Source organism: Psychrobacter fjordensis, assembly GCF_904845995.1.
GTDB lineage: Bacteria > Pseudomonadota > Gammaproteobacteria > Pseudomonadales > Moraxellaceae > Psychrobacter > Psychrobacter fjordensis.
On the sequence record NZ_CAJGYP010000001.1, the window covers coordinates 288,357 to 1,211,102 of the forward strand.

Consider the following 922,746-nt stretch of genomic DNA (forward strand, 5'->3'; position numbering starts at 1 on the left):
AAAACACACCGTACTTTGAGCCAATGTCTTATGACAAAGACAGCGATATAGAACTTGATGATCATAACAATGAAATCCTTATTCCTCAAGATATGATCGATGACAAGGAACAAACTCAGGCCAATAGTAAGGGCGATATCATTACTGAAGCGGATAACCCCAAAATAAATTAACCAAAATAGAAAATCCTAAGGTGGCACTGCTAACATGATAGTTCTAAGACAACAGTCAAAGCCCTACCGTAAATGTATGAATAAACCACAACGCTGTAAGTTTAGTATGATGATTTTCGGATACCTCAAAGCTGATGCCAGTGAATAAAGATGATAAAAACAGCTTATGGATACGTACACTTGATATAAGCCAAAATAAGCTAAAACAGTTTGCCCAGTTATGGTCGTTGCAGACACTCACAGACCTGCCCGATCGTCTGCAGAACTTGTGGCAACAGTTGATTGGCTCTTATTGGTTTATCCCAACGGCTTGCGTCATTGTAGGTATATTACTTGCGCCTTTATTAGTGACGATTGATCAGCACTTTGATCGTGAAACGGTCAGAGATATTACCTTTGCCTTTACGGGTGACGATGATGCGGCGCGCGCTATTATGACTGCGATAGCGGGTGCTGTTTTAGGTGTCGCGGGCACGACCTTTTCAATTACGATTGCCGTACTGTCGATGGCCTCATCACAATTTGGGCCACGATTGTTACGCAATTTTTTGACAGACACACCCAATCAATTGGTATTAGGTGCATTCATTGGTACCTTTAGCTATAGCCTGCTGGTATTAAAATCTATCCATAAATACGATGTCGCTTTTGGTGTACCCCAGCTGGCTGTGACCTTTGCTATTATCATGGCCATTATCTGTGCGCTGCTGCTCGTGTACTTCGTACAGCATATGGTACATGCCATCCAAGCCTCACATGTCATTCAGAATGCGAGTAACGATGCCATTCATAATATTCACTATTGGTATAGCAGTCATTGTGACATTCAACATCAGCGTGATATTGAGCATCATGATGTCGAACAGTTTCACAAATGGTCATCAATGCCTATCTATCCGCCACGCTCAGGTTATATCCAACAGATTTACCTTGAGTCGCTGATTACTCTGACACAAGATTATGGTGGCGTGATACAGGTGCATGTCAATCTGGGCGAATATGTGACTGATAGAAACGTCATTGGTTATTTTTACCAGCGTCCAACAGAGCACCCAAACAACCGACAGAAAACATCAACACCGCAGTTGGCCGTTGTACCACGCACACCTGATGGTGTTTTTTGGCAACGCTTTGCAAACTGTATCCGTATCGAACAGCGACTGGTGCATTCTAATGATATTGCTTATAGCTTAGGACAAATGACTGAAATCGCTGTGCGTGCATTGTCTCCTGGTATCAATGACCCAAAGACAGCGGTCAACTGTGTACAGTCACTGACGAGCTGCTTGAGTATTATGATGCGCTGTCAACCGCCCAGCCCCTATCATTTTTATACACCAGCACCAAATGATGATGCATCAAACACCAAAGTTAAGCAGCAACGACTGGCTATATTAGCCGTGGTCACTCATACGCCAAAAATTTCTGACTTTATCAATACATCGCTTGGCGAAATACGTCGTTATGCAGCCGCTGATTTGATGGTTTTAAAAGCACTGTGTCAGGCAATGGTCAATCTCAATTATGCGCGAGTCAATAGCGCACAGCAGCAGACACTATTACATGAACTGACATTAATTGAACGCGCAGGCGAAGAAAACCTAAACTATCAAGAATTGACCGATGATTTAATTGCCATGTCCAAGCAAGCTAAGCAATTTATTCTTAGTAATGATGCTCAGCATCGATATTTTGACTACGTGAGTGAGTTTGACGCTCATATCCGTAAAGCCCTGCAAACACAATCGAGATAATTATATCAAGACCCATCAATTGATATTCATTACTGGTGCCCAAGCGAGAATATAACTACAATCCAAACCATTTAATTCTTATCAGCACTATGCTTAAGAATACTTTTCATCATTATTTGAGACTTCTTTCATGGCCCCCACAAGCAGCCTAACCATACTTGAAATCAGCGCGATATTTTTATCCATCACGGCCTTACTAACCTACATTAATCATCGCTTTATTGGTCTGCCGACGACGATTGGCGTGATGGTCATCTCCATCTTATTGTCTATTGCCGCCATATTTTTAGGATTTTTGGGCTTTGATCAGCTCATTGATTACGAAGTAAGCTTATTAGCACAGCTTGATTTTACCGAAGTATTATTAGATGGCATGCTCTCTATGCTTTTATTCGCAGGGGCTTTACATGTCAATATTAGCGACTTAAAACGCTATAAACTGCCCATTGGTATCCTTGCCTGCATCGGTACTATTGTATCAGCGATGCTTATTGCCACTGCCCTGTACTTTATGTTGCCGCTGCTCGGTTTTGGTTTGCCATTTCTTTGGTGTCTGTTATTTGGTGCATTAATATCACCGACCGACCCCATTGCGGTGATGGGTATTCTCTCATCGGCGGGCGCCCCAAAGAGCATCGAAACTGTCATTGCAGGCGAATCATTATTTAATGATGGTATCGGCGTGGTTATCTTTGTGCTGCTACTTGGCATTCTATCGAGCGGTGATATTCCAACGGCCAATTATGTGGCGCATACCTTAGCCGTGGAAGCAGGTGGCGGCATTGTTTTTGGTTTAGTACTCGGGGCAATTTTGTATTACATGCTCAAAAGCATCGACAGTTACCAAGAGGAAGTGTTGTTAACGCTTGCAGGGGTAATCGGCGGTTATGCATTAGCTAGCCATTGGCACCTATCAGGACCACTCGCGATGGTAATGATGGGCTTAATGGTTGGTAATCGCGGGCGAGCATTAGCAATGAGCGATAAGACTCGTCATTACATTGACTTGTTTTGGGAATTAATCGATGAGATCTTAAACGCTATTTTGTTCGTGCTGATTGGTCTAGAAGTGGTCATGATTGCTTACTCAGGTAACCTGTTTATCGCCGCTGGCTTGACGATTATAATCGCCCTGCTTGCTCGATTTATTGTCGTGGGTATGACCACTAAGACCTTTAGCCGTCAGCTTGATTTACCAACTGGCGCATGGAAGGTGCTGACATGGGGCGGATTGCGTGGTGGTATCTCCGTTGCCCTAGTGTTGCAACTACCTATGGGCACTGAGCGTGATATATTATTGGCACTCACTTATGCTGTCGTCATATTCTCTATATTGGTACAAGGCTTGAGCGTTGGTAAAGTGGCGAAAAGCATTCGTACGGATGCCACAGAGAGATAAACGGTAGATGTATTCAGTGACATAAAGGCCAGCATAAGAAGATGTCTTATGCTGGCCTTTTTTTATACCTATATATTTTGTCGTACGCTTTTATATCAGACCTTTTCGTTTCATATTGCGATAAACCACAATGACGATAAAAATATTTAAGACCAATATGCCCAATTTAAACCAGTCAAATGGGCGGGCAATTAAATAGTAAATCTCAATAGGGATGAATATCCCATAGCCAAGCACACCAAACCAATAAGCCCATGTTCTGTCTTGCCATAGGCCATATGCCTCAAGAAAGCGCAGACTGGCATAGGCAAAAATCAATAATAAAAACAATGGCCAGTTCTTGCTGGCTTGCTGAGCAATCCGTATCACACTATCAAATTGCGGTGCAAACAGATGACCAAAGCTATGTTGCCAAGAGGCTGTTGCCGTCGTCAGCCAACGTGCAAGATTGGTATGCCATGACCATAACGCAACAGCACCGAGCAATGCGCCCAACCCTTTTACCATCTCATAGATTGCCACTGCTTTGATAGATTCACTAGCAGTGCTTCGTGGCTTTTGTTTCCGGCCAATTAAGTCCATAGCATTATCTTTTGTAGATGGTGGTGGACTGTCATTCTGTCGGGGCAAATTAGCCAAAGAATGTCTCCACAACACGACCTTGCAACTGCTGATTAAAAAACGGTGTATTCTTACCGTTTGATAGCATAGATTGCGCTGTCACCTGCCACTCTAGATTAGGATCAACCAACACTGCACCGCCGATACTTTCATACTGCTCACCGATACCAGCAATTTTTGCAGGATTAAGGCAGATTTTATCGACGAGTTGCTCCAAAGTTAACACCTCATCATGTACTAGCTGACATGCCAGCGCCATAAAGGTATCGAAGTTTGAGATGCCTGGGGTACTCTCAGCAAACGGCGCTTTTTTGGCCGTACTGTTTAGCGGTTCATGATGACTACAGATTGCATCAATCGTGCCGTCTTTCAATCCACGACGAATGGCCTGCTGATCAGTGTTACTACGTAGTGGTGGTAACACATAGGCTTGGGCGTTGAAGCCTTCTAAGTTATCATCGGTTAGGTACAATTGATGCATCGCTACATCGCAAGTCACTGGTAGACCTTTGTCTTTTGCCCAGCGCATCAACTCAACTGATGATTTGCAAGATAATTGGCTAAAGTGAGCCGCGATACCTGTTTCTTCGACCATCAGTAGCTGAGTAGATAAAGCTACCGTTTCCGCAATCCATGGAATGCCTTGCAACCCATGATAAGAAGCGATATAGCCTTCATGTGCTACCCCATCTCCAGACAGACTCGGCTCATCAGGATAAAAAAATACTTTCATACCAAAAGTTGCTGCGTACTCTAACGTACGCAATAAGACTAAATCATTGCGAAAAGGTCTACGTGCATTCGAAACAGCGATGCAACCACCTTTTTTCAATCCCGCAATATTTGAAGGACGCTCTCCTTCTAACCCAGCTGTCAACGCACCCAATACGTGTAAGTAGATACCACCATCATCAAGCGCGCGCTCACGCAACCCTTTGAGCAGTGAGCCATTTTCTAGAATAGGATTGGTATCAGGTGGAATCACCACATGCAAAAAACCATTGCCACGAGCGGCAAGCCCTTCTGATTCCAACGTACCATGCTGCTGCTGGCCTGGTTCACGTAGGCGTGCGCATAAGTCAACCAGCGGTGGTAGCAGCCACATTTCATGTCCAGCTTCAAGTGATGCCAGTTTATCTGTTACTGCGGTTGGCAATGTATTTTTGATGGCTTTAGGAAGATGATCAAATATCGGTGCATCAGTGTTTATCGTATTAGACATGAGCGTTATTACCGTATCAATAAAATGAAATAATGAAGAATAAAACAGCGTGGCAACAGGTTAATTACCAGCAGCTTGATGAGCGCGTTGCCCTTCCATCGCAAGAGACAGTACAGCCATGCGAATGGCAATACCGTTATTTACCTGCTTTAAAATGACAGATTGCGCGCCATCAGCCACGCTCGAAGCAATCTCAACACCGCGGTTCATCGGTCCTGGGTGCATAACCAATGCGTCAGGCTTTGCAAGTGCCACGCGCTCTGGCGTAATACCATAGTGCTTGTAGTATTCACTCGATGACGCTAGCAATGGCGATCCGATACGCTCGTTTTGAATTCTTAGTCCCATGATGACATCACAGTCCGTGACACACTCATTCATATTTTCATAAACTCGCACACCATAACGCTCAATGCCTTTAGGTAATAGAGTGCGCGGCGCACAGACACGGATGTCTTTGACACCTAGTGTTTGTAGCGCATTGATATCAGAGCGTGCCACTCGTGAGTGCTTAATGTCACCGACTATAGCCACTGATAACTCTTCAAAAGGACGCGGCGCTTCCCGATGAATGGTCAACATGTCGAGCATGCCTTGCGTCGGATGTGCATGCCAGCCATCACCGCCGTTGATAATGGCAATATTAGGCGTCACTTCTGTCGCCATAAAATGAGCAGCGCCTGATGCTGAATGACGCACCACAAAGATATCTGCTGTCATGGCTTGCAGATTCCACAGTGTATCGCGTAGACTTTCGCCCTTTTTAGCGCTAGAGCGCTCGATATCAATATTCAGTACATTGGCACCCAGGCGTTTTTCGGCCACTTCAAATGTCGTACGTGTACGCGTTGACGGCTCAAAAAACAAGTTCATCACCGTATAGCCTTCAAGCTCAGGCCGATTGATTAATTGTCCATTGTTATCAAAGAACGTTTCTGCTTTTGCGATAACCGCCTGTAATTGCTGTTTATTGAGGCCTTCTACACCCAAAAAGTGACGGATACTACCATCGGTATTGAGCTGTGGACGACTCAATGATGTATTGAGCCTTTGATGAATGGTACTGGGGTCGAATTTTGCGTAGTCAGTCGGCGAGATCGTATGTAGTGAGCTGCTATCGAGAGAATTTGACATAATGGCAAGTCTTCATTGTGGGTTGGTATGTGTCTATATTAATCATTTATTCATCTTTGTTCGAGCATTTATCGTAGATATACATAGATACAAGGACATTTTGGCGCTTATTTGATACAATTTACCCCAATGACACCAGTCCTATAAATACACTCAGCCACCTGCTAGGCAATGTTCGCGTAGCGACTGTGCAATATCAGTATAGCGATCATAAGCGAAAACAAGCTTACCAAAGATATTAACGAATAATAATACATATAGTGTAGCTGATTTTACGGTCAGGACAAAGACACGGTATCGCTATTTAAAAATTTGCCCGCCTAGAGTGCGCTTATCACTGCTTATTCTTTTACTCTCAATACGACTTATCAATACCATTATTAGGAAGCTTTATGACGACTCTAACCAGTTATCTAGACCAACATTCAACCAACACTGAACTGAACGACGTGATTACGACCGTCACTAACGTTGGTAAAACCATTTCACAGCTACTTAGAAAAGGAGCCTTAGCCGATATCCTAGGCGAAGCTGGTAATCAAAATGTGCAAGGCGAAGATCAGAAGAAATTGGATGTACTGGCTAATGACTTATTGTTAGATGCGTTAGCAAAAAACACGCATTGCGCAGGTGTTGCGTCAGAAGAATTAGACAATGCTACCCCTGCCAACGCTGATGGCAGTCTACTGGTATTGTTTGATCCACTGGATGGGTCATCAAACATCGATATCAATATGGCCGTTGGTACTATTTTTTCTATCTTGCCGTACCAACGCCAAGGTCAAACAAGCGAAAACAGTGATTTCTTGCAAGCAGGCAATCAACAGTTGGCAGCAGGCTATTTGTTATATGGTACCTCAACCGTACTTGCATTAACGATAACTGAAAATGTTGTAATGTTCAGCCTAGATCCAGATACGGGTGATTATGTACTCATAGAAGACAATGTGCAAATTGATGCTGATACCAGTGAATATGCTATCAATAGCTCAAACTATCGCTACTGGCGCGCACCGATGCAGCAATACATCGATGAGCTGATCGCTGGCGAAGCCGGTGTACGTGGTCGCGATTTTAATACACGCTGGGTCGCTGCTATGGTTGGTGATGTGCATCGCATCCTATGCCGCGGTGGTCTATTTACCTATCCGTTTGATACCAAATACGCTCACAAAGCGGGCAAGTTACGCTTGATGTATGAAGCCAATCCGATGAGCTTATTGATTGAGCGTGCTGGCGGCGGTGCTACGGATGCTGTCAACCGCATCTTAGATATTGAGCCGACTGACATTCATCAACGTGTCCCTGTCGTGCTAGGTAGCAAAAATGAAGTCAATTACGTTAAAGACTTGCACGTAAATTATTCTGAAAAATAATTGATTTGAGCACATGTTAAAGACAGCTAGCAGAATGCTAATCAATAAGAAGTATTCTGCTAATTGTCCAAACGATTCCTTCAGTCTACTCTAAGCGATCCACTATGGTAACAAATCCCACCGAGCTGATTACTTCAGATAAGAACACAACGGTTAAACTGGTAAAGGCACTGTTGACACAGTCTCGCCAGCGTAACAAACATGGGCAAACTGTCATCGAAGGCATACATCTCATCGATGCTGCCCTACGTAGTGACTATCCGTTCGCCCAAATGCTACTGGCAGAATCAGCGCACAACCATACTGAAGTTCAGCAAGTATTGTCTCGCCTGCCGACCTATACGCCTATTATGACGCTATCAGATTCGCTCTATGAGAGTATCCGAAGCTTAGGCACGGGCATCGACATCATGGCGGTTATTAAAGTGCCGATGCCGAGACTATCGATGATCAATGAGGACTGCCTGATTCTCAATGACGTACAAGATAGCGGCAATGTTGGTACGCTACTACGTACGGCAGCAGCTGTCGGTATCAATAACATTCTATGCACCAGCGCGACTGCGCAAGCTTGGTCTCCAAAGACGCTACGAGCAGGTATGGGTGCACAGTTTGCACTCACTATTTATGAAGGTCTAAGCATACAAGACATCTTAGATTATGTACAAGTGCCACTTTTAGCCACTAGCTCACATACCGACACTTTAATTTACGATCATAACCTAACCACTCCAACGGCGTGGATTATGGGTCATGAAGGTCAAGGTGTCAGCGATGAATTGATGCAATGTGCCACGCCCATAGCCTTACCACAGCCGAACGGTCAAGAAAGCCTAAACGTAGCAATTGCAGGCTCTTTATGTCTATATGAAACTTTGCGTCAAAGGAATTATGCTTAGCTTTGGTTTATAGCTACAAACAAAAACTTTCCTGTAAAGCATGAAAAAACCCACTATCATTTAATAGTGGGTTTTTTATTATCTGTCTATTACTGATATAGTCCAAGAAATCTAAAACGGATACAAGGCCGCCGACCGCAGATTGTACAAGTCGTACATCTAAGGAGGGTAACGCCGTAGCAATTTAGTAGTTCTGTGACTATATATTAAACCTTGCTGGTTAACTCAGGTAGCGCTTCAAACAAATCCGCTTCTAGGAAGTAATCAGCAACGCTAGCGATAGGTGCTTCTGGGTCATTGTTGATAGCAACGATAACTTTAGAATCTTTCATACCCGCTAAATGCTGAATAGCGCCTGAGATACCTGCGGCGATATATAAGTCTGGTGCAACAATTTTACCTGTTTGACCAACCTGCATATCGTTCGGTACATAGCCTGCATCTACTGCAGCACGCGATGCACCAACAGCAGCGCCCAATTTATCAGCCAATGGTTCGATATATTTAGTGAAGTTTTCACCGTTTGCTAACGCACGACCACCAGATACCACGATACTTGCTGAGGTTAACTCTGGACGGTCAGATTTGGCCATCTCTTCATTAACGAAGCTTGCTTTACCAGTCTCTTGTACATTGTCGATAGTCTCAACAGCTGCTGATCCACCTTCACTCGCCACTGGATCAAATGCAGTAGTACGTACAGTCAACACTACTTTGTCTTCTGAAGTTTTAACTGTTGCCGTCGCGTTACCTGCATAGATAGGACGCTCAAACGTTTGAGCATCTACTACAGCAGAAACTTCTGACAACATGCTAACATCAAGTAATGCTGCAACACGTGGCATAAAGTTCTTACCAGTCGTTGTTGCTGGTGCGATGATATGGCTGTAGTCTTTAGCGACATCAGCAACGAGTAACGCAACGTTACCCGCCAATTGATGCTCATAAGCTGCGTTGTCTGCTAGCAATACTTTAGAAACGCCTTCAGCTTTAGCGGCTTCATCAGCAACTGCTTGTGCACCACTACCAGCGACCAATACATGAATATCATCGCCCATTTGCTTAGCAGCAGCGATAGTATTCAAAGTTGCCTTTTTTAGACTGGCATTGTCATGTTCTGCATATACCAAAATTGCCATGGTTCTAATCCTTTATTTATTCGTATCGTCTATTCATGTCATGAGGTTGTCTGTGTACAAAATTACTGATGTGGCGAATACTGAATCAGCCGAATTAAACATGTAACTTTGTACATGATATGCCGTAGCGAAGTCTTAGATTACTTTAGCTTCGTTCTTTAGCTTATCAACCAACTCATCCACTGAACCTACTGTAATACCAGCTTTGCGTTCAGCAGGTGGCACAACTTTAATAATCTCTTGCTTAGATGCCATATCAACACCGAAATCAGCTGGTATCTTTTCATCAAGCGGTTTTTTCTTCGCTTTCATGATATTAGGCAATTTGGCATAACGTGGCTCATTCAAACGCAAATCAGTCGTGATGACTGCTGGCAAATCAAGTGCAACCGTTTGTAAGCCGCCATCGATTTCACGAGTTACGTTTACTTTGTCGCCTTCAACTTTTACTTCTGATGCAAACGTACCCTGACCGATACCCATCAATGCGGCTAGCATCTGACCAGTTTGGTTGTTGTCATCATCAATCGCTTGCTTACCCAATAGGATAATGTCTATAGCTTCAGACTCAGCGATACTTTTCAGTATCTTAGCGATTTGTAGTGGATACGGCTTTTCATCAGTCAAAACTAAAACACCACGATCAGCACCCAATGCTAGAGCGGCGCGAATCTGCTCTTGCGATTCTTTTGGGCCAATTGATGCAACAATAATTTCATCAATCACACCAGCTTCTTTTAGACGAACCGCTTCTTCTACTGCGATTTCATCAAAAGGGTTAATTGACATTTTGGTGTTTGATAGATCAACGCCAGAGTTATCGGCTTTTACACGAACTTTTACGTTATAATCAATGACACGCTTGACCGCTACTAATGCTTTCATACGTTCCTCGTTTATTAATGTTATGAATTAAAAATTATCAATTAAGAACCAAAGGTTCATTGTTGTTCAAAATAGCATTGAAGGTTGTTAGTGCGTCAACAGACAGTCAATAATTAAAAGAATGAAACAATATTAAAAAATATATCTGTCTCATATTCCCTATCAACAAAATCCGTTAAAGCTAAGCCAACCGTTATTATCAGACCTATGTATCTTGCGTGAGCACGAGCATAAGGTCAAGACAACGCCGTGAATAATGCGTCATAAATTTATCACTATTCTATTACAAATAGTTTATAAGCGAACAAGTTTACGACTTGCTTTCACCTATATTCTAAATATCTTAAACCTTTATAGCATTGTAGGTACTTTAGTTACTTAACATTTTGTTATTACTTATTTCTTCAAAATAATATCTCATAATGAATGTAAATATTTTCACTATTTCTTTACAAGATGAATGAGCCCCACTAACAGTGATTAGCTAAAGATACTTCCCTCATACTATATGATGACAAGAAAAATTTATATAAAAAAAGCAACCTGATGAGAGGTTGCTTTTTTTTAAAGTTGAAACAGTATTTTTATTGTTTTAACAAACAAAGGAATCAATGCGTATTGATAATTTCATTGTAATCAAGCTCACTGACAAGCAGTATACTCAATCACTAATAGAAATTAGATAGCTTCGATTTGCTCAGCTTGTGGGCCTTTTTTGCCATCACCTAAGATGAAAGACACTTTTTGGCCTTCAGCTAGGGTTTTGAAACCGCCACCTTGGATAGCGCTGTAGTGAGCGAATACGTCTTGTCCGCCATTGTCTTGAGCGATAAAACCAAAACCTTTAGCTTCATTAAACCACTTTACAGTGCCTTCAACTTTATCTGACATAAATTTTCCTAACTCTTTAACTGTTGGCGAGACGTGTGTCATCACCGATTAATTGATATATACCCAAATATTTTTTTGCAGAATGCGACAGTAAAATCTACTAAATCATCCTCGGATGACTTGAATTTTTTACCTGAAATATTGTAAGTACAGCTTGATTATAGCAGCTTTTCATAATGACAACAGGTTAAATTGATGATTTTTGTAAATAATTAAAACCAATTTTTTGAAGTCAGTTCAAGCACTCATTAATCACATAACATATTGATATAAAGAATATTTTTTATTCAATACTATCTACAATAAAAGTCAATAATTCAAGTAAGTTGATAAATCACAAGGTCAAAAAGTGTTAGCAAGCTATAGTTTAGACTGGCCTTTACTGAGCTATTGGTAACCACTGTGAGCTTAATACTAGCAAGCATAATGCAAAGAAGACCAATGAAAATGACTGGCTATAAGCGATATATTTAGCTGGTATTACTAAGTCTTTCGGAGAGTCAGGAATACCCTTACGTTTCAGTAGACGCGTTCCGTATACCCAACCAAAAGTAGTATAGAGACCATAGGCTGCAGGTACCGCAACTGCCAATGGTGTCAGATCAATAACATATAGCATGACCACGGAAATAAAGAACCATGAGGTATCCAAAAGTGAACTGATTTTAAAAAACTTAGATTGAGGCAGTTTGCCATCTGTTGTTTTGAGCATCTCCCCTTCTATCCAAATTAAAACAGCGATCACAGCACTAAGAAGAACATATATGAATTGCGGCGTTAGCCAGTCAGAATAAGATATTTGCACAACATACAACCTGTAATCTATAGGAAAAGAAGAACGGAAATTATTTGATTTGTTTGATAGCTCAAAGACGAACAGAAATAACAATAATTGTCTAACCGAACAAACCATTAGTTAATGTAATAATGCCTGTCTATATTGGGGGCTACCATGGGTTTTCAACCCGTAGATAGCCTACCATAAAAGCATTAAACAAATAGAATGCATTAAAAAACCCATGCTATCAGTCGATAACATGGGCTTCTTTAAAACTAAACAGTCTTTCTATAACTTAGTACTGTTTTAGTTCTTTTCTTTATCGATGATTTTATTACCACCAATCCATGGCATCATACCACGCAGCTTAGCACCAGTAATTTCGATCTCGTGCTCAGCATTGTTGCGACGACGCGCGGTCATTGATGGATAGTTGGTTGCGCCTTCAGAGATAAACATCTTCGCGTATTCACCAGACTGGATGCGTTTTAGTGCATTACGCATGGCTTCACGTGATTGCTCGTTGATGACTTCAGGGCCTGTAACGTATTCGCCGTACTCAGCGTTGTTACTGATTGAGTAGTTCATGTCAGCGATGCCGCCTTCATACATCAAGTCAACGATAAGCTTAAGCTCATGCAAACACTCAAAGTAAGCCATTTCTGGTGCATAGCCCGCTTCTGTTAGCGTTTCAAAGCCCATTTTAACCAGCTCTACTGCGCCGCCACAAAGTACTGCTTGCTCACCAAATAGATCGGTTTCAGTTTCATCTTTAAACGTTGTTTCGATGATACCTGAACGACCACCACCAACACCAGCAGCATATGATAATGCTAAGTTTTTGGCTTGACCTGAAGCATCTTGGTAGATAGCGATAAGATCAGGAATACCGCCGCCTTTAGCAAACTCTGAACGTACAGTATGACCTGGTGCTTTTGGTGCCACCATGATGACATCAAGATCGCCACGTGGCACGACTTGGTTGTAATGAATCGCAAAACCATGAGCAAAAGCCAATGTAGCGCCTTCTTTAATGTTTGGCTCGATTACATCGTTATAAAGCTCTTTTTGAAACTCATCAGGCGTCAAAATCATAATAACGTCAGCAGCTTTTACCGCTTCTTCTACTTCAGCAACTTTTAGACCCGCATTTTCAGCTTTTTTCCATGAACCTGAATTGGCACGTAGGCCAACAGTCACATCGACGTCTGAATCTTGTAGGTTAAGCGCATGGGCATGGCCTTGTGAACCGTAACCAATAATGGCAACTTTCTTACCTTGGATAATTGATAAATCACAATCTTTGTCATAATAAACATTCATAAATACAGTCCTTTTTCTCAATCATGGTTTGCCATGGATAGTAAACGCTTATGTAATAGCCACTATCGTAAAATGGTCACTAAGATAAGCGTTTTGTTGATTTTAAATCAATATGATTTAACTAAAATATTCTGTTATTAGAGACTCAGCCGATTAGAGGCTAAGCGTCTTTTCGCCGCGAGAAATACCGATGACGCCCGAGCGTACCACTTCCATGATACGTTCGCGACCAATTACATCAATAAAGCCATCAAGCTTGGCTTTGTCACCGACGATTTGAATCGTATATAAGTTAGAGTTGACGTCAACGATTTGTGCGCGGAAAATGTCTGCACTGCGTTTAATCTCTTCACGTACACTACCAGACGCTCGAACTTTTACTAGCATTAATTCGCGTTCAACGTGTACGTTTTCTGATAGGTTCAGCACTTTAACCACTTCAATCAATTTATGCAATTGCTTGGTGATCTGCTCAATTCTTTCAGGTGAAGTAATAGTTGTCACAGTCAGACGTGAAATACTTGGGTCATCAGTTGGCGCGACGTTTAGCGTTTCGATATTATAACCACGTTGTGAGAACAAACCGACTAAACGCGACAACGAACCCGCTTCGTTTTCCATTAATACCGAAATCAGATGTTGTTGTTGCATTAGGTACGCTCCCCTTTTGTTAACCACATATCACGCATTGTCTGTCCAGCAATTTGCATCGGATATACATGCTCATTACGATCGACATAAACGTCAATAAATACTAGCTTGTCTTTCATTGCCATCGCTTCTGCTATCTGTGCTTCCATAGTTGCAGGGTCAGTAATTTTGATACCGACGTGACCATAGCTTTCGGCCAATTTAACGAAGTCTGGCAGTGAATTCATATATGACTGTGCGTGACGACCTTCATATAGCATGTCTTGCCACTGCTTAACCATACCCAATTGAGCATTGTTAATGTTCAGAATTTTAACTGGCAAGTTATATTGCAAACAAGTCGATAGCTCTTGGATATTCATCTGAATAGAGCCTTCGCCAGTAATACAAACCACATCGCGCTCAGGGTTGGCAAGTTTGGCAGCCATTGCATACGGCAGACCAACACCCATGGTACCAAGACCACCTGAGTTCAGCCATTGACGTGGCTCATTATAGGTATAGTAAAGCGCGGCAAACATCTGATGTTGACCAACGTCACTGGTAATAATAGCGTTACTGTTAGTCACTTTATCTAGAGCTTGTACGACACTTTGTGGCTTAATGCCATTATCTGTGCTGGTGTCATAACGTAAACCATGACGCTTACGCCATTCGTTAATCTGCGACCACCAGTCAAGCAATGCATGTTGCTCAAGTTGTTTGTCTTCACCGATAATATCTAACATATCAGTCAATACTGACTTCACATCACCAACGATAGGAATATGAGCAAGAATCGTTTTTGAAATTGACGCAGGATCGATATCAATATGGATAATAGTCGCGTTAGGGCAGAATTTTTTGACATTGTTGGTCACACGATCATCGAAACGCGCGCCCACTGCCAAAATCACATCAGCATGATGCATACTCATGTTGGCTTCGTAGGTACCATGCATGCCAAGCATTCCCAAGAACTGATTATCAGAACCAGGGAACGTACCAAGACCCATCAATGTGTTGGTCACTGGTAGGTTTAGACGATGAGCAATATCTCTCAGCTCTTCGTGAGCCTTACTCCAAATCACACCACCACCAGCGTAGATAATAGGACGCTGTGCGGCTAGTAGCGTCTCTACTGCTTTCTTAATTTGACCACTATGGCCTTTTAGAGATGGCTGATATGAGCGAATAAATACTTCTTTCGGATATTCATAAGCAAACTTTTCGCTAGGTGCCGTCATGTCTTTTGGCACATCAATTACCACAGGGCCTGGACGTCCAGACTGTGCAATGTGAAAGGCTTTTTTAACAATCATTGGAATTTCGCTAGCATGGCGTACTTGAAAGCTATGCTTAACGATAGGACGTGATACACCGACCATATCTGTTTCTTGGAAAGCATCTTCACCGATGAGGCTGCTTGGCACCTGACCTGCGATTACAACCATTGGCACAGAGTCCATAAAGGCAGTAGCAATAGCGGTCACAGTATTGGTCGCACCAGGCCCTGATGTTGCCAGCACGACGCCAGTATTACCAGTCACTCGCGAATAAGCATCGGCCATGTGGCCCGCTGCTTGCTCGTGCCGTACTAAGATGTGCTCAATATTTTCTTGTTGAAACAAGGCATCATAGATATGAAGAACCGCACCGCCTGGATAGCCAAAGATATATTTGACACCTTCATCCGTCAGCGATTGCACCAGCATCTCAGCACCAGACAGCATTACAGGCTGTGCACTACCTTCAGCAAGGCGTTGTTGCTTTTCTTCAAAATTTTTGGCGGCATTACCCGTTTGGGTATGTCCAGTCATGTTTGGACTTTGCGTGGTTTGCGTCACTGTCATCACCTTTTTTTTTGGCAAGCAGTAGCAGTACTTTATAAAAGAAAACAACGACGTTTGCACATGATTGTTCAATTTGTAAAAATGAGTGCTAATACTTATCCATATCAAGAATGTGTGCCCGCTATATTTCAGTCATGCTGTTTTATAAGACAACATAGTACTTAAACACAGCAATATATGTAGGGTCAGCTCTGTGATAGGAGTTTATCGATATACAGTGACAAGATGTGAGTGCATCTATAAAAGAGGCTTATTATTGATGATTAACACGAACCAGTATCTATATTCGATTGATATATACGTAGGCATTAGAATAGGTGGAAAAATAACTTTGATAACCAGTAACACATCGCAATATCATTAGATATTACAATAGGCTGATTGAAGATATCTCTTCCCTAAATCTTGAGCCGTGTTTAATACAATCGCTAAAATGATACTTAGCGCATTTCAAATAACAAGTTTATCTTAGTCATTGTAGACAGATAAGTCCGGAGACAATGTATACAGTTATCAATAGCTGTCATTCATAACGACTGCTACCGTTGCTATATCATTATCACAAAGAAAAAAGAACTGTATAAGTCACTGATAAGTAACCCGTAGTTCTCGTTTTCAAGTGCCACGGCAATATCATAAAAGCCGCTCACTGACCAATCAACTCCTATTATATTCGGCGGTTTACGAGCCATTGTCAAGAAAAACTTCTAAAGCCCATCCCTAACTATTAGTTATTAAATAATATACATTCATAAGAATTATTTGCTAAAATCAAACGTTGGTACATTTTTAGTACTATTCAAACACTAAAATGTTATATTGACACATATATAAACATCTGTTTTTTACCAATTAAGAGGATTGCTACAATGGCATATGCATCTAAGATAAATACTGCTGCCAAACTGCTTGTGAGTATGAGTACGGCGTGTATGCTAATGCTGTCCATGAATGCCAGTCATGCTATTCAAGTTTATAAGTCTGTTGGTGCACATGGCGAAGTAAAATATAGCCAACATTCTCCACAGAATGGCAAAAATATCGAACTGATTGAGTTCCGTAGTGACGGTAGACAGAATAACGCAGGAAATTTAGCTGGCAAAACAGATGCCAATCAGAGTAATGCCCCTAGTGCAGAAGAACAAAGAGTGGCAGCACTTGAGACACGTATTAAAGAGCAAGAGGCACAAGCCAATGCACAGCGTTGCCAGTCATTACGCAGCAACTTGACCAATCTAAACGTTGGCGGGCGTATCTATGAAATGGATGCCAGTGGCAAACGTCAGTATCTAGATGGCCGCGAGATTGAGCTAAAGCGCGAGCGCGTACAACAAGCGATTGACCAGTACTGTGGCAACCCTACTACCTAGTCTCAACGCTAGTTATAGGCATCAACCAGCAACTGCATAACATGACGAATGGCTACTGGCATATCTTGAGCTTGTAGCCCTCGTTGTCCTATCAAGAGATGACCGCGATCACTCTTGCCACTATTATATTGATTCGTCTGACTAACCAATATATCCCCTGCTAACCCATGTATGATAACCGCTTGATGCAAACTGCGCATCTCCGGCTCCAAATCCTGTTGTGCTAACAAGCCAGCAATGACACCAGACAACACATCGCCCATACCAGCCGTTGCCATACCAGCATTACCAACACCACAAACATAGATCTGCTGTTGATCTAAGCCACTCTCTAAAACCAAAGACCCTGCACCTTTGAGCACCCAATTGCCACCATATGTCTTCGCACATAGTTTGATGGCTGATAATCTATCTGACTCTATCTCATGTATTTTTTTATTCAGCAACTTAGCAGCTTCACCACTGTGCGGTGTTAAAAAAACCTCATTATCAGTACTATACTCTCTCAGCTGAGAGATTAACTTATCATTTTTCAGCTGTAACGATGCCAAGTGATAAAGCCCGTCAGCATCTATAACTATTGGCTTTTTCGCTGTCATAGCAGCTTGTATATAATTTACGAATAATGCCTGTGCTTTATCGTCACGGCCCAACCCCATACCAATAGCTACCACACTGGCTGCCTTGATTAAGTGCTGCACACCTTGAGTATCATGCAAATTGATAGTCATAGCATCTGGTAGTGACGTCAATAGTGCATTATGAAAGGCTTTGTGGCAGGCAACAGTGATTTTGCCCGCTCCTGCCGCCATCGAACTTGAAGCAGACAATATCGCTGCCCCGCCCATACCTTGTGAGCCATCAACACGATTACCACCGATGACCAGTACGTGGCCGTAGCTCCCTTTATAGCTATTTTGGCGCCGTGGACTGAGAGCTTGTCCAGTAGTGATCAATTTGGCTACTGGCTCAAACGCTACGTTACCTACCTGATAAGGTATCAGCGGTATATCGATTACCTGCCCGCTATAATCTACCCCGTCTTTGGTATGCAATCCAAATTTCCGCGCAATCAAACATAAAGTTGCATCCGCCTGTATCGCTATACGGTCGAACACTTCACCAGTAGAAGCAACCACACCACTTGGAATATCAACCGCAATGGCCAGCCCATTATTTTGCTCCGTTAATTCATTAAAAGCTCCAATTGCCTGCTTATAGATACCTTCAGGTGTACGATCCAGCCCTATACCAAATAGTGCATCGATATAGACATCAGCCTGCAGTGCTGTTGATCTCAAATCATTTTGGCTATCTTCAAAGCGCTCATACTTACAATTAGCAGATCGTGCTACCTGTAAAGCCTTTTGGGCATCCGGTATTGAGCTTTTGCTATTAGAAATTGTTGTTGTATCACTTTTATCAAAACTAACTTGATCAAAAATCACTTCATCAAAGCCACTATTATCAAGGTCACTACCATCAAAACCTACTGTGACTATCTGTACATGCCATCCAGCTTGCTTGAGATAGTAGGCAATCAGCCAACCATCACCGCCATTATTACCTTTTCCTACCCATATACTCACTCGATACTGGTGGTTGTGACGATGAGAGAAATTAACCGACGTTAATGACTGACGGTTTAAGTACTTTTTCTCATAAAGCTGCTCGATATGCTTCGTCATTTGCCAAGCTGCTTGTTGCATTAGCCCGAAACTATCATGACCTTTATCAAACCATGCTTGCTCCATTGCATAGAGCTGTTTACTGCTATATAGCGATATAGGATGTTTTTTATCTATGAATGAATGACCGTGTATTTGCATGATTTGCCCTCAACTGTTTGTATTAAATTATTCTGAAGCCTGATAATTCCTCGTCTATATAAGGATACGTCCTAGCTTAGCAAAAGCTAACTTTGACTTGTGTATCAATATGAATGCGAGTTTATTGTCTTTTATGCTTGCGCTATTGGCTCACTCGCTTATCATAACGGTACTCACATCAACGCTTACTATTACACATGAATAACTCATCTACACCAAGCCTACCAATATCTTCTATCAAACAAGTAGCTGGCCAACAGCGAGCCGCTGCAATTGATGATGCAACCGCAAACAAGATTGCGCTCAATAACACATCAACATTTTCTACCACAACAGACGTCAAACAATGGATCAAGACTCAAGCACAGGCGCTAGGGTTTGCTGACTGCGGCTTTCTATCCGTGCACCATCCTTTGTTTGCTAAACAAATTGTACAACTGCAGCAATGGCTAGAGAAAGGTTACGAGGGACAGCTACAGTTCATGCACAGCAATCATGAACTACGGGCGAACCCTGAGCAATTGGTCGATGGTGCAAGGACCATCATCAGCGTTCGTATGGATTACCTGACTCAAGCACCGAAACCTCGTTCTGTCACTGACAATGACCTCCCCAACCAAGGTATCATTGCACGTTATGCCAGAGGGCGTGATTATCACAAGACAATGCGTAGTCGTTTAAAGCAATTGGCATTAAAAATAGAAACAATGCTTCCTGAATGGCAACATCTCAATATTGGGTCAGAGCGAGATTTTATCTTTCGACCATTTAGCGACTCTGCACCTATCTTTGAACGCCCTATCGCTGATGCTGCTGGCCTTGGATGGACAGGTAAGCACACACTACTTATTAATAAACAAGCAGGCTCATTTTTTGTGTTGGGCGAGCTATTTATTAGCCTTGAGCTGCCAGATGACCAACCTATCAAAGAGTATTGTGGCAGCTGTAGCGCCTGTATTGATATTTGCCCTACCCAAGCGATTGTTGCACCCTATGAGCTCAACGCTTCAGCCTGCATCTCCTACCTCACTATCGAGCATAAAGGTACCATTGATACTAAGTACCGCCGAGCGATTGGTAATCGCGTCTTTGGTTGTGATGACTGTCAGCTTATCTGTCCTTGGAATCGCTACGCCAATATCACACCTGTAGAAGACTTCGCACCACGGCACAACCTTGATAGTAGTAGCCTACTTGAACTATGGCAGTGGCAAGAAGCTGACTTTATGAAAAAGACTGAAGGCAGCCCACTTAGACGCACAGGTTATGTTAGCTTTTTACGCAATATCGCTATTGGACTTGGAAATGCCAACGCCAGTACAGATACTGTTGCTCAATTACAGTCAAAACTGGGTGTACACAATGAGATACTGGATGAGCATATCCTTTGGGCAATAACTGAGCAGCAAGATAAATTAAAGGCTATTGAATCTTAGGCTTGTATTTGTCTAAACAAAAAAATGCCTCTTATTTACAAGAGGCATTTTCGTTAGCGCATATTTTTGTGCTATTAGTTACAAATATTATGGCTTAGGAATACGTAATACTTGGCCTGGATAAATTTTATCAGGATCAGAAAGCATTGGCTTATTCGCTTCAAAAATCTTCATGTAGTCACTTGCTGAACCATAAACATCTTTGGCAATCTTAGATAAGTTGTCACCGGATTTTACTGTGTACATCGTCGACTCAGGGGCATCTTCTTCAATATCGATATTATCAATAACTTTCGCAACGTTCTGTACGTTACCAATTGCGATGATTGCTTTTTCGCGATCTGCTTGTGTCTTAGCCTTACCACTAATCTCAGCAGTATCCGTTGAGCCATTGTATTTAATTTTTAGATCGCTGATATTTAAATTTTGCTGCTGAACACGACGAAGCAAGATATTAGCGACTGACTGCGCTGAAGGCTCACTACTCTGTACTGGCGTATTAGCATCTGCTTTGGTTTCTGATTTAGCATCATGCTCGGCTTCATCACGATTAAAAATTTTATCACCGATGTCTTTTGCAAAACTGAACATACCCATATAACTGCTCCTTAAAATATTATTATTAATCATTATTTTCGATGACGTATAAAATCAGATAATGAGGTAAACACCTGAATTTCGTCATACTTTATTACTGCTTACCAAAATGAGTATAGACAAAGGTAGTTGAACTGGCTAGTAATAGTATGTTGAATAATGTTGAATTGACGTAGCTTATGTTAATAAATACGATTCACTCGTATGGAAAGCTCATTTTACAAGACATAAAAAAACCGCTTATCAATTAAGATAAGCGGCAATACAAAACTTGCTAAGCTAATGTAGAATTATAGCTGTGCTTGTACGTAATCAATTGCTTTTTGAACAGTCGTTAGTTCTGCTGAATCTTCATCAGGAATAGTGATGCCAAAATCGCTTTCGAATGACATAACTAATTCAACTAGATCCAATGAATCTGCACCTAAGTCTTCCATAAATGAAGCATCGTTGCTGATTTCTTCAACGTTCATACCCAATTGCTCAGCTACTGCAGCTTTAACTCTTAGCTCGGTATCATTACTCATGTAGATTTCTCCTTTTTGATCTATTATTTTGACAAATTACTATAGTTCTATTATTAGATTCTATAGCATTGTATATAAGTGAGACTTTCAGATTAGTATCGCTATCTGAATGCTTTATAACGGATTATACGTTTTGACTAATGTCTGGTAAAGCTCTGCTATCATACAGTGCTTTGGCCTAAAAGTGTCCGTCATTATAGCACCCTTTATTATAGTTTACACTCGTTCACACAGTTTTTTATTATCACTATGTAACACTTGTGCGTCACTTACATATACATGCCGCCATTGACAGGAATAACAGCGCCTGTGATATAGCTGGCCTCATCGCTGGCCAAGAAATGCACTGCTGCTGCAATGTCTTCTGGCTGCCCTAAACGGCTAATGGGGACAGCATCTAACATCGAGTTTAGCAGACGCTCATCAAGCTCATCCGTCATATCTGTTTCAATCAAACCCGGAGCGACACAGTTGATAGTCACTTGGCGTGAACCAATTTCACGCGCTAAGGTACGGCTAAACCCTTCTACACCTGCTTTGGTTGCAGCATAGTTAGACTGACCTGCATTGCCCATCTGCGCGACTACAGAGGTAATATTAATGATGCGGCCACGGCGTGCTTTCATCATACCGCGTACAGCACGTTTGCTCATGCGATATACTGACGTTAGATTGGTGTCAATGACATTGCCCCAATCGTCATCTTTCATGCGCATTAGCAATCCATCTTGCGTGATACCAGCATTATTGACCAATACCTGTACCGCACCATAGACACTTTCAATTTCTTCAAATAATTTATCAATTTGCGCCGTATCACGTACATCTAAGACTCGGCCAATACCACCACTGTCATGAAGATAGTCATCGATAAGCTCAGCGCCTTTTTCAGTCGTCGCTGTACCAATGACAAAATGACCTTCTTTAGCAAAACGCTTGGCAACAGCTTTGCCAATGCCACGGCTCGCGCCTGTTACTAATGTAATCGTACGGCTCATGATAATAACTCCATTAATTTCTCAAGGCGGGCAGGTTTGTCAGTAGGATAGCTGGTAATTGGCTGGGCTTGACGCTTCGCCAAATTACTCAATACATTACCACTGCCACACTCGATTAAAATATTAATTTGCTTGTCAGCCAGCTCTTGCATGGTTTTTGACCATAATACAGGTTGGCTTAACTGTTCAGTCAATGCTTGCTTGATACCCAACGCACTGGTTTCGACACGTGCATGACGATTTTGAATAACAGGAATCATAGCTTGCTCAAATTTGATGTCTGCCAAAATTTCAGCCAAAGCACTACTCGCTGGCTCCATTAGTGCGCAATGCGATGGTACACTAACCTTTAGCGGAACAGATTTCTTACCGGTATTTTTTACTTTATCAATAACAGCATTAACGCCATCAGCATTGCCTGATATCACGACTTGCCCTGGGCTATTAAAGTTGGCTGCACCAACAATCGCGCCATCAACATGTTCAGTCGCTTGCTCACATAAATTTTCGACCCGATTGTCTTCAAGACCTAATACTGCTGCCATCGCTGTATCAATACCTACAACAGCCTCTTGCATTAACTGACCACGTTTATGAACCAGTCTTACTGCATCAGCAAGCGATATCACATCAGCTGCACAGAGCGCGCTATACTCACCTAGAGAGTGCCCTGCTAAATAACAAGGCTCTGTGACTACTTTCTGTTTCAAGATTCGCCAGATAGCTATGCTAGCAGTCAGTAATGCTGGCTGAGTATAGTGGGTTTGATTGAGTTTTTCTTCATCCTGACAGATTGCCCATAAGTCTTCACCAAGTGCGTCACTTGCTTCAGCGAAAGTATCACGAATCTCTGGATAGGTTTCAGCAAGCTCACTCGTCATACCAACGACTTGTGATCCTTGACCAGGGAAAATTACCGCGATCCGCGAAGGCTGTTTTTTTGCCATATCGGGTACAGAGGCCATAACCAATATTCCTTATTCAATTGGAAACATCCCTAAAAATAATGGGAGTTGTTATATTATTAGGTACGACACAGAGCCGTTGCGTTCGTTATTTTTCGAAAAATTAGCTATTAGTGAACTATACACTGACAGACTCTATTATCATAGTGAGTGCCACCTAAACTGGTGTAGCAGAGAATATCACTAAAATTGTAATAATAGATTGTATCAGTTCACTTTCATATTTGCTAAAGGCTAAAAATAAAATATTTATTTTAAAAAACCATAGCAAAAAGCCAAGTTATCTAGCCACATAATATATGATAGCGAAATAACTTGGCTTTCTTTAGCTCAAAACTCATTGCTTGATACGGCTATGCAAAAGCAATAATAGTCACCAGTACCATGACTACTTTTGCATTAGCTAACAAGCAACTTAGGCGTCTTGACTTACCTTGAACAACTGACGACCACGGTAAAAACCATCTTTAGTCATGTGATGACGACGATGTTTTTCACCAGTAGTAGCATCAATGCTCAGCTCAGCCACTTCCATACGATGGTGTGAACGGCGCATGTCACGACGAGAACGGCTTTTACGACTTTTTTGAACAGCCATGATATAGCTCCTATACTTAAAAGGGATAAGCTTGAAATTCAGCTTTAATCGATACTGACAGAGGCCATATAATCACAACAACCTAAGTCTTACGCATCATTAGTTAAATAGATTGCCACTCACATAAAATGCTAACTATGTCTAAAATCTATAGTAAATTTGCATAGTCAGCTTCTATCAGCAAGCAACTTGTTGCTAGAATGCAATAAACCGGACATTATACGCATGTTTAATGGATTAATAAAGCCCTGCATCTCACTCTTCTGTAGAAAGCTGATGAAAGGTATCACAAATTCATTAAGTAGTACATTTATATGTGAATTGCTTTTAATGAAACTACAGCTTGCCTTTTAGCGAGGCTAAAGCGGCAAAAGGATTTTCTGTTTCTTCTTCTTCTGGAATCTCACCAAACTGCTCTACCGTCATCTCACAGTCATCATGCTTTGGTGACATTGGCGTCTTGAGTAGTATCTCGTCTTCAACCAATTTCTTGAATGGCAATAGCTTCTCTGGTGATTGCTCTGTAATGATTTCATCAAGTAATAAATAATCTTGCTCTTCATTCACTAAGCGTACTTGGCCCTCTTTTTCGAGCAAAGCAATATTAAAATCGTCAGACAAATCGATAGACACTGGCTGCAGACAGCGCTGACAAGTTAGCCAAACCTGACCAGTCAATGTAAATGCCAAATGTAAGACATTATTACGGCGATATAAGCTAGCACTAAGCTGTATTTTTTCTTGCTCGTGTTCGGTAGCTAGAATAAGCGCCAGACGTTTGAACGCACTTGGCTCTACTTCTCCTGACCATTCATAACCAGTATCTGCCCACTTATCTAAAGAAATAGAATCGGGCATGCTGGTAGGTAACGGCACTTTTTTGTTATCAGTATGCATTGCTGACGGTTTACTTTCTGGAGTGCTTGACATGCGCGGCCTCATTCATCAAAACGGTGTATAATATTGCCTGCCATACTAACGGAAAGCATTGAATGACGCTAGCGCTAGTATGTTAATATTTTTGATATTGGCACGATTTAACATGACCTGTTCTTCGCCTTTATACTAAGGTGATAGTTTTCATTTTTACCACTTATCTGACCAGTATTTCACTTATGAATTCGTTTAACAATAAAATTGACTTTGCTAACTTACTCTCATCTTCTAAAGCAAAAATACTACTGAAATGTCTTACCGAGTTGGTCAGTGATATGAACTCTATCTCTGCCGATTCATCAAATTTTGAGAAGAATAAAGCGTTAGAGCGCCTGAGAAATGAATGGCAAGGCCTAGCTACTACCGAAACTGACGATAACGACCAACAATTAGCTGATAATAATGAGCGGGTAGCTACCGACTGGCTCATTCAATTATTCAATACTTTATTTGCTGATCAAAAGGTAATATTGGTTCGTAGTGAAGGTGAACCCGAATACTTTCCTGCCCAAAACAATGAACCCGCAAGAATTGAATTTGCTCATGGTTTTTTTGCCAGTGCGTTGCACGAGCTGAGCCATTGGTGTGTAGCCGGAGAAGCTCGTAGAAGGTTGCCAGACTTTGGCTACTGGTATGCACCAGATGGACGATCAGCAGCGCAGCAGCAGTCTTTTGAGCGCGTCGAAATTAAGCCGCAAGCATTGGAATGTCTATTTACTTTAGCTTGCGGGCGACCTTTCCAAGTATCGCAGGACAATTTATTTGCAGCGTTTGATACGAGTGATAGCACCTTCGAACATGACGTTTATCAACAAGCAGAACAGTATATTACTGAGCCTCAGACACTACCACGTGATGCTAAAATCTTATTACTTACTTTACTGAAGGTTTCCACATCCAATTCAACTAAATCAATGGCAATATAACTTTCAATGGTATGATTTTTATAACGTGAATGGTTAAGGATCTTATACGAACAATAACGCCTTGCCACTAAAGTTACATGTGCTATGCGCTATACTAATGATCAAATCCATATTTTAAACCAATAAACTTTATTAACGTTTAAAATATACTTTATGAATTATCCTCTGTATTAAACAGACTTAACACAGCCACCGAAACACTTATTTAAATGAAGAAAAACCTCATAATTATAAGATAAGGAAGCATTATGCAAGTATTCTATATTCACCCAGACAATCCACAGCCTCGATTGATTGAGCAAGTGGCTGACCTGCTACGTAAAGACCAACTGATCATCTACCCTACCGATACCAGCTATGCCTTTGGTTGTCGTCTGGGTGCCAAAGATGCGTTAGAAAAACTTAAACAAATTCGTGAGCTTGATGATAAACACCAATTTACCTTATTATGCCGTGACCTAAGTGAGATTGCTAATTACGCCACAGTAGATAATGTGCAGTTTAAACAGCTAAAAGCACATACCCCAGCACCTATTACATTCATCCTAAATGCCACAAAAGATGTACCAAAGAAACTGTCTCATGCCAAGAAAAAAACAATCGGTATCCGAGTACCGAGTAACGCTATTGCTCAAGCACTTCTAGAAGCTATGGATGAACCCATTTTAACTAGCTCACTAATCTTACCTAACCGTGATGACATACTTGACGATCCATTCGAGATTGAAGATATCTTGGGTAATCAAATTGATGGTCTAATCAATGCAGGTATAAAAACAACTAAGCTAACGACCATCGTAGATATGACTAGCAGCCAACCTGAGATTATCAGGCAAGGTGCTGCTGATGTTGATTCACTACTGCGCTAATAAAATTAATAATGTGATTAACCAAATTCAAGACATAAAAAAAAGCTCCAATTAATTGGAGCTTTTTTATGAATCATATATTCAGTATAAAACTAGTCACGATCAACTAATTCTACATATGCCATTGGCGCATTGTCACCATCACGATGACCGCATTTTACGATACGCAAATAACCACCTGGACGAGTCTGGTAACGAGGACCTAACGTGCCAAATAATTTGCCTACCATAGCTTTGCTACGCATACGGCTGAATGCTAAACGACGGTTAGCAACGCTGTCTTCTTTAGCCATAGTGATTAATGGCTCGGCAACGCGACGTAGTTCTTTAGCTTTTGGTAAAGTTGTTTTGATCAGTTCATGCTCAAATAATGAGTTAGTCATGTTCTGAAACATTGCCTTACGATGACTGCCGGTACGACCCAGCTTGACTCCACTCTTACGATGGCGCATAGTCAAAAATCCTTAAAGTTTAACGGCTACGATAAGAAAAGCGATCATCAACACGTAAATCAGCTGGTGGCCAGTTATCTAGGCGCATACCGAGCTCTAAATCTTTAGACGCTAAAACGTCTTTGATTTCAGTTAATGATTTCTTACCAAGATTTGGGGTTTTTAGAAGTTCAGTCTCTGAACGTTGTACCAAATCACCGATATAGTAAATGTTTTCAGCTTTCAAGCAGTTGGCTGAGCGAACCGTTAGTTCAAGATCGTCCACAGGGCGTAATAGCACCGGATCAACCTCTTCTTTCTCTTTCACAGGCTCAGGCGCTTCTTCAGCTTCTAGGTCAACAAAGATAGAAATCTGTTGTTGTAAAATAGTGGCTGCTTTACGAATTGCTTCTTCTGGATCTATAGTGCCATTAGTTTCAAGCTCAATGATAAGACGATCAAGATCAGTACGCTGCTCTACACGAGCGTTCTCAACCTGATAAGCAACACGAAGCACAGGACTAAAACTTGCATCAAGCTTTAAGCGTCCAATTGCTTTAGTATCACCATCTTCACGGCGCTGGTTTGCTGGCTCATATCCACGACCCATTACTACGCGCAAACGCATCTTAAGATGACCACGATCACTCAATGTACCCAATACCAATTCTGGATTGATGATGTCAACATTGTGCGGTAACGTGATATCTGCAGCAGTAATAGTGCCTGGACCTTGTTTATCCAAGGTCAAAAATACTTCATTTTGGTCATGAAGCGTAATTGCCAAGCCTTTTAAGTTCAAAAGCAAGTCAAGTACATCTTCTTGTAGCCCTTCAAGCGTAGAGTATTCATGGTCAACACCATCAATCTCGGCTTCAATGACTGCAGCACCAGGTAATGAAGATAACAAGATACGACGTAAGGCATTACCTAGGGTATGCCCAAAGCCGCGTTCTAACGGTTCGAGCGTGACTTTCGCAATCGTTTCGTTAACCGTGTCCACGTTAATGGCATTCGGCGTTAGAAACTCAGTTGCATTTAGCATCATGATGTCACCTCGATTTATTAAACTGGTTTAATTAACGTTAATTGCTCAATGCCATTTTCATGACATCGAGCAGTACGTCATTTACTTAGAGTATAGCTCAACGATCAAGCTTTCGTTGATTTCAGCAGGTAGATCAATACGATCAGGCGCATGTTTAAACGTGCCTTGTAGTTTGCTGTGATCAACATCTAGCCATTCTGGAATACCACGTTGTGTCGCTAGTTCAATAGCGTTTTTAATACGTAGTTGTTCGCGAGACTTCTCTTGGATAGCGATGACATCACCATCTTGAAGCTGAATTGATGGAATGTTCACACGAACAAACTCATCACGGCCAGCTTTCTTTACCATAACAGTACGATGACTAACTAGCTGACGTGCTTCTGCGCGAGTTGAGCCAAAGCCCATGCGATATACAACGTTATCTAGACGGCTCTCAAGCATGGCTAGTAGGTTTTCACCTGTAGCACCGCGCTTACGAGCAGATTCTTTATAGTAATTAGCGAATTGACGCTCTAGTACACCATAAATACGCTTAACTTTCTGCTTTTCACGCAGCTGTAGAGCATATTCAGAGGTCTTGTTACGGCTTACGCCATGTTGACCTGGTGGACGACCAGCTTTTTTCGTTTTTACGTCGTATGGTTTAACGCCAGACTTAAGGCCTAAATCCGTACCTTCACGACGTGATAATTTGAGTTTTGGTCCAATATAGCGGGCCATTGTTATGTCTCCTATAAGCTTTCAATATAAAAAGCTTCGTCTTTAATATTAGACGCGGCGCTTTTTCGGCGCACGGCAACCATTGTGTGGGATTGGGGTTACATCAGAGATGCTGTTGACTTTATAACCCAATGCACCTAGTGCTCTTACCGCAGACTCACGACCCGGTCCTGGTCCTTTGACCAAAACGTCGATATTCTTAACACCATATTCTTGGGCCGCTTTACCAGCGACTTCAGCTGCAACCTGAGCTGCAAATGGTGTAGATTTACGTGAACCACGGAAGCCTTGTCCACCTGAAGTGGCCCAAGCCAATGCATTACCCTGACGATCGGTAATCGTAACAATGGTGTTATTAAAAGACGCATGGATATGGGCTACGCCCTCCGATACTGAACGGCGAGTCACCTTTTTGCGACTGCGAGTGTCTTTTGCCATCTTTTAGCTTCCTAAGTTAATTATCTTTTGAGAGGGCGTGTCGGACCCTTACGAGTACGAGCGTTGTTCTTGGTGTTCTGACCTCTAACTGGTAGGTTACGACGATGGCGGATGCCACGGTAACAACCAAGATCAACTAAACGCTTAATATTCATTGAAACTTCACGACGAAGGTCACCTTCAGTCATGTAATTTGCAATTTGTGCACGGATAGCATCTAACTGTGTATCATCTAACTGACTGACTTTAGTAGTAGGGGCAATGCCAACTGCTTCTAAGATTTTCTGAGCAGTGGTACGACCTACACCAAAGATGTAAGTTAGTGAAATAACAGCATGCTTATTATCCGGAATGTTTACGCCGGCAATACGAGCCATTGATTTCTCTCCATTAAAGAAAAATAAGCGTTATCTAACGATAAGGCATTACTTTTCAGATTTGTTGCTGTCAATACTAAAGCCTTTGTAATCTCAATCTCTGCTTTGGTCTGATAACAGACTTATTCTTCGATAGTATTATAAAAGTTTTTGCATAAACTACGGCAAGTGGCGGATGATATCGCATCCGCCGTTATTTTTCAAGTATTAATTTAAATAGTAACAAAAACCTAAGGCTTTGTGATACTAAGTATTAACCCTGACGTTGCTTGTGGCGAGGTTCTGCTGTACAAATGATATGTACACGGCCTTTACGGCGCACAACTTTACAGCTACCACAAATCTTTTTAACTGATGCTTGAACTTTCATAGCATGCTCCTTGAAATATCGTACCGCTCATTTAAGATTGAGTGGGCGATTGAATTAACGTCTGATCATGATATTGATGGGTCATCAAATGCGCCTGAATCTGCGAGATGAAGTCCATTACCACAACCACCATAATCAGTAAAGACGTACCACCGAGTTGAAACGGCACACCAAACGATGACTGGACGACCATTGGCATTAAACAAATAACCGTCATATACATCGCGCCAATAAAGGTCAATCGGTTTAATACATGATCGAGGTAACGCTGAGTTTGTTGTCCTGGGCGAATACCTGGGATATACGCACCACTACGTTTAAGGTTTTCAGCTACTTCACGTGGGCTAAATACTAGTGCCGTATAAAAATAGCAGAAGAAAATAATCATTGCACCAAACAATACTAAATATAGCGGCTGCCCTGGAGACAATACTAACGCCATATTCTGCAATATTTTTTGTGTAAAGGTAGGATCGGTTGATTGACCAACCCACTGCCCTAAACTTGCTGGAAACAACAACAGAGAACTCGCAAAGATAGCAGGAATAACCCCTGCCATGTTTAGCTTCAACGGCAGATGAGACTGCTGCTGAGCATAAATTTTACGACCCTGTTGCTGCTTTTGTGCGTAGTTTACGGGAACACGGCGTTGAGCACGTTCAATATAAACAATGCCAGCAGTAACCGCTATACCTAGTAACACAAAAATAAATAGTACAATCAAGTTCATCTGACCTTGATTGACCTGTTCGATAGATTGCGAAATCATACCTGGCGTACCAGCCACAATGCTTGCAAAAATGAGCATTGAGATACCGTTACCTACACCACGCTCTGTAATCTGCTCACCAAGCCACATTAAGAACATAGCGCCTGCTACTAAAGAAGTAACAGCTGGAATATAGAAAGTAAGACCAGAAGATAAGGTAAGGTTTTGACTGATTAAGCCAGCACACATCCCTAATGACTGTACTAGGGCTAAAGCAAGCGTTCCCTGACGGGTATACTTGTTTAGCTTGCGTCGTCCCGCTTCACCCTCTTTTTTGAGGGCTTCAAGCGATGGCAATACCGCAGACATCATCTGTACAATAATCGATGCTGAGATATATGGCATAATACCAAGTGCCATAATAGACATACGCTCTAGTGCACCACCTGAGAACATATTAAACATGCTCAGAATAGTGTTTTCGTTGCGCGAAAACAGATCAGCCAAGTTAACCGGATTGATACCCGGTACTGGAATATGTGACCCTAAACGATAAACAATCAATGCGCCGATTAAGAATAATAAACGCGTCCATAATTCGTCATACTTGCGTATAAATGCAAATGGATTAAGCGGTATACCAGTCGATGACATTGATTGTTTTGACACGTTATTACTCCTCGATGCTACCACCAGCAGCTTCGATTGCTAGCTTAGCGCCTTTAGTCACTTTGATACCTTTAAAGGTATAAGCTTTAGTGACTTCGCCTGATAACATAACACGGGCACGCTTCATATCATGACGGATAAGGTTAGCAGCTTTAAGTGTTTCAATGCTAACAACATCGCCTTCAATTTGGTTTAGTTCAGACAGACGTACTTCAGCTGTCTTCATTGCCATTTTACTGGTAAAACCAAATTTAGGTAGACGACGATATAAAGGCATTTGACCACCTTCAAATCCTGAGCGTACGCTAGAACCTGAACGAGATTTCTGACCTTTTACACCACGACCACCAGTCTTACCAAGACCTGAACCGATACCACGACCACGACGTTGTGCAGTTTTCTTTGCACCAACACCTGGTGATAATTCATTTAATCTAAGACCCATTACGCTTCCTCCACTTTTACCATGTAGTTAACGCGATTTACCATACCACGAGTTGAAGGAGTATCTTCTACTTCAACAGTATGGTTAATACGGCGTAAACCCAATCCTTTCAAGCTCGCTTTGTGGCTCTTTAGGCGATGGGCACCCGATTTAAATTGAGTGACTTTCATTTTTTTCATCGTAACTCACCTAGTCTAAGTTAACCCAAGATTTCGTCTACAGATTTACCACGTTTAGCTGCCATCTTCTCTGGAGTTGACATATCACGTAAACCGTTAAACGTTGCGCGAACAACGTTAGCAGTATTGGTAGAACCATAACATTTAGTCAAAACATCTTTGACACCAGCAACTTCTAACACAGCACGCATTGCGCCACCAGCGATTACGCCGGTACCTTCAGATGCAGGCTGCATATAAACTTTACTAGCACCATGACGTGCTTTGATCGGATGATACAAAGTTGCATCATTTAGCTCAACAGTAATCATATTACGTTTGGCAGCTTCTAGTGCTTTTTGGATAGCAGCTGGCACTTCACGTGCTTTACCGCGACCAAAACCTACACGACCGTTGCCATCACCCACTACAGTTAGTGCAGTGAAAGAGAAAATACGACCACCTTTAACAACTTTTGCAACACGATCAACGGTAACTAAGCGTTCTACTAGACCGTCAGTCTGTTCATTTTTATCATTTTTATCATTTCTAGCCATGATTAAAACTCCAATCCGTTCTCGCGAGCTGCTTCTGCTAAAGCTTTAACTCGACCATGATATTTGAAACCACTACGGTCAAAGGCAACTTTAGTGATACCAGCTGCTTTTGCGCGTTCTGCGATCAATTGGCCTACAGACGTTGCTGCATCAGCATTACCAGTAGCGCCTGAGCGCAAGCTGACGTCTAAGGTAGATGCCTGAGCAATCACTTCACCACCGTTCGGAGAGATAATCTGGGCATACATATGTTTTGGCGTGCGGTTAACCGTTAAGCGATTAACGCCTAAAAAACGGATATGCGCGCGGGTTTTCTTAGCTCGACGCAGACGAGCTGCTTTTTTATCAAACATTTCAACTCACCTTATTTTTTCTTGGCTTCTTTGCGAATCACATGCTCGTCACTATAACGAATACCTTTGCCTTTATAAGGCTCAGGTGGGCGGAAACCACGGATATTAGCCGCTGCTTGACCAAGCTGCTGCTTATTGTTTGATTTCAAAACAATTTCAGTTTGCGTTGGGGTTTCAGCTGACACACCTTCAGGTAACGTATACTCTACTGGATGAGAGTAACCGACGTTCAAAGTTACTTTGTTGCCAGTAACTTGTGCGCGGTAACCAACACCAATTAATTGAAGACGTTTTACAAAGCCTTCATTCACGCCTGTAACATAGTTGTTAAGCAGAGCGCGCATGGTGCCAGTGTGCATCATAGCTTCTTTTGAATCGACTGTAGGTGAGAAAATGATAGCATCATCTTCCTGTTTCAGCTCGACCAATGCATGCAGGCGTAAAGACAAATTGCCGTTCTTGCCTTTAACTTCGACCTGCCGATCGTTCAAAGTAACGCTTACGCCATTTGGCAGCGTCACTGGGGCTTTAGCCACACGAGACATAGGAATATTCCTTAAAAAATTAACTTCTTTATATTAGCGAAAAAACTAACAGGCTAAAAAGCGTGTTAGTTTAGCATAGTTGACCGCGTTAGACACCTACCAATGTTAAATAATTCATCATTACCACATTGATAGAAGCCCAACAGCGTCAAATAGACTTTATCGTCGTGTAACTTACGCTACAAATGCGACGATTTCACCACCGATACCAGCAGCGCGTGCAGCACGATCGCTCATGATACCTTGGCTAGTTGATACGATAGCAACACCCATACCTTGCTTAACAGTAGGGATAGCGTCTTTACCGCGGAACTGGCGTAAACCAGGACGGCTAAAACGTTGAATAGTTTCGATGACAGCACGGCCTTCGAAGTATTTTAGTTCAATAGTAAGGCTTGCTTTGTTGTTTGCTTCTTCAGTAACAACGGCACTAGCCACATAACCTTCGCTAACTAGCAAATCAGCAATTGATTTACGTAATTTAGAGCTCGGCATTGCTACCGATACTTTGTTAGCCATTTGTGCGTTACGAATACGGGTTAGCATATCCCCAACGGTATCTTGCATACTCATATAGTTACCCCTTACCAGCTTGCTTTACGAACACCAGGCACATCGCCTTGCATGACACGCTCACGCAGCATATTGCGTGATAAGCCAAACTTGCGGAAGTAACCGTGAGGACGACCGGTGATAGCACAACGATTGCGCAGACGTACTGGTGATGAGTTACGTGGAAGAGCTTGTAGCTCTAACATCGCTTCCATACGAGTTTCGTCACTTGCAGTCATATCACTGATAGTTTCTTTTAGCTTGATACGCTTATCAGCGTACTTAGCAACCATTTTTTCGCGCTTCAATTCGCGGTTAATCATGCTCTTCTTTGCCATAACGTCTTTACCTTATTTAAATGGGAAGCCGAATGCTTTAAGCAACGCACGACCTTCTTCATCAGATTGAGCTGACGTGGTGATTGTCACATCCATACCGCGGATACGATCAATCTTGTCAAAATCTACTTCTGGGAATACAATTTGTTCTTTGATACCCAATGAGTAGTTACCACGTCCGTCAAAGGCTTTAGGTGAAAAACCGCGGAAATCACGAATACGAGGAATTGCAATGGCAACGAGACGATCTAAAAATTCGTACATTTGCTCACCGCGTAGCGTTACTTTACAGCCAATTGGCCATTCTTCACGAATCTTAAAGCCAGCAACTGATTTACGCGCTTTGGTGACAACAGGTTTTTGACCAGCAATTGCAGTCATATCAGCTACAGCACCTTCAAGCAATTTCTTGTCTTGAGACGCGCCGCCTACACCCATGTTAAGTGTGATTTTAGTGATTTTAGGCACTTGCATCACATTCGCCAAACCAAGCTCTTCTTGGATTTGCTGCTTTAATTTATCGTTATATAAAGATTTTAATCTTGCCATTACCATTACACCCTTAGTGTCTTACGCAGTCGCCACTACTTCACCGTTCGAACGATAGACGCGTTGTTTCTGGCCGTCTTCGCTGAACTGATAAGTAATACGATCAGCTTTTTGGGTTTGCGCATTTAATATTGCGACATTTGAAATATGTAGGAAAGCTTCTTGCTTAAGAATGCCGCCTTCAACGCCAGCTGCCTGATTTGGCTTCTGATGCTTAGTGACAATGTTAATGCCTTCTACTTTAATACGATCATTTTTTACAGCTTGTACAGTACCTTGCTTGCCTTTATCTTTACCAGCAATCACGATAACTGTATCGCCTTTACGTAATTTTGACATGGATTACCTCACAATACTTCTGGTGCTAGTGATACAATTTTCATAAACTGATCACCACGTAGTTCACGAGTTACCGGTCCAAAAATACGAGTTGCAATCGGTGCTTTGTTTTGGTTCAACAATACCGCAGCATTGTCGTCAAAACGTAACACAGAACCATCAGGACGACGAACGCCTTTTTTGGTGCGTACAACTACAGCATTCATCACGTCGCCTTTTTTAACACGACCACGCGGAATGGCTTCTTTAACCGTTACTTTAATAATGTCGCCAACTGATGCATAACGACGATGAGAACCACCCAGTACTTTAATGCACTGAACTCGTCTTGCACCGCTATTGTCTGCAACTTCCAGCATTGACTCAACCTGAATCATAGCGTTACTCCACACGTATGAGCAATAAAAACCAGTTGCTGCCGCTAGCACAGTATGAGTAGACGGCATTGTAATATAAATAACCGCGACTTACTCTTAATGTGAGTGATATACGCTCGGCGCAATCAGCATCCTTAAAAAGGCGGATATTTTAACAGCTTCTGGCTTTTAATGCAATTTACTTAGATTTTTTCTACTTTTTCAACCACATCAACCAAAGTCCAAGACTTGGTTTTTGAGATTGGACGCGTTTCTTTGATACGGACAAGGTCGCCTTGTTGGCAAACGTTGTTCTCATCGTGTGCTTTGATTTTCGTAGAACGACGAAGCTGTTTGCCATATAGAGGATGACGAACCAGACGCTCAATCAAAACTGTGATGGACTTGTCCATCTTGTCGCTGACAACTCGTCCTGTCAATACGCTAGCATTGGTAGCTGTTTGATTGTTATCGCTCATGAGTCGCCTCGTTGTTTCTCGTTAATCAAAGTCTGAAGCTGTGCAATCGTACGACGATTGCCACGTACTTCATGGGTATTACCCAACTGACCAGTTGCTTTAGCCATACGAATACGGAAAGCATCAAGTTGCTTTTCATCAAGTAACTGGGTCAGTTCTTCTAATGATTTATCACGTAATTCACTGATCTTCATTACATTATCGTCCGCTTAACAATGGTAGTTTTAAAGGGCAATTTTGCTGCAGCAAGTATAAATGCTTCGCGAGCAAGCTCTTCTGAGACCCCTTCGATTTCATATAACACTTTACCAGGTTTGATTTCGCATACCCAATATTCGACTGGACCTTTACCTTTACCCATACGTACTTCTAATGGCTTGTTGGTAATCGGTTTGTCAGGGAATACACGAATCCAAATCTTACCGCCACGCTTAATTTTACGAGTGATGGTACGACGTGCTGCTTCAATTTGACGGGCAGTCATACGACCACGAGTCAAAGATTTTAGACCAATTTGTCCGAATGCAACGGTGCTTCCACGATGAGCTAGCCCAGTGTTACGACCTTTGTGCATTTTACGAAACTTGGTACGTTTTGGCTGTAACATAGTTTAACCTCTGTCTGAGTTTCGACGATTTCCGTTTCCACGACCACGGCGTTTTGGCGCACGGGCCTGCTCTTCTTTAACGGGATTATATACACTGTTCATACCGTCAAGGATTTCGCCACGGAAAATCCAAACTTTAACACCGATAGTGCCGTAAGTTGTCTCTGCACGTACTGACGAATAGTCAATATCAGCGCGGAGTGTATGCAGTGGCACACGACCTTCACGGTACCATTCAGTACGAGCAATCTCAGCACCGCCAAGACGGCCAGACAACTCAACTTTAATACCTTTAGCACCAGAGCGCATGCTGTTCTGTACAGCGCGTTTCATCGCACGACGGAACATAACACGACGCTCAAGCTGGCTACTGATACCGTCTGCTACCAAACGTGCATCAAGATCAGGTGACGTGATTTCTTCAATGTTGACCTGAGCAGGTACGCCCATGATTTTGGTCAATTCTTTTTGAAGTCTTTCGATATCTTCGCCTTTTTTACCGATAACAATACCAGGGCGCGCAGTGGCGATGGTAATCTTAGCAGCGCCAGTAGGACGCTCGATCATAATGTTGCTGATCATAGCGTTGTCTAGCTTTTTGCGTAGATATTCACGAACTCTAATGTCGTTGATTAGGTATTCTGAGTATTGTTTAGGGCTAGCATACCAGTTTGCGTTATGCTTTTTTACAACACCAAGACGAATTCCGATTGGATGTACTTTTTGACCCATAACTTATTCCCCTACCTTAATAGTGATGTGACAGGTACGCTTACTGATACGATCAGCGCGGCCTTTGGCACGTGGTAGGATACGTTTTAGCGTAATGCCTTCATCAACGTAGATAGTTGATACTTTAAGAGTATCGATATCTAGACCGTTGTTGTTTTCGGCATTGGCGATGGCTGAGTTAAGACATTTCTTAACAAACACAGCGCCTTTTTTATTACTATACGTTAGGATATCCAAAGCACGCTCGATAGATTTGCCACGAACTTCATCAGCAACGAGTCTAACTTTTTGTGCCGATATGGCGGCACCGCGTAATTTTGCAGTTACTTCCATGATAAGCACCTTATTTCTTAGCTTTTCTGTCAATGCCATGACCACGATACGTACGAGTCGGGGCAAATTCACCTAGTTTATGACCAACCATCTGTTCGCTCACGATAACCGGTACATGAGTACGGCCGTTGTGAACAGATAAAGTTAGGCCAACCATTTGTGGCAAAATCATCGAGCGGCGCGACCAAGTCTTAATTGGCTTGCGTGAGTTGGTGTCTAATGCATTCTCAACTTTAGCAAACAAATGCGCGTCTATGAATGGACCTTTTTTCAATGAACGAGGCATGAAATTCTTCCTTTATTTCTTCTTGGCGCGACGGCGGATGATCATGTTGTCAGTACGCTTATTGCTACGCGTTTTAAGTCCTTTAGACTTCTGACCCCAAGGGCTAGTTGGATGGCGACCTTTGTTACGACCTTCACCACCACCATGTGGGTGATCAACCGGGTTCATAGCGACACCACGAACTGAAGGACGAACACCACGCCAACGTGAAGCACCGGCTTTACCAAGTGATTTCAAGTTGTTTTCAGTGTTAGAAACTTCACCGATAACAGCACGGCAATTCACGTGTACGCGACGAGTTTCGCCAGAACGCAAACGTAGAATAGCATAAATACCGTCACGACCTAATAACTGAACACTAGCACCCGCTGCGCGAGCCATCTGTGCACCTTTACCGATTTTGAGTTCGATATTGTGAATAACAGTACCCAATGGGATGTTTTTCAGTGGTAAACAGTTACCTGGACGGATTGGTGAAGTTTCACCTGACATTACTGTATCACCAACTGCTTGTTTTTTAGCAGCGATGATGTAACGGCGTTCGCCATCAGCGTACTTAAGTAGTGCAATATGTGCAGTACGGTTAGGATCGTATTCAATACGCTCTACCGTGGCTGGGATATTGTCTTTAGTACGTTTGAAATCGATAATACGATAATGTTGCTTATGACCACCGCCAATGTGACGAGTAGTAATGCGGCCATTATTGTTACGACCACCGGTCTTGCTTTTTGATTCTAGAAGCGCTGCAAACGGACGACCTTTATAAAGGTGTGGATGCACTACTTTTTCAACAAAACGACGGCCTGGTGATGTTGGCTTTGCTCTTACGATAGGCATGAGTGTAATCCTTATTCGTTATTCGCTGTTTCACTAGTAGAAGCAGTCGTGTTCGCGACCTCTTCACCAGCATCAGCCATTTGTACATCTTGACCAGCTTTTAAGGTAACATAGGCTTTTTTGTAGTCATTACGACGGCCGATGCTTTTACCAAAACGCTTTGTCTTACCTTTAACATTCAAAGTGTTTACTTTTAATACTTCAACACCTTCAAACATCATCTCAACTGCTTTTTTAACTTCAAGCTTAGTAGCCTTAGAGTCAATTTTAAATACCTGCACACCAAGTGAGTCGCCAAGCATTTGAGATTTCTCTGAGAATACAGGTCCTCTTAGGATCTGATAAAGTCTTGCGTTATTCATGCTAGTGCTTCCTCAAATTGTTTCGCAGCTTCAACTGACATGATTACTTTGTCAAAAGCAATCAAGCTCACTGGGTCAACTTCACTTGTATCAAGTACGTTGACATGTGGAATGTTGCGAGCGGCTAAGTATAAGTTTTCGTCAACTTCTTTAGTGACGATTAATGCACGAGGTGCACCAAGCTCATTTAACTTTGCGATCAGCTCTTTGGTCTTAGGACCAGAAACGCTCAACTCTTCTACCAAAATCAGACGCTCTTGGCGAATCAATTCGGCTAGGATGCACTGCATCGCACCGCGATACATCTTACGGTTTACTTTCTGTGACCAATCTTGTGGTTTGGCCGCAAATGCACGTCCGCCCCCACGCCAGATTGGGCTACGAATAGAACCCGCACGAGCGCGACCAGTACCTTTTTGGCGCCATGGCTTAATACCACCGCCAGAAACTTCGGCACGGGTTTTTTGTGCGCGTGTACCTTGGCGAGCACCAGCTAAATAAGCGGTGACGACTTGATGCACTAGTGCTTCGTTGAATTCACGACCAAATGCCGTATCAGAAAGCTCAACCGCCGCACCTGTAACTGTTTTTAAATCCACGTTAATCCCCTTGCTTAGGCTTTGACTGACGGACGTACGATAACATCGCCACCGGTGGCACCTGGGATAGCACCCTTGATGACAAGTAACCCTTTTTCGGCATCAACCGAAATCACTTCTAGGCCTTGAACGGTAACGCGTTTGTTACCCATCTGACCCGCCATCTTTTTGCCTTTGAATACTTTACCTGGTGACTGGTTCTGACCAGTTGAACCATGTGCACGATGAGATACTGAGTTACCATGAGTCGCATCTTGCATACTAAAGTTGTGACGCTTTACAGGACCCTGGAAACCTTTACCTTTACTGTTTCCTGTAACATCAACCATCTGACCTTGTTCGAATAAGTCAGCAAGAATCTCGCCACCAATCTCACGACCTTCAAGATCGCTTTCGTTGGCACGAAATTCCCAAACACCACGACCAGCGGCAACGCCAGCTTTAGCGAAGTGACCTTTCTGTGCAGCTGTTACGCGGCTGTCACGACGGGTACCTGTGGTAATTTGGATGGCTTGATAACCATCTACATCAGTATTTTTTACTTGAGTAATGCGGTTTGCATCGACCTCAACCACTGTTACAGGGATAGATACACCTGCTTCAGTGAAGACACGGGTCATGCCGCATTTTTTACCGACTAAACCGATCGCCATTTTAGACCTCTTTATATCTTATATTAATGGGTTGGGTGTGTAATGTGCATTAACCCAAAGCAATTTGAACGTCAACACCCGCCGCTAAATCTAATTTCATCAGCGCATCCACAGTTTTATCAGTAGGCTGAACGATATCAACCATGCGCTTGTGAGTACGGATTTCGTACTGGTCACGCGCGTCTTTGTTAACGTGTGGTGAGGTTAGAACGTTGAAGCGCTCAATGCGAGTCGGCAACGGTACAGGACCACAAACTTGCGCACCGGTGCGCTTTGCAGTATCAACGATCTCTTGTGCAGATTGATCGATCAGACGATGATCAAAAGACTTAAGACGGATACGGATTCTCTGGTTAGCCATGCCAGCAAGCTCCTAATATGTGCTTTTGTCATTCTTGCTTTGCAAAGATATGATCAAAAGCCGTTTGGTTAAATATTCACTTAAAGCGGCATTCTGTTCTTAACCAGAATATGTTCTTTATCAGAACCAATAGCGTGCTAAAAGCGAAATAGTTTAAAGCCCCACCAACCCTTCCATTATCGGATGTTAGTAGAGGCATAATGAAATAGTGCTAGAAACGATGCTCTAGCTGTCATAGCGCCAGCTGTTTGATTGGCTGCGCATATATAATTCAGTGGTGTATATTATACATAGTATTTCGTTCATTGCAAGGGCTATATCTATAGCAAATCCAGATATTACGCTTTATAAACAATGCTATCTATTTCTAATAATTACCTTTATCTCTATTAGTAGTGGCAAGTGTATCAATCTAAAACGATGTCGTATTGCTCTTGAGTGTAAAGATTTTCTACATCAAAAGTGATGACTCTACCTAACAAATACTCTAAATCTGCGACTGTGTCCGACTCTGAAGTTAGTAACAAGTCAATAACGGCTGCATGTGCCACTACGGTGAACTTTTTGGGAGAGTTATAAGTACGAGCACAACGCATAATTTCACGGAATATCTCAAAACAGACCGTCTCGGCAGTTTTTACAAACCCACGACCTTGACAGGTCGAACATGGCTCACAGAGCTGCTGCCCCAATGACTCCCGTGTACGTTTACGGGTCATCTCTACCAAGCCAAGCTCACTGACTTGCGTAATCTTAGTTTTGGCATAATCTTGCGTGAGCTGTGATTGTAGGCTCTCAAGCACATCATCTTTATGCTGCTGTTCAAGCATATCGATAAAGTCCAAGATGATAATGCCGCCTAGATTCCGTAGGCGCAACTGACGGGCAATGGCATGAGTGGCCTCTAGATTGGTTTTATAAACCGTGTCTTCTAAAGAGCGACCACCAACGAAAGACCCTGTATTAACATCTATCGTCGTCATTGCTTCGGTCTGGTCAATAATGAGATAGCCACCCGACTTTAGGTCGACACGGCGCTTCAAAGCATCTTTTAAGTCATCTTCGACACGGTGTACATCAAAGAGTGATTGCTCAGCGGTATAGTGTACGATTCGGTCATACACAAAAGGAACAAACTCTTTAGCAAAGTATCTGACTTGCTCATAGATTTGCTCATTATCGATGATAACTTTTTCGGTGTCAGCATGTACCAAGTCGCGGATTGAGCGTAATGGTAATGCTAACTCTTGATAAATCAGCTCTGAGCTTTGATGATGATTGATTTCTTGGCGACGGGCACAGATAGTACGCCAAAGCTGCAATAGGTAATAAATGTCTTCTTCGAGCTTATCAACAGAGACACGTTCAGCAGCAGTACGAGCGATGAGACCACCCTTTAGATTGACCGTCTGCATCAAGCTAGTCAGCTCAGTCTTTAGACGAGTACGTTCCTCTTCACCATCGATGCGCTGAGATATACCGATATGTTCACTTGATGGCAGATACACCAAGTAGCGTGACGGTAGTGATACATTGGTGGTTAAACGAGCGCCTTTGCTGCCCAATTGATCTTTTGTCACCTGTACTAAGATACGTTGGCTTTCGTGCAAACGATGTTGAATGAGTGTTTTAGAAGCTTGTATAACTTCCGTACTCTGAGTGTTGACTATCGGTAGTGTGACGTCCAAATCATCTGTAGCACTTTCTATCGCGCCATTGGTTTGATTTTTGGCAGTGTCAGTCGCTTTCTTTACTGCACGAGGCTCACGCTGCATATCATTGACATGTAAGAATGCTGTGCGCGACTGCCCGATATCAACGAATGCCGCCTGCATTCCAGGTAGGACACGTACGACTGTACCTAGGTAAATATTACCCACCAACCCCAGTTTATGATGACGTTCAATATAAATCTCGCCCAAGATGCCGTTGTCTAGTACTGCGACACGGGACTCCATTGGACTAATATTAATCAGCAGCTCTTCGGACATAATGTTTTCTCTTATCTCTCAGCTTTCTTGTTAGACGTTCATCGCCTATTATCTTTATAGTGTAACAAATGCGGCTTGCTCTCGCCCATTACTCTCACGTGTCATTATGTGCAGAGAAGTGGCGACTGATTTCTCGCTAATAAACCCTCTCTACACAGATTTATCTTATCTATTTAATCGAGATTCGCATCGGTAAGCGTTTTAATTAATGCCAGCGTTTGCGAAAGCGGTAAACCAACAACATTGGTATAGCTGCCATTGATACTGCTGACCCATGCCGCACCTAGGCCTTGTATGCCATAACCACCAGCTTTATCAGCAGGCTCACCACTATCCCAATAGTTACTCATCATCTGTGGTGTCAGCGGGATAAAGCTCACTTCTGTACGTTCAGTGATTTGCTGCTGCTTGATAATCTGGAAAGCTGGGTGGTTCGTTGATGCATTATGTTTTGACACATCGTGCTCTGATGTTGTGGGCAACAGCTGTATGTGAGTTGCTTGAACCGCGGTCCATACTTCATGAACACTATCAGACATTTGCTGCCACATACTATAAGCATGCTCGCGATCGATTGGTTTGACCAAAACCGTTTTACCGTCTGGCAGTACACCAATGGTGTCAGACGTTAAGATGAGAATCTGCTCAGCAAGGTCGCCTTTATTCTTGTTTATCGTCTCATTTAGCTTTTGTATCGCAGCCTCGGCTTTGGTGACGACCATGCGCTCGATATAGTCTTTTGGCGATTCGTTATCATAGTGCGTTTCATCAATATCCACGCTCAAGATACTAAAATCCAGTTGCGCTCTTTCTAATAACTCACGACGACGTGGCGAACCAGATGCTAAAACGATATCCATCGCAACTCTCTTTATAGTAAGTTCATGTGTGTTTAATATTGAAAAATCTTATTGGTTATCATGTCAGAATCGGCCTAAACAAACCTTATTGCTATCGCTCCATGAGTTATGAACGAGCATTATTATTCATAGGTATTATTGTTCATAAGCACTGCTGTTCATAAAGGTAGTGATTAACGCGCAAACTTACGTAGAGCGAATAGAACCAGCGGCCAGCTCAGGATACTCATTAATAATGATAGGGTGGCTTGAGCGACAAAAACATTTTGGATGAACATCTGTAGTATCCACAAGTTCAATTGGAAAATGATCAATCCAAAACTGGCTACTAGCCATGCGCTAGCGGTGTTCATTTGTCTGATATATACACTGGTAATTTTGATAAAGAGAGCGACTACTACTGCGGCAAAGGCCTGCTCTCCCAAGTGGGTGTCCATCAGTAGATCAGCAATAATACCGATGGTAAATGCCGTAAAGATGCCAACATAGCGCGGTTGAAACAACAACCAAAAAATCAGCACCATAATCATGACCATAGGACGCAGCGTGGCCATACTAGGGCTCAATGGATATACATTAAGTGAGGAAGCAACGACAAAGCTTAGAATAATCGTAATAATGAGTACTACCGTTGCATTCTCAGAATCAGGATACGACATGAGTACTTACCTTAGCGGGTGTTAGCGGCGGCTATTAGAGCATAGCTAGGCATTAATGGGATGAACACTGTGATTGAGAATATACCGATACATAGGCTATTCGGTGACTATCAACGCATTGTTCGCTAAATGATGCTTATCTAGCGCTCATCGAGAACAATATCATTGCTGTTGGCTCGCTTGTCTTGCAGAATGAGAACATACGCATTGTCAATAAAGTTAGCTGCTGGCGTGACTTCTATGCTTCTAAAGTTGTCCGCCTGTCCATCTTTGACATGAGCAACACGGCCGACACGGTAACCCGCTGGAATACGACCACCGAGCCCTGACGAAACCAACTCGTCTCCCACACGCACGTCTGAGGTTTTGAATACGTAATCGAGGCTCAATGACGTTGGTATCCCTTTTCCCGTAACGATAGCACGTTGGCCTGTACGCTTAACAGTAACGGCAACAGATTGCTGTTCGTCAGTAATCAATAGCAAACGACTGGTATTAGGATAAACATTAATGATTTGTCCTAAGATACCTTTTTCATCAATGACCGTTTGTCCAACTTGCACACCATCTTGTGCGCCTTTATTGAGCATCACAATTTGTCTGAGCAAATTGGTATCTGTGCCGATAACTTGTGCGAGAGTGAGATCAAACTGTTCAGGCTCGGTGGTCGACAGAATACCTTGCAGGCGCGCGTTTTGTGCCAGAATATAATCTTGCTGCTGGAGCTTGGCTTGCGCATGTATCAATTGAGACTTTAGCTGTATGTTTTCGCGGCGTAGTGATTCTTTAGATTGCAAGCTTCCACTCGCCCAATGCTTGGCGTAGCTCGGTAATAACGACAACTCATAAATAGGCTGCATAGCAGCATGGCTAGTATTACGTATTGGCTCAAACCAGTCTGAGTTTTTGCTATCGAACCACATCAACACTAAGGCTACTATCAATACGATGGCAGTCTTGCGAAGTGCTAATGGCTGGCGCGCAAAAATACTTGGAATCATAAGTCGTCTAACTCAGAGGTTATAAAATAAGCGGTAGCCAGTACGGAATTCTAGCATTGAATAATGTGATTAAAGGTAGCGCAGCGGGCTACCTTTAATTTTATATCTTTATACCTGTTACTTCATTTTAACGATAACTAAGCATTGTGTACTATCAAAAACGACAGGACTTAGTTAATGCAGCTTAAACAAAAATCATGTTTAAGCTTTTGTTGTTGATAAAGTCAAGAGCGATACCACCGCCGCGGCTGACACAAGTCAGTGGATCTTCGGCAACTGTTACAGGCAAACCTGTCTCTCTTGAAATTAATTTGTCTAAATCACGTAATAAAGCACCGCCACCCGTCAATACAATGCCACGCTCAGCGATATCAGATGACAGCTCAGGTGGTGTTTGCTCAAGCGCTGCTTTTACTGCGCTAACGATACCACTCAATGGGTCACTCAGTGCTTTTTGTACTTCTTCTGAATTGACTGTGAACGTTTTTGGCACGCCTTCTGCCATGCTACGACCACGCACTTCTACTTCTAACTGGCCTTCTTCGTTCAATGCAGAGCCAACTTCTTTTTTGATACGCTCAGCGGTCGTCTCACCAATGACACAACCGTGCGTACGGCGTACATGGGTAATGATTGCTTCATCAAAAATATCGCCACCGATACGGATAGACTCAGCATAGACGCAACCAGATAGAGCAATAACAGCAATCTCAGTCGTACCGCCACCGATATCAACGACCATAGAACCACTGGCTTCGTGAACTGGCATACCCGCACCAATCGCTGCCGCCATTGGCTCCTCTAGCAACAATACTTTGCTAGCGCCTGCTGATGATACTGCCTCACGAATCGCTTTACGCTCAACTAGGGTAGACTTACAAGGCACACAAACGACCACATTAGGCTGTGCCATAAAACGCTTGGCTTTTACCTTCATGATAAAATGCTTGAGCATCTTTTGGGTCACTTCAAAGTCAGCAATCACGCCGTCTTTTAGTGGGCGAATCGCCGTGATATTGGAAGGTGTACGACCAAGCATCTGCTTGGCATCGATACCAACAGCAGCAACAGTGGGGTTTTGCGTACGATTACTTCGTAGCGCCACTACCGTAGGCTCGTCAAGTACGACACCTTTATTAGGAATAAAAATGAGGGTGTTCGCAGTACCGAGGTCGATAGCGATATTATTTGATAAAAATCCAAACAGGTTCATGACTAATATATCCAGCGTCTTACGAATGAGGCGAATGAGATTGACTGAGGTGTTACTCGTCAGTGTTGAGCAGGTCGTCATTAGACATTACCTGAAGCGAAAGCTGAACATCGCAACAAGCCAAACCTAAGCAATAATGATGAAATGAAAAAATCGAGCTAAATTATACCTATTTAGCTCAAAAAAAACACAGGTATTTGCATCAATAAGTAAGGAATTTAGTCTTAAACGCTAAAAGTTGTTTCAAAGTTTGAAATAGCAGTCTCTATCGCTCAATCTAATGAAACACCATTTAATTCAATAACTAACAAGGGTTCTACAGGCAGATGAGGTTTTGCTTAATAGCACAAGTGCATACTGTAACGTATTTCAGAACATAATGGGGAAGCAATTGAAAATCTACCGTGAATTATTCAGTCAATTTTGCAAATCACTTGCTCTTGGTTGATATTGTGCATCAATCAAGCGTCATGCTCTGTAAACTTAGGTCAGATGCTTTATAATAACGTAACTCTATATCAGATTTTATCTTAGTACCTGTTCAGTATCTAATCTATTATCTAAATCTAACTAGTACCCAAATCTAACAAAAACTGTCCTTCACTGGAGAAACTATGTCACAGCAACCAACAACGTCTGACAGCAACGTCAGTCGTGAAGAAATCCTAGAAGTTGCCAGCCTTGCGCGTTTAGGTGTCGATGAGACTACGGCCGATAACTATGCCGACGACATCAGTAAAGTACTAAAGCTTATGCATACGCTTGCTAACGTAGATACCACTGATATCAAACCATTATCGAACATCCATGAAGCCTGCCAAGAGCTGCGTGTCGATGTTGCCAAACATGATATCAACCGCGAACGCAATCAATCGGTCGCGCCAGCCGTTGAAGACGGTTTGTATCTGGTACCACAAGTGATTGAATAAGCGGTCGGTTATCTCTCTTCCTTTATTTCATTCGATTTTATGTTATTAACATTTTGACGGACGACACCTTATGTCTGAACTTCATTTATTAAGTACTCAGCAGCTTATTACGGGCTTACAAGACAAACAATTTAGTAGCCTTGAGCTGACAGAACACTATATCAAGCGTATCGATGCGCTAGACAGCAAGATTAACAGCTTTATCACTCACACCTCTGAGACAGCACGCGCGCAAGCAAAAGCGGCAGATGAGATGCGTGCACAGGGCGACCAACGCCCATTACTCGGCGTCCCTATGGCACACAAAGACATCTTTTGTACCCAAGGCGTACTGACGACTTGTGGCTCAAAGATGCTCCATAACTTTATCTCACCTTATAGTGCTACTATCGTCTCTAACATCGACAAAGCAGGCATGATTAGCTTAGGCAAGCTCAATATGGATGAGTTTGCGATGGGCTCAGACAATAGCAGCTCATACTACGGCACAGTACAGAATCCTTGGAACCTAGAGCGCGTCCCTGGTGGTTCATCAGGTGGTAGTGCTGCCGCCGTTGCCGCTGGTTTTGTTCCAGTCGCAACTGGTAGTGATACGGGTGGCTCTATTCGTCAGCCTGCCTCATTCTGTGGCCTAACGGGTATCAAGCCTACTTATGGCCGTGTATCACGCTTCGGCATGATTGCCTACGCTTCAAGTCTGGATCAAGCTGGTAGCATGGGACGCAGCGCTAAAGATTGCGCTTACCTGCTACAGCCAATGATTGGTCACGATCCACGCGATGCAACTTCTATCAAATATGACATGCCTGACTACGTACAAGACATCAATGATGCAGAAGCCGCTGCTGGTGACAAACCATTTGCTGGTTTGCGTATCGGTGTGGCTAAAGAATACTTCGGTACAGGACTTGATAGCGAAGTTGAACAAGCATCTCGTGCCGCTCTGAAGAAGTACGAAGAGCTGGGCGCAACGATTGTAGAAGTGAACATCACTGACCCTGAAATCACGCTTGCCACTTACTATATGCTAGCCCCTGCCGAAGCATCATCAAACCTATCACGCTTCGATGGCGTACGCTTTGGCTATCGCTGTGAAAACCCAACGGATCTGATCGATCTATACACGCGCTCACGTTCTGAAGGCTTTGGTCCTGAAGTACAGCGTCGTATCTTGACTGGAACTTATGCGCTCTCGGCAGGCTACTTTGATGCTTACTATACGAAAGCACAAAAAATTCGCCGCTTAATCGTCAAAGATTTCGATGAAGCGTTTGCGAGCTGTGATGTGATTGCCAGTCCAACCGCACCAACTGCTGCTTATAAGCTCAGTGATAATCTTGACCCTGCAACGATGTACTTAGGTGACATTTATACCATCGCGGTCAACTTAGCGGGTCTGCCTGCGCTCAGCCAACCAGTTGGTCTGACCTCAGACGGTCTACCAATTGGATTGCAATTAATCGGTAAGCATTGGCAAGAGAGTCAACTGCTCACGACAGCGCATCTGTTCCAGCAGCATACGGATCATCATCTACAGCACTCTGCCATCGCAAAGGAGACGGTATAATGAATACAGCAACTACTACTGATAACAATGCCGTCCGCGAGCACGCTGTGCGTAAAGAGCTGTTCGTTGATGGTTATGAAGTCGTCATCGGCATTGAGATTCATTGCCAGTTAAACACGGAAAGTAAAATATTCTCAAGTGCGCCGACTGACTTCGGTCACGAGCCAAACAGCCAAGCCAGCATCGTCGATTTGGGCTTGCCTGGTGTGTTGCCAGTGCTAAATGCTGGCGTGGTCGATCGCGCGCTAAAATTCGGTATCGGCGTCAATGCTGAACTGGGCTTGTTCAATACGTTTGATCGTAAAAACTACTTTTACCCTGACTTGCCGAAAGGCTATCAAATCACTCAGATGGCCAACCCGATCGTTGGTGAAGGTTACATCGATGTCGTGGTCAATGAAGGGGATAAGAACGAATATCCGAAACGTATGGGTATCACCCGCGCGCATTTAGAAGAAGATGCTGGTAAATCTGTCCATGATGCCGTCGATGGTATGACTGGCGTCGATCTCAACCGTGCTGGTACGCCACTGATCGAAATCGTCTCTGAACCTGATATGCGCTCTGCTCATGAAGCGCTTGCCTACATCAAATCGATTCATCAGTTGGTGACTTGGCTGGGTATCTCAGATGCCATCATGGCAGAAGGGTCGTTCCGCTGTGATTGTAACGTCTCTATACGCAAACCTGGTGATGATCTCGGTACGCGTACTGAGCTTAAAAACTTAAACTCGTTCCGCTTCATCGAACGCGCTATCAATCGTGAAATCGAGCGTCAAATAGATATCTTAGAGGACGGTGGCAAAGTCGTTCAAGCGACGATGCTATATGATCCAGAGCGCGATGAAACTCGTGTGATGCGTTCTAAAGAAGATGCCAACGACTATCGCTATTTCCCTGATCCTGACCTGCTACCTGTCCGTATCGAGCAGCATACGGTTGATGCAATTAAAGCAGCCATGCCTGAGCTACCTGTAGCCCGTCGTGCACGTTTTGAAGAAGCGCTTGGTCTGTCAGAATATGATGCTCGTATCTTGACTGGCAACCGTCAAATTGCTGATTACTTCGAAGACGTGGTCGCTGAAGTGGGTCAGTCAGACGCCAAAATGGCTGGCAACTGGGTCATGGGCGATTTGCTCGGCGCGCTGAATAAAGATGACACAGACATCGTCGACTCCCCTATCAGCGCCAAGCAATTGGCAGGTATGCTAAAACGTATCAAAGACGACACGCTATCTGGCAAATTGGCTAAGAAAGTCTTTAGTGCTCTATATGAGCGTGAAGGCGGCGATGCTGATGAGGCAGCCGATAAGATCATCGAAGAAAAAGGCCTCAAGCAAGAAACCGACACTGGCGCTATCAAAGCCATCGTTGAAGACGTCATTGGGAAAAACCAAGCGATGGTTGATGAGTATCGCGGCGGTAAAGAAAAAGCCTTTAACGGTCTGGTCGGACAAGTCATGAAAGCCAGTCGCGGTAGTGCCAATCCACAACAAGTGAACCAAATCCTAAAAGAGCTTTTGGGTTAAGGTAAACGACTAAATGGCTATGCTGATGGCTATACGCAAAATTGCGCGATAGAGTTTGGGCAAAATAAATAGCTCTTGCAATATGTGCAATTTTGCGTAAAATAGTCAGTCATTCGGGGCGTAGCGCAGTCTGGTAGCGCACTACACTGGGGGTGTAGTGGTCGCAGGTTCAAATCCTGCCGTTCCGACCAAGAAATACTAAATAACTCAACGGCTTAAGTCGTTGAGTTATTTTTTTGGCACAAATTTGGCACAGATCAGCAACTCACACCCCAATTCATTACTAGCTGCTGAAGAAAGCTGTTATTACACGCTGTCTCTAAGAAGTTCAGCGCAATAAACCCCATCATAATTAGAAATGCTGTCACTATTACTATCATCAATGGCCAATTGGTCAAATTCTGATTATCACAATCTCCGCAATACCAGTAGTAATGCTTCAACCTTGCCCCGCAGTTTGGGCACCGCTTATGATTAATTAACATCTCACCTACTCCCCGTATTTAATTTAGCAATCTCACTACATGCTTTCGACACGTCTATCCAACGTGCATATCTAGTCCCAAGCATTCTCACGCTATGGCCAGTTTGTTTGGCTACAAAGTATATATTCAATCCATCAGTTAAACAGTTAGTTATAAAGGTATGTCGCGTCGTGTAAGTAGCGCGATGTCGTATACCAGTCTTTTTCATCGCTTCAGTCAATGCGCGTCTTGGCGTCTTATCTGTTTGCCAGGCACTATTTATAAAACGTGGCGACATAAATAGTCGATCACTCCCAGCTGATTTAATACGTTTTAATCGCTTCAGCGCGTCTTGACTTCTCGCATTAAAAAACACATCACGATATTCAGCGGTCTTGGTACGATTAACCATCTCCCCATCACTCATGACTTTACTACCTTTAGTCAGTCCCGCGTCCCAATCTATATCATCCCAAGTCAGTGCGATTATTTCACCAGTCGTTTGGTAGCCGTTAAATAACTGTACGTTATTAGCGAGTATACTGCTTCGTCTTTCCCGTGTTTATCATGCAACCAAGTAAGCAGATACGCTATCTAAGTCTACGTAACGATAGTTTTCATCTACGATCTCAAACTCTGCAAAATACTTATCCATAGGGTTAAAACCATTTGCATTGGTAGCAGATGTAAAACCCATCAAAACAACCGTGTATAACCATTTTCTCATAATATATAACCTTTAATAATTACTTTTCACTCTAGAAAATAATTAAATAAAAAAACGTAAAGCAGGCATGAAAACTCAAAATTAATTTACATTATGGTATCACTCTCTCTACTCAAAGCGACAGTTACTATCCTATTGCCTTACTTGCTATCACCGCCTGATATCAGCATTCATATCCATCACATTAATATCATATTTTAAAGCCAAAAGACTGAGCATTACCCTAGCCGATACTCGTATCCTATAGACTTTTATAAAGCGAGCCGTTAGGGTAAATGCTACACCTTTACACTGGTTTATCCTATGTCCGAGCCTGTCAATCAGCCTACATTTAATCACCTCATAGATGATGCACCTTGGGAGCGTTACCACCGACCCTATGTGCGTGATTTGGCTTATGCATTGGCTTGTCCTAATGTCTTAACGCAGTGGATAGATTTTGCACCGCATGAGAATACACATGCTATTGCAGTGCATAGTGCTAGCTTTTGGCAGGCGCAGTTTGAGGCGTATGAGCAGCGGTTAACAGAGCTGGATACCACTACTGATTATCAAACGCTGACTCGCTATCTACTCAAGCGCCCAAGTCCCAATCGACTGGGTTTTCATTTTGAAGGGTTATTATCATTTTGGCTAGAGGATGGTTTTGCGCACATGCTACATCCGTACGAGACACTCGCTAATAACGTACAGTTATTTAACGGCAAGCAAACGACTGGTGAAATAGATTTAATTTTATATAACCATCAAGACAAGCTCGTTGAGCATTGGGAATTGGCCATCAAGTTTTTTATGGGATCAGCTCCTTTTGAACCTGTGAACTGGGTTGGGATTAATGCTAATGACAATTTACAGCGCAAGATGACACACATGCAGACCAAGCAGTTTCGGGCGGTGTGGGTAGATACGGACAATCATGGGCAAGTTAAAATTGATAAACGTTATGGCATTATAAAAGGACGATTCTTTTTGCCAATAAGCATCAATAACTTTAGCTACCCTGCTTGGCTAGCACCAAGCTTTCCGATGCATGAATGGTGCGATAAGAATGATATGGCTAATCTCGCTACCACCGACATGACACCATTACGAGCCGCACACTATATAGAGTGGTTTACCAAGCGCGGCTTTTATGATGCGTGTCAAACGCAAACGGTTTGGTCAGATAGGGGGCCGCCTGCGACAGGGTTATATTTTGTGGAAGATAGACCAATCGTTATTTGTCCCAAACAACCAAACCAAATAGATGAAGCGTCTTAGCTAACCTAGATACTTAAAACGGAAAAGCTTAATAATTTTCAATCACCTGCATCAGCTCATATCTGAGCATATCGGCACTGGGCATACGCTCCGCATGAAAGCGCACCATCGCAATACCTGCACTGGCAAGGGCTTTATCTTTCTTGTCATCAGCCTTTTGCCGCGCTTTGCTACTATGCGTCCAATCATCAAGCTCGATGGCAACCAGCGTGGTCTGAGCATCAACATCCACGATCACATAGTCAACGCTTTGGCGACAGATACGATTGAACCAAAAGCTACGCTCAGAGGTTTCACTACTGTTGGCTTCAATGATTCGTGATAGCTGAACTTGGACAAATATGTAATATTCAGGTAAAGCATCTTTTAACTTATTAAAAAATATTACCTCAGTATCCGTCATGATCGGCATCGGTGCAAACGGCCAAATAGCCAACTCATCGCCGCGTACAGGCTTTGGATCAGGCTCAACGACTGGGCGTTTTTCTAACAGCTTTGGTACGGTAATTAGCCCTAAAAACCCAACGGCTAAGATTAAAAATATAACACCAAATGACATGTTTTTACCTTATACATGATTAAAGCGATCAGATAGCTATGGTGACTTCGTGGAAGTTGCGATAGCTATCTGACCACGGCAAGGCAGCCCTTATAGGCTGACAGGTTATAAAAAGAGAGATAGGGAAAAACGGTGCTTATCGTAACTAAGCTTTTGCCAATCAGCAAACGATAAAACAAAAAAAACGACAGTAGATGTCGTGTTTTCGTGATAACGATAGAGTCAATTTAATATACTAGGATACAGACTTAGCAAATAAGCTATCACCAATATAAGACCCAAGCACCCGTTGTATTCACTTTAGGGTCACTATTAATCTTATCCTTTAGTGCCAAGGCTGCAATTTTACCACGCTCAGGGCCGACGACAACTCGGACACCGCGACTGGTACGGCTGGTTTTAACCTGATAGCCTGCTGCTTGGAATTTTTTTACTAAATCATCAGCTCTGTTCTGATCATTCGCCAAAGCCACTTGTACCCCAAAGCTACCTTTCGCATCGGTTTCTTTGACTTCTTTACGAGCTTCGCTGAGTTTCTGCTGCGCTTCCCGCTTGGCTTCTGCTGTTTTCTTAGCTAAGGCTTCTTCTTTTTGACGCTTGGCCTCAGCAGCGGCGGCTTCACGTTCTAATCGTTGCACTTGAGCCCGAGACGGAATCGTTATATTTTGCCCCAACTGTAACGAGGCCAGTGGCGAGACATTATTGGCTTGAGCCAATACTTCTACCGGCATATTGTATTGTCTTGCTAGCTTAATGAGCCCATCACCTCTTTTGACTTCATAATCAGAAGGTGATTTCGGTGGCTCTTTCTTAGCCTTAGCCGCTTCGGCATCTACTCGCTTTTGTGCTGACAGTGCTTGTGCTTCAGCCTGTTTCTTTGCTTCAACCGCTTTTTTACTATCCGCTAATCTCTTAGCATTAGCAGCGGCTTCTTCTTTAATTGCAGCTTGATGCTGGGCCTCTTGTTGCGCTTGAGCAGCTTTTTGCTTTTCAGCATCACTAATCTTCTTGGCATCAGCAGCCAATTCACTATCCGTACGGGGTTGAACAGTTAGGTCTTTAGCAACATCTTTTGCAGCTTCTGGATTCTCAGTATCTTCAACAACTGGTGCACTGTTGGCTACATATTGCTGGCTTTCAGCACGTGCTTTCGCCAATGCTTCGGCTTCGGCTGCTTCTTGTTCTGTCAAAAATTGCTGTGCACGCTTTTCTTGTTCTGCGACACGGGCAGCACGCTCTTTTTGTTTCTGCGCCAAGATACGTTTTTCTGTCTCGATATCAGTCGTCAATGGCTGCGTTGTTTCTTGTTCATTACTTGGCTTATCTATCATCGCTGAGGTTGGCGTAGGCTCACTGCTGCTGTCGCCAATCTGTTGCACCATAGCGTATAGCATTACGCTACCGCCTATAATCATCCCAATGCCCAATAAGGCTTGTCTCGAAAAGTTCATCCGTTTACGTCTCTTAGTTGGTAATAAGGTTGATTGAGCGGCGCAGCTGTCGTCTCAAAACTATGTCGTAGAGAGCTTTGATGACTAGCGATTGCCGCGGGTTATATGTATCAGTTTTCAGATGTTATGTCGATCTTTTAGTATCAGCGTTCTGAAGCATTTTGATTATAAAGCATATTTTCTATACTGTCTGCCATCATGCTACCGTTAAGATTAACATTAAACAGCGACCAGTTTAACTTAAATTATCAGCATTCAGTGCAGATAGAGCCTCTCCTATCGTATGGAAAGATCCGCATACTACGATTAAGTCTTTCGGTTGACTGGCCTCTCTCACTGCATAGGTCGCTGCTTGTAAACGCTGAAATTCATGTACTTGAGCACCATCGACATGATTTGCCAGTATACCCTGCAAATGCTCAGTACTGGCTGCTCGGGGATAGTCAATTTCAGCGATAAACCAATCACTAATTGGCAAACCTGCCTCGGTCAAACGCTGTACAACTTTTTCAATATCTTTATCAGCCAACATCGAAAACAGCATTTTAATGGTTGCAGGTACGCGATCAGAAAGCTCGGCGGTATTTTGGTCTGCGACATGCTGCTGCCAAAGCGGTAATAATTGCGCTAATAGGAACTCAACACCTTGTTCGTTGTGCGCCACGTCAAATAGCCAATGACGATCATCTAGCTCACGATAATCAAATCGACCTACCAACTTGACCGTTTGCAAGGCTGCCTCGATAGCATGGGTATCGACATTCAATGGACTTGCGAGTACTGCGGATAATGCGTTGGCAGTATTGGTCAACGACAATGCTGGGCGTGGCAACTGCATGGTGATTGCGGCATTGCTATATTGCCAAGTCGTTGAGTTAATGTCGCGGTGGCTAAAGTTTTGCCCTACTTGATAACAGTTTGCCTGATGCTTATCAATCGCTTGCTGAACGCTATTCGGCATCTCGGTAGCACCATAGATTAGACTGATATTATCACGCAATATACCTGCTTTTTCTGCGCCGATATCTTCCACATTGTCACCTAACCAGTCGACATGATCGATTGCAATATTGGTAATCACGGCCATATCAGGATCGATAATATTGACAACGTCTAGACGACCACCTAGCCCCACCTCTAACACCCACACATCACAATCTGCTTCAGCAAATATAAGTAAGGCTGCCAGTGTCGTCATCTCAAAAAATGATAGCGTCAAGTCACACTGTAGACGTGCAGCTTCAACTTTGCTAAAGGCATTGATCAATGTCTGGTCACTGACCATTTCGCCATTGATGCGCACGCGCTCATTAAAGACACTCAAATGCGGTGATTGATATAGGGCGGTTTTATAACCTGCTGCTTGACACATTTGTGCGATGACAGCGGTCGTCGAGCCTTTACCATTGGTACCTGCCACTGTAAAGACATAAGCATCGTCTTTAGCTGACTGCACTACGCCTAAGGCTTCAGCAACTGGCAACACGCGCGACAACCCCATGTCTATCGCCGACACGTGTATCTGCTGCATGTAATCAAGCCACTCCGTTAGGCTGGCATTGTTATTAGGGCTATTCGGGTTAGAAAGTGAAGTGTCAGACATAGATGGAGCCTATATTGAAATATTCGAATAGAAAATTGGTGATTAGAAAGCTATCGGTTAGAAAGTCATCGATTAGAAGATATGCCCTAGTATATAACTACCTGACCAAAACCAAAAATAGCATTTACCGTTATATGACGATAAATGCTATTAGAGAGTTCTGCATATTTTAGAGATAGTAGCATGCTACTAGGCAGTTATACCAACCGCCTGCTTATTTGGAAGGAAGCCTCTACAATGTATTAAGCATCAACATTAGGCATGCGGCTTAACTTTGCCAACAAGCGATAGATCGTTTCAATCATCTGATGGCGATGTACCACTTCATCTACCACGCCGTGCTCTAATAAGAACTCTGCACGCTGGAATGGTTCTTCCAATGTCTCACGTACCGTCTGCTCAATCACGCGCTTGCCCGCAAAGCCAATCATCGCCTTTGGTTCAGCTAAATGAATGTCACCAAGCATAGCAAGTGATGCAGTTACACCACCATAGACAGGATTGGTCAAGACAACAATATACGGAATACCAGCTATTCTTAAACGCTCAATCGCAGCAGCCGTTCGTGCCATTTGCATCAATGACAACAGGCCTTCTTGCATACGTGCGCCACCAGAAGCAGCGAAACATACTAAAGGTACTTTATCTTCAAGGGCTTTTTCGGCAGCTTGCACAAAACGATCACCAACGACTGACCCCATAGAGCCACCCATAAAGCGGAAGTCAAACGCACAAGTCACCACATCAAGATTACGCAGCTTGCCATACAGCACAATTAGTGCTTCGCTCTCACCTGTTTTGTCTTGTGCTTCAGCCATACGTGCAGGATAAGGCTTACTATCCACAAAACGCAGCGGATCTTTGGCAACGAATTCTTGTCCAAGTTCACCATTTACTTGATCGAGTAGCCAGTTTAAGCGCTCGCGAGCACTCATCGGTAAATGATGGTCACAATGCGGGCACACATAACTGTTAAAAATCAGAGATGTATTAGTAATCATCGAATGACAATTACTGCATTTCGTTGATGGTTCGGTCTCTACCGCGCTCAATGGTGCGGTCAAATGCTGCTTGACACTTGGTATCGGGCGATTAAACCAAGATTGCCCAGCGACGTTACTGTTAGGCTCAGCATTATTAGAAGTAGTCATATCAGGTTTTGTTATCGTATCAGTCATATTATTCGCCATTATCAAAGGCTTATCGACAAGTTGGCTCATTCACTTGTCCCTAAGAGTAAATTTAAAAGTCACATACAGTCATAACATGAGCAGTTATAAGGCACGCCTACGCGAAACTGTAACAATTTATGTGTGATGTTAGTTTACACACGTAAACTAACTTTAGCAAAGTCATTTGACAGTGTCTTTATAAACATTGTTATTTCTAAACGCTGCTGTTTATCAATATCGATATTAGTAATATAACGAAAACTTAAATGACGATAATTTAACGTTACTTAGCTCAGGTATTCAAACTGTCAAGTGCACTGCGTAACTCGTCCATTTTCACCATGATTCGTTGCTGAGCAGCTGCAACAGCATCGGCATCATTGGCATCTATATCAGCAAAGTTCTGTACCAGCGCACTGCCAACAATGACACCATCTGCATGAGTACCAATCGCTTTGGCAGATGCACCATCACGGATACCGAAACCAACGCATACCGGCAAATCCGTCTCTGCTTTGATGGCTTTGACTTGAGTCGCGACAGCATCAGTATCGAGCGTGGCCGAACCTGTCACACCTTTTAATGACACATAATAGATATAACCGCCACAATGCGTCAATACTTGCTCACGGCGCTCAGGCAAAGTCGTTGGCGATAATAAGAAAATCTCATTCATCGAATGATCGGTCAAGTGCTGCGTGAAGCTACCTGCCTCTGCTGGTGGCAAATCAACCATCAAGATACCGTCAACGCCCGACTGCTCACATAGCGCGACGAAGTTATCATAACCAATGATTTCAACTGGATTGAGATAACCCATGAGGATAATTGGCGTCTGCGTGTCTGTTTTACGAAACTCTTCGACCATTTTTAGTGCATCACGAGTACTCGTACCTGCAGCTAATGCACGCTCACCTGCCAACGCAACGGTTGGACCGTCTGCCATTGGATCAGAGAACGGTAGGCCGACTTCAATCATGTCCGCACCATGCTTCACTAAGTCATGTAACAAGCCGACTGTCGTCGCTGGATTGGGGTCGCCTGCCATTACGTAAGGAATGAGGGCTTTTTTATTTTGTGATTTTAAAGTTGCAAAAGTACTTTCAATTCTAGTCATAGTGGTCTCTTAATTGTTATAAACCGGCTCATTTGACCCCTCATTAAATAATCTCTATTGAGTAAATTAAGTAATAAGGGGAACTGAGCCATTTTTCTTATAAGATGTAGATTAATAGCATATAAAAGCTACTATAACTCAATCCCTTCTGCTTTCATCACTGAATGCAAATCTTTATCACCGCGACCTGACATATTGACAATAATGGTTTGATCCGGTGTCATTGTCTTAGCCAGCTTTAGTGCATAAGCAACGGCATGAGCAGATTCAAGCGCAGGAATAATACCTTCTTTACGCGTGACTTCATGGAAGCCTTCTAACGACTCTTTGTCAGTACAGCCCACATACTCAACACGCTTCATGTCTTTTAGGAAGCTGTGCTCAGGGCCAACACCAGGATAATCCAGTCCAGCTGAGATAGAATGCGTCTCTTGGATTTGACCTTCGTCATCTGCCATCAGGTAAGTACGGTTACCATGTAGCACGCCGATACGACCAGCCGCTAGTGGCGCTGAATGGCGACCGGTTTCGATGCCATCACCGGTTGCTTCGACGCCATACATTTTGACATCAGTATCATTTAGGAAGTCAAAGAACAACCCAATCGCATTTGAGCCACCACCGACACAAGCAACCAATGCATCTGGTAATTTGCCTGTTTTTTCCACATGTTGAATGCGTGCTTCTTTGCCAATAATCGCTTGGAAATCACGAACCAATAGCGGATAAGGATGCGGGCCTGCAACCGTACCAATGATGTAATACGTGCTATCGACGTTGGTGACCCAGTCGCGCATGGCTTCGTTCATCGCGTCCTTAAGAGTACGTGAGCCAGAAGTAACCGGCACAACTGTCGCCCCGAGCAAGCGCATACGATAGACGTTCATTTTTTGGCGCTCGACATCGTCCGCGCCCATATAAACGATACACTCAAGACCTAAACGGGCTGCAATCGTCGCCGTCGCTACGCCATGCTGCCCTGCGCCAGTCTCGGCGATGATACGTTTCTTGCCACACATCTTGGCAAGCAGTGCTTGTCCGATGGTGTTATTGACCTTGTGTGCACCAGTATGATTTAGATCTTCACGTTTGAAATAAATCTGCGCACCACCAATCTCATCACTCAAGCGTTTGGCATGATAAAGCGGCGTTGGGCGACCGACATAATTGACCAAATCATTGTGATACTCTTCCCAGAATGCAGGATCGGCTTTTACTTTGGTGTATAGCGCCTCTAACTCTTCTAGGGCTGCCATTAGCGTTTCAGAGACAAAACGACCGCCGTGTACGCCAAAATGTCCACGGGCATCAGGATACTGATTAAAATCCTGTACGTCCGTTGGGTTGGTAAAGGTATTGATGGCTTGTGCGGTAGCAGATAAATTATTGTTATCGACATGACTCATGGTAATTCCTACTATATTAAGTGGTATTTTTTAGAATAAATAAGGAAGAAATAGTTTAAGTAGCGAGCTATTGAACTGATATAAAACTAGCTACTTGTGTTCGAAGGTTCGCTAGGCGTCGCGTTTTGCCATCGGTCGCGTTTTACCGCTTTCATAAAGGCGCGCATTTTTGCAGGATCTTTTTTACCTTTATCTATCTCAATACCGCCGCTGACATCGACTGCATAAATGGGTAGCTCTAAAGTAGCCGCGATATTTTCGGCATCCAGTCCACCCGCTAAAATAATTGGTAGCAAGCTGTCTTGTGGGATGAGGCTCCAATCAAAGCGCGCTCCAGTACCCCCATATTTATGCTGATGGTAAGCATCTAATAAGATACTGCTCGCCCCTGCTTTGGCAAACTCATCAATCTGAGCGCGCACGCTAACAGCACTATCCGTATCAGCATTGACACGCAACGCTTTAATCCAGCGTTTATTGACTTTACTTGCCAGCTGTTGACATTGCTCAGGGCTCTCATCGCCATGGAATTGTATGATATCAAAAGGCACATTGTTTGCCAGCTCGACCAACTCATCCTGTGTCATATTGACCACCAACGCCACCACGCTCACAAAAGCAGGTACAGCAGTACTTAATATCTGGGCTTGCGCTAGCGTCACGGCACGCGGACTGGGCGGATAAAACACCAAGCCGACCGCATCAACACCTAACTGTGTCGCAGTCTGTATATCACTAAGCTGAGTAAAACCGCAGAACTTGACGTGCATTTTGTGACCTTGCATTTCATGATACTAAATATGACACCGATTATAACGGCATCAGATAGGTTCAAGCTAAAGGTAAATCGTTATATGTGATGAGGTTTTGTTAATCAAACAGCAAAGCCATTGCATCCAAAAACTTATCCTAGCATACTTTTATTCCCAGTTTTGTTTATGATTGCGATTGATTAATACAGGAATACTTGAATGTCTAAGACTGCATCGGCAACGGCCAATCCAACTGACTGCAACGACAGTGATAGTGGTAAGGCAACTAGTGCAAATCCGCCACATTACTTGATGTGGTTTCGTCGTGACCTACGAGTTCATGATAATACCGCCTTGGCAGCTATTTGTGAACGGGCAAACGAAGATAATGCACGAGTCAGTGCCATATTCTTTCTCACACCTAAGCAATGGCAAGCGCATGATACGTCGCTTGTGCAAGTCGATCACATCGCCCGTACCTTGCCTATCCTCGCAAAAGCCTTACAAGAACAATTAAATATAAAATTAACAGTCCAAGTTTGCCCAAGTTTCTCTGACTCTATTGATGCGCTATTAACTATCTGCAATGCCAATCATATCAGCGCTATCATGGCCAATCATGAGTACGAAGGTACTGAGATCGATCGTGATGAACAATTAACTGAGCATCTGGGGAAAAGCGATATTGAGTTTGTACGCTGGCATGATCAATGTATCTTACCACCGCAAACCATCACAACTAATGATGGTGACAGCATGTACCAAGTATTTACGCCATTTTATAAAAAATGGCGGCATACATTGGAGGTGAGCGAGATACAGATACATCATGCTCCCGCTATTATTAACAATAACAGCGTGACTTTAGAGCTGACAGAAAACGTGGCAAACACGGTAAAAGAAATAAAAAGTCTCAGCACAAAAACGGTCAACGACTATCAAAAACAGTTAAACAGCAATGAAACTGATAACAATACAGATGCAAGCACCCAACTCGAACATGCTCGTGACGCCTATCCTGCTGGTGAAACAGCGGCTTGCCAGCGTTTAGAAGACTTTATCACTGAGGATATCAATAACTATGATGTGAGTCGTGATGTGCCTAGCTTGCATGCGACCAGTCAGCTATCCGCTTACCTCACTATTGGCGCAATCAGCCCCAGACTGTGCTACCTACAGGCAAATAAAGCTCAAGAAAAATTGCATGGTAACGACAGCGACAACAACGATATCAATCGCTGGATAAGTGAGCTGGCATGGCGCGATTTTTATCGTCATGTCTTGGACTATAAGCCAGAGCTGATTCGCCATCAAGCGTACAAGCATGAGACCGATACTAAGATTAATTGGTCATACAACACTGATGACTTTGATGCATGGTGCAAAGGCATGACAGGTGTACCGTTGGTTGATGCCGCGATGCGCTGTCTAAATGCAACGGGGTTTATGCACAATCGCCTGCGGATGGTTACAGCGATGTTTTTGACCAAAGACTTACTGATTGATTGGCGCTGGGGCGAGCGATACTTTATGCAGCAGCTTATAGATGGTGACTTTGCGTCTAACAATGGCGGCTGGCAATGGAGCGCTTCTACGGGCACTGACTCAGCGCCCTACTTCCGTATTATGAATCCCTTTAGCCAAGCCAAAACCCATGACACAAAGGGCGAGTTTATTAAGACTTGGCTACCTGAGCTAAAAGACATACCTGCTACTATCCTGCACTCAGAAGAGAAAATGCGTAAAGCACTCAGTAAAAAAGGAGACTTCGCCGATACAGATTACCCTGTGCCAATGGTTGAGCATAAAGCGGTACGGCAACTGGCGATTGCTGAATTTAAAAAATAATGAAGCACGGCATCATAAGGAGACGAATATTCATAGAATAAGGTCTATTAGGTAAAAGAAACATAACTATTAACCGCTTCGCTACTTAACTTCCGTCATAGTGCTTTCGGGAACATCAACATTGTGAGTGTTATTGGGCGTCTCTAATGTTTTTATTAGAATGCTATATAAAGCAAATGCTAATAAGGTGAAGCTGATAATTAACAATATCCATGTCGCAAACGAAAGTCTTTCTGTCAGCTTGAGGTTTTTATTCAATTTATTGCGCTTATCATTAGTAGCAGGTTGATCGTTGGAAATTGTCATATACATCACCTCTTATACTTTATGGGCTCTTTTGTCGTTAACACCTATAAGACTGATGTGAATTTTTCTTGTTTGCCATGTGCAATTTAGACATAGGCTTTGAAAAATCGGTTTCAGCAGTACTTTATTCTTCTTTTAGAAGAAATTTATTATATACCACTATCGTAGCGTGGTTATCGATAATTTTAAACTAGAAATATTAAGTAGTGATACTGCTATTTATATTTCATTATCCAAAGCCTCTATTCTCATTACTATCTCTATGGCGTGTCCTCAATCTGAATTGAAGCAACTAAGCGGGCTAAAAATGAAGATACACCTTGATTAGAGCCCTCAATAAGCATTTAGGTCTCAAAATCTACGACGTACTTGCTGGCAATTGACATGCGCCTGCTCCTTGAGTAGTGACGGTCACAACAGCACCAGTTAACGCAAATAATTGCTGTACTTGCGTCTGTGCGTTCTGTAGCGCCATGTTCATCACATCTCCACGGCACGCACGTTCAAGGACTTCTTTTTTGGCCATGCTTTGCGCTTGTTGCAAGATTTTTGGATCCACTTGCATCATGCCAAAAGCACCCGTTTGCCAATCATAAATCTCGATATCATCTAAATATACTGAGAATATCTCTGATGGTGGCAAAGTAATATTGATTTGCGGCATCGTTGAGGCCGAAGCGTTAGCCTCAACATTCTGAGTCCCATCTGCATTAGGTTCCGCAAGTGGTACCACTTGCACCATCTCAGGCGTCAATGCACTCAAATCAATTCCTGCCTTTACGCGTCCACGTGCGATAAACAGTCCTTTTTGCTCGTCTTGCCATAGTTTTTGCCAACTGCCGCCACGCTGACTAGTAACCACCGTATCAACACTAAAGGCAACCGTCTCGAGACGATTCAGCTTTTGAATTTGAGTGACCACGCCTTCGCGAGTAATGGTGTCTATCGGCGCTTCTTCTGTACTATTTTGAAGACTATAAATCGCAAAAACGATAGCTATTAGACCGATAAGCAACACAATCCAAGACATCATTGCGATGGGTCTTTTCGCTTGTGGATTAGACTTATTAGCATTAACAGGAGATCGATTATCAGGACTATTCATATAAACATCCTCAAAGTTTTATCATATGAAACACATGGCAGATTGCGGTGTAAAATATAAATGCTATTTGCGTGAAGTAACTTCAAGTAATAACTACCAATACCCTACATAATGACTGATGATGCTCTCGTCAAAAAATTCGTAAGTATTTACTAAAAAATAGGCTTGAAACTGGTAAATAATCGAGTTATAACAACCTCATTGCTCCCTTTATGCAATGTTCGGTCTGAAAAAACAAAAAGTCATTGCGTCTTAGGCAAACTTTACCTAACATAGGCAGATTGTATTGATAAAATATCGACATAAATATATTTATCAGGCTTTACAGCCTGAAAATTATCTATTTCGTACCCCGATATATTGATACATCAATTAAGATTTCCCCCTCTTTTATATTATTAGAGCGGTTTTGCTAAAAGGCTTTGTATCAGCATTTTAGTCGCTAGATACGTGTTAGTTGCTAAATGTTAGTCACTAGGAAATACCCTAGATTATTGCTAAGTAATAAAGGTAAGCTTGCGGCGGCCATGAAACGATTAGCCATACGCTCAACATCCTACTATTTCTTCTTATTTTTTATCGTTGATAAGGTTACGCTTTATTTATGAAAGCCAGTCAATTTTTATTTGCCACACTAAAAGAAACCCCAAGTGATGCCGACATCGCCTCAAGCCAATTGATGGTGCGTGCTGGTCTTATCCGAAAGATTGCTTCTGGGTTATATATTTGGCTGCCCATGGGGCTACGCATCTTGCAAAAAGTCGAGCGCATTGTTCGTGAAGAGATGCAGAATGTCGGTGCACAAGAAGTGCTCATGCCGATGACTCAGCCTGCTGAACTTTGGCAAACGACCGGACGTTTTGACGATTATGGTCCTGAGCTATTACGCTTCAAAGACCGTCATGATCGTGATTTTGTGCTTGGTCCAACGCATGAAGAAGTCATTACCAATCTTGCCCAAGGTGAGCTACGTAGTTATAAACAACTACCGATTACTTTCTTCCAAATTCAAAACAAATTCCGTGACGAGATTCGTCCACGCTTTGGTGTGATGCGCGCGCGCGAATTTACGATGAAAGATGCGTATTCATTCCACGTTGACCAAGCCTCATTGGCCAAAACGTATCATGATATGTATGACGCTTATACACGCATCTTTACCCGTTTGGGTTTAGATTTCCGTGCAGTACAAGCGGATACAGGTTCTATCGGTGGTTTTGCTTCTCATGAGTTCCATGTATTGGCAGACAGTGGTGAGGACGATATCGCGTTCTCAGACTCTTCTGATTATGCGGCTAACGTTGAGCTGGCTGAATCGGTAAGCACTGCTGAGCGTCAACCGCCAAAAATGGAGCGCGAAGACGTCTTAACAGAAGATATGACTAGCTGTAAAATGGTAGCTGAACATCTAGATGTGCCGTTAGAGAATACGGTCAAGACGTTAATCGTCCACGGTCATACCGAAGATGATGAGCCACAACTGATTGCTGTCGTGTTGCGCGGTGATCATCAGCTCAATACTATCAAAGCTGAAAAAATTGAAGAGGCCAATGTGCCACTGACATTAGCTTCTGATGAAGAGCTAAAAGCAGCTGGTTTGCACAAAGGCTATATCGGTGTTGACCTAGACATGCCTGTCTTTGTCGATCGTTCTGCGGCTACGTTGTCAGACTTTGTCTGCGGTGCCAATGAAGTCAATAAACACACGATTGGTATGAACTGGGCTCGTGATACACGTATCACACGCATCGTTGATGTTCGCAATGTGCAAGAAGGCGATCCATCTCCTGATGGTAAAGGTACGCTAAAAATCAAACGTGGTATCGAAGTCGGTCACATTTTCCAATTGGGTGATAAATACTCACAAGCCATGAATTGCCGCGTTTCTGGTGAAGATGGCAAACCCGTCACGCTAATGATGGGTTGCTATGGTATTGGTGTGAGCCGTATCATCGCTGCTGCTATCGAGCAGAACAACGATGAAAACGGTATCATGTGGCCAACCACGCCAACAGTTAATGATTCAATCGCTCCTTTTGAAGTCGCTATCATACCGATGAAGTCAAAAGAAGAGACCGTCATGCAGACCGCTACAGCGTTGTATGAAGAACTCAAAGCGCAAGGCATTAACGTGTTGCTAGATGATCGTAACGAGCGTCCAGGCGTTAAGTTTGCTGATCTAGAATTGATTGGTATTCCACATCGTATCGTGGTTTCAGATCGTAACTTGGCTGAAGGCAAGTACGAATACGTCAATCGCCGTGAAACAGAAAAGCAAATGCTAAGCCGTGAAGAAGTCATGGCAAAAGTAAGCGGTAAATAATTTTAATCTTAAAAACTGTGCCATAAAAAGCGCCTATTTCATTCAATGAGATAGGCGCTTTTTTCGCGTGTGATTTAGCTAAAAAAACTACTTAATATTATATCTTTTAGCAATCACCTTGCTACGTTTCTGTGTCTCGTTAGCGGTGCAAACATCAGAATTAATCATGGCATATACCACGGTATTATTCATGGGGCCATCATGCTCAAAGTCACACTGCTCGCTGCGAGCTTTTAGCCATACTATCTGTTCTTTATCAAGCTGCTGCTTTTGGGTAGGTGATAAGGTACGATACGCAGTCATGTATATTTTGTTAAGCCTATTTTTTTCAACTTGGACCGCATCTTTACCACAGTCATAAGCCACTTCCATATAGGCATCTTCACAAGTGTACTCACTTTCGGCGGATGCCGCTTGTGCTGATAACATCGTAGACAGAGATAGCACAGCTACACCCACTACCGTTATAGCATAAGTTGTAAATTTCATACTGGTATCCTTACCTTAGATGAATAAAGTTGATTTATTATAGGGTGTAACCGTGACTCATAACATCGATATTTATTTACTGTCGAATTAAACGGCTTGGCTGTGGTAGTAGATTTATATCACTGACACGGCAAGGATTGATATCGATACCACCTCGGCGGGTGTACCATGCGCGAACCATCAAGGCACTTGGCTCATAGTATCGACTCAAATCAGCAAATATCTGCTCGACACATTGCTCATGAAAGCCATTGTGCTGACGGAAACTCAAGATATAGCGCAATATATTAGCTGTATTAATAGGCTTATCCGTCGTAATCGATACTGCCAACGTTCCCCAGTCTGGCTGATTGGTCACCGGACAGTTACTACGCAGCAAATTAGAATAAAAAGTATAAGGCTGAGTGCTGTCACTTATCACACTCTCGCCACTCGTCTCTGCTTCATTATCACGCAGCAGTGATGCATCAGGATGCTCACACAGCGCTACTTTTTCACTGCTGTTTGCCAAGGCATCATCAATACAAACGCCTTCAGGCTGTGCAATTAATAATCCCGACTGCTCATTGCCTTGCTCGTCATCTAAGCCAAATAACTCAACAATGACATCTGCTTGCACACAAGCTGATAAATCTTTAGCAATCAGCGTCTGCACCTCTGCCCAACTGGCAAATTCGGTAAAATTGATACTGTTTAAATACAGCTTAAGTGATTTTGACTCAACGATAAACGGTGAGCTAGCAGGAATCGCAAAACGGGCGATAGCCACTTGCGAAATACCTTGCGTATTCAACCACGACATCTCAAATGCCTGCCACCAATCAACGCCAACCGTTAATTTATCATCTTGCCAGCCAATTGCATCACGCCCCATACTGCGGGCGATAGGATATAGCGTCTCTGGGCTATACTCAGTTGGATAGTCCGTGGTTTGCTCACCTAAAATACCGTGGATACTCATAAATTACCTTCTAAGCTATAGAATATGTTCAAATCATAAAGAGGTTATTTTACAGTAATAACTGGTCAGCTGATGACCAATTTAGCTAATAATCTGCTCACTAAAAAACTAACCTCTGACTATAGCAATATGCCAATGCCCAAATTACTATCTAAGCATTATTACCCAAACATATCGCTAAACTTTTGCCATAAAAAAGCCCAACAATGTCAGGCTTTGATAGTAAAACGGTTTGTTTATTTATAACAATTTTGACTATAAACGTACACGTGAGCCATTACTGAGTAAGCGATAGGCGATAGTATAGAATATTGCACAGAATACAAAAATAGCAGCCATCGAGTACCAGACATTCACATCAGAATAACCAAGGATACCGTAACGGAATGAGTTGACCATATAAACAATAGGGTTCAATAATGAGATATTTTGCCAAAATGGTGACAAGTTTTCCATCGAATAAAACACACCACCAAGATAGGTAAGCGGCGTCAATACAAAGCTTGGAATGATAGAGATATCATCAAATGAGCGAGCAAACACGGCATTGATAAAGCCACCAAGCGAAAACAAGATAGAGGTGCCAAGCACCGTAAATATGGTCACGAATACATGCTCAATACCGAGGTCAGTAAAGAATAGCGCAACGATTGAGACAATAACCCCAATGGCCAGTCCACGGAAGATACCACCGCTGATATACCCCATCAGAATCGCATGTTTAGATACAGGGGAGACCAACAGCTCTTCAATACTAGAGGTGAATTTGGCACTAAAGAAGCTCGAGACGACGTTTGAATAACTGTTGGTAATGATCGACATCATAATCAGGCCAGGTACGATAAACTGCATGTACGGCACACCGCCCATCTCACCCACACGCGAGCCAATCATTTTTCCAAAGATGACAAAGTAAAGACTCATGGTAATGACTGGTGGTAGCAATGTCTGTGGCCAAATACGCAAAATCCGGCGAACTTCTTTCAATAATATAGTGCGAAAAGCAATCCATTTTTTGCTCAATGACATGGTTTTATTAGGATCTATCATTTCTTGACTCACAATCCCGCCTCCTTCATGCTGTCTGCACTTTGAATATTTTTTTCTACCAAGCGCATAAATAGCTCTTCTAATCGATTGGCTTTGTTACGCATGCTTCCCACAGTGATGCCTTGCTCTGACAACTGGGCAAAGACATTATTCATCGACTCACCTTCCGTCAAGGTCACTTCAAGTGTCTGATCATCCGGCTGGGTTATTCCTGTCACACCTGTCAACACCAATTGACTAGTAACCGGCACTTCCAAATCAAAGACGAATGTTTCCACCGAGAGCTGCGCCAACAAATCTTTCATTTCTGTATTGATACGAATTTCACCATGATCTAAGATAGCAATGCGCTTGCACAGTTGCTCGGCTTCTTCGAGATAGTGAGTCGTCAGAATAATAGTGGTCTTTTCTTCGATATTAATCTGCTGCATGAACTCCCACATAGAGCGACGTAGCTCAATATCGACCCCAGCCGTTGGCTCATCCAAAATCAATAGTTTTGGCTTATGAATCAATGCGCGTGCAATCATCAAACGGCGTTTCATACCACCTGATAGCTCACGCGATTTACTATCACGCTTATCCCATAGACCAAGCGCTGTTAGTAGTCGTTTCGCTCGTGGCTTAGCTTCTTTGGCAGGAATACCGAAGTAACCTGCTTGGGTAATCAAAATATCTTCGACTTTTTCGAACATATTAAAATTAAACTCTTGTGGTACGATACCAAGATACTGCTTTGCGACAGAAGGGTTTTCCAACAAGTCAGTACCGAAAATATGCACGCTGCCTGTGGTCGGCTTAAACAGCGAACTAATGATACCAATCATGGTTGATTTACCTGCACCATTGGGACCCAATAATGCAAAGAATCCACCCTGTGGCACAGTTAAATCGACTCCTTTTAGAGCCGAAAACCCATTATCATAAGTTTTGGACAAGTTTTTTATCGTAAGTGCTGGTACTTCTGACATGAAGACCTCTTTGTTTGTTATAAATGTATGTAAAAATATTTTGAGACGACAAATAGCTAGAAGATATGCTGTAAAGTCATAAAATGAGGCTGCTGCTGACGAATTTCAACTACAATGCAGCTGAAGTCTTATATTGATAATATTGATGATGAAAAAAGCGCCTATCCCATTGAATGAGATAGGCGCTTTATAGATATCTATCGTAAAAGCTTGGCAAAACACTTGGGACAGATTAGCTTGCTGCTTCAACCATATAATCTACGGCATTTTGAACTTCTTCATCAGGGATATCCGCGCCACCTTTGGCAGGCATTGCGTTGAAACCATTGATAGCATGGGTATATAGCGTATCTGTACCTTTTGCTATGCGTGGTCCCCAAGCGCCGGCATCAGCAAAGACAGGAGAGCCTAGCAAGCCCGCTGCATGACAAGTATGACATACGGCATTGTATACCGCTTTACCATCGCGAGGTCCATCACCAGGTGCTGGGCCAGCAACACGTGCCGTCACATCACACACTTCATCATCTTCGAAGCAGACGGTAGCAACAGGGTGAATACGAGCAATCAGGTTAGGATATAGCGCAATCAGTTTTTGCACTTGTGGCGTATCTTGTGGAATCGGCTCTTCAACAGCAGCAGGTGCTGCAGCGGCTGTTTCTTCAGCAGCTTCACCATCTACAGGTGCGGCTTCATCAGCAGGAGCTGCGCCATCTGTTGTATCTGTAGCGGCTTGGGCATCATCGCCTGACTGCTCAGGCGCGTTTTCTACGACTTCCTGTGTGTCTGCTACAGCAGAGACAGTTGCAGGAGTTTCTACAACACTTTCAGCTTGGCTCACCGCGATACTAGCGATTCCTAGAATGGCAGCTGCCGATAACATAACTACTTTTCTCATTCGTCACGTTCTCTTATTACGTATACAAAGGCCTGCACAGCTCAGACATTCTGTCTATCCTCCTTTGATAACCTTTGGTCATCAATAGCAAACAGCCATCCCGCGTGCCAGCACACTTGTAATCGGTGATTATAAATATGAATTCTCCATGACATTATAAGGGAAAAGACAGGTAAATTGCCATGCCTGTTTAATGACTATCTTGTTTTTTCTTAAAAAACATCAATCGCTACCGTCATTTATTGGCTTTATGGTTTTTATTTGTTAGACTAAGCGGTCTTTATTTTTCGACACTTATTCGATACTTAGTAATACGACTGATTATTCATACTATTGATTGATATGTTGTGTTGGTTAGCGCAGTATTTATCCATTGAGTGTCCGTGAATAGAGTCGTTGGTTCAGCATATTATGCGCTCGTAGCTCAGTTGGATAGAGTATCGGTCTCCGAAGCCGAGGGTCGTGGGTTCGATTCCCGCCGAGCGCACCAATCATTATGTTCTAGCCTTACTCCACCCTTCCTTAATACTACCCTAAAATGCCCATACCTATCAAAAACACACATCAATATGGTTGCTGCTTTTCTGTGCTTATATACTTCTGAATATCTCACCTATAGCAAAAATCACTCTGCATCTTGCAAATCAGCAGTCAGCTGAGCCCGACTAGGCACACGGTGGTAATTAATCACAGGGACATCTCCCAAACGACGTTGACCAACGTCTATTTTTTTATCAATGGTAATCATCGCGATTTTTTTGTCTTGCTTACTGAGCAATAAATGATTCGCTTTACGGTTTACTCGATAATCAGGGAAATACTGCTTCAATAATGCTGAGGTTTTTTGTAGGCTATCATTAATAGGTTTATTCGCCTTTGCACTCATTTTGTGGCTGTGTTTGTGGCTATGTTTTTCGCCCGGTTTAGCACCACGCGCCTTTGCCAACATCCATAAGACTACGATAACGGCAAACAGTATGACAAGCCACCAAATTCCATCTATCATAAGAAAAAACATCCATCATTAGCAAGGGTTGGCTCATGTTAGCAGAATTATCACCAGCGTTAATAGCAGAAGTAGCACTTGCCACCAAGTTATTAAAATCAAAACAGCATATTTGCATTTTGACAGGGGCAGGCATTTCTGCAGAAAGCGGCATCCCAACGTTTCGAGACAAACAAACAGGTCTATGGGAAAACTATGGCGTAGAAGATTTGGCCACGCCAGATGCGTTCATCCGCGATCCAAAGCTGGTATGGTCATGGTATCAATGGCGTCGGCAAGTGGTCGCCGATAAAAGACCTAACCCTGCACACGATGCCTTAGCACAGTGGCAGTATCATGCCCAGTCTTCCAATCAGCAGGTGACACTCATCACCCAAAACGTCGATGACTTGCACGAGCAAGCTGGGAGTACCGTGACCCATTTACATGGCAATCTGTGGTGCAATCGTTGTAGTCAATGCGAGACGCCCTACCCAAATCAAGCAAGAAACTCATATAGCGGCGAAAATGTGCTTAGCTTTGATGAAACGCTGATGACCTGTGAGCATTGCGATGGATATATCAGACCAGACATCGTGTGGTTTGGTGAAGCGTTGCCTGTAGATGAGTGGCAAACAGCTGAAAATGCTGCGGCTAACTGCGAGGTATTTATTAGTATTGGCACCTCAAGCCTCGTCTATCCTGCTGCTGGATTGGCGCAGTTAGCCAAACAAAATGGCGCCAAAATTATCGAGATAAACCCAGACCCGACACCGAATACACTCGTTGATATAACGTTAGCAGAAAAAGCTGGCATCATTCTGCCACTATTAATACAAGAGATTACTGCGCTATAGCCGTAACAATATGACTGATACTGACATCCAATATAAAGTGCCACTCAGTATTATCTCTCTTGATTGTTTCGTTGATGGCGCTCTAATATCACAATAAAAAAGGCTTAACGATTTATATAAACCGTTAAGCCTTGGATACCAAAACCTAGTCATATTGAATTTACTGTAGTGCCAAATCCACTTTCGCTAGATATGCGGCTTTTAATTCATCATCTATAAACGACGATCTAAACGAATTCTTTACTAGAGTAACGATATCGTCTTCTGTTAACGGTAAGTTTTCACAGATATTTATAAAGTTCTGATTGATATAGCCTTTGAAATACGCTGGATCATCAGAATTGACACTGATGTTCAGACCATAATCTAGCAGCTCTTTTATATTGTGCTCTGTGTAGTTCCCGAAGACTTTGAGTTCGATATTAGAGTTTGGGCAAACGGTCAGTGGCATTTGCTCATCTTTAAGCCTTTGCATGAGCTCTGGGCTTTTTATAGACTGCACACCATGATCTATTCTATTAATGTTCAATAAATCCAATGCTTCGTAGATATAAGAAAAATCAGCCTCTTCGCCAGCGTGTGCGACCAATTTAAAGCCTGCTTCTTCTGCCGTTTTAAAGACATCTTTGAACTTTGAAGGAGGGTTGCCCAATTCTGAAGAATCAAGACCGACACCGATAATGTCATCTTTAAATGCCATTGCTTCTTCTAGCGTTTTAAAAGCTTCTTCTTGTGATAAATGTCTTAAAAAGCACATGATAATGCAAGAAGTGATGCCGTATTTTTCCTTGGCATCCGCGAGTGCTTCTTTGATACCCGTAATTACCGCTTCAAAAGGCACGCCTCTTTCGGTATGAGTTTGTGGATCAAAAAATATTTCTGTGTGAATGACATTGTCTTCAACACACTTCAGAATGTATTCCCATGTTAAATCATAGAAGTCATCTTTGGTAATTAGTACGTTTGCGCCTGCATAGTAGATATCTAAAAACGTTTGCAGATTGGTGAAGTTATAGGCGTTACGCACGTCTTCTATATCTTTATACGGAATCTCTATCTGGTTTTTTTTTGCCAATCTAAACATCAGCTCAGGCTCTAATGAGCCCTCGATATGTAAGTGTAATTCAGCTTTTGGTAGTTTCTGTATTAAATCAATCATAGTGTTCCAGTAGTGACTTTTCATATTAGGGTGTTATCGAGAAAGGCTTTTATAAATGCGGTGTTTGTATATATGCTTAAGTTATATCTCAATCGCTCTCTTTCTAGAAACGCTATTATATTTCAATTGAGGCTGAAACCATAGAGAAGCGCTAAAATCTAAAACAACGGCTATCAGATACGAGGACAAACATCATTTTAAAAACACCACAGTATCAGACAACTCATTACCCGCTGGATCATGCTCAAGATGATAGTACTGGCGCATTACTTGTCCCACTTCATCCAATAATTCAGCCAGACTTTCTTCTGTTTTTTGATTGGCAATGCCTGATACGGCTTTGTCGCACATCGCGCGCCAGACAGTTGGGCTGACATGAGCACTGATACCACGATCCGCCACGATCTCTAGCTGATGCTCGCAAATATTGACATAGATTAAGACACCTGTATTTTCTTCAGTATCCCAAACGCGATATTCACTAAACAAATCAATCGCACGTGCGCGGCAGCCAACATGATAAGCATCTTGGATAGGCAGATGGTTTTCTACAATCAAAAACACCTCACCGCGATGCCCACGCTCTGCCTGTGTTACCTTTTCTGTGAGACGAGCTTTGGCCTCTTCTGTCAGCCACTTACTATGCAAGAGAGGGACAAACAAAACTTGACGCCACCAGCGAGCAAAACTGGGATTTGAAGTGTTGTTTTCTGCCATTATATTATTTCCTCAAGTACGTCATTGCTAATGGGGAGTTAGTATCTGTTCTTATCAAGAGTTCTAGCCAGCGTCTACCATGATCCGCCAGCACCACCGCCGCCAAATCCACCACCGCCACCGCCAAAGCCGCCGCCACCGAAACCACCGCCACTAAAGCCGCCGCTACTACCACCGCCCATGCCAGGTAGGAATATCATGCCACCGCGTTTACGACCACCACCAGAGCCACCTTTACCGCCACCGCCGCCACGTGAAATCAAAAACAGCCACAAAAATATCGCCATAATCACGGTCATGAAAAAGCCACCACCCAATGCGAGTGAGCCAGTAAAGAAGCCACCTGTCGTCAGGATAGAGCCAAACACACGACCAAAAATATTGGTAATAAAGCTACCAAATATCATCGCCATGATAAATAAGAAAATAGGCGACGGCACTTCGTCAGATCCCTGTTGGGTACTACGTTCAGCTGCTTGAGCATCAGCACGAGCCAAGACCTCAGGATCAGCAGTCAAGCGCGCCTTTAATGCCCCGACACCTGCCAGTATCCCAGCACCATAATCGTTTTGCTTAAACAACGGTGTAATATCTTCACGAATAATTCGGCTGACCGCAGCGTCTGGCAACACACCTTCTAATCCGTAACCTGTCAAAATATACATATCACGGTCATTAACAGCGACCACCATTAGTAAGCCATCATCGATATCTTCATTACCTAGCTGCCACTTTTCAGCTACTTCTAATGCATAGTCAAATATGGGCACACCATTCGTTGTAGGAACGATCACCACTGCGGCTTGGGCAAAACCTTGCTGATAAATACTTCTAAGCTGTGCTTCTAACCGCTGTTTTTCTTGCGGGTTTAAGATATTGGCTTGGTCAACCACGGGCGAGTTCAGTATCAGCTTATCAGCATCGACACTCTCTGCATTTGACTGTATTGGTGTTTGAGCAGTTGGCTGCGAGTTTGATATCGCTTCACCGTTAGCCGCATTAGGATTAATCGCCTCGTTTCCAAGGACCGCATCATTGATAGCGTCATTACCCAACACGGCATCGTTGATGGCTTCATTGGACTCACCTGCTTTAGCAAGTGCCACCAAATCTTCGACACTACGGTTTTGCAAGCTCGACGTGCTATTGGTCGCGGCAACTGTATCGTTAGGCGCAGCGTGTAGCATAGGCGCACCACTGACGCTGAGTGTGAGCAGTAATACTGATAAGATTGCTTTTGAATGATTCATCTAATCTATACCACCTCAAATGACATCTGTACTATAGTCAATTCCATATAAATTGGATATGGCATCAGGCGCACTCAGTCTACCATCTGTAGTACTGTTACTCGCCTGCTCTATATCCAAACTACCTTTAGCTAACTATAAATTGATAGGTATTCATACTTATCAATACCTTTAAAATAAATCTGGCCGACTACTCTAAACGAATAGAGACGCTAACACGACTCCTATCGATAGCTTCATTCAGTGCGCTTTATTGAGCACTCGCTGCATCGTCATCACCAAAATCAACAGTCGGCGCCGTTGAGATAGCTTCTTCATTCGCTACGCTAAAGTTTGGCTTGGTATCCATACCAAATACTTTGGCAGTAATATTGGTTGGGAACTGGCGCACCGTCGTATTATACGATTGTACTTCTTGAATATAACGGTTACGCGCGACCGTAATACGGTTTTCAGTGCCTTCTAGCTGAGCTTGCAAATCTTGGAACAGCGCATCTGATTTTAGCTCAGGATATCGCTCAGACACGGCCATTAGACGTGATAGCGCACCAGTCATCTGTTCTTGCGCAGCAGCATAACGCTCCATCGCTTCTGGGTCATTGAGCACTTCTGCCGTTACCGTGATACCACCAGCACGTGAGCGAGCTTCTGCCACCTGAGTGAATACTTCTTGCTCTTGCTCAGCATACTGCTGTACTACTTTGACTAAGTTTGGCACCAAATCAGCACGGCGCTGGTATTGGTTGACCACTTCTGACCACGATGCTGTCACTTGCTCATCTTGTGCCTGCAGGTTGTTATAGCCACAGCCGCTTAGACCAACGGTAGAAGTCGCTAATACGGCTGCCAACATAATGGGTTTTACAATTGATTGACGCTTCATCGTTGTTTCTCCTAATAATGGTAAATAACAAAATACTTAGTAACACGTTTTTTAATAATTTTTGAGTACTTATTCATAATTTTTAGATACTGACTTTGAATGCTTACACAGCTCTATATTACTTATATAACCTTACAAAGACTGATAAAGGCATTGCTAGCGGAGTCCTCATCATACCCCTACTTATGTACCTCTATTTATAAAGTGTCATATCGTCATTTGCAAAGTATGCTAACAATGATGATGCCATCACGGTACTTTTACAATTCATGATTACCAAAACACAACCGCCATATGTTTTCGCTCGTTTGCTTCTCTTACTGATTATCGAACGATATCATCCCTCAAGCACCCCGCAAGCCCCACCGAAAACCTAACATTTCTACGAGTTTATGCTTTGCTTTCCTGTGGGTTTTATAGCCAATCACAGAGGCTATTTATTTACAGTTCGTCAGTATGTCGGTGTACCAAAATTTGAGATTTACAGAATGACGAAACATATGATGTTTTATGCTTATTTGTGACTGTACTCAACTCGTCAAATATACATATATATAGTTATATAAAAAGAAAATTCTAGTAATTGGTACAAAAATATGGCAAATTGCAGTTACGTAGCCGTACGGTTTGAATACATTTGGTAGTGGACTTATAGTATGATTAGTATTAGCGAATTTCTGGTTTCTATTTAAATATCAGTTAACTACTAGCTAGATAATTATAGTAAGTAGTGATAGATAGTTACTCGCTAAACTTAATCAGCCATGCCAATAGTGTAGTCAATCGGAACGGCTCATAGCAAATTGAATACTGTCACTACGATAAGTATTTAATTATATAACTGCCTGTCTTATCCGCTGATATTAATATTGTCAATAGCAAGCACTATATAAACGGTCAATATTGCTATTAATATACGCGGATAAACACAGAAAACTACAGTCCATTCTTAGTGGCCAAGCACGTATGAGACTCAAGTAATATGCATGAGTCGATGTAGCTAATTTAACTGCTTAACTTAAATAAGTAAGTTAACCAGTTAGCTTACTCCTAGCATACAGAGCCACTTTGAGACAGTACTAGGAATATAAATATGGAAGGTTTAGTTAACTTAGTAAACGGAATTATCTGGAGCCCTGCGCTGATCTATCTGTGCTTAGGTGCGGGTCTATTTTATTCCATCTTAACGCGTTTTGTACAAGTACGCCTATTCGGTGAAATGATTAGATTGCTGTTTAAGGGCAAACCTGATAATGATGGTATCTCATCATTTCAGGCATTAGCCGTTTCTCTAGCCGGTCGTGTAGGTATGGGTAACATCGCTGGTGTTGCTGCTGCCATTGGTTTTGGTGGTCCAGGTGCTGTATTCTGGATGTGGGTTGTTGCCTTCTTAGGTGCTTCAACCGCTTATGTTGAATCTACCTTGGGTCAGATTTATAAAGAGCGCGATGTTGTCACGGGTGAATACCGTGGTGGCCCTGCTTACTACTTCGAGCGTGCGCTTGGTCAAAAGTGGTATGGTATTTTATTCGCCATTGCTTCTATCGTTTCTTGTGGTATCTTCTTACCTGGTGTACAGGCGAACGGCGTTATCAACGCTGTGGCTCAGGTCGCCGGTGAAGGTTCAGTTATGAACTTCATGGGTATCGAAACTGGCACAACTCGTATTATCGCCCTTGGTATTATCTTAGTGGTATTAGGATTCATCATCTTTGGTGGTATCAAACGTATTGCGACCTTTACTGAGTACGCTGTACCATTTATGGCAGTTGGTTATATTATTTTAGCCCTGCTTATCATGTTCTCTAACTTCAGCATGATCCCTCACGTATTTGGTTCAATCGTTGGTGATGCATTTACTGCTCAAGCAGGCTTTGGTGCTGCTATCGGTTGGGGTGTGAAGCGCGGTATTTACTCAAACGAAGCTGGTCAGGGCACAGGTCCTCACGCTGCCGCAGCTGCTGCAGTTGACCATCCCGCACAGCAGGGTTTGGTACAAGCATTCTCAGTTTATGTTGATACCTTACTTGTTTGTTCTGCGACTGCCTTCATGATTTTGTCTACAGGCATGTACAACATTCAAGGCACATTGCCTGATGGCCAGTTCTTGGTCCAAAACGTAGCAGCGACTACTGAAATCAACGCACCTGCATTTACCCAAATGGCGATGGAATCAGTTTACGGTACTTTTGGTAATACGTTCATTGCCATCGCTGTATTCTTCTTTGCCTTTACAACTATCTTGGCGTACTACTACATCGCCGAAGTCAACATCTCGTACCTTACCCGCTCTATGGGCAAAGGCGCTAGTAAAGCGGGTCAGTTCGTTGTTAAGCTTATCATCATGTTTATGGTTGCTTATGGCGCACTAAACAGCTCTGGATATATCTGGGGACTTGGCGACGTTGGTGTTGGCCTGATGGCTTGGTTGAACATCGTTGGTATCATCGTGATCTTCTTTGTCGCACGCCCTGCTATCGATATCTTAAGAGATTACGAAGCACAGCTCAAAGCTGGTGGCGGTACTACTGCCAAACGATTCGTGTTTGATCCTAAGAAATTTGGTATCAAAAATGCGACTTATTGGGAAGAGCGTCATGCAGAAGAGCAACAAAGATTGGCTGCAAATCCACTTAACAAAGAAGCTAAGTAATACGTTTACTGAAGTTCCTTAAAGTAGTGGTTCTTTAAGCCTCTAAAAAAAAGCCCAAGACAAGTGTCTTGGGCTTTTTTATTTGTGCAGTCTCAATGAATAAATATAAAACAAGCACTGCTAAAATATAGTTAGATGCAATGTAGCTATACACAATAGAGCTAGTCATAGGATACGTACCTACTCTCTTATGTACTTATACAGATGTGGTGTGCCTCTATCTTTACCTCTGCGCACTCATAAGACATCCACTCCACTACGCTAACCGCAATTCCTGATGCGTAAAGACTATGGTCAAAATAGTGATATCAAAAAGTGCTAACGTTGATCTCACTGAAAAGTTCGATAACTATGCCCTTGTAGTCAACTATCTAGACTCACAGTTGCACTGAATCAGCTGTCAATTTCATGCGGTAGACTTATAGCAGTGCTACGATGAATTAACGACAGATAACTTTTAGGCACAAAAAAGCCCAGCTAAAAGCTAGGCCTTTTCGATATCATTGATAAAGTATAAACAAATAGATTAAAAACTTACTCAGGCATTAATACTGCATCGATAGTGTGTACTACACCATTCGTTGCCATGATATCTGTACCAGTGATATTAGCAGTGTTACCAGTAGCATCAGTGATTACATTGTCTTCGCTGATAGAAATAGTTGCACCGTTTGCTGTTTTGATATCAGTACCATAAGGGATATCAGCAGCCAATACTTCTGACGCTAGCACATGGTAAGGAAGTACTTTTTTGAGCAAATCAGTATTGGCCAATAGCTCTTCTTTGGTCACGCCTAGCTTTTCTAGTACAGGAGCAAACGCATCATCAGTTGGTGCAAATACTGTATGCTTGGTTTCTTCCATTAGCATAGTATCAAGACCAGCCGCTTGTAGTGCAGCGGTTAGAATCGTTAGGTTTTCGTTGCCAGCTGCAATTTCAGCGATGGTTTGTGTAGCCATCGTATCTTCCATGCCATCAGTTTCAGCCATAGGATCGGTTTCGCCCATTGCATCAGTTTCAGCCATTGGCTCTGCTACAACTTCTTCAGTAGTCGCTTCTGGTTCTACTGGATCAGTAGTGGCTTCTTTGTCAGCACAAGCAGCGAGTGACATGGCAGCGGTAACAACAGCGATAGATAGTAGGTTCTTCTTCAACATAGGTATTTCCTTATCAATGAATGTTCAATTAAGTTATTTGATGAACAAATAAGTTCTCTCAGTTAATGAATATAACAGTTAACAACTTATTTATTGCAAGCGATACCAATTGGTTGGAGTCGATCACATCAAATCTGCTATACCAATAACTACGATTCTAACTGATTAATTTTGAATTAATGCTTACTTAGGTAGCAACACTGTATCAATCACGTGTACGACACCATTATTAACTTGTATATCGCCCACTATGATATTAAAGATACGGATGACTTTAATAAAACGAATGCTTTTAATAAAATGGACGCTTGTAATAAAACAGCCATCTTATGACAGATAAAAGCTGGTATTCATACCAGCTTCATCATATATAGGTATACGGTTATCACATCTTAACTAAAGCTATTTTATAGTCGTACTTTATTTAGGTAATAACACTTTATCGATTACGTGTACAACACCATTGGTAGCAGCAATATCAGTTTTTAGGATGTTAGCTGTACGGCCGTTTTCGTCTTGCAACTGACCTTTGGCTGTCACCATTAGCGTATCTTTGCTAAGCATAGCGATATTGCCTGGCTTCACATCTGCTGCATATACTGGCGCAGCACCGTTAATCACATGGTAACCCAAGATTTTGGTTAGCAATGGCTTGTTGGCAAACAGTTGCGCTTTGGTCATGCCTGTTTCTTGCAATACTTGTGCAAATGCTTCATTGGTTGGTGCAAATATCGTAAAGTTGGCGTTAGGATTAGATAGTGGCTCTGCAATACCAGCCGCTTGTACGGCTTCAACTAGCAATGAGAAGTCAGCATTGCTCTGTGCGACTTGTACCACGTTCATGTCTGACATTGCTTGGCTGCTAGTAGGCGTTTGCGTTGCTGCATCTGTGCTATCACTTGGCGTCATGTTATTACATGCGCTCAAGCCCGCAACTGAAAGGGCTAGTGTACCGATTGCAGCAATTTTAGTAAGTTTCATAATTCTATCCTTGACGATTAAGTAGTAGTAATTGAATATTTTTAGACGATAATAGTCTTATCTCATTAACTAACCTGTATTTTATAGGCGATCATTACATCGATATAAATATTCATATCTGATAAAAGCGATGAACACTCATTGGTAAGTATTGCTTACGAAATACCAGTTCTTCTGAAATCAAATTAACATCTCAAAAAAGTTTATCAAGATACCTTTGCGCTGTTTTTGTAGCGGCGCTGTAAACTCTGTCTGACTTTTAAGAGTAATGTCTGACTTTTGAGAGTAATGTCTAACTTTAATTTACAAAAGCAAAGCTTTATGTAATCAATAAGCGAATAGATATTCATTTGTGCCTACCTGTTTTATGCAATAGACTCTAATATTCGTATCGAACAAACAGACAAAATAGTCCATCCTCTATAAAAGATTTACAGCGTTAACCTCTCTTGAAGTATCACCTATACCTCTACACTCGGTTGCCTCGTATCTCTTTTAAACTGAATCAACTATATGTGGATGATATTGCCAAAGAGGAATAAGCACTATCCCTCGTGCTGTGTAATTTTCATGCTAAAATAATGCGACTTTTTCGACGCCTTTTATATACATTTACACCCTATTTGTTATCCCCTCCTTTTATAATATTGACGATATAAGCAGCGCTCCTATGACCCAAACAATGACTTCAAACACTGATGCCACCTCGCACTCATCACAATCTGCTGATGACTTTATACTGACGCCGCCTGCCGTGTTTCCGTACAAAGAGCAGCAGCTAACAGCACGTGCCCGTATCACTGAGCAAATGGCCTCAAGAATTTTGATGTTAGACGGGGCGATGGGTACGCAGATTCAAACCTATAAATTAGAAGAAGCAGATTATCGCGGTGAGCGTTTTGCGGATATAGGCCAAGACGTGCGCGGCAATAATGACTTGCTCGTACTCTCGCAACCACAAATGATTATAGATATCCATAACGATCATTTGACTGCTGGTGCAGATATCATCGAGACCAATAGCTTCAACGGTACGCGTCTATCTATGGCCGACTACGACATGGAGTATTTGGTACCTGAACTAAATAAGACAGCCGCTCAACTTGCCCGCAGTGCAGCAGATGCGTTCACTGCCAAAACACCTGACAAGCCTCGTTTCGTCGCTGGTGTCGTGGGCCCTACCTCACGGACGTGCTCGCTATCACCTGATGTCAATGATCCAGCCTTTCGTAATATTACCTTTGACGAATTGGTACTCAACTATCGTGAAGCAACCTTGTGCTTGATAGAAGGCGGTGTCGACCTTATCCTAATCGAAACTATTTTTGATACGCTCAATGCCAAAGCAGCGATATTTGCCATTACTGGCGTGTTTGATGATATTGGTTTTGAATTACCGATTATGATTTCGGGTACGATTACTGATGCGTCAGGTCGTACGTTATCAGGACAAACCGCTGAAGCATTTTATAACTCAATTCGCCACGCCAAACCATTATCGGTTGGCTTCAACTGTGCACTTGGTGCCGATGCGCTGCGTCCACACATTCAAACGCTATCTAATATCGCCAATACTTATGTGTCAGCGCATCCAAACGCAGGCCTGCCCAATGAGTTTGGTGAATATGACGAAACGGCTGATGAGACGACAGCATTGCTTGAAGGCTTTGCCAAAGCGGGCATCTTAAACATCGTGGGCGGCTGTTGTGGTACGACACCAGAACATATACGCCAAATCGCGAATATGGTAAAAAACTATGCGCCGCGCGTGATTCCTGAAATCGCCCCTGCCTGCCGCTTATCGGGGCTTGAGCCATTTACCATCACAGCAGACAGCTTGTTCGTCAACGTGGGTGAACGTACCAACGTGACTGGCTCTAAAAAGTTCTTACGCTTGATCAAAACTGAAGCCTATACCGAAGCACTCGATGTCGCCCGCGATCAGGTTGAGGGCGGTGCGCAAATCGTCGATATCAATATGGATGAAGGCATGCTCGACTCCAAGCAGGCGATGATTCACTTCATCAACTTGGTATCGGGCGAGCCAGACATCAGCCGTGTACCACTCATGATTGACTCCTCTAAATGGGACATCATCGAAGAAGGCCTAAAACGCACGCAAGGTAAATCTGTCGTCAACTCTATCTCGCTAAAAGAAGGTCATGCTGAATTCGTCGAGCGCGCCAAACTGTGTATGCGCTATGGTGCCGCCGTTATCGTCATGGCATTTGATGAAGATGGTCAAGCTGATACTTATGAGCGTAAAATCCAGATTTGTCAGCGTAGTTATGATGTGCTGGTTAACGAAGTTGGTTTCCCTTCTGAAGATATTATTTTTGATCCAAACATTTTCGCGGTTGCCACTGGTATCACTGAGCACAACAACTACGGTGCTGATTTCATCAATGCCACTAAGTGGATTACGGATAACTTGCCAAACGCCATGGTATCGGGCGGTGTGTCTAACGTGTCGTTTAGTTTCCGTGGTAACCCTATCCGTGAAGCCATCAACTCTGTCTTCCTATTTCACGCGATCACAAACGGCCTAACCATGGGTATCGTCAACCCAGCCATGCTTGAGTTATACGATGATATTCCAAAAGAAGCTCGTGACGCTATCGAAGATGTCATGCTCAACCGCAATCAAGGCGAAACAGGTCAAGACGCGACCGAACGCTTGATGACAGCTGCCGAAAACTATCAAGACGGTGGCAAGAAAAAAGAAAGCACGGTCGACATGAGCTGGCGTGAAGGCACCGTCGAAGCGCGTATTGCTCACGCACTGGTAAAAGGTATTACCACCTTTATCGAAGCCGATACCAAAGAAGCGTGGGAGAAATATCCCAAACCGCTAGAAGTCATCGAAGGCCCACTCATGGACGGTATGAATATCGTCGGTGATTTATTCGGTGCCGGTAAAATGTTCTTACCGCAAGTCGTGAAATCTGCCCGCGTGATGAAGCAGTCTGTTGCGTGGCTAAACCCGTATATCGAAGCCGAAAAAGTCGAAGGCGAAGTCAAAGGTAAAATCCTGATGGCGACCGTCAAAGGCGACGTACATGATATCGGCAAAAACATCGTGGGCGTGGTACTTGGCTGTAATGGTTATGACATTGTCGATTTGGGCGTGATGGTACCTTGTGAAAAAATCCTTGATACTGCTATTGCAGAAAAAGTCGACATCATCGGCCTGTCTGGTTTGATTACCCCAAGCCTCGATGAAATGGTCTATGTCGCCAAGCAAATGCAAGAGCGCGGCATGACGCTACCATTGATGATTGGCGGTGCCACTACCTCTAAAGCACACACTGCGGTCAAGGTTGAGCCACAATATCAAAACGATGGTGTCATCTACGTCACTGATGCTTCACGCTCGGTCGGTGTGGTCACTAAGCTGCTATCAAAAGAGCATCGTCAAGCGCTGATCGATGAGACACGTGAAGAGTACGTCAAAGTACGTGAACGTCTAGCCAAGCGTCAGCCGAAAGCGGCTAAGATCTCTTATGCGAACTCGGTCAAGATTGGCTTTCAGTACGATTGGGAAAACTATGTGCCACCAGTGCCTAATAAGTTAGGCCAAGTGATATTGGATGATTACCCTATCACCAACCTACTGCCATATATCGATTGGACGCCGTTCTTTATCTCTTGGGGACTGGTCGGTAAGTATCCGAAAATATTGCAAGACGATGTGGTGGGTGAAGCGGCACGTGATTTATTTGAAAATGCCAATGAGCTGATGCAAAAGATGATCGATGAGAAATCACTCGTGGCCAAAGGCGTGTTCAAAATCATGCCTGCTCGCCGTACTGGCGCAGATACCGTGACTGTATATGACAATGCGCCTGCTGATGGTGGCAGCCCAACGTATCAGTTTGAGCACTTACGTCAGCAAAGCGACAAGGCAAGCGGCAAGCCAAACTTTAGCTTGGCAGACTTTGTCTCCCCATCAGAGACGCATACCGATCACTTGGGCGGCTTTACCGTCTCAATCGTCGGTACAGAAGCACTCGCTGAGCAATATAAAGCGGCAGGCGACGACTATAATGCCATCATGGTACAGGCACTGTCTGACCGTTTAGCAGAAGCGTTTGCTGAACATCTACATGAGCTCATTCGTAAAGAATATTGGGGCTATCAACCGACTGAGTCACTCACCAATGATGAGATGATTAAAGAGAAATACGTCGGCATCCGCCCTGCACCTGGCTACCCTGCCTGTCCTGAGCATACGGAAAAAGGCAAATTGTTTGATTGGCTCGGTACGGTAGAGGCGATTGGTACAACATTGACTGAAAGCTATGCAATGTGGCCTGCGTCATCAGTAAGCGGATTCTATTACTCGCATCCGGATAGTGAGTACTTCAACGTCGGTAAAATCAGCCGTGACCAGTTAGAGAGTTATGCTGAGCGTAAAGGCTGGGATATAAAGACTGCTGAGAAGTGGTTAAATCCGAACTTATAGTCGATTGGCTAATTAAATTATAGCAATCTAATAGTGACTCTTTGGCTTACTCATTTAATATGGGTAAGCCATTTTTTATAGAGTTATAGTTTACTTTATATAATTGATTTATGGTTACGATGTAATTTTGGAGTAAATTTAAATTATGAGTATAAATATTATGATAAATCAATTTAATAATACTAAGAACTATTTATCTTTATTGACATAGACAATGTTTGTGTTTAATATTTTTTCAGATTTTAGTACAAAAAGCATTAAACGGGGCGTAGTCACAATAGGTAATAATACAAATGCCATACCAACCTCTATCTTAGAACAGATTACAAGAGCTATAAGAAATAACACCGTGAGTACAGTTAATATATTTGCATAATGGGTTGTCTTTTTAGTATGTAACCATGCACCTCTATTAAGTTTTGCGAAACTGTCTGGTAAAGCAGCGACAATCACATGACCCATATCAAATAAAGGAGCTACATCTGCATCAAGATTGGTAGATTGATAAAGATAAAATTCAGAATTGTCTTTCATTTTTATAATAATTTTAACAGCCTTAGCAAAAGGCCTATTACCAACGCATTGGTGAAAATGATATCTTTTTACATCCGCTAAAGATATGCTATACAACTTATTACCTAGCGTAAAATCTAATTGACCCTCTTGTATTTGGACATTACCTTGCTTTATCCAATTGATATTTTTCAAAATAGTCTGAGGCTTCTCAATTAGCTGTGCTAAAAATATAACAGTGATTATTAATATAATTAATATAGGTATAAGGGTTTCAAAAGTAAACATTAAGTAGAGCGCAGACGGAAAACTAATAACTGTTAAAACAGAGGCAGCTATAGTGACAATACGTTTTAAACTCGAGCGAGCGTACGAAAAATTTATTTCATAAACCCAGCCCTTTTGAACAATTTCCTGATGATTATCAAACTGTATAGTCTGATACTCTCTTTTTTTAGGATGATTTTTTGACTTTGCTTTGGAATTATTTGCGACCTGTCTTCGATTCTTCTTATTATGCTTCCGATGTTTTCTTTGTTTATACCTTTTCATTATTCTCGGTCTTTTCTAGTAGGTAGATTTAGTCAGCCGTCTCTTCTATTTCAACTGTTACGCTTGAACTACCCCATAACTCATTGATGATGTTACCTTGTTTATCGACGTGCATCGTATGACTGTTAACCTCATCAGACTGACATGAAATAGGATTTTCATTATCGTCAAAACAGTTATCAACTTGAATAGTACCTTCTTTAAAAGGCGGAAATATTTGGTCAAACTGATAAGGGAATACCAGCTCCCCTTGTTGATTGGCGAAACCCCATTTATTGTTATTCTTAATACCTATCATACCTTCAGAGACTCTAGTCACGTTTTCATAATCTGTAGCTAGTACGATACCACCCTGCCTATTGATTAGGCCAAATTTCATTTTAGAGACATCTCTATCTGATAGGTTATTGATATAAAATTCGTCATTGTCCCAATCACTTGATATTGAATACTCTGTCCCTTCATATATCTTTTTATCAAGTTTGGTACTGCTCTCGACTATTTTTGGATGCGCTCTAGCTACTATTGCATAACCATCTTCAAAGCTACTAATAGCGTCATACTCAAAAGGCACAATTTGGTTTTCTTGAAAGTCAATAACTCCCCATTTGCCGTTCAACCTAACAGGAGCAAGCCCTTCTTCGAAAGGTCTAGCGTCTTCATAATGCAAAGATATAACTTCCTCTCCTATAGTATTAATATAGCCCCATGATTTTGATTCATCTTTTTGAGAGAACTGCTGCTTTTGATTATTACCAACCATCCCCAGCCCTTCCGAAAAATCATAAGCCTCATCGTAATCAACCATCATCAATGAATCAGACCTATCTAAATAGCCCCATTTACCATCAAGTTTTACACGGGTAGGTCCTTCCAAAGAGTTTGCGATATAATCAAATTTTAGCGGCGTTATTAGGTTATTTATGCCATGTATGCCATATTTACCATTTTTAGAAACTTTAAAAGTATTTTCACTGATAATTTCTACATCATCGAACTCAGTAGGGACTATAATATTACCTCTTTTATCTATTGCGCCTACTTTTCCATTTTTGGTAATGGATAGCCAGTTCTCGTTAGTCCAGCGATTATCTGAATAAAAGCCATTAACCATTGTAAATTCGAACTCAACGGGTTGTATCATATTGCCCTGATAGTCATAAATACCTACTTTGTCGTTATTAGACACGAATAAAATATCATTTGCTCGACGAATATCATCAAATTGCGCTGGTATGATAATCTTACCTGCCTGATTTATAGCACCTTGTTTACCATCTAACTCAAAGATGGCGATAACATTTTCATTGAGTAGTGGATAACCAAAGCCATGCACTATGCTATCGAACTGAGGTTGGATAACGACCTCACCACTGGTGTTTATATATCCCCATTTATCATCTTGCTGAAATTGTGCTAACCCTACTGGGGTAAAATTCCATGCTTCTTGAAAATCAAATTCGGCTATTTTATGATTTGCCGTATTGATTAGCACCCACTTATCCGCTTTTTTTACCAGCGCTCTACTTTGGATGAACTCTACTGGTGAATCATATTCAAACGGAATTGCCGCAACGCCCTGTCGGTTGACAGCGCCGTATTTCTCTGTTGAGATCTGCTGCGCAGGGGCAAGCTCATTACTAAACGAGCATAGCCAGTTAAAGCCAATATCTGCAGGTAGCTCATATCCCTGGTTTAACTCACAATCAAATTTTGCATGAGCTTGGGACAGGCTTATTAATAGCGTGATAGCAAGACAGCTTTTGATAACTTGATTAAAAAAAGAAAAGTGCGTAAAAGAGAGCGACATAGTTTTTATGTTCCGTTACGATTTTTAGTAGCGTTCATTCATTGGTTAAAATTGAAATAATCGAGGTTATACAATGTATTAACAATACACTGTTGACTCAATCTGATTTATCTTTCCCCCGCCGACAACGCTCAGAATAATAAATCACCTGCTCCCAATCCTTTTCCCACTTCTTACGCCACGTAAACGGGCGCTGGCAGACGGGGCAGGTTTTTTGCGGTAGGTTTACCTTTTTATGTGCCATGACTTACTTTTACATTCTTCACTTACAAACCTTTAACCCTTGCTCAAAGCACTTGCTATATTTTTCTGCCATTTTAATCCGCAACTGGGTATTAGGATGGCTCGACAAGAAATCGGACAACTTCTCGTCTTCAACCTCTCCAACTTTTTCATTATCGATTTCATCTTCATCTTCATGCTGATGCGTAGTGTCATCGACGTCTTTTGTATCAGTTACTGTCGTCGAATAATCTTCCATGCGGCTCAGGATATCTACAAAAGCTTGCGGATTAACATCAATCTCAAGCATCTTGTTAAAAGCAAACTCATCTGCTTCAGTTTCGTACTGACGTGAATAATGGCTTGATACCAATGCAGTTCCTAGCCCTGTAGCAACTTCACTGATGCCATCTGGGTTGCCTAATACCAGTATGACAATCATAGTCGTTAATGAGTTTTGAGTGAGCATCTCTAAGCCATGACGCTCTACAACATGGCCCATCTCGTGCAATAGCACAGCATCTATCTCATCATCATTTTTACTTAACTCTATAAATTTATCTGTCAGAACAATATCACCTGATGGCAATGCAAAAGCATTTGGCAAACTCAATCCATTGATCTTCATATCCCTAAAATGGATCTGATAATGAATTCTATCGTCACCACCAAAGCGTTTAAGGCGTGTTTCAAATCGTGATTGAATATCCTGCTGTTCAGTGTCACTTATTTTAGTGGGCTGTAAAAAATAACCATCTGCAAACTTTAATGACTGTTTACCAATAAAGTCGCCTGTTGCTTGTGGCAAGGCATGTGCGACCGTTTGACTCGTCCAAGGAATGCCCCATTTAATAAAACTAAATACAAAAACAATCGTTAAGACCAACATCGTTAATACGCTAGTCATTTTTGTTTCATGGCGATGTAAGCGTAAACTCCATTTTGAACCTGTACTACTACCTTGACTGCTATTTATGAAGTTATCAATAGCATCATTATCGTGAGTCGTAAATAGTGATCCATCAGCGAGTGTAAGTTTACGCTCAGTACTTCCTAGTCGATCACTGATCGCAACTTGCGACCACTGACCATCAATATTCTGGCTACTATCCAAGCTATCACTGGTCTCATCAGATACAATATTTACCTCATATCTCGTCTCAGCGAGCATGAGTTGCGCGGTATATTGAACCGAGCTGTCTTTGGGATACCATTTGCCTGATATTAAATTTACCATTAAGTTTCTCACTGTATCCACTAGAGTCTGGCTTAGATTGCAATATCTATATCGATATCTAAAACATCGCCAATCTCTTCACCGATAGCAGACTGCTCTTTCTCTTTTTGGGTCAAATAACTATTGATATCTATATCTGAGGCTTCTATCCAAGAGTTATCAGCGATATAACGAGCCACACGGACTTTTGCCCAAGGTAATGCTAAGCCAGCAGTAAATAGAACCAAGAGCATATTTGTCACTAAGATATAAAAATAGCGTTTAGCACCAACGGTTGACCTAAAAGTAATGGCTTTATCTAACGTGGTATTTTCGAATATATACTGGCGTTGACGGCTAAATGAATAGGCAGTAGCGAACAAGAACGTAGCAATAAAGCCAAAATATACGACCAAAAAACCAACAACAAATAATGGACTTGCCTCTGCGCTTTCAATGTCATTGGAAATACTGCCAAGATTAAATCCACCTGACATAGTAGCTGCGAATACTAAGCCTGAGAGTATTGAGAGGATAATCAAACAGCCAATAATGATGAGTATTTTCTTAAGTTGAATTTTTATAAATTTTGAAGTATTGATGTTGATGAAAAAATCACCTTGACCAAATTTTGTCTGACCAATCTGATATTCAGCTGCTTTTTTAGTAAAGAGTCCTATGACAAAAATACCTATCGCTATCGCTGCGATTAGACCTACTAAAAATAGCATGAAGGCAAAGATTACGTTAAAACCTTCATCTAGTTTTGACATTGGAAATAGGCTAACAAAGACAGGCAATGCAATTGCTAAATAACCCAATATGGGTATAAGCATATAAATAATATAGGCGGGTTTTAGATTACCCTTGAAACTGAAACGCACGTTGCTAAAGCTGGTCATGCGCATGTTAAACTTTAGGCTGCGCATGATAATCCAAGGGATAAAAGCAAATAAAACAACGGGTAAAATGAGGCCAATAGTAGGCAGGATAGAGCCTACAACCTGTAAAGCAAATAATATAAACACACCGATTAAATAGCCCAGAAATAATTGCTTTCCTGTTGCATGGTAATCGAAGTATCGATTTGCATATTCAGTGTTCGCATAAAAATATCGACGCGTACGTACTTTTGCCCATGGGTAATAAATCCCTATGGTGACAATGCACAATAAAACGTTAACAATCCATATTTTGAAATACTCTGTTCCGTCACCTTTAAATTGTATTTGTTTCATCCTATCCTTAGAGCCTTATAAAATTTCGGTTAATGTTTATTTTAAATGAGTTAAATTAAATGCATTTTTGCAATTTTAATAAAAAACGGAAAATTTAAAAAAATCATTATAGATTATAAGCTTGGTGACTTCGAGGATTTTATAAAACTTTGTTGATTAAAACATTCAGTGTGAGGTTGCTTTTAAAGGAAGGATAATGAAATAAATTTAATTCACTATGTCAAATTTATAAAATAAGATTGATTATGCTAGGCTGTGTCTTCAACTCACTCGATAATCATCTGAATAGACTAAGACGTTTTGATCAAAAACTGGCAGTTATTTCTTGTCTTTTGTCTGGCTTTAGGACGTTGAGTCAATTGACTTTGTCTTTATCTTTCCCTCGCCGACACCGCTCAGAACAATAAATCACCTGCTCCCAATCTTTCTCCCACTTCTTGCGCCACGTAAATGGGCGTTGGCAGACGGGGCAGGTTTTTTGCGGTAAATTTACTTTTTTATGTGCCATCGTCTGCTCCTTTGTTCCTATATAGCCCTATTTCATTATTAACGACTACTTATCTTCTTTTTGATGATCCAACCCTTCATACTTTTTAACGCGTCGACATTGGTCAGAGCAATAGACCATGCTCTCCCAGTTTTTATCCAACTTTTTAGTCCAGCTAAACTCGCGCTCGCAGACAGGGCAAAGTTTTTTGCGGACGTTCTTCTTTTTGTGCGCCATAATTTTCTCATTGGTTTGATATAGTCGATTCACTACCTTCGGATACGGTGTCAGTCTTGCTTAACTTGCTGTTTATAGCAACTTTACTCGCTGTCATTGTATCCAAAGTAGCTGTTGCCGACTATATTACCACTGTCTCTTAATCATAAGCCCTATTTATAGGTGCTATTCATAAGTGCTGTTCATAAGTGCAAGTCATCAGCATTGCTCATAAGCGTTAATAATCAATCATTAGTTGTTAATCGTCAGCTATTAATCCGTAGTGATTAATCATAATCGTCAAATATTTTATTTAGGCGATTGAGACTATTAACGATTAGCTTGCCAGATTGATCGGTACTGCTATCAATCGCTAGCTTCTCATCCATCCGCATTGTCAGTGGCTCTAGCGCTTGCTTGAGGGCAGTTGCCATCAGTGCCGTTTGCTGATGAATATCAGGGATATCGCTATCGGCTGTTTGATTATCATTATTGCTAACCAAGCTATCCGCCATTTTTTGCGCCAGTTGTTCAACGGCATCGACCAGCTGCACCATCAGTGCTTTTTGCACGTCTTGGTTTTGCTTGAGATACTCGCCTTCTGCCTTTCCAGCATTGTGATCGTGCTTATATATTTGCAGCAATTGGCTCACGCTTTTTTCAAAGCCATTATCGATACTGTCGCTGACGACTTTGGCATTGTTAATGACGCTATCGGCGAGGATTTTCTGTGCTTCTAATTGGGCGTTTAACTGGGCATCGAGTTGCGCTTGTTGTCCTGCTTCTCGTAAGCGTGCGATTTGCTCTGGGTCGTTTTTCGTTAAGTATGTCTCAAACTGGCTACTGATGGCATTGAAACCACTGGCCAAGTCGACCAACTGGGCGACGATACGCGCGCCCGTATCGCCATCTTCACCGCCCATGGCTTTGTTACGTAGGAAGTCGGCTTTGATTTGCGCCCAACGCTCTGTTTCTGCTTCGGTCAAGACACCACGCATCTCACCAAGCTTGAGCAAGTTGCTCTCTGCGCCTTGGGTCAATAGCTGCGACTCGCCCAGATAATGATCGTCTATCAGCTGGTTCAGCTCGCTTTCATTCATGACCGCCGATAGCTTTTCGGTCATCTTATTCATATTACGATAACTGCCTTGCAGCTTAAATATCGGCTCAACACGATACTTATCATCTTGCGAAGCGGAGGCAATATAGGCTTGGTTGACATCTAGAATGACTTCTTGCACCCTAAACATATGACGCAAGATGGCGATAATCTCATTAACTTCTGAAGTGCTATACGGATACGTCAGATCGCTGCTTTCTGCTTGAGCAAGATTCGCATTGTCCGTTTTCGCCATTTTAATCAAACGATGGACATCGCTTAAGTCACGGTTGGCCATTGGTGCGAGGACGGTATTAGAGGTCAGCGAGTTTTCGATATAACTGAGTGCAAACACCTCTTCCATGCCGCTCATGATATCGCCTAAGTTATAGATATCGGCACGGTTGGCGAGCATGTCAGGGACTTTAAAAGCTTCACCACTTTCGGTATATGGGTTACCTGCCATGACCACGCAGAACTTTTTGCCACGCATGTCATAGGTCTTAGTCTTGCCTTGCCAGACACCATCGATACGGCGTGTGCCATCGCCCAATGAGATAAACTTCTGTAAAAATTCCGCATGCGTATGCTGAATATCATCAAGATACAGCATGACGTTGTTGCCCATCTCAAAGGCCAAATTGATTTTATTCAACTCTTCTCGCGCAGTGGCATTGGGCGCTTTTTCGGGATCTAATGAGGTGACGTCATGACCGAGTGACGGACAGTTAATCTTCATAAAGATAAGGCCAAGACGATTTGCCACGTATTCCATCAAGGTGGTTTTACCATAACCTGGTGGCGATATCATCATGAGGATACCCATCAAATCGGTACGCTTATCCTCGCCGACCGTGCCCATCTGTTTGGCAAGATTGTCACCGATAAGTGGCAGATAGCTCTCGTTAATCAGACGGTTACGCACAAATGAAGACAATGGACGCGGCATAAACTCGTCCAGTCGCAACGTCTCTTTTGAGTCATGCAATATCTCTGAGCGCATGGCCAAATAACGTCTATAGGCAGGGATAACTTGAGTATCATGATGATGCAAACGATTTAAGAAATCATCGACGGCAAAGGTTAACGTCTGCTGATGAATACGTATATGCTCACCTAGCAAATTATTGACTTGTATCTCAAGCGATACCTTACCCGTGCTACGGTCAAAGCTTTGCACTTGATTGAGCGGATTATTAATACTGGTCAATGATGTAGTCGATGAAACTGGCGACGAGATGATTGAAGAAAATGACAAGGCCGATGGTGTGCCACTTGCGCCTGTACTGTTTAAACCTTGATTGCCCAATCCTTTAGCACTTAGCCCTTTATTAAAAGCCCCTTTATTAAAAGTAGCACCTGAATCAATCAGTCGTTGCACCAAAGCTTCACGCTGAGCATCATTTAATTGAGTAAGTAAGACAGCAATGGCTTCGGGTACATAATGACGGCCACTTTCTAAGTGCTGCTTGCGTAGCGCATTTTGTGTTTCAGTCTCGGCAAGCTGCTCTTCACTGAGTGCCTCGCCTGCCTCATCCGTGCCATCAGTCGCTACGTTAACCGATTCTGTCCCACCATAAGTCTTATCAAGTAGTGCATGGAACCATGTGGCTAGTAGCTCATAGGCTGATTTGGGTTGGAAGCCAAGCTTACTGATAGAAGACTGTAGTTGGTCAAAACTGGCCGTATTTTGCGTGCTGCCTGAGGTACTATTTAGCGTTTGGCTTAGCTGCTCACACAACTGCTGTGCTTGTTGGCTGGTTTGCCAGTTTATTGTGTTATGTGCGCCTGCATTCGATTCAGCCGACTGCCCCATGACGCTCACCAAATATTCACAAGCAAGCTGAACGTAGCTTGATTTGAAGATGTTAGCGCCTTTATCAACGCTACCATCTTTATCAGCGCTAAGACTGTCATCATTATGAGCCATAACAAAATGACGCATCACTTGGCTCATGTCCTCGACCAATAGAGACTTCGCAGTGTCGCTGCCCAATGCACGGCGCAATTGCTCAGCGGTAGCGGCTCTATCCGTCCAGTTATTTGCACGTGTCAGCACTGATTCATTTAGCCAAGCGTCATAACCAAATTGACGTAAACTGTCTAAACCAAGCGCTTGTACGATATTCAGCTGCCAATAAAACAACTGTGCCAAGGCACGTACTTGCGGGGTATAAATCAGTAGCCCTGCTTCACGCAATGTTGGCAGGATTTGCATCAGTAATAGCGTGGCATCATGGTCATGAATGCCTTTGTCATAGCCAAGCTGATAGCGAGGGGTGGCATAAGCTTTGACCAACTTGGACAATGGACTGTCGTTATCAATGTCGCCATTAATGTCTAGAGTAATAACAGTTGCATCGTATGCTTGATATAGACGTTCTTCGGTTAGGCCATCTTGACTGCTCTTGGCACTTTCGATAATGCTATAGGCCAAGTACTCGGCGCGGTATACCTTGTCAGACTCGGAGGCAATATTCATATCCCAATACGGGCGCAAGGCGTTCAGCTCAGCATTATTAAGCACTTCATAATAATCTGTACCTGTTAGATGCAAATTCAGCACACGCTTGCCATCTGACTGCTGACGACTCAACAAGGTCAAATCAAGCGGCTGAGTATTGACTGAAAAACGATGCTTACCCAGTTTGATGATTTGACCACCATCTTCAAACAAGTCCGACTTGTCTTTTAGACTCTTGTAGCTCTCGATTTGAATGGCTTTTAGACGGGCGTCGATGTCATCTGCTTTGACGCTAAAGCCCATCGCTTGCAGCTCTTTTGCGATGTTACGGACTTTTTGCACCAGACCATCAGCAGCAAAGTAGGTATTGAGCGATTCCTCTTCTGTAAATCCCGTGACACCTGTGCTTTGCGTGCGTTTTTTAATACTCTCAAGCATCCGCAGCGCACCATCACCTAAGTTTTGTGCTTTACGGTTGCGAGCATCGAGCAATTGCTGCTTATGGTTTTCAAAGGTCTCGTAAATTTCTTCACGCTTACTGATGATATCGGCTAAAAACTGATCGCCACTATTGGTCTCTGGATCAGCGAATTGGCTCTCTAACTCTTCTAGCTGTACCAATAACTTTGCCATTTGCTCATCTGATTTCTCAGGGGTATTGGCAATGGATAAGGCATTGGCAATGGATTGACCAAACAGCTTAAACTGCGCACCAAATTGCGCGACGGCCTCCGCTGAGCCTAGATTTTTGCGTTTATGATTGAGCTTGGCTTTGCTCTGGTTCAGGCTGGCATAAATGGTCGATATGTCATCGATGATTTGCGTACGCACGGTGGCATCGGCCACATCTAATGTTCCTAGCAACTCGGTTAATAAATCTAACCCTTGCGCGGTCTCATCAATTTTTTCCAGTACAGGTTTTAGCTCAGCATTGGTTTCTGCGGTGTTTAAGCGCTCACTGACATCGACCAATATGCCTTCGTAGCTTGATAGTGCCTCTTCACCACTTAAAAACAGCACCGTTTTTTCGGCAAGCTCGCTTTCTGTCTCTTCTAGCTGCGTCTGTAATGCTTGTAGCTTATCGGCATCTAGATAACGCAAATCTTCCAAGCTGACCAAGCGGCCTTTTTGGCGTCTTAATGCTGACAACTGATCGACATAATCACTGGCCGACTCAAAACTAGTGACCCGTATCTGCCGCAAAATCTCACTTTGCTGCGTATCGGCATCGGCTAACGCAGTTTGGGTTTGCTTTTGGATACTTTGTACTTTGGCGAACTCATCAATCACCAGCTCAGCCGTTGCCGTCACTTCTTTAATGCTACTGGCGACTTCGCTTAGCTCAGGCTCAGACAACCAGTAATAGCTGTCAAAGAGTCGGCTGGTATTATTGGTAAGCTCTTCATAGAGCTTCTGTGACACGCTTTGATTATCAATCAGGCGAGTAATGCTATACAGGTCTGAGATACCACGCACCAGCTCTTTATTACCGATTTTGCCATAGAAGCTCGTGCTCTCTGGCAGTTCACTCACATACTCGTGTGAAGCATAAGGCGTGTGCCATATTTGCATGGGGTGAATACGAGATGGCTCGCTTTGGTCACTAAACAGCACCAAACGGCCATTCTCAGCCAAAGCCATACCGTTACAATAGATAGGATTTGCCAATTGCTTTTTAATCAAATTATACGGAAACAGCCCCGTGACGCCCAAGTCTCGGTCGTAAAATAAGAATAAAACATCTTCCCCATTCGGCGATACAATTTTACGCTTAAACCGTAAGTCAGTAGCGCCAACGTTATTGGCCTCGAACAGCTTATATTCACCTGTCTGTAGATAATAACCACCCGGAAACATGATGCCGTGGTCTTCTGGTAGCTGAACACACGACTGTCCAATCGCATCCAAACGCAGCACCGCTTCGGTCAAGGTGTTATAAACGAAATAACGGTAGTCTTCTTCACGATAGGGCAATATTTTGAGCAGTATTAGACTGCCGACTTTGGCATAAGCAATCTCAGCATCCGTCAGCGACTGGGTACGGTCATTGACCGGTTCACTATAAATACCTTGCCCTGACTGCGTATTGTCCTCAATTTTTATGGTCAAATCACCACCGACCGTTTCTACAAATATCGTGTCTAAGATATTCATATGGGGATATTTGCCATTCACCATTTGATCGCGTGTGGTCTCAATCCAGTCAAAATCATAAGCAGGCGGCAGTTCAATATCACGCTCGCCTCGATTGTCCACATAAGCAACTTGTGCAGACTCTGGCGTACCTTGGCTAAAATCTAACGCGAAACGGAATACTCGAATATCAGTGATGCGTTCGCCAATCTGAAACGCTAACAGCAACTTGCTGTCTTTCACCGTTATTTGAATCAGCCGCGTTTGCTTGTAATATCGATACAGCTCATTGAAGTCTTGGACAAAAGCGTCTTGAGCCAAAAACGTCCCTTTTAAGTCAACCTCTTCGAGCTGATACTCTTCTTCATTACCAGCTGGCTCGTTCAGGCGATATAACGACAATACGTCCTTGATATTGCTCGCGCGTTTGAGCCCCATAAAAACGTTGTAGCCAAACAGCAAATAATCGCCGACCTGCACCATATCTTGTGCCACACAGTTGTATTCAGTACGAATACGGGTACGGGCGATGACTTGCATTTGAGTGCTGCCAAACTCTTCGAGACGCGCATTATTTAGCGTCTGCGTCTGCGTCTCTAAACGACCGCCTTGTTCCGTCAGACGTTTTTTGATGAGCTCATAAGCATTGCCTGAAGCAACTGCCTGATCGGTTTGGTTGGCTTGATTAGCGTTATCGTTGCTGTCTGAATTTGTTGAGTTTTGCGTGTCCGCCATCGTTGCTCGTCCGTTTCTGTTTTTACGTAATATAGTCAATCCTTTATAAAAGAGCTACAGCGTTAACCTCGCTTGAAGTATCACAGTTACATCTGCACTCGGTTGCCTTGTATCTCTTTTAAACTGAATCCACTATAAGAGAATTTTGGGCAATAAAGAATCATTGAAAGTAAAGAAGCACTTGGCTAATCTAAAAAAACGAGTGGTCACTGCTATTTTTTTAGATTAGCCAACTCATCATGATTCGTCATTCTGAATCACCATGAGTTAGCCAAAAAAATCTGCCGCCTACACGACAGATTTTGTATTTCAGAGAATATTACTTATTCATACTGTTAGATAAAAACTTGCTTACTAGGGCGTGTCCTCATTTTAAAAATGGTGATAAAAATGAGATAAATTGCCGTCAAACAAGGAAAATAGTGCAGATAATATCGAGATATTGACCAACTATTTGACGATGTTTGGCAAAATTTAGATGTTTTTAGCCCATTTAGAGGACACTCGTTTGAATAGAGGACACGCCCTAATATTTGCTCATTAAGGCTAGGCATTTAGACCCTATTAATAAGTCGTTTTATCATCATTTTGCTGGTTTGATTTCATGGCTTGACTGGCCATCACACCGTTGATGATACCGCTCAATGTGTCTGACTTACCCGCTAGGCCATCGATGGCTTTACCGATCGACAGTGACTTGGCAAAGTTATCAAAGAAATGCGCTTCGCCGCCAACAATATCGATTTTGGCTTTCTGTAACGCAACTGCCAATACTTCAGCATTTTCTTTCGCAATCTCTTTACCAGCGTCAATCGATGCCAATGCTTCTTGCAAGGCTGTCTCAAGGCTCATGCGGAACTCTTCGTGCTCACGTGCTTCTTTGCTCATGCTACCCATGGCATTGAATTTCTCGACCAGACCATCTGCTTCGGCTTGGAAATGTGCGCGAGTAACTTCGGCTTTTGCCAATCCAACTTCGCGTTCTGCTTTGGCATTTGACTCACCGCGAGCCGCGATGACTTGAGCCTCTGCCATACCTTTTTCACGCTCAGCTCTGGCGGTAGATTCACCGCGAGCGGCGATAATTTCTGCATCGACCATACCGATATCACGTTCAGCTTTTGCCTTGGATTCGCCACGAGCGGCGATAACCTCAGCATCTGCCATGCCTTTTTCACGATCTGATTGCGCTTCAGCTTGTCCAGTTGCTTTAATAACATTGGCTTTCGCAATGCCTTCTTTTTCCAAAGAAGCCGCTTTGACTTCTTGAATAGCCGCTTCAGCGAAGCCATGTGCTGACTCTTCGGCTTTGGTACCTTCGGCCATTTTAATTTTGGCTTCTGAATCTTTGGCAGATGCTTCAAGATTAGCGGCAGCCAATGTGGTGATTTCGACGGCTTTATGCTTGGCAGATAGCTCTTCGGCTTCGGCTTTTTTCACCTGACGTACTTTGATTTCTTCCGCATCGGCTTCTGCTGCTAGGACGCGTGTTTGCTTAGAACGCTCCGCTTCGCTAATTTCGCGGACTTCTTTGATACGCTCTTCTTCTTGCGCGACCGTTTTATCTACCGCGATACGTTCACGAATGACATTGGCGATTTCTTTTTTCTCAAGCTCAATCGCGCGTTCAGCTTCGATACGTTGTAAGTCAACTTCACGCTCACGAGAGACAATTTCTAAATCACGGGCACGCGTCACTTTTTCTTCTTCGATGACGACTGCACGCAGACGATTTTGACCTGCCACTTCGATTTCACGCTGCTGATTCTCACGCTGAATGGCCAAATCCTGCTCAACTGAGATAACAGCCGTTTCAGACTTTTTACGCTCTTCTTCTTCAATCTTGCGAGTTTCAGCGGTTTCGCGTGCAATTACAGAAGATATTTCACGTTGCTGTTTGGCTTCGGCATCGGCTTGCTGACGCTCTAGCTCTAGCATCGCCTCTCTGGTTTCGACATTCTTTTTCTTAACAGCCAGCTCTTCATCACGCTCAAGCTCATTGGTGATGACGTTCTGAAAGGCCGTTAATTGAGTAATCTTTTTGATACCTTCAGCATCTAAGATATTACTTGAATCTAATGACGCTTTTGGCGTTTGCTCTAAATAATCAATCGCCACATCTTCCAAGACATAGCCATTCAGATCGTTACCAATTTCTTGGACGATACTGTCGCGAAATTCGCTGCGGTTTTCAAACAGTTTGACGAAATCAATCTGCTTACCAACTGTTTTTAAGGCTTCTGAGAACTTAGCATTAAACAGCTCGTTGACAGCGACTTTATCTGACGCACGCTCTACCCCAACCGATTTGGCAACTTTTAGCACATCCTCTTCGGTTTCATTGACGCGTAAATAAAATGCCACGGTGATATCAGCACGCATGTTGTCTGCGCAAATCAAACCTTCTTTACCGCGTCTGTCCACTTCTAATGTGATAAGCGAGATTCTCATCAACTCTTTTTTGTTGATGACTGGCCAAACAAAACCACCATCAAAACGTACGGCAATTTTACTCACACCGTTAATAATGAGTGCTTTGCCCTGCTCGACCTTAAAATAAAAAGCCTTGAGCATCAGTAGTGCGACCATCATAAAAACAAACGCCAGCACTACAACCACGCCGACGATAATGAGTGTGTCCATATCCATTCCTTTAATTAAAACATTCCATAATCAATTCTATATAAATCAGATAAGCTATCAGGCCTGTTAAATTTACTGTTTATAGCACCTTTTATAGCACGTGCGCTTTATAGCCCTATCACGCACCATTCTTATATCTGCATTATTCTGAATCGACTATAACCAAATTTAAAACCGTTTAAATCATTGCTAAAAAATATTATGCCTAAACCAGAGATTCTTTTGGTATCCCTAACTAAAACCCTGTTTATTCTGTGAGTTTGTTATGTGCTAAAAGCGATAATGATGTGCTGAAAATAATGATAAAGAGCCATAATGGTCAAATCATTGATGAGAGTTACTTGTCTTTTACAGGGGCGACGCGGTAGGTATTGGCTGCCTCTAAATACTCCACCAACATCACTCGATCGCCTTGTTTCAGCGAGCCATCATTGATGTCTGAGCGAATTTTGAGTATCAATCCTGCACCGCCATCATTCAATTCTACTTCGCCGTGTTTGTCCGTGACACCAAGGGTACGCACAACCGCGATTTTGCCGATATTGCTAGCAGCATTGCGTCTAGGTATTTTGGCTATTTTGTTGCGGATGGGAGAAATAATGATACCTGTCAGCCACATGGAGATGACCAATACAAAGATTAGCGCTCCGGTGCCGAATAGGTAATATAAAAGACCAGAGTCAAAATTTTGATGTAAAAAACTGGTATAGAAGTAACTTAACAACCAACCAATTAAACTGATTAAGCTAAGGATAACGATAAGCGGCACGCCATACAGACCGAACTTGAGCAGCAGACCCGACACAAATCCTGATGAGGTCAAATTGCTACCCTCGCCACTTGCATCGCCAATATCTACCGTATCCATATCTGCCATACCAAGTAGAGAAACCATCCAATACAAGGTCACAAACATCACCAATCCTGTAAAGACTATCGTCGGGTACAAGCTGATTTTGGTGATAAATATCAAAAACGACTCTTGCATTACGTACTTTCTCCTTTTGCTCACCTAATCCAGTATCTCTATATACAGTATGTATATATATAGTATTTTGATACGCAGAATCCGAATGATCCGTTTATAAAATTTATGTGACGTTCATGAAAACTTAAGTCATAGAATCAACTTATGTTTCTTTATTAATTATATAGACATCTCACCCTATAATACATAGATTTCGCCATTAGCGTCCCCAAATCGGTGAACGCACCATCCCGCCAGCGTCACTACTAATACTGTAGCTTGTGTTGCCAGATAACGAGCGGATGACGAGGCTGCCCATATCTCTAGTGCCTTGGCTGCTCACTTGCGAGCTACGCATTGGATAAACTGCATACTGTCCAGACGGTGATAACCGTGCAGGCTCATCGAGTCCTGTTTCTGCGAGATCGATGGTTTGGCGGGTAGCCAATGTCATAACCGCAGCCTTGCGACCGTTGAGATACGCTAACTGCTGACCATCTGCACTGAGTTGAGGACTCGCGACATAACCACTAGTTGGCATAGGTATCGCATTGCCAGTGGCAAAGTCATAGCGATAGATACTTGGGCGTCCAGCACGGACTTTATCACTGGTATAGACAAAGCTTTTGCCATCAGACGCATAGCTTGGCTGTACCTCAGTGCTTGATAATGTAGTCAACTGTTTGGTATTACCATCGTTTAGACGCATTTCATAAATATCTGCGTTGCCGCCAACGGTTGAGCTATAGAGGAGTTCTTGACCATCAGGTGAGAACGACGCTGACATGTTACTGCCTTCAGCATTTACGATCAGACTTTGGGTGTTACTTTTTCGGTCATAGATATAAATTTTGGGGTTTTGACGTGGTGCTTGTTTACTATAAGCAAGCCGTTGACCATCTGCAGACCATGCAGGCGAATAGATATAACCATTTATCTGATCAATCAACTGACGATCGCTACCATCAGGAAGGATGCTATACAGTGTCGATATTTTTGCGGCACCTGTACCCTGCTCATCCACATAGGCTATGCGCCCTTGACGGTCCATCACAGGCATACGTGCAGTTAGTGGATTATTCTCGACGGTACTGGTAGACGTATTGGCTGGTTTGCTAGGTAGCGTCTGACAGCCAGCTAAAGCGCTGAGAGCTGCTATAGCGACCGTGCTACTTATCATACGTACGCTGATCGTTGGTTTTAACAAAGAGGTTTTTAGCATGAGGTAAAGTCCAATAGGTACGCTATGAAAAGTACGTCGCAAAGTGTTGGTTAGACGCAGTGTGGGCTAGATGCAGTGTTGGTCAAATACAACTTGTTACACTAGTGTAACGTAAATTGGACTTTAGTTTTGAACAAAAAAAGCCCCACTATAAAGTGAGGCTTGATCAAAGTACTACTTTGCTTTGATATCTTACACTGCAACACAGCTGGCAGAGAGACTCAATTACTTAAAGATTGGATTAAGTAGAATAAGCTTTATTTAGCAATAGCTTTGAAATGTGCGACTTGACTGTCATTCTTGATAGTCAAAATAGGGACATTATTGACATTTTTATTGAGGCTATACTTACCTTCTACCGTTGCCAAAGTCGCTTTATCGAAGCTTGCTTGTGGTTCTGGACAGGCCATCATGGTACTAATGCCATTTTTAATTTGTACATCACCATTAATAACGCTATAGCCCGCACTCATACTGTTGCAGGTGTTCATAAATGCCACGTAATCGCTGCCATTGTTATTCATAAAGTTTAGCGTTAACGGTTTGGCAGGATCAAAGAACAGTTCGCTAACTTTATCACCGTTAGTGAGCTTAGCATCGACCAACTGCCAGTTATAGGCTTGTAAAGCAGCAGAAGTTACTGGTTGAGTGACAGGTGCCGTAATATTTGTGGTTTGGCAACCAGCAGCAAGCGTACCTATAGCCAGCGTTGCGGCCATCATTATTTTAGTAGTGTTCTTCATATAAACTCCTATATCGATTAAATTCAAAATTTTAATTGCGAGTAAACGTGATGTCTCGCATTTTCCATCAATGATTTTTATTATTAATAATTATCAAACTTGTCAATCTGCATAGCGCATTCTATTGTGCATAATTAATGCCTGACTGTCATCATAGCTTCAGTATAGTCGTTCCACTATAGAAATATTACTGCGTTAACCTCGTTTGAAGTATTTAATATACATCTACACTCGCTTATGAATCATGCTGATAGCACCTGATATGTAGGTAGCTATTAGATAATCCGAACACAATACTCATCAGTACAAAAATCTTGAAATTTTTGAGAACAGGACTATTAATAGCAGTGTACGGATAATATAGCGCCAGACTTGCTCACCACTCTCTCAAAACAGTCGCGCCTGCATTTATGCTATAATCCCCCCTATTAATTCCATAACTATAAGTACGATTATGATGACTAAAAAATCCTTGATCCAATCTCCAGAAGCCATAGAAAAAATGCGTGTCGCCGGTAAACTAGCTAGCGATTTGTTGGTTATGTTAGACGAACACGTCAAAGTCGGTGTCAGCACCGAAGCATTGAACCGTCTTGCTCATGACTATATCGTTAATGTACAAGACGCTATCCCTGCACCACTCAACTATAATGGCTTTCCAAAATCAATCTGCACCTCGGTCAACCATGTGGTTTGTCACGGTATTCCGAGCGAAAACAAATTACTAAAAGATGGCGATATCATCAACATTGATGTGACCGTCATCAAAGATGGCTATTACGGCGATACGTCAAAAATGTGGATTGTCGGCAATGGCTCTATTATGGCCAAGCGTATCTGTAAAGTGGCACAAGATGCACTTTATGCAGGCATGAGTGTTGTCAAAAATGGCGCACGTCTAGGCGATGTAGGTGCTGCGATTCAAGAAGTGGTCGAGCCTGAGCGTTTCAGTATCGTACGTGAGTTCTGTGGACACGGTATTAGTAACGAATTCCATCATGAGCCACAAGTCATGCACTATGGCAAAAAAGGCACAGGCTTTGAGCTAAAAACAGGTATGACGTTCACCATCGAGCCAATGATTAATGAAGGCAAGTGGCAGACCAAAATCTTGCCGGATGAATGGACGGCGATTACCAAAGACCGTAAGCTGTCTGCTCAATGGGAGCACACGATGGTCGTGACAGATAATGGTTGTGAGGTGTTTACCACCCGCCCTGAAGAAGATTTAAGCTTTTTGACTCAGTAATATAATAAAAGATCGCCTAGGCGGTCTTTTTTTTGGACTATAATCAAGGTGAATTGAGTATTGCGCTTATTGGTCTTTTATCTTTATACTTTTCGTACCGATATCATTTTAGTACATCTTGATCTTTGTAATACGCTATATATAGTCGGTTCAATATAATTTGAAGGGAAGCCGAGTGAAAGTACTACAGCTAGTAAACTAAGCAAGACTGACACCGTATCGAATTTATAGTGGATTGACTATAGCACCATAGTTGTCATAGGCTTTCATCTTAACGAGCTATCTCTAAACTCTTAATTGGATAACACTCATGTTTAATTGTGATATCACCTCTATTGACCTAATGCCATTACCGTTGCTGTCAGCTGACATAGCGACCAACACATCACTATCAGATAGCGATAACGCCGAAAAACCACTGCTGGGTATTCCTAAGTGGTTGACTCAAATCAATGAAGACATCAGTCGCGCACTTGAACGTGGTGTTAATATTCGTCAGTTGGTGACCGTTCGTGCCTGTGCGATAGATGAGTTACTGATTGCTTTGTTTAAGTGGTTTGAGCTGGATAAGACCGACTTGGCATTCTTTGCCACGGGTGGTTACGGTCGCGGCGAGCTGTCGCTCTATTCAGATATCGATATTTTACTACTGTCCCCTGATGAGATTGACGCTGAGACCAGTGGAAAAATTGATCGCTTGGTTGCATTGTTGTGGGATATCGGACTGGAGCCGGCGCTTTCAGTACGTACCGTCAATGATGCGCTCGAAGCTGCTCTTGATCACACGATAGCTAGCGCACAGCTCGAAGCTCGGCTATTGATTGGCAATGAAGCACTGCAAGAGATGCCCGTTAAAATTGTCAATGAACAGTGGTCACCGCGTAGTTTCTTTGAGGTAAAAATCGAAGAAGCTAGAGCGCGCCATCTACAGCACAATGCTACCGAATATAACCTTGAGCCAAATATCAAGACTGCTCCTGGCGGCTTGCGCGATATTCATATTATCGGTTGGGTGACCAAGCGTTACTTCCGAGTGGGCAAGCTATATGACTTGGTACAGCAGAACTTTTTGACTGAAAAAGAATTTGATGAGCTGAGTTTTGCAGAAGGTTATTTGTGGCAAATACGTCATTACCTGCATGTATTGACAGGTCGAAACGAAAATAAGCTACTGTTTGATTATCAGCGTGAGATTGCCCAGCTAATGGGCTATGAGACTCAGCCAGACGACGAGCCTAATGCCGCTGTTGAACGCTTTATGCGGGATTATTATCGCTGTGCCATGCAGATATCGACTCTGTCTGAAATGCTCACCAATCATTATTACGAAACGATTATAGAGCCAAAACTATCAGATGACGAGCGCCCTAAAAAACATCCGATCAATGCGCGCTTTAATCAAGTTGGCGATCAAATCTCTATGGCGCATCATCGGGTATTTGCCCAGCATCCAGAAGCCATTCTGGAGATGTTTTTATTGATGGGTCAACACAATATTAAAAACGTCCGTACACATACCCTGCGCGCATTAAAAATCGCCGCACGTGGTATCGATCAGGTTTATCGTGATAATCCTGTTCACCAAGCCTTATTCTTAGCCAATTTAAAAGAACAGAATTATCTGTTTCACCGTCTACGTACCATGAACCGCTATGGCGTATTAGGGAATTATATCCCTGCTTTTGCCCAAGTGACTGGTCTTATGCAATACGATTTATTCCATCGTTATACGGTTGATGCGCATACGTTGTTTTTGATTCGGATTTTGCACCGTTTCACTGATTCGCGTTTTTATGAAGACTTCCCACTGGTCAGCTCTATCTTTCAGCGTATCGAACGCAAAGAGATATTAGTACTGGCAGCGATGTTCCATGATATCGCCAAAGGTCGCGGCGGAAATCACAGTGAGCTTGGTCAAACCGAATCGATTGAGTTTTGCTTAGCGCATGGCATGAGTTTGGCAGATGCCAACTTGGTCGGCTGGCTGACCCGTTATCATCTATTGATGTCGATGACCGCTCAGAAAAAAGATATCTCAGATCCTGAGGTTGTCACGTTATTCTCAGATCTCGTTGGTAATGTCACCCATCTCAACCATCTATATGTGCTCACCGTGGCAGATATGAACGCCACCAATCCACAGTTGTGGAATAGCTGGCGCGCCACACTCATGAAACAGCTATACTCACAAACTCGTCGTATTTTGCGCGCTGATATTGATGCTCCAACCAATCGCCAAGATATGATTAGTGCGACACGCACGCAGGCCTTAGATATGCTGGCCAATGTGAATAATCAGCACATGAATCGCGAAGAAGTACTGAGACTATGGGATGACTTAGGCGACGAGTACTTCTTACGAGAGATCGCTGAGGATATTTTGTGGCATACCGAAGCTATCTTGAATCACCCACCGATTGGTCTTGCCTCCAACGCTGATAGTCCGCCATTGGTCGTACTGCGTGAGCATAGAGAGCTGGCTCTAGATGCCGTGCAAGTCTTTGTTTATACCCAAGATCAGATGAATCTATTTGCCGTCACTATGGCAGTGTTCGATCAAATGAATCTAGATGTTTTAGATGCACGGATTATTACTGCCACGCGTGATTTTGCTTTGGATTCTTATGTACTGCTTGATCCTACTGGCACTTTGTTAATCGATGAAGAGAGTCAGCAAGAGCTTAAGCAGCGGTTGATTAGCGCCTTCAAAGATCCAACAGTGCTAAAGATTACAAACAAGCGTATTCCGCGTCAGCTCAGAAACTTTGAAGTGACCACGGTTATCAAATTTGAGTTTAATGAGGCCTCAGACCAGCACATAATGAGCTTAGAAACGCTCGATCAGCCAGGGTTGCTCGCTCGAGTTGGACAAGTATTCTTGCAAGAGAAGATTGAGGTTCATGCAGCTCGTATTACCACTTTGGGTGAGCGTGCAGAAGATATGTTTTATATCAGTGATCAGAACGATGAGCCACTCTCTGCTGACAGACTTGAAACTTTGAAGTCTGCGTTGATTGCGAGCCTCAGCGTACAGAAAGACTGCCCGCTTTATTAAATCAAATGCAATGAGGTAAGCACGTCAAAAAAGCCCTGTTTAAGAAGTGCAAAACATGCCATCGATAGCGTTATCAATGGCATGCTTTTTTATATCTAATAGCGAAGCGGTTTCTTATAAAGTGCTTTTGTATATCATCTCGCTAGCGTGCTCATTGAGCTCGTCATCAGCAAGATCTGGCGGCAGAATATCTGCCTCGAGGTTCTTTTGCGTCAATATTAAACGCCCAGCATCGACCTCTATTTTTAGCAAACAATGCAAGCTTGCTAAATGAAAGCTTTTGTCAAAATATTCATACATCTCTCTTAGGGAAAGAGGGGCATGGGCGTGCACATCTGGATAGAGACTGTCCTCTGCCAGAATAATCATCTCATTCATAGCTTCTTCACGTAGCAACTCATCTTTGTCAATTTTGCGTTGTAAAGTATTCGCCATTTGACCTTTGGCTGCCAACATTACCAAAAATATGATTGTCTGTAAGGTAAACAGAGCAACATATTGCCATAAAGGCAGCATGATACCCAGCAATTTGCTAAGTAACATCAGCAGCATTGCCACGATGACATAGCTGACCAATTGCCATAAGAACCACATCATCAGGCTGTTTTCACCGTACCAAAACATTTTCCTTTCTTTACGGTTAATCAGTTGCTGACGCGATTGCCACCAGCTGTGCTCGCGTTGCTTGAGTCGCTCGTACAATTTGGTACGCGGCAGTCTACTATTAGAGTTTTCATCATTGATATCTTTAGCGTCAAGACTATCGGGTTTTGCAACACTAGGCATATCAAATTATCCTTACCATGATCTATCATGAAGACTGATAGAGATTTTTGTATTGTTATAAGTTATCAATTGATAAGATTTTCTGAGCATTTTTTAGCACATTACTTCTGTGTCTGTTTCATCATTTACGGTCAAATAGCTTGGCAGTCTAAGCATGAAAAGAAGAAAAAGACAAAAAACAAGAGTAGTGCTACACTGCTTAAATGTAAATTTGCTTTATAACTTTATTATTAATTGTCTATTATAGTTACCCTACCTATGAATCACAACTTAACGTATCTGCATCCTTACCCTTTCGCAAAAATGGCTACCCTACTGGCCGATAGCACCCCAGCCCATAACTACAGTGAAATCAAACTGGGTATTGGTGAACCAAAGCATGAGCCACCCGCTTTTGTACTGGACGTACTACGCGAAAATTTGGACAAAATAAGCCGTTATCCAACGACCAATGGCCTGTTTGAACTACGCCAAACCATTGCACACTGGTTAGAGAAGCGGTTTTTCTTAAATCATGTCGATGCTAATACACAAGTATTGCCAGTGATGGGAACACGCGAGGCTATTTTTAGTTTGGTACAAGCGGTCGTCGATCACAAAGTCATCGATACTGGCAATCATTCGCTGTCTGTGTCTGGTCAACCTCCTACCGTGGTCATGCCCAACCCGTTTTATCAAATATATGAGGGTGCGGCCATATTGGCACAGGCAACGCCTTACTTTGTACCTTGCACACTAGATAATGACTTTAAAGGGGATTATCGCGCAGTACCAAAAGAAGTTTGGGCACGCACGCAGCTTTTATTTGTCTGTAGTCCGAACAATCCGACAGGTTCCGTCATGACGATGGATGATTGGGAGTATCTCATTCGCCTATCTGATCAGTACGATTTTATCATTGCTAGTGACGAATGCTATAGCGAGCTGTATTTTGATACAGCGCCGATTGGACTGTTGCAAGCCTGCGCGACACTCGGTCGTCATAAATTTAAGAACTGTATCGTCTTTCACTCTTTATCCAAACGCTCAAACCTGCCTGGTTTACGCTCAGGATTTGTGGCGGGTGATGCCAATATTTTGCAGGCGTATCTGCAATATCGCACCTATCAAGGCTGTGCCATGCCGATACCGCACCAGCTCGCCTCTATCGCTGCTTGGCAAGATGAAAAGCATGTGACGCACAATCGCGCTCTCTATCAGGAAAAATTCGCTTTATGGATGTCGGAGCTTGGTGACCTATTAGAGTTACGGATGCCTGAGGCTGGATTTTACTTTTGGATAAAAGCGCCTAAGCAGTTCAATGGTGATGACGAACTGTTTGTCAAAGCACTGTATGAGCAAGCCAATATTCACGCCTTAGCAGGTCGCTATCTATCACGTGAGGTGGATGGTAAAAACCCTGGGCAAGGTTATGTACGTATTGCTCTGGTCGCTAGTGTCGATGAGAGCCGTGAAGCAATAAGCCGTATCCGAAAATTACTTGGCGCATAGGGTGCATAACTCATAGAGTGCATAAGCAGTCGCTTTACACGCATTAATCTTCAAGAATAACACCAACCTCTAATAGCCACAATATAAATGTGGTTATTAGAGGTTTTTTGCTGCAATAGTGCTATAGTAAAGTATCTCTTACCTAGGGCGTGTCCTCACTCTGAACAATAAACTTTAAATGGACTAAAAATGGCTAAATCTTTGCCAAACTGCGTCAAGTAGCTTACTAATATCTCGACATTATCTGCACTACTTTCCTCGTTTAGCTGCCATTTATCTCATTTTTATCACCATTTTCAAAATGAATATACGCCCAATATGCCATCAAGGATGATGCCATGGCCCATCTTGATTTTACCCAGCCGCCCTTTGATGTATTAAGTATGGCTGAACGTCAAAGCATTAGAAAAAACACCCAAATCCGCTATCTTGCCAAAAGCGAAAGCCTGCTAGCAGAAGAGCTGCAATGTTTGTATGTGGTCATCAAAGGACAAATTGAACATTCACTCGACGGTGAGTTTGTCGGCTCCTATCTAGGTAGCAATCATTCTGACCATCTCAATAATAACGACTGGTTCGATAGTCGTCGTCTGCCCGAGTCATCGGCAAACGGCAATCCTAATACCGAAGCCTTACAGACCTATCAATTTACAGCTGCCGAAGACACTTTGCTATTACAGGTCGCTGGTAGCGCAGTCGATAAAATCAGCGCACAAAATCATCTAGTACGCCAAATGCTATCTGACAAACTTCCTGAACGATTAAAAGCCTTACAGCAGCGACGCAATCACAAAGTAACCAATCCTAACGCCTATAACGATCAGCAAGAAGTTCAGCAAATCATGCTGCAACCAGTGATAGATGTCAGTTTATTGCCCGTACATATTGTGGATGCCAGTAACAGCTTGTATGACGCCGCTTGCATCATGACCCAAGTAGGGCTAAAGCACGTACTGGTGCGACCATCAAATTCTTTAGACAATACTGAAAATGAACATCATGGCACAGGGCATCTATTGGGGATTTTAACCGATACCGATATTTGCCGCGCGGTAAGTGAGCAGCAGAATCCTGCCACGACTACCTGCCAGCGTTATGCTAACTTTAACCTGCGTACCATCAACGCTACTGATGAAATTGGTGATGCTCTATTGACCATGACTCGCTATCGTATCCATAGATTGCCAGTGATTGATCAGAATGGTGATGTGGCAGGCGTACTCGGACAGAGCGATATGCTCGCTCATATTGGTCATCATTCACAACTCATTAGTATTCAAATCGAGCAGGCAAAGGATCTATCAAGCCTAAATACGGCTGTCGAGCTTATCGGTCGTTACATTCGTGTGCAACATCAAAATGGCGTCAAAATCGGCAACATCAGTCGCATGGTACAGACGCTCAACGCACAAGTATTTACCAAACTGTGGCAACTCATCGTGCCTGATGAAGTCATGGCAAACACTTGCCTCATCGTCATGGGGTCAGAGGGTCGCGGTGAGCAAATCATGCGTACTGACCAAGATAATGCACTCATCATACGTGATGGTTACACCCATGATGATTTGGCACAGTTTGCTGATACTTTTAATAGCCATTTGGCTACCCTAGGTTATCCTTTGTGCGACGGCAATATCATGATGACCAACCCCATGTGGCGACAGCCGCTAAAAGCTTTTAATGCGCAAATCAGTTTATGGTTTAAAAACACCGATCCGATGCATGGTATTTATTTGTCCGCTATCCTCGATGGTGAATATGTTTGCGGTGATGAGTCATTATTGACTCAGGTACGTCAACATTTAAAAGTGGCGCACCGACAGTCAGACCCTATGTTTGTACGCCAGTTCGCACGCGCCGCGCTACAGTTTGGTGATGTGAATCAGTGGTGGCAAAAATTTGTTCCACTACTAGGAGGCAAATCAGACTCGCACGATATCGACCTAAAAAAAGCCGGTATTTTTCCACTGGTTCATGGTATTCGCACTTTAGCATTAGAGAATGACATCTTAGAAGTCCCCAGTACCAAGAATCGCCTAAAGGCTTTGGTAAAGAACCAAGCATTAACCCAAGAGCGTGCAGACAACTTGTTAGAGGCTTTGGAATTCTTTATGGCACAACGTCTATCAGTTGCTCTGTCTACCGATGACAGACACGCGCGCCAAGTGAATCCAACGACGCTGACGGCGCTTGAGCGTGACTTGCTAAAAGAGTGTCTGTCCGTGGTCAAAAGCTTTAAGACACAGCTACGTCAGCACTATCAATTAGAAATAGCATAAACAAATGAGCACGCATATGAGTTGGCTAAAACAGTTGTCTTGCACTTGGCAAAAGACGCAATTACAGCGTCCAGAGTTGGCCTCGATGTTTACCCAACCGATGGCTGAGCAGTGGGTAGCGATTGACTGTGAGATGACAGGACTCAATCCCAAAAAGCATCATGTACTGTCTGTCGCAGCGATTCATATCAATGGCAATACCATCGATACGGGCAATGGCATGCACTTGGTCTGTAGACCACCGGTGATGCCTGACCGCGATACCATTGTCATTCACGGCTTGCGTACCGCTGATGTCGAGCATGGTATGAGCTATGATGAAATGCTAGCGTTGCTGCTGCCATTTATAGATAACAGGCCTATTATTGGGTTTTGTACTCAACTAGATACGGGATTTTTGAATCCTTTGGTCAAGCGCTATATGGGCACCACGCTACCCAATGAAATCATCGATGTGCGCCATTTATACAGTCGTCGTATGAGTGGTCACACCCAAGGCCTCTCTGGCCAATCGCAGCATTTGACCAATATATTAGCGCATTATAATATTCCTGATCTGGGCGCTCACGATGCTTATAACGATGCCATTATGACAGCGATGGCCTTTTTGCACGTGCGTTAATATCATTTATAGATAACAAAATCGAGCTTTTAACAAGCCTCTCAACCTACGCGAAAACAGCAACTCATGTTAGTATAGTCGGCTTTTACCACCGACTAAAAGATGCTCATGCGACCTACTTCCAAACGCTCTCGTTCTCCTGCCCTTGTTGCCAAACTTTCACCGATTTTTCACCATCTACGACCGTTTAGTCAGGTGAGTAAACGCTTAGTCGTACTGGCATTAGTCGCAACGCCACTATATGCACAGGCAGCATTGCCAGCAGCCATTCAAGCGGCATTATCACGAGCTGATTTAACGGAAGCTGATATTAGCATTATCATCACGCCAGTCGGTGATAAAAATGCCAGTCACTTGCCTGCTCCCATCCAAGTCATTGACAGCCAATTAGATAACTCTTCTAACAGCAATTCGCAACCAACACTACCGACTAATGCGACGTCTGATACTAATAATAGCAGCCAGAAAACAACGCCGAGTGATACTCGCGATGAAAAAAACCATTTAGTGCAACCAAGCACATTGATTACGATTGAAAAGCGCACGATTAAAAAGCGTGAGCAAGCACTGCATGCTTATACGGATGACCCTTACACTTACCAAAGTCTAGAGAGTATCCCAACATTACTGGGTGATTCATCAAAACCAACAGTCATTGACGATCATAATAGCCATGGAAATGGTAATGCTGATAGCAACACAGGCACACCTTCTATAAAGATGTCATTCTCACCACTACTGAGTCATCAACCCGATATCGCTCGTACGCCTGCCAGTACCATGAAACTCGTTCCTAGCTTTATTGCTTTAGATACCTTGGGGGCGGGCTTTGTCTGGCATACACGTGTCTACCATACTGGCCTCATCATCGGTGATCGTCTACACGGCGATTTGGTTATCCAAGGCAGTGGCGACCCAAAAATGACTCACGAGCGTCTGGCACAACTGCTTTATAAAGTACAGTCAGCCGGTATTCATTACATCGATGGAGATATAATCATCGATAGCGCTGTCTTTAAAAATATCACTAAAGACCCTGCCGCCTTTGATAACTCGCCGCTACGTCCTTATAACGCCAGTCCCGATGGTTTTTTGGTTAACTTCAGTACTATCGGTATCAAAAGCTACCCATTAGATAACGGTCAAGCCAGTCTGACTTATACGCCGCAGTTAGCAAACTATCAATTACCCACTACCATAAACACCCGCTCAGCGAGCTGTGGACAGGCAAGCTACAGTCTCTCGCCGCAGTGGCAAACAAAACAACTGGTATTAAATGCCGATTTGCCAAGCAGCTGTGGTGAGCATGTTTTTTATGTTGCGTATCCTGATGCTAAAGATTTTGCTGCACGTATCATCGCCGAAAAATGGCAGGCGCTAGGCAACACACTCAGTGGTGATGTCATCACACAAGAAGTGCCTTATGCTGCGACAAAGTCTCTAAAGTCGACACGAGGTCTCACAGCATTGTCTATGTCGCCTCTGCCTATTGTCAGCTATCCATCCTTGAATCTCACTCAGCAAATTTATGATATTAACCACTTTTCCAATAATGTGATGGCTGAACAAGTGGCTCTATCGATAGGAGCATATAGCAATGCCAATACCGTTAAACCTCATGACGAAACCCATGTAAATAATCACAATAACGCAAGCAGCTTATACCAATTTGGTAAACCCACTACTACCGATTATCCAGCGGCACTACAGAGCATCAATCAATGGTGGCAAACCAATCTACGTACACCACCACCTCATCTGACCAACGGCTCAGGACTCTGCCGCGAATGCACCATTACCGCGGCCAATCTAAGCGAACTATTAACATACGCTTACGATAGTCCAAGCTTCAATCCTTACGTCAATTCATTAGGTGTGGCGGGTGTCAGTGGCACCATCACCGCTCATGGCGAACGTTTGCCTGAGTCAGCAGCCATTGGCCGTGCATGGATAAAAACGGGTACTCTAAATAATGTGACCTCAATGGCAGGTTATGTCAAAGGGTTGTCAGGACAGGATTATGTCGTCGTAGGGCTAATCAATAGTAAGCAATCTCTAAATGCTTATACTGCTAGACCAGTATTGGATGCGATGCTCGATTGGACAGCTGAGCATTGATTACTTTTATCAAAAATACTTTTTAATGAATAATTGATAACATATTAACCTCAACATTACATTTTTACCTTTATAAAGGTCAGATTATGCCACGCAAGATAACCAATCTCAGAAAACCTAGCACTCAGTCGGGTCGTGATGGGCTAACGAAAAATAATGGATTGGCTCAACCCAAACTGGCGCAGTATATTGGTTTTTTTGCGATTGGTTATACGCTTGCCAGCGCAGTCTTTATGATGATTCAAACCCAGCTTACCTTGAACTCACAACTGGTTACGGTGCTATCTATCATTATTGGTGCTTACACCGCAGTCAGTAAATTCGTCAAGCATCAACAGCGAGCATTGGATAGAAGTGAAATTAATCGCATCATGTTGAGCGGAGTCGCTGTTGTTTGGCTAGTAACTGCACTTTACTTCGTCGCCATATGGTTTTGGTTATTTGATACAGTGAGCCGTGAAGTCTTAGGCGATATGGCGATGCAAAAACCTTTGCCACTGCTCTCAGCACTCGTCATGATATTGGTACTGACGTTGGTCAGTGCTCGAATCAGTCTTTGGGTGCTCAACAGCCTACTTGACCCCAAGCGCAAGACTAGATAGGCAACTACGATCGTAGAAAAACTATAAGCAACGAAAAACTGGCTCAGTTATTGAGCTGTATCGCCTACAAACTCTATTGCGTTAACCTTAATGGGTAAAATTTTGGACAATGACCTACTTTGGAAAATAACCTACTTTGAATAGGAGCGAGCATCATGGAAATGTTCTTTTTTGACAATATAGATAAACTTGGACGTATCGTCTTAACGACCGTTATGATTTACGTATTCATCGTATTGATTACCAAAATCTCTGGCAAGCGCTCGACGTCCCAGCTCAACAACTTCGACTGGGTCGTCACCGTGATGATTGGCTCATTAGGTGCCAGTACTATTTTGCTAAAAGACATTCCTTTTGTCGAAGGGGCTTCGTCGATTTTAGTGCTTTATGTATTGCAGTTTTTGGTCACCAAATATGCGTCAATCTCAGCACCCTTTAGCAGTTTTATTTTGTCTGAGCCGCGTATCGTCTTTTATCAAGGACAGTTTTTGCCAGATGCAATGCGAGATGAACGGCTGACCCGTCAAGAAATCGAATGTGCGATGCGCTCTGAAGGCATGAACAGCTTCGATGATATTGAAGCCATTGTCTTTGAGTCTGATGCCCAACTCACTATTATTCCAAAGCCAAGCACGACTGATGCGAGCAAGGATAACCCAAACACCGAGGCAACTGTCTCAGATACTATTGCACCTCTAATGTAAAATATAGGGCATCGCATTTTTCGTTTTATCAATTATTGAAATGGTAGCTACTATGAAGGTAAGAATTTTAACCGTCGGTAATAAAATGCCTAAATGGGTACAGACGGGTTTTGATGAATATTTTAAACGTATTCAACCCATGCTCAGCACAGAAATTGTTGATCTGGCTGCTGCAAAACGCGCAAAAAACCCTTCAGATGCCAATTTGGCACAGTACCGTGAGCAAGAAGGTCAGGCGATATTGTCCGCTCATAATGCATCAGGTCGTGAGCAATTATGGGTACTGGATGTCAAAGGTAAGATGATTTCGACAGAAGGACTGGCTGAAAAATTGGCTGATGGTATGCAGCAAGGCGATGATATTGCTCTAGTCATCGGCGGTGCAGATGGTGTCTCGCCAGAAGTATTAGCCAAAGCCGATGTAAAACTGTCACTATCAGCGCTGACATTACCGCACCCGTTGGTACGTGTTGTGCTAATGGAACAGCTATATCGAGCGATGAGTATTAATAATAATCATCCTTATCATCGTGGAAACTAAGGCGTGTTGAACCTTTAAAAAATGACCACGACTTTTCAATCAAGCCACTTAAGAACATCAATCATAGAACGGATTGAAAAACTGGTGTACGCCCTAATACATAGAACATGAAATATCCAAAAACTGCGACATCTGACGCCTCTCGTCCAAGCCATCAACACGATGATTCCTATCCTAATTCGCCAACGCCTATCACTGCGGCTGGCGTTTGGGCAGATGCACCTGCGGTAGTGTCCAATGCTACTAAATTTGCGAAGCTACCAGCTGTGTTTATCTCGCATGGTGCTCCGACGCTTGCTATCGAGCAGTCGTCCACGACTAGCGCGCTAGCACGTATCGGGCAAAACTTACCAAAGCCACGTGCCATCCTTATTATGTCCGCGCATTGGCAGTCATCCAAGCTTGAAATCAGCAGTAATCCACAACCGAAGACTTGGCATGACTTTTCAGGGTTTTCGCCTGAGTTGTATGAGCTACAATATCCAGCAGCTGGTCATCCTGTGCTTGCAGAATCACTCGCACAGCAGCTCACTGCACGCGGTATTACCTGTAGCGTCAATCCTGTACGTGCGTCTGACCATGGCGTGTGGGCACCTCTCAGACATCTGTACCCAGAGGCAGACATACCTATCGTACAAATATCCTTACCGCGGCATTATGACAGTGTCGCCTGCTATCAATTGGGCGCGCAGCTAGCACGACTACGCAATGAGCAAATACTTGTTATTGGCTCAGGCAACATCACACATAACCTGAACGCCATGCGCTGGCAATCTGACAGTATCGATCAGGCCGCCAAAGACTTTAAGCTATGGCTACTACAGCAGCTTAAGATAGACATACCCACTGCTCTCGATTGGCAACAATACCCTAATTATAAAAACATTCATCCGAGTGATGAGCACTTGCTACCGCTGTTCTTTGCACTAGGTACTGGCCAGCGCGTCTCAGTCGTCCATCAAAGCATGGCACATCATAGTTTGGGTATGGATATTTATCGCTTTGATTAACATATATTAGGGCATGTCCTCAATTTGAACAGTAAATGGTAAATGGGCTAAAAATAGCTAAATCTTTGCCAAACTGTGTCAAGTAGCTTGCTAATATCTCGATATTATCTGTACTACTTTCCTTGTTTAGCTGCTATTTATCTCATTTTTATCACCATTTTCAAAATGAAGACACGCCCTAATCATAGCGCTAGTGTTCAAAAGCAGCTTTCGTAAATAATCCAGCACGCTCAAACTCACCTGCCACACTAAATAGCGTGGCTTCATCGTTCATACGCCCAATCAATTGCATACCAATCGGCAAGCCTTTTTTGCTCATGCCGAGTGGCAACGACATTGCTGGTAGGCCTGTGACATTGCCTAATAATGTAAAGGCCATTTTGCCTAGTATCGGTTGGCTCAGTTTTTCAATCATGCCAGAGCGAAAAGCATACTTACCCATATCAAAGCCTTTATTGAGAAACTCTGCACTACGCATCAGCATTTCATCCGTGCGGCTGGGTGGTAATATCCCATGCTTGACCGCAGGTGTGGGTACTGTTGGACACAAAATCATATCGTAGGTTTCAAGTAATACGCCAGTCTGATATTGGCTATGATGCCAGCCATGCTTGGCATGAGCCAAATCAACCGCTGATAGCGAGCAACCGAGCAGTGCCATATTATAAGTTTGCGGCTCTAGATTCTTGATATGCTCTACCCCAAAGTCACGCTCGAGATTATCAATGGTAAAAGCAGTATGTGCGCAAACCACTACCATAAAATCATGCCAAAATTGTTCAATATTAATATTAGGTTCGGCAGGTACTACTCGATGACCCATGGCTTCTAGCTGCTTTGCGGTCTGCTCAAGAACAGCCAGTACTTCTTTGTCCACCACAGTATTGGCAATCAACGGCTGCTGATGCAGGGCAATGGTTAATTGTCTTGGCGCGCGCATGGCTGCTTGTAAGAAAGTACCCTCTGGTGGCGCGATTACATACGGAGCACCAATTTCTACACCGCTTGTCGCATCGAGCATAGCAGCACTATCACGCACGCTACGTGTAATCACATGGTCAGCGACTGCTCCCTCCCAACCTTCTCCAAATGATGGACCCATTGGGTTACGACCACGGCTAGGTTTGAGTCCAAACACGCCGCACCAAGCAGCGGGAAAACGTATCGATCCACCACCATCACCTGCCCCTGCCATCGGTACGATGCCACTCGCCACGGCTGCTGCACTGCCACCAGATGATCCACCAGAGCTATAGCCTTTCTTAAATGGATTATGAGTCGCGCCATGAGCTTTGGGTTCAGTCGTGATAATCAAACCAAACTCAGGAGTATTCGTTTTACCAAAGGTATTGACGCCAGTGGCTTTCATCCGTTTGACGATTTCGCTGTCTTTTTCTGAGATGATATTGACACTACGACTGCCCATCGTGATGGGTTCATCAGCGAAACTAAACGATAAATCTTTTAATAGATAAGGCACACCATTAAATACACCAGAGGGCAATCCTGCCTGCGCCGCACGATACGCACGTTCATCAAAACGGTGGATAATGGCATTCAATTTAGGATTTAATTTGTTTGCCTGACTGACTGCTGCATCTAACAACTCCTTGGCGCTGACCTCACCTGCATTGACTAATGCCGCTAATGCGAGACCATCGTACTGAGTGTACTCTTTAAACATAACCGACCTTCCTTGGAGAGTAATTGAATGGAGAACTTTTAAAATTAACAAATATTTATCGATAAATAACTGTCAGTTTAGTATAAAAAGTCACTACTTATGATTGATAAATGGACTCATTAGTCATTTGGATACTGAATTGGCTATTATTCATAAATAAATTTAATCTTAGATAATTACAGTGTATTTAATGACAATATTTCAGTATTATATTCCTAAATACTTAAGTCCTCACTAAAAAACATACTTGTGCTTATCCAATAAAAAAGGCGAGCCACTTTCATGACTCGCCTTCTTATATCATCAAATCTAAACGCTACATTAATAGCTCACGCTTGCCGCTTTTACCCATTGAGCTGACCAATCCAGCTTCTTCCATCGAATCGACAATACGTGCTGCACGGTTATAGCCAATACTAAATTTACGTTGGATGCTAGAAGCCGAGACTTTGCGTGTTTCCATAATAAAGGCAACCGCATCATTATATAAGTCATCATCTTCGCCAGAGGCGTTGCTTGAACCACCACCACCTGGGCTAGATAATTCAAAGTTTCCTGCCATGTTATCAATATAGTCGGGCGCACCACGCTCACGCCAAGCGTCACAGACACGGTTGACTTCTTCATCGCTGACATACGCACCATGCACACGATCAGGCTCAATTTGCCCAGGCCCTAAGAACAACATATCACCATTGCCTAGCATATCCTCAGCACCACCACTATCCAAAATAGTCCGCGAATCGACTTTTGAGTTAACACGCAATGCCGCACGTACTGGGATGTTGGCTTTAATCAGACCTGTAATGACATCCACCGATGGACGCTGAGTGGCTAACATTAAGTGAATACCGGCTGCCCGCGATTTTTGCGCCAAACGTGTGATTAGCTCCTCTGCTTGCTTACCAACTTGCATAATCATATCGGCAAACTCATCCGCCACAATCACAATCATTGGTAAAGTTTTTAGCTTGGGCGCTTGGCTGATACTCACGCTATCATTTGGTCGCCATAATGGATCAAGCATAGGATTGCCTGACGCCTCGGCAGCTCGCACTTTTTTATTAAATTCATCAAGCTTACGAACTTTGAGTAAGCTCATCAGTTGATAACGGCGTTCCATCTCGGCCACACACCATGATAATGCACTAGCCGCTTCCGTCATATCTGTCACAACAGGCGTTAACAGATGTGGAATATCATTGTAGTTGGCAAGCTCAAGCTGCTTGGGATCAATAAGAATCAGACGTAGCTCATTGGGCGTATATTTGAGTAGCATCGACAATAACATTGAGTTAACCAGAACCGATTTACCAGAACCTGTCGTACCAGCGACCAGCATATGCGGGGCACGCGCAAGGTCAGTAATGATAGGCTTACCGCCAATATCTTTACCCATTGCCATGCTGATTTGCGCTTTTGGGTCTTTAAATTTTTCAGTATTTAGCAGCTCTATCAAACGTACCATTTCACGCTTTGGATTTGGTACTTCAATACCAATATAAGGCTTACCCGGTATTACCTCAACCACACGCAGAGATGCCATAGATAGCGAGCGCGCCAAATCACGCGAAATGCCCGTTACCTTGCTAGCTTTTACCCCTGCCGCCAGCTCGACCTCAAAACGTGTTACTACTGGCCCCGGAATAGCATTGACGACCGATGCTTTTACGTTGAATTCTTGTAGCTTGATTTCTAACAATTCTGATAGCTCAACCAGCTTTTCTTCGGTATAACTCGGTTGGCGATTTGGGTCTGGATTGTCTAAAATCGACATCTCAGGAATAGGCGACAAACTACTACGATAAGCCGCCGTTTGCATTGAGCGTGACTTAGTACTAAACGCTGCATCATCGCTAATATGAGGCATAACAGGAGCAGCGGCATCAGCGCCCGTATCATCTGGAACCATATCGGCAATATGGTTACTAGAGTCTCCTTCAGGTATATCAAAACTAATATTGGATTTAGGGGGCTCAGCGACAACAGTTGGTGGTAATGTTGGATTGGCAGGCGGTGTATTGGTCGGCGTCATGTTAGCCATTTCTGATATTGGCTCAATAGCTTTTGCTGCAAGTGACGTAGCTGATTTTGCAATCGCAGCTGACGACGCAGCACTATTCAATATTTCAGTTTGATTACTAGTTGGTCTATCGACAGATGGACTCGTATCACTAGCAGCTGAATCAACAGCTATATTCGAAGGCTCATTATCAGAAAGCTTGCTATTAGAAGACTGTCGATTAATAGCATCGCTACTGGCTAAATCTGGGGCAGGCTCTACTATTGCATCTCGTACTGGCTGCTCAGCGACACTGCCCGACTTAGGCGTCTCTATAGACTCTTCAGTAGTAGGTACTGAAATATCTGCATGCTCTGCTAGCCAAGCATCTGCTAATGTATCGATGCTCTCCGCTGGTACATCAAACTCAGAATCTACCGTATTTTGATGATCTGTCTCACCATATACCAACTCATCAGTTGGCGACTGAGTAACGAATTCAGTATTATTAGGTACTGGCGCAGTAGAACCTGAGTCATGGCCGTTCATAGTATTAGTATTATAAGCCATCTGCTCACTGGCCAATAAATCATCAACGGTATTTGCATCATTCCAAGCAAAGCTCGGTTCTACTTTGCGGATAGGTGTCATTACAGAGCTTGACGTCGGCGATGTATTAGCATGATTGACTGTATTATCAATTGTACCGCTAGGTGCCGCTGTTGCCGCTGTTGCCGTCTGTAGCTGTTGGCTATTTTCATTATTAGACATGGTACTTGAATTAGACATAGCCGCTTGCGTTGCTGCTGCCATCGACGCTTTTACGCTATCAGCAAGCCCTGATGTCGACAAAAATTCTGACAAAACATTGCTAAAACGACCAGTGTTATCTACTGCTTTCACCCTATCTTCAGATGGTAGTTCAAGCGGTAACTGCTCATGTTCTGAGGTTTCTTTAGCTGTCTTATTCGTTGCTATACTTTCATCATTTTGCTCTGAGATAATACCTTCTTGAGTAGAAATACTATCATGTGCCATGTCTTTATGTTTTACCCCTGACCCAAGCCATGACAATGCTGTAACTTTCTGATAAATCGCAAGCCAATGAATATTAAAGGCAAAAGTCGCAGTAATAATAACGAAAGCCGTTAGGAAGAGCACACTCCCCCACTGCGATAAAAGCTGAGCCAATCGAGACTGTAGCTCCAACCCTATAATACCGCCAGCAACTCCTTCAAGCCTTGTCGCTGTTGGATCAGTTACTTGTTGAACCAACGCAACCAATTGTGCAAATAAAGCACTGGCACTTAATAATAAAAAAACATAAGCAATCAAACGCATCAGCCAAAATGTTGGCTTGTTGTCCCACCAGATAAGGATAGACTCATAAACCAAAAATGCTAACAGCCACCATGCACCAAAACCAAAGAAGCTATAAAGCAAGTCCGATAACCAAGCACCCGATGCGCCACCCACATTATTAATCGTGGTCATATCACTACTGATATGCGACCAGCTAGGGTCGTTACCTGTATACGTCATCAAGATGACAAAGAGATAAACGGCCAGTATTAACCCAAGGAGGGTAAATATTCCCTTTTTTAAATACTCAATAAGCGGTGCTGATATCACGTAAGATCTGCCTTGTTATTAATACTAAATGGTCGTCAACGCATGACTAAGTTTAATCATGCTGACATAAAGTGCTGACATAGAGATACTGATATAGAGGTGCGGATATAAATATCTCTGGCAAAGCATTTAGAACGCATTGTCTGTCATAAAGACGAGTCATGACAGCCTTCTTTCTGCGCTCCAACACACTTGGCATAACTTCTTATAATAACAAATACATAGGTACAGTGGCGACAGTCTTCTAAAGAAAGAGTGCAAGAAAGTTAGCTAATATGCGATTTAGATAAAAAACCCTACTTTTAGCAATATAGCTCACAGAATAAGGCTAACAATCTTATATAGACCTTATAAAATAACTGTCATTTATGGCAACAATACTTCAAGGTAAATATGCTTTAATTCTAATGATATCCATGTTGATTTTAGCAAACTTGCACTTTGCACGCCTTACCCTTATGTTATTATCACACAGCAATGAGAAAAACCATATTAGTCATCATTTTGAAAAACTTTACTATATTAATCACTCCTATTTTTAACTTTTATATTTAGCAAGGAATTACCCATGGCAACTGAAAATACAGCGCCACGTCACGAAAAACTCATCATCCTAGGCTCAGGTCCTGCTGGTTATTCTGCTGCCGTTTATGCGGCACGCGCCAACCTCAAACCTGTCATGGTCACTGGCATGGAAGTGGGCGGACAGTTAACCACCACTACCGAAGTCGATAACTGGCCAGGCGATGCTCATGACTTAACAGGCCCTGCATTGATGGAACGCATGAAAGCCCACGCAGAACGCTTCGGTACCGAACTGGTCTATGACCATATCAATGAAGTAAACTTGAATGTACGCCCTTTTCAATTAACGGGTAATAACGGTAGCTACACTTGCGATGCCCTAATTATCTCAACAGGTGCATCTGCTCAGTATCTAGGGCTAGAGTCAGAAACCAAATTCAGAGGCCTTGGCGTTTCAGCTTGTGCTACTTGTGACGGTTTCTTCTATAAAAACCAAAAAGTCGCCGTCATCGGTGGTGGTAATACTGCTGTCGAAGAAGCTCTATATCTATCAAACATTGCTTCTGAAGTAACCTTAGTCCATCGCCGTGATAGCTTACGCTCTGAAAAAATACTACAAGACAAACTGTTTGAAAAAGCCAAAAATGGTAATGTCAAAATCGAGTGGAATCACAGTGTTGAAGAAGTAGTCGGTGATGACATGGGCGTCAATGGCGTTGTTATCAAATCAACCATTGATGGCAGCACTAAGCAACTAGATGTCTTTGGCATGTTTGTGGCAATCGGTCATAAGCCTAATACGGACTTGTTCAAAGGTCAGTTAGATATGAAAGATGGCTATCTTGTTGTCCAAAGCGGCTTAGTAGGTAATGCCACGCAAACCAGTATCGAAGGGGTGTTTGCAGCAGGCGATGTCGCCGATCATGTCTATCGTCAAGCAATCACATCTGCTGGTACTGGCTGTATGGCGGCACTTGATGCTGAAAAATACTTGGATGCATTGGGAGAAACCGTTGCTCGTGATCATACTTACGATTCAACACTAACTGCAGATAAAGAAGCCTAAATGGGCAACTTTACTCAACAGAACGATCAACACATCATGCCTGAGACTTTAAAAAGTCTTGGGCGTTATGACTTTCCTGATCCTATTTCTATTGACCCTGATGGGATGGGCATCGTTGCTATGGGCGGCGATTTGGCATCAGAAACCCTCATTTCTGCTTATGCACAAGGACTGTTCCCTTGGTTTAATGAAGATGAGCCGATCGCTTGGTGGTGTCCTGAACCACGATGTGTAATGGTGCCAACAGACTATCAGCCTAGTAAATCACTACGCAAACAAGCGAATCGCGCCCGTTGGCAACTGACACTCAATCAAGCATTTGATGACGTCATACATGCCTGTAGTTTGCCACGCAGCGACAGCCTTAATGACAATCAGCCTGAAGGAGAACATACTTGGATTCATGATGAAATGATTGAGGCCTACACCAAGCTTCATGCTCAAGGATTTGCACATAGTGTAGAAGTTTGGGATGATAAAGGGCAATTGGTTGGCGGACTTTATGGATTAAAAATAGGCAATATCTATTTTGGCGAGTCGATGTTTCACTGCGCCTCCAATGCATCCAAGTTAGCTTTTTGGGGTCTGATGCGCTTATGTGAACAAAGCCATGTAGCGTTGGTCGACTGTCAATTACCGAACGATCATCTTATGAGCTTAGGCGCAACCACCTTGCCACGCGCGGATTTCCTCACTCAGTTAGATACATTGATAGCTGGCGATGCCATCACATGGCAAAATGACTCCCACAAACCGTTGCCAGTATCGCAACTCGATAACGAAGAACCTTGGCAGCTCAATTTATAACGAGCATTGTGATGGCTATTAATAAGCATCTACTTACAGACCTATGAGACCACTATGGCATTTGATGAATCGTTTTTGTTAATTGGGGCGCTAGCAAAAAAAGCCAATACCACTAAGGATACCGTGCGCCATTATGACCAATTGGGTTTGCTAAAATCACGTAAGCGTCAAGCAGGATCACGATTGTATACTGAGTTTCATCCAGAATGTGTCGAACGCATCGAGCTAATCAAGAGTGCACAAACGGTAGGCTTCACTCTCAACGAAATGAAAGATAGCTTCAATGATTTTTATGCTGGGAAAATCAGCCTCGATGAACAATTAAGTTTTAATCAAAAAAAGCTGGATCAAGTTCAAAAACAGCAAGCCAATACCAGTATCATGATTGAGCTCTTGAGCGAACGAATTAAAGAGCTTAAATCTATGCAGGCAAACAGCGACTAAATTTATCGTATAAAAGCTGATGAACAAACATCTTAAAACAATAAAGCCAATTCAACTCATATGTCACTACCGATAAACATGCTGCATAATTAAAGCATCGACTGCTGGCTGATGTGGCTGATGTGGCTGTTGATAATAGCCTTTGCGTTTATGAATAACGGCAAACGCTTGCTTTTCATATAGTGCTATCGCAGGAGCGTTATCTGCACGCACTTCTAATAATAAATTTTCCACCTGAATCTCTTTCAGATGTGTATTTAATTCTTCAAAAAGTAACGACGCAATACCTTGGCGTTGATAATCAGGGCGTGTGCCAATACGCAGGATTTCTGCTTGCTCAAACACCACTTGGTATAAGCAGTAACCAACCACTTCATCAGCCTCAGTACTCATAGCAACCATTAAATCTATACTGTCTTGTTCAAGTAAATCGCTCAGAGTCTGTCCAGTCCATGGTTCTTGTAACTGGACAATAGCCTCAATAGTCGCCACGGCTTGGACAATCGCTGCACCTTCTTCTGCTTCAGAATTTAGTATCTTTATATTAAACATCTGCACTCTTCTGTCTTTTTTCTTGAAATACACGTTATATTATCGCCGATTATAGCTACATCCCCATAGCTTTTCTTTAGCTATAAACATCCATAAAAAAAGCCGTTCTTAATAAAGAGAACGGCTTTTGACTAACGCGTTAAATACTAGGATCAGTATTAAACGTTAACGTTAGCAACAACACCAGCGCCTACAGTACGGCCGCCTTCACGAATAGCGAAGCGAAGACCTTTGTCCATAGCGATTGGGTGGATAAGCTCTACGCCCATCTCAACGTTATCACCAGGCATTACCATTTCAGTACCGTCTTGTAATTGGATTGCGCCAGTTACGTCAGTAGTACGGAAGTAGAACTGTGGACGATAGCCGTTTAGGAATGGTGTGTGACGACCACCCTCTTCTTTGCTCAACACATATACTTCAGCGTCAAACTTGGTGTGAGGAGTGATTGAACCTGGCTTAGCAAGTACTTGGCCACGTTGTACGTCTTCACGCTTAGTACCACGTAGTAGTACGCCACAGTTTTCGCCTGCACGACCTTCGTCAAGCAGTTTACGGAACATCTCTACACCAGTACAGGTGGTTTTTTGAGTGTCACGGATACCAACGATTTCGATTTCGTCGCCAACGCGTACGATACCAGACTCAACACGGCCAGTTACAACGGTACCACGACCTGAGATTGAGAATACGTCTTCGATTGGCATTAGGAATGCTTTGTCAACGTCACGCTCTGGCTCTGGGATGTAGGTGTCTAGAACTTTCAATAGTTCTACGACAGCTGGTTGGCCATATTTTTCTTGTGAGCCTTTTAGGGCTTCAGTCGCTGAACCATGGATGATTGGAGTGTCATCACCTGGGAAGTCGTAGTCAGAAAGTAATTCACGTACTTCCATTTCTACTAGTTCTAGCAATTCTTCGTCATCAACAACATCACATTTGTTCATGAATACGATGATGTACGGTACGCCAACCTGACGTGAAAGCAAGATGTGCTCACGTGTTTGTGGCATAGGGCCGTCAGTTGCAGATACTACTAGGATTGCGCCGTCCATCTGGGCAGCACCAGTGATCATGTTTTTAACATAATCGGCGTGACCTGGGCAATCTACGTGAGCATAGTGACGTGCATCTGTGTCATATTCTACGTGTGAGGTGTTGATGGTGATACCACGTGCTTTTTCTTCTGGGGCTGAGTCAATAGACGCGTAGTCTTTGGCTTCGCCACCTGAAGTGATTGCAGCTACAGTTGCGATAGCAGCTGTTAGGGTTGTTTTACCGTGGTCAACGTGTCCGATGGTACCAACGTTGACATGCGGTTTTAGACGTTCAAACTTGGCCTTTGCCATGGGTATTTCCTCTTTTTTTTGGTGAATCTTTATCAATCAAAGATCAGTGAATAGCTGTTTGACGGCTCATGATGCAGGTAAGACCATCAAACCGTTGACGCTATGGTTTATCTACTAAAACTGTTCTGTAATCTTGCTAAAATCTATGCATTCAAACCATGCATTTCAACTTCATACAGATAAATATTATACTTACTTTTCAATCTATTGAACATTGCCAACTATTATATAACATCGCTGTTGCACTAATTTATCTTACTGTAGCTTATCTACAAATAAACTTAGTATTTATTAATAAATTGACAGCACTAAAGGGCAACACCTCAGTGTCACCCTTAAATCATCAATTGCTGTACTGTATTTATAATGTTCAATATCCTATGCTTTCGATATCGATGCAACGCTGTTTAAAATAGCAAAGCAAACACAAAAAGCTTAAACAATAAATGGAGCTCATATCGAGAATTGAACTCGAGACCTCTCCCTTACCAAGGGAGTGCTCTACCGCTGAGCTATATGAGCATGTTTTTAATAACTACAGTACAAATAATATTGTAGATTTACTAAAAAAATATCACGATACAGTTATCATAAACTGATTATCGTGATGTATTATTGATAATTTTTGCGATGGTGTATATATGGAGCGGGTGGCGGGAATCGAACCCGCGTCATTAGCTTGGAAGGCTAAGGTGTTACCATTATACCACACCCGCATTTACTCTTATTCTAAAGGACTCTAATCGAGAGTCTCTAAATATATAGAGTATGCTTGGCGCTATGACAAACTTAGAAAATATGGTGGTGGGAGAAGGATTCGAACCTTCGAAGCTTTCGCGACAGATTTACAGTCTGTTGGGTTTGACCGCTCCCCAATCCCACCTTAGGTTGCTTTAAACAAAAATGACTTTAGTTTAAGACATATTCATAAAAAGCTACTTTAAGAGAGATGGTGCCGACTGCCGGGATCGAACTGGCGACCTACTGATTACAAGTCAGTTGCTCTACCAACTGAGCTAAGTCGGCTTGTTCTCTTAAAGTGGTGGCTATTCTATCAAATATTTTGAGATGCGCAAGCTCTTTTTCATCTTTTTTTTAATTATTTTAATAAAAATATTTAAGCTATTGATTAAATTAGCATTTTTACAAATAAAGATATGGCATTAAATTAGCTTTTTGCTCAAAGCATTTGTTTTTGCCACCCAGATGGCTATTTAACTAGCGAATGTGCAAACCATTACACGCCATTTTTACTGCTTTTAACAATGCAAGTGCTTTTTTATTGGTCTCATCCCATTCAGCTTCTGGAATAGAGTCAGCGACGACACCCGCACCTGCTTGGATATGGATTTTTCCGCGGCGCATGACAGCCGTACGGATAGCAATAGCGGTATCCATGTTGCCATGCCAGCCCAAATACCCTACTGCACCACCAAAGACCGTTCGACGTACTGGCTCTATCTCATCAATGATTTGCATGGCGCGGATTTTGGGTGCCCCTGTTAAGGTGCCCGCTGGGAACGTCGCACAAAAGACATCCAGTGCGTCTTTATCAGGCAATATCGTACCCTCAACGTTAGAAGCAATATGCATCACTTGTGAGTAGCGCTCAACAAACATCTTTTCGGTCACCTTAACACTACCGTACTCGCAAACGCGGCCAATGTCATTGCGACCCAAATCAATAAGCATCAGATGCTCAGCGATTTCTTTTTTGTCATTGAGCAGTTCTTGCTCAAGCGCTTCGTCTTCTGCTTGGTTCTGTCCACGTTTACGAGTGCCCGCCAATGGTCGCACTGTTACTTTGCCATTTTCGATACGTGATAATATCTCAGGCGAGGCACCAATGATGTCAAAGCGTTTGTGATCGTCGAGCGTATAACCATGCACCAAGAACAGATAAGGTGATGGATTTAAAAACCGTAGAGCACGATAGACAGCCAGTGAGTCGCCAGTATAATCAGCTGTCAAACGCTGCGCAGGAACGACCTGCATGACATCACCTGCTAAGATATAGTCTTTAATCTTATTGACGTCACTACAGTACTTCTCTGCACCTGTTTGTGAGGTAAACGTCGGCGTCGGCATCACTGGTGCGCTTAAGTTTGGCATCTCTGCTAACTTTTCTTCAATTTTTTCTAATTCACGGATAGCGTTACTGTAGCCATCTTCACTATTGCAATCGGCATAGACGATGATAGATAACGTGTTTTCTAAACTATCAAAAACTATCACGCTCATCGAAAGCATCAGCCACATGTCTGGCATCGACATTGGATTGGGTGCGTCAGACAAGCCCACGCTTGGCTCAATGACGCGTACCATGTCATAGCCAAAGTAACCTACTAACCCACCGCTAAAGCTCGGTAGCATAGCGATATCGGCTGCTGTGGGCATATTGTATTGAGCCATCAGCTGACGAATATAATCAAATGGATCATCTATTGCATTTACATCAGTCTGATCATTTCTTTTGACCGTCATATTGCCATCTATATATTGCAAAATCAGATCGCTACCCAAGCCAATCATCGAATATCGTGCCCAGCGCTCGCCGCCTACGACTGACTCAAATAAATACGCCGAACCATTCAGATCACGTACTTTAGAAAACACAGATACTGGTGTTTGCGAATCCATTAGGCGTTTTTTTACCAGTGGTGCATGACTAAAGCCACGGTCTTTAAAAGACTGATATTCTTCAAAGGTCATCATAGTAAGGCTCTCTTAGCAACATATTGGCAAAAGATAAAAAGAATAGAAACAATAAAAAGGTATAGTCGGTTTAATGACATTTGGATACAAGGAAGCCGAGTGAAAGTGCTACAAATAGCAGATTAAGCGAGAATGACACCGTATCCAATTTATAGAGGATTGACTATAGATAAAATATAGCGTCAACACTCTACTGAATGCTGACGCTATAGAAACTCGCTTTTACAGCTTAACCGCGAAAGATATGAGCTATCTGGCTAGTGTTGTATAAGCGACTATTGGCTATACAACGCCTTTATTAAACAACCATAAAGCTAACCCAACGATGAGAATGGCAACAAATACCCATATAAACCAACCACCGCTCGGTTTTTTCTCTATATGTCCTGCATTGGCTAGGTTGTTAACGGCCTGATTTGCCGCATTATTACCTTCGGTGCCAAGATCACGAGACTGGCCTAGATTGGCTGTACCTGAAAACTGTGCCGTGGCTGCTTGCTTAGCACGTAAGACATCAGGGTCAGCTTCTTCTTGCAGCTCAGTCGTCGTCGTTTTGTCATGCTCTGCTTCGACTACTGGCTCTTCATGCACTGGCGCTTCAGATACGGCCTCTTCCTGTACCACTTCTTCATGTACAGCCGACTGCTCTACCAATGGCTCACTCTCGTCCACTACTGGCGATTCAGGCTCTGTCGCTACTATTTTTTGCTGCTCAGCTACTTCTTCTGCCATCACGGGTTCTTCTGCGACCACTGGCTCTTCTAGTGTTTCTTCTTCTACTACAAGCTCTGGGGTATCTTCAATTGGTGCAGACTCTACACTTTCTGCGGCAGACAAGACTTCCTCGATACCTGTTTCTTTGACAATTGGCTCTTGTGGGGCTGGTTCAACTGTTTCGGTGGCATTCTCTATAGGCAGGCTAATATCAGGTGTTTCATTTGTTGATTCTACTACTGCCTCTGACGCTGTATCGACAGCTACTGTCTCAACACTTTCGTCTGTAGCAGGCAGCATAGCTTCAATACCTGTTTCTTTCACCACAGGTTCATCGATAGTTGGGTGTTCGATGATGTACTCTTCGAACTCATCTGCTTTGGTAGTAGTCTCAACGATATCAGCTTCGGTACTATTGTCATCAGCAGTATTCATGCTACCCGCTGCATTTTCTGCTGCTACAGGTGCTACGGGTATTAACGACTCCTCTTCCGCAGCAACAGGCGCATTTACCAAAAAGCTAAAGCTGGCAAAGCCAATCGTGTCATCTACTTGCAATAGGCTTGACTGGTTGCCTTCGATACGCTGCTCATTGATAAACGTACCGTTCGATGAGTCCAAGTCTTTTACATATAACTGACCATCTAATACGCTGAGCACGGCATGATTGCGCGATACTTGCTTGCTGCCGAGTACCACATCATTATCGCTGCCACGTCCGATAGATAGGCTATCATCAACCGTCAGGGTCAGTTCTCCAAGGGCTTCTGTTAATGCATTAAGCTGCCAAGTGCTCGCTGATGGTGTCGGGTTTCCGCTGTCTATATTGTTTGTCATGATGCTACTCCTTATTTTTCTATTAAATTTCAAATGATTTTAGCTAAATTATTGCCAATTTTTAAAGCGATTCTAGGGTCTGTTGAACATTCAAATGTGGTGCTGGCAGTCACTATTTTTTAGGCAATATGCAGTGAAATTTTTGACGCCTAGTCATTCTAAGTGAAACAATTTCGCCATATATTGGCAAAAAACAGTACTGCCCTGAAAGGCTGATGCTAAAATCACCCCAAACGTTGTTGCAATCCTAGTTAAGGTCTCGACATTATCGTCAGCTTGCGCCTAGTTTGGTGCAATTTTAGCAATCAGCAGCCCTAATATTTGAATGTTCAACAGACCCTAATGTTAACCGTTATAAATAATACAGTGTCTATTTGCGCTATTTAATAATAAAACGAGGCTTGATAATACCGTCAAGCTTGCTATATGGAATGCTTAATACAGGCATGCCATAAGCATATGGACCGATAGAATAATGCTGATAGCGAATGTCGATACCTTCATCCGTCAGCGTTATATTATCACTCAATGTAAACGGCCAGTTTTTTTCATAACTACTGACATCGTCGTCCATCGTTTTAACCCACGTTTTATAAGCGTCGTGTGCAAGTGCTTCGAACTTTGATTTTTTACCTGATTGAAGCATATCATCAAGTTTAATTTGTTTTTTGGTGCTTAGATCAAACACTAAATACTCACTATAAGGCATGCCATGAGCACCACCAGTGAAGACATAGGAGTCAATTTCGAACAATTCAAAATCACTCACATGCCCCAGATACTCAGGTGTGACCATCAAGCTATAAGCCCATGAACTGCCTTCAGGAATATCTATAAATTGTGAACCAGCAAAGTCATCAATCGCTGTGTTTACCGCTGCCTGATTGCCTTTCGTTTTGATAGGCGCTGACTCAGTCGGTTTACTATTGACGACTAACGCATTGATACGCTCATTCGTCATATCATTTATCCAACGATGATTGGTATTCAAATATTTAATATCAATCTCTGGACAGTTATCACGCTCTACACATTGTGCTTGTATGTTTTCTGGCAACTCATAATTCAAATAATCGGTACTGCTAATGAGATTACCTGCATTTGCAGGCATAGCGACGACCCCTAGCAAAAAACCACTAGCCAATAGACCCATCAGACGTGCGTGACTCGCTTTCATCGATGAGCGCAGACATAATGATGAATGATTAATATTAAACGGATTCGTAGCGTTCATATAGCCTCTTTCATAAACATACAACATTGCTTAACATTCTACTGTAACAATAATGATGTATTGTAGGAACACTGTTTGTGTTTTAAGAAATTACCAGTTTTCAAGCGTTTATTACATAAATTATAGGTAATAAAAAAGACACGGCTAGCGTGTCTTTAGAGATAAATCATATCGTGGAATAATGGATTTTAATGCTCACGAGTATTACTAAAAGTGATTTCTGGATAGCGATCTTGCATCAACTGCAAGTTGACCCGTGACGGTGCGAGATACGTCAGATAGCCACCACCATCGAGTGATAACTGGTCATGGGCTTTCTTCTTAAACTTAGCCAGTGCCACTTCATCATCACAGTGAATCCAGCGAACTGTCGCGATTGAGACCGGTTCAAAGATACATTGGACCTTATACTCTTCTTTGAGACGATGCGCGACCACTTCAAACTGTAGTACACCAACTGCACCCAAGACTAAATCGTTGTTAATCTGCGGCATAAAGACCTGTGTTGCGCCCTCTTCACTTAACTGCTGAAGACCTTTTTGTAGCGCTTTAGATTTTAGCGGGTCTTTGAGTATCACACGGCGGAACAATTCAGGCGCAAAATGTGGAATACCGGTAAAGTTTAGCTCTTCACCTTCTGTGAAACTGTCACCGATTGAGATGGTTCCGTGGTTATGCAAGCCGATAATATCCCCTGGATAGGCTTCTTCTAACGCTTCACGGTCTCCTGCCAAAAAGGTCAAAGCATCAGCAATACGTACATCTTTACCCAAACGTACATGCTTTAGCTTCATACCTTTTTCATACTTGCCCGAGCAGACTCGTAAGAATGCAATACGGTCACGGTGACGCGGATCCATATTGGCCTGAATCTTAAAGACAAAACCACTAAAGTCGGTTTCAGTCGCGGCGACTTCACGCTCATTGGTTGGATGCGCTTTGGGTGGTGGTGCATATTTAACCAAAGTATCAAGTACCATATTGACACCAAAGTTACCCAGCGCTGTACCAAATAATACTGGCGTCATCTCGCCTGCCAAGAATGCTTCAACACTAAACTCTTCTAGCGCCATTTGTACCAGCTCAAGCGACTCTTCAAAGGCATCAAACATCAACGTCCCTAGACGCTCACGTATATCAGGATAATCATAACCTTCTCGGGTCTCAGAGACCGTCATCTTGCCGCCATTACCTTTTTGGTAAAAGTAGGTCTTGTTTTCAGTCAAGTGATACACACCCACGAAATCCTGTCCCATACCGATAGGCCAAGTCACTGGAATACATTTAATCTTTAGAACTGACTCGATTTCACTAAGCAGCTCAAGCGGCTCACGAATTTGACGATCGAGCTTGTTAACGAATGAGATAATCGGTGTGTCACGCATCCGGCACACATCCATCAGCTTGATGGTTCGCTCTTCGACACCTTTAGCTCCATCAACCATCATCAACGCACTATCTACAGCGGTCAAGGTTCGATAAGTATCTTCACTAAAGTCAGCGTGACCCGGTGTATCTAGTAGATTGACCATATGATCTTGATACGGAAACTGCATGACTGAGGTGGTAATAGAAATACCACGCTCTTGCTCCATACTCATCCAATCTGAGGTAGCATGGCGATCCGTCTTACGGCCTTTTACTTCGCCTACTACCTGAATCGCCTGCCCCCACAATAGCAGTTTTTCAGTCATGGTAGTTTTACCAGCATCGGGATGCGAGATAATGGCAAAGGTACGACGTTTGGCGACTTCTTTGTTTAGTTTCTTTGGATCTACGCTCATAATTTTTGGCTTCAACCTTAACTTCAAAAAGGCTGTCTTTAGACAGTAATCTGAATAAATAGAATAAATAATGGGCGTATTGTAGCGGATTTAGCGTCAAGGTGCAGAATTAGCATACAAAAAAACGTTCCCTAACAGTCAAATAGAGCCTGTTGGCGCAATTTTTGAATTAATAGTGACGTTCAATTTGCTCCATTAATAGATCTTCTGTCATTCACCAAACGAATAGCTGCTGCATCTATATTTTCAGCGAATACTAGGGCGTGTCCTCAATTCAATCGATAGTTATCTAAATGGGTTAAAAATGGCTAAATCTTGCCAAATGGCGTCAAATAGCTGACTAATATCTCGATATTATCTGCGCTATTTTCCTTGTTTGACTGCGATTTATCTCATTTTTATCACCATTTTTAAAATAAGGACACACCCTAGATCCAAAAATCTTCACTGAATCCTTTAATTACAAATACACAGTATATATTTACGACGGGGCTATACAGTTGACTTAATGGTTTGTTATGCTGAAGCTCGTATCAAAACGTACCCGTTAAATATAAAGTAACTATAAAAACTGACAACAAAAAAGGATGTGTTATGAAAACTCTATACTCTACCAAAGCAACTGTTACTGGCGGCCGCGCAGGTTCAGCCAGCTTGAGCGACAGCGATCTCACTATCAATATGGTAGCGCCAGGCTCAGGCAAAGATGGCAATAACCCAGAGCAGATGTTTGCGATAGGTTACAGCGCTTGCTTTGACGGTGCACTTGGTGCTGTCAAGCAAATGGAAAAAGCAAAGTTTGATTCAAAAACGTCAATTGAAGTAGACCTACTACAAGGCGAAGGTCCTGATTATAAGCTAGCAGCTAGAATCCATGTCATTGGTGAAAACACTGAATTGTCTGCTGATGAGTTCCAAAAGCTAGTAGAAAAAGCACATCAAGTATGCCCATACTCAAAAGCAACACGTGGCAACATCGATGTAGAATTAACTTCAGAAGTAAAATAATACAAGCTCGACGGTTAAGCAGCTTGATTGTTAAAGCTGTTTGACGGTTAGATAAGCTATGAAATAAGGAACTCAGTTCACGCTGGGTTCTTTTTTTATGGCCGAACCAATTGTCGTACCACGCGCATTATTTATATCAATAGGCAATTCAATAGGTGATATTGAACATCTCGTAACGGTTAAGCAGTTCGGCACACACTGATTTTATCGTTATAATAAGCACATATTTCTATCTAATAGCTGATAAGTGACCTTTATGACTGATCCTATGACCGACTCCATCACCGACAGTGACCACAACTCCCATCAAGCGATTGATCCTGCCGCATTACCAAACTTTGAAACCATGCCCAATGTAGCGACGATGGACACCAGTCACGTTGATAAAAACCAGCCACCTTTTATCTTGGTTGATGGCTCTTACTATCTGTTTCGCACTTATCATGCCTTACCAAAAACCATGCAAAACTCGCAAGGCCTGATAACCAATGCCATTCGTGGCACGCTCAATGCGCTGCTCAAGCTGATGCGCCGTTATCACCCTACGCATATGGCCGTCTGTTTCGATACTAAGTCACCGACTTTTCGTCACCATATGTCTGCTGATTATAAAGCGGCGCGTCCACCCATCGACGTAGAGCTAGTAGAGCAGATTCCTTATATCCATCGTTTGGTCACCGCGTTAGGTCTTCCCCTGTTGCGTATCGAAGGCGCAGAAGCCGATGATATCATCGGTACACTTGCCCATCGTGCTGTCGCTGAAGGTCATCATGTCGTCATCTCAACGGGTGACAAAGACATGATGCAACTGGTCAATGACTGCGTTATCTTAGAAGACAGCTTCACTGGTAAAGTTACGGACACCGAAGCCGTTATTGAAAAATTCGGTATTAACCCAAATCAGATGATTGATTTCTTGACGTTAATGGGTGATGCGTCAGATGGTATCAAAGGCGTGCCTGGTATCGGTAAAAAAACGGCAAAAGACCTACTCGTTGAGTATGGCGATATCGGCAATATGTTAAAGCATATTGGTTTCATCAAAGGTCGCGGTGCCAAAGGTTTGATTGAACACGCTGATGATATTCCGTTTAATAGAAAGCTAGCTACCATCGTGACAGACTTAGGTATCGGTCAAGATTGGAACGATCTAAAAATCAATACTGACCCTAGTGCCCACATAGACGAATTACGTGAATTGTATAATGAGCTTGAGTTTAGAAACGAGCTAGCGTCTCTCGATCATCCAAACCATCCAGCCAATGCTAATGGAAACGGCTCGCAGAGTGTTGCTCACAGTCAAGCGAATGCTGAATCACAAGCGCAAGTGGCCAAGTCGCTACAATCAAGCAGTATTGAAAATATCCAAGATAGCAAATCGCATGATAGAGCATGGCATACTGTGCTCGACGAGCCAGCTTTTGAGAGTCTGGTTAAGCTATTAGAGTCTGTACCGCATTTTGTCATTGATACTGAGACCACTAGCATCTATTGGCGTCAAGCTGAAATCGTCGGTCTCTCCTTTGCTGTGCAATCCCACGAAGCCTATTATATTCCGCTGACGCATCGTCTAGAAGGTGATGAACTAACCGCTAAACAGCTCGACCGTGACACCGTTTTGACACGCCTAAAGCCAATTTTGGAAAATTCAAACATCGGTAAAATCGGTCAACATCTAAAATACGATGCTCACATTCTCAGTCATTATGATATCGATTTGGTCGGTGCCATTCATGAACAACCCAACAACTGGGCCATGGATACCATGCTTGCCAGCTATGTGATTAATGCTGCCGCCACTCGTCACGGTATGGATGACTTGGCACGTCATTATCTACAGACGCAAACCATCAGCTATGAAGATGTCGCTGGCAAAGGCGCTAAGCAAGTCACCTTTGATCAAGTCGCTATTGATATCGCCAGTGACTACGCCTGTGAAGATGCCGATATTACTTACCAGTTATTTGAGGTATTTAGCGTCGAGATGGCAAACGATTCCAATAATGCCCAATTACTACATGAGTTAGAGATTCCGACGGCAGAGATACTGTGTCAAATGGAAGCGAACGGCATTCTTATCAAGCGTCCATTCTTAAACGAACTATCAAAACGCTTTGATGAAGAAATTATCGCGCTGGAAAAACAGGCCTATGAAATCGCTGGCGAAGAGTTCAATCTTGGCTCACCAAAGCAATTAGGTGAAATGCTGTTTGAAAAGCTTGGCGTCGCTGGTGGCAAGAAAACCAAATCAGGCCAGTACTCTACTGGCGAAGCGGTACTGTCAAAAATAGACCATCCATTGGTCGATATCACGTTGGAATATCGCAGCCTATCTAAGCTAAAGAGCACCTATACCGATGCGCTTGATAATGTGGCAGATAGCGAAACTGATCGTGTACACACTAGCTATCATCAAGCACTAACCAGCACTGGACGCTTGTCTTCGACTGATCCTAACTTGCAAAACATTCCCATTCGTACCGCGACTGGTCGATTAATTCGCCAAGCCTTTATCGCACCAGCAGGTCGCGTGATTCTCGCAGCGGATTATTCACAAATCGAGTTGCGTCTCATGGCGCATTTTTCAGGCGATAATAACTTAACGCATGCGTTTAACGAAGGTTTGGATATTCACGCTGCCACCGCTGCTGAAGTACTGGGTAAGGATGTCGCAGACGTTACCTCGACCGAGCGCCGTAATGCCAAAGCCATTAACTTTGGACTACTGTATGGCATGAGCGCCTTTGGACTTGCCAAGCAATTGCAAATGAGCCGCAATGAGGCGCAAGACTATATCAATATGTACTTTGATCGCTATCCGGGTGTGAAAAACTATATGATCAATACGCGTGCCAGCGCTCATGAGCAAGGCTATGTCGAGACGATATTAGGTCGTAAACTATATACGCCTGATATCACCCATAGCAACCGTATGGTCAAGCAAGGCGCTGAACGCGCGGCGATTAATGCGCCGCTTCAAGGCTCAGCAGCAGACTTAATCAAGCTTGCTATGATTGCCGTGGATAAGGTATTGCCAAAAGATCAAGCCAAGATGCTGCTACAAGTCCACGATGAATTGGTGTTCGAAGTCGATGCAGATAAAGTTGATGAGATTAGCCAGTTGATTACTGATGCGATGCAAGATGTATTGACAGTTACTGCGGTCGAAAAAGGCTGGAATGTAGACTTTGCAGTACCACTATTGGTTGAGACTGATAGTGGTCGGAATTGGGATGAGGCGCATTAATAGCTACAGCATAGAATTTATTCTACGTACGGTTGAACAGAAAAAGGCTAGGCATTTTGCTTAGCCTTTTTTACATTCGAAGACCTATTGAGTAATGCATTTATATTAGCAGTAGTCCTTTTCTTCATCATGAAAGATAAGCTCCCTTGCTATGCAACTATAAGTAAAAGTCATCGCTCGCCCCTCAGAAGTAGAACATTCCTAGCCACAATTTCCCTATAATTAACGACCTATGGCATAATACTTTTGTTGACCCCTTTTAGAGACCAAAACAATTGAAACCCTTCATGACGAAACCAGCAAACTTTAACACCTGTACCGTTTATATAATTGCCAGTTTAGGTTTATGCACGCCAGTATGGGCGGATGCTACGCCCACTACAGATTCAGAATCACTAGAATCTGTAAAGACGGAAACGGCTTCGCCATATCACGATAACAATCCTAATCGCGATGAAACCCTTAATCAACTTGGCTATCAACATACTGAAAAGTCTGCCGAGCAGCCTATTCAATTGGTACAAGAAGAGCAAGGCTGGACAGATGAACGCCGTGAAGACGTTCAAGACCAATTGCATGAATGGGCACATAAAATGGATGGCTGGTTTGGAGAACCCGATCCCAAAAAGCCTGCCAAAGCCAGCTTACGAGTCGTGCTAGATACACGCTGGGCTAATGACCCTAAAACAGGTAGCGATGTCACCGTTGAACCGAGGATTCGTGGTCGCTTACGCTTGCCTGTGCTAGAGAGACAACTAAGTCTGATTATTGGTGATGAAGAGCTGGATGAAGATACTTTTTTAAAACAAAGCACGACAGGCAATACTTATCAAGCAACCTCCAACAACCAAGATAGACTTATTAATACTAAAAAAACGCGAGAAGACAACGCCTCTATTGCCCTACGTTGGACACGTTTTAATGACGAGCTCGAAGATCAATTAGGTGTGAACACAGATGTCGATATCGGGATTCGTTCACTGGACGATCCTTATCTAAAAGTAAGTATCGATAAAGACTGGTATAAAAGTAAAAAACTAGAAGTCACTAGCGACAGTTTTTATCGCTATGGGCTTGATAGTGAGCACTATGTCAAAGGTGGATTAAATCTACAATATGGCGCAGATACCAATCGATTTATTAATAATAACACCACTATTCGCTATCGCAATCAAGACGAAGAAGAACGCAAAGACTGGGACAACGACCTTAGACAAGTGCATTATTTAGGCAATGAGAAACAGCTAGCCTACGGACTCTCTGCCAGTGGTTATTTTGAAAGTGACAAGTCAACCTTAAACAGTTATGGTCCTGCTATTAGTTATCGCCAACCCATTTGGCGCGAATGGCTATATATGCAGACAGAGCTAAATTACTATAACGATAAAACAGAAGATAAAGACCATTACCCTTCTGCCTTGCTGCGCATGGAAGCTTTGTTCTAACCCTACTACCAGTCAAGTTTTCTGAACCAAAATCAATAGCAACCATTGATAGCTATATTTACATTAAAGAGTATTAGGCTGCCTACATTAACAATGAATTATGACCGATTAGTTATATTAATTAACAACATGAGGTTGGATTTGGCGTTATAGTAGCGGCCTATTGAGTTATATATAGCCAAATAATTTTCATTCTGAAGTGAGCCCTTGGGCTCACTTTTTGTATTTTATGAATCAGGAGACCACCATTATCACTGAAAATAGTATTATCGAAATTGGTGAAGCCATTATCTTAACTTTATGTTTGCTACGCTGCTTACAATATTCAGTGCAAAGCCGCGTCCTACAGGGTCGCCATTTTTGGCTTGCCTCCGTTTTAGTTTTCTTCAGTGTTATTCGCAGAGAGCTGAGTTATTTGTCTGATTTATTAGTGCCAGAAGATTTTATGCTGCTCGGCTATTCTTACGACTGGTGGGAAGACAGGGTATTACTGGTCATCATTGTGGCGACGCTTATATTGCTAGTTCGTGCGCGCCATTATTTTTGGAGTGTTCTGAAAAATGTCCCAAAATCGTTATATCTGGGTGTTGCTGTATTAGCGGTGCTGCAGTACATGGGTGAAAACGCGATTATGTTCCCACATGAGTTTGGCGAGGTCGTCGAAGAGCTGTCAGAGAACGTTATCTATATGATTGCGCTGATTTACTTGTGGCGATTCAAATTATCGACGTTTGACAACCTACCAAGCAATCAGCAAAAATTCACTGTGCTAAATCGACAATAACGGTAGATGATGATTCTCAATTTGTGATGCAATTAAACTCTATTAGAAGTCATCACGATATAGTTCTCATCATGTAAGTATTATCATGTAAGTATTATCATGTAAGTATTATCATGTAAGTATTATCATGTAAGTATTATCATGTAAGTATTATCATGTAAGTATTATCATGTAAGTATTGTCATGTAAGTATTGCCATATGTCCATCGCAAAGTGTCAAATCAGTACTGCTGTAGTGTTTGAGCCATAGTTTGCTATACTGAAATGCAAACACCAAAAACAATGACAATTGTGGCCATCATGTTAGTGTTGTCGCTCAGTATTGACGTCTGGCATTAACCTTTAATTTACAGCATCTGAATAACTATTGAGTGAATGACTATGAACATATTGATTACAGGCGCATCACGAGGCATTGGTCTGGCAACAGCAAAAAAGCTGGCGGCAAAAGGCCATAATGTTGGGCTATTTGCTACTAACACCACTACGCTTGAACAGGCGATTACCGATAAAGCATTTAAAAAATCGCTCAAACAAAAGCGTGTGATAACGGGTCAGCTTGATGTTACTCAGCCTGACTCATGGGACAATACTATTACTCAGATGATTGATAGTTTTGGCAGTATCGATGCGTTGGTTAATAATGCTGGCGTACTGGTCACTGGCGCATTACCGACGACTAACCTAGATGACCAACTGGCTCTCATTGACGTCAACTGTAAAGGCGTACTCATTGGCTGTCATAAGCTGGCACCTTATTTAGCCGATAATAAAAACGGCAAAATCATTAATGTATCGTCTGCGTCTGCTATTTATGGTCAGCCTGAAGTTGCGAATTACTCTGCCAGCAAGTTCTTTGTACGAGGTCTCACCGAAGGACTTAATATTGAATATGAAAAGTTGGGCATCAAGGTTATCGACGTTATGCCGCTATGGGTCAAATCTGACATGACCGCGGACATCGAAGTGACCAGTATTGATCGCCTGGGCATCAATCTAGACGTCAATGATGTCGCAAAAACCCTATGCAAACTCACCACGAGTCCTAATCGCAAGCTTAGAAGCACGCACTACTCTGTCGGCCTGCCAGCTAAGTTATTTCAGACACTAGCACAAGTGGCCCCTGACTCATTGATACGTTGGGTAAATACTAAAGTGGGTGCATAGTAGCTTATTAAGCTAGCAACACTACGCTCATTAAAGTATAAAAAATGGCTACCGAATTTCGGTGGCCTTTTTGCTTTTCTCTCGAATTATAATCGCCTGCTGAATAGTTTTGTTATCAAAATAATTATCTTTTATCACCGTATCCTTCACTGCTCCGGCTGTACTCTCTTCGCGAACTTCTGAACCAATGCTAATAGGCATATTCACCGTAGCAGCAAACTTATTGTCACTAATTAGCGTACCGTCGTCTTCAACAATAATGCCTTGATCAACATTCTCAAAACGGTTATTTATGACTTTGTTGTTTTTAGCACTGTCTAAATGGTAACTGGCAAATGGTGTCTGCTTAATCAAATAAGCACCACACTGAAAACCTTTGAGATTGCGTGACTGCCTTGATGCCACCCAAACTCCAACAGGCTCGTCTGTAAAAGTGTTACTACGGATGATATTGTCTCGGCTAGACTCAGTCCGCTTAAAGTGATTACTACGTACCGGATCATTGGCATGCTCAAAGCAATTGCGATACAGCAATATGCTGCCTGCGCCATTATGAACAAACTGATTGTGCTCAATACGGTTGTTGGCAGAAGAATCAAGTGCAATAGCCTCACGATTGGGCTTGAACGTGCGAAAACCATTACCAATAAAGACTGAGTTAATAATTACGTTATCACGGCTGCCAAACTCCAGATATAAGCCAACTGTGCCAGCATTCTGAACTCGAATGCGATCAAAAGTAACAGCATGAACGTGATCACCTACAAACATGCCACTGTTACGACTATTGATACTACTCACATTAGTGATATGAATATCACGTGGCGCTAGAACACGATTGGCAGATGGGTCTGTAAAATTGCGCGCATAACGTTGATTAGGGTTGCTGTATTGGCGAATGTGCAGCGCATGTCCATAACCATCAACATGGCAGTTAGCGACGGAAATATCTTCGATAGCAGCATCTGTTTTAGGCTTGATTGTGATAGCGCTAGCATTCGATTCATCATCAACCATTGTGCTTAGTCTTGCGCCCTGACAGTCTAACGAGCTATGTGAGCTATCGAGTACAAAACGTACAGACTTACTGTCCAAGTCGCAATTTTGACTCAGCACACTATGACCACTAACTTCTATAGTCTGACCCTTTGTAAGCGACTGGCATTCTATTATGTTTGTGGGTGCATAGTAGCTTATTAAGCTAGCAACACTACGCTCATTAAAGTATAAAAAATAGCTACCGAATTTCGGTGGCCATTTTGCTTACTAGGGCGTGTCCTCATTTTATAAATTGCGCCTTACATTTTTTGAACATCCTGTGACACCTTAATACTATCAGTGATACCCATAACGCGTCACACTGATCATGATAAATAAGACAAATCACAATGATCAATAATAATAAGGAAAGCATTATGGATAACGTTAAAAGCCCATTATCAGAAGCAATGGATCATATAGAAGGCGATACCAGTATCAATGATAACAGCCAAGAAATTGATTTAGACAATCCGATGTTGCATACCACCGACAACGATGATGTGATTGATAACAGTGTAGGGTTTAATAACTCCGAAGCAGGAAGTGGTGCGACCCAAGGACTGACACCTGTACATCGTCAAAATATTGATGAGTCGCGTGTCGATGAGATTTTGGTTCAGGACAACCTTGATGACAGCGATTATCCAGATGCGATGGATATCGCTGATAGAGAAGCGGCTGAACGTAGCAACGATGATGATTTTTAGCAATTAATACGGCTGTTGATACAACACTTTGGTCAAAAAAAAGCACGCTTAATATAATTAAGCGTGCTTTTTTGTCGATCATGAAATAGATTAGATTTTGCTAAAAACCATTTTTACTAAACATAACTTACGCCGCTGATAATGGCTGATCGGTCCACACATCGCGGTAGCTGACATAACTGGCAATCATCAACCACGGTATTGCAACAACAATCCCGAATCCTAGCGTTAATCTTAAAAATATAGGTAAGGCAATCAAGATAATGAGGGAATATAGTATGGCTGGTAACATATTTGCCAAACACCCCTTTAAGCTATGCTTCATGGCGCTTTTTGGGCCTAAGTCGTGCATAACAATGAGTGCGGGCGCAAAAAACATCGCCATAAACAACAGTACAAGCAATACCAATGACACTAGCGCACTAAACACTAGCGCTTGCACAGGAAAATTTTGATATTGAATGGTTTCAATGTCAATTAAAGACACCAAAGACACGCCACCAAAAAAAATAATGAGGGGTATTAAGACGATAACTACACCGACTACGAACAAAACATTCAAAATAATAAGCGGCAATAAATGAATTTTGAACTTTGACCAAAGCGCAGAGAAGTCTAAATCTTCGTTTTGGAACTGGGCGGCACAAATGAGCGTAATCACCGCACTCGCGATGACGCTTGTGATACCAAAAATATGCTCAATAACGGGAATATAAATACTTATAAAAGTGACAATAAGAAACACAATGCCAATCACTAGCCAAAACCCAAAATAATCTTTAAAAATGCGCAAAGGCATTATAAGCCAACGGGCACCCCAAGATATTTTGCAAAACCGAGGGGCTTCCAATAACTGTGGAGATACTGTGTTGTATTCATCCATTGGCGGTAAGTTCGGTGGTTGGCCGTTAGGTTTTTGCAATGATATAGGGTTCAGTGAATCGTTAAAGCTAGACATGCTTATCCTCAAAAATAAAGTGGTACAAATATAAAATTAAGCAAATATATAAAAATAGCAAAGAGCACAAAACAAAAATCTGCTTGGCACATTGTTACATACCAGTAACAAAAAATCTCAACTTTATTCTATTGATATGATACATACAAAAAAATACCGAACATTATGTCCGGTATTTTTTTATTATTTATAACAATTATTAGATATAGACGTCACACTCAGCGATTAAGCCCAACCATCCAACGTGCCTGCCCAACCTTTAACCAATGGCGCGCTAAGTGCTTCAAGCAAATCAATATGCGCATCGTCAAGATTCAAGGCTGGAATATAATGATATTCTTGCCCGCCCGCATGGAGAAAGTTTTCACGATTTTCAATCGCCAGCTCTTCTAGTGTCTCTAAGCAATCCGCTGAAAATGCCGGACTAATCACTTGTACCGAGCGCACGCCAGACTTGCCCCAATCTTCTAATACGACATCAGTATACGGCTTGACCCATTCTTGCTTACCGAAGCGCGATTGGAAACTGATAATCCATTCATCTTCTGTTAGACCAAGCGCATGAGCGACTTGTGCTGCAGTACATTTACAACGCTTAGGATAGGGATCACCCTTGTCAGCATAGGGCTGTGGAATACCATGAAAGCTAAACATTAACTTTTCAGGCTTGCCATGTACCGCTTGAAAGCGACGAATCGAATCTGCCAATGCTTGGATATAAAGTGGATGCGCGAAGTAATCTTTGACAATCGTGTAGTTCGGCAAGTTACGTTGCTTCAGTGTCCACTTCGTCAATGCATCATAGACTGCGCCGCCTGAAGAAGCTGAATACTGCGGAAACAATGGCAAGATAACAAAATGATCAACCCCTTCACCACGTAGCGCGTCCATGACATCAGGCAAACCAGGATTGCCATAACTCATCGCAGGATGCACAGACACGCGAAATGGCGCAGCAGTATCTGCTAGCCGTGGCTCTAACATCTCAACTTGGCTTTTTAATATCTTACGAATTGGCGAGTCGCCTTCCCAGATGCTTGCGTATGCCTTTGCCACACGTTTAGGGCGGCTAGGTAATACAAACAAGTTGAGAATAATCGCCCATAAAAATTTAGGAATCTCAATCACACGCGGGTCTGACAAAAACTGTTTTAGGTAACGACGTACAGCAGGTGCTGTTGGCTCATCTGGAGTACCTAGGTTCACTAATAGGACGGCAATACGTGGTGGCAGTTTAGGTTTCATAGCAGCACTATTTTATTAGGTTAATTAAAAAGAAATCAGGTAAAAGATTATTAAGTCATTATTAAATAAATGCCTCATCAGTGTAGCATTTTATCCATTAATAACGCAGGGTAAAAGCGCACTTATACAATTTGATACTCAGTTGCTATTTGTTTATTATCCACTTATTACGCACCTATAGTTGATTCAGCTTAAAAGAGAGATAAGGCAACCGAGTGCGAAAGACCTAGATCGAAGGTTGTACTCATATGCGCATCGCCATACAATAGGCAGGCGCGTTATAAACACAGTGTAGGTAAGACGGTATCGGCACAATAGTCTGTCGATGTGTTGCCATTTTTATTTTATTGATGATTGTTGTCTTGCGAGGTAGCTTTGAACGCACGCCCTGATAATACCAGTGACCAGTTCCCCATAGATACATCCGATTCAATTGACTCAACCAGTGCAGCTGGCACGGTGGGCTCAGTCGGAATCGTCACGCCCCAGATTTTTCATTTCGCTGAGCCATTGACCTTAGAGTGTAATCGCACCTTGCCCTCATTCGACTTAATAATCGAGACTTACGGCACGCTCAATAGCGATAAATCAAACGCCATACTTATCTGCCATGCCTTATCTGGTAGCCATCATGCGGCAGGATTGCATAGTGCCGATGATAAAAAGGCGGGCTGGTGGGATAATATGATTGGCCCTAATAAAGCCATCGATACCAATCGATTTTATGTGGTCTGCGTGAACAACATCGGCAGCTGTTTTGGCTCGACAGGTCCAACGACGCTTAATCCTGATAGCATCAGAGCAGATGACGAAAGCACTGGCAATGAACCGCCGGTTTATGGCCCTGACTTTCCACTCGTCACGATTAAAGACTGGGTAAAAACGCAAGCCATGCTCTCAGATCGTCTCGGCATTGACGTATGGCACGCCATCGTTGGCGGATCCATGGGCGGCATGCAAGCACTACAGTGGTCGGTTGATTATCCAGAGAGACTCAAACGCTGTGTCGTCATTGCTAGTACGCCAAAGCTCTCTGCACAGAATATCGCCTTTAATGAAGTAGCACGTCAGTCTATATTGTCTGACCCTGACTTCAAAGATGGTCGCTACTTACAAGCAGGCACCTACCCTCGTCGCGGGCTGATATTGGCGCGCATGGTTGGCCATATTACCTATTTGACCGATGATGCAATGAAGGCGAAATTTGGTCGTGATCTAAAATCCGGCAAGTTTATGTATGGCTACGATGTTGAATTCCAAGTCGAAAGCTATTTACGCTATCAAGGCGAACGTTTTAGCGAAAACTTTGATGCCAATACTTATTTGCTCATGACTAAAGCCTTAGATTATTTTGATCCGACGCGTGACTATCCAATACAAGGTCACCCAACACGTGACTGCCCATCAGTTGCAGCAACAGATACGATAGAGTCCACAGAATCAGCAGTACAACTTGAAGACTCAATCGCGGCTTCCGTCGAATCTAGTAAGAACAGTACGCAAGTTGAGCTAGAAGATGCAGTAGCGACGATTGAAGATATTGAATCTGATCGTCAGCAAGAGCTGTCTGCACTCAAAGCGGCCTTTGCTCATACTCAATGCCAATACCTAGTGGTCTCATTTACTACTGATTGGCGCTTTGCACCGGAGCGCTCACAAGAGATTGTCGATGCACTGATGGCGACTGGCAAACCCGTCAACTATATCAATGTTGATGCGCCGCATGGCCATGATTCTTTCTTATTCGATATTCCACGTTATATGGGTGCGGTTAGAGGGTTTTTAACTGCACCGTTTATTTCTGGCAAAAGTACTGCCACAGGAGACCGCTCATGAGAATGGATCATCAATTGGCTGAGCGTTGGATTGCCCCGCATTCGCATGTATTAGATTTAGGCTGTGGTAATGGCGAATTACTCGCTCATCTCCAACAAAATCGCGGCGTGACTGGCTACGGACTTGAGATTGACGAAGAAAAAATCAACGATGGCATCGCAAAAGGCTTGTCTATTATCGAGCAAGACCTCAATGATGGTCTGGCTCGCTTCGCTGATAACAGTTTTGACACCGTCGTCATGGCCCGTGCGCTGCAAGCAGTGAAATCACCTGATGTGCTATTGCTTGATATGCTACGTGTTGCCCGCGAAGCCGTCATCACCTTCCCTAACTTTGCCCATTGGCAAAACCGCTTGCATCTAGGGCTGAAAGGCATGATGCCTGTATCAGAAGCGCTACCTTACGAGTGGTACAACACGCCAAACATTCATCTGTGTACGTTTAAAGATTTTGAGCAGCTCTGTGCCAAGCATGACATTCATATCGTCAATCGCTTTGCCGTCAGTGATTCTGAAAAAGGCCATACGCCACTGATGAAAGCATTGATTCGACAAGCTCCTAACCTGTTAGCAGACGTCGCAATTTACAGAGTGACTAAACGTACATCAGATTAATATTATCGATGCAGATGTTTGATTCTTAGCCTAAAAATATTGATATCTGAGTAACTGTATGATTTTGTTACAAAGAATATTGGGTAAATTACCGTTAACTTAGGTAATTAGTATTTGAGTTTCGTAAACTTGGGTGTTAAGCTAGCAAAATAATGTTGGCCACGCCCTAATTCCGACCGTTTATCGTGTCAATTAAGGTTAACCAACCCTCAAACATTAAATATATTGCTAATAATTAGGTCAGTTAGTCGCGCTGGATGCCCCCTAATTGTTATCACCGTCTAAACCTCTTTAGCGGTGCAACTCTTTTGCTTATTAACTGCCTAATTTTGGAGCTGCTATGAAATTATTAAAAGCTGCGTTGTTTACTGCATTGTTCTCTTGTGCAGGTCTTGCCAACGCTGAGTTAATATCAAACGTACCACTTGATACGTCACGTTTTGAGCTAATGCCAATCAGCGAGCTATCCAGTCGTGCTGCACAAGGCAATGATCACGCTCAGTTCTATTTAGCCAAGCGCTTACAGAAAGGTGAAGGTGTTGCACAAAACACTCAACAGGCCATTCAGTGGTATACCAAAGCAGCTCAGCAAGGTGTTGCTCCTGCTCAGTTGAATTTGGCTATCATGTATTTGCGTGGTGAAGGCGTACAGCCTAATCTACAACAAGCCCGTGGTTGGTTAGAAAAAGCCGCCATGCGTGGTGATAACCGTGCCAGCTATACGCTTGCTTTGTTAGATGAAAAGCAAAAGAATTTGGTCGATGCTTATAAATGGTATGACTTGGCTGCCCGTGATGGCATGCTAGATGAAAAAGTACGTAACAAAGCTCGCGGTAAAATTGGTCAGTTGGCATTGAACTTATCAAGCTCAGACATTGCTAGTGCCCGTAGCCAAGCAGATACGTGGTTCCAGAGTAAGTAACTCTATAGCTATTTATTTTAGCGAATAAAAAATCCAGCCTTTGAGCTGGATTTTTTGTGTTTGGATGATGATAAATATCTAAACTAACTGGCTTCTATAATGGCAATCTCATCATCGGTTAAGTCATATAATTGATAAACCATTTGATCTATCTCACGGTCGGTACGTTCAATTTCTGCTATGAATTGCTGTGCTTTGGTCTTCTCGGCTAAGAAATACTCTTCCCATTCGGCTTCATCACCCAAGCTCATTTTAATTTTCTTTTTACCCAGCTCTTTGATAAATTCTGCATAAGTCAGCTCATGCCAGCTTTCTAGCTTTTTACTTAATTTATCTATCTCAAATTTGCGCTGCAAGGTGCGGATAAACTTGCTTGTTAATTCCTGCAACTGCTCGTTTAGCGATAACATTAGATCGGCTTTCTCTGATAACAATAGCTGATTTTCCATGCTAGCTACTTTAGGCAGCGGAAAAGGTTCTAAAAATTTAGTTTTAAAAGTAAAATATCCACCTCTTAAAACATATCCTGTAGTCTTTAAAAAGAACCACATTATCGAAGAATTAAGTATAGTTAAATAATATTTATAACTTTCTAAATTATCTTCGTTCTTTACTAAGTAATAAACTTTAGTGTTATGAAACAATCCTTTTTCATCGAAAATCATATTCGTACCATATGATATTTCAGGAGTCATAATTTTTTCATTTTGAAAAGTCAATATATCTCTAGATCTATGCAAACTATACCAGTACTTCGGATTAGTCTTTTTTCTAATTTTTCTAGAAATCATCTCCTCTTTGAATTTAATCATGTAGTCAAAAACTAATGGAAAATTATTCTTAATGAAATCTTCTTCAAATGGAACTGTTTTCTTACCATTATGATAATGAAGATAGAGCATAAAATTATTGGAACTTGGACTACTATACTTTTTTATATCTTCACCCTTTGATACTGGCTTCATAACAATAGCTTCTAGCTTTACATTCTCTTGCAACTGTTCAGAATAGCCTTCAAAGTAATCACCTTTTATCTCACCAGATAAAATAAAAATGTCATCAACTCCAGAATCAATACCCGCTCCTATCGAGCTGAACACATCTTTCAGAAAGTAGTTCTCTTTAGACAGCTTGCTAATTAAGGTAGTTTTACTACGATCAATTAAATTCCAATTATTGCCATCTAAATCAGAATAATCAACGTCTTTGTATACTTTCTCATCGAATAGCTCTGTAGGACTAATATTTTTGAAACAGAGAGTGTTTTTTTGATCTAACGTTAAGTTGATTATACAAGTATAGGTAGATGCATCAGAAAACACTGATTCCTCTCCAAAATGTATTATGGAATGCACTAAACGTTTTTTAGCAAGAAAAGATCTTACACCATGACCTGCTTCTACAACTAAAAACTTATGAGGTAGAATGAAAGAAATAATCCCCTCATTGTTGATTATCTTTGAAGATTTTTCTATAAAAAGTGAATATATATCATATCGTCTAGTTGCACTTTCAAAATTCTTTTCATAATAAACTGTTTCATTTTGAAAATGTGATTTTAGACCTTGAACCCTCAAATAAGGTGGATTACCAATCACCACATCGAAGCCACCTTTTGCAAAGACTTGTGGGAACGCTGCTTGCCAATTAAAGGCTTTATCACCTGCGACTGCGGGATCATCGATTAGTGAGTTACCGCATTGGATATTATCATTCAGATTATTCAGCTTACGTCGTGGCTGCGCTGTCCGTAACCACAGTGACAGCTTAGCAATCTCGACGCTTTCTTCGTTGATATCGACACCGAACAAGTTGTTTTCTAAAATACTGTTTTCGATATCAGGATAAGCTAGACCACTACCGAATAACTTGGTCTCAAGCTCAACGATGTATTCATGTTCAGCGATTAAGAAGTTTAATGCTTCATTTAAAAACGCCCCACTACCACAAGCGGGATCACAAATCGTGATTTGTAATAACCAATCACGATAAGCATGTAGTCGATCTAACGCCTCCTTTTCCTCTGCAATTCTCTTATCCGTTTTCTTACGTTTCTTGCCACTCTTATTAAGAGTAACGTCTAGTTGGTAGTCCTCTTCATTTAAAGCAAGCACTACCTTTCTATCTTCACATAACTTGCCGACCGTATTTTCAACAATATATTTGGTAATGTACTTCGGGGTATAAAATACCCCGTCTTTTTTACGTTTGGTCTGAGATTTATCTACCACCTCACCTGTCAGCTGCGCCTTTACCTCATCAAGCTCTGATAATGAGTTTTCAAAGATATGACCTAAGATATTGACGTCTACCTCACTATCGAAGTCATATTCTGACAATGTGAGAATATGGCTGCGTAGTATTTCATCACTGATAATAACGCTATCGAGCAAGCTATCTGTGCGGAACAGTCCACCGTTGTAGGCGAATATCTCGCTATACTCATCTTTATGGCCTTTATCCAAATAACCAAAGTAAGCTTTGACCCTATCGTACAAAGGCACAGTCATTTTTAGCGATTTCCACTGCTCCCATTCGCTGATGATTCCCTTTGCAAAGTTGGCAGGCAGCAGATGACTGTCCTCAGCGAAGAAAATAAATAGTAGCCGATCGAGTAATTTTTGTGACTTTTGAAATAATATTAATGCATCGATATCAGGATTGTTAGCAGTCAAGTCAGCGAATAGCTCACGCTTAAATACTGAGTAATCTTTATAGAGCTGCTTAGTTATCGCCTCTTCTTGCGATAGAGATGCCGACTTTAGCTTGGCAGGCAAATCATCCATGATGCCATCACGATGCAGTAGCAAATATAGTAATGCGAAATCGTCTTGGGTCAAGGTGAACAGATTGAACTCAATGAACTCGACCGCATTATCGATATATAAGCGCAGCTTTTGAAAGTTAGACGTAATGACATAGCGGCACTTTGGCTGATTATTTTTATAACCAAAGGCTTGCTGCTCAATTTTGCTAAGGTCTGTGGTATTCATACCTTTTAGCTCAATCACGCCAATAGCATGACCGTCTTTGAGTATCGCACCATCTGCTTTTTTACTGCCCGTTTGGTTTTTGAATTCTGTCGTTATGTCATAGCTAGGATTAGGATTTAGCGTGTAACCAAAGACATCGACAAATAAGTCACGCAAAAAGCCCTCTTGATACTGCTCTTCTTTACTTAGACGGATGTTGTCTTGTTTAGATAAGTTTAAAAAACAACGGCTGTAAGTCTGCCATGCTGCCTCTAATTGAGTGTTATCAAGTTCACGGACATATTTTTCGATAATGATAGATTGGAATAGAGACATACGAGCGCCTTTACAATAAAATAATGAGCAAACGTCTACTATAGCAAGCTACACTCATTAGATAAATGTCTAAAAACTATTACTGCTTAAAGCAGATCACTTAATGAGTTATGTATACGCTTAACGATGCTATTAACTTTTAAAATATTCAAAACCCATCTAAAATTTGCTACACTACGCGCGCATTATTTAATTCCACAATTAGACTAGTGTTATTACCCATTTTAACTGACAAAGTCTATTTCAAATGAATGCGATATAAGGAATCCGAGCGCAGATTGTACCCAAAGTACATCAAGCGAGGATGACACAACAGCGTGTTTGTTTGAACCAGACTGTTAACCCAACGCACTAGGTTTACGACCTAGCCAGCAGGAGAAAAACATGAGTACCACTCACAGCCCTACTACAACTGACAACAAATCAGCGCCTGCTTACGATAGCGTGACCAATAATATTGTCGTTGCCGCACTTTATAAGTTCACTCGCTTTAGTGATTTTGAGCAATACCGTGAGCCAATCTTAAATACCATGCTCGATAACGACGTCAAAGGCACTTTGTTAATTGCCGCTGAAGGTATTAACGGTACGATTTCTGGCACGCGTCAAAGTATTGATACTGTCCTTGACTATCTGCGTAGTATTGAAGCGATTGGCACGTTTACCTTTAAAGAATCGTATACCAATGAGCAGCCATTCTATCGCACCAAAGTGAAGCTCAAAAAAGAAATCGTCACTATGGGCGTCGAAAACATTGATCCTTTGCAATCGGTCGGCCGCTATGTAAAACCAAGCGATTGGAATGCACTAATCTCTGATCCTGATGTCATTCTGATCGATACTCGTAACGATTACGAAGTACAAATCGGTACCTTTAAAAATGCTGTCAATCCAAATACTGAGACCTTCCGTGAGTTCCCAGAATACGTGGCAAAAGAGATGGATCCGGCTAAGCATAAAAAAGTAGCCATGTTTTGCACAGGTGGTATCCGCTGTGAAAAATCTACCGCCTATATGCGTGAACAAGGGTTTGAAGAGGTTTATCATCTAGAAGGCGGTATCTTAAAATATCTAGAAGAAGTGCCTGCTAGCGACTCTATGTGGGAAGGTGATTGCTTTGTCTTTGACAACCGTGTATCGGTCAATCACAACTTAGAAAAAGGCAGCTACGAGCAATGTTTCGCATGCCGCATGCCTATTACTCAGGAAGAGATGCAAAGCAGTGCTTACATTAAAGGCGAGTCATGCCCGCATTGTATCGATAAAGCGACTGACGAACAAAAGGCGCGCTTTCGTGAACGTGAACACCAAATGCAATTGGCCAAAAAACGTGGTGAAACGCATATCGGCAGCGACGTAATAGATGTGATAGAGAAACGCAAAGCCGCTAAGGTTGAAGCACAACGATTAGCTGATGCAGCAAATCAAGCCAAAAAGAGATAACCAGTTTTACTTTAGGCTAGACAAAAAAGAGAGTGCTCAATTAAATGAGCACTCTCTTTTTTTATGACAATTATCAGTGCTTATCGCAACAATCAACGCTGATATAATTGATCCAATTTAAAAGTGGTACAAGGCAACCGAGTGCAGATGTATATGCAATACTTCAAGCGAGGTTAACGCTGTAACGCTTTTATAGTGGATTGACTATACTAGAATAAGATACGTACGCGGATCGTTTCTTCTACGTCTTTTAGCTGATCTAAAGCGGCACTTGAATCGTTATAATCCACATCCATCACCAGATAACCAACATCACCTTCGGTCATTAAGCTTTGCGCTAGAATGTTGATATGCGCTTCAGCGAACAGACGGTTGATTTGTGATAATACGCCCGGTACGTTTTTGTGAATGTGCAGCAGACGATGCGAATTTTCTTTGAACGGAACAGATACTTCTGGGAAGTTAACAGCTGTCGCCGTATCACCTTGATCAGAATATCGAACAAATTTATCCGCTACTTCTAACCCAATATTAGCCTGTGCTTCTTGCGTTGAGCCACCGATGTGCGGCGTCAGGATAACATTGTCAAACTTACGTAGTGGTGATTCGAACTCTTCGTCAGCAGATTTTGGCTCTTTCGGGAACACGTCAATCGCGGCGCCCAATACTTTACCAGACTCTAGCACAGCGGCTAAGTCATCAATCTCTACGCAAGTACCGCGTGCGGCATTGATGAAGTAGCTGCCTTCTTTCATTTGTGCGAACTGCTCAGCTTTCATCATATAGCGCGTGCTTGGTACATCAGGCACATGCAATGTCACGATGTCGGCAGTTGATAATAACTCTTCTAAGTTACTTACTTGCACGGCATTACCTAGTGGCAATTTGGTCACTGCATCATGATAAATGACTTTCATGCCGAAGCTTTCTGCCAATACTGACAGTTGTGAGCCGATAGAGCCGTAACCAACGATACCGATGGTTTTGCCACGTACTTCATGTGAGTTGGTCGCAGACTTGCCCCAGCCGCCACGATGTACGGTGGCGTTCTTTTCAGGGATACCACGATACAGCATAATAGCTTCAGCCAATACCAGTTCAGCCACCGAGCGGGTGTTTGAGTATGGCGCGTTAAAGACAGGGATACCTAGGTCGCGAGCTGCTTCCAAATCTACTTGGTTGGTACCGATACAGAAGCACCCAATACCAATCAGTTTGTGTGCATGCTCAAGCACTTCACGTGTCAGCTGAGTACGCGAGCGGATACCAATGAAGTGGGCATCTTTAATTTTTTCAATGAGCTCATCTTGATCTAAAGCTTGGCTGATATTTTCGATGTTATGATAGCCAGCGCCTTCCAATACTTTTAGAGCATTGGCATGTAGACCTTCAAGCAATAAAAACCGGATTTTGTCTTTTTGTAGTGATAACGCCATGTGGGAACTGTCCTATAATTGTCTTATAAAATTATCTGCGCGATAATCTATGATGGATGAAACGAAAACAGTCTAGATATCTTACACAAAATTCGACGCCGATGTTAGCAGATTAGATGAATTATTGATTATCTATCCTGAATTTTTTTTATGCTATAGTGAATTATATCCTTCAATGTTTATTAAATAGTTTCTTTACTATACTATTTACGCTTGTGCATGCACATGCCATCATATCGCTCTATAATTACCATAATCACCAACGCCTACTGAGTTGAACACACTTATCTAAAAGTGCGGCTGTCACAACAATGCGTAAGTCACTACAGTTATGATAAGTATGTTTCTATCAATTTAGCGATATAATAATCCCCTTTATACATAGCGCTTGTTTATACCGAGATCTGACCATGACTTCTTTATCTAGCCAAAGCACATCTGAAACCCAAACCGCAGCTGTCCAAACTATTTTAAGTACTCTGATTGAGACTCATCAGTTTGACGCTAGCCAAATCAAAACTGATGCTGAGAGCTTAGAGCATTGGGGCAAAGACTGGACCAAGCATTTTGCGCCCGCTGCTGCTGCCATTGTTTTTCCGAAAACTACTGAGCAAGTGCAATCTATCGTCCTACTTGCCAATGAGCACAATGTCGTCCTAACACCAAGTGGTGGTCGTACTGGTCTATCAGCTGGCGCAGTCGCCGCTAATGGTGAGATTGTCGTCAGTATGGATAAGATGAACCGTATCGGACAGTTCTATCCAGCCGATCGAATAGTTGAAGTCGAAGCCGGTGTCATCACTCAGCAGTTGCAAGCATTCGCAGAGTCTAAAGACTTGTACTATCCTGTTGATTTTGCCTCAGCAGGCTCTAGTCAAATCGGTGGCAATATCGGTACTAACGCAGGCGGTATCAAAGTCATTCGTTATGGCATGACCCGTCAATGGATTATGGGCCTGACCGTTGTCACGGGTAAAGGTGATATCTTGCACCTCAACCGCGGTATGGTGAAAAATGCCACCGGTTATGATCTGCGCCAATTGTTCATCGGTAGCGAAGGTACCCTTGGCCTCGTCACTCATGCGCAAATCAAGCTGGAACGTCAGCCACAAGACTTAAACGTCATGGTGCTAGGCATGGACAGTTTTGATGATGTGATGAATGTGCTCTCTGCCTTTCAAGCTAAGATTGATTTAACTGCTTTTGAGTTCTTTGATGATGTCGCGATTGACAAGCTGATGGCACATGGTCAAGTACAAGAGCCATTTGAATCACGCACCAAGTTCTATACATTACTAGAGTTCGAAGCGCCTTATGAGCCAATTATGGACAAGGCTATGGCCATATTTGAGCACTGCATGGAGCAAGGTTGGGTCATCGATGGTGTCATGAGTCAGAGCCTTGCACAGGCTGAAGAGCTGTGGAAATTGCGTGAGTATATCTCTGAGACCATTTCAGTATTTACCCCTTATAAAAACGATGTATCTGTCCTAATTAGTCATGTACCTGAGTTTATCACTGAGATTGATCATATCGTCAGTAGCAACTACCCTGACTTTGAAGTGTGCTGGTTCGGTCATATCGGTGATGGTAATTTGCATCTCAACATCTTAAAGCCTGAAAACATGAACAAAGATGATTTCTTTGCAGAGTGTCAGGTTGTCAATAAGTATGTATTTGAGACGGTACAAAAATATGGCGGTTCGGTATCTGCTGAGCACGGCGTGGGCATGACGAAAAAACCGTATCTGAGTTATAGTCGCAGCGAGACAGAGATTGATTATTTACGAGAGGTCAAAAAAGTCTTTGACCCAAACAATATCATGAACCGCGGTAAGATTTTTGATATGTAATACGTAATGGGCTGATTACTCACGAGATTGAGGGTATCTTAAACGTTTAACCTACCCTCAATAAAAAAGACGCTAAACCATGAAGGTTAGCGTCTTTTTTTTGGCTTATAAAAGCGATAATTTATAAATATAGTAGTATCAGCGCCACCACAAGCAATACGCTTAAAAACCCTTGAATAATCAAAAAGGCTTGATGCGGGGCCACGATATGGCGAAACATATTACCCAGTGCATTATAAGTAATACCTGCGGCTTTCACATGTGGCGGACTGTCGAAGGTTTTTATGATATGCAGAAATTGCTCAGTACGATCAGGAGACCAGCCATGCGGTGCGAATGGCAAATACGGTGACAATTGCGTGGCCTGATTTTTGGTCGCTGGTGACCATAACCAACGTTCCAAAAACAGCAAACGCATACGCCAATCGGCAAAACTGCGATGTTCTATGGTCTGCAAGAGTAGCACCTCAACATCTTTATGGCGACTATCTGCAAAAATGCGTTGCTTTAATGCATATACGTGAGCCTTCTCACCTTCGATGCATTGCAAAAAGTGACCACTACCATAACATAGCGTACCTGTGATGCCGTGCTGCTGATTATAGTCACGTGCATGGCTTTCTACTTCGTCAAATATAGAGGCGCTTAAGCGTGAGGCAATCGTCAGGCTACTGACATAAACCAATTGGACCAGAGTTGAGTCTTCTATCTCGTCCCACGTACTGATTCTATCGGTGTGACTTAAGGGCATAATAAAACAATCCTAAAAAGCCGTTTAAATAAGGCTAAACGAAATAAGCAAAAGAAAATGATGCCCGAATAAAAAAGATACTGACTCACAAAAACGTAGCAAATAGTTACCACGTTAGACTGTCATTGCTTGTGTAGCTTGCTATGATAACGAACGACTTCAAGCTACTAAGAAATGCTATAGTCGAATCCATATAAATCCGCTACATTGTCATCCTCGCTAACCATACTAATGTATAGCTTGCACTCGGTTTCCTTGTATCGAAATTATTTCAATTCAACTATATATAAAAGTGATATCGAATCAATATGAGGTTTTCTTCATACGCACTACCTGAAAATAGTAATAAACGATAGTGAAGATAGTCACACAAAAATTTTGTGACTTCCTATATTCACTTTTAAGCGATATCAACTTTAAAAACCACTTTGGCGACGCTGAATTTAACAGGCAGAATAAGATAAAATACACGCATAACTTATTGTAAATACAATGATAAATTATTGTAACGGTAATGTTTTGCGATTGGAATGTTTTTATCACTTTTTTATATAAAAACTTGCCAACGTGACTGCTAAACTCGATTCAGATAATCCATATACAAGGAAGGCGAGTTAAAATACTACAAATAGTAAACTCGGCCAGACTGACCACGTATCAGGTCAATACAGAATTTACGATATCATGCTGCCCTATTAGCTATGACTAACATCCATAAATATTTAAAACAGGAACATTATGAGCAAGATAGAAAAACTAGATGATCTTCACCTAACGATTGCTGAGATCAAGAAAAAAGATTACCCTCAATTAAAAGAATTGATGGACCGTGTTTATGTCAATTTAGGCGGCGCATGGTCAAAAACCACTATCCATACTTTGATTGATGCCTTTCCTGAAGGGCAGATTGCAATGTTTGATCATGATCAGCTGATTGGTATCGTTCTCTCTATGCGCGTGGATTATGCCAAATTTTCTAACCCACATACTTATGACGATTTGATTGGTCAAAAAGAGATTATTAGAGACAACCCAGAAGGGGACGCTATCTATGGTCTAGATGCCTTGATTGATCCAGAATATCGTGGCTATCGCTTAGGACGTAGATTATATGATGCGCGCAAAGAACTGTGTCGTCAGCTGAACTTCCGCGCTATTTTGGCCGGTGGTCGTATTCCTAACTATCATAATCATCAAGACCTCACCCCTGGCGACTATATCGATGCCGTCGCAGCTCGTGAAATCCATGATTCTGCGCTGTCTTTCCAATTATCGAACGGCTTTATCGTCAAGCGTATCCTAACTGCTTATTTGCCAGATGATGCTCAGTCTAAAGGTTTCGCCACCCTGCTTGAGTGGGCCAATATTTATTACGAGCCAAAAGACTACAAGCCAAATACGCGTAAGTCTGAGGTACGTATCGGTGGTATTCAGTGGCAGATGCGTGAAGTAGAGTCGCCTGAAGAGCTGTTACAACAAGTCGAGTTCTTTGTCGATATCATGGCTGATTACAACTCAGATTTTGCCTGCTTGCCAGAGTTTTTCAACGCGCCATTAATGGGTCTATGTGAGTCAACGGATCAAAACATTGCCATTCGATTTTTGGCAGAATATACTGAGTGGTTCAAAAACGAGATATCGCATCTAGCGGTCAGCTACAACGTAAACGTCATCTGTGGCTCTATGCCGTTACTAGATGAAGATGACACCTTATATAACGTCAGCTACCTGTGCCGCCGTGATGGTACGGTTGAAGAGCAGCGCAAAATCCATATCACGCCACATGAGCGTAGCGCTTGGGTTATCGAAGGCGGTGATGAAGTTAAGGTGTTCGATACAGACGCTGGTCGCATTGGTATCTTAGTTTGCTATGATGTTGAATTCCCAGAACTTGCTCGTCTCTTAGCGCTAGATGACATGGATATCTTGTTCGTACCTTTTTGGACAGACACGAAGAACGGTTACTTACGTGTACGTCATTGTGCCCAAGCACGCGCGATTGAAAACGAGTGCTACGTCATGATTTGTGGCTCAGTTGGAAACTTACCGCAGGTAGAAAGCCTAGATATTCAGTACGCTCAGTCATCTATTTTTTCACCATCAGATTTTGCATTCCCACATGATGCAATTATGGCCGAAACCACGGCCAACACTGAAATGGTGTTTTTCTCTGATTTGAACCTAGACAAACTTACCCATGTGCGTAACGAAGGCTCAGTTCATAACCTGATTGATCGCCGTGACGACTTATTCAGTCTAAAATGGAAAAAGAAAGCCAAAATTCCAGCCAGTAAACTGACTGATGAAGAACGCCGCGAAAACTCAGGCAGCGTACTCATAGGCAATCCATTACAGGACCGCGCCCAAAAGCCTTAATCAAGTAGGTGAGAGAAGCCACCTGTTAACAACCATGTACTCAAATTTGTGAATAATACGGCTGATATTTCAGCCGTTTATTTTTATCTACCAAAAATACATAGGACAAAAAAGCCGCCACTATGACGACTGATACCTTAAAAAAAGACATTGCTAAACAAACACCAAAGAAAAAAATACTGTCCATCGTTAAGACAGTGCTGTTATATGGTCTAATGTTTGTCGTGATTTATACAGCGGTCAACTGGTGGCGACAACCCGTCATGCCAGCCAATCCTCAGTTGCAATTGATGGACTATCAAGGGCAAGCGGTTGATTTAACCGCGCTGAGTCACGAGCAGCCGACACTGGTATATTTTTGGGGTACGTGGTGTTCAGTCTGTAGCTTCACCTCTCCAACGATAAACAAGCTGGCAGCCGCAAATAACTATCCTGTCGTTACTATTGCCGTCCAATCAGGGTCTAACCAAGAGTTGCAGAATTATCTGACCGAAAAAGACTTTAAGTTTACGACGGTAAATGACCAAGAGGGTTATATCTTTGATGATTGGCAAGGACAAGTCACACCCTCCTATGTCATTCTAAAAGATGGTGAGATGACGCAAGGACTGACGGGGATTCAGCCACTTTGGTCATTAAAATTACGGCTGTGGTTATCGTCTATTTTTTAATGCTTAATTAGTACGTAAACAGTTCATGTGATCGTAACAAATAGATAATCAATATTCTAATACGTATGATTTAATAGAAGATATATGGCTGATAGGCATGATTGATTTTTGCTAAAGTTAGGGGGAAATGGACCAGCTCTTTTTACCCTATCCTTTTTGTCATATAATAGCTGCCGATCTAAATATTTTTTCTCATTATTTTTACCAGCACATTTTATGTTGCAATCGTCTCATTACCATTTATTATTGACGTCACTATTTATCGAAATGGTTATTTGTTGACATGACGGTTGATAAACCAACTATCATGAGCAATATACCTATTATTATATTAGCAATTAAGCAGTAATAACTCAGCATAAATCCTAGTATTATATTGAACGTTGAGCCTTGTATCCGGTTTTGAACCGACACACAAACCTACCCTTTAAAAAGATACCTTCTATGACTGATAAAAGTACCGACACACCAAGCCAAGACTACAAAGACACACTAAACCTCGCAGACACGCCATTTGCGATGCGCGCAAACCTTGCCAAACGTGAGCCAGATTGGCTAGCAGCTTGGGAAGCAGACGATGTGTATGGCAAAATTCGTCAAGCGCGTATCGGTGCTCCTAAATATATTTTGCACGATGGTCCTCCATACGCTAACGGTCAGATTCACTTAGGTCATGCGGTTAACAAAGTACTAAAAGACATTATCGTAAAGTCAAAAACGTTATCAGGCTTTGATGCGCCTTATGTACCTGGTTGGGACTGTCATGGTCTACCAATTGAACAAAAGGTCGAAGCCAAAGTCGGTAAAGTCGGCAAAAAAGTCTCAGCAACAGAGTTCCGTGGTCTGTGCCGTGAGTACGCGAGCACCCAAATTGAGCTCCAAAAAACTGACTTCAAACGTTTGGGTATCTTTGGTGATTGGGACAATCCTTATTTGACCATGAACTTTCATCAAGAAGCCAATATCGTACGTGCGCTTGCCAAAATCTATGACAATGGTCACGTCACTCGCGGTATGAAACCCGTCAACTGGTGCTTGGACTGTAGCTCTGCACTTGCAGAAGCAGAAGTCGAATACCAAGACAAAGTATCAGACGCTATTTACGTAAGCTTTGATGTACTCGATACTGATAAAGTGGCTGCATTGGCCAACTTAGGCAATATTGCCGCCATCATTTGGACAACGACTCCTTGGACGTTGCCTGCTAACCAAGCCATCGCCGTCAGCCCTGACAGCGACTATAGTGTCGTCGCGACTGAAAAAGGCAACTTTTTATTGGCGACCGATCTGGTCGAAACGGCAATAGCAGAACTTAAGTTAGAAAATAAAGGCATCCTAGCGACGGTATCAGGCAGTGATCTTGAAGGCCTACGTGCCCAGCATCCATTGATTGAAGGCCGCCAAGTACCGCTTATCTTAGGTGATCACGTGACCACTGATAGTGGTACTGGCTTAGTCCATACAGCTCCTGGTCATGGTCTAGACGATTATATCGTTGGTCTTAAATATAATTTGCCAGTTGAAAATCCAGTGAGTGGTACTGGTGTTTATTTAGAAAGCGCAGCTGTATTCGCTGGCGAGCATATCTATAAAGCCAATCCACAAATCATCGCCGCCTTACAAGACAATGGCCACCTAATCAGCCATACCAAAATTGAACACAGCTATCCGCATTGCTGGCGTCATAAGTCACCGATTATCTTCCGTGCAACACCGCAATGGTTTATCAGCATGGAAGCCAAAGGCCTACGTGATCGTGCGCTTGCTGACATTCCTTCAGTCAACTGGACGCCAGCATGGGGTCAGAACCGCATCGAATCTATGATGAATGGTCGTCCAGATTGGTGTATTTCACGTCAGCGTACATGGGGCGTGCCAATTACCTTCTTTACTCACAAAGAAACAGGCGAGTTGCATCCAAACACGCTTGAGCTGATGGAAGTCGCGGCACAAAAAATCAATGAAGGCGGCGTTGAAGCTTGGTTTGATGCCAGCTGTGAAGATTTCTTAGGCGCAGAAGCAGCTGACTATGATAAAGCGACTGATACCTTGGACGTTTGGTTTGACTCAGGCACGACGCATTTTGCGGTACTCGATCAGCGTGATGAATTGACCAATCCTGCTGACATGTACTTAGAAGGCTCTGATCAACATCGTGGTTGGTTCCAGACGTCATTACTAACCTCAGAAGCCATGTACGAGCGCCCACCGTTTAAGCAAGTATTAACCCATGGTTTTGTGGTCGATGAAAACGGTCGCAAGATGAGTAAGTCACTTGGTAACATCATCACCCCGCAAGAAGAAATCAATAAAACAGGCGCGGATATGTTGCGTTTGTGGATTGCTTCTAGTGATTATCGTTATGAGATGAGCGCAGGTAAAACAGTCTTTAAAGGTGCGATCGATATGTATCGCCGTATCCGTAATACCCTACGTTTCTTGCTTGCCAACACCGATGACTTTGATCCAGCGACCAACAGTGTGGATATCAATGAGCTAGTAAGTCTTGATAAATTCATCATTGAGCGCGCACAGACAGTACAAGCACAAATCATCAGCGCTTATGATGCAATGGATTTTCACCAAGTCACTCAACATATCACCGCGTTTTGCTCACAAGATTTGGGTAGCTTCTACTTAGACATCATCAAAGACCGTCAATACACGACACAGACTAATGGTCAGCCGCGCCGCTCTGCGCAAACGGCTATCTATCATATCGTTCAAGCGCTTATTCGCTGGATTACGCCAATCTTGTCATTTACTGCTCAAGAAGCATGGGAAGTATTGGAAGGTAAAAATGGAAATGAAGCTGGCTATGTCTTCACCGAAGGCTGGTATGAGTTCCCAGCTCTTGAGCTAAGTGCTATTAGTAATGACGACTGGCAACGTATCATGCGCGCTAAAGATATGGTGAATAAAAACATCGAAACCGCACGTGGTGAGAAAATCATCAATGCCAATCTATCTGCTGATGTGAACTTATATGCTGATGGTGCGATGCATGAGAGCTTAGCCAAGCTTGGTGAAGAGCTGCGCTTTGTACTCATTACCAGTAGTGCTACCTTAAAACCAATGAGCGATGCACCTACTGGAAAAGTAAATGCAGAAAGTCAAACCGAAGGCAATGCAGAAGAATCTACAGACTTGGTGGTAGATATTAGTGCCGCTGCTGGTACCAAATGCGTACGCTGTTGGCATATCCGTGATGACATCGGCACAGATAGCGCACACCCTGAGTTATGCGCACGCTGTGTGACTAACGTCAGCGGTGATGGCGAGGTGCGTCACTATGCCTAACTCAACAGACCCATTAGAGCAAAAGCAGGTGCATACTCAGAGCGATGGCTCACCTGAGCCTGCTCATGCGACGATAGGGAATTCATCAACGCCGAAAGGTCGCCTGATGAAAACACCAAAAGTTCTCGCTAATGGCAGTCGCGCCTTTACGTGGTATTTACTGTCATTGGTCGTGGTTATCATCGATCAGTGGACGAAATGGTTAGCGGAAACCAAGCTGACTTTTCATGAGCCAGTGCCTGTAATTGAGCCGTTCCTTAATTGGACATTGGCATATAACTATGGCGCTGCCTTTAGCTTTTTGGCGGATGCTGGTGGTTGGCAGAAGTGGTTTTTTTCGGGCTTAGCACTGGTAATGTCACTATTTTTAATCGTGTATCTGATTAAGGCTCCGCGCAAAGCCACGCTATTATCATTAGGGCTGGCATTGGTGCTTGGCGGTGCCGTTGGCAACCTCATTGACCGACTGCTACATGGCCACGTCATCGACTTTATTCATGTGCATAATGCTGATGTCTGGCATTACCCTATCTTTAATATTGCAGATATGGGCATCAGTATCGGTGTGGCAATGATTGTCATTGATATGCTGTTCTTGGAAAAGAAGCGTGAAATGCCACGAGCATAGTTGAAAGCAGTTAAATAAAACGGTTTAACTTATAAATAAAAAAGGTGGTTTACGCATTCGTAAGCCACCTTTTTTTGGCTTACTCTTTCTTAGCAAGCTGCTGTCCCTTTATATTAAAGAATCTAGCAAACCTTTTAAGAATGACATGTCACCACCAGCGATCAAAAATAACAACCCTGCCATATTAATGACGACAGTTAAATAATACACGGCACGGAATTCAGCCTTTTGCGACTTATGACGAAGATAAGTCTGTGCAACCATTGCCCCTACCCAACCGCCAAGCGCACTGAGTAGATGCAGCGTCGACTCAGGTGTACGCCAGTTGCCACTTTGGGCTGCTGCTTTATCTTTGGCATACATCGCATAGGTGATAATGCCTAATGCGGCATACCAGCCAACCACCAACCAATTCAGTTTATCCATTATGGTCAATAAGATTAAGACACCATAAAATCCAGCACCTAAAAACAATCGTTTCTTTTGCCCTGCTTCAAAATCAGCTTGGGCACTACGCTTATGATTACGCTTACGGATTTGCTTATTCTTTTTTGCCATTGTCTGCTGTACAAAATCAAGCTCTTGCACATCCTTTGCTTGCATGCGCCCTTGATTGTCTTGACCGAGTGTAAAAACCACTTGCTCACCGACATCCGGACGACGACGCGCTTTAAACTCATTGATATGAAAGAATACAGAGTCACCATTCTCCGTTTCGATAAAACCAAAGCCTTTATCGTCTTGCCACTTTTTAACTTGCCCCTGCTGTTTACTAGCCATCGATATGCCCGCTCTCTTAAATTCACTAAATACGTAGTCAATCCCATATAAATCAGATACGCTTTCATACTTGCTCAGCCGACGAGTTGTAGTAATTTCGCTCGCCCTCCTCGTATCTAAGCTGTCTTAAACCAACTATAGTACACTATTTGCGTTACACTTTTTACGCTTACATACACTGTCAGATGACTTATCATTTCTCATATTATTTTTTGATTTAATATCCCAATTTCGCAACGAATGGCCTTTGACTATGACCGACTCACAATTTATCAATCCCAATGAAGACACCCGTATCACTCACGGCAGTCTTGTAAAGCTGCATTTTGAAGTATCACTAGAAAATGGCACGGTGATTGATTCTACTTTTAGCCGCGACGCCCCTGTGACCTTGACCATTGGTGATGAGAGCTTGTTACCAGGCTTTGAACAAGTACTGATGAATCTACGCGCTGGCGATACACGCTCCGCTCATCTTGAGCCAGAGCAAGCGTTTAGCGATTGGAATCCTGACAACATTCAGCATTTCAGCCGTACTCAATTTGCACTGATCGCTGACAACCCAGAGATTGGCATGATGGTGGAGTTTGAAGACAAAGGCAAAAACACCTTGCCTGGTACGATTAGCGCCATCGATGACGACCAAGTCGAAGTGGACTTCAATCACCCACTTGCCGGGCAATCACTACTATTTAAAGTAAAAATATTTAAAGTGACACCACCTGGTGTGACTGGCATAAAGCTCATCTAATACAATAATAAGGACACAACATGCAATATCAAAAACTGCCACAAATCGATGAAGACGTTTCTAAAATTTGTCTGGGTACGATGACATGGGGACAGCAAAACACTGAGTCCGAAGCGCATGAGCAAATGGACATGGCATTGAGTGAAGGTGTGAACTTTTGGGATACTGCTGAGATGTATCCATCGCCACCGGATAAAGACAAGCAAGGTGACACAGAACGCTTCATGGGTACTTGGTTTAATAAAACCAAACAACGTGACAAAGTCGTTCTTGCCAGCAAAATATCACCAATGGGATTTTTGCGTGATGGACAAACACGTTTTAACGCTGAGCAGATCAGTGGCGCTATTGATGACAATCTTAAACGTCTGCAAACAGACTATATCGATATTTATCAGCTGCATTGGCCTGAACGCCAAACGAACTTTTTTAGTCAGCTTGGTTATACCGAAGAGATGGCAGCGCAACCGCTGGACGATTTGACGCCTTTTTTAGAGACCATTCAAGCATTAAACGATGAGATTAAAAAAGGTCGCATTCGTGCTTATGGTCTATCGAACGATACTGCATGGGGACTCATGCGCTATCTTTGGGAAGCGGATAAAAATGGTTTAATACCACCTCTTACCGTGCAAAACCCTTATAGTCTATTAAACCGCTTGTATGAAATAAACATGGCGGAGATTGCTCATCGTGAGAATGTTGGCTTGCTCGCCTACTCCCCCCTCGGCTTCGGTGTCCTATCTGGTAAATATCTGGACGGCAAACGCCCAACAGGTGCTCGTTTGACCATGTATGATCGCTTTGCCCGCTATACCAATGAAGAAGCAATATCAGCCACCGTTCAATACGCCAAAATAGCTGCTGATGCTGGTTTAGATATGGCACAAATGGCCTTGGCTTTCGTTAACTCACGTTCGTTTGTCACGAGTAACATCATTGGGGCAACCTCGCTCGAGCAGCTTAAATCTAATATCGATAGTGTTAATTTGACCCTAAGCGCAGATGTGTTAGAGGCGATCGAAGCGGTACATACGCAACATCCTAATCCGTCACCTTAACTCAGGCTGGCTCATAGCTATTTAAAAGAAAAGGCGCAAATCGCAAGAACTATCACTGCGATTTGCGCCTTTTTTATACCTGCTCACTTATCAATTCAAGCAAGCCTGATACTTAAGAAAACTTATGCTTTAGGTGTTTTTTCTTGAGCCAGTTTTTCTTGAGATGCTTTTGTCAGTACTCGCGAATGCAATTCAGCCAACCCTTCTTGCATACGTGCTTGCAATATATTGGTAATATCACTCTTATTTAAGCCTTTAGGATCTATTGGCTCAAGTGGTAATACATAAGCCGTCACATCCTTACTGTCCAGTACCTTTTTCAGGCTATCTTTCATCGTCAGCTTGCCATAATAAGGCAGCTCTTCACTCAACGTCCCATCTTTATTGACATAAGCAATCACGAGAGGACGCACAGGAACATCAGCATCTATAGCAGCTTGCAGTAGTGTGCCGTGGATACGCTTGATTTTTTTGCCATCGGTAGTGGTTGCCTCTGGAAAAAATATAACCGAAAATCCCTTACTCAGGAAATTGGCAATCTGCATCGCGACCGTACCTGCGTCACCGGATCCACGCTCGATAAACACCGTACCTGCTGCATGAGCCAATTTACCAAATACTGGCCAATCACCGATTTCCGCTTTAGATAAGAAAAAGGCTGGGCTTAAAGTACCCACCACAGGAATATCCATCCATGACACATGGTTAGATACCCACAGACCATGGTGCTGCTCGACTCGCTCGACTGCAATGACTTTTACACCGAAAGAGCCTGCCATCTTGCGGCAAAAGGCCTGAATATAGCGTGGTAGCGTTTCGCGTGGTGGCTGTTTGAAAGCACCAATACGTTGGGCGGCACGCAGTCCACCAGCGATAGTGGTGGTCATGCCAGCGATTTGTTTACCGCGACCGAACTGCTGTCTGAGTGAAAAGCCTGACTTAGATTGGCTCATCTGTATCCCTCGTGGTTAAAAACGTATGATTGTATATCTTAAATAAACGCAGTGAGTATAACAAAATTTATGAACTCAGTGATGATTTGTTCACTGAGCTATCAAGCGCTTCTGTTGGTATTTTATTCAGCTAACTGCTCTGTAACATAAAAATATCGATATTTAGGCTAATACGCTTTAACATCAAGTGATAAGACCACATATAGAAGGTCATACAAAAGCTATTTCGACGTTTGTTAAAACGTTTATTAAATTGATAATAGCGATATATCTACTTTATTAAATAGGTGACACTCTTTGGATTATTTTGAAAGACATGAAGGTGGCGAACGCGCCATTATAGTACATTTAGACATCCGCCAAATTCAGGATCCTGACGATCTGGGTGAATTTGAGCTATTAGCAGACTCAGCCGGTGCAGATCGTTTGGCACTGGTCACAGGCTCACGTGCACGTCCCGATGCCAGATATTTCGTTGGTAGCGGCAAAGCAGAAGAGATAGCAGAAATGGTACGCGAGCATGATGCAGATATCGTGCTTTTTAACCACAGTTTATCGCCCTCACAAGAGCGTAATATCGAAGCGTTGGTCAAATGCCGCGTGTTAGATCGTACTGGTCTGATTTTGGATATTTTTGCTCAGCGTGCCCGTACCTATGAAGGTAAGCTCCAAGTTGAGTTGGCACAGCTGAATCATTTATCAACGCGTTTGGTCCGTGGTTGGACGCATTTGGAACGTCAAAAAGGTGGTATTGGTCTGCGCGGACCAGGTGAGACTCAGCTTGAGACGGATCGTCGCTTGCTACAAGTGCGCGTCATGCAGCTTAAAAGTAGAATTGAGAAAGTCAGACAGACTCGTGCGCAAGGTCGAGCCCGCCGCCAAAAATCAGACGTGCCGACTATTTCGCTTGTCGGTTATACCAATGCTGGCAAGTCCACTTTGTTCAATCGTTTGGTCGATGAAAACATCTATGCTGCTGATAAATTGTTTGCGACGCTCGATCCAACGCTACGCCGCTTAGATTGGCAAGGTGTGGGACGTGTGGTATTGGTCGATACAGTAGGTTTTGTCCGTCATTTGCCACATGAATTGGTTGAGTCGTTCCATGCGACACTAGAAGAAACGCTAGAGGCAGACTTATTATTACATGTCATCGACTCCTCTAGCGAAGACATGCACGAGCAAATTCAAGCGGTCAAAGACGTACTGGCTGAAATTGATAACGATGTGCCTGTGCTCAATGTCTACAATAAGATCGATTTAACCGATGAGCCTGCACGTATCGGCTATGCCAGTGAAGGTGAACCTAACCGCGTCTATGTGTCTTCTAGAGAGAACTTGGGCATGGAAGAACTATCATTAGCCGTGCAGCAGTTACTCACAGGTACACTGACCACTTTTGATTTGACGCTCCCTTATCATGCAGGGCAGTTAAAGAATGCCTTGTACGAGCTCGGTGTTATCCAAGAAGAAAGCTATAATGACAGTGGTCATGAGTGCTTAACGATTCGCCTCCCAAGTGATAGATTGAGACAACTACTTGGTCAAGCGGATCTAGATCCAGTAGATGTCCTGCCGCTTGCCCAAGCAACGCTACTGATGCCTGTACTTGAAGAGTTTGAGCAGCCTGATGAGGTTGAAGAGCAGACGATGACTGAAGCAGAAGAAAAAGCGTTTGACGAGTTTGATGCGCTGAATACTGAAGTAGAAAATCCATCGAAATAGCTAAATTCTAAAACAATATTTTAAGCATTTAAGTTATAAATAATAAGAGGATGATATCAATCGATATCATCCTTTTTTATGGACTATGTATCGTGATAATTAATATAGTTGATTCAGTTTAAAAGAGATACAAGTACCGAGTGCAGATGTATATGTGATACTTCAAGCGAGGTTAACGCTGTCACTCTTTTATAGAGGATTGACTATATCTAGTCCAAACAACAAAGCACGGTATTACCTTATAGACTTTATTAGTTTGCTTACTCTGTATATAATCGCCTGTTATACATTCAACAAACATTGAGACATAGGACACGCTTAATAAGGCATTATTACCTATACTGACTTTGCGCTCATTCTATTTATCTCTGACTTGGCCAGCATTTCTTATGAAATCTACTCACTTATCTAGTATGCCTCTATGGCTCGCCGTAATCTTGACTTTGGCGCTAGTTATTCTTGTCCGTGAATCAGCCGTTATCCTCTGCCAATGGGCAGGCATCGAAAAAGCCGCCAATATTGTCGGGCTGGTCGCTATGTTTTGTATTTTGATGTCCTGGCGATTGCTCAAAGGTTTACCAAGCTGGCTAACGCAAGCCAGTAATACCCTATTGGTCGATAGTGGCTTTGCTTTTTTGCCAGTCTCTGCTGGTGCAGGATTGCTACTCTTTGCCTTAGGTGACGAGCTATGGGGCGTGATGGCAACGATGATTATCAGTGTGCTGATTCCACTGTGGGGCTTGGCGATTCTTTCCAATCGCTGGCTAAACGACAATGTTAGTACGAACACTACCTCTGTTGAAGAGCGCAAATAATAGCTGTGAGTAATATGAACAAGGAAAAGGTATGAGTTTTGACAGTTTATTTGTGACGACCTTAGCAGCCATCGTACTAACCTTGGCGGCACATGTCATTGCTCGATTGCTGGCACGTAAGATTTCATGGTTGCCAATGGTAATTACAGCGTTAGCACTTGTTCTTTTATTCTTGTTCCTTTTGCAATGGGATTACAATGATTACTATAGTGCGGCAAAGCCGATATTTGATCGTCTGTTAGGGTATGTCACCGTATTATTGGCCGTGCCTTTGGCAGCGATGAGCTTTAAAGGATTGCCTGTCAAAAAACTCATGTTAATCGTCACCATTGCTAGTCTCGTGGGTGCATTATTACCCATGTCATTGGCATATCTGTTTTCGTTAAGTCACGACACCATACTCGCTTTTGCGACACGTTCAGTGACCACACCGATTGGTCTGAGTGTCGCCGATTTGATTAAAGCACCACTTGCCATGGCAAACTTAATTATCATTGTCTCAGGGCTTATCGGTGGGGCTTTAGCGCGCTTTTTGTTTCGTGGTATCGATGATGACCGTGCTAAAGGCCTAGCACTTGGCTTAGCCGCTCATGCTTTTGGTACCGTGGAAGCTTGGCAAATCAGTCATACTGCCGGACGTTACGCTGCATTTGGGTTGGCAGTAAACGGTCTGGTAACAGCCATCTGGGTACCTATTTTCATCAGCGCACTCATCAGTTAAATCCTCAATAATATTATAAGGGCTGAACTAGTTATCTAGAACAACCCTTACTGTTTTATAGTATTTAAATATAGTTGATTCAATTTAAAAGTAGTACAAGGCAACTGACTGTAGATCTATATTTAGTATTTCAAGCGAGGTTAACGCAGTAACACCTTTATAGTGGAATGACTATAGCCCCTTGCTTAGAAGTCCCTTTCTCAACAGTCTCTTGCTCAGAGGGCCCTTTCTCAAAAGTCCCTTGCTCAAATTATCTAAGCGGTCTTTTATGGCCAATTTTCCATACGTATAAAGCTATATAAATACTGACCTACTGGTTTAAAACACAGACTAAAAAACCATAGCATGTTGATTTTTCTAAAGTTATCCCAAGATACAATCTCTATTTTTACATCTTATTTTGACAATCATATGCGTTGAAAAGTTATTGTATGCTATAGTAAACAACTATTATTTTTTGTATCTATTACGAGTGGTTTCTAGTTAAACGTGGTTTTTCTAGGTTGCTATATTCATTATAGCTATAAAATCCGACAAGCCCAATAACCGCTTAAATGCGAAAAACGAAGCGCCTATAGGCAAAGTAATTTGCTATTACTCGATAAAAAGTGATAACCCTATGATAAACGTTGCAACCTTAGTGACTCGCTGCTTGTCTCCTGTTCTACTTACTACCGTCGTCCTCTCTAGCCTACCTATCGTTGCTCAAGCAGGAAATATAACGATTTATAAGGATGAAAGTGGGAAGGTATTACTAACTAACGTCAATCCCAGTGGTAATTTTGATCAATTTACCAAAAAAGTGCAGGTGAATTACTACAAAAGCTCTAAGTTATATGATGGCAGTAATAACGGTTATAGCAGCAATAATGATTACGGTAGCAGCGCTGCTAGTAACAGTGGCACCCGCAATGCTTATGATAGCTATATTCGTGACTCTGCCCAACGTCATGGCGTAGACCCTGCCCTCATGAAAGCAATGATGCATACAGAATCAGCTTTTAATCCAAACGCGCGTTCACCAGTCGGTGCCCAAGGTCTGATGCAGCTTATGCCAGCGACAGCTCGCCGTTTCAAAGTGAACAACCCTTGGAACCCTGCTGATAACATTGAAGGCTCAGCCAAATATATCGCTTGGCTCATGCGCCGTTTTGACAATAGAATTGAGTATGCAGTCGCAGGCTATAATGCGGGTGAAGGAAACGTCGATAAATACGGTGGCATCCCTCCTTTTAAAGAAACACAGAACTATGTTAAAAAAGTGATGAGCCGCTACCATAGCTTATATAAAAATGACTCAGGGCTGTCTGGTGCGAGCATGAGCGCCAGTAACCAAACTAGTAATACGAACGGTGGTCTAAAAAATGTCAGTTATGGCACCAGTAGTAATAATGCCAGTTATACCAATTCTGCTTATGCGGCCTTACGTTAAACCATAAAAACCATGTACAAACAATCAGACATAAAAAAGCCCGTTAATAAATTAACGGGCTTTTTTATATTTGGAGACCCTATCTTACCTCTTATAATGCAGGTGATAGAGTCAGACTATGAATGCTGAATAAAATTTCACTCCACACGCATAGCCATTTCCAATGTAAAAACTTACTTGTTAGCTGCTTGAGTAGCCGCAACTTCAGCAGCAAAATCTTCTTGCTTCTTCTCGATGCCTTCGCCAACTTCTAGACGTTTGAAACCTAGTACTTTTACGCCTTCAGCTTTTAGTACGTCACCAACTTTTTTGTCGTTGTCCATAACGTACGGCTGACGCAATAAAGTAACTTCTTCTAGGTACTTACGCAGGCCACCTTCGATCATTTTTTCAACGATGTTGTCAGGCTTGCCAGACTCACGAGCTTTTGCTTCAATAATGTCTTTTTCGCGCGCTAACAAATCAGCAGCAACGTCTTCGTCATCAATCGCAACAGGGTTGAATGCAGCGATATGCATGGCAAGGTTCTTACCAGTATCTGCAGCGCCGCCTTCATAAGATACAACTACACCGATACGTAGACCATGACGGTATGCAGCGATGTTTGCACCTTCAAGTACTTCAACACGGCGGATCTGAATGTTCTCACCGATTTTTTGTACTAGTGATACACGTGCTTCTTCAACGCTTTGGCCATTACCATATGGTAATTCAGCGATAGCAGCAACATTAGTCTCGTTGTTTTCTAGAGCGATGCTAGCTACTTGCTCTGCAAATGCATTGAAGTTTTCGTCTTTTGCAACGAAGTCAGTCTGACAGTTAACTTCTAACAAGAATGCTTTGTTTTCGCCTTGAGCGATGATGATTGCGCCGTCAGCTGCGATGTTACCCGCTTTTTTAGCTGCTTTGGCTTGACCAGATTTACGCAAGTTATCAATGGCAGTTTCAACATCGCCGTTTGATTCTTCTAACGCTTTTTTACATTCCATCATGCCAAGACCAGTACGGTCACGCAATTCTTTTACCATTTTGGCAGATACTTTTACTTCTGACATAAGAGTCACCTTAGTATTGTTATGTGAGGTACAGTCAAGTCCATATAAGTCTGCTACATCGTTGTATCAGACTTATTTGAATTCAACTATCGTGCTTAATTTTTGCTGATGTTGCTTTACTGTCTAGCTATACAATCAAGTTGTACGATGTCGAACTTGTCGTGAGGAAAGCGTTCGTTATGTCGTTATCACCGGAACTGTATATAGCGACAGAAAGTATAGGCGATAATACTCGCCTATTAACGAGCTATCCATCAACAACAAGGCATGACGAGTAAAACTACATCATGCCTATTGTAAGCTTGTACGCTGTTAATAACGTTATATGGATACTGATAGAGGTACTATCAAGTTATCATTACAACGTTAAACCTTTCAGGTCAGCTATTTATTCTGCTGGAGTAGCAGCTTCTTCTGCAGCTGGAGCTTCTTCAGTAGCAGCAGGTGCTTCTTGCTCAGCTTTGCCGCCAGCTTGAGTTTGTGCGTATTCTTTACCGGCAATGATAGAATCAGCCATAGAAGTAACATACAAAGTCACAGCACGGATAGCATCATCGTTAGCTGGAATGATGTAATCAACGTTATCTGGGCTAGAGTTAGTATCAACGATACCGATAACTGGGATACCTAGATTTTTAGCTTCTTTGATAGCGATCGCTTCGTGATCTACGTCTACTACGAAGATAGCGTCAGGTAGGCCGCCCATGTCTTTGATACCGCCTAATGAACGCTCAAGTTTTTCCATATCGCGAGTACGCTCTAACGCTTCACGCTTAGTTAGCTTAGCGAAAGTACCGTCTTCTGCTTGCTTCTCAAGCTCTTTTAGACGATTGATTGACTGGCGTAGTGTTTTCCAGTTAGTCAACATACCACCTAACCAGCGATGGTCAACGTATGGCATGCCAGCGCGAGCAGCTTGCTCACGGATGATGCCGCTTGCAGCGCGTTTAGTACCAACAAACAATACTTTGTTTTTCTTAGCAGCTAAGCCGTTTACGTAAGTCAATGCTTCGTTAAACGCTTTTACTGTGTGCTCTAAGTTGATGATGTGAATCTTGTTACGTGCACCAAAGATGTATGGTCCCATTTTTGGGTTCCAAAAACGTGTTTGGTGACCAAAGTGAGCGCCGGCTTGTAGTAAGTCGCGCATTTCGATTTTGGTTGGATTCTTTGTAGCCATGTGAAATATTCCTATTGGTTGGGTTATGCCTCCACATCACAAAAACTGCCTATCTAGCGACACGCATCTGCTAATGGTTAATGTTTATTGAGAAAGCACTAACTTTTTTGCAAATTAATCAAGTCGCCAAACACCCAGCAATTCTTTGCCATGATGTGTGTGTCATTGGTTGGTTTAAAAAAGAAGCTATGCTCAGATTTCAGAAATACTCTCAAACCTAAACTATAAAGCAAATTATAAAATAGCTGCGCCGTATTTTATCATATAACTTACTGTAATCGCCAGTAATTTATCAGTATAACGCAGCAAAGTAAAAGTGAGATATCACCATATTATCAGACAAAAAAAGCGACACAGATGCGTCGCTTTTTTGGGAATTACTCTGGCTGCATATCATTTGCGCTACATTAGATTATGCAATGCAAATACCTATCACAGCTTTATGACCATGCCAAGTAAATGGCGTGACATAGCTTTGACGGTCTTTAGGCAAATAAGACACGCTAGGCGCACTTTCTACAATATGCGGTGGAGAGATAATGAACTCCGAACCAAACTCTGTACGAGCATTACCAGAGATAGTATTGGCCATTTCACCCAGCAAATCTTTCATCATTATAATTGATGAGTCAGGCTCTCCCATGACTTTTAACACCTCTCGCAACATCACGCTTGGTGCACTCACGTACACGCAGCCTTCGAGAGGGCCAGATATTTCAATCACACCGCTATAATCATAACCAATAGCACTTCTGTTATGATTCAAATAAGGGGTATCAATAGATACTTCTGAGCCATCAATCTGTGCAAAAAACGCATTGATTGAGCTAAGAAACACACCTAATTTTTCTATTTTGACCATAATATATTAATATCCGTCTTTATTACGCGGCAGTGTCGTTAATCTTGTAAACAAACCACGATCTCGCCAACTTGTGAATGCCAAGTGATGGGAATAATAAAAGAACGCTCATTGTTCGGCAACACAATACTTTGCGGAGAGCCTTTAAACACAAGTGGCACAGAAATATGAAACTCTGGACCAAACTCTTTGCGCGCATTGCCTGCGATAGTATTAGCCACTTCACCAGCCAAATCTATATAATTTTCATCACTTTTGTCCGTTTCACCCATACTGTCTAATATAGAAGACAATAACTGCTGCGTTGCCGAAAAATACACCACGCCTTTTTGCCCACCTGATATACCGATGACACCCGTATAGTCATGAACTTTTGGCTGTTTGTTTTCTAACAAATAAGGAGTATCTGCGACGAGCTCCTCTCCACCAAACTGATTAAAATAGTTACTGATAATGTTTAAAAAAATATGTAGCTTTTGTTCTTTCATAATAACATCTACTTAAGTCGTTGAAGGGTTTAGTCTTGCATCAATTCATACAAAGACTCGACAAGCTCTTCTTCAGAAAAAGGCTTGCATAAAAATCCGCTGGCACCCAACGACAACGCTTCAATGCCAGTGGCTTTGTCAGATAACGCTGACACTACTAAAATACGTACATCAGGATCAATCTCAATGATTTTTTCAATGCATTCGAGACCATCCATTTGTGGCATGGTCAAGTCCATCGTGATCACATCAGGACGATGAATATTAAACTTTTCGATAGCTTGAACACCACTGGTGGCCGTAGCAACCAACATAAATTGCCCTGAATCGTACGCGCGCTGAATACGATTTCTAATAATATTTGAATCATCAACAATCATTAGCTTATACATAACTGACTTATTACCTTTAATGAAGTGCTTGTCGTCCCTGACAATATAACCTGCTATTTTTAATTAAGCTTTAGGCAATGTAATAACAAACCGTGTCATCTGACCCAGCTCACTATTCACATTAAGCTTACCATCGTAATCTTTTACTTTCGCTTTGATGATATCAAGACCGACACCGCGGCCGCCGTCTTCATCTGCATCATCTTTGGTAGAAAATCCTGAAGAAAACAGCTGCTTAAGTAACTGACCTTTAGTCAACTTATTGGCTTCTTCAATACTAAAACGGCCTTCTGTGCTTAATTTAGTACGAATGCTATCATAATCGATACCTTGACCATCATCTTGTACAATCAGCATGAAGTTCGAATCATTATTTTGCACTTCTAGATCAATGGTTCCTACCTCAGCCTTACCAGTCAAATGACGAACACTTGGCGCTTCGATACCATGCACCACAGCATTACGTAGTAGCTGAATACTCATTTCTTTAAATGGCTTTGCTACATGTTCTGGTATATGCACTTGCGTTAGTGTACTACTCTTTACCTGCACTTGCTTACCTTGTCTTTCAGCAATATCTTTTACAAATCCTTCATAAAAAGACAAAAGACTATCATCGTCGTCACTATCTAAATCAATATCCTGACCGCCATCGATATCAACACTATCGACTGAGTCAGTTAATACTGGTGTCTCGACCATGACTGTTTTTGATGTGCTATTTTTAGCAATATCATCACTTAATATAAGTGATTCTTCTGCAGGTTTTGATGTCGTTGGTGCTGAGCGGTTGATACGCTCACCTAACGTCGCGATGGTATTTGACAGGCTTAATAAGTCATCCAAATGTACTGCCAATGGTAAGAAGTCATTACCAGAAAGCTGGCCTTGGTTCTGTAATGCGTGCAGTTTATCTTCCGCATCAGACGCAATCTTCGTAAAGCTGTGTAGTTTTAACGCAGACGCCTCACCTTTTAAACTATGCATTTCGCGATAGATGGCTTTTAATTTTCCTTCAAGCTCGTATTGTGAGCTACCAGGGTTTTTCAAGATATTATTCATTTTGTCGATATGCATTTGAGTATTAACAATGAACTCATTAATAATCTTCGGATTCACATTCAAGATAGTGGTTAACATCTCAATTTGCATATCATTTTGTGAGCGCTCTTTCTCTAAACGCTGCTCTAGGTAAACGGCATCTGATACATCATTGACGTTGACCAAAATACGGGCAATGTCTTTATCGTCATATACACGTGAAAACTTAAAATCTAAGAAACGATTATTCTGTGCTTTACTTCCAGATGCATTGTGCAACATCACCTTATGCAAGGGATTGAGAGAGTTCACCAGCTTTTCTTTGACTCGTGGATTATAGAGCTGCTCAATGAATTGCTGTGTGGTCTTCAAATCCTTATCAGAAATACGGCCACGTAAAACATTGGCAAAGTTTTCTCCTGATAACTTATCAGAACCGATAATATCGTTTAGTGCGCGAGAATGCTGTTGACCAATATTTAAGTCTTTATCAAGCAAGAATAGACCTGTATTTACCGTTTGCATAATCTCTTGCGTTTCTTGGCGAGCGGCAAAAGCTTCCGCATCCGTCTCACGCAGACGACGTACAAAGAAGAAAACGAAAACTAGGAAGTAGGCAAAAATAGCCGCAACACCCAATAGCTGAACCAAACGAATTCTGTTTGCTTGGCGTTCTGCACTATTAAACACGTCCTTAGTCAAGTTATCTAAAGAATCATTGATAAACAAACTTGATGTCTTCGCCTGTTCAACAGCTTGAGCTAGATCATCTTCGGAGGACACCATGATATTATCAGCATCTTTTAGGTATGTCTGAATCTTAGGCTCTAGTGCTTTCCATTGTTCATCAGCTGCTGCAATATTTACTTGTGCATTGCTATCAATATTTGGCAAATCATAGCTCTTACCATCGGCATCAGTAATCGTTCCACCTTGCTCGATAGCAGACAAAGAGCCAGTAATCAACGTAGTATTTTGCTCCAAACGGCTTAGCGCTCGCTGGATGTGTGGAGAGTTGGTATCCTCACCATAACTATGATCTAAATCAAAAAGATCTTTGATTACCGCCTGTGCACTATTTGCGACTTGGTTGGTTTGATCAATTAAGGCGGTGTTTCTTTCTAATAAACTTGAGGTATAAAAAGTAAAGGCTAGCAAAGCACCGATTAGAGATAAAAACAGTGCAATTGAAATAATTAGACCTTGATAGCGCTTGTTGTCAACATTCGAGATAGTTGCCATCTTTAGAGTTCCTTAGTTCAATTGCTTAGTGTTAGTGTCAGAGTCGCTCTTTTCAGCAGGTTCAGCTTCACCCAACCAACGATTCTCAATCTCTTTAAATGTTCCTTTTTCTTTAAGCTTGGCAATACCTTCGTTCACGGTCTTAATGAGCTTAGTATTTTCCTTTGCCATTAATATAACTTGCTGTGCTGAAGGCGCATTTGCAGCTTCATAAGGTACAATCGTAACTTTGTGCTCTGGATAACCTTTTGCAATATATTGTAAAACTGGCATATCGTATAAGAAAACATCAGTATTGCCCTGTATCAAGTCTTGATAAGCCAAAAATACAGTAGATCTTGAGGCTAGCTCAACTGAACTACCCATCTCTTTTAGCGTATCTTCTTCTTTAGAGCCTTCTAACGTACCTGTTTTTAAACCTTTGATATCGTCTAAACCTTTGATATCGAACTTACCCTCTAAGTACATAATAGTCGCTGGATTGAAGAAATAAGGCGTTGATAATCCATATCTGATTGCGCGATCATCTTTATAAGAGATACCTGATATCGCTAGATCACGCTGTCCTGATTCAACACTATCGAACATATCTTGCCAAGTTTCTTTATAGAACTCGACCTTAAAGCCCTGCTCTTCTCCAATCGCTCTAATAGAATCAACATCAGTGCCTTGCATATTTCCATAATCATCTTGAAATGAGAAAGGTGGTAAATCACCAGTCATCGCCACCTTTAATGTTGGCGCTGTATCAGGCAGATTACTAACAAAGTTATCCTTACTTTCCGTTACTGGCGCACCAGTAGAATTAGTATTTTCTTGAGTGGAAGAGTTACCACAGCCAAATAGGCCGACACTCAATACAACTGGTAACACTCGATATAACTGCATCATAATCTACCCTTTACGCTTAACGTTGTTATACATTTCAGTGAAAAATAATTTAGCAAGGTTATACAATATATTCGTAATATTTCCTTACAGAAACTTACGTACTGATAATACTTATCTAAATTTACGATTGCAATAACTATGTTTAGCAATTGTTAATAATTTGTTATATATAACAAAATATAAATATATTACAAATAAACTAATTAAACTTTCTCCTTGTCTAATTATAAATATTAAACATTTTTTGCTTAAGCAGTAAAATAAACAAAAAAAGCACTGATATAGGATATCTATATCAGTGCTTTTTGAGATATAACGCAAAAAATTTAAACTTTAGCTTACTCAGCATCATCCAAGTTTAAGTTGCGATCGATTTGCCAAATCAAGAAACAACCAAGACCCATTAATGCAAACATGGCAATACCGATTTTGAGGACTGGATTGACCGGGAATAGGTTTAATAATAATCCGCCAAAAATACCAACTGAGAACATTAGTGAGCCTTGTAGTGCACTTGCCATACCAGCACGGCGCTTTTGGAAAGCAAGTGCAATAGCAGAGGCATTTGGCTGCGTCAAACCTAACCCTGAAATACAGAAGAAAATACAGGCCAGCACTAATGGCAACCAAGCATCTGTCCCTAAGAATAGTCCTATGACGAAAAGCACACCTGCAGAGATAACCTGCATCATCGCACCAAAGCGTAAAATACTTAGAATACGAAAGCGATTGGTCAACCATTGGTTCAGCTGGGTAAGACCCACAAAGCCCGCCGCATTCATACCAAACAACCAACCAAAATGCGTCGCTGATACGCCATAGGTATCCATAATCAACTCAGACGCTGAGCTGATGTAGACAAACATGGCTCCCATCAGCAAACCACCACCAATCGCTGGATAATTAAATGTTTTGTCTTTTAATAAGTCCCAGTACTGACTAAGCACTTCTTTTGCAGGGCGTACATTTCGATTTTCTTCAGTCAGTGTTTCAAAAAAGAAAAACTTAGTGAGTAGTAAATTCAGCGTGCCAAAAGCTGCCAAAAACCAAAAAATAGAGTGCCAGCTAAAAAACTGTAAAAATAATGCCCCTAGCGACGGTGCTAATATTGGCGCCAACCCCATCACCAAAATCATAATAGAAAATGCTTTTGCTGTTTGTTTGGCCGTCAGACGGTCACGAATCGCTGCACGAGTAACCACCGCTCCAACGCAAGCACCAAGTGCCTGCATCGTACGCCCAACAAATAATACATACTCATTATCAGTGGTCGCACAGACGATTGAGGCGATGACATATAACGTCATGCCTATATATAACGGCTTTACTCGACCAACACGATCACTAAATGGTCCATAAAACAGCTGACCAAACACCAAACCCAAAAAATAGGCTGGGACAGAGTTGGCCATAAAGGCAGTGGAAACACCAAAGTCATCTGCCATTGACGGTAGTGCTGGCAGATACATATCAATAGACAGTGGCCCTACCGCGACGATAAGTCCGAGCATCATAATCCATGCCACGGGCAAATCAGCAGAGCGCACGCGCTCAGAAGCGATAGGTTTGTTAGGCAGGGAAGATTTTTGAGCAGACATATTTAGGCCATTTTATATAGTGATTTTTATTTTATTATTCATGCTTCCACTGTTTTAGCCCTTACTTAATACCGACAGCAAAGGCCATTAATAACAATAGTGTATAGTTACATACAACTGTACAAACAGACAGTGCTATATCGCACCATCTGCTTGTATTTCAATAGTAGTATAACGCTAATAAAACAATCGCTAATCACTATAGTCATTTCACTATAAAAGTGTTACTGCATTAACCTCGCTTGAAGTATTTAACATACATCTACACTTGGTTGCCTTATATGACTTTTAAATTGAATCGACTATATAATGAATACCTAAAATATAAACGATGACTTATTTAATAAAAAATCTTTTAGCGGAACTGACGTTTGCCAAATGCAGTACTGGCTTGCTTAGCTTTTCTGAGCGCAAGTTTGCGGTTTTGACCAAGCATCATTTTGAGCTGCCATACCTTTTCTTTATATAAGGTTGTCGCTGGCTGCTGATGCATGGCATTGATGATGCGCTTACTGGCTAATACGGCATCAGGAGAGCGCTCTGCAAATTCAGCGGCAAGCTGCTGAGCCTGCTCAAGTGGTGTCTCGCTACAATGACTCACAAGCCCTAATGTTTTGCCTTCATTAGCATCGATGATACGTGCACTCATGGCCAACTCTTTAAGTACATCCTCTCTTACCACGCCAAATGCTGATTGAGTCAAGCCCATATCGGGTACTAGGCCCCACTTGGCTTCCATAATAGACAGCTGACAATCAGGATGGCTGATGCGCACATCACAAGCCAGTGCCAATTGCAGCCCTGCACCAATACAGTAGCCTTCTAATACAGCAATCACTGGTACAGGCACATCGCGCCAAGCAAGACAAACGCGTTGGAAGGAGCTTTGCCATGGTTTTATGAGTTCCCAAAATGCAAATGCTTTGTTTTTCGGATGGTTTAAATCACCCAAATCGATACCTGCACAGAACGTGCCTTCTGCACCATTTAAAATAACCGCCCGTATTATTTTATCTTTGCTAATACGGTCTGCCAATGCTATCAATTCACTGACAACTTTGAAGCTCATGGCATTTTTTTTGTGTGGGCGATTCAGAGTCACCGTGACTATATTATCAGTGATATCAACTTTTAAGGTCTCATATTGATCAGTTGCAATTGGGCTCATAACAATCCTTATTAATGAATAAAATATAGCGCTAATATTTTAATGTTCAACAGACCTCAATATTAACAGGCTTGTCTCTACCCTACCGCAGCAATAACTGACTGCGACGGTACTATATTCAGTCCTCTATAAATTAGATATGGTAACAGTCTCGTTTAGTCTACTACTTGTAGCACTTTCACTCGCCTTCCTTGTATCCAAACAATCTATATTGAACCGACTATGTCTAAAAGACACTTATCAAAAAGCCATCGACTTTATAATTAATGACCTATCTTATTATTTGATTAGATCATTTTCCATGTCATATCATTTTCACTTAAACGATGATAATTAAGCTGAGGATAGCCAGATAAATCTAACATCTGCAAATTATTTAACGCTGTTAGTAACGCCTCATAATATGGCTCAAGCATAGCAAACTGGGCTGGAGTCGTATGCTGTACATTTAATAAGCACTTATCTTCTAAGTCTTGACTGGCCTGACGTAACTGCGGTACACCTGTATAACGGCTACCACCTAGTATGCGATGGGAAATTTGCGCCAGCATGTTACGATCCCCAGTTTCCCATGCCTGAGTTAATGCCTGCCTTTCATCATTTATGGTGTCAAGCATCATAATAATGAGCTTGGCAGCCAAATCAGGTTTATTCGCTGAGCGATTGAGCGCGTCTTGCCAATCTAAAATATTTGAAGCGTCAATATCGTTAGCCCCTACATGACCATCATGTAGGTTATGTTTACTAGGATAATTACTGCCGTCTAGACCCTTTCTACTTTGTTCATATGCTACCGAATCTGTACGATCGATTACTCTGTTGTCAGAGCTACCTACCGGTTTGTTTGGTGCTGATAATAGTGGCACTTGTCCATGTTTATTTAAGTGCAATCCTTCATAACGAGGCTGAGTTTCACGCTGTGGCTCTCGTCTATAGTCCTCACGAGGCTGACTATCACGCAGGTAGTCATCCCGAATTTTCTTCAATGATAAAGGACGCGTAATCTTTTGCGGATTTATGCTATCAGATACGCCATCTCTAGTAATCTCATGACTTTTTGACATGGGACCAGTCATAACGGTCGAATCAGCAGGCCAAGTTGACTGGTTTTCAATCTCCCTATTTTGCCAATCGCTAGATTGAGCATTATTGCTTATCGAGTGACCGATTACCGGATCGATAGCGCCTAAGCCCTGTTCTGAAAAATCGCTTTCATTCAAACCAATACCTTGTAAATCAGTGTCAGGCAGCAGCATCGATTCTGATGTTGTTGTACGTCCAAGCCACTTCTGTAGCACTTGCAGTAACTGCGGTTGGCTAATAGGCTTACCAACATAATCATTGATGCCGCTGGCGATGAGCTTGTCACGCTCATCAGCTAGTCCATGTGCCGTCAGAGCAATGATAGGAATACGGTTATCATCACTCTCAATATTACGAATTTGGCGGGCCGCCTCATGCCCTGACATGCGCGGCATTTGAATATCCATAAAGATTAAATCAATACTGTCTTTATCTTGAGTAGCCCCTTTATCTTCAGTATTTGCTTCTTCATAAAGCGCACTGTTTGATTTTTTGTTCACCTCATCGCGAGCTTCTGCTTTAGATATCTGCGTTTTATTTGACAAGCTTTGCTTATCATTTTTCGATGATTTGGTATGTTTGGTTTCTTGCTTACTGATAATTTCTATGGCATCAAAACCACTACTCGCTGTCACCACCTGAATACCAAGCTCGCTCAACAAAGCATCTAGCACCAGTAAGTTAGGTAGATGATCGTCGACTGCCAGTACCGTCACCCCTTTCCAACGTGGCTCTTGCAGGTTTTTTGGAACACTGCGTTTCTGCGTATCTAGCATGGCATAGAGCTGTCTTTTATCTAACGGCTCATAAAGTATATTGGCATGATAGCGATTTAATAATGCTTGGTCAGCCGCCACTTGATAACCAAACACGGCAAGCTTGCCCTGATAATGTAGGCGAATTTGTTTTAGCAGCGCCATCATATCGTCTTGTGTATCATCATCTACGATGACCCAATCCCAATAATTGCCGCGTTCTTTTAATGATTCAAGCACGCCCGGTAACGAGTTGGCTTGAGTAAGCGTAATCGGTAAATACTGTAAGCTGGCTTTGAGCACTTGGATAGACGCCGTATGATTGATCCACACCAACACATTAAACTCATCGGTCTCACTTGCCAGCGGTGCCAACACTGGTAGCTCAATCGTCTGACCAGTAGCGGCCTCTAGCACGTCAACATGTGCTGGCATACGAAACCAAAACGTTGCGCCTTGATTGGCAATATTTTCTTGTGCATTGTCATGAAAACCAATATCACCGCCCATCAATCGTGTCAGCTGCTTAGATATGACCAGACCCAACCCTGTACCGCCGTATTGACGGGTAATTGATGGGTCGCCTTGGCTAAAGCTCTGGAACAGCATTTTCTGATCTTCTAAAGAAATGCCTTTGCCACTGTCTTGTACGCTAATCATTAAGTAGTTGTCACGGTGATCGTCCAAGCTGACACGCACCACCACATCGCCACTATCGGTGAATTTAATCGCATTGCCCACGATATTGGTCAATACTTGCTTAAGACGCAGGGCATCACCGTTGATACGCATCGGCACATCATTATAAAAGAGCACAGCCATGCGCAAACCTTTCTCTGCTGAGACTGGAGACAGCATATCAACCACATCATAGATGGTGTCATAGAGATCAAACTCATGGCGATCGAGTACCAGTTTCCCCGCTTCAATTTTGGAGAAATCCAACACATCATTGACCAATGCAAGCAAATGCGCAGAAGACTTACGTATGGTTTGCACATACAAATCTTGCTCAGGATTCAATTCACCATGACGTGCCAGCAGATTGATGAAACCATCGATACTATTAAGAGGTGTACGCAACTCATGGCTGATATTGGCCAAAAATGCTGACTTGGCTTGGCTGGTTGAGATAGCCGCATCACGCGCATTACGAATAGAGATGTTTTGCATCTCCATCTCATCAAATGCCAAACGCAAATCGTCTTCGGTTTGCTCAGCATGATCCTTAAGCTCCTGAAAGCTCATATGCAAGCGGCGTAATGTCCTGACCAAATCTTGCTGTAGCAAGTTCAGCTCTCCATCCGACTCAACTGGAATTGGATAATATAGGTTATCGACATGGGTACGCTGTAGCTGTAATCGCAGCTCATAAATAGGTGCTATCCAGCGCTTTGAATAAATATTTAAGCTAAGTAATAGAATTAGAATAGTGAATAAGCCTGTAATCACTAGCGCCATGGCAATACGATAACGCGCAATATACAGCGGCTCATTGTCCATATCGACGAGCAACCACAGTCTTTGCCCTTCAAACTCCCCCAACACACTCCCATAAGCCGTACCAATAGGTGTTAGCTCTTGCGATAAAAACTTTGCTTTGGTATCTATTGCAGGCCACGCTTCATTTAATCCGTAACCGACTGCTGCGAGTACTTGATTGTTTTCATCAATAATAGCGATACGCTGTACGTGCTGCTCAGACTGCATACGACCCAATTTATCTTGGATACCTTCCAGCTTTGTAATCACAGTTTGCGGCGTTTCACCTACATGAATTTCGCTGATGTCTTGATTGCGCTCTTGCTCTAATAGTTCAGGAATGAGGTCTGCAATCACTGGTGTATAGCGAATCAGCACGGCCTCAGCCAAGACGCCTTGCTCTGAATTACTGGCGCGCATGGTTTCATAAAACACCAAAATACCACCGACGGCTGCCAACACACAAATTGGTAAAAACACCAATATGATCAATTGGTCATACGCACTGCTAGTATCAAAACGTTTTTTGTATGCCATGCTATCGTCACTCTCTATTAGGGGTTTTGCTATGTATATGTATATGTATATGTATATGTATATGTATATGTATATGTATATGTATATGTATATGTATATGTATATGTATATGTATATGTATATGTATATGTATATGTATATGTATATGTATATGTATATGGATATGTATATGGATACGGTATCGGTCTTGCTTAGTCTACTACTTATAGTACTTTCACTCGGCTTTCTGGCATCTAAATTATATTGAACCGATTATATCAATAGCAGTGGCAAGCTATTTTGCTTAAGAATAAATTTTATAAATATCTCAGCTATTTTAACAGTATTTATAGATTCTAATCGATGAAGGTGATATGGCTAATGATTGATGCCGCAACCGTCTTTTAGCTGTCTAGCTATTTCTAGACACCACTCATTTACCAAAATCTGTTGATGCCATCAGCGTAGCCAAAAACAAAATGATATAATGACGCAACTTTCTACCGGTTGCTATTTTTTTGTGATTGTCACAATACAATCAACTACGAAATCATTAGCTTACCTTGATAGTAACCGTATTAACATCTTGACTCAAAAACTAAAATTATATTTAAGAAATACACTATTATTCAAAAATCAATTTTAAAATTAATAAGGATACTTTATGTCCGCTCCGGCTATGTTAAAGGCTAACTATATTACTCAAGTGACGACGCTTGCTGATTGCGTCGGTCAAACGCCGTTGGTTAAATTGCAACGTCTACCTGAGACAGAGCAGTTAACCAATGGCGCTACGTTATTGGCCAAGCTTGAGGGTAATAACCCTGCTGGCTCCGTCAAAGATCGTCCTGCTTTTAACATGATTTATCAAGCAGAACAGCGTGGTGATATCAAGCCTGGTGATATGTTGATTGAAGCGACTAGCGGCAATACGGGTATTGCCTTAGCCATGGTCGCGGCGATGCGAGGCTATTCAATAACACTACTGATGCCAACCAACTCAACCCAAGAACGTAAAGATGCGATGATTGCTTATGGCGCAACGTTAATCGAGGTTGATGAAGGGATAGAAGCGGCGCGTGATTTGGCATTGCAAATGCAGACAGCAGGTGAAGGCATTGTATTAGATCAGTTCAACAACCCTGATAATAGTCAGGCACATTACTTGACCACAGGGCCTGAACTGTGGGCGCAAACTGAAGGTAAAATCACGCATTTTATTAGCTCAATGGGCACCACTGGTACTATCACAGGTGTCTCACGATATCTGAAAGAACAAAATCCCGATATCAGAATCATCGGCTTGCAACCTGATGAAGAAGCTGCGATTGCAGGTATCCGTCGTTGGCCTGCCGCTTACATGCCTGGTATATTCGATGCGGACTTAGTCGACGAAGTCATGGATATTAATCAGCGTGTCGCAGAAATCTATATGCGCAAGCTCGCCAAAACCGAAGGCATCTTCGCAGGCGTTTCTTCAGGGGCAGCAGCATGGGCCGCCGTACAGGTTGCTAAAGAAAATCCTAATGCCGTTATTGCCTTTATCGTATGCGATCGTGGCGATCGTTACTTATCAACGGGTTTGTATAACGTTGATGACAGCGATGTCGATGATAGCAATGCCAGTAACAGCCTAAAAGTTAAGTAACGAACAGACAACGCTGCTCAATATCGTTGATTCAATTTAAGAGAGATTAATGCTGTCACTCTTATATGCTGGATTGATGATAAGTTGATAAATAGTCAGGATTAACTATGTCACAAGCCCGACCTTCCGACCCTATATTGGTCTTTAATATCGAGACTGTCGCCGATACGGATGCGGCGCGCCGTATCTATCCGCAATTGGCTGAACTCAATGACGCGGATACGCTAAGTGCTTTGACAGCTATCCGTATGCAAGAAGCTGGGCACGATTTTATGCGCCTGCCACTACAGCGTATTGTCTGTATCTCTGCTTTATATATTAAAGACGGCAATTTTTCATTGTTTTCGTTGACTGCAGATAAATTTAGCGAAAAAGACATTCTCACTAAATTCGTTCGAGCATTCAGCGATCTTGAAAAGCTACCGCAACTGATCAGTTGGAACGGCTCAGGTTTTGATATCCCTGTGTTGATATATCGCGCCATGCAGTACGATTTGTCAGCGCCATGGTTATTTGAAGAAGGCGATCGCATCAAAAACATGCGCTTTGATAACTATATTAACCGCTTCCACACTCGTCATCTTGATTTGATGGATAGGTTCAGTCAGTACGGTGCCAGCCACCGCGAAGCCATGGATATTGTCGCAAGCCTTTATGGCCTACCCGGCAAAACTAATATTGATGGCAGCATGGTTGGTGACCTCGTTACTAATGAGGATTGGCAAGCGCTATCCATCTATTGCGAGTCTGACGTCATGAATACGTGGCTCATATATCTGCGCTGGTTGCGTTTAACGGGGCAATTATCCTCACAAGACTTTGATAGTTGGCAGCAGCAGAGCTATGACTATTTAGTAAAACATACCCAAGCAGATGACAGCATACGTCATCAAGCCTTCATAGCTGACTGGTCATCTGCACCCAACTCATAAAAACACCTCATTTTAAGCAGTCGCTTTTACTTTTATTTCTTTGTTATTTATCATTTATTATTAAGGCAGGTTTATGCAACCCACCGATACAAAAACGTCTATAACATCTGACGCAGCGCCACAAACTAACGATAGACAATCCATCGTCGTTCCACCAAATAAGAAAAAATCTAAGCCATCATCAAAAACACGTCGTCGCCTAAAAGATGCAGAACCGATTCCTTTTACCATCGATAGATTGTCGCATGATGGTCGCGGTGTTGCTATCTATGGCAATGGTTTTGGGGTTGACGATGGTCATGCTGAAGACAAGCATGGCAAAACAACCTTTGTCAGTTTTGCGCTGCCAGGTGAAAGCGCATTGGTCAAAATAACCAATAGCCGTGCCAGTTTTGAGGAAGGCGATGCAATCAGCATCACTGCCAACCCAAATCCTGAACGTACTGTACCGCCCTGCCCTCATTTTGGTGTTTGCGGTGGCTGTAACTTGCAGCATTGGCAGCCAGAAAGTCAAATTAGCTTTAAGCAATCTGTACTGGCCGAGATGCTTATACACCAAGCCAATGTAGAGCCTGATAACTGGCTTGCCCCTGTGGTTGGTGATCGCCTTGGCTATCGTACCAAAGCACGTCTGGGTGTGCGTTATGTCACCAAAAAAGAAACGGCTTTGGTTGGTTTCCGTGAGCGCTCAAGTAACTTTTTAGCGGAGTTAAATGAGTGTCATATCTTAGACCCACGCATTGGTTTTGAGATTGAAAACTTAAAAGCGTTGATCAGCACGTTAGAGAGTCGTAATAAGATTGCCCAGCTTGAATTGGCAATGGGTGAGCAAGTACCTGAGCTACCAGATGGCAATCAACCTGTTGCCCTTATTGTGCGTAACTTAGAGCCATTATCAGACGGTGATGTAGAAAAGCTAAAAGTATTTTTTGCGGCACGTAATTGGCAGCTATACCTACAGTCTAAAGGTGCTGATAGCATCCAACGTATTGCATTGACGGATGCGGATGACATGAGCCAACAGTTCGGACGTCTGTATTACCAATTGCCAGAGTACGATCTGACCTTTGAATTTATCCCGACTGACTTCACTCAAGTTAACCTATCTGTGAATCGTCAAATGACCAAGCTCGCTTGCGATTTATTAGACCTAAAAGCAGGTGAACGCGTACTGGATCTATTTAGTGGCCTAGGTAACTTTAGCTTACCACTTGCGCGACTCGTCGGTGAGACAGGTTCAGTGGTCGGCGTGGAAGGAAGCGAAGCCATGACCGCACGCGCAGCAGATAATGCACGTCGCAATGGTATCAATAATACTGAGTTTTATAGCCAAGATTTGACACATGATTGCACTGATAAACCTTGGGCCAACCAAGGGTTTGATGCGCTACTAATCGATCCACCGCGCTCTGGTGCGTGGGAGATTATGCAGTATCTACCTAAGTTTAATGCTGAGCGAATCGTTTACGTTTCTTGTAATCCTGCGACACTTGCACGTGATACAAAAGCGCTGTTAGAACAAGGCTATCGTCTGACACATGCTGGCGTGATGGATATGTTCTGCCATACTGGCCATGTTGAATCTATCGCGCGCTTCGAAAAAGTAGCCGTTTAATCTCTTGCTTCTTAAGTGAACTACTGAACGTGCAAAATAGCTGTGTTTATATATAGTAAGTCCTAAATAAAACAGATATAAATGTAACCATGCGATACTGGCATACATTTTCCTTGCTTGCTGTGCCTGCGCAGACAGAGGCTACGCAAAATGCACCCAGTATCGCTGTATTTATTTTATAGTGGATCGACTATAGTCGTTTCAATTTAAGAGTATTACAAGGCAATCGAGTGTAGGTGTATATTAAATACGTCAAGCGAGGTCAACGCAGCAATACTTTTATGGTGGAATGACTATAACAATTTATGCTCATCCAAAACTTGGATGCAGCAGCGTTAATAAATAACAGCTATTTGCCCTGATTAACAGCAGACATTACATAGCCTTGCTTGATTTGTCATCTCAAAATGGGATAATAGTAAACAACTTTTCTATGTTTAGAAAATCAGAACTTAGTAAACGTTCATACTCATAGCTTTATATATTTTACACGCATTTTATAGCTGCTAAAAATCGCTTTTTAGCAGTCGTATTGGTTTATATCTAATACTTTATGAAAATACAAATTTGAAATGTGTGTACAGTAGACGGGGTTATACTCAATTCAAAATAGCTAAGAGGAGTCGGCTATGGTAAAAATTCGTGAAGGATTACCGCTAGTGGATGGACAGACCACACAAGCCGATAGTGCAACGCTTGCAGCCCAGCTGGTTGCGAGCCAACGCTCTCATCAGTCTGCCAATAGCTATGCCCAAATCCCGCTCGATATCAAATACCAGCTAGCAACTCATAAGCTACACACCACTTTTGATCGCTCAGCCTTACATGCTTTTCATAGCCATGATCCAAAGCTTGAGAACGAGTATTCTGATAATCCGCTGTTGGATGATAACAATACGCTCTCTGAAGTAGAAATTGAAGCTATTGACTTAGATCAGGTTAATATCGACGTCCCCACTTGGCTAGACAATGTGGCCAAACGTATTGGTCAAGACTCTGTCCCTAACCTGCATGCTGCTTGTGAATTTATTCGCAATCATATGAATACTAGCGAGTCTGAACGCTCAGGCGCTTATGTCACTGGTATTGGTATGACCGACATATTGACCTATCTTTATCAAGATGAAGATGCACTTGTTGCTGCCATGCTCTATCGCAGTGCGCGTAAATCTATTATTAGCCTCGCTGAGATAGAAAAAAACTTTGGGTCTGATATATCCACCTTAGTCAAAGATGCCTTGGCAATGGGTAAGCTGTCTGAGATTATCGAGAGTAATAAGCGCTTAGAAGATCACTTCGTGAACAATCAGCGTGACCAGCTATCCAATATTTATAGCATGCTTATCTCTGTCACTAACGATGTACGCGTCGTACTGATTAAGCTGTCTGAGCGTACCTTTGCCATGCGTGAGCTGACGTTCTCTAGTGTAGCCAGACAAAATCGTGTCGCACGTGAAGTCATGACTATCTACGCCCCTTTAGCGCATCGACTAGGTATCGCACAACTAAAATGGGAACTTGAGGATTTAGCTTTTCGTTATCTTGCGCCTGATCGCTACAAAGAGATTGCCAAGCTACTATCTGAAAAACGCAGTGAGCGTGAGTCCTATATTCAGCGCGTGCAAAACAAACTCAATGAAGCGTTAGCAGAAGCCAACATCGAAGGTGAGGTTTCTGGGCGTGTCAAACATATCTATTCGATTTACCGAAAAATGAAGCTCAAAGGCTTATCATTCGATCAGCTTTATGATATTCGTGCATTGCGAGTACTGGTTACCAACCCTTCAGACTGCTACCACGTCTTAGGTTTGGTCCATGGATTATGGCGTTATATCCCTGAACAGTTTGATGACTATATCACCAATCCAAAATCTAACGGGTATCGCTCGCTACATACTGCCGTGATTGCGAAAAATAAATCTCTCGAAGTACAGATTCGTACACATGAGATGCATTTTGAAGCAGAGCTTGGCATGTGTGCGCATGTCAACTACAAAGAAGGTCTGAAGAATAAAAAGGATAATTACCTTAATCAAAGAATCAGCTCTCTGCGTCAGCTTTTATCTATTAATAATGAAACACGCAATCAGCTACGGTCATCGTCATTAACAGGTGAGGATCTCGATGAGATAGAGCTCGACGAAGAAGAGCAACTCGTTGATTTTGATGAGCTAGAACGTATTTATATCTTTAGCCGTGATGGTGATATTACCGAACTGCCAAAAGGTGCGACTGTTCTTGATTTTGCTTACTACGTGCATACTCAAGTTGGCAATCGTGCGCAAGCTGCTCGAGTCAATCAACGCTATGTGCCGCTCACCTATCAGCTCAAAACGGGTGAACAAGTTGAAATCATCACTAAGGCATCACGTGAACCCAACCGCGATTGGCTGGTTGCCTCGCTCGGTTATATTCACACCAACCGTGCACGCTCAAAACTAAGACAATGGTTTAACAAACAAGACCGTGATAAGAATATTGAGATTGGTCGTCAAATGCTCAGCAAAGAGCTGGAACGACTATCGGTACATCCAAACAGTATCGATTTGAACGATTATCTTCAGCATTTCAATGCCAATACTACCGACGATATTATCGTTGGCTTGGTCACCGGTGATATCGGTCTAAACCAGTTAACAAGTCATATCTCGCGACAGCTACATCTAGAGCCTGAAAGGCCTCCTGAAGACTTTATACCTAGTGTAGATAATAGAGACACTGGTAAACTTGATGCCTATAAGATTCACATTGATGGTCTAGATAATATCGAAGTGAACCTAGCAGGTTGCTGTCATCCTGTACACGGTGAGCCAATTGCTGGTTACATTACTTTGTCACGAGGGGTCAGTGTCCATAATCGTGGCTGCCCTGAGTATTCGCGTCTCATCGAGCGAGACCCTGAGCGTGCGATAGAAGCCGCTTGGCGAGTACAATCTGGTCGTTATCAACCGGTTGACATCCATGTAGAGGCTTATGATAGACGAGGGCTATTGCGTGACTTGACACAAATTATTGATAAAGAAAACGTCAATATCCGTCAGGTTCAGACACTTAGCAACGACGATAATATTGCCTTTTTGAAATTTCATATTGAAGTTTCGGGACTGGCTCATTTATCTAAGCTCTTGGCTAAGTTAGAGCAACAGCATGGCATCTTACATGCTCGCCGCGCCGTCGTTTAAATATAAGCCTAGCTATACATATTCACTTAATCCTAAAGTTGCCATAGAAATATCATGCCTGAATTGCCTGAAGTAGAAACGACCAAAACTAGCCTAGCGCCATTACTAGGGCAACAGGTTATCGATGTAAAAATATTCCAGCCGAAGCTACGCTGGGCGATGCCAGATGACTTAGATATCTTGGTTGATTTCACATTAGATAGTGTCGAGCGCCGAGCAAAATATTTAATACTGAACTTTTTACTTGCGTCATCTAATGATAGTAGCGCAGCGGTGCAATCTGATAAGCTAGCACCTCGACAGATTTTAATTCATTTAGGCATGTCAGGTAGCTTACAGCAGCATAGTTATGGCACGGATAAACGCAAGCACGACCATTTAGTAATAGTGTTCAATAATGCTGATAATACCAAATCTCAGCTACACTATTACGACCCAAGACGATTTGGCTCGGTATTGTGGTATCAAGATTATAGCGCTAAGCTGTTGGACCACCTAGGTCCTGAGCCACTTTCAGATGAATTTACTGCGGACTATCTATACCACTTGATTCAACGTACAAGCGTATCTGGTGAAAGCGCCGAGTCCACAGTCACAAATAAAGCTAAATCAAAAAAGCAACCTATCTCCCGCCCTATCAAGTCAGTTATCATGGAACAGCAAGTGGTAGTAGGTGTAGGGAATATCTATGCCACAGAAAGCTTATATTTATCAGGCATCCACCCGGCCACACCTTCTCATCAACTATCGTATGATCAGATTGTCATTTTAGTTGATCACATTAAAGTTATCCTAAAAAAAGCGATAGCACTTGGCGGTTCGACATTACGAGATTTTACCGTTGCTAGCGGTCAAACAGGTTACTTTCAGCAGACATTAAACGTTTACGGTAGACAAGGTGAAGCGTGTCCACATTGTCAGACAACACTTGAGAATATCAAGCTTAATGGCCGAGCCAGTGTCTTTTGCCCTAGTTGTCAACCAATGGGTTAACCATAATTTTCAGTAATTTTACCTACCCGTTTCGATCTACAATCAACAGCGTAGTAATTTCATTTGAATGTCTTATATTTTTTCATTCAAACCTGTATATCATGCGCATTTTTGTTGCTTATTAACGCACATCTTGCTTTAATAGTAATAACACTTACATAAATAGTGCATACGGTTTATTTATCTGTAATATTTAGCTTACCTATCGCTGCCAAGATGTTTTCTTATCAAAATATCAGCAGCCACTAATCATACCAATTGTGAATTTTAGGATATCGTTATGACTGTTAAAGCCAAGAAACAACGCACAGTTAAGCAAAAAGCTTTTACTGTTGCTACCAGCTTAAGTCTGTTGGTCGCTAGCATGCAGCCAGCCTTGGCCGCAATAGAGATTGATGAAACTGACTTTGGGCCTTCCTACGGAACCATGGTAGCGGATGCTACCGTAGGCAAGCCTCTTCAACTGGTCGGTGCCGTTGCTGGTACTGCACTCTACCTTGTTAGCCTACCTTTCTCCCTAATCGGTGGCAACGCAGATCAAGCGCAGCAGAAGCTATTTGTCGAGCCTTGGGATGCGATGGGCCGTTGCTTAGGCTGCTCTGTTGCTGAAGACAACTATTATAAGTCACAAGCAAATGATAACAACCTTGTGCGTATCGTCGTCGACCAACCATCAGAAATTTTAATCAACACAAACGACTATGTAATCGTTAATCCATAAGCAGTTATTTGCAAACATCTCGCGTCATAATATATAGATGCTAAATATAATGTGTTTGTAAATTGACAATAAAAAAGGCTAACGCGACGTTAGCCTTTTTTATTTGCCCTATTAAATGACTTTATTTTGAGATATCAGTATTACTTAACTTGGCACTAATTTCACGAAGTAATAGCACTTCTTCTGAAGGCTCCACAATGGCCTCTACCACTTCTTCTACTTCTTGAGCACGGCGCATTTTATTTACCGTTCTAACCATCATAAAGATAATGAAAGCTAAAATCAGGAAGTTAATAAGCACCGTAATAAAGTTACCGTATGCTAATACTGGAACACCCGATTCTTTAAGTGCATCATAGGTCATAGCAATACCTTCAGGTGTATCCCCTAATACTAAGAACATATTTTTGAAGTCAATTTCGCCACCGAATATAAAGGCGACGATAGGCATGATAATGTCTGCCACGAGAGAAGTTGTGATGGTTGCAAAAGCACCACCAATGATGACACCAACTGCTAGGTCCATCACATTACCTTTTAACGCAAACTCTTTAAACTCAGATACCATACTCATTATTTTTCCCCAAAGTTTATCTATAACCAGATAGATATCTATCTAATTGTCGCCACAATCGGCTTTAATAGTAATTATTGAATATATTAATACGACTATTCATTCTGTCTCTATTTTTGCAAAATTACAACACAAAAAAAAGCAGTATAAAGTGAAGCACTATTCGCTTACCTTATACTGCTAGTTTTTTAATTGCTTCAATGTCAGAAAATTTTTACTGACATTGAACTTCAGCGTCAAACATCAATGATATGAATTACTAAGTAACTCATTTATTGATATTAAGCACCTTTTTTACCACGACCGTGACGCTTACGCTCACTTTCAGTCAAGTAACGCTTACGTAGACGAATCGCTTTAGGGGTTACTTCAACCAATTCATCATCTTGAATAAATTCAAGTGCTTGCTCAAGCGTAAACTTGACTGCTGGCGTCAACGTCAATGCTTCATCAGTACCACTAGCACGTACGTTGGTTAGCTGCTTAGCAGTCGTTGGGTTAACCGTCATGTCATCGTTACGAGAGTTCAGACCGACAATCATACCTTCGTAAACTTCAAGCTGTGGCTCAGCAAATAACTTACCACGTTTTTGAAGGTTAAACAGTGCAAAGCCTAGGCAAACACCTTTAGCCATAGAAACCAATACACCATTAGAGCGACCACCAACATCACCGATCTTTTGCGGACCGTAATGTGAGAAGCTAGAAGTCATGATACCACTGCCTGAAGTCAGAGTTAAGAACTCAGAACGGAAACCAATCAGACCACGAGCAGGAATAGTCGCTTCAATACGCATACGACCTTTACCATCAAGTTCCATGTTAGTCATCTCGCCTTTGCGTAGACCAACTTGCTCCATGATAGAACCTTGATGCCCGTCTTCAATATCGAACACAACGTTTTCATACGGCTCTTGTAGCTTACCGTCAACTTCTTTAACGATAACTTCTGGGCCTGAAACACCCATCTCAAAACCTTCACGACGCATGTTTTCGATAAGTACAGATAAATGAAGCTCACCGCGACCTGATACTTTAAATTTATCAGGAGATTCTGTGTCTTCTACACGTAGTGCTACGTTATGAATCAATTCACGCTCAAGACGCTCACGAATATTACGTGACGTCACAAACTTACCATCACGACCAGCGAACGGTGAGTTGTTTACTTGAAAATTCATTGATACAGTAGGTTCATCTACCGTTAGTGCTGGTAATGCTTCAACATTAGCTGGATCACAAATCGTATCTGAGATATTAAGTGCGTCAATACCAGTGATACAAACGATATCACCAGCTTGTGCATCTTCAACATCAATACGATCAAGACCATGATAGCCCATGATTTTTAGAATACGGCCATTACGCGTGTTGCCATGCTTGTCAATGACAGTTACTTGCGTGTTCAATTTAACTTTACCACGCTGGATACGACCAATACCGATAACACCAACAAAGCTGTTGTAGTCAAGGCTTGAGATTTGCATGCGGAATGGTGCATCTGCATCAACCTGTGGAGCCTGTACAACATCAACGATAGTTTTGAATAGTGGCGTCATATCATCAGCTAAATTATCAGCTTCTAAACCTGCAACACCGTTCAATGCTGATGCATAAACAACTGGGAAATCAAGCTGCTCATCAGTCGCACCTAGGTTATCAAACAAATCAAAGATTTGATCCATTACCCAATCAGGACGCGAACCAGGACGGTCAATTTTGTTGATAACAACAATAGGCTTTAGACCTTGCTCAAATGCTTTTTGCGTTACAAAACGAGTCTGAGGCATTGGACCATCAACAGCGTCAACAACTAGTAATACGCAGTCAACCATTGACATAACACGCTCAACTTCACCACCGAAATCGGCGTGACCTGGGGTGTCAACGATGTTGATACGGTATTCTGTATCTACAGTTTGATCTGTCCAGCGGATAGCTGTGTTTTTAGCCAAAATAGTAATACCACGTTCTTGCTCAATATCGCCTGAATCCATTGCACGTTCAGCAACGTTTGCACGGTCGCCAAAAGTACCAGACTGATGTAATAACTTATCAACCAAAGTTGTTTTACCGTGGTCAACGTGGGCAATAATTGCAATGTTACGCAGGTGTTTGATATCGTTCGCCATATAAAATGCTCGTTTCGTCTTAAAAAATGCAGTAGCAGTAAGCGCCGCCGGATAAACCTTTATCATCAACCAGATAGATATTGAATACTTACTTTTAGACGACTGCACCATAAGTGCTGTTAATCAAATAATTTCAATATAATCAAGAATCTACACTGATAAATTCATCATACAGATAGCTATGCTAATGTACATTCTGTCAATTTACAGAATGTTTGGGCAGCTAGTATAACATTATTGATTCATAAATTTATGTAATAACTCACTTTTCTCAATACATAAACAAAAAAAAGCCACCCAGTGGGTAGCTTTTTTTGTAACTATATATTTAATCACATAACCAATTGGCTATTACTTATTGAACAACCATATCTTTAGTTTGTTCAACAGTCATTGTTTTGTCACCAGTGATGATGGCATAAACACGACGGTTCATAGCACGACCTTCTTCAGTGTCGTTTGGAGCGATTGGGTTGTCATAACCATAACCAACAGTTGATAGACGGTTTGGAGCGATACCGAATTCGTTAGTTAGCATAGATTTAACTGCAACGGCACGAGCTTCAGACAGACGTTGGTTGTAACGTGCTGAAGGACCAGTTTTAGAAGCATGACCTTCTACGCGTGCTACAGAGTTAGGATACTCACGCATCTTCTCTGCTACTTTAGCGATTTCTGGCTGGTACTGAGTTTTGATAGCTGATTTATCGTTATCAAAGAATACACGTAGTTCCATTTTCAGTTCATCAGTAATATCTACTGGTACTGGGCAACCGCGCTCATCTACTACGACGTTCATTGGAGTGCCTGGGCATGCATCGATGCTATCAGGTACGCCATCACCATCAGAATCAAGATCAGATTCAACTACTACTACTGGAGTAGTATCAACCATTGGCTCTTGCATTGGCGGTACTGCTACTGTAGGTGCTAGATGGCCACCAAGTACAACTTCTAGACCGGCCAAAGCCATGCCTTCCCACCAGTTGTTATCAAAGTTATGAATCGCACGAGCTTCACCACGTAGGCTTAAAGCGTCGTTGATACGATACATAGCACCTAGACCTAGGTTACCGATAGTATCTTTAGAGCTTGATACTTCAGTACCAGCAGTAACTGTTTCGCCAGTTACATCAGAAACATAAGTTTCTTGGTTTTCTACTTTGATCTTAGATTGACCAGCACCAACCAATACATATGGCTTAAATGCGCTATCAGTATAACCAGTAAACTCTTCAGTACCGATTAAGAAGTTACCAGAAAGCATGGTTTGTTCAACATCAAAACGGTTAGCACCAGATTTAGCTGAATCTTCAGAAGCTTCGCCATTAGCGTTTGATACACCATACTCAACCTGGAACTGAGTAGAAGGAGTAAGCTCGATACCTAGAGCAGCACCAGTATATAGGCTACTTTCTTTAGCTACGCCGCCGTTAGAGTTGCCATCACGATCCGTGTTTTCTTGCAAGTTTTTGCCAGTACGAAGGATATCACGCTGCTTGTCAGCTGTATCACTGATATCATCAGTAACATGGTAACCTAGTAGTAATGGGCTAATCGTTACACCAGCGTTAGCAGCTAAAGGTGCTGCTGCTACTGCAACCAATGCTAGAGCTATTTTATTCAATTTCATGGACTTCCTCCAAAGGATAATTTTAGTGATGCATTAAGCAAAACCGTTTCTCAAGATGCTTCAAATAGACATCTTTTACGAATTTCAAGTGACAAAGCAAAACCAATTAAGGAGTAGCTTAGCGATTATCGATTCAGTTTACAACTTTTTTCGTTAAGGAGCTACACATTATTACACGATAATGTTGTAACTAAAACACAATAGCTTGTTGGAGTTACCTAGAACTAACACGCCTTACGCATTCTATCTTTTGTATGTCAGTTTCCCATAGATAGTAAACCTAATAGCACCTATTGCCTGAGCATATTTTAATACGGTAAGTAATTTTTCTCTATTATTAAAACTCTTCATTCACTAATTGAAACAAATTTTGACAGTAGACATATATTCTGTATATATTAAGATAGCCAACATTATTCTGTATATATGAAATGCTAACCTGTTTTTAAGTTTTTATGAGATCAAGACACTGAAGCTATAAGGTCTTTATAAAATACTTGAACAGCCAATGACAAAAAGCGAGATTGTTTTATTGAAATAAGTTACTCACTATAGGTAATAAGACCTTATGACACTGCTATATAGAATATTATCAAGTTATAGAAAGCTATTTGCATTTTTGTCACTTTTATTGATATTGATTCAGTATAAGCACGTCCATAAGAGATTTACCTTTTTCGTAATGCAACTTTACATGTCGTTTTCTGACAAATCTACGTTTGATAAAGTCACAATAAAGACAAACAGATTTAAAGATAGACAAGGTTTTACGCTTGTCGAGCTTATTTTTACTATCGTTATTTTAGGAATTCTGGTGGCGATTGCCGTGCCATTCATACAAACACAATTAGCACATATGGAAGCCAAGCGTATTAGAAGTCAGTTAGAAAGCTCGCTGACCCTAGCGAAGGCTGAGAGTTACGTTAGAAGACAGAATGTGATCGTTTGTCTGTCTGATAATGGAGGTCGCTGCCATAGAAATAGCGACAAGACACTTTTGCTATTTGTAGACAAAAATGACAACAAGCACTTCGATACTCAAGTCGATTTCTTAATCGCTCAGCATGCATTGAATCTTAAATATAGCACGCTAAGCTTACGAGTTGGCGCCAGACGTCATTACACCAAATTTTGGGGTGATAGTGGTATGCCTCGAGGGCACTTTGGGCATATCAAATACTGTCCAACCGTTGACTATAATGACGCGATGTACTTGATATCATTTAGCCAGACAGGCCGTATTACCCAAAAATTCAATGAAGACCATCCTACCGAATGTAATAATTAGGGCGATATACGATATTTTTTAGTGATTACTGATAACGTCGATGCTGCTGCCATAACAAACGACTCTGCAACGGTTGATAATCGAGCAAGTGATCGATGAGGTGTCGATATAGTTTTGACCAATGACTCAGAGTCGCTTTAGTAATACCCAACTCTGCCATTTTTATCAATTCAGCACCCATAAATACAGTTTTCATAGTGGTGCTTTCTAAGGTACTTTCTAAATGTTCAGACTGTGACTCATTCTGTAAGACAGGCATAAACCCCACATCAGGTAAAAAGCAATAAGAACAATCGGGTTCGATAATATCTTGGACACTATCGTGGGTTAAAGTTAAGCTAAAACCCAACTCATTAAATAAGTGAGACTCAAATTGGCGCAGACACAATCGCAATTCATCGGTATTTAAAGGCTGTCTAAGCTGATGTAGACTGTCTTGATAATGCTGCCACAATATAGGCATAGGATCTTCAGTAGGTAACAACCGCCACAATATTTCATTTAGGTACAGTGCAGAGTATTGCTGCTGGCCAGTGATATTTCCATAAGGGACTGACTCTAGGGTAGCAGCGATATTACCCTTATCTTCTATACTTCTTGAAGTGGTAATTTGTGATGTGATATTGATTTGACTGAACGTCTTTAAGTCACGCTTGCCGGTAGCAAAGAGTTGTAACGGCATAAATAATGGCGCGCCTTTTTTCCCAATACCATGTATCACACCATGCTGCTGAGAAAACAAATAGTATAAAGCGCGCTTTTCCTGATAGGGACGCTGATGTAATAAGTAACCAACTAGTGCTTCGTTACGCATTTTTTATTACCTCAGCATCTAACACATACAGAAACCTTTATAGTGCTAATGTCTAATTAATATCCCAAACTGGTTAATGCACGTTCATCATCAGACCAACCACGCTTCACTTTCACCCATAATGTGAGCATGATTTTTTTATCGAAAAGCTGTTCCATATCTTTACGAGCATCCATACCGACTTGCTTGATACGTTGTCCTTTGTCACCAATGACAATCGCTTTTTGACCACTACGCTCGACATAAATAGTCGCATCGATAAAAGTACAAGCTTTACGTGGACGACCTGTTTTTGGATCAGTATGTGCAGGCTCATCTTTAAATGCATCAATCTGTACCGTTAAATCATATGGTACTTCGTCGCCCGAACTACGCATGATTTTTTCGCGGATAATCTCACTGGCTAAAAAACGCTCTGATCGATCGGTAATTTGTTCAGTATCATAAATAGGTGCCGCGACTGGTAGATGTGACGCAATCACTTCTTCTAAGCGGTCTAGATTCTGATTTTTTAGAGCAGATACAGGCACAATGTCAGCAAAATCAAAACTGGCATTAAAAGTCTCGATAAGTGGCAATACACTGCCTTTATCTTTTAAGGTATCTGATTTATTAATGACCAATACTACAGTTAAATCAGTCTCACCGAGCTTCTGCAAGGTCAACAAGTCATCGTCACGCCACTGGTCTGAATCAACAACGAATAGTACCAAATCAACATCTACTAATGCAGATACGGCGGCTTTGTTCATACGCTCATTGATAGCACGCACTTCATTACGATGAATACCTGGTGTATCTACAAATACGGCCTGCATCTCATGATTTGACAGAATGCCGTGAATACGATGACGAGTCGTTTGCGGTTTACGTGATGTGATAGACAGCTTTTGACCTAACAAGTGATTCATTAGTGTCGATTTACCGACATTTGGACGTCCCACAATAGCAACATAGCCAGTTTTAAAGTTATCAGCCATACCTTTATGGCTGCTAGGCGAAAAGAACTCTTCAATCGCCATATCGTTTTCTGACGTAATATCTTCTGAGTGATCGATACCGTCGTTCGTTATATCAGTATTATCTTGGCTTAAGTTGATATCTTTTTTTTCAGTCATATTTTCGGCGTTATCTTCATTATTTGAGGGCAAATCAGTATGATTGCTCATAGGGTAATCCTGTAGGTTTTATAACCAGTCAAACGGTACTTAATGATGAATTGGTTTTATCAACACTAAAAAAGTGAAACCGTTGTCGGTTGGGAAGTATTTGAGGTTTGAAAGTATGTGACGTTTGAAAGAAAGCAAATCAGCAGTTTTTCAAACGTCACTTAATATGGGTCGTCAGTTTAAAATTGCGTTGGTAGTAAATCGCTAAATGTTAGTTAGTTATTTAGTTATGTACGCTTTTTAACTGAGCCTGGAAGTTTATGCAACTGGTTGATCATAAGCTCTGCTGCTTTTTGCTCAGCGATACGGCGGCTCTCACCAGATTCAGTAATATCAGGGCAATTATTGATATTAACGTGGCAACGTACAACAAATATTTGATACGGTGCATTACCACGTGTTTCCATTAGCTCGTAATGTGGCAAGTCAAACTGCTTAGATTGAAGCCACTCTTGTAGACGACTTTTTGCATCTTTTAATGCTTTGCGATCATTGACGTTATCAATCAAATCTCCGTACCAAGAGAGCACACAATCTCGCGTAATATCCATATCTTGACTGTCTAAATATATAGCCCCTATCAAAGACTCTACTGCATCTGCCAATATAGAAGCACGATTTCGACCACCGCCTTTCCTCTCGCCCACTCCTAGTATAAGGTGATTAGAGAGCTCTAAGTTTTGCGCAATGATGACCAGTGACTCTTGGCGTACTAACGTTGCACGCATACGAGTTAATCGACCTTCATTTTGGCTAGGATAGCGATGATATAAAGCCTCACCGACAATCATACCTAGTAAGGCATCACCTAAAAACTCTAAACGCTCATAGTTTTTCTTGCTATCAAACGAGCGATGCGTCAATGCAAGTTTCGGAAGGCTCAAGTCGTTGAACACATAGCCCAACTTACGCGTTAATACCGCTAGCCGCTGAATGAATTCTGAGCTAACAACAAGCGTGTCGACAGACGTGCTATTTTGTTGAGGAGTAGGAACCGCTTGGGAATGCTGCGAAGTTGGTTTCATGCGTGGCTTGTGGTTATCCCTTCTGTTTTACGAATTTAGTCATAATATCTATCGACTAAGGTTATAAGGAAAATTTAAGAGGATATTAACACCTCTTTCAATTACTCTGCTGCTGCCATATCAATATCACCTTCAAAACGATTGACGATATCAATATTGCTAAAGAAATTATTGGTTATTGCATATTGCTTGTAGATGGCTAACTGACCGGTTTTTTTATCAGTAAAAGTAAAAACCTCTTCTGCGGTAGTGTTATAGTCAGCATTAATAGATAACTGTCTATTAACGCGTTCAACAAACTGTTTAGCAGTTTCATTGTTATTATTTGACTCTAGGAGCTGTGCACTTAAGGTTTTGGTCAATTGATAATCACCAATCTGAGCTGGCACGATAGCAACGGTCAATTTAGCAGCAATGCCTAACACCATAATGATGAACACGATGCTTGTCACACTAGCGCCTCGCTGCGTGGCCAATCCAGATAATTGCTGCATTATTGTATTCCTCTATCTATCGATAACTTGCTATTGTAGTAAATACCTAAATATTAGGTATCCGTTAATTAGATAGCAACAATATTAGCACAAAACTATTATCGAAAAATCAACCAATAGAGTTTCTTACCATCTTAATTAATAGCACCATTGCGTTGGAAAGTTGGTAAGTTAAGTCCTGGTGGCTTATGCATCCAAATATAAACTGCTTTGCCCGCTAAGTTCTCATCAGGTACAAATCCCCAAAACCGACCATCCGCACTACGGTCACGGTTATCACCCATGACAAAATAATGACCTTCTGGCACATTGATACGCCATTCCGTCCCTTCTGAGCTAACCACTTCTGGTGACTGCTGCTGTAGAAAGGGTGCGTACTGAGCACTGTTCATACCAGTCAAGTAGCGAACAAGATGCTTGTTCTCACCTGGCGTCTCTTCAAAGTACTGCGCCTCACCTTCTTCTTGCTGACCCATCGCAACTGCACTTTCCTCGGTCAGCTCTTGTCCTGGAGCAATTTGTCCCGGCAGATAAAGTTGTGACGTCAATTCAGCACTTGCCGAAAAATCTACTGGCTGAGTATCAATCGGAACATCGTTAATCGCAAGTACACCTTGATCGTAGCTGACAGTATCACCAGGCAACCCAATCACACGCTTAATATAATAAATACTAGGATTTTCAGGGTAACGAAATACAGCAACATCACCATGCTCAGGCGAGCCGGTATCCAATATTTTATTATAAGTTAGCGGTAGTCTTACGCCATAAGAATACTTGTTTACAGCAATAAAATCGCCCGTATAAAGCGTCGGCACCATAGAAGATGATGGAATATTGAAGGGCTCAATCAAGAATGAGCGCACAATCAATACCACTGCCAATACAGGGAAAAAATCATAAGCCCAGCGTACTAGTAAGCCTTCTTGACCACGCCCACGAGTTTTACGTTGTTTGAGTGCCAATTTGTCTAATAGCCAAACTATACCCAAAACGACGGTTAATGGCACTAAAATTAAATTAAAATCAAAATCCATACTAGTTTGCCTATTAACGAGCTGCTGCTTTAACGGTTGCTATTTATCAATTAATTGTACTAATCACTGTCAGTTTTATACTAACAATGAATATTCAATACTTACTCTACTTGCAATACAGCCAAGAAGGCTTCCTGTGGAATTTCCACATTACCTACTTGCTTCATGCGTTTTTTACCAGCTTTCTGTTTAGACAATAGCTTTTTCTTACGCGAAACATCGCCACCATAACATTTTGCTAGTACATCTTTACGCATGGCTTTAACCGTACTACGGCCGATTATTTGACTACCAATAGCGGCTTGAATGGCCACATCAAACATCTGACGTGGAATCAACTCTTTCATCTTAGTGACTAGTGCATTACCACGATAACGTGATTGGGTTTCGTGCACAATCATCGCTAAGGCATCGACTTTATCGCCATTGATTAGCACATCGACTCTCACCAGTTTATCGGCTTGATAACGCTCAAAGTTATAATCGAGCGATGCAAAACCACGAGAGACCGACTTCAGGCGATCAAAGAAATCCATGACGACCTCGCCCATTGGAATGTCAAATATTAGCTGTACTTGTCGACCCATAAAGCGCATATCAACCTGAACGCCACGACGTTCAATACACAGAGTCATCACGTTACCTAAGTACTCTTGCGGTACTAGAATCTGACAACGAGCAATTGGCTCACGAAACTCTTCGATGTTGTTTGGCTCAGGTAGATGTGATGGGTTATCTACATAAATAACATCGCCATTCTTTTTCTCAATTTCATAGATAACTGAGGGAGCTGTAGTAATCAAATCCAAATCGTATTCACGCTCTAGACGCTCTTGGATAATCTCCATGTGCAGCATACCCAAGAAGCCACAGCGGAAACCGAAACCAAGCGCATCTGAAGTATCTGGCTCAAAAAATAGTGACGCATCATTGATCTGCAGTTTTTGTAAGGCTTCACGGAATTTTTCGAAGTCAGTAGACTCTACAGGGAACATACCTGCATAGACTTGCGGAGTTACTTGCTTAAAACCCGGAATACGGTCGACATCAGGCGTTTTGGCGTGGGTAATCGTATCACCAACAGGCGCGCCGGCAATGTCTTTAATACCAGCAATAATGAAACCAACTTCACCCGCTTCGAGAATACCCGTATCTACAGGCTTTGGCGTAAACACACCAATAGAGCCCACTAAATGCGCCTCTTGAGTTGATTTAATATAAAGCTTATCACCTTTGCGTATAGTTCCTTCGCGCACACGGACCAATGACACTACACCCAAATAATTATCAAACCACGAATCAATGATTAAGGCTTGTAGCGGTGCTTCACGGTCACCAGTCGGTGCTGGAATAAACGCAACCAATGCTTCTAGTAGTTTATCAACGCCTAAACCTGACTTGGCTGATACTCGAGGTGCATCAACCGCATCAATACCAATGATATCTTCAATTTCTTGAATAACGCGTTCAGGCTCAACTTGTGGCAAATCAATTTTATTCAGTACAGCCATGACTTCTAGGCCTTGATCAACTGCCGTATAGCAGTTAGCTACTGATTGCGCTTCGACGCCTTGCGCGGCATCAACAACCAAAAGCGCACCTTCGCAAGCCGCCAATGAACGCGACACTTCATAAGAAAAGTCGACGTGTCCTGGTGTATCGATAAAGTTGAGCTGATAACGCTCACCATTAGGATGATCGTAAAATAAAGTTACCGACTGCGCCTTAATAGTGATACCGCGCTCACGCTCAATATCCATGGAGTCAAGTACTTGCGCCTGCATCTCGCGATCTTGCAAGGCACCGCACATCTGAATAAAACGATCAGCAAGTGTCGACTTGCCATGATCAATGTGGGCAATGATTGAAAAGTTACGAATATTGGCTAATGCAGTCACAAAGCGCCTACTAAATTAAGGGTGATAGAATAATGAAACTAAAAGAATAAATGCTGTCAGACGCAAGCGATACAATAACTGTGTATTGCTGAAAATAGCTTATACACTAAAACTGCTATCTCAAATCAATAGCCAAATAGGCTATTACTTACGTGCAGATGTAAAAGAGTATTCTAGCAGTTTTCCACTACAAAGTAAGGCGATTTTGTGAGCAGAGAGATGATTTACAAGTGAAGTTACGAGCTGATAACCATACAGAGAGAAAGTATGATGCTTATTAGGACTTTATTGTCTTCTGTGGTGCTAATAATTCATCAAAACGACTTAAGATAAATCGAAAGTAAAGGCTACTGAGATCTATTGGATTTAGGGTAATTCTTCTCTACAGACTTACTTCCTGCTTGACCCAAATATTTATACATCCACAATGACTTACCATAAAAAGCACCATTCAACTGAGTTTGCTCTATTAAATATTCACGAAATCTTAGATAAAACTCATTGTCTGGACTTTTAGGCTGTTGCCAAAAATCGTTAAGTGGTTTTTGATCGGTTAGCTTAGGCGTGTTATAAATCGCACGACCCATGATCTTGGTTGGTTTTTTATGATATACCGATTGCAAACCCGTAGTGCTATTGATAGTCAACATACCAATACTATGTTTCATTAAAGTTGGCAAGTGCATATCGCAACCATAAAAAATACGGTCAGCCACCTCATAGCGCACTGCCAAGCTAGATACTAACTCACGATAGTCTCGATGACCACGATCTAACGGATGATGTTTAAGTACCAGCAACTGTTTCTTATCGGCATAAGTGGCAAAACTTGCAATAGACTCATCAATGAACTGTACAACATCTCGATAATCACTATGATGCGTAATCTGTGAGTCATTATGCACTTGCAAACTAATCAAGAAGTAATTATTACTTTCGTTCTTAGTCAATCTATTCTGCAGCTGTTTATCAGGTACATAATCTCGCAATTTGCGCCATGGAGCTCTCAGCCAAGCAATCGCTTCTTGCCATGCTGTCATACCACGGTAATGCGAATAGTGTGGATAACGTCCTTTGTACATCCAGGCAATAATATAATAAACAATAGCAGCGATACTCAACCGATAAAAACGATTGTGTGTATATAGCGGCTGATCATTGGCCTTTTTAAGTGCTTTGATGTCTTCTATATTTAAACGCGAATAGCCATTAATCCCGTGTTCTTGCAAGGTGATATAGTCAGGACGTAAATACCCTTCTTCAAATACGAAGAATGAGGTTTCTAATTGCTCACTGATACAGGCAGCTTGCGTATGATGTGGGCGACAATCACCGAAACAAACAATCGCATCAATGGCATTTTCTTTAATGAATGCCTGCAACCAAGAAGAGAAATGCGCTAATGTTCCCGTATATTCATAGGTATTATCATGATGATAGAAAAAAGCATCACCTGCATTAAAGTTGATTTTGCTAACTTTGATATTTTGGGTTTGTAAAAATGTCGAAAAGCGATTAAAAAATCCGCCCATCTTCCCTTGTAACAGCAAGACGTGTCGATGAGTAAGCAAGTGAGACATCGAAGCTGCCATAGTATTGGGCTACCATTAAGTGAAAGGGTCATAAATAAAAACGAGAGTGGTCGTTAAACCGTGTGAAGACACGTAGAATAAAAAATATTATACCGAAAAAAAATCTGCTTGTCGCAGTGGAATTATGCGACGATGCTGAAGCCTATCAACGGGATACTTTACGCACGAGCTGCTGAAATCGATGACGCTGCTGCATAAAACGTGTGGCGGCATGACGCTTAATTTGTGTAGTCAAAGTAGATACTGCTGAATTAGAGGTCTGCATCGAACGATGTGTATTGTTAAACATTTTAGTTTGAGATTCTTTGTTACCATTACCTTCAAGCATATATTCGTTTATAGGTGGATACAGATAATCAATAACTTGCTCTACTTGCGCAAGCCCATAGCCATTTGGTAAACGATAGAGTGGATATCGAATGAGCACGCCATACAGTAATTGCTCAAGCGTCAACACTGTGTCTCTTTTGCGTCTATCCAAGTATTCAGATTTGGGTGACAACTGTGCGTCAATATCGGCCGTTAACCCCCATCCTGCATAAAATGGCAAACCATAACAGATAACCTGTAAACCACGTAACAATGCCTCAAAACCCGTCAACGAGCTGATAGTGTGCACTTCATCGACACATTCTAAGCAGTCAGGCATGGCCGTATCATAGGCGACCGCATTTACTTGACGTAAACCTGCTGCCACTACTTTGCCTGCTCGTAACCCTGCTTCAACGTCAGGGTGCGGCTTATAGATTAGGTAAGCATCAGGATTGTCTTGGCATACGCGATCAATCAAGCCACGATTAGTCTTGATGGTCGAACCACAATACTGAACCGACAGATCATCTTCTACTTGACCGATAATGAGAATTCGGCGCTTGTTAGACAATCTTGCTTTCTGCATCCATGAACTATGCTGGCTATCAGAACTATTAACATCAGCACCCACATTGTATTTACTCACGCGCTGAGTACGTAGCTTTTCTTGCAGCAGTTTTACTCGTGTACTTTGGTGTGGATTTAGCGCCTCACAGTTGCATAACAATGTTTCTAAATCCGAAGGTTGAGTCGCATCATAATAGATGCCCTGCTTATCGATTACCACCGACAATGGTGCTAGTAGCGTGGCACCTAAACCATTTGAGCGGATAAATCCATCTTCCATACAGTAAATAGAAGGCATTTCAGAAGACTGCATTACTAGTTTTTTCTGGCGCTTCTGTTGTACTTGCTGTCGTTTGGCTAAACCCCATACGAGTAAAGGCCGCTGATAGTTGACTCGAAAATGATCTGGATGCAGTAAATTCTTTAAGCGTGGCTTAGGTTTAACGAATAATGTTGTACGTGGCAGATTAATAAAATCTCTCACAAAAGGCAACTTCCAGCGGCTAAACTCATATACTGTCAAATCGCCTTCCAAACGTGATTGCCAATGACGATTGGTCACCAACCACTCAATCGCCGTATCTATGTCGCAAGCCTTTTTGGTTGCGGGATCTACGTAATGGCTATAGTCAATATAAGCGCTATAAAACAGTGTTTCTAGCGTTGTATTTACTGTCTTACTAGACGCTGTAGAAAATAGTGACAAGCCTGATGTTTTCTTAGTACTCACTGATGCTCTGGCAGACAATTCACGACGATTCTGAACTTCTTTAAGCAAACGTTTTGGTGCGCCACTATCGTCGGTGAGCCCCCAACCGCTATACCAGTTGACACCAAAACAATGCACCTTTTTCCCCAACATCAATGCCTCAAAACCCATATGTGAGCTGACTGTATAGACATGCTCCACTTGAAAAAGCAGTGCAATTGGGTTAAGCGCTTGCGTTAATAGTCGAACGTTTTTAGGTAGTCTAAGACTGGTCAGGTATCCTGATTTTGATGCGGGATGAGCCTTTATCCAAATATGAGATTCTGGATGATTGCGGCAAGCGACTTTTAGCATTCGCTTAAATTGACGTTTGTTAGCGCCAGCACCTCTAACAGAAGCGTCACCAGCTACTTGATCAATTAATAAAACATGAGATTTTAGAGGTATTTTGAGCGTGCTTGTATTTTCTTGACTAACCAAGTAGTTCAATGAGGGGCAGTCAATGACTGCGTTATACTTGCTGATTTTTTCATCACAAATACGTGCCATTAATTGCTGAGCACGCGCTTCCTGTGTTCCACTGTTATCGATAGTAGCGTTTTTAGTACGCTCAATAATCAGCTGCTCAAGTCGTGAACGCTGTGTCAGGTCAAAGTAGATACCAATATCATCAACGACCACACTCAAACCATGACGGCTACTAGTACCCGAATCTAATGAGCGTAAAAAACCATCTTCAATACTGAGGGTTGAAAGCTGCTGCCGTGTAGCCGCCTTGTTGGCTCGTTGATAGCTTTTCTTGTGACCCCATCCAATAAATGCATCAGGTTGCTGTTTTGATGAGTGCATAATTTTATGTTTTATAATGTTCGGTAGCGGTAAAAAGGATGAACTATCATCAACCAAGCGACAGTCCAATCCTGACCACGGGTACCATCGCTGAATATCGGCTTGTAGCACGTGCGGCAACAACACATTGTTATGACGTATACCTTTTCCCACAACAGCTAATTGAGTAAATAGTAATGACGGTTGTGCTGCAATGACAGACTCAGACATCAAAGACATAGGTTTGTCGTTATCAGTATTTGCCTGTCTTACTGCCATATTCCATACCTTACTAATTGAGCGTTATTTATCAAACATCAACAATGCATTGAGCTTTCAAATCAAAGATCAAAATATGACGTTTGCAGCGATGGCCAATTGATAGAGGATTTGTGATATACCACGGGCAATTTCTACGTTTTTAGTTTTGACTTTTGGCAATACCATAATTTCATCGCCTTGCTGAATACGGTACGCAGTATTAACCACTTCATTTGTACCATTTTGATGAATCACAAGAATCTCTTTAGTATCAGCATTATCACCAAAACCACCGGAGCTAGCGATATAGTCGCCCACTGTATAATCGGCATTAAATGTCAGTGCACCTTGCGCACGCACTTGGCCATTTACCGTAATGATAGAAGTTTGCGCAGGAATCTCAATGATATCACCTTGCTGTAGAATGATATCCTGCCATGAGTTCGGTACGACAACAATTCGACCATCCGTCTGTACTTTACGAGCTTTAGCCACAAACTCTTTCACCAAAGCAGCATCGTCTTGACGCAGAGCTGCTTCTTCACGGGTCGTCGACTGCGTCGCAAGTGTTAATTCTTCTAAGCGATCAAGCGACTCATTAATCATACGTTTTTGTTGCTCAGCCACAGATTCGCGATAAATGGTCAAGTTGGTTAGCTTTGCAAGTGGACTGGGTTGCAATTGCGGAATAATATCTTTCAGGCGAGCCCCGTAAGGTACTACCATCGCACCGTTCCCCGTATGCGCGCCCTTAACTTGAACAGCGATGGTACCCGCATAGCGATCTGACGTGACTACCATCTGATCCCCATTATAAACAGGCACGTTTTGAGCATCAGCTAATGAATAATATTCTGCTGTCTGCGCACGGCCTGCACTTCGAGTAATACTAACATTGGTCGCATTCGCTGCTGGACTGGCCACTTGTAATACATCACCTACGGTCAAATCGTTTACATCAAACTCAAAAGTGTATTCGTTCTGAACTTGGCCACTAACTTCAAAGGTTTTCTTTTGCGGAGAGACCGTTATCACATCACCATCTCGAAATGAGAATGACTGTAGTTTACCCGCCAATAGGAAATCATATAAATTGACTTGCTGTAACATCTGACCATTACGCTTTATTTGAATATCAATATAGCTGCCACGAGTCGGATCAACACCGCCTGCTCTATCTAAGTAAGACAATACTGAATCTGCTGCCAAACCGCCATAATAACCAGGTTGTTTGACAAAACCAGTAACAAATACTTTCACTGGCTGTGCCTGCTCTAGTGATGCATAGACACCGACGTTAGAGCGGTAAATACGACTGACAGCGCTTTTGACCACGTTTTGCAAATTACCATTTTGTACACCAGAGATGCGTACTGGACCAACATTGGGCAAGAATATATTACCTTGTGGATCAACCGTGGTAGTAGCTGCATATTGATAGGCGCCCCACATTCTTACTTGAACGTTGTCACCGGGGTTTATCACATAGCTGTCATTAAAAGTAGAGCCAGAAGTGGTCGAGAATGCACCGCGAAACAGCTGCTCACCAAACATCATATCTTGAGTGTTGATATCTTGATACGGACGCGTGGTATTGATAACCGACTGACTGGGCAAACTCGCTGCATTCACTGCTTCTTGCATCGTTGCCTGAGCTGGGACGCTACCAGAGAATGCTTGCGTTGAGGCGTTGCTAGTATTGTTACTTGTACCAAAGCTAGATCCAGCTATCTGATTAGCAGCGCTATCTGCTGCCATGGCTGGCAAGCTCGTCGCGGCCATCGCCAAACTAATCATCATCACGATAGAACGTGGTTTTGTATTCATGCGTTGTATTCCTTTGCTGATCTATCGATCATTATTGATATCTGGTTTGTCAAAGTTTCCTTGAACAAATCTAGCTACGATGGTCACGGACAACTGCCATTACCAAGCGCACGAAACCATAGAATATCAATAGCAATGCTAGTGATGTCCAAATAATGTAGCCACGGCGTGGATACAATGCTTCTTCAGCTTCATATGGCGTTGAAATCACAATCAGATTTTTCATCTTTTTGAAGGCTTCTAAACGCGCTTTTTCAAGTGATGATAACGATAACTTATAGAGCTCAGTCGCAAATTCAACATCAGCTTTGATAGTTTCAAACTGTATGGCTTGACGGTTCAACTTGGTGGTATTTGGTGACGTTAATTTGGTTTGCTCTTGAGTAATCTGCTCTGTCACAGCTTTTATCTGACTTCTTAATGACACAACCTGCGGTGCATCTGGGTTCAAATAACTAAGCAATTGACGCTCTTCTGTACGTAATGAACTCAACTGCCCTTGTAGACTACCAATCAGCTGGTTAACGATTTGTGCATTGGCTTGTGGATCATAAATTTCATTGTCATTTTGATAGTTTAATAACTGCTCTTTCGTTTCATTTAAACGATCTTGCGACTCATCTAATTGTGTTTCTGCAAACACCAATTGATCACGAGCAACTTCTTGTGAAATGCGGTTTACAAACTGCTCAGACTCACTCAGGATTGTCTTATTGAGCTCAAAAGCATACTTTGCATCGAACGCTTCTGTCGATACTGAGAGAATGTAGCTTTGTTCATCTAAATCGATATGAACCCGTTGTTTGAAATACTCAAGCAACTCTTCTTGCGTGGCATCAGGTTTTATTTCATTAATAGGATCTGAACCATCAACGTGATAAGCCTCGCGGAACTTGAACTTTTTATCAAGGCGTTTCACCATATCGTTAGATAGAATGTACTCTGTTAAATAAGTCGCGTCTTCTTTACTAGTGCTGTTCACACCTAACAAGGCTGAGATCCCTCCAGCAGAAGATACGCTCGTATCGCTGACTTGTTTAACCACCACATTAGCGGTCGAGATAAATCGGGGATGAGCAAACGTCATGACATAAAAGATCACCAACGCCCAAGGGAGAATCACCAAGCCAATAAACAGCGAGAAGCTAATGACCTTACTTTTTTGCTTTGTGGATATGCTTTTCATAAACTTCAATCGCTTCTGTTGTATCATCAAAGACGTGTGCTGTTTGATCCATTAACACAATACCAATATCGCAGTTTCGCTTAATATCACCAATATTATGCGACACTATTAAAAATCCTGCTTGTTCACGGCGCGCAGCTAGTATCTCTTCACTACGCTTTCGAAAAGCGGCATCACCAACGGCACCTGCCTCATCAAGCATGTAATAATCAAAATCAAAAGCCAAACTTAAACCAAACGTTAAACGTGCTTTCATTCCTGACGAATAGCTTTTAACTGGCATGTCAAAATAATTACCGATGTCTGCAAACTCTTCAACAAAACGAATTTTTTCGTCAATATAAGGGCCACTTGAATATAGACGACAAACAAATCGTACATTTTGACGACCAGTCAAACTGCCTTGGAAACCACCGGCTACCCCTACTGGCCAAGAAATCGTTGAATCAGTGACAATTTCTCCATGATCCGGCTTATCTAGTCCGCAAATGATACGCAACAATGTTGATTTTCCCGCACCATTACGCCCTAGCAAGCCAACACTTTGTTTATCACCAATAGTCAGATTTAAATCTTTAAATAGATAATGCCGACCTTGTTTGGTCATAAATGACTTAGAGACGTTTCTAATTTCAATCATTCATTTACCTGTTATTACTTTGATCGGATAAGGTCTTTCTCAACCGCTTTATACATCAATAAACCTAAAAAATTAACGCCTACCATCCACTTTAAAAAATACCCTATATCAATATGATATGCAGGATAAGTAGGAGACAGGGCGTTTCTCATTAGCTCAATATTATGAACAAATGGAACATATAATAAATAACTAAAATATGGCTCGGGAATAATATGAATAGAATACATAATCCCAGATACGAAATATAAAATAGTAAAAAGTAAGCCAATAACCTTACTGATTTCACCACCATAATAACCAATAACCATCATTATGAGAGCCAAACCAAAGCCAAAGAAAAACAAAGTTATCCAGCAAAACAACACAACATTTAAATGCGCAAGGCTAATAGGAATACCAATGAAAGCAAGTATGACTAATAATATTACAAAGGTAAAAAAATAAATCATCAACTCTAAGAACGAACGCGCAATGATGACATCAATGTGACGTACTGAGCGATACATTAACAGACCTTGATTAGCCTCAACTGCTCCTAACGACCGCGTTGCCATTGTACTCATCATACGGAAAGGTACTAGACCTGCAACCAAAAAAAGCATGTAATCCATTCCTGGCAGTACACGCGTCATAATAGCGCCAAATATTACTAAATAAATAGCAACTTGGAACATTATCTCTAGCGGTGCCCATAGATAGCCCAAGCGATAGCCACCAAAGCGCGTTTGTAGCTCACGCATCAGCAAAGCATGGAACGCAGCACCCATGACTTTGAGGCCACTACGGTGCTTAATAGGACGATAAGGGGGCAATTGTACAGACATAGCGTTACAGGACTTTACCGAAAACAGCCCCTATGATAAGTAAGCGCGACATAAGTTACAACAATTAATCTGTGTATAAACAGATAAGCCTATGATTTAGTAAGAAATCAGTAAGTAATGATAGACAAACATTCGATTTACTTAACCATCAATACGTACTTCTGCCGTTTATTTTAGGCAAAAAAAAACCAATCTCAATAGATTGGTTTTTTAGTTGATACTAATAAAGTATCTATAAATGGTGGCGATGAAGAGACTTGAACTCTTGACCTCACGATTATGAGTCATGCGCTCTAACCAGCTGAGCTACATCGCCATTTTAGGTTGGCTATTATGCCTAAGCAGATGACTATCGTCAACCCCTAATAAGCACTTTTTCCAAAAAACTTGACCTAATATTAAAAATATCGTCATTAATAATTAACAGCGAGATTTTTTAATACTATGTTAGGCCATTAAAAAAGGTTTGGTAAACCGATAAGCCGGGTTCTGTCGTGGACAATCATTCCTCTAGGCGTACAATCGCTCGTACGCTCAAGCAACCTACCCGCATCGAACGCGGGCCGCGCCATGCCGATGCCTATTTGGTCTTGCTACGCGTGGAGTTTACCATGCCGTGAACTGTTGCCAGCCACGCGGTGCGCTCTTACCGCACCCTTTCACCCTTACCGATGACATGAATATCTTGCGATACTCATATAAGTCAAAGGCGGTCTACTCTCTGCTGCACTGGTCGTCAAGTTACCCTGCCCAGCCGTTAGCTGGCACGCTGCCCTATGTAGCCCGGACTTTCCTCCCCTGCATGTCTGTTACCAGTGTGCAGCGGCGATTGCCTAGTCTACCAAGCGCGCTAGTATAACAAACTTATGGCAGAGTGCGAACGTCTTTTGGATTTATTTTTAGCATCAGCATAAATAGCTCAAATAAAACCTTCGGGCAAAGATAAACAGTAATTTTCTGACAGCGTTTTGGTATTAAGCATTTCTGTATTAAGCATCTCTGTATTAACAGACATTTGGTTTTTTAGAGCTGGTATCTGTACCCAATGAGCCTTGGGGTAATTCGCAGCTAAATAATTTTGCAAAAAATCCACAGTGCTATTCGCAATCTCGGTATCCGTATTGTCAGCATCGTCATGGATATGATTATAGATAACACTATGTACAGATAACCCACGGGCTTTTATCGCTTCCAAACTCAGTAATGTGTGATTGATACTGCCCAAACGACCTGAAGTGACCAAAATAATTGGATAACCTTGAGTAGCAATATAATCTAAAATTAATAAATGCTCTGTAATTGGTACCAGTAATCCACCCGCGCCTTCTAGTAATACCAAGTCGTACTCAGCTTGCAATCGTTTGGTGGCATTAGTAATCAGTTCAGGATCTAGCACTTCCCCTGATAATCGAGTGGCTAAGTGCGGTGATGCAGGCTTTTCATAGCGATGAGCGCAAGTGGTAAAATCAAGGTCACATGGCTGTAGAGGAATATCCATTAGTTGACGATGGGTAATGATATCGTCAGCAATGCCCATCTCGCCAGTATTGGCATTCATTGTCACGCCAGTTTGCACCAGCTTCTGAGTGATGACGTTGACGTTCTGCTGCATTAATGATTTGGCAATGATGCCAGTGGCATAAGTTTTACCGATATCAGTATCGATACCTGAGACAAATAAAACACTCATAGCACACCTTATAAAAGAAATTGACTGGCCTATAATGCAGGGAGTTTTTGCTAAACTTCAATATTTGAAGCTGAACTCGAAACTTGTGCCAGATAAATTGTCACTACATGTAGTAACGATTGGCATAAAGTCACAAGCTCAGTATTAGTAATGACATAAGGCGGCATGATGTACACCAATTTGCCAAATGGTCTGACCCAGATACCATTATCAATCAATAAAGCCTGAAAAATAGGCATATCAACAGCGTCATGTAACTCAATGACGGCGACTGCACCCAAACAACGTACTTCAGCAATACCTTCTAACAACGAAGCGGGGGCTAGCTGCTGCTCCATCGTGCGTTGCATATTGGCAGTACGCGCTTCAATATCATAAGACATAATCAAATCAATCGAAGCACACGCAACCGTACAAGCAAGTGGATTTCCCATAAAGGTTGGGCCATGCATCAGTGCTGGATAGTCACTATTATGAATAGTATCGGCAATTTTTCGGGTACATAACGTTGCGGCAAAAGTCATATAGCCACCCGTCAACGCCTTTCCAATCGTCATGATATCAGGGCTAATATCAGCATGCTCACACGCAAATAACTTACCACTACGACCAAAACCAGTGGCAATTTCGTCAGCAATCAATAGTACATCGTGCTCATCGCACAGTTGACGCAGCAGTTGCAGATACTCAGGACTATAAAAACGCATGCCGCCTGCGCCCTGAATAATCGGCTCGATAATAAAGCCTGCCAGCTTATCACTATGCTCATCAAAAAATGCTGTGAGGGCAACGCGATCAGATTCTGTTAAAGCCCGCTCAAAACCCAATGGTGGTGCTGCGACAAAATGCTGCGTTGGTAATTGCTTGCCATACAGACTGTGCATGCCGTTAATAGGATCACAAATACTCATGGCATGCCACGTATCACCATAATAACCAGAATGTGTAGAGGCAAATTGCTGCTTGGCTGGGCGCTTGGCAGCCACTTGATATTGCAGCGCCATTTTCAACGCCACTTCTACTGCGATACTGCCACTGTCCGCATAGAAAATCGCATCAAGTCCAGCAGGCACAATGTCGAGCAATTTCTGACCCAAATCTATCGCTGGCTGATGGGTCAAGCCACCAAACATCACATGCGCCATTTTACCCAATTGCTCAATAATAGCGTCGTTCAGTTTGGGATGATTATAGCCATGAACGCTTGCCCACCATGATGACATACCATCGATAAGGCGCGTGCCATCTTCGGTGATGATATAAATACCTTCAGCACGATCAATAACGATATTTGAATAAGTAGGTGGCAGGCTAGCATATGGATGCCAAAGGTGCTGTTGATCAAAGTCGCTCGTTATCTGGTTTGCATTTATCGTCATTACATTGTTCCTAAAGCGCTTCGAACCCAAATATCATTAATAATGTATCGTTGATTCAGTTTAAAAGAGAGTCAAGGCAACCGAGCGCAGATGTATATGTGATACTTCAAGTGAGGTTAACGCTGTCACTCTTTTATAGAGGATCAACTATGTAAGCTACTTATTGACCCGTAATGCGTTTGTATTTAGACAACAAATCGCTTCCTGTCTCGACATGATTAGGATCATGGGGAATGCAGTCAACCGGACAAATAACCACACATTGCGGTTCATCAAAATGCCCGATGCATTCGGTGCATAAGTCAGGGTCGATAACATAAATATCGTCCCCTTCCGATATTGCCTCATTGGGACACGCAGGCTCGCACACATCACAATTGATGCACTCATCAGTAATCAGTAGTGCCATGAACGGCTCCTTACGGTTGATTTTTAGCCTATATGCTGCAGCTGTCGGCCTATTAAAAGGCTATCTGTCTTGAATCACCAGTTTTTTTGTAAAAGCATCAGACACACAAGTGGGTACGAATTTAGTGACGTCGCCACCAAGTTTGGCAATTTCACGAATCATGGTCGATGAGATAAAGGAATAATTCGGTGCTGGCGTCAAAAATACCGCTTCAAAATTTTCATCAAGCTCACGATTCATATTGGCTAACTGGAATTCGTATTCAAAATCTGACATGGCTCGCAAACCACGCAAGACAGCAGCAGCTCCTTGAACACGCATAAAGTCGACGAGCAAACCCTCAAAGCCAACCACGGATACTTGTGGCAAGTCAGCAAATACGGTCTCAACTAAAGCGACACGTTCTTCAAAGTTGAACAATGGCTTTTTATGATGTCCTGAGGCAACGGCAATAACGACCTCATCAAACAGCTTAGTAGCACGTGTGACTAAGTCCACATGACCATTAGTAATAGGATCAAAAGTACCTGGATATAAGATTTTGGTATGTAACTTTGAGGAATTAGGGGAATCAGAAAGGCTCATAACATGGCTAACATAGTCGGTAATATTGGACTATATGCTAGCAAATTTTGCTCAAACTTAATACTTATCTGCTACATTTGTCCTAACAGCTGACTTACATTTTTATCAGAGGCTTTGCTACAATGGTTAGTTCGACTCATCCTGCTTATTTTTTACATAAAAAACACACCAAACAAGCGGATTAGGATGAGGAATTATAGGTGAGGACAACGATGTTGTTCTTAGAAATCCTTACGAGGAAACCATGTCAAAGAAATCAAAAAAACCTGAGAATCAGATTTGTGCCAATAAAAAGGCACGCCATGAATACTTTATTGAAGAATCGTTTGAAGCGGGTCTTGCCCTACAAGGATGGGAAGTCAAAGCCATCCGTGCTGGTAAAATGACCATTACCGAGGCGTATGTGATATTTCGCAATAACGAAGCTTTCTTATTTGGAGCGCACATTCAGCCGCTGCTATCTAGCTCGACGCACGTTAGCCCAGACAGCATTCGTACTCGTAAGCTGCTACTCAATCGCCGTGAAATCGAAAAACTAGCTGGGGCAATCAATCAAAAAGGTTATGCTTGCGTACCGTTGTCTTGCTACTGGAAAAACTCACTGGTGAAATGCCAGATTGGTCTTGCCATCGGTAAGAAGCAACATGACAAACGTAAAACATTGAAAGATCGTGACTGGGAACGTGATAAGCAGCGTGGTTTTAAACAACATTTAGATTAATACAATCAAGTCCACTATAGAGGTGTTACTGCGTTAACATCGTTTGAAGTATTTAACATACATCTGCGCTCAGTTGCCTTGTAGCACCTCTACATTGAATTAACGATAGCTTCCTTAAACAAAGCCAGTTTAATCTAATACAAAAATGGACGATTCAGCATTATGTTGAATCGTCCATTTTTATTTATCTTTTATTTGTCCTTAATTTAGTTAGTAAATGACTCGCTTTCTTACGAGATCGCCTCTTTTGCCAAAGATTGCATATTTCTACGAGCTTGGCGTAATTGACGAATACCATGAGCAATCAAGCAGGCAATGCCGACCCAAATCAAACCATAGCTGTAAATCATCGCTGACTCAAATGGGTTGCCCAATACGGTGATCGCTAAGACAAACAACAGCGCAGGCTCCAGATAACTCATCATGCCATAAACATTTACAGGTAGCATTTGACTGGCGTCAACGTTGGTTTTCATCGCCCACACGCTCAACACACCTAGCCCAGCAATCATCATGATAAAGAACGCAGAACCACTCACCAACCCCAAACTGCTCGGTGCAAAAAGCAATAAGTAAGCCAACGCAAATGGCGCACAAATGCTTAAATCTACCAACAATCCAGTCACCGCACCGATACCCTGCAAACGACGCAAAATATAATAAACAGGATACGTGCCACAGACCCAAAGCGTCGCCCACGATATGCTCTGCGTACGTACAATCTCGCTACCGACTCCTAATGCCGCAAAGCCAACTGCTAACCACTGTAGACGACTTAACTTTTCACCAAATAACAGGCAACCAAACAGTACCATCGTCAGTGGAAATAAGAAGTAACCCATGGCCGTTTGCACACCTTGACCATTAACTGGTGCCCACATAAATAGCCAAAATTGACTGAGAAATATAGGCGTCGGTAATAACAGCCAAGCCCACTGCTTTGCCGTACGTAATGCTCTTAACTTATCAATGTGCAACCCTAAACGACCACTGATAACTAAGTAACCAACCAGTGCTGCCCACATCGCGAGCATCCGCCAGATGAAAACTTGGGTCCCTGACAATGGCGCTAAAAAGCTACTATAGGCGTAAAGAATACCGAATAACACATTGGACAATACAGCTAACACCACACCCAATATTAACGTACGTTGCTGAGTGCTACCCGCTGTCCAAATCGCAGGTAAAGGTATGCGCGACACTGTGGTTGCCAATGTATTGGCGAACGCATTAGATAATATAGAAATAGACATGAGCAGCACCGTAAAATAGTAGTCGTTAAACAAATCAATGGTTAGCACGGTGATGGTCCGTGGCTAACTACTGGTTGATAAGTTCTATTTTACTTATACCTTACGAGATATTATCTCTATATACATCTTTATATGAATAGAATTATCTAACAACCTACTAATAATTCAATTATTTATCAATTTTTTAATTATAGTGATAATAGGTTTAATAACAGATTTTTTAGCAGCGTTCTTAGTAACATTTTTGGAGAAAAATACCGTGAGCCACGTTTTGGATGATATTGATAAAGCCATTTTGAATTTGCTACAAGAGGATGCCACGCTACCTTTGAAAACTATCTCAGAGCGTGTCCATGTGTCTATCGCTACGGCACAGCGCCGTATCCAAGCGTTAACCAACAATGGCGTGATTACCAAGCAGGTCGCTATTGTCGATCCTAATAAGGTCGGCTATGGACTGACAGCAGTAGTAATGATAGAAATGGCGCGCTCAAACACGTCGATGCAGCATCGATTTGAGCGCTTAATGCATTCGCAGCCACAGGTCATGAGCTGCTATGAAGTATCAGGTGATGCGGATTTTATGTTGATGGTCAATGCCAAAAACATGAGCGAATATCATCGTTTCACCACAGGCTTGCTAACTTATGAAAATAACGTGCGCCACTTTAAAAGTCAGTTTGTGATGAATTTCACCAAGAGTGGCACAAAGATTACGTTAGATTAATCTCAAGGCGTGTCATGGCTGATTGCTCATGACTTATTAATTATGGTTAATCAGTCATAATTCATAAATAGATGTCATTATTTTAGATCACATCCAGTGACTAAAGACACGCCCCAATCTCATATTGAAAAAACATTAAATTCATATTGAAAAAAACATTAAAACAGCTTTTCAACCACTGCCCTCGGATGATTTTGCTTGGCAGTCTCTGCAACCCGAAAAAATATTTCATCTGCTTCTACAGGGCCAGCAATATCACACAAGCAAATATAAGCAAGCTGAATCAAATTATTCAAGAGATGCTCATTGTCAGGTACGATTGGCCGAGCACCTTCCAAGAACTGATTAATGTCGATAGAATGCCCTTTAAAGGTGCGTTCTTTCGACACAGTTTGGTGCATGATATGAAAAAAACTGCGTTTGTCTGATTCTGTTAGCTGACTGCCAATGGCTTCCATCACCGTATAAAAAGCTTGTAGCATCTCAGAAACAGATTTTTGTTCATCAATTTCTACACTACTGCCGCTCTCTTCGGCCACCTGCTGATGGTCAGTCTGCATCGTATTCCAAAAACCTTTACGAATATCAGACTTGTGTTCTTGTAGCTCAGGATAGCGTCGCGTCGCATCTAAAACGCACTGCTGCATCATTTTCACAGAGACCGTCGAGTGCCGCTGCCAATGCGTGGTGAGTAGTCGCACCTCTTCAGGATTTAAATATTTTGCCAGTACAACTGCCATCGCGGACACGGTTTGATTTACTGATTGAGTGTCGATATTCATCAGTTTTCTCCTATAAATGTCGCTCTGTTAAGTTTTTGGCATCGAATATTTGCTTTTGAAACTCTGGATAGCCAATCTCTGCGTGCTCGGTATAATCTAGGCCGCGCTGCTCATGCAAGCGACTGGCTTTTAACCCAAAGCTGATATCAATCAACTTATACATGACGAGTCCCAATCCCAATCCCCAGACTAACGCCACACCCACACCAAGCGCTTGTACACCCACACGTGATAAATTGAATAAGTCGTCTGAATAAAACAATCCAGCCGCAAGCGTGCCCCATGCACCACCAAAGCCATGCACTGCAACGGCTGATACCACATCATCAATTTTTAATTTCAATAACGCTTGTGTCGATAAGATATATATCACGGAAGCAGCTGCACCGATGATAACGGCGAAGATAGGCGTCGTTGTCGCACAGCCTGCAGTAATAGACACCAAACCAATTAAGCTGGCATTGACACTATCACTGAGCAAAATGGCTTTGTTCAATGCTTTTGAGATGAGCATATAACTCACTACCGCACTAATCGCTGCTACGAATGTATTGACAGCGATTAGGCCGATATTGCCAGTGATAGATAGTGTAGAGCCAGCATTGAACCCAAACCAACCAAACCACAAGATAAAACCACCAAGTGCAACCAACGTCATATTGTGACCCGCTATCAATCTTGGCGTACCATCAGGTGCGAAACGACCCAACCGTGGGCCAATGACCAATATACCTGCGAGCGCTAGCCACCCACCGATAGAGTGCACAACCGTAGAGCCAGCAAAATCAATGAACCCAAGCTCAGCCAACCAGCCCGTACCACCGAAATAACCGCCCCATACCCAACTGGCAAATACAGGATAAATGAACAAACAAATGAGACATGCCGCCACCGCGTAGCCCACAAAGGATACCCGCTCCGCCATTGCCCCACTCGCTACCGTAACGGCTGTGGCAGCAAACATCATTTGGAAAAACATCAATGCCCAGTCCATATTGGACAAATTCACTGGCATAAAGTGATCTGTACCGAAGAATCCTGAGTCATTGGTGCCCATCATCAACCCAAAACCAACGAGATAAAAGGCCAAACCACCGATACACATATCGGTATAGTTTTTCATCATGACATTGACCGTGTTCTTCGCACGTACTGATCCGCTCTCTAACAATGCAAATCCTGCCTGCATAAAGAACACTAGCACCCCACCCCAAATAATCCATGCAATATTTTGATACTCAAGTAGCTGTGCCACTGTCAGAGCCGCTTCTTCAGCAGCCATTGCGCTAGACATAATCCCAAACAGTACCGCGCCCATCAACAGTACTTTAGAGCAGAAGGAGGTACATAAAACAGATACCTTGCCCAAGCTAAAATAGGATGCTTTCACTTTATTTCTCCAAACAATTATCGATTTTATGGTATTTATATATGTATTGTTTTTATGAGCCTATCTAAATCAATAGACTCTACGAAAGAGAAAGCAAAGCGCATGCCAAAACGTACTTTGGGCATTGGGAAAATAAAATAGATACTCTAAAAAAATAGCACCCTATAATCGAAACAAACCTTCAACTATCCATCTGTTATCAGATAAACGCTGTGATAATGACTAATAAAAGTAAGATGCTAAGCCTTCTATTCATGCTTAGATTCTGTTCTCCTTAATTCGTAGTAGCCGAAATATGCCAAAGTATTTTCTTCAATAGAATATAAATAATGAGTAGATAAGGCATGTCCAAACCATGTACCATATCAACGAAAGTTTGATAATAACCATCAAACAGAGAATCAATACCAATAGTCGATAGTCAATCATCATAGACAAGGAAATAGAGCATGACTCAGCATAAAGGCACACCTGCAGACAAACTAGAAAGCACCAGTAAAAGCGATAAGCATCACACTGCATTACCAGCCAAATTCAACTCAAAAGCAGTGATTATGGGTGCCTCATTGGTGGCATTGCTAGCGACCTCAGGCTGTGCTACCAGCTCATTACTAGACAGTGACAGTCATACCAGCACCAGTACTACCAAGAATGTGTTGTCTGAAGATCAAATCATTGCTTTTGGTCGTCCCGCTCAAGCATTACCAAAAATGCCAAACGCGTCCATGGTTATCGTTGGTGAAAAAAACAGCTATGTACTGACCCAAGGTGGGACAGAGATGATCAGCTTGCTGGGTAGCTTGACGCCAAAAAATATCCAAGTCGATAACGACATGGATTTTTATGTGCCAAATAATGATGGGTATTTTCAGGGAGAGATGAAGCTTTCTTATGCCAAGTTAAAAGACGAATTTAAGCGCTCTGACTATCAGTTCTTTTTGCAAAACAGTGGTAAAGAATGTACCTCAGCCAGTGATCAGCGCATCAATGCCCAGCGCTTTTGCTTTAGCGTCCCTGTCAAAGGCGCTATCTATCCGCAAGTCAGTAATCTAAGCATGATCCAGTCGAATTACCGTCCTTTATCTAAGCCTTATATGGTGAGTTTTTATTCAAAAACCACGCAGAGCCACGTATCTAGTAGTGGTGCAAATACGGCGCAGAAGCTTGTATTGCTACCCTTTGCCCTAGCATTCGACGTGGTTACCTTTCCGTTTCAACTATTAGAGTAATCAGTTTTCTGTACTTATGACAGGGTAAATCAAGAATAACGGGTTAAATCAAAAAGGTTTCTAACAGTTTAGGAACCTTTTTACTTATAGATTATCTCATGCTATCAATAACTTATCATTAATCGCCCATCGTAGAATAGGTCGCATAGTGAGTTGGATTCATGTTAAAATGAGCGCTTTTAAATGAGCCGTTAATATTTTTAATAAATAACGGCTTTTTTTAGTGCCATTTTTCTATTCAACAGGTCCGCCCATGTCTGCCGATACCATCGCCCGCACCGCCTTTAAACAAGGCACAAAACCTCTTTTCGATTACGACAAACACTGGGCGAGCTGCTACGAGCCTGCGCCCTATCTGCCTATGAGTCGCAAAGAGATGGATGATTTGGGCTGGGATGCCTGTGATGTCATTATCATTTCAGGTGACGCTTATGTCGATCACCCAAGCTTTGGTATGGCGATCATCGGTCGTCTATTAGAGTCGCAAGGGTTTCGCGTGGGTATCATTGCTCAGCCAGATTGGAAGAGCAAAGACGCCTTTATGGAACTGGGCAAACCTGTTTATGCTTATGGCGTGACCGCAGGCAACATGGATAGCATGATCAACCGCTATACCGCTGATCGTAAAATCCGTAGTGATGACGCTTACTCACCAGGCAACGTGGCCAATAAGCGCCCTGACCGTGCCGCTATCGTTTATAGTCAGCGCTGCCGCGAAGCGTATCCTGACGTGCCAATTATCCTAGGCGGTATCGAAGGTAGTCTACGCCGTATCGCTCATTATGATTACTGGTCGGATAAAGTCCGTCGTAGTATCTTGATGGATGCCCGTGCCGATGTTTTATTATACGGTAATGCTGAGCGCGCCATCGTCGATGTGGTACATGGTTTGTCTAAAGGCTATAGCTTTGAGCAAATGAGCAAGCTGCGTGGTACGTCATATCTATTGACGCCAACGCGCCGCCATTGGCAAGACGATATGACCGAAGTTGCTAGTAATGATGTCGATACCGTCGGTCGTGTTGATCCGATTATCAACCCTTACGTCATGACTGAAGACGTCGATCAATGCTCTATCGAGCAAGAAAAACCGAGCGACTCGCCTGTTGGCCAAGCTATGTCTTCAATGTCATCGCAGTATCAGGGTTTTGTCGCTGAACCGGTCACCAATAAAATCATCAATGCTGACCAAGTAGATGAAGAGACGCAAGTGGTACAAATGCGTGGTTTTGATACTGCTGAGGGAAGAAACAATAAGCCGATGACGGCGCGCAAGCATAAGCTAAAAATGCCGCCACGTGAAAAAACCGTCATTCGTCTCCCTGATTATGAGCACGTCAAATCTGACCCAGTGCTTTATGCGCATGCTAGCCGTATCTTGCATCTTGAGACCAATCCAGGTAATGCCCGTGCGCTAGTACAGCGTCACAGCAGCGGTGCAGGCAACTCACACACCTCAATTGACGTGTGGTTGAATCCGCCACCAGTGCCACTCTCAACCGAAGAGATGGATTACGTCTTTGACTTGCCATATGCCCGCTTGCCACACCCAAGCTATGGCGATGCGCGTATTCCTGCTTATGACATGATTAAGTTTTCGGTCAATATCATGCGTGGTTGTTTCGGTGGTTGTACGTTCTGCTCGATCACTGAGCACGAAGGTCGCATTATTCAAAGCCGCTCAGAAGACTCTATATTGCGCGAAGTAGAAGCCATTCGTGATACTGCACCTAACTTTACGGGTGTGATATCGGATCTTGGTGGCCCAACGGCAAACATGTATCGCCTTAGCTGTAAAGATGAGACGATCGAGAAGAACTGCCGTAAGCCTTCTTGTGTATACCCTGACGTCTGCGAAAACCTAATCACCGATCATAGTAATCTGACCAAACTATACCGCAAAGCGCGTGACATTAAAGGCGTGAAAAAAATCCTGATCGCTTCAGGCCTGCGTTATGACTTGGCTGTTAAAGACCCTGAATACGTCAAAGAATTGGTCAGTCATCACGTCGGTGGCTATCTGAAAATTGCGCCAGAGCATTCTGAAGAAGGCGTGCTATCAAAAATGATGAAACCGGGCATGGGCAGCTACGATAAGTTTAAAGCCATGTTTGAACAGTACAGCCAAGAAGCAGGCAAAGAGCAATATCTGATTCCTTATTTCATCGCGGCGCATCCAGGCACCAAAGATGAAGACATGATGAATCTTGCTATTTGGCTCAAAAGTCATGGCTACCGTGCTGACCAAGTACAGGCATTTTATCCTAGCCCGATGGCGACGGCGACCACCATGTATCACACGCACAAAGATCCGCTACATAAGATCAGTCGTGACGAAGGTGACATGGATATCGTCAAATCTGGCAAGCAGCGTAAATTGCATAAAGCGTTCTTGCGCTATCATGATCCAAAAAACTGGGTAATGTTGCGTAAAGCATTACAAGATATGGGACGTAGTGACTTGATTGGTAAAAACCGTGGTTGCTTGATTCCACCATTTAACGCCAGTTTAGAAGGCCGCGATGCCGCACAAGACAGCTATCAATCAGCGCGTAAAAAGAACAGTCGTGTTGGCAATGACTCGGTGAAGCGTAGCAACACCTCTACTCAAGGCGCTGCGGGTAAAAAAACAGCCAGCAAAAATACCAAAAAGCGTGTCAGCAAGGGCAACTTCCAAACCCAGCATACGGGTCTGCCACCGCGCAAAACCAAGTAGCGTTCATGATATAGAAATGCATGCTCAATTCAGAGCATGTTAAGTAAAACAAAAAAGCGTCTATCGATTCATATATCGATAGGCGCTTTTTTATGTGTGTGAGATAATTTTTAACCAGTATCATCTACGGCTTTAGATACCTTCTAAAGCACTCACAATGAGACATTACATTAGTCAGCAATTGTGTGACAAAGCAAACATGTAACAAACAATTTCTAACATTTACCTATGTTTGTTTTGGGTACTATATGGCTATAAGCTTAATGCATACTTAAATATAATTACATGATACCGTCTATATCTTTGGAGAAGACCATGAATACCCTTACTAAAATTATCGCAGCTCTACCTGCCCTCGCCCTATTAAGCGCTTGTGCAACTACTGCTCCGACTACTCCAAATACATCAGACGTGCCTGAGTCAGACACAACTGCATCAGAGACCATGCCTAGTGCCGCTTACGATCGTATGGCACCCGCACCTTACACTTGTACAGATGACAGCATCATCACGGCAAAACAATCTATCAATAAAAAACAAGTCATGCTAAACGTGACATTACCTAAAGTAAAATGGGCATCACAGCCAGTTATCTTAAATGGTGATGCGCAAGATCATGTCGCAAGCTATGTCAATGATTCAAGTCCAGATGCGGTCTATGCATGGCACATGAAAGAAGACAAAGGCATCTTCGCTATCAAATGGGCAGATGGTACAGAATATAATGTCAGCTGCCAAATCTAGTAAAATAATCATAAATAGAAAGTGATAATACACATTAGACAGTCATCATAAGGTGGCTGTTTTTTTGTGCGCATTTTTATACAACCTGCCTATTTATATAACCTGGCTATTTATATAACCTGCCTGTCTTATGGATGTTGGTATAACAATCGTTTGTTTACTGCATTTCTCTAGAGAACCATAACGAAAGCTGTCAAAATAGCGCATATATACAATACGATGATGATCAATCAAGAGGATACGTCGATGGTTAAGCGCTTAATGAGTACATTAATAATTACGATGGCCAGTGTGTGGGTGCTAACAGGTTGTGGCAACAATACTGAGACGACTAGCCAAACCTCTGAAGCTGCTGTCACGACCGCAGAAAGTTCAGAAGTAGCGGAGAATACTGTCGACTGGTCTCTAGTCGCGAGCGGTGAAGCACCTGCTGATATCAGCAATTATCAGTATCCGTTTGCGCTCGATAGTCAAAATGTGCAGGACTATGCGGATTACTTCAAAGTGGATAATACTACGGCGCAGCATAATCTGACGGTGAGCATGGCAAGTAATGAGGCGCTATCAAAAGCCTTGGATCAGTTGAGTGAGACCTATGTCTCGCATGAGCTAACTGATAGCAAAGACATGACCCTTATCATTCATACCACGCCCGACATCGCTGCCAGTAGCTACGATTATGTGTTTTCTGATGATTTTGCAAAAGGGCTGGTGCTACCTATCGTGATTGTGCCAGATGGTAAGAAAGGTGATGTGAAGGCGCATAGCGAGATGGTGGAGTAGAGTATTTGCTCTACGGCCTTTTCGGTGCAAGAGGTAGCAAACTTTATACTATTTATTAGAATTAGTCGGCTACTAACTATAATTCACGTTAGATATCTATGACTTGTACATACTTAGTAGATTTAATGCTAAAATTCATTTTTCTTAAATAGAGGCTATACTATTCTATGCAAACAGTTGACGATCTAGCCCAAAACGCATGCAATTACTGGCCATCAGAGTTAGTTAAAGAAGCGGCTGATAAAAGCACTTTAATCCCTCTTCTTGAGACACAAGATACCTTCTTAAATTTATTAAAAGTAGCTGATGCCAGTCCTTATGCATGGAAAGAGGCACTTATCCAAAATAAAGCATTATCAGCTAATCTTTTCTTAAAGCACCTTATGGTACTTACGGATATTGGTGGAGAACGCCTACAACGCTACTCAAAAGATTTTTTTCAACTATTCCCTGAACAAAAACTAGAATACAAATTTGATAATGTTATTCATACTCATGAATTTAGTAAAACTGATAAACGCGTTTGGAACAATAAAAAGTTAAGGATTGAAAAATCTCTACTGCTTGAGAACCGTCAGAACTTTAATGATGATATGCTTGATGTCTGTATGCTATTGATTTGGGGAGCAAACACTACAGACCCTTCTAAGTTACCAGATGAGATATTAGAAAAAGCTATCATCGGCAGCATGATAGGAAGCCCTGATAAATTAGAAAAATACGTCAAAGAACGCTACCTATTTGTTAGCCGCCAGATTGGTGGTTCTACAGCTAATGACTTGGGGTATATTTGCGAAGCCTATATTAAAAATAAACTACAAAAGATGCTACCTGGTTACTATAATTTCGATGGGCATACATTAGTAAATGTTACCTTGAATGATGCGGAGCTAACTAAATTCGATCTAGTTGTTTCTAATTCAAACACTAATCGTTCTATAGGTATAGAGGTGAGCTTCCAAGTTACTACTAACTCTGTAATTGAGAGAAAAGCACAGAATGCTAATAACAGACAGCAACTCGCACACCAACATGACCATAAAGTTGGTTATATTATAGATGGTTCAGGTAACTTTCAAAGAAAAAGTGCTGTACAAAATATATTAAACTATAGTGATTGTACTGTGAATTTTTCTGATACTGGGTTACTGCAAATGGTTAATTATATAAAAGACAATATTTAATGATTAGATTTATTGATTTATTCGCTGGAACAGGTGGCATTAGACTTGGTTTCGAACAAGCCTTGCATGAGCTGAATATAAACTCTGAATGCGTTCTCAGTGCAGAAATAGACAAAGAAGCATGTAAAACTTATGAAGAAAACTTTGGCGAAAACCCATATTGTGATATTACACAATTATCTAATGTGAAAGATTTCGATGTATTATTGGCAGGATTTCCTTGCCAAGCTTTTTCTTCGGCTGGTAAAAGATTAGGCTTTGAAGATACCAGAGGTACACTGTTTTTCGATGTAGCACGTTTAATAGAAAGCAATCAGCCGTCTTTATGCATCCTTGAAAACGTGCGAGGCTTAGTAAACCATAATAAAGGTAAAACATTTGCTACTATTAAAAATGTCTTGATTGATTTAGGTTATAAATTTGAATATAGATTACTTAATTCAAGCAACTACAGCGTAGCTCAAAATCGCGTAAGGATTTACATAGTAGCAGTCAAAGGTATTATTCCTAAAATAACATTACCAAGCGATGTTGGGGCTGTAGATTCACACGCGTTCAAAGAGAACTTAATAAATAATGATTTATTTCATGACAACAAATCAATATTAGTCAGAGATATTTTAGAACCTAATCCTAGTTCACATTATAACTGTTCTGAAGAGTTCACAGATCAATTAAAAAAAGTATTAAAAGGAGACTTAAGTAAGTTACATGGTATACGTCTAATTGATAGTCGAGGTGGAAATTCTATACATTCTTGGGATTTAGGATTAAGGGGTGAGTGTAATAATCATGAAATTGAATTTATGGATTTGTTAATTGCCAATCGTCGGAAAAATATTTTTGGTACACATCAAGATGGGAAAGCCTTAAGTAAAGAACAAATTAGCACTTTCTATCTACATGATGATATTGATTCGATTATTAACTCGTTACTACTAAAGCGCTATATTAAAGAGAAAGATGGTCTATACAACTTAGTAGCAGGAAACATGTCATTTGAAGTATTTAAATTTCTTGACCCTGATAGTATCTCAATAACTTTAACTGCCTCTGATTCTAATAGGTTAGGAATATATCATAATGAACGTGTACGTCGTTTAACCCCTAGAGAATGTGCAAGATTACAGGGTTTTCCCGACTCATATAAATTACATCCTAAAGATAACTTTGCTTATAAACAATTGGGTAACGCAGTCAGCGTACCAGTAATCAAAGCACTCGTTAAAGATGTTTTAATTAATAACCCTAATCTTTTGAAATAAATTTTAGGGTTATTTAAGAACTCAATTCATACTTTATAAAATCCTACTTTGACCTCACCCTACACCCCAACCAACACCAAAAACTCTTCTTCACCCACAATTTTGACGCCCAGCTTTTCTGCTTTGGTGAGCTTAGAGCCAGCCTTATCTCCTGCTAGTAGCGCAGTCGTTTTGGCTGAGATGCTTCCTGATACTTTTGCGCCAAGTGCTTGCAGTCTAGCCTTGGCTTCATCACGTGCCATTTTCTCCAGCGCACCCGTAATGACCCACGTCTGCCCATCAAGTGGCAAGTCTCCAGCAGATTTTTGCTCGACCTTATCCCAATAGACACCCGCTTCAAGCAATGAATTAATCACTTCGATATTATGCGGTGCACGGAAAAACTCGTAAGCCAACTCAGCAGTGATAGTACCAACGTCAGGGGTTTTAATCAGAGTCTCAATACTGGCTGCCATCAGGCTGTCGAGGTCACCAAATTGCTGAGCAAAGTTTTGTGCCGTACCCTCGCCCACACCGCGTATGCCAAGCGCATAAATAAAACGTGCGAGCGTAGTATGCTTACTGGCTTCAATGGCATTGATGATGTTTTGTACTGACTTTTCGCCCAGTTTTTCTAGCGTGACCATCTCATCTGCATGATTGTGCAGTTGATAGATATCAGCGACGGTCTTAACCAGACCATGCTCAAAAAAGCTAAGGAGCCACCTCGCGCCAAGTCCATCGATATCCATGGCACGACGTGAGACAAAGTGAATCAATGCTTCTTGCTGCTGCGCAGGGCAAAATAGGCCACCAGTACAGCGTGCCAATGCTTCATCTTCTGGTAGCACCACAGGCGAGTCGCATACCGGACAAGTAGCAGGTAGCGTGACTGGCATGCTATCGGCTGGGCGTTGGTCGTGCCAAACGCGGCTGACTTTCGGTATCACATCACCAGCACGGTGTACGCTGATCAGATCGCCTGCACGCACGTCCAAACGCTGAATCTCACCAAAGTTATGCAAGGTGACATTACTGACGGTGACGCCGCCGACTTTGACAGGTTCGAGCTTACCAACTGGGGTGATTTGACCGGTACGCCCGACTTGCCACTCAATATCATTTAGACGCGTCATCACCGTTTCGGCAGGGAATTTATAGGCAGTCGCCCAGCGTGGCTCACGTGACAGAAACCCAAGCTGCTGCTGCAATGACATGTTATTTACCTTAATCACCACGCCGTCTATTTCAAACGGTAAACTGGCACGGCTCTCAATTACTGATTCATAATAGGTTTGTGCCGCACGTGGGTTTGCGACCACTTCTACCGCACTGACAGTAAAGCCAATGGTTTTTAGCCAAGCCAAGCCTGCTGATTGGGTTTCGATGGTTTCAGGCAATCCTTGATTGATAGAATAAGCATAGAACGCTAGTGGGCGACTGGCTGCCACACTGGGATCAAGCTGACGTAAGCTCCCAGCGGCGGCATTACGTGGATTAGCAAAGGTTTTATTTTCGCTCTCTTCTGCTAGGCGGTTGAGACGATCAAAACCTGCCTTGGGCATCAGCACTTCACCGCGGACTTCTAACAACTCGATGTCAGCAGCATCCGCGAGCCAAAGTGGCAAGTTGCGAATGGTCTTGGTATTTTGAGTAATATCCTCGCCCGTTTGCCCATCACCGCGCGTGACGGCTTGCACAAATTTTCCATGCTCATATTTTAGCGACACGGCCAATCCATCAAGCTTTAGCTCCATCTCATACTCAGGATTTTTTTGCGCATCATTTAGACGGTCGTTGACGCGGCGCATAAAGGTATGTAATTCGTCATAGTCAAAAACGTTGCCCAGTGACAGCATGGGGATGTCATGAGTCACTTGGGTAAAGGCAGATAGCGGCATATCACCGACTTGATTGATGGGGCTATCAGGCTGTACCAAATCTGGGTATGCTTCTTCAAGCTCAAGTAACGAACGGCGCAATTGATCGTATTCACTGTCTTCTAAGATCGGATTGTCGAGTACATAATAGGCATAGTTGTGTGTTTTAATGGCGTCGATAAGTGTGCGCATTTGGGCAACGATTTGCGCAGTTGTTTTTTGATTGGTTGCTGATTGAGCAGCGGTCGATAAGATAGGATCAGTCATAGTCGGTGTCTTTTTTTTGTCATTCAAGATGCCGATATGATAACAAGTTTGCAGGATACTCGGTATAGTCAATCCCATATAAATCCGCTACATCGTCATCCTCACTAACCATACTAATGTATAGCTTGCACTCGGCTTCCTTGTATCGAAAATATTTGGAATCAACTATATCTTGAACCGACTCTAGGGCGTGTCTTCATTTCAAAAATGGCGATACAAATGAGATAAATTGCCGTCAAACAAGAAAAATAGCGCAGATAATATCGGGATATTAGCCAGCTATTTGACGATGTTTGGCAAGATTTAGCCATTTTTAGCCCATTTAGATGACTATCGAGTGAATTGAAGACACGCCCTAGAATTTTGCAGAAATGAACGCGCATTAAAAAAGGCAAATAACGTCAATCGCTATTTGCCTTTTATATGACTTCTAATATTAACCAGCTCTTACTTTCCGTAACCTTTAGCCTTCAAGCTTCTAACCTTCAAGCTTCTAACCTTCAAGCTTCTAACCTTCAAGCTTCTAACCTTCAAGCTTCTAACCTTCATAGTCGCGGACTTGATTTCGTAGCTGCTGCTTATACTCAGAGGTGATTGGTTCGTTCTCTTCATCCAGCATAATCGCATCCAAATCACTGGCCATCATATAAGCAATACTCATCATACTATCGAAGCTACGCAGCGCTTGCGGATGCGGTAAAGATAAGAATACCACCACGCCATGATAGGTATTGGTCGCCACACTATGCGGATCAAAAGGCGCGATACCGCTATCGGTGATGCCCATCATGCTAAACCACAGCATACCTGTGCCGTCTTTTTTCTCATAACGATGGAACATATTCATCGCGCCATAGCGCAAACCGTATTTATCAATCAATTTCAATAAATCACGACCACGGATAATCGCGGTTGGACGATCACGATATTGGTGCGGCAAGATGGTGATGTTGATGTTGTCTTTAGCATTAATCAATGGACCGTTTTGCGCTTCGTCAACAGGCTCTGACAGATGCTGATCGAGAATCGGACTATTATTATCAAAACTCGGCTCTTCTACCGTATCAATCGATGGCATCAGACTGTCTGTCGCCGACATCAAGCTAGAAAACGCATCAGGCTCTTGCTCGGCATTTATCTGCTCAGATGCTGCTGCAAATTCAGTGTTTTCGCTGCGCTGCTGCTCATCCTGCCAGCGTGCATAACTATCATCTTCAACCATGTCTCTGTGATCGTCATTTAACTCACTGATGATATCGTTATGTCCAGCCGTCTGCTGTGCATGCGGTTGAGTCAACGTCTCTTCTTCGACGACTGCATTGAGATAGCTGCGATCAGGTGCAATACTGGTCTCGCCTGCGACGGTGTCATCAAAATCTGGCTGATCCACGAGGTTTCGCTCATGTCGCGGTATGATGGGAATACCGTTTTTATCATAGTTGACCGCCATCGCTTCAGCGCTGTTGCGGCGCTTAAAACTACGAATGACCATAAACAGCCCTGCAAGCATGATAAATGCGGCAATGGCGATCAATATAAACTGAATAGCGGTCATGAGAAATACATCCTAATATATGACAAAAGGGAATACACAAGAGGCGACAAATGGCAATAGTCTAGCATGGCTAATTAAGCTCGTCACCATATAGTCATCGTTTACCGTCAGCCCGACATACTTGCGTAACGTTACCACCTCAACTTCAACTATACCACTAGCAGAGGCATGCCAGTTATAGTTGAATTTAAATAATTTGAGCTACTCGGTAATATAACGCTCAGCTTCATCTAACGAGACACTGACTAATGTAGAGACCCCTGCACTTGGCATCGTAATGCCCTTTAACTCATCGGCAATCTGCATCGTCAGTTTATTATGACTGATAAAGATAAACTGTAAGTCATCCGCGAGCTCATGAATCAAACTGGTAAAACGTTCGACGTTGGCATCATCAAGCGGTGCATCCACTTCATCGAGCACACAGAACGGTGCGGGATGCTGCTTAAATATCGCAAAAATCAAGCTCAGCGCGGTGAGCGTTTTTTCACCACCTGACAGTACAGCTAGGCGACTATTACGCTTGCCCTTTGGCTGTGCCATTAAGGTAAGCCCTGCTCGCCACTGCTCTGATTTTGGCGCATTAACGGGCATATCGTCAGTATTGAGCGTTAAACTGGCTTGACCACCGCCGAATACTTTGGCAAATAAATTGGCAAGCTCAGTATTAACGGCATCTAGCGTCTGCATAAACAGGGTCTTGGTGGTCTCATCAATAGACTCAATCGCTGCCGTCAATGTCTGCATACTCGCCGCAATATCTGCTGTCTGCTTCGCCAATGGCTCTAGACGTTCATTGACCTCAGCCAACTCTGCCACTGCGGCGAGATTAACTGGACCGATTTTGCTAAGCTGCTGCTCAAGCGTGGCGCGTTCAGACTCTAATTCAGCGATTTTATCTGGACGCACACGGCGATCATGAGCGATAAAATCCGCGAGCAAGTTTGAGACGCTCATCACTTGTTGCTGATGCTGCGGGTGCTGTGTTGAATGCGACTCCGATTTATATTTATGGCTCACCTTATAGTACGCTTCTAAAGCGTCATGAGTATGAGTGCTCGCATCGTCCAAACGCGCCATACTTAGTGCCAACTCAGTAGCATGATTCGCAAGCTTGCCCTGCTGAGCTTGTAGCGTATTCTGCACGCTATCCAACGCCGTCTGCTGCTGAGCATAGTCTTGCTTAAGCATCGACAATGCCGTATCACGCTCGGTCAATAACACCTGCTGCTTATCTCGTGCTGTCTGCGCCATTTGTAATGCTGCTTGCAAGTCTGGTAGCTTATTCTGCTGCTTCTGATGACTCGCTTTTAGCTGCTGCTCGCTCTGTAGCGATTGGTCGTATTGTGCCGTCGCTCGTGCAAGGCTACTGACACTATGCTCCAAACGCATCTCGCTCTGCTGGATACGCAGCTGCAATGCTTGCCATGCATCATCATCGGCCTGACGCGCGCGATTTAGCTCACTGCGCTCAGCCTGTAGTTGCTGACTGGTCGCGCGGGCATCGGATATTTGTGGCGTTAGCGCTACTATCTGACTTTGAATATCTTGCTGCTCATCACTGAGCGTTTTTAACTCTTGTTCTAACTCTAACTGCTCTTGCTCAAGGGCAGATTTATCCGCCATGAGACGCCGGCTATCTGCTTGCAGACGCTCAGCATTGGCACGCTGAGTCGTTAGCTGCTGCTGATATTTATGTTTATCACGGGTGAGCTGATCTGCTTGTGCACGCGTTTCTTCTAGATTGACCGTTAACGCATCATAGTCGCGTTGATTCTTTGCAATGGTCTTTTGCGTTTCTTGTATTTTGGTTTCAAACTCATCTAGCAAGTCTTCTAGGGCTTGCAAACGGCTGCGCTGCTGCAAACGCTGTGTTAAAAACTGGCTATTGCTCTCACCTTGACCATCTTGCTCACCTGTAAACTTACTCAGATTAATCGTACCCTGACGACTGATTAGCCAACCGTCTGTAGTTAACAAAATAGCTGACGTTGGCAACGCTTTTAAGATATTGGCAAAGTCTTCAAGCGTCTGATTATTCGTCGCTTCTGATTGCGCAATATACAAGTAGCACTGCTGCCAAAGCGCCAATGCAGGCTGCTTGATCAGCTGTGACAATGGCAAGACTTTATCAGTTAAGCTATCTGGTAAATAGTTGATAAATGGCTTAGTAGCTACCTCATTCTTAGCAGGTAACCACAAGCTATGACCACTCTCTATTGAAGGTTTTCCTTCTGTATTAGTTTGTTCATTCTGCGCTGTCTGATAAGTAACGATATCCGCTAGGTCACTCTCAAACATGTGCCATAAGCTGTTCGCCTCCTGAGAAGCATCGCTCGTATTATCAACGTTTAATTGATTGGATTGGTTAGAGATTAGTACATGACTATCTAGCCATAATGCTAAGACACTATCGAGTAATGCCGCGTGCTGCTGTCCTTTTTCACTCAGCTCAATCTGCTCGCGCAAGGTGGTAATAGCCAATTCGTTATAGCGATTGACGACATTGCTTTCCGAGCTATCGGCTAGATTACCCACTGTAGAGACAGAGGCTTGTTGTTGATTTTGCAGCGTAGGTTTTGGATGCAATATCTGATGCAGGGTATCGTATTCACTGGCCAATACCGCGTGACGCTTCTCATGCTCACTCAACTCACGTTGCTGCGTATTTAATCGCTGCTGTAAATCATGCGCTTGCGGTTGTAGTTCCGACAGACGCTCATCGACGCTGTCTTGTTGGCGCTCTATCTGCTGCAACTGTTTGTTTAGCTCTGCAACTTGCGTCTCTAACGTATGCTGTAAGTTTTTTGCATCCGTTGGCGCTTGTTCATCAGAGCGCTTATCAGATTCCTCATCAAAACCCTTATTATTGCTAGATATTGATAGCGATTGTTGTAGTTGCTGCCATAGATTTTGCCAGTTTTGCTGGCGGCGCTGCCATTTGTCATGGTTCTGCTGATGGCGTTTTTGCGCTTGGCTATTAATGGCTTGCTGTTGCTCAAGCATGCGTGCATTATCTTGCAAGCGTGATAGTTGGTTTTGCGCGTCATGCCATGCGCGTTGTAGCGGTTGCTCATTGCGTTTATGCGCGTCACGTTTACCCGTCAACTCACTGAGCTGTGGGCGCAAATCTGCCAAGATAGCCTGCTGTTCGGCTTGCTCGGCTTTCAATCGATCAATCTCACCCACTGCTTGCGCGCGCTGCTGATCCAAGCTCGCGAGTTGCTTCGCAATCACGGTCAATTGTGACTTGGCATCGCTCAGCGCGTGCTCAGCTTGTTGATAGCCTAGCTGCTGCTGATAATGAGCGCTTTGAGCATCATCCTTGAGCCATTGCTCTTGGTTAATATGCGTGGCGAGCTTATCTTGTTGGGCTTTTAGCGTCTCATAGTCGGCTTGCAATGTAGCAACTTCGGCAGTGCTGCGCTCATGGGCGATTTTTTGCTGTTGCTGAGTATGCTTGGCTTGATACAACTGCTGAATAGCCAGTTGCTGCTTGATATCAGCAAGGGTCAAGGCCAGCTCTTCATAACGCTGCGCACTGGCAGCTTGCTTAGACAAGCGTTTTTGTTGGCTGACTAGCTCACTTTGCATGTCATGTAGACGTGCTAGATTCTCTTGTGTTTTCTCTAGCTTTTTTTGCGTTTCTTCGCGGCGCGCTTGATAACGAGACACCCCTGCGGCCTCTTCAATAAACTCACGCAGCTGCATGGGACTAGATTCGACAATACGTCCAATCATGCCTTGCTCAATCACCGCATAGCTGCGCGCACCAAGTCCCGTACCCAAAAACACATCGACCACATCACGGCGACGACAACGTGTACCGTTGATGAAGTAATCTGAGCGTCCCTCCAAATTCACCTGACGACGAACGGACAGCTCTTGATATAGATTAAACTCGTGGCGAATACCAGTATACTCGTCTTGCGTATGCTCAAACGTCAGCTCGACACTGGCGACACTTTTGGCAGCCTTGTCTTGCGTACCAGCAAAAATGACATCGCTCATCGCGCCGCCACGCAACTGCTTGGCAGAGGTCTCACCCAGTACCCAGCGAATGGCATCAATCACATTGGATTTGCCGCAGCCGTTCGGCCCGACGATGGCAGTGATACCATGGCGAAAGGTAAAAGTCGTTGGATTGGCAAAGGATTTGAAGCCTGCCAGCTTTAGAGATTTTAAACGCATGAAGAGTCAGTAAACTTAGCAAAAACAGGCGGCTATTCTACCTGAAATTGTGGTGGGTTTTTAGGGTTAAACAGCTAACTGCATAAACGATTTTGATTCAAGGCTCTGGTGGAACCCTCGTAGCAGTTTTTGTTCCACTTGGCAGGTGTCATTTTCTGCTAAATAGCGATTGTTAAACTCAATAAGAGCGGACCAAGAGATACTGGCCACTTCTAAATGCTCGACTATTTCTAACAGCTCTGTTCTTAGTAGATGCTGATACTTCCTCGGTCTTTTATGACACAACGCCAGCTCTCGGTCTACGAGCGTTTGCTTGTTTTGCTTTAGCGCGTCACCACCGATAAATAACAGTAGAAACTTTGTACCCTGCTCAATAAAGCCTTTTTCTAATAAATGCTCATACATTAGGCAGTACTTTAAGATTTGGTCTGGGTTTTTCCGACCAGCGAGCTTTAACTCATTTGCTACCAGCACATTCGCTTGATGGTTATAGGCTAAGTTATCCATATACATCGCTTTTAGCTCTGTACTGTTTTCAAACATGCCGCTGTTACCATGTGTCGACCATGATCTATTAGGCTCAAAGCTAATAAACTGCTGATAAAATAAATCGAGATAAACATCACTGCACAAGCTCAAAAATATATCGAACTCTTTATTCAGATAATCTTCAGAAAAGAACGTGACGCGGCGAACGGCCTCTCTCGCATCACAGAGGCCTGACGTTTGCGTTGAATAGGTCTCTAGCTGCTCAGACTCAGTCATTTTTTGATTGAGTTTTTTGATGATTGATTGCTCAATCTCTTCTATGTTTTTATCCTTTAGCTCCGGATGGGTTGCCCATTCAATGATTTGGCGCACATATTGCTTTTTACTAACCCCAAGAATGCGCTGTGGCTCCCACGCCAAAAACTCTACCATATTAGAGAGGCTATTCGTCCATGATATCTGGTCTTTTAGATGACTCATTGAGCCGAAAACACGGCGGTATTTTTCTGCAGCTTTCATACTAATGATGTCTCATGGTTTACATACTAGCTTTATAAAGGTTTGTCATTGCTACCACACGTCAAATTTATCTAAAGCTCGCCAGCTTTAGGGGTTTTAGGCGCATAAAGGGTCAATAAACGTAGCAAAAATAGGCGGCTATTCTACCTGAAGTTGTGGTGAGTTTTTAGGGTTTGTGAACATCAAGCAGTAGCCAAAAGTAGCGCTTATAAATTTCATTACTAACTTTCATTCAATTGTCATTGATCAGCTCTCAGATAATAAGATTTCATCTATGATTTGTTGATTGGGGTTTTCGACCTGACCACCTTGTTTATCGAGCCAAACTCCTTCACCTTTCTGAATGACAGAAACTATCCCATCTCTAAAATCACCTACGAAATCATAAATCAAAAGAATGGCAACATTACCCAACTTAACTATAAAGCCACGCTTATCTTTTTGCGACACCTGCGCTAAACCATCATTGAACTCATTAGCATAATCGTAAATAAAAGGAATGACGACATTACCTAATATGTCAATATAACCATATTTACCATTGCTTTCTACAGCAGCCAAACCTTCTCTAAAAATATTGGTCCAATTAAACTCATTGGAGACGATAAATTTCTCATCTCTATCAATATAACCCCATTGATCATTCTGCTTCACTGCTGCCAATCCTAAGTTAAAACTATTAGCTTCTTGATATTTGGGTTTAATTATCATCTGACCTTGCTTATCAATAAAACCCCATTTACCTTCTAATTGCACAGCGGCTAAGTCTTCTTCAAAGCTCATAGCATCTTCATACTCAAAATCAATAATTGTCTGCCCCGATGAATTTATAAATCCCCATTCACCATTTTTTTTGACAACTGCTAAGCCACCACAGAAGTCATCGCCTCCGGTATAAATCATAGGTATGACTAGATTACCTTTTTCATCAATAAAACCAAAATATTCATAATCATCGTCGTCGGAGTTATACAACTTATCAAGATCAGTATTGAATACTAAGGCCAAACCTTCTTGAGGCAACATGATATCGTCGTAAGGCAAGTTTACAATAATATCTTTTTTGTTATCAATAAGGCTATTCTGTCCCTTATGTCTAATCAACCTAAACTCATCATTAAATTTATAAATGACAGGCTGTTGAATAGTTGATTCGGTTGTCTTTGTATAAGATCGACCTGAAAACAACTTTAAAAATAGTGAAAATCTTGAATAAAGAGATTCGATAAATCGTTTTTTAATTGGCATGACAGCACTCTAAATTAAATAGATAAAATGTGATGGTACAGTTAAACAACCCCAATCCCACTCAATAACAACTGCCCACCAGCAAACACTAACAACACGCCAAACGCACGCTTAAGCATCAGCGCAGGCAATACATGGGCGAGCTTGGCACCGACTTTTGCCATTGCAAAGCTAGCCACTGAGATGCATAAAAATCCCGTGATATGGACAAACCCTATCGTACCCTCAGGCAGATTGACCACGTCTTGACCGAACCATGCAAACCCCGCTGCGCCCGCCAGCGCAATCGGTAGACCGCAAGCTGCTGAGGTGCCAACTGACTGTTTCATCGGTAGTCCCGCCCAGTTCAAAAACGGTACGGTCAAACTACCACCGCCAATTCCAAAGATAGACGACGCCATACCAATACCTGTACCCGCACCGAACTGGATACCAGCAGATGGCAACGGCTTGCCCAACTGCTCTTTATTAGAGAAAAACAGCATTTTTATCGCTACTAAGAGCGCGCCGACACCGATAATGGCTTGTAGTACCTTGCCGTCAATCATGTCCGCAACACCCGCGCCCACCAGACTACCAACGACCAAACCCAGTGCCATTTTTCGCCATACTTCCCAGCGTACACCGCCACGCTTATTATGAGCAGTGAGTGAGCTAATCGAGGTCACAACGATGGTCGCCAGTGACGTACCAATGGCCAAATGTGTCACGACTTCTGGAGAAAAATCATAAGCGGTAAAAATCCAGACCAGTGCGGGTACGATAATCATGCCGCCGCCAACACCAAACAATCCAGCACTCACGCCAGCAAACGCCCCTGCAATCACAAACCACACATATAGCATCATCGAATTAGCCTTTTATCTTGCTTGTATTTTGAACGGTATTTTTATCTTACTGATTTGCCTGTTTATGCACTTAGTGGCATCTTCTTAATTGCATTTGCCAAATCACACCCCAATCTTTATGCTGTCTGTTCGCGAAAACCGTCCAGTATATCAAAGATTATCCCAGCGACATTACTCAAGTAGAATAAACTTATGCCGATACTTAATCAATCATCTCACTCTGTGTCTGAGTCATTAACACTTGAGCATTTACCTGAGCTGAATCATCGCCATCTTACCAGTAGCGCGTCTACGAATAGCGAGCTAATAGCAGATGTACAGAATGGCACATTGAATGCGACCGAGATGCACCTGCTAACTGCTGAAATCCAAAGCGCTGGTCGCGGACAACACGGGCGCTCATGGCAATCACCGCGTGGCAATGCCTACCTATCACTCTATCATCCTGTTCACATACCCGTTAGTGGCTTACTGTCACTAATCATCGGTGTAGAGCTGGCAAAAATGCCCGTTATCCAAATGCTAAATGAGCAATTACAAACGCAAGGACTAATACCAATCGGCGTGAAGTGGGCAAATGATTTGGGCTTTTACCAAAGTCAGAATCAGCCTCAAAGCCAATCTGCCTTAGATAGCGCTGATGTGCATAATACGGAATTAAATCATCAGACACTGCCGTTTAATAAGCTTGCTGGGATTTTGATTGAACCCATATCGCAAGCAGGCAAACTGGTTGGTTTGGTGATAGGTGTGGGTCTCAATGTCCAAGCCACACCAAAGCTAACTGCGCAAACCTCTGAAGGCATGAGTTATCAAGCCATCAGCTTACAAGATATTGCTGAGACACTACAGCCAAAAGCGCAGGCTGCCAGTCTACCGAGCTTGCGTGTGCTTTATCAGCAAATGAGTAAAGCATTGATGGCGGCGATGACGCGATTTGAGCACCTAAGTATAGAGAAACCAACAGGACATAGTTATTATCTGGACAGCTTTTTAAAGCAGTTTGACTCGATGGATGCACTGAGCGAACTGCGATTACGTGTGACCCAAGAGCATAACGGTCAAACCAATATACTCACGGGTTACGCTTGTGGTATCGATACACATGGATGTTTGCAATTGCGCCAAGATAACGGTAAGATTTCTGCACTTTTCACCGGACGCATTGACGTTATTCAAACGACTTAATCGTTTAATCAACGAGCACTAAAGTGTAGTAGCTATCAGGATAGGATGTTGATAATTGCTTCACTGTATATAAAGGGAATTTTATGCTCTGGCTTGATCTTGGAAATACCCGCCTGAAATACTGGCTCACCGATGATATCGGTCAGATAGTCACACATGATGCCAAACAACATTTGCAGGCACCAGCCGAATTGCTGATGGGTCTGACGGATCGCTTTGAGCGTTTTGCTCCTGACTTTATTGGTATCTCATCTGTACTAGGTGACGAGCTGAATGCCAAGGTATCAGAGACCTTAAGCCGTCTAAATATTCCGTTTGAATTCGTCCATGTCGACGCCGCTCACCCGCTAATGAAGAGTCAATATAACGATGAGCAGCTCGGCTGTGATCGTTGGTTACAAATGCTAGGCGCAGTCGATAAGAAAAAGCGTCAATGTGTGATTGGTTGCGGTACAGCAGTGACCATTGATTTGATCGATCACGCTGAGCATTTGGGTGGTTATATCTTTCCTAGTATCTACCTGCAACGTGAGTCATTGTTTTCTGGTACCAAGCAAATCACCATCTCTAACGGGACTTTCGACAGTGTCAGCCAAGGAGTCACCACACAAGATGCGGTACATCGCGGCATACTACTATCAATCGTCGGTGCCATCAATGAGATTAGCCATCGTCACCCCAACTTTGAAGTCATCATGACGGGTGGTGATGCAGCCATTATTTCGCAGCACGTCAATCGCCCTGTACGTCTGCGTGATGATCTATTATTAAATGGTCTGGCACGATATTTTGATCATAGTAAATAACTGACATGCATTGTCGTATTTTATAAAGTTAGAATAGAAAAAGCAGTACGTCTGAGGCGTACTGCTTTTTTTGGTTTAAAAAAATCTGAATTCTCTATTACTGCCTATGGTGCTGTATATTCAATAGGCAATCTAAACCTTGCTCTTACTGCTTTCCCCTTAATCATAAATGGCTTCATTCGGCCCCTTTTTGCCTGTTGGATAGCACTTCTATCCAAGCATCGATTACCACTGCTTTTTATGATTTTTATACTAGTAATTTTGCCTTGCTTATCAACCGATACATCTAACAAAAGGTTGAGTTTGGTGCCCGGATTCATCTTTCTTAGACAATGATAGTCAATTCTAAACGTGGGCATTTTCACCCAATATGCATTACTAATAGAGACTTGAGTAACTGGCTCTGATTCAGTCAAATCAATCAACTCTGCTTGTGCAGGCGTTATACTCGCTGTCATCGTAAACAATGCAAACATAGTGACTAACAGGCTATAAGCACTAATAGATTTTATATTGGTGAAAAAATGAGAATCTTTATTAAAGGCTAGCTTGGTATGTAATTTACGGGTCATTGTAAAATTCTTTTATTTCAGTCATTAAAAAGTGCCACGCTATGAAAGACATAACGTAGCACATTTTTCGATCTTAACATAAAATTATTCGATAAAAGTTAACTTTTAAATAATTATTACGCTTTATTTAGTCTCGCTTTATTTGGTCTCGTTAAACAATTCACGACCGACTAGCATACGGCGAATTTCACTGGTACCTGCACCGATCTCATATAGCTTGGCATCGCGCCAGTAGCGACCAAGTGGATACTCATTGGTATAGCCGTTACCACCAAATATTTGGATACCCTCGCCTGCCATCCACGTGGCTTTTTCGGCACACCATAAGATCACACTGGCACAGTCTTTACGGACTTCTCGACTATGACCAGCACCACGCGCGTCCAACATATCGAGGTTTTTCCCGACGGTATATAAGAAGCTACGACCTGCTTGCAGTATCGTATACATGTCCGCCACTTTACCTTGGATAAGCTGGAACTCACCGATCGCTTGACCAAACTGTTTACGGTCATGGATATAAGGCACCACATTGTCCATCACTGCTTGCATGATACCGATAGGACCTGCGGCCAATACAGCGCGCTCATAATCTAGGCCACTCATCAACACCTTAACGCCTTCATTAAGACCGCCCAAAATATTTTCACTCGGTACGGTGACATTGTTAAAGGTCATCTCACCCGTATGGCTACCACGCATACCGAGCTTATCTAGCTTTTGCGCTGTGCCAAAACCTTCCATGCCTTTTTCAACGATAAAGGCTGTCATGCCTTTACCGCCTAGCTCAGGATTGGTCTTGGCATAGACCACCATCACATCTGCATCGGGACCATTAGTGATCCACATTTTGCTACCATTCAGCACATAGCTGCCGTCTTTCTCTTCAGCTCTGAGCTTCATACTGACGACGTCCGAACCAGCACCCGTCTCACTCATTGCCAATGCACCGATGAACTCACCGCTGACCAGCTTTGGTAAGTACTTTTGTTTTTGTGCTTCACTGCCATTACGTTTAATTTGGTTGATACATAGGTTTGAGTGTGCACCATAGCTCAATGCTACCGATGCCGAAGCGCGGCTAATCTCTTCCATCGCGACCATATGTGCGACGTAGCCCATGTTAGAGCCGCCATACTCTTCAGGAACGGTAATGCCATGTAGGCCGATGTCACCCATTTTTTGCCACAAATCCATAGGGAACTCATCACTACTGTCAATCTCGGCAGCACGTGGGGCGATTTCATTGGTTGCAAACTGCTGTACCATATCACGTAGGGCATCAATATCTTCGCCAAGCTGAAAATTCAATCCAGGTAAACTCATAACTATTCCTTGTGTTTTGATGTTTTTAAATTTCGGATTTTAATCTGTTTTTTAAAACCACTGTATTTTTGATACCGTTTTTAATGTGATAGTCAATTCAATATGAAGGTCTGACAAGGCAACCGAGTGTCGATGTATATTGAATACTTCAAGCGAGGTTAACGCTGTCACACTTTTATAGTGGATTGACTATACTAATTAAGACTGACGTTTATTAATGGCGTTTATTGATTAAAGCACGTGCCACGTTTGAGCCGTTTGGACGCTTTAAGAACGCACTGATACGCTCGCCTGCCACGACCAATTTATCCAAATCAATACCAGTACTGATACCCATACCATGCAGCATATACACCACATCTTCGGTTGCCACGTTACCCGTTGCGCCTTTGGCATAAGGACAGCCACCAAGACCAGCCACCGAGGTATCAAACTCACTGACACCCATTTGTAGTGCGGCTAGCGTATTGCTCAATGCTTGACCATAAGTATCGTGAAAGTGCCCTGATAGCATAGAGATATCAGCATATTCTAATGCGGCTTGTAATGCTCGTTGCACTTTGAGCGGTGTACCAACACCAATGGTATCGGCAATACCAATCTGCTCTGAACCAATCTCTATCAGACGCTTGGTCACATAGGCTACTTGGCTTGGGTCAATCTCACCTTCATAAGGGCAACCGACCGTACAAGAAATAACACCTCGGACTTTGATGCCTTGTGCTTTGGCAGCGGCAGCCACTGGTGCAAAACGCTCAATACTCTCATCAATACTACAGTTGATGTTTTTTTGGCTAAAGGTTTCGCTGGCTGAGCCGAAAATAACGATTTCATCAGGACGATGCAAAATAGCATTTTCAAAACCGCGCATATTGGGCACTAGCACTGAATAGCAAATCTCCATCTGCCGTGTCGGTGCTAGCGCGTCAAGCAGCGCGCTATTATCGCCCATCTGGGGCACCCACTTTGGCGAGACAAAGCTTGTTGCTTCTAGCTTTTTGATACCTGCCGCAATCAGATCATTGATAAGCGTTTGCTTAACCTCAGTCGGTACCGTCGTTGACTCGTTTTGCAAGCCATCGCGTGGACTGACATCAACGATGGTGACGTGTTTTGGGTATGCATTTTTCATACTTATCATCCTTTCTATTGCTTACCTGTTATTAAGCTATTCGCTTTCACTATCGATGCGTAATAGCTCGTCACCATCAGCAACCAAGTCACCCGCGCCAAATAACAATTCTGCCACCACACCATCCGTTGGTGCAGTAATGGTATGCTCAATTTTCATAGCTTCGATAACGGCAAGTGGCTCTCCTTTTTTCACAGTATCACCAACCGCCACTTTAAAGGCAACAACCTGTCCTGGCATCGGTGATTTTAAACTACCGACCGCTGCGGACTCTTCGCCTACGTGCGCCATGATATCAACAAGCGTAATTTCGTCACGGCCACTGTCTGTGAACACATAAACGGTCTCATTAAGTACCCAACTTTGCGCGCTAGTACGTGCACCATCCAACCATAACGTATGATTGTGCTCATCACTACTGGCATAGCTCACTTGACCTTCATAAACCGTTTCTGTCTGAGCAGCGACATTAATATTACTATTATCCTGCGTGTTCGCGACTTCTTTTTCAATAACGAGCGTAAAGCTGCTCGAATTATCAATGCCTTTTTTGCTATCAGAACAATTCGCATTATGCCAGTTACTTATGCGGGCAGTATAAGCACTCTCATCATAAACCAAGCTGAATGAGCGAGTGTAATCATTATAAGCACGGAAACCCGTTGGCTTGCTAAATGGATCTGATCCCTGCGTGGTCGCTTCACTCGCAAGCTGCTGTGTAATGGCGGTCACAACCAGCGTCGATAATACTAAAGGCTGCTGATTGAAAATCGCATCACGCTCGTGCTCAATCAATGCAGTATCGAGATTGGCTTTGCTAAAAGACACCGTATTTAAAATATAGCGCAAAAATGCCGCGTTATTCGGTAAACCGACGATACGCGTTTGGGCAAGTGCTCGATCGAGCTTAGCTAATGCTTGCTCTCGCGTTGGCGCATGAACGATGAGCTTGGCAATCATAGAATCATAGAACGGGCTAATCACATCACCTTCGCGCACTCCATCATCGATACGCACGCCATTACCGTCTTTATCAATCATAAAGGTGCTGTGTTCAGGTTTTTGATACGTAAATAACGTACCTGTCGCTGGCAAGAAGCTATTGTCAGGATTTTCGGCACAGATGCGTGCCTCAATTGCATGACCGTTTATAGTCAGATCATCTTGGGTTTTTGGCAATGGCTGACCCGCAGCAACCAACAGCTGCCATTCAACCAAATCGACACCAGTAATTGCTTCACTGACTGGATGCTCAACCTGTAACCGCGTATTCATTTCCATGAAATAAAAATTCATAGAATCTTCGCGCTGCTCAACGATGAACTCTACCGTGCCTGCACCAACATAATCCACTGCACGGGCCGCTTCGATGGCAGCTGTTCCCATCGCTTCACGCATCGCAATATCAACACCCGGTGCAGGCGCTTCTTCTAATACTTTTTGATGGCGGCGCTGTACGGAGCAATCACGCTCAAATAAATGCACATAGTTGCCATGTGTGTCACCAAATACTTGGATTTCGATATGGCGCGGTTTTAATGCGTATTTCTCAACCAACACTTTATCGTCACCAAAGCTGGTGATCGCTTCACGGCGACATGAGTCTAATAAATCTACAAAATCGCTACTTTGCTCCACGATACGCATGCCTTTACCACCGCCACCTGCACTTGCTTTGATTAAGACTGGATAGCCAATAGCGTCTGCCTGCTGCTGCAAAAATTCTGCATCTTGATTGTCACCGTGATAGCCCGGTATCAATGGCACGCCAGCTGTTTCCATCAACCGCTTGGATTCAGACTTGCCGCCCATGGCACGAATAGCATCCGCCGATGGACCGATAAAGACTAAGCCAGCATCTTGACAGGCTTGCGCGAAGTCAGCATTTTCGCTTAAAAACCCATAACCCGGATGAATCGCTTGTGCACCAGTTTCAAGCGCTATCGCAATAATCGCATCACCTTTTAGGTAGCTGTCTTTAGGAGCTGAGCCACCCAAATAGATCGCCTCATTACAGACAGCCATATGCTTGGCCTCACGATCCGCATCAGAATAAACAGCGACGGTGCTGACACCCAGACGCTTGGCAGTCGCGGCTACTCGGCAGGCAATTTCACCACGGTTGGCAATTAGAATTTTAGAAAACATAACTATCCCTGTGTGTTATCGTTTTTATTTGATGTCTGGTCTATTTACTCATTTATCTCTCATGCATTATTAATCTGCCGTCAACCAGTTGGGCTTACGTTTTTGCAAAAAGGCTTGCACGCCCTCTTTACCTTGCTTTGATGAACGAATATCAGCGATGCCTTTTACCGTATCGGCAATCAGCTCATCAGTGATGGGTGCACCAGCGACATCGTGTAATAGCTGCTTGCAGGTTTTGACTGCATCAGGGCTGTTTTTGACGATTTTGCTACAAAATATAGCGACCTCATCAGCCAGCCATTCTTCGCTAACACGCTCATGGATAAAACCAAGCTGACGTGCTTTTTTGGCATCAAATACTTCAGCACTTAAGAAGTAACGCTGTGACGCTCTAGCACCCAATGCTCGGATGACATAAGGGCTGATAGTCGCAGGAGCTAACCCTAAACGCACTTCACTTAGGCAGAAGTTTGCAATTTTGACAGCGATGGCCACATCACAGACAGCGACTAGACCCATACCGCCTGCGTATACATCGCCTTGGATGGCCGCAACTGTTGGTTTCGGACACTCGTAAATAGTCTTAAGCATTTGCGCTAATTTATCCGCGTCTGCTAGGTTTTCTTCATAGCTATAATCCGCCATGGCACGCATCCAATTCAAATCAGCACCTGCACAAAAGGCCTTGCCAGCAGCCGCTAGTACAATGACACGTACCTCATCATCAGCGCCAAGCGTATTGAATGCATCGGTTAGCTCAGCAATCATTTCATCGTTAAAGGCATTACGTATCTCAGGACGATTTAATGTCACTGTTGCCACATGCTGTTCGACTTTAACCAGTAGGCTTTTATAGTTTTTATCACTGTTTTTTTGCATTATTTTCTCTATATTTTCTATGTAAATACTTAAACAAACGCTTGGTCAATCCATAATAATGTTAATACAAGGAAACCGAATGTAGATGTACAAATCGTACTTCAAATGAGGTTGACGCAGTAGTAGCTTATTATAGGAATGCCTTAAAACTATTACATTCTAAAAACACCAAAAGTCGTCTCTTCGATCGGTGCGTTATAGGCGGCGCTTAACCCTAATGCTAATACATGTCGCGTATCAGCAGGGTCAATCACGCCATCATCCCATAGACGTGCGGTGGCATAATATGGATGACCTTGCTTTTCATACATATCGAGAATCGGCGCTTTAAATGCAGCTTCATCCTCATCACTCCACGCCTCGCCTTTACGATCAAAGTTGTCACGCTTGACCGTTGCCAATACTGATGCTGCTTGCTCTCCGCCCATCACCGAGATACGCGCATTTGGCCACATCCATAAGAAGCGTGGGCTATAAGCACGACCACACATGCCGTAGTTACCAGCACCGAATGAACCACCGACAATGACCGTGAATTTCGGTACTTTTGCATTGGCGACTGCCATGACCATTTTGGCACCATGACGCGCAATGCCTTCGTTTTCATATTTGCGACCGACCATAAAGCCAGTGATGTTTTGCAAAAACACCAATGGGATTTTGCGTTTGCAGCACAGCTCAATGAAGTGCGTGCCTTTCTGCGCTGACTCACTGAACAAGATGCCGTTGTTGGCGATGATACCAACTGGCATCCCTTCGATATGAGCGAATCCACAGACTAGCGTCGTGCCAAATCGTGCTTTGAATTCATCAAAAGCACTGTCATCGACGATACGAGCAATGATTTCTTTGATATCAAATGGCTTGCGCTTATCCGTTGGAATGACGCCGTACAACTCTTTGGCGTCATAGCGTGGTGGACGCGGTTTGATTTGATTGGCCACTTGCTTCGCAGGACGATTTAGATGGCTAACGATGTTGCGCGCAATTGACAACGCATGAGTATCGCTCTGTGCTAAGTGATCGACGACCCCTGACAGACGGGTATGCACATCGCCGCCGCCCAAATCTTCTGCGGTGACCTCTTCACCCGTTGCTGCTTTGACCAGTGGTGGACCACCCAAAAAGATGGTGCCTTGGTCTTTGACAATAATAGACTCGTCACTCATCGCTGGTACATAAGCTCCGCCAGCCGTACAGCTGCCCATGACCACAGCAATCTGAGGAATACCTGCCGCACTCATATTGGCCTGATTAAAGAAGATGCGACCAAAATGTTCTTTATCGGGAAATACGTCATCTTGATTGGGTAAATTAGCACCGCCTGAATCCACCAAATAGACACAAGGCAAGTTGTTTTCTTGCGCGATTTCTTGCGCACGCAGATGTTTTTTGACTGTCATTGGATAATAAGTGCCGCCCTTTACCGTGGCATCATTACAAACGATCATACACTCGGTACCATTGATACGACCGATACCCGCAATCACGCCCGCTGCAGGAATCTCTTCGCCATACATATCATGCGCTGCCATCGGTGCCACTTCTAAAAATGGCGTACCCACATCGAGCAAACGCTCAACACGCTCACGAGGCAAGAGTTTGCCACGGGCTAAATGCTTGGCACGGGCACGCTCTGAACCACCTTGCACAACTTTACGTAAGTGGCCATATAGGTCATCAACCACCGCTTGCATTGCGGCACTATTTTGCTGAAATTCCGCGGCGTTTGGACTCAGTTTACTGGTTATGATAGCGCTCATGATATCCCTTTTCTTTAATGCGTAAATGCGAGTGGCTTTTTTATTTTATGCTTTATTTTAGCTTTTACTCATATATCTTATTCATAAAATAACAGATAAGAGTGGTTAAATTTCTATAAACCCAACTCTTCTTTCATTTGTTCAATGATTTTATATTTCTGAATCTTTCCAGTGATGGTCATCGGATATTCAGTCACGAAACGATAATAAGTCGGCACCTTATAATGGGCAATATGCTCGCTACAGAACTCGCGAACTTCCTCTTCCGTCAAGCTGTCTGCTTCTTTAGGAATAATCCAAGCCGCGAGTACCTCGCCATACTTTTTATCAGGAATACCGACGATTTGCACATCACGAATCTTTGGATGACGGTAGAGATAATTCTCGATTTCGACAGGATAGATATTCTCTCCGCCACGAATGACCATGTCCTTACTACGACCAACGATTTTGACATAGCCGTCTTCGTCCATCGTAGCCAAATCGCCTGTATGCATCCAACTATCTCGGATGGCAGCACGGGTTTTAAAGCGACTGCCCCAATAGCCTTTCATCACTGAATAACCGCGTGTCAATAACTCACCCGTTTCGCCTAGTGCGACAGTCTCACTCGTTTCCGTATTGACAACTTTAACCTCAAGCGCAGGCTGTACTAAACCAACGGTCGATACTTGCTTATCAAGCGGCGTATGTTCATTGGTCTGACAAGATACTGGACTGGTCTCTGTCATGCCATATGCAATGGTGACTTCGCTCATGTGCATCTCATCAATGACACGGCGCATGACTTCGATCGGACAACTAGAGCCTGCCATGATGCCAGTGCGCAAAGTCGATAAATCAAAGTTTTTAAACTCCGGATGGTCAAGCTCAGCGATAAACATCGTTGGCACGCCATGTAGACCTGTACACTTTTCTTCTTCGACTGCTTGCAATACGGTCAATGGCTCAAAGCCGTCATTCGGATAAACGATACAGCCGCCATGCGTGAGAATCGCTAGGTTGCCAAGCACCATACCAAAACAATGATACAAAGGCACTGGAATGCACAGCTTATCTTCTTCAGTAAGGTTCATAGCCTCACCGATGAAGTAACCGTTGTTGAGAATATTGCGATGGCTTAAGGTTGCCCCTTTTGGCGTACCAGTCGTGCCACTAGTGAACTGGACATTGATGGCATCCGTGTTTTTGAGCTGGGCTTGACGCTCTGCAACCCGTGGATCATTGGCATCGCCTTCCGCCATCCATGCAGAGAATTTCTGCATAAAGCCAAAGGTTTCTTCACTGTCAGGCTCATCAATCCAGATGATACGTTCAATCGTTGGAATCTCGACCAAATCAAGCTGAGTGTAGTCTTTATGATAAATTTCAGGACACAGTTCACTGATGAGACTGGCATAATCACTGGTTTTGAAATGGCGCATCAATACCAATGCTGAGCAGCCCAGTTTATTCAAGGCATATTGCAGCTCGAAGGTACGATAGGCAGGGTTAATATTGACGAGGATAACACCGACTTTTGCCGTGGCCAATTGCATGAGCAGCCATTCAGCATTGTTGTGTGACCAGATACCGATGCGATCACCGATTTCTAGCCCCATCTCAATCATACTACTGGCCAGTTGATTGACTTGCTGTTGTAGCTCGCGGTAGGTCCAGCGGATGTTTTGATGGCGAGAAACCAAAGCTTCGCGCTCTGGATACTTAGACACGATAGCATCAAAAAAGTCACCGATAGTCGCTTCAATAAGCGGCACATCAGGACCTTTATCATAGCTTTGGGTAAGCGGTGCATTTGCTGAGCGTGCGCCCATATTAATACTAGGAATGCTATTTAGAATAGTATCAAAATCAATTTGAGTCGCATCAAAATCAGGAGTTTGCGTCATAACGAGTCCTTTCGTTTTACTTTTTATCGTATTGGTCATTTATAGATAGTACGTACTGATAGCCTGTAGACCCGTTACTCTTCCTTGAATAGGTCTTATATAGATTGTCACTACTATACCGTTGTAAACAAACGGCTGTCAATCATAGTAATACAATGCGTATCATTTAATTAAGTACCTATCTTATAAAAGATAGGTACTTAATTAAAACTATCACAAAAATATGGCAAATTGTTGACACAAAAAAGCCAATCATACTATGGCTAGTACCATTGGCTTAATGATTCAAATGAAGAGTCAGCGCAACATTAAAAGACTTAGGTGTTAAGGTTGACTCAACATGACCGTATTGAATATTTGAACGGCAGGGGTTTAATCTTCTAAGCTCTAACGCTCGGCGGTAACTTGATGGTCAACGTAGCGCTAACGTCATCACTATCATTTAGCAAGTCCATGACCAACTCTTCATCACTTTCTGTCTTGACCTGCCAGTTGCCAGTCGCTTGCGGCACACCTGTTACCATGACAGAGATTGCTTTGTTTTTCAGGCGAATCATTGGTGGCTTATGCTCATAACCGTCATGCTCTAGTCCCAATACATCATCGGCAATGGTAGCAGCCTGAGCGCGTAATGGAGCGACGTAACGGCACGGCACGCCATCGATAGACATACAGTCACCAATGGCATAGATATTGGCTGTACTGGTACGCAAGGTTGGCGCATCCACCACGATACCAGTGCGACGATTGAACTCGACGCCAGCAGCAGCAGGTAGCTTATCATCGACCGTCAGACCTGTACTGGCAATCACATGATCTACGATGAGCGGTTCAATTGGCTCAACAGTCGTACTGTCTGTCGCTGATGGCAGTGCCTCGTAACTAACTTCTAGTTTTTCATCACTGAGACGAGTAATACCCGATACTTGATACCCTCCTAAAAAGTTAATCCCTTGCGACTTGACCGCTTGGGCGATACGAGCCGTCGCTTGTGGTGGTAGCATTTGCGATAACGGCGCATCGTTTAAATCAATGAGTGTCACCTGATGACCAGCTTTAAGTAAGTCCTCTGCAATCTCTGTCCCAACCATTCCTGCACCGACGATAGCAACGTGCTGGCTACCTGTTGCTAGCTTTTCTTGCAACTGTCCAAAGCGCTCAATATGATTGACGTGCCAGACTAACTCCTCTGGCAAGCTTTTTGGGAAGATAGGATGCGCACCCATGGCGAGCACCAGCTTGTCATAGCCGATCGTGGCGTAATTGGTATAAACGGGATCTGAGCGCAGTGCAGAGACCAGTTGTAATTCTTGAGTGCTAGCGTCAACATCCGTTACTTCCGTGTTGGCAAGTAGCTTAACGTTTGCAGCTTCTGCGGCATCAACACCAGTGGCTCTGACCAAATCTGCCGCACTTTTCTTTTGGCTAATCGCCATGGTCAGCATTGGCTTGTGATAACGGTCGCCACTATCAGCTGTCACCAACGTAATCGGAATATCTTTATCTTTCGCACGAATCGCATCGATGACATGCCAGCCTGCCAAACCTGCACCAATAATAACGATACCGTTGTTTGATACTTCTGAGTTTTCAGCGCTCATATTAGCTCCAATATAAATAAGAGATTATTTTAGTTGTTAGAATATTGACCGCTATTGTATCAGTAAACAGCCATTCACTCATCTACTCACTTATGTAACCAATCATATCGATATCACGATTAGATGCATCAAGCTATCACGCACAAAAGCGCCTATAAATAGACGCTTCACATGGTAATACAGTCGAATACAAAATTAATGATTGAGAATCTTCGATAAGAACTGCTGTGCACGCTCACTTTTTGCGCCTTCAAAAAACTCATCCTTACTACAGTTCTCAACGATATGGCCTTCATCCATAAAGATGATACGATTGGCTACTTGACTGGCAAAACCCATTTCATGCGTCACGCACATCATGGTCATACCATCACGAGTCAGTTCCACCATCACATCGAGCACTTCTTGAATCATCTCAGGATCAAGTGCTGACGTTGGCTCATCGAACAACATCGCTATGGGATCCATCGCGAGCGCACGCGCAATGGCGACTCGCTGCTGTTGACCACCTGATAGTTCAGCAGGATATTTATTGGCTTGAACGGTCAACCCTACTCGATCTAAATAAGCCATTGCCTTTTGCTTGGCTTCCGCTTCTTTACGACCCAATACTTTAATTTGCGCAACCATTAAATTATCGATGATGGTCAAGTGAGGGAATAGCTCAAAATGCTGAAACACCATGCCGACACGGCTACGTAGCTTAGGTAAGTTGGTTTTTGGATCACCGACAGAGATGCCGTTGACCATGATATTGCCTTTTTGGAAAGGCTCTAGCCCGTTCACTGTCTTAATCAAGGTGGACTTACCGCTACCCGATGGACCACAGACCACGACGACATCGCCTTTGTGGACATGAGCGGTACAGTCAGTCAGCACCTGAAAGTCGCCATACCACTTGCTAACGCTATCTATCTCAACGACCATCTCACTGCTAGCATGACCACTGTCTGTGACCAGTCCACCAAAGTCATTTATAAACGTTTTAGCATCATTCATCATTGGCTCCTAGCCTTATTCTTACTCTTGCCAAATTGCATTTATTCAAAATATAGTTAATCCTCTGTAAAAGAGTGACAGCGTTAACCTCGCTTGAAGTATTACATATACATCTGCACTCGGTTGCCTTGTCTCTCTTTTAAACTGAATCAACGATACATTAATCACAAATGCAGTTAAATTTTGAAAGCATTAGAGCCAATCAAATGAGATCAGATAACCATGTTCAGACAATCATGCATTGATCGACTCTAACGCTTAACAGTCCTTTATTAAAACCTTAACCTTTTCTGTACGCGCTGTACGCCGACTGAAGCTGCCAAGCTTAAGACAAAATACACGGCTCCAGCGCCTAAGATGTAAGGCGTCAATAATCCCATTAGCTCACCACGTACGTATGCTGCTCGGAAGAAGTCGGTCAAACCAATAGCGAATACTAAGGTCGTATCTTGGAATAAGATAATACATTGCTGCAATATGAGCGGCAGCATCTTGCGAAAGGCCTGTGGCAAAATGACCAGACGCATCGTCTGCCCATAAGTCATGCCCAATGCTTTTGCCGCATTAACCTGACCACTACCGATAGACTGAATACCCGCACGGACAACTTCTGAGAAGTAGGCCGCTTCGAACATCATAAAGGCGACCACACAAGAGGCAAAGGCTGCATCTAGTTGTAAATACTTACCTGCCACCCAAAAATAAATCATCGGGACGGCAAAGTAGAACCACAGTAGCACCAACAGTAACGGTACGGATCTAAAATAATTAACATACAGCTTGGCGGGAATCTCTAATGCTTTGATACCTGATAAGCGCATGAGCGCCAATACCGTACCTAAGCTGATACCACCGACAATAGCCAAAAACAGAACTTTTAGCGTGGTAATCATCCCACCCATTAATCCTGGATATGCGGTCGCAAGTTCGGTCATCATATTCATTTCTGACTCCCTGCGATAAGCCCTGGTACTCTTAATTTACGCTCGATCAAACCCATAATAGCGATGAGTGAGAGATTAAAGACGAGGTAGATAATCGTCGCATAAGTATAAATCTCAAGGCTATTCTGTGTATATTCGCTGATGGTTTTGGTTTGACTGATGAGCTCCATGACACCAACTAGTGAGGCGACAGAGGCATTTTTAAAACAGTTGGTCAGCTCAGAACTAAGCGGCGGTAAGATAATACGGAATGCTTGTGGTAGCAGGACTTGCTTGTAAGCTTGCGGAATAGTAAAGCCTAGTGCATACGCCGCATTTACTTGTCCTTTTGGTAGCGACTCGATACCCGTACGCACTTGCTCGACTATACGAGCTGCTGTAAACAATCCTAAACCAATACTGGCTGAGAGCATCGCGGATGTATTCGGCGATAAATCTCTAAACCACCACTCTTGTAGCGCTGGCGTCAACCAACCAGGTGCCACATAAAACCAAAAAAATAGCTGCACAAGCAGCGGAATATTACGAAAAAAGGTCACATAAGCAGTGCCAATGCGACGAGCTGTTTTGTTAGGTAAGGTACGCATAATACCGAAGACAGTACCGACGACCATCGCGATGGTCCAAGCAATACTACCAATCAGTAATAACCAACCAAGACCAGTAATCATCCAGTGGATATACAGCTCATTGCCAATACCCGTATGCTCAAAGAGCACACCCCAGTTCCAGCTATAATTCATGATTGTCTCTCCGAACAGCGATTGAAAAACTTACGTGTCAGATGAGCGATAAGTTCGATCTGAACACGTAAGCAAGCTAGATTGAAGGACAAATACTACTGTGCTGCTGCTACTTTTGGCTGATCGCTATCATGTGGATTGGCGATAAGTGCTTTTAGGTTGTCTGACATCTCAAAGTTCAAGTTGACGTTCTTTGGTGGAATTGGGTTTAGGAACCACTTGTCATAGATGCTATTGATTTCGCCTGAGCTAAAGGTTTTGTTCAGCGCGTCATTTACGACTGTTTTGAATTCCGGATCGTCTTTACGCATCATACAACCATAAATTTCAAACGATTGCGGCGTACCAACGATAACCCATTCATCAGGATTTTTAGCTTTGGCTTTTTCGCCTGCTAGCAATACATCATCCATCATAAACGCATCAGCGCGGCCGCTCTCTAACATCAAGAAGCCTTCGCCATGATCTTTAGCAGAGATGATATCGGTATCCATCTTTTTCTCGTCATTGTACTGACGAATATAACGCTCTGAAGTCGTACCAGCGGTAGTTACTAGGCGCTTACCTTTTAGGTCTTCAAAGTCATTGATGCCAGAATCTACCTTGGTCAATAGACGTGTGCCAATCTCAAAGAAACCATTAGAGAAAGCCACTTGCTCTTGACGCTCGACATTATTGGTTGTTGAACCACACTCAAAGTCAACCGTGCCGTTTTGAACCAAAGGAATACGAGTTTGTGAGGTGATGAGGTTATAACGAACTTCTAGATCTGGCATGTTGAGTTTTTCTTTAATACCCTCAACCACTTTCATCTCTAGATCATGTGCATAGCCCATAGGCTGATTAGGATCATCAGCAACATATGAAAAAGGAATAGAAGAATCACGATAGCCGACAACGATAGTGCCAGAGTCTTTAATTTTTTGTAGCGTACCATTCATGGTTTCTGTCGCTGCTGCATCATCTGCTGGCGCGTCAGTGCTAGTGTCGCTGCTGTTATTACAGCCTGTTAGGCCTAATGCCACTAGAGCAGCTAAAGTCAACGGTTTAGAAAAGAAGTAAGTCATGAAAAACATCCTTTATCACATTATTACGAGATTTAATGAGTGTTGGACAACATAGTGCTTATTGCCTAACCTAGTTACCATGTATCCATACGGTTGTTGCTGTTGTTTATCACAATGCAACTGAATGTTACTGTACAACAAATTTAATGCTGGTAGTAAACTTTTTTAGTAAAGGATTCATTTTTCCACATATGTACGTTTCAGCAGGTGCAGCCACCTCATCGCTGTCATATATCTATAGCTATGTCGGTCTAGACAATTAATTTTTCACAGATTCATCCTAGCGTTATGCCATACAGATACGACCTACGAGTGGCTTTCTTATACCAAAACTAGGTAGATTTGGTGATATTTAGACTGACGATAAACCATAAATATGTGCAAACAGTACGAGAGAGATGATTGATAAATCACGATGAATCCCCATAAAGCAAACAACTTCTTAATACTACACATGACCTATGACACAAGACACTCAAGCCCCAAATACGGACAGCCAAGCCGCTAGCAACCACCATGACAACGACGTGCGCCAACGCTTCTTTATCGAAGACTCTCCCGTACGTGGTGACGTGGTGCGCCTATCACGCAGCTACGCGAGCACGATTGCACAAAAGCCTTATCCCGAAGCCATCAAACGCTTACTGGGTGAGATGCTGACGGCAGCGAGTTTGCTCATCAGCACGGTCAAAATAAACGGTCGCCTATCTATTCAGTTGCAGTCATCAGACAGCGACAGCTTGCTAAACTGGGCGATGGCAGAATGCGATCAAAACGGTGTTATCCGTGCGCTTGCCAGCTGGAAAGCTGAAACGGATGAGCAAGTACAAGCGTGGGACAATATGATCCATGCCAAAGAAGCCTTTGCTGAACTAGGCGAACCTGGACAAGGCGTATTGTTTATCAATATTCAGCCTGAAGGTGGCGAGCCATATCAAGGTATCGTTGAGCGTAGCCATGACAATTTGGCTGACTGCTTGGCGCATTATCAAAAGCAATCTGCACAGATTCCGACGTTGATTAATTTGGCGTCTGACGGCCTGCAAGCGGGTGGTATATTGGTACAGATGCTGCCTCGTACTGCCGCAGAGACTTATGAAGTTGAGCAAAACGAAGATGCTGGTATCGATGATGATTTGTGGATACGTCTGTCTGTATTGACGCGTACGGTCAAGGCAGAAGAGCTGACCACACTGGATGCCAACGAGATTTTGTATCGCTTGTATCATGAAGAAAACATCGTCGCACCTGAGCCTGCGCCGTTATCATTTGGTTGTACCTGCTCACGCGAAAAATGTGAGATGGCCATTGAGCAAGTTGGCGAAGCAGAGGCATTAGATATCGTGGAAGAGCAAGGCGGCACGTTTGAGATGGATTGCGGATTCTGCGGTGAAGTCTATAAATTTAATAAAAATGATGTAGCAGCAATATTTGCTGAGTAGTTTCTAATCATCAGTATCAAACAGTATTTATAAAAAAGCCCTCAAGCATGATGCTTGGGGGTTTTTTTCTTATACTGAGTCTTTAAAATATTGGGATTCATGGTGCTAATAACAGCCAGAAAATTCAAAATCGTTTACACCGCCACATCCCAACTTCTAGGATAAGAATATATCCGATCTTCACCAGTATAGTCACGCTGACCATTATCCAATAACCATGCAACTACTTGCTCACGCACTCTTCTACTATTGATTAGATTCATATGGCTCACACCATAAAACACTGCTTTGTGACCATCTGGCACAAACAGCGCATGCTCAGTATCATCTTCACCTAGCGCAGAGGCTACTGATACGAGACCATCACCTAACAAGTCCGTCATCTTAGAGTCATAATGCGTCTCGACTAGGGCACTGGCGACAAAGTAGGTTTTGATACCACTGGGCAAACCGGTAGGATGACGAAAGTCTTGTGGCAGCACACTACGTCCTTCTAAAGATTTCCAATCAACATCACGGATACTGCCATGACGCAGATCAATGATACCCGCACTACGCATATCACCCAGCTTTGCAAGCGAGCCTGCAAACGGCAGCTTGGCAATAATTTCTTGCACGTAATTACCAATACGTTCCAGCACGGCACCGTGATGTGGCGAGCCTAACGTGACGAGATTACCGACTCGCTTCACCCAATCTAAGTGATCTTGCTCACCATAAAACAGCGCGCTGCGAGAGACCAAGCCGCCCATACTATGACCAACCAAATCTATCTGACTGATATTAGGGTTGTCATCGACCAACTCTTGCAATATTCGGCAAAACTTACGACCGCTGCGTGAGATACGTCGACCCGTATTATAATCAAGATATAGCACCGTGGTATCAGGCTGACTAAGACTAATCGCACTGCCAAGACCATTACCCTCTTGTGATTGCCAACTCAAATGGCTCATGCATAGACCGTGACATAGGATGACCACGCGCCCTGATAGTTTTTCACGTTCTGGCAGTTTTTCATGTTCTGACAGTACTTCACATTGTGGGTTGCCGTCTTTATCGTACAGCACCATCGGAATGGCGAGCGGGTTTTGGCTGTTGACCAAATGATCGCCCATGACGCCATTTAATATATTGACCAGTTTTTTTAAGGACTCAGGCAATGGCTGAGATGTCTTTTGCATAATGATGTTTTTATATACTCTGAGCACCGATGCCAGATTATTACCCACCATCAGCATGACATGACGTATCGTGCCATAAATGCGGCCAGTGATACCGCGCTGCCACTTGTTTAGATGATTTTCGTTAAAACGACCTAGAGGGCGCAAAATCACTTCACGATGAATGGCTTCTACAATGTCAGTCACTTCTACTACACCCGTGGTAGCAAGCTGTGCCAATCCTTCAAAAAATTCAGCCAAAGCAACTGGCTTTATCGTCGTTTCATGTCCCTCATCTGCCAATAACTTAACCAACTCATCCACATCAATGGCTTCGAGTTGATCTATCTGCTCATACACATCGCTGTGTACTGGCATATCACTCTCTGAGGCAAAATGCGCTTCAAGCTCATGACGTACACAAGCGTTATTACCAGTATAGCCATGGCTCATACGGTCATTATAAAAACCATATGGACTATTCATAATGTTGTTCATAGCACTCATTGTATTGACACATTCAGCAGAAAGGTAAGTGTCTATACTAGTCTTTAAACAGCGTAAATAGAAGAAATCATTGGGTTTTGAAGCGTATTTATTGTTAGGAAATATTGTGGGAAAGTATTGATAGGCAGTTGATGTTGCTTGTCTTTTTTTAATATGGCCCGCGAACTGCTAAACCGCTACAGCGTTACCCTCCCTAGATGTACTACTTGTACAATCTGAAGTCGGCTGCCTTGTACCCATTTTAGAGTTCTTTGACCATGCTATGCCCAAACAAAAAAATCTCAAGCCATCGCTTGAGATTTTTTTGGTAAAATGCTTAGGGTCTGTCACCAGCTCGATATGGCGCGAATGATTTACGAGAACGATTCTGCCAGTATCACATCACCATCATTTTTAGTAATCATAACCGTAGCAGATCTCGGCGTGCTACCACCTTTGACAGCACCCCAAGCATTACCCGGATGCTGAATATTGATAAATAAGGTTTTAAAATCTGGTGTCATGGTAATACCAGTCACTTCACAGCCTTCAGGACCGACAAAGAAACGCTTAAGATTGTCATCAGTCGCTGCCAAGCCTATACGAGTCTCTTGCCCTGTCGAGGCTGTTTTAACTGACCCATCATTCACTTTACCGGGCAATGCTGCCAATAGCATACAGTTGGTCGTGTCTGTATATGCACCATCATCTGTTTGAATCCACAATACGCCGCGCGGGTCAAAAAATAAACCGTCTGGAGAAGACAAATCGTTATTGGCATTCAATCCTGATAGATTTTCTGCAGATTTGTCACTAGGGGATGCAAACAGGTAGATATCCCACTCAAAACTGGTGGCTGCATGATCGCCATTTGTTTCGGCCCAGCGGATGATATGACCATTATCATTACCAGCGGCTTTACCGTTCACATTGTAACTGCGAGGATTACTGGCTGAAACAGGCTGATCGTCATCGACGCCGCGGTTTTTATTATTGGTCAGGGTTACATACACTTCACCAGTAACAGGGCTGACAGATACCCATTCAGGGCGATCCATCTTCGTAGCACCCAACACATCGGCAGCTGCACGTGCAAAGACTAATACGTCATCTTGACCATTAAACGGCAGTACACTGTTGGTGCTATCTAACCCGTTTTGACCATAAACCAACGGCTGCCATGTGCCACTGCCATCTTCATTAAAGATTGCCGTGTACAGCGTCCCTTCGTTCATGTATTTGTCACCCGCTTTTAGGCCACCACCAATATCGCTTTTCGACCACTTAGTTTTTGACACGAATTTATAAATATACTCACCGCGTGAGTCATCACCCATATAAAACACAACAGGGCGACCTTGCTTAACAGGTGCAAACGCACAATTTTCATGAGCGAAACGACCCAAAGCTGTACGTTTTCGCGGCATAGCGTTTTTGTCAAACGGGTCAATTTCGGTGATATAGCCAAAGGTATTAAATGCATTACGATAATCATCAATGGCCGTTTTACCTGCGACGGTCATGTTCCAGCGCGCAAACTCATCAGTCATGGTAGCGTCTGCTGCTTTTGGTGTATGCCACAAGTAACCCCAAGTAGCATGATCTTCTTTTGCACCATAACGCTCGCGGCCATAATTTTGGGCAGCACTTAATTGGCTAGCGTCTTTACCGCGAGCAAATACCCCTAAGAAATTCTCTTCAGTGGTCAAATAAGTTCCCCAAGGCGACAACCCTGCCCCGCAGTTATTATTAATACCACGCGTCTTCAGGCCAGTAGGGTCAAATTTAGTCTTGACCAAGTCAGATCCTGCAACAGGGCCAGTGAGCTGTGATGGAGTACTACTGGTGATGCGGCGGTTATATTTAGAGTCGCGAACCATCTCGTACCCTTTGCCACTAGCACGGCGCTTCATCTCAACTACCGCCACCCCATGACAATTCACCTCACGGCGCACATCAGTGGCACGACGAACTTCTTGAAAAATAGGCTCAGCACTGCTGTCTTTTTTTACATCATAGCCAAACGGGCTTAATTCGGCGCTGTTCACGTATTCATGATTCATGACTAGCAAGCCGCTTTCAGAGGCTTTGACATCATAATTGTTACCTGTTTTGCCAAAAAACCACATACCATCGTGGTTGTCACCCATGCGCCAATCAAATGATTCGGCAGATTGTTCACGATTGTCTTTCCAATCCTCGATTCCTGACATCAGCGGCGTACCCAGTGGCAGTATCATTTCCGCCTTGTAGCCATCAGCCACGCTCATTTCTGCTGCAGTCGAATGTGCCACTGCGGTGAACTTTAATGTTTCTGGGCGGCTTCGATTACCATGTGCTGGTACAGCGGCATCATCGCCACTACGAACTGTTATGGTGCTATTGACGCCTTTGGTATGACCAACCAATGGTAATGCACCAAAAAAGGCGGCAGCTGTCAATCCCGTGCCACCTTTTAATAAACTACGGCGGTTCAAGCGACGACTGATAATGGTTTGAAAATCCATATTATTAGTAGGGTTAGAATCTTCAACGACTTCATGAGCGAGATTTTGCTTATCATTTATTTGATTGTTGTTTGCTTGCTGATCGTTATTTACTGGCTTATTGCTTAATAGGGTCATTATCAGTCACCTTGTTATTCGGCTGGATTGTCATAAAAAATGTCATGGCACTGCTATTAACAGCACCAAAAAAATATGAAGTAGCCGCTATCCTACTCAGCATTCATGACAGTATGTTGAACGTTAGATGACAATCTGATGACAAGAAGTTTTGGTAATCCTATAAAACAAAAAAATCCCAAGCGCTAACTTGGGATTTTTTGACATGAGTTTGAGGTTAAATACGACAGTAGCAAGCTTATTGTACTTGTGATACCCACTCATGTGCGCCTAACTTAAGTTTTACTTGATCACCGGCTTGCAATATACCAACACCACTTGGGGTGCCAGTCATAATCACATCGCCTGCTTGTAAGCTAAACGCGTGGCTAATTTCTGCAAGTAACTCGTAAACTGAAAACAGCATTAAGGCGCTATCACCATCTTGCTTGAGCTCATCATTGATGGTGAGTTGATAGTTTACTTGGCTAAAATCCCCAAAGGCTTGTGGATCAACCCAATCAGCTAGGACACAAGAGCCATCAAAGCACTTGGCACGCTCCCATGGATGACCTTTTTCTTTTAGCTTACTTTGCAAGTCACGTAACGTTAAGTCCAATCCCAACGTCACACCACCAATCGCTTGCTTGGCTTGCTCAGCAGTTGCCGCAGATAGATCCGCTGACAGCTGAATACAAAGCTCGGCTTCGTAATGCGTATCGCCATATACTGCTGAATCAGGACGAACAATGGCATTGCGTGTGCTGACCACTGATGATGCCGGCTTCATAAATAAGATGGGTGATTTCGGTATCTCATTTCCCAGCTCGCGGGCATGTTCGGCATAATTACGACCAACACAGACCACCTTGCCGATGGGGGCACGCAATCTGTTGTTAACATTGGCGACACTGGTATCATCATGGACGCTAGTAGAAATCGCATCGGCTAAAGACATATGTGGTGACTGGCTCATAATAGGCGCTCACAGCAAATTATTGTTATTTTCGTAAATGTACATACCGCACTATTTAGTCTAGGGCGTGTCGTATCGTGTCCTAGCATTATGCTTATGATAAATAATTTTTGCCACAACTTCTTAAGGAATCGTACTAGTAATCACATCTGGTGGTACATAACTTGTGTGGCGATTCATTCTCTTTTCAAACAATCTAAAGCTAAACAAAATCACCCATGATAATAGTAGATACACGATACCAGCAGCGAAGAACAACTCCATCAAGGTATAAGTACGCGCACTAATCGTACGAGCAACCCCTGTGATATCCATCAACGCAATGGTAGATGCCAATGCACTGCCCTTGAGCATAAAGATGACTTCGTTACTGTAGGCTGGAATCACAATACCAAAGGCACGAGGCAACGTAATACGTGTCAGCTTCTGCCACTTTGACATGCCAATAGCATCAGCCGCTTCCAACTCACCAACAGGAATGGTCTGAATCGCACCGCGAATGATTTCTGCTAGATAAGCACTGGTATTCAGCGTGAAAGCAATAATGGCACACCAATACGCTTGGCTAAGTACAGGTTCCCATAAAAACGATTCACGTACTGCCTCGAATTGACCCAGACCATAATAAATCAAAAATATCTGTACCAATAGCGGCGTACCACGGAAAAAGAAGATATAAGAGAATGGCAATATTTGCACCAGCCAGCTCTTTGACAAGCGTAGCTGTGCTAAAACCAAACCAAAAAATAGGCCGATAATACCGGAGACAACGACCAGCTGTGCGGTCAACACAGCGCCCTCTAATAACTCAGGAATATTATCAAAAATGACCTGCCAATTCCAATCCATAGTATCTCTCCCCTTATCCTATGGTCGATTGACGATGAGTGGACTGACGGCTCAGCTTTTTAGCATAGCGTGCTGCTGGATTGGCGCGCCATTCAAGCCACATCATAAAGCCAGTAATCAACATGGTCAGACCCAAATAAATAATCGCTGCGGCCATATAAAAAGTAAAGGGCTGCTGCGTTGATTGAGCGGCACGTGATGATTGGTACATAATGTCTTTGAGACCCACAACCGATACCAATGCGGTATCTTTGAGTAAGACCAAAAACAAATTACCCAATCCTGGCAACGCAATTTGCCAAACTTGTGGCAAAGTGATGCGATAAAACGTCTGAAAAGGACGCATACCAATCGCTTGCGCCGCTTCACGTTGTCCGATGGGAATCTCTTGAATTGACATGCGAAAGATTTCAGTCGCATAAGCGCCAAAAGCAATCGATAGCGCCATGACGCCACCCCAAAAGGCACTAATCTCAACATATTCGTTATAGCCGAATTTTTTGAGAATCGTCATCAGCAGTATCGAGCCGCCATAATAGATGAACAGCACCAATAGCAACTCAGGGATACCACGCATGGTTGCCGTATATACCGTCGCAAGCTTACGTAGCAGCCAGACATTAGACAGCTTAGCGGTCGCACCAAGCAAGCCCAAAGCCATACCAATAATTAAACTGGTAACGGCAAGCTTGATGGTGACGGTAGCGCCGCTCAGTAGTAGCGCGCCAAATCCTTGTAAATCAAACACAATTATCCACTCTGTCTCTTTATATTAGCAATTTGCAAAATATGAGTTAAAAGAATCAGCATCAATAGCTGAGCGCTGCTAATGATCGTATTTTATACCAAATTAGGTATGGGTATTTTGTGTCATATATTGACGTCAAAATGATACGAAAATTACTGCGAAAATTGACGCGGTAGAAATGAGGGCTGATTTTATCATATTCACTGCAAGCTATGTTAATACTCACATGTAAAAGCAGTGCCTAAATAGGCACTTATCTTCTTAAAAACGAGTCAAATCAGGACTGTTTTTATAAACCAAGCAGTCAATATAGCGAATATCCAACTATTTTTTAGAAAAAAAGAAGGGCACTACCATTAAGGCAATACCCTTCTTACTGATTAAATCAAAAACCAGCTGATGAGACATAACCATTTAAACGGTTGTTAATTCAGATTATGGCTACGTGCTCAACAAAGTATTTAGCGAGTCACTGAACAAATTACTTAACAAGTTACTGAGCTTACTCAGCAGGCTCTACTACCGTATCAGTCTCAGTTGCTGTTGTAGCACTAGTCTCTGGTACCGCAAAATATTTGTTATTAATATCATCATACGTGCCATTTGCTTTAATATTGGCCAACGCCTGATTGATCTTTGCTTGTAGCTCGTCACCTGGACGAACCGCGATTGCAAAGTTATCATTGATATCAATCTCTTCACCTTTGAGCCCATACTGACTGCCTGATGTTGAACCAAGCCACTCTAGTGCTGGCAATTTATCAGATACCATTGCATCAACACGGTTTGAACCCAAATCCAAAAACGCATTACTGAGCGTATCATACAGCTTCATATCAGCGTCTGGATACGCCTTCTCAAACCACTGCGAAGAGATGGTCGAGCGCTGAGCAGCGATAGAGTTTGCATTGATATCACTACTATTGCTGGGATCAAAACTGCTGTCTTTTTTGGCCAAAAAAACCAACGTATTGCTAAAGTATGGCTCAGTAAAGCTGACTTGTTGCTCACGCTCAGGGGTGACTGACATAGCCGCCACAATCGCATCATATTTACCTGCCTTTAGACCGGGAATAATACCGTCCCAATCTTGCGCCGTAATTTCACAAGTCATCTTCATATCGGCACAGAGAGCATTGGCAATATCTACATCAAAACCGCCAAGAGTGCCATCCGCATTGGTATAGTTAAAAGGCGCATAAGCACCCTCAGTCCCAATACGTAGCACTTCACCCGTCGTTTCTGCCTCAGCAGTCACTTGAGTGGCATCATCACTCGCATCATCTTGACCATTACTACAGCCTGCCAAAGTTAAAAGCGCAGCCATCGTCACTAAAGGCACTGAAAATCGTCGTGCCTTTATACCATTGATAACTGATGCGTTCGTGACTGCATTGTGTTGGTCAAAATGGTTTTTCATGATCATCCTTGGAGTTCGTTAATAGAAATATTGCTCATCGCTATCTGTTCACGGTACTGTTACCTCACCCTTATATCAACTAAAGATAGTGATAAACGGCGAGATACATCAGTAGTCGCTTGCGACTGTTTTTCTTCAGTAATTACTTTTCTTCAGCAGCCATCGCATCAGCTGGCGCTTCTTCAACACTATCAGTTGTTGCTACTGCTTTTTGTGCGGCAGCCGTTGAGCTAGTACCAAAATAGCTACCGGTGATCTGATCATAGGTACCGTTGTCTTTTAGCTCAGCCAAAGCAGTATTGAATTTAGCCACTAATGGATCACCTTTACGGAACGCGATACCCATAGCATCTTCTTCAGTGCTGATTTCTTGACCTTTTACTTCATAGTCTTTGCCAGCTTCGGTTTTTAGCCAATCGTTACCAGTGACTTTGTCAGACATCATCGCGCGCACACGACCTGAAGTCAGATCCAAATACGCATTGTCTTGAGTGTCATACAACTTGATGTCAGCTTCGGTATGTTCGTCTTGTAAATACTGTGAAGAGACTGTTGAACGCTGCGCAGCAATAGGCTGATTGTTTAGATCAGCAACGCTGATATCATCGCCTTTTTTACCAATCAAGATAATACCGGTATGAAAGTACGGCTCACTGAAATCCACGACTTCTTTACGCTCAGAGGTGATCGACATACCAGCGATGATTGCATCAAATTTCTGTGCATTTAGGCCAGGGATTAGACCATCCCAATCTTGAGAAATAACTTCACACTCAGCTTTCATTTGCGCACATAACGCATCGACCAGCTCAATCTCATAGCCAATCAGTTTGCCATCAGCATCGGTATAGCTAAATGGCTTATAGCTCGACTCTGTCGCAATTTTAATGTTTAAAGGCGCATCGCTAGCTGTATCAGCTTCAGCGCTTTCTGCTGGTGCTGAACTATTATTACAACCTGCCAACAGAAGCATTGCAGCGCTTAGCGGGGCAAGCCATAATGCTTTTTTACCCATTGATGATGTCATTGAATTTGTCATTCTCGTTGTTCCTTAATATAGTTACTAGCCGGTAGTCACTCATGACTGATGTATGAAAGCTCATTTATTACAGCTTATTGACCAAAGTTCGCCTGCTCAAGACGAGCCAGCTCACCGTTGCTACGGATTTCACTTAAGGCTTTGTCAAAATCAGCTTTGAGTGCATCACCTTTACGGACAGCAATAGCAATATTGTCATTGTTATCAATTTCATCGCCAACGATACCGAAGCCTTCAGTATTATCCGCTAACCATGATTTAGCAGAAACTTTTTCAGCCAATACGGCATCACTACGACCAGATTTCAGATCCAAGTAAGCATTGTCATAGTTGTCATACAACTGCACGGTATTACCGTCTTTACCTTCATAGTTATCTTGTAGATAAGCGCCAGGCGTGGTCGAACGTTGACCACCAAGGGTCAAGTCTTTGATCGACATAGGGTCAAAACCACCAGTGCTATCCGTCAACCATACCATCGTGTTGGCAAAGTAAGGCTCGCTGAAGTCTACTTTCTCTTGACGTTCAGGGGTAATCGACATACCTGCGATTACGGCATCGTATTTCTGTGCCAATAGACCTGGAATAATACCGTCCCAATCTTGAGCCACGATTTCACATTTAACTTGCATCTGATCACATAAGGCATTGGCGACGTCAATATCGTAACCTGCCAAAGTACCGTCAGCATTGGTATAGTTAAAAGGAGGATAAGCACCTTCGGTAGCGATACGAATGGTCTTGCCAGCCGTTTCTGCTGCAGGGGCATCAGCATTGCTATCGGCGGCTTCATTAGAAGATTGACCACAAGCGCTCAACATCAATGCTGCAGTAACGGTCATCGACGACCACAATAGGCGAGAATTCGACATCATACATTCCTTAAATTCTGATGGGTTTTTAATGTAGGGTTCTGATATTTTGTTCTCTGACGTCCCTGTCAGACAAGCAATATAGACAGCAAAATAAACAAGTAGCCGTCATAGATGACCACCCGTAAGCCTTTTGATAATACCTGAGTAAAATATCAAAAACAAACGTTTTGCATACCGACTGTCATTAACGAGTAATAAACAGTCAACGATACTTACTAATCCGTAATTTTCTATTTAAAACGACAATAGGATGGTAAGAGCCTTACCATCCTATTATTTTGAGTAGAGAATCAGAGCTTGCGAGAGCTGTTTGAGACAATGACTATTAGATACTTAGCTTTGATAAATATTTAGCTTTGATAAATACTTAGTTCTGACGATGTGACGCCATAAAGTCTTTAACACGCTCAGAGGTTGGGTTGTCAAAGACCTGCTCAGGGGTGCCAATCTCTTCAATCACACCTTGATGTAAGAATACTACTTTGCTTGATACTTCACGGGCAAAGCGCATCTCATGCGTGACGATAAGCATCGTGCGGCCTTCTTCTGCTAGCTCACGCATCACAGCGAGTACTTCATTGACCAGTTCAGGATCTAGAGCAGAGGTTGGCTCATCGAACAGGAGCACTTGCGGCTGCATAGCCAATGCACGTGCGATAGCCACACGCTGACGCTGACCACCAGACAAGTTCGCTGGATAAGCATCTTTCTTATCAAGTAGACCTACTTTATCTAGCAGTTTTTCAGCATCGCTAATGGCTTGGTCTTTTTTGATTTTCAAGACCTGCGTTGGCCCTTCGATGATGTTTTGCAAAATCGTTTTGTGTGGCCACAAGTTAAAGTTCTGAAAAACAAAGCCAACACGCGCGCGCAAGCGTTCTAATTGCTTGATTTCTGCCGCCTGCAACTCACCTGATTTGGCAGGCTTTAGCATGAGTTCATCGTTACCAATGATGATACGACCTTGATTGGGCTTTTCGAGCAAGTTAATGCAGCGCAATAAGGTGGATTTACCTGAGCCAGATGAGCCCAAAATTGAGATAACATCACCATCATATGCGGTAAGGGATACCCCTTTTAGCACTGCCAATGAGCCATAGCTTTTATGGATGTCTTGTAAATCTAAGGCGATAGGCCGAGTCGGATTTTTTTCAATATCAAGCATGGTTCAGCAGACTTCCAATAAATATGAATGAAAATACATAAAAAATCGTGGTATGGAGTATAAGTATCAACCCTAATAAGGTCGTGATACGCTTATAACTCGTCATACAAAGAGAAAAAGTGACACATTGTCTCTTATTACACAGTAAAAAGGCAAATCCTGCGTTTAAGCAATCTGCCACTCAGCATTTATAAACCACTGAATAGCTGACATAAAAAAGCTCAGACTGCATTTGCAGTGCTGAGCCTTATTTTATCACTTTCACGTACTAGGCGTTGTTTTATCTGTTTACCCACTTTCAATATCTAATGTGGATAAGTGATAGCTGCTTAATATGTCAAAAATCAATATGTCAAAACTTAACACGTCAAAACCTAGCATACCAAAACTTAGCACGTTAAAAATTAGTACGTCGAAACATGCTCTTCACTTTCAGTACCGTCTAACATCTCTGTATCATCGGCAGTTGCTACCGCTACATCGTCATTATCGCCCACTGCCATGCCATCATCGGCGCTAGCAACTGCAATATCATCGCCGTTACCTGCACTAGCCGCATCTTCCTCTACTGCCGTCTGTGCATCAGCCGCCGGCTCAGTTTCCATAGGGGCCTCATCTTTTTTACCACAGGCACTCAACGTCAGTGCAGCTGCCACTAACCCTATTGTTAACCAGTTTTTAGCCATTCCATTTTTTTCGATAGTATCATTTGTAGTAGCCATAATAATGCTCCGCTCGTTATAGTTAATGCTTAGCTATCAATAAAAATCATCTGATTAATAGCGTTGTATTGATATTCTTAAAAATACCAGTCTTAGCACTTACTATACTGACGATCGATCGTCGCTACCTTAGTACTTACAACGCAGTTCTGTTAAAACCATGTAACGATGTATTTGATTTTTAACCAACCTTTAACAGTAGCCATGTTAAAAATGTATGTGAATAAAATAAGAAGAGCATCAAGACAGTGCTCATAAACGCTTTATAAAACGGGCGCTGTTCACAAAATCAACTTTACTATCGACCTCATCTGCTCTATGTTAAATAGCATAATGCTGGATAAGCATTCAAATGTCACTTTTTGCCAAACTTTCGCCTTTTTGGGCGCTTTCATCTGTTTAAAACATTTATAGTTATAAGGAAAATAATTTATGAGTCAATCGAATACCACAGACATTACCGCATACATGCAATCTGTTGGCAAGCACGCACGCGCAGCCTCACGCGCCCTCGCTGCTGCCAATACTGGTGATAAGAACGCTGCCCTCATGGCCATTCATGATGTATTAAAAGCCGCCAAGCCAGATATTTTAGCGGCCAATAAGATCGATATGGACAATGGTCGAAACAACGATTTGGATGCCGCATTGCTTGATCGTCTGGAGCTAAATGATGCGCGCTTTGATGGCATGCTACAAGGTCTAAAAGACGTGGCATCGTTGCCAGACCCTATCGGTGAAGTCACTGATATGACCTATCAGCCATCAGGGATTCATTTGGGTAAAATGCGTGTACCACTTGGTGTGGTCGGTATGATTTATGAGTCTCGTCCTAACGTAACATTAGAAGCGGCTTCACTGGCATTAAAGTCAGGCAATGCCATTATTCTACGTGGTGGCTCTGAAGCTTTTGAATCCAACCAAGCGATTGCCAAATGTATCTTAGAAGGTCTAGAGAAGGTCAATCTATCTGGACATAGCGTGCAAGTACTACAAACCACTGACCGCGCCGCTGTCGGTGAGCTCATCACTATGACTGACTATGTCGACGTTATCGTACCACGTGGCGGCAAAGGTCTGATTGAACGTATCAGCCGTGATGCCCGTGTGCCTGTGATTAAGCATTTAGATGGCAACTGCCACACCTTTATTGACAGTGATGCAGATGCCGACATCGCTGTCAAAGTCAGTGTCAATGCAAAAACGCATCGCTACGGTACATGTAATACCATGGAGACACTACTGGTCGATGAATCAGTCGCCGATGAGCTATTACCAAAAATTGCTGAAGCTATCATCGCTGCTGACGATGCCATGCAACTGCGCCTTGATGACAAGTCACAAGCCATCTTAAACGACAATGCTACGCTCAAAGGCCATCTATCAGCTGCCACTGCTGAAGATTGGGATACCGAATACCTAGCCCCTATCCTAGCGGTAAAGGTCGTGTCTGGCATTGATGAAGCGATTGAGCATATCAATACCCATGGCAGTCATCATACTGATGTCATCATTACGGATAACTATACCAAGTCGCAACGTTTTATTCGTGAAGTAGATTCTGCCAGCGTCATGATTAATGCCTCCAGCCGTTTTGCTGATGGTTTTGAATATGGATTGGGTGCCGAGATTGGTATCTCAACGGACAAGATTCATGCTCGTGGTCCTGTAGGTTTAGAAGGTCTGACCTCACAAAAATGGATCGTGTATGGTCACGGTGAGACGCGCGCTTAACGGATAGCGTCTCAACCTAGCACTTATCTGCTTACTTAAAGTATAATTCACAAAAAACGTCAGCTCCATTGCTGGCGTTTTTTTATTAGGGATGAATAGGTTATACAGGCGGCGCAATCGTAATTTTGCACCATAACACAAACATGCGATAGGAAAGCAGGCTCATGCAAAGTGGTGAAATCAAACACTGGAATTCAGATAAAGGCTATGGCTTTATTGATGTCGACGATCAAAGTGAAGACGTATTTTTTCATATTAGCAAAGCGCGAATACCACAGCCGATAACGGTCGGACAGAGAGTCTACTTCAATAGTGCACGTAATGATAAAAATCAGTTGAGAGCAACCGAAGTATCCCCTGCTTCGCTCAGTCTTCAAGAAAATGGAAATACAGATACCGCTAAAAGTACGTCATACAATGCTAATCAGAACGATTCTAGGCAGAACAACTCTAATAATAACAATGCTAGCCGAAAAAGTACTGGTCGCAATACTAGAAACCAGTATCAAAATAAAAAAAGCCCGCTGTCTACGCTATTCAGTCTCATCGCCATTATCGCGGTCGCCTTTTACTTCTTTGATGATTTACAATCTACTTTCTTTGCTGGTAGCGCAGAATCTACAACGATACCTCAAACGTACTCTGACAACTCAAATCCAGTATCTGACTCTGTGGTAACGGGTGATGCGCAAATAGATCAGACCATCATGCTAATCAAGCAAGACGGGCCATTTCCCTACCCTAATAAAGATGGTACGACGTTTTATAATCGTGAGGGACAGCTACCAACACAATCAAAAGGCTACTATCGTGAATATACCGTGCCGACTCCTGGCATATCACATCGCGGTGCAAGACGTATCGTCACGGGTGGCAATCCGCCAACTGTCTATTATTTAACCGTTGACCACTATGATAGCTTTCGCAGACTGGACGTAAAATAATATGAGCCAAGCCATACATTATATAGACAAGAATAGTAACCAAAACGCTACAGCACTAAGTGCTAGCATCCCGACACAGGCTGTTACCATAGCAGCGGACGAAGTACTAAATAAAAACACGTTATTAACAAATCTAGCCAATGCCTGTGATTTTCCCAGTTATTTTTCACACAACTGGGATAGTGCGTGGGATTGCTTAACAGATAGCGACGTGACACACCTGCTGTTAGATCTAACATCGGTGAAAAAAATAGACACGGAAGATTTTAATGTCTTCAAAAGCATCATAGAAGATGCCTACACAGATTTTGGCAAGCCGCAATTGTGGGTGATCATGCCGTCTACGGATGACGCCTAGCCGATAAATCATCAAACAAGCCTGAATTCGAGATAAAGCCATATTTATCCCAAATTCAGGTTAATTTAGTTTTATAGAAAGGATTAACCTATGGAAATTACTTTAAATGGCTATTACACCCTAATCTTTGCCACCTTGGTACTATTGCTTGGACGATTTTTGGTCAAAAAAGTCAAGTTTTTAGAAGATTTTAATATTCCAGAACCAGTAGCAGGTGGTTTGATTGCTGCGGTCATTGTGTATGCTCTTAACTTTATTTGGGGCTACAGTTTTAATTTTCATCAAGGGTTACAAACGGCCACCATGCTGATGTTCTTTGCCTCTATCGGTCTGAGTGCTGATTTTGGTCGATTGAAAGCAGGTGGTACACCGTTACTGATTTTCACCATTGTAGTGTCGGTATTTATTATATTGCAAGACGTGGTTGGCGTGACAATGGCAAGCGCTTTAGGGCTGGATCCATTGCTCGGACTCGTCACAGGCTCTATCGCACTTACGGGTGGTCACGGTACGGCAGGCGCATGGGGCGCTGTATTAGAGCAAGAGTATGGTGTGGTTGGCGCAACTACCCTCGGCATTGCTGTTGCCACGTATGGCTTGGTAGCAGGTGGTATCGTTGGTGGTCCTGTTGCGCGTCGATTGATCAATAAACTTGGTCTAAAACCCGCACCCGCTAATGCTAACCCAAGTGATGTTGAAAAAGTGGCAGGTGCACAGTCGTTATACAGTACCAAGCACAGTGAAAAAGAAGCTGGCGATAATCAGGAGATGTTTGAAAAACCCGATAACATTCGCCTGATTACCGCATCATCGACCATCGAAACTTTAGCACTATTTGCTGGTGCTCTAGCATTTGCTGATTTGATGACCATCGTTGCCGAAGGTACTTCATTTGAGCTACCTACCTTTGTATGGGCACTAGCAGGCGGTGTGATTCTTCGTAATTCATTAACGATGATTTTTAACTTTGATATGTTTGACCGCGCGATTGATGTGATTGGTAATGCGTCATTGAGCCTATTCTTAGCCATGGCGTTGCTGTCATTGAAGCTATGGGAATTAACAGATTTGGCAGGCCCTGTACTGATTATATTGCTGGTACAGACGTTTGTGATGATTCTATACGTTTACTTTGTCACCTTTAAAGTGATGGGCAAAAACTATGATGCTGCGGTGCTATCGGCAGGTCATTGCGGTTTTGGTATGGGTGCAACGCCAACGGCAATTGCCAACATGCAGGCAGTTACGGATCGTTATCTACCGTCGCCTAAGGCATTTTTGATTGTACCAATGGTTGGTGCTTTCTTTGTCGATATCGTTAATGCGACGGTATTGCAGATATTTACTAAATTGCCGTTTATGTGATTTTAGATTTAAAATTAAAATGAACTGATTTAAAAAAGGCTAGGCTGGGCTGCGTTATCGTAACCCAGCCTTTTTGTTGTCTATTAAGACTTCCTATAATGGTTTGCTTGGCTTAAATTAGACTGTTACGTGGTGTTGTGAGAGTCATAAAATTCCAAATAAACTTATCAAATTATTGGAAGAAGATTAAGAAGTATTATTAGATGACTTAAGAGATTATATGAGCGGAGAGTTTGATTCATATATCAATAATTTGCCTGCCAAGTTCTTATTCGATTTCGTGATGGACTTGATAGGCTCTAAAATATATAACCAAGCCATCGATGATGCTGAAACTTGGCTATACGATATGTTTTTGGATATATTGGATGGCAGCCATGTGTTAGAGAGTAATTATTTTGATGATGTTCCAATAGACTTACTGCTTATACTTTCCAAAGGGAGCGTATGGAGCTAGAGTTCAAGTAAGCTGTGGCTTTAATCCAGATTTTATATATTATAAAGTTAAAGTTCTGGGTTAAAAACCCAGTCTACACATACTGTAATTTATGCAAAATTAATTGGGAGAAAATATGATAGATGTCTCTCCAGAACATATAGGGGACCTACTTGATTCAAGGTTTTTACAAGATGTAATCGAACACTACCGTGAAGAAGAAGAATTTAAGAGGTTAGATTTTAGTTGTGAGTCAGATGCCCGCTATGCTATAAGGCGATGGATAGGCAATAAACCAAAATTCTTACCTGAAGAGTTAAAGTACAGCTTTAATATTAATCTTAATAGCAACATGTGGAGTTCAAAGCAACACAAGAAGCTATTTAAGGAAAGTTTAAGATATGTCCTAACGAAAAAATTAATAGTTTCGGGTGCTCAATTACCGGGTATTGATTTCAATATCAAGGGTGCTCCGAAAGAATTTAACGCTTGGACTGAACCACACGATAAAAACTGGGTTTGGACTGAACGACATTGTAAAAATGCGGAAAATGCTCACCATAGATTTCTAATGTTACTTTGGGATGAATGGTTTGATGAGCCTTTTACTCCAGCAGATTTAGACTTATATCGTGAAAGAGTAGACCGTAATTTCATCTCATTTCCATTTAATCCAGATTGCTGGGGTGACGCTGAGTATAAGGAAAATTAAGGTAATCTTTAGGCATAGAGATGCATCAATTCGTGTCACCGTCTCGCCCAGACTGGCAGATACAAGCGTATGGTAGGGATATCTAAAGAGACAACCAAAAAAAACCACCTAGCACAAGCTAAGCGATTTTTCTTTTGACCAACTCTTAATCAGCGCCGTCTAAATCAGTACAGAGTTAAGCTTACTGATTTTTTTCGTAAACGGGTAACTCTCTATAGATCGCTTCTATCTAGAGTTTAATAACTATCTAGAAAATAACGAATGCCAGACATCAAAAAGCCCGCCAAGACTAATCTTGGCAGGCTTTTTTAATTATCGAGTAATAATAGAGTGTTCAATCGAACCCATTATTTATACTTTTTAATTTCACCACTTTTCACACGAGCTATGAAAGAATTAACCTCTCTTTTCACAATTGGCATCAAGAAGTATAGACCGATGATGTTAAAGATCGCCATAGCGAACAGAGCCGCATCTGAGAAGTCGATAACAAAGCTAAACTGTACGATGGTACCGATAACAACGAAAACTAAGAAGATAAGTTTGTATATCATCTCGCCGCCTTTACCTTCACCAAAGAGATAAGTCCAAGCTTTTAGACCATAGTATGACCATGAGATCATCGTTGAAAAAGCAAACAATAATACCGCGACAGCTAGGAAATACTGGAAGATAGGCGCCGTTTCCATAAAGGCAGCACGGGTTAGATCCACACCAGTAAGCGCTTGGGTTTGCAAGTTTGCGACAGTGTTCACCCCAGAGATAGTAATAACGAGCGCCGTCATAGTACAGATAACAACCGTATCAATGAAAGGCTCTAACAGCGCGACTAAACCTTCAGTAGCAGGCTCTTTGGTTTTTACCGCTGAGTGAGCAATAGCAGCTGAACCAACACCCGCCTCGTTAGAGAAAGTCGCACGTTTTAAACCTTGAATTAACGCACCAATAAAGCCACCAGCCACGCCAGCACCAGTGAAGGCACCCGTGAAAATCTCGCCAAATGCAGCGCCGATATGATTAAAGTTTGCAACCAGTACGATGACACTCATCGTGATATACAATAAAGCCATAAAGGGTACGACTTTTTCGGTAACGGTTGCAATGCGCGGCATACCGCCAATGATAACCATACCGACTAAAAACGCTAAGCCAATACCAAAGAATATACTGTAATCCGTTGGAATGCTAAAAGTAGAGCTCATGACTGCAAAGGCTTGGTTACCCTGAAACATGTTACCAGCACCAAAGGTCGCCAATATACACATAAGGGCAAAACCAACGGCTAACACCTTACCAAATCCACCCATACCACGTTCAGCCATACCGCGGCTCAAGTAATACATAGGTCCACCTGATACGGCACCAGAAGGCAGGATCGTACGGTATTTAACACCTAACGTACACTCTACAAACTTGGTCGCCATACCGAACAGACCAACCATAATCATCCAAAAGGTAGCACCAGGTCCACCAATAGCGAGTGCTGCACCGACACCAGCAATATTACCAAGACCAACCGTACCTGACAAAGCAGTGGCTAGTGCTTGAAAATGGCTAACCTCGCCTTCTTCTTTGACAGCAGGGTTTGGATCAGTATATTTGCCTCTGACAATATCTAAAGACAGGCCTATATGACGAAATTGAATAAAACCAAAATAAAAGGTAAAGACTAATGCGGCAACTAATAACCAACCTACAATTAGTGGAAAGCTTACTTCACCAAGAGGTACTGAAAAGAAAATAAGATCGACGAACCAGCCAAATATATTGGCCATAAAGCCATCGAGGCCAGCACCAAATGCTGCTAAACCTGATTGTTCTTCTGCTTGCGCAATAGTAGTACTAAGTAATAGGATCGTTGCGACTAAATATTGTTTTTTCATATAAATTCCTTTAGTGAAAATAATATTTATATAATCATTTACAGCGATACTGATACAAAGTGTAATTATTTATTATACTTTGTATCAGTATTATTACTAAATGTTCAATGTCGACTATATACTAATAATTTTATATAAACAAAAACATTTGCATATTTTTCTCAATTAAACATCAACTTAGCTCTTTAAAGCTGACAACCAGAGTCAATCAAACTCACTATATTATCGATAAATGTCGGTAGATATCCTTAGTATAAACAACAGACCTAAATATCATTAAAAGGGCGAAATGACAATATCAACACAGGTTTGCGTTACATGCTCTACTTTTCTAAAATTTTAGTCCTTTCATTTATACCGGACTTTTATCGTCTACAAACCCTTAACCATATTTCACTAGGTTATCCAGCATTGTAGAAAGCCATGCATTGTTATCTGCAATATACGTGTCCCCTAGCTCTAGGATTTCATCACCCGCTTGAACTGTGTGAGGATAGTCAGTCATGGCGTCTTGTATATAATCCTGCCCATGCATCACCATATCCACCATACTATTTTTAGTCACTTCAAAATGACATTGCCAACCAAGCACCCACGTACCTAACTCTTTATGTTTTGGCGTTTGATAGATAAAACCTTGATTGTCCCAAGCCTTTGATTTTGCAATTGCAGTCGCACCTTGAGGACACTCAAAACCATCGCCATGCCAATGAAACACTGTAAATTCGTGCTTTGGCAAATCTTTTAGTAGCTGATGCTCTAAGCCTTTTTTGGTTAATTGAATGGGCATCCAACCAACCTCTTTTATACCTGATGGAGCAACTTTTGCCCCCAAACTATCGGCTATTAACTGCGCCCCTAAGCAAACACCAACTACTGTTTTTCCTTCTTTGATACTTTGCTGAATGAAGGCCTTCTCATCCGCTAGCCATTGAAAGTCAGTTTCATCATGAATGCTCATTGGCCCGCCCATAATAACCAACCAATCAAAACTGTCTTGAGAAGGCAATGAATCATTCTCGTAGAAACGAGTGACAGCAATGCTATGACCTTGATTATCTGCCCACTGTTGAATATAGCTGAGTTCTTCAAAATTAACATGGTATAGATCATGAATACGTAGCGTCATTGAATTATCCTTTTATTAAAAAAGAAAAACCGCCTAGCAAAAGCTAAGCGGTTTTTTATTGTACAACTCTGAATCAGAGCTGGCTAAATCAGTATAGATTTGAGCTTACTGGTTTTTTTCGTAAACTGGTAATTCTGCACAGATCGCTTCTACTTTACCGCGTACTTCAGTAGCAACCGCTTCGTCACCACGGCTGTCTAGTACGTCACAAATCCAACCTGCCAACTCGCCCGCTTGTGCTTCGTTGAAGCCGCGAGTAGTAATGGCTGGTGTACCGATACGGATACCAGACGTTACGAATGGAGATTTTGGATCGTTTGGTACAGCGTTTTTGTTCACAGTGATGTGAGCTTCACCAAGCCATTTGTCCGCTTCTTTACCCGTCATTTCTTGCTTAACGAGGCTGATCAGCATTAGATGGTTTTCAGTACCGCCAGAGATGACTTCGTAGCCGCGATCTTGAACGACTTTTGCCATCGCTTTAGCATTTTTAACCACTTGCTGCTGATAAGTAGAGAAGTTGGCTTCTAATGCTTCTTTAAAGCAAACCGCTTTAGCAGCGATAACATGCATCAATGGGCCACCTTGGTTGCCCGGGAATACAGCAGAGTTTAGTTTCTTAGCAAGTACTTCATCACGAGACAAAATCATACCTGAGCGTGGGCCACGTAGGGTTTTGTGCGTGGTAGTCGTAACCACATCAGCGAAAGGTACTGGGTTTGGATAAACACCGCCAGCAACTAGGCCTGCAACATGAGCCATATCAACTAACAGATAAGCACCTACTTCGTCCGCGATGTCACGGAAACGCTGCCAATCGACTACTTGCGAGTAAGCTGAAAAACCAGCAATAATCATTTTAGGCTTGTGCTCACGTGCTAGAGCATCTACTTGGTCATAATCAATAAGACCAGTGCCATCTACTAATCCGTACTGTACGGCATTGTAGTTCAGACCTGAAAAGTTGATGTGTGCGCCATGAGTCAAGTGACCACCAGCATCTAGGCTCATGCCCAATACTGTGTCATTGGCTTCTAGCAATGCTAAAAATACCGCTGAGTTTGCTTGGCTACCAGAATGTGGCTGAACGTTCACATACTCTGCACCGAACAACTCTTTAGCACGGTCAATAGCCAATTGCTCTACAACGTCCACATGCTCACAACCACCGTAATAACGCTTACCAGGATAGCCTTCAGCGTATTTGTTGGTTAGGTCAGTACCTTGCGCTTCCATCACTGCTTGTGAGCAGTAGTTTTCAGAAGCAATAAGCTCGATGTGGTTTTCTTGACGAACGCTTTCTGCGGCCATCGCTTCAGCAAGTACTGGATCAAAACTTTGAAGAGAGATATTTTTAAACATATTTAATGTCCTAAGTAGTGACTGTCATTGAAAAAATGTCATTTAAAAGAAGCTTATAGCCTGCCCACAATAAAACAACTACTGCGTCAACGTCGCTAGAAGTACGCGTGATACCTCTGCACTTTTTTTCAGCAATCTATTGTTTTTCGGCAATCTGTTTTATGGTATGACCATTATTGTGAATGGGGTCTATTAGCAGAGATTAAAATAAGAATAAATGCAGGCGAGTGGCCCGCCATGAAGTTGTCCAATTCGGCAATAAATTTGATACACGTATGCACCGATATCATCGCTAAAGATTAAGTGTAACATGAAAATTTGTGCTGCGAACGCAAAAAAACCTCACCTTAAGATGAGGGAATTAAATGACCATATAACACAGATAAATAGCCAATAAAATAAAGGATTTACCTGCTTTGAATTCCTGGCAACAGGCCGTTTTACACGTATATAAGCATAAAATATTTTTAACCATGGCTAGATATAGTTGATTCAATTTAAAAGTAGTACAAGGCAGCCGAGTGTAGATGTATATTAAATACCTCAAGCGAGGCTAACGCAGTAATACTTTTATAGTGGAGTGACTATTATAGTGAAGTGATTATAAGAACGTCGGCAGGAACGTTTCACTGATCATTAACGTACGACCATACCAATCGTAACGGGTTTGCCGTTGCCAACCTGTGGCCGTTTGCTCAATAAATCGCTGATTAGGTAGTGTTCGGCTGCGCTTGAATAGCACATAACCGATGGGTGTGCCTTTGAGCTGTTGTAGACGGCGTGCGCGGCCTTTTAGACTGGATAGCGGAAAGATACTTTGTGCTTGTACCCATGGTAATTCATCATCACCATAAAGCTGCACCTCACGCACCCAAGCCAACATCGGACGATTAAGCGCTGACCCTTGCAGACCCAATTGCTGCTTTTGTATCAGAGACAGCTGCCGATAACCCTCAAAACTGCGCTCTACACGCAAAGGCTGCTCTGCTTTTACTTCCAACATGGCAGTGAGAGAGCCTTTAGCATTGAGCCACGGTAGTAGCTCACTAGGAGGTGACAGGTTGCTAAAATAAGACGTTTGAGTACTGGACATAATTAACGGCTAATTGTGAAGTAGTGAATAAGAAGGGCTGATGCTAATTATTTATATCAAAATCTGGCATATTGTCCGCATTAAACGGCAAAGCCTCAAATGCCTGCTGACGATAATGCGCCATATGCTCACGGTCTTTGTGGCAAAAATCTGCAATCGCGGGTACAAAACGTGGATCATAGATGCGGTGCAGCGAGTGCGTCGTGGTTGGGATAAAACCACGAATAAGTTTATGCTCCCCTTGCGTACCTGGATCAAAATACGTCAGACCTTGCTCAATGGCAAACTCGATACCCTGATAGTAACACAGCTCAAAGTGCAAACTGTCGTACTCGCCCAGCGCCCCCCAATAGCGCCCATATAAGGTCGCATTCTCATCAACATCACCATTGTCGCTATCAGCATTATCGTACAAGAACAGACTGCTAGCAATGATTTCGCCATTATCATTTAATGCTTGGGCGAGCATCAAATGCTCAGACATGCTCTGTGCTAATGCCATAAAAAAATCTATCGTCAAATAAGGCTGTTGACCACGCACTGCATACGTCATCACATAACAATGATAAAACGCTTTCCAATCGACATCGGTAATATCCGCCCCACACTTACGCTGACAGCTTATATTTTGCTCAGCAACTTTGCGACGCTCAGCACGGATCGTTTTACGTTTTTTGGCTTTTAGCGTCATTAGAAATGCATCAAAATCTGCGAATGGCTGATTGTCTTGCAGCAAGTCTTTATTTTGCCACAAGAACTGACAGCCTTGACGCTCCAATATGGGCATCTCAATTTCGGTTGGCTCTAAGCCATTATCTTGGGCTGCTAACGCCTGTTCTATATCGATATCTGTCGGCAGCGCTGCGGTCGCGACAGAGGCAAGCTCAGGCGTGACAAACAGTCCATGCCAGCTAGATGCACCTACTTGTTGAGCAATATCATCAACACCTGCGATAGCTGTTTTTATAATATCTTCGTTTAAGGTTTCACCTGTGGCCAACCACAAGCGCTGACCTGTAATCGGTGTATAAGGAACGCTGCTGACCAATCGCGGATAATAATCAATGCCATAGCGTGCATAGGCTTCTGCCCATGCATGATCAAACACAAACTCACCGCGATGATGACCCTTTATGAATACGGGTAATACCGCAACAGGATGTAATGCATGTCCTTCTATACCGTCTATTGCATTGCCATTGCTGTCGCCGCTATCAGCATAATTGGCGACACGGTGCACCAAAATAAATATTGGCAACCAACCTGCCTGCTCACCTATCGCACCCGTGTCTGCTAGCGCTTGCCAAAAGGCAAACGACATAAAAGGCGTATCTGGTGTCTGCCAGTCTGCTTGGCTCTGCCAACTGGTATCATTAATCAGCGCGTATTCTAAACTCATACTGTTTGTCATTATTATAGTCGCTATATATTTATCGATAACCGATTGATTAGTGACCTAGCCTAGCAAATTTTTGATAGTTTGCTGTCACAATTTGCAAAATTTCATCTATATGCAATAAAAAACCACCTACTATAATAGAGGTGGCTATGTTTTATAATGATGCTTATATCCTATTCTCCATCTCAATATAAAAGCCAATGAAAAGACAGTAGTTGCATGGAAAAGATGATATCGAAGCTGATGACTGGTAGAATAAGGTTGTTATTAGCTTAATATAATTCAGATACATAGGATATGAGCGAAAACAGTATACTTAGTTCATTATACAAGATTGACATCATAGCCGATTTATAGTGGATTAACTATAATATGAAGTCAGCAGTTCACCCTTCAGGCCGTTTCAGACAGACAATCAAAGCACCGTACTGTTTTAATAAGCCTGTTTGATGAACGCTAATAGCCGTGCGTAAAAGAAAAATTTAAATGGTCTCCAACATTTCTGAGACTACAGATGATGTACTTGATCTAACCACATAATTCGTTATTGCATAGTATGATCCAACGATATTCGAATTTATGTGTACGTATTATTTTTAACGACAACTAAAGGGATACCCGATTACAATGTCAAAAATTATTTATACAAAAACTGATGAGGCGCCTGCTCTAGCAACCCTTTCATTCTTACCTATTGTCGAAGCGTTTACTAAAACGGCAGGGATTGCTGTTGAGACAACTGATATCTCTGTTGCAGCGCGAGTATTGGCTGAATTCCCAGAATATTTGACAGAAGAGCAACGCGTACCAAACAATTTGGCTGAGCTTGGTCGTCTGACACAAGATCCAAACACCAATATCATTAAACTGCCAAACATCAGTGCTTCTGTACAGCAGCTTAAAGCCTGTATCAAAGAGTTGCAAAGCAAAGGCTTTGCGCTACCTAATTTCCCAGAAGACCCACAGACTGACGAAGAAATAGAACTGCGTCGCCGTTATGGTAAAAGCTTAGGTAGCTCGGTCAACCCTGTATTACGTGAAGGTAACTCAGATCGCCGCGCCCCTAAAGCCGTCAAGAACTATGCTCGCAAGCATCCGCATTCTATGGGTGAGTGGAAACAGTGGTCAAGCACGCACGTGTCACACATGCATGGCGGTGACTTCTATGATGGCGAGCAATCTATCACTTTAGATAAAGCTCGTACCGTACGTATGGAGTTGTTACTTGATGACGGCACCAATAAAATCTTGAAACCTAAGATTGCTTTGCTTGATAAAGAAGTAATTGATTTAATGGTCATGAGCAAACAGTCATTGCTAGACTTTTATGAGCGTGAAATGGAAGATTGCCGCGAAGCCGGTATTCTGTTCTCATTACACGTAAAAGCCACTATGATGAAGGTGTCACACCCTATCGTATTTGGTCACGCGGTTCGTATCTACTACAAAGAAGCCTTTGCAAAACATGGCGCTACGTTTGACGAGCTAGGCATTAACGTCAACAACGGCATGGCTGATTTGTTCGACAAAATTGCAACTTTGCCAGCCTCAAAGCGTGAAGAGATTGAACAAGACTTGCATGCTTGCCAAGAGCATCGCCCACGTCTGGCCATGGTTGATTCTTCAAAAGGTATCACCAACTTCCATTCACCAAGCGACATTATCGTAGATGCATCAATGCCTGCCATGATTCGTAATGGCGGTAAAATGTGGGGCGCCGATGGCAAACTATATGATTGCAAAGCCGTTATGCCTGAATCTACCTTTGCCCGTATTTATCAAGAAATGATCAATTTCTGCAAATGGCATGGTAACTTTGATCCAACGACGATGGGTACTGTCCCTAACGTTGGCTTGATGGCACAAAAAGCAGAAGAGTACGGCTCACACGACAAGACTTTTGAATCGAGCAATGCTGGTATCGCACGTATTGTTGACGTAGATACTGATGAAGTACTGCTCGAAAAACGTGTTGAAAAAGGCGATATCTGGCGCATGTGTCAGGTTAAAGACGACCCTATCCAAGATTGGGTGAAACTGGCTGTTCGCCGTGCGCGCGAATCAGACACGCCTGTTATCTTCTGGTTAGACCCATATCGTCCACATGAGAATGAGCTGATCAAAAAAGTTCAGACATACTTGAAAGATCATGACACTACAGGTCTACACATTGAGATCATGTCACAAGTTCGTGCCATGCGTTATACCCTAGAGCGCGTTGCTCGTGGTCTAGATACGATCTCTGCCACTGGTAACATCTTGCGTGATTATCTAACTGACCTGTTCCCAATTCTAGAGCTAGGCACCAGTGCCAAGATGCTATCAGTCGTACCACTAATGAAAGGTGGTGGTCTGTTCGAAACAGGTGCAGGTGGTTCAGCTCCGAAACACGTTGAGCAGCTCGTAGAAGAAAACCATTTACGTTGGGATTCATTGGGTGAGTTCTTAGCCTTGACCGTATCTTTGGAGCATTTAGCCGAGAACGATAACAATGCTAAAGCCAAAATATTGGCTGACACACTAGATACAGCGACAGAAAAACTGCTGTTGAATGACAAATCACCATCACGTAAAACAGGTGAGTTAGACAACCGCGGTAGTCACTTCTATCTGGCCATGTACTGGGCTGAAGAGCTGGCAGCACAAGATCAAGATAGCGAGCTAAAAGCACAATTCATACCATTTGCGCAAAAGCTTAAAGACAGCGAAGATGCTATCGTTAAAGAGCTTAACCAAGCTCAAGGTAAGCCTGTAGACATCAAAGGCTACTACTATGCCGATGAAGAATTGGCTAAGAAAGCCATGCGTCCAAGTGCTTTGTTTAACGAAACACTTGCATCGCTGTAATTTTAAGCGATTGCACTTAGACAGTTAAGCTTAGTCGCTGTTGGGGTTTATATCCAAGAGCGATTAAGCAAGTTTAAGTCTTAGTAAATAAAACACCTCAACCGTCTTAGGACGTTGAGGTGTTTTTTATGATCTTTAACATTATATCCAAGTTATATTGGAACGATTGTATTGTAGAGCCCTTTTCTGGGTGCCGTCATACAGCCTACGCTCTGTATTCATCTCAGCAAAAAATATGAGTGGCTCTGTGAACAATAGAAAAACACTTTATAATAGACGCTTATCTTAATTAGAAAAACATATAGTATTCAAAAACACATGACAAACCTATCAAAATATAGATGAAATGGAAGCCCTTAGCTCGTACCGTCTTATTTTTGTAGCAGGACGCAGTATATCCAGAATGTGTGCTCATTTTTATTTTGAATGTTAAGGTGTATCATCATTTAGATAGTAAGTAATACTGACTCATTTATATTTAGGAAATAGCTGTTTATGTCGACCTCTAGTCTCGTACTATTCAATAAGCCTTATGGCGTGCAAAGTCAGTTCAGAGATGACAGTAATAACAACCACACCACGCTATCGGAATACTTTACGGACAAATCATTGCGGGTGGCTGGCAGACTTGATGCGACCTCAGAAGGCTTACTGATTCTGACTGATGATGGTCGAGTTAACAAAGCAATTACCCATCCACCCAAAGCCAATGTTGGTCGCAAACAAGGCAAGACGTACTTAGTACAAGTTGAAGGCATCCCTACACCTGAGCAGCTTAGTAAGCTCCAAAAAGGCGTGATTCTCAAAGATGGCAAAACCCTGCCTGCTGAGATTAAACATGTCAGTGAAGATGAGTTACCAATGCCGCTCTGGCAACGTGACCCACCGATACGTGAGCGTAAAAGTGTGCCAGATTCATGGCTGATGCTTACTATTTATGAAGGTAAAAATCGCCAAGTAAGACGCATGACTGCGCATGTGGGGCTGCCTTGCTTACGTTTGATACGCTGGTCAGTTGCAGGTTTTGAATTAAGTGATTTGGCAGTTGGTGAGTCTATACGAGTTCATTTGGATAGTGAGCTCTGTAAGCAGTTAGGGATATTCGGTTAATCTATAGTTAATTCTCTATAAAAGAGTGACAGCGTCAACCTCTGCTTGAAGTACCACATAGACATCTGCACTCGGTTGCCTTGACTCACTTTTAAACTGAATCAACTATATAGCATTTTTTGTCTATAAATTAGTTAGCTTACGACCCATTAAACATAGCGTCTCGAACGGGTAAGGTTTATCTGCTAAGCTTCGAAACATGAGTGGTTGTCTGTAATAGGTTTCATTCATTTATTATTAAATTTTTATTCTAGGAATACATTATGATTGCTTCTCATCGTTTTTTATTGTTGGCCACCAGTGTTTCTGCTGCGCTCATACTGAGTGCCTGTCAGCCGACAACAGAAAACAATGAAGCGACCACTGACGAAGAAGTCACCACGCCAGTGACTGATATAGCAGAGACTCAAGATGAAGCCGAAGCTAATGATTTGGCGGAAAATGAAGACATCATTGACGAAAGCCAAATGACTGATGTACTCAAAGACTATACAAAATCAATGACTAGAATGCATGATGAAATGATGATTGGTATGAGTTACAACGACCCTGACACTGCATTCGCTAAAAGCATGCTAGGCCACCACCGTGGCGCGATAGATATGGCAAAAATTCAGCTGAAATACGGTACTGATGAAAAAGTACGTCAGCTTGCCCAAGAGATTATTGACGCTCAACAAGTTGAAATCGATATTTTGAATAAATGGCTTGCCAGCCACCCTGATACGGCAAAACCGAAACCCAATACTGAGGCTATGCAACAGGCCTATGCTAGAAGTATGGATGTCTTGAATGGTGAGATGGTATTAGGTATTGCCGATCCCGTCCCTGACATGGCATTCACGCGCGGCATGCTACCGCATCATCTGGGAGCAGTAGAAATGGCCACTATTCAGCTGAAATATGGTACTGACGAAGAGATGCGTCAACTGGCACAAGATATCATCGACACTCAGCAACCCGAAATCAAACGGATGCAAAATTGGATTGCAGACTCTCAAACAGATGAAAGTACAGAAGATAAGCTTGATGAAGGTGAAGTAGACGCAAAAACTGAAACACCTGACTCTTAGAGACTGAGTTACTTCTGATATTTTAAGCAATCTTTGAAAAAGACCAATAGCATATAACGCAAAACCTCTGCTAAATACCATCATTTAGCAGAGGTTTTATTTTCTATGAATGCTCAAACTGAATACTTAGGCAGAGTGGCTAAAATCGATAACCTTAAATTAGTGTACTTAAACTAACGCACTAACTCTGATAACGTTCTATCGCATTAAGCCATGGTTGCCAGCCCGCATTATTTAGAGAGTGCTCGTCACTAATGCCTGACGATATATCATTTTTTGCTAAGTGCAAACTCACTTTATGCGGAAATGCTTTTTCATTCATATCATTCGTACTATTATCAACACTGGCTGACTGTTGTAATTCCATAGCCGCTTTCGGCAGTACATTGACACACATCAACTCATCACGGCGGAACAAATAACATTCAACATTATGTGCTGCATTGCTAAGCGAAGCCAACTGTTTACTATCCGCTTTAATACCGTCAATCGCCACAATGACATCATGCGCTGAAATCCCAGCTCTGGCAGCCGCACTATCACGCTGTACGCGATTAACCTTTAGTCCGGCGGGCGTTTCAGTACAACGCATACCCCACGGCACATGCTTATCAGCGGTCTCTTTTGTATTGGTACGCATGTTAGTACCATTGGCAGCCAACAGCGCTTCAATTGGTAGTTCTTCAACACCATTGACATAACGATGCTCAAAATTTTCCCAATCCTCTACTGGCATAAACTGCCCAATGACCGCACCCATATCAGCACTACTGATGCCAACACGCTTGTTATCATTTTGCTTGGCTTGAGTATAAAAGGCCTTGACCACATCAAACAGACGATAGCGACCAGCACTCTTTTGTAGCAGCGTCAAATCCAAACATAACGCAACCAGCGCCCCTTTATTATAATAGCTGATACCCGCATTACCCGTGTTTTCGTCATTGCGGTATAACTTAATCCAAGCATCAAAGCTCGACTCTGCGACACTCTGATACGCACGCCCAGCGGTTTGATAGTAGCGATTGATTTGCTCAGCCAATAGTTTTAGATAGCTTGATTTGTCAATCACACCTGACGCTTGCAACATAAAGTCATCGATATAAGACGTAAAACCCTCAAACACCCAAAGTAACGGCGTGAAAGCCTCACGGCGCAAATCAACCTCTAGCATGACATCAGGGCGTACTGTTTTGACCCACCATGAATGAAAATACTCATGGCTGCATAAACCTAAAAACCGCTGATAATCTGTGCTTGGTATCTTTGGCTCATCAATACTTGGCAAGTCACGGCGCGGGGTAATCAAGCTGGTAGAATTGATATGCTCAAGGCCACCGTAATCTTGACCACTGGCAAACGTCATAAACGTGTAATCATGGAAAGGTGCACCACCTAACCAGCCTAAATACGTCTGGCAAATCTGAGTGATATCTTGCTGCAATCTGCCCATATTGGCATTGTGCTTACCAGCAAGGTAAAAACTATGATGTAGCGTCTGATGTTCGCTATCTTGAATAATAAAATCAAACTTATCTTGTTCTGCGATTTCAAAAGGATAATCGATCAGCTCGTGATAGCTATCTGCTTGTAGCCCGTAAGCATGCTGACCATCGAGTTTCAAATGGGTAGATTTCAAACCAGATGCCAGAACGACACGCGCTTCTTCTTTATCTGCAAAAAACGTAGCCGGAATGATTAAGCTCACATTGACAGGTGCATGCTCTTGCCCCTCAACTGCTAAGGCAAGCGAGGTGAAATTACCGTATAAGCGCTGCTGATCAACATAGGCAGTACGTACCGACAGATCATAACAGTACACTTCATAGTGAACTTCTATTGTCTGCCCTGCCTCTACTTGAGGTAGCTGCCAAGTATGTTTGTCTATTTTCTGCGCACGATAAGTCTTAAGTGGTATGCCACTATCTGTTGTTTGGCTAGTTGTTTTGCTATCCGTTGCTTGACCATCTAACACCTGATAGTGCACGGCGGTGATGTTGCGGGCAAACTCACGCATCAGATAACTACCCGGTATCCATGCTGGCAACCAAAGCTGAGGAGAATTGGCCGTTGCCGTAAAGCTCAGCGATACATCGATCAAATGCTCAAAGAAACGATCAAAATCGAAACGATAACTGATATCAGCGATTACGTTGGTATTGTTCACATCATTATTGGTATTGCTATCTATGAATTGATTATTTGCAGTATTAGTAACGGAAGTCATTGTCTTTTTCATCCTTGTTTTTATCATTATGTTAGAAGCCCTTACTCAAAAACGCAACCGCCAAACCACGAATACCCAATAGCTCACTCTAAACTGCTTAAAACACCGTTTATTTTAATAAAATGTGACATTTATTGAGATTAAATGGCATTTTTTCTTGTTTTTACCTTGAAAGTTATATGTGCCATCTCAATTAAAGATGCTAACTGCTAAAGTTACTTTAATAAACTGATGATAATTGACTCATGACGTGGCTATTTGGCCTGCTAATTGGATTTTTTAGGTTTATTGCAACCGTATTTAATTTTTTACACAGATATATTTAGGATAATTTATGACTACTATCGCAAAAGATACCGCCGTCAAATTCAATTACACACTAAAAGACGACGAAGGCAACATTCTTGACCAATCACCAGAAGGTCAACCACTTGCTTATTTGCATGGCCATAGCAACATCATCCCAGGCCTAGAGCAACAGCTAGAAGGTAAATCTGCTGGCGAACAAGTCAATGCAGTTGTTGAACCTGCTGATGGCTACGGCGAGTATCAAGAGCAAGCAGTACAACACGTACCACGTGACAACTTCCAAGGCGTTGAAGACATCCAACCTGGTATGCAGTTTCAGTCAGAAGCTGGTGGCCAAGTAATGCTAGTTACCGTTACTGCTGTAAACGATGAAGAAGTAACCGTTGATGCAAACCATCCATTGGCTGGTAAGCGTTTGACGTTTGATGTTGAAATTCAAGAAGTACGTGCAGCAACTGAAGACGAACTAAACCATGGCCATGTACATGGTGCTGGTGGCGTTGAGCACTAATCTCTTTTAGAGAAGAGTAAGAAAGGATGAGGCGGTAAGTCACTAATGTGATTGTCGTTCAATCTAAAAAGGGTCAGTAGCTATCGCTACTGACCCTTTTTTTTGCTTATTTTTGTACCCACAATTTATAGGAAATACTGCTGAGACTATATTGCGTCATATAAGTTTGCAGCCAAAATCTATCAATTACTATCCTGCAGACGTAACAAAGCCGCATAACGACAAGCGTTGTGCGGCTTTTATCACTAACCATCCATGTCATCGTTATAAGATACCTAATCCCGGGGCATCTTGTAACTATTCGGGCATCCAGCCCTATCATCCCTAACCAGCAAACCACCTATCCTTGATGCGACTTGTAAGATACCAATCCCTAGTACCAATGAACCTTTTCGTTCAGCCGTGCCGTACAGTTATAATCGCAGATTGCCCCATGGTTAGTAAGAGGTATAAACGTCAATCCATGTAAGCATATGCTTACATGGATTTGAATAATACATTTTTGCCATTCACAGCACTGTTGCTTATAGCTTCTCTTGAGGACTAAGCAACGCTTTCGGTTCAGCGCTCAGCATGACATAAGCGGCTTCATTGATGAAGGTTTCGTCTTCAGGTAACTCTGGACGTTCACTAGCCTTCATGCGACTGCGTTCTTCAAATTTTGCATCCATTGCCGCTTGATAAGTATTCCAATTGGCATAAGGACGCTCACCAGTTGCGATAAGACGTTTGTTCTCAGCTTCCAACGAACGTTTTTCAATCAGTTGCATTTTGGCTCGGCGACTATTGATATCGAGCTGGATAGGTTTTTTCTCATCTTCCATATCACGAATATCATTTAGCGCTGATAAATAAACAAACTGTGGATTTTGCTCTTGGCGGATTTTAGATTGTTGATTAAGTGTTGCTAATGTATCGTTAGTAAACTTGCCTTCAGGCTTATAAGGGGCTGTTTTGATGGTATCCCACGGCAAAGCTTTTTTCTGTGCACGCTCGCCAAAGGTGGCATCGTCGTAAATATTAACCAGTTCAACATCAGGTACTACGCCTTTATTCTGCGTACTACCACCAGTAATACGGTAGAATTTACGCTGCGTTAAAGTGGCTGACCCTAGTGCCAAACTATCCAGTTGAATCTGAGCAGAGCCTTTACCTGTCGTTGTACTACCGACGACCAGACCACGACCATAATCTTGAATAGCAGCAGCAAATATCTCACTGGCTGACGCAGATGCTAAGTTGGTAATGACCGTCATGTTGCCACTATAAAGTTGCTCACCACCATCATCGTCACGGTAGACTTGAATATTGCCGCGATTGTCACGAATTTGCACCATCGGCCCGCTCTTAATAAAGAAGCCAAGCATTCTAGCGACTTCATCTAATGAGCCACCTGGGTTGTTACGTAGATCAACAACCAAACCATCAATGTTTTCTTTATTGAGCTCTTTTAATGCTTTTTCAGTATCAATACTAACGCTACGATAATCTTCACCGTTACGGCGGGCTTGATAATTCAGATAAAAGCTTGGAATCTCAAGGACACCTATACGTTTTGGTGTTTTATCGATATTAGGACGCTGCACTTCTACGACACGATGAGTAACACCTGACTCTTCTTGTTTAATAATATCACGGACGACCGTGACGTTACGGGCGCTAGCATCAGGAGTATTAGGCTGACGTACTTTGATGGTCACTGAGGTTCCGCGCTTACCACGAATCAAACTCACAATCTCACGCGTTGACCAGCCAACCACATCGGTCATGGTTTCACCGTCTTTTGCGATACCAACGATCAAATCATTTGGCTTGATTTGTCCAGATTTAGCCGCTGGACCACCATCTACTAAAGTGACAATTCGAGTATAATCTGGGTTTTTACGATCTGGACGGATAGAAACGCCGATCCCTTCTAGTTGCAAACTAGATTGAATTTGCAGCTCAGTTGCCTGAATCGGTGCATAGTAATTACTGTGTGGATCGTAAGTCAGCATTGCTGTATTTAGGACCGTTTCCATGATTTCATCGTTGGTAAGGCGTTTTGACTGCTCTTGCTGACGCGATAAACGATTTTGTAAAATCTCGCTTGGGGTACGCTGATCATTGCGAACCAGATCTTGTCCACGCGTAATATCTGGATTGCTTAAAAACACTTCTTCTTTAGCTTTTTCGTCTTCTTGACCCAGTGTGATACTCATTAAACTAAACTTTAACTGACGCGCCCAATAATCACGCTGCTCTTTCTTGGTTTTAAAATGATTGAGTTTTTCACGATCGAGCACGATGGTATCTTTGCCAGTCAAATCGATCTTTGTTTTTAGCATTTTACTTGCCATCGCAAAATACTCATTTGAACGTTTACGATAGCGCTCGAAAACATATACGCCTGCAGATAAATCACCTTGTTTGAGACGAGCACCGAAGTCATCGGCATATTTTTTCTTAAACTCGTCGACATCGGACTGCAAAAATAAAGTATGGTTTGGATCAAGGCTATCAATATACATAGATAGAATCTCGCTACCCGTTTTACTGTCGAGCGGCTGATTCAGATAATGACTGCGGTCCAGCAATGCCGCTACTTGGCGAGTGGTGACTTTTTGTTCGGGAGTTTGTACGAAGCTTTCAGTGTTGGTATCGGCGACTGCCGTTCCATAGCTCTGGGTAAGAATAATACCGGCGATGCCCACTGACGCTGCACTGAGTAACCACTGTGCTGGTTGTTTTTTCATCATATATCCCTAGTTATTTTGCGTTAATAATATTATTTGTTTTATAAAGATCAAAAGTGCTTAAATATCTCGCTACCTATAAATTTCATTTCTTTTGTACGTTTAAATATTTGTTACTGATAATGCTTGGTAGACATCTTACGATTACAGCGTCCTAATAATAGCCTCTAAATTTCGTCAAAAACTGCCAATACAATGTTCAAATAGTGTTCAAAATCAATCAATATTATCATGAGCATTATGGTTCGACTGTCTCAAACTGTATAAGCAATATTACACGCTACACCTGCACATACCAAACTTTCTATGATATTTGTTGTGCATCATTATTTGGACATGTTGGTACCGCTCTAATGGCTATCCAAAAATTGATTTGAGTCGATACCTGTGCCACATTATGCTCAATTAATAATAGCTGTCATAATAAGACCGTTCTGATTCATCACTTGCTACTTTTAACGCTAGTCATCATATAACAATATATAACACCATAAGGATTACGCAATGTACGGCGTCTTAATGATTGATATCGATAGTACCGCACTGACTGCTGAAGATGTTAGTTTACTCAAACAGGCACAAGTTGGCGGAGTAATTTTATTTGCTCGAAACGTGGCAGATGCTGCGCAAGTGCGAGCCTTGTGCGATGACATACGCTATCACAACCCTGATATATTAATCGGTGTCGACCAAGAAGGCGGTCGGGTCGCGCGTCTGCGCAATGGCTTCACCCCTTTGCCAGCGATGGGCAAGCTCGGTGAATTATTCAACCACGACCCTAGCCTTGCGCTGAGCCTTGCTTATGATTGTGGCTATCTAATGGCGACAGAAGTATTGGCCGTGGGTATTGACCTCAGTTTTGCACCAGTGCTTGATAGAGACGGCATCAGTCAAGTCATTGGCGATCGCAGTTTTCATAATGAGCCACAAGCGATCACTGCCCTAGCGACACAGTTTATGCGCGGCATGAAAACGGCAGGCATGGCAACCACAGGCAAACACTTCCCAGGACACGGTGCAGTTGCGCCTGATTCACATGTGGCCGAGGCCATCGATACACGTAGTTTTGATGAGATTATGAATAGCGATATGCAGCCTTTTGCGCAAACGCTCACATCGCTTGATGCGTTAATGCCTGCTCATGTTATCTTTTCGCAAGTCGATGATAAACCAGCAGGGTTTTCTAAAATTTGGCTAAAAGACATCATTCGTAATCAGCTTGATTTTGATGGTGTTTTGTTCTCTGATGACCTATGCATGGCAGGTGCCAAAGCAGCGGGCGATGTCAGCGCACGTGTAAAAGCGGCGATTGAGGCAGGTTGTGACATTGCACTGGTTTGTAATGATCGAGTCGCTGCACATGAAGCGGCTCAAGCAGCACAAGACCTCCCTTATCCCAACCAAAACCGCATAAAAACCATGTGTGGTGACATACCAGTATGGCAAGGGGACCTTGAATCTACTTGCCAGCAGTTTGAGTATTGGCAACAGGCCAAGCAAAATGTGACTCAGGCCTTTTTTAGTCCTCAAGCTGATGGGCAAACACCTAATAGTACCAATGAGTCAAAAGACCCTACTGACTATAAATAGCCCTTTATCATTTATAAATAACAAATTTAATAAAGTAAAAAACCGCATCTTAATCAAGGTGCGGTTTTTTATTATTAATAGTACTTCAATCGAAATGATATCGATTAATTAGCTGGATCTACTGCCGCACCCTGAGTTGCATCATCACCATCAGGCAATACATCATCGTTATCACTGTCCAGTGGGTTCAAGTCTGGGTCAAGCGCATCACTACCAATAATCATTCCATCGTTTGCACCAGTAGGTTGATCGTCAACGACAAACTCAATACGGCGGTTATGGAAACGACCTTGTTCGGTTGAGTTATCAGCGATAGGTTCTGATTCGCCCATGCCTTTTACTGTGAGCTTATTGGCATCAACACCTTTAGAAACCAAGTACTGTTTGACAGATTCAGCACGCTCAAGAGACAACTTGTTATTATATTCGTCCGATGCTTGACCATCTGTGTGACCGACAATCATCAATTTGATATCCGGTGCTTCGCTAATAATTTTTGCAGCACGGTCAAGCAACTCTTTATTGACCTCAGGAAGTGTCGCATCATCTACAGTAAAATTGATAACCTGAATACTTAGCGCGCGAGCCACATCACTTGGATCAGGATTGTCACCAAGATTTTTCATAGCATTGTTTGCAGCGAATAGACTACTCTCTATCTCATTTTTTAAGTCTAACGGTCTTTCTGCTTGTACCTTCATGGCTGGAGCAGCGGCTTTTAAGTCAGCGATTAGCTGGTCCAGTGCTAGTACATCAGACGTATTAACGGTGATAGTATCGCCTTCGATCAGCATACTCGCATTTGGTACATTTTTGAGAATAGGCAAAATGGTCGTCAGCTGAGCTGTGGCTGGCATATCAATCGCAAATTTATCATCGACATCAGCACGGCATTTATTGGCTTCATCACCAAATGCAGCCGTGAGTGCATTCATCATGTTGGTCTGCAACGTCTCATCACCCACGCTCATACGGCAAGCGTACAGTTCGCTGTTTTCATCGGTGGCAATACGTAATGAAGCAAGCTCTACATTATTGACACCCGCTACTTGCTGCGCCATCGCTGGTGTAGCAACAGGCTCAGGATTTTCTTGGCAACCACGTAGTAACGCCCAAGCCAATGCACCCAAAATAATCAAGCCAATAATTGGTAGTAGCGCTTTCAAAAAGCTGTCTTTTGGCTCGTCTTCACGTGGCAATGGTTCCGTAGTCGCTGTCTGAGCAATAGGCACTTCTTCAGTTGCAGGCTCGGCTGCCAAGCTGCTAACCGGTAAGACAGCGCTTGCCCATGTAGGGATATGGTGCTGATAGCTGTCTAGATTATCATGTAAAAATTGTGGTACAGGCGTGGTACCTGCCAAGCTTTTTATTTCATGAAAAGCAAGTGGCGCGGCCATAGCAATGAGTCCGCGAGAGGCTGTCGCATCGACATTGTGTTTGCCTGCCAGCTCACGAGCGATTTGATCACGTTGCGAGCTGTCTGTCCATACACGATCATAGAACTCTTGATCATCACGAGTAATACTCTCATTGGCAAAACGGTCATAGGTAGCATTATCCGCTAGGCGGGCAGCAAAAATAGCGTAGAACTGCTCAAGTAGATTTTTTTTAGCTGGGCTACGGTCATCTTCCAATACTGCTGGACTTACTGTTCGGGTCAAATGACTGGTAATATCCATAATATAACTCCCTATTTATTAATACCTGATTATAGGCTTAAAATACTTAAAAATATTGTTAGATAAGATTTTGATGACAGATAAAAGCTATAACGGTCGGTGTCATTATTGCTGTATTCAGTTTTTTATTATTATAAAAGTATTAAATCAGCTTTAACAATCAACACGTTGTTGTGCGAATGATACGTTAGGTAATGTCGCCACTGTCACATATAAACCTATCACACACAATATCCTATATCACACAGTACCTTAGATAAAAAAATGGTGGTACGAGAAACTCATACCACCACCCCATACTGCTTATCTATCTGAATTGTTAATCCTAAAGTAAAAACAATCAAACAACTCTTATCAAACCCGTTAGTTTCTGACTTGGGCAGGCTCAGCTATAAAAGAGGTACCCGCCAAATCATCTAATTCTGATTCTGAAATAGGGCCTGATGGGCGGTTATTCGTCGGTGCATTGTTGGGAATATTGCGAGTATTATTAACAGGCTCATTCATAGTATTATTGTTCATGCCATTATTAGGGGCTGGCTCCATACGATCGCCTGTGTTGTCATCTGCTGCTTGGAACTCTCCAGACCCGCCGTTGCTATCACCGTTACCATACTGATTATTTAAAGCAGCCTCATCGTTTGCAAACTGACCGCCCATCTCATTCATTCCTGACATACCGTTCACGTTATCATTGTTGCCATTATTGCTATTGTCAGGTAATGGCAGTGGCTCCTTGCTTTCTATTATCATCGCTGGCACCAACATACGGATATCCGTGACCAGTCGTTGCAATAAATTACTATCTGGCGCTGCTAACGTGAGGCGATCGTTCTGCAATTCCAGACGTGCAAATGGCACCGCTCTAAGCATGTTTAAAATATTAGGCAGCATCTCTGTCGGTAGATTCGCCATACTATTGGCGACGCCTGCCCGCACTGTCAACTCACAAGTGCTTGATTGCTGACCAAAACTGGTATTGAACGCTTGTTGCAATGCACTCTGTAGCGCTTCATCACCCACGACAGCGCTACAGCTAGTGAGTCCTCCGCTGTTATCCATTCCCACGATGAGCTCGACTGGCGTCAATACCTCTACAGGTGGCGTAGGCTCAGCGACGGCAGGTACTGTCGCAATTGGCTCCACAGGTGGTACATTGTTTGGCTTGATTAGTAGAGCCCAAGCAGCCAGTGCCATAGCAGCAATCGCGAGGACTAATAAAAACACCTTTACCAATAAATCATTGCGTTGATTACGGGTGCGTACTTTTGCTCGCTTGATACTACTATTTTCTGCCAGATGATGTGCTGATGGGTTGACATGAATGGCATCCAAGTTAGGACTCAGGTCATCGCTTTCTTTTTCTGTCTCAGCGCTATCCATATCAGCTGCTGCCATTGCACTGATTGCGCTTGTCTCTACATTGGGCTTATCAAGTTTACCTAAAACGTTATCAGTCTCTAATACAGGACTTACTTCCGCTATGGTTTTTGAACCTAACTCATTGTGCAAACCTGAATTGGCAGCAATAATAGGCGCTGACCATATCGGTAAGTACTGACGCAGCGCCGCCTGCTCACCCTGCAAAAATGCTGGCAAAAACTGTCCATTGGCCAATATTTTCAGCTCACGATAAGCGAGTGGTGATGAATTGATAAGTAACTCTGTTGTCATTGATTCATCAATATGATGCGTAGCGGCAAGCTCTTGGATGATAGTCTGCTGCATATCATGGTCTTGCCATAGCTGCTTAAACAATGTCGTTTCTGTGCCATTGTTGGTCGCCAGCAATTGATCGGTGCGAAGTAGTTGCGAGTAAACCTGAGGCAATGCTAGACGCGCGGCTAAAATGGCATAAAACTGCTCAAGTAGACTGACATGCGCCACGCTATCTTTGCTATCACTCTGACCTAATACAGCTGGGGTAACGGTTTTTTCTAACTGGTCGATAATACTCATAGATTATTGCCTCTTTCGGCCTTCGCTTTATACGTGTAAAAGAATTGAGTGTTGGTGTCGATCTCGGTTTTGGTTTTGTCTACTAATAACGTATTCTTAGCATATTTCTATCATTGATGAGACTGTTACCATCAGCTCTACTTACTATCAATCATCATTACTATTAGTACTAGTACTAGTTACTGTCATTATACGAAGCATTACTTATTCTGCCTGATACATTGTTATATTATTCACTATAACAGCCTGAAAATGCATTGTTTTGTCACACAATAAGTTTTCGTATCATCATAACTACTGTTAGTATGACTTCATTATTAATATTCGACATTTAATCATTAATTATTGGTCATATGTAGGTTTTTACTCAGCCGTAACGCTTAGGCTTTGAACACTGCCAGCATTTATAATACTGCCATTTATAACATTGTCATACATCAGGCGCGGCCTAAGGATTTTCCTTTGTTCAATCATACGACCCTTATCATTATAATCACCGTTATTATTAGCTTATTAGCGTGGCAAAATAAAGCGTTATTCAATCGACTTATTTTTTATCCACCAGCGGTAAATAATGGTCAATGGGATCGTTTTGTGACGCATGGTTTTATTCATGCCGATAGCATGCACCTGCTCTTCAACATGTTTACCTTGTACTTTTTTGGTCGCGCGATTGAAGGATTATATCAGTCATTCTTATTCGGTTATGGTTTTGTGGTGTTCTACGTACTGGCCATTATCATTGCGATGATTCCAAGCTACCTTAAGAATAAGAAGAATGCTAGCTACTTAAGCCTTGGTGCTTCGGGCGGTGTATCAGCAGTATTGTTCGCCTTTATTTTGCTAGCACCGTGGGAAAAAATCTATCTATTTGCAGTCATTCCTATCCCTGCAATCTTATTTGCAGTCGCTTATGTCGCTTATAGTATATATGCGGACAAACGTGGTGGCTCCAATATCAATCACATGGCACACATGTGGGGTGGTGCCTTCGGGGTCATAGCGACGATTGTGCTAGAGCCACGGGTGTTATCACACTTTATCAATGCGTTATTATCTCCTAGCTTCTAAATAGACAGCTCTTGGATTAGAGATAATAAAACAGCAATGGTACAGGGCTACTCTCAACGACCATAACTTATAACGATAGTAGCTTCTAACGATAGTAGCCTTCTGAAATCATTGTAGATAGTCGTTATCCTAGCCTTGTCAGTTGCGTATTCTTCGACTTTATATATATTAAGATTTGATAGTTAATTATGATTATAGATATTATCGGTGATATTCACGGCTATGCAGACAAATTAGTCGGCCTGCTGCTACAGTTAGGGTATGTTCATAATGGTGAGTGCTTTATACCGCCAGCAGGTCATCGATCGCTATTTATCGGTGATTTAATCGACCGTGGCTCACAGCAAGTGGCGACATTAGAGATTGTTTTTGCGATGCTAGATGCTGATGTGGCTGATGCAGTGATGGGCAACCATGAATACAATGCGCTGGCTTTTGCCACCCCTAATCCTGATAGTCCTACCCAATATCTGCGTTCGCACAATGATGTGCACACACGTCAACATGAAGCATTTTTAGCCGAATTACCATTTGGTTCAGAGAGCCATCAATATTGGCTACAGCGATTATATGAAATTCCATTATGGATTGAAACGGACTATGCTTGCTTTGTGCATGCCTGTTGGGATGTAGATAGTATGGCGGTATTAATGCCATTATTGACAGATAACAACTGCCTAACCCCATACGGCTTAATCGCCACTGCCAAAGAAGATACCACACAGTTCGAAGCCTTAGAGCGAGTATTAAAAGGCGTGGAAACACCACTGCCTGACGGGCTGGTCATGGTCGATAAAGAAGGTACTGAACGCTCACGTGTACGAGTTCGCTGGTGGCTTGATGAATTAGAGTCGCGCACACTGCATGAGATCTCGCGTGCGCCTTCATCAGCAATGGCTCAAATACCGAAAGATGCCATGGCCGAAAACATCGATTTTGCATTAAAGACGCATAAACCTGTATTTGTCGGACATTATTGGTTAACTGGTATGCCCGAACCACTGAGCCAACAAGTTGCCTGTACCGACTATTCGGCAGCAGTAGACAGTGGCTATCTTACCTGCTATCAGCTCGATACCGAGCAGCCGCTACCATTACAAGCCAGCAACTTCATACAATATCGCCATGATGAAAATATTCATATAAACCCATAATATTGGCGATATTGACGCATCTATCGTATTAAACCGTAAACTTGGCTTTACGAAGGCGGCTAAATTTTTGTATGATGGTCTTTTTGAGGATATCAACGCATGAGCACCACATCGGCAACTGTTAACACTGTTGAGCAAAACGGACCTATCACCTCTCCTGCTGGTCAACCGAAAGTTGGCATCATCATGGGCTCACAGTCTGATTGGGCGACCATGAGCGCCGCTGCACAATTACTAGCAGATTTCGATATCGCTTTTGAATGCGAAGTGGTCTCAGCACATCGTACGCCTGATAGATTATTTGATTATGCCAAAAATGCGAAAGGTAACGGCTTACAAGTTATCATTGCTGGTGCAGGCGGCGCCGCTCACTTACCCGGTATGTGTGCTAGCCAAACACCACTCCCTGTCTTTGGTGTTCCTGTAAAGTCATCTATGCTTAGCGGTTGGGATAGCCTACTGTCTATCGTGCAAATGCCTAAAGGTGTCGCTGTTGGCACACTGGCCATTGGCTCAGCAGGTGCTTACAATGCTGCTCTACTTGCGATTCAAGTCTTAGCCTTGCATGATGACACGATTGCTACTAAGCTAGATCAGATGCGACAGTCTCAGACAGAGACCATTCTTGCCAGCCCAACGCCAGGTATTATCAACGCCTAGGTACACATAGACTGGCCGGCTTTTATAGCAGAGTTTTTAATGCTGATTGAACATACCTGAATATTGGTAGCCAAAAGATAAAAGCTTTCACACTGTGTTCTTTAAGCAAGTCCGATTAGATATAAGGTGCATACAGTGCACCTTTTCCTATTTTCACCCATTGATTTTTAGATTTTAATGTACAAAAACCTTATTCACTTTTATTCAAAGAGCCTGCCATGACTACAGCAAACGCTTATCCTGTTACCCAAACCATTCGTACCATCGGTATTTTAGGCGGTGGTCAGCTTGGTATGATGCTTGCCGAAGCAGCCATGCCCCTAGGCTACCAATGTGTGTTTTTAGAAGACAGTGCCAACTGCCCTGCCAGCCTATACGGTCGCGTCTTTCATAGCGAGCAATTAGAAGCATTTATCGAAGCCGCTGATGTTTTTACTCTTGAGTTTGAAAACACGCCGACGGCGACTGTTGAACAACTTACTGCATTATCGAAATCTGGTAGCAAGCAAGGCATGTTTCCACCATTGATTGCGCTAGACATTGCTCAAGATCGCTTAAAAGAAAAGCAGATGTTTAACTCGCTTGATATTGCCACCGTACCCTTTATGGCTGTCAATTCTGAAGCTGAACTAAAGCAAGCTTGTAATGAGTTAGGATTGCCTATCGTGCTAAAAACCAGCCGCGGCGGTTATGATGGCAAAGGTCAATTCGTCATCAAACAAGACAGCGATATTAAAGCCGCTTGGCAAGAACTCAAAGACGCAGTCACTGGAAAAGGCTCACTCACACCGACGCCAGCACCATTAATTGCCGAAGGCTTTATTAACTTTAGCCGTGAAGTGTCTATGATTGCGGCACGTGCACAAAACGGTCAGGTTCGTTGCTATGACTTGGTCGAAAACCATCATCACAATGGCATTTTAGCCAAAACCCAAGCCCCTGCCGTTGGAACTAGCCATTTGCTTAAGCAAGCAACCGATGCTATTACCACAGTCATGAACCATTTAGACTATGTTGGTGTCATGGCGCTGGAGTTATTTGTGACCAAAGACGAACGCGGTAATGATGCATTACTTGCTAACGAAATTGCGCCGCGTGTACATAACTCTGGGCACTGGAGTATTGAAGGTGCTATTACCAGTCAGTTTGAAAACCATATTCGCGCAGTCGTTAACCTACCACTAGGTGATACGGACAATGTACACCCAGCGATTATGCTCAATATCTTGGGTCAATACCCTGATATCAGCGCCGTGCTAAATATAGATGGTGCGCACTATCATAGCTACCACAAAGAAGAACGTGACGATCGTAAAATTGCGCATATTACTTTGATGCCGAACGATGTCGCCGATTTAGAGCCTGCTTTAGCCAAGCTCGTCGCGACTCTACCCAATAAAATGGGACTTGAGAAAAAACCTTCTCCAATTGATAGCAAGCCAAAAGTGGAAGATAGTCTAACCACGGCTGACCCTACTGTAGAAAGTGCAGAGTTGGCTATTGAAGATGGCCAGTCAGATAAAGCTATCAACGCTAAGTCGAAAACAGAAAAGGCTAAGAAATAATGCAGATTTGGGTGGATGCGGATTCAGTACCATTGATAGCCAAAGATTTGATTATCAAAACAGCTGAACGCACACAAACCATGGCGATATTCGTCGCTAATCAGTCGATTAAACTGCGCAAGTCACCACTGCTCACTATGACAGTGGTGCCGTCAGGGTTTGATAAGGCGGACGATTATATCGTTGAGCAAATACAGCCAGGCGATCTGGCAATTACAAGCGACATACCTTTAGCCAATGATATTTTGGACAAAGGCGGCATGGTTTTGACCACTCGCGGTGTGATCTACGATAAAAATAATATCAAGCAAAAGCTCAATATGCGTGATTTTATGGATACCATGCGTGGCACTGGCGTCTTGGAGCTACAAGAGATGAGCGGACAGAAGCCTTACGGTGACCGCGATAAAAAAGCGTTTGCGGATGGATTGAATAAATTGGTGCGCTAACTTCTAACATTAACCAGACATTTTTCATTTGGTTTTTTACCATGCTAACGTCCATTATTAGCAATACCTATTTTATTTCTCCCCTTGCAAACCCTATACACTATATAACCAAACACTATGCAAACGGCACGCTTCATAACGAAGCGTGCTGCCTATTCTTGTTACGCTGTGTTCAGTTTTTAAATAAAGATAACGTAAATAAAAATAGGAATGACGATGAAAATTTTAGTAATTGGCGCAAGTGGTCGAGTAGGTACTGATTTGGTTAAGCAGTTATTGGCTGATGACCATCAAGTGATTGGTACTACCCGTCAAGAAGAAAAGCTATTTAAGGATGACAATTATAGCCAGTTGGACTTAGATATTACGGCTGAAAAAGACTCCATTCAAAAGCAAATAGATCAAGATATTGATGCTGTTTATTTTGTTGCAGGCTCAGGTGGTAAAGACGTTTTAGAAGTAGACTTACATGGTGCAGTTAAGACCATTCAAGCGACGCAAGACAAAGGCATCAAACGCTATATTATGCTCAGCACAGTATTCTCGTTAGATACTAGTAAATGGGATAAAATTGCCGACTTAAAAGAATACTATATCTGTAAACACTATGCTGACCAATGGTTAATCAACAACAGCACTTTGGACTACACCATCATACAGGCAGGCGCACTAAAAGAGCGTGAAGCCACTGGCAAAATTACCATCAATAATGACAGCTCAGGCGAAAATTCAATTGAAGATGTCGCTGCTACTTTGGCTGCTGTATTAAAGGCAGACAATACTATCAAGACCGTCTTTAGCATGCAAAATGGTGAGACAGCCATTGATGAAGCTATCGCAAAGTTATAATCATTGAAGCAAAAAAGCGAGTAAGCCGAAAGGTTTACTCGCTTTTTTATGGCTGTCGTTTGAGAGTAGGTTGTTAAGTGAGCAATAATAGCTACTTTCTGTAGAAAAACTATGCCATGCCGCTTGGAAACGGAATCACTTCCTCTAGGCTACTAGCTCCTGTGATAACCATTAGTAGCCTATCTACGCCGACAGCAATACCACTACAAGGTATCAAATCATCAGACGCCGCTAGTAAATGCTCATCGATTGGCATTTGTGGCAGGTTATGACGCTGACGCAATTGGTTATCTTGCTCAAAACGCTCTTTTAACGCTTGCCCATCTGCCAACTCATCATAAGCATTGGCAATCTCGATACCATTAATATATAGCTCAAAACGTTTGGCAATTTTATTACCGTCTTTGTCCAAAGCCGTTTTTGCCAATGCGGCGGTCGCTGGCGGATACTCTATAATTAACGTTGGTAGATCATGGCCTAAATTTGGCTCAACCGCATGGCTGAATAACAAATCTAACCAGCTCTGGCGACGGTCTTCTTCCGTATTTACTTCACTGCTCAACTCACTGTTAAAGTCAAAACCTGTTAAGCCTTTATCTTCTGCTACTGCCTGTAGTGTGGCGAGGCTAGCAGTTAACGGATGAATACCAACAAAATCCATAAAGGCATCAACATAACGGTAATGGCTCATTACGACTGCATTGCCGTAAAGCGCTTCTAATAGCTCACCCAGTTCAGTCGCTATATCATCTAAGCTATAATTTGGCTGATACCATTCGAGCATCGTAAATTCGATATTGTGCCGCACACCTATTTCATTGTCTCGAAAAACAGGACAAATCTGATAAATAGGCACTTGCCAGCTGGCCAATAAACGCTTCATAGCGAATTCAGGTGACGTATGCAAATAATAGGTCTGTGGTTTGTCTCGATAAGTAACCTGCGCGGCGACTGACTGCAAAAAAGTATCGGTATTACCTGCTTGTGACAGTAGCGGTGTCTGCACCTCTAACACTTGTCGCTTAGCAAAAAACTGACGGATATTACTCATAAACTGCGCACGCTGCTGCGCCATCGCCAATGTCATGGTCGGTGCGTAGATAAGCTTAGAACTAATAGACTTAGAAGTAATCGGCTGCGAAGAAATGTTATTTGATTGAGTCATTTGTTATCTACTGCGATTGATAAATAATCGATTTAAGAATTGGGTGTTTGAATTTTTTAAAACTGCCACTCACGACGTAGATGATAATCGCGTCTCAAACCATCAAAGTCAGCGCCATTTATCTGCCCATCAATTTCTTTGCTTCTCAATGAGGCATCATCTTGCTGAATATCATAGAACTTTATCAGTCTGTCCGGATGTGCTTTTAATTCAGACCATAGAAATAAGTTAAGCGGTAATAGCGCATGCATCGTTTGGATAGGTATAACGGCCAGTTTCTCACATAGCGCATCATAAATGATTTGCGTACCACGCAGCTTACCTTCTACCGTATAGCCAGCGATATGCGGAGTGGCGAAGGCAAGCTTAGATAATAATTGCTCAGCAATCTGAGGCTCGTGCTCAAACACATCAAGCACCACTTGTCGCCCAGTACGCTCAATATCTGCTACCAGCGCATCTGCCTCAATCACAGGCCCACGCGCGCTATTAATCAGTATTGTATCCGCAGGCATCATAGCCAACGCCTCTGCATCAATGAGATGCCGTGTTGGATAATTGCTGCCTCTAGAATGTGCATCACTCTTCTGGTCTGTCAAAGGTACATGCAGACTGACCACATCGCTTTGGCTAAGCACCTGCTCTAAACTGGCATTATTTATCTTGGATTTTGGTAATAATGGATCATAGCCTAATACTTGCCAGCCCAAATCATTGGCATACTGCACAAGCGTACTACCAATATTACCAAGACCGATAATACCGAGAGTAACTGATTGCTGCCAATACTGCGGACGCAACGTCAATGCGGCTGTCAATACATACTGTGCAACCGAATGCTTGCTACAGCCAGCAGCATTGGCAAAAGTGATGTGGCGCTGCATTAAATAATCTTGATCGACATGATCTGTACCGATGGTTGCAGAACCCACAAACTGGACACTGGCGTTATTCGCCAGCAATGCCTCATTCACTTGCGTCACAGAACGTATCAACAGAATATCAGGTTGCAGTTCTGCAAGTAATGACGCGTTGATATCTCGTCCAGCAACGGTGATGATATCTACAGCCTGCTCCGATGCTTGGCCAAGTGTAGATGCGTTAAAAAACTTGTCCAAACTGGCGATATTGCTATCAGCCAAAATAGTAATATGCTTAATAGTATTCACCCTACCCTTCATCGTTTTTATAACATAGTCAAATAATAGTGGTTCTAGTAGTAGAATCGCTGTTATTTATTGCGACTCATTCACTGGTGGCAATGCGTCGTCATCAGACAGTTCTATCTCTTGTGGCGAAAATATCTCATTTTTATGCTGTGATATCCATTCACGCCAAACGGCAAGTCCTATGGCCAATACCACAGGCCCAATAAACAGACCAACGAAACCGAAAGCCGTCAAACCACCTAGCACACCAATGAAAATAATAATAAAAGGAATTTTGGTCGCACCACTAATCACAATAGGACGGATTAAGTTATCAACCCAGCTGATAACCAATACACCCCATAGTGCCAAGCCAATACCTTCTGTCGTATGACCTTGACTCATTAACCAAATAGAGACAGCGCCCCAAGCGAATGGTGTGCCAAACGGAATCAATGCAATAATAAAGGTTATAATAGTCAATAAAATCGGACTTGGCGCACTAGCGAAGTAATAACCGACACCTGCAAGCAGTGCCTGTGCCAATGCTGTTAAACCAATACCATAAACCACCGCACGCGTGGTCGTACCCACAGAGTCAATATAACCATCAATACGATTGCCGATGATATTACGCAGTGCTTGACGGATCTGGCGGACCAAGCTAGTACCATCACGATAAAAGAAAAACAACGTCATCAGCGCCATGCCTAACTTGGCAAGACCACTAAACACCACATCAAAGGCGACTTTGCCATAATATAAATGTGACTGCACCCAAAGACGAAACGTCTCTAACGTCCCTTCAGGGTTTTTATTGATTCTCCACAGTACATCTTTGACTTGCTGACCGACGATAGGTAAATCTTTAACAGAGTCCGGCACATCTAGATAGCCAACCTTTATACGATAGATCAAATTACTGATTAAACTGAGCGCCTCTTGCTGTAGGATAAACACACCAATGACAAGTGGCACACCTATCATTAGCGAGATACTCATCGTCATGATGGCAGCGCTGACATTAGGGCTTAGCTTTACTTTTTCATAAAAAAAGTTATAAACAGGAAAAGTCACATACGCTAAAATCGCTGCCCACAGTGCTGGCACGATAAAAAACTGTATCACCTGAAAACACAGTACAAACAGCACGACCAATAAGGTAATGGCCAGTAAACGCTGAATAATAAACTCTTTTGTCCAATTTTCAATCATAGCGTATAAACCAAGTACACACAGCAAAGACCTATTATGACTCTGCTGACGAGTTTATAAATGTGAGATGAACCGCAATTTACAGACCGCGTCCATAAACTGCATCCATTAGCGAGGGTTGTCAATCACCAACATAAACATATGGGTAAAATCTAATTTAAGAGCGTTAGATCATAGAATACCGTAACATAGATATTGGCTATAATTTTGACTAAAGTGAGATAAAAACAAAGCGATTATCACCGCTTATTATGCAACAAAATACGATGACTATTATAACGCTATGTTGTAATCTTTACTTACAACTTTCTATGCGTAAGCTTACTAGATGATGACACGAATAGATAGAAGCCAATACATGGGTTTAGTATGTAAAAACAATACATTAATAACTGATTCTACATTCACACTTTAAAGCAATACCTTGAAAGGTAATTCACTGGCGCGTTCTATTTGTCGCGACAATTGATGTTATACTAAAGTCATTATTTTAAGCTTTTCAATATAGTTAAGTTTGTTTGGCCTTATTTATTTTGACCGTTATACAAACACAGTATTTTTCAAACTATATGCCACAACCCTCTTTTATCGCCCTTCTATAGACTATCATAAGATCTAACCTTTAGAGCGGCGTCATAATTTTGGATATTATGCGTAAGCGTTCGTCAGCACTGTAGTTTGCCAACGTCATATAAAAGCCTACGCGTAATTTAAGCTCATCATATAGGTTCAATATTAGAACTCGATATGAAAAAGTGCTATTTTTAGTTAATTTCGGACTTACTTTGATTTTATTTTAAATCAATACTGACCCATCAAATTTTAAATAATATATCGATAGGAACAATAAAAATGTCAAAAGACACTGATAATCCCAATATAACCCCCTCAACCGAGGCCAACAAGACTAAGAAACCACAAGACACCGTTACTTTTGCTTTGGCCCAATCACATTTTTTGGTTGGTGATATCACTGCCAATGCCGAAAAAATGCGTACATTAGCATTAGAAGCACGCAAGCAAGGTGCAGATGTCATTATCTTCCCAGAGCTAGCACTACTTGGCTATCCTCCACAAGATTTATTACTGCGTCCAAGCTTATCGGGTCGTGTCAAAAGCGCTTTATCTAGCTTAAGTGATATCAACGATATCGTGATGATTGTTGGCTACCCACATGTCGATCATCATGGCACGTTTAACTCTGCTGCTATCCTACATAATGGCCATCAAAAAGGCTTTTATCATAAGCAAATCTTACCAAATTATGGCGTTTTTGATGAGCGTCGTTACTTTGATAAAGGTCGCAATCAAGTCTTGTTTGATTATAAAGGCATCACCATTGGCCTACTCATTTGTGAAGACTTATGGGAAAAAGGCCCGATTGCTGAGCTTAAAAAGCAAGGAGCCGATCTGGTTGTTAGCTTAAATGCGTCACCTTTCGAGATCGAAAAACAAGAAAACCGTAAGACCATGCTTGCCAAACGCAGCCGTGAAAACAACTTACCTATCGTTTATGTCAATGCCGTTGGTGGTCAAGATGATTTAGTATTTGACGGTGGCTCCATGGCCGTACAAGCTGATGGTAGCGTCGCACACGAAGCACCGCGCTTTATGAATCAGTTACTGCTAGCTACTTTAGATGTCAAGACTGCTAAGTTTGATAGCCAAGTCAAAGCACCTTTGACCTTGAGCCGTGAATCAGAGATGTACCAAGCATTGGTCGTCGGCTTACGTGACTATGTGAACCACTCAGGATTCTCTGGCATTATCGTTGGTCTATCAGGTGGTATTGATTCAGCATTGACGCTATGTATCGCCGTTGACGCGTTGGGCGCTGACAAGGTATACGCGGTAATGATGCCTTACGAATATACATCGCAAATCAGTTTAGAAGATGCACAAGCACAAGCACGTCGTTTGAATGTGTCTTATACCGTTTGTCCTATCTTTGATGCTGTCGAAGGTATCCGTCATACCCTAGCGCCTCTATTTAACAAGTCACCGGCAGATACTACCGAAGAAAACATTCAAGCACGTGCGCGTGGTGTGGTTCTGATGGCATTGTCTAATAAATTTGGTCACTTGGTCATCACTACTGGTAATAAGTCTGAGTTGGCAGTTGGCTACTCGACGTTATACGGTGATATGGCAGGCGGCTTTGACGTACTAAAAGATGTTTATAAGTCACAGGTCTATAAGCTAGCCAGCTATCGCAATCGCTTAGAAGATACCCCAGTCATTCCCGAGCGTGTCATTACTCGTCCACCATCTGCTGAATTGCGTCCAGATCAAAAAGATCAAGACAGCTTACCTGACTACGATATCTTAGATGGCATTCTTATGTCATATATCGATGAAGACATGGGCTATCAAGATATTATTGATAAAGGCTTTGATGCTGAGATGGTCGCAAAAGTCATTCAAATGGTAGACAATAGCGAGTACAAGCGTCTGCAATCACCGATTGGCACTAAAATCAGCCACAAAGCTTTCGGGCGCGAACGCCGTTATCCTCTAGTAAATAAATGGTCAATCAAAGGCTAAGTAACATAAGGTTAAATAACATTCAGCGTCTCTATTTGCCTGACTTCTATTACCTAGGGGTTTAGGCGGCGCTTATAGCCTCATGTTTTGCCAAAAACTAAAATACTTTATGACTAGCTGGGTGCTTGCCCAGCTTTTTTAGGTTCTATAAACCGAATTTCTATCAATAATACCTACCTTTTAACCCTAGCCGCTTATTTTTTACATTCAACCAATTACCTTTCTTGTTAATCCTTATCCTTTTTACCGAGTATCTCATGAGTTTGCTAACTGCTAGTGTCTTTCTTATTTTACTACTGGCTCTCAGTGCCTTTGTCTCTGCAGCTGAGATTGCTATCGCAGCGGGTCGCAAAATTAAGCTGCAAATCATGGCAAAAGAAGGGGATGTTCGCGCATTTGACGTCCTTAAAATGCAGGAGAACCCTGGCAGCTTTATTACTGTTGTACAAGTCGTTTTAAACGCTGTCGCGATTTCAGCTGGTGCAGTAGGTGAGTCAGCCATCAGCCCTTACTTGCGGGTTTTGGTGAACAATGAAGCGGTGTCATCCGTTATATCCTTTGTACTGATTACCAGTTTATTTTCTCTGCTCGCCGACTTAATGCCCAGACGATTGGCAATGTCAAACACAGAGAATATAGCCGTGCGACTCGTACGACCAATGATGCTTTTGATTTTTGTTTTGAAACCAGTAATTTGGATATTTGATGGTGCGGCAAACGTTCTCTTTGAAGTACTAGGTATCTCCACCACACGCCAAGACGATATGACGCCAGAAGATATTTATGCCGTGATGGATGCTGGTGCTGAAGCTGGGGTACTCAAAAAGCAGGAACACCATCTGATAGAAAACATCTTTGATATGCAAGAACGTACGGTGACTTCAGTAATGAATCCGCGCGAAAACATCGTTTATTTTGATACCAAGACAAGTACTGAAAAAGTGGTCGAAGTGATGATCGATCAACCGCACAACAAATTCTTGGTTTGTCATGACGATGATTTAGAGCACATTGTGGGCTATGTGGAATCACGTAGCTTTCTCGCGTTAGTGCTCAACCAGCAAGAAGTCAGCTTAACGAGCAAAGAACTATTAATGCCTGCCCTTTTCGTCCCTGATACTTTGTCTTTATTTGAAGTGTTGGAGATGTTCAAATCTACGGGCGCTGACTTTGCCGTAATCGTCAATGAGTATGGATTAGTAGTAGGAGTCATCACGCTCAAAGATGTGATGAGCATCGTCATGGGTGAGCTTGTGACGCTAGAGGAGCAGCCTATTGTGCAACGGACGGATAACTCGTGGTTAATCGATGGAATGACGCCTATTGAAGATGTGGTTCGTGCGTTAGATATTGTTAATCTGCCCCGCAGTCAAAACTACGAGACACTCAGTGGTTTTATGATGTATATGTTACGAAAAATCCCAAAGAAAACAGACACGGTCGAGTATGCCAATTATCGATTTGAGATTATCGCGACCGACAATCTCAAAATAACTCAAATGCTGGTGACCAAAATCGATGAGATTGTTTAATAAATAGCACCTGATAAATAGCACCTAATGAATCTAGGATAATGTCATCAATCAAAACATTCTTATTTTCGTCCTGATGATCTCATTGATGACATACCCTACCGATTACCTAGCATTAGCAAATTAAGATTAAGCTCGTGCACCAAATATGCCAGTGCCGACACGCACCATCGTCGAGCCATTGGCTATGGCTTCCGTCATATCGCCACTCATACCCATACTCAGTGTATCCCAACCATTCAGCTCTGGATGCTTTTCTTTAACCTCCTCAAATAGTTGCTTAGTACGAGCAAATGCACCAGTATCTGACTTGGCAGGAATAATCATCAAACCACGTAACTGTAGTCTCTCATATGCTTTGATAGTGGTTACCAATTCCAGTAGCTGATCTGGCAGACAACCTGATTTACTTTCTTCATTGTCGATATTTAATTGAATTAGTACGTTCAATGGTGGCAGTTCAGCTGGACGTTGATCATTTAAACGTTTGGCAATAATGTCGCGCTCAACCGTTTGCACCCAATCAAAACTCTCAGCAATATCGCGGGTCTTGTTACGTTGGATACTGCCAATATAGTGCCAAACTATTCCTTGACCTTCGGGTTGAGACTTTAAAGTATTAATTTTTTCGAGAGCTTCTTGTAGATAATTTTCACCAAAATGACGCTGCCCCTTCTGAGCCAAAGCAGAAATCATATCGGCTGGCTTGGTTTTGGAAACAGCTAACAATATAACGCTACCAGATTGTCTTCTAGCATTATCACATGCTTGTTTTACCTGTTGACTGACTTGTTGCCAGTTTTCAATAAGGTTTGAATTATCCATATTATTCTCAGTTTTATTCATGTATCACTCGCAAGGGTAATTTAATCCGTTTTTAAATCCGTGATTTTTAATTTTTGTACCGATATCTACTATTAGTCATGGTGGCATTTTTTACAGTCATAACTCCATGTATAGTCAAATACATATAAATTCGCTACATTTTCATCCTCGCTGACTATACTAATGTATAACCTGCACTCGGTTTCCTTGTATCGAAATTATTTGAATTTAACTATTAATGAACTCGACATCTATAAATTACAGGGTTCAATGGCTAATTTACATTTTCTTAGCGTAGTAGATGGTTAAATGTCAGCAGTCTTGTTATTATATTGTTACATGGTTTAACATATGCTACTGAATGTAATAGTAATGGTAAAAGCACTAAATTATGTTTTATTCGTATAGTGAACCTAAGATAGGTCTTTTGTTGATTATCAACCACGCCCTTTTATGCTCGTTTGTTCTACCCTTATTGATTGATAGGAATACCTGATTATGGCTGAAAAAAACAACTTAAGCATCGAAGATTTGCTGCGCTTTACCGTCAAGCATAAAGCATCGGATTTACATATTTCAGCCGGCATGCCTGCCATGATTCGTGTCGATGGTGAAATGACGCGTATTAATATGCCAGACATGACTCACCAAGTCGTACATCAGCTTATCTATGACATTATGAACGATAAGCAACGTGCAGACTTTGAGGAATTCTTTGAGACGGATTTCTCTTTTGAGATTCCTAATCTAGCACGCTTTCGGGTAAATGCCTTTAATCAAAATCGCGGTGCTGGTGCTGTCTTTCGTACCATTCCTTCCAAGGTATTGACCATGGAAGATCTAGGTATGGGCGAAGTATTCAAGCGCATATCAGACTTAAAGCGTGGTGTGGTACTGGTCACTGGTCCAACAGGTTCTGGTAAATCAACAACACTAGCGGCCATGATTGATTATATCAATGAAAGCCGTAAAGAGCATATCTTAACCATCGAAGACCCTATCGAATTTGTCCACGAATCTAAAAAAAGTCTGATCAACCAGCGTGAAGTTCACCGTGACACTCTAGGCTTCGAGCCTGCTCTACGCTCTGCATTACGTGAAGATCCGGATATTATTCTGGTTGGTGAGCTACGTGACCTTGAGACCATTCGTTTGGCATTGACTGCGGCAGAAACCGGTCACTTAGTATTTGGTACTCTGCACACCAGCTCGGCGGCAAAAACAATTGACCGTGTCATCGATGTATTTCCTGCAGCAGAAAAGGATATGATTCGTGCCATGTTATCAGAATCACTCCAAGCCGTGATATCGCAAACGCTGCTACGCCGTCAGGCAGGTGGACGTGTTGCAGCACACGAGATTATGCTAGGTACTCCTGCTATTCGTAACTTAATACGTGAAAATAAAATCGCTCAGATGTATTCTGCTATCCAAACAGGTGCAGGTGATGGAATGATCACACTCGATCAGACACTTAAAAATCTAGTGTCAAAAGGTACAATCAGTAAAGACGTTGCCCGTCCTTATGCTAAACAGCCTGATGCATTTTTGTAGCATTATTTTTATTATTCACCATTAGCGATCTTTCAATCATGATTTCAGACATTTTCTTAATCGAGTTACATCGAATGCAGGTACGATATGGATATTGATAAACTATTACAGTTAATGATCAATAAAAATGGCTCTGACCTTTTTATTACCGCTGATGTAGCACCTTCCATGAAAGTAAATGGGAAGATTCTACCTGTTGGTAAAACGCCCTTAAGTTCAGAACAAACCATGCGATTGGTCAAAGGTGTCATGACACCAGGCCAGATAAAAGAGTTCGATGAAACCAACGAGTGTCAGTTTGCTATTGCAGATGAAGCACAACAAGCCCGTTTTCGTGTCAGTGCTTTTATACAGCGTGACATGGCAGGAATGGTTTTACGAAAAATCGAAAATAAAATTCCAACGGTTGAAGAGCTACGTTTACCACCAGCACTAAAAGAGTTGGCGATGAAAAAACGCGGTATCATTCTACTTGTGGGTGCAACGGGTACTGGTAAATCTACCACGCTTGCCTCCATGATAGGACATCGTAACCAAAACTCTCACGGCCATATTATCACCATCGAAGACCCTATTGAGTTTGTCCATAAACATCGCGGATGTATCATCACCCAGCGCGAAGTCGGTATAGATACCCACTCATTTGAAGCAGGTCTAAAAAACACCTTGCGCCAAGCGCCTGATGTTATCTTGATTGGTGAAATTCGTAACCGTGAAGTCATGAGCTACGCCATTCAATATGCAGAAACGGGTCATTTGGTTTTTGCAACCTTGCACGCTAACAATGCCAACCAGGCTATTGACCGTATTATTCACTTCTTTGAAGCAAACCGCCACAACCAGCTATTCATGGATTTGTCACTTAACTTGCAAGCAATCATCGCGCAGCAACTCATACCAACACCTGATGGTAAGGGACGCCGTGCTGCTATTGAGATTCTACTGAACTCACAGCTCATCAGTGATTATATCCGTAAAGGCGAAGTTCATGAGATTAAAGATGTCATGAAACGCTCACGTGATAGCGGTATGCAGACCTTTGATCAGGCGCTTTTTGACTTATATGAGCAAGGAGAAATCACGTATAAAGAAGCCATTCTCCATGCTGACTCGCCTAACGACTTACGCCTTCAAATTAAGCTGAATAGCAAAAATGGTACAGGTAATCTAGATGAAGGTGCGGACAGTTTGTCTTTGAATATCACCTAAATGCTATTAGTTAGTTACTTGATTTAGTTACTTGAGGTGGCAACGTTGTCTTTGCTAGATCATATGCACTATTTACCACAAAAAAGCCCTCATTACTAATAATGAGGGCTTTTTGCTATTTCAAAGATCTTTATAAGCTCTGAGAAACGATTGGTTTTTGGGAGTGATGAAAAATCAAAGATGGTTATTTGATACTATCCTGACATTCCTGTTCATCGCAGATACCATATAGCACCAATGAATGACCTGACAGCTTGAAGCCATGTTTTTCTGCAACCTTTAGCTGCTCTTCCTCGATTACCTCATTGTGGAACTCTACAATCTTTCCACAAACATCACAAACCAAATGATCGTGATGGCCTTCTTGGGTAATTTCGAACACTGACAAATTGTTTTCAAAGTTGTGACGTTCAACGATGCCTGCTTGCTCGAATTGCGTGAGCACTCGATAAACAGTCGCTAGGCCAACATCTTCGCCTTGCTCAATCAACGCTTTATAAACCTCTTCTGCACTCATATGATGCAGTGCTGCACTTTCCAGCAGCTCTAAAATCTTGATACGAGGTAACGTCACCTTTAATCCGGCTTTACGTAAATCTTGATTGGTAAAAGAAGCCATAATATCCCTTCTGACTGTGACAGTCTTAGCAAATAAAGAACCAAAAATATGAGATAAATAATCATTATCGATTATTTTTTATAATATATGAAGCATTTTAAGAACAGTAAACTTACTTATTCTGAGTGAATTATTAGTCTATTATTTTTCAATAAATGTTTATGCAAGTATATGAATTTAAAATATAAATGATAACACTACTCAGGTAGTGTTTGGTAAATAATGTCGTAAGTGGTAGGAAATTGCAAGTAAATGACGTATCATTTGTCCAAGATTGTCGGTCAGACTAACACCAACCAGCTTTGGCCGCGCCTAATTCATTTCTTGTGAGTCATCTTACCATGATAAAGACATTAACTTTTCGTCCGTTGAGCCGTACAAGCACATTACGCAAGATTGTCATCACCAGTATGCTTAGCGCTACTGTCGCTATGTCTGGCTGCTCATTATTGAGTGTTTATAAGATTGATTTGCCACAAGGCACTGCTATTACTCAGGCGCAAGCGCAAAATCTACAAGTAGGCATGAATCAAAACCAAGTACTTTATATTCTCGGTAGCCCAGCCATTAGAGACACTCTAGAACCTAAGCGTTGGGATTATATTTATGACTATAAAGCAGGGACAGAAGGCAGCCGCAAAGGTATTGCTGATGTCAAAAATGCTAGCCAACACTTAGTTATTTATTTTGATGATAATGGTTTGGTCAGTCGTATCGAAGGTATAGAAAGCCTTCCAGCTTCGTAATAGTGACAGGCTTAAATGCTTAACCACGAGATTTACTTTTGCGCTGAGACATAGGATCAGCGCTTAAGCTTCGATAGACTTCAATACGGTCAAAAGGCTGTAAGCGATAGCTAAGCGGTTGCTTTTGTGCATAGATACCTACATGCCAACGTTTAGCAGCCGGCGTAACAATATCAGCAACCTCATCACACCACCTTGCTAAATCTGGAAACTGTACCAACCAGCCTGCTTGCTGTAGCGCAGCATACAAACTGGTATCACAGTTGACTTGTAACGCTAAGTAATGCTGACGCTTTTCATCTTCAGCATATGCCAAATATACAGTCATTAACTTGGTCTGTTCTGACGGCAGCACGTCGCTATTATCAATACCGTTATCTTGATCAGCTGTTAGCTTATCCACTGCATCACCCAACCTATCAATGCTAATAGCAGTGCGAGTGGCACAACCAAACGTATCGCTATCCGCCATAAGTTATACAGTGCTTCATTACCAAAGTTCAATGACTTACGCAAATGGCTGATTTTCATCTGCCACCCTGCAAAGATCGATAACAGCAATACTGCCACGCTACTAATGATGACCAAAATACCGACCAACCACGTGGTTGGAATGGAAATGACTAACACCAGTGCTAGCACCAACGTCAGTCCCAAACTGACCAACAGCCCGAACTTGTGTGCCAACTGTTGCGTACTATAATGTAGCAGATAACTCGCGACAAACAACACCCCTACCCAATATAACAGCTGTCCAATTGGTGGTAATGACACACCGCTAATTAATAGTGCAACTACACCAACGATTAACTGCAATATCCAAATAGGTAGTACCAATTTGGTTGCACGATACTCAGCTGTCACTCGACTGTGAGCAGGCGTTTGCGCATTATAATTGTCTGTGTCTACTGCTGTTGCCGTCTGTTTGGTTATTAAATTTTGACCGAACCAGTACAAGCCTGTTCCTGCACCAACACTCACTAGCGCTAACGCTACTGCACGTGCCCATTCATTTAAGCTAATGTCAGTCATCGCAAAGTCGATACTAGGTAGACCATTCGCCACACCTAGTACCAAACCGACAACCATCAACCCGAGTCCAATCGCTAAAGGAGCAACGCCCACCAAACTCAATAATAGAGCGATGACCATCAAGCCCGCAGCGACTGCAAAGCTTGGCACATCAGGTGCGCTATTCAGTTCAGTCAATGCACCTAATATGCCAGAGCTTGCACCAGATACAACCAATGCTGCGATGATGATAGACACCAATGCTGCCAACCAACCAAAACTACGCCAGATTGGACTGGCATCTGCTTCACGAGTCAGCTTTTGCATCCCTGCTAATGGTGCCTCAACACTACGATAGGCCAACGCTATTTCAGCATAAATGACCGGCAATGATACCAGTACCATTGCTAGTAACCAAAGTAGCCAGAAATCAATCTCGCCAATAGATGCAGGTGCAAACCAACGAAACAAGAGTAACGGTAGCAGGGCTGCGATAAAGTAAGAGGCATAACGGATCATCATAATCTAAATCCAAACGAGCTAATATCATTCACAAAAATTAGAGTAGCAAGAAAAATAAGTGCAAGCGCTATACAATGTAGGCTAAATGACTTTGACACGGCTAATCATACTTTTTGAGTTTGATGTAAAGTGAATAACGATAATTTATAATTATACGGTACAAGGAAGAGCACCTGTATATATACTGCCCCTATAATATAAGGGATGAATAGTTATAAAAAAACCCCGAAATCGGGGTTTAATAATAAAACAATGACGGCTATACGGTCTAGAGATCAGTAGCGGCACTTACGAAGCATCTACTACGTACTCGTAAACAGTATTAATAAATTAGTGAACAGCACTTACGTAGTCTGACAAGATACGAATATCATGATCTGACAGTTTCGACGCAACTGTCTGCATCATACCCATATCGCCTTCTTTCGCTGCATCGTTGACTCGCTTTTGGTCATCACTGTCGATATCATCGACACGGCCAGCGGCACGGAAGAGTTTTAGCTGAGTAGATATGTATTCTGCGTGCTGACCGCCTAGCTTTGGAAATGCCGCCCAAGTGTTACCAGCAGCATCTGGCCCATGACAACCCGCACAGCCGATAACGCCGCGTGATTTGTCACCACCTAAGAATAACTTAGAGGCTGCTTGATTGGTCGCAGGGTTACCAAAGCCAACACCCCAAGGCGCTTGACTAGCATAGTAACCAGCCACGTTGGCCAAGTCTTGCTGCGATAAGTTCGCAACTTGCGATTGCATGATGCCATTCTTGCGGTAACCCGCTTTAAAATTGACCAGCTGTTTATAAAGATATTTGACGTTTTGGCCACCTAAGTTAGGCTGCGCAGGGACAACACTAACACCAGTAGCACCATGACAGGCAGCACATACGGTTTCTGCGATTTGCTTACCAGCATTGACGTCGTGTTCAGGAACAATAATAGCAGCTTGTACGCTGAAACTTGCAACGCATAAGCTGGCAGCAGCGATTAACTTTTTCATTGATACAAATCCTACTAACTCGGTGTAAGTATTATTGAGAATGAGTGTACTAATAAGACACCTGATACAAACTGCCTTATAATTAGCGAGGCAAGTATATGATTTAAGGTCTTGGCCACAAACAATCTGAAAGTACTTACTAACATCAGGGTTTATTTTCGATTATTATAGCAAGACTTTGTAGCATTTGCCTACTTAATCGTCACATCAGTCAGTTTTTCTAACAAAGCACGCTAGGATACTCACAAAAAATAAAAAGCGCATAAGGGTCGTAAAACCCAGCGCTTTGTTTGGTATGACTTTGTCTTATTCCCGCATCTATTACTTGCTCATATACTCAATAAGTTTACGATAGTCATCATCGCTACAGGCATCACAAAGACCACCAGCAGGCATTTGAATCATACCGCTTTTGACTGAATTGATCAGCGTTGGCATACTTTTTTGCTTTATGAGCTGCTGCCATTTCGCACTATCACCTTTTTTAATCGCATTTAGCGCCCCACTATCGTGACAGGCTGCACATGAGTTATTATAGGTCGTGGCGGTATCAGCAGAGTTTGCGTTGGTCATAACGACGGTGCTTAGTACTAATGTCGCAACACTAGCTACTAAAACACGGCGAGCTTGGCTAAAAAGCGTGGTGATTGAAATCATATAACACCCCTTTTGCTGTCTTATTCGTTTAATCACTCTTTCTATTAAACGTCTTCCATTTATTGTATCTTATTGAATATTGTAACAATATATGTCATCTAAATATAGATAAATCGAGTTTCACTTTGGTAATGCGTTTGGTATAGCGATAACTTGTACCCATGACTTTAATGTTATGTTGCTATTTATATGATGCTAATCGCAGTTATTTCAATAAGTAAGACCACTAATAGTATAGAATGGTCGGTAATTTGAAACGACTGCTTTTACGACCCATGAACACTGAAAATTGCAACGCACAACGTTGCTCAGTCTTTTGTCGAATGCACCGCTTTCACAACCCGCTAAATCAAATTTTATAACCGTATCCAATTTTTTAAGATTAATGAGCCATTTATGAATACCCCGTTTACAGATGTCGCCGCCGAACATGCGGTGTTCAACACCAAATCCCGTCAGAAGATTCAGCAAACTGAATTTATGATGTCAGCACCTACTTTTCGTCTTTGCCCACCTGACATGGGGTTAGAAGTTGCTTTTGCCGGACGTTCAAACGCGGGCAAATCGTCGGCTATTAATGCCTTGACCAATCAGCGCCAACTAGCACGTTCGTCTAAGACACCTGGACGTACGCAGATGATTAACTTTTTTAGTATCGGTGATGCTGATAGACGCTTAGTTGATTTACCTGGTTATGGCTATGCAGCGGTGCCACTTGAGATGAAAAAAGAGTGGCAAGTTGAGCTAGAAGAGTACTTGGTATCACGCTCAAGCCTTGCCGGTTTGGTACTGATGACTGACATTCGTCATCCATTGAAATTCTTTGATGAGCAAATGCTACGTTGGGCAAATGATGGCGAACTGCCAGTACATATCTTGCTAACCAAAGCAGACAAACTGAAATATGGCGCATCCAAGAATGCTCTACTGAATACTCGTAAAAGGCTAAAAGAGCTGGGGTTGAATTGCACCATTCAGCTATTTTCAGCTTTGAGAAAGGAAGGCTTAGATGAGTTGGCTGGGATAATGGGCAACTGGTATGAGTACCAGCTTGATGCAGACAAAATTATTGAGTCCTCTTTTGCATTGCTAGAAGGCGAAGAGCTAGAAGACGCCATTGAAAAAGATAGCGCTGAAAAAGAAGGCGCTCAAAACGAGAGCAAATAGCTATTATGGTTTGCTATAAAAAAAGGGTTTATCGTTATTATCGATAAACCCTTTTTTATTGTCACAAAAATCATATTGTAGCGACACTATTAAATAGCTAAGCCACTCAAATTGAACTTATCCACATAAGATTTTAGCCAGTGCTTCTGGTGTATCGACCTGATAAGTAGGCTGCTGCGCGGCAAGCTCAGCATTAGATGCTGTACCATAATCCACCGCTATGCTAGTCATGCCTAGCTGAGTTGCCATTTGAATATCGTAGATACTATCACCGATAAATACGGCATCGGCGATTTGCTGCTGTGTATACTCTAAAATATCGATAAGCATCTGTGGATCAGGTTTTGAGCCTGCTTCATCGGCACAGCGCGTCATCACAAAGTAATGATGACTCTCTGAAGCATCTAGCACACGCTCCAAGCCTTTTCGCTTTTTACCCGTTGCGACCGCTAGTTTTTTACCCTGCTGCTGTAAAGTCTGCAACATACCTTCTATAGGCGTAAAAAGCGGCGTACTGTGGCTGTTGGCAATATAGTACTCTGCATAGCTTTGTTGAATAGCCAGCTTCTGCGACTCATCTGCTTGCGGATACAAAATCTCAATGCCGTTCATCAAGCTAAGGCCAATGATGTCCTGCACGGCTTTATCAGTCGTCTGAAACCCATGTGCCTGTCCTGCCACATGCATCGACTCAACGATTAAACCAATTGAGTCCATCAATGTACCATCCCAATCAAAAATAATCAGCGTCTTATCTGCTAACTGATGATTGACTAGTAACGAAGCGCTTTCGGTAGAAGTTGTAGTACTGGCTACAGTTTGTTCACTCATGAATAGGCCTTAGCGAATAGCGATAATAAAGTGTAGATACGAAAACGTCACGGCGACTTATTAAGAGAAATAAGAGTTCGTGACGTTTAGGATGGATACTTAATAGGTAAAGCGTTGACTATGCTACTTATTCAGGCAATGTAATTTGCTCTGGTAGCCAATCTGCCATGTCATCTGGTAGCGGTGCGGTAATGGTTTCATAACCTGGAATATCTAAGCGCCATGCATGTAAGCACAGGCGATGAACACCTGACTTGTCATGTACGTTATATTTATCATCACCCAAGATAGCATGACCAATATGAGCCAAATGCACACGAATTTGATGCGTGCGCCCAGTCAATGGTTTGGCTTCGATCAAGCTCACTGGCTGATCAGCAATCATAAAACGACCATGAACGACAATATCTGTCTGGCTTTCTTTAGATTGTGGGTCTTGCTTATCTACTTTGACGCGGCGTTCACCACTAGCGACTGTATAGCGTAGTAATGACGCATCGATACGTTGCTCGTTTAGCGCTGGTTGGCCTTTTGCGATACACAAGTAGTGCTTCTGGATGGTTTTGTCTACTAGATGCTGTTGCAATGCTTTTAGTGCTGAGCGTTTTTTAGAAATCATCAACAGACCTGACGTATCTTTATCAATACGATGTATCAGCTCGAGGTATTTTTTACCCGTGACTTCACGCATGGCTTCGATAACGCCAAAGTCTAAACCACTACCACCATGAACAGCGATGCCAGAAGGCTTATTCAGCACTAGCATCCCTTCATCTTCATAAACCACGCGTGCTAATAGACTCTTAGCAAACTCAGTGCTAATGATTGGTTTTTCACGAGTAGCGAGTACCACAGGCGCAATACGTACCACGTCTTCACGCTGTACTCTATCGTGCGCTTTGCAGCGTTTGTTATTGACACGTATTTCATCAGAGCGAATCATTTTATAGATATGCGGTTTTGGTAAACCTTTTAAGCGGTTCAACAAAAAATTATCCAAGCGTTGATCGTGCTGATGGCGTGTTACTTCAAGATAATTAACCTTACCAAAGTTGCTGATTTCATCGTCAGCGCTTTGCGGGCGTGTTTTGCTATTAAAGATAGCAGGAGCTTCGTGGGTAGGTGCGTCTTCAGTCATTTTTGAGTTCGTCATTTTTAGTTAGGTATTTACACAAAGATTTGCTATAGTTTAGCATGTTGAGCGACAATTAAGCAGAGGCTGCGGCAATAATCATTGTTGTTTCAGATAGCTGGCCACCATTTTTGCTACTTGCTAGCAACAAGGTATAAGCTGTATACCCTGCCAATATTGTACGTTTCATCTAATTTTAAGGTGTACTATCTGTTTAAAAAAATATCCATTACCGATATTTGTAGATATTAGCCCATAAATTGAAAGAACAGCACTGACTTTTATGCAGTGCCATAACATTAAATAGTGACACTAAATACCTTTGTGTTAATAAATTCAGCATTAATAAATTTGGCAAAATGCCTATTTATCAATCGCTAATAACACTACATTGACTCACAACCTGCATAACAATGACATTTTTTGATAGTCCTTTATGCGAGCGTAGCTGAGCAAGTATGGGTGATTTAGCATTAGGATCGAAAAGTATATCGATAGCTGCCTAAGTATTGGTGGTCAAACAGATGACGATAACAATGTAAATACAGCACCACGCCGATAGCCTGGTCATTTATTCTGTTTGCCAAGTACGCCCCGCTAATAACCAAAGCCGCGATGCCTAACCTTAAAACACCCAAGATATTATTGACGTTATACTAGAAAGAACGATAAATAAAGAATGACCAATTGCTTTACCTAGAGAGATAATTGCTGAATAACTATTTTATATAATAGTACTCATAACAGCGATATTATTGCTAGACTTTGATGGATTGACTGCAGCAGCGATATATCTTTTCAATATTTTTAAGCCAGTAACTGACCGTCGATTGCTCTTACAAAGCGTGCTGACATCACTACCAACAGAACTTACTGATAATGAAAATTTAATAGTATGCTGATGCATGAACATTTAAACCAAGCCTATCAATAATAAGATATGAATAGATAGCCTTACACCCTATACGATTTATATTTACGTTAGCACTGCTCACCTGCTTTAGGTAAAAATAAGCCATTAAAAAAGCCCAAGCGCTTTATTAAATACATCATTTACGTTCTACCGTTGACTAACGTCTACCAATGCTAATAACACATTAGCCATACTTGCCATCACGCCCTAAAGCCCGTCTCGTCGTTGTTATGCGTACTCATAGGATACAAATATGAAACGCATTTTGATCAACGCTACTCAAAACGAAGAAATTCGTGTCGCCTTATGTAAAGGCAATCATCTGTACGATTTCGACTTAGAAAACCGTACCCGTGAACAAAAAAAATCTAACATCTATAAAGGTCATGTGACCCGTGTCGAGCCGTCTCTAGAAGCCGTGTTCGTTGAATATGGTTCACAGCGTCAAGGGTTTTTACCGATTCGTGAAATCTCTGCTGAATATCTAAGCGGTAACCCACGTGACGAAAATATCAAAAAACTGATCAAAGAAGGCGATGAATTAATCGTCCAAGTTGAAAAAGAAGAGCGCGGTAATAAAGGCGCTGCCCTGTCGACTTACGTCTCATTAGCAGGTCGCTATTTGGTATTGATGCCGAACAACCCTCGCGGCGGTGGTATCTCACGTCAAATCTCAGGCAAACTTCGTGAAGACATGAAGCGTATGCTTAGCAATCTTGATTTGCCAAAAGGTATGAGTGTCATCATCCGTACTGCTGGTATTGGTAAAACTCAAGAAGACTTGCAACACGATTTGAACCACCTTCTTAATATCTGGCAGGCCATCCAAGAACAAAACCAAAAATATCCTTCGCCGCGCTTGGTTCACCAAGAAGCGGGCGTTGTCACACGTGCCGTTCGTGATTATTTACGTGATGACATCGCTGAAATTTGGATCGATAACGAAAACGCTTACATTGAAGCGGCAGGATTTATCGATGCAGTGATGCCAAAACAAGCTGAAAAATTGCGTAAATATACCGATTATGAGCCGATGTTTTCGCGCTTTAATATCGAAAAACAAATCGAAACCGCTTATCAGCGTGAAGTGCGTTTGCCTTCAGGTGGCTCAATCGTTATTGACCAAACGGAAGCACTGGTCTCTATCGATATCAACTCAGCAAAATCTACCAAAGGTTCAGATGTCGCTGAGACTGCCTACCACACTAACTTAGAAGCCGCTGATGAGATTGCTCGTCAGCTACGTTTGCGTGATATGGGTGGTTTGATTGTCATTGATTTCATTGACATGAATGACAATAAGCATCAAAAAGAAGTGGAAAAACGTCTGATTGATGCCACCAAATATGACCGTGCGCGCGTACAATTCGGTGATATTTCTAAATTTGGTCTCATGGAAATGAGCCGTCAGCGTCTACGTCCCTCACTAGAAGAATCAACTGGCTATATCTGCCCACGTTGCCACGGTAACGGCATGATTCGTGACTTGCGTTCATTGTCTCTATCTATCATGCGTCAAATTGAGCAAATTGCTCTTAAAGAGCGTCAAGGTGAAGTACAAGCAGAAGTCCCAACAGACATCGCAGCATTCTTGTTAAATGAAAAACGTGACAGCTTAGTCTATCTTGAGCAAGACAGTGGTACGCGTATTACCATTTTGCCGCATGCGCATTTAGAGTCACCAAACTTCAAACTGCACTTCAATCGTGATGGTTTTGCTCCATCAAGCTATGAGCGTATTACGGATACCGCCCAAGAACATAGCGATTTGGGCTATGAAGTTGACTGGCAAACCGCTGAAAAAGAGCGTCCAGAACAACAGCCTACTCGTCAGCCACGTCAAGCAGTAGACAATAAGTCTACTAGTAATAAGCCAAACAGTACCGTTGAGCATAGCAACGATCATCGCAACAATAAAAGTGCCACGAACGTTTCATCTGCGCGTGCACCGCAAGCTAGCAAAAGCCAAAGTGTTGCAGCACCTGTCGCTCCAGTAGCGGCTCAAGCACCAGCTCCTGCACATGTTGAGACGGCTGCACAGCCACAAGCCGTAGCATGGTTGTCAAATCTATTTGCTCAAGCGCCACAAGCATCGACAACCCCTAGCGTGAGCAGTCGTGATGCAGCGGAAGCTATTGAAGCGCTCGTAAATACTGGTGCACAAAGCTTAGGCTCATTTGGACAGACTGATAACAGTGCGTTGACTACTGCAGCTAACCCTGTGCAAGCAACTCAGCAGCACAGTAATCAGAAGAACGAGGCACAACAGTCAAACAACGACACCAATCGTCAGCAGGATCGTCGTACCTCTGACAGCGACACCGATGATAGTAATAACGAAGATAGAAGAAGACGTAAACCGCGTAAATCTAGATCTTCTAAGCCACGTCAAAGAAAAGATCAAACGGATGAGACTAGCAATAATGTAAGTAGCGATGCTGATAGCAACACGTCAGAGAATGCCGCAAATAATGCTGATGACAAACAGTCGAGCAATCAGGACAAACGTCAGCATGACAATAGACGTACGAATGATCGCAATCGCAACAATCGTCAAGACAGCAATAATCAAAACAGTAACCGCAATGCAAACGCGCGCAACGCTACTGATGACAAAGAAAGTGAAGCATCAGAGGAGCAAGTTCGCACTAAACGTAAATCGCACACTCAACGCGGCTCACGTGGCAAGCTAGAGCGCGGTGAAACGCTAACAGCTGAAAATGTCAAACAACACAATCAGCAAGCGACGGCAAGCAATAACGGCGGTAGAAACCAAGCCAATACGCGCCGTAATCAGAACCCTAACGAAGTCGTGCTACAAGTCAACGAAGCACCTGCTGCGCTTAAGCCATCAGAAGTTGTGCATCTGTCGTTAGATGACAGTAAGTCAACACAGACCAAACCTCAACCTACTGAAAAGCAAAGCTCAGCAAATGACGTTGCGAAAGATGAAGTAGCCAAAGCGCCTAATACTCAACCGCAGACTAATAGCAGAAGCGCTGATAAAAAAAATGCTGATGTTAAGGTAACGGCTGAAAAAACGACGCACAATAATGCTGTAGAAGTTAGCGAAGCTAAAGTTGATAGCAGTGCTAAGGACAATAGCCATGATGTCCAAAATCACGTTGCGAAAGCTGCTGCTAACACCGATGTCAAAAAACCTGTCGTAGATGAGCAGTCAGTATCCAAAAGTGATAAAGACAGCGTATCTGACACTGTGAAGCCAGTAGTTACTGAAGCAGATAGCACGCCAGTAGTAGATAAGTTTCAGCAAGCGAATACGACTGATGAAGCTACTACTAATAAAGCTGCTATTGATGAAACTACTAAGAGCAGTAGTGAGGGTGACAATGCTAAGAGTGCTGCGAGCGCTCAGACTACTAGCCCTAGCGTAGAGGCTAGTAATAGTAGTAGCAATGATAATGACAGTGTCAAGAGCAACTCAGCACTTGAGCTGACACATGAAGCATTATTTGCGACACGCTACGTGACTGCTGAGAAGTTTGGTCAAGCCAGCAACGATCCACGTGTTGTGCTTAGTCAGCAGGCACAAGTGACGCCAAAGCCTCAAGTCAACGAGCAAGCAGCTGTAAGCGTGCCAGCGATTCGCGGTACGGTTGGTGAGTTTATTCGTGCGACGTTGCCAGAAGCGCAGACTCGCTTAGCAGCAGATGGCGTGATCAACTGCTTTATCGAGACAGTTGCGTTGCACATGGCGCAAGCACAAAACTATGATAACAGTACAACTGTAAGTGCTATCGATAGTAACGAGCTTGCAACTCAGAGCTTTAATTTTAGCAACTACGGCTATCAGCCATTAGCAGCGGACTATCTAGCACGCTTCGAAACGATGACCCAAGCGGTCAGTCAGTTTGCGGCCACGCAAGGTAAAACCGACGTTGAACCTCGTGCTATCGGCAAACGTGCTAGCAATGATCCACGCGGTCAGCATCCTGATTATCAGGAGCCAGCAGTGTTAAGTTTACCGACTGAACAAGCGGCTGATACTAGTACCGAGCAAATGGTCTCTGAAAAAGCGGAGAACGAAGTAGATGCTCATAATGTAGAGGCCAATGCGCTAGCCAGTCAGGCTCAAACGGACGACGTCAGTGCTGGTAGCGAACAGCTGCTAGAGGCAGATCAAGCCTTATCAGAATCTACCAACCAGCCAGCTGAAGAAAACACGGCTGTTGAAAACGTAGATTCTGAAGAGACTAGTGTCACAAGTGATGAAGCGACGGCTGACACTGCTATCGAACCAGCACCTGAGTCTAAAGTAGAAGAGCCTACTAAAGAAGAAATTCAGGCGGCAAAGTCAAAAACCACGATAGCCAGTTATAAAAACATGATCGAAAATGTGGCTGAGCAACTATTACCTCAGACAGGCATGTTCAACTTAACCACACCTAAAGTCCCAAAGGCTCGCACTCGTAAGCCTAAGACCGATCATAAGAAGCCAACGCAAGCAGAACAGCTGGATAGTGATAACTCAGACAGTTAATAGTCATTAGTTACTCTAGACGTAAAAAGCCCCGCATATTATATGCGGGGCTTTTTATTGCCTGCTAATTAGGACGTGTCCCCAATTTGAACAGTAAACGTGAAATGGGCTAAAAATGGCTAAATCTTTGCCAAACTGTGTCAAGTAGCTTGCTGATATCTCGATATTATCTGTACTATCTTCCTTGTTTGGCTGCCATTTATCTCATTTTTAGCACCATTTTCAAAATGAGGACACGCCCTAGTATCTATAAATTTTAATGAGCAGTAGACTCTTTACCACCGCGCACGTTATTGATGGCAGTGATGATAAATAAAACAATGGCACCAACCACGAATCCAAGAATGCCATGCAACAACATAGTGACCAAACCTTCTAGTACCCCTACCTGATGCACAATACCTTCTAAAAAGTGCTCTAAAGGTGCAATACCATGGGCGATAATACCACCACCCACTAAGAACATAGCTATCGTGCCAGCAATCGATAAAAACTTCATCAGCTTTGGCGCAGCAGACAGCATAAACTGACCAAGCTTGCGAGTACCATCGCTAGCATCTGGCTTTTCAATCAGATGTAGACCGGCATCATCAATTTTCACAATACCAGCAACCAGACCATAAATGCCGATGGTCACAACAATAGCAACGATAGAAAGCACAATCCCCTTTTCTAAGATACCTGCTCCTGCTGCAGTTATGGCGCCTAAAGATATAACTAAGATTTCGGCTGACAAAATAAAGTCGGTACGAATAGCTCCTTTAATTTTCTCTTTTTCAAACGCGACCATATCGACATTATCATCGGCATTTGCCGCACGTCGTGCTTCATGGACTTCATCATGTGGTAATAGCTTTGGCCAAAACTTATGAATGACTTTTTCAGCCCCTTCATAGCTCAGGTATAGACCACCTATCATGAGCAAAGGGGTGATTAACCAAGGAATGAAGTAGCTGATGAGTAGTGCAGCTGGTACTAAGATAAGCTTATTGACGAACGAGCCTTTGGCCACTGCCCAGATAACAGGCAGTTCACGGCTTGGTCTAACGCCAGTTACTTGCTCAGCGTTGAGTGCTAAATCATCCCCAACCAAACCGGCTGTTTTTTTAGCAGCTACCTTGGTCATGACAGCTACGTCATCCATCAATAGGCTCATGTCATCAAGTAAGAGTAATAAACTGGCGCCTGCCATGTGTGTTCCTTATTATGAATTTTTTGAAGTAAATAACTATAAGCATATTATTATATAGAGTCTGATAAAAATAATGTTAAATACTGCTATGGTTAATCTTATATAAGCCAGATATGGTTTTAGGGTCGCTCAGCCTAATATTTACGATGCTTTTACTCGCCTTCCTTGTATCTGAACTACCTTAAACCACCTATATTAATAGCCTAGCGATACAAGCATAGATATTAAATAGTACAAATGTATCTTAGTTTTTGAGTCTACCTTTATCAATAGCACTATAATCATAGTCGATATAGACCAATAGCCTGTGGCTGTTATTTACCATAAATATGTTAATATAGACGACATTACCACTTACCTTACATGACCGATACTTTCCTAAATCTCCTTAATATTCAAAATCTTAAGGGGATTTTCATGCACTATCATATATGTAATTTCATCTTCTTCTTTCTCAAAAAAAATTTATGACTAGGCTCGATGCCGACAGGACACCCATATGCCACTTCCCTTTGTAAAAAACACCTTGGCCCGTAAGCGCTTTCCTCAAAGTAACTTGTCACGTTTTATGATGAGCGCATTGCTTGTTGTTGTGGCCGCAGGTTGTTCAAACAATGCAGCGGATGCAACCAGCAATACCAGTGTGGTCAATAATACAAAGACCAACGTCAGCGCTACTGAAACATCAACGGGTAACGATGCTACCGTGGTAGATGCGTTGCAAGCGAATTTGAAAGCGTCTGGTATCGAAGAGAAAATTGTTTCAGCAGTACCAACCGATATGGACGGGATTTATTGGGTAACAGCAGAAGGACTACCTCCCTTCTTCACTGACAAGGTTGGCAAACACATCATCCAAGGGCAAATCATCGCAGTGGGTCAAGAAGCTCCTGTAGACATCAGTGCTGCCTTGGTTGCTACTACAGCGCAAGACGCATTAAAAGCAGTCGATAAAAAAGACATGGTTATCTATCCAGCAAAAGGCGCAACGAAGGCTATCATTTATGCCTTTACCGATGCCGACTGTGGTTATTGCCGTAAATTGCATTCAGAGATAGATGACATCAATGCGCGCGGTGTCGAAGTGCGTTATTTAGCATGGCCACGCAGCCAAGAGTCCATACCAAAGATGGAAGCGATTTGGTGTAGTGAAGATCGTCACGCCGCCATGAATCAGGCAAAAATAGGTGCCAATATTCAAGCGCCTAGCTGTGTCAATCCTGTGCAAGAGCATATGGCGCTTGGTACCAAACTTGGTGTACGTGGTACTCCAGCTATCTTTACTGAAGCAGGACAACAAATTGGCGGCTATTTACCTGCAGCACAATTGGCTGAAGCAGCTGGCGCTAACTAAAATTTATCAGATGATTTAATGATTTGTGACACTTATCGTTGGTTCGAGATAATTCAGATATAGGCAAGGCGAGTGAAAGTACTGCACATAGTAGATGGAACAAACCTAACCACATGTCTGACTTATCTAGAATAGACACTATGACGATGGCGACATTGTGTAGACGTCACAACTGCTTGTCGGTATGATACGATAAAGCGCTATGAAAAATCTGCAGCATACTTTTATTTGAGCATTTTTTATTCAACTATAATGGCGCCGTGATAATACGACTACTGTCAAAATTCGCTGAATACTATTCGCAAATTTGACTCGTAATGGCTTTATACTCGGTTCATTATATTTAACCTCTTGAGGATACTGTGAGCAATTCCATCAAACTAGCGATACTTGGTCTGGGCACCGTCGGAACGGGCGTGATCAATCTAATTAATGACAACTTAGATGAGCTAAAACGCCGTAGCGGACGCAATATTATTATTACCGAAGTCGGTACGCGCCGTCAGCGTGATGATATTGATCCCGATATTATTCAAAACAGTGACTTGATGGCAATTGCTGCGAGCGAAAACGTCGATATCGTGATCGAAGTTATCGGTGGTACGACCTTAGCTAAAGACGTCATCATGCACGCTATTAAAAACGGCAAGCATGTGGTCACTGCTAATAAAGCGCTGTTGGCTGAGCATGGTAATGAGATTTTTGCTTTTGCTGAAACAAATAATGTGCACGTTGCCTATGAAGCAGCCGTGGCAGGTGGTATTCCCATCATCAAAGTGATGCGTGAAGCGCTCGCTGCCAACAAAATCGATTGGCTTGCAGGTATCATCAACGGTACTGGCAACTTTATCATGACCGAAATGCGTGACAAAGGTCGCCCCTTTGCAGACGTACTGAACGAAGCGCAAGAGCTAGGTTATGCTGAAGCAGATCCAACTTTTGATGTGGAAGGGATTGATGCGGCACACAAGTTAGCACTACTCGCCTCTATTGCCTTCGGTATCCCATTACAGTTTGATAAAGTCTACTGTGAAGGCATCACTGGCATTACCTTACAAGATGTGAACTATGCGGAAGAGCTTGGTTACCGTATCAAGCATTTAGGATTTGCCGTACGTCGTGATGGCCAAGGCGACAATAATGCCGCTGGCATTGAGCTACGTGTACACCCAACGCTTATCCCGCAAGATGCGTTACTGGCCAACGTCAACGGCGTAAAAAATGCCGTATTGGTAAACTCTCACCCACTTGGGCAGACGCTCTATTGTGGTGATGGTGCTGGTGCTGGCGCGACGGCTTCTGCAGTCATGGCTGATGTCATGGATCTGGTTCGCGTATTGGGTAGTACAGATAACGACGACCAAAATAGCAATAATGAAAACAACCATGGTCATCATGTCCCGCATTTGGCCTTTATACCTGAGCAGCTATCAGATACAGCAATATTACGCGCCGAGCAGATGACCACAGGTTATTACTTGCGTGTACATGCTAATGATAATCCAGGTGTACTCGCGGATATCACACGCATTTTAAGTGATGCTGGTATCAATATTGATGCGATTTTACAAAAGCCTGCGCATAAAGTGGGTCAAGTACCCGTGATTATCTTGACGCTACCTGTGGTCGAGAGTCAAATGAATCTAGCAATTGAAAAAATTGAGAAGCTAGATACTATTACCGATAAAGTAGTACGCATTCGCTTAGATGAGCTAGCGTAAGCAAGTTCAAAACCTGCTAGATTATCAGCGTTTGATCATTAGCAAATGTTTGATTTTACTCAACGTAAGATACTCTCATTTAAAATACGTAAAAAGGAATAATAAAAATGTCAAATGATGCAATTGTAATTCTAAACGGCGCACGTACACCAATGGGCGGCTTCCAAGGCGCGTTGCAAAACATGAGCGCAACGGACCTTGGCGCTGCTGCTATCAAAGCTGCAGTTGAGCGCTCAGGTGTGAGTGTTGAGAATATTGATGAAGTTATCATGGGCTGTATCTTAACAGCAGGTTTGGGACAAGGCCCTGCACGTCAAGCCATGCGTAAAGCTGGTCTGTCTGATGCTACTGGTGCTGTCACTATTAATAAGCTATGCGGCTCAGGCCTAAAAGCAGTCATGCAAGCACATGACGGTATCAAAGCAGGTAGCTTTAATGTTGCCGTTGCTGGTGGTATGGAGTCTATGACCAATGCACCTTACCTCATGCCAGGGACGCGTGGCGGCTATCGTATGGGGCACAAAGAGGTCAAAGATCATATGTTCTTAGATGGTCTAGAAGATGCTGAGACTGGTAAGCTCATGGGCAACTTTGCTCAAGAAATGGCAAATGAAAAAGGCTATACACGCGAGCAAATGGATGAATTTGCTATTGAATCGCTGAATCGTGCGCTAACCGCTATCAAAGAGGGTCACTTCGTAGACGAGATCGAAGCCGTTACTTTTAAAACCCGTAAAGGTGAGCAAACCGTTGATACTGATGAGCAACCAGCACTTGCCAATGCTGATCGTATCCCAACCTTACGTCCTGCCTTTGCAAAAGACGGTACTATTACTGCCGCAAACGCCAGCTCAATATCTGATGGTGCTGCTGCCGTTGTCGTCATGAAAGAGTCTCAAGCGAAAGCTGAAGGTCTAGATTACCAAGCGCGTATCATTGCGACCGCTTCTAACTCTCGTCATCCTAGCGAATTCACAATTGCCCCAATCGGTGCGATTGAAAAAGTATTGGCTAGCGCTGGCTGGTCAGTGGCAGATGTCGATCTATGGGAAATCAACGAAGCCTTTGCAATGGTGACCATGGCTACTATGGACGAGCTAAAAATTGAACATGCTAAGGTCAACGTCGAAGGTGGTGCTTGTGCACTGGGTCATCCAGTAGGCTGCTCTGGCGCTCGTATCTTAGTCACGCTTATTAACTCTCTAAAGCGTACTGGTGGCAAAAAAGGCGTTGCTACTCTATGTATTGGTGGCGGTGAAGCCGTTGCTGTTGCAATAGAACTTGCCTAGTATTTAAAACTACCTGAAATTTGAGCATGTTAATGACTTAGCAGGTTCAAACTAGGTTGATAACTTTAAATATTTACTAATTTTCTTAATATTCAAAAACCGCAGCGCTTATTACTCTGCGGTTTTTTTGTGTCTATCAATTCTCAACACGCATAGAACATTGCTCTCTGTAAAGTCACGTTAACTTATACCCCTAGCTATGTTATGCCACTTACAGCCTATTACACGCAATTACTTCAAGTGCACACTTTGCTACCTTGCTCATATATCTCATCAAAAATCATGATGTTAGGATTGTTTCAAGTCAACGTAGAAGCATTTCCTAATGACTTAGTACACGTTTTATTATAAAAATAACTTTTCAAAAATATGATATTTCTAAAATAACTATCAGTAATTAACTCATAAAAAAGGAATACAACAATGAGCCAACTAATTCGTTTAAAAGACATCCAAGCAACTCACCATGACCTTATCGGTGACGACTATTATGATCCAACAGGCAAAACTGCCTATGGTGTCAATGAAGAAAAAATCGGTAAAATTGAAGGCGCACTAGTAGAAGACACGACTGGTCGCATCCGTTACTTAATCGTCGATGCAGGCGGTTGGTTCAGCTCAAAAGAAGTGCTAGTACCAGCAGGTTTGGCTCGTATTGTTGGAGATGACGTGTTCTTCGATAGCTTAACGCAAGCACAAGTTGAAGCGATGGAAGTATATGATCATGACTATCAATATAGCTATAAAGACCAGTATCAAAAAGATCGTCAGGCATTTGTCGCTGATACCGTCCCTGTTGCAGAACGTATGGAAATTGAAGACCATGCCTATGACGCACCAAATACGCTAGAGCTACTAGAAGAACGTTTAACCGTCAATAAAGACCGTATCGTTGCAGGCTTAGTGAAAGTTGGTAAGCATATCGTGACTGAGGAGCGTAACGTAGATGTAGAGCTAGAAGAAGAACATGCCAATATTCAACGTACCAATGTGGATCGTCCAACAGATCGCCGTATCGGTGAAGTAAATGGCAATGAGACCGTAGAAGTTGAGCTACAGGCTGAACGTGCTCGCGTTGGTAAAGAGACTTATGTCACTGAAGAAGTCAATGTTGGTAAGACAACTGAACGCCATACCGAAACTATCGTTGAGACCATTCAGCGCGAAGAGTTAGATGTTGACCAAGACGGTAACGTAGTCGACCGTGAAGGTAACATCATAGACCGTGATGGCATCACTGCAGAAGATGTACGCCGTGCTCGTGGTATGTAATATGCCAAGCCATCGTATCTTTGCTCGGCTCCCGCCAAAAGTGTCTTTAAAGCAAAATATGATAGTAATAAGCAACTAAAGATATTTACTTAATAAATTAAGATCAGAGCATGTCTCTGGTCTTTTTTTGCTAATGAGTCTGACAAAATTAATGATAACGTTAAATCAACCAAACTTCTTAATATTAACGCTCCATTAGCTGTATAACTATAAATACTGCCCACTTATAAGGAAATTATGATGACGATTAATAACAATAATAAATTTCACAAAGATAGTATCTATGAAGAGCAAGCCACACTATCTAATCAAGAACGTGATATCAAAAATATCGGCAATGGCAATACGGATGGCTACTTAGAACTATTAGAAGAACGTCCTGTCATCAACAAGGAACGCCTAGATGTAGGCAAAGTAATTGTCACCAAACATGCGCGCACTAAAACCATTGACGTACCTATTGAGCTCGTAGAAGAGTACATTACTATTCGCACTGAGTACCATGACGCGGCCAGTCAGGATCTGTTATCTGGTGATTATGATAGGCAGGATATACTGCGTCACGTTGAACCATCACTTGATAGTAAAGCCGTCGTCACTGTAAACGGTAAGCAAATTGAAATTGGTGATGAACCTATCGAAATAGTCTTATCTCGCCAAGTAGCCACTATTACCAAAGATACGTATGTTATCCAAGAAGTCGATATCAGCAAGACCACACATAAGCATACCGATACCATTCAAGTAGAGCTGAAGCATGAAGAGTTAGATGTGACGGAAGAAGGGTTTTTAGATCATGAGTCTGAATCTGGTACTACAAATAAATAATGTCTGACCAATTTCCCAAAAATTAGAGATAAAAAAAGCAACGATAACGTTGCTTTTTTTGACGGCTATCATTGATTCACTTTATACAAGATGATGTATTTCTGGGATACATTTATTAAAACCTTTAGCGAGCTTTATACACAGCAATTGAGGAAAACTTATACCAACAGCGTATCATGACACTCATGATTGTCTTATTTTGCACTACTATATCTAGTTAACGTCGCTATCGCTATCTTCATCTACCGAAATAACAGTACCCTCTTCGACTTCATCTATAGACGTATCTGATGTATCGATAATTATATTATTAGGTTCAGCAGGTTCGGCAGACATCGGCACTGTTTCTTCAGTATCAGCACCATGCGCCATGTCTACGTCTGTCTCTGACTTTTGCTGACAGGCACTGATAGATAGAACACCCGCAAGCAGTGCGGTAACCACTACTGATCCACGTAACCGTTTTAATAACTCCACACTCATAACACACTCCCAAATAAACATGTTAAACACTATAGCCTTTCAATAAATTCACGCCTATGCCGAATTTGTAAGCAATCAATACAGCATAACTGAGAATTTTAACAGAGTCAGCTTTACTATCGAAAAATTATAGAATGATACTAGGGCATATCCTCAATTCAAACGATGATCATCTAACTGGGCTAAATCTTGCCAAACAGCGTCAAATAGTTGGTCAATATCTCGATATTATCTACACTATTTTTCTCGTTTAACGGCGATTTATCACACTTTTATTTCCATTTCTGAAATGAGGACACACCCTAGCGACTACGAAAAAGCCCCTATCCGCTTCAGATAGGGGCCTTTCATAATACGCGACTAATACATCACTACTGATGCTCAAATACACAGTTTCAATATATATTTATGGATAATCGAAACTAGATTTTACCATGACATTGTTTGTACTTGAGGCCTGAACCACAAGGACAAAGTGCGTTACGACTGATATTCGAGCCAGCATATGGATTTGGTTCACCATCAACATTGCCCGCTATAGCACCACTTACACCAGCTGCTGCAACGCTGCCGCCTAGAGCAGTGCTTTGTGCTTGCGCCTGACCAGCGGCTCTATTTTCGTTACTATTTCCATTACTATCTAGGTTATCAACACCATCATGCTCGAACTGCATTTGCATGTGAGCGGCATTTTCACGTTGCTGAATCTCTAATGCTTCTAACTCTTCTTTGGTTGGAATATGGACACGTGATAAATCTTGTACGGTCTCAGACTTAATAGCACCAAGCATCATCTGAAATAACTCAAACGATTCACGCTTATATTCTTGCTCAGGGTTTTTCTGTGCATAACCACGTAGATGAATACCTTTACGGAGCTGATCCATCTGGGTTAAATGCTCTTTCCAGTGCTTATCTAAGCTCTGGAGCATAAAGTGGCGCTCAAGCTGAGCTGCATCTTGCTCACCCATTTGATCACGGCGACCATGATAACGCTCTAATGCTGTTTGGACGATTTTTTCACGCAGCCCTTCTTCATCTAGGCGGCGATCTTCATCAAGCCAATCATTAATCGGCATCGAGATTTTGAACTCGTCTTCAAGCTCATCTTCAAGACCGTCGACATTCCATTGGTCATCGATAGATCCCGGTGGAATAAACTGGTTTATCATCGCGTTATAGACTTCACGATGCATCACTTCAAGAGCGTCGAGCAAGTCCATCTCTGCCAATAAATCATCACGTTGACTATAGATAACTTTACGCTGCTCATTGGCAACATCATCATATTTCAGCAAGTTTTTACGGGCATCAAAATCGCGGCTTTCTACTTTGCCTTGCGCGTTCTCAATCGATTTAGAAACCATTTTATGTTCGATGGCTTCATCTTCTTTGAGGCCCATCGCACGCATCATATTGACCACGCGATCGCCTGCGAAGATACGCATGAGATCATCTTCTAACGATAAGAAAAAGCGCGACATACCAGGATCGCCTTGACGACCAGCACGGCCACGTAGCTGATTATCAATACGGCGTGATTCATGACGTTCAGAACCAATGATATGCAAACCACCCGCGGCTACCACTTGGTCATGCTTAATTTGCCACTGGGCTTTTAAGCGCTGCATTTCTTCAGGACTGACAGAATCAATATCTTCAATAAATGACTGCCAGTTACCACCAAGGATAATATCGGTACCACGACCTGCCATGTTGGTCGCGATAGTGACAGATTTTGGGCTACCTGCCTGTGCGATAATTTCGGCTTCACGCTCATGCTGCTTGGCATTCAAGACGTTATGCTTGACGTTTTCTTGATCCAATAAATAAGACAACTCTTCACTGGCTTCAATCGTCGCCGTACCAACCAATACTGGCGCGCCTTTGGCTTGAATTTCTTTAATTTCGCGAATAATGCCTTTGTATTTGCCTAACTTGGTTAAGAAAATCTGGTCATCCATATCAATACGAGCAATCGGCTCATGCGTTGGAATGACGATGACATCTAAGTCATACGTAGACTTAAATTCTGCGGCTTCAGTATCAGCAGTACCAGTCATACCGGATAGCTTTTCATAAAGACGGAAGTAGTTCTGGAATGTGGTGGTCGCAAGCGTTTGGTTTTCTGCTTGAATTTCAGCATTTTCTTTGGCTTCTACTGCTTGATGCAGACCTTCTGACCAACGACGACCAGGCATCGTTCGACCGGTATTTTCATCAACGATGACCACTTCGCCTTCATCAACGATGTAATGAACGTTTTTGACAAACACATGATGGGCACGAATAGCTGCTTGTACGTGAGCCAATAGTGGCAAACGACTTGGGCTATATAAGCTTTCATTTTCGCCAAGCTCACCGACTTCTATTAAGAAACGCTCGATTTTTTCATAGCCTTTTTCGCTAATTTCAATCTGACGGTTCTTTTCATCAATCCAGAAATCTTCTTCTTCGTTATTCTTATTGGCTTCTTCATCTTTTGAACGAATAAGTACCGGAATAATCGTATTAATCAGCGCATACATACGCGATGAATCTTCGGCTTGGCCTGAAATAATCAACGGCGTACGTGCTTCATCAATTAAGATAGAGTCAATTTCATCAATAATACAGAAGTTTAGCGCGCGCTGTTTTTTCTCTTCTAACTTAAAAACCATGTTATCGCGTAGATAATCAAAACCGTATTCGTTATTGGTACCATAAGTAATATCGGCTTGGTAAGCAGCGATTTTTTCTTGTGGCGGCTGCTGCGAATAAATAACGCCAACTGTCATACCCAAAAATCCGAACAACGGACGGTTCAATTCAGCATCACGCGCAGCCAAGTAATCATTGACCGTGACCAGATGCACGCCTTTACCACTGATAGCATTTAGATACATAGCCAAGGTACCCATCAAGGTTTTACCCTCACCGGTCTTCATCTCAGCGATTTTGCCTTCGTGCAAGGTGATACCACCGATCAGCTGCACATCGTAGTGGCGCATACCATTGACACGTAGGGATGCTTCGCGGCAGACGGCAAAAGCTTCTGGCAATAATGCATCTAAGCTTTCACCATTTTGATGACGTGCTTTAAACTCTGCGGTTTTTTGCTGTAACTGCTCATCAGACAGGGCTTGTATTTCGGCCTCTCGTGCGTTGATTTTGCTGACCACTTTACGCATGCGTTTCAATTCACGCTCGTTTTTAGTGCCAACGACACTGCCTATAATCTTTGATAACATAATTTTTTGACCTATGGAAATATTCGATAATTAGTGCGCATTAGCCAACGCTTAGCTCGCTGCCTTGTCATTATCCGGCTAACTATAGTTAAAAAAGTCTAAAACAGCTACAAGGCAGCCGACTGCAGATAGTACAAGTCGTACATCTAAGGAGGGTAACGCCGTAGCTATTTAGTAGTTCTCTGACTATACCACTCAATGAAGTATCGCCTAATGAAGTATTGCCCAATTAAGTGTGACGCCATTATATATGGTTATGGTGCTGATGGATACAAGGGCAACGAGTGGATATTTGCCAACATAAAAGTGCAGTAGGACGTGTTAAAATAATGCTTGTACACTCAAATCTGTTAGATTTTCCACGGTGTGATTCGCTCGTTATGAACCATTATTAATGAAGATTTTTAGTACGATTCAACCAAAATCATACGAACTCGTCATCTAATATTTTTCTGATTTATTCTTTGATCCAGTACCTAGATTTAATGTTCATCCCTGCTTGTCTAATGCCTATTTACTGAAAATCATCAATAAAAATTCATTTAATGTTTAAGCACCATTTGTATTTAAACCTATAAGAGACTCTGCATGACCGTTAAGCCATCCGCTCAAAACTCTCATAACTCAAAACCCAATTTATCAACAGATGCCGCGTCAAAACAAAATGGCTCTCAATATAGCTCTGAGCCATTAACTGCTGACCATTTAATGATAGGCGATAGCGCTTATAACTTGGCTGATCATACGCCGATGATGGTGCAATATCTAACCATGAAAGCTAACTATCCACAAGCACTGCTGCTGTACCGGATGGGTGATTTTTATGAGCTGTTTTTTGACGATGCCAAGCGTGCAGCACACATATTGGATATCACGCTCACTCGCCGCGGTACGGATAAAGCGGGCAACACAATTGCCATGGCAGGTGTGCCGTTCCATGCTGCCGATAGCTACATGGCACGATTAATCGCTGCTGGGCAGACAGTTGTCGTCTGTGAACAAATTGACGAATCAACCACTGGCAATGTTAGTAATAATACCCCTGCCATGGGCGATAAGCAGAAGAAAGACAAGAGCAAATCTGGTGCTGGTATCATGCGCCGTGAAGTGGTTAAGACTTTAACGGCAGGAACCATTACTGATGATGCATTAATTGCGCCAAATCATACACCTACTGTCGTTGCCATTGATATTGCCATACCTAAGGCAAATAGCAAACAGTCTCTACAAGCTGCTATTAGCCAAATGGACTTGGCTGCAGGAACTTTGACTACACAAACTCTCGGTGCAGATAACGACGATATTGAAGGTTTGCAAACTCAAATGCTGACGGTACTCGCACGCTTTGCTCCTAGTGAATGCATCGTTAGTGAAGCACTTAGCGATAGTATTGGCGACACTGATGCAGCGTGGATACTGTGGTTACGTCAAAATCTTGACTGCCCCATTATAGAAGTCGCTGCCAATGACTTTCATCCTGAGCATGCCAGCTCGACCTTATGCCAGCAATTTGAGGTACAACGTCTCGATGGATTGGGTATTAGTGATGCACCACTTAGCCAATCTAGCTGTGCAGCGCTCATTCATTATGCGCGGCAAACGCAGCAACGCCACGTGCCACAAGTCAATCAGCTAATCGTAGAATATAGCGACGACTATCTGATTATTGATGCCAATAGCCAACAGAATCTTGAGCTGTTTACGCCTGTTAGCAGCAATGGAACTTCATTGATATCCGTATTAAATCACTGTCAGACTCCGATGGGTAGACGATTGCTAGTACAACAAATGAAGCGCCCACTCCGTCAACATACGCGTATCAACTTACGCTTGGATGCAATAACCAATCTCTTAAATACAGAATATTCGCCAGACAGCTCTGAGCAAGCATTAGCAAATAACGAAACAGAGAATACACTGGTAACGAGCATACGCGAGACGCTACATGCCATCGGTGATGTTGAACGAATCAGTAGTCGCATCGGTCTGATGAGCGCTAAGCCCCGCGACTTGCGTAAACTTGCCGAGGGTATCGCCAGTAGCAATCAACTGACTACCTTACTCAATAAATCAGGGATTAGCCATGAACATGCTGGTCTATTACCTATGCTTATGCAGCAATTGCCAGCCCAGTTACCGGCCATACAATTCGTGGCCGAGCTGATTGAACGGGCCATTGTCATAGAGCCGCCTGCCCATATTCGGGATGGTGGCATGCTTGCTGCTGGCTATGATGATGAGTTTGATCGCCTGACCCATTTACATGACAATATCCAAGTGACTTTGGATGAAATGGTCGAGCGTGCCCGTCAAGATAGCCAACTACCAAGTCTAAAAGTTGGCTTTAATAAAGTCAGTGGATTTTATTTTGAATTGCCCAAAATGCAGGCGAAAAATGCACCACCGCACTTTATCCGTCGGCAAACGCTTAAAAGCAGCGAGCGCTTTATCACTGATGAGCTAAAAGAGGTCGAAACCGAATATCTGAGCGCACAGTCTTTGGCATTAACTCGGGAAAAACAATTGTATCAAGAGCTATTAACCGTCTTGAGCAGTCATTTAGCCGAACTGCAACAGCTTAGCGCCGCCATCGCACAGATAGATGTGCTGAGTAATTGGGCGCAGCTCGCTTTGGATTATAACTGGCAGCGTCCAGTAATGAGTAACGACTCAGAACACACTATAGCTACTCGCAATCAGACCAGTATCGATATCAAACAAGGTCGTCATGTCGTCGTTGAAGCAGCCTTACAGCCAACGAATAGCGTTACTCAAAGTAAGGCAAAATACGCTACCCAGTTCGTTGCCAATGATTGTATTCTTGGTCAAACAGTAGGCAGCAATGAAAACGCTGAGCGACTACTAATGATTACAGGTCCCAATATGGGTGGCAAGTCTACTTATATGCGCCAAACCGCACTAATAGTTCTACTTGCGCATTGCGGCAGCTTCGTCCCAGCAGCGAGTGCTCATATCGGTGATATCGATCGTATCTTTACCCGTATTGGTTCGGCGGATGATTTGGCAGGTGGCAAGTCGACCTTTATGGTGGAGATGATTGAAACCGCTAATATTCTCAATCAAGCGACAGATAAGTCGTTGGTATTAATGGATGAAGTGGGACGCGGTACTGCCACCACTGATGGGCTCGCCATCGCCCATGCTTGTGTCAATCGATTGGTAGAGATTGGCTGCCTAACATTATTTGCCACTCATTATTTTGAGCTAACGCAATTGGCGCAAAATAATGAAAATCTTCAAGCTAGCATTCGTAACGTCCACGTCGCGGCCAGTGAGATCGATGGTCAGTTGCTACTATTGCATCAAATCAAGGAGGGCGCAGCAAGCTCTAGCTTTGGACTACATGTAGCAAAGATGGCTGGTATCCCTACTCAAGTGCTAAATGACGCTAAACGCTACTTATTAGATAACTTAACGGCAGATAATGTAAAGTTAGATAATCTAAAAGCAGAAAATGAACAACCTATTGATGATAAAAATGACTTAACTAAGTCAGTAAAGGATAAACGTGAACAGGTTTATGATGTTGAAATAGACAAGGCAATCATAAACGTTGATAGCCAAAATCCAAGCATAGAAATTATTCCACAACAAAATCAGTTATTTAGCTTACAAGATAAACTGCACGCCATTGATCCTGACAGTCTGACACCCAAGCAAGCGCACGATTTACTGTATCATCTAAAGAAAATCATTAGTCATTAAAGGGAATTGTCAATTAGGCGTAAAGGCGTTAAAATACGCTTTATTTTTAATCTATTCTATTTAGCCCTAAGCCAATAACAGGTAGACATCACTATGACCTTTGTCGTTACAGATAACTGCATCCTTTGCAAATACACCGACTGTGTAGAAGTCTGTCCTGTGGACTGCTTTTATGAAGGACCAAACTTCCTCGTCATCGACCCTGATGAGTGCATCGACTGCGCGCTATGCGAGCCTGAATGTCCTGCCAATGCCATCTTTTCTGAAGATGAAGTGCCAAAAAGCCAAGAGATGTTTACCCAGCTCAATGAAGAGTTGGCGCAAAAGTGGCCGAATATCACTGAGATGAAAGATCAGTTGCCAGAAGCCGCCAAGTGGGATGGTGTGGAAGGTAAAATTCAGTATTTAGAGAAATAGAATAACTCTTTAAGACAGCTTCATCTGTCTTGAGACAATAAAAAAACCACCTAACGGCGATATGCTGTTAGGTGGTTTTTCATATAGAAACTGACAAACTTGCTAATACCTATTTTTCGGTAAGATGTGCAGCACACTTTAGAGCTCTCATAATTTCTTTTACGACTTTCCAGCTTCTTAGCCTGATACCATAGACCATCATCGAGCCTATCGCTAATAAATAAGGTTTGTTTCTAACAAAAATATTTTTACCAAACTTGAAGTGAATATAAAAAAGATTGCGAAACATATAGAATGCTTTCCACGAATTTATAGCACCCTGCTGATCAAAAGGGAGCTGTCTAGTTAGCTTAGCATCTCTAACTGCTTTAATAGAGTAGCCAGCTCTTCTTGCTCGTAAAGCATAATCCACATCATCATAAAATATAAAATACTTGGCTTCAGGATATCCTATGATATCAATGACCTCACGTTTAATCATAAAGCCCTCAAAGGCCACGTTTTCCACCTCTATAGTCGCTGGCATATCACTTCTATTTTTATACTTATCACATACTGCCTGTCTTTTAGGATTTAAATAAAAAGGGTTAGATAGGTTGTACTCTATGGCGGCTCTTTCGACCAACTGCCCATCTTTATAATCTCGTACTGCAATCATACAAGGATGAGCCACTGCCATCAGTTGCTCCACACAGCGAGAATCAGCAAATACATCATCATCCATGATAAATATCCACTCATAACCTAACTGGTGAGCCTGTTTTATACCCGTATAAAACCCACCTGCTCCCCCAGTATTTACCTTATTATGAATGACTGTAAGCGGTAAACTTCCTGTATAGCTATCCAAAAAACCTGCTGTTACTCCATCTGTCGAAGCATTATTGACGACAATCAAGTTATCAATCGGGTATGTCTGTTTTTCTAGCTTTTGCAAGCATTGCTCTAATAACTGCAAACGATTATATGTCACAACGACTATTGCTAGATTTTTATTATCTGTTGTAGCCATTTTAGCCCACCATAAAGCTATATCGAACTTATGACAAAATTGTCTAAAAAACTGGACTATATTACGTGTTGGTAAAATACCTTTGGTATCTGCTGTGACACAAAGGCTTCAGCTAAAGCATCTGCTGTTTCTAAAGCTTCTTTGATCGTCACATCCATATCTAAATAACGATAAGTGCCTAGTCGTCCAACAAAAGTTACACCGTTACTCTTATGTGCTAAATCAACATAACGCTCTAGCAATGCCTTATCATCAACCAAACGAATGGGATAATAAGGAATGTCTTCAGCATTACAGTTACGGCTATATTCAGTGTAGCAAATACTTTTCTTGTGGCTCTCCCAAGGAGAAAAATGCTTATGCTCGGTGACACGGGTAAATGCCTCACTGTTATCACAATAATTAATAACAGCATTGCCTTGCATATCACCTTTACCGTAAAAAGGCTTAAAATCTAAAGTACGATAACCTAGTCTACCCAAACTATGATCAAAATAAGCATCTAATGGACCTGACCAAATTACATGATCATAATCAGTTTGCATACTTTTTATAAACGAGCTATTTAAATGCAAAGTGATAAGTGGATGTTCGAGTATGTTTGCTATGATTTGCGAGTAGCCAAATTTTGGCATACCTTGGTATTTATGGTTGAAATAATTATCATCATAGCTAAAGCGTACAGGTAACCTTTTCAGAATACTAGCGGGTAAATTACTTGGCTCTGTACCCCACTGCTTAATAGTGTAATCCTTAAAAAAAGCTTGGTATAAGTCTTTGCCCACAAATCGTAACGCCTGCTCTTCAAAGGTTTTCGGCTGGTCTATACTGGTATCCGCCTGCTCTTCTATAAAAGACTGGGCTGCGCTAGGAGTAAAAGTTTTGCCAAAAAACTGATTAATGGTATGTAAATTAATAGGTAGAGAATAGACTTGCCCGCCTGAAACAGCTTTTACCCTGTTTATATAGGGCATCATCTCTCCAAATCGGGTTATATATTGCCAAACCCTCTCATTATCAGTATGAAATATATGTGGTCCATACTTATGCACCATGATGTCAGTCTTATCATCTCGGTAAGTATGACAGTTACCTGCTACATGGTCACGACTATCAATGACAGTAACAGTATGATCTGCATTGGCAAGCTCACGCGCGATAACGGCCCCTGAAAAACCTGCGCCTACAATAAGTATTTTTTTGAATGTCATACGCCACCTAAATTGACTACTTAATATTATTTTTACTTCATATGCTTTGGCACTCTTTGCTCTACTGGTGGCAGCTGCATATAATCACCATAAAGCTGTGATAAGTAGTGATCGTAACGTCGCGGAATAGGGAGCTCCAAACCTTCAAAGGTTGCAAATATTAAATCCATATAAATATCTTGATAAAAATACTCTTTTTCTCCCCAAGCACCAAAGATATTACCTATATGGTATTGTTGTTTTAAACGAGAATCTAATAGCTTTTTCTTAGAGAAAACTTGCAAATAATCTAATAAAAAATTAGGCGAACAAGCAAATAGGATTTTCAATAATAAGTGCTTTAGCCTACCTCGATTTTTGGGCGCACGACGCAAGACACAAGCATGATAAATATGAGCTATAAGGCGAAAACGCTGCCGCCCTGACCCTGTGCTTGGCACATAGTCAAGCGCAAATACATCAATAGTAGGAGATAATGCTAAGTTAGACAAATCTTTTGAAAAGCGCAGATGACCGACAGGCGCATCAGGAATGATATGTTTTTCCGCATACTCATAAGTATAACTTTTAAACGTGGCAAGCAATCTTTCAGCAGTATCATAGTCTTGACGCAGCACACCTATATCCATATCATCGTCCCACGGTATAAACCCTGTATGACGAATGGCACCTAGAACACTGCCGCCGAGTAGAGTGTAATGGATATTATTTGCCCTAAAAAGCGCGTCAACCTCTCTCATCATCTCAACGGTTTTTAATTGCAATGAACGAATGTTATTCATAACTGTTGGCTATTTAAATCTTTTTTAATTTGGCTCGAGCTTACCTCAGGAGTACGAGCCAAATAAACCACCTCACAGCCCTCAGTGCCTAGCCAATCAAACTCTCCTTGCCAGTCGTCACCCATCACAAAAGTATCTATATCATAGCGCTGTATATCAGTCTTTTTTTGCTCCCAACATGTTTCTGGAATAACCAAATCTACAAACCTGATTGCTTCTACCAATTGCTTGCGCTTATCATAATCAAAATAGCAGCTTTTATTTTTATTATTTAAATTAAATTCATCTGTAGATAGAGCAACTATTAAATAATCGCCAAGTGACTTTGCTCTACTTAACAGGCTAATATGACCATAATGCAGCAAGTCAAAAGTACCATAAGTGATGACTCGTTTCATTGAAGCCCCTAATATAATGATTAACTGACAATATTGAATACTGTAAAATGTAAAACTAGTTCTTAAAGACAGATTTTATATCTTGCAATAAATAAGCCGCTTTAAATTGACGCTTACTACATAACCAAGACAACACTTTATAATCAAACCGTAAAGGCACTTGCCAGATATAAGTATTAGATTCAGGATAAGTGTCACGCCATAGTGTATCATCACGCATATTTTTATTTAGAATCAGCAATAGCTTTGAGTATATTTTATAAAAGTGAATAAGATTTTGGTATTCTTTATCTGCGCCTTGCTGCTGTAAAAATAATATAATCTCATTATTTACTATTAATTTATCTTCAAACGACTTAAGCGTATGATTGCTCGTAATAGAATGAATATTGAGCTGATTATAATGATAAAGAGGCTGATTAACTTGTACTACTTTATTGGCTAAAAAAACAAGCTTAAAAGTGACATACAAGTCATCACATAATGATATGCCACTAGGAAAGCTAACATTGTTCTTTATATACAACTCTCGCCTTACTAGTTTATTCCAAAAATAATTCATATAATGTGGCATAACATTAAATACGTTCACCATCGCATTTTTATCTATTGGTAGAGTAAAAGAAACAGACCTATGATGATTCATAAATTCTAAATAATAATCACAACATACGATATCCGCCTGTTCATCCTTGGCTTTTTGATACAATAAGCGGATCATATTCGGCTCAACCCAATCATCCGCATCAATCTGAATGACATACTCACCTGTCGCGTATTTCATCCCTACGCCACGAGTAGCGCCTGAACCTAAGTTAGAAGCGTTACGGACTATTTTGATGTCTTCTTTTCTATTAGGGTAAGCCCCTATAACGTCTTCTAACCGCTGTACGCTGTTGTCTGGCGAGCCGTCATCGACAAAAATATATTCTATACTGGCAAAATCTTGCTCGAATAGTGACATGCTGCATTTTTTAATATACTTTTCGGCGTTGTATATCGGTACTATTATAGAAACTTTATAAACCATCACCTTTAGACCTTTATAATAGATTCAATTTTCTGATATTATTTATATTAAAATTAGCTACAATTAGTAATTACTTATATTTTTTTAAAAAACTCTTAAAAAATCAAGCGGTAATCGAAATACAACTCAAGCCAACAGTAATTAATTATTTTGGGTATCACCAATGACTCCTTATCTTAATCACTTATGCCAGACAGTATCAATAAATTTTTCAAAATTATTATTACACCAAATACTACTTTTATGCTCAATCAATGCTGGTACGTATATTTCATAACTTTTATCTTCAATCGCTAATAACAATTCTGAAAATGTGTTTACTCTATCTCCTATCATTATCTCATCATAAGCAAACACAAGCTCACGACTTTTGGACTCATAATCAGTAATATCGAAAGGAAATAAAATAATTGGTTTTTCAAGCAATAAATAGTCAAAATAAATTGAAGAATAGTCTGTAATAAGACAGTCACTATGTAATAAAAAAGGATAAACATCAGTAACATTAGCATTAATAATTTTAATATTACTAAATCCAGAGAATCTCTCTATAACATTTGAATTAGTATAAGAATGTAGTTTCACAAAAAACACTTCATTTTTTATGACAAGATTATCGTTAAGAATATTTAAATCAAACCCTCCAGATTCAAAAAAATCTATCCCTGTATCTCGCCATGTGGGCATATATATATAAGATTTGGCATAACTCTTAGCTTCAATAATTAGCTCGTTTATTTCAGAGTCAACAATGACTTTTTTCTGAAAATCAATATTGATAAGATACTCACATCTTGGATAAGAACACTCAATCAAGCTATCTTCATTAATCAGAAAGCTATCTAAGAAAATCTCATGAAATCTATCACTAGGTGATACTAAGTAATAGAAATAATTACTTTTGACCAGTTTTTGATTGTTATTAACTTGCCAATGTTGACGCTCTAGTTGAGAGTTGAATCTCAAACATTTCAAAGGCAGCCCGTGCCACATATTAAAGATTAGCGCCTTTCCTTTTAATAAAAAATGGACATCATGCAAGCTGTGTGAGTATAAATAAATTCCAGCTGTCAACCCATGCCATACTCCTAAAGTCTCCCACCTAAGATAGGACTTATAACCAAGTGACCTTATATAATCACGAGTATTCTTATTTTTAGTAACCCATATCGCATCTATTTCTTTATGATAAATATTAAGGTACAAAAAAGCGTACTTAGAGTTGTCATAAAAAGCTGACTCCATACCAAACAGCCACTTATTTTTATTTCTAGGAGCAACATGAGCAACACTTACTACTATTTTTTTTAAAAATAATTTAAGTTGTTTTTTCATTAGTCAATACTCTTATTATTTTTAGTATAAACCATCCATAAAAGTGTAGAACGTAGTAGTAAGATGATAATCTCTACACATATAATCCATAGAAGCATATTACTGATATTGAACCTATCTAGCCACACTAAGGATAAGACACCTGATATATGAATGACAGCGCCAAAATATACCGTGTAATTGACCAAGTATATCTTTTCAAAAACACTAAAGGCATTATACCCTATGCTTGCTGATACATAAGTAATGACTACCAGTATCATAAACATCCTAAGGATATCTGCCCCAACGATATAAGCGTCTCCAAATATCAACTGCATGACCAGTTCAGCATTATAGATAATAACAGCAACTCCCACTAATAATAGAGCCGTCATAATCGCAGTCGTATAAAGTAACAATCCTAAATTTTTGGTTCGTGAAATATAAGGGAAAAGTGCGCTATTTACTGGTGATAATAGACGTTGTACAAGCTTATAAATTTTTTCAGCAGAGCCAAATACAGCAGCCTGACTGCTGCCTGTAATTGAACCAATAAAAAGAACATTCATACTAGTATAACTGGCTACCGATAAACGAGAAACAAAATAGCCAGCACCATCTTTTAGTATATCTGAACTTTGTCTCCAATTAGGTTTTACTAATTTATAGTCATATTTATAAAAAGTTCTGATATATACCGTGACTGTAACAAGATGATTTATCAGTAATAAGAAAAGTAGCATCAGAATATTTGGTAATAGCGGTAAAAGCAACAGAACCAACACGACGTAAACAACTTGAGCGATAAGCCCTGTCTTAGTTATTTCTGACATTTCCTCAATGCCTTGATAAAACCAAGGGATAAATAACGCTTGAGTAAATATTAATAAGTTGAGTAATAAAAACAGTGAAAAATCAAGTATTCCATCTATAAATAGAATCAGATAGCTGTTGAAGATAAGACAACTTATAACACTCAAGATAATTTTTATAAAAAGTGAGTTTGAAATGAAAGAATTGATATAAGACTTATCATCTCTATTTTTGGCAATTGAATATGTTCCACTCATTTCAAGCCCATAGTTCGTAATAACGCCTGCTATCGCTTGACATGACAAGACAATAAGGTATAAACCATATTCTTCTTTATTCAAAAACCTAGTAATATAAGGCACAACTAGAAAGCTGGCTAGATAAGTAATTAGCCTTAAAGAGAATAAAGAAAGGATATTTCTAATAAGGATACTGTCTTTATACTTATAATATATTTTCAATATAATACTTATTAATTGATACGAAGCTGTTTTATACTAAAAATGAGCGAATAGTCTGTTAGTCTTAAGCTAACACCTGCTGCTAATATTACACCCTTCATACTATTTTACCTCGCCCCAAACCCAGTAACCATCGTCTGTATCGTCTTGATAACAATCAATAAATCCAGTGTCAATGAAAAGTTTTTAATATAGAAAAAGTCATGTTCGAGTTTTACTTTAGTTTCATCTTCATCACTCGCATAACCATGCATCACTTGCGCCCATCCTGATATACCGGGCTTGACGATATGACGATAACGATAGAAAGGAATAGTTTCATTAAAACGCTCAACGAAATCTAATTGCTCAGGCCTCGGACCGATTAAACTCATATCACCTTTTAATACATTGATAAATTGTGGTAGCTCATCCAAGCGTGTCTGCCTTATAAAGCTACCAAATTTTGTCACTCGCATATCAGCACCAGTTGCCATTTGCGCACCGTTGTCCTCAGCATTAGGTATCATGCTTCGAAACTTATACATAGTGAACAGTTTACCACCTTGTCCTATGCGGCGCTGCTTGAATAATACCGCACTATTACTATGACGGCCTTCCCATTTTATTAGTAATGCGACTAATAATGCGATAGGTATGACAATAGGTAAGCTCATAATGATAACCACCGTATCTGCCATACGTTTTACCAATAAATAGCTCTGTGATGGGAGAAGTGATCCTAGGTTATTCTCATATAAATGCTTGATAGGCAAACGACCAGTTAATGACTCAGAGACCTGCAAAATATTATAAACAGGTGTACCTTGCAAAGCAGTTTCGGCCAATAGTTGCTCCCATTCTCCAGATAAATCTTTATCTGCAAAATCAGCCACGACTGCATGGAATGGCAGACGCTTATGGCTATCTGGTTGAAAGCACTTAGTTAGCTTGACCCAACGTACGTCTTTTATACTGAGTAAAGTATGATAGCGCCCAATAGGTACATAACCTATAGTCACTTGTGTCACTGAACGCAAAAATACTTGTGACACAAAACAGAAAACCAATCCTAACACCGCACTTAGAGATAAGTAATAGACAGAATATGGTACACGAAAGACAAGTAGTATTAATCCTATTACCAACCCACTTGCTAGTAATGTTGGTAGCACGGTCACCATGGATTTCTGCCCCGGAAACTGAGTGAGGCGATCCAAACCTATTAAGCTTAATATCAGTGCGACACTACTTGCGATGATACTATTGATCTGAGTCAGTAATATATTATCTGTGAGGATATATTCCCAAAACAGTATCACTGCTGGTAACAAACAGACAAATAACCAACCTATTAGGATTCGTATACTTAAGTATTCCCACGGATGCTGCTGCATATCGTCTATTTATGCCTCTATTACATTTATAACTACCAGCTACAAACTAGCGTTATGGATACAAGAACTGGGTAAATAGATAGATTTAATACTACTGCTACAACTCCATGAACCTGCATCATCACGTTGCCATACAACTGTCTCACCTGTTAAGCTAGCATTCACCTGAGTCGATATCGTAGCAGTAATACTCGTCGCTAGTATCAATGGATTGCTTATTTGAGCGACACCAGTATTATTAGGTAAAACAACACCTACTTGCGAGCCACCCACTATCAGATTAGATGCTGTGGAGCGAGGATCACAGTCATCAGTTCCTAACCCTATTACAGTCTTACCTGTCTGCAAGCACTCTTCTACTGTCATGCGTAGCTGACCCAACTCATTAATAACTCTAGTTGCTTGTGTTTTAGCAATGTATATTTGATATTGAGGGATTGCTATGGTAGCTAAAATGCCAATGATGGCAACAACAATCATCAATTCAATAAGCGTAAAACCAGACTGGAAACGACAGGTAGTCATAGATTATGATGCTCTAAAAAGTAATACTCTTATTTAAGCACTATCTATGCCATGATATTTATAATGGCTCAAAATTTGCTTTAGTCATTCAAACAGCCTAACAAATAAAACATCATGGGTATTATTTTATAGTTATATCACAATAAATGATAACCATAACCCCAAAACCGTGGTGGAGTAGATGGCATATCTGTTAAAAATATACTGGTATTGATGACTAAATAACAGAACATCACCGCCAAAACCAACATAACAGCAGCAGATAAATATCTGTTTGAGGTAGAGGTGTTGTGTTCAGATTGGTTAAAATGTTCAGCATGCGCAAATTCTGGATTTTTGAGTAAAAATACCAACAACCAAAGTAAAGCGAGTTGGGTGATGGGATAAATATGCACCCCTGATAATGAGCTATCGACACCAATGGCAACTAATGCCGCTAACACAAAATAGCTATTTTGAGCGCGCCAGTCGATATGCCTTAGGATAGAAAATAAGATAAACGCCAAAAACCCGAAGCCAATTAAGCCAGTTTCAGACAAAACCTGTAACATCAAATTATGCGGATGGGCGGCAAACTGCTCATAATTGTCCAATTGATAAAACCCGCAGCCCACAAGCGGACTCTGTAACCAGCACTCAAGTGCATGCAGCCATAAGTCATAGCGTAAGCTTGTGGTAGTGCGGGCTATCTGTAGCGCTGACGATGCACTATCCACACTCAAACTGGCAGTGTAAGACATGCCCACATACGTACAAAATGCTAACGCATACACTACCAGTAGCGGCCGCCACACTTGCCGATTACAAATGCCCACCATCACCATAAATACCGTATAAGCCAATGCAGCCGAACGTCCTGCATCTAACAGTATTGCCAGCAATGCTAAAAATAAAAACACTAAATAAATATTTCTATATTTTACAGTGCTAATATAAAACCATGTGGCAAAGATGGATAAAATAAACAAATAACTGTTATAAATACGGATATTCCATGCTAATGGATACCAATCAGATCGATATAAACCACTATTAATATAATCAAATAACCCGACGGGCAACATCAGAAACAACACGAAACTGCCTAGCACCACAGCTTTGGTTATCAATGCATTATAGATTAAGGCTTGAAAACCTTTATACAGCAAGTACGCTAACAATAAGTCAGTAACAATAAACAGAGCATTGTCCCAAAACAAGCTACCTAGTGCAATAAAGGCAAAAAACAGCAACTCTACTTTGCTCACTATAAATTGCCGTTGATACAGCGCCCAAAACCCAAGCGTGAATAATAGGGCAACTTGCAAAATCCGATAACCATTATAAAACTTATAACCGCTACCATAAGCAATACCAAATATAAATATTAAAAAGTAAAGCGCTATCAATAGCGCTTTACTTTTTAATAGCGCATACACACTAGAGTTTTTCCATTGTTGGGTGGCTACATCAGTTCTCATAAAAGAGCCTTAAAATATATCAGTGAGATAACACTATGGTGTGATACGTTTTTTATTGCGCTGATAGATGACGATAGTATTTATTATCTTTTTGTCAGATGCTCATAAATCATTATCTTCACCTTGTTGCTATCCTCCATGACATTATCCGCTGTACCATTGCTCAATAATGCCACCACGCCACCTTGCTCGTCTATCGCAACCAATGACGATAAGCCAAATAAATTACCATCGCGATAATGCACCATGGGTACATTAGGCTGTGGCTGATAGGTCACCATTGCATAGCCGTAACACTCTGCTATCTGGGTGATATCACAAGCTGATTTAGGGTCTATCGACAATATATTGGGCGTAGGTTTGGCTGCCATGCTATGTGCTTGCTGTGCTAGATCTATCGCATTGCCCGACAACCCTGCTGCTGATGCCAGTGCCTCATAATTAAACTCGGTATAGATGTCTGAGACACCCGTCAACCCTGTTTCGACATAGTTATAGCTCACCTCATCCGTCATGGGCTTGTTGGTGATAAACTGCAAGGTGCTATCAGCAAAACCATACTGCTGGGCGATAAGGTCGGTATAAGATTGATTATTTAGGCGACTAATGACTTCACCCAACAGGCAATAACCCAAATTAGAATAGCTGGTTTTACTGTCAGGCTCAAAACCCAAGGTAATATTATTCAGCTCGTTGATATGATTGGGACAAATGTCCTTGCCAATATTGAACATATCTTGACCAAACACGCTATAGCGATCAAACCCTGCACGATGCGTTAATAACTGACGAATAGTGATATCCATCATTCGTGCATCTTTTGGCGCATCAATCTCGCTGATAATATCAGCTAATGGCGTATCTAGTGATAGTTTGTCGTCTTTAACCAGCTGTAGAATCGCATCTGCCGTCCACAGTTTAGTGACGCTAGCATAGCGAAAGCGCGTCTGCTCGGTCACGCTATCTGATAACAGCGGATACTCACCGATATAGCCGTTTTCACAATGGTGCAGCGTACCGCTTGGCTCGATATAAGCGATTTGATTGGCAGGGGCATTATTGTATTTGGTTTGATATCGCAGTACATCAGCAAGCCATGTGGGGCCATCCTCACTACAGCTGATATGGCGGGCGGAAAACTCGGCACGAATAGGATAAGTTTTTAGCCACAATAGGTTACGGGCTTGGTTGTTGGCATAATAATAACCAAAAAAAATCATGACCAGTACCAATACCATGACGACCAATACATCACGCTTACTTAATCGTTGAAACATAGCATATATTCTTTATAACCATAGGTAAGTAGAGGTGACTTAATATTATTAACTACCATACAAAAAAGCCAAACATTACGTTTGGCTTTTTTATCTAACAGGCTATCTTAGTTATTAAGATGCTGGGCAACCAGATGCTGCGTACTTAGCATCTACTGTAGTACTACAAGACCATGAACCTTCGGCTGTACGTGCCCAAGTTAGAGTATTGCTACCAGCAGTTGTCAACGTACTAGCAGCATTGTCGCCAAAAGTACCCATAATAGAGGCAGTGTTAGCAGCGCCATCAATAGTTACTGTTGGTAAACCATCAACACCAGCAAGCGTTACACCTTGAATGTTAGAAGCAGTTGCACCTAGTGAACATTCGGTAGAGTTAGCAGGAGAACCGTTATGTATAATGCTAGCTGTACGACCAGAGTTCATGCAATCTTCTACAGCAGTTTTCAAGTTACCAGTCTCGCCCATTACACGGCTAACTTGTGACTTAGCGATATAAGTCTGGTACTGAGGGATAGCGATTGCAGCTAGGATACCGATGATCGCAACAACGATCATTAGTTCGATTAAGGTAAAACCTTTCTGGATATTAGCGTTCATAGTATGTCCTTTAGAATAAGGTGATAACAAATCGATCGATATGCTACTTGGCACTATCATTTGTTATCTATTATAAATAATGGTTTGTTAGTGTGAGTAATTAACTCTCTCACCTAACTGTCTTATAGTTATTGTTGCAGGTAGCATGCCAACTTTTTAGTTGTAATTTATTTTTTATAATGCAAGTTTGACTTTTTAGCATCATAACCGATTTCTTCATAATGCTTATCCTTACCCACCTAGCCCACCCATACCTTATGAATTCTTGGTTAATAGTAAGTTAATGCCTGATAGTGAACGGTATTAGATAGCTTTTACGTTGTACTTGATAATGAAAAGTGATAGCAAAAAATTAACGATAATGTCATACATTGGCTAATGACAATTTTTGTCTACTTTCTATTGTTCCAGTTAAATTGCTGAAAATTGTCAGTTTAATTATTATTTAGATGTATAAGGTAAAGTAACATGACATTTTTTGTCAGATAATAATTTTCTTCTCATACATAGTCTAATAAAAAAGCCACTCTAGATAGAAGATATATCTAGAGTGGCTTTTGAACATATTTAATCTATATCAGATAAAAACATACAAGCTATCAATTTACTTATTCATTCCAATCGTTGCCTGTACCACATTTTTTATCTACACCACTGCCTCGACATTTAGTACCTTGAAAGTCCAAACTGAGTGTACCATCAGTAGCCATCTGTCCTTCTGGTGTAGCAATAATACTCCAATTAGAAGTCAGCGGATCGGGGGTGAAAGTCACTTGATAAAGAGCATTGCCTTGTGTAGGGTAGCTACCACCCAGTCCCGTTATTAAGTCATTGCTATAGCTGCCTTGTGCTAGTTTATTACTTTGAATTTGAGTAGCGATGTTTTGCATCTCGCTCATCATATCGGTACGCTTAGACTTAAGGACATAGCGCTGATACGTCGGATAGGCAATAGCAGCTAACACACCGATGATGGCGACGACAATCATCACTTCAATTAACGTAATGCCATGCTGAGATTCAGATGGGCTTATCGATCTGTTTAGGTTGATAGTCATTACCAGTCCTCCTGCCCTGTACCGCAACCACTGTCTGCGATGACTATACTATTATTTTTGCTCTGGCAACGTAAGCCAGCACTGGTAATCATAATCTCATTAGCATTAGCTGTAATGCCTGTAGGGTTTGGTAGCGCCAACATTTTCCATGTACGCCCAGTACTGCTGTCGACATTAGGGCTAGCAACAGGAACTAATGAGCTGGTCGTGTTATTACCATCGACAAGGGTAATCAAATAGCGATAGTTGACTGAATCACTACCATCTGGTACGTAGATAGTAGTGTTGTCCGCTTCATCATAGCTATAGGCGACGGCATTCGTCGTACTGTTAATAATCTTTGGCTGAAAGCCTTGGTAGCTTAATGCCTTAGATCGCCAACGCTCAAGCTCTACTTGTAGCTGTAGCATTTTTGCCTGTGCCTCATGCTCCGCATTCTTCACTGCATATTGCCGATAGCTAGGTATCGCTATAGCCGCAAGGATACTGATAATCACCACGACAACCATCAGTTCTATGAGCGTAAAACCATGTGCGCCGCTATGCGCTGTCATACTTGCTGTCTTATTGTGATACGACTTGGTCATATACCGCGCCCTATTATCAATACCATTAGGATCACCATTTATTACTATCTTTTGTCGTTAGTAATTAAGGTGTTGGTAGTGAATAGCATCTTGAGACGATCATCACTACCTATATTTTTTAGACTTTGCACTACTTATTGCGTTCGCTTGTACCATGCTCGTGGTTGCAAAGTGTAACGCTCGTTGAAGATGAATTCACCAGCACTACCATCACCATCTATTTGTGAGGGTAGACTACCCTCACCTGAATATAAATCTTTAATGTTACTAGTATCTTTAAGAGCATCGCTGCCATAGCCTGCACGATTGGCCAACTCGATACGCTCAGTTAGTGTGCTTGTACCGATGAGCAACTTTGTATCTGTGTTGTCTTCATTATAAGCACCAAGCGTTAGCTCCTGAATACCCTGTCCAGCAGGAAGATAACCTCCCGTACCTGATACTGAACTATCTTCCATACATATACCATAAGGTAAGCAATAAAGCTGACGCTCTGAGCCACCCGTTATCTGTGCTGAACAGCTAGCTGTTGTACCAGGGTATTGCTTATCAGGATTGTATACTGTGGTGTATAACAAATTATTAATAACAGCACTATCTCCTACACCCTTGTTGTATCTGACATTGCTATAACCATCAAATCGAGTCAATGGATAATACCAACCCTGTGTAGTGCCTCTAATCATATCCTCTTTAGCAGTCATTTTTATCGCAGTAGTAGGTTCTGAACCAAGCGCCGTCGCTAATGGAGTCAAATTACTTTCAGTTATATTTTGAACCGTTGGTACAAATGTGTTGCTATATATATTTGTATTCGTAATATCAGTATCGATAATGCCATAGATGCGGTTAGCATTGGCATTATCATTACGCAAGGTGGATAAAGGTGCACTACGGTTACCTGAGATAATATTTACCAATGCGAATAGCTGGCCGTTATTAGCAACACTCTCTCCAGTAATACCTTCATTGCGATAAAAACTTACGATTGGACGCTCATAAAATCGGTACGCGTATTTTTTATTCGCAGAACTGCTAGGGGCAACGTCAAGTATTCGAGTCACTCTTCTATTAGAAAAGTTATTTACTTCAGTGAAACCATTAGTAGCAGGGCGAGCATTTTCGAAGTCCGCACGGTATACTTGTCCGCCCAAATCTGCGACATACAGATGATCCATCAGTCCATCATTATCTCTATCAAGTATAGTGACACCACCAACTATACTATTAATCATACTATTGGTTTTAAGGTTTTTCGTGATACCAGCTTCACCGCTAGTTGACCATATCAACTCACCTGTCTCAGCATCAATCATATATATGGCATTACCCTGTGCTGGTGCACTAGTCGTTGGTACATAGCTATCTTCTTCATAACCCATATCATAGCCACCACCAAATATCAGTACATTGGTAGGATCAGCATCTCTGGTTAGACGGATTTTGGCAGCGGTTGGCTTACTCCAAATCTGACCTAAACGACTGAAGCCTGTTGTACTAGATTTAGCAGAAGTACTAGAGCGCAAACCATCTTGAGTAATTGTAAATAAAATCTCAGGCGTAGATACATCAGAAATATCCATACCGTAGAAAGCTGATCCACCCATACGTAGCCCACCATAGGCAAACATCCCTTTACCTGCCGAATTATCAACAGCAACTCTTGGATTTGCAGGATCCAAATCATAACTATAGTCTGTGGTTACTAGCCATGGTGCATCAACACCAAAGTAGGGCTCACCTACTTTATCTATTATCGAACCATCTACTACGGCTTTAGGCTGTACTTCCATCATGTATTTAGGAATGATGGCAACCTCTTCTTCGCCATTATCTGAATCGACTAAGTGCAAGGCACCATCCATCGAGCCGAATAATACATAGTCATCACGAGGATCAATAATACGGCCGTTTGTATCTAGAGCTGCACTGTATGAAATTGCCGTAGGCTTAGAATGGACAACACCACCTAAAACCTTAATTGGGGTAGTCGGTACAGACAGCGTTAAATCTTCAACATCTGTGGTATCTGTCGCTTGTCCATCATTAGTGAGTAAGTTATCGAAACCTAAGAAACTCAGTAATCGACGCTTATTAAGTTGGGTATAAGTAGCAGTATCTCTTAGTTGATCAAACCCTTGTGGCTTACCACTTCCATTAACGCTCAACCTACGTAGTATAGGGGTATTATTACTCGCAGAGGTATAATCCTCAACGTACAGCGTCCGCATACTGCCCAACCCTGAATTTGGTGCTTCCAATTGCGCATATACACCACCAGCCGTAATATCATTATTTGCATTGCTACCAGCTACTGTGAAATTAGATGTTTGCCATACATCTTGAGTATCTTCATCTAGATTGCCTGCGATATCTTTATACAGTGGAGTAGGAGTATTGCTATTAGCACTACTATGGCCAAATAGCGTACCTTGATCCAAATCATATTTTTTGAGATTGCCTCGCCAAGTACTTGCTGATGAGGCAACATCAGGATCTAACATCGGTAAATAGGCAAATGGTAGTTGGTTCGCAGCACGATAAGGATCATCAGGAATTGTAATAGTACCAGATGGAGCCGTACTAATCGTCTGTACAAGACCTGATGCAAAATCAACAATACTCGCAGCAATATCCGCAGATTCTTCCGTGTAATAAAAACCACCATCACCGAAGGTTTTGGTTTCATCGTCACCTTTACGTTCACCCAACTTACATAGATTACTGGTATTTCGATCTACGTTACTACCGCTATCACAATCTGTCACTTCTTTCGGTGCACCGTCAATCGTGATAGTACGCTTACCAGTAAGTCCAGCAAAGGCGCTACCAAAGCCTACTGTTGCAGTCTTAATCGGTACTCCAAGCGGATTGTTAGCAGTATTGCGTAATAGCGCTGCATACTCAGCCATGCAGCCCCACGCTCCATTACTACTACCACCAGTCAGACCATTACAACTGCTTACAGCTAAGGTCGAGGTAGAGCCTAATAATGAAGTATTCATTATTGTTTTGGCTCTAGTATCACTACTGGCATTAGGCTCACCATCTGTCAACAGATAGATACCACTGCCACTACATTCTTTAGAACTGAGCGGGGAAAGGTATTTATTATCGTATTCCACTCTAGATGATGCTACCGAATTAGCAAAACCAGAGTCTGCATTATAAGAGCCATTGTAGTAAGTACGCCCATTATTACTAAGGCTCTGATAGAAACTATAGCTTGGTAGTATAGATGAGTTCGTTGACCAACCAGTCCAACTACTACATGCGTTAACATATTGATTTATATCGTTATCAAACGTAAATGTACTTTCATTACTATTGCATTTACGCCAAGAGTACGTTCTAGATTCATATTTCCTTTCGGCAACAACCTGAATATTGTCCTGCGTAGATGTTCCCATCATATAAGCACCAGACTCTGCTAGCGCGTGGGCAGTTGGAGTATTACCTGTTGCATTTAAGCCTGTGGTTGCATCGATTAATGCTCCACGTTGCAGCGCAGTCAGTGCTTTAGTCGGGGCCAAAACAACAGCTGATCTACCATCTCCACTATAACTATAGTTACCTAAACCAACTTCATATTCATCTGATAGTGATCCCGTATCTTTCAAGGTACCATTTATCGTATAAACTTCATCAGCTAATAGCTCAATAAGCGCTATTTGTAGACGTGTTAATCTAGAGTAACGTATCGTATTTCCATTGCCAACTTCACACCCTACAGGAGTAAAGCTCACTTCCTTTTGAATGCTCGTAAGGTCTTTGACCGTATTACCATTTTCGTCTCTAAATAACCCATCAGCAGCTGACCCGTCATCCTGACGCTTATAAATAACTGCCCGAATCTTTTCTGAGTTCTGAGAAGTATAGCTGGTTTTGCATGAGCCGTAATCGTTGCTTATGCTACCGCTACCCATACTACCTGATGTATCTAACATCATAAAAATGGTTGCACTACCCGGCGTTGCCGCTTTATAAATCTCTAGATCGCCCACAGGTTTTCTACTAATAGTATCTGCTTGAGCTACGGTACCACTAAGCCCTAACATTACAGCGATCGCTAACGTCTTGACACGCCACGGCTGTCGATTGAGTCTCTTTTTACTTAGGTATGTCATGACTTATTTCCTTATGATAATTGGTGCGATGCGCTAACCATACTTTATAGCAGTGACGCTATCCAATATCGTAAACTGGGACAAAATTCTAGACTATCAGTTCGATGGCAATGTACAGAGCAATCCTGTACCTTGCCCAAATTCGACACAATTTGTACGCTGTGATAGGTTTTCCACATTCGCTTGCTCATAGATCACAGCACTCGGCACACCAGCCGCCGCCATACAGCCCCCAATAGTATCCTCACTATCGGTAACCGTATCTACACGGCTAGTTTGTTCAAAGCAATTTTTGCTGCCTATTGTTGTATCTGCATAAGCCGGTAATACAGCTGTGTTATTAATCTCAAACATATACGCTTGGCTAGAAACTGAGCCACTATCTTGACCAATAGTATAGCTACTAAACGCTTCAGTCTCAGCACTAGGTGGTGTTAACGATATATTCACCTGAGTCATACTAGCGTTACGACTACTAACGTAATCATCTGGTTCTTCAGGATCGCAGTAACCAGTACCACTACTAAGTATAGTGCCACCTGACGTTACAATCGAGGTACGGTTAATATTGAAAAACCGATCTCTTGGACGAAAACAAAAGACATATTCATGCTCAGAACTATTAGGATCCAAAATGAAGTGCCCGAAAGGCCCTGTTATTGATAACATGTCATCGTAGATTTCATCATCATTGCTGCCATTGACACTTTGCTCAATACTTTGGTTGGCATTATCTGCTGACTGTAATAGCAAAGTATTAATTTGATCGCTGGTTGCAAGTCGCAAATCAGTAGTACTTTGCTTCACAGCAATCGTACCCGCTAATATGATCAAAATCAAAAACAGTAATACCACGATGAGCACAGCGCCTTGTTGTGAGGATGGAGATACTTTGGGATATTGATACTGCTGAATATTTGACATATTACCTCTTCTTAATAGTGACACTCTACGATATTAAAGACCCGTCACTAACATCACGCGAGCGTTACGTAACAAGATAGTTGACTCATAACTACGGCGATAGAACTGAGCACGCGTCGCATCAGCTATTAGACTTTGCTCCTTTCCTAGTACCGTAAAGGTCAGCTTATCGTCTGTATTTATCAATGGCGTATTACTACGAACAATAACTCCAATCTTCACAGTTGTAATTGAAGGCTTATCGGTCAACTGTGTATAGATATTGGCGGGTAGATAAGTCAAATTATTTATGTCCGTCTGTGCCCCTAATAGAACTTTAAACTGGTCGATACCTGTTGCGACAACAGTACCATTACCATAAAAACCCTCTGAAACTACGCCTACATCAGTTACCCGCCCAGCATCACAAGCCAAAACCAGATCATTCGGCCCTGAGTCTTCACGTATAAAATAACGTTCGACTACCCAATCATCCGTACCAGATGTCACTTCTGTTCCTTCACAGTCAAACAAAGAACCTTCAGTGATATTGTTATATTGAATAGTCAATTGATCACTAGTAACACTGTCTATATTCGACAACCCAACCCAACCGGCAGAGCCATCACTATTCGTAAAATACTTACTGTCTGTAGCGTTACTCGCACCTAAATTCGTAGTTGTTAATACGATACCACCATGATTAGTGCCATCCGTGATATTAGTAATAGGGTTACCTAAATTGGCAATACGGATATGATCTTCAATGCTCTGTAAAGCAAAAATAGCGCTATCTTGTACTTCTGAAGCACTTTGCTGTACGGTCAGCGTACGCGTATTAATTAAGTAGACTTGCAGCACCGCGGCTGATATTAGCAAACCTAGTACTAAAGATATCATCAGCTCGATGAGCGTGAAACCCTGTGACCTACTAACAACGCTCATTTTAAGCTCGTTCTTATGATGAGTGATATTATGACTGCAGTTCATTAGTACGCCTCCGATATCAAGCATTGGCTACCAGTTTTATAGACGCCGTTACTATCTGCACATGCTTTGGCATTACTATCGTCTAATAAAGCTTCGGTATCATTCCATGCCGTAATCACACACATTTGCTGTTGAATCGCCTGAACTGAAGTACCTGGGCACATAGTGACAGCAATCTCTATTTCTTCATCTGCTGCCATTTTTTTGATCATTAACGTATCACGAGCAGCAAGCTGATTAATGCTACAAGGTTGCTTTGGGGCACTATTACCACTAGTAGTTACTACATCTGTCGATAAACAATTATTACCACTAGCAAGAATACTAATTACATCACCACCCACCGTAACCGTATCAGTCGATGAACTACTAACGATCGCCTGAACGGTTGGCTCAGCACCAGTATCTAACGGTGCTGCATCACTAAAAGAAGACCCGCTTCCTGTGACATAGGCCTCAGGATAGGCACGCATAACTTCAGCCAAATTGCGAACCACTGTTAATGACTTAGTCCGAACTAAACTCTCGTCTGTGGCTGTGATTGCCCTCATCTGAAGCGCACTAAAACCGAGCACAGCAACAGATAATAATAAAACGGCTACTAAGACCTCTACTAGACCCACGCCGCGCTGATAAGTTAAAACCTTCATGGGCAAGTGCCTCCTAACTGGCTACTAATATTTGCAACCGCAGTAATGATCACCTGTCTAGGTGATGCATAATCATTGCTATCACAAATAGTATAAACCATCGCATCCGCTGTCTTGCTTGACTTAAATTCAATCTGGCTAGCAGTAGATTTGATGGTGCTATTAGCATCATATTGATAAGTAGCGATCGTTTCACTGTCGCTTTCAATAACAATTGTGCCCGCATTAGCGCCATTGTTATTATAAGAAAATGTTATGTCTTGGCGACGAATCATGCTTTCAACTTTTGCTTCTTTCAGAGCATTGAGCAGCGTCGCCGTCGTCGACTTAGCTCTTTGATTAGCTAACTGATTACTTATACTAGGCGCGGCAATACTAACGATAATGGCAAGCACAGCAATGGTTACCATCAGCTCAATTAACGTAAATCCGGAGCTGTTCATTCGTAAACTGATTGGTAGACTATTTGTAGATGCGTTCACATCAAATCCCTATTTATAACGGCCATTGTCTGTCTGATAGCGATGCTAAACTCCGCTGAAAGCATTAATCATAGACTCATATTTTTATAGTATTTTCGCTAAAATTTTTATGACTATAGAACATAAAACCTGCAATTTTTATTCCATAATTTTTAGTTGCTATCTAATAACGAAGTAATAGCGGATGCGTCAATAGTACAAGCTATCTAGAACTCGTCATTTTTATCGTATTATTCAATTCAGCGGTGAGAGAAATGTTTTGTTGATAGCCAACAAATTACTATATACAGTTTTCACAATATAGCGCTAAGGTAACAAATTAGCAACATATTAGTATATTTCGAGTAGATGAAAGTAGCTATTAAGGTTGGCTTCCATGTGCTAGAGCATAGGCGGACAAGGAATGTTTATTATGATTTTGGTTATCTAATGTGGTTGCTTTTGGTACAGAAAGTACACGCCCTAATGCCTGTAAGCTGGCACCTGTGGTTGCAACATCGTCGAATAGTAATAAGCGTTTGACGGGTGGATTTTCTATCAATACAAAGGCATTGTCCAAATTACTTAAGCGCTCAGCACGCGTGAGTCCTTGCTGACTGATCGTATCGTCAACTCTCATGACGCCTTGCCACAATGGTATCCGCCAATGCTTGGACAGTTGTGCCGATAAAATACTCACTGGATCGAACCCACGTTTGACCAGTCGTTGATTGGTCGTTGGCATGGCGACAATCACGCTATTATCATGATGACAACCACGCGGCCGTGGTAACTGACGTATGGCATGCAGCAGTATTGGCAATTTGGTTATATCTTCGTGATGTTTAAAGGCTCTAATAGCTTGACGGATCGGATAGTCGTAATAGGTGGCGGCCTGAATAGACAATGAAGTACCAGCAGAAATATCAACCTCAAACGGCTTGGGCAACCACGCTATACTATGATGACAGTGAGCACACAGTAGCCCTCTATTTAAGAGGTGATAAGCCGGTTGGATCAACTTGGCAGAGAGGGGATTATTATTTGAAGGTCTAAAGACTGTATTGGTATTTAGGGCATCATTACTATTTAGTGTTGATTGGCTTTGTAATAGCTGAGACTGTGGTGAGCTACGATAAACACGGCATAACTGGCAGCGTATATCTAGATACTCTGCCAGCCATAGCCCAGTTTGGTAGGGCGCTAATCGCCGCATAAATTACTGTAAGTAGACAAGCTATTAAAAACCGCGCCAGTCATTCAGCACAATACCGAAACCGATAGAGGTATTTTCATGATTGTAGTCGATGATAGATTCACCATAACCTTGGAAAAGCTGCACATAACCATTGATGTTTTCTGACAATGGATAAATATAATCTAGTTGCGCCGCGCCTTTATTGGTGCCTGGATTATAGCGAAGGGTTCCGCTCAAGCTTTGTTGATCAGGCAAATCATATAAGAACTTGATATCGCCATAGCCCATATAGTCTTCAATATCTGGGTTATCATCTGTACTACTACTCTCGTTATTTACTCGAGCCCATAAGCGCGGTACGATCGATAGCTTGCCCCACTCTGCACCTGCCATCAGATAAGCACGGTTCCATGAACGCGATAAAGGATCGTCTTGTCCATTAGAATGGTGAATGGCACCAGCACCCAACATACGCAGACGCCCGCCAAATGGCAGATTGGCGGCGACAGGTTGAGTCAGGAATATTTCGGGCTGATAATCAGTCGCACGGAATGGACGTGAGTTATCTTCGTTATAGACCTGCCAATGCGACTCTTGTGTATAACCAAACCACAAGTCAGCATTACTATCGAATAAATCTTCTGCAACTTTAGATTTTAAAGATATCTGGAATTTTAACTCAGACTCTCTGACATCATTAGAAGTGAAAGACTCTGTTTCCCGCGTTGGTGTGCTTGGATTTAAATTAGGATCAAAAGTATAGAATAGTGGTAATAGATAAGTCGGTCGATATGGTCTTACTGTCCAAGTCCCGCGCTCACTGTTTTTATCCAAATCGTAAGATAAGCTCAGTGGTGTATATTTTTCGATATCAGTCTGAGTGACACCTATGTTAGATAAAATCTGTGCCTCACTATTAGTGTCATCTTCCGTTTCTACGCTGTCGTTTTTCTCCAAGTTGCTTTTTGCGAGTCGTTGATTGCTCACTAAAATAGTATCTGCATCTTCAACCGTCGTACCACTCATAGCCGTTTCAGCCTCAGCAAATACCACTTGTGGATTGCCTGAAATCGTACTTTGAAAGGTTTTTGCTAAATCCAATGGCTGTTTGGTCGTGGTGTAGCTCGGCGTTTTACCTTGACCAGCCACTTTATCAAAACAGGCCAAACGTGCAGCACTAGTATGTACTTGGGTACAATCAAAAAACAACTTCGCCTGCTCAGCAATAAACTCTTTGCTCACTACCTTGCGATTTTGTTCAGCCGTATCTGATTTTGTTGACTGCTCATTCATACCTTGTGGTATTTCAGAATCTTCATATTCAAATGCTGTCTCTGGTATTGGCAACTCATTATAAGTTTGCGTATTGTCGGCAGCATGCACTTGCACTGTAAAGCAAGTTAACGCTATTCCGATAGCAATGTTCAGATGATGTTTCTCTGTTTGAAGTAAGATATTTTTTCTCGCTTTGGTAAGAGGCATAGATGGGCGCTGTGCAGTGATATGGGGAAACATAAGTATCCTTTGTCTCACTGGCATCATCGCCAGCAAGTATATGAAGTAATGAATATGACCATTAGCGTCATCGCTAAAATAGAACAAGACCAATGATATTCAGGTATAAAAGTCCAAAACTGTCATTAGAAATGCGTCTTTAGCATTGTTGCTTTATTGTAATGAAAATATGGATATTATACTAGCGTTATCGCTTCATAATACAAATGTAGATATGAATAAAAGATGTTAAACCAAGTGCTTAGTCTCATTATGATAGACAATTCTTAAGCACATTAAAAAAGCCAATATACTATCATCATAGTATATTGGCTCTTTCGGATTATTAAGCCTCAGCAAAAGACTTACTCATATTGTTAAGTATGAGTCATTAAGCATGAACTATTAATGATCAGTTATTAAGCATCGCCAATGTCTGCTCAAATTCTGAACGACCAATTTCACCTACTTGTTGATTGACCAGTTGACCATCCTGATAATACAGTAAAGCAGGTGGCCCAAATAGTTTATAGCGTCCTAGGATAGCTTTAGAGTCGTCAGTAGTCTCCGTAATGTCAAGTTTGACCAATTGCCAGTCCTGCATCTGTACAGGACGATTATGGAACAAATTCTTGTCCATAATGCGGCATTCTATGCACCACTCAGCAGTAACATCTACAATAATTTTTGGATTGGCAGCGATAATAACATCTAACTCAGCCAATGTAGTGACCGTCTGATCTGTTGCCCTATTAGCAGTTGACTGACTCGTCGTTGACTGTATCATCGGCGCCGCACTCAATGAGGCAAGCGGATGCAGGCTATCATCATTACCTAACGCGGCACCTACCATCAAACAAGCTGCCCAAATACCTGCAAGCAAACCGAATGCCTGCGTAAGCATGCGACCTTTACCCAACCAGCTCCACGCCCATGTTGCTACTACCATGAACCATAATGCCCACACCATCAGCATTACTGGTGATATAAAGACTCGTTCAATTAATAATAATGCCACGGCAAAGAGTAGTAAGGCAAAACCTTGCTTGACCCAATTCATCCACTCGCCAGCTTTCGGCATGATTTTACCTTGAGTTGCACCGATTAAAATAAGCGGAGCAGACAAACCAAACCCAAGCATAAATAAAGCAGCAAAACCGAGCAACGGACTACCAATGGTAGACACCGCAAGCAGCGCACCAAATAATGGTGCAGAGACACAAGGCGATACTACTAAAGCGGACAAGAAACCAGCGACCAAACTACCACCTGTACTACCAAGCTTACTATCACCTGCTTGGCTCAACCCTTGCATTTTACTACTAATGCCTCGTGGCAATCGGATACTAAACACCCCTAGCATATAGAGTGCCAGTAAAACAAAGACGATCGCAAAACTGATTAGGATCATGGGATTTTGTAGCCAACCAATAATGCCCAATGACTCACCGAACACCGCAATGACAGCGCCCAAAATACCATACGCAGTCGCTACACCGATGGCATAACTGGTGGTTAAGATAACGCCACGTTTAACCGTTGGGTTCTCTTCACGAGCAACAATATTGGCGACGATAGGCAGCATGGGTAATACACATGGTGTCAAAGCCAAACCAAGACCTGCTAAAAACAGTAAAATCAGTGCCAAGCCAGGATGCGTTCCTAAGCCAAAAGGATCGCTATCGACGACAATATTGGTAGCCGCTACCGTATCACTTTGCGCAGCGTTAGCCGTGGTCTCTCCATCTGCTCCGGAAATCGTATTAGTCGCTGTCAGCTCACCATCTAGCGAGCCTTCATCTAGTAAAGCATAATCAATAACCTCATCATCTGCCTGTGCTTGCCCTGCTTCAGCATTGTCTGTATTAATATCATTTTCAGACACCTGTGAACCAGCTGCTAGACTAGCGTTAGCTGCTAAATCAGCATTAGAGGTATTGGTGCTACTTTCTACAGACTGCTGCGTTGTAGCAGCGATATTGATAGTCGTATTGATTTTTTCAGGTGGATAGCATAGTCCCGCTTTGGCACAACCTTGCCATCCAATCACAACCGTGGCATTGTCTACACTTTTTCCACTCTTATTCGTCAGAGTCGTGGTTGCGACCATATTGATTTGATCAAATACAGGTACTTTTCCAAAGGTAGGATCATCAATCAGCACAGGCTTCTGACTAAAGGTGAACGGTGCTGCTGTCACCCCATCAGGCAGCGTTAGCTTGATTTTATCTTTATAAACATAATGCTCAGGCGTGATATCAAAATTAATGGCTAAGCGTGTACCACTACCTGTAGCACTAGTGTCGGTAATGACCTGAAATGCTTGATCGACTGGTAGGAATTTTTGCTTTGCGTCACTCTTACTATTGCCAAACAAATCACCCAATCCGGCCGCTTGCGTGGTCATAGACGTCGCTGCCAACCCAGTAGCAACTACACCAGTAGGTAACAGTCCTGCAAATAATGAGCTACTACTTATCGCGAATGCCAGTAGATAAGACTTTTTAGCAGGACGGCTTAGCGTTAGCGATGAGGGTTTTTCTTTTGCCTTAATCGACATGAATGGCTACCTATTTATTACCAATATTCTATAGTTGAATTCAAATAATTTCGATACAAGGAAACCGAGTGCAAGTTATACATTAGTATGCTTAGCGAGGATGACGAGGTAGCGGATTTATATGGATTTGACTATATTTATGACTAAAATATAAATTAACTTACTACCTATCTAACAGCAATATCGACCGTGGTTTTTACCTTTTCTGGTGGATAGCACAAACCTGCAGTGGCACAGCCTTGCCAGCCAATCACAACTGGCACATTCTTAGCACCTTTACCATTATTCGTGGTTAACATAGTAGTGGCCACCATATTTCTTTGCGTAAATACAGGCACCTTACCAAAGGTTGGATCATCAATTGAGACAGGAGACTGACTAAAAGTAAACGGTGTAGCGCTCACGCCTTTAGGAAAATTTAAGGTTAATTTATTCTTATAGACATAATGGCCTGGTGTGATATTAAAATTAATCGATAAGCGCGTGCCTTTAGATGTCGCCTTAGTACTACTCACCACTTGAAAGGCTTCATTAACAGGCAAAAACTTTGATTTGGTATTACTGTTATTGAACAGATCACCCAAACCAGCTGCCTGCGCACTCATGGATGTCATTGACAATCCAGCCATTAACGAAGCACTCATCACAGTAAATGCAAGCACGTAAGATTTGTTAGCCGCACGCTTTTCTATTGCGGCTGATGTTGACGTTTGGATTGACATGAATCACTACCTTTGATTGCTACTTTTAAGGACTGATGGGAAAAACCTAAACCGGCTTTCTTGTATCCAAATTATCTAAAAATGACTGTCTCATACAAAACTCTATAATGTAAAAACGGTATAGAATGGCTTTTATTTTATCTCTTGATAAAAAATATCAACCAATAATTGCCTTATTGATTGATTTTGAGCGATGACTCATTTAAATAGTCAAGCATCTCACCTATACACGGCTCTTTTAGTAGACCTCTGTACTGATACTCTCAATAATAATGAATAGCATAATGGCTAATTTCTATAAGAATCGCTTCTGGATAATACTGACTTCTCAAATAAGGCTCACTATAGCTTGATGACTGGTTTTACCATAGTAAAAATGTGACTCAGTCAATAATATACAACAGTAAGCAAATATTAAGAAAGCTAAGGTAAGGTTTAGAAAGTAGCTATATTGGACATTCGATAATGAAAGGAGTAAGTCAAGTAATCAGTGATAACGCTCGCTCCAACCATTCGAATCTTTGGCGACATTAGGAAGGATAGAGCCCTAAAGAGCAATACAGCCATACTCAATAATAGTATCTAACAATCCATTTGAGAGAATCAAAAACTTAAAGAAGCGGCGTAGAGTCGCCACTATCTGGCATCAAACCTTGCAACAGCAAAACATCTAAATGCTGCTGTTGCAGTTTTTTGTCAAAGTCATTTACTTCTGCAATCAGCATTCTTTCGATACGCTTGTCACTAGCAAACACACTCAGTCGCGCACAAATAACCGCCAGTTGATAAACACGTTTTTTACAATAGCCATCTAACCCTTGCAACAGTCTCACCATATGCGGGGTCTCGAGACTGGCATAATCATAATCTGCAACGACCTGCTGACTAAGGGCCGTAACACCGTAGCTGATAGACAAATGAGCACAGAAATAACAGCTAAATAAGTAACCAACGACATGCCCAATATAATAGCCGCGGTCATAGGTAAAGCTACTCACACCAAAATGGCCAAGCACATAGCTATTGAGACTGCCTTGATCACGGATAGGTTTACCGTATTTTAGCTTGCCTACAGTTGCAAAACACAACGGGTTGCGACCATCTTGGGTAGTCAGCTGCCACCCTGCTGGTTGTTGAGCTGGCATATGACGGATAATATCGGCGATGATATCATCAACCACATGTAACTGCTGCCAAAGACGCTCTAGCCCATCCGTATCCATGAGACCGCGCTTATCAAGCTGCTGAGCGAGTAGATACTGCTGATGCTCTGCAAACTGTAATTTAAGCGTTTGTACCAAATAAGTGGGACGCGTACTGGCAGAGGCCATATATAGCAGCCGCGTACGCTCGTGCTGAGCACGATAAAGCGCCACTCGCTGTTCAGCAATATTATTCTGGTTATCAGCAGGTTTTTGCGTGGTCGAATGGCTATGAGAAAGCCCAGTAGATGAAGTTTTAGACGTTACGTCTGTCTCTGACCCTTCAGCCACTACCTCTTCTGAATTTGGTAACGTAAACAGCGCTAGCAATGTCGCCTTATCAAGTGGCTCGACTATGTTGTCTTGTTCCGTACTTTCTACCAGGCATAGGTTATCCTCAACCTTGTCCGTAGCGTTACTTGTACTTATATTGCTTTGTTTTTTGGCAGACGCAGCAGAGCCTTTTTGGCTATTGGCTTGTGCGCTTGGCTTTGCGGTCGGTTCAGTCATAACATACCATCAGCAGCAAAAATAAACATCATCTAGACTAGATGGTATTTCTACCATACAGTGCAATATATTATTCTAAAAATAAGCACGCACGCCTAGACAACTCATTATTCCATAGTACCTTAACACGAGCACATTGTCAGCCATACATCATCAAAATACCAGGCGTAGCAGTCAGATAAAAAGTCTCTATCGACATCTCATTCACCATGGTTAAAAATAAAAAAAAGCGCTAAAGGCTCAGTGGTGCCCTTAACGCTTTTAATGTAAATAAGTGCAATGACCGCAAGCTAAGCCATTATTCTTTTTTGATATTGCTGACGATACACTTTAGGGGACACCCCATAAACGCGCTTGAATGCCTGGCTAAAGGTCGAGTCTGACGCATAGCCAACCAGCGAACTGATACGGCTGATGCTGTTTTGCTGTAAGCGCAAATAGCGTGCCGCCAAGCGCAGGCGATAATCGATCAGATAGGTCAACGGCGGCATCCCAACTGTATCTTTGAAACGTTGTGCAAAGCTTGAGCGTGACATACCCGCTACTTCGGCGAGATTATGAATCGTCCAACTTTGGCTTGGGTCTTCATGCATCGCGGCCAATGCTTTGGTCAAAAATGGATCTTTCATTGCCTTGAGCCAGTTTTCTGTGGCCTCAGGCAAACTTTCAATATACACACGTAAGCACTCAATCATCATAATACTTGCCCAATGATTGATGACCGCTGTCTTACCCATGCGTTCACGTTCAGCTTCTAGTGTCAGTAGTTTAATTTCGACATCGATGACTTCAAACCTACCATCAGAGGCATCATTGATTTCAGGCAAAATGGGAGGCAGTACAGATAGTAAAGGACGTATCATCTCCTTATCATATTTGCACTCAATCAATATCAAAGATGAATTGGGATCACCGTTACCATTGATTTCAAGCGTATTACTTTTACAATTAGGTAGTAAATCATCCAATGACTCTGCACCATCACCATGATGGTTCAACGCGTAGCTGACATGCCTATGCGCATTAGGAATCATAATCATATCACCAGCATGTGCCTGCCGCAGACCATTACCAACGTCAATGCAAAAACTACCAGACATGACCAAATAAAATAAAATCGTATCTTGCCGAGTGATTGAGTAAGACCAATTACCAGTACCATTCAGGCGATAATATTTGGTTTCGAACAAATGCACATTTTGTAGCAGTACACTCAATGCATCCATCAGTTGCCCCTTCGATAATATAAGATTAGTCGCATCATATGGTCCAATATCTATGATATCGCCACGATAGTAGCGTCGCTTGATATACGATATGTACGTAGTATTCTAGACTAATATAGATTTAACCATACTATAAGCAAGCAAAATCTATGTACGGCAGCACTAAGCTTGCTATGGCTACAACTGTTTTGCGCAGCACTATTTTTATTTGATACAGTCGGTTCAGTATAATTTGGATATAAAGAAGGCTAGTGAAAGTACTACAAATAGTAGACTAAGCGAGCCTGACACCGTATCCAATTTATAGAAGATGGACTATAACTGATGTTGTATTGAATAAATCGTCTATACCAAACGTCTTTAAAACTTTATCATGATGCACAACTTAAAAGCTTATCTTTATTGGCTCATATAATAGCCATTAAGGAATAATGAAGAAGGTACAGAGACAGGTCGCTTATACAGAAGACTTGTCATCAAAACAAATCGTATAGACGCAAAAAATCGCCAAAAGTGGCAGAGTCTGATTATTAACAAAGGGGTTTTTAATGAGGTAACGCTAGAGATACTAAAAAGAGGTAATGCAGAAAAAATTGGGGCGACTGATGGGACTCGAACCCACGACAACCGAGATCACAACCCGGGGCTCTACCAACTGAGCTACAACCGCCATAACTATTGCCTGATAAGACAAAATTTGCAGGCTAAATGGTGCGCCTGGCAGGATTCGAACCTGCGGCCACCTCCTTAGAAGGGAGATGCTCTATCCAGCTGAGCTACAGGCGCTCTTAGAGGACTTTTATACATTAAAGTCAGTTCTAAATATACCAGAAACTAAACCATTATACATAAAAAAAAGCCTGTAAGGCTCTTAAAAAATAGATGGTCGGAGTGATAGGATTCGAACCTACGACCCTCTGGTCCCAAACCAGATGCGCTACCAAACTGCGCCACACTCCGAAAATTTCTATTATCACGATAGTTTGTTGCTTAACTTGTTATCAGAAATACTGCTAACTCGTTAATGTTCCTCGCTATCGAGGTGCACATATTAAGCGGAAACGGTGGTAGTGTCAACACTTATTTTTGATTAATTTAAAAAATTTCTAAATTATTTCAAAAACACCTACTTTTCATCAAAACAGCTTAAACAAAAAGTCTTTCCTACGACGGCGCTAACCATCGGTAGCGCCATTATACTCGATTCAAGGCCGAACACAAGCACTCGTTTATCGTTCCAGTAAAGACATTAAATGGTATGAGCCATAACTGAGCAGAATTCATATTATTATCAATATCTTGACCATTCAGAGACCGTTGACTAAGTGCTATCTGTTGTCTCTCATCACCTTGTACAGGATAGACCAACCAGACCTGATCTGCTTGGTAAGCCTGCGCATAACTGGTCAATTGATAAGCGTCACTGGCACTAATGCTCGCTGCGTGGGATAAATGCTTCCATTTAATATCGATGACATGACTATAACTTCCTGACGCGTTAATGTGAGAAGCTGCTTCTGTATTGTACTGATCTTGGTGGGTATGGGTATCGGCATGAGTATCATTATCAATCTCTGTCTTATATATAAGTAAATCAGGTCGTATGGACAAGCAGGCCTGCCCTTCTGTATCACTTAGCCAGACACTTTGTGCTTGATATAACGGTCTATAGTTCGGACTTATTTGATTAAACATCGCGGCAATACGCTGACTGACCCATTGCTCAAAGGCTTGATTCATGTCAATCAATAGGCATAATCGTGGTGATGCTTGTTTGTGTTTAGATGCTTTACTGGGTTCAATCATGTGACCCGTTTCGGTATTGGACTGTTGCAATAACCAATAAGCCAAGTCCACCAACTGCTGCATCGTCTGTAATTTTTGCACGTGAAGTGGCAGCACTGCTAGCTGTTGCTTTGCCTGATGATACATCGAGTCGAGCCGCTGCATCTCATGCTGGCTTAGCATAGATATTGATTGCCACGCTTGCAAAGATTTAGGTGTAGTGGATTGTCCTAATAAAGGGCTTAATAGCATCAAAGCACTTTTAATCAATCGATTGCCTAGCATGTCTTGGCTCAGCACACTGCTCTCACAGACAAACTTATGCGGCTGCATGCTGTTATGGCGCAGCTGCTCTTTGATGAGTAGTCGACCTTGTAGCGATGCTTGGTTGTGGGTTTGCGATTGATAATGCTTGGTCGGTTGATGCTGTGTCAATCGCTGCAAAAACTGCGTGACTAGCCAATCTGATAAAGGCAATGCGGCTATCGGTAATGACGTAAGCTGAGTACTAATCTGGCCTAAATTTTTTGTATGAGGCAGTTTATTGCGGGTTCGATCACTATGACCAATCAAATCAGACATCATGCCTTGCACCCATTGACGGGTTTGTGCGAGATTGCTATCTTGAATAGATGGATTAAGCTTTGGCAATATCTCTAGTACCATACCACTAGGCAGGAGAATGATACCAATATAGTGCCCGACTTTCAGCTGCCACTGCCCTTGCTGACGTTTGATGCTGAACACAGAGAATTCTTGTGCCATCAGCCAATGAAAATCAGCTATCTGTAAGAAACTATCAGCCGTTAGGCGTTGATGCTCAAATACAGTGATAACGTTCGTATCAGGCGCGCCAATATCCCTACGATTGATATTATTGCTTGTGATTCTCGGACTTTTCCTATCGCTATTTATCAATTTTCAATAACCCAATTAATATAAACGCTGGAAAACGGCAGGTTTTATAAACTCGCCTGCCTTGGCAATTAGGTCGCTATTAATTCTATAGCTACCTGTATTGACTGACTGATCGAGAAATAAGTGATGCCCTGAAAACATCTGATTTTGTGCAGCTAGATTATTTTCATGGTCTATCTGAGCATTTGACTCGTTTGTCATCAGTGCTTGGCTATCTTGAATAAACTGGGCACTCATTGGCTGCTGCTCATCTTTAAAAACATACTGCAGCATAGCAATTTGTCCGCCAGTCGCTTGCGCCAACTGCGGGATAATTTGTTCGACTAGTACGCCTTGTAGCTGTTCAAGAGTCGTCACTGAAAATAGGAATGCATGACCCAGTTGCGAATCCACACCTAACGTCTGAATGATGCGATGATTTAAACTTGCTAATAGTTTGGCCAAGTCTATGGTATCTGCTTCATTGTTTTCTGCTGTTCTATGCGTTTCTGAGCCTTTACTAAGACTGATAATTGGTAATAGCTCAGGCTGTGGTGGACAGTCAATAAAACGAAAGCGACGACGTAGCGCCATGTCTAGCGGGGCTAAAGAGTGGTCTTGGGTATTCATAGTCGCATAAATGTCGACATTGTTAGGGACACTAAAGGTACGTCCAGAATAAGCCAGATTCACCGTCATCGCATTTGTCATACCCGTGCGTTTATCGGGTTCGATCAGACTGAGTAGTTCGCCAAATACGCGTGACACGTTGGCACGGTTGATTTCATCAATCAGCATGGCATAGCGTTGTTTAGGATTGTTTGCCGCGCGCTGACATAACTTTAAAAATGCCCCATCTTGAATCGCATAACTCATTTGAGATGGGCCATTATTAGCATTATTCGACTGACCAGAAGCCACCATCACAGGACGAATGCCTTCAACGAACTCTTCATAACCATAAGCTTGATGGAAACTTACCATGCTAAAACGCTGCTGACTGAAAGCTTGATTTTGGCTAGTGTTATTGTCTCGCTTTGCCTTCTGAAACTCGTCTAGTTGCTGCGATAAATCCGTTAACAACGCCATGCTTTCTGGTAATAAATACCATGCACCACTGTTGTCTTTATCAAAGTAAGCTTGGCCAGCTCGATTTTTATAACTTACGGTGTCTGAGCTGGTAGGAGTATGCATTTGCAGCACAGACCATGCCGTATTACTTAAGTGTTTCTCTCGCTCATTCTGCGATGCCTTGGCGACAAAAAACTCATGATTGACAATTTCAGGCACCTTGACTAAGTCTTGATTTTTGGATTGTAAATCTAAAAACACTAGACAGACGACATCTCGCCAGCTGAGCGTTTGCAACAGCTGTACTAATAAATCATTAGAATTGGCTCGAGGTAAGTAGTCGGTATATTGCTTAGCAATTTGTAGTAACCGATAAGTCTTACCCGTACCAGCCACACCTGTATAAATAATATTAGTCGGCTTATGAGTTGATGTGTCGGGCATAGCGTTATCCAGCAGATAAGAGGTATGAGAAAATAAATAAAATATGCTAAAACGGTGTCATTATAGCGTGACGCTCTACTGGCATCTAACGGCATTATTTTGCACAACACGGCTACGAGCTACACTGTTTCTAGTGTCCAAGACATCACCATATCAGTGTTGTTTTATAAGCGCATCAGTTCATTCTAATAATAGTCGGACAGCAGCAGTTAATGTAACATAGTGAGTATAGCGGCTTGCATAATACTCCGTATTTTTCCGCTATGATGATACACGCTAATACTCAAAATCTCATTCAACGCATCTAAGTTAAGGAATTTTGTATGTCAGGATTATTAAAAAAACTCCCTACCAAGCTGACCAATAAGTTACCAGCCAAAGTATCTGACAACACAAGATTGCCAGTCGAAAAGCCAACCAGCACACTTAAGCCCATCAGCAACCAATTCACCAAACTGTTATCAGTGACTAAGTACTTGCCTGCCGGTGCACGATCGAGCATCTTGTCCAAAGCCTTTGGCAAAGTCGTGCCATATGTTGGTACAACAGGCGTCTATTATGAAACGGTCAATCCCAATCAAGTGGTTGTCAGTTTAAATAACACCCGATCTGTACAGAATCATATTGGTTCCATTCATGCAGTCGCCATTACCTTATTGGCTGAAACGGCCACAGGGTTTATTTTGGGTTTAAACCTACCCTCTGACCGAGTGTTATTAATTAAGTCTTATTCGGTTAACTTTTATCGCCCCATTAAAAAGGGTCAAATTGCAGCAGTGGCAAGTCTATCTGATGAGCAGCGCTTAGATATCTTAAATACGCCAAAAGGTGAAATGGTTATACCTTGCGTGATTCATGACCGTGAGTCTGACAGCGATCGCGATCCAATCGTGGTTGAGATGACATGGGCTTGGATACCCAAATCTGAGCTAGAGGCGCGTCGTCAAGGCAAAGCGAATGAAAAAGCTGCAGCAGTTGCTACAGAGTCTCCGGCAGAAACAGATACTGAGCAAAGCAGTCAACCAGAGGTAAATGATGAAGCCGCTAAATAGCCAATAGTTCATCCCGACTCAATTAAATATGATGCGCTGTACACTTTTTATATCTGTATAGCGCATCGTTTTAATAGTTGATTGAGATTAGCACTTATATAACCAGTAACAATACTCTCTGTTTAGATATCTAACGTCTTATCCGCTTCTAACGTTTATCTTCAACTATAATATTGTGTAGTCCATCAAAACCTATTGCTGAGTCCTATTGACGCGTACACCCTTCTAGCTCTCATTTAACAGTATTACGGCACATAGCCCGTCGCAACGTATGATTCATAAATACCGTTGCTATATGTATCACTGCTATAGATGCCACTACTATAGCTACCTCTGCATACCTTGTCGTATGCCTCGATAAAGTTGATGACAAAAGAGACGGGTTGCTTAAATCGTTAAACTGGGTAAAGATTGTCTGTAAGCGCGCATGAGTTTGTTATAATAACATTTTGTTTTTCGTGAGTAGCAAGGCTCCGATTTTAGATGCTGCCTATCTGGTCTTTACCATCATAATGAGAAGCTGCCGCCTGCCATAAAATTACTGCCTACGATGAATAACTTTTACTATTGAACCAAATCTTCGTTTGTCACCTTTGTTCGCCCGCTATTAGGATTATCCTTATGTCACAACAAGCCGCTATTTCTACTACCAGCCCTACGCCACTCTCACAAGATACGTTTACTGTGGGCAGTCGTACATTCTCTTCTCGATTGTTGGTTGGCACTGGTAAGTATAAAGACATGAACGAAACTGGTGCTGCTATTGCGGCTTCAGAAGCAGAGATTGTCACGGTTGCTATTCGCCGAGTCAATATCGGTCAGAACAGTAATGAGCCGAACTTGCTGGATGTAATTTCACCTGATAAGTACACCATATTACCCAACACTGCAGGCTGCTTTGATGCCGAGACTGCCGTTCGTACTTGCAAGCTGGCTCGTGAGCTATTGGGTGGACATAACTTGGTTAAGCTTGAAGTATTGGGCGATGAAAAAACGCTTTATCCAAACGTTATGGAAACGTTAAAGGCCGCCAAAGTATTGATTGATGATGGTTTTGAAGTAATGGTCTATACGTCAGATGATCCTATCGTCGCACAAGAATTAGAAAGCATGGGCTGTGTCGCTATTATGCCGCTAGGTAGCTTGATTGGTTCAGGTCTTGGTCTGCTCAATCGTCATACGCTTAGCTTGATTATTGAAAATGCCAAGGTGCCTGTACTGGTAGATGCTGGTGTTGGCACCGCCTCAGATGCTGCGCTTGCGATGGAGCTCGGCTGTGATGGTGTATTGATGAACTCTGCGATTGCCAACGCCCAGAACCCAGTTATGATGGCACATGCTATGAAGCATGCTATGTGGGCTGGTCGCGAAGCATTCTTAGCAGGGCGCATGCCGGTACGCAAAATGGCGACTGCTAGCTCGCCACAGACTGGATACTTTTTTCAGTAAAGCATCTGACAATACGCCTAAAAGTCTGTGATCAAACAATAAGAAACATGACGTCAGGCGTAAATAAGCATTTAGGATTTGTTGAACATTCTACTATTGGCAGCGACCCGTGGTAGATGTTCGACATAACCTAATCACTGTTTCATTGAATACCTTGCTTAAAGTATTATATATGCACTTATGCTTGATTGCCTTGTCCCACTTTTAGATTGAATCAACCACATCGTCATAAAAGGATTTATTATGCGACTTCTCACAGCAGTCGACCAATTATTTTTGCTTCTTGAGTCGCGTAAACAACCTATGCATGTCGGTGGTTTATTTTTATTTGAAGTGCCAGATACAGCTGACAGCGACTTTGTCTATCAGCTGGTCAAACAAATGCAAGACTCTGATGTACCGCCAAGCTTCCCTTTTAACCAAGTATTGGAGCATATGGCGTTTTGGCAAAAAGATAAAAACTTTGATGTCGAGCATCACTTGCATCATGTCGCACTACCAAAACCTGCACGGGTACGCGAACTGCTCATGTATGTTTCGAGAGAGCATGGACGTCTCTTAGATCGCGCAATGCCTTTATGGGAATGTCACGTGATTGAAGGCATTCAGCCAGAAAATGAAGGTGATCCTGAACGTTTTGCTTTGTATTTCAAAATTCACCATTCTTTGGTAGATGGCATTGCTGCCATGCGCCTCGTTCAAAAGTCTTTATCGCAGTCACCTACTGAACCCGTAACCCTGCCAATCTGGTCTTTAATGGCACGCCATCGTAACCATGTCAACGCCATACTTCCTTCGAAAAGATCTATCAGACGCATTATTAAAGAGCAGATATCTACCATCAAGCCTGTGTTTACAGAATTGCTAGACAATCTCAAAAATTCTGGCGATGATGGCTATGTCGGCACTTTTGATGCGCCCATGAGTATTTTGAACAAGCGTATCTCTGCATCACGGCGTATTGCAGCGCAGTCTTATGATATTCAGCGCTTTAATGATATTGCCGACAGATTAAAAATCAGTAGAAATGATGTTGTGCTAGCAGTTTGCGCTGGTGCCATCCGTCGCTATTTAATATCGATGGATGCGTTACCTAGTAAGCCACTAATTGCTTTTGTACCGATGTCACTGCGTACAGATAATAGCGTATCGGGTAATCAGCTGTCATTTGTATTGGCTAACCTAGGCACGCATTTGGATGACCCATTACGTCGGATACAGCTCATCCATCGTAGTATGAACAGTGGCAAACGCCGCTTCCGCCGTATGAATCAAGCACAAGTGATCAACTACAGCGTTATCGCTTATGCTTGGGAAGGTATCAATCTAGCAACCGGTTTATTCCCGAAAAAACAAGCCTTTAACCTCATTATCTCCCACGTCCCTGGTTCTGAGAAACCTCTATATTGGAATGGTGCGCGCTTGCAATCTTTATATCCCGCTTCTATCGTATTCAACGGACAAGCGATGAACATTACTTTAGCCAGTTATTTGGATAAGATTGAGTTCGGTATTGCAGCTTGCAGTAAGGCCCTGCCTCACGTACAAGACATGCTCGCGCTGATAGAAGAAGAATTGACGCTGCTAGAATTGACCAGTAAAACGCTCGAGTTTCAGGGTATAACCGTTGGCAGTGAAAGTGATAAAGCAACAAAAAAGCTGGCTCCTTAACGGAACCAGCTTTTTATTATCAATACTTTTAAGTATTGCTACTTATACAGCCTCGCCCCAACTCGGAACGACTACTTGCATCAACGGCTTCAACAGCTTGATGTTACAAGCAAAAATAGAACCTGAAGTCATCGAGTTGTGCGCGCCTGTATGATCGACAACCACACCACGTGCCTCAGTGACGATAAGCTCACCAGCAGCAATATCCCACGGCTTGATAGACATCTCGAAATAACCATCAAAACGACCAGCGGCTACATAGCATAAATCCAATGCTGCAGACCCTAAACGACGAATTTGACCACCCGCTTCAGAGACTTTCTGTAGGCTTTCAAAATGCTCTTTCGCATAAGAAATCACTTCACCATTGCGCTTACGCTCAAGCGGATGACCTGTAGTAAATAGGCCACCATCAAGCGTTTTTCGTTCGCTCACTTGCATACGGCGATTGTTCAAGCGCGCGCCTTTACCACGGCTAGCAGAGAACATCTCGTCACGGACTGGATCATAGACCACGCCATGTTGAGTCACGCCTTTATGCTGTACAGCAATCGATACGCAGAACTGCGGTACGCCATGAACGAAGTTTTTGGTGCCATCTAGCGGATCGATAATCCAGCACCAGTCAGCGTCTTCGCCGCGACCTTCTTGCATACCAAACTCTTCACCCAAAAATGAATGATTCGGATAGCTGGCTTTTAGCGTCTCAATCGTCAGCTCTTCACTGAAACGATCAATACGTGTGACCAATCCATCAAGTCCTTTCGACTCGATATCCAATTCGATTTTGTGGCGGTTTTGATGCGCATATAAAATCTCTTTACCAACTTTTTCAGCAGTACGCGCTGCGATGACGACCATGGGTTCCATAAATAACCTATTTGCTTGATGAATGAATATAAAAAATAAGACTAACTTTGTGCCCACAACATGCCGATTAGACTAGCCGCATCACACCACATCTATGCGATTTAAAAAACGTGTCTTTTATAGATGAAAACTTATAAACGACAACCGCATTATACTAAAATTGTTCGATAAAAACGAAAAAACCATTACGTTCGCCAAACCAACCCATATTTTGGTGGTCATCACAAACTGCGCAAGTTGTAAAAAAGTCAGCACCTACGGCTAAGCAGGCGTTAGCTCTATCTATCGAGCTTTTATCTGTTCAAACTAATATCGTTAACTTTAAATCAATTTCGACCATACTATTTATGACAACACGGCTTATAACAACATAGCTTATGACAATAACTGCTGAAGCTGCTTACTCACACCGTCGACACTCAAACCGCAATCAGCCAGTTGCTGAGCTTGGGAACCGTGCGCAATGAAGCGATCAGGGATGCCCATATTAGCAATAACTGGACGAGTACGCTTAAAGGCAGCTGACTCATTGAGCAAATACTCATTGACCGCACTACCCGCGCCGCCAGTAATTACATGCTCTTCTAGGGTCGCAATATGAGTGATGCCTTTTGCCAATAGCGCTTCTAATAGGTTAGTGTCTAAAGGTTTTACCCAGCGCATATTCACCACATGCACTTGATACTCTGATTCTGTATCACCATTGACGATAGCTTCTGCTGCATGCTGAGCCGTGGTCATCATCGTACCAAATACCAATAATGCGAGCTTTTTTGGTGCATCATTAGGGCCCAATACTGACTCCACCACAGCTTCGCCGATTTTATAAATTTGTGCTGGCTGTTCGATAGTCGCGCCCGTACCCACACCACGTGGATAACGTACAGCCGTACATCCTTGATAGTCATAACAAGTATTGAGCAAATGGTAACATTCGTTTTCATCTTTTGGCGCTGCAATTACCATGTTAGGGACGCAACGTAAAAATGCAAAATCAAATACGCCAGCATGCGTTGCGCCATCTTCACCGACTAAACCTGCTCGGTCAATAGCAAACGTTACGTCTAAATTCTGCAACGCAACGTCATGAATCAGCTGATCATAGCCACGCTGCAAGAACGTTGAGTAAATTGCGACAATCGGTTTGACACCTTGAGTTGCCATGCCCGCTGCTAACGTGACTGCATGCTGTTCCGCAATCGCCACATCAAAAAAACGTGCTGGGAAATGACGAGCAAAGTCGATCATTCCAGAGCCTTCTTCCATGGCAGGTGTAATAGCAAGTAGTTTATCGTCTTCAGCGGCTTTATCACACAAAAACTGGCCGAACACTTGCGAATACTTGAGCGCTGGCTTATCTACCGACGCCTTTGTTACTGAAATATCAGCTGCTTTGGTTTTTGCTTCGTCATCTTCGACAGGCAGTTTGCTAATCGCATGATAACCGACCGGATCTAGTTCAGCTGGCGCAAATCCTTTACCTTTAGTGGTATAAATATGAACCAATACTGGACCTGATACTTGCTTGGCAAGTGACAATACCCGCAACAGCTCAGGGATATTGTGGCCATCAAATGGACCAAAATAGGTAAAACCAATCGCTTTAAATAAGTTGTCTTCTAATTGCGGGACATCGCGCATTTCTTTGTGGCGCTTACGGCGATCAAATCCTTGCATATCAGGACGATGACAGAGAACAGGCTCGCCTGCCTCAGAGATATCGACCTGATATCCTGATTCCCATAGCATAGCTAAATGCCGTGGAAATCCACCAATAGAGCAAGATATCGACATATCATTGTCGTTCAAGATGACTAGCAAATCAGCGTCTTGCTGTACTGCATCATTCATGGCTTCAAATGCCATGCCGCCTGTCATCGCACCATCGCCGATGATACAAGCTACTGTTTGTGTACGACCTTGATAGCGCAGCGCTAAGCTCATGCCTAAACCCGCTGAGATTGAAGTCGATGAATGACCAACGCCAAAGGTATCGTACACAGACTCGGCACGTTCAGGAAAAGCCGTCAATCCATCTTTAGATCTGATAGTCCCTAACTGCTCACGACGACCAGTCAACACTTTATGAGCATAGGCTTGATGACCTACGTCCCAAACAATCTGATCTTGCGGTGTATCTAATAAATAATGTAGCGCAATGGTCAATTCAACCACGCCCAAATTGGCACCGAAATGCCCACCACTCTGACCAGCTGAATACAACAGAAACAGTCGTAGTTCGTCCGCCAAGGTAATAAGCTGAGTGGTGGTAAACGCATTTAGATCAGACGGCGCATCGATGCTATCAAGTAGTGGCGTATTTGGACGCACACGCGGAATGACAGCGTAAGTCTGCTGCAAATTTGACAGCTGGGCAGCGGATTCAATGGCTGACGCAGATACGGACTGAGACTGTGGGGAATGAGGTGACTGCTGCATAAACCGTACGATACCTACCAATCTGCTGACAAGACGTGCTTTAGAGTATAAAGATAACTATAGCTAAGCGACGTCAATAATATCTACATCATTATTGATGTAACTGACCATATAATTATTCATGCAATGCCTACGTATCTATACCTACGCGGCGCCTAACAACAAACACGCCGTCATAATAGACAGCGCTTCCATACTAGGGGTTGATATTATGCCTTATTATTTTGCATCAATATCGAATGTTCGTGACGACATAGTAATGTAAGGGTAAAGACTTGTCACTGTATCCGTCAAAATAGTATGGCATAATAGCATTTTTTTTTAATGGTCGCTTTAATCATCGTGCATCGTCTGTGAACTTTGTGTGTTTTTATAATAAAGACAATCAGCACGCATGTGTTACGAACAGATTATACTGCTATCATCCTAACTATCCTAATACAGCTAGGATGACATCGCTGCGTTATTACTGCTAATACAGACCTTACTGCCACAACTACCGGCTTATGCAGGACATTAATGTCATATCAATTTATTACTAGTGCCAAACTACCGACTCGTTATGGCGAGTTTGATATTCATATCTTTGAAAACGAAGACGGTCAAGAGCATGTGATGCTGACCGTCGGGCTGCCTGTGGTCGACCCAGATACAACGAGGCAATCAGAGCAACCAGCTCCCTTGATTCGTATTCATTCTGAGTGCTTAACTGGCGATGCTTTTAGCTCATTGAAGTGCGACTGTGGTCCGCAGCTTAATTCGGCGATGCAAGCCATACAAGAGGCTGGCTGTGGTGCTATTTTATATCTGCGCCAAGAAGGTCGCGGTATTGGGCTCACCAATAAGATTCGCGCTTATGCCCTTCAAGATCAAGGTCATGATACGTTAGACGCCAATCTGATGTTGGGCTTGCCTGCGGATGCACGTATTTATGACATGTGTGGGCCGATGCTCGCTCATATCGGTGTTGATGCAGTCAGACTCATTACTAATAACCCTAACAAAATTGCTTATCTCACTGAGCATGGCATCAATGTCGTGGAACGCGTGCCATTATTGGTAGGGGTCAATGATATGAATGCTGAATACCTCGCGACCAAGCGTGACCGTATGGGACATTTATTGGATAAAGATTTCAACACTGCAATACACCTGAATAAATAGATATTTTATGAGTATTCCAAATATAGATAATAAGTCAGACCTGTCAGAGTCAGTGGTAACACCGACCAATAATGACATCACACGAGTGCGTGAGTTTTTAGTCGATTTGCAGGCGCGTATCTGCCAAGCACTAGAAGCGCAAGAGCGCGATGGTGGTGGCAATGCAACCTTTGTCCCTGATGACTGGGAGCGCCCAGAAGGTGGCGGTGGTCGCTCGTGCGTACTAGCAGATGGCGAGGTGATTGAAAAAGCAGGCGTGATGTTTAGCCATATTCATGTACACAACCTGCCAGCTTCAGCAACAGCACGCCATCCCGATATCGCTGGCCGCAAAGCTCAAGCCATGGGCGTGTCACTGGTCGTGCATCCCAAAAACCCTAACGTCCCTACTAGCCATGCCAATGTTCGTTTGTTCGTTGCGGAAGCTGAGGGCGAAGCGCCGATTTGGTGGTTTGGTGGTGGGTTTGATTTGACACCGTTTTACCCTGTACTTGCTGACTGCGTCCACTGGCATCAAGTCTGCCACGATCTGTGCGCACCGTTTGGTGACAGCGTCTATCCTGACTTTAAGCAATGGTGTGATGAGTACTTCCACCTACGTCATCGCAACGAGCAGCGCGGTATCGGCGGCTTATTCTATGATGATGTCAATACTGAGAGTCGTGGTTGGGACTTTGAGACCTGCTTTAACTTTATGAAAGCAGTGGGTAACGGCTATCTTGACGGTATCACACCTATCTTTGAGCAGCGTAAAGACACGCCTTATACTGAACAGCAGCGTGAATTTCAGCTGTATCGTCGTGGCCGCTATGTTGAGTACAACTTGGTCTACGATCGCGGCACGCTATTTGGACTACAGAGCAATGGTCGTATCGAGTCTATCTTAGTAAGTATGCCGCCACTGGCGAGTTGGCATTATCGTTTTGAGCCTACTGAAGGCTCACCGGAGTTTGAGTTGACTGACGTTTATCTAAAGCCGCGTGAGTGGTTGACTCTATAGCTTATGTGAATATAATAAAGATGAGCAATGTCTACTAGATTATTGTCTAGTATATTTAAATAAAGGTCAGCTGCTATAGCTGACCTTTATCATATGGGGCTTATCACCTTCACAGAGATATAAACCGCCATTTATTTGAACTCAATATGGTTGATTAAGACCACGATGTATCGCATGTCAGTCAACTCAATGATATGATTTAGATAATTATCATCACTTTGAATATTACGATGATATAACAACTATTTTAACCATAGCTACGCAAATAATGGTTACAATACAGATTAAATTTCCAAAAAATCACTGATAAGCGGACATACTTTCAGGTAATTATGAGTTGATTTTGACAACAGTATCAAAGCCACCGTCTGCAATACGCATACTATTAGCCAAATTTAAAGGAGTAATCTATATGGCACAGGTTCATTCTAACAAATCATTGAAATCTATCTTCGGTATCACCTTAATGGCAGCCGCCTTAGGTCTAACCGCCTGTAGCACTTCAACTGAGTCTAGCTCTAGCCCTGATATACAAGCCCGTCAAGACAGCATGAAAAACTGGGGCGATGCAATGGGCGTCATGGGTGATATGGCCAAAGCACCAGATACCTTTGATGCGGATGTCGTTAAAGAACAAGCAGCATTCTTAGCAGAAGATTCTAGTATGCCGTGGAGCCATTTCGAAAACCAAGAAGACATGGGTAATGCAACCGAAGCAGTTTGGTCTAACGCTGATGGTTTCCGCGCAGAAGCTGATAACTTCCAAAAAGTTACTGCTGAACTAAGTGCTGCCGCTCAAACAGCTACTAGCATGGATGACATCAAGCCTGCATTCAGTCAAGTTGGTGCGAGCTGTAAGTCATGCCATACAGACTTTAGAGCAAAAGATGAATAAATCTTTATACTGATAGCCAGTAGATCAACATCAAAAAACCGCCACATCATTTGATATGGCGGTTTTTTATGGTTGAAATTAAGAGTCAATATGAAGAATAGCTTGATTACTCTGCCACTGTCTTTTCCACATTGATGGTTTTTTGCTCATTGAGCTTATCGACAATCGTCATCACTGATGCGTCACTCAAGTCTATCGTCCTAATCGGGAATGGAATATTTACGCCTGCTGCATCTAGCGCGAGTTTAATCTCTACAAATACTTGGTGAATCGAGGTAACTTTATTGGCTTGCGTGCCATCCTCAATAAACCAACGTACCATCAAATCTATCGTTGAATCTCCAAAACCTGTCGCAATCACGCTCGGCTCAGCTTTCTTTGACACGCTATCTGCCCTATCTAGCGCTTTTAAAATCTCAGCTTTTGCCGCTTCGATATCATCCTCATAGCCAATACCCACTGCCAGTTGTAACCGGCGCTGCTTATAGGCGGTATTGACCGTCAACGCTGAGGTATATAAGTCAGAGTTCGGAATAACGACTTGCCGACCATCGTAGGTTTTTATGGTGGTTGCACGAATTTTAATGTCTTCGACCGTACCTTCATATTCACCAGACACTATTTGATCACCGATGCGAAATGGCTCTGAGATGAGCAGCAAAATACCAGACAGCAAGTTTTGAAAAATATCTTTGAACGCAAAACCAATAGCGACGGAACCGATACCGAGTGCACCGATTAACTTGGCAGGGGTGAACTCCGGCACAGCTATCACCATGGCTATCATAAAGCCTACGAAGATAATTAAAGCACCACCTACTCGCTGAAAGACTTTGACCAAGTTCTGATGCCGTCTGCGACTACCTAAGATTTTATAGACGATTTTTTTGAAGAGTATCGACAGAAACCAAAAAATCAGGACAACGATAATCGAAGCGACAAAATACGGAATACGCTCGACAAAACCAATAAATATGCCATTCGCAGAATCAATAATACTTTGATACGTTAGTGCAGCGGTCGTTGGCTCTGTACCTGCTATCGTTTCTGCCTCAGAGGTTGGCATCTAGGTGTCACTCCTTTGGTTGGTCATATCGATCATTGTATTTATTGATAAGTATTAGCAACGAATACTTATCAAATATTCAAAGCTTTTAAACGCTTAAAACTTAGCCCATCAAGTCAGCTTGTACAATCTCAATCCAGTAGCCATCGACGTCTTTGATAAAGGCGATATTTTTCATGCTGCCATCTTCTGGACGTTTCTTGAATTCGACGTTATTTTTATCAAACCAAGCCACCGCTTCATCCAGACTCGGCACGCTAAAGCAAATATGACCAAAACCCTGTGGATCTTGATTACCATCATGATAGCTAAAATCAGCTTTGGTTTCGGTACCGTAGTTATGAGTCAACTCTAAGATACCGCGCTGACGAAATGCAAAGATTTCTAAATCATCACCAGCAGGCAGGTTGTCTCGCTCGCTCTCCGTTAGCTTGGCCAAAAAGTATAAATCAAAACCCATGTCAGGGAATTTTTTTACCGCCAGCAACGTCATTCCAAGGACGCCCGTATAGAACGCTAATGACTTGGCAGGATCTTTTACCCGTATCATCGTATGGTTAAACGTATAGCCAGTCGTCTGACCTGAAATAGGCTGAACACCAGCGGTATTTACGCTGCTAGTCGGTTGGGCTATAAGTGATTCGTTATTATTATCGGTGGCTGAGCCATTATTTGATATAGACATGATTATCCTAATATTGACAAAATATAGAGTTAAAAAAACAAGCGCGTAAAGGCTTTTTACGCGCTTGACTCTCTTATCATAATAAAAAATCACGAAAAGATTGAGAGGATTTTGTAATAGTGCTTATTTGATGTGGCTGATTTAGACGGTTTATTAGCTGTCTAAGAACCGTACTTTGCCTGTCTCTAAATCATACTCTGCACCAACGACTAGCAACTGACCGCTATTGGTCAAGTCTTCTAGTGCACGCGAGCCATGCTTAAGTTGGCTAACCGACATACGTACGTTAGCACGGATTGAGCGATCAACTAGCTCATCGGCATCGACGTCTTGACCATTGGCAGTTGCTAATTCATGCAGGTTATAAACACTTGGACGGATGCGATCTACGATGGACTGCAAATTGGGCGAGTAGTTTGTTTCAGGATTAATGAGGGTTTCTACGCAAGCCGTAACCGCACCGCAATGTGAATGTCCAAGTACGACAACCAACTTGGTACCGAATTTTTCGGCCGCAAATTCAATCGAGCCAATCTGTGATGGTGCTACTACGTTACCAGCGACTCGAATCACAAACAAATCGCCCAAGCCTTGATCAAACACAATCTCAACCGGTACACGTGCGTCCGAGCAACCCAAAATAATAGCCAAAGGATCTTGGTCTTTGACCAACTCCGGACGCCTCTGCATCATCGGATCAGTATTGCTCAAGCTATCAACGTAGCGTGCATTTCCTTCTTTCAAAAGCTCAAGAGCTTCTTGACCTGTTTTTGGGCGCGTATTGTTCGGCATAAGATATCCTTTATCATCAATAATATTAGAGTTATAAGCTTTTTAAATTGGATCTAGAATTAAGCTCACTCAGTCTACTATCTATAGTAATTTTGCTCACCTCTCTAGTATCCAAGTCATATTTAACTGGCTATATTCAAACACAAATCGACTAAATAACTGACTAGTCACTATTAGATACTGACAGGCCAATTATATTGGTCTACCACAGAGTAATTGTATAGGAATACCGCCTAAAAAATGATAAAAAACTTTGTATTAATGTCGCTATATGACGTAATTATTGCTAGCGGCCCCAAATCATAGAACTAAAACCCTTTACCAAATGTCCTAAATATGCTCGCTAGAAATTAGAACTGAAAAGCTAGAAGCTAAAACTCCTTCCTATCATATAGTTGATTCAATCTGAAAGAGAGTCAAGGCAATCGAGTGCAGAGGTATATGTAATACTTCAAGCGAGGTTAACGCTGTCACTTTTTTATAGTGGATTGACTATCCCTTTGTCTCTCAAGTATTGCCACTCACGTAACTTATGATGAACTTGCACTAATTTATATCAAGGGTTTGTTATAATACGTGGCAACCAGACTCAGTCTATCCCCATAGCTTATACCCACACCAAATGACTTTGACCACAGTATCCTAAATGAATGGCCATACTGCGATGTTAGATGCTTAGGAAAAATATTATGACCATCCCACCGTCCAACACGCACAGCACCTCTACATCACCTCATGATGACAAGGTGCTCCTGCAACTGACTGGTCTAAAAAAAACCTACGATCAAACTGAAGTATTAAAAGATATCAACCTCGATATCCAGCATGGTGAGTTTTTGACACTGCTTGGCCCTTCAGGTTGTGGCAAGACAACATTGCTACGCTTGATTGCAGGCTTTGAGCAGCCAAATGCTGGGGCCATTCATTTAGATGGTGTACAGATGGCAGGGTTGCCTGCGGATAAGCGCCCGGTCAATACGGTATTTCAACAGTATGCGTTGTTTCCTCATATGACCGTCGCCCAAAACGTGGCTTATGGTTTAAAGCTCAAAAAAATACCGAAAGATGAGATTAAGACACGTGTACGCGAGATGCTCGCGATGGTGCAGTTAGAACATTTAGCCAACCGTAAACCACAAGATTTATCGGGTGGTCAACAGCAGCGTGTTGCCATTGCGCGTGCCGTGATTAATCGTCCTAAACTGCTGTTACTCGATGAGCCATTATCTGCGCTCGATCACAAACTGCGCTTGCAAATGCAGTCTGAGCTTAAGCGCCTACAACGTGAGCTGGGCATCACTTTTGTATTTGTGACGCATGACCAAGAAGAAGCGCTATCGATGTCGGATCGTATCGCAGTGATGAAAGACGGCACCTTTCAGCAAATCGGCACGCCTATCGAGATTTATGAAACGCCTGCCAACTTGTTCACAGCCAAGTTCATCGGTGAGACCAATCTATTTAAAGCAGAAGTAAAAGGCGTCTATCCCAATCAGCCAGATCGTGATAGCAAAGTCACCAACGGACGTATCGAGGTAGAAGTTTGCGAGGCACAAGCTCAAGATGGCCCAACCAGCTTACGTAATTTACGCCGTCCTAATTTTGCCAATGATGTGCAAGTAGGCGACATCGTAAACTTACTACTGCGCCCAGAAGACTTAAGAGTTTACGATCCAAAAGATGATGAGCATGTTGGACTGTTTGGCCGAGTGATTGAAAGTAACTATAAAGGCAGCACGCTAGACTCAATCATTGAGCTCGAAAACGGCCATATTATTAAAGCCTCTGAATTCTTTGACGAAGATGACCCAAGCTTTGATTATAAGCTGAATGAAGCTGTCAAAGTCTCGTGGGTAGACGGCTGGGAATGGGTATTGCCAGAAGACTCTACTGAGCCAAATAAAGGTGGAGACCATACAAGCTTACAAAAGGATGTCAGTTAATGGCAGGTCACAGCTTAGGCAGCAAAAGTCCTTTTCGTACCGCAACGCTATGGCTCATTTGGGGTTGGTTACTGATATTCGCGCTACTGCCAAATATCTTGGTCATCGCGGTCAGTTTTTTGACCCGTGATAGCAGTGCTTTTATCAGCTTGCCCGTCAGCATCGACAGCTATGCACGCATGATTGATCCGCTCTATTTCGGCGTATTTATCCATTCATTATGGATGGCAGGCATCACGACCATTATCTGCTTGTTGCTTGGCTACCCTTTTGCATGGCTCATATCTAGAGCCAAACCCCGTTGGCAACCACTGCTGATGATGCTATTAATACTGCCGTTTTGGACCAACTCTCTGGTGCGTACTTATGCACTCAAGTTGCTGTTTGCGAATAATGGTTTGATTAATAAATCACTGCTTGCGATAGGTGTTATCGATACTCCTATCGATATCCTATATACGCAAGGTGCGGTGATAGCTGGTCTGACATATTTACTATTCCCATTTATGGTATTGCCGTTATATGCCGTGTTTACTGACTTGCGTCAGGACATGCTATTGGCATCACAAGATTTGGGTGCATCCAAGACACAGACTTTTTGGCATATCGTCCTGCCATTGACGACGCCGGGCATCATCTCAGGAGTACTCTTAGTCTTGTTGCCTGCGATGGGGATGTTTTACGTTGCTGATATCTTAGGTGGTTCACGCAACTTATTAGTTGGTAATATTATTAAAAACCAGTTCTTGGATGCGCGCGATTGGCCATTTGGTGCCGCAGCCAGCGTATTACTGACCCTCGCTATGGCTGTGCTGTTACTGGCCTATCGCGCCAGTAGTCGCCGCATTGGCAAGACTGATTTCAGTGAGGTGGCCTAATGTCTTATTCGCGTACAACAAAAATTGGCAGTATCGCAGCCAAAGGTTATCTCAGCCTAATTTATGCCCTGCTATACCTACCCATCATTGTTTTGGTGGTGATGTCATTTAACAAATCAAAAATTGGCTATAACTGGGGCGGCTTCAGCCTAAAGTGGTATGAATCACTATTTAATAACCAAGCGATGCTAGATGCATTTTGGCATTCTATCGTATTAGGGCTGGTTGCTGCGACTGTCTCAACATTAATAGGCACACTCACCGCTTTGGCACTACACCGTTATAATTTCCGTGGTAAAGGCTTGCTAAACGGGCTGCTGTTCGTGCTGATGATGTCGCCCGAAATTGTATTGGCCATCTCATTATTAGCGCTATTCTTATTAATTGGTCTGCAATTAGGATTTGTCTCGCTGTTATTAGCACACATTACCTTCTGTCTACCATTTGTCGTCATCACTGTCTTTGCACGATTAAGTAGTTTAGATGAGAAATTGATGGAGGCGGCACGCGACTTGGGTGCCAATGAGTCAACGATGGTACGCACAGTGCTCATTCCTGTAATTTTACCAGCGGTGATGGCAGGCTGGTTACTCGCCTTTACGTTGTCATTGGATGATGTGGTGGTTTCAACCTTTGTCACCGGTCCAAGCTATGAGATTTTGCCGTTACGGATTTATTCTATGGTACGGGTAGGACTCAAACCAGAAGTCAACGCTATCGGTACATTGCTACTGGCTGCTTCTTTAATCTTGGTTATCATCTCGCAGCTGCTGTTACGTAGGCGCTAGTTTACCGCTGCTAATCTGACATCGCTAGTTTGCTAGTTTGCTAGTTTGCTAGTTTGCTAGCGCTTATTATTGGCACTGTTTATTAATAGCAAGCTTTGAATGAAAGTCAGCGCTATATCTATTATAATGAATTTTTCTCACCTTCGCGGTTAGGTTACCTTATGCTAGAGCTCCGTCACCTCAACACCCTAACCGCGCTACGAGCGCATGGTTCACTCGCTGCTGCAGCCGACGAGCTGCATGTCACGGCTTCTGCGGTCTCACATCAGTTGAAAGAGCTAGAGAACTACTACGATATCAGCTTAGTCAATCGTCGTACGCGCCCGCTCACCTTTACCCCTGCTGGCAAGACAGTACTGGCGTTGGCAGATAGCATCATGCCGCAAGTTACCCGCACCAAGTCCAACCTGAAGCGTCTAGCACATGGTCAAGCGGGCAGATTACGCCTAGCATCCGAGTGTCATAGTTGCTTTGATTGGCTGATGCCGATACTCAATCATTATCGCCGTGAGTGGTCAGATGTCGAGCTAGATTTTGCCACAGGATTTGAGCCTGAGCCGCATCATCTACTCATGGAAGGTGATATTGATTTATTGATTACCACCAGTGATTTACCGATAGACGGTATCAGCTATCAACCGCTGTTTGAGTACGAGAGTCGCTTGGTACTATCGCCCACGCATGATTTGGCAGCACAAGAATTTATTGAACCCAGTGATTTGACTGAAGAAACCTTAATTGCTTATCCAGTAGAGGCCAAGCGTCTCGATATTATCGCCAACTTTATGACGCCTGCACAGGTGAGCTTCGAAAATGTGCGTACTACAGAGCTGACAGCGATGCTTATTCAGCTAGTTGCTAGTGAGCGCGGAGTTGCTGCATTGCCTGATTGGGTCGTGGCTGAATATGAGAAAAAAGGCTGGGTCGTCTCGCGGAAGTTGGGTGCAGGTGTGCATTGTCAGCTGTATGCAGCGACGCGTAACTCAAGCCAAGACACAGCGTACATGCAAGGGTTTGCGAATTTACTAGAAGGGATAGTGAAGCCGTTGTAGTTTCATTACTAATTACTTTCTTATAGTTATAAAATATTAGCCACTTTTTCATATCGTAACGAATGTTATGGTAAATAATGGTTCCCTAGTGAGGACTCGAAACTTGGGCTGTAGCCCAAGTGATTGCAATAGGTATAGGTTTATATATTGAATCAGTATACATCTGAGTGTACTTGATGAGCTTAGCTTGATGATTACTAAGATTCACCGCTAACTGCTTAGTGCCCTTTGCTGTCAAATTCGTAGAAACAAACTTGGAGAATTACCATCTTAAAATAGTCTGATTAATTAAAAGAAGAAGAATACTCCCGTTCTTTTTTCATAAGCAACTTGGAACAAATCATTGAGATTTCTAAGTAGTATATTTCTTGGATTTTTACCAAGATAATACTCCATAAAATCTTCTAAGTTTTTTAGCTTATCCTCTAATATTTCTTCGGATTCGTAGTCATCGATCATCAATCCTAATTTATCATTTAGTTCAGTGAAAAATCCTATATCATATAATTCATCAAATTCCTTCTCATTCAAATTATATTCAATTAAATCACTATCTGTACATTTATCATAATCTAGTCTTTGCTCCGCCTCTTTTGAGGTTGGTACGACTATTAATCTGTCCTTCATAGCATTCACTCTCTATTTGCTAACGTTTTACCGCGACATCTGTTATCGGAACAGTCGAGGAGTTTTGTATTCTCCATTTTAGACGGTAAAAAGGTAGTGATTTAACGTCATTATGGAAGCATGTTCGGTGCGCTATACACGCATCGAACTCTAAGCTGCTTTCTCATTACTGTAGTAGGTCACTTGGCATCTAATTTAAATAACATTTATGCAGAGTTTGGATGCTCTTTGGAGGTAATATTACTTAAAAGTCTAAACGTCATTTGTTCATAGATATCCTCTGAAAAGCTATCAGAAGATATGAACTCAATTTCTGTTATGTAAAACTCTAATTTATACTTATGTTTGATTCTAATCAACGCCCTTTCTACTTGACTGAGGATCATGTCTGAATTGACATTGCAATTAATAATCTTACTTTCTAAGTCTCTAAATATAGTTTTACTTTTTCTATCGCTAAGCTTTATTGATAGATAATTATTTTTATTCCCTGTCATATTAACTAAAACATATCTATCATTTTTTCGGAAAATCCTCATCAATGTACTCAATTTTGAAATTTATATACGTATTTGAAGGTGTTTAACTGTTTCAGTTAAGGTATACCCTAGCGGAACCACCAAAAAGGCTTTAAAAACCTATTAATAGACCACTTAAAATAGACTGCTATCATGAAACCACCTATAACAGACCATTGAACGATTAATATCTATCGACGGCTACAAAACCAACTTAAAGAAATAAAATCCCAGCGCGGTTGCTAGCAATGTGAGTCCCACATGTAAACCGATAAGCGCCAATCCTGCCAGCAAACGGCCGTCATTGACGAAGGTAAAGACCTCCGCGCTAAAAGTACTAAAGGTCGTCAATCCGCCTAAAAATCCAGTGATGACGAACAGTCTCACGTTGTCAGATAAGCCAGTACCCATTCGTCCGAACCATACTAGCGCTAGCCCTATCAGTAACCCACCCAAGACATTTGCGCCCAATGTACCGAGCGGTATCCAATGGTGCAACGGATTAAAGCGCGCAAGCCACCCTCGCAAACACGCGCCAAATGCGGCGCCCAAACCAATCGCAATCCACTGCATAGCTCATCCTTACTTTAGATAATTTTCATGAGCATCAACATGGACATGAGGCCCAATCAATGGCACCTTTATACCGCAGGCAATTCTGTCATTGGCCAACGTGGCACACAGCTAACGGCCAAATCATCCGACTGCCCTGCTTGCAAGCGCTCGTAACCAGCATAAGCAATCATTGCCCCGTTATCGGTACACAATGCAGGCGGTGCATAGTGCACCGTTGCATCTATTTTGGCCAGCTCCGCTTCTAACGTTTCACGCAAATGAGTGTTGGCACTGACGCCGCCAGCAATGACTAAGCGGCTCATATCTACTTGCTTAAGTGCTTTGACGCATTTTCTTACCAGTGTATCGACCACTGCATGTTGAAAGCTAGCTGCAATATCAGCGCGTACTTGTGGATTACTCTCGGCGCTATTTCCCGAACCCCCTGAGTGTGGGGTATCCTTGATAAGGTTATGCACAGCTGTTTTCATACCGCTAAAGGAGAAATCCAAACCACGGTGTAACATCGGTCTTGGCAAGCTATACGCGTTTTGATTGCCTGTTTCAGCCAGTTTGGCTATATTGGGACCACCAGGATATGGCAAGCCTAGCATCTTAGCTGCTTTATCAAAGCACTCACCCGCAGCATCGTCTATCGACTCACCCAATATCTCATACTGCCCAACCCCACGGGCAGCAATAAGCAAAGTATGTCCACCAGAGACGAGCAATGACACAAACGGAAACGCAGGAGGGTTTGCACCCATTAATGGTGCCAACAAATGGCCTTCCATATGGTGGATGCCAATCGCAGGGATATCCAAACCATAAGCCAAACTGCGCCCAAATAACGCACCCGTCATCAATGCACCAATGAGTCCCGGCCCTTTAGTATAGGCAATCGCATCGATCTCGCTTTTTTTCATATCACACTGATCTAACAGCTCATTAAGCAAAGGCACGAGCTTTCGAATATGGTCGCGACTAGCAAGCTCAGGCACAACGCCACCATAGAGAGCATGCAGCTCTATTTGTGAATACAGTACTTGACCAACCAAACCTTGATTGTCATTCGAAATCTGCTCACTATCAAAAATCGCTAGACCAGTCTCATCACAAGAGGTCTCTAAACCCAACACTTTCATATGCTTGCCTTTATACTTTTGTCTGCGTGTCATTTTTTACAGCGTTTTTCGCCTTAGCTTATGTGCGAAAAAACGTGCACAAAAAAACCGCCATTGTCAGTCACAATGACGGTCAGTTTAGCAAATTTCAATGGTCAATATCAGCTAACCGCTGCAATCATGTAATCTACAGCCGCATACACCTGAGCTTCACTTACTTTATCAGTGACTTGCGCTGGCATTTTATTAAAGCCTTTAGCAGAGTGCATGTGTAGCGTATCTTTGCCTTTGGTAAGGCGCGCTGCCCATGCGGCTTTATCACCATATTTTGGTGCATCGAGCAAACCTGCAGCATGACAAACCTGACAGTTTGATTCATATAGTTTAGCGCCTGCATCCGCGGCCAATACTTCAGGCTCAGCAGCAACTTCTGCTACTGGCTCTTCCGTAGTAACAGGCGCCTCAACAGGTTCTAATTCAACCTCTGGTTCAGGCGTAGCAATTTCAGACTCAGTCACTTCAGATTCAACAACTGGTGTGTCAGCGATCGCTACAGTGGTATCAGCAGGTTCATTGGCAGTAGATACCTCTTCTGTACTCGTATCATCACCACTACAAGCACTCAGTGCTAACAATGCGCTAATACCGATAACAGAGACCGTAAGCTTGTTTATGCGCTGTCGTTTATTCATCATGATCACACCTCTATATTATGTTTTATATTGGTGGCTGCTTATAAAGCTTATTTACCACTCTTGGCAGCCCAAATGACCATTAAATCCATGCTTATTCAGCAGCAGCTTCAGGTTCGGCACTGTCAGTAGCAGCTGCGTCAGCATCGGCGCTATCCGCTGCAGTCGCTGTTTCTGCCATAGCAGTATCAGCCGTTCCTTCTTCAGCAGTGGCTGTACCATCAGCTTCCGTGGCAGCTGCATCAGCCGCAGGCATCGGTGCTGTTTCTGGAAACTTCATGTCTTCAGCTTCCGGTGCATTTTCAATCGCAAGTGCAGCCGCTTCTTCAACGCGATCTACTGCCATTACTTCTTCATGCTCTTCGCCGCCGCTACAAGCGCTAACACCAAAGCTAAAAGCGACGATAAATGCGCTACTTAACGCTGTATTTAATACTGTCTTTTTCATTCAAACATCCTCAATAAAATACACACAAAACGGTTCATAAGCTTACTATAATATGGGAATTATCATAGCATAAACTCCACCTAAACCGTTATAGACAGTAGGGTTTTTTATTTATAATGATGCTCTCTAGCACACTTATATAGTCACTCTTATTTAACTAAAACCATTAATGCTGTCTCATAAACTAACTCTATATCTACAAAAAACTGTGCAACTTAATGATAAATATGGATTAATACAACAAATTCATTGACTTACTTGCTATTTTTTATTAAAATACCTGCCCTTGTGCTCATGTACAAGATTATCCTAGTTTGAGCTGATGTCTGTAATCTTGAGATATTACGACTAAATACTAATACACAGCCAAACTAATGCCTTTATATCTCATCCTAATCGAGGAGTCTTCATGCCTGCAGTTAAGGTTAAAGAAAACGAACCAGTAGATATCGCTATCCGTCGTTTCAAACGTTCATGTGAAAAAGCTGGTGTATTGTCAGACGTACGTAAGCGTGAGTTTTATGAAAAACCAACGCAAGTACGCAAGCGTAAAAAAGCTGCTGCCGTAAAGCGTTATAAAAAGAAGTTACAACGCGAAACTATTCGTACCACTCGTATGTACTAATCCATAATACGATTAGTTAAGTACAAGTGCTACATTAACGCCACTGTTATCCATTGATATCAGTGGCGTTTTTTATGCTACAATTTTTATTACTATTGCTCAAAATCTGAATAAATAACTCTTAACGAATAAGGATAATAACAATGAGTCAACTTAAACAGACTTTATTAGACAGCATCAAAGTGTCTATGAAAGCGCGTGAGCTTGAGCGCGTTAAAGTATTGCGTAACGTACAAGCAGTCATCAAGCAGATTGAGATTGACCGCCGGATAGAGCTAGATGACGCACAAGTATTAGAGGTATTACAAAAGCAATTGAAACAGCGTCAAGAATCACTCACTATTTTTACAGAAAACAACCGTGATGACTTAGCAACCAAAGAGCAGTTTGAGATTGATATCATCAATGGGTTTATGCCCAAACAAATGAACGATGATGAAGTGGCTGCTTTAGTCAACGCTGAAATCGCTGAGCAAGGTGCAACATCTATGCGTGATATGGGTAGCGTAATGGGTGTACTAAAGAACAAAACTGCAGGCCGTGCAGATCCAGCCCTCATCTCTAAGATGGTAAAAGACGCTCTACAAGGCTAGCACCTACTATTGATTAGAAAGTTCTGTCTGTAAAAACAACCGCCTAAGGCTTAAAGTCTTTGGCGGTTTTTACTGCTTTGAGTTCTGCATTAATATTGGCTAAAAGCGGCCGAGCACTATTGGCTTGCGGTGTATTCTGCAATTGTTCCGTCAGTTGCTTGGCTTGTGTCAGCGATATGAGTGCACTTTCGTAGCGATTACTCCATAGCTGATCTTGGCTGCGGTAACGTAATGCATTGATAGTGGCAATATTGGCCAGCTGCGGTGAAGTCGTGGTTTTTGCCAGCTTTTCATTAGCCAGTTGTAGACTCTGCCAAGCATAACGATCGCTTGGCTGCTGCTCGGTTAGTGGTTTGAGCAATGCTTGTGCTTGTGTCGGCTGGTTGCTATTGGTGAGTGCTTCCGCTAAGTAGAGTCGTAGATCACGACGCTCAGGATAGATGCGCTGCTGGCTTTCTAAAATTTGTGCAGATTCTGACCACTTACCTTGTTCCGTTAGCATATAGCTGTGGGTAATTGACAATAAAGGCTCTAATATTTGACGCTGTGTCGCTGATAATGCATCGATTTCAGCCAGTAGCTTGTTAGCATCTGTAAAACGTTGCTGTTCACTATACCAGTGCATCAAAGCCAACTTGGCACCGACGCTATTCTTTGCAGCAGTCGTCAATACGGTCTCAGAAGCATGCTTACCGGTAATCTGCACACGCCAATAGAGCAAATCAAACAATGCTTGATGACGTTGCTGCTGGTTTAATGATAATGAAGGATAACTCTGCGCGCGACTTTGTGAATCACTCAAACGCTCATTGCTCAACGGATGGGACATAATAAAACTTGGCAAAAACTGGTTTTCAACTTTATTGAGCTGGCTTCGTTGATTCATGGTAGCAAAAAACCGCGGCATGGCTCTTGGGTCATAACCCGCTTGGGTCATGATTTGCATCCCTATTCGATCAGCCTCTCGCTCATTACTGCGACTAAATGCCATGCTACTGTTCATCGTAGCGGTTTGACTACCCATCAAAACGGCTGTCGCCGCATCACCATCGATTGCTGATGCAGCAATTGCTGCTAGCATGCCACCTACTTGCATGAGCAATGCTTTTTTTCGATCATCCACACCACTTTCATAATGATGCTGGCTAATGTGTGCCACTTCATGCGCTACCACACTAGCAAGCTCGTCCATACTACTGGCGGCCAATATAGTGCCTGTATTTAGACCGATGACACCACCTGGTGCTGCAAAAGCATTGATACTCGGATTATCAATAATCACCAAGCCCATTAATGCTTGCTGCCGTGCTTGAGCATTCAGACGCCACGTCATGTCTTTGAGCGTTTCTTGAATCCAAGGATCATGCTCCATCTTAACGCCACCATTGATATTTCGTAGTGACCATTCGCCTAGTAGCTTATTTTGATATTGCTCAGCGAAGCTCAAGCCCTGACCTCTCAAGTTAGGCAAGTCTAAATCTTCGGAGTCCGTGGATTGCCATGGGTTGTAATTATATTGTGATGTTTGGGTGCTGCTATTACTACTCTCCCACTCACTACTATTGGCAACCGTTGTGGCCATCAATAATGCGGTTGAAACTCCTAATATAAACATGCTCGATATCGCTATAGACAGAGCACCCTTTTTTCGCTCGCACAACAGCGACACCCATCCAAACGAAGGTGTGGCGACCACATATTTATTTGAGTGATTCATGGCTGCGCTATCAAGAATCGACTGTCTATTGGCGTGATACAAATGTTTATCCTATGCAGGTGAGTAATGACAACATCCTCTCGACTATACGAGCTTGTGCATATAAGGTCAATTCTAGTATAGGTTCGACTACTAATAACTAAGCGGCGTGTCACTATTGCGCAACATGACTGTGTAATTCTAATGAACCGAATGTTGAGTTGATTATATTCAACTCAATTGCACCCTAGCTATTTGCTATAATGGCAGGTACAACAATAGGTTTACGTCGCTATTAAGCACAAGATATTCAATAAAAACTCTTAAAATTAACGATGCTTGAAAGCGAACTATTGATAATACAAATAGTAGTACAAACCACAGTATTGGTATTTATAAGGGTTGTTTTATGTCTGTTGATAGCCAGTCCACCATCATCCATGCTCCTGACTTCATAAACTTATCAGAAAAATTTTCTGGTACTGAGCAACAAAATATCAATAACCTATTGGCATTGCTGTCGGTGAACGATGTTGATTCAAATAACGAAGCAAATGCAAAGCAATCCCCTATCAATATTATACGTTTCGTCGATGGATGTGGGCTTGCTTGTCCAATGCCGCTTTTAAAAACCAAAGTGGCATTACGCGATGTCGCAACTGGTGAATCATTGTATGTGGTCGCCACTGATGCCAATTCACAAGCAGATATCGCTGCTTTCTGTCGACAAAATCAGCAAACAGACACGACCAATCGACTGCTATTGACCATCAATAGCGTTACCAGTCAACAGACAACTGATAGCACACCATCACAGCGTTTCGATACAATATATCACTTCATCATTACCAAAACTGATAGCAACTAAGCGTCGCTATCCTTTACAATTACAACTATAAATATTTTCATCTTACTATTTGCGTCACTATTTAATCAAGGTCAAGAATATGGCTAACACTTCTAATGATGCTGCAAAAACGAGTAAAAAAGACGATGCAGCACCTGTAAAAAACGAAGCACGTGATGCAGCATTGAAAGCTGCAGCACAGCGACCACCTTATGATGCGGATGCGCTAGGTGATACCAGTACTCGTGATTTGGTACCAGCAATGCCAACGCATCTATCAGCGCCTGGGGTCAATCTGGGTGCGTATATCAATACCGTCCATCAAATTCCAATCTTGACGCCAGTACAAGAGCAAGAGCTGGCGCATCGCTATTATGACGAAGGTGATGTTGAGGCGGCACGTCTGCTCGTTATGTCACATCTGCGTTTTGTGATTCACATTGCACGCAGCTACTCAGGCTACGGTCTGCCACAAGCCGATTTAATTCAAGAAGGTAATTTGGGGCTAATGAAAGCAGTAAAACGCTTCGATCCCAACAAAGGCGTGCGCTTGGTATCCTTTGCGGTGCATTGGATTAAAGCTGAGATTCACGAGTTTGTGATTCGCAACTGGCGTATCGTGAAGGTTGCAACTACCAAAGCACATCGTAAATTATTCTTTAATTTGCGTAGTCTTAAAAAGACCAACAATCAACTGACGCTAGAAGAAGCAGATGCGATTGCAAATGACTTGAATGTCACGCGCAAGCAAGTGTTAGAGATGGAGTCACGACTTACATCCTATGATGCCTCGTTTGAAGCGCAATCGAGTGATGACGACGATGGACGCTATGCACCGCAATTGTTCTTAGAAGATGGTATTGATCCTGCTGAACAGTTAGAAGAAGCCGATTGGGAAGAAAACAATTCTTCAGCATTAATAGCGGCAATGGGCACACTAGATGATCGCTCACGTGATATCGTTGAGCAACGCTGGCTCTCTGAGCAAAAATCAACCTTGCATGAGTTAGCAGCCGTCTACTCTATCTCAGCAGAACGTGTACGCCAGATCGAAAAGAATGCCATGGACAAAATCCGTGATGCAATGACTATCGATAGCGTTATTTTGCCGGATGATATTCAATAGCTGCTATTTTGTAGTAGCGACCGCTTTTAAATAATATGAGTGTGCCATGTTAAATTGGATAGGTATTGCGGCGATTAATATGGCTATCGCCGTTGCGCTAGGCGCATTCGGTGCCCATGGTTTGAAAAACATAGCCAGTCCTCAGCAACTCGAATGGTGGCATACGGCAACATTATATTTATTAATACATGCACTCGGCTTACTGCTAGTAGGACTATTGATACGCCTCAAATATATCACTCAAACGACCGCTTGGCTCTTACAGATTGGCATTATAATATTTGCCGGTAGTCTGTATGCGATGACACTTGGCGCACCACTTTGGTTTGGAGCGATTACACCCATCGGCGGTATCTTCATGATTGCAGGTTGGCTATGGTTGGCAGTATCGACATTTAAATCAAAAGACTCGATCAGCTAATCAAAGCGCCGTTAACCAATCTAGAGTATGTCATCTACTCAAGCATTAATATTTTTGAGTATAAGGAAATCTAAATTATTAAGGAGCGCAATTATGAGCAACATCAGTGTCAATGGCAAAAAACTACAGACCACTCATCAGACGGTACAACTGGTCATCAATGAGCTTGGACTTAGCCAAGGTCGCTATGCCGTAGAAGTCGAGGGTGAGCTTATTCCAAAGAGCGAGCTGAGTCAGCTACGTATCGTTGAGGGCATGAACATCGAAGTAGTACAAGCCGTTGGTGGCGGCTAGTCATTGCAGTTTACTTATCGTAGATTACATAGACTGAGTGTAATATGCTTAGTTTGTTGAATAAAATACTGGTTTCATTTGGCTTATAACCAAACTTTCAAAAAGATTATCAATAGTTTTGATTAATGAATAGACTTACTGATACTCTTATTTCCTGATATTAGTACTAGAAAAGGCCTCAACGCATGATACGTTTGAGGCCTTTTTCCTTTTTGTGTATTCTGATTTCAGTTCAGTAGAATCAAATATAAATCATATGGCTGTCTATACTATTGGCTATCTATACTATTTATTATTATTTGGTCAGCCAGTACTCATTAAATACGATATCTACCAAACCTCATCGAATTAAACGGCTGGTGCTACATCATCAACTGTGAAGTCTTCGTAACGTTCATCACGTCCAGCACCCTGAGTTTTCTTACGCTCTTGACGGGTTTTGTATTTACGCACTTGTCTATCAAGTTTGTCTGCCATTTCGTTGATGGCTTTGTACATATCATCTTCACACGCTTGAACAAACATTTCTTGACCTGAGACTCGCATAATCGCTTCAGCTTTATGGCTTTTTTTACCGCCATCACTAGCACCGCTGTTGTCTAACGATAATATCACTTTAATACTTTGTATCTGATCGAAGTGACGCTCTACTTTCTCAAGCTTTTCACGAACTGCCTTGTCCATAGCTTCAGTAACGCTGATATGGTGACCACTGATAGAAACATTCATATTATTGTCCTTTTGTTTGTACTTACAGTCAACAGATGAGGTAGCATTCCTGCTTTTATCACCCTGCTTTACCAACAATCGCTCTACTATCTTTTATAGCCAGTACATCCAGTAAAATGCCGATATATCCTTTCATCATCTCCTGATTGCTATTGTAAATATGCTAAATCGACACTTAGATTTCGTTGTTGGTATGACTCTAATTTGTCATGAAATTAGAATAGTAGCAAGCCATTAAATTGTAATTAAGTGTAACAATAACTGTTGTTTCTATCATGTTTCTATATAATCAAAAAATTTTATTTTTTATATTCTATCTGAATATATTGACCGATATGTAAGCATACCTATAACTTATTGAATTACATCATTTAATATTTTTGTTTGCGCTGGGTAGACGATCCGATATTCATTGCTTCTCGGTATTTGGCGACGGTTCTTCTGGCAATATCAATGCCTTCAACCAACAAACTGTCTTTTATGCGACTGTCTGATAATGGCTTTTTTGGATTTTCATCGGCGATGAGTTGCTTAATCATGGCACTGATAGCGGTTGACGAGACATCACCATCTGTACTACTAACATGTGATGAAAAGAAATGCTTTAGCGAAAACAGCCCTTGGGGTGTCAGGATTGTTTTGCTGGTGGTCAGACGTGACACGGTGGATTCATGCAAATCAACTTCTTCTGCAATGACCTTTAAGATAAGTGGTTGCATGGCAGTCGCACCATGTTGTAGGAACTCTTGCTGATAACGCACGATACTGGTCGCGACCTTTAATAGGTTTTGATTACGCTCTTCGATACTGCGAATAAACAAGCGCGCATCAGTGAGGTTTTCACGCAGATACTGATTGTCAGGGCTATCATCACCGCGTTTGACTAAGTTGGCATACTCTTGATTGACTCTTAGCTTCGGCAGCGTGTCAGGATTGAGCCGTACCTGCCAGCCATCCTCTTGCGCATCTGTCCCTGCAGTGGTATTACTACTATGCCGACGGACAGGCGTGACCAGCACATCAGGAATATCGTAACTGTCTGGCTCCCGTGCGTAATCCGGTTGACTACTATGAAATAATAATCCTGGTGAAGGATTTAAGCTGCGTAATAGATTTAATGCAGGTGTGATCTTCTCAGCTGCAAGTCCAGTCTGCTCGGTCAGTGCTTTAATATTATTACTGACTAAGTATTCGCTGGCAGATAGAAGTGCTTGCGCTTCTTTTAGAGACTCCGTATTACTATCAAGTTTGGACAGCTGAATCGCTAGGCATTCACTGAGATTCCGCGCCCCAACACCGAGTGGATCGCAAGATTGAATAATACGCAATACGGCCATTACTTCATCTTGCTCAACAGACTCATCCCATTGATAGAAGCTCGCCATGGTCTCAAAGCTCTGCAACAACTCATCGATATCAAGCCGAACAAAACCCATATCATCCATAGAGTCCATCAGGTAGGTGGCGATCAACATATCTGCTTCTGATAGATGTTTAAAGTTCAGCTGCCAACGCACATGATCTTGGATAGTGGCAGAGGTGCCGCCTTGATAGCTATCAAAGTCATCGTCACCTTTGCTCCCTGAACTGCTAGCCGCCGATGCATAGTTGCTGCTATCCGCACTATTATCAAAGCTACTATAGTCGTCACTATCCATCGCATGATTGTCTATGGCACCATCATCGATATTGGCTTGCTGCAATTTATCAAAGCTATCACTAAGTTCGTTATCATAGTCAGAGGTAGTCGTGTTGCTGTCAGATTTGGCAGTAAATGACTCAGTGCCCGTACTTTGATTCCAGCTATCCAATGTGAGTGAGTCGCTCAGCTCGTCTGTGATATCGTCATTGCTATGCTCGTATTCATCGTCATCATCTTCGATACGTTCAAGCAGTGGATTACTATCCAGCTTGATCTGAACCTCTTGCGCGAGCTCAAGACTAGAGAGCTGCAGCAATTTAATGGCTTGCTGCATCTGCGGTGTCAGTTTCTGTGAGGTGCTTAGCGTGGTCGCCAATCCGAACGACATACTCATGGGCGGCTTATTACACTCCGGTAGTGATAATATTCTACAAATATTTTTGGTCAAACCAGTGGTTTAACGTTATTAGGACATGACGATAGCATTTTTTGACGCAATTTTGCTATGATAATTTACACTCTAGCCAGATACAATTGTTACGCTTTTCTCATTAAAGCCTATAAATATTAGCATTTCAGCATTAACCACTAAATAATTAATATCAAAAATTTGCTTACCATCATATGATTCTTATAAGAAAAGTCATGAGATACACGACTACGAAATAGCCAAATTGAATTAACCTAAAAAATAACTGAGACCACAACTATGAATAGTACACAGAATAATCAATTGACCACTGCTGCCATTCAAATGAATAGCCAACAGAATATTGAGCAAAACTTAGCCGATATAAAAGCTGCCATTATTGATGCAAGTGCGCAAGGGGCTCAGCTTGTCGTATTACCAGAGAACTGCTGTAGCATGGGCGAGCAGTTTGCTACTGCAGAGCGCTTTGACGATCTATCAGCGATGATAGCGGACTATGCCAGCACTTATGGTGTCTACGTACTAGCAGGCTCGCTACCCTGCCCTTATCGACCTGATGGCATTGTAGTCCCTGATGGCAGACTACGCCAAGTCAGTCAGTTGTTTGCACCTGATGGCTCGCGAGTGGCACGTTATGACAAGATTCATCTGTTCACAGCCACCGTGGCGGATAAGCACGGCAGCTATAATGAAGCGGCAACCTTTGAGCCAGGAACGCAAACTGTAGTTGCACCACTCGAAGCAAATGATACAGTCTATCAATTGGGCATGATGGTTTGCTTTGATTTGCGCTTCCCTGCATTGGCACAGCGTCTACGTCAAGCAGGTGCAGACCTATTAAGTGCTCCGTCAGCATTTACCTATCTAACAGGGCAAGCGCATTGGTCGCTGTTGCTACAGGCACGTGCGTTGGACAGCCAGTGTATGGTCATTGGTGCGGCACAAGGTGGCGATCATACTTACAAGAATGGTGATATACGTCAGACGTGGGGACATACGGCGATTACCGCTTATGATGGTACAGTTATCAACCATTACGATGATAGTGTATTGAATGAAGCTACTGATCCAGAAGACAGCAAGCATTACGCTATGGTATTGGCATCATTAGATCAGCAAGCTCAACAGCAAGGACGACAAAAAATGCCTATCTTTGACTGTCATCGCTTAGCGTAAATTATGATTAAGGTGTGTTCAGTATTCGACACACCTTATTTTTGATTTGAGTCATCGTCGCGTTGAGCATGAGTTGCTCGCGGATGGGCACGATCATAAACTTGGGTCAATTTGGCAAAATCGACATGGGTATAAATTTGCGTGGTGCTAATATCACTATGACCCAGCATTTCTTGTACAGCGCGCAAGTCACCACTACCTGACAGCATGTGTGATGCAAAGCAATGGCGTAATAAATGTGGATACATATTTTGCGAGATACCAGCACGACTAGCAGCAACTTTTAGACGTTGCTGCACTGCCCGTGTTGATAAGCGTGTACCCAGTTTTTCACTGATAAACAATGCCGTGTCCATTTGCTCTACCCACAAATTACGATGCGGTAGATAGCGCGTAATCGCTTCTGCTGCTTTTATCCCTAACGGTACTAGACGCGTTTTATTGCCTTTACCTGTTACACGTACACGTAAGTCTGCTAGGTCTACATCCGCCATATCTAGTGCTACCAGTTCACCCACACGCAAGCCACTACTGTAGAGCAACTCAAACATGGCTTTGTCCCGTAACCATAAGCGCGCTTGCTCAGGCGTATCAGGAATCTCTTGGTCAAGCAATTGAGTGAGCAAATCTACGTCTGCGATAGACGGTAAGGGTCTAGGACTACGCTTAAGCTGGTAGCCAGTAGTAGGATTAATGCGTGCTAGCCCTTCCTCAATCAGCCATCCATAAAAATGACGAATCGCTGACAGCTCTTGCTGGACGCTAGCAAGTGCAAGCTTGTCTTCATCGATACGCTGACCGATATGCTGGGCTAATTGACGCTTGTCACAACGCGTCCATGTCAGCCGTTTGCCACGTAAAAATAGCGCCAGTTGGTTCAAGCCAGCAAAATAAGCCGTTAGGGTATGCGGCGAGTGGTTACGTACCGATAAAGTATTTAACCAACGATGCACTGGTGCTAACAGCTCACGTAATGCTGTGTCCGACTCTATAGTGGCTGCCAGCGTGTCTGACAGCCAAGCTGTTGATTGTACTTCTGAACCCGATGCTGGCTCTATTTGGTCTTTTTTATTGGACATAGCACTATTAGAGATGACCATAGCTTTTACCCATTCGCCATCCGAGTTTAGCCTTCTGAATTAGGCTTGATACCCGCTTGTGCCATTAGTCCATCTGGGCTAAACACGCCTTCATAAACAAAGGCCGTTGGACCTGTCATCATGACTGAATAACCTGGCTGCCATTTGATAATCATACTGCCGCCATACAGTTGCGCGCGCACTTCTTTGCCTTCATCCAACCAGCCTTCACGTATGCCAACCGCCACTGCAGCACATGCACCCGTACCACAGGCTTGAGTCTCACCGACACCGCGCTCAAACACCCGTAGACGAATATGACGTTGATTCATCACCTGCATAAAACCGACATTGACGCGATCTGGAAACGCAGGATGCGATTCGATGGCTTTACCCAAGGTTTCAACTTCAGCATCGAGCACATTATCGACTTTGATGACTGCATGTGGATTGCCCATATTGGCAACATAGAGCTGTACCGGTGTTCCATTAACATCCAAATGATAGGCGTTTTGGATTTTGGTAGTGGCTCTTGGGCTAAATGGAATCTCGTCCGGCTCAAACTTGGGTTTGCCCATATCAACTTCTACCCAGCCATAACGGTCTGTGGTCAGCGTGATAATTCCACTTGCCGTCTCAACACGTAGGCGCTGCTTAAATGACAGTTTGCGTGCCTGTACGAAACGGGCAAAGCAGCGTGCGCCGTTACCACACTGCTCGACTTCTGTGCCATCGGTATTAAAAATACGATAGCTAAAGTCAACATCCGGACGCATAGGTGGCTCAACCACGAGCAATTGGTCAAAACCAATACCCAAATGACGATCACCCAATAATTGTACCAAATCCTTGGTTAATTCTAAGCGCTGAGTCACCAAATCGATGACCATAAAATCATTGCCCAGACCATGCATCTTAGTAAATTCTATTAGCATACCCTTGATATCCTATCCTATTTTTATGTATGGCTTATCTTAGCACGCTGTCAGATACAATCATAATAATACCAATCCCAAAAAATACGATTAGCGGTGTCAAACTTGTTTAGTCTATGGTGAGTAGTACTTGCACTCGTTTTCCTTGCTACTCTAATTTTTGTGAATGGTATTGCTTTCAACTAAAGGCATGCCTTCCATTAAGAGACAGCTTTAATTAAAAAACACCTTCCTCAAAATCCAGTAATAAAAAAACCCATTGTCATTATCACAATGGGTTCTCTTCAATCATCAAATACTACAACAGTTTTGGCTCGTTTTTAGATAATACTACTGCGCCTGCCACAATGTTTCATTTTCATATAATGATTCAATCGTTTCACGCGGACGAATCAACTGATGATGGTTATCAGACACCATCACTTCGCTAGCACGTGGACGCGAATTATAATTGCTGCTCATGGTAAAGCCATAAGCGCCAGCACCAGTGATGGCCAATGTATCTCCTGCTTCCAATGCTAACAAGCGACCTTTTGCTAAGAAATCTCCGGTCTCACAAATCGCACCAACGATATCCCACGGTTGCGTACCATCCGTATCGATACCTTCGCTAGGTAACACGCTTGGAATCACTGCCATTTCTGCTTGATACAGTGCAGGGCGAATCAAGTCGTTCATTGCCGCATCGACGATAGCGAAATTCTTGTGCTCGGTAGGCTTTAATACGTCGACACGCGTTAATAGTACGCCCGCATTGGCAACGATACTGCGGCCCGGTTCAAAGAATACCGTTAAGCCAAGCTCGCTTAGTTTTGGTAATAATGCAGCAGAAAACTCGTCCATAGACACAGGCGTCTCATCGATATAACGCACCCCTAAGCCACCACCTAAATCGATATGACGCAGCTCAATACCTTTTTCACGAAGGGTGTGTATCAACTCAATTACTTTGTCTAATGCAGCAACGAATGGCTCTACTTCCGTCAACTGTGAGCCAATATGACAATCAATACCGACGATATCGATATGCGACAACGCGGCAGCTTGCTCATAGACAGCGACCGCTTCTTCGTGCGTGATACCGAACTTATTGTCTTTTAAACCGGTTGAGATGTAAGGATGAGTCTTGGCATCGACATTGGGATTGACTCGTAGAGATATCGGTGCTGATTTATCGAGTTGCTGTGCCACTTCATTGATTAAAGCCAGCTCGCTAATAGACTCGACGTTAAAGCAGCCGATACCTTGGGTGAGAGCATACTCGATATCGCCATAAGTTTTGCCAACGCCTGAGAATACAACGCGTGCAGCATCGCCACCTGCCGCCAATACTCGCATCAACTCACCACGTGAGACAATATCAAACCCTGCACCTGCCTGAGCCAAAACACCGAGCACCGCAAGATTAGAGTTGGCTTTAACGGCATAGCAAACCTGATGTTTTAGACTGGCAAAGCTATCGGTATAAGCCTGATAAACATCCAATATCGCCTGCTTTGAGTAGACATAACATGGCGTATCATAGCAATCGACCAACTCAGTTATACTGACCTGCTCCATATGTAAAGCATCGTTGCGATAATTCAGCGCAGGCAAATGAGCAGTTAAGGCTTCAGGGTTGATATATAGCCCTTGTTCTGTTTGGGTCGTTACTGTAGTCATTGTGGTTATGTCTCTCGTCAAATCAGGTAAATTTATTCGGGATTATTGATGCTCTTAAACGACTAATAATCGTTAGAATCTTCGTTCACGTCTGATAATACTTGCTCTAAATAGCGAGCGTTCTGTTCATCATTACTTACCGATGCTGCATTGTTTGACTCTCCAGCATTAGACAGCATCTCTGACCCTGCCGCCTTTGAGCTGTTGGAATCGGCTAGATAGAGGTCGCCCTTTTGCCCGCAGCCCGTTAACCCTAACATGACCGCACTACCGATAATCAATGCAGAAACAGCACGGCGACTGGCGTTAATAGATAAATGAGAATTGCACTCAGTGTTTGAAACACGGCGTATAGTAAGCATAGGGCAAATAACCTTGCAGCAGTGTGAATATGATTGAAAACAGGACGTTTACGACTGAAATATTCAAAATATTATAATCTATGTAAGCATAGCATTCTATCAGTAAAGCAGTAAGCCTCTTGAGGGTGATTGACCAATAATTTTGCTAACTTTATGATTTATAAATACGGCTTATGACGATAATAATTGATACGTATTATTTGGTAAACTGTGAAAAACCGACACAATTTATATGGCAATTGTTGTGTGTGAAACACGGTTTTATGGTGCAAAACACGGCTAAACACATTTTGAAAAACTTTCTTACAATTTTTATTGCGGGCAATCTTGCCTTTATAGCACTTACTATTTGATGGCTATATTCGGTGCACAGGTGTAACAATGCTTGACGATGTTCAATCTTAAACCTTATAGTTACTGTGGTATAAGATACTAATTGTGTTACATTATACTCCGAAAATATCGCTTTGATAGATTGCTAGAAGCAACCAAACAAAGTGACGAGTAGGGATTTATTGGTAGACCTGTAAGCGTGATATCGCTTATTTCATTTTTATGAAAGGTCTGCTGATTTTTGTTTGTTCGGCGGAAATTAATCCGCTATGATTCACCCCTTGTCAAAAAACATAATCTAAGGATAGAGCATGAGCGATAGCACCCCCATCTTTAATGATCGTAATACTGGCAGATCAAAACTTATCAACCCTACTTTGGTTCTCAACTGTGGTTCATCTTCTATCAAATATGCGCTAATCAGCGAAGACGAATCCACTCGTATTACCGGTCTTGCCGAAAACTTGGGGCTTGATACCGCTCGTATCAAACATACTACTTTAAACGGCGAAAAACTTGAGATTACCATTCCTGGTGGTCGTCATGAGTTAGCGCTTCAAAAAATCCTAGCACTACTTGAGCAATATCATTTTGTCGCTGTAGGACATCGTGTGGTTCACGGCGGTCGTGAGTACTCAAAAGCCGTCCGTGTTGACCAACATGTACTTGATGAAGTAAAACGCTTAAAAATCCTAGCACCTCTACACAACCCTGCCAATGCTTTGGGTATTGAAGCGGTTGAAGCCATTTATCCTGACATCCCACAAGTGGTCGTTTTTGATACTGCTTTCCATCAAACGATGCCACCAGTTGCTTACCGCTATCCAATTCCAAAAGCACTATACGAAGAAGAAAAAATCCGTCGTTATGGATTCCATGGTACCTCACATGCTTATGTCTCAGAGCGTGCCAGCGAAATTACAGATGCTAAAGGTCCACATGGTTGGCTGACCGCTCATCTAGGCAATGGTTGCTCAGCGACTGCCGTCTATAACGGTGAAAGCTTGGATACGAGCATGGGTCTGACCCCGCTTGAAGGCCTAATGATGGGTACGCGTAGTGGTGACGTCGATCCTAGCTTGCACATTCATCTCAAGCGTAAACTGGGTATGAGCCTAGAAGAAATCGATACTATGCTCAATAGTGAAAGTGGCTTATTGGGTATCTCAGGTCTGTCGAATGACTTACGTACGATCGAACAAGCAGCGAATGAAGGCCATAAAGATGCTCAACTCGCTATCGAGATGTTCTGCTATCGTGTCGGTAAATACCTAGCCAGCCTAAGCTGTGCGCTACCTGACTTTACTGGTATCGTCTTTACTGGTGGTATTGGTGAAAACTCAGCCACCACACGTGCTCGCATCTTAGACGTCATGCGTCATTTCGGTATCAAGTTTGATGCTGAAAAGAATGATGATTTGGTCGGCGGTGCAGAAGGCAGCTTCCAAGACGAAGGTAGTAGCATCGAGCTGTGGGTTGTCCCAACTGATGAAGAATGCCAAATCGCTAAAGAAACCTGCCAAGCATTGGGTCTAAAATAGAAAATAGCTCGGCTATGACAGTGATGCTTATTTAAGGGCTTATGTCGTATAAATATTTTTATATGACATAAGCTTTTAAGTAACGGCGCTACTGACCAATCACTGCAAGTGAAATCAGCAAAAGACATCATTTTAGCCAGTCAGCAACACCTCTCTCACGGATATAATAAAATAAATAGTAGGATATGCTATGCAAACCATTTTACTTGTGCCCATTAGTCGCGGTATCGGCCTGACATCAGCAGCGCTCGGTCTCATTCGTGCGCTCGATTATAACGGCGTAAAAGCCGGTTTTATGAAGCCGTTTCTGCAAGATGATACGCTCGATAAACAAAACAGCCTAGACAGCTCAAGCGCATTAACCATGCATGCATTCGGTCTAACACCGCCTAAATCTATCAACCGTCAGCGCGTTGAGCGTATGATTGGTGATGGCAATCTTGATGAATTGATGGAAGAAGTTATCGAAAACTTCCATAGCATCGGTGGTGATCAAGACGTCGTTATTTGTGAAGGTTTGGTGCCTACCACCGAAGCCTCTTATGCCTCACAAATCAACCGTGCTATTGCCCATGCTTTAGATGCCAAAATCATCTTTGTGAGTACAGTCGATACCAAAAACCCCGCCCATTTAGCCGATAAGCTGGATGTGCATGCTCGTGAATTTGGTGGTATCGCGCATGAGCGTACTTTAGGCTGCATCTTGATGCGTGTGCATGATGTGCCAAATACCTTTGACACTCAGCCAGTAGCACCGGGTGAAGCCATGGTCAGCTTGGACGCTGGCTTCATGCAAGAAGTGCAGCGTCTGTCACCGCATTTCGATACCGATCGATTCCGTCTAATCGGCGTGGTACCTTTTAGCGATTCATTGTCAGTGCCACGTACGTGGGATATCGCCGCAGAGCTGGATGCCACTTGGTTAAATGTCGGGGAAGCAAAGACACGCCGTATCAATCATATTAGTTTGACAGCTCGCTCAGTCGCACGCGTTGATGAAGTATTCAAACGTGGTACGCTCATTGTCGTACCTGGCGATCGTGATGATCTGTTACTTGCCGCTGCATTGGCCTGTATTAACGGTATCCCGCTAGCAGGTCTGGTACTGACTGGTGGTGTCTCACCAAATGCAACCGTCGCTGAACTATGGCAGTCTGCACTCAAAACAGGCATTCCTGTTATGAGTGTCGAAACAGATAGCTTTGAGACCGTACAAAGCTTAATGCACATGAGTGCTGAGATTCCAAACGACGATATTGAGCGCGCACAAGAAGTCACGCGCTATGTGGCCGCGCACTTAAATCTAAGCTGGATTAAAGAATACTTTAGTCATGACCATCAGCCGCGCCTATCGCCTGCCGCTTTCCGTCATCAAGTGGTCAAAAAAGCACAAGCCGCTAAAAAACGTATCGTATTGCCAGAAGGTGCTGAGCCACGTACGGTAGAAGCTGCCTGTATCTGTCAAAGCCGCGGCATCGCTGACTGTGTACTGCTCGCAAAACGCAGCGAAGTGGAACAAGTTGCCAAAAATCGCGACTTAATCTTGCCAGAAGGTATTGAAATTCTAGATCCTGACACGCTTGATATGAACAAATATATCGCTGCTGTCGTGGAACGTCGTAAAGGCAAAACGACCGAATTGGTCGCTGCTGAACAGCTTGAAGATACCGTGTTCTTAGGTACTATCATGCTACAGATGGGTGAAGTGGACGGATTGGTCTCTGGTGCCATACATACCACTGCCAACACCGTACGACCAGCATTCCAGTTGATTAAGACTGCACCGCAGTATTCATTGGTATCTTCTATCTTCTTTATGCTGCTACCTGAGCAAGTCGTGGTGTATGGTGATTGCGCCATCAACCCTGATCCAACAGCGGAAGAGCTGGCTGAAATCGCTATCCAATCTGCCCAGTCGGCGGCGGCGTTTGGTATCGAACCAAAAGTGGCGATGATTAGCTACTCTACTGGCTCATCAGGTACGGGCGCGGATGTTGAAAAAGTCATCCGAGCGACCCAAATCGTGCGCGAACGTGAGCCAACGCTTGCCGTTGATGGCCCACTACAATATGACGCCGCATCGGTCATGAGCGTAGGCAAACAAAAAGCACCTGATTCACCAGTTGCCGGACAAGCCAACGTCTTTATCTTCCCAGATCTCAATACGGGTAACACCACGTATAAAGCGGTACAACGTAGTGCCAACGTCATCAGTGTTGGGCCGATGCTACAGGGCTTGAATAAACCAGTAAACGACTTGTCACGTGGTGCATTGGTTGACGATATTGTCTACACCATCGCACTGACCGCTATTCAGGCACATAGTGACCTGATCTAATTTTTGAGCAAATCAGGTAAGACATATTTTATGAAGCCGACTATCCTCGTGATAGTCGGCTTTTTATTGAGCCTATTTTATGAATTTTTAGAACTTATAGTTTTCTGGTCTTTGACCGCTTGTAGTGACATATACCTGCTCGCCCACTACAATAGCGCTACTTTCTCTTTTAAACCCACGGTAAAGTTTTTTTCAGCCATTTGATCTCGTTATTTATACCTAATATGACCGACAATTTATGCTTAATATGACCGATAAACAACACATCTCATACTCTCAGCCTGCCATCCGCGCTTATCTTGGTGGCTCATTTGATCCTGTGCATAAAGGGCATTTGCAAATAGCGATGTACGTTTATCAGCATTTGTTACCGCTAGCGAAGCAGCAACAGCGCGAGCTGCAGGTGTCACTATTGCCCAATGCTCGCTCGCCTTTTAAACAAGAAAGTACCGATCCCAAGCATCGTTTGGCTATGTTAAAACTGGCGACAATTAATACCCCAATACAGATAGATGAGCTTGAGCTTTGGCAAGCACCTCCTGTCTATACGATCGATAGCGTGCGTACGTTACGACAGCGCTATCCGCATGACCGTTTAATATTCATCATTGGCATAGACAGTGCGCTGAGTTTGAGCAAATGGAAAGAAGGGCTTGGGCTGACGGACTACGTCAATCTATGGATTTTTAATCGTGACAGCCTGTCTGATGTTGATGTTAAAAATAACAGTTTTGCCGAAAATACGAAAAATTTAGTAGACGAAAATCACATAGCGCAGGATGTGGCTGAATTACAGTCACAACTACCCGCGAAGCTACAATGTTTGGTAATCGACTCACCGACTGAATTGATAATGCCCGACGCTCAAGCACGGATAAATAACAGCGCTCTAAAAAATAACTATCAAGGTCACATTTATATAGACCCGCGCCCTGTAACAGCCGTATCCAGCACGCAAGTACGTCAAAAACTTCAGCAAATCCCTCACGCATTAAATATAAAGCACACTGCCGAAACGCAAATCGCATCTTTGCAACCAATAAATGATATCATGTGCAATACTGAACTTAATCCATTAGCTAAATGGCTAAATCCTGCTGTTTATCAATATATTATCGCCCATCAGCTATATTCTGCTGCTCAATTCCGTTAAAATCGCCTTATCTTTGTCACTTTGCCTATCCTGTCTGTATATGTGACGGGCGACATCTAGTTCATTCGACAATGCCAACGCATGCAAATTGACGATTTACCTTTTTATTTTTAATATTTACGATTCAAGAGATCAAAATTTATGACCAACACCATGACCGAAGAACGCTTAAAAGAATGCTTAGCCGTTGTTGAAACTGCTCTAGACGACATGAAAGCAAAAAACATCACCGTGATGAATGTAGAAGATTTGACTGACGTAACAGAACGCATCATCATCGCTGATGGTACGTCTAAGCGCCACGTACGCGCGATGGCTGACAGTGTCGGCGCTGAAGCCAAGCAAGCTGGCTTTATGCCACTTGGCCGTGAAGGCGGTATCGACTCTGATTGGACGTTAATCGACTTGGGCGCTGTTGTCGTCCATATGATGACGCCACAAGCTCGTGAGTTCTATGACTTAGAAGGCCTATGGTCATCACCTGAGCAGTTGGCTGAGCTGGTCGCCGTACCACGTGAAAAGAAAACTGCCGGTCGTCGTAACAAAAACAAATAAGATTGTTGATTACGATACTCGTTCAAAATTGAAAAAAGTACCACCAAAAAGACCAGATGATTATTCTGGTCTTTTTTTATGTAAAAATAAGCGGTTCTGTGTCTAGTACACGCACTGATAAATATTCTGAAAATGGTTCAAGATTAGGCTAAGATATCAGCAACCAGTCAGCATTATTGCCTCAAAAAAACAACCAACCATCAGAGCGGCTTATGAGCACAGAACCGATGATATCTACGTTACCAGCAACGGCACAAAGCAAGCCAGACTTTAACCAAAACTTGCCACTACATATCGCCAACTTAACCTGCGTCCGCGCTGGTAAAGCTATGCCATTTGCCCGCGAAGAGATGAGCGCCATTGATAAAGCGCCAATCAAAGCGCCTGTTGCAGTCAATTTCATGGGATTGACCACTGATGAGCAAGCTGATCGCAAACATCATGGTGGCCCGCTAAAAGCCGTGCATCAACTGGCACCTGCGACTTATGAAAAAATCAATGCAGCGTTTAGTCTAAAGGTACGCGTCGGTACATTGGGTGAAAACCTCACGACCGAAGCCGTCAACGGTCTACCGGAAATGACTGAGTCTACGGTTTGCATTGGTGATGTTTTTCAATATGGTGGACATTTTGAGAACGGTCAAGACAATAGTAATGATGGCGATTGCGTTCAGCTACGCATCGTTCAACCGCGACGCCCCTGCTACAAAATCAATGACCAAATCGGACAATTTACCAAAGTACCAAATATCGCGGCATGGGTCAGCAAACAAGGCATTTCTGGCTGGTACTTCCAAGTCGTGACAGATGGTCTAATTAATGCGGATTTGCCAGTTTACTTGATAGAACGCCCCCATCCGTTTGCCACGCTTGAAAAATTATGGCAATTGGCCAATTCTAAAGAGAAATACGATGCTGAAGTAATTGAGCCGTGGCTCGCGATTGAGTGTTTGGAAGAGAGTTGGAAGAAAGTGTTGGCTAAGAAGCTTCTTTAAAGTGATTCAATAGTTTGAGTGAGTAAGAAGATGGATAAAAATGAAATAGACTGGTACGCAGATATCATCCCAGGCAAAAGCATTGCTGGTTTGGAAATTTCAAAATACAGCCATCAAGATATAAAAGCGCTTTTAAAAAAATCAGATAAGAATAATTTTCACATCAGAGATAATAGTGACAGCTTCGACATTTATAGTAGTGACAAAGTCGATGCTATTGATACGGATTTGTTGATGAGATTATCTTTCAATGAACAAATGATATTGAACTCTATCATGGTTTATATCACAAGAAAGCCAAGTCAATACCAAGGCAAGATATATGGAAAATATGGTCTTGGTGACAGGCTAATAAACGTCTCTGAATTTGGTTCATTAGAAAGAACAGCTACAGGTGAAGAGTTTCTATTAATCAATAGTGACAATAAATATGGTCTCGAAGTCGCAAACGGTTTAGACGTTTCTTTAGCAGAAGACCCAGACCAGAACATAGCTATCATTAGAGTTCATGAGTTTTTTAAGTAGACCTATATATTCATAGATTAGTGCATGTTCAATTAATATCTTAGCGCTCACAAACAGAGCATTTCATGGTAAAAAATATATTCTTAGCGTTTGGCATAACACTACCTCTGCATAATCGTACTCAAAACAGAGATTAGAATCATCATCAAAGGTATTAGTATTCCCTTTTCTTTTTTACAAGAACATAGCGTCATTTTATCTGCAAAAGAAAACAGATTTGCGATCAGGTATGAGCTAATCGATTTGCGAGAGTTAACTGACATTGTTGATACGTCATTAGTAAAACATCCAAACGATAAGAGCTTCTTATAAATGACAAAATATTATCGATATACAACTGCTAGTGGTTTCATTATTATTTATATATAACGTCAACATTATTATGGAGCCATCAGTGTTTAATAGAAAACTATTACTGACCATCCCCATCTTGGCATTAAGCGCTTGTAGCCAAATCACGATGTCTGACACTGCCAAGGTTAAGGCGAACTCAAATCTACAGGTCTCATCAGCTACCAATAGCTTTCAAGGTATATGGGAAGGTCAAGGTTACCAATACGACATTGAGGAAAGTTGGACTATCAAGCTTGCAATAGTCGGCGGTCAATATAAAATTGACTATCCATCATTGCAATGTGGCGGAGTATTGACGCTGTTGAATGCCACTGCCAATAAGATGGAGTTCAGGGAAAAGATAACCTATGGCCCATGTGTCGATAATGGTGATACGGTCATTACTAAGACTGGTGCTAATACGGCAAACTTTGCTTGGTATAGCAGAGATGGATCGCAAGGTGCAGATGGTACTCTCAGAAGAAGATATTCCGACGTGCATTGATTACTTTTTTCATTTAGCACATCCCTCAAACTACTTAAAATGATTTATTATGGTTTCCGCTCGGATTATAGTCCTAGCGGATTTTTTATAGCAGATATTATCGATTCAAAACTCTACTATGATTTAATGTCACACTCTCGCTATCATAATGGCTAATACTAAAATGTATGAAATCATTTATTCTAAGCAAAACATAATATGATAAAAAATACCGTCTTTCTTACTACTGTTCTTGGCATGATATTTTTATCAGGCTGCGTAACCACGACCTCTCCAGTAGCGACCACCAAAAGCTACATCGTAGATAGCACGACATATCAAGCCACTGGCAAGAGCGAACGCATCAAAACCATCGTGCTGCACTATACGGTCTCAGATAATGACCGATCTATCAACACACTGACCACGGGCAAGGTCAGCGCCCACTATCTGGTGTTAGATAATGACGATGATAAAATTTATAATTTAGTACCAGAAAACGAGCGCGCTTGGCATGCAGGTGATGGCGGCTTTGCAGGACGGACGATATTAAACGACACCTCTATCGGCATAGAAATCGTCAATATAGGGATTGCGCCTGAGTATCAAAATGCGCTAAAAGACGGCAAGCTGGCGTATCATCCTTATGAGCATTATGTGGCTTTTGACGAGTTGCAGATTAAAAAGGTCGCAGAGCTAGTACAAGATATCACCGCAAGATATGGCATTTCACCGAATAATATCATCGGTCATTCTGATATGGCACCCTCGCGAAAGATAGACCCCGGTGCCAAGTTCCCTTGGCAGCAACTGTATAAGCAATATGGCATCGGCGCTTGGTATGATGACGCTGATAAGCTTGCTTTTATGGATATAGACACATTTGCAGCGGCAACGATACCTGAGATCAAGCAGCAGTTTCGTGACTATGGCTATCAGATTAACAGTAGCGACAAATGGGACAAACCCAGTCGTGATGTCGTCTATGCGTTTCAGCTACACTTCAGACCACTTAATCCAACAGGCGAAGTAAATTTAGAGACTTATGCTATTTTAAAGGCATTGAATAAGAAGTATGCTGATACCAACGATTTTTATTAACCCTTTCATATCATCAATAATAAACGAGCTGTACAAGGAATTTTATGAGCACATTATTTAGCGTAAATTTGAATAAATTGGCTTTAATCCGTAACTCTCGCGGTACTGACTACCCTAACCTGTTGTACTTCGTGAAAAAGCTGATTGACCTAGGCGTCAAAGGCTTTACCGTACACCCGAGACCAGATGAGCGTCATATCAGATATCAAGACGTCTATGATATCAGTGCGTTCTTAAAGGACTATCCAGAGATTGAGTTCAATATCGAAGGCAATCCGAATGAGCAGTTCTTAAAGATTATCCGTGAAGTAAAGCCGCATCAATGCACGCTCGTACCAGACAGTGACGATCAGCTGACCTCTGATCATGGCTTTGATATCATCAAACATCATGAGTTTTTATCAACATTGAGCAAAGAACTGCAAGCGTTCGGTACACGCTGTGCGGTGTTCATCGACCCTGATATCGAACAAATCAAAGCGGTCATCGAGAGCGATGTACAGACGATCGAGATGTATACCGAAGAATGGGCACGCGCTTACAGTAATGGTAAGAGCGATGACAATATTGATTTCGATGAGGTCAAGCAACGCTTTAGCGACTGTATTAATCTAGCCAATCAAAATGATATCCGAGTCAATGCGGGTCATGATTTGAATATGGATAATTTGGCTGACTTGCTCGCGCTTAGTGATATCGCTGAAGTGTCGATTGGTCATGCCTTTACGATTGAGTCGCTAGAGCAAGGCATGGATAATGTCGTACGTCAGTATTTAGCAATTTGTGGGTAGTTCATATTAATGAGCAAATATTCCATTCACTTTACACTCGATGCGGTGGTGCTGGAATATATTTTATGCAGACTCTGTCAGCGTAGACACAGCAAGCAAGTAAAATTTATACCAGTAGCACGGCAATATTGGCGTATCAATTCTATTTTAAAATGACTACAGTTTGGTTCTATCAGCAGTCCTAATATCTGCATTATTAATAAAAACGCTAATAATATTAAAAAAAGGAATCTTTATGTATCAAGACTTTCAGAAACATCTACAACAAGAAATCAGTGATATACGCGCGGCAGGCCTGTATAAAAACGAGCGCGTTATCACTTCTCCGCAAGATGCACTCATCAAGATCGCCGATGGCCGTGAGATGCTTAACTTCTGTGCCAATAACTACCTTGGATTGTCTGATCACCCTGAGATTAAAAAAGCGGCGATCAAAGCCATCGAAAACTCAGGTTATGGCATGTCATCGGTGCGGTTTATTTGTGGTACGCAAGATTTGCATAAGCAATTAGAGGCAGCGATTTCTAAGTTTTTTAATACCGAAGATACGATTCTTTATGCGGCCTGTTTCGATGCCAATGGCGGTGCCTTTGAGCCACTACTGACCAGTGAAGATGCCATTATTTCTGATTCGTTAAATCATGCCTCAATCATCGATGGTGTGCGCCTCTGTAAAGCAGCTCGTTATCGTTATGCCAATGCGGATATGCAAGATTTAGAGGCGCAATTGCAAGCGGCGCAAGCACAGCGTTTTCGTTTGATTGTGACCGATGGTGTGTTTTCGATGGACGGTAACGTGGCGCCAATGGATGAGATTTATGCGTTGGCACAAAAATACGATGCCATGGTCATGATTGACGAGTCGCATTCAGCAGGCGTGGTCGGTCGCACTGGTGGCGGCGTGACTGAATTGTTCGATCTACGTGGCGATATTGAGCTGATCACTGGCACCTTGGGCAAGGCATTTGGCGGTGCTATTGGCGGCTTTACCACGGGTAAAAAAGAAATCGTTGAGATGCTGCGTCAACGCTCACGCCCGTATCTGTTTTCAAACTCCATTCCTCCCATGGTGGCGGCGGCTGGGGTAAAAGCGTTTGAAATGCTGTCGCAAGACAATACCCTACAAGATAAATTGCATGAAAATACCGCCTATTTTGTGAAGCAAATGCAAGACGCGGGCTTCGATATCAAGCCCACCGCATCAGCCATTTGTGCGGTGATGCTCTATGACGCCAATGTCTCCCAGCAAATGGCAGATGAACTGCTTAGCGAGGGCATTTATGTGATTGGCTTCTTCTACCCTGTCGTACCCAAAGACGAGGCTCGCATTCGTGTCCAGCTCTCTGCTGCTCATACTCGCGAGCAGCTAGACAAGTGTATCGCCGCCTTTATCAAAGTCGCTAAGCAAATGAAAGTGATTGATTAAGCGTCGTTCGGTATTTGTTCGGTATTCACTCGCTAGATTCAACCATTAAGTACAACACCGTTAAATAAGAGAAAAGTATGAAAGCACTGGTTAAAGCCCATGCCAAAAAAGGTATCTGGATGCAAGACATGCCAGAACCTACGGTTGGCATCAATGACGTTAAAATTAAAATTAAAAAAACCGCCATTTGTGGTACAGATTTGCACATTTATAAGTGGGATGAGTGGTCAGAGAGAACTATAAAGACGCCGATGATCATCGGACATGAATACGTCGGTGTCATTAGCGAAATGGGCGATGGCGTGAAGCATTTTGAAGTGGGCGACCGCGTCACTGGCGAAGGCCATATCGCTTGCGGGCATTGCCGAAACTGCCGCCGTGGCAAGCTACATGTGTGCGAAAACACTATCGGCGTGGGCGTCGACCGCGATGGCGCGTTTGCCGAATATTTGGTGATACCTGCCGATAATGTCATCAAACTCGATGAGCGTATCAGCGATGAGATGGCAGCCATTATGGATCCCTTTGGCAATGCCACGCATACTGCCCTTTCATTTCCTGTCCTTGGTGAAGATGTGCTGATTACGGGTGCGGGACTGATTGGTTCTATGGCAACAGCGATTTGCCGCTTCGCAGGGGCACGTAATATTGTGGTCAGTGATATCAGTGATTATCGCTTAGAGCTTGCCAAAAAAATGGGCGCGACGATGACCATAAACCCCGCCAAAGGTGAAACCATCGAAGGCGCCATTGCTGAGCTAAAAATGCATGGCTTTGATATTGGGCTTGAGATGTCAGGCTCGCCTCAGGCTTTTGATTCGATGATTACTAACATGTATAACGGCTCTAAAATTGCGCTCTTGGGCATTTTGCCTAACACCACTACGGTGGATTGGAGCAAGATTATTTTTAAGGCGTTAACCCTAAAAGGTATTTATGGTCGTGAGATGTGGGAGACGTGGTATCAGATGGAGCAAATGCTGATTAGCGGTATTGATTTATCGCCTATCATCACCCATCGCATGCACATTGATGACTTTCAAGAAGGCTTTGATATCATGGAAAGTGGGCAATGCGGTAAGGTGATTTTAAGCTGGGATTGATAACGTGGTGCGTCTGTATTTGAGGAGTCGTGGTTAGGGTTTAAATTGTCACGACTGATAAAACGGCGCTGATTTCAGTGCCGTTTTTTATATGGTAAAAATCATACGGAGGGTAAGCTATGGGTGATTCTGAAGCAGATAAACTTGAAAAGTATTTAGCAGAAAAAGCCAAGCAAGATCAGGAAAAAGAGCAGGAATTGAAGCCGCTCTCTGCTTATGATTCTTGTGTGCTAAAGGAAAGTGCCAAGATTCATGAATTGATTGCTGAGGCTCGGCAGGGTTTGAAGGATGATTTAGAAGAATAAAACGAAAATGTACTTTAAAGGAAAGACTCAACTTTCCTGATTAATATACTTATAGTGGGCTAAGCTCGCTAACCCACTACAGACTATCTATCTCCGATAAGTTGAGAAAAACTTTAAAAACCTATTTATCTTCGATGGTACTGCATTTACATCCAATTCTTCTTGAAGAATATTATCAGTATATTCTTCAAAAACCTCTTCATCACTCTCGATATTTTCTGGTGCTAAACTTAGTTTAATAAATGGTATGATTTTATCAGTTTCGATATCTAATTTATAATCAAATGATAAATCACCTTTTGTTTTATTCTGCTCATTCTCATTGAAAACAACATTGACGATATTACCATCTTCAAAGTCTTCGATAACTAAGGCTTTGAATCTATTTTTCGTTGTAAGAATACATGAATCTAAAATATCAAAACTATTTCTATAAACCTCACAACCACCAATTTTGCAGAAATATTCTTCTGAATATTTTTGGGTAATTTGCAATCTTTCAAGCTTTTGTTCATCTTCATTTAATAAGTCAAATATTAAATCAGATATACTTTTGTGACATAGAAGAACAACGTCAGGCATTTTAATTTCATTTAAAATATAAAACAACATATCCTCTAAAGAGTCAAATGTCTCATAGCTTGTTGGAGTATCTACAACTATTTTTCTTAATATGACATTTCTTAGATCATTTACCAACTCTTTGCCACAGTCTTCAACTAAGTTATGCATTGAAGGTCTATCATCAGTCATGATGTAAGATTTTGCAAAATCTCTTATGCTGACCTGATTATTACTGACTAATCTAACTCCATCTCTTTTCATTGCGCCAAATATATTAAGGGGAAACTTCGTTTTATCAGCTATGAAGTCATTAGATGCCACCTTAGCCATTTCAGAAAGTATCGTTTTATCAATACTAGAATTTATAATATGACTATTGTTAATCTGCTCAATTTCATCAATCAACTCTTTCATTGACTCTACAAAGTTTGTGCGATAATTCATCACTTTTTCGGGTGTTGTTTCAGAAGATAATAATTTGTACTCAGACGTTTTTTGAGCAATCTCAATTAAAGCTTTAAAACTACGAATCATGTCTTCTCTGTTTGAGAAGCTATAAATATTTGATTCTAAAATATCTAACCAGCGTTTTGATAGCTTCCATTTGCTTGATGAGTAAGAAACAATTAGTTGAACAAACTCATTATCTATACTTACATTATGCCATCCTGCGTACATTCTTCCAGAAACCATTTTCTGGCTAAATTTACGACTATAATTTTCAAGTAGCTTTTTCTGCCAACTAAATTCACCATCTATACCACCAAGATGAAATTTTTTGTATCTAATATAAATACCTAGCAGTTGACTAGCCTGATTAATACTTTCAACTTGAGTATCGATAGTACCAGTAGGATAGATTCTCTTTTCTTCTAGTAATGCATCAATATAAGGTTTGACTCTTGGAACATTATCGCTGTTAGCTAATATAGAACATACTGTCAAAAACCTTATATCAACATAGGTATTTTTCATAGCTATGTTGATGGTTGACTCTACATTCTCATCTTTTCCTTTCCTAATCTTAAACCACAAGTCAAAATTATCTTTGGATAACATTTCAATATCAATAACTTCTGAATGCCATAAGTACTCTTCGTTATAAGTCTGTACATCTAGAGTTCTATCCCTCCAATGAATTAACATATCAGTAGACCAACCTAGTGCATAATCGTTATAGAAGCTTAGTGACTCAATCACCATTTCAGATGTAAATTTTAAATGCTCAAATAATATCGGATACGATTTAGTAATGTCTTTGTATTTATGTTTAATATAAAAATTTTTCCATTCCTCCCAAACTGATACGAACTTAAGTACAGTCTCATCGAAACCATCATTAATTGCTATATTGTTTTCATCAGATAGGTTTTTCCACTTTAGAAGAGCAACCCACATATATAATGTATTTCTGAGAACAGTCTCAGCTTCAGATTGGGTTATGTATTCTTGTTGAAAAAAGATTTTTCGATAAAAGCATAGTGTATGATAAAAGTATTGTATGCTGTTCGGAATTTTATCAACAGTTTGCTTTAGTAAGACGTAATAAGTTCTCATAAAATCTGTAAAGTATGAAAAACCCCAAGCACCTTGATTTAGCAATAGCCAATTATCGGACTTCCCATCAGGATGTTGAAAGGATAAAACCTCAGCTAACTGTATATGGTATCTTGCTAATCTATCCAATGATTCAATGAAATGATTTTCATCATTATTACTTAACGCAGTATACAAAGGACTAGTAAAAGCCTCCAAAGCAGATGATATACCAATGTCTGTTTTATTACTTTTCTTATCGTATTTTACAGAGTTTTTTATTAAAAATGATACCAAAGGACTTATATCAAAACCTGAATACTTCACGAGGGTCACTTTCTTATATCTACCTGTAAATACGGGGATAGAGACATAGAGTTTGAAACTACTTGGCTCAAGTTCATTTTCATTTACAAGACGCTTCAAAATTTTAGCTTGTAACCATATAGCTAGATTTAGTTTCCATAATGAAATATCATGTAACTCTTTATCTTTACCAGTAATATAATTAATTTCTTTATCATATTTATTTAATATTAAGCTATTTGATAAGTCTAATACATTACTATTATTAGCCTTTAATAACCTTTTTTGGAATAAGTTTTCAAGATATACATTCCGTATTCTCTGTTTTAAATCAGATTTGCATACTTCATTTGTTACAAATCGAAAGATGAATTCATCTTTCTTATTTTCATCCAAAATACTCAATGTCTTAACGAAAAACCATATTGTTAAAAATAAGTTAAAGACAAACCAAAATATTAAAGTTGAATTTAAAACTAGACTAATACGGTTTGATAAAGCTTCATTAAAAATAAGACTAAAGGAAAGTACAATAGCTAATAATAAACCGCTCAAACCAGCGAACATAAAGCCAGAGAACTTTTGATATAATGAAAAAATGACTTTTTTACCAGCCTTATCTTGAAATAGGATACTAACAAGTGAAATTACTAATGGATAAATCAGACCTATGATTGTAATTTGTCCAGTTAACAGTACTGCTAACCAATTAGAATCTGAACTAATTTCTGCATAAGCTGGGATATAACTCATCCACAAATATGCATTTCCACCAACTGCAAAGCATAGCACTACTAGTAGGAATAGATATTTTTTATAAGAATTTGACCAAGAAACTACACTTGCTTCAAGAAAACTTGAGCGGTTATCCAAATACGCCTCATTTTTATATAAAGTTTCTTTGAGCTCTTTATCAACATAATGAGATAAAGGGCGAAATATATTCAAGAAATCATCGACTTTTTTTAACATATTGCCCTCTTTTCAAGATTTGAGATCTTGGGATTAAACTTTTAATCTATAATTCACAGTTATATACATATTATTTGTAAGGTGGGTTAGTTTGTCACACTAATCGTAGGTTACGCTATTATTAAACTAACCTACCGACTTTTAATTTGTCAGCTCTCATCATGACTAATACTTGCAAAAATGCAATGTCATCGCTAGCCCCGACTGTAGCGGTATCCTGCTGGTTTGGGCGAGTTGCGATGGCTAGGTTTTGGGGTGTCGACGCGAAGCAAGCGACGACCCAAACCGTAGTCAGCGCCGCGCCCAGACTGGCAGATACAAGCGGAAGGCGGGAAATAGCTCACTTACTTATAAAAAATGTTATATATCACTCAGCTCTTTTAACGCAGACAGCGCCTGCTCCGCCTTATCATCCGACACAAATATATGGTCATGATAATAGGCAGCGATCACATTGGCACTGATACCTTTTGAGGTCAGTTTGGTTGACACAGCTGCGGTTAGACCTACCGCTTCTAGGCTTGAATGCACCGTCAGAGTGATTTGCCGAAACACGCCTTCATACTGCAAATCTGCCTCGTCAGCCTTGTCTTTTGTTAACACCAGAGTCAACCCTTCTGTCTCCACAAACGTCGCGATTGGCGCTAAGTTTACGTATTCTGCTAATTCCCCTTTTACAGTACAAAACACAAATAACTCATCAACCAGTGCTGGCTGCATAGAACCCAATAGCTCATTGATATCTGTAATTCCTGTCATTTTATTCTTCCTTATTTTGCCTGATTTTAATCTTTGTTAACCATAATTTTAGCATGGGTGTCATCATCTATATTCGTGAAAACACAATATAAACGCTAGCCCCTATCTCCAAACACTCAAATCTTAAACACAAAAAAGGTGAGCCTAGGCCCACCTTTTTTATTAACTAAAACAACTCAAACTGTATTGGCAAATATTAACGCAACCAAGCACGAGCGTTACGGAACATACGCATCCACGCGCCGTCCTCATCCCACTCTTCTGGTTTCCAGCTGTGGTTATAGGCTTTTAGGTTACGCTCAGGATGTGGCATCATGATAGTGACGCGACCATCAGTGCTACACAGACCCGTGACACCGCCGACAGAACCGTTTGGATTGAGTGGATAAGTCTCAGTTGGATGACCTTGGCTATCGACATAACGCATCGCAAGCTGACCGTGTTTTGCCATACCGTCGATTTCGTTGTTGTCTAGTGTGGCATAGCCTTCACCATGCGCTACAGCGATTGGTAAGATGCTGTCTTGCATACCTTTGAACAGGATAGACTTGGTACGCTCGACTTTTACGTTGACCGTACGCGCTTCAAAACGAGCCGATTGGTTGGCGATGAAGCGTGGGAAGTTATCTGCACCTGGGATGAGGTCTTTTAACTGAGCCATCATCTGACAACCGTTACAGACACCTAGTGAGAAGGTCTCAGGACGGGCAAAGAAGCGGACAAACTGCATGCGTAACTCGTCATGGAACAAGATAGAGTTCGCCCAGCCAGAGCCAGCGCCCAATACATCACCATAACTAAAGCCACCACAAGCGACTAGACCGTCGAAGTCACGTAGATTGATGCGACCACTGAGTAGATCACTCATGTGTACATCGACCGCTTCAAATCCTGCTTGCGTAAAGCCTGCTGCCATTTCCGTTTGACCGTTGACGCCTTGCTCACGCAAGATAGCGACTCTTGGTTTGCTGTTATCAGAATCAGCACGACTGTTTACATACGGCTCTTCAACTTTTTGATTCAAATCAAAGTTCGGCGCAGCGATTAGGCCTTTGTGGCTCGCATCAGCAATCAAGTCATACTCTTGCTGTACGCACGCTGGATTATCACGGCGACGTGCGATTTGATAGCTGACCTGCGTCCACGCTTGCTGTAATTCAGTACGGCTAAAGCGTAAAGTGTCAACACCCATAAGCGTTGGTGTTTGGATAAGTAAGCTGTCTTCTTCCGAGCTTTGACCAACGAGGCTGAGCATATCACTGACATTGTTTTGCTCTGCCAGTTCCATCACGGCAGCGACGTTTTCTGGCAATACTTGGATGACGGCACCCAGCTCTTCACTGAACAGTTGACCAAGTAAGTTGTCATCAGTCAGTGACAGCTTGATACCTTGACGGCTAGTGAACTGCATCTCAGCGATAGTCGCTAGTAGACCACCATCACCGATATCGTGATAGGCGCTGATGACGCCTTGTGCGTTACCTGCCTGCACAAAGTTAAAGAAGTCGACCAAATCGCTTGGCTGCGCCAAATCTGGGCAATCGTTACCCAATTGGCTCAGCGTTTGTGCAAGGATTGAACCGCCTAGACGTAGCTTGCCTTTAGACAAGTCAATACGGTAGAGCGCGCTATCGCCATTGATTAGCTCAGGGGTTAGCGTTTTTGCCACGTCAACCACAGGGGCAAATGCAGTAATCACAAGGCTCATTGGTGATACAACTGATTTGTCTTTGCTGTCGCCATTGTCGTTGTCAGTCCAATTGGCACGCATCGATAGCGAGTCTTTACCAACTGGAATCGCGATACCTAGTGCTGGGCATAACTCTTCGCCGACTGTATATACCGCATCAAACAATGCTGCATCTTCTGCATCATCACCACAGGCGGCCATCCAGTTCGCTGACATCGTGATATCAGACAACTGAGCAATGCGCGCACCAGCGATGTTGGTAATAGCCTCGCCAATTGCCAGTCGTGCTGATGCTTGTGGGCTAATTAGCGCAACTGGTGTACGTTCACCGATACTCATCGCTTCACCGCTCATCACCTGACCATCGAGCGCAATCAAGCCTGATGCGGTAACAGCACAATCCGATACAGGTACTTGATAGCGACCCACATACTGATCACGCACGACCATACCAGTGATAGAACGATCACCAATGCTAATCAAGAATGATTTGCTAGCGACCGTTGGGTGACGCAAGACGTCTTTGATAGACTCAGCTAAATTGACTTCATTTAAATCTAATGCAGGCAAGCTGGTGTCATGACGCTCAAAGCTACGCTTCATCTTCGGCGTGCCACCTAGCAATACTTGCATCGGCATATCAACTGGCTGCTCATCCAATAGCGTATCGTCAACGACTAGCTGACGCACATCGGTGGCTGTTCCCAAGATGGCATACGGGCAACGCTCACGCGCACAGATCGCATCGAATTGGGCTTCGCTTTCTGGGCGAATCGCGAGGACATAACGCTCTTGCGCTTCGTTTGACCAGATGGCCATTGGTGACATGCCAGCTTCTAACGATGGAATTTTACGCAGGTTTAGTACCGCGCCCATCTCGTGGTCATTGACCAATTCAGGCATCGCATTAGAGATACCGCCCGCGCCCACATCATGCAATGACACGATAGGGTTGCCGTCTTTGCCATTATTACTCGCATCGACATCATTACCCGCTAGTGCCCAGCAGCGATCCATCACTTCTTGGCAACGACGTTCCATCTCAGCATTGTCACGCTGAACTGAGGCAAAATCCAAGCCTTCATCAAGTGACCCACTATCAACAGAAGATGCCGCACCACCACCCAGACCAATCTGCATGGCAGGGCCACCAAGGACGATTAATAAATCACCTTGCTGAATGGCGTTTTTTTCAATGAGGTTGCGTTTGATATTGCCGTAACCACCTGCCAGCATGATCGGCTTATGATAGCCACGCATTTCGCTACCGTCTTTTGCCGCTGAGGTATCCAACTGGAAACTACGGAAATAACCGCATAGATTAGGACGACCAAACTCGTTTGAAAAGTTGGCTGAACCGAGTGGTGCTTCAGTCATAATCTCAAGACTGGTTGCCATACGATCTGGCGTGCCATAAGCCTGAGTACTCAATTGACCTGACTGCTCCCATTTTTCAGCGAGCTCTGGGATATGTAGGTGTGATACGTGAAATCCTGTTAGACCTGCTTTTGGCTTACCGCCACGACCTGTTGCGCCTTCATCACGAATCTCACCACCAGCACCTGTCGCAGCACCTGCATAAGGGGCGATAGCGGTTGGATGGTTATGGGTTTCGACTTTCATCAGAATGTCGATTGCTTCTTGATGGAAGTCATAAGGATGGGCAGAATTTGCATCCATCGCATCAGTTGGAATTGGGTAAAAACGCATGCCGTCAGACCCTGCCATCACAGCAGCGTTGTCTTTATAGGCAGACAAGATACCTTGTGGATTCGACTGGTAAGTATTCTTAATCATTTGGAACAGTGACTTTGGCTGTACTGCACCATCTACTGTCCACTCAGCATTAAAAATCTTATGACGGCAATGCTCTGAGTTTGCCTGTGCAAACATCATCAGCTCAACGTCAGTTGGATTACGCTTTAGCTCATTGACATAAGCATTCATCAAATAATCAATGTCTTCACTAGATAATGCAAAACCAAACTGGGTATTGGCAGACTCTAGTGCTGACTGACCTTGTCCGATGACGTCAATATGATTCAATGATGCGGGCTGCTCATCATCAAACAATTTGTTCAAATCATTCAAATCATAAACCAAGCTCTGCGTCATACGGTCAAACAACAACTGCTCAGCGTCTACTGGTAGTTTTTCGCCTGCTTCACCCTCAATGGTTAACGTATAAACAACCACACGCTCAACACGGTTAAGCTCGATTTCACAGTTATTAAAGATATCAGTCGCTTTACTTGCCCATGGCGAAATCGTGCCAAAACGTGGACCAACAATGACTTGTAATTGATTGTCCTGCGTGCCAGTCAGCACTGTCGCACTGTCAACAGCGAGTAGGTCTAACGCCTTTTTATGTTCATCACCTTCGAGCTTGCGTGATAGCACATACACTTGCTGGGTACTTATTTGACTGACATTGAGCTCGGTTTTTTGCTGGAACTGACTGATGAGTTGCTGCGTCTGAAAATCGGTAAGAAACGGTTGTCCGGCGATGGTCATCATAAAGGCATAATCCGTAAGATCAAGGCATCTCTGCCATGCTAAGTAAATGGTCTGCGTATTATAACAAGAAGCCCTGTAATAAGCAGGTCTAAACCAAGATAAATTGCCGAAAAACGCATTTATTGAACTCGCAAACCGTTAGCAAATAATTGCCTTGTTCTTCCCTTTGACCTTCTCCCTGATCTACTCTTTAGGCTTCTATCTGTGACATCGTATTGCATACCGTTTTTTTAGAGCAGAAAGCTTGGGCGCATATAGTCGATTCAACTTAAAAGTAATACAAGGCAACTGAATGTAGATGTGCATTAAATATCTCAAGCGAAGTTAACGCAGTAACACTTTTATAGTGAAATGAGTATAACGTCACAATTTTTACTTAACCCTTATACTCCTTACAAACTCTAACATCGTATTACTGGCAACCTATATAAATAGACTACTGGTTATCGGTATTCTAAATACGAATTGTCAAAAAGCTAAAAATTAATAAATAAAAATCTACCTAACAAAAACTTCATAACTATTAATCAAATACTATAAAGAAAAGGAAATTTACTATGAGTAGACAAGACCATATCGATAAAGTGCAAGAACTGGTAAAAGACATCAAATTTGCCATGATGACCACTCGCACTCACGAAGACCATCTACATGCTTGCCCAATGACCACCAGTGAAACCAGCATTGGCGCAAAAGAAATTTGGTTCATCGGTGATAAGACCACTGAGACTGTCAAAGATATCGAAAAAAACCCACAAGTAAACTTGGCCTACGTCAGTCAAGATGCTAAGAATTATGTCTCTATCAACGGTAAGGCAGAATTGGTCGAAGACCAAGAAAAGCTAGATGAACTGTGGTCGCCGATCTACAATGCGTTTTATGAGCAAGGTAAAGAAGATCCAAATATACAATTAATTAAAGTCGTACCACATGGTGCAGAATACTGGCTAAGCGGTAGCTCAGTGGTTAACATGTTTAAGATGACCACCGCTGCGGTAATGGACGGTAAAAAGGCGACTAACTTGGGTGAAAATAACTCTGTAACGCTATAAGAACACACTATAATAAACCGTTATTTGAATATAAAAACGCCAGCCGCATTTGCGACTGGCGTTTTTTTATGCGTTATCTATTGATATATATTACTGTGGTGGTTTCGCATAACCATTGTCTGCCGGATAAGCTTGCGGCTGTTGAGGTTTTGGCTTAGTTGGATCATACAGCCCATAAACTGCCGTACCGATTACACCCGTATTATTGATAGAGCCCGAGCTGGTATTGGCAGCATAGGCGCTCTCCGGCTTGCTAAAAATAAAGGATGCCACTGAGCTCTGGCTCTTACGGAAGCCTTCAATCACTAAATCATCATTGGGATTTAGCACATATCCACTATCATAACGGCTAGCAGCGCTGCCATTGAGGACGTTTATTCCATCAACACTAGCGACGATCTCATAAGTATTGGCGCTATTATTATGATACACCAGACGGTAGGCCTGACCTGCTTGACCTTGGACATAGTAATTGCCCGAGTCTCGATAAAGTGATAGTGCACCCATACCTGTTCCCATCGAAAAATCAACCTTGCCCGCCAGTAGCGACATGCTATTTACAGCGCGACCAGTATAGGACTTATCTGCATAACGAACTTGCATCTGCTCAATAGGCTCAGGATTGGTACGGCGCAAATCAACAGTAGTGACCTCTGAGTTAACATCATCTCCCCATTTTGTCCCCAAACGCTCCGATTCAGCAGCATCCTGAGTAGAAAGATCTGCACTAGAGTCTGTTTGGATAGACTTTTCTTGCTCAATGGTTGAAGTGGATTGCTCCTGCATGTTTGAGCCCGAAGAGCACCCTGCCAGCAATGCAACTAACATAACGGCAGCGACTGACTGTTTCTTATGTAATGCCATACCTACTTCCTTATTTGAATGACCTCTTATCATAATTCGGCCAATTCTCTTGTATTTTGTTTACTAATTTTGAGTATATATGAACAATACATACAATCAAAGAGTAAAATAAATCGACCACCTAATAAGGGAACACTAGACAATAAAAAACGCCAGTGGCTAATGCGACTGGCGTTTTTCTAAATTCTATGACACTACAATCAGCAATACGGCTTAACCACTCTGCTTGAGATATGGCCAAGCGGCTCTTAGATAAATCATCATCGACCATAATGTCAGAACAACAGCTGCAACCATCAACACATAGCCAATGGTTTCAAGCGACTCCCAGTTTAGAAGAAGCACCGTGATAGCTACCATCTGAAATGTCGTTTTTAACTTACCAACATAAGACACTGCCACGCTGGTACTCTTGCCTAGCTCTGCCATCCATTCACGCAATGCGGATACCGCAATCTCACGCGAGATAATGACAATCGCTGCTATCGCCATTATGATATTGGGATGCCACTGTACTAAGATGATAAGCGCTACCGCGACCATCAGTTTATCAGCGACGGGATCCAAAAATCGCCCAAAGGCTGACATCACATTGAGCTTACGCGCAAAGTAGCCATCTAGCCAATCGGTAATCGCAGCGATAATAAAAACGCCCGTCAATAATAAATGACGTACCAAGCTATCGCTGAACTCACTCATGCCTACCCGCGCAATCACATTATCTGAGATGGCTGGCATGCCGATTCCCATAGAAGGTGGCCAATAAGCAATGGCGACAAATAGCGGAATCATTAATATTCGCGCAATAGTCAAGTTATTGGGCAAGTTAAAAATACTCTTAGTATTTTGCGTACTTGATGGCTCCTGCGTATGCAAATGCGTATTCTCAGTCATGGCAAACCCAGTTTCATATAGACATAATAATGGCGGATAGCTTAGCATTTTTCGGGCAAGTCGTCATGCCATCTCTTTAGCTACTAAGTTACCAATTATATTAAAATCCATCCGTAATCGTTATATAACTACGAAGCATTAACACTATCTATCAGTAGTGCGCATAAAATCACAAAAGCATCCATGTTTATTCGACATCATACTAGTGTATATGTTCTATCAGATACCTCCTCCGAATGTACTTTTAAACGTAATATCATGTAACCAAAACCGCCAAACCGTGGCTGTTTACGCTATGATGACTATTCCAATAAAACACTTGTACACTTAAATAGGTAAGTAACTACATCTACCTATTGAATTAACCACTACCACTCTAATTTTAGAGACTGATAGTAGAGTTACTTATAATAACAACAACGCCTAATCACTGCCCTTGTAGTCATCATAGTTATTACTACACGCTCAGTTTCCTCAGCCCACAGTTCCTCCTTTGTGGGCTCTTTTTTGTCTACATTTATTCATCAATAAATATTTCATCATTTATACTACTACAATGCCCTTTTATACTCACCTGAGCGTTTTAATTGTTAAAACCCTATGAAAGCATTTTTGCTTTAAATTAAAAAACCCACTCAGCGGTGGGTTTTTGATACAGATTACAAACCTGTTAAGCTAATACAGTATAAATTACGACATTTCGAATTTCACATCACTCAAAGTCATTGGCAACACTTTGATTGGCACAGCACATAACCATGCTATACCTGCGGTACAGTAGAATTTCTCATCATCATAAGATACGATTCTCGCTGTAAAATCATTCTCGATTTGATCTCTCATAGCATCTTCATCGCTATTATCATCTACCGCACACCATATCTCCTGACAACCATTTTCGAGCATCACGCGAGTTAAATCACTTCCTATCAGCACTTTATCCACCTCTAGCTTCATACTATTTAATATATTACGAAAAGCAAATATATCGGTTTATTAGAGATTTTAATAGTGTTATTTGTAACTTAAAGTCGATATTTAATACACAAATATTGATTATTTATATGTAAATCAATCTCTCTCGACTTTACACATCATTGATTACTCTTCTACTTTTGTAGAATCGGTTTGAATTAGTTTGTTAACATTTCAGATACATTTCATCATTGATCAGACCTTACAGGATAATGAACGACTCATCTCCCATCAGACAACTTTATGAATATTATAGATAGCCTCGACCGTCTGTTGTGCCATTTGATAGCAGCTTTCGATATTGCCCTGGCCACACCAGTCACCACTGACAATCCACTGATGCCTCTCATCGAATAAAATGCCTGACGCATCTTTGTCGCTTTTGTTATTAACCACCGTTGCAGCATAACGCCAGCGATGACTGTCTATTTGGCTAGGTGCGCTTTCCTCATTCCAACTCAATGCTTGCTGTGCAGCTTGTAGCAATTGTGATTGGACGGTCTCAATATCATCATCGACATGCTGCTCTGACCAATGATTGTTGGCATGAATGGTAATACTAGGTAGCAGATCATCATGAGCAGGCTTTTGATGCTCGATAAATATCCTATCGAGAATAGAATCACTCAGATAAGCGATATCCCATTGCTGTGCTGCCAAACTGCTTAGCATTTTCGGTAATGCGGCAATATCATTCCACCCTAACATCAATGTATAACAAGCCTGCATTTGTGGTTCAGCAATACTCGACTGCTTAGCAAAACCACTATCTGCGATCAGTTCAGCTGCCTGACCATTTGGTGCGGTACAAATCACCCAATCAAAGTAACCGAGACTCGCGCCAGTATCGTCAAATAGTTCTGTTTTTTTATCGACCTTTTCTGCTATAGAGCTGTCATACTGAGCTAACGGTGCAACGCGGGTTTTAAATTTCATGGTGGTGTGCTGCAATTCATCCGCCAATTCACGTCCCCAGCTGGTCATCTTGGGGGTACTGATATAGCGTGCTTGCGTGGTATTCCATTGCTCTTTGCTTTGGATGTCGGATGACTCAATACTATTGTTTGCGGGCGTTAGGTTGACCACTTGTGCACACCATGGCTGCAGTAAACCTGTCTCTAGCCAAGGCGCAATGAACTGCCGAAAACTGGCTGTTTTAGCCGTAAAAAACTGTGCGCCAAATGCCCATTGCCAGTTTTTACCCGTTTGACTGTCGGTACGATAACGGGTGGCTAAACGTCCAATACTGCGGGACTTTTCAAAAATCGTAATATTAGGGACTGGTGTTTTATCATTGCCTTGGCTAAAAGCACGCTCTAATAATGTGGCGGTAAATAGTCCTGTCAGACCACCACCGATGATAGCGATTTTAGGTGAAGTAGTATCAGTACGGTTTAAAGGATGATGAGTCATAATGACAATAAGCCTTATAGGGTATGTGATCAGAAAATAGTATTTATAAAAATAACGGTTTGTTTTAATCGATTCAATTTTAAATAGTATTCAACTTTTAAATAGCATTGAACCTTTAAAACCTACTCATATCAATATCGTCTACGTAAAAAAGCCATGCTATTTCTATAACATGGCTTCTTTTTAATTGCCTAACGAGGATAGTGTAGAGCTATATGTAATACTTCAAGCGAGGTTAACGCAGTAACACTCTTATAGTGGAATGACTATTCTCCACGCTCAGCTTTGACCACTTCGACCAACTGATTAATCACAGAACTGTCTGCAAGGGTAGATAAATCTCCCAAGCCGACATACTGTCCTGCCGCTAGATTACGCAAGATACGGCGCATGATTTTACCTGAGCGCGTCTTTGGTAGCACATTGACGATATGAATCGTATCCAAATTGGCAATGGGGCCAATCTCAGAGCGCACGTGTCGATTCAGCTCAGCCTTCAGTGACTCTGTCTCTTTCTCACCTGATTTTAGAATAATAAAGGCGCAAATACCCGTCCCTCGAATCTCATGTGGCATGCCGACAATCGCAGCCTCAGCCGTGGCAGGATGTGCGACCACGGCGCTTTCAATCTCGGCTGTACCCAGACGATGACCCGCGACATTGAGCACGTCATCGACACGCCCCGTAATCCAGTAATGTCCGTCCTCGTCGCGCTGTGCCCCATCACCAGTGAAATAATAGCCTGGATAATCGCTAAAATAAGTCTCTAAAAAGCGCTCATGGTCATTATAAATCGTCCGCATTTGTCCCGGCCAGCTACTATTAATCAGTAAGTTACCTTCGGCAGAGCCTTCTAATATAGTGTCATCCCTATCGACGATTTCTGGTTTTATACCGTATAGAGGATTCATCGCCGCACCCGGTTTGAGTGCAACTGCTCCAGGTATCGGAGCCATTAGAATACCGCCAGTCTCCGTCTGCCACCACGTATCTACGATTGGACACTGACTGTCACCGACGACATGATAGTACCAATCCCATGCTTCGGGATTGATTGGCTCCCCTACGGTTCCGAGCAAGCGCAGGCTAGAACGATTAGACTCACGGACAAAGGCATCTCCCTCCTTCATCATCGCTCGAATCGCAGTCGGCGCGGTATATAAGACCGTCACATTGTGCTTATCAATGATATGACCGATGCGTGCCCATGTTGGATATTCTGGTACGCCCTCGAACATCACTGTCGTCGTCCCATTGGCGAGCGGTGCATAAGTTGAGTAAGTATGACCCGTAATCCAGCCCACGTCGGCTGTACACCAGTAGACATCGTCATCTTTGATATCGAAAACATCTCGAAACGTAGAGAGCGCATAAGTGATATAGCCGCCAGTCGTATGCAACACGCCTTTAGGCTTGCCAGTCGAGCCAGACGTATAGAGTAAAAACAGCGGGTCTTCGGCATTCATCACTTCAGGCTCACAATACTGCGATTCACCGTCCACTAAACTATGATACCAAAGGTCGCGGCGACCACTCATCGGGACGGAGTTACCAGTACGATGGACGACGATAACGTTGGTCACGCTGTCAGTGCCATCCATGTCTAGTGCGCGATCGACATTCGCCTTGAGCGGCGTACGTTTATTACCGCGTAAACCTTCATCAGCAGTGATAACCAGTTTCGAGCGACTGTCTATCAAACGGTTGCCCAAGCTCTCAGCAGAAAAACCACCGAACACCACTGAGTGCACGGCACCGATACGCGTACATGCCAGCATCGCTACCATCGCTTCCGGTATCATCGGCATGTATAAAGTGACGCGATCGCCTTTTTTGACCCCAAGCTTGCGCATTGCGTTGCCCAAACGGCAGACCGATTCGTGCAGCTCTTTAAAGGAGATGATTTTATGTAAGGAAGGATGATCGCCTTCCCAAATAATCGCTGGTTTGTAAGGATTATTTTGTAGGTGTCGGTCTAGGCAATTGACAGAAATATTCAGCTCGCCATCTTCGAACCACTTGATTCGAAAATCCTTTAAATCATAATTAACGTCGCTGATTTTGGTAGGTTTTTTCATCCAATCAATCAGCTCGGCACGCTTCGCCCAAAAGGCATCATGAGACTCAGGGGATTCGATAGACTGCTGGTAGTCGGTGCGGTATTGTTCGGCTGTCGTATTGGCAGCAGCGATGAACTCGGCTGCAAGGGGAAATGATTTCTGAGTCATAATAGTCATCCTTTTTAATTATTATGACCTGTACCAATCGTCAATAAAGACCGTCTGTACAGGTAATAAGAGCCATCTTCCATAATGCGTGACACGTAAGGTTAGTTTGACAAATAAGCCGGATGGTTGCAAGGCATCAACTGCCATTCATAACAATATCACTGTACAGCTGTATAATTGGTCATACATGATAAAATTTATGGACAGAGCAATAAGCTATTTAATCCTTGTAACCTTAAATAAAATATGGACAATAGCTACTCTAAAGCGAACGCTAAGAGCGACTGACTCTTTTGAAGCACGACTTTATTAAATATAAGCAATCGGCTTTATTTTTACTATTTTATATCTATAGTCAATTCACCCTATTATCGATACAACAAACTGAGTGCCCACGATACGGTTGGATAGTGAGCGAGGTTGATACCTGTAGCGATTTTATAGTGGACAGGCTCTATCATTTTATGAGACCACAATGAGCAATCAACGCAATACATCACAATACGCCCACTACGATGTCATTATTATCGGTGCTGGCGCGTCAGGGTTATACTGTGCGCTCACTGCGGGTCGCCGTGGTCGCCGCGTACTAGTATTGGATCATGCCAATAAAGCGGGCAAAAAAATCCTCATGTCAGGTGGTGGCCGCTGTAACTTTACCAATTACTTCGTCGAGCCTGAGCATTTCCTTGGTGCCAATCAACATTTCTGCAAATCAGCCCTCAGCCGTTATCCCAGTTGGGAGTTTATCGGTATGGTTGAAGCGCATAAAATTCCTTACCATGAGCGTGAGCATGGTCAGCTGTTTTGCGATGATTCTGCACAAGACATATTGAGCATGCTTCTTGATGAGTGTGCAGCAGCAGGCGTGCAAGTAAAATTGAATGCTCAAATTGAAAGCGTTCAAACTGTCGAAAACGATAAAAATGCTCGTTTTCAATTACTGACCACCAAACAGCTGAGCAAAAAAGAAAAGCAAGAGAGAAAAGAAGCGGCACATCAAACTAAGCTGCCACAAACAGGCTATCGCTGTGAGTCATTAGTCGTTGCCACTGGTGGATTATCTATACCAACCATGGGCGCTAGCGGCTTGGGCTACGAGGTGGCACAGCAGTTTGGGCATACACTCATACCGACTGATGCCAGTCTCGTGCCTTTTACCTTCACTGATAAAACAGGCGAACTGATTCGAGCATTGTCAGGCATTAGCCTGCCAGTCATTGCCAGTAACGAGCGTATTTCTTTTAAATTACCGCTGCTGTTCACCCATCGGGGACTGTCCGGTCCTTCTATGCTGCAACTATCCAACTATTGGCATACGGGTGAAACCATCAGCATTAACCTGTTACCAGAGACAGATACGACAGCGCTCTTATTGGCTCATAAAAAATCACACCCCAAGCAGCTGATTCGTACGGTGTTGGCTGACTATACAGATAATGCCTTACCCAAAAAGCTGCTGACCGCGCTGCAGACTCACCTGTGGGAAGATATAAAAGATACCGAGCTTGCTAATATTAAAGATGAACGTTTGGCAGAGCTCGGTGCGAGTCTAAATGGTTGGCAACTGAAGCCGTCTGGTACCGAGGGCTACCGTACCGCTGAAGTCACGCGCGGCGGCGTCAAAACAGATGAGGTATCCTCAAAGACTATGCAGAGTAATTTGCAAGATGGTCTGTATTTCATCGGTGAGGTGCTTGATGTCACAGGCTGGCTAGGTGGTTATAATTTCCAATGGGCGTGGGCAAGCGGTTTCGTCAGTGGCGAGATTGTCTAACGATTCATTTGTTTAACAACTCATCTATTTGACCATTAATCGGCTTAACAACCAGTCGTACTCAATATTTTTTATCATGCATTAGAGCGTGTTTTTAGAACCTGCTGAACACGCCAGCATTATTGCGACTTTATTTTTATTCTACTTAAGTTGCCTTTTAACTCAATAAAGGTTCAAGAACTGCTAGAATAGAAATAGGTAATAATTCTCTCGCTTGGTATCACTGCTCCACCAGTAGTAAAAATATATTTCGTCTTACGAGGTAATACATGCGTCCGATTGAGAACGTTCATGGTAAAAAAGCACCGTATTGGGTGGGTGATGGCTTTTATGTAAAAACCTTAATTAACCACCTCGATGACAATGCCGATTTTAACTATACGCATACCGACCCGTTTTTGTTATTCGATTATGGCGTGCCCACCGTTTTTGAGCCAAACCCTGACTATAAGTCACAGCCACATGGTATTGGAGAGCATCCACATAAGGGTTTTGAAACGGTCACCATCGCCTACTCAGGCGAAATCAGTCATGCAGACTCGACCGGTGGACGCGGTGATATTCTAGAAGGTGATGTGCAATGGATGACCGCAGGACGGGGCATCATGCATGAGGAGTTCCATTCAGCAGCGTTTGGTCAGCGTGGTGGCGTCTTTAGTATGGTGCAAATGTGGGTCAATCTACCGAGCGCAGACAAACTAACCCATCCAAAATACCAAAGCATTAAACGGGCGGAGATACCTCTCGTTGACTTGATAGATAACAGCGACGACAGTGACGGTAGCAATCAAGCCACTATTGGCAAAGCCGCTATCATCGCTGGCGAATGGCAAGGAGTAACAGGTTCAGCCAGTACCTTTACACCCATTAATGTCTGGAATATCGAGCTGTATGCCTCTGGTTCAACGACGCTGCAAATACCCAATACGCACAATACCCTGCTGCTAGTGCAAGAAGGCGAACTACAGGTCAATGATACGCCTGTGAGTGCAGGCAATCTGATTCAGTTTGAGCCACCCACGCAACATCGTGCTGACATTCAAGATGAGCAAGCACCTGATACTGACACCATTGAGCTGCACTGCCCTACTACCACCACTGAAGGACAGGCTTTAACGCCTATCAAACTTTTGTTATTCAGCGGTGAGCCTATTGGTGAGCCAGTGGCAGGTTATGGGCCGTTTGTCATGAACACACAAGAAGAACTGCGCCAAACGTTTCGAGATTATCAGACGGGTAATTTTATTAAGTAACTCAATTAGCTGAAGTAGTTCAAGTAGCCTAAATTTATTTATCACGATGCACAAAAAAAGCCACCAAACGATAATCGTCTGGTGGCTTTCGATTGTCAGTTATATAAAACTAACTATAGTCAAAGAACTCTAAAATGGATATAAGGCAGCCGACTGCAGATTGTACAAGGAGTACATCTAAGGAGGGTAACGCCGTAGCCGTTTAGTAGTTCACCGACTATATATTACGCTTGGTTTAAAAACGGATAGTCGGTGTAACCTTCAGCACCGCCACCATAAAAGCTATCAGGATGCTGCTCATTTAGCGCAGCACCTTCACGAATACGCTCGGCCAAATCAGGGTTGGCAATATAATCGCGACCAAAAGCAACGGCATCGATGTAGCCAGCTTTAACATTTTTCTCTGCTTTTTCGGCAGTATAACCACCAGCAGCGATAATCAAGTTATCAAAAGCAGCACGGACACGTTGACGGAATCCATCACTATAAGGCGTGCCACCAGCCCAATCAGGCTCTGACAGATGTAGATACATCAAGCCACGCTTATTAATTTGCTCAATTAGCCAGATATTCTCATCTTCGTTATAGCCAGCTTCTACATTGTTAAATGTTCCAAGTGGTGAGATACGGATACTAACGTGATCAGCATCCCAAGCATCTACACAGGCATCGATAACATCTAGTGTTAAACGCGCACGGTTCTCACGGCTACCACCGTATTCGTCAGTACGCTGGTTGGTTTGCTCAACCCAGAACTGATGCAATAGATAACCATGGGCACCATGAATCTCAACCCCATCAAAGCCCGCTTCTTTGGCATTTTTGGTCGCTTGTGCAAAGTCAGCGACGACTTGCTTGATTTCATCAAGTGTGGCTGGGCGTGGCGTCGTTGCTTCAACACGGATAGCCTGGTTATTGCTATCACGCAACGAAGTACGTATACCGACATGGACATCAGAGGCAGAAATTGGTGCTTTGCCATCCGGCTGTACGCTCTCATGCGACACCAGACCAGTATGCCATAGCTGTACCACAATCTTGCCACCTTTGGCATGGACATTATCAACGATGGCTTTCCATGCGGTGATTTGGTCTTGGGTATGAACGCCAGGTGCACCTGCATAGCCTTTTGCTTGAAAAGAAACCTGCGTTGCTTCAGTAATCACAAGCCCTGAGCTAGCACGCTGTGAGTAATACTCGCTAGCAAGTACAGTCGGTACGTCACCAGGTTCTACTGAACGCAGACGCGTCAACGGTGCCATAATGATGCGGTTTTTTAGCGTTTGCGTGCCCATTTTTACGGGTTCAAATAAATTATCGTGTGCCATGTTATGCCTTATTATGTTTGTCGTTATAAGTTGGTGTTCTTTATTATGAGGTTCATTACTATTAATTAAAGTACTCAACTATTCATTAAAGCCCTCAACTATTAGTTAAAGTGCTCACAACTAACTGGCTTAGAACTGTGAAAAATTGCGAGCCATTGAATCAATAGTACTGGGTCAATAGAATATATCGTTGCCTATTTGCTAAGTAAAGACGCATATTGAACGACCGTTATCTTTATAGGGAGTGTCCATTATTATTCAAGTAAACTTTACAAACAGAAACACTGCTTTATATTTATTTAATAAAGGACGATACCTACTATCTCGACAGCCTATTAAAAGGTAAAATCAACACAAGCAAACAATAGTTTTATTATTTATCTATTAGAACTTATTCTAAACTATGAATATTCATATTTTACGGCATGTTAAGAGGATGCAGTCTGTGCAAAAGAATCAAGTTTCATTCATCATAGTTACAAGCTTGCTGTTCAGTATCACTGTTACTGCATGCCAGCCAACCTCTAATACCCCATCAGGTCAAACACTAGCTATTGAAGAATCAAACACACCAACGGTCGTAGAGAAACCTGAACCTAGTAAAAAGAGCTTAGGTGTAGATGCGAAAACTTGTGTACAGCTGAATCAGGCAATGCAAACAGTGGATGGTACTAGCAAGATTGAAGATATTTATGCCATTCAAAAACAATTAGATACTTGCTTACCGACGGCCAGCAATGCTGAAGTAATGGAATTATTGAGCAGTTATGAGTCAATGTATAAACAGTTTTTAGTAGGTAATATTGATATAGACGATGAAAACTTTAATAGCATTGTCTATGACTTATATTATGAAGAAAGTGCAACATCAAAGCAGCTAGCGACCCTAAGCCCACGTGCACAATACTTGATTGGGCTAATACAAAGTGGTGCCGATGTGAGATTCCGTGACTTGGGAGAAGGTCTATTTTCATTTGATCATGACATGCTAGCGATGGTAAACATATTTGCGCCTTATCTACGGAATGACCAAGCAGTATTTATCCGACGTATGGCACAGGACAATCAAGAGAGTTTTTGGATGGATGCATCAGTGACTACCACCTTTCAGGAATTGGTCGAACGTGCAACATTTTGGGAGCTTTATATACAGCAATATCCAAATGGCTATGCTGTAAAAGATGCCAAGACTTTATTGAACTTATATCGCTATGTGCTTTTCTATGGCGCAGACAATACACAATGGACAGATGATGCTATCCATCGGTTTATGGAACCTAATTATAAAAAAATCATGCTTGATTTAGCCAGACGTCCCAACAGTATATTAGCCCAAAATGCTCAGCTTTTTCTTGGCTTCTTAGCGTTACCCGATAGCGAACGACAGACTAAATATCCTGTACCCAGCACAGATGAAGATGGTTATGAAATACATGATTGGTCCAAAGTGCGTTATCAATTACACCAAGTATTACAAATACCCTCTCCTTGGGATGTGCGGCATGATAGAGATTGCCTAAATGGTATTTCTTGCACTGACCAGATAGACCTTGATAGCCTAGACGTCTCATCAGATTTCGCTTATGCCTGCCCTTCTGCTATGCAGGGAGCAATGCAACTTGAAAACGACTTGCAAGTTTGGAAATCCGACACCGAATCTTCCGAGCAAGCGTCAAGCTGCAAACCTTCAAATCTAAAAGCATATTCGCAGTTTGAATGTAACCTCAGCATTGATTGGCACCAGAACCCAAATATTGATATTTATAGCGACAGAGAGGTATACAAAAACGTGTATGAGAGTTTAGAAGACTGTGAGCTTGCCCTAAAATAAAATACAAGCTGGCTGTTTTATTAGGGTCTGTTAGACTGTTGGGGCTGTCCTACTCACTCTTTCCTGCTACGGTTATAGAAATAAAAAATGAAGTTGTTATCACTTATCCAAAACAAAAGACTACCACTCATCATAGGTTCAAGCTTAGCGTTTGTTCTTACCGCTTGCCAGCCTTCTTCTGATAAAGCGACCGCATCAGAAGCACAATCAACGACCCCTCAAAGCACAAAGCCTATCGCAGAAGCAAAGACGCCGAAAGAACTCACTAAAGCCTTGGTAAAATTATCGGAAGATACATTAAAAGAGCAGCTCATTTGTAGCAAGCTTAATGACACGATAAATGCTATCAATAATAAAAATGAAATCGAAGACATTCATGCGGTTCAGCACCAGTTAACCGCTTGCTTGCCAGTAGCCAATAACGCTGAAATATTGCAATGGCTAGCAGAGTATCAGGAGATGTATGCACGTTTTCTGAATGTTGATAGCGCTATAGACGACAGCGCATTTTATGCCTTGATGCGCACCATCGAACAAGGTCAAAAGGTTTCGGTGACACAATTAAAAGCAGTGAACCCTCATGTTCGATATTTGGTTAGTTTAATCATGAGTAGGTCTGACGTCAGTGTACGCTATTTGGGCGAAGGTGATTATGAGTTCCATCACGACCTAACGGCCATGGCAGATATATTTAGCCCCTATCTACCAGAGGATCAAGCGGCCTTTATCCAGCGAATGGCTCAAGACAACCAAGGAGTATTTTGGTTTGATGCAGCGGTAGCTTTTTCTTTTGAGGAGTTGGTAGAGCGTACCATCTTCTGGGAAGATTTCATGCACCATTATCCACAGAGTATCTTTTATAACGATGCTGACGTGTTATTTAATATGTATCGTTATCTACTGTTTTTTGGGTCAGAGAATACCCAGTGGACAGATGAGGAAATGCGCGAATTCTATGACTCAGATAACGAACAACTGATGGTGCAGCTGACTCAACGCTCTGATAGTAAACTGGCTAAAAATGTGCAAAACTTTTTAATATTTATGAATCAGTCCGATTCCGAACGTCTTAAGCGATACCCTATACCTGACAAAGATGAAAACGGTCGTGAAATAGACGAGCGAAATATTACACCCTATCAATTGCATAAAGCATTAGACCTATCGTCGCCATGGACCGTCACTCAAAATAGAAATTGTTTGAATGGCATTATTTGTGTGGATAAGAACGCTCTGTAAAGTCAAAACACCCACATTATTACATGGATAATTTATGACTTTATCATCCTAGTAACAGACAACTCTAAAGACAAATACGTCCCAAATAATATCACCACCGACCCGATAATAGCAGTTGTATCCAACGCCTCACCCAGTAATAAATAACCCAAAATAATCGCAAAAATTGGGATCACTAATGTAATACTGGTCGCTCTCATAGGGCCGATACTTTTGATTAATTGATTCATAAAAATCAGCGCAATGGCGGTAGAAAACACACCAATACAGATAACAGAAACCCAAGCCTGGGCACTGATACTCTTGCCATAAGGGAACTCATATATTGCAACCGGCAGCATAATCACACTGGCAATAATGAGTGACCCTGCGGTAATCGCCACTGGAGAGACATCATTCAAGTAATTCCTAGTAATGTTCGCCCCTAGCGCATAACCAACACAGGCCAATAACCCATAACCCATCGGCAACAGACTCGAACCCGACGTCGCATTCTGCCCACCAAACAAACTCTCACTCATCAAAATCACCACACCGATAACACCAATAATGAGGCCCAAAATTTGCTTTTTTGACAGCCTGTCTTTAAAAAACGTACTGGCGATAAATCCACTCAGCATCGGTACAGAAGCATTGAGCACTGCCAAGACACCTGCATTCACCGAACGTGCAGATAAAGAAAACAGCATAAATGGCACGGCAGCGGAGAATAATCCAACAAGCGCCAACACTTTCCAATTTTCGCGGATGCCCTCTCTGTTTTTCTTGCTAATTAATACAAAGATCAGCATGACCAATCCAGCAAATATGACCCGTAAACTGGCGAAGGTCAAAGAGCCAAACTCCGGCACACCCACGCGATAAAATATAAAAGACAGCGACCACATAAAGGACAGTGTTACGAAAATAATGAGGTCGCGGTTGGTCATGGAACAATCCTATCAAACGTGGGACGGCTGTTCTCTATTTATAAGAAATGGTCATTTATGATAAATGTACCGTTATAAAAGGTCTCAGTCGTAAAAAGGTTATATCGTAAAAAAATACCACGATGATAACTTTTTAATCGCTTAAAAGGGATTATTTTTCTATACTCATCACTCACTTTTGTTTACAGATTTATTTTATCTAAAATGAAATCGATATCTTTATCACCGCGCCCATTAAACTCCAACATTGCATCGGTAAGAATGGTAATACCTATTTATAAAAGCCAATTCTTAAAACCTAATAAATAACCTTCTACTCAAAAGGATAAATAATGAAACTACGCATCTTAAAATCTGCCGTGACCAACCCTTGGTTTAACCTTGCAACCGAGGATTGGATATTTAATACCCTCAATCCCGACTCGCACACGCTATTCTTATGGCGCAATTCTGAGACTGTAGTCATCGGACGCTCGCAGAATCCATGGGTGGAATGCAAAATCGATAAGATGGAAGCCGATGATGTGTTTTTGGCGCGGCGTCAGAGTGGCGGCGGTGCAGTTTTTCATGATTTAGGTAATACCAACTTTACCTTTTTATCACCCAAAGACGACTATGACCAAGCAGCGAACTTTACCATCATCATCAATGCGCTGAAAAAATTAGGCATAGATGCTGACTTATCTGGACGCAATGACATGCAAGTAGGTGATAAAAAAATCTCAGGTAGCGCCTTTAAACATGCAGCGGATCGCAGCTTTCATCACGGCACATTACTCGTCAATGCCAACATGCAAAAACTCGGTGACTACCTCAATCCGCATCCACTCAAGCTAAAAGCCAAAGGTATAAAATCCGTGCGTGCTCGTGTGGCCAATTTGGTTGAGTTCAATAACGACATCAGTCATGACACGCTGTCTGATGCGATTATCGAGGCGTTTTGTGAATATTATCGCGACAAAGATTATGGCGACACCGCACCAGTAGAGGCGTTAGATGAAGCCAGTCTCACCAAGCAGCCTAGTTTGCACAAATACTATCAGCAAATGGCAGATTGGGATTGGCGTTTTGGCAAGACCCCTGAGTTTACCCATCATATCGAGACACGCTTTGATTGGGGCATTATCGATTTGCATCTTGATGTAAAGCAAGCGGTGATTCGTGAAGTCGTTATCTTCTCTGATGCGCTAAATGTTGAGTTGATTGAGCTGTTAAAAGAGACTCTGACTGATAGTAAATATAACCGCAGTGACGTAAAAACTAAGCTCGATGAACTAGGCACAGCGCAACCTGAATTGGCAGCGCAAGTGAATGACGTATCTGAGTGGTTGAGTGGTGAGATGGAAGGTTAGATTTTTTGCTCGTTTTTTATGCTGGGCAAAATAGCCGAACCTTTAGCAAATTCAATCGTTTGAACGCTTCTGTCCTGTGCATCGACCAAGCTTGCTATATACATTACATTTCCTGATGAACTTAAGTTTGATATTAAATGCTTTAGCCCTCTATAATGTCATGCAAATAATAGATTCGCTATAAGAGTCTAAACTTTGGTCATTCAAGCAAGGTAGCACTATGGCAGCCTATATCACAGTTGGCGCAAAGACCACGCATGGCGGTACGGTCATCACTGGCTCTCCGCAAACCACTCATTATGGCATTCCTATCGCTCGTCAAGGGGATAAGGTCGTCTGTAAGAAATGCAAAAAGGTTGTCACTATTATCACTGGTGACCCGTCCTATATAGTGGATGGTGCGCCTGTTGCCCGTGCAGGTGATATGACCAGCTGCGGCTCCAAGCTGATTGCTAGTCAACAAGCGTTTTCTGAATCGGGTTTTGATGTAGGTAGTGTTGCACAGGCAGAACCTTTGCAGTTTGCGAAGCCGGATATGAGTGATTCGTTTGTAGAAGGTAATGAAGAGGAACCTGAAGAAGTTCATTTTGCTATTGAATTTATAGAGTTCAGTAATGAAGGCGGTTATTTAGGTAGTTATGCTTCAGAAGACAACTCTAGCAATACTGCAGTCGATGAATACAATAACGAAGGAGATTATTTAGGTAGCTATGATTTAGCAGATAAACCAAGCAATTTATCAGCAAGTACATCAGGATTTGGAAACTATAATCTCTCTAACCCAAACATGAAGTGGGATCCCGATATGAATCGGATGATGCCTAATAGAACAGCACCTAAGAACAACGGTGTTAACCCTAATCTACCTTGGTATAAACAAAACGGAAATAAAAACATAGCGATTGCACTTGCAGATGAAATTGGTCAAAGCATGTCTAACAGTGTACATTCGACTGCTAAAAGCTACGAAAGAAGAGCTGGTAAATTAGCTAAGGAGACAGTTGAAGTTGCCAAGTATACTCAAGAGGCAATGACAGTAAATCTTGGTATTATAGAAGCTGGATTTAAGGATTTCCCCGAGAGAACTAAGGCATCAGCAGCAACTGCTATGCTGCGATTCGGCCAAAGATCAAAAGTAGACTTTGTATATATCTCAGGTGGTGCGGGTGTCAAACATTTTGGTATTGATATAGGAATGTCTGTAAATGCTCATAACGGGAAAGTATATGAACCCGTAACCGCAAACGCAAATGTTAATACTAATAAAGCACCATCCATTAGTGTTCAGGTAGGGGTTGGACGTATCATAAGTAGTAATATTAAAGGTGATGCCAGCGCTACTGATGCCATACTATCAGGTCAAGGACATTCATATTCCATTGAAGTTGGTCCAGCGACTGCTGCTATTGAAACCACGCATGATGGTAAAACTGTAGCAGTTAGTGGTGGTGTTAGTAAAGGCTTAGTTATTAAAGGTTCTAATGGCAACTCTTCTATTGGTTCTAGCAAAGGATCTTCGAATATGGAATTGGCAAAGGGTATGAAGTATAACGCTGCAAAAAATAGAATAGAATATACAGGAAAGTAATCAGTGAAAATAAGAGGTAAAGAATATAAGTTATCTGATATTTCACTGATTGCATTCGTTATTATTTTATTTATATGGACTGTAGACTTAAAGCCAGATAAAGAGCTTGAAATATACCAACAAGAATTAACTGCAAAGGAAAGTTGGTTAATATCTGAACTGAATAATATCGCAGATTTTCTAAACTTTGATGAAAGTGATTATGACTATACCAACCGCGAAGTCTGGTTTTATTCTTATTATTATGGCTACAACTTTAATAAAGATAGACTATTAAGGTTAGAGCATAATCTTCTCAAAAGAGGTTGGATAGATGTGACGGATAGTATTGACAATGATAGCTATACATCTTTGACTGTAGGAAAATCTAATGAGACAGCTGAAAATATGCGCATCTTATGTAATGATAAAGCAACTATTCTTCTATATACGACCGATATGCAGAAAGATATCGAATATAGTTCTACTGAAGTTCGCACGTTAGTAGAACTATTATATGACTATAGTCTACCTTGCTATGACTTGGATGAAAAACAATATAATAATCCTAGTACTATAAAATTGAATAATTAATATTATTCCCTAAAACTTAATAGCTATAACAATTAACAAAAGGATTTTTGATGTATCAAAGAAGAATCATACCTTTAATTCAATCTTTATTACTAGCGACAGTGCTATCCAGTAGCTTAATAACTGCTGCTTGCTCAGCAGAATCATCAAATACAGAGATACTTTCCAATCAAAACACTGCTGCTGAAATATATGAACTTGGAGTAGCCTACTATGATGGTGACTCAGTTCCTCAGAACTATGAAAAAGCTTTTGATCTGTTTCAAAAAGCTGCCAACCAAGGCTACGCTGAAGCTCAATTCAATCTCGGTGTTATGTATCATGAAGGTATTGCTGTTGAGAAAAATTATCTAAAGACATTTGAATGGTTTCAAAAAGCTGCTAACCAAGGCGACACCGATGCTCAATATCGTATAGGCGTCATGTATTATGAAGGTATTGGTGTTGAGCAAAATTATCAAAAAGCAATGGAGTGGTATGTGTTAGCAGCTAACAGTGGGTCTTTTGACGCTCAAGGAAATATTGGTACGATGTACTACTTTGGTAGAGGCGTGACGCAAAGCTATACCAAAGCATTGGATTGGTACAAAAAAGCTGCTGCTCAAGATCTAGATTTAGCACAACTTAACATCGGTGGTCTTTATGAGAACGGTTATGGTGTGCCGCAAGATTATGATAAAGCTTTTGAGTGGTACAAAAAAGCAGCTGATCAAGGCAATCAAGAAGCAAGCAATCGCATTGGTAGATTGGTCATGAATGATAAAATCGATGATACTGGCATCACTATCTACAGCACTCAAGAAACGGGTTTCACATTGGGCGATCTTGAAGATAGCTTGAGTGAATAGATAGTAATTAACGAAATACTATCTTAGGTAACTTAACAGTCATATGCTTCGTGATACTCCATATTAGACTCAATTATTTTTTCGATATGTTTCACAAATATCTTGGTCTCGGGTCTACTATCTTCATCAACGATCAGCAGACCTCCTATCGAAACATAGCAGACGCCAGCAGACTTAGTAGGTAATAGATTGGTCCACTTAGAAAAAATATCATTCTCTAGTTGTACCGTTTGCCAGTAGTTCGATAAATAATAGTCACCTATCGTAGATTGCCACGTACAAACTTCAGACTGCGTGATGACCGATTGGACCGCTAATGGTGTTTGAAATAGTGCGCCTTTGTACAATCCATCGAATGCTCGGATGACGAAAGCAGCAGGATGGTTTGGGAACTCTTCTCTTTCTCTTGACCGAGGCATACTTTGTGCTTGCTTTGTCTGAAAAGACTCAATAGTACTAATATCAACCTGATCAGCCATTTCAGACTCCAAATCACGTATGGGCTTTGAGTACAATGAATCTAAAAGATCTATATCACTTAACGATATAGACAGAGAGCCAATAATTTTTTCGTTATCTTTCTCTCGTACACCGCCATACATGCTAACGCCAATGACACAGTTATCAAACTCCCATTCACAATGCTCTACTACATTATCACTATAGTAATGGCTATCAGAGGAATAGTTTGACCCCGGTCCTAAATACGCTATAAGTTTTTTAATAACCTGTTGCCTATTAAATAGTTGTGCTGGGATATTGATCCATATTGAATCAATCAATCGGTCATCATCTGTTGCACTAAAATGACAGGAGGCAATGTTGAGAGACCAAAAATTAGCTAGTCTTATAGTTACTATCTTAGGCATATAACTTTCTTCATAAGAGCGCGTTACCGTATCTTTTTCAGGAAGCTGAGCTTTTATATCAGATAACTTATCACCCCATTTAAATGTCACATCACCGAATAGAAACTCGTTTTTTCTCATAGATGTCTGCTTTAAGATATTAAATAGCCATAATGATACACTTATGTTTATTTTTAAGAAAGATTTTATGAGGTATCCAGACTAAATATCAAATCCTGTATAAAACACCTACTAGCCAAAAGCAATGAGAACCCTATGAAAAATCTACTCTTAGCGACAATAAGTATTTTAAGCACTTGCTTACTATATACGCCTGCAAATGCAGCGAGTTTTGATTGCAATAAAGCTGCTAGCTGGGTAGAAAAAACCGTTTGCGACAGTCCTGAGATTTCTAAGCTTGATGACACAATGGCAAAAAAATATAAAAGCAATCTTGCCACCTCTTCTGACTATGAAGACAGCAAAGCTTCTAAAGATAGGCTCATTGCTAATCAAAGCACATGGCTTACGTTTCAGCGTAATACCTGTAAAAATGAAGAGTGTCTGATACGTGAGTATAAAGAATATATCGAAGAGCAAACCAATTACGGTGTGGCTTGGAATTTTTCAGATGAATTAAGTCCTTCTGATTTACCGAGCAAAAATGCATTCGGTGAGTTTTCTCAAAAATCTCAAATCTCAATATATAATTCAGACACTCAGCAATGGGAGGATTCAGGAGAGGCAACAAACACCGTATCGGTTCATAGTGTCGCTAACAAACCTTATCTTTCTATTATCGAGGGCGTTTTGATTTTTACCAATGCTCATACCTGTGATTTGGGAGAGAGTAAAGCCATCTGGTCAGAAAACCATTGGGTCATCAATGATGATCAGCCAGATAAAAACGTTGAGCTGCGTTTATATCCAGCAACTTATAAGAGCCAGACTCAATTATTATTAAGAGATATGGATGATCAATATAGAAGGCTGCATTGTGGTATGCGAGGGTATTTTGACGGTATTATATTAGAACGTGAGGTGAGTTAGGTTTTCAAACTTCGAAGCAACAATAGGCTAATTTCTATCTCAATTAAAATAAAAACCTTGAGCTATATTTAAGCTCTAAATAAAAAAGACGGCAAGGAACCACTCCCCTGCCGTCTTCTAGTCTTAGACACTGATTTTAAATCAATCGTTTAAATCTGCACTGCAACCTCAGCCCCATCACGAATCGCACGTTTGGCATCCAATTCAGCGGCCAGTTTTGCGCCACCGATTAGATGATATTGCGCGTCTGGCGCATCACCGACATTTGGCATCAGCTCTACTACGGACTCTTGACCCGCACAGACCACGACGCTATCGACACGTAGTAGCTGGCTTTGACCTTGGCCATTGGTCACCCAAATACCTTCATTGGTAATTTTGTCATACTGTACACCCGCGACTTGGATGACGCCGTGTGATTTGATATGAGCACGATGCACCCAACCAGAGGTTTTATTCAATCCACTGCCTAGACGACCTTTACTACGCTGCATGAGATAGACTTGGCGAACAGGCTTAATGGCCTCAGGCTTAACAAGGCCACCATCCGTTTGATAGTTGATATCGTTGGTCACGCCCCACTCTTCACGCCACTCACTAATTGACTGGGCTTTTGGACGATAGCTTGGATCTTTCAACGTCTCAGGATCTAGCTCATCAAGTGGCTGACCATGTTTGGCGGTGAGATATTCACTGACATCAAAACCAATACCACCAGCACCGATGACGGCGACGGTATTGCCAACTGATTTTTCACCAGATAGTAGCTCAGCGTAGCTCATCACTTGTGGTAAATCTGCACCTTCAAGCTTACCTGCCAAACTTCTAGGCACGACACCTGTTGCAACGATGACATGGTGGAATTTGGCTTTTTCAAGCATATCTTTATCGACTTTGGTATTCAGTTTTACGTTGACACCCAAGTGCTCAAGCTCATTAATATAGTAGCGAATGGTTTCAAAGAATTCTTCTTTACCAGGGATGACTTTGGCATAGTTGAACTGACCGCCCAACACGTCTTTGGCTTCAAACAAGGTCACATCATGACCGCGCAGTGCAGCCACATGAGCGGCTGACATACCCGCAACACCGCCACCGATGACAGCAACTTTCTTAGGTTTCTTCGCTTTCTTATAGACCAATTCAGTCTCATAACAGGCTTGTGGATTGACCAAACAAGTTGAACGTTTGTTTTCAAAGGTATGATCTAGGCAGGCTTGGTTACAGGCGATACAAGTATTGATACGGTCTGCTTGACCATTTTTGGCTTTATTAACCCAATGTGCATCAGCTAAGAATGGACGTGCCATTTGAATCATATCAGCTTGACCAGTCGCGACGATTTCTTCAGCCGTTTCTGGCATATTGATACGGTTTGCTGCCATCATAGGAATATTGATGTGCTTTTTAATTTCAGCAGTGAAGTCAACAAACGCAGCACGTGGTACGCTCGTCACAATGGTCGGGACACGTGCTTCATGCCAGCCGATACCCGTATTCATGATGGTTACGCCCGCTTCTTCTAGCGCTTGAGCCACCGTGATGACTTCATCCATGACGTTGCCATCTTTGACCAAATCAATCACTGACAGGCGGAATAGAATAATAAAATCTTCACCGGCAGCAGCACGAACCGCTTTAACCACGTCAACAGCGAACTTCATACGGCCTTCGATGTCACCACCATAAACGTCTTTACGCTTGTTGACATGACGCGATAAAAACTGGTTCAGCAGATACCCTTCTGACCCCATGATTTCGACACCGTCATATCCTGCCTGCTTAGCAAGCTTGGCTGAACGGGCATAGTCTTTTACCGTCTGCTCGATGTTTTTAATACTCATCTTGCGCGGTTTAAATGGTGAGATTGGCGATTTAATCGGGCTTGATGACAGTACAAAGGGATGATAACCGTAGCGACCACTATGTAAGATTTGCATGATGAGTTTGCTGTCATGTTTATGCACAGCACGGGTCACGCGTTGGTGATTGATGACGTCGGCTTTTGTATTCATGGTACCGCCCGCAGGGAGCAACCACCCTTCGCGATTGGGCGAAATACCACCAGTGATCATCATCGCCACACCGCCTTTGGCACGCTCTTCGAAATATGCTGCCAACTTGCCGTAATTATAAAAACGATCTTCAAGACCTGTATGCATAGAGCCCATCACTAGACGATTTTTGAGCGTAGTAAAACCCAAATCAAGTGGCTCAAATAAATGCGGGTAGTGTTCATTGGTAGTGGCAGTTTCAATCGGCGCGGCAGTGCGGCTGGCGGTCATATCATTTTCCTTATGAATGGCTTGCGGGGTTTAACGTTACTGGTATCGTACCACACCGCTATTATCATCAGCTACGCAGACAAACGACTGATGAGTGGACGTTTATTCATTACCATACCAAATGGCTCTGCCTAGTAACTGACTTCCTAGTATGCGGTTAAACAAACACGACAAAACCAGTCCAATTATCAATGACGACTGTCTATAATAATTAGGTATTAAGACGTAGCATCGACTGGATTAATCGATTAGATTATAAGGGTAAAAATACAAATACTTCCAATTGATGACATGCCCTGATAAAGTCGATCGGCTAAGGTATTACCTCAGAAAATCTCAAATATATGATAAAGGATTATCACAATGACAGACTTCCATACTGGTCTTGGCAAAAATACAGCCAACCATCAACCGCTTACCCCCATTGATTTTATCATTCGCAGTGCGCAGGTTTACCCTGACAAGACTGCCATCATTTATGACGACCTAAAATATAATAACTTCACCCAAACGTGGCAACAAACCTATAATCGTTGCAGGCAGTTAGCCGATGGGCTACGCAAACTGGGCATTGATAAAAACGATACCGTGGCAGTGATGATGCCGAACACGCCAGCGATGATTGAATGTGCCTTTGGTGTGCCGATGTCAGGTGGTGTACTCTGTACATTGAATACCCGACTCGATATCAACGCCCTCACCTTTTGTCTACAACATTCAGAAGCCAAAGTTCTGGTTTTGGACAGTGAGTTTGCTGAATATGCCGAGATTATCGATGAAACCTTTCCCAACCTAATTGTTATTCATTCAACAGATGCAGCACTCAAAGTCGATAGATTTGGGCAAATGAGTTATGAGGAATTGGTTGCCAGTTCAGACAATTTGGATAACTGGGAAAAACCATCAGACGAATGGGATGCGATTGCGCTGAATTATACTTCTGGCACCACAGGCAAACCCAAAGGTGTGGTCTACCACCATCGCGGTGCCACGCTCAATGCTGTGTCCAATATCCTAGATTGGGATCTACCGAAGCATCCTATGTATCTCTGGACGCTGCCATTATTTCACTGTAACGGTTGGTGCTTTCCATGGACCATCGCTGAGCGTGCCGGTATCAACGTCTGCTTACGTAATATTGATGCGGATTTGATTTTACAACTGATTGCTAAGTACAAAGTCAGCCATTATTGCTCAGCGCCTGTGGTACACAATATGATTGCAGGCGGTAAGTCTGAATACAAAGAGGCGATTACCCACAAAGTCAATGGCTGGGTCGCTGGTGCGCCGCCATCTGAGACTATGCTAGCCGCAATGGAAGCCATGGGTTTTCACATCTCTCATGTCTATGGTCTCACCGAAGTATATGGGCCAGTGACGCTCTGTGCCGAGCAAACAGAATGGGACGATCTGGATGTCACTGTACGTGCACAAAAGAAATCACGACAAGGTGTGACTTCACACTTAATGACTGGGTTTGAGGTGTTTAAACAAGGCACGACTGAACCTGTCGCGGCTGATGGCGAAGAAATGGGCGAGTTGGCACTACGTGGTAATATGGTGATGAAAGGCTATCTCAAAAGTCGTAAAGCCACCGAAGCGGCCTTTGCTGATGGCTGGTTTCGCACGGGTGATTTAGGCGTCAAATACGCTGATGGTTATATCAAAATCATGGACAGGCTTAAAGACATCATCATCTCAGGTGGTGAAAACATCTCTAGTATCGAGGTCGAAAACATCCTATATAAAATGCCTGAGATTCAAAGCTGCGCCGTGGTCGCTGCACCACATGAAAAATGGGGCGAAGTGCCTGTTGCCTTTATCGAGATTCATGCTGGTAGCACCTTGCAGCGCGATACCGTGATGGCGCATTGCAAGCAGCATTTAGCAGGATTTAAAGTACCCAAATATATTATCTTTGCTGAAATACCTAAAACCAGTACTGGTAAAGTTCAGAAGTTTGAACTGCGACAAGCGGCCAAATCATTGGCACACGAAACCCCAAAAGTCACAGTCAGTACGAAATAGGGCTTCTGAAAGTGTAAAATACTTTTATAACGTGAAACGTCTTTTATAGAAATATAGAAAGGGTCAGCTTGATCATATTAGGCTGACCCTTTTTTGTGAGCGCTCTAACCAAGTTTTGGCTCCACCCATTGATAAACCAACATGCCAACTATCATGGCAGGGATGAATACATACGCTTGCCATTGCCCCGTTCCAAGCAGTACGATTCCTGGCCCTGGGCAAATACCGACTAGTCCCCAACCAATACCAAACAGCATCGCGCCGATAAGGAGTTTTTTATTAATAACGGTTTTGCTTGGCATCTCTATCAATGTGCCGATCCAGCTCGTCTGCTGACGCTTGGCCAATTGCACACCAACGATTGCCACGATTAATCCACCACCCATGACCAATGCGAGGGAAATATCCCATGCGCCAAATACGTCCAAAAACCCTTGGACCTTCACAGGATCGGTCATACCAGATATCAACAGCCCAAAACCAAATAGTACCCCTGCCAACAATCCAATTATATTTTTTAGCATGTTTTTTCTCACACCTAATATGTTAATTCAAGCTGCTATAAACAGTACTCAACGCCGTATTGGCACGATTTTTTTAAATCAAACCTAAAACATGTCGACCAAGATAAACCGTCACAATACCAAAGAACATAAAGGTCGCCGTCGCTGCCATCGAGCGTGGAGACAAGCGGGCATTACCACAGATACCATGGCCACTGGTACAACCAGATCCCAAGCGCGTCCCAAAACCGACCAATAACCCCGCACCAATCAACAATGGCAAAGAAGTGCTGATATCTATATCAGGTAGTGGCTTTCCAAGACTGTACAATACTGGCGAGACAACCAGACCAACGATGAACAATACCTGCCACATTTCAACACGCTTGGGCTTCAGCAAGCTTGAAAATATGCCACTAATGCCAGCAATACGCCCCATACCCAGTAGCAGTATGACCGTCGCCAGACCTAGTATTAGGCCACCCACTAAGGAGATTGGTGTAAAGGCCTGCCAGTCAATTTGTATACTCATATTGCTTACTCAGTCTTATATTTTATTTTACATAAATACATTATATTATAAAATATAATAAAAAGGTAAAAAAATACTGAACCCAGTATTATTCTGTGGCTCAGTATTTTTCTTATCTAAAAAACAAAGTATTATTTGGGCTTATTTAGCCAATACTTTATCAAGTGCTGACTCAAAACGTGTGACTGCACCGTCAATATCAGTTAATTTATCTAGACCGAACAGACCTAAGCGAAAAGTCTTAAAGTTATCAGGCTCACCCACTTTTAGCGGTACGCCAGAAGCAATCTGCATACCTGCGGCCGCAAAGGCGCTGCCTTTATGCATATCATCACGGTCGGTATAAACCACAACAACACCTGGTGCTTCAAAACCTTTGGCTGCCACGCTCTCGATACCTTTGTCGGCAAAGACTTGACGAATACGGTTGCCTAGCTCCCACTGTGCATCACACAATGTATCGAAGCCAACTTTTTTAGCTTCTAAAATAGTATCGCGGAACTGACGCAAGCTGTCCGTTGGCATAGTCGCATGATAAGCATGACCGCCATTCTCATAAGCACGCATGATGTTTAACCACTGCTTTAAATCTAAGCTGAAGCTATCAGACTCTGTACTGTCTACTTTTTTGATGGCAGCATCGCTTAGCATCACCAAACCAGCACACGGCGTACTACTCCAGCCTTTTTGTGGCGCGCTGATAAGAACATCAATCCCCAAATCTTGCATATCCAACCAAACACAACCTGATGCGATACAGTCGATAACCAATAAACCACCAACGCTATGCACGGCAGCGCTCAAAGCTTTAATATAGTCCGCTGATAGAATGATTCCTGATGAGGTTTCGACATGCGGAGCAAATACCACTGCTGGTTTTTCTGCTTTAATTTTCGCAACCGCTTCATCGATATCGACAGGTGAAAACGGCTTTGGAGAATCGCCCTCTACACGATGAGCAGTCAAGACCGTAGTCGATTTGGCAATTTTGCCTTTTTCTAGGATTTGCGACCAACGATAGCTAAACCAACCATTACGGATAATTAGGCAATCTTCATCGTTTGCCAGTTGACGCGCCACCGCTTCCATACCATAGGTACCAGCACCCGGTACAATCACGACTGCGTCAGCGTTATAGACTGATTTTAGGTCGCTAGATAGGTCGTTCATCACTTGTTGAAAGACTTTTGACATGTGATTGAGGGCGCGGTCAGTATAGACCACTGAGTATTCTAATAAGCCGTTTGGATCAATATCTTGACGTAATGCAGTCATAGGGCGCTCCTAGTTTATTGTTAGATGATTTAATAATTCTTAAATAGTGGCTACAGCAAGCTCCAGACACTAAAACCTCAATACTAAAATGCAGATACTAAAATCTAAGTGCAAAAATCTAAGTGCAAAAATCTAAATGCCAACCTAGCCAAATACTATTTGTAGTGAAATAGCACTATTGCTAGAGACTATAGTTGATTCAATTTAAAAGTAGTACAAGGCAACCGAGTGTAGATGTATGTTTAATACTTCAAGTGAGGTTAAAGCAGTAATACTTTTATAGTGAAATAGCACTGTCGCTAGAGACTACTATAGCTAATATTCATTTGGATATAATATCGAGTAATAATCGAGAGTACGACGCAGGGTTGACGATATAGCGCTTTATCCTAGTGCTATTGCCGTTGATGATTGTGTCTTGCATGCATTGATTTTATTAACTTGGGACGAAATCGCACAAAACATATGCACCGATATAAATGCTACGCAGCGGTAGACTCATTACAGTGGTTGCGGATGATGGGTGACATGAATAGATACTGAGCCAGCATAAATGCATTAAGGCTTTTATAGAATAATGGCTAGCGTATCTCGACAGATTATCATCGCTTAATATGCTTATGACAGCTCGATATTAGCACTGATAATGCAGGTTGACAACGATATGTTCGCGCAATGCATGCACTGGCGAATCTATGATTTTTTGATAAAGGAATAGCGACTATCGACGGCCGCGATGTGACTCGTTCAAGCCTGCTACCACAAAGTCTAACAGCTCGCTGTCACCTTCACGGGCAGCCTTACGCATCAGCTTCGATGGTGCATGTGTGAGTTTCTGGGTCAGACGGCGTGACAGCTCGGTGAGGATATCTTCAGGACTGGCATCACTCTGCTGTAACTGAGCGATAGAGTCATGCAGGAGTTTATCTACTTGATCCTGAGTACGTGCACGGTACTGCTCTATATCTTTACCGACTTGGCGCACTTGAAAACTACGATCCATCTCAACGACAAGTTGGCTGACCAGTAGCTCCGCATCTACGGCTGCTTGTCTGCGCTGCTCGATGTTACCAGCAATCACGTGCTGCAGATCGTCGACAGAATACAGATAGATATCATCTATACGGCTAATGGTAGAGTCAATATCGCGCGGTACTGCTAAGTCAATCATCAACATTGGCTGATAGCGGCGACGCTTGAGCGCCTGCAACGTCATGGTTTTATCAATCAATAAATCCATACTACCGCTACAGCTACTGACAATATCAGCCTCTGCCAACACTTGGGGTAGCTCTTGCAGTGTTCTGACTTCCACACGGCGATTAGGATTGCGCAGCTCAGCCGCTAACGCTTCCGCTCGTTCAGGATTACGATTGCAAATGATAACCCGCCCGACCCCAAGCCCCGCAATGTGCGTCGCGACCAATCTATTCATCTCGCCTGCTGCCACAACCAATAGAGTGCGGCTAGGCAAATCATCAAATATTTGCGTGACGAGTTTGGCCGCTGCAAAGCTGAGCGATACCGCTTGTGCACCTACTTTGGTCTCATTACGTACACGCTTGGCAGCTGCAAACACTTGATCGACGACCCAGCCGAGCTGATTACTCAATACTTTTTGCTCTTGTGCGAGATGTACCGAGCGCTTGATTTGACCAAGTATCTGCGGCTCACCCAATATCATAGAGTCTAACCCTGCAGCAACTCTGAGCCAGTGGGTCAAAGCATGCGTATCACGATGCACATAAAGATATGAGTCAATTTCAGATAGTGACAGTTGCTTGAATGTGGCCAGCCAGCTTTTGATTTTGATAATATGAGCACTGATAGTAGCAGATGAGAGCTTGCTACTACTGGTAAAAGCATTACTAGCCACTTCCTGCCCAGTAGACTCTGCCGTTTGGGGTTCTGATAATTGTGAATCTAACGACGATGTTAAATTTGACGACGGTAATGGTGAGTTTTGCGACACTAAGGTTTGTGGTACAAGGGCATAAATCTCGGTCCGGTTACAGGTAGAGACAATCACACTGCCATCTGTGAATGCTTCTAACTGTTTGAGCGCGACATTCACATCGTCACCTACTAGCGCCAAGCGCTCTCGTAGAGCGACTGGTGCAGTTTTGTGATTGACCCCAATGACCACTAATCTCATTATTGATAGACCATAAAAATGATGCTCATCTGCCAGCCGCTCTATCTTATTATTTTTAAAAGACAGTTTTGGACGACAGCGTTAAAAGAAATAATCTGAAAACCGTTTATTATATCATTATTGCCAGCTTTAATTAACACTCGCCTACCGATGATAACTATTTGCTTGTATCTGGGCGCGTATGTCACAAATCAACTACTCATACGATTGGTAAAGCCAATGTTCGAATTTGAGCAAATGTTTAAAAAATGCTTACAAACTATTCGCTTACTTTGCATTAACTTGTTATATTTTCATAATATTCTGACCAATATTGATAGCGAATTATCGGCATAAATAGTCAGAGAATCACGCCTTCCCGCAACAGCTATTGTTAGAATAGTTAATGCCACTGTCCGAGTAACACGGTCACTATTGTTTATACCAGCTATCTACTCTTATAATGTTCGTTATGGGTATTCGTTACCAGCATTCAGTTTAAAATAATTAAAACATAGCTTACTTATCTATATAGATAAATAATGGGCAAATACGGTTATCTATGATTTTTTTCGGGTCATTACTTCGATCAAAACTTGCGCATGACGCCCAATCGAATCTTCATGCTTTATGGCATGACATTATTGAACGTCTATGGCAACACTATAAGCTAACATTATCGTTGGCCGTCTGTCTGTGCCTAGGATCTTCTCCTGTATACGCAAACCCTTCCAACGTCTTATTACAGACCACTGGACCTAGCGTATCAGCAGCTATCATAGACGACAACGCATACAGCAACAATGCATCGGATAACAATGCGACGAGTCATACTACAACAACTATTCACACAAGCATACAGCCCACAGGAAAGGTTGCCAATATTAATGGCCTAGCCCCAGCAAGCCTATGGCAACCTGAGCTCGAAGAGCCAAGTTTATATGCGCTGCTAGATGCGGAGTTTTCAGCAGATCGTGATGACAAAAAGCGCGCGATTACTATCTACAAGCAGCAATCTTTTAAAGAGGATGCAACGGCAGTTTTTGAGCGTGCGCTTAGTTTGTCTTTGCGTAACGAACGGGTCGAGGATTCATTACAGTTTGCCAAAACATGGCAAGACCAAAACCCCGATCACGTGCCTGCTTGGTTTTATGTGGCGCATTTGGCACTACGAGCACACGACTACTTGCTAGCTGGCGAGACATTGAATCGTATTTTGCGTTACGATCCTCGAGCGGACCTAAGCGAAATCCTTATCGGTATTTATCCGAACGATGATGAAGATAAGCGCGAATTACTTGCCGCGCTACAGCCGCTAGATAGCGAGCAAAACGCTTCATTGTCCGTATTAAAAGCAGGTTTGCTTTACCAATTTAATGAGCCTGAAAATGCCATTATCCATATCAACCGTGCTTTAGAACGCCAACCAGACTATGTGCCTTTTATTACCTTAAAGGCTGATATATTGCGCAAAATTGTTACCGCTGAGACAGTGATTAATTATGTCAGCCAAGCACGACTGCGTAATCCAGACAGTAAGAATTTATACTTGTATGAAATCCGCTATTTGTTGGACTTAAAGCAAAGCCAAAAAGCATGGGAGTTATTGATTGAAGCGCATAAGCATTTCAATGATGATGCTGAGATTACTTTATTAGCAGCATTAGTAAGCTTGGATATCGAAAAATATGATAATGCCGATCAGTTACTCAATATGCTGGCAAAGACACCCGCTTATCTTAATCAGGCTTATTACTACCTCGGTATCAGTGCCGAGCGCCAGCAGAAATTTGAACAAGCCAAATACTATCTCAATGGCGTCATGCAAGAAGACTTGGTGCTAGAAGCTCGTAGAAAAGTCGTCGCATTTGAATTACTCAATAACAATACTAAGGCGGCAATGTCAGTTTTAGAAAAGCTGCGTAAAGACTTTGAAGTATTTGCACCTGACACGTTTGTGATGCAAGCCGATATCTTATGGCAGCAAAACAAACCTGACGAAGCGCTGAGCCTATTAACGAAAGCTGCGCGTAATTATCCCGATAATGAAATGCTCTTGTTTGCACGTGCCCAGCTCCTCGATGACAAAGAAGACTATATCGTAAAACGGCCACTGCTCAATCATTTACAGGCTTTAGATCCTAGCAATCTCTCTTATAAGCTCAGTTATGCACAGCTACTACTGGCCAACGAACGCAGCTCTGAGCAAGGTCTCGCGCTTGCGACAGCGATCATTAAAATTCACTATGATGACCCACGTTACGATAATGAGCTACATCTACAAGCACTCAATATCCTAGCAAGCAATGCGCTGGCTAACAAAAACTACCAGCAAGTTATCGACTACCTACAGACGCCTTATGACGTGTTGCCTACGCTACGTTCAGGTGCTTTACTGCTACGTGCGTATCAAGGCTTAGGCAACAATGCAAGAGTCGAGACACTACTCACAGACTTGCAGAAACGCTTTTCATTCGGACAGCACAATATTAATGACCGCATACAACTGTATTAGATGCACGATCAACAAATCATCTTGATAGTAGGCAAAACAGTTCAACGATTGCAGAGCACTTAATTACAAGGCACTTATAAGAAGCTAACAGCCACGCATAACTGAGTAACAAATAACACTTAAGCTAATATCTTTGTAAATTTGTTCATTATTGGGGAAACATCATGTCAGTAGTTACTACTTCTTATAAGCTTAATAAAGTCACTCTATTCACAGCCATGGCGGCGGCGCTCGTGATAACGTCTGGTTGCCAGTCATTAAAAACAGCGAGTGCGACTACCAACCAACCAACCACAACTATACAAGAGCAACCACAAAAGCTTGAGACCTTTAATATTACTGGCAAAATTGGTGTAACGATGCCTGCTAACGACACCACAGGTGCTCAAGGTGGTAGTGCCTTTTATGCGTGGGGACAACAAGACGACCGCTTTGCTATCGAGCTGATTGGCGCGCTAGGTATCGGTAAAACCAATATCGAATATGATGGTCAAACCGCCACGCTAGTCAGTGAAAAAACAGGGTCATTGACAGCCAATGATCCTGAGACTCTATTGAAAAAAGCAACCGGCTGGCAGGCTCCTATCTCACAAATGCCTTATTGGATATCTGGTCGTTCAGCACCTTCAGACAGTGCGCCAGAAATGGATGCCCAAAAGCGCTTAATCAGCTCAGTTAACGGTGAGTGGACGGCTAGCTTCACCTATAAGGGCACTGATAAGCTACCGAGTAAAATCAGCGCCGTGCAGCCTCAAGGCAATAAGGTTGTGATGACAATTAATCACTAACCTATCGCTCATTACATCACTCACTAGTTAGAGTAATGACCCATCAAGCCACCGTTGCTTACTAAGCTAGCCGTTTATGGCTGAAAACTTTATGACTGTACATTATGATTGAAAATATCGCCGCATCGTCTGCCTCTACTATCACACGCTTATCCCCTGCAAAGATTAATCTGTTTTTGCATATCACTGGTAAGCGCGCTGACGGCTATCATAATTTGCAAACGGTTTTTCGCTTGCTCGATTGGGGTGATTATTTACATTTTTCAATAGACAGTGGTGTCGTCATTGATACTAGCGATAACACGTTAGAAGCTACGAATCTTTGCCATCAATTACTATCACTAAATGGCGCAGAAGCGATAACGACCAGCATAGAAGACAATCTCATTTTTAAAGCAGCATACGCATTATTAGCTGCTTCAGTACTATCTGACAAGCTACCTAAGCAGTTAGCATCAGTGAATGTCACTTTAGATAAACATTTACCAATGGGCGCAGGATTGGGTGGTGGCTCCTCTAATGCTGCCACCACCGTATTGGTATTAAATGAGATTTGGCAGCTTGGCTTTACTTGTGACGAGCTTATAAAAATCGGTGCAAAAGTGGGCGCTGATGTGCCCATATTTATCTTTGGCCAAGATGCGATTGCGATGGGTATTGGTGATGAACTGACAGCGATTGATTTACCAGAGCAGCAATATTTGATTCTGACACCTGATGCACACGTCAACACTGCCACACTTTTCGCTCATCCAAAACTAGAGCGAGGCATCACGCCCCTATCGATTGAAACCATTCAAAACCAATACGCTGATTATGTACAAACGCTCACTGCGCCCTATCACAATGTTTTTACGCCAGTGGTGACGAGCCTCGCACCTGCTGTTAAAGAGGCTTTGCTTTACTTGCAAGGGTTAGAGACGCAAGCAATGAGCACAGCACGAATGACTGGCTCTGGTAGCGCAGTGTTTTTGCCATTGGATGCAAGCGTGGCTACTGACAAAGTACTTTTGGCAAAGTGGGTTGCGGAAGCACCCTGTAAAGGATATGTGGTGGGAAGTTTATAGCTGGCCATTTTTTACAATTCTGAGCTTGGCTTATATAATATAATTAATAATGCCCAGCATATTACAGCTATACCAATACACAGTGCTGCTAGGCCAAATTCATGAACTGCAAGATATATGAGGCCTCCTAGCACAGCACAGATAGCGATAGTAATAATTACTAGACCTACAATTATTCCAACACAACCTACCTTGTTAGAGGCTAAGTCTTTAGCTTTACTTAACTCTTGTTCGACTGTCATTTTGGGCGTGTTTTTACGAAGCCGCTTATCTTGCCTGTAGAACCAAAAGCTAGGAATACCAAATAGCATAAACGTTAAAAACCATTGACGACGTTCTATACGCTGTTCTAACTTAAAATAAGCAAGCTGATCTTCATATCTGTATACCTTTTTGTCATCAACGCTGATTTCATATACAACATTGCCAATCCATGTATCTGGTTGATAGAGGATATCAGCGATCTGTCCAGAATAATCATAGGCTTTACTACAGCTATTTCTCTCATTATATTCACAGTGCAGACGGATCTCATTAATGAACAATGACGACGAGCTATTTTTACCTACTCGGCGGTTAAGTGGCTCGTTTGGAACAATTCCGTGTACTTGCTCAAGACCGCTCTTATTTTCGACAATCTCGGTGAAAGAAATCGTTGAGTGTAAGAAAAAAATTAAAATAATAAGAAATGGTACAGCACCAATGAGGTTAGTGTAGTATTGCCTTGGAACAATAGGTTTTAAATACTTCATCGTGCCAAAAGCAAAGAATATAAAAAATAGCAACATGAATGATGCCATTATGGGAGAAGCAATAAAAAGCCCTATCACTGGAAATACTATTGCATAGATAAAGCTTGTATAAACAAACTGCTTCGGTGTTGGTTTAATGAACCACTGTTTTATACCCAAAAAAACATTCCTTACTGGCTATTTATATAACTTTATTTAGTTACTTTCTATTGTAAGCTACCTTGGAAATTATAGAACTTGAGTTTAGAGATTTTTCCTAAACCACATTATAGCTGATACCCCTAGAGTATTTCCATTACGCCAAAAGTACATATATATCAAGAATTACGCACCAGATTCACCCTACTAAAACCCATTCACACAACCCTATGATCACTTTGATTAACACTTCAATTTTCGGCACTTACTTACCAAAACCACCTCATTACGAATAAAAGCCATAAAAAGGCGCAAATGACTTGCAAAATCTGAAAATTTACTTATAATAGGTCGCCTCAATAGGGGTATAGCCAAGTTGGTAAGGCATCAGGTTTTGATCCTGACATCCGTTGGTTCGAGTCCAGCTACCCCTGCCATTTTTAAGTTCGAAGTGTTTGATATGTATACATTATAAGTGAATTATAAATCGTCACTTATCGTATTACCATTGACAACGCCATCCCAGTTTCGGTATAGTTCGCAATGAACGCCGCTAGGGAAAAGTTAGATATCAAACGGTTCATCCGTTTTGTAGATAACTGAAAGGTCGTAACGCCATTCTAGAAGTGACAATTATTAAAAGTTACTGCTAGAAATCGGACGTACACAGCCTAGACATTACAGGGGTATAGCCAAGTTGGTAAGGCATCAGGTTTTGATCCTGACATCCGTTGGTTCGAGTCCAGCTACCCCTGCCATTTTTTACTGTAATAGTAGTCATCAAAACTTTTCACCACTCTTTTCTGAATTTGAGCAGTTTGACACTGCTTAGCGGTCTCTGCTTGAGTCAATCAATAGGACTTCTGTCATGCCTTATTTGGCGATTTTTACGGGCAATGCCCACCCAGAATTAGCAAAAACCGTAGCCGATCATCTTCACATACCTCTTGGTAAAGCTGACATCACGCGTTTTTCTGATGGCGAAATTGCCGTGGAAATCAAAGAGCACGTGCGCGGTAAAGACGTGTTTATCATGCAGCCTACTTGTGCACCGACCAATGACAACTTGATGGAAATCATGATGATGGCTGACGCCTTGCGTCGCTCTAGTGCTGGTCGCATCACGGCTGTCATGCCTTATTTTGGTTATGCTCGTCAAGATCGTCGTCCACGCTCAGCTCGTGTACCTATCTCTGCTAAAGTCGTCGCTGACATGCTAAACATCGTCAGTATCGACCGCGTAATGACTGTTGATTTGCACTCAGATCAAATTCAAGGTTTCTTCGATATTCCTGTAGACAACATCTACGGCACGCCTGTGCTATTGAACGACCTACAAAAACAAGATTATGACAACATCATGGTTGTTTCACCTGATGTTGGTGGTGTTGTGCGTGCACGCGCCATGGCCAAGCAGTTGGGTGATACCGACATGGCAATTATTGATAAGCGCCGTGCTCGTGCCAACGAATCACAAGTGATGCACATCATCGGCGACGTTCGTGACCGCGATTGCGTTATCGTTGATGATATGGTCGATACTGCAGGCACACTATGTAAAGCAGCGGAAGCATTAAAAGCCAATGGCGCACGTCGCGTCTTAGCTTACATTACTCACCCTGTTCTATCTGGTAATGCATTGAAAAACATCAGTGAATCTGCGTTAGATGAGCTGGTTGTGACTGATACGATTCCATTGTCTGACGCAGCAAAAGCTTGTAGCAAAATTCGTCAAGTAAGCATCGCGCCGATGCTGGCTGAAAGCCTACGCCGTATTAATAATGAAGAATCTATTAGCGCAATGTTTGATGGCTAACATTTAAGCAGTAGTGCTCGTCATAAAAATAGCGTCAAGTTTCATTACTTGGCGCTATTTTTTGCTTAATAATTTTACACAGCACTTTTTCGTAGGTCTTTATTATTACTACAAAATCCAGTATAATGCGCGCCTGTGCCGCCCGTTTGTTTTATTCAATCAGGTTGGCATTATCGAAAGTGCTGATCATGCTGTGAAGTAACGACGACCATGATAATAACTATCATAAAAATCGTTATGACAAGCAAATGGCTAAGCGTAGAGTTTTTGGTAGTAACTATCACTAATAATACTTAGCTATCATCACGTATTAGTGGATTGGTCGCAAATCCACTTTTTTATGACCAGACACTTCATCATTCTTTTTATAGGATTATATCCATGAGCATTAATCATTTTGAGCTAAACGCAGTTGATCGTTCTGCTGAACAACAAGGTAAAGGTGCGAGCCGCCGCCTACGTAAGCAGAATCTAGTTCCTGCTATTATCTATGGTGGCAACGAAGAGCCTACCTCTATCTCTATCAAAATTAACGAGTTGGTAAAATCGCTTGAATTTGAAGCTTTCTTCTCACACATCTTGACCATCAATGTTGACGGCGTAGAGCATCAAGCAGTTATCAAAGATTTACAGCGTCATCCAGCTAAAGGCTTCCCAATGCATGCTGATTTCCAGCGCGTTGTGAAAGGTCAAAAAATCACTATGAACGTTCCTGTTCATTTTGCTGGTAAAGAAGAAGCGCCAGGCACAGCAAAAGCTGGTGTTTTATCAACGCTAGTATCTGATATCGAAATCTCTTGCATTCCATCACTACTACCTGAGTATCTAGAAATAGACGTATCTGGTATGGAAATCGGTGATTTGCTTCGTTTATCAGACATCAAACTTCCTGAAGGCGTTGTTATCAACGAGCTTGAGCTAGAAGATGGCCATGACCGTACTATCGCTAACATGCTACCACCGACAGTTGAAGAAGTTGATGCAGATGCTGAAGAAGTTGACGCAGCTGAAGTACCTGCTACTGAACAGTCTGAAGACAAGAAAGACGGCGAGTAATAACCAAACTCTATATAGCGACCTATTGTTTGTTATATAGTTACTGGTGCGCTTAGTCAAAAAAACAGCAGGTGATGAATATCTCCTGCTGTTTTTTTAAGTAAGGTTTGGGTATAAAAATAATATTGTTTATTCGATACATCTATAATTCGATACCCAAGCCTTACCACTCATTTATTAAACTCAAGCAGGATGTTTTTATGGCCATAAAGCTTATTGTCGGTCTTGGTAATCCTGGTCAGCAGTATATGTTTACGCGCCATAATGCAGGATTTTGGTTCGTCCATCATTTGGCCCAGCAGTTCAATATTGACCTGAGCCCTGACAAAAAATTCCATGGTGTCACAGGACGTGGGCAAATTCATGGGCATGATGTGCGCTTATTGATGCCTCTCACCTTTATGAATAAGTCTGGTGAGTCAGTTGTACCGATGGTGAATTTTTATGGCATTGATAATGATCAGTTGCTCATTGCTCATGACGAGCTCGATATTCCAGCTGGCAGCATTAAACTAAAAACAGGTGGTGGCCACGGTGGTCACAATGGCTTGCGTGATATTACGCCGCATATTGGTAGCGATTTTCATCGTCTACGCGTGGGTATTGGTCATCCTGGTCATAAGTCTAAAGTTAGTGGACATGTCCTTTCAAAAGCCTCTCCTGATGAGCAAATTGGTATCGACAGCGCCTTAACTGCTGCTTTTGAAGCATTACCATTACTGCTAGATGGCGATATTGAACGCGCGCGTTCTCAGATAAATGGTTTCAAACTACCCGAATAACACGGTATGATACCGCCTATTCTGGCAGATGTATTTTGATCCCAATTCTGCCCAGTTAATCAACAACTTACCTACAACTGTTCATTCAGCTACGGGTTTGGGTAATACTGCCTTTTTTTAGGTAGATTTGCCCCCATTAACTTATTACTTTCATCACGCTAAGGAAGCAATCCATGCTACTTAATATGCTTAAATGCAAATTGCACCGTGCCCGCGTCACACATGCAGAGCTTCATTATGAAGGCTCTTGCGGTATTGATGGCGATTTATTAGACCTTGCAGGTCTGCGCGAAAATGAATCTATCGATATCTATAACGTTACCAATGGCAAACGGTTTCGCACTTATGCGATTCGTGCTGAAGCAGGTTCAGGCATTATCTCATTGAATGGCGCTGCTGCTCATATGGCTGATTTGGGCGATATCGTGATTATTTGTGCCTATGCCCATTTTGATGAGGTTGAAGCCGAAACTTATCAGCCAAAACTGGTCTACTGTAATGAAGACAACACCGTAAAAGACACAGCTAATATTATCCCTGTACAAGTGGCTTAAGAACATTGCTTAAGTAAATTACTTAAAAGCTTGTTACATAAAGTATGAGTAAATACCTAATCATACAGTTGCTGTAGTTGTCAAAATCCCATTAAAATACTTGTACTTATATCGAAGCTGAATCCAGATTGTGATTCAGCTTTTTTTTATGCCATTTTTATATGATGTAAGATTGTTCAAAACCCAATATCTATTTTATCCCTAACGAAGGAGTTATCTAAATGTGGTTGGCAGTCATTGCAATTTTGATTGGTCTAGCAATTTTGGTTTGGAGCGCTGATGTTTTTATCGATGGCGCAACAGCACTGGCACAAAAGTTTCGAGTACCCAGCTTTTTAATTGGTGTGCTTATTTTGGGTATTGGTACCTCAGCACCTGAGATGGTGGTATCGGTACTAGCAGCGTTAGAAGGCAGCCCTGAGTTGGCACTCGGTAACGCTTATGGCTCTAATATTATTAATGTTGCGTTGGTACTGGGTGCAACCGTAATAATAAGCCCCATTATCATCCGTAAGGCCATCGTCAAACGTGACTTGCCTATATTGCTGATGATTACGGCTGTTGCAGCATGGCAGCTGCGTGACGGCTCACTCAGCCAAGCGGATGGTATCGTGCTATTGGTATTATTGGTCTTAGTATTGGCCACTCAAATCGTATTGAGCATTCGAGAAGGCAATCATGAACATGACGACGATGTCATAACAGAAGATGATGCGAGCACAAACCATGAAGAGCCGAGCGTAATAAGAGGATTGGGCAGTTTGTTTTTGGGCATGTTGATGTTGGTTGCCAGTTCAAGAGCCATTGTTTGGGGCGCAGTTGAGGTCGCAACATTTTGGGGACTGAGTGAGTTGATCATTGGATTGACGATTGTTGCAGTTGGCACCTCATTACCTGAGCTGGTCTCTAGCTTGTCTGCTGCTCGTAAAGGTGAACATGACATGGCGCTGGGCAACATTATTGGTTCTAATATTTTTAATACCCTTGCCGTAGTTGGCTTGGCAACCGTCATTGCCCCTATCACCGTGAACCCAGTGATTTTTTCACGTGACGTGATGGCCATGGGTCTGATTACGGTATTACTGGTGGTACTTTGTGGATTTGCTTTTGTCACCAATCGACCATTTGGACGAACCTCTGGTGCCATGTTAATGCTATTTTTTGTGGGCTATACCGGATGGCTGATTCAAACCGTCAATTTATAAAGTGTTGACGTGATTGCTCGCACGTACCAATACATAATACGTAGCTATAAATATTACGGTTTATTTTGCGACTGCTTGCGGTTTCTAAAACCACGCCATAACCCTTCGTGTGCTACTTTTGGCATTTTTAGGGTTATGGTATTAGATAACATATCTTGCACTGCTAAGCCGCGACGATTAAACAAACAAAAGGCGTAATTAAAAACCCAGCCTAATAAGGCGCTGGTTAATAATATCGCACGTGACCCACCGATTAAGCTACCGATAATACCAAACAGCAATGGCATCAAACATGCCGCCAAAATACGCTTAAATGACTGTCCCCATGTCAGTAAGTGACCTGAGTTATTCACGGTTTTTAATCGCCAAGTTTGCATACCTAACGTCTGCCCACCACGACGCCAAAACAACCCATAGAACGCCACTAGTGTCAGTACAAATGACGGCGTCATAATGACGTTCTGATACCATGTTGGCAACGACTGTGCTTGAGAAGAGTCTGTACCTGTATTCATGGTCAGCAATGTGCCAATCACGGTCAGCATCGTTCCCACCAAGAACAACAATGCCAAAATCAACATGCCATCATAGAGTACCGCCACGACACGTGTAGTGGGCTTGGCGATCGTTGGCTCTTCATCAGGTGTTTGCTGCATAGGAGCATTACGTTGAGGCTTTGATTTGGTAGTTGCTTTGGATGTGCGTTTAGATAAACTTTTTGACATGGTACAAGCTCATAGCAAGCAGTGAATAATGGCTCCATTGTACCGTAATTCACGGTTGTATCGTACATTATCCTCAGATGCTATCTGGTCATACATTTGCTCACGGCAGTAAATATTAAGACAAAAGTAACAGACATAAAAAAACCGCCAAATTGTCATAAGACAGGCGATTATTTTAGGTACTTCTTAAGCTTATATAATAAGCTAGTATGCAAATGGTGCGCCTGGAGAGATTCGAACTCCCGACCCCTTAGTTCGTAGCCAAGTGCTCTATCCAACTGAGCTACAGGCGCGTATTTTGCACATCATCCACTGTGTTGTTAATAACAATTACAGTAAATTAGGTTGGTCATTATATAGATAATATCGCTTGTGTCAACATCTTTATTCATTAAAATATGATTAATTTTTAACTTATAAAGACTAACAACTGATTTTTGCGATGCTACTCTAAAAATAACACTATAAATGGAGGTGAAGGAGGGATTCGAACCCTCGATACGCGCAAACGTATGGTTCCTTAGCAGGGAACTGGTTTCAGCCACTCACCCACTTCACCAAACGACGTAAGACTTTTTAAGTTCTAAAAAATAGTATTATTGCTGATAATACGTCTTATCCCGTGGGCGATGATTATAGCAAAACCAAAAAGAATTGCAAGCATTGTCTAGCTATTTAATGCAATTTTTATGATATTTATTTATTTATATCGTCTTATGCCTTTTTTAACGAGTAAAGTATCTCTAGAAACCAGTAGAAATGAGATCTGAGACAATCAATATGCGGTTAATTACTATTTATCGGTAAATTTGATCGATGCATTAATTTTCAATATATAGTCAAATCCATATAAATCCGCTACATCGTTATCTTCGCTAACCATAACAACGTATAGCTTGCACTCGGTTTCCTTGTATCGAAATTATTTGAGCTCAACGATACAATCTCTCACTTACTGTGGCTTTTTCAGCAGTGGATAGCTATAGTATTTATTATTCATTTTAAAATATATCAAAGGAAGTGTTATGCGACCAGTGGTTCTTTGCTTTTCAGGATTGGATCCCTCAGGTGGTGCTGGATTACAAGCCGATATTGAAGCCGTTGGCCAAGCAGGTGCTCATGCTGCCATTGCCTGTACTGCCATCACCGTACAAAACTCGCAACAAGTATTTGGCTTTGAGGCTTGTGCCGCGAGCTTGGTAAAAGACCAAGCCACAGCAGTGCTCGACGACCTGCCTGTTAGCGTTATCAAATCAGGTATGCTTGGTACGACTGATAATATCGCGATGTTGACCCAGTTGTTTGCTGAGCAAGTTATCGCTGCTGAGACACCTTTTGTATTAGACCCAGTATTGGTCGCCAATAGCGGTGGCAGCCTAGGTGATGAAAAGACATTAGTCACTGCTTTTAAATTGCTTCTCCCCTACGCCACTCTAATCACACCGAATACGCATGAGCTACGTGCATTAAGCGGTGAGCAGGACTTACACATCGGCGCACAGAAGCTATGTGAGCAAGGTACTCATGCCGTATTGGTAAAAACGTCTCATGACTTTGATAGCGGTGATATTGAGCAGTATCTATATATAAAAGGTGAAATGGTACACCAAAGCATTTTGCCGCGTCTAGAAGGCGAATTTCACGGCTCAGGCTGCTCACTGGCTAGCTTTATCGCTGGACGTTTAGCAATGGGAGATTTACTTGTTGATGCAGTCAAGGAAGCAGATAGTTGGATCACTCGAACGCTGCGTGCTGCTGATGCGCCGCACCCTGATAATGCTCAAGCCCAGTTGATACCCAATCGTTTCATCTGATTGCAACTGATTGATGTCCTCATATACGGATAGCTTTTATCAGCGACAAAAAAAGGCGCTCTATGTCTTATAGAGCGCCTTTTTTGTGTGGTATTTCTAGTAATGTAACTTTTTAGCTTAAGAAACTTGGCTTAGCCTAACATCGGTAGGAAGCTCGCTGCCAAACCGCCAATAAACATCTCTAGCAGAATAAAAGCAACAAAGGCTATCATCGGTGATAAATCAAGCATACCCATGTTTGGCGTGATACGGCGAAACGGCTCCAAGATTGGTTCCGCAAGATTCATAATGATACCAATAATCGGATGCTGAGATTGCGTAAACACGACAATCCAGCTGACAATAATTGAACCAATAACCAAGTAGCGACACATACGCAAAAAATCTAAAATCAAGCTGACAGTACCAGTGAAAAATAACGGTACAGGTGCAATGCCTTTATGGGTCAGTGCTGCCTTTCCAGAGATATCAATCAGACGAATCAAAAACATCAGTACAATCGCTGCAATACTGATACGACCTTGACCAACCGTTGGAAAAATACGTCCAAAAACATCGACAATATGGGTCGCTTTATAAGCAGGGGCTATCATTGGATTACTCGCATCCATACCTGCAAACTGCAGCATAAAACGAATAAACACCAACATCATCGCAAAGGTGGTGACCAAATCAAAGATTTGAAATAACATGTTGTTCATGAAGTGCTACTCAATGTGACGTTATTAACAGGTTCTAGGATGACGAATGTCATTATCAGATGCTTAGTGTAGTCGACCCTCTATACATTGGATACGGTGTCAGTCTCGCTTAGCCTACTACTTGTAGTACTTTCACTCGCCTTCCTTGTATCCAAATTATATGGGGAACCGACTATATTACCAAAAATAAAATGAGCCAGTGATACGAGTGTCAATACGGCAATTTGTAGATCGCAATAATCTGGACACCAGCAATCATATTTTTGGGTTTTGTCTAACTATTTGCTCATCTCTTCACTAAGCGCTTGGCTGCGATCAGAGCAAGCTTTCATCGCTTCGCTGATTTGACGACCGATTTCATTGGCTTGCATAGACTCTACTGCGGCTTGAGTAGTACCTTTTGGCGAGGTGACTTTACGACGCAATTCAGCAGGAGTGTCATCACTGTTCATCGCCATTTTCGCAGCGCCTAACATGGTTTGCATCGCTAGCGCTGAGGCTTTTTCTTTGTCCAAACCTAAAGCAACGGCTCCATCAACCATCGATTCGATGAAGTAAAACATATAAGCAGGTGCTGAGCCTGATACGGCCGTAACAGCATGCATATGCGCTTCATCATCAACCCATATGACCAAGCCTGAGGCTTCTACGACTGCGGTTGCTAGCTGCTTTTGTTCATCTGAAATAGCATCCGTACCATATAGACCAGTAGCACCCATTTGAATCATCGAAGGTGTATTTGGCATTGCGCGTACGATGTTGCTATAGCCACCCAACATGTCAGACAACAGATCCGTCGACAGACCTGCTGCCACTGAAATCACCAACTGATTATCTAGAGCGTCAGCAAACTCGCCAACAACCTGTCTCATTACCTGCGGCTTAACAGCCAGTACGACGATGTCAGCGCCAATCACAGCAGCTTTAGGGTTTTCACTGGCATCAACCGTGTTCATTTGCTGCTTGTCATACTGATCACGTGTCTCTTTGCTAGGTGCTGATACGGTAATAAGCTCAGGATTGACGCCAGAGCTCACTAGCCCGCTAATCAAGGCCTGAGCCATATTTCCGCCGCCGATAAAGCTGATTTTTTTATTATCTAATACTGACATACTTGTCTCCTACACAAAAATTCAAAGTTATTCAAACTAACATATGCATATACAAAATGACATTTAGTTTACCATACTGCTACCAGCACCGTTTGATAAATTCATGGCGACCACATTGCCATCAAACTTAGGAGCATCTAGTAAATTACGCTAAATCTGCTCTATTTTTTGCACCTTTTTTCGGACTTAAATGACTCTTGATAAATTCAGCGAGCTGATGATTGATAGTGTCAGTTTTCAGATTATCAGCGCTTAATATCCAACGATCAAAAGGTGACAGCAATAAAATAGGCAACGCTATCGGACTTTCATTTTCGATCATTTTCTCATCTATAAAATCCACACTGATCACTACTAAACTATCACGTAACCATGAGGGTATACCCAAAGTTTGGTAAAGCTTTTTGCCAGACTGTGGGCGTGATGCTAGTGCTGTTTGTACACGCTGCTTGCGACCCAATGGTGCTATCTTTAACATTGCTGTCTTTAACATTGCTGTTCTTGATGATTTTAGCAATGCTTCGTGTTGGTCATGGTCTAATAATCCCGCCAATTCATTTGCCAAAATCTGCACCTGCCAAGTGAAATTATCATCACTACATAAAGTGTTCAAGATAGGCTGTTCGTCAGCTGCATTAAATTCAGGTGAAAAAGGTTGATGTAATCGTAGCGCTTGTTCGGTAAGCGACAATTTCAGCCAAGTCAGCCACTCATTGCTTAGACGATAAAGCTGCTGCCGATAACGACGAATAGTATAAGACTGCTTACGACCTTGCCAAAAAAGTTCCGTCTGATGATCGTGGTCATCACGTTGACTTAGAAGTAGTACATCATCTACAAGCTGCTTAGCTGGTGGTAATGGCTCATCTTGGCCCAACCAATAATGTAATAATTGACGTTGGCGATACAGTGGTAGCTTGTGCAGATCATCAATATTTAGGACTTGCTGAGCATATGGTAACTGTAATGAAGCAATCACTGTCTGCTGCAAATCTGCAGCTGCTTGTGCACTGACACTTGCCTGCGCTTCACTCAATAGCTGTGCGCTACGAGCAATATTATCAATAACATTGGGATTATATGACGCCAATACTGGCATGATGTCACGGCGTAATCCACTACGCACGTTATCGCCTGTGTCATTGGTGGGATCATCAATATAGGGTAGTTCTAGACGCTGAGCATAGGCACTGATACGGCTACGCCGAATGGTTAGCCAAGGCCGCCACAGTATATTATGCTGCTCACCTTGTCTCTGTACGCGCCACGGCTGCATGCCCGATAGACCATTCACGCCAGCGCCTTGAATCAATCGCATCAATACGGTTTCCGCTTGGTCGTCAGCATGATGGCCCAATAGCAAAACATCGCCCTGATTGATATGCGCGCGCATTACCTCATAGCGAGCTTGTCGTGCTGCCTGTTCATCATGGCCGTTTACTTGCGCACGTAATATATAACACGGTATTTTTTGCACCGCTGCCCAATCAGCGACATGTGTTGCCCAAGCGATACTGTCCGCTTGCAGACCATGATTTACATGTAAGAGCTGTGGTAAAAATGGCAATCTGCCTTGTCGATAAAGCTGCACACATAACGCTGCTAATGCCAATGAATCACGTCCACCACTACATGCTAGCCAAAGACGACGGCCATGCAGCTGTTCACCATACTCAGACATACTACTCAATAAAGCTTCGGCTAGCTTATCATCAACTGGCAACTCATCGATTGGCTCAATAGAGTAAGAAAGGATCGCACTGCTGGTCATAGTCAGCCTTATTTATAGGTTGGTTACCGCACAAATGGGGGAATAGCTACATTAATTATTTAGTTACGTCAGGTGCTTTATATAGTAACAGCCATAAAAAAACGCGCCATTAAATGACACGTTTTTATTTTAGCATTAAGACTCAGACTCTAATATTAAAAGCCACGTATTCGTTACGTTTAATATTAGGTTAGTACAGTATTAGATTACTAAGCAGGCAACATCACTTCAGAGTTAAACGTTTTTAGCTTTTCATAACGTAGCTCGCAACGATCATGCGCATCTAAGTCTTTAAGTTCATCTAACTGTTCAGCAATAAGTGCTTTTAATGCAGTCATGACTGGCTGCGGTTGCACGTGAGCACCTTCGCCCTCTTCAATAACAGCATCAATTAAGCCCATTTGATATAGGTTAATGGCGTTTAATTTCAATGCTTCACTAGCATCTTGTGCTTTTTCAGCGGTTTTCCATAAGATGGACGCACAACCTTCAGGAGAGATGACTGAGTAAATACTGTTTTGCAGCATGTTTACTTTATCACCCACGCCAATGGCTAATGCACCACCTGAACCACCTTCACCGATAATGGTGACAATGATAGGGACTTTTAGGCTAGAGAACACCGCAATACTTTCTGCAATGGCTTGTGCTTGACCACGTTCTTCAGCACCGATACCAGGATATGCGCCTTGGGTATCCACAAAGGTCATCACAGGAATATTAAAACGCTCAGCCATTTTGACCAAACGAATCACTTTGCGATAACCTTCAGGATTGGCCATACCAAAGTTATGAGCAATACGCTCGCGAGTACTGCGACCACGATGTTGACCAATTACCATTACTGGCATACCGTCAAAACGAGCCAAGCCACCAAGTATGGCTTTGTCATCGGCAAAAGCACGGTCGCCATGCAACTCATCAAATTCGGTAAACAGTTGATTAACATAGTCCATAAATAATGGACGCTTGGCGTGTCGTGCAAGCTGCACACTATCCCAGACAGTGCTCATAGACCTTTCCCTTTAATAATTATATTTAACAATAGCGTCGTTATCGGTTTGTAGATAATGAAAGTACAGTTGTAAACTCAATAGAAGCTATAGTAGCACATCTTAAATCGCATAACATTACCGACAGAGCAGCTTTTGTTACGCGAATCTTTAGCTTAATAATTACAACCGTAATTTCTATAAGCGCTAAGCTTCAACCACACTCAGCTTCACGCCCCACTTGGCAAATTGATCCGCTTCCGTCAGGAGATCGGACAATAAGAAAGCATAGTGTTCACTGCTATCAATAACTGTGATTTGCCAACAGTTATCATCCATAACTTTTAATTCTAATTCTGGTAACTCATAATCGCTGCGGCTATGATGTGCCAACACTGCCAGACGTAATAGCAAACAGAGATAAACGAGCTGATCACCACCGATAGTGCACGTCTGCTCAAGCATATCAGCCTTGAGCTTACGGCGATGATTGAGCATCAACTGCGCCATACGTTTTTGATCGACTTGCGAAAATCCTGGAATATCTGAATATTCAAGCAGATAGGCACTGTGCTTATGATAGCTGCTATGACTGATTGCGAGCCCTATCTCATGCAAGAAGGCTGCCCGTCTGAGCAAGTCACCATCATCGCTACTGAGCGCAAGCTTATCCATGACCTGTTCAAATAAATGACGGCTGGTCTTGACCACTTGCTTGGCTTGTTTTTTGTCGCCTGAATAACGCTTAATCAGTGCTAATACACTGCGGTCACGCACATCTTCACTAGCAAAACGCCCGAGCATGTCATACATAACCCCTTCACGTAGCGCACCATCTGAATAAGCAATGGTTTCAATGCTCAGTACTTTCATCACTGCACGCAATACGGCAACACCCGCTGGGAATACTGCTTTACGGTGCTCTTTCACACCTTCTAAGTCAATATCATCAACGTTGCCAATCTTGAGCAGCAGCTTCTCTAGTTTTTTGACACCTTTATAAGTGATGCGTTCTTGCTCATCAGCCCAGCCTTTTGAAACAAGGACATTACGCACCGCTTTGATCGTACCACTAGAGCCAACCACACTACTCCAGCCAGTCTTTTGATAACGGCCGTTGATTGCGAGCACTTCTTTGCGTGCGCCTGAGATAGCATTATTAAAAGCTTCTTTAGTAATCAATCCGTCAGAAAAGTATTTTTGCGTAAAAGCCACACAACCCATCTGTAGACTCTCAGTCAATAGTGGATCGAACTCTTGACCAATAATAAACTCTGTCGAACCACCACCGATATCCATCACCAAGCGTTTATCGCTACTGGCATTGGTGTGCGAAACACCCAGATAAATCAATCGAGCTTCTTCGCGCCCTGCAATAATTTCAATAGGCTTGGGCAAAATCTTATTGGCACGTGCAATAAAGTCGTTGGCATTTTTGGCTTGGCGCAACGCATTGGTCGCAACCACACGAATACGCTCTGGAGGCACTGAGTCCAAGCGCGCCACGAACCGACTCAAACAATCAAGACCACGCTTTTCAGCGGCGGCACTTAGGATTTTATTTTCATCTAATCCGGCAGCCAGCTGCACCTTTTCAGACATAGACACTACTTTTCGCACCTCACCATGATCGAGACGCGCAATGGCTAGGTGAAAGCTGTTGGAGCCAATATCAATGGCTGCCATCATTTCGTCATCAGCAAGCGGTGGATTCGTAAGGTAGTCAATAGGCATAGGAGAAGTCGTTACCATGTTAGATAAAGGAAAAAGAATACTTATTAAAATCAGGCGGCTGATCTGTGCAAAAATTACAGATGCATAAAATAGGGCTATCTATACGAATAGACGCTATTTTTGCCATTAAAGCATTTATGCCAAACACTCGCAAGCGACACAAAATCACAGTGAACGTGTCATGACACCATATATACAGTAAACGAGGCACACTCAGCATCTATTGCTTGTGTTAATAATATGGGTTTGCTACATTGAAAGCCACCAATATTATAATAAATAACAGTGACTTGGTGTCTGTTTATAAATAGACTATCACCTATAATCTGCATCTAAATAGAAAGCAACTTACTCACCAATGTTAAAGTCTGCCTTAATTTTATATGGCATACACCACTAGCAAGGAAGCTAAAAATGAAAGAAACTGCCACACAGAACATGACCAAAACTGCTGATACGCAGATCAACAGCAATGCCAAGAAAGAAGTCGTTAAAAACAATACGCCAACTAAGCAGAAATTTTATGATTTCTATTTGGATGAACATCAAAATATGGCTTGCCGACGCCTGCACTTTGCAGGCAGCAGTTTTGGATTATTGGGACTCGCAAAATCTGTCAAAACTGGCTCAGCCAAACCTTTACTAAAAGGCATTGCGGCTGGATATGCTTGCGCGTGGGTGGGTCATTTTTTCTTTGAAAAAAACAAACCAGCCTCTTTTAAATTTCCATTAAAAAGCTTTGCCAGCGACTTCCGAATGTATGGCGATGTGGTACGCGGTAACTTAAGCTTGAGAGATCGCAAGTTTGATAAAGCACGATAAAACTCAATCGTTGTATACAGCACGCATTAAAAAACGGGGCTGCTAAAAATAGCAGCCCAGTTTTTTATTCGTTTTCATCAGTGAAATGACGTCTTTATTTATCGCAAAGATTTACGCAGAATTTTACCTACTGCCGTCTTAGGTAGCTCATCAATAAACACATAAGACTGCGGACGCTTATAGCCAGTCAAACGCTCAATGGCAAAAGCCGCCAGTTCATCAGCCGTTAAACTTGGGTCTTTTTTAACCACAAAGGCTTTGGGCACTTCACCGCTGTGTTTGTCTTCGACACCAATGACAGCAACTTCTAGCACTTTTGGATGCTCAGTTAATGCGGCTTCTACTTCATTAGGATAAACATTAAATCCTGAGACCAATATCATATCTTTTTTGCGATCCACGAGTGTCAAAAAACCATCGTGATCCATGACGCCAATATCGCCAGATTTAAAATAACCATCCTCAGTAAAGGTATCTGTATTGTCTTTCTGCCAATAACCTTGCATCACTTGTGGTCCTTTGATGCCGACTTCCCCAGGTGTTCCGATCGTACACGAGGATCCATTTTCATCAATGATTTTGATATTCATCATTGCTAACGGCAGGCCAACGCTACCATTAAAACTCGTAATCCTTGGCGGATTGAACGAGATAACTGGTGCCGTCTCAGACATTCCATAACCTTCATGAATCATCATGCCCGTCACTTGTTGCCACTGATCGGATACCGCCTTGATGATAGCGGTACCACCACCGATAGATAAGGCCAATCGACTAAAATCAAGGCCAGCAAATTTTGGATGATTGAGCATACCAATAAACAGGGTATTTACAGAAGGAATGACATGCGGACGATGCTGCTCAATAGTATTGACTAGCCCATCGACATCACGTGGATTGGTAACCAATATATCCTCCCACCCACCATATATCCCGAGCAAACCGCAAACGGTAAATGAAAAAATATGGTAAAGCGGTAAAGGATTCAGTATCTTGATCTGCTCACTACGACCAGCCTCAATCGCCTTACCAAACATCGCATAACACTGACAGATATTAGCCATGACATTATAATGTGTCAGCATGGCGCCTTTTGGCTTACCAGTCGTACCGCCTGTGTATTGTAATAAGGCCAAATCCTCACGCTTGATAGTCACAGACCGATATTGCTCAGCGTGGTATGTATTTATAATATGCGCAAAGCTTATACTCTGCTCTGAGGTGTCGTTTGCAACATTATCGGCTGTGGTTTGGTTGGTTTGATTGAATTGACGAGTAGTATCAGCTGAGGCTTTGAGTTGGGTAAGCAGGACAATATCGTTATCCGCAGTTTCAGCATTCGGGTTAACAGAACAATATATGACCAGTGACAGCTGCGATTTCACTGCATCGTCTAATTGATCGAAAGCGGCGGTCATCCCATCAAGGACAACCAGCACGCTAACTTGAGCATCCGTCAGTTGGTGTGCCAATTCATAATGGGTGTACATTGGATTGACGTTTACCAGTACGGTGCCTGAGCGCAAACAGCCAAGCAGCACGACTGCATACTGCAATATATTGGGTAGTTGTACCGCGACACGATCGCCCTTGTTGATTCCTTTTGCTTGTAAAAAAGCAGCAAAGCGGCGACTGGCAATATCCAATTGTGCAAAGGTAAGCGTAGCGGGCCCCATACTAAAAGCCACAGAATCACTATGCTGATCTATCTTGGGTTGCAATAAATCTAGCAGATTATGCTTACCCTCTAACACATCTAGATTATTTCTTAGTCCGTGTTTCTCATACGAGGCTTGCCATAACGGTGGCGTATTACTGCTAGGCATATTATTGGTGCTGGTAGTCATGAGTTAGCGTCCTTGCTGTGTATGTTTTTCTCAGCATAGCACACTCTAATAACGATTTTTTAAGCGGCTGAGTCACTTTATGGGCTCTGTTATTCGTAGTATTTTTTGGGCCATATATATCGACTTTCATGACCAGTATATAGGACAAAAACTTGGCTCGACTAGCTTAAAATGTAGCTGCAATCACAGACATACATTTACCAAACTTCTCATAAACTCGAGATATACTGAAATATAACCATGTTATGCTCATTTCCCTTTCATAAAAACAATATAAATAACGAGATTATATGATTGTCATGAGCCTTATTAAAAAAATCGGCTGTCTTGCTTTACTGTCAACAGGGCTATTTGTCAGTGCTCAAGCGTCTGCAGAAAGCACCTGCGATAACGCCTATACTCAAACAGATATGAATAAGTGTATTGCAGCTGAGCTGGCCATAGAAGACCAAAAGCTGAACCAGTCTTACCGCGATTTTCAGCGCTTACTTAACAGCTCTGAGAAACAACAATTAAAAGCAGTACAATTGGCATGGATTGATTTTAGAGACAAAGCTTGCCAGCTTTCTGCCCAATCGGTTCGTGGCGGTAGTATTTATCCAATGGTACTCAATGGTTGCTTGACCACTTATACACAACAACGACGTGTACAGTTGGACGCCGATATTAAAAGCATCAAAAATAAATAAATGAGCATAAAAAAAACCAGCACCTTTTAAGGTACTGGTTTTTTTAATAAGCCAAAAAATAGCTCTAGCTAAATTACGCTTTTGCCATTTCTGCAAATATCTCATCAGCCGCTTTGATAGAAATATCAATGTCTTCATCGCTATGCTTGATAGACATAAAGCCTGCTTCATAAGCCGACGGTGCCAAATAAATACCGCGATCTAGCATACCGTGGAAGAAAGTATTAAACACAGTCATGTCACACTCTGTCACGTCATCAAAGTTCTGAGGTACAGTAGTCGCATTGTCTCTGACGAAGAACATACCAAACATGCCGCCCAGTTTATTGGTACGAAGGTTGATACCGTGCTTGTCAGCCGCTGCTTGAAAACCGTCTACTAGACGATCAACTTTCGCGGCTAACTCATCATAAAAACCGTCTGCCGTTAAGTCTTCAAACATCGCAATACCAGCACGCATCGCTAGTGGGTTGCCTGATAACGTGCCAGCTTGATAAACACCGCCAAGTGGTGCGATACAAGACATGACTTCTTTTTTACCACCGAAAGCGCCAACAGGTAGACCTGCACCGATGATTTTGCCAAAGCAAGTTAAATCAGGGTCGATACCGAAGTGCGCCTGCGCACCGCCAAGACCAACGCGAAATCCAGTCATCACTTCATCAAAGATTAATACTGCACCATTGGCAGTACACTCGGCACGCAACGTATCATGGAATTCTTGTGTTGGAATGACCATGTTCATATTGCCAGCGATAGGCTCTAAGATAACGCATGCGACTTCTTCGCCCCATTTCTCAAAGCAATCTTTGATCGCTTGCGGATCATTATAAGGAATCGTAATCGTGTGCTTAGCAAAATCTGCTGGCACGCCTTTAGAGGTTGGCTCGCCGATATCCAGCATGCCTGAACCTGCTTTTACTAGCAGGCTATCTGAATGCCCATGGTAGCAACCTTCAAATTTAACGATTTTGTCACGCTGGGTATAACCACGTGCTAGACGAATCGCACTCATGGTCGCTTCTGTACCTGAGCTGGTCATACGAATCATCTCGACGCTAGGAACGATTTCGCAAATCTTATCGGCAACGGTCGTTTCAAACGGTGTGGGCGTACCAAAGCTTAGACCATCATCAGCGGCTTTTTTAACTGCATCAATGACTTTTGGATGCGCATGACCCAAAATCATCGGGCCCCAAGAGCCGACATAATCGATATAAGCATTGTCTTCGGTGTCATAAATTTTGCTGCCGTTGGCGCGGTGCATAAAGATTGGCGTACCACCGACTCCTGCAAAGGCGCGAACAGGTGAATTAACACCACCCGGGATATGTTTGCTGGCTTGTGCAAAGAGCTGTTCGTTTTTAGTACTCATAGTTATTCTCTACTTATAGCGACATTTATAACGACAATTTTTTGTGATTAAACGTCTATTTTATATTTGTTTATTATCCAATTTTTCAAGCACGTTTGGAGCGCTAGGCTTTTTTGACAACAGAAGATTTGAGCTTCATTGGCCCGTAGCCGTCAAGCTTGCAGTCGATATCATGACCGTCAGTAGCATCTGGCAACAGGCGAATGCTTTTCGCTTTCGTCCCGACTTTAATCACGATTGAAGAGCCTTTGACTTTTAGGTCTTTGATCACAGTCACCGCATCACCGTCTTGTAGCTCGTTGCCGACAGCATCACGAATAACTGCATCTTGCTCTTCAGCTTGCGCAGCATCGGTCTCAGCCGCCGTCCACTCATGAGCACACATTGGACATACCAGTAACGCACCATCTTCATACGTATATTCAGCATCACATTTAGGGCAATTTGGTAAGCTCATTATTTCCTCGGCAGCCATGACAGATTAGGTTTTTACTAGAGCCAACATTGTACCGTAACTCGACAATTTTAACCAATTTGTACGGTTGAAAACTGGGTACTGAGCCCAATTTAACTGTTAACTCACCACTTAACCACGAGCTTTTTTATGACCGTGTTTTTTGTGGTACTCTTCTTAGCTTCATTTAGTTTAATGTGCACATATACTGTCAATGATAAAAATGCCCGTATAATTTTTTATCACTTCGATTTACCCTACATATTATTAATAAATAAGCTCTCATCAGAAGGATAATAATAATGACTCAAATTTCAAATGCATCGATATTACCAAAGTTTGCCCAATTAACCATTCAAGGCGAGGATGCCGAAAAATTCTTTCAAGGACAGTTGACCTGTGATGTCACCAAGCTCGGCCTCAGCTATCAAGCTGCTGCCATTGGTAATTTAAAGGGACGCATTGAATTTGGTATTTGGATTAAGAAACAAGCAGAAAAGCAATATGATGTGGTCATCAGTAGCGACTGTGCGGATGCTCTGCAAGCCCACTTAAAGAAATTCGGGGCGTTTTCTAAATTTGAAACCAGCGCACCGACGCCAATTTATCCTTGTGTCCTTGATAATGTACCGACTTTTAGCCATAAAGACGATCATAATACGACTGAGGATACACAAGCTTGGATGCAATGCAGTATTGCCACTGGTAACTATTGGATCGTAGCTGCCACTCAAGGTGAATTCCAACCGCAAGAGCTGCGTCTGCATCAGCGCGGCGGTATGGATTACGACAAAGGCTGCTATCTGGGTCAAGAAGTCATCGCTCGTATTTATTTTAAATCAGCACCCAAAGCATTTTTGCACTATGTAAAAGGCACTGGTGAGGTACCAGCTGCAGGTAACAAGCTTGATAAAATCCAAGTGGTCAATGCGATTGCTAATGCCGAAGGTTTTGAAGCATTGGTGATTGCTCGTCCAGAATACCTTGTTGATAGCCTACTGACGCCACTAGACTTGCCAGCTCCCCTGAAAGCTGATGTGGCCCGCGCCAAATAAAACTTGCCTGATACAGGGTGTTAGAAGTTTGACCCATCGCTATCAAGCCATTAGACAATCACAGTAGAGAATCCTATGACACATGTTGCAGTACTTGGAGCAGGCGTGGTCGGTGTGACCACCGCATGGTATCTTCGTCAAGCAGGCTATGATGTGACTGTGATTGAGCGTGAACCCGCAGCAGGCTTGCAAACCTCATTTGCAAATGGTGGTCAAATATCGGTGTCGCATGCCACACCTTGGGCCAACCCTGCGACTCCGATGAAAGCACTCAAGTGGTTGTTTAAAGAAGACGCCCCGCTTCTGTATCGCTTGCGGGCTGACAAAGCTCAGCTCAAATGGGCGATGCAGTTTCTGCAAGAGTGCCGCGCCGATAGAGCCGATGCCAATCTCGTACAAATGGTACGTCTGGGTCTGTATTCTAGAGACGCTTTGCAGCAGCTGCGTGCAGATATCGGTATTAATTATGAGCAGCAAACACGCGGTATCATGCATTTTTATACCAATCAGGCAGAGTTTGATGCTGCCATCGAGCCAACCGAACGTATGCAAGCGCTCGGTTGTGAGCGCTACGTGATTGATATTAATAATGCGGTCAATTTAGAGCCAGCCCTTTACCCAATTGCTCATAAGCTGACTGGAGCGACCTATACCAGTCGTGATGAGTCTGGCAATGCCCATCTATTTACTCAACGGTTAGCACAGCGCTGCATCGATGCTGGCGTACAGTTCTTATATGATACCGAGATTTTGGCACTCAATACCGATATAGACTCTTCGCGCCCGCATGTGCACAGTGTCACCATTCGCCCAGCAGGTGAAAATGCCCAGACCTTTACTGCGGATACTTATGTATTGGCGCTTGGTAGCTATAGCGTGTCATTGTTAAAACCTTTAGGCATACACGCGCCAATATTTCCAGCAAAAGGCTACTCTGCCACTTATACCGTCAACCCACGAGCACCACACTTAGCGCCTTTTGTTAGTCTAATTGATGATGAGTTCAAACTGGTCACCTCACGATTGGGTGACAAATTGCGAGTCGCTGGTACCGCTGAATTTAATGGCTATAACTTAGACTTAAATGCCACTCGCTGTGAAGCGATTACTCGACGTGTGCAGCAATTGTTCCCCAAAGGGATTATTGCAAACTCGGTACAATATTGGACAGGACTGCGCCCGATGACCCCATCGAACGTGCCTTTGATTGGTCGTGCGCACTGCGGTCAAGTCAAACATGGTAGTCATAATGCTTCAGCGACTTTTGACAATCTATGGCTCAACACCGGACACGGTACATTGGGATGGACACATTCTTGTGGTTCTGCAAAAGCCATTAGTCTGTTAATCCAAGGTGAAACGCCTAGCGTTGATTTTGACTTTGTCGGTATGAGCGCTTAATCAGATAAGAGATATATTCAGATTTCGTGCAAAAAAGAAGGCGCTTATATATAGTAAGCGCCTTCTTTTTAGTTTAGATTTAAGACAATTATTAAGCTGTTACGCTGTCCATCAAGTTTTATGATGCCGTAGCCAATGCGTCATCTGTTACTGATTCAAGCGCTTCTAATTGTACCGGTACGCCGTTAACTGCCGCGTTGCCGCTTAATTGATCAATCAAAGTGTCATCAGTCAAATCGTTAACACTCACCCCGGCATGTGCTTGAGCAATTTGCTGCTTAACGCCTTTGCGACCGTGACCCCAACCATGCGGAATACTGACTACGCCGGGCATTAGCTCGTCGGTCACTTCTGCTGCAATGACCACGCTACTAATCCGTGAGGTGACTTTTACAGATTGACCATCAACGATACCATGCTGCGCCGCTGTGTCAGGATGCAGCATCAATGTACAACGAGATTTTCCTTTTACCAAGCGATGGCTATTGTGCAACCACGAGTTGTTACTACGCACATGACGGCGGCCGATGAGCAGCGTTTGGCTACTGTCATATTCTTGCACCATTTCTTTGACACGTGCCAAATCTGCCTGATAAAAATCCACATGAAGATGAATCTGTTTGTCTGCATGCTTAATAGCCTCTGGCAACATGCTGTGTAATGGTCCTAAATCGATGCCATGCGGGTTTTCCATGAGCACATCTAACGTGATATCTTTATAAGGCCCATACTTTAGACCTTGCTCTAACATAAATTTTGGTCCAAATGCTTTTATCGCTGCACGCTCTTTTTGCGTTGCTTCTGGCGCATCTTTATCCAAGCGATCGGCCAGCTCTAAATAAATCTCCCAATCATGTTTTTCATCGTCTTTTCTCTCAAACAAGGCAGGCGAGTATTTAGCGACATTATGCACAGCAAAACCGTTAAATGTAACGTCGTAATGGTCACGCTCTAACGGCGATACGGGTGGCAAAATGATGTTGGCATAACGACTGGTTTCCGTCACAAAGTAATCCAGTGAGACCATAAACTCTAATTGTGATAGTGCCTCATCCAATTTTTCGCCATTTGGAGTACTAAGGACAGGGTTACCAGCAACCATGATAAACCCTTTTAACTGCCCATCACCTTCTACCAACATCTCATCCGCCATCGCAACCACGGGATACTCACCATTAAAATCAGGCAAGTTGCTCACGCGGCTGTGGCGTTTACCCAAATATCCTGGGCCAGAGCTGTCCACAACAGCCACCGCAGGGTTGGGGAACATCAATCCGCCCACTTCATCTAAACGACCCGTAACAATATTGATCACCATCGACAGATACTGGCTCAGTAGGCCAAACTCTTGCACCGAGATGCCCATTCGACCATAGCAGACTGAGCTTTCCGCTTCGCAGAACTCTTTCACAATACGTTTGATCTCAGGTGCCGTAATACCAGTAATGTCTGCTACAGATTCAGCCGTGTACTCTTTGGCAAACAGAGCAAGTCGGTCAATCTCTGGTGCCAAATCAGCAACCTTGCCATCTAACTTAGCATAGCCTTGTGCATAGATTTCATTCAGCATCGCCAGTAACAGCAACACGTCTGTCGCGGGGCGAATAAAATGGTGCTCACTAGCGATATCGGCAGTTTCTGTGCGTCTTGGGTCAATCACCACGACTTTGCCATCACGAGCTTTGATGTCTTTTAGCTTTTGGCGCATATTCGGGGCGGTCATGATACTGCCGTTAGAGGCCAGCGGATTGCCACCGATAATCAGCATATATTGCGTGTGATTCACATCAGGCACAGGAATCCGTAGCATGTGACCGAACAAGTGCATACTGACGATATGGTGCGGCAGTTGATCAATGGAAGTGGCAGAAAATCGACTGCGTGTTTTTAAGCTGGTAAGCAGTTGTTTTATGGTCAACATACCGCCCATGTTGTGTACGTTAGGGTTACCTAAATACACCCCGAACGCATTTTGACCGTATTTTTGCTGTACTGATTGGATACCTGCAGCCACTTTATCCAATGCTTCTGGCCAACTGATGGTTTTCCAGCCATCGGCCGTTCTCTCGACTGGCTGGCGCAAACGGTCAGGGTCTTCGTGCAAATCCTGCAAAGCCGTTGCTTTTGGACAAATATAACCTTGCGAAAAGGGATCGTTTTTATCGCCTTTAATCGACAAGACTTTTTCGCCGTCGTGTTTTATCTCAACACCGCACATCGCCTCGCACAATGTACAAGTTCTAAAATGCGTTTGCTCTTCGCCTAACGTTGGTGTAGCCATGGTTGTGGCCATAATAACTCTCCCTGTTGTGTTTGATTAATCCTAGTTTTTACGATAATAGTTTTCGCTTATTATCATTATTCACTACTATTGCTTCCGTGCAAAAAATTGGCGAACAGCGCATCAAAGCTGGTACTCAATGTGGCAATCGCTTGCTGCCTTGAGTAGCGCTGCTGATGACAGCCTAATATGAGCTCATGTACTTGTGCAGCAGCAATATCAACACAAAGATTGACAGCGCTGCGTTCACAAGAACGATTGGATAGCTGCAATCCTTGAAGAAATATCTCTGTCCACTCTTCTTGTATCTCGGTAACTAAATTGCCCAATCCGTTGTTTAACGAAGATTGGTTTTCTATATTGGCAGTAAACCGTGGGCGATCCTCTAGCAAATGCTGAAACAGTGCAATATTTTGAAACGCCGAATCAAAAATCATTACCAAACATTGCTGACAGCGCTCATTGAACTGCGCTTTACTTAATACATCATAATCTTTGAGCATATCGACCCACGCCAGTCGCATGGGCGATAAATAATTGTCTTTTAACTGAGCACTCAGTTCATTTTGCAGCGCGTCTAGGCTGTCAAAATGGTTATAAAAGCTTGGCTGCGCAATACCAGCACCTTTGGCCACTTTATTCATACTCATGCCCTGAGCACCCTCTAAACTGTACAGCCTTAATGCACTTTTCAATAATGCACGGCGCGTTTTGGCTTTCGCCATCTCGCGTTTAGATTCTGTTGGTACATCTGAATATTGCGCTAGTACAGTCAATGAAGAAGCATCCTTGTTTATTTACTTATTCGATAAATAATTAAATCGACACACCAGTAATTTACCTTGAGTGCTATTGCGCCGAAAAAATGTGATGATGACGGCCACACGCCGATAGCTATTATTTCAACTATAAGGTTATAGTCATTTAAACCATAAGTCTATAGTGAAACCCATAGTAGAACTCGTGCTTCACAAAATGAAATTTTTAGGTTGCCATCATGACATCATCTGTTTTTTCCCCTTTCACATTGCCTTGTGGCGCCACCCTTTCTAACCGCTTGGCTAAAGCTGCTATGGAAGAAAACATGGCGGATGAAGGCCAAATTCCTGGCCATGCACTTTTGCACTTATATCAGCGCTGGGCTGAAGGTGGCACAGGCCTTCTGATCACTGGTAACGTCATGGTGGATGGTCGTGCGATGACAGGCCCTGGTGGCATCGTATTAGATAAATACAGCGATATCGCTCCTTTTACAGCATGGGCACAGGCTGCAAAACAAAACAACACGCACGTTTGGATGCAGTTAAATCATCCTGGCCGTCAAGTGTATGCTGCCATGGGCGGGGATGTGTTGTCGCCTTCTAATGTGGCCATCGACTTGGGTAAGCACTCTGGTTTATTTAGCCAACCTCGAGCCATGACGCTGCAAGATATTGAACAGCTCATTCAACGCTTCGCAGACACAGCAGTCAGAGCCGAACAGGCGGGATTTGATGGTGTCCAAATTCATGCTGCCCATGGTTATCTCATTTCTCAATTTTTATCACCATTGACCAATAAACGCCAAGATGAATATGGTGGCTCAATTGAGAACCGTATGCGACTATTGATTACCGTTATTAAAGCGGTTCGTGCTGAAGTGTCATCCAATTTTGCCATTGGGGTCAAAATAAATTCAGCAGATTTTCAACGTGGTGGGTTTGATGCAGACGATGCAAAAGTGGTTATTTTAGCCATGACTGAGTTGGCGGTAGATTTGGTTGAGCTGTCTGGTGGTAGTTACGAAAGCCCTGCTATGCAGGGTAATACGGCAGATGGCAGAACGCTACAACGAGAAGCCTATTTTTTAGACTTTGCAAAAGAGATTGCGCAAGTAGCTACCATGCCAGTGATGACCACAGGTGGCGTTAGACGCTTGGCCGTTGCAGAAAATGTACTCGCGCAGGGGATTGATATCGTTGGTATGGGCACTGCTCTCGCCATGAACCCTTCGTTACCCAATGATTGGAAAAAAGATGAAACCATTAGCGCTCATAATCCAGTTGTGCAATGGCGTGATAAAACCTTGAGCGCTGTTGCTACTATGGCAGTGATCAAGCGCCAACTGCAGCGTATGGGTAAAGGCAAGCTACCTAAACCCGATGCTTCACCGATATTCTCACTCATTGCTGATCGCATTCGATTAAAAAATCTGACCAAACGCTATCACACATATTTGGCTACCCTTAAAAACCCCACACAGTAATATCAAAGTTAAAAGTTATTCGTATGATTTAACGCATTGTAGGTGCATTGCTATTTATATTTTTATGCTTATTAAGCGCTCAATATAACAACTTTATAAATTTAAATGGCTTTGAAATCATAATTTTATAAAAATATGCTTGGTGGCTACTACGTATTGCAAACACAAGTGAGCCCGATTTTGACACAATGATGGTATAGGTAACAGACCTATGCCATTCATTATAATTAAGCAACACTATAAACATTGGATGTACAGACACCACTGTCAAAACTGATTATATTTATTACCACAAGGCAGTCAATAACAATAAAAAATAACTGCTTTGGTGATCAAATAATTATAAAAACAACCAATAATAAGAGCAGTTAAAAACAAGACTTACTCAAGCACGTTCAATAAAATAAGGAAGACAACAATGAATGAACATACGCTAAAAGGTGAATGGAATCAGCTAAAAGGCTCAGTAAAGCAAAAATGGGCTGAACTAACTGATGATGATTTAACGCATATCGAGGGTAGCCGTGACAAGTTGGTTGGCCGTGTACAAGAGCGTTATGGCCACGCCAAAGATGACGCTGAGCGCGAAGTAGATGACTGGCGCCGTGAAAATAAATACTAATTTATTTTAATGATAAGAAATAAAAAGCTGCATAGAATCTATGCGGCTTTTTATTGGCTGATGACTTCTGTAGAGCTTGATAGATATATTGAGGACAAGCGGACAGATAAAAAATCATTCGTCCTTCAGCTTAATAAAGTTTCTCAACACCCAGACACGATAAAACCGCATAGCAATTAATTGTTATGCGGTTTTATTGTTAACTATCCATGTTACCTATCACGACTGTTTCCTATACATCCTTGCATAGTCTTCAGCATATTGTGATACTGGGCATCCTGCCCTATTTACTACGTCTACAGCATTAACTGCTGCTATCAGCAAAGGTTATGTGTCCTTACCTCACTCATTATTATCATCCTGATGCTAATAAGTCAGTCATTATCCTTAATGCGGTCAACTCAATCCTTGAGTCACATTTCCTAATGCCGTGTGACTATAATGCCCAATTCCTGACCTGATGTTAAGTCGCATAAGCGTCATTGAGTGTAAGCATATGCTTACAAGCGTTTTAATAATGAGCCAACTTGTCTTGCTTTTGCATGGCTAAATGACCATTTCACCGACCACGCCGACCAAAAAGCCTAGGGAGGCACCCAGTGACGTCAGATAATTATTGTCTAATTTACTTTCAGGAATAATGTCTTGAATCAATAAATAAAGAATGCCACCACTCGCAAACGTCATTAGGTGTGCAGTGATATTGGGATGTTGACTCAATAAAAAATGCCCAATAAGTGCTGAGATGACACCAAAAAAGCTTAAACCAAAAAATATGGTCAATGTCTTTCGCACACTAAAACCGCTGCGCACTAAGTCACGAAACGAGTTAAAAGATTCAGGCAAATTTTGCAAACCAATAAAAATAGCCAACAACAATGCCATTTGTGGTTCGATAGCAAAGACTGCACCTAAAGCAATAGACTCTGGCACAAAATCCATCATCATCGCTAGCAACGTTGCCTGCTGACTGCCTGATGATGCTAGCTTTCGGTCTATCAACATAAACAAGATAGCGCCAAATGAAAACGATCCCATCACGCCCCAAACACCTAACTCATCCATACCTTTGGGCACTAATACCAATGCCAGCGCAGACAAAATAATACCTGCGCCAAAAGACATTAAGGTATGAACCAGCTGCGCCTTAACCGGGCTGTCTTTAATATGATGGTCAAACATATTGGCCAGTAGTCCACCTATAAATACCGTTGCACCTGCAAATCCTGAAAACAAAATAAGTTTGAGTGGCATTTTTTCCCTTATTATTAATTGAGTATCTTATTAATTTATTGTCTTTGTATTATGTTGCTCAACGGCTTGTCTTGGAGACTCTGTCTAACGCATGACTGTTTTGTTCATTTACAACTTCTTAACGTAAATGACATCTAACACCAAGCTTTATACCTTATGATTGATAATGTAAGTAAATATTTCATCATTAGTTGGATTATCAAAAGACCGTTGCTGGGCAAGATATTTTCGCCAGTATAGTAGTGAGTACCAATATATTAAATTCTTCAAATTAAGCAAATCAAGTTAAGAATACATAGTTAAAAATACACAGTCGCTGTGCTATACCAAATAATAGGAAGATTCATTATGAGAACACTACAACGCTCCACCGTAAAAACGATTCTTTCATCGGGGCTTGCGGTTGCTTTGTTGGGCACGATAGTCGGCTGTACCACTATTGCCTCCCCTTATGACAATCACCCTGTGTACCGTGATAGCAATACGAGTAACAATAACGTCAACCGCATTAATCAGCAGCTACGTCAAGACTTACGTCGCAAGGGTTACGATGTCAGAGACATTCAAGCTAGCAATTATCGAGGCAGTCAGATACTTACGGCTTATGCCACTAAAGGTAAACAAGCCTATGAGCTTAAGTATACGTATCCTAACTTGAGGCTTATCAGCTCAGACAAGAAATCATGGTCATCTACTGGAAAAGATGATAGATACGAAAAAGACCATGATAAAAAAGACAAATATAAAAATAATGGTAAGCATAAAAACAGTAAGCATCATAAAAACGGTGATGTCGAAGGCAATATTACAAGAGAATCCCGCTACCCAGCCATCAAACAACAAGCCATCAGAAAAGTTAGTGCGATGGGTTACCGTGTAAAAGATATTGAGCTTGAAGAAAAGAACAATCGCGGTGTGTTTGAAGTCGAAGCAAGACGTGGCTCACAAGATTATGAAATACTACTTGGCTATCCAAATCTAAATGTCATTAAGGTGAAAAAAGACTAGATTTCAACACCACTACTATTCTCAACATTCGTATCTTATAGTATAGATACGAGTATAAATTTTTGGCATCACTAACCTCTTGATACCTACGGTCAAATAAACCAGCCCTTGGTATATTTGACCTTTTTTTCACTTTATTATGCAAGAACAGAGCATACCTTCAATTTAAATACTAGAAATCTAAGACCTTTATCACATCGTAAGCTGGTGTCTCATATGGATGCGCCTCTTTTAACGCAGCGATAGTAACATCGATAAATGCTTCATCAACCACCATTTCAACTCGCCACTCATCGACCACTTCTAAGCTGTCATGTGTACCGATGTGCGGCGTACTACCTGATAATGGCATAAACTGTCCTGTTCCCTTTACCTGCCAACAGCATTGCTCGTAATTGCCAATGGTGCCTGCACCGACCCCAAACAAAGCAGACTTTACTTGCTCTAAAGCAGATTCTGGGATAAAAACCGTGAGTTTATACATGTTGTCCATCCTCTCTACATTAATCTCATAAAATAAATTCAAGATAAACTGTCCGATCTACAGGCGATACTATTTTTTGGATAAAGAAGCATGGTCAGTCCAAACATAACGTAGCAACCAGTCTTTTGCTTCACCTGCATAGTCAATGCCAATACGTGGGCGCAGCGATATTGAAGGCTGACATCCATCATCCTCTATCCAAACAGCTGACGCTGGGCCAATCACCTTGCCATATAAATCACGATCAATTTGCAATCTCTTGGTTAGCTTCCCAGGGCCAGCAAACTGCTTGGGATGGCTAAGCTGTTTGTCTGAACTAAGTAATTGCTCGTCAACTAGACGATCACTATTCTCTGTCAAAAATCCAGCCCGTATCAACACCGACTCAGGCGACTCTGCAGCACCACTGATTAAGTTAAGCATATGATGTACACCATAGGTCAAATAGACATAGAACACACCGCCTTGCTCATACATGATTTCAGTACGTGAGGTTCGTGTGCCTGCATGCGAATGACAAGCAGGATCACTTTCACCGATATAGGCTTCGGTCTCTGAGATACGCATTCGCAGTACTTTCACAGTGTCATCGGTATCTATCAATTTTCTACAGAGCACTTTGCCAACCAAGTCAGCAGCGACTACACAAGTTGGACGCGTAAACCAGTCAGGTGCTAAAACAGTTGACGAGGCAGTAGACATTAGCGAAACCTTTTCTTATTTTTATAATCTAATTGACATGACCAAATACTAATAAACAAGTATTAATAAATTAACATGAAATTAAGATAAGGTATTGAGGACAATGTTTACGCTATGTTTGATTTTTATACGAGTTAGACTATAAATCTGTGGTCGGAAGGCTAATATTAATAGTGCGTGGTAAGCATCAATACTTATGGATAAAGATGGTTTCGTCATTAAGTATTATTGATAAACAGATGAAAATCGCAGTCTGTTTTGAGTGGTTCCATTATACCAGTCTGTTTTAAGTATCTGTTAATAGGCTTGAAGGACGAAATATACTGGTTCCGTTGGGGTATACTAGACTTGATATCTAAATGTTGATCAAAACTATATATATCAATAATAGTTAATTAGCTAAACTTATAATTAAAGAAAGTGTTCATACAACGATGGCAAGATAAAATGAGACCATCCCAGATTCTGTGTAACTGCCCTTTAGATTAAATGCCTGCTGATACGATCATCAAACATAATCATAAAGCGATTAAGAGCAGCCGTCCAGTTACGAATCGGCATCGACCACTTTTTGGATGCCTGCTGGGTTGCCAAGTACACCACTTTAAACGCCGCCTGGTCAGACGGGAACACCTTACGCTTATTCACCGCTGTCCGAATCACGCTGTTTAGCGACTCAATCGCATTAGTGGTATAAATCGCTTTCCTGATGTCTTTAGGATACTCAAAGAACACCGTTAAGCCCTCCCAATTGCTGCGCCAAGACTTGATCACGTGCGGGTATTTATCACCCCACACCTCATCAAAGTGCTCAAGATTGGCCTCTGCTATCTCAAGCGTATCAGCGCCGTAGATGGCCTTTAAGTCAGCCGCTACTGCCTTCTTATCCGTCCATGGTACAAACTTCATGGAATAACGCACCATGTGTACGATACACAGCTGAACCTGAGCGTTGGGGTAGACGGTGTTAATGGCATCAGGGAAGCCCTTTAAGCCGTCGACACAGGCAATGAAGATATCTTGTACCCCGCGGTTTTGTAGTTCAGTGAGAACGCCTAGCCAGAACTTAGCGCCTTCATTCTCTGATAACCACATACCAAGCAGCTCTTTTTTACCATCAAGAGCAACACCTAGCGCTAAGTAAATGGCTTTGTTGATAATCTGCTTATCTTGACGTACTTTGACGACAATGCAGTCTAGATAGACAATAGGATAAACACTGCTCAGCGGCCGGTTCTGCCAAGCGGTGATGTCCTCTAATATGTTATCGGTGACTCTTGAGACAAGAGAGCTTGAGATGTCGACATCGTAGAGCTCTTTAATGCTCTCTACGATCTCGGTGGTGGTTTGACCCTTAGCGTAAAGGAATATGATTTTATCATCAAGACCTGAGATACGGGTTTGATGCTTACTAACGAGTACAGGCTCAAAGCTGCCACCGCGGTCTCTTGGGGTGGAGATCTCAAGGTCACCTGTGTCACTGCGGACGGTCTTTTTAGTGTGCCCGTTACGCTTATTAGGTTTATCCGCCTTTTCATGTTTGGGGTAGCCGAGATGGTCTTCCATCTCAGCCTCTAAGGCAGTATCGATAAAGGATTGCATGAGCTGCTTTTGGAAGTCTTTGATGTCATCAAAGCTATTCATGCTACCAGCCATTTGCTCGGCCAGTTTTTTAATGTCAGATTGAGTAGCCATTGCTTATTCTCCGGTTAGTGGATTATAAGCAGTTACACAGTTTTTAGGAAAGGCTCGATAAAATTAGTAGAAACACCATAAAGCCCCCCGTCGTTATAATCAAACTGAGCATTGGATACCGAATTGAAAAAGGGTATTCAGGAACTGGCTGCTCAATCCCATTTTCTTGCAAACGCTGGATTGCTAAACTTCTAATTAAGTTATCCATACTAGTCTCTCTATTTCCAATAGTAAGAATACCTTCCTCATAGTCTTTTTGAGTAAAGGATCTACTAGCAGTTGTCATCAACATAGTATTGAGCTCATCCGATAGCTCAGTTTTATCCTTTTCATCACATCCCTGTGACAGCATGTATCGTTCACTATTTTTTAGTGCTCGACTATTACTTTTTAAAGCGAGTTTTTTTCGCTCTATTTCACGTTCAATTCGTATTGTCTCAATGATAGGTTCCAACTTTAATTCATAAGCTGCTAGTCGTTTGTTATACTTTCGGTTACTCATATATTCGCACCATTACCGTAATAACTTATCGTTTAAAGCTAGAGGAAACTAAATTTTAGTAATGTCATACCTTTACTGACAATATTCAACTTTGAAGAATCAAAGGTTTAAAGTGTGCTATATCATAGCAAATCACGTGGTAAATTTTAAATAGCTTATTCTGTTATTGACTAGTCTGTCTAAATATCTCTGTAAGTAATATAGTAGTTCATCGTTATCCATGGGGCTGCAATAATCATTTAAGACTCTTTTTCATAGTACTTCTTGGATATGAGCCATGTATAATAATTACTGCATGTACACCACGAAGTACACTGTCATTATTTTAATAGATGTATTTACTAGCGTATATAGCCTAGATATGAAGACTCAAGTCCTCACTACGGTACAAACATTAATATGATGCCATAAAAAAACTGAGCACATGGCTCAGTCTTTTATTGTATGTTATGAAACTTAATCGCTTAGCTTAATGGTACACCAATGCGGTTAGCCACTTCTTCATAAGCTTCAATCACATCACCTAGTGACTGGCGGAAACGATCTTTATCCAATTTTTTCTTGGTGATTTTATCCCAAATACGGCAGCCATCTGGTGAGAACTCATCACCCAAAACGATGCGATCATGGAATACACCAAATTCTAGCTTGAAATCAACCAGTATCAAATCGCCTGCATCAAACAATGCCTTTAATACATCATTCACTTGATGAGTCAGCTCTTCCATTCTTGCTAATTGTGCTTCGGTTGCCCAACCAAGAGAAACAGATAGTGACTCATTGACCATTGGATCACCAAGCGCATCGTCTTTATAAAATAGCTCATAAGTAGGCGGCGTCAATGCTTGGCCTTCTTCTAAACCCAAACGACGAACCAAACTACCAGCAGCAAAGTTACGTACTACACACTCAACCGGAATCATATCTAGACGTTTGACCAACACTTCGTCTTCAGACAATTGCTTTTCAAAATGCGTTTCGATGCCAGCATCAGCCAGCTTTTGCATAATAAAAGCATTGAAACGGTTGTTGACTACGCCTTTGCGTGCTAACTGTTCGATACGCTTACCATCAAGCGCTGATGTATCATCACGGAAATGTAAAATCAAAAGATCATTGTCTTCTGTTTCATAGACAGATTTGGCTTTACCTTTATACAGCAGTTGTTGCTTTTGCATTATGAGAGTTCCTGTTCGTTCAAGCTTATGTGGTAAAAACGCGCAGCTACCGCTAGTTTTTATATGACGGTATTAATAGTTAAATTAACAAGTATAAAAAACCAACGGTAAAAATAGGGAAATAGTTTTAATTCGGAAGACCGCTTACAGCACGCTGAGGCTGTGGTAATTTATACTGGCTACCAGATTCGTTCGCTAGTTTTAGCGTATTTGCACCTGCGTCAGGTGTGGCGTATAAGGGTACGAAAGGTGCTGTTTCTGTAGCAGCTGGCAGCTCTATTGGCGCAAGCTTTTTGCTTTGCTGATACTCTAAGCTACCGTTGTCACGCTTACCAAGTAAGTTTTTAGTCGCTTGGCAGCCGCTCAATACTAGCGTACTTCCTAGTATCAAGGTCAGCATCGCAGGGAATATTTTTGTGGTCTTTGATGAGCTGTTCATCATATTATCTCTCTGAGTTAGCAATGATTGCTTATTTGGCTTATCGTGTGTATGAGGTCATATAGATATTGCTAAGCCTATCATCAGTGACTGACTTAGCATTTATAGCGCTCAATTTTATAGCAAATTCAAACGAATCTATATTAAGTTAGCACGAACCAATGCTTCATCAATAGTCGCATGATGTTGCTCCGCTAGCCAAACCAATGGCAGACGAATGCCTTTATCGATTATGCCCATTTTATGTAAGGCATATTTGGCTGGGATAGGGCTTGATTCGATGAATAAGTCACGATGTAAGTGCTTGACGATATCATGTACTTTATTAGCAGCGTCAAAGTCACCACGGAGCGCAGCCGTAAACGTCTCGCTCATCGCTTTCGGTGCGACGTTGGCCGTTACTGAGATGTTGCCTTTACCGCCGAATTTCATCAACTCTAGCGCAGTGCCGTCATCACCTGACAGCACAACCATTCTATCACCAACGGCTTTGATCAATTGCTCGCCGCGGCTGACAGAGCCGGTCGCATCTTTAATGGCCACAATATTGTCGATATCGCATAAACGCTCAACGGTATTTTGGGCGATATCAACGACTGTGCGTCCTGGTACGTTATAAAGCATCTGCGGAATATTTACCGCTTCAGCGATGGCTTTATAATGTTGGAACAAACCTTCTTGAGGTGGTTTATTATAGTAAGGTGCTACGAGCAATGCGCAGTCTGCACCAGCATCGGCTGCATCTTGAGTCAGCTTGATGGCTTCCATTGTATTGTTAGCGCCTGTACCAGCAATGACTGGTACACGACCTTTGACATGCTGTACAAAGTAGCGAATCACATCGCTATGCTCTTGCATAGACAGTGTCGCTGACTCACCAGTGGTACCGACAGCAACTAAGCAATGGGTGCCCTGTTCAATCTGCCAATCTATGAGATCTGCCAAACGTTTATAATCAACCTTGCCGTCAGGATGCATGGGCGTTACCAAAGCTACCATTGAGCCTTGTAGTCGGGTTTTGATCTCGTCGTATGCTGTGCTCATAACCGTGCCTTACTGTATTATCCTAGCTTTTGTCAAAGCTGTCACATGATAGGTCGTTTGCAAGAGCCAATTCTCATGCTTATGGCTGCACATAATATTATGTGCAGCCATAAACACAATTAGCAATGTCTTGCCTGAGGGTAGTGCTAAGTAACTTTCTAAAATAAATGTCTTTCTAAAACAAATATACTTCTAAAATAAGCATCTTTTTAAAATAAATTTTTGACTACTGCCAAAGCGGCCGCCACATAAATAATGATGTACTCAAATCCGTATTGACGTTGTGTTTGCCAATGACTGATAAGGCTTATTCAGCAATAAAAATTAAATAATAAAAACGCCTGCTAGTGTAGCATATTTTAATTTGACCGCTATCAATCAATTGACGGTCAATATGGTTATTATGCAGCAAATAATACGTCTCATCTCTTGTCCCATAATGCCCATATAATGCTCAAAAAAGCACATCAATACTGACATTATTACTTAACATTCAGTTTAGCGCAATGGATGAGGACTTATAAGAATTTTGGCACAAATTAACGAATTGTCAACACATCGATAGTGGGGCGATACAACCGAAAAGGCAGCCCTCGTGTGCCTATACCGCTACTGACGAATATCTGCGCACTGGCATGTTGATATAAACCTCGCTGCTTACCCAACCGACTGTTATTTGACAATATCGATTGCTCATCGCTTTGTTGCACGTCTTGGGTTTTTTGTGCCCACCAACTGTTCTCTTGAGTGGCTTTCGCAGCGCCTGTAATCAATAACGGTCGCGGCTGTAAAGATTTGGGCAAATCGCTAAGACTATCAAATCGTGAAGCCAAAATAATAACAGGGTGAACAGCATTGGCGATTTCAGCACCAAGCGCTACTTTTGCAGCCGTGTTTGAGTCATCAATATTAGCGAGTCTCTGAGGGATATCTTGCCAGCCGCAGAGCGCTGCGACCACTGAGTTGGCATCACTATCTTGCTGTCTAAGAATATCTTGGTTCAATGGTCGGCTATTCACCGCGCCGATATCCATAGTCTTAAGCGGCAACGAGGTACACTGCTGACCGATATAACTGATATCAAGTACATCGAAAGTGCTGGCCAACGTATCTTCCAACAGTGGCTGACCTTGCTTGGTCGTATTAATCGATTGATAGCACAGATCCGACGTACTCATCACCGTATAGACAGGTTTATTGACCGCTTTGAACAGCATGAGCTGCCCAACCAAATCTGCACTTGGATAATACAGCCAGTCGCCTGTAATCAATACGGCATCAGCTGACAAAGCATTGATAGTGGCAACAAGCTTACGAATATGGCGCGGCTTACCGCTATATATCCCAATGCGTAAGTCAGCTAGCACAGCGACGGTCAGTGGTTTTGATAAATTCAAATCAACAGCATGATGCTCTACTCGTAAACAATTAGGCTGCATCACCACAGTATAAAAGTACATGCCCATTACGAATATGGCTAACAACAATGATGGTACGGACAACTGAGCCAGTACTGGTAGCATATTCTGCGACCAACCGATCACCATTAATACGATCCAAACGGGCATGGTATAGGCTGCGTAATAGAGTATCAATTTCACCCAAATACGCAAAAATCGCTTGGTAGGATTAGCATTAAACGTTTGTAATATTGACCACAGTACGATGTACGCTAGCAATGCTGCTGACGTAGAGATACCTAGTATATATAAAACATGGTCAGTCATAATTACCTGATGGTTATGTAACAGTATGAGCCTATCAAACAGCTTATAGTCAATCCTATATTAGAGCGCATGGCCTGCTAAATAAATCACTTCATGCGTACGTTTATCATAGGTTGTAATAGTTTATAAGGGCGTGCTTCGATTGTAATAACAACCATAATATCGAGCGTTTAACCCATCAAAATGATTGTTATCGAAACAATCTTCTATCTCGCTAAAGACACACTTTCAATCATGGGATAAAAAATCAGCCATTATAGAGGTCAGCCTCTACGATAAACAAGTACAATTATCGACGCTCACTGTCACAATTTGTTTACTCATACAGTTTTTAATACTATCTCTCGTATCGAAAAGAAGGCCAAGACAACCTAGTACAGATGTATATAAGCGACTACAAGCAAAGTTAACATGACCTCTCTTCCATAATGAATTGATTATCGCTACCCTACTGACTACTCAATCCGTAACCCGATAATCGCAGGGATACCTTGACGGATAACTTCCATCGTCACCACGCCTTTTTCAGGTAGTGATGAAATCGCATCTGAAAAGTCAGTCACTTCCTTAATCGGCTTTTGATGAAAATTTGTAATGACATCGCCTGCCAATATACCCGAACGTGCAGCAAGCCCAGTGGGGTCAACTGTCGTCACTAAAATGCCTGTTTTATGATCCACAGCGATTTCGGCTTGCTCATCAACAGTCAAATTACGTAGACGTAAGCCCAACTGTACATCGTCATTCTGTTGATCACCGCCTTGAGCTCTAACATCATCGGGTGCATACGCAAGCTGGCCACTGACTATCATCTGCTTACCATTACGCTGAATCTGTGCACGGAATGCATCACTTGGCTTAGCTCGATTGAGTAGATTCAACAAATCTGAGGCCTGCATAATCTGCACATTGTTATATTGCAAAATAATATCACCAGGTTTTAGACCAGCTTTTTGTGCTGGTGAGTCTGGTGACACACGTGTCAATAACGCACCTTGAGGGCGAGCCAGCTTATAAGCCTCAGCTAGATTACGATCGATATCTTGTGGATAAATACCGAGATAAGCACGCACCACTTCGCCATCTGTTTTTAGCTGCTGATAGATATCCATTGCCGCATCAATCGGTATCGAGAATGACAGCCCCATATAACCACCAGTACCACTAAAGATGCGCGAGTTGATACCAATAACTTCACCGCGCTGGTTGAATAATGGACCACCTGAGTTACCGGGGTTCAATGCCACATCTGTTTGAATAAATGGCACACTGGTCTCACGCGAAAAACTGCGCGATTTGGCACTGACAATACCAGCCGATGCCGAGTAATCAAAACCAAATGGTGAACCAATCGCTAGTACAGGCTCCCCTACTCTCAGCGCATTCGAGTCACCGATAGGTAGAGGTGGGAATTTATTACCCACGACTTTCAACACTGCCACATCTGAGCGCTCATCACTACCGATTAAGACCGCATCTAGCTCAGTTCTATCATTGAGCGTGACCGTGATTTTATCCGCACCTTCCACCACGTGATGATTGGTCAGCATGTAGCCATCAGAGCTGACAAAGAAAGCTGTGCCATAAGCATGCTCAATCGCTGGCATGGTAGCCTGTTCAGGAATACTTAGACGATCGCCAAAAAACTGACGTAGCAGCTCAGCTGTCTGTGCCTTGGCAAGCTCAGCTTCACTAATCGTTTTTGTGACGTTCACACGGGCGACTGCCGGGGTCACTTGTTGTACCAAGTCAGAGAAGTCTGCCGTGCTGACCGCCGCTTGAGCACTGGTCATAGTCGTGGCGGTCATACCAACGACCATCGATGTACTGACAGCAAGCGCCAACGCACTACGCTGTAACCAATGCTGCATATTCAATTTAGATTGTGCTGTAAACATATCTGTACGCATACCATCCTCCATATGAGTGATCATGATTGTTATTATTGTCAATGTGAATAAATTGGTTCTGGTTATTCTCTAGAGCCATTATAAGACAGGTAAAAAATGTGACTTTAGCTTAAGCCATCTTAATATTTTTTAGCTTGTCTGCATGCTATATCTATATTTTATAGCTATTGCATGGCAACCGTTGCTGTAACTCTTTCATAGTGGATTCTCGATACAAGCTACGTACACGATAAATGCCGCTACTGTATAATAAACCATCACGTTATTTTGCTATCATTTCAGTAATTCAGGATAACCCAAGGATTGGTTATTTCATAACGGTTCTATACCCTGTTGTGGTTGCTCAATACTATAATCAACCCACTATAATATCGATACAAGATAGCCGAGTACAAGCAATACCTTTATATAGTTGACGATGTGGCAGTGTCATAGTGGATAAACTGTGTCGTGGTAAGCTCAGCCTTAGTAGGTATGAAATAAAATCATGTTATGATGGCAAACCTAATAACTTTATAAAAAACGTAGGTTAATAGCCATTATTATTACGGACTATATATTTATAGAACTGGCTATCATCACCCTTATTTTTCATCTTTTGCATGTCTAGAGACGCTTATACCATTTCTAAAAATTTGAATAGCAGTAAAACAGGTGCAATTACTACCGATCGTAAGCCAAGCCAGTAGCACAAGCAAGGTTGACACTGCTAATTATATTTCTTGGGATGGGCATTATTTGTCTAGGAATGCGTTTGTCTCTATTACTTTATAGTATATATATCATATCTGGCTCACGTTATGATCCATGATGGTTGTCATTGTTGTCACTTAACCATTATTGTCACTTGGCCATTGTTGTCGTTCAGCTTTTGTAAAATGTGCCTCTATAGATAGGTGCTAAAGAGCGATTGATAGATATAAAATATGACAAGATTATAAAAGGATCAATTTATGGATACCGCCCTATTATTATCTGGCGTGGTTGGGATTGGCATCGCCGCCCAATGGTTGGCTTGGTACTTAAAGCAACCGTCCATTTTATTTTTATTACTGATTGGTATTATCGTAGGTCCTGTACTGGGTATCTTCGATCCCGACTTAGTACTGGGGGAGCTGATGTTCCCCTTCATCTCTTTGGGCGTGGCAATTATTCTCTTTGAAGGCTCGCTGACCTTAGAGTTCGATGAGATTAAGCAGCATGGAACTGTCGTACAGATGTTGGTATCGGTCGGCGTACTTATTACCATCGCTATCGTCGCGTTATCGACCTATCTACTATTTGATGTCGATCCACTGATCGCCTTACTATTCGGTGCGCTGGTTTGCGTGACTGGCCCAACGGTCATTATGCCGCTACTGCGCAGTGTGCGCCCGAATAAGACGATATCTAACATCTTAAAATGGGAAGGTATCATCATCGATCCAATCGGCGCCATTGCGGTGGTATTGGTCTATGAATATATTATCTCTGGCGGCGAAGCCAGCAGTATATTACTGTTTGCTAAAATCGTTGTGTTGGCAACTGCAATGGGGATGGCAGGCGCTTGGGTACTGGCGTTCCTTATGCGCCGTCATATGATTCCTGAGTTTTTACGCAATGTCTTTACCCTTGCGTTTGTCTTGGTTCTGTTCTCAATATCGAACCATTTAGAGCACGAATCTGGTCTATTGACCGTTACAGTACTGGGTGTGGCATTGGCAAACTGGCCAAAATTCCCACGTGAGACCATTCTAGAGTTCAATGAATCCTTAACCATTCTACTGATTTCTGTGCTCTTTATTATTCTCGCTGCACGTGTAGAACTGGCAAGCTTAATGAGTGTGGGCTTTGCAGGATTGGTGCTACTCGCTATTGTAATGTTTGTGGCGCGCCCACTGTCTGTTTGGGCATCGGCTATCGGCTCAAACCTCAAGACCAATGAAAAGCTGATGATTAGTTGGATTGGGCCGCGTGGTATCGTCGCGGCAGCTATTTCATCACTGTTTGCGATTCGCTTGCAAGAGTATGATATTCAAGGCGTTGAGCTGCTCGTACCCTTAGTATTTATGGTCATCATTGGTACGGTTATGATTCAGGGCTTAGGCTCAAAAGTGGTCGGCAACTTGCTTGGCGTCCGTGAGCCTGAGACCAACGGTATTCTTATCGTCGGTTCAAACCCCATCGCATTATTGATAGCAACGTCGCTAAAAGACCAGGGCTTTGATGTCATCGTTGCGCACAATAACTATACCAATATTGCCCGCGCACGCATGAGTGGTTTGCGTACTTATTTTGGTAATCCTATCTCTGATCATGCCGATCATAACCTTGACCTTATCGGTATCGGTCGTCTGTTTGCCATGAGTATGGATAAAGAGATGAATACCTTGTCCGAGATTCATTATCGTCATGAATTCGGTGAGCGCAAATTGTATCGTCTCAAGTTCAGTGATGAAAAAGTCAAAAGCGAACGTGAAGACAAGCAGTCGAGCTTTCAATCACAGTGGCTATTTGGCAAAGATGCGACGTATACCAAGCTTGCCAGTATGCTGTCAAAAAAGGCGCGTATCAAAATTACCAACATCACTGATAGCTACAGCTTTGAACAATATAAAGCAGATAACAAACAATTTGTCCCGCTCTATACCATAGACAAAGAAGGCAAGTTACACGTCATTACTGATAAGTTCGATGGCATCGTACCACGCGATCGTAAGCTTATCTCACTAGTGGTAGAGGATGAAGTGCAGCCAAAGCCAGTAGATGTAACACCGAAGCAAGAGCAAGCACGTATGGCGGCAGATGCCAACTTTGAGTCCAGCTCAAAAGCACCGGAAAAACGTAAAGAGAAAGAGCCGAGCGATGAAAGTGCTGATGCAGCCGAGCAAGCGACGGATAGTGACAAAGAAAAAGGCACTGAGCAGAAAAGCACTGAGCAAAACACTGCTGATAACTCATCAAGTCATTCAAGCAAGGATGCTGAGTCTAAAGACTCTCCAACGTCGCCAGCAACGACTACTGACAAAACTGTCGAACCAAAAGATGAGTCTGCTAATAAAGGGGTAATGTCAGCGAACTCAACCGCTATCTCCAAAACTAAGGCATCTAGCAATAGCAATGCTAACGGTAATGGTAGTGCACCCAAGACCAAAAAAGGCGCGCTTGATCCAAATCGCTTACCTGACTCTGGTCAAGACAATGCCAAAAGTGCTGACATCGAAACTGCTAATGATACCAAGCCAACGAGCTTAGAAAGCAAGGCAGAGAACAAAGAGAAATAATAGTAAATAGCTAGTAAATAAATAATGACGACCACTTTTTGAGTGGCTATTTACCTACTATATTAATGGTTTAAAAAACACAAAAGCCCCAACGTAATGTTGGGGCTTTTTATGGCGGTGATTTTGACAAAAATATCTATTATAATAAATAATCAAAATCTAGCAGATCAGAATTTCACTATGAAAACAGCTATTTAATATCTAACTTATCTTGTACCGTCATCCATATTCGCGCACCTACTTCATCGGCAGTGCCTGACGCATCAATACGCTGGATGCGCTCAGGATATTGGATGGCAAGCGCACCAAAACCTTTATGTACCCACGTAAAAAACTCGGTCGCTTGCTGCTCAAAACGATCTGCAGCGCTGCGCTTGTTAGCGCGTGCCATACCCTCTAATACTGGTAAGTCCAACCACAATGTTAGCTCAGGCAGCTGTGGCACAAACTGCTCGATGAGCGCATCAATCTTGGCTCGTACTGCCTCATCCCCATGTGCACGACCAAAGCCTTGATACGCAATGGTTGAATCAGTAAAACGGTCACATATCACCCATGTGCCACGTTGTAGCGCAGGTATAATCACTTGCTGTAGATGATCACAGCGCGCGGCAAATAGTAGCAACAGCTCGGTATCATCGTTAATATCAGTCGTAGGATCTAATAGTATCTCTCGCAAACGCTCTGCAAATGGACTGCCACCTGGCTCTCGGGTACGCAGATAGTCGATGCCACTGTCCTCTAGTCGTAAGCATAACTGTTCAATCGCGGTGGTTTTCCCCACACCTTCGGTACCTTCAAAACTGATAAAGCGTCCTTGATTAGGCATGGTGTCATGGGTTTCTTTGGGCGAAGTTTTTTGAGATAAATGGTCTTGCATAGGTGCTGACATGATATGACCTTATGTCATTGATGAACGTTATGTGGATAATTGCATAACGCTCAATAAATGATAGGTTTTAAGAAAGAGACGGACTAATTTACTGTGATGCTGCTTGTGCTTTCTTTTCGCGCATGACTTTTAGATAGTCTTTTACCGCTTGATTGTGTGCAGCCAAACTATTGGTGAATTTGTGTCCACCGGTACCAGTCGCTACAAAATATAATGCTTCGCTGTCTGCAGGATGCAGAGTCGCTTCGATAGAAGCAGCTGATGGTAGTGCGATTGGCGTTGGTGGTAAGCCATCGATTTGATACGTATTATAAGACGTTTTTTCATTGATGTCTTTGCGACGGATATTGCCATCATAGCGGCTGCCCATACCATAGATAATGGTCGGATCAGTTTGCATGCGCATGCCTTGGTTCAGACGGTTTCTAAATACTGCCGACACCAACGGACGCTCTTCTGCCACACTGGTTTCTTTTTCAATAATAGACGCCATCACCAACGCCTCATAAGGCGTGCTATAAGGCAAGTTGGGCGCACGACCTTCCCATGCTTCGGTCAACGCTTGCTGCTGACGCTTGTACAAATCTGTCAATACCTGCTTATCAGTGGTATCCTCACCATAATAATAAGTATCAGGGGCAAACCACCCTTCGAGATTGTGATTGACGATAGGATCACTGTCATTGATAACCGACGCTGGCAAGATGCCATCTAAATCCAACGCTTTGGCGATACTGGCATTGTCGCTATCAGCGATCAGTACTTCCTTTTTGATACCATCATTATCACGTAGTGTCTGATATAGGTCTTTAGAGGTTTTACCCTCGATGATTTGTACTTTTACCATCGCTGCTTTTGCACCTTGTGCTAGTACTTGCAACGCTTCAGCAATCGTGGGATTTTCTGGTAACTGGTAAATGCCCGAATGCAATGGTGCATCGACTTGCGACTTGATATAGAGCTTGGCCACGCTGGCAGAAAACAGCGGAATCTGCTGTTGCCACTGCGGCAATAGACCATAGTAAGTCTGACCCTGCTCAATCGTGACCTTCTTCGCTGGCTGCTCGATACGTCCAAACAATGTCTGATAGACCATCACTAAGAAAAACGCAGCAATCAGTCCAAGTACGAGCAACACCTGATAACCACGCTGCATAAAGAACGATTGATTGTCCACTCTATACTTACGCGGTTTACTCTCCCCGCTGATAAGTGAAACGTTGGTCGCGGGCTTATCCTCCACCTTATCCACTACCGACTGCGAGTCTGGTAGTGTGGTATCGACACGCTCCTCAACGCTGCTATCTTTTTTATTAGATGGCTCATTATTAGGACGTTCAGGAGGCGTTTCAGGTGTAGGTGTGCTCATGGCAACTCGCGAGGCAGATGTTTGCTAGAATTTAGCACTGAACCGTGCGATTTTCAATGGTATTTGCTTAGCTTATGAATTATCTTGCTATTGATGCTCATTTATATGGCTTAATACTCAGGCGCTTTTTTCAGTATTCTCAGCTTATCTATCAATAATGAAAATATCTTATGAACCTACATTTTAATCAAAGTCTTGCCAAAAACTATAAATCACCTAGTCAAATAATTCGAGTATTAAGTGAGAACTGGGTCGCAACCAATAGCTACTACCCTAACTGTAATGCTCAACCATTATCAGAATTTACGAACGGCAAACCTGTGGCTGATTTTTATTGTGCACATTGTAGTGAGCAATATGAGCTAAAAAGTAAAAAATCTAAATTAAGTCATATCATCAATGATGGTGCTTATAAGACGATGATTGAACGCATCAACAGTGAGGATAATCCCAATTTTTTCTTCCTGACGTATTCAAAAGAATATACCGTCAATAACTTTTTAGTTATTCCTAAGCATTTCTTTAAGCCAAATATTATTATCAAACGTAAGCCGTTATCAGCGACTGCTAAACGTGCAGGTTGGGTCGGATGCAACATTGACTTGCGCCAAGTACCAGAATCAGGCAAAGTATTTTTGGTCAAAAATCAGCAAGTCATACCACGCGAAGATGTCAGCCAACAATTTCAAAAAACCTTGTTTTTACGAAAACAGTCTACCGCTTCTCGTGGTTGGACACTCGATATCTGGCAGTGTATCGATAGACTCGATACTCACTTTTCGCTAAAGCAAGTTTATGCTTTTGCTGACGAATTAAAACTTAAACACCCCGAAAACAACCATATTTTAGATAAAATTCGCCAACAATTACAAGTATTACGAGATAAAGGCATTATTGAGTTTGTGAGCCGTGGCCACTATCGAAAGTTATACTAATCGCTTCTCATTGTAGCGCTCAGGTCTCGGCTTTCCTTTTCTATCACGGTATACATCGGCAATTAGCTCATCTCTATCATCCCATAGCGGTAATCTTGCAGTGGCAACAAGGCGCTGATGAAACTTATGCGCTGGGTAATTCCAATCAATCTCGTCATTAATTTTGAAAAAATGCTCTTCACGATAATCAACGTAAGCATGCATTCTATTTTTCACATAATCATTCCACTGCAATAAAAGCCCAACTGCATTGCGAGCAGGCTTGTTAAAAGCTTTTAAGTTGACTGTCAGTGAACACATCACTAGCTCATCATTAGGAATGACAGAAATACGCTGCTCAATAACCTCCTCTCGCGTGTACGCATACTCGAACATACCACCGAAGGCGACAAATCTTTTAAAGTCTAGTAAATACATCACACCAAATGATAATTGGGTATAAGGTGATAAATGCACAATTTCATCAGGCTTACTTTTAGCCAGTTTGCAAATTTCATCAAAAACCATCAAGCGACGAATTTGTAGTGGAATTCTAGTTTCTTCATAGACTGAGCGCATGCGATTTTATCCTTTTTTAAAAATAGGATCATTGATCGATTTGCTTTAAGACACAAGTCCACGTAACAAAAGACGATCACTTCTTTTGAGTACTTTTGCTAATCTAGTTGGCATTGATGACTGAAGTTATTTGTGAGAAATGAAAGTGAATACGATGAAAAAAGATGAGAAAGCAGCACAAAAATTTCAAATAGAGATTGTCGAGACGATGAGTGCTCTTGTAGAAGTGGTTGCAGAAAATAGTGAAACTGCCCTACTAAAAGCGCGAGAAATATATCGAAACGAAGACATCGTTTTATATCCCGATGATTTTATCGATACTAAATTTAATATTTTTGGGAGAGAGTAGATTGTTTTATTTGGCTGATATGTGACAGTTATTCAAACCCCACAACCATACCTGACAGCAACGTCAAACGGCTCATTGGCATGATGCCACGTAATGCATTGCAAAAGAAAACCTGCGTTAATTGCGGTAAATCTTCATCTTGTAGCGGCCTTATCACGATTGGATATTCCGTACTTGATAAAGCATCGATAATCACTTGCCGCATAACGCCAGCGACACCCGATTGGGTCATAGAGGGCGTGTACCATTGACCAGTGATCAGATAATTTGCATTACCTCGATGAGGTGGAAGCGTAGATAGTTTTTCTGATGCTGCGTATGGTGATTCTGACAATTGATAAAACACGTTGCTCATCGTACCTTCAACCCACTGCCCACTCATATCACGTAACAGACCCTCGCCGATGCTCTGTTCCGTATTGGATTTTGATATTTGAGCTTTGATACCTTGTAGTTCACCACTCGCCAGCACGTTATCAAGACGATTGAGGCTTTTGAGTCCCGCAAGCGGCAGTGGTAAGCACGAAAGCTGCGAAGATAAGCAAATAGCAGCACTACTAGGCTGAATAGGAATTGAGCGACCATCAGGTAGACATAGTGGCTCAGCGGTCGCAACAGTCATCGCAGAAGACTTCAGCCAAATGTCACAGGCACTCCCAGACGCGCTTGGCATATAGCCATAACCACGGATATCTTGAGTGCTGCGCGTGACAATCAGCTTGAGCATGCCTTGCTGTAATTGCTTGGCATACGTTTGTAATGTAGCCAGTAGTGAATGGCTGTCTAGCTCAATATGCAATGCCTTACTATGAGAGACAAGGCGCTGATGATGATAATCTAGCCACAATATCTGACCATCGATGACACCCATAGTGGTAAAGAAGCCATCACCATAGGCCAGTCCACGATTGTCTAACGATATGGTGGCGTTTGATGGCTCTATCGTATTGCCTGATGAATCTAGACATATCCAGCCACTTGGTGGTATGACATTGGCTATTGAATGTGGCATCGACACTTGCCCTATTTAGCTATTGTCTGTTTGAGCATCTGCTTTATTGATGACCAACATACAACTATAGAACTCACATTTTGCCAGTTCTACTTTCTGACCACCAATGGTTTTGTTTTTGATGATTTGTACATTGAGCATATCAGCTACGAGATTACCGCCCTCATCACCCATCAACTTGCGTGCGAGCTGATAGGCCTTTTTGGCATGATTTTGACTCAGCTCTTTTTCTTCATCAGAGTCGGTAGGATTCGCAAAATACCAACCAAGCTCAAGATACTTTTCAGAATCAATGATGTCTAAATAAGGCGCTTCCGTATCCATAAAACGATACTTAGCCGCCGGATTACTGGCATAGTCCAAGCTGTTTTCATCAGTGCTCAAAACTTTACCGAAAGTCGACTGGATACCTTCCAAGTCACCGACGTTGATTGAGTTTACGCTTTCGTTGCCCCATGCCGAGACGTCATACTTTACTTGTGTGCCTTGCTGGGCCTTTCCAGCTTCTACCTCAGTATTCGTTGCAGCGCTATCATCTGCTGAAGTAGTCTCAGCGACTACTTGCTCACTGGCTCCTGCATCGACGCTTTGGTCATCATCTGTATTGCTATTACAGCCACTCAACGACACACCAACTGCCATTATCGTACTGGCCAAAAAGGTCTGTAGGCTATTATTCCACATGGGCAATTTACTCACACTTTCAGATTGATCTCAAAAGAATATTAGCGCGCAAGCAAATATGCCGCTGCTAATGAATAATGTTTTTTTATGACTTCACTTTTTCAAAGTCAATTTTTATAATGTAATAACCACTATAGTCGATTCAATTTAAAAGTAGTACAAGGCAACCGAGTGTAGATGTATATGTGATACTTCAAGCGAGGTTAACGCTGTCATACTTGTATAGTGGAATGACTATATATGGCGTGTCATATAGTTTACCCAACTGCTTGATACTTGACCACCCTTTACGTTACGGATAACACTCCTAGAGAGTACATATTTGTTAAATACCTAACGCTTAAAAAAATGCTATCTATTCAAGCATTTATTCACGAAAGCATTGGTTTGTCAAACATCACGTTATCCCTTATGATAATAGCGCTTCAACGACTTTTTTATTAACGCTTTTTTGCCTTTTGTAGTTCGCGGACCATATATGACTCAGCATTTTATCGTTATTGGCAATCCTATTGCCCACAGTAAATCCCCTGAAATCCATGCGCTATTTGCAGAGCAAGCAGCTATTAATATCAGCTATCAGCGCCAGTACTGCCCTGACGATGCTGCCAGTTTTACCGCAGTGGTCGAAGCGTTTTTTCATGGTGGCGGCGTCGGTGCAAACGTAACGGTTCCCTTTAAGCAGATCGCTTATGACTGCTGCGTGGCGCGTGGTGGTCTATCTGAGCATGCCAAAGTCGCAGGCGCAGTCAATACGCTACTGCTGAATAAAGCACTATTAGAGAGTGGTACACCAATCGCTGATGCACTCTATGGTGACAATACTGATGGTCAAGGTCTGGTCAATCATATCACAAGCTTAGGCTGGCCATTAAAAGGTGCGCGTGTGGCAATCATTGGTGCAGGCGGAGCGGCGCGAGGCGTGGTATTGCCATTGATTCAAGCAGGTACTGGGGCGCTAACCATTGCCAATCGCACACTGAGCAAGGCGACCGATTTAGTAGATGAGCTGAGTACCGCGAGTGAAACTATCGGTAAACACAGTATCGAAACTTGTGCGACCAGTGAATTGACCGGACAATTTGATATCATTATTAATGCCACTTCTATCGGTCTGTCAGGCGATACCTTGCCACTGGATAATGACTTAAACTGCCACTACGCTTACGACATGATGTACGGTCGTAAGCTACCATTCTTACAGCATTTTGCGGCACGTGACGCGCAAACATCCGAAGGTTACGGCATGTTGATTGGGCAAGCCGCCTTAAGCTTTGAGCGTTGGACGGGTCATACCGTTGATGTGACGCAAGCCACAAACACCTTAAGCGGTCGTTAAGATAAAAGACACAGGATCTACCAGTAAAAAAGGCGTATAAATTGAATTTATACGCCTTTCTCTTATCCAGTTATTATCTAGCTCTTATCCAAAACGTGCCAGTAGCCAGTTTTCCATACGCCGTAATGGCACACGTAAATTGGTAGAATGCATCACCACGCCGCCAGCCAGAGCCACCATACAGCCAATGGCGGTATCAACCAGACGTACGTAGGTTACTTGTTGATACGTATGCGGTAAGCCGCTACCATATTCTGCAATAAATATGGTCAGTGGTGTGATAAATATCACGGCTAAACCATAATGACGGTCAACCAAGGATTCAATACATAAAATCATAACCAATACTGCAATAGCGACTCCCCATATCGGGAGGCTCCAAGACAGCATCCAACTGGCTAGCCCTGCACCCACCAATGTCCCAAGCAAACGATGTACCTGCTTAATCCATATTGTACGCAGATGTATCCCTTGAATGATAATAAAACAGCTAACTGCCGCCCAATAAGGATTAGATATATTTAAGGTCATTGCAACGATTAGTGACAAACTCACAAACCCTGCCACAATCACACTTTCACTAATAGTATCAGCCTGATAGGTGTAGATAGGCGCAGGTTTACACTCACGTGTCAGCAATAAAAACAAAGAGTATGGCAATGACATCAGCACTGCAAATGCACTACCAAGCATGATAAGGCCAACGGTATGTGGCAGTTGAGCAAGCGGAATAGGCATAAATAATGCTACTGCACCTGCCATCATAATAAACAGCCCTCCCGGTGGCGGCTGTTGATAATAGCGGCCGAAAATAATGATACCAAATGCCATCAAAGTAAATATAGGCAATCTTAAAATAGGAATCTGCTGCGTTATCACTCCAAGTGCAAAGCATAGCGACATACTGAATCCCCAAGCCATCACAGTGACCAAGCGATATGGCAGCTTACCAACTAGGGGCAAGTTCAAAACAACCATCGCCCCTAACGAGCTGATAATGCCTGCCGATAGCACCTCAAAATAAGCACCCACAAAGACAGGAAAGCTAATAGTTAGCGCAGAAAATAATGGAATATGCCACGGTCGAAAGCTTCTGTTTACTGCTGTTAAATGCGTAAGCTCATTACTGATCAGATTTATAATAAAAGTTTTGAGGGTAGCAACCCGTCGCTTGAGCGACAACATTGGTTTGGATACAACCATGAAACCCTGTCCTTACGAAATAACGTAACGTTATTAACACAATGGCGGTTAATAAGTATGTGATGATATTCTATGAATGACTTTTATAAAAAGCTAAGCTTACCTAGAAGTATAAGGAATCTAAGTTTTCAGCAGATACATGACGATTAATTCATAGCAAAAAACTATTAATTATAAATAATTTTTATTAATTAACAGAATACTCATGAATATTATTTATACAATATGTATTTGTTGCCAAGAAAGATTTATAATAAGAAAAATTATACACCACTGCACGTTATCAAATAGAACATATCGGCTAATAAAAGCATCGAAGAAACCGCCTTAACCAACCCATTTCTAAACACACTTATATTTAACGCATATCTCACCTATAAATCGACATCAACAAATTAAAGAGAGCAACTATGTTAACTTACAAAGCGCCTTTACGTGATATCAAGTTTTTGATAAATGATGTTTTTGACTTTCAAACGCATTACAAAGATTTGGACAATGGCGAAAATGCTGACCCTGAAACAATCGATATGATTTTGCAAGGCATGGCTGACTTTGCCGAAAACGTGCTTGCCCCTCTTTATCAACCAGCTGATGCAGAAGGCTGTCATTTTGATAATGGTGTGGTGACTACGCCTAAAGGTTTTAAAGATGCCTATGACCAGTTTGTAGAAGGCGGTTGGCAAGGTATTTCTTACCCAGAAGAATACGGCGGTATGAACTTACCAACCTCGTTAAACCTAATTAAAGCTGAAATGATTGGTACGGCTAACTGGCCATGGGCAATGTACCCTGGTCTATCAACAGGTTGTATCAATACCATATTGCAGTACGGTACTGATGAGCAAAAAGAGACCTACTTGCATAAACTAATCGAAGGTTCTTGGGCGGGCACCATGTGCTTGACTGAGCCGCAATGCGGTACCGATTTGGGTCAGGTTAAGTCTAAAGCTATTCCGCAAGAAGACGGCACTTATAAGCTTGGCGGCACCAAAATCTTCATTTCAAGCGGTGAGCATGATTTAACAGAAAACATTGTACATATCGTACTAGCGCGCCTACCAAATGCACCAGAAGGTACTCGCGGTATCTCACTATTTATCGTACCAAAATTCTTGCCAAATGCAGAAGGCGAGATTGGCGAGCGTAATGGCGTCACTTGTGGTTCTATTGAACACAAAATGGGTATCAACTCATCAGCAACGTGTGTCCTAAACTTTGATGATGCGGTCGGTTACCTGATTGGTGAGCCGAACAAAGGCCTGAAAGCCATGTTCACCTTTATGAACACGGCACGTATCGGTACTGGTATCCAAGGTTTAGCACATACTGAACTGTCATTCCAAAACGCCCTACCTTATGCGATAGATCGCCGTTCTATGCGTGCGTTATCAGGCACTAAAGAGCCTGAAAAAGTGGCTGATGCCATCATCAATCATGCAGATGTACGCCGCATGCTATTGACTCAAAAAGCCTTTGCCGAAGGCGGCCGCTCAATGATTTATCATTCAGCACGCTATGCGGACAAGATGGCGCAAGGCATCATTAATGGTGATGACGAAGAGTTTGAGAAATGGGATGACAAGCTTGGCTTCTACACGCCAATTCTAAAAGGCTTTTTGACCGAGCTTGGTATTGAAGCGGCCAAACATGGTCAGCAAATTTACGGTGGTCACGGCTATATTAAAGAATGGGGTATGGAGCTGATTGCTCGTGATGCCCGTATTGCCACCATGTATGAAGGCACAACCGGTATTCAGGCGTTAGATTTATTAGGCCGTAAAGTGATTTTGCAGTCAAAAGGTAAAATTATTCGCGACTATACTTCAAGCATCATGAAATGGTGTGGTGAATATGCACTAGACAAAGATATGCGCAAATTTGTTTGGGCACTCACCAAGCTATGTGCTGAGTGGAATACTTTGACCGTACGCTTGATGCTAATGGCACGTAAAGATCGTGAAATTATCTCTGCAGCATCGGACGATTTCTTAATGTACTCAGGCTATGTAATGATGGGTTACCATTGGGCACGTATGGCAGCAGTGGCTCATGACAAACTCAAAAACGGCGGCGTAGAAGCCCCAGAGTTCTACAAAGCCAAAATCCAAACGGCAGAATTCTACTTTGATAAGCTGTTACCACGTACCTCAGGTCATGCCGAAGGTATGGTTGCACCAAGCGAAAGCATGATGGCAATGCCAATCGAAAGCTTTGCTTTCCTAGATTAAAATTAAGACTAAGATTACAAAGTTAATAGATCATTTATAGAAAAGCGCCTATATCTAGGCGCTTTTTTTTGGCTAACGAAAGTCAGCATCCTCGAACTAAAAAAACCAACCAATAGCCAATTTCTAGCTACCTAGCATTTTTTTGTGATATACCGCACTAAGCTCTTCCACTTCCACACACACTTGCAATGCTGCTCGCCCTGACTGCTCTGCGCTTAGCTGCTCTTCTATCGTTGTCATCAATAGCTCAGCAAGTTGATTGCGAGTCGCAATATCACGACCAGCCATCATTTTCAGATTCGCATAAACCATGCCATTTGTTTGTTCATCATCCTCAACTCCCACCAAAAAAGTCTCAAGAGGTACGATGCGAGCTTTGATATCCGTTGGTTTACCAAAATGTCCAGTATCCCATAGCGCTTTATTCAAAGATTTAAGCAATGATTCTTCGTGAGGAACACTGACATTAGGGGTCACTTGCAGGGTTAAATGTGGCATGAATATATCCTTATAGAGTATGGGTAAAGGTAGGACTTAAATGGTTGAGGTCTGTTGAACATTCAAAAGGATAAACTTATTTGATATCAGCGACAATGTTTTTTAATCATCAGTAATGTTACTAAACAGTGCCGTCAAAGTCGCAGCCAATTGCAGAGGTGGCAGCTCAATTTCTAAACCACGGCGACCGCCACTCACATACATCGTTGTATGCGCTTCAGCCGAGATATCTATGATAGTCGCTAAGCGTTTCTTTTGTCCTAGTGGGCTGACACCGCCCAGTACATAGCCTGTACTACGCTCTACTTGCTTGGGATCTGCCATTTGTACTTTTTTGCAGGGCAGTATTTTATTAGAGGATAAAGCTTTGGCCATTTTTTTAAAGTTTAAAGTCTTGTCTACTGGCAAAATAGCAACAGCGAGCGTACCCACTTCGGTCGCTACTACCAAAGTTTTGAAAACTTGTGCTACGTCCACACCGAGTTTTTCAGCAGCTTCTAAGCCAAAAGAGGCCGCATTACTGTCGTGAGTATATTCATGCAATTGGTAGTCAAGACCACATTTTTTGGCAAGATTGATTGCTGGAGTCATAATACTTTCATATCATTAAGTGAAGTTATTGAGTAGAAAAAATAGTATTTATCGTATTTTATACCACAATATTATTATGCTAAAGACCTTATTTTTCAAATAATTAAGCGTATTTCATATGCAGCTAGCTCACAAGATAGTAAACAGCCTGTACGAATATTAGTAGTATATACAGACACTATATATCGCTTTGATGGCTTTTATGGCATCATAAGCGCAATATATTTAACTACTTTTGATATCCACTATGATACCCAGTTTCTTAAAGAATAAGTTCCTAAAAAAACGGATTTTTAAAGCGCCCGTCACTACTGACAGTGGCTCTAATACTGACGTCAATCCAACCGCTGCCAAGTCCTATTCGGGTGCTCCGATTAATCAGCTATATCGCAAGCTATCGGGTCACATGCTCGACGTTGCTGTCAAACCTAAACTGTTAGGTGAGTTGCCTGATTTTGATGCTGACGATCAGACATTAAGATTTTATGTTCTACAAGACTATTCCCGCTCCAACAGTATTTTGATTGATCTGCAGACGCAAGAGCATAATTTACCGCCAGCATTGGTTGGGGTACACGATGCCGATCATAATATTAAAGAAAATGCGGCTATCATCTTTTTAAATCATCCAGGTGCCAAAGACAGTCAGTTATCACCGCGCCTGTCGCGCTTGGTATCGGCTGTACTGCAATATCCAGAGCTAAAAGTGCGTTTGGTCCCTGTCTCTATCCTATGGGGACGTGCGCCAGAAAAAGAAGATTCACTGTTTAAGCTGTTGACTACTGACAACTGGGAAGACCCAAGCATTACTAAGCAGTTATTTAATATTGGGGTCATGGGACGCGATACCTTTGTACAGTTTCATCCACCACAAGATTTGCGCACCCTTATCGATAATAGCCTCAAAGGCGATGTAGAAGGGCCTTCTATTTTTGATTCGCTAGCCACCGACCTACAAGACAGCTCTGTCAAAGATGCTTCTATAAAGGAAGATACTGACGACGCACCAAGTTACGCGTTGGTAGCGACTACCGATAGCAATCGCCAACTGGTACGTATGTTACAGCAACAGCTCTCTATTTATTTAGACAAGCAACGTGCCAGCATGCTCGGCCCTGATTTGTCAGACAGACGCAATTTGGTAGACAAACTGGTGTACTCGCCCGCTATCAAGCATGCAATAGAAGCGGAAGCTGCAGAAAAAGGCACGACTACCCGCGAGGCACGAAGCTTAGCAAAAGGCTATGCCAACGAGATGGTAAACGACTATTCTTATCCTATTATTCGAGTATTCGACCGCTTCTTAACGTGGTTGTGGACGCAGTTGTATGATGGCGTAGAAGTACACCATTTTGAACGAGTACGAGAGCTAGCAACTGATTACGAAATCATCTATGTGCCGTGCCATCGTAGCCACGTTGACTACCTATTACTGTCCTATGTTATTTACAAACGCGGTTTGAGTATTCCTTATGTGGCTGCGGGTGATAACCTTGATGTGCCAGTATTAGGACCTATGTTACGCGGTGCCGTGGCGTTCTTTATCCGTCGTAGTTTCCGTGGTAATGCCCTATACACCTCTGTATTACGCGAATACATGCACACGTTAATCACGCGCAATACCCCTATCGAATACTTTATCGAAGGTGGTCGCTCACGCTCAGGTCGTCTGCTACCGCCTAAGATGGGTATGCTTGCAATGACAGTACACAGTCAGTTGCGCAAAACCAATAAACCTGTCGTGTTCATTCCTACTTACATCGGCTACGAACGTATTATGGAAGGTGGTACGTATGTTGGTGAGCTGAAAGGCAAGCCAAAAGAATCTGAATCTTTGCTTGGTCTGCTCAAGGTAGGTCGCAAAATTGAGCGTATCTTCGGTAACGTACACTTAAGCTTTGGTACGCCACTACATCTCACTGAGTTTATGACAAAGTTTGATGTGTCTGCAGACAGCTTACCGTCCGACCGTACCGATACCCCGCTCGATGAGAAAGCCAGTGCAATGGTCGATAATATCGGCGTGAAAATTATGCAGCATATCAATAAAGCTGCCGTGGTCACACCTGTATCACTGTTATCACTTGTCTTATTGTCAGCACCCAAAGCGGCACTAGATGAAAACAGCTGCCGAGAGCAAATCGAGCTTTATCAAGGTTTGGCTAAGCAGCTTGCTTATTCAGATGACACCGTCATCACAGACATGACCCCGCAGCAAATCATTGATTACGGTATTAAACTCAAGCTGATTGAGCGTACCCCGCATATCCTAGGCGATATCATTCAGGTTGTCGGCAAGCAAGCTGCATTGCTCAGCTATTTCCGCAATAATATCTTGCATGTCTTCATTCTGCTGTCATTTTTGTCAGCGCTAGTTGCACGCAATGGCCGTATCAAACGCAGTCGTCTAGATAGTATTGCCGAGCAGCTGTATCCGTTTCTGCAAAGTGAGCTATTCTTATATTATCCAGCACACGGCTTAGCAGATACACTTAATAAAAAGGTGGACAGCCTACTCTCTCATGGACTAATCGTTGAATTGGGCGACGGCATACTTAGCGTTCCTGAGTCAAATAGCAAGTCCTATCAGCAGCTACAAGTGCTAGCAACTCCAGTTGGACAGAGTCTTGAGCGTTACTTTATGACACTCGCTCTACTCGCTCAGCAAGGCTCAGGTAACTTGACCGAAAACGAAGTCGTTGATTTGTGTCATCTGCTGGGTCAGCGATTATCTGTGCTATATGCAGACGACATTCCTGACTTCTTTGACCGTGCTTTATTCACCAGTTTCATTGGTGCTTTGACACGTCTTGATTATTTACAAAAGGATGAAGAGACTGGCGTACTGACATTTGATCACCGTATCAATGACATTGCCCATCATGCTAAGTACGTCCTAACACCTGACATGATGCAAATCTTGCAGCAAGTCGCTACTTTAGACGAAAATGAAATCAACCATGCTATTACTGAGATTAGTAATAAGAAGCAGCGTAAATTTGGGCGGAAGCGTTAGGTTTTGATGACAAGATAAAGCTCATTCATCAAATAGAAGTTTTAATAATAGTAAGGGACTGCATTCAGTCCCTTTTTTGTTTGCCACTTCTTTTTTGCTGTAACTGCAACAGTTAAGCATTGTAAATGGGTTTAGCGATTATCATAAAAGAGTCAGGCTTTTGAGCTCGGCTCTTTTTTTGTGAAAAAACCTACCAGCTTAAAAAATATGATAAGTATCGACATGTAGCCAAAGGCAAATATAGCACCAGTAATAGGAGCAAATGCCCTACCTGTGTCTGACGTCACTCTCATCATAGCCTGATGCTGTGCCTCACTTCTTTCATCCGACGTAAAAAAACCATTGCCATCTAAATCAAAAACATCAAGCTTGGCTTGTAGATAAGCATCGGTAAAATAAACACCTATTTGAACCAACAACCAAACCACAACTATGCCAATAAAAAACATTTGCCAAGAAGCCAGACGAGATTTTTTTGAAAACTGATGTTTATAGACCATCACAATAGGTAACACTATCGTTGCAAATATAGACAACAATCTTAGTATTTCGAGTGTTTTTTCCATAACTTATCTCTTAAACAATAAAAAAGGCATAACCTAAGTTATGCCTTTTTTGTGCAACCATAATGGACTATCTATGGTTTTTTATTGAATTCACTCTAGTTCGTAATCTTCTTATATTTCGCACGCTTAGGACTGGCATCATCACCCATTGTCTTTTTGCGATAAGTCTCAAACTCAGAGTAGTTACCGTCGAACCAAACTGGACCTTCTTCTTCGAATGCCAAGATATGAGTAGCAATACGATCAAGGAACCAGCGATCATGCGATACAACCATTACCGTACCTGGGAATACTTGAATCGCATCCTCTAGCGCACGTAAGGTTTCGATATCCAAATCGTTTGATGGTTCATCGAGTAGCAATACGTTCGCGCCTTGCTTTAGCGTCTTCGCCAGTTGCAAGCGGTTACGCTCACCACCTGATAGCTGACCAACGCGTTTTTGCTGGTCTGAACCTTTAAAGTTAAAGCGACCAATATAAGCACGACTTGGCGTGGTGTATTCACCAACAGTGATAATATCAAGACCGTCAGATACTTCTTCCCAAACGGTTTTGCTATCATCTAAGTGATCACGTACCTGACCGACATAGGCAACTTTAACACTTTCGCCCAAATCAACAGTTCCAGTATCTGGCGTATCGCGCTCGGTAATCATGTTAAATAGCGTGGTTTTACCCGCACCATTTGGACCGATGATACCAACGATCGCACCAGCTGGCACGTTAAAGCTTAGGTTTTCATAAAGCAAACGATCGCCAAATGATTTAGAGATATCGTTGATCTCAATAACCTTGTTACCCAAACGTGGACCAGGTGGAATATAAATCTCAGCCGTCTCATTGCGTTGTTGGAACTCTGTTGAGTTCAACTCTTCAAAACGCTGTACACGAGATTTAGACTTGGCTTGTTGGCCTTTTTGATTTTTACGAATCCACTCAAGCTCTTTTTTCAATGCTTTAGCAAACGATTCTTCTTGCTTGTTCTGCTGCTCTAGACGCGTGTTCTTTTGCTCTAGCCACTCGGTATAGTTACCTTCATACGGATAGCCATGGCCACGGTCAAGCTCTAAGATCCACTGGGCGACATTATCCAAGAAATAGCGATCATGGGTAATAGCAACGATGGTACCGCTGTAGTTCTGCAAGAACTGCTCTAACCATGCAACAGACTCGGCGTCCAAATGGTTGGTCGGTTCGTCAAGTAATAGCATATCAGGACGTGACAATAGTAGACGGCATAGTGCCACACGGCGTTTTTCACCACCAGACAACTTACTAACATCCGCATCCCATGGTGGCAGACGTAGCGCATCAGCCGCTTTTTCTAGCTGATTGTTTAAGTTGTGCGCATCCCACGACTGGATGATGTCTTCCATCTTGCCTTGCTCTTCAGCAAGCTTATCAAAATCAGCATCAGGTTCTGCGTATTCAGCATAGATCGCATCTAGACGAGCCAGCGCATCTAACGCTTCACGCATACCGTCTTCAACGTTACCGCGTACGTCTTTGCTATCATCAAGCTGTGGTTCCTGCGGCAAATAACCGACTTTGGTACCAGCTTGTGCACGTGCTTCACCACTGAACTCAGTGTCAACGCCCGCCATGATACGTAGCAAGGTCGATTTACCTGAACCATTGATACCCAACACACCAATTTTGGCACCTGGGAAAAAAGATAGGTTAATATTTTTTAGAATTTCACGCTTAGGTGGAACAAGTTTTGACACGTTGTTCATCGTGTAGATATATTGAGCCATTAACACTCCGATAGACTGCATAGAAGAGGCAAGCAAATCATACTTGGCAATGATGCCAAGTGTGCCGCACCTCAAAATCAGGGTTACAAATTATAAGCCATTATCGCATTGTGGCGCATACCCTGCAAGCCAACAGATTGTTTTAGCGGTTGTTTTGCCGCTTTTGGCATTTGACATGATGCTTTATGCCTAAAAGCGGCAAAGAAATCTATTATCAAAACACCTCGTTTAACATTTTGACTCATTACTGCTTTATAAAGACCACAAAAAATAGCATCAAACCTTCCGAAAACTTAATGAATAGCCTTTAGAATATTAGTTTACCTTAACAAGGTAACGTCATTTAATTTGAGATACACTCAGTACGACATCTCTAAATCTAAATCATTAAACCTAAGTCATTAGACCTGATTATAAAACATATGATATTCATCTCTAAAAAGCATTAAAAAAGGTAATGAGTTTATGGCCACTGGCTATCGCCCTGAAATTATCCAACGTGCGTTTGTTGACTTCATTGGGTCACGTTTGCATCCGTTTTGGTCGTTGACCCGTCCTAAATTACGGTTGATTGCACGGCATGCTCTTAATGATGACTTGGTTGCGGTCCAGTTCGAAGGCAATCATGCTTTTAAACGGCAAGCACTTGATTCAGACGGCGGTTGGCATGGTGGTCAACACATCAATTTAACGGCCGTTATTGATGCCATTTACCATCAGCGCCATTACTCGTTGGTAGGGTTGCCCAACCAATCCTTATCTTTGCAATCGGACATCGACAATAGTGAGAGTAGTGAAAATAAACAGTTACAGTCGAATATCATTACCATTGCCATCAAACCTCAAGGATTGGTCTCCAACTATCTAACACAGCAAGCACCACTGGGCACCATATTCGATAGTAGTTTGCCCAGCGGCGACTTCACCTTAGCACAGGCAAAGCTTGATGCACAAAGTGCTAACCGCTTACTTCTTGCACCCTCATCGCTACTGTTTATAGCAGGAGGCAGCGGCATTACTCCAATGCTAGGTCTTATCACACAAGCCTTATCGCAAGGCCATACGGTCACATTGTTGTATTACAGTCGCATGCCACTGGCAGAGACGCCTTTTTTGAAGCACTGGCAGCAATTAAAAGACAGTTATCCAAACTTTACTTATCACTTTATCAATACAGAAGACCCTGATAGTTATTTGGCAAGTACGCGACATCTAAGCGCGGAAAGCTTGTTGGCACTTAATTTGCCATTAGTAGATACGCAGATATTTGTTTGTGGATCGCAGGCATTATTAGCCGGACTATATGATGCTGTTCAAGCAATTACATCATTAGATATGGACTCACTGAAAGACAAACGCTCGTTGCACGACAATCTTATATTCGAGCGTTTTGGCAGTCTGTCACATGAGCTTGCTATCAATGGCAATAGTCATAATACAGACAACGAGAAAGATGATATAGCAACGCAAACGGTCTATTTGCGCGGTCGACAGCGACAATTTAATACCAATACCACGTTACTCATCGGTGCCGAGCAAGCAGGTATAACTCTCAGTTATGGGTGTAGGCAAGGTATCTGTCAGCTGTGTCGGTGTAACAAAGCCAGCGGCGTGGTCAAAAATATTGAGACAGGAAAAATAAGTAGCGATGGCTATGAATCGATTCAAACCTGTATCAATATTGCCATGACGGACGTAGTATTAGATATCTAAGATCATTAAAAAACATGAGTCAGATAGTCCAATAGTACGTAGACACCTGATGAAACTAGCCCTATAACATTTGATATTAATAGCTTTAGTTAAGGAGTTTCCATGCGTTTATTACCGCCTATGTTCACTGCTCAATCTGCCGTATCTGCATTTTCAACAGACACGAATATGCAGTCGAAACAAAAGCGATATCCAACTTTAACGGGTGCACAATTACCAAAAGACCAAAGCGATGCGCTAGCCGATGAATTGAACGCGCTATATCAAAGTGTCATGAACTCATTGGGTAGCGATGATGCGCGTTATATTCAACGTGTACATGCCACCGTGGTCTATAGCGAAATTATCTCTCGTGGTTTACTCGCAGCGGCTGGGCGCATGCCATCGAAACGAAGTCTGGTCGCTACTTGGCTACTAGGTACTTCTTTACTGAGCTTCAGTAAAATCTTGAATAATATGGAGCTTGGGCATAATGTCATGCATGGGCAATATGACTGGATGCAACATCCCTATCTCAACAGTCAAAAATTTGATTGGGACATCGTCTGTCCTGCACCGCTATGGCAGCATTCGCACAATTACTTGCATCACACGTTTACAAATATCGTTGGCCGTGACCATGACGTCGGCTATCACTTAATTCGCGTGACTGACGAGCAGCCTTGGACACCAAGCGACCGCTATAATCTGTTCAGTACCATGGTATTGGCTCTAGGATTTGAATGGGCGGTCGCTTTTCATGATATTCAAATTAGTGTTGATGAATATGCTGATTCGCCGCAGCTCACAGAGATCATGCGGCCCAAATCTCGTGGATTATTTGCCAAAATTGCCAGACAGGTCGGCAAAGACCATATCGCGTTTCCCGCTATAGCAGGGTTAGCATTAGGTCGACGTAGCGCGATGACCACACTGAGCGGTAATATCACTGCCAACATAGCGCGTAATTTATGGACCTGGGCAGTGATATTTTGTGGGCACTTTACGGAGCAAGCACATATTTATACTGAGCTTGATACCAATGAAAGCAAGGGTGACTGGTATATACGGCAAATTCTCGGCTCTAGTAATATCCAAGGTAGCAAGTTATTCCATATTTTGACCGGCAATTTATCACATCAGATTGAGCATCATATCTTTCCTGATATGCCAGCCAACCACTACGCTCGCATATCACCGCAAGTACAGGACATATGTCGCAAATATGACCTACCCTACAACACTGGGCGTTTTGGTCGCCAGCTTCGTCAGGTCATCGGTCGCATACGTCACTTTAGCAAACCGAGCGCCGAGGAATGGCAGGTATATTTACAGTCGCAAGCTACTGAATCGACTCATGCTGCCAAAGAAAAACAAGACGATGCTCCGGTCATCCGTGGGTTAGGGAAATACCTTCCGCCTGTCATGCGCCAAGCATTGTTTTACTTGTAAGACATGACCAACATAGACATAACCAGTCATTCTAATGGCTCTTAACATTTACCCTATCTACTATTACGGTAAAGAACTATAGATTAAATGACAAAATACGCATAATAAGAAGTAGAAATATAGAAATAAACGATAACTGATAATAATGACACTTAATAATAATGGAGAGTAGCTATGAGTAACCAAACTGCTGAACAACCTATGAAAATTAGCCACGACATAGAAGCCAAACGATTTGAGACCGCTATCGACGGTCATATTGGTTATATCAGCTATCAAGAGAAAAATGGCAAACTGGTCTATGATCACACTATCGTACCGCAAGCTTTAGGCGGACGCGGTGTCGGATCAACATTGGTCAAACACGCACTCAATTATGCACGTGAGAATGATAAGAAAGTGGTGCCACAATGTTCATTTGTATCGTCATACATTAATAAACATCCAGAATATAAAGACTTGCTGTAATCCAATACTAGCAAATATATTCTAAGCAAGTATTTAGCCTTACCTTCTTTTTTATTTGTTGTCTGCGCTCGTATATTTATCTTTAAATATATGTCAAGATGACAAATACAGGAGTGGTTTATGTCTTATAATAATTTATAGAATAAGGCATTTTTACATTTATTCTGTATCGTTAGTCGCACCGTATTAGATGTTATCTAGGGCGTGTCCTCAATTCAAACGAGTGTCCTCTAAATGGGCTAAAAACAGCTAAATTTTGCCAAACATCGTCAAATAGTTGGTCAATATCTCGATATTATCTGCACTATTTTCCTCGTTTGACGGCAATTTATCTCATTTTTATCACCATTTTTAAAATGAGGACACGCCCTAATATAAGTTTTAATAAACCAAGTCAGCATAACAATAAAGGTTATTAATATGAGTAGTCTATCTGATAAACAAGTGGATTTGCAGCTAGAAGATTTGCCAGGCTGGCAGCGCGATGGCAATGCTATCGTGAAAACATATCACTTTAGCGATTTTATTGAAGCCATGAGCTTTATGAATCAAGCGGCATTTTATGCTGAAGCACTTGAACATCACCCTGAGTGGCGTAATACCTATAACGTGGTAGAAGTGCGACTCACCACTGATGATACAGGCGGCATCACCAGTCATGATATTCGTCTGGCCAAACGTATGGAATATATTATCCAACCCAAACGTCTATAGTGATACGTGAATAATTTTTGATATGTGAATACTTTGATATTTAAATAAACAGTTCAAAGAAAATTGACCATAAAAAAGTCCTCATAATATATGAGGACTTTTTTGTTTAACGATTTATTTTTATTCAATATTCTATAGTTAATTATTACATCTTGCGGCTTACGAACGCGACGATGAATAAAATGACAGCAACAGCTAAGAAAATGTATGCCAAATTAGCAGACAGTCCAGCGACACCGCCAAAACCTAGGAAACTTGCCAACAATGCGATTACAGCAAAAATAATAGCCCAACGAAACATAATCTTCTCCTTAAATAGTTATTGAAAAATCAGAAATAAGACTCATAAGATAAGTATTAATTAAAACTGGAAAATACTGACCAGTACAATCAATAGCTATTATCTATATTTGTCCTGTTATATCTGACATCTCATTTTTTTGTTTTTAGTATTAGTAAAGTTTTTAGTATTAGTAATAACTGCTTACGACCTTAGATTAGCAATATCCATCTTCAAAAAACGTTCACTTTGGTAATAAAATCGGTAAGTTATGTAATCTTTGTAGCAAATCTTAGCTTTCTGGCATTTTTCTCTAGTTTTATAGGACTTGTGTATAGAGAGAGTGAGTTGGTTTTTATTGACTATCATTTTCACCATATAATCTGATATAAACAGTAAGTAGCAAATACATTTTATTTATCATTATTACCTTCAAAGACAGTTTTTTTAAAACACAAATGCCAATCATGATAGCCATAGTCAGATATATATTTCACTCGTATAGATAATTTGGCTTAGTCTTAGTTGTGCTAAGGCATTCATCGAGAAACCATTCATTTTAAAATGACTCATCAAATCACCTATTAAGGATAATAAATATGGATACCAATACGGAAACCTCAAACAACACACTACAAAGCATTAGTAAGAACCGTCCTTACGCGGTTGTTCTATACGGTGCAACCAGCTTCGTTGGAAAAATTACGGCACATTATCTAACAGAGTTTTTGTCCAATGCCAAAGACGCAAATGGTGCTAATGTCACGTGGGCCATAGCAGGTCGTGACGAAGCAAAACTGAATGAGTTACAGTCAGAGCTAGCTAGCAAAGTAGATATCATTATTGCTAACAGTAATGATTCGGCGAGCCTCGATGAGATGACCAAACAAACCCAAGTTATCATCTCTACCGTTGGCCCCTACCTCAAGTATGGTGAACCTCTGATTAAATCTTGCAGTACTAATGGTACAGATTATGTCGACCTCACTGGTGAAGCCATCTTTATCAAAGACATGATGGATAAATATCAAGATGCGGCAAAACAAAGTGGTGCTCGCATCGTCAACTCATGCGGCTTTGACTCTATTCCATCAGACTTGGGTGTCTACTTTACGCAAATAAAAGCAGAAGAAAAGTTTGGTGACGCATGCGATGTGATCCACATGCGTGTAAAAGCGGCAAAAGGTGGTCTGTCGGGCGGTACCATTGCCTCAATGGCGACTATTTTTGAAGAAGTCGGGAAAGATAAATCACGTCGTAAGCAGGTAGCAAACCCTTATTTACTCAATGATGATACAGATGCGCCAAACGTGCGCCAAGATAATGTCAGCAAACCAGAGTACGATAGTGAGCATAAGCGCTGGCTTGCACCTTTTGTGATGGCAAGTATCAATACTCGCATCGTACATCGTAGCAATCAGCTGCTCGGCTATGAGTATGGCCGTGGCTTTAAATATGACGAAGCGATGTGGATGAAAGATGGGGTGCAGGGTCAGCTATCGAGCTATGCCTTGAGTGCAGGTTTGTTTGGATTTGCCACAGCCATGATGATTACACCGAGCCGTGAGTTATTATCCAAACATGTATTGCCCAAATCAGGTTCTGGCCCGTCTAAAGAAGAGCAGAAAAACGGCTATTTTGATATTCGTCTCTTTGGACAGACCACTAAGAAAGACACGATCAATACCAAAGTTACAGGTGATAAAGATCCTGGCTACGGCAGCACCTCGCGCATGCTGGCTCAAGCGGCACTGTGTTTGGCACAGAATGTCAGTAAAGAGACTGTTGGCGGTGGTTTTTGGACACCAGCGTCTGCGATGGGTGATCAGTTACTTACACGCTTAGAAGAGCATGCAGGCTTGAGTTTCGAAGTCGTCGATCATTAATGTCGTTAATCCTATATAAAAGAGATATAGCATGAAGCTTGCTCAAATTAGTAGCTGTAGCAATTTCACCTAGTCTCTTTGTCTTACAACTCTCTTGGAATAACGATAGCTAATAAGAAATTTGATTTTTAGTACTTTTCTAACCGTATCTTGATATCAAGGTACGGTTTCTTAGTATTTGGATTTCATAAGATTTTAAGGAAGAGAAAAATACATCGCAACTACCAATATATGCTCCATTACAACAACAAAAATACAGTCATTGCACGATGTCACATGAAAACATCAAGCTGTGAGACTATTAATTTATGTACTACTGAATTAAAGTGAGCTTAGTTGGTATTCTCCTCTACAGAGTTTATGACTGGTCAATAGTCAGTTAATAATATCATCTTACTCAATCGTGATAGCCAACGTAGCGGTTATCATGATTTTATTTTACCTATATATTATTTGTTAACTATACTAAATATATATATTTAAAATTATAAACAGCTCTATGTTATACGGAACAAGTTGTACGAAATAATATTGAACACTGGTTAGTTTAAGAGTTTTTAACAAGACTATTTTGAACTGGCACATTAAATTTGTAATTCAAGGAATTAATCCATGCAAAAACGTACTTTACCTCTATCACTACTTATTGGTGCAGCGCTTACTCTGCCAAGTTTGGCAATGGCAGCACCCGCAAATATGAAACCAGTAGACATGCAAAAAGCGGCTGCTGATAGCGCTATGCAAGCTAACGTTGAAAGTGCAGAGGGTGAGATCGCTTCTGCTGAATCTAGCCCGTTTCAAATCAGTGAAACTCAAACTATTTCTATTGCGCGAACCAATAGCAATGCAGGCATGGCTACGCAAGTAGAAGACATGCAACAACCAGGCATGCAACAGCCAGACATGCAACAGCCAGACATGCAGCAACCAGACGTGCAGCAACCAGACATGCAGCAACCAGACATGCAACAGCCAGACATGCAACAGCCAGACATGCAACAGCCAGACATGCAACAGCCAGACATGCAACAGTCAGACATGCAGCAACCTATCATCAGATAGTTAAGCAATATCAGCTAACAAATTACGTAAAGCCGTAATCTCATGTTGTGCTTCCAAAGATAAAGGGCAGCGGTGAAGTATTAATGACCACTCACCTAACCAATCTTAAGATACTTTACTTTTTGCGAATGACATAAATGATAGACAAAAAAAGGCAGCCTAATGGCTGCCTTTTTTTGTCTTATAAAACTTAATTGCCCATTAGGCTATTTCTTAGTTTTGGTTACACCAGCTTCTTGCAACAGTGCACCGAGGGTACCCATCTTGCTAGGCGCTTCAGTTTTCTCAGCTCTTGGCGCTTTGCTACGATTACTGCTAGCATTGCCTTTGTCCTGACGATCACCACGTGGCTTGTTTGGTCGCTTGTCAGCAGCTGGACGGCTGCTATTTGGGCGATTGCTACGTGGACGACTAACTTTCTCATCAGAGCCAGTTTCTTTCACAGTAGGTTTTGCTGCTGAACGTGCTGGTTTTTCAGACTCAGGCTTCATGCTAAAACCAATACGACCACGCTTTTCATCAATAGAGATGACACGTACTGACACAATATCACCCGGCTTGACACGGTTCATAGGATCAGCGACGAAATCATTGGCCATTTGTGAGATATGAACCAAACCGTCTTGATGAACACCGACATCGACGAAACAACCGAAAGCAGTCACGTTGGTCACGACACCTTCAAGCTGCATGCCTTCTTCTAAGTCTTTAATGCTATTTACGTCATCACGGAAGTTGGCCGTCTTAAACTCAGGACGTGGATCACGTGCTGGTTTAGCCAGTTCGTCTAAGATTGCTTTTATGCTGATATTGTCATCATTAGCAGCAATCGCAGTGGCATCGATAGTATTTAATATGCCATCATTACCAATGATTTCTGGTAATGCTTTGCCCGTTTGTGCCAGTAAGCTATCGACCAATGCATAGCTTTCTGGATGCACACCGGTGGCATCAAGTGGATTACTACCATCATAGATACGCAAGAAGCCTGCTGCTTGTTCAAACGTCTTAGCACCCAAGCGTGGTACGTTTTTCAATGATTCACGACTGTCAAAGGCACCGTGCTCTTTACGATAGGTGACGATTTGTTGAGCGACATTGCGATTCAGACCAGCGATGTGTGCCAAAATAGCAGGGCTAGCAGTGTTCACATCGACACCAACCGCGTTTACGCTATCTTGAGTCACTTTGTCTAGACTATCTGCTAATTGAGTTTGATTCACGTCATGCTGATATTGACCTACACCAATGGCTTTTGGATCAACCTTAACGAGCTCTGACAATGGATCTTGCAAGCGACGAGCGATAGATACTGCGCCACGTACAGAGACGTCCATATTGCCAAGCTCATCACTGGCCAACTCACTGGCTGAGTAGACTGATGCGCCCGATTCGTTAACGATAACTGCTTTAGCCTTTAGCTCAGAATTGGCTGCTAAAATCTCTTTAATCATCGCGTCTGTTTCGCGACTCGCCGTACCATTACCGATAGCCACTAGATCGACGTTATAAGTGCTCAACAATTCATCAATGACTTTTTTGGCTTCACCCATTTTATTATCAGGGGCAAACGGATAAACGGTTGAAACAACAGGCTTGTCTTCGTTGTCTAGCATGACATGGCCTTGAGCATCGACAATCGACATTTTGACACCATGGCGAATGCCAGGATCGACACCTAAAATAACTTTGCGGCCGGCAGGTGCTGACATTAACAAGTGTTGCAGGTTATTCGCAAACACATCAATAGCATCTGATTCAGCGGTCAGACGTTTTTCAGTCAATAAGCGATGTTCAATATGCGGACGCCATTTGTCTTTCCATAGGCTGCTAGCCGCTTCTGTTAAAAACTCACGGCGAGCGGCTGGTGCAGTAGCATCAACATTGAAATGACTAATAGCTTTTTCGATAAATGGTGCGTCTTCGCCTTCAATTTTCAGACCCAAAACATTTTCTTGACGACCACGTAGCATCGCTAATAGGCGATGATTTGGTAGACGCGCAAGACTTTCGCTATGCTCAAAGTAGTCTTTGAATTTCTCACCGACTTCACGTTTTTCATCACTAGCAACGCTCGACACGATACTCGCCGTCTTGGCGAAACCACTGCGCAAGTTGTCTAGCAAATCTAGTGCTTGCGTCCATTCATCAACGATGATGGCTTGTACACCAGCCAATTGCTTTTCGATATCGCTGAAATCAACGTCAATCTCATTACCACTATCATCGGTAATGCTAGACTGTACTTGATAGTCTGCTAGTGCATCTGTTGGGGTAATCTCTTGTGTTAGCACCGCTTGGGCAGCAACATCGAGACCAGCAGCACGTGCTTTAGCAGCAGGTGAACGGCGACGTGGGCGATATGGTAGATAGATATCTTCCAACTCAAGCTTAGACGTCGCATTATCGATACGCGACTGTAGCTCATCGGTCAAATTACCTTGCGTGCTGAGCAGCTCAGTAATTTTTAGGCGACGGGTGGCCATGTCACGCTCGTAATTGAGAGACTTCTCTAACGCTCGTAATTGCGCATCATCAAGATCTTGAGTCTTCTCTTTGCGGTAACGGGCAATAAACGGAACAGTCGCGCCTTCATCGTAAAGTTTGACAAACGCATTGACTTGAGCAGTCTTAATGCCAAGCGCGCGAGCAAGCTTGTCGTGAATATTCGCGTGTGTGGTTGCATCCAAAACCTTTGCATTTGTCGAGGTTTGAGATGGCGTTAAGGTATCAGTGCTACTCATATACGTATCAATCGTTGAGAAATGTAGTTTTGCATTATAGCAAAAGCTGCATGAATAAAAATCCTTTTTATCTTTTCGTTATTTATAGCGTGTTTTATATCAAAAATCGCCGAATATCATAGGTTCTGTCGCCTTGTTAAACAAACGCATACAGCATTTGTCCTTATGAGTGATGCAATTAGTTGTGCAATCTTATACACTAAAGTATCAATAACTAAAATATCGGTATGTTCTGATACATTGAACAATAGTTTTCAATTATGTAAAGATATTGCTTCTGACCAGTAATTAGGTAATGATACTGTTTTTATTCATAATTTTTTACACATGATTTATATTTTCTGCTAATAATAATTTTTATAAGAGGATGCCTGTATGCATGATAATACCAGCCCCGATACTTTGACTCAGCGTATTTTAGTCGTCGATGACGATGCACGTCTGCGCTCGTTGTTACAACGCTTTCTGGAAGACGACGGTTTTGTCGTTCGTACTGCTCATGATGGCAGTCAGATGGACAAGTTAATGCAGCGCGAACTGTTTTCTTTAGTCGTACTAGATTTGATGCTACCAGGCGAAGACGGTATTAGTATCTGCCAACGTCTGCGCGAAGACAATGGCGACATCCCTATCATTATGCTGACCGCTAAAGGTGGCGATGCAGATCGCATTGCAGGACTCGAAGCGGGTGCTGATGATTATCTGCCTAAGCCATTTAATCCAAAAGAGCTATTAGCCCGTATCAAAGCTGTACTGCGTCGCCAAAACCGCGAGCTACCTGGTGCGCCAAGCCATCAGCTTGAAGTGGTTGAATTTGGGCCATGGACACTAGATCTATCGACTCGTACGCTCAAACGTGACGGCAACGTTGTTACTTTAACGACAGGCGAGTTTTCGGTGTTAAAAGCATTGGTACAGCATCCACGCGAACCATTAACCCGTGACAAACTGATGAACCTTGCGCGTGGCCGAGAATGGGGTGCAATGGAACGCTCTATCGACGTTCAGGTATCACGTTTACGTCGCCTAATCGAAGATAACCCTTCACAAGCACGCTACATCCAAACTGTTTGGGGCGTGGGCTATGTATTCGTTCCTGATGAAGCCGAGGTAGAATCTATCAAGAGTGAATAACTTTTGAGTGATCTAATTTCTTTTAATATAGGCCGTGTTTGGTTACTCACAAACACGTGCCAATATGATGAGCATGTCTGTGAAAAACCCTATTATCTTTCAAAACATACCCTGCACCTTGGTGACAGGGTTTTTGGGTGCTGGCAAAACCACGGTCATTAATCAGCTCCTCGCTACAAAGCCTACCGATGAACGCTGGGCATTACTGATTAATGAGTTTGGTCGTATCGGTATTGATGGTGCATTACTAGCCAGCTCACAAGACAACTTGAGTGAGCAAAAGAACATTGCGATTCGTGAGGTCAGCGGTGGCTGTATTTGCTGTACCAGTCAGCTACCGTTACAGATAGCTATCAGCCGACTACTCAGTGAGCACCATCCACAGCGCCTGCTCATTGAGCCAACAGGGCTTGCTCATCCACGTGAACTGATCATGCAACTAAGTGCTCCGCATTGGCAGACAGCGCTGAAAATGCAAGCGGTGATAACCGTACTTAGTGGTGCGCAATGGCAACAAGATAAATATCGCAATCATGATGGGTTTCAAGCGCATGTCCGCGATGCTGATGTGTTGGTGATTAACCGCTATACTCAACTAAGCGATAGCGAAAAACAGGCATTACAAGCGTGGATAATCACATTAAATCCGCAGGTAAATATCATTTGGACAGTATCTGAGCAGCTATCTCATGATATGAGTGACTCATCCAATATCCATCTATCAAAATCAAGCCTATCAGAGTTAAGCCTTCAACTGACCAAGCCGAGTCAGACGATCTCAAAACAACGCACGATAAATATCGCTCGCTCTAACAAGTCAGTGATTGGCTTACAATCTCGGGTTGGCACTATATCAGCTGCTTCGTTATCTTCCCCATCGTCCACCTCCCTAGTAGATAATGATGATGAGAGTATTACCGATACAGAACAGCCTTACCGCTATCATGAAACGCAGCAAGGCATACTATTGGCAGGATGGCGACTGCCAGCACACTATGTATTGAAAGCTGATGAATTACAGAGTTGGCTATTAAGGCTACCAAGCTGGCAACGCATCAAAGGCGTGGTACATACCTCTGACGGCTGGCTACAGATTAACTTTACTCCTGATAGCTTGACCACGAGCACGGTCAGTCCTCAGGTTGATAGTCGATTGGAAATCATCTTGCAGTTGGATGAAGTTAGTCATGATGACAACGATTCAGCGGTAGAAAACGATGGTTCAGAAGAAAGAGATAAGACAGCGCTTTCTTCTTCTATAGACTGGGAAGCATACGATACTGAGCTAATGGCATTGGTTCTATAGTAATAGACAAAAAAAGGGCGGACATTGCTATATAAAATAGCAATGTCCGCCCTTTTACTTTTTAGCGTAGTTGACTGTCTTTACTGCCCCGACGATTGAACAATTCGGCAGCGCGTGCCTCTTGTTCAAGTTCTGTCTGACAACCTACGCAATGTTGAATACCTGGTACAGCTAAACGCCTTGCCTCTGGAATAGGATTGCCACATTCATCACACAGCTCAGCACTAACACCCGTTGGCAGCGAACGTCGTGCCCGTTCTAATGCATCATTAACGGTCGCATCCATTTGCTCGTGCTCAGCACCATCTCTTGACCAGCCACCTGCCATAATTCCATCCTATTTATTATCATTAGATATTACAAATCACTTTAATAACAGATAGATGGGGTTGTTTATAACTGATTACAACCTACTGCTAGGTGCAAAAGATATGTATGAAAGTGCTAAATAATGATATTCCCTAGCAAAAATTGCCCTGCTAATCTTTTGGTTGGAGCTCGACCACTTGCCCGCGTACACCGATGCTGTCATCACTCATCAGACAAACATAGCCTGCCATGATATCTTCAGGTGTTTTTAGGCTCATAGGATTTTCACCTGGGTATGCATGAGCGCGCATGTTGGTACGAGTACCACCAGGATTGACACAGTTAAAACGCAGATTAGTCGTGCTCTGTGTCTCTTGAGTAAAGATATCACTCATACCCTCTACGGCTTGCTTTGAGAGCGCATAAGCCCCCCAAAATGCACGAGGATGTGTGCCAACTGTGCTAGACGTAAAGACAATAGAGCCATTATCTGCGTCTTTAAGTAGTGGTAGCAACGCTTGGGTGAGCATAAACGTCGCGGTAAAGTTAACTTTCATCACTTGAGAAAAGGTATCAACATCATACATCTCAAGCGGTGTCAGCTGTCCAAGCAGACCTGCATTGTGCAAGATACCATCCAGTTTACCGACTTCTTTGCCAATCAATCCTTCGAGCTGCTGCATTTCAGCATACGTTGCGCCTTCTAGATTCATCGGTAACATCGCTGGTTGCTTACCACCAAAACTCTCTATCTCATCATACACATATTCCAGCTTGCTACTGGTACGTCCAAGCAGCAGCACCGTCGCACCATAGCGAGCGTAGGTTAATGCAGCGACGCGACCAATACCATCACCAGCACCCGTCACCAAAATAGTCTTACCATCTAAACAATTATCAGAGGGCACAAAACAACGAATATCATCATGAGTTAGAGGTTGCTTGGTGTTTTTCATATCTTGTTGGTCAGCCGATTGGTCAATATTTGCGCTCATGTAATTGCTCACTGCTTATCGTTTAATAGGTTGGGATGTTTTCTTACATTGTCTGATTCAGAGTCATTTATTGGATATCACTTATATCCATACCTTTGCTCAATAATTTATAAATAATCAAATTTACCAGATGACAGCAGCAATTTACTTAATTGCTCAGGTGTCTCAGTAATGTAGTCTGCGCCCCACTTCTTTAGGTTTTTTTGATCTTGCGGCGGGATATAACCATATGCTGCCAAAATCGTCGGCATGCCAGCTGCATTACCAGATTCGATATCGCGTATATGATCGCCAACATAAATCACACAGCCAGCTGCACCACGAGGTATACCTAGCTTTTCGAGTGCCATATACATAGGTTCTGGATCAGGTTTTGGGCGAGACACGTCATCAGGACAGACCAACACAGCACAGCGTTCGTCCAATTGCATTGTGTTTAATAGTTTCTCTGCCAAATAACGCGGTTTGTTGGTCACAATACCCCATGGCACTCTTTTGGCTTCGAGGTCTGTAAGCACTTCCTCTAATTCGGCGAATACACAGCTATCGACACAGATATCTGCCTCATAATCATCCAAAAACTGCTGACGAAAATCAAGCAAGGTTTCTTCACTGACATCGAGTTGCTCGTTATGTCGTAACATCAACTGTACCATCGCTGAGGCACCGGCAGAAACCTGCTCACGTATCTCCGTCTCAGGCGGTGCTTGCCAGTTATTTTCGAGGCTCATCTTACCGATGATACGGACGAAGTCAGCAGCAGTATCAATTAAGGTCCCATCGAGGTCAAACAACACTGCTTTTACAAATTGGGCCATAGCAAATACTCTCAAGGTGAATAACAAGATTAATAAAATATGATGTCACAAAAGCAACCGAACACAGTATCAGAGATCTAAGCCATTGGCTTTTGTACAGCAATCATATAATTGACATCGACATTCTGTGCCAGCCAATAACGCTTGGTCAATGGATTATAATGCAACCCAATGATGTCTTTACGCACAAATCCAGCATTGCCTGCCATTTTATCTAATTCGGCTGGGGTAATAAACTTGGCATAATCATGGGTGCCACGATCGAGTAAGCGCAGTACGTATTCTGCTCCGACAATGGCAAACAAATATGATTTGGGATTACGGTTAATGGTCGAAAGCACACAAACCCCGCCTGGTGCTAGCAGATCAAAACAAGCCTGCACAATTGAACTCGGGTCAGGAACATGCTCAAGCATTTCCATACAACTCACCACATCGAACTGACCTGCATGCGCCTGCGCTAAGCTCTCTACTGGAATATGCTGATAGCGCAAAGTATCTTCTAAACCACTTTGCTCTGCATGTAACGCTGCTGCTTTTAGATTTTCAGTACCTAAATCAACCCCCGTCACATCAGCGCCACGACGCGCCATTGATTCTGACAATATACCGCCGCCACAACCGACATCCAACACTTTTTTGCCCGCTAATCCAGTCTCAGCTGACTTGCTAGAGTCGTGGCTTTGATAACTGCGCTTAACATTTTCTTCTATCCAATTTAAGCGCAATGGATTGATTTCATGTAAGGTTGCAAACGCGCCCGTATTGCTCCACCACTCACTGGCCAAATTGTTAAATTTTTTAACTTCGCTAGGATCGACATTAATAGCATTAGCATGGGTATCATTGACGGTGGTAGTCATTTGCTCATTCAAAGAAGGCTGGGAAGATAGAGCTGAACTCATAGCGTTTTTCCTTTATTGTCATTATCATGTACAGTACGCAATTATGCGTTTAATATTAGCATGCGAGCAGCAATTTTGTTGTGAGGACATCGTCACCGATTGTGAAGTGTGGTCACAAACTTTAGCCAATCACCACTTTGAATCGTTTGGGCCGCCACCCTTGGTAATAAGCTCAAGCAGCATACCATTCGGACGACCAAACTCTAAAAAACAAGATCAAAAGCCATAAAAATCAATAATAATGAGTGTATAGAACAATAAGCAATATACCTTAAATAATAGCTCACAGCTTTACAACCATTGGTTAAGAATCAGATTCACAAGTACACACATTTTACATTATCATAGTCGATACGCTATTATAGTTAGATTATACTCGACGCTATATCGTTTATACACTCAAAACTATAGTTATAGAAGCCTCCCAACACACCCTAAGTCTCTACATCTCAAGGATAAAGTATGAAACGTGTCATCACACTGACTGGTCTAGCCATGGCTATTGGTCTTGCCACTACAGGCGCACAAGCCGCTGATTATGTCGCTGGAAAAGACTATCGCGTGCTAGACAATCCAGAAAAAATTAGCGGTGATGCTATCATTGTTCGTGAGTTTTTTTGGTACGGTTGCCCGCATTGTAACGTGTTGAATCCACATATGGAAAAATGGGCAAAGAACAAAGACAAAGACGTTGCCTTCTTCAAAACGCCAGCGGCAATGAATCCTGTGTGGGAAACCAATGCTCGTGGTTTCTATGCAGCACAGTTATTAGGATTCGAAAGCAAAACACATGATGCCATGTTTGATGCAATCCACAAAGATGGTAAAAAACTGTTTGACCAACAGTCAATAAGCAAATGGTATGGTTCACAAGGTGTTGACGAGAAAAAATTCAACAGCCTTTATAATTCATTCGCTGTTGGTACAAAAATTGGTCGCTCACAAGCTGGCGCCAAACGCTATCAAGTATCAGGTGTACCAACCGTTGTGGTACAAGGTAAATATGTCATCAGTGGTCAAGACGCTACTGTACCTAAGATCGTTGACTTTTTAGTCGATAAAGTTCGTGCTGAAAAGAAAAAATAATATAGCTTCTATCTATTATATATAGATAGAAGCTATATTAAGCCACACAAAAAAGCCAATCATATAATGATTGGCTTTTTTGTGTTTCAGTACTGCTGATTAAATATTTTAGCTAGCCTATAGGTCTATAAACACTGTGTGCTTATAAACTGTGGTTTCTATAAACTAAGCCTGACTATCAAGTTTATATGTTCGTTATTTTTTTAGCTGTGACAGTATAGCCACTTCACGAATATAACTGGCCAAATCTGCTTTTGACTCTGACATTAGCTCATCATCATTTGTATGTTTAGCATACTCAATCCAAAGCAATAGCTGATACATACTATGGTGCTCGGAAGCTTTGTATTGTTTAACAAACTGCTTGAGCGTACCTTCATCATTGATATTGAGACGCTCATACCAGCTCTCTATCTTAGAAACTTGCTCTTTAGGAAAGTATGAATCGAATAGTGCCTTGATCAGCTCATGGCGGTTTTCTTCAATCATAAGCTTGCCAACACGTTTGGTCTGACGATTACGAGCATTGGCGCTAGTAATATCGGCAAGTGCCATCAGCTCTGCCATAAAATAATCACTGGCAGGCAAGGCTTTTAGCTGTTTTTTTGACAAACTAGCAAGCGGTATCGATAATTGTTGCAAGCGCTCATGGGCTTTTTTGAGTTCTGTGCGCGAGACGCGCATATCCTGTTCTTTCCAGTCGATCATAAAAGCTTTCCAAAATAATAAATAATAAAATGAATAGTGTTTGCTGCTATTACCAGCGACTTTTTTCGCGATGTTTAGCCAGCACCTTTACGCCTTTCGGCATAACATCAGCAAGACGACGCTGTAAATTATCGGTGATGAATACGGAACGGTGCTTACCACCAGTACAGCCAATCGCCACTGTCACCGTATGGCGGTTATTGTGTAAAAAATCTGGTAGCCAACGTGTTAAGAATTTTTCGAGATCATCGGTCATCTCGGCGACTTCCGAGTAATCGGCAAAGAAGGCTGCCACTTCAGTGTCTAGACCTGTCGACGTACGTAATTCAGGGTTCCAATGTGGATTGGGCAAAATTCTCACATCGAATACAAAATCAGCATCAATAGGACTGCCGTATTTAAAACCGAAAGACAGCAAATTAATGACTATCTGATTATCGACACCAGTATGCTCGCGCAAACTGTCTTTTAATTGATGGATATTCAGCGTGCTGGTATCAATTCTAATATCAGCATGACTAGCTATTGGCTCTAATAGCTCAACTTCTTTTTTGATAGCCGCTGGTAGATTAAAAGCAATATGTTTTGCATTATCACTATCAATATCCTGCGACATCAAAGGGTGTACGCGGCGAGTTGCATTAAAACGTGCTATCAATGTGCTTTCTTGTGCGGTCACATAGAGCACTTGAACAGCATTTGCGCCATACGTTTTTTTGAGCAGATCATGTGTTTGTGCAAAGTTAGATAAATCAGCACGCGGCGTGCGAATATCGACACCAAGCGCAATACGATGAATACCACTTTCGTTGACCAATTTATGCGCTGCATCGGGTAACAAGGACAGTGGAAGATTATCAATAGAGTAGTATCCCAAATCTTCTAAGATATTCAATACCGAGGTCTTACCTGATCCTGAACGGCCCGATACAACGAGAATACTAAGTGTATCAGAGGTTGCTCTACGTGCTCCCGGCTCAGACTGATCGTTATTTTCGCCCTGATTTATAGCCATGCTCTATCCATCCTAGTCCATTGCACCTAACAAATCGCCATGTATAGTCAATTCTCTATAAAAGAGTGACAGCGTTAACCTCGCTTGAAGTATTACATATACATCTGCACTCGGTTGCCTTGACTCTCTTTTAAACTGAATCAACTAGAACTAACAGTAGCTAACCTACTATCACTAATTGATTATCCAATAAACGCGCACGTCCTAGCCAAGCAGCAACCAGAATAATCAAGTTTTTATTTTCTACATTAAAAATTTCAGTCTCACTAACGACCGAGTCTAGCGTATCAGTTTTTATTTCTAAATAATCAATCGTGAAACCAGCATCAGTAATACGCAGTTGGGTTTCTGCTAGCAATGACTGAACGACTTGCGGTCTCTGATCACCACTCTCTAACTGGTTCGATAAATACTGCAACGCTTGATGTAATACTGGTGCTATGTGACGCTCAGTAGCGCTCAAGTATTGGTTCCGCGATGATAGTGCCAAGCCATCAGTAGCACGGACAATGGGTGCACCAATAATATCAATGGGGTAACTTAAATCACGTACCAACTGCTGAATAATCGCTAACTGCTGGTAGTCTTTTTGTCCAAAAACAGCAATATCAGGTTGTACGATATTAAACAATTTGGAAACGACAATACCAACACCATCAAAATGTCCTAGGCGCGACTGACCACATAACTGAGTCGTAATAGCACCGGCAAGAACGGAGGTCGGTGGCGGTAATACTGGGTACATCTCATCAATACTAGGCGCAAAGACATAGTCTGTATCAACCGTGGCTAGCTTTGCAACATCCTCATCAAGTGTGCGAGGATAGCTCTCAAAATCCTCTCCTTCTCCAAACTGGGTAGGATTGACAAAAATACTAACCACTACAATATCAGCATGTTGCTTAGCAATCTTCACTAATTCAAGGTGGCCATCATGCAGGTTGCCCATCGTGGGTACTAACGCAATACGTGGTTGGCTGCTCTGATTCTCATTTTTTTGACCACGATAAGGCTGTAAAGCGGTACGCAGTGCTGAGATATAATGATGGATAATAGGCATGATTAAATATTCTTCTATCTATAATCGTAAAACTAACTATTAATTGAATTGATGCTGCTCGGTAGGGAAGCTACCCTCACGTACTGACTGCTGATAAAGGGCAAATGCCCCTTCAATACTGTGCGCAGTATTACGCTCATCTGTCAGAAAATCATGAACGAAGCGTGGAACACGGCCGTGAGCCATACCTAACATGTCATGCATAACCAAGACTTGGCCATCAGTATCTGCACCAGCACCAATGCCTATTACTGGTACTTCGACTGCTACTGTTACTGCCTTAGCAAGTTCAGCCGGTACACACTCTAATAATATTAATGCAGCACCTGCAGCGACAACGGCCTTAACATCAGCAAGCAGTTTGTCCGCCGCTTCATCACCGCGACCTTGAATTTTATAGCCGCCAAATACATTGACTGATTGCGGAGTCAGACCAAGATGCACACAAGTGGGTGTGCCTGCCTGTGCTAATGTCGTGACCAACTCACAAAGCTCGCTACCGCCCTCAATTTTGATCACGTGCGCGCCGGCTTGCATCAGCTTACGGCTATTAGCAATCGCTTCTGGTAGTGTCACATAACTCATAAACGGCAGATCAGATAAAATGAGTGCATGACTGTTACTACGGGCGATATTGGCTGTATGATAAGCCATATCATCGACCGTCACTGGCAGCGTTGAGTCATGACCTTGCACGACCATGCCCAAACTATCACCGATTAAGATGGTATCAATCTCTGCCTTGTCCATCATCCGCGCGAACATAGAGTCATAGCACGTCAAGCAAGTGAACTTAGTACCTTCTTTTTTGAATTTATTTAAAGTAGATAACGTCGTCATATGACCCTCAATTATTCTGCTGTGCAGCTACTCATTAATATTGTTTATCAGTCATTAACAATGCTAACGACGACTATTCTAACATTTGAAAATCATGCGTCATTTGCCAGTAACTTCAAACCTGTCCAATCTGCACTCTGTGGATAATCACCGATCGGCGTACCTTTGATTATCAAGTTTGGCGCCAATTCTCGCAGCGGTATCAGTACAAAATTACGCTCAGTCAATCCAACATGCGGTACGCTTAATTGTGGCTCTGTGATATGGACGTCACCATACAGTAAAATGTCGACATCGAGACTACGCTCTCCCCAGTGTCGTATGCGAGCACGCATGGCTTGCGCTTCTAATTGCTGGCAAAATACAAGCAGCTCAAGCACGGGTAACGTCGTCTCAAAACCAACAACTGCATTGACAAAATCAGGCTGATCTTGCGGCCCCATTGGAGCTGATGCGTAAAATGAGGATACTTGAACATCACGTACCTGCTCATGCTCTCGCATCGTTGCAATTGCTTGCTGCAAATGCTCTGCTGGTGAGCCCAGCTCATTAGCGAGATTGCTACCCAAGCCTACATAGCAGGCAACCCAACTAGCATTATCCGTATTGTTATCCATATTAGGCATTTTCAATACTTGGCTGGCGACGGCGACGCTTCGATGGCACAGGGCCCTTATTGTCACTCACGTTATTAGCAGTAATCTTGCTATGAGCTGCTTGACTGGTTTTGGCAGCCTGACTATCTGTCGCTTTCGCTGATTTTCTAGCTTTTGCAGGAGCCGTAACTTTCGCTACTTGCTTACGCTCTGGCGGATTTTTGGCTTTAGTATCTGCTGTATCAGCGGACTGAGCTGCTGGCTTAGGTGCTTTTTTCGCATACTTCGCAGCAGTTTGCTCTTGATTAGCTACTACTTGATTAGCTACTACTTGATTAGCTGCTATTTGAGGCGTTACACTATCTACAGTAGGCTCACGACGACGGCGCTTATGCGGTATCGGCTCATTATTCATACTTACTAGTGCAGGCGATCTGGCCACCGAACGAGTAATATGTGTTGTAGATACAGGCTGAGCCTCTGATGGTTTAGCGCTAGATGATGGAACACTATTTGAACGAACAGCTTTTGTATCTTGTGTTCGCTCCGCCTTCTTAGCCGACGTGTTCTGAATTGCTGCTTTTTGCTGCACAGGTTCATTAGAACGTTTAGACTTATCATTACCTGACAGTTGCTTTTGTAATGGCGGCACGACTTTCTCATGCTCTATAACAAATAACGGCGCAGGCTTAGAATGATGGCGTTTATTTGCAGTTTGGCTGCTAGTATTGGCAAGAGACAACTGCTGCAACTGGGCAAGCTCATTACTGTCTTGCTTTGCTTGCTGAAACTTATGGCCATTGCTTTTGTTGCTACCAGACTGCTTAGCAGGAGCTGATTGACTGGCAGCTCGGCGACGGCGTGCTGGAATATTTGACGCATCATTTACCATTGTCTGCTCATTCCTACCTTGCTCGGCACTATTACTCGCTTTGCTTTGCTTAGTATTTTTTTGATGAGAGCCTGTGTTATCACCACTGTTTGACTCTGGCTTTTGACGATTGCGCCCGCGACCACGCTGTCCTTGCTGCTTGTAGGCACCACGACGAATATTTTCATCAAACTCATCAACAGCCTGCTCTTGCTCTTGCTCAGACAGTGTCTGATACATCTGCCACCAGTCACCCATTCCATTGGTAGACTCTGATAGCGGATGCTCAGCATCACCGCATTGCTCGCGCAATAATAAAAAGTCAAAACCCGCACGGAAACGTGGATGCTCAGAGAGCTGGACGATTTGTTTACTACGTGGGGCTGCAAGTTTTGGCTGCAATACCCAAATATCACGGATAAACTGCTCTGCAAACTTAGGAATCGCCGTTTTGATACGTTGACGATCAATCACTTTACCAGCAGCATGCATTTGTGCTTCAGCAAATGGCATATTACGTTTTTTAGCTTTTGCCAATTGATGGAGGTAGTTTTCCCACAATAGCGCAGCATAAAAGAACGCAGGATTGATACTTTTTCCCGCTGCAATACGTTTGTCCGTATTAATAGCCACTTGTTTGACTAGCGCACTTGGCTCAGACGGTGGGTAAATGATTAAGCTGTCAATCGCACCTGATTCAAACAACAACGGCAGCAGTGGTACTAAATAGCCACCCGTAAACATCTTCTGCGTTTCATCATAGAGGCGATGCGGTGATATTTGCTCAAGTAGCGCCCAATTACCATCATGAAACTGATCAGACAATGCTTCATCAAACTCAAAACCGAGCTTGGCCTTAAAACGTAAGGCACGTAATAATCGTACTGGATCTTCTTCTATACGAACGGGCGCATGGCCAAGCAGTCGAATGATTTTGTTATCAATATCTTCAAGCGCACCACAAAAATCATGAACCACACCTTTAAGCGGTTGATAATAGAGTGCGTTGATAGAAAAATCACGACGAGAGAAATCCTGTTTGATATCACCCCAAACATTATCACGCAGAATCATGCCATCTTGATTGGTATTAGCATCACTCGTTGGCGGACCACGGAAGGTAGCAACCTCAATCAGTTCTCTGCCTGAATACACGTGCGCCAACTGAAAGCGGCGACCGATAATGCGGCAGCGCTTACCAAAGACGTCTTTGATTTCATGCGGTTTGGCATCAGTGACCGCATCAAAGTCTTTTGGACGCAGACCCAATAAGGTGTCACGCACACCACCACCGACGATATATGCGTCAAACCCAGCTCGGGTTAAAGTGGCAATTACTTCAGTAATGGAATTGGGTAATTCAGATTTATTCAGTTCTAACTGCTTGGCGGCACGCTCGGCCATGCATCTACTCCTCGCCGGTATTCTTTGACCACCCCTGATGAACACAGCGTTTATCAGGCGGATGTACCCACTAGTTTAACAAATTTTGGACGCAGTAGGTGTGTTATGACATTTACTTACGTGCTATTTTGTCAATATCGGGGTTAATTAAAGCAAAATAATGCCCTTAATCTTGTACGCTTAAACGTCCTCGATTTTTCTCAACGGTTTTTGCACCGATACCTTTGACCTTTGCTAACTCACCAACTGTCTTAAAGTTACCAAACATCTCACGATATAAAATAATCGCTTGGGCCTTGCTGCTGCCGATACCATTGAGTGAAACCAACTCACCTTCGCTGGCACGATTGATATTCACAGTATATTGCTCACGCGCTTGAGTTTTGGCATTTTCTTGTGATAACAGGTACTCATAGGCACGCTGAGGATTATCAAAACAGGGCGCTGCATTAGCATCGTTAAATATCAAAATAGCCAAAACACAACCTAAAACAGCAGTCTTGGTTACGCTAACAAACGAGACTTTAGGATGAGCGTTCATGTTGTTTCGCCGCTTCCCACAGTGCATCCATTTCTGTTATATCACTATCTTCTAATCGCTTGCCAGCTGCATCTAATTGCGCTTCAATATAACCAAAACGTGACTTAAATTTATGCACGCACGTCAGCGTTGCTGTTTCTGCATCAAGATTTAACTTGCGTGCGACATTGACTAGAGCAAACATACAATCACCAAGTTCTTTTTCAACCTCTCTGATATTGGCTTTGCTTATGTCGTATTCAGCAGCTTCTTTGGATTTATCCGTCAATTCACTTTTTAGCTCGGCAATCTCTTCATCTAGCTTATCCACTGCCCCTGCAATACCTTCCCAATCAAACCCCAATTTTGAGGCTTGCTTTTGCACATCTTGTGCTTGCATGAGCGCACTGCCTACTTTGGTATTATCCAGACGTCGCTTTGGTTTACCGCGTGCCTCACGTGCGTGCTGTTCTTCCGCTTTAATCTCATCCCAACGTACTTTTACCGCTGCATCATCTTTCAAGTTTTCGGCCTCAAACACATGCGGATGACGACGAATCAGCTTCTCTTGTAAGGTGGTAATAACGTCACTCATATCAAAGCGCCCTTGCTCAGCATACATCTGACAATGAAACACCACTTGCAGTAGCACATCACCCAGCTCGCCTTTGATATCTTCATCATCATCGCTTTGTACCGCTTCGCCTAGCTCATAAGCTTCTTCGATGGCATAAGGAATGAGGCTATGATTGCTTTGCTTCTTATCCCATGGACAATCAACTCGCAGCCGCGCCATCAATGCTAAAAGATCATCAAGCTGGCCTGTGGCTTCTGGTGTTCCTTGCACGGGCTTAGGCACGGTAATTTTATTGTCTGAAATACTCATAAGGGCGGCTCTTATCGTTTTATGTGTTGTTTGCTGATTCATCTAGTAGTTAGTGTACCATTGAACCCTGATTGGCCTATAATTGTGCTATCTACTTTATTATTTTACCACTGCTCACGCGCAAGGAACTTTTACCATTATGTCTACTTCTGCGACCATTAGCTATCAGCCAAAAACTGAATTCAATCCTATTACGATCAGCTCATTCAAAGCTTACGATATACGTGGTGAGCTTGGCGTTAATCTGGATGAAGAGATTGCTTACCGCATTGGGCGTGCCTTTGCGCAGATTCTACATCAGCGTCATAGTACAGTAAGTAAGACTCATGACAATGATATGACAAATCTAAAACCTGCCATTGTCATCGGTAGCGACATTCGCCATTCTAGTGAACAGCTTAAACAGGCTACCATAGCAGGTATTATTGATGCTGGTATTGATGTGATTGATTTGGGTATGACTGGTACTGAGGAGGTATATTTTGCCACCAGTCATTATCAGGCATTGGGTGGTATCGAAGTGACTGCCAGTCACAACCCTATCAATTATAATGGCCTAAAACTGGTCAAAGAACATTCAAAACCAATCAGTGCTGATGATGGTTTGGCAGAGATTCAGGCACTTGCAGAATCTGGCAAATTCACGACTGACAATCCATCAGGAAAACTAAAATTATTGACCGATAAAAGTGCTTATGTCGATCATGTCATGACCTTTATCGATACGGATAAACTAAAGCCGCTCAAGCTGGTCATTAACTCAGGCAATGGCAGTGCTGGCCCAGTGGTTGATTTATTAATTGAGAAGCTAGCACAAGTGGATGCACCGATTGAAGTCATTAAATTACATCATGCCCCTGATGGCAGCTTTCCTAACGGCATTCCCAACCCTATGATCGAAGCCAATAGAGTGGCTACCCAGCAAGCCGTTTTGGAAAACAATGCTGATCTTGGCATTGCTTTTGATGGTGACTTTGATCGCTGCTTTTTATTCGATGAACGTGGCGAATTTATCGATGGTAGCTACATCGTTGGTATGCTCGCTCAAGCGTTTTTGAACAAATATCCAAGCGAATCAATCGTTTATGATCCGCGAGTAATCTATAATACCGAAGCGGTGATAGAAGAACATAATGGTAAGGCCGTCATCAGTAAATCTGGACACTCATTTATTAAGCAAGTCATGCGTGACTCTGGCGCGGTATATGGTGGTGAGATGTCTGCCCATCACTATTTCCGTGATTTTTTCTATTGTGATAGCGGCATGATTCCTTGGTTATTAACCATTGAGCTATTGTCCATTACAGGTAAAACCTTATCCGAATTGGTCACAGGCTATATTGCCGCCTATCCTAGCTCAGGCGAATTAAACTTTCACCTCACCACTCACGATGCACCGACGATTATTAGTGCAATTGAAGCTAAATTTAGTAACGAGCATCCAATTAAATCGATGCTTGATGGCCTCAGTCTTAACTTTGGTGACTGGCGCTTTAATCTGCGTGCTTCAAATACCGAGCCACTTATCAGATTGAACATTGAAAGTCGCGGTAATCAAGCATTGTTAGCTAATAAGAGTCAAAAAATAAAGGAATGGTTAGCGGTACAAGGTGCTGTACCAGCGTAAACTCATACTGTTCAATAAGAATGGCTTTGATTAAAAATCAAAAAAGGCTCACTAATAATAAATTAGTGAGCCTTTTTCGTAAGAAATATTTTTAAGAAACTTACTTAGTGCGACCAATGCCCATATAATCACCAACTAGGCTATTAATTTGCATTCTCGTCAACGCATTTTGTGCATCAAATACTGGCATAGCTTGCTGATTGACTTTGGCAATATCCAACTGGTCTCGTGGCGACCAACTAACAATAAAAATCGCCTGAGCCTCACCAAGTTGTTCATAAGGATTATCAATTAACTCAAGTAATGGTTGCTGCTGATAAAGCACAGCAAGTTCGGCCTGCGCTTTGTCACTATAGACTATCGTACGAATATTATAAGACCACAATAAAGCCAATAGCGGATGAATAGCGGAGCCAGCAGTACGCCCAGATCCAGCTTTATAACTACCACCCCAAACCATCACCGTTTTATTATCAATAAATCCATCAAAATATTGCCAGAATTTACGAAATATCAGCTCTTTTTGGTCTTCGTTGATGTGCATGACTGACTGCAACAGTGGCATATTTAAACTGTGTGTTTGGCTTGACTGCTGTAACTTAGACAATTCAGTCGGGAGCGTATTACCACCAAAGCCCCAACCCGCCTGTAGATAACTGCTACCAACCCGATCATCCAGCCCCATAATACGACTGACTTGCTTGATATCGACCTGTTGGCTATCCGCCAAGCGTGACATCTCATTCATAAAACTCACTCGCGTTGCGAGCATCGCCATGATACTACTACGGGCAAACTCTATCGTTGCAATATCAGCGTGATGGGCGGCACGCGCATGCTGCATTAAAAGTTTTAATACTTCTAGATGTTGGCTACTATTGGCTGTCTTTTCACCGAGTAACCACAATGAAGGATTCAACATTGAACTATAAGCATCGCCGTCTTGCAAAAAGACAAATGGCAGATAGTACACCCAAGCACGCTGTAACTGCTGAGCCAGTGCTGAGACTTTGCCTAACTGCTCAATACCGCTCATAACCACAGGTAGCACCTGCTGATGGCTATGATTGAATGCCGTAATCCAGCTGGCTTCTGTCCATACTAATTTGATGCTATCTAAAAACAACCAGTAAAATGCCACAGTGCTTTGATTATCAACTTCGCCATGATTTGCCGATTCATAGCACTTTATCAACGTATCGGCACTATCTGGCAACGCTTTGCTGATAATAACCTGCTGCTGCTCATACATCTGCCATAGCGCTTGTAAATGATGCTCAAAACCATATTGCTGTATCTGCTGAGTTAATAAATCCATATCCGCATACAAATGGACGCGTTGACCGAGGCTTGCCAGCACCACGGCACTGGTAATGGCTTCAATACTATGACCAACCAGCACACAAACCTGATTGCTATGAACGCCTTGTGTCTTAGCCGCATGCATATATTTGGGTGTATTATCGATTTTAGAATCAGCGCTCATAAGCTTACCTTTTCACTTTATTAATGTATCGGCAGCAGGATTAAGACAGCTGTCTAATACGTTGTAGCAGTTGGTCAGTAGAGGTGTCAAATTGTCCTTGAGACTCTTGCTGCGTGTGTTGCATCGCTTGATGTACGGACTCTGCCATTTGCTTACCCATCTCCACGCCCCATTGATCAAACGGGTTAATATCCCAAATACTGGCCATGACGTAGACCTTATGTTCATAAAGCGAAATCAGCGCTCCCAAACTATGCGGCGTCAGCTCATCGATCAACAGCGTGGTTGAAGGCTGATTGCCACGGTAGTATTTATACTTGTCCGCAGCAGAAGCTACTTGAACCTCAGACTCTTGGAGCGCAGCATTGCCAAACGCCAGTACCCGACTTTGCGCCAAACAATTCGCTAAAGACAGTTCATGCTGCTGTTGTAATGAGGCGTTTTTTACTTCGCCACTATAGCGGCGCACGCAAGCGATAAAATCGCAAGAGACTTGCTGTGTCCCTTGATGTAGCAATTGGTAAAACGCATGCTGAGCATTGGAGCCAATCTCACCCCATAGAATCGGGCATGTATCATAGTCAATATGATCGCCATGCTGGGTAACGGACTTACCATTACTTTCCATCTCCAGCTGAGTCAAATAGCTTGGCAAATAGCTGAGACGACCATCGTAGGGTAATACGGTGTGAGCATTCACCTGTAAAAAGGTACTGTTCCAAACGGCAAGCAGCCCTAATAATACCGGTAAGTTATCTGAGAAATCAGCTTGTGCAAAATGCTCGTCCATACTGTGAGCACCAGCCAATAACTCTTTAAAGCCAGACATACCGATACGAATAGCAATGGCCAAACCTATCGCTGACCATAAAGAAAATCGACCGCCGACCCATTCCCAAAGCTGCAGCTGATGCTCAGGATGAATCCCCCAAGCACTCATTTTTTCACTATTGGCTGATATTCCAATAAAGTGGCGACGTAACACACTGTCTTCAGTACCCGCACGCAGCTTAGCAGTGGCAAGTAGCCAGGATAACGCTGTCTTAGCATTGGATAATGTATCGACAGTACCAAAGGATTTGGATGAGATAATAAATAAGGTTGTCTCAGGATTTAGATGTTTGAGCAAGTTATCAAGCTGAGTGCCGTCCATGTTGGAGACGAAATGTACTTCAATCTCGGTGTCTGCCCATTCATCAAGTGCAGTCGTCGCCATGAGCGGTCCAAGATCGGAGCCACCAACCCCAATATTAACGACATCAGTGATAGCCTTACCTGAAAAACCACGCCATGTACCACTACGAACCCGCTCAGATAGTCTCGCTACCTGCGCTAAACTGTGATGTACATCAGCAACGATATTTTGATTTTCAACTTGTAAAGTGGCTGTTTCTGGCAGACGTAGCGCCGTGTGTAGTGCTGCACGCTCTTCACTGGTATTTACCAAGGCGCCCTGCATAAGCGCATCAATACGTGTCGACAATTCACAGCTCTCTGCTAGCTGAAATAGAGTTGCCAGTACCTGCTCATCCATACATTGCTTGCTATAGTCCATATACAGCGCGCCAGCTTGCATGCTAAAGCGTGCAGCACGACTGTCATCCTGTGCAAACAGCTGTGCAAGCGACCATGGCTGCTTAGCAAGCGTTTGTAGTTGCTGCCAGTATTCAGAACAGCGAGCACTGTGATAGCTTATATCATCTTTGATATCAACCATCAGCTATTCATCTTCTGCTAGTTGCTGCTCGGCGAAATAGATAAATGCCTGCATATATGAGCGCATATCGCCTGCATCATAGCTATTTCCACGCATCGTCGTGACATTCACTCCGTATTCACTAATCAATGCATCAATAGCATCCGTCAGCTGAATCTCACCACCGACTGAGGCTTTGGTATTGGCTAAATAGTCAAAAATCTTATTACTAAAGACATAACGACCAACGACTGCTAATTTAGAAGGTGCGTCGGCTAAGTTAGGCTTTTCTACAAACCCTGCGACTTTAAAGCTAGTGTTAATATCTGATTGCTCATCAATATTACTGGCATCGCTCAGCTTAGCAATACCGTATTTATGCACATCTTCATCGGCAACATTATCGACCAATATTTGTGAATGGTTATCTTTGCTAAAAGCATCCATCATAAACGCTAAGTTATCGGCAGACATATTACCTGTAAATGGATCGAGCACGACATCAGGCAACAATACAGCAAAGTCATGCTCACCTATGATGGGTCGAGCCGCTAATACCGCATGCCCCAACCCTAAAGCTTTACCCTGACGTATCATCGATACTGTCACATCCTCTGGTAGCCAGTTTAAGCTATCCGCCAAGTCATCTTTACCTTTCGCTCTAAGCTGATTGTCTAGCTCAGCATTGATATCAAAATAGTTTTCAATCGCACTTTTTTGCGCATGACCGACCAAAACAATATGCTTGATACCCGCAGCAATCGCCTCTTCGACCACATAATGTATAGCAGGGCGATTACCTAGCGGCAATAGCTCTTTTGGCACAGATTTCGACAATGGCAACATACGAGTACCAAAACCTGCAACAGGGATAACGGCGTGGGTGATTTTTTTCATAATGTATTAGCTATATTAAAAAGAGGGAGGGGAAACGAGACAATCATAACGCATTATTAGACAGCTGTAACTCAATACGATTTAAGAGGCATCATAACCATTCGGATTCATACTCTGCCAACGCCATGTATCTTGGCACATGTCGGTGATAGGTAGCTTTGCTTCCCAGCCTAATAACAATTTCGCTTTATCAGCACTGGCATAGCAACTGGCAATGTCACCAGCACGGCGAGAAGTAAACTGATAAGGGATACTCTGTCCAGATACGTCAGAAAATGCAGATATTAATTCTAATACAGAAGTGCCTTTGCCAGTTCCTAGGTTAATGGGTAAAAACCCTACTGAACTAGATTTAGAACTGGTTTGCTTTGTACTGGCCGTATCTAAACAGCTTTTTTCTGGGCTTATTTGTTGCTCTAAATAATTCAGTGCAGCCACATGACCTTGTGCCAAATCAGTAACATGAATAAAGTCACGTACACCCGTACCATCTACGGTAGGATAATCATTACCAAAGATGCTGAGCTTATCAAGTTTACCGACTGCTACTTGAGAGATATAAGGCATCAAATTGTTAGGAATATCATTTGGGTCTTCCCCGATTTGTCCTGACGAATGGGCCCCTACTGGATTAAAATATCTAAGAGAAATCAAGTTCCAACTATCATTGGATACGGCTAGGTCTTCTAAGATATACTCAACGGCAAGTTTGCTTTGACCATAAGGGTTGGTACAAGAGCGTGGTGATTTTTCATTGATAGGTAGATTTTCAGGATCACCATAAACAGTAGCAGAAGATGAAAAAACAAAGTTTTGGACATCATACTCTGACATGACTTCTAATAGAGCAATAGTACCACTGACATTATTGTTATAATACATGAGTGGCTTGGTGACTGACTCTCCAACTGCTTTTAACCCAGCAAAATGAATGACACCAAAAAAATGATGTGCAGCAAATACTTTTTTGAGTGACTCAGTATCTCGTATATCACCTTCGATAAACTCAATAGGTTGTCCAATCAGAGTAGAGACACGGTTGATCGCTGCACGGCTACTATTAGATAAATTGTCATATACCACAATGTCATAGCCTGCTTCATGCAATGCGATACAAGTGTGAGAACCTATATATCCAGCACCGCCAGTAACTAATATTTTATTTTTCATAACATCGACCCGTTACCTTATGAATTAGTCATTCGTCTTTGCTCATAAATGCAACTATACTGGGAACTATAAAATATTACCAACATAAATACCTTAATAGTGTTTACTTACTCGCCCTCTATAATCCTAAGTTATTAACCATATTATGAAATTCAACACCTACATTCAGCCGCTTTTATCGGGTTATTATAAACATTACTGCCATTCAAAACAGCGTTTAGCATTAGTCGTTGGCATGCAGCCATGGCGAGATATAGTCGGTGAGTGGGTATTAGAGTCAGCACATATTCAGATACAAAGGCATTTTGATAAGCGCTACTTTAATCGATGGCTCAAACCTTTTATCAAACGTGTCAATCCTGTTATCTATATTTGGGGTTATAAAGCCCCTGATTACTTTATCGATTATGTACGAGCGCAGAATTTAGATATTTTCTTCTTAGAAGATGGTTTTATCCGTTCAGGCCCTGATGACGATAGTAGTACACCACCGCTGTCTATCGTGATGGACAGCCAAGCCCCTTACTTCGATACCACTCACCCAAATGACTTGACAGATTTGATTGCTAACTTTGACTTTGAGCAGGACGGATATGATGATGAGCTGGCACAAGAGATGCTTGACTATTATGTCACGCATCGAGTGAGCAAATACAATCACCAGCCATACGTGGACGTTGTGCCAATATATGGTGCTAAGAATAAAGAACGTATTTTGGTATTAGGTCAAGTACCACTTGATGACTCACTGAAATACGGTGGCGGTGAGGGTATTACTTTACTTGATGTAGTGAAGAAAGCAATTAGAGAGAATCCTGATACACAAATCATCGTAAAACCACATCCTATGACGTTAGACAACCCTGACATTGTTAGCACGCTCACTGAGCTAGATTGTCTGATCCTTACCCAGTCTATACATCTGATCGATGCATTAGAGACAGTTGATCATGTCTATACGATTACGTCATTAGGTGGCTTTGAAGCATTATTGAGAGGAAAAAAGGTCACCGTATTAGGGCGACCTTTTTATGAAAACCTTTGTCAAACAGAGAGCCCCAAACATCAGTGCTTTCTATTATGCTACTTATATAGTCAAAAAAATCACTGTGTTACATTGGCATGAATCTTTAGAAATGCAGCAGGATCTTCTATCAATTTAGACTTACCTTGCTCAATCAAAATTTTATCAGCCAACTCACGGAAAGCGCCAAAACCGCCCTTGGTATCTGTCACTAAATCACACTTAACCTTGACATAATCTGGCGCATCAGCAACAGCCACGGCAACACCACAACTAATGAAGGCTGGCAAATCAATGGTATCATCCCCGATATACACCGTATTGGCTTTGGTAGTATTCGCACGCTGAATAATATCTTGACAAGCCACTTCTTTATTCTTAATACCTAGCATAAAAATATCAATGCCCAAATCAGAAATTCTTTTGCGCAAGGGTTTTGAATCCTTACCTGATAGTACAGCTACTTGAATACCAGCCTGTTGCAACAGCTTGATACCCAAACCATCACGTACATGAAAGCGCTTCATACATTCACCATGTTCATCATAGTAAATACCACCATCTGTTAATACGCCATCAATATCAGTAATAACAAGTTCAATATTAGAGAGCAAAGGCTTTTCACTCTCTGGTTGCTTACCTTGAAGAATAGCGATTACTTTTTGAAGGTCTTCAGGAGTATCTACACCAGGCCCTGTCTTCATCACCTCAAAGGCAAAAATATCTATGTCACTGTCTAATAATCTTAACTGTTCTAATTGCTCTGCTGATTCGAGATTAGATTCAGGCAATTGCGCATATCGTTCTAGAACAGACTTTCGATAAGCATATACACCAACGTGCTGCTTATAATTAATTTGTACATCGTTGTTTCGAATAAAAGGTATTGGAGAGCGACTAAAATAACACGCACGGCCGCTATGTGACGTGACCACTTTAACGGTATTGGGATCTTTAGCCTGCTGTGCGCTGATAGAGTGATAAATCGTTCCAACTTCAATTGACTCATCGCTACGCATGGCATTAATCAACATCTCAATATCATCAGAACGTACTAAGGGTTCATCACCTTGTAAATTGATATATAAATCAGCGTCTACCTTACTCATAACTTCCACGAGCCTATCAGTACCTGAAATATGAGTTGAAGCAGTTAGTACTCCTTTACCGCCAAAATTTGCAACTGTCTCAAGTATCCTCTCATCATCGGTTGCTACTATTACTTCAACATTTTTGACTGATTGAGCTTTCTCATATACATGCTGAATCATCGGTTTACCCAAAATATCAGCAAGTGGCTTACCAGGAAATCGTGAAGACGCATAACGTGCAGGGATAATAATAGCAACAGAGTCCATCTAATACACCTTTATATATTTACTGAATATCAATGCTTGGTAATGACTTGATTAAATCATCTACCTGCTTCATCTGTTGTAAAAATGGCTCTAATTTATCTAGCGGCAATGCACTTGGTCCATCGCATTTAGCTTCACTAGGATTGGGGTGCGCCTCTAAGAACAGTCCTGCAAGTCCGGCAGCCATACCTGAACGAGCCAACTCTATAATTTGATCTCTACGACCTCCTGATGCATCACTGCCTGAGCTTCTGGTTTGCAGTGCGTGGGTCACATCAAAGATAATAGGCGCATTATTACTAATGCGCTTCATTACGCCTAATCCCAACATATCAACGACCAGATTATCGTAACCAAAACAACTACCACGCTCACAAAGCATGAGTTTATCATTACCCATTTCATGAAATTTATTGATAATATTTTTCATCTGCTCTGGGCTCAGAAACTGTGGTTTTTTAATATTAATTGGACGACCAGTCTCTGCTAACGCTTTAACCAAATCAGTTTGACGCGCCAAAAATGCGGGCAGTTGTAAAATATCAATAACTTCAGCAGCTGGCTGACACTGAGCTATTTCATGTACGTCTGAGATAATCGGCACGCCAAAAGTTTCTTTCACTTCTTGTAAAATCTTTAATCCTTCGTCTAATCCTGGCCCACGGAAAGAATGGATTGAAGATCTATTGGCTTTATCGAAACTGGCTTTAAATACATAAGGTATGCCAAGCTTTTGCGTGATATCTACATACGCTTCGCATGCCTTTAGGGCAAGATCTCTTGATTCGATGACATTAATACCACCAAACAGTACAAAAGGTTGATCATTGCCAACCGTTATATTTTCAGTAACTTTCATTAAATACTCTCAAAAACTATAAATATTAGTGTTTATTTAACTGATACCAGCTTGTACTAGGTCACGTAATGCAAGTACACCAACTAACTTATTATCATCTAATACGATGAGCTGATTAACTTTCTGTTGTCTCATAATGTTAAGTGCTTCTGATGCCTTCGTATTAGGTGTCGTAGTAATAGGTGTGGTTTTCATAACACTAGCAATTGGTTGGCTCATATCTTGGTTTATCGTGAGCAGTCGACGTATATCACCATCTGTCAAAACTCCATAGTTATTTTCACCATCTACCACTACCGTCATGCCCAATCTTTTTTCTGTGATTTCAAACAAAGCATCTATAATACTAGTATCACCAGTAACAACAGGAACTTCATCACCAGACTTCATGATATCAGACACATCAGTTAATAGTTTCTTACCAAGAGAACCAGCAGGATGAGATAAGGCAAAATCATCAGACTTAAAGCCGCGGGCTTCTAGCAAAGCAATAGCAAGTGCATCACCTAATACCATAGTGGCTGTGGTGCTAGAGGTAGGAGCTAGCCCCATTGGACAAGCCTCTTCAAAGTCACCAAGCGTCAAAGCTACGTCTGCTTCTCGAGCTAATCTACCTAATAAATTCTTAGTGATACTTATTAAAGGTAAGTCTAGCTTTTTAATAACTGGTAATAAAACATTGATTTCATCACTGTTACCTGAGTTCGAAATAGCTAACACGACATCACCCTTAACGATCATTCCAAGATCACCATGACCTGCTTCACCAGGATGGACAAAAAACGCTGGGGTACCAGTAGAAGCCATCGTCGCAGCGATTTTACGACCAACAAGACCTGACTTGCCCATACCAGTTATAATCAGACGTCCTTTGCAATTAAGGATGATATTACAAGCTTTCTTAAAGCCACTATCTAAAGCCGCCTTTAAAGAGAGGAGAGCTGCAATTTCAATGTCAATAACACTCTCTGCAATACTACTTTCATCATCAAACCACATACTTCGATACTCTTTTATTTCAAAAAAAACTAATAGAACCTAAATATAAGCTGCTAATTTTTTATAAGTTAAAATAACTATTTTTTATTTCTATAAAAAAACTTGAGCTTATTAACAATAGGATTTCGAGAATCGCCAAAAAAATCATATGGAGTTCTAACAAATTTATTTCTTTTACGTATCAAAACATTAATACGTTTATCTAAACTAGAAAGTGTATTGTCAACTATATAGAGTTTTTTTTCTTTCAAAATAGCAGTGCTTTCATTTGTAATACCTTTTGGAACATCTAGCGTTAACTTAGAATCAACTTTTTTTTTACTATTATTACCAGTTAAATTATCCATAACATCTACAGGAGAAGCTAAAGCACTTGGATTCTTTTTACTTTCTCTAATAATACTAGGCAAAAATAGGCCATAGATTCTCGATAACAAAGGTATAGGATGAGTTCTATACTGTACATCCACTGCATCCTTATTAATACCTCTAATCTGATAAAATTCGAGGTTCTCTAGTATGGATCTAGAACTACCATCTTTCTCGACCCTATTCCTATATTTAGCTTTAGCAAAAGAATAAAAATGGTTTTTTAAATAATATATAAACTTTACAATATCATCTTCGTTAACTTGAAACTTACTCTCTAGAGCTTTTACAACAGCTTTAGAATCAGAAGCATGTATATTAATAGTATGATGGCTATAGAAAGCTTCACCCATATGTATTACAGGCTTCCTAAATAACATAGCTAGCAAGCCAACTCCTGAATTAATCAAAAATATCTTATTTGCTATACTTATTAAATCATGAATATGATATTCCTTATCAACTAGCAACATATTATCAACTTGCTTCATAGATGATGGAAACCCTGCTTCTAATGGGTGTTTTTTTACCACAATAAACCATTCATGTGGATTTAACTTTTCAACTACATCATTAACAGTTTCAATAAATCCCTCAAACCCATTAGCGCTACCAGAGAAGTATTTAATTACACTATCACTAGGTCTTTGCAAGGCGATAAACAAAATCTTTCGACCGCCAACTCGATGTTTAACGTCAAACTCTTCTTTAGTAATGACATCCCCACGAAAATTATCATTTTTTTCTAATGTGCTACCAGACTGAATAACACTATTTATGTATTCTTCGGTATCAATTATATCTTCTTCATCTAATTCCTTGCTCCACTTATCATAGCTATAGGACTTACTATCTGCATTAAATCCTTCATCTATAAACCATGAATCAGGCAAAGCTCCTCTTTCAAACACATAGAAAGGGAAGTTATTTTCTTTCGCCCACTTGTATATCGACAACCTTTTATCATTTCCATAAGGGTTCCAGAAAAGGAAGCGAGTAATACCTCTAGATTCGATTAAACTTTTAATCTCATCTATTTCTACTTTCATTTCTGATATATAGTCAACTCTACCTAATAGAGGAATGAGTTGACGTATACTAAGCCAAGCAGTGTCCTTACGAACGCCAAATATTAATGTGTTTTCTTTTCTGGATAAATCTTCCAAAGGGTCTATTTTAGATCGACCTTCATCAAACTCTTTCATGAAAGTTTGTAATAACTCTTTATTCTTATGAGTAGAAACTTGATATTTATCTTTAGGTCGTGGATGCCAAATATGTACAGCAAATAAGTTATTATTGTATACTGAGTAGCCTGCCATGGAAAAATAAGCTCTAAAACCTTCATAATCAACCGAGCTATAGTCTTTTTTATCTAGGTAATAATTGTATGTTCGATGATACTTTCTTGCGTAAGTAGCAAGTCGATGTGCTAAATCAAAGTCTTCACTACCATGACCACTAAACTCTTTTCTGTGTCCGCCAATGGACAATAGGTGCCACCTATTAATGACTAAAAGAGAAGTTGCTGGTGCAAAACTTTGAATACCGTTATTATCACCGTTATCATAATTATTCCGTAAGTTTCTATATTTTACAGAGCTTCCTAAATCGTTATCAGAAATAAATTCTTTCGAAAATTCCTCATCAATATAGAAGCAAGGAATGCAGAAATATTCAGTAATGTTTTTCTGTATCTTCCTACATGCAATTTCTTCTAATATTTTATTATAGAAGTCTTTATCAAACACTAAATCTACATCAAGGAATATTACGCATTCGCCCGTTGCTAACTGAGCACCATAATCTCTGGCTCTTCCTATAGAAAACGTCTGACTTCTTGTATCTTGAAAAATATAACGAGTATTATGATTTTTACAAATACTCTGTATTTTTCTAGAAAAAAAGGATGTACTACCAGAATCTACTAATAAATATTCAATTTCACTGCTATTGGCATTAAGAGATAAGATTCTTTTTATGTTTTCAAGAATATACTGCCTATTATTAGAAACACGTACAGGAAATATCACACTTAATTTTACATTACTCATTGTCTTACCTATTATATACATAAAAAATTTAGTAGTCTTTTATAAATTCTCAATAAATTAAGCTATTGTTCATAGTTAATTATTTCATTAACTGGACTATCGAATTCAAAAGGAGGGAGCAAATTAACATGTGTTCTTTCCCATGCTATATTTTCCCTAATAATCTTTGCTGGTGCACCTGCTATCAATGAATGACTAGGAAAGATACTTTTTAGTAAAGACTTCATTCCTACAACACTACCTGAGCCAATTTCTGTACCACCTAAGACTACTGACTCATAGCCAAGCCAAACGTGAGTTCCAATTTTTATAGATCTGCTAACATTTATACGCTTCTTTGTATATAAATCAAAAATTGGATGAGCATCATCAGTTCTAAGTTGATTAAAAGACGCAAACATACAGTCTTCTCCAACAATTATTTTTGTTCTTTCCGCACACGATATATAGCACTTCTCTGTAACGGTTAAACCTTTACCTAAATTAACCTCACATGCAATTCCTGCTCTTATGGAGCCCCTGTATTGAACGTCATCTCCTAGCAATATTGTTGCATTATGAGCGTCAAAACGAATATGAGTATCTCTTAATTTTACGTTTTTTCCAATAATTAACTTATTACCTTTGCCTCGAAAAAAGATATTTACATTAATATTTTCAGATGCTTCCCCAACTATTACATTACCACTTTGATCTTTGTAATCTTTAGCTACTTTTGTAGTACTCATTAGGTTACCTTATTAAATTTTTTCCACTAACTATATGCTTACATTCTGTCTTTAGGGGTAATTTCATAGATAGTTGATAAAAGCAATCATTTATAACTACATAGTATTAAGAACATAACCATTCGGGTTCATGCTCTGCCAACGCCATGTATCTCGACACATATCAGCAATCGATAATTCAGCTTGCCACCCTAACAGGGTTTTCGCTTTATCGGCACTGGCATAGCAACTGGCGATATCCCCTGCACGACGTTCTGTAAACTGATAAGGAATAGCCTGTCCAGATACATCAGAAAATGCAGATACCAATTCTAATACAGAAGTACCTTTGCCAGTGCCTAAGTTAATAGGTAAAAAGCCTACTGAGTCTTGTTGTGTCTTTCCATCCTCATTTAGACTGGCTAGTTTATCTAGATAATTTAGTGCAGCCACGTGACCCTGAGCTAAGTCAATAACATGGATAAAGTCACGGACACCTGTTCCATCGACAGTAGGATAATCATTACCAAAGATACTGAGCTTATCAAGTTTGCCCACGGCCACTTGAGAAATATAAGGCATCAAATTGTTAGGAATGTCATTAGGGTCTTCGCCAATCTGTCCTGATGGATGGGCGCCTACTGGGTTAAAATATCTAAGAGCAATCAGGTTCCAGTTGTCATCGGACACAGCTAGATCTTCTAATATGTATTCGACAGCAAGTTTACTTTGTCCATAAGGATTGGTACAAGAGCGCTTCGAGCTCTCATCAATGGGTAAGGATTCAGGATCACCATAGACAGTGGCAGATGATGAAAAAACTATAGTTTTAACATTATACTCTGCCATAACTTCTAATAAGGTGATGGTGCCGCTGATATTGTTATTGTAATACAGCAATGGCTTGGCTACCGATTCTCCAACTGCTTTTAACCCAGCAAAGTGAATCACGCCAAAGAATCGATGGTCGGCAAATACTTGTCTTAACATTTCAGCATCGCGGATATCCCCTTCGATAAACTCAATTGTCTGTCCAATAAGAGTAGAGACACGGTTAATCGCTTCATGGCTACTATTAGATAAGTTATCGTATACCACAACTTCATAGCCTGCTTCATGCAATGCTATACAAGTATGCGAACCGATATATCCAGCACCACCAGTAACTAGTATCTTGTTTTTCATAAGAGATTCGGATATAAAAAAGACACCCCATTGTAGGGGTGTCTTTATCATATTTCAATGTAGATTTAGTAGTTTAACTGTAGGCTAATGCCTATCTTACCAGCCAGTAACTTCTTTTAGCTTGTCGCCAAGTTTAGATGGGTCACGTGTGTACGCGATACCAGCATCTTCAAACGCTTTGAATTTCTCTTCAGCAGTACCTTGACCACCAGAGATGATAGCGCCAGCATGGCCCATACGCTTACCTTCTGGAGCAGTAACACCAGCGATATAACCAACAGCTGGCTTAGTCACATGGTCTTTGATATAAGCAGCAGCTTCTTCTTCAGCAGTACCACCGATCTCACCGATTAGGATGATAGCTTCAGTCTGTGGATCAGCTTCGAATAGTTTCAGTGCGTCAATCTGGTTCATACCAGGGATAGGATCACCACCGATACCGATACAAGTTGACTGACCAAAACCAAGCTTAGTTGTTTGAGCTACGGCTTCATATGTCAAAGTACCAGAACGTGAGATAATGCCCACTTTACCTGGCTGATGGATATGGCCTGGCATGATACCGATTTTGCACTGACCTGGAGTGATAACGCCTGGGCAGTTAGGACCAACCAAACGTACGTCGCCGGCTTCTTCAAGATAGCGTTTGGCTTTTAGCATATCGATAGTTGGTACGCCTTCAGTGATCACAACGATCAATTTAACGCCAGCATCGATTGCTTCAACGATAGAATCTAGTACGAATGGTGCAGGTACGTAGATAACAGAAGCATCAGCTTGAGTCGCTTCCATGGCTTCTGCCATTGTATTAAATACTGGTAGGCCTAGGTGCGTTTGACCGCCTTTACCTGGCGTTACGCCGCCGACTACTTTAGTACCGTATTCGATCGCTTGCTCAGAGTGGAACGTACCATTTTTACCAGTAAAACCTTGTACCAATACTTTGGTATCTTTATCGATTAATACACTCATTATTTATTCCTTGTATTCGGTTGTCTTGTGATAGCGACTCTTAGTACCATTTTTATTCAATATTAATGGTCAATGTTTATATAAAAGCCACTATCACGCGTTGACTACTATGCTTTGGTATTTATTGCTAAATACCAATCATTAAAGACTTAGGCTTTAACCGCATCGACAATTTTTTGAGCGGCATCTGCTAGGCCTTGAGCTGTAGTCAGCTTAAGACCAGACTCTTCTAGAATTTGTAAGCCTTTTTCAGCATTATTACCTTCTAGACGTACAACCACAGGTACTTGTACATCGACTTCTTTAACAGCAGCGATAATCGCTTCTGCAATCATGTCACAACGTACGATACCACCGAAGATGTTGATTAGAACACCTTCAACGCTGCTGTCTTCAAGAATGATCTTGAAAGCTTCAACAACGCGATCTTTAGTTGCACCGCCGCCAACGTCCAAGAAGTTAGCAGGCTTGCCGCCATACAATTTGATGATATCCATCGTTGCCATTGCAAGACCAGCACCGTTAACCATACAACCGATGTTACCTTCTAGGGCAACGTAGTTTAGGTCAAACTCAGCAGCTTTGAGCTCACGCTCGTTTTCTTGAGTTTTGTCTTGTAGTGCTGCAATTTTAGGCAGACGATATAGTGCGTTTGAATCGATACCGATTTTGCCATCAACACAAACGATTTCGCCGTTTTCACGAACTGCTAATGGGTTGATTTCCATCAATGCAAAGTCATTTTCAACAAATGCTTTATAAGCACCAGTCATCAACTTAACGAACTGGTTGATTTGCTTGCCTTCTAGACCCAGTTTGAACGCAACATCGCGCGCTTGGAAAGGCATTAGACCAACTAAAGGATCAACATGTACTTTGAAGATTTTTTCTGGCGTCTCGTTTGCTACTTCTTCGATATCAACACCACCTTCGGTTGATGCCATGAAAGTCACACGACGAGTCGCACGATCAACCACTGCACCAAGATATAGCTCAGTTTGTACTGGATACATATCTTCTGCAACCAATACGAAGTTAACTGGTTGACCATCAGCGTCAGTTTGGAAAGTAACCAAATTGGTACCGATTAGCTCTTCAGTTACTTGCTTAGCTTCTTCACGAGTTTTAACCAGCTTCACACCACCAGCTTTACCGCGACCACCAGCATGTACTTGCGCTTTAATAACCGCAATGTCAGTTGGCGTTTTATCAAAAGCAGCAGCAGCTTCGTCGCCACTATAGGCAATGATGCCTTCTTGAATCGGCAAACCATAGCTTTTTAACAGCTCTTTTGCTTGATACTCATGTAAATTCATTGATTGTATCCTTTATTTTTTACAATTAATAAAAAGTGAAAATGAGTGCGCATATATATTAGACATCCGTCTGGCGCACTCGTGACTGTAGTGATAGCTGTGACAGCGACACTACAGTCAGGTTATAAGTCAGTACTTATCAAACTAACTACTTATTTCTTACGCTTTTTGCGCTGAATGGCGTGAATAGCACGGCCATCAGCAGACAGAGCAGCTTCATGCACAGCTTCTGAAATAGTTGGATGCGCAAATGTCATCAATTGCAAATCTTCGATACTAGAGACAAATTCCATCGCGATCATACCTTGATGGACGATATCGCCAGCACCAGCAGCGATAGCATGCATACCTAACAAGCGATCTGTTTTGGCATCAGCAACAACTTTCACAGAGCCTTCCGCTTCACTTTGAGCAAGTGCACGGCCGTTAGCTGCTAGGTTGAATGAACCCGTTTTAACTTCATAGCCAGCTGCTTCAGCTTCTTGCTCAGTTAAACCAACCCATGCGATTTCTGGATGCGTGTAAATTACGTTGATGATAGTATCATAATTAACCTGAGCTTTTTCGCCATGAATACGCTCAACAGCCATCATGCCTTCTTCCATTGCTTTATGCGCAAGCATAGGGCCACGGACTAAGTCACCGATAGCATAGACGCCATCAAGGTTGGTTTTACACTGATCGTTTACGTCGATAAGACCACGTTCAGTCAACGTGATACCACTGTCATCGCCAAGTAATTTTTCAGAGTATGCGCGGCGGCCTACACAAACGATAAGTTTGTCGAAGCTTTCTTCACTTGACTCGCCTTTAGTATCACTAGTGACAACAACTTGATCGCCTTTAACTTCAGCATTGGTTACTTTGGTATCAACACGGATATCAAGACCCTGCTTCTTCAGCATTTTTCCAGCTTCTTTTGCGATGTCTTTGTCAGCAGCTGCTAAGAAACTTGGAAGCGCTTCATAGACAACAACTTCAGCACCTAGACGACGCCATACTGAACCAAGCTCAAGACCGATAACACCAGCACCGATAACGCCTAAACGCTTAGGAACTTCGGTGAAATCAAGTGCACCAGTAGAGTCAACGATACGGTCGCCGTCAGTTTTGGCTACAGGAATGTCGATAGGAACAGAACCTGCTGCTAAGATAACGTTTTTTGCAGTGATGGTGGTTTCACTTTCATCTGCAAGTGCAGTGAACTTAACCTTTTTATCAGCGCCTTTACCATCAACCAATGTGCCCCAGCCTTGCAGCCAATCAACACCATTGCCTTTTAGCAAAGCGGCAACACCACCAGTCAATTGCTTAACGATGCCTTCTTTACGAGCAATCATTTTTTCGATATCGATGGCTACATCGCTAGTGCTGATACCATGCTCAGCAAGATCGTGCTTGGTCGCTTCATAGCGATGTGAGCTATCAAGCAATGCTTTTGATGGGATACAACCAACGTTCAAGCAAGTACCGCCAAGCGCTGGCTCACCTTTATAAACACGTTTTTCGATACAAGCAACGCTCATACCTAACTGACCTGCACGGATAGCGGCTTCATAACCACCAGGACCGCCGCCGATGACGACTAAATCATAATTGTCTTTCATAGTACGTTCCTATTTTTAATTATCATTCTAATTGTAAATATCATTTAAACTGAGGATTATCTCGTTAATAAATAAGCGATGTTTTTACTCAGTATGCTTCTGCTTAATGGTCAATACACCATGTCAGAAAAACACTCTTATTTATTAATAAACAGCTAATACCACTGTCTAGACTAAAGTTAAAAAGCTTGTATCGGCGGTTGCCAATACAAGCTTAGAAGCTTATAGGTCTAGTAGAAGCATGGCTGGATCTTCAACCAATTCTTTGATGGTTACTAAGAACTGTACTGCTTCTTTACCATCAATCATACGATGGTCATAAGATAGGGCTAGATACATCATTGGTAGGATTTCAACTTTACCATCAACTGCCATTGGGCGGTCATTGATAGCATGCATACCTAGGATAGCCGTTTGTGGTGGGTTCAAAATAGGTGTAGACATCAATGAGCCAAATACACCACCGTTTGAGATAGTGAAAGTACCGCCAGTCATGTCATTCAGACCAAGTTTACCTTTTTGAGCAAGGCCACCAAGCTCACGAATACGGCTTTCGACATCAGCCATGCTCATGCGATCGGTATCACGTAATACTGGAACAACCAAGCCACGATCTGAAGAGACTGCTACACCGATATCATAATAACCATGATAAACGATATCATCGCCATCTAATGAAGCGTTCACAGCTGGGAAACGTTTGAGTGCTTCTGTTGCTGCTTTTACAAACAATGACATAAAGCCTAAACGTACGCCATGACGTTTTTCGAACTGGTCTTTATACTTAGCGCGCATATCCATCAACGGCTTCATATTCACTTCGTTGAACGTCGTTAGCATCGCAGTATCTTGTGATGCTGACAATAGACGATTCGCTACTGTTTTACGTAGACGCGTCATTGGAACACGTTTTTCAGTACGCTCACCCGTTGATTCAGCAACTGGACGGCCGCTGTCAGATTTGATGCTGCTGTCAGATTTTAGTGTTGGGTTTGCCATGTCAGTTTTGGTCACACGACCGCCACGACCACTGCCTTCAACTTCTTTAGGATCTACGCCGCTTTCTTTCGCTGCTTTACGAACTGCTGGGCTTTGATCTTTATGATCCGCATCATTGCTGTCGCTTTTAGCAGCTGCTTGTACTGGCTCGCCGCCATCTGCTGCTTGTGCTGGCTCTGCTGGTGCTTCTGTAGCAGTGTCTGCACTGGCGCTTGCACCCGCTTCAAATTGAGCGATAAGCTCATCAGACAAAACAGTATCATCAACTTGCTTGACGATTTTGGTCACAACACCGTTGTCAGGCGCTACAACTTCTAATACGACTTTATCAGTTTCGATTTCAGCCAATAGGTCATCACGGTTAACTTGCTGACCTTCAGTAACATGCCACTCAACGATTGTACCGTCGGCAACCGATTCTGGAAAAACGGGGGCTTTGATATCAGCCATCGATATACTCCTTAGATTTGGATATTCATATTTGTTATTAAGTCGTGATAAACAGTCAGTGCCATCTTGGATAGCGATCTTAGATAATACTATCTAGATTTTATTACAGCATACTGACTGTTATCGCCTGATTCATTTGCATTCAATAATATGTTACTTAGACAACTCATCAACACTGATACCAAGACCGCCAGCGATTAACGCTTGCTGCTGTTGAGCGTGTAGCTTTGGTGAACCTGTTGCAGGTGCTGCACTAGCAGGACGTGCCACCGGCTCCATGACTTTCGCCTTGGTTGGGTGCGGTACGACAATACGGTACATATGCGGTGCTAAGTAATACCAAGCGCCTTGGTTAAGCGGCTCTTCTTGCGTCCATACGATCTCAGCTAAGTTGCTATATTTTTCAATCTCAGCCATCAAACGCTGCTCTGGCAACGGATAAAGCTGTTCGATACGAACGATAGCTACATGCTCTAGACCTAGTGCACGGCGCTGTTCAAGCAAGTCATAATAAACCTTGCCGCCACATAGCACCATACGAGTCACTTTGTCTGCGTTGTGATCGTCCATCTCTGAAATGACGGTTTCAAACTTACCATTGGCAAGCTCTTCCAGATTTGAAGTTGCTAACTTATGACGTAGCAAACTCTTCGGCGACATAACGATCAACGGCTTACGAATAGGACGTACCGCTTGACGACGTAGTGCATGATAAATCTGTGCTGGAGTCGTCGGCGTGATAACTTGCATATTGTCTTCAGCACATAGCTGTAAGAAACGTTCAAGACGCGCAGATGAATGCTCAGGGCCCTGACCTTCAAAGCCATGCGGTAACAGCATCGTTAGACCACAAACACGCTGCCACTTAGTTTCGCCACTTGAGATAAATTGGTCGATAACAACCTGTGCACCGTTGACGAAATCACCAAACTGCGCTTCCCAAACGACCAATGCGTTAGGGACAGTCGTTGCATAACCATATTCAAAGGCTAGCACTGCTTCTTCTGATAGCAATGAGTTATAAGTTGCAAAACGAGCTTGATCTTCACTCATATGAGCCAATGGCACATACATGCTGCCATCATTGATATTGTATATTTCACTATGACGATGTGAGAACGTACCACGGCCTACATCTTCACCAGTAATACGTACCAATACTTTATCGTTATCGACCAATGAAGCATAAGCCAATGTCTCAGCTGCACCCCAGTTTAATGGCTCTTCGCCAGTTTGCATAGCTAGGCGCTGCTCGACTACTTTTTGAACTTGGCGTTGTAGCTTGTAGCCTTCTGGCATTTCGGCCATACGGCGTCCGTAACCTTTTAGGACTTCAATATCAACGCTGGTATCCCACTCATCGACCAAATCATGACCCAAATAAGGAGTCCAATCTACAAATAAGCCCTCATTCGGCTCATTGACCAATGAGTTGGCAACATAGTCACCACGATCTAAAGACTCACGATACTCATCTTCATACTGCTTTTCTTGATCGGCATTCAGGATGCCTTCTTTGATAAGCTGCTGTGCATAAAGCGTACGAGTGGTTGGTAACTTTTTGATGACAGCATACATAAGTGGCTGCGTCGCTGATGGTTCATCAGCTTCATTATGACCATTACGACGATAGCAGAACAGATCAATAATGATGTCTTTCTCAAACTCATGACGATAATCTAATGCCAATTGAGCTGCGAATACGACTGACTCTGGATCATCACCGTTCACGTGTAAGATAGGCGCATGTACCATTTTTGCCACGTCAGTACAATATTCAGTTGAACGAACATCTTCTTGACGGCTAGTGGTAAAGCCTACTTGGTTGTTGATAACGATATGTACAGTACCACCAGTGGTATAAGCACGAGTTTGTGACATCTGGAAGGTTTCTTGAACCACGCCCTGACCAGCAAAAGCAGCGTCGCCATGAATGACGATTGGTAGTACTGAATTACCGCCTTTATTGTCTAAAAGAGGTTGGTCATTACGACGCACCTGACGGGCACGTACTGAACCTTGCAATACTGGCGCAACGATTTCAAGATGCGACGGGTTAAAGGCCAAAGCCAAATGAGCTTCGCCACCTGGCGTCATCACATTAGATGAGAAACCATTATGGTATTTAACATCACCTGAGCCTTTTTCTGGCTGTACTTTACCATCGAACTCGTCAAACAAGTCCGCAGGGTTTTTACCTAAGATGTTGACTAATAAGTTTAGGCGTCCACGGTGAGCCATACCAATGACCATCTCTTTGGTGCCATAACCGCCAGCACGTTGGATGATTTCATTGATAGCAGGGATAAAGCTTTCACCACCTTCTAGACCGAAACGCTTCACACCCGTATATTTACGTGCTAAATACTTTTCTAAGCCTTCAGCAGCTGTAAGACGTTTAAGAATAGAGATACGTTTTTCTGTATCAAATTTGATATGACCTAAGTTGCTTTCTAGATATTTTTCCATCCAGCGTTTTTCTACACTGGTGGTTACGTGCATGTATTCGACACCAATGTGGCGGCAATAAACACGTTCCATGATCTCAATGATTTCACGTAAAGGTGCTGAATCTTTAGCGATACTTAGATCATTGGTAGGGAATACGGTATCAAGGTCAGCTTCTGAAAGGTTATGGTAAGCGAGGGTTAAATCTTCTACTCCTGCACGTACTTCAAGGTTTAACGGATCGAGACTAGCACGGCGATGACCACGGCGGCGATAGGCTGAAATCAGCTGCTGTACACCCATTTTCTTTGGGTTACCACCATCCACTAAAGCACTAGGCGCTGAGCTGGTCGCTTGATCGCTACTTTTGCCTGCAGTCTGATTGCGGGCAAGCAATAAGAACTGGTCTTTAATAGCATTATGCGGTGCATCATTTGGCGATTTGTATTGTGCAAAATACGTTTGCCACTCGGTATCAACACTACTCGGGTCATTCAGGTATTGCTCATAAAGAGCTTCGATATACTGGGCGTTATCAGCGGCCAGTTCTGTATGTCCTGAGCCTTTTGCTTCTTTAGTTATACTATTCATAATAATCGTCTATTTGATAGATAAATGAATGGAATCGTGCTTATTATTGTGTCATCTGTCGTACGTTAAGTGCTGTCGCCTGCAATATATATATTAGCAATACAATTATTTGTGAACGTCCAGTTTTCTTATCCGGCTCGTTTCACAAAATTAATTTATATATACTACTGTTAGCCATAACCAATTTATTGGTAAAAAGTTATCGTTAAACTATCAACGTTTTAACTGATAATTTTCACTACAATTTCTTGTTATTTTTAACATATTACAGCTTTTCAGCCAAACATACACTGCTGTATAGAGTAGCACGCCTGTATTTTAGGCCATAGTTTGTTTGTTCAATACTAGGTATTTAGGTAATGAATAACTATTCTCACCTTAGGTACTGCATATTGACCCTATTCTGTCTCGATATGATATCTTGTTGGTATATTACCAGTAACACAAACTATCGCTAACTGATATTTACTCATCACAACATCCTACCAGTACAACTATGCGCTATTCTAACATTTAACGTAGCCAATATCTCTTGATGAATGCTTTTTACTGTTGCCAATTATATAGATTGCTTGTGCATATATCATGTTTTCTTACACACGGCCAACGTATTGTTAGCACAGCCTTACCTTTGATCGTCAGTCGTTTTTCTCATCGCTACAGCTTATTTGCATCTAAAGAAAAAACCAAACTCTCTCAGAGTCTAAATCATAAAAAACACCACCTAATATATTAGGTGGTGTTTTTCGTATTATATCTGCAAAAAAACCATGCAATTATAAACGATTAACCTGCTTGGTCAATCAACATATTGCGTAGATGACCAATTGCTTTGGTTGGATTTAGGCCTTTTGGACAAACTGACACACAGTTCATGATACCGCGGCAGCGGAACAAGCTAAATGGATCGTCTAGGCGAGCCAAACGTGCCTGAGTATCACCATCACGGCTATCAGCAACAAAGCGATAAGCATGCAGTAATGCTGATGGACCTAGGAATTTATCAGGGTTCCACCAGAATGACGGGCAGCTGGTTGAACAGCAAGCACATAGGATACATTCGTATAGACCGTTTAGCTTTTCACGCTGTTCAGGCGATTGTAGACGCTCTGTTGGCGGTGCTGGTTGGTCATTGATTAAGTACGGATGTACTTTTTCATATTGCTCGTAGAATTGGTTCATATCGACGACCAAATCACGAACAACTGGAAGACCAGGCAACGGACGTACCGTTACTTTTTCTGGCAAAGTATTCATGTTGATTAGACATGCTAGACCATTCTTGCCGTTGATGTTCATGCCATCAGAGCCACAGATGCCTTCACGGCAAGAGCGACGGAAGGTCAGTGTTTCGTCTTCCTTTTTTAGGCGTAATAACACGTCAAGCAACATACGATCTGAGTCTAACAACTCAATGGTATACGTTTGCATGCGTGGCGCTGCGTCCAGATCAGGATCGTAGCGATAGATTTCGATGGTGCGAGTACCTCGGCTCATAATGCTAAACTCCACACGTAGGTGATGGCGGGCATACAAAGATTGCAACAGGATGACGCTAACTATTAATCTGTACTGATAAACGATATCAAATACCGATTAATAGTGTGCTAGCGCTGGCAAGTGCATGTAGCTGGCGGTCACCTTTTTAATAAATTAATAAAGGATAAAACATTAACGCTGCTGCTGTATATCAGGCGCAACATCTAAGACTAATAGACGCGAACTTTTGGCTCGATATAATCAACTGTCAATGGAACTTTGCGAACTGGCTTATAAATAATTTTATTGCCTTCAGAATACCATAAGGTATGCTTCATCCAGTTTTTGTCATCGCGGCCATTTGGTGCATGCTCATCATCTTCTGGACGATCATAATCAGACACACTATGGGCACCACGGCTTTCATGGCGCATAGCCGCTGATATCATTGTCGCTTTGGCCACTTCGTACAAGTTGGCAACTTCAAAAGCTTCGATACGTGCAGTATTAAAGACTTGTGATTTATCAGCCAAATGAATTTGGTCGATTTTGTCGCCTAGCGCTAAAATTTTCTCAACGCCTTCGTCCATCATTGCTTGAGTACGGAATACACTGGCATGTAATTGCATGGTGCTGCGAATCTCGTCAGCCACTTCTTGAGCATTGTACCCTTCAGTAGACTGTTGCAGCTTGTCCAAACGACGCATAGTGTAATCAAGTACACGAGGATCAAGTGGCTTGTAATTATGGTCAGCATGATGGAATTCATCAACGATATGCTTACCAGCAGCACGGCCAAATACCAATAGATCAAGTAGTGAGTTCGTACCTAGACGATTGGCACCATGAACACTCACACAAGCACATTCGCCGATGGCATAAAGACCTTTAACGACGTTGCCTTGCGTGTATTGACCTTCTTCGTCCGTACCTGCTTCTAAATCAGGTGTCACCACTTGACCATGAATAGTGGTTGGAATACCGCCCATCATATAATGAATGGTTGGGATAACTGGAATAGGCTCTTTAGTGATATCTACGTTGGCAAAGTTTTTACCAATCTCGAATACCGATGGTAGACGCTTCATAATGGTTTCAACACCTAGATGCGTCATATCCATCACGATATGGTCAGCATTAGGACCACAACCACGGCCTTCTTTGATTTCTTGGTCCATAGAGCGTGATACGAGATCGCGTGGTGCCAAGTCTTTTACGGTTGGCGCGTAACGCTCCATGAATGCTTCGCCATCTTTGTTACGTAAGATAGCGCCCTCTCCACGGCAACCTTCGGTCAATAGTACGCCTGCACCATGAACGCCCGTTGGGTGGAACTGCCAGAATTCCATATCTTGTAATGGAATACCTGCACGTACCGCCATACCAATACCGTCACCAGTATTGATATAAGCATTAGTAGAAGCTGCAAAGATACGGCCTGCACCACCAGTCGCTAGGACAGTAATCGGTGACTGGAATACAGCAATAGTACCGGTTTCTTGCTCAAGTGCGATGACGCCGTTAATGTTACCAGCTTCATCTTTAATCAAGTCAAGTGCAATCCACTCGATGAAGAACTCAGTACCTTGCTCTAAGTTTTTCTGATATAGCGTATGTAGCAGTGCGTGACCTGTACGGTCAGCAGCAGCACAAGCACGTTGAACGGCTTTTTCGCCATAGTTAGACGTATGGCCACCAAACGGACGCTGATAAATCGTGCCATCTTCGTTACGGTCAAACGGCATGCCCATATGCTCAAGCTCATAGACGACTTTTGGCGCTTCACGGCACATATATTCGATAGCGTCTTGATCACCTAACCAATCTGACCCTTTAACGGTGTCATAAAAGTGAAAGTGCCAGTTATCGTTACTCATGTTACCCAAACTTGCACCGATACCGCCCTGAGCCGCAACCGTGTGCGAACGCGTTGGGAATACTTTGGTAAGGACTGCAACCTTCATACCTGCTTCAGCCAAATGTAGTGAAGCACGCATACCTGAGCCGCCACCACCGACGATGACTGCATCGTAGTTTAGGGTCTTAATATTACTAATGGTATTGTCTTGTCTAGTTGCCATTACGGTTTTCCTAATGCCTGTTAATGCTTAGAATTAAATAAAAAAGCTGTATCAAGCGTCATCTCATTGCAGGGCCAAATGTCATATTTATTCGGCCATTGAACACAATTATTTAAGACGGTGACGCAAACAACTTTTAACCACTTAATTTGCATATCTATCGTTATATTGGACTAATTTCGTTTACTTTCAATTTGACTCAGTTATCTTTAAATGACTGCTCAAGTCAGAAATTGCCCAATGCTATGACTATTATCGGCTATAACGGACGGCTTTGGAGTCATTCAGCAGCCAATAATGCTGCTGAGTGCATCCGTTATTATTTATAGATAGTAAAGGTATAAATTATTGGTTAAACGGCAACAACACTGAAGCCACTACCCCAAAAAATCATGATACCCCAAAATAGAAATACTAAAATAGCGATAATCATCAATGACTGTAGGACTAAACGTAAACCTGCTGCGCTTGAGCCTAGTTTGCCAGTAGTAATGTAATCAGTAAATACTGTCCACATTCCAACCCAAGCATGACCTGCTAGCGCAAGTACTGCTACTAAGCTAAACAAACGCATAGGCAGGCTAGTCATAAATGATGACCACTCAAGATAAGTGACGTCGCCATGGGTCAAAAAGAAACCCAGCAACACCACACTATAAACGGCTAAAACAACAGCGCTGATACGCTGGATAATCCAATCACGTGAGCCTGAGCCGGTCAGACCAGTAGCACTTTTTATTCCTGAATCGTTTTTAATCATTAGAACATCACCCATACAAATGACGCGACAATTAGAATCGCTGCGATCACAAAACTGACCTTAGAAGCGGCACGTCCAGATTGTAGCTCTTCGTTCATGCCCATATCAGCAAATAAGTGCTTGATGCCCATCACAAAGTGATAAGCGATCGCGGCAACAAATATCCATGCCAAAAAGCGCACGAGTACGTTGTCAAATACGGTTGCAAAACTCTCAGGCGATGCCAAAGAGTTCTGTAACAACCACAACATGACAGGAATAAGTAAGAATAAAATAATGCCAGATATACGATGCAAAATTGAGGCAATTGCAATCGGTGAGCGATTAACGCTAATCACTTGGCTTAAAGGCAGATCAATAGGTCGGTTGCTTTTCACAGCGGGCATCCTTTTTGCGGTTATACTCCTGTATCTGCTATCAACGCTTTGTATAAATGCTATACAACAGCGACGAGCAACACATGAGACGAATAAAGTAAGGAAGGGCTAGCTGACGTAGTTTAATTTGCGCTAAAGTTAAAAGGCGAATATGTCTTATACGATCATTATAGACGGTCGAACCTGACTCGTTGAACTGATACACCCTTTTATTAACGAGCCTTCGACTTACGTTATGACAATAAGTACGAAGCATGGGATCAATCGATTAACTATTCTATTTTTACTGATTCCCATTAACAAAAAAAGATAACGCCATTGTGTCATCTCTATACGATCAATTTATTAAGGTAAACTTCACTGTTGGCTATCTAAAAATAGAACAGTTAACAAGAATATTCAAACGATAAGCTAGGTTTTGGTCTATAAACTGGTCGTCCAATCGTAACAAAATATGAGTAAAGCAAAGCTTCACTGATTATTCCATTAAGATGATCGCTCAATATGCGCAAAGCTAGTGCCAGTTAAATCCCTCTAATTATAAAATGACTGGGCGCTAATTACAAATTTATCCCCTAAATATTGGTTATTAGAGATTAATTAACAAAAAGCTGGCTATTTGCAATATTAATTCATTAGTATTACCCACCCCTAACGAACCATAAATCTAAACCAAATGGTCGTTTGTTCATACTCTGTCTGTTTTATAGTTAATATGACTAAACCGTTAAACTTATAATATTGATAAAAACACTTTAATATTATAATGTTAATGATAATCATTACTTTCTATAAAGAAGCAGTTTAAAAGACAAATAGCTTACCAGACATATTTTGATACAAAAATTACAGTGAATAAACACGTCAAAACCATACTAATTGGCAGTGTTGACAGCAAAAGTCTTTTCAAATCATAGGGAATTGCTGCTAATATACTCTGCGTATTAAACGAGTTAGATGTATTTTGAGCATTTAACTGATGATGGCGCAAGGGTATGCGCCTGTAATAATCGACGACGCGAGGGTATGCGTCTGCAATAATTTTATTCTAACAAGCTAAAACAATGGAGAGCAATTTATGGCTGACACTAATGCCAAATTAACCGTAAATGGTAAAGAGTACGAATTTCCTATCATCGAAGGTACTTTAGGGCGCCCAGTTATCGATATTGCTGCTCTACAAGACTCAGGCTTTTGGTCTTATGACCCAGGTTTTAAAGTAACAGCCCCTGTTGAATCAAAGATTACTTATATTGATGGTGGCAAAGGCGAGTTATTACACCGCGGCTACCCTATCGATCAGTTAGCAAACAACGCTGAGTATTTAGAAGTTGCTTACGCACTGATTCATGGTGACCTACCGAACGCTGAACAAAAAGCAGATTTCTTTGAAAAAATCCGTAAACATACGGGTGTTCATGACCAATTGCGCAAGTTCTTTGAAGGCTTCCGCCGTGACGCGCATCCGATGGCTATTATGGTCGGTGTCGTTGGTGCGTTATCAGCGTTCTATCATGAAAATCTAGACGTCAGTAACGAAGACCATCGTGAAATCACTGCTATCCGTTTGATTGCTAAAATGCCAACGCTTGCTGCAATGAGTTATAAATACTCACAAGGCGAACCGTTCATGTATCCGCGTAATGACTTTAACTACGCAGAAAACTTCTTATACATGATGTTTGCGACGCCTGCTGATGTTGATTATAAAACCAACGACGTCATCACTCGCGCAATGGACAAAATCTTTACTTTGCATGCTGACCATGAGCAAAACGCGTCAACGTCTACTGTACGTTTGGCTGGCTCTACTGGTGCAAACCCTTATGCCTGTATCGCTGCTGGTATCGCCGCCCTTTGGGGTCCATCACATGGCGGCGCGAACGAAGCTGTTCTTGAGATGTTGGACGAAATCGGTTCAGTTGAAAACGTACCTGCATTCATGGAAAAAGTGAAGAGCCGTGAAGTGAAGCTAATGGGCTTTGGTCACCGTGTTTACAAAAACTTTGACCCACGCGCACAAGTTATGAAAGAAACTTGTGACGAAGTACTTGCTGCACTTGGCATCAACGATCCTAAGCTTGAGTTGGCGATGGCGCTTGAAAAGATTGCTTTAGAAGACCCGTTCTTCGTTGAGCGTAACCTGTATCCAAACGTTGATTTTTACTCTGGTATCATCTTAAAAGCCATCGGTATCCCAACGTCAATGTTTACCGTAATCTTTGCATTGGCTCGTACTTCAGGTTGGATCAGCCATTGGTTAGAGATGCACAGCGCACCGTTCAAAATCGGTCGTCCACGTCAGTTGTACACTGGCGAGTCGCATCGCGATTTTGTTAAAGTTGAAGACCGTAAATAAGTAGCAATAATTTTGCTCAATAAAAAATCCCGCCATTGTGCGGGATTTTTTATTGCTTAGAAATTGTCTTGATTACTAGAAATATTTATTTAAACGATTCTAAGGTCTGCTCGTACTTGGCAATTTGTTCATCGTATCCTTCAATTGTCTCGTTAAACTTAGACATGAGCGACTCAAACTCTTTTTGCTGATCAATTTTCATCTGCTGCATATCAATGACTTGCTGGGCTTCTATTTGCTCCCAAACTTGATGTTGGATTATCAACCGTGCCAGCGCTGGACTCTTGGCACTGACTCTCCCAGCAATTTCTGCGCTTTCAAACAACTGTGGCGCCAATGTCGCTATATTAATTAAAGTATTGATATCTTCTGCATTAAGCGGAGACGTCACAGGTTGGTAAAGGGCATCCATCGCTTGCTGATAGCTGTCAATTATTTGATCTTCCGTCATCATAGTAGGTTTACGCGGCTCAAGACTGATACGTTTTAAGACAGTTAAATCTCGCTCACCCACTTCTGTACTGGTATTAATATCAGCCGTAGCATCACTATCTACAGCAGTAGTATCGACCAAATTAGGAGGTACGGTGACTGAAGAAGTAGGATCGGCTGCATTTTTATCACTACTATCAATGATATCGTTAGTATTATCGGTCTTGATATTAGTATTGAGTAGCGAGTCTGCATTTTCTGAGGTATCAGCAACTTCCAGTGATTCATACTCTGCTTGTAAGCGGCGCTGTAACCCTTGCATCTGTGTGACGTAAATGGGCTGGAACTGCTTTATACGAGCAGCGGCCGCATCGCTTTGTGCCATTAGCTCACTGTCTTGAGCGTTTTCTGGATCACTGGTCTGACTGGCATCGACTACAGGCTGTGTATCTGACTGCTGCTGACAACCTGTCAATAAAATTATGCCGGTCAGTGTTGCCGCTAGCAGTGTTGAGGACGAGCGCCGTAGGTGAACACTCTCATTAAGAGAGTTATCATGGTCCAAACGGTTATTCGCTTTACGGCTAGCATTGAGGGCAAGCTTTCCTGGCAAAAATTTAAACATGAGTGTAAATATCCTTGTTAAAGCACAAATATTAAAAGCTATAGCTACCGTAGCAATCCTTTGCTAATTTACTTTTCTCAGAGTTATCGTGACCTTGTAAAGCACAAAGCATGCTTTATACTAATTCTTATCATATAGTCATTCCACTATAAAAGTATTACTGCTTTAACCTCATTTGAAGTATTAAACATACATCTACACTCGGTTGCCTTGTACTACTTTTAAATTGAATCAGCTATAGTCACTATCTATCTCTAATAAGACAATTAAATTGTGAACGAGCTATCTGTATTTTTTGTTTCGTCGATAGAGCTTGTGACCAAAAATGGAATGCAGGCTTCCAAAGCTTGGCAGTCTTGCCCGCGCCGATGACGAATAAAGTAATCCTGTACCATGCGTGCTTGCTGCTCGATACCATACTTAAAAAAGGGCTTCCCTACCTCAAGCACATAATCATAACGACGATCGATAACCGCACCACGCACGACCTTTAAACCTTGCTGCAACTGCCAGACATGGGTCAGCTCATGTATCAGCCAGCTTTGCTTACCTAGTGAAGCCTCGCTAAAATCTGTAATCCAATCTGCAGGATTAAAGTAAATATTGCCATTAGGGCTAACGGCATAATTTTTTAGCACCCACCAAGCAGTCTTAAGCTGAACACCATCAAGGTCAATGCTGTCACCGAATACTGAACGTGCTAGCGTCACCTCGCTCACAGTGAGTAAGCGTGATTGCTGCTGTGCACTGCGATATAAACATCGATTCAAAAAACGCTTAAATATCGATTGAGACGTCATCACTGTAATACCTTATGCTTGATAGACCACTTTTAATAAATTATGCTTGGTGAGCCATGTTTATTGATACTGCTCATCAATATAACTGAACCGTTAATAGGGATAAAGTCTGAAAACCAAAGTAGCTGGGACATAAGCTATACACTTAGCGAGCTTTCATTAACATAAGATTGCGTTAGCCTATCGTGTAGACACATAGCAAATATAGTCGATTCAATTAGCTTTTTTTTATTGCTAAGATCTAATATTCATTTAAGGTCTAATATTCATTAATGCGAAAACCATGCCAAGCAGGTAGAAATGTTTAGCTTCAATAAAAATGATAAATATAGCGTGGTGTGTAGCGGTTTAGATGACCCCATAAAAACTTATTTACCATTGCTGTGACAGACAAATTGATTGCTGTTTAAATTGATAATAGAGAAGCCCTATGCCACCTAGTTTTCATGCTGATACTCCACTTGCTCAGCGCATGCGCCCAAACACGCTCAATGCCATTATCGGTCAAGAGCATTTACTGGCCGCAGGTGCACCTCTGCGACGTTTGGTCGAACAAGGGCATTTGCCATCAATTATTTTGCATGGGGAAGCAGGTATCGGTAAAACGACGATTGCTATGCTGCTAGCAGACGCTGTTGGTCGTCCCTTTCATGCGCTGTCCGCGTTGAATACTGGGGTTAAACAGTTACGCGAAGTCTTAGATAATAAGGATTCACTGACATTTGAATCACCTGTGGTCTTCATTGATGAAATTCATCGATTTAATAAGGCACAGCAGGATGCGCTACTGGGCGCGGTAGAGTCTGGCGATATCACTTTGATTGGTGCCACGACCGAAAACCCCTCATTTAGCGTCAATAACGCCCTACTATCACGTTGCCAAGTGTATCGTCTAGAACCTCTGACACCAGAACAGATCGGTGCCGTGTTACAGCGAGCACTGTCGGAAGACAACGTGCTAAAAGAACTGACTGTCGATTTGCAAGCAAAAGACACTATCAGCCAACTGGCACATGGTGATGCTAGAAAAGCATTAAATTTATTAGAGCTTGCCATTCAAACGGCTGACCCTAAGCAATCACCGATTATCGTTGATGATGCATTGGTCGGTCGGGTAGCACAGACTGCACTGATCCGCTACGATAAAGATGGTGAGCAGCATTACGATATCGTCTCAGCAATGATAAAATCCGTCCGGGGCTCTGACCCTGATGCAGCACTGTATTGGATGGCTCGGATGCTAGTGGGCGGTGAGCCTGCTGATTTTATTGCGCGGCGTTTGGTTATTTTGGCCAGCGAAGATATCGGCAATGCCAACCCTAATGCCTTACTTCTTGCTGATGCAGCACTACGCAGTGTGCAATCCATAGGTATGCCTGAGGCACGTCTAATTTTAGGTCAAGTGGTGGTTTATCTGGCGACCAGTGCCAAAAGCAATAGCACCTATAAAGCAATCAATGCTGCGATGGCGTTGGCAGAAAATGATGCCTCTCCTGTACCGCTACATCTACGCAATGGCGTGACCAAGCTGATGCGACATCAAGGCTATGGTCAGAACTATGTATATCCTCATGACTACCCCAACCATTATTATCCGCAGTCTTATTTACCAGATAACTTAGTCGGTACACGCTTTTACGAGTTTGCAGACAATCAGCGAGAACAACATAGCAAACAATTTATAGATTGGCTGAAAACCCAAGCGGCAAGTAATGACTAACCCCGTATAGACGTGCCATCTTATTATGTGACGTGTGCTTTAATGCCTGAATAGTAGCGATTATTGATAATACTTATGACTATTTTTGACATACTGAACGATATAGTGGGAAGATGACACAGCACGTTGCGATGAAAAGCGTTAAAATGACCTCATAATGAACTATACAAGCAATTAAGTGAGTCACCTTTATATCAAATGATATTGCTTATAGCGCGCTTTGCTTGACCGTAATAGCGCTTTGCTTGACCGTAACAGCGCTTTGTATTATCTACTGCTCTAATAGACAGATAATGCTTTAGATTCCAAATCACACCTATCTATAAATAATAAAATATTGAGATTTACTATGAGTTTAAATACGATTCCTGAGATTATCGAAGACATTCGTGCTGGTAAAATGGTCGTCTTGATGGATGATGAAGACCGCGAAAACGAAGGTGATATCATCATGGCAGCGACCCATGTGCGCCCTGAAGATATTAACTTTATGATTACCCATGCTCGCGGCTTAGTCTGTTTGACCATCTCACAAGCTCGTGCGCATCAGCTGTCTTTACCGCTTATGTCTGAACGTAACGAAGCTAAATTCAGCACTAACTTTACCGTATCAATTGAAGCCGCTGAAGGCGTTACGACGGGTATTTCTGCTGCCGATCGCGCTCGTACCATTCAAGCAGCAGTGTCTGCTACTGCTAAAGCTGAAGATATTGTACAGCCTGGCCATATCTTTCCTATCATTGCGCAAGATGGTGGTGTATTGCATCGCGCTGGTCACACAGAAGCGGGTTGTGACTTATCACGCCTAGCAGGCCTTGAGCCAGCATCTGTGCTGGTCGAAATCATCAATGCTGATGGTACGATGGCACGTCGTGATGATCTAGAAATATTTGCAAAAGAACATGATCTAAAAATAGGTACGATTGCTGATCTTATCAACTATCGTATTGCGAATGAACAGACAGTAGAAGAAGTAGAATCATATCCTTTTGAGACTGAACATGGTACGTTCACTTTGCATCGCTTCCGTGAATTTGGTGCTGATGAGACTCATTTAGCGTTAGTCAAAGGCGATGTCAGCGAAGGAGTCAGCACAGTACGTGTTCATGGCTTCCATCCATTACGTGATTTGTTTGCGGCTAAAAATGACATGACTGGCCGTAGTGGCTGGAGCGTACAAGCGGCATTAAAAGAAATTAGCGCCTCAGATCGCGGTGTATTGGTTTGGATTGGTAGTAACCAACCTGTTGATTTAGGGGATGCGTTAGATAAAGCCGCAGACAATGAATCGCAATCAACACTTACTCAGCAGCCGTATCGTAGCGTTGGTGTTGGCGCACAAATATTACGTCACTTAGGGGTTCGTGACATGCGTCTACTGTCATCACCGATGAAGTTTTATGCGTTATCAGGTTTTGAGTTAAACGTGGTCGATTTCGTTCAAGCACCGCAACAAGACTAATATTTGTTTGTGTTATTGAGTCGAAAAATTAAGCTTAAAAAAGGCACGCTACTCCAATGTTAGCGTGCCTTTTTTGTGTTTAATGATGTTATTTTCTCTTTTGACGCATCCACTTATATAGAGTAATCCTTTGAGTTTTAAGACTCAGGCGTATGACCAAATTTTGCCTCTAGTGCTAATAGCCGTTCACGCTCCTCGATTGTCCATGGTAATTTATCCTTTCCACTACTATCTAGACGCACCACAACTGCCTCAGCCGTCGCAACGACTGCCTGTTGTGCCGTACTGTAGTAACTGTACTCTATTACGATGCTGGTCCTACCCAAGCGCTGACAACGCACACCCAATAATAAAGTATCTGGATAAATCACAGGACGTAAATATTGACAGCTAGATTGCGCCAATACGGTGATCATACTACCGTCAAACATTCCTAATGCCTGCAAATATCCAATACGTGCTGACTCAGCATAGCGATAATAAACGACATTGTTTAAATGATTAAAGGCATCCATTTCGCCCCAATGAATGGGTTGATGATGAATCACTGGATAATAGGACAATTCGTCAGGATTATGGTTTTCTGCGATAGTAGAGGCCAAATGTGATTCTTGGTTCAAACTGTCCATAATGTCATTTCTCTTATTCTTTGTATTAATAAATCTTTGGCACAATAGGGTCTGTTGAACATTAACGTTTTGGTTGATCCAAAATCTGTGTCGTCAACAATGGTGTTGGTTTTGGTGCATTGGCAATTAATCGATCTAACCAATCTATAACTTCTGGAATATTTGCAGGTGATGATTTGGTCTGTACATTGGTCTCGTTAGCCGCTTTTTTTGTACTTGCCGATGTTTGCTTGTCTGAATTTTTTGGCTCTAGACTTTGAGGGACTAGACTCTGCAATTGCTTTCGCGCTTGCGTTAAGTAGCTGATAAATTGATCTTGCTCACGCATATTACTGGCTTGATTTGCGAGATTCAATGTCATGATGACTTCATGAATCACGAGCTGTCTACGTGTTAGACCTGCATCATTATCGGTAATTTTCGTCTGTGTCGCCGTATTAGTCGCACGCTCATGACTGTGCAAAAAATCTTGAATGTTTTGGATGGCTAAGTTTTGTAGCTGCCAAGGACTAGGTTGTGAGCTTCTGGCTTGTAGACGCTCGATATCTTTCATCAAGCTTTGTTTAATAACGATGGTCAGCGCTGGCGCAATCTCATTACTACTTTGTGAAAGCTGCCAATGTAACCCTCGCAGCAATTCAATCGCTGCATTATCATTATTATCTACCAATAACCTATCAGCGGCTTGTATTTGAATACGTAATAAATCTAGCTGGTTTTGAGCTTGACTGCTAACAGTGGCACTAGGCTTTGGTAACGTCTGTTGACTCATCGAAAATAAGCGATCATCCATCTCATTAAGACGACTGGCGATTTGCTCATTGCTTTGCAAACGATCATTGACGTTATTTTGAAAACGCTGTTGACTGATATAAAGCCAAAACAACGCAGCAACCAGCAACAGAATAACGAACCATTGCAGTCGCACCAACAACATATTTGCTTGCCGGCGTTGTTGAACAGCCGAAGGTTCCTTAGGTAACGATTCAGAATTAATTGACATAAGGCAACGCCGTTATTGGTAGGTTTAAATATAGTTAAAATTAAGAATGCAAAAAATTAATGTTTCGATCTGATCGCAGCGAGGATAGTTTCTGGCGCCAAGTCTTCCACACGCCAACAATATAGTTGCTGCTCTGCAACCATATTAGCTAAGCGCTCGCCTAGTACCACATACGCAAAATCTTCTAGCTCAAGTGGTCGAAGAACTGTATCAGCAGCTGGTTCTAGGCCCTTCTCTGCCACAGCGCTAACGATGGTTTCCCAATGCTCAAAGGCAGCACCACTACTGACAACCACGATTGGCTTCGGCTGCTCTGATAACGCTATATCTTGCTTCGAACAAGATGTCAGAAAACCTTGTAGCCACTGCTCATATTGCGCGCTTGCCTCTACAGGCATTTTTCGCTCATACCAAGCAATGCTATCGACATGGACACCACGCGCCTGTAATGCATCGACCAATAATCGCCGACCACCAAGCCCACGCCATACCAGCAGCTTATCACCTGCCTGCAAACTCTCAATCTCAGGCATCGCCAACATACTTTCATTATTGGCAACTTCTGGCTGGCGCACCTGATACTCTAACTCATGAGCAAGGCTATTACTTAAGACCGCCGCCGTCGCCTCACCAACTGCAATGATATGGCTTGGTGCTTTTACAGGTGCATCTACTTGATCATTTTCGTCATCTCGCACTTGATTCTCATGCTCCAGCATTTGCCAGACAGCTAGACCTGCAGCGGCCGCCGTTGGACTGACGATAACAAGTGCCTTATAAGCCCCTGCTAGCCACTGCTGCATCAACATAATGTCATCATCAGTCGTTGGGCGCGACTGTAGCGCCAACATTGGCATCTCAACCACACTCAACCCCGCCGCTTGTAAGTGCTGCGTCAGTGGTGCTGACCGCTCTACTGGGCGGGTATTGATGACGACTTGTGGTAGCAACAGATGGGCATCCGTTGCCTGACCTTTATGCACAGATTTGGCGTAAATTGACGATGACATAGACGTACCATGACAAAAGACTGATAAAGTTGGCTTAACCACCCATCAACATCTACAGTGAGGCCGTTATGGCTAAGCTAATAAAGATACTGACGTGTTATTCAGGGTAATAAATCGCTGATAAGATATCACCAGCGCCATCGGCAAGTAGGAGCTTAGCAACATCAATACCAAGTTGATTGGCCTGTATTTCTTGCTCTTCTTGCGTACCGACTAATGTGACACGCTTTTCTGCCTTTAATAACTGGCTACCATCAGCTTGACCTACTCGGCCACGGAGCCACAACACATTACCATTGTCGTTATTACCGTTATCGCCATTGTCATCGTTATTGGCATCTGTCTCACTAGCCATCTGTAAAACAGCATAGGCTGCAATAGGCACTTGGCAACCACCCTCTAAATGACGGTTTAGCGCTCGCTCTGCGATAAGACGAATACGGGCTTTATCGTCATTAAGCGGTGCTAGTAGCTTTAATACTTCATCGTCACCTTCACGGCATTCAATTGCTAGCGCACCTTGTCCAACTGCAGGTAAGCAAGCATCAATTTCAAGCTCACCGCGTATACGCTCATCCAGCTCAATGCGCTGTAAGCCACTGGTCGCTAGAATAATCGCATCATACTCGCCCGCGTCTAGCTTACCCAAACGAGTACCAACATTACCGCGCAAAGTCTTGATCTGTAAGTCTGAGCGATAAGCTTTGATCTGACACTGACGACGCAAGCTAGACGTTCCCACTACTGCGCCTTTTGGCAACTCATCAATACTATTATAAGTATTAGAGACAAAAGCATCCGTAGGTGAAGCACGTTTACAATAGACACCTAGCGTCAACCCTTCAGGCAGCTGCATCGGCACATCCTTTAATGAATGGACTGCAATATCCGCTTGCTTGTCATACAACGCTTGCTCAAGCTCTTTGACAAATAATCCTTTGCCGCCAATTTTGGCCAACGGTGTGTCTAATATCTTGTCACCCTTAGTGACAATTTTGAGCAAGTTAATCGTTAATTCAGGATACATCTCTAATAGCCGTGCACGAATATGCTCAGCTTGCCATAGTGCTAAAGGACTCTGACGTGTAGCGATGTTTAAAGTGGTCAATGCAGGTTGCTGCGAATTGCTCATAAAGGGCCTCAATAAGTTCGGTATTATTATGTTGGTGCTGTAATGTTGGGCTGTGCTGTCAGTGCTGCTCGTATCTGTACGGCATAATATCTTTGTAGTATGACACCCGTACTAAACAATGCGGAAAATTGCCTCAGTAAACGAGCGCTATACACCTGTTATAGTGAATACTGACGCAAAAAAATACCCCTATTTAAGCATAAATAAGGGTTTGATGATATGGGATGATTATTTCGCTATTAAAACAGCAAGTTACATGTTTCAAGTTACATACTTTGAATTTTGTCACGTAGTGCAGGCAAGTGGCGACGACTAACGGCTAGCGTCTCATCAATACCTTTAAAACGTATCTGATACTGCCCTGCATCTAACGTTTCTAAGTAATCCAAAAAGCTGAGATTGATAATTGCGTTACGATGCACGCGAAATAGTCGATCTTCAAACTCTTGCTCAAGCTCTTTTAGCGTTTCATCAATCAGTACAATGCCATCTTTGTGGCGTACTTTGACATACTTTTGATCGGCCGTAAAATAGTAAATATCTTTAAGCTTAATAAGCTCTACACCTCGATGAGTACGAGCAGCAATATGTTCGCGTACTGGCCGTGCGGTGGGATCTTCTAGCTTACGAATTTCATTCAACTGAGCAGCATTTAGATTTTTAGCTTTATTCAGCGCTTCTACTAGTTCATCTTTATTAGCAGGCTTCAATAAGTAGCCAATCGCATTGGCTTTTAAAGCAGCAATTGCATAATGATCATAAGCCGTGACAAATATAATCGCTGGTGGGTGATCAAGTTGCGAAAGCTCTTGAGCACAGCGTACACCATCCATTTCAGGCATACGGATATCTAACAATATGATATCTGGCTGCTGCGTTTTAACAGCCATAATGGCTTCTTTACCTGTTGTTGCTTGAGCGACCACTTGATGACCTGACTCTTGTACAATTCGGACCAAACGCTCACGCGCTAGCGGTTCATCATCACAAACTACAATACGCATGCAAACTCCCATCCCTGGACAAACTTAATACTTTCAATAGACATTACAAACATACTATCACTCATTACCATTCGCTTAGCATAAAAATATTTAATAAAACCACAAATAAAAAATTCTATAATAACCGATAAATCAGGGCTAATAATAAATTTAATACGAGGCTATTTTTTGTATCTCGTTTTTCATGTTTATTTATTCACCATCAATAATAATGATTCTTAATCACTACTAAATACAAAGTAAAACAATAATATAGATATACAATGCAATATGTATGCCACGGTTATTTATTTATAAGAAAAATAAAAAATAAGTAATGAAAAAATCATCATAGACTGACGTCTTGTAGCGGATAGTCAATAACAGTAATAATTTGGGTGTTGGTCACTGTGCTTTTAATATCAGCACTTTGACCGAAATAGGAACGTAAACGCTCAGCTTGAACATAAAAACTCATGTTTTGGCGTAAATCATGATTAATGATTAAGGTTCTTTTGGGAAGGTCGACACCAATTACAATCATAACCTGATGCTGCTGCCACGTTACTTTAATATTGATACAAATAATTTCAGTGGTCATCTCAACCACATTTAGCAGCATTCGTTCCAATATACTCTGCAGGGTTAAGGCATTGATAACCATGTCATACATAACGTCTTCGTCAGGTAGATCCCATGTCACCTCAAGCTTATCTGCCAAACGGCTAGCTTCAATCGCCAAATAATGCTCACATAGAGCGATCTCTTCTTCGAAGCTAATCTCGCGCGCACCATTAAAACTGGCACGAAATAATGCGGAAACGTTCTGTAGTAAGGCAGCAGCTCGTGGTGGGTTAGATTCGATAAGTGACACAAGTGTGTTAAGGGTATTAAAGAAAAAATGCGGGGAGAGACGTGCTTTGATTATATCGTTTTGGGCACTTAGCTTGTGTTCAAATGATTGCTTGAGGGCATTCATCTCGCGATAGCGGCGTAAAAAATACAGTAGAAATATCAAGGCAAAACCACCAGCACTCAAGGTATCAATTAATATATCTGGAATGAACGTCTGATGATTATAGTCAATCCAACCCATATTAATCATAATAAGACTGATTAGCGTCATTGAAATGGCATAGGTAGTCATTAGTATACTGACTACGTATACCGTAACTTTGGGGATGCTCATACTTTTAAAGATATGGCGCAGATAGTCAATGATATACAGCGATGGCATGATGCTCAAAATATTTTGGAGCAACCTGCTCGAGAGTTGCATCAAAAAATCTGCCCAAGTGGCGATCTCGTAACGATGCGTTACCGTTACGAATATCGACCAAAAAAAGACATACAACAGCCACTGCCAAACTTTCATGACATCCATGAGCTTGGGCATAAAAAACTCTAAGCGCTCCGCTAGCAAGGCTACCTCATCCTTTGCTATACTCGAGTTCTTATTCTCTTGACTTGTCTTGTACCGATATGAACGCCAATTCTTCAAACCTTAGTAATCCCGAATCAAATGTAACTGCATCTGTCTCTGATTCTAGCACAGATGCCTCTACAACAAATAACAGCCCTACAAGCAGTCAGGGTCAGCAAATGTGGGGCGGTCGCTTTAGTGAAGCGACAGACAGCTTCGTTGCTGCCTTTACCGCATCTGTCGGCTTTGACCAACGTTTTGCACGTCATGATATTCAAGGCTCGATCGCTCATGCGACCATGCTCAAAGAATGTGACATTCTGACTGCTGACGAAGTAGCCACTATCATCGATGGCCTGCAGCAAGTGTTGCGTGAGATTGAAGCCGGTGAGTTTAACTGGTCAATCGCGCTCGAAGACGTACACATGAACGTCGAATCACGTCTGACTGACATTATAGGTGCGGTTGGTAAAAAGCTCCATACTGGCCGTAGCCGTAATGATCAGGTGGCTACCGATATTCGTCTTTGGTTGCGTGAAGAGACGGATAACATCATCGCTCTATTGGTACGTTTGCAAAGTGGCTTGCTAGATTTGGCTGAGCAACATACCGATACCATCATGCCAGGCTTTACCCATTTGCAAACGGCACAGCCCGTCAGCTTTGGTCATCACGTGATGGCATGGTTTGAGATGTTGTATCGCGATACTGAACGTTTGGTCGATGCGCGCCGCCGTATCAATCAGATGCCACTTGGTAGCGCAGCGCTCGCTGGCACAACGTTCCCAATCGATCGTACGATTACTGCTGAACTGCTTGGTTTCGAAGGTATCTGCCAGAACTCTTTGGATGCAGTTTCTGATCGTGATTTTGCTATTGAGTTTACCTCTGCCGCGTCTATTCTCATGATGCACATGTCACGCATGAGTGAAGAGATTATCCTGTGGATGTCAGCACAATTTAACTTCGTACAGATTCCAGATCGCTTCTGTACTGGCTCATCTATCATGCCACAGAAGAAAAACCCTGATGTACCTGAATTGGTACGCGGTAAAGCAGCACGTGTCTTTGGTCAACTAATGACTCTGCTTAGCCTGATGAAGAGTCAGCCACTGGCCTATAACAAAGACAATCAAGAAGACAAAGAGCCACTCTTTGATTGCGTCGATACCCTTACCGGCTGTTTATTGGCTTTTGGTGATATGCTACCTAACATCACGCCTAATAAAGAAAACATGCGTGCTGCCACCATGAAAGGCTATGCGACTGCCACTGACCTTGCAGATTATCTGGTACGCCAAGGTGTTGCGTTCCGTGATGCCCATGAAGTGGTTGGTAATGCCGTTGCTTTGGGTATCAAAGAAGGCGTTGATTTGAGTGATTTATCATTGGCACAGCTACAGCAGTTTAGCGATGCTATCGGTGAAGATGTCTTTGATTATCTAACGCTAGAAGGCTCATTAGCAGCCCGTGACCATTTAGGTGGCACTGCGCCGAATCAAGTAAAAAAGGCCGTAATCAATGGTCGTGCTCGTTTGAAAGTTTTTGCTTAAAAGCGACTCTATAACCAAGTAGTTTATTACTCTAATAATTGAAAAACACCCGCTACTTAGGCGGGTGTTTTTGTTACCATAAGCAGGTAACGTCATTTAAAATATATTTATAAAGACCCATACATAATAAGGAACGCCTTATGACTGAGACTTTTAACCCTCAAGCCAATACTGTATTTTGCCGTAAATATAAGCAAGATTTGCCAAAGATGCCACACCCGCCTTTTCCTAATAAAAAAGGTCAGGAGCTGCAAGAAACCGTATCTGACAAAGCGTGGAAAGAATGGATCGAACACCAAACCATGCTGATCAACGAAAATCATTTAAGCATGATGGATCCTGCCGCCAAAAAGTTCTTAACTGAGCAACGTGATAAATTTTTGGATAATGAAGATTACGAACGTGCGCAAGGTTGGACACCCGAAAGCTAGCCTTTCCTCGCTTTCTGATAACCATCAAAAAACGCGCTATTTTATATAGCGCGTTTTTTTAGGCTCAAATACCAACTGAATAGTTTTTGCTAGTCTTCATCACTGTCTGACGCATCGAAATCAGAAGCGGCCATTGTGGCTGATGTTATATTGACTTGGCGCGCTGCCATACGGTCATTGGCTTCTTGTACGGCTTTTTCGACCATTGCATAATCAGAATGACGAACATCTTGACCACTACTATAGTTAATCACCAGCTCGGCGACATTTTGTGCATGATCGCCAATACGCTCAAGCGCGCGCAATACCCACATAATATTGATTACTTTTGAGACATGGCGTGAATCTTCCATAATATAGGTCATTAGTGCGCGAATAGCCGACTGGTATTCATCGTTGACCACATTGTCATTACGCATGACTTCAAACGCTTGCTCCGCATTCGACTGACTAAAAGCCTCTAACGCGTTGTGTAGCATGAGACGAACTTGATTACTTAGGTGCTGTACTTCTGAATAGCCGTACGACAACTTCCCTTGTGCAGCGATTTTATTTGCCATTTGAGCAATTTTTACGGCTTCATCACCTATACGTTCTAAATCAACCACGCCTTTACTGATGGACATGACCAAACGTAAATCACTGGCGGCAGGCTGGCGTTTTGCGACCAATAACAAAATATGCTCATCCAACTCCACTTCCATTCGATTTATCTCAAAATCTAGATCGATGACCTCTTGTGCCAACGTTTCATTTTTATCGATAAGCGCATGAATGGCTTGGGCCACTTGGTCCGCGGCCCTATCACCCATGTATAGAAACAACCGAATGGCTTCGTCAAGATCTTGGTCAAAACTTTTAGAGATATGCTTATCACTTTGCATAAGAGGTATTCCCTGAAATCCATGTATTAATAGCGCGATGAGATTTTTAAGTTAAACGAATTGGCTCACGAAACACTATCAAACGTATCGAGCATTTTTCACTTATTGATGCTCAGTGTTAGCCATAACGACCTGTAATATAGTCTTCTGTCGCTTTCTGAGCAGGCTTAGTAAATACTTGATCCGTCTCACCCATCTCAATCATATCGCCCAAATACATATAGACGGTGTAATCAGATACACGCGCCGCTTGCTGCATATTGTGAGTGACGATGGCGATCGTATAGTCTTTTTTAAGATCTTCAATCAAATCTTCGATAGCACCCGTCGAGATAGGATCAAGCGCGGATGTCGGCTCATCGAGCAATAACACTTCAGGCTTGGTCGCGACACTTCGGGCGATACATAAGCGCTGCTGCTGTCCGCCTGATAAAGACAATCCAGAAGCCTTTAGTTTGTCTTTTACTTCTGGCCATAATGCAGATTTTTTGAGTGCCCATTCCACGCGATTGTCTAGCTCAGCCTTGCTTAACTTCTCATAAAGGCGTACCCCAAAGGCGACATTGTCATAAATCGACATTGGGAATGGGGTCGGTTTTTGAAAGACCATGCCGACTTGGGCGCGTAGCAGATTCACATCGACGTCTTTACCCAAGATGTTATTGCCATCAAGATTGATACTGCCTTCGGCACGCATACCTGGATACAAGTCATACATACGATTAAAGGTACGTAATAGCGTGGACTTACCACAACCTGATGGGCCGATAAAAGCGGTTACTTTTTTATCAGGGATATCGATATTGATGTTTTTCAGTGCTTGGAAATCACCATAATAAAAATTTAAATCACGAATCTGCATTTTTGCCGGCGGCATATTTTGCGGGAGATCATGAAGGGTTTGTTTGGTCAGGCTGGCAACATTTGGCTGTTCCATTTGTGTGCTAGTGGACATCGACCTGTTTAGTAGATTGCCTGTTGTCGTATTAAACTTATCAGCAGTCTTTTCTACACGTTTTTTGCTTACGACGTCATTCATAATGTTATCCAACCTAGCTTAATTGATTTCGTATAAGTGTGAGTAAATACTTGGTGTTATGTCATCTGACATCAGGCTTTATTTGACCTGACCTCTACTACCAATGAATCTCGCCAAAATATTGAGTACCAAGACAGAGGTAGTAATAAGGAGCGCTGCTGCCCATGCTAAAGTATGCCAGTTGTCATAAGGACTCATCGCAAACTGGTAGATCGTATTTGGTAAGTTGGCAAGGGGTTGACTCATATCAGTGCTAAAATACTGGTTGTTCAGCGCGGTAAATAGCAATGGTGCCGTCTCACCCGTGATTCTCGCAAAGGCCAATAACACCCCTGTGGTCAGTCCAGCTCTAGCAGCTTTAATCGTTACTTGCGTCACCATCTTCCACTTGGGTGTACCCAATGCATAGGCGGCTTCGCGAATGCTATTAGGAACCAGATTCAGCATATTTTCAGTGGTACGCACGACCACAGGAATAACGATTAGTGCCAATGCCAATGCGCCCGCCCAACCAGAGAAACTTTGACCTTTTACCATTAGCGCATAAATAAATAGACCGATAACAATAGATGGTGCTGATAACAAAATATCATTTAAGAATCGTGTTACCTTGCCAAGCATACTGCCTTGAGAAAACTCGGATAAATAAATACCTGTCATCAATCCGATAGGTGCCCCGATAAACAATCCTGAAAACGCTAACATGACTGAACCGACAATCGCGTTGCGTAAACCGCCTGCACTCATAGGCGGTGGCGTATCAGCAGTAAAGATAGGCAGCTGCACCATGCCTTGGAAGCCTTCAACAAAGAGCGTAAGCAAAATCCAAAACAGCCAAAACAAACCAAAAACCATTGCCGTCATGGCAAACCCAAGGCCTACTTTATTGGCCCAGCGGCGCTTATTATATAAGCTTCTGTTATAGCGCCCTTCAAAACCCGTGTTCAGCGGTGACGGTGCATTGATTGCGTTGGTAGCATTGTTAGAAGGCATAAAATGTGTTTCCCGTATTTTTATCAATACCAATAACCATCGACACTTAACTTATTGATTGCATCGAACTGACTCAATGAAACTGAGGCAATCTAACGACTAACGATTACCTGCTTTTTTGTCCATACTCATGAGCATCAGCTTAGCAAGCGATAATACGATGAAGGTAATGACAAATAAGATTAAGCCCAGATGTAATAAGGAAGCCAAATGTAGCTCACTCGACGCTTCTGCAAATTCATTTGCCAAGGCCGACGTAATCGTAACGCCTGACGTAAAGAGACTTGGACTGATATTAAAGGCATTACCAATCAAGAAAGTTACCGCCATCGTCTCGCCCAATGCACGACCCAATCCTAAGATGACGCCACCTACCACACCTGCTTTGGTATAAGGCAGAATAATCTTGAACATGACTTCCCAAGTCGTCGCACCCATTCCATAAGCGGACTCTTTAAGCAGATCTGGCACGACAGAAAAAACATCACGCATGGTGGCGGCAATGAATGGAATAATCATGATGGCCAATACCAATGAGGCGGTAAACATACCTAGCCCCATTGGTGCACCCGTAAATAGCTTACCGATGATAGGCAGTGGGCCAATGTGCTCAATGAACCATGGCTGAATGTGATCGCCAAAGAAAGGCGCAAATACAAACAATCCCCACATACCGTAAATGATAGAAGGGATACCAGCCAATAGTTCAATGGCAATGCCAAGTGGTTTTTTTAAGAACTTTGGGCACATTTCGGTTAAAAATATGGCAATACCAAAGCTGACTGGAACGGCAATTAAGATGGCGATAAATGATGTCACCAACGTGCCGTAAATAGGCGCTAATGCACCGTACTCATTAGCAACTGTATCCCAGTTATTGCTGGTATAAAAGCCCAAACCAAATGCTTGAATGCTCGGCCATGCGCCGACGATTAAAGAAACTAAAATACCACCTAAAGACATTAGGACAAGAATGGCAAAAGCTTTGGTTGCATTAACAAACAAAAAATCGTAACGTTTTTGTTTAGCCAATTGGGACCTTAAATCATTCATAAGTGTCTCAGCATTGAATAGGGTTGAGTCAAAATATTAGAAATCTTTATTGGGTTTTATCACAATAAACTTAGGAGCAAACTTACTGTGATAAAACCTCTCAAATAACTACCGGAGAATAGTTATTCGAGAGGGTAACTCTTAAAGCTTATTCAGTAGATAACAGTTACTGAGCCGGCTTGTAGACTGGTTGTCCATCACTGCCTTTCACGTCATTCCATTTGGCTTTGAATAAGGCAACAGCCGTATCAGAGAATGGAACGTAATCTAGTGCCATGGCATCATCGTCGCCTTGGGTATAGGCCCAATCAAAGAAGTTCAACACGCCAGCTACTTGCTGAGGATTTTCTGGTTGCTTGTGTACTAAGATAAAGGTTGCAGCAGCGATAGGCCATGCTTGCTCAGTCTCAGAGTTGGTGATAACTTTATAAAAGCCTTCTTGCTGTGACCAGTCGATGTCACCAGCCGCTGCAAAGGTTTCTGCAGAAGGTTGCACGAAGTTACCCGCAGCATTTTTTAGCGCTGTGTGTGACATTTTATTTTGCTTGGCATAAGCATACTCAACGTAGCCAATAGAGTTTTTCATACGGTTTACGTAGCTTGATACGCCTTCGTTACCTTTACCGCCTGCACCGGTAGCAGAGGTTGGCCATTTCACAGTCTTATCAACGCCGACGCTATCTTTCCAGTCTGTTGACACTTTGGCTAAGTAATCAGTGAAGTTAAAGGTTGTGCCTGAACCGTCTGAGCGGAATACGGTCGTAATAGCAGCATCAGGCAATGTCAAATCTGGGTTCATTGCTTTGATAGCCGGATCATTCCAGTTGCTAATTTTGCCCAAATAGATGTCTGCTAACGTTGTACCGTCTAACTGTAATTGACCAGGCTCAACACCGTCGATATTTACGATAGGTACGACACCACCGATAACGGTTGGAAACTGAATCAAGCCTGCTTCGTCTAACTCTGCAGGCGTCATCGGTGCATCAGAAGCGCCGAAATCGACAGTTTTTGATTGAATTTGTTTGATACCACCAGAGGAGCCAATTGATTGATAATTGACTTGACCACCAGTCGCACCATTGTAGTCATAAGACCATTTGGCATAGATAGGCTGCGGGAATGAAGCACCTGCACCCGTGATATTCATTGCGATATTCTCAGCAGATTTAAAACCTGTATCAGCAGAAGGCGTGCCTTGAGTCTGAGTGGTTGTTTCAGCCGTGGTGGCAGCGCTACTGGTAGTATCAGCAGCTGGCTCTGCCGTATCTGTTGACTTATTACACGCCGTAAGCATTAATGTACAACTAACGGCAACTGCTAATAACGAATAACGCATATAAGACTCCTGAAGTTTAACAACGATACAAAAAAGCATTGTTTGTGACATGCGTGCTATCTTGCCAAGTTTTTATGACAGTTTAATGACAACCTTATGAATCTTTCATTTGCTGTAATAAATGTGCAATTCAAGGAATCTTAGAAGAGTAAAGATACGCCCGATTATTACAGCACATTTATTAAGTAGTAGTTAAAGAGCGCTTATCGAAGGGTGCTCATGTTCTGTGCTTATCACAGATTTGAAATCTGCTATGTAGATGGAACACCTATGGCCAAATACTATTAGCCCTCATAGCAGAATTTTGTTAGTATGAAGGGGATTCACAACACTGACAGACTCGGGGTGCGGTGTATTATTGGCTCGCTTTATTAAAGTAGATGTCCTAATACATTCGCTGAGAGATCACCCGCCGAACCTGATGCGGTTAGTACCGACGCAGGGAAGTCTTAAGCACTTTGTTATTTATAGCAAGGGACGTGCAGAAATGCCTTTTTATCTTCATTACTATCTTGGTGTGCGTGATGTACTACTAAATAGTGAAGACTGATACAAAGCTGCGTCCAACGTTTGATGAGTATCACTCACGACTATATCACTCAGTTTTAGTCGCGAACGATGCTCATGAGCTGAACTTGCCCAAATTACAAACGCTACCCCCGCAGATACTGGCGGTGTTGATTTTATTCAAAAACCAACACGCTAGGACAGCATATGACTATTTTAGAGACCTCCCCAAACACAAAAGCCGCTCAAACTCATATCCCAGCCAGTGCCTCACTCAATGTGAGTGGCAGCAAAGCGGATAAAAAAGCAGACGCGCTAAAAACCCCTGCCCACCGTGCCGCAAGTGATGCTCGCTTCGAAGAAGATGCCCGCGATTTGCACCGTATCTTGCCCGCCTCTCGTAAAGTTTATATCGAAGGTTCAAGACCCGATATCCAAGTGCCGATGCGCGAAATAACGCTTGACCCTACTCCTGTGCAAGGCGTTTCTGAAGGCGAATGGGAGCAGAACCCACCATTTTATGTCTATGACACATCAGGTGTTTATACCGATCCCAACGTCGATATTGATTTGACAAAAGGCTTGCCGAAACTGCGTGAAGGCTGGATTGCTGAGCGCGGTGATACTGAGCAGCTCAATGGTTTATCTAGCTCATACGGACTGGCTCGCGCCCGCGATATCAGTACTGCTAACCTTAGATTCGCTCATATCGACAAACCACGCCGCGCCAAAGATGTCGATGGCAAAGCTGGCAACGTCACTCAAATGTACTACGCTCGTCGCGGTATCATCACTCCAGAAATGGAATATATCGCCATTCGCGAAACACAAAAACAGCATGAGCTGACCGATATGCGTCAGCACGATGGTGAGAACTTTGGTGCTAACACGCCGACGGTTATCACCCCTGAATTTGTGCGTAGCGAAGTAGCGGCAGGTCGCGCGATTATTCCAAACAACATCAACCATCCAGAATCTGAACCGATGATTATCGGACGCAATTTTTTGGTGAAAATCAATGCCAATATCGGTAATTCAGCGCTCGGTTCTTCTATTGATGAAGAGGTGTCTAAAATGACATGGGCCACACGTTGGGGCGCGGATAACATCATGGATTTATCGACTGGCAACCATATTCACGAAACCCGTGAATGGTTGATTCGTAACTCGCCAGTGCCCATTGGCACCGTACCAATTTATCAAGCATTAGAAAAAGTCGATGGCGTGGCAGAAGACCTCACGTGGGAAATCTTCCGTGATACGTTGATTGAGCAAGCTGAGCAAGGGGTGGATTACTTCACCATTCATGCAGGTGTGCTGTTAGATTATGTGCCAATGACTGCCGGACGCCTAACAGGCATTGTGTCTCGCGGCGGCTCTATCATGGCGCAGTGGTGCATGGTGCATCAACAAGAGAGCTTTTTGTACACGCACTTTGAAGACATCTGTGAGATTATGAAAGCCTACGATGTGGCCTTTAGTTTGGGTGATGGTCTGCGCCCTGGTTGCTTACAGGATGCCAATGACGAAGCGCAATTTAGCGAACTAAAAACCTTGGGTGAGCTGACCAAAGTGGCGTGGGAGCATGATGTGCAAGTGATGGTCGAAGGGCCTGGGCACGTGGCAATGAACCGTATTAAAGAAAATATGGATTTGCAACTTGAGCTGTGTGCTGACGCGCCATTTTATACTTTGGGGCCTTTGACGACTGACATTGCACCAGGCTATGACCATATCACCAGTGCAATCGGGGCTGCGATGATTGGTTGGTTTGGTACAGCGATGCTGTGCTATGTGACACCAAAAGAACATTTGGGTCTACCGAACAAGAAAGACGTCAAAGATGGCATCATCACTTATAAAATTGCGGCCCATGCTGCTGATTTGGCCAAAGGTCATCCAGGCGCACAGTCTCGTGATAATGCGTTATCAAAGGCACGTTTTGAATTCCGCTGGGATGATCAGTTCAATCTAGCACTTGACCCTGACACGGCACGTGAGTTCCATGATGAGACCCTCCCAAAAGACGCGCACAAAGTTGCCCACTTTTGCTCGATGTGTGGCCCTAAATTTTGCTCAATGAAAATAACGCAAAATGTGAGAGATTATGCTGCGGGGCTCAAGGCCTTATAACTGGGCATTAAAGTTAACCCATCAGATAGAAATAAGAGCTGCCTTGATAAGGCAGCTCTTTTATTTTTAAAGACAACCAAATCAGAACAAACTTTTGTGTATAAAATATAGACAAATTCATAGAATAGAGTAATATACTGGTCAATTATTAATCAAATGTTACTTAAAAAACCCATTCTCTTAAGGTTCCAGTATGAATCATGTCTACCGCGTTGTCTTTAATCGTTCATTAGGTGTTTATCAATGCGTGTCTGAGCTTGCCAAATCGTGTGGTAAGTCATCGGGTAAGTCTCAAACCGCTATCAAAATTTTGCTAACACCACTAGCTGTCGCTGTGCTTTGTGCTTCCGGTTCGGCGCTAGCTGATGTAACTTATGACGATGGCGCAACAACAGCCTTGTCAAGTAATTTTATTGCGGATGAAGTCGTGACAATTAGCAATAGTTCTAAAGTCACTGGTGATGAGGTGGTGTTTGGTTTTGCAGCATCCTCTGCTCTAAATATCAATACTGCTGGTAGCTTGGTTTCAGATGACCTCATTAGTCTAGCGGTAAAACCTGATAGCGTTAGTGTCGTTACCATTGACGGCGCTGGTAGCTCACTAGGTGCTGAATTCCTTACTGTCTCTGAAGAAGGTAAGGCAGATCTGACCGCACAAAATGGTGCTAACGTTAAGGTAAATGTTCTAACCGTTTTAGGATTAGAAGCAAACAGCGTTGCTAATATGACTTTGACAGATAGAAGTACTGTATTTAACGGTAAATCCATCTTAGTAGGTGATAAGGGCCAAGGTACGCTGACGATAAAAAATGGCGCAGCTGGCAAACTTCAATCTGAGGTAGGTGTCGGCATCGCCAGCAGCTCTAAAGGTCAGGTTACTATTACAGGTGCAGGTTCCAGCTTGAGCACTGACAGAATCATCGTCGGTGATAGAGGCGAAGGTACTTTAATGGTCAAAGACTCAGGTAAACTAACGGCTACTAGTGATATCGGTATTGGTATTGGTATTGGTAGTAACGGTACTGCTACTATTGATGGCAGCGGCACTACGGCAACAGCGGCGCAAGTTGCTTCTGGTGGTAGAGGCACAGGTTTTTTGACCATCAGTAATGGAGCCAAATTAACTAGTACAACAGCTGCAGGTGCAGGCCTTGTCCAAGGCAGTAAGGGGACTATCGACGTCAAAGGTGCAGGCTCTGTGTTGATAGCACCAGAGATTACTATTGCTCAAAACGGTAACGGTACTTTAAAAATTCAAGATGGTGCCGAAGTAACTATAGAGGCCTCAAGTATCATAGGCGACAAATTCTCCAGTGAAGGATTAATTGAAGTAACAGGAAAGAACAGTGCCTTTAATAGTGAAAATATCATCATAGGTAATGATGGTCAGGGTAGTCTTAATGTCACTCAAGGTGCCAAAGCTACGGCTAATGAGGTGGTACGCTTAGGTCAAAGTATAATAGGCAATAACAAAAATAGCATCAGTATCAGTGATGCAGGCTCTACCTTGGTTAGTAAAGAGCTACAAGTTGGCTTTGCTAATAATGGGCAGTTAGATATAACCAAAGGTGGTAAGGTAGCGGCTGACTTGACCCTCATTGGTCAACAAGGTATGGGTCGAGGCGTTATCAATGTAACTGATGCTGACTCAGTACTAACCACCGATAACCTCTCAATAGGTAGCAATGGTAGCGGCAATTTGACCCTTAGCAATAATGGTAAAGTGAAAGTTGCTGAATCTACTTTTTTGGGTGAAAACATTACTGCAACAGGGTCATTGGATATTAGCAGCAATGGTACCTTTGCTACTAAAGAATTGGTGATCGGTAATAACGGTTCAGCCACTGTCAATCTAGATAGTAAGGGTGTATTGCTAGCTGAATCGATCGGGCGAGCTACTACAGCTACTTCAAATTCCGTGTTCAATTTTGATGGTGGTACATTGCGCTTGACAGCCGATCAAGACGCTCTATTTAATGGCTTTGGCGGTTTTGGTAGAAGTAGCATTAATATCAAAGCGAGCGGTGCTAATATAGATACGCAAGGCTTTAATACGACAGTGGCTAATGGCGCAAAAATAAGCGGTGAAGGTCAACTGACCAAACTTGGCAGTGGCATTCTAACCTTGGCAACTCCTTCAAAACAATGGACCGGAGCGACCAACATCAATCAAGGTACATTAAGCCTTGATGGTAACTACGTTATGAGAGAGGGTGAAGTTTTAGGCATCGGACTGAACAGTCTTGATGACTACGGTAAATTGGTAGTTAAAGGTAATGCGAATATTAGTGAAGGTCAGCTGCAAGTCAATGCATCAGACGCTGTAATAAGCATGTCTGGTAGTAATGAGTGGAAAAATATCGTTAGCGCAGACAGTCGGACTGGTGAATTTGTATCAGTCAGCGATAACAGCCCACTGGTCAGTTTTTACGCAGATTACAGTGACGCTAATGCTGTACATTTAAAAATGGGTACAGCACCAGTTGTGCCTGTAACACCAGTTGAACCTGAAACACCAGTTGAACCTGAGACACCAGTTGAACCTGAAACGCCAGTTGAACCTGAAACGCCGGTTGAACCTGAAACGCCAGTTGAACCTGAGACACCAGTTGTACCTGAGACACCAGTTGTGCCTGAGACACCAGTTGTACCTGAGACACCAGTTGTACCTGAGACACCAGTTGTACCTGAGACACCAGTTGTGCCTGAAACACCTGTTGTCGTTGATCCAACCGCTACAGACTCAACCTTCGTTAATGCTGCTAACAGTCAGTCTGATAAACAGGCGTTAAGTCTTGCTGCTGTATTAGATAAAGCAATGATAAATAAAACGAGTCCATTGGCTCTTCAACTGATTACCGATACCGAAGACCTTGTAGACAACCCAACGCTAGAGCAACGCCAAATCAGAATAAATAATACGGCATATCAACTACAGCCGTTGTTTATGGGTGCGACCAATCGCATTATTGTCGATGCCAACTATGCTGCTAGCGAAGCCATTAGCGAGCATCGCCCAACTACGCCTAATAACAACCTTTGGGCAAAGCTAATTGGCAATAACAGCAATCATGATGCAGAAAACGGTATCACTGGTTATGACACGGAAGGTTATGGCGCTATTGTTGGTTTGGATACACCAATTAATACTGACCTTAATCTAGGTCTTGCGGTCTCTTATATTCAAAGCGATGCCGACACAGATGGCAGCCGCCTCGACCATGAATTAACAGCAAAAAACTGGCAGGTTCTAGGATATGGTAAGTATGCTGCAAGTGAAGCGACGCAGGTGAACTTCCATGCAGGTGCTGGTAGCAGCGATGTCGAAGGCGAACGTCATTTAGCGCTATCGAATAGCCCTATTGCACAGTCAGACTACTCTGTCGATACCTTACAGGCAGGATTAGGAGTGATGCATCGCATCGGTAATGAGCAACGTAATCTGACACCATTTGCTCAGGTCAACTACGCACAAGCAAAAAGTGATGGATATCGTGAAACTGGTGCTGGCGTTTATAACTTAGACGTTAGTGAAGATACTTATGAGTCTATGCGTTGGACAGCTGGTCTACGGATGTCACAGCTTTTGACATCAAAACTGGCGCTGACTGGTCAATTAGCAGCAGCGATTGAGAATGGTGATCAACAGTCAGATATTACTGCCAGCTTTGTAGGCATGCCTAATGACAAGTTTACGACCATTGGACAAGAGGTTGGCCGTGAAATCGGCATCGCCGGTATCGGTCTTAGCTATACGCCGATGGCTAATATGAAGATATCAGCAGGCTATCGCGGAGAGTGGCGTGATAACTACGACGACCACGGCGCGAGCATCGCTTTGCAAACGACCTTTTAATCGTTAATACCCTATAAAAAAAGCTTGAATCTAATTATCTTAGGTTCAAGCTTTTTTTATATCTTTAATTTACTTCAATCTTGTTTATTATAAACTTAAACCTTCGACGCCTCATAAATCTCTTCGATTGACGCATCAATGACACTGGTAAACGCTTCATCGCTTTGCTGCTTACTCAAACCTTCAGTAAAGGCACGTGAGAAGCTCGCAATCATACCGGGGTTTTGCTTAAGCTTATCACAAGCATCACTACGGCTATAACCACCAGACAACGCCACGACTTTTAATACTTTTGGATGATCGATCAGCTCTTGATAAAACCCTGATTCTTCTGGCAATGTCAGTTTTAGCATCACTTGCTGCTCATCGTTCAAACGATCCAGATTATGTAAAATACTTGTCTTGAGTATGACTTCGCACTCATGCTTTTTGCTACTATTAATATCTACTTCAGGCTCAACAATTGGCATCAAGCCTTTTGAAATAATTTGCTTTGCCACATCGAATTGCTGCTGCACGACCAGCTCGATGCCATCGACATTTGGCTCATAGATTACTGAGCGCATTTTGGTACCAAATACGGGATATTTTTTTGCTTTGTCTAATAATAGGTCTAAGTTCGGCATTGGCTTCATAACTTGCACGCCATTCATTTGCTCAGCCAACCCTTTATCCACCTTTAAAAATGGCACAATATTCTTATCTTCCCACAGATAGTTGGCCGTTGATTTGCCATTAACCTCACGCTCCATGGTATCTTCGAATAAAATCGCACCAAGTACACGCTCATTATCAAAAGCGGTGCAAGTCATCATACGAGCACGCATCTCATGGACTAAGTCGAACATGGCTTCATCATTATCATTATCATAATCATCACTTGTGACACCATAGTTTTCTAGTGCTTTTGGTGTGCTACCACCACTTTGATCAAGTGCTGCGATGAAACCTGAACTGGTTTTTACACGCTGTAATTGTTTTTCGTATTCCATTGAGAGTGCATCCTATTTTTATTGATTAAGGTCAAAGTGTCACAAAACCAACTGCTTTTTGTCAACTTATATCAGCCTTGCTGTTTGTAGATAACCTTAACATAGGACGCTCTTTACGCATATATCTGATCGGTTAACGCTTTCATAAAGTCGTCATCACACTCACATCTTTAGAATAACTTTTTATGCTAAAAACAGTAGCGCCACGCAGCAAATCGCTAATAATAAACCCAACACATTAATACCATTAAGCTGCTCCTTAAAGACTCCAACACCAATCAAAGTAGCAACTGCGATAACGCCAACATTCATACCAGTAAAGACGATACTAGGAGAGTCATGCATTACTTGATGCGCACGCACATAAGCATAGATATTACCCGTATTGAGCGTACCTAACAGCAATCCTGCTGCAAGCGCATTTCCTTGCCAGCGCACACGAGTAACCAGCAAATAAATCAGCAGTAAGAAACCTGCTAACCCAAAGCTGACAAATAGCGTGAGTGAAAAAGCAGTACCTTGTTTGGCAACCTGTTTGAATAAGATATCAATAATGCCATAGCCTGCCCATACACCAAACAACCAAAGTGGCGTGCGTTGGGCCTGCTGACTAATCTCAGCATGCTGTGGACGATAGACCAAAGCCGCTAATGCCAAAAATCCTAATGCCAATCCCAATATATGCGTACCCGTGATTAGCTCACCAAACAATAGAAAAGATGCCACGATAGGAATGATTAATGACAGACGTTGTGCCGCATCGGTCGCGACCATACCCACCGATTCAATTGCGCGGCCAAGTATAATGAACACAGCGGGCAGCATTATACCGAGAGCGACAATCACACCCCACGTACTACCAAGGGTGCTCATCCCGCTTGCATCTGGTTTTAACAAAAACCAAGTCAATAAACAAGCCACTGGATAACCAGCTACGATGGTCTGACGTATGTCGATGTTTTTTTGTCGTAATATCTTTAATAACACTGAAACAGCGACGCTACAAAGCACCGCTATCGTTAAGTACACCATGAGCTTTTACCTTGTTAAACAACCATTTTTGAGTGATGACTTTTCAAAAAATCAGAAAGTTCAAAAAAACAGTAAATTCAAAAACCAGAAATTTTGCATATGACATTTGAACTGCGAAAAAGAATAGAATCATAACATGTAACAAAATATTTTTGCGTGCCTATCAATTTGATGACTGCTATATTACTAATAACCAATTGACCTATACCGTTCAAATTACAATTAGCATGCAGGTCTAATTGTGAAGTTTGTTAAAATAGCGAGCAATCCTAATAACTAAAGTAAAGATTCAAAATAACGAGTGATATCGTTGATTTTGGCGTACTGCTATTGATGTTTTATGACTACCTATGAATACTCTATTTCGCTTTTTTGAAAACCGCTTGCCTGCTTTCCCCGATTCCCCTATGCCGCTGCCTTCACCTCGTGATGGCATGCTCAAATTCCTATGGGTGTGTACCAAAGGTCTACGCGGTTGGCTACTGCTGTTTATGCTTTTGTCAGCAGGTATTGGTATTTATGAAGCGATGCTGTTTGCTTGGATTGGTAATATCGTCGACTGGCTCGGCGTGTATACCCCGCAGAATTTATGGTTAGAAAAAGGCGATATGCTGCTGATGATGCTAGCCGTCATGATAGTCAGCCCATTATGGATTGCCTTATCATCGTTCATTCATTTTCAGACCTTGCAAGGTGTGTTCCCTATGCAAATGCGCTGGCGTTTTCATCAGCGTATGCTTGGGCAATCGATGCAGTTTTATCAGGATGAGTTTTCAGGACGTGTCTCAGCAAAGGTCATGCAAACGGCACTAGCCGTGCGTGATACCGTCATGACCGTTACTGATATGTTCATGTATGTCTCTGTCTACTTTATCACCTCGGGAATTATTTTATTCAACTTAGACAGCTTATTGCTAATCCCGTTTATCATTTGGTTCGTCTTGGTTGCACTGAGCATTTGGTACTTTATTCCTAAATTAAAACACACTGCTATTGTTCAGGCAGATGCCCGTGCATTGATGGTTGGACGCATTACTGATGCTTATGCCAATATCATGACAGTCAAGCTATTTAGCCATTCGCGCCGTGAACTTGGTTATGCTAAAAATGCCATGGGTCAGTTTTTGGGCACTGTCCATGCACAGATGCGCTGGGTCAGTTATCTAGAAGTCTCGACTCACCTTATCAGTGTTATCTTAGTCAGTAGCACTGCGGGTATTGGTCTATATCTATGGCAGCAAGGGGATGTCGGTGTGGGCGCGTTTGCTGCTGCGACTGCGATGGCACTACGTTTGAATGGTCTGACACGGTGGATTATGTGGCAAACTGCCAGCTTATTTGAAAGTATCGGTACGGTACAAGATGGCATGCGCACACTATCGGCCCCACAAACCATTGTCGATCAGCCAAGCGCGCCCGCTTTAGACGTATCTAAAGGTCGTATCGTGTTCGATGACGTAGATTTTAGCTATGAAAGTAATAACAATACCGATGATATTGAAAGCAACAATGTAGACGAAGCAAAAGTACCAGCAACGTCTACTATCAAGCTCCTCGATAACTTTTATTTGGACATCGCGCCAGGTGAAAAGATAGGTTTGGTTGGCCGCTCGGGGGCGGGTAAATCAACGTTGGTGAATTTACTATTACGCTTTTTCGATGTTGATAGCGGTAAAATCCTGATCGATGGTCAAGCGATTGATGCGGTTACTCAGGAGTCCTTACGCCAACAAATCGGCATGGTCACCCAAGACACTTCTTTATTACATCGTACTGTACGTGAAAACATCGCTTACGGTCGTCCTGATGCGACCGATGAAGAAATCATTACCGCTACCAAGCAAGCCCAAGCGTGGGACTTCATCAAAGACTTGTATGATGATAAAGGCAATATCGGTCTTGATACCCAAGTCGGTGAACGCGGCGTCAAACTCTCTGGCGGACAACGTCAACGTATTGCCATCTCACGTGTTATGCTAAAAAACGCGCCGATCTTACTATTAGACGAAGCAACCAGTGCACTTGACTCTGAGATTGAATTTGCCATTACCGAAAGCTTGAATGACATTATGACAGGCAAAACGGTCATTGCCATTGCCCATCGCCTCTCTACCATTGCCGCACTTGATCGACTGGTCGTCATGGATAAAGGTCGAATCATTGAGCAAGGCAGTCATGATGAGCTATTGGCTCTACACGGCGTCTATGCACGGTTATGGCATCGTCAAAGTGGTGGCTTCTTAGGTGAAGACAGCTAAGCCGTGTCTTCAATTCACTCTATAGTCATCTCAATAGGCTAAAAGTGGTTAATTCTCATTAAAAATCAGACACAAGGAGGTGTTTACCTTATGAAAGCATTTGCAAAAAGTATTAATATTAGTGGAAAACAAGCGCGCTACTATAATCTTAGTCGGCTTACTCCATCGGTACCATCAAAAACAAACACAAACACTACCTCACGTGTACCGGCACATTTTTATGGTGGCAATAGCTTCACTGTTGGCACCTATCTACCACTACTAAGTGCTTTGGCAACTGACTTTGATATCAGATCCCTCGCCTTACGCGGTTATTGGTATGACAAACCACAACGTCGTCGTCTGACGCGCGAGCAAGATGCCGAAATACTTATTGAATTCCTAGAAAGAACACAAGACAAGCCTGTCGTTGGTATTGGTCATTCGCAAGGAGCCACTGCCACTGCAATCGCGGCAGCCAAACGCCCGGAACTGTTTTCACAGCTATATTTAATAGAGCCTGTGACGTTTACTAAAAGACAAGCCAGACTATATAACCTATTGCCACGTAAGCTTCTGCTAAACCGTGAGCCGTTTAAAAGCACGCTAGCCAAACAAACCGTATGGTCAAGTATCGATGATTATTATGAGCATTTGCGCGCGCAATCTGCCTATCGACGTATCAGCGATGCACACTTACGGATATTCGCTGAACAAAGCTTAATAAAAAATCCTGATAGCAGCTATACATTGATATTTGCGCCCGAGCAAGAGCTCGCCAACTATTTTGGTGCCCCTCATATTGACAGCGCACTGAAGCAGCTCAAATGTCCTTATACGCTGATTACTGGCAAGCCTACTTTGTTTATCAATGATAAAGTGCGCAAGCAATGGCGCAAATTCGTACCGGATAACCACATAATATCCTTATTAGAATATGGTCATCTGTTGCCAATGGAAGCACCTGAATTATGTGCTCAAATCATCATTGATAACTATCAAAGTAGCAAATAAGGATTTACGACGACAGACCCATGACTGATCTCTTTGCCCCTGCGCCCACCGATAATTTACTACCCTATGATGGTAGTGTGAACGATTTAGGGGTAATTATCGATGACGCTAATACCCTTTATGACACCTTGCTCACCGACCTCCCTTGGCAACCTGATATCGTGACGTTGTTTGGTAAGACTCACGTGACGACTCGACAAATCGTCTGGATGGGAGATACAGAGGCAGACTATCAATACTCAGGGCATGTGCGGCAAACAGTACCATGGTCAAGTACAGTGTTCCACGTGAAACAGTATATTGAGCAGGCTTTAGCAAAAATTGGTGTTACTGCTAATTTTAATACTTGCTTGCTTAACTATTACCCTTCTGGCTCTGACGGTATGGGCTATCATGCAGATGATGAAAAAGAGCTAGGTGCTCAGCCAGTTATCGCTTCGCTATCTCTTGGTGCGACGCGTAAGTTTGTCTTTAAGCATAAAAAAACTCAAGACAAAGTCGAACTTCATCTTGAGTCTGGTCAGTTAGTTGTGATGCATGGTGATACGCAAAAATTTTGGAAACACACCATTACGAAGACTAAAAAAGTCTCAGAAGGGCGTATTAGCCTGACGTTTCGGCAGATGGTCTTGAGCTAGTCAGCCTTCAAAACTATCTTGCCAAAGGCATCGCCTTTTTGTAGCTCATGGTGAGCGGCAACGACTTCAGACAATGGATATATTTCTTGAATCTTTAGCGTCAGCTTGCCATCAGCGACTTGCTGTAAAACACGCGCCATATCTTCACCATTACGCTCCGACTTATAACCGGCAACGTTTAAGTTTTTCTGACTACCCGCTTCTTTGAGCTTATCTACCCAAATGGTGGGTAGCACATAAACATGACCTTCAGGCTTGATCACGCTAAGCGCTCGTATACCTGCCTCACCGCCGACCAAATCTAACAGTACATCCGCTTGCAGCTCAGGGAATGCCTCATCCTTAGTATAATCAATCCAGCCAGTCAGCTTAGATACATCTATCAATTCATCAAGCTTGGCGTATTTTTCTGGTGAGCAAATTACCGTCACCTTGATATTATCTTGCGCCACTTTATTCATGAGCAATTGAATCAGTAAATGACCTACGCCGCCTGCTGGCGCATTGATCACCACATGCTCATCTGCTTTTATATCTGCAAAATCTACAAACTGTAACGCCGTTTGACCAATACAAGGCAATGCCCCCGCTTGCTCCAAAGTGACATTTTCTGGCACTTTTGCAAGCAACTTGGCATCTACTGCCGCATATTGTGCATAGCTGCAACCACTAAAGCTCAAAGCGGCCACTCTATCGCCGATAGCAAACTCGTCGCTATTACTGCTGACTACTTCGCCTGCTACATCAAAACCTAAAATTGCAGGCTGGTCGTTATCGAATTTTTCTGTTTGGATAGCAGCCGCGCCCCAACCCTTACCTTGACGTGTTTTATAATCGACAGGGTTGATGCCAGCATAGGCAATTTTTATCAATACTTGGTCGTCAGCCAGTTCTGGCATCGCTACATTATCTTGATATTGCATCACTTCAGGCTCGCCAAATTCACGTATGAGCACCGCATGCTGAGTATTTGGTATTTGATTATTAGTCATCGTTATATATCCTTATATGTTATCGGGCGATTTTTTTTGCACCCATTTTTTGATTGACACTTTATTTGATAAAGGCTGCATTTTATACAAGCTTTATTTTATAGAACTTTTCTCATTATTTTTTTAGTACTTTATCGCTATTTTATAGCAAAGCCAATTCTGCGCTAATCGGCAGATGGTCCGACAGCGTCGACCAAGGCTTTCCATTGTGTACCCACGCATCCTTTATCTTTAGATTGCGCACATAAATGCGATCTAGACTGAGTACAGGTAATTTGGCTGGGAATGTTGGCATTAGCTTACCATGGCAGTGTTTAAAAGCTTCCGTCATACCAAGATCATGCGCCAGTTTATCGCAAGACATTTTTTTCCAGTCATTAAAATCACCTGCCAAAATCAATGGCTGATCGTCAGCAATCTCATGACATATATAGTTAGTAATAGCTTCATACTGCTTAATACGATCACGCTCAAACAGATTTAAATGCGCACATAATACGACGACTGGCCTATCCCAACCTATTGGCTGTACTTCACAATGCAACACGCCGCGCTGCTCGAGCTTATTAACCGTTATATTAACGTTATGTTTTGGGTCTAAAGGGAAACGGCTCAGCACTGCATTGCCATGATGGCCATTCTCATACTCTGAGTTTTTGCCATAGCTATTTTGCAGCTGCAAATACTCACCAAACCATTCATGTTGTGATTGGTCAGGGTACTCATTGTATTGCAGGTTGCGCTTGAGGTTCTGCCCTTGAACTTCTTGTAAGCACAGTACGTCGGAACCAACGATATCAAGTGCTTGGGCGATGCCTTGCATTTTGACTTGGCGATTCATCGGTGACATGCCTTTATGAATGTTATAGCTGGTTAAGACAAAAGAGGTCGTAGTTTTCATTTTATTAGTCATAGACTTAGTATTTATAAAGTAAGGATTAATAGCGCTTCATCAAAATTTATCGCAAAAATATTTAGTAATGTGGGGTTAAACACGCATCAATATAAAAAAGCATTGATTCGTATAGAACCAATGCTTCCATGTTATACCTATCCGTCATCAATGGCTAATTCATACATAACTCTCATTGATGGAGTGTCTTAGCAGATCAGTAACGGGTCACCAAAGCAATCGGTTGATCGGTACCCATAATATCTTCTGGTAAGAATACAGCTTTACCACCATTGTGAATGACATGTTCAATGATTTCGCCTACTGCATCATCAGTGACACCTTCGGTGGCAGCATCATCTACGATACTCAATGTCTGCGCTTGCTCATCAATTTTAGCAGACTGGATATATCGGCGGCGAACGTAAAGTGTCTCACCCACCCCTTGAAACGCACTACGATAGATTTCTTGTAGGTCAGTCTGCAACATATTGGCACCGCGAGCCTTATCGATCTCACCCATGGCTGCTTGATGTAATGAGGTTCGATAGCCTTCTACTGCTTCTTGTACACTGTCGATGATATGCTGAGCATGGCCATCTTCTAAGTTAGTGGCATTTGATACTGTGGCAATGATGTTGTCCGGACGGTCGCATACTTCTTTATAATAGCCGATATTTTTGGCATCGCCCACAACCACGAGCGGCATTTTATGTTCGCCCCATAGCTCTTGCACACTCTTATCTACTTGGTTAAAGAACTCTTTTAAATAGCTGCTCTCATTGTTCGACGAGCGATCTGTGCCGCCATCTCCCGTTGTATATAGGCCATTATTTTCGATTGGGAACGGGATATTATCCATATTGTTTTGCACATCGTCGTCTTTACCTAACTCTCTAATGACTCGATCATTAGATGCTTCGATCAAACGTGCACCATCACGGGTTAGCACTACCGTGTAATAATGAACCGCACTTGCCATATCACGTACCAAATCTCGGGTCGCAAAACGATGTGAAATCATAACGCGCTCAGTGGTATCGATCGGCATACGAATCACTTGCACATCTTCAGTACTGGCAAAAATGGCTAAAGTATCAAGATTTAAGTTATGATTTAGCTCTTTGGTTTTGGCATGGATATTATCTAGAATCGTGGTCGCTGTGCGCTTGTCATATTCATTAGTTAAGCGTTCTTCGACTACTTTTAATTGGTTTTTTAGAGCGATTGAATCTTGTTCGTTAGCAGGATGCTCCCGATGAGTCTTGACAAAAATACTGACCGCAGGATTGGCTTTGGTCTCGCGTAAGCTTTTGAGAGTTGCTTTCATATATTACTCCTTGTTTTATTATCATTTACTCTTAACGTTGTAGATTTTCTAGGTGTTAGTTATTAATAACCAACCACTTATGCAATGTACGCTTTTAAAACTGATAAAAAATCGAGGCCTTATAAATACCTGCTGTTGCATATCAGGGAATTTAGTCACATCCTCTTTGATTAGTACTCTATTGCTTCACTTTTGAACCCATACATACGTTCATATCAGTATGGGTAGTCGACATTCCATATATAGAATCTTAATACCTTATATATCAATGTATTAACGATTATTTTTTTGTGCTATTACTTTGATGCTAACAGTAAGGCTATCCTATCTATACGACTGATTTGCAATCAAATGATGGTTCTTTGTAAATAGAGCAATCTATATCACTATAGACGTTGAGTTTTTTTGTTCCATATCCCCTGTATATCAACGACGACATTTCTTTACCCTCTATATTATGAGTACTCAGGTTGTATTTTTATCAATCGAACCCATCTTTTATATAACCTACCTATAAAACTGCAAAATACTAAAAATTCAACGCACTGCATTTTTGGTTAATTAATATTTTTATCACATCACACTTAATTAATAATAATTCATTTACTAATATCGGATACCTTTATGACCCCTATTTCTTCAGATTTAAGGCTTGTTGATTTTGCCACTGCTACGCCAAGCGTGTTACAAAGCCAAGTTATCAATGCTATCGATAGTGCCAATGCATTTTTAGATGCGATGACAGATACCATAGATAATAGTACTTCCGCCCTAGAGGATGTGATGACTTTTGATCATATCAATCTCGCGCTAGATCGCAGTTGGGGTATCTTATCGCATCTTAACAGTGTGATGAGTAATGATGAGATTCGTCATGTACATCATGAACTGCTACCCAAACTATCGGCTTATGGCACTCGTGTCGGACAACATCAGCCGCTGTTTAATCGTTATCAAACTATTGTAAATGACACAGCTTTTTTTGCGGCGCTTGAGCCTGCACGCTCACGTGCCATTGAGCTTGCGCTACGAAGCTTTGAGCTATCAGGAGTCGCATTACCTAAAGCTGAACAAGAAAAATTTGCGGCCATTCAAAGCAAACTATCCACCTTATCAGCAACTTTCTCTGATCATGTTTTAGATGCCACACAAGCATTTGCACTGCCTTTACAAGACAATCAGTTAGCAGGTTTGACCGAAAGTGGTTTGGCATTATTGGCAGATGCAGGTGAGCAATATAAAGCCAGTCAGCTTACCAGTGGTGTACTCACGCAAGCTGATATTGAGTCGCTACCAACGCCATATTATGTGGCAAGTTTAAACATTCCTGTCTATCTCGCTATCATGACTCATGCTGATGATCGCGATTTGCGTGAGACTATGTACCGCGCTTACGTTACCCGTGCATCTGAATTTGATGAGCATACCAATGCTAAAGGTGAGTCGCTAAACAACGCTGATATCATGAGTCAAATTCTGATTTTGCGTGAGCAAAAGGCAAAGCTATTAGGTTTCGATAATTATGCAGAGGTCTCACTATCGACCAAAATGGCTGGCAACGTGGCGGAAGTTGAAGCATTCTTACGTAACCTAGCAGAGCAAGCAACGCCTACCGCTAAGCAAGACCTAGGGCAATTGCAGGCATATGCAAAGAACCATAGTATCGATGATCTACAATCATGGGATAGTGCCTATATCGCTGAAAAAGTAAAACAAAGCGAATTCAGCTTGTCACAAGAAGAGATACGACCTTACTTTCCATTACCAAAAGTGATTGGCGGTCTATTTGCTATCGTTGAGCGCTTGTACGGGATTAAAGTACGAGAGCAGAGTGAGTCTGTGTCACACTGGCATGATGATGTGCGTTTTTATCAGTTGTTTGATGCTGATGATCGCTTACTTGGCGGCTTCTATTTTGATTTGTTTGCACGTAGCGGCAAACGAGGCGGTGCGTGGATGAATGGTTTTCAGTCGCGTTATACTTATGACGAGCAAGACCACCAACAGTTACCTGTTTGCTTTATGGTCGGTAATTTCACCCCTGCACTTGCGGGCAAGCCAAGCTTATTGACTCATGACGAAGTATTGACCTTATTCCATGAGTTCGGTCACGGCTTACATCATCTACTAACCCAAGTGACTGTCGGCGATGTCGCTGGTGTCAATGGCGTCGAATGGGATGCAGTTGAACTACCAAGCCAGTTTATGGAAAACTGGGCATGGGATGCGGAAGGTATCGCACTGATTAGTAGTCATGTCGAGACCGGAGAGCCGTTGCCTAAAGACAAACTTGATGCACTATTGGCTGTCAAAAACTTCCAAAGCGGCATGCAAACATTGCGTCAAATCGAATTCGCCCTGTTTGATTTATTGATTCATGGGCATTCGCCAGCACTTGATTATGATGGTGTTTTAGCAACGCTAAACAAAGTACGTAGCGATATCTCTATCATGCAAACGCCTGATTACAACCGCTTTGCTAACGGCTTCAGCCATATCTTTGCAGGTGGTTATGCAGCTGGCTATTACTCTTATAAGTGGGCTGAGCTGTTATCTGCAGATGCTTTTAGTAAGTTTGAGGAAGACGGTATTTTTAACCCAGCCACAGGTAAGGCTTTCCGCGAGTCTGTCTTGTCCGTTGGTGGCAGTTTTCCAGCCAAAACCAATTTTGAGAACTTCCGTGGTCGTAGTGCCAGCATCGATGCTTTATTGCGTCATAGTGGTTTTGATAATTCTAAAAATATCAACGCTGCTAATGCTCAAACGACTCAAGAGGCAGTTTAAATGCGCTATCAATCATCAAGCCCTAAACGCCGATTTTTAGCAGGCGTTCGCTGCCCAAAATGCCAAGCGATAGACGCGGTCGTGCAGGTGAATATCGTGACTCCAGCACCTGATGAATACATCGAGTGTACTTTGTGTGGGCACGCAGAGCATCGCCCTGACCCTGATGCAATCAGTGCCAAAAACCACCTAGAGGATCAACTGGCTCGTGATGCAATGGCCACAGGTACGAGTGGTACAGTAAAGTTCAAACCCTAAGTATCTGATACCAAGCGTCAAGTTATAATCGCTACTGGCCTATCTATCAATAGATAGGCTTTTTATTTTGAGTTTGCTATAGTATGGCTATCTATATTTCTAACATAAATCGACTACAATATGAAAAGCCAAAAAATGCGTCCTTTATCAACTAAGTTAACAGAAGAAAGCTCTACCAAACCTTGGAAAAAATGGTTGCTAGCATTGATATTAGCAATGCTATTTATTGGTTACTTGATTTGGAAAAGTGCTTTGTCTGATACCGACTCCACGCTACCAATCACGAAACAAATTGAAGCAACAGAGTCTATTTCTACGCCACTTAATAGTGTGACTGTGACGAGCGATTTGAAAGATACAGATGTACCTGTATCTTCAAATAATCAATCGCTTGATCCCGATGCTATTTTGAGCGCGCCTTTACCAGAAACGGACAGTTTGGCCAAAGAAGAGAGCGATCGTCTCAATGACGAGACTAACCGCTTAATTGAGCAAGAGAAGTTGCTGGCTGAACAGCTGGCCATGAACAAACAGTTGGCTGACATGAAAGCAGAGCAAATTACATTGGTTGAGCAACAGATAGCTCAACTAGAAGCGGGTGATCCTGTTAAGACTGAGGTCAAGTAAATTCATATTTATTATAAAGGGGCTGGCAATGGCGACTCTACAATTAACTCACGCCCCTATTTTCACAAGTAGCGCGCAGCTACTTATCCTGCCAGTTAATACTGCAGGTGTTCTTCTAGATCCCGTACTAACAAAATCTAAAACTTTATTTCCTGATAATTACCAACGTTACTATCGCGCGTGCCGTGATGGCAGTCTAAACGTGGGCAGTTGCATGCTCCATAAGCGCGTACTTGAGCAAGCTGGACTTGGCATAAGTAGTAATGGCAATCAACCAAGCTATATCGCCAACCTTGTTATATCAGACCATCCTTACCACCCAGCACGTATACGTTGGTTGACGGAAGCATTGACTGAGTTTCAGCAGCAGCTCATACCTTTGATACGCTATCAAGGTATCCGTCGGATCGCACTACTTGCACGTCCGCTTATCCATAATAATGCACGGAATAACGATCCTGAAACACAAAATTCAATACACTCACTTCCTTTAGATTGGAATGCGGATATTTTGCCGTTACTGATTCAAAAACTACAAGATTTACCTAAGTTACGTATCGACGTACATGTACCTAGAAATATTGAATTTTAAAATGGAATAAGCCGAAATGGTTAAGACAATATAGCACCAAAAAGCACCATTATTAGCAGTGGTGAGCCTCATTGAGTGAAAAGCTCATACTTGCTCGTTCAACGTTATGACCTCGTCCAATATTATATACTCTAAGAATAATACCCATAAAAAAACCGCCTTGAATACTCATGACGAGTAGCTCAAAGCGGTTTTTTTGTACTAAATTAAACCAAACCAATTGTTAAAAATTAGTTCTGCTCAATACCTTTCATAGTCAGCTTAATGCGACCACGGTTATCAACGTCTTGAACGAAGACTTTAACGATCTGACCTTCTTTCAAATAATCTGATACATTTTCTACTCGCTCTTCTGCGATTTGTGAGATATGTACTAGACCGTCAGTGTTTGGCAATACGTTAACGAACGCTCCGAAGTCAACAATACGAGCAACCGTACCCTCGTAAGTTTTGCCAACTTCAACTTCAGCAGTCAATGCTTCGATTTTACCAATAGCGGCTTTAGTTGCTGCTTTGTTTTCACCAAAGATACGAATCGTGCCACCATCATCGATATCGATAACCGCGCCAGTTTCTTCCGTTAGCTGACGAATCATTGCGCCGCCTTTACCGATTACGTCACGGATTTTATCCGGATTGATTTCGATAACGGCATAGTTAGGTGCATGAGCGTTAATTTCGGTACGGCTCTCAGGCAGTACTTTGTTCATCGCATCTAGGATATGGATACGACCGGCATGGGCCTGCTTAAGCGCTTGCTCCATGATATCAGGCGTAATACCTTCGATTTTGATATCCATCTGCAGCGCAGTAATACCATCTTTAGAACCAGCAACTTTAAAGTCCATATCGCCAAGATGATCTTCATCACCTAAGATATCTGATAATACAGCGAAACGCTCGCCTTCTTTAACCAGACCCATCGCGATACCAGCAACAGGTGCTTTTAGTGGAACACCAGCATCCATCAATGCCAAACTTGCACCACAAACAGACGCCATAGAAGATGAACCATTTGATTCAGTAATCTCTGATACTACACGGATGACATATGGGAAGCGTTCGCTATCTGGAAGCATTGCTTGCACACCGCGACGTGCTAGACGGCCATGACCGATTTCACGACGTTTTGGAATACCTTCACGACCCGTTTCACCTACTGAGAAATGCGGGAAGTTGTAATGCAGCATGAAATGGTCACGGATAGTGCCACCTAGTGAATCAATCATGTTGACGTCGCGACTGTTACCCAATGTGGTCGTAACCAATGCTTGCGTCTCACCACGAGTGAATAGTGCTGAACCATGCGTGAACGGCAATACACCAACTTGTACGTCAAGCGCGCGGACGGTCTCAAGATCACGACCATCGATACGTGGTTTACCTGACAAAATATTGTCACGAACCGTACGATACTTAAGATCGTTATAGATTTCTTTAAGTTCAGTTACGGTATCAGCATAACTTTCTGACTCAGCATCACCAGCAAGCGCATCAATAATTGACTGCTTGATTTCGTCAAGCTTAGCGTAACGCTCTTGCTTGTCTGTGGTAGTGTAAGCGTCAGCAACTTGCTCGCCGAACTGCTCTTTCATGCTGCTTGTAAGCGCTTGATCGCGTTCAGGGGCACTATACTGTTGCTTAGCAGTACCGATCTCTTCTGCCATTGACGCAATGTTATCAATAACGATTTGCTGCTGTTGATGACCGTACAATACCGCACCTAGCATCTGATCTTCTGAAAGCTCTGCCGCTTCAGATTCAACCATCAATACTGCAGACTTAGTACCAGCCACAACCAAATCAAGATCGCTCTCTTTGAGCTGCTCAATGGTTGGGTTCAGAACGTATTCACCGTTGATAAAACCAACACGTGCCGCTGCAACTGGACCATTGAATGGCGCATCAGAAATAGCCAATGCCGCTGAAGCACCGATTAGTGCAGCGATATCAGCTGATTGAGTTTTATCTGATGAAACGACTGTCGCTGTGATCTGAATTTCGTTAACATAACCTTCAGGAAATAGCGGACGAATCGGACGATCGATTAAGCGCGAAGTTAAAGTCTCAAACTCGCTCGCACGGCCTTCACGTTTGCCATAAGCACCCGGAATTTTACCCGCTGCATACATTTTTTCTTGGTAGTTTACCGTTAGCGGAAAGAAGTTTTGACCTGCTTTGGCTTCTGATTTTACGACTGCTGCGACTAGGACGGTAACGCCGCCCATATGAACTAAAATAGAGTTTGCCAGACGTGCTACGCGACCGGTTTCGATAACAACTTGCTGGTTACCGTATTGTAATTAACGCTTAATAGTGTTAAACATTGTCATATAATATTCCTAATGTTGACTGACAAAAATAATATCAGCGCTATAAAAATCTGATATCTGTCATTAAAATTCTTTGTATATAGCCGTTTATTGACAAGGCTCCTGTTGTAGGACGATGTCAATTAGGGTCAATATCGCTACCTATTTATCTCATATATATGTCTATGATAGACATCGTACGCTTACGTATATTTGGTCGTTCAAATTTGGTTGTACTATAAATACTATCAAAGGCCTTCATACAAAAGGCATCACTGATCAAAACTACCATACATGACATTTTCTGTGTTCTTTAAGTATTTATATTTATAGTGGCTAGACTACAGCCAATCACTCTGTAAATAATCGCTATATAACTAGCAGCCATATGATAAAACTTACTAGGCATTATTTTACAGTGATTTATAGCCATTGACCAATGAATTGCAAAACGGCACGTATCCTGCCAGTTCGCACTTCAGTTCTGATTAGACCATCAATGTTATCGCTAATCAGCTATTTATTACTTACTCTCAGATGGCGATATCAGTTAAGACAACAACTCTTAATAGCCCATACTGATAAGCATAAAAAAACGGCGTGAAACTATTCCACACCGTTTTTAGAAAAATCTATTTTATCGATATTAGCGAGCAAATGCTAAGCGGCTTAGCAAAACCTTTAAAGTAATGCCACATACGGGCACTTTTTAATTTGGCAGCCACTCGCACTGTTGTCGCTAGATTAACGACGTAGACCTAACTGGCTAATAAGGGTGGTATAACGACCAAGATCTTTACCTTTTAGGTAATCAAGCAATTTACGACGGGTGTTAACCATACGGATAAGACCGCGACGGCTATGATGATCCGCTTTATGCGCTTTAAAATGGTTCTGTAGATCGTTGATACGAGCACTTAATAAAGCTACTTGAACTTCTGGTGAACCAGTGTCGCTTTCGCCACGTTGGTATTGAGCAATGATTTGTTCACGATCAGTATTAGTTAGCATAAATATCTCCGGCAATGCTAAAAGCTTAAAAATACACTCGAATTTGAGTCGTTTTAAAAGCAGTAGAATAGTAAATAAAGTAACTTGCACGTCATTCAGGACAACCCTGCATTACTAGAGTTGACCTAGTGTACGACAAGCTCAATTAGTTATAACGATCATTTATATGAAGCTGCTATGAGACAGTATCTAATATAGCCATCCGTTTTGAATAGTCTACTCGATACAATATCCCATCTAAACTAAATTTAAATGTGACGCTGATTATAACAAAAAACTGCTGAACTAGCAGCAGTTTTTCACATTAGTTTTATGGCTAAATTAGCTTCTATCGAAAACATCAAACCTAATCATTTACAAACTCTAGTCATTTACAAACTGAGTCATCTGATAGTGCTATTTATTTTTTAATATCGCTCTCGGTAGCATTACCACCAAGCTCGTCATCTCCGAGCGGTGCCGCCGTAGTGACTTCCGCTAAGCTATCTGGAGCACTATGTTCGCTAGGATTAATCTCTTCTGCAAGCTTCTCAATTTCTTTTTCTTGCTCGTCCATATTGTTCGGTGAATTACTCATATTAGCTCCTGAATTATTATTTTTTTGACTAACTGTGATTGCACTCATTAATACTGAAACGTGCAAACTATAAATACATATAGTATATATCTACTCTAGAGAACGCATCGGACAAGTTATTTGTCTTCTTTGGTACTTTCTACATTATCGGCAATAAGGTCTGCAGCTGCTTCAGTATCTGCTGAGTGATTGTTTTCAGTCTGATCTTTGAGCGCTGCAGTCGCTGCATCAGAACGTTGTTGCTCAAGCTTAGTATCGTTTGGGTTAGAATTTGACATAATATTTTCCTTATTTGTGGTTATGAATGATTAAAGTATTTTGATGCTTGTTTGACGATTAGATAGCAAGAACTCTAAGATAGTGCTTTATCTATAGCATCAACAAAATTGGTTATATCATCTGGATTACGCGAGGTGATAAGATTGCCATCAATTTGTACTGTTTTATCTACATAATTTGCGCCAGCATTCTCTAAATCTGTCTGAAGCGTATGATAAGCAGTCAATGTTTTACCCTTGGCGATACCTGTATTAATAAGGACCCAAGGCGCATGGCAGATAACAGCTAATGGTCTACCTGTATCATTGATAGTATTGATTATTCCATGAGCTTGCTTATTGCCTCGGATGGTATCTGCATTTACAGTACCACCTGGTAGCACCAATGCATCATAATCAGCAACACTAGCCTCACTTACAAAAATATCAGCAGTGAAAGTATCACCTTTATCGACATCTTGCTTCATCGCTTGGACTTCTTTATCTTCGTTAGTAGTAATAAGAACTGTCTTATAACCTTTGTCTTTCAGTTGGTTATTAACCTCTTCATACTCTGCTTGTTCGAAGTTATTGTGTAGTAAAAAAGCAATAGTTTTCATAATACTTCCTGTCTTTATATTTGTGATTTTATATAAGAAAATTTATTATTGATTTGCCTACTTTTCTTGTTATTAGTACCTTTTATTTTTATTGAGCGTCGAGTTATTTTTATCAAGTTTCGAGCCTTGAGCCGTAAAACCTTCCTTGTTAGAACTATTCCATACCAGTTTTTTATTATTGTGAGTTTTTTTTATTAGCCTGCTTTTTGTTTTTCTTACTTTTTGTTTTTATCGTTTTATTGTATTAATTATTTCGTCTGGCTTTCCCTAGCTGACATATCTAATGTACAAAAAAAACAGGTTCCACCATAGGTGAAACCTGCAATAAAATGTGAGGATATGTGATTAGTGTAAACTGTTAGTAAGCCAAAAAGGCTTTATCGCGACTTATTTAACAAGAATAAAACTAACGCTGAATTAATTTTTTTGGCTGTAATCGACCATTCAGACTGACTGCACCTAAACCTAAAAACTGACTGTCTTCGTTTATCAAGCGAATATCCACAGGTATTTCATGCTTCAATGGCTTCGTATCAGTAAGCTGCTCGCTATCATCTGTCTCAGAAACCGCTTGCTGACGAACAGCTATATCTTGATTAGCCCATGATTCGCTGTCAATATTGCCTGCTATATACGTTCTGATATCATCTGTCAGTTGCTCAAACACATTTAGACGTTGCCCCATATGTATACGAGTACACTGTTCAGTCGTCAATATCATTTCAGCGTCAATATTGACACAAGCATCCACTGGCATCAGCTGCCCTTGTCGACTATCCAGCGCTAGCGCTTCTAAATCCGGCAAGGCAATCGCATTATCAATGTTAAAATCACCCACTTGCGTACGTCGCAATGCTATCAGATGCCCTAATGTACCTAGTGCTTTGGCAATATCTTCACCAAGAACACGTACATAAGTGCCTTTAGTACAAGTCACTGTCAATTGAATCTGCTCGTGATCCATCGCTTTTAAATTAATCGCCTTAATCACGATATCTCTAGGTGCACGCTCTACTTCAATACCGGCACGGGCATATTCGTAGAGTTTTTTACCGTCTTTTTTTAGCGCCGAATACATCGGCGGTATCTGTTGCTGAGCGCCTGAGAATTGCTGAGCAACTTGTTCTAATAATGCAGTGTCGAATGTTGGAATAGCTGCTTGCTCAACGATTTGACCATCTGCATCGCCGGTATCGGTCTGACCACCAAGCAAAATAATTGCTTCATAGGATTTGTCAGCATCAAGCTGATAATGACTGAACTTCGTTGCTTCACCCATACAAATCGGTAGTAGGCCCGTTGCCATTGGATCAAGCGTACCCGTATGCCCCGCCTTTTTGCTGTCATGATTCGGTGATTTAAATAGATATTTCACCTTTGACACCACTTGCTGTGAGGTCATACCTTGGGGTTTATCTACTAAGATAACCCCTGAGACTTTTATTTTATCAGCTTGCTTGGGCGATGTAGACATAATATAGATTTACTCGTCATTCTCATTTTGTTCTGTCTTAGTGACAGCCTGGCTAATCAGATCCATCATGTAGTTACCACGAGCAGTCACTTCATCATAATGAAAACGCAAGCGCGGTGTAGTACGTGTCTTTAAACTATGACTGAGCTCAGTACGTAAGAAACCCGCTGCGTTGTTCAGTACGGTAACGCTCTCTTCGTGATTCGTCTTGGTCATTGCATCATTAAGCCCAGGCTCCATGATAGTGACATAGACATCGGCATATCCTAAATCTGGGCTAACCTTGACACTAGAAATAGTGACAAAACCAGTCAAGCGCGGGTCATTAACTTCATCACGAATAAGAACAGCAAGCTCACGCTGAATTTGATCGGATAAGCGTTGTAAACGTTGGTTCATTTTATTACCTTAATTTGGTAGGGCTTATTTTCATTGATTAGCCCATTTGCTTATTAATACATTTAAGGGCTGATATTTGTTAAAAAAGGCCTAGCAGGATGTACCTGTTAGGCCTAAGTACAGCTAGATATGAAGGGTATACTAATATGCTCAACGGATTAAGCGTATTGCATTATTAGAGACCTTTATATCGAACAGCGACTTTAGATAGTACGTGCGAACTCTTGGATTTCGAAGACTTCGATCTTATCACCAGCTTCGACATCGTAACCACGTACCGCTAGGCCACATTCCATACCAGTACGTACTTCATTGACGTCTTCTTTGTAACGACGCAATGATTGCAATTGACCAGTAAAGATAACTTGATCAGCGCGCAATACGCGGATAGGTTTGTTGCGATAGATTGTACCTTCAACCACCATACAACCAGCAGCCGCACCGAACTTACTAGAGCGGAATACTTCACGGACATCTGCAACACCAAGGATTTTCTCACGATGTTCAGGGGCCAACATACCGCTCATTGCTGCTTTTACATCGTCGATCAAGCCATAGATGACACTATAGTAGCGAATATCCATGTTGGCAGAATCTGATTTACGACGTGCAGTAGCATCCGCACGAACGTTGAAACCTAGTAATACTGCTTCGCTAGACTCTGCAAGTGTTACGTCAGACTCAGAGATAGGACCAACGCCTGAGCTAATCACTCTGACTTTAACTTCGTCAGTTGACAACTCATTTAGTGCAGAGAGCAATGCTTCAAGTGAACCACGAACATCAGTTTTCAATACGATATTCAAGAATGACACATCGCCTTGTTCCATCTGATCGAACATGCTTTCAAGACGCATGGCGTTTTGACGTTCAAGTTGACGCTCACGCTCACGGTTGGTTCTAAAGTCAGCAACTTCACGAGCTTTTTTCTCATCAGTGACAACTAAGAATTCACTACCAGCGGCTGGCGTTTCAGGCAGACCCAAAATCTCTACAGGGATAGAAGGACCAGCTGATTGGATACGTTGACCATGCTCATCTGTTAGCGCACGGACTTTACCATAATGTTCACCAGCTAGAACCAAGTCGCCTTGCTTCAATGTACCTTTTTTAACTAGGACACTAACAACAGGACCACGACCTTTTTCAAGTCTTGATTCAATAACGACACCCTGTGCAGCGCCATCTACAGGTGCTTCTAGTTCCATTAGCTCAGCTTGTAAGCTAATAAACTCTAGCAAGTTGTCGATACCTTCGCCTGTTTTGGCTGAGATACGTGCCATTGGTGTATCACCACCCCATTCTTCTGATACGACTTCTTTCGTCGTCAATTCATTAAGAACGCGGTCAGGATCAGCGCCTGGCTTATCCATTTTGTTGATAGCAACAATAATCGGCGTACCAGCAGCACGTGCATGATCAATGGCTTCTGCCGTTTGTGGCATCATACCATCGTCAGCTGCAACGACAAGTACAACAATATCAGTCGCTTGAGCACCACGTGAACGCATTGCACTAAAGGCTGCGTGACCTGGTGTGTCAAGGAAAGTAATAACACCGCGCTCGGTTTTTACATGGTAAGCACCGATATGCTGTGTAATACCGCCAGCTTCACCATTCGCAACTTTCGTTTCACGAATTTTATCTAGTAGTGACGTCTTACCATGGTCAACGTGACCCATGATGGTTACGACTGGTGGACGCGTTTGCACGTTGCTACTACGTTCATCAACCGCATACTGTAAGTCATCTTCAACTTTAGTATCACTAACTGGAACTGGGTTATGACCCATTTCTTCAACAAGTAAACTTGCTGTCGCTTGGTCAATAGTGTCTGACTCACGAGCCATCTCACCCATTTTCATAAGCAGTTTGGTCACTTCGCGAGCTTTAACCGCCATACGTTGAGCAAGATCGGCTACTGTAATTTGCTCACTAATCTCAACGTCATAAACGATTTTTTCAACAGGTTTTTCAAATTTATGCTGTGATGCTTGCGTTGAGCGCAAACCGTTTTTACGGTTTTTGATCTCACGCTCATCTTGATTCTTACGACGACGACCACGAGCACCAGTGCTGCTTGCACCGCGCTTAATTTCGCGACGTTCTTTTTCAAATGACTCTTCTAATGCATCACCGACTAGACCTTCAGCCAATGGCTCATCTTTACGAACTTCAGCAGCAGGCTGATCCGTGTATTTACCAGCCATTTTACGCATTTGCTCAAGTGTACGCTTTTGCGCTTCTTCAGCTTGAACACGACGTGTTTCTGTTTCGATCTCACGTAAACGTGCTTCTTCTTTTTCACGCGCTTCACGAGCTTTACGCTCTACTGCTGTTTCAACTTTAGGTTTAGTAGCAGCGACTTTTTTCTTCGGTTGTTCTTTAGGCTTGACTTCAACAGTCGTTTTTCCGCCTTTCTTAACAACAACTGACGTTGAAATATCGTCGTTCTTGTCATCAGATTTTTTGCTAGAACCTAAGCTTGCACGCATCGCAGCTAAGGTTGCTGCTTGACGTTCTTCAGATTTTTTCTTAGTAGCAGCACGCTCTTCAGCGTCCTTAGCAGCACGTTCTTGCGACTCAATCATCGCTTGCTCACGCGCAGCCAATTCTTCAGCCATTTTTTCTGGATCAGGCTTTTCGAATACTTTCTTTTTACGCACTTCAACATTGACGCTCTTAGATTTACCTGAAGAGCCAGTCACACGCGCAGTGCTAGTCGTTTTAGACTTGAGACTAATACGACGCTTCTCTTGCTGACCGTGACTTTGCTTTAAATACGTCACCAACTTCTCTTGCTCAACTTCTGAGACTAGGTCATCCTCTGCACGAGCAGGTAGTCCAGCATCTACTAATTGCTGTTTTACAGCACTTGCAGTTTTGCCTACCATATCTGCCAGTTCTTTGACGGTCTTATCTGCCATTTATTATCACCTACTGTCTATTATTTGCTATATGTTCAATTCAGTTGTTGGCTACAAATGATTGGGGTAAGGCTGGTATTTGTGTTGCAGTCATACCAGCACTTTATTATCGATAGCATATCACCAAAAGACAGCGATATGCAGTTACCGCTTATTCATTGAACCAAGATTCCCGAGCTTTCATGATGAGTTTTCCTGCGGTTTCAGAGTCTAAACCTTCGATATCTTCGAGATCGAAGACTGCTTGTTCTGCCAAATCATCAACGGTAATGATGTCTTGTTGTGCCATTTTATAAGCCCAACTAACTGTCATACCTTCAAGCTCTTGTAGCTCTTGACTTGGCTCTTTCATGTTCTGTTGTTTGACCAGTTCATCAGCAATGACCACTTCTTTAGCACGCTCTTGAATCATCTCAATCGCGTCATCGTCTAGACCTTCGATATCATAAAAGGTTTCAACTGGTACGTAAGCCACTTCTTCAATACTGGTAAAGCCGATATCGACAAGCGCTTGGGCTAAGTCTTTATCCACTTCTAGGCGTTCATAGAATAATTCGATAAACGCTTTAGATTCGTTTTGTTGACGTTGCTGATACTCTTCTTCTAGCATCATATTAAGCTTATAGCCCGTCAATTCAGATGCCAAACGTACGTTTTGGCCTTGTGAGCCAATAGCACGTGCTAACTGATCGTTGGTGCTAAAGATAATATCAGCAGTCTGAGTATCTTCATCTAAAATAATGCTGCTAACGTCAGCAGGCTCTAAAGAGCTAATGATAAATTGGGCAGGATCATCTGACCAAACCACCACATCAATACGCTCACCATCAAGCTCTTGCTGTACTGCTTGGATACGCGTACCACGCATACCGATACAAGCACCTACAGGGTCGATACGATGATCATTGGTCTTCACTGCTATTTTAGCACGAGTACCTGGCAAACGCGCGACGTTGCGAATTTCAATAATTTGTTCAGCAATCTCAGGTACTTCTTTTTGCATCAATGCTGAAAGCATTTCAGGATGAGTACGAGAAAGTAATAACTGTGCACCGCGGTTTTCACGGTTTACATGATATAAAATAGCGTTGATACGTGACTTGGCACGTAGCTGCTCACGTGGCAACATCTGGTCGCGTGACAAGTAACCTTCGGCATTGTCGCCCAAATCGATGATATAGCCATCGCGAGTCTGTTTTTTGACTTCGCCATACATCATTTCACCAATACGAGGCTCAAAAGCGTCAGCGACTAGCGCGCGCTCAGCTTCACGGATTTTTTGAATAATGACCTGTTTGGCTTGCGTGGCAGCGATACGACCGAATTCAATCGATTCAATCTGCTCTTCTTTTATATCACCGATTGACCATTCTTCTTGATCAAGATCGGTAATGGCTAGCTGACATGCAGGCATTTCATGGTCTTCATCTGCAACCACTGTCCAATAACGATAAGTATCATAATCGCCCGTTGCACGATCGATGGCAACCCGTACCTCCACTTCTGGCTGTTCGGTGTATACTTTTTTCTTGGTAGATACCACTAAAGCGTCTTCAATCGCTTCAAAGATATCTTCAGGATTTAAGCCCTTTTCATTACTGACAGTTTCTACTACCGTTAAGATTTCACGACTCATGCTATACCTGTCCTATCATTTTTTAATTGACTTAAATTTTATAATTTATGTACTGATATTATATTTTCACCATTAGCTATAAGGCTATTTGGAGATTCAAATCTTGATTTATAATAAGCTGCTCATTAGATTAAACTAGATACATTCATAAGATGAACACTCTAGCTGATTAAGCGTCTTCGTAAATCAAATTAGCTTTGTCTATATTACTCAGTGCAATCTCAAACTGCTGACCATCACTTGATGTCAATTTTAGCGAGGTTGCGTCGATACTGTCTAAAGTACCTGTCGCTTTACGACGCTTTTGATCACCTTCACCAATCGCTTGTATCAAACGCAAGCTGACGGTTTGACCAACATAACCATGCATCTGCTCATCTGAGAAGAATGCGCGATCAAAACCTGGTGAAGAGACTTCTAAGATAAACTCACCGGCAATCGGGTCATGAACCTCAAGAATACCGCTTACCTGATGATTCACTGCAGCACAGTTTTCAATTGTTACTTGTTTATCTTGGGCTTGCTCTTCTGGCAATGCCTCAATATAAATACGCAACAATGAACGGTTACCTTGTGGTGCAAACTCGATACCCCAGAGTGCCACATCGCAAGCAGCGACGGCAGGGGCAATGATGTTGGTCAGTTCTGTAACTTTGGTCGAAAGCTTCATAATCTATTTATCTTTTCCTATTCGCGTATCTATCATACTTAGTAAACCGTATTGAATTTTTCATTCATCTCTTACTTATTAGTAGTATGCACTTATATAGTAGGAGACACGGTCATAATATTGTTTTAAATCACTAGCATATTGTTTATGCGCTATGCCTTTATATAGGGATGAGCATAAAAAACATCAAGCTCAGCCAGACAATGCTTTTATTATTCATAAAGCAATACTATCGATAAAAGAGTGAGGAGTATAAAGATAGTGTGCTTAAGGAGCATCACTCTAATAACGGTGAGTCACGACAAGCTACAGTAGATGTTATCGTACTCTATAGAGCTAGAGCTTAACATAAGTAGGATAAAGACCGCGATAATGCTGACAGCCAGATACAAAAAAACCCACAAGCATAATGGTGGGCTAATCGCTACTGACAAATTTAGTGTACAAAACATCAGTATAAAAAGTGGTAGCGGGGGCTGGATTTGAACCAACGACCTTCGGGTTATGAGCCCGACGAGCTACCAGACTGCTCCACCCCGCATCAATCTAGAACGCACATTATAGGTAGGTTTGATAGAAGTGTCAACGTTTATTTTAAACTAATTTCAAATAAAACAATTGATGACTATAAAACATAACCTTACGCTGTGCTGCGTAATAAAACTTGGTGCGATTGGGGGGACTTGAACCCCCACAGCTTGCGCCACCACCCCCTCAAGATGGCGTGTCTACCATTCCACCACAATCGCATTTTACTACTCTGTTCCATCATATCCAGTCTACTATAAAAGATGCTTAAGGTAGGCATCCATAGAGTGGTACTTCTGAAAACAGAAACGCATTGTAAATCTAACGCATCAAAATAGCAAGGGCTGCATGTTTAAAAGATACTTACTGAGGATCTTGAGTCAAAGGACGCGGTGTTTGTGGTACTGAAACGGGCGCATCTAGACGAAACTGATCTTCAGCTTGCTTACGTGCATGAACAGCAAGCGTCATACTAGTGATAAAAAATATCACCGTCAACACCGCGGTAGCGCGCGTCAAAAAGTTGGCAGTGCCCGCTGCACCAAATACGGTACCTGACGAGCCAGCACCAAAAGAAGCTCCAGCGTCTGCCCCTTTACCATGCTGTATCAAAATCAAGCCGATCATGGCAATCGCCACAATAATGTGCAGGGCTAATATAAACGTAAACATGGTGGCCTCTTTTGCCGCATAATGACGACTGATAACGGAAAATAAATCTTAAGTTTAGTAGGACGTATAATCACGCCAAATCGATTATATAAATAAGGCGCATTGTACACGATTGCAAGGGCACTGTTAAACCTACTTTTGCCAACTGATAAACACACTTTACATACAGATAGTGAGCTTTATATATAAAGGCTATATTAAGGCCTAAGTGTTAGCACGACTAAATGCATTGGCAATCGCCAGAAAACTCTCTGCTTTTAATGAAGCGCCGCCAACCAATGCACCATTGATCATAGAGTCGGCAGCGAAGCTATCTGCATTATCGGCATTGACACTACCGCCATATAAGACAGTCATTTCATTTAACTCCTCCGCAAAACCTGCAACTGTCTGCTTTATATGCTGATGTGTTTTACTGACCTCCATCACGGTCGGTACTTTACCTGTACCAATTGCCCATACAGGCTCGTAAGCAATGATCAGACGATCAGATAATGAAGCAGCTATATCTGGTTGCTGAACCAATAAGTCTTTGATGACGGATAATTGGCCATCGATTACTTCTAGTGTTTGATTTGCATCATATTGCGTTTGGGTTTCACCGATACAAAGTACCACACCTAAGTCTTGCGTTAATGCGTGAGTCATTTTTTGCAATAAGCACTCATTAGACTCTTGATGATACTGACGGCGCTCAGAATGACCAAGTAATGTCCACATTGCACCCGTGTCAGCCACTTGCTGTGCAGAGCAATCGCCTGTATATGCACCTGTACTCGCACTATGAGCACTAATGTTTTGTGCAGCACACAATATAGGCGTACCTTTTAAACGAGTACTGACAGCTGCTAAGTGAATACAGCTTGGTGCCACCATTAAGTTGCAATGACTATTTGAAAGCTCAGTACCAGCCTCTGCTCCACTATCTATTACTGTCAATAAGTTCTCTAACAACGTATTGACGTCTTGACTCGCGGCTGGATTCTGTTTCCAATTACCTATTACCCAAGCTTTCATACTCATCTACCCTGTCTCATGTATTCCTGCCAATTCGGCTAATATGCGCGCCAGTATAACAAATAATTCACAAGTGCTATAGTATCCTGCTATCCGCAAAGAAACAGGCTATTTAAAACAAGTGCTAAAATGACACTATTATAAGTGATTTTTTTTACGGGCTAGTCGCTTAATACTCTATATAAAGTTTTTAAACTAAAGTAAAGTTCTATACTATTGCATCTACATATAAAAAACTATGATTAGTCATCTGATGTATTAAGCCAATGGTGACATATACTATTAAAGACAACTGTCTGTTGAACCTCTTACAAAAGCACCTTTTCATCAATTTTCATTAGCAACAGTCCAAGGGGCAATGATGACTGATAAAATGTGTCTGTCAAAGACTATAAATAGTATCTAAATTTCAGCTAAATACACAGAATACTTGGTATCAAGGAGAGGTCGTAATGTCTATCACATCTAATAAGTATGGTGGTTTAGCGCATCAGCTAATCAGCGAAGGTATTGTTAGCGAAGCAAACATGAAAACTGCACAGTCTGAGTCGCAACAGCAACAAATAGGACTCGTATCTTATTTAGTAGATCACAAACTCGCCGATGCTTATCATCTTGCTAAGATGCTATCACAAGCATTTGGCGACCCTCTCTTCGACCTTGATGCCTTAAACAATGATGTCGTTCCAAAAGATTTAGTAGACGAAAAAATCGTTCGCAAATTTAATGCGCTGCCACTATTTAAACGAGGTCAACGATTATTTGTCGCGTTGAGTGATCCCACTCGCGTTGATGCTATCGATGCCATTGCTTTTAATTCGCGGCTGTCTATTGAAACCATTGTCGTTGAAGAAGATAAGCTAAAGAAGCGTATTGAAAGTCTTTACGCTGATACCATGCAAAATTTCGATAGCTTCAATGACAGTGATTTGAACGTTGGATTTGACGATGGTGAAGATGACGAGAGTGAAGGAGAAACCAAGCTTACTGATAGTGTGGATGAAGCGCCTGTTGTAAAGTTTGTCAATAAGATGCTGGTTGACGCGATTCGGATGGGTGCCTCCGATTTACATTTTGAGCCGTATGAGAAGACATATCGTGTGCGATTTCGTGTCGATGGTGTGATGCAAAGCATGGCTAACCCTCCTGTACAGCTGGCAGGTAAAATTGCAGCACGCTTAAAAGTAATGTCGCAAATGGACATCTCAGAGCGACGTGTGCCGCAAGACGGACGTATTAAACTAAAACTGTCTAAAAACAAGGCCATTGATTTTCGAGTAAACTCTTTGCCAACCTTATTTGGCGAAAAAATCGTCTTACGTATTTTAGATCCTTCATCTGCCATGCTTGGTATTGAGGCTTTGGGCTATGAACCCGACCAAAAAGAGATGTTTTTGGAAGCGCTTAATAAACCACAAGGTATGTTACTTATTACGGGGCCAACTGGCTCTGGTAAAACGGTCTCACTCTATACAGGTATTAATATTTTAAATACTGGGGCGACAAATATTTCTACCGCCGAAGATCCAGTCGAGATTAATCTAGAAGGTATCAATCAGGTCAACGTTAATTCTAAAGTAGGCTTAACCTTTGCCAATGCACTTAAATCTTTTCTACGTCAAGATCCCGATATTGTAATGGTTGGTGAGATTCGTGACCTTGAAACGGCTGAGATTGCAATTAAAGCAGCTCAAACGGGCCACATGGTACTCTCGACTTTGCATACTAATTCAGCGCCGGAGACATTGACTCGTTTGCGTAACATGGGTGTGGCTTCATTTAATATCGCGACGTCAGTCAATTTAGTTATTGCCCAGCGATTGGCACGCCGCTTATGTAAAAACTGTAAAAAACCTATCAATATTCCGCGGCAGAGCCTGCTCGAGCTCGGTTTTACTGATACAGATTTAGACAATCCGGATAGCATCATTTATGAGCCAGTTGGCTGTAATGAATGTCGTGAAGGTTATAAAGGCCGTGTGGGTGTTTATGAGGTCATGAAAGTTAGCCCAGATATTTCACGAATTATCATGGAAGATGGTAATGCGATAGACATTAAAGATGCGGCTCTTAAAAATGGTTTTCGAGACTTACGCCGCTCTGGTATTTTGAAAGTACTACAAGGCGTAACCAGTATCCAAGAGATGATGCGCGTGACCTCGGAGTAGCTATCTTTAGCACATAAATACTTTATTTATTATGAGTCTTTGCTTCATTAGCTCAGACTTTTAGAAACTAGCAATATTACCTACCAGATATACTTAAATATAAAACAGATATATACTGGTTTTTTGCGTTAAAATAAAGTATGCCACTCTTACTTAGTGAGTCAGGCATCGTTATACATCTTTGCAATATCTATATTAGACAATATTTGAGGGTAGTATCATGGCAAAAGCGAAGACCGACATGCTGTTAGACTTTGTCTATGACGGGGTGAACCGACGCGGACAGAAAGTAAAAGGTGAAACGACTAGTCGTAGTTTAGAGCTTGCGAAAGCAACTTTGCGTAAGCAGGGCATCTCTGTTAAAGGCATTAAGAAGAAGCCTAAGCCTCTTTATACCTTCAAAAAGTCTATTAAAGCTATTGATATTGCTATTTTTGCACGGCAGTTAGCAACGATGATGAAAGCAGGTGTACCACTGACACAATCTTTTGAGATTGTCGCTGACTCACTTGATAACCCTAGTATGAAAGACTTGGTACTACAAATAAAATCTGATATCGAGGCGGGTAGTACTTTTGCGTCTGCACTGCGTAACCATCCGCGCTATTTTGATGATCTTTTTTGCTCTCTTATCGACTCTGGTGAACAGTCAGGTTCCCTTGAAACCATGCTTGAACGGGTTGCGACCTACAAGGAGAAAAGTGAATTACTCAAGGCTAAAATCAAAAAAGCCATGAAATATCCGATTGCAGTTATTGTGGTTGCTATTATTGTTACTGTTATCTTGCTAGTTAAAGTAGTACCCGTATTTTCTGGATTGTTTGAATCTTTTGGTGCAGAGTTGCCTGCATTTACACAAATGGTGGTTGCCATGTCTGAGTGGATGCAAGCATGGTGGTTCGCTTTAATCATCATGATTGGTGGCACAATCATTAGTTTCTCAGAAGCCAAAAAACGCTCTAAGAAATTTCGAGATTTTTTAGACCGCGCAGTACTTAAGGCACCAATATTTGGCAATATCGCTTATCAGGCAATTATTGCGCGTTTTTCACGTACCTTGTCTACTACCTTTGCCGCCGGTGTCCCGCTTATTGATGCTCTAGACTCTACTGCTGGTGCCACCAATAACGTTGTATTCTACAATGCGACTCAACAAATTAAAAATGACGTATCCACTGGTCAACAATTACAATTTTCGATACGCTCAACTAATCTTTTTCCAAGTTTAGCTATTCAAATGGTCGGTATCGGTGAAGAATCTGGAAGCTTAGAGGAAATGCTCGACAAAGTGGCCGTCTATTACGAAAACGAAGTTGATAATGCAGTTGATGGATTAACCAGTTTAATGGAGCCCCTAATCATGTCTGTATTAGGGATATTGATTGGTGGCTTGGTAATTGCAATGTATTTGCCTATCTTCCAATTAGGTGCAGTGGTAGGTTAAAAGCGAATTAAAGGACTGCTATTTCATGCAATTTATACAGCTACTGCAAGATAATATGGCTATGGCTTTAGTCGTATTTGGTCTATTAGGTCTTTGTGTTGGCAGCTTTTTGAATGTGGTGATTCATCGTATACCACTAATGATGCTTTATGGGTGGCGACAAGAGTGCAGCCAGTTTATGTCTGAGCAAGTAGACTTGCCACATGAACATACTCTACCTCTAAAAAATATTGCAGCCGCTGACCAACCTATTACTTTGAGCCTGCCTGCCTCACGCTGCCCTCATTGTAGTCATAAAATTAAGTGGTATGAAAACATACCCTTGATTAGCTGGTTGGTACTACGCGGACATTGCTCAGACTGCAAGGCTTCTATCGGTCTGCGTTATCCTATCGTTGAGTTGGTCACTGCGCTACTGTCAGTGTTAGTGATTTATAAGTTTGGGGTCAGTGCCTCTGGATTGTCAGCGTTACTGTTAGTATGGACGCTTATTGCCTTAACAGGCATCGATTTTGATACTCAGTTACTACCAGATCGCTTAACTTTTCCTTTAGCAGGTTTAGGATTGGCCGTGAACTCACAAGGCTGGTTTGTCTCACCAACTCAGTCAATTTGGGGTTTATTGCTTGGCTTTTTATCATTATGGGTAGTGGTTAAGATATTTTTTCTTATCACTAAAAAACATGGTATGGGACAAGGAGACTTCAAGCTTTTAGCAGTATTAGGGGCTTGGCTCGGTCCGATGATGTTACCGTTGATTATTTTACTATCTTCGTTGCTAGGGTCAATTGTTGGGATTATCCTAATGAAAAAACAAGGTGAGAGTAAACCGTTCGCCTTTGGTCCTTACATCGCTATTGCAGGTATCGTTGCTTTGTTATATGGCTCAGAGATTGTCAGTTGGTATCTCGGTATGTATCCTTAATAGTGTGTGACAAAAAAAACAGGTTAGGACAGCAAACTATCAGCCTTTAAATGTCCTACTTGAAAGCTATATTTTTCAATTGGCAACTGCTACTATTATCATACCAATCAGATAAGTCATCATTATGTCAAAATACACAATCAATTCTTCACCCTACTCGCATCAATCGCAAAGCCTGCAAACTAAAAGTAAGACACTAGTAGTCGGTTTGACAGGTGGTATCGGCAGTGGGAAGTCTGCTGCTAGTGCTTGGTTCGCTGAGCAAGGTATTGATATTATTGATGCCGATGTCATTGCCCATGAAATCGTTGCTAAAGACAGTTCGACCTTGCGAAAAATCCAGAAGAAATTTGGTGATTGGGTATTGAATGGTGATGGATCAATGGATCGAGCGGCCGTAAGAACGCACGTATTCACACATCCTGATGCATTAATTGAACTAGAAGCAATCACTCATCCTGCGATACGCGAGACAGCAAAAGCTCAGTTAGCGGCTAGTACCACACCTTATATAGTGTTGTCAGCACCACTGCTCATCGAAGCTGCAGAAGCAGGACTGGCGAATCTATGCCAACGTATTCTAGTAATGGATGCCACTGAAGACACGCAGCTTGCACGTGCCAGTCAGCGTGACGAGCAAAGCGTGCAAAAGATTAAAGCCATTATGCTCAATCAACTAAGCCGCGAAGAGCGCAATCGCCATGCTGATGATGTGGTGCTAAATGAAAGTAATCTTGCAGATCTATACTCAAAATTAGAACCACTACATCAAGAATATCTTATACTGGCCCAGCAGCTAAAGTTCGCTGCCGATTAACTTCGTATAACGCCATACCAGTGGCAACGCTCACATTTAAACTCTGTAGGTTGCCATACTCATTCCCTGACATCGGAATATAAACCAGCTCATCGCAGCTCTCCATAGTCAGGCGACGCATGCCTTCCCCTTCTGAACCCATGATAATAGCTGTCTTACCTGTTAAGTCAGCAGCATGTATCGGCTTGGCATCCGCGTTGAGCGCAGTCCCAAAGACAAAGACACCTGCACTTTTTATTTGTGATAGCGTACGAGCCAGATTGGTAACACTGATGATCGGCATCATCTCCGCTGCGCCAACGGATACTTTAGCAACCGTTGGTGTTAGGCTTGCCGCATGATGCTTTGGACACACCACAGCATCCACGCCCATCGCCACAGCAGTACGCAAGCAAGCGCCAAAATTATGCGCATCGGTAATTTGGTCTAAGACTAATAGCAAACACTGGTCACGCCCAACGATAGTATCGAGCAAACCTTCGTTAGCGAAGCCTAGTGGACGAGCATTTAGCACGACGCCTTGATGTTGCGGGCTACCACATAATTGCGTGAGATTGTCTTTTTGCGTTGGCTGGATGCTTATGCCATTTGCGCTTGCCTGTGCCATGATCGCTTGTACATGGCTATCAGTCTCGCGGCCTTGCTGCACAAACAAGCTAAGCCCATCAAGAGGACGATGTTCGAGTAAGGCATCAATTGCATGAATACCATAGAAGTAAATAGGTTTTGCCATAGTAGGCCTACTAGTTATGAAGTGATTGTTTGTAAGGTGGTCAACGCCTAATGCGATAAAACAGAAAAAGAATAGAGAAATAATTGTAGCAAGTCACTGTGAATAAAGGGGTGTGACAATTGAAAAAGAAATAAACAATGCCAATTCAGTATTGTTTATTTCTTTTGAATGAGAAGTGCTTGGCATGATAAATGGTAAGCCACTAAACTATGATTTTGACCAGCAGGTTTCGATCAAAACCTGCCAATCAAATTAGCCTTCTAGGTGACAAACATACTGTACGATTTCTTCGGTACGTAAGTTAAAACCACTGTTGCCTTCAACCACGAATGACTGACCTGCACGATAGTAACTGAACTCTTCTTCACCATTTGTTTTGACTTCACACTCACCGCCGATGATTTCGATACGCTCAGAGGTATTGGTGCTAAAGTGATAGTGCTCAACCAAGTTATCACAAGGCAGAATAACGCCCAATGTCTTATGTCGACCATCTTCGAACATAATAGTGTGACTAGAACAACGACCATCATAAGATATCGTTGCTTGAGCATTGACTGTTACATTAGTAAATTGCGCCGCTGTCATAGTGGCTTCCTTATCAAATAATTATTGCAAAACTAAAAAATAAGTAACTGGGTAGAGTACCGTGAAAGTGTATATTTTAGAAAATATAGATTCTAATTTGTGTTTTCTATTGTTCTAGAACCTGTGCTCTAGCTGTGGGCGCAGGCTTTACAAAGACGATATATCCTCATAGCTGAGTTTCTTACCTTTAGTACTATACCTGCTTAATTTGAAAGTATTGTGACTCGTTGTCATGTAACATGAGACATGAAAGCTAGCCAGTAAGAGTTTATCATTATGTTAGATTATGCTACCACATTATATCTATAAAGTTTGTTAAAGCGGTTAGGAAAATTTTATCTAATGCACATTCTAGAATGTCTTTGCAGCTGAATATTTAATGCTAATATATCACTGGAATTTGATTAACTTATTCAATTTATAGCTAATATTAAGCAGTAAATGACAACGACGAACCATTAGCTTTTGCAAATTTTTTAATAATATTTTTTCTTCAATTTATTTTATTCATTACTATTAAGATTTGTATTTGACCCCGTTTAACACCATAATATTTGCTAATTATTGTTATCTAGCTAGGGCATGTCTTCAATTCACTCGATATTCATCTAAATGGGCTAAAAATGGCTAAATCTTGCCAAACCACGTCAAATAGCTAGTTAATATCCCAATATTATCTGCACTATTTTTCTTGTTTGACGGCAATTTATCTTACTTTTATCACCATTTTTAAAATGAAGACACGCCCTAGTGTTAGTACCTGAACGATTTCACTTTCTTATTAATCCTATTTTAGATATGGCTTTACTGTTTTATAAGTGAAGCTCATTGTCTATCATGAGAGGCGTTGATGCTAGTATCATTAACTTTACATCAGTTTGCGTTGATCGCTCAGCATGAGCTGAGTGTGGCTGAAGGCTTCAATGTCATCACTGGCGAAACGGGAGCTGGCAAATCGCTCTTACTTGATGCGTTATCACTGTGTGCGGGTGAGCGTGCAGACAGTGCCATGGTCAGACATGGTGCTGCACATGCAGATATTTATGCGCAGTTTGATGTAGAAGACAACCATGTCATTGCTGACTGGTTCGCTAAAAATGATAGAGCGCTAGAAGAGCCTGAAGTATTAATTCGTCGGCAATTAAGCAATACTGGGCGCTCAAAGGCATGGTTAAATGGTGTACCAGTCAGTTTGGCTGAGCTAAAAAGTCTCGGTACATTACTGGTCAATATCCATAGCCAACATGCTCAGCAAGCATTGCTTAAACCGCAATTTGTGGTGAAATGGTTGGACGAGATGGCGCAAATCACACCTCTAGCTTTACAAACAGCCAGTAGCTATCAAACCTATCAGCAGCTCAAACGCCGTGCTGATGATATCGCCAGTCGTGAAGCCCAGCGTCAAGATCGTATCCAACTTTTACAAAGCCAATTAGCAGATATTGCCCCATTATTAGCCGTCGATTATGCAGAAGTCGAAGCAGAGCATGAAGAGCTGTCTAATATAGAAGCACTGATGCAAGAGGCCAGCCATGGCTTACATCTGCTCGATAATGATACGGATGAGCCAGATGTCATGACCCTACTAGGGCAAGCTATTAAGCTCTGTGACAACCAAATGAGTGTTAGCCAAACCTTTGAGCAAGCGTCTGAACAGCTGCATTTAGCACAGCAGCAAATCACTGAAGTAACTGGCTTATTATCAGATTATGCAGAGCAACAGCTGCCTGATCCTGAGCGCTTGCAAACACTAGACAGTCTTATCAGCTTAGGACATCGTTTATCACGAAAGCATAGCTTGCCAGCGAGTGATTTAATCGAGGAAGCAAAAGGCTGGGAAACACAATTAGAACAATTAGAAAACGAGCCAAGTAGCGATGCAATGGCGGCACAAATTGAACAGGCTTGGCAAGAATATCTAACACTAGCTACTCAGTTAAATAAAGAACGCACTAAAGCTGCACTAGTTGTCAGCAAGCAATTGATCAAACAATTACAACCACTGGCCCTACCCAATGCCCGCTGTGAATTCGTCTTTACCAAAAAAGTAGATCCTAGCCAATATAGTGCTCAAGGTTGTTTTGATATTGATCTGTTATTCAGTGCTAACGTCGGTATGCCGATGCAGCCACTGCACAAGATTGCGTCAGGTGGCGAGCTGTCGCGGATGGCACTGGTCATGCAAGTATTGCAAGCAACCAATGCGGACAATAACGCTGCCAAGCCAATGCTAGTATTTGATGAAGTCGATGTCGGTATCAGTGGTGGCACAGCGCAAGTCGTCGGCGAGTTACTACGTGAGCTTGGCCGTACGCAGCAACTATTAGCCATTACCCACCAAGCACAAGTAGCGGCGCAAGCGCATCAGCATATCTTGGTACAAAAGCATCATCAAGAGCAGACTGAGAGTGAGCTATTGATATTGACCGATAGTGCGCAAGTTGATGAGCTGGCACGCATGTCTGGTGGTGTGACCATCACTGAAGTTACCCGTGACCACGCTCGTAGTTTATTAACGGATGTTAAGTAAACGTTCTGGGTTTATGATTAGCTCTACATCACGGCTAAATATTTGCTTTAGTTGATTTTTTACTCACTATCGCCATATAGTGGTCTTTCCCCTTCATTATTAGGTTTTGCTTGTCTCTATGTCTAAAACCAATTTGACTCATCATTTCTTAATCGCGGCGCCAGAGCTGTCAGACCCAAGGTTTGAGCAGGCGCTAATATATATCTGCCGTCATGATAAGCATGGTGCACTCGGCCTGGTCATCAATCGTCCATTAGAGCAATCACATGTGGGTAAGTTGCTAGAAGACTTAGATATTGAGGTCACTGATCCACAGGTAATGGAAGATTTGGCATTAGAAGGCGGCCCTATGTATCCGGAGGTTGGCTTTGTACTGCATACTGGTCAGCCAGAATGGGCGTCATCTTTTGCTATCTCAGAGAATGTCTGCATCACGACCAGTCAAGATATCCTTAAACGCATCGCGGCAGGTCAAGGTGTCGGTCATTATCAGCTGTGCTTGGGTCATGCCAGCTGGGGCAAAAAACAACTGGATCAAGAATTGAACAATGGTGATTGGTTGGTCTGCCCTGCGGATCTAAACTTATTGTTTGATACGCCATTTGAAGAGCGCTGGCAAATAGCCGCTGATAAAATCGGGATCAACTTTGATTACCTAAGCAGTGACATCGGTCACGCTTAACCTCAGATGTTCCATGAATACAGAAATAAAAAATCAAAACAGGATACATCCGTTACTATGGTAGATAGCACTTTTATGACAGATAGCGCAGATGCTACAAATAATGGCGTTGACAGTAGTGAAATTGATACTGGCATTGCTGAAGCGACCGTTAAGCCACATCTTGTCTTAGCCCTAGACTATGGCGTCAAAAAAATGGGCATGGCACTTGGTAACACCATTACCGAGACAGCACGTGCCTTTGATATTTTAGCGATGAATAATGGCCAACCAGATTGGGATAATTTACTCGGTATTATCAAGGTGTGGGGCGTGTCAAAGGTGGTCGTCGGCCTACCGCTCAATATGGATGGTAGTAGCTCGATGCTGTCTAAGCGTGCGCATAAATTTGCTCGTCGCCTAGCGCATAGAGTTATGGAGCAGCATCTGCCCGTAGTAGTTTCACTCTGTGATGAACGCCTGACTTCAGTCGCAGCACGAGAAATCGCTTGGGACAATGGCTGGATCAAAAACGAGCGTGACCCTATTGATGATATTTCTGCATGTATCCTGATGTCGACGTACTTTGCTGATCCGAATAGTAGTATTGCCATCGATGCAATCAAAGCAGATTAGCTTAGCAACCAGCTTGCCACTCCTATGCCAATAATTTCTGCTATACCATCCAAACGGATAAATGACTGATTATTATGACTACTGTTTCAGACCAATCCACGCAAAATAAATCGCAACATGGTTTTTCTCCGCTTGCCATTGCCCGCATTAAAGGCGCACAGCGTGCAAACCAAGTCGCAATTTATCTCATTTATGCTGCTATCTTTGCGTTTATGGTCTTTGGTACCATTGCTAGTATTAAAGCCTTTCATGATAACCAACTGCTTTATCAACTATTTTATAATTTGCCATATGCCTTGGTTGCACTCACGATTCCCATTACCCTTTATGATGCTCTAGTCGTTTATCGTTATCGTTTGAACCAACCGTCGATGATTGCCATGAGTATCGGCGTATCGACCATTATATTGATTGGTGGGCTATTATTTGCCGATACCGCATGGTTAGGATTGTCCTGTTGGCTGGGTGTGGCCTTTTTATTCAAAGTGAGCTTTAAGCGCTTTTTTAACTTTTTAGAAGTGGCTGATTTGCCTGATACTGACGAAGCGCTAGAGACAGAGATTGTAGAAAAATCAGAAAGTATATCCTAATAAGCATATCAACAAACTATCCATTATCAAACTTATCTCTTAGGTTTATTAAAACAATTATGACAACTTCAATAACAGATATTTCTATCAGCCATCATCTGGACACGCAAGGGCTTATTTGCCCTGAGCCTGTGATGATGTTACATCGAGTCATACGCAAAGCAGACAGTGGTGAGGTGATTGAAATACTGGCCACTGATCCTGCTACCACTCGTGATATTCCTAATTTCTGTCGTCATTTGGGTCACGAACTATTGACTCAAGAAACGCTGGCTGAGAACGTGAGCTTAGATACTGACCCTGATGAAATCAAGGTCGATAGTGATGATACTGCACCTATGAGCGTGACGCTTTATCGCTATTTGGTTAAGAAAAAAAGCGCTTAAATGCACTCAAGTTACCGCAGAAAAGCTCTAATCACAGCAAAACATTGACAGCACAACAAACAATATAAAGATATCTTTGATTTATACGAGATATATCTTTCACAAAAGGTAGGCTACTACGTGTTACAAACAGAAAAGCAGTATGTACAATGGCAAGAAAACGAAACTCTACGTAATGCTCTTTGGTTGTCTGAAAGCAATCATATGCCACCTGCGCGCGTTGTATTGGTCGATGATACAACGACCGCAGATGACGCTTACCGTTTGGCTTGCGAAGGCACATCACTGCTATGGCGCGGTGACTTTCATAATGCACGACAATTGCTACAAGCACTTGGTCGTCGCATAGATCGCACGAATGAACGATCTGAACAGCGTAAGATTAAGAAAGCGGCGAATAAACCTAACACAGCAAAGATTAAAGGCATTCCCAACTTATTTCATCAGCAGCGTCAACTTCAAGCTCAGCGCTCACGCATATTGAGCCGTTTGCTACTAGAGCTTGATGCCAGTTATGTCAGCCAACTACGCCGCGCACCTGATGTCAGTGCGGCCTGTACAGCAGCGTTTGGCCCGTTAGATAAAGCGGTGGATGAGTCTTGCGTGCTGTCATTCCGTGACTTGCAAGGCGCACTTGGCGCGGCAGGATGGCGCGAAAAAGGCGTCCCAATAGACAGCTTAGGGTTATCGATTTTCCCACATTATGGTGTGTTTGCGCCAACCCGTCATGAGTATGTACAACTGTTGCTCGATGCACCGCTACCAGCGATCCATGATGTCGCCTATGACATCGGTACTGGCACGGGTTTATTGGCCATTATCTTAGCGCAGCGCGGTGTTCCACAAGTAATAGCCACTGACTTAAATCCGCGTTCTTTGGCCTGTGCTAGCGAAAACTTTGCGCGTTTGACGTTATCCAACGTACAGTTACAGCAAGCGAATTTGTATCCGACTGATGCGCCACTCGCTAATCTCATTGTTTGTAATCCGCCTTGGTTACCTACTAAGCCAAGCTCACCGCTCGAATATGCAGTCTATGATGCCAATAGCGCGATGTTGCGTGGGGTGTTGCAGGGTGCAAAACAGCATTTAGCTGAGCACGGAGAGCTTTGGTTGATAATGTCGGACTTAGCTGAGCACCTGCAACTGCGCACCCGTGATGAGTTATTAAACTTGTTTGCCGATGCTGGATTGGCAGTGAAATATCGTCTCGATACAAAAGCGAAGCACGGTCGCAGCCAAGATGATACCGACCCTCTACATGTCGCGCGTAGTGCTGAAATCACTTCATTATGGTGTCTAACGCTTATCTAACAGTCAACCATCGAGTATTGAGTTATGAGTCGTGATCGTGCCGTGCAACAGCGCCAACCTAAGGCGCTGGCAGTAGATGACGAACCCAGTTATATGACTGAGTTTCGTCAAGCCATGCTGGCACGTGGTCTAGCGACTCGTACTCGTAATGCGTATGTCCGCGACCTACGCTCCTGCGAGCTGACCAATCCTATTGCCTTGACACGCTGGCAGCCTGATGATGTGCTGCACTGCTTATCAACACTCACTCAAGAAGGCAAAACCCCACGTACCCAAGCACGCATGCTCTCAAGCTTGCGTCAGTTTTATCTGTGGATGATTGCCAGTAATCTGCGTGAAGACAATCCTTGCGAGCGTATCAAAAGCCCAAAACTCGGACGTCCGCTGCCAAAGGACTTAGCCGAGGCTGACGTCGATAATCTACTTGCCGCACCTGATACCGGCACCGCGCTCGGTCTCCGTGATAAAGCCATGTTAGAGGTGCTATACGCCTGCGGTCTGCGTGTGAGCGAGTTGATTAATCTCTCATTAGAGCAAGTGAATTTAAACGCTGGCTGGCTACAAATCACAGGGAAAGGTAATAAAACACGACTGGTGCCATTAGGCGAATATGCAAACGATGCGCTAGAGGATTATCTAACGCATGCTCGTGGTGATTTGATTGCGCATTTGAAATCAGGAAATTGCCAAGCGGTGTTTTTAACGGCTCAAGGTGGCTATATGACACGGCAGAACTTTTGGTATTTACTCAAAAAGTACGCCAAAGTCGCCAGTATAGACAAAGAGTTATCACCGCATACACTGCGTCACGCTTTTGCCACGCATCTACTGAATCATGGCGCAGACTTACGTAGCGTGCAATTATTGCTAGGGCACAGTGATTTATCAACCACGCAAATCTATACTCATGTGGCAACGGCAAGATTGCAGAAATTACATGCGGAGCATCATCCGAGGGGATAGAATTGAGACTGAGAGATAAAATTTATGACCAATAATAACAATCAAAGTTTTGTCAGAAAGATTACTGAACACTTTAAAAACTTGGACTTTGAAACTGGTTACAATATGTTGAAAAATTCAAATTTGCCAGCTATCGCTATTTTAGAATGCCAAGGAAATGCTGAGTTTTATAAGAAGAACTATCAAGGCGCTTTTACACTCTACGGTCAGGCGAATGAAATAGACAGTAGCTATCGCATAGCCAGAGATTGTTATCTGTGGGCTTCGAATTTTTTCGCTCAAGGTGATTTGGTTCAAGCTTTTGAATACTATCAAGAATCAATTGATATAGAGCCTGATTTTGTGGACGCCTATATCGATTTAGGGGCTTTAATGGCGGACATAGGAGAGTTTTCTTCTGCGAGAAAATGTTATGAAGATGCTCTGACTATAGATCCAAATGATTCTAATATAAGAAAGAGCTTAGACTCCTTAAAAAACATGTGAAGCTAAAAGAAAGGTTGAGATTATAAAATGATTCACTATCGAGAAGTAATTATCGAGACTTACGAAAATATCAAAGGTGGTTCATCAAAAAGAATTAGAGCTCGTCCAATCGAAGGACAAGGACTTGATACGAATATGAACGTCGAGTGTTCGTTAAAAATGAGAAAGCCTCACCCTGTAGGTACTAAGTTCTTATTACAAGCAAAAGTAACAGAAAAAGAGGGCGGTAAACCTTTTCTATACGCTCACTATGATGCCCGATATACATTAATAAAAGGTGATTAATTACTCCATAGTAATAAGAGTATAGATATCAGTACATCTATGGCAAAATCCACGCTCATAAACCAAAACTACTATATGGCTTATTATCCACACTAAATTTTTTTCGATTAAAGTATAACTAGCACTATTAATAGTCATCTTGCTAGCATCAAGGTAGATACAAGTAAGAAACGCGATTAGCGTTATAAAACGTCAATAATCCCTAGCTGCAATCTCTTTTAATTCTCGCTACAATACGCGTATGATGTGCACGCTGTATAACTGAGCAACGCACCGCCTTTTACTTATCCATTATCTGAGAATCTCATGAGCCATAGACCACCTGCTGACCTATTAAAAAATGCCCAACACTGGCGCGAAGACATTAACTTTCGCCAAGATGTACTGGGAAAGCCGTTTGATTTTTCGACCACGTGGGGCATTTTTTCACCACAAAAGCTTGATGATGGTAGCTTGATGCTGCTTGATTATATTGACTTTGAAGCTGACGATGATTCTATCGATTTAGGTTGCGGCTACGGTGTATTGGGTATGACGGCAGCGCGTGAATGTCCAAATGGTCTGCATACGTTGATTGATAAAGACTTTATGGCAGTAGAATATGCGCGCCGTAACTGTGAGAAAAACGGTCTGAAAAATGTCGATGTGCATTTATCAAATGGCTTCAATCATGTGGCAAAAGAAAAAGACTTTAGCCTCGTGATGTCAAACTTGCCAGCCAAAGTAGGTAAAGAGCAGCATTATCTGTATTTCCTCGATGCTTATGCACGCATGCGTAAAGGCGGCCGTTTTTATGTCGTGACTATCAATGGTTTGCGCCAGTTTGTGAAGCGTTCATTTACCGAGGTATTTGGCAACAGCGATAAGGTCAAACAAGGTAAAACATACACCATTACCATGGCAACTAAAGACTAATACCAACCGCCAAAAATACGATTAGCTGTGCCAAAGTCGCTTAGCCTACAATGCGTAGTACTTGCGCTCTTTTTCCTTGCTACTCTAATTTTTGTGAATAGTATAAATTTTTGAAAGCTGCACAAATAAGAAGCCCGCTAAAACACTATGTTTTAGCGGGCTTCTTTATGGCAAATGATATCTGGCTACATCTGCCGTTTGAGCAAATAGCCGCCCAATATCGCACTAGCGATGATCGGTAGCAGCACCATCAATAATGGCGAAAATCCTGTCGCGAGCGAGACAAAACCAACTAAATCTTGCACATAACTAAACAGCAGGCCAAACAATAGCGCCACCACAATACGCAAGCCTAAGCTATGCGTACGCAATGAGCCAAAAACGAATGAGCAGGCGACGATCACCAATGATAAAATAGACAACGGTGATAGCAGCTTTTGCCAAAATGCCAGCTCATGACTTAAGGAGCGTGTGCCTTGCTGGCCCATAAACTGACGATGCTCATACAACTGGGTCAGAGATAAATCCTCTGCCTTACGAGTGAGTAAATACACAGATTCAGGGGCAAATGGCAGACTTAAAGTATCCGACGGTGAGATGGCTTGGCTACTATCAAAACCCTGACCGATATTCAGTTTGGTCATATTATTCAGCTGCCACTCGTAACGATACTGCTCGCTTGGTTCATCAGTAGTGGTATCAAGTGGTTCGCGACCGATATATTGTCCATCTTCCGCATGAACAGCCGTTTGCAAGCTGCCATTATTATCCAAATGCCAGCGCTTTACCTCACCGATATTGCCTTGTACATCGGCATAATCAATATACAGAACGTCGCTACCATCAGGTGTCGTGCCGCCATCTTCTGCGCGCGCAAAACGTGGCTGCACTGTCCAATAGCCACGTACCGAAGTGACCAACGAACGGCTATCTGCATCGTTGATCTCTTTTGCCAATTGATTAGAAGAAGGTAAGACAAACTGATTGATCGCCAATGCGATTAACACGAAAATCATTGCGGGCTGTAGCACCCAACCGACGATGCGATAGACACTCACCCCAGCCGCGCGCATCACCACTAGCTCGCTTTTGTTGGCGAGTAAGCCCAAGCCTACTACAGCACCGAGTAATGCACCTGTTGGAATAAACTGCTCTAAAAAGTAAGGCGAGCGATAAAAAATATACTTAATCGCCTGACCCATCGTATAACTGTCATCTAGTGAATCAAGCTCTGACAAATAAGAGAATACCAGTTGCAAAGCCCACAGACCTAAAACTGCGCCGATAATCGCGAGCAATGCATTAAGTTTGACGTAGCGACTAAGGACTTTTAGATTGGCAGGTCTTTTGGCAAACTTAGCTTTAGGGTTTGGAGACTTAGCATTCTGAGATTTAGAGAATAAAGCACTCATTAAGGTTGTCCTCCTAGTGAGCCATTACTCTGACTGTCGATAACCGTTAGTGGCTTACTCTCTTGTTTGCGAAAGCGTAATCGATGTTGCACACGGCTGCCCCAGTTCAGATAAAGCGCTAGTGCCATAAATCCAAGCACCAGCCATGCATTAGCCCATACACTCACACTACCTTTACTTACGGCATTTTTGAGTGAAATAATACCCAGTGCACAGCTGACAAATAATAGAATTGAGGGGAACAGGCGTAACCAGCGACCCTGACGCGGACGTACTTGCGCGAGTGGTACGGCCAACATAGGCGCGATAATCATCAACCACGGTAAGGCAAAACGATACCCAAGCTCACCTTGTGCTGCTCGTAGTGCATTGGTATTGCTCACTTGCCCGCTACCAGTCGCCGCCTGCCATAATGGGCCTATCTCTTGCGTTTCGATATTGTCTTCGGTTACCGCTTCTTTGGATGATTCAGTCAACGTGATGCGATAACGATCAAAGCCCACTTGATTGTATTTTAGACTGCCTGCACCAACCTCATAACGGCGACCTTGGAATAAATCCAACTGGGTCACCCCGCTATCTCCCGTGTCTACTTGCTCAGCACGATTAGCGAGTGTGATGGTGTCTTTGCTAATATTAGAATTGATAACAGCGGCTGGTAGGTCTGGTATATCTAATGATTCTGCCGTTTCTGGGTCGATACTGTTACTGGTATCAACCGCTGTCTTTTTAGCAGCACTACCCTTTGCTTCAGGTTCGGACTGAATAAGTATCACATTCTGTAATTGTTTTTTATCATCACTCAAGCTGCCCACATACAAATGATAATTGCCACTACTGATAAATTCATTCGGACGTATCAAATCAAAAGCACTGGTCAACGCTTGCTGCTGCCAAACACTCTCAGAAGAGCGTACGCCCCACGGTTTTCCGACAATTGAGAGCGCGGCTTCACCGATGAACAGTGCCAATATCAAGGGCGTTATCAAGCGGGCAAGCTTGCCACGCGAGACGCCACTGGCATTGATGACGGCCATTTCTTGATCGACGTACAAGCGTCCAAACACTAGCATTAGCGCGATAAAAAAGGCTAAAGGTAGAATCAGCTCTAAAAAGTACGGTAAATTATAACCAATGATGGTAAATAACAAGCTGATATCTAGGTTACCCTCTGCTGCAATGCCAAAGTAACGTATCAAACGACCACCGAGCATCATCACCACTAAAAACCCCAATACCAGAGCAGTGGTTGAGGCAACTTGTTGGGTCATGTAGCGGCGTAATATCACAATAGGCACTCTTAAAAAGGATTGGTATTCGCACTCATTAATTACACAATTATTGACAGAGTACTGACAAATTCAAGCGCGATAATTGCGTATTATAGGGACAGCACCGCTCAGTCAGAGACTTAAGCAGGTATAAAAATAACAGCGTCACTTGTTAGCGACACCCTATAAATACTGGCGATAAAGATAACCGCTAATGCTAGCATGTTTTGCCTAAAAATGGCGGTGAAATGTGTTTGGAAACATTACATTCTTATTGCTGATAGCCCATCCCATACAGTAGATGATAGACCATAAGGCAGCAAATGAAAGATATATTCGTTATCAATCATATTAACAGTGAGGCTTGTAGTAACGTTTAAGTTGTCCGCGCTTCTGTTGTGACGTTTTGCTTTATTTATTTTAGAAAGGTTTGTTTGTCATTCGTATCATGAAATGCGGGTGACTAAGATTAATTGCTAGACTAAATAACATCTGTTGAATATTCAAAAAATATGTTTATGCCATACGGAGAATAAAACTTGTGAATAAAACCACGTCTATACCCTCTACCTTACTTGAGCTCGCTGGTGGCTCATTTGATACGCTTGATTGGTCCAATTGCGCTATCGTCCTTATCGATTATCAGAATGAATATGTCGATGGTGCCATGCCATTAGGACAAGCTGGCGCTAAAGCTATCGCAAACGCACGCCTACTGCTGGATAAAGCCCGTCAGCAAGATATCCCTGTCTTTCATATCATGCATCACGGCCCGGAGGATGGTAATGTCTTCGATCCATTGTCACCCAACATCGAGATTGTCGAGCTATTAAAGCCGCATGATGGCGAAACAGTAATTGCCAAAAAGCATCCTAATGCTTTTCACGACACCCAGCTTCAAGCACTTATTAAAGCAGCACAGAAAAAGCAAATTATATTTGCTGGCTTTATGAGCCATATGTGTGTCAGCTCAACCGCCCGCGCCGCATTTGATTTGGGTTTTCAAAACTTTGTGTGCCATGACGCCTGTGCCACTCGTGATCTACCTAGTGCCACAAAAGAAACGATAAGCGCCGACGTCATGCATGACACAGCAATGGCAGCACTACAAGATAGATTTAGCGCATTGGTAACAACGGATGAATTGGTTAACGGCTAGTTAACTATTTTACTTAATTTCACTCACCATAAACCATTGATACAGTATTAAATGATTGTGTAAATGGGTACAGCAGAATGGGTCAAACTCATTACCCAAGACTTGCTAACTGCGCACTGTCATCGCAATATGCTACACTATTGTGGTTGCTCGATAGACCAAATAATCTAATAATCTGACAGGTACAAGCAATCACACAAATCCTGCAATTTTCATAACTCTAATAAGGATAACTATATGAATATTAAATTATCTCAGCACCTACCAAAGACTCATACACAAAAAATTCTAAAAAAAGAAGCAAAGAGCAAAGATGAAGCTTGTCTGGTTGTTTTAGTCGATGACAAGAAAAAAATCTTAGCTGAATCTGCTCTGACTGATTACACTGCACGTATTGAGCAATTGATTGACGTGTCACACTTCAAAGGTAAGGCTGGTGAAACGGTTGTCGATTATGCATTGGCAGGCGACAAAAAAACCACCAAGCAAAACCCTGTACAACTATTACTAGTCGGTGTGGGCAACACAGATAAGTTTAACAATACTGTCCTGCAGAAAATTGCTAACACTATTTATAGCAGTACGCAAAAGCGTGTGTCTTCTATCACTGTCGCATTGGGTGATGCTCTAGAAGAAAATCACTTCGGTCAATTCGCTCTTAATCTGTTGGCAGCGAGCTACCGCTTTGATAAATACAAATCTGAGCAAGCAACGCCTGTACTAACTGATATCTACCTAGTTGCTGATGCTGCATTACAGCCTGCACTAGCATTTGCACAATCAGTGTTTGCAGGTCAGAGCCTGACTCGCGATGTAGCCAATGAACCAGGTAACATCTGCTTCCCAGCTTACATGGCAGAAAAAGCCCAAGAACTTGCAGCGACCTATCCTGACCTACTAACCGTTAAGGTACTGGGCGAAGATGAGATGTCAGCGCTAGGTATGCATTGTTTCTTAGCAGTTGCGCAAGGCTCTACCAAAGAAGGCAAGCTCGTACTCATGGAGTACCGTGGTAAGTCTAACTTCAGTAGTGATGCTAGTTCTACCAAAACAACGACTAGCAGTGCTAAAGTCAGCGGCGGTCTAAAAGCATTGGCTGATAAACTGCCAACCAAAAAAGCGGCTAAAAACAACGATGCGGATGCGAATGTGCAAGCAACAAATGATGATGCCCCTATCGTATTGGTCGGTAAAGGCGTAACGTTTGATTCAGGCGGTATCTCTATCAAGCCCGGTGCAGCAATGGATGAGATGAAGTTTGATATGGGTGGCTCAGCTTCAGTACTTGGCACAATCAAAGCATTGTGTGAAGCGCGTCTACCAATCAACGTAGTCGGCGCGCTAGCCTGTGCTGAAAACATGCCATCAGGTGATGCTACTCGCCCAGGCGATATTGTCAAAGCAATGAACGGTCTATCAGTTGAAATCTTGAATACTGATGCCGAAGGTCGCTTAGTATTGGCAGATACTTTATGCTACGTGCAGCGTTATCAGCCAAAAGCAATTATTGATGTTGCAACCTTGACCGGCGCTTGTGTGGTTGCACTCGGTAGTGTTCGCTCGGCCGTATTTAGTAATGATGAAGACGTGTTGTTTGACTTAGAAAATGCCAGTAACTTATCAGGTGACCTCATCTGGCATATGCCGTTAGATGATGAATATCAAGCGCAGCTAGAATCACCTATCGCTGATTTGCAAAACATCGGTGGTAAAGGTGCAGGTGCTGTCACTGCTGCTTGCTTCTTGTCTCGCTTTGTAGAAGAAGGTCAAGCATGGGCGCATTTAGACATCGCTGGCACGGCATGGAACTCAGGTAAAGACAAAGCTGCAACTGGTCGTCCAGTACCACTATTTATGCAATATCTAAAAAATAGCGCAGACATGGTTTAGTCAATCAATGACAGTCAATTTATGAAAACTATTTGATGAAAATCACTTTATGAAAAGCACTTTATGAAAATTAGCTTTTATGTTTTAAGCGAGAGTAAAGCCCAAGATTTCTTGGGCTTTATTTGTCAATTGACCCAAACGGCGCTCAATAAAAGCACGCAGTCACTGCTGATTCTTATCGAAGATGATGCGTTACTATCGTCGCTTGATGAAGCACTTTGGGCACAAGAGGCCACGAGCTTTATACCACATCAATGCCTTTTGGATACGGGTACACAAGGTACTGATACTGAAAGCACCGATGTGGATGCTGCTACTGCCAATACTGATAATGAATCGCTAGCACCTGTCCTACTTGGCAACTATATGCCAGCCGACTTTAAGGGAATCGTGCTTAATACTACGATACGTCCCGTGAATACTTTTATGGCAGCGACCAGTAACGCGCAACCAACTCGAGTGCTTGAGCTGATAAAACCTGATGCGACCAGTGTTGAAGAAGGTCGTAATAAGTATAAAGCTTATCAACAATTAGGCTATGAGCTAACTCATTTTAAAGTTTAAGTTGCAGCCTGCACCATAATTTCTCTTCAATTTCTCACGAAAAATCACGATTTCTCATCAGAGAATATCCGCCAATTTTTTCATATTAAGTCTCTACCTTCGCCTTACCCGCCTATACCGGTTCGTGGTAAAGGTAGGCGCTTATCTTAAAAAATGCTACCATCCTTCGATTAATTTTCTGTTTTCACTATAAACGTCTTATTTACAGTCAAATTATTTCAAAATGGCGACCAAGCAACCGAGCGGACATTGCGTATTCTAAGCAAGGTTAATGCGGTAACTGTTTATAAATAATTTGGAGTATTGACTAAATCGAGGATGTATAGATGCGTTCACTAATTGCGATGTACCAGCGTATAGGGCTAGTGCCGCTCATTATTATTGGTTTAATTTTAGGAGTATTGATTGGTTGGCTAGCACCAGGAATCGGTATTGCATTGGGACTACTGGGTACGCTGTTTGTGGGTGCACTAAAAGCCGTTGCTCCGATACTGGTATTTGTTTTGGTCATGGCTGCTATCAGTCAACACCGTAGCGGCAACAAAGTTTATGTCAAACCTGTACTTATCATGTATATGTTCGGCACTTTTTTGGCTGCACTGACCGCGGTAGGTGCCAGCTTTTTATTCCCGACTAACTTAGTCTTGATAAATGCGACGATTGAGCAAGTACCACCAGCCAACTTAGAAGCCGTATTGACCAACTTACTGATGAACTTGGTGGCCAATCCTATCAATGCCATCGCTGAAGCCAATTATATTGGTATCTTGGCATGGGCCATTATCATTGGTTTTGCACTGCGTCAAGCCAGTGATACTGCACGAACAGTGGTCAGTGACTTTTCTGATGCGATCTCGCAAGTGGTCAAATGGATCATTGCGCTAGCACCTTTCGGTATCTTAGGCTTGGTTGCAAATACTGTCGCTGAAACAGGCTTTGCTTCTTTGGCAGGTTATGCACGTATCTTGATGGTGCTCATCGGCTGTATGCTATTTATTGCGTTGGTCGCCAACCCTCTTATCGTGCTAGTCAAAACGGGCAAAAACCCTTATCCGCTCGTATTCAGATGCTTACGTGAATCAGGGATTACGGCTTTCTTCACTCGCAGTTCAGCGGCTAACATTCCAGTGAATATGAACCTTGCGCGCAAACTAGGTCTGCATGAAGACACTTACTCTGTGACTATTCCACTAGGTGCCACTATCAATATGGCAGGTGCAGCGATTACGATTAACGTCTTAACGCTTGCAGCAGCACATACTTTAGGTATCGAAGTAAGCTTTGCATCAGCGCTTCTACTCAGCCTTGTCGCAACCATCAGTGCTTGCGGAGCCTCTGGTGTCGCCGGTGGTTCATTGCTACTGATTCCACTTGCTGCTAGCTTATTCAACATTCCAAATGACATTGCTATGCAAGTGGTTGCGATTGGCTTTATCATCGGGGTGATACAAGATTCGGCAGAAACAGCACTGAACTCGTCAACGGATGTACTATTCACAGCAGCAGCTGATCCGACGTATTCTCGTTAATTTATAGAAAATCAAACGCTATAAATAGAGAAAATAAAAAGGGCCCAATTTATCATTGAGGCCCTTTTTTATTGGCTATCACTTATTAGTGTCGTGGCAGCTTACCAAAAGACCAGTACACAAATATAGACGCTAATGAAATAAAAATCATGAAATATCTTAATCGTTTTTTATCACTCTCAAGTATTGCCACAGTGTCGTCATAACTACGTATAACTTTATCTTCTGACTCTAAAGTGACCACCTGCAGCCTGTTATTGGATAAACTTGGAAAACCTTCTTGTTCATACCATCCAACAGTGGCCATCTGACCAATATAGGGCTCAAAATCTTCATTTGAACCACAACTGCGGTCAGATGTACCAAAAAATGCTTGTGAATATGCGCATGAAAACTCCAGTATTGTTTTGGTTTTTTTATCATAAAAAGCCAAATATTGGTGCGTCGACTTTGAGTCAGGATCAGGCCTCACTCTCAAAACATCTAGCTTGCCAGAATAATAATGTAGCTCGTTTTCCTTAGGGAAACTCATATCAGGATATGCCGTCATTAGCACACCACTCACAACAAATAAATTCACAGCAAGAAAGAAATCAAGTTTTCTAATAGGAGTAAATTTGACCACTAATTATTTCACCTCAATATCCACTTCAATCACTGGTGCTTGCAGGTCTAGTTGGCGTTTTAATTGGCGTAATTGCTCCACCTCATCTAACAGCTCAAGTATCAAACCAATCGCAGGGACACTGGCTTCAAAGTCGCGGCTAAGTCGTGAGGCACGGCGCACGGTCGTCAGCTGATAACCAGTAAACTGCTCACGTTCTGGCACATCATATTCAATAATATTTTCTTCAATCAATTCGATGACCCATTGGCGTTCTTGGCCACAGGCAGATACTAGCTCATCTAAGCTCATGATAATATCGGTCAATTCAGGCGAGTGTTTCATAGCTATTATCCTCGTTTGCGCTTTATTTCATCGTTATCGTATGGTCTTCATCTCTATTGCAGTGGTATCTGATTGTTATTAAGCACTGTTACTAAGCGCTATTACCAAGCATCGCCATTAGCGCTCTATAGTCGTCTCGGCAAAGGCTTGTTTTAATTGCTCATAAGCTTGGATAGCAGCCTCAGTATTGATATCAGGATTAATAATATTCAGGGTCAAATATAAATCACCCACTTGCTTGGCTGGAATACCTTTACCTTTTAATCGTAGATTGCTACCAGATTTACTATTTTTAGGAATGGTTACGCCAAGCTTACCTGCAGGCGTACTGACCGTTATTTTTTCGCCCAAAGCCGCTTCCCATGGCGCTATATTGACAGTCTGATAGACATCAGCACCTTCTATCCTGATATTGTCTGCATGCCGGATTTTGACTTTTAGAAATAAATCACCATTTTTACTACGACCAACACCAGCCGCACCCTGTCCTGCTAGGCGAATTTGCTTGCCATCAGTAATGCCTTTAGGAATTTTAATTTTGAGCGTTTTATTATCATAATCTACGCTGCCGTTAGGCTGACGAACGGGGACGTTTAATTTGATACTGTAATCATCACCATTATAGACCGAGGCCAAATCAACCGTAATCTCTGCATGTTGGTCTTGACCTTTGCTATCTTGCGACCCAAAACCGCCACGTTGTGATTGTCCACCAGCTTGACCATTAGTCGAGCCACGCGCGCCATGACCAAATGCTGAAAAAATATCATCGAAGCGAAAGCCACCATCGCCATAGGCTTCGCCATCACCGAACTGGTCTTTGACATCTTCCCAACGGAATCCACCCTGACCACCACTTGTAGATTGACCACCGAAGCCACCGGCACCAGCTTGACCTGCAAAAGGATTGTCTAACATGGCATCATATTCAGCACGCTTGTCCTTATCTCTGATGGTCTCGTAGGCATTATTAATCTCCGCAATCTTGTTGTCAGCATCCGGATGATCACTCACATCAGGATGATATTGACGAACGAGCTTGCGGTATTTTTTTTTGATATCGGCGTCTGAGGCGTCTTTTTTGACCCCTAAAATGTCATAGTAGTTTTTCTCTGCCATGTTATTAGTCCTCAAAATAAAAGCATGTTGATGATACTGGTATGCCAATTTTAAACGGTATAGTGTGACAGCTTATTTGACTGCGACATATCAGGTTGTGGCTATGACCTAGGGCGTGTTTGATATTCGACCATGGCACTGACAGCGACTATTTTTTAGGCAGTTCGACGTTAAAAATAGTAAGTTTAGTCATTCTAAGCGTCTATTTTTAACAATGAAGTGGCAAAAAAGAGTCCTGTCTCCTTCTGTTAATATTGGAGCTGATACTAAAACTGCCTCCCAGATCTATATAAGCAGTGCGTTGTAAACCTAGTTAAGGCACGAGCATTACCGTCATTTTACGCCTTGTCTGAAACAGTTTTAGCGATCAGCAGTGCCTATTTGTGAATATTCAACATGCCCTAATTATAATAGCAATAATAAATAAAGACGGTCATATAAATATTACCAATAATGATGCCAAGCTATTGCAGCATTCAACGTATCTGAGTCGTCTAATATCACATCATTATCAGCCGTTACTGTGTCAGAGTACGTCACTATCAGTCTGGCATCGTTATTCTTCGATAACTGTTGGCGTACTGTGAATTTGGTCAAATCAATGGCATTACGCCCTTCTCGTTTGGAAGCAATGTAAGATAACTCAGCACTTCGACTATCACGTTTTGCTCGCAAACCAAGCTCAATACCAATATCTGCGTGTTTGTCTTGGTCATGGACAGTCGCATTGACCATACCATAGCCAAGTAAATGCTGGCCAAATTTAGCACCTGCACCAATGCCCGCTTGCGCATAAGGGCTATGGTGGTTACCCGTAAACCAATCGGTACGAGCACCTGTTTTTAGTTGCCAAGACAGTTTAGGCTCACCTGATAACGGTTGTCTAAGATCTTCAATCTGTTGCATGTCTAAGAATACAAAATCCGTCAACGTCCATTGACGCTCATCAAAATTATAGCCCAATGAGGCCTTGACCGCTTCAAAACGTTTATCAATATCCGTATAGGCGTTGAGTGGATCTTTCACAAATAGTGATAAACCAACTTCTGCCATCTCATCAGATAAAACGATTCTGGTCTGCGTGGTTTTATTGCTCAATGCTGGAGACGCTTTATTCGGGACAGGCAGCTGAGCCAAACCATTGCTGGCTGGTAATGTAAAACGCTGACTTAATAACACGTTTTTAAAGGCTTGCTGCTTCGGCGTGTTGTCTTGTGATATTTTATAAGTACGATGCAAAATCAAGAAATCAAGCGCCAGTGCTCTGCTCTCTTCGTCCAACGTAGCAAGCGGCGCAGTGTCCTCTGTACGAATGACAGCGTTTATGATGTCTTGTATTGGCTTTGAGAGTTGTACAAACTTCTCACGCAACTGCGTTTGCTCCGACGGCAAATAACGTACCGAAGATACGAGTGACTCAGACTCAGTTTCGCTTTCATGCTCTAATAACTGATCGAATACATAATCTGGTGCATACCAAGGGCCTATTCGCTCAGTCGTTTTTACATCGCTTATCAGCTCAAGTATCTCGCCTGAACGATAACCACAGTTTTGCTTGATGAAGTAATAATCAAAACGAGCGGATTTTGCTTCATATAAATGGTAGTTCAATAATTGCGTATCGAACGTATCAAGATTGAGCACATACTCCCACATATCTCGTTGCTCATTCTTAGAGTATACCGCATCTTGTTTAAAGAACTCCGTCTCCGAAAAGCCCGCATCATAAAGTCCAAAAAGCCCTTTAATGGCATACATAGCACCATTTTCATTTGCTGGAATGCGAGCGCCAAAGTTATATGAGCTATTAAGCAAATCCTCGCTAGAAAGCTCTCTGACATCCTGTACCATAGAATCTGCATCATCTATAGGTATATTGGTCTTGACCAGTACATGACCGAATGAGGAGGCTGGATTTTTTAGATAATTGCTCACCAAAATTAGGCTTATTTCTTGATTGGGATCTGGTAATTGCGAGCAATTTTTAAGATCGACATTCAATTCAGGTAGGTGATGAGTGAGCCATAAATATCTGGCTGGATACTTGCAGACAACGCTTTCATCGTTACTTTGCTTTATCGTTGCCAAGAGTTCTGCATAAGGATCAAAATTGCGTTTTGAACGTGGCTTGGGGTTGGTTAAATAAAAATCTGGCGAGATAACTTCGGCCTTACCATTTTTATAAAATAATAAATGCTGCCACTGAGGATGCTTCGCCAATGACTTTAGGGTTAAAGAGTCGATAACAATATTTTTATTGGCACTTGATTTTTGCTCTTGTACTTGCTCTTCTGCCAGTGGTTGTATGCTCTGCTCAACATTTGGCAAACTATCGAGTTCGCTGATAGCTAAATGCGCTTCAATAGCCGTATCAGTGTTAGAAGCAATCTTATCTTCTTTGTCCATCATTACTGGCTTTGGGGTATAAGTATTTGATTCATCAAGCGCTGCCGCACCAGCAGTCGTTGCCGCAAAACAAGCTACCCATAAAAATAATTTTTGCATTTTATCCAGACACCCTAAATACATGAGCAATAAAAAACACGTAAGCGCTAGGCTTACGTGTTTTCATCATAAAATAATCAAAAGCTTCCGCATTCAAATAACAGCTGAATGCCTAATACTTTTAATCTTTAGATAGCACAGTTTTGCTTAACGATACCAAATAGCGCTTCTGCATTTTGATCTTGCGTAGCAGTACGATAAGCAGAAGTTTGAGCATATTGACCATATTGTGCGCGTACGCTAGCAGCTGAATCACAGTTAGCAACACTCTGTAGTGCTGATAAATGAGCGCCTTGGCCTGAAGCTAGGTCTTTTTCTACACTTGGGAATGCTTCTTTGATCAATACAGCAGCTCTAACATTACCACCTTGACAAGTGGCAGGAGACATAGAATCAGAAGTAGCCGCTGTTGTACCTAAATCCCAAGTCACGTTAGAGATAATAGCAAGGATAGGGCTTGAGTTACCGAACAAAGCGCCACCGATACCACATTGCTTGTAAATCTGTTCGATAGTACGGCCGGTATCTGCTGTCTTGAAGTTAGAACCAAGGTCAGCATTCGCTGTGCTAAACGGAATCATTGCGGCGACAACTGAAGCAAATACAATTTTTTTCAACATAAAACTTCCTTAAAGGATGATAAAAGATAGGTTATCCAGTAATACAATCAAATTTATTTTGAGTATTTTTGATAGATATTCCAGAACATTGTTTAACCTTTCGCATTGTACAAAATAGTAAGAATATAGCAAGGTTTTTTTACATTAGTTTCGATATTTTTGATTAGGCTTGTTGGACGTTAATTGTACTATATGAACAGTTTCAGCCTTTATATATTACCTATCTATGTCGTGTTACTAGCTTTCCAGTATTTTGTTGAGCTCTTTATAAGAATCAATCTCTATAAGACCATTTTTAGAACTTATTATCTTATTACTTATTCCAAAAAATGTCTTTTTCCCTTAAAAAACAGGCATTTGACCCTATGAGTTTTTTTACACGACAGTAATAATATGACAAGCTCCTTCTTGTAAAATCCCCCTATTATTCATACTCATAGGGAGTATAGATAACGTAGGCAAGAGTATCTGTCTATCTTATAAATTGCTTAAAGGTATTAAATGTCTTATTTAATCAAGTCTTTAGTTATCACTTTATCACTACTGCTTAGTACCACTGTTTTCGCTGGCAACACCAGCTATTATGGCAGCAAGTTTCATGGGAAACGTACGGCTAGTGGTAGTATCTTCAACATGAACTCATTGACCGCTGCGCATCGCACGTTACCGTTCGGCACGAAGGTACAAGTAACCAACCAAAAGACAAAGCAGAGCGTAATCGTAAAAATCACTGATAGAGGACCTTTTATTCGAGGCCGTATTCTTGATTTATCAAAAGCCGCTGCTGGTCAAATAAACTGTCAATTGTGCACGACGACAATGGAAATACTCTCTTATGGTGATGGTAAATACCGTAAGGAATAATGTAATAAAAAGGGAGAGCATTAGCTCTCCCTTTTTTATGCCTGCTTATATAATCTAAAAACTGCTGAACAAACACTAAAACCTTCTAGTTGCAGCTCTCTATATACAACCCCCTCTACTTGGCAGCAGATTCTATTTCCTCTAACGTCGTCATTGATAGCAATAGTTTCTCTTCGTTATCGCTATGCTGCTGTTGTAGTGCTGTTTGCTCATTGAGCAAAACAAGCAGATCTGACTTTTGCTTTTCTTCATAAAGCGTGGTATCAGCAAGCTTCTCTTCTAGCGTCACAAGCTGCTTATCAATCTTAGCCAATAGCTTTTCTGTGTCTTCTATCTCACGGCGAATAGGAGCAGTAAGTTTGCGTTGTTCAGCAGCTAACTTACGCTGCTCTTCTTTACTTAGTGCAGGTTCAGTAGCTTTACTCTTTGATGAATTATCAGATGCTTGACTGGTATTTGTTTCACGTGAAACAAACTTCTTGCTCTCTTTTTTACTTTTTTTCTTACCAGTATTTTTATCTGATGAATTCTCTTGCTTGCGCTTTTCTGCCAGCCATTTGCCATAGTCGCCGATATCACCATCGAACTCTTCGATAATACCGTCATGTACCAAATACAACTCATCACAAACGTTAGCAATCAATTCACGATCATGCGAAACCAAGACCACTGCCCCTTCAAAGCCTTGTAGTGCGATGGTCAATGCTTGACGCATTTGCAAATCTAAATGGTTGGTTGGCTCATCAAGCACCAAAACGTTCGGGCGCTGCCAGACAATTAATGCTAGCGTCAAACGTGCACGTTCACCACCTGAGAACAGCTCGCTTGGGGTGTCAATACGATCACCACGGAAGTCAAAGCTGCCTAAGAATGAACGTAGCATCGCATCAGACGTCTTGCCCGCTAGACGACGCAGCATTTCTATAGGTGTTGCCTTGGCATCTAAAATGTCCATTTGATGCTGGTTAAAATAGCCCAGTTTCAGCGTATCAGACATACGATACGTGCCTGTTAATACACCAAGCTCGCCAACCAATGCCTTAATCAGTGTTGATTTACCTGCACCATTCATACCTAGCAGGCCAAGACGCGTATCTGGCGTCACCTGTACATTAGCATTATGCAGCAGTGGTACGTCGCTATAACCAATATCTGCTTTTGTCAGCTCAATCAGCGGTGAGCTCATATTGGCTGGCTCATAAAAACGGAACGAGAACGGGTTGTCCGCCATCATTGGCGACAGCTCTGCCATACGCTCAAGCTGCTTGATACGGCTCTGGGCCTGTTTGGCTTTACTGGCTTTGGCACGGAAACGACGAATAAAGTCATCCAAATGCGCCTTGGTGGCTTCTTGCTTCTCAAACGCTTGCTGCTGCTGTGCCATACGCTCATGACGCGTGCGAATGAACTGCTGATAGTTACCCGTATAAAGGGTGATTTTTTGTTGCTCTACATGCAAAATATGACCGACCGTCGCATCCAGAAATGCTTGGTCATGCGAGATGACAATCACGAGACCCATAAAAGCATTGATCCACGTTTCTAGCCAAAGGATTGCATCCAAGTCCAAATGGTTGGTTGGCTCATCGAGTAACATAAGATCCGCACGGCTCATCAAAGTTTTGGCAAGGTTAAGACGCATACGCCAACCACCTGAGAACCCTTCTACTGGTAGCTCATGCTGATTGGTATTGAAACCCAAGCCCGCCATAATTTGCGCGGCTTTAGTTGGCGTACGATAGCCATCAATTTCATCAAACTGCTGATGCAATATGCCAATCTGCTCATCACTGACACTGCTCAAATCATTCAATGAAGCATTAATCTCATACCACTGCTCATCACCACTTAATACATAATCAATGGCCGTCTGCTTAGTCGCGCCAACTTCCTGCGCCATATGTGCCACATGCCAGCTATCAGGAATACTCACTTCGCCCTTATCAAGGGTAACTTCAGTATCGCCCTTACCCATTCGCGTGAGTAATAAAGCGAACAGAGTAGATTTGCCTGTGCCGTTATTGCCTGTTAAGCCAACCTTGTGACCCGGATGTAGCTGGAAGCTTGCACCTGCAAACAATTCACGACCATCACGGCGAACACCAACGTCTTTAAATTCGATCATATAATTTCTTCATCTCAACAGTAATATAAAAAATAAGGCAATAAAAACACACATCTGGCATGCTAACTGGCGGCTATTATTTCAAACGCTTGCCCGATAGGCAAACGATTAAATAACTATTTCAAAACTAAGTATTTATTGAAGTAAAAAGCCTTTCGCCTTATAAGCAATTATCAGGGTCACAAAGGCTTATATTGAATGCGATAAATTCGATTAGCAGCGTCACTCTTGACAAACGATTCGCGACCCCCATTATGATATACTGCTAAAAGATAAGTGCCGACTGTATACCCAAGCGTTTGGATGGCACAAACAGCTTATATTGCTCCAATAGCTTTATCCTAATAACAGCACCCAATTAAATCAAACGCCGTGCGTATCTTTATTTGCAACCATTTCATTGCAAACCCAAACAGGACGACGACCGCATTTGATCCTAGCAACTGAGGTAGATATGAACGAATCAGCCAACCAATTTAGTCCAAGCTCGAGCCAGCCAGTAGATCCAACGGTATTAAGCCTAACCGATAGTGCCGCACAAAAAGTACGTCGCCTACGTGAAGAAGAAGGTGATAGTGACCTGATGCTACGCGTCTATGTGACTGGCGGTGGCTGCTCAGGTTTCTCTTATGGCTTTAATTTTGCCAATGAGTTGAATGAAGATGATGCCAACTTTGACAATGAAGATGTGACCTTAGTAGTAGACTCACTAAGCTACCAGTATTTGCAAGGTTCTACTGTTGACTATACTGAAGGGTTAGAAGGCGCACGCTTTATCGTGACCAACCCGAACGCAACGACTACTTGTGGCTGTGGCTCTTCATTCTCAATCTAAATTAGCGGTATCCGTGAGTGTTCATTCAGATGCCCTAGTTATTGGCTATAGCGATGATAAGTAGCTTGACGTCATCTATTAAAAGCATCTATCTGCTAGGTAGGTGCTTTTTATTCACTTGGTTTTATAGTGCATAAATGACACGTTATTCAAAAACCAGTGTGGCTTAAATATCCGCTGACATTCAGACAGATAAGCCATTGTAAAGCTTATCGTATTTGTAATCGTCCGTGGTTTTCAAGGCAGCTTTGAGCTAAACTGACGGAATTATTAATCCAATATTTACCTCTTTTATGGTCGAACGCTAGTCGTGTTTTGATCCTCCATAATAAATAACAATAGATGACTATTATGAGTAATTTTGCGAGTAGCTTTGTGAACTTTGAAATCCCTAACTGGTTTGACAGCAAGCATTTAGCGGGCATGTTACGCGGTATCGAAAAAGAAGGTCTGCGCGTTAGACCTGACGGATATCTGGCCCAAACACCGCACCCAGCCAAACTTGGATCAAAACTCACCCATCCATTTATCACCACCGACTATTCAGAAAGCCTGCTTGAGCTCATTACTGACCCTAAGACCTCGCCAAAAGAAACGCTAAACATGCTGCGTCAGTTGCACGTATTGGTCTATCAAGCCATGCCTGAAGGTGAGCTGATGTGGCCACTGTCTATGCCATGTATGCTGTCATCAAAAGATGAAGACATCCCACTGGCAGATTATGGTAGCTCTAATACTGGTAAGCTCAAGACGTTATATCGTAGTGGTTTGGGCATTCGTTATGGTCGCCGTATGCAGACGATTGCTGGTTTGCATTATAACTTGTCTTTCGGTGACGGACTCTTTGACGTCTGGCAAGCGCAAACACCTACCGCGCAAGACCAAACGCCAACAGAATTCAAAAATGAAAAATACCTTGGGCTTATCCGTAACTTCAAGCGACTAACCAGTCTGGTTCTCTATCTATTGGGTGCCAGTCCAAGCGTTTGTCCTTGTTTCTTAGCGGGTCGCGAGCATGATTTAGAACTGCTAAACAACTCAACCTATTATAAGCCGACTGCCACTAGTCTGCGTATGGGCAAGCTTGGCTATACCAATAGTGTGCAAGAGCAGCTCGATATTCGTTATAACTACTTGCCAGAATATGTCGAAGGATTGCGCCGTGCGATTCAAACGCCGCACGAGAGTTTCGCTAAACTAGGGTTAGAGGATGCTGAAGGTAACTCTATTCAGATCAATAACCATATTCTGCAAATAGAAAATGAATACTATAGTCCGATCCGACCGAAACAAATTGCGATGAGTGGTGAAACACCAACTGAAGCGCTTGAACGTCGTGGTATCGCCTATGTTGAGTTTCGTGCCATTGATCTTGACCCTTATAGTGATGTCGGCATTCGTCTGTCTAGTGCTTGCTTTTTAGAAGTCATGGCACTGTACTGTCTACTCAGCGAGTCTCCTGATCTGTTACCTAATGAAGAAGAAGCTCTGGCTATCAACCTTGAACGTGTAGTAAACGAAGGTCGCCGCAACGATCTACACATTATCAATAACGGCGAAGAACAATTGCTTGAGAGCTGGATGCTGACACATCTAGAGCGTATGCAGCCACTGGCCGCGTTACTTGACGCTCATTATGGCGGCAATGATTACCGTGCAGCAGTCGCATTGATGCAAGGCAAAGCAGGGCACTCTGAGTCAACCATCTCAGCACAAGTAAATTCTGATAGTCAGCGTTTGGGCAGCTTATGGCAGCTTGGCTTCACTTTAGCACAGCAGCATCGCAATTCGTTACTGCAGCAAACGCTCAGTCCAAACACTCAAGCTAAGTATGAAGTGCTGGCAGAAAAATCGATACTTCAACAAGCAGATATCGAAAAAGCAGAAACAGAAGATTTTATGGAATTTTTGCAACAGTACCGCTAAATTCTGATCACCATTTAACATTTATAGCTGACTATTTTATAAGAGTAACTGCCCAATGCTAAAGCTAGCCACCTACCGCTCTTTGCAAGTGTTTTTGGTCATTATGACCGTCATCGGTATGAGTTTTGCGCTGTTTTTTCTACAGCGTCATTTGGGGCTTTTACCGTGCCCACTTTGTATTTTTCAACGTGTTGGCCTGATTGTCATGGGCAGTTTTGCTCTGATATCGGCAGTATTTAATCCCAAGTCTAAAGGCATGAGACTACTATTGTGGCTCGGTAGCTTGATAGGCATTGGCTGGTCTACGGCAGTCGCAGTACGCCATGTATGGTTACAGCACTTACCTGCCGATTTAGTTCCATCTTGTGGCCCAGGTCTAAATTATTGGATAGACACCCTACCTGTATTGCAAGTGTTCAAAGAAGTTTTTGCCGGCTCTGGTGAATGTGCTGAAATTGCTTGGACCTTTATAGGATTAAGTATCCCTGAGCAGTCTTTGATTCTATTTAGCGTGCTGTTATTGGTACATGTGCTGATACTATGGCGTATCTTACGACCTGTCACCCCTAGCCACACTGCTTAATAACTGCTTAACAAGTACGTAAACTCCATACCTTCTTTACGCTACCATCCTTCATCTAGATAGATATAAATGCGATATGACTTGATATCTATTTAGATGAAAACTGCTTTACCACTAAAGCGCTGCTGACCTGATAACCACCTCTCCTACGCCTTCTTGTCCAAAGCTCTCATTGCTTAAACAACACTTCCCTTTAAGCAATCCATAACAAAAATTCTACAGAGATATCTTCAATCTTTGGTATCTTGACCCTGCTTATTTTGTTTTCTCATTGGTTGATATGACTGAGATAGCTTTTACTCTGACGTTTGTTTTTGGCTAATATTCCGTCTGCTTCGTATCATATCTTTTGGTAACAAAACCTCAAATAATGCTCTTTCAACGCTTATATTTCCCACTATCTTGCATTTTTGACGATAGAATCACATTGCTCATAGTATGGGTAATCTGCAGAAATATTATTTAAAAACTGTTTTTGGTGTGACCATGATATATTTTGCGCCTGTTTGCTCTATTACATTGACTGTCATCAGACGCTATGGCCGTTTTTTGCTGGCACTACCTTTTTGCGTCGTACTTATCAGCTGTGACAATGCCTCGTCTAATACTGATCAGGGTATGGTAAATGAAGTTATCCCTGTTGATGGCTCAGCGTCAGCTGACCTTACAAATAGCTTGTCAGACAATAGTGACGGGTTACAAGGCTCTGATAGGGATAGGGATAGTGAGCAAGATAGCGCAGAAGGCCAATCACTTATTGCTGCTGCGCAACCAAGTAATGAGTCGAATGCCTACCAAACACAGACGGATTCAAAGTCACATAGCAGCGCATTACAAGCGACGCTAATGGGTGATTATGGTGGTATGGTGCCTTGTTCATCTTGTGATAATATCGATGTCACACTGAACTTATTCGCTGATGGCTCAGCACTCAAGACCAGTATTTACAATAGTCCTGAGACGCCACGTCCACCGCTTTTTGAGTCTGGCATCTATCGTCAAGACAATAATAAGATTACGATTGTCTACCAACAAAAACAGATTGAGACCTATAGTATTCAAGACAATCATCTTATATTGATGGACGAAAACAAGAGTCCTAATAATGACTATACCTTGTCACGTAAATAAGACAGTAGACAGACCGTCAGATATCAACAAGTTCAAATAAATAAACACCTAAGCCAATACACCAAACAACGCCTACTTTTAAGGCGTTTTTTATTGGTCATCTAATAGTGTTTACTTTACAATGAGTGGCTGTTTACCCTGTTGATACTTTGATGACTGCTTGCTCATTCTGCAATAGAAGTCATTGGTACAGGTGATATTTAGGCGGGGTTCGACCTATAATAATCAGCTGTTTACTCTGCTGATATTACAAATAATTTCACGTTTTCATTCTTTCAATTTACGCTCATACGGAACGTCTATGCACATTCATATTCTTGGTATTTGTGGTACTTTTATGGGCTCGTTGGCCTTACTAGCGCGAGAACTTGGGCACACCGTAACTGGCTCTGATGCCAATGTGTATCCGCCTATGTCCACCCAATTAGAAAATGCAGGCGTCACTATTGAAGCAGGCTACCTGATAGAACATTTGCAGCCAGCACCAGACTTGGTCGTCGTCGGTAATGCGATGAAGCGCGGCATGGACGTAATCGAATATATGTTGGACACCGGACTACGCTATACGTCGGGTCCACAGTTTTTATCTGAGGAAGTGTTGCAATCACGCCACGTGATAGCAGTAGCAGGCACTCATGGCAAGACCACCACGACCACCATGCTCGCTTGGATATTGCATTATGCTGGTATCGATACTGGATTTTTGATCGGTGGTGTACCATTAGTCGATACGACTGATGAGCGTCTACAGCAAGTCTTTGCGCACAGCAGTTATTTGGGCGCAGAAAGGGCGAGTGAGGATAGCTCAGATACTGGCTATTTTGTCATTGAAGCCGATGAGTATGACTCTGCATTTTTTGATAAGCGTTCAAAGTTTGTGCATTATCGCCCGCGTACCGCCATTTTAAATAACCTTGAATTTGATCATGCTGATATCTTTGCAGATCTCAATGCGATTCAGACTCAATTTCATCATATGGTACGTATGATTCCAAGCACTGGTAAAATTATCATGCCAGCAGCGACCGCCAGTTTAGAGGACACGTTAGCAAAAGGTGTTTGGACGCCTGTTTGGCGTACATCAGTGGTTGATAAGAGCGCCGCTGACAACCTTGTAAATGATAGCGACTGGCAAGCTGAGCTTATTAGCGAAGATGGTAGCCAATTTAAAGTAAGATTCAGCGAAGACCTTGATTCTATCGCCACCGTCAATTGGGCAATGAGCGGCATCCATAATGTTAATAATGCCTTAGTTGCGGTAGCTGCTGCTTACAACGTTGGTGTCAGTGTTTCTACTGCTTGTGCTGCTTTGTCTGTTTTTGCTGGTATCAAGCGTCGTATGGAGCTGATCGGTGATGTAAATGATATCTTGATCTTCGATGATTTCGCCCACCATCCAACCGCTATTACCACGACGTTAGATGGTGCCAAAAAGAAACTGTCTGACAGACGTATCTGGGCCATTATCGAACCGCGCAGCAATACGATGAAAATGGGTATTCATCAAGATAGCCTAGCCGAATCTGCTGCACTCGCCGACCATACGCTGTGGTATGAGCCTACAGGTCTTGAATGGGGCCTAAGAGAAGTCATCGAACGCGCTAATGCTGCAAATCCGAATATGGGCAACCAACAAGTACTGTCTAGTACTAATGCTATCATTGAACATATCAGCACACATGCACAATCAGGTGATGCGATTGTCATCATGTCTAATGGCGGCTTTGAAGGGATTCATCAGCGTCTATTGATGGCTCTACGTAATAAATAGCTGATCTGGCTAAATCTCGTTAAAAATTAAAGCGTGGCATCATTATCGACGAGCCACGCTTTTTTGGTTTTAATAATCATCAATCTTTATCAGCGCTTGCGACTTTACTACCTTTGTAACCTTCCATTTACTTATCCTATCTTCATATTAGCAAATCAATAGATTTCCTCACATAGCTCATACACTGGTAACATTTCGCGCTTACCTTTACCTCGATACAGTGCTTACAATGTGCGTATCAAGACGAGAAAATTACTATAAATGATAATAAGTTAGGAGAATACTATGGGTTTTATTTGGATGATTATTGTAGGACTGGTCGCAGGTTTATTGGCACGAGCTATTAAGCCAGGCAGTGACCCTATGGGTTGGATAATGACTATCGTATTGGGTATCGTCGGTGCTTTAGTTGGTGGTTTACTGGCTAACCTAGTCGGTATTGACGCTGATGGCGGTTTCACTGGTCTTATATTCTCAGTTATCGGTGCGATCATCCTACTGTTTGCATATGAGATGATTACTAATAAACGTGGTGTATAATCGAGCACAGTATTGATTGTAATTCAGTAATGACGATATAAAGAAAAGGCCTTGCTGATTGCGAGGCCTTTTTGTTTGTTATGGTATAAGTTCGTATCTTCGCTATTTGGTATTAGGAAGAGGTGATAGTTGCGGGAAAGTATTGATAAACATTACTTTTGCCCCCATTTATCTTATAATATCAACCCTATTTTATCCTTATCATTGAGGTAAGCGTTATGGCTTTACTCCCTATCTTAAATTATCCAGATCCACGCCTGCGCACACTTGCCAAGCCTGTCAAAGAAGTGACTGCTGAAATAAAAACCTTAATCGCGGATATGATCGAAACGATGTATGACGCCCAAGGTATTGGCTTGGCTGCCAGTCAAGTAGATCGCCATATTCAACTGATCGTCATGGATTTATCGGAAGATAAAGATAGCCCTAGAGTTTTTATTAACCCTAAGGTAACGCCACTGGTAGAAGAGAAGCAACCGTATGAAGAAGGTTGTTTGTCAGTTCCTGAAGTTTATGATAGCGTTGAACGTCCAAACAAAGTACGTATTGAAGCTTTGGATGAGAATGGTGAAAAAATTGACGAAGAAGTAGAAGGCTTGCTTGCGGTATGTATCCAACATGAAATGGATCACTTAAATGGCGTCATATTCGTCGATTATTTATCGCGCCTAAAACAGACTCGTGCTCGCGACAAAGTACGTAAAGTCGTCAAAATACGTGAAAAGCAAGGCGAACAAACCGCTGAGCCACAGCCTACCAACTCTTAATGATTCATCATATAAATTGATTGTCATATAAACTCACATCAGCTAAGTATTACTAATGGCTCGATGGCAATATTATGATACTCGTTTTACCCTACAACATGTGCTGTCTATACTAAAGGTTCCCTACCATGACCATGATCAAAATTGACCAATATTTTGACCCTGCCAACTGGCAGAAATTCACTAAAGCTGCTGAAGGTCGTGAGACACCGTTTTTGATGGTGGACCTTAGCCGTATTAAGACCAAGTATCATGAGATGGTTGGGTTTTTTCCTAATGCTAAAATCCATTATGCTATGAAGGCCAGTCCTGCTGTTCAGGTCATCAACCTACTGGCTGAGCTGGGTTCAAACTTTGATTGTGCGTCAATTTACGAGCTTGACCGTGTGCTTGGTTGCGGTGTTGAGCCATCACGTATCTCTTATGGCAACACGATTAAGAAAGCAGATCATGTCAAATATGCCTTTGAAAAAGGCGTCGATCTATATGCGACTGACTCAGAAGCCGATTTAAAAAATATCGCGAAGCATGCGCCTGGTTCTAGAGTGTTCGTTCGTATTTTGGTTCAGGGTTCAGAGACTGCTGAATGGCCGCTATCACGCAAATTCGGCTGTCATCCTAATATGGCGATTGAGCTATTGATTCAAGCCCGAGATCTAGGCTTGGTGCCTTACGGTATTTCGTTCCATGTTGGCAGTCAGCAAAAAGATGTTGCCGCTTGGGATGATGCATTAGCCAAGGTCAAATATATGTTTGACTGGATGAAAAATGAAGAAGACATCAAGCTACAAATGATCAATTTGGGCGGTGGTTTTCCAGCCAACTATATCAGCGAAGTAAACCCTATCAAAGTTTACGCGGAAGAGATTACGCGTTATCTGACAGATGACTACAACGAAGAGGACATGCCTGAGATTATTCTTGAGCCAGGCCGTTCGTTGGTCGGTGGTTCAGGTGTTCTAGTTAGCGACATCGTTTTGATTTCTCGTAAATCTCATACTGATTTAACCCGTTGGGTCTATACGGATGTGGGTCTATTCCAAGGCTTAATCGAAACCTTAGGGGAAGCCATCAAGTATCCTATCTATACGCCTAAGATGGAAACATCAACCAGCGAAGGTACTGTGGTATTGGCTGGTCCAACGTGTGACTCAACTGATATCATGTACGAAGAAGCGGGTTATCAGTTACCAGAAGAGTTAGAGATTGGCGATAAAATCTATTGGCTCACCACTGGTGCCTACACCAATTCTTACTCATCAGTTGAATTCAATGGTTTCCCACCATTAGAAGTTATTTATATTGATTAGTTTTATATATACAGATAGTCATCCATAAAAAAGCGCGACACTGTTCATCACAGTATCGCGCTTTTTTATATCTGTTTGGCAGTATCATTGATAACTGGCTACTGTACCAAGAGTGAAATAGGCACACTATTATTACTATTGATTGCCTGATTACCGCCATAGCTGGTACTTTGGTTTTGACTGTTTTGAGAGATTTCTCCGATAGTCACCCATTGTCCGCGAGGCACGATAATCGTACTGTTCAGAATTTGACCTTGAATAGCATTATTAACAGAACCGCTTCGATTATAGGGCGAATTAGATCGCACCAGTTTTTCTTCCACTTGAGACAGTTGTACTTCAACTTGGCCAGTAGGCAACAGTCTTGGGGTTACTACAATTCCCTGTGTCGTTGGTAGCAGTACTTGCTGCTGAATAATAATCTGTGGTTTTAGATTATGGTTAACTGCATAGCGACTGCTATTGTAAAGGTTGGCACTATAACTCTGAGTCAGCGAATAGAGCGTGCCAGTACTAATGCTCGCTGCACTGCCAGATAAGGTTTTTATTTGGTATGAATTACTGCCATGCTGCTGACTGTTACTTTGATTGATGATACCTGACCCTTGAATACCACGATTGGTAATAATGACCTGACTTTGCTGGATACTATTCTGCGTGCTGCTATCATTGCCGACGCGTACTGAGATGGTTAACGCTTGTGGTTGGCCATCTATTTGAGTCAAGAGCTGCTGCACTGCTTGATAATTAGCCGCTGTGGTGTTCAGTACTAATTTGTCTTGATAAGTTGTGACTGTACCGCCGTCACGGCTGCTGTCTAACTGCTGACGTACTGCTGGCAATAATGTGTCACCGCCATAAGTATGAATTACATAAGTGTCATAGGTCGAAGCCTGTACAACGACAGGCAGAGCCACCATACTGATTGCCAAGACTGTTTGACCTACGCAGCCAATATTTTTACTAGCAGTAATAGCACTGCTAAGCACCTTTATCAAACTCCGTCTAAACGTATTCATGTTTGGCTCCTAGCAGCGACTCATCATTTATTAAAATTTAGAGCATGTTGAAGACACGCCCTAGTCATTTAGTCCTAACACGTCTTGCATATTGTACTGCCCTACTTCTTGCTGAATAATCCAAGTCGCAGCGCGTACCGCACCAGCGGCAAAAGTCATGCGCGCACGGGCACGATGGGTAATCTCGACTACCTCACCGTCAGCGATAAACATCACAGTATGATCGCCGATGATTTCACCACCACGAATCGCATGGATACCAATCGTACCTGCTTCACGTTCGCCTGTTTGTCCTTCTCGGCCATAAACAGCGACGTCTTTTAGGTTCTGTCCACGGGCTTCTGCGACTGCTTCTGCCATCATATAAGCCGTACCTGATGGCGCATCGATTTTGTGCTTATGATGTGCTTCGATGACTTCTACATCCGCGTCATTACCAAATGCTTTTGCTGCCATCCCTAGTAGCTTCAATGACAGATTCACGCCCGTTGAGTAGTTACCTGCATAAACAATCGCAATCTGCTCACTCGCTTTTGCCAATACTTGCTCTTGCTGCTCATTGAATCCTGTCGTGCCGATGACCATCGCAACATTATGCTCAGCACAAATTTGCATATTTTTTTCAGTCGCATCAGGTAAGCTAAAATCAATCAGTACGTCGATGTCGTCTACGACTGCTTTTAGATCATCGACAATCTGTACTTCTAAGCACCCGATAGCAGCAACTTCACCGGCATCAGCACCTACTAGGCTCGATCCTTGACGCTCGATCGCCGCGCTCAATGTCGTTTGCTTGTTGTCTTTTACCGCTTCGATAAGCATACGGCCCATACGACCACCTGCTCCAATGACACCGACTTTGATAGCTTGTTCTTTTACTTGTTGACTCATATCTTTGTCCTAAATGTTTTGTTTTTAGTAAAGGCGTTTTCAAATACTATTTATCGTAAGTTTAGCAAATATCCCTACCCGAGTGGATTTTTATACGGTCAGCAAAAAGCCCAATAGTTTCACGTGAAACTATTGGGCTTAAAACAATGACGTTGTTCAGTTAAGCAAAACTATCAGTCAAACAGCTCGCCAATCTTTTTGAAGAATGACTTTTTATGTGGTGACTGTTGATGCTTGCTGTCACCATCTAACGTATCTTGGAATTGACGTAACAAGTCTTTTTGCTCACGAGTTAGATTGACTGGCGTCTCGATGACGACACGGCAAATCAAATCACCTTTCATGGTCGTACGAACTGGCGTCACGCCTTTGCCGCGGACACGCAGTAATTTACCACTTTGCGTGCCTTCGGCAACCTTGATTTTTACTTTGCCATCTAACGTTGGGATTTCAACTTCTTTACCCAATGCTGCATCAGTGATACTCACTGGCACATCCATATAGAGGTCGGCACCTTGGCGCGTGAATACATTGTGCTGTTTAACACGCACTTCGACGTATAGGTCGCCATTTTGGACACCCGCACCGCCCGCTTCACCTTCGCCTGCTAGACGAACGCGGTCACCATCATCGACACCCGCTGGGATAGACACTTCAAGCGTACGTGATTTGTCTTTGACGCCATTACCATGACAGTCAGAGCATGGGTTTTTGATTTGCTTACCAGTGCCGCCGCAATGTGGGCAAGCTTGCTGAACAGCAAAGAAACCCTGCTGCATACGGACTTGACCTTGACCATGACATGTCTGACAAGTCACAACGTCAGAGGCATTTTTTGCCCCTTTGCCATCACAAGTGTCGCAAGGTGCAGGTGCTGTAAAGCTGATTTCTTTTTTACAGCCACGTACCGCTTCTTCTAACGTCAGCTCAATGACGTAACGCAAATCAGAACCACGACGTGAACGTCCGCCACCGCCGCCACCACGCTGCTGACCGAAGATATCGCCGAAGTTTCCGAAGATATCGCCGAAGATATCTTGGAAATTACCGCCACCGCCGCCACCAAATCCACCGCCGCCCATGCCGTTTTCAAACGCTGAATGACCCATACGATCGTAGGCTGAGCGTTTTTCTTCGCTGCTCAGTACTTCATACGCCATTGATGCTTCTTTGAACTTGTCTTCAGCATCAGGGTCGTCAGAGTTACGGTCTGGATGGTATTTCATGGCCAGCTTGCGGTAAGCTCGCTTAATTTCCTTGCTATCAGCGGTCTTACTGACACCTAATATTTCATAAAAATCACGCTTACTCATGGGCTCTCCTATCGTCTTTACAGTCCACCGGCCGGTCGATTCAGTAACTCTTATCAATCATTATATTATTGCTACTCGTTTTCTCACTTAAAGGTTTCACATGAAACACAATGAACAGTGAAGAAAAAGAGATGATAATGTTAAGAATCTTACAAGCGAATACGGCGGGATGCTGCTTAGCCAAATCAATTATTAAAAGTTTGCGCTATTTATGGAGATGGCATAATGATTTATCAAGCTCTCAGGGATGGAAAGTATCGTTTAAGAGTATTTCGTCACTACAAAAAGGTTTTATTAAGGAACGAACAAAGGTTTTCATACCTTAATACAATTAAGCCGTGCTAATATTTATCGCCAAGTTTATAGCCATTTATCTTAAAATTACATAGCCATTTATCTTAAAATTATTAAGTTTGCGACAAGGTATCGTTTTTTATGAAGAAGCTGATTGTTTTATTAATCATCATCGTAGTCGCCGTCTATGCAGGCTCGCCTTATTACAGTGCGTATCAGCTCAAAAATGCCTATGATGACAAAGACGGTGCCACTATTGCAGCGGCCATTGACTATGACCAAGTACGGCCTAGTATCCAAAACCAACTGACCAGTCAGTTTACGGCGACGATGACTGAATATCCGTTAGTTTCTCAGCTGGGTGGCGAGCCTTTAACCGAGGCTGCCAATAGTTTTATCGCAAAAGCTGTTGATGGTGCCATCACCCCGCAGAATATTGAAAAAGTTATTAACACTCAGGGTCAGGCCAATACAGCGACCAAAGAATTGGCAGCGGCATGGGCTATCGCGAGCAATCAGGTCAATCTGAAAAACCTGATTCAAAACCTCATTATCCAACGCGGTGATGTCGATGCGGTGGTCAAAAGCCAAATGCAGGAAATCATGACAAAACAAGCCGCTGAACTTGAGAAACAAGTGGCTCAAGGCTCTGATAGTGACAAACCTAAGCTGAGCTATTGTGGTATCAATTGCTTCACTATTAGCGGGCAAGTTAAAGGCTACCCACTCACGATAGAGATGCAACGTGAAGGTCTGATTGACTGGAAAATCGTCGATATCGTGTTGCCATAACACAAGACGCTACGGTTGCGACTTTTGCGCTATCGCTAATTACCTATAAAAAAAGCACCTATAATAATCCGTTATAAAACAGTCACAGCACGAACCTTGCTAGGAGTATCACCTATACTCTTAGCAAGATTGTCTTGGCTGTTTTTTGAATCAACGAAGGCGTGTCATCAATTAGATTGTGGGCTTAAAATGAGAAAAATTGTAGATAAACAAATAAATAATTGCCGTTAATATGAACATATTGACAAAATTTCTGACGATGTTTAGCAAAATCTAGCCATTTTAAGGCCACTAAATGTACTAATGTACTAATTCATGACACGCCCTACATTAAACCAATTTATAAGTGAGCGTACGATGCACACTCAAACAACCTCTCCAGTGACAGATACAGTAACAGCTACTCAGCCTAATGACTCGCTTACCATGCCAGCGCCTAACTCTCTACCACCAATCACGATACTAGATGGTGGTATGGGACGTGAGCTTGAACGACGCGGCGCTCCTTTTCGCCAACCTGAATGGTCAGCGCTATCATTGAGCCTAGCGCCAGATAGTGTTCGTGATGTCCATTTGGACTACATAAAAGCGGGTGCCACTGTTATCACCGTCAACAGCTATGCAGTTACTCCTTATCATTTGGGAGACAGCTTTTTTAGCGATGGTGAGCAGCTCATCAGAACTGCAGCGCAGCTCGCATTTGCAGCCGTACAAGCAAGCAAAAAGTCAGTAGACAAGCAGCAAGCAAGCGACAAGCAGAACAGCTCAGCAGCCATACAAATCGCTGGTTGCTTGCCGCCACTATTTGGCTCTTACCGTCCAGATTTGTTCGATTCTAAGCAAGCCCCTACGATTGCGCGTCCATTATTGTCTGCACAGATAGATTATGTGGATATGTGGCTGGTAGAGACGCAAAGCAGTATCGTTGAAGCACAAACGTGGTATCAGCTAATTACTGAATTTACAGTGGCTCAAAAAGAAAGCATATCTAACAAGAAAATCGCACCTGAAAAAGAGACAGCATCTAAAACAGAAACTGCATCTAAACCTATTTGGATTGCATTTACACTAGATGACAGTCAGTTAGATATTGCTGCCGATGACCTTAATAGCAGTGCTGAGCCTAATCGTGCTGTGAGCACACCGACGTTGCGCTCCGGTGAATCAGTAGCTGAAGCTGTACAGGCGATGATGGCATTGAATGTCGATGCCTTACTGTTTAACTGTAGTCAGCCTGAAGTCATGAATGCAGCATTGCAAACTGCGAAAGAGTTGATTGATAAAGCAGCGCACCCTATGCAACTGGGCGTCTATGCCAATGCTTTTGTCTCAAAGCAAGTCCATAAACAAGCCAATGCACAACTGCGCGACATGCGTGAGGACACCACACCTGAACATTACCTGACGTGGGCAGGGCTCTGGCAAGCCTCTGGTGCCAATATCATTGGCGGTTGCTGCGGGATTGGCGTTGAACATATCGAGCGACTCGCGCAGCAACTAACCGATAGATAACGATATCTTAGTAGCATCGCTAGTGGCGTGGTTCAGTCTACGCCTAAGAACTCTAAGAATTCAGGGCTCTCAAAGCTAGCTTGATAGAGTACGCCATCCTCGCGGTAGATAGCGGGCGTCGCCATCACGGCCAGACCAGCTGCTTTTTCACGGTTTGGCGTTATATGATCGGTGTTACAGTTCGCTGGTGCAGGCGTCATCTGACCCGCTAGCATTGCTTTGTCAAAAGCTTTGCGACGACTACTTTCATCAGCTTGACACCAGATACCCCGCATTTGCGCAGGTGACGCCTCATATATCGGATAGCCGATAACGTTGACGGTGACACCTTTTGTATTGAGCATTGGTATCTGTTGATGCAATCGACGGCAGTATGGACAATTCACATCATCAGCCACATAGATGACAGCACGTTCTTTGCTGGTCGCTGTGTAAGTAATCAGTTGGCTCTTATCCAACGTCGCAAATACAGACTGGTTTTTCAGCGATTCGAACTCTTCGTCGAGCCCAATAAACTGACCATTTTCGATGACAGATATCTCTCCATCTGTGATGTACTGAGCATCATCTGATAATAAAAAAGGTACGCCTTCTAACGTCGCCCCCCAAATCACACCAGGTACGGCAGTATAGAAAAACGGTGTTTGAGCACTCATGTTTTTCAGCGCTGCCATATTTGCTAGCATGTCAGATTTGACGCTAGCACTGACAGGTTTGCCTACCTGCGCACTCGTGCTGCGTGCCGGTGTTTTGGTCACTACCCGCTTGCTTGGATTCTTTTGTAGCTCACCCTGGATAACATATCTACCATCTTCAGTGATGTGCAAAGGCAACTGCCCCGCCAAATTGACTTGATACATATTGGGTAAGTTAGAAGGCACAATAGAGGTGATTTGCGTTTTGATACCTGCCTGAGCCAGTAGTTGGCGCAAGCGACTGTCAACAGATTTACTTACTGTGCCAGTATCTTGAGGGCTTTGAGCACTTTGACTGACATTCTTACTGGTAGCATCATTGGCACTAGGCTCAGCACATGCAGTCGTTGCCAACAGTATGGTACTGATTAGACCAGCAGATTTTAATACGGATAATTTCACAGAGACAGTCCTATCTGATTTGTAGTAATGACAGTATTTAATAACGATAGTGTTTAATCACGACATTGTTCATGCTAGCCACGTGGCATAACAAGTACCATTCCATGTAAATATAGAGATTAAAGAGGTGAGAAGACTTTAGCACAAGGACAATGGTTGCAAAGTACTAAAGACTCAATTTTGCAAAATTGCTACCTAGCTTTAAGAGATAGGCAACACATACTGCCCTGAAAATGAACGAAAAAAAGCAGCACACTGTTTAGTGGCTGCTCTTTCTAAAAATATACTTATGCGTTATTTTAAAGCGAAATCATCTTAAAACGAAAGAAAGTAACGATTTAGAATTTAGCAACTTCTTCTGGTGTTAAGAAACGACTGTCGCCTTTCTCCAACCCTTCTAAATTGATATGCCCAATACTGGCACGATGTAGCTCAGTCACTCGATTGCCAAAGTAGCCCATCATACGTTTAACTTGATGGTATTTGCCTTGCTCTAACGTCAGGCGAGCATGTGTTGCGTCGATGAACTCAAGAACCGCAGGCTTGGTTTCTTCGTGATCACCTTCTAACAAGATACCTTCCGCTACTTCTTTGACTGCATTGGCTTGAGCATCACTATCCATTGCATCAGCTAAGGTCAGCTCATATGTTTTTGCATGCTCGTGCTTAGGACTGGTCACACGATGTAGCCAACCACCATCATCACTGATCAGCAGCGCACCCGTGGTATCGACATCGAGGCGACCAGCAATACGCAAGCTACCAAGCTCTGGAACTGAAATCAGCTCAGTAACGATAGGGTATTCTTTGGCCTTTAGCGTACATTCAAAACCTTCAGGTTTATGAAGTAAAATATAACGATTGCCCGCTGCTACCGAGAGTGGTTCGCCGCCCCACATCACTTCGTCATTGACGATATCGACATGCAAACCAGGATCTTTGACGACCTGCTCGTTCACCATAATCTCACCAGCGTGCATGATTTTTTTGGATTCTTTACGTGACAGCTCAGTGGCTTTACTAATAAATTTATCTAGACGCATACTATTTACTACCATCCATTTTATGATACCTACTCTACCTCGGTATATTCAGTTCTATCTAAATTAGAGAGGATGTCAGGCTAGTGTCGTCTACTGTTTGTAGTCCTTTCACTAGTCGTCCTTGTCTCTAAATTATCTTGAACCGACTATAGCAGCAACGCAGGCACTCACATTGAGCTTGCATCGCTATCTTCACGGGTAAGAAGTGGTACTATAATAAAAATTAAATAAACACTGCGCCAAATACGGACGACAGTGAAAGTAAGACAAGTTTACCATATCCAACCTAGACCTGATGAAATATGAGCTATCAAACGCTAAAACGTACCGTCACTGCTCGCTTAGAAATCAAGAAATCTGAGTTTATTGCTTATGCTTATCCCGTAGCGTCACGCGAGAACGCAATGTTTCACGTGGAACAACTACGTACGCAATATCCCGATGCTCGTCACCACTGCTGGGCTTATATCATTGGCGATCCAAATAATACCACCAGTGCTGGCTTCGATGATGATGGTGAGCCAAATGGCACGGCAGGACGCCCGATATTAAATGTATTGCAGCACAAATCTATCGGCAATGTCATTATCATCGTGGTGCGTTATTTCGGTGGTATTAAGTTAGGCGCAGGTGGTCTGACCCGTGCGTATGCAGGTTCAGCGCAAGCAGCCGTTGACCAGATGACATTAAGCCCTTATGTACCAATGGCACAAATACAGATATTGGCAGAGTTTGCCACCGAAGCCCAATGTCGTTACGTCGTCGATAGCCTGAACGGCAGCATCGATGACGTCGCTTATAGTAAGCAAGTGACACTGACTGTGACGCTAGCTGAGGCCGATATCGATAATTTAAAAGAACGCTTGGCAATCGATGGGCGGGTGTTGGATAAGCCCTAAATGATACATGATGCTAATTGACCGCTTCTCAGCATTTACTTTTGAATGACTGTTTTTGAGCGTCTACTTTGCAGTGGTTGTTTTAAGTAACGGTTTTAAGTAGCTGTTTTGAGTATATGACATTGAGTAACTGATATTGAGTAACTGACATTCAGTAACCATGCGTTCACTGAAAACCATTGGTTTTGGCCATTGCCATCGGTATGATAAGCCATTGCTTTTTAACAATAATTAAATAAGAGCCCTTTATGTCTGTCTCCAAATCGAACAAACCATTCTCTCCAGCTCCTTTTAAACCGCCATTTTGGCTAACCAATCCCCATATACAAAGCATCTTACCCAAATTCTTTGCCCCAAAAGCACCAACCTATCGCCGCGTGGTGATGCAAGATTCCTTAAGTGAAACCGATATTGCTTACGACTTTTATGATGCGCATTCTGTAGAGGCATCAAAAGCTGGTGAGCTTGAGCAAACGCCATTGATCGTGCTATTTCATGGTATGGAAGGCAGCAGCGATAGCCATTATGCTCGTGCGCTGGCATATCAAATGCATGCGCAAGGCTGGCATTTTGTGGTGGTGCACTTTCGTAGTTGTGGCGGTATTCCAGCTAATGGTCGAGTTTTTTATAATGCGGGTGATACTGCCGAGGTTCATCACGCGCTACAGAACTTACGTGAGCAATATGCCAATATTTATGCGGCTGGCGTGTCACTCGGTGGTAATGCACTAGCGAAGTACATGGGTGAGTATGGTGACGAAGCCATCTGCAAAGGCGCTGCGGTCATCTCTGCTCCCGTCGATATGTCGTCAGCGGCCATTACCATGCACAGCTTTTTGAGTCATCGTATCTATACGCCTTATTTGCTCAATCCAATTATCAAAAAAGCGTTGGCGAACGATATTACCAAAGAGGAAATTGATGCTATCAAAGCTGTCAATCGTATCAGCGACTTTGATGATATCTTCACCGCCCCGCGTCATGGCTACCGCTCCAACAATCACTATTATCAATCTTCTTCTGCCCTACCTTATTTGATCAACGTAACTAAGCCTCTGCTACTGATTAGTGCAAAGGACGATCCTTTCATTGGCTTTACCGCGACGCCAAACGATGTTTCTGATAGCGTCACTATCTTGGATACGGAACACGGTGGACATATCGGTTATCTGCGTTATCGCTCAGACAGTCATTCAGAAAATGGCACAGACAGTTCTTCAGTAAACGGTCAATCTACTGATGATAAATCTAACGTTAAACCATCTGGAACTAATGGTAAAAAAGCAAAAACCTCAAAGTTCGATATCAACTGGATACCTGAGACTGTCAGTGCTTATTTTAATTATATTGGCGTGGCTTCTATTAAAGAACCTTATCAAGATGCGGTCTCTGACAATCAATAATCATTGCCATAGATGACAAAATAATAACGCCAACGTTTATAAACTTTTGAGAGTGTTCTATGTACCCATTTATCCGCTACGCCAGCACCATCGCTCATGCCGCCCTCAAAGCAAAACGAGGCGATACATTGACATTCAAGGACACCAGTGAGATTCAATTTCGCTGCCGCTTATCTGATATCGATAACTTTTTGGAGATGAATAACGGCCGCGTATTCACGCTGTATGATTTGGGGCGCATGGACTTTGCGGTACGGACTGGGCTTGGCAAGCAACTGTTAAAACAGCGTTGGGGTTTGGTCATCGCTGGCAGTACCATCCAATATCGTAAGCGTATTCGCGCCTTTCAAAAAGTCACGCTAAAGACCAAAATCGTCGGTATCGATGCGCGTTGGCTCTATATCGAGCAATCAATGTGGGTCAAGGGCAAGCCCTGCTCCTCTGCGCTACTGCGTACGGGTGTGACAAAGGGTGGCAGAGTGATCGACACGGCACAAGTACTGGCAGCATTGGGGCAGTCTGAGTGGGATCTACCGCTAACTGGCTACGTCGCCGAATGGATAGAGAGTGATGCTGATCGTCCGTGGCCACCAACAGAGTAGTGGCTAGAAATTTTAACTTAAAACAACTCTTGATAAGCGTTTATTGAAAGCACGTCACAAACAAGCCACCTTATGGCTACTATTGCATAACAATACATTATACAAATAAATATATTAAATGTTAGGATGGTAGTGAGTTTGACACTCAACCAAATACTATCTAATTAAAAATAGTCTCATAAGGAAAATAATATGATTAATAATACGGATTACGTCGGTACGCTATTCGACAATAGCGAATCAAACCCAAGCAAAATCACCTTGGCTTTTACCATGGCAGGTGTGGCACTCAAAAAAGGACACTCTGCCTCAGTGATATTGATGGTAGATGCCGTACATTTGGCATTGCCCAACGCGTTGGCAAAAGTGGATATTGGTGCGCCGTTTGAACCTGCTGGCGAGTTACTAGAAGCCTTTATCGAAAAAGGCGGCCAAGTATTGGTCTGTAGTGCTTGCATGAAACATAACGGTATCGGAGAGTCAGCCATCGATAAGCGCTTCACGGTTATCAGTGGTGATGATGTGGTTGAGCTGCTGATGAATGCAAAAGGGTCTTTGCAGTTGAGTTAAACAGTAAGCAAAGTTAGTTAATAAAGTTATAAAAGTGGGTCAGTTTTCTTAGTCATCGTTTTGATGGCTTGGGAGCTGGCTCTTTTTTCGTTAATTTTTATATTTCAAATCTAAAAATTAATCTTAATAGAAAATATATTAATCATAACTCTAATTAATATTCTAAAATCAAACCACTCTATAAGCCAAGCATCAATGTGAGACGGTGCTAAGAAATCTTAGCTAACCGCTGCTATTAGTTAATAAATATGAATTATTAATGAGAACTCTCACTTTGAATATGTCAAAGCAAGGTTTTCGATCTCGATAAAAATTGTTGATATAGTCTAATCTCATCATCACTAATGCATTAAATTAGGTCGGCAAAATCTATATCATTTTTCTCTGATTTTTCGATGAAATATTTTGTCTTTCTGATCTCATCAAGCAGTACATCTTTGTATGAGATAGCTATATTAAGTGCATCATCATATATCATGTGAATAAAATGGTTTGGGATTTCCTCTATTAGGGACACCTCCCAGTATTTTACACCATCTATCTCGCTAGCTACATGCCATTCTTTCTTATCAATACTTTTGATAGCTTTAATAATAATACTGTGTAACTTAATTAGATAATCCTCTTTAAAAGAAGATAACTTACCAAAATCATCACTAAACTCTATTCCTGCTCCTATACCCATAAAATCAGAAGTTTCTGTGACTTTTGGAAATGAACTCTTAATAAATGACAAATAAAGACTCTTATCATTTGAAAAATCTAAAAGATTTTCAATCTTAATTAACAAAGGTAAGTAGTAAAGTTTATTAAAGTTCAATTCATCCATCTCTTCCAATAAAGATAAAAAGTTTTCTGATTCAAAAAATATTTGATTTTTATCAAGTCTATTAAGTATTTTATTATATACTATTTCTTTACTTTCTAAAGTCATTTGTTTAACAAATAATGAGACAAAATACTCTTGTAAGGAGCGATGCGCAAAAGAATACAACCCGTTATCTTCAATCCACAATGCAACAGCTGAGCTTAAGTCTTTTAAGACCTTCTGGTTTTCAAATTTAATTTCACTTTTATTTCTTATAATTTTAAATTTTTCAAATATGTAGTCAGAGTCCCAATTAAATTTGCTGTCGAAATATGATAAATAGCAGAATAGCTGTAGCACTATTTCAAACTCTTCTTGAACTAAACCAGACTGTTTTTGCCGAATATAACCTACCTTAGTTTGACTATCATGTTCTGAAAATAGCGCTTGAATAACTCTCCTATAAAAAATATGTTTTTTAGCAGGTATATCTGCATTAGACTTAAATGTTAGGATGTATAGAGACAGCAATAAAGGGTTAGTTAGAAAGCCATTAATATGCATACTACTATTATTAATTATAGATTCATTAATTTTATTTCTAAGCTCAACCTCATCTCGTAATTGTGCATCCACAAAGCCTGAGATTTCACCGTCTTCCATAGAAAGCTCTTTCACATAGTAATTGTGAAATCGCTGTAGTTGCTCAATACCTGAGTAAGGTCTAGTGGTTAATATGAACTTATTTTCAGGATATTTATTGCTAAACTCACTTAAGCTTTGAACGATATCAGACTTAACTTCCACGTTTAGTTCATCATAACCATCTAAGAAAAATATAAACTTACCCTTTTCAAAGATTCTTTCTAAAATATTAGGGTTTTCAGCGATACAGTCTTCTAATACTTTGGTTTTAATATATTCTTGTAGACTATTTTCATTGTTATTTAAATATCGTAATTCTACAAGTACAGGAATCGCATACCCTGTTTTAATTGAGTTAAGGAATAAATGCTTTATAAGTGTGCTTTTGCCACTGCCTGCGTCACCTATAATAGTTACAGCATTAGATTTTTTAAATATATTAGCTACAATATTAGTTTCTATCACTTCATGGTCATTTTTTAATTTAACAGGATAGTAAATATTATAAATATAAACTGGTGTATTACCTCTTAAAAGGGTCTTAAGTTCAGAATATTGATCAAACTTTTTGTTTAAATATTTTTTTAAACCAATTTCAAAAAACTGTCTAGTTTGGTCGTTCATATTTTCAACAGCAGGTCTTATCTCATCAAGTATTTTTTTAATCAAGGCTGGAATAGTAGCTTTTAAGACAAGTGGAGTTACCGGATCTGACATTAAAATTCCTTACATTAATATCGGTGTTAAAATCGTATAGTTAGCTATAGTATTACACTATTTCCTTTACCCTTCCAACAAAATTCTAGTTAAAATCTACTTGTTCAACTACAAAACTGTAACCAAAACCCACCCCTCCTATTTCCTAACTAAATAAACACTATCTCACATACTCTGTGCTCAGCTCTGTTAAAGTAAGTCATGCAAACACCCTACTAAAAAGGCAGTCAGTCATGACCTTACTTAATACCCTAAACTTAACCTACCCTATCGTCCAAGCACCCATGGCAGGTGCAACCACACCCGAACTAGCGGCGACAGTGAGTAACTTTGGCGGACTGGGCTCATTAGGGTCTGGCATGACTGCTCCAGATGTTTTGACCAGCCAAATTGATACCATTCAATCGCTCACCGACCGATCTTTTATGATAAACCTGATGGTGCTATCTGAGCAGGACTCTACGACCTTTGATACCGCAATGCCTGCTTGGCTAAGTCAATATTATCAAGACAACAATATCGAATTTGCACTACCTGAACGCCCAGCGCTAAGCTTTTTAGACCAGTTACAAGTGCTCTATGACAATCCCGTTCCTGTCGCCAGTTTTACCTTTGGTATTATCAGTGCCGAGCAAGTTCAGCATCTGCAAGGTCTCGGCACGCGCGTCATCGGCACTGCCAATCATCCATTAGAAGCTAAAGCATGGGCAGATATTGGTGCTGATGCGGTATGTGTACAAGGGGTCGAAGCTGGCGGACATCGCGGTGGTTGGCTACCGCAAAGTGAAAGCGATCCATTGGGGTTATTGACACTGATTAGCCAAACGCGTGCCTGTACTGATATTCCGTTGATCGCAGCAGGTGGCATCATGAACGGCCAAGCCATTAAAGCTGTTCAGGCAGCTGGTGCCGAGTTGGCACAAATAGGGACAGCGTTTTTGACCACCGATACATGCGGTATCAATGACATTTATAAACAAGCATTACTCGATGCCAGTCAAGATAAGCGCAGCTCAGAAACGCGACTAACTCGATTATTCTCAGGTAAGCTCGCTCGTGGTTTGTTGAATGATTATTTGCGTGATTTTGCCAAATTTGAAAGCGCTAATGAGCTACCGCCCTATCCGCAATTAAATGCCATGACCAAGTTTATGCGAGCTAATGCGTCTCAGAACAGAGATGCAGAACATCAATCCCTTTGGGCAGGACAAGGGGTAGCTTTGGTCAAACAAGAGAGCACGCTTGAACTGCTTGAGCGATTAGTAAAAGCGTTATAAATTCACTCACCTTTTAATGTTGCCCGAAATTTTCTATAATCCTCGGCGGTCTCTTTTACCGCTTCTATCATCGGTACGTGACCGACTTCTGGCATCATAATAACTGTCGACTGCGGGATAATTTCTTTAATCAACGCAGTCGTTTCAGGCTTGATGACTTGGTCTTTTTCGCCCCAAACGACTAATGTCGGAATCTGATAGTTCGCAATGATTTTGGCACGCTCTTCGACATTGTCTGTGACGATCTGCTCTAGTATTTTGGACTCAAGCGCTTTATTAGCAATACGCTCTTGCGCAAACACCGCTTTTATCGATTTGGGTAAATAAGGCGGCTTGTACATGACAAAGTCATACATATCGTAAATATCTTCCGTCTTATTGACCAATAGCGGATTGTTCTCAAGCGTGGCATTTTCCAATGATTTAGGAATGCCTACTGACCAAAACCCTGCACTATCGATGAGCCATAGACTTTTGACATCGTCTGGATACTTTGCCGCATAAGCCACACTGATGGCCCCGCCCATCGAATTACCACCGATATGGATATTGGATGCCAAGCCTTTCGCTTGCATTAACTCATGCAGACGTTGCGCTTGAGCATCAGCGCGATAATCCGCAGTATCAGGTTTACTCGAATCCCCAAACCCTAATAAGTCTGGAATAACAAGGTGATAGTCATCCAGCTTGTCAGCGATACGAGTGAAATTGTCTTTATTACCGCCAAAACCATGAATCAATAATAGAGATTCAGCATTGATCGTATTATTTTCGGTATAAGTGAGTTGTTCACCAGAAGCGAGTATGAATACTTTACTGGTAAGGTCTGATTTAGCACGTTCGTGTTGGATGATTTTTTGAGTTGTATTTACGGCTAGCGTATTGGGTGCGGTGGTGCAACCGACGACTGACAAGCTGAGTACAGTCGCGAGGCTTAGGCGTTTTAATATCATCGAAACTTCCCTATTAAGAAACAGTAACAGACTGATGTGCAAGATGCGGCTAGTGCTGCGTATAGTCAATCTACTACAACTCGCCACCAAACAATAAAATTTATACACTAACTGCTTTCCATTAACCCTTACCTAATCATTTTTACCTAACAGAAAATTAACCGCTGCGGCAGCATGAATAGCCGTGATATCAAATACTGGAATCGGGCTATCGGCTTGACTGATAAGTAAGCCTATCTCGGTACAGCCCAATATCACGCCCTCTGCCCCCTCATTGGCTAAATCTGTAATGACTTGACGATAATACTGACGTGAGCTATCGAGTATCTGTCCTTGGCACAGCTCATCATAGATAATACGATGCACCTCTGCGCGAGCGTCAGTTTCAGGAATTAATACTTGTAATCCTGCATCGATAAGGCGCTGCTTATAAAAGTCTTGGGTCATGGTGAACTGTGTACCGAGTAGCGCGATCTTGGTCAGACCTTGCAGCTTAATCGCCTCGGCAGTAGCATCTGCAATATGAATAATCGGTAATCCGGCCGCGGCTTTAACGTCACTGACCACTTTATGCATGGTATTGGTCGCAATTAATAACCCCTGTGCACCAGCCGCCTGTAATCGCTCGCCACTATTTGCCATCATTGCGCCAAGCTCAGTCCATGCTCCTTGTGCTTGCAACGCGCCAATCGGTGCAAAGTCGACACTATGAATCAGCAAATCTGCTGAGTGTAAGTTACCCAACTCAACTTTGATGCCGTCATTGATTAAGCGATAATAGACCTGAGTACTCTCCCAACTCATACCACCAATGATACCTAATGTGCGCTGCTTTTGAGCTACCATTTCATTGTCCTATATGTTTATTGTGATCGACTTTATCGTAGCAAAATTAATCAGATTCAGTGCGCTATTTCTTTATACTGTACTCCTGTAAAAACTATCCTGTTGTAAAAATGGCTATAGTTTAACCATAACAAATATCAGCATTTATAATAACCATTTTATTCATTGGTCAGCACGCGATATGATAGTACTCAATGGCAAATTTTAACGGCCCCTACCACCATTTACTATATAAAATTGACACTTACCTCATCAGTGAAGTGTCTTTAGCACCACTCAGGACACTCTAAAACTATGGCAAATTTTCCTACCATCAGAATACGCACACGGCGCAAATACTACCGCCTTATCTTCACAGGTATCATGGCAATGATGATGTCACTGATTATCTCGACGGCCTTATTGGTGGTAAAACAAGGCTTTATCGACGGCTTTTTTATGGAGTTGATGCATTCGTGGGGACTGGCCTTTATGTTTGCGTGGCCAAGTGCTTATATTTGTGCTTATCTGGTACAAGAGCATGTGCTTAGTCGTATTGAATTTTATTAAACAGTATCGATAGCTATCATCATTCTGAGTCATCATCAGTCTAAGATAGTTTAGATGTAAGGCAGGCCAGTCAAGGTTCTACAGAGAATAGACTGAACTGGCCTGATGCCGTATCCCATGTATATGGGCTTGGCTATCTAACGCTAGAAAATATTACTGATGTAAGCCAAGCTTTCTATAATAAAATCCCGTTAGCGCAAATGTATCCAACGTCTAGACGACCAGTCTATTTTTAAGTATAGTGTCTTTGTTAGCCGATAACCTATAAGCATCATTATCATGGTATCGTTTCTACTAGAAGAAAAAATACATTGGTGAATGACCTTGATGACATGATGTTTATAGTCGGTTATTCGTACTCTTAATACACTTATAAATAAACCAAATCATAAATACATAAAGGAAATTATTATGCGTAGTGCTATTCATAACAGCTTTGGCAAACCTTCTGACGTATTGAGCGTGGGCGACAGTCCGATGCCGCAGCCTGCTGCCAACGAAGTCCGTATCAAAACCATCCTCTCCCCTATTCATAACCATGACATGCTGACAGTGAGTGGACAATATGGCTATAAGCCTGAGATGCCAGCCATCGGTGGTAGTGAAGCGCTAGGCATCATCGATGCGGTAGGCGATGATGTGACAGATTTTAGTGTAGGCCAGCGTGTAGCGTGTGCCAGTGTGCATGAGACGTGGGCGGAGTATTTTGTCGCCCCTGCCAGCATGGTATTTAACATGCCTGATAGCATCGAGGACGAGCTGGCGGCACAGCTGATTGCCATGCCACTGTCTGCCCTAATGCTATTAGAATTCTTGGAAGTAGATAGCGGTCAATGGATCATCCACAATGCGGCAAACGGCGCTGTCGGTAAAACCCTTGCCATGCTCGCAGCCGCACGCGGCGTGAACACGATTAATCTAGTCCGTAGCAAAGACGCGATAGAAGAGCTGACCTCACTCGGTATCAAAAACAATGTGGTCACAGCTGATGACGACTGGAAAGACCAAGTCCGCGCCATTATTGGTGATGACAAGATAACGGCGGCTGTTGATTCAGTCGGTGGCGAATCAAGCAATGAGCTACTATCATTACTTGGCAGCAAGGGCACGTTGGTCTCATTCGGTATCATGTCAGGCAAACCAATGGCACTGGATGCTGGTAGCTTGATCTTTAAGCAAGCCACTGTCAAAGGATTCTGGGGCAGCAAAACCAGCCAAGAAATGGACCTAGACAATAAACAACGTCTGATCACTGAGTTGCTAGAACGCGCATCTAATGGCGATTTGAAGTTACCGATCGAAGCTATTTATAGTTTGGACGATATCGCCACAGCCGTCTCTGGAAAAGTACAATCAAGTAAGAAAGGCAAAGTTCTTTTAAAACCTTAATTCCTGCACTCGCCTCCTAATTTCGTAATAAGGGCAAAAACCAGCGGTATTAGCAAATATAAGAAAGCCTATGTGTATTAACAACAAGATACGGTAGGCTTTTTTAACCATTCTGCAGTAATAATATCGCTAAGTTAATGAACACAAATAATAAAACTGAATAGGGATATAACAATGTCAAACGATACAACTTTCAAGGCCTTAGTCGTCGAAGAAACCAGCGATGGTGAATTCAAAAAAAGCATTCAAGAACGCAAAGTCAGTGATTTGCCAGAGAACGACTTACTTATCGAAGTACATTATTCATCGTTGAATTTTAAAGATGCGATGTCAGCATCGGGCAATAAACGAATCACCAAAGAGTATCCACACACGCCCGGTATCGATGCCGCTGGCGTGGTCGTCAGTGACAAGTCAGGCACGTTTACCGTAGGGCAAGAAGTATTGGTATTCGGCTATGATCTCGGTATGGATACAGATGGTGGACTCGGTCAGATGATTTCAATCCCCGCAGAGTGGGCGCTGGCTTGTCCAGAAACGCTAACCCTAAAAGAAGCAATGACATACGGTACTGGCGGCTTAACCGCAGCGCTGAGTGTGCAAAAGCTAGAGAAAATGGGCGCAAAACCAAGTGATGGTCCAGTCGCTGTGACTGGCGCAACAGGTGGCGTCGGTACGATCAGTATCGCTATCCTAAAGCAGCTCGGCTATGAGGTGATTGCGTTCTCAGGTAAGCCTGAGCAAAGCGAGCATCTAAAAGCATTGGGCGCGAGCGAAGTACGTCATCGCGATACCATCAATGAAATTGGTAACAAACCTGTCGGCCGTGAACTATGGGCAAACGCTATCGATACCATCGGCGGCGACTACTTACCCAACCTGCTCAAGCAAACCAAATCTGGCGGCGCGGTGACCAGTTGTGGCCTAGCTAGCGGCGCTGATTTTTCGATGTCGGTGATACCTTTTATCACCCGCGCAGTATCGCTATTGGGCATCGACTCGGTCTATATTCCATTGGCTGATAAAGAAGCTATTTGGAAACGTGTCGCCACCGATATGAAACTGCCCAATCTTGAAAGCTATGGTGAAGAGATTACGCTAGAGCAAACGCCAGAATACTTAGATCGCTTTATGTCGAGTAAGGTAGTTGGGCGTTATGTGGTGAATGTGAAGGGTTAGGTTTTTAAGAGCTAGTCTTATAAATAAAAGGCAGCATCTCTTTTGAGGTGCTGCCTTTTATTTATAAGACTTTTTTGCTTATGTATCATATTTCCAATGAAAGAGTAGTTTTGCTAAAAGTCCAGTATCCATGCTATTTAAAGGGAAAGATATAAAGGCTTTCTTATTTTCCTCAAACATAGTTTTTAGTTCTTTATTACTTTTATCAGAATAAAGTTCAGGAAAAGCGTCAAAATGATTCATAAACACGCCCCATTTGAACGCTATTTTAAAATCCTTCCAACCCTGTACGTTACCATTCTTATTAGGTTGTGCTAACGCTACTAGCATATAGTCTTCTATAAATTTAATTTGACGATTACCTGCTGAATATCTAATAGTTTCAAAAGCTTGCTTCATTGCCACAAGCGATTGTTCAAACTCTTTATCATAGTAGAAATTTAAACCATCTATCCAATGTTTTAGCCATGGAAAAACAATATCATTACCAACTTCTTGATACTCATTTAACCAATTTTTATAGCCAGATTTCTGATTTATAACTTCATAACCATCAATACAGTTTCCAATGTTTTTCATATAATCTTCAATATTTGGTTCGACTATAATGCCTTGAAAAAACTCAATTATAAAACTAGGTGCATCATTATTAGATTTCAACAACTTCAACAATTCCTGTCGAATCTTATAGATATCCTTATCAGAATTTTGGTTATTATTGGTAGAATGCACTTCAAAGTATCTCGATTGGGCCCACATAAGACCTTTAGCAATCCACTCTCCATATTTTATGCAGTTATTAAAAAACTGGTCTATTAAAGCGACTTTGAACCAACCTTTATCTGTAGTCTCTTGCAATTCTGCATTTATTGCCTGATAGCTTTTATCATTATGAACAGCTGAAAAATTTATGTGGAAATCAGTGTTTATTGACTTAGAATAACCTCTTAATTTATTTAATAAATCTGTTACTTCTTCTTCTTTATAGTTGTCATACATTTTTTTTAAGCAGTAGGTAGAAAACCTAGCTATCAATAAGAAAAATCTATATTTTTGCTTCCTATCCTCATCAATATTATGAAACCTAAAAGCTCTATCAAAGACATCTAAAATATTTGGAGATGGTGGTAGCTTAACTGTCGCACTTGCCCAGTTTTTTACGTTAGCTAAATCTTTTTCAATTTGGTCGAACTCCTCGTTGCCGCCGTTATTAATAGTGTTATGAAACTCTTCTTGGCTTTTATTTTCACAAGTATATATCCATTCAATAATAGTAGACAATGGGGTCGTATCTTTATATTCTAGATACCAAAATGTACTAGTAGGTGAGATAGATGTATCAAAAAAAGCGCTATAGTATTGCTTATATTTAAAAATTGAAAGAGTTGCTCGATGTAAAAAAACTTTACTTATCAGATAATATAGCGACTCTTTTTTTCCTAAATGAGTATGCTCAGTTAATACAGTCTGAGTATATATTTGAAATAATTCTACAAGTGGATCATACAATGTACCGCTATACATGGCATCCGTAAACAAGATATATATTGCTGACCTAAACTCGCTAATATGTTGTTCAGAGTTCTTTAAGAAATCACCTTCTTCCTTAGCTAGTCTATTAAGGCTTTTATGTAAACTTTTATCGTCCATATCAATATCGATGATGAAATTTTTCTTATTCTTAGATGGGATAATGCCTGTTGCATTATAAATAAATTTAATTAAATCACCTTGTGACGGAAATTGTGCTAAATCAGACATAATAATTCCTAAATTGATATATTATCCCAAAAATAAGTAGTTAAGTCTTCTGGTTATAGAAGACTTAACGGCTGACTATATAGTGTTAAAGCTAGCCTTTATTTTTTCGATTAGGATTCATCTGCTTACCTCGATTTCCTTGGGTTTGGTCATAAGCTTTATTAGTACCACCCGTTCCTTTATTTGGGTTTCTCATGTTAGAATTGTTGTCTGCTACAGTAGTTTTCTTCGTGCTCATATAGAATTCCTTTAAAAATTTAATTAGAAAATTTAGGCTTACTACTCACTGCTCTGTGAGTAAGTTCACTATAGTTAAACAAGGTTCTAATAACCAATAATTTTGGCGACATAAATTTACTATCCACCTTACCCATAAAAAACACCCAACCAAGTTGAGTGCTTTTTATTTCAGCTAAAGGCTAAGTAGAGAGAAAAACCGACTACACCAACCAAAACCAATCAGGGGCAAACAAGTAGGATATGCCCATTGATAGCAATACCGTCAATATACTACCCACAATTGCGCCAACCCATGTCGTACCACCCTTTTCCGCTAATTCCTGTTCAGCCATAACTGGATCTACGTTATTATCCATGATTTTTTTTATATTTTTGACACTGTGACTAAAGTAAAAATAATTACCTAACATACCTGTTAATACTGCCCATGCGATAAAAAAACTGGTTTGACCTATAGAGCTATACGTTTCCATACCGAGCATATACATCAAAATCAAATCGACTGCATTGATACCAATTACAATACATAGAGCTACTAGGTACATCTTGCGATAACACAACCAAGATGCTCCCAAGAGGAGTCCAGCAACATTAAAACTGTGAATGCTCGAACCATCATTATTGACGTCTAGGCGTGGCTCACTATCTTTAAACCACTTATCACGGTAAAAACCATCATACTTTTCACCGACGAAGGCCGCCAGTAAAGTATCCGCTGTCTCAGAGTCAGAAGATACTGTGTTTTGTGAGCTTTGCGCATCTTTTGAGATATTAACAGCAGTGAGCGGTGGTGGTGTCTGTGCTTGAATATCAGAGAGCTGCTGTCCACATTTTGAGCAAAATCCTGCGTCACTTGAGTTTTCTTGATCACAATTATTACAAAGCATCTTATCCCTTAGTTTTACTAAATACTGAACGGTTAGTTGTCTTATTTCGACTTCAACAATCAATAGCCAATTAAAGTTGACTACATTATAGATAATAAAGACAAATGTTCAATAAAAAACTAAAGCCTTCTTAGTTGCCTGTTTATTCAAACCAAAAAAAACACCCAACTAAGTTGAGTGTTTTTTTATCATTTGAAGCTAAGTATTATCTAGAATCTTACTCTCACTCAGTCGTAACCGCCAGTAACTGCCTCTTTACGGATATTATTGATAATTCTAATAATGTTACTTGTAATTTTTTATATTTTCTTAATTATATATTGAATTTTACTGACGAAGACCTTATTTCATAGATGAGGAATAACCTCTCTAAATTAAAGGATTAAATCATGAGTTTGAAGCCAGGACCGAAACCAATTGCTAAGTCGACTGGGAAGCCAGATCAACGTCGACGTGATAATAAAAATACTCCAGGAAATACTCCATCTGTAAAGCCAAGTAAATCCTCCAAATGAGGATAAAATAATCTTACTTTTAATGGCAAGCCAGAACTAATTGTACTGGCTTCTCTTCAATACAATAGTACCGAAATTGCCTTTTCTTATTAGCCAATTTAGTCTAGTAAGTCTTAGTCTTAGAAATTTACGTTGAACATCCTAATTCAATGAGTTAGATAAAAGAGAGTTAGGTAATATTCCCAACTTACCAATCTATATAAGTTATCAGTGAAAAGATGATAAACATAAAAAAGCCCACGCTATCGTGGGCTTTTTTTATGACTAACAGCGCTACTTAAGGAAGAATTATTCCCACTCAATCGTCGCAGGTGGCTTGCTTGACACATCATAAGTCACGCGAGATACTTCAGCGATTTCATTCATGATGCGGTTTGATACCGTCTCGATCAAATCATACGGCAGATGCGCAAAGCGTGCCGTCATAAAGTCTACCGTCTCAACCGCACGTAGCGCGATTACCCACGCATAGCGGCGGCCATCACCGACCACGCCGACAGATTTGATTGGTTGGAATACGGCAAATGCTTGTGCAGTCTTGTCATACCAGCCTGAACGCTCAAGCTCTTGCATAAAGATAGCATCAGCTTGACGCAAAATATCAGCATATTCTTTTTTAACTTCACCAAGGATACGCACGCCCAAACCTGGACCTGGGAACGGATGGCGATAGATCATTTTGGCTGGTAGGCCCAAAGTAATACCAAGCTTACGCACTTCATCTTTAAACAAATCACGTAATGGCTCAATCAGCTTAAATGCCAAGTCATCTGGCAAACCGCCTACGTTATGGTGGCTCTTAATCACGTGTGCTTTGCCTTGATGCGACTTAGCAGATTCGATGACGTCTGGGTAAATCGTACCCTGTGCTAAGAATTCAACGACTTTACCATCGCTCTGCTCGCTCACTTGACGCGCGCTATCAGCGAATACGTCGATGAACGTTTTACCAATGATTTTACGTTTCTTCTCTGGATCAGACTCGCCTGCCAATGCATTTAAGAATAAGTCTTCTGCATCAACACGGATGACTTTTACGCCCATGTTTTCTGCAAAGATTTGCATGACTTGGTCGCCTTCGTTCAAACGAAGTAAGCCGTTGTCCACAAATACGCAAGTTAGCTGATCGCCAATGGCTTTGTGCAATAACGCTGCTACCACTGAGCTATCAACACCGCCTGACAGACCTAGCAATACTTGCTTGTCACCGATTTGCTCTTTTAACTGTGCGATACGCATCTCAGCGATGTTGTCTGGTGTCCAATCGCCTGCGCACTCACATATTTCATGAACGAAACGACCTAGCAATGCCTGACCTTGTAAGGTATGCGTCACTTCTGGATGGAACTGTAGACCGTAATATTGCTTGTCATCATTGGCCATAATCGCAATTGGACAACTTGGCGTACTAGCAACGATGTCGAAGCCTTCAGGGACTTCAATCACTTTATCGCCATGACTCATCCAGACATTGAGCGTGCCAGCTGCATCTTCGATACCATCGATCAAGGTAGACGTGCCATTGATGTTGATAGTCGCTGCGCCAAACTCATGGATATCACTGGCATGAACCTGCCCGCCGAAACGATCTGCCATCGCTTGCATACCGTAGCAAATACCCAATACTGGTACGCCCAAATCAAACACTGCGTCGTTGATACGTGGGCTGTTTTCAGCATGCACGCTCTCAGGGCCACCCGATAGGATGACGCCTTTTGCGCCAAAATCGATGATGCGCTGAGCGTCGATGTCATAAGGGAACATCTCACAAAACACCCCAGAATCGCGCACACGGCGGGCGATCAGCTGGCTATATTGCGAGCCAAAATCGAGGATTAAGATGCGGTCTTCTTTAATGGTAGGAGTGGCAGCAGTTGTGGTCATAAATCGATGTCCATCAATAGATAAATTGGTGCCCTATTTTAACAAGTTTACGCCCTCTATTGGCTATTAGATGTTCGATTATTAACAGTTATGCATAAATATTTGAATTTTTAGAAGGTAGGTGCTCGAAAACAACCCGACCTAAAGTAAATAATAAAGAAAACCAAAACCAGTTCATTACGGGAGTATTGCAATTAAACAAACAAAACCATGTATTTACCGCTACTATGCTCATAGTGATTATGGTCGTAGTGGTTATGCTCATAGAAGGTAGGCTTATATCTACCATGCTGACCATTACCATAAAATATGATACACATAGTAGTAATAAAGATGAAGGCTATCTAGTGAGTAGTCTTGGAAAATTGATTAGCACTTTAGAATACCCAAACCTTAATTGCAGGAAATATATCAACCACGAACAAAAGGAATTCTAGTCTTAAAAACTGAATAAGTGATAGACAGTAATGTCAAATACAAAGAGCAATATAAAGAGACAATGAAATGAGTAACTTTGATAACGAGCAAAATCGTCAGAAACCAGCTAAGGGCACGAGTAAATCTTCAAAAGAATACCTTCCAGATTATGTAAAAGCACGATCAAAGCACCACAAACCTCCACATCTAGGCACCTTTGATGTCGGGATGTCAGTACCACAATGGCGACCCGACCACGTACCTGATACCCGTATCGACAAATTCACGTTTTTTATGGTATTGGCCATCCTTTTCAGTATCGCCATACCTTTGATACTATTCCCCGAACAAGGCAAAGCTTGGGTAGGAATAGCACGTAGCTTTGTGGTTGATAACTTTGGCTTCGCTTATCTAGCGTTCGGTGTTCTCGCCATGATGTTTGTCATTTACATCGTAATATCTGACATCGGTAAGATCAAACTAGGCCGCCCAGAAGAAACTCCTGAGTTTTCAGATTCTTCTTGGGCGTCCATGTTATTTTGTGGCGGTATTGGTGCCAGCATCCTGTATTGGGGGCTGATTGAGTGGGCTTATTATTATCAAGGCCCTCCTTTTAATCTACCGGGCGGCTCACCTGATGCTATTCGCTGGGCAACCACCTACGGTATCTTTCACTGGGGTCCTGTCGCTTGGTCTATCTACTTAGTACCTGCTGTGCCTATCGCTTATTTTTACTATGTGCGTCAGACACCCATACTCAAAGTTAGCCAAACGCTCATGCCATTGTTGGGTGAAAAGCTGGCTGGCAGTAACTGGGCCAAGATGCTTGATGTACTATTTGTCTTCGGTATGGTTGGTGGTGGCGCGACGACGCTAGGTCTGGCCTCTCCGCTTATCAATGAAGGCTTACACAACCTGTTTGGTTTGCCACGTAACACCACGATGCAGATTGTGGTCTTATTAATCACCACCATGATATTTGCTTACAGTGCCTATCAAGGGTTAAAAGGCGGCATTCAAAAACTCTCCAATATTAATTTTTACTTAGCGGTCGCCTTCTTATTATTTATTCTGATTGTCGGACCAACTGTCTTTATTTTGAATACAGGCTTAGAAGCGCTAGGGCGTTCTATCACCGAAATGCCGCGCATGATGACTTATATCGAACCCTTTAAAGACTTCCCAGAGTTCGGCTTTGAGCACACGACCTTTCCACAAGATTGGACGGTTTTCTATTGGGCATGGTGGCTAGTATTTGCACCAACTATCGGTCTATTTATTGCCAAAATATCTAGAGGTCGTACCATACGCAATATGGTCTTGGGATCCATGTTCTATGGCTCGCTTGGCTGTGCTATGTTCATGATTATCTTGGGCAATTATGGCCTGTATCTACAATTGACAGGGACGGTCGATGTGGTTGCAGTGCTCAATAACGAGTCTCCAACTGCTGCCATCTTTGCTATCTTAAATAGCTTGCCGATGTCTTATTTGGTCGTCGCGGTATTTACTTTCTTAGCTGTTATCTTTACCGCCACCACCTTTGACTCCATCTCTTATATCTTGGCATCTGTCGTACAGGTAGAAGTAGATGACGAGCCACATCGTTGGAATCGACTATTTTGGGCATTCACTTTGTGCTTATTGCCCGCTATTTTGATGTTCTTAGGAGATCTGCAAACCTTACAGACGGCTTCTATTATCGCGGGTGCACCGCTCATTGTCATTCTATGTATGATGATGATATCTGTGATCAAAGCCGCTCGATATGATCTGGCTTATCAGCCTGATTATGGTCTAAAAACCATTCATATCGAAGAGTTACCTGACAATGCACCGTGGGAAGTAGGCGAAACTTCAGAGTCGCTTGAAGGCTCGGTTATGCATCAGCATGAAGAGTGGGAGCAAATGCGTGAGGATACTGAAAATGCTGAGAACGCGAAAAATGATGATTAATTATTACTAATAAAAATCACCATTAACGTTGTTTTAAAGCAGTGAAAAGGCTGGACTACCTTGGTAGACCAGCCTTTTTTGTTATCTATATTTTTTGTTATATAGCCCCTTTATAAAAGCTTAACGCTATCAATCAGGGTTTAACAACATCACTCAACGCTGCATGCATACGAGTCAACCCTTCTAATAGCAATGCTCTAGGGCAAGCGACGTTAATACGCATTTTAAGATGCCCTTCTTCACCATATTTAAATCCCGCACTCAATTCAACCTTGGCAGCTCGAAGGGTGTCATAAAGCACTTGATCGTCTTTAGCATACGTCGAACAATCTACCCAAATTAAGTACGAGGCCTCTGGACGCATGACCTTAGTTTTAGGCAAGTTCTCTTCTAAAAACTGTACCGTCAAATCAATATTGGCTTCGATATAAGCAAGCGCCTGCGTCAACCACTCATCGCCCTGCTCATAAGCCACATGCATGGACGTATAAGCAAATAAATTCAGCTCGTATTCATCATTTAAGTGCTGCTGCTGGCTGATTTTTTTGACCAATGCCTCATTTGTTGCAAATATCATAGAGCCTTTGATACCTGCGATGTTAAAGGTTTTGGTCATCGAGGTCAGGCTTACGACATTATGCTCGTAGCCTTTTGCTAGTGTTAGAAACGGTATAAACGTGTGACCAGTCAAGGTCAAATCTTGATGAATCTCATCACTGACAATCGCTACGTTGTGCTTTTTACAAATCGCAAGCAGCGCTTCAAGCTCATCAACCGTCCACACGCGCCCGCCAGGATTGTGCGGATTGCACAATAAATAAAGCTTAACATTATGCTCGATAATTTTTGCTTCGATATCGGCCAAGTCCAGATGATACTTGCCATCAACTTCCTTTAATGCAGAGAGCACAAGCTTACGACCATTTTGCTCAACTTTACTCATAAAAGGCGTATAAATAGGATCATTTACCAATACCGCTTCGCCTACTTCGGTAAAGACGTTCATCATCAGCGCTAAGCTTGGCACAACACCGGGTGAGAACAATATATTCTCTTTGGTCAGCTGCAAACCATAACGACTGCCATGCCACTGAATAATCGAGTCATACAAAGCCTCAGTAGGTTTGGTATAACCCAATATGCCGTGCTGCACTGTTTGCTCAATTGCGTCTAAGATAGCCTGCGCAGCCTTAAAATCCATATCCGCCACCCATAGCGGAATCGTGTCATCGGTATAGTGCCATTTAAGTGACCCCGTATTACTTCTGTCGATTATTTCATCAAAGTTGTATTGCATTGGTCTTCTTCTTAATTATAAAAATAGTGGTTTAGGGTACAACATGAAGGGCGTCATCGCCAATGGCTTTATGGTGGTTGTATCGATATGCGATGTGATTAATGTGAGATTGAGGCGGTGAAATACTAAAAAGGTGGGTTAACGGTTGGGTTAGCGTTGAGGGGAGTAGTAGCCAATCCTGCCATCCGCTATTATCTGCTTATCTAGGCGTGGCGCAGCCACGGTTTGGGGCATTCCTGTTTGGTCACGAGACTGCCCCAAAACCTAGCCTTCGCAACACGCCTATTCAAGCAGGATAGTCGCTACTGTAAGGGCTAAACCGCTTTTTAGGGCAACCTCTATAGAAAAACTAAGGTTATGTTTAATCAAAAATGAAATTTTCAATATCATCTAGAGAATCGTTTCTATTAGTCAGAATCAAGCTCTTAATATATTCAATGAGCTCAAACATTAGTTCCCCATAACGCTCGCCCTTCATTCTACAGACAAGCTCTTTTTCAAAATCGTTTAATTGCTCAATTATTAGAGTTTTCTTGTCGTCTAATACTAGCTCAAAAAAATCTGTTTCTTCATAAGTGAGGTCATGAGAGTGATATTTATTATTTAAATAATTACGATGCTTTTGACAACCGTATTTTTGAACTAAGTAATTGAGAAAGTAAGAATTTTCACTGTATGTGAATCCTACTTCTGCTTTTCCTCTATCTCTAATTTCATCAATTCTATCGAAAAATACTGATATCAACTGTATTTTTCGATTTATAGTTGAAGTATCTACTGGTTTTAAATCTAGAATTTTATTTATTTTCGGAAGTATCCATTTGTCCTCTAATACTTCCTTATTCATAGAAAATGCCATATCAACAACATTATCCGTATGATATCGTCCACATACACGTTCAAAAACTTGTTCCTTAACTGCATGATTTACTATGTAATATGCAGTAAAATATTCTTGAAATGAACGATGGGTAAAGCAATAGTTTAAGCCGTCTCTCATTAATAAAGGCACGTTATTTAATAGCTCTAACTTTAAATCCTTGTCTATAACCTCAGATTTTGAATGTACTAAGCATTTTTTCAAAAATGTGTGGATTTCATCTTCTGTCATCTCAAACATCTGTTTACTATATGTAAATAAACTAAACAGAGCGAATATATCTCTTAACTCGTACATATCCAGATTGTTTGAGCTTTTTCTTAGAAAACCCTGTTTCGATACGTCATGCTTATTAAATAGTGCATGATAAGCAAGATCATAAAATATATAGACTCTGTCAGGTATATTGCCAAACTGCTCATATGTCACTAACATAATTGTGAGTAGCAAAGGATTACTAGAAAAACTTTCATGCTTACTAAAAAGTGTAGTCTCTAACGCTAGTATGAACCTCGCTCTTACCTCGCTATCGTAATCTAATTTCTTTATCACATCTACTGCTTGAGATAAAATCAGAGGTTGAATACGAGCGACGTCATACAGCGACCAATCAGAGAATAAATTATATTCTGGTCTTGATGAAACCACGATAATAAGATTTGGATATTTATCTGCTAAACTATTAATTTCTTTTGTGAATTTTTCTTTTAAATCATGGTTCACTTCATCAAAACCATCTAAAAAAACTATCGTTCCCTCTCTATCAAGTAAGTAATTTAAATTGGCTTTATCAAATTTTTCATTGTATATCGCTATATCAGTCCTAAGTGTTTCGAAAATAGAATCATTAGTCTCATTCACCTTTCTAAGTTCTAGAAATAGAGGTAGTAGATCACTTCTGTCTTTTATTACACTTATAAACATACTCTTTAAAAGACAGGATTTCCCTGAACCTGCTGTAGCACTCACTACCATTTTCTTATGTTGTAAGAGTGATTCGAAGAAACTTTCCTGTGAGTACAGCTTATTGCCTAATGAAATATATTGTGCAACATAAATATCATTAAGTTCAACAACTTGCGAAGAGAAAAATGCCATTTTCACTTTAGATAGATTGACCAACTTAGCTTTTAAGTAGTCACTCAAAGCAAAGTTGTATTTGGTAGCAAATTTTTGATAGTCTTTACCAACAAAATTAGTAATAAACTGACCGACTTCTACTACAACATCTCTAATCTCTTTGACGCTTCCTGTCGTTTCCATACCCATATTAAGCGACCTATGCCAACTCTAATTAATTACCAAAACGTGGTTATACTTCTTAAGATTTACTATTATAAAATCTAATTCTAACGCCCCTTAAACTCAGCCTCACGTCTCTCAACCATCGCCATTACACCTTCTTTTGCATCTTCTGAATGAAAGAGCGGCGGTAGATAGCTATGGATATTAGCTAATGCCGTTGCGGCCCCATTTCGACTGGCATCTTGTGCTGACGACAATGTCCCTCTCACACCTAAAGGCGCGGCTTTGCAGATCTCTTGGGCTAGCGTCAATGCACGCTCGTACTCAGTCCCATTTGCCACCACTTCACTGACCAAATTCAGCCTATCAGCCGTTTGCGCATCGAATGCTTTACCAGTGAGTAGATATGGCATGGCTTTTTGCCAGCCAGCAGCGGCTACAAAGCGTACCGTTGCCCCGCCAAATGGCATGATGCCGCGCTGGACTTCCATCTGTGCAAAGTTACAGTTATCACTAGCGATCACCACGTCGCTGTTTAACATCAGCTCGATAGCTACCGTGAAGCAAGTGCCTTTGACCGCTACGACCACAGGTTTGGTGCGCAGTTTTCCACCGATGCCCCACGGGTCGATTTGATCGTCATTAAACTCAAACACGCCATCATTTAGTTTGTCTTGCAGCTCTACTAAATCCAGCCCAGCGGTAAAGTGATCACCATGCGCAAATATCAACGCACAGCGTAAGTTGTCGTCTTGCTCGTAGCGTGTCATCGCGTCAGACAGCTGACCAATCATATGACTGTCAAAGGCATTGCGTTTATTGGCGCGATTTAAACCGACCAGGCAAACATGGCCTTGCGTGTTATAAGTGATGCGGTTTTCTGTTGCGTTACTGTCCGTAGTCATAGTTCTGTCCTTGTTGAAATAATCATTATTATGTAATGGGTGGTTATGTAGTTGCGCCTTGATATATCATCAGTCGCAGCAATCGGCTATCTTCAATGTAGTTCTGACAAATACAAGTCTTACCAATGAAGATGATAATTCGGTAATAGATTCATAGAAATTTGTTGATAAACCCACTTTTAATATAGACACCCTCGCGCCATAACACAAGCAGTAGAACTGCTACGAATAAAGCTCATATCAATATCAGTTGACCCCATTCACGTTAAGTGTAACCATGAGGAAAATATAGACATTACTCAGAGCACTTTATGGAATTTTGGCACGGTTTTTTGCTGATTACTACAGTTCACTTACTGGCTGCAGCCTCCCCAGGGCCTGATTTTATCTTGGTATCACAGCAGACATTAGCAAAAGGTCGTCGCACAGGCTTGATCTGTAGTTTCGGTATTACTTTGGGGCTTGCTGTACATATTATCTATTCGGTGTTGGGACTGGCGACAGTCATCGCACATTCGCAGCCGCTATTGACTACTATCAAATGGTTGGGTGGTGGTTATCTGATTTATCTCGGTTGGCAAGGCATCCAAGCTAAGCCTAAAAAGCCATCAGATTTAGCCAACTTAACAAATGCAGCAGACTCAGAAGTAAGTTTAAGCGCGCACGTTTCACAGAATGCGCTTACTAGCCAAACCACACCTCCAACTAAAGATATCTCTACCCAAAAGTTACCTAGCAATAGCGAATCCACCTTTGCTACGTTGCGCCGTGGCTTTTTTTGCAATGTCTTTAATCCAAAAGCGCCCGTATATTTCGTCGCGATATTCACGCTCGTATTGTCACCTGACATACCGCTGTGGCAGTTGGCCATTTATGGCGTATGGATGATGGTCTTACAAATGGCATGGTTTAGTACGGTCGTGATGCTCCTGTCCATCCCTGCTATTCATCGCCGCTTTCAGCGTTTTGAGCATTGGATCGACCGCATATTGGGTACAGCGATGATAGTATTGGGATTAAATCTGATTTTACGTAGTCGATAAGACATTCGTTACTCGTGAAATCTGCTAAAATGGTTGATTATATTCAAACATCAAAGCCACACACTATGACCCGTATTCCAGCAAATAGTACACACAGAAACAGATCGCCGGCGACCACCAAAAAACTCGGTCAGCTACATCCGCGCAACCCGCATCAAGGTCGTTATGACTTTGCGGTATTAACTCGCGCGTTGCCTGAGCTTGCCAAGCATACTATTACCAATCCTAAAGGCGAGCCGACGATTAACTTCTCGGATAACCAAGCGGTACGTGTCCTGAATCAGGCGCTACTAGCCCATTATTATGGTGTAAAGTTTTGGGACATTCCAGAAGGCTATTTGTGCCCACCTATCCCAGGACGCGCTGATTATATTCACTATATTGCGGACTTGCTTGCGCAGACCACTCATGTAAATGCAGATAACACACCGCCGACAGGTAAAGAAATTCACGCTTTAGATATTGGAACGGGTGCCAGTGCTATCTATCCAATTATTGGTAGCCAGAGCTATGGTTGGCGCTTTACTGCCAGCGATATTGATCCAATTTCGGTCAATACCGCTGCCCTTATTTGCGATGCCAATCCAAAGCTAAAAGGTGCGGTAAAAGTAAAACTGCAAACCAATCCTAAGCATATGTTTGCAGGCATCATCGGTCGCCAAGACTACTTCGATGTGGTGGTCTGTAACCCTCCGTTCCATGCCTCATTAGAAGAAGCGATGGAATCTAACAGCCGCAAGCAGCATAATTTGCAAAGACATCGCGGCAAAAACGAAAACGAGCAAATAAGCCGTAGTTCATCGAAGACTGGGAATGCTGCACAAAACCTAAACTTCGGTGGTCAGCATAAAGAGCTATGGAGTGAAGGTGGCGAGATTGCCTTTTTGACCAAAATGGCAAAAGAGAGCCAAGATTTTGCAGAGCATGTCGGTTGGTTTACGACACTAGTCTCAAAGTCTGAAAACGTGAAGCCTCTACAGCTATTATTAAAGCAACTTGATGTCGCCCAAATGCGTATTATCGAGATGAGTCAGGGTCAAAAGAGCACCCGTGTATTAGCATGGCGCTTTGGCACTGACGAAGAGTAATCGTTTAAAGGCTATCTATTCAAGTTTCACGTGAAACAAAAAAGCACCGCTCTAAATTTTAGAGCGGTGCTTTTTATTGAGAATAATAAATTTGGAAAACAACTGATAGTCAAAGAAATCTAAAATAGATACAAGGCAGCCGACTGCAGATAGTACAATTCGTACATCTAAGGAGGGTAACGCCGTAGCAATTTAGTAATTCTTTGACTATATTAACTAAAAAACATTACCTTTAGCCCAATTAAAATAAGCACCAACCCACCTAGCGCTTCTGCTTTATCCTCTAACCACGTACCAGATCGCCACCCCAAATAAACACCAAACAGGCCAAATATAGCAGTGATTAACGCGATGATTAAACAAGCTAACCATGCATTTAGCTCTAACAGATTAAGTGTGAACCCTGCTGCCATCGCATCGATACTCGTCGCAATGGCGAGTGTAAATAAAGTGCGGTGATTGATAGTTTTATGGCCGTTATGAATAACTGACATTGCCTCACTATCAGCATTTATAGCGTCGCCGTTTGTGTGAAGCGCACTGTCGACAGCATCCTCCTCATCCGTAGTAAATACTTCGTAAAGCATCTTTGCGCCAAGAGCGATAAGAATAAAACCCCCAATCCAAGGTGCAGCCGCAGCTAACCAACCCAAAAGTGCTGCCCCTAATAGATAACCCATAAGTGGCATCACGCCCTGTGCAATGCCAAAATATAAGGCAGCATAAATAGCCAATCGTAGTAAATACGACTTACTCTGTTTTTGTGACTTAGCACCCAGTCCAATGGCCACAGCGAATGCATCCATTGCTAATGCAATAGCGAGTAATACGACTTCAATCATTTTATTTTTCTCGTAAAGTAGTCAGTTTTTCGTTCCACGTGAAACAAAAATACCGCTTTGGATGCCAAAGCGGTATTTTTATATCTTATTGACAGCCAACTCTAAATTTAGATGTCTAGGTTAGAAACAGTCAACGCATTCTCTTCGATAAAGATACGACGCGGCTCAACATGATCACCCATTAGGCACGTAAACATATGGTCAGCGGCAATAGCATCTTCGATAGTGACGCGTAGCATACGACGGTTTTCAGGATCCATCGTTGTGTCCCAAAGCTGATCGGCGTTCATCTCCCCTAGTCCTTTATAGCGCTGGATGGCTAGACCGCGACGTGCATCAACCATCATTTGCTGCCAGAGATAATCGAAGTCACGTACTGGGATATCTTTCGTCGTACCAGCGGTCGCTTCACGGCGAATAAAGGCATCACTTTCAAGCAACGTGTTCCATTCAGCAGACAAGCGCAACAGCTTGCTGTATTCACCCGAACTAATGAAACTCGCATCCAATAGATAATGATGAGCCAACTGATGCACATAGACCGTGATACGTGGTAGCCACTGTGCTTTGGTAGATAACGCTTCACCGTCGATAGTTTCTTCAGCCACCACTTCTGGCTTCATACCTAATAAATCAGCTGCTGCCGCATCCATATTTTTTGGCTGAGGAGCATGGATATTAATCAGTTCAATCTCAGGACTTAGATCACTACCGAAATGGTCCAGCTGCGTTTGCATAGCGTCTTTCCATACTTGCATAGCAGATTTATCATTAGTCATATCCGTCGTCAGCTTTGGTGTATGCGTCAACGCATCCAAAAGCACCGCTGGAAAACGAATTTGCAAACGTGCTTTAATCAGCTGCGTTTGGTTATAGTCATTCAGTAATGTCTCTAACGCTTGACCAGTAATCGCAGGCGCATCAGCACTGATATGTAGCTTGGTATTGTCAATTGTTGATGACAGTAAATACGCTTTGAGTGCTTCATCGTCTTTTAGGTATAGCTCTTGACGACCTTTTTTGACTTTATATAGCGGTGGCTGAGCGATATAAACATAACCACGCTCGATTAATTCAGGCGTTTGACGGAAGAAGAAAGTCAACAGCAACGTACGAATGTGTGACCCATCAACATCGGCATCGGTCATGATAATGATTTTATGATAGCGTACCTTGTCAGGGTTATATTCGTCAGGGCCAATGCCACAGCCAAGCGCAGTAATCAAATTGCCCACTTCAGCAGAAGATAGCATTTTGTCAAAACGAGCACGCTCAACGTTCAAGATTTTACCTTTTAATGGCAAAATAGCTTGGGTTTTACGACTACGACCCTGTTTGGCTGAACCACCTGCAGAGTCGCCCTCCACAATATATAGCTCTGACAGTACTGGATCTTTTTCTTGGCAATCAGCCAATTTACCTGGCAAACCTGCGATATCCAAAGTCGTCTTACGACGTGTCATCTCACGCGCTTTACGAGCAGCATCACGCGCACGTGCCGCATCGATAATCTTACTCGCAATCGCTTTACCTGCACTCGGGTTTTCTAGTAGATAGTCATTAAACTTATCATGCATCGCTGATTCAACAGCTGATTTTACTTCGCTTGACACAAGCTTATCTTTAGTCTGACTTGAGAATTTTGGATCCGGTACTTTTACAGAGACGATAGCGGTTAGACCTTCACGGGCATCATCACCCGTTGCAGCGACTTTCTCTTTTTTAAATAAATTTTCACGATCCATATAGCTATTCAGGCAGCGCGTCAAGGCTGAGCGGAAACCTGATAGATGCGTACCACCATCTTTTTGAGGGATGTTATTGGTGAAACACAGTACTTTTTCGTTATAAGTATCTGTCCACTGTAGTGCGACTTCTACACTGATACCGTCGTCTTGTTGACTGGTAAAATGGAAGACTTCGTTGACACCGTCTTTGCCAGCATTAATATAGCTAACGAACTCTAGCAACCCGCCTTTGTGTTCAAACTCATGACGCTTATCAATGCGCTCATCAGTCAATACAATACGCACACCAGAGTTCAAAAATGATAGCTCACGTAAGCGTTTTGCCAAGATGTCATATTCAAAAATAGTACCGGTAAACACATCACTACTAGGGTAAAAACGGATTTGCGTGCCCGTCTGATTCGTGGCTTCCATCTGCTGAATATCAGCATCAGGTACGCCATCAGTATAAGTCTGATTATAGTGATAGCCTTCTCGCCAGATATTCATCTCTAGCTTTTTAGATAAGGCATTAACCACTGAGATGCCTACGCCATGCAGACCACCTGACACTTTATAGCTATTGTCATCGAACTTACCACCAGCATGCAGTACAGTCATAATGACCTGCGCTGCAGATACACCCTCTTCTGGATGGATATCGACAGGCACACCGCGACCGTTGTCCATCACGCTGACAGATTCGTCTTCATGGATAATGATGTCAATCTGATCACAGTGGCCCGCAAGCGCTTCGTCAATAGAGTTATCCACTACCTCAAAGACCATGTGGTGGAGGCCTGTACCATCATCGGTATCACCGATATACATACCAGGACGTACACGTACCGCTTCTAGCCCACGTAATACGCGAATATCTTTAGAGCTATAATCAGAGGGTAATACTCCAGGTGCCACAGCTGGCACCATCGTTGCAGCCATACTATCTGATGTCAGTTGCTCGTGGTCGGTAGGTAATGAATCACTCATGTGTCTTCCTTAATCTAGCCATAATCAGCCGTTTGCTATGGACTCACCACTACGATGATGCCTCATAACGTTATTTTAGACTCAACTGTTGTAGTAAAAATCTTCGATACGCATCATTGGCTAAAACATAATTAACCAAAATTTCGTCAGAGATGATAGTGACTCAGAGAATACCAAGTCAGTGTGTTATCACTTCACAATCAGCTTCTTTTTTTTAAACATTATTAAAGCTAGAAGAAGCAATTAAACACAGTTGTATCAAACACTTAGAAACCCATAGATAATAAAAAACATCTACATAACACTATTAAACAACTTGCTGAAAACAGGATAAAAATAAAGCCTAATTTTAGCATTTTTTTGCTTCTAAGTCACTGTTTACTGACAGTTTTCTTAGTATTGATGGCTCTCGAAAAATAAACGGTATTGTAAGAAAATGATGGTAGGTATAGAGAATTTATGAGGTTGTAAATCAGGATGAAATAGACAGTATAAGGAAGTTATTAAAGTGGTTGGATATTGCCTTGTTTCACATGAAACATATTAGGATTTGACCATAAATCTTGGATCATTGGCACGATATCATCAGTCAAACTGCTCATAAACACCTGACAGGGTAACTGCGATAAAGTCGATAATAAAATTTCTATCGCCCTACCATCAAGCTCTGCCGTTATATCGTCTAGCAATACGACTGGCGTGGCTCTAGTATTGAACCCCTCTCTCTGTGAGTCAACATTCTGTTGAGCGTTGAGCAGTAATGGTAATTGAGATAGCCTGAGAGCAGTGATTAGTAGCTTCTTTTCTCCACGAGACAAGACATTAGCCGCTTGCTCTTTCAGAGTTGGTAATTTAGCACTGACATCATTTGTTGACGCTGTGCTTGCAGACTCATTATTCATCTCTAATGAATCATCAGAATGCCAATGCACATGGACATCCGCTCGATGGTTACCGATACGAGTGTATCCTAGCTGCAGATCCTGCTCTAGTCGCTCATTAAGCTGCACATCTAACGCGATACTAGTGTCATAGCCAGCGTTATAGCTTAAGCTCAATTGTTCGGCATAAGATGGTAATAACTGCTCAATGCTCTCAGCAAAATAAGGCTGCCATTCGTTAAATATCCGCTCGCGATAATGATGAATGAGTGCTGCATGACTACTCAAGCCCTTATCCCATGATTTCAACTCAGCAAGCTGCACTTGGGTCAAATGTCGCGGTTTTTTTAGTAAACTATTGCGCTGTTTTAGCAGTCGTTGATAAGCAACCCATTGCGGATGAAAACCTTGTTTCATGTGAAACACTAGCCAATCCAATAGCTGTCTACGACTGGCACTACCCTGCTCTAGCATATCCATCGTTGATGGATCTATCAGTAGTGTTGGCAGTTGCTCAGTTAAGATGCTTTGGTTGTAGATAGTGGTCTGATTCAGACGCAAGAGCGTTGTAGCATCAGCTTGCTTTTGGATAGCTAAGGTACTGCTATCATTAAGCTTAGCATGTACAGTAACTGTATTTTGATGATGTTGAATATAACGTTTAGGCTGGTGATGACGGAAGCTTTTGCCTCTGGACAGCAAAAATATGCCTTCAAGCAAGGAGGTTTTTCCGCTACCATTCGCGCCGATAATGACGTTACACGCAGTAGGCTGTAAATTGACTTGTGTTAGATTTCGAAGGTGTGATATTTGCAGACGTTCAATCATGATACTGATAGCCGCCTATTAAAATAATATATAAAAATAAACATAAGTTTAATAAAATAGATAAATAAGGGAAACTAAACTGTAAAAATGCAAACCTACTCTAAGAATAATTTTGCACTTAAATACAGCTCCAATACCCAACTTTACCGCTTTCGTAAAACGGATATCACTATATTCGCATTGGCATAATGACATACTGATGGAATTCATCATTCAGCTGATTGACCAACACTGAAGCGTTTGATTGGCTCATATGCATTTGCAAATCACCTTGAATAACGCCCAATACATCTTGCAAATAAGCTGCGTTAAATGACAGTTCCATTGGCTCGCCTTGATACTTAGCTTGTATCATCTCCACTGCTTCATCTTGCTCAGCATTATTAGCACGTACTTCTACCATTCCATCACTGGCAAAATTAAATACCACACCGCGAGATTTTTCATTACTCAAAATCGCAACACGGCGTAGCACATCAGTCATTTTTTCTTGGTTAAACAACGCCAGCTTATCCGTATTACTTGGCATGACACGGCGATAATCTGGGAACTTACCATCGATCAGGCGTGCCGTAAAAGTGACCATTAAATTATCACTCACCTGCCCTGCACTATCAACATCACCAAACGGTAAGCTGACTTGTAGAAACTCACGACCAAAACTTAAGGTAACTGGATTATCTTTATCACCAAGCATTTTACCAAGCTCAGAAGCCAAACGCTCAAGCTCAATGACAGCTTTGCGTGGCAAGATAGCCTGCATATTCAAATCAGCACTCACATCGATGACACTACGTGCTAAAGCCAATCTATGTCCATCAGTTGCGACCGTTGTCAACTGCTGCTGTGATACATCAAACAACATGCCAGTTAGATAATAACGCACATCTTGAATGGCCATCGCAAACTGAGTTTTGTGGATCAAATCAGTAAGGCGGCTACGGCTGATGATTAATGGTGTGATGTTTTCTGGATTACCCAAGCTTGGATAGTCTTCGGCTGGCAATGTACCTAAGGTAAAACGACTTTTACCGCTAGTCAGTAGACAACGTTCATTCGCTTGAGTCGCCAGATTGACTTGTGCCTGTGCTGGTAATGATTTGCAAATATCTTTCAGCTTCGTCGCAGGTAAAGTTGTTGTCCCAGCTTCAACACAAGCACCTGCAGGCAATTTCAACGTCGACGTCAGCTCTACTTCTAAATCAGAAGCTGTCAAAACAAGCGCTGACTCAGACAGCTGTAGCTTGATATTGCCTAAAATAACCATATTATGGCGTTTATCAGCAGCCTTGGCGATCAAGTTAATGGCTTTTAGTAACGACTCTCGATTAATCGATAATTGCATGCTTAGTTACTCTTATTTAAATGACTGTATTTTTATCAATTCAGAACAATAGCTTAGGCTTAATAATACCTTGTCTACTGACTATAATCCATTAGCTATCTGTGTGCATATATCGTCAATATTATAAACCATATCATCCTACTAAAACATAGTGATACTGTGGCCTACTAACCTGCTTGTAACATTAGCGCTAGGGTCTTGTAATCCTTATCAAACGCAGGATCTGCGGCTCTCAATTCATTAACTTTATCACAAGCATGCATCACCGTTGTGTGATCACGTCCACCAAATGACTGACCAATCTCAGGAAAACTGTCCCCCGTCAATTCACGTGATAGTGCCATCGCAATTTGGCGAGGTCTAGCAATACTGCGCGTGCGCTTACGACCCATCATATCTTTGATAGTCACATCATAGTATTCAGCGACTACTTTACGAATATTATCCATATTAACGGCTTGCACACGCATCGCGACGATATCTTTTAGCGCATATTGCACCATTTCAAGCGTTATCTGTGCACCTGTTAAATTCGCATTGGCAAACACTTGATTTAGCGCACCTTCTAATCGCCTAACATTCGACACCACATTTTGTGCGATAAATAGTGCGCATTCTTTAGGTAACACCATTCCATATGATGATGCTTTTTTCTGCAAAATCTGCACACGAGTATCAATCTCAGGTGGATCAACTGCTACTGTCAAACCCCAAGAGAATCTCGATCTAAAACGCTCGTCAAACTCAGTCATTTGTGATGGATGACGATCAGAGGCCAAAATGAGTTGTTTATCACCACTGGTAAAATCTGCAAACAATGTTAAAAATTCATTACTACTTTTGGTCTTTCCAGCTAATACATGAATATCATCTACAATTAATAAATCTACTTTTTTAATTTTCTTTTTAAAATCTTCTATTTTATTATTTCTTAATGAATAAACTAATTGATTAATAAATTTTTCAGAAGTGAAATAATAAAAACTTTGATTATTTTTTAAATAGCGATGTGCTACAGAATGCATTAAATGGGTTTTTCCCAAACCAGAAGGGCCATATATAAATAGAGGATTGTGACGATTTTTCGACTGACGTTTACCAAGCTCATAACAAGCTTTGTAAGCAAGGTTATTGGATTTACCCGTCACGAAGGTTTCAAAAGTAAACTCAGGATTAAGATAACTAAGTGACTTAGCATCAGCAGAATCAACCAGTTCTGCATGACGCATGTTGGCATCAATATCCGCTTTCGCATTATTGTGATGGATCGTCTCAAAATTATGTTCTGCTCGAGGAGGGGAGGGCTTATCTTCTGCAAATAAAGACCCTGACTGTGGTTGGTTATCGTCGATATCACGACCTGCATTATCAACACGTACGATAACCTCTTCAATACTTCCTTGGCTATGCTTGGCGACCAATTGCTGGATATCTTGCAAATGGTTCTTTTTAATATAAGTGACAAAATAATCGTTAGGGGCAAGTATTATAAGGGTTTGAGCCTCTTGATGGGCTGATAATGGTCTCAACCACATAGTAAATACATTGTCTTTTACGTTATAGCGTAAATCGTTTAAACATTTATCCCAAATATTTGCTGTGTCTATCATGAAAAGTACTAACCCTATAATTTGAAATAACAGATATCTCAACGGTATAAATCGCTATTAGAGCACTAATGCAGTGCCTACTTGCTAGACCGAAGATAGTCACTGTAAACCGAGTAAAACTACACGTCGAGTAGCTAGCTAATTTAACACAGTTACCCTGTGGATAAAACCTTGTTTTTTGGGGATAAGACTGTGGATAGTTTTGTGGACAACTTCGAACCTTGAGTTATCCATATTTAACCCACAGGTTATCCACAGGTTTGCCCATAGCCTAGTATTTTGATTATAAAAAGAAAATTAGAGTTAGCCACAGATAATAGGGCTCCCAATAACAACAATACTTATATATATTAATAGTTAATTATTATAGGGTTCGAGACAAACTGTGGATAACTTTTAAATATTAGTTTCACAAACTAAGTTTACTGAACAGTTAAACTAATGCTAGTTATTTCTACTTATCAAAAATCAGCTACTAAAAACTTGCTTCTAACAATAGTAATCTTTACTTGTATAAATACTGATTAAATTAGTTCATTGACCAAGACAATATCTGGTGGTATAATCCTCCGTTATTACGAATTTAGTCCATTATTTTGATAGGTGAGTTATGAAACGTACATTCCAACCAAGCGTGATCAAGCGTAAACGTACTCACGGTTTCCGTGCTCGTATGGCAACTAAAAAAGGCCGTCAGGTCTTAGCTCGTCGCCGCGCTAAAGGACGTCATCGCCTTACTGTATAATCAGTAGATTGCGATAAGCATGGCTAATTGTGCTTGTTGTGTCTCTATTATTCATAGATTGCGATAGTCAATCATCACAACTGACACTTAGCCATATATTAAAAGCGCCCAAATAGGCGCTTTTTTTGTCTCTATATTTTACTATTATTTCTAATCTTGCTATTAGCTCTTATACTAGGTCTTAATATGCCAAATACTGTTTCAGCTACACCTACTGCCCATTTCACTAAAGAGCAGCGACTGCTAACACCAGCGGCTTTTCGTGAGGTGTTTGATGCGCCTGAACGTAAGATTCACCAAAGTCATCTGATGGCCTTTGTACGTACTAATACTCATGATAAACCGAGAGTTGGTATGGCTATTACAAAGCGCAAAGTACCTACTGCAGTTGCTCGAAATCTGATTAAACGTCAAATACGTGAACAGTTTCGATCAAAGGCTTTTAGAATAGAAAGTAAAGACATTGTTTTTATTGTTAAGAAATCAATAAAAGACATAGATAAAAAAGAATTAAAAAATCAAATAAATAATATTTTTAAAAAAGTAGAAATAAAATAAAATGAATTTTTTTATAAAAATTAATAAATTTATTTTTTATAAATTTTTATTAAATATAACTACTTTTTATCAAAAAATAATTAGCCCAATGATACCTGCTCGTTGTAGATATTATCCAACTTGTTCAAATTACGGTAAACAGGCTTTGATGTGGCACGGTGTCCGATCTGGCAGCTGGCTACTGTTAAAACGTATTGGCAGATGTCACCCTCTAGGTGGACATGGTATTGATTTCGTGCCGCTACCTTTAGCTTCTTACCAATATAGTTACGTATCTTTTGCTTACTTACCAAATATAAATGTTCAGGGATTGGGTGTTTATCGAGATAGCAAAAGCTATGTTTCACGCCTTAATCATTTGATGACGTTAGGATCGAAGTGAATATCGATTGGCTTTGATATCAAGACCAAGGAGTTACCCACAAGTTATCCACACTCTTGGTATCATTTGAGGCTGATTTTTAGTAAAATAATGCACATTTTATGTAAATGACTCGCAATACTGTTGTTAAACATCAGGACAGCCGTGCTGTACAGTCATGACACATGCCCTAATTTTTCATTCCCTAATTTTTTAATCTAGGAAAGGTTTATGCAAAAGATATTTCGGGTGATGATCATCATTGCGATGCTAATCACCGCTTATCTGCTGATTTTGGCATGGCGAGATGATTATGCCGATGCACCAGCGGTAGATGTGCTGCCAGAAACGACCACTTCAGTGGGTGCTGACATTCCATCTTCGACCGGTGCAGCAGGTGATATTCCGGCACAGACACAACCTGTCGACAGCGACACAGTGACTGCGACCCCTACTCCTGCTCCTGCTAAAGACACAGGTCTAATCACGGTTACGACCGATCGCTATGATATAAAAATCAATCCAGAAGGCGGCGATATTGTTTATGCTGCTCTTAAGCAATATAACGCGAAGCTCGATAGCGATAAGCCTTTCGTATTGCTAGAAAATAATAGCAATCGTGTATACGTGGCTCAGTCAGGTCTAATTGGTCAAGATGGTATTGATACGGCAGAAGGTCGTGCTAATTACAGTCATACTGCCAATAATTATGTAATGGAAGAAGGGCAGCAAACACTGTCTGTACCGCTAACTTACAAAAAAGATGGCGTGACAATTACCAAGACTTTCACCTTTACTGAAAGTAAGTATCCGATTGATATTAGCTATCAAATTCAAAACACCTCTACCAATGCTTGGCAAGGTCAGATGTTTGCGCAGTTAAAGCGTGATGACAGTAAAGACCCTGGTACGTCTGACAAAGGCGCATTGAGCATGGCTACTTATTTGGGCGGCGCTTGGGGTACTCCTGACGATCCTTATAATAAGCTAAAGTTTGGTGACTTTAGTGATGGCGAGTTGACGACGACCAGTGATAAAGGTTGGGTTGGCATCGTGCAGCATTACTTTGTATCTGCATGGACGCCTGAAAACTTTACCGGTAATTTCTTCAGCCGCGAAACGGGTGATGATTACTTTATCGGTTTTAACAGTCAGCCTATTAATGTAGCACCAAACAAACAGTTGACGTTGAATGCCACGTTATATGCTGGTCCAAAAGTACAGTCTGAACTCAAAGAAGTTTCGGTAGGCCTCAACAAAACGGTCGATTATGGTCTGTTATGGCCAATATCTAAGATCTTGTTTGCTATCTTGGATGGTATTCACAAAATCATCGGTAACTGGGGTTGGTCAATTATCCTATTGACGGTTTTAGTTAAAATTGCCTTGATGTGGTTCTCTAACAAGAGCTATTACTCAATGGCAAAAATGCGAGCTATCGGACCGAAACTCAAAGCGCTCAAAGAAGAGCATGGCGATGATCGTATGAAGATGTCGCAAGAAATGATGGCCATTTATAAAGAAGAGAAAGTCAATCCAATGGCGGGTTGTTTGCCTATTCTGATGCAAATGCCGATTTTCTTGGCGTTATATTGGGTGCTGGTCGAAAGTGTTGAGTTGCGTCACGCTCCTTGGATTTTGTGGATTCAGGATCTATCATCGATGGATCCATGGTTCATTTTGCCGCTACTAATGGGCGCATCCATGTTTATTCAACAACAGCTTAATCCGCAACCAGCCGATCCAATGCAAGCAAAGGTTATGAAGTTCTTACCGATTATCTTTACTGCATTCATGCTGTTCTTCCCAGCGGGTTTGGTTCTATACTGGACTGTGAACAACTTGTTTAGTATGACTCAGCAATATATCGTCAATAAAAAAGTTGAAGAAGAGCAAAAGCGCCGTACTGTGAAAGTGCTGGACTAACTAGCTCTAGCTTATGAATTGATAGAAAACCATCGCTACGGCGGTGGTTTTTTTATGCGTGGCACATATCTATTGCCTTTAACTTATTCTCAATAAAAAATAAAAGAAACGTGCCACATGCTTAAAGTATCACTATGTAAAGTTTGCTTTGTCAGTCTGTGCTGAGCCGTCTATAATGGGGTTTTTAGTTATTGAGAGTCATTGTGGATTCCCTAGAAAACGCGTCAACCTCGCATCACTCATCTGATAAACCTAGCTCGGCTGGATTGGCTACGATTGCAGCCATTGCAACACCGCTTGGGCGTGGTGGTGTCGGCGTTATACGTTTGTCAGGTGCGCGTGCGTATGATATGGCCTGTGCCTTAACAGGTAAGTCTGCCTTTACGCCACGTATGGCCAGTTTTTGCCGATTTTATCAGGCTGACGGCACAGTGATTGATGAAGGTTTGGTGCTGTACTTCAAAGGTCCACATTCATTCACCGGTGAAGATGTGATTGAGCTGCAAGGGCTTGGTGGCATGATTTTGCAGAACCAATTGCTAGCCCGTGTGTTTGAGTTGGGTGCAAAACAAGCCAGTGCAGGGGAGTTCTCTTATAGAGCTTTTGATAATGACAAATTAGATTTGGTTCAAGCAGAGGCGATTGCTGATGCGATCGATGCGACCAGTGCGGCGGCAGCTAGTAGTGCTATTCGTTCTCTCAGCGGTGAGTTTTCACAAAAAATCAATCAACTGTTAGAGCAACTTATTCATCTGCGCTTGCACGTTGAAGCGGCTATTGATTTCCCTGATGAAGAAGACGTAGACTTCTTATCTGATGGTGTGATACAAAATAAGCTTGAGCAAACACAGGAAAAAATACAACAAGTACTGGCAACGGCAAAACAAGGCCAGCTGCTACGTGATGGTATTCATGTGGTACTGGCAGGTAGACCAAATGCAGGGAAATCAAGCCTGCTCAATCGTCTAGCGGGTCAGGAGAGGGCTATCGTTACTGACGTAGCAGGGACTACTCGTGATACGCTGCAAGAGACAGTAGTTCTCAATGGGCTCACACTTCATTTGACTGATACGGCAGGTCTACGTGACACAGAAGACACGGTAGAGCGTATTGGTATTGAGCGTGCACGCACGGCCATTACTCAGGCTGATATGCTACTCATGGTCTATGATGTTACCCGTGATCTTGAGGAAGAAAGTACACCGCTACAGCTTGCAGAGCAACTATTCGGTGAGTTGCCAGAGGCTAAACGCTTATTAATCATTGCTAATAAAAGCGATCTATTGAACGACAGTAAGCGAGAGCGAGCTATTTCTACTTCGCAATCTGAAATAGAAAGTCGTGGCTATGAACAAGTGAATGTTTCATGTGAAACAGGCATTGGCATCGATAATTTGGTCGAAACATTGTGTGCTAAAGTGGGTTTTCATCCACCAGAAAATAGTCTCATTGCTCGTACAAGACATTTAGATGCCCTTAGGCGGACGGCTGATTATCTGGTTGAAGCGCATGAACAATTAACGGTCTTTCAAGCAGGAGAGTTAGTCGCTGAAAGCTTACGTCAAGCACAGCGCAGTCTGGGTGAGATTACGGGTGAATTTAGCGCTGATGATCTGCTGGGTAAGATTTTTGGTAGCTTTTGTATTGGTAAATAATAGAGTATTACTATGATGTACTCATCTAACATGGGCCTCATAAATAAAGACTTCGACTCTCAATGTTAAAACAAGGAAAATGCGATGCACTGTCCGTATTGTAATGCGTCAGAGACTAAGGTTATTGACTCGCGTCTTGCTGCGGAAGGTGCGCAAGTTCGCCGTCGCCGCTCATGCAATAGCTGCCAAGAGCGGTTTACCACCTTTGAGATGGTCGAAGTCGTGATGCCAAGAATTATCAAATCAAGTGGCAAGATTGAGCCTTATGATAATGAAAAATTGCGTCGCTCTATTTTATTGCCTTTGCAAAAGCGTCCTATCACAATTGATGAGCAAGAGGCGATGATTAGCCGAATTGAGAAGCGTGTTAGACAAATGGGTGAGCGTGAGATTAGTAGTAAAGTCTTAGGTGAAATAATCATGAGTGAACTCAAAACACTAGATGATGTCGCCTATGTGCGCTTTGCTAGTGTCTATCGAGACTTTCAAGATATCGATGCTTTTCATCAAGAGATTGCGAATATCCGCCCAAATGAAAAGCAAGCGAATGAAACTGATAAATAAGTCACAGTTACTCTATTAATCAAGTCTCAAACACTTACTTTCTTATATAGAACCCTCAATCATTGATTAAGTCTACCGCTATGTCTATTCAGAACCATGCTCAAGATGCACAAGATCGCTACTTTATGATGCTTGCTATTGAGCAGGCAAAGCAAGGTCTGTATACCACAAGGCCCAATCCTGCAGTGGGCTGTGTTATTGTCCAAGCAGGAGAAGTAGTCGGGCAAGGATTTCATCCCAAAGCGGGTGAGCCGCATGCAGAAGTATTTGCGCTCAAAGCAGCAGGTGTGAAAGCAGTAGGGGCAACGGCCTATGTAACTTTAGAGCCTTGTAGTCATACAGGGCGTACACCACCTTGTGCATTGGGTCTCATTAATGCGGGTATAAAGCGTGTGGTGATAGCAGGCCTCGACCCTAATCCACAGGTTGCTGGACGTGGCATAACGTTGTTAGAGCAGGCTGGTATTGAAGTTTTAGTTGGTGTACTGACAGAGCAAGCAGAGGCATTAAATCGTGGGTTTTTAAAGGCGATGCGTACTCAGATGCCTTATGTACGTCTCAAAATTGCTACCAGTCTGGACGGTCGTACAGCGATGGCATCCGGTGAGTCAAAATGGATTACGTCAACAGCTGCCCGTGAAGACGTGCAGAAACTGCGCGCACAAAGTGGTGCGATTATTACGGGTAGTGAAACGGTTATTGCAGACGATCCACAGCTTAATGTACGTTCTAGCCAATTAGGTGTGCCACCTGAGCAAGTGCCAGCACCTATCGTAGTGGTGCTCGATAGACGTCAACGGCTAGAGAATAATCTAGAGTCTAGTTATCAGTTATGTCGTCGTCCAAATACGCTATATTGGCGTGAAGACGACTTGACTGCATTACTGAAAAATTTGGTCAGTGAGCATCAGTGTTATGACGTGTTAGTAGAGGCTGGTGCTAGCGTCGCTGGTAGCTTTTTAAGCCAACAGTTAGTGGATGAATTAATCGTCTATCAAGCACCCTGTTTATTGGGCGCACAGGCCAAACCGATGGTCGAGTTCAATCCGCTGTCTTTAGCAGAGCAGCTACGTTTTAGTGTTAGTAGCCATGATCGGGTAGGCTCTGATCTTAAGTTAACGTTGCTACCTCTATAAGTCATTGAGTATAAAGGGTTTATCTATAATTTATATCTGGTGTGGGCTAAATGTGGATAAGTAATGTTATATAACTTGGGTTTCACATGAAACTGTGTATAACTTCGTTTCACATGAAACTTATATTATGCGTCTCCACACAATAACATTAATAAAAATAATTAAATCAATAACTTAAACTTAATTCATAAGTAGCTTGTTCTATTCTTGAATTTTTTTTCCCTGTGGATAACTTGTTATTATCGAGGGTTTTTAGCTTACTAAAGGTTGATTTATCATTACTTATCCACAAGTTATCCCATAATGAGCATAGAATTAGCTTAGGTTTCACTAAAAATCTAGTTTGGACAGACACCACTAAAATACGAATGAATTAAAATATATTGTCGATAACGGCAATGTCACAAAGAGATGAGGCCAATATGTTTACTGGAATTATAGAGAGTGTGGGAAAAGTAAAATCTATGCAGCCTACGGGCGGTGATATACGTTTGACAATAGAATCTAATGATTTAGATTTCAGTGATGTAAAGCTGGGAGATTCGATTGCCTCAAATGGCATTTGTTTGACGGTGGTAGAGTTCGGTAGCAATCATTATTCTGTTGATGTTTCACGTGAGACTATCGCTCGTACAGCATTAGAGATATTAAAACCCGGTCATATTGTCAATCTAGAAAAAGCCATGCTACCAACAACACGTTTCGGTGGTCACATTGTGGCTGGTCACGTCGATGGTGTTGGGGTAGTAAGCAAGCTCCAGCAAGATGCACGCTCTATCTATATTGAAATCGAAATACCACAAGAGCTGGCACATTACACAGCGACGAAAGGTTCTATTACGATTGATGGTATTAGCCTGACAACCAACCTTGTACGTGACAACATTGTTTCTTTAAATATTATTCCACACACAGCACAAGTGACCAATATCGCTAAACATTGGCTGGTTGGAAACAAAGTTAATGTCGAAGTGGATATTGTTGCACGTTATTTAGAGCGTCTATTAAATAAGTCGCAAGCTAGCAGTATGAATGCGCCAAATCCACAAAGTCAGATTACAGAAGCTTTCTTAGCAGATAATGGCTTTATGAAGTAATCGCTAATTATATAAAATAGCTGATTGAGCAACAGAGTCGCTGCCTAATAACTATGCTACTCAGTTGCGATTAGGGTACTTTTTATACTTGTATTAGGCGACCTAATACGGCTTCCAATTCTTTCTTGTTAATCGGTTTAGATAAAAAATCATCCATTCCTACATGCATACATGCATCACGATCTTCTTGTGCATTGTTTGCCGTCAGCGCCACGATAGGAATATCGTCGTCTTGCGCACGGATAGCCCGAGTAGCCTGCAACCCATCCATGACAGGCATTCGACAGTCCATCAAGATAAGAGAGATATCTTGGCGCTGCTCTTTCAGTTTGTGTAATGCTTGCTGACCATCTTCTGCGACAACACTACGATAGCCCAGTTTGCTCAATATTTTGCAGGTTATTTTTTGATTGGTAGGACTGTCTTCTGCTACCAAAATAAGTGGTGACAAGGTTTCTGGTTTTGGTTCAGCTATGTCTATTGGTTGTTGGTTACTCTCTTTTTCACAGCTGATAGGTGCCGCAAGCTTTTGCCTAGCTGATATTGTTAAGCGCAGCAATTCAGAAACCAGTAAGTTAGCATCTAATGGTTTGGTCAAAAATCCATCATATTTGTCTAACAGTACAGACGGAATATGACGTTCAGGCTTCATGCTAAATAATAATTTTGGTAATAAAGGCGTCGCTAGCAAGTCGTTCAAAGCCTGAAGCTTATCGCTATTATTGAGTGTTTTATATTTCCAATCTATTTGCTTCTCTACTATATCTGTTTCTATATTTTGAGAGTTGTCATCATTATCAGTTAAAGTGATGGTTTTGTAGTACTCATAATCCAACAATAGAATAGGCGTGAGCATCTGCTCGTTCTGTACTAATGTATTTGTTAATTGTCTTAAGGTGGCTAAGTCTACAGCGGTATGAATAGTCATCGGGATGGCTAAGTGCTTGCACAAGCGCTGTAAATTTTCAGCAACAAGTGGTTGCTCGATGACAGCGATGAGGTAGATGCCACTTAAATGTTGATTCTGATGATATACCGGCTGATAGTTAGGACGGCGGCAAGGGAGGTAGACATTAAATATACTCTCCTTGCCTATCGTACTTTCCAACTCGATAAAACCACCTAATAATTGTGCAAAGCTATTGGCATTATCTAACCCTGTGCCTGCTTGCTCAGTAGCTTGACTTGATTTGTTCTTATCTAGATTGGTTTCTTGATTAAAAACAGTGATGAGCTGATTTTTTTTATCAGCATCAATGCCTATCCCTGTATCTTTTATACTAAAGTGAATCCAGTGGGACGCGTGAGTAGGTATCATAGTATTACGGGTAGGAAGGACACGGTCGTTATTTACGCGCTTGACCTGCTCTTCTGTGACACGATCTATCGTGAGCGCAACATAGCCTGAAGTTGTAAATTTTATGGCATTTTTCAATAAATCTAATAGGATGTGACGTAAGCGAACGCCATCAGTATCAATGTAACGTGGGCAATCTGGGGCAAAGAAGTAAATCAACTCCAATCCCTGCTGTCTTATATCATTGATGACTAGACTATTAGCTTCCTTAGTCAATTTATAAATATCAACAGGTTCAATATTCAGTCGACTTTTTCTAACTTCAATATTGCCAACATGCAATGTGTCATTGATCAAGGTTAGCATGTCTTGGCTGTTTCTTATCAGAATATCTAACGACCTATTTTGCCTAGCATCTAGATTATTAGGATCGATAGGTTCAAGGGTATCGATCATTGCCTCTATCGGTACACGCAGCTTATGACCGATAACAAGACGGAGCTTATAGAATTCGTCAAGCTTAGATTTCAGCTGTTTGTTTTTTTGCTGCAATTGCTCATTTTGCTTAACAATTTCATTGATGTTGTTAAAAATCACTGTAAAGCCGTGAACTTGTCCGTGTTCACCGAACCATGGCGTGATATTTAATTGATAGGCTTGCTTATCCTTTAATCCATAAACGCTCAAGGTACGAGTGACACGTAAATTAGACAATGTTTGTAGTAGCGACTGAGTAGACTCATCTTTACCTGCGACAAAGTCCGTTAGCTCATAGGTTTTGTCACTCTCAGAGGGACAAATAAATATTTGGTCAAACCGTTGATTACAAAAACTAATCTGACCATGACGCATAATCATAATCATCGGCAATGGTGCTTGGTTTACCAAACGCTCAAGACGGTGTGTGAGGGTTTTTATACGGCGATAGTTACTGTGTAGTTGATAGCTGACACGGCTCAGCGCATGACCCAAACGCAAAAACTCAGGCGTGGATTTTTTATATAGAAAAGGTGGTGTGCTATAAACCTCTTGTTTATGACTGTTTAAGCTGTCGGTATAACTTATTAGCTGTTCCCAATTGATGCGGCGATTGAGCATATAAAGTAACGCGATCACAAAAAGTATAATCGCTGTCATCAGCGGTAACCAATATCGGTAAGATATCCAGTCAATGATAAGCGGTTTATGACGTAATATAATATAAATCTGATGACCACTTTTGAGCTTGATGGTGCCTGTCAAGTTACTGCTGTTAAGCTTATAGGCGCTGTGACTACTATTATCAATAGGTGATGATGTAATAGTGGGAAAGCTGACGGTAGGGAAAGCACGCTCATTTGGACGGGTATAGCGGTGAATATAAGTCTGACCAGATGGCATCATAAACACCAACTGATAGCTGATACCCTCAAAGGCAAGCTGCTTCAAAAATCTGTCAATTTCAGGATTTAGTGGGCCAGTATGCTCAGTGATTTCATGTTGTAATGAATAAAAGGTATTGATACTTTGTTGTTCACTGTTTGTTTTTATCTCGTGAAAGAGCGAGAAGTAATACAGCACTAGCATCACTAACAACGTCAGTGCATAAAATATAAGTAAGCGCTTTAAGGACTGAAATTGTTGCATGAAAACGTGGTCCTATATCGACACGAAAAAACATAGTGAGTGAATCGTAAGTTTGAATCAGTAGGTAGCTTGCTTAATTCCTTATGGTTTTAAGTTCTTTAACTATTATAAAGATAAACGGCGTCATTAGTAACGCCGCATTGCTACAGTTACAATCATGGCACAACGTTGTAAACTCACCTATAATGAGCAACTTAACCCTATATAATGCATGATTATGACTACAATTGCTTCTACCTCAGATATATCTACGCTATCTATTCCCCATAATTCTCTATCTACTGACCGATTGAGGGTGGTATTTGCGGGGACGCCTGAGTTTGCAGCGATTAGTCTGGAGTCACTAATTAGTCAGCAAGACGTACTGAATATAGAGATTGTCGCGGTGTACACACAGCCTGATCGCAAAGCAGGTCGTGGCCAAAAGCTGGCGGCTTCTGCAGTGAAAGAGGTCGCACTCGCAAACGATATCCCTGTAGAGCAACCACTCACTTTTAAAAAATCCAGTACAGAAGGATTGGCTGCTAGGCAAACTCTGCGAACTTACCAGCCTGATATCATGATTGTCGCCGCTTACGGGTTGATTTTACCTGTCGGCGTATTAGAGACACCTATTCATGGTTGCTTAAATATCCATGCTTCACTATTACCGCGTTGGCGCGGTGCAGCACCTATCCATCGGGCACTCTTGGCTGGAGATGATGAGACAGGTATTACTATTATGCAGATGGACAAAGGGTTGGATACGGGCGACATGCTTTATAAAGTCAGCGCTAGTATTGATCCTATTGATACTGCTGCCAGTCTACACGATAAAATGGCTGCGCTTGGTGCAACGGCTATCAATACGGTACTAGAAGATTTATCTACTTATCAAGCGCAAGCTATCGCTCAAGATGATAGTCAAGCCAACTATGCTGAAAAGCTGGTCAAAATGGAAGGTGAAGTTGACTGGTCACAGCCTGCTGCTGCTATTGAACGCCAAATCCGAGGGCTGACTCCGTGGCCAGGTGCTTATACTTTTCTTGCAGGGCAACGTGTCAAAGTGTTGGCTAGTCTGCCTGTGAATGCATCTCAGCAAACCAACGAGCCTGCTGGTACAGTGGTGAGTGTCGGACGTAAAGCGATTTTAGTCGCTTGTGGTAAGGATAATGATACCGAGTCGTCGTCCACCACTTTAGCCATTACTCACTTGCAGTTTGCAGGTGGTAAGCCAATGACTGCTGAACAAGTTTGCCACGGCAACCAATTAAATGACGGCGATCAATTTACGACAGAATCAAAATAACTGAACCTAACTTAATGATAGTTAACCCTATCTGCACAAGACGCTATCGATGATACGTCAAGGAAATGAAATTTAATGAGACAAAACAGTACTGCGCCTAGAAACAATAAGCTCAAACCATCAAGCAACCTTATTATGAATGGTAGCGTACGCGTGCGTGTGATTCGCACCTTACTGGCTATTCAAAACGGTCAGTCGCTCTCAAGCGTCCTTGATCCATTATTGAATAGTCTGCATGATGGTGACAAAGGCTTTGCCCATGCATTATTGCTCACAACATTGCGCCAGTGGCATGCGCTGGCACGTTTGCTCGATACGCTCGCAGACAACCCTATTGATGAAGTTGAGGTTCGTACGACCATTCAAGTAGGCTTAGTACAGTTGCTCTATTTAGAAGTGGCTGACCATGCCGCGATTCATGAAACCGTTGAAGCTGCCAAAGAAATTGAATTTGCCCATTCAACTGGTTTGGTAAATGCTATTTTGCGTAAAGTCGCCAAGAATCCAAGCAAATTCCGTAAGAAGTGCGATAAAAAGCATAGCCTACCGAATTGGCTCGCTTATCAGCTTAAGCAAGACTGGAGCGAGCAGTATGATGAGCTGACACAAGGCTTGCGCCAACCAGCACCGATGTTTTTACGAGTGAACTCGGCGGTTACTTCGGTAGAGGAGTATCAGCATGCATTGGACGGGGCAGAAATTGATGCAGATATCGTTGAGCTAACGACTGGTTTTAAGGTAGCGAATTCGTCAGAGTCTGCCGCTGCTACTACACTATCAACCAAAGGTCTTAGACTGCATCAAAGCACTGCTGTTAACGCTTTGCCTGATTTCGCTTTAGGAACGGCTAGCGTTCAAGACATGCATGCCCAGCTCGCTGCACCGATTATCAATCAAGCATTGATGGCTAAGCTCATTGCTGAAAGTGCGAATACTAACAGCGACAATGATGAAAGTAATAACAATGAGCTACATATTCTAGATGCTTGCGCGGCACCTGGTGGTAAGCTTGCTCACTGGTTAGAGCTCATCAGCGCTAATGACGAATCATCGTTGTTTCACGTGAAACAAGATAGTGCTGAAACGTCACCTGTGACTGCTGATATCAAGGTAACGGCTATCGATAACGAAGCACCACGTATCGAGCGTATTCGTGAGAATTTACAGCGTCTAAATCTGAGTCAGCATGATTTGCAGCAAGCAGATAATAGCATTGCATTGAACATTGTCTGTGCAGATGCAACCAGATGGCAGCATGGCAAAAATAAAAAAGCGGCGACAAATGAACCCGTATTTGATGCGATATTATTAGATTCTCCTTGTACCGCGACTGGCGTTATTCGCCGTCATCCTGATATCAGTATCCTGCGTACCGAAGAAGATATCGAGCAAACGGCACTGTTGCAAGCAGATATCTTGCATAACCTATGGCCACAACTCAAAGCAGGTGGTTATTTGCTGTATGTGACATGTTCTATCTTAAAGCAAGAGAATGTCGAGCAAATGCAGGACTTTATCACTCATCATAATGATGCGGTAGCGATTGAGTTTACCGAAGAATGCAGTTGGGGTATCGAACAAGCAATCGGTCGTCAATGCTTACCGATTGATAGCGCGAGTGGCGATGGTTTCTATTATGCGTTGTTGCGGAAGGAAGAGTAGTGTTATTGGGTAGAATTAAACACAAGGTAGCCATTCGCGTCCGTTACAATATTATATTTGGCTTGTTTCCATACAGCCTATATAAAAGGGAGAAATCAACCTTAGATAAATGTATACCTTACATGCTATTTCTGTGTAGTAGGCTGAGCTAACTTATATTCAAACCTAAAAAATCTGATCTAAGAGCCTAACCTACGGTTGCTAATCTAAATAGCTTTATAAGTTTTCAAAAACAGGATTTTAGTATGTCTGATGCAAAAAGCTTAAATAAAAATGAGTCAAACTCAAAAATGTCACCAATGCTCAAGGAAGTTTACAATAGTGTCGCTGAGTCTTATATCACAATTGATGTGTCAATTGCTGAAAAAGAGCAGTCTCTCATCACAAGCAAATACGGTGGCCTTCCTTATATTCCACAAGGTGAAGACTGCTTGCGTGATGAGCATGGTTACCCTTATTTATTATTTGCCCAATTTAACTTTACAGAGCTGTCTCAGCAAGCAGGGCAACATTCAGATTTACCACAAGAAGGTTTGTTACAGATTTTTTTACCTATTTTTAATACGGAAATTTTTTTACATGATAAAGATTTTGACACCAGTAAATGTATTCGATTTTATGCAGAACTACCAACACAGCCTGCCAATCAAGCGGTCATAAATGAAATCCGCACTTTATGGCGAGATGTCGAAAGTCTATGGGATGCGAACAATGACGAATATCGTAATTTATCAAAAGATAGATGTGAATGGTTTGAAAAAAAGTATCCTAACAGTTCATACTTCCTACCTTTTTATAAAGAAATGACATTGGGCTTTTCTCAAAAGGTTGGGTATCCAGTTACGGGTGATATAGCTTTTGATCGCGAGACAGAAGGCTACTCGCATCTAACATTATCTGAAGAAGAATGGACGTTTTATGAACAAATGACTTATAGCACCGAAGGTAATCAAGTACTTGGTTTCGGGACTTTTTGCCAAGGTGACCCACGTTATGTTTGTGATTATCCTGAAGGAGATGTTGAAAGATTGAGTAATCTTCGTTTATTCTTTCAGTTAACCTCAACAAAGTATATAAAGAACGAAAATGGCAAACGCTATAATATTATTCCTATTGATGGTGAGTTCCAATTCTTTATTGACAAAGAAGATTTAAAGAATCAAAATTTTCATAACATGATGTTTCACTTTGCTTGTACATAAGTAAGCGTCAGCAGGGCTAAAAGCCTACCATGTACACCGATAAGCCGCTTGTTTAAGCTTAAAAACATGCTGCTTTTTTGCTATTTATCTTTGTAGTATTCAATAAATAAACAAAACGATTTTCGATAGGACAAAACATGAAATACATAAGTACCCGTGGTCAAACAGCACCGATGGATTTTAGTGATGTGCTTTTGATGGGTCTTGCCCCAGATGGTGGTTTGATGTTGCCTGAGCATTATCCGAATATCGATAGCGCAACGCTCGATGAGTGGCGTACGCTCAGCTATCCAAAGCTTGCGATGGCGATAATGCAGCGTTTTGCGACAGATATTCCTGTGGCTGATTTGCAAGATCTCATTGAACGCACTTATACTACCGAGGTGTTTGGCTCTGACGAGATTGTTCCTGTCCGCAAGCTCGAAGATAACTTATATATTCTAGGATTATCAAACGGTCCGACATTGGCATTTAAAGATGTTGCTATGCAGTTTTTGGGTAATGCTTTTGAGTATGTGCTTAAGAAAAAAGACGCGCGTATTACTATCATTGGTGCAACCAGTGGTGATACGGGTAGTGCGGCAGAGTATGCACTGCGCGGCAAAGAAAATATCGAAGTCTTCATGTTGTCACCACATGGCAAAATGAGTGAATTCCAACGTGCGCAGATGTATAGCTTGACCGATGATAATATTCACAATATCGCTATCGATGGTATGTTTGATGATTGTCAGGACATCGTCAAAGCGCTACAGCAAGACGCTGAGTTTAAAGCGGCTTATAACCTAGGTACGGTAAACTCTATCAACTGGGGTCGTATCCTAGCGCAGATTGTTTACTACTTTAAAGCTTACTTTGCAGTCACGACGAGCAACGATGAAAAAGTCAGCTTTAGCGTACCATCAGGCAACTTCGGTAATATTTGTGCCGGTCACATCGCGCGTGAAATGGGACTGCCAATTGACCGCTTGATTGTCGCAACCAATGAAAACGACGTGTTGAATGACTTCTTTAATCAAGGCGCTTATCAGCCGCGTCCGACTGAAAAAACCTATATCACCTCAAGCCCGTCGATGGATATCTCAAAAGCCTCTAACTTTGAGCGTTTTGTTTATCTATTATTAGAGAAAAACAGTGCACGCGTCCATGAGTTATTTGAAGGGGTGAAGTCTGGTCAAGGTTTCGATCTATCTGAGCTAATGGAAGCGGTTAATACTCGCTATGGATTTGCTGCTGGCAAATCTACCCACAGCGATCGCTTGCAGACCATCAAAGCACTGTATGAGCAACATGGTGAACTGGTTGATCCACACACAGCTGACGGTATCAAGGTCGCTAAAGAGTTGCAGAAAGAGGGCGAAATCATTGTTTGTGCAGAAACAGCATTACCTGTTAAGTTTGCGGATACCATCGTTGAAGCTATTGGCCAGATAGATATCGCTCGCCCAGCTCATACCGAAGGGTTAGAGAGTTTGCCGCAGCATGTGGTCGTGCTTGATAACAATGCTGAATTGGTCGCTGAGCAAATTCGCCAGCATGTCACGCCAAACCCTGCATAAACCACTGCTAATGGTGAGCTTATATTCAATAGAAAACCTAAAGAAAATATCCACATAAAGGTTACACTATTGTAATAAAGTGTTTATGATTGTGTTATGGTAGATATAATTGTAATATTAGGAACAGCGTCAGCGAGTCATCATTGTGCTAGGCGCTTTTTTAGGAATAAAACCAGTCAACTACACTGAACAGCTGCCCTCTAGGCGTCACAATAAATGCAACTTTAAGTCTATATTTTTTTTGGATCTTGATGCTGGCTTATTTGCTTAAGTATCGAACAAAGAGCTTCTGGAAAAATAGACTTAAGTGCGATTTTAATGGCGATAATAGCGGTACATATTGTGGATATAACAATGAAGATGAGCTTAAACAAGATAGCAAAAGCACTGTTACTGACGACATTTAGCAGTGCGATGCTGATGAGCACTGCCCACGCTAACAATCCACCACCCACTCTTAAAGCAGATGCACCCAACCGCTACACTGTCAAAAAAGGTGATACGTTGTGGGATATCTCAGGGCGCTATCTGGATAGTCCATGGCGCTGGAAAGAGATTTGGGCGACTAATAAGCAAATCAAAAACCCCAATCTTATCTATCCTAACGACATTCTTATCTTGTGTGTGATTAAAGGTCAGACGCTCATTGGTGTGGATACAGGTGAAGGTTGTGCTGGGGTTGAAAAGCAACTTACAGGCAACGTGGTTGCTAACAAGGTAACGGTTACGTCAACTGCCAACAGCATTCCTTCTATTCCTCGGTCTGCTATTCAACATTGGCTAGATAAAACAGTCATTGTTAATCCACAAGATTTTAATACGACTCCTTATATACTGGCCTCTAAAAAAGGTAACTTAATCACTGCAACTGGTGACAAGATATATGCTAAAGGTGTGCCGCTTATCATCGGACAGCGCTACGGTATCTATCGTGAAGGCGAGTTATATACTGATCCCACGACGAAAAATATTATTGGCTTAGAAGTCACGCAAGTAGCAACGGGTTTAGTCACATCTACCGAAACCAACGGTGTTACTAGCTTGCAGCTTACCGACAGTTATGGCAAAGAAGTACGTGAAGGCGACCGCGTATTTGTTGAATTGAATAACTCTATTCCACCTGTGTTTTACCCAACGCCTGCTAGTACCAGTCGTGGTGGTATGATTGTACGTGTAATGGATTCAATCAGTTCAGCAGCGAAGGGTAGTGTGGTCGCTATTAATCTAGGTAGTACCGAAGGTGCTAAGCCTGGTGATGTCCTGACGGTCTATCAAAAAGGTGCTTTGGTACGCGATATCAAAGATGAAGATACGCCTGTACGCCTGCCAAATGAACAAACAGGTATGGTAATGGTCTTTAATACGTTTGATCATATTAGCTATGCTTATGTGCTTAGTTCTGAGCTACCGCTTAATGTCGGTGACCAGTTACTACCACCTCCTTATCTATAAGGAAATAACGGGATTATTGGAAGGTTAGCCATTCCAAATCCACTTATAAGAGATAAAGGACTATGACGGCAGTCACCTCTTCTTTAACAGACGATCAGCGTGCAGTTCTGGCGCTGTGGTACGAGGTGAATGCGTCATTATCGGCTTATCACAAACTCATAACCTCTTTTGGAAATGCAGAGCTTGCTTGGCAAGCCAAAGTAGAAGCATGGCGGCAAGCAGGTATTCATCATACTCATCTCAAACGTCATGAACAGCCAGAGCAAACACAAGCCAATATCGATAAAATTCAGCAAGCACTTATAGAGAGACGCTATGGTCTACTATTTGCTGATGAGTCCAACTATCCCGCCCAACTCTTACAAATCTATGATCCACCACCATTGTTATTTTATCGTGGTAATCACGCACGTCTACATCAAGCTCAAATCGCCATCGTCGGTAGCCGAAAACCCACCGCACATGCACAGAAAATCACTTTTGATATCGCTCAATATTTAGCGCAGGCAGGCTACATTATTACCAGTGGTTTAGCTATGGGTGTAGATAAACGAGCGCATTTAGGTGCGTTGGCTCAAGCGGACGCTGAATACCAAGGTCGAACAGTTGGGGTGATGGGTACGGGTATTGATGTTAATTATCCTAACCATCATGATAAGTTGTTTGCTCAAATTATCGATCAAGGTGGCTGTATTATCAGTGAGCTCTTGCCTCATACTCAGCCGCACAAACATACTTTTCCACGTCGCAACCGTTTAGTCGCTGGACTTGGGCTAGCGACCATCGTGACAGAAGCTACTGTTCAAAGCGGGTCACTCATTACCGCACGCCTCACTTCTGAACAGGGTAAGCAAGTCTTTGCGATTCCAAGTCATATTGATAATAGTAATGCCGAGGGCTGTCATCACTTAATACGTGAAGGCGCCACTTTGATTTATCATCCTCAGCAAGTTTTAGAAGATGTCAGCGGTCAGTTGAACTATGATCGTGGTTCTTATATAACAACAAGCGTATCGCAATCGAATGACAATTCATCCCAAAGAATGATAGGTACGGATAGTAGTGAAGTCACATCTAGCCATGTTACTTCGTCACCCTCTAACATCAAAACTCCTCCTAGCGCTATCGTCGTACCTGAGCATTTAACGCTTATTTATGAGCAGCTTGATTGGCATGGACAGGATTTAGATGCGCTTATCGTAGCAACTACGCTTGCACCACCACAATTGATTGGACAGTTGATGGAGCTTGAGTTACTGGGTGTTATTAGTGTACAAGGCGGACGTTATTTACGCGTCTAATGCTACACTTGCCTAACTTTAAACGTTTCTGTTTGCTAGTCTCTAACTCATTTAACATAGTAAAAAATTGGCAACTTTTGAAATTTGTTGTCTGAGCTCAACTTTTTCCTATGTTATGATTAGTACCTAATCTTTTACTAGTCTAAACCATTTCAGCCATGAATCATCTCACACCCTTTATCACCGATTCTATCTCACAAGCAGCTCATAGCCTCAAAGAAGGGCAGTTGCTCGCGTATCCTACCGAGAGCGTGTGGGGTATTGGCTGCGACCCTTATGATAAAGCAGCCGTTCAACGTATTCTAGATATTAAGCAGCGCCCACAAGCCAAAGGTATGATTGTCATTACGGACAGCGCAGAACGTCTGGCTCCTTTGCTATCGTCTTTAACAGATGAACAGCGTGACCCTATTTTAAAGAGTTGGCAGACAGATAGTGGCCATAATAACGATGATAGTTTGCAATATAGGCAAGCACATACATGGTTGCTGCCTATTCCGCAGACGCTGGCTACTACTATTCCTTCTTGGATAACGGGGCAGCATCAGACAGTCGCAGTAAGGGTCATTGCTCATCCTATTATTCGTCAATTGTGCCAACAATTGGTCAGCGCATACAATCCATTTGGACTGTTGGTCTCTACCAGCTGCAATCCATCAGGACAGCAACCTGCCATGACCTTCGACGATGCTTATGCCTATTTTGGCGAGCACATCAGTTACTTACAAGCTGATACGTTGGGCTATACCTTGCCTAGTCAAATTCGCGATGCAACCACTGGCTTAATCATTCGTTAGAGAGTAGCAGTCATTTAAATATAATGAGTTAAGCGTCATCATACAAATGATAGGTATTGTTTTTATATTTCACTATTGACAGAAACAAAAGAATGGCGCAAGATGAGTTAATAAGCAGAACAATCAAGAAATAAGCCATATCGCAAAAAATAAGTGAATAGCCATTATGAAACTAAATCCTGTGACCGAAAAATTCATCTTACATTGGGGTGAGATGGGCTCGCAGTGGGGCGTCAATCGCACCATGTCACAGATTCATGCGTTGCTATTCATCATCGGTAAGCCGCTAAATGCTGAAGAAATTACCGATACACTTGGTGTTGCTCGCTCTAACGTCTCAAACAGTATCAAAGAGTTGCAGCATTGGGGCTTGGTGCAAAAAGTCTCCATATTAGGTGATCGTCGCGATCATTTCACAACCAATACCGACGTTTGGGAGCTAGCACGTATTATTGTGGTCGAGCGACAGAAGCGTGAGCTAGAGCCAACGGTGCAGTTCTTACAAGAGCTGATGGACAGTCCTGAATTCGAACACGAAAACAGCGATGTAAAAGCACGTATCCGTGACACCCAAGAGTTCGTTAGTACGCTCACCACTTGGTCTGCTGAGATGCTCAAGCTACCTACCAGTATTCTCAAAAAAGTCCTTAAACTGGGTGCGAGTATTAAAAAAATTCTACGTTGATAGTGATATGTGTTATCTAAAATAAAAAATTTGAGTAACCTTTTCTGTTTAGACAGAAATTTATGTAAAAAGTATAAAGGCTAGCCAAGTTTAAGTGGTACGAGTTTCGATAAAAATAGCAGCAAGAAACAGCAACGACAAATGGATGTGTAAAATGAATGCAAATAAGACACACGCTAATAAAGAGCCAGCCATTAGACATGCAATGGCTTCAGTTGAGTGGCAGGATTTGCGCCAACTAACGCGCGCTCAAATTGCTTATAACCTCATTCTGCCTTATCCATTTTTACTGTTGTCTTGGTGGTTCGCCAGCCAATCTTGGTATGTGATGGCATGTGGCGCTTCTTATTTGTTTTTCGCTGCTGCTTTTCGCCAAGCGCATGACGGTTATCACCATAGCTTGGGCGTGAGCAAATGTACCGTTACCGGCATATTATTATTGCTCAGCGTACTATTGATGACCAGTTTGCATAGTATCCGAGCCACCCACATGGAACATCACCGTAACCCACTGGGCGACAGTGATATCGAAGGCCGTTTGGCAAAAGGTTCATGGTGGCAAGCGTTGCTTGGCGGGATAACGTATCGATTGGATATTTATCGGCAAGGGCTGCGTCTCAGCAGTCGTCGTAATCAACATATCGCTTGGTTAGAGTTTGGCTTGATTTTCCTTGTTATTATCACTGCGCTGGTATTGACTGTGCTTCCTGTAGCTGTTCCTGCTATTTCAACGTTGGCGCAAGTGTTGATATATCACCTACTGACGATGATGTTGGCCAATGCCAGTGTCGGCATTATCGCCGTGTGGGGCGTGCATCATGATTGTGATGAGACAATCGCCCGAACTGAGCGCAATCTTTTGGTCAATTTCTTAACTTTTAACTTGTTATATCACGTAGAGCATCATCTCTTTCCTGCTGTGCCATCCAATCATTTACCTGAGCTTGCCAAGCGTTTAGATGTAGCAGCAGCACATCTGACTAAGGCACATGTATTGCCAAATATGGCTACTATAATGGAATTTATAAATAATAATGCGAATAAATTAAAAGACAGAAATCAAAGAAATAATGATAGTGAGTGTCCTATTCGTAAGCGTTTTGCTTAGTGTGCTTATTAAATTAGACAGTTGAATAAAAGGATAGTTGTATGCAAATATTATCGACTCAGCCAAGTAATAGTTTGAATATTTACCCTGAGAAAAAAGTGCATAGAATATTCATACTTTTGGGTACTTTATTTCAGCTAATCTTATTTCCATTTATAGCGATTTTATTCACCTCTGATGAAAGCATAGGGTTATTGGTTATCTTATTTTTTCCAATATATATCATAGGTGGTGGGCTACTTGGGATGAGTATGATGTCTATCATTAGTGCTTGGCACGTCAGTAAAAAGCGATTTATCAAAAAAGGATGGTGGATACAGACTTTCCTAGTTGGCTATATTGTAACAACGGTATTCTATCTTCTTTTTTTAAGTTCTATAGCAGGTATCCCTTATTTGTTAGGGATTGGTCTAACGGGAGGTATAAGTGCTGTGTTAGCAGGCATGTCAGCATTACCTACGTTAGAAGAATATGTTGAACGCTTGAGCTAATCGACTGGAAAAATAGCTAAAAAACTGTCTCTAAGGATATCGTCATGGGTTCAGGTATTGATAAAAATGATAATGAGCGTTCTTTAAATAATGATAACGATATTGCACCTGCTACTCGTTTACCAGAAGATGAAGTGGCTACAACGACGCGTATTACAGAGAAAAGTGACGTTGAGCAGGCAGAAAAATCAATTGAACAAAATTATGTCCCACGTTCTACCGTACGCAAGCTATTACCGATAGCGATCATGCTTGGACTGATGCTATTAGAGTTTATCTTTTGTTATAAAATTGCTGAAGATGGCGGTAATTTACTCAGTATGCAGTTTTTATTGGGTGTACCTTTGTTTATTGGTGCAACGACGGTATACCTAGCCAGCTATCGTAAACCAATTACTACTGGCCGGGTTTTCCTATTAACGTTTTGGTTGATAGTGGGTATTTTGATTATTTCTGTCCCTATTCTCAAAGAAGGCACGATTTGTATTGTGATGGCATCTCCAGTCATTTATGTGGCCTTGTTACTCGGTGGTCTGAGTATGCGACTAGTGTGTCTGAAAGTATGGAAGAGCAAGGCGTTATATAGTGTGGCACTATTGCCATTATTAGTATTGTTTGCACCACTTGAGCCAATGCCAGAAACCTATCAAGTGACTGATACCATCTTGATTAATGCGACACCTAAACAGGTTTGGCAAACTATTAATAACATTGACAATATTGAACCTGCAGGCTTTTATCAAGAGAGCCAACTCTTACCTTTTATGCAAGTGCCTACACCTAAGTCAGCAATTACTATTTGGGAAAATAATCAATGGGTGCGTAAGTGTGAATGGCATGGTGGTATCAAATTTGATGAGCCTTTAATTTCACAAATTCCCAATCGTCAGTTGCGCTGGCAGTTTGTGTTTTATCCAAACTCAGTACCACCAAAAACGCTAGATGATCATGTCACTATTAACGGTGAGCATTTTAAGTTATTGCATGGACAATATGATCTTGAACCAGTCAATAATAATATGACCAGACTCACCTTCAATGTCACTTATCGGATTAGTACCAACATGAATTTTTACGCTGGTTTTTGGGGTAAATGGGTAATGGATGAGTTCGTAGAAGATACGCTAGGCTTGTATAAAAATCGATTAGAGAGTAATTCAAAGTATGAATTGATATAAGTTACGCTATCCATCAATTCTCCACAGTAATTTCATGGGCTTTGCCAACGCCATATTTATACTAAATTAACGACGAATGTTAATAGGATAAATAGTATGAAAAAGAATAATGAGTTAGATGCGTACCCTTATGTACAAGTGGTTGTTCTGTTTGCAGGGATAGGTAGCTTGGTTGGTGGGCTGGTAGCGCAGCTGTTCTTGTTATTCATATTTAGGGATGCTGATTTTGCTCAAATAGGTTATCAGCCATTGCTATACGTTGGTTTACTGGGTTTTATTCCTGCTTTATTAACGGGTATGATCGTTGCTAGTCAAAAGATATGGCGCGGTGATTGTAAGAGTCTACGCACGACATTCTTAGTTGGGTTCGCAACATCCGCATGTTATATGGGCGCAATCGTTTTATATTTAGGCATAAACTCTTTGATAGAGATTGGCGTGCTATTGGCATTTATGATTGCCATAGGATTGTTTGGTGCGATCAACTCAGCGATCGCTAGCTGCATTGCTTTACCAAAAGTATGTAAAAGTCGTTTTGATATAAAGGCTAAAAAAGAAGACGATAACTATAACGGGTTACGTTTTACTGAAAAATAATACACATAGGGAGTAGAGCATGAATATTCTAATCAGTGGCGGTTCAGGGTTTTTGGGTAGTGCGTTCAGTGAAGAGATTCAGAAGCGTTATCAACAGGCTGATAGAGACCTACATGTTACTTGGCTGACACGTGATGATAGCCAAGCACATCCCAGTAATATTGAAATGATGACTTATGACGAGCTATCAACAACAGAAAATACTTTTGACGTGATTTTAAACCTAGCAGGCGCAGGTATTGCCGACTCGCGTTGGAGTGATGAGCGCAAAGAGCAGTTGCTCACCAGTCGCATCAAACCGACCGAATCCATACTCGCATTTATTGCCCGTACCACTATCAAACCGAAGCTGCTAGTCAGTGGCTCAGCGATTGGCTGGTATGGTACACAAGGTGATAAACCATTGACTGAAAGCAGTAGTTCTGAGACCGACTTTTCACATCAGTTATGTGAGCAATGGGAACAGCTAGCTTTGACAGCAACAGACTATGCTGTACCTGTGGCTATCGTGCGAACTGGTGTAGTGATTCATCCTGAGGGCGGAATGGTTGGTAAGCTTTTGACACCGTTTAAAATGGGTGTCGGTGGTCAGTTGGGTAATGGTCAGCAGATTATGAGTTGGATCAGCCGTGAAGATTGGGTAGGGGCAGCGATATTCATTATTGAACAACATCTTGCTGGTAAGCACGCTAGTGATGCTAACACTATACATGATAATGCATTGCAGACTAACAACGACACACCAGCGTTTGTATATAATTTAACGTCACCAAACCCAGTAAACAATCATACTTTTACTAAAACACTTGGGGCATGGCTGCATCGTCCAACCTTTTTTACCTTACCAAATTTTTTACTCAAGCTGATGTTTGGTGAGATGTCGACACTATTGATAGATGGTCAAAAAGTATTACCACAAGCATTACAGGACGCAGGTTATGAGTTCCAGCAGCCAACGTTAGAGCAAGCGTTAGCAGAGCAGAAGTCATAAATGACTAGGTAACCGTTTCATGTGAAACGTAGTTGCTTCTTAAATTTGTTGTTTAGCTAAAATAACTATATTGGGTGTTTCAGGTTTAGTCATGTAGGGCTTATGGATAACGAAAATACAAAGAATGCTACTCTATCGACTGACTATCCACAGCGTAAAGTGATCAACTTATACGCACAGTTTGGAGGGGCGTTAGTTGGTTTCATGATATGGCTAATATCAATGGTACCTGAGATTAGGCTGGAAAATAATCAGAACATATTTTCTGAATTGATAAATATAAGTATGTCATTAGGACTTACTTTAATGATATCAGTTGTTGTTGGCTTCATTTTTGGTCTTATCCCGTCGCTATTCGCAGGATGGATCATTGCTCAAATAAAGGTTTATCGTAATGGAAAAGGTCTGTTAACCATTTTCGTTATCGGTGGTTTTATAAGTATGGCTTTTCTAGCATCCTCAGAAACACTGTTGATAGTAAAAGCTATGATTGGCGGCATAAGTGCCTTAATAATAGGAGTATTTGCTTTGCCAAAACCTATAATAGATAACAATATTAATTCAGAATAATCTTACATTAACGGATCAATTCAAAAGATCGGAAGTCTAATTATTGATAAAGTGTTTCATGTGAAACTTATGTAGAGGTATTTATGAACGAACTTAGGAGTAGCGCTACAATTACTGTCTCAAACTATCCAAAAGGTAAAGTAATAGGACTCTATGGATTGCTAGGTGGTGCGATAGGAGGTCTAATTGCTACTTCTTTTATAATTGTATTTTCTGTAATTGAGGGAAGTATTTCTCTGCAAGAAATACCAGACTTTATAAAAATACTAGCAGTTGGTACGGTTTTTGGTTTCCCTTTGGGTTTGTTGCCTGCATTATTGACTGGCTATAGCGCATACAAACTTGAGATTTATTTTGATTCTATGAGAAAGGTACTGCCTTTATTTACTGTTGGTTTTATGAGCACGTTTCTATGTATAGTTTGGTTTATGTTAAAGTCGGATTCGATAGATTCCGTAGTAAATATCATGCTAATTTGCTGTGTTGGTGGCGCAAGTGCCATAGTCACGGGTCTGATCGCATTACCTAAACATAAATAAAATTTATCTATGAATTTCACTTTTGACAGAAATAAAATAAATAATACTAAGCCAATTAAATTAAGTGGTCGCGCTAGTAAGACAGCTACTGCTTATCACTAAGTAAGGAGAACATCATGCGTCATCCTTCGTTAGCCAGTATTAAATGGCAAGATTTGCGTCAGCTTAGTCTGAGCGAGACTGTTTATAATATTTTTTTATCGTTACCTTTTTTATTGCTGTCATGGTGGAGCGCGTGGCAAGGGTGGTGGTTACTTGCACTTGTGGCGACTTTTTTCTTTTTCACTGCTGCGCTCAGACAAGCGCATGACTGTTATCACCGAACGTTGGGAGTAGGGAGAGTTGCCACCGAGCTCATGCTGTTTTTTCTCAGTATTACGATGCTCTGTAGTACGCATGCCATTCGGCATACTCATCTCAACCATCATAGAGATCCGCTTGGCGATAGCGATGTCGAGGGCAACTGGGCTCGCCTGCCGTGGTATCAGGCGATATTAGGAGGCGGACTTTTCTCGATTGCGATTCAGTGGTTTGGCTTGACGCATGGTAGCCGTCGCAATCGCATTCTGGTTGCCTGTGATATTTTGCTCATTTTCGCAGTGATTGCCATTGCTTTTATTACGATGCATCCAGTTTTGATCTATCACGTATTGGTGATGATATTGGCCAATACGATGGTTGGGTTCTTTGCGGTATGGAGTGTACATCATGGTTGTGATGACGTGGTATATGCCCGTAGTGAGCGCCATCCGCTGATTAATCTACTGACTTTTAACTTGCTCTATCACATCGAGCATCATCTATTTCCAGCGGTGCCGACCAATCACTTACCGATACTGGCTAAGCGCTTAGATGCCGCCGCACCGCAGTGGACGCAGCAGCCTGTCATTCCTTTTTTAGTACCAGTTTTAACACCAGTCAATAATTATCAAGAATCTAGCGTGATTAATAAAACGAATAGCCTCGATGCTGAGGTATCACTCATAAAGGAGTCGTAACATGATTATCCAAAACCATATCAACAGTTACAGAGAGCAAGCGAATTTATCTATTACCATGTACTACGACGATGCTTGCGTGATATGCAGCACCGAGGCACATAATATGAAAAAACGTCAACCGGAGAAGATACGTTTAGTTCCTGTAGATGAGGGGCTAGATGAGTTGTCTATTGCAGGATTTAGCCGTGAGGATGCGATGACTTATATGTGTATGAAAGACAGCTACGGCAATTGGTACACACACATGGATGCCGTACGACTGCTCTACAGGACAAGTGGCGTTAAATGGTCACCGTTGTTGTTTTTGCCAGTGGTCAAACAACTGGGTAACTTTGTTTATCCGTATGTCGCTCGCAATCGTTATCGAATTCCAAACTGGGTGACCAAGATGGTGTATGGCACAGCAGTCCTGCAAGCGTGTGAAAATGGCGTTTGCAAAATAGTGCCAGACAAACGTTAAGGCAGTTCTATCAAAAACAATTAAGACAGTTCTACGGAAAGCATTTTTACGACATGTCATTTGTCGTAATAGCATGTGCTTTCTTATTTGATACCAAAAGAATAATAAGACTGATAACCCCGATGCATAATGACAGTAAAGCACCAGTTATTAACGTCATGACAAAACTTGATAGGAAGGGTTGGTGAAAATCCAACCCTAACAGTTCAACGATATAGATAGCCGCTACCCCTGCCAAAATCTCTGGTGATATAAAAGGGAAAATAGGCGTAACCAGATTCAGAATCTGTAATCCTGCCTTTATATAGACGCCTTTCTGTAATGCTGCTATAAACCGATCCCACTGATTTTTACGTGAAAAATCATCAAGCAATGTATAGAAGATAATAAAGCAGCCAACTCCTGATGCCATGCCAGCTATAGATAACCAAGAATTATCATTTAATGCAACTCCCCATACAAAACCTGCTACTGCACTAATACAAACCCAAAGTATCCAAAAACCCCAGCGTTTATTCATCTTTTCACCTTTGTCATCTGTACGACTCTTACGATAAATCATACGATTTTATCTTATAAAGCTTTGTGTAAAAAATATGGAATATAGTCTCAGTGCCAATAATAAGCTGTTTTTAACGTAAGATAATCTCATTTTTATCTGAGTAGGTTTTACTATGTGGCTTTTTATTGGTTTCACGCAACTGCTCTCTATCATGACTTGTCTGTTGCTTTGGTGGTTTATCAAACCAAAACGCCAGAGTGTGAAATTGCGTTTGGTACTCAGTATTTTTATCGTTAATAATGGTTTTTTACTTTACGGTCTAAGCGATTTTTGGGGTGAGCGTTTTAACGTTTATCTGGTCAGCGGTATCTTACAGGGCTTTATGTTCTATGCTGGTGTGGTAGTTGCTGTCTTAGCACTTATTTTTTATAAGGTTTTGAAGTGGCAGCCGCGCCCTAAATTATTACGCGTGTTTGCCTTGACTACTTATGCATTTATTGTCAGCCTAGCTGTATTTAATGCGTATTCGCCTGTGGTACACCGTTTGACGGTTACGACAGATAAGCCGCTCAATAAGCCTATGAGCATAGCATTAGTGTCTGATACTCATTGGGGTAGATGGTTTGGAAACCACCAGATAGATAAGTTGGTGGATTTGGTCGATGCCCAACATCCTGATGTGGTCGTCATAGCAGGAGATATCATGCATGACACGACGATTGCTTATGACAATACCAATATGCATGAGCATTTATCAAAGTTGAAGGCGCCATTTGGGGTTTATGCTACTTTAGGCAATCATGACTATCGAGGTTACGATGAAGAGATCGCTCAAGCTGTTGAAGCAGCAGGAATCAAAGCACTTGATAATGAGAGTGTGCTGCTCAATGATTCAGTGTGGTTGGTTGGGCGCTCAGATGATGTCGACCAGACTAGGTTGTCAGCGGATGAGTTATTGACTCAAGTTGATACTGATAAGCCTGTGGTGTTTTTAGAGCATCGTCCTTCTATGATGGAAGAGATAAAAGCGTTGCCCGTGGATTTACATCTGTCAGGCCATACTCATGGTGGGCAAATTTTTCCATTAACGATACTGATGAATTGGTTCTCACCGCTAAACTATGGCACCAAAACAATAGAGAAGACGCAGTTTTTGGTGACGTCAGGTTATGGTATAGGAGCAGTGCCTTTTAGATTAGGCACACGTTCGGAGATTTGGATGATTACGTTACAGTCAGCAAAGTCATAAGTTCAATTATATAATAAGATAAAACAAAAGAGGAAGGCCCATGCGCTACGTATTTTTTGCAGTCATCATTGGTTTACTGCAACTATTTAGCTTGGGTGCTGCACTAAGCCTAAAGTGGTGGTTACAGCCCTGGACAACCTCCGCATTACAAACAGCGGTTATGATAACGGTTTTTATAATCAGTAATGGTTTACTGCTGCTAAGCGTCAGCAAACTGCTCGCAAATAGCTACCGATGGGTGAGTGGTTGGATGCTAGTGATGCACTTTATAGTACTCACCGCTGGATTTACCGGTGCGGTATATGGCAGTTATTTGTTAAGCACAATGGTATTTGGTGGCACAACTGGTCTGCTCATTACGCTGCAGCTACAAACCGTCGCTTTTGGCCTTCGTGTATTTGCCTTTGCTTTATTTATTGGGCTATTTGTTTACGCCTTACATAGCGCTTATGTGCCAGTGGTAAGGAAGCGCACCATTCATGTCAATAAGTCTATGCAGGGACAATTGCGTATTGCGGTGGCCAGTGATCTACATTTGGGTCGCTTATTTGGAAACCGTGCTATTGACAGGTTAGGTCGTCTACTTGTTGAGCAGCGCGCTGATATGTTGTTGATGCCGGGCGATATCATGGATGACAATACACACGCCTATACAGCATATGATATGCAGACCAACCTAACCAAACTTTGCGACCAATTGCCCTTAGGTGTGTATGCCACGCTAGGTAATCACGACTTGTACGGCCATGAGCGACCGATTAGTGACTCGTTACGCAGCGCTGGCGTGCATTTATTGAATGATGATGTGCTGTGTATTAACCATCAAGATCAACCAGTTTGGTTGATTGGGCGTTTTGATAATCATAAGCGTGAGCGAGTCGCAACCACAGAGCTGTTATCGCAAGTAGATACCACTGTGCCCGTGATACTACTAGATCATAGACCGAGTGATATTATAGAACATAGCAAGTTGCCTATTGATTTACAGGTGTCAGGTCACACACATGATGGGCAAATATTTCCCGCCAACTTTATTGTGCGAGCCATCAACCGTTTGGGGTACGGTTATGAGGCCATTGGGCTTGGGCACTTTGTGGTGTCATCAGGCTATGGCTTTTGGGGTATTCCTTTTCGATTGGGTTCACGCTCTGAGGTATGGCTTATCACCGTTCAGTCAGCAGTCTGACACAGCGTGTATACCCATTTAGCAAAATCACCGATAATGTGATTGACCTCGTGGTTTAGACCATTATGAATACTCATCAAATGAATAAAGCCATGCGGTGCGCCCAGTACTGTGTGGACTTTGACCAGATATCCTTTGGCTTTTAGCTGTTCGGCATAATCGAGTGCTTCATCGCGCAAAATATCAAGCTCTGCGGCCACGATATAGCTTGGGCACATGTTTGTGCTATTACCACGTGCCACCGAAACAAAGCCATGCTCTGGCGAGATGGTACTATGCCCCACATAAGCGGCGTCAAACACTTCAGCATCATTATGATCTAAAAACAGCCCTTCACCGTACAATGCCCAACTAGGGTGTTCGGCGGTAATATCGATCACAGGATAAAGCGGTAGCTGCGCCAATGGATGCGGCAAGCGCTGGACTGTTTGTATGTCGGTTACGCTATGTATCTCCAATTGCTGCCACTGTGCCTCGTCAGGTGAAATCACTTGCTGTGCCACTAGTGTTGCAAGGCAACCACCTGCACTGTCTCCCGATAAAACAATACGAGAGGGTAACGCACCCATCGTATGACAATGCTCTGATAGCCATAAGTAAGCGGCTAAACAATCTCTGAGGGCCGTTGGAGCAGGATGTTCAGGAGCCAATCGATAGTCGACACTCGCAACTGCCCAGCCAGTTTGCTGGCAGACGGTATGGCAAAATTCATGATGCGTATCGATATCACCGATACAAAACCCACCACCATGAATAAATAGCATCACCACTTTATCAGGATTGCTCTTTTCTCCTGCCCTATAGCAGCGTATCGTCATGTCTCCGCCATCGGCATTGGCAATCGTTTTGTCTTGCCAATGCACTTGCTGACTAGTTGTTTTCTTAGCTTGCAGGCTTTTAGCTTGCGGATTTTCAGCTTGTATCCTTGTGCTACTCGGCTGCGGCTGCCAAACGTTTGGCGATTGCATGGATACCGCATCTACAGCAAACTTTTTGCGCATCTGAGTGAGCTGAGATACGGTTAACGGGCGCTTCATTTTTCTATTGGCACCGATGATGGCACGCAAATGCCCGTCAGCATGTGGATACTGTGCCATGGTGGGCGCATTTAGAGACCGATTTAAGCGCTCTAACAAAGGGGTAGGTAAGTAGCCCAAGCTCTTTAACGTATAGTGCAAGGCGTGTCTACGGTAGCGTGATACAGGTAACGTTAGCATGGGCATAAGGTTCCTCACAGGGTTAAAGAAGTGGCTAGAATTACTATCATCGGCCAAGTTATATGTCAAAAATATTAGTACTACTGCTTGTGTAATACCATCTAGAGTGCCATTAATAGTTCATGAGTTAGGGCGCTAAAGATGCTTATTAAAGGTAATAGTTAGTAATTCTTTACCCTAAAGTAAAAAATCCTTGGTTTTAGGCTTGAAATTTATCCTCATCACCTTTATCAAGCAGCTAGTAAAGCGCATTAATAAAAACAATGAGCAAAATATTTTAAGTATCTAATAAGGTCGCAGTATGACTGGCGATGAGCCTATCTATTGCATCCTATATGAATCGTCATTATTACATTCTAAGGAGCTATCATGAGCGAGCAAAATACCAATCACGAATCTGCTGAGCAAACTGTGGTGCATGACAACATCGGCCATACTGACAGTATTTTAGAAGAAACGATGAAAGAGTTTGATCCACAAAATAATTCAGGCGAAGAGATGACTATCGAAAACGATATCGATCTTGATACTTTTAAAGCGCGTATCGCTGAGTTAGAAGGCGAAGTTAAGCAAGCCAAAGAAACCACTGCTCGTGCTAATGCAGAAGCTTACAATGCACAAAAACGCATGGAGCAAGAAGCTGATAAGAGCAAAAAATTCGCTCTACAAAAATTTGCTAAAGAGCTGTTAGATATCGTCGATAACTTAGAGCGTGCCATGGAAAATGCCAACGCCAACGATCCAGTAGCTGAAGGTGTGCAATTGACGCATAAAGCGCTATTAGCATTACTCACTAAAAACGGCGTAGAAGCAGTTGATCCACAGGGCGAAAAATTTAACGCTGATTTTCATGAAGCCGTTGGTATTGATGCAGACGCTGAAGCTGATACCGTTGGAACCGTACTACAAAAAGGCTATAGCTTGAATGGTCGTCTGTTACGTCCAGCAATGGTACGGGTCGGTCAATAGTATTTAAGCTGATAGTGTTTGAAGCAGTAGTGTTTGAAGTTACGACTTCATTATATAAGCAGCAAACAATCAGTCTTTAATTGTGCTAAACCTCATTATTAGTAAGGGTTTTCACAAAAAGTCACATAAAAGGCAATTTTTGCGTGGCTTTTGACTTGAAAAAATTAATAAGTAAACCGATATATAGCAACAAGTGACCGACTATGGTCTGAACATATAAGTATTTATATTGAAAATAAATTAGGAGCATTTGATTATGGGTAAAGTAATTGGTATTGATTTAGGTACAACGAACTCATGTGTAGCAGTAATGGAAGGTGACAAAGTTAAAGTCATCGAAAATGCTGAAGGCACTCGTACAACACCATCAATCGTCGCTTACAAAGATGACGAAATTCTCGTTGGTCAGTCAGCTAAGCGTCAAGCGGTAACGAACCCAAACAACACGTTGTTTGCAATCAAGCGTTTGATCGGTCGTCGTTTTGATGACAAAGTCGTGCAAAAAGACATCGGTATGGTGCCTTACAAAATCGCTAAAGCAGATAACGGTGATGCATGGGTAGAAATCAACGGCAAAAAATTAGCGCCACCACAGGTTTCTGCTGAAATCTTGAAAAAAATGAAAAAAACAGCAGAAGACTATCTTGGTGAAAGCGTGACTGAAGCAGTTGTAACTGTACCTGCTTACTTCAATGACTCACAGCGTCAAGCAACTAAAGATGCAGGTAAAATCGCTGGTCTTGATGTAAAACGTATCATCAACGAGCCAACTGCTGCTGCTCTTGCCTACGGTATGGACAAGAAGCAAGGCGATAGCACTGTTGCTGTATATGACTTGGGTGGTGGTACTTTTGACGTATCAATCATCGAAATCGCTGACGTTGATGGCGAGCAGCAATTTGAAGTACTTGCAACCAACGGTGATACTTTCCTTGGTGGCGAAGACTTTGACTCAGCATTGATTGACTTCTTAGTCGACGAGTTCAAAAAAGACCAAGACGTTAACCTAAAAGGTGACTCTCTTGCGATGCAGCGTCTAAAAGAAGCAGCAGAAAAAGCAAAAATTGAGCTATCAAGTGCTCAAAGCACTGAAGTGAACCTGCCTTATATTACTGCCGATAGCAGTGGTCCTAAGCATTTGGTTGTTACTATCAGCCGCTCAAAATTAGAAAGCCTAACGGAAGAACTAGTACAACGTACTATGGGCCCTTGTAAGATTGCTCTTGAAGATGCTGGTCTAAAAATTGGTGATATCGATGACGTTATCCTAGTTGGTGGTCAGACTCGTATGCCACTAGTACAGCAAAAAGTACAAGAATTCTTCGGTCAAGAGCCACGTAAAGACGTGAACCCTGATGAAGCGGTAGCAGCTGGTGCAGCTATTCAAGGTGCTGTATTGTCTGGTGACAAAACTGACGTATTGCTACTTGATGTGACGCCACTGACACTAGGTATCGAAACGATGGGTGGTGTAATGACGCCAGTTATCGAGAAAAACACGATGATTCCTACCAAGAAATCACAGGTGTTCTCAACGGCTGAAGACAACCAGCCAGCCGTAACGATTCAGGTATATCAAGGCGAGCGTAAAATCGCTAATCAAAACAAACAGCTTGGTCGTTTCGATTTGACTGATATTCCACCAGCACCACGTGGTCTGCCACAGATCGAAGTAACTTTTGACATCAATGCTGACGGTATCATGAACATCTCAGCAACTGATAAAGGTACTGGTAAAGCACAAAGCATCCAAATTAAAGCGGATTCTGGCTTGTCGGACGAAGAAGTTGAACAAATGGTTCGTGATGCAGAAGCAAATGCTGCTGAAGATGAGAAATTCGCTAACCTAGCGCAAGTACGTAATGAAGCAGATGGCCGCATTCATGCCGTACAAAAAGCACTAAAAGAAGCAGCAGATAAAGTGTCTGATGAAGAAAAATCTTCAGTTGAGACCGCTATCACTGAGCTTGAAGCTGCGGCGAAAGAAGATGATCATGATGACATCAAAGCCAAGCTTGAAGCGTTAGATAATGCTTTCTTACCAGTTAGCCAGAAGATTTATGCTGATGCCGGCGCTGGCGCAGAAGGTATGGATCCAAGCCAGTTCCAACAAGGTGCTGACGGCGCAGCAGATAGCAGCCAAGCCGATGACGACGTTGTTGATGCTGAGTTCACTGAAGTAGACGAAGATAAGAAATAATACCAAATTCAAAAACGCGATTAGCTGCGTCAAACTCGCTTAGTCTACTCAATGTAGTACTTACGCTCGTTTTCCTTGCTACTCAAGTTTTTGAAAATGGTAGAATCGATCATTCGTTAAACTAAAAAACGCATCCTTCGGGGTGCGTTTTTTTATGGCTATTATTTTTACTAACTGTGATTCCTATTATCTACTATTCTTGTCATATACTGCGTGATTAAGGTTTAAACGCACTCACTGTCAGCACCTCATACGTTAAGTTGACACAAGGCTGTCCTGCTTCATCTTGTGCTGAGAAGTGTTGCCAGTAGTCTGATTCAAATTGTTTTAGACGTGACTTTGTCCACATAAAGGTCTGGGTGTTATCTGATTGTACTTGTGTCTGATTGGTCGATACGCCAGTCAGCTTCATATGTTTTAGGATAGCGTAGGGGGTAGGGAAGGGTAGATCAAAGCGCTGAGTTGAGAGTTCGATATTCTCAAAACCTGCATCAACCAATGCTGATTGCCATTCGTCGATATCTGGATAGTAAAGTCCTTGACCGGTTAGCGTCTTAATTTGCAAAAAGTTATTTGGGGTAAAGGTACTGAATATCAGTTGCCCTCCAGCTTGTAGTCGGCGTGCTGACTGCGTGACAAAACTCAATGGATCATCAAACCACTGCACTGCATTAGCACTGACGATTAAACTATGATTTGACTCTAAGTCTATGGTCTCAGCATCACCAATGACGATGTCAGCAATTGGTAGTATGGATTGCAATGTAGCAGCTTGCTCACTACATAACTCATTGATGACCCAGTGCTGGCTTCGGATATGCTCAGCGAGTAGGCGCGTCATTTGACCTGTGCCTGCACCCACTTCTAGCACACTGCTTTGCTTGGTCTGAGCAATATTAGCGAGTAAGTATTGACAGACCTGCTGCTGGATATTGGCATGTTGGTCATAGTCACCAGCACTCGCAAAATGACGAGCGATGTTTTGTTTTCTAGCGCTGAGGTCATCAGGTGTGTCGAGTGTTTTCATAGAGCGTATTACATCCAATTGAGCCAGTTATCAATCGATATAGTCATTCCATTATAAAAATATTACTGCGTTAACCTCGCTTGAAGTATTAAATATACATCTACGTTCGGTTGCCTTGTACTACTTTTAAATTGAATCGACTATAGTAGGACCATCGTTCCTGCTAGAGAGTAGAATTATAACTGTTGTATTAGCCGTTCGCAGTCTTCATTGGTCAGCTTGGCATTCATGACTAAGCGAATACGAGCAGTGTTTTCAGGAACAGTGGGTGGTCTAATAGGCAAGGCGTAGAACCCTGCTGCTTGTAACTGCTGTGCTTTCGCAAGCGCACGTGCATTATCGCCCAATATATAAGGAATGATAGGAGAGTCATAACTGGTATGTTGAGCAGTAGATGACACACGGTGTTGTGGGTCGATAGCCTGGCTAAGTGTGATAGACAATTGCGCTAAATGCATACGTTGCTCAGTTAACTGCGGCATTTTGGCTAAGATAAAGCGTGTCCAAGCATGATTGATAGGGGGCAGTGCCGTACTAAAAATTAGTGGGCGCATCGTATTAATCAGCCATTGTTTGACGACCTCATCACACATGATATAAGCGCCAACTGAAGCGAAGGCTTTCCCAAATGTCCCCACCAAATAATCAATCTCAGCCAATGTGTGGGTTTCTTCCGCCAATCCTAGACCTGTATCGCCAAGCACGCCAATGGCATGCGCCTCATCGACATATAGCTCAATACGAGTGTCATTTGCTTTTAATTGCACCAGCTGAGGTAAGTCGGCGCGGTCACCATCCATACTAAAAATACTCTCAGTGATAATAATGATGCGCTCAACCGTTTCATCTGCTTGCTCAATAAATCTGGCCAAATGCTCGTAATCGTTGTGACGGTAACGACGATAGGTGACAAGTTTGCTTTGGCTCAGACGCAACCCATCGATAATACTGGCATGTACCAGCTTGTCAGCCAAAATAAGTGTCTTGACTGGCAAAGTGGTCAGTGCTGGTAAGATACCAAGATTGGCATGATAGCCACTATTTAGCACCAGTACAGATTTTTCAGTAGCAGTGGTTTGTTGATTTACAGCATTCTGATACCAGCTTTGTAATTCAGCTTCTAATGCTTGCAACTGTATATCATTGCCTGTGAGGAGCCGTGAAGAGGTTGCACTCATTTTAGGGGTCTGTGCAGTAGGTAGCTGTTTTATTTGATTGAGAAACTCAGTTTGCAGCTCGATATCACCGCCCAAGCCGAGATAGTCATTACTTGCAATGTTGAGCAAAGCTTTACCCTCGCTCATAACGTACTGCCCCTTATGTTGCAGGTTTGGCAGTTGACGATATTGTTGATTTGCTTTGAGGTCTTCGAGCGCTACTTGTAGACGATCAGTGATGAGATTAGTCATTCTTTCTTCCTTCATTTTTGTTATTTGACAGTATTTAAGGCATTTCAATCTTGGTTTTTTAGTAGGAAGAGCGTGAAATGAGTAGGGATTATTGCATAAATAGGCTGGTTGTAACAAAAGGTTTCATATCTTGGCCTTTGTAACCCACTCGCTGATGAAAACTTGCAAATCTTAACTCTCATACTATTAAACACTGACAGAGTGTCTGAAATAGTTTGTTACTATTACATTCATCGTAGCAAGCAAGACGATAGGGCTATAAGAGCCAGCATAAATAAATAGATAACTTGTTTGTTTAAATGGATGTTAAGGAGCTAATAATGAAAATTCTACAAAAAACTCTAATCACGCTAGCAGCGGGTTCTTTATTAAGTATGGGCGCACAAGCCGCAACGTCCTATAGCAACGGCTACACTGGTCAACCGTATATCGGTGCCAAAGTCGGTCAGTTTGATTTAGACATTGATAACGCAGATGATCCTACCGCTTATGGTGTCTATGGTGGTTACAACTTCGATTCTACTTTCGGTGTTGAAGCTGAATATGTCGGCTCAGATGACGCTGATTATAGAAACGGCGACCTTGATGCCAAAACTTATGGCGCATACGGTACCGCACGTTATCAGTTCCCAAATACTGGCTTGTACGCCAAAGGTAAGCTAGGTGTGGCTAAGACTGAAGTAGAAGGCGACTATACCAACGGTTTGGTTAAAGTCTCAAACTCTAGCAGTGATACTGGTATTGCTGGTGGTGTAGGTCTTGGTTATTCAGTCAATCCTAATTTTGGTGTCGAAGCTGAATACTCAATGATGGATAGCGATGTAGATGCCAAACTATTGACCGTTGGTGCTCAATTGAAATTCTAAATATTTTTTCTAACCCCTTTTATTGAAGGCTTATCTGATGGGTTTTCCTCATACAGATAATATATACCAATCAAAAATGTAATTTTAAGGAAATAAAATGAAAACTCTACAAAAAACTCTAATGGCAGTAGTAGCAGGTTCTTTATTAAGCATGGGCGCACAAGCTGCTGGTTCTTATGGTAATGGCTATACTGGCCAGCCGTATGTTGGTGCTAAAGTCGGTCAATTTGATTTAGATATCAATAATGCTGATGATCCAACTGCTTATGGTGTTTATGCTGGTTATAACTTTGATCCTAACTTTGGTCTTGAAGCTGAATATGTAGGTTCAGATGATGCTGATTACCGTGGTGGTGATATCGATGCTGAATCTTATGGTGCTTATGGTACTTATCGCCATGCGTTCACAGATACTGGTCTATATGCAAAAGGTAAGCTTGGTGTAGCAAGAACTGAGGTAGAAGCTTCAAATACTAATTTTGCAGGCGCATCTGATTTCTCAGATCATGATACCAGTCTGGCTGGTGGTGTAGGTCTTGGTTATTCAGTAAACCCTAACTTCAACGTAGAAGCAGAATATGACGTGTTGGGTAGCGATACAGATCTTATGACTGTTGGTGCAAACATCAAGTTCTAAATGTTTGACTAGCTGTACAATGTATAAAAAACGCATCCTTTTGGGTGCGTTTTTTTGCTTGCTATAAAAACAGCATGATAATAACCAAAAAATAGTGCATTAAAAATACGGTTCTGTTAGAATCCTGCATCCAACAATAGTTCATCTAAAATGTATACTCTATTAATCCATCTAGACTGCATTTTATTTGCATTCAATAGGAAGATATATGAATACTTTGCAAAAAGCTTTAATCGCATTATCAGTTGGTTCTTTAATGAGCGTGAGTGCTCAAGCTGCCATGAATTATGCAGGCCAGCCTTACGCTGGTGTAAAAGTGGGTCAGTATAGCCCTGATGCAAGCGGTGTTGATGATGCTGTGTCTTATGGCGTTTACGGTGGTTACAAGTTCACGCCAGCGTTCGGTGTAGAAGCTGAGTATCTGACTACTACTGATGCTGATTCTTTTGAAGATGAGTTTGAGAAGAATGAGTACAGCGCAGATGTTTACGGTATATATGCTACTTATGATTATGCATTCCCTAATACGGCACTGTATGCTAAAGGTCGTTTAGGTATCGCAAAAAATGAAATTGATGTGGATTACACAGATAAAGAAGATTCTAGCGAAAATGATAGCTCTAGTTTTTCCGATACTGGTATTGCAGGTGGTTTAGGTTTGGGTTATAACCTTACTCCTACGGCTTCTTTTGAAGCTATGTATAACATCTATCCTGAAGTTGACGATTTGGATGTTGGTGGTTTCAGCTTAGGCGCGCACTTTAAGTTCTAATTGGCTTGCAAAGAAATAAAAAACGCATCCTTTGGGGTGCGTTTTTTTGCGTTAAATTTTTATAACTTCTCTCATGTTTATTAAGCTGTGAACATCATAGATTGATGATTTTTAAGAAGTTATGAATACTAAAAGTGTGTTACATTGAAAGTTAGAATATCAAAGATAAGAGGTATCGCAGCGATGGACATACTTTGGATGATTGAACCTTGGCATTGGCTCGTTTTAGGCTTTATATTGCTGATTGTTGAGATGTTTGTGCCCACATTTGCAAGCCTATGGTTTGGTGCTGCTGCTATCATTGTTGCAGCCCTTTCATGGTTATTGCCGATTTCAGTCTTTGTTCAAGTGATTATTTGGTTGGTGTTATCGGCTATATTTCTGTTGGCATGGTTCAAATTCATTAAGCCGTTATCGATAGACCGTACCAAAGCAGGTTTGGGTGGCAGCGTTATCGTTGGCGAAACTGGCATGATTATCGTACAGCCGCAGCCAGATAGGGCAGGTACCGTCAGATTTAGTGTACCTATTGTTGGTGCTGCTGAGTGGGTATGCCGCACGAGAGGGGAACAAGTAGCAGTCGGTGATAGAGTGGTCGTGACCGATATCGTCGGCAACGAGTTGATTGTGAGCAGTATGAAATCGCAGGCAGCGATGAATAATAGTAAACAAATATAATAATAGGGGTGGGTTATGGGAAGCTTTAGTATTGTCATGTTGGTCTTGGTGGCACTGGTGGTGTTTACAGTGTTTAAGGGTGTTCGCATCGTACCGCAAGGCTACAAATGGGTGGTGCAGCGCTTGGGGAAATATAGCCAAACGCTAGAGCCTGGGTTAAATCTGATTATTCCTTTCGTCGATGATGTCGCCTATAAAGTGACGACTAAAGACATCGTGCTTGATATTCCATCACAGGAAGTCATTACTCGAGACAACGTGGTGATTATCGCCAATGCAGTGGCTTACATTAATATCGTACGCCCTGACAAAGCAGTATATGGCATCGAAGATTATGAATATGGTATTCGCAATCTGGTACAGACCTCATTACGCTCAATCATCGGTGAGATGGATCTGGATAGTGCCTTGTCGAGTCGCGACGAAATCAAGATGAAGCTAAAGCATGCAATCTCAGAAGATATCGCTGATTGGGGCATCACGCTGAAGACGGTAGAAATTCAAGATATTAACCCATCGCAAACTATGCAAGCGTCAATGGAAGAGCAGGCGGCGGCAGAGCGTCTACGTCGTGCCACAGTGACGCGTGCTGATGGTCAAAAGCAAGCGGCTATCCTAGAAGCCGATGGGCGTCTCGAGGCCTCACGCCGTGATGCTGAAGCGCAGGTAGTGCTAGCGAGAGGCTCAGAAGAGTCGATTCGTTTGATTACCAACGCCATGGGCACAGAAGAGATGCCGATTGTTTACTTACTTGGTGAGCAGTATATCAAGGCAATCCGTGAACTGGCTGAATCTGATAACTCAAAAATGGTGGTGTTACCTGCTGATATTTTAAGTACCGTAAAAGGTATGGTGGGTGATAAGTTAAAAGTGTAGTAACTATTATTTCAGATAAAAAAAGACCTCAAGCGAGGTCTTTTTTGCGCTATAAACTCAGAGTTGCTTTCTAAAGTTATTTTTTAAAGTTGCTTTAAATCACTTTCGAAAAACGATCTTTATGTTTTGTTTCCAGATATTCATCAAAGACCATCGCAACGTTTCGACCCAATAAGCGTCCACGTGGTAAAACACGAATACCAGCCGCATCCATATCGATGAGTCTATCGTCTTGCATGGCACCGAGCTGTGCTATTTCATCAATAAAATAAGTAATAGCATCGATACCGAATTTCTGATTCACATCTTTAAAATCAACATAGTCATGACAGAGCAAGTTCATAATGACATATTCACGCAGACGATCTTTAATCGACGTCTTGATTACTTTTACCGCTGGCATGACAGTAGGATTGATTTTTGCCATATCAATATTGGCTTGATAGGCTTGCAGATCCGTATCATTCTGTAGGATATAGCGGGTACTGGCATTGGCAATCTGACTGATAGAAGAAACACCGAATCCTAATAGGTCGCAGTCACCCATGATGGTATAACCTTGGAAGTTACGATGTAATTTGCCCTCGCGCTGTGCGACAGCGAGTTCATCATCAGGCTTGGCGAAATGGTCAATACCGATATATTGATAGCCCGCTTCGCTCAACATATTGATAGTATTGCCAAGCATTGTAAGCTTCGCTGCTGGATTTGGTAGGTCTTCATCTTTGATCTGACGCTGCGCTTTAAAACGCTCAGGCAGATGCGCGTAGTTAAATACTGACAGACGATCTGGTGACATCTCTATGATGCGCTGTACCGTTTGGTTAAAGGTATCAGGCGTTTGATGTGGTAAGCCATAAATCAAGTCGATGTTAATAGAGTGAAAGCCAAGTTCACGCGCCTCGTTGAGGACGTTCTCAATCAATTCTGCGGAATGCACACGATTGACAGCGATTTGTACGGTTTCATCTAAATCTTGCACACCTAAGCTGATACGGTTAAACCCAAGGTTACGCAAAACTTTTAGCGTATCTTCACTCAGCTCGCGTGGGTCAATCTCAATAGAGTAATCACCTTCATCTTCGGGCAAAAATTCAAACTGAGTTTGTAAAAATTCCCACAGCTGAACCATCTCTTCGTCACGCAAAAATGTGGGTGTACCACCGCCCAAATGTAGCTGCTTGACCAACGGCTTGCTGCTACCTTCAGGCGCCGATAATAAGCGACGCTTGTGCTTAATTTCGGCAATTAAGTACTGTAAATAATCGCCTGAGTCGCTATTCTTTTTAGTGATAATTTTATTGCAAGCACAGTAGTAGCAAAGGTGACGACAGAACGGAATATGAAAATATAGAGACAGTGGTGCACGTGCTTCACGGTTCTGCAGAATTTTGGTCTCAAGACTGTCAGCGATTGGCGTGAACTCTAAAGCCGTTGGATAAGAGGTATATCGTGGTCCGGAACGATTGTATTTATTGATAATAGCTTCATCAAAAGCAGGTAGATGTTTGCTCGTAATACTGCCACGCGTACTGGCATAAGGGTTGTCTGGTTGCATGACAGGACGTGTCGTGGTCGGCTGATCTCCGGCACGATTGTAAGGCTGCTCGATATGGTCAGCACTGTTAGAATTGTTTTGTTCTGAATGTTCTGTCATGCGATATTCCTCGTTTTGACCATATACATTGCTAGGATTTATGGGGTTCAAGGATAGCAATTGAAACCGTTCGTTTATGACCACCTTTCTAGCAATATTTATGTCTAAATAGACAGTGGCTAGTATAACAAATCCTTGTTAGTAGTGGGGTGAATGAATAGGTCTTTTAGATAAAACGTACAGGTATCATTAGATAATAACTGGCTCATTAATTATTGGCGCTCATGACTCAAAACACGACATTTGCGTACCTATGTGTAATCCTCTATTATCGAGAGAGCCTCTCTATCAGGAAACACTTATGTCGTTTGCTCAAGTCTATACCCGTTCAGTCGTCGGTCTGCACGCACCAAAGGTCATTATTGAGGTGCACTTGTCGCAAGGTTTGCCTGCATTGACCATTGTCGGTCTACCAGAAGCCGCGGTACGTGAGAGTAAAGACAGAGTCCGTTCTGCGATATTGAATTCTGGATTTCAGTTTCCCAATCGCCGTCTCACTATCAATTTGGCCCCTGCTGATTTGCCCAAAGATGGCGCAAGGCTAGATTTACCGATTGCTATCGGTATCTTGGCAGCCAGTGATCAGCTCGATCCAGAAGTGTTATCAGGGTTTGAGTTCATCGGTGAACTAGCGCTAAACGGAAATCTGCGGCAAGTGACAGGTAGCTTGGCAGTGGCTAGAGCAATTAAAGCGGAGCGATTGGCTGTGAAGTCATCGAGTAGTAATGAGCGACGACTAGATGAGCAGCAGCCAGCAGCAGAGTTAACATCAGTCAAATTAATCGTGCCAATAGATAATGGAGCAGAAGCCAGCCGTGTCGAGGGAGTAGAGGTATTAGGTGCGCAAAGTCTCAAAGCCGTTTGCGACCACCTACAGTCGCTAGCGAATCCAAGCATACCCAATGAGTCTTTGACAGTCGTCACACCCAGCCCAGCACCGCAGCATGTTGGTTATCAAGTGGACTTGGCTGATGTCAAAGGTCAGCATCATGCAAGGCGTGCACTGGAAATAGCCGCAGCAGGTGGGCACTCGATATTATTTACAGGGCCGCCCGGTTCAGGCAAGACACTAATGGCATCGCGTCTACCGACTATTTTACCTGACCTTAGTGACGAAGATGCGTTAGAAGTAGCCAGTACTTATTCAGTCGCAGACAGCGATTATGACTATGGCACACGACCGTTCAGGCAAGTTCATCATACGATATCAGCCGTGGCACTGGTTGGTGGTGGCTCACGCCCGAAACCTGGTGAGATTACCCTTGCGAATAAAGGTGTGTTATTCCTTGATGAATTGCCAGAGTTTGATCGTACGGTGTTAGAGGTATTGCGTCAACCATTGGAAGCCAAGCAGATAACCATTAGCCGTGCTAACTCACAAATGACCTTTCCTGCCAACTTCCAATTAGTCGCAGCGATGAATCCCTGTCCATGTGGTTATGATGGCGATACATCAGGGCGTTGCCGCTGTCGACCCGAGCAAATCAAACGCTATCAAGACAAGCTATCAGGACCGCTATTAGATCGCATTGATTTGCATATCACTGTGCCCGCTTTACCGATTGCCGACTTGCAAAATGCTCAGGCTGGAGAAAGCTCTGAACAAGTGCGGGTTCGAGTCATTGCCGCTCATAAGCATCAGATGCAGCGACAGCAAAAGGTCAATAATGAGCTAAGTCCTAGCGAGATTGACAAATATATCCAACTAGGAGAGAGTGAGCAGCAGCTATTACAACTTGCTCAGCAGCGTCTGAATTTATCCGCGCGTGGCTATCATAGAGTATTACGAGTAGCGCGTACTATCGCAGACCTTTCTAATAGTGTAGATATAACGAGTGTCCATGTATCTGAGGCACTCAGTTATCGTAGCAAATAATCGTACTTATCTAAGCCAGTGTTCACAACTATCTTATTACTATACTATAGATATGACGCATGAGAGGTGAAGTATGGGTTAAGCCTTGTCTCTCATAATCCAAGTCACCAAATCAGCGAAACCATCAAATGCTTCGGTCGGATTCAACTCACGAATATCTTGTCCATAGTTATAGCCATAAGACAGTCCAATCGTGTCCATATTGGCGTTTTGTCCGGCTAAGATATCGTTTCTAGAATCACCAATCATAACGGCTTGTTCTGGAGCGACGTTCAACGCTTCACAGACATGCAATAGCGGTGCCGGATCAGGTTTTTTAGTCGAGAGGCTATCACCGCCTAATACCTCGCTGAATAAGTCATGCCAGCCAAATGACTGTAATATCTTCGGTACAAAAAGAATGGGTTTATTGGTTACTAATGCCAGTGTATACCCTGCATCTTTCAGTTTTTTCAGTCCGCTATCGACATCTGGGTAAGCGACGGTTTTGCTGCCACTGAGGTTTTTATAAGCATCAAAAAATATTTGCTCTGCGTGATCGCCTTCTTCTTGCGTTAACTCGTTTTCTAGCACTTTTACCTTACCCACTAGCGCGCGCTCGACCAATAATCTTGAGCCATTGCCTATCCAGTTGCGTATCGTTTCGATAGGGTAGGTCTTTTTGCCCAGCATGGTTAGCATAGCGTTGGTCGCATCAGCTAAATCGGGCACACTATCAATGAGTGTTCCGTCAAAATCAAAAATCAAAAGTTGCTTATCCATTATTCCTCGCTATTTGAAACAGTTGTATTTGTTATGTGGGTTACATTACGCTTAATGCCATACCTTAGCATAGTCGTATTTTAAGGCTACAGAATTCACATTTTTAAATGTTTAGCAGACCCGAATGAACAGAAGCAATCATTCGACATCTTTATAACGTTCACGATGTTCTTTTTTCATTCTTAAATAATCTTGATTCTCACGACACTCATCCCATTTTTGTTTAAATATGCGTGCAGATTCTGCTTTGATAGGGTCTTCTTCTTGCCGTGGTAACTCTTCACGCCCATGCGCACCGCTTTGGCCTTTTTTATCATCAGGGACAGCACCTTTATATTTTTTGCCACCTTTATGATTGGCATAGCGGCGGGCACGGGTATAGCCCATTTGAATAAATTTGCGTGCCATATCCGCACCGACAAAGTCATCGTTAGCCAAATAATCTAAGAACATCTGATAAATAGTGTCACTACTCTCGGTCGCAATTTTAGGATCGGCAAAGCGCCAGTGTGGTAGTATTTCTGATTTGTATGGTTCAACCAATAAAACGCCTTGCTCACCACGACCAACACGATACAGCTCGGGCTGCGCGCGCAAATCTAGGTTTTGGTAGTCTAAGTCGTAATCAAACTCTCTCATAACGTTACCTGCTAAGGATATCGGTATTTAACATGTCCTAGTATACTGAGCCGGACTGTTGAAAAAACAGCCTATAAATGTTGTTCAGCTGTGACTGTCAGCGTTATAGTCTGTCTATTATAAAACCGCTTCAATACTATCGCGGGTTGAAGATATTACTTATCAGGAAGCTAATCATCATGAATAAAATAACGACTACGTATTCACGTTTTATGCGGTTATCACAAAATATTTTCATGATGTCAGCGGTACTGATAAGCATGCTAATCTCTAGTGCAGCTCATAGCGCTTGGTTTGAGGGTTTGATTCCAAAGGGGGAGACATACACGGTACGCGAGATAGATCGTGATTTGGCATTTGTGATTGATGGATTTATTTATGATGCGCGCACATCTTGTTTCTTAGCAGTGGGCGATCGGGTGATATTTTTCGAAGGACGTCATGGTATTGATTACCGTGCGACGGTTTATGATTTGGACTCGCGTGAGCGTTGTGAGTTATTATTAAGAAAGCGTTTGTGATAAGTAAGAAAGCGCTTATAGTCATTCCACTATAAAAATATTACTGCGTTAACCTTGCTCGAAGTATTTAATATACATCTACACTCGATTGCCTTGTACTACTTTTAAATTGAATCGACTATACAACAGTGATCTTAAATACACCTAAGCATGCTACCTAAACATAAAAAGCCAAACATAAAAAAAGCCCCAAACATAAATGTTTGGGGCTTTTTAGAATTCTTAAACGAGATGGTGGCTCGAGGCAGGTTCGAACTGCCGACACACGGATTTTCAATCCGTTGCTCTACCGACTGAGCTATCGAGCCGTCTTCGTTGAGGCGCTATTAAACTAAATATACGCACTGCTGTCAAGTAATTTTTGCATTATATCTGATAAAAGACGGTAAATAGTCAAAATTAAACATTCTCGTCTCAGTTTAGTCTTTGACACGCAGTAGCTCATACTCGCTCATAATACGATGAATATCCGTATCTGCAGGCACAAACTCACGCACGCCTTTTTTTACTTCGGCATCATAGACCAGTTTAATGAACTTGGCATCTATAGCACGGCCGCGGTTCTGTTCATGCACCGTTAGATATTGCAAACGCTTGGCATTGGTCTGACCATCATCAAAACAGGCAACTGCAGCGATCGGCTTGTCATTGAACATACCGACGTATAGAATTTGTCCACGTTTAAAACCTTGCTCAACGAGACTGAGTACATCGGCGCCACTGGGCTGAGTATCATCGCTATCGTATAAGGCATGCAAGCGCTCAGAGAGTTCATTATCGCGTGCAGGTTTTTTAATCAGTGGTGCATCCAAACTATTGATGGCGATCGCTTCTAAAGGCATAGCAGTTCCTATAAACAGAGGGTTTCTATGATGTGAGACATCATAATGTCATAGAGTGTGATGTCGAAAATTGTCGTGTTATAGCATTAGCGTGCGTCATGATTGGTAATACTGAACACACTATTTTAGCAGAATGAGGTAATTTTGTGCGTGGTTTACCGCTTGGACATAGCAGTAAATGTTAGGTTTTGCTATGATGAAGACAGACAATGCCTAGGGCGTGTCCTCAATTCAATCGATAGTCATCTAAATGGGTTAAAAATGGCTAAATCTTGCCAAACGGCGTCAAATAACTGACTAATATCTCGATATTATCTGCGCTATTTTCCTTGTTTGACTGCAATTTATCTCATTTTTATCACCATTTTTAAAGTGAGGACACGCCCTAGTAGGCATAAACCCTAATATTATTCATATCATACGTAAACATTGATAGATTTTTTAAATTTTTCATCATTTACTTATTTAAAGACTCGGGCGTGTTTTCGTCCTATTTTATTGACCGCTTTTCACTGATAAAAAACTGATAGAGAGTAGCCATGACAGCCAATGCAACTGAGCAAAATGCACCAAAAAATGCAAACTTACACGGTCGCCCTGAGCGTATCGCCACCGTTGAGCGTATCACTGCTGAAACGCAAATCACTTGTACCGTCAATCTGGATGGGACTGGTCAAGGCACGGTAGACACTGGCGTACCTTTTTTGGATCATATGATTGATCAAATCAAGCGTCACGGTTTGTTTGATTTGGACATCAAATGCAACGGCGATACCTTTATCGACGACCACCATAGCGTCGAAGACACTGGTATTACGCTTGGTCAAGCATTTAACAAAGCATTGGGTGACAAAAAAGGCATCCGTCGCTACGGGCATTTTTATGCGCCACTCGATGAAGCGTTGACTCGCGCTGTTGTCGATCTATCAGGTCGCCCTGGTCTACACATGGATATCCCTTTTACCCGCTCGCACGTCGGCCGTTTCGATGTTGATTTGTTCAGTGAGTTTTTCTATGGCTTCGTCAACCACTCGTGGATGACCGTGCATTTGGACAATCTCAAAGGTAAAAACAGCCATCACCAAATTGAGTCGACCTTTAAGGCTTTTGCTCGTGCACTGCGCATGGCTTGTGAATATGACGAGCGTGCGTTGAATACCTTGCCATCGACCAAAGAGGCTTTCTAAGGCGTATTTAAGGCTCTTCTACAAGGTCAGTTAAGAGGGTCAGTCAAGCTTGCCGTACTAGCTGTACAGCCTGTGCTTGACTTCCTTGTAGCAAAACCTTATCTACACCTTGGCAATAGCCAACAATATAAATGGCTAACGATACAAATAGTACAGTAGTCAAAATATTTAAAAATGAGAACCAATCGATGACCAAAATTGCACTATTAGATTATGGTATGGGTAATTTGCATTCCGCCAGTAAAGCATTGTCAGTGGTCGGGGCAGAAGTCTCTATCACCAATGACCCCAAAGTCGTTGCTGCGGCAGACAAGATCGTCTTCCCTGGTGTCGGTGCTATGCGCGACTGTATCGCTGGCATGCATGATGCTGGCATTGATGATGTCATACGTCAGGCGATATTTAATAAGCCCGTCATGGCCATCTGTATAGGCATGCAGGCGTTGTTTGAGCAGTCAGTTGAAAATGGCGGTACAGACTGTCTTGGCATCTTAAAAGGCACGGTAGAAGCCTTTGACCCTACGTGGAAAGACAAGCAAGGCGCAACCATCAAAGTACCGCACATGGGCTGGAATACCATCAGCGGTATGGATTTTGATCATCCATTGTGGAATGGTATTCAAGACAACGCGCATTTTTACTTTGTGCACAGCTATTATTGCGAGCCTGCCAATCCCTCACAAGTGGCTGCCATTTGCGACTATGGTCAGCCATTTTGTGCCAGTGTCATCCAAGACAATCTGTTTGCGACCCAGTTCCATCCAGAGAAAAGCCATACCGCTGGCTTGCAACTGCTAAAGAACTTTGTAGAGTGGAATGTGTAAGATAGACGATAAACGTGAATTGAATATTTAATTCAGCAGTAAGGTAGATTATCCATTGTATAATCTGCCTTTTTTGTTCTCAGATTTTATTATCAGCTGTCAATTTTTAGCCACCACTTTTTAGTCATATTGTTTATAGTCGATTCAATCTAAAAGTAGTACAAGGCAACCGAGTGTAGATGTATATGTGATACTTCAAGCGAGGTTAACGCTGTAATATTTTTATAGTGGGATGGCTATAGTGATACCCTCAGTTGTTTTCTACTGGCTTATATTTGGAATATATAGTGGATTTTACCGCCTTTAAAATGAGTATTATTGAAGCGACAGGACTGGCTAAAGATGCCCTGCATATTTATGTTGGTATCGGTGCTTATTTCCTATGTTTAATGCTACTGCGTCCTATCTTTAAAAAGCAAGGTATCAGATCTTTTATCGCCTTAGTGATAGTAACTTGCATTGCTTTATTAGGTGAGTATTTGGACAATCGAGAGACAATTGAGTCGCTTGGTTTGGCTGGTTTAAGCCGTGACCAGATTACCGCGAGCATCCGTGATTTGATCAATACCTGTCTACTGTCTTATGTGCTTTATGGCTTAAATAAATGGACGAAGATATTTCATCCAACCAGCAAACCTGCCTCACTGACCAAACGACATAAAAAAACGGACTATTAATAAGTCCGTTCTTTGATTTTGCTATTTGAATTTTGATTCTAGTAGCTAATCTTATTTTTTAGCTTCATCATACAACTCACGCACCACTTCACCAATCGCTTTGATACCATCAGTGAGTGTCTGCTCGTCAGCCGCGATACTCATACGAATACACTCATGCGCGTGCTGATAATCGCTAACATCGACACCAGGGAAGAAATATTCGCTTGGTACAATGAGCGTGCCTTTTTCTTTGAGGCGCTCGTATAGCTCAAGCGTACTAATTGGCAAGTCTTTAAACCACAACCATAAGAATATCGCGCCTTCAGGCTTATGAATCATCAATGGATAATCACCCAATGCTTCTTTTAACAGCTTCACGGCAAGGGTCGCCTGTTTTTGATAAAACGGCTTAATCTCATTATCAGCTAACTGCTTGATACGATCGTTTTCTACCAATGGCGTGGCAATCGCTGCACCAAAACGCGTCGGGGCTAGATTCACCACCGCATTCATCGCGCTGACGGCTTCGATGACTTTCGCATCGGCCACGATAATACCCGTACGCATACCGGGCAGGCCAATTTTAGACAGGCTAAAGCACAGAATCGTATTGTCATCCCACGTCAAATGCGCGTCTGAATAGATGATATTAGGGAAGGGCATACCGTAGGCATTATCGATGATAAGAGGGATGTCATAACGTTTGGCAATCTCGGCCAAATGCGCCATTTCTTCATCCGTCAGCACATTGCCAGTAGGGTTGGTCGGGCGTGAGCAGCAAATCGCGCCAATACGGCCTTCTTTTAGCGCTGGCAAGTTCTCTAATGCGTCAAAATCGACACGATATTTAAAGAAACCTTCCTCACCTTCATGCGTCACTTCATCGATATGTGGCAATACGGCTGCGAAATGCTGACCTTCGACATGCACGTCGCTATAGCCGATATACTCAGGGGTCAATGGCAATAGAATGGATTTGTCTACAGCTCCATTCTTTTCATCAGCGAAAGCGCCGCCAAATAGATTAAACAGATAGAAAAACGCATTCTGTGAGCCATTGGTCAAGGCGATATTTTCTGACGTCAGATTCCAATCGTAATGACGGTTAAAGAAGCCAACCAGAGCATCGATAAAGGCTGAGTCACCTTGCGGATTAGAGTAATTCGCCATGCTGATAATAGCGCTACTATTGGGCACGCCTGCATCATTATCATTACCAAGCGCTTTATACGTTTCTAAAAATAGCTCATTGACGGCATCAATTTTGGCGGGGTTACCACCGCCCAGCATGTTGACTGGCTGATCGCTTTTTAGCGCATCGCCCAAATCATCCATTAATTGTGAGATGCCAGTGGGCTGGGTAAATTTTTGACCGAACTTTGAGAATTTCATAAGACTACCATGCTGTTTTGGAGGATGTTGTAAGAAGGGATTTGATTGATAAAAGTTAGGCTAGTATAGCAAATGAGGGCTAGGTAATCGCCCCAATAAATCAGCAAACTGCATGGCTGATATTGGTTTATATTCTGATACATTGAATGAAGCAAAAAACGCCCTCTAGATGAATAGAAGGCGCTTCTAAGATAAGCTGAGCCTGTAGAATTTAAATTCGCCTTGAGATGAGTAAGTCAGCTATAACACTGTAAATACTCATGGTAAAATTTTAATGTAGAAAGAAATTCCTTAGTAGTCTCTACTTCAAATTTTTCAGAGCTAAACCAACAGAACTTTAAGGATTGAAATGCTTGATATTAACGATATAGTACATTTCAACAATGATGAGTACACCGTTTCTAGCTTCTTAGGACAAGGTGGAATGGGGCATGTCTTTCTTATTAAAGAAAAAAATGGAACGAAGAAGTATGCTTTGAAAACTTTACAGTATTATTTAGAAGATACCGACACTTATCGTTCTCTCATTAATGAGTGGGAACTTGCTCAAAGCATCAGGCATGCAAATGTTATAAGTTACAGAGGATTTGATGATGGAACAGCTTCTAAAACGCCATACCTTATTATGGATTTGGCGGAAGATGGTTCTTTACAAGATTTCCTGAATGTGCAAAAAAAGATGTTGGACGAACAGCTTTGCTTGAACATTTTTCACCAAATTATTGATGGAATGGAAGCGATTAATAAGGTCTTAGTTCATAGAGATATTAAGCCAGATAATATATTTATCAATAATGGAGTTTTTAAGATTGCTGACTTCGGTTTAGCTAAAATCATACAAGATAAAACGCGCTATAAGACGTTTAAAGGATGGGGTACTGAGCCTTACATAGCACCAGAAGCTTATAGATTTGAAAAAAACACAATTCAAATGGACATGTATTCAATTGGTTTGGTGTTTTTCCAGATTGCAGGAAGAGAGCATGCTCTTGGAAACCCTAAAGATTGGGAGACAGCGCATCTTATGACTGTGCCAAAGGCTTTAAATAAGGTAAATAATAAGATATCTCCTAAAGTGGCTGAAGTTATCAATAAGCTTATCGAAAAAAGACCTAAAGATCGTTATCAAAACTGGAATGAAGTTAGAAATGAACTAAATGTTGCGACCGATAATAATAAGGCCAGTTATAGAAATTCGGTAAACAAGCTTTTAGATAAGAAGCTATCAAAAGACTTACAGATAAAGGAGGTAGAGTCTCAGAAAACTCTAAAAGATATTGAATTACTTAGAAGAAAAGGTATTGTGAGCTATCAATTTGAAAAAGTAATAAGAACTCCTTTGGAAGATTTTCTGACTCAATTGAATCAAACGGTAGCTCGTTCTGAGTCAGCTGAACTTGTCTATAATCTAGCTGATAAAATACATGACATAAATTTTTCATTTGATGGCAAAAAAGTAGGTATCTGGTTCAGTGCAATAGACCAGTCTGATGAGTTATCTTTAAGCTTACTAAAACATCTTGGAGTTGCGAGTTCAAATATATTAAAACCTCTCATGCCTAAATTTCGACATAAAGTAATATTAGCTTGGGGTGCAGTCAATTTTTCGAGTGGTAAAGGATTTAATTTGTTACTAGTGCAATCTGATGAAGATGAATATGGAGATTGGGTTATTTTAAAAAACAGTGAGATATTTCTGTTTCCAAATGATGATAAAGTTGAGCCTTTTGCATTTGACCGTAGCCAGCTAAGAATATCTATCTATTTGATAGATTCAAACCATAAATATAAAACAGAAGTCGATTTTATAGAAAGACAAGATTTGATGGATTTAATTACTGATGGTTTCTGAGTCTCTTTATTTCAGATAGTGGTGAATTGAAAAAACTCCTTAATAGGAGTTTTTTCGTTTAAAGCCAAAATTGAATACGCTTAAACCATCGCCCTGACTCTTGCCATAATCCCGCGACCAATCACCAATCTCACATAGATAATGGCAATGGCAAACAGCAAGGCAACTAACGCAATACCGCCAAGTCCTAAGTTTGCCCATGGCACACTAAAGCGCAGATTGAACCATTGAGTAACCGCTAGCCAAGCACCACCAGTGGCAATAAGCACCGCAAATGTCGCCGCACTAATTCCAAGCACACCCAGCTCTAAGATATTGAGCATGTACAAGTCACGCTTTTGCATACCCAATAGTCTAAAGGAAGCACTCTCTTTCATACGATCTTGTGACGTAGAGAGTAGCGAGCTGATGAGCACCATGATGCCCGTGAGCAAGGCAAGCAAGGTAAAGATATACACCAAGCGGCTCATCTGCGCGACCAACCCTTGGACTTGCTCCGCGATAATCGTACCGTCAATACTGGTCACCGCTGGGAATTCGCGTACCAGCTCACCTTGCAGCTCAGGGATATCATCGGCAGAGACATGTGCCGTCGCAAATTGGATTTGCGGTGCGCTAGCCAGTATCTCAGGCTCAAATAAGAAGTAGAAAAACGGACTCGGGCCACGCTCGAAACGCGAGCGAATACTAGTAATCTCGCCAACCAACTCGATACCTTGAATATTAAAGCTGATCTGATCACCCATGCCGACGTTCAGCATTTCGGCTGCCGTGTCCAAAATAGACAATGGCTGCACTTGCGAAATCGCAGAGGCACTCGCATCTTGATTTTCAATGGGCGTATAAAGCGCATCGTCAGTCAGCGACTCAGTAATGAACTCTGTGTCCATGATCGTATCGGAATAACTTAGATTGAACACGCGAGTAGGGTCGTCTTCGCCTTCAGGCGCGTCGATATCTTTGGGTTCGACACCATTGGCCGTACCGATACGTGCTCGAATCACTGGATAATACGTCACAGGTTCTTTGAGAATACTGTCTATCTTATCGTGCTGCTCGGTCTGTACATCCAATAAAAACAGATTCGGCGCATCTTCAGGATACGCATTGATAAACTGCTCATTGATACTGTGATTAATCGACGTGATAAGGGTCAATACCGCAACGGATAATGATAATGTCACAAAGAACAGCGCTGATTGATTGCCTTTACGCGCCAGATTATGAATGGCAATGCGCTGCATCCAACTGATTTTTTTGCCAGTGGCGATGCGCGCCAGCAACCAGAGCCAACCACGAGCCAATGCCCAAAATATCGCGATGAATACAATCAATCCGACCAGTATCTGTGCGCCTAATGCTAAAGATTGCACTTCGTAAGCAAGGAAGGCATACAGTCCGATGAATAATAAACCATAGCGTAAGAATGGTATCCGCTGCTGCCAAGGCAAGCGTTTTGAGGATTGACCAGTGCTTTGATTAAGCAGTGCTGCAGGCTTGGTACCATCAAGCGCACGCAGACTGCGCTGGGTAATCAGTAGCGTCATGACAAGAGCGATGACGATGGTTTTAAAGATACTAATCGGGTTAATGGCCAATCCTAAATCTGACGGTAAAATAGCCGTCAGATACGGTTGACCAATTTTGAGTAATACAAGGCTCAGCGACACGGCAGCGACGCAGGCCAAGACGGACATGATTAATAGTAACCAATAATAGCTACGCTTAATCGAACGACTGGTCTCACCCAGCGCCATACGTATGGCATCGTTGGATTGCTGCTTGGTCACAAACGCAGTGATCACCCCATACATAGCAACCGCAGATAATAATAGAACAGCAATGACCAGTAGCTTAAGGAACATCAAGACATTATCAGAGATACGTGAGACAGACGTCTCCTCTGAGGTAGGGTCAGACATTTCTATATCAGGATAATTGACTAACATCTGTGTCAGCTGCTCACGCTGAGTGGCAATGACTTCTGGCGTGCCAGCCATCTCGATTTGGTAACTGACCCGACTGCGCTGACCGATTAGATTGGTCGATTCTAATGCGTCTTGCTGCATCATGACGCGACCACCAAAACCGAATGCCGTTAGCGGACGATCCGGCTCTTTGACGAGCTCATCACTGATGGTGAATGTTCCCTCACCAATATTGATAATGTCACCAACCGTGACGTTTAAACTTCTTAGGACTTCAGGCGCGACCACCACATTTGTTGCACTTAGCTGCTCGGACAAGGGTTTGCCTGACGCCAGTTCAACCTCACCGTATAAAGGATAAGCCGCAGTAACGCCTTTGATACGAGCCAACAGCGTTTGGTCTGCTGCAACCAACATAGCGTTGAACTGATAATCATAAACCGTTTGGCTATCAGGCATTGTCTGGACTTGCGCCAATACTTCCTCAGGCCATGCTTGATTGCTTTCTAGGATTAAATCACCACCGACGAGTGCCAGCTGATTGTCATTGACATAGGTATTCACTGACTGTTGGATAGAGTCCAAGGTCAGATAGGTGGCAAGCGATAGCATCAACGTGAGTAGGAATAGCAGGGGATATACCCAGCGTCGCCACCAACTGCGAGACAATGCTTTCGCACCTAAAGTGCGGGCAGTGAAGGGGTTACTACTTTTGCTTTTATTCACAGCGGCAGCGTTGCCATTGGCGCCTATAGAATGATTATCCATTGGCCGCTAATCCATCTATCATACCGTCATGCATGGTAATGACTCGGTCTGCCATTTCCGCCAGTGCAGGGTCATGGGTCACGACGACCAATGCCGAACCGACTTTTTGTCTTAAATCTAACAATAGCTGCATGACTTGGTCGGCGTTTTGCTCATCCAAGTTACCTGTAGGTTCATCAGCAAATACGATTTTTGGATGTGAGACCAATGCGCGAGCGACAGCAGTACGTTGCTGCTCACCACCTGATAATTGATTGGGCAAGCTATCACGTCTATGACCGAGTCCAACAGCTTCGATTAACTCATCAACTCGTGCAGGGTTTGGCTGCCGTGCAATATCCAGCGGAAAGGCAATATTTTCTGCCACGGTCAGCGTTGGTAGCAAGTGAAATGACTGAAACACAAAGCCCATATCACGCTGACGAATAGCTGCCAGTGCATCTTCATCAAGACTGCTGAGCATTTGGTCTGCCAGCTCAACGGTGCCACTATCAGGGTAGTCTAATGCGGCCAGTAATCCCAATAACGTCGATTTACCAGAGCCAGACTTGCCCATGATGACCACAAACTCGCCCGCATTAATATGAACATTCACGTCTTTAATAATGGATAGGGTCTGCTCACCGACTTGTACGGTTTTGTTTAAATGCGAGGCGGTCAATAATGCTTTTGTTGTAGCGGTAGGCGTCGTCACTGTGTCAGCTGAAGGTGATGATGTCATTGCGTGGTCTCAGTTAGCGTATTGTTTGATGCTAGTTCATTAGGCGTTTTTGATGCTGTCGTATTAGTGCTATTACTGGCTTTCAACTTTTCAATCTCAGGCTTTAAGATAGGCAAAATATTATCTTTGACGATAATCTGATAGCCTTCCTTGGTCGGATGAATCGCATCGGCTTGATTTAGCTCAGGGTCACCGCCCACGCCTTCTAAAAAGAAAGGTATCAGTGGCACATTCATGTCTTTTGCCACACGAGGGTAGATGTCTGAAAACGCGGAAACATAGTCATTACCGAGATTGTCATAAATCGACATACCCCCTAAGATAACGTGACTGCCGTTGTCTTGCAGGGTTTTGACCGCAGTACGGATATTTTTTTCAATGGTCACCACATCTAAGCCGCGCATCGCGTCATTGGCACCAATCGTCAAAATAGTAATGTCAGGTTTGGTCTGCGCTACCCAGTCTAGACGATTGACTAGGCCAGTACTGGTTTCACCGCTCAAACCTGAGTTGATGACTTTGGCATTGGTATAGCCCAATTCTTTTAAGCTGGCTTCTAACTGCGCAGGATAGTTGGCATCACTATCAACCCCCAGTCCTTCCGTCAATGAGTCGCCAAGCGCTAATATCGTCAGCGGCGAATTGATTTGTTGGTCGGCGGATACTGGTGCATCAGCCGTGACTTGGCTAGTATTGGTTTGAGTGCTTGTTTGAGTATTGGCGGCTTGAACATCAGTGCTTTGCGAACTGGTATTTTGCGAATCAGTCGCGTCAGTTGGTTCAGTATCTTTTTGGCAACCACTGATAACCAATGCCATGGTTAGCATCGCCACCGCTGGCAAGCGTCGAGAGAAATGAGGAAATACTTTCATAATAATTATTCTGTCCTATATGCAATCGAACCAGTGTAGCAAAATAAGACGAATACCAATATTATCCGAAGGTTACTTTATCTAATCGTAACTATTAAAACTTTTTACCATCGACCATAACAGGACGACTGACCAGCCACGCAATCACCACGTTTATCACCATTAACACTAAGATAAGTAGTAGAGGTAAATCCCAGCTACCCGTCGCTTCATGTAGCCAACCCGTACCCAACGGACCAAAAAATGCAATCAAATAACCGACGGCTTGTGCCATCCCAGACAGCTCACTTGATTGATTGGTGGTATAAGTCCGTAACGAGAATAGCATCATACTTAAGGTAAAAATCGCTGAGCAACCAATGCCCATCATACCTGACCATAGCCAAGCCAAATTCGGTGATAAGTAACTGACGCCTAATACTCCGATGACATTTAATACTGACGCAAATACTGCCAATGCCTGAATAGGGCGACCACGATTGATCAGCCACGTTAGGCTTAAGATAGATATCGGTGCCATAAATTGGAACACCGAAGCCATATGTCCTGCCCGAACAGCGGATAACCCTTTACCAATCCAAATGGAGGGTAAAAAGCTGGCGACGGTATAGAACAGCAATGATTGCAAACCCATAAAGATGGCGATTTGCCAAGCAAAAGACAGGCGCCATATAGATTTTCTAGATGTATCGGAAGAAGCTGATGTGGGTAGGACAACTGCTTGATGGTTAGATGACCCTAAACGCAAGCGCAAAAAAATCCAGAGAATAATTGCAAAGATACCCAAAATTGCCCAGCCACCTAGTGCCCATTGCCAGCCTACTTGCTCGGACAAGGGTAATACCACTCCCGAGACGATGCCTGCTGTTGCCGTCATGGTTAGACTAAACAAGCCTGTTATCAACGGAATATGTTTGGGTGTACGCTGTTTGATGATAGGTGCTGCTAAGGTATTGGCAAAACCGATAGCCAATGTCAGTAATAACGTACCAACCAAAAACCAATTCCAAGTCGGCACAATACTGCGAATAATCATACCAGCAGTTAATAGCGCAATCATCGCAATCAGTGTGTTTTCTAGACCGAATCGCTTACCGATGGCTGGTGAGATAAGTGCACCAATGGCAAACCCCAGCATGGGTACTGCCCCTAGCCAGCCAATTTGCGTCTCAGAGATACTGAGTGCGTCTTTTACGACGGGCGCAATAGAGCCTAGCGCCACGATAGGCGCTCGCATATTGCTGGCGAGTAGAATCATGGCACACAATATGAGCCAAAACGTAAAACGCGAAGAAGGCAGCTTCAATGGCGAGGTATTATCCGAATGAGGCTGTGATGGCACATCCGGTTGAGAGTGAGAAGAGGTAGGCATAACAGGACGACTATTATTAGAGTAAGAAAAAGAACACGTCGTTAAACCGCGCCGAAGAATCGTCGCTTGTAAACAACACCAAAGAAAACGCACCTAGAGGGTGACTGATATGGCAAATCAGAGTAGTAAAACAGAATCGAAAATTAAAAATAGAAATACGTGCAGAGTACAAAATATGAGTCGTGACTTTGAAAAGAGAGGTATAGTCATTCCACTATAAAAGTATTACTGCGTTAACCTCGCTTGAAGTATTTAATATACATCTCCATTCGGTTGCCTTGTACTACTTTTAAATTGAATCAACTATATGATCTGAGCGATATGCTTTGAGCAGTCTAATAAAAATAGCGCCAGTCCTTTTCAAAGAACTAGCGCTATTATAAGAACAGATGTCAGGCAAATACTACCAGCGTATGGTAACAAACGCGGTGCATATGAGGATTAAGTCTATACCGACTTGCCTAATTGAGCGGCTTTAAGCGCATTCTCTTGCTGTTCAGCGATGATAGAATCGCACTTATTAGGATCATCGCCGCAGTATGAGCATTTTTCGTTGCCCATCAGTTTAGCAACACCGCCACAAGACCCTCTCAGTGGTGTCTTTTTTACCATATAACCGATACCCATAAAAACAAAAAATAGGACAAATACAGTAAAGGTAATAGCGAGCATAGGAAGCAATTGACTAAGCATAGTGGGCACCTCAGTTCTCAAAATAGGGTAGTTATCTTTATGATAACGATATATCTTCAACATTATCTACATAATAGTATAGCAAATTTTTGTTTCGCTCGTTTATACCTATCGTGTTAGTTCATGTATTAGCATCTAAGACTTTTTATCAGCGCGTAGGGCTTGCATGGCAGGTGTTTCTATCACTTGCCAATCATCAATGCTATCGTCGGTATTGTTCTTTTTTGCATCGTCAGTCAAGACGACAAACATGGCAGCTAGGTTTTGTTCTTTAGCAACTTCTAATGCTTTCTGATAAGGCATCGCAGTGAGCGCGGTAGCCCAGGCATCAGCCAGTGCGACTGAGTCAGCTGCTACAGTGACAGAAGGTGCACCACCAGCGATAGGCTCCCCAGTGGTGGGATCAATCGTATGGCTATAACGTTTACCATCGAATATGACGGAGTTACGATAGTTGCCAGACGTCGCTAAATGCATTTTATTATGCGTATTGATTGGTTGGCGAATGACCGATATCGTCTCACGCTCGCTCACTGTGCTACCTTCAATAGGCGCATCGATGGCAATTTGCCATGGCTGCTTTTGGTTATTGACACCAGCGGTCGAAATCTCACCCCCAATCTCGACCATATAATTGCGAATATTATAATCTTCTCTTAATACGTCAGCGATGACATCGACACCATAGCCTTTTGCCACTGCTGAGAAATCAAGTTCGACACCCTCTTTGGTTTTATAGACGGTTTTGTCTTTATGTATGATACTGTCAAAATCTACCAATGCTTTAGCTTGGGCAATCTCTAATGCCGTTGGTGGGCTTTGTAACCGATCAACGGTCATAGTACTACCAAAGCCCCACGTTTCTACCAATGGCATCACAGTCGGATCAAATGCCCCGCCAGATTGTTCGTACACGATACGTGAGACGTCGAGCACACGACTAAAATCTGCATCGATAGTGATAGGTGTCTCTTTATCTAACTGATTAAATTTAGAGATAGTTGAGTCTGCTTGGTAGGTAGACATACTGTCATTTATTTGCTTTAGACGTTCATCTATCGAAGCTTGTATCGCTGCTTCATCCGCATCATCGGGTAGCTGATAACTAATGTGGTAGCTAGTACCCATCGTCTCACCAGCTAGGTAATCGTAATCTGGCGTTTGCTGGCAAGCGGTGAGGCTAAGCGCACCGACAAGAGCGATGATGCCGTAGCCTGTACGAGTATTTTTAGTAGAAAGTATTATTGTTTTCATAAGCTTTTTGCTATAGCAGAGGAGTGAGAGGTGTAAAATAGACTGTGCTTATTTTACACCTCTTGCTACCGATAACGCCAATTGCTTTGGGCGTAAATAATATTTGTACTAGGGCGTGTCTTCAATTCACTCGATAGTCATCTAAATTGGCCAGATTTCTTAGGTCACTTTTGATTCACGAATGAGTTTGTACAGCTTGGGCGGAGATATGCGATTGACCTTGGTGGCGAACTTCTCTTTTTGACCGGAAATAACAATATATTCTTCTTCTTTCAATAGCGCTTTAACGGCTTGTCTGGCAAATGCAGTAGCAGTCAAACCTTTTTTAGTAGCCTCATCCATCGTACCCTGCGCGCTACCATCGCCAGTCAACGCATTGATAGACACATTGGTTTGGATAAAACCTGGGAATATGGTGGCAACTTCTATGCCTTGATCATGTAATTCAGCACGCAAACTGTTCGCCCACATATGAATAGCGGCTTTGGCAGCACTGTAAGCGCCGCGATATTGAGTACCTAGTAGACCTGCGATACTCGATATCATGACTATTTTACCACCGCCTTGTGCGATCATTTTTGGTAATACCAGTCTGGTCAGACGTGTTTGTGCAAAGTAATCTATCTCCATCAATTGCCGTTCGACGTCTTCAGTGGTGTCCATGATTAATGAGCGTTGACTGATGCCGGCATTATTGATTAGCCAATCGATTTTACCTGCCTGCTGAATAGCTGACTCATATGCTATTTTTGTCTGATCGGTGTCACCAATATCAAATGGGATAACGATATGGTTTTTGCCACCTTTACAGTTTTTTCTGACCGCTTCTAGTTTCTCTTGATCACGACCACTCAGTATAATTCTGGCGCCTCGCTTGGCGAAAGAAATAGCAAGTGCTTGACCAATACCACTAGAGGCACCAGTAATCCAAATGGTCGATTTTTTAATGTTGGTTTTCATAAGATTCCTTTCTTAACATGTGAATGGTTCATGATATAGGATGATAAGTACTAGCGACTAGTTAAATTTGTAGCCTTACACTACATCCAAAAAATACGATTAGCGGCATCAAATTCATTTGGTCTATCAGGGCTACTACTAACACAAATTATCTTTGCTATTTAATCAGAGCCAAAAAAAGAGCCTCAATTGAGACTCTTTTTTATAGTATGGATTTAATCGTACTTCCTAACCAGTAGGTTTAACCACCAAAGTCATCAAGCATGATGTTTTCATCTTCAACACCCATACTATGTAGCATGTCGATGACTGCAGCATTCATCATCGGTGGCCCACACATGTAATACTCACAGTCTTCTGGGTTTGGATGACCTTTCAGATATTCTTCTAGTAAGACGTTATGGATAAAGCCGGTGTAGCCTGTCCAGTTATCTTCAGGAAGCGGATCTGATAATGCCACATGCCACTCAAAATTAGAAAAATCTTCTTGAAGTTGATCATAGTCTTCAACGTAGAACATCTCACGAATAGAACGTGCACCATACCAAAAGCTGATTTTACGGTCTGTGTTCAAACGCTTAAGCTGATCGAAAATGTGCGAGCGCATTGGTGCCATACCTGCACCACCACCGACGAAGATCATTTCAGCTTCAGTTTTCTTAGCAAAGAACTCACCGTAAGGACCTGATACCGTTACTTTATCGCCAGGCTTTAAGCTGAATGTCCAAGAAGACATTTTACCTGGTGGGATACCGTCTGGGCCACGTGGTGGTGGACTTGCGATACGGATGTTGAACTTGATAAGACCTTTTTCTTCAGGATAGTTGGCCATTGAATAAGCACGAATAACTGGCTCATCAACTTTTGACACATAATTAAAGATGCCAAATTTTTCCCAATCTTCGCGGTATTCTTCTGCAACATCAAAGTCTTTATAGTGCACTTCATGCGGTGGCGCTTCTAGCTGTACATAACCACCAGCACGGAAGTTAACTTCTTCGCCTTCAGGAATTTTTAGTACCAGCTCTTTAATGAAAGTGGCAACGTTATCGTTAGAAACAACCTCACACTCCCATTTTTGTACATCAAAAAACTCAGGGTCAATCTCGATTTTCATGTCTTGCTTAACAGCTACCTGACAAGCTAAGCGCATGTGATTGCGGATTTCGCCTTGAGTAAAATAGCCTTCTTCAGTCGGCAAGATAGAACCGCCGCCTTCGATAACGCGGCAACGACACTGCGCACAGGTACCACCGCCACCACATGCTGAAGATAAGAAAATACCTTCGCTCGCAAGTGTTTGCAGTAGTTTACCGCCCGCTGGTGTCACGACGTCATTATCGGAATTATCATTGATATGGATGGTAACATCGCCTGAACTGACCAGTCTTGAGCGCGCCGCCAAAATAATGGCGACAAGGCCCATGATGATCAAGGTAAACATAGCAACGCCACCAATCGCCGTAGCGTAATCCATGGTAGGTATCCTTAATCTATGGAGTAGGGGAACGAAGGAACGTCATAACGTTTTTCTGAACCCCTACCGAATAAATGAATTAAATAGGTCAAATCGCTAAATAAGTGTTTAAGCTTAGCGGTCTAAATTGACATACCGCCGAAAGACATAAAGCCAAGTGACATCAGACCAACGGTGATAAACGTTATACCAAGACCACGCAGCGGTGCTGGGATATCTGAGTATTTCAGTTTTTCACGGATACCAGCCAATGCGGTAATCGCTAATGCCCAACCAAAGCCTGCACCCACACCATAAACGACTGATTCGCCGAAGTTATAGTCACGCTCAACCATAAATAGTACACCACCTAAGATAGCGCAGTTTACAGTGATGAGTGGTAAGAAAACACCAAGGGCGTTGTATAGACTAGGAACGAACTTATCCAAGAACATTTCTAAAATCTGTACGGTAGCGGCAATAAGACCAATATAACTAAGCAAACCTAAGAAGCTTAAATCGATATCAGGGAAACCTGCCCATGCCAATGCACCATCTTTTAGGATGAACTGGAATAGTAAGTTGTTTAATGGAACCGTAATCGCCATGACGACGACGACGGCAACACCAAGACCGATAGCGGTTGAAACCTTCTTTGATACTGCCAAGAAAGTACACATACCTAAGAAGTAGGCAAGCGCCATATTCTCAATAAAGACTGAGGTTATAAATAAACTAACATAATGTCCCATTAGTGACCGCCTCCATGTGCCATGCCTTTAGACTGCGGCTTCATTACAAACTCAGCTTCTTCAACCTGTTCTGGTTTCCAAATACGGACGATGACAATGAACAAAGCAATAATAAAGAATGCTGACGGTGGCAATAATAGTAGGCCGTTTGGTATATACCAACCGCCGTCAGTCACTGGTTGTAGAATAGTGATACCGAACCAAGTACCTGCGCCTAGTAGCTCACGAATAGTGGCGACAAATAATAAGACTGCAGAATAGCCGAGACCGTTACCAATACCATCTAAGAAGCTTGGTATTGGTGGATTGCTCATCGCAAATGCTTCGGCACGGCCCATTACGATACAGTTGGTGATAATCAAACCAACGAAAACGGACAAGCCTTTACTGACATCATAAGCAACGGCTTTTAGCACCTGATCGACCAAAATAACCAATGAGGCAATGATGGTCATCTGGACAATAATACGAATGCTTGATGGGATCTGCTTACGAATAATCGAGATAAAGAAACTCGAAAATGCAGTTACCAATGTTAATGCCACACACATAACCATGGCATTTGCCATGCTTGTTGTGACTGCCAACGCCGAACAGATACCAAGGATCTGTAAGCCGATGGGGTTATTATCAAAAATAGGCGTGGTTAAAATACTTTTAGTATCAGCCATGTTATGCCTCCTTGCCGTTTGCTACTGGTAGCTTGGCTGCCAATTCGGTTTTAGGTTGAGCTGACGATTTTGATTGACTGGCTTGTGTCTCTGCCTCATCAATAGTCTGGCCACTCTCTTCACGTAGCATGTCTAGATAAGGCTTATAGCCTTGCTCGCCTAACCAAAACTGAATCATGTTACTGACGCCGCGGCTAGTCAGTGTTGCACCACTGATACCATCAACCCAGTTCTCTTTTGGATTACCGGCTTTGGTCACACCAGTGGCAACGTCACCATTCTCATCATAAGATTGGATGCCGGTCCACTTGGCACGCCACTCTGGCTCTTCGATACGAGCACCCAAACCTGGGGTTTCTTTATGCTCATAGAAGCTGATACCTTTGATAGTATTCATGTCGCTCTCAAGCGTCAAGAAACCATAGATAGTACCCCATAGTCCGTAACCTTGAATAGGCAGTACGACTACTTCAGGTTGACCAGCATCGTCTTTTTTGACATAGACTTTGGCATATTTAGGCTTACGACCGATACCCGCAGGATCATCGTTACCTAGGTCGTCACTTAATGCTTGATTTTTAGTCGCTTGAGTAGCGTCATAAGCATTACGATCAGGGATACCCGCGTCTGCTAGCGTTGCATCATCGACATAATTACCTTTGTTTAAGTCAATAATCTCGACATCAAAGTCTTTGAATCGTTCGGCAACATCGTCTTGTGTGTCAGACTCAGCATCGTACATGTCGGCCGCGACTAAGATGTTTTTGTTACGGTCTAAACGCGCGTTTTCAAGCTGAGCTGGCTTTAGGCCAACTGCAACTGCTGAGACCAATACTGAACACACCAAGCATAGCGTTAATGCCACACTAATGGTTTTCGCATTATTACTTTTGGGCTTGGACATAACGAACCCTCCGAGCTGTTTGGCGTTTGATGTTTGCTTGGGTCACAAAGTAATCAAACAATGGCGCAAATAAGTTGGCGAATAGAATAGCCAGCATGATGCCTTCTGGGAAAGCTGGGTTGATGACACGAATCAATACCGTCATAAAACCAATCAAAATACCATAAGCCCAACGGCCTTTATTGGTATGTGCAGCTGAGACTGGATCGGTTGCCATAAACACTGCACCGAAGGCAAAACCACCGATGACTAAGTGCCAATAGAACGGCAAGTTCATCATCATGTTGTCTTTAGAGCCAATCATGTTGAAGATAAGCGAGGTAGCCACAAGACCAACCACACAACCTGCCATGATGCGCCATGAGGCAATACGCGTCCATAGTAGAACAACGGCACCCATTAAGATTGCTAGTGTTGATACTTCACCGATACTGCCTTGCATATTACCGAAGAATGCATCACTCCACGTAATCGCATTGCCATAGACATCGACGAAATCTTGAGGAGAGACACCAAGTGCAGCAAGACCGAGAGGCGTTGCTCCTGAGAAACCATCAACCGCTGTCCATACAGAGTCACCAGACATATAGGCTGGATAAGCAAAGTATAGGAATGCACGACCCGATAGGGCAGGGTTAAGGAAGTTTTTACCTGTACCACCGAATACTTCTTTGGCTACGACCACACCAAAGATAATACCCAAGGCAACTTGCCATAAAGGAATATCTGGTGGTAGACATAGTGCAAATAGTACCGAGGTCACAAAGAAGCCTTCGTTGACTTCATGCCCGCGCACGACGGCAAAGATAATCTCACAGAGAATACCAACGGCAAATGTCACAAGGTAAATAGGTAGGAACTGCATCGCACCGTAGACAAAACTTGCCCAGACACTGTCTGGGTTATAGCCTGCCATGCTAGTGATAACCGTACGCCAGCCTTCAGGCTGCAAGCCAAGCTGAGCAACCGCCGTTAGCGCTTGATGACCGATATTGTACATACCCCAAAACATCGCTGGGAAAGTACATAGCCATACGGTAATCATAATGCGCTTTAGATCAATCCCGTCACGTACGTGTGATGACGCGTATGTGGTTGAGTCTGGTTGACGCAAAAACGTATCAAACATCTCAAAGATGGCATAGTATTTTTCGTGTTTGCCGCCTTTGGTAAAAGATGGCTCCATACGATCGAACATATTGTGTAAAAATTTCATCGTGGTTAGCCCTCCAGTTCGATGCGCGTTAAGTTATCACGCAAGATATCACCGAATTCATATTTGCCAGGAGATACAAAGGTGCATAGTGCTAAATCTTCTTCATCCAACTCAAGTACGCCTAAATCAACGGCGACCAACATGTCTTCGACAATCAATGCACGTAGTAGTTGGGTTGGTAGATAGTCTTGAGGCATGACCTCTTCATAGACACCAATTGGCACCATCGCTCGCGGTGAGCCATTACTCGTGGTGGTAAAGTTGTACTTTTTGCCACCAAAAAACTGCGAGATATAGATAGGCAGTTTTGAGAAACGGTTTTTACCTGGCGTAAAGAAGTGGAACGCTGGGCGCTCATGACCTTCCGTCAGCACACTGATCTGATTGTGAAAACGACCAATATAGGCAATATTGCTAAACACTTTGCGACCAGATAATACCGAACCTGAAATGATACGGTTCTCGCCAGCTGCTAGCTGACCTTTGGTCAAGGCAGTAATATCAGCGCCGCGCTCAGTCATAACCAAGTGTGGGTTACTGACAGAGGGGCCTGCTAAGCTAATCAAGCGAGGTGTGTATAGACGGCCGGTGGTAAATAGCTTACCAATTGCAATCACATCTTGATAGCCAATTGTCCAGACGCTCACGCCACGCATGATTGGGTGTAAAAAGTGAATGTGCGTACCTGCCAGACCAGCTGGATGCTTACCAGCAAAGCCATGATACTCAGTGACGTTATTCGCAGCAGTTTTTGCGACCGGTGTCAGCTGGGCATTACCATGATGGCAGACAAACGTCTTTGGGCTGAGTGTCGACAACACAGCAAGACCATCATTGAACGCTTGTAGCTGCTCATTGATCAGCAACATTGGATCAAACGCTAGGGGACTGGTATCTATAGCAGTGACAAAGATGGCATGAGGACGGGCACCGATTTCTGGCGTACGGCTAAACGGGCGCGTGCGAAACGCAGTCCATTCGCCAGAGGCAAGTAATTGGGTTTCGACAACTTCAGAGTCTAGGTCAGCCAGTTGCTGGGAGTCATAGCGCTCGAAGTCTACTTCTTCACCTTTTGGGTCGACCGCAATAACGAGGCTCTCAAACACACGACGGTCACCGCGTTTAATCGCGACAACTTTACCAGCAGCAGGGGCAGTGTAGATAACGCCTGCACGTTTTTTATCTTCAAAAACGGGCTGACCTTTTGCTACGATGTCACCTTCTTTGACATTCATCGTGGGCTTCATACCGATGTAATCATAGCCAATAAGGGCTACGTGTGTCGGTTGGTGCTCAGATATCTCGCGGGAGGGTTCGCCGGTGATGGGCAAATCCAAACCTTTTTTGATGGTAATCATAAGCGAAAACTTAGTCCATAGTCTAAAACGATACCAGACTTCCTGTTTGGTACATCGGTAGCATGAACATATGCATCATTTAATAAAGCACTCACTCAACTATTCCTATAATAGGATGGTTATAGAGTTTTCTAAAAATAAAGCACGATCATAACTACTATTAAGAGTATTAACGCTGACCTTAGACTCCTTAACAACACGTTAATGTCTTATTCGAATTACCAAAGTGGCGACTGGCTACCAAGGTGTATATTAAAACCATCCAATTAAAACCTATCGCTAAAGCAGTGAGCTAAAAGTGACAGTTCTTAAGATAAACAGCTTTATCATACGTTTCATTGAAAATTAAAATTCTTAATACCAGTATTGTAGACCCCACTTATGAGTTCAGTATCCTAGAAAAGATACTTAATTGAATAAGTATGTAGCCAAATAACGATCTATTGAGATAGATGATAAACTGGTAAAAAGACAAACTGGCTAAGCAATTAACAAGCAGTGTGCACTTATCGTATAATATTGCTATAAAGCCAATAATAGCTATTTTAGTGTCGTTGACCAGTGATAAAGACAATATGAAAACGTTAGGAAAGGTATTTAATTAGAGTGTGTAATACTGCAGGGTAATCTGTTTCGATCGACCAGTTGAGATTTCTAATATAACCTTTCTTAGCAAGAAGTCAGCCAATATCATGTAAATGTATTTAGCTCTTACTCGATTCATCCTGACCGCTAATCTTTTTTTAGTCGTGATTGACCTAATAAAAATATAACGTATGGTTACTATCACATAGAAACAAATAAAATTTACCTAGGATTATACGCTAAATTGACCTAAAATTGCCAGTCAGGAATTCAATTTACCTAATGTTTTCAATGGCTGTAATTATAAAAACTTATAGTTATCACTTTTAGTTTTTATGTCATGAATACGGTTTTGGGCAATGTTTTTTATCATTATTTAGCGTGTGTTGAGGACTCAATACACCATAATATTCAAAGTTTAGTTTTTCAAATTTATTCAATATTTTGTTTTATAAGGAATGCGATATGTGTGCTGTGCCTGTCATTATCCCGGCGATTGATTTAAAAGATGGTAAATGTGTACGCTTAAAACAAGGCCGTATGGAAGATGATACGGTATTCTCTGATGATCCAGTTGCGATGGCAGCACGCTGGGTAGAGGAAGGTGCACGCCGATTGCATTTGGTCGATTTGAATGGTGCCTTTGATGGCGTTCCTGTTCATAGACAAGTAGTCAACGATATTACCAAAGCTTATCCGAACTTGCCTATTCAACTGGGCGGCGGTGTGCGTAACATGAACACCATTGAACAATATATCACTGCAGGTTTGACTTATATTATTATCGGTACAAAAGCAGTCGAAAACCCTGAGTTTGTCGCAGAAGCTTGCCGCGAATTTCCGGGTCATATCATTGTAGGTATCGATGCAAAAGACGGCATGGTCGCAACCCATGGTTGGGCGAACGTTACTGATACCAAAGCAACTGAGCTTGCCAAGCGTTTTGCTGATGTAGGTGTCTCTTCAATCGTTTATACCGATATTGCCCGTGATGGCATGATGCAAGGCGTCAATGTCGAGCAAACGGTTAACTTGGCTCGTGAAGGCGGCTTACCAGTGATTGCATCAGGCGGCGTAACCGATATGAAAGATATTGAGCTACTGAAGCCTTATGGTGACTGTATCGAAGGCATCATTACTGGCCGTGCTATTTATGAAGGCACGCTAAGTTTAAGTGAAGCGCAGATTTATCTAGATCGTAAATAAGAAACAATTTAGCAGTGAAACTTAGCAATAAAAATCAGTAAAGCTAGCAAAGGATGCTTATGGCAACTCGTTTAGACCTTCCAAGGATACGCAGTTGTCCAAGAGCGTGGTGTCAGATATGGTTGCTACTAAGTATCCTTTGTTCTCTTCCGGTTTATGCTATTGGTGAAGAAACCATTGATATCACCAAAGTATCAGAAATAGAGCGTGCAGAAAGCATTGTATCAAATGATATTGCGGAACCAGAAGCTGACATTGTTGAGCTTCCTACGCAGTCATCTGAACCCGAGCCAACTCCATCGCCGGTAATCGTCAGCGAAAGTACCAATAACGCCCAAATTGAAACCACACCGACCCCGCAAAAAGACAATGACATTCGTCAACGTATCAAAGGTATTTTTTCTGAAATTGATGGGTTACAAGCTGTCAATGTTGGTGTCGCCCAAGGTGTTGTTACCTTAACGGGAGAGACGCCAAACGAAAAAAAAGCACAGCAGGCCATTAATTTGACCAATCGTTTGACAGATGTGGTCACCGTTTCGGATCAGATTGATCGTACACTAGATGTGCAAGATAATGTCACTACTGTCTATCAAGGTCTCAAGATACAAGCCAAAAATCTGGTCAAAGCCTTACCACTATTATTGGTCGGTATCATTCTGTTTATACTGGTGAGCTGGTTTGGTAGCTGGTTGTCTAATCGCAAAAGAATGTGGCAACGGTTGACACCCAATCCATTTGTCGCTGAGCTGCTGTCACAAACCGTCAAAGTCATCTTCATTATATTTGGCCTGATCCTAGCGCTCAGCTTAATAGGAGCAGAGACCATCTTAAGCACATTGCTTGGTGGTGCTGGCGTCATTGGTATTGCGGTTGGTTTTGCGGTCAAAGATACGATTGAAAACTATATCGCATCGCTAATGCTCAGTATTCGCCAACCATTTCGTGCACGTGATCATATTGTGATTAATGGGCAAGAAGGGATAGTGGTGCGCTTGACTTCACGCGCAACGATATTGATGACACTAGATGGCAATCAGTTACGGATTCCTAATTCTGAAGTCTTCAAAGGTACTATCCTCAATTACACCAAAAATCCTGAACGTCGATTTACCTTTGAGTTGGGCGTCGATGCTAATGATGATCCATTAGCTGCTATCAAGGTTGGATTGGACGCAATACATAGTTTGGCATTCGTATTAGATGAGCCAAAAGCAATTGCTGTCATTAGTAATGTTGGCGACTCTAACATCGTCTTAGAATTTCAAGTTTGGGTAGATCAGTCAGAGACGGACTTTTCAAAAGCACGCAGTATTGCCATTCGTGAGACCAAACACGCACTAGAGGATGAGGGTTTCAGCCTACCTGAACCTATTTATCGATTACGTTTTAATCGTGATTTAGAAAAAGCCTTTGAGCATATGCAAAGCAATCCTTTAAACCATACATCTAACGTGACGGTTACACCGACTGTGCCCGATAGCGTTATAAATGGTGATAGTAGTAATACTGATAATAAGGACAAAAAACAAGCGAAAGCACGTGCCAAGCTTATTTTGCAAGATGACAATGCTAGTGATGTTCTCAGTGCGCGTTCTGATGACAAACTAATGAAAAAGGTTGAGCAAGAGATTGCAGAACGTTCAGATGAGACTGATTTATTAAACAATAATAGCCCGCAAGAGTGACATATAGTCCATCCTCTATAAATTGGATACGGTGTCAGCCTCACTTAGTCTACTATTTGTAGTACTTTCATTCGTCTTCCTTGTATCCAAACCATATTGAATCAACTATATATAGACCAGTTTTAAAATAGGCATAGAAAATGCAACGAAACGTATATCTGATAATTATTCAAATACGAGACATTTCCTATGCAAATGAAACATCTGATTATATTCGCGCTAGTTGGCATGGTAGCCTTACTTGGCTTTAACCTTATTAATGGTAGTCAACGTGATAAGAATAGAGAAGCGCTCGTCAGTAGCGTAACATCTGAGCATAGTGATATCAGCGCAGAAATACCTGAGACTCACATCGAAGCAAGCAGCTCTGATGCTATCACTAGCAAGCCATTGGGTGAGCAGCCTAAAGCCATCCTTGACAGTGCCACGACTCAAATAGATCAAGCTCAACAAGCAGAACAGAAAAATTTAGAAGAGATGGATAACACTGCACAGTAGCCAGTGCTTATTGAGCAAGTACCACGCATTTATATGAATAGTGAGACATAAAAAAAGGCTAACGATGACGTTAGCCTTTTTTATATTTCGAGTATCTAACTAAAACTAGCCTTTCTTATTAGCGCCTTTACTACGACTGCTACTTCTCTTAGCTGGACTCTTTTTAGCGGGTACTTTTTTTGTCTGATTCATTTCACTAGATTGCAGTTTGGCTTTTAAATCAAAGTCAATTTGCAATAGATCCATGTTCACGCCAGCAACTTTGACCTTGACCGAATCACCAAGTCCAAACAAAGTACCTTTGTCTTTACCGATCAGCTGCTGCTGCTGCTCATCATAGACAAAGAAGTCATCACCGACGTTTGAGATATGGACCAAACCATCGATATATAAGTCGGTCAATGTCACAAATAGACCGAAGCTAGTAACGGTAGTCACCACACCTTCGAACTCTTCGCCAACATGGTCTTTCATGTAATGACATTTGAGCCAAGACTCTACATAGCGAGATGCTTTTTCTGCACGGCGTTCTGTATCTGACGTTTGCGTACCAGCACCTTCAAGAGAAAAGTCCATGGCAGGCTGTTGGCTATTAGTCACTTTTGCTTTAATAGCACGATGCAGCATCAGATCAGGATAGCGACGAATAGGGGAGGTAAAGTGGCTATATTCGTCATATGCCAGACCAAAGTGACCGATATTGTCAGGTGCATAGTTAGCTTGCATCATTGAACGCAATAGCATGCTATGGATACTAATCGCATCGGGTCTGTCTTTAGTCGCTTCAATAATGCGCTGATAATCCGCTTGCGTTGGGTTCTCTTCTGGGAAAGGTAGGCCAAAGTTCTTTGCATATTCATGAATACGCATTGATTTTTCACCATCAGGCTTATCATGGTTACGATACAAGACAGGTAGCTCATGCTTTAGCGCAAAGTTCGCTGCACAGGTATTGGCCAGTAGCATACATTCTTCGATAAGCTTCTGAGAATCACCACGAGTACGTGGCAGGATAGCCTCGATGCCGCCTTTTTCGTTGAACTTGATGTAGGTTTCAACCGTCTCAAATTCCATCGCATGACGTTCTTCACGTTTTTTAAGCAGTAGCTCATAAAGCTGATGTAACGTGTCGACAGATTTTTTAACGTCTTTATTACCTGTTAATGATTCAGGCAAGCGCTTATCAGTCGGATTTACCAGATAATCATTTACTTGATTATAGGTCAAACGTGCTTGTGAATGCATAACCGCAGGATAAAACTCATACCCAGTAACTTTGCCAGCGCGTGATATCTTAATATCAGCAACCATACACAGACGATCAAGATTAGGGTTCAATGAACACAGACCATTAGAAAGTACTTCAGGTAGCATCGGAATCACGCGATGCGGGAAGTATACTGAGGTACCACGTTCGTAAGCATCTTGGTCAAGTGCTGAATTTGGCGTCACGTAATAACTGACATCAGCAATCGCTACTAAAACGCGATAGTTACCACCAGAGCGTTTTTCAGCAAATACGGCATCATCAAAGTCACGTGCATCTTCACCATCGATCGTGACGAGTGGTAAATGACGTAAGTCTGTGCGACCTTTGATGTCTTTTTCAGTCGGCTCTTGATAGCCATCAGCTTGTTTGAGTGTGGCTTCACTGAAGTCTGAAGGGATGTCATAGTTGAGTAGCGTGGTTTCAATAATCAGTTCACGATCATTGTCATCAGACAGGAGTTCCGTGATTTTACCAGTAGCAAACTCATGCTGGTTTGGCCAATCGATGATATCGACTTTGACAGGAGAGCCTTGTTTGGCATTAAACGCTTGTACGTTGTCTTCAGTGACCGTAATCGGCTGATGGTTATTTGGACTGCCAAGCTCGACACAGTAGCCATCATCATCACGAGCTAGTGTACCAATGAAGTTGTTTTGGCGACGTTCAACAACATCGACGATACGCCCTTCAGTACGGCCACGATTGTCTGTTGACGTGCCGACTGCTTCGACGGTATCGCCATTGAATACCCAACGCATTTGCTTTTCATGCAAAAACAAATCTGGCATGTCGCTCAAAAGTACAAAACCAAAACCTTTAGGATGCGCAGACACTGTGCCAGTGACGACATCTTGCTGAGTCACTGTGCGATAGCGATAAGGACGACCGTCGCGGTTTACTTGTCCATCGCGCGCCATTGCTTTTAGGCGATTGCCCAAAGCATCAAACTGGTCCGGATCATCAATATTAAAGGCTTTTGCCAATTGCTGATGAGTGACTTCACCATGCTCAGTAATCGTGCTAAGTATTAGCTCACGACTAGGGATGGGATTGTCATATCTTTTTGCCTCGCTTGAGGCGTTTGGATCATTCCAACTCATAAATTACCGTATCTATTTTTAAAATTATTAATAGGGGCTATCTTAACACGAACAACGTGGCAATATCTTGCGTCAATTGTCTTATGTGTGTTCAGTAGCAAGGAGTTGTTACCTTCAATTAGTAACAACTATTGTGATAAATCAAATATCAACATCGACCTTACTTGATTTATTGGTTATCTTTTTACTGTCAATTTCTTTTGAGACTTCTAGCACGGTTGTTTGATTAGACTTGTCGAGATATTTCTGTGCTTTGTCGACTTCGCTGGTCAATGTGTTGACCGTTAGCTTCATATTCTCTAGCGCTTCAATCTTATAATTGCTAATCATATCCATCGTGTCATAGACATTATTAAAGGCGTTTTGCAGTTTATCAAGCTCGATACTGCTGCTAGTGGCTTGTTCATGAATTTCACCTGACTGACGTTTTAGCATCGCTGAGGTTGATTCAATCAAGCTACTGGTGGTTTTATTCAACGCAGTGATTTGATCAAGTACCAGTTTCTGATTGGTCATTGCTTGAGCAACAACGACAGCCGTACGTAATGCTGACACAGTCGTTGTTGTAGCACGATCTACGCCTTTGATTAGCTCTAAATTATTACGACGAATAGTATCAAGCGCCAAATAACCTTGTACATTGACAGCCAATTGAGTCAAAAAATCCGTATTCTTTTGACGCACATAGAACAGCATTTCTTCTTTAATAATGCGAGCTTTTTCAGGATCAGTCGCTTCGATTGCATATACTTTTTGCTCTAGCTGTTCGTCAATTTTTTTGCCGACATAGACGTACTGACGAATAGATTGCATCAGCTCCCACATATTGACTTTTTCTTGCTCAATCATCGCATTGTCTTTGAGCAGCTCATCTTTACCATTATAAAGACTGGTTACCACTGCATTGATGTGTGACTGTGCTGACTCATATTGGCGAAAATAGTCTTGCACTTTATTACCAAAAGGTATGAGGCCGAATAGTTTGCGTGAGCTGGTCAGCTCCTTTTTACTCGGATCTAAATCTTCTACGATACCGCGCAGTTCAGTCAATGACTTGGCAATAGGGGAGTTGTCAAACAAGCTATCATTGAGACTTTTCGCTGGTAAATCCAACATACGGTTAGATACTTGTGCCGATTCACGAATCTCTTTCGTACCCAAGTTATGAATAGACTGCACGTTTTGTCTAAACTCATCGCTATGCACAGAGTTAGTAAGAACGTGATCTACAAAAGCGTCAACTTTGGCATCGAGCTCTGGAATCTGGCTTTCATCCAACTTGACCATCTGATCTGCTTCACTTTTTTGTATTTCTTTCACAGGTTCAGGCGGCGTCAAAGAAATACTTGGAGTTGTTGCGTTTTCTGGTGGAGTCAATTCTTGCATGAAGTTTCCTATAATATCTGAAATGGACAGTATTTTTGGTCAATAGCTACAAAAGACGGTAATCGTAAAACACGTTAGCAGTAAATGGATATTTTTATACACTCGATTGTACTTATTTGAATGGTATAAATGTCGTACAGCAGACCTTTAGACTAACTGGTAATGAAAAGGTTGAGAAGATAGATTTTGTAAAGTAGCGTCGACTTATTATATTAAAAAATGGCTATTCATAGGTCTAAATATTAAAAAACCATCAATATCCCGCAGCATATTGATGGTTAAGATTACAAGTATCTACATCGACTAACAGCCACAACTAAGACAATCTGAAAAACAGATTATTTTTTCTTAGTTGGCCCAAGCAGCATACCCATTTGACGACCTTCCATCTTAGGGTACTGCTCGACGTTTGAGATATCAGCGGTATCTTCAATAATACGATCAAGTTGTTTGCGACCAATATCTTGGTGCGCCATTTCACGTCCGCGGAAACGGATGCTAATTTTAACTTTGTCTTGATCTTCCAAGAAGCTAACGATTTTTCTCAGTTTAACCTGATAATCGGCTTCTTCGGTACTTGGACGTAGCTTCATCTCTTTGAGCTGAGTCTGTTTTTGGTTTTTCTTAGCTTCTTTTGCCTTCTGCTTTTGATCATAGAGGAAATGCTTATAATCCATGATTTTGCATACTGGCGGTTTAGCTTCAGGAACTAATTCGACCAAATCTAGACTGTCTTCACGTGCCGCTTTCATCGCGGTGTCGATATCGACCACGCCCATTTGTTCGCCGTCTTCTTTAACCAGACGGACTTCTTTGGCACTGATATCTTCGTTGATGTTCAAACGGTTCGACTGTTTAATAGGTATTACTCCTCATCTGTTTTTGGGGTCTGTCGGCCTTTCTCAGCCACAGCGGTCTGTACTAATGTAATAAATTCAGAAACACTCATCACGCCAAGGTTTTCACCTTCACGCGTACGGACGTTGACACTGCCCGATTCGACTTCTTTATCCCCTAATACTAGCATATAGGGAATACGTTCTAATGTTTTCTCTCGTATCTTAAATCCAATCTTTTCGTTACGCAAGTCACTAATAGCTCGCAAACCTGCATTTTTTAGTTCACTGACGACGTTTTCACAAGCTTCGCCTTGTTTATCAGTGATATTCATGACGACTATTTGTTGTGGTGCTAGCCATACTGGCATCCAACCCGCATAGTTTTCAATCAATATACCAATGAAACGCTCAAATGAACCCAATATAGCACGGTGCAACATAACAGGCACTTCGCGCTCATTTTGCTCATTGACGAACTCAGCATCTAAACGTTCAGGCATGTTTGGATCAACCTGAATGGTACCGCACTGCCATACACGACCTAACGAGTCTTTTAGACTGAATTCAATCTTCGGACCGTAGAATGCGCCTTCGCCTGGTAAATAATCCCAGTCAAGACCTGAGCTATCCAGTGCATCTGACAGGGCTTTCTCTGCAAAATCCCATGATTCATCACTACCAACACGTTTTTCAGGACGAGTTGAGAGTTTCATAATAATGCTATCGAAACCGAAATCTTCATAGACGGCAAGTGTTAGCTTGATAAAGTCAGCCACTTCTTGCTGAATTTGCGCTTGAGTACAGAAGATATGTGCATCATCTTGGGTAAAACCACGAACACGCATCAAGCCATGCAATGAACCTGATGGTTCGTTACGATGACAAGAACCAAATTCCGCCATACGCAAAGGTAGGTCACGGTAAGATTTTAGGCCTTGGTTAAAGACTTGCACATGGCAAGGGCAGTTCATCGGTTTTACAGCATAATCACGGTTTTCACTAGAGGTCGTGAACATATTGGTGGCGTAATTGCCCCAATGTCCAGAACGCTCCCACAAGCTACGATCCACGATTTGTGGTGTTTTGATTTCTTCATAGCCATTATCATGTTGCACTTTACGCATATATTGCTCAAGTACTTGATAAATCGTCCAACCGTTTGCATGCCAGAACACCATACCGGGTGCTTGCTCTTGCATATGGAACAGATTTAACGCTTTACCAATCTTACGATGGTCACGTTTTTCTGCTTCTTCAATACGTTGTATATATGCTTTTAACTGTTTCTTATCGGCCCACGCAGTACCATAAATGCGTTGTAGCTGCTCGTTTTTCGCATCACCGCGCCAATAAGCACCAGACATTTTGGTCAGTTTAAATACTTTTAGGAATCGTGTGTTTGGCACGTGTGGGCCACGGCACATATCGACGTATTCTTGATGATGATACAGGCCAAAGGCTTCTTCGCCTGGCATATCATTGATTAACTTAAGCTTATAATCTTCGTTACGTGACTCAAATATCTCAATCGCTTCTGCACGTGGTGTCATCTTTTTAACAACGTCATAATCTTGCTTGATCAGCTGCATCATGCGCTTTTCAATAGCTTCCATATGCTCAGGCGTAAATGGCGTCTCACTATAGATATCATAATAAAAGCCATCTTCGATTACTGGACCGATGACCATCTTCACATTAGGGTACAGTTGCTTGACTGCATGACCTAGCAAATGCGCACATGAGTGACGAATGATATCGACACCATCGTCGTCTTTTGGTGTCACGATTTCGACTTTAGCATCAGCAATGATAGGATCATGCGCATCTACCAAATGCCCATCTACACGTCCAGCGACTGTTGCTTTCGCCAGTCCTGTCCCTATACTTTGTGCCACTTCCATGACCGTAGTATTGCCTTCGAAGTTTTTTACGCTACCATCGGGTAAAGTAATCGCTACCATAATCTATTCACCTTTTTGGGTCCGTTGGCAGTGATGATTGCAACCATCAATCATATAACCGTAAGACCACGTCAATTATATCTAACTACTATGATATGTTGTAAGAGATAAGCACGACTTAATAGCACTGTCTTTCACCTTATATAGCATAATGATTAAGCGCCATTTAACAAGCTATAATCAACGCTATATAAGGTGAAACGAACTGCCTTCTCGTAAGATAAAGCAGAACGGCTATTAAGCAATGTCATAAAAGCAACTATTATAGCAAAAACCGCCTATTAACACTAGATAGCAAGGGGTTAGGTCTGCTTCTATATATAGGTGCACTTTGTGCCAATATCAATAGTGATGAATATAGGTAGCGTTAAATACCATATCAATGACTATAATAAGTTCATAGTGATAGGCTAGATAGTAGAAATTAGCCTTCTGATCAACAGAAAACAGCCGTAAAAAGACTTTTTCAGAATATGGTTTAATTGTTTTATCCCTAACCCATTGAAAATAATCAGTTATTAAAAAGGCAGTCAAATTAGTTAAAAAACCTTTAATTAAGGCATTGACACAGCTCTTAAACTCTATATAATACGCCCCTCGACAGGGAGAACTGGCAGTAATTAGGAGATAATTACTTAATTAAAACCCAGTTAACTCATTGAAACGAGATAAAAAAAGAAGTTGACAGACTATTAAAAAATGATATGATAGTCAGCTCGCTAAATAGGATAAGCCACATTGGCTATGACTGTTTAGTTAGAATACTAACACTGGACGACAGTGATTAGGCATTATTTAAAAGCATAACTAAAGAACAACTTGTGTGGATTTTTGCTGATTCAGAATGTTAAAAAATAAAGTTGGTTGACTATCTTTTCGATAGAATACTAACTATAAAAATTATCATTTAAGACAGTAAAAAAACTCAAAGTTAATTCATTACGAACATAATTTTTAGCGATTTTGCCAGATTAGATGAGCCAAGTTTAGAAGTCTCTTTAAAGGACTTCATAGCAAGATTAAACTGAAGAGTTTGATCATGGCTCAGATTGAACGCTGGCGGCAGGCTTAACACATGCAAGTCGAGCGGAAACGATGATAGCTTGCTATCAGGCGTCGAGCGGCGGACGGGTGAGTAATACTTAGGAATCTACCTAGTAGTGGGGGATAGCACGGGGAAACTCGTATTAATACCGCATACGACCTACGGGAGAAAGGGGGCAGTTTACTGCTCTCGCTATTAGATGAGCCTAAGTCGGATTAGCTAGATGGTGGGGTAAAGGCCTACCATGGCGACGATCTGTAGCTGGTCTGAGAGGATGATCAGCCACACCGGGACTGAGACACGGCCCGGACTCCTACGGGAGGCAGCAGTGGGGAATATTGGACAATGGGGGAAACCCTGATCCAGCCATGCCGCGTGTGTGAAGAAGGCCTTTTGGTTGTAAAGCACTTTAAGCAGTGAAGAAGACTCCGTGGTTAATACCCACGGACGATGACATTAGCTGCAGAATAAGCACCGGCTAACTCTGTGCCAGCAGCCGCGGTAATACAGAGGGTGCAAGCGTTAATCGGAATTACTGGGCGTAAAGGGAGCGTAGGTGGCTCTATAAGTCAGATGTGAAATCCCCGGGCTCAACCTGGGAACTGCATCTGAAACTGTAGAGCTAGAGTATGTGAGAGGAAGGTAGAATTCCAGGTGTAGCGGTGAAATGCGTAGAGATCTGGAGGAATACCGATGGCGAAGGCAGCCTTCTGGCATAATACTGACACTGAGGCTCGAAAGCGTGGGTAGCAAACAGGATTAGATACCCTGGTAGTCCACGCCGTAAACGATGTCTACTAGTCGTTGGGTCCCTTGAGGACTTAGTGACGCAGCTAACGCAATAAGTAGACCGCCTGGGGAGTACGGCCGCAAGGTTAAAACTCAAATGAATTGACGGGGGCCCGCACAAGCGGTGGAGCATGTGGTTTAATTCGATGCAACGCGAAGAACCTTACCTGGTCTTGACATATCTAGAATCCTGCAGAGATGCGGGAGTGCCTTCGGGAATTAGAATACAGGTGCTGCATGGCTGTCGTCAGCTCGTGTCGTGAGATGTTGGGTTAAGTCCCGCAACGAGCGCAACCCTTGTCCTTAGTTACCAGCGGGTTAAGCCGGGAACTCTAAGGATACTGCCAGTGACAAACTGGAGGAAGGCGGGGACGACGTCAAGTCATCATCATGGCCCTTACGACCAGGGCTACACACGTGCTACAATGGTAGGCACAGAGGGCAGCTACACAGCGATGTGATGCGAATCTCAAAAAGCCTATCGTAGTCCAGATTGGAGTCTGCAACTCGACTCCATGAAGTAGGAATCGCTAGTAATCGCGGATCAGAATGCCGCGGTGAATACGTTCCCGGGCCTTGTACACACCGCCCGTCACACCATGGGAGTTGATTGCACCAGAAGTGGATAGCTTAACCTTCGGGGAGGCGTTCACCACGGTGTGGTTGATGACTGGGGTGAAGTCGTAACAAGGTAGCCGTAGGGGAACCTGCGGCTGGATCACCTCCTTATAGATGACATTCGGTCAGCAAGAATTCACAACAAGTTGTTCTTTAGTTTAAGCTAGTATTTATTAGCTTTTGCCTTTGTAGGCATACAAAGGCCTGTAGCTCAGCTGGTTAGAGCACCGTGTTGATAACGCGGGGGTCGGCAGTTCAAGTCTGCCCAGGCCTACCATTATTTACGGGGCCATAGCTCAGTTGGTAGAGCGCCTGCCTTGCACGCAGGAGGTCAACGGTTCGACTCCGTTTGGCTCCACCACTATAAATACGAAACTTTAGATGCTAATAAATAAAATAGGTATTAAATAGAAACAAGTGATTCGCCATTATATTGGCAAGATTACTTCTTTCTGTTTTATACAGAACCTGCTACTCGACGAGAGAGTAGGAACTATTTAAAAACATAGTTATGAGTCTGGGTTAGGAAGAGCGTGTTCACGCGCACTTAACCTTAATAACTCACCTCTTAACGACATCAGTTGTTATCCCAGGGGTGAGTTATTAAAAAAGTAATAAGAGAACTGAATCAAGCGTATAAAATTAGGTGATATCGTTATCATAATTAGATTGTATGACACTTAGAAGTCGAGAGACTACTTGGGGTTGTATGGTCAAGTAATGAAGCGCACATGGTGGATGCCTTGGCAGTCAGAGGCGATGAAAGACGTGACAGCCTGCGATAAGCTTCGGGGAGGCGGCAATATCCTGTGATCCGGAGATTTCTGAATGGGGAAACCCACCTACCATAAGGTAGGTATCTTGTACTTGTACAAGAAGCGAACGAGGGGAAGTGAAACATCTCAGTACCCTTAGGAATAGACATCAAATGAGATTCCCTAGTAGCGGCGAGCGAACGGGGAGAAGCCGATTAATTCTAATGTAGAAGAACAGCGTGGGAAAGCTGACCGTAGTAGGTGATAGTCCTGTATTCGAAACATTAGAGTTAACATATTAAGTAGAGCGGGGCACGAGAAATCCTGTTTGAAGATGGGGGTCCATCCTCCAAGGCTAAATACTCCTGACTGACCGATAGTGAACCAGTACCGTGAGGGAAAGGCGAAAAGAACCCCTGTGAGGGGAGTGAAATAGAACCTGAAACCGTGTGCGTACAAGCAGTAGGAGCTTCAATTTATTGGAGTGACTGCGTACCTTTTGTATAATGGGTCAGCGACTTATATTCTGTAGCAAGGTTAACCGTTTAGGGAGCCGTAGGGAAACCGAGTCTTAATAGGGCGTTTAGTTGCAGGGTATAGACCCGAAACCGAGTGATCTATCCATGAGCAGGTTGAAAGTGCCGTAACAGGCACCGGAGGACCGAACCCACTGTCGTTGAAAAGCCAGGGGATGACTTGTGGATAGGGGTGAAAGGCTAATCAAACTCGGTGATAGCTGGTTCTCCCGAAAGCTATTTAGGTAGCGCCTCGGACGAACACCATTGGGGGTAGAGCACTGTTTCGGCTAGGGGTCATACCGACTTACCAAACCGATGCAAACTCCGAATACCGATGAGTGATATCCGGGAGACACACAGTGGGTGCTAACGTCCATTGTGGAGAGGGAAACAACCCAGACCGCCAGCTAAGGCCCCAAATTCCTAGTTAAGTGGGAAACGAGGTGGGAAGGCATAGACAGCTAGGAGGTTGGCTTAGAAGCAGCCATCCTTTAAAGAAAGCGTAATAGCTCACTAGTCGAGTCGGCCTGCGCGGAAGATGTAACGGGGCTCAAACTAGGAGCCGAAGCTGCGGATTTGAATTTGTTTTCAAGTGGTAGGGGAGCGTTGTGTAAGCCTGTGAAGGTGTGTCGTAAGGCATGCTGGAGGTATCACAAGAGCGAATGCTGACGTGAGTAACGATAATGCGAGTGAAAAGCTCGCACGCCGGAAGATCAAGGGTTCCAGTCCAACGTTAATCGGGGCTGGGTGAGTCGACCCCTAAGGCGAGGCCGAAAGGCGTAGTCGATGGGAAATCAGTTAATATTCTGATACTTGTTTATAATGCGATGGAGGGACGGAGAAGGTTATGTCAGCCTGGCGTTGGTTGTCCAGGTGAAAGGATGTAGGCTTGTGGCTTAGGTAAATCCGGGCTACTACATGGCTGAGATCTGATAGCAAGCTGTACTTGTACAGTGAAGTGGCAAATACCATGCTTCCAGGAAAAGCTTCTAAGCAATAGTTATAAACGAATCGTACCCTAAACCGACACAGGTGATCAGGTAGAGAATACCAAGGCGCTTGAGAGAACTCTGCTGAAGGAACTAGGCAAAATGGTACCGTAACTTCGGGAGAAGGTACGCTGTTGGTGGTGATAGGACACGCTCCTTGAGCTGCTGGCAGTCGCAGATACCAGGCTGCTGCAACTGTTTATTAAAAACACAGCACTCTGCAAACACGAAAGTGGACGTATAGGGTGTGATGTCTGCCCGGTGCTGGAAGGTTAATTGATGGGGTTAGCGTAAGCGAAGCTCTTGATCGAAGCCCCAGTAAACGGCGGCCGTAACTATAACGGTCCTAAGGTAGCGAAATTCCTTGTCGGGTAAGTTCCGACCTGCACGAATGACATAATGATGGCAGCGCTGTCTCCAGCAGAGACTCAGTGAAATCGAAATCGCAGTGAAGATGCTGTGTACCCGCGGCTAGACGGAAAGACCCCGTGAACCTTTACTACAGCTTTACATTGAACTTTGACCTGACTTGTGCAGGATAGGTGGGAGGCTTTGAAGCAGACACGCTAGTGTTTGTGGAGCCAATCTTGAAATACCACCCTGGTCATGTTGGGGTTCTAACTCAGGTATAACAATACCGAGGACAATGTATGGTGGGTAGTTTGACTGGGGCGGTCTCCTCCTAAAGAGTAACGGAGGAGTACGAAGGTGCGCTCAGACCGGTCGGAAATCGGTCGTAGAGTATAAAGGCAAAAGCGCGCTTAACTGCGAGACCCACAAGTCGAGCAGGTACGAAAGTAGGTCTTAGTGATCCGGTGGTTCTGTATGGAAGGGCCATCGCTCAACGGATAAAAGGTACTCTGGGGATAACAGGCTGATACCGCCCAAGAGTTCATATCGACGGCGGTGTTTGGCACCTCGATGTCGGCTCATCTCATCCTAGGGCTGAAGCAGGTCCTAAGGGTATGGCTGTTCGCCATTTAAAGAGGTACGCGAGCTGGGTTTAGAACGTCGTGAGACAGTTCGGTCCCTATCTACCGTGGGCGTTGGAAATTTGAGAGGATCTGCTCCTAGTACGAGAGGACCAGAGTGGACGAACCTCTGGTGTTCGGGTTGTCACGCCAGTGGCATTGCCCGGTAGCTACGTTCGGATGGGATAACCGCTGAAAGCATCTAAGCGGGAAGCCCACCTCAAGATTAGATTTCCCTAAAGAGCCGTTCAAGACTAGGACGTTGATAGGCAGGGTGTGGAAGTGCAGCGATGCATGTAGCTAACCTGTACTAATTGCTCGTTTGGCTTGACCATACAACACCCAAGTGGTTTGTATGCAAGTCTAATTAATCTATCTTGTATAAGCTGTAGTGGCTTATAGAATAAAGAGAGAATATTTCGATATCACCTTTAACCTTGATTCAGTTAGGTTATAAGTTGATCGACTAAAAAGTAAAATTTATAGTCAAACAATAAAAACAACAGACTCATATCTAACCCCTTTGCTGACGACAATAGCGCGATGGCCCCACCTGATCCCTTCCCGAACTCAGAAGTGAAACATCGTTGCGCCAATGGTAGTGTTGATTCGTCCATGTGAGAGTAGGTCATCGTCAGCTCTCTATTCCTAGAAAACCCCCTTTGACTTATGTCAAAGGGGGTTTTCTTTTGCCTGAATCTAAAATTTAAATCGTTGAAAAAGCCAATAAAACAGCCATAACCAAGTTTATTTGAATTAAATTAGAATACCTCTTGACTCAAGATTTAAAGCGTCTATAATACGCCCCTCAACAGGGAGAACTGGCAGTAATTAGGAGATAATTACTTAATTAAAACCCAGTTAACTCATTGAAACGAGATAAAAAAAGAAGTTGACAGACTATTAAAACATGATATGATAGTCAGCTCGCTAAATAGGATAAGCCACATTGGCTATTACTGTTTAGTTAGAATACTAACACTGGACGACAGTGATTAGGCATTATTTAAAAGCATAACTAAAGAACAACTTGTGTGGATTTTTGCTGATTCAGAATGTTAAAAAATAAAGTTGGTTGACTATCCTTTCGATAGAATACTAACTATAAAAATTATCTTTTAAGACAGTAAAAAACTCAAAGTTAATTCATTACGAACATAATTTTTAGCGATTTTGCCAGATTAGATGAGCCAAGTTTAGAAGTCTCTTTAAAGGACTTCATAGCAAGATTAAACTGAAGAGTTTGATCATGGCTCAGATTGAACGCTGGCGGCAGGCTTAACACATGCAAGTCGAGCGGAAACGATGATAGCTTGCTATCAGGCGTCGAGCGGCGGACGGGTGAGTAATACTTAGGAATCTACCTAGTAGTGGGGGATAGCACGGGGAAACTCGTATTAATACCGCATACGACCTACGGGAGAAAGGGGGCAGTTTACTGCTCTCGCTATTAGATGAGCCTAAGTCGGATTAGCTAGATGGTGGGGTAAAGGCCTACCATGGCGACGATCTGTAGCTGGTCTGAGAGGATGATCAGCCACACCGGGACTGAGACACGGCCCGGACTCCTACGGGAGGCAGCAGTGGGGAATATTGGACAATGGGGGAAACCCTGATCCAGCCATGCCGCGTGTGTGAAGAAGGCCTTTTGGTTGTAAAGCACTTTAAGCAGTGAAGAAGACTCCGTGGTTAATACCCACGGACGATGACATTAGCTGCAGAATAAGCACCGGCTAACTCTGTGCCAGCAGCCGCGGTAATACAGAGGGTGCAAGCGTTAATCGGAATTACTGGGCGTAAAGGGAGCGTAGGTGGCTCTATAAGTCAGATGTGAAATCCCCGGGCTCAACCTGGGAACTGCATCTGAAACTGTAGAGCTAGAGTATGTGAGAGGAAGGTAGAATTCCAGGTGTAGCGGTGAAATGCGTAGAGATCTGGAGGAATACCGATGGCGAAGGCAGCCTTCTGGCATAATACTGACACTGAGGCTCGAAAGCGTGGGTAGCAAACAGGATTAGATACCCTGGTAGTCCACGCCGTAAACGATGTCTACTAGTCGTTGGGTCCCTTGAGGACTTAGTGACGCAGCTAACGCAATAAGTAGACCGCCTGGGGAGTACGGCCGCAAGGTTAAAACTCAAATGAATTGACGGGGGCCCGCACAAGCGGTGGAGCATGTGGTTTAATTCGATGCAACGCGAAGAACCTTACCTGGTCTTGACATATCTAGAATCCTGCAGAGATGCGGGAGTGCCTTCGGGAATTAGAATACAGGTGCTGCATGGCTGTCGTCAGCTCGTGTCGTGAGATGTTGGGTTAAGTCCCGCAACGAGCGCAACCCTTGTCCTTAGTTACCAGCGGGTTAAGCCGGGAACTCTAAGGATACTGCCAGTGACAAACTGGAGGAAGGCGGGGACGACGTCAAGTCATCATGGCCCTTACGACCAGGGCTACACACGTGCTACAATGGTAGGTACAGAGGGCAGCTACACAGCGATGTGATGCGAATCTCAAAAAGCCTATCGTAGTCCAGATTGGAGTCTGCAACTCGACTCCATGAAGTAGGAATCGCTAGTAATCGCGGATCAGAATGCCGCGGTGAATACGTTCCCGGGCCTTGTACACACCGCCCGTCACACCATGGGAGTTGATTGCACCAGAAGTGGATAGCTTAACCTTCGGGGAGGCGTTCACCACGGTGTGGTTGATGACTGGGGTGAAGTCGTAACAAGGTAGCCGTAGGGGAACCTGCGGCTGGATCACCTCCTTATAGATGACATTCGGTCAGCAAGAATTCACAACAAGTTGTTCTTTAGTTTAAGCTAGTATTTATTAGCTTTTGCCTTTGTAGGCATACAAAGGCCTGTAGCTCAGCTGGTTAGAGCACCGTGTTGATAACGCGGGGGTCGGCAGTTCAAGTCTGCCCAGGCCTACCATTATTTACGGGGCCATAGCTCAGTTGGTAGAGCGCCTGCCTTGCACGCAGGAGGTCAACGGTTCGACTCCGTTTGGCTCCACCACTATAAATACGAAACTTTAGATGCTAATAAATAAAATAGGTATTAAATAGAAACAAGTGATTCGCCATTATATTGGCAAGATTACTTCTTTCTGTTTTATACAGAACCTGCTACTCGACGAGTAGGAACTATTTAAAAACATAGATATGAGTCTGGGTTAGGAAGAGCGTGTTCACGCGCACTTCTTAACCTTAATAACTCACCTCTTAACGACATCAGTTGTTATCCCAGGGGTGAGTTATTAAAAAAGTAATAAGAGAACTGAATCAAGCGTATAAAATTAGGTGATATCGTTATCATAATTAGATTGTATGACACTTAGAAGTCGAGAGACTACTTGGGGTTGTATGGTCAAGTAATGAAGCGCACATGGTGGATGCCTTGGCAGTCAGAGGCGATGAAAGACGTGACAGCCTGCGATAAGCTTCGGGGAGGCGGCAATATCCTGTGATCCGGAGATTTCTGAATGGGGAAACCCACCTACCATAAGGTAGGTATCTTGTACTTGTACAAGAAGCGAACGAGGGGAAGTGAAACATCTCAGTACCCTTAGGAATAGACATCAAATGAGATTCCCTAGTAGCGGCGAGCGAACGGGGAGAAGCCGATTAATTCTAATGTAGAAGAACAGCGTGGGAAGCTGACCGTAGTAGGTGATAGTCCTGTATTCGAAACATTAGAGTTAACATATTAAGTAGAGCGGGGCACGAGAAATCCTGTTTGAAGATGGGGGACCATCCTCCAAGGCTAAATACTCCTGACTGACCGATAGTGAACCAGTACCGTGAGGGAAAGGCGAAAAGAACCCCTGTGAGGGGAGTGAAATAGAACCTGAAACCGTGTGCGTACAAGCAGTAGGAGCTTCAATTTATTGGAGTGACTGCGTACCTTTTGTATAATGGGTCAGCGACTTATATTCTGTAGCAAGGTTAACCGTTTAGGGAGCCGTAGGGAAACCGAGTCTTAATAGGGCGTTTAGTTGCAGGGTATAGACCCGAAACCGAGTGATCTATCCATGAGCAGGTTGAAAGTGCCGTAACAGGCACCGGAGGACCGAACCCACTGTCGTTGAAAAGCCAGGGGATGACTTGTGGATAGGGGTGAAAGGCTAATCAAACGGTGATAGCTGGTTCTCCCCGAAAGCTATTTAGGTAGCGCCTCGGACGAACACCATTGGGGGTAGAGCACTGTTTCGGCTAGGGGGTCATACCGACTTACCAAACCGATGCAAACTCCGAATACCGATGAGTGATATCCGGGAGACACACAGTGGGTGCTAACGTCCATTGTGGAGAGGGAAACAACCCAGACCGCCAGCTAAGGCCCCAAATTCCTAGTTAAGTGGGAAACGAGGTGGGAAGGCATAGACAGCTAGGAGGTTGGCTTAGAAGCAGCCATCCTTTAAAGAAAGCGTAATAGCTCACTAGTCGAGTCGGCCTGCGCGGAAGATGTAACGGGGCTCAAACTAGGAGCCGAAGCTGCGGATTTGAATTTGTTTTCAAGTGGTAGGGAGCGTTGTGTAAGCCTGTGAAGGTGTGTCGTAAGGCATGCTGGAGGTATCACAAGAGCGAATGCTGACGTGAGTAACGATAATGCGAGTGAAAAGCTCGCACGCCGGAAGATCAAGGGTTCCAGTCCAACGTTAATCGGGGCTGGGTGAGTCGACCCTAAGGCGAGGCCGAAAGGCGTAGTCGATGGGAAATCAGTTAATATTCTGATACTTGTTTATAATGCGATGGAGGGACGGAGAAGGTTATGTCAGCCTGGCGTTGGTTGTCCAGGTGAAAGGATGTAGGCTTGTGGCTTAGGTAAATCCGGGCTACTACATGGCTGAGATCTGATAGCAAGCTGTACTTGTACAGTGAAGTGGCAAATACCATGCTTCCAGGAAAAGCTTCTAAGCAATAGTTATAAACGAATCGTACCCTAAACCGACACAGGTGATCAGGTAGAGAATACCAAGGCGCTTGAGAGAACTCTGCTGAAGGAACTAGGCAAAATGGTACCGTAACTTCGGGAGAAGGTACGCTGTTGGTGGTGATAGGACACGCTCCTTGAGCTGCTGGCAGTCGCAGATACCAGGCTGCTGCAACTGTTTATTAAAAACACAGCACTCTGCAAACACGAAAGTGACGTATAGGGTGTGATGTCTGCCCGGTGCTGGAAGGTTAATTGATGGGGTTAGCGTAAGCGAAGCTCTTGATCGAAGCCCCAGTAAACGGCGGCCGTAACTATAACGGTCCTAAGGTAGCGAAATTCCCTGTCGGGTAAGTTCCGACCTGCACGAATGACATAATGATGGCAGCGCTGTCTCCAGCAGAGACTCAGTGAAATCGGAATCGCAGTGAAGATGCTGTGTACCCGCGGCTAGACGGAAAGACCCCGTGAACCTCTACTACAGCTTTACATTGAACTTTGACCTGACTTGTGCAGGACAGGTGGGAGGCTTTGAAGCAGACACGCTTGTGTTTGTGGAGCCAATCTTGAAATACCACCCTGGTCATGTTGGGGTTCTAACTCAGGTATAACAATACCGAGGACAATGTATGGTGGGTAGTTTGACTGGGGCGGTCTCCTCCTAAAGAGTAACGGAGGAGTACGAAGGTGCGCTCAGACCGGTCGGAAATCGGTCGTAGAGTATGCAAAAGCGCGCTTAACTGCGAGACCCACAAGTCGAGCAGGTACGAAAGTAGGTCTTAGTGATCCGGTGGTTCTGTATGGAAGGGCCATCGCTCAACGGATAAAAGGTACTCTGGGGATAACAGGCTGATACCGCCCAAGAGTTCATATCGACGGCGGTGTTTGGCACCTCGATGTCGGCTCATCTCATCCTAGGGCTGAAGCAGGTCCTAAGGGTATGGCTGTTCGCCATTTAAAGAGGTACGCGAGCTGGGTTTAGAACGTCGTGAGACAGTTCGGTCCCTATCTACCGTGGGCGTTGGAAATTTGAGAGGATCTGCTCCTAGTACGAGAGGACCAGAGTGGACGAACCTCTGGTGTTCGGGTTGTCACGCCAGTGGCATTGCCCGGTAGCTACGTTCGGATGGGATAACCGCTGAAAGCATCTAAGCGGGAAGCCCACCTCAAGATTAGATTTCCCTAAAGAGCCGTTCAAGACTAGGACGTTGATAGGCAGGGTGTGGAAGTGCAGCGATGCATGTAGCTAACCTGTACTAATTGCTCGTTTGGCTTGACCATACAACACCCAAGTGGTTTGTATACAAGTCTAATTAATCTATCTTGTATAAGCTGTAGTGGCTTATAGAATAAAGAGAGAATATTTCGATATCACCTTTAACCTTGATTCAGTTAGGTTATAAGTTGATCGACTAAAAAGTAAAATTTATAGTCAAACAATAAAAACAACAGACTCATATCTAACCCCCTTTGCTGACGACAATAGCGCGATGGCCCCACCTGATCCCTTCCCGAACTCAGAAGTGAAACATCGTTGCGCCAATGGTAGTGTGGATTCGTCCATGTGAGAGTAGGTCATCGTCAGCTCTCTATTCCTAGAAAACCCCCTTTGACTTATGTCAAAGGGGGTTTTCTTTTGCCTGAATCTAAAATTTAAATCGTTGAAAAAGCCAATAAAACAGCCATAACCAAGTTTATTTGAATTAAATTAGAATACCTCTTGACTCAAGATTTAAAGCGTCTATAATACGCCCCTCAACAGGGAGAACTGGCAGTAATTAGGAGATAATTACTTAATTAAAACCCAGTTAACTCATTGAAACGAGATAAAAAAAGAAGTTGACAGACTATTAAAACATGATATGATAGTCAGCTCGCTAAATAGGATAAGCCACATTGGCTATGACTGTTTAGTTAGAATACTAACACTGGACGACAGTGATTAGGCATTATTTAAAAGCATAACTAAAGAACAACTTGTGTGGATTTTTGCTGATTCAGAATGTTAAAAAATAAAGTTGGTTGACTATCTTTTCGATAGAATTCTAACTATAAAAATTATCATTTAAGACAGTAAAAAAACTCAAAGTTAATTCATTACGAACATAATTTTTAGCGATTTTGCCAGATTAGATGAGCCAAGTTTAGAAGTCTCTTTAAAGGACTTCATAGCAAGATTAAACTGAAGAGTTTGATCATGGCTCAGATTGAACGCTGGCGGCAGGCTTAACACATGCAAGTCGAGCGGAAACGATGATAGCTTGCTATCAGGCGTCGAGCGGCGGACGGGTGAGTAATACTTAGGAATCTACCTAGTAGTGGGGGATAGCACGGGGAAACTCGTATTAATACCGCATACGACCTACGGGAGAAAGGGGGCAGTTTACTGCTCTCGCTATTAGATGAGCCTAAGTCGGATTAGCTAGATGGTGGGGTAAAGGCCTACCATGGCGACGATCTGTAGCTGGTCTGAGAGGATGATCAGCCACACCGGGACTGAGACACGGCCCGGACTCCTACGGGAGGCAGCAGTGGGGAATATTGGACAATGGGGGAAACCCTGATCCAGCCATGCCGCGTGTGTGAAGAAGGCCTTTTGGTTGTAAAGCACTTTAAGCAGTGAAGAAGACTCCGTGGTTAATACCCACGGACGATGACATTAGCTGCAGAATAAGCACCGGCTAACTCTGTGCCAGCAGCCGCGGTAATACAGAGGGTGCAAGCGTTAATCGGAATTACTGGGCGTAAAGGGAGCGTAGGTGGCTCTATAAGTCAGATGTGAAATCCCCGGGCTCAACCTGGGAACTGCATCTGAAACTGTAGAGCTAGAGTATGTGAGAGGAAGGTAGAATTCCAGGTGTAGCGGTGAAATGCGTAGAGATCTGGAGGAATACCGATGGCGAAGGCAGCCTTCTGGCATAATACTGACACTGAGGCTCGAAAGCGTGGGTAGCAAACAGGATTAGATACCCTGGTAGTCCACGCCGTAAACGATGTCTACTAGTCGTTGGGTCCCTTGAGGACTTAGTGACGCAGCTAACGCAATAAGTAGACCGCCTGGGGAGTACGGCCGCAAGGTTAAAACTCAAATGAATTGACGGGGGCCCGCACAAGCGGTGGAGCATGTGGTTTAATTCGATGCAACGCGAAGAACCTTACCTGGTCTTGACATATCTAGAATCCTGCAGAGATGCGGGAGTGCCTTCGGGAATTAGAATACAGGTGCTGCATGGCATGGCTGTCGTCAGCTCGTGTCGTGAGATGTTGGGTTAAGTCCCGCAACGAGCGCAACCCTTGTCCTTAGTTACCAGCGGGTTAAGCCGGGAACTCTAAGGATACTGCCAGTGACAAACTGGAGGAAGGCGGGGACGACGTCAAGTCATCATGGCCCTTACGACCAGGGCTACACACGTGCTACAATGGTAGGTACAGAGGGCAGCTACACAGCGATGTGATGCGAATCTCAAAAAGCCTATCGTAGTCCAGATTGGAGTCTGCAACTCGACTCCATGAAGTAGGAATCGCTAGTAATCGCGGATCAGAATGCCGCGGTGAATACGTTCCCGGGCCTTGTACACACCGCCCGTCACACCATGGGAGTTGATTGCACCAGAAGTGGATAGCTTAACCTTCGGGGAGGCGTTCACCACGGTGTGGTTGATGACTGGGGTGAAGTCGTAACAAGGTAGCCGTAGGGGAACCTGCGGCTGGATCACCTCCTTATAGATGACATTCGGTCAGCAAGAATTCACAACAAGTTGTTCTTTAGTTTAAGCTAGTATTTATTAGCTTTTGCCTTTGTAGGCATACAAAGGCCTGTAGCTCAGCTGGTTAGAGCACCGTGTTGATAACGCGGGGGTCGGCAGTTCAAGTCTGCCCAGGCCTACCATTATTTACGGGGCCATAGCTCAGTTGGTAGAGCGCCTGCCTTGCACGCAGGAGGTCAACGGTTCGACTCCGTTTGGCTCCACCACTATAAATACGAAACTTTAGATGCTAATAAATAAAATAGGTATTAAATAGAAACAAGTGATTCGCCATTATATTGGCAAGATTACTTCTTTCTGTTTTATACAGAACCTGCTACTCGACGAGAGAGTAGGAACTATTTAAAAACATAGATATGAGTCTGGGTTAGGAAGAGCGTGTTCACGCACTTCTTAACCTTAATAACTCACCTCTTAACGACATCAGTTGTTATCCCAGGGGTGAGTTATTAAAAAAGTAATAAGAGAACTGAATCAAGCGTATAAAATTAGGTGATATCGTTATCATAATTAGATTGTACGACACTTAGAAGTCGAGAGACTACTTGGGGTTGTATGGTCAAGTAATGAAGCGCACATGGTGGATGCCTTGGCAGTCAGAGGCGATGAAAGACGTGACAGCCTGCGATAAGCTTCGGGGGAGGCGGCAATATCCTGTGATCCGGAGATTTCTGAATGGGGAAACCCACCTACCATAAGGTAGGTATCTTGTACTTGTACAAGAAGCGAACGAGGGGAAGTGAAACATCTCAGTACCCTTAGGAATAGACATCAAATGAGATTCCCTAGTAGCGGCGAGCGAACGGGGAGAAGCCGATTAATTCTAATGTAGAAGAACAGCGTGGGAAAGCTGACCGTAGTAGGTGATAGTCCTGTATTCGAAACATTAGAGTTAACATATTAAGTAGAGCGGGGCACGAGAAATCCTGTTTGAAGATGGGGGACCATCCTCCAAGGCTAAATACTCCTGACTGACCGATAGTGAACCAGTACCGTGAGGGAAAGGCGAAAAGAACCCCTGTGAGGGGAGTGAAATAGAACCTGAAACCGTGTGCGTACAAGCAGTAGGAGCTTCAATTTATTGGAGTGACTGCGTACCTTTTGTATAATGGGTCAGCGACTTATATTCTGTAGCAAGGTTAACCGTTTAGGGAGCCGTAGGGAAACCGAGTCTTAATAGGGCGTTTAGTTGCAGGGTATAGACCCGAAACCGAGTGATCTATCCATGAGCAGGTTGAAAGTGCCGTAACAGGCACCGGAGGACCGAACCCACTGTCGTTGAAAAGCCAGGGGATGACTTGTGGATAGGGGTGAAAGGCTAATCAAACTCGGTGATAGCTGGTTCTCCCCGAAAGCTATTTAGGTAGCGCCTCGGACGAACACCATTGGGGGTAGAGCACTGTTTCGGCTAGGGGGTCATACCGACTTACCAAACCGATGCAAACTCCGAATACCGATGAGTGATATCCGGGAGACACACAGTGGGTGCTAACGTCCATTGTGGAGAGGGAAACAACCCAGACCGCCAGCTAAGGCCCCAAATTCCTAGTTAAGTGGGAAACGAGGTGGGAAGGCATAGACAGCTAGGAGGTTGGCTTAGAAGCAGCCATCCTTTAAAGAAAGCGTAATAGCTCACTAGTCGAGTCGGCCTGCGCGGAAGATGTAACGGGGCTCAAACTAGGAGCCGAAGCTGCGGATTTGAATTTGTTTTCAAGTGGTAGGGGAGCGTTGTGTAAGCCTGTGAAGGTGTGTCGTAAGGCATGCTGGAGGTATCACAAGAGCGAATGCTGACGTGAGTAACGATAATGCGAGTGAAAAGCTCGCACGCCGGAAGATCAAGGGTTCCAGTCCAACGTTAATCGGGGCTGGGTGAGTCGACCCTAAGGCGAGGCCGGAAGGCGTAGTCGATGGGAAATCAGTTAATATTCTGATACTTGTTTATAATGCGATGGAGGGACGGAGAAGGTTATGTCAGCCTGGCGTTGGTTGTCCAGGTGAAAGGATGTAGGCTTGTGGCTTAGGTAAATCCGGGCTACTACATGGCTGAGATCTGATAGCAAGCTGTACTTGTACAGTGAAGTGGCAAATACCATGCTTCCAGGAAAAGCTTCTAAGCAATAGTTATAAACGAATCGTACCCTAAACCGACACAGGTGATCAGGTAGAGAATACCAAGGCGCTTGAGAGAACTCTGCTGAAGGAACTAGGCAAAATGGCACCGTAACTTCGGGAGAAGGTACGCTGTTGGTGGTGATAGGACACGCTCCTTGAGCTGCTGGCAGTCGCAGATACCAGGCTGCTGCAACTGTTTATTAAAAACACAGCACTCTGCAAACACGAAAGTGGACGTATAGGGTGTGATGTCTGCCCGGTGCTGGAAGGTTAATTGATGGGGTTAGCGTAAGCGAAGCTCTTGATCGAAGCCCCAGTAAACGGCGGCCGTAACTATAACGGTCCTAAGGTAGCGAAATTCCTTGTCGGGTAAGTTCCGACCTGCACGAATGACATAATGATGGCAGCGCTGTCTCCAGCAGAGACTCAGTGAAATCGAAATCGCAGTGAAGATGCTGTGTACCCGCGGCTAGACGGAAAGACCCCGTGAACCTTTACTACAGCTTTACATTGAACTTTGACCTGACTTGTGCAGGATAGGTGGGAGGCTTTGAAGCAGACACGCTAGTGTTTGTGGAGCCAATCTTGAAATACCACCCTGGTCATGTTGGGGTTCTAACTCAGGTATAACAATACCGAGGACAATGTATGGTGGGTAGTTTGACTGGGGCGGTCTCCTCCTAAAGAGTAACGGAGGAGTACGAAGGTGCGCTCAGACCGGTCGGAAATCGGTCGTAGAGTATAAAGGCAAAAGCGCGCTTAACTGCGAGACCCACAAGTCGAGCAGGTACGAAAGTAGGTCTTAGTGATCCGGTGGTTCTGTATGGAAGGGCCATCGCTCAACGGATAAAAGGTACTCTGGGGATAACAGGCTGATACCGCCCAAGAGTTCATATCGACGGCGGTGTTTGGCACCTCGATGTCGGCTCATCTCATCCTAGGGCTGAAGCAGGTCCTAAGGGTATGGCTGTTCGCCATTTAAAGAGGTACGCGAGCTGGGTTTAGAACGTCGTGAGACAGTTCGGTCCCTATCTACCGTGGGCGTTGGAAATTTGAGAGGATCTGCTCCTAGTACGAGAGGACCAGAGTGGACGAACCTCTGGTGTTCGGGTTGTCACGCCAGTGGCATTGCCCGGTAGCTACGTTCGGATGGGATAACCGCTGAAAGCATCTAAGCGGGAAGCCCACCTCAAGATTAGATTTCCCTAAAGAGCCGTTCAAGACTAGGACGTTGATAGGCAGGGTGTGGAAGTGCAGCGATGCATGTAGCTAACCTGTACTAATTGCTCGTTTGGCTTGACCATACAACACCCAAGTGGTTTGTATACAAGTCTAATTAATCTATCTTGTATAAGCTGTAGTGGCTTATAGAATAAAGAGAGAATATTTCGATATCACCTTTAACCTTGATTCAGTTAGGTTATAAGTTGATCGACTAAAAAGTAAAATTTATAGTCAAACAATAAAAACAACAGACTCATATCTAACCCCCTTTGCTGACGACAATAGCGCGATGGCCCCACCTGATCCCTTCCCGAACTCAGAAGTGAAACATCGTTGCGCCAATGGTAGTGTGGATTCGTCCATGTGAGAGTAGGTCATCGTCAGCTCTCTATTCAAAGTTAAACCCCCAATGCTCACGCGTTGGGGGTTTTCTTTTGCCTGGGGGTTGGATCAAATTAACGAGGAATGGTGTGGTATTATCTATTAATACCTAACAGTCACCTTCACTTATTATTTATTTTGGAGCATATCATGGGCATTTCATTCTACTACACTGCAGAGCGTACTACTCCTTTAACCCTTCAAGAGCAAGAAGAGGTTGCATCAATCATTGGTAAATATAATGACAACTTTGAGCACACAGAAGATGCTGAGTCTTTTGATCTTTACGCCTATGATGATAGTGAGTCAGAGGTAATATTAGCAGGTGCCACGAAAATATCTTCTAGCATGGATGTTGAGGATCTTATATATACGCTTGGTCATTGGCTAGAATGTTTGACTGATATCCGTCTTGCGGTGACTGATGCAGATTGGCATGTACATTTAGACGATACTGATGCAGTTTGGGTAGATGATAAATGGCAGATGGAAGAATAACTTATTAGTATCAGGTAGAGTGTGCCGTTCATTGTTAAGATGATCAGCTGTTATAAGTCTCTATTAATCTTAAGGTGAGGTCTACTTTGCTTAAGCTTTATTATTACCCAAACAATGCTAGCTTAGCACCACATTTTCTACTTCATCATGTAAAAGCAGATTACGAGTTAGTACTTGTCGAACGAGAGAGTGAAGGTCACAAATCAGCTGACTATTTGAAGCTAAATCCTGCTGGGCGTATTCCAACGCTGGTTGATGACGAGCAGCCAATTTTTGAAAGTCCTGCTATTTGCATTCATATTTGTGAATTATATCCAAAATATGAGTTAATGCCACCTATTGGCGATCCTAGACGACCGCTATTTTTTCAATGGATTGCATTCTTGAATAATACGTTACAAGCGGAATTGATGGTTCGTTATTATCCACATCGCCATACTAACGACGAAAGCAATATACCCAATATTATATCTGCTCAAGATGATCGTATTGGAGAGGCATTGTCTATAATAGACAATCAGCTTGATTCTAATGATTTCTTGCTTGGTGAAAAACTATCGGCATGTGACTATTTCTTATTTATGTTGGCGGAGTGGTCATTAGTATTGGAGAAATCACCGATAGACTATACCAACTTGGTGGTGTATCTAAATCGATTAAGTGAAAATCCTACTATAAAAGCAGTATGTGAGTTTGAAAAAATAGATCTGACGCCATTCAAAAGGTAGTCATGATAAGTTGTTTGAATCAGGCTTTATTCTTCAGGAGTTAGATGTGAATATAGATTCTTTAGCTTTATATATGACTTTTTTAGGTCTTCTTGCTGCTATTTATCAGTTGAGACAAAATTTTCTACAGCAGAGAACGATATTTGCAGATTCAATAAGTAAAGAATATCGCGATATAATACAGCGTATACCTTATAAAGCATTAATTGGTGAAGAGCTTGGTTTATCTGAGGCTAATGCTGTTCATAATGAAGTATATAATTATATGGATTTATGCAACGAACAAATTTATTTACGTAGGTCTAATAGAGTTAGTAAAAAAAACTTGGGACAATTGGCAAGAAGGTATGAGTACAAACTTTGGCTTAAAAGCATTTAATGATACTTTAATTGAGGTGTTTGAAAAATTACCCTCTAACTTTAGTGAGCTACAAAGAGTTAAGGCATCCGATTTTAAAACTGATCCAGTAAAATGGTAAAACGTATAATAACTTATTGAAATAAATATCAGGTTAAGAAGGGAAAGCTTATGTCCATCTGGGAGACCATCCCAGATTCTGTGTAACTGCCCTTTAGATTAAATGCCTGCTGATACGATCATCAAACATAATCATAAAGCGATTAAGAGCAGCCGTCCAGTTACGAATCGGCATCGACCACTTTTTGGATGCCTGCTGGGTTGCCAAGTACACCACTTTAAACGCCGCCTGGTCAGACGGGAACACCTTACGCTTATTCACCGCTGTCCGAATCACGCTGTTTAGCGACTCAATCGCATTAGTGGTATAAATCGCTTTCCTGATGTCTTTAGGATACTCAAAGAACACCGTTAAGCCCTCCCAATTGCTGCGCCAAGACTTGATCACGTGCGGGTATTTATCACCCCACACCTCATCAAAGTGCTCAAGATTGGCCTCTGCTATCTCAAGCGTATCAGCGCCGTAGATGGCCTTTAAGTCAGCCGCTACTGCCTTCTTATCCGTCCATGGTACAAACTTCATGGAATAACGCACCATGTGTACGATACACAGCTGAACCTGAGCGTTGGGGTAGACGGTGTTAATGGCATCAGGGAAGCCCTTTAAGCCGTCGACACAGGCAATGAAGATATCTTGTACCCCGCGGTTTTGTAGTTCAGTGAGAACGCCTAGCCAGAACTTAGCGCCTTCATTCTCTGATAACCACATACCAAGCAGCTCTTTTTTACCATCAAGAGCAACACCTAGCGCTAAGTAAATGGCTTTGTTGATAATCTGCTTATCTTGACGTACTTTGACGACAATGCAGTCTAGATAGACAATAGGATAAACACTGCTCAGCGGCCGGTTCTGCCAAGCGGTGATGTCCTCTAATATGTTATCGGTGACTCTTGAGACAAGAGAGCTTGAGATGTCGACATCGTAGAGCTCTTTAATGCTCTCTACGATCTCGGTGGTGGTTTGACCCTTAGCGTAAAGGAATATGATTTTATCATCAAGACCTGAGATACGGGTTTGATGCTTACTAACGAGTACAGGCTCAAAGCTGCCACCGCGGTCTCTTGGGGTGGAGATCTCAAGGTCACCTGTGTCACTGCGGACGGTCTTTTTAGTGTGCCCGTTACGCTTATTAGGTTTATCCGCCTTTTCATGTTTGGGGTAGCCGAGATGGTCTTCCATCTCAGCCTCTAAGGCAGTATCGATAAAGGATTGCATGAGCTGCTTTTGGAAGTCTTTGATGTCATCAAAGCTATTCATGCTACCAGCCATTTGCTCGGCCAGTTTTTTAATGTCAGATTGAGTAGCCATTGCTTATTCTCCGGTTAGTGGATTATAAGCAGTTACACAGTTTTTAGGAAAGGCTCCCATCTGGTCACTGGTTCTAATATCATTTTTGCATATTACAATTGGTGGGGCTTTTTCACTTGGTTTTCTTCTTCATATTTGTGCCGAAAATAGTCCAACTTTATCCAAATTTGAAAATACGGTTTTGTTTACCTTACTTATCGCATATTCAGCATCTCTGTTAGTAAGTATTGGACTGGCTATTTACTTTTATGTGGTACTTGATAACGAGTCATATTACTTGTGCTTTTCACTATCATGGAGCTTACTCATATTGCTTTTAGGGTATTGGATATATATTTCAGCCAAATTTACTTAATAAATATTTTTAGTTTGAACTGTCTACCATCTACGACAGTTTTTCTCTGTCAAAATAATTCACCTATCTCTATTATTTCTTCAAAATTAAATCCTAATTGTTCGCCTTTGCGTTGCCTCATCTGTTCGATGCGTAGCTTACGTCCAGAGACTAGTCGTAGCACCTCGCGACGCTGTTCAGTCGTCATATCATGCCATAACTGACGCTCGGTCCGACTACGCAAGCAGCCAAAGCAATAGCCTTTTTTATTGCTTTGGCATACACCAATGCATGGATTGGCAATCTCGAACAGTTCAAACTGCTGATTCATGGCGACTCCATTGCTATTATCGTTATTCCTTTAACTTGCCTAATTTATTGTCTAGCCTCATTGCAAAACATTATTATGTCGCAAATGCTGAATAATAGTGTGCCATTTTATTGTTATAATTTTTGTTTAGCGGGTGCTATGCTTAGCTCTAATGGCTATATAAGATAATCATAACAAAATTAATAAGAGAGATGATACGTGAACATTATTTATATTCATGGATTAGACAGTGATGCCAATTCTACTAAAGGAGTACTGTTAGAAAAATATTGTCAGCTGTATCATCCTGATATCAGCGTATATCGCCCTGATCTGAATAGTGCTCCTGAGCAAGTTTTTGAGCAGCTAGTCAAGTTGGTAACTCAATTAAATAGAGATGCTGAAACGGTACTGATAGGTAGCTCGTTAGGTGGCTACTTTTCTACTCTAGTGAGTAATCATACAGGCTGTGCGGCTTTACTGCTAAATCCTAGTACGCAGCCACATATCACGTTGCAACGCTTTGCTAGTGAATCGTCTTCAACGGCTAGTGGAGAAAGTAAAATATTGAACAATGAGATTTTACATACAACAGCGGGTGGTTGGCATATTACTCATTCAGATTTGCAATGGTTTGCAGCACATCCTTTAGGATCGATTAACTATCCTAATAAAATGGCGGTCTTTATCAAAGAGGGTGATGAGCTTCTGAATCCGTATTTATCAAGAGATTTTTATAGAGGGCTTGATGCACGGGTTACTTTGCAGGAAGGTGGCGATCATCGCTTTAGTGACTTTCGGGATCAGCTGCCGATGGTGATGGATATCCTACAGAATTTAGTATAAGCCTAAATAGACGACATTATATGACGTGAGCGACGGACTATTAGCGTTACCGTCGCTATTTTTCGTTATAATGGCTTAATAGAATTAATCGTACATGAATAATTAAGGATGCATTTGTGAGTCAATATAATGCGCAATCGTTAGAAGTTTTAGAAGGACTTGAGCCAGTACGCCGTCGCCCAGGGATGTATACCGATACCACGCGCCCTAACCATTTGGCACAAGAGGTTATCGATAACTCAGTTGATGAAGCATTGGCTGGTCATGCAAAGACTATCAAGGTTCAGTTGTATAGTGATGGGTCATTGTCCGTCGAAGATGACGGTCGCGGTATGCCGACTGATATCCATCCAGAGTTTAATCAATCAGGTATTGAGCTGATTTTAACCCGTTTACATGCCGGTGGTAAATTTTCGACCTCCAATTATGAGGTTTCTGGCGGCCTGCATGGCGTGGGTATCTCTGTCGTCAATGCCCTATCAACACGGGTCGAGGTCACGGTATGGCGTGATAGCACACAGTTTGATATGGCGTTTGAAAATGGTGCGCCAGTAACGCCTTTGACTGAGGCCGTCAGCTCGAACAAGCGTAAGCGCGGTACCAAAGTACATTTTTGGGCCGATGGTAGTTTCTTTGATTCACCGAAATTTAATGTTAAACAGCTCAAGCATAACTTGAAAGCTAAGGCAGTTTTGGCCGCTGGGCTAACGATTGAGTTCACCGATGAGATTAATAATGAAAAAGTTGTGTGGCAATTTACCGATGGGGTGGTTGAGTATTTAAACGAGCAACTAGACGGTCTTGAGACCTTGCCGGAAGCACCGTTTTATTATAACTATGAGGCAAAAAGTGGCGAGCGAGCAGGTATTACCTTTGCGTTGTCTTGGTTGCCTGATGGTGGGACGCCGATTCAAGAAAGCTATGTAAACCTGATTCCGACGGCTCAGGGTGGTACACACGTCAATGGATTGCGCACTGGTATTTTGGAAGCCTTGCGTGAGTTTTGTGATATTCATAACTTATTGCCACGTAGTGTAAAACTGACAGCAGAAGATGTATGGGATGGAGTGAACTATATCCTGTCACTTAAGTTTTCTGAGCCACAGTTCTCTGGTCAAACCAAGGAGCGTTTATCTAGTCGCGAAGCTGCTGGAGCGGTTCAGACCTTGGCGAAAGATGCTTTTAGTTTATGGCTAAACCAAAATGCAGACATGGGGACTCAAATTGCAGAGTTGGCTATCAATAAGGCAGGTCGCCGTCTTAAGTCTGCTAAAAAAGTTGCTCGTAAAAAGATAACGCAAGGGCCTGCATTGCCGGGTAAATTGGCAGATTGCCGCGGTGATTTACGCGATGGGGCAGAGCTATTCTTGGTAGAAGGAGACTCTGCTGGTGGTAGTGCTAAGCAAGCTCGAGATCGTCATTATCAAGCGATATTACCGCTGCGTGGAAAGATTTTAAACACGTGGGAAGTATCATCCGATACGGTACTTTCAAGCCAAGAGATTCATGATATCGCGATTGCTATCGGTGTCGATCCTGCTTCTGATGATTTATCTGAGCTGCGTTACGACAAAGTATGTATTTTAGCGGATGCTGACTCTGATGGTTTACATATTGCGACATTGATTTGCGCTTTATTTGTGAAGCATTTTCCTGCATTGGTTGATGCGGGTCATTTGTTTGTAGCGATGCCGCCTTTGTACCGAGTTGATGTAGGCAAAGAGGTTCACTATGCGTTAGATGAGCCTGAGCTTGAGCATATCTTGGCTAATGTACCGGGCAATAAAAAAGCTCAAATTACCCGTTTTAAGGGATTGGGTGAAATGAGTGCAGAGCAGTTGCGTGAAACAACTATGAACCGTGATACTCGACGTTTGGTTCAGTTAGACATGGACGATATGGTGCTTACTAATAGTGTCATGGATATGTTGCTCGCGAAAAAACGCGCATCTGATCGCAAGTCATGGCTTGAGAATAAAGGGAACTTGGCTAATATTCCATAAATGCCTTTGTTAGTTTGTTCGCTATAATCGTACTTATTTATAGACATCTCATGAATGCTAATTTATAAATAGAGGGTTTATTAGGCAATAAAAGCTGATAAAACGCAACTTAGTCGCATAAGCTTAATGCTATTATATAAGTATCTTTTATTATATGGTGCCATCATGACATCAAAGTTTTCCAATCGCTCTAAAGCTTCTTCGTCTAAGCGATCTAAGATTTTACCCAAGCTCAGTAGAGCGCAGCTAGGTGATTTAGTTCCAAGACGTGGTAATAAAATTGCACCTCTCATTGCGTCAACCATGTTAAAAGCATCGGGATGGACGACCGTTGGTGAGATACCAAATATTTCGCAGGCGGTGGTATTAGCGCTACCGCACACCTCTAATGTCGATGGTGTGTATGCGATACCCAGTCTGTTTGCGCTAGATCTCCAGATTAGTATTATGGGTAAGCATACTTTATTTAAAGTACCAGTCCTTGCGCAACTACTACGCTGGATGGGCATTATCCCTATTGATCGTGGTAACAAGGGTTCGGTGCTGCAATCAAGTATTGATAAGTTCAAAACGGGTGAGCCATTGTTTTTAGGGTTGTCACCAGAGGGTACGCGCCAATACACTGAGAGTTGGAAAACAGGGTTTTATTATTTAGCGTTGGGTGCGGGTGTGCCGATTTTACCAGTCGCTATGGATTACAATACCAAAGAGATACGCTTTATGTCTCTGGTCTATCCTAGTGGAGATATCGATGCTGACTTGCCAAAAATCTATGAGCAATATGAAGGTGTGATTCCAAGATATCCTGAGCGTCTATCGCAGCCTCTACAAGACGTGAATGACTCAGCTAGTTAAAAAACCTTAAAGCCGTGATTATAATAGCTCTTATTCAAAAACCCCCTGATATACATATATTAAGGGGTTTTTCTCTGTAAACATTAAGAGTGTTTTCTAAGATTTCTTAATTGGTCTAATTTGTGAAGGTGCTAACCCCGCCATCGACAGGTAAGTTCAAACCCGTAATAATAGCCGCGTCATCGCTGGCTAGAAACATCACAGCCGCTGTCACGTCGAAAGGAGTGGCTGTTTTTCCCAGTGGAGAGTGAGTAACGAATGGATTTGAACTGACATCTGTTGTGACGAACCCAGCAGTGACCGCATTGATACGCACGTTATTTGGTATATTTTCTAATGCCAGTTTCTTTGTAAGTTCGGTCAACTTACTTTGTTCTGCTTTATACGTGTCAATACTCCAGTCTGCTGACAGATCAGTCAGTGCTGATATATTAACAATATTACCTTTTGTTTTTATTAGCTCTGGAATGACTGACTGATGAATGCCGACAGCAGTGTCTATATTGACCATGACATCAATATGATTATACTTCTCGAGTACATGCTCTACTAATCTTGCCGTTTGGGTTGGATCGTTGATATCACTGGTCACGGTAAGGTGGTTACCTGTGTTGATCCATGTATGGTCTTGTGGCAGATCTTCGTAGATGTATCCTAAGATATCAGAATTAATACCAACAATGATACAGTTAGCTCCTTCTTGTGCGAATCGCAGCGCGGTTGCCCGACCGATATCTGAATCTGCGCCTGTTATGATGACGGTCTTTTCTTTAAAGCGCTTCATATTGTTCAATCCTTGTTATTATATGAGAATGATTAAATAATTTTGATGAGTGTATGGTCTGCCCACTATAAAGTCATTAAGTCGCTGAACTGGCTAACCTTAATAATATAGCGCTTGTGCTATGTTTTCTTATATCAGTATTATTTTGACTCTATAAGATAGGTATTCTCTAAGGCAGTCTATATATACAAATTCGTGTATAAGTGATGCTACTTTGATATCATCATAACAATTCAGCACTGTGAAAGCGACTGTGTTTCATCGTGCTAATCAGCAAAAATAACATACCATACAATATACCCCTTCAATAATAAAAGGTCAGAACTTGTGTCCTATTCGATTACGACAATGCCCGATTGGGGCTATCTTACTACCGAGCTGGTCTGTTACTTACAAGCAGATGCTACCGCAGTCGCTTTAGCTGGCATGCATATGATTGAGCATGACTATAATGCTCAATATATCGCTCGTCACTATCAATATCAGTTGCCACTTGGCAAGCTACAACTGCTTGAGCTAACCCTATACTTACCATTTGATACTGGATCAGCTAATATTGAGGCTGTACGTATGATCGCAGTAAAGTCTGCGCTTTCATGGTACAAAGCATCACTGTCTAAAAATGAAGACAATGATGCAGTCGGTTATGATGCTTTGATCTTTGATATTCAGCTTGTAGGAGGAGGGAGTAGCGCTGCTCAAAACAATAAAGATAGTGAAAAACATAACGCCCTACAGCGACTGAAACACAGTTTTGGTGCGCGTTATTTTTTAGAAGACCTAGTGGTGGATATGAGCGAAAGCCAGCAGCAGCTACAAGTATTTAGCTGGGATGATTGGTACTCGATAGCGACAGCGGTACGTACACAATCTGAGTTATGGCGTTTTTTGTCGTATCATCTAGAGAAGCTACAGCATTCGGCCACGAGTCATGTGCCAAGCTTTGAATCAGAAGAGGCATTAGTTAAGAAGTTCTTACAAAGTCCAGATTTATTTGCTTCTGCTATTGCAGTTGATAATGCACTCATCAAAAATGAGGCTCAGGATGAGCCTAATTCAGCACTTGTAGCCATAACGCTCGCATACAAAAACCAAAGTACAACTGCGCAGATGTATCATCAGCATATGTTGCAAGCAGCAATGCTATGGTCTCAGCTAAGTATGCAAATGATAGAGACGTATAGTGAAAAGCAAAAAGCCAATACTGACGATAAGTTAGACGTACCGCTTGTTTACTGGCAGCAACAACTGCTGGGTGAATCTCTGTTTTCACGTCACGAACTTATCCGAACGCTATATAGACATCCCAAGCAAAGTGCCTCGTTGCAGAAGGATGGCTATGTCGTACACCAACATTCTTATGAGAGTTTGGGTCGACATTATGTACTGGTGTTTTACGGTCAGGAGGCTACAGGACATAATAGCAAAGCGGCTGTTCAACCAAAATTGGCACAGATTGCAAAAGATGTTGCCACACGTTTGCCAATAATTGAGCTTCATCATGTCATTGTATTGGGTATTGATTTTATTACTGAGGCTGATGAGACCTTTATCGATATCGATCTATGGATTCAGCCAGTCGATACCATGACTCAACGTGAACGTCAGCTAACCAAACAATTGCAACGTCTCAAGCATCAAGATATTCAGCATCAGAATAGTAGCTCACAACCAGATCAACAAATAGCTTTAAATACAGCACCAGCAAATAAAGATTCTAAAAAAGATAGTCAAGCGGATAGGCGACCTCAAGTACACCTAAATCTCTCTATTCCTGCGCGCAAGGATAAGTGATAGGTAATGTATGAGAAGTTGTATAGTCAATCCTCTGTAAATTGGATACGGTGTCAGTCTCGCTTAGTCTACTACTTGTAGTACTTTCACTCGGCTTCCTTGTATCTAAATTAGATTAAACTGACTATATCAAGTGCATAAAAAAAGACAGCCTAGGCTGTCTTTTTTATATTTGGAAATTGAGGATAACTATTTATTTATTGTCGATATCGTCATTCAAGCTGCTACCAGGTAGTAATACATTGCCATCATTACTGATGTCATCAGTATTAACAGGAGTGGTATCCACTACATCTGTACGCAAGTCGTCAGTTGGTGTGCTTGTAGCCGCAGGCGTGTTTTCATGCACTGAATCAGCCACTTTTTCTTGAGTTGAAGTCTCTGGCTGAAGCGCAGATTTTGCTTTGGCTTCGGTACGCTCATGATCCATCTTGTCTTGCATCTTACGCAGGAAGCGTGCTGCTGCTTCTTGACCACCAAGACCGAATGATAGGGCAAAAGCAACGGCTACTGCACCTAACGTTAGACCAAATGCTAGATTAACAATTGAATCCGCAATACCCATCGCTTTTAGACCCATGGCTAGTACTAAGCCCATGATCAATACACGTACGATATTTGCTAGGAATTGTGAACCTTGCTCAGAGCGCTCAACCACACCTGCAATAATGTTAGCAAGCCAAAACCCGATGAATAGGATAATAGCACCAAGGATAATATTAGCACCAAAGGCAATGAACATTGTGATGATAGCTGAAATAGGCTCAAAACCTAATAAGTCAGCAGCGGCAATGGCAGCAAACAGCATTGCAAAGAAAACAATCGCATAACCAACTAGGTCAGATACTTTCTTATCGCCCATAGTGTCTTGCAGGCCAACTTTGGCTGGCAATTGGTTGATTTGAGTGTTTTCGATAAGGCCTTTAATGATGTTGGCAACCATGCGAATTACATAGAAGGTTACCACTAGAATGGCGGCTGCCATAAAGATGTTTGGCAATGCTTCCATGATTTTATTCAGCATGTTCGTCGCAGGACGAGCAATAACTTCGATCTTTAGAGCATTTAATGCTGCAATAATAGTTGGAATGATAACTACTAAAAATGCTAATGAACCAGCAATGTTAGGTAGGCTGTTTTTTTCGCTTAAGCCTGCTTTTGAAGCCAGTTCTTGCACATTAAACGTAGAAACAAGGTTGGTTACGATGCCACGTACTACTTTAGCAATGATATAGCCGACTACAAAGACTACAGCTGCAATTAAGATGTTAGGAATAAAGCTGAAGATTTTATCAACCATATTAGTTAATGGTGCAAATAAACCATCAAGCTGTAATTGACCAAGTACCATAGTTAAAATAATCAGTAAAATGAACCAATACACCATGTCAGCGATTGTACTGCTCATTGGCTTTACACCAGCTTGAGCACTGAGACGCTCGTCCATTGATGTTTTAGACAATGCCGCATTGATGGCGGTACGCACAACGGTAGCCACAACCCAACCAATGACACCGACAGCGATAGCACCGATGAGGTTAGGAATAAATGCCAACACTTGATTTATCATATTTGCGAACGGTGTCGAAATTGAGTTTAAGTTCAATTGGTTCAGCGCTCCAGAGATCGCGATGATAAAGATAAACCAAAATACAATTTTGGAGATAATACCTTCCAGGTCGTAGGCTTTACCTGTTGAAGAACTCATACGTTGGTTAAGATTGATCTTAGATAGTACATTACGAACTAGGGCTGCAATACCAAGTGCAACCAACCAGCCAATGATAAATATTAAAATAGCACCGATAATGGAGCCGATAGGCCCACCAAGATAACCGTTAAAAGACGTGTACATTGGATTCATTTGATCCTCCTTTAATCATCATACAGAGGCTGCCAAACAATATCGTCAATGTTGCTGATATTGAATGTGACCAATACATAATGGTTATAATAAATAGTATTTTTCAAAATGAGCTATAGAGTGATATTCTAATTTTCGAGTCGTTAGTCTTATCAAAAAATATCTGTGTACTTTGTATTTATAACTTTATTGCTGATATTTAGATATCTTTGATAGGGCAAACACTTGACTATTTATCACCTTAACTGGTTCAGCTTAGCTGATGTGTCAGTAGATTTAAAGACAGAAAGCTTAACCTGTTACTATATTTGTGTGATAACTTGTTATTATATATATAAATATTAACACATACTGTACACTCGTCCGATAATTTTATTCCAAACATGGCTCCTAAAACTAAGATTTGCTATTATAGAACCATGTGACATCTCGCCACTATTCTTACAATTTGAGAGTACTTTATGAAAAAAATCACTACTTTAAGCGTTAGTGCACTTGCTAGTGCTATGTTGTTAGTAACAGGCTGTAGCACAAATAATGGCAACCAAGAAACGGCTGCTCAGAGTGTTTCAATTACCGAACAAAGTTCAGCAAGCGAAAAGGTCGGTTACAGCTTAGGATATATGATGGCTGAAGGAAATAAAGAAGCGGTCGGCGATCTGAATCTTGATACTTTTGAAAAAGGCTTCCGTGATGGTTATGAAGGTACTGATTCAGCATTGACTCAAGAGCAAATGCAAGAAGTATTGACGACGTATCAAAAAGAGCAAGAAGAAAAGTTCGTCAAAGAGATGGAAACAAAAGCTGGAGATAACAAAACTAAAGGTGCTGCGTTCTTGGTAGAGAATGCTAAAAAAGAAGGCGTCAAACAAACTGCGTCTGGCCTACAGTATAAAGTAGTAACCGAAGGTACTGGTAAATCACCAAAAGCAACTGACGTGGTTGAAGTGAACTACGAAGGTAAATTGATTGATGGCACTGTATTCGATAGCTCTTATGAGCGTGGTGAGCCAATTGAGTTCCCACTAAATCAAGTTATCGCTGGCTGGACAGAAGGTCTACAGTTGATGAAAGAAGGCGGAAAATATGAGTTCTATATCCCGTCAGATATCGCTTATGGCGAAGCTGGTAATGCAGGTATCGAGCCTAACAGCACACTAGTATTTACTGTTGAATTGTTATCAGTGAAATAATGAGTATTAGGGCGTGTCCTCAATTCAATCGATAGTTATCTAAATGGGTTAAAAATGGCTAAATCTTGCCAAACGGCGTCAAATAGCTAACTAATAGCTCGATATTATCTGCGCTATTTTCCTTGTTTGACTGCAATTTATCTCATTTTTATCACCATTTTTAAAATGAGGACATGCCCTAGTAATTATTTAGTGTTAGTACTTAATAAGCATAATACTGAATAATAAAAAAGCCCTCTTAAATTAGAGGGCTTTTTTATGACTACATTTTATAGCTCTTAACTGATCATAGTTTTTAACCAAATTTTCTAACTGGTAAGTGTGTTCACTTGATCAAAGCGGTCTTAATTAGCATTCTGCTAACTTACTAAAGATTCTTTTGGAATACTTTAGAATTGCGACCGTTATGATATTGCTCTTGGCGTGCTTCAGGCAGTGCACTTGCTTCAACTTCCATAAAGCCTTGTTCGACAAACCAATGTGCTGTGCGAGTCGTCAACACAAACAGTTTATGTAGACCATGGCTACGTGCTTGTTGTTCCAAAAATGCTAGCAAATCAGCACCTCGGCTACCGTTACGATATTCAGGATGTACGGCAACGCATGCAATTTCTGCAGAATCCTTGTCCAATGGATAAAAGGCTGCACAGCCCAAAATCATACCATCACGCTTAATGACACTATAATGGTCAATCTCTTGTTCTAAACATTCGCGTGAGCGGCTGACCAAAATGCCTTGTTCTTCTAGCGGCGATAATAGCTCGATCAATCCTACTACGTCATCAATATTAGCACGGCGAATTTCTTCATAAGGGTCATGGCTAATCAGTGTACCAGAGCCGTCACGAGTGAAAAGCTCTTCTAGCAATGCACCATCTTTGGCATAAGAGATGATATGTGTGCGATGAACGCCTTTGCGACACGCCAAACTTGCACAATTTAAAAAATAATTAATTTCGCAATTCAAGTCACGATCGCGCAAGAAGCGATCGACTTCGTTTGGAATCATCTCGCGCAATAGTCGATCACCATCATTGATACCAGCTTCTTCACCCAAAAATATCAATTTGTCAGCACCAAGTGCGACAGCAGCATTAAGTGCAACGTCTTCAGCAAGTAAGTTGAAGACTTCGCCAGTTGCTGAATAGCCCATCGAACCCAGAATGACAATATGATCATGAAGTAGGTTGTTTTTGATGGCCTCAACGTCGATAGAACGGACTTCACCAGTCATTTGGTAATCAATACCATCACGAATACCGTAAGGACGCGCTGTGACAAAATTACCTGAGATAGCGTCAATGCGTGAGCCATACATTGGTGAGTTTGCCAGTCCCATCGATAGTTGCGCTTCAAGTTGCAGGCGAATAGCGCCTACTGCTTGTAAAATAGAAGGCATTGCCGCTCTTGGCGTAATTCGAATGTCTTGATGCAATGGAGAGGCGATACCTGCTTCTTTTAGGTTTTTTTCGATTTGCGGTCGTGCACCATGAACCAGTACCAACTTGATCCCTAGGCTATGCAATAGAGCAAAATCATGGATAAGCGTGCTAAAGTTGGCGTGATTGACCGCCTCACCGCCAAACATAATCACAAAAGTTTTACCACGATGTGTATTTATGTAGGGAGCAGAGTTGCGAAACCAATGAACGTATTCAGGGTTAATCTGGGGCATGGCGCTAGTAGTCATAATGGGAGCAGCAGTCGTTAGAATAAGAAAAGGTGCGTAGCAAAAAGATGCTGGCCGCTAAAGATTTACCATAGCAAAAAATGCCGTTATGAGCTATCTTTTATTTCAGTTGTGTTAATGAATCCTTATAGCTGATTGACTATATACACAACCTCAACACGGGGTTAGTGTACGCACAAATGCTTTTTGTTATGCTAAACGCTATTGCTTTACAGATAGCGAACGCAGATAATCAATAAAAACAATGAGCCTGACACCATCACTTGATTGTATGTGAATTTATAGAATGATAGATAGATTGTTCTTCATTCACTACAAATGATCCGCTATCAATAGTTATCAGGTGCGTCATAGCAGATGGGCTCAAGTCTATAAAGTAAGCTAGCGCTAAGTAGCGGTATTTGAAATCATATACAGCTTCATATAAAGAATACGGCTATGAGTGATTGAAAATATATTAAACCCTTTTTAAGCTTTACCAATTGCGTTCTACCGATATATCAACCAGGGATAATGAAAACCATGAAAAAAAATAATCAATTTGCTAGTCCGTTTAGCGCTTGGAGCGGTCATCGCTTGTTTCACGTTGTCGCCGGTACACTTATCGGTGCGATGGTCGTCACAACACAAGCCTCGGCGATGCTGCCTACGCCAGAGCAAGCTGTGGATAGTTCAGTTGCTGTGCAAGCCAATGCCAACCAAGGTTCAAGTGCACAAGCCGTGAATAGCAAAATTACAGCATCATTGATTAGTGTTGATGCAAATGGTGAAGAGATTTTGGTTCCTGTCAATGCAAATACGCGCCTACAGTCAGGCAATGTCCTAGAGTATCAAGGGTACTTTACCAATACCAATGCTGATCGTGTGCGTAAAATGACGGTCACTATGAGTATTCCTGACGAAGTAGAGTTAATGCGTACGGTAGCACCGGAGTTCCCATATGGTAGTGTCGACGGTAATAGTTTTGCGCGTATGCCATTGCGTACGAGAGTAGACAATCAGCTGCAAGATGTTGATATGAAATACTATAAAGCAGTACGTTGGGATATGGAAGGCGTTGGTCTTAACGACACAGTCGCAGTCAAATATCGTGCCCGTGTAAAATAACTATCGTGCCTGTATAAAACGACGTTGATGCTTGAATATTAGGTTTCATGTAATCATACGTTTTTCATGATTTGCACTGTTACAAAAAGCACCATAGCTCATTGCTGTGGTGCTTTTTTATTCGAGTTTAGATTTTTAGATAGGCTACTTATTTATCGTTCAAAGGGTTGCGTACTTGCTTTCAGATTTCTGCTTTATCAACTGTTTGATTGCATGGATTTGTGAGGTGGTGGCTTGTGATCCAGCCGCAATAAGGGCGCGGCGCTGGCTAGTATCTATTGAGCTGATGTGACTGACAGCAGGAGTAATGACAATATCGGCACTATCCCTTTCATGACGCATTGTTGCGCTATGATTGGTATTTGGCTGAGCCGCGATAGTATTCTCTAGCAATCCCCAAAAGCTGCTGAAGGAGTTGAGGTTTGGTATACCTTTCAGCGTAACGTCATTGCTGTCACTTTTATCCGTCACATCTATTGCAATGATAATATCAGCGCCCAAATCACGAGCGCTATCAACAGGCACTAAGCTGACCACACCACCATCGATATATTTTTTGCCGACTTTTTCAGGGATACGTGGGGCGATAAAGATATTAGGAACGCTACAAGACGCTTGTACAGCAAGTCCTGCATTACCAGTGGTAAAGACTGCTTTTTTTAGCGTGTTTTTTTCGGTAGCAATTGCCGCAAAGCGAATTGGAAAATCTTCTATTGCGCGTTCGCCTACTTTTGCATTGATAAAGTTTTTTAGTTTGATGCCTTCGATAAACCCTTGATTGGATAAAGTGAAATCAGTTAACTCGCTATCCTTAGTCGTTAGTGCCAATCGCTCAAGCTGTGCAGGCGTGTATCCACTTGCATATAGGCTACCAACCAAACTACCGATACTCGTGCCAACGATAATTGTAGGTTTAATGCCGTTCTCTTCTAGTGCTTTGATTACTCCTACATGAGCAAAACCCTTAGCGCCACCACCGCCCAATACTAAGGCTACGCTAGGTGATTCTATTTCAGGAACTATAGGTGTGACACTCGCTGGGCTTAAGGTGCTACAAGCACTGATGACTAGTCCTAGTGTAGTAAGTATGCCCACACGTAGTAATGATAAATGATGATGGCGTGGATGGCTGAAAGTGGGAGCAGGCATAAAAAGACCTTAGAGAGTTATATAAGTTAGAAAACAAGGCATCAGTTATTGCTATGATATAGATGATTCATTTATCTTAAAGACTTCGCACAGCCATACTATGAACTCGCTAAGTATAGGCCATGAATTATGAATAAACTCTTAATCCCAAAAATACGCCCAATGGCATTAGACTTGTTTGGTCTACACCATATAGTATTTGCATACGTTTTCTTTATTATTCTGGGCTTTGGGAGTGGGGTTAGACTATTAATAACAGTCATAATGACTTAGTATTTTATATCAAATTGATAACTATAGTTTTTATAAGATGCAGCAAATGTAGACTAAGAAAATTGAATCTATAATACTTAAAAACATTAATACTCAAAAACAATCTCGCTAGGATCTTTGATGCCAACATCGACAAGCCCTTCTTTAGCTCACTCATCAGATTACTTTAGATCTGAGCTGCCAGTTTCAGCGCTAGATATGCCTGTGACAGCGCTGGCAGGCGTTGGCCTAAAAGTCGCAGAGCAGCTAGCACAGTTAAATATAAAGCGAATATTTGATTTGCTATTACATCTGCCACGTGATTACGAGGATCGTAGCCGACTGGTATCCATCGCAGACGTGGAACATGGGCAATCGGGATTAATCACTGGGCGTGTGGTACACGTCGATACTAAGCGCAGTGGCATGACGGTAGTGGTAGATGATGAGACAGGGACGATATCCTTACGATTCTTTAAGGTTTATCGCGGTCTTGCACAAACGATGAGTTTGGGTACACAGTTGCAGCTGTTCGGCGAAGTCAAAGTCAGTCGATATGGCAAGCAGATGAGTCATCCTGAATATCAGATTATTACTGACAGTGTTGCCATGACCAATACGGGATTGCAGCCTATTTATCCTAGCGTTAAAGGACTGCATCAAAATAAACTGCGCACGTTAATAAAATTGGCGCTACAAACTGTTCGCAGCCAAGGTCTGCCGATGACCCTGTTTACGCCCACAGATTTTTCAGTGTTGGCTGATTTGCCGTTAGCGCCTTTTGAGCCGATGAAATCATTAATAGCAGAGCATGATTATTCAGAAGATATTTTCTCGACTTTGGCGCGTAGCGTACCAGACAATATAATTGGTAATAGCGTTAATAGAGGCAGTACAACGGCCTATGATAGCAATCGTAGTACTAACAGCAGTGCTAATAGTGATATTAATACGGCAGCAGATCGATCGGCGCACACCAATGTCTACAATTTGACGATATTTGAAGCCTTAGTCTTACTACACACGCCGCCCACTTATACCGATGCTGGTCAGCAATATAAACTATTAACCCAGCTAAGCGCTCGTACTCATGCGGCCTGTCAGCGTTTGATTATTGAGGAGTTGACTGCGCATCAGCTGAGTTTATTGTATCGCCGCCAGCAACTGCATCAACATAAAGCCCCTAAATGCACTACCCAAAGTTCATTGGCTGACGCCTTGTTTGGCGCATTGCCTTTTGACTTAACGGGTGCCCAAAAAAGAGTAATGCGAGACATTACCGCTGATATGGCGACATCTATTCCTATGTTGCGGCTGGTACAAGGCGATGTGGGTGCTGGTAAAACATTAGTAGCGGCGGGCGCGTCGGGCTATGCGCTTGATAGTGGCTGGCAAGTGGCTGTGATGGCACCGACTGAGATTTTAGCTGAACAGCATTTAGTTAATTTTAAACAGTGGTTTGAGCCATTGGGTATCGGTGTGGGCTGGCTCGCTGGCAAGCAAACGGCCAAGCAACGCCGTGAATCACTGAAGGCAATCGCTGAAAATACCGTGCAGATTGTGGTTGGTACGCATGCGTTGTTTCAAGAGCAAGTACAGTTTGCCAAATTAGGCTTAGTAATCATTGATGAACAGCATCGATTTGGCGTTGAGCAGCGTATGGCACTGACCAATAAAGGCGTGGCCAACAGTACACCGCATCAGCTGATTATGACCGCCACACCGATTCCACGTACGCTAGCCATGAGTGTCTATGGCGATATGGATACCTCTATCATTGATGAGTTACCACCGGGACGTACGCCGATTACCACGGTGACCATTGATCGGAATCGCCGTGATGAGGTGATTGAGCGTATCGCTATTAATTGCGAGGCAGGCAGGCAGGCATATTGGGTCTGCTCATTGGTAGAAGAGTCTAGCGTACTGGATGCACAAGCAGCCGAAGCGACTTATGAAGACTTAAACGAGCGTTTAGATATTCGTATTGGCTTGGTACACGGCAAAATGAAGTCTGCTGATAAACAAGACATCATGCAGCAATTCAAAGCAGGAGAGCTAGACTTGCTCATTGCTACAACGGTTATCGAAGTCGGTGTTGATGTGCCCAATGCCTCGTTAATGGTTATCGAAAATGCGGAACGCTTGGGACTGTCGCAATTACATCAATTGCGCGGGCGAGTAGGGCGCGGCTCTACTAAAAGCTACTGTGTGCTACTTTACCAAAAGCCATTATCAGAGACGGGTACTGAGCGCTTGAATGTATTACGCGATAGTACCGACGGCTTTGTCATTGCCCAAAAAGATTTAGAGTTGCGTGGACCGGGTGAGTTACTGGGTAAACGTCAAACAGGTAATGTTGGTTACTATTTAGCTGACCTCATCCGTGATGAGCAGCTGTTTGCGATTGCGCAGCGTTTGGCCAAGAATTTAATTTCAGACCCTACACGTAAAGCGGATGTCAGCCAGTTGATACATCGCTGGATGCCAGAGGCCAGTCGTTATACTAATGCTTAACCATTGAACCAAAGTTAATCAGCTGTGCAGTTTACATTAGTAAATTGATACTCAATAAAAAAGAGGACAGCCAATGCTGTCCTCTTTTTTGTTTGCCAAGATAAAGCTATTTAGATTTTTTTACTTTCTTCAGTGATTTTTTGAGATCTTTGAGGTTTTTCTTTTGCTGTTTAACTTTTGCTTTGGTCTCTTTGATCTCTTTCTTAAGCTTTTTCACTTCTGACTTATTAGCCATGATTGGCTCCTTTGTTGATGAGGTCCTCTTAATAATGACAAATTACCTCGCAAATTCAAGTCTGAACTGTAGGTGGTATGTATCATTGATTTTTACAGTTGATTAATCAAGGAGTGCTAGCCTCATTTCAAGCAATTTAATATGACGTCACACTCAATCATAGAAGTATCTTTATTAAATACGGTGTAATAACCTCCAATCATGTATTCGATTTGGTCATTAGACTTTGAGAGAAGAGGCACATGCGGACAAAATTTAAGTAGGAATGTTGGGCTATGCTAGCGTCTTTAGTCTGAATTTATTGTCTATACTATAATATTTAGTAGCAATATCTTTATTAAGTTCAATGTCTTACTATATCCTAATAATGACCAAAAACTGACCCCTCAGGTATCTAACATAATTGACCCGCCGACGAGTTAGTCTACAATGTTAAAAACCCTTATTAATAAGATGGGACTGCATCATCTTGTTTCCCTTATGCTTTTTACGGCGTTAGTACCGTGCTTATTTATAGAGACCAACTATGAGTGATTTTAAACACCCTGATAATAAGCAAGCGCCGACTAGCGAGCAAACCCCCGATATTGAGAATTCTCAACGAGCTGAGCTACCACCGTATCTTCAGTCTGAGTCATTGGTGAATAAACCCTCCTCAAAGTTACCATTATGGTTGTTACCTGCTTTAGTGGCGGTGCTGATTATTGGGGTCCTGCTCGGGAAGTATTGGGGTAATGGTGAAGCAGAAACGGTTGAGTCTCCAGGTGCTAGCAGTGCATCCAGTGATGGTACTAGCGACGGCAGTACAGAACAGGCAGTACTGTCAGTAGAAACAATCGTGCCAAGCCAAGATGATATAGGCAACATGTTAAGTGCTGATGGGACTATTAATGCTAAAGATACGGCGAATGTCAGTGCGAAGGTAAACGGTGTGGCTATCGAGCGTATCTTGGTCGAAGAAGGAGATCGCGTCAAAGCAGGTCAGGTATTGGCCATGTTCGATACCGATGCGATGGAGCAGCAAGTGCTACAAGCAGAGGCGGACGTAGCAGAGGCAGAAGCGACGCTGGCCAACGCTAGTGCTGACGCAGCGCGCGTATTACCATTGCTCGATATTGATGCCATCAGTAAACAAGAAGCCGATCGCTATCGTACCTCCGAGCTTCGAGCCAGAGCGTCCTTGCAAGCATCAAAAGCTCGACTAAGCACTCAGCGCTTGAGTGTTGATAATGCTCGAGTGGTCGCGCCAGTGAGCGGTATCATCAGCGAAAAAATGGTTGAAGTTGGTATGGTCGCTGGTGGTGAGCCATTATTTACTATTATTAAAGGCGGTATTTTAGAGTGGCGCGCGGATATCGATCCCAAACTTATCGGTGAAGTTAATGTTGGTACGCCAGTACGTGTGAGTTTACCGGGTAGCGACTCTGTAATGGGTCAGGTGAGCCGTATTGCGCCAACGGCAGATAATAACCGTCAGATTACGATTTATGCCAGTTTGGCTGCCAATGTACAAGTACGGTCAGGCATGTATCAGACGGGTGAGTTTCTACTAGGCAGTGCCAGTACGCAGACAGTGCCAAACAGCGCTATCGTGAGCAACGATGGTTATGACTATGTCATGCTAGTTACTAACATGAAGACTCAAGATGGCAAAAATACAGGTCGTATCAAGCAACAGCGAGTGACATTGGGCAAGCGACTTGGCGATAGTGTAGAGATTACAGAGCCATTGCCTACCGATAGTCAGATTGTGAAGCAGGGCGGGAGTTTTTTAAATGATGGTGATTTGGTGCTTGTCGTGGGTGGTGCAATTCAAACAGGTAACCAAGCGGACGCGGCTGCCGATAAAACTACGACTGGCACAGATAAGCAGGCACGCTCATGAGTTTAAATGTCTCAGCTTATTCGATTAAAAATCCGCTGGTTGCTATTTTGCTGTTTGTGCTCCTGACGTTAGGTGGCATTTACGGCTTTATGCAAATGAAGGTGCAACAGTTTCCAGATATTGACTTACCCGCAGTTGTTGTGACCGTCACCCTCCCTGGTGCAGCCCCTTCTCAGATTGAAAACGATATCGCAAAAAAGATTGAAAACAGAATCACCAGTATCGAAGGTGTTAAACGCATTCGTACGACGTTACAGACGGGTGTTGCCACGGTGGCAACAGAGTTTGTATTAGAAAAAGATATCCAAGAAGCCGTCGACGATGTGCGTTCAGCCGTCGGAGAAGTGAGCGGAGACCTTCCTGCAGCAGCCAATGACCCTATCATTACTAAAGTATCGACAGCAGGCTTTCCGATTGTGACTTATTCAGTCGCTGCCGACAATATGAGTGTTGAAGACCTGTCTTGGTTTATTGATGACACAATCACCAAGCGCTTGTCAGATATTCCTGGGGTCAGCACGGTCGGTCGTATCGGTGGCCTTGAACGTGAAATCACAGTCGCTGCCGATCCTATTGCGCTAAGTGGTTTGCAGTTCTCGATTACACAGTTGTCGCAGCAGTTGAGTGGTATTCAGCAAGACAGTGCGGGCGGTGAAGCTGAGGTAGGTAATGCGACCCAAACGATTCGTGTATTGGGTGCAGTTGAGCGGGCACCTGAGCTCAATGACTTGCAAATAGCAGTGCCGACTGGTGGCACGCAGGCGCTCGGGCGTATGGCACAAGTGACTGATGGTGCTGCCGACCCAAGCTCTCTTGCCAAGCTTAATGAGCAGACCGTTGTGGCATTTAACATTACTCGTTCGCGGGGTGCTAGTGAGGTTGAGGTCATGGAGTTGGTCGATGCAGAGCTTGCAAAGCTGACTGCAGAGATGAGCCAAATTAAGATTGATAAGGTCTATGACACCGCAACGCCAGTAGCAGAAGATTATAGTGCCTCCATAAAGATGCTGATTGAAGGCGGTATATTAGCCGTAATCGTAGTGTTTTTATTCTTACGAAACGTACGCGCGACCATCGTTGCCGCAGTTGCGTTACCACTATCAGTGGTTCCTACTTTCTTAGCGATGTATCTGTTTGACTTTAGCTTAAATATTATCTCCTTATTGGCCTTATCCTTAGTTATTGGTGTCTTGGTCGATGATGCTATCGTTGAAGTTGAGAATATTATTCGCCATCTTAGGATGGGGAAGACGCCTTATGAGGCAGCGATGGAAGCAGCTGATGAGATTGGGCTGGCGGTAGTGGCGACGACCTTTACCTTAATCGCTGTATTTTTGCCGACGGCCTTTATGGGCGGTGTCGTGGGTCAGTTTTTCCGGCAGTTTGGTTGGACGGCTGCTTTGGCTATCTTTGCCTCTCTACTGGTCGCGCGTCTGATTACGCCTATGATGGCAGCGTACATACTCCGGCCAGAAAAGCATCATGTCGAAAAGCAAAGCAAACTGATGACGTGGTATCTCAAAGCCGTCACGTGGACATTGCATCATCGCTGGATAACGATGGGCGTGACGCTGTTACTATTCGTGGCTTCGTTAGGATTGGTCAAATTATTACCGACCGCTTTTATCCCTGATAATGACATTGACCAGACACGAGTGGCGATTGAGCTAACACCTGATGTGGCACTAGCAGATACAGAACGGGTTGCAGCATTAGCGAGTGCTCGCATCTTGGCATTGCCAGAAGTCACTAATATATTTACGTCTGTCGGTGAGGCACAAGAGTCGATGGACTCTAATTCCGGTAGTGGTAAAGCAGAAAATATAGGCAGTCTGGATATCGTATTGGCTCCGCGTGCTGAGCGAGATTCGAAACAACAGGTTGAGCGTAAGATTAGCGCGATACTTTCGGAGGTGCCAAGTGCTCGTTTTACGGTTGGGCTATCGAGTGGTGGTGAGACGGGATACAACTTTTCGCTGACCAGTAGCAATCCTCAAGTACTTGAAGAGACCGCTCAGCAGATTATGTCCGATATTCGTGCATTGCCAGGTGCAGGGTCAGTCACTAGCGACCGCAGTCTACCGCGTCAAGAGCTAACCGTGACGCCTGACAGACTAGCAATGGCAGACAAAGGCGTGACCACACAAGATATCGCGACTACCTTACGTATTGCGACGGTGGGTGACTATGAGCAAAGTCTGTCTAAGCTCAATCTAGATACACGGCAGATTCCTATTGTTGTGCGTTTGCCTGATGTCGCAAAACAAAACGTCAATCAGTTGGAAGGCCTATACGTATCTAGTAATAGTACCGCAGGGCAGGGCGTGCGTATCAGTGAAGTGGCCAGTTTGGATTTCGGTACAGGGCCTGCTCAGATAAAACGTCTCGATCGTGAGCGTGCGATCAGTATTACGGTACAGCCTGCAGACAGTGAGCTTGGTGAGTTGGTACAAGCAGTCAAAAAGACCCCAACAATGCAAAATTTGCCTGCATCAATTACCATCATCGATCAAGGACAAGCCGAAAATATGGCTGAGCTTTTCAGTGGTTTTATCATCGCCATGTCAGTCGGTATTATCTGTATCTTAGGCGTATTGATTCTGCTGTTTGGCAAAGTGCTACAGCCTTTTACGATTTTAGTGGCATTACCTCTATCAATCGGTGGTGCCTTTATTGGTTTGGTGATTACCAATAGCAGCTTATCGATGCCTTCGATGATTGGTTTTATTATGTTGATGGGTATTGCAACCAAGAACTCTATCTTGTTAGTGGATTACGCTATCATCGCCCAAAATCGTGGACTAGCACGGTTTGATGCGATGGTTGATGCTTGTCATAAGCGTGCCCGACCGATTATTATGACGACGATTGCGATGGGCGCTGGCATGTTGCCATTGGTATTTGGCTGGGGTGATGCAGATCCTACTTTCCGTCGCCCGATGGCAGCAGCAGTATTGGGTGGTCTGGTGACCTCGACGCTACTCAGTCTTGTGGTTATTCCAGTGGTTTATACCTTGATGGATGACGTGTCAGGTTGGTTCGCTAAATGGCTGACACCAAGTGGCAAAGATAAATCAACTATAGATAGCAAATTCTAATTTGGTGCTTTAATTTTTATAAGTCAGATTATCAGAATGAAAAAGACAATATCTATCGATTAGATATTGTCTTTTTATCGCTATATGAGTGCGTATGACGATGACAAAGGATGTGATTGGCCTGTCATTTACTGCACAAAGGAATGTCATTATGAGTCATGCTTTTCTCTCAAAGGCGCTATTATCCTATCGCAAATTTCTATTGGGTTTATGTCTAAGTACAGTATGCATCGTCAGTAGCTATGCGACCCCCTATCATATCGATTCTACCCGTACCAACGTACGTTTCGCCATTGAGCCTCTTAATACATCAACGATCACTGGTGGCTTCTATAATTTGAGCGGTCAGTTTGATTATGACCCAACGGCTAAGACAGGCAGTATCGCTCTCATAATTCCTCTGAACACCTTAAATACAGGTAACAAAATTTTCGATACCACGCTTAAAAGCGCAGATTTCTTTGATATCGAAAAATTTCCAGTGGCTCGTTTTAAGTCTACCAAATGGCATTTTTTATCTAATAAAGACACCATCAAAGTTGATGGCCTATTGACGCTACATGGGCAGACCAACCCCGTTACGCTCACTGCTACCAAGTTAAACTGCTATCTAAATCCGATATTAAAGAAATCGGTGTGCGGTGGAAGTTTTACGACAACTATCGATAGAACGAAGTGGGGTATTAGTAAATATACAGTGTTAGGCATGGCAAAAAAAGTGAAGTTAGATATTCAAGTGGTAGCTGTAAATCAATCATATTGATCTTAAGAAGACGATAAGTTATGGCCTATTTTTGGAATTTGTGATGCTCATATCTATATATTTTTCTTTAATAAGTATGATGACCTTAAAAAAATTCGCAATATTTCAAAAATATAATGACTAAATTTTGTTATCAGACTGTTGCCGACATACTTTCACTCTTGCGATATAGAAAATTAAAGCCATGACATAATAAATATTCAAAAATCCAGAAAATATAAGGAGTTTAGAGTAATTCACTAAAGAAACGATAAGAGAGCTAAAAAATAATAAGTATGTATTATTAAGTAGAGGTTAATAACTAATAGAGCATATGTTGTTTAGTTATAAGGGTTTGAGATTAAGAGTTATCAATAATAGTTCTCAACATATTGATATAACAAAGATGCTATAGCAATTGCACAATGTCACAATAAAAAAATAAGCACGTTAGACTGGTAATTTTTGTACTACTGAATGCCAAAGTTATTAATTGGTAGTCTTGTGTTCGGAGATTATGGCTAATGAAGATTAGATCATAATGTTCTGATCTCAAATCGAACATGATAATAGCTCAAATAATTATCATAATTTTATTTATGACAATGCTGTTTGTTAAATGGATTCGAGCTGTACGAAATACCGTTTAGGCTTATTTTTAACTGATGCATAAAATCTGTGAATCAAGGAATTAATCAATGAAAAACCTTACTTTGTCTTTATCATTAATTGTTGGCGCCGCACTTACTATCCCAAGTCTAGCCATGGCTGCTGAACAACCAGTCGTACAAACTGCGACTGCAGATACTACCATGCAAACCGAAGCTGGAAGTATGGATAACGGACTTCAAACTGAAACTGAAGAGTTTAACAATATGTCTGATGCCGAGAGCATGAATGATATGGCTCAGACTGATGATGGAAGTATGGATGATATGGCTCAAGCTGATGCCGAAAGTGATGGCACTGTTGAAGTTGAAGAAGAAACTGCACAACCATATTTATAATTAGAAAGTTAGTTTCTGTGGTGAGTAGTTGCTCACCATGCAAATAATTGCCCTTAAGTGTAATAAAACCGATCGTGTTATCTCATTAGCAGTGATGAAACTTAAAACAATATGCAGAATCGAAAAGGCAGCCTAATGGCTGCCTTATTTGTTTTGCTATGAATAGGTGACGATTAGCAACTTCAAAGACCAATGACTCTCATGACGAGTAAAGCTAAGGTAACTGATAATAAGCTTACTTGATGGCAGCCAGAATATACTCAGATAACTGCATTCATTTATATAAGTTAATTCGTAGACAGTAGTGGAAGTATGCAAATGACTGAAATCTGATTAAGGGCATTTAGTTTTCGGATATAGATGTATAGCTGAGTAACTGCTTAGGTCAGTTATCTATATAAGTTATCCATATTGTGATGTTTGCACGATCATCTATACTAATGTACTAATGTACTAATGTACTAATGTACTTTGGATGTGCAAAGAGATATATAGAGGCATGTCATGAAGTCTGAAACGGTCGAAGTTCCATTACAAAATGAAAATCCAAAAAGCAACTAGCTCACCAAATCACTAACCCCATGATAAGTAGCCAGTATTTTTGAGACGTTTAAACAAACTATAGAATAGTTTATAAGAGTCCTTGACCGCGCCCTCAAACCGAGTATAATGCGTCCCAGTCAGAAGGGAAGGGTGTTTAGGAAGTGAGCAATCACTTATTGAATACTTTAAATAAATTAGTTTTAAACTAATAAAAATAACTTCTTGACTTAGCAGAATAAGCGTCTATAATACGCACCTCATTAAGGCAAAGCAGTTAATAAAACAGTGAGCAATCACAGTAAATTAACAAGCTAACTTATTGAAACGAGATAAAAAAAGAAGTTGACAGACTATTAAAACATGATATGATAGTCAGCTCGCTAAATAGGATAAGCCGTATTGGCTGGGAATATTTAGTTAGAAATACTAACACTGGACGACAGTGATTAGGCATTATTTAAAAGCATAACTAAAGAACAACTTGTGTGGATTTTTGCTGATTCAGAATGTTAAAAAATAAAGTTGGTTGACTATCTTTTCGATAGGATTCTAACTATAAAAATTATCATTTAAGACAGCAGAAAAACTCAAAGTTAATTCATTACGAACATAATTTTTAGCGATTTTGCCAGATTAGATGAGCCAAGTTTAGAAGTCTCTTTAAAGGACTTCATAGCAAGATTAAACTGAAGAGTTTGATCATGGCTCAGATTGAACGCTGGCGGCAGGCTTAACACATGCAAGTCGAGCGGAAACGATGATAGCTTGCTATCAGGCGTCGAGCGGCGGACGGGTGAGTAATACTTAGGAATCTACCTAGTAGTGGGGGATAGCACGGGGAAACTCGTATTAATACCGCATACGACCTACGGGAGAAAGGGGGCAGTTTACTGCTCTCGCTATTAGATGAGCCTAAGTCGGATTAGCTAGATGGTGGGGTAAAGGCCTACCATGGCGACGATCTGTAGCTGGTCTGAGAGGATGATCAGCCACACCGGGACTGAGACACGGCCCGGACTCCTACGGGAGGCAGCAGTGGGGAATATTGGACAATGGGGGAAACCCTGATCCAGCCATGCCGCGTGTGTGAAGAAGGCCTTTTGGTTGTAAAGCACTTTAAGCAGTGAAGAAGACTCCGTGGTTAATACCCACGGACGATGACATTAGCTGCAGAATAAGCACCGGCTAACTCTGTGCCAGCAGCCGCGGTAATACAGAGGGTGCAAGCGTTAATCGGAATTACTGGGCGTAAAGGGAGCGTAGGTGGCTCTATAAGTCAGATGTGAAATCCCCGGGCTCAACCTGGGAACTGCATCTGAAACTGTAGAGCTAGAGTATGTGAGAGGAAGGTAGAATTCCAGGTGTAGCGGTGAAATGCGTAGAGATCTGGAGGAATACCGATGGCGAAGGCAGCCTTCTGGCATAATACTGACACTGAGGCTCGAAAGCGTGGGTAGCAAACAGGATTAGATACCCTGGTAGTCCACGCCGTAAACGATGTCTACTAGTCGTTGGGTCCCTTGAGGACTTAGTGACGCAGCTAACGCAATAAGTAGACCGCCTGGGGAGTACGGCCGCAAGGTTAAAACTCAAATGAATTGACGGGGGCCCGCACAAGCGGTGGAGCATGTGGTTTAATTCGATGCAACGCGAAGAACCTTACCTGGTCTTGACATATCTAGAATCCTGCAGAGATGCGGGAGTGCCTTCGGGAATTAGAATACAGGTGCTGCATGGCTGTCGTCAGCTCGTGTCGTGAGATGTTGGGTTAAGTCCCGCAACGAGCGCAACCCTTGTCCTTAGTTACCAGCGGGTTAAGCCGGGAACTCTAAGGATACTGCCAGTGACAAACTGGAGGAAGGCGGGGACGACGTCAAGTCATCATGGCCCTTACGACCAGGGCTACACACGTGCTACAATGGTAGGTACAGAGGGCAGCTACACAGCGATGTGATGCGAATCTCAAAAAGCCTATCGTAGTCCAGATTGGAGTCTGCAACTCGACTCCATGAAGTAGGAATCGCTAGTAATCGCGGATCAGAATGCCGCGGTGAATACGTTCCCGGGCCTTGTACACACCGCCCGTCACACCATGGGAGTTGATTGCACCAGAAGTGGATAGCTTAACCTTCGGGGAGGCGTTCACCACGGTGTGGTTGATGACTGGGGTGAAGTCGTAACAAGGTAGCCGTAGGGGAACCTGCGGCTGGATCACCTCCTTATAGATGACATTCGGTCAGCAAGAATTCACAACAAGTTGTTCTTTAGTTTAAGCTAGTATTTATTAGCTTTTGCCTTTGTAGGCATACAAAGGCCTGTAGCTCAGCTGGTTAGAGCACCGTGTTGATAACGCGGGGGTCGGCAGTTCAAGTCTGCCCAGGCCTACCATTATTTACGGGGCCATAGCTCAGTTGGTAGAGCGCCTGCCTTGCACGCAGGAGGTCAACGGTTCGACTCCGTTTGGCTCCACCACTATAAATACGAAACTTTAGATGCTAATAAATAAAATAGGTATTAAATAGAAACAAGTGATTCGCCATTATATTGGCAAGATTACTTCTTTCTGTTTTATACAGAACCTGCTACTCGACGAGAGAGTAGGAACTATTTAAAAACATAGATATGAGTCTGGGTTAGGAAGAGCGTGTTCACGCGCACTTCTTAACCTTAATAACTCACCTCTTAACGACATCAGTTGTTATCCCAGGGGTGAGTTATTAAAAAAGTAATAAGAGAACTGAATCAAGCGTATAAAATTAGGTGATATCGTTATCATAATTAGATTGTATGACACTTAGAAGTCGAGAGACTACTTGGGGTTGTATGGTCAAGTAATGAAGCGCACATGGTGGATGCCTTGGCAGTCAGAGGCGATGAAAGACGTGACAGCCTGCGATAAGCTTCGGGGAGGCGGCAATATCCTGTGATCCGGAGATTTCTGAATGGGGAAACCCACCTACCATAAGGTAGGTATCTTGTACTTGTACAAGAAGCGAACGAGGGGAAGTGAAACATCTCAGTACCCTTAGGAATAGACATCAAATGAGATTCCCCTAGTAGCGGCGAGCGAACGGGGAGAAGCCGATTAATTCTAATGTAGAAGAACAGCGTGGGAAAGCTGACCGTAGTAGGTGATAGTCCTGTATTCGAAACATTAGAGTTAACATATTAAGTAGAGCGGGGCACGAGAAATCCTGTTTGAAGATGGGGGGACCATCCTCCAAGGCTAAATACTCCTGACTGACCGATAGTGAACCAGTACCGTGAGGGAAAGGCGAAAAGAACCCCTGTGAGGGGAGTGAAATAGAACCTGAAACCGTGTGCGTACAAGCAGTAGGAGCTTCAATTTATTGGAGTGACTGCGTACCTTTTGTATAATGGGTCAGCGACTTATATTCTGTAGCAAGGTTAACCGTTTAGGGGAGCCGTAGGGAAACCGAGTCTTAATAGGGCGTTTAGTTGCAGGGTATAGACCCGAAACCGAGTGATCTATCCATGAGCAGGTTGAAAGTGCCGTAACAGGCACCGGAGGACCGAACCCACTGTCGTTGAAAAGCCAGGGGATGACTTGTGGATAGGGGTGAAAGGCTAATCAAACTCGGTGATAGCTGGTTCTCCCCGAAAGCTATTTAGGTAGCGCCTCGGACGAACACCATTGGGGGTAGAGCACTGTTTCGGCTAGGGGGTCATACCGACTTACCAAACCGATGCAAACTCCGAATACCGATGAGTGATATCCGGGAGACACACAGTGGGTGCTAACGTCCATTGTGGAGAGGGAAACAACCCAGACCGCCAGCTAAGGCCCCAAATTCCTAGTTAAGTGGGAAACGAGGTGGGAAGGCATAGACAGCTAGGAGGTTGGCTTAGAAGCAGCCATCCTTTAAAGAAAGCGTAATAGCTCACTAGTCGAGTCGGCCTGCGCGGAAGATGTAACGGGGCTCAAACTAGGAGCCGAAGCTGCGGATTTGAATTTGTTTTCAAGTGGTAGGGGAGCGTTGTGTAAGCCTGTGAAGGTGTGTCGTAAGGCATGCTGGAGGTATCACAAGAGCGAATGCTGACGTGAGTAACGATAATGCGAGTGAAAAGCTCGCACGCCGGAAGATCAAGGGTTCCAGTCCAACGTTAATCGGGGCTGGGTGAGTCGACCCCTAAGGCGAGGCCGAAAGGCGTAGTCGATGGGAAATCAGTTAATATTCTGATACTTGTTTATAATGCGATGGAGGGACGGAGAAGGTTATGTCAGCCTGGCGTTGGTTGTCCAGGTGAAAGGATGTAGGCTTGTGGCTTAGGTAAATCCGGGCTACTACATGGCTGAGATCTGATAGCAAGCTGTACTTGTACAGTGAAGTGGCAAATACCATGCTTCCAGGAAAAGCTTCTAAGCAATAGTTATAAACGAATCGTACCCTAAACCGACACAGGTGATCAGGTAGAGAATACCAAGGCGCTTGAGAGAACTCTGCTGAAGGAACTAGGCAAAATGGTACCGTAACTTCGGGAGAAGGTACGCTGTTGGTGGTGATAGGACACGCTCCTTGAGCTGCTGGCAGTCGCAGATACCAGGCTGCTGCAACTGTTTATTAAAAACACAGCACTCTGCAAACACGAAAGTGGACGTATAGGGTGTGATGTCTGCCCGGTGCTGGAAGGTTAATTGATGGGGTTAGCGTAAGCGAAGCTCTTGATCGAAGCCCCAGTAAACGGCGGCCGTAACTATAACGGTCCTAAGGTAGCGAAATTCCTTGTCGGGTAAGTTCCGACCTGCACGAATGACATAATGATGGCAGCGCTGTCTCCAGCAGAGACTCAGTGAAATCGAAATCGCAGTGAAGATGCTGTGTACCCGCGGCTAGACGGAAAGACCCCGTGAACCTTTACTACAGCTTTACATTGAACTTTGACCTGACTTGTGCAGGATAGGTGGGAGGCTTTGAAGCAGACACGCTAGTGTTTGTGGAGCCAATCTTGAAATACCACCCTGGTCATGTTGGGGTTCTAACTCAGGTATAACAATACCGAGGACAATGTATGGTGGGTAGTTTGACTGGGGCGGTCTCCTCCTAAAGAGTAACGGAGGAGTACGAAGGTGCGCTCAGACCGGTCGGAAATCGGTCGTAGAGTATAAAGGCAAAAGCGCGCTTAACTGCGAGACCCACAAGTCGAGCAGGTACGAAAGTAGGTCTTAGTGATCCGGTGGTTCTGTATGGAAGGGCCATCGCTCAACGGATAAAAGGTACTCTGGGGATAACAGGCTGATACCGCCCAAGAGTTCATATCGACGGCGGTGTTTGGCACCTCGATGTCGGCTCATCTCATCCTAGGGCTGAAGCAGGTCCTAAGGGTATGGCTGTTCGCCATTTAAAGAGGTACGCGAGCTGGGTTTAGAACGTCGTGAGACAGTTCGGTCCCTATCTACCGTGGGCGTTGGAAATTTGAGAGGATCTGCTCCTAGTACGAGAGGACCAGAGTGGACGAACCTCTGGTGTTCGGGTTGTCACGCCAGTGGCATTGCCCGGTAGCTACGTTCGGATGGGATAACCGCTGAAAGCATCTAAGCGGGAAGCCCACCTCAAGATTAGATTTCCCTAAAGAGCCGTTCAAGACTAGGACGTTGATAGGCAGGGTGTGGAAGTGCAGCGATGCATGTAGCTAACCTGTACTAATTGCTCGTTTGGCTTGACCATACAACACCCAAGTGGTTTGTATACAAGTCTAATTAATCTATCTTGTATAAGCTGTAGTGGCTTATAGAATAAAGAGAGAATATTTCGATATCACCTTTAACCTTGATTCAGTTAGGTTATAAGTTGATCGACTAAAAAGTAAAATTTATAGTCAAACAATAAAAACAACAGACTCATATCTAACCCCCTTTGCTGACGACAATAGCGCGATGGCCCCACCTGATCCCTTCCCGAACTCAGAAGTGAAACATCGTTGCGCCAATGGTAGTGTGGATTCGTCCATGTGAGAGTAGGTCATCGTCAGCTCTCTATTCCTAGAAAACCCCCTTTGACTTATGTCAAAGGGGGTTTTCTTTTGCCTATAGTTTGGGGGAAAATAGCTAACGTACGAGGCATCGAGCAAAAATGCTTAGCAAGTTCACCTCAACGCATATATTATCTCCTTTACTATTGAATAATGGGTTAGCTTGACAGTACCCATAAATAAGGCTACATTTTTGTTAGTTCTAAAAAGAAATCTATAAGGAAATAGATATGTATAGAGCACCTGTAGCGGTTGTAATTGGAGCAGGAGATGCAACTGGTAGTGCTGTTGCAAAACGTTTTGCAAAAGAAGGTTTTACTTTATGTGTGACTAGAAGGAGTGTTGATAAACTTAACACGTTAGTCAGTGATATTGAAGCAGTTGGTGGAGTAGCCAAGCCATTTGGTTGTGATGCGCGTGTAGAAAAAGAAATGATCGAGTTATTCGATCATATTGAAAACGATATTGGGCCGATTGAAGTAGTGGTATTCAATATCGGTGCGAATGTGCATTTCTCCATTGTAGAGACTACAGAAAGAGTTTTTAGAAAAGTATGGGAAATGGCAACATTATCTGGATTTTTGACAGGTAGAGAAGCGGCGAAAGTTATGATTCCTCGTGGAAAAGGGACGATTATTTTCACAGGAGCAACTGCTTCTTTGCGAGGTAGTAAAGGTTTTTCGGCTTTTGCTAGCGCTAAATTTGCGTTACGTGCTTTGGCCCAAAGCATGGCACGTGAGTTAGGACCAAAAGGCATACATGTGGCGCACCCTATTATTGATGGTGCTATTGATACGGCATTTATCCGTGACAATTTTCCGGAACGTTATGCACTTAAAGACCAAGATGGCATCTTGAATCCTGAGCATATCGCTGAGCAGTATTGGCAATTGCATTGCCAACCGAGAGACAGTTGGACGCATGAGCTGGATTTACGCCCGTGGATGGAAACTTTCTAACATTTATCTAACGATAAATCCCCAAGGTTTTAATGTATATTGCAAGGAATGCAAAGATGAGTAAACAAATAGAATTTTTCTTTGATGTGGGCAGTCCAGCCAGTTATTTGGCATGGACACAATTAGAGAGCATAGCACAACGTCACAATGCTGAAATTATTTGGCGACCTATGTTGCTTGGAGCCGTTTTTCAAGCTGTTGGTAACACTTCACCAGCTGCAGTACCTGCGAAAGGTGCTTATATGCTCTAAGACCTTAAGCGCTTCTCAACTATTTATCAGGTACCGTTTGAGTTCAATCCATTTTTTCCGTTGAATACGATGCATCTCATGCGAGGTATTACTGCTTACCTAGGAGAACCTGAGTTTGCAAGTTGTCTAACGGCCATCTTTAATGCTTTATGGGCTGAAAAGCTCAATATGGAATCATCAGAGGTAGTCACTGAAGCTTTGGTCAGAGCGAGTATTGATGCCACTGATTTTATGACACGTATAAACGATACTGAGATCAAGGAGCATTTGAAAGCGTCTACTGAGGAAGCTGTATCCCGAGGTGTATTTGGTGCACCGAGTTTCTTTGTAAATGGTGAAATGTTCTTTGGTCAAGATCGCTTGAATTTCGTTGAGGATGCTTTAAAAGACTCACTCTAATGGATAGCATTAATGTATGAACTGAAAGTACCTTAATGATGGTTCTTTAAATACATAGAAAACCCCTGCTAATATTGAAAATAGCAGGGGTTTATTTTGGTGTTTTATAGCTAAAGCCTTTCTAACTTATAGCTTAGTTATGATCTGCTACAAGCACTAATGATAATTTATTTCGCCTGTAAAAAATCCTTGACCTCTAACAATAATAGTTCATTATCATCTGCTCGATTTGGGTCTCGGCTAGAGGAAAAAGGCAGGTTGTTATCATTACCTACCACGATGTGGCTTTCATCGATGATGTCTACATTTTCAATAGTAAAAAATGGAAATACAAATTTCTCACCTACTAAAGGTTTTTTAGCCACACCATTGGTATCTTTAATGGACATCAAATCAATATAGGCGACCTTTTCAGCGATCTCACTTTTAGGGTCTAATTTGACCTTATATATACGTTTGAATACGGCTGGTTTGTCAAAGCACTGACTTTTATCTTTAGTTGTCTTTTTACAAGCTTTATCATTTACACCTTCTAAATTATCTCGTTCAATAATCAAACCATAAGTATCATCGATCATATTAAAATCTCCGATCGCGTACTCGTTATTATCAAGTATGTATTTCCAGCTCTTATCAGTATAGGTATTACGCTTGGTATCAAACTGCAGGATGTGCAAGAAGTTCTGACCATCGAATGAATCATATTGTTGGCTGTTCTGATTATAAACAGCGCCTTCTAACATTGGATATAAATAACGTCCATCTGGGGCTGATGCCATACCTTCAAAGCCCTTAGAGCGTTTAATACTGTATAACGGTAGATTGTCATCGGGTTTGCTTGGTAATTGTAAGGCGGGATGGTCTGGAGAATGTACGGTCTCCCCATCTACTTTTGTGTCATATATGGCTTTAAGTGTGCCTTTGCTGTCAAATCTTAGTAACCATGGGCCAAACTCTTCACCTACCCAAATATCACCATTAATGATTTGGAAACTTTCAGGATCAAAATCAGATCCTGTTAGATAGCGGCGATTACTGTCTTGATGTGTAATTCGGTGAGGTATCACCTTATTCTGGTCATTAAAGAAAATAGTTTTTATAGGTTCAAAAACGCCTTTATCCCAATCAATTCTATACTGACGCATGAACAACATCGCATCTGGCGAGTTGGCTTTACTGCCAAAACCATTATCGGTCAGTATCCAATAACTGTCATCAGGCATATATTTAATACCAGAGTGTCCTTGCACAGGTTGTCCTGGAAACGGTAGTTTGATGCCAGTGGGACGACCTGCCGACTTTCCTTCAATACTGCCAAGTTTTTCAATCAATTTCCCGGTAGTGTATTTACCACTGACTTGCAAATCTTTGGGCGCATCAGTTGGAGCAGAGATAAATGTTTGAGAGGGTAGTAGGGCATGTGAGACCAACTCAGCAGAGTAAGCATCCGCTGCTATTGCCAACTGACCAATACCAGCCGTGGCGATGATACCCATACTTACTCTCAAAAAGTTAGCCCTTCTTGTGTACATTTTTTTCTCCAATTCTTCAATTTATTATTGTTGATCGTTAATCAAGAAGATTGAATTATGGCTATGAAGTATGTCTGTTTAATGACATTAAGGCTCATGCTGAAGAGACCGGTCAATGTGGCTCACAATGGCATGAAAGAAAGATATGGTCATGAATATTCATGTCTATACGCCCAGTCAAATCAGGCATCTAGAGATTCAATTATTTAGTTGAATAGATAGTCAATACTGACACTATCCAATACTCTTTATGCCATTAAACTATCTTGATGAATTTAATTCATCTTTTATTTAAATTAAGTCGTTTTTATTCATGTTGTGATTCGGGCATAATCTACTTCATACACAAATTTGGTTTTGTCTCAGATAATGAGAATAGATTAAGGTAGCAGATCCCCATGAGTAAAGAATTTACCTGTTCAATTAAGCGCATTCGTTTTGACGAAAACTATCAGCCTGCAGACAGTACACGTTTGACGACTAACTTCGCAAATTTGGCTCGTGGCGAGCACCGCGAAGAGAACTTACGTAAAACGTTACGCATGATTAATAATCGTTTTAACGCGTTAGCGCATTGGGATAACCTGACAGCAGACCGTTATTCTGTTGAGGTGGATATCATTTCTGTCGATATGGACGTTGAAGGTAATGGGCATACATTCCCAATTATTGAGACGTTACAAACAACGATAGTTGATCACAAAGATAACAAACGTATTGACGGTATGATTGGTAATAGTTTCTCTTCTTATGTACGTGACTACGATTTTAGCGTGGTATTGCCAGAGCATCGTGATAAGAATCTAGCATCAATAACGCCAGATAATTTTGGTGAGTTGCATGGCAAACTGTTTCAATACTTATTGAACTCAGAAGCTTACAACGCCAACTTTCACAAAAAACCTGTGATTTGTCTCAGTGTTTCAACCAGTAAAGCCTATTATCGTACCGCCAACCAGCATCCTGTTTTAGGCGTTGAGTACAGACAAGATGACTATTCTTTGACTGATGATTATTTTCACAAAATGGGATTAACCGTTCGCTACTTTATGCCTGAAAATAGTGCGGCACCTTTAGCCTTTTATTTTGCCGGTGACTTGCTAAGTGATTACACTGATCTTGAGCTGATAAGCGCTATCAGTACGATGGAGACGTTCCAAAAAATCTACCGTCCTGAGATTTATAATGCCAACTCGAGAGCAGGTGAAGTGTATCAACCAAGCTTAAAGTACCAAGATTACTCACTGACTCAAATCGTGTATGACCGCGCCGAGCGTAGCCAGATGGCAGTGACGCAAGGCAAATTCACTGAAGAACAGTTCATTAAGCCGTACCAAGCCATTCTGGAAGAGTGGGCTGCAAGCTACGATGTGACAAGCGAAGCGGCTGATAAAGAGAGGGCTAAGCAACAAGCTGCCTAACTGATCCTCACTAATTAACACAATAAAAAATGAGTAAGAAGATGAATCACATGAAATTATTATTACCAACCTCAACCGCTGGCAGCTTACCGAAACCTTCTTGGCTAGCAGAACCAGAGAAAATCTGGTCACCTTGGGCATTAGAAGGTGAGCAGTTGATGGAAGCCAAACAAGACGCTCTACGTGTGTCATTACAAGAACAAGTACATGCAGGGATTGATATTGTCAGTGATGGCGAACAGACCCGTCAACACTTTGTGACCACATTTATTGAACATCTCGATGGCGTCGATTTTGAGAAGCGTGAGACGGTCAAAATCCGTAATCGCTATGATGCGAGTGTGCCGTCTGTCGTTGGTGCAGTGAGCCGCCCGAAGTCTGTGTTTGTTGAAGATGCTAAATTTTTACGTCAGCAAACCAGTCAACCCATCAAGTGGGCACTACCAGGGCCAATGACGATGATTGATACCCTATATGACAGTCATTATAAAAGTCGCGAAAAACTGGCTTGGGAATTTGCTAAAATTCTGAATCAAGAAGCAAAAGAGCTAGAGGCAGCTGGTGTTGATATTATCCAGTTCGATGAACCAGCATTTAATGTATTCTTTGATGACGTAAACGACTGGGGTATTGCCACGTTAGAGCGTGCTATTGAAGGTCTAAAATGCGAAACAGCAGTACATATTTGCTACGGCTACGGTATTGAAGCCAATAATAATTGGAAAAAGACACTGGGTTCAGAGTGGCGTCAATATGAGAAAGCTTTTCCTCAACTGCAACAGTCTAAGATCGATATTGTCTCACTTGAATGTCAAAATTCACGTGTGCCCATGGATTTGATTGAATTGATTCGCGGTAAAAAGGTAATGGTTGGTGCCATTGATGTGGCAACCAATACTATTGAGACACCAGAAGAGGTAGCAAATACGCTACGCAAAGCGCTACAATTTGTCGATGCTGACAAGCTGTATCCTGCAACCAATTGCGGTATGGCACCTTTGTCTCGCCAAGTTGCAAGAGGCAAGCTAAATGCATTAAGTGCAGGCGCACAGATTGTTCGTCAAGAGCTGACGGCCTAGCGTTTATTGGTACACATGAGTGTTTACTGATCTGAAATTTAGGACTTAAGATATGATTGAAGCAACTGACTTTAGAGATGCCATGTCTTTATTGACAACCGCAGTAAGTGTTGTCACCACAGAAGGCCCATCTGGTCTTCATGGATTTACGGCATCTGCAGTATGTAGCGTCACAGATACGCCGCCGACTTTGCTTGTCTGTATGAATCAGACGTCTCGATCACATGGCTATTTTATTGAAAATAAAATCTTAAGTGTTAATGTGTTGGGTGCACAGCATGAACAGATATCCAACACATTCGCTTCTAAATTGCATTCAGCAGAGCGCTTTGAATATGGCGCTTGGACGCAATTGCAAACAGGCGCCCCTGTATTAGAAGATGCGTTAGTCAGTTTTGACTGTGAGATAGAGCATATTCAAGAGGTTGGTACACACAGTGTGTTTATGTGTCGCGTTGTCGCTATCAAACAAACCGAGCAACAAGGCGGGACTGAGGAAAGTTTGGTTTATTTTAATCGTGCTTATCACCAAGTGGGGCAGATGGCTCAAGTAGACATTGCTTAAGTCAGCTATCTCATTATCAAACAAATAAAGTAAGCATTTCACCAAATCTAACTAAGAAGTAAATAATCCGTGGAATTAATCATTTTTTTAATCATAGGTGCTCTAGCAGGATTTGCTGCAGGGCTTTTCGGTGTGGGCGGTGGAACCATCATCGTGCCACTATTATTCATTGTTTTTACCCAAATGGGCTATCCTGCTGACACTATTATGCATTTGGCCTTGGGTACTTCGCTTGCGACCATTATTATCACGTCTATCAGCTCGTTAATGGCGCACAATAAAAAAGGCGCAGTTATGTGGCCTGTCTTTAAAAATCTGGCACCAGGCCTAGCGATAGGGTGTTTTTTAGGGGCAGGGATAGCAGGACAGATATCTGGATTATATCTTCAGCTCATCGTTGGTGTGTTTCTGCTTTGGGTTGCCTTTAAAATGTTTAAGGGTGGCAAAAAGAAAACCACTAGCGATACTGGTAATATTCATACAGTATTGCCTTCAAAACCTAAGCAACTGGCGGCAGGCGGGGTTATTGGTATTGCTTCTGCCATCTTTGGCATCGTCGGTGGCAGTTTAACCGTGCCTTATCTCACGCGCTACGGTGTGGTTATGCAAAAAGCAGTGGGTACGTCAGCAGCGTGCGGTCTACCTATTGCCATTGCAGGTGCGTTAGGGTTTATGTTTTTTGGAATGAAGCAGCAAGTAGATGTGCCCAATACGATTGGTTTTGTCCACATTTATGCCTTTTTAGGTATCAGTATCATGAGCTTTTTTACCGCAAAGATAGGTGCGAAAGTGGCTCATATATTATCACCACAATTATTAAAAAAGTGTTTTGCGGTATTGTTGACCATAGTAGGATGCTATTTTCTTTATAAAGGACTGGTTTGAGTGTAAAGAATCAAACCATCAGCTCATAAATACAAATGCTAATAATGAATCGAGGGTCAAAGTGATAGTAAACTATTGCTTTGACCCTTAGTTTTTTATATCGATTTTCATGATTATTTTTATCATAACCTTTCTATTTATAGCCACACCATAAAGCCTTACAACCCTTATTTTGTATGATGAATTCTGTTTATATTCGTGTTGGTGATTCGTCTCGTTTTGCCGATATGTCTCGGTATTATGGTAATCTTAGCTCGTTCAAGTTGAGCGGTCTACTTGTGAGTGTTGTTGTTGAAACAGTTGTTTAAACAAGTGCTGAGACAATCTCAATAATGAGTGGTTTTTTACTTGATAAAAACGCGCTGACCAATCCTAATAATAAGGAATAACCATGATTAATGCATATGCAGCAAAAGAAAAAGGCGGAGAATTCACCCCTTACCAATATGACCCTGGCACGCTAGGCGATCACGAAGTAGAAATTGAAGTACACAGCTGCGGCGTTTGTCACAGTGATCTATCTATGTGGGAGAATGAGTGGGGCATGACCCAATATCCGTTTGTGGGTGGCCATGAGGTGGCAGGTAAAGTACTGGCAAAGGGTCAGCATGTCACACACTTAGAGCTTGGTGATAAAGTCGGTTTGGGCTGGCACAAAGGCTATTGCAACGTTTGTGATTTGTGCATGAGTGGTGACCACAATTTATGTGCTGAGCAAGAAGGCACTATTATTGCTAACCACGGCGGGTTTGCAGATAAAGTACGTGCAAAAGACACTAGCGTTATTAAAATTCCAGAAGGCTTGGACTTCAATGCGGTTGGGCCATTGCTTTGTGGCGGTATCACGGTGTTTAACCCATTGGTGCAATACGATATCAAACCAACTTCTAGAGTGGCGGTTATTGGTATTGGTGGCTTAGGTCATTTGGCACTACAATTTGCCAATGCATGGGGCTGTGAAGTGACAGCATTCACTAGCGAATCAAAAATGGAAGAAGCAAAAGAATTGGGTGCGCACCATAGCCTAAATTCAAGAAATGAAAGCGACATTGAAGCAGCAGCAGGCTCTTTTGATTTGGTTATCTCGACTGTGAACGTTGACATGAATTGGAACGCCGTTATCAAAACCTTGAAACCTAAAGGTCGATTGCATTTTGTTGGGCTATTGGCTGCCCCGCTAGAGATTTCAGCTGCACCACTGATTATGGCTCAAAATAGCGTGTCAGGTTCGCCAGCTGGGTCACCGTCTACCCTTCGTCAAATGTTAGATTTTGCTGCGCGTCACAATATTCAGCCAGTGACTGAAACGTACAAAATGTCTGAGATAAACGAAGCATTTGCAAGATTAGAAAGTGGTAATGCTCGCTATAGAGTAGTATTAGAAAGAGACTAAAAATAACTAAAACCAATCAGATTTAATCATGGTAGTGATACTCTGTTTTATAGATAGAATATCGCTATTTTTTTATTCAAATTTATGATGTTATTGAACGAAAAACCCCTGCTATTGAATTAACAACAGCAGGGGCAAACGTTCTAATCAATAGGATGATACTTTATTACTCAGGATGATAGCTAATTACTCAATGACAATCATAATTATATCTTGGCAACAATCATTCCACCGTAACGCTCTTTGCTAAATTGCGAGGCTGATCGACGTCAGTACCACGCATAACCGCCACATGGTATGACAGTAGCTGTACGGGCACACTATAGACGATAGGTGCTAGTGTCTCACAAACATCCGGTACATAAACCACATGCAATCTATCTTCTGCAATCATCTGACTAGACTCACTGGCAAACACAAACAACTCACCGTGACGCGCGTGTACCTCTTGCATGTTGGCTTTTAGCTTATCAAACATGCTGTCTTTAGGCGCTAGTACGACGATTGGCATGTCTTTATCAACCAATGCCAATGGGCCATGTTTTAGCTCCCCTGCGGCATAGCCTTCTGCATGAATATACGAAATTTCTTTAAGCTTTAATGCGCCTTCTAATGCAATAGGGAACTGTAAGCCACGACCTAAGAATAAGCAGCTTCTTTTATCTTCAAAGCTTTCGCTCATCGTTTTAATAGGTGCATCAAGGTTTAAGCTGGCATGTAGTTGGCCTGGCAGCAGTTGTAGCTCGCCAATTAGTGTACTTAAATAATCACTGGTCATACGCTGTTGAATGACACCGACCTTCATGACTAACAGTATAAGCGCTGCAAGCTGAGCAGTAAACGCTTTAGTCGATGCGACACCGATTTCAGGACCTGCTAGTGTCGGCAAGAAAATATCTGTTTCGCGCACCAGCGACGAAGTAGGAACATTACATAATGCTAAGCTTACTAGACCTGCTGGAGTATGCTTTTGAATATCACGCAGCGCAGATAATGTATCGGCAGTTTCACCAGACTGAGAGATACAAATGACTAATGAGTTATCAACGACGACGGGATTACGATAACGAAACTCACTGGCTACCTCAACCGAGCAGGGAATACGGGTAAGGCTTTCAAACCAATATTTTGCAACCAGACCTGAGTGATAGCTGGTACCACAAGCGAGAACTTGCACATGGCGAATACCTGAGAGCTGATTTTCATGACGTTGTAAAAAGTCATCACGCAGTTTAGAGGTTTCACTTTTATCGATACCCATTTCAAGGGTACGTGCGACTGCATCTGGCTGCTCATAGATTTCTTTGAGCATATAATGCTTGAATTCGCCTTTATCTGCATTGTGTTGGGTTGCATCAATTTCATGTATTTGACGCGTAACTTCAACGCCATCCGCGTAGACTCGAATACTGTTACGAGTCAATTTGGCGATATCACCTTCTTCCAAATACATAAAGCGGTTAGTCACTGGCAGAAGTGCTAACTGATCTGAGGCGATAAAGTTCTCACCGATACCTACTCCAATCACCAGTGGCGAGCCTAAACGCACGGTAATAAGCTCATCTGGATAATCGGTATGCAATATGCCAAGAGCGAAGGCGCCATGTAATAGTGGAATAACAGTGCGAACTGCTTCTAGCAAGTCAGGCGTTGCTTTGTAAATGTCGTTAATCAGGTGCGCGACGACTTCAGTATCTGTTTGCGACGTAAACTCATAGCCTTTTGCTATCAGTGTTTCTTTAAGCTCAGCATAGTTTTCAACGATGCCGTTATGCACCACAGCAATCTTGCCTGAGACATGTGGGTGCGCGTTACGTTGTGCTGGCTCACCATGCGTCGCCCAACGTGTATGAGCGATACCGATATGACCATCAAATAACTCTGGATTGACAGCGACTGCATCAACCAATGCCTGTACTTTGCCCACTTGGCGCTCACGGTGTAACTCACCATCACGAATAACGGTCAAGCCAGCGGAATCATAGCCGCGGTACTCTAAACGCTTAAGACCTTCAAGCAAGATATTGGCGATATTACGTTCAGCGACTGCCCCTACAATTCCACACATAGCTATTCCTTAAGTTTAATTTTTGATGTTTCTAGATTTTAACTTTTCTATATAGAGGTACTTTACCAACCAACCAACAAGCTGGTTGGCAGATAAGCCGTTAACTTTATAGCGTGTTAGATATAATTAAGCAGCACCACAAAGATTGCCGCGCTGCTTAATTTGTTTAAGTCTGACTGCTATTGACTCAACGATTGGCGCATCGATTACTTTTTAGTCGGTCTCTGAAAATCGTCTTTCTGTGTTTGTCGCGCGCGGCCAAATGCCAATGCTTTAGCATCCACGTTTTTGGTAATAACAGAACCTGCTGCGACCGTTGCTGTTTCACCAATCGTGACTGGTGCTACTAAGCTAGCATTCGAACCGATAAAGGCATTGTCTTCAATGATGGTTTGTGATTTATTAACACCGTCATAGTTACAGGTGATGACACCAGCTCCGATATTCACGCCTTTCCCAACGGTGGCATCACCGACGTAACTTAAGTGATTTACTTTGCTGCCTTTACCAATGGTCGATTTTTTAATTTCTACAAAATTGCCAACTTTACTATTGTCAGACAACACTGTCTCAGGGCGCAAATGGGCAAATGGACCAACGTCGACACCAGCACCAACCTCGGCACGATCAATGACACAATAGGGCTTTATATGACAAGCATTACCGAGTTGTGAGTTTTTAATAACACAGCCTGCTTCAATATAGACGTTGTCACCTAGCGTGCAGTTGCCTTCAAATACAACACCGACGTCGATAAACACATCTTGACCTGCTGTCAATGTACCGCGAATATCGATACGGGTAGGGTCAGCAAACTGTACACCCGCTTCTTGTAAGTCAGCGACCAGTTTACTTTGCCATGTACGTTCTAAGCTGGCAAGCTGTTGACGGTTATTGACACCCTCAATTTCAAAGGTATGCTCAGGTTCAATCGCCGCAATCGTGATGCCATCAGTGACTGCCATTTTGACAATATCGGTCAGATAGTATTCTTGTTGCGCGTTATCGTTAGAGAGTTCAGGTATATATTTATGAAGTAAGGCGTTATCGACACAATAAATACCGCTATTAATCTCTCGAATCTGTTGTTCATCATTACTGGCATCTTTTTGTTCAACAATAGCAGTAATGTTACCTGCGTGATTACGCTTAATACGACCTAATCCAAATGGATTAGCTACTGTCAAAGTCAGCATAGACATGCCGTTAGTATTGGCTGTTTTCAGTGCGGATAGAGTTTGATGGCTCACCAAAGGTACATCACCATACAGAATAAGGCTTTGTCCTTCTTTCGGTAAATCAGACAGTGTCACTTTGACCGCATGGCCTGTACCTAGCTGTTCAGTCTGCGCAACCCAAGTAATTGACGATTGCGAATACTGATCGGTAATTTCTGATTTAACTTGGTCACCGCCGAAACCATGAACAATAATAGTCTCGTTGACAGTTAGCTTATTACACGTGTCTAAGACGTGACTTAGCAAAGACTTACCTGCCAAGGTCTGAAGGACTTTTGGCTTAGCTGATTGCATACGCGTGCCTTTGCCAGCAGCGAGGATAATTACCGAGAGAGGAGATGTCATAGTAGCCCTACAAATGTAACAAAGTATAATATTAGATTATAGCGCAAATGTTCAGTTGAAAAAATGCTGTGATGTGCAGGCATTTGTAATACAACCTAATAACGATAAATAAATTATCTATATAAGAGGATAGCATTCAAATTGCTAGAATAAGAGGTTATATTGCGGCCACTATCTATAATAGCGGCTATGGTCGCTTATAACAGCACACCAAACATAACCACTACCCATAAAACTGCTGCCATAATACCTGCGATGATGTCATCGAGCATAATGCCCAACCCACCTGCGACTTTTTTATCTGCCCAGCCAATCGGTGGCGGTTTAATAATGTCAAAAAAGCGAAATAATATAAAAGCGATAACAATGGCGAAAATAGAAAGCTCTTGAAACACATCTTGCCAAAAGTTTGTGGTCGCGACACCCATGTAAGAGAAAGGCAGCAGGGTAATCCAGATACCAGACCATTCATCCCAAACGATATGCGGATCATCATGGCCCTGCATTAGCTCAGAAGTACGTCCACAGATCCAAATGCCAAAAATACAAGATAGAATGGTCAGAATTAGAAAAGGTATGAAGCCCAAGCTCATCAGTGGTATGGCGATGATTAACCCACCAACAGTACCCCAAGTGCCAGGTGCACGGCGCGGCAGACCACTGCCCAAACCAATGCCTAACCAATAGACCATACGATCAAGCGCACTGGCATGTTCAGGCAGTGGTGGGCAGTCATTTGCTTTGCTGATATCAGGCTTGAATAAATCGTGATCAGTCATGGGCTAACCTGTAAAATGTTGGTAACCAGTAAGGTTGGGCCATGTGGCAAATGGCGCGTGCTGAGTTGGTGTGATTAGCTGATTTTGATAATATAGTTCAGGGTGTAATGCTATAGACCTGTTTGCATCTGTCACTAGATCATCTGACAGTGCGATTACTTCACCGATACAGGTAACTGGTGTATTACCAATAGGTGGTTCAATATGTGCAGGTAAAGTAAAGGCCAACTCGTAGTCATCACCACCCGCCAGTTGGCACAACAAGCGTTCAGATAAATCAATAGTTGCCAATGGTTCGCTAGTAGGTAGCTGCTCCACATCAATGCGCATGCCCACAACGCTTTGTTGGCATATATGGCCAATATCTTGATAGAGACCATCAGAGATATCTATCATCGCCGTTGCGCCAATCTTTGCCAGCGCTGCGCCTAGCGCAATACGTGGAGTCGGCATATGCAGACGATGGGCCAGCGATATACCAACGGTATTGTCAGAATGTGTTAGGGCATAACTGGCATCGCCAAGCGTCCCTGATACATAAATCTTATCACCAACTTGTGCACCTGAACGATATACAGCTGGCGTATCTGCGGCAAGCAATCCTTGCGCGCTGATACTCAGTACTAAATTATCACTGCGTGTGGTATCACCGCCGATAAGTGTCACACCAAATAGCTGGCAAGCATGAAATAAACCTTTGGCAAATTCAGTGAGCCATTTTTCATTAGCAAGTTGCTTAGGTAACGCTAGTGCCAATAAAATACTATGCGGGGTCGCGCCCATTGCGGCAATATCTGAGACGTTGACGGCGACCGATTTATAACCAATCGCAAATGCTAGCTCGTTGACTTGCTGCCAATCAGCACTAAAATGTCGACCTTGAACTAAGGTGTCAATGCAACTTACTAAGCGTGATCCAGCAGATAATGCCATCACAGCGGCATCATCACCGATACCTTTTTCGATACCAGTTAATGGTGCATTTGCCGCTTGCATTTGCGAAAAAATACGCTCAATCAGCTCAAATTCATTCATAGTTAGTCTTGGTTTTTAGCATCGTCAGCGTCTTTTTTGCTCGCCTTAAACTCGCTAATATTTGCACTGGCTTTACTAGCACTATTGCGTTTGACACTAGTGTTATTTGCGCTAATACGAGGTTTGTTTGATGCAGTTGGGCTGTCATCAATAGCACTTTCGTTTGTGGCTTCTGTGCTATCAGCTGGTTTCACTTGAGCTTGTTTAGTCGCTGATTTTTGTGACGTACGCAGGTTGGCTTTAGTGTCTGATTCTACTTCAGTAGCGCGTAGCTCAACGGCCATTCTATCTAATACCGCATTGATCAATTTATGCGCGTCAGTGGCACCAAAATGGTTGTTAAGCTTCATCGCTTCATCAAGTACTACCTTATAAGGAATCTCTAAGCGATTCTGCAGCTCATAAGTACCAATAAGCAAAATAGCGTGCTCAACGGTGTCCAACTTATCAATGTCGCGATCAAGATGCTGAAGAATTAGAGCATCCAACGCTTCAATTTGCTCTGGGATATCACGCATCATTTCGTGATAGTAGCCGATATGTACGGTGTGCATGGCATTAGTCGCGCGCGTACGGGCAGCGATATCATGCGGCGCATTGGCCTTCCAACCAAGCTTGCCATCTACATCAAAGCGGCGATCAGTGACGAGCCACTCGTATAGACCTTGCATCGCAAAGCGGCGAGCCTTACGAATGGCAGTGTGACTGGTCTTATAAGAAGACTCACTCATATCGAAGGTTTGATCACCCGCACTGCTGCTTGCTATACGGGTAGCTTCCGCTTGTTTATCATTGATTTGTGCGGTTTTTGCAGCATTAATAGCGTGCTTGAGTTGGTCAGTCATAAGGGGTCAATACCTGAATTTTGAAATAGAATGTTAAATAGTGGTCGGCTGGCACGTTTTGCCAGTCAGTCTTGGATACCGAAATTATATGGTGAGGGCTATCGTAATAACCATAACCCCATCAACTTCACAAACAATATTACTTATAGGTGCTGCTTAAATAGCACTGCTTACCTGTGTTAATAAAACCGCTAGACAGTCAAATAGAGACTGTCTAGTGGTCAGTACTAACGGTCAATAAAACTAAGCGTCATCGCTTTCGTCATCAATATCTAACTGTGATAAGACAGCAAGCATTTCTATGACAACCATTGCCGCTTCTGATCCTTTATTACCAGCTTTCGTGCCAGCACGCTCAATTGCTTGTTCAATGCTATCAGTGGTCAATACGCCATTTGCAACAGGGATATTATAATCCATCGCTACAGCACTTAAGCCTTTTGCAGATTCGCTTGCGACGAAGTCAAAATGCGGCGTGCTGCCACGAATAATAGCGCCTAAAGCAACGATGGCATCAAAGCGATCAGACTCAGCGGCACGTTGGGCAACCAATGGCAATTCAAAAGCACCAGGCACACGAATCACGGTGATATTGCTACCCAATACACCATGACGTAGTAGTGCATCAATTGCACCATCTACCAATGATTCAACCACAAAACCATTAAAACGACCGACTACGATACCAATACGAACGTCTTTGTTTTGATGTAAATTACCGTCGATATGAGTCACGTCATTGCGTTGCTGTTGTAGATTTGACATAAAAAATCCTTTGCTTATTTGGCTTTTAATAAAGATGTGGGCGTAAATGAGTCGCTAAATATAGTGATGTGTTCAGATAACAGGTTCGATTGTTTGGCTTGTTATTCAATAGATACTGATAATCAAAGAAATCGGCAGTTAAATGAACGAAAATAAGTGGTTAGCGCTATGATAACATTTTTTTCTAATTTATTTGTATTTTACCAGTGTGTTATATGGGGCATATTAGACATTTATAAATGGGCACTGCCATGGTCGAATATCAAACACGCCTTAGTCGGCTCTATCACATTTAAATACAGGGTAGGCGAGTGAAAACACTAAGAATAGTAGGTTCAGCACGCCCAATGCTATATTTGATTTATATGTGACTGACTATAGGCGCATCTGTATCCCTTGCGCTGCCATATATGCTTTGGCTTCTTGTACTGTGTATTCACCAAAATGGAAGATACTGGCTGCGAGTACTGCATCGACGCCGCCTTCTAATACACCTTCGGCCAAATGTTGTAAGTTACCGACGCCGCCTGAGGCAATGACTGGTACATTTACTTGGCTAGTAATTTGTTGCATTAGAGCTAAGTCATAGCCTTTTTTGGTACCGTCACCGTCCATCGAGGTGACTAATAACTCACCTGCACCCAGCTCAGCCATTTTTTTGGCCCAAGCAACTGCATCAATGCCAGTTGGCTTACGACCACCATGAGTGAAAATCTCCCAACGTGGTACGACAATGCCATTAACATTGATATCAGCGACACGCTTGGCATCAATGGCAACGACGATACATTGATTGCCAAATTTCTGTGAGGCTTCACCAACGAACTCTGGCGTAAACACTGCTGCTGAGTTAATCGCGACTTTATCCGCGCCCGCATTGAGTAAATTGCGGATATCAGCGATTTTACGCACGCCGCCACCGACTGTGAGAGGGACGAATACGGTCTCGGCCATGCGCTCAACGGTATGATAAGTGGTATCGCGCTCATCATTGGTCGCCGTAATGTCTAAAAAAGTAATCTCATCAGCACCTTGTTCGTTGTAGCGTTTGGCCACTTCGACAGGGTCGCCTGCGTCTTTAATATCGACAAATTGTACGCCTTTGACCACACGGCCATTATCAACGTCCAAACAAGGAATGATACGCTTTGCTAACATAGGGTCTTTCACCTTATAATCAATTCATTCTATAGGCGCTAGTCTAGCAAAAACACCGCCGCCTCAGGCAGATTTTCGTAAGATTATTATGCATTTCGCCATAGTTTGCTCATGCGCGGTACAATTGCTGTGATTACCGCCTCAATCTATTCTATTTAACTTCTTATTCAATTGCCAAAAGTGAGATGTCATGTCCGTCTATACCCAGTTAACCGATGACCAGTTTGCCGCCTTTTGCCAGAGTTTTGGCGTATCTTTCGTGCGTGCTATTCCGATTACCCAAGGGATAAAAAACTCAAACTGGTTTATTCAAACGACTGACGATGTAGATGGCGCGTATTCCTATGTATTGACTTTATTCGAAGAGCGTCCACCTGCTGATATCGAAAAAATGGCGGTTATTCTTAATCAGTTAGACGGTAAGCTACCGGTTGCCGCACCGCTATCAGTTATTGAATCCAATAGTGTTCAAACGGATGACGATGATAAACGCTATGTGATTCATTATGAAAATAAAGCGATTACGCTAGTGCCATGCCTAGCAGGGTCGCATCCAGAGCAAACCACGCAAGCGATGTGCCATGATATCGGTGCTGCGCTAGCGATGTTGCATGAGACGTTGCAAGCATTACAGCCTGCTGAGCAGTACGGCGTACCTTTATACCCATGGGCAGACGTACGCGACCGTGAAATGCAGTTTATGCCGGGTGACGAAGCCAAATTGATGAGTGATATTTGGCGCTCTTACACAGAGTTGCCACTGACAACGTTGCCAAATGGTTTGTGTCATTTGGATATGTTTGCGGACAACACCCTATGGAATCTGCAAAAAGGGGAAGAACGTCTCACTGGTTTATTAGACTTTACCGAGGTCAGTGTTGAGCATTATGTAATGGATATTGCCATTACCATCAATGACTTTTGTACTACGTGGGGCATGGCTGAGCAAGGCGAGTCAGTGAACTTTGACCGCAGTAAAATGGCGGCATTCTTACAAGGATACGAGTCTAAACGCTCACTTGGCCTTGATGAAAAACGCGCCTTACCTGTTATGCTAGCCAAAGCGGCAGTGATTTTTTGGTTGCTACGTTTAAACGTTATCCATTACAACCGTACCGAAGGTCGTACGGGTGATAACATCATGGTCAAAAACCCTGACTTGATGAAACGTCTGGCCGCTTATCACTGGGCGCATGTTGAAAAATCGCAAAACACCGTATTTGTGCTTTCTGGTACGGCATCAGACAATCAGATAATTGGTGTTTTTAGCAGTATCACGCAAGCTGAGCAAGCCCGTGAAAAATTGAGCAATAGTAGTGAGTTCGCAATCAAAGAATATACGCTAGATCAATTGTCGTAAGCATTGCTTATTCATTTATTCTGGTACCAAAACCATAAGGCGATCCCATGACCGATCAAGTTGACAACTGGCACAAACTGGCACGCTACGACACCAATATGCAAGGCGAGCTGCATGCCAATTTGCTGAGAAATAATAACATTACGGTATCCATGCAAGCGCTGAGTAGCATTCCTGGTATGAACTCAGGGGCAGTGCTGTGGGTACAAGATACGGATTTGGCAGCAGCTCAACGTATCCTAGCGACCATCCCAGCTGATGGTGCGGCCTTACTGGATGAGATGAGTGATGCGGACTTTGATGCGCTATCTGACGCTCAAAGTAATTCTACTCAAAGCAACCCGATAATGAACGACAATAACGGCGGTACTTTATAAATGTGTCAACTCTTAGGAATGAACAGCAACACCCCAACGGATATTGGTTTTAGCTTTGCAGGATTTCGCAAGCGTGGCGGTATGACTGACAGCCACGAAGATGGTTTTGGCATTGCGTTTTTTGAACGTAGCGATTGTGTGAATAGTGATAAAGCGGCAAATGATTCAACGGGACTGCGTCTGTTTCATGACAATCGCCCAAGTCATCTGTCACCAGTGGCTGACTTGGTCAATAACTACCCAATCAAAGCCATGAACGTCATTGCGCATATTCGCAAGGCTACTCAAGGGCAGAACTGCTTGGCCAATACGCATCCATTCGTCCGTGAAGTATGGGGCGAGCAGTGGGTGTTTGCGCACAATGGGCAGATGAATAGCGAGTTTATTAAACGCTGTCAGCGCTTACAAGACAATGGTAATGGCTCACACTGCCAACCAGTTGGCTCAACTGACTCCGAAATGGCATTTTGTTATTTGGTCAATCGCCTTAAAAGTAGCTTTAAGAGCCGTCCTGATGATCAGACACTGTTTAACTTTCTGACCACGCAATGTCGCTATTTATCTGCTAATGGCTTATTTAATTGCTTGATATCAAATGGCAGGTGGCAACTGGCCTATGCGGGTAGCTTATTATTTTATCTCACACGTAAAGCACCGTTTGGTGAGGCAAAATTGGCTGACGATGACTTGGCAATTAACTTTGGCGATGTAACCACAGATGCTGATAAGGTCACTATTTTAGTCACCGTGCCATTGACTGAAAATGAAAAATGGCAACAGTTAGCGGTCAATGAATGCCTGATATTTCAAGATGGCGATGTCATTTATAAAGACAGCCCAAGTCAGCGCAAGTTTTTGACCGTTGATGAAGGGATTGCGATTGCTAGAGCAGTTGGGGCGAGTGTTTAGAGGTTGATCGACTTGTATTTTGACATTAGTCGTTTAATCATAAAGTTAATAGTGAACTAATAGTCAGGTGAAGCTATGTTAGGTAATGACATTCAAATAAAACAGCTAGTAGGTGTTGGCGATGTACATCTCAGTTTTCAACCTGACCAAAGAGTGTATTGCCTGATTGGTGAAAATGGCATTGGAAAAACTAAGTGTTTGGAGGCTTTGTTTAAAGCAGAGCTAATGTATAACAAGCAATATGTTTCTAGAAGTAGAGTAATCCCTTTCGACGATCCACAAGGTTTTAATATCTTTTCTACTAATAGCGATCTTAACAACAGAGAAACTAACAACATTTCTAATTATGGTCATGAAGAGTACTTCAACGGTACTTACTACCATGATTTACCAGTAGTTTTCTTAGGTGCTCAAGATAGAGGGGGTATAAACAATAAGCAAAAAACCGAAAAAGAATATCTTAAATCTCATTCAGATGACGGAATCGGCAGTAAGCGCCAACGTATCAATGAATACTTCGATATGATTAATCAACATATTGAGCATAGAAACCTAAACAATCTGAATATGAACGTCGATATAGAAAAGTGGGTCAGCCAACGTGCACGGTCTGCTAATCCTTATCAAGCTATTGAGGACAACCGTGAAGTAGAAATCACGATGTTGTTAAATTTATTGAACAAGGTTGACGAGCGAATTGATAGTAAATTCCTTGAAATATCAGGAAATAATCGCGTATTTATAAAAGTTTCTGATAAAAAAACTGAATTATCCGAGCTTTCTAGTGGCTTTGCTTCAATTCTTAAAATCATGCAATCTATCATCGCAGGTTATAGTTATTTCACCAATGAAACCAATATTGCTCGTGTTAAAGGCGTGGTACTCATTGATGAAATCGAAAGTCATCTACATACTAAATGGCAAGCGACTATTATTCCTACTTTAAAGCGTTTATTTCCTAATACGACGTTTTATATCACCACCCATTCCGCTATTGTTTTAAGTCAGTTGCAACATGGCGAAGCTTATGAGTTATACCGTGATAAAGAAGATGGCGTTGTCAAAACAGAGCTGATAGAACATCCAAATAATGCTGCATTTGTAGACCTGCTAAAAGATGCTTTTGACATTGATATCAATCGTCTAAAATTAGCTCGTGACAACGCTCCGCAGCAAAAAAATGCTAAAAAAATACTGACTGAACTGTTAGAAAAACGGATCAATGAGCTTAAAGAAGGAACGCAATAATAATGGATACAGAAATTGCGAAGTTACTGGACTCAAACTTTTTGACTTATCTCTTGGAAGGTAAGAATATTGATGAAAATGATGTCGATCTTCTTGAGCGTCTGATGGATTTATTAGCACTCGTCAATGATGATAATGTCGAGCTGGCCATCACACCATTGCTGCGATATGAGTTTTTAAGAAAATTTGGTCAGAATGAGAGTGAAGATTTTAATAAATTTAAAGCAGCTGTTGAAGAATTTACATGGCTAGATATCAGTAAAGACGTTACGGATTTGGCGACCAATCTATACCGTTTAGACAAATATGAAGCAGATAGCAAAGGTATACCAAAGAATTTAGAAAAGCGAAAGTTTGACGTGTTTCATTTTGCTACGGCTAAAATTAATGGTATTGAGCTACTATCTAATGATAAGCACATAGATCAAATGGAAGGTTTATACGAGCGTTATCAAGCGCTATAACTAACCCAAATAACCCCCACAACACCGCTTAAATTTCTCTCCAGACCCACAAATGCACGGTTGCTTTTGGCTGATAGTCATCGCAACTGTAGGATCTAAGAAGTACCAGCGTGCATCATCGTTAGCTTTATTTGTAACCTTTACAAAGGCAGACAGTTCATGATGCGCCTGCCTTGTTTTTTCTAAGTTACCTTCAGTATTATCAGCCACATTAAAATACGCTTTGAACTCAACTTGCGCATGACGTTTACCAAGCTTTGGCGTGTGCTCTACGATTTCCAATCCTGCCCAATCCGTTTCCGTTGCCCAACTCTCAATCGCATTAATATCAAGCAAGTTTTGTTGCACTGGTAGCGTGGTCTTGACGATATACTCTGGCTTAATCAACACAAAGGCACTATAGCGCGTGCGCATGAGCCGTTCGGCTGTCTCGGCTTTTATACCATCTACTTCGTCATTATAAAAAGCATCATGATAAGGCTGGCAGCACTCTTTATAAAGTAGTACTGAGCTGACAGATTGTGATGCTGGACTGATTTGGCAAGGGCAAGTATCTGGGTAAGATTGCATGGGTTACTCTACTTTTCGTTTGGATTTTACGGCTTTGAGGTGCTTTTATTGCAGCATGCTTTTTATTAACTCTGGCAATATGCCGACTTTGAGCTGTGCCCATGGTGCTGGGTCACGTAGCTGCGCCCAAAACGCCTCAAAAGGCGGTGCCATATAGACCAGTATAGCGAGCAAGGTATATAGTAATAAATACCACCATTTGTCGTCATGTTTATAAAACTTCATCGCCGTACCCGATGAGCGTTTCATTTTCATATTGGACAAGTTGACACTATACAGCTCGTCCAGTGATAAATGTACCATCGCGCCACCGAACAAGAATAAACCGTAAAACCAACTTGTGGTCAGTGGTAGCTGTACGGCATAGTAGCTCAGGCACGTCAAACCCAGTCCAAGTATCGCCATATAAGGGACGGAATGAATCACGCCGCGATGCACAGTCATGGTGGTAAAAATATGAAAGACCACATAGCGCATAAAACCGTAGCCTGCTAGCCACAATACTATCAAGGCAAGTAAGCTCAAATCACTACGCCAATGCATGACCAGGCCAAAGGCAAATATAAACGAGGTAATATTAAAACCAAGCTTAATCGGTGTGGAATTATCAGAGTCTAAGTCCGGTAACAACCCGCCAATAGTACCAAGCGCCACGCACACCAAAAAGCCTGAATCATCAATCAATCCAGCTTTATACACCGTTAGACTCATCGTGCCGCTGACCATAAAAGCGACATTTAGGTGGGTATTAAAATTTGCCATAAAACTCATTCATCCATAGCGCTCAAAAAGACCTTTCGAGCGGCTCATCTAGCAGTAAAAAAGCGCACCATGATACCATAGCGTAGCCAAATGCTTAACAGAGAACGCGCCTATGCTTATCACTGATTCCCCTGTTGCCCTTGATGCTGATGTTTTATCTGAGAGCCTACCTATGCTGGATAAAATCTTCGCTGATATTAATTGGCAGGCACCATGGATGTGCCATATAAATCAGCTGAACATCATCAGCGCTGCTATTCAAGGCCTAAGTTCATCAAGTGAACAAAATAATGCTGTGGCATATGAGGGTCAGCCGATAGATGTCATTGCGGATGTATTAAACAATGCATTTAATCAGCAAAGCAGTTATGGGCAGAGCAGTCATGAGCAAGCAGAGCTACCAATGACTAAGCCCACTCATAATAATAAAGCCCACACTCTAAAGTTCGTCTCACAGGATGCGCTGCCTGAAGGTGAAGCCTATGAGCAATTTATTGGTATAAGTGGCAATATCCCGACGCGTGAGAATTTGCACGATTTATTTAACGGCAGTATTTGGCTGACGTTTCCGAAAACTAAAGCATTGCTCAATTATTATCATATGCTAGAAATAGCTGCGCAGGGTATCAATGCGAGTAGAGGGCGTGTGCGCGATACCATTACCGTATTTGATGAAAATGGCGCAGTGCTCGTCACGGCAGATCCAAATATTGGTGCCGCGTTGATTGGATTTGATTGGCAGGCAAGTTTAGTAGCACCGCGTCCTAAGTGGGACGACCCAGCGCAACCAAATACGAGTGCTCAAGCAGCGGTCTATATTTTTGGTCACGCCTTACTTGAGCAGTTGGTATACCCGCGAAAACCCTTATGCGCTCACAGCATTGTCATCAATGTTGCACAAGAATTCTTTACCCTATCGTTAGCTGAGCGTATGAGCTACTTGAATGACAAAGTTGCTGAATACATGGACACATTATTATCAAACGACGATGTTACCCCGCGCCAGCTTGCACCATTGCCTATTTTGGGTGTGCCGCATTTTTGGTCAGAAAATACTGATCCGAGTTTTTACGATGATGACTATGTGTTTCGTAGTGGTCGCCGTCAAAAAAGTAATTAGTGTGAAATGACTGAAGGTATTGGTAGATAAGTGGCTAAGCCGTTATTACGTTTACGATTGTGCCACGATTTGACTACGTCTAGACGTTAACAAAGGTTGATATATTTGTTATGGTAAAAGAACGTTATTGTTAAATGATAAAGGAATGATTTAAAAGGTATTTAGCCATTTTGTTCGTTGAGATTTGTGTCTCCTCATTTCAAATAACGATTAACTTTAATAAACAATGATGAAGGATTTATCTAGCCACCAGTTATCAGCATAAGCGCAAGACTGCTTATGCTCAGGATATAACAACGATAAGGAAGCTACTATGAGCGATATTTTTGATGTAAAAGACACGATTGCGGTCGATGGCAAGGAACATACCTACTACAGCTTGCCAGCGCTAACCAAAACCTACGAAAACATCAGTAAGCTGCCATTTTGCATGAAAATCGTATTAGAGAACCTATTACGTAACGAAGACGGCGGTCAATCAGTCGGGAAAAACCATATCGAAGCCGTTGCTAATTGGGATGCAGGTGCAGAGGCGTCAAAAGAAATCGCTTTTATGCCGGCACGTGTGGTGCTACAGGATTTCACCGGTGTACCATCAGTTGTCGATTTGGCAGCGATGCGTGATGCGGTCGTTGAGCTTGGCGGTAAGGCTGAGCAAATCAATCCGTTCATCCCTAGTGAGCTAGTCGTCGATCACTCTGTGCAAGTGGATGCTTATGGCCGTGAAGACGCGCTAGATCTCAACGAAAAAATTGAATTTAAGCGTAATAATGAGCGTTATGAGTTCCTACACTGGGGGCGTAACGCTTTCGAAAATTTCGTCGTCGTACCGCCAGCCACCGGTATCGTACATCAGGTCAATCTTGAGTATCTAGCCCGTGTTGTGATGGCTGCTGATGTAGATGGTGAGCTGACAGCTTATCCTGATACGGTATTTGGTACAGATAGCCATACCACGATGATTAATGGTATTGGTGTACTTGGTTGGGGCGTGGGCGGTATCGAAGCAGAAGCAGCCATGCTCGGTCAGCCATCATCAATGCTAATTCCACAAGTGGTTGGCTTTGAGCTGAAAGGCAAGCTAACTGAAGGTGTCACTGCGACAGATTTGGTATTGCGAGTGGTAGAGATGTTACGTGCACATGGCGTAGTCGGTAAATTCGTCGAATTTTATGGCGAAGGCTTGCACAGTATGCCACTGGCTGATCGTGCAACGATTGCCAATATGTCACCAGAGTATGGTGCGACTTGTGGTATCTTCCCAATTGACCAAATGGCGATTGATTATCTGCGCCTATCTGGTCGCGATGAAGCGCAAATTGAGTTGGTCGAAAAGTATGCCAAGGCGCAAGGATTATGGCACGATGCTGATACTCCAGCTGCAACTTATTCAAGCAAGCTGGAGTTAGATTTGTCTTCAGTACAGCCAGCACTTGCTGGTCCTAATTTGCCACAGCAACGTATCAATCTGTCTGATATGCATGAGAAGTTTGGCGAAACGTTAGAAAAAATGACCAAAGATCGCAAGTCAGAAGTCGATGGTAAAATACGCTTTGACCAAGAAGGCGGTGAGCAAGAACAAGCTGAACATTTAGCAGCTCAGCCAAAAATGAACGATGATCAAGATGATGGCTATCAGCCTGCAAATGGCGTCTTCTCTACCGTTAGTATCGATGAGAAAGATCATAAGCTACGTGATGGCTCAGTCGTAATTGCCGCCATTACCTCTTGTACCAATACCTCAAACCCTGCCGTTATGATTGGTGCAGGTTTAGTCGCCAAAAAAGCAGCAGCCAAAGGTCTGAAAGCCAAGCCATGGGTCAAAACATCATTAGCACCTGGTTCAAAAGTGGTGACTGATTACCTAGAAAAAACCAAGCTGATGGATGAGCTAGAAAAAACAGGCTTCTATCTAGTAGGTTATGGTTGCACCACGTGTATCGGTAACTCAGGGCCATTGCTTGAAAGTATTGAAAAAGGTATCGAAGAAAACGACCTAGTCGCTGCTGCTGTGTTATCAGGTAACCGTAACTTTGAAGGTCGTATTCACTCACACGTCAAAGCCAGTTATTTAGCGTCACCACCGTTGGTCGTTGCTTATGCGTTGGCAGGCACGGTCGATATTGATATGACCACGCATCCGCTGGGTCAGGACCAAGATGGTAATGATGTGTTCTTAAAAGACATCTGGCCAACGTCAGAAGAGATTAACGAGCTGATTGCTAATAATATCGATGCTGATATGTTCCGCAAAAATTACGGTGAAGTGTTTGCAGGTAGCAAAGCATGGAACGCGATCAGTTCTGCAGATAGCCAATTGTATCCATGGGATGAAGGGTCAACGTATATCAAAAACCCACCGTTCTTTGATGGGATGACCATGGAGCCAGAAGGTATCCCTGATATCGAAGGCGCACGTATCTTAGGTCTGTTCGGTGATTCAATCACTACTGATCACATCTCACCAGCGGGTAATATCGACCCAGACTCGCCTGCAGGCAAGTATCTGCAAGAGCGTGGCGTGCTACAAGCCGATTTCAACAGCTATGGCTCACGCCGTGGTAATGATGCGGTTATGACTCGTGGTACCTTTGCCAATATCCGTATCAAAAATACGATGATGGCTGGCAAAGAGGGCGGCTATACCTATTACTTTAATGGTGATAAAGCCACTCTCCAAGATGGCGAAGAAATGGCTATCTATGATGCGGCGATGAAGTATAAAGAAGACAAGCGCCCACTCGTGGTATTAGGTGGTGCGGAATATGGCTCTGGCTCTAGTCGTGATTGGGCTGCCAAAGGTACGATTTTACTCGGTGTAAAAGCAGTATTGACCAGCTCATTTGAGCGTATTCACCGTTCAAACCTAGTCGGTATGGGTGTGTTGCCATTGACCTTTAAAGAAGGTGAAAATGCAGCGACCTATAACCTAGACGGTTCTGAAGTGCTTAGCATCACTGGTTTAGATAATGGTGAAAGCAAAACAGCGACAGTCACGGCCACACGTGCTGATGACTCAACTGAAAGCTTTGATGTTAATGTCATGCTACAAACGCCAAAAGAGCGTGAATACGTGCGTCATGGCGGTGTATTGCACTATGTACTACGTCAGCTGGCTGCTGAGAGTAAGAATGCTGCATAAGGGTTAATTAAACTTCGTATGATAAAAAGCCCAATCCCCGTCAAAGTAGGGGATTGGGCTTTTTTATTATCTGAGAAAATACATCTACAGATCAAATAGAAAAGCCTTGTACAATATCACTAGGACTTGCATAATTTGGATAGTTGTATATTTCAGCTTCAGCGTAGCAAATTTGTACTTCATTATGTTCTAAGGCATAAAGTCCCACACCTAATGAAGATATTTTAGTATTGAGGGGAGAGATAATTATATTGTACTCATTAAAATTGTTTTCTAATACTTCTTCCAAAGTTAATTTAACCAAAGAAGGGTCAGTAGAAGAAAAGTCAAACTCACTAATGTCCAATTCACTGTATCCCAGTCTATCTAATAAACTATTTTTTATTGATCTGAAATTACCAATATTTTTTTCCTTCAAATCTCTACTAATCTGTGAATTTCCATCGCCATAACCTATTGTTATTTTATTAGGTTCAAACTGTCTGACAATACTCATTACTCTTTCTTCTTCGAATCCTGCTAAAATCACTAAATGAAGCTTTCTAGATGGATATAAGACTCCTGAGTATCCTAATATTGACCTCACTTCGAGCACACCTTTACTTAACCAGTCTCCGTAAGATTCTGCACAGTTGTTTAAGAAAATTGTCCTATCAGTTAAGTTTTTTGCATTTAGATAGGCTAGTAAAGAAAGTAGCATTTCTCTTGACATGGAAGTTATATCAACTAGGAGATCATTAGCTATACCACTGATCTCCTCATCTAGGCTATCTAGTAGTCCCATGCTACTTATAGATTTATTACCAATAATTTTACTGTTTCTATATTCATTAAAACTATCTAAATTATTAGCAGTTTCATTTAACGAATGTAAGTTTACTAAACCTATAATTTTACTAACTGAATCATTAAGAGCATTAGCTATATTCAAACATCGAGTATCAAAACCTAATCCAATTATTAAAATTTTGTCTTCGGAAGAAAGCTTAGAAGCCAGATTTTGTAAACTAAAATTTTCCATGATTTAATCGCCTATAAAAAGAGAAGGTTGTATATTCTTTGAATCTACGGCAATAACTCCATCTTTTCTTAACTTACTTTCATAAGCTTTTGGATCCAGCATTAATTTTTCTAATATTGTAGAGCTTAGAGATTTATCACCCGAATAGCCGTTAGGATCTAGTTTATACATAGGTGCAAGTCTTTTAGTAAGTACATAACGAGTTTGTCTACCAAAACCACTTCGTGCTCCTCTAGTATCGGTATAAAAATAGCCATGCGATTCGCCTAAAGCAAGTATAGTTTTTAAGTTTTCTGATAGCTCACCACTCACAGTAAACGAATTTAGACGGCGTTGTGAACTACTATCGTCTATAATATGCGAATAAAAAACTCTACCAACACCATCAATTAAGTTTTTAAGTTTTATAAAGTTGCTTTTATCGGCTTCTTCCTCATCATCATATGCTAAAGTTTCCAAATCCTTGTAAAGCCTATCTGCTTCTTCTCTTATAATTTTATCTTGCAAGCTTGGAGGTATAGTAGTAACTAAGTTATCTAGTAGAGCTTGCTCAGCATACATATTAGCAGCAGGCTCTAAGAAGCTTCTTACGATACCTGATGAGATATGAGTAAGTTGGCTAAAGCCAGCATACTTATAATCATTTCCATGTCTAGATTCAACTAACTGTTTTATATACTGTGGTCTTGCTTCTCTATAAGCTTGATCACTTGCTCGATAGCCTTTTCCATTCTCTGCAAATTGATCTCTGAATTCTTGTGCAATCTTAGCAATTTTTTCTTCCTGATTCATATCGTCAGGGAAAAAGTCTTTAGCTTTTGTGGGAATTGCAGCTATTGCAAGACGTTTATTGACTATTTTTTCTAGGAAAACTGAATAATCTCCTCCAAGTGAACCTGTACGATTAGTCGTAAACTCTATTTTATAAAAATCATGAGGAGATTGAATTCTTATATCAGATACAGTTTTGTAAGTTTTGTACCTTAATTGAGTAGAAACTTTTAATGAAATAAGATTTGTCGACCTATAGGATATCCAAGAATTTAGGACTCTTGTTTGTTGGTCACTTAAGTTATCAGCATCATCAAATAGTAAATAAAATGCAATATCATCTGGTATTATTTTAAATTCTAATATCTTGCTGACAATAGGAATTATATTGTCTTGAAAGCTTAGTAGTATGCCATCGAAGTTGTGATATTCCTTACTAAAAGCGCGTTTCTTAATATATGTATTGGTATCTAAAAAAATTTTATTAAAAATACTTTCTATTTGAACTAACTGTTCATGTGCTGAGTAATTATCATTAATCTTAATTTCTTCGTCATAACCTGAAGACACTAGATTAGGTTTGATACAACTATCAAAAAACGATGTTATTAGGTCTTTATTGAAGTTTTTCTGACTATTAATATAGCATGAAAGCCTATTAAATAAACTAATTAATACAGTTACTGTCAATAAGCTTTCAGCAATTATTGTTCCACCAATTTCTTTCTCAATGCGCTTATATTCTGGATTGTTTAAGTTTGTTTTTTTTATTCCAATATAAACTCCAAAATATTGAATTTTCTCTATTCCAGATTTGACAATAGACTGGCAATCAGGACATAGCATTCTCAGCATCATACTTTTGCCGCTTCCTCTATGCCCATCAAGAAATTGATGGCCTGAGCTCTCTAGTTTGCTAAATTCAGGATAAGGTACAAATAAATCAACTATATCTTGCGCAGTTAGTATCTCAGGAGTGGAAACGGTAAATGGATTGTTTTGAATTAAACGTGAGTTCTTCATCTTTCTCTATCTCTTAACTTTGTTTGAATGGCCTCACCATTATAGTCTTCCTTATATTTAAGCAAAGGCGATTCCCTTGTAGGATAGCCTTTATCTTCAAGCGTAATTGCTAATGGTTCAGCAATCTCATGAGACTCATCCTCATCAAAAAATGATAGAGTCACTTTGATAGAGTCTATACTGCAAACCTCTTTAGTGAAGCGATTACAGTATATACGCTCTAAATCCATTTTTTCTAAACGACTATAGATGTAATCAATCAAGAAATTTTCTTCATCCTCTTTTCTATATTTATTAGAGAGCCAGCTTTCTCTTAAAGAGAATTCTAACATTAGTATATTACTTTCATATTGATTATTGGTTATAGAGGTGCCATATAAATGGTACAATTTATTCGCTTCAGGTATCATGTCATAAGACATTAAATAGTTAGAAGATCTACTTCGATTTTCGCAAATTTCATCAGATATTCTCAATATTCCTGCTAAAAGTTGTTCACGTACTGCTATCGCGTGCACACCTTTAGACTTTTCTAAAACTCCTATCGTATCTTTGCTACCGCTATTAGTAACACCTCCATGAGCAGCAGCTATTTTAGCTATAATTCTATTTTCAGTTTGATCAAAACTATTTCTACTGTAGATATCTTTCAGCACTAAGAAGCAGGCATTGCTATGACCTTCTCGACCTAAGATGTTACCAGCATCATGAATTCGAATTGCCACTAAAAGACAGAATATCTCATAAGGACTTAAATTTACAACCTGTGTCGATTCTTCATCGTAATCAATCCCTAAACCCAATAAAAATCCAGCATATTTTACTACTTCGTCAAAATGAGCTGTACTATGATCGGTATATAGACTCTTATCAACTCCATCTGAGTTAATAGTTAGTCCTACGTTTATTTGAGGGTAAACATTACTTTTTAAATAACTTAAAATACTTAAGTATTTAGAAAAGTATTCTCCTGATCTGTTAGGAAAACTATTATTATTTTGAGACACTTTTTTAAAGTACATTTCTAATGGTAACAATGACATCAATTCAACTCCATAATACTTTCAAATAAAATTTTTGCTAATTGTGGTGGGACGGCGTTCCCTACTTGCTGTTGCTGAAACCCAATCGAACCTTTAAATTCAAATGAATCGGGAAAAGACTGCAATCTTGCCGCTTCTCTAACAGATAGCCCCCTATCCTGATAGGGATGTATGAGCATATTCTTACGAAAATTTCCAATCACTACTGAGGGCTTTAAAGGGTCTAATCTCTTGTATATACCCGTATGACATCGACTCTTGTTAGCGTAGTTGGTCATTAGTTCTTCTGGTATTGACTCCCAATTTCCACCCTGAGGGATATGTTTATATCTCTCAACTATGAGAGGTGAGTTCTTAGTTACTAGATGACCTGTGCACTCTGAGAGCTCGCCTCTTAAATTTTTAGCATATTCACTTTTTGGTCTACTACTATAAATATGAACAGACGATGTGTTCCCATTCTCAAGAATAGGTAGATCACTTAAAGCATCTTTGACAGTGACAGTCTGAAAACTATTTTGAGTAGGAGGTGGAACCTTTATTCCTTTAAGAGAACCAATAATAAATAGTCTGTTTCTTACTTGAGGTATACCGTAATCAGCAGAGTTTAAGACAAACCAACTGGTACAGTAACCATAGTCTTCAAAGCTACTAACGATTTTGTCAAAGAAATACCCGTTTTCAGTATCTAAAATGCCTTTAACATTCTCAAATACTATCCATTCAGGTTTAATTTCTCCTATGAGCCTTAGGTATTCTTCGAAGAGCCAATTATTTTCGTTACTCAAGTTACGATTTTTTCTATTGGAGGTTGAAAAACCTTGACATGGAGGGCCGCCAAATACAATTAAAGGCTCCCTCCTATCTAAACCTGAAAAATCGTTACTATGAACTTCTTTGATGTCTTTTCTTAGAAGTTTGACACCTTTATGGTTTACATCAAATGTTTCAGCAGCATGTTTGTCTATTTCAACAGCATATTTGATAGAAACACCACTTTGGGAGGCACCTAAAGACATGCCCCCGACACCAGAAAACAAATCTATTCCTTGCATAAGTCACTTAATATTGAGGTTTATAATAAGATTTAACGGATGGAAAATTACTGAGTAAAGATAGAGATATTATTTCATAAGCTAATAATAGCATAGCACATGATTTTAATATGAAAATCTAGTAATAATCAGGTAGCAATTATATAGAAGAAAGCGGCACAGTTTGGTGTCTCTACATTAATATGAAGCTATTATCGATACTACTCAACCCTTTTCAGTCAATAGCTTAATACCTAAGCCAAAGAATATTACACCGCTAATTTTGTTTAATAAGGTTTCGATAGACGGCTTTTCGCGCAGGCTTTTGCTAAAACGAGATGATAAAAGTGACAAACAAGAAAACCAGATAAAGCCAGTGACGGCAAAAGTGATTCCGAGCATCAAAAACGACAGCATGCCATAAGCATAACTAGAGTCGATAAATTGAGGGAGGAAGGCTAAGAAGAATAGCGCGACCTTTGGATTAAACACATTGGTTAATACCCCTTGCTTATAAGTCTGCCAACCTTCTTTGCTATGTTTGCTGATAATGTTTTTATCACCAGCTAAGCTGTTTGCTATCGAATTTGAGTTTTTACTCAGTAGCATCTTTAGACCCAAATAGCACAAATAAGCTGCGCCAATATATTTGACGATCATAAATGCCATTGGTGAGCTTGCGAGTAATACCGATAAACCTAAGGATGCCAATAATGTATGTACCAAAATACCTGAGGTAATGCCTAATACAGAATGAAATCCAGCGGTCTGTCCCTGTGAGACACTACGAGTAATAATATATATGCTGTCAGTGCCAGGAGTTAGGTTTAATAAAATAGCCGCTAAAATAAACCCTAGATAATTCTCGATACCAAACATAGTAAATGCCTCCATTCAATGATTCTACAAATCCATGTGCTATAGAATATTTATGTATTTTATAAAGTATTTTAAGAATAGATAGTAGCGAGCATTTGGTCAGTTAGCAATAGTGCCAATAGCCATTTGATAGTTAGAGTAGGATTAAGAGAAGTTTGAAAACCAACAGACATAAAAAAGCCCAGTCACCGTATGATGACTGGGCTTTTTTATTGTTCGCTTACTAGTCTAATCTAATGCTAAGCAAAAGTGCTAGTAAGTGACGCCGAATAGTGGCGTCCCCAGGGGGATTCGAACCCCCGTTACCGCCGTGAAAGGGCGGTGTCCTAGGCCTCTAGACGATGGGGACGCATAGAGTGTTATAACCAATGGTTACAACGGTACTTCACAATATCAGATAGCTTACAAGTAAGCATTGCCTAGGTGCTGATATCGTCCTACTAGCGAGTATCTATTATAAATTTCAGTAGTACTGAGCATTGCAATAAATAGTATGGTGGAGCTAAACGGAGTCGAACCGTTGACCCCTTGCATGCCATGCAAGTGCTCTACCAACTGAGCTATAGCCCCTCGCTAAGAGTGTGCGTATTTTATGCAAGACCGACAGTCCTGTCAACTACTATTTTAAAAATAATCCATAAATATGCAAAAAAAAGCGTTTTAGCCTACTTTAATGGCTTAACAAGGCCAAATTAGCGTGGATTTTGCTTAAGAGAGATCTCTTTGATGGCTTTATCTGTATAAAACTCTTCTTCGGTACAATTAGAGTTACCATCAGAAAAAATGATGACACAGCACTCAGTAGGGATATATTGACCGCCTTTTTCTCTGACGGTTCTGATACTTTTAAAGCCAGTGATGTCAAACTGGCTTAATTTGTCTAGATTATGATTGGTATAACCACAGTAAGTGGTATATATCCATTTCAAATCTTCAAAGTCTTGACCCTTGGTAAGGGTAAGCTTTGCATCATAAAGCTCTTTTACGATGGCATCATAATATTTCTGTGCTTCTTTGAGGGTGTTAAAGACATAATCTTTGCTTTCTATCGTGACGGTTTTAACGGCCATGTTTATTCCAGTTAAATTTTAAATGCTGATACTAACGTAAAGAGGAGGCAGTCTTCAGTGGGTTTTAGTTATTTTTGAATCAGTTTACTTGTTATCCAATAATATAGTGGGGTTTTGATTACTACTGTCTTCAATCTTATCTAAAGGCGCTACATTGATCTCATCAAGCAAATGCCAAATAGCTTCTTCTATCTCTTCCCAGTCCTCATAAGAGTCAGTTACAGTAGACCATTCTACAATGATACCGCTATATCTATTAGAACTTGAACGACTGCGTATAATAAATAATTCACCATCATGAATAGGGTCAGCAGTCAAATATACTTCAGATAAAATTGGGTCTTTTGGCTGACCAACACAAGATAAATCCCCATGTTCCTTCGGATAGCATTCCAAATTATTTTTAACGAATTTCGTGTCTGTTATGATAATAGCGTGTTTCAATAAATGATTGATTTTTGCTCTTGCTGACAAAAAAACAGGGTTAGTTATGCCTGCACTGTCTGTTACATTAACCATTACACGATTGGGTGAAGGTCCTGACCGTATATAGTGGTCTTTGAGACCATTACGAAAGAGGACAAACTTAAGCGAGTCATTCAAGGTCGGAGTTCTAACCTCTTTAATGTCGCTCTTAGCTGGCTTAGAAGGTATGAATTCGATTGGAAATTGACCCAAAAAATTCCCCGACGACTTTCGATTGTAAGGGTTGGTTTCATCCTTTTTAACACTAACAATCAATTCTGGTGTGACTTCGAGCGTAAAAATTTCACCAGTTTTGGCTTTTGGTGTATCAGTCTTTGACAAATCCTCTCTTGGATTATCTATAAGATGCTGGATTTTAGTAACAGGTGAGACATTCCAAGTCTCTAATAGTCGCCATATATTAGCGTCTATTTCCTTCCATTGGTGCAGATTATCCTTATGCACATACCATGATAACTCAATTCCTCCATAAATAAGCTCAGAGTAGCTGACGCTCACTTTAGGTTCAGAATCCCAAATATCAACCACTAATCCAGATATTTTAGGGTTATTAGATTCTCCGAAACATTGATAGCGATATTCCAGTTTATGACATTGCATGCCGTATTTATCCGACATTGTCGGGTCATACTTTCTATTTTCGAGCGGTGAATATTTTAAATAGTTTTGCTCGGTGGTCAGATAGGAGGAGTCACGATCAGTTTCCTTTATGTTGACTTTTACCTGATCAAAATGATCTAAGCTACCCGTTATCATACTGCTTCTATCAGTTGGTTGGACAGTCGATCCATTTAGCATAAGGCTAAACTCTAAGCCATCAAATGAGTCTCTTGGTTTAAAAGGTATTCGCTTTGCTTCTGACTCGGTTAACAGCGCATACTTTTTTGGCTGATAATCAAGAGGGAATTGTCCAAGATACATCTCATTTTCTGGATTATAGGAAAGTTTAGTAGGAGGTACGTGCTCTCGTCTTTGCCCTAGTTCAAGTTTGACAATAAAATTCTCGTTGAACATCCAAGTAACCAGCTCACCTTCGCTCCATGGGTCTACTCTTTCTTTGCGCAGACAACCAGCTTGCAGAAGGCATAACACCACAATGATGAGAATGCTTGATACTGAGAATTTATTTGATAGACTCATGAATTAGCTTATTATTATCGACTTTGGGACGTCATTTTCGCTTGAGTGTAACTCAATACCGCTCACTATCGAAAGATTAGGCAAAAAACTTTATACTGTTCTAAATATAAACTTTATTCAAGTCTTAAAATAAAAACGCGAGCCTTGCTATTGCAAAACTCGCGTCCTATCTAAATGAAGTATTGAAAGTTCTTTTTAAAGGATTTCCCTTATGGGCCTAAATTTGAAGTAGCTTGTCAAGAATAAGTTTTTTAACGACTTTATTCAACAGCAGCCAAAAAGTCTGGCAATTCTGCCGCTTGTTTCTCAAGCTTTTTAAGTTTCTTTTTACCGAGGCCACCCAATACATCAACCGCATGACGCAAGCGTGTTAGCGTCATGTCAGCACCGATAATCGCCATAGAGTTCATGACTGGCGTCGATGACGTGCTACCAGCGATAGCGATAAAGAATGGCGCCATAAAATCACGCATCTTAATATCGAGGTGAGCGGCAAGACCTTTTAGCGTGGCGTAGATGTTTTCTTCCGACCAAGTTGGCAAGACTTCTAACTGCCATAATGACAGCTGTAGCATCTCGATGATTTGCTCAGGTGTGAGTGACTTATGTGTAAAGCTATCCGCAGTGATGTCAGGTAGGTTCTGGAAGTAGAAACCACTCCAATTTACCGCATCAGACAATAGTTCGATACGTGGTTGAATGGCGGCTGCGATAGCCGTTAATTTGTCGCTATTGCTTGCCCATTCGAGGATTTTATTTTTTAGCTCTTCAGGGGTTAGGGCGCGTAGCCACTCTGCGTTTAGCCAGTTGAGTTTTTCGATGTCGAAGATAGGGCCGCCAAGTGACACACGCTGAATGTCAAAGCTGGCAATCATTTCTTCTAAGGTAAACTGCTCAGCATCATTTGGCATCGAGTAGCCCATACGACCGAGATAGTTGAGCAACGTTTCAGGTAGTACACCCGCATCACGATAGTAGGTGATAGAGGTTGGGTTTTTACGCTTAGACAGTTTTGATTTGTCTGGGTTACGCAGTAATGGCATGTGGCAAAGTACTGGCATCTCCCAACCAAAATATTCATAAAGCAACTGATGCTTAGGCGCAGAGTTCAACCATTCCTCACCGCGCATCACATGACTGATGTCCATTAAATGGTCATCGACGACATTGGCTAAATGGTATGTTGGCATGCCGTCTGTTTTTAGCAGCACTTGCATGTCGACTTGGGTCCAAGGAATCTCAACCGTACCACGCAGCATGTCATGAACTTGGCAGATGCCTTCGGTAGGCACACGCATACGAATCACATGCGGTTTGCCCTCGCTTACCAATTGCTCAGTGGTTTCTGGTGCAAGGTGAGCACAGCGACCATCGTAACGTGGCGTCTCGCCATTAGCCATTTGCTCAGCACGCATGGTATCTAGCTCTTCGCTCGTACAAAAACAGCGAAACGCATGGTCTTTTTCTATTAGCATCTCGGCGTGTTTGGTATAAATATCGCTACGTTCACTTTGACGATAAGGGGCGTGTGGGCCACCGATATCTGGACCCTCGCTCCAGTCTAGACCGACCCAACGTAGTGCGTCTAAAATCATTTGTTCTGATTGCTCGGTTGAGCGCGTTTGGTCAGTGTCTTCGATACGTAAGATAAATTCGCCGCCATGCGCTTTAGCAAAGGCCAAGTTAAATAGTGCGATATAAGCTGTTCCTACGTGAGGAAAGCCAGTCGGTGAAGGCGCGATACGAGTACGGACAGGGCGCGTTGGTGCTTGGGTCGATGTTTGGGTCATAGGAATCTCAAAATACGTTTGTTAATGAATTTAGCAGTGAAAGAGGGTAATAAAAAATCGCAATGACAAATATGCATGAAATATTTGAATAAAAAATACGGATGAAACAATAGTCGTCAAAGTAGAAAAATAGCGTAAAATATAGCGCTAGTATAACAGAGAGATAGGATATTTTTAATGAAAAGCCCTTCTAGCGCTTGACTACAGATATATCCTTGCGATAATAATGCTAAGCAAGGCATAACTTGTTTATTTTCATCTGATTTTTTACTATTACTGGCCAATATGGTCGCCATCTACTGAGTCGTTTGTGTCACTATTAAATAATAAGCCAGAAAATAAGCCACTATCTAACGTAAATCATCCTGAAACTGCTGACGATACCCACTCTGACGAATTAAGTTTTGTTCATGATGCCGTGCTTCTACCAGAAACAGTCGCCGCCGTCTTGGGTGTCAAATCTTTGCCGAAGCAAACAGGCAATGATGATCAAAACAGCCTCGACCAGAATGGCTTGCAGATAAGCGGTATTTACGTTGATGCGACCTTTGGGCGTGGTGGACATAGTCGACTACTATTAAGTCAGCTTGCCGATGACGCGCAGTTGATTGTTTTTGATAAAGATCCGACAGCCATTAGTGTGGCTCAAGAGTTGGCAAGTACAGATAGCCGCGTGAAAGTGGTTCATGACAGCTTTGCGACATTGACGGACAGTCTAGAAGCCATGGGCATCACTGAAGTTGACGGCTTGATGGCGGATTTGGGTATTTCCTCACCGCAGATTGATGATGGCAGTCGTGGCTTTAGCTTCATGCGTGATGGTGCAGTTGATATGCGCATGGACACCAGCCGTGGGCAGTCGGTCGCTGAATGGCTGATGAAAGTTGATGATGAAACCTTGGCTAATGTGCTTTATGACTTTGGCGAAGAGCGTCATAGCCGCCGTATTGCACGTGCGATCAAGCAGATGGATAGTTATGAGTCCACGCTTGAGTTGGCAGAAGTGATCAAAGTTGCGCATCCTAATTGGCAGCGCGGCAAGCATCCAGCAACTCAGAGCTTTCAGGCCATGCGCATTTTTATTAATAATGAGCTTGGCGATGTCGATGCCTTTTTAGAACAAAGTATCCCAATTTTGAAATCCGGTGGACAGCTTGCGGTTATTAGCTTTCACTCGCTAGAAGATCGCCGTATTAAGCAGTTTTTGCAGCGCCATAGCAAAGGACAGTATCCAGAAGACGAAAAGCTACCGATGCCGCCCAATCGTCCACGTTACTTTAGCAAGCCTAAGCGTGTGGGTCCGAGCAAAGCTGAAACCAGTCAAAATCCACGCTCGCGTAGTGCATGGTTGCGCATGGCAACACGTACGGATATTGACTATCTGCCTGTCGGCGACCAGTAAAGTCTAGATAGTTCGTACATAAATATCTACTTATTCTAAGTACTTGGACATATATGTGCTTAGAAATATAAGTGCTTAGATGTTTCAACGCTTGGGCATAGTATTTGGTCACCTATCGGTTTATGAGATAGGACTGATGTTTTAATGGTTACGTGGCTGTTAAAAACCTGTAAACATTCTCTGCTAGGCTCGACAGTTGCTTTCTTTTTTGTCTGTTTGGTTTTACCTTTATCTTTTCTGATGGTGCTGATGGCTCATGAGTGTTGCATCACTCATAGACGGTTATCGCTTTTTATATTTTGAAGTTCAATTTTTGAGATCGTCATGGCAATATCTGACAAACCGACAAAACGTCGCGCCGCACCGCCCTATAATAACGATATCGGCGAACTATTCGTGCGCCGATTTAATGTGGTCAGTATCTATGTGGCAGTGCTATTGATAATAGCTGCCGCGATCGTGTGGAGCGGTATCAAAACAGCCGAAGGTGTTCAGCAATATCATCAGGACTATAAAACCTTGCAAGACATGAAAAAACAAGAGCGTAAGCTACAAGTTGAGCACCAGCGCTTGCTCATTGAACAACAGACATTTAGTGCGACACCGCAAATTGCTAGTCGTGCTGTGTCTGAGTTGGGTATGTTCTCACCAACCCTCAAAGATAAGCTCATTATCCAGCCAGGAGCCGCTACGGTATTGGTACCAGTGGACACTACTGATTCAGATGACGAAGAGTCATACGCTGTTGGACCACGGGCTTCTACGGATTTGTCTCCTGATGTTGCGGAAGCGGAGGCAGGACAATGAGTGATAAAAAACCTAACACTGGTGGCAAAAAACCTGTCAAAACTACCAGAAAAAAACCAGCCAGTGGCAAGGTCACCAAGCCATTACGCCCTGCTAGCGCGGCTAAATCTGGACAAACAAGCAGCAAGCCTGAAAAACAATCTTCTGGCAATCGTAAAGCCAAACTGTTTGATCGCCTAAAAAAGAACGAAGACAAAGGTGCTTATACCAGTGTCAAAAATCAAAAAGCCAAAAGAGCATTTTTAGGTAAGGCATCTGGCGCATCCTCTCGTGGTGGCTTTGAGCATGATAAGAATCGCTTCCGTACTATTTGGGGTATCGCACTGGTCGTATTGGGGTTACTTATAGCTCGTGCGTATTATTTACAGGTCGCTAATGCCCAGTTCTACCAAGACAAAGGTAATGAGCTTATTACCAGCGTGCGTACGCAAAAATCCTATCGTGGCATGATTACCGATCGCAATGACTTGCCATTAGCCGTCAGTGCGCCACTCGCAACCGTGTCTTTTAGTCCGCATGATTATTCGCGTGAATATTATGAGCTAAAGCGGATTATTCTTACCAACCCTAGCAGTCCACAATTACAGGCGCGTATGCAAAAGCGTCTAGATAATATGGACCTGACCACGCTTGCTGCTGCTGCCAATATCTCAGTCGACGAGTTAAAGAAAGTCACCGCCATTGATGACAGTATCGATGTCACTGACGAAGAAGCAGTGAAAGCAGCGCTGCCATCGGGCGCAGGCTCACATTATCTGCCATTGTTGAATAAAGTAACGCCTGAGATTGCTCAGAGTGTCAGCTCGCTTGATTTTCCTGGTATTTATGAAAAGAATTTTTTTCAGCGCTATTATCCGCAGCCACAACCAAATTCGCAGTTATTGGGCTTTATGGGACAAAGTGCTAGCGACCCTGAAGGTGGTTACGAAGGTCGTGCCGGTATCGAGCGTCAGTATGAAACTGAGCTGGCAGGTGATGATGGTAAAGTATTGGTATTGAAAGATGCCAAACAAAACAGTCTAAAAGAAATTAAGCAAATTGAACCCGAAATACCGGGCAAAGATGTAGCGTTGACCATTGATTCACGCTTGCAGTATTTGCTTTATAAAGAGCTAGAAAAAGCAGGTCGTTTGCAAAAAGCACGTTGGTCGACAGGCATGATCGTCGATGTGCAAACGGGTGAAGTGCTCGCACTATCGACATGGCCATCATTTAACTCAAATAACTTAAATGAGATGACTGGTGAAAACCAGCGTAACCGTGCGCTTCTTGATGTGTTTGAACCGGGTTCAGTAATGAAGCCATTTACCGTTGCTGCCGCCTTGGATTCTGGTAAATACACGCCGACCTCTTTAATCGATACCAATCCTGGATCTATTCGTGTTCGTGGCTATACCATTCGTGATCATAATAATCTGGGTATGATTAATCTGGCAACGCTATTACAGAAATCTAGTAACGTGGCCTCTACCAAGATTGCGCTATCACTGCCAGCCGATGCTATTAGTAATATGCAAAGGCAGTTTGGTTTTGGTTCGAAGACACCATTAAAATTCCCTGGTGAAGGAAGTGGTCTGGTCGTGACACCAAAAGAGAAAGAGACAGCACGCCGTGCAACCGTTAGTTATGGTTATGGTCTACAAGTGACTCTGGCACAGGTGGCGCAAGCTTACTCAGCGCTAGCCGCAGGTGGCGTCATGCATCCATTGACCCTAATCAAAAATGACAAGCCGCTACCGAGCAAGCGTATCATGGCGCACGAAAAGGCAATGTCGATTGTCCAAATGCTAGAAAGTGTCACCGAGCAGGGTGGTACAGCCAAAGCCGCTGCTATCGATGGTTATCGCGTTGCTGGTAAAACAGGTACATCGCGCCGTATCAACCCAGATGGTGGCTATTATACCGACCAGTACCGCAACGTCTTTGCTGGTATGGCGCCAGCGTCCAATCCAAGGTTAGTCGGTGTGATGCTCATTGAAGATCCACGTGGTCAAATTTATGCTGGCTTGACGGTAGCACCTGTATTCCATAACGTCATGAAAGAGGCGCTACGTTTATATAATGTACCTTTAGACAAGCCGTTAAAAACGGAAGAGCCATAGCAGTAAAAGTGCAACTGACCGTTTTTCAATGTTTAGCGCTTAATTATTCGATTTGTTTTAACCATTTAGGATTTGCCAATGACTATCTCATCGCCGAACAATGCTCCTGTTACCTTGCAACAATTGCTGGAAGCCAATAGCAGTAACACACAGGGTTTACAGCAGGCATGGACGGCGATGGTAGCGGCATCGGCTAATCAGGCAGCGACTCAAGACAAGTCAAATCATATAAATGTAGTCGCTAACATCCCATTTCACCAGTTCCGTTTAGACAGTCGTCAGCTTGAAATGAACGACGCATTCGTTCTCTTAAAAAGCCAAACACCAAACTGTCAAAAAAGCCGCGACTATCTATCCCAAGCTGCTAAGAATGCGGCTTTTATTCTATCGGAAGTCGATCCTATCGCGCTGTTTGCTACGGCGAATGTATCAAATTTTACTGATATCGCCTCATCAGGGGATAGTGTCTCGAACGCACAGCAACAATTAGCTGCGCTGCCTTGTCCAGTATTATACGTACCCAATATCCGTGACTTTTTAGGTGGCTTAATCCAATCTCGTTTGCAATATCAACAATCAGTGACCTTACCAAGGGTCGTTGCTGTAACGGGCACCAATGGCAAAACCACTATCAGCCAATTGGTGGCGCAATTAACCCAATTAACTGGCATGAGTAGTGCAGTGATGGGTACAGCGGGTAATGGTCGACTTGGTGCATTGGTACAAGCCAGCCATACCACGGGTGATGCCTTAGCTGTCCAGCAGTTCTTGTATCAAATGGGCACAGAGCGCGCTGAACTCTTAGCATTAGAAGCCAGCTCTCATGGATTAGATCAGCAGCGCTTGCAAGGCATGCCAGTGTCTGTGGCGATTTATACCAATTTGAGTCGCGATCATTTAGATTATCATGCCGATATGGCCGAGTATGCAGCGGCAAAAGCTAAGCTATTTGATAAAGCACATTTTCCAGATTTGACGCATGCCATTATTAATATCGATGATGAGTATGCGCAGGTTATGATTGATACTGCGCAGGCTAGCAATGTAATCGTTTGGACCTATAGTTTAGATCCATCAAAAACAGCTACCTTTGTGGCGGCTGACATTAAGCCAAGTCTACAAGGTGTCGAAATTACCCTGCGTAGTGATATTAATAGTAATGGCTCTGGTAATGAGAAGATAAGCAATATAAGTATCGTGAGTCCATTACTCGGCCGTTTTAACGTTGCTAATTTGCTCGCGGCTATTGCTGCCTCAGTGGCGCTTAGTGTGAACTCGGATGATACTGATAACGGTATATATAATGACATTGAGCGTATAGCTGCAGTTGTGCCGCAGCTACAAGGTGCTGTTGGACGCATGCAGCGTGTGCCGTCTAATGATGGCTGTTTTATCGTGGATTATGCGCACACCCCTGATGCATTGAGCCAAGTACTGGCCAGTCTCAATACTCATTGTAAGGGACAGCTGTGGGCGGTGTTTGGCTGTGGTGGCGATCGTGATGCTGGTAAGCGTCCGTTGATGGCACAAGCGGGACTAGCGGGTGCCGACCAAGTTGTTTTAACCGCTGACAATCCGCGTACCGAAGATCCCAATGCCATTTTGCAAGACATGCAAGCTGGTATGAATACAGAGCAATACCAGCGTACGCATATCGAACCTGCACGCCAAGCCGCTATTGAGTATGCTGTCAGTCATGCTGCTGCCGATGATATTGTCGTTATCGCTGGTAAAGGCCATGAAACGTATCAAGAGATTAATCATGTCCGTTATGATTTCGATGACAGTGTGATATTGCAGCAAACGCTAGCGCAAGCGGGCCGAGTATAGGCAATTGGCCATGACGGTTTTTACGTCACAATCATTTAAAAGTCTAGGGTCTGTTGAACATTCAAATGTGATGCTGGCAGTCACTATTTTTTTAGACAATATGCAGTGAAATTTTTGATGCCTAGTTATTCTAGGTGAAACAATTTCGCCATATATTGGCAAAAAATAGTACTGCCCTGAAAGGCTGATGCTAAAATTATCCCAAACGTTGTTACAAGCCTAGCTAAGGTCTCGACATTATCGTCGACTTGCGCCTAGTTTGGTGCAATTTTAGCAATCAGCAGCCCTAATATTTGAATGTTCAACAGACCCTAATATTTATAAAAATTAAGTAGTCATCATATAAGGTAATCACTATGACAGCCGACAACGATACTGCCACTCAGTCGCAAGGGCTGTATGTCTGGCAAGTAGATAATCTGCTTGCTGCGACAGCATCTCTTGATGGTCATTGGCAGTTATCACCAGAACAAATAAACGCAGGACAGACCGAGTTATCAAACGACTCTGTCACGGGCAATCGTATCGCTACCGATACCCGCACGATAAAGCCAGGTGATATATTTTTAGCGCTGAGCGGTGACAATTTTGATGGTCACGATTATATCGATATGGCGGCATCAAAAGGTGCTATCGCTGCTATCGTATCTCGTCCTGTTACCAGTCCAAACAGTATTCCGCAGTTGGTAGTGAGTGATACTCGTCTAGCACTAGGTCAGTTGGCCGCTTATCGTCGCCAGCAGCACACAGATTTGACCGTGATTGCAATCACTGGCTCTAGTGGCAAGACCACTTGTAAAGAGATGCTTGGCAGTATCTTTGGTAGATTGGCGCCAACACTGATTACCCGTGGCAACCTCAATAATGATTTGGGCGTGCCAATGATGTTGCTTGAGCTTTCGGATCATCATCGTTATGCTATCTTAGAGTTGGGTGCTAATCATATTGGTGAGATTGCCTATACGACTGAGATTGTTCAGCCTGATGTAGCTTGTATCTTAAATATTGGCACCGCGCATCTGGGTGAATTTGGTAGCCGTGAAGGCATTTGCCAGACCAAGGCTGAGATTTATAGCACATTGACCGATAACCAATGTGCCATCGTTCCTGATAAGGATGATTTCACCAATCAACTGCGCCGTATCGCTGAAAAGCATACGTCTCATGTAATTGGGTTTGGTAATACTGACGTTAGTGCTAGCCATCTCGATGTAGAGCCTGAGCGCAGTGAGTTTAAATTGCATATTGGCAGCCAAGTTCATGATATCAACTTGCCACTGGCTGGTGAGCATAATGTCAATAATGCTTTGGCCGCTGCTGCCTGTGCACATGCACTAAATATTGACGTGAGTGACATCGTGATTGGGCTTGAAAATGCCCGTCCAGCCAAAGGCCGTTTGAACAGTCAGTTGCTCGGTATGCATCGCTTAATTGATGATACTTATAATGCCAACCCTCATTCGGTACGTGCCGCTGCCAAAGTATTGGCCGCGCAGACTGGTACGCAAGTGATGGTACTCGGTGATATCGGTGAGCTCGGTGAAGCAGCTATCAGTGAACATCAAAGTTTGGGTCGTACCATTGCAACTACAGGCATCAATGTGCTGCTTTGTGTTGGTGAGTATGCCCCTTATACCGTGGCTGGCGCGCAAGAGATTGCTGATATTAGCGCCCATGCATTTGCGGATAAAGACAGTTTATTACAGTATTTACAGCCGTATTTGCAAGCGCAACAAGCGAAGCCTTGTACTGTGTTGTTCAAAGGCTCTCGTTCCATGGAAATGGAAACTCTTATAAATGCGCTAGTCGAGGAGTAGGCGGTGTTAGTTTGGTTGTTTGGCTGGCTTGGCCAGTATTATACGCCGTTTTCTGCGGTTTCTTCATTGACGTTGAGAGCATTACTTGCGGTCGTGACCGCGCTTGCTTTTAGTATGGCGTTGGGTGGACCTGTCATTCGACATCTGCGTTCGCTCAAGTACGGTCAAGCGATTCGTAACGATGGGCCTCAGTCGCATTTGGCTAAGACGGGTACGCCAACCATGGGTGGTGTCCTGATTCTCAGTGCCATTGGGGTATCGACGCTATTGTGGGCACGTCTAAACAATCCTTATGTCTGGATTTTGCTCGTTGTCATGGTTATTTTTGGGGCAGTAGGCTGGGCAGATGATTGGCTCAAGATTAAATATAAAAACCCTAAAGGCTTAATCGCTCGCAAAAAATATTTTTGGCTATCGATGGGTGCATTATTTGTCGGTATATCTTTGTATTATATCGCGACGTTACAGCCAGATATTGCAACTACTCGCGAGATGCAGGATTTGTTATTACCTATCTTTAAAGACTGGATGATTCCATTTTCGGCAGTGCCATTTGGTATTGGTTTTATTATCTTTACCTATTTTGTGATTAATGGTGCTTCTAACGCTGTCAATTTGACCGACGGTTTAGATGGCTTGGCCATCTTGCCAGTGGTTTTAGTCGCGGCAGGTTTGGGTGCGATGGCTTATGTATCAGGTGATGTACGCTTTGCTGATTACTTACATGTGCCTTATATCGCTTATAACTCTGAAGTTATCATTGTCTGTGGCTCGATGATTGGTGCAGGGCTTGGTTTCCTATGGTTCAATGCGCATCCGGCGCAGGTATTTATGGGTGATGTCGGCGCACTTGCCCTCGGTGCGATGCTTGGTACGATTGCGGTTATGACCCGTCAAGAGATTGCTTTCGCCATTATGGGTGGTTTGTTTGTCGCTGAAGCGCTATCGGTTATGCTGCAAGTTGGTTCATATAAACTGCGCAAAAAACGTGTTTTCCGTATGGCACCATTGCATCATCACTTTGAAGAAATTGGCTGGAAAGAAACGCAAGTGGTGGCAAGGTTTTGGATTATCGCTATCATTCTTGTTATTTTAGGTCTCATGACTCTAAAGCTTCGTTAACTTTAAAGGTTCGTTAATTTCAAAGCGACGTTGATACCGTCATTCTGATTGATGTTGAATTAATATCAATATTGTTGACTAAAAAGCCACTTCAAATCTGTTTGAGGTGGCTTTTCGTTTTCTAGTCATCACGTTTTTAACGGCTTCTTTTCTGCATGAACCAACGCGAATTTTGCTAAAATGTCAGTCATATTTGTATGACTTTGAGAAACCTGTGTCCTTATTTATCTGTCCCCTTTGTCAATCTCCACTACAGCCTGCTACAGATACGTGGCGCTGTGATGGTAGCCTGCACCCCAAGCAAACGGCACACCCGTTTGATGTGGCGCGTCAAGGTTATGTCAATCTACTGCCAGTGCAACAAAAAAAGTCCAAAGCACCGGGCGACAGTCAGCAGTCTATTGAGGCGCGCAAGCGGTTTTTGCATGCTGGGCATTATCAGCCATTGAACGATTTAATTTGCCAAAAAATGGTGGCGTTATTGTCATCAAATGAACAGGTAAATTGGTTAGATATTGGTTGCGGAGAAGGCTATTACACACAGTCAATGGTGCAACTGGGCACTGAAGTTATCGATACTCTAATCGCTGCTGATATCAGTAAGCCTGCTGTGGTTGAGCTGGCTAAAGTGAGCAAAATGGCAGGTCGGTTGTGGTATCAGCAGAATAAAGAGGCATCTACTCAGACGACAGCGATTTATCCGTTAGTCACTAGCGCCGCGCACCTACCATTACACGCTCATAGTATGACGGGCATCAGTAGTATTTTTAGTCCCATTTTGCCAGAGGCTTTTGCTGAAGTGCTGGCTGATAAAGGCTATCTAATCATTGCCAAGCCGGATGCAGGTCATTTAGCAACGATGCGTGATGCCTTATTTGATGATGTTCGTGAGCATGATTCTGATAAATTTTTAACAGAGTTGTCACCGTATTTCACGCTATTAGATACTCATCGTATCAGTACAGAGCTAACGTTATCAGCAGGTGATTTGGCTGATTTGATGACCATGACTCCCTATGCGTATCGTGCACGTAACGAGAAAAAACAGGCGTTATTAGAAGCCGTTGAAACAAAGCCATTTAATACTGAGGCAAAGTTTGTAGTCTATGTTTTGCAAAAAGCGACTGATAAGTAGTTTCTTATAACGGTGTGTCTATATAGATGTACTGTGCTGATGACGAGAATATACTAGCATTAATACTCTCCCAATAGCCAACCACTCACAAAGGCAAAATACTCACGAAACCAAGCATTATAGCGGATGGATAAAGGGGTCGGACTGGCGACAGTGATTGGCTGCTGATAGCCTTGATGTGTAGCAATACTGGCTGCGCGAATGGTATGAAAGTCACTGGTCACAATAGCGATGGGCTCAGCGATAGACAGCCCATTTGCTTCTAAGATGTCTCCGCTATTGGCTAAATTCTCTTCGGTACTGGTACTTTTACCTTCTTGTAAAATACGCTCGACAGCAATGCCATGTGATTCGTGTAGATACGTTGCCATAATATCGGCCTCGCTACGTGTACGCTGAAAGCCCACGCCACCACTGGTTATGACCAATGCATTAGGTTGTGATTGGATCAGTGGTACAGCGCTGTCTAGACGCTTGGCGAGGGTCGGTGTGGGTTTGCCTGCAACTGTCCCCGAACCCAATATAATAATCGCTGTTACAGTCGGTGCCGGCTGCATGCTAAGCGTAATTTGCTGCTGTAATGACCAGATAAAAAGCCCAAAGCTAATGAGCCAAAGCGTAAATGCAGCCCAGAGTCCATACCATAAACGATTTAACCAAGGGTTTCGGCAGCAATATCTGCGAATGGCATGCCAAAATAGTCCATGAGCGACAAAGACAATCCCTAATAGCAACGGTACTACTGAGCCAAAATTAATTTTACCGACAGCCATCAAAGCAACACAGTCAACGATGATCACGATACCGATAGTGAATAAGATGACACGAATGCTAGTAAGTAATGCTTTTGACATAGAAATAATACGCTTGTATATAGATAACCGACATATTGGAAAATGGTTTTAAAGGTGCCGAGTCTAAGATTATCACAGTCGTACATTATGATAGATGGATAGGGTATGGATTTTTAAGGCGGGTCATCAATCATCAAATAAAAAAGAGCTCCCTAATTGGGAGCTCTTTTTTTGAAAGATATATAAAACTGCTATTTAAACAACCTCTAGCGATGCATACCACGGACAGGATAGTTGTTTTCTGGATTTCTAATAAAAGCCAAGCCGCCAGCCAGCACTTCTAGATCTGGACGGGCAAATGGTGCATTTGAAATATCGAGGATTTGAATATTACCTTCTGCATTGATAACGAACAGACCAGGTTCAGCGAACGGATGATCAGTTTCTTTCTCTGAGCGTGGGTCAGAGATGTATAGACCTAGCGTGTTCATCTGCTCAACAGTTAGACCATAAGCGATAGGAAAGTTAATATCTAGCTCTTCTAGGTGCGCGTTTAATTGCTCTTTGCTATCACCTGAGATGGCGATGATATCAACGCCTACCTTAGCAAACGACTCTTTTATAGATTCAAGCTGAGTGAGGTATTGAGTACATTTTGGGCAATGTTTACCGCGATAAACAACGACCATTTTCCAGTCATGACCATTTTCGGGCGTACCTAATGATTTTACTTCGCCATTTAGCATGGTTACGTCTATCTCTGGGAATTTTACGCCGGCATGAAGTTTTTGAGTGTAGTCTGTTGACATTATTTTTATCCTTATCGTTTTATTAAAAAATTATTTATGTTGAATTTGATTGATCGTTCAATATGCTCAGTACCGATACTACAAATAAACGCTCAACAATGAAGTTGGCTTTTTGTTAGCGAGTGCAAGGTTTTATGACTGTCGGTAAATTTTTTATTTTATGAATCTAAAACGTATCTTCAGTTCCTTTAACTATTGATTATAGATATTTCTAATAGGAGCTATCACCAAACGTATCCTCGTAGCTGTCATACCTTTAACCTTGTATCTCATTGCCTTTTTCGAGTCTCTTATATAGGTTTTCGTCTGCAATCGATACAACCAAATAAACACTATGTATCCATTGGACAGATATAACCACTTCTTATCCTAAGCCTATTCACCACACTGTGCTATCAGTTCATTCCACACTGGTTATTCATTGATAAAAAGCGAGTGGTAGTTAATGGGATAGTTGAGCTCGTATTTTGGCATGCCCTTTTAAGTAAGATGTTCATATTTATCACAAAATATATTCATGGAAAATGATGAATATTTCTGCTATACCTAGTTATACTAATTAATTTGGTTAGTTTATCTAATTAAATTAATTGGCTGTATGGATTTCTAATCTTATGTATCGGAGTTAAGCAACCATAAAGGATTATAACTATGAAATTAGCAAAAGCTGTACTCGCCAGCATCTGTATTTTACCGTTAGTCACCATCTCTTATGCTGAGGACGTTGATCCCCAAAACTTACGTATCTCTGAAACTTCAATGATGAATGTCAATGAAGCAGCACCATCAACCATGAAAATGCATAACGAAAATGACCACATGAGCGAAAAATCAAACGCCATTCAAGACGGTAGCGATGTAGAAGTGGACAAAGAAAGAACGTGGCGCTGGCCTTGGCAGAAGAAGAACAAAGAAGTAGCGACACCTGAGAGAGCAAAGTGCTGTTAGTTCATTAACTGTAGAGGGTTACAATCATGAAACTGTCGAAAGCCATCTTAACTAGCATCTGTATTTTTCCGTTAACCACCATCGCCTATGCTGAGGATAACAATACCCAAAACTTACGTATCTCTGAAACCTCAATGATGAGTGTCAATGACGCTGCACCCTCAGGTATTCAGCAAAAAGAAGCAATGCAGATCAGTAATCATTCAAGTGCCATTAATAATTCAAATGATGTTGAAGTAGATAAGGAAGAGGGATTTAGATGGCCTTGGCAAAGAAGAAAAGATAAAGCTCTTGAAGCTATCGAAGACTTTAAGAATCAATCAAGGCCCTAGAGAGATTCAGGCAAGTAGTCCGTCATGTGGAACATTTGATGGTGAACCTAACGTAGCTTCTGATAGTAGTATCAGCTATTTATAGTGATTTATTGATATTAAATACTTTTACACAAGGATGTATATTATGAATATTTATAAGCAAATAACGATACTGACACTGAGCATGTCTCTAGTAGGGCTCAGCCATGCCGCCGATGATATGGCAGGTGCCAAAAGTGGTATGACTGTAACGGAGAACAGTGCGATTGCGGCGTGGACGCATAATTGGAGCACCACTGGGAAAGAGAAGAAAAAGGGCAAGGCAAACATGGTGTCCTCAAAGGTAAACGTGCCGCTGGAAGAGGATGCATCGCAAGTAGCTCTAACCGAGTTTGCTGAAAAAAATAACATGACGAACAAAAGTTACGGCGAGGTTTGTGGCGCATTCGTTGAAGGTGAGATGACTGAAACTAAGCGAGGAGGTCATCGTTGGGGCAAGTCTGACTCGCATTGGCCCAAAAAATCTTTTAAGATTTTTAAAGCACGCGAATTTACGAGCGGTGAAGAAGAACTGGCGAAAAGCGCAGGTCATCTATTTGGTAAAACCCGTAAAACCCATAACTGTATCACTACTAAAGTAGGGATCAACGATGAAAACGTTGAGCTTGAGTCTATGAAACTAACAAAATAATTGAGCAATGCTATATATGCTATCTACGAGTAGAACAAGGTGACAGTTAAACGTTTAGCTGTCATTTTTTATGTACTAAGCCACATTTTGGAGAGTATTCATGAAAACCTTTTGTTACCTACTGGTGAGTCTGCTTTTTTTGTACTCTGCTCAAGCCACTGCCCTAAATACTAACGAGAAAATGATCAATGAGCTGTATCAGGATACTGAGCTTGATATTGATAATGTAGATGACATTTTTGAATATGTGCTATCACAGACTGACGATACCCTCACTATTTACCCTTCAGAGGGCTATTATTACTTTAACTTTTACCATCAGGGCAACTTAATAAAAGGCAATATGTTGGTAGGTCATAAGTTAAGACAGCAGGGCAGCTTATCCTTTATATATTTTTATGACATAGCCGGCAAAGAACGAGGTGAATTTAAAACGCATCATAAACTATATAAGTCATCAGAGATATTTAGCCTGAAAGAGCATCAACCTAACTTATATCAATTAACTTTCAAAAATATCAAAAAAAACCTTAAGATTAATCAGATAGAGCCGGATGCTGATTTTGTAAAGACGCTTGAGAGTCAAGGTTTTGAAGTCAACCTACCAATGATGGATGATTCGGGAGTCACACTCTATTTGGCATTTCATCCTACTACCAATAACTTCTATTATATTAATCCTTTATCCAGAGATGATGAATTTTACTATCCCTTTAGCGACGTACTTAAAGTGGGTGCTAGAACTCAATTTGTCTACCTACCTATGGAAAAATTTGCCATATTAGTAGGCGTTAATGCCAATAATGTTTATAAAAATAACTATTACGATGGCCCTTTTGATCAGCTCCCTGACGAGGCGTTAGCCAATATAGATTATAAGTCTTATTTGTATCGAGTAAATCCAAGCTGGAAAGATAAAATATATGATGACGGCTATTTTATAGATGACCCCGATGCTCGTGTTGCACTGACCAATTATTTTGAATATCTATCGCTTGATGAACTCAAAAAAATCCAACCTTGTGCGTCTGATAAAAATCTGTTGCAGTGTTTAGAAGACAGTGGGATGCGTTTTTGATTTTGCATGATGCTTTCTTATATAAGGATATTGCTAGTTATCGCCATACGTTGCATCACGATTGATGATAGGACATCAGGCGAAGATATAGTCTATGAGATTTTCATAGTAAAAAACTCAATAGGACTTAACACTTCTTAAAGTTTATCTAAAGTAAAAATTGATATTATCTTCTCAATACAATAGACCTATTATTTTGTCACTACAATTTTTGAGTGAGTAATGATAAGTAGCCATGATGGTTAGACAGGTGCACATAAGTATCCTGTCTGACTATGACTAACTTTCAAATATCAATCCAAACGAGAGCATGTTATGACCCTTATAAAAACGGCTCGAGCTTTCAGCTTGCTGGCTATTGTCACTGCCATACAAGTTTCATCACTGACCTCTGCCTACGCCCATGATCCTAGTGCACATACTCTGCCTGCCAAAGAATGGCAGATCACCAGCCAGCCTAGTGTCGCTGCTGATTTTATTAAATTAGAAGACGACATGGTTTATCTAACCGACAGTCACCATCAGATGCTCTCTTTTAACTTGTCAGACTTTTCAGCCGATGATCAAACCTATATTTTGGAAAAAAACGCCCATATTCAAGCGATCAATCAGCTAGCAGTGATTGAAAATCTAGTAAGTAGTAATCAATTAACGGCTATCCAAAATCCAAGCGATACTACTGTTATTGCCAATGATAATGGAACTGCACTAAACAAAGCTGATGCGGCAACGTCTGTCATAACGGATAACAGTGACACGCGCTCTGTTTTATTCTTCTACCTCTTGGGCGGCTTGATCTTAGCGAGTGGTTTGGTTTTCTTCTATGTTTTGAATATACGCCACAAAAAAAACCGAACCTCAAAAGTAGCTTATTCAGTTTTTGGTGTATTGGGTTCAACTGCGTTACTTGTGGCTTGTAGCAGCACTGAGACGGCCCAAAATATCAGTGCAAAGACTAAAGAAGCGATCGCTCATTTGCCAGTACCAGCCAATGATATTGACTTTATGACGTCAGTATTTGGCTCATTTGATAACGTCAGTACCCATCATGATGATAAATATCTGTATGTCGAATCAAATGGTATACCAAGCCACGAAATGATGACAGGTATCACCAGTTGGCAGCAGCAAGTACCTATCGACCAGGATTATACCAATGAGAACAGTTGGGTCATTCCCTTACAGCCTGAGCTTGCCGATGAGCCGTTAATGGCCAAAGATAATTTTATGAAAGGGGCCATCGCTATCGCAGCTAATGGCATTCCTATATTCAACCCATTAAATAATCGTGGTGAGGATGCCAAAGCATTCGGAGAATTAGACAATTGGGGCGGGCATTCTGGACGCGCTGATGACTACCACTATCATCTTGCACCAACCCATCTACAGTCACAAGTTGGTGAAGGTAAGCCCATTGCTTATGCACTAGATGGTTTTCCTGTCTATGGTGAAACTGATGATGAGCTTGATGAATATTTAGGTAAATTCAATGAAGACGGTAGCTATGAATACCATGCTACTTCAGAGTTTCCGTATTTAATTGCCGGTTTGCGCGGTAAGGTCACTGTGAACCCAGATACGAAAGCGCCAGAAAATGAGATTGCACCGCAAGCGCATATGCACGGCGTTCGCCCAGCGCTGACGCCTTTGCGCGGAGCCGAGATCACAGATTACAAGATTATAAGCCCGACTCAATATAGTCTAACGTATACCCATGACGGTCAAGAGCATAAGCTGAATTACGGTTGGGGCGCTACTGAAGCGACTAAAGATACTTATACTTTTGAGTTTATTGATCCAGAGGGTACAACCGTACAGACTTATAAACGCACTGATGATACACAGAAAAAATAATGTGCATCTAATGATAATGATCAGTTATAGAGACAAATAAGCTGAGTTTTAGACCATCTTATATAATGCTAAGGAATCCTAATGAAACCTATTTTAATACCTGCTTTGCTAACCACGACAATATCTGCTGTATTGCTAGCGGCGTGTAGCCAAACTCAAATAGACTCAGCAGCTACCGATGCCAATGAGCAAACGACAGCATCAATAAACAGTAGTGCAGATGCCAGCAGCTATACTGGCACCGCTAGCTTAACTCAAGGTCTTGCCCAGACTGATGTGACAAATGCCTATGAATGTGATCGTGGTCGTCAAACCAACATCGGTAGTATCCAGTCAACTGACGGTAAAACATGGACAGTACCAGCAGCGACCAATTTGCTCAATACAGATTTTCCAGTGGCATCCGACTTAAACAACCCTTGTACGGGCAACGACTATCGCACCGCCAGTGAAGCTTTATCTCAACTTGATGGCTCAGACATAATTGAAATAGACGCAGATGGTGAGGTGTATACCGCTTATGTCTTTGCAGATAATTATTTTGAGATGTACGTAAATGGCGTAGCCGTCGGACGTGACAATGTACCATTTACTCAGTTCAATTCAAACATTGTACGTTTTAAGGCAAAAGCACCGTTTACCGTTGCTATGCATCTGGTAGATTGGGAAGAAAACTTAGGTATTGGTTCAGAGAGTAATAACGGCTCAGAGTTTCATGCAGGAGACGGTGGTCTCGTCGCTGTGATCAAAGATAAAGATAACAACATCATCGCCAAGACCGATGAAAACTGGAAAGCACAAACCTTGTATACCGCGCCGATTAGAGACTTGTCCTGTGTTAGTGAGTCAGGTAGCGAGCGCCTATCTAGTAATTGTGTTACCACCGGTAATGTGCAAGATAGTTCGGCAGATTATGGCCTGCATTGGGAATTGCCTACCAACTGGCAACAAGCAGACTTTGATGACTCTAGTTGGCCGAATGCCACCACCTATAGTAACCAAACCATTGGGGTAGACAACAAATCAGCTTATACCAATTTCATAGATATTTTTGATAATGAAAAAGCAGATGCTGAATTCATTTGGTCAACCAATGTCGTACTCGATAATGAAGTTATCGTACGTTACACAGTCAATGGATTATAAAATCTGAAAATATTTGTGTTGTTCCAAACAGGCTGACAACATAAATGTTTAGATTGGCAGGAATTATTTTAGAATAATGAAGCAAGCCAGCTATATCGTTGGCTTGCTCTAGTCAATCCTCTATAAATTGGGTATGGTGTCAGTCTCGCTTAGCCTACTACTTGTAGTGCTTTCACTCGGCTTCCTTGTATCCAAATCATATTGAACCGACTATATATAACCTAAAGATAGGTCATACGTTAGAAAAAACCTCGCTATTTGTATGAGTATCCAATGCGTACTCTACATTCAACGATATTTGCATAAACTACTGACTAACAAACGTCACTGTCTTAGTCCCATTTGTAGATGGCTGACTTAATATCACTTTGCTTGCTAAGATATCGCCTTTGGCATCGATCTTGTAGCATTCTGATGAAGTGCTTGCCATTACTTACCTATTGACACGAGTCATGCTCAGCTAGAAAAACACATGCCAAGCCTGCTTCTAAGGATATGGTGGAACTGTATTTGAAAGAGTAAACGTAGCTAAGAGCATATGACAAATTTCCATAGTTATCTATAATAACTCCAATAAGTGGCAGTGCTCCTTTCTATGGTATAGACATTAGCTTTTCTCTTAAAAAAGACCCAAATACGGTACCGAGTATGATGACTAGAGTGAGAGCAATTAAAGGAATGACCACAGCAGTAGCAAATATGTCTTTATAGGACTCTCTATGAGTCAAACCACAAATGGTTAGCATTGTTATTATTGCCCCGTTATGTGGTAATGAGTCCAAGCCACCTGAAGCCAAAGAAGCTATACGATGCATCAGTTCGGGGTCAATGTTATATTGTTCTGCCAATTGCATATAGCTTGCGCCCATAATTTCTAACGCTATACCCAAACCACCTGAAGCTGATCCTGTAATACCTGCTAAAACGTTAATCATGATTGCTTCTGATATGAGAGGGTTTCCAGGTGAAATTCCCATGAGAGACTGTTTGATAATCGCGAAACCTGCCAGAGTTGCAATCACGGAACCATAACCCACCTCTGAAGCTGTGTTAAAAATAGGCAGTAAAGATCCGGTAGCGCCTTTGTTTAAACTTTCTGCCACACTATCTATTCTTTTGAAACTCGAAGCAATCACAAATATACAAGCTAAAAACAACGATAAAATAATGGCCCATATACCAATAACTGAGCTTAGCGTTACCCCACCAAACTTTTCGTCAGCTAAGTAACTGTTGTTCCATAACGGTATTATGATTTTTGAAAAAGCATAGTTACCTATTATCACAATGAGAATAGGCGATAATGCGAGCCAAAAATTGGGTATGTCGATACCTGAGTGAGGCTCTTTTTCATTTAACGTATGATTTCCATAACCTTCATTGTTTGCACTTGCAATACGCGTTTGGCGATTCATCCACAACATACCTCCGCCTAGCATGACTATCGAGGCAATAATGCCTAAACCAGGAGCTGCAAATGCATCGGTCTCAAAATAAGGCATCGGTATAACATTATGAATGGCAGGTGAACCTGGCAATGCCGTCATGGTCAAAGTTAGGGCACCGATGCAGATGGCTCCAGGTATCAGTCTTTTAGGTATGTTTGTCTGCTTAAATAGGGCGGCAGCAATGGGATATATTGCGAAAGTAACGACAAAGGCTGACACACCTCCATAAGTTAAGATTGAGCATGCTAAGACGACGGCTAACAAAGCATGTTTGTCTCCCAGTTTATCCACTATGTTACGTGCGATGCTATAGGCGTAACCAGAATCTTCCATCAACTTGCCAAAAATCGCACCTAAGATAAATAGTGGGAAATATTTCACAGCAAAGCCTCCAAGACCCTGCATAAATACTTCAGTATAAATCCCCATGGTTTGACTGCTATCGCCACTTAAAACAACAGCTACAATAGCGAGTAAGGGAGCCAAAACTAATACGCTAACCCCTCTATAGGCAAAATATATCAAAAGTGACAAAGACAAAAAAATAGCAAAAATGCTCATAGTTTCAATTTCCTTCCATGGAAAAATACGCTTTAAATTATAATTTGTGAATCAGGTGATCCTTCTTATAAACAGAATTTAGTCTAGTTTTTATTAAATAATACTTTCTAGAGTCTTCTCAGTAGTTGCTATTTAGATGGTGAAATATCGTCATGAATGACAAATGAATAAAATTACCTTATGTCATAGTGTAAAGGGATAGGTACTGATATCTAAGCATTTTGCAGATAGAATATTGCGATTAATGCTTAATATATTTAAGATATTGAATGCAACCTGACTTGTTCTCTCTATCCAAGAGTATTCAGAGCAACAAATACTTATAGCTATGGCCTTGTAGCGAAAGCTAATGCTATTTGATTGATCGATACTTGAATATTTTTAGCTTGTAAGAGCGAACCTAGGGAATGATTGTTCATAATAGCTATCCTTAGCATGAACCAAATATGACTAATACAATTTTCATAGATGAGGTTATGTGAGAGCATCAAGTCATTATCTGCTACCCATCTACGAATATAAATAAAACGATACATTATGTATCAAGTTAAAATCTAACAGACATGTAAATAAATATCAACTATTAAATCTTAATAGTCATTAGAGGGTCCTAGCGGTTTACTCTGAAAAGTAAGATGACGTTATGCTGAAGAAGTGGTAGTGATAAGCTTGGTTAAATAATGATGTGATGATGAGGGTGTCATGGCTAATGAGACGTACAGTTATAGTTCGGAGTTCAAAGTAGAAGCCGTCAAAAATATAGTAGTCAACAATGCTAATTTGAGCGCAACGGCTCGCAGATAGGAATAGCGATGTAAATGTTATTTAACTGGTAGACAAATAAAATGATGAAAATCTTGTCGATAATTGGCACAGAACAGTATCTTCCTAAGATTGTTACCGCTCTTAAAGAAGTAAAGTGTCTCAAACGATAGCTTAAAATGATCTAAGACGACCATGCGATTTTAAAATTGATGAAGCTATTTGCTGCTATTGATAGATAGCAGCAAATAGCTTTAATATTGGCTTGCTCTATAACCTAACGACAGGTCATACGCTAGAAAAATCTCGCTATGTGTATTAGTATCCAGTAAGAAATCTACATTCAACGATATGCGTATAAACTACTGACTGGTAAATACCACTGTCTTCGTACCGTCAATAGATGGCTGATTTAGAGTCACTTTGCTCGCTAAGATATCGCCTTTGGCATTGATCTTGTAGCATTCTGATGAAGTGCCTATAGGATCAGAGCTAAGTAATAAGTTTTTTGAGTTTTCTATACAGAGCCATGCTGTATTATTGGTGTCTCGCGTAAGAGCCCAGTCTTGCTCGTACGACCCTATTTTTTTATGCATACTGCTATCCGCATAGACGGTTTCAGTCATGAGCTTACTTGAGTCGCCGACGGTAGCCATCTTAGGAATGATGGTTGTCTGGTTCGATAGTGAGTATTTGCCCGTACTATCCGTAAAACCATGGAACACTAGTGGATTCAGGGTAAAGTAATTGATCGCGACTGACTGATCAGTGATTCGATTATTTACTTTATTAATGGTATTTACTTCGGCACCTTGCACCGATTTATTATTAAATTGAATACTGCCCTTAGGCGTGATTTGAATGTCCGCTGAGGCACTTTGATTGCCTACAATAGCAACCAGTTTTTCACTCCGTTGTTTGGTATAGATGTTGAACATAGCAGTCTCAACGGGGTATTGCGTGACAACTTTATCAATGTCGTTATTTTGATTATTAACTGTTGTCCCACCACTTATGCCACTAGCACAAGCGCTTAATCCCAGCCCTGCTGCAATACACAATCCTAGTGCTTTCATGGTTTAATTCCTTTATTTTATTTAAATAAGTGTGATAAGTATGGGCGGTTTATACGGATTTGACCACAGGTATCAATCTTTAAATGTGACTTTGGTTTGTACCTTTAATCGGTTTAGAAAAGGCAATTTATTTAGTAGAGATTCTTACTTAATAAGCCGCTATCATCGTAAATACACAAGTCGCTATTGTGCTTAATACTTTCCGGAAGCTGTTTAATTCTATTACCTTTAAGGTATAGAGTTTTTAACTGGCTCAAATGTCCGATACTCTCAGGCAGTACACTCAAACCGTTATCGGAAAGATCAAGTATTTCCAAACGCCTAAGTTGTCCGATGCTTATGGGTAATTCACTGAGCTTATTGCTGCTAAGCACCAGTTTAGTCAAGTTACCAAGCTGTCCGATACTTTCAGGTAGCTCACTGAGGTTATTGTTATCAAGATTCAGTATCTCTAAACGATCAAGCTGTCCAATGCTAGTGGGTAATTCATTAAGATTATTATCGCTGAGAGTCAGTTGAGTTAGGCTGTTAAGCTCACCAAAGCTTTCGGGTAATGCACTGAGTTCATTGCCACTAAGGGTTAGTGTTTCTAAGTTGCTAAGCTGACCAATACTCTTAGGTAATGCGCTCAAATGGTTATTAGCAAGCAATAAATAAATTAAGTTATTAAGCTGTCCGAAGCTCTCAGGTAATTCATTAAGAGTATTACTACCAAGCGTCAGTTGAGCTAAGTTCTTAAGCTGCCCAATACTTTCAGGTAGTTCTTTGAGATTGTTGCCAGTGAGACCAAGTTGAGTTAAGTTACTAAGCTGTCCGATACTTTCAGGTAGTGCTTTAAGACTATTGCCATTAAGACCAAGTTGAAGTAAGTTTTGTAGTTGTACAATGCTTTCAGGTAACGCCTTAAGCTGGTTATAATTTAGTTCAAGCGTATCTATATAACTAAGCTGCCCGATACTCTCAGGTAGTTCAGTAAAACCTTGAGCTTCCAAAACGATACTTTTTAATGCTAGCAAAGCTTTTTTATCACGCGGTATAGCTTCATCATTAATGTCAAAACTATCTGCCCAACGCCAAATTTTCTGTATCCAAGTATCATCGAGTGCTAATTGACTGGCTTTACGCTCAGTTATGATTGGGTTGAGCTCATCATAGTTTTTACCAAATGCTGTGAGCGCTTGAAGGTTGACTATTATTTGATCGGTATCATTACCATTTTGAGACATCGTCTTTCCCAATATTGCTAGAGCACGTTAAGGCTTTATTTTGATTAAATCATATCATTTATCGTTAGTGACAAGCTAATTGATAGGAATCAATAAAATACGCATTTATTCATTCAATAAGCGTTCTACTGGGGTTTAGGAGTAATGCCAAAGGCGGTTGAGCTAAAGTATCAGCAGTTTTTAGATGGGTTTGACAGTAAGCATATATTTATGGCCTGTATTACTTCGAAATCAGCAAAAAGAGTGAAGAAATAAATGAAGTTGAACAGGAATATTTCGGACAGCAGTAGATAATAAGTAGAGACTGAAAGTCTTACTTTTAAAAGGTTTAAGGGGTGTTTGAGATAGTGTCGAACAAGATGTGGAAACTGATGCTTTGATTAAGCAGAATAAGATTGGCGGTGAAGGAGGGATTCGAACCCTCGATACGCTATTAACGCATACACACTTTCCAGGCGTGCGGTTTCAGCCACTCACCCACTTCACCGTTTTTTGACTGGCTCAGTATAGCGGATACCATTTAAAATGTCACCAATTACACCTTATCTTTCTTTATTTGTAGACGCCTGCTAGGATAGCGTATCCGTAATAACAAGCATAGATGGTTGAAAGTTAAATGATAAGTGTTGGTAGGCTCAAATATACTCTCAAAAATAGCATAATAATGACCGTTGCGACGGTTGCCATAAGCATGACTTCAGCAAATGCTGATGATTTTACTCAGTGTAGTGAGTCTTTTTATGGAGGTGTTTACCCAGAATTTACCAATGACAAGCTCAGTAATAAGACACAAGAGCTATGCATGGACGGCTTTGCGGTTATGTATTCAGGCGTATCGCGCACACCGTTATGGTCGGCAGAGCATCTAGATCGCAAGCGCTTACAGCAAGCCAAAGAGATTGATCGTGAAGACAGTTTTCATGAAGAAAGCAAATTGCCAGAATCCGCACGTGCCTCATTATCTGACTACTCAAAGTCTGGCTATGATCGCGGACATTTAGCACCCAATGCCGATATGGCCAATCGCAGCCAACAATATGACAGCTTCAGTTTGGCCAATATTGCCCCACAGTCACCTCGTAATAATCGTTATATTTGGCGTAATATTGAATCAGCAACTCGATATCTGACGCAGCAGTATGGTGAAGTCTATACGATTACAGGGGTTTCATTTACGAATAAAAAAACCAAGCAGCTCGCTGATCGTGTGCTTGTACCCAGTCATTTTTTCAAAGCTGTCTATATTCCAGCTACCAATCAAGCAGGCGTCTACTACGCACCAAATGATGAGTCGGAGCGTATAGAAATTATTAGTATTGATGAGTTGGCTAGCGAAATCGGTATCGATGTCTTACCCATGCTGGACTCTCAGACTAAAAAACAAGCATTCGATTTGCCACTGAAAGCGGGTGAAAGCTCTGATTTACCTGCTGATGAGCCAACAGAAGAGCCTACTTGGATGCTATTTGTTTGGGCGATTATTGAGTGGCTGTTGGGTCAGCTACAAGCATAGAGATTTATATGTGAATGTAGACAATGACTGAAAGCGAGTGATACTAAGAAATAATGTAAGATGCTATTAATAGGATGGATGACCAAATGATTGAACCCTTTGCTAACAATCATCAAAGTATGCAGATAGGTGAGCTTGTAATTGAAAATCAAAAAGATAAAATTATCATTTATGGCGATCTTGATCTGACTTTAGATGTATCTGGATATGAGCAAGCCCAACAGCTACATGCATTGACCACCAAAATTATACAAGCTTTTGAAGTTGATGACACCTATAGTAAGAATGACAGTAAGTCAAAAGAAAAGGATGACCAATTGGGCAAAGATATAGATAATCCATTTCTATAACTCTTTGATATAGTTTTGTTTTTACAGAAATAATAAAGTGTAAAAAAACTACTAGGCAAAGTCCAAAAATTGCTTATAATGAATTAAGACATTGCTTATGTCACTCAAAGCTTTGAAGGGGCTGATAAGCAATGGTAGTAATCGGCTTTCAATTAGTATGAGATCGTCAAGCTTGTAATAAAGTATTCTAGCAACGGATAAGCATGGAATATCAGAAACATAATGTTTCGAGTAATCATTGTATGAAGGGAGTCAATTTATGAAATTATTTACAAAAACCGCTTTAGCAGTTGCAGGTATCAGTCTAGCCACTATGGCGTTTGCCGCTGATCCACTCGCCAATACAACTTGGCAGACCTTTGATGAAGGTAAACCAAAAGGCACAGTGAAAATTACTGAGTCAAATGGTGTGCTAACAGGGACACTTATCGCTACCAACTCAGCAACAGGTAAAAAGCACGTTGGTATGAAAGTCATTAAAGGTCTAAAAGCTGATGGTGGTGGTAAATATAGCGGTGGTACGATTACTGATCCTGAGAAAGGTAAAGATTATCGTATGACAGCTAGCTTAAATGGCAGTACCCTGAACCTAAAAGGCTATATTGGTCCATTCTCACGCAGTCAAACATGGAAAAAGAAATAACCTAATATAGTTGTTCTTTTATCAATATTAATTTTGATCAAAAAAATCCCGCATTACCGAAAGGCATCGCGGGATTTTTAATGCCTATAGTTTAGTATGGTTTCAAAGTATTTATCTTACAAACTCTGAATAATCTTTCATACCACATTCTGCTATATCTGCACTTTCGTACTCATCTTCTTCAGAGAGACGTAGGCTAATAACTACTTTGATAATTGCCAAAACGATACTAGGGCATGTCCTCAATTCAATCGATGGTAATCTAAATGGGTTAAAAATGGCTAAATCTTGCCAAACAGCGTCAAATAGTTAACTAATATCTCGATATTACCTGCACTATTTTCCTTGTTTGACTGCAACTTATCTCATTTCTACCATCATTTTTGAAATGAGGACACACCCTAATTTTGATCAAAAAAATCCCGCTTTACCAAAAGGTATCGCGGGATTTTTAGTGCTTATATCTTAGTATGGTTTCAAAGTACCTATCTCACGAACTCTGGATAAGCTTCCATACCACATTCTGCTATATCTGCACCTTCATACTCATCTTCTTCAGAGAGACGTAGGCCAATAACTGCCTTGATAATTGCCCAAGCGATTAAGCTAGCAACGAATACCCAAACAAAGATGGTAGCTGCACCAGCAATCTGACCGACGAATGATGCCGCTGGATTGGTAATTGGTACAATAAGTAGACCGAATAGACCGACTACGCCATGAACTGAAATAGCACCGACTGGATCATCTATTTTTATTTTATCTAATGCTAAGATAGATAGCACAACGATAACGCCAGCGATTAAACCAAATAGTGTAGCTTGTAATGCAGATGGAGTAGAGGGTTCTGCCGTGATAGCGACTAGCCCTGCAAGTGCACCATTTAAGAGCATTGTTAAGTCAGCTTTGCCAAAGATGATGCGTGCTATTATTAAAGCACCAATTGCACCGCCTGCTGCTGCTGCATTGGTATTCAAAAAGACCATCGCAACTGAGTTAGCACTGGCGATATCGCCAAGCTTTAGTACTGAACCGCCGTTGAAGCCGAACCAACCCATCCATAATATGAGCGTACCAAGTGCTGCTAATGGTAGATTGGCACCTGGAATGGCACGTATTTCGCCATTAGGGCCATACTTACCTTTACGCGCACCTAACAGTAGTACACCTGCCAATGCAGCCGCAGCACCCGCCATATGAACGATACCAGAACCTGCAAAATCAGAGAAGCCCATATCACCTAAGTTGAACATGCCAAATACATCATTTCCGCCCCACGTCCAGCTGCCTTCTAGTGGATAAATGACACCAGTCATCACCACGGCAAACAGTAAGAATGACCAAAGTTTCATGCGCTCAGCCACAGCCCCTGAGACGATAGACATACAGGTTGCAACAAATACTACTTGGAAGAAAAAGTCAGACGCAGCAGAGTAGACAGAGTCACCGTCAAAGCCGTTTTCAGCTGATGCTGTCAAAGCCTCTTCTACTAGTGTGTCACCACCTGCGATACCACTCAAAAACAAATCACCGCCATACATAATGGCGTAAC

741 protein-coding genes, 28 tRNA genes, 12 rRNA genes, 1 other RNA gene, 3 pseudogenes and 1 riboswitch (2 of these 786 running past the window's edge) are annotated in these 922,746 nt (G+C 42.4%); of the genes and pseudogenes, 339 read left to right on the forward strand and 446 right to left on the reverse strand.

The window, feature by feature from the left end; translation table 11 throughout:
* The 3 genes from JMW61_RS01165 to JMW61_RS01175 all read left to right on the forward strand — a co-directional run.
* Nucleotides 1–173: the 3' portion of a YihY/virulence factor BrkB family protein gene (locus JMW61_RS01165; RefSeq protein WP_201548739.1), read on the forward strand. The gene continues 1,369 nt to the left of window position 1, outside the view; the window shows 173 of its 1,542 coding nt (coding positions 1,370–1,542); the start codon falls outside the window, past its left edge; the stop codon is at nt 171–173.
* Nucleotides 174–307: 134 nt separating this feature from the next.
* A complete protein-coding gene (locus tag JMW61_RS01170; RefSeq protein ID WP_201548741.1) occupies nt 308–1,927 on the forward strand; it encodes a DUF2254 domain-containing protein in 1,620 nt (539 codons plus the stop codon).
* 130 nt (nt 1,928–2,057) lie between these two features.
* Nucleotides 2,058–3,326, forward strand: a complete 1,269-nt coding sequence (locus tag JMW61_RS01175) for a cation:proton antiporter (protein WP_201548743.1) — start codon at nt 2,058–2,060, stop codon at nt 3,324–3,326.
* Between the two features lie 90 nt (nt 3,327–3,416).
* On the opposite strand, the gene JMW61_RS01180 is transcribed toward JMW61_RS01175, so the two are convergent.
* From JMW61_RS01180 to JMW61_RS01190, 3 genes are all read right to left on the reverse strand, one after another.
* Nucleotides 3,417–3,965, reverse strand: a complete 549-nt coding sequence (locus JMW61_RS01180) for a DUF2127 domain-containing protein (protein ID WP_201548745.1) — start codon at nt 3,963–3,965, stop codon at nt 3,417–3,419.
* Nucleotides 3,958–5,115, reverse strand: coding sequence for a dihydroorotase (locus tag JMW61_RS01185; RefSeq protein ID WP_201550309.1), 1,158 nt, complete (start codon nt 5,113–5,115; stop codon nt 3,958–3,960). Before JMW61_RS01185 ends, JMW61_RS01180 begins: the two co-directional genes overlap by 8 nt.
* Nucleotides 5,116–5,229: 114 nt before the next feature.
* Nucleotides 5,230–6,303: an aspartate carbamoyltransferase catalytic subunit gene (locus JMW61_RS01190; RefSeq protein WP_201548747.1), complete on the reverse strand. Its 1,074-nt coding sequence runs from the start codon at nt 6,301–6,303 to the stop codon at nt 5,230–5,232.
* 392 nt (nt 6,304–6,695) lie between these two features.
* Here JMW61_RS01190 and JMW61_RS01195 point away from each other — a divergent pair, with 392 nt between their 5' ends.
* A complete protein-coding gene (locus JMW61_RS01195; protein WP_201548750.1) occupies nt 6,696–7,679 on the forward strand; it encodes a class 1 fructose-bisphosphatase in 984 nt (327 codons plus the stop codon).
* A 104-nt stretch (nt 7,680–7,783) separates the two neighbouring features.
* The gene (locus tag JMW61_RS01200) at nt 7,784–8,578 is read left to right on the forward strand and encodes a TrmH family RNA methyltransferase (RefSeq protein WP_201548752.1); all 795 of its coding nucleotides are present in this window, start codon (nt 7,784–7,786) and stop codon (nt 8,576–8,578) included.
* A 206-nt stretch (nt 8,579–8,784) separates the two neighbouring features.
* Here JMW61_RS01200 and JMW61_RS01205 read toward each other — a convergent pair whose 3' ends face one another.
* From JMW61_RS01205 to JMW61_RS01235, 7 genes are all read right to left on the reverse strand, one after another.
* On the reverse strand, nt 8,785–9,717 hold the full coding sequence (locus JMW61_RS01205) for an electron transfer flavoprotein subunit alpha/FixB family protein (protein WP_201548754.1): 933 nt from the start codon (nt 9,715–9,717) through the stop codon (nt 8,785–8,787).
* Nucleotides 9,718–9,852: 135 nt separating this feature from the next.
* A complete protein-coding gene (locus JMW61_RS01210) occupies nt 9,853–10,602 on the reverse strand; it encodes an electron transfer flavoprotein subunit beta/FixA family protein (protein ID WP_201548756.1) in 750 nt (249 codons plus the stop codon).
* A 678-nt stretch (nt 10,603–11,280) separates the two neighbouring features.
* Nucleotides 11,281–11,493: a cold-shock protein gene (locus JMW61_RS01215; protein WP_010196799.1), complete on the reverse strand. Its 213-nt coding sequence runs from the start codon at nt 11,491–11,493 to the stop codon at nt 11,281–11,283.
* 379 nt (nt 11,494–11,872) lie between these two features.
* Complete coding sequence (locus JMW61_RS01220) at nt 11,873–12,298, reverse strand: hypothetical protein (RefSeq protein WP_197217852.1); 426 nt, start codon at nt 12,296–12,298, stop codon at nt 11,873–11,875.
* Between the two features lie 279 nt (nt 12,299–12,577).
* Nucleotides 12,578–13,594 carry a ketol-acid reductoisomerase gene (ilvC, locus tag JMW61_RS01225; protein ID WP_110923966.1) on the reverse strand — a complete coding sequence of 339 codons (1,017 nt, stop codon included), beginning with the start codon at nt 13,592–13,594 and terminating at the stop codon, nt 12,578–12,580.
* A gap of 153 nt (nt 13,595–13,747) precedes the next feature.
* Nucleotides 13,748–14,245, reverse strand: coding sequence for an acetolactate synthase small subunit (gene ilvN, locus JMW61_RS01230; RefSeq protein ID WP_110923965.1), 498 nt, complete (start codon nt 14,243–14,245; stop codon nt 13,748–13,750).
* Nucleotides 14,245–15,957: an acetolactate synthase 3 large subunit gene (locus JMW61_RS01235; RefSeq protein WP_197217974.1), complete on the reverse strand. Its 1,713-nt coding sequence runs from the start codon at nt 15,955–15,957 to the stop codon at nt 14,245–14,247. The genes ilvN and JMW61_RS01235 overlap by 1 nt, the downstream gene beginning before the upstream one ends.
* Before the next feature lie 989 nt (nt 15,958–16,946).
* Here JMW61_RS01235 and JMW61_RS01240 point away from each other — a divergent pair.
* Nucleotides 16,947–17,447, forward strand: coding sequence for a DUF4124 domain-containing protein (locus JMW61_RS01240; protein ID WP_110923963.1), 501 nt, complete (start codon nt 16,947–16,949; stop codon nt 17,445–17,447).
* An 8-nt stretch (nt 17,448–17,455) separates the two neighbouring features.
* Here the strand turns inward: JMW61_RS01240 and JMW61_RS01245 are convergent, their stop codons facing one another.
* Nucleotides 17,456–19,276 (reverse strand): NAD(P)H-hydrate dehydratase, encoded by a 1,821-nt coding sequence (locus JMW61_RS01245; protein WP_201548758.1) that lies wholly within the window; start codon nt 19,274–19,276, stop codon nt 17,456–17,458.
* A 197-nt stretch (nt 19,277–19,473) separates the two neighbouring features.
* Here JMW61_RS01245 and queG point away from each other — a divergent pair, with 197 nt between their 5' ends.
* Nucleotides 19,474–20,712 (forward strand): tRNA epoxyqueuosine(34) reductase QueG, encoded by a 1,239-nt coding sequence (gene queG / locus JMW61_RS01250; RefSeq protein WP_201548760.1) that lies wholly within the window; start codon nt 19,474–19,476, stop codon nt 20,710–20,712.
* 87 nt (nt 20,713–20,799) lie between these two features.
* On the opposite strand, the gene lysM is transcribed toward queG, so the two are convergent.
* The 6 genes from lysM to JMW61_RS01280 form a co-directional block, all read right to left on the reverse strand.
* Entirely contained in the window at nt 20,800–21,309 is a 510-nt protein-coding gene (lysM, locus tag JMW61_RS01255; RefSeq protein ID WP_110923960.1) for a peptidoglycan-binding protein LysM, read from the reverse strand.
* Between the two features lie 290 nt (nt 21,310–21,599).
* Nucleotides 21,600–21,836 (reverse strand): acyl carrier protein, encoded by a 237-nt coding sequence (gene acpP / locus JMW61_RS01260; RefSeq protein ID WP_010196746.1) that lies wholly within the window; start codon nt 21,834–21,836, stop codon nt 21,600–21,602.
* Nucleotides 21,837–22,105: 269 nt separating this feature from the next.
* Nucleotides 22,106–22,840 carry a 3-oxoacyl-ACP reductase FabG gene (gene fabG, locus JMW61_RS01265; protein WP_245905717.1) on the reverse strand — a complete coding sequence of 245 codons (735 nt, stop codon included), beginning with the start codon at nt 22,838–22,840 and terminating at the stop codon, nt 22,106–22,108.
* On the reverse strand, nt 22,831–23,799 hold the full coding sequence (fabD, locus tag JMW61_RS01270; RefSeq protein WP_201548762.1) for an ACP S-malonyltransferase: 969 nt from the start codon (nt 23,797–23,799) through the stop codon (nt 22,831–22,833). Before fabD ends, fabG begins: the two co-directional genes overlap by 10 nt.
* 415 nt (nt 23,800–24,214) lie before the next feature.
* Complete coding sequence (rpmF, locus tag JMW61_RS01275; protein ID WP_068408434.1) at nt 24,215–24,397, reverse strand: 50S ribosomal protein L32; 183 nt, start codon at nt 24,395–24,397, stop codon at nt 24,215–24,217.
* A 336-nt stretch (nt 24,398–24,733) separates the two neighbouring features.
* Nucleotides 24,734–25,327 carry a YceD family protein gene (locus JMW61_RS01280; RefSeq protein ID WP_110923957.1) on the reverse strand — a complete coding sequence of 198 codons (594 nt, stop codon included), beginning with the start codon at nt 25,325–25,327 and terminating at the stop codon, nt 24,734–24,736.
* A 185-nt stretch (nt 25,328–25,512) separates the two neighbouring features.
* On the opposite strand from JMW61_RS01280, the gene JMW61_RS01285 reads away from it, so the two are divergent.
* Together JMW61_RS01285 and JMW61_RS01290 are read left to right on the forward strand one after the other, a co-directional pair.
* The gene (locus JMW61_RS01285) at nt 25,513–26,259 is read left to right on the forward strand and encodes an elongation factor P hydroxylase (RefSeq protein WP_201548771.1); all 747 of its coding nucleotides are present in this window, start codon (nt 25,513–25,515) and stop codon (nt 26,257–26,259) included.
* A 248-nt stretch (nt 26,260–26,507) separates the two neighbouring features.
* Nucleotides 26,508–27,128, forward strand: a complete 621-nt coding sequence (locus JMW61_RS01290; RefSeq protein WP_110923955.1) for an L-threonylcarbamoyladenylate synthase — start codon at nt 26,508–26,510, stop codon at nt 27,126–27,128.
* Nucleotides 27,129–27,220: 92 nt separating this feature from the next.
* Here the strand turns inward: JMW61_RS01290 and rplQ are convergent, their stop codons facing one another.
* The 33 genes from rplQ to JMW61_RS01455 all read right to left on the reverse strand — a co-directional run bounded on the left by rplQ (nt 27,221) and on the right by JMW61_RS01455 (nt 47,070).
* Nucleotides 27,221–27,580 carry a 50S ribosomal protein L17 gene (gene rplQ / locus JMW61_RS01295; RefSeq protein WP_010196736.1) on the reverse strand — a complete coding sequence of 120 codons (360 nt, stop codon included), beginning with the start codon at nt 27,578–27,580 and terminating at the stop codon, nt 27,221–27,223.
* Between the two features lie 19 nt (nt 27,581–27,599).
* Nucleotides 27,600–28,607, reverse strand: a complete 1,008-nt coding sequence (locus tag JMW61_RS01300) for a DNA-directed RNA polymerase subunit alpha (protein ID WP_011279808.1) — start codon at nt 28,605–28,607, stop codon at nt 27,600–27,602.
* An 81-nt stretch (nt 28,608–28,688) separates the two neighbouring features.
* Nucleotides 28,689–29,330 (reverse strand): 30S ribosomal protein S4, encoded by a 642-nt coding sequence (gene rpsD / locus JMW61_RS01305; RefSeq protein ID WP_110923954.1) that lies wholly within the window; start codon nt 29,328–29,330, stop codon nt 28,689–28,691.
* A 48-nt stretch (nt 29,331–29,378) separates the two neighbouring features.
* Nucleotides 29,379–29,768 (reverse strand): 30S ribosomal protein S11, encoded by a 390-nt coding sequence (gene rpsK / locus JMW61_RS01310; protein ID WP_058368279.1) that lies wholly within the window; start codon nt 29,766–29,768, stop codon nt 29,379–29,381.
* Nucleotides 29,769–29,788: 20 nt separating this feature from the next.
* On the reverse strand, nt 29,789–30,145 hold the full coding sequence (rpsM, locus tag JMW61_RS01315; protein WP_010196723.1) for a 30S ribosomal protein S13: 357 nt from the start codon (nt 30,143–30,145) through the stop codon (nt 29,789–29,791).
* 253 nt (nt 30,146–30,398) lie between these two features.
* A complete protein-coding gene (rpmJ, locus tag JMW61_RS01320; protein WP_010196721.1) occupies nt 30,399–30,515 on the reverse strand; it encodes a 50S ribosomal protein L36 in 117 nt (38 codons plus the stop codon).
* Between the two features lie 31 nt (nt 30,516–30,546).
* The gene (secY, locus tag JMW61_RS01325) at nt 30,547–31,878 is read right to left on the reverse strand and encodes a preprotein translocase subunit SecY (RefSeq protein ID WP_181416317.1); all 1,332 of its coding nucleotides are present in this window, start codon (nt 31,876–31,878) and stop codon (nt 30,547–30,549) included.
* A 19-nt stretch (nt 31,879–31,897) separates the two neighbouring features.
* Complete coding sequence (gene rplO, locus JMW61_RS01330; RefSeq protein WP_110923952.1) at nt 31,898–32,338, reverse strand: 50S ribosomal protein L15; 441 nt, start codon at nt 32,336–32,338, stop codon at nt 31,898–31,900.
* On the reverse strand, nt 32,338–32,517 hold the full coding sequence (gene rpmD / locus JMW61_RS01335; RefSeq protein WP_010196714.1) for a 50S ribosomal protein L30: 180 nt from the start codon (nt 32,515–32,517) through the stop codon (nt 32,338–32,340). The genes rplO and rpmD overlap by 1 nt, the downstream gene beginning before the upstream one ends.
* 20 nt (nt 32,518–32,537) lie before the next feature.
* The gene (rpsE, locus tag JMW61_RS01340; RefSeq protein ID WP_010196711.1) at nt 32,538–33,053 is read right to left on the reverse strand and encodes a 30S ribosomal protein S5; all 516 of its coding nucleotides are present in this window, start codon (nt 33,051–33,053) and stop codon (nt 32,538–32,540) included.
* 2 nt (nt 33,054–33,055) lie between these two features.
* Nucleotides 33,056–33,406, reverse strand: coding sequence for a 50S ribosomal protein L18 (gene rplR, locus JMW61_RS01345; protein ID WP_110923951.1), 351 nt, complete (start codon nt 33,404–33,406; stop codon nt 33,056–33,058).
* 11 nt (nt 33,407–33,417) lie between these two features.
* Entirely contained in the window at nt 33,418–33,951 is a 534-nt protein-coding gene (rplF, locus tag JMW61_RS01350; RefSeq protein ID WP_201548773.1) for a 50S ribosomal protein L6, read from the reverse strand.
* Between the two features lie 174 nt (nt 33,952–34,125).
* Entirely contained in the window at nt 34,126–34,524 is a 399-nt protein-coding gene (gene rpsH / locus JMW61_RS01355) for a 30S ribosomal protein S8 (protein ID WP_110923949.1), read from the reverse strand.
* An 11-nt stretch (nt 34,525–34,535) separates the two neighbouring features.
* On the reverse strand, nt 34,536–34,841 hold the full coding sequence (gene rpsN, locus JMW61_RS01360; RefSeq protein ID WP_021813378.1) for a 30S ribosomal protein S14: 306 nt from the start codon (nt 34,839–34,841) through the stop codon (nt 34,536–34,538).
* Nucleotides 34,842–34,853: 12 nt separating this feature from the next.
* A complete protein-coding gene (gene rplE / locus JMW61_RS01365) occupies nt 34,854–35,390 on the reverse strand; it encodes a 50S ribosomal protein L5 (RefSeq protein ID WP_110923948.1) in 537 nt (178 codons plus the stop codon).
* Nucleotides 35,391–35,411: 21 nt separating this feature from the next.
* Nucleotides 35,412–35,729 (reverse strand): 50S ribosomal protein L24, encoded by a 318-nt coding sequence (gene rplX, locus JMW61_RS01370; RefSeq protein ID WP_110923947.1) that lies wholly within the window; start codon nt 35,727–35,729, stop codon nt 35,412–35,414.
* Nucleotides 35,730–35,737: 8 nt separating this feature from the next.
* Nucleotides 35,738–36,106, reverse strand: a complete 369-nt coding sequence (gene rplN / locus JMW61_RS01375; protein WP_010196702.1) for a 50S ribosomal protein L14 — start codon at nt 36,104–36,106, stop codon at nt 35,738–35,740.
* A 182-nt stretch (nt 36,107–36,288) separates the two neighbouring features.
* A complete protein-coding gene (gene rpsQ, locus JMW61_RS01380; protein ID WP_021813375.1) occupies nt 36,289–36,564 on the reverse strand; it encodes a 30S ribosomal protein S17 in 276 nt (91 codons plus the stop codon).
* Nucleotides 36,561–36,758: a 50S ribosomal protein L29 gene (rpmC, locus tag JMW61_RS01385; RefSeq protein WP_110923946.1), complete on the reverse strand. Its 198-nt coding sequence runs from the start codon at nt 36,756–36,758 to the stop codon at nt 36,561–36,563. Before rpmC ends, rpsQ begins: the two co-directional genes overlap by 4 nt.
* Complete coding sequence (rplP, locus tag JMW61_RS01390; protein WP_110923945.1) at nt 36,758–37,171, reverse strand: 50S ribosomal protein L16; 414 nt, start codon at nt 37,169–37,171, stop codon at nt 36,758–36,760. Before rplP ends, rpmC begins: the two co-directional genes overlap by 1 nt.
* A 3-nt stretch (nt 37,172–37,174) precedes the next feature.
* Entirely contained in the window at nt 37,175–37,903 is a 729-nt protein-coding gene (gene rpsC / locus JMW61_RS01395) for a 30S ribosomal protein S3 (protein WP_110923944.1), read from the reverse strand.
* A gap of 3 nt (nt 37,904–37,906) precedes the next feature.
* Nucleotides 37,907–38,236: a 50S ribosomal protein L22 gene (rplV, locus tag JMW61_RS01400; RefSeq protein ID WP_010196689.1), complete on the reverse strand. Its 330-nt coding sequence runs from the start codon at nt 38,234–38,236 to the stop codon at nt 37,907–37,909.
* A gap of 10 nt (nt 38,237–38,246) precedes the next feature.
* The gene (rpsS, locus tag JMW61_RS01405; protein WP_021813372.1) at nt 38,247–38,522 is read right to left on the reverse strand and encodes a 30S ribosomal protein S19; all 276 of its coding nucleotides are present in this window, start codon (nt 38,520–38,522) and stop codon (nt 38,247–38,249) included.
* Nucleotides 38,523–38,534: 12 nt separating this feature from the next.
* Nucleotides 38,535–39,362: a 50S ribosomal protein L2 gene (gene rplB / locus JMW61_RS01410; RefSeq protein ID WP_110923943.1), complete on the reverse strand. Its 828-nt coding sequence runs from the start codon at nt 39,360–39,362 to the stop codon at nt 38,535–38,537.
* Between the two features lie 11 nt (nt 39,363–39,373).
* Entirely contained in the window at nt 39,374–39,724 is a 351-nt protein-coding gene (rplW, locus tag JMW61_RS01415) for a 50S ribosomal protein L23 (protein ID WP_011279789.1), read from the reverse strand.
* Nucleotides 39,721–40,323, reverse strand: a complete 603-nt coding sequence (gene rplD, locus JMW61_RS01420; protein ID WP_110923942.1) for a 50S ribosomal protein L4 — start codon at nt 40,321–40,323, stop codon at nt 39,721–39,723. Before rplD ends, rplW begins: the two co-directional genes overlap by 4 nt.
* Nucleotides 40,324–40,337: 14 nt before the next feature.
* Complete coding sequence (rplC, locus tag JMW61_RS01425) at nt 40,338–40,976, reverse strand: 50S ribosomal protein L3 (protein ID WP_194198034.1); 639 nt, start codon at nt 40,974–40,976, stop codon at nt 40,338–40,340.
* 49 nt (nt 40,977–41,025) lie between these two features.
* On the reverse strand, nt 41,026–41,337 hold the full coding sequence (gene rpsJ, locus JMW61_RS01430; protein ID WP_010196670.1) for a 30S ribosomal protein S10: 312 nt from the start codon (nt 41,335–41,337) through the stop codon (nt 41,026–41,028).
* Nucleotides 41,338–41,744: 407 nt separating this feature from the next.
* The gene (locus tag JMW61_RS01435; protein WP_201548775.1) at nt 41,745–43,328 is read right to left on the reverse strand and encodes an Rne/Rng family ribonuclease; all 1,584 of its coding nucleotides are present in this window, start codon (nt 43,326–43,328) and stop codon (nt 41,745–41,747) included.
* A gap of 173 nt (nt 43,329–43,501) precedes the next feature.
* Nucleotides 43,502–44,188, reverse strand: coding sequence for a Maf family protein (locus JMW61_RS01440; protein ID WP_201548777.1), 687 nt, complete (start codon nt 44,186–44,188; stop codon nt 43,502–43,504).
* Between the two features lie 173 nt (nt 44,189–44,361).
* Entirely contained in the window at nt 44,362–44,847 is a 486-nt protein-coding gene (mreD, locus tag JMW61_RS01445) for a rod shape-determining protein MreD (protein ID WP_201548779.1), read from the reverse strand.
* 140 nt (nt 44,848–44,987) lie between these two features.
* Nucleotides 44,988–45,848, reverse strand: a complete 861-nt coding sequence (mreC, locus tag JMW61_RS01450) for a rod shape-determining protein MreC (protein ID WP_201548781.1) — start codon at nt 45,846–45,848, stop codon at nt 44,988–44,990.
* Nucleotides 45,849–46,032: 184 nt separating this feature from the next.
* Nucleotides 46,033–47,070, reverse strand: a complete 1,038-nt coding sequence (locus JMW61_RS01455; RefSeq protein WP_197102436.1) for a rod shape-determining protein — start codon at nt 47,068–47,070, stop codon at nt 46,033–46,035.
* A gap of 605 nt (nt 47,071–47,675) precedes the next feature.
* On the opposite strand from JMW61_RS01455, the gene gatC reads away from it, so the two are divergent.
* From gatC to JMW61_RS01475, 4 genes are all read left to right on the forward strand, one after another.
* On the forward strand, nt 47,676–47,990 hold the full coding sequence (gatC, locus tag JMW61_RS01460) for an Asp-tRNA(Asn)/Glu-tRNA(Gln) amidotransferase subunit GatC (protein ID WP_110923936.1): 315 nt from the start codon (nt 47,676–47,678) through the stop codon (nt 47,988–47,990).
* A gap of 70 nt (nt 47,991–48,060) precedes the next feature.
* Entirely contained in the window at nt 48,061–49,557 is a 1,497-nt protein-coding gene (gatA, locus tag JMW61_RS01465) for an Asp-tRNA(Asn)/Glu-tRNA(Gln) amidotransferase subunit GatA (protein WP_201548783.1), read from the forward strand.
* The gene (gene gatB, locus JMW61_RS01470) at nt 49,557–51,086 is read left to right on the forward strand and encodes an Asp-tRNA(Asn)/Glu-tRNA(Gln) amidotransferase subunit GatB (protein ID WP_201548785.1); all 1,530 of its coding nucleotides are present in this window, start codon (nt 49,557–49,559) and stop codon (nt 51,084–51,086) included. Before gatA ends, gatB begins: the two co-directional genes overlap by 1 nt.
* A gap of 114 nt (nt 51,087–51,200) precedes the next feature.
* A tRNA-Pro gene (locus JMW61_RS01475) sits at nt 51,201–51,277 on the forward strand.
* A 295-nt stretch (nt 51,278–51,572) separates the two neighbouring features.
* On the opposite strand, the gene JMW61_RS01480 is transcribed toward JMW61_RS01475, so the two are convergent.
* Together JMW61_RS01480 and JMW61_RS01485 are read right to left on the reverse strand one after the other, a co-directional pair.
* On the reverse strand, nt 51,573–52,091 hold the full coding sequence (locus tag JMW61_RS01480) for a tyrosine-type recombinase/integrase (RefSeq protein WP_201550310.1): 519 nt from the start codon (nt 52,089–52,091) through the stop codon (nt 51,573–51,575).
* A 24-nt stretch (nt 52,092–52,115) separates the two neighbouring features.
* A complete protein-coding gene (locus JMW61_RS01485; RefSeq protein WP_194198025.1) occupies nt 52,116–52,277 on the reverse strand; it encodes a hypothetical protein in 162 nt (53 codons plus the stop codon).
* Between the two features lie 303 nt (nt 52,278–52,580).
* On the opposite strand from JMW61_RS01485, the gene JMW61_RS01490 reads away from it, so the two are divergent.
* Nucleotides 52,581–53,537: a DUF1853 family protein gene (locus JMW61_RS01490; RefSeq protein ID WP_201548787.1), complete on the forward strand. Its 957-nt coding sequence runs from the start codon at nt 52,581–52,583 to the stop codon at nt 53,535–53,537.
* Nucleotides 53,538–53,565: 28 nt separating this feature from the next.
* Here JMW61_RS01490 and JMW61_RS01495 read toward each other — a convergent pair whose 3' ends face one another.
* From JMW61_RS01495 to JMW61_RS01525, 7 genes are all read right to left on the reverse strand, one after another.
* Nucleotides 53,566–54,096, reverse strand: a complete 531-nt coding sequence (locus JMW61_RS01495) for a DUF2726 domain-containing protein (RefSeq protein ID WP_201548789.1) — start codon at nt 54,094–54,096, stop codon at nt 53,566–53,568.
* Between the two features lie 263 nt (nt 54,097–54,359).
* Nucleotides 54,360–55,547 (reverse strand): SPOR and LysM peptidoglycan-binding domain-containing protein, encoded by a 1,188-nt coding sequence (locus JMW61_RS01500; protein WP_201548796.1) that lies wholly within the window; start codon nt 55,545–55,547, stop codon nt 54,360–54,362.
* A 235-nt stretch (nt 55,548–55,782) separates the two neighbouring features.
* Entirely contained in the window at nt 55,783–57,150 is a 1,368-nt protein-coding gene (locus JMW61_RS01505) for a bifunctional folylpolyglutamate synthase/dihydrofolate synthase (protein ID WP_201548798.1), read from the reverse strand.
* Nucleotides 57,151–57,392: 242 nt separating this feature from the next.
* Nucleotides 57,393–58,301, reverse strand: coding sequence for an acetyl-CoA carboxylase, carboxyltransferase subunit beta (gene accD / locus JMW61_RS01510; RefSeq protein ID WP_406947818.1), 909 nt, complete (start codon nt 58,299–58,301; stop codon nt 57,393–57,395).
* Nucleotides 58,302–58,614: 313 nt separating this feature from the next.
* On the reverse strand, nt 58,615–59,439 hold the full coding sequence (gene trpA / locus JMW61_RS01515; protein ID WP_201548800.1) for a tryptophan synthase subunit alpha: 825 nt from the start codon (nt 59,437–59,439) through the stop codon (nt 58,615–58,617).
* A 131-nt stretch (nt 59,440–59,570) separates the two neighbouring features.
* Complete coding sequence (gene trpB, locus JMW61_RS01520) at nt 59,571–60,845, reverse strand: tryptophan synthase subunit beta (RefSeq protein WP_227687332.1); 1,275 nt, start codon at nt 60,843–60,845, stop codon at nt 59,571–59,573.
* Nucleotides 60,846–60,931: 86 nt separating this feature from the next.
* On the reverse strand, nt 60,932–61,615 hold the full coding sequence (locus JMW61_RS01525; RefSeq protein ID WP_201548802.1) for a phosphoribosylanthranilate isomerase: 684 nt from the start codon (nt 61,613–61,615) through the stop codon (nt 60,932–60,934).
* A gap of 201 nt (nt 61,616–61,816) precedes the next feature.
* Here JMW61_RS01525 and JMW61_RS01530 point away from each other — a divergent pair, with 201 nt between their 5' ends.
* A complete protein-coding gene (locus JMW61_RS01530; protein ID WP_201548804.1) occupies nt 61,817–63,445 on the forward strand; it encodes a cryptochrome/photolyase family protein in 1,629 nt (542 codons plus the stop codon).
* Between the two features lie 81 nt (nt 63,446–63,526).
* Here the strand turns inward: JMW61_RS01530 and JMW61_RS01535 are convergent, their stop codons facing one another.
* Both JMW61_RS01535 and JMW61_RS01540 read right to left on the reverse strand, forming a co-directional pair.
* Nucleotides 63,527–63,751 (reverse strand): hypothetical protein, encoded by a 225-nt coding sequence (locus tag JMW61_RS01535; protein ID WP_201548806.1) that lies wholly within the window; start codon nt 63,749–63,751, stop codon nt 63,527–63,529.
* A 358-nt stretch (nt 63,752–64,109) separates the two neighbouring features.
* A complete protein-coding gene (locus JMW61_RS01540) occupies nt 64,110–64,856 on the reverse strand; it encodes a DUF4230 domain-containing protein (RefSeq protein WP_201548808.1) in 747 nt (248 codons plus the stop codon).
* 604 nt (nt 64,857–65,460) lie between these two features.
* Between JMW61_RS01540 and JMW61_RS01545 the strand changes: the two genes are divergently transcribed.
* Nucleotides 65,461–67,179, forward strand: coding sequence for a proline--tRNA ligase (locus JMW61_RS01545; protein WP_201548810.1), 1,719 nt, complete (start codon nt 65,461–65,463; stop codon nt 67,177–67,179).
* Nucleotides 67,180–67,266: 87 nt separating this feature from the next.
* Here JMW61_RS01545 and JMW61_RS01550 read toward each other — a convergent pair whose 3' ends face one another.
* The 5 genes from JMW61_RS01550 to JMW61_RS01570 form a co-directional block, all read right to left on the reverse strand.
* Complete coding sequence (locus JMW61_RS01550) at nt 67,267–67,668, reverse strand: lysozyme inhibitor LprI family protein (RefSeq protein WP_201548812.1); 402 nt, start codon at nt 67,666–67,668, stop codon at nt 67,267–67,269.
* A 76-nt stretch (nt 67,669–67,744) separates the two neighbouring features.
* A complete protein-coding gene (queF, locus tag JMW61_RS01555) occupies nt 67,745–68,629 on the reverse strand; it encodes an NADPH-dependent 7-cyano-7-deazaguanine reductase QueF (RefSeq protein ID WP_201548814.1) in 885 nt (294 codons plus the stop codon).
* A 255-nt stretch (nt 68,630–68,884) separates the two neighbouring features.
* Nucleotides 68,885–69,658: an ABC transporter permease gene (locus tag JMW61_RS01560; RefSeq protein WP_201550313.1), complete on the reverse strand. Its 774-nt coding sequence runs from the start codon at nt 69,656–69,658 to the stop codon at nt 68,885–68,887.
* A 29-nt stretch (nt 69,659–69,687) separates the two neighbouring features.
* Entirely contained in the window at nt 69,688–70,650 is a 963-nt protein-coding gene (locus tag JMW61_RS01565; protein WP_201548816.1) for an ABC transporter ATP-binding protein, read from the reverse strand.
* Nucleotides 70,651–70,882: 232 nt separating this feature from the next.
* On the reverse strand, nt 70,883–71,548 hold the full coding sequence (locus tag JMW61_RS01570; RefSeq protein ID WP_201548818.1) for a c-type cytochrome: 666 nt from the start codon (nt 71,546–71,548) through the stop codon (nt 70,883–70,885).
* A gap of 413 nt (nt 71,549–71,961) precedes the next feature.
* Here JMW61_RS01570 and JMW61_RS01575 point away from each other — a divergent pair.
* Nucleotides 71,962–72,038, forward strand: a tRNA-Arg gene (locus tag JMW61_RS01575).
* 135 nt (nt 72,039–72,173) lie between these two features.
* Here JMW61_RS01575 and JMW61_RS01580 read toward each other — a convergent pair.
* A complete protein-coding gene (locus JMW61_RS01580) occupies nt 72,174–72,554 on the reverse strand; it encodes a hypothetical protein (RefSeq protein ID WP_201548820.1) in 381 nt (126 codons plus the stop codon).
* A 35-nt stretch (nt 72,555–72,589) separates the two neighbouring features.
* Between JMW61_RS01580 and JMW61_RS01585 the strand changes: the two genes are divergently transcribed.
* Entirely contained in the window at nt 72,590–73,390 is an 801-nt protein-coding gene (locus JMW61_RS01585) for an SIR2 family NAD-dependent protein deacylase (protein ID WP_201548822.1), read from the forward strand.
* Nucleotides 73,391–73,550: 160 nt separating this feature from the next.
* Here the strand turns inward: JMW61_RS01585 and JMW61_RS01590 are convergent, their stop codons facing one another.
* The 4 genes from JMW61_RS01590 to JMW61_RS01605 form a co-directional block, all read right to left on the reverse strand.
* Nucleotides 73,551–74,549: an adenosine deaminase gene (locus JMW61_RS01590; protein WP_201548824.1), complete on the reverse strand. Its 999-nt coding sequence runs from the start codon at nt 74,547–74,549 to the stop codon at nt 73,551–73,553.
* 192 nt (nt 74,550–74,741) lie between these two features.
* On the reverse strand, nt 74,742–75,266 hold the full coding sequence (locus tag JMW61_RS01595; protein WP_201548833.1) for a TPM domain-containing protein: 525 nt from the start codon (nt 75,264–75,266) through the stop codon (nt 74,742–74,744).
* Between the two features lie 74 nt (nt 75,267–75,340).
* Nucleotides 75,341–76,516, reverse strand: coding sequence for a TPM domain-containing protein (locus JMW61_RS01600; RefSeq protein ID WP_201548843.1), 1,176 nt, complete (start codon nt 76,514–76,516; stop codon nt 75,341–75,343).
* A 250-nt stretch (nt 76,517–76,766) separates the two neighbouring features.
* Nucleotides 76,767–77,399: a LemA family protein gene (locus JMW61_RS01605; protein WP_197102369.1), complete on the reverse strand. Its 633-nt coding sequence runs from the start codon at nt 77,397–77,399 to the stop codon at nt 76,767–76,769.
* 1,093 nt (nt 77,400–78,492) lie between these two features.
* Between JMW61_RS01605 and JMW61_RS01610 the strand changes: the two genes are divergently transcribed.
* The gene (locus JMW61_RS01610; protein WP_194198006.1) at nt 78,493–80,052 is read left to right on the forward strand and encodes an alanine/glycine:cation symporter family protein; all 1,560 of its coding nucleotides are present in this window, start codon (nt 78,493–78,495) and stop codon (nt 80,050–80,052) included.
* 534 nt (nt 80,053–80,586) lie between these two features.
* Here the strand turns inward: JMW61_RS01610 and JMW61_RS01615 are convergent.
* The 3 genes from JMW61_RS01615 to JMW61_RS01625 all read right to left on the reverse strand — a co-directional run bounded on the left by JMW61_RS01615 (nt 80,587) and on the right by JMW61_RS01625 (nt 82,191).
* Complete coding sequence (locus tag JMW61_RS01615; protein WP_110923896.1) at nt 80,587–81,210, reverse strand: fasciclin domain-containing protein; 624 nt, start codon at nt 81,208–81,210, stop codon at nt 80,587–80,589.
* Nucleotides 81,211–81,393: 183 nt separating this feature from the next.
* Nucleotides 81,394–81,525: a fasciclin domain-containing protein gene (locus JMW61_RS14400; protein WP_201550314.1), complete on the reverse strand. Its 132-nt coding sequence runs from the start codon at nt 81,523–81,525 to the stop codon at nt 81,394–81,396.
* Between the two features lie 105 nt (nt 81,526–81,630).
* The gene (locus JMW61_RS01625; RefSeq protein WP_110923895.1) at nt 81,631–82,191 is read right to left on the reverse strand and encodes a fasciclin domain-containing protein; all 561 of its coding nucleotides are present in this window, start codon (nt 82,189–82,191) and stop codon (nt 81,631–81,633) included.
* A 670-nt stretch (nt 82,192–82,861) separates the two neighbouring features.
* On the opposite strand from JMW61_RS01625, the gene metH reads away from it, so the two are divergent.
* Nucleotides 82,862–86,656, forward strand: coding sequence for a methionine synthase (metH, locus tag JMW61_RS01630; RefSeq protein ID WP_201548853.1), 3,795 nt, complete (start codon nt 82,862–82,864; stop codon nt 86,654–86,656).
* A 189-nt stretch (nt 86,657–86,845) separates the two neighbouring features.
* On the opposite strand, the gene JMW61_RS01635 is transcribed toward metH, so the two are convergent.
* The 12 genes from JMW61_RS01635 to JMW61_RS01690 all read right to left on the reverse strand — a co-directional run bounded on the left by JMW61_RS01635 (nt 86,846) and on the right by JMW61_RS01690 (nt 104,916).
* Nucleotides 86,846–87,721, reverse strand: coding sequence for a hypothetical protein (locus JMW61_RS01635; RefSeq protein WP_201548855.1), 876 nt, complete (start codon nt 87,719–87,721; stop codon nt 86,846–86,848).
* 28 nt (nt 87,722–87,749) lie between these two features.
* A complete protein-coding gene (locus tag JMW61_RS01640) occupies nt 87,750–89,531 on the reverse strand; it encodes a WG repeat-containing protein (RefSeq protein ID WP_201548857.1) in 1,782 nt (593 codons plus the stop codon).
* 97 nt (nt 89,532–89,628) lie between these two features.
* Complete coding sequence (locus JMW61_RS01645; RefSeq protein ID WP_201548859.1) at nt 89,629–89,775, reverse strand: DUF2256 domain-containing protein; 147 nt, start codon at nt 89,773–89,775, stop codon at nt 89,629–89,631.
* Nucleotides 89,776–89,793: 18 nt separating this feature from the next.
* Nucleotides 89,794–90,990, reverse strand: coding sequence for a M48 family metallopeptidase (locus JMW61_RS01650; RefSeq protein WP_201548861.1), 1,197 nt, complete (start codon nt 90,988–90,990; stop codon nt 89,794–89,796).
* 32 nt (nt 90,991–91,022) lie between these two features.
* The gene (locus JMW61_RS01655; protein WP_110923889.1) at nt 91,023–92,207 is read right to left on the reverse strand and encodes a YjgN family protein; all 1,185 of its coding nucleotides are present in this window, start codon (nt 92,205–92,207) and stop codon (nt 91,023–91,025) included.
* Between the two features lie 355 nt (nt 92,208–92,562).
* Nucleotides 92,563–92,715 carry a DUF2256 domain-containing protein gene (locus JMW61_RS01660; RefSeq protein WP_201548863.1) on the reverse strand — a complete coding sequence of 51 codons (153 nt, stop codon included), beginning with the start codon at nt 92,713–92,715 and terminating at the stop codon, nt 92,563–92,565.
* Between the two features lie 45 nt (nt 92,716–92,760).
* Complete coding sequence (locus JMW61_RS01665) at nt 92,761–92,931, reverse strand: DUF2256 domain-containing protein (protein WP_010196547.1); 171 nt, start codon at nt 92,929–92,931, stop codon at nt 92,761–92,763.
* Nucleotides 92,932–93,197: 266 nt separating this feature from the next.
* Nucleotides 93,198–99,341 carry a DNA repair ATPase gene (locus JMW61_RS01670; RefSeq protein ID WP_201548865.1) on the reverse strand — a complete coding sequence of 2,048 codons (6,144 nt, stop codon included), beginning with the start codon at nt 99,339–99,341 and terminating at the stop codon, nt 93,198–93,200.
* 564 nt (nt 99,342–99,905) lie between these two features.
* Nucleotides 99,906–101,984 carry a flotillin family protein gene (locus tag JMW61_RS01675; RefSeq protein ID WP_201548867.1) on the reverse strand — a complete coding sequence of 693 codons (2,079 nt, stop codon included), beginning with the start codon at nt 101,982–101,984 and terminating at the stop codon, nt 99,906–99,908.
* 337 nt (nt 101,985–102,321) lie between these two features.
* Entirely contained in the window at nt 102,322–102,972 is a 651-nt protein-coding gene (locus JMW61_RS01680; RefSeq protein ID WP_201548869.1) for a hypothetical protein, read from the reverse strand.
* 199 nt (nt 102,973–103,171) lie between these two features.
* Nucleotides 103,172–104,173 carry a PD40 domain-containing protein gene (locus JMW61_RS01685; protein ID WP_201548871.1) on the reverse strand — a complete coding sequence of 334 codons (1,002 nt, stop codon included), beginning with the start codon at nt 104,171–104,173 and terminating at the stop codon, nt 103,172–103,174.
* 257 nt (nt 104,174–104,430) lie between these two features.
* Entirely contained in the window at nt 104,431–104,916 is a 486-nt protein-coding gene (locus JMW61_RS01690) for an META domain-containing protein (RefSeq protein ID WP_201548881.1), read from the reverse strand.
* Between the two features lie 457 nt (nt 104,917–105,373).
* Here JMW61_RS01690 and map point away from each other — a divergent pair, with 457 nt between their 5' ends.
* Together map and glnD are read left to right on the forward strand one after the other, a co-directional pair.
* The gene (map, locus tag JMW61_RS01695; RefSeq protein WP_406947678.1) at nt 105,374–106,165 is read left to right on the forward strand and encodes a type I methionyl aminopeptidase; all 792 of its coding nucleotides are present in this window, start codon (nt 105,374–105,376) and stop codon (nt 106,163–106,165) included.
* 310 nt (nt 106,166–106,475) lie between these two features.
* A complete protein-coding gene (glnD, locus tag JMW61_RS01700; protein WP_201548883.1) occupies nt 106,476–109,220 on the forward strand; it encodes a [protein-PII] uridylyltransferase in 2,745 nt (914 codons plus the stop codon).
* 114 nt (nt 109,221–109,334) lie between these two features.
* Here glnD and JMW61_RS01705 read toward each other — a convergent pair whose 3' ends face one another.
* Nucleotides 109,335–110,006 carry a hypothetical protein gene (locus JMW61_RS01705; protein ID WP_201548885.1) on the reverse strand — a complete coding sequence of 224 codons (672 nt, stop codon included), beginning with the start codon at nt 110,004–110,006 and terminating at the stop codon, nt 109,335–109,337.
* A gap of 258 nt (nt 110,007–110,264) precedes the next feature.
* Here JMW61_RS01705 and dapC point away from each other — a divergent pair, with 258 nt between their 5' ends.
* The 8 genes from dapC (at nt 110,265) to JMW61_RS01745 (ending at nt 119,373) form a co-directional block, all read left to right on the forward strand.
* The gene (gene dapC / locus JMW61_RS01710) at nt 110,265–111,497 is read left to right on the forward strand and encodes a succinyldiaminopimelate transaminase (protein WP_201548894.1); all 1,233 of its coding nucleotides are present in this window, start codon (nt 110,265–110,267) and stop codon (nt 111,495–111,497) included.
* A gap of 338 nt (nt 111,498–111,835) precedes the next feature.
* Nucleotides 111,836–113,776 carry a DUF294 nucleotidyltransferase-like domain-containing protein gene (locus JMW61_RS01715; RefSeq protein ID WP_201548904.1) on the forward strand — a complete coding sequence of 647 codons (1,941 nt, stop codon included), beginning with the start codon at nt 111,836–111,838 and terminating at the stop codon, nt 113,774–113,776.
* Nucleotides 113,777–113,792: 16 nt separating this feature from the next.
* A complete protein-coding gene (locus JMW61_RS01720) occupies nt 113,793–114,398 on the forward strand; it encodes a 3'-5' exonuclease (RefSeq protein ID WP_110923878.1) in 606 nt (201 codons plus the stop codon).
* A gap of 108 nt (nt 114,399–114,506) precedes the next feature.
* Nucleotides 114,507–116,516 (forward strand): D-alanyl-D-alanine carboxypeptidase/D-alanyl-D-alanine-endopeptidase, encoded by a 2,010-nt coding sequence (locus JMW61_RS01725; RefSeq protein WP_201548906.1) that lies wholly within the window; start codon nt 114,507–114,509, stop codon nt 116,514–116,516.
* An 86-nt stretch (nt 116,517–116,602) separates the two neighbouring features.
* Nucleotides 116,603–117,118, forward strand: a complete 516-nt coding sequence (locus JMW61_RS01730; protein ID WP_201548908.1) for an ABZJ_00895 family protein — start codon at nt 116,603–116,605, stop codon at nt 117,116–117,118.
* A 155-nt stretch (nt 117,119–117,273) separates the two neighbouring features.
* Nucleotides 117,274–117,822 carry a DUF421 domain-containing protein gene (locus JMW61_RS01735; protein ID WP_201548910.1) on the forward strand — a complete coding sequence of 183 codons (549 nt, stop codon included), beginning with the start codon at nt 117,274–117,276 and terminating at the stop codon, nt 117,820–117,822.
* A gap of 52 nt (nt 117,823–117,874) precedes the next feature.
* Complete coding sequence (gene rlmH, locus JMW61_RS01740; RefSeq protein ID WP_201548912.1) at nt 117,875–118,363, forward strand: 23S rRNA (pseudouridine(1915)-N(3))-methyltransferase RlmH; 489 nt, start codon at nt 117,875–117,877, stop codon at nt 118,361–118,363.
* A 107-nt stretch (nt 118,364–118,470) separates the two neighbouring features.
* Nucleotides 118,471–119,373: a DODA-type extradiol aromatic ring-opening family dioxygenase gene (locus tag JMW61_RS01745; RefSeq protein WP_201548914.1), complete on the forward strand. Its 903-nt coding sequence runs from the start codon at nt 118,471–118,473 to the stop codon at nt 119,371–119,373.
* A gap of 190 nt (nt 119,374–119,563) precedes the next feature.
* On the opposite strand, the gene JMW61_RS01750 is transcribed toward JMW61_RS01745, so the two are convergent.
* Together JMW61_RS01750 and JMW61_RS01755 are read right to left on the reverse strand one after the other, a co-directional pair.
* Nucleotides 119,564–121,057 carry an amidase gene (locus tag JMW61_RS01750; RefSeq protein ID WP_201548916.1) on the reverse strand — a complete coding sequence of 498 codons (1,494 nt, stop codon included), beginning with the start codon at nt 121,055–121,057 and terminating at the stop codon, nt 119,564–119,566.
* Nucleotides 121,058–121,373: 316 nt separating this feature from the next.
* Complete coding sequence (locus tag JMW61_RS01755; RefSeq protein ID WP_201548920.1) at nt 121,374–124,691, reverse strand: DNA translocase FtsK; 3,318 nt, start codon at nt 124,689–124,691, stop codon at nt 121,374–121,376.
* A 568-nt stretch (nt 124,692–125,259) separates the two neighbouring features.
* On the opposite strand from JMW61_RS01755, the gene trxB reads away from it, so the two are divergent.
* Genes trxB through JMW61_RS01770 form a run of 3 tightly spaced genes read left to right on the forward strand, consistent with a single transcriptional unit; the run spans nt 125,260 to nt 127,533 of the window.
* Nucleotides 125,260–126,282 carry a thioredoxin-disulfide reductase gene (trxB, locus tag JMW61_RS01760; RefSeq protein ID WP_201548923.1) on the forward strand — a complete coding sequence of 341 codons (1,023 nt, stop codon included), beginning with the start codon at nt 125,260–125,262 and terminating at the stop codon, nt 126,280–126,282.
* Complete coding sequence (gene aat, locus JMW61_RS01765; RefSeq protein WP_201548924.1) at nt 126,283–127,089, forward strand: leucyl/phenylalanyl-tRNA--protein transferase; 807 nt, start codon at nt 126,283–126,285, stop codon at nt 127,087–127,089.
* A 54-nt stretch (nt 127,090–127,143) separates the two neighbouring features.
* The gene (locus JMW61_RS01770; protein ID WP_197217966.1) at nt 127,144–127,533 is read left to right on the forward strand and encodes a MerR family transcriptional regulator; all 390 of its coding nucleotides are present in this window, start codon (nt 127,144–127,146) and stop codon (nt 127,531–127,533) included.
* A gap of 66 nt (nt 127,534–127,599) precedes the next feature.
* Here the strand turns inward: JMW61_RS01770 and rimI are convergent, their stop codons facing one another.
* The 10 genes from rimI to JMW61_RS01820 all read right to left on the reverse strand — a co-directional run bounded on the left by rimI (nt 127,600) and on the right by JMW61_RS01820 (nt 136,718).
* On the reverse strand, nt 127,600–128,085 hold the full coding sequence (gene rimI, locus JMW61_RS01775) for a ribosomal protein S18-alanine N-acetyltransferase (RefSeq protein WP_201548925.1): 486 nt from the start codon (nt 128,083–128,085) through the stop codon (nt 127,600–127,602).
* Nucleotides 128,086–128,243: 158 nt separating this feature from the next.
* Entirely contained in the window at nt 128,244–129,434 is a 1,191-nt protein-coding gene (gene tuf, locus JMW61_RS01780; protein WP_197135298.1) for an elongation factor Tu, read from the reverse strand.
* A gap of 447 nt (nt 129,435–129,881) precedes the next feature.
* Nucleotides 129,882–129,956, reverse strand: a tRNA-Thr gene (locus JMW61_RS01785).
* 120 nt (nt 129,957–130,076) lie between these two features.
* Nucleotides 130,077–130,150 (reverse strand) — tRNA-Gly (locus tag JMW61_RS01790).
* 83 nt (nt 130,151–130,233) lie between these two features.
* Nucleotides 130,234–130,317, reverse strand: a tRNA-Tyr gene (locus tag JMW61_RS01795).
* A gap of 67 nt (nt 130,318–130,384) precedes the next feature.
* Nucleotides 130,385–130,460, reverse strand: a tRNA-Thr gene (locus JMW61_RS01800).
* A gap of 192 nt (nt 130,461–130,652) precedes the next feature.
* On the reverse strand, nt 130,653–132,149 hold the full coding sequence (trpE, locus tag JMW61_RS01805) for an anthranilate synthase component I (RefSeq protein WP_201548927.1): 1,497 nt from the start codon (nt 132,147–132,149) through the stop codon (nt 130,653–130,655).
* A gap of 282 nt (nt 132,150–132,431) precedes the next feature.
* Complete coding sequence (locus JMW61_RS01810) at nt 132,432–133,700, reverse strand: FHA domain-containing protein (protein WP_201548930.1); 1,269 nt, start codon at nt 133,698–133,700, stop codon at nt 132,432–132,434.
* 379 nt (nt 133,701–134,079) lie between these two features.
* Nucleotides 134,080–134,934 (reverse strand): RsiV family protein, encoded by an 855-nt coding sequence (locus JMW61_RS01815; RefSeq protein ID WP_201548931.1) that lies wholly within the window; start codon nt 134,932–134,934, stop codon nt 134,080–134,082.
* A 188-nt stretch (nt 134,935–135,122) separates the two neighbouring features.
* The gene (locus JMW61_RS01820; protein WP_194195869.1) at nt 135,123–136,718 is read right to left on the reverse strand and encodes a peptide chain release factor 3; all 1,596 of its coding nucleotides are present in this window, start codon (nt 136,716–136,718) and stop codon (nt 135,123–135,125) included.
* A gap of 594 nt (nt 136,719–137,312) precedes the next feature.
* Between JMW61_RS01820 and JMW61_RS01825 the strand changes: the two genes are divergently transcribed.
* From JMW61_RS01825 to JMW61_RS01845, 5 genes are all read left to right on the forward strand, one after another.
* Entirely contained in the window at nt 137,313–137,726 is a 414-nt protein-coding gene (locus JMW61_RS01825; RefSeq protein ID WP_201548934.1) for an organic hydroperoxide resistance protein, read from the forward strand.
* Between the two features lie 256 nt (nt 137,727–137,982).
* Nucleotides 137,983–140,973, forward strand: coding sequence for a DNA polymerase I (polA, locus tag JMW61_RS01830; protein ID WP_406947799.1), 2,991 nt, complete (start codon nt 137,983–137,985; stop codon nt 140,971–140,973).
* A gap of 287 nt (nt 140,974–141,260) precedes the next feature.
* Nucleotides 141,261–142,418, forward strand: a complete 1,158-nt coding sequence (locus tag JMW61_RS01835) for a hypothetical protein (RefSeq protein WP_201548936.1) — start codon at nt 141,261–141,263, stop codon at nt 142,416–142,418.
* 229 nt (nt 142,419–142,647) lie between these two features.
* Nucleotides 142,648–143,202, forward strand: a complete 555-nt coding sequence (locus tag JMW61_RS01840; protein ID WP_227687333.1) for a hypothetical protein — start codon at nt 142,648–142,650, stop codon at nt 143,200–143,202.
* Nucleotides 143,203–143,583: 381 nt separating this feature from the next.
* Nucleotides 143,584–144,369, forward strand: coding sequence for an SDR family NAD(P)-dependent oxidoreductase (locus JMW61_RS01845; protein ID WP_201548944.1), 786 nt, complete (start codon nt 143,584–143,586; stop codon nt 144,367–144,369).
* A 48-nt stretch (nt 144,370–144,417) separates the two neighbouring features.
* On the opposite strand, the gene JMW61_RS01850 is transcribed toward JMW61_RS01845, so the two are convergent.
* Nucleotides 144,418–145,485, reverse strand: coding sequence for a right-handed parallel beta-helix repeat-containing protein (locus JMW61_RS01850; protein ID WP_201548946.1), 1,068 nt, complete (start codon nt 145,483–145,485; stop codon nt 144,418–144,420).
* A gap of 299 nt (nt 145,486–145,784) precedes the next feature.
* Between JMW61_RS01850 and JMW61_RS01855 the strand changes: the two genes are divergently transcribed.
* Nucleotides 145,785–146,117: a hypothetical protein gene (locus JMW61_RS01855; RefSeq protein ID WP_201548948.1), complete on the forward strand. Its 333-nt coding sequence runs from the start codon at nt 145,785–145,787 to the stop codon at nt 146,115–146,117.
* A 127-nt stretch (nt 146,118–146,244) separates the two neighbouring features.
* Here the strand turns inward: JMW61_RS01855 and JMW61_RS01860 are convergent, their stop codons facing one another.
* Together JMW61_RS01860 and hemH are read right to left on the reverse strand one after the other, a co-directional pair.
* Nucleotides 146,245–147,075 carry a BPSS1780 family membrane protein gene (locus tag JMW61_RS01860; RefSeq protein ID WP_201548950.1) on the reverse strand — a complete coding sequence of 277 codons (831 nt, stop codon included), beginning with the start codon at nt 147,073–147,075 and terminating at the stop codon, nt 146,245–146,247.
* 225 nt (nt 147,076–147,300) lie between these two features.
* Nucleotides 147,301–148,320: a ferrochelatase gene (gene hemH, locus JMW61_RS01865; RefSeq protein WP_201548952.1), complete on the reverse strand. Its 1,020-nt coding sequence runs from the start codon at nt 148,318–148,320 to the stop codon at nt 147,301–147,303.
* Between the two features lie 459 nt (nt 148,321–148,779).
* On the opposite strand from hemH, the gene metX reads away from it, so the two are divergent.
* The 3 genes from metX (at nt 148,780) to JMW61_RS01880 (ending at nt 151,692) form a co-directional block, all read left to right on the forward strand.
* On the forward strand, nt 148,780–150,156 hold the full coding sequence (gene metX / locus JMW61_RS01870) for a homoserine O-acetyltransferase MetX (protein WP_227687402.1): 1,377 nt from the start codon (nt 148,780–148,782) through the stop codon (nt 150,154–150,156).
* On the forward strand, nt 150,153–150,770 hold the full coding sequence (metW, locus tag JMW61_RS01875; RefSeq protein ID WP_110921706.1) for a methionine biosynthesis protein MetW: 618 nt from the start codon (nt 150,153–150,155) through the stop codon (nt 150,768–150,770). The genes metX and metW overlap by 4 nt, the downstream gene beginning before the upstream one ends.
* Nucleotides 150,771–151,110: 340 nt before the next feature.
* On the forward strand, nt 151,111–151,692 hold the full coding sequence (locus JMW61_RS01880) for a tetratricopeptide repeat protein (RefSeq protein ID WP_201548955.1): 582 nt from the start codon (nt 151,111–151,113) through the stop codon (nt 151,690–151,692).
* 83 nt (nt 151,693–151,775) lie between these two features.
* Here JMW61_RS01880 and JMW61_RS01885 read toward each other — a convergent pair whose 3' ends face one another.
* The gene (locus JMW61_RS01885) at nt 151,776–155,000 is read right to left on the reverse strand and encodes an Eco57I restriction-modification methylase domain-containing protein (protein ID WP_201548963.1); all 3,225 of its coding nucleotides are present in this window, start codon (nt 154,998–155,000) and stop codon (nt 151,776–151,778) included.
* Nucleotides 155,001–155,384: 384 nt separating this feature from the next.
* On the opposite strand from JMW61_RS01885, the gene trhO reads away from it, so the two are divergent.
* Complete coding sequence (gene trhO, locus JMW61_RS01890) at nt 155,385–156,443, forward strand: oxygen-dependent tRNA uridine(34) hydroxylase TrhO (protein WP_201548965.1); 1,059 nt, start codon at nt 155,385–155,387, stop codon at nt 156,441–156,443.
* Between the two features lie 209 nt (nt 156,444–156,652).
* Here trhO and serA read toward each other — a convergent pair whose 3' ends face one another.
* The gene (serA, locus tag JMW61_RS01895; protein WP_197215919.1) at nt 156,653–157,879 is read right to left on the reverse strand and encodes a phosphoglycerate dehydrogenase; all 1,227 of its coding nucleotides are present in this window, start codon (nt 157,877–157,879) and stop codon (nt 156,653–156,655) included.
* Nucleotides 157,880–158,289: 410 nt separating this feature from the next.
* Between serA and JMW61_RS01900 the strand changes: the two genes are divergently transcribed.
* Nucleotides 158,290–159,732, forward strand: a complete 1,443-nt coding sequence (locus JMW61_RS01900; protein WP_201548967.1) for an FAD-binding oxidoreductase — start codon at nt 158,290–158,292, stop codon at nt 159,730–159,732.
* Between the two features lie 121 nt (nt 159,733–159,853).
* On the opposite strand, the gene JMW61_RS01905 is transcribed toward JMW61_RS01900, so the two are convergent.
* Nucleotides 159,854–160,483, reverse strand: a complete 630-nt coding sequence (locus JMW61_RS01905) for a BLUF domain-containing protein (RefSeq protein ID WP_201548969.1) — start codon at nt 160,481–160,483, stop codon at nt 159,854–159,856.
* Nucleotides 160,484–161,221: 738 nt separating this feature from the next.
* Between JMW61_RS01905 and JMW61_RS01910 the strand changes: the two genes are divergently transcribed.
* The 4 genes from JMW61_RS01910 to lspA all read left to right on the forward strand — a co-directional run bounded on the left by JMW61_RS01910 (nt 161,222) and on the right by lspA (nt 167,458).
* Nucleotides 161,222–162,859 (forward strand): carbon-nitrogen hydrolase family protein, encoded by a 1,638-nt coding sequence (locus JMW61_RS01910; RefSeq protein ID WP_110921712.1) that lies wholly within the window; start codon nt 161,222–161,224, stop codon nt 162,857–162,859.
* Nucleotides 162,860–162,981: 122 nt separating this feature from the next.
* Complete coding sequence (locus tag JMW61_RS01915; RefSeq protein ID WP_201548971.1) at nt 162,982–163,530, forward strand: protein disulfide oxidoreductase; 549 nt, start codon at nt 162,982–162,984, stop codon at nt 163,528–163,530.
* 444 nt (nt 163,531–163,974) lie between these two features.
* A complete protein-coding gene (gene ileS, locus JMW61_RS01920) occupies nt 163,975–166,830 on the forward strand; it encodes an isoleucine--tRNA ligase (protein WP_201548979.1) in 2,856 nt (951 codons plus the stop codon).
* Nucleotides 166,823–167,458: a signal peptidase II gene (gene lspA, locus JMW61_RS01925; RefSeq protein WP_201548982.1), complete on the forward strand. Its 636-nt coding sequence runs from the start codon at nt 166,823–166,825 to the stop codon at nt 167,456–167,458. The genes ileS and lspA overlap by 8 nt, the downstream gene beginning before the upstream one ends.
* Nucleotides 167,459–167,566: 108 nt before the next feature.
* Here the strand turns inward: lspA and JMW61_RS01930 are convergent, their stop codons facing one another.
* Nucleotides 167,567–168,238, reverse strand: coding sequence for a DUF1294 domain-containing protein (locus JMW61_RS01930; RefSeq protein WP_201548989.1), 672 nt, complete (start codon nt 168,236–168,238; stop codon nt 167,567–167,569).
* A gap of 253 nt (nt 168,239–168,491) precedes the next feature.
* On the opposite strand from JMW61_RS01930, the gene JMW61_RS01935 reads away from it, so the two are divergent.
* On the forward strand, nt 168,492–168,989 hold the full coding sequence (locus tag JMW61_RS01935; RefSeq protein WP_110921717.1) for an FKBP-type peptidyl-prolyl cis-trans isomerase: 498 nt from the start codon (nt 168,492–168,494) through the stop codon (nt 168,987–168,989).
* Nucleotides 168,990–169,009: 20 nt separating this feature from the next.
* Nucleotides 169,010–170,050, forward strand: coding sequence for an aldo/keto reductase (locus tag JMW61_RS01940; RefSeq protein WP_201548991.1), 1,041 nt, complete (start codon nt 169,010–169,012; stop codon nt 170,048–170,050).
* 122 nt (nt 170,051–170,172) lie between these two features.
* On the opposite strand, the gene JMW61_RS01945 is transcribed toward JMW61_RS01940, so the two are convergent.
* Nucleotides 170,173–171,003: a lysophospholipid acyltransferase family protein gene (locus tag JMW61_RS01945; RefSeq protein WP_201548993.1), complete on the reverse strand. Its 831-nt coding sequence runs from the start codon at nt 171,001–171,003 to the stop codon at nt 170,173–170,175.
* 297 nt (nt 171,004–171,300) lie between these two features.
* Between JMW61_RS01945 and hflX the strand changes: the two genes are divergently transcribed.
* The 4 genes from hflX (at nt 171,301) to JMW61_RS01965 (ending at nt 175,696) form a co-directional block, all read left to right on the forward strand.
* Nucleotides 171,301–172,728, forward strand: a complete 1,428-nt coding sequence (gene hflX / locus JMW61_RS01950; RefSeq protein WP_201549002.1) for a ribosome rescue GTPase HflX — start codon at nt 171,301–171,303, stop codon at nt 172,726–172,728.
* A gap of 389 nt (nt 172,729–173,117) precedes the next feature.
* The gene (locus tag JMW61_RS01955; RefSeq protein WP_201549004.1) at nt 173,118–173,543 is read left to right on the forward strand and encodes a CidA/LrgA family protein; all 426 of its coding nucleotides are present in this window, start codon (nt 173,118–173,120) and stop codon (nt 173,541–173,543) included.
* 31 nt (nt 173,544–173,574) lie between these two features.
* The gene (locus JMW61_RS01960) at nt 173,575–174,264 is read left to right on the forward strand and encodes an LrgB family protein (RefSeq protein WP_201549006.1); all 690 of its coding nucleotides are present in this window, start codon (nt 173,575–173,577) and stop codon (nt 174,262–174,264) included.
* A 619-nt stretch (nt 174,265–174,883) separates the two neighbouring features.
* The gene (locus JMW61_RS01965) at nt 174,884–175,696 is read left to right on the forward strand and encodes a lytic transglycosylase domain-containing protein (RefSeq protein WP_201549008.1); all 813 of its coding nucleotides are present in this window, start codon (nt 174,884–174,886) and stop codon (nt 175,694–175,696) included.
* 173 nt (nt 175,697–175,869) lie between these two features.
* Here JMW61_RS01965 and tsf read toward each other — a convergent pair whose 3' ends face one another.
* The 10 genes from tsf to JMW61_RS02015 all read right to left on the reverse strand — a co-directional run bounded on the left by tsf (nt 175,870) and on the right by JMW61_RS02015 (nt 189,470).
* Nucleotides 175,870–176,751: a translation elongation factor Ts gene (tsf, locus tag JMW61_RS01970; RefSeq protein ID WP_201549010.1), complete on the reverse strand. Its 882-nt coding sequence runs from the start codon at nt 176,749–176,751 to the stop codon at nt 175,870–175,872.
* Between the two features lie 388 nt (nt 176,752–177,139).
* A complete protein-coding gene (rpsB, locus tag JMW61_RS01975; protein WP_110921724.1) occupies nt 177,140–177,931 on the reverse strand; it encodes a 30S ribosomal protein S2 in 792 nt (263 codons plus the stop codon).
* Between the two features lie 412 nt (nt 177,932–178,343).
* Nucleotides 178,344–178,793, reverse strand: a complete 450-nt coding sequence (locus tag JMW61_RS01980; protein WP_110921725.1) for a chemotaxis protein CheX — start codon at nt 178,791–178,793, stop codon at nt 178,344–178,346.
* A 38-nt stretch (nt 178,794–178,831) separates the two neighbouring features.
* Nucleotides 178,832–179,281, reverse strand: a complete 450-nt coding sequence (locus JMW61_RS01985) for a chemotaxis protein CheX (protein WP_201549012.1) — start codon at nt 179,279–179,281, stop codon at nt 178,832–178,834.
* A gap of 29 nt (nt 179,282–179,310) precedes the next feature.
* Nucleotides 179,311–179,673 (reverse strand): response regulator, encoded by a 363-nt coding sequence (locus tag JMW61_RS01990; protein WP_110921727.1) that lies wholly within the window; start codon nt 179,671–179,673, stop codon nt 179,311–179,313.
* A gap of 63 nt (nt 179,674–179,736) precedes the next feature.
* The gene (locus tag JMW61_RS01995) at nt 179,737–181,956 is read right to left on the reverse strand and encodes an ATP-binding protein (protein ID WP_201549026.1); all 2,220 of its coding nucleotides are present in this window, start codon (nt 181,954–181,956) and stop codon (nt 179,737–179,739) included.
* Nucleotides 181,957–181,968: 12 nt separating this feature from the next.
* Complete coding sequence (locus JMW61_RS02000) at nt 181,969–182,847, reverse strand: transporter substrate-binding domain-containing protein (RefSeq protein ID WP_201549029.1); 879 nt, start codon at nt 182,845–182,847, stop codon at nt 181,969–181,971.
* Nucleotides 182,848–183,185: 338 nt separating this feature from the next.
* Nucleotides 183,186–184,445 (reverse strand): multidrug effflux MFS transporter, encoded by a 1,260-nt coding sequence (locus JMW61_RS02005; RefSeq protein ID WP_194195902.1) that lies wholly within the window; start codon nt 184,443–184,445, stop codon nt 183,186–183,188.
* A 355-nt stretch (nt 184,446–184,800) separates the two neighbouring features.
* Nucleotides 184,801–185,613, reverse strand: a complete 813-nt coding sequence (locus tag JMW61_RS02010; RefSeq protein ID WP_201549030.1) for a crotonase/enoyl-CoA hydratase family protein — start codon at nt 185,611–185,613, stop codon at nt 184,801–184,803.
* A gap of 287 nt (nt 185,614–185,900) precedes the next feature.
* Entirely contained in the window at nt 185,901–189,470 is a 3,570-nt protein-coding gene (locus tag JMW61_RS02015) for a hybrid sensor histidine kinase/response regulator (protein WP_201549033.1), read from the reverse strand.
* A 643-nt stretch (nt 189,471–190,113) separates the two neighbouring features.
* On the opposite strand from JMW61_RS02015, the gene cysM reads away from it, so the two are divergent.
* From cysM to JMW61_RS02045, 6 genes are all read left to right on the forward strand, one after another.
* A complete protein-coding gene (gene cysM / locus JMW61_RS02020; protein WP_406947800.1) occupies nt 190,114–191,097 on the forward strand; it encodes a cysteine synthase CysM in 984 nt (327 codons plus the stop codon).
* 107 nt (nt 191,098–191,204) lie between these two features.
* A complete protein-coding gene (locus JMW61_RS02025; protein ID WP_201549035.1) occupies nt 191,205–192,029 on the forward strand; it encodes a 3'-5' exonuclease in 825 nt (274 codons plus the stop codon).
* Between the two features lie 73 nt (nt 192,030–192,102).
* Nucleotides 192,103–193,644, forward strand: coding sequence for a 23S rRNA (uracil(1939)-C(5))-methyltransferase RlmD (gene rlmD, locus JMW61_RS02030; RefSeq protein ID WP_201549045.1), 1,542 nt, complete (start codon nt 192,103–192,105; stop codon nt 193,642–193,644).
* Between the two features lie 629 nt (nt 193,645–194,273).
* Nucleotides 194,274–196,826, forward strand: a complete 2,553-nt coding sequence (locus tag JMW61_RS02035) for a RelA/SpoT family protein (protein ID WP_110921735.1) — start codon at nt 194,274–194,276, stop codon at nt 196,824–196,826.
* 54 nt (nt 196,827–196,880) lie between these two features.
* Nucleotides 196,881–197,819 (forward strand): bifunctional DNA-formamidopyrimidine glycosylase/DNA-(apurinic or apyrimidinic site) lyase, encoded by a 939-nt coding sequence (gene mutM / locus JMW61_RS02040; RefSeq protein ID WP_201549047.1) that lies wholly within the window; start codon nt 196,881–196,883, stop codon nt 197,817–197,819.
* Between the two features lie 280 nt (nt 197,820–198,099).
* On the forward strand, nt 198,100–198,540 hold the full coding sequence (locus JMW61_RS02045) for a hypothetical protein (protein WP_110921737.1): 441 nt from the start codon (nt 198,100–198,102) through the stop codon (nt 198,538–198,540).
* 121 nt (nt 198,541–198,661) lie between these two features.
* Here JMW61_RS02045 and mscL read toward each other — a convergent pair whose 3' ends face one another.
* The 3 genes from mscL to JMW61_RS02060 all read right to left on the reverse strand — a co-directional run bounded on the left by mscL (nt 198,662) and on the right by JMW61_RS02060 (nt 202,879).
* Entirely contained in the window at nt 198,662–199,114 is a 453-nt protein-coding gene (gene mscL / locus JMW61_RS02050; RefSeq protein WP_201549049.1) for a large conductance mechanosensitive channel protein MscL, read from the reverse strand.
* A 281-nt stretch (nt 199,115–199,395) separates the two neighbouring features.
* A complete protein-coding gene (gene typA / locus JMW61_RS02055) occupies nt 199,396–201,246 on the reverse strand; it encodes a translational GTPase TypA (protein ID WP_110921739.1) in 1,851 nt (616 codons plus the stop codon).
* Nucleotides 201,247–201,601: 355 nt separating this feature from the next.
* Complete coding sequence (locus JMW61_RS02060) at nt 201,602–202,879, reverse strand: OmpA family protein (protein ID WP_110921740.1); 1,278 nt, start codon at nt 202,877–202,879, stop codon at nt 201,602–201,604.
* A 694-nt stretch (nt 202,880–203,573) separates the two neighbouring features.
* On the opposite strand from JMW61_RS02060, the gene JMW61_RS02065 reads away from it, so the two are divergent.
* On the forward strand, nt 203,574–204,167 hold the full coding sequence (locus tag JMW61_RS02065) for a GspH/FimT family pseudopilin (protein WP_201549051.1): 594 nt from the start codon (nt 203,574–203,576) through the stop codon (nt 204,165–204,167).
* Between the two features lie 25 nt (nt 204,168–204,192).
* On the opposite strand, the gene recO is transcribed toward JMW61_RS02065, so the two are convergent.
* The 18 genes and pseudogenes from recO to coaD all read right to left on the reverse strand — a co-directional run bounded on the left by recO (nt 204,193) and on the right by coaD (nt 223,416).
* Complete coding sequence (gene recO / locus JMW61_RS02070) at nt 204,193–204,981, reverse strand: DNA repair protein RecO (protein ID WP_201549053.1); 789 nt, start codon at nt 204,979–204,981, stop codon at nt 204,193–204,195.
* 56 nt (nt 204,982–205,037) lie between these two features.
* The gene (gene era / locus JMW61_RS02075) at nt 205,038–206,003 is read right to left on the reverse strand and encodes a GTPase Era (protein WP_110922195.1); all 966 of its coding nucleotides are present in this window, start codon (nt 206,001–206,003) and stop codon (nt 205,038–205,040) included.
* Nucleotides 206,004–206,377: 374 nt separating this feature from the next.
* Nucleotides 206,378–207,175, reverse strand: a complete 798-nt coding sequence (gene rnc, locus JMW61_RS02080; protein WP_197215885.1) for a ribonuclease III — start codon at nt 207,173–207,175, stop codon at nt 206,378–206,380.
* 101 nt (nt 207,176–207,276) lie between these two features.
* Nucleotides 207,277–207,669: a DUF4845 domain-containing protein gene (locus JMW61_RS02085; protein ID WP_110921743.1), complete on the reverse strand. Its 393-nt coding sequence runs from the start codon at nt 207,667–207,669 to the stop codon at nt 207,277–207,279.
* 134 nt (nt 207,670–207,803) lie between these two features.
* A complete protein-coding gene (gene lepB / locus JMW61_RS02090) occupies nt 207,804–208,706 on the reverse strand; it encodes a signal peptidase I (protein WP_201549055.1) in 903 nt (300 codons plus the stop codon).
* A 101-nt stretch (nt 208,707–208,807) separates the two neighbouring features.
* Nucleotides 208,808–210,604, reverse strand: a complete 1,797-nt coding sequence (gene lepA, locus JMW61_RS02095) for a translation elongation factor 4 (protein ID WP_110921745.1) — start codon at nt 210,602–210,604, stop codon at nt 208,808–208,810.
* A gap of 347 nt (nt 210,605–210,951) precedes the next feature.
* Nucleotides 210,952–212,196: a capsule biosynthesis protein gene (locus JMW61_RS02100; protein ID WP_201549057.1), complete on the reverse strand. Its 1,245-nt coding sequence runs from the start codon at nt 212,194–212,196 to the stop codon at nt 210,952–210,954.
* Nucleotides 212,197–212,341: 145 nt separating this feature from the next.
* The gene (locus JMW61_RS02105) at nt 212,342–214,891 is read right to left on the reverse strand and encodes a capsular polysaccharide biosynthesis protein (protein ID WP_201549059.1); all 2,550 of its coding nucleotides are present in this window, start codon (nt 214,889–214,891) and stop codon (nt 212,342–212,344) included.
* 69 nt (nt 214,892–214,960) lie between these two features.
* Nucleotides 214,961–216,700 (reverse strand): polysaccharide biosynthesis/export family protein, encoded by a 1,740-nt coding sequence (locus JMW61_RS02110; protein ID WP_201549067.1) that lies wholly within the window; start codon nt 216,698–216,700, stop codon nt 214,961–214,963.
* Between the two features lie 70 nt (nt 216,701–216,770).
* Nucleotides 216,771–217,886, reverse strand: a complete 1,116-nt coding sequence (locus tag JMW61_RS02115; protein ID WP_201549069.1) for a capsule biosynthesis protein — start codon at nt 217,884–217,886, stop codon at nt 216,771–216,773.
* On the reverse strand, nt 217,855–218,526 hold the full coding sequence (locus tag JMW61_RS02120) for an ABC transporter ATP-binding protein (RefSeq protein ID WP_201549071.1): 672 nt from the start codon (nt 218,524–218,526) through the stop codon (nt 217,855–217,857). The genes JMW61_RS02115 and JMW61_RS02120 overlap by 32 nt, the downstream gene beginning before the upstream one ends.
* Before the next feature lie 14 nt (nt 218,527–218,540).
* The gene (locus tag JMW61_RS02125) at nt 218,541–219,296 is read right to left on the reverse strand and encodes an ABC transporter permease (protein ID WP_227687334.1); all 756 of its coding nucleotides are present in this window, start codon (nt 219,294–219,296) and stop codon (nt 218,541–218,543) included.
* A gap of 296 nt (nt 219,297–219,592) precedes the next feature.
* A tRNA-Met gene (locus JMW61_RS02130) sits at nt 219,593–219,669 on the reverse strand.
* Between the two features lie 146 nt (nt 219,670–219,815).
* Nucleotides 219,816–220,198: RNase P RNA component class A (gene rnpB / locus JMW61_RS02135), an RNA gene on the reverse strand.
* Between the two features lie 74 nt (nt 220,199–220,272).
* On the reverse strand, nt 220,273–221,043 hold the full coding sequence (bioD, locus tag JMW61_RS02140) for a dethiobiotin synthase (RefSeq protein WP_201549075.1): 771 nt from the start codon (nt 221,041–221,043) through the stop codon (nt 220,273–220,275).
* A gap of 50 nt (nt 221,044–221,093) precedes the next feature.
* Entirely contained in the window at nt 221,094–222,422 is a 1,329-nt protein-coding gene (gene bioA / locus JMW61_RS02145) for an adenosylmethionine--8-amino-7-oxononanoate transaminase (protein ID WP_201549077.1), read from the reverse strand.
* A 160-nt stretch (nt 222,423–222,582) separates the two neighbouring features.
* Nucleotides 222,583–222,870: pseudogene (locus tag JMW61_RS02150) on the reverse strand (YfhL family 4Fe-4S dicluster ferredoxin); the annotation flags it as partial.
* Nucleotides 222,871–222,891: 21 nt separating this feature from the next.
* The gene (gene coaD, locus JMW61_RS02155) at nt 222,892–223,416 is read right to left on the reverse strand and encodes a pantetheine-phosphate adenylyltransferase (RefSeq protein WP_201549094.1); all 525 of its coding nucleotides are present in this window, start codon (nt 223,414–223,416) and stop codon (nt 222,892–222,894) included.
* A gap of 244 nt (nt 223,417–223,660) precedes the next feature.
* Between coaD and smpB the strand changes: the two genes are divergently transcribed.
* On the forward strand, nt 223,661–224,137 hold the full coding sequence (smpB, locus tag JMW61_RS02160) for an SsrA-binding protein SmpB (RefSeq protein WP_197099834.1): 477 nt from the start codon (nt 223,661–223,663) through the stop codon (nt 224,135–224,137).
* Nucleotides 224,138–224,367: 230 nt separating this feature from the next.
* On the opposite strand, the gene JMW61_RS02165 is transcribed toward smpB, so the two are convergent.
* Nucleotides 224,368–225,390, reverse strand: coding sequence for an EamA family transporter (locus JMW61_RS02165; RefSeq protein ID WP_201549096.1), 1,023 nt, complete (start codon nt 225,388–225,390; stop codon nt 224,368–224,370).
* 259 nt (nt 225,391–225,649) lie between these two features.
* Between JMW61_RS02165 and JMW61_RS02170 the strand changes: the two genes are divergently transcribed.
* On the forward strand, nt 225,650–226,117 hold the full coding sequence (locus JMW61_RS02170; RefSeq protein WP_201549098.1) for an Lrp/AsnC family transcriptional regulator: 468 nt from the start codon (nt 225,650–225,652) through the stop codon (nt 226,115–226,117).
* A gap of 158 nt (nt 226,118–226,275) precedes the next feature.
* On the opposite strand, the gene JMW61_RS02175 is transcribed toward JMW61_RS02170, so the two are convergent.
* Together JMW61_RS02175 and JMW61_RS02180 are read right to left on the reverse strand one after the other, a co-directional pair.
* Nucleotides 226,276–226,899, reverse strand: a complete 624-nt coding sequence (locus JMW61_RS02175) for a hypothetical protein (RefSeq protein ID WP_201549100.1) — start codon at nt 226,897–226,899, stop codon at nt 226,276–226,278.
* Nucleotides 226,900–226,909: 10 nt separating this feature from the next.
* Nucleotides 226,910–228,217, reverse strand: coding sequence for an ammonium transporter (locus JMW61_RS02180; protein WP_201550318.1), 1,308 nt, complete (start codon nt 228,215–228,217; stop codon nt 226,910–226,912).
* Nucleotides 228,218–228,843: 626 nt separating this feature from the next.
* Between JMW61_RS02180 and JMW61_RS02185 the strand changes: the two genes are divergently transcribed.
* The 6 genes from JMW61_RS02185 to dcm all read left to right on the forward strand — a co-directional run bounded on the left by JMW61_RS02185 (nt 228,844) and on the right by dcm (nt 236,210).
* Nucleotides 228,844–229,518, forward strand: coding sequence for a YidX family protein (locus tag JMW61_RS02185; protein ID WP_201550319.1), 675 nt, complete (start codon nt 228,844–228,846; stop codon nt 229,516–229,518).
* Nucleotides 229,519–229,771: 253 nt separating this feature from the next.
* Complete coding sequence (locus JMW61_RS02190; protein WP_201549102.1) at nt 229,772–232,234, forward strand: YgiQ family radical SAM protein; 2,463 nt, start codon at nt 229,772–229,774, stop codon at nt 232,232–232,234.
* A 315-nt stretch (nt 232,235–232,549) separates the two neighbouring features.
* On the forward strand, nt 232,550–232,978 hold the full coding sequence (locus tag JMW61_RS02195) for a hypothetical protein (protein WP_201549104.1): 429 nt from the start codon (nt 232,550–232,552) through the stop codon (nt 232,976–232,978).
* Nucleotides 232,979–233,239: 261 nt separating this feature from the next.
* Nucleotides 233,240–233,761, forward strand: coding sequence for a hypothetical protein (locus JMW61_RS02200; protein WP_227687335.1), 522 nt, complete (start codon nt 233,240–233,242; stop codon nt 233,759–233,761).
* 167 nt (nt 233,762–233,928) lie between these two features.
* Complete coding sequence (locus JMW61_RS02205; RefSeq protein ID WP_197215865.1) at nt 233,929–234,945, forward strand: hypothetical protein; 1,017 nt, start codon at nt 233,929–233,931, stop codon at nt 234,943–234,945.
* Entirely contained in the window at nt 234,945–236,210 is a 1,266-nt protein-coding gene (gene dcm / locus JMW61_RS02210) for a DNA (cytosine-5-)-methyltransferase (protein ID WP_197215863.1), read from the forward strand. Before JMW61_RS02205 ends, dcm begins: the two co-directional genes overlap by 1 nt.
* A gap of 59 nt (nt 236,211–236,269) precedes the next feature.
* On the opposite strand, the gene ligA is transcribed toward dcm, so the two are convergent.
* From ligA to JMW61_RS02240, 6 genes are all read right to left on the reverse strand, one after another.
* Complete coding sequence (gene ligA, locus JMW61_RS02215; RefSeq protein ID WP_201550320.1) at nt 236,270–238,336, reverse strand: NAD-dependent DNA ligase LigA; 2,067 nt, start codon at nt 238,334–238,336, stop codon at nt 236,270–236,272.
* Between the two features lie 538 nt (nt 238,337–238,874).
* Nucleotides 238,875–239,891, reverse strand: coding sequence for a cell division protein ZipA (locus tag JMW61_RS02220; protein WP_201549106.1), 1,017 nt, complete (start codon nt 239,889–239,891; stop codon nt 238,875–238,877).
* Between the two features lie 201 nt (nt 239,892–240,092).
* Complete coding sequence (locus JMW61_RS02225; RefSeq protein ID WP_201549108.1) at nt 240,093–244,082, reverse strand: AAA family ATPase; 3,990 nt, start codon at nt 244,080–244,082, stop codon at nt 240,093–240,095.
* A 66-nt stretch (nt 244,083–244,148) separates the two neighbouring features.
* Entirely contained in the window at nt 244,149–245,090 is a 942-nt protein-coding gene (locus JMW61_RS02230) for a hypothetical protein (RefSeq protein WP_201549110.1), read from the reverse strand.
* A 246-nt stretch (nt 245,091–245,336) separates the two neighbouring features.
* Nucleotides 245,337–246,338, reverse strand: coding sequence for a WG repeat-containing protein (locus JMW61_RS02235; RefSeq protein ID WP_201549112.1), 1,002 nt, complete (start codon nt 246,336–246,338; stop codon nt 245,337–245,339).
* A gap of 41 nt (nt 246,339–246,379) precedes the next feature.
* Nucleotides 246,380–247,183: a sulfite exporter TauE/SafE family protein gene (locus JMW61_RS02240; protein ID WP_201550321.1), complete on the reverse strand. Its 804-nt coding sequence runs from the start codon at nt 247,181–247,183 to the stop codon at nt 246,380–246,382.
* A 195-nt stretch (nt 247,184–247,378) separates the two neighbouring features.
* On the opposite strand from JMW61_RS02240, the gene JMW61_RS02245 reads away from it, so the two are divergent.
* Entirely contained in the window at nt 247,379–248,374 is a 996-nt protein-coding gene (locus tag JMW61_RS02245) for a biotin--[acetyl-CoA-carboxylase] ligase (RefSeq protein ID WP_201549114.1), read from the forward strand.
* A gap of 83 nt (nt 248,375–248,457) precedes the next feature.
* Nucleotides 248,458–249,180 carry a pantothenate kinase gene (locus JMW61_RS02250; RefSeq protein WP_194195939.1) on the forward strand — a complete coding sequence of 241 codons (723 nt, stop codon included), beginning with the start codon at nt 248,458–248,460 and terminating at the stop codon, nt 249,178–249,180.
* A gap of 104 nt (nt 249,181–249,284) precedes the next feature.
* Here JMW61_RS02250 and JMW61_RS02255 read toward each other — a convergent pair whose 3' ends face one another.
* From JMW61_RS02255 to JMW61_RS02310, 12 genes are all read right to left on the reverse strand, one after another.
* On the reverse strand, nt 249,285–249,752 hold the full coding sequence (locus tag JMW61_RS02255) for an energy transducer TonB (RefSeq protein ID WP_201549116.1): 468 nt from the start codon (nt 249,750–249,752) through the stop codon (nt 249,285–249,287).
* Between the two features lie 138 nt (nt 249,753–249,890).
* Nucleotides 249,891–251,078: an isovaleryl-CoA dehydrogenase gene (locus JMW61_RS02260; RefSeq protein WP_201549117.1), complete on the reverse strand. Its 1,188-nt coding sequence runs from the start codon at nt 251,076–251,078 to the stop codon at nt 249,891–249,893.
* 214 nt (nt 251,079–251,292) lie between these two features.
* The gene (locus tag JMW61_RS02265; RefSeq protein WP_201549118.1) at nt 251,293–252,210 is read right to left on the reverse strand and encodes a hydroxymethylglutaryl-CoA lyase; all 918 of its coding nucleotides are present in this window, start codon (nt 252,208–252,210) and stop codon (nt 251,293–251,295) included.
* 36 nt (nt 252,211–252,246) lie between these two features.
* On the reverse strand, nt 252,247–254,358 hold the full coding sequence (locus tag JMW61_RS02270) for an acetyl/propionyl/methylcrotonyl-CoA carboxylase subunit alpha (protein WP_201549119.1): 2,112 nt from the start codon (nt 254,356–254,358) through the stop codon (nt 252,247–252,249).
* A 69-nt stretch (nt 254,359–254,427) separates the two neighbouring features.
* Nucleotides 254,428–255,237 (reverse strand): enoyl-CoA hydratase/isomerase family protein, encoded by an 810-nt coding sequence (locus tag JMW61_RS02275; protein WP_201549120.1) that lies wholly within the window; start codon nt 255,235–255,237, stop codon nt 254,428–254,430.
* A gap of 152 nt (nt 255,238–255,389) precedes the next feature.
* A complete protein-coding gene (locus tag JMW61_RS02280; RefSeq protein WP_201549121.1) occupies nt 255,390–257,000 on the reverse strand; it encodes a carboxyl transferase domain-containing protein in 1,611 nt (536 codons plus the stop codon).
* A gap of 113 nt (nt 257,001–257,113) precedes the next feature.
* Nucleotides 257,114–258,889: an AMP-binding protein gene (locus tag JMW61_RS02285; RefSeq protein WP_201549122.1), complete on the reverse strand. Its 1,776-nt coding sequence runs from the start codon at nt 258,887–258,889 to the stop codon at nt 257,114–257,116.
* Between the two features lie 380 nt (nt 258,890–259,269).
* Complete coding sequence (locus JMW61_RS02290) at nt 259,270–260,490, reverse strand: FAD-dependent oxidoreductase (RefSeq protein ID WP_201549125.1); 1,221 nt, start codon at nt 260,488–260,490, stop codon at nt 259,270–259,272.
* A 195-nt stretch (nt 260,491–260,685) separates the two neighbouring features.
* A complete protein-coding gene (locus JMW61_RS02295) occupies nt 260,686–261,417 on the reverse strand; it encodes an amino acid ABC transporter ATP-binding protein (protein WP_197215988.1) in 732 nt (243 codons plus the stop codon).
* A 344-nt stretch (nt 261,418–261,761) separates the two neighbouring features.
* The gene (locus tag JMW61_RS02300) at nt 261,762–262,433 is read right to left on the reverse strand and encodes an ABC transporter permease subunit (protein ID WP_201549127.1); all 672 of its coding nucleotides are present in this window, start codon (nt 262,431–262,433) and stop codon (nt 261,762–261,764) included.
* Entirely contained in the window at nt 262,430–263,176 is a 747-nt protein-coding gene (locus tag JMW61_RS02305; RefSeq protein WP_110921780.1) for an amino acid ABC transporter permease, read from the reverse strand. Before JMW61_RS02305 ends, JMW61_RS02300 begins: the two co-directional genes overlap by 4 nt.
* 95 nt (nt 263,177–263,271) lie before the next feature.
* Nucleotides 263,272–264,243, reverse strand: a complete 972-nt coding sequence (locus JMW61_RS02310; protein ID WP_201549129.1) for a glutamate/aspartate ABC transporter substrate-binding protein — start codon at nt 264,241–264,243, stop codon at nt 263,272–263,274.
* 461 nt (nt 264,244–264,704) lie between these two features.
* Here JMW61_RS02310 and hslO point away from each other — a divergent pair, with 461 nt between their 5' ends.
* Nucleotides 264,705–265,685 carry an Hsp33 family molecular chaperone HslO gene (hslO, locus tag JMW61_RS02315; RefSeq protein WP_201549137.1) on the forward strand — a complete coding sequence of 327 codons (981 nt, stop codon included), beginning with the start codon at nt 264,705–264,707 and terminating at the stop codon, nt 265,683–265,685.
* A 134-nt stretch (nt 265,686–265,819) separates the two neighbouring features.
* Here the strand turns inward: hslO and JMW61_RS02320 are convergent, their stop codons facing one another.
* The 10 genes from JMW61_RS02320 to JMW61_RS02365 form a co-directional block, all read right to left on the reverse strand.
* On the reverse strand, nt 265,820–267,334 hold the full coding sequence (locus JMW61_RS02320) for a GPI inositol-deacylase (RefSeq protein WP_227687336.1): 1,515 nt from the start codon (nt 267,332–267,334) through the stop codon (nt 265,820–265,822).
* Nucleotides 267,335–267,708: 374 nt separating this feature from the next.
* Nucleotides 267,709–269,841, reverse strand: a complete 2,133-nt coding sequence (locus tag JMW61_RS02325) for a PhoX family protein (protein ID WP_227687405.1) — start codon at nt 269,839–269,841, stop codon at nt 267,709–267,711.
* Nucleotides 269,842–270,196: 355 nt separating this feature from the next.
* On the reverse strand, nt 270,197–270,913 hold the full coding sequence (locus JMW61_RS02330) for a fumarylacetoacetate hydrolase family protein (protein WP_201549141.1): 717 nt from the start codon (nt 270,911–270,913) through the stop codon (nt 270,197–270,199).
* A 123-nt stretch (nt 270,914–271,036) separates the two neighbouring features.
* Entirely contained in the window at nt 271,037–271,762 is a 726-nt protein-coding gene (locus tag JMW61_RS02335) for an ABC transporter permease (protein WP_110921786.1), read from the reverse strand.
* Between the two features lie 13 nt (nt 271,763–271,775).
* The gene (locus JMW61_RS02340) at nt 271,776–272,510 is read right to left on the reverse strand and encodes an ABC transporter permease (RefSeq protein WP_194195957.1); all 735 of its coding nucleotides are present in this window, start codon (nt 272,508–272,510) and stop codon (nt 271,776–271,778) included.
* Between the two features lie 502 nt (nt 272,511–273,012).
* A complete protein-coding gene (locus tag JMW61_RS02345) occupies nt 273,013–273,930 on the reverse strand; it encodes an ABC transporter substrate-binding protein (protein ID WP_201549143.1) in 918 nt (305 codons plus the stop codon).
* Between the two features lie 142 nt (nt 273,931–274,072).
* Entirely contained in the window at nt 274,073–274,969 is an 897-nt protein-coding gene (locus tag JMW61_RS02350) for a transporter substrate-binding domain-containing protein (RefSeq protein ID WP_201549145.1), read from the reverse strand.
* Between the two features lie 74 nt (nt 274,970–275,043).
* Nucleotides 275,044–275,844 carry a transporter substrate-binding domain-containing protein gene (locus JMW61_RS02355; RefSeq protein WP_181416207.1) on the reverse strand — a complete coding sequence of 267 codons (801 nt, stop codon included), beginning with the start codon at nt 275,842–275,844 and terminating at the stop codon, nt 275,044–275,046.
* A gap of 367 nt (nt 275,845–276,211) precedes the next feature.
* Nucleotides 276,212–277,009 carry an ABC transporter ATP-binding protein gene (locus JMW61_RS02360; protein ID WP_110921791.1) on the reverse strand — a complete coding sequence of 266 codons (798 nt, stop codon included), beginning with the start codon at nt 277,007–277,009 and terminating at the stop codon, nt 276,212–276,214.
* Between the two features lie 404 nt (nt 277,010–277,413).
* Nucleotides 277,414–277,731 (reverse strand): hypothetical protein, encoded by a 318-nt coding sequence (locus JMW61_RS02365; RefSeq protein ID WP_201549147.1) that lies wholly within the window; start codon nt 277,729–277,731, stop codon nt 277,414–277,416.
* A gap of 432 nt (nt 277,732–278,163) precedes the next feature.
* Here JMW61_RS02365 and JMW61_RS02370 point away from each other — a divergent pair, with 432 nt between their 5' ends.
* From JMW61_RS02370 to JMW61_RS02395, 6 genes and pseudogenes are all read left to right on the forward strand, one after another.
* Nucleotides 278,164–279,465: a glutamate-5-semialdehyde dehydrogenase gene (locus JMW61_RS02370; protein WP_201549149.1), complete on the forward strand. Its 1,302-nt coding sequence runs from the start codon at nt 278,164–278,166 to the stop codon at nt 279,463–279,465.
* A gap of 164 nt (nt 279,466–279,629) precedes the next feature.
* Nucleotides 279,630–280,409 (forward strand): ribonuclease domain-containing protein, encoded by a 780-nt coding sequence (locus JMW61_RS14315; protein ID WP_201549158.1) that lies wholly within the window; start codon nt 279,630–279,632, stop codon nt 280,407–280,409.
* 1 nt (nt 280,410) lies between these two features.
* Nucleotides 280,411–280,767, forward strand: coding sequence for a barstar family protein (locus JMW61_RS02380; protein ID WP_201549160.1), 357 nt, complete (start codon nt 280,411–280,413; stop codon nt 280,765–280,767).
* A 90-nt stretch (nt 280,768–280,857) separates the two neighbouring features.
* Nucleotides 280,858–282,132: a sodium/glutamate symporter gene (locus JMW61_RS02385; RefSeq protein ID WP_201549162.1), complete on the forward strand. Its 1,275-nt coding sequence runs from the start codon at nt 280,858–280,860 to the stop codon at nt 282,130–282,132.
* Between the two features lie 208 nt (nt 282,133–282,340).
* Nucleotides 282,341–282,589, forward strand: a pseudogene (locus JMW61_RS02390) (DUF2164 family protein); the annotation flags it as partial.
* A 115-nt stretch (nt 282,590–282,704) separates the two neighbouring features.
* Nucleotides 282,705–283,280, forward strand: a complete 576-nt coding sequence (locus JMW61_RS02395; protein ID WP_201549166.1) for a hypothetical protein — start codon at nt 282,705–282,707, stop codon at nt 283,278–283,280.
* Nucleotides 283,281–283,627: 347 nt separating this feature from the next.
* Here JMW61_RS02395 and JMW61_RS02400 read toward each other — a convergent pair whose 3' ends face one another.
* The 5 genes from JMW61_RS02400 to JMW61_RS02420 form a co-directional block, all read right to left on the reverse strand.
* On the reverse strand, nt 283,628–285,163 hold the full coding sequence (locus JMW61_RS02400; protein WP_201549168.1) for an alanine/glycine:cation symporter family protein: 1,536 nt from the start codon (nt 285,161–285,163) through the stop codon (nt 283,628–283,630).
* Between the two features lie 382 nt (nt 285,164–285,545).
* On the reverse strand, nt 285,546–286,292 hold the full coding sequence (locus tag JMW61_RS02405) for a type 1 glutamine amidotransferase (protein ID WP_201549170.1): 747 nt from the start codon (nt 286,290–286,292) through the stop codon (nt 285,546–285,548).
* A gap of 105 nt (nt 286,293–286,397) precedes the next feature.
* On the reverse strand, nt 286,398–287,654 hold the full coding sequence (gene glyA / locus JMW61_RS02410) for a serine hydroxymethyltransferase (protein WP_197099789.1): 1,257 nt from the start codon (nt 287,652–287,654) through the stop codon (nt 286,398–286,400).
* Nucleotides 287,655–288,255: 601 nt separating this feature from the next.
* On the reverse strand, nt 288,256–288,747 hold the full coding sequence (locus JMW61_RS02415) for a chorismate--pyruvate lyase family protein (RefSeq protein WP_201549172.1): 492 nt from the start codon (nt 288,745–288,747) through the stop codon (nt 288,256–288,258).
* A gap of 43 nt (nt 288,748–288,790) precedes the next feature.
* Nucleotides 288,791–290,146: a GNAT family N-acetyltransferase gene (locus tag JMW61_RS02420; RefSeq protein WP_201549174.1), complete on the reverse strand. Its 1,356-nt coding sequence runs from the start codon at nt 290,144–290,146 to the stop codon at nt 288,791–288,793.
* A 627-nt stretch (nt 290,147–290,773) separates the two neighbouring features.
* Here JMW61_RS02420 and JMW61_RS02425 point away from each other — a divergent pair.
* The 3 genes from JMW61_RS02425 (at nt 290,774) to copM (ending at nt 295,176) form a co-directional block, all read left to right on the forward strand.
* Nucleotides 290,774–292,993, forward strand: coding sequence for an NADP-dependent isocitrate dehydrogenase (locus JMW61_RS02425; protein ID WP_201549176.1), 2,220 nt, complete (start codon nt 290,774–290,776; stop codon nt 292,991–292,993).
* A gap of 495 nt (nt 292,994–293,488) precedes the next feature.
* Nucleotides 293,489–294,103, forward strand: coding sequence for a pseudouridine synthase (locus JMW61_RS02430; protein WP_201549179.1), 615 nt, complete (start codon nt 293,489–293,491; stop codon nt 294,101–294,103).
* A gap of 263 nt (nt 294,104–294,366) precedes the next feature.
* Nucleotides 294,367–295,176, forward strand: a complete 810-nt coding sequence (copM, locus tag JMW61_RS02435; protein WP_201549181.1) for a CopM family metallochaperone — start codon at nt 294,367–294,369, stop codon at nt 295,174–295,176.
* 181 nt (nt 295,177–295,357) lie between these two features.
* Here the strand turns inward: copM and JMW61_RS02440 are convergent, their stop codons facing one another.
* Nucleotides 295,358–297,403 (reverse strand): M61 family metallopeptidase, encoded by a 2,046-nt coding sequence (locus JMW61_RS02440; protein ID WP_201549183.1) that lies wholly within the window; start codon nt 297,401–297,403, stop codon nt 295,358–295,360.
* A gap of 334 nt (nt 297,404–297,737) precedes the next feature.
* Here JMW61_RS02440 and JMW61_RS02445 point away from each other — a divergent pair, with 334 nt between their 5' ends.
* On the forward strand, nt 297,738–298,223 hold the full coding sequence (locus JMW61_RS02445) for an FKBP-type peptidyl-prolyl cis-trans isomerase (protein WP_194195977.1): 486 nt from the start codon (nt 297,738–297,740) through the stop codon (nt 298,221–298,223).
* Nucleotides 298,224–298,747: 524 nt separating this feature from the next.
* Here the strand turns inward: JMW61_RS02445 and JMW61_RS02450 are convergent.
* The gene (locus JMW61_RS02450; RefSeq protein ID WP_201549185.1) at nt 298,748–300,958 is read right to left on the reverse strand and encodes a carboxy terminal-processing peptidase; all 2,211 of its coding nucleotides are present in this window, start codon (nt 300,956–300,958) and stop codon (nt 298,748–298,750) included.
* Nucleotides 300,959–301,462: 504 nt separating this feature from the next.
* Here JMW61_RS02450 and nagZ point away from each other — a divergent pair.
* Nucleotides 301,463–302,548: a beta-N-acetylhexosaminidase gene (gene nagZ / locus JMW61_RS02455; protein ID WP_201549187.1), complete on the forward strand. Its 1,086-nt coding sequence runs from the start codon at nt 301,463–301,465 to the stop codon at nt 302,546–302,548.
* A gap of 104 nt (nt 302,549–302,652) precedes the next feature.
* Here the strand turns inward: nagZ and JMW61_RS02460 are convergent, their stop codons facing one another.
* Nucleotides 302,653–304,227, reverse strand: a complete 1,575-nt coding sequence (locus JMW61_RS02460; protein WP_201549189.1) for an OmpA family protein — start codon at nt 304,225–304,227, stop codon at nt 302,653–302,655.
* 363 nt (nt 304,228–304,590) lie between these two features.
* On the reverse strand, nt 304,591–306,186 hold the full coding sequence (locus tag JMW61_RS02465) for a hypothetical protein (RefSeq protein WP_201549191.1): 1,596 nt from the start codon (nt 306,184–306,186) through the stop codon (nt 304,591–304,593).
* 462 nt (nt 306,187–306,648) lie between these two features.
* On the opposite strand from JMW61_RS02465, the gene JMW61_RS02470 reads away from it, so the two are divergent.
* The 6 genes from JMW61_RS02470 (at nt 306,649) to JMW61_RS02495 (ending at nt 311,934) form a co-directional block, all read left to right on the forward strand.
* Entirely contained in the window at nt 306,649–307,257 is a 609-nt protein-coding gene (locus JMW61_RS02470) for a rhomboid family intramembrane serine protease (protein WP_110921813.1), read from the forward strand.
* A 188-nt stretch (nt 307,258–307,445) separates the two neighbouring features.
* Nucleotides 307,446–308,411, forward strand: a complete 966-nt coding sequence (locus JMW61_RS02475; RefSeq protein ID WP_201549193.1) for a metallophosphoesterase — start codon at nt 307,446–307,448, stop codon at nt 308,409–308,411.
* Between the two features lie 99 nt (nt 308,412–308,510).
* Nucleotides 308,511–309,071 (forward strand): 5-(carboxyamino)imidazole ribonucleotide mutase, encoded by a 561-nt coding sequence (gene purE / locus JMW61_RS02480; RefSeq protein ID WP_201549195.1) that lies wholly within the window; start codon nt 308,511–308,513, stop codon nt 309,069–309,071.
* A 218-nt stretch (nt 309,072–309,289) separates the two neighbouring features.
* Nucleotides 309,290–310,636, forward strand: a complete 1,347-nt coding sequence (locus tag JMW61_RS02485; RefSeq protein WP_201549197.1) for a 5-(carboxyamino)imidazole ribonucleotide synthase — start codon at nt 309,290–309,292, stop codon at nt 310,634–310,636.
* Entirely contained in the window at nt 310,636–311,085 is a 450-nt protein-coding gene (locus tag JMW61_RS02490) for a YaiI/YqxD family protein (protein WP_197099776.1), read from the forward strand. The genes JMW61_RS02485 and JMW61_RS02490 overlap by 1 nt, the downstream gene beginning before the upstream one ends.
* A gap of 216 nt (nt 311,086–311,301) precedes the next feature.
* Nucleotides 311,302–311,934, forward strand: a complete 633-nt coding sequence (locus tag JMW61_RS02495; RefSeq protein ID WP_201549199.1) for an NAD(P)H-binding protein — start codon at nt 311,302–311,304, stop codon at nt 311,932–311,934.
* Between the two features lie 109 nt (nt 311,935–312,043).
* On the opposite strand, the gene epmA is transcribed toward JMW61_RS02495, so the two are convergent.
* From epmA to JMW61_RS02510, 3 genes are all read right to left on the reverse strand, one after another.
* Entirely contained in the window at nt 312,044–313,099 is a 1,056-nt protein-coding gene (gene epmA / locus JMW61_RS02500; protein ID WP_201549207.1) for an EF-P lysine aminoacylase EpmA, read from the reverse strand.
* Nucleotides 313,100–313,155: 56 nt separating this feature from the next.
* Complete coding sequence (locus JMW61_RS02505) at nt 313,156–314,259, reverse strand: 4-phosphoerythronate dehydrogenase (protein WP_201550325.1); 1,104 nt, start codon at nt 314,257–314,259, stop codon at nt 313,156–313,158.
* A 75-nt stretch (nt 314,260–314,334) separates the two neighbouring features.
* Nucleotides 314,335–315,462, reverse strand: coding sequence for an AI-2E family transporter (locus JMW61_RS02510; protein WP_110921819.1), 1,128 nt, complete (start codon nt 315,460–315,462; stop codon nt 314,335–314,337).
* A gap of 852 nt (nt 315,463–316,314) precedes the next feature.
* On the opposite strand from JMW61_RS02510, the gene JMW61_RS02515 reads away from it, so the two are divergent.
* Nucleotides 316,315–318,006 (forward strand): NAD+ synthase, encoded by a 1,692-nt coding sequence (locus tag JMW61_RS02515; protein WP_197215788.1) that lies wholly within the window; start codon nt 316,315–316,317, stop codon nt 318,004–318,006.
* Between the two features lie 257 nt (nt 318,007–318,263).
* Nucleotides 318,264–319,538 (forward strand): hemolysin family protein, encoded by a 1,275-nt coding sequence (locus JMW61_RS02520; protein ID WP_197215786.1) that lies wholly within the window; start codon nt 318,264–318,266, stop codon nt 319,536–319,538.
* Between the two features lie 129 nt (nt 319,539–319,667).
* Here the strand turns inward: JMW61_RS02520 and JMW61_RS02525 are convergent, their stop codons facing one another.
* Nucleotides 319,668–320,363 (reverse strand): YggS family pyridoxal phosphate-dependent enzyme, encoded by a 696-nt coding sequence (locus tag JMW61_RS02525; RefSeq protein ID WP_227687337.1) that lies wholly within the window; start codon nt 320,361–320,363, stop codon nt 319,668–319,670.
* A 498-nt stretch (nt 320,364–320,861) separates the two neighbouring features.
* Between JMW61_RS02525 and JMW61_RS02530 the strand changes: the two genes are divergently transcribed.
* Together JMW61_RS02530 and JMW61_RS02535 are read left to right on the forward strand one after the other, a co-directional pair.
* Complete coding sequence (locus JMW61_RS02530) at nt 320,862–321,917, forward strand: type IV pilus twitching motility protein PilT (protein WP_110921823.1); 1,056 nt, start codon at nt 320,862–320,864, stop codon at nt 321,915–321,917.
* An 87-nt stretch (nt 321,918–322,004) separates the two neighbouring features.
* Nucleotides 322,005–323,126: a PilT/PilU family type 4a pilus ATPase gene (locus JMW61_RS02535; RefSeq protein WP_201549209.1), complete on the forward strand. Its 1,122-nt coding sequence runs from the start codon at nt 322,005–322,007 to the stop codon at nt 323,124–323,126.
* Between the two features lie 184 nt (nt 323,127–323,310).
* Here the strand turns inward: JMW61_RS02535 and fur are convergent, their stop codons facing one another.
* On the reverse strand, nt 323,311–323,745 hold the full coding sequence (gene fur, locus JMW61_RS02540) for a ferric iron uptake transcriptional regulator (RefSeq protein ID WP_110921825.1): 435 nt from the start codon (nt 323,743–323,745) through the stop codon (nt 323,311–323,313).
* Nucleotides 323,746–324,071: 326 nt separating this feature from the next.
* On the opposite strand from fur, the gene JMW61_RS02545 reads away from it, so the two are divergent.
* Nucleotides 324,072–324,491 (forward strand): outer membrane protein assembly factor BamE, encoded by a 420-nt coding sequence (locus JMW61_RS02545; RefSeq protein ID WP_194195994.1) that lies wholly within the window; start codon nt 324,072–324,074, stop codon nt 324,489–324,491.
* 19 nt (nt 324,492–324,510) lie between these two features.
* Here the strand turns inward: JMW61_RS02545 and JMW61_RS02550 are convergent, their stop codons facing one another.
* The 4 genes from JMW61_RS02550 to JMW61_RS02565 all read right to left on the reverse strand — a co-directional run bounded on the left by JMW61_RS02550 (nt 324,511) and on the right by JMW61_RS02565 (nt 327,680).
* Nucleotides 324,511–324,894 (reverse strand): RnfH family protein, encoded by a 384-nt coding sequence (locus JMW61_RS02550; RefSeq protein ID WP_227687338.1) that lies wholly within the window; start codon nt 324,892–324,894, stop codon nt 324,511–324,513.
* Nucleotides 324,882–326,024 (reverse strand): hypothetical protein, encoded by a 1,143-nt coding sequence (locus JMW61_RS02555; protein WP_201549211.1) that lies wholly within the window; start codon nt 326,022–326,024, stop codon nt 324,882–324,884. Before JMW61_RS02555 ends, JMW61_RS02550 begins: the two co-directional genes overlap by 13 nt.
* A 330-nt stretch (nt 326,025–326,354) precedes the next feature.
* Entirely contained in the window at nt 326,355–327,023 is a 669-nt protein-coding gene (locus JMW61_RS02560) for a c-type cytochrome (protein ID WP_110921827.1), read from the reverse strand.
* Between the two features lie 321 nt (nt 327,024–327,344).
* Complete coding sequence (locus JMW61_RS02565) at nt 327,345–327,680, reverse strand: c-type cytochrome (protein ID WP_201549213.1); 336 nt, start codon at nt 327,678–327,680, stop codon at nt 327,345–327,347.
* A gap of 396 nt (nt 327,681–328,076) precedes the next feature.
* On the opposite strand from JMW61_RS02565, the gene yihA reads away from it, so the two are divergent.
* Nucleotides 328,077–328,847: a ribosome biogenesis GTP-binding protein YihA/YsxC gene (yihA, locus tag JMW61_RS02570; protein WP_201549215.1), complete on the forward strand. Its 771-nt coding sequence runs from the start codon at nt 328,077–328,079 to the stop codon at nt 328,845–328,847.
* 117 nt (nt 328,848–328,964) lie between these two features.
* Here yihA and JMW61_RS02575 read toward each other — a convergent pair whose 3' ends face one another.
* Nucleotides 328,965–329,678 carry an HAD family hydrolase gene (locus JMW61_RS02575; protein ID WP_197215778.1) on the reverse strand — a complete coding sequence of 238 codons (714 nt, stop codon included), beginning with the start codon at nt 329,676–329,678 and terminating at the stop codon, nt 328,965–328,967.
* 127 nt (nt 329,679–329,805) lie between these two features.
* Nucleotides 329,806–330,816, reverse strand: a complete 1,011-nt coding sequence (locus JMW61_RS02580) for an RluA family pseudouridine synthase (RefSeq protein WP_197099765.1) — start codon at nt 330,814–330,816, stop codon at nt 329,806–329,808.
* Between the two features lie 1,160 nt (nt 330,817–331,976).
* On the opposite strand from JMW61_RS02580, the gene JMW61_RS02585 reads away from it, so the two are divergent.
* Entirely contained in the window at nt 331,977–336,224 is a 4,248-nt protein-coding gene (locus JMW61_RS02585) for an Rne/Rng family ribonuclease (RefSeq protein ID WP_201549217.1), read from the forward strand.
* A gap of 256 nt (nt 336,225–336,480) precedes the next feature.
* Here JMW61_RS02585 and JMW61_RS02590 read toward each other — a convergent pair whose 3' ends face one another.
* Nucleotides 336,481–337,416, reverse strand: a complete 936-nt coding sequence (locus tag JMW61_RS02590; protein ID WP_201549219.1) for a DUF808 domain-containing protein — start codon at nt 337,414–337,416, stop codon at nt 336,481–336,483.
* Between the two features lie 499 nt (nt 337,417–337,915).
* On the opposite strand from JMW61_RS02590, the gene JMW61_RS02595 reads away from it, so the two are divergent.
* The 5 genes from JMW61_RS02595 (at nt 337,916) to JMW61_RS02615 (ending at nt 343,880) form a co-directional block, all read left to right on the forward strand.
* Nucleotides 337,916–338,770: a DsbC family protein gene (locus tag JMW61_RS02595; protein ID WP_201549221.1), complete on the forward strand. Its 855-nt coding sequence runs from the start codon at nt 337,916–337,918 to the stop codon at nt 338,768–338,770.
* Between the two features lie 362 nt (nt 338,771–339,132).
* A complete protein-coding gene (locus tag JMW61_RS02600; RefSeq protein WP_201549229.1) occupies nt 339,133–340,491 on the forward strand; it encodes a homoserine dehydrogenase in 1,359 nt (452 codons plus the stop codon).
* A 107-nt stretch (nt 340,492–340,598) separates the two neighbouring features.
* Complete coding sequence (locus JMW61_RS02605) at nt 340,599–341,780, forward strand: thiolase family protein (protein ID WP_201549231.1); 1,182 nt, start codon at nt 340,599–340,601, stop codon at nt 341,778–341,780.
* Nucleotides 341,781–342,203: 423 nt separating this feature from the next.
* A complete protein-coding gene (locus JMW61_RS02610; RefSeq protein ID WP_201549233.1) occupies nt 342,204–343,052 on the forward strand; it encodes a DUF2382 domain-containing protein in 849 nt (282 codons plus the stop codon).
* 237 nt (nt 343,053–343,289) lie between these two features.
* Nucleotides 343,290–343,880: a YsnF/AvaK domain-containing protein gene (locus tag JMW61_RS02615; RefSeq protein ID WP_227687339.1), complete on the forward strand. Its 591-nt coding sequence runs from the start codon at nt 343,290–343,292 to the stop codon at nt 343,878–343,880.
* 213 nt (nt 343,881–344,093) lie between these two features.
* Here JMW61_RS02615 and JMW61_RS02620 read toward each other — a convergent pair whose 3' ends face one another.
* Nucleotides 344,094–344,363, reverse strand: coding sequence for a hypothetical protein (locus JMW61_RS02620; RefSeq protein WP_201549235.1), 270 nt, complete (start codon nt 344,361–344,363; stop codon nt 344,094–344,096).
* A gap of 422 nt (nt 344,364–344,785) precedes the next feature.
* Nucleotides 344,786–347,593, reverse strand: a complete 2,808-nt coding sequence (gene secA, locus JMW61_RS02625; RefSeq protein WP_201549243.1) for a preprotein translocase subunit SecA — start codon at nt 347,591–347,593, stop codon at nt 344,786–344,788.
* Between the two features lie 588 nt (nt 347,594–348,181).
* Here secA and mutS point away from each other — a divergent pair.
* A complete protein-coding gene (gene mutS / locus JMW61_RS02630; protein ID WP_201549245.1) occupies nt 348,182–351,319 on the forward strand; it encodes a DNA mismatch repair protein MutS in 3,138 nt (1,045 codons plus the stop codon).
* A 93-nt stretch (nt 351,320–351,412) separates the two neighbouring features.
* Complete coding sequence (gene fdxA / locus JMW61_RS02635; protein ID WP_110921842.1) at nt 351,413–351,736, forward strand: ferredoxin FdxA; 324 nt, start codon at nt 351,413–351,415, stop codon at nt 351,734–351,736.
* A 109-nt stretch (nt 351,737–351,845) separates the two neighbouring features.
* Here fdxA and JMW61_RS02640 read toward each other — a convergent pair whose 3' ends face one another.
* From JMW61_RS02640 to JMW61_RS02785, 30 genes are all read right to left on the reverse strand, one after another.
* Nucleotides 351,846–352,748 (reverse strand): glycosyltransferase family 2 protein, encoded by a 903-nt coding sequence (locus JMW61_RS02640; RefSeq protein WP_201549247.1) that lies wholly within the window; start codon nt 352,746–352,748, stop codon nt 351,846–351,848.
* Nucleotides 352,749–352,804: 56 nt separating this feature from the next.
* Complete coding sequence (glf, locus tag JMW61_RS02645; RefSeq protein ID WP_201549249.1) at nt 352,805–353,959, reverse strand: UDP-galactopyranose mutase; 1,155 nt, start codon at nt 353,957–353,959, stop codon at nt 352,805–352,807.
* Between the two features lie 32 nt (nt 353,960–353,991).
* The gene (locus JMW61_RS02650; RefSeq protein WP_201549252.1) at nt 353,992–354,741 is read right to left on the reverse strand and encodes a LicD family protein; all 750 of its coding nucleotides are present in this window, start codon (nt 354,739–354,741) and stop codon (nt 353,992–353,994) included.
* The gene (tagD, locus tag JMW61_RS02655) at nt 354,738–355,139 is read right to left on the reverse strand and encodes a glycerol-3-phosphate cytidylyltransferase (protein ID WP_201549254.1); all 402 of its coding nucleotides are present in this window, start codon (nt 355,137–355,139) and stop codon (nt 354,738–354,740) included. The genes JMW61_RS02650 and tagD overlap by 4 nt, the downstream gene beginning before the upstream one ends.
* 55 nt (nt 355,140–355,194) lie before the next feature.
* The gene (locus tag JMW61_RS02660) at nt 355,195–356,169 is read right to left on the reverse strand and encodes a glycosyltransferase family 2 protein (RefSeq protein ID WP_201549256.1); all 975 of its coding nucleotides are present in this window, start codon (nt 356,167–356,169) and stop codon (nt 355,195–355,197) included.
* Nucleotides 356,170–356,349: 180 nt separating this feature from the next.
* Complete coding sequence (locus JMW61_RS02665; protein WP_201549264.1) at nt 356,350–357,504, reverse strand: CDP-glycerol glycerophosphotransferase family protein; 1,155 nt, start codon at nt 357,502–357,504, stop codon at nt 356,350–356,352.
* On the reverse strand, nt 357,504–358,760 hold the full coding sequence (locus JMW61_RS02670) for an oligosaccharide flippase family protein (protein ID WP_201549272.1): 1,257 nt from the start codon (nt 358,758–358,760) through the stop codon (nt 357,504–357,506). Before JMW61_RS02670 ends, JMW61_RS02665 begins: the two co-directional genes overlap by 1 nt.
* 107 nt (nt 358,761–358,867) lie before the next feature.
* Nucleotides 358,868–360,136 (reverse strand): sugar transferase, encoded by a 1,269-nt coding sequence (locus JMW61_RS02675; protein ID WP_201549274.1) that lies wholly within the window; start codon nt 360,134–360,136, stop codon nt 358,868–358,870.
* A gap of 39 nt (nt 360,137–360,175) precedes the next feature.
* Nucleotides 360,176–360,661, reverse strand: a complete 486-nt coding sequence (locus JMW61_RS02680; RefSeq protein ID WP_201549276.1) for a pilin — start codon at nt 360,659–360,661, stop codon at nt 360,176–360,178.
* 137 nt (nt 360,662–360,798) lie between these two features.
* The gene (locus JMW61_RS02685) at nt 360,799–362,121 is read right to left on the reverse strand and encodes an O-antigen ligase family protein (protein WP_201549279.1); all 1,323 of its coding nucleotides are present in this window, start codon (nt 362,119–362,121) and stop codon (nt 360,799–360,801) included.
* Between the two features lie 83 nt (nt 362,122–362,204).
* A complete protein-coding gene (locus tag JMW61_RS02690) occupies nt 362,205–363,398 on the reverse strand; it encodes a serine hydrolase domain-containing protein (protein ID WP_201549281.1) in 1,194 nt (397 codons plus the stop codon).
* 114 nt (nt 363,399–363,512) lie between these two features.
* A complete protein-coding gene (locus JMW61_RS02695) occupies nt 363,513–363,998 on the reverse strand; it encodes a pilin (protein WP_201549282.1) in 486 nt (161 codons plus the stop codon).
* A 608-nt stretch (nt 363,999–364,606) separates the two neighbouring features.
* On the reverse strand, nt 364,607–365,056 hold the full coding sequence (locus JMW61_RS02700; protein WP_201549284.1) for a type IV pilin protein: 450 nt from the start codon (nt 365,054–365,056) through the stop codon (nt 364,607–364,609).
* Complete coding sequence (locus JMW61_RS14385; protein ID WP_320158100.1) at nt 365,056–365,643, reverse strand: type IV pilin protein; 588 nt, start codon at nt 365,641–365,643, stop codon at nt 365,056–365,058. The genes JMW61_RS02700 and JMW61_RS14385 overlap by 1 nt, the downstream gene beginning before the upstream one ends.
* Nucleotides 365,644–365,777: 134 nt before the next feature.
* Entirely contained in the window at nt 365,778–369,770 is a 3,993-nt protein-coding gene (locus JMW61_RS02710; protein WP_201549286.1) for a pilus assembly protein, read from the reverse strand.
* 96 nt (nt 369,771–369,866) lie between these two features.
* Nucleotides 369,867–370,694, reverse strand: coding sequence for a pilus assembly protein PilX (locus tag JMW61_RS02715; protein WP_201549288.1), 828 nt, complete (start codon nt 370,692–370,694; stop codon nt 369,867–369,869).
* 33 nt (nt 370,695–370,727) lie between these two features.
* On the reverse strand, nt 370,728–371,618 hold the full coding sequence (locus tag JMW61_RS02720; protein WP_201549290.1) for a PilW family protein: 891 nt from the start codon (nt 371,616–371,618) through the stop codon (nt 370,728–370,730).
* 44 nt (nt 371,619–371,662) lie between these two features.
* Entirely contained in the window at nt 371,663–372,313 is a 651-nt protein-coding gene (gene pilV / locus JMW61_RS02725; protein WP_201549292.1) for a type IV pilus modification protein PilV, read from the reverse strand.
* Nucleotides 372,310–372,795, reverse strand: coding sequence for a pilus assembly FimT family protein (locus JMW61_RS02730; protein WP_227687340.1), 486 nt, complete (start codon nt 372,793–372,795; stop codon nt 372,310–372,312). The genes pilV and JMW61_RS02730 overlap by 4 nt, the downstream gene beginning before the upstream one ends.
* Before the next feature lie 361 nt (nt 372,796–373,156).
* Nucleotides 373,157–373,990 carry a ComF family protein gene (locus tag JMW61_RS02735; RefSeq protein ID WP_227687341.1) on the reverse strand — a complete coding sequence of 278 codons (834 nt, stop codon included), beginning with the start codon at nt 373,988–373,990 and terminating at the stop codon, nt 373,157–373,159.
* A 24-nt stretch (nt 373,991–374,014) separates the two neighbouring features.
* A complete protein-coding gene (locus JMW61_RS02740; protein ID WP_201549294.1) occupies nt 374,015–375,487 on the reverse strand; it encodes a phospholipase A in 1,473 nt (490 codons plus the stop codon).
* Between the two features lie 391 nt (nt 375,488–375,878).
* Complete coding sequence (gene dsbD / locus JMW61_RS02745) at nt 375,879–378,026, reverse strand: protein-disulfide reductase DsbD (protein ID WP_201549302.1); 2,148 nt, start codon at nt 378,024–378,026, stop codon at nt 375,879–375,881.
* A 167-nt stretch (nt 378,027–378,193) separates the two neighbouring features.
* Nucleotides 378,194–378,748: a protein-disulfide reductase DsbD N-terminal domain-containing protein gene (locus JMW61_RS02750; RefSeq protein ID WP_201549304.1), complete on the reverse strand. Its 555-nt coding sequence runs from the start codon at nt 378,746–378,748 to the stop codon at nt 378,194–378,196.
* Between the two features lie 611 nt (nt 378,749–379,359).
* On the reverse strand, nt 379,360–380,460 hold the full coding sequence (locus JMW61_RS02755; protein WP_201549306.1) for a hypothetical protein: 1,101 nt from the start codon (nt 380,458–380,460) through the stop codon (nt 379,360–379,362).
* 290 nt (nt 380,461–380,750) lie between these two features.
* Nucleotides 380,751–381,686 carry an AraC family transcriptional regulator gene (locus JMW61_RS02760; RefSeq protein ID WP_201549308.1) on the reverse strand — a complete coding sequence of 312 codons (936 nt, stop codon included), beginning with the start codon at nt 381,684–381,686 and terminating at the stop codon, nt 380,751–380,753.
* Nucleotides 381,687–382,280: 594 nt separating this feature from the next.
* Nucleotides 382,281–382,356, reverse strand: a tRNA-His gene (locus JMW61_RS02765).
* Nucleotides 382,357–382,395: 39 nt separating this feature from the next.
* A tRNA-Arg gene (locus JMW61_RS02770) sits at nt 382,396–382,472 on the reverse strand.
* Between the two features lie 97 nt (nt 382,473–382,569).
* Nucleotides 382,570–382,646: transfer RNA gene (locus tag JMW61_RS02775), tRNA-Pro, on the reverse strand.
* A gap of 234 nt (nt 382,647–382,880) precedes the next feature.
* Nucleotides 382,881–384,389: an McrC family protein gene (locus JMW61_RS02780; RefSeq protein WP_227687342.1), complete on the reverse strand. Its 1,509-nt coding sequence runs from the start codon at nt 384,387–384,389 to the stop codon at nt 382,881–382,883.
* 15 nt (nt 384,390–384,404) lie between these two features.
* Entirely contained in the window at nt 384,405–385,883 is a 1,479-nt protein-coding gene (locus JMW61_RS02785; protein WP_201549317.1) for an McrB family protein, read from the reverse strand.
* A 323-nt stretch (nt 385,884–386,206) separates the two neighbouring features.
* Between JMW61_RS02785 and JMW61_RS02790 the strand changes: the two genes are divergently transcribed.
* From JMW61_RS02790 to JMW61_RS02800, 3 genes are all read left to right on the forward strand, one after another.
* A complete protein-coding gene (locus JMW61_RS02790) occupies nt 386,207–386,935 on the forward strand; it encodes a DUF4442 domain-containing protein (protein ID WP_201549319.1) in 729 nt (242 codons plus the stop codon).
* 621 nt (nt 386,936–387,556) lie between these two features.
* Nucleotides 387,557–388,384, forward strand: coding sequence for a thiazole synthase (locus tag JMW61_RS02795; protein ID WP_201549346.1), 828 nt, complete (start codon nt 387,557–387,559; stop codon nt 388,382–388,384).
* Nucleotides 388,385–388,627: 243 nt separating this feature from the next.
* Nucleotides 388,628–390,055, forward strand: a complete 1,428-nt coding sequence (locus JMW61_RS02800) for a WS/DGAT/MGAT family O-acyltransferase (RefSeq protein ID WP_201549348.1) — start codon at nt 388,628–388,630, stop codon at nt 390,053–390,055.
* A 42-nt stretch (nt 390,056–390,097) separates the two neighbouring features.
* Here JMW61_RS02800 and JMW61_RS02805 read toward each other — a convergent pair whose 3' ends face one another.
* Complete coding sequence (locus JMW61_RS02805; RefSeq protein ID WP_110921870.1) at nt 390,098–390,925, reverse strand: inositol monophosphatase family protein; 828 nt, start codon at nt 390,923–390,925, stop codon at nt 390,098–390,100.
* Between the two features lie 375 nt (nt 390,926–391,300).
* Nucleotides 391,301–393,364, reverse strand: coding sequence for a 1-deoxy-D-xylulose-5-phosphate synthase (gene dxs / locus JMW61_RS02810; RefSeq protein ID WP_201549351.1), 2,064 nt, complete (start codon nt 393,362–393,364; stop codon nt 391,301–391,303).
* Between the two features lie 519 nt (nt 393,365–393,883).
* On the opposite strand from dxs, the gene ribA reads away from it, so the two are divergent.
* The 3 genes from ribA to JMW61_RS02825 all read left to right on the forward strand — a co-directional run bounded on the left by ribA (nt 393,884) and on the right by JMW61_RS02825 (nt 396,423).
* Complete coding sequence (gene ribA / locus JMW61_RS02815; protein ID WP_201549353.1) at nt 393,884–394,528, forward strand: GTP cyclohydrolase II; 645 nt, start codon at nt 393,884–393,886, stop codon at nt 394,526–394,528.
* Between the two features lie 7 nt (nt 394,529–394,535).
* Nucleotides 394,536–395,528, forward strand: a complete 993-nt coding sequence (gene hemF / locus JMW61_RS02820) for an oxygen-dependent coproporphyrinogen oxidase (protein ID WP_406947801.1) — start codon at nt 394,536–394,538, stop codon at nt 395,526–395,528.
* 412 nt (nt 395,529–395,940) lie between these two features.
* Entirely contained in the window at nt 395,941–396,423 is a 483-nt protein-coding gene (locus tag JMW61_RS02825; protein WP_197215739.1) for a c-type cytochrome, read from the forward strand.
* Nucleotides 396,424–396,529: 106 nt separating this feature from the next.
* On the opposite strand, the gene JMW61_RS02830 is transcribed toward JMW61_RS02825, so the two are convergent.
* The 3 genes from JMW61_RS02830 to JMW61_RS02840 form a co-directional block, all read right to left on the reverse strand.
* Complete coding sequence (locus JMW61_RS02830) at nt 396,530–397,489, reverse strand: mechanosensitive ion channel family protein (protein WP_201549355.1); 960 nt, start codon at nt 397,487–397,489, stop codon at nt 396,530–396,532.
* A gap of 103 nt (nt 397,490–397,592) precedes the next feature.
* A complete protein-coding gene (gloA, locus tag JMW61_RS02835) occupies nt 397,593–398,174 on the reverse strand; it encodes a lactoylglutathione lyase (RefSeq protein WP_201549356.1) in 582 nt (193 codons plus the stop codon).
* A 153-nt stretch (nt 398,175–398,327) separates the two neighbouring features.
* Nucleotides 398,328–398,966: a carbonic anhydrase gene (locus tag JMW61_RS02840; RefSeq protein WP_110921876.1), complete on the reverse strand. Its 639-nt coding sequence runs from the start codon at nt 398,964–398,966 to the stop codon at nt 398,328–398,330.
* A gap of 689 nt (nt 398,967–399,655) precedes the next feature.
* On the opposite strand from JMW61_RS02840, the gene potA reads away from it, so the two are divergent.
* The 4 genes from potA to JMW61_RS02860 all read left to right on the forward strand — a co-directional run bounded on the left by potA (nt 399,656) and on the right by JMW61_RS02860 (nt 403,627).
* On the forward strand, nt 399,656–400,909 hold the full coding sequence (gene potA / locus JMW61_RS02845; protein WP_201549357.1) for a spermidine/putrescine ABC transporter ATP-binding protein PotA: 1,254 nt from the start codon (nt 399,656–399,658) through the stop codon (nt 400,907–400,909).
* Entirely contained in the window at nt 400,909–401,787 is an 879-nt protein-coding gene (gene potB / locus JMW61_RS02850) for a spermidine/putrescine ABC transporter permease PotB (protein WP_110921878.1), read from the forward strand. The genes potA and potB overlap by 1 nt, the downstream gene beginning before the upstream one ends.
* Nucleotides 401,787–402,575: a spermidine/putrescine ABC transporter permease PotC gene (gene potC / locus JMW61_RS02855; RefSeq protein WP_201549361.1), complete on the forward strand. Its 789-nt coding sequence runs from the start codon at nt 401,787–401,789 to the stop codon at nt 402,573–402,575. The genes potB and potC overlap by 1 nt, the downstream gene beginning before the upstream one ends.
* A 161-nt stretch (nt 402,576–402,736) precedes the next feature.
* Nucleotides 402,737–403,627: a LysR family transcriptional regulator gene (locus JMW61_RS02860; RefSeq protein WP_201549362.1), complete on the forward strand. Its 891-nt coding sequence runs from the start codon at nt 402,737–402,739 to the stop codon at nt 403,625–403,627.
* Between the two features lie 288 nt (nt 403,628–403,915).
* Here the strand turns inward: JMW61_RS02860 and JMW61_RS02865 are convergent, their stop codons facing one another.
* The 5 genes from JMW61_RS02865 to JMW61_RS14215 form a co-directional block, all read right to left on the reverse strand.
* Complete coding sequence (locus tag JMW61_RS02865) at nt 403,916–404,254, reverse strand: hypothetical protein (RefSeq protein WP_201549364.1); 339 nt, start codon at nt 404,252–404,254, stop codon at nt 403,916–403,918.
* A gap of 719 nt (nt 404,255–404,973) precedes the next feature.
* Nucleotides 404,974–405,345, reverse strand: coding sequence for a CrcB family protein (locus tag JMW61_RS02870; RefSeq protein WP_025651934.1), 372 nt, complete (start codon nt 405,343–405,345; stop codon nt 404,974–404,976).
* Nucleotides 405,346–405,413: 68 nt separating this feature from the next.
* Entirely contained in the window at nt 405,414–406,472 is a 1,059-nt protein-coding gene (gene tsaD, locus JMW61_RS02875) for a tRNA (adenosine(37)-N6)-threonylcarbamoyltransferase complex transferase subunit TsaD (protein WP_201550336.1), read from the reverse strand.
* A gap of 140 nt (nt 406,473–406,612) precedes the next feature.
* Nucleotides 406,613–407,146 (reverse strand): c-type cytochrome, encoded by a 534-nt coding sequence (locus JMW61_RS02880; protein ID WP_201549366.1) that lies wholly within the window; start codon nt 407,144–407,146, stop codon nt 406,613–406,615.
* A 91-nt stretch (nt 407,147–407,237) separates the two neighbouring features.
* Nucleotides 407,238–407,591 carry a hypothetical protein gene (locus tag JMW61_RS14215; RefSeq protein ID WP_227687343.1) on the reverse strand — a complete coding sequence of 118 codons (354 nt, stop codon included), beginning with the start codon at nt 407,589–407,591 and terminating at the stop codon, nt 407,238–407,240.
* Between the two features lie 409 nt (nt 407,592–408,000).
* Between JMW61_RS14215 and rpsU the strand changes: the two genes are divergently transcribed.
* Both rpsU and JMW61_RS02895 read left to right on the forward strand, forming a co-directional pair.
* Complete coding sequence (rpsU, locus tag JMW61_RS02890; RefSeq protein WP_110921885.1) at nt 408,001–408,216, forward strand: 30S ribosomal protein S21; 216 nt, start codon at nt 408,001–408,003, stop codon at nt 408,214–408,216.
* 143 nt (nt 408,217–408,359) lie between these two features.
* A complete protein-coding gene (locus tag JMW61_RS02895) occupies nt 408,360–408,809 on the forward strand; it encodes a GatB/YqeY domain-containing protein (RefSeq protein WP_201549368.1) in 450 nt (149 codons plus the stop codon).
* 43 nt (nt 408,810–408,852) lie between these two features.
* Here the strand turns inward: JMW61_RS02895 and JMW61_RS02900 are convergent, their stop codons facing one another.
* Nucleotides 408,853–410,526: a M48 family metallopeptidase gene (locus JMW61_RS02900; protein ID WP_201549377.1), complete on the reverse strand. Its 1,674-nt coding sequence runs from the start codon at nt 410,524–410,526 to the stop codon at nt 408,853–408,855.
* 388 nt (nt 410,527–410,914) lie between these two features.
* Here JMW61_RS02900 and JMW61_RS02905 point away from each other — a divergent pair, with 388 nt between their 5' ends.
* The 4 genes from JMW61_RS02905 to thiS all read left to right on the forward strand — a co-directional run bounded on the left by JMW61_RS02905 (nt 410,915) and on the right by thiS (nt 413,193).
* Nucleotides 410,915–411,373 carry a sulfurtransferase TusA family protein gene (locus tag JMW61_RS02905; protein ID WP_201549379.1) on the forward strand — a complete coding sequence of 153 codons (459 nt, stop codon included), beginning with the start codon at nt 410,915–410,917 and terminating at the stop codon, nt 411,371–411,373.
* A gap of 241 nt (nt 411,374–411,614) precedes the next feature.
* Nucleotides 411,615–412,478, forward strand: a complete 864-nt coding sequence (gene rpoH, locus JMW61_RS02910; protein WP_197099889.1) for an RNA polymerase sigma factor RpoH — start codon at nt 411,615–411,617, stop codon at nt 412,476–412,478.
* Nucleotides 412,479–412,524: 46 nt separating this feature from the next.
* A complete protein-coding gene (locus JMW61_RS02915; protein WP_201549387.1) occupies nt 412,525–412,899 on the forward strand; it encodes a DUF423 domain-containing protein in 375 nt (124 codons plus the stop codon).
* A 93-nt stretch (nt 412,900–412,992) separates the two neighbouring features.
* On the forward strand, nt 412,993–413,193 hold the full coding sequence (gene thiS / locus JMW61_RS02920) for a sulfur carrier protein ThiS (protein ID WP_194196045.1): 201 nt from the start codon (nt 412,993–412,995) through the stop codon (nt 413,191–413,193).
* Between the two features lie 348 nt (nt 413,194–413,541).
* Here thiS and hpf read toward each other — a convergent pair whose 3' ends face one another.
* Both hpf and rpoN read right to left on the reverse strand, forming a co-directional pair.
* Nucleotides 413,542–413,922, reverse strand: a complete 381-nt coding sequence (gene hpf / locus JMW61_RS02925) for a ribosome hibernation-promoting factor, HPF/YfiA family (RefSeq protein WP_197099730.1) — start codon at nt 413,920–413,922, stop codon at nt 413,542–413,544.
* A gap of 371 nt (nt 413,923–414,293) precedes the next feature.
* Nucleotides 414,294–415,958 (reverse strand): RNA polymerase factor sigma-54, encoded by a 1,665-nt coding sequence (gene rpoN, locus JMW61_RS02930; RefSeq protein ID WP_201549395.1) that lies wholly within the window; start codon nt 415,956–415,958, stop codon nt 414,294–414,296.
* A gap of 315 nt (nt 415,959–416,273) precedes the next feature.
* On the opposite strand from rpoN, the gene JMW61_RS02935 reads away from it, so the two are divergent.
* Nucleotides 416,274–417,170: a nitrilase-related carbon-nitrogen hydrolase gene (locus JMW61_RS02935; protein WP_201549397.1), complete on the forward strand. Its 897-nt coding sequence runs from the start codon at nt 416,274–416,276 to the stop codon at nt 417,168–417,170.
* A 35-nt stretch (nt 417,171–417,205) separates the two neighbouring features.
* Here JMW61_RS02935 and JMW61_RS02940 read toward each other — a convergent pair whose 3' ends face one another.
* The 4 genes from JMW61_RS02940 to lptM all read right to left on the reverse strand — a co-directional run bounded on the left by JMW61_RS02940 (nt 417,206) and on the right by lptM (nt 421,208).
* Nucleotides 417,206–418,249 carry a tyrosine recombinase XerC gene (locus JMW61_RS02940; protein WP_201550338.1) on the reverse strand — a complete coding sequence of 348 codons (1,044 nt, stop codon included), beginning with the start codon at nt 418,247–418,249 and terminating at the stop codon, nt 417,206–417,208.
* A 47-nt stretch (nt 418,250–418,296) separates the two neighbouring features.
* Nucleotides 418,297–419,184, reverse strand: coding sequence for a diaminopimelate epimerase (gene dapF / locus JMW61_RS02945; protein ID WP_201549399.1), 888 nt, complete (start codon nt 419,182–419,184; stop codon nt 418,297–418,299).
* A 330-nt stretch (nt 419,185–419,514) separates the two neighbouring features.
* Nucleotides 419,515–420,846, reverse strand: coding sequence for a diaminopimelate decarboxylase (gene lysA / locus JMW61_RS02950; protein ID WP_201549401.1), 1,332 nt, complete (start codon nt 420,844–420,846; stop codon nt 419,515–419,517).
* 62 nt (nt 420,847–420,908) lie between these two features.
* Nucleotides 420,909–421,208 (reverse strand): LPS translocon maturation chaperone LptM, encoded by a 300-nt coding sequence (gene lptM, locus JMW61_RS02955; RefSeq protein WP_201549403.1) that lies wholly within the window; start codon nt 421,206–421,208, stop codon nt 420,909–420,911.
* Between the two features lie 644 nt (nt 421,209–421,852).
* On the opposite strand from lptM, the gene JMW61_RS02960 reads away from it, so the two are divergent.
* The 12 genes from JMW61_RS02960 (at nt 421,853) to JMW61_RS03015 (ending at nt 434,191) form a co-directional block, all read left to right on the forward strand.
* Nucleotides 421,853–423,082 (forward strand): acetate/propionate family kinase, encoded by a 1,230-nt coding sequence (locus JMW61_RS02960; protein WP_201549405.1) that lies wholly within the window; start codon nt 421,853–421,855, stop codon nt 423,080–423,082.
* Between the two features lie 190 nt (nt 423,083–423,272).
* Nucleotides 423,273–425,420, forward strand: a complete 2,148-nt coding sequence (pta, locus tag JMW61_RS02965; protein WP_201549407.1) for a phosphate acetyltransferase — start codon at nt 423,273–423,275, stop codon at nt 425,418–425,420.
* Between the two features lie 247 nt (nt 425,421–425,667).
* The gene (locus JMW61_RS02970; protein WP_227687344.1) at nt 425,668–426,573 is read left to right on the forward strand and encodes a nicotinate-nicotinamide nucleotide adenylyltransferase; all 906 of its coding nucleotides are present in this window, start codon (nt 425,668–425,670) and stop codon (nt 426,571–426,573) included.
* A 141-nt stretch (nt 426,574–426,714) separates the two neighbouring features.
* Nucleotides 426,715–427,128, forward strand: a complete 414-nt coding sequence (gene rsfS / locus JMW61_RS02975; protein ID WP_110921901.1) for a ribosome silencing factor — start codon at nt 426,715–426,717, stop codon at nt 427,126–427,128.
* 227 nt (nt 427,129–427,355) lie between these two features.
* Nucleotides 427,356–428,123, forward strand: coding sequence for an MOSC domain-containing protein (locus JMW61_RS02980; protein ID WP_201550340.1), 768 nt, complete (start codon nt 427,356–427,358; stop codon nt 428,121–428,123).
* Nucleotides 428,124–428,153: 30 nt separating this feature from the next.
* Entirely contained in the window at nt 428,154–428,648 is a 495-nt protein-coding gene (locus JMW61_RS02985) for a hypothetical protein (protein ID WP_201549411.1), read from the forward strand.
* A gap of 394 nt (nt 428,649–429,042) precedes the next feature.
* A complete protein-coding gene (locus tag JMW61_RS02990) occupies nt 429,043–429,486 on the forward strand; it encodes a hypothetical protein (protein WP_201549413.1) in 444 nt (147 codons plus the stop codon).
* A gap of 198 nt (nt 429,487–429,684) precedes the next feature.
* A complete protein-coding gene (locus tag JMW61_RS02995) occupies nt 429,685–430,566 on the forward strand; it encodes an N-acetylmuramoyl-L-alanine amidase (protein ID WP_201549415.1) in 882 nt (293 codons plus the stop codon).
* A gap of 44 nt (nt 430,567–430,610) precedes the next feature.
* Nucleotides 430,611–431,357 (forward strand): pyridoxine 5'-phosphate synthase, encoded by a 747-nt coding sequence (locus JMW61_RS03000; protein ID WP_201549417.1) that lies wholly within the window; start codon nt 430,611–430,613, stop codon nt 431,355–431,357.
* Between the two features lie 235 nt (nt 431,358–431,592).
* Complete coding sequence (gene kbl / locus JMW61_RS03005; RefSeq protein WP_201549419.1) at nt 431,593–432,783, forward strand: glycine C-acetyltransferase; 1,191 nt, start codon at nt 431,593–431,595, stop codon at nt 432,781–432,783.
* Nucleotides 432,784–432,860: 77 nt separating this feature from the next.
* Nucleotides 432,861–433,886 (forward strand): L-threonine 3-dehydrogenase, encoded by a 1,026-nt coding sequence (tdh, locus tag JMW61_RS03010; protein ID WP_201549421.1) that lies wholly within the window; start codon nt 432,861–432,863, stop codon nt 433,884–433,886.
* 119 nt (nt 433,887–434,005) lie between these two features.
* The gene (locus tag JMW61_RS03015) at nt 434,006–434,191 is read left to right on the forward strand and encodes a hypothetical protein (RefSeq protein ID WP_201549423.1); all 186 of its coding nucleotides are present in this window, start codon (nt 434,006–434,008) and stop codon (nt 434,189–434,191) included.
* A gap of 87 nt (nt 434,192–434,278) precedes the next feature.
* On the opposite strand, the gene JMW61_RS03020 is transcribed toward JMW61_RS03015, so the two are convergent.
* The 3 genes from JMW61_RS03020 to purL all read right to left on the reverse strand — a co-directional run bounded on the left by JMW61_RS03020 (nt 434,279) and on the right by purL (nt 442,535).
* The gene (locus tag JMW61_RS03020) at nt 434,279–437,569 is read right to left on the reverse strand and encodes an MFS transporter (RefSeq protein ID WP_201549425.1); all 3,291 of its coding nucleotides are present in this window, start codon (nt 437,567–437,569) and stop codon (nt 434,279–434,281) included.
* Nucleotides 437,570–437,929: 360 nt separating this feature from the next.
* Nucleotides 437,930–438,328 carry an ACT domain-containing protein gene (locus JMW61_RS03025; protein ID WP_201549427.1) on the reverse strand — a complete coding sequence of 133 codons (399 nt, stop codon included), beginning with the start codon at nt 438,326–438,328 and terminating at the stop codon, nt 437,930–437,932.
* Nucleotides 438,329–438,524: 196 nt separating this feature from the next.
* Nucleotides 438,525–442,535, reverse strand: a complete 4,011-nt coding sequence (gene purL, locus JMW61_RS03030; RefSeq protein ID WP_201549429.1) for a phosphoribosylformylglycinamidine synthase — start codon at nt 442,533–442,535, stop codon at nt 438,525–438,527.
* Nucleotides 442,536–443,092: 557 nt separating this feature from the next.
* Here purL and JMW61_RS03035 point away from each other — a divergent pair.
* Entirely contained in the window at nt 443,093–443,587 is a 495-nt protein-coding gene (locus tag JMW61_RS03035) for a pyridoxamine 5'-phosphate oxidase family protein (protein ID WP_201549431.1), read from the forward strand.
* 90 nt (nt 443,588–443,677) lie between these two features.
* Here the strand turns inward: JMW61_RS03035 and JMW61_RS03040 are convergent, their stop codons facing one another.
* The 5 genes from JMW61_RS03040 to acs form a co-directional block, all read right to left on the reverse strand.
* On the reverse strand, nt 443,678–444,451 hold the full coding sequence (locus JMW61_RS03040) for a hypothetical protein (RefSeq protein WP_201549433.1): 774 nt from the start codon (nt 444,449–444,451) through the stop codon (nt 443,678–443,680).
* Between the two features lie 213 nt (nt 444,452–444,664).
* Nucleotides 444,665–445,345: a CDP-diacylglycerol--glycerol-3-phosphate 3-phosphatidyltransferase gene (pgsA, locus tag JMW61_RS03045; protein WP_110922213.1), complete on the reverse strand. Its 681-nt coding sequence runs from the start codon at nt 445,343–445,345 to the stop codon at nt 444,665–444,667.
* A gap of 690 nt (nt 445,346–446,035) precedes the next feature.
* On the reverse strand, nt 446,036–446,281 hold the full coding sequence (locus JMW61_RS03050) for a hypothetical protein (RefSeq protein ID WP_227687345.1): 246 nt from the start codon (nt 446,279–446,281) through the stop codon (nt 446,036–446,038).
* Nucleotides 446,282–446,551: 270 nt separating this feature from the next.
* Complete coding sequence (locus tag JMW61_RS03055) at nt 446,552–447,733, reverse strand: NAD(P)/FAD-dependent oxidoreductase (RefSeq protein WP_201549435.1); 1,182 nt, start codon at nt 447,731–447,733, stop codon at nt 446,552–446,554.
* 266 nt (nt 447,734–447,999) lie between these two features.
* On the reverse strand, nt 448,000–449,961 hold the full coding sequence (acs, locus tag JMW61_RS03060; RefSeq protein ID WP_201549438.1) for an acetate--CoA ligase: 1,962 nt from the start codon (nt 449,959–449,961) through the stop codon (nt 448,000–448,002).
* A 475-nt stretch (nt 449,962–450,436) separates the two neighbouring features.
* Between acs and JMW61_RS03065 the strand changes: the two genes are divergently transcribed.
* Together JMW61_RS03065 and JMW61_RS03070 are read left to right on the forward strand one after the other, a co-directional pair.
* On the forward strand, nt 450,437–451,738 hold the full coding sequence (locus JMW61_RS03065; RefSeq protein ID WP_201549440.1) for a BaiN/RdsA family NAD(P)/FAD-dependent oxidoreductase: 1,302 nt from the start codon (nt 450,437–450,439) through the stop codon (nt 451,736–451,738).
* Nucleotides 451,739–452,007: 269 nt separating this feature from the next.
* Nucleotides 452,008–452,991 (forward strand): pirin family protein, encoded by a 984-nt coding sequence (locus JMW61_RS03070; protein WP_201549442.1) that lies wholly within the window; start codon nt 452,008–452,010, stop codon nt 452,989–452,991.
* A 224-nt stretch (nt 452,992–453,215) separates the two neighbouring features.
* On the opposite strand, the gene nemA is transcribed toward JMW61_RS03070, so the two are convergent.
* Nucleotides 453,216–454,319, reverse strand: coding sequence for an alkene reductase (nemA, locus tag JMW61_RS03075; RefSeq protein ID WP_201549444.1), 1,104 nt, complete (start codon nt 454,317–454,319; stop codon nt 453,216–453,218).
* 445 nt (nt 454,320–454,764) lie between these two features.
* Between nemA and JMW61_RS03080 the strand changes: the two genes are divergently transcribed.
* Both JMW61_RS03080 and JMW61_RS03085 read left to right on the forward strand, forming a co-directional pair.
* Entirely contained in the window at nt 454,765–456,150 is a 1,386-nt protein-coding gene (locus tag JMW61_RS03080) for a hypothetical protein (protein WP_201549446.1), read from the forward strand.
* Nucleotides 456,151–456,237: 87 nt separating this feature from the next.
* On the forward strand, nt 456,238–457,389 hold the full coding sequence (locus tag JMW61_RS03085; protein WP_201549448.1) for a hypothetical protein: 1,152 nt from the start codon (nt 456,238–456,240) through the stop codon (nt 457,387–457,389).
* 32 nt (nt 457,390–457,421) lie between these two features.
* On the opposite strand, the gene JMW61_RS03090 is transcribed toward JMW61_RS03085, so the two are convergent.
* Nucleotides 457,422–458,318, reverse strand: a complete 897-nt coding sequence (locus JMW61_RS03090; protein WP_201549450.1) for a DMT family transporter — start codon at nt 458,316–458,318, stop codon at nt 457,422–457,424.
* A gap of 332 nt (nt 458,319–458,650) precedes the next feature.
* Here JMW61_RS03090 and JMW61_RS03095 point away from each other — a divergent pair, with 332 nt between their 5' ends.
* The 4 genes from JMW61_RS03095 to JMW61_RS03110 all read left to right on the forward strand — a co-directional run bounded on the left by JMW61_RS03095 (nt 458,651) and on the right by JMW61_RS03110 (nt 462,679).
* On the forward strand, nt 458,651–459,670 hold the full coding sequence (locus tag JMW61_RS03095; RefSeq protein WP_201549458.1) for a lipoate--protein ligase: 1,020 nt from the start codon (nt 458,651–458,653) through the stop codon (nt 459,668–459,670).
* 220 nt (nt 459,671–459,890) lie between these two features.
* The gene (locus tag JMW61_RS03100; protein WP_201549460.1) at nt 459,891–461,258 is read left to right on the forward strand and encodes a PAAR domain-containing protein; all 1,368 of its coding nucleotides are present in this window, start codon (nt 459,891–459,893) and stop codon (nt 461,256–461,258) included.
* Nucleotides 461,259–461,261: 3 nt separating this feature from the next.
* Nucleotides 461,262–461,831: a hypothetical protein gene (locus tag JMW61_RS03105; protein ID WP_201549462.1), complete on the forward strand. Its 570-nt coding sequence runs from the start codon at nt 461,262–461,264 to the stop codon at nt 461,829–461,831.
* Nucleotides 461,832–461,881: 50 nt separating this feature from the next.
* Complete coding sequence (locus JMW61_RS03110; RefSeq protein ID WP_201549464.1) at nt 461,882–462,679, forward strand: tetratricopeptide repeat protein; 798 nt, start codon at nt 461,882–461,884, stop codon at nt 462,677–462,679.
* A 32-nt stretch (nt 462,680–462,711) separates the two neighbouring features.
* On the opposite strand, the gene JMW61_RS03115 is transcribed toward JMW61_RS03110, so the two are convergent.
* The gene (locus tag JMW61_RS03115; protein ID WP_201549466.1) at nt 462,712–463,668 is read right to left on the reverse strand and encodes a hypothetical protein; all 957 of its coding nucleotides are present in this window, start codon (nt 463,666–463,668) and stop codon (nt 462,712–462,714) included.
* Between the two features lie 135 nt (nt 463,669–463,803).
* Here JMW61_RS03115 and JMW61_RS03120 point away from each other — a divergent pair, with 135 nt between their 5' ends.
* Entirely contained in the window at nt 463,804–464,577 is a 774-nt protein-coding gene (locus tag JMW61_RS03120) for a lysozyme inhibitor LprI family protein (RefSeq protein ID WP_201550459.1), read from the forward strand.
* A 149-nt stretch (nt 464,578–464,726) separates the two neighbouring features.
* Here JMW61_RS03120 and JMW61_RS03125 read toward each other — a convergent pair whose 3' ends face one another.
* Nucleotides 464,727–466,862: an NADPH-dependent 2,4-dienoyl-CoA reductase gene (locus JMW61_RS03125; protein WP_201549475.1), complete on the reverse strand. Its 2,136-nt coding sequence runs from the start codon at nt 466,860–466,862 to the stop codon at nt 464,727–464,729.
* 363 nt (nt 466,863–467,225) lie between these two features.
* Here JMW61_RS03125 and JMW61_RS03130 point away from each other — a divergent pair, with 363 nt between their 5' ends.
* Nucleotides 467,226–468,890, forward strand: a complete 1,665-nt coding sequence (locus JMW61_RS03130) for an AMP-binding protein (RefSeq protein ID WP_201549488.1) — start codon at nt 467,226–467,228, stop codon at nt 468,888–468,890.
* Between the two features lie 104 nt (nt 468,891–468,994).
* On the opposite strand, the gene JMW61_RS03135 is transcribed toward JMW61_RS03130, so the two are convergent.
* The 4 genes from JMW61_RS03135 to hemA form a co-directional block, all read right to left on the reverse strand.
* A complete protein-coding gene (locus tag JMW61_RS03135; RefSeq protein ID WP_201549497.1) occupies nt 468,995–469,414 on the reverse strand; it encodes a DUF6691 family protein in 420 nt (139 codons plus the stop codon).
* 73 nt (nt 469,415–469,487) lie between these two features.
* Nucleotides 469,488–469,925 carry a YeeE/YedE family protein gene (locus tag JMW61_RS03140; RefSeq protein WP_201549499.1) on the reverse strand — a complete coding sequence of 146 codons (438 nt, stop codon included), beginning with the start codon at nt 469,923–469,925 and terminating at the stop codon, nt 469,488–469,490.
* A 141-nt stretch (nt 469,926–470,066) separates the two neighbouring features.
* Nucleotides 470,067–471,200 (reverse strand): aminotransferase class V-fold PLP-dependent enzyme, encoded by a 1,134-nt coding sequence (locus tag JMW61_RS03145; RefSeq protein WP_201549501.1) that lies wholly within the window; start codon nt 471,198–471,200, stop codon nt 470,067–470,069.
* Nucleotides 471,201–471,921: 721 nt separating this feature from the next.
* Nucleotides 471,922–473,355 (reverse strand): glutamyl-tRNA reductase, encoded by a 1,434-nt coding sequence (gene hemA / locus JMW61_RS03150; RefSeq protein WP_201549503.1) that lies wholly within the window; start codon nt 473,353–473,355, stop codon nt 471,922–471,924.
* Nucleotides 473,356–473,896: 541 nt separating this feature from the next.
* Here hemA and JMW61_RS03155 point away from each other — a divergent pair.
* From JMW61_RS03155 to ispE, 3 genes are all read left to right on the forward strand, one after another.
* Nucleotides 473,897–475,849 (forward strand): tetratricopeptide repeat protein, encoded by a 1,953-nt coding sequence (locus JMW61_RS03155; RefSeq protein WP_201549505.1) that lies wholly within the window; start codon nt 473,897–473,899, stop codon nt 475,847–475,849.
* A 164-nt stretch (nt 475,850–476,013) separates the two neighbouring features.
* Nucleotides 476,014–476,637, forward strand: a complete 624-nt coding sequence (gene lolB / locus JMW61_RS03160; RefSeq protein WP_201549507.1) for a lipoprotein insertase outer membrane protein LolB — start codon at nt 476,014–476,016, stop codon at nt 476,635–476,637.
* A gap of 104 nt (nt 476,638–476,741) precedes the next feature.
* Nucleotides 476,742–477,704 (forward strand): 4-(cytidine 5'-diphospho)-2-C-methyl-D-erythritol kinase, encoded by a 963-nt coding sequence (ispE, locus tag JMW61_RS03165; protein WP_201549509.1) that lies wholly within the window; start codon nt 476,742–476,744, stop codon nt 477,702–477,704.
* An 11-nt stretch (nt 477,705–477,715) separates the two neighbouring features.
* Here the strand turns inward: ispE and JMW61_RS03170 are convergent, their stop codons facing one another.
* Nucleotides 477,716–478,615, reverse strand: a complete 900-nt coding sequence (locus JMW61_RS03170; RefSeq protein ID WP_201549511.1) for a hypothetical protein — start codon at nt 478,613–478,615, stop codon at nt 477,716–477,718.
* Nucleotides 478,616–478,955: 340 nt separating this feature from the next.
* Between JMW61_RS03170 and JMW61_RS03175 the strand changes: the two genes are divergently transcribed.
* The 7 genes from JMW61_RS03175 to JMW61_RS03205 all read left to right on the forward strand — a co-directional run bounded on the left by JMW61_RS03175 (nt 478,956) and on the right by JMW61_RS03205 (nt 484,007).
* Nucleotides 478,956–479,031 (forward strand) — tRNA-Gln (locus tag JMW61_RS03175).
* 245 nt (nt 479,032–479,276) lie between these two features.
* Nucleotides 479,277–479,352, forward strand: a tRNA-Gln gene (locus JMW61_RS03180).
* 110 nt (nt 479,353–479,462) lie between these two features.
* Nucleotides 479,463–480,410, forward strand: a complete 948-nt coding sequence (locus tag JMW61_RS03185; RefSeq protein ID WP_110921948.1) for a ribose-phosphate pyrophosphokinase — start codon at nt 479,463–479,465, stop codon at nt 480,408–480,410.
* 381 nt (nt 480,411–480,791) lie between these two features.
* Nucleotides 480,792–481,466 (forward strand): 50S ribosomal protein L25/general stress protein Ctc, encoded by a 675-nt coding sequence (locus JMW61_RS03190; protein WP_110921950.1) that lies wholly within the window; start codon nt 480,792–480,794, stop codon nt 481,464–481,466.
* 200 nt (nt 481,467–481,666) lie between these two features.
* A complete protein-coding gene (gene pth, locus JMW61_RS03195; protein WP_110921951.1) occupies nt 481,667–482,248 on the forward strand; it encodes an aminoacyl-tRNA hydrolase in 582 nt (193 codons plus the stop codon).
* A 173-nt stretch (nt 482,249–482,421) separates the two neighbouring features.
* Nucleotides 482,422–482,802 (forward strand): aspartate 1-decarboxylase, encoded by a 381-nt coding sequence (panD, locus tag JMW61_RS03200; protein ID WP_025651868.1) that lies wholly within the window; start codon nt 482,422–482,424, stop codon nt 482,800–482,802.
* A 221-nt stretch (nt 482,803–483,023) separates the two neighbouring features.
* Nucleotides 483,024–484,007 carry a calcium/sodium antiporter gene (locus JMW61_RS03205; RefSeq protein WP_201549520.1) on the forward strand — a complete coding sequence of 328 codons (984 nt, stop codon included), beginning with the start codon at nt 483,024–483,026 and terminating at the stop codon, nt 484,005–484,007.
* Between the two features lie 53 nt (nt 484,008–484,060).
* On the opposite strand, the gene JMW61_RS03210 is transcribed toward JMW61_RS03205, so the two are convergent.
* The 3 genes from JMW61_RS03210 to JMW61_RS03220 all read right to left on the reverse strand — a co-directional run bounded on the left by JMW61_RS03210 (nt 484,061) and on the right by JMW61_RS03220 (nt 485,291).
* On the reverse strand, nt 484,061–484,732 hold the full coding sequence (locus tag JMW61_RS03210; protein ID WP_201549522.1) for an RDD family protein: 672 nt from the start codon (nt 484,730–484,732) through the stop codon (nt 484,061–484,063).
* 216 nt (nt 484,733–484,948) lie between these two features.
* Nucleotides 484,949–485,025 (reverse strand) — tRNA-Arg (locus tag JMW61_RS03215).
* A 176-nt stretch (nt 485,026–485,201) separates the two neighbouring features.
* A tRNA-Ser gene (locus tag JMW61_RS03220) sits at nt 485,202–485,291 on the reverse strand.
* 466 nt (nt 485,292–485,757) lie between these two features.
* Between JMW61_RS03220 and JMW61_RS03225 the strand changes: the two genes are divergently transcribed.
* On the forward strand, nt 485,758–486,546 hold the full coding sequence (locus tag JMW61_RS03225) for a hydroxymethylpyrimidine/phosphomethylpyrimidine kinase (RefSeq protein ID WP_201549525.1): 789 nt from the start codon (nt 485,758–485,760) through the stop codon (nt 486,544–486,546).
* A gap of 131 nt (nt 486,547–486,677) precedes the next feature.
* Here the strand turns inward: JMW61_RS03225 and JMW61_RS03230 are convergent, their stop codons facing one another.
* From JMW61_RS03230 to ppx, 5 genes are all read right to left on the reverse strand, one after another.
* A complete protein-coding gene (locus JMW61_RS03230) occupies nt 486,678–487,247 on the reverse strand; it encodes a YggT family protein (RefSeq protein WP_110921955.1) in 570 nt (189 codons plus the stop codon).
* Between the two features lie 278 nt (nt 487,248–487,525).
* Nucleotides 487,526–488,359, reverse strand: a complete 834-nt coding sequence (proC, locus tag JMW61_RS03235) for a pyrroline-5-carboxylate reductase (protein ID WP_201549527.1) — start codon at nt 488,357–488,359, stop codon at nt 487,526–487,528.
* 145 nt (nt 488,360–488,504) lie between these two features.
* Nucleotides 488,505–490,130: a tRNA lysidine(34) synthetase TilS gene (gene tilS, locus JMW61_RS03240; protein WP_201549537.1), complete on the reverse strand. Its 1,626-nt coding sequence runs from the start codon at nt 490,128–490,130 to the stop codon at nt 488,505–488,507.
* A 209-nt stretch (nt 490,131–490,339) separates the two neighbouring features.
* Complete coding sequence (locus tag JMW61_RS03245) at nt 490,340–491,143, reverse strand: acetyl-CoA carboxylase carboxyltransferase subunit alpha (protein ID WP_110921958.1); 804 nt, start codon at nt 491,141–491,143, stop codon at nt 490,340–490,342.
* Between the two features lie 186 nt (nt 491,144–491,329).
* A complete protein-coding gene (ppx, locus tag JMW61_RS03250) occupies nt 491,330–492,856 on the reverse strand; it encodes an exopolyphosphatase (protein WP_110921959.1) in 1,527 nt (508 codons plus the stop codon).
* Between the two features lie 414 nt (nt 492,857–493,270).
* Here ppx and JMW61_RS03255 point away from each other — a divergent pair, with 414 nt between their 5' ends.
* Nucleotides 493,271–493,678, forward strand: a complete 408-nt coding sequence (locus JMW61_RS03255) for a DUF962 domain-containing protein (protein WP_201549539.1) — start codon at nt 493,271–493,273, stop codon at nt 493,676–493,678.
* Nucleotides 493,679–493,776: 98 nt separating this feature from the next.
* On the opposite strand, the gene JMW61_RS03260 is transcribed toward JMW61_RS03255, so the two are convergent.
* On the reverse strand, nt 493,777–495,525 hold the full coding sequence (locus tag JMW61_RS03260) for an AMP-binding protein (RefSeq protein ID WP_201549541.1): 1,749 nt from the start codon (nt 495,523–495,525) through the stop codon (nt 493,777–493,779).
* Between the two features lie 299 nt (nt 495,526–495,824).
* On the opposite strand from JMW61_RS03260, the gene JMW61_RS03265 reads away from it, so the two are divergent.
* Nucleotides 495,825–496,214 carry a lysozyme inhibitor LprI family protein gene (locus JMW61_RS03265; protein WP_201549549.1) on the forward strand — a complete coding sequence of 130 codons (390 nt, stop codon included), beginning with the start codon at nt 495,825–495,827 and terminating at the stop codon, nt 496,212–496,214.
* Between the two features lie 73 nt (nt 496,215–496,287).
* Here the strand turns inward: JMW61_RS03265 and hemL are convergent, their stop codons facing one another.
* Together hemL and JMW61_RS03275 are read right to left on the reverse strand one after the other, a co-directional pair.
* Nucleotides 496,288–497,589 carry a glutamate-1-semialdehyde 2,1-aminomutase gene (gene hemL / locus JMW61_RS03270; protein WP_201549551.1) on the reverse strand — a complete coding sequence of 434 codons (1,302 nt, stop codon included), beginning with the start codon at nt 497,587–497,589 and terminating at the stop codon, nt 496,288–496,290.
* Nucleotides 497,590–497,692: 103 nt separating this feature from the next.
* The gene (locus tag JMW61_RS03275; protein WP_110921964.1) at nt 497,693–498,046 is read right to left on the reverse strand and encodes a zinc ribbon domain-containing protein YjdM; all 354 of its coding nucleotides are present in this window, start codon (nt 498,044–498,046) and stop codon (nt 497,693–497,695) included.
* A gap of 299 nt (nt 498,047–498,345) precedes the next feature.
* On the opposite strand from JMW61_RS03275, the gene ygfZ reads away from it, so the two are divergent.
* The gene (ygfZ, locus tag JMW61_RS03280; protein ID WP_201549553.1) at nt 498,346–499,098 is read left to right on the forward strand and encodes a CAF17-like 4Fe-4S cluster assembly/insertion protein YgfZ; all 753 of its coding nucleotides are present in this window, start codon (nt 498,346–498,348) and stop codon (nt 499,096–499,098) included.
* 75 nt (nt 499,099–499,173) lie between these two features.
* Nucleotides 499,174–500,499 (forward strand): D-amino acid dehydrogenase, encoded by a 1,326-nt coding sequence (locus JMW61_RS03285; protein ID WP_201549555.1) that lies wholly within the window; start codon nt 499,174–499,176, stop codon nt 500,497–500,499.
* A gap of 118 nt (nt 500,500–500,617) precedes the next feature.
* Here JMW61_RS03285 and JMW61_RS03290 read toward each other — a convergent pair whose 3' ends face one another.
* Nucleotides 500,618–502,792: a molybdopterin oxidoreductase family protein gene (locus tag JMW61_RS03290; protein WP_227687346.1), complete on the reverse strand. Its 2,175-nt coding sequence runs from the start codon at nt 502,790–502,792 to the stop codon at nt 500,618–500,620.
* 65 nt (nt 502,793–502,857) lie between these two features.
* Nucleotides 502,858–503,556, reverse strand: a complete 699-nt coding sequence (locus tag JMW61_RS03295) for a TetR/AcrR family transcriptional regulator (RefSeq protein WP_197215628.1) — start codon at nt 503,554–503,556, stop codon at nt 502,858–502,860.
* Between the two features lie 221 nt (nt 503,557–503,777).
* Here JMW61_RS03295 and JMW61_RS03300 point away from each other — a divergent pair, with 221 nt between their 5' ends.
* Nucleotides 503,778–505,025 (forward strand): NADH:flavin oxidoreductase/NADH oxidase family protein, encoded by a 1,248-nt coding sequence (locus tag JMW61_RS03300; RefSeq protein ID WP_197215626.1) that lies wholly within the window; start codon nt 503,778–503,780, stop codon nt 505,023–505,025.
* Between the two features lie 418 nt (nt 505,026–505,443).
* A complete protein-coding gene (locus JMW61_RS03305; RefSeq protein ID WP_110921969.1) occupies nt 505,444–505,647 on the forward strand; it encodes a CsbD family protein in 204 nt (67 codons plus the stop codon).
* A 546-nt stretch (nt 505,648–506,193) separates the two neighbouring features.
* On the opposite strand, the gene JMW61_RS03310 is transcribed toward JMW61_RS03305, so the two are convergent.
* Entirely contained in the window at nt 506,194–506,901 is a 708-nt protein-coding gene (locus tag JMW61_RS03310; RefSeq protein ID WP_197099671.1) for a ZIP family metal transporter, read from the reverse strand.
* Between the two features lie 348 nt (nt 506,902–507,249).
* Here JMW61_RS03310 and JMW61_RS03315 point away from each other — a divergent pair, with 348 nt between their 5' ends.
* Nucleotides 507,250–507,909, forward strand: a complete 660-nt coding sequence (locus tag JMW61_RS03315; RefSeq protein WP_201549557.1) for a hypothetical protein — start codon at nt 507,250–507,252, stop codon at nt 507,907–507,909.
* A 172-nt stretch (nt 507,910–508,081) separates the two neighbouring features.
* Here the strand turns inward: JMW61_RS03315 and JMW61_RS03320 are convergent, their stop codons facing one another.
* The 9 genes from JMW61_RS03320 to JMW61_RS03360 form a co-directional block, all read right to left on the reverse strand.
* On the reverse strand, nt 508,082–508,393 hold the full coding sequence (locus tag JMW61_RS03320) for an NGG1p interacting factor NIF3 (RefSeq protein WP_201549559.1): 312 nt from the start codon (nt 508,391–508,393) through the stop codon (nt 508,082–508,084).
* A 69-nt stretch (nt 508,394–508,462) separates the two neighbouring features.
* Nucleotides 508,463–509,095 (reverse strand): DNA-3-methyladenine glycosylase, encoded by a 633-nt coding sequence (locus tag JMW61_RS03325; RefSeq protein WP_201549561.1) that lies wholly within the window; start codon nt 509,093–509,095, stop codon nt 508,463–508,465.
* Nucleotides 509,096–509,575: 480 nt separating this feature from the next.
* Nucleotides 509,576–510,790 carry an IS256 family transposase gene (locus JMW61_RS03330; RefSeq protein WP_201549563.1) on the reverse strand — a complete coding sequence of 405 codons (1,215 nt, stop codon included), beginning with the start codon at nt 510,788–510,790 and terminating at the stop codon, nt 509,576–509,578.
* A 43-nt stretch (nt 510,791–510,833) separates the two neighbouring features.
* The gene (locus JMW61_RS03335; protein ID WP_201549565.1) at nt 510,834–511,292 is read right to left on the reverse strand and encodes a hypothetical protein; all 459 of its coding nucleotides are present in this window, start codon (nt 511,290–511,292) and stop codon (nt 510,834–510,836) included.
* Between the two features lie 464 nt (nt 511,293–511,756).
* Nucleotides 511,757–512,470 carry a phosphoribosylaminoimidazolesuccinocarboxamide synthase gene (purC, locus tag JMW61_RS03340; protein ID WP_110921975.1) on the reverse strand — a complete coding sequence of 238 codons (714 nt, stop codon included), beginning with the start codon at nt 512,468–512,470 and terminating at the stop codon, nt 511,757–511,759.
* Nucleotides 512,471–512,597: 127 nt separating this feature from the next.
* Complete coding sequence (locus JMW61_RS03345; RefSeq protein WP_406947802.1) at nt 512,598–512,912, reverse strand: hypothetical protein; 315 nt, start codon at nt 512,910–512,912, stop codon at nt 512,598–512,600.
* A gap of 135 nt (nt 512,913–513,047) precedes the next feature.
* Entirely contained in the window at nt 513,048–513,953 is a 906-nt protein-coding gene (dapA, locus tag JMW61_RS03350) for a 4-hydroxy-tetrahydrodipicolinate synthase (protein WP_110921977.1), read from the reverse strand.
* A 539-nt stretch (nt 513,954–514,492) separates the two neighbouring features.
* Nucleotides 514,493–515,680, reverse strand: coding sequence for a metallophosphoesterase family protein (locus tag JMW61_RS03355; protein WP_201549567.1), 1,188 nt, complete (start codon nt 515,678–515,680; stop codon nt 514,493–514,495).
* A 455-nt stretch (nt 515,681–516,135) separates the two neighbouring features.
* Nucleotides 516,136–517,551, reverse strand: a complete 1,416-nt coding sequence (locus tag JMW61_RS03360; RefSeq protein ID WP_406947819.1) for a Do family serine endopeptidase — start codon at nt 517,549–517,551, stop codon at nt 516,136–516,138.
* A gap of 992 nt (nt 517,552–518,543) precedes the next feature.
* Here JMW61_RS03360 and JMW61_RS03365 point away from each other — a divergent pair.
* Nucleotides 518,544–520,853, forward strand: a complete 2,310-nt coding sequence (locus JMW61_RS03365) for a cation:proton antiporter (protein WP_227687347.1) — start codon at nt 518,544–518,546, stop codon at nt 520,851–520,853.
* A 190-nt stretch (nt 520,854–521,043) separates the two neighbouring features.
* On the opposite strand, the gene tmk is transcribed toward JMW61_RS03365, so the two are convergent.
* Nucleotides 521,044–521,682 (reverse strand): dTMP kinase, encoded by a 639-nt coding sequence (gene tmk / locus JMW61_RS03370; RefSeq protein ID WP_227687408.1) that lies wholly within the window; start codon nt 521,680–521,682, stop codon nt 521,044–521,046.
* A gap of 151 nt (nt 521,683–521,833) precedes the next feature.
* Complete coding sequence (gene mltG, locus JMW61_RS03375) at nt 521,834–523,114, reverse strand: endolytic transglycosylase MltG (RefSeq protein WP_201549571.1); 1,281 nt, start codon at nt 523,112–523,114, stop codon at nt 521,834–521,836.
* A 170-nt stretch (nt 523,115–523,284) separates the two neighbouring features.
* Between mltG and JMW61_RS03380 the strand changes: the two genes are divergently transcribed.
* A complete protein-coding gene (locus tag JMW61_RS03380) occupies nt 523,285–524,049 on the forward strand; it encodes a DpnI domain-containing protein (RefSeq protein ID WP_201549573.1) in 765 nt (254 codons plus the stop codon).
* Here the strand turns inward: JMW61_RS03380 and JMW61_RS03385 are convergent.
* The gene (locus JMW61_RS03385; RefSeq protein WP_110921983.1) at nt 524,041–524,607 is read right to left on the reverse strand and encodes a hypothetical protein; all 567 of its coding nucleotides are present in this window, start codon (nt 524,605–524,607) and stop codon (nt 524,041–524,043) included. The two genes, JMW61_RS03380 and JMW61_RS03385, sit on opposite strands and share 9 nt — an antisense overlap.
* A gap of 154 nt (nt 524,608–524,761) precedes the next feature.
* Here JMW61_RS03385 and JMW61_RS03390 point away from each other — a divergent pair, with 154 nt between their 5' ends.
* Nucleotides 524,762–524,956, forward strand: coding sequence for a DpnD/PcfM family protein (locus JMW61_RS03390; RefSeq protein ID WP_201549575.1), 195 nt, complete (start codon nt 524,762–524,764; stop codon nt 524,954–524,956).
* Between the two features lie 28 nt (nt 524,957–524,984).
* On the opposite strand, the gene JMW61_RS03395 is transcribed toward JMW61_RS03390, so the two are convergent.
* Nucleotides 524,985–525,968 (reverse strand): aminotransferase class IV, encoded by a 984-nt coding sequence (locus JMW61_RS03395; RefSeq protein ID WP_201549584.1) that lies wholly within the window; start codon nt 525,966–525,968, stop codon nt 524,985–524,987.
* Between the two features lie 15 nt (nt 525,969–525,983).
* Nucleotides 525,984–526,652 (reverse strand): hypothetical protein, encoded by a 669-nt coding sequence (locus tag JMW61_RS03400; protein ID WP_201549586.1) that lies wholly within the window; start codon nt 526,650–526,652, stop codon nt 525,984–525,986.
* 478 nt (nt 526,653–527,130) lie between these two features.
* Here JMW61_RS03400 and aroE point away from each other — a divergent pair, with 478 nt between their 5' ends.
* The gene (gene aroE, locus JMW61_RS03405) at nt 527,131–527,991 is read left to right on the forward strand and encodes a shikimate dehydrogenase (RefSeq protein WP_201549588.1); all 861 of its coding nucleotides are present in this window, start codon (nt 527,131–527,133) and stop codon (nt 527,989–527,991) included.
* A gap of 84 nt (nt 527,992–528,075) precedes the next feature.
* On the opposite strand, the gene JMW61_RS03410 is transcribed toward aroE, so the two are convergent.
* Entirely contained in the window at nt 528,076–529,194 is a 1,119-nt protein-coding gene (locus JMW61_RS03410) for an FUSC family protein (protein WP_201549590.1), read from the reverse strand.
* A 410-nt stretch (nt 529,195–529,604) separates the two neighbouring features.
* Between JMW61_RS03410 and JMW61_RS03415 the strand changes: the two genes are divergently transcribed.
* Nucleotides 529,605–531,425: an acyl-CoA dehydrogenase C-terminal domain-containing protein gene (locus JMW61_RS03415; RefSeq protein ID WP_201549592.1), complete on the forward strand. Its 1,821-nt coding sequence runs from the start codon at nt 529,605–529,607 to the stop codon at nt 531,423–531,425.
* A 123-nt stretch (nt 531,426–531,548) separates the two neighbouring features.
* Here JMW61_RS03415 and JMW61_RS03420 read toward each other — a convergent pair whose 3' ends face one another.
* Both JMW61_RS03420 and ybaK read right to left on the reverse strand, forming a co-directional pair.
* On the reverse strand, nt 531,549–531,923 hold the full coding sequence (locus JMW61_RS03420) for a 5-carboxymethyl-2-hydroxymuconate Delta-isomerase (protein WP_201549594.1): 375 nt from the start codon (nt 531,921–531,923) through the stop codon (nt 531,549–531,551).
* 102 nt (nt 531,924–532,025) lie between these two features.
* Nucleotides 532,026–532,514, reverse strand: a complete 489-nt coding sequence (gene ybaK, locus JMW61_RS03425) for a Cys-tRNA(Pro) deacylase (RefSeq protein ID WP_201549603.1) — start codon at nt 532,512–532,514, stop codon at nt 532,026–532,028.
* Between the two features lie 247 nt (nt 532,515–532,761).
* On the opposite strand from ybaK, the gene plsB reads away from it, so the two are divergent.
* The gene (plsB, locus tag JMW61_RS03430) at nt 532,762–535,530 is read left to right on the forward strand and encodes a glycerol-3-phosphate 1-O-acyltransferase PlsB (protein ID WP_201549612.1); all 2,769 of its coding nucleotides are present in this window, start codon (nt 532,762–532,764) and stop codon (nt 535,528–535,530) included.
* Between the two features lie 152 nt (nt 535,531–535,682).
* Here plsB and JMW61_RS03435 read toward each other — a convergent pair whose 3' ends face one another.
* A complete protein-coding gene (locus JMW61_RS03435; RefSeq protein WP_201549614.1) occupies nt 535,683–536,096 on the reverse strand; it encodes a hypothetical protein in 414 nt (137 codons plus the stop codon).
* A 95-nt stretch (nt 536,097–536,191) separates the two neighbouring features.
* A complete protein-coding gene (gene ettA, locus JMW61_RS03440) occupies nt 536,192–537,853 on the reverse strand; it encodes an energy-dependent translational throttle protein EttA (protein WP_110921994.1) in 1,662 nt (553 codons plus the stop codon).
* A 465-nt stretch (nt 537,854–538,318) separates the two neighbouring features.
* Between ettA and JMW61_RS03445 the strand changes: the two genes are divergently transcribed.
* From JMW61_RS03445 to JMW61_RS03460, 4 genes are all read left to right on the forward strand, one after another.
* Entirely contained in the window at nt 538,319–539,566 is a 1,248-nt protein-coding gene (locus tag JMW61_RS03445; RefSeq protein ID WP_201549616.1) for a flavin reductase family protein, read from the forward strand.
* Between the two features lie 102 nt (nt 539,567–539,668).
* The gene (locus JMW61_RS03450; RefSeq protein WP_201549618.1) at nt 539,669–540,997 is read left to right on the forward strand and encodes a fatty acid desaturase family protein; all 1,329 of its coding nucleotides are present in this window, start codon (nt 539,669–539,671) and stop codon (nt 540,995–540,997) included.
* 174 nt (nt 540,998–541,171) lie between these two features.
* The gene (locus JMW61_RS03455; protein WP_201549620.1) at nt 541,172–541,465 is read left to right on the forward strand and encodes a GNAT family N-acetyltransferase; all 294 of its coding nucleotides are present in this window, start codon (nt 541,172–541,174) and stop codon (nt 541,463–541,465) included.
* 420 nt (nt 541,466–541,885) lie between these two features.
* Nucleotides 541,886–542,179 carry a 4a-hydroxytetrahydrobiopterin dehydratase gene (locus JMW61_RS03460; protein WP_110921998.1) on the forward strand — a complete coding sequence of 98 codons (294 nt, stop codon included), beginning with the start codon at nt 541,886–541,888 and terminating at the stop codon, nt 542,177–542,179.
* A gap of 145 nt (nt 542,180–542,324) precedes the next feature.
* Here JMW61_RS03460 and JMW61_RS03465 read toward each other — a convergent pair whose 3' ends face one another.
* A complete protein-coding gene (locus tag JMW61_RS03465; RefSeq protein ID WP_082624527.1) occupies nt 542,325–542,480 on the reverse strand; it encodes a DUF1328 domain-containing protein in 156 nt (51 codons plus the stop codon).
* Between the two features lie 578 nt (nt 542,481–543,058).
* On the opposite strand from JMW61_RS03465, the gene JMW61_RS03470 reads away from it, so the two are divergent.
* Together JMW61_RS03470 and JMW61_RS14325 are read left to right on the forward strand one after the other, a co-directional pair.
* Nucleotides 543,059–544,345, forward strand: a complete 1,287-nt coding sequence (locus tag JMW61_RS03470) for a saccharopine dehydrogenase family protein (protein ID WP_201549622.1) — start codon at nt 543,059–543,061, stop codon at nt 544,343–544,345.
* Nucleotides 544,346–544,957: 612 nt separating this feature from the next.
* On the forward strand, nt 544,958–545,407 hold the full coding sequence (locus JMW61_RS14325) for a hypothetical protein (protein ID WP_265090096.1): 450 nt from the start codon (nt 544,958–544,960) through the stop codon (nt 545,405–545,407).
* 206 nt (nt 545,408–545,613) lie between these two features.
* On the opposite strand, the gene JMW61_RS03480 is transcribed toward JMW61_RS14325, so the two are convergent.
* On the reverse strand, nt 545,614–548,151 hold the full coding sequence (locus tag JMW61_RS03480; RefSeq protein ID WP_201549626.1) for a Tex family protein: 2,538 nt from the start codon (nt 548,149–548,151) through the stop codon (nt 545,614–545,616).
* Nucleotides 548,152–548,526: 375 nt separating this feature from the next.
* Here JMW61_RS03480 and ompR point away from each other — a divergent pair, with 375 nt between their 5' ends.
* Both ompR and JMW61_RS03490 read left to right on the forward strand, forming a co-directional pair.
* The gene (gene ompR / locus JMW61_RS03485; protein ID WP_201549633.1) at nt 548,527–549,285 is read left to right on the forward strand and encodes an osmolarity response regulator transcription factor OmpR; all 759 of its coding nucleotides are present in this window, start codon (nt 548,527–548,529) and stop codon (nt 549,283–549,285) included.
* Between the two features lie 79 nt (nt 549,286–549,364).
* Nucleotides 549,365–550,591 carry a CobW family GTP-binding protein gene (locus JMW61_RS03490; protein ID WP_406947803.1) on the forward strand — a complete coding sequence of 409 codons (1,227 nt, stop codon included), beginning with the start codon at nt 549,365–549,367 and terminating at the stop codon, nt 550,589–550,591.
* A 61-nt stretch (nt 550,592–550,652) separates the two neighbouring features.
* On the opposite strand, the gene JMW61_RS03495 is transcribed toward JMW61_RS03490, so the two are convergent.
* The 4 genes from JMW61_RS03495 to ubiG form a co-directional block, all read right to left on the reverse strand.
* The gene (locus JMW61_RS03495) at nt 550,653–550,919 is read right to left on the reverse strand and encodes a DksA/TraR family C4-type zinc finger protein (RefSeq protein ID WP_201549634.1); all 267 of its coding nucleotides are present in this window, start codon (nt 550,917–550,919) and stop codon (nt 550,653–550,655) included.
* Between the two features lie 151 nt (nt 550,920–551,070).
* Complete coding sequence (locus JMW61_RS03500; RefSeq protein ID WP_201550346.1) at nt 551,071–551,856, reverse strand: YciK family oxidoreductase; 786 nt, start codon at nt 551,854–551,856, stop codon at nt 551,071–551,073.
* Between the two features lie 146 nt (nt 551,857–552,002).
* Entirely contained in the window at nt 552,003–552,713 is a 711-nt protein-coding gene (locus tag JMW61_RS03505) for an HAD family hydrolase (RefSeq protein ID WP_201549635.1), read from the reverse strand.
* Between the two features lie 77 nt (nt 552,714–552,790).
* On the reverse strand, nt 552,791–553,618 hold the full coding sequence (gene ubiG, locus JMW61_RS03510) for a bifunctional 2-polyprenyl-6-hydroxyphenol methylase/3-demethylubiquinol 3-O-methyltransferase UbiG (RefSeq protein WP_201549636.1): 828 nt from the start codon (nt 553,616–553,618) through the stop codon (nt 552,791–552,793).
* A gap of 462 nt (nt 553,619–554,080) precedes the next feature.
* Between ubiG and JMW61_RS03515 the strand changes: the two genes are divergently transcribed.
* The gene (locus JMW61_RS03515; RefSeq protein ID WP_197099643.1) at nt 554,081–554,704 is read left to right on the forward strand and encodes a thiol:disulfide interchange protein DsbA/DsbL; all 624 of its coding nucleotides are present in this window, start codon (nt 554,081–554,083) and stop codon (nt 554,702–554,704) included.
* Between the two features lie 195 nt (nt 554,705–554,899).
* Here JMW61_RS03515 and yjgA read toward each other — a convergent pair whose 3' ends face one another.
* The 8 genes from yjgA to mazG all read right to left on the reverse strand — a co-directional run bounded on the left by yjgA (nt 554,900) and on the right by mazG (nt 562,604).
* Entirely contained in the window at nt 554,900–555,412 is a 513-nt protein-coding gene (gene yjgA, locus JMW61_RS03520; RefSeq protein WP_110922009.1) for a ribosome biogenesis factor YjgA, read from the reverse strand.
* A gap of 49 nt (nt 555,413–555,461) precedes the next feature.
* Nucleotides 555,462–556,427 carry an RNase adapter RapZ gene (gene rapZ, locus JMW61_RS03525; protein WP_201549637.1) on the reverse strand — a complete coding sequence of 322 codons (966 nt, stop codon included), beginning with the start codon at nt 556,425–556,427 and terminating at the stop codon, nt 555,462–555,464.
* A gap of 160 nt (nt 556,428–556,587) precedes the next feature.
* A complete protein-coding gene (gene panC, locus JMW61_RS03530; protein ID WP_201549638.1) occupies nt 556,588–557,487 on the reverse strand; it encodes a pantoate--beta-alanine ligase in 900 nt (299 codons plus the stop codon).
* A 39-nt stretch (nt 557,488–557,526) separates the two neighbouring features.
* A complete protein-coding gene (gene panB / locus JMW61_RS03535; RefSeq protein ID WP_201549639.1) occupies nt 557,527–558,327 on the reverse strand; it encodes a 3-methyl-2-oxobutanoate hydroxymethyltransferase in 801 nt (266 codons plus the stop codon).
* A 92-nt stretch (nt 558,328–558,419) separates the two neighbouring features.
* Nucleotides 558,420–558,944 (reverse strand): 2-amino-4-hydroxy-6-hydroxymethyldihydropteridine diphosphokinase, encoded by a 525-nt coding sequence (folK, locus tag JMW61_RS03540; RefSeq protein WP_406947804.1) that lies wholly within the window; start codon nt 558,942–558,944, stop codon nt 558,420–558,422.
* 1 nt (nt 558,945) lies between these two features.
* Entirely contained in the window at nt 558,946–561,198 is a 2,253-nt protein-coding gene (gene pcnB / locus JMW61_RS03545; protein WP_201549641.1) for a polynucleotide adenylyltransferase PcnB, read from the reverse strand.
* 166 nt (nt 561,199–561,364) lie between these two features.
* Nucleotides 561,365–561,739, reverse strand: coding sequence for a ComEA family DNA-binding protein (locus JMW61_RS03550; protein WP_201549642.1), 375 nt, complete (start codon nt 561,737–561,739; stop codon nt 561,365–561,367).
* Nucleotides 561,723–562,604, reverse strand: coding sequence for a nucleoside triphosphate pyrophosphohydrolase (mazG, locus tag JMW61_RS03555; protein WP_201549643.1), 882 nt, complete (start codon nt 562,602–562,604; stop codon nt 561,723–561,725). The genes JMW61_RS03550 and mazG overlap by 17 nt, the downstream gene beginning before the upstream one ends.
* Before the next feature lie 139 nt (nt 562,605–562,743).
* Here mazG and JMW61_RS03560 point away from each other — a divergent pair, with 139 nt between their 5' ends.
* A complete protein-coding gene (locus JMW61_RS03560) occupies nt 562,744–564,231 on the forward strand; it encodes a phosphohexomutase domain-containing protein (protein ID WP_201549644.1) in 1,488 nt (495 codons plus the stop codon).
* A gap of 100 nt (nt 564,232–564,331) precedes the next feature.
* Here JMW61_RS03560 and JMW61_RS03565 read toward each other — a convergent pair whose 3' ends face one another.
* From JMW61_RS03565 to galE (JMW61_RS03580), 4 genes are all read right to left on the reverse strand, one after another.
* Nucleotides 564,332–565,678: a UDP-glucose/GDP-mannose dehydrogenase family protein gene (locus tag JMW61_RS03565; RefSeq protein WP_227687410.1), complete on the reverse strand. Its 1,347-nt coding sequence runs from the start codon at nt 565,676–565,678 to the stop codon at nt 564,332–564,334.
* Nucleotides 565,679–565,757: 79 nt separating this feature from the next.
* Nucleotides 565,758–567,434 carry a glucose-6-phosphate isomerase gene (pgi, locus tag JMW61_RS03570; RefSeq protein ID WP_201549646.1) on the reverse strand — a complete coding sequence of 559 codons (1,677 nt, stop codon included), beginning with the start codon at nt 567,432–567,434 and terminating at the stop codon, nt 565,758–565,760.
* 3 nt (nt 567,435–567,437) lie between these two features.
* Nucleotides 567,438–568,310, reverse strand: coding sequence for a UTP--glucose-1-phosphate uridylyltransferase (locus JMW61_RS03575; protein ID WP_201549647.1), 873 nt, complete (start codon nt 568,308–568,310; stop codon nt 567,438–567,440).
* An 81-nt stretch (nt 568,311–568,391) separates the two neighbouring features.
* Nucleotides 568,392–569,480, reverse strand: coding sequence for a UDP-glucose 4-epimerase GalE (galE, locus tag JMW61_RS03580; protein ID WP_201549648.1), 1,089 nt, complete (start codon nt 569,478–569,480; stop codon nt 568,392–568,394).
* A gap of 145 nt (nt 569,481–569,625) precedes the next feature.
* Here galE (JMW61_RS03580) and JMW61_RS03585 point away from each other — a divergent pair, with 145 nt between their 5' ends.
* Nucleotides 569,626–570,606 (forward strand): capsular polysaccharide export protein, LipB/KpsS family, encoded by a 981-nt coding sequence (locus JMW61_RS03585; protein WP_201549649.1) that lies wholly within the window; start codon nt 569,626–569,628, stop codon nt 570,604–570,606.
* Here the strand turns inward: JMW61_RS03585 and kdsB are convergent.
* From kdsB to sdhC, 15 genes are all read right to left on the reverse strand, one after another.
* Nucleotides 570,585–571,862, reverse strand: a complete 1,278-nt coding sequence (kdsB, locus tag JMW61_RS03590) for a 3-deoxy-manno-octulosonate cytidylyltransferase (RefSeq protein WP_201549650.1) — start codon at nt 571,860–571,862, stop codon at nt 570,585–570,587. The two genes, JMW61_RS03585 and kdsB, sit on opposite strands and share 22 nt — an antisense overlap.
* Nucleotides 571,863–571,881: 19 nt before the next feature.
* Nucleotides 571,882–572,721: a 3-deoxy-8-phosphooctulonate synthase gene (gene kdsA, locus JMW61_RS03595; RefSeq protein WP_201549651.1), complete on the reverse strand. Its 840-nt coding sequence runs from the start codon at nt 572,719–572,721 to the stop codon at nt 571,882–571,884.
* 36 nt (nt 572,722–572,757) lie between these two features.
* Nucleotides 572,758–573,720: a KpsF/GutQ family sugar-phosphate isomerase gene (locus JMW61_RS03600; RefSeq protein WP_201549652.1), complete on the reverse strand. Its 963-nt coding sequence runs from the start codon at nt 573,718–573,720 to the stop codon at nt 572,758–572,760.
* A 77-nt stretch (nt 573,721–573,797) separates the two neighbouring features.
* Nucleotides 573,798–576,143, reverse strand: a complete 2,346-nt coding sequence (locus tag JMW61_RS03605) for a glycosyltransferase (protein ID WP_201549653.1) — start codon at nt 576,141–576,143, stop codon at nt 573,798–573,800.
* Between the two features lie 62 nt (nt 576,144–576,205).
* Nucleotides 576,206–576,871, reverse strand: a complete 666-nt coding sequence (locus tag JMW61_RS03610) for an acyltransferase (protein ID WP_201549654.1) — start codon at nt 576,869–576,871, stop codon at nt 576,206–576,208.
* A 96-nt stretch (nt 576,872–576,967) separates the two neighbouring features.
* Entirely contained in the window at nt 576,968–578,035 is a 1,068-nt protein-coding gene (gene galE, locus JMW61_RS03615) for a UDP-glucose 4-epimerase GalE (protein ID WP_201549655.1), read from the reverse strand.
* A gap of 96 nt (nt 578,036–578,131) precedes the next feature.
* The gene (sucD, locus tag JMW61_RS03620) at nt 578,132–579,007 is read right to left on the reverse strand and encodes a succinate--CoA ligase subunit alpha (RefSeq protein ID WP_201549656.1); all 876 of its coding nucleotides are present in this window, start codon (nt 579,005–579,007) and stop codon (nt 578,132–578,134) included.
* Between the two features lie 149 nt (nt 579,008–579,156).
* Nucleotides 579,157–580,323, reverse strand: coding sequence for an ADP-forming succinate--CoA ligase subunit beta (gene sucC / locus JMW61_RS03625; protein ID WP_110922030.1), 1,167 nt, complete (start codon nt 580,321–580,323; stop codon nt 579,157–579,159).
* Nucleotides 580,324–580,475: 152 nt separating this feature from the next.
* Nucleotides 580,476–581,930: a dihydrolipoyl dehydrogenase gene (gene lpdA / locus JMW61_RS03630; protein ID WP_194196174.1), complete on the reverse strand. Its 1,455-nt coding sequence runs from the start codon at nt 581,928–581,930 to the stop codon at nt 580,476–580,478.
* Nucleotides 581,931–582,152: 222 nt separating this feature from the next.
* Nucleotides 582,153–583,379: a 2-oxoglutarate dehydrogenase complex dihydrolipoyllysine-residue succinyltransferase gene (gene odhB / locus JMW61_RS03635; protein WP_110922032.1), complete on the reverse strand. Its 1,227-nt coding sequence runs from the start codon at nt 583,377–583,379 to the stop codon at nt 582,153–582,155.
* A 153-nt stretch (nt 583,380–583,532) separates the two neighbouring features.
* Nucleotides 583,533–586,418, reverse strand: a complete 2,886-nt coding sequence (locus tag JMW61_RS03640; protein WP_201549657.1) for a 2-oxoglutarate dehydrogenase E1 component — start codon at nt 586,416–586,418, stop codon at nt 583,533–583,535.
* Between the two features lie 786 nt (nt 586,419–587,204).
* Nucleotides 587,205–587,915, reverse strand: a complete 711-nt coding sequence (locus tag JMW61_RS03645) for a succinate dehydrogenase iron-sulfur subunit (RefSeq protein WP_055123743.1) — start codon at nt 587,913–587,915, stop codon at nt 587,205–587,207.
* 212 nt (nt 587,916–588,127) lie between these two features.
* On the reverse strand, nt 588,128–589,978 hold the full coding sequence (gene sdhA, locus JMW61_RS03650) for a succinate dehydrogenase flavoprotein subunit (RefSeq protein ID WP_110922034.1): 1,851 nt from the start codon (nt 589,976–589,978) through the stop codon (nt 588,128–588,130).
* Nucleotides 589,979–590,330: 352 nt separating this feature from the next.
* A complete protein-coding gene (gene sdhD, locus JMW61_RS03655; RefSeq protein WP_227686587.1) occupies nt 590,331–590,717 on the reverse strand; it encodes a succinate dehydrogenase, hydrophobic membrane anchor protein in 387 nt (128 codons plus the stop codon).
* A gap of 20 nt (nt 590,718–590,737) precedes the next feature.
* Nucleotides 590,738–591,124 (reverse strand): succinate dehydrogenase, cytochrome b556 subunit, encoded by a 387-nt coding sequence (gene sdhC, locus JMW61_RS03660; RefSeq protein ID WP_194196179.1) that lies wholly within the window; start codon nt 591,122–591,124, stop codon nt 590,738–590,740.
* 1,069 nt (nt 591,125–592,193) lie between these two features.
* On the opposite strand from sdhC, the gene gltA reads away from it, so the two are divergent.
* On the forward strand, nt 592,194–593,474 hold the full coding sequence (gene gltA / locus JMW61_RS03665; protein WP_197215553.1) for a citrate synthase: 1,281 nt from the start codon (nt 592,194–592,196) through the stop codon (nt 593,472–593,474).
* Between the two features lie 85 nt (nt 593,475–593,559).
* On the opposite strand, the gene JMW61_RS03670 is transcribed toward gltA, so the two are convergent.
* Entirely contained in the window at nt 593,560–594,531 is a 972-nt protein-coding gene (locus tag JMW61_RS03670; protein WP_227687349.1) for a hypothetical protein, read from the reverse strand.
* Between the two features lie 266 nt (nt 594,532–594,797).
* Entirely contained in the window at nt 594,798–595,331 is a 534-nt protein-coding gene (locus JMW61_RS03675) for a type IV secretion protein Rhs (RefSeq protein ID WP_227687411.1), read from the reverse strand.
* 430 nt (nt 595,332–595,761) lie between these two features.
* Between JMW61_RS03675 and JMW61_RS03680 the strand changes: the two genes are divergently transcribed.
* Together JMW61_RS03680 and ribBA are read left to right on the forward strand one after the other, a co-directional pair.
* The gene (locus JMW61_RS03680; RefSeq protein WP_201549658.1) at nt 595,762–597,051 is read left to right on the forward strand and encodes a replication-associated recombination protein A; all 1,290 of its coding nucleotides are present in this window, start codon (nt 595,762–595,764) and stop codon (nt 597,049–597,051) included.
* Between the two features lie 349 nt (nt 597,052–597,400).
* Nucleotides 597,401–598,513 (forward strand): bifunctional 3,4-dihydroxy-2-butanone-4-phosphate synthase/GTP cyclohydrolase II, encoded by a 1,113-nt coding sequence (gene ribBA, locus JMW61_RS03685; RefSeq protein WP_110922039.1) that lies wholly within the window; start codon nt 597,401–597,403, stop codon nt 598,511–598,513.
* 137 nt (nt 598,514–598,650) lie between these two features.
* Here the strand turns inward: ribBA and JMW61_RS03690 are convergent, their stop codons facing one another.
* The 6 genes from JMW61_RS03690 to JMW61_RS03715 all read right to left on the reverse strand — a co-directional run bounded on the left by JMW61_RS03690 (nt 598,651) and on the right by JMW61_RS03715 (nt 604,666).
* On the reverse strand, nt 598,651–599,142 hold the full coding sequence (locus tag JMW61_RS03690; protein WP_201549659.1) for an acyl-CoA thioesterase: 492 nt from the start codon (nt 599,140–599,142) through the stop codon (nt 598,651–598,653).
* 61 nt (nt 599,143–599,203) lie between these two features.
* Complete coding sequence (locus tag JMW61_RS03695) at nt 599,204–600,145, reverse strand: hypothetical protein (RefSeq protein ID WP_201549660.1); 942 nt, start codon at nt 600,143–600,145, stop codon at nt 599,204–599,206.
* Between the two features lie 56 nt (nt 600,146–600,201).
* Entirely contained in the window at nt 600,202–601,155 is a 954-nt protein-coding gene (locus JMW61_RS03700; protein ID WP_201549661.1) for a uroporphyrinogen-III synthase, read from the reverse strand.
* Nucleotides 601,156–601,252: 97 nt separating this feature from the next.
* Nucleotides 601,253–602,287, reverse strand: a complete 1,035-nt coding sequence (gene hemC, locus JMW61_RS03705) for a hydroxymethylbilane synthase (protein ID WP_201549662.1) — start codon at nt 602,285–602,287, stop codon at nt 601,253–601,255.
* 266 nt (nt 602,288–602,553) lie between these two features.
* Nucleotides 602,554–603,291, reverse strand: coding sequence for a LytR/AlgR family response regulator transcription factor (locus JMW61_RS03710; RefSeq protein ID WP_110922044.1), 738 nt, complete (start codon nt 603,289–603,291; stop codon nt 602,554–602,556).
* A gap of 328 nt (nt 603,292–603,619) precedes the next feature.
* Nucleotides 603,620–604,666 carry a histidine kinase gene (locus JMW61_RS03715; RefSeq protein WP_227687350.1) on the reverse strand — a complete coding sequence of 349 codons (1,047 nt, stop codon included), beginning with the start codon at nt 604,664–604,666 and terminating at the stop codon, nt 603,620–603,622.
* 206 nt (nt 604,667–604,872) lie between these two features.
* On the opposite strand from JMW61_RS03715, the gene argH reads away from it, so the two are divergent.
* Together argH and JMW61_RS03725 are read left to right on the forward strand one after the other, a co-directional pair.
* On the forward strand, nt 604,873–606,246 hold the full coding sequence (gene argH, locus JMW61_RS03720; RefSeq protein WP_197129426.1) for an argininosuccinate lyase: 1,374 nt from the start codon (nt 604,873–604,875) through the stop codon (nt 606,244–606,246).
* 140 nt (nt 606,247–606,386) lie between these two features.
* The gene (locus JMW61_RS03725; RefSeq protein ID WP_110922046.1) at nt 606,387–606,677 is read left to right on the forward strand and encodes an oxidative damage protection protein; all 291 of its coding nucleotides are present in this window, start codon (nt 606,387–606,389) and stop codon (nt 606,675–606,677) included.
* A gap of 89 nt (nt 606,678–606,766) precedes the next feature.
* Here the strand turns inward: JMW61_RS03725 and phoU are convergent, their stop codons facing one another.
* The 5 genes from phoU to pstS form a co-directional block, all read right to left on the reverse strand.
* A complete protein-coding gene (gene phoU, locus JMW61_RS03730) occupies nt 606,767–607,561 on the reverse strand; it encodes a phosphate signaling complex protein PhoU (protein WP_201549664.1) in 795 nt (264 codons plus the stop codon).
* Between the two features lie 118 nt (nt 607,562–607,679).
* On the reverse strand, nt 607,680–608,600 hold the full coding sequence (gene pstB / locus JMW61_RS03735) for a phosphate ABC transporter ATP-binding protein PstB (protein ID WP_201549665.1): 921 nt from the start codon (nt 608,598–608,600) through the stop codon (nt 607,680–607,682).
* Between the two features lie 78 nt (nt 608,601–608,678).
* Nucleotides 608,679–609,593, reverse strand: a complete 915-nt coding sequence (pstA, locus tag JMW61_RS03740; protein ID WP_201549666.1) for a phosphate ABC transporter permease PstA — start codon at nt 609,591–609,593, stop codon at nt 608,679–608,681.
* Nucleotides 609,594–609,692: 99 nt separating this feature from the next.
* The gene (gene pstC / locus JMW61_RS03745) at nt 609,693–610,646 is read right to left on the reverse strand and encodes a phosphate ABC transporter permease subunit PstC (protein ID WP_194196189.1); all 954 of its coding nucleotides are present in this window, start codon (nt 610,644–610,646) and stop codon (nt 609,693–609,695) included.
* 166 nt (nt 610,647–610,812) lie between these two features.
* On the reverse strand, nt 610,813–611,985 hold the full coding sequence (gene pstS, locus JMW61_RS03750) for a phosphate ABC transporter substrate-binding protein PstS (RefSeq protein ID WP_201549667.1): 1,173 nt from the start codon (nt 611,983–611,985) through the stop codon (nt 610,813–610,815).
* A 331-nt stretch (nt 611,986–612,316) separates the two neighbouring features.
* Nucleotides 612,317–612,447, forward strand: a riboswitch (TPP riboswitch).
* Between the two features lie 252 nt (nt 612,448–612,699).
* Here pstS and thiC point away from each other — a divergent pair.
* Complete coding sequence (thiC, locus tag JMW61_RS03755) at nt 612,700–614,625, forward strand: phosphomethylpyrimidine synthase ThiC (RefSeq protein ID WP_227687351.1); 1,926 nt, start codon at nt 612,700–612,702, stop codon at nt 614,623–614,625.
* A 193-nt stretch (nt 614,626–614,818) separates the two neighbouring features.
* The gene (locus JMW61_RS03760; RefSeq protein WP_201549668.1) at nt 614,819–618,481 is read left to right on the forward strand and encodes an autotransporter domain-containing protein; all 3,663 of its coding nucleotides are present in this window, start codon (nt 614,819–614,821) and stop codon (nt 618,479–618,481) included.
* 95 nt (nt 618,482–618,576) lie between these two features.
* Here JMW61_RS03760 and JMW61_RS03765 read toward each other — a convergent pair whose 3' ends face one another.
* Nucleotides 618,577–619,473, reverse strand: coding sequence for a fructose bisphosphate aldolase (locus JMW61_RS03765; protein ID WP_201549669.1), 897 nt, complete (start codon nt 619,471–619,473; stop codon nt 618,577–618,579).
* A gap of 183 nt (nt 619,474–619,656) precedes the next feature.
* A complete protein-coding gene (locus tag JMW61_RS03770) occupies nt 619,657–620,505 on the reverse strand; it encodes an EamA/RhaT family transporter (protein ID WP_201549670.1) in 849 nt (282 codons plus the stop codon).
* Nucleotides 620,506–620,855: 350 nt separating this feature from the next.
* Here JMW61_RS03770 and JMW61_RS03775 point away from each other — a divergent pair, with 350 nt between their 5' ends.
* The 3 genes from JMW61_RS03775 to JMW61_RS03785 all read left to right on the forward strand — a co-directional run bounded on the left by JMW61_RS03775 (nt 620,856) and on the right by JMW61_RS03785 (nt 624,394).
* The gene (locus JMW61_RS03775; RefSeq protein ID WP_201549671.1) at nt 620,856–622,763 is read left to right on the forward strand and encodes an ABC transporter ATP-binding protein; all 1,908 of its coding nucleotides are present in this window, start codon (nt 620,856–620,858) and stop codon (nt 622,761–622,763) included.
* 90 nt (nt 622,764–622,853) lie between these two features.
* A complete protein-coding gene (locus tag JMW61_RS03780; protein ID WP_201549672.1) occupies nt 622,854–623,756 on the forward strand; it encodes an alpha/beta fold hydrolase in 903 nt (300 codons plus the stop codon).
* A 20-nt stretch (nt 623,757–623,776) separates the two neighbouring features.
* Nucleotides 623,777–624,394 carry an alpha-ketoglutarate-dependent dioxygenase AlkB family protein gene (locus JMW61_RS03785; protein ID WP_201549673.1) on the forward strand — a complete coding sequence of 206 codons (618 nt, stop codon included), beginning with the start codon at nt 623,777–623,779 and terminating at the stop codon, nt 624,392–624,394.
* On the opposite strand, the gene JMW61_RS03790 is transcribed toward JMW61_RS03785, so the two are convergent.
* The 3 genes from JMW61_RS03790 to JMW61_RS03800 form a co-directional block, all read right to left on the reverse strand.
* Nucleotides 624,391–625,386, reverse strand: coding sequence for an NADP-dependent oxidoreductase (locus tag JMW61_RS03790; RefSeq protein ID WP_201549674.1), 996 nt, complete (start codon nt 625,384–625,386; stop codon nt 624,391–624,393). The genes JMW61_RS03785 and JMW61_RS03790 overlap by 4 nt on opposite strands.
* Nucleotides 625,387–625,528: 142 nt before the next feature.
* A complete protein-coding gene (locus tag JMW61_RS03795) occupies nt 625,529–626,287 on the reverse strand; it encodes an endonuclease/exonuclease/phosphatase family protein (RefSeq protein WP_201549675.1) in 759 nt (252 codons plus the stop codon).
* Between the two features lie 208 nt (nt 626,288–626,495).
* The gene (locus JMW61_RS03800) at nt 626,496–627,608 is read right to left on the reverse strand and encodes an AOC03_06830 family ribosome hibernation factor (protein WP_201549676.1); all 1,113 of its coding nucleotides are present in this window, start codon (nt 627,606–627,608) and stop codon (nt 626,496–626,498) included.
* 624 nt (nt 627,609–628,232) lie between these two features.
* Between JMW61_RS03800 and JMW61_RS03805 the strand changes: the two genes are divergently transcribed.
* The 4 genes from JMW61_RS03805 (at nt 628,233) to JMW61_RS03820 (ending at nt 631,869) form a co-directional block, all read left to right on the forward strand.
* Nucleotides 628,233–630,392 carry a M3 family metallopeptidase gene (locus JMW61_RS03805; RefSeq protein ID WP_201549677.1) on the forward strand — a complete coding sequence of 720 codons (2,160 nt, stop codon included), beginning with the start codon at nt 628,233–628,235 and terminating at the stop codon, nt 630,390–630,392.
* The gene (locus JMW61_RS03810; protein ID WP_201549678.1) at nt 630,393–630,650 is read left to right on the forward strand and encodes a YheV family putative metal-binding protein; all 258 of its coding nucleotides are present in this window, start codon (nt 630,393–630,395) and stop codon (nt 630,648–630,650) included.
* 120 nt (nt 630,651–630,770) lie between these two features.
* Nucleotides 630,771–631,277 carry a hypothetical protein gene (locus tag JMW61_RS03815; RefSeq protein ID WP_194196203.1) on the forward strand — a complete coding sequence of 169 codons (507 nt, stop codon included), beginning with the start codon at nt 630,771–630,773 and terminating at the stop codon, nt 631,275–631,277.
* Nucleotides 631,278–631,305: 28 nt separating this feature from the next.
* Nucleotides 631,306–631,869 carry a hypothetical protein gene (locus JMW61_RS03820; protein WP_194196204.1) on the forward strand — a complete coding sequence of 188 codons (564 nt, stop codon included), beginning with the start codon at nt 631,306–631,308 and terminating at the stop codon, nt 631,867–631,869.
* Nucleotides 631,870–632,099: 230 nt separating this feature from the next.
* Here JMW61_RS03820 and pnp read toward each other — a convergent pair whose 3' ends face one another.
* From pnp to tpiA, 14 genes are all read right to left on the reverse strand, one after another.
* Nucleotides 632,100–634,145 carry a polyribonucleotide nucleotidyltransferase gene (gene pnp, locus JMW61_RS03825; protein ID WP_227687413.1) on the reverse strand — a complete coding sequence of 682 codons (2,046 nt, stop codon included), beginning with the start codon at nt 634,143–634,145 and terminating at the stop codon, nt 632,100–632,102.
* A 780-nt stretch (nt 634,146–634,925) separates the two neighbouring features.
* Nucleotides 634,926–635,192, reverse strand: a complete 267-nt coding sequence (gene rpsO / locus JMW61_RS03830; protein ID WP_110922066.1) for a 30S ribosomal protein S15 — start codon at nt 635,190–635,192, stop codon at nt 634,926–634,928.
* A 400-nt stretch (nt 635,193–635,592) separates the two neighbouring features.
* Entirely contained in the window at nt 635,593–635,769 is a 177-nt protein-coding gene (locus tag JMW61_RS03835) for a hypothetical protein (RefSeq protein WP_201549679.1), read from the reverse strand.
* Nucleotides 635,770–635,885: 116 nt separating this feature from the next.
* Entirely contained in the window at nt 635,886–636,047 is a 162-nt protein-coding gene (locus JMW61_RS03840) for a hypothetical protein (RefSeq protein WP_201549680.1), read from the reverse strand.
* Between the two features lie 74 nt (nt 636,048–636,121).
* Nucleotides 636,122–636,646 carry a type 1 glutamine amidotransferase domain-containing protein gene (locus tag JMW61_RS03845; protein ID WP_201549681.1) on the reverse strand — a complete coding sequence of 175 codons (525 nt, stop codon included), beginning with the start codon at nt 636,644–636,646 and terminating at the stop codon, nt 636,122–636,124.
* Nucleotides 636,647–637,052: 406 nt separating this feature from the next.
* Nucleotides 637,053–638,120 carry a tRNA pseudouridine(55) synthase TruB gene (gene truB / locus JMW61_RS03850; protein WP_201549682.1) on the reverse strand — a complete coding sequence of 356 codons (1,068 nt, stop codon included), beginning with the start codon at nt 638,118–638,120 and terminating at the stop codon, nt 637,053–637,055.
* 9 nt (nt 638,121–638,129) lie between these two features.
* Nucleotides 638,130–638,519: a ribosome-binding factor A gene (locus tag JMW61_RS03855; protein WP_197215501.1), complete on the reverse strand. Its 390-nt coding sequence runs from the start codon at nt 638,517–638,519 to the stop codon at nt 638,130–638,132.
* Nucleotides 638,520–638,722: 203 nt separating this feature from the next.
* A complete protein-coding gene (gene infB / locus JMW61_RS03860) occupies nt 638,723–641,446 on the reverse strand; it encodes a translation initiation factor IF-2 (protein ID WP_194196209.1) in 2,724 nt (907 codons plus the stop codon).
* 151 nt (nt 641,447–641,597) lie between these two features.
* Complete coding sequence (nusA, locus tag JMW61_RS03865; RefSeq protein ID WP_110922071.1) at nt 641,598–643,082, reverse strand: transcription termination factor NusA; 1,485 nt, start codon at nt 643,080–643,082, stop codon at nt 641,598–641,600.
* A 169-nt stretch (nt 643,083–643,251) separates the two neighbouring features.
* Complete coding sequence (rimP, locus tag JMW61_RS03870; RefSeq protein WP_110922072.1) at nt 643,252–643,752, reverse strand: ribosome maturation factor RimP; 501 nt, start codon at nt 643,750–643,752, stop codon at nt 643,252–643,254.
* Between the two features lie 464 nt (nt 643,753–644,216).
* Nucleotides 644,217–644,293, reverse strand: a tRNA-Met gene (locus JMW61_RS03875).
* A 124-nt stretch (nt 644,294–644,417) separates the two neighbouring features.
* Nucleotides 644,418–644,501 (reverse strand) — tRNA-Leu (locus JMW61_RS03880).
* A 142-nt stretch (nt 644,502–644,643) separates the two neighbouring features.
* Nucleotides 644,644–644,952 (reverse strand): preprotein translocase subunit SecG, encoded by a 309-nt coding sequence (gene secG, locus JMW61_RS03885; protein WP_110922073.1) that lies wholly within the window; start codon nt 644,950–644,952, stop codon nt 644,644–644,646.
* 204 nt (nt 644,953–645,156) lie between these two features.
* Nucleotides 645,157–645,969 carry a triose-phosphate isomerase gene (gene tpiA / locus JMW61_RS03890; protein ID WP_201549683.1) on the reverse strand — a complete coding sequence of 271 codons (813 nt, stop codon included), beginning with the start codon at nt 645,967–645,969 and terminating at the stop codon, nt 645,157–645,159.
* Between the two features lie 452 nt (nt 645,970–646,421).
* On the opposite strand from tpiA, the gene pilB reads away from it, so the two are divergent.
* The 4 genes from pilB (at nt 646,422) to coaE (ending at nt 651,323) form a co-directional block, all read left to right on the forward strand.
* Nucleotides 646,422–648,137: a type IV-A pilus assembly ATPase PilB gene (pilB, locus tag JMW61_RS03895; protein ID WP_201549684.1), complete on the forward strand. Its 1,716-nt coding sequence runs from the start codon at nt 646,422–646,424 to the stop codon at nt 648,135–648,137.
* A 220-nt stretch (nt 648,138–648,357) separates the two neighbouring features.
* Complete coding sequence (locus JMW61_RS03900; protein ID WP_201549685.1) at nt 648,358–649,581, forward strand: type II secretion system F family protein; 1,224 nt, start codon at nt 648,358–648,360, stop codon at nt 649,579–649,581.
* Nucleotides 649,582–649,606: 25 nt separating this feature from the next.
* The gene (locus JMW61_RS03905) at nt 649,607–650,506 is read left to right on the forward strand and encodes a prepilin peptidase (RefSeq protein ID WP_201549686.1); all 900 of its coding nucleotides are present in this window, start codon (nt 649,607–649,609) and stop codon (nt 650,504–650,506) included.
* A 124-nt stretch (nt 650,507–650,630) separates the two neighbouring features.
* Nucleotides 650,631–651,323: a dephospho-CoA kinase gene (coaE, locus tag JMW61_RS03910; RefSeq protein WP_201549687.1), complete on the forward strand. Its 693-nt coding sequence runs from the start codon at nt 650,631–650,633 to the stop codon at nt 651,321–651,323.
* Here the strand turns inward: coaE and rlmB are convergent.
* Nucleotides 651,286–652,056 carry a 23S rRNA (guanosine(2251)-2'-O)-methyltransferase RlmB gene (gene rlmB / locus JMW61_RS03915; protein WP_194196215.1) on the reverse strand — a complete coding sequence of 257 codons (771 nt, stop codon included), beginning with the start codon at nt 652,054–652,056 and terminating at the stop codon, nt 651,286–651,288. The two genes, coaE and rlmB, sit on opposite strands and share 38 nt — an antisense overlap.
* A 252-nt stretch (nt 652,057–652,308) precedes the next feature.
* Complete coding sequence (ppnP, locus tag JMW61_RS03920) at nt 652,309–652,644, reverse strand: pyrimidine/purine nucleoside phosphorylase (protein ID WP_110922080.1); 336 nt, start codon at nt 652,642–652,644, stop codon at nt 652,309–652,311.
* 850 nt (nt 652,645–653,494) lie between these two features.
* Between ppnP and recN the strand changes: the two genes are divergently transcribed.
* From recN to JMW61_RS03970, 10 genes are all read left to right on the forward strand, one after another.
* Nucleotides 653,495–655,174, forward strand: coding sequence for a DNA repair protein RecN (recN, locus tag JMW61_RS03925; RefSeq protein ID WP_201549688.1), 1,680 nt, complete (start codon nt 653,495–653,497; stop codon nt 655,172–655,174).
* Between the two features lie 118 nt (nt 655,175–655,292).
* On the forward strand, nt 655,293–655,856 hold the full coding sequence (locus JMW61_RS03930; RefSeq protein ID WP_194196217.1) for a YqgE/AlgH family protein: 564 nt from the start codon (nt 655,293–655,295) through the stop codon (nt 655,854–655,856).
* Nucleotides 655,857–655,913: 57 nt separating this feature from the next.
* Nucleotides 655,914–656,471, forward strand: coding sequence for a Holliday junction resolvase RuvX (gene ruvX, locus JMW61_RS03935; RefSeq protein ID WP_406947805.1), 558 nt, complete (start codon nt 655,914–655,916; stop codon nt 656,469–656,471).
* Nucleotides 656,472–656,545: 74 nt separating this feature from the next.
* Nucleotides 656,546–657,061 (forward strand): hypothetical protein, encoded by a 516-nt coding sequence (locus tag JMW61_RS03940; protein ID WP_201549689.1) that lies wholly within the window; start codon nt 656,546–656,548, stop codon nt 657,059–657,061.
* Between the two features lie 59 nt (nt 657,062–657,120).
* Nucleotides 657,121–657,447 (forward strand): sulfurtransferase TusA, encoded by a 327-nt coding sequence (gene tusA, locus JMW61_RS03945; RefSeq protein ID WP_201549690.1) that lies wholly within the window; start codon nt 657,121–657,123, stop codon nt 657,445–657,447.
* Between the two features lie 120 nt (nt 657,448–657,567).
* The gene (locus tag JMW61_RS03950) at nt 657,568–658,761 is read left to right on the forward strand and encodes a methyltransferase (RefSeq protein ID WP_201549691.1); all 1,194 of its coding nucleotides are present in this window, start codon (nt 657,568–657,570) and stop codon (nt 658,759–658,761) included.
* A 24-nt stretch (nt 658,762–658,785) separates the two neighbouring features.
* Nucleotides 658,786–659,724: a site-specific tyrosine recombinase XerD gene (gene xerD / locus JMW61_RS03955; protein ID WP_201549692.1), complete on the forward strand. Its 939-nt coding sequence runs from the start codon at nt 658,786–658,788 to the stop codon at nt 659,722–659,724.
* A 24-nt stretch (nt 659,725–659,748) separates the two neighbouring features.
* Nucleotides 659,749–660,210: a tetratricopeptide repeat protein gene (locus JMW61_RS03960; protein WP_201549693.1), complete on the forward strand. Its 462-nt coding sequence runs from the start codon at nt 659,749–659,751 to the stop codon at nt 660,208–660,210.
* A 27-nt stretch (nt 660,211–660,237) separates the two neighbouring features.
* The gene (locus JMW61_RS03965; protein WP_201549694.1) at nt 660,238–660,495 is read left to right on the forward strand and encodes a hypothetical protein; all 258 of its coding nucleotides are present in this window, start codon (nt 660,238–660,240) and stop codon (nt 660,493–660,495) included.
* A 306-nt stretch (nt 660,496–660,801) separates the two neighbouring features.
* Nucleotides 660,802–661,410, forward strand: coding sequence for a class I SAM-dependent methyltransferase (locus tag JMW61_RS03970; RefSeq protein WP_201549695.1), 609 nt, complete (start codon nt 660,802–660,804; stop codon nt 661,408–661,410).
* A gap of 185 nt (nt 661,411–661,595) precedes the next feature.
* Here the strand turns inward: JMW61_RS03970 and lptG are convergent, their stop codons facing one another.
* Nucleotides 661,596–662,822, reverse strand: coding sequence for an LPS export ABC transporter permease LptG (gene lptG, locus JMW61_RS03975; RefSeq protein WP_201549696.1), 1,227 nt, complete (start codon nt 662,820–662,822; stop codon nt 661,596–661,598).
* Nucleotides 662,822–664,093: an LPS export ABC transporter permease LptF gene (locus tag JMW61_RS03980; RefSeq protein WP_201549697.1), complete on the reverse strand. Its 1,272-nt coding sequence runs from the start codon at nt 664,091–664,093 to the stop codon at nt 662,822–662,824. Before JMW61_RS03980 ends, lptG begins: the two co-directional genes overlap by 1 nt.
* 541 nt (nt 664,094–664,634) lie before the next feature.
* Between JMW61_RS03980 and JMW61_RS03985 the strand changes: the two genes are divergently transcribed.
* From JMW61_RS03985 to sstT, 4 genes are all read left to right on the forward strand, one after another.
* Entirely contained in the window at nt 664,635–665,252 is a 618-nt protein-coding gene (locus tag JMW61_RS03985) for a cysteine hydrolase family protein (RefSeq protein ID WP_201549698.1), read from the forward strand.
* 237 nt (nt 665,253–665,489) lie between these two features.
* Nucleotides 665,490–667,142, forward strand: a complete 1,653-nt coding sequence (locus tag JMW61_RS03990) for a leucyl aminopeptidase (RefSeq protein WP_201549699.1) — start codon at nt 665,490–665,492, stop codon at nt 667,140–667,142.
* Between the two features lie 63 nt (nt 667,143–667,205).
* Nucleotides 667,206–667,706, forward strand: coding sequence for a DNA polymerase III subunit chi (locus JMW61_RS03995; RefSeq protein WP_201549700.1), 501 nt, complete (start codon nt 667,206–667,208; stop codon nt 667,704–667,706).
* Nucleotides 667,707–668,032: 326 nt separating this feature from the next.
* Nucleotides 668,033–669,235 carry a serine/threonine transporter SstT gene (sstT, locus tag JMW61_RS04000; protein ID WP_201549701.1) on the forward strand — a complete coding sequence of 401 codons (1,203 nt, stop codon included), beginning with the start codon at nt 668,033–668,035 and terminating at the stop codon, nt 669,233–669,235.
* Nucleotides 669,236–669,320: 85 nt separating this feature from the next.
* Here sstT and JMW61_RS04005 read toward each other — a convergent pair whose 3' ends face one another.
* The 5 genes from JMW61_RS04005 to JMW61_RS04025 all read right to left on the reverse strand — a co-directional run bounded on the left by JMW61_RS04005 (nt 669,321) and on the right by JMW61_RS04025 (nt 674,428).
* Entirely contained in the window at nt 669,321–669,860 is a 540-nt protein-coding gene (locus tag JMW61_RS04005) for a hypothetical protein (protein ID WP_201549702.1), read from the reverse strand.
* A gap of 3 nt (nt 669,861–669,863) precedes the next feature.
* Nucleotides 669,864–670,184, reverse strand: a complete 321-nt coding sequence (locus tag JMW61_RS04010) for a chaperone modulator CbpM (protein WP_110922096.1) — start codon at nt 670,182–670,184, stop codon at nt 669,864–669,866.
* 117 nt (nt 670,185–670,301) lie between these two features.
* Nucleotides 670,302–671,303 carry a DnaJ C-terminal domain-containing protein gene (locus JMW61_RS04015; protein ID WP_201549703.1) on the reverse strand — a complete coding sequence of 334 codons (1,002 nt, stop codon included), beginning with the start codon at nt 671,301–671,303 and terminating at the stop codon, nt 670,302–670,304.
* A 444-nt stretch (nt 671,304–671,747) separates the two neighbouring features.
* A complete protein-coding gene (locus tag JMW61_RS04020; protein WP_201549704.1) occupies nt 671,748–673,808 on the reverse strand; it encodes a lipoprotein N-acyltransferase Lnb domain-containing protein in 2,061 nt (686 codons plus the stop codon).
* 128 nt (nt 673,809–673,936) lie between these two features.
* Nucleotides 673,937–674,428, reverse strand: a complete 492-nt coding sequence (locus JMW61_RS04025) for a DUF3015 family protein (protein WP_110922099.1) — start codon at nt 674,426–674,428, stop codon at nt 673,937–673,939.
* A 501-nt stretch (nt 674,429–674,929) separates the two neighbouring features.
* Between JMW61_RS04025 and JMW61_RS04030 the strand changes: the two genes are divergently transcribed.
* Nucleotides 674,930–675,292 (forward strand): septal ring lytic transglycosylase RlpA family protein, encoded by a 363-nt coding sequence (locus tag JMW61_RS04030; RefSeq protein WP_110922100.1) that lies wholly within the window; start codon nt 674,930–674,932, stop codon nt 675,290–675,292.
* A 115-nt stretch (nt 675,293–675,407) separates the two neighbouring features.
* Here the strand turns inward: JMW61_RS04030 and JMW61_RS04035 are convergent, their stop codons facing one another.
* Nucleotides 675,408–677,417, reverse strand: a complete 2,010-nt coding sequence (locus JMW61_RS04035) for an ATP-binding cassette domain-containing protein (RefSeq protein ID WP_201549705.1) — start codon at nt 677,415–677,417, stop codon at nt 675,408–675,410.
* 454 nt (nt 677,418–677,871) lie between these two features.
* Here JMW61_RS04035 and erpA point away from each other — a divergent pair, with 454 nt between their 5' ends.
* From erpA to JMW61_RS04075, 8 genes are all read left to right on the forward strand, one after another.
* On the forward strand, nt 677,872–678,252 hold the full coding sequence (erpA, locus tag JMW61_RS04040) for an iron-sulfur cluster insertion protein ErpA (RefSeq protein ID WP_110922102.1): 381 nt from the start codon (nt 677,872–677,874) through the stop codon (nt 678,250–678,252).
* A gap of 351 nt (nt 678,253–678,603) precedes the next feature.
* Complete coding sequence (gshA, locus tag JMW61_RS04045; RefSeq protein ID WP_227687352.1) at nt 678,604–680,178, forward strand: glutamate--cysteine ligase; 1,575 nt, start codon at nt 678,604–678,606, stop codon at nt 680,176–680,178.
* Between the two features lie 55 nt (nt 680,179–680,233).
* Nucleotides 680,234–680,761, forward strand: coding sequence for a disulfide bond formation protein B (locus JMW61_RS04050; protein ID WP_110922104.1), 528 nt, complete (start codon nt 680,234–680,236; stop codon nt 680,759–680,761).
* A gap of 486 nt (nt 680,762–681,247) precedes the next feature.
* Nucleotides 681,248–681,892 carry a copper resistance protein NlpE N-terminal domain-containing protein gene (locus JMW61_RS04055; protein ID WP_201549707.1) on the forward strand — a complete coding sequence of 215 codons (645 nt, stop codon included), beginning with the start codon at nt 681,248–681,250 and terminating at the stop codon, nt 681,890–681,892.
* 301 nt (nt 681,893–682,193) lie between these two features.
* On the forward strand, nt 682,194–683,663 hold the full coding sequence (gene mpl / locus JMW61_RS04060; RefSeq protein ID WP_201549708.1) for a UDP-N-acetylmuramate:L-alanyl-gamma-D-glutamyl-meso-diaminopimelate ligase: 1,470 nt from the start codon (nt 682,194–682,196) through the stop codon (nt 683,661–683,663).
* A gap of 285 nt (nt 683,664–683,948) precedes the next feature.
* Nucleotides 683,949–684,203, forward strand: a complete 255-nt coding sequence (locus JMW61_RS04065; RefSeq protein ID WP_201549709.1) for a GlsB/YeaQ/YmgE family stress response membrane protein — start codon at nt 683,949–683,951, stop codon at nt 684,201–684,203.
* 218 nt (nt 684,204–684,421) lie between these two features.
* Nucleotides 684,422–684,970, forward strand: a complete 549-nt coding sequence (gene def / locus JMW61_RS04070; RefSeq protein ID WP_194196239.1) for a peptide deformylase — start codon at nt 684,422–684,424, stop codon at nt 684,968–684,970.
* Nucleotides 684,971–685,104: 134 nt separating this feature from the next.
* Nucleotides 685,105–686,280: a type III PLP-dependent enzyme gene (locus tag JMW61_RS04075; RefSeq protein WP_201550352.1), complete on the forward strand. Its 1,176-nt coding sequence runs from the start codon at nt 685,105–685,107 to the stop codon at nt 686,278–686,280.
* Nucleotides 686,281–686,378: 98 nt separating this feature from the next.
* Here the strand turns inward: JMW61_RS04075 and JMW61_RS04080 are convergent, their stop codons facing one another.
* The 3 genes from JMW61_RS04080 to dnaJ form a co-directional block, all read right to left on the reverse strand.
* The gene (locus tag JMW61_RS04080; RefSeq protein ID WP_201549710.1) at nt 686,379–687,299 is read right to left on the reverse strand and encodes a hypothetical protein; all 921 of its coding nucleotides are present in this window, start codon (nt 687,297–687,299) and stop codon (nt 686,379–686,381) included.
* Between the two features lie 60 nt (nt 687,300–687,359).
* Complete coding sequence (gene dapB, locus JMW61_RS04085; RefSeq protein WP_201549711.1) at nt 687,360–688,190, reverse strand: 4-hydroxy-tetrahydrodipicolinate reductase; 831 nt, start codon at nt 688,188–688,190, stop codon at nt 687,360–687,362.
* 173 nt (nt 688,191–688,363) lie between these two features.
* Nucleotides 688,364–689,503 (reverse strand): molecular chaperone DnaJ, encoded by a 1,140-nt coding sequence (gene dnaJ, locus JMW61_RS04090; protein WP_197215464.1) that lies wholly within the window; start codon nt 689,501–689,503, stop codon nt 688,364–688,366.
* 435 nt (nt 689,504–689,938) lie between these two features.
* Between dnaJ and JMW61_RS04095 the strand changes: the two genes are divergently transcribed.
* Complete coding sequence (locus JMW61_RS04095; protein WP_201549712.1) at nt 689,939–690,589, forward strand: DUF2939 domain-containing protein; 651 nt, start codon at nt 689,939–689,941, stop codon at nt 690,587–690,589.
* 426 nt (nt 690,590–691,015) lie between these two features.
* Nucleotides 691,016–692,101, forward strand: coding sequence for a homocysteine S-methyltransferase family protein (locus JMW61_RS04100; RefSeq protein WP_201550353.1), 1,086 nt, complete (start codon nt 691,016–691,018; stop codon nt 692,099–692,101).
* Between the two features lie 32 nt (nt 692,102–692,133).
* Here JMW61_RS04100 and JMW61_RS04105 read toward each other — a convergent pair whose 3' ends face one another.
* Both JMW61_RS04105 and JMW61_RS04110 read right to left on the reverse strand, forming a co-directional pair.
* Nucleotides 692,134–693,198 (reverse strand): disulfide isomerase DsbC N-terminal domain-containing protein, encoded by a 1,065-nt coding sequence (locus tag JMW61_RS04105; RefSeq protein ID WP_201549713.1) that lies wholly within the window; start codon nt 693,196–693,198, stop codon nt 692,134–692,136.
* A 338-nt stretch (nt 693,199–693,536) separates the two neighbouring features.
* Entirely contained in the window at nt 693,537–694,241 is a 705-nt protein-coding gene (locus JMW61_RS04110) for a pseudouridine synthase (RefSeq protein WP_197099524.1), read from the reverse strand.
* Between the two features lie 302 nt (nt 694,242–694,543).
* Here JMW61_RS04110 and JMW61_RS04115 point away from each other — a divergent pair, with 302 nt between their 5' ends.
* The 4 genes from JMW61_RS04115 to JMW61_RS04130 all read left to right on the forward strand — a co-directional run bounded on the left by JMW61_RS04115 (nt 694,544) and on the right by JMW61_RS04130 (nt 697,715).
* Nucleotides 694,544–695,140, forward strand: a complete 597-nt coding sequence (locus tag JMW61_RS04115) for a YigZ family protein (protein WP_201549714.1) — start codon at nt 694,544–694,546, stop codon at nt 695,138–695,140.
* A gap of 248 nt (nt 695,141–695,388) precedes the next feature.
* Nucleotides 695,389–696,543, forward strand: a complete 1,155-nt coding sequence (locus tag JMW61_RS04120) for a YheT family hydrolase (protein ID WP_201549715.1) — start codon at nt 695,389–695,391, stop codon at nt 696,541–696,543.
* A gap of 59 nt (nt 696,544–696,602) precedes the next feature.
* Nucleotides 696,603–697,145 carry an acyl-CoA thioesterase gene (locus tag JMW61_RS04125; RefSeq protein ID WP_201549716.1) on the forward strand — a complete coding sequence of 181 codons (543 nt, stop codon included), beginning with the start codon at nt 696,603–696,605 and terminating at the stop codon, nt 697,143–697,145.
* 192 nt (nt 697,146–697,337) lie between these two features.
* Nucleotides 697,338–697,715 (forward strand): DsrE family protein, encoded by a 378-nt coding sequence (locus tag JMW61_RS04130; protein ID WP_197099517.1) that lies wholly within the window; start codon nt 697,338–697,340, stop codon nt 697,713–697,715.
* Between the two features lie 349 nt (nt 697,716–698,064).
* Here the strand turns inward: JMW61_RS04130 and JMW61_RS04135 are convergent, their stop codons facing one another.
* Entirely contained in the window at nt 698,065–699,885 is a 1,821-nt protein-coding gene (locus JMW61_RS04135) for an NACHT domain-containing protein (protein ID WP_197215454.1), read from the reverse strand.
* A gap of 233 nt (nt 699,886–700,118) precedes the next feature.
* Between JMW61_RS04135 and JMW61_RS04140 the strand changes: the two genes are divergently transcribed.
* Nucleotides 700,119–701,162, forward strand: coding sequence for an NAD(P)H-dependent flavin oxidoreductase (locus JMW61_RS04140; RefSeq protein WP_201549717.1), 1,044 nt, complete (start codon nt 700,119–700,121; stop codon nt 701,160–701,162).
* 2 nt (nt 701,163–701,164) lie between these two features.
* On the opposite strand, the gene JMW61_RS04145 is transcribed toward JMW61_RS04140, so the two are convergent.
* Nucleotides 701,165–702,115 (reverse strand): alpha/beta hydrolase, encoded by a 951-nt coding sequence (locus JMW61_RS04145; protein WP_197215449.1) that lies wholly within the window; start codon nt 702,113–702,115, stop codon nt 701,165–701,167.
* Between the two features lie 132 nt (nt 702,116–702,247).
* Nucleotides 702,248–702,961, reverse strand: a complete 714-nt coding sequence (locus JMW61_RS04150) for an aspartate/glutamate racemase family protein (RefSeq protein ID WP_201549718.1) — start codon at nt 702,959–702,961, stop codon at nt 702,248–702,250.
* Nucleotides 702,962–703,255: 294 nt separating this feature from the next.
* Between JMW61_RS04150 and JMW61_RS04155 the strand changes: the two genes are divergently transcribed.
* From JMW61_RS04155 to JMW61_RS04165, 3 genes are all read left to right on the forward strand, one after another.
* Complete coding sequence (locus JMW61_RS04155; RefSeq protein WP_110922124.1) at nt 703,256–703,510, forward strand: DUF2798 domain-containing protein; 255 nt, start codon at nt 703,256–703,258, stop codon at nt 703,508–703,510.
* 411 nt (nt 703,511–703,921) lie between these two features.
* Nucleotides 703,922–704,899, forward strand: coding sequence for a zinc-binding dehydrogenase (locus JMW61_RS04160; protein ID WP_201549719.1), 978 nt, complete (start codon nt 703,922–703,924; stop codon nt 704,897–704,899).
* A gap of 174 nt (nt 704,900–705,073) precedes the next feature.
* Complete coding sequence (locus tag JMW61_RS04165) at nt 705,074–706,078, forward strand: YhdH/YhfP family quinone oxidoreductase (protein WP_201549720.1); 1,005 nt, start codon at nt 705,074–705,076, stop codon at nt 706,076–706,078.
* Nucleotides 706,079–706,156: 78 nt separating this feature from the next.
* On the opposite strand, the gene JMW61_RS04170 is transcribed toward JMW61_RS04165, so the two are convergent.
* The 4 genes from JMW61_RS04170 to guaA form a co-directional block, all read right to left on the reverse strand.
* Nucleotides 706,157–707,839, reverse strand: coding sequence for a hypothetical protein (locus JMW61_RS04170; protein WP_201549721.1), 1,683 nt, complete (start codon nt 707,837–707,839; stop codon nt 706,157–706,159).
* A 91-nt stretch (nt 707,840–707,930) separates the two neighbouring features.
* Nucleotides 707,931–708,077, reverse strand: coding sequence for a hypothetical protein (locus tag JMW61_RS04175; RefSeq protein WP_201549722.1), 147 nt, complete (start codon nt 708,075–708,077; stop codon nt 707,931–707,933).
* A 202-nt stretch (nt 708,078–708,279) separates the two neighbouring features.
* Nucleotides 708,280–708,966 (reverse strand): zinc ribbon domain-containing protein, encoded by a 687-nt coding sequence (locus JMW61_RS04180; RefSeq protein ID WP_201549723.1) that lies wholly within the window; start codon nt 708,964–708,966, stop codon nt 708,280–708,282.
* Between the two features lie 803 nt (nt 708,967–709,769).
* The gene (guaA, locus tag JMW61_RS04185) at nt 709,770–711,365 is read right to left on the reverse strand and encodes a glutamine-hydrolyzing GMP synthase (RefSeq protein ID WP_201549724.1); all 1,596 of its coding nucleotides are present in this window, start codon (nt 711,363–711,365) and stop codon (nt 709,770–709,772) included.
* Between the two features lie 504 nt (nt 711,366–711,869).
* On the opposite strand from guaA, the gene JMW61_RS04190 reads away from it, so the two are divergent.
* Nucleotides 711,870–713,738, forward strand: a complete 1,869-nt coding sequence (locus JMW61_RS04190; RefSeq protein WP_265090097.1) for a BCCT family transporter — start codon at nt 711,870–711,872, stop codon at nt 713,736–713,738.
* A 133-nt stretch (nt 713,739–713,871) separates the two neighbouring features.
* On the opposite strand, the gene JMW61_RS04195 is transcribed toward JMW61_RS04190, so the two are convergent.
* From JMW61_RS04195 to JMW61_RS04205, 3 genes are all read right to left on the reverse strand, one after another.
* Complete coding sequence (locus JMW61_RS04195; protein ID WP_201549725.1) at nt 713,872–715,035, reverse strand: MalY/PatB family protein; 1,164 nt, start codon at nt 715,033–715,035, stop codon at nt 713,872–713,874.
* A 361-nt stretch (nt 715,036–715,396) separates the two neighbouring features.
* Complete coding sequence (locus JMW61_RS04200; protein ID WP_201549726.1) at nt 715,397–717,184, reverse strand: NACHT domain-containing protein; 1,788 nt, start codon at nt 717,182–717,184, stop codon at nt 715,397–715,399.
* Between the two features lie 80 nt (nt 717,185–717,264).
* The gene (locus tag JMW61_RS04205; RefSeq protein ID WP_201549727.1) at nt 717,265–718,065 is read right to left on the reverse strand and encodes a crotonase/enoyl-CoA hydratase family protein; all 801 of its coding nucleotides are present in this window, start codon (nt 718,063–718,065) and stop codon (nt 717,265–717,267) included.
* Between the two features lie 311 nt (nt 718,066–718,376).
* Between JMW61_RS04205 and JMW61_RS04210 the strand changes: the two genes are divergently transcribed.
* Complete coding sequence (locus JMW61_RS04210; protein ID WP_201549728.1) at nt 718,377–719,108, forward strand: LysE family translocator; 732 nt, start codon at nt 718,377–718,379, stop codon at nt 719,106–719,108.
* Between the two features lie 29 nt (nt 719,109–719,137).
* Nucleotides 719,138–720,196: a 23S rRNA (adenine(1618)-N(6))-methyltransferase RlmF gene (gene rlmF / locus JMW61_RS04215; RefSeq protein WP_201550355.1), complete on the forward strand. Its 1,059-nt coding sequence runs from the start codon at nt 719,138–719,140 to the stop codon at nt 720,194–720,196.
* Between the two features lie 212 nt (nt 720,197–720,408).
* Here rlmF and JMW61_RS04220 read toward each other — a convergent pair whose 3' ends face one another.
* The 5 genes from JMW61_RS04220 to dnaA form a co-directional block, all read right to left on the reverse strand.
* Nucleotides 720,409–721,038, reverse strand: a complete 630-nt coding sequence (locus JMW61_RS04220) for a manganese efflux pump MntP (protein ID WP_201549729.1) — start codon at nt 721,036–721,038, stop codon at nt 720,409–720,411.
* Nucleotides 721,039–721,145: 107 nt separating this feature from the next.
* Nucleotides 721,146–723,707, reverse strand: coding sequence for a DNA topoisomerase (ATP-hydrolyzing) subunit B (gyrB, locus tag JMW61_RS04225; protein ID WP_406947821.1), 2,562 nt, complete (start codon nt 723,705–723,707; stop codon nt 721,146–721,148).
* A gap of 551 nt (nt 723,708–724,258) precedes the next feature.
* Entirely contained in the window at nt 724,259–725,464 is a 1,206-nt protein-coding gene (gene recF / locus JMW61_RS04230; RefSeq protein WP_201549730.1) for a DNA replication/repair protein RecF, read from the reverse strand.
* Between the two features lie 169 nt (nt 725,465–725,633).
* Nucleotides 725,634–726,809, reverse strand: coding sequence for a DNA polymerase III subunit beta (gene dnaN, locus JMW61_RS04235; RefSeq protein WP_201549731.1), 1,176 nt, complete (start codon nt 726,807–726,809; stop codon nt 725,634–725,636).
* A gap of 167 nt (nt 726,810–726,976) precedes the next feature.
* Complete coding sequence (dnaA, locus tag JMW61_RS04240; protein WP_201549732.1) at nt 726,977–728,419, reverse strand: chromosomal replication initiator protein DnaA; 1,443 nt, start codon at nt 728,417–728,419, stop codon at nt 726,977–726,979.
* A 610-nt stretch (nt 728,420–729,029) separates the two neighbouring features.
* On the opposite strand from dnaA, the gene rpmH reads away from it, so the two are divergent.
* The 8 genes from rpmH (at nt 729,030) to JMW61_RS04280 (ending at nt 736,461) form a co-directional block, all read left to right on the forward strand.
* Nucleotides 729,030–729,164 carry a 50S ribosomal protein L34 gene (rpmH, locus tag JMW61_RS04245; RefSeq protein ID WP_007394757.1) on the forward strand — a complete coding sequence of 45 codons (135 nt, stop codon included), beginning with the start codon at nt 729,030–729,032 and terminating at the stop codon, nt 729,162–729,164.
* 186 nt (nt 729,165–729,350) lie between these two features.
* Complete coding sequence (rnpA, locus tag JMW61_RS04250; protein ID WP_197215423.1) at nt 729,351–729,722, forward strand: ribonuclease P protein component; 372 nt, start codon at nt 729,351–729,353, stop codon at nt 729,720–729,722.
* 1 nt (nt 729,723) lies between these two features.
* On the forward strand, nt 729,724–730,104 hold the full coding sequence (gene yidD / locus JMW61_RS04255; protein ID WP_201549733.1) for a membrane protein insertion efficiency factor YidD: 381 nt from the start codon (nt 729,724–729,726) through the stop codon (nt 730,102–730,104).
* 210 nt (nt 730,105–730,314) lie between these two features.
* On the forward strand, nt 730,315–732,009 hold the full coding sequence (gene yidC / locus JMW61_RS04260) for a membrane protein insertase YidC (RefSeq protein ID WP_201549734.1): 1,695 nt from the start codon (nt 730,315–730,317) through the stop codon (nt 732,007–732,009).
* 266 nt (nt 732,010–732,275) lie between these two features.
* The gene (gene mnmE, locus JMW61_RS04265) at nt 732,276–733,664 is read left to right on the forward strand and encodes a tRNA uridine-5-carboxymethylaminomethyl(34) synthesis GTPase MnmE (RefSeq protein ID WP_201550359.1); all 1,389 of its coding nucleotides are present in this window, start codon (nt 732,276–732,278) and stop codon (nt 733,662–733,664) included.
* Between the two features lie 84 nt (nt 733,665–733,748).
* The gene (nrdR, locus tag JMW61_RS04270; RefSeq protein WP_201549735.1) at nt 733,749–734,228 is read left to right on the forward strand and encodes a transcriptional regulator NrdR; all 480 of its coding nucleotides are present in this window, start codon (nt 733,749–733,751) and stop codon (nt 734,226–734,228) included.
* 80 nt (nt 734,229–734,308) lie between these two features.
* Nucleotides 734,309–735,364: a bifunctional diaminohydroxyphosphoribosylaminopyrimidine deaminase/5-amino-6-(5-phosphoribosylamino)uracil reductase RibD gene (gene ribD / locus JMW61_RS04275; protein WP_201549736.1), complete on the forward strand. Its 1,056-nt coding sequence runs from the start codon at nt 734,309–734,311 to the stop codon at nt 735,362–735,364.
* Between the two features lie 422 nt (nt 735,365–735,786).
* Entirely contained in the window at nt 735,787–736,461 is a 675-nt protein-coding gene (locus tag JMW61_RS04280) for a riboflavin synthase (RefSeq protein ID WP_201549737.1), read from the forward strand.
* A gap of 82 nt (nt 736,462–736,543) precedes the next feature.
* Here the strand turns inward: JMW61_RS04280 and JMW61_RS04285 are convergent, their stop codons facing one another.
* Nucleotides 736,544–739,384, reverse strand: coding sequence for a response regulator (locus JMW61_RS04285; protein WP_201549738.1), 2,841 nt, complete (start codon nt 739,382–739,384; stop codon nt 736,544–736,546).
* 217 nt (nt 739,385–739,601) lie between these two features.
* On the opposite strand from JMW61_RS04285, the gene fmt reads away from it, so the two are divergent.
* The 17 genes from fmt (at nt 739,602) to JMW61_RS04370 (ending at nt 756,265) form a co-directional block, all read left to right on the forward strand.
* A complete protein-coding gene (gene fmt, locus JMW61_RS04290) occupies nt 739,602–740,672 on the forward strand; it encodes a methionyl-tRNA formyltransferase (RefSeq protein WP_201549739.1) in 1,071 nt (356 codons plus the stop codon).
* A gap of 75 nt (nt 740,673–740,747) precedes the next feature.
* The gene (locus JMW61_RS04295; RefSeq protein ID WP_201549740.1) at nt 740,748–742,334 is read left to right on the forward strand and encodes a transcription antitermination factor NusB; all 1,587 of its coding nucleotides are present in this window, start codon (nt 740,748–740,750) and stop codon (nt 742,332–742,334) included.
* Between the two features lie 245 nt (nt 742,335–742,579).
* Nucleotides 742,580–743,536, forward strand: a complete 957-nt coding sequence (locus JMW61_RS04300) for a DUF1963 domain-containing protein (RefSeq protein WP_201549741.1) — start codon at nt 742,580–742,582, stop codon at nt 743,534–743,536.
* Nucleotides 743,537–743,673: 137 nt separating this feature from the next.
* On the forward strand, nt 743,674–745,095 hold the full coding sequence (gene thrC, locus JMW61_RS04305; RefSeq protein WP_201549742.1) for a threonine synthase: 1,422 nt from the start codon (nt 743,674–743,676) through the stop codon (nt 745,093–745,095).
* 354 nt (nt 745,096–745,449) lie between these two features.
* Nucleotides 745,450–746,547 (forward strand): LysM peptidoglycan-binding domain-containing protein, encoded by a 1,098-nt coding sequence (locus JMW61_RS04310; RefSeq protein WP_227680754.1) that lies wholly within the window; start codon nt 745,450–745,452, stop codon nt 746,545–746,547.
* A gap of 62 nt (nt 746,548–746,609) precedes the next feature.
* Nucleotides 746,610–747,848: a DNA-processing protein DprA gene (dprA, locus tag JMW61_RS04315; RefSeq protein ID WP_201549743.1), complete on the forward strand. Its 1,239-nt coding sequence runs from the start codon at nt 746,610–746,612 to the stop codon at nt 747,846–747,848.
* 158 nt (nt 747,849–748,006) lie between these two features.
* On the forward strand, nt 748,007–748,645 hold the full coding sequence (locus JMW61_RS04320) for an L-threonylcarbamoyladenylate synthase (protein WP_201549744.1): 639 nt from the start codon (nt 748,007–748,009) through the stop codon (nt 748,643–748,645).
* Between the two features lie 166 nt (nt 748,646–748,811).
* The gene (locus JMW61_RS04325) at nt 748,812–749,330 is read left to right on the forward strand and encodes a GbsR/MarR family transcriptional regulator (RefSeq protein WP_194196282.1); all 519 of its coding nucleotides are present in this window, start codon (nt 748,812–748,814) and stop codon (nt 749,328–749,330) included.
* 154 nt (nt 749,331–749,484) lie between these two features.
* Nucleotides 749,485–750,438, forward strand: a complete 954-nt coding sequence (locus tag JMW61_RS04330) for a fatty acid desaturase (RefSeq protein ID WP_201549745.1) — start codon at nt 749,485–749,487, stop codon at nt 750,436–750,438.
* A gap of 41 nt (nt 750,439–750,479) precedes the next feature.
* The gene (locus JMW61_RS04335) at nt 750,480–750,929 is read left to right on the forward strand and encodes a hypothetical protein (RefSeq protein ID WP_201549746.1); all 450 of its coding nucleotides are present in this window, start codon (nt 750,480–750,482) and stop codon (nt 750,927–750,929) included.
* 44 nt (nt 750,930–750,973) lie between these two features.
* Nucleotides 750,974–752,107 carry a hypothetical protein gene (locus JMW61_RS04340; protein ID WP_201549747.1) on the forward strand — a complete coding sequence of 378 codons (1,134 nt, stop codon included), beginning with the start codon at nt 750,974–750,976 and terminating at the stop codon, nt 752,105–752,107.
* Between the two features lie 96 nt (nt 752,108–752,203).
* The gene (locus JMW61_RS04345; RefSeq protein ID WP_201549748.1) at nt 752,204–752,704 is read left to right on the forward strand and encodes a hypothetical protein; all 501 of its coding nucleotides are present in this window, start codon (nt 752,204–752,206) and stop codon (nt 752,702–752,704) included.
* Between the two features lie 19 nt (nt 752,705–752,723).
* Nucleotides 752,724–753,695: a TIGR01777 family oxidoreductase gene (locus tag JMW61_RS04350; protein WP_201549749.1), complete on the forward strand. Its 972-nt coding sequence runs from the start codon at nt 752,724–752,726 to the stop codon at nt 753,693–753,695.
* A gap of 102 nt (nt 753,696–753,797) precedes the next feature.
* Nucleotides 753,798–754,265, forward strand: a complete 468-nt coding sequence (locus tag JMW61_RS04355) for a hypothetical protein (protein ID WP_201549750.1) — start codon at nt 753,798–753,800, stop codon at nt 754,263–754,265.
* Between the two features lie 83 nt (nt 754,266–754,348).
* Entirely contained in the window at nt 754,349–754,804 is a 456-nt protein-coding gene (locus JMW61_RS04360; protein WP_201549751.1) for a hypothetical protein, read from the forward strand.
* A 116-nt stretch (nt 754,805–754,920) separates the two neighbouring features.
* Nucleotides 754,921–755,802, forward strand: a complete 882-nt coding sequence (locus tag JMW61_RS04365; RefSeq protein WP_201549752.1) for a fatty acid desaturase family protein — start codon at nt 754,921–754,923, stop codon at nt 755,800–755,802.
* Nucleotide 755,803: 1 nt separating this feature from the next.
* Entirely contained in the window at nt 755,804–756,265 is a 462-nt protein-coding gene (locus tag JMW61_RS04370) for a thiol-disulfide oxidoreductase DCC family protein (protein ID WP_201549753.1), read from the forward strand.
* Nucleotides 756,266–756,311: 46 nt separating this feature from the next.
* Here the strand turns inward: JMW61_RS04370 and JMW61_RS04375 are convergent, their stop codons facing one another.
* Nucleotides 756,312–756,827, reverse strand: a complete 516-nt coding sequence (locus tag JMW61_RS04375) for a hypothetical protein (RefSeq protein WP_201549754.1) — start codon at nt 756,825–756,827, stop codon at nt 756,312–756,314.
* A gap of 112 nt (nt 756,828–756,939) precedes the next feature.
* Here JMW61_RS04375 and JMW61_RS04380 point away from each other — a divergent pair, with 112 nt between their 5' ends.
* Both JMW61_RS04380 and JMW61_RS04385 read left to right on the forward strand, forming a co-directional pair.
* On the forward strand, nt 756,940–758,016 hold the full coding sequence (locus JMW61_RS04380; protein ID WP_201549755.1) for a metallophosphoesterase: 1,077 nt from the start codon (nt 756,940–756,942) through the stop codon (nt 758,014–758,016).
* A 40-nt stretch (nt 758,017–758,056) separates the two neighbouring features.
* Nucleotides 758,057–759,202, forward strand: coding sequence for a metallophosphoesterase (locus JMW61_RS04385; protein ID WP_201549756.1), 1,146 nt, complete (start codon nt 758,057–758,059; stop codon nt 759,200–759,202).
* On the opposite strand, the gene JMW61_RS04390 is transcribed toward JMW61_RS04385, so the two are convergent.
* Nucleotides 759,187–760,419: an alpha/beta hydrolase gene (locus tag JMW61_RS04390; protein WP_227687353.1), complete on the reverse strand. Its 1,233-nt coding sequence runs from the start codon at nt 760,417–760,419 to the stop codon at nt 759,187–759,189. The two genes, JMW61_RS04385 and JMW61_RS04390, sit on opposite strands and share 16 nt — an antisense overlap.
* 369 nt (nt 760,420–760,788) lie before the next feature.
* Here JMW61_RS04390 and grpE point away from each other — a divergent pair, with 369 nt between their 5' ends.
* Nucleotides 760,789–761,388, forward strand: a complete 600-nt coding sequence (gene grpE / locus JMW61_RS04395; RefSeq protein ID WP_197128408.1) for a nucleotide exchange factor GrpE — start codon at nt 760,789–760,791, stop codon at nt 761,386–761,388.
* A 256-nt stretch (nt 761,389–761,644) separates the two neighbouring features.
* Nucleotides 761,645–763,588, forward strand: coding sequence for a molecular chaperone DnaK (gene dnaK, locus JMW61_RS04400; protein ID WP_110922170.1), 1,944 nt, complete (start codon nt 761,645–761,647; stop codon nt 763,586–763,588).
* 217 nt (nt 763,589–763,805) lie between these two features.
* Here the strand turns inward: dnaK and JMW61_RS04405 are convergent, their stop codons facing one another.
* Nucleotides 763,806–764,615, reverse strand: a complete 810-nt coding sequence (locus tag JMW61_RS04405) for a methyltransferase domain-containing protein (RefSeq protein ID WP_201549758.1) — start codon at nt 764,613–764,615, stop codon at nt 763,806–763,808.
* A gap of 176 nt (nt 764,616–764,791) precedes the next feature.
* Nucleotides 764,792–766,024 carry an 8-amino-7-oxononanoate synthase gene (locus JMW61_RS04410; protein WP_201549759.1) on the reverse strand — a complete coding sequence of 411 codons (1,233 nt, stop codon included), beginning with the start codon at nt 766,022–766,024 and terminating at the stop codon, nt 764,792–764,794.
* A 320-nt stretch (nt 766,025–766,344) separates the two neighbouring features.
* On the opposite strand from JMW61_RS04410, the gene JMW61_RS04415 reads away from it, so the two are divergent.
* The 5 genes from JMW61_RS04415 (at nt 766,345) to JMW61_RS04435 (ending at nt 769,853) form a co-directional block, all read left to right on the forward strand.
* Nucleotides 766,345–766,890, forward strand: coding sequence for a porin family protein (locus JMW61_RS04415; RefSeq protein ID WP_110922173.1), 546 nt, complete (start codon nt 766,345–766,347; stop codon nt 766,888–766,890).
* Nucleotides 766,891–766,987: 97 nt separating this feature from the next.
* Nucleotides 766,988–767,527, forward strand: a complete 540-nt coding sequence (locus JMW61_RS04420) for a porin family protein (RefSeq protein ID WP_201549760.1) — start codon at nt 766,988–766,990, stop codon at nt 767,525–767,527.
* A 208-nt stretch (nt 767,528–767,735) separates the two neighbouring features.
* Nucleotides 767,736–768,299, forward strand: coding sequence for a porin family protein (locus JMW61_RS04425; protein ID WP_194196299.1), 564 nt, complete (start codon nt 767,736–767,738; stop codon nt 768,297–768,299).
* A gap of 183 nt (nt 768,300–768,482) precedes the next feature.
* The gene (locus tag JMW61_RS04430) at nt 768,483–768,977 is read left to right on the forward strand and encodes an NfeD family protein (RefSeq protein ID WP_227669182.1); all 495 of its coding nucleotides are present in this window, start codon (nt 768,483–768,485) and stop codon (nt 768,975–768,977) included.
* Nucleotides 768,978–768,992: 15 nt separating this feature from the next.
* Complete coding sequence (locus JMW61_RS04435; protein ID WP_110922177.1) at nt 768,993–769,853, forward strand: SPFH domain-containing protein; 861 nt, start codon at nt 768,993–768,995, stop codon at nt 769,851–769,853.
* 94 nt (nt 769,854–769,947) lie between these two features.
* Here JMW61_RS04435 and hemN read toward each other — a convergent pair whose 3' ends face one another.
* Nucleotides 769,948–771,411 carry an oxygen-independent coproporphyrinogen III oxidase gene (hemN, locus tag JMW61_RS04440; protein WP_227687414.1) on the reverse strand — a complete coding sequence of 488 codons (1,464 nt, stop codon included), beginning with the start codon at nt 771,409–771,411 and terminating at the stop codon, nt 769,948–769,950.
* Between the two features lie 400 nt (nt 771,412–771,811).
* On the opposite strand from hemN, the gene JMW61_RS04445 reads away from it, so the two are divergent.
* Entirely contained in the window at nt 771,812–773,386 is a 1,575-nt protein-coding gene (locus JMW61_RS04445) for a YifB family Mg chelatase-like AAA ATPase (protein ID WP_201549762.1), read from the forward strand.
* 78 nt (nt 773,387–773,464) lie between these two features.
* Here the strand turns inward: JMW61_RS04445 and JMW61_RS04450 are convergent, their stop codons facing one another.
* Together JMW61_RS04450 and JMW61_RS04455 are read right to left on the reverse strand one after the other, a co-directional pair.
* Nucleotides 773,465–774,148, reverse strand: a complete 684-nt coding sequence (locus JMW61_RS04450) for a phosphoglycolate phosphatase (protein WP_201549763.1) — start codon at nt 774,146–774,148, stop codon at nt 773,465–773,467.
* A gap of 138 nt (nt 774,149–774,286) precedes the next feature.
* Nucleotides 774,287–774,787, reverse strand: coding sequence for a DUF4385 domain-containing protein (locus JMW61_RS04455; RefSeq protein ID WP_201549764.1), 501 nt, complete (start codon nt 774,785–774,787; stop codon nt 774,287–774,289).
* A gap of 179 nt (nt 774,788–774,966) precedes the next feature.
* On the opposite strand from JMW61_RS04455, the gene JMW61_RS04460 reads away from it, so the two are divergent.
* A complete protein-coding gene (locus tag JMW61_RS04460; RefSeq protein WP_201549765.1) occupies nt 774,967–775,308 on the forward strand; it encodes a hypothetical protein in 342 nt (113 codons plus the stop codon).
* 232 nt (nt 775,309–775,540) lie between these two features.
* Here JMW61_RS04460 and JMW61_RS04465 read toward each other — a convergent pair.
* Together JMW61_RS04465 and JMW61_RS04470 are read right to left on the reverse strand one after the other, a co-directional pair.
* Nucleotides 775,541–775,616 (reverse strand) — tRNA-Phe (locus tag JMW61_RS04465).
* Nucleotides 775,617–775,727: 111 nt separating this feature from the next.
* Entirely contained in the window at nt 775,728–776,150 is a 423-nt protein-coding gene (locus JMW61_RS04470) for a hypothetical protein (protein WP_201549766.1), read from the reverse strand.
* Between the two features lie 539 nt (nt 776,151–776,689).
* Between JMW61_RS04470 and hisB the strand changes: the two genes are divergently transcribed.
* The 3 genes from hisB to JMW61_RS04485 all read left to right on the forward strand — a co-directional run bounded on the left by hisB (nt 776,690) and on the right by JMW61_RS04485 (nt 778,838).
* Nucleotides 776,690–777,337 (forward strand): imidazoleglycerol-phosphate dehydratase HisB, encoded by a 648-nt coding sequence (hisB, locus tag JMW61_RS04475; protein ID WP_194196305.1) that lies wholly within the window; start codon nt 776,690–776,692, stop codon nt 777,335–777,337.
* A gap of 188 nt (nt 777,338–777,525) precedes the next feature.
* Nucleotides 777,526–778,161, forward strand: a complete 636-nt coding sequence (gene hisH, locus JMW61_RS04480; protein WP_201549767.1) for an imidazole glycerol phosphate synthase subunit HisH — start codon at nt 777,526–777,528, stop codon at nt 778,159–778,161.
* 287 nt (nt 778,162–778,448) lie between these two features.
* On the forward strand, nt 778,449–778,838 hold the full coding sequence (locus tag JMW61_RS04485) for a hypothetical protein (protein WP_201549768.1): 390 nt from the start codon (nt 778,449–778,451) through the stop codon (nt 778,836–778,838).
* A gap of 51 nt (nt 778,839–778,889) precedes the next feature.
* Here the strand turns inward: JMW61_RS04485 and JMW61_RS04490 are convergent, their stop codons facing one another.
* On the reverse strand, nt 778,890–780,212 hold the full coding sequence (locus JMW61_RS04490) for a valine--pyruvate transaminase (protein WP_201549769.1): 1,323 nt from the start codon (nt 780,210–780,212) through the stop codon (nt 778,890–778,892).
* A 349-nt stretch (nt 780,213–780,561) separates the two neighbouring features.
* Between JMW61_RS04490 and JMW61_RS04495 the strand changes: the two genes are divergently transcribed.
* Nucleotides 780,562–782,064 (forward strand): serine/threonine-protein kinase, encoded by a 1,503-nt coding sequence (locus JMW61_RS04495; protein ID WP_201549770.1) that lies wholly within the window; start codon nt 780,562–780,564, stop codon nt 782,062–782,064.
* A gap of 80 nt (nt 782,065–782,144) precedes the next feature.
* On the opposite strand, the gene JMW61_RS04500 is transcribed toward JMW61_RS04495, so the two are convergent.
* The 13 genes from JMW61_RS04500 to JMW61_RS04560 all read right to left on the reverse strand — a co-directional run bounded on the left by JMW61_RS04500 (nt 782,145) and on the right by JMW61_RS04560 (nt 796,989).
* Nucleotides 782,145–784,760 (reverse strand): ABC transporter permease, encoded by a 2,616-nt coding sequence (locus JMW61_RS04500; protein WP_227687354.1) that lies wholly within the window; start codon nt 784,758–784,760, stop codon nt 782,145–782,147.
* Complete coding sequence (locus tag JMW61_RS04505) at nt 784,753–785,481, reverse strand: ABC transporter ATP-binding protein (protein ID WP_265090098.1); 729 nt, start codon at nt 785,479–785,481, stop codon at nt 784,753–784,755. Before JMW61_RS04505 ends, JMW61_RS04500 begins: the two co-directional genes overlap by 8 nt.
* Nucleotides 785,478–786,353: an arylesterase gene (locus tag JMW61_RS04510; protein WP_201549771.1), complete on the reverse strand. Its 876-nt coding sequence runs from the start codon at nt 786,351–786,353 to the stop codon at nt 785,478–785,480. The genes JMW61_RS04505 and JMW61_RS04510 overlap by 4 nt, the downstream gene beginning before the upstream one ends.
* A gap of 94 nt (nt 786,354–786,447) precedes the next feature.
* Complete coding sequence (locus JMW61_RS04515; RefSeq protein WP_201549772.1) at nt 786,448–787,725, reverse strand: MFS transporter; 1,278 nt, start codon at nt 787,723–787,725, stop codon at nt 786,448–786,450.
* A gap of 447 nt (nt 787,726–788,172) precedes the next feature.
* Nucleotides 788,173–788,418 (reverse strand): (Na+)-NQR maturation NqrM, encoded by a 246-nt coding sequence (gene nqrM / locus JMW61_RS04520; RefSeq protein ID WP_110924429.1) that lies wholly within the window; start codon nt 788,416–788,418, stop codon nt 788,173–788,175.
* Nucleotides 788,419–788,553: 135 nt separating this feature from the next.
* On the reverse strand, nt 788,554–789,672 hold the full coding sequence (locus tag JMW61_RS04525; RefSeq protein ID WP_201549773.1) for an FAD:protein FMN transferase: 1,119 nt from the start codon (nt 789,670–789,672) through the stop codon (nt 788,554–788,556).
* Nucleotides 789,673–789,831: 159 nt separating this feature from the next.
* Complete coding sequence (locus tag JMW61_RS04530; protein WP_201549774.1) at nt 789,832–790,632, reverse strand: SDR family NAD(P)-dependent oxidoreductase; 801 nt, start codon at nt 790,630–790,632, stop codon at nt 789,832–789,834.
* A gap of 241 nt (nt 790,633–790,873) precedes the next feature.
* Nucleotides 790,874–792,109: an NADH:ubiquinone reductase (Na(+)-transporting) subunit F gene (nqrF, locus tag JMW61_RS04535; RefSeq protein ID WP_194196320.1), complete on the reverse strand. Its 1,236-nt coding sequence runs from the start codon at nt 792,107–792,109 to the stop codon at nt 790,874–790,876.
* Nucleotides 792,110–792,231: 122 nt separating this feature from the next.
* Nucleotides 792,232–792,840, reverse strand: coding sequence for an NADH:ubiquinone reductase (Na(+)-transporting) subunit E (gene nqrE, locus JMW61_RS04540; protein ID WP_011281361.1), 609 nt, complete (start codon nt 792,838–792,840; stop codon nt 792,232–792,234).
* Nucleotides 792,840–793,511 (reverse strand): NADH:ubiquinone reductase (Na(+)-transporting) subunit D, encoded by a 672-nt coding sequence (locus JMW61_RS04545; RefSeq protein WP_192519585.1) that lies wholly within the window; start codon nt 793,509–793,511, stop codon nt 792,840–792,842. Before JMW61_RS04545 ends, nqrE begins: the two co-directional genes overlap by 1 nt.
* Before the next feature lies 1 nt (nt 793,512).
* Complete coding sequence (locus tag JMW61_RS04550; protein ID WP_201549775.1) at nt 793,513–794,415, reverse strand: Na(+)-translocating NADH-quinone reductase subunit C; 903 nt, start codon at nt 794,413–794,415, stop codon at nt 793,513–793,515.
* The gene (locus tag JMW61_RS04555; protein ID WP_194196322.1) at nt 794,396–795,631 is read right to left on the reverse strand and encodes an NADH:ubiquinone reductase (Na(+)-transporting) subunit B; all 1,236 of its coding nucleotides are present in this window, start codon (nt 795,629–795,631) and stop codon (nt 794,396–794,398) included. The genes JMW61_RS04550 and JMW61_RS04555 overlap by 20 nt, the downstream gene beginning before the upstream one ends.
* Before the next feature lie 5 nt (nt 795,632–795,636).
* The gene (locus JMW61_RS04560) at nt 795,637–796,989 is read right to left on the reverse strand and encodes a Na(+)-translocating NADH-quinone reductase subunit A (RefSeq protein ID WP_201549776.1); all 1,353 of its coding nucleotides are present in this window, start codon (nt 796,987–796,989) and stop codon (nt 795,637–795,639) included.
* A 1,050-nt stretch (nt 796,990–798,039) separates the two neighbouring features.
* Between JMW61_RS04560 and hisA the strand changes: the two genes are divergently transcribed.
* The 3 genes from hisA to JMW61_RS04575 all read left to right on the forward strand — a co-directional run bounded on the left by hisA (nt 798,040) and on the right by JMW61_RS04575 (nt 800,966).
* Complete coding sequence (hisA, locus tag JMW61_RS04565; RefSeq protein ID WP_197099428.1) at nt 798,040–798,780, forward strand: 1-(5-phosphoribosyl)-5-[(5-phosphoribosylamino)methylideneamino]imidazole-4-carboxamide isomerase; 741 nt, start codon at nt 798,040–798,042, stop codon at nt 798,778–798,780.
* 59 nt (nt 798,781–798,839) lie between these two features.
* Entirely contained in the window at nt 798,840–800,468 is a 1,629-nt protein-coding gene (locus JMW61_RS04570) for a mechanosensitive ion channel family protein (RefSeq protein ID WP_201549777.1), read from the forward strand.
* Nucleotides 800,469–800,657: 189 nt separating this feature from the next.
* Complete coding sequence (locus JMW61_RS04575) at nt 800,658–800,966, forward strand: hypothetical protein (RefSeq protein WP_197099426.1); 309 nt, start codon at nt 800,658–800,660, stop codon at nt 800,964–800,966.
* A 105-nt stretch (nt 800,967–801,071) separates the two neighbouring features.
* On the opposite strand, the gene rnr is transcribed toward JMW61_RS04575, so the two are convergent.
* The 4 genes from rnr to thrS all read right to left on the reverse strand — a co-directional run bounded on the left by rnr (nt 801,072) and on the right by thrS (nt 807,522).
* Complete coding sequence (rnr, locus tag JMW61_RS04580; protein WP_201549778.1) at nt 801,072–803,336, reverse strand: ribonuclease R; 2,265 nt, start codon at nt 803,334–803,336, stop codon at nt 801,072–801,074.
* 141 nt (nt 803,337–803,477) lie between these two features.
* Nucleotides 803,478–804,722, reverse strand: a complete 1,245-nt coding sequence (locus JMW61_RS04585) for a toxic anion resistance protein (protein ID WP_201549779.1) — start codon at nt 804,720–804,722, stop codon at nt 803,478–803,480.
* Between the two features lie 338 nt (nt 804,723–805,060).
* Nucleotides 805,061–805,564: a translation initiation factor IF-3 gene (infC, locus tag JMW61_RS04590; RefSeq protein ID WP_010197324.1), complete on the reverse strand. Its 504-nt coding sequence runs from the start codon at nt 805,562–805,564 to the stop codon at nt 805,061–805,063.
* Between the two features lie 23 nt (nt 805,565–805,587).
* A complete protein-coding gene (thrS, locus tag JMW61_RS04595) occupies nt 805,588–807,522 on the reverse strand; it encodes a threonine--tRNA ligase (protein ID WP_201549780.1) in 1,935 nt (644 codons plus the stop codon).
* Nucleotides 807,523–808,543: 1,021 nt separating this feature from the next.
* Between thrS and JMW61_RS04600 the strand changes: the two genes are divergently transcribed.
* The 18 genes from JMW61_RS04600 (at nt 808,544) to JMW61_RS04685 (ending at nt 827,233) form a co-directional block, all read left to right on the forward strand.
* Nucleotides 808,544–810,085: ribosomal RNA gene (locus tag JMW61_RS04600) — 16S ribosomal RNA — on the forward strand.
* A gap of 89 nt (nt 810,086–810,174) precedes the next feature.
* Nucleotides 810,175–810,251, forward strand: a tRNA-Ile gene (locus JMW61_RS04605).
* 8 nt (nt 810,252–810,259) lie between these two features.
* Nucleotides 810,260–810,335 (forward strand) — tRNA-Ala (locus tag JMW61_RS04610).
* 350 nt (nt 810,336–810,685) lie between these two features.
* Nucleotides 810,686–813,542: ribosomal RNA gene (locus JMW61_RS04615) — 23S ribosomal RNA — on the forward strand.
* A 190-nt stretch (nt 813,543–813,732) separates the two neighbouring features.
* A 5S ribosomal RNA gene (rrf, locus tag JMW61_RS04620) occupies nt 813,733–813,847 on the forward strand.
* Between the two features lie 591 nt (nt 813,848–814,438).
* Nucleotides 814,439–815,977 (forward strand): 16S ribosomal RNA (locus tag JMW61_RS04625).
* A gap of 89 nt (nt 815,978–816,066) precedes the next feature.
* A tRNA-Ile gene (locus JMW61_RS04630) sits at nt 816,067–816,143 on the forward strand.
* A gap of 8 nt (nt 816,144–816,151) precedes the next feature.
* Nucleotides 816,152–816,227: transfer RNA gene (locus JMW61_RS04635), tRNA-Ala, on the forward strand.
* 349 nt (nt 816,228–816,576) lie between these two features.
* Nucleotides 816,577–819,425 (forward strand): 23S ribosomal RNA (locus JMW61_RS04640).
* A gap of 191 nt (nt 819,426–819,616) precedes the next feature.
* Nucleotides 819,617–819,731: ribosomal RNA gene (gene rrf / locus JMW61_RS04645) — 5S ribosomal RNA — on the forward strand.
* A gap of 592 nt (nt 819,732–820,323) precedes the next feature.
* Nucleotides 820,324–821,867, forward strand: a 16S ribosomal RNA gene (locus tag JMW61_RS04650).
* A gap of 89 nt (nt 821,868–821,956) precedes the next feature.
* Nucleotides 821,957–822,033, forward strand: a tRNA-Ile gene (locus tag JMW61_RS04655).
* 8 nt (nt 822,034–822,041) lie between these two features.
* A tRNA-Ala gene (locus JMW61_RS04660) sits at nt 822,042–822,117 on the forward strand.
* Nucleotides 822,118–822,468: 351 nt separating this feature from the next.
* Nucleotides 822,469–825,327 (forward strand): 23S ribosomal RNA (locus JMW61_RS04665).
* A 191-nt stretch (nt 825,328–825,518) separates the two neighbouring features.
* Nucleotides 825,519–825,633 (forward strand): 5S ribosomal RNA (gene rrf / locus JMW61_RS04670).
* Together the 16S, 23S and 5S rRNA genes with 6 tRNA genes alongside form the textbook arrangement of a ribosomal RNA operon.
* Before the next feature lie 145 nt (nt 825,634–825,778).
* A complete protein-coding gene (locus JMW61_RS04675; RefSeq protein WP_201549781.1) occupies nt 825,779–826,126 on the forward strand; it encodes a hypothetical protein in 348 nt (115 codons plus the stop codon).
* 86 nt (nt 826,127–826,212) lie between these two features.
* Nucleotides 826,213–826,854 (forward strand): glutathione S-transferase family protein, encoded by a 642-nt coding sequence (locus tag JMW61_RS04680; RefSeq protein WP_201549782.1) that lies wholly within the window; start codon nt 826,213–826,215, stop codon nt 826,852–826,854.
* Between the two features lie 46 nt (nt 826,855–826,900).
* The gene (locus JMW61_RS04685) at nt 826,901–827,233 is read left to right on the forward strand and encodes a hypothetical protein (protein WP_201549783.1); all 333 of its coding nucleotides are present in this window, start codon (nt 826,901–826,903) and stop codon (nt 827,231–827,233) included.
* A 193-nt stretch (nt 827,234–827,426) separates the two neighbouring features.
* Here the strand turns inward: JMW61_RS04685 and JMW61_RS04690 are convergent, their stop codons facing one another.
* Together JMW61_RS04690 and JMW61_RS04695 are read right to left on the reverse strand one after the other, a co-directional pair.
* Nucleotides 827,427–828,641: an IS256 family transposase gene (locus tag JMW61_RS04690; protein ID WP_201549563.1), complete on the reverse strand. Its 1,215-nt coding sequence runs from the start codon at nt 828,639–828,641 to the stop codon at nt 827,427–827,429.
* 404 nt (nt 828,642–829,045) lie between these two features.
* Nucleotides 829,046–829,306: a DUF1289 domain-containing protein gene (locus JMW61_RS04695; protein ID WP_201549784.1), complete on the reverse strand. Its 261-nt coding sequence runs from the start codon at nt 829,304–829,306 to the stop codon at nt 829,046–829,048.
* 198 nt (nt 829,307–829,504) lie between these two features.
* On the opposite strand from JMW61_RS04695, the gene JMW61_RS04700 reads away from it, so the two are divergent.
* The 3 genes from JMW61_RS04700 (at nt 829,505) to JMW61_RS04710 (ending at nt 832,989) form a co-directional block, all read left to right on the forward strand.
* Nucleotides 829,505–830,131: a YqiA/YcfP family alpha/beta fold hydrolase gene (locus JMW61_RS04700; protein ID WP_201549785.1), complete on the forward strand. Its 627-nt coding sequence runs from the start codon at nt 829,505–829,507 to the stop codon at nt 830,129–830,131.
* A gap of 116 nt (nt 830,132–830,247) precedes the next feature.
* Complete coding sequence (parE, locus tag JMW61_RS04705; RefSeq protein WP_201549786.1) at nt 830,248–832,134, forward strand: DNA topoisomerase IV subunit B; 1,887 nt, start codon at nt 830,248–830,250, stop codon at nt 832,132–832,134.
* 165 nt (nt 832,135–832,299) lie between these two features.
* Nucleotides 832,300–832,989 (forward strand): lysophospholipid acyltransferase family protein, encoded by a 690-nt coding sequence (locus JMW61_RS04710; RefSeq protein WP_227687355.1) that lies wholly within the window; start codon nt 832,300–832,302, stop codon nt 832,987–832,989.
* A 115-nt stretch (nt 832,990–833,104) separates the two neighbouring features.
* Here JMW61_RS04710 and JMW61_RS04715 read toward each other — a convergent pair whose 3' ends face one another.
* Nucleotides 833,105–833,773 carry an SDR family NAD(P)-dependent oxidoreductase gene (locus tag JMW61_RS04715; protein ID WP_110924405.1) on the reverse strand — a complete coding sequence of 223 codons (669 nt, stop codon included), beginning with the start codon at nt 833,771–833,773 and terminating at the stop codon, nt 833,105–833,107.
* A gap of 327 nt (nt 833,774–834,100) precedes the next feature.
* On the opposite strand from JMW61_RS04715, the gene JMW61_RS04720 reads away from it, so the two are divergent.
* On the forward strand, nt 834,101–835,567 hold the full coding sequence (locus JMW61_RS04720; RefSeq protein WP_201549788.1) for a hypothetical protein: 1,467 nt from the start codon (nt 834,101–834,103) through the stop codon (nt 835,565–835,567).
* A 193-nt stretch (nt 835,568–835,760) separates the two neighbouring features.
* Here JMW61_RS04720 and JMW61_RS04725 read toward each other — a convergent pair whose 3' ends face one another.
* Nucleotides 835,761–837,431, reverse strand: a complete 1,671-nt coding sequence (locus JMW61_RS04725; RefSeq protein ID WP_201549789.1) for a mechanosensitive ion channel — start codon at nt 837,429–837,431, stop codon at nt 835,761–835,763.
* A gap of 461 nt (nt 837,432–837,892) precedes the next feature.
* Between JMW61_RS04725 and JMW61_RS04730 the strand changes: the two genes are divergently transcribed.
* Nucleotides 837,893–838,624, forward strand: a complete 732-nt coding sequence (locus tag JMW61_RS04730) for an FKBP-type peptidyl-prolyl cis-trans isomerase (RefSeq protein WP_201549790.1) — start codon at nt 837,893–837,895, stop codon at nt 838,622–838,624.
* A 367-nt stretch (nt 838,625–838,991) separates the two neighbouring features.
* Here JMW61_RS04730 and argA read toward each other — a convergent pair whose 3' ends face one another.
* Nucleotides 838,992–840,314 carry an amino-acid N-acetyltransferase gene (gene argA / locus JMW61_RS04735; protein ID WP_201549791.1) on the reverse strand — a complete coding sequence of 441 codons (1,323 nt, stop codon included), beginning with the start codon at nt 840,312–840,314 and terminating at the stop codon, nt 838,992–838,994.
* Nucleotides 840,315–840,836: 522 nt separating this feature from the next.
* On the opposite strand from argA, the gene JMW61_RS04740 reads away from it, so the two are divergent.
* Nucleotides 840,837–841,421: a hypothetical protein gene (locus tag JMW61_RS04740; protein WP_201549792.1), complete on the forward strand. Its 585-nt coding sequence runs from the start codon at nt 840,837–840,839 to the stop codon at nt 841,419–841,421.
* A gap of 159 nt (nt 841,422–841,580) precedes the next feature.
* On the opposite strand, the gene JMW61_RS04745 is transcribed toward JMW61_RS04740, so the two are convergent.
* Nucleotides 841,581–842,570, reverse strand: a complete 990-nt coding sequence (locus JMW61_RS04745; protein ID WP_201549793.1) for a patatin-like phospholipase family protein — start codon at nt 842,568–842,570, stop codon at nt 841,581–841,583.
* A 393-nt stretch (nt 842,571–842,963) separates the two neighbouring features.
* On the opposite strand from JMW61_RS04745, the gene recG reads away from it, so the two are divergent.
* Nucleotides 842,964–845,339: an ATP-dependent DNA helicase RecG gene (gene recG / locus JMW61_RS04750; RefSeq protein ID WP_201549794.1), complete on the forward strand. Its 2,376-nt coding sequence runs from the start codon at nt 842,964–842,966 to the stop codon at nt 845,337–845,339.
* A 106-nt stretch (nt 845,340–845,445) separates the two neighbouring features.
* Here the strand turns inward: recG and JMW61_RS14330 are convergent, their stop codons facing one another.
* Nucleotides 845,446–845,574: a hypothetical protein gene (locus JMW61_RS14330; RefSeq protein ID WP_265090099.1), complete on the reverse strand. Its 129-nt coding sequence runs from the start codon at nt 845,572–845,574 to the stop codon at nt 845,446–845,448.
* A gap of 526 nt (nt 845,575–846,100) precedes the next feature.
* Between JMW61_RS14330 and JMW61_RS04755 the strand changes: the two genes are divergently transcribed.
* From JMW61_RS04755 to JMW61_RS04805, 11 genes and pseudogenes are all read left to right on the forward strand, one after another.
* Nucleotides 846,101–847,459: an efflux RND transporter periplasmic adaptor subunit gene (locus tag JMW61_RS04755; protein WP_201549795.1), complete on the forward strand. Its 1,359-nt coding sequence runs from the start codon at nt 846,101–846,103 to the stop codon at nt 847,457–847,459.
* A complete protein-coding gene (locus JMW61_RS04760; RefSeq protein WP_201549796.1) occupies nt 847,456–850,557 on the forward strand; it encodes an efflux RND transporter permease subunit in 3,102 nt (1,033 codons plus the stop codon). Before JMW61_RS04755 ends, JMW61_RS04760 begins: the two co-directional genes overlap by 4 nt.
* A 94-nt stretch (nt 850,558–850,651) precedes the next feature.
* The gene (locus JMW61_RS04765; RefSeq protein WP_227687356.1) at nt 850,652–851,320 is read left to right on the forward strand and encodes a YceI family protein; all 669 of its coding nucleotides are present in this window, start codon (nt 850,652–850,654) and stop codon (nt 851,318–851,320) included.
* A 677-nt stretch (nt 851,321–851,997) separates the two neighbouring features.
* On the forward strand, nt 851,998–852,306 hold the full coding sequence (locus JMW61_RS04770) for a hypothetical protein (RefSeq protein ID WP_201549797.1): 309 nt from the start codon (nt 851,998–852,000) through the stop codon (nt 852,304–852,306).
* 1,226 nt (nt 852,307–853,532) lie between these two features.
* Nucleotides 853,533–855,071, forward strand: a 16S ribosomal RNA gene (locus JMW61_RS04775).
* A gap of 89 nt (nt 855,072–855,160) precedes the next feature.
* Nucleotides 855,161–855,237: transfer RNA gene (locus tag JMW61_RS04780), tRNA-Ile, on the forward strand.
* A gap of 8 nt (nt 855,238–855,245) precedes the next feature.
* Nucleotides 855,246–855,321 (forward strand) — tRNA-Ala (locus JMW61_RS04785).
* A gap of 353 nt (nt 855,322–855,674) precedes the next feature.
* A 23S ribosomal RNA gene (locus JMW61_RS04790) occupies nt 855,675–858,536 on the forward strand.
* Between the two features lie 191 nt (nt 858,537–858,727).
* Nucleotides 858,728–858,842: ribosomal RNA gene (rrf, locus tag JMW61_RS04795) — 5S ribosomal RNA — on the forward strand.
* A gap of 228 nt (nt 858,843–859,070) precedes the next feature.
* Nucleotides 859,071–859,799 carry an SDR family oxidoreductase gene (locus JMW61_RS04800; protein WP_201549798.1) on the forward strand — a complete coding sequence of 243 codons (729 nt, stop codon included), beginning with the start codon at nt 859,071–859,073 and terminating at the stop codon, nt 859,797–859,799.
* Between the two features lie 56 nt (nt 859,800–859,855).
* Nucleotides 859,856–860,449 (forward strand): annotated as a pseudogene (locus JMW61_RS04805) (DsbA family protein).
* 167 nt (nt 860,450–860,616) lie between these two features.
* On the opposite strand, the gene JMW61_RS04810 reads toward JMW61_RS04805, so the two are convergent.
* Nucleotides 860,617–861,945 carry an esterase-like activity of phytase family protein gene (locus JMW61_RS04810; protein WP_201549799.1) on the reverse strand — a complete coding sequence of 443 codons (1,329 nt, stop codon included), beginning with the start codon at nt 861,943–861,945 and terminating at the stop codon, nt 860,617–860,619.
* A 434-nt stretch (nt 861,946–862,379) separates the two neighbouring features.
* Here JMW61_RS04810 and JMW61_RS04815 point away from each other — a divergent pair, with 434 nt between their 5' ends.
* The 5 genes from JMW61_RS04815 (at nt 862,380) to ahr (ending at nt 867,324) form a co-directional block, all read left to right on the forward strand.
* Nucleotides 862,380–863,402, forward strand: a complete 1,023-nt coding sequence (locus JMW61_RS04815; protein ID WP_201549800.1) for a DUF1852 domain-containing protein — start codon at nt 862,380–862,382, stop codon at nt 863,400–863,402.
* 50 nt (nt 863,403–863,452) lie between these two features.
* Nucleotides 863,453–864,481 (forward strand): methionine synthase, encoded by a 1,029-nt coding sequence (locus tag JMW61_RS04820; RefSeq protein ID WP_201549801.1) that lies wholly within the window; start codon nt 863,453–863,455, stop codon nt 864,479–864,481.
* Between the two features lie 52 nt (nt 864,482–864,533).
* Nucleotides 864,534–865,046, forward strand: coding sequence for a flavin reductase (locus JMW61_RS04825; protein WP_201549802.1), 513 nt, complete (start codon nt 864,534–864,536; stop codon nt 865,044–865,046).
* Between the two features lie 69 nt (nt 865,047–865,115).
* Nucleotides 865,116–865,931: a sulfite exporter TauE/SafE family protein gene (locus JMW61_RS04830; RefSeq protein WP_201549803.1), complete on the forward strand. Its 816-nt coding sequence runs from the start codon at nt 865,116–865,118 to the stop codon at nt 865,929–865,931.
* 391 nt (nt 865,932–866,322) lie between these two features.
* Complete coding sequence (gene ahr / locus JMW61_RS04835) at nt 866,323–867,324, forward strand: NADPH-dependent aldehyde reductase Ahr (RefSeq protein WP_227687357.1); 1,002 nt, start codon at nt 866,323–866,325, stop codon at nt 867,322–867,324.
* Between the two features lie 223 nt (nt 867,325–867,547).
* Here ahr and glmS read toward each other — a convergent pair whose 3' ends face one another.
* From glmS to hisF, 7 genes are all read right to left on the reverse strand, one after another.
* Complete coding sequence (gene glmS, locus JMW61_RS04840; RefSeq protein ID WP_201549804.1) at nt 867,548–869,392, reverse strand: glutamine--fructose-6-phosphate transaminase (isomerizing); 1,845 nt, start codon at nt 869,390–869,392, stop codon at nt 867,548–867,550.
* Nucleotides 869,393–869,598: 206 nt separating this feature from the next.
* On the reverse strand, nt 869,599–870,975 hold the full coding sequence (gene glmU / locus JMW61_RS04845) for a bifunctional UDP-N-acetylglucosamine diphosphorylase/glucosamine-1-phosphate N-acetyltransferase GlmU (protein WP_201549805.1): 1,377 nt from the start codon (nt 870,973–870,975) through the stop codon (nt 869,599–869,601).
* A 197-nt stretch (nt 870,976–871,172) separates the two neighbouring features.
* Entirely contained in the window at nt 871,173–871,754 is a 582-nt protein-coding gene (locus JMW61_RS04850) for a phosphatidylglycerophosphatase A family protein (RefSeq protein WP_201549806.1), read from the reverse strand.
* Between the two features lie 3 nt (nt 871,755–871,757).
* A complete protein-coding gene (gene thiL / locus JMW61_RS04855; protein WP_201549807.1) occupies nt 871,758–872,789 on the reverse strand; it encodes a thiamine-phosphate kinase in 1,032 nt (343 codons plus the stop codon).
* 2 nt (nt 872,790–872,791) lie between these two features.
* Entirely contained in the window at nt 872,792–873,634 is an 843-nt protein-coding gene (gene nusB, locus JMW61_RS04860; RefSeq protein WP_201549808.1) for a transcription antitermination factor NusB, read from the reverse strand.
* Between the two features lie 243 nt (nt 873,635–873,877).
* Nucleotides 873,878–874,399, reverse strand: coding sequence for a 6,7-dimethyl-8-ribityllumazine synthase (ribH, locus tag JMW61_RS04865; protein WP_194197873.1), 522 nt, complete (start codon nt 874,397–874,399; stop codon nt 873,878–873,880).
* A gap of 375 nt (nt 874,400–874,774) precedes the next feature.
* Nucleotides 874,775–875,557 carry an imidazole glycerol phosphate synthase subunit HisF gene (gene hisF / locus JMW61_RS04870; RefSeq protein WP_197218001.1) on the reverse strand — a complete coding sequence of 261 codons (783 nt, stop codon included), beginning with the start codon at nt 875,555–875,557 and terminating at the stop codon, nt 874,775–874,777.
* A gap of 190 nt (nt 875,558–875,747) precedes the next feature.
* On the opposite strand from hisF, the gene JMW61_RS04875 reads away from it, so the two are divergent.
* The 5 genes from JMW61_RS04875 to JMW61_RS04895 all read left to right on the forward strand — a co-directional run bounded on the left by JMW61_RS04875 (nt 875,748) and on the right by JMW61_RS04895 (nt 879,915).
* The gene (locus tag JMW61_RS04875; protein ID WP_201549809.1) at nt 875,748–876,917 is read left to right on the forward strand and encodes a homoserine kinase; all 1,170 of its coding nucleotides are present in this window, start codon (nt 875,748–875,750) and stop codon (nt 876,915–876,917) included.
* A gap of 47 nt (nt 876,918–876,964) precedes the next feature.
* Nucleotides 876,965–877,294 carry a hypothetical protein gene (locus tag JMW61_RS04880; protein WP_227687358.1) on the forward strand — a complete coding sequence of 110 codons (330 nt, stop codon included), beginning with the start codon at nt 876,965–876,967 and terminating at the stop codon, nt 877,292–877,294.
* Complete coding sequence (locus JMW61_RS04885) at nt 877,295–878,203, forward strand: class II glutamine amidotransferase (RefSeq protein ID WP_201549810.1); 909 nt, start codon at nt 877,295–877,297, stop codon at nt 878,201–878,203.
* A 75-nt stretch (nt 878,204–878,278) separates the two neighbouring features.
* Complete coding sequence (locus tag JMW61_RS04890) at nt 878,279–879,451, forward strand: AAA family ATPase (RefSeq protein ID WP_201549811.1); 1,173 nt, start codon at nt 878,279–878,281, stop codon at nt 879,449–879,451.
* Between the two features lie 2 nt (nt 879,452–879,453).
* On the forward strand, nt 879,454–879,915 hold the full coding sequence (locus tag JMW61_RS04895) for a type II toxin-antitoxin system VapC family toxin (protein WP_201549812.1): 462 nt from the start codon (nt 879,454–879,456) through the stop codon (nt 879,913–879,915).
* On the opposite strand, the gene JMW61_RS04900 is transcribed toward JMW61_RS04895, so the two are convergent.
* Nucleotides 879,916–880,485 (reverse strand): YchJ family protein, encoded by a 570-nt coding sequence (locus JMW61_RS04900; RefSeq protein WP_201549813.1) that lies wholly within the window; start codon nt 880,483–880,485, stop codon nt 879,916–879,918.
* A 45-nt stretch (nt 880,486–880,530) separates the two neighbouring features.
* On the reverse strand, nt 880,531–881,247 hold the full coding sequence (locus JMW61_RS04905) for a metal-dependent hydrolase (protein ID WP_201549814.1): 717 nt from the start codon (nt 881,245–881,247) through the stop codon (nt 880,531–880,533).
* Between the two features lie 112 nt (nt 881,248–881,359).
* Here JMW61_RS04905 and JMW61_RS04910 point away from each other — a divergent pair, with 112 nt between their 5' ends.
* Both JMW61_RS04910 and acnA read left to right on the forward strand, forming a co-directional pair.
* Nucleotides 881,360–882,367, forward strand: a complete 1,008-nt coding sequence (locus JMW61_RS04910) for a DUF3025 domain-containing protein (protein ID WP_201549815.1) — start codon at nt 881,360–881,362, stop codon at nt 882,365–882,367.
* A 313-nt stretch (nt 882,368–882,680) separates the two neighbouring features.
* On the forward strand, nt 882,681–885,509 hold the full coding sequence (acnA, locus tag JMW61_RS04915; protein ID WP_201549816.1) for an aconitate hydratase AcnA: 2,829 nt from the start codon (nt 882,681–882,683) through the stop codon (nt 885,507–885,509).
* Nucleotides 885,510–885,600: 91 nt separating this feature from the next.
* Here acnA and JMW61_RS04920 read toward each other — a convergent pair whose 3' ends face one another.
* The 10 genes from JMW61_RS04920 to gltX all read right to left on the reverse strand — a co-directional run bounded on the left by JMW61_RS04920 (nt 885,601) and on the right by gltX (nt 895,766).
* On the reverse strand, nt 885,601–886,530 hold the full coding sequence (locus JMW61_RS04920) for a hypothetical protein (RefSeq protein ID WP_201549817.1): 930 nt from the start codon (nt 886,528–886,530) through the stop codon (nt 885,601–885,603).
* A 3-nt stretch (nt 886,531–886,533) separates the two neighbouring features.
* Entirely contained in the window at nt 886,534–888,324 is a 1,791-nt protein-coding gene (locus tag JMW61_RS04925) for an ORC-CDC6 family AAA ATPase (protein ID WP_201549818.1), read from the reverse strand.
* Nucleotides 888,321–889,367 carry an HD domain-containing protein gene (locus JMW61_RS04930; RefSeq protein WP_201549819.1) on the reverse strand — a complete coding sequence of 349 codons (1,047 nt, stop codon included), beginning with the start codon at nt 889,365–889,367 and terminating at the stop codon, nt 888,321–888,323. The genes JMW61_RS04925 and JMW61_RS04930 overlap by 4 nt, the downstream gene beginning before the upstream one ends.
* Nucleotides 889,367–890,422: a DNA cytosine methyltransferase gene (locus JMW61_RS04935; protein ID WP_201549820.1), complete on the reverse strand. Its 1,056-nt coding sequence runs from the start codon at nt 890,420–890,422 to the stop codon at nt 889,367–889,369. The genes JMW61_RS04930 and JMW61_RS04935 overlap by 1 nt, the downstream gene beginning before the upstream one ends.
* A 204-nt stretch (nt 890,423–890,626) precedes the next feature.
* Nucleotides 890,627–891,280 carry a LysE family translocator gene (locus JMW61_RS04940; protein WP_201550366.1) on the reverse strand — a complete coding sequence of 218 codons (654 nt, stop codon included), beginning with the start codon at nt 891,278–891,280 and terminating at the stop codon, nt 890,627–890,629.
* A gap of 273 nt (nt 891,281–891,553) precedes the next feature.
* Nucleotides 891,554–891,629 (reverse strand) — tRNA-Glu (locus tag JMW61_RS04945).
* A 145-nt stretch (nt 891,630–891,774) separates the two neighbouring features.
* A tRNA-Ala gene (locus JMW61_RS04950) sits at nt 891,775–891,850 on the reverse strand.
* A 122-nt stretch (nt 891,851–891,972) separates the two neighbouring features.
* Nucleotides 891,973–892,350: a hypothetical protein gene (locus tag JMW61_RS04955; protein ID WP_201549821.1), complete on the reverse strand. Its 378-nt coding sequence runs from the start codon at nt 892,348–892,350 to the stop codon at nt 891,973–891,975.
* A gap of 84 nt (nt 892,351–892,434) precedes the next feature.
* A complete protein-coding gene (locus JMW61_RS04960; protein WP_201549822.1) occupies nt 892,435–893,976 on the reverse strand; it encodes a hypothetical protein in 1,542 nt (513 codons plus the stop codon).
* Between the two features lie 260 nt (nt 893,977–894,236).
* A complete protein-coding gene (gltX, locus tag JMW61_RS04965) occupies nt 894,237–895,766 on the reverse strand; it encodes a glutamate--tRNA ligase (RefSeq protein WP_201549823.1) in 1,530 nt (509 codons plus the stop codon).
* Nucleotides 895,767–896,076: 310 nt separating this feature from the next.
* Here gltX and rsmH point away from each other — a divergent pair, with 310 nt between their 5' ends.
* From rsmH to JMW61_RS05000, 7 genes are all read left to right on the forward strand, one after another.
* A complete protein-coding gene (gene rsmH, locus JMW61_RS04970) occupies nt 896,077–897,168 on the forward strand; it encodes a 16S rRNA (cytosine(1402)-N(4))-methyltransferase RsmH (protein ID WP_265090101.1) in 1,092 nt (363 codons plus the stop codon).
* Between the two features lie 324 nt (nt 897,169–897,492).
* Nucleotides 897,493–897,975, forward strand: coding sequence for a cell division protein FtsL (gene ftsL, locus JMW61_RS04975; protein ID WP_194197886.1), 483 nt, complete (start codon nt 897,493–897,495; stop codon nt 897,973–897,975).
* Nucleotides 897,972–900,077 (forward strand): peptidoglycan D,D-transpeptidase FtsI family protein, encoded by a 2,106-nt coding sequence (locus tag JMW61_RS04980; protein WP_201549824.1) that lies wholly within the window; start codon nt 897,972–897,974, stop codon nt 900,075–900,077. The genes ftsL and JMW61_RS04980 overlap by 4 nt, the downstream gene beginning before the upstream one ends.
* A gap of 78 nt (nt 900,078–900,155) precedes the next feature.
* On the forward strand, nt 900,156–901,907 hold the full coding sequence (locus JMW61_RS04985; protein WP_201549825.1) for a UDP-N-acetylmuramoyl-L-alanyl-D-glutamate--2,6-diaminopimelate ligase: 1,752 nt from the start codon (nt 900,156–900,158) through the stop codon (nt 901,905–901,907).
* A 356-nt stretch (nt 901,908–902,263) separates the two neighbouring features.
* On the forward strand, nt 902,264–903,724 hold the full coding sequence (locus tag JMW61_RS04990; protein WP_201549826.1) for a UDP-N-acetylmuramoyl-tripeptide--D-alanyl-D-alanine ligase: 1,461 nt from the start codon (nt 902,264–902,266) through the stop codon (nt 903,722–903,724).
* 3 nt (nt 903,725–903,727) lie between these two features.
* Nucleotides 903,728–904,846: a phospho-N-acetylmuramoyl-pentapeptide-transferase gene (mraY, locus tag JMW61_RS04995; protein ID WP_110923675.1), complete on the forward strand. Its 1,119-nt coding sequence runs from the start codon at nt 903,728–903,730 to the stop codon at nt 904,844–904,846.
* 214 nt (nt 904,847–905,060) lie between these two features.
* On the forward strand, nt 905,061–905,981 hold the full coding sequence (locus tag JMW61_RS05000; protein ID WP_227687359.1) for a putative RNA methyltransferase: 921 nt from the start codon (nt 905,061–905,063) through the stop codon (nt 905,979–905,981).
* 59 nt (nt 905,982–906,040) lie between these two features.
* Here JMW61_RS05000 and JMW61_RS05005 read toward each other — a convergent pair whose 3' ends face one another.
* Nucleotides 906,041–906,835 carry a YdcF family protein gene (locus JMW61_RS05005; RefSeq protein WP_201549828.1) on the reverse strand — a complete coding sequence of 265 codons (795 nt, stop codon included), beginning with the start codon at nt 906,833–906,835 and terminating at the stop codon, nt 906,041–906,043.
* 206 nt (nt 906,836–907,041) lie between these two features.
* Nucleotides 907,042–907,584 (reverse strand): redoxin domain-containing protein, encoded by a 543-nt coding sequence (locus JMW61_RS05010; RefSeq protein ID WP_110923673.1) that lies wholly within the window; start codon nt 907,582–907,584, stop codon nt 907,042–907,044.
* 651 nt (nt 907,585–908,235) lie between these two features.
* Here JMW61_RS05010 and JMW61_RS05015 point away from each other — a divergent pair.
* The 6 genes from JMW61_RS05015 (at nt 908,236) to JMW61_RS05040 (ending at nt 913,615) form a co-directional block, all read left to right on the forward strand.
* Entirely contained in the window at nt 908,236–908,532 is a 297-nt protein-coding gene (locus JMW61_RS05015; protein WP_201549829.1) for a hypothetical protein, read from the forward strand.
* Between the two features lie 26 nt (nt 908,533–908,558).
* Nucleotides 908,559–908,864: a hypothetical protein gene (locus JMW61_RS05020; RefSeq protein ID WP_201549830.1), complete on the forward strand. Its 306-nt coding sequence runs from the start codon at nt 908,559–908,561 to the stop codon at nt 908,862–908,864.
* A 127-nt stretch (nt 908,865–908,991) separates the two neighbouring features.
* The gene (locus JMW61_RS05025; protein ID WP_201549831.1) at nt 908,992–909,537 is read left to right on the forward strand and encodes a hypothetical protein; all 546 of its coding nucleotides are present in this window, start codon (nt 908,992–908,994) and stop codon (nt 909,535–909,537) included.
* A gap of 100 nt (nt 909,538–909,637) precedes the next feature.
* Entirely contained in the window at nt 909,638–910,615 is a 978-nt protein-coding gene (locus tag JMW61_RS05030; protein ID WP_201549832.1) for a hypothetical protein, read from the forward strand.
* Between the two features lie 315 nt (nt 910,616–910,930).
* Nucleotides 910,931–912,469, forward strand: a complete 1,539-nt coding sequence (locus tag JMW61_RS05035) for a YHYH protein (RefSeq protein ID WP_201549833.1) — start codon at nt 910,931–910,933, stop codon at nt 912,467–912,469.
* A gap of 81 nt (nt 912,470–912,550) precedes the next feature.
* Entirely contained in the window at nt 912,551–913,615 is a 1,065-nt protein-coding gene (locus JMW61_RS05040) for a hypothetical protein (protein WP_201549834.1), read from the forward strand.
* Between the two features lie 593 nt (nt 913,616–914,208).
* Here JMW61_RS05040 and JMW61_RS05045 read toward each other — a convergent pair.
* The 4 genes from JMW61_RS05045 to JMW61_RS05060 form a co-directional block, all read right to left on the reverse strand.
* Nucleotides 914,209–915,624, reverse strand: a complete 1,416-nt coding sequence (locus JMW61_RS05045) for a GntP family permease (protein ID WP_201549835.1) — start codon at nt 915,622–915,624, stop codon at nt 914,209–914,211.
* 1,124 nt (nt 915,625–916,748) lie between these two features.
* Nucleotides 916,749–917,462: a hypothetical protein gene (locus JMW61_RS05050; RefSeq protein ID WP_201549836.1), complete on the reverse strand. Its 714-nt coding sequence runs from the start codon at nt 917,460–917,462 to the stop codon at nt 916,749–916,751.
* Between the two features lie 131 nt (nt 917,463–917,593).
* Complete coding sequence (locus JMW61_RS05055) at nt 917,594–918,688, reverse strand: leucine-rich repeat domain-containing protein (protein ID WP_201549837.1); 1,095 nt, start codon at nt 918,686–918,688, stop codon at nt 917,594–917,596.
* A gap of 396 nt (nt 918,689–919,084) precedes the next feature.
* Nucleotides 919,085–919,175: transfer RNA gene (locus JMW61_RS05060), tRNA-Ser, on the reverse strand.
* 204 nt (nt 919,176–919,379) lie between these two features.
* On the opposite strand from JMW61_RS05060, the gene JMW61_RS05065 reads away from it, so the two are divergent.
* The 3 genes from JMW61_RS05065 to JMW61_RS05075 all read left to right on the forward strand — a co-directional run bounded on the left by JMW61_RS05065 (nt 919,380) and on the right by JMW61_RS05075 (nt 921,194).
* Nucleotides 919,380–920,201, forward strand: coding sequence for a DNA/RNA non-specific endonuclease (locus JMW61_RS05065; RefSeq protein WP_227680926.1), 822 nt, complete (start codon nt 919,380–919,382; stop codon nt 920,199–920,201).
* 74 nt (nt 920,202–920,275) lie between these two features.
* The gene (locus JMW61_RS05070; RefSeq protein WP_227687360.1) at nt 920,276–920,551 is read left to right on the forward strand and encodes a hypothetical protein; all 276 of its coding nucleotides are present in this window, start codon (nt 920,276–920,278) and stop codon (nt 920,549–920,551) included.
* 259 nt (nt 920,552–920,810) lie between these two features.
* On the forward strand, nt 920,811–921,194 hold the full coding sequence (locus tag JMW61_RS05075) for a DUF2147 domain-containing protein (RefSeq protein WP_110923646.1): 384 nt from the start codon (nt 920,811–920,813) through the stop codon (nt 921,192–921,194).
* Between the two features lie 485 nt (nt 921,195–921,679).
* Here the strand turns inward: JMW61_RS05075 and JMW61_RS05080 are convergent, their stop codons facing one another.
* On the reverse strand, nt 921,680–922,746 hold the 3' portion of the coding sequence (locus JMW61_RS05080) for an ammonium transporter (protein ID WP_110923645.1). The gene runs 196 nt beyond the window's last position; 1,067 of the gene's 1,263 nt are visible here — the last part of the coding sequence; the start codon falls outside the window, past its right edge; the stop codon is at nt 921,680–921,682.

What these genes read in the sequence shown, in the direction of transcription:
- JMW61_RS01170 (WP_201548741.1), top strand. Translation starts at nt 308, where the DNA reads ATGCCAGTGAATAAAGATGATAAAAACAGCTTATGGATACGTACACTT.
- JMW61_RS01175 (WP_201548743.1), top strand. Translation starts at nt 2,058, where the DNA reads ATGGCCCCCACAAGCAGCCTAACCATACTTGAAATCAGCGCGATATTT.
- JMW61_RS01190 (WP_201548747.1), bottom strand. Translation starts at nt 6,303, where the DNA reads ATGTCAAATTCTCTCGATAGCAGCTCACTACATACGATCTCGCCGACT.
- JMW61_RS01195 (WP_201548750.1), top strand. Translation starts at nt 6,696, where the DNA reads ATGACGACTCTAACCAGTTATCTAGACCAACATTCAACCAACACTGAA.
- JMW61_RS01200 (WP_201548752.1), top strand. Translation starts at nt 7,784, where the DNA reads ATGGTAACAAATCCCACCGAGCTGATTACTTCAGATAAGAACACAACG.
- JMW61_RS01205 (WP_201548754.1), bottom strand. Translation starts at nt 9,717, where the DNA reads ATGGCAATTTTGGTATATGCAGAACATGACAATGCCAGTCTAAAAAAG.
- JMW61_RS01210 (WP_201548756.1), bottom strand. Translation starts at nt 10,602, where the DNA reads ATGAAAGCATTAGTAGCGGTCAAGCGTGTCATTGATTATAACGTAAAA.
- JMW61_RS01215 (WP_010196799.1), bottom strand. Translation starts at nt 11,493, where the DNA reads ATGTCAGATAAAGTTGAAGGCACTGTAAAGTGGTTTAATGAAGCTAAA.
- ilvC (WP_110923966.1), bottom strand. Translation starts at nt 13,594, where the DNA reads ATGAATGTTTATTATGACAAAGATTGTGATTTATCAATTATCCAAGGT.
- ilvN (WP_110923965.1), bottom strand. Translation starts at nt 14,245, where the DNA reads ATGCAACAACAACATCTGATTTCGGTATTAATGGAAAACGAAGCGGGT.
- JMW61_RS01235 (WP_197217974.1), bottom strand. Translation starts at nt 15,957, where the DNA reads ATGCTGTCTGGTGCTGAGATGCTGGTGCAATCGCTGACGGATGAAGGT.
- JMW61_RS01240 (WP_110923963.1), top strand. Translation starts at nt 16,947, where the DNA reads ATGGCATATGCATCTAAGATAAATACTGCTGCCAAACTGCTTGTGAGT.
- JMW61_RS01245 (WP_201548758.1), bottom strand. Translation starts at nt 19,276, where the DNA reads ATGCAAATACACGGTCATTCATTCATAGATAAAAAACATCCTATATCG.
- queG (WP_201548760.1), top strand. Translation starts at nt 19,474, where the DNA reads ATGAATAACTCATCTACACCAAGCCTACCAATATCTTCTATCAAACAA.
- lysM (WP_110923960.1), bottom strand. Translation starts at nt 21,309, where the DNA reads ATGGGTATGTTCAGTTTTGCAAAAGACATCGGTGATAAAATTTTTAAT.
- acpP (WP_010196746.1), bottom strand. Translation starts at nt 21,836, where the DNA reads ATGAGTAATGATACCGAGCTAAGAGTTAAAGCTGCAGTAGCTGAGCAA.
- fabD (WP_201548762.1), bottom strand. Translation starts at nt 23,799, where the DNA reads ATGGCCTCTGTACCCGATATGGCAAAAAAACAGCCTTCGCGGATCGCG.
- rpmF (WP_068408434.1), bottom strand. Translation starts at nt 24,397, where the DNA reads ATGGCTGTTCAAAAAAGTCGTAAAAGCCGTTCTCGTCGTGACATGCGC.
- JMW61_RS01280 (WP_110923957.1), bottom strand. Translation starts at nt 25,327, where the DNA reads ATGTCAAGCACTCCAGAAAGTAAACCGTCAGCAATGCATACTGATAAC.
- JMW61_RS01285 (WP_201548771.1), top strand. Translation starts at nt 25,513, where the DNA reads ATGAATTCGTTTAACAATAAAATTGACTTTGCTAACTTACTCTCATCT.
- JMW61_RS01290 (WP_110923955.1), top strand. Translation starts at nt 26,508, where the DNA reads ATGCAAGTATTCTATATTCACCCAGACAATCCACAGCCTCGATTGATT.
- rplQ (WP_010196736.1), bottom strand. Translation starts at nt 27,580, where the DNA reads ATGCGCCATCGTAAGAGTGGAGTCAAGCTGGGTCGTACCGGCAGTCAT.
- JMW61_RS01300 (WP_011279808.1), bottom strand. Translation starts at nt 28,607, where the DNA reads ATGATGCTAAATGCAACTGAGTTTCTAACGCCGAATGCCATTAACGTG.
- rpsD (WP_110923954.1), bottom strand. Translation starts at nt 29,330, where the DNA reads ATGGCCCGCTATATTGGACCAAAACTCAAATTATCACGTCGTGAAGGT.
- rpsK (WP_058368279.1), bottom strand. Translation starts at nt 29,768, where the DNA reads ATGGCAAAAGACACTCGCAGTCGCAAAAAGGTGACTCGCCGTTCAGTA.
- rpsM (WP_010196723.1), bottom strand. Translation starts at nt 30,145, where the DNA reads ATGGCTCGTATTGCCGGCGTAAACATTCCGGATAATAAGCATGCTGTT.
- rpmJ (WP_010196721.1), bottom strand. Translation starts at nt 30,515, where the DNA reads ATGAAAGTTCAAGCATCAGTTAAAAAGATTTGTGGTAGCTGTAAAGTT.
- secY (WP_181416317.1), bottom strand. Translation starts at nt 31,878, where the DNA reads ATGTCATCGACTGGTATACCGCTTAATCCATTTGCATTTATACGCAAG.
- rplO (WP_110923952.1), bottom strand. Translation starts at nt 32,338, where the DNA reads ATGGGTCTTAGATTAAATGAATTATCACCAGGTGTTGGTGCAAAGAAA.
- rpmD (WP_010196714.1), bottom strand. Translation starts at nt 32,517, where the DNA reads ATGAAAAAAATGAAAGTCACTCAATTTAAATCGGGTGCCCATCGCCTA.
- rpsE (WP_010196711.1), bottom strand. Translation starts at nt 33,053, where the DNA reads ATGGCTAGAAATGATAAAAATGATAAAAATGAACAGACTGACGGTCTA.
- rplR (WP_110923951.1), bottom strand. Translation starts at nt 33,406, where the DNA reads ATGTTTGATAAAAAAGCAGCTCGTCTGCGTCGAGCTAAGAAAACCCGC.
- rplF (WP_201548773.1), bottom strand. Translation starts at nt 33,951, where the DNA reads ATGTCTCGTGTGGCTAAAGCCCCAGTGACGCTGCCAAATGGCGTAAGC.
- rpsH (WP_110923949.1), bottom strand. Translation starts at nt 34,524, where the DNA reads ATGAGTATGCAAGATACCGTTGGGGATATGCTAACCCGTATTCGTAAC.
- rpsN (WP_021813378.1), bottom strand. Translation starts at nt 34,841, where the DNA reads ATGGCAAAGAAGAGCATGATTAACCGCGAATTGAAGCGCGAAAAAATG.
- rplE (WP_110923948.1), bottom strand. Translation starts at nt 35,390, where the DNA reads ATGGCAAGATTAAAATCTTTATATAACGATAAATTAAAGCAGCAAATC.
- rplX (WP_110923947.1), bottom strand. Translation starts at nt 35,729, where the DNA reads ATGTCAAAATTACGTAAAGGCGATACAGTTATCGTGATTGCTGGTAAA.
- rplN (WP_010196702.1), bottom strand. Translation starts at nt 36,106, where the DNA reads ATGATTCAGGTTGAGTCAATGCTGGAAGTTGCAGACAATAGCGGTGCA.
- rpsQ (WP_021813375.1), bottom strand. Translation starts at nt 36,564, where the DNA reads ATGAGCGATAACAATCAAACAGCTACCAATGCTAGCGTATTGACAGGA.
- rpmC (WP_110923946.1), bottom strand. Translation starts at nt 36,758, where the DNA reads ATGAAGATCAGTGAATTACGTGATAAATCATTAGAAGAACTGACCCAG.
- rplP (WP_110923945.1), bottom strand. Translation starts at nt 37,171, where the DNA reads ATGTTACAGCCAAAACGTACCAAGTTTCGTAAAATGCACAAAGGTCGT.
- rpsC (WP_110923944.1), bottom strand. Translation starts at nt 37,903, where the DNA reads ATGGGTCAAAAAGTACATCCAATCGGAATTCGTCTTGGTGTTGTAAAA.
- rplV (WP_010196689.1), bottom strand. Translation starts at nt 38,236, where the DNA reads ATGGAAGTAACTGCAAAATTACGCGGTGCCGCCATATCGGCACAAAAA.
- rpsS (WP_021813372.1), bottom strand. Translation starts at nt 38,522, where the DNA reads ATGCCTCGTTCATTGAAAAAAGGTCCATTCATAGACGCGCATTTGTTT.
- rplB (WP_110923943.1), bottom strand. Translation starts at nt 39,362, where the DNA reads ATGCCTATCGTAAGAGCAAAGCCAACATCACCAGGCCGTCGTTTTGTT.
- rplW (WP_011279789.1), bottom strand. Translation starts at nt 39,724, where the DNA reads ATGAATAACGCAAGACTTTATCAGATCCTAAGAGGACCTGTATTCTCA.
- rplC (WP_194198034.1), bottom strand. Translation starts at nt 40,976, where the DNA reads ATGGCGATCGGTTTAGTCGGTAAAAAATGCGGCATGACCCGTGTCTTC.
- rpsJ (WP_010196670.1), bottom strand. Translation starts at nt 41,337, where the DNA reads ATGGCTAACCAGAGAATCCGTATCCGTCTTAAGTCTTTTGATCATCGT.
- JMW61_RS01435 (WP_201548775.1), bottom strand. Translation starts at nt 43,328, where the DNA reads ATGTCCGAAGAGCTGCTGATTAATATTAGTCCAATGGAGTCCCGTGTC.
- JMW61_RS01440 (WP_201548777.1), bottom strand. Translation starts at nt 44,188, where the DNA reads ATGGATATCGTTTTAGCATCTGGTTCGCCACGTCGTCGTGAGTTATTA.
- mreD (WP_201548779.1), bottom strand. Translation starts at nt 44,847, where the DNA reads ATGTCGTATCCTGATTCTGAGAATGCAACGGTAGTACTCATTATTACG.
- mreC (WP_201548781.1), bottom strand. Translation starts at nt 45,848, where the DNA reads ATGATTCCAAGTATTTTTGCGCGCCAGCCATTAGCACTTCGCAAGACT.
- gatC (WP_110923936.1), top strand. Translation starts at nt 47,676, where the DNA reads ATGTCACAGCAACCAACAACGTCTGACAGCAACGTCAGTCGTGAAGAA.
- gatA (WP_201548783.1), top strand. Translation starts at nt 48,061, where the DNA reads ATGTCTGAACTTCATTTATTAAGTACTCAGCAGCTTATTACGGGCTTA.
- gatB (WP_201548785.1), top strand. Translation starts at nt 49,557, where the DNA reads ATGAATACAGCAACTACTACTGATAACAATGCCGTCCGCGAGCACGCT.
- JMW61_RS01485 (WP_194198025.1), bottom strand. Translation starts at nt 52,277, where the DNA reads ATGAGAAAATGGTTATACACGGTTGTTTTGATGGGTTTTACATCTGCT.
- JMW61_RS01490 (WP_201548787.1), top strand. Translation starts at nt 52,581, where the DNA reads ATGTCCGAGCCTGTCAATCAGCCTACATTTAATCACCTCATAGATGAT.
- JMW61_RS01495 (WP_201548789.1), bottom strand. Translation starts at nt 54,096, where the DNA reads ATGTCATTTGGTGTTATATTTTTAATCTTAGCCGTTGGGTTTTTAGGG.
- JMW61_RS01500 (WP_201548796.1), bottom strand. Translation starts at nt 55,547, where the DNA reads ATGAACTTTTCGAGACAAGCCTTATTGGGCATTGGGATGATTATAGGC.
- JMW61_RS01505 (WP_201548798.1), bottom strand. Translation starts at nt 57,150, where the DNA reads ATGTCTGACACTTCACTTTCTAACCCGAATAGCCCTAATAACAATGCC.
- accD (WP_406947818.1), bottom strand. Translation starts at nt 58,301, where the DNA reads ATGACTACTTCTAATAATGCTGAGCCTAACAGTAACGTCGCTGGGCAA.
- trpA (WP_201548800.1), bottom strand. Translation starts at nt 59,439, where the DNA reads ATGACTAGAATTGAAAGTACTTTTGCAACTTTAAAATCACAAAATAAA.
- trpB (WP_227687332.1), bottom strand. Translation starts at nt 60,845, where the DNA reads ATGAGTCATGTCGATAACAATAATTTATCTGCTACCGCACAAGCCATC.
- JMW61_RS01525 (WP_201548802.1), bottom strand. Translation starts at nt 61,615, where the DNA reads ATGCACGTCAAGTTCTGCGGTTTTACTCAGCTTAGTGATATACAGACT.
- JMW61_RS01530 (WP_201548804.1), top strand. Translation starts at nt 61,817, where the DNA reads ATGTCTAAGACTGCATCGGCAACGGCCAATCCAACTGACTGCAACGAC.
- JMW61_RS01535 (WP_201548806.1), bottom strand. Translation starts at nt 63,751, where the DNA reads ATGACAATTTCCAACGATCAACCTGCTACTAATGATAAGCGCAATAAA.
- JMW61_RS01540 (WP_201548808.1), bottom strand. Translation starts at nt 64,856, where the DNA reads ATGAATAGTCCTGATAATCGATCTCCTGTTAATGCTAATAAGTCTAAT.
- JMW61_RS01545 (WP_201548810.1), top strand. Translation starts at nt 65,461, where the DNA reads ATGAAAGCCAGTCAATTTTTATTTGCCACACTAAAAGAAACCCCAAGT.
- JMW61_RS01550 (WP_201548812.1), bottom strand. Translation starts at nt 67,668, where the DNA reads ATGAAATTTACAACTTATGCTATAACGGTAGTGGGTGTAGCTGTGCTA.
- queF (WP_201548814.1), bottom strand. Translation starts at nt 68,629, where the DNA reads ATGAGTATCCACGGTATTTTAGGTGAGCAAACCACGGACTATCCAACT.
- JMW61_RS01560 (WP_201550313.1), bottom strand. Translation starts at nt 69,658, where the DNA reads ATGTCATTGAGCAAAAAATGGATTGCTTTTCGCACTATATTATTGAAA.
- JMW61_RS01565 (WP_201548816.1), bottom strand. Translation starts at nt 70,650, where the DNA reads ATGTCAGAAGTACCAGCACTTACGATAAAAAACTTGTCCAAAACTTAT.
- JMW61_RS01570 (WP_201548818.1), bottom strand. Translation starts at nt 71,548, where the DNA reads ATGAGAAAAGTAGTTATGTTATCGGCAGCTGCCATTCTAGGAATCGCT.
- JMW61_RS01580 (WP_201548820.1), bottom strand. Translation starts at nt 72,554, where the DNA reads ATGATAGATGGAATTTGGTGGCTTGTCATACTGTTTGCCGTTATCGTA.
- JMW61_RS01585 (WP_201548822.1), top strand. Translation starts at nt 72,590, where the DNA reads ATGTTAGCAGAATTATCACCAGCGTTAATAGCAGAAGTAGCACTTGCC.
- JMW61_RS01590 (WP_201548824.1), bottom strand. Translation starts at nt 74,549, where the DNA reads ATGATTGATTTAATACAGAAACTACCAAAAGCTGAATTACACTTACAT.
- JMW61_RS01595 (WP_201548833.1), bottom strand. Translation starts at nt 75,266, where the DNA reads ATGGCAGAAAACAACACTTCAAATCCCAGTTTTGCTCGCTGGTGGCGT.
- JMW61_RS01600 (WP_201548843.1), bottom strand. Translation starts at nt 76,516, where the DNA reads ATGAATCATTCAAAAGCAATCTTATCAGTATTACTGCTCACACTCAGC.
- JMW61_RS01605 (WP_197102369.1), bottom strand. Translation starts at nt 77,399, where the DNA reads ATGAAGCGTCAATCAATTGTAAAACCCATTATGTTGGCAGCCGTATTA.
- JMW61_RS01610 (WP_194198006.1), top strand. Translation starts at nt 78,493, where the DNA reads ATGGAAGGTTTAGTTAACTTAGTAAACGGAATTATCTGGAGCCCTGCG.
- JMW61_RS01615 (WP_110923896.1), bottom strand. Translation starts at nt 81,210, where the DNA reads ATGTTGAAGAAGAACCTACTATCTATCGCTGTTGTTACCGCTGCCATG.
- JMW61_RS01625 (WP_110923895.1), bottom strand. Translation starts at nt 82,191, where the DNA reads ATGAAACTTACTAAAATTGCTGCAATCGGTACACTAGCCCTTTCAGTT.
- metH (WP_201548853.1), top strand. Translation starts at nt 82,862, where the DNA reads ATGACCCAAACAATGACTTCAAACACTGATGCCACCTCGCACTCATCA.
- JMW61_RS01635 (WP_201548855.1), bottom strand. Translation starts at nt 87,721, where the DNA reads ATGAAAAGGTATAAACAAAGAAAACATCGGAAGCATAATAAGAAGAAT.
- JMW61_RS01640 (WP_201548857.1), bottom strand. Translation starts at nt 89,531, where the DNA reads ATGTCGCTCTCTTTTACGCACTTTTCTTTTTTTAATCAAGTTATCAAA.
- JMW61_RS01645 (WP_201548859.1), bottom strand. Translation starts at nt 89,775, where the DNA reads ATGGCACATAAAAAGGTAAACCTACCGCAAAAAACCTGCCCCGTCTGC.
- JMW61_RS01650 (WP_201548861.1), bottom strand. Translation starts at nt 90,990, where the DNA reads ATGGTAAATTTAATATCAGGCAAATGGTATCCCAAAGACAGCTCGGTT.
- JMW61_RS01655 (WP_110923889.1), bottom strand. Translation starts at nt 92,207, where the DNA reads ATGAAACAAATACAATTTAAAGGTGACGGAACAGAGTATTTCAAAATA.
- JMW61_RS01660 (WP_201548863.1), bottom strand. Translation starts at nt 92,715, where the DNA reads ATGGCACATAAAAAAGTAAATTTACCGCAAAAAACCTGCCCCGTCTGC.
- JMW61_RS01665 (WP_010196547.1), bottom strand. Translation starts at nt 92,931, where the DNA reads ATGGCGCACAAAAAGAAGAACGTCCGCAAAAAACTTTGCCCTGTCTGC.
- JMW61_RS01670 (WP_201548865.1), bottom strand. Translation starts at nt 99,341, where the DNA reads ATGGCGGACACGCAAAACTCAACAAATTCAGACAGCAACGATAACGCT.
- JMW61_RS01675 (WP_201548867.1), bottom strand. Translation starts at nt 101,984, where the DNA reads ATGGACACACTCATTATCGTCGGCGTGGTTGTAGTGCTGGCGTTTGTT.
- JMW61_RS01680 (WP_201548869.1), bottom strand. Translation starts at nt 102,972, where the DNA reads ATGCAAGAGTCGTTTTTGATATTTATCACCAAAATCAGCTTGTACCCG.
- JMW61_RS01685 (WP_201548871.1), bottom strand. Translation starts at nt 104,173, where the DNA reads ATGCTAAAAACCTCTTTGTTAAAACCAACGATCAGCGTACGTATGATA.
- JMW61_RS01690 (WP_201548881.1), bottom strand. Translation starts at nt 104,916, where the DNA reads ATGAAGAACACTACTAAAATAATGATGGCCGCAACGCTGGCTATAGGT.
- map (WP_406947678.1), top strand. Translation starts at nt 105,374, where the DNA reads ATGACTAAAAAATCCTTGATCCAATCTCCAGAAGCCATAGAAAAAATG.
- glnD (WP_201548883.1), top strand. Translation starts at nt 106,476, where the DNA reads ATGTTTAATTGTGATATCACCTCTATTGACCTAATGCCATTACCGTTG.
- JMW61_RS01705 (WP_201548885.1), bottom strand. Translation starts at nt 110,006, where the DNA reads ATGCCTAGTGTTGCAAAACCCGATAGTCTTGACGCTAAAGATATCAAT.
- dapC (WP_201548894.1), top strand. Translation starts at nt 110,265, where the DNA reads ATGAATCACAACTTAACGTATCTGCATCCTTACCCTTTCGCAAAAATG.
- JMW61_RS01715 (WP_201548904.1), top strand. Translation starts at nt 111,836, where the DNA reads ATGGCCCATCTTGATTTTACCCAGCCGCCCTTTGATGTATTAAGTATG.
- JMW61_RS01720 (WP_110923878.1), top strand. Translation starts at nt 113,793, where the DNA reads ATGAGTTGGCTAAAACAGTTGTCTTGCACTTGGCAAAAGACGCAATTA.
- JMW61_RS01725 (WP_201548906.1), top strand. Translation starts at nt 114,507, where the DNA reads ATGCGACCTACTTCCAAACGCTCTCGTTCTCCTGCCCTTGTTGCCAAA.
- JMW61_RS01730 (WP_201548908.1), top strand. Translation starts at nt 116,603, where the DNA reads ATGCCACGCAAGATAACCAATCTCAGAAAACCTAGCACTCAGTCGGGT.
- JMW61_RS01735 (WP_201548910.1), top strand. Translation starts at nt 117,274, where the DNA reads ATGGAAATGTTCTTTTTTGACAATATAGATAAACTTGGACGTATCGTC.
- rlmH (WP_201548912.1), top strand. Translation starts at nt 117,875, where the DNA reads ATGAAGGTAAGAATTTTAACCGTCGGTAATAAAATGCCTAAATGGGTA.
- JMW61_RS01745 (WP_201548914.1), top strand. Translation starts at nt 118,471, where the DNA reads ATGAAATATCCAAAAACTGCGACATCTGACGCCTCTCGTCCAAGCCAT.
- JMW61_RS01750 (WP_201548916.1), bottom strand. Translation starts at nt 121,057, where the DNA reads ATGTTTAAAGAGTACACTCAGTACGATGGTCTCGCATTAGCGGCATTA.
- trxB (WP_201548923.1), top strand. Translation starts at nt 125,260, where the DNA reads ATGGCAACTGAAAATACAGCGCCACGTCACGAAAAACTCATCATCCTA.
- aat (WP_201548924.1), top strand. Translation starts at nt 126,283, where the DNA reads ATGGGCAACTTTACTCAACAGAACGATCAACACATCATGCCTGAGACT.
- JMW61_RS01770 (WP_197217966.1), top strand. Translation starts at nt 127,144, where the DNA reads ATGGCATTTGATGAATCGTTTTTGTTAATTGGGGCGCTAGCAAAAAAA.
- rimI (WP_201548925.1), bottom strand. Translation starts at nt 128,085, where the DNA reads ATGTTTAATATAAAGATACTAAATTCTGAAGCAGAAGAAGGTGCAGCG.
- tuf (WP_197135298.1), bottom strand. Translation starts at nt 129,434, where the DNA reads ATGGCAAAGGCCAAGTTTGAACGTCTAAAACCGCATGTCAACGTTGGT.
- trpE (WP_201548927.1), bottom strand. Translation starts at nt 132,149, where the DNA reads ATGATGACCTTTGAAGAATATCAGTCTTTTAAAGACCGTGGCTTTAGT.
- JMW61_RS01810 (WP_201548930.1), bottom strand. Translation starts at nt 133,700, where the DNA reads ATGACAAACAATATAGACAGCGGAAACCCGACACCATCAGCGAGCACT.
- JMW61_RS01815 (WP_201548931.1), bottom strand. Translation starts at nt 134,934, where the DNA reads ATGAACGCTACGAATCCGTTTAATATTAATCATTCATCATTATGTCTG.
- JMW61_RS01820 (WP_194195869.1), bottom strand. Translation starts at nt 136,718, where the DNA reads ATGAGCGTAGATCCAAAGAAACTAAACAAAGAAGTCGCCAAACGTCGT.
- JMW61_RS01825 (WP_201548934.1), top strand. Translation starts at nt 137,313, where the DNA reads ATGAAAACTCTATACTCTACCAAAGCAACTGTTACTGGCGGCCGCGCA.
- polA (WP_406947799.1), top strand. Translation starts at nt 137,983, where the DNA reads ATGACTGATCCTATGACCGACTCCATCACCGACAGTGACCACAACTCC.
- JMW61_RS01835 (WP_201548936.1), top strand. Translation starts at nt 141,261, where the DNA reads ATGACGAAACCAGCAAACTTTAACACCTGTACCGTTTATATAATTGCC.
- JMW61_RS01840 (WP_227687333.1), top strand. Translation starts at nt 142,648, where the DNA reads ATGAATCAGGAGACCACCATTATCACTGAAAATAGTATTATCGAAATT.
- JMW61_RS01845 (WP_201548944.1), top strand. Translation starts at nt 143,584, where the DNA reads ATGAACATATTGATTACAGGCGCATCACGAGGCATTGGTCTGGCAACA.
- JMW61_RS01855 (WP_201548948.1), top strand. Translation starts at nt 145,785, where the DNA reads ATGGATAACGTTAAAAGCCCATTATCAGAAGCAATGGATCATATAGAA.
- JMW61_RS01860 (WP_201548950.1), bottom strand. Translation starts at nt 147,075, where the DNA reads ATGTCTAGCTTTAACGATTCACTGAACCCTATATCATTGCAAAAACCT.
- hemH (WP_201548952.1), bottom strand. Translation starts at nt 148,320, where the DNA reads ATGAAACCTAAACTGCCACCACGTATTGCCGTCCTATTAGTGAACCTA.
- metW (WP_110921706.1), top strand. Translation starts at nt 150,153, where the DNA reads ATGAGAATGGATCATCAATTGGCTGAGCGTTGGATTGCCCCGCATTCG.
- JMW61_RS01880 (WP_201548955.1), top strand. Translation starts at nt 151,111, where the DNA reads ATGAAATTATTAAAAGCTGCGTTGTTTACTGCATTGTTCTCTTGTGCA.
- JMW61_RS01885 (WP_201548963.1), bottom strand. Translation starts at nt 155,000, where the DNA reads ATGTCTCTATTCCAATCTATCATTATCGAAAAATATGTCCGTGAACTT.
- trhO (WP_201548965.1), top strand. Translation starts at nt 155,385, where the DNA reads ATGAGTACCACTCACAGCCCTACTACAACTGACAACAAATCAGCGCCT.
- serA (WP_197215919.1), bottom strand. Translation starts at nt 157,879, where the DNA reads ATGGCGTTATCACTACAAAAAGACAAAATCCGGTTTTTATTGCTTGAA.
- JMW61_RS01900 (WP_201548967.1), top strand. Translation starts at nt 158,290, where the DNA reads ATGACTTCTTTATCTAGCCAAAGCACATCTGAAACCCAAACCGCAGCT.
- JMW61_RS01905 (WP_201548969.1), bottom strand. Translation starts at nt 160,483, where the DNA reads ATGCCCTTAAGTCACACCGATAGAATCAGTACGTGGGACGAGATAGAA.
- JMW61_RS01910 (WP_110921712.1), top strand. Translation starts at nt 161,222, where the DNA reads ATGAGCAAGATAGAAAAACTAGATGATCTTCACCTAACGATTGCTGAG.
- JMW61_RS01915 (WP_201548971.1), top strand. Translation starts at nt 162,982, where the DNA reads ATGACGACTGATACCTTAAAAAAAGACATTGCTAAACAAACACCAAAG.
- ileS (WP_201548979.1), top strand. Translation starts at nt 163,975, where the DNA reads ATGACTGATAAAAGTACCGACACACCAAGCCAAGACTACAAAGACACA.
- lspA (WP_201548982.1), top strand. Translation starts at nt 166,823, where the DNA reads ATGCCTAACTCAACAGACCCATTAGAGCAAAAGCAGGTGCATACTCAG.
- JMW61_RS01930 (WP_201548989.1), bottom strand. Translation starts at nt 168,238, where the DNA reads ATGGCTAGTAAACAGCAGGGGCAAGTTAAAAAGTGGCAAGACGATAAA.
- JMW61_RS01935 (WP_110921717.1), top strand. Translation starts at nt 168,492, where the DNA reads ATGACCGACTCACAATTTATCAATCCCAATGAAGACACCCGTATCACT.
- JMW61_RS01940 (WP_201548991.1), top strand. Translation starts at nt 169,010, where the DNA reads ATGCAATATCAAAAACTGCCACAAATCGATGAAGACGTTTCTAAAATT.
- JMW61_RS01945 (WP_201548993.1), bottom strand. Translation starts at nt 171,003, where the DNA reads ATGAGCCAATCTAAGTCAGGCTTTTCACTCAGACAGCAGTTCGGTCGC.
- JMW61_RS01955 (WP_201549004.1), top strand. Translation starts at nt 173,118, where the DNA reads ATGAAATCTACTCACTTATCTAGTATGCCTCTATGGCTCGCCGTAATC.
- JMW61_RS01960 (WP_201549006.1), top strand. Translation starts at nt 173,575, where the DNA reads ATGAGTTTTGACAGTTTATTTGTGACGACCTTAGCAGCCATCGTACTA.
- JMW61_RS01965 (WP_201549008.1), top strand. Translation starts at nt 174,884, where the DNA reads ATGATAAACGTTGCAACCTTAGTGACTCGCTGCTTGTCTCCTGTTCTA.
- tsf (WP_201549010.1), bottom strand. Translation starts at nt 176,751, where the DNA reads ATGTCAGAAGTAAAAGTATCTGCCAAAATGGTAAAAGAATTGCGTGAC.
- rpsB (WP_110921724.1), bottom strand. Translation starts at nt 177,931, where the DNA reads ATGGCTACAAAGAATCCAACCAAAATCGAAATGCGCGACTTACTACAA.
- JMW61_RS01980 (WP_110921725.1), bottom strand. Translation starts at nt 178,793, where the DNA reads ATGGTCAAAATAGAAAAATTAGGTGTGTTTCTTAGCTCAATCAATGCG.
- JMW61_RS01985 (WP_201549012.1), bottom strand. Translation starts at nt 179,281, where the DNA reads ATGAAAGAACAAAAGCTACATATTTTTTTAAACATTATCAGTAACTAT.
- JMW61_RS01990 (WP_110921727.1), bottom strand. Translation starts at nt 179,673, where the DNA reads ATGTATAAGCTAATGATTGTTGATGATTCAAATATTATTAGAAATCGT.
- JMW61_RS01995 (WP_201549026.1), bottom strand. Translation starts at nt 181,956, where the DNA reads ATGGCAACTATCTCGAATGTTGACAACAAGCGCTATCAAGGTCTAATT.
- JMW61_RS02000 (WP_201549029.1), bottom strand. Translation starts at nt 182,847, where the DNA reads ATGATGCAGTTATATCGAGTGTTACCAGTTGTATTGAGTGTCGGCCTA.
- JMW61_RS02005 (WP_194195902.1), bottom strand. Translation starts at nt 184,445, where the DNA reads ATGTCTGCTCAAAAATCTTCCCTGCCTAACAAACCTATCGCTTCTGAG.
- JMW61_RS02010 (WP_201549030.1), bottom strand. Translation starts at nt 185,613, where the DNA reads ATGAGCCCAATTGCAACTGATCAATATGAGACCTTAAAAGTTGATATC.
- JMW61_RS02015 (WP_201549033.1), bottom strand. Translation starts at nt 189,470, where the DNA reads ATGGCATACAAAAAACGTTTTGATACTAGCAGTGCGTATGACCAATTG.
- cysM (WP_406947800.1), top strand. Translation starts at nt 190,114, where the DNA reads ATGTCCGCTCCGGCTATGTTAAAGGCTAACTATATTACTCAAGTGACG.
- JMW61_RS02025 (WP_201549035.1), top strand. Translation starts at nt 191,205, where the DNA reads ATGTCACAAGCCCGACCTTCCGACCCTATATTGGTCTTTAATATCGAG.
- rlmD (WP_201549045.1), top strand. Translation starts at nt 192,103, where the DNA reads ATGCAACCCACCGATACAAAAACGTCTATAACATCTGACGCAGCGCCA.
- JMW61_RS02035 (WP_110921735.1), top strand. Translation starts at nt 194,274, where the DNA reads ATGGTAAAAATTCGTGAAGGATTACCGCTAGTGGATGGACAGACCACA.
- mutM (WP_201549047.1), top strand. Translation starts at nt 196,881, where the DNA reads ATGCCTGAATTGCCTGAAGTAGAAACGACCAAAACTAGCCTAGCGCCA.
- JMW61_RS02045 (WP_110921737.1), top strand. Translation starts at nt 198,100, where the DNA reads ATGACTGTTAAAGCCAAGAAACAACGCACAGTTAAGCAAAAAGCTTTT.
- mscL (WP_201549049.1), bottom strand. Translation starts at nt 199,114, where the DNA reads ATGAGTATGGTATCTGAGTTTAAAGAGTTTGCGTTAAAAGGTAATGTG.
- typA (WP_110921739.1), bottom strand. Translation starts at nt 201,246, where the DNA reads ATGGCGAACGATATCAAACACCTGCGTAACATTGCAATTATTGCCCAC.
- JMW61_RS02060 (WP_110921740.1), bottom strand. Translation starts at nt 202,879, where the DNA reads ATGAAATTGAATAAAATAGCTCTAGCATTGGTTGCAGTAGCAGCAGCA.
- JMW61_RS02065 (WP_201549051.1), top strand. Translation starts at nt 203,574, where the DNA reads ATGTCGTTTTCTGACAAATCTACGTTTGATAAAGTCACAATAAAGACA.
- recO (WP_201549053.1), bottom strand. Translation starts at nt 204,981, where the DNA reads ATGCGTAACGAAGCACTAGTTGGTTACTTATTACATCAGCGTCCCTAT.
- era (WP_110922195.1), bottom strand. Translation starts at nt 206,003, where the DNA reads ATGGCGATTGAAGAGTTCTTTTCGCCTAGCAGCCATAAAGGTATGGCT.
- rnc (WP_197215885.1), bottom strand. Translation starts at nt 207,175, where the DNA reads ATGAAACCAACTTCGCAGCATTCCCAAGCGGTTCCTACTCCTCAACAA.
- JMW61_RS02085 (WP_110921743.1), bottom strand. Translation starts at nt 207,669, where the DNA reads ATGCAGCAATTATCTGGATTGGCCACGCAGCGAGGCGCTAGTGTGACA.
- lepB (WP_201549055.1), bottom strand. Translation starts at nt 208,706, where the DNA reads ATGGATTTTGATTTTAATTTAATTTTAGTGCCATTAACCGTCGTTTTG.
- JMW61_RS02100 (WP_201549057.1), bottom strand. Translation starts at nt 212,196, where the DNA reads ATGGCAGCTTCGATGTCTCACTTGCTTACTCATCGACACGTCTTGCTG.
- JMW61_RS02105 (WP_201549059.1), bottom strand. Translation starts at nt 214,891, where the DNA reads ATGGCAGTAAGACAGGCAAATACTGATAACGACAAACCTATGTCTTTG.
- JMW61_RS02110 (WP_201549067.1), bottom strand. Translation starts at nt 216,700, where the DNA reads ATGAATACAAAACCACGTTCTATCGTGATGATGATTAGTTTGGCGATG.
- JMW61_RS02115 (WP_201549069.1), bottom strand. Translation starts at nt 217,886, where the DNA reads ATGAAAAGCATATCCACAAAGCAAAAAAGTAAGGTCATTAGCTTCTCG.
- JMW61_RS02120 (WP_201549071.1), bottom strand. Translation starts at nt 218,526, where the DNA reads ATGATTGAAATTAGAAACGTCTCTAAGTCATTTATGACCAAACAAGGT.
- JMW61_RS02125 (WP_227687334.1), bottom strand. Translation starts at nt 219,296, where the DNA reads ATGGGTGCTGCGTTCCATGCTTTGCTGATGCGTGAGCTACAAACGCGC.
- bioD (WP_201549075.1), bottom strand. Translation starts at nt 221,043, where the DNA reads ATGAGTGTTTTATTTGTCTCAGGTATCGATACTGATATCGGTAAAACT.
- bioA (WP_201549077.1), bottom strand. Translation starts at nt 222,422, where the DNA reads ATGACGATAAATGCAAACCAGATAACGAGCGACTTTGATCAACAGCAC.
- coaD (WP_201549094.1), bottom strand. Translation starts at nt 223,416, where the DNA reads ATGAGCCTTTCTGATTCCCCTAATTCCTCAAAGTTACATACCAAAATC.
- smpB (WP_197099834.1), top strand. Translation starts at nt 223,661, where the DNA reads ATGTCAAAGAAATCAAAAAAACCTGAGAATCAGATTTGTGCCAATAAA.
- JMW61_RS02165 (WP_201549096.1), bottom strand. Translation starts at nt 225,390, where the DNA reads ATGTCTATTTCTATATTATCTAATGCGTTCGCCAATACATTGGCAACC.
- JMW61_RS02175 (WP_201549100.1), bottom strand. Translation starts at nt 226,899, where the DNA reads ATGAATATCGACACTCAATCAGTAAATCAAACCGTGTCCGCGATGGCA.
- JMW61_RS02180 (WP_201550318.1), bottom strand. Translation starts at nt 228,217, where the DNA reads ATGGGCGCGGTACTGTTTGGGATTATGTCTAGCGCAATGGCTGCTGAA.
- JMW61_RS02185 (WP_201550319.1), top strand. Translation starts at nt 228,844, where the DNA reads ATGGGTGCCTCATTGGTGGCATTGCTAGCGACCTCAGGCTGTGCTACC.
- JMW61_RS02190 (WP_201549102.1), top strand. Translation starts at nt 229,772, where the DNA reads ATGTCTGCCGATACCATCGCCCGCACCGCCTTTAAACAAGGCACAAAA.
- JMW61_RS02195 (WP_201549104.1), top strand. Translation starts at nt 232,550, where the DNA reads ATGAATACCCTTACTAAAATTATCGCAGCTCTACCTGCCCTCGCCCTA.
- JMW61_RS02200 (WP_227687335.1), top strand. Translation starts at nt 233,240, where the DNA reads ATGAGTACATTAATAATTACGATGGCCAGTGTGTGGGTGCTAACAGGT.
- JMW61_RS02205 (WP_197215865.1), top strand. Translation starts at nt 233,929, where the DNA reads ATGCAAACAGTTGACGATCTAGCCCAAAACGCATGCAATTACTGGCCA.
- dcm (WP_197215863.1), top strand. Translation starts at nt 234,945, where the DNA reads ATGATTAGATTTATTGATTTATTCGCTGGAACAGGTGGCATTAGACTT.
- ligA (WP_201550320.1), bottom strand. Translation starts at nt 238,336, where the DNA reads ATGACTGATCCTATCTTATCGACCGCTGCTCAATCAGCAACCAATCAA.
- JMW61_RS02220 (WP_201549106.1), bottom strand. Translation starts at nt 239,891, where the DNA reads ATGACCGCTATTCAGTTTATATTGATCGCCATTGCCGCATTTATCATG.
- JMW61_RS02225 (WP_201549108.1), bottom strand. Translation starts at nt 244,082, where the DNA reads ATGCGTTTAAAATCTCTAAAGCTGGCAGGCTTCAAATCCTTTGCCAAT.
- JMW61_RS02230 (WP_201549110.1), bottom strand. Translation starts at nt 245,090, where the DNA reads ATGAAAGCTGCAGAAAAATACCGCCGTGTTTTCGGCTCAATGAGTCAT.
- JMW61_RS02235 (WP_201549112.1), bottom strand. Translation starts at nt 246,338, where the DNA reads ATGCCAATTAAAAAACGATTTATCGAATCTCTTTATTCAAGATTTTCA.
- JMW61_RS02240 (WP_201550321.1), bottom strand. Translation starts at nt 247,183, where the DNA reads ATGCTATATGTGTGGTTTGTGATTGCAGGGGCGTTTGCTGGCGTGAGT.
- JMW61_RS02245 (WP_201549114.1), top strand. Translation starts at nt 247,379, where the DNA reads ATGCCGATACTTAATCAATCATCTCACTCTGTGTCTGAGTCATTAACA.
- JMW61_RS02250 (WP_194195939.1), top strand. Translation starts at nt 248,458, where the DNA reads ATGCTCTGGCTTGATCTTGGAAATACCCGCCTGAAATACTGGCTCACC.
- JMW61_RS02255 (WP_201549116.1), bottom strand. Translation starts at nt 249,752, where the DNA reads ATGACCCGTAAATTACATACCAAGCTAGCCTTTAATAAAGATTCTCAT.
- JMW61_RS02260 (WP_201549117.1), bottom strand. Translation starts at nt 251,078, where the DNA reads ATGAGTTTACCTGGATTGAATTTTCAGCTTGGCGAAGATATTGATGCC.
- JMW61_RS02265 (WP_201549118.1), bottom strand. Translation starts at nt 252,210, where the DNA reads ATGAAAAATGCATACCCAAAACACGTCACCATCGTTGATGTCAGTCCA.
- JMW61_RS02270 (WP_201549119.1), bottom strand. Translation starts at nt 254,358, where the DNA reads ATGTTTTCTAAAATTCTAATTGCCAACCGTGGTGAAATTGCCTGCCGA.
- JMW61_RS02275 (WP_201549120.1), bottom strand. Translation starts at nt 255,237, where the DNA reads ATGCAAAAAAACAGTGATAAAAACTATAAAAGCCTACTGGTTAAAGTC.
- JMW61_RS02280 (WP_201549121.1), bottom strand. Translation starts at nt 257,000, where the DNA reads ATGAGCGCTATCATAACCAGTAAACTGAGTCCAAACGCCGCGGAATTT.
- JMW61_RS02285 (WP_201549122.1), bottom strand. Translation starts at nt 258,889, where the DNA reads ATGACGCAAACTCCTGATTTTGATGCGACTCAAATTGATTTTGATACT.
- JMW61_RS02290 (WP_201549125.1), bottom strand. Translation starts at nt 260,490, where the DNA reads ATGAGCGCTGAAAACTCAGAAGTATCAAACAACGGTATCGTTATTATT.
- JMW61_RS02295 (WP_197215988.1), bottom strand. Translation starts at nt 261,417, where the DNA reads ATGGTCGTTGAGATAGATAGCGTTAGCAAGTGGTATGGCGACTTTCAG.
- JMW61_RS02300 (WP_201549127.1), bottom strand. Translation starts at nt 262,433, where the DNA reads ATGAATATGATGACCGAACTTGCGACCGCATATCCAGGATTAATGGGT.
- JMW61_RS02305 (WP_110921780.1), bottom strand. Translation starts at nt 263,176, where the DNA reads ATGAATTATAGCTGGAACTGGGGTGTGCTCTTTGAGCATACGGGTATT.
- JMW61_RS02310 (WP_201549129.1), bottom strand. Translation starts at nt 264,243, where the DNA reads ATGACTTACTTCTTTTCTAAACCGTTGACTTTAGCTGCTCTAGTGGCA.
- hslO (WP_201549137.1), top strand. Translation starts at nt 264,705, where the DNA reads ATGACACAAGACACTCAAGCCCCAAATACGGACAGCCAAGCCGCTAGC.
- JMW61_RS02320 (WP_227687336.1), bottom strand. Translation starts at nt 267,334, where the DNA reads ATGAATAGTCCATATGGTTTTTATAATGACCGTATGAGCCATGGCTAT.
- JMW61_RS02325 (WP_227687405.1), bottom strand. Translation starts at nt 269,841, where the DNA reads ATGGATTTTCAAACCATTATCAGTCGTCGCTTGAACCGCCGTAGTTTA.
- JMW61_RS02330 (WP_201549141.1), bottom strand. Translation starts at nt 270,913, where the DNA reads ATGAGCCAGTCACCACATATGTCTTTAGCCGATGCGATTTCTACTAGC.
- JMW61_RS02335 (WP_110921786.1), bottom strand. Translation starts at nt 271,762, where the DNA reads ATGGATTGGAATTGGCAGGTCATTTTTGATAATATTCCTGAGTTATTA.
- JMW61_RS02345 (WP_201549143.1), bottom strand. Translation starts at nt 273,930, where the DNA reads ATGAAAAACCATTTTGACCAACACAATGCAGTCACGAACGCATCAGTT.
- JMW61_RS02350 (WP_201549145.1), bottom strand. Translation starts at nt 274,969, where the DNA reads ATGACAAATTCAATGACATCATCAATGGGTAAAAAAGCATTATGGCTT.
- JMW61_RS02355 (WP_181416207.1), bottom strand. Translation starts at nt 275,844, where the DNA reads ATGATGTCGAATTCTCGCCTATTGTGGTCGTCGATGACCGTTACTGCA.
- JMW61_RS02360 (WP_110921791.1), bottom strand. Translation starts at nt 277,009, where the DNA reads ATGCTTGATATTGAAAAAAATCCGACTCGGCCTATCGCCTTAGATTTA.
- JMW61_RS02365 (WP_201549147.1), bottom strand. Translation starts at nt 277,731, where the DNA reads ATGGCTACTACAAATGATACTATCGAAAAAAATGGAATGGCTAAAAAC.
- JMW61_RS02370 (WP_201549149.1), top strand. Translation starts at nt 278,164, where the DNA reads ATGAGTCAATCGAATACCACAGACATTACCGCATACATGCAATCTGTT.
- JMW61_RS14315 (WP_201549158.1), top strand. Translation starts at nt 279,630, where the DNA reads ATGCAAAGTGGTGAAATCAAACACTGGAATTCAGATAAAGGCTATGGC.
- JMW61_RS02380 (WP_201549160.1), top strand. Translation starts at nt 280,411, where the DNA reads ATGAGCCAAGCCATACATTATATAGACAAGAATAGTAACCAAAACGCT.
- JMW61_RS02385 (WP_201549162.1), top strand. Translation starts at nt 280,858, where the DNA reads ATGGAAATTACTTTAAATGGCTATTACACCCTAATCTTTGCCACCTTG.
- JMW61_RS02395 (WP_201549166.1), top strand. Translation starts at nt 282,705, where the DNA reads ATGATAGATGTCTCTCCAGAACATATAGGGGACCTACTTGATTCAAGG.
- JMW61_RS02400 (WP_201549168.1), bottom strand. Translation starts at nt 285,163, where the DNA reads ATGAAAAAACAATATTTAGTCGCAACGATCCTATTACTTAGTACTACT.
- JMW61_RS02405 (WP_201549170.1), bottom strand. Translation starts at nt 286,292, where the DNA reads ATGACGCTACGTATTCATGATCTATACCATGTTAATTTTGAAGAACTC.
- glyA (WP_197099789.1), bottom strand. Translation starts at nt 287,654, where the DNA reads ATGTTTAAAAATATCTCTCTTCAAAGTTTTGATCCAGTACTTGCTGAA.
- JMW61_RS02415 (WP_201549172.1), bottom strand. Translation starts at nt 288,747, where the DNA reads ATGTCCAGTACTCAAACGTCTTATTTTAGCAACCTGTCACCTCCTAGT.
- JMW61_RS02420 (WP_201549174.1), bottom strand. Translation starts at nt 290,146, where the DNA reads ATGAGTTTAGAATACGCGCTGATTAATGATACCAGTTGGCAGAGCCAA.
- JMW61_RS02425 (WP_201549176.1), top strand. Translation starts at nt 290,774, where the DNA reads ATGTCAAAAATTATTTATACAAAAACTGATGAGGCGCCTGCTCTAGCA.
- JMW61_RS02430 (WP_201549179.1), top strand. Translation starts at nt 293,489, where the DNA reads ATGTCGACCTCTAGTCTCGTACTATTCAATAAGCCTTATGGCGTGCAA.
- copM (WP_201549181.1), top strand. Translation starts at nt 294,367, where the DNA reads ATGATTGCTTCTCATCGTTTTTTATTGTTGGCCACCAGTGTTTCTGCT.
- JMW61_RS02440 (WP_201549183.1), bottom strand. Translation starts at nt 297,403, where the DNA reads ATGACTTCCGTTACTAATACTGCAAATAATCAATTCATAGATAGCAAT.
- JMW61_RS02445 (WP_194195977.1), top strand. Translation starts at nt 297,738, where the DNA reads ATGACTACTATCGCAAAAGATACCGCCGTCAAATTCAATTACACACTA.
- JMW61_RS02450 (WP_201549185.1), bottom strand. Translation starts at nt 300,958, where the DNA reads ATGAAAAAACAACCAGCACAGTGGTTACTCAGTGCAGCGTCAGTGGGC.
- nagZ (WP_201549187.1), top strand. Translation starts at nt 301,463, where the DNA reads ATGTACGGCGTCTTAATGATTGATATCGATAGTACCGCACTGACTGCT.
- JMW61_RS02460 (WP_201549189.1), bottom strand. Translation starts at nt 304,227, where the DNA reads ATGGATATTACCAGTCATTTGACCCGAACAGTAAGTCCAGCAGTATTG.
- JMW61_RS02465 (WP_201549191.1), bottom strand. Translation starts at nt 306,186, where the DNA reads ATGAGTATTATCGACCAGTTAGAAAAAACCGTTACCCCAGCTGTATTA.
- JMW61_RS02475 (WP_201549193.1), top strand. Translation starts at nt 307,446, where the DNA reads ATGATTATAGATATTATCGGTGATATTCACGGCTATGCAGACAAATTA.
- purE (WP_201549195.1), top strand. Translation starts at nt 308,511, where the DNA reads ATGAGCACCACATCGGCAACTGTTAACACTGTTGAGCAAAACGGACCT.
- JMW61_RS02485 (WP_201549197.1), top strand. Translation starts at nt 309,290, where the DNA reads ATGACTACAGCAAACGCTTATCCTGTTACCCAAACCATTCGTACCATC.
- JMW61_RS02490 (WP_197099776.1), top strand. Translation starts at nt 310,636, where the DNA reads ATGCAGATTTGGGTGGATGCGGATTCAGTACCATTGATAGCCAAAGAT.
- JMW61_RS02495 (WP_201549199.1), top strand. Translation starts at nt 311,302, where the DNA reads ATGAAAATTTTAGTAATTGGCGCAAGTGGTCGAGTAGGTACTGATTTG.
- epmA (WP_201549207.1), bottom strand. Translation starts at nt 313,099, where the DNA reads ATGACTCAATCAAATAACATTTCTTCGCAGCCGATTACTTCTAAGTCT.
- JMW61_RS02510 (WP_110921819.1), bottom strand. Translation starts at nt 315,462, where the DNA reads ATGATTGAAAATTGGACAAAAGAGTTTATTATTCAGCGTTTACTGGCC.
- JMW61_RS02515 (WP_197215788.1), top strand. Translation starts at nt 316,315, where the DNA reads ATGTCAAAAGACACTGATAATCCCAATATAACCCCCTCAACCGAGGCC.
- JMW61_RS02520 (WP_197215786.1), top strand. Translation starts at nt 318,264, where the DNA reads ATGAGTTTGCTAACTGCTAGTGTCTTTCTTATTTTACTACTGGCTCTC.
- JMW61_RS02525 (WP_227687337.1), bottom strand. Translation starts at nt 320,363, where the DNA reads ATGGATAATTCAAACCTTATTGAAAACTGGCAACAAGTCAGTCAACAG.
- JMW61_RS02530 (WP_110921823.1), top strand. Translation starts at nt 320,862, where the DNA reads ATGGCTGAAAAAAACAACTTAAGCATCGAAGATTTGCTGCGCTTTACC.
- JMW61_RS02535 (WP_201549209.1), top strand. Translation starts at nt 322,005, where the DNA reads ATGGATATTGATAAACTATTACAGTTAATGATCAATAAAAATGGCTCT.
- fur (WP_110921825.1), bottom strand. Translation starts at nt 323,745, where the DNA reads ATGGCTTCTTTTACCAATCAAGATTTACGTAAAGCCGGATTAAAGGTG.
- JMW61_RS02555 (WP_201549211.1), bottom strand. Translation starts at nt 326,024, where the DNA reads ATGATGATCCGTTATGCCTCTTACTTTATCGCAGCCCTGCTACCGTTA.
- JMW61_RS02560 (WP_110921827.1), bottom strand. Translation starts at nt 327,023, where the DNA reads ATGAAAAAGTTAATCGCTGCTGCCAGCTTATGCGTTGCAAGTTTCAGC.
- JMW61_RS02565 (WP_201549213.1), bottom strand. Translation starts at nt 327,680, where the DNA reads ATGATTTCAATCACCACGCTTTTTAGCCAAGCTCGCCGTGTTTTAGTA.
- yihA (WP_201549215.1), top strand. Translation starts at nt 328,077, where the DNA reads ATGAATACCCCGTTTACAGATGTCGCCGCCGAACATGCGGTGTTCAAC.
- JMW61_RS02575 (WP_197215778.1), bottom strand. Translation starts at nt 329,678, where the DNA reads ATGAGTGAACAAACTGTAGCCAGTACTACAACTTCTACCGAAAGCGCT.
- JMW61_RS02580 (WP_197099765.1), bottom strand. Translation starts at nt 330,816, where the DNA reads ATGACTGAAGACGCACCTACCCACGAAGCTCCTGCTATCTTTAATAGC.
- JMW61_RS02585 (WP_201549217.1), top strand. Translation starts at nt 331,977, where the DNA reads ATGAAACGCATTTTGATCAACGCTACTCAAAACGAAGAAATTCGTGTC.
- JMW61_RS02590 (WP_201549219.1), bottom strand. Translation starts at nt 337,416, where the DNA reads ATGGCAGGCGCCAGTTTATTACTCTTACTTGATGACATGAGCCTATTG.
- JMW61_RS02595 (WP_201549221.1), top strand. Translation starts at nt 337,916, where the DNA reads ATGCCACTTCCCTTTGTAAAAAACACCTTGGCCCGTAAGCGCTTTCCT.
- JMW61_RS02605 (WP_201549231.1), top strand. Translation starts at nt 340,599, where the DNA reads ATGTCAAATGATGCAATTGTAATTCTAAACGGCGCACGTACACCAATG.
- JMW61_RS02610 (WP_201549233.1), top strand. Translation starts at nt 342,204, where the DNA reads ATGAGCCAACTAATTCGTTTAAAAGACATCCAAGCAACTCACCATGAC.
- JMW61_RS02615 (WP_227687339.1), top strand. Translation starts at nt 343,290, where the DNA reads ATGATGACGATTAATAACAATAATAAATTTCACAAAGATAGTATCTAT.
- JMW61_RS02620 (WP_201549235.1), bottom strand. Translation starts at nt 344,363, where the DNA reads ATGAGTGTGGAGTTATTAAAACGGTTACGTGGATCAGTAGTGGTTACC.
- secA (WP_201549243.1), bottom strand. Translation starts at nt 347,593, where the DNA reads ATGTTATCAAAGATTATAGGCAGTGTCGTTGGCACTAAAAACGAGCGT.
- mutS (WP_201549245.1), top strand. Translation starts at nt 348,182, where the DNA reads ATGACCGTTAAGCCATCCGCTCAAAACTCTCATAACTCAAAACCCAAT.
- fdxA (WP_110921842.1), top strand. Translation starts at nt 351,413, where the DNA reads ATGACCTTTGTCGTTACAGATAACTGCATCCTTTGCAAATACACCGAC.
- JMW61_RS02640 (WP_201549247.1), bottom strand. Translation starts at nt 352,748, where the DNA reads ATGGCTACAACAGATAATAAAAATCTAGCAATAGTCGTTGTGACATAT.
- glf (WP_201549249.1), bottom strand. Translation starts at nt 353,959, where the DNA reads ATGACATTCAAAAAAATACTTATTGTAGGCGCAGGTTTTTCAGGGGCC.
- JMW61_RS02650 (WP_201549252.1), bottom strand. Translation starts at nt 354,741, where the DNA reads ATGAATAACATTCGTTCATTGCAATTAAAAACCGTTGAGATGATGAGA.
- tagD (WP_201549254.1), bottom strand. Translation starts at nt 355,139, where the DNA reads ATGAAACGAGTCATCACTTATGGTACTTTTGACTTGCTGCATTATGGT.
- JMW61_RS02660 (WP_201549256.1), bottom strand. Translation starts at nt 356,169, where the DNA reads ATGGTTTATAAAGTTTCTATAATAGTACCGATATACAACGCCGAAAAG.
- JMW61_RS02665 (WP_201549264.1), bottom strand. Translation starts at nt 357,504, where the DNA reads ATGAAAAAACAACTTAAATTATTTTTAAAAAAAATAGTAGTAAGTGTT.
- JMW61_RS02675 (WP_201549274.1), bottom strand. Translation starts at nt 360,136, where the DNA reads ATGCAGCAGCATCCGTGGGAATACTTAAGTATACGAATCCTAATAGGT.
- JMW61_RS02680 (WP_201549276.1), bottom strand. Translation starts at nt 360,661, where the DNA reads ATGACTACCTGTCGTTTCCAGTCTGGTTTTACGCTTATTGAATTGATG.
- JMW61_RS02685 (WP_201549279.1), bottom strand. Translation starts at nt 362,121, where the DNA reads ATGAGAACTGATGTAGCCACCCAACAATGGAAAAACTCTAGTGTGTAT.
- JMW61_RS02690 (WP_201549281.1), bottom strand. Translation starts at nt 363,398, where the DNA reads ATGTTTCAACGATTAAGTAAGCGTGATGTATTGGTCGTCATGGTATTG.
- JMW61_RS02695 (WP_201549282.1), bottom strand. Translation starts at nt 363,998, where the DNA reads ATGAACGCTAATATCCAGAAAGGTTTTACCTTAATCGAACTAATGATC.
- JMW61_RS02700 (WP_201549284.1), bottom strand. Translation starts at nt 365,056, where the DNA reads ATGACTATCAACCTAAACAGATCGATAAGCCCATCTGAATCTCAGCAT.
- JMW61_RS14385 (WP_320158100.1), bottom strand. Translation starts at nt 365,643, where the DNA reads ATGACCAAGTCGTATCACAATAAGACAGCAAGTATGACAGCGCATAGC.
- JMW61_RS02710 (WP_201549286.1), bottom strand. Translation starts at nt 369,770, where the DNA reads ATGACATACCTAAGTAAAAAGAGACTCAATCGACAGCCGTGGCGTGTC.
- JMW61_RS02715 (WP_201549288.1), bottom strand. Translation starts at nt 370,694, where the DNA reads ATGTCAAATATTCAGCAGTATCAATATCCCAAAGTATCTCCATCCTCA.
- JMW61_RS02720 (WP_201549290.1), bottom strand. Translation starts at nt 371,618, where the DNA reads ATGAGCGTTGTTAGTAGGTCACAGGGTTTCACGCTCATCGAGCTGATG.
- pilV (WP_201549292.1), bottom strand. Translation starts at nt 372,313, where the DNA reads ATGAAGGTTTTAACTTATCAGCGCGGCGTGGGTCTAGTAGAGGTCTTA.
- JMW61_RS02735 (WP_227687341.1), bottom strand. Translation starts at nt 373,990, where the DNA reads ATGCGGCGATTAGCGCCCTACCAAACTGGGCTATGGCTGGCAGAGTAT.
- JMW61_RS02740 (WP_201549294.1), bottom strand. Translation starts at nt 375,487, where the DNA reads ATGTTTCCCCATATCACTGCACAGCGCCCATCTATGCCTCTTACCAAA.
- dsbD (WP_201549302.1), bottom strand. Translation starts at nt 378,026, where the DNA reads ATGTCGATTAAGGCAAAAGAAAAACCCTCATCGCTAACGCTAAGCCGT.
- JMW61_RS02750 (WP_201549304.1), bottom strand. Translation starts at nt 378,748, where the DNA reads ATGTCAATCCAAACGTCAACATCAGCCGCAATAGAAAAGCGTGCGGCT.
- JMW61_RS02755 (WP_201549306.1), bottom strand. Translation starts at nt 380,460, where the DNA reads ATGACTGAACCGACCGCAAAGCCAAGCGCACAAGCCAATAGCCAAAAA.
- JMW61_RS02760 (WP_201549308.1), bottom strand. Translation starts at nt 381,686, where the DNA reads ATGGATGCATTGAGTGTACTGCTACAAAATGTGCATTTGTTCGAAACC.
- JMW61_RS02785 (WP_201549317.1), bottom strand. Translation starts at nt 385,883, where the DNA reads ATGCCCGACACATCAACTCATAAGCCGACTAATATTATTTATACAGGT.
- JMW61_RS02790 (WP_201549319.1), top strand. Translation starts at nt 386,207, where the DNA reads ATGTCAGGATTATTAAAAAAACTCCCTACCAAGCTGACCAATAAGTTA.
- JMW61_RS02795 (WP_201549346.1), top strand. Translation starts at nt 387,557, where the DNA reads ATGTCACAACAAGCCGCTATTTCTACTACCAGCCCTACGCCACTCTCA.
- JMW61_RS02800 (WP_201549348.1), top strand. Translation starts at nt 388,628, where the DNA reads ATGCGACTTCTCACAGCAGTCGACCAATTATTTTTGCTTCTTGAGTCG.
- JMW61_RS02805 (WP_110921870.1), bottom strand. Translation starts at nt 390,925, where the DNA reads ATGGAACCCATGGTCGTCATCGCAGCGCGTACTGCTGAAAAAGTTGGT.
- dxs (WP_201549351.1), bottom strand. Translation starts at nt 393,364, where the DNA reads ATGCAGCAGTCACCTCATTCCCCACAGTCTCAGTCCGTATCTGCGTCA.
- ribA (WP_201549353.1), top strand. Translation starts at nt 393,884, where the DNA reads ATGTCATATCAATTTATTACTAGTGCCAAACTACCGACTCGTTATGGC.
- hemF (WP_406947801.1), top strand. Translation starts at nt 394,536, where the DNA reads ATGAGTATTCCAAATATAGATAATAAGTCAGACCTGTCAGAGTCAGTG.
- JMW61_RS02825 (WP_197215739.1), top strand. Translation starts at nt 395,941, where the DNA reads ATGGCACAGGTTCATTCTAACAAATCATTGAAATCTATCTTCGGTATC.
- JMW61_RS02830 (WP_201549355.1), bottom strand. Translation starts at nt 397,489, where the DNA reads ATGCCAACCTCTGAGGCAGAAACGATAGCAGGTACAGAGCCAACGACC.
- gloA (WP_201549356.1), bottom strand. Translation starts at nt 398,174, where the DNA reads ATGTCTATATCAAATAATGGCTCAGCCACCGATAATAATAACGAATCA.
- JMW61_RS02840 (WP_110921876.1), bottom strand. Translation starts at nt 398,966, where the DNA reads ATGCCGAACAATACGCGCCCAAAAACAGGTCAAGAAGCTCTTGAGCTT.
- potA (WP_201549357.1), top strand. Translation starts at nt 399,656, where the DNA reads ATGACCATCCCACCGTCCAACACGCACAGCACCTCTACATCACCTCAT.
- potB (WP_110921878.1), top strand. Translation starts at nt 400,909, where the DNA reads ATGGCAGGTCACAGCTTAGGCAGCAAAAGTCCTTTTCGTACCGCAACG.
- potC (WP_201549361.1), top strand. Translation starts at nt 401,787, where the DNA reads ATGTCTTATTCGCGTACAACAAAAATTGGCAGTATCGCAGCCAAAGGT.
- JMW61_RS02860 (WP_201549362.1), top strand. Translation starts at nt 402,737, where the DNA reads ATGCTAGAGCTCCGTCACCTCAACACCCTAACCGCGCTACGAGCGCAT.
- JMW61_RS02865 (WP_201549364.1), bottom strand. Translation starts at nt 404,254, where the DNA reads ATGAAGGACAGATTAATAGTCGTACCAACCTCAAAAGAGGCGGAGCAA.
- JMW61_RS02870 (WP_025651934.1), bottom strand. Translation starts at nt 405,345, where the DNA reads ATGCAGTGGATTGCGATTGGTTTGGGCGCCGCATTTGGCGCGTGTTTG.
- tsaD (WP_201550336.1), bottom strand. Translation starts at nt 406,472, where the DNA reads ATGAAAGTGTTGGGTTTAGAGACCTCTTGTGATGAGACTGGTCTAGCG.
- JMW61_RS02880 (WP_201549366.1), bottom strand. Translation starts at nt 407,146, where the DNA reads ATGATGAATAAACGACAGCGCATAAACAAGCTTACGGTCTCTGTTATC.
- JMW61_RS14215 (WP_227687343.1), bottom strand. Translation starts at nt 407,591, where the DNA reads ATGAAAAAGACAGTATTAAATACAGCGTTAAGTAGCGCATTTATCGTC.
- rpsU (WP_110921885.1), top strand. Translation starts at nt 408,001, where the DNA reads ATGCCTGCAGTTAAGGTTAAAGAAAACGAACCAGTAGATATCGCTATC.
- JMW61_RS02895 (WP_201549368.1), top strand. Translation starts at nt 408,360, where the DNA reads ATGAGTCAACTTAAACAGACTTTATTAGACAGCATCAAAGTGTCTATG.
- JMW61_RS02900 (WP_201549377.1), bottom strand. Translation starts at nt 410,526, where the DNA reads ATGAATCACTCAAATAAATATGTGGTCGCCACACCTTCGTTTGGATGG.
- JMW61_RS02905 (WP_201549379.1), top strand. Translation starts at nt 410,915, where the DNA reads ATGTCTGTTGATAGCCAGTCCACCATCATCCATGCTCCTGACTTCATA.
- rpoH (WP_197099889.1), top strand. Translation starts at nt 411,615, where the DNA reads ATGCCAACGCATCTATCAGCGCCTGGGGTCAATCTGGGTGCGTATATC.
- JMW61_RS02915 (WP_201549387.1), top strand. Translation starts at nt 412,525, where the DNA reads ATGTTAAATTGGATAGGTATTGCGGCGATTAATATGGCTATCGCCGTT.
- thiS (WP_194196045.1), top strand. Translation starts at nt 412,993, where the DNA reads ATGAGCAACATCAGTGTCAATGGCAAAAAACTACAGACCACTCATCAG.
- hpf (WP_197099730.1), bottom strand. Translation starts at nt 413,922, where the DNA reads ATGAATGTTTCTATCAGTGGTCACCATATCAGCGTTACTGAAGCTATG.
- rpoN (WP_201549395.1), bottom strand. Translation starts at nt 415,958, where the DNA reads ATGAGTATGTCGTTCGGATTGGCGACCACGCTAAGCACCTCACAGAAA.
- JMW61_RS02935 (WP_201549397.1), top strand. Translation starts at nt 416,274, where the DNA reads ATGAATAGTACACAGAATAATCAATTGACCACTGCTGCCATTCAAATG.
- JMW61_RS02940 (WP_201550338.1), bottom strand. Translation starts at nt 418,249, where the DNA reads ATGTCCAATAAAAAAGACCAAATAGAGCCAGCATCGGGTTCAGAAGTA.
- dapF (WP_201549399.1), bottom strand. Translation starts at nt 419,184, where the DNA reads ATGCTAATAGAATTTACTAAGATGCATGGTCTGGGCAATGATTTTATG.
- lysA (WP_201549401.1), bottom strand. Translation starts at nt 420,846, where the DNA reads ATGACTACAGTAACGACCCAAACAGAACAAGGGCTATATATCAACCCT.
- lptM (WP_201549403.1), bottom strand. Translation starts at nt 421,208, where the DNA reads ATGCTTACTATACGCCGTGTTTCAAACACTGAGTGCAATTCTCATTTA.
- JMW61_RS02960 (WP_201549405.1), top strand. Translation starts at nt 421,853, where the DNA reads ATGAGCGATAGCACCCCCATCTTTAATGATCGTAATACTGGCAGATCA.
- pta (WP_201549407.1), top strand. Translation starts at nt 423,273, where the DNA reads ATGCAAACCATTTTACTTGTGCCCATTAGTCGCGGTATCGGCCTGACA.
- JMW61_RS02970 (WP_227687344.1), top strand. Translation starts at nt 425,668, where the DNA reads ATGACCGATAAACAACACATCTCATACTCTCAGCCTGCCATCCGCGCT.
- rsfS (WP_110921901.1), top strand. Translation starts at nt 426,715, where the DNA reads ATGACCAACACCATGACCGAAGAACGCTTAAAAGAATGCTTAGCCGTT.
- JMW61_RS02980 (WP_201550340.1), top strand. Translation starts at nt 427,356, where the DNA reads ATGATATCTACGTTACCAGCAACGGCACAAAGCAAGCCAGACTTTAAC.
- JMW61_RS02985 (WP_201549411.1), top strand. Translation starts at nt 428,154, where the DNA reads ATGGATAAAAATGAAATAGACTGGTACGCAGATATCATCCCAGGCAAA.
- JMW61_RS02995 (WP_201549415.1), top strand. Translation starts at nt 429,685, where the DNA reads ATGATAAAAAATACCGTCTTTCTTACTACTGTTCTTGGCATGATATTT.
- JMW61_RS03000 (WP_201549417.1), top strand. Translation starts at nt 430,611, where the DNA reads ATGAGCACATTATTTAGCGTAAATTTGAATAAATTGGCTTTAATCCGT.
- kbl (WP_201549419.1), top strand. Translation starts at nt 431,593, where the DNA reads ATGTATCAAGACTTTCAGAAACATCTACAACAAGAAATCAGTGATATA.
- tdh (WP_201549421.1), top strand. Translation starts at nt 432,861, where the DNA reads ATGAAAGCACTGGTTAAAGCCCATGCCAAAAAAGGTATCTGGATGCAA.
- JMW61_RS03015 (WP_201549423.1), top strand. Translation starts at nt 434,006, where the DNA reads ATGGGTGATTCTGAAGCAGATAAACTTGAAAAGTATTTAGCAGAAAAA.
- JMW61_RS03020 (WP_201549425.1), bottom strand. Translation starts at nt 437,569, where the DNA reads ATGTTAAAAAAAGTCGATGATTTCTTGAATATATTTCGCCCTTTATCT.
- JMW61_RS03025 (WP_201549427.1), bottom strand. Translation starts at nt 438,328, where the DNA reads ATGACAGGAATTACAGATATCAATGAGCTATTGGGTTCTATGCAGCCA.
- purL (WP_201549429.1), bottom strand. Translation starts at nt 442,535, where the DNA reads ATGATGACCATCGCCGGACAACCGTTTCTTACCGATTTTCAGACGCAG.
- JMW61_RS03035 (WP_201549431.1), top strand. Translation starts at nt 443,093, where the DNA reads ATGAGTAGACAAGACCATATCGATAAAGTGCAAGAACTGGTAAAAGAC.
- JMW61_RS03040 (WP_201549433.1), bottom strand. Translation starts at nt 444,451, where the DNA reads ATGGCATTACATAAGAAACAGTCAGTCGCTGCCGTTATGTTAGTTGCA.
- pgsA (WP_110922213.1), bottom strand. Translation starts at nt 445,345, where the DNA reads ATGACTGAGAATACGCATTTGCATACGCAGGAGCCATCAAGTACGCAA.
- JMW61_RS03055 (WP_201549435.1), bottom strand. Translation starts at nt 447,733, where the DNA reads ATGACTCATCATCCTTTAAACCGTACTGATACTACTTCACCTAAAATC.
- acs (WP_201549438.1), bottom strand. Translation starts at nt 449,961, where the DNA reads ATGACTCAGAAATCATTTCCCCTTGCAGCCGAGTTCATCGCTGCTGCC.
- JMW61_RS03065 (WP_201549440.1), top strand. Translation starts at nt 450,437, where the DNA reads ATGAGCAATCAACGCAATACATCACAATACGCCCACTACGATGTCATT.
- JMW61_RS03070 (WP_201549442.1), top strand. Translation starts at nt 452,008, where the DNA reads ATGCGTCCGATTGAGAACGTTCATGGTAAAAAAGCACCGTATTGGGTG.
- nemA (WP_201549444.1), bottom strand. Translation starts at nt 454,319, where the DNA reads ATGGCACACGATAATTTATTTGAACCCGTAAAAATGGGCACGCAAACG.
- JMW61_RS03085 (WP_201549448.1), top strand. Translation starts at nt 456,238, where the DNA reads ATGAAGTTGTTATCACTTATCCAAAACAAAAGACTACCACTCATCATA.
- JMW61_RS03090 (WP_201549450.1), bottom strand. Translation starts at nt 458,318, where the DNA reads ATGACCAACCGCGACCTCATTATTTTCGTAACACTGTCCTTTATGTGG.
- JMW61_RS03095 (WP_201549458.1), top strand. Translation starts at nt 458,651, where the DNA reads ATGAAACTACGCATCTTAAAATCTGCCGTGACCAACCCTTGGTTTAAC.
- JMW61_RS03100 (WP_201549460.1), top strand. Translation starts at nt 459,891, where the DNA reads ATGGCAGCCTATATCACAGTTGGCGCAAAGACCACGCATGGCGGTACG.
- JMW61_RS03110 (WP_201549464.1), top strand. Translation starts at nt 461,882, where the DNA reads ATGTATCAAAGAAGAATCATACCTTTAATTCAATCTTTATTACTAGCG.
- JMW61_RS03115 (WP_201549466.1), bottom strand. Translation starts at nt 463,668, where the DNA reads ATGAGAAAAAACGAGTTTCTATTCGGTGATGTGACATTTAAATGGGGT.
- JMW61_RS03120 (WP_201550459.1), top strand. Translation starts at nt 463,804, where the DNA reads ATGAAAAATCTACTCTTAGCGACAATAAGTATTTTAAGCACTTGCTTA.
- JMW61_RS03125 (WP_201549475.1), bottom strand. Translation starts at nt 466,862, where the DNA reads ATGACCGCCAGCCGCACTGCCGCGCCGATTGAAACTGCCACTACCAAT.
- JMW61_RS03130 (WP_201549488.1), top strand. Translation starts at nt 467,226, where the DNA reads ATGACAGACTTCCATACTGGTCTTGGCAAAAATACAGCCAACCATCAA.
- JMW61_RS03135 (WP_201549497.1), bottom strand. Translation starts at nt 469,414, where the DNA reads ATGCTAAAAAATATAATTGGATTGTTGGCAGGGGTACTATTTGGTTTT.
- JMW61_RS03140 (WP_201549499.1), bottom strand. Translation starts at nt 469,925, where the DNA reads ATGAGTATACAAATTGACTGGCAGGCCTTTACACCAATCTCCTTAGTG.
- JMW61_RS03145 (WP_201549501.1), bottom strand. Translation starts at nt 471,200, where the DNA reads ATGACTGCATTACGTCAAGATATTGATCCAAACGGCTTATTAGAATAC.
- hemA (WP_201549503.1), bottom strand. Translation starts at nt 473,355, where the DNA reads ATGAGATTAGTGGTCATTGGGGTCAATCACAAAACTGCACCAGTCGCT.
- JMW61_RS03155 (WP_201549505.1), top strand. Translation starts at nt 473,897, where the DNA reads ATGATTTTTTTCGGGTCATTACTTCGATCAAAACTTGCGCATGACGCC.
- lolB (WP_201549507.1), top strand. Translation starts at nt 476,014, where the DNA reads ATGTCAGTAGTTACTACTTCTTATAAGCTTAATAAAGTCACTCTATTC.
- ispE (WP_201549509.1), top strand. Translation starts at nt 476,742, where the DNA reads ATGATTGAAAATATCGCCGCATCGTCTGCCTCTACTATCACACGCTTA.
- JMW61_RS03185 (WP_110921948.1), top strand. Translation starts at nt 479,463, where the DNA reads ATGCCTTATTTGGCGATTTTTACGGGCAATGCCCACCCAGAATTAGCA.
- JMW61_RS03190 (WP_110921950.1), top strand. Translation starts at nt 480,792, where the DNA reads ATGAGCATTAATCATTTTGAGCTAAACGCAGTTGATCGTTCTGCTGAA.
- pth (WP_110921951.1), top strand. Translation starts at nt 481,667, where the DNA reads ATGGCCATAAAGCTTATTGTCGGTCTTGGTAATCCTGGTCAGCAGTAT.
- panD (WP_025651868.1), top strand. Translation starts at nt 482,422, where the DNA reads ATGCTACTTAATATGCTTAAATGCAAATTGCACCGTGCCCGCGTCACA.
- JMW61_RS03205 (WP_201549520.1), top strand. Translation starts at nt 483,024, where the DNA reads ATGTGGTTGGCAGTCATTGCAATTTTGATTGGTCTAGCAATTTTGGTT.
- JMW61_RS03210 (WP_201549522.1), bottom strand. Translation starts at nt 484,732, where the DNA reads ATGTCAAAAAGTTTATCTAAACGCACATCCAAAGCAACTACCAAATCA.
- JMW61_RS03225 (WP_201549525.1), top strand. Translation starts at nt 485,758, where the DNA reads ATGCGACCAGTGGTTCTTTGCTTTTCAGGATTGGATCCCTCAGGTGGT.
- JMW61_RS03230 (WP_110921955.1), bottom strand. Translation starts at nt 487,247, where the DNA reads ATGAACAACATGTTATTTCAAATCTTTGATTTGGTCACCACCTTTGCG.
- proC (WP_201549527.1), bottom strand. Translation starts at nt 488,359, where the DNA reads ATGTCAGTATTAGATAATAAAAAAATCAGCTTTATCGGCGGCGGAAAT.
- tilS (WP_201549537.1), bottom strand. Translation starts at nt 490,130, where the DNA reads ATGACCAGCAGTGCGATCCTTTCTTACTCTATTGAGCCAATCGATGAG.
- JMW61_RS03245 (WP_110921958.1), bottom strand. Translation starts at nt 491,143, where the DNA reads ATGAGCACTGTCTGGGATAGTGTGCAGCTTGCACGACACGCCAAGCGT.
- ppx (WP_110921959.1), bottom strand. Translation starts at nt 492,856, where the DNA reads ATGCCTATTGACTACCTTACGAATCCACCGCTTGCTGATGACGAAATG.
- JMW61_RS03255 (WP_201549539.1), top strand. Translation starts at nt 493,271, where the DNA reads ATGAAAGAAACTGCCACACAGAACATGACCAAAACTGCTGATACGCAG.
- JMW61_RS03260 (WP_201549541.1), bottom strand. Translation starts at nt 495,525, where the DNA reads ATGACTACCAGCACCAATAATATGCCTAGCAGTAATACGCCACCGTTA.
- JMW61_RS03265 (WP_201549549.1), top strand. Translation starts at nt 495,825, where the DNA reads ATGAGCCTTATTAAAAAAATCGGCTGTCTTGCTTTACTGTCAACAGGG.
- hemL (WP_201549551.1), bottom strand. Translation starts at nt 497,589, where the DNA reads ATGAGTACTAAAAACGAACAGCTCTTTGCACAAGCCAGCAAACATATC.
- JMW61_RS03275 (WP_110921964.1), bottom strand. Translation starts at nt 498,046, where the DNA reads ATGAGCTTACCAAATTGCCCTAAATGTGATGCTGAATATACGTATGAA.
- ygfZ (WP_201549553.1), top strand. Translation starts at nt 498,346, where the DNA reads ATGACTCAAATTTCAAATGCATCGATATTACCAAAGTTTGCCCAATTA.
- JMW61_RS03285 (WP_201549555.1), top strand. Translation starts at nt 499,174, where the DNA reads ATGACACATGTTGCAGTACTTGGAGCAGGCGTGGTCGGTGTGACCACC.
- JMW61_RS03290 (WP_227687346.1), bottom strand. Translation starts at nt 502,792, where the DNA reads ATGGCCACAACCATGGCTACACCAACGTTAGGCGAAGAGCAAACGCAT.
- JMW61_RS03300 (WP_197215626.1), top strand. Translation starts at nt 503,778, where the DNA reads ATGACATCATCTGTTTTTTCCCCTTTCACATTGCCTTGTGGCGCCACC.
- JMW61_RS03305 (WP_110921969.1), top strand. Translation starts at nt 505,444, where the DNA reads ATGAATGAACATACGCTAAAAGGTGAATGGAATCAGCTAAAAGGCTCA.
- JMW61_RS03310 (WP_197099671.1), bottom strand. Translation starts at nt 506,901, where the DNA reads ATGCCACTCAAACTTATTTTGTTTTCAGGATTTGCAGGTGCAACGGTA.
- JMW61_RS03315 (WP_201549557.1), top strand. Translation starts at nt 507,250, where the DNA reads ATGAGAACACTACAACGCTCCACCGTAAAAACGATTCTTTCATCGGGG.
- JMW61_RS03320 (WP_201549559.1), bottom strand. Translation starts at nt 508,393, where the DNA reads ATGTATAAACTCACGGTTTTTATCCCAGAATCTGCTTTAGAGCAAGTA.
- JMW61_RS03325 (WP_201549561.1), bottom strand. Translation starts at nt 509,095, where the DNA reads ATGTCTACTGCCTCGTCAACTGTTTTAGCACCTGACTGGTTTACGCGT.
- JMW61_RS03330 (WP_201549563.1), bottom strand. Translation starts at nt 510,790, where the DNA reads ATGGCTACTCAATCTGACATTAAAAAACTGGCCGAGCAAATGGCTGGT.
- JMW61_RS03335 (WP_201549565.1), bottom strand. Translation starts at nt 511,292, where the DNA reads ATGAGTAACCGAAAGTATAACAAACGACTAGCAGCTTATGAATTAAAG.
- purC (WP_110921975.1), bottom strand. Translation starts at nt 512,470, where the DNA reads ATGCAAAAGCAACAACTGCTGTATAAAGGTAAAGCCAAATCTGTCTAT.
- JMW61_RS03345 (WP_406947802.1), bottom strand. Translation starts at nt 512,912, where the DNA reads ATGATGAACAGCTCATCAAAGACCACAAAAATATTCCCTGCGATGCTG.
- dapA (WP_110921977.1), bottom strand. Translation starts at nt 513,953, where the DNA reads ATGAGCACAGCATACGACGAGATCAAAACCCGACTACAAGGCTCAATG.
- JMW61_RS03355 (WP_201549567.1), bottom strand. Translation starts at nt 515,680, where the DNA reads ATGACTGACCATGTTTTATATATACTAGGTATCTCTACGTCAGCAGCA.
- JMW61_RS03360 (WP_406947819.1), bottom strand. Translation starts at nt 517,551, where the DNA reads ATGCAGCATTGGTTACAGCGTAGTGCGTTGGCGCTTGCTGTCAGTACA.
- JMW61_RS03365 (WP_227687347.1), top strand. Translation starts at nt 518,544, where the DNA reads ATGGATACCGCCCTATTATTATCTGGCGTGGTTGGGATTGGCATCGCC.
- tmk (WP_227687408.1), bottom strand. Translation starts at nt 521,682, where the DNA reads ATGCCTAATCAAGGACGCTTTATCAGTTTTGAAGGTACCGAAGGTGTG.
- mltG (WP_201549571.1), bottom strand. Translation starts at nt 523,114, where the DNA reads ATGAGCACACCTACACCTGAAACGCCTCCTGAACGTCCTAATAATGAG.
- JMW61_RS03380 (WP_201549573.1), top strand. Translation starts at nt 523,285, where the DNA reads ATGAACCTACATTTTAATCAAAGTCTTGCCAAAAACTATAAATCACCT.
- JMW61_RS03385 (WP_110921983.1), bottom strand. Translation starts at nt 524,607, where the DNA reads ATGCGCTCAGTCTATGAAGAAACTAGAATTCCACTACAAATTCGTCGC.
- JMW61_RS03390 (WP_201549575.1), top strand. Translation starts at nt 524,762, where the DNA reads ATGAAAAAAGATGAGAAAGCAGCACAAAAATTTCAAATAGAGATTGTC.
- JMW61_RS03395 (WP_201549584.1), bottom strand. Translation starts at nt 525,968, where the DNA reads ATGCCACATTCAATAGCCAATGTCATACCACCAAGTGGCTGGATATGT.
- JMW61_RS03400 (WP_201549586.1), bottom strand. Translation starts at nt 526,652, where the DNA reads ATGTGGAATAATAGCCTACAGACCTTTTTGGCCAGTACGATAATGGCA.
- aroE (WP_201549588.1), top strand. Translation starts at nt 527,131, where the DNA reads ATGACTCAGCATTTTATCGTTATTGGCAATCCTATTGCCCACAGTAAA.
- JMW61_RS03410 (WP_201549590.1), bottom strand. Translation starts at nt 529,194, where the DNA reads ATGGTTGTATCCAAACCAATGTTGTCGCTCAAGCGACGGGTTGCTACC.
- JMW61_RS03415 (WP_201549592.1), top strand. Translation starts at nt 529,605, where the DNA reads ATGTTAACTTACAAAGCGCCTTTACGTGATATCAAGTTTTTGATAAAT.
- JMW61_RS03420 (WP_201549594.1), bottom strand. Translation starts at nt 531,923, where the DNA reads ATGCCACATTTAACCCTGCAAGTGACCCCTAATGTCAGTGTTCCTCAC.
- ybaK (WP_201549603.1), bottom strand. Translation starts at nt 532,514, where the DNA reads ATGACTCCAGCAATCAATCTTGCCAAAAAATGTGGTCTTGACTACCAA.
- plsB (WP_201549612.1), top strand. Translation starts at nt 532,762, where the DNA reads ATGATACCCAGTTTCTTAAAGAATAAGTTCCTAAAAAAACGGATTTTT.
- JMW61_RS03435 (WP_201549614.1), bottom strand. Translation starts at nt 536,096, where the DNA reads ATGGAAAAAACACTCGAAATACTAAGATTGTTGTCTATATTTGCAACG.
- ettA (WP_110921994.1), bottom strand. Translation starts at nt 537,853, where the DNA reads ATGGCTCAATATATCTACACGATGAACAACGTGTCAAAACTTGTTCCA.
- JMW61_RS03445 (WP_201549616.1), top strand. Translation starts at nt 538,319, where the DNA reads ATGGCCACTGGCTATCGCCCTGAAATTATCCAACGTGCGTTTGTTGAC.
- JMW61_RS03450 (WP_201549618.1), top strand. Translation starts at nt 539,669, where the DNA reads ATGCGTTTATTACCGCCTATGTTCACTGCTCAATCTGCCGTATCTGCA.
- JMW61_RS03455 (WP_201549620.1), top strand. Translation starts at nt 541,172, where the DNA reads ATGAGTAACCAAACTGCTGAACAACCTATGAAAATTAGCCACGACATA.
- JMW61_RS03460 (WP_110921998.1), top strand. Translation starts at nt 541,886, where the DNA reads ATGAGTAGTCTATCTGATAAACAAGTGGATTTGCAGCTAGAAGATTTG.
- JMW61_RS03465 (WP_082624527.1), bottom strand. Translation starts at nt 542,480, where the DNA reads ATGTTTCGTTGGGCTATTATTTTTGCTGTAATCGCATTGTTGGCAAGT.
- JMW61_RS03470 (WP_201549622.1), top strand. Translation starts at nt 543,059, where the DNA reads ATGGATACCAATACGGAAACCTCAAACAACACACTACAAAGCATTAGT.
- JMW61_RS14325 (WP_265090096.1), top strand. Translation starts at nt 544,958, where the DNA reads ATGCAAAAACGTACTTTACCTCTATCACTACTTATTGGTGCAGCGCTT.
- JMW61_RS03480 (WP_201549626.1), bottom strand. Translation starts at nt 548,151, where the DNA reads ATGAGTAGCACTGATACCTTAACGCCATCTCAAACCTCGACAAATGCA.
- ompR (WP_201549633.1), top strand. Translation starts at nt 548,527, where the DNA reads ATGCATGATAATACCAGCCCCGATACTTTGACTCAGCGTATTTTAGTC.
- JMW61_RS03495 (WP_201549634.1), bottom strand. Translation starts at nt 550,919, where the DNA reads ATGGCAGGTGGCTGGTCAAGAGATGGTGCTGAGCACGAGCAAATGGAT.
- JMW61_RS03500 (WP_201550346.1), bottom strand. Translation starts at nt 551,856, where the DNA reads ATGAAAAACACCAAGCAACCTCTAACTCATGATGATATTCGTTGTTTT.
- JMW61_RS03505 (WP_201549635.1), bottom strand. Translation starts at nt 552,713, where the DNA reads ATGGCCCAATTTGTAAAAGCAGTGTTGTTTGACCTCGATGGGACCTTA.
- ubiG (WP_201549636.1), bottom strand. Translation starts at nt 553,618, where the DNA reads ATGAGTTCAGCTCTATCTTCCCAGCCTTCTTTGAATGAGCAAATGACT.
- JMW61_RS03515 (WP_197099643.1), top strand. Translation starts at nt 554,081, where the DNA reads ATGAAACGTGTCATCACACTGACTGGTCTAGCCATGGCTATTGGTCTT.
- yjgA (WP_110922009.1), bottom strand. Translation starts at nt 555,412, where the DNA reads ATGATCGACTGGAAAGAACAGGATATGCGCGTCTCGCGCACAGAACTC.
- rapZ (WP_201549637.1), bottom strand. Translation starts at nt 556,427, where the DNA reads ATGGCTATAAATCAGGGCGAAAATAACGATCAGTCTGAGCCGGGAGCA.
- panC (WP_201549638.1), bottom strand. Translation starts at nt 557,487, where the DNA reads ATGCCTATTATCCATCATTATATCTCAGCACTGCGTACCGCTTTACAG.
- panB (WP_201549639.1), bottom strand. Translation starts at nt 558,327, where the DNA reads ATGACGACGTTATCTACTTTAAATAAATTCAAAAAAGAAGGTACTAAG.
- folK (WP_406947804.1), bottom strand. Translation starts at nt 558,944, where the DNA reads ATGGATAACAATACGGATAATGCTAGTTGGGTTGCCTGCTATGTAGGC.
- pcnB (WP_201549641.1), bottom strand. Translation starts at nt 561,198, where the DNA reads ATGGCCGAGCGTGCCGCCAAGCAGTTAGAACTGAATAAATCTGAATTA.
- JMW61_RS03550 (WP_201549642.1), bottom strand. Translation starts at nt 561,739, where the DNA reads ATGAACGCTCATCCTAAAGTCTCGTTTGTTAGCGTAACCAAGACTGCT.
- mazG (WP_201549643.1), bottom strand. Translation starts at nt 562,604, where the DNA reads ATGAGTATTTCAGACAATAAAATTACCGTGCCTAAGCCCGTGCAAGGA.
- JMW61_RS03560 (WP_201549644.1), top strand. Translation starts at nt 562,744, where the DNA reads ATGTCTACTTCTGCGACCATTAGCTATCAGCCAAAAACTGAATTCAAT.
- JMW61_RS03565 (WP_227687410.1), bottom strand. Translation starts at nt 565,678, where the DNA reads ATGCATGCGGCTAAGACACAAGGCGTTCATAGCAATCAGGTTTGTGTG.
- pgi (WP_201549646.1), bottom strand. Translation starts at nt 567,434, where the DNA reads ATGGTTGATATCAAAGATGATATAAGCTATCACAGTGCTCGCTGTTCT.
- JMW61_RS03575 (WP_201549647.1), bottom strand. Translation starts at nt 568,310, where the DNA reads ATGAAAAAAATCACCCACGCCGTTATCCCTGTTGCAGGTTTTGGTACT.
- galE (WP_201549648.1), bottom strand. Translation starts at nt 569,480, where the DNA reads ATGAAAAATAAAATATTAGTTACTGGCGGTGCTGGATATATAGGTTCT.
- JMW61_RS03585 (WP_201549649.1), top strand. Translation starts at nt 569,626, where the DNA reads ATGAAATTCAACACCTACATTCAGCCGCTTTTATCGGGTTATTATAAA.
- kdsB (WP_201549650.1), bottom strand. Translation starts at nt 571,862, where the DNA reads ATGGACTCTGTTGCTATTATTATCCCTGCACGTTATGCGTCTTCACGA.
- kdsA (WP_201549651.1), bottom strand. Translation starts at nt 572,721, where the DNA reads ATGAAAGTTACTGAAAATATAACGGTTGGCAATGATCAACCTTTTGTA.
- JMW61_RS03600 (WP_201549652.1), bottom strand. Translation starts at nt 573,720, where the DNA reads ATGTGGTTTGATGATGAAAGTAGTATTGCAGAGAGTGTTATTGACATT.
- JMW61_RS03605 (WP_201549653.1), bottom strand. Translation starts at nt 576,143, where the DNA reads ATGAGTAATGTAAAATTAAGTGTGATATTTCCTGTACGTGTTTCTAAT.
- JMW61_RS03610 (WP_201549654.1), bottom strand. Translation starts at nt 576,871, where the DNA reads ATGAGTACTACAAAAGTAGCTAAAGATTACAAAGATCAAAGTGGTAAT.
- galE (WP_201549655.1), bottom strand. Translation starts at nt 578,035, where the DNA reads ATGAAAAACAAGATACTAGTTACTGGTGGTGCTGGATATATCGGTTCG.
- sucD (WP_201549656.1), bottom strand. Translation starts at nt 579,007, where the DNA reads ATGAGTGTATTAATCGATAAAGATACCAAAGTATTGGTACAAGGTTTT.
- sucC (WP_110922030.1), bottom strand. Translation starts at nt 580,323, where the DNA reads ATGAATTTACATGAGTATCAAGCAAAAGAGCTGTTAAAAAGCTATGGT.
- lpdA (WP_194196174.1), bottom strand. Translation starts at nt 581,930, where the DNA reads ATGAAAGACAATTATGATTTAGTCGTCATCGGCGGCGGTCCTGGTGGT.
- odhB (WP_110922032.1), bottom strand. Translation starts at nt 583,379, where the DNA reads ATGGCTGATATCAAAGCCCCCGTTTTTCCAGAATCGGTTGCCGACGGT.
- JMW61_RS03640 (WP_201549657.1), bottom strand. Translation starts at nt 586,418, where the DNA reads ATGAATAGTATAACTAAAGAAGCAAAAGGCTCAGGACATACAGAACTG.
- JMW61_RS03645 (WP_055123743.1), bottom strand. Translation starts at nt 587,915, where the DNA reads ATGAGCCGAGGTACTCGCACCATCGAAATCTATCGCTACGATCCTGAT.
- sdhA (WP_110922034.1), bottom strand. Translation starts at nt 589,978, where the DNA reads ATGGCAACTAGACAAGACAATACCATTAGTAATATTAAGACCCTAAAC.
- sdhC (WP_194196179.1), bottom strand. Translation starts at nt 591,124, where the DNA reads ATGCCCGCTGTGAAAAGCAACCGACCTATTGATCTGCCTTTAAGCCAA.
- gltA (WP_197215553.1), top strand. Translation starts at nt 592,194, where the DNA reads ATGGCTGACACTAATGCCAAATTAACCGTAAATGGTAAAGAGTACGAA.
- JMW61_RS03670 (WP_227687349.1), bottom strand. Translation starts at nt 594,531, where the DNA reads ATGTTTAAATTTTTGCCAGGAAAGCTTGCCCTCAATGCTAGCCGTAAA.
- JMW61_RS03675 (WP_227687411.1), bottom strand. Translation starts at nt 595,331, where the DNA reads ATGACGTCTCAATCGATATTTAAGCGTTTTTTGAATCGATGTTTATAT.
- JMW61_RS03680 (WP_201549658.1), top strand. Translation starts at nt 595,762, where the DNA reads ATGCCACCTAGTTTTCATGCTGATACTCCACTTGCTCAGCGCATGCGC.
- ribBA (WP_110922039.1), top strand. Translation starts at nt 597,401, where the DNA reads ATGAGTTTAAATACGATTCCTGAGATTATCGAAGACATTCGTGCTGGT.
- JMW61_RS03690 (WP_201549659.1), bottom strand. Translation starts at nt 599,142, where the DNA reads ATGGACAGTTTGAACCAAGAATCACATTTGGCCTCTACTATCGCAGAA.
- JMW61_RS03695 (WP_201549660.1), bottom strand. Translation starts at nt 600,145, where the DNA reads ATGTCAATTAATTCTGAATCGTTACCTAAGGAACCTTCGGCTGTTCAA.
- JMW61_RS03700 (WP_201549661.1), bottom strand. Translation starts at nt 601,155, where the DNA reads ATGTCATCGTCAATTTACGCCAAATCTGTGCATAAAGGTCAGGCAACG.
- hemC (WP_201549662.1), bottom strand. Translation starts at nt 602,287, where the DNA reads ATGAGCAATTCGCAGCAACCTGCATTGACCACTTTAAACATCGCTACA.
- JMW61_RS03710 (WP_110922044.1), bottom strand. Translation starts at nt 603,291, where the DNA reads ATGCGTATTGTAGTTTGTGATGATGAACCGCTAGCGCGTGAGCGTTTG.
- JMW61_RS03715 (WP_227687350.1), bottom strand. Translation starts at nt 604,666, where the DNA reads ATGCCCAAGCTCATGGATGTCATGAAAGTTTGGCAGTGGCTGTTGTAT.
- argH (WP_197129426.1), top strand. Translation starts at nt 604,873, where the DNA reads ATGTGGGGCGGTCGCTTTAGTGAAGCGACAGACAGCTTCGTTGCTGCC.
- JMW61_RS03725 (WP_110922046.1), top strand. Translation starts at nt 606,387, where the DNA reads ATGACTGAGACTTTTAACCCTCAAGCCAATACTGTATTTTGCCGTAAA.
- phoU (WP_201549664.1), bottom strand. Translation starts at nt 607,561, where the DNA reads ATGCAAAGTGATAAGCATATCTCTAAAAGTTTTGACCAAGATCTTGAC.
- pstB (WP_201549665.1), bottom strand. Translation starts at nt 608,600, where the DNA reads ATGAATGACGTCGTAAGCAAAAAACGTGTAGAAAAGACTGCTGATAAG.
- pstA (WP_201549666.1), bottom strand. Translation starts at nt 609,593, where the DNA reads ATGCCTTCTAACAATGCTACCAACGCAATCAATGCACCGTCACCGCTG.
- pstC (WP_194196189.1), bottom strand. Translation starts at nt 610,646, where the DNA reads ATGAATGATTTAAGGTCCCAATTGGCTAAACAAAAACGTTACGATTTT.
- pstS (WP_201549667.1), bottom strand. Translation starts at nt 611,985, where the DNA reads ATGCGTTATTCGTTATTAGCAGTTGCCGTTAGTTGTACATTAATGCTT.
- thiC (WP_227687351.1), top strand. Translation starts at nt 612,700, where the DNA reads ATGACTATTTTAGAGACCTCCCCAAACACAAAAGCCGCTCAAACTCAT.
- JMW61_RS03760 (WP_201549668.1), top strand. Translation starts at nt 614,819, where the DNA reads ATGAATCATGTCTACCGCGTTGTCTTTAATCGTTCATTAGGTGTTTAT.
- JMW61_RS03765 (WP_201549669.1), bottom strand. Translation starts at nt 619,473, where the DNA reads ATGGAATACGAAAAACAATTACAGCGTGTAAAAACCAGTTCAGGTTTC.
- JMW61_RS03770 (WP_201549670.1), bottom strand. Translation starts at nt 620,505, where the DNA reads ATGGTGTACTTAACGATAGCGGTGCTTTGTAGCGTCGCTGTTTCAGTG.
- JMW61_RS03775 (WP_201549671.1), top strand. Translation starts at nt 620,856, where the DNA reads ATGAATACTCTATTTCGCTTTTTTGAAAACCGCTTGCCTGCTTTCCCC.
- JMW61_RS03780 (WP_201549672.1), top strand. Translation starts at nt 622,854, where the DNA reads ATGAAAGCATTTGCAAAAAGTATTAATATTAGTGGAAAACAAGCGCGC.
- JMW61_RS03785 (WP_201549673.1), top strand. Translation starts at nt 623,777, where the DNA reads ATGACTGATCTCTTTGCCCCTGCGCCCACCGATAATTTACTACCCTAT.
- JMW61_RS03790 (WP_201549674.1), bottom strand. Translation starts at nt 625,386, where the DNA reads ATGACTAATAATCAAATACCAAATACTCAGCATGCGGTGCTCATACGT.
- JMW61_RS03795 (WP_201549675.1), bottom strand. Translation starts at nt 626,287, where the DNA reads ATGAAAACTACGACCTCTTTTGTCTTAACCAGCTATAACATTCATAAA.
- JMW61_RS03800 (WP_201549676.1), bottom strand. Translation starts at nt 627,608, where the DNA reads ATGAAAGCAACTCTCAAAAGCTTACGCGAGACCAAAGCCAATCCTGCG.
- JMW61_RS03805 (WP_201549677.1), top strand. Translation starts at nt 628,233, where the DNA reads ATGACCCCTATTTCTTCAGATTTAAGGCTTGTTGATTTTGCCACTGCT.
- JMW61_RS03810 (WP_201549678.1), top strand. Translation starts at nt 630,393, where the DNA reads ATGCGCTATCAATCATCAAGCCCTAAACGCCGATTTTTAGCAGGCGTT.
- JMW61_RS03815 (WP_194196203.1), top strand. Translation starts at nt 630,771, where the DNA reads ATGAAAAGCCAAAAAATGCGTCCTTTATCAACTAAGTTAACAGAAGAA.
- JMW61_RS03820 (WP_194196204.1), top strand. Translation starts at nt 631,306, where the DNA reads ATGGCGACTCTACAATTAACTCACGCCCCTATTTTCACAAGTAGCGCG.
- rpsO (WP_110922066.1), bottom strand. Translation starts at nt 635,192, where the DNA reads ATGCTAACTAATACTGATCGTGAACAAATCATTGCTCAATACCAACGT.
- JMW61_RS03835 (WP_201549679.1), bottom strand. Translation starts at nt 635,769, where the DNA reads ATGAGTAATTCACCGAACAATATGGACGAGCAAGAAAAAGAAATTGAG.
- JMW61_RS03840 (WP_201549680.1), bottom strand. Translation starts at nt 636,047, where the DNA reads ATGTCAAATTCTAACCCAAACGATACTAAGCTTGAGCAACAACGTTCT.
- JMW61_RS03845 (WP_201549681.1), bottom strand. Translation starts at nt 636,646, where the DNA reads ATGAAAACTATTGCTTTTTTACTACACAATAACTTCGAACAAGCAGAG.
- truB (WP_201549682.1), bottom strand. Translation starts at nt 638,120, where the DNA reads ATGTCTACATCGCCCAAGCAAGCTGATAAAATAAAAGTCTCAGGGGTT.
- JMW61_RS03855 (WP_197215501.1), bottom strand. Translation starts at nt 638,519, where the DNA reads ATGAACCAACGTTTACAACGCTTATCCGATCAAATTCAGCGTGAGCTT.
- infB (WP_194196209.1), bottom strand. Translation starts at nt 641,446, where the DNA reads ATGGCAGATAAGACCGTCAAAGAACTGGCAGATATGGTAGGCAAAACT.
- nusA (WP_110922071.1), bottom strand. Translation starts at nt 643,082, where the DNA reads ATGAGTCGTGAAATCTTAACGGTAGTAGAAACTGTCAGTAATGAAAAG.
- rimP (WP_110922072.1), bottom strand. Translation starts at nt 643,752, where the DNA reads ATGAAGCTTTCGACCAAAGTTACAGAACTGACCAACATCATTGCCCCT.
- secG (WP_110922073.1), bottom strand. Translation starts at nt 644,952, where the DNA reads ATGTTTACGTTTATATTAGCCCTGCACATTATTGTGGCGATTGCCATG.
- tpiA (WP_201549683.1), bottom strand. Translation starts at nt 645,969, where the DNA reads ATGAAAGCTTGGGTAATAGGTAATTGGAAACAGAATCCAGCCGCGAGT.
- pilB (WP_201549684.1), top strand. Translation starts at nt 646,422, where the DNA reads ATGTCTATCACATCTAATAAGTATGGTGGTTTAGCGCATCAGCTAATC.
- JMW61_RS03900 (WP_201549685.1), top strand. Translation starts at nt 648,358, where the DNA reads ATGGCAAAAGCGAAGACCGACATGCTGTTAGACTTTGTCTATGACGGG.
- JMW61_RS03905 (WP_201549686.1), top strand. Translation starts at nt 649,607, where the DNA reads ATGCAATTTATACAGCTACTGCAAGATAATATGGCTATGGCTTTAGTC.
- coaE (WP_201549687.1), top strand. Translation starts at nt 650,631, where the DNA reads ATGTCAAAATACACAATCAATTCTTCACCCTACTCGCATCAATCGCAA.
- rlmB (WP_194196215.1), bottom strand. Translation starts at nt 652,056, where the DNA reads ATGGCAAAACCTATTTACTTCTATGGTATTCATGCAATTGATGCCTTA.
- ppnP (WP_110922080.1), bottom strand. Translation starts at nt 652,644, where the DNA reads ATGACAGCGGCGCAATTTACTAATGTAACAGTCAATGCTCAAGCAACG.
- recN (WP_201549688.1), top strand. Translation starts at nt 653,495, where the DNA reads ATGCTAGTATCATTAACTTTACATCAGTTTGCGTTGATCGCTCAGCAT.
- JMW61_RS03930 (WP_194196217.1), top strand. Translation starts at nt 655,293, where the DNA reads ATGTCTAAAACCAATTTGACTCATCATTTCTTAATCGCGGCGCCAGAG.
- ruvX (WP_406947805.1), top strand. Translation starts at nt 655,914, where the DNA reads ATGGTAGATAGCACTTTTATGACAGATAGCGCAGATGCTACAAATAAT.
- JMW61_RS03940 (WP_201549689.1), top strand. Translation starts at nt 656,546, where the DNA reads ATGACTACTGTTTCAGACCAATCCACGCAAAATAAATCGCAACATGGT.
- tusA (WP_201549690.1), top strand. Translation starts at nt 657,121, where the DNA reads ATGACAACTTCAATAACAGATATTTCTATCAGCCATCATCTGGACACG.
- xerD (WP_201549692.1), top strand. Translation starts at nt 658,786, where the DNA reads ATGAGTCGTGATCGTGCCGTGCAACAGCGCCAACCTAAGGCGCTGGCA.
- JMW61_RS03960 (WP_201549693.1), top strand. Translation starts at nt 659,749, where the DNA reads ATGACCAATAATAACAATCAAAGTTTTGTCAGAAAGATTACTGAACAC.
- JMW61_RS03965 (WP_201549694.1), top strand. Translation starts at nt 660,238, where the DNA reads ATGATTCACTATCGAGAAGTAATTATCGAGACTTACGAAAATATCAAA.
- JMW61_RS03970 (WP_201549695.1), top strand. Translation starts at nt 660,802, where the DNA reads ATGAGCCATAGACCACCTGCTGACCTATTAAAAAATGCCCAACACTGG.
- lptG (WP_201549696.1), bottom strand. Translation starts at nt 662,822, where the DNA reads ATGAGTGCTTTATTCTCTAAATCTCAGAATGCTAAGTCTCCAAACCCT.
- JMW61_RS03980 (WP_201549697.1), bottom strand. Translation starts at nt 664,093, where the DNA reads ATGACCCAACAAGTTGCCTCAACCACTGCTCTGGTATTGGGGTTTTTA.
- JMW61_RS03990 (WP_201549699.1), top strand. Translation starts at nt 665,490, where the DNA reads ATGAATATTAAATTATCTCAGCACCTACCAAAGACTCATACACAAAAA.
- JMW61_RS03995 (WP_201549700.1), top strand. Translation starts at nt 667,206, where the DNA reads ATGAAAATTAGCTTTTATGTTTTAAGCGAGAGTAAAGCCCAAGATTTC.
- sstT (WP_201549701.1), top strand. Translation starts at nt 668,033, where the DNA reads ATGCGTTCACTAATTGCGATGTACCAGCGTATAGGGCTAGTGCCGCTC.
- JMW61_RS04010 (WP_110922096.1), bottom strand. Translation starts at nt 670,184, where the DNA reads ATGAAACACTCGCCTGAATTGACCGATATTATCATGAGCTTAGATGAG.
- JMW61_RS04015 (WP_201549703.1), bottom strand. Translation starts at nt 671,303, where the DNA reads ATGGCAGAGAAAAACTACTATGACATTTTAGGGGTCAAAAAAGACGCC.
- JMW61_RS04020 (WP_201549704.1), bottom strand. Translation starts at nt 673,808, where the DNA reads ATGCAAAAATTATTTTTATGGGTAGCTTGTTTTGCGGCAACGACTGCT.
- JMW61_RS04025 (WP_110922099.1), bottom strand. Translation starts at nt 674,428, where the DNA reads ATGTTGAAAAAAATTGTATTTGCTTCAGTTGTCGCCGCAATGATTCCG.
- JMW61_RS04030 (WP_110922100.1), top strand. Translation starts at nt 674,930, where the DNA reads ATGTCTTATTTAATCAAGTCTTTAGTTATCACTTTATCACTACTGCTT.
- JMW61_RS04035 (WP_201549705.1), bottom strand. Translation starts at nt 677,417, where the DNA reads ATGATCGAATTTAAAGACGTTGGTGTTCGCCGTGATGGTCGTGAATTG.
- erpA (WP_110922102.1), top strand. Translation starts at nt 677,872, where the DNA reads ATGAACGAATCAGCCAACCAATTTAGTCCAAGCTCGAGCCAGCCAGTA.
- gshA (WP_227687352.1), top strand. Translation starts at nt 678,604, where the DNA reads ATGAGTAATTTTGCGAGTAGCTTTGTGAACTTTGAAATCCCTAACTGG.
- JMW61_RS04050 (WP_110922104.1), top strand. Translation starts at nt 680,234, where the DNA reads ATGCTAAAGCTAGCCACCTACCGCTCTTTGCAAGTGTTTTTGGTCATT.
- JMW61_RS04055 (WP_201549707.1), top strand. Translation starts at nt 681,248, where the DNA reads ATGATATATTTTGCGCCTGTTTGCTCTATTACATTGACTGTCATCAGA.
- mpl (WP_201549708.1), top strand. Translation starts at nt 682,194, where the DNA reads ATGCACATTCATATTCTTGGTATTTGTGGTACTTTTATGGGCTCGTTG.
- JMW61_RS04065 (WP_201549709.1), top strand. Translation starts at nt 683,949, where the DNA reads ATGGGTTTTATTTGGATGATTATTGTAGGACTGGTCGCAGGTTTATTG.
- def (WP_194196239.1), top strand. Translation starts at nt 684,422, where the DNA reads ATGGCTTTACTCCCTATCTTAAATTATCCAGATCCACGCCTGCGCACA.
- JMW61_RS04075 (WP_201550352.1), top strand. Translation starts at nt 685,105, where the DNA reads ATGATCAAAATTGACCAATATTTTGACCCTGCCAACTGGCAGAAATTC.
- JMW61_RS04080 (WP_201549710.1), bottom strand. Translation starts at nt 687,299, where the DNA reads ATGAATACGTTTAGACGGAGTTTGATAAAGGTGCTTAGCAGTGCTATT.
- dapB (WP_201549711.1), bottom strand. Translation starts at nt 688,190, where the DNA reads ATGAGTCAACAAGTAAAAGAACAAGCTATCAAAGTCGGTGTCATTGGA.
- dnaJ (WP_197215464.1), bottom strand. Translation starts at nt 689,503, where the DNA reads ATGAGTAAGCGTGATTTTTATGAAATATTAGGTGTCAGTAAGACCGCT.
- JMW61_RS04095 (WP_201549712.1), top strand. Translation starts at nt 689,939, where the DNA reads ATGAAGAAGCTGATTGTTTTATTAATCATCATCGTAGTCGCCGTCTAT.
- JMW61_RS04100 (WP_201550353.1), top strand. Translation starts at nt 691,016, where the DNA reads ATGCCAGCGCCTAACTCTCTACCACCAATCACGATACTAGATGGTGGT.
- JMW61_RS04110 (WP_197099524.1), bottom strand. Translation starts at nt 694,241, where the DNA reads ATGCGTCTAGATAAATTTATTAGTAAAGCCACTGAGCTGTCACGTAAA.
- JMW61_RS04115 (WP_201549714.1), top strand. Translation starts at nt 694,544, where the DNA reads ATGAGCTATCAAACGCTAAAACGTACCGTCACTGCTCGCTTAGAAATC.
- JMW61_RS04120 (WP_201549715.1), top strand. Translation starts at nt 695,389, where the DNA reads ATGTCTGTCTCCAAATCGAACAAACCATTCTCTCCAGCTCCTTTTAAA.
- JMW61_RS04125 (WP_201549716.1), top strand. Translation starts at nt 696,603, where the DNA reads ATGTACCCATTTATCCGCTACGCCAGCACCATCGCTCATGCCGCCCTC.
- JMW61_RS04130 (WP_197099517.1), top strand. Translation starts at nt 697,338, where the DNA reads ATGATTAATAATACGGATTACGTCGGTACGCTATTCGACAATAGCGAA.
- JMW61_RS04135 (WP_197215454.1), bottom strand. Translation starts at nt 699,885, where the DNA reads ATGTCAGATCCGGTAACTCCACTTGTCTTAAAAGCTACTATTCCAGCC.
- JMW61_RS04140 (WP_201549717.1), top strand. Translation starts at nt 700,119, where the DNA reads ATGACCTTACTTAATACCCTAAACTTAACCTACCCTATCGTCCAAGCA.
- JMW61_RS04145 (WP_197215449.1), bottom strand. Translation starts at nt 702,115, where the DNA reads ATGATATTAAAACGCCTAAGCCTCGCGACTGTACTCAGCTTGTCAGTC.
- JMW61_RS04150 (WP_201549718.1), bottom strand. Translation starts at nt 702,961, where the DNA reads ATGGTAGCTCAAAAGCAGCGCACATTAGGTATCATTGGTGGTATGAGT.
- JMW61_RS04155 (WP_110922124.1), top strand. Translation starts at nt 703,256, where the DNA reads ATGGCAAATTTTCCTACCATCAGAATACGCACACGGCGCAAATACTAC.
- JMW61_RS04160 (WP_201549719.1), top strand. Translation starts at nt 703,922, where the DNA reads ATGCGTAGTGCTATTCATAACAGCTTTGGCAAACCTTCTGACGTATTG.
- JMW61_RS04165 (WP_201549720.1), top strand. Translation starts at nt 705,074, where the DNA reads ATGTCAAACGATACAACTTTCAAGGCCTTAGTCGTCGAAGAAACCAGC.
- JMW61_RS04170 (WP_201549721.1), bottom strand. Translation starts at nt 707,839, where the DNA reads ATGTCTGATTTAGCACAATTTCCGTCACAAGGTGATTTAATTAAATTT.
- JMW61_RS04175 (WP_201549722.1), bottom strand. Translation starts at nt 708,077, where the DNA reads ATGAGCACGAAGAAAACTACTGTAGCAGACAACAATTCTAACATGAGA.
- JMW61_RS04180 (WP_201549723.1), bottom strand. Translation starts at nt 708,966, where the DNA reads ATGCTTTGTAATAATTGTGATCAAGAAAACTCAAGTGACGCAGGATTT.
- guaA (WP_201549724.1), bottom strand. Translation starts at nt 711,365, where the DNA reads ATGACCACAACTGCTGCCACTCCTACCATTAAAGAAGACCGCATCTTA.
- JMW61_RS04190 (WP_265090097.1), top strand. Translation starts at nt 711,870, where the DNA reads ATGAGTAACTTTGATAACGAGCAAAATCGTCAGAAACCAGCTAAGGGC.
- JMW61_RS04195 (WP_201549725.1), bottom strand. Translation starts at nt 715,035, where the DNA reads ATGCAATACAACTTTGATGAAATAATCGACAGAAGTAATACGGGGTCA.
- JMW61_RS04200 (WP_201549726.1), bottom strand. Translation starts at nt 717,184, where the DNA reads ATGGGTATGGAAACGACAGGAAGCGTCAAAGAGATTAGAGATGTTGTA.
- JMW61_RS04205 (WP_201549727.1), bottom strand. Translation starts at nt 718,065, where the DNA reads ATGACTACGGACAGTAACGCAACAGAAAACCGCATCACTTATAACACG.
- JMW61_RS04210 (WP_201549728.1), top strand. Translation starts at nt 718,377, where the DNA reads ATGGAATTTTGGCACGGTTTTTTGCTGATTACTACAGTTCACTTACTG.
- rlmF (WP_201550355.1), top strand. Translation starts at nt 719,138, where the DNA reads ATGGTTGATTATATTCAAACATCAAAGCCACACACTATGACCCGTATT.
- JMW61_RS04220 (WP_201549729.1), bottom strand. Translation starts at nt 721,038, where the DNA reads ATGATTGAAGTCGTATTACTCGCTATTGCATTAGCAATGGATGCATTC.
- gyrB (WP_406947821.1), bottom strand. Translation starts at nt 723,707, where the DNA reads ATGGCTGCAACGATGGTGCCAGCTGTGGCACCTGGAGTATTACCCTCT.
- recF (WP_201549730.1), bottom strand. Translation starts at nt 725,464, where the DNA reads ATGATTGAACGTCTGCAAATATCACACCTTCGAAATCTAACACAAGTC.
- dnaN (WP_201549731.1), bottom strand. Translation starts at nt 726,809, where the DNA reads ATGCAATTATCGATTAATCGAGAGTCGTTACTAAAAGCCATTAACTTG.
- dnaA (WP_201549732.1), bottom strand. Translation starts at nt 728,419, where the DNA reads ATGATAGACACAGCAAATATTTGGGATAAATGTTTAAACGATTTACGC.
- rpmH (WP_007394757.1), top strand. Translation starts at nt 729,030, where the DNA reads ATGAAACGTACATTCCAACCAAGCGTGATCAAGCGTAAACGTACTCAC.
- rnpA (WP_197215423.1), top strand. Translation starts at nt 729,351, where the DNA reads ATGCCAAATACTGTTTCAGCTACACCTACTGCCCATTTCACTAAAGAG.
- yidD (WP_201549733.1), top strand. Translation starts at nt 729,724, where the DNA reads ATGAATTTTTTTATAAAAATTAATAAATTTATTTTTTATAAATTTTTA.
- yidC (WP_201549734.1), top strand. Translation starts at nt 730,315, where the DNA reads ATGCAAAAGATATTTCGGGTGATGATCATCATTGCGATGCTAATCACC.
- nrdR (WP_201549735.1), top strand. Translation starts at nt 733,749, where the DNA reads ATGCACTGTCCGTATTGTAATGCGTCAGAGACTAAGGTTATTGACTCG.
- ribD (WP_201549736.1), top strand. Translation starts at nt 734,309, where the DNA reads ATGTCTATTCAGAACCATGCTCAAGATGCACAAGATCGCTACTTTATG.
- JMW61_RS04280 (WP_201549737.1), top strand. Translation starts at nt 735,787, where the DNA reads ATGTTTACTGGAATTATAGAGAGTGTGGGAAAAGTAAAATCTATGCAG.
- JMW61_RS04285 (WP_201549738.1), bottom strand. Translation starts at nt 739,384, where the DNA reads ATGCAACAATTTCAGTCCTTAAAGCGCTTACTTATATTTTATGCACTG.
- fmt (WP_201549739.1), top strand. Translation starts at nt 739,602, where the DNA reads ATGACTACAATTGCTTCTACCTCAGATATATCTACGCTATCTATTCCC.
- JMW61_RS04295 (WP_201549740.1), top strand. Translation starts at nt 740,748, where the DNA reads ATGAGACAAAACAGTACTGCGCCTAGAAACAATAAGCTCAAACCATCA.
- JMW61_RS04300 (WP_201549741.1), top strand. Translation starts at nt 742,580, where the DNA reads ATGTCTGATGCAAAAAGCTTAAATAAAAATGAGTCAAACTCAAAAATG.
- thrC (WP_201549742.1), top strand. Translation starts at nt 743,674, where the DNA reads ATGAAATACATAAGTACCCGTGGTCAAACAGCACCGATGGATTTTAGT.
- JMW61_RS04310 (WP_227680754.1), top strand. Translation starts at nt 745,450, where the DNA reads ATGAAGATGAGCTTAAACAAGATAGCAAAAGCACTGTTACTGACGACA.
- dprA (WP_201549743.1), top strand. Translation starts at nt 746,610, where the DNA reads ATGACGGCAGTCACCTCTTCTTTAACAGACGATCAGCGTGCAGTTCTG.
- JMW61_RS04320 (WP_201549744.1), top strand. Translation starts at nt 748,007, where the DNA reads ATGAATCATCTCACACCCTTTATCACCGATTCTATCTCACAAGCAGCT.
- JMW61_RS04325 (WP_194196282.1), top strand. Translation starts at nt 748,812, where the DNA reads ATGAAACTAAATCCTGTGACCGAAAAATTCATCTTACATTGGGGTGAG.
- JMW61_RS04330 (WP_201549745.1), top strand. Translation starts at nt 749,485, where the DNA reads ATGAATGCAAATAAGACACACGCTAATAAAGAGCCAGCCATTAGACAT.
- JMW61_RS04335 (WP_201549746.1), top strand. Translation starts at nt 750,480, where the DNA reads ATGCAAATATTATCGACTCAGCCAAGTAATAGTTTGAATATTTACCCT.
- JMW61_RS04340 (WP_201549747.1), top strand. Translation starts at nt 750,974, where the DNA reads ATGGGTTCAGGTATTGATAAAAATGATAATGAGCGTTCTTTAAATAAT.
- JMW61_RS04345 (WP_201549748.1), top strand. Translation starts at nt 752,204, where the DNA reads ATGAAAAAGAATAATGAGTTAGATGCGTACCCTTATGTACAAGTGGTT.
- JMW61_RS04350 (WP_201549749.1), top strand. Translation starts at nt 752,724, where the DNA reads ATGAATATTCTAATCAGTGGCGGTTCAGGGTTTTTGGGTAGTGCGTTC.
- JMW61_RS04355 (WP_201549750.1), top strand. Translation starts at nt 753,798, where the DNA reads ATGGATAACGAAAATACAAAGAATGCTACTCTATCGACTGACTATCCA.
- JMW61_RS04360 (WP_201549751.1), top strand. Translation starts at nt 754,349, where the DNA reads ATGAACGAACTTAGGAGTAGCGCTACAATTACTGTCTCAAACTATCCA.
- JMW61_RS04365 (WP_201549752.1), top strand. Translation starts at nt 754,921, where the DNA reads ATGCGTCATCCTTCGTTAGCCAGTATTAAATGGCAAGATTTGCGTCAG.
- JMW61_RS04370 (WP_201549753.1), top strand. Translation starts at nt 755,804, where the DNA reads ATGATTATCCAAAACCATATCAACAGTTACAGAGAGCAAGCGAATTTA.
- JMW61_RS04375 (WP_201549754.1), bottom strand. Translation starts at nt 756,827, where the DNA reads ATGATTTATCGTAAGAGTCGTACAGATGACAAAGGTGAAAAGATGAAT.
- JMW61_RS04380 (WP_201549755.1), top strand. Translation starts at nt 756,940, where the DNA reads ATGTGGCTTTTTATTGGTTTCACGCAACTGCTCTCTATCATGACTTGT.
- JMW61_RS04385 (WP_201549756.1), top strand. Translation starts at nt 758,057, where the DNA reads ATGCGCTACGTATTTTTTGCAGTCATCATTGGTTTACTGCAACTATTT.
- JMW61_RS04390 (WP_227687353.1), bottom strand. Translation starts at nt 760,419, where the DNA reads ATGCTAACGTTACCTGTATCACGCTACCGTAGACACGCCTTGCACTAT.
- grpE (WP_197128408.1), top strand. Translation starts at nt 760,789, where the DNA reads ATGAGCGAGCAAAATACCAATCACGAATCTGCTGAGCAAACTGTGGTG.
- dnaK (WP_110922170.1), top strand. Translation starts at nt 761,645, where the DNA reads ATGGGTAAAGTAATTGGTATTGATTTAGGTACAACGAACTCATGTGTA.
- JMW61_RS04405 (WP_201549758.1), bottom strand. Translation starts at nt 764,615, where the DNA reads ATGAAAACACTCGACACACCTGATGACCTCAGCGCTAGAAAACAAAAC.
- JMW61_RS04410 (WP_201549759.1), bottom strand. Translation starts at nt 766,024, where the DNA reads ATGACTAATCTCATCACTGATCGTCTACAAGTAGCGCTCGAAGACCTC.
- JMW61_RS04415 (WP_110922173.1), top strand. Translation starts at nt 766,345, where the DNA reads ATGAAAATTCTACAAAAAACTCTAATCACGCTAGCAGCGGGTTCTTTA.
- JMW61_RS04420 (WP_201549760.1), top strand. Translation starts at nt 766,988, where the DNA reads ATGAAAACTCTACAAAAAACTCTAATGGCAGTAGTAGCAGGTTCTTTA.
- JMW61_RS04425 (WP_194196299.1), top strand. Translation starts at nt 767,736, where the DNA reads ATGAATACTTTGCAAAAAGCTTTAATCGCATTATCAGTTGGTTCTTTA.
- JMW61_RS04430 (WP_227669182.1), top strand. Translation starts at nt 768,483, where the DNA reads ATGGACATACTTTGGATGATTGAACCTTGGCATTGGCTCGTTTTAGGC.
- JMW61_RS04435 (WP_110922177.1), top strand. Translation starts at nt 768,993, where the DNA reads ATGGGAAGCTTTAGTATTGTCATGTTGGTCTTGGTGGCACTGGTGGTG.
- hemN (WP_227687414.1), bottom strand. Translation starts at nt 771,411, where the DNA reads ATGCAACCAGACAACCCTTATGCCAGTACGCGTGGCAGTATTACGAGC.
- JMW61_RS04445 (WP_201549762.1), top strand. Translation starts at nt 771,812, where the DNA reads ATGTCGTTTGCTCAAGTCTATACCCGTTCAGTCGTCGGTCTGCACGCA.
- JMW61_RS04450 (WP_201549763.1), bottom strand. Translation starts at nt 774,148, where the DNA reads ATGGATAAGCAACTTTTGATTTTTGATTTTGACGGAACACTCATTGAT.
- JMW61_RS04455 (WP_201549764.1), bottom strand. Translation starts at nt 774,787, where the DNA reads ATGAGAGAGTTTGATTACGACTTAGACTACCAAAACCTAGATTTGCGC.
- JMW61_RS04460 (WP_201549765.1), top strand. Translation starts at nt 774,967, where the DNA reads ATGAATAAAATAACGACTACGTATTCACGTTTTATGCGGTTATCACAA.
- JMW61_RS04470 (WP_201549766.1), bottom strand. Translation starts at nt 776,150, where the DNA reads ATGCCTTTAGAAGCGATCGCCATCAATAGTTTGGATGCACCACTGATT.
- hisB (WP_194196305.1), top strand. Translation starts at nt 776,690, where the DNA reads ATGACAGCCAATGCAACTGAGCAAAATGCACCAAAAAATGCAAACTTA.
- hisH (WP_201549767.1), top strand. Translation starts at nt 777,526, where the DNA reads ATGACCAAAATTGCACTATTAGATTATGGTATGGGTAATTTGCATTCC.
- JMW61_RS04490 (WP_201549769.1), bottom strand. Translation starts at nt 780,212, where the DNA reads ATGAAATTCTCAAAGTTCGGTCAAAAATTTACCCAGCCCACTGGCATC.
- JMW61_RS04495 (WP_201549770.1), top strand. Translation starts at nt 780,562, where the DNA reads ATGCTTGATATTAACGATATAGTACATTTCAACAATGATGAGTACACC.
- JMW61_RS04500 (WP_227687354.1), bottom strand. Translation starts at nt 784,760, where the DNA reads ATGGATAATCATTCTATAGGCGCCAATGGCAACGCTGCCGCTGTGAAT.
- JMW61_RS04505 (WP_265090098.1), bottom strand. Translation starts at nt 785,481, where the DNA reads ATGACATCATCACCTTCAGCTGACACAGTGACGACGCCTACCGCTACA.
- JMW61_RS04510 (WP_201549771.1), bottom strand. Translation starts at nt 786,353, where the DNA reads ATGAAAGTATTTCCTCATTTCTCTCGACGCTTGCCAGCGGTGGCGATG.
- JMW61_RS04515 (WP_201549772.1), bottom strand. Translation starts at nt 787,725, where the DNA reads ATGCCTACCTCTTCTCACTCTCAACCGGATGTGCCATCACAGCCTCAT.
- nqrM (WP_110924429.1), bottom strand. Translation starts at nt 788,418, where the DNA reads ATGCTTAGTCAATTGCTTCCTATGCTCGCTATTACCTTTACTGTATTT.
- JMW61_RS04525 (WP_201549773.1), bottom strand. Translation starts at nt 789,672, where the DNA reads ATGAAAACAATAATACTTTCTACTAAAAATACTCGTACAGGCTACGGC.
- JMW61_RS04530 (WP_201549774.1), bottom strand. Translation starts at nt 790,632, where the DNA reads ATGAAAACCAACATTAAAAAATCGACCATTTGGATTACTGGTGCCTCT.
- nqrF (WP_194196320.1), bottom strand. Translation starts at nt 792,109, where the DNA reads ATGGATTACGCTACGGCGATTGGTGGCGTTGCTATGTTTACCTTGATC.
- nqrE (WP_011281361.1), bottom strand. Translation starts at nt 792,840, where the DNA reads ATGGGACATTATGTTAGTTTATTTATAACCTCAGTCTTTATTGAGAAT.
- JMW61_RS04545 (WP_192519585.1), bottom strand. Translation starts at nt 793,511, where the DNA reads ATGGCTGATACTAAAAGTATTTTAACCACGCCTATTTTTGATAATAAC.
- JMW61_RS04550 (WP_201549775.1), bottom strand. Translation starts at nt 794,415, where the DNA reads ATGTCCAAGCCCAAAAGTAATAATGCGAAAACCATTAGTGTGGCATTA.
- JMW61_RS04555 (WP_194196322.1), bottom strand. Translation starts at nt 795,631, where the DNA reads ATGAAATTTTTACACAATATGTTCGATCGTATGGAGCCATCTTTTACC.
- JMW61_RS04560 (WP_201549776.1), bottom strand. Translation starts at nt 796,989, where the DNA reads ATGATTACCATCAAAAAAGGTTTGGATTTGCCCATCACCGGCGAACCC.
- hisA (WP_197099428.1), top strand. Translation starts at nt 798,040, where the DNA reads ATGTGTGCTGTGCCTGTCATTATCCCGGCGATTGATTTAAAAGATGGT.
- JMW61_RS04570 (WP_201549777.1), top strand. Translation starts at nt 798,840, where the DNA reads ATGGCAACTCGTTTAGACCTTCCAAGGATACGCAGTTGTCCAAGAGCG.
- JMW61_RS04575 (WP_197099426.1), top strand. Translation starts at nt 800,658, where the DNA reads ATGCAAATGAAACATCTGATTATATTCGCGCTAGTTGGCATGGTAGCC.
- rnr (WP_201549778.1), bottom strand. Translation starts at nt 803,336, where the DNA reads ATGAGTTGGAATGATCCAAACGCCTCAAGCGAGGCAAAAAGATATGAC.
- JMW61_RS04585 (WP_201549779.1), bottom strand. Translation starts at nt 804,722, where the DNA reads ATGCAAGAATTGACTCCACCAGAAAACGCAACAACTCCAAGTATTTCT.
- thrS (WP_201549780.1), bottom strand. Translation starts at nt 807,522, where the DNA reads ATGGTAGCGATTACTTTACCCGATGGTAGCGTAAAAAACTTCGAAGGC.
- JMW61_RS04675 (WP_201549781.1), top strand. Translation starts at nt 825,779, where the DNA reads ATGGGCATTTCATTCTACTACACTGCAGAGCGTACTACTCCTTTAACC.
- JMW61_RS04690 (WP_201549563.1), bottom strand. Translation starts at nt 828,641, where the DNA reads ATGGCTACTCAATCTGACATTAAAAAACTGGCCGAGCAAATGGCTGGT.
- JMW61_RS04695 (WP_201549784.1), bottom strand. Translation starts at nt 829,306, where the DNA reads ATGAATCAGCAGTTTGAACTGTTCGAGATTGCCAATCCATGCATTGGT.
- JMW61_RS04710 (WP_227687355.1), top strand. Translation starts at nt 832,300, where the DNA reads ATGACATCAAAGTTTTCCAATCGCTCTAAAGCTTCTTCGTCTAAGCGA.
- JMW61_RS04715 (WP_110924405.1), bottom strand. Translation starts at nt 833,773, where the DNA reads ATGAAGCGCTTTAAAGAAAAGACCGTCATCATAACAGGCGCAGATTCA.
- JMW61_RS04725 (WP_201549789.1), bottom strand. Translation starts at nt 837,431, where the DNA reads ATGAATCCAATGTACACGTCTTTTAACGGTTATCTTGGTGGGCCTATC.
- JMW61_RS04730 (WP_201549790.1), top strand. Translation starts at nt 837,893, where the DNA reads ATGAAAAAAATCACTACTTTAAGCGTTAGTGCACTTGCTAGTGCTATG.
- argA (WP_201549791.1), bottom strand. Translation starts at nt 840,314, where the DNA reads ATGACTACTAGCGCCATGCCCCAGATTAACCCTGAATACGTTCATTGG.
- JMW61_RS04740 (WP_201549792.1), top strand. Translation starts at nt 840,837, where the DNA reads ATGAAAAAAAATAATCAATTTGCTAGTCCGTTTAGCGCTTGGAGCGGT.
- JMW61_RS04745 (WP_201549793.1), bottom strand. Translation starts at nt 842,570, where the DNA reads ATGCCTGCTCCCACTTTCAGCCATCCACGCCATCATCATTTATCATTA.
- recG (WP_201549794.1), top strand. Translation starts at nt 842,964, where the DNA reads ATGCCAACATCGACAAGCCCTTCTTTAGCTCACTCATCAGATTACTTT.
- JMW61_RS14330 (WP_265090099.1), bottom strand. Translation starts at nt 845,574, where the DNA reads ATGGCTAATAAGTCAGAAGTGAAAAAGCTTAAGAAAGAGATCAAAGAG.
- JMW61_RS04755 (WP_201549795.1), top strand. Translation starts at nt 846,101, where the DNA reads ATGAGTGATTTTAAACACCCTGATAATAAGCAAGCGCCGACTAGCGAG.
- JMW61_RS04760 (WP_201549796.1), top strand. Translation starts at nt 847,456, where the DNA reads ATGAGTTTAAATGTCTCAGCTTATTCGATTAAAAATCCGCTGGTTGCT.
- JMW61_RS04765 (WP_227687356.1), top strand. Translation starts at nt 850,652, where the DNA reads ATGACGATGACAAAGGATGTGATTGGCCTGTCATTTACTGCACAAAGG.
- JMW61_RS04770 (WP_201549797.1), top strand. Translation starts at nt 851,998, where the DNA reads ATGAAAAACCTTACTTTGTCTTTATCATTAATTGTTGGCGCCGCACTT.
- JMW61_RS04800 (WP_201549798.1), top strand. Translation starts at nt 859,071, where the DNA reads ATGTATAGAGCACCTGTAGCGGTTGTAATTGGAGCAGGAGATGCAACT.
- JMW61_RS04810 (WP_201549799.1), bottom strand. Translation starts at nt 861,945, where the DNA reads ATGGGTATCATCGCCACGGCTGGTATTGGTCAGTTGGCAATAGCAGCG.
- JMW61_RS04815 (WP_201549800.1), top strand. Translation starts at nt 862,380, where the DNA reads ATGAGTAAAGAATTTACCTGTTCAATTAAGCGCATTCGTTTTGACGAA.
- JMW61_RS04820 (WP_201549801.1), top strand. Translation starts at nt 863,453, where the DNA reads ATGAAATTATTATTACCAACCTCAACCGCTGGCAGCTTACCGAAACCT.
- JMW61_RS04825 (WP_201549802.1), top strand. Translation starts at nt 864,534, where the DNA reads ATGATTGAAGCAACTGACTTTAGAGATGCCATGTCTTTATTGACAACC.
- ahr (WP_227687357.1), top strand. Translation starts at nt 866,323, where the DNA reads ATGATTAATGCATATGCAGCAAAAGAAAAAGGCGGAGAATTCACCCCT.
- glmS (WP_201549804.1), bottom strand. Translation starts at nt 869,392, where the DNA reads ATGTGTGGAATTGTAGGGGCAGTCGCTGAACGTAATATCGCCAATATC.
- glmU (WP_201549805.1), bottom strand. Translation starts at nt 870,975, where the DNA reads ATGACATCTCCTCTCTCGGTAATTATCCTCGCTGCTGGCAAAGGCACG.
- JMW61_RS04850 (WP_201549806.1), bottom strand. Translation starts at nt 871,754, where the DNA reads ATGACTGATCACGATTTATTCAAGCCTGATATCAGCAAAGCAAATGAC.
- thiL (WP_201549807.1), bottom strand. Translation starts at nt 872,789, where the DNA reads ATGAATGAATTTGAGCTGATTGAGCGTATTTTTTCGCAAATGCAAGCG.
- nusB (WP_201549808.1), bottom strand. Translation starts at nt 873,634, where the DNA reads ATGACTGACCAACTCAAGCACGCTATTAATGCTGCAAAAACCGCACAA.
- ribH (WP_194197873.1), bottom strand. Translation starts at nt 874,399, where the DNA reads ATGTCAAATCTACAACAGCAACGCAATGACGTGACTCATATCGACGGT.
- hisF (WP_197218001.1), bottom strand. Translation starts at nt 875,557, where the DNA reads ATGTTAGCAAAGCGTATCATTCCTTGTTTGGACGTTGATAATGGCCGT.
- JMW61_RS04875 (WP_201549809.1), top strand. Translation starts at nt 875,748, where the DNA reads ATGTCCGTCTATACCCAGTTAACCGATGACCAGTTTGCCGCCTTTTGC.
- JMW61_RS04880 (WP_227687358.1), top strand. Translation starts at nt 876,965, where the DNA reads ATGACCGATCAAGTTGACAACTGGCACAAACTGGCACGCTACGACACC.
- JMW61_RS04885 (WP_201549810.1), top strand. Translation starts at nt 877,295, where the DNA reads ATGTGTCAACTCTTAGGAATGAACAGCAACACCCCAACGGATATTGGT.
- JMW61_RS04890 (WP_201549811.1), top strand. Translation starts at nt 878,279, where the DNA reads ATGTTAGGTAATGACATTCAAATAAAACAGCTAGTAGGTGTTGGCGAT.
- JMW61_RS04895 (WP_201549812.1), top strand. Translation starts at nt 879,454, where the DNA reads ATGGATACAGAAATTGCGAAGTTACTGGACTCAAACTTTTTGACTTAT.
- JMW61_RS04900 (WP_201549813.1), bottom strand. Translation starts at nt 880,485, where the DNA reads ATGCAATCTTACCCAGATACTTGCCCTTGCCAAATCAGTCCAGCATCA.
- JMW61_RS04905 (WP_201549814.1), bottom strand. Translation starts at nt 881,247, where the DNA reads ATGGCAAATTTTAATACCCACCTAAATGTCGCTTTTATGGTCAGCGGC.
- JMW61_RS04910 (WP_201549815.1), top strand. Translation starts at nt 881,360, where the DNA reads ATGCTTATCACTGATTCCCCTGTTGCCCTTGATGCTGATGTTTTATCT.
- acnA (WP_201549816.1), top strand. Translation starts at nt 882,681, where the DNA reads ATGAGCGATATTTTTGATGTAAAAGACACGATTGCGGTCGATGGCAAG.
- JMW61_RS04920 (WP_201549817.1), bottom strand. Translation starts at nt 886,530, where the DNA reads ATGGAAAATTTTAGTTTACAAAATCTGGCTTCTAAGCTTTCTTCCGAA.
- JMW61_RS04925 (WP_201549818.1), bottom strand. Translation starts at nt 888,324, where the DNA reads ATGAAGAACTCACGTTTAATTCAAAACAATCCATTTACCGTTTCCACT.
- JMW61_RS04930 (WP_201549819.1), bottom strand. Translation starts at nt 889,367, where the DNA reads ATGTCATTGTTACCATTAGAAATGTACTTTAAAAAAGTGTCTCAAAAT.
- JMW61_RS04935 (WP_201549820.1), bottom strand. Translation starts at nt 890,422, where the DNA reads ATGCAAGGAATAGATTTGTTTTCTGGTGTCGGGGGCATGTCTTTAGGT.
- JMW61_RS04940 (WP_201550366.1), bottom strand. Translation starts at nt 891,280, where the DNA reads ATGTTTGGTATCGAGAATTATCTAGGGTTTATTTTAGCGGCTATTTTA.
- JMW61_RS04955 (WP_201549821.1), bottom strand. Translation starts at nt 892,350, where the DNA reads ATGGCCGTTAAAACCGTCACGATAGAAAGCAAAGATTATGTCTTTAAC.
- JMW61_RS04960 (WP_201549822.1), bottom strand. Translation starts at nt 893,976, where the DNA reads ATGAGTCTATCAAATAAATTCTCAGTATCAAGCATTCTCATCATTGTG.
- gltX (WP_201549823.1), bottom strand. Translation starts at nt 895,766, where the DNA reads ATGACCCAAACATCGACCCAAGCACCAACGCGCCCTGTCCGTACTCGT.
- ftsL (WP_194197886.1), top strand. Translation starts at nt 897,493, where the DNA reads ATGGCAATATCTGACAAACCGACAAAACGTCGCGCCGCACCGCCCTAT.
- JMW61_RS04980 (WP_201549824.1), top strand. Translation starts at nt 897,972, where the DNA reads ATGAGTGATAAAAAACCTAACACTGGTGGCAAAAAACCTGTCAAAACT.
- JMW61_RS04985 (WP_201549825.1), top strand. Translation starts at nt 900,156, where the DNA reads ATGACTATCTCATCGCCGAACAATGCTCCTGTTACCTTGCAACAATTG.
- JMW61_RS04990 (WP_201549826.1), top strand. Translation starts at nt 902,264, where the DNA reads ATGACAGCCGACAACGATACTGCCACTCAGTCGCAAGGGCTGTATGTC.
- JMW61_RS05005 (WP_201549828.1), bottom strand. Translation starts at nt 906,835, where the DNA reads ATGTCAAAAGCATTACTTACTAGCATTCGTGTCATCTTATTCACTATC.
- JMW61_RS05010 (WP_110923673.1), bottom strand. Translation starts at nt 907,584, where the DNA reads ATGTCAACAGACTACACTCAAAAACTTCATGCCGGCGTAAAATTCCCA.
- JMW61_RS05015 (WP_201549829.1), top strand. Translation starts at nt 908,236, where the DNA reads ATGAAATTAGCAAAAGCTGTACTCGCCAGCATCTGTATTTTACCGTTA.
- JMW61_RS05020 (WP_201549830.1), top strand. Translation starts at nt 908,559, where the DNA reads ATGAAACTGTCGAAAGCCATCTTAACTAGCATCTGTATTTTTCCGTTA.
- JMW61_RS05025 (WP_201549831.1), top strand. Translation starts at nt 908,992, where the DNA reads ATGAATATTTATAAGCAAATAACGATACTGACACTGAGCATGTCTCTA.
- JMW61_RS05030 (WP_201549832.1), top strand. Translation starts at nt 909,638, where the DNA reads ATGAAAACCTTTTGTTACCTACTGGTGAGTCTGCTTTTTTTGTACTCT.
- JMW61_RS05035 (WP_201549833.1), top strand. Translation starts at nt 910,931, where the DNA reads ATGACCCTTATAAAAACGGCTCGAGCTTTCAGCTTGCTGGCTATTGTC.
- JMW61_RS05040 (WP_201549834.1), top strand. Translation starts at nt 912,551, where the DNA reads ATGAAACCTATTTTAATACCTGCTTTGCTAACCACGACAATATCTGCT.
- JMW61_RS05045 (WP_201549835.1), bottom strand. Translation starts at nt 915,624, where the DNA reads ATGAGCATTTTTGCTATTTTTTTGTCTTTGTCACTTTTGATATATTTT.
- JMW61_RS05050 (WP_201549836.1), bottom strand. Translation starts at nt 917,462, where the DNA reads ATGAAAGCACTAGGATTGTGTATTGCAGCAGGGCTGGGATTAAGCGCT.
- JMW61_RS05055 (WP_201549837.1), bottom strand. Translation starts at nt 918,688, where the DNA reads ATGTCTCAAAATGGTAATGATACCGATCAAATAATAGTCAACCTTCAA.
- JMW61_RS05065 (WP_227680926.1), top strand. Translation starts at nt 919,380, where the DNA reads ATGACTTCAGCAAATGCTGATGATTTTACTCAGTGTAGTGAGTCTTTT.
- JMW61_RS05070 (WP_227687360.1), top strand. Translation starts at nt 920,276, where the DNA reads ATGGATGACCAAATGATTGAACCCTTTGCTAACAATCATCAAAGTATG.
- JMW61_RS05075 (WP_110923646.1), top strand. Translation starts at nt 920,811, where the DNA reads ATGAAATTATTTACAAAAACCGCTTTAGCAGTTGCAGGTATCAGTCTA.